The organism is Spirosoma aerolatum (assembly GCF_002056795.1).
Classification (GTDB): domain Bacteria; phylum Bacteroidota; class Bacteroidia; order Cytophagales; family Spirosomataceae; genus Spirosoma; species Spirosoma aerolatum.
In genome coordinates this window covers 3,580,901-4,285,000 of the sequence record NZ_CP020104.1, presented here as the reverse complement: position 1 = coordinate 4,285,000, position 704,100 = coordinate 3,580,901, and the positions used below count along the sequence as shown (strand labels likewise).

The window sequence follows — 704,100 nt, the reverse complement described above, 5'->3', positions numbered from 1 at the left end:
TGGGGTGACGGCGTGCCTTTTGCATAATGAGCCTACGAGTAACCGTCACTGGCGAGGTTAAGATCGTTGACGATCGCAGCCGAAGCGAAAGCGAGTCTGAACAGGGCGAGCAGTCAGTGGGGGTTGACGCGAAACTGGGTGATCTACCCCTGGCCAGGTTGAAGGGAGGGTAAAACTTTCTGGAGGACCGAACCGATAAGCGTTGAAAAGCTTCCGGATGAGCTGGGGGTAGGGGTGAAAGGCCAATCAAACTCAGAAATAGCTCGTACTCTCCGAAATGTTTTTAGGAACAGCGTTCAGTGTTACTGTTTGTGAGGTAGAGCCACCAACAGGATGCGGGGGAGTCACATCCTACCAACTTCTGATGAACTCCGAATGCGCAAACAGGTGCTGGGCAGTGAGGGGCAGGGTGCTAAGGTCCTGCTCCGAGAGGGGAACAACCCAGACCATCCTCTAAGGTCCCCAAGTGTGTGCTAAGTTGAACAAAGGCGGTCCGGCTGCTGAGACAGCCAGGAGGTTAGCTTGGAAGCAGCTATTCCTTTAAAGAGTGCGTAACAGCTCACTGGTCGAGCGGGGCGGGCGTCGATAATAACCGGGCATCAAGCACATCACCGAAGAGATGGATTGCACACATGTTGTGCGATGGTAGGAGAGCATTCTATAGGGGGTGAAGCTGTCGCGTGAGCGGTGGTGGACCGTATAGAAAAGCAAATGTAGGCATAAGTAACGATAATGGAGATGAGAACTCTCCACACCGAAAGGCTAAGGTTTCCTCCGCGATGGCAGTCATCGGAGGGTTAGTCGGGGTCTAAGGGGCAGGCGAATGCCGGGCCCTGAGGGGGAACAGGTTAATAGTCCTGTACTATCTATGCAGGGGAGTTGATGACGGAGTGCCGGGGTGTGTAGGTCCTGACGGAATAGGGCGTTGAGCAGAGGTTTCGGCCGAAGCGAACACATGAAGGGGCTTCCAAGAAAAGTCAGCTGTCGTTAAGCGCATAGATACCCGTACCGCAAACCGACACAGGTAGCCGGGAAGAATATTCTAAGGTGCGCGAATGAATCATGGTTAAGGAACTCGGCAAGATGACCCTGTAACTTCGGGATAAGGGGGGCCTACCCAGCGATGGGAGGCTGCAGAGAAGAGGCCCAGGCGACTGTTTACCAAAAACACAGGACTCTGCCAAAATGAAAGTTGACGCATAGGGTCTGACACCTGCCCGGTGCTGGAAGGTTAAGAGGGGATGTTAGTCGCAAGGCGAAGCATTGAATTGAAGCCCCAGTAAACGGCGGCCGTAACTATAACGGTCCTAAGGTAGCGAAATTCCTTGTCGGGTAAGTTCCGACCTGCACGAATGGTGTAACGATCTGGGCACTGTCTCAACCATGAGTTCGGTGAAATTGTAGTAGCGGTGAAGATGCCGCTTACCCGCCACGGGACGGAAAGACCCCGTGCACCTTTACTACAGCTTAACAGTGAATGCCGGTCAGGCATGTGTAGGATAGGCGGGAGGAGTTGAAGGGGCGTCGCCAGGCGTCGTGGATCCAACCTTGAAATACCGCCCTTGGCTGACTGGCGTTCTAACTCCGGGAAGGAGGACCCTGTTTGGTGGGTAGTTTGACTGGGGTGGTCACCTCCGAAAGGGTAACGGAGGTTTCCCAAGGTTGGCTCATGCCGGACGGTAATCGGCAGGGGAGTGCAATAGCAGAAGCCAGCTTGACAGTGAGGCCAACAAGCCGATCTGGGACGAAAGTCGGGTATAGTGATCCGGTGGTTCCGCATGGAAGGGCCATCGCTCAAAGGATAAAAGGTACGCCGGGGATAACAGGCTGATCTCCCCCAAGAGCTCACATCGACGGGGAGGTTTGGCACCTCGATGTCGGCTCGTCACATCCTGGGGCTGGAGAAGGTTCCAAGGGTTCGGCTGTTCGCCGATTAAAGTGGCACGCGAGCTGGGTTCAGAACGTCGTGAGACAGTTCGGTCCCTATCTGTGGTGGGCGTTGGAATACTGCCGGGATCTGTCCTTAGTACGAGAGGACCGGGATGGACGTACCGCTGGCGAGTCGGTTGTTTGGCCGCAGGCACGGCCGAGTAGCTACGTACGGATCAGATAAGCGCTGAAAGCATCTAAGTGCGAAACTGGCCTGAAGATGAGTGTTCCTTAGTAGGGGTGTTGTAGACGACGACGTTGATAGGCGGCAGGTGTAGGCGTAGAGATGCGTTAAGCTGAGCCGTACTAATGGCCCCAACAGCGTGTGCATGTTGCTTTGTGAAGTTCTGATTGGTGTTTAATGCGTGAGGCTGTGTGGGTAGGTTGATGATTGATATCTCTTTCTGTGGGGTCTTTGAAACAAGGCAATCTAGAATATATAGGTCAGTGTAAAAGCTGATAAAGAGTCAATAGGTTGGTGCTGTTAAGGCGGGTGAACACCTCTTTCCATCCCGAACAGAGCCGTTAAGCCCCGTACTGCCGATGGTACTGCTGTCACAAGTGGGAGAGTAGGTAGGTGCCACCTTTGAAATTGCAAGGCCTGTCCACTTGGACAGGCCTTCGCTGTTTTATGGCCATTCAGAATAAGTAGAGAAAGAGAACTAGCTTCTTTTATTACATTCGCTTTACTGTGTCAATCCAGCATATTCATGGCTCTCTTCAAACTACTCGTAAACGGTCGTAATTATCAGGCTGATGTTGATCCCGATACTCCTCTTTTATGGGTGCTGCGCGATCATTTTGGTTTAGTCGGTACCAAATACGGTTGTGGTATCGCCCAATGCGGTGCCTGTACTGTTCATCTAAATGGGGAAGCAATCCGTTCCTGTGTGTTGCCAGTCTCCGCAGTTGGTAAATCGAAAGTTACAACGATTGAAGGCCTCTCTTCCGATGGAACACATCCCGTTCAACTGGCTTGGGATAAGGTAGATGTACCTCAATGTGGCTATTGCCAGGCTGGCCAGATCATGACGGCGGCTGCACTTCTTAAACGTAATCCGAAACCTACCCAGTCCGAAATTGATGAAACCATGACAGGTAACCTCTGTCGGTGTGGTACTTATCATCGAATTCGCGAAGCTGTAAAGTTAGCTGCTGAGCATCCTGTATCGGGTTCTTCTAAAACGCCAAAAACGAAATAGTCATGCAAACGATCGCTAATACTAATCGGAGAAACTTTCTGAAAATTGCTTCGCTCGCTGGAGGAGGTTTGGTTTTAGGCTTTAATTGGACAGGCGCTGATGCCGCTACGCCTTTAATGGAGGCTGGAACGACTGCTGTGCCGGGCGTTGACTTCAACAGTTATTTATCAATTAATCCGCAGGGAATTATCACCATATTATCGCCTAATCCTGAGGTTGGGCAGGGTATTAAAACGGCTTTCCCGATTATTGTAGCTGAGGAGCTGGATGCCGATTGGACGAAGGTAATTGTTGAACAGGCTCCACTCGATACCAAAAAATTTGAACGGCAGGTAGCCGGAGGGAGTGGCTCGATCCCGCATTCCTGGAAACGGTTACGGGTAGCTGGCGCAACTGCCCGCCAGATGTTGCTGCAAGCTGCGGCCAAACGCTGGAACGTCCCTGTTTCCGAGTGTTCTACGGCTAAGGGTGTAGTATTGCATTCGGCCAGTAATCGTCAGTTGAGTTATGGTGAGTTAGCTACTGAAGCCGCTCAAATACCGGTGCCGACTGATGTGAAACTTAAAGAAGTTAAGGATTTTAAGTTAATCGGTAGCACTGTTAAGAATATTGATAACCCGAAGATTATCACAGGTAAGCCACTTTTTGGCCTGGATTTCTACCGGGAAGGCATGGTGTTTGCTATGTTGCAGCGACCCGCTTTTGGGTATAAACTGAAGTCGTTGGATGCTACTGCCGCAAAAGCTATGTCAGGCATTATCGATGTAGTTACGTTCGATAATAATGTGGCGGTTGTTGGTAAGTCGACCTGGCAGGTGAAAAAAGCTAAGGATGCGCTCAAGATTGAGTGGGAAAAAGGTGATGCTCTGGAAAGCACTGCCGACCATAATCGGCTATTCAAGGAAATGCTGGATAGTTCGGAAGCTACCGTTCGGCGGAAGGATGGTGACGTAGAGACTGCATTTAAAAATGCAGCTAAAGTCATAAAGGCGGAGTACCAATGCCCTTTCCTGCCGCATAATCCGCTGGAGCCGATGAACTTTTTTGCGCATGTCCGCCCCGACGGCGTTGAGCTGGTTGGGCCTACACAAACGCCTGAGCTGGCTCGTAATGAAACGGCCAAGCTGTTGGGTATATCGCCCGATAAGGTGACTGTGCAGCTGACCCGGATGGGGGGCGGTTTTGGACGCCGACTGAAGGCCGATTACGTACTTGAAGCAGTACAGGTGTCAAAACTGGTAAAAGCGCCTGTAAAGCTCATCTGGACACGGGAAGATGACATGACAGGTGGGAGTTATCGGCCCGCAGTTCGCTATCGGTTCGAAGCCGCTTTAGATGCGCAGGGAAACATGATTGGCTACAAGCTTCGTGGAGTAGGGATGAATGAGGCTAATGCAACGCGCCAGGATAATTTCCCATCAGGAGCTGTTGATAACCTGCTGATTGATAGTGTATACCATAAGTCGCCGATTACAATTGGCCCATGGCGGGCACCGGTTACAAATTTCCTAGCTTTTGCAGAACAATCGTTTTTAGATGAGGTGGCCCATGCTGCCGGCAAAGACCCTGTACAATTTCGACTGGAATTGTTAGAGAAAGCTAAACAAAAACCAGTTGGGGAAATCAAATACGACATCGACCGGATGATTGGTGTGATAAAGCTGGCTGCTGAAAAATCAGGCTGGGGTAAAAAGAAAGGGCCAGACGGAAAACTCCTTGCCCAAGGCTTCAGCGTCTATTTTTCGCACCGGTCGTATGTAGCTCAGGTCGGGGAAGTAGTGGTGCAAAAGGGTAAACCGGTGCTGCAAAAAGTGTATTCGGCGGCTGATTGTGGCGTTGTCGTTAACCAAAGCGGTGCTCAGCAACAGGTTCGTGGTTGTGTGGTCGATGGTGTTGGGCATGCCATGTATGGCAATATTACGTTTAAAGACGGTGTACCGCAGCAGAAGAATTTTAATGAGTATCGATTGATTCGATTGGCTGAGATACCAGAAGTCGAAGTGCATTTTGTCCAGAATGAAATCGAGCCGACTGGCCTTGGAGAGCCATCCTTGCCACCTGCTGGAGCCGCTGTTGCCAATGCGATCTTTAAAGCAACTGGTAAACGGTTGCGTAGCCAGCCATTTGTCGAACAGGATGAATTCAAAGGTGTATCCTAAAAACTCTGTTATTGAATAGAGTCGACAGTAGCCTAGTTTAATTTTTTAGTTTCCTCACGTTTAACCTGTTAACCCATGTACGCACGCATTATCCAATTTCCTTTAAAGCCAGAAAGTATTGATGAGGCCGTAAGTTATTTTCAGAATACGGTTGGACCTGCCCTACAAAATCATGAAGGTTTCCAAAGCAGTCGGATGTTAAGTAATTCAGAAACAAATAAAGGATTGATGGTTACACTCTGGGATACGGAAGCCAATCGACAAGCCGCTGAAACCAATGGGTTTTTGCAGGGTGTTATCAAACACATGAGTAACTATTTTGCAGGGCCACCTATCATTGATTATTATGAAGTCAATGTACAGGTTCCTTGACCTGTATACCAATGGATTGATACACAAAAGCCCAGATGATTTGCAGCTGGGCTTTTGTGTATACTGATTGTGTTGCTTATTGCATTGCAACAATGCGGGTTACTTTCTGAACGGGTGCTGGCCCTAAGGTAATCTGTTTAATAATGCTGCCTTCATCGGATTTGAATTCTAACTCATAGGTACCATCTACCAGGTCATCAACATTCAACTTCACAGCGTAGGTAGACTCATTTTTACTTAGGCTCCGGCGAAACAAGACTTCATTACTTCTATTCCGAAGTATAATCAGAACTGGTTTTTCGCTACCCTTATTGACGGCAAGCCGAATTTGGTTATTGGCGGTAACGAATGCACTTGCATCGAACGAAAGGCCTTTGGGCGTAGTTGGGTTAGTAAAGGTAGAAGCGCTGATCAGAATGGATGCGACAACTTGGCTCATTAGTGTTAACATGGCTGTATTGTGTTTAGTAGTTTAAAGTGGTTGCTTACTGTTCATAAGTACCAATCCAAAGGGTATGCCAACTAGGTAACTTTCTGATATTTAATGCGTTATATTTAATGGTATGCTTGTGCCATGTCCGCAACTGGACAAACTTTGTACAAAACCGGACAAAACTATTATTGACGTTTTGAACGAATGCTTGCCTGCAGACATCTGGACATGGGTGGATTATATGACAGGAGAGAAGCAGAGGAAAATGAAAACATACACTATTTTTGCGGCCTCTGAGTTGTTTTCACAGGTATAAATCAACATTATGTCAAGTTCTGCTAAACCCCTTCGGGTACTCGTTGTCGGTTGCGGCAACATGGGAGCATCGCATGCAATTGCCTATAAAACTATCGGTGGTTTCGACATTTGTGGAATCGTTTCGACCGGAAATAGTAAGGTCGTCTTGAATGAACGTTTGGGTGGAGGGTACACCCTTTACAATGATTATAAAACCGCCCTTGCCACGACTAAACCCGATGCCGTCTGCATTTCCACCTATCCCGATACGCATGAATCGTTTGCTATTATGGCGTTTGAGCAGGGCTGCCATGTGTTTATGGAGAAACCAATAGCCGATACGGTTGAAGGAGCCAGACGCGTTATGGAGGCTGCACAGCAGGCCGATAGAAAGCTGGTGATCGGGTATATCTTACGGCATCATCCCTCCTGGGAGAAATTTGTAGAAATCGCCCAGCAACTGGGGAAACCGCTGGTGATGCGGATGAATCTCAATCAACAGAGTCATGGAACTATGTGGACCGTGCATCGGAATTTAATGAAAAGCCTGAGTCCGATTGTTGATTGTGGTGTTCATTATATTGATGTCATGTGCCAGATGACTCGTTCGAAACCGTTACAGGTCAATGCAATAGGTGCCCGGCTTACGAATGATATTCCGGCTGATAATTACAACTATGGCCAGTTACAGATTCGTTTCGAAGACGGTTCGGTGGGTTGGTACGAAGCTGGTTGGGGGCCTATGATGAGTGAAACCGCTTTTTTTGTGAAGGATGTTATAGGGCCTGATGGCTGTGTGTCGATTGTGGCCAAAAATGCAGGAGCGGCCGGTAAGTCAGATAATGTCGATTCGCATACTAAGACGGAATCGTTACGGGTCCATCGCGCTAAACTTGATGAAAATGACCAGTTTACTGAGGCCGATGCCTGGATCGATATGCAGGATGAACCAGACCACCAGGAGCTATGTAATCGGGAACAACGCTACTTTTTGAAAGCTATTCAGGAAAATCTCGATTTAACGGATCATATGCAGGACGCAGTCAATAGTTTGCAAATTGCGTTTGCCTGCGACGAATCTGTACGGACTGGACAGCCAGTTATGCTGTAATATGTTAAGCCGTATAGCCATTGATAGGTTCATCAACGATGCAAATCCAGGAGCTACACCGCTTCGCAAATGAACCTATCAACGGCTATCCTATTGAACCAAATAGCGCTCTGTGATGTGACGAGTGCGTTCGGTCGTTTCGACAAGCAGAGGGTGCCTTGGCTGACTGAGGGCAGTTTCTAGGTCGGCAATAGTATCCTTAAAAAGCAAATTGACCGGGATTTCGTGAAATTCCTGTTTGCTTTTGATGTAGGTTAGGGATGGACGGACGGTACCCGAAGCGGCTAGTTCGTTGTATTGCAGTTTGGCTGCAATAAACTGCTCATCGCTATCGCCAAACGAAATAACGCGCTCCGGTAATGGATTTGCTTTGCGAGTGGCTAACTGAGCATCCAGATTAGCCAGTAGGCTTTTGAGGTGGAAGGTGTCTTTTCCGGTGCGAATACGCTCCCGCAGGGATTGCCGAATCAGATAAGTCAGTGAATTGGCCAGGTTGAGACCAATTTCGGCCATCTGCTTAAAGATGAGCGACGAAGGCGACATACCGGGTATGGTGTTAGGATCGTGTAGCAAGACATCGCCAGACGGGGTCAAAAAACCATCAATTCGCGCATAAACATTTATACCTAATCGGGTAAAGACCTGCTCGACCGCCAACTGAATTTTGCGATTATTCTCTAAGCTTGTCTCAACAGGTATACGTTTCTTAGTCGTGCTGAGTTTGTATTTGGATTCAAAGTCGAAACTCGTCACATTGTAAATCTCGGTTGGCGGTAGGGCAATAGCAACCTGGTCGTCGTCCTGAATAACCCCACAGGAAAACTCCTGACCACTAATAAATTCCTCGAAAAGCACTTCATCTTCGGCATTCAGTGCAGCAAGGCTAATGCTTGGGCCGTTTTGAAGAGCGTCGAGTTTTGCAATAAAATCCGTAGGATGATTGATCACTTCGCCCGTTTGCTCAATAACAACCGGAAAGCTAATCCCCGAATCCAGGCTAACCATTTTCTGGGCCAGCTCTTGTTTTTCATCCGACGATAAATGGCTCCATTCGCTCAACGTACTCCAACCGTCGGGTTGGATGTTCATAGTGAAGAAACACTGCTCAACAGCCCGACAGAACTGCTCCAGATCATGTTCACGCACAATAGCTACGCCAATCGATGAACCTTGGTGTGGCGCTTTAACAACAATCGGTAAGCCTAAATGCTCCGTTAGCGATTGAAAGAACTGGGCTTTGTCAGCTTGTTCATAGTCATCCCGGCTAATCGTCGCCGTTTTTTTCTGCTGCCCATTCGCCAGGGCTATCAGTTCGTTTTGCAGAATTTTGTTGATACCCACAGCCGAACCAGCCAGACCTGGACCTGTGTAGGGCATGTTATACCATTCAAGCAATCCCTGAATCGCTCCATCTTCGCAGTTGGGACCATGCATGGCTAAAAAGGCCAAATCGAAATGATCTCGGAACTGTTCAGGGCGTATTTCGGGTAAAGCTGAATCAAGCGCATTAGGGCTTAGTGATTCGTCATAAACTGAAAATCCAGAATTATCTTGTGGCAGCGCATCCCGAAGCGAAGGGGCTTGTAGAAATTCAGGGGTAACGAGTCTAAAACGACCACGCCCATCTACGAAAATTAAAACCGGCTCAAACAGGCCTTTATCTAAATTTGCCAAAGCTGTGCGGCCACCCGCAAATGATACCTCGCGCTCCCGCGCTGGACCTCCAAAGAAAATGCCTATTTTCACTGAATTGATGAGAATGTACAGGTGCAAAGAAACAAAAAAAACGCCTTTTTTGGCGTTCCAGATTACTATCCGAATAGCTTACGAAAGATGATAAACTCGTCCCCTTATCAGCCACAGGTTTGGGAGCCTATAACTGATAAGGGACCTATTAATGTGCAAAGTATAAAGGTAAAACCGCAAAATCGTCTAAAAAGCTGGAGTAATATTAACAGCTTCGACTTTAGTAATTTCAGGTACAGCCCGTAAGATAGCTTCCTCTAACCCTCCCTTGAAAGTCATTGCCGACATAGGACATGAGCCGCATGAACCAATCAATTCGAGCCGAACGGTCTTATCGTCAGTAACTTCCAGCACTTTCACATTGCCACCATCGGCAGCCAGATAAGGGCGCATGCTATCGAGGGCACGTTCTATTTTCGTAATCAGTTCGTCGTTGGTAACTACCGTTTCCATTAAAAAGTTGATTTACGGTAAATTTACTATTACCGTTCTATGTGTTTGCAAATCAAAGGGTTAGGAAAAAGACACTAAAACATTACTAAAACAAGCATTCGAGTTTCTTTGTTCCTTCATGCAAGTTAAGAAAAAAACAAACCCCGACCGCAACCGGGCCGGGGTGTAAAGACTTCACCTTTTACAGATTAATGATTATGCTAGGGCGACATCCTTATTGATGATTATTAACCTTTTCGCATGAAGCTCGTTTTTTAGGTCGCTCAGTTGTTTGCCTGCTTCGTCAGATGCAGCGATAAATTGCTCCATTGTCACTTCGCCTTGCACTAATTTCTGAGCGTATTCATTTACAATGTCACTCCAAATAGAATTCAATTCGCGCATACATATTCTTCGTTTAGTTTTTGAACCTTTCAACTCTACTTCGTAAAGACTGTGAAGGGCCTTTTCGCAACTGCTTTTTGCTTATCAATCTATCAACTTCAACGTTAATACATTCATCGCCTTGTTGCCTTTGAGTGTTAAGTTCGTCTTTATCCTTGTAATAATAAGCGCAACCTTTTGTTTTGTTATACCAAGAGTATAAGCCAGAATGATATTGTGCCATTATGGTAATAATTGAATTTTTGTCAGTGTGTAATACTTAGCAGTACTTACTCACCTGAAAGATGGAGTTTTACGTAGTAACCTAACTGGTCTTTCTTCCATACAACACACCAGACTTCATACGAAAGTCCGTAAAATTCGTCCTGTTGTTGCTCTGTAAGGTTGATGATCCTGGGGTCATCTTCGCTAAACATATCAGCCAGAGAAAATAAGTCATTTACTCGTGGAACAAAGGGCATTGGGTCTAGCCAAAGGTTAGGGAAAGACCTAGTATCGGTATCCGCTCCGCCCCAACTTACCAAAACTCGTATTGTGTTATTATTCTGACTCATTTGTTTAATTTTTTACTGATTCTGTGGACCGAGAACCTTCATCAAGCCATGCTAATAATTCAGAACGCCGAAACGTCAGGCGGTTGCCTCGTTTTTTGTGCGGGATTGTTCGTTCTGCTACAAGGGTGTAAATGCGAGCTTTGCTTAGGCGTGTTACTTCCATCGCTAAGTTGATACCGCCAATTTCACTAGAATCTGATTGGTTATACTTGCTTTGAAGCAGCCTTAAGATTTGCTCATTTTGAAATTCTATCCGGCTCAATACAGCACCCATAATAGCAAAAGGATTCTCAGTAATAATTTCTTTGCCTTGCGTCATTGCTCGCTCAGTTTAGGGGTTGCGTATTGTATGGCGACTAGGTTGCTGAGTTTAGCCCGTTGGTAGACGCGGTGAGCCGTTACCGGATTGGCACCTACTGGCGGGTTAAGCATCCGTTCGATTTCCGTTTCTACCGCTTCGGCGTTTGCGTATAGGGATACCTGTTCACGGCAGATGTGTCGTAGCTTAGCCAGTAGCTCAGAATCCATTTCCCGGATGCAGGCTAGTTTGCCGTTCTGGTTGTCGATCAATAGAAAATTGATTCGTCTGCTGATTGAACGAAGCCAGGGGCCTCGTTCATCGCCAATCATTTTAAACACGTTCATCGTATACAGCAACGTCAGCGGGGAGTTCTGAAACGTCAGACAGATGAACGGAATGTCCCGGAAGTCGCTAAGCGCGACGGCCAGCGTAGCCTGCCCCCAGATTGGCAGATCGGCAGCAATATCGTTGCTGTATAAGATCAGGTGCAGGCCATCGGCAAAGGTTGCCAGTACTGGCCCTTCGGCATGATCAGGATAGGGGTTTTCTATTTGGAACGGTTCGTTAACCGCGAGCGTCAATTCTGGATAATAGATTTGCATGACTATAAAAATTAAAACGTTACTGGTTTAGGGAAAATGCTGAGTAGTAGCTTCTCGAAGAAATCAAGGTCGGTCAGGTCGAACGTACCGCGATAGAATACCGTCTGCCTGTATTCTGATACTTCTTTGTTGCTGAAAGGATTCTTGATAAATCGGTCGATTACAACAAAGCGTTCATGTGTAGGCTGTTCGCCGTCAAAGAGCGAATGAACCCAGATGCGCCGGTCTTCGGTAGCTGAGAACGAATAAAGTACCGGGTTGGGTAATCCGGTTTCCTCGTCGTCTTCGGGCTGGATAAAGCCGTGATAGGCGGCACGATCAACGAACTTGGCATAAGCGGCCATAATATTGGCTTTCGGCTTTACCAGTTGAAAGGCGGGTGTTTGGTTCTGGTTTTCCATTGTCTTAGGCGTAAACGGGTTGAACGATTGAATTAATAATGGCCTGTGTCAGCGTTTCCTGTACGACAGGAGCCAGCGGCAGCATACGAACGGGCGAATACCCACGGCTAATTACTTCGTCGGTGCGTAGGTTGATCGACAGAAGATCCCGGATAGTTGGTTCGTAGTAGGTCACTAAGTAGCCGTTGTCGGTCACGGCTTCAATCCGGCCCGTGTACAGGGCTACACAATCGCCGAGGTCAATACTGAATGTTACTGTGTACATCGTGTTAATCTGTTTGGAGTTTAAAAGTAGTATTAATATTACCCTGCCGGGTAAAGTGATACCCGGCAGGGGGGGGGAGGGTTAAGAATTAAGAAGCTGGCCTAGTCCGATAGCAGACAGGTATTCATCAAAGGGGTAGCTATACGCTCTATCGTATCGGTTGAAATACATTGACGGGAAAATGATTGCTTCTTCGCTTTGCGGGACTACCTGCTCAACCATATCCGAGCAATACGAATAGCCCGTAACCCTTGCTCTGTAGTAGTTGTCAATCGTATCGCATACGGCAGTCGAAAAGAAATCATTATTTAAAATAACACCAGCGAAAACGGCCATATTGACAGGCTCTGAATATTCCTTAATGGGCGTCCGAAACAGGATGCGGTGTCTATCTTTTTTGTTGTAGAAATCAGCAGTTGCAGTAATCCGGCAGCGTAACCCCTGAGATTCGAGAATGTCAATCGCCTGTAATACGTTGGCGTAGTAATAAAAAACCTTATAGTCTTCTGTTCGGCTCGGTCTGCCGATGCGAATGGTAACATCAATAAATTTGGACTGATCGAACTGAGCATCGTAGTTAAACATACACTCAGGCTCTCCGCTCAGGTATAGGCCGACATCAACAAAGTCGCCAGCTACGTCGTAGCTTGGGTTTAGGCGCTCAGGTAAGGCAAGTTTGCAGTTTTTGCGAATAGCGAGAAATCGTTTCAGTGTCCATTCGTCGCCGACCAAACCTAAGTCGGCTGTGTATTGATCACAACCGGAAAGCTCAATCAGTTTAGCAATCGATAATTCGCCTAAATCGTTAACGTAAGCGCGATTTAAAAGCTGTTGGGTAAATGCGGCCATTGTGTTAATCTGTTTGGTGAAAGAGTATGTACAAAGATAATAGTAGTATTACTATTGTCAAGGGGAATAGCTAGAAAAATAATATTAATATTACTTTTCTAGCTACAACAAAACAGATTACTTTTTGTAGAAACGAGCAAACACGGCCTTTACTCGATCTGCCTGCGATGCGTTGATGCCTTTAATGATTCGGGTTTGCATTACATACTGCGGGGTACAACCGGCAGCTAGGAGTTTTCCGCCCTGAATGCTGGCGCGGGGGCTAATGACTATCCGCTCGTTGGCTAACTCTTTACGCACAGCCTGAACGAACTGGCAGAACGTTTTATCAGGCGAAAGGGCCGTTTCCAGCTTTTCATCATAACCGAACTCAATAACAGAAAAACGGTCGAGTGTTGCGCTGTCTAGCTGATTGCGGCCTACATATTCGCGGCTGGCTCCTGTTCCGAACGTATTGGCGCAGGCGATCAAAACGAAATCCTCATGCTTGCGAATCATTCCGTCAGCGAAAGCGCAATAGTTATTTGCCAGAGCCGAGTTAAGAACCGCAATAACGTTCGGGTTGCCAGCGTCGATTTCATCCAGAACAAACACCCCGCCATTCTCATAGGCTACCCGGAACTCAGTGCTGACAAAGTTGCCGTTTGCATCCATATAGCCGAGTAGTTCAGACTTCGAGGTTTGAGCGCAGACCGATTTACAGTAGAAATCCAACGCAAGGGCTTGAGCTACATTCTCGCATACGGTCGTCTTACCTGAACCGGCTGGGCCAACTAACATAACGTGGTCACGAACGGCAACGTGTTTCAGAATGTCCTCAAACCGTTCATGTACTAGGCCGTCAACCTGTACAGCGGCTTTGTCATTGACTTTTACGTGAATGGTTGTCGTGTTGTTCTGAACTTCCTGCTTGATTTGTTTCAGAAGCTCGCCGTACTCGTACAGTTCGTTATTCAGTATGTTGTGGATGCCTTTCGTTTCTTCTTTTACGGCATCCTGAATCATTTGCGCAACCTGTGCAGGGTCAATCTGAGCATTACCCGGCTTAGGAGTTAAACCGGCCAGCAGTTTAGCCAGTTGACGGGCTGTTTCTTCGACATTATCAACATCGGTAGGAACCATAGCAATATTCGCAACCGGCGCAGGATTAACAGCAACATCGACAGTCTTAGCGTTCAGGTGGTTCTGCCATTCTACCTTTGCAGCTTCAAACTGTTTGTTACCCGCTTCATTGTTTGGGTAGTTTCTCCGATGTTGCCCTGCTGGCTTTTCAGGGCGTGGATTGGCTAGGACATATTCAGTCATGGCGGCATCAAACTCCTCCTCGTTCTGGAAGTCCATACGCCGGGGAGCTTTCGTTTTCGGCTTATCAGGAATAGCAACCACTTCGGGCGCTGCATTCGCTATTACTGACGTTTCAGGCTCAGGCGTTACTACTGGCACTTGTACCGTAGTGGCTTTTACTTTCGTGGCAACTGACTTCTTAGGAGTATCAGCAGTTGTTCCGTCCTGTTGTGCCTGTTGTGCTTTCCAAGCGTCATAGATTGAACGACGACCGCCTTTAGGATTGATAGGCACACCTAAGTGACGGGCTAAGTCCATCCATTCACCGGGTACGTCCTGCAATCCGGTTGCTGCTTTGTATTCTTCTACTGAATTGAACTGACGGGCGTTGATAATTTGAGCGTTCATGATGTTAATCTGTTATAAGGTGATTGTTAGTCGGGTGTTTCCCCGTTTGCTTGTTGCAAAGTTAATATTAATATTACTATTGTGTCAAGGGTAATACTGGGATTTTTTCGAGGAAAATTGAGGATTCTTTGCGCCCCACTGATTCAGAAGAGGTTAATTATGCGGTTTTTGCTGCCATTTAGTTTGTTTAGGCAAAGTTTTGAGATGCCCCGATATATTTTGCATATAGTAATATTAGTATTACTTTCGGGTGTTAAACGTTTTTATGTATGAATCTGGTTATATCGCCCACCCTGGACAAATTACCTCGGATTGATAGTAACGATCTGGAAGACTTGCAGGGCAACCTAAAAGACCTCAGTAAGAGCAATTACACGAAGCTGAAACACTCGCTCGAAACAGAAGGGTTTTTATTCCCGCTGTTTGTCTGGAAAGAGCCTGTTTACGGTGTCATGTATTCGTTTGACGGACATCAACGCTTGCGGGTTATTCAGCGCGAAATCCCTGGCGGCATTGAATTGCCGTATATTCTCGTTCATGCCGAAACCCGCGAAGAAGCAAAGCGTAAGCTACTGCTGTTTAACTCGCAGTATGGCGAAGTCACAAAAGACGGATGGGACGAATTTATTGCTGACATGGGGGATGCCGTCGATTACGTCAATGAACTAACCACTTTCGGCGGGTTTCTTGATGAGAACTGGACACCACCGGGCAACGACACGACCGACGAAACAAAAGACGCGGGTTCTGCTGGCTCTGGCGGCTCAGCGTCTTCGGGAGATTTTACGTACCGTATCGAGGCTATTTGCGTCTCTGAGCGTGAGCAGGAAGAATTGTACAACGAACTAACCGACCGGGGATTCACATGCAAAGTTTTGACATTGTAAGACGATCTACGCCCCCGCAATCGTTCCGGGTTGCGTCCGTTGTTGGTACGTTTGATCTGCAATCCGAAACGACCGAAGAACGATTTACGGGGGTTATTGACCCGCCGACAGGCTGGCAGGTTGGCCTGATCGTCGGTGCATCTGGTACGGGTAAGACGACGATAGCCAAAGAACTATTCCCGGATGCGTACATAACCGCATTCGAGTATGGCAAGCCGTCAATACTGGACGACATGCCGGGGCATTGTTCCGTTAGTGAGATTACCAGCATGTTTAATGCCGTTGGGTTCAGTTCGCCACCGTCGTGGCTCAAGCCGTACGAAGTGCTGTCTAATGGCGAAAAGATGCGGGTTGACCTGGCTAACGCCTTGCTCAGAAAAGACAGCCTGATTGTGTTTGATGAGTTCACATCTGTAGTCGATAGAACGGTTGCTCAGGTTGGCAGTTATGCCGTTCAGAAAGCAATCAGACGTTCTGATAAGCAATTCATTGCCGTAACGTGTCACTACGACGTAGAACAGTATCTGCAACCGGATTGGGTATTCGATACCAATACAATGACGTTCAGAGTGCCGGAGGTCACTGATGCGGGAAAGCCGGAGCCGGGACAACACCCGGCCTCTTCCATATCGACATCTATGCTTGTGAGGGGGCTATCCGTAAGCGTGAGCTATGGAAGGCGTTTAGCAAGCATCACTATCTAGCTCATTCGTTCAATGCCTCGTCCTGGGTCTATGTCGCAACCGTCAACGGCCAGTTAGCTGCGTTTCAGGCCGTGATTAACTTTCCGCATGCGGCCATCAAAAACGGCGTTCGGTTGCATCGTACGGTTGTATTACCGGCATTCCAGGGTATCGGGCTTGGGGGTATCCTGACAAAGCATGTGGTCGATATGTACCATCGCAACGGACATAAGATTTTCACGACGACGACACACCCGGCCCGGATTAAGCAGTTAAGTAGGTCGCCGGATTGGGTCTGTACGCACAAAGGTCGGGTAAGTCCAAACGGAAATACATCGACCAAATCGACATCATTCAAGAAAAGTAACAGTAGTTCCCGTATTACAACTTCATGGAAGTACGCACCGGGAAAAGGTAAGTAAACGACTACGGCAATGGCACGTAAAGCAATTGTAATCGACTGGGAAGAAGTTAATAGGTGTTTGCGCTGCATGGTTGACGGGCCAGAAATAGCGGCCAAACTCGGCATTTCGGATGATACCCTGTACCGGGCCTGTAAACGTGAGCATAAAATGCTCTGGCAGAACTACGCTGCGAAAGTGTATGCCAGTACCCGGCAGTTGTTACGTGAGCAGCAGATCAACCGGGCAGTTGGTTACAAGCGAAAGGTCAGTAAGCCGTTCAATACCGCGAAGGGGATTGTTTTCAAGGATGTCATTGAATACGTCGAACCATCCGACCAGATGCTTAAATGGCTCGGTATCCAGTATCTGAATCAGAGAGACAAAGCCGACGTAACGCTTGATATACCAGACTTCATTATTGTGAACGATAGCGACGAAGACGAACCCGACGACGAGGAAGAATTAAACGACGAATGAGCCGACCGCAAAAGCGCGAAACTCCGTTACCTCCTCGTATTGATACACCCGAACGCTCGGCCAGTGGACTACCTAAAAAAGTCAAGGTCGGGCAAAAGGTGTATACCCAGCGGCCTAGTCCGATTATCGACATGCGCAACATGCGGCACAAGCTGCTGCGTGTGTATCATGAGCTGAATCAGGCTGCGGGTAAGACTGACTACGTAATCAATTACGGCTCTGGCGGTTCGGGTAAGTCATTTGCTCAGGCTCAGCATTTAGTGCGTCGTCTGCTGACGAAGAAGCACAAACTGTTAGTCATTCGCAAGTTTGCTACCTCGCTGAATGACTCGGTAATTGAGCAGTTTAAAGCCGTTGCGCTGCCGTTCTTTGGACTGCGCGAAAATGTTCACTGGACGTACAATGCGAGCCGTAAACTGATCAAGTTTGCCAATGGCTCGCAGATTATTTTCAAGGGCTTAGATGACGCTGAGAAGTTTAAAAGTATCGTCGGTATTTCGCTGGTCTGGATCGAGGAAGCTACCGAGATACAGGAGAACGAATTTAACATCGTCAATGACCGTATTCGGGGTAAACGTCCGGTACAAATCTACCTGACCTACAACCCGATCAGTGAGCGGCACTGGCTGCGGAAAATGTTCCACCATAAGGACAACCCGCGCGAAGGTATTGACGATCAGACGCGGGTTATCTTTAGTACGTATCTGGACAATCCATTCGTCGGCGATAAGTACATCCGCCGAATGGAATGGTATCGGGAGAATGACCCCGACCACTACCGGGTCTATGGTCTTGGTGAGTTCGGTATCATTCGCCCGGACAACCCATACTTCACCGCCTGGAAGCCGTCCGTATTTGTTGGCGAAACGACCTATAACCCGATGATTCCGGTTTATGTGTCGTTCGACTTCAACTATAACAACTCGTTTCTTATCAGTCAGCACTACGACGGTCGTTCTATTCAGTATCTGGAAGCCAAACACGGCGGGGGCGATCTTCAGGAACTTTGTAAGTACATCGCCCAGAAGTACGGACGTAATCAGATTTACTTCACCGGGGACGCATCCGGCAATGCCCGATCTGCCTACACAAAAGGCAATGTATCCGCCTGGACGCTGATTCGTAATTACATGGCCGAAGCCGGGGCGATCTACTGCGATTATGAACGGGTGCCGAAGGCTAATGCCAGCCATTCGAGTTCACGGCATATCTGTAACGCGCTTTTGATCAGGTACGGTAGCAAAATCATTATCGACCGGATTCATTGCGGTATACTGATTGATGACATCGAACGGATGAAAGCCAACTCGGACGGAGGGCTTGACAAGCATGATGCTGATAAGAACAATTACGGTCACGTCGGGGACTGTTTCCGATACGATCTAAATAATTTTGAGTATGACACTTACAAATCACTTGGTATTGAAAAAAAACAGGTAGCTTAGAGCATTAATTATAAATTAAATTCCCGGCTAACTGCCGGTTTTTTCGTAACTATTTGAGTAATAGTAACATTACCTTTTACGTGAGTATTATTACTTTTTTGTCTAATTAAGCACAATGTTTTGCGTGATAATATGGCAAACGAAACGTTAAATGCATTTCGGCCTCTGGTTGGACTTCGGGGCGTCGATGATACGGCCAGCAGTTGGGTTAACGATCTGGCCGGGTTAAGCACTGAACTGGTAGGCGATCTGGCTCTGCCGTCTGACCTGCTAGGCGGGGTTAGCTACCCCGAAGCTGCCGTCTGGGAAGGCGTTCACCGCAATGCCTGCGAACGCTTGCAGAATGAAGTGCTGCTACAACTAAGCGAGAACTACGACTTTCAGCCGGTTATCATGCGAACGCTGGAACCCTCGCGTAAACGACCGTTCGTTACCAGCCCTATGCAGGACGGCGTATTTCTGGCTACGCTGGTAACGATACCACACACGCCGAATGCAACGATTAACCTGCGCTCGCTGACGGTATCGGTTCCGGTTCTGCCCGGTAATCAACAGGTAACGGCCAGCGTTCGGGTCTATGATCTGGATGCGCAATCTCAGCTTTACGCGGCCCCTCATGCCTTCGATGCAGGCATTAATACAATTGAGCTAAACGAGTCCTACCGAACGGTGCTGATGGAGCCGTTGCAATTGGTTGTGATGGTCGATGCGTCACAATTATCACTTCATGCGCTCAATGTGTGCTGGAACGATTGTGACAATGACGGTGTGCTGATCGAAGGCAAACGCACCATAAACCCGGCAAATCTGGCCGATACCCTGCTAGACGAAGAAATCTATATCGCACTCGATATAGAAGTAACTCGCTCGCTGGATAAGCTGCTGCCTCGCTACGCAAAGGACATGCAGACCGCCTACGCCTATCTGTGTGGCTCGCTGCTGATGACCGAGAAGTTAGGGACACCGAACCTTTCGGTTTTTACCCTGTCGAATGCTGTCTTTACCGAGCGCATGGAATCGCAGCTCAGCAATGAATTCAAACGCGCTTTGCGTCCAATCGTACGTCGTATATCGAACGATCTGCTACGAAAGGAAGCCCTTACGGTTCCGACTGCAACCCCATCAGAAGTGACTTATATCAGCGGCTCCTATGTTTGAGTTTGATGAGTCAACCGCAATAGCCGACATTCTGGCCGCGCAACAGTCTATTCTTCGTATTGAGCAGGCCCGGCCTGTGATTGCGCAAAATACGGCGCAGCATGCCGTGAATCTGGTTCGTGACCGGATTCAGTTGCGGGGCCAGAATGCAGACGGCGACCCGATGATCAGCCAAAGCCCGAAGCGTACCGGACGCTATTCGGAGCGATACGGCAAAGTTCGGCAGCAGGAAGGGCTGCGGACTGATCTGATCAATCTAACCTTTACGGGCGAACTGCTTAATTCTTCGTCCTGGGGTGTACTTGAAGGCGATATTGACGAGTTCGGGGGCGGCTTTCTGAATGACGACATGAGCCAGCGAGCCGAACACCTTGAAGACTATTTCGGCCCCGTATTCATTATGTCCGACGAAGAACAGCAGGAAAGCGCCGATTATTTTTCAGAACAGATTAACGATTTAATGCGTGTTTGATGAATGATTTTTTACTACTCCAAACCATTGATGCCGAACTGGAAAGCATAATTGCACCCAATGTTCGCGCTCAGTTCGCTGGCCGGGTACAGCAGTTCTACGACCCCCGGCAGAAACGTCCGGCTCTGGTGCGTCAGGATGCCGATACCGGGAAAGCAGTCCAGTTTACCGTCGATACGGTTCATTACGATGTGCAGATAGCACACCGCATGATTGGCGGTCAGCCGGTCAAAGGCTCCATGCGCTGGGGCTCGCGTCAGGAAGTCGCGTTTAACCTGCGGTGGTCGATGATGGTAGCAACCCGGTTGCCGGAAATCATGCCGTCGTTCCTGCTGGCATTCTCGGCGATGACTGAACTGGCAATCAATGAGTTCAGTACAGACACGTTAGCCGTCCTGAAACGTGAATTCCTGTTTATCCCCGACCAGAAAACAGCCTACGACCCGGCATTGCAATGCTTCTCGGTTGATTATCAGATGCTGAACGTATCTGAGGATGTTTTTAAATCGCTAATAAGTAATCAGTTATAATTAAAATGAATACTAATACTGTTCACCCGGAATTTGACAAAGCCTTATCTATGGGGCATGTCGTTCCGGTATTGTTGCCGAATGGCGAACCCTTCATTATCGAGGGTATTCAATTCTATCAGGCCAGCGACGACGGCGTAAACATGTATCAGGGGCGGCTGATGTCGTTTACTGACGTTATTGAAAAGCACAACCGGCTCAAGCTGGATGAAACCACGTTACGCGCCTATTTTACGTCGATTGCCGAAAGCGCAACGCAGGCAATTCTGCAACTGTCGTCAGACCCCGAACAGGCGGTCAAATACCTGACAGACATTGCAACCCTTTCCAGTTTCGGCCAGCAGCGTCTCGACCTGTACGAAGAAACGTCAGAACTCAACGTCGGCAGCAACACGGCGCGGGTCTATGAACTGGCATCGATCTGGTTCTTTTCTTCGGACGAAGACCCGGCGAGTCACGACCCGGTGAAAGGCAAGCGAAATGTGATGCTGATGCTGAAACGCCCTGAGCTGTACGATTTTTTTTTACGTATGCGGCTCAACCGATTCGCGCCCTTAGCGTCGGCCTCCGAAGAAAATACCCTGAATGCTATCCGGGCGATACGGGAAGCGGATTACAATCAGTTTCTGCTATTCACGCAGAGCCTATTGCGGTTCAAAATGAATGGAGCAAATCCAGCTATGACGCAGCGTTTAGAGTCGCTGCTGGCGACCCTGAACGCTTACGATACCTGCTACGATCAACTGTTGAAGACGCTCACAACTACATGGCCGCGCACATCCGAAAACAACAGTATGATGCCGAGCAATTAGAAAAGCAGATAGAAAAACAAAAGGCCGCAGGCTTGCGGTAACACTCTGAATACCTACTAAACTGTACAGACACCTCAATGCAATCAACTTCCCCTTCAAAATCCGAAAAGGACTACCAGCTTTTACAACAGTACCTTAGTGAACACTTCTTAAATGATGCCGACTACCTGTACGACACGATGCCGGACGAATTGATAGAGCACTGCTTTCGGCAGTATTACGTATTTCTGTCCGGGTCTTTTGCGCTTACCGACTGGTACGCACTATTCCAACAGGAAGCCTACAGGATTCTCAACCTACGCGGTATTACCCAAGATCAAACCGAGTACAAGCTACGCTCAGCCCGATTTATCAATTACGTTCAAAATCTGATGAATAGCCTGCAAAACGAAAAAATCGACGTTTCATCCTACCCCGCCCGCGAATCTGGCGAGGATTTAGCCCATGTCTCAGTATGAACAGAACGTCCGTTTTAACTTCAAACTAGCCTCCGAATTACCTGACGCAATCCAGCAACTCGAACGGATTGCGGAATTAACAAAGCAACAGGGTCAGATTGCCTCCTCGACGGCAGATTTAGTCAAACAGGCTGCTCAGCAGCAAAAGAATGACCGAAAACTGTACGCCGAGGAGGAATTGGCGATAACCAAAGAAATCGCCCGACAGATGACCCTCGAACGCAAAGCGCAGCTCGATCAGCAGACTGCGCAACTGAAAGCGTCCGAAGCGCAGAATACGGCCTACGTCAAGGCCAGCGAGCAGGAACGCGCTGCTATCGCTAAAGAGATTGCCAAACAGACGACCCAGGAACAGGCCGCTGAACTCAAGCGGCAGGAAATCGAACGGGAAGCGTCCGAAGCCCGAAAGACGGCCATTGTCAAGGCCGAGGAAGATCGTCGTACTGCGGAGATCAGAGCCGCCCTGCTGGAACAGGCGCAGGCTGCTGAACGGCTACATGAACAGACCACCCTTGAGCTAAAGGCCGAACTCGAACGGCAGACACTTTCAGTCAAAGCCGAAGCTGACCAACAGACGGCCATCATTCGCGGGGAACAACAGCGGCAGACATTGCTGCTAAAAGGTGAACTGGCCGAACAGAAGGCCGCTATTCAGTCGCACGGCCAAGCCTTTCAGGAACTGCGTAACTACATCGCCAGTGCGTTCGGTGTGTATGAGCTAGTCCAGTTTGGTAAGGATGTCGTAGAAGCCAAGTCGAAGGTTGATTCCTTTCGGATGGGGCTACAGCAGATGATCGGCACGAAGGCCGAAGCGGATGCGGTATTCGCCCGGTTGGTGGAAATGGCGAAAACCACGCCGTTCGAGGTCGAAAACCTGATGGAAGCCACGTTCCGGCTGAAAGCCATGGGGACGGCTACCCAAGACCTGATACCGACGCTGGAAGTGCTCGGCAATATGGCTGCTGTCGTAGGTTCCGAAAAGCTGGGGTATATCGCCAAAGCCTTTACAGATATTCAGAACAAAGGAGTACTGATGAAGCAGGAGCTTAATCAGTTCGCCGATAACGGTGTGCCGTTGTACGATCTGCTGGCTAAGTCAATGGGTAAAACCCGCGACGAAGTGGTTAAACTGGCCGAAGCGCATGAAATTACGTTTGCGCAGGTCAAAAAGGCGCTTTTCGATGCCTCGCAGGAAGGCGGTCGGTATTACAACCTGATGGCGATTCAGGCCCAGACGCTGGGCGGTCAGGTAAGCAACCTGAAAGATAAATTCTTTCTGGCAAAGGCTGCGCTCGGCGACTACTACGAAGATGGCCTACAGAAAGTAATCAGCGGCCTGAGCAGTATGATTCAGTTTCTGGCCGGTTCTGACAGTGCCATTGCCCGGAATGTGGCAATCATCAAAGCCGGTGCATCGGCCTGGATTACCTACCAACTGGCGACTAATGCAGCCGTCCTAGAAGAAAAGGCGATTGCTGCGGCAATGGTTGTGAAGAATGCCGCAATTGCTGGCTCTGAGTTAGTGGTCGGTACGTATAACCTGATCATGATCACCGCAACCGGCACAACGCGGGGCTTTACGACGGCACAGCTTGAATCAGCAGTTGCGGCCCGGTCAACCTGGGCGGCACTGGCGGCTAATCCGCTGGGGGCGATCATCGCTACCGTTGGTATTGCGATCACAACGTATCAGGCTTGGAAAGCGGCCACGACCGAAGTGACTAGCGCGATGGGTGAGCAGGAAATTGCGCTGAAAACCGAAAAAGCAAACCTGAATACGCTTACGCAGGTGGCGCTGAACGCTGCCGCAGGCACGAAAGAACGAAAGGATGCTATTGCGTTGCTGATCAAACAGTACCCGCAGTACTTTTCGGGGCTGGACTCCGAGAAGGTTTCTAACAACGATCTGCGTAAGATACTGGATTCGGTGAACGTGTCGTACATGACCCGGATTAGCCTAGCTCGGCAGGCGTATAATCTGGAAGGGCTGGCCGCAAAGCAGAAAGAATTGTTCGAGCTGGAAAAAGAGTTCTTCAGCACGATGCCTAAATCAATTACGGTGCAATTCGACGGGGATATTACCAAGTTCGTTAAGGCGCTGGATGCTGGCGGAGCGCAGGCCAACAAACTAAAAGACCAACTGAACGAAACCGCAGGCGGTGGAGCGGCATTCTTCGGCGAAGCAGCGCGAGAAATCAGTAAGAAGTTTGATGCCGTTGAGAAAGATTATGCGAAGGTCAGCCAGAACATGAAGTCTACCGACGAGGTACGCATAAAAACGGCTCTGGACGCGGAAAATAAACGCTGGGAAGCGCAGCTATCGACGCTCAAGAAAGGCACTGCCGATTACAAAACGGCGGAACAGAAACACCTTGACGAACTGGCGAAGATCAACGGTACGTACCGCGAGAATCAGGAAGGAGCGGCTACCAATCACGGCGCAAAGATGAAATCTATTGTGCTTAACTCGCAGCTTACGGTTCGCGATATTCTGCTACAGACTGACAATATGAGTTATGAGGACAAAAAGAAGTATTACGAGAACCTTGAAAAGCTGGAAATTGAGCAGATCAACAAAACAAAGGTTAGTCGTAAAGCGTCCGAAGCTGAAATTGTCGCCTTGCGCGAACAGTCTCTGAAAGATATTCAGGCTGTCCATGAGAAGTACCAGAAGATTCAGGATGGATTGTTAGCCATTGAGCGCAAATCGTTGTCTGATTCTATCGACGCTGAGATTGTAAAGTTTCAGGAGCGTAATAACGTTGAGCAGGATTACATCGACAAAACTACGTCGGGCATTAAGAAGCTGGCGCAGGAAGCTAAAAAGTCGGCGGCTGATCGCGAAGCTGCCGAAAAGCAGTTGCAGACCGAGAAAGAGAAAACGATTCGCATGACCGAAGCGGCTGCGGATGCCGAGGAGAAGGCAAACCGAAAAATTATTAATCTGTTCTCGGAAATGCTCAGCAAGGCCGACCCGCTGCTGGCTTCGATTGCCAAGGGGTTTATGACCGTCATTGAGTTTACTGATCAGTTGTCGGGTAAAACCTTAAAGGCCGCAAATGACTCCATAAATGCGGCTCAGGTACACGCTAAAACGTTACAGTCGATCTACGAAGCTGGTATGGGCGGAACCGCGCAGGAAGTCGAAAAAGCAAAGCAAGCTGTTGAGGAGTCGAAAAAAGATGCAGCTCAGGCCAGAGTAGATACAGCAACGACTGTTTTTGCGGTCATGGGGGCATTGTATCAGGTCTTTTCAGCGATTGCAGATGCCTATAATCAGCATCAGAAAGAAGTCTATCAGGCGATTGCCAGCGGCTTTACCCGAATCCGGGAAGCCTATAAAGACCTGTATGCGTTTATTACGAAAGCAGCTAAAGATGCTCACGACGAAGAAATGAAGAATTTCACCGGGTCGATTGAGGAGAAACTGCAAGCGATAGACGCTTATTATAAGCGGGAAAAATCCTACGCCGAGGGTCGTGATCGTATCGACGCAATGCTGGCTTATTACCAGAAAGCAGCACAGATTCAAGCCGACGCGGGTACAGATGCGGGTAAGATTATGAAGGGCTTAACCGAATTAGCCTTAGATCAGATCAAGCTACAGCAGCAAATGATCATCAATCAGGCTGAGCTTGAAATTGCTAAAGCAGGTGAAGTTCGTGACGCTCGGATAGAGGCTATCAATGCCCAATATGATGCTTATAAAAAAGCAAAAGAGAAGGAAATTGATGCGCTTAATGATGCTGCTGATAAGGAAAAGGAGCGCATTGATGAAGTTCTGCAAGCGAAAAAAGATGCGCTAAATGCTCAGTTAGATGCAGCAAAAGCCGCTTACGACAAAGAGGTTGATTTAGTTAAAACAACCTACGATACAGAGCTTGCTTTACTCAAAGATCGGGAAAGTCAGGAACGTGCGCAGATGCAGGCGACTTATGATCTGCGTCAGCAATTGATGGAGCAACGTATTTCTGACGAAATCGAGGAAGTCGCCATTCTTGACCGGGTTCGTAACGAAGCTCTGGAACGCTACCGCGCTGACGAGATCGCTCGTATTACAGCTACTCGTGACCGTATTCTGGCAACGCTCACCGATGAGAACGAAAAGCAGCAGGTTATCACTGAATACGAAAACCAGCTCAGAGAGTTACACGATACAGTTGAAGAGGCTAAACTAGATAAGTCGAAAGGTGTTTCGTTGGCTACTAAACAACTCAACAAAGAGCAGGCCGACGAAACCAAGCAACTGAAAGCCGAAGAAACGGAAGCACTCAAAAAGCTAGATGATGAGTATCAGGCCAAATTTAAACAGTTGGCCCAGGAACGCGATGAAAAGTTAGCTCAGATGAAAGCTGACGAATTGGAGCGGGAAGAAGTCCTGAAAGATCGCATTAAGCAGTTGGAGTTAGATGCTGCCAACCAAAAGCACAACCTGGAGATTGAAACCGCCGAGAAGATTCAGGACATCATGGAGCAGATGGCTAAACAGGAGGCCGCAGCCGCTTCGGATCGGGCGAAGGCTAATGCGGACTATGCAAATCAGGTCATGCAGGCCAACCGGCAAATATTTGAAGCCAACAAGCGTATGAAAATTGCTGAATTACAGGCTGAAATTGCTATTCTGGAAGGTCAGAAAGGGCTATTCAGTAATAACAGTGCGATCAATGCGGCTATTGATGCGCTCAATCAGGCAATCGGTACAATTACGGCGCTCTCGTACGATACAGGTTCTGCTGTCAGTTCGGGTATCAATAGCGTGTTCGGAAAAACTACGATAACCAAAGAAACGCTAGGCGGAGGTACGGGCGGCATTCGTCCCGGCTCCCGACCGACTACGCCGGTAGATGCATCAGGCAATCAGGTGTCAACGGCCTATGACGAAGACGGCAACGCAATCGAACTGACGTATGACCCGCTCGGCCACTCGTTCAGTGCTTACGATGCAAATAAAAACCCGATCACGATCAAGTTTGCAGTCGGTTACGCTCCCAAAACAGGTAAGCAGTATTTTCTTGGTACGGAGTACGTAGACGACCCCAGCCGACCGAATGGACGCGATACCGTACCGGCTTTCCTGACTAAAGGGGAACGGGTTTTGACCGTCGATCAGAACCTGCAACTGAACGGTATCACGAATGACGAGCTGGTACGCCGGGCCTTGCTGGTAGAGAACCTGAACCTGCCGAATATGGCCGAGTTCTGGGCTGGCTTCGGTAATATGCGACTCGGTTTGCCTGATGGATTACTGTCGGCTGGCGGTCGGGAATTTCTCAATATTGCCGAACTGATTGACGAAACCCGCCGAACAAGGCAGGTCTTTGAAAACAAAAAGCTGATGAATGTTACAATCGACTCGAACGGCTTTCTGTATTCCGAAATCAGCAAGCACAGCATTACGACCTATTGGGATAATATTATTAGACGATCATAATGGAACGTTATTTCCTGAACGATGTAGAGATTCCGGCACCGCAGGGTATTGATAACCTGACCCGGTTAAAATCACGCTCTCGGCGCTATTTTTCGGTACTTTATCGCAATGCTGGGTATGCTCAGCGCGTCGGCAATGTCACATTTGCCGACGCGCTGAGTCGTCGTCTGCTGCTTGAACCGTATCAGGTTGCTCGTGTTGGGGCAAACACCCGGTTTCGGATGGAGTACGACGGCGTTACCGAGTACGAGGCTTTTGTTGATTATCTGTCGTTTTCAAAAAACCGTAGCGGCATATCATGCGCCTTTCGGGATGAAGTAAGCCTGACGACACTGGAAAGTCAGTCTGTAACGCCGTACAGTGTTTCGACAAAAACAACCGTTACACTTCGGACGAAGCGAATTACCGGGCCAGCCACGCACACAGTCGGCACAACGCCAACGGTACAGAAGGCAATGCCTTCGGCGCAGTCGATCAGCCATTCGCTGCCGCTGGTCAGGCCGGAAAAGGCTGAAAGCTCACTGCCTGGGCAACTGCTTACCGTCGATAGTCCACTGTCCAATCAGCCGATCTATCGCAATACGACCAACGATGTGCAGTCATTGCAACTATCGGGACGGGTACAGATGACGTTTAGTGCCAGTGCCAGTACCGGGGCTCGTCTGGTTGTTCTGCTGTACGACCCGAACGGCACATCGACGGAGATTCGACAGGCTGAACTGCTGATGACAACCAGCCAGAAAACGGTAACGTATGCGCTACTGGCTGGGCTTGTCGTGCAGCCTGGAGGATGGGTTGTACTCGGTGTTCGCGGGGATACCGTCAGCAAGTGGTCGTTTACCTACGGCAGCGATACCGTTGTGACGCTGGAATCGACCAATCAGGCACCGGAATCGATCTGTCGCGGTTTGCTGGCGGCTGATCTTCTGGCTGAACTGGTACGTCGGTCGAGCGGGGGAACGCTGACCTTTCAGAGCGAGTATTTTACGACGGGCGACGGCAAGGATGTGTTTCTGACCAATGGCGCCAACCTCCGGGGTATTAATCGGGCCATTGCGACCAGCTTGCAGGATGTGTTCGACGGTCTGACCGCTTCGGACCCGCTTGCGCTCTGGATTGATGGCGCAACCGTTCGACTTGAACCGCTGGCTACGTACCTGAGTAGTTACGCAGCCGTTAGCTGGCTCGATCAGGAGCCGATCAGTATTACCTGCAAGCCGAATGCAACGTATCTGTTCAATGAAGTCCTGACCGGGTACGAAACGTGGCGCAGTAGCGGCCTGCTGGCAAACGATGAGATCAACGGCAGTCGTCGCTACCTGACCAGTTACCAGACCGTACGGCAAACGCTCGATTTACGGGCTAAAACCGTGATTGCGTCCGGTGAACTGATCGAAGAACAACGGCGTAAGCAGTTCAGCGATAAAACGGCCAGTGCCAACGCATCTGATAGCAATGACGATAAGCTGTTTGTGATCTGTACGACTCTGAACCGATCAGGTCAGCGGGTGAACGAAACCCGCGAAAAGACGCCGTATCTGACTGGCGTAGTCGATACAGAAACGCCGTATAATGTGCGGCTAAGTCCGGCACGATCAGCCCGACGCTGGGCTAAAATTCTGCCGATTGCTCCGCTCGTACTGGAATCGTCGGAAGGCAACAGTACGGCCAAAAGTCGGTACGGTACAGAAGCCTGGTCGTCGCTGGGCGAGGGGGATTACCTGCCGAAACTGCCGAAGTCGCTGCTAGGCGACGAACTAGCTATTGTCGTCATACCGATGTCCCAGATTGAATTTAACAATCTGGGCGACTGGATTACGGTTTATGACGAGGGAAAGCCCGTAACCGGGTTGCTCATGGATGCGACATGGCAGGAAACCGAGCAGGGTGCGACCTGCACGATGACGCTGTTTTTGTGATTCTTTTTGCTCTTTTTTGTAATATTAATATTACCTTCGGGCATGAGACAATTTGTGCATTTTCTCCGATTTTTTGCGGTAGCCGATGATAACCGCATGATTCCGACGAATGCCCTGACCCCACAGGACGCGCATCCAATGCTGCCGGTTGTAGCGGGTGACATCATCCGGTTTCTGATACCCAAATCCGACCTGAAAGGGCAGATTCCTGAACTGAGTGAAATTGTACTGCTCAATACCGCTCAGCAGCCGGTGCGTGTTAATCCGGCATTGGCTGGCAGCGAACGTATCGGCATAGTTCGTCGGCAGCGTAGCGAACAGTATGTTCAGTTCACCTTAACGATTGATTCGTTACCGGCCAGTGGACAACAGTTCGCCCTTATGCGGACGGTGTATACAAAGGATTCGCCGAGTGTAGAACCGACAGCCTCCGAACTGAGTGTACTAGGCACCGTATCCGGCCAGTTTGCTGATCTGGATAGCTATATCGAAGCGATACAGGAAAAGTACGAAGCCTATCCGCACGCGCCGGTAGTGACCATTCGACGGGGTAATCAGTTGACCGTCCGTATTTTCAAATCGGCACGGTTTCAGCCATCGGACGACGATCTGCTAAGCTGGCGTATTGGCCTGGGTAAGCTCGGTCTGAACGCACGAAACACGAACAGCCCTGCGCTGAATATGAGTTCTCAGGGCGTGGTCAACATTGATGCAACCGACTGCTATAAAGTGGTTGTCGATGACGACATCGAAGCTGGCAACGTGTTTCAGTTGCAGGGGCTCAGTTACACCGCTGGACAGAACGACACACCGGCACAGGTGCTTTCCGGGCTGGGTCTGGGGAGTGATGCGACGGTTCTAGTCGCGTCAGGTTCGCCGGTAGTGATTCAGGCCACTACCGGGGTATACCGTAGCGATAACCAGAACAACCCGGTCTTGCAGTTGCTGTACGACTCAAACAACGGGGCTGGTCAGGATAAGTACAAAGCTATCGTCGGGGCTGATGTACAGGCTGGAAACATTTATCAGGTTGCCGCTACCGGCATGACGACCAAAACCGTTGTGGCTACAGCCAGCGACACACCGGATACGATTGCTGCGCAGTTCAACACCAGCAGCGGCTTCTGTCTGATTCCAGCCGGTCAGAATCCGGTCGCTACAACAGATCCCGGCTCGCAGACGATTGCCAACACCAACGAGCCGAGTATTTACCTGAGCGCGAAGGTTACGACGGCAGCGTACACGGTAACGCGCTGGAAAATATTTGTTGGCAGCAGCATTCAGCGCGGCAATGAGTTTGTGGTCGAGCAAAGCGGACAGGATACCAAAACCGTTATCGCATCGGCTTCGGATACGCCGATCACGATTGCCGGTAAGCTGGGGTATACGACCAACCCGTTCATTATTGACGTACCCACTGGCGGCACACTGGCGGCTTACGCCCGTCGCGGTGTGCGGTATAGCGAGCCGGACGATGTAGCCCCGGTTCGGCTGAGTGCGCTGCCGTCCTGCGTTCGTCCGAAACAGGTTGTCTGTGAAGTACGGATACCGGCCATTAAGCCAGGTGTTTACTCGCTCGGCCTTCGTGATCGACAGTTGCGGCAGGTTGTAGGTGTCTCTAACCGGCTGCGAGTACAGCCCGGTTCGCAGGGAACGAGTGTACTGCGCTGGGGTAGCCTTTCCGGTCTTGATCAGGTGTTAGGCTACGAATATGCCGAACCCGGACTGATGCAGCAGCTACGCCTGCCGGTCTACGTCGGGCCGATGCGTCAGCAGACTCTTGAAACGCAGTACAGCACCCCACGCGGCAGAATAATACGTACCAGCTTGCAGGTCAACTACAGCCACACGCTGACGACGACCATGCAACCGCCTGCGTTTCACCGGGCGCTGCTGCTGGCACTGAAACACCCACTGATACAGATCGACGGTCAGCCGTATCATGCGCAGTCAGATTACCGGGAAACCGAGCCTACACCAGTTCAGCAACTCTATCAGGCACAAACCGATCTGTACGAGGCTGATTCCATGCACTTCGATGCGGGAGCGGCTGCGCTGGCCGGTGTCCGTTCTGCGGCTTTTGTTGAGTCGATGGACGGAACCGAATCACTGGAAGGTGTCTGGCTGCGCAGTCAGCAGCAGTTGATTCCAGTTGAACAGAACCTGACAGTTGACCCGGCAGAATACGAATTACGGGCGCTCTGTCCGATGGAGCCGTACGTACTGTCGGCTTACGTCAATGACCGGCTGCGCATCAATACGCTGCTCAGTCCGGGCGTGCTGTCGCTGGCTGGAACGTTACGGCTGAAACCCGGCGACCGGCTGATCATTCAGGCAACGGTGTCGCTGGCTACCATTGGCTCGACCGTGTACGGCTCCGATATGGACGTACTGGAACAAACGCAAACCGGGTACGCTGAAACGACGCAGCGCGGCCCAGACCATTCCGAGGACTTTAATCAGGATTATCACTAAAATGACTATCAGCGAAGCAAGAGCGTACGTAAACGCTCATTATGGGTACAATGGCCTGGGGTTGATCGACGGCGAAGTTGACAAGACTGCGCTACTGACACTGCTCGACCTGATCGAAGCAGATGCCAGTTGGTCGCCGGTACTGGCCGGTGTGCAGTACGGCACAAATACCGTTATCAAGGTGGTTGACTGGGTGGGCGGCAACGGAGTGAAGCCAGCCGTTAATCTGTACTTGGGAGCTACCGGCTACGTGTCGGATATTGCCCAGGCGGTGAGCTTTCGGGGCGCAACCGGCCCGGCAGGTACGGTTGCGGCTTCATCATTTATAGAGATTACAGCGGACAATCCCATTGCGGATGTACTTCTGCGTCTGATAAACTCGCATGGTGTTCCGGGTCGGGGCGGTGTAAAAGCTGAATTCCATAAAGGTGGTATTAGCTACTGGCGTATCGGTCAGCCAACGGGCGACATATCGGCCTTTGTGATTGAACAGTCTATTGGCGGTGGCGCATTGGCGGAATTGCTGCGCATTGATTCGGGGGGTAATCTGGGACTTGGAACAAATGCGGCACAGGCTAAGCTCCATGTTGCTGGCGCGGCACAGATAGACGATATGTTACGGTTTCCGAATGTCATTGCAAGCCGTAAGGTCGTAATGTTCAATTATGCCGACAATGATCATCAGTTCTGGGGGTGCGGTGTCAATGTTGATACGTTCCGTTTGCAGGTCGGCGCAACGGCTTCTGATTTTGTGTTTTTTGCGGCCACAGGGCCAACGGCCAGCGTAGAGCTGGCTCGTATCCGGGGTAATGGCCGGATGGGTATCGGTGTATCCAGTCCTGCCGAACTGCTTGATGTCGCGGGGCGGGTAAAGTCGAAAGGGCTGGTTTCGACGGGTAGCCTACCGACTGTAGCCATTACTACAGGGGGAGCCGGTACAACGGCAAGCGCGACGGTAGCCGCAGGCAGTAACGACATGGCCGGTAAGATTACACTCGTCACCAGTGCCGGGGCGTCTGCCAATAATACCTTACTTACCCTGACGTTCAATCAGGCTTACGCAGCCGCCCCGGTTGCGGTACTGGTTACACCCCGAAATGCCAGAGCCGCCGAACAGGTCAGCCGGGTCTACGTCAGTGCTATCACTGCGAACGGGTTCACGCTTGCCAGTGCAGGTACGGCGCTTTCAGTCGATACGTTTGATTTTCAGTATGTTGTAATCGCTTAATTTCTCTTTTATGTCTGAATTGCTCAATCAAAACGGCCTGTTGCTGGACGATCAAGCCGTTTTTCGGGGGCTTGAAACCCCGATCTCTGACGAACCTGTGACGGGTTTCAAGCGGGTTGCTCGTCACGAAAGCCTGTTTATTGGCCCGAACCTGCAAATGATTCAGAAAGTGCGCGTTGTCCGGGTCGATAACGACGGCGTAGAACTGGCGCATCAGATTCGGGAGTCATCGCTGAGTCCGGCAGTGGCTTCGCAGCTTCTGAATGCGTATCAGGATACGGTCTATTCGGCTTCGACCGAAGGGGCTTTTGTCAATGCGACCGGCTTTCCGGTGGACTCGCTGGCCGAAGACGCTACCGAGCAGCTTGCCTTTTTTCAACGGATCACCATCGGAGCCGTTAAAGCGCAGGGGCAAACTGTTTCGGATAGTACGTCGATTCCGGTGCTGGTCTATATGCTGCTGCTGGGTGAAATTCGTAAACTGGATGCGCAGGGCAGACTATGAACCGGGATGTGATTGCTCGCATTCGGCGCACGGATACCGTGTATCGGTTGCGCGTTGCGATGAGTAACCGGCTGGAAAAGCCCGATCAGATGGAGCTATCGGCTCCGGTAATTGTGGAAGTACTCGACAACAAGGAAGTACTGCTACCATGCGGTTTCGTGACCGACTGCCACAGTGTACCGCTGTGGCTCGGCAGCATTCTGCCAGAGTACGACAACCGTACCAACCTTGCAGCGGTCGTTCACGACTATCTGTACATGCACTGGGAGACGTTTGCCGAGCAACCGGGCCGCTACTACGTATTTTCAGATATGAATCGGAAATATGCTGATCAGGTATATCTGGAATTGATGAATCGTTTTCATCCGGGCGGCTGGCGTAACAAACTGTATTACCGGGCCGTCCGGTTGTTTGGCGGCTGGAATTGGGATAAATATCGGCTTATAAATCAGGAAGCAAATGAAAAAGAATCTAAAGAAGGCAATCCGAATTAGCAGCATTGACGAAACGGGCGGTCGGGCGCTGATCGATGCCCCCGGCGTGGTCAATGGAACCGGCGTGTCGCTGTTTTTGAATGGCGAAGCCTGGGGAAACGGTCAGATCGTTGGCGGTGAAGCGCATATTGTCGGGCGCTGTCCGCTCCCGGCAACCTACTCGCTCACAATGGAAGTACATACTGTCAATACCAAATTACTGCCTGAATGAATCTAGCCACTATTACAGCCGGAGCCTATCACGGTTCCGGGTTCGTCACCGTTAGCTGCGCTCAGGCGAACGGTACGGCTATTCTGATCTACCGGGGAACGCTCCTGCTCGGTCAGGGTATTCTGTCCGCTGGTAGTGTTGTTGTGGCAGTTCCGGCACTGGCGAAAGGGGACATTATCCAGGCAAGCGTAACCGAGCGGGGAAATGCTGCCGGTGTGCCGGTCGTGGTGACTGACAGCGCGAATCCGCCGACTGGCTGGCAGATTCCGGTAACAGTTCAGGTAACGCGTCAGAATGGCGTAATCGAGACACTGACAGCCAGCCAGTACGAAGCAGAGTTCGGGGTAGCACCGGCGAAAAGCTACGACCCCAGACTGAAAACGTCGGTCGTCGGGCCGGACCCGGAAACGATACAGCAGGTCGCCAGTACGCCAATTCTGTTTAGCCTGCTAATCGAAATGCAGGTCGGGCAAACCGTTGTGACAGTATCCAATGTTGTCGGACAGACCGGCAATGTTCTGGTTCGCTGGGCAAACACCGAAACGTTCGGCAATACACTCAGCCGGACGTACACAGCAACGGCAACGGTTACTGTCGATGTAAAAGGCGACAGCGACACAGCCTACGTATCCAAAACGGTAAACATTGTGATTTTCAATCCACCCGCACCGCCATCGCCGACTATCAGCGACATTATTGCGATGTCCTATTCAAGATCGACCGGAACCGACATCCTGCGGGGGATTATCAACTCGAAAAAGGCATGCCAGTGCAAGCTAGAGCCATTTACGAGTGTGTGGAAGGATATGGAGTTTCATGCCTTCGACTGTCAGGATGTTGGATTTAACCCGGTTCCGGCTGGCACCTACACGCTCTATGGGCGGGTTGCCGGGGATACTAATTCCGCGAACTGGCGCACACTGACTATCGTTAAGCCGTAATTTATTTTTGTAAATACGTAATATTAATATTACTTTTTTATTTTTGTCCAAATCAAACTATTTCATTGTCAATGGGAACATTACAGCAATTCATGTCGAATGTAACGCCCGGTTCGGCAGCGACTGCGCACCGCTCAGCGGATTACGGTTCGACGCAACCGAAAGGGAATTACATCGCCGTTGCACTGGTTATCGCGGCCAGCCTGCCGGATTTCGGCACGAACTACACCATCGGGGCCGGGCCAGCCGCACCACTTGGAGCGGGTAATATTGTGGCGGCACTGAAAGACCTGGCCTATAAGGGACAGTGCTGGTTTCTGGGTAACGGCCTTGTAAATGGCAAAGCGGCCAAACCTGTCGAGCGCAAGGCGGCAACCATGTACGGTTCGGAGTCGGCACCACGAACAACGGGAGAAGTAGCCGAAAAGGTTGATTTTACCGTACGGGATACGTTCGCCAACGTCGATTTCTGGAACTCGCTTCGTGCCGGTGCGCTGGGGCCGCTGGATGTGTATTTGTTTACCAACACGACAGTACAATGCATTCGGTACGCTTCCGAGGCTCCGGTCTTCGACGGTATCGGCTACGAAATGCCGGGCAACTACGAGCAGGAGATACCGGGCGGCTTCTCGGTAAGCTGGAACAATGCCAAAGGGCAGTTACAGCCCGTCAAAGGCATCGTTATGTCGGCCCTGAAATTTGAGACGTTACGCTATACGTTTGCTGCTGCGACACCGGCACCGACCAACCTTGCGTTAGTGGCTGGTACGACCAACCGCTACAACATGGTTACGGGGTCTGCCGCCAAGATCAAGCGGGTCGTCAACGAAGGCGGAGCCGTTCGGTACTCGATCTTTAAAAACGGCTCGGACGACATCCCGACCGCCGAACTGGTAACGATTGATTCGGATACCGGCGAAGTGAATTTCGGCTCGGCCATGCCGCTCGGTCGCTACGTGTATACGATTGCTGCCGAAAATCCCTGCGGTGTGTACGGTACTTGGGTGCTGGAAGTTATCGTTAAGTCGGCTTAATCGCGCTGTAGTAAAGTAAACCTGTTTCTATTCTGAACAAGGCGGTCGGCCACTGGCTTGACCGCCTTGTTTTTTAGCTCAAATCAGCATGTTATCATTTCAGGATTTACTACCCTATCTGCAACAGGGAGCCGGACGAAATAGGCCCGGCTCGAAGCTGCTGCACAAGTTCTACGCAAAGAGCATTGCGCACCGCGACGAAATTGAGCAGGTTTTTGGCGATGCGTACCCGAAATACCTGGACAAAGATCGTCCGCGTGAACTGCCGGAGCATAAGAAATACCGAAAGGAAGTTTACGAAAACATCTTTCGCGGGTTTAAAAGCCGGGTAATCTCGGCGCTGGATTACATCCGGCAGGCCGACGATTTTGATGTACAATGGCCGACGACTGATATACAGGAAGCCGATAGCTTGCAGACCTATACCGGCAAGGGTTTTTCCCCGGAAGGTGATTTTGTCGAATGGTTTTTCTCGAACGTCAAGTCCGACTACGTGGATGACCCGAATGCGGTATTGCTTATCCTGCCAGTCGAGCAGCCGCTAAGCGATGCAGAGTACCCGCGTCCGCAGACAATGATTATTCCGTGTCAGGACGTATGGATGTTTCGACGGGGAAAATTTGCCGTACTGGTATCGCCCGAAAAAACGCTGCTGCCGAACGATTCGCCCGATGAACCGACCGGAAACGTGCTGTTCTTTCTTGACCATGACAGCTACACGATTGCGAGGCAGACCGGACTATCGACCAATCAGAACGGCCAGCGTGTCGCTGACTGGCAGATTCTGGGCGTTGAAAACCTGTTCGACGCAGAAGGCAAACTGGTCGGTCAGGCGTTCAATCCGCCCCGGCATTATTGCGCTACGATGCCAGCGCGAAAGATTGGATTGAAGCGCATCAAGAAAACGACGAAAGGCGAAGAGTACTACGAAAGCCTGATTGCGGATGCACTGCCGCATATACGGCTCGGCCAGCGCAATCAGAGCGATATTCAGGTAGAAACGAACTTCCATGTAGCGAGTAAGGAGTGGCGCAGATCAACCAGCAAATGCAAACAGCCCGGTTGCGTAGGTGGCGTCATTCATATCCGCGATGATGTTAAAGGCTCGAAATCGGGCGAACCCGGCGCGATCATCGATGTCAGGGAGTGCCCAACCTGTAAAGGAACCGGCTTTCACGATACCGGCAGCGGCCTGAACATCATGTACATTGATGCGACCGGAGGCAACACACCGGGCGAAATGCCCAACGTACCGAGTGGCGACCCTGGCGGATTTATCAAACGGCCAATCGAATCGCTGAAAACCTTTGTCGAGGAGTTCAAGCGCAACTGCGAAGAAGCCTATACGACGATAGACATGCAGTTCATCCGTAAGACTCCCTACGATGAGTCAGGAGCCAGCAAGCGGTATGACCGGCAGGAAATGCTGCGTACGCTGGTGGTGAACGGAGTACACATTGTCGATCTGATGAGCTTCGGTTACGAATGCATCGACGCCCAACGATTCGGGGCCAGCGGACGGCTCAGAGAGCAGCTACCGGAAGTGCTGGCTCCCGTCCGGCTCGATCTGGAAAATGCGGAGCTGACCCGCGAAGAACTCAACAACGCAAAGGATAAAAAGTACGACCCGACGCTGGTACAGGCGTACGAGAAAAAGATGCTGCTGTATACGACCGGCGAGCAGTCGGATGAATATCGGCGGTATGTACTTCGGACGCAGTGCGACCCGTATCTGGACGTTACCGAGGAAATGAAAGCGTATATGCTCGGTGTAGCGTTCAGGAACCCGGACAGCCCGGAGAACCGGACAAAGATCGAACGCATTTACCTGTCACTGGATTTTGACGGGCTTGTTGCTGACGCGCTACGCGACGATGCTGATTTCTGGCAGAAAAGCCTGACTGATCAGTATAATGAAATCGTTCGGCGGGGTAAGCTGCTGGTCGGGCCGCAGACGGTTGGACTGGCCGCAACCGGGGGTACAGGGGGCGCATTCCCCACGCTGGAACCGCTGAATATGAAACCTCCGGTAGATGTACAGCAGACGCAACAGACCCAACAGCAACAATTCAATTAATATTTTTGAAAATGTAATATTAATATTACTATTTTTGGTCTGATCAATTGCGAGTATTACAAACGAAACTTTTTCAATGAGTTATGGCAAAGCAAACCAAGAAAGCGGCCACAGTAGCCGCTGAGCTTACGGCAGCGCGAAGGACGACCGATAAGACCTACGAACAGCTACCACTCAACCATGAGGTTGTTGTGCAGGTCGGCCCCCGGCAGCGGATGCAGCGTAACAAAGTCGTCACCGTCGAGGAGGCCCGAAACGTGATTTTCACCAAAGCCGGGTATGAAGCGATGGACAGGGATGAAGAAACCGGCGAAACAACGCACATCCTGACCAAAGTGCTGGGTATCCCGGAATACAAGATGGTCGAAGACACTACGATTCCTGACGGCAAGCGGAAGGATTTTGATGTACTGTATTTCGCAGACGCTGAATCCGAGACGGAAGAGGAAGAACCTGCGGCCTAATTGGACGCGCTGACTAACCCAATTCTATTTTTTTCATGAGTACCGGGGCCTGATGGCCCGAAACCCCTTATCAGAATGAAACGGAGAGCATTTCTCGAAACAGCGTTAAAAAAATTCGGGCTAACAGCCGATCAGGTAAAAGATTTCATCGAAAAACTCGAAGATGAGTACGATGACAACGAAGCCGCTAAAGTACTGGCTTCGCTCATGACAGCGGACGAAGCGAAGGGCAACGATGATATTTTCAAGGATGTCAAAAAGCGGGTAAAGGCCGAAGCACTGGACCCGATTGATAACATGCTTAAAACGTATGAGCCGAAGCTAACGGACGCTCAGAAGGCGGAGTATGCCAAATTTGGCCCGAACGATTCGCACAAAAAGTATCAGTTCATTTTAAAGGCATTCGATGAAGCTGGCACCAAAACCGGCGACAAGAACTACGATGATCTGAAAGGCGAATACGATGCACTGAAAGGACAGCTCGGCACGGATTACGTCAAAAAGACCGATTACGACGCGCTAACAGGCAAGCTGTCGCAGCGTGAAACGGAACTGCTGAACGTGCAGCTACTCAACAAGGCCGTTCGGTCGGGCAAGCTGCGCGATACATCCGGCGACCGCCATTTCGAGCGCAATTTCATTTCGGACGCGCATGATCTGGTTACGCAGGTAGGTATTGGCGACAAAAAAGTGAAAGGCATTATCGGTGCTGACGGCAAGATCATGCGGGCCGATTCGCCCGAACAGCCGCTGCTGCTGGACGGCAAAGCGGTTGATCTGGCAACGCTGGCCGAACTGACGATTACCGCCTACGATTACGGCAAAAAATCTGACTCCACATCGAAAGACACGGTGAAGATTCCAGCCGGAGGAGCAGACGGCAAGAACACCACGAAAAATTCAGCACTGGACGCCATGATTGCCGAAGAGATAGCGGCAAGCAAATAAAATCGGTTCGGTGGCTGACCTGTAACGAGTTTCAATCTTAATCACAAAACCGCCCAAGATGGCAAACAATGTAAACTTATCGTCGGCTCGAATTCTGCGAGCCTGCATTATGCACACTGCGGAGAACGCGCCGAAATTCACCCAGATCGGTACGTTACAGGCTGTACGTTCTCCGCAGCTTGCCGGACTCGCCAACGCCATGAGTGCCGAAGGTGCTGGCGAGGAAAAACGGCTGAGCTTTGAGGCTGGGGCCGGGCCTGATGATGTCGTACCCAAAGTGCGGCTCAACTACCGGAAGCAGTACACGACGGGTACTACTTCATCGACCCGCGCAGTGAATGCGAACGGTACGCGCCCCGGAACGGTAACGGAACTGGATGTGACCTATACAGGCTACAAACAGTACGATCTTGAGTTTCGTACGATTGATCTGATGTCGCTGGAAGAAGCGGCTAAACAGTACTACGATGGCATCATCGGCGGGGCTGTTCAGCTTGACGCTGGCGACTCGGCCAAGATGACCGAGGCCGCGCTTGAGTTCTACCTGACGGTTGAAAAAGACCTGTTGCAGCCTCTGAATACGGCGGCTCTGACGGCTCTGGTTGCGGCTGTAGGCACCAATAAAGTTACCAACTCGGCAGTACCGAAGGACATCTATCTGTACTTCACGGATGGCAAGCTGCGTGACGATTTCTGGGATTACCTGAACTCGCTGCGTACCGTTCACGGCGTTACCGGCAAGTGGATTGTGATCGGTGGTCTGAAAATGGTGTCGTGGCTGCGTAAGTCGAAAATCATGGGTATGAACGACATCGGCATGGATGCCCAGGCGATGTACAACGATCTGCCTGCCGAATTCTACTACGACCCGCAGATCGACACAACCTACGGACAGGACAAAATCCTGATCATCGAACCCGGCTCTGCCTGCTGGCAGCAGATCATGGAGCACGAAACGATTGTCAAGAAAAAGAAAGTTGCCAACACCTCGTTCGGTGGGGCTCGGCTCAAGCTGGCACAGTTCGATTCGCCGACGTTCGATATTAAGATCGACCTGCGCGTTCGGGAGTACGATACAACCAAGTATCCGTACGAGATCGTAACGCCGTCGTCGGGTCTGTACGGCATCTTTACCCGTCCGGCTGGCTACGCAAAGGCGTACGACGGTTGGAGCACCTACACAGGTATTATCGGCGCTAAGCTGGTCAATACCGAGCCGGTTACTCCGTAATTCTTTCAATTCTAACAAGCCGGTTCAGGTTGACCTGAACCGGCTTTTATCCTCTTCAAAATTATGCTTTTCTGTTTTCTTACTTCGCTTGAAGGCTGGCTGCTGGGGCTGGCAATTCTGCTCGGCATTGCCGGTATGCGTATGTGGAACAAGATCGACGCGCTGAAAGCTCAGGCCAAAGGCGACCGGCCTATGCATCCACAAGACCGCTACCGGGCCAAACGCACCAGAGCGCAGCCGGTAGCGGCTACCGACCATAGGCCGCAGCCCGAAACGAAACCGAAACCGGACGTACCGAACCCGCTGGACTGGCTATATGTACCGAACACGCTGGAAACCCCAGGCGCACAATCGGCCCCGGTGTTTAAGCCAGAGTTGCCACAGCAGGAGCAGCCCAACGATACAACATCTGGCAAAGCTGTAGGACTGATCGAGACGGAAAAACAGGCCAGCGGTTCGCTGCTCGACGGACTGCTGCCGCATCTGAAGCCTGCCCTGTTTGCGCTGAGCATCGTACTGGTCTGGTTCGGATTTGCCTGCTGGTACGACAACCTGAGTAAATACGCGCCGGAAGCCGATAGCGTAGGCGACTTTCGGATTCTGTATCTCAAGAAAACGATCGGGGCTATCCTGCCGCTGATTTCGGCGGTCGGGGCTTCGCTTGGGTTGCTGTTTATGATTCACCCACGCTATTATATCTACCTGAACGGATGGTACAAAACGGATTACGATTTCTACAACGATTTGCGGTCACTGGATCAGCAACCTGCCTTTCGCCGGGTGCTCGTTTTTGGGCTATTGTTTGGCTTGTTACTGCTGGTTTCGCTCTATGTGCTTCTGCACAGCAGCCCGCAGGAATTGACCCTGTAACAATCCTGAAACGCGAGAATACGGTACGGGAAACGACAAACCGGAACGATCACCCGCGCATTGCGATGTACAACACGACGTATCATCCGACACTAGCGAAAAACTCGCCCTACTGCGGAACGTCGGTTGAATGGGCGATCAAACAGGCGGGATGGAATCTGGTAATCGAATACGCACCGATGGCGCGTAACTGGTCGCTCAAGAAAGATTATATCGTCTGGTCGAGAGCGACCGGCCCCCTGACTCGGAACGGGCGGAAGTACACCCCGCAGCGCAACGACGTAGTAGTATTTTACTCCTCCGGGCGTTGGCACGTTGGTCTGCTGGAAGACTGGCAGGAAGGGAATGCTTATTGTAAAACTGTCGAAGGCAACACGAGTGATCGGGGTGTTAACGGCATCAAAAAGCCAACCGGCAAGGAAGGCGTTTACGATGAAAAGATCAGAAACAAAAAGGACATTTATTGCATTGTGCGGCCTTATTGGATTGCTATGCACGTTAACCCTCAGTAACTGCGTACAGGTCGAACAGAAGCCCGTCACGCTTGAGCAGGTGGACAGCGCAAAGCTGGCGATGAAGGTAGACAGTGCGGCAATCTATCGCTGCGATACCTGCGCGTTTGCGGTTGCGTATCTGCGGCAGACATCGGGGCAGGTGAAGCCCTGCCCGACCTGCCCCTGGGTAACGCTCTCCAAGCCGAAACACGACAAGGGCGATGTTCCCGAACTAAGCAATCAGCCGGTTAATCCCCTCGTTGAGCAGGACGCTCTACAGCACGGTACGTCGCATCTGGTAGTCATGTCCGATTCGGGGGACACGCCCAGAAAGGCGGTAGCCCCTCCCGGCGACGAAATTACAGCAAGTCGAAAATCTAAAGACAGCGACGGATTCTAATGCGGACACCTGCCGTACTACGCTACCGACAAGGCAACCCCAATATGCTGGCTATTCGACTGAGCCGGTATAATGGGGTTGTCATTGTGCCTACGTCTACGCTTGCTTTGCTGGCCGAAATCAGGCTCAGCGAGCAGGGCAAGCCGATTGCAACCCTGACGCTAACTAAACCGGGTACGGGGCCGGAACTTTCGGCAGTCGTGCCTGATCTGGCGGCTGGTAGCTACCTGCTCGACGTAAAGGTTGTGCCTTCGGTCGGGCCTTCCTACCGATACAGTGTTGCCAAGCTGCTGGTTGTGCCGGTCGGTTCGTTTATGCCCGTTCTGGATGCGCAGGGGCTTTCAGTGACGATTGACGATTCGCAGCAGGTAATCGACGCGATTGTCGATGCGACTCCGGCTACAGCACTGGCTGCGGCCTACGCTGATCAGGCGAAGCAGGCCAGCCAGCAGGTGACGGACGGACTGGTGCAACTGGCCGATCAACTGGAACAGGCAACCGAAGCGGCTGAAACCGTTGCGGGGGCTGTTACCAATGCTACAGACGCAGCTTCGGAAGCTATTGCGGCCAAAGAGACGGCAGTTGCCAGTGCAGGTACTGCATCGACCAAAGCGGGTGAAGCGGCCAGCAGTGCGGCATCGGCGCAGAACGCAGCTACTATAGCCAGCAATGCAGCCAGTTCTGCCAGCGCATCCGCATCAGCCGCTACCGAGGCAGCAGATCGTGCCGATGTTGCAGCCACTACAGCGACAAACGCTAAAAACAGTGCGGCTACATCGGCCAGTAGTGCAGCCGGTTCTGCGACCTCGGCCAGCACATCGGCCAGTAATGCAGCGAGTTCGGAAAGTGCAGCTTCGGGTAGTGCGACGGCAGCGCAGTCAGCGGCTACCAGTGCCCAGGGGTCGGCGACTACCGCAACGACCAAAGCGAGTCAGGCCGCATCGTCGGCGTCGGCAGCATCTGCGTCGGAATCGGCTGCGGCTGGTAGTGCAACGGCTGCGGCTGCATCGGCCAGTAGCGCACACACCTCGGAGGTGAACGCCGGTAACTCAGCAACTTCGGCCAGTAGTGCAGCTACATCAGCAACGAGCGCGAAAAATGCGGCTCAGGTATCGGAAACCAACGCGGCTAACTCAGCGACCACAGCCAGCAATGCAGCGACTACGGCTACAACAAAGGCCAGTGAAGCCAGCACAGCGGCAACAGCAGCGGCCAACTCAGCGGCTACGGCCAGCACTGCGGCAACCAATGCGGTAGCGGCAGCGAATGCGATAGCCCGCGAACGTCGGACGGCTACCGTGGGGCTTTTTACCTACATCGGTGTAGCGGCATCCGGCTCGCTGGACGCTTCGGCAGTGTGGACGATCAAACGCATTGAGCTATCGGCTACTGGTACGCTGGTTGGAACTAAAAAGGCTACGAATGTAGCCTGGACTTCTTACGCAACTGCAACGTATAGCGAAATATGACAAATCCAAAACCATTTGAAGCAGGTGGTAAAATCTGGGATGAATTCGTAATGAAGCTCATAATTGACGGCTTTATACGGCCAGATTTTAATAACCCCGACGCTGATTTTAGCACATCAAAAATCGTGATGATACTAATTCCTGCTAGACGCGAAAACGCAAAAATTGAAGTGCTCACGGACTCAAAATATCAAATCGTGAAGATTTGGGAGGATGTGTTTGCCAATCAGGACATGAATCTATTATTGACGGTTGGCGGCATAAAGGTTGGCGTTCAAAACTGGATAAACCAAAATCTAAGCTAATGGCTACAGTTTGGGCAATAAAGACGGGGAACTGGTCAGACCCTACGGTTTGGAGTAGTGGGACTGTTCCCGGTACGACTGACGATGTGTATTTGAATGGGTATCCTGTAAACATAAACCAGAATATACAGGTTGCCAGTGTCCGAGCTACGGCAACAAGTGGTGTTATTGCTGGCGGATATGGTGCGCTTGCGGCTGGAACCTATACGATTCAGTGTGATATGTATGCTTCATCGGCGGCAAGTTCCTACTGTTTCAGGGGTAATAGCCTTGCTTCTGGCAATTATACATTTGTCGGTAATTGCTATGGCGGCATTTCGGGTAGTAGTTACTGCATCTATTTTTTGGGCTGTAGCAACGTAACATTTTCGTTTACCGGAAACTCAAACGGGGGTAGTGTTCAGTCTTCACATGGAATATTCTTTTCTGCTTGTACAAATATGAATATTAGCTATTCAGGTACGTTAACGGGCGGTGGGTTAGGTGCTGCGGGTATGTCGATTGGTGGAACTGCAATTACGGCCAACTTAACGGCTACGGCAAACGGTAGTATTACGGGACAGGCCGCAATTGCAAACTCTGGCCCTGGATTATCAATTGCGTGTGTTAATTCAACCATAAATTTCAACGGCAATTCGACAGGCGGAGCCTCCTATTGTTGTGGTATATGGTTAAGCGCAACATCGCAAACCGGAACGGTTGTAACGATAAACGGTATTGCTACAGGCGGTACGGGTGGCTTTTCCTATGGTGTTTACAATGGTTCGATAAACGGTACTGTTCGGGTTTATAGTGCCGTGAGTAGCACAGTTGCAGAAGGTGTAGCCGGAACCGCGAATGGTACGACGACGGTAGAGCGCATGACCTATTCATTGGGTGGCGTTTCGCCAATTACAGGTAACGTTAAAATCAGAAAAACGACGAATACACAGTTCTCGTTTTACGACGATACCAACACCCTAAACGTTTTCTACGACCCCACACAAACCGCTAATGTAGTTCCAAATGCGTCTGACGTACGGCAAGGTGTATCGTATTTAGGTGGAACGCGGGTTGGTTCGTGTGTGATTGCTTCGCCATCTAATGTTCGTATAGGTGTCGCAACCGACAATACGGTGGGCACCGCAGCTCTGACACCGGCTGACATCGTTACTGCGGTTCAGGCCGCTTTCCCTCGTATGCCGAATGTGGCGACCGTCGATTCTACAGCACAACAATTAATCGCAGCTCTTAGCACATCATGATACTTAGCACATTAAAACTACTGCTGAACCGCGTTCAGCCAATAAGCAATTATGTCCTGCCGGTGCTGGCAAAAATCTGGAAAGTCCTATGGTATCCGGCAGCGTTGCCGCTCCTGATCTGGGCGCTGATCGTGGGTTTCGGCCTGAAATCGTGCAGCATGTACAACGCAGAGGTTCGCGAAGCAATCGCCTATCAGGATTCAATTGTGAAAGCGCAGGATACCGAACTCTGGCGGCTACGAGCCGATACACTGGAAGCAAATTTTGAAATCCGTGAACTTTATAAACGACTGGACGACCGTGAAAAAGATGAAGTTATTTATTACCAGCAGCTACGCCGTGCTAATGATGCTGGCCTACAGGCTGACCTCGACAGCGTGTTCAATCGACACGTCCGGGGTAGTGTCAATCAGCCAGGCGGACAGCCTGCCAAATCGGTCGGGTTCACGCCCATCATTTCAGGCAGAAGCCTTGCCGCCCCGAAGTTTGACCCTAACACCGGATGGAGCAAGGGAAGCCCTGTTCAATCACTTTCAGGTCGTTAAGCTAACGGCTGATGTTGTCGATCTGAAAGCGATCATCAAAAGCAAGGATTCGACCATTACGCGGCTGAACGAAAGTATTAAGCTGCTGTCGATCAGCAAGCCGTCGATAGACCCGAAGAATCGCAGCCCCAGTACCGGGCCAGTAACGGCCAAACCTCCGGCAACAAAAAAGCCAGTCATTAGCTGGCCGAAAGTCGAAAACTGGTGTTGGCGGGGATTGTTTACCTACATCGCGTTTGAAGCCATCCGAGCCGCTATACACTAACGAAAAGGCCCCGCATTGCTGCCGGGGCCTTTTGATTGATTGACGGTTAAAGAGATTCGGTAAGTACAAACTTGTTGATCGATGCAAACGTATCCTTTATTTTCTGATCTGTACCCTGTAAGACACGAATCAGATTTTTTTCAGGAGATCGCTTGTACGTTTCAATTGGCGCTCCTGGAAGGGCAAACCACGAGTTCAATAGCCTGATCTGACTAACCGTGACGACATAGCCACCGTCTGCGGCATCGAGCGTCATTGTCGAGTGGACGATAAACGAAATCGGCATATCTTTCTTTTCACCCGGAGCATCTACGAAGCTATAGCCTTTACCAATTAGTTCGCCGGTATTTTCGTCGCTAAGCTGCAAAACGTCTTTAGCGGACTTGTAGGTTAAGACCCACCAGCGCCGGGCGCGTCGAAATACTTCCGCTTTTGTTAGTCCAGGGGTTTCAAACTTTTGCTTGTAGTACACCTCATTGTTTTGCAGAGGCAGGATGCCTTTAAGTGTATTGTCCTGCGCATTGGCAGAATATGATAGACTTAAAAGGATAAAAAGGGCGATGGTCGCAAGAGGCTGTTGTGTTCGTAGAAGTAGTTTCATGGGCGCAAATAAAAAAGAAATGCCCGAACAAAGCGTCCGGGCATTCTTGAAACCTTCCTCTTTTTTAACCAAACAATCAACAACGCTCCATCAGCATCGCCAAAAGACTTGCCGGTAAAAACCGGCAGGGGTTAGTTTAAGTCCGTACAACCCCTTTAAAAATGCTGCCCTCGTATCGTGGGTCGTATCGCGCTCAATCAAACAATGCCCTCCTAAAAAATGGGCTTCTCGGTAGGAGCGGGGGCCGGACTCGAACCGGCGACCTGCGGATTATGAGTCCGCTATTCTAACCTTCTGAACTACCCCGCACGGTAGATGCTGTTTTGAAAGAAGCGGTGCGCCAGCCTCCCCTGAGACGCACCGGACTCCGTTCTGCTTCAAAGCAGCCTCATTGCAAATGTAATATTAATATTACATCAGGCAAGAAAATTTTTTATACTTTTTCGTGAGCAAGCCGCAAGTCTTCGCGCTTCTGGCTGATCACGGCAACGGTCGGGTCTGACTTCTTGGTTAGCGTAGCTGTATAATAGTCGAATCCTGCGGCTATTTCGTCGGCGTCGATAAAGAAATGCGTCGAAGCGTCATAATGCGGCTTAGTGACTTTCTGGCCGTTCTCCTCGACGGTAACGGTTCCGAGTTGCTTTACTTTCGGAAATTTCAGATCGTGCGTATCGCCGATACTGGTGCCGTTCTGACGGATAAGTAACAGGCGCAGGTAACACTGTTCGAGACTGCTACGGTTCAGCCACTCGAAAAAATGCCGGTGGATGGTTTTGCCTTCGACAACCATTGTCTTGACAATCAGGGAACGTACTTCAAAATGCGGTTTCTTCATGGTTAATGTATGATTGTTCGTTGGGTAATCAGGCCGGACTGACGGCAGGACACTTCGAGCGAGTTTAGAAAGGCGTCGCGAGCCTGGGTATTTTGGAGTTCAAAGAAAAACGTTGTTCCTGATCGAATCTTAAAAATACCTGGATATTTTGCCCGGTACATCAATTCGTAACCAATAATATTGGCCGTATCGTCAGGTAGCTGGTAAAAGCAGGAGCGGCTAATGTCCAGCCGTTTCGGTATTTTCATAGTCGTTTAATCCAGAACACGTACGGGCCGATAACGGTTGAGTCTCCGCCGTAATGTTCCATGTAGGTCATCAGATGCCTGCGGCTGTCTTTCAGACAGAACAACAGATTAAACAGTTGAAATCGAAAGACGTAGTTCTTTTTCGGTAAAATGCTCATGACAGGTTTAGATAATCGTTTCAGGGGTGAATGGATTTTCGGCCATGAAGCCGACCGGGGGCTGCGTTTCGCCAGACTGAATAACAAACCAGAATGCTCCGATTGTCTGAATCAACTCAATTTCATCGTCGGTAAACTCCCAGTAGGTAATACAAAATTTTTCGCCCCGGTCTTCGCCCTTGTATAGCACATCCTTCTGAACAGGTTGGACCTTGATCGTTTCATCGTCATTGATCGGACAAAGGACTGACAGATAGATCGGGTCAATAGAGTCGTACCAGAGAAAAACGTAAATGCCGAGCGAATGACGTAGCTGCTGCTTTTCGTCGTCGGATAGCTCCCAGCGAGATACGCAAACCTGATCGTCTGTAAAGCTGGGCAGATCAATAATGTCGGAGGTTGGATTGCCCTGCTCATCGCGGGGGCCGTGCAGGATTCTGTTTCGTCCAGGGAAGTCGATTGGTAGCATGATCAGAACGGGGTTCGCAGGTCGATGATTTTACACAATACTTTATGCCATGTTTCGGCTGAACCGACCTGCTGGAATTGGTTATGCATGACGAACTCTTTCATCATGTCCAGAGCTTCATTAAATCCGCGTTCCTCGGCTTCGCGGATTTTGTTACGTAGTTTATTGAACTTACCTTTCTTCATAATGATAAATAGGTTTTAAAGATGTGTTTGGCTTCAGATCGCGAGTAGCAGACCCGGCAGCAGTAGCCGAGCTTCGTAAGTCGCTGCATCCAGTAATTCTGTTCGGGGGTCGGCTTGTTGTCGCCGTACTTCATTTCGACATACAGACCATGATAGCGACCTTTCGGAACCGGCAGGCATAGATCAGGTACACCCGGTCGTAAACCTTCGGCTTTGAGTTTCATCGCTTCCGGGCAGTACCGGCTGATCTTGCCGGTTTTCCTGTTTTTGACATTCTTGAAGGGGAGTTTCGCCCCGTTCGGAATGGCATACAGCAGACCTTCGTAGTCCGGGTAATCTCTGTCGAAGTCAGACACGACCTGACATTGCAGGTCGTGTTCCGGGTTGCCTTTGGCTGGCTTCTTTTTGTTGAGGGCTTGAAACTGATCGGCGGTGATCAGATCAGGCACTGGGCGTTACCGTGAATGGGTCCTGCTGGAATTTCTCCTGAAAACTGATACATACCCCGCCGATACCGATTTCGTACCTGTCGTCGTTACTGGAAACGCTCAGGTCGGTATTCTGCTCGGTATCCAGCGTTAGGTCGCTGGACTGACCACCTCGCCAGAACTTGAGGTTGATCTTACTTTCCGTTACCGGGCCATCGATCTTTAGCGAGCCTTGTGTAGTGATGTGATTGCCTTTGACGCTAACGGTCAACTCGCAGAGTATACCTTCCTTTGTAGCGGCCATTAACACGGCCAGAATGACTTTTTTCATGTAATGTAGTATTAATATGTCTTTTGTGGTGAAACTAATTCTACGCGCATTAAACGGGACTTAAACAGGGAAACCTTATCGTTCGGATTAACGGAGCCGTCTGCTTTGATTCGGTGTCCGACTGGATTGCCGGTTCCGTCGATTTCGGCCAGTACGTACATAATCTTGTTATGAATAATGGTTTGCCCCATACGCAGACCGAACTCATCCAGTAATCCAGCACAGCGCACGATGAAGTACTGTAGCTGCTCACGCTTCAAACCGGCTTCGGCTCGCTGTAGTGCATTTTTGCGAACCTGTAGCATCAAATTGCGTGTACTGTTAGAATAGGCAATCATGCCATTTACTCGCTTTTCTAGCTCGGTCATAACGTCGAAGGCAGTAACGTCATTCTTGACTCAACCACACAGACAACTTGCACGATAGCATATTTCTGGCCCGATTCCAGCGAGTATTCGCGTATAAAATCTTCCGCCTGCTGAGCACTGGAAAACTGATCGTGCAAGTCAGATGTAAAGGTTGTTCCCTGAACCTGACCGACTAAAAACAAGGAGTTAGGCTTGATGTTGACCGCCATTGTATTCATGGCATTAACAAATGCCTGACGCTGTTCAGGTGTTTTCTCAAGCAAATGCTGCGGTATTACCGGAGCCGGTTCGGGGTTAGGGAAATTCTTGAGCCGGAAATTGCGAAGCTGAACCCCGTCAATCTGGCTAAGCAGTGGCGTAGCGCGAAACATCCGGCCTTTACCTTTCTGATAGCCCATATCCTGAATGGCTTTCATGGCTACGCACAGCGTCAGGAATGAACTGGTAATCTTGAACGTATTGGCAATTTCGCCGGATTGGAGTGCTGCTAGTTGGCCGTCCTTGAGTTCAGCTCGCAGGTAGTCGAGAGCTTCGTTGTACCGTGATTCGTAGCCACCCCGACGAATACGTTCTCGTTCTGGCTTCTGGGGCAAAGTCTGACCGATGGGCTTGAAATCGATTGCTGCCTGGGCTGATTGTACTGTAGACATGTTAGTAGGGGTTTGAAATGTTCGAGAGTAAAAATTTTAGGGCTTTGAGCCGGTTCATGGCTGAGGTCATGACACCGATCTTGTAATCAGCATCCATCTGCGTCATTTGCCCGGCATCTACTTTCTTTTTGTAGAATCCGTAGCGCAGGCCGATTTCGCGGTTCAGTTCAGCAATCTCCTCGTCAATGGTGAACTGCATTGCTTTCTTAGTAGTCTGGTCTGCCATAGCGTAGGTCTTTTGTCCAGTGAATGAGTTTACGAGTCAATAGCTTACCCGGCGCTTGTTCGATCAGAGGTTTGAACCAGTGTATGAACTGCTCAACTGAATCAAATCCATCGTTGGTAATAAACCAATTTGCTTCGTAGTAATTAAGCGTATAGTCATCAATGCGAATCAGTAGCCCGTGATGAAAACTACGCTTACCCGATTTGAGGGTCATGTACACCATTTGCGTTCCGGTGCATTCTCCTGTCGCAAACTGACGACGATCTTTAGTTCGATTGCCGACAACGAACTGAATGGAGTTGCCAGCCTTCCAGCGGTCTTTCGGGTCTTCGCGTAACGTGTGCTTTTTGCGACCGTCGAGGATCTTCTGCTCGAACTCGGTAGGGCGGGGCGGCTTGCCCCATTGGGTGCGGAATCCAAGAACCATTAGGCGTAGGTGTTTAGCATGACTGGCATTAACAATGACAGGTGTTTTTTATCTGGCTCCCCGTCGCTTGGGTAAATGACGCAGGCCCGGTTCGGTGCCGACATTTCTAGCTGAATGTGCGAACCGGGTATATGCTTGAGCAGATCGGCCATTAGTAACCCGTTGAATCCGATCTTGAACGTGTGATCGTCATACTTGACAGCCATTGACTCGGTGCAGCCTTCTGAGCTGTCCAGGTCTTCCGCTTCGACAGTGATTTTGCCTTTGCTGAATGTGAAGGCGACAAGATGGGTGACAGGGTTGGCAAAATCCAGCGTCCGGGATACGAGCCGGATTAATGCCTGCCGGTTGATAACTGCCGACATTGGATTGTTGGTCGGAATCGCGTTCTGATAATCTGGGAATCGCTCATCGATAAGCCGAACAATCGGCGTGTAATTCGCCCAGACAAAGCGCATATTGTTTTTTACAACTTCACAGTGAACGTTGTCGTCAGATTTGCCGTAGGCTTTCAGGAACACGCTACCCGCTTTGTAGGGCAGGATAAAGCCGACGTAGGTATTGAGTCCATCCACTTGAAGGCGAATAAGCCGATGCCCGTCCGTTGCGGCCATATTGGAGCCCTCGAAATAAACGCCGGTCATGGCTGGCCGCAGATCGTCGTTACTGGTGAACGGCAACGTCTTGATCAAAGCATCGACCAAAACCTTTCCCGCCATCGTAAACTTGGCCGGTTCGCTCAGCGTTGGCAGCTTGGGATAATCAAGCGGGTTTTCGGAAAAGAAGTTATAATAGCCGGAATCTGGACAGATTGTTACTTTGCTATCACCGTTGAAGGCAATCGAAATCGGTTGCTCTGGCAGCTTGGAAATAAGTTTGTAGAGCCTGCGGGCGTTCATACAGAACTGCACAGGCTTGGTGGTTGGTTTGATGCCTCTTACCTCGACAGGTAATTCGCAGCAGATATTCGTTTGCAGGTCAGAAGCGCGAAGCGTTAGCAGCTCGTCGCTATCGACACTGAACAGGATGTTTTCCAGAATCGGAACTATCGGATTGCTGGATACGGCAGACAGCAGCGCCTTAACGTGCTTATGCAGGATTTTACTGCTGATGATAAAGCAGGTTTTTGTTACGGGTGGAGTGGCAATACTTGCCTTTAGTTCGGCAATTTGCTCGTCAATCGTTGGGTTCGGAGCGGTCATTGTTTCGGTCATTGTGTTAATCTGTTTGATTGTTAAGAATTGTGCTATTGAACGGTTTCCATTACTAGCAGTTGAGGGTACTTCTGTTTCTTGGCTTCCAGTTGGTCGGGCCTGATCAGAATGATTCGATCTTTGCCTAAATCCTGTACGCCTGTCCAGCATCGTAATTGTCCGGTAAAATCGGGCAGCGGCCCGTTGTAGCGTGTGCTGGCGATGTTGGCCCAGTTGTTGAGTCCAGGAACGCCGGACAGGATAACGTTCGAGTTCGGTACATCGCTACGGCTCTTGTTCTTGTGTTTGGTCATCGGTTAGAATTGAGTTTAAAAGTTCGTCGGGAGTTTGATCGAATTCGATCATGTCTTTCAGTAGCTCGATAAAAGCGATTTGCTTGGCTTTGGTCGTGATACGGTCTTTTTGCGGCAGGTATAGCTGACCCTGTTCAGTAGCCTGTTTCAGTAGTCCGGCCAGAGCGCGAGCATCTTTGTGTTCCTGCATGTTGCCGGTTGCGCCGTGCCCGGCTTCTTCGGCCCGGATGCGTTCCTGAGCCTGTTTCATAAATTCCCACTTGCGTTCCCGGTTGAACGGAATCAGACCTTTTGAGTCGAGCCAGTTATAGAGCAGATTGCCGTGATCATTGTAATCGCGTCCCTGCTGCTGGGCCAGATACGCGAACCGTACCAATTGAGCGTTCGCTCTGTCCTGCTGCTGCTGAGAGGGTACGTATTCGGGCAGCAGTCCGGCAGTGCTTTTTGTCGGGGCTGGATTCAGCGTTAACTGCTCACGCTTGAATTCTTCGTAAGCGTGCAGGACTTTGCCGATTGATCGGGGGTTGAGTTCGGCAAACATTTCCAGCGGCTCGCCATCCTTGCCCGGTAGTTTGCATTTTACACCGAGTCGGTAAGCCAGTAACAGATCGCCCGTCGTTACGCCTGGGTATTCCGTTTTTACGTAGGCCGTCAAGGCTTTCAGCACTTCCTTGTGCTGTGCAATGGCCGCGTCTTTATTCTCGACCTTCATGCTTAATAGCAGCATGATTTCATTCCAGATCAATGAAAACTGTTTCAAGTCCGTGTCCGGCAGTTTCTTTGTCCGGCTGGCTTCCCTGATCTGCTGAATCGTCGTTTTCGGTTCCAGTTGTGTCACCGAGGTCGTTTGCGCTGACAAAAGCATGTTGCTTTGTGGAGCCAGTTCGGTTGTTGGTTGCATGTGTCTGGTTTTTGAGGTAAATGTTTTTGTAGGCGTAGGCTAGTTTTTGTCCGAGACTTGGCAGGAAATAGGCATCTTTCTCGAAGCGCATTACGGTTCCCCGTTCGTTGGTGACAGTCCAGTACTCGAAAAATTCCCTGTAGAAATCGACCGGATATTTCCCCGGATTCAGTTTGTGATACTCGTTGAGCTTATCCCGGAAATCGTTCTTGCGCTGAGCTACGGTTTTCTTCGGCTCTTTCGGCTTGGTGCGCCGGAGCCACTTACGAACCAAGTCCTGCAACTCTTTCAGATCGTTGTAGGTGCGGCCAGTGTGTTCAGCTACGAAAGGCGCAACGCGGTCGTCTTCAATGCCACGAAGGTTTATGATCTGACCTAGCTGGTTTGGTTCGATGAGCTGACCGTTTAGCGTAATGAACGGCGTCAGAGTTGACGCAGGATTTTGCGTCTGGTCGGCATTTTCGAGGTTTTTTGCAAAAGAGTTACTAGTAGTATTAATACTACTTTCTTGTGTAGTATTTAATATATTATTATATATATTATTATCTCTTTTACCTGAAAACCTCGAATCTTGGCCGGGGTTGACGCAAAATCCTGCGTCAGCTTCTGTAAATCGTTCAGAATCAGCGCATTGTTCCTTGTTAGCTGACGCAAGAAATTGCGCCAACATGACGCAGGATTTTGCGTCAGGTAGAGCAGACGCAAGAATTTGCGCCAACTTGACGCAAGAATCTGCGTCAGCTAACATCAGCTTTTGTAGCAAAACCGGACTTAACGCAAAATCCTGCGTCAACTCGTTCAGGATAATTGTGCGCTGATTTTTCTTGAGTCTACGATCTACCAGAACGGTTAAAAAGCCTGCCCGGTGCAGGTTAGTAATAAAGGCACTACACGACCGTTCACTGATGTTTAGACGTGCCGCCAGTTCGTCATTATCAGCGTTGGTTCTGCCATCTGTACCGCACAATACGACCAGTTGCGGAAACAGAAGTTTCTCGCTGGAAGTAAGCAGCTCAGACTGCAAAACGGAATCGGGTACCATGATCATTGTTTCAAAAAACAGGGCGCAACCTAAAAAGTAATATTAATATTACAAAACAGTTTACGCGGAATTTTTAACACTGTAGTCGATAATCTTACTGATTAACGCAATCGGGATGTATTGAAATCGTTCGGTAGGTTTGATCAGTTCGCCCCACTGATTGCGCGTTCGTTCGTGCTGAATAAAATCCGTCTCGCCGTATTCGTTCCGGTTCTTTTCGGTCGGGCAGTTCAGCGCCAGTACGGTTCCTTCGTCATTTATAGCCAGCATCTTGCCGGTATGAATGATCTGGTAGCGGCCACAATGCACGACAACGTACAGGTTACGGCCTTTTAGATCGCGTAGTTGCAGGTACTTTTCAGCAACGCTATGTTCGCGGGTGAAATCTAGCTGCATCAGATTGTCGTTCGGATTTCTTCGTATTGCCGGTCGAACCGGGCGCGTTGAGCAAAGAACTTGCGCTGCTTCAAAACGGTATTGCGATACCTGAACAGGTCTTCTTTGATCTGTGCTTTACGTGCCCCCAGTTGGGCAGACTTGTATGATCGTTGTCGGATAATATCCACTATGTCAGCCGTGTCAGCCGGAATTACTGTATTGGTTAAATCTTTCTCCTGCTGGTGAATGCGTTTGAACTCCTCGAATAGTTGATCTGAATAGGTACTTATATACTCCCAGGCCATAAGATTGAATTGGTTTAGTTGAAATAACGCATAGCCTGCTCACCGACCCAGCGACCCATAGGGACGGGTACGGCATTGCCAATCAGTCGGTAACTGCTGTTTTTGCTGTCGAAATGAAAATCATCCGGGAATCCTTGCAACCGGGCATACTCCCGAACGGTAAACGGTCGCGCCCCATGGGGATTTGATTTGTCAACTACCATTCGGGTACTTTGGTCTTTCTCGTAGTGCGCTACGCAGGTAGGAGCCAATTCGCCCGGTCGGTTGGGGTCGCATAGTATCGGCTTATCTCGATATGAGCCTTTTAAACGTGCCAGTACGTAATCTGGCAGGTCAACGATTGGTACGTCACGTTCCAGTATATCGCGCAAACGAGGCCGTTTTGCTGGCTGTGGGTGCATGATAAAGAACGGTTTACGGGTTCCTATCACAATCAACCGCTTGCGCTTCTGAGGTAGCCAGTTGGTTGCTTCGACCGGACAGAACACGTTCACATAATAGCCCGGCAGCTTTGTCATGGCTTCCATCACGACCGGAAATTTCTTCATGCCTGGAACGTTTTCTACGACGTACATTTCGGGTTGTTCGATTGCCACATGCCGGAAAAAATGCAGAAATAGATCCTCGCCCGTCCGGGTTTGGCTGATGTCAGCAATCGCGCTGTATTTCTTGCAGGGGTAAGTACCTACAATGATGTCAGATTTCGGCTGATCAAGAACCCGGCGAGCCTGTATGTCTTCGTTCAGGATGGAGTGTCCGAAATAATGCGGATTCTGATTCATGCAGCCGGTTGCGTCGCTGTCCAGATCAAGCGACTGAATAAAATCAACACCGCTTTGCATCATGCCGAGTTCCATGCCTCCGGCACCCGAAAAATATCCTTTTCCAGTTGGTTTGTAGCTCATTGCTCTGATAGACGGTAGATTAATAAGCAACCATTGAAAACGATCTGTTGCAGGTAAGACGATGCGAATTGAGCTTCCTGATAAATGTTGTCGTGTTTTGTAGTGCACAGCATCCCTATCAGTGATGTAAGCTCTAAATGTGCGTTCATCGCTAAACCGTCTGATAGTTTCCGTCTCGCAAAGACTAACCCTAGAACTTCCCGCGAATTACAGGGCCAGCCGACTAACTCACTGGCCCATTCGCACATCTGAACCGCTACTGCTGTAACCTGTACGGCTTCGTTCAGCAGGTTTTCTTTCGGCTCTTCGTCAATGATCGCTTTAGCGACTTCGCCTAATTCTTCCTGTAAGATCAGAATCCAGAAAAACAGCTTTAGATTCTGTTTGCCCCATTTGGCAATCTGCCGCTCGCGTTCAGCGACTACTAATTCAATTACTTGTTCAGCGGTCATATATTTATTAGTGGCTTATTGCGAATGAATACCAGAGTTTTGACGGCTCGTGTTTAGTGTTATCAACACGCACCAGATAGGCGAGAAAATCATTTTTCAGCATCCTGCGAGCTGTATTGTACCTAGCAAGATGTAATTCAGGGCGTACGCTGCCTTTCTTTAAGTCTCTTTCGATACCTTGATAAAGCTGATACCGATAGTTGATTTTAAAGTGAATCGCTTTCGATTTGTATTTCAACTTTGCTTCGGCTAGTGGCAATAGGCGTTCAGATTCGTCGTCTCTCGTGACTTCCAGTCTCCATTTCCGATGCCGCTTTCGCGTGACAACCCGAAAGAAATAATGACGTTCGCCAGTCTCGAAATTGCCGCTTTCCAGTTGCAGGCATTGGAGATTAAAAAGCGATATAGCGAACAGGTAATCAACCTCGATTTCTCGTTCAGTCCATTTGTTTAGCCATGCCCCGCAGTTGGGCCAGCTTCGGTCATTGATTGTTAGCGTCTGCCCAGCTATTAGCCTTGCCAGAATTAGTCCTTTGTCAGTTAGAATAGTTTTCATGATTTATAAGGTTTATTGTCAAGGGGTGTAATATTGTCGCCGTTGTATTTACAGAGATAGTAGCTCATGGCTGTTAGAAAATGGCTAATTGATTGATTGGCTTAACCCGTTTCAGCGGGGTTGTCGGTCGTGGTCTGTTGGGGATGCTGATCTTTGCCGGGGCTGCTGGCTCTGCGGTCGTCAGTAGTTCAATGACTTTCTGCATGGCCGTTGTTTCGGGCTTATTCAGTCGCCAGTTCCAGCCGCCTATAATATGTGCAGGAGTGTACCAAGCGTCACGCATTTCCATTGTGAGCGTATTGCCCACATACACTACGGCAGGTATGTTTAGCAGACTGAACTGAACATAGGCCATGTGAACACATCGGCTGTCGAGGTCAATTGCGCTTACATGCAGGCATTGCTGATAGTTAATTTTCTTATCAAGCATGGTATGCGCCAGCGCGATGATCATCGCCCCCGAACCGCAGGCGGGTTCGTGTGCTGTAACGAATCCTTTCTGATCAACGATAGCCTGCATTTCGTCCCCGTATGTCATTTTTGACATCATTTCGCAGAGGTGGTACGGCGTAAAGAATTGCCCGGCGTGTTCGTTGTGCAGTTCTAGTTCGTGGAATAGTTCGCCCAAGACATCGCGGGGTTCGCTCTCCATTTCTATGGTCAACATGCCCAGCAGCTCAGGAAACAGATTGATTTCTTCGCTGCTGTACTTTTTGACTATAGACAGGTAGCGTTCTTCCCGTTTCTGACAGTTTCGTAGATCAACAGTATTGGAAAACGAGATTGCGGCCATTTCGCAGAAATCAGCAAATACATTATATGTGCCATGACGGTAGGCTAACCCCCGGATACTTTTTGCCATTGCTTTCATGCCTCACCTCCTTCCCCGCTACCGAGTAGCAGACCGTTGGACCCAAGTTCCAGCGGTTTAGATAAGTCCATCAGTGCCAGCTTTGCCGGATTTTCGGTTGGATGCTCAGCCAGATACTTGCTGACCTGTAGCCCGGTTTCCATCGAAAACATGGGCACCAGATCGACAACCGGATAAGAGTCGGTTACACCCGGTTTGTTGGACTTTACTTTCTTGATCGTCAGCGAGAACGGCAGAAACCGAACGCTGCCGAATGCCTGCATACTACCGTCGAAGCGGTCCCGTAGGTTTGGAATCGATGTGTCAACGCCTTTGGTGCTGAACTGCCAGTAACCGAGTACCGGCACATTTTTGATGCAGAAACGCATCGTCAGCACATGCGCCCATTTGATGTATTTAGCCTGACTGCCTGCCTGTTGTTTCAGATAGTTTTCGCAGCTTTCAATCAGATCAGGCCGTTTGTCGATTGTTACCGGCAGGTATGCCCCTTTACTATATACGTAAAAGGTTTCTCCGTCGCCGTAGGCATACAGTGCCCCGGCTTTGTCCCGGATTTCAAGCCGCTCAGTACATACTTCGTTGAAGTCATCCGAGTAAAAGAATACAGGTAGTTCGGTCGGTTTGTCACCGTATTGTGCTGTTACCTTTTGGTCGAATCGTGAGCGAACAACGAAGTAATCAGTAGACTTCGGAAAGGCCCGGTTATCGGCGGTGTAGCCTTTTTCGCCGATGCTGATACGGCCTACTTCGGGTAATGTTCGTTTGGCTGCTGGCGGCACATTGGGCACAGCCTTTTGCAGAGGGTTGTTTTGAATTCGCATTGTCTGGATTGTTTGGAGAGGTGAATTATTGTCTTGATCGTCTTCGTCTTGCCGCTTCAATCAGCGCGTCTATTTCGTCGTAGGTTTCCGCTACGTTGCAGACCCGATGAGGCAGCGTTATAATGGCGTGGATGTTCGGTTCGCTGGGCTGATCGTACGGTTCGACCATAATGATGTATCGCAAGCCGATAGTGACGCGCTTGCTGTCGCCGTTGATTTGGGTTACACGAATGAACATGACGTTGAGTGTTTAGTAGGGCAGTATGGCTTCGGCTACGCCTACTGCCCTGTGATGCTGGGCGATTGGATTGCCGGGGTGAATAGTGCCGGTGAATTGATGGAATGTCTTGTTGTCAAGCTCTCCGCCGTATTCGGCAGCATAGATTGCCAGATAATGATCGATCAGTGCAGGCGTATAAATCGTTTTGGTCTGATTAACCAGCGTGTAGGTCGGTTCAGACTGGAAATCTTTCGGACTCCAAGACCAGTTTTCAGCGATTTCCAGATGCGGGAAATTTTCCTCGAAAATCAGTTTATTCAGCGCGAGCTGCATCTGAGCCGATTTGTGAATGCCGCCAGATTTAAAGTCGATATTGACCAGCCTGCGTTCGCGCTTCGTTGTTGCGTCCTTGCCCTTGCCGATTTTTGTAGTAACCGTCGCATAGGCTACCAGATCAAGTGTACCGGCGATGCCCATTTCATCGCTGGCTAACATGCCCTCGATTAGAATAGGCTCAATCTCGAAATCAGCGCAGAACTTGGCGTAACTGGTTACAGCCTTATTCAGTTTCTTCGTCCACTCGCCAGCCAGCGCCAGCGGATGATCGTACTGTAAGAGGTAGCTTCTGACGCGGTTGGCGGTATCGTTGAAGTTGTAGCCTTTTTGGTGGTAATCGGCAAAACAGATGTGCATCAGCGTTCCGAAATCTGCCGCCTGATCGCGCAGGATGTCGGCCTGCTGGCCGTGCTTCTTGAACCATTCGATCAGGTGCGGACTCGTTGGCGTTACCTTCTTAATGAAGCTCGTTGTAGAAATGTAGAACGTTGCTTCGTCGCCGTCAATCGTATAGTAATACCGACTATCCAGCGCATCGATTCTCCGAATCATACGGGGCTGGGTCAGCAATACCGTCTGATTCGCGTAGATGTAGAGCAAATTATCTACATCGTCCATTGTCAGCATTGTGTCGTTGACGGTCATGCCCGGTGTTGTTTACGGAGTGCGAACACACAGAGAATTTCCCAGACGATGAGAATACCGAGTACCGCAAAAGCGCCCCCGACCTGATGAACCAATAGCAGTTTTAAGCCGAGCCGACCGTATACCAGCAGACCCATAAAGGCCAGAAAGTCAGCGTACCTAGCGTAAGTCTTTGTTTTCTTCATGGTAATATTAATATTACATTAATGAACAAGAAAAGAGACGGTTTGCGCGATTGACTGCCGTTGATCGGGGAACGCAGCAAGAGCTACCTGTGCAGCCTGACGTACCTGACGACGGTAGTTGTGTTCGGCTTCGCCGGTAACATTGCGAATGCATTCAACCAGCCGACGAATGATTTCATTGTTATCCTCGTGAATCCAGATCGGGAGCGTACATTCACCGTTGCCGACCTGCGCACCGTGCGAACTGCTGAAATAAAAGCTGGCCGTATCCGTCAGCGGATTAACATTGTAGCATTTGGCCCATTCAGGACGCTTGTAGCTGTGTACATGTACGGCCTGCATCATTGCGATTTGCAGCAGGGCATTCATGCGTCGTTTCTGTGACTTTTTTACCTTTGTGCTCATGACACGTTTATCGTGTTAATCTGTTAGATTGTCTAAACGCTGTCTGCGATGCGGTCAGCGTTTTTTGTAAATGACACTGCAATAGTAATATTAATATTAACATTGCGCAAGCAAAAAGGTTTATTTTTTTTGTTTTTCCCGCAGAATATCCCTAAAGCGTTCCTGTACGAATTCTTTGCTATAGCCCTGACCGAGAAGGTATTGACGGCAGGAACTCGTTTTATAGAGCGGTTTGCCGGTTTTTCCGTTCGTTTCGATCTCGCCTGATCGTGTCAGTTCCCACAGCTTAGTACTACCTACATGCAAAAAAAGCATTGCATCTTTTCGATTCATGTACTCGCTGTTAGTGACCGTAACCGATTCCAGCAAGTCTAAACGGTTGATTACTTCCTCGTAGCTATCCACAATCCGTTCCATCGTTTGCCAGAGCGCAAGCGGCACTGCAACCATGCCAGACGAATCTATTTGCCGAACTCCGTTTTCCATTCTTTCAAGCCGGTTATTTGTTTTTCTAATTGATCAGCTTCGGCCCGAAGCTGAGAGACGCGACTTTCGGCACTTGCAATCACTACGTCAAGGATACGAAGCCGAACGCGGTACTTATGCCCTGGACGCGGTTCAGCCGCAAAGTTTGATACGGCCTGATACGAAACGCCAGCCTTTGAGGCTACCTCTCCATAGCCTAGTTTTTGCGTAACCGCTGAAAAATCTTTTTCGATTGTTTGCATAGGATTTAAACCTTTTGCTAAATTTTGTGCTATGTTAATAATATACTTTGCAAATATTAACATCGAAATTATTCAACGCAAGAAAAACACATAATAATATTACTATTATGTCTATGCTCAGCCAGAAGAACCAAACATTAACACTAACCCCCATGACGACAAATGAAAAAATCGCAGCCATACGCGATTTGACCGGATTGAATCAAAATCGCTTTTCCAAACTCATCGGGGTTGCTCCTTCGACTATGACTCGGCTAGAACGCGGTTCGCCTAATAAACCGAGTCACGACACGCTGCAAAAAATTGCCGACCATTTTACCGAAGTTACGCTCGACTGGCTGACGGATGAAGACGACGACACACTACCAAAAACAATTACACTCCGGCCCGGTTCTTCCATTGAGTCGTTATCTTCACCTGATCATGAAGGGCAGCGATTTCGGCGCTTCGTGGAACGGCACAAGCCGAAGCTCAATCAGAATATTATTGCTGAATCGATTGGCGTATCAAGAAATCAGGTAGGGGCTTATTACAATACAATTCGGTTTCGACAGAGCGTTCAGAGTGCCTTACTGGAAGGGTTGTCGAAACTCCTGGGCCGTCCCGTAACGCCGGAAGAAGTATTCGGGGCAGGCCGTAATGCTGGAACAAACGTGCCAACCAACCTAATAGCAGTACCTAAACTCTCGGTCAGCGACCGACCCAGGCTAACGACTCAGTTTCTGGCTAATCTGCAAGCGAACTTTATGCCTGCCGTTCAGACGGATAAAGTTATGTACGCACCTAAACAGGCCGTAACCGAGGATAACTTTAAACGTGCTTTTGCTATCGAGATTGCAGCCGGTGACAGGATGGAACCGCTGTATTTTCCCGGTTACTGGGTTCTCGGCATTCAGCTTGAGCCTGCCGACTACTCCAAGCTCTACGACGGAACGGTTGCCGTTGTGACCAACGACGGGCAGTTTCTGGTTAAGAAAATTGTAGCCAACAACATTCGTACGACCGGCGTTCTCGAACTCGGTAGCTATACTGCTGGCAACGGCGGTTCGGTGCAGCTCCGCAAATCCGATATTTCCTTAATGTTCTCAATCGCCGGGATTATTTTCGGCCTGACAGCCTAGACCGTTATGGCTTCAGTAACCTTTCGCTTTATCCAGAACGAAACCGTCAGGGACGACGGTACGCAGTTGGTACTGCTACGCATTACCTATCAGCGCAAGCATAAATACATCGGTACGGGGGTGTACCTCCGCGAAAAGCATTTTAACCCGGACGCTACCAAAGATAAAGAAAACTGGGTGCGCAAATCCTACGGCACTGCCGATGCGGTTAACACCCAGAACGGCATATTAAAAGCGTGGCTCGATAGGGGAGAGGCCGCTAAAAAGCGATTGACTGAAATCGGCCAGCCCTTCACGGCTGATGATGTCAAACAACGCATAGAGCAGACTTCCAGCGATTCGCTGGCGGCTTTCATTCGTCATGCCATTCAGCGGTATCGTGACCGGGGGCAGGAAGGAACGGCCAACAATCAGGAGTACTACCTACGGGCTTTGTGTCGCTTTATGGGGCTCGACCCAAAAACGGGGGATTTTACAATTTATCAGCTTTCGCCCCAGGTAATGGAAGATTTTGAAACGTACCTGCTGACGAAAGAAACCAACCGGAAGGGGTCTACCGATGCGAGCCGTAGAAATTCGACATCCGAGAAACTGCGCAAATTGCACCAGTACATTCGGGCCTTTATCGTTAAGCATAAACTGCCCGACGAACTGGACCCACTCCGGGGGCGAATCTTTGAGAGTGCGCCAACGCGCCGGGTGCAACTCAGCGAAGCCGAAGTAATGATTCTGGCAGCGGCCAAATTGCCGACTCAAACCAAAGGCGAATGCACACTGAACAATGCCCGTAATATTTATCTGTGTAGTTATTTCCTGCATGGCCTCCGGGCGCGGGATTTGATCATGGCGCGGGTATCGCAGCTAACAACCGAATGGCAGATTGTTGATAATGTGCCGGTACGTAAATACCGCTTTATGACGACGGCTCTGAAAACAGATAAGACGAAATATATCTACGTCGAGGACGAAATCCTGCCGATTCTTCTGGACTATGCCAAAGATAAAGAGCCGGATGATTTCCTGTTCCCGTTCCTAAAAACGAAGCATAAGCACCTTGACGATGTGAAACTTAAAAACAAGGCTAAGAGTCAGAACATCATTATCAATGGATGCCTGAAAACGATTGCTGAGCTATTGAAGATAAATAAGCCGATCTATATGCACTCGGCCCGGCATACGTTCGCAGATATGCTCATGGAAGAAACCGGCGATATTCGACTGCTACAGGCGTCGCTCGACCACTCCGAAATCAGCACGACCGAACGCTATTTTTCCAGGGGCGTTAAGCAGTCGCTCACCGATAAGGCGAACAGTTTATACCGTCGTCAGGCGGCTACCCGTTCGCAGGTGGCCGACCTCAATAGTGAAACTTTACTGAAACAATACTGAAACAAAGCACGAAACCGGGCGAAAACTAACCTTTCGATAATTGAGATAACAGACTGTTATTCAATGATTACGAAAAGAATGGTTTCGCCCGGTTTCGCTTATATAACTGTACGGTAAATTTATATGTTCTATGCGATTTATGCAACCTGTACCCGTTCGGTTCGGTCAAGGCTTGCATTGCGGATAGCCACCTGTTGAGCCAATGCTTCGGCGGCTGATCGGAAAGCTTCGCTAGCAATGGGCTCGCCAATGCTAATAGCCGGTCGACCTTCATCCCCCGCTTCACGAATTCCCTGTACCAATGGAATCTGTCCCAGCAACGGAACGCTAAATTGGTCGGCCAGAAGTTGGCCCCCTCCTTTTCCGAAGATATAGTATTGATGGTCGGGTAACTCAGCAGGGGTGAAATATGACATATTCTCGATTACCCCCAGTACAGGAACATTGATCTGAGGCTGACGGAACATTGCCAGACCTTTGGTAGCATCGGCAAGCGCCACTTTTTGCGGGGTCGTCACAATGATTGCCCCCGTTACCGGAACCGTCTGTACCAGCGTCAGGTGAATATCGCCTGTACCAGGTGGCAGATCGATTAGCAAATAGTCTAAATCACCCCAGTCAGCATCCGAGAAAAATTGCTGTAAGGCACGTCCGGCCATGGTTCCACGCCAGATAATGGCTTGATTGGGATCAACCAAAAAGCCCATCGACAGCATTTTAATGCCAAATTGCTGAACCGGCTCCATCTTCGTTTGCCCATCGACCTGAAAAATACGCGGTTGAATATTTTCAGCACCAAACATGGTCGGCATGGATGGGCCGTAAATATCGGCATCAATGATACCGACCTTCGCACCAGACTTATGCAGGGCAATCGCTAGATTGGCTGTAACCGTCGATTTGCCGACTCCACCTTTTCCCGATGAAACAGCGATGATATTCTTAACGCCAGGAAGCGTAGGCGCATTCGTTCGAGTTGAGGTGACATCCGAGGTCATATCGACTGTCACCTGAATATCGGCTCCAATGTGTGTATGAATGGCGTCTTCGCACCGTTTACGAATAACTTCCTTGAGGGGGCAGGCAGGGGTAGTTAATACGACGGTGAAACGAACGGAGCCAATGCCCAGGGTTACGTCGCGGACCATATTGAGCGAAACAATATCGCGCTTTAAATCAGGTTCTTCAACGGTACTCAACGCCCGCAGAACGGCTTCTTGTGATAATCGATAATCGGACATTCAGGGAAATGGATAATGAATAATCGGGGCCGCCCGTGCGGTACAATGCATACGGCAACAATCGATTGGCGCGAAGGCCATTAATCATTGCACATTATCCATTATACATTTTTCTAAACGCCCACGTACGTCAGCCAGTTCCGCCGACACATCGATTCGGTTCGATAATGTTTCTAATTGCGACTGTAACGTTCTCAGAAATGCTTGATGGGCCGGACTCGTTTCTCCATAAAGTGGCCGATGGGCCAGCGATTTACTTACCTGTGCCCATTCGTTTACAAAATGGCGTAATTCGGTATCAAAGGCACTGTCAACAAATTTTTGGAAAATATACGCCTGCGCCTGTGCGTTCGGATGAATTAGGTCGGCTTCGTAAAATCGGTAATCACGCAGATCGTCCATCATTAGTTCGTAAGCTGGGAAATAGACGATCCAGTTGTTCCAGACGGTAAGCTCGTGAGCAATAACACGGAGGATCGATTTGCTGACGTTGTTGAGTGGAAGGGTATCGCGTGTGTGACGCACTGGGCTTACAGTCAGAACGACTTTGAGGGCTGGGTTGGCTTTATGCAATGTTTTCAGCAATCGGGCCATGTCGTCGCGCAGGTGGTCGATCTGATAAAGGTACTTCTCGAACAATTGCCCAGGCATTTTGTGGCAATTAGCAACCACTTTTCCCGTTTCAATATGCCTGTAAACAACCGCCGAGCCTAAGGTAAGGAGCAGAAAGTCTGCTTTTTGAATAGCTTCGGCCGTAGTTTTCAGACTACCCATCAATTTGGTACGAAGTTCGCCCTGACTGAGTGCCCAGAGCGATGAATGGAAATCGTAATGAAACCAAACGCCATCCCGTTCGACATATCGGTTTTCGTCGGGTATATTTCCATATAAAGCCATCGTCAATAGCTTAGCCATCGAAACAGGGTTAAATAGAGTGCCAAACGGATTATTGAGTACGTTTAGTTTATGCTCGGCCAGGCGGCTTCCTATTGCTTCCGCAAAACAGGAGCCCATAGTTACGATTCGGCTCTTCAGACCAATGCGATTGGGCAGGGTTTCAGGCGAAAAATCAGTATGAAGCTTCATACTTTTTAAACAAAAAAACAGGCCATTTAGGTCCGTTTTGGGTTAAAAAGATGCCTTCTTTAGTTGTTGATAATCAATGGATAAAGCCAAAAAGAGAAGGTGTCGTTACTACTATTTTATGGAACACAGCGTAACAACTTTACCCTGCTATAGCAATATAAAAACGGCCCGCATTGTCATTTGACAGGCGGGCCGTTTTTTAGGAAGAGTCGTTGGTGCTTATTCGGCAGAAACGACTTCAAATTTCACTTTATGCTTCACATCCTTATGCAGATCGAGCGACGCTTCGTATGTACCGAGGGTTTTCACATCGTCAACAGTAATTTTCTTACGGTCGATATCGAAACCTTTTTCACGAAGCGCTTCGGCAACCTGAGTGTTGGTTACGCGACCAAAGATTTTGCCACTTTCACCCGCTTTGGCAGGGATAGAGAGCGTAATATCTCCAATAGCTTCAGCCAGAGCAAGAGCGTCATTTTTGATCTTCTCTGCTTTGTGAGCGGCCTGGCGAATGTTTTCGGCAACAATCTTTTTGTTCGACTCGGTTGCCATTACTGCATACCCCTGAGGAATCAGGTAGTTGCGGCCGTAGCCGGGCTTCACCGTAACGGTATCGTTTTTGTAGCCCAGGCCGGCAATATCAGTTTTTAAAATGATGTCCATTTTTGAAAAAGTTTTCGGTTTACAGTTGGCCGTTTACAGTTCATTTACCCGAAGGCGACAGAATACTGAAAACAGAAGACTGAAACCTATTTTAGTGAATCGCCTACGTAAGGCAGGATGGCTAAATGACGAGCGCGTTTGACAGCCTGGGCCACTTTACGCTGGTTTTTGAGGCTTGTGCCGGTCAGCCGACGGGGCAGAATTTTACCCTGTTCGTTCAGCAGTTTCAGCAGGAAGTTGCCATCCTTGTAATCGATGTATTTGATACCGGCTTTCTTAAAGCGGTCGTACTTTTTGCGGTTCTCGGTTTTCGAGACGGATTCGTTTTGTAAGCTCATGATCAGGGACCTATCAGGCGTTTTCGGTTTGTTTTTTCTTACCAACTAAGCCGTTGCGCTTCTTTTCATTATAGGCAACAGCGTGCTTGTCGAGCGAAACCGTCAGGTGACGGATCACACGTTCATCGCGCAGATACTCCGTGTTGAGTTTCTCGATGATCGTTCCCGGAGCCTTAAACTCGAAGAGTTGATAGTAACCCGTGTTCTTGTGCTGGATTGGGTAAGCGAGTTTACGCAGACCCATGCTGTCTTCATGAACAAGTTCCGCACCATTATCGGTGAGCACTTTCCGGAACTTGTCAACGGTGTCCTTCATCTGAGCATCAGATAAAACGGGAGTTAAAATGAACACCGTTTCGTAGTTATTCAGAAACATTTTTTGAATTGGTTGAAATGAGGGCGCAAAGATAGGAAAAAAATAGCAAAAGGCAAGGGGGATTGCACATGAGACAACTGATTGTTTTTGTCTCATGTGCAATCCCCCTTGCCTTTTGCTATTTTACCGTAAACTCACCTTCGCCAATTCGGAAGCCTTCGCAGTAGATTTCAATAACGTGTTTGCCTTCATTGAAGCGTTGAGCCCCGCGCCCATAAATGAAGTCTACAGTTTGACGGCTATTATCAAAATTGAATCGTTGCATAGCTGTATAGATCATACCCTGTCCACCATAGGTAAATTCGCCGGAGCCAGTTGCCAGGTCTGAAAGAACAGCACCGCTAGGATCCAGTATCCGCATATACAATACTTTCTCTTCCTGCTTGGCTAACCCATTGGGTGCCAGCCGAACCGATACTTTAATTTTGTCGATCCGTTTTGCTTTGTAGGTACCACCATCTTTCTCCTTGCCGCGCTTGTTAATGGCATCTACCGTTATGTTCTCGGCCCGGAGCGCAGCCGCTATGGTTACTTTTTCGTTTAACTCCTGATTCTTCGTTGAAACTGCTACAACCGAATCGCTAAGCGTTTGCCGCTCGGCTTTCAGGCCCGTATTTTCCTCGGCAAGAGTGGCGTTTTGCTGTGTCAATACGCCATTTTCTTCTTTCAGCCGGGCGATTTCCTGGTCTTTCTGGGCCAAGAGGGCCTGGTAGTTTCGAATTTTCTGGTCGTATTTTTTACTATCAAACGAACCAACATTTTTAAGTTCATTTTTATCGACTTCCAATTGGGCTTTCACTTTCATCAGAGAGTCGATATTGCCGCCAAGTTGTTGAATTTCTGCGATTTTAGCATCCAGTTGCGCCGAAATCGAGTCGAGTTTGGTTTTCGCGATTAGGACTTCTTCGGTCTTTGCTGCAATGGTAGCGTCTTTCGTTTTATTGTCCTGTCGTTCCTGATAATAAAAGTATAATAGCAGTACGTTAAGAGCCGCTAATACGAGCAGGGCGACCAGCAAGTAACTACGACTATTATTTCGAGGTTGAGGTCTAGGTTCCATATACTATGGGTTAAACGATCAAGTATGGTTAAAATCCTTACCAAAACTAGCCTGGAAGGCAGTTTATTGTCTTGTTTTGCACAATAATACTAAACGATTCGTAGAAGGTCATAAAATAAGCACCTATGATTGCCGACGCTATTCATCAAATAGAGGCTTCATTGCCAGACTATGCCAAGTTAATTGCCGTGACAAAAACCAAGTCAGTAGCGCTGATGCGGGAAGCTTACGTTGCCGGATGCCACCGATTTGGCGAAAATAAAGTGCAGGAGATGGTGGAGAAACAGCCGCAGTTGCCTGCCGATATTGAATGGCATCTGATCGGGCATCTGCAAAGCAATAAGGTAAAATACATTGCCCCATTTGTTACGCTGATTCATTCGATCGACAGCCTGAAACTCTTGCAGGAAGTGAATAAACAGGCAGCTAAACATCATCGGATTATTAAATGCCTGTTGCAGATTTACATCGCTGATGAAGAAACCAAGTTTGGTCTCTCGCCCGACGAAGCAGCAATTTTACTTCATGCGCCTGAATTAGATGGGCTTTCAAATATTCGTTTAGTTGGCCTGATGGGACTAGCCACCAATACAAATGATGAGGCACAAATTCGACAGGAGTTTCGGGGGCTGAAGCAACTCTTTGACCAACTGGCAACGATCGAACGCCCGAATGTGCAATTTAAGGAACTCTCGATGGGTATGAGCGGTGATTATCGGATCGCCCTGGAGGAAGGAAGCACGATGGTTCGGGTTGGGAGTGCTATTTTTGGAAGTCGAAACTAAACCAGAATTGTTGTGATTTTACTGATTACGCTGATTTTGGTTGTCTATTCGCAATAGGAACACCATCTGATTAATCCATTAAGTTATATAATTACCTGTTCAGACAGTATGAAATTTTTCCTTCAATCAGGGGCTTTATTAGGTGTATTAGGTGTTGCGCTGGGCGCGTTTGGGGCTCATGCCCTACGAACTATGCTGGACACATCGGGCCGAACGGCGACGTTTGAAACCGCCGTTAAATACCAGTTTTATCATGCTCTGGCACTTGTACTGGTTGGATTGCTGATGCATGCATTCGGTAGCAATCCATCAACGATGAAACTGCTTAACTGGGCGGGGTATTCATTTTTGGGAGGAGTTTTAATCTTCTCAGGTTCACTCTATATTCTATGCTTTACGGGCATAACCTGGTTAGGGGCCATTACACCCCTGGGCGGGCTGGCCATGATAGCCGGTTGGGCACTTTTATTCTGGGCGTTTGTTTAAAGTATAGATGAAGATCGGACTCGTGAAAAACGCTGCAATAAATAGGGCTGGGGCTTGTGTTTATTCTACGATTTTCACACTTCATTCTTACACTAATCTTCGTAAATTTGCGCTCTGATTCTGAGAATAATGCAAACGAATATACAGGCAGAAACCGCCCGTCGGCGTACGTTCGCCATCATTAGTCACCCGGATGCCGGGAAAACCACACTCACCGAAAAACTTCTGCTCTTTGGTGGCGCTATTCAAACGGCAGGAGCTGTTAAATCGAATAAGATTAAAAAGACGGCTACCTCTGACTTCATGGAAATTGAGAAGCAGCGCGGTATTTCCGTAGCTACTTCGGTGATGACCTTTGAGTACGACAACCTGAAAATCAATATTCTCGATACGCCAGGTCACAAAGATTTTGCGGAAGATACCTACCGGACGCTGACGGCGGTAGATAGTGTCATTCTGGTTATTGACTGTGTTAAAGGTGTAGAGGAACAAACCGAGCGGCTCATGGAAGTGTGTCGAATGCGCGACACACCCGTTATTATCTTCATTAACAAACTGGATCGTGAGGGTCGCAATCCATTTGACCTGCTGGATGAACTGGAAGAAAAGCTAAATATTCGGGTTCGACCCATGACCTGGCCGGTCAATATGGGATCGGACTTTAAAGGTGTTTATAGCCTGATCGAGAAAAAGTTATATTTCTTCAAAGTCAACAAAACGAAAGTTGAAGATGATGTACTGCCGATTGAGCTGGAAGAAAGTTTGCTCGATAAAAAAGTAGGCGAGCGCGATGCAGCCCAACTTCGGGAAGATGTTGAATTGATCGAGGGGGTGTATGATCCGTTCGATCGACAGGCGTACCTGGATGGAAAACTGGCCCCCGTATTTTTTGGCTCGGCGGTGAACAACTTCGGGGTAAAAGAACTGCTGGAAGGCTTTTGCGGGATTTCGCCCGAACCAATTGCCCGCCCGACCGATAAGCGTGAAGTGCAACCGGATGAAAAAGCATTCAGTGGGTTTGTCTTTAAAATTCACGCGAATCTTGACCCTCGCCATCGAGACCGGATTGCGTTTCTGCGTATCTGTTCGGGAGTGTTTGAACGGAATAAGTTTTATCACCATACTCGGCTCGATAAAAATGTGCGATTTGCCAGTCCGTTCAGTTTCATGGCCGATAGCAAAAGTGTCGTGGAAGAAGGGTTTCCGGGCGACGTAGTCGGACTTTACGATACGGGCACGTTCAAAATCGGCGATACATTGACCGAAGGCGAAGACTTACAGTTTCAGGGAATTCCCAGCTTTTCACCAGAAATTTTCAAGGAATTGGTCAACCTTGACCCGATGAAATCAAAGCAACTCGACAAAGGTATTCAGCAGTTGACCGATGAAGGAGTGGCTCAGTTGTTTACTCTCGATATAGGAAATCGGAAAATTGTTGGTACGGTTGGAGAACTTCAGTTTGAGGTAATTCAATACCGTCTGGAGAACGAATACGGTGCTAAATGCCGCTGGGTACCGCTCAATTATACGAAGGCCTGCTGGATTACGTCCGAAAACCCGGCAAAGCTGGCTGAGTTCATTCGCCTGAAAGGCAACCAGATAGCTTATGATAAAGATCATAACCCAGTGTTTCTGGCCGAATCGGACTGGATGCTTCGGATGAATCAGCAAAACAACCCTGACATCCAGTTCCATCTGACGTCGGAGTTTAACGTGATTGCTTAGATATGGCCATTGGTATAGATTCTTTAATTCAGTAAAACTCCTTCTTAGTTAGTGTGTTGTTATAGGTGTTACTCACGTCAAAACGAGCTATACTTATGACACACACACTTGCAGCCCTGGCAGTAGCCTTGCTGTTGACCGGAACAGCAGTTGCTCAACAAAAACCCGGGAAACGTTCTACAGGTACGAAGACATCTGCCAGTACGAATTCTTCGTCGGATGCCGCCCAAAATTCTACATCGGGTTCGAATAAGCAGAACCAGGGGACCGTTGCCGGAACTGGTTTGACAAATGATCAATATCAGACGCAGGCAACTGATAATTCGACGGATAAACCTACAAAAGTAGATGCTACCAGCAGCGTCAGAACGGGCCCTTCGTCAGTGAAAGCCCGTAAGAAATCACCTAAATCAGGTAATTGATGAAACGTTTGTCACTAACTGTAGGAGTTATACTTTAATAAAGGTTTAATAACTATTTGGTAAGTGATAGGTTCTATTCGTGTAATGAACCACTTAAAACCAGATAGACGAATGAAGACGTTAATGATTTCGGCGGTGGCTGCTATGCTGATGACAGGTGCAGCGTATGCTCAGGACGATATGAAGAAAGACGCCAAGATGGAGCATAAAAAAATGAAGCATGATGCTAAAATGATGAAGAAGGACGCCAAAAAAGATGGTGACGATGCGAAGGCCGATGCTGCAAAGGACATGAAGCATGACGCCAAAATGATGAAGAAGGATGCTAAAAAGATGCCGAATCAATAAACGACTGGTCCAAAACGAAAGCCCTCAAATTTGAGGGCTTTTTTGTACAATAGCTGGTTGTTTAATGCTGAATTCAGCGAAGAAAGTAGAGAGGTTTAGGATAAGCGAACGTCAAATTATGAGTAAGCCTTCACGGGTTTTTCGTCAACTGATCGAACGTCATTGGGGTTGGGTACAGGACCGTGAGCACTTGGTAGGGTGATTCGAAAAGTAGTGCCTGCACCAACTGTCGATTCCACTTTAATCTGGCCTCGGTGAAGTTCGATTATACGTTGCGTAAGTGCCAGACCAATGCCATGACCTTTTACAGTCATCGTTGTTTCAGATCGGTAAAAGGGCTCGAAAATGTGCGGTAGATCACTGGCTGGAATGCCGAATCCATTGTCGGAGAATGTCAGTTGAACTTGTCCAGGCTCAAAAGCGATACGAACCGATACACGCTGGTCGGGAGAGTATTTGCAACCATTTTCCATTAAGTTCAGGAAGGCAGTTTGCAGGAGTGACTCTTCGCCATTAATCACTAAATCTTCCTCCTGATCAGGTAAGTTGTCAAAGTCAATGTCGATTTGATAATCCAATTTTTTGTTGACTAACAAACTTTGAGCCTGCCATAATAACTCGTCGATTCGAACAGGTTGATAATTCAACGTAACGACGTCGGAACTAGCCCGGGCTAATTCAAGCAACCCGTTGACAAGCCGAATCATACTTTTTACCTCGTCGAGTAACGCATCGAACGCAACTTCATATTCATGGGTTGAGCGGGCTTGCAGCCGGGTAACTTCGATTTGACCCATCATCACCGTTAAAGGTGTCCGTAACTCGTGGGATGCATGCGACACAAAACTCTTCTGAAACACAAACGCTTCTTCGAGCCGGGTAAGCAGATCGTTAAACGTACGGGCCAGATCAGCTAATTCGTCGCGTTGCCTACCCACACGTAAACGTTCATGGATGTTGGTGGCTGATATGGCATTTACCTGTATAATGAGTTCAGAGACAGGGCGCAGTGCATCGGTGGCAAACAGATACCCGGCAATCCCTACAATAAACAGACTTAATAACCATCCGAAGAACAAAATCTCGCGCAGCCGATCCAGTTTACTAAATCCATAGCGATCGTTTGCTGAGGCAACAATAAACAAGGATTCGCCCCTTGAATTAATATGCCGCACACCAATGGCTTCAATATCACCAGCTCGGCCATATTGAGGATGGCGTAGGGTGATTTTAGACAGAAAATCGGGTGTGATCGGGAAGCGGGGGCGCTGACTGTACTGATTGTATAAGATAACTCCTCGCGAATTATAAACGGTAACCTGCTCGTCGGCCATCACAGGCAAATCATTCTGAGGAACTTCGCCAACGTCTTCCCGTAAACGAACGGTTGTCAGCGCTTTTTCTACAAGTCGTTGTTCAAACTCCTGTTGACGGAATTGATCGTACAGGTAATAAACGGAGATGGTAAAGAGAAGCATGATCGAAGCGACCAGCAGAACAAAAAGCAGCGTAAGACGAGTACGGATGTTCATGTTATTAAGGAGCTAGGAGTGAGAAGTAAGGCGTGAGAATGGCTAATGCAGATTTTTTCTTAATGCATTAGCCATTCTCACGCCTTACTTCTCACTCCTAATTACTCTTCTTTAAGCATATACCCCATTCCAATTACCGTGTGAATGAGTTTTTTAGGAAAGTCCTTGTCAATTTTCTTACGCAGGAAATTTACGTATACATCAATCACATTGGTGCCCGTGTCGAAATGTATATCCCAAACTTTTTCTGCAATATCGACACGAGACACGACACGGCCTCGGTTACGAATCAGGTATTCGAGCAAACCAAATTCTTTGGCTGTCAATTCAATTCGTTTAGATCCCCGGCGGGCTATTTTTTCGTTCAGATCCAGTTCTAAATCGGCTACTTTAAGAACGTTTGCCTGCATGCTGCCTTCCGTATTGCGCTTGGTGAGCGCACGCAGGCGAGCCATCAGTTCGCGAAACTCAAACGGTTTGACTAGGTAATCGTCAGCGCCAGCTTCAAAACCGGTTAATTTATCATCCACAGATCCCATAGCCGTGAGCATCAGGACAGGGGTACGATTTTTTTCCTGTCGGATTGACTGAACGACATCAAAGCCATTCATTTTCGGTAGATTAATGTCCATAATAATCACATCGTAGAGATTATTAAGGGCCATCGTACGACCAAGCTGACCATCATAAGCGACATCCACTTCACAGGATTGCTCTTCCAACCCTTTTCGAACAAAGGATGCCAATTTTGGCTCATCTTCAACTACCAGAATTTTCATGTCGGCAACATACATAGCTCTTGTCTGATTTAAAAACCGCAGAACAAATTATTAGTTTCCAAAAGCAAGTTTCACGCTGATTTGGCAATAAGATCAGAAAGGAAAAGTACGTGCCTGCTTACAGGCTCAAGGTCGGCCCAGCGAATTAAAAGGAGTTGAAAAGATCATTAAAAATACGTTAAACCATACAAAAAATGATTAAATGAACAAATAGTTATAATACAAAAAAGCCGCTCCGAAAATCGGGGCGGCTTTCCGCTTCTATCCACACCATTTCAAGATTGACGACCGGGCGGCCGCCAGATCTTGATGTTCAACCTTCCCTTTGTAAAGGATTGTTATGCGAAACTACGCAATTTCTTTAAATTCAATGCAAATTTTTATTAAAAAGACTTTTTTGCTTCTAAAAACTTGACGTTGAATCCTTATACAAATGTTAAATAATCTTTGAAATAAAACGGAAAAAGCGGACGCAAAATTACCTAACGGCGTGTTTTTAATTCTCATCTAATTTCTGACGATAGAAACCGTAGAAAATCAGTGGAAAGATAAACAGAGTCAGTAAAGTAGCGGTAATCAATCCGCCTATAACAACAATTGCCAACGGACGGGCTGTTTCAGAGCCAATGCCATGCGATATGGCTGCCGGAATCAGGCCAATGCCGGCCATCATGGCTGTCATCACAACGGGTCTGATGCGAGACACAACACCTTCCCGGATTGCGTTGTTGAGAGGAAGCCCGCTTCGAAGGTTTTTCTTGAAAACCGAAATTAATATGACGCCATTCTGGATGCAAATTCCGAAAAGAGCGATGAAGCCAATACCTGCTGAGATACTGAAGTTTACGTGCGTAACGAGTAAGGCCGCAATACCGCCGATGATGGCGAAAGGTACATTGAACAAAACCAGCCCTGCATCCTTCACATTGCCGAATAACACAAATAGTATGAAGAAAATAGCCAGCAAACTGATGGGAACGACCTGGGCTAACCGAGCAGTAGCACGTTGCTGATTTTCAAAATCACCGGCCCATTTTACGGTATAGCCTGCGGGAAACTTCACATTTGCCTGAACTTTTTGCTGAGCTTCGGCTACTGCACTACCCATATCCCGTCCACGAACTGAAAACTTCACCGCACCGTACCGTTGATTGGCTTCGCGGAAAATCAGAACCGGGCCTGTCTGCGTATAAACTTGCGCGATTTCTTTGATGGGAATCATACTACCCGTTTCGGTTGGGACCATCAATCGGCTAATCTGCTCTTCGTTCGATCGGAACGGCAGATCATAGCGTATTCGCAAATCAAACTTACGTTCGCCTTCGTAGATCTGAGTAGCCGCTTTGCCACCAATTGCCATTTCAAGTACGGCTTCGGCGTCGGACTTATTGACCCCATACAACGCAAGCTTTCGTTCGTCCAGTTCAACGCGCATTTCAGGTTGCCCGGTAGTTCGAATAACGCCCAGATCTTCGATCCCGCTGACAGTTGCTAACTGCTTCTGGATTTCAGTGGCTTTCGTTTCCAGTATCGTTTGGTCGGGGCCATATATTTTTACGGCAATAGACCCTTTTACGCCCGAAACGGCTTCTTCCACATTGTCCATGATCGGTTGCGAGAAGTTGAAGTTTACACCCGGGAATACAGACAACTTTTCCTGCATCTGATCAATGAGTTCCTCTTTGCTAATGTGGCTTTTCCACTCTTCCTGAGGATAAATATCAACCAGAAACTCAATGTTGTAAAATCCGGTGGGGTCGGTTCCGTCGTTAGGTCGGCCCGTTTGTGAGATAACCCCCTTAACCTCAGGAAACTGTTCGAAGATGTGGCGCATCTGGACCGTCTGCTTTACCGATTCAGGCAAGGATATGGCCATAGGCATGGTTGCCCGCACATAAATGGAACCTTCATTCAGTTCGGGCAGAAATTCGGTACCGAGCAGGCTAAAGCCAGAGAGCCCTACAGCCACTACTAGTGTCGTAACAATAAGACTGATTCGTTTATGGGCGAATGTGAACCCAAAAATCTGTGTGGCGTATTTAGTGACGAAATTGACGAATGGATTGTGCTTTTCCCGTACATTTTTATTGAGGAGCATGCTTGCCAGCACGGGTACCAGAGTCAAGGTAAAGAGCAGCGCACCCAGGAGAGCAAAACCAAGCGTCCAGGCTAGGGGCGAAAACATTTTACCCTCTACTTTCTGAAAGGAGAAAATGGGAACCAGGCAGGTGATGATAATAAGTTTGGAAAAGAAAATAGCCTTCCCCATTTCTGTACCTGTTTTACGAAGTAGCCCCAGTTTGGCCAGCCTGTTAAATTTGGGCATTCCTTCTTTATGGGCCAGTTCATCGAGCGTTACGAAAATGCCTTCTACCATCACCACCGCTCCATCGACAATAATCCCGAAGTCGATGGCTCCCATCGAGAGTAGATTGGCCGACATGCCTTTAAGGCGCAAACAGATGAAGGCGAATAATAAAGCCAGCGGAATTACAATCGATACCGTGACAGTGGTCCGCCAGTCGGCCATGAAAATAAAGACGATAACCGTTACGAAAATGATACCTTCGATCAAATTGTGGGTTACCGTATGGGTTGCAAAGTGAATGAGCGTTTCTCGATTATAAAACGTGTTGATCTGTACGTCGGAAGGTAAGATGTTGTTGTTCAGGTCATTGATCTTGTCTTTGACCCGTTCGATCACTTCGCTCGGATTCTCACCCTTACGCATGATCACAATACACTCCACTACATCATCCTGTCGATCGCGTCCTGCCTGACCCAGCCGGGGTAATGCCGATTGCGAGACCTGAGCCACATTCCGCACCATGATGGGCGTTCCATTCGCATTCTTAATAATAATGTTCTGAATATCCTGTTGATTGCGCAGAAGGCCAATCCCCCGAACGACATACGCTTCAGAATTTTTCTCAATCACATCACCCCCTACGTTTACATTGGAATTGGCAACGGCCTGGTACAATTGCAATGGGGTAATATTGTAATCCATCAGCCGGCGGGGGTCCACCGAAATCTCATAGGTTTTCACTTCCCCACCGAAACTCACAACATCCGCCACCCCTGGAACTCCTTTCAACTGGCGATCGATAACCCAGTCCTGTAAGGTTTTAAGCTCACGGGCTGTTCGGGTTGGCGACTGAAGTGTATACCGGAAAATTTCGCCGGTTGGCCCATAAGGCGGCTGAACATCCGGGCGGATACCTTCGGGCAACTCAACACCACTTAGCAGATTATTGACCTGTTGGCGGGCAAAGGCATCATCAACACCATCGTCGAACATCACTTTCACTACCGATAAACCAAAGAGTGAGGTCGAGCGAATATCGGTCCGTTTCTGAACGGAGTTGAGGCCAATTTCGATGGGTATGGTAACAAACTTCTCGACTTCTTCGGCCGATCGGCCCGGCCATTGCGTAATTAGTGTGATTTGTGTATTGGTAACGTCTGGAAAAGCCTCGATGGGGGTATTCTGATAACTGATAATTCCCGCTACTATGGCCAGAGCCGTCAGAAAAAAGATAAAAAACTTATTCTTAAGCGAGAACGATAGGATACTTTTAATGAACTTATTCATGCCGGTGGCGATGCGAGTACGGGTATTTTTACATGGGCAAAAATGCTCTGTCGGACTTAAATTGGTCTTAACGAATTGTTAAAAGGATGTTAAAAGAAACAGGACATCTGAAGTGCAGCCTGCAGATAGTACCATGGGTAATCTTATAAGCTCTGCCAACAATTCTGTAACAGCGTTGAATGGACTGCTTACGTCCTTTGTTATGAAGACAGATACGTCAGCCGAAGTGCATGAGAAGCCCGACGGTAATTAATATCAACTAACTATGAATCAGTTCATTCAATTTAAGACCAATATTAAGTGTGGTGGTTGTATTGCCACCGTAACCCCTTTTCTGAACGAGGCCATTGGTGAAGATAAGTGGAAGGTAGATGTCCAAAATCCAGATAAAGTTCTGACCGTAGAAACCGGTGATGCGGCCCTTGTGAAACAGGCCGTCGAAAAAGCAGGCTATAAAGCCGAGCAATTGGCGTAAGGCAATGACAACTAACGATCTAGCTCCAGTAAATAAAATCGCTGGAAAAACCCCATCCTCGGAAAGTCGGAAAACGTTTCCGGTTTTGGAGATGAGTTGTGCGGCTTGTGCAGTTAGTGTAGAGTCGATGCTGAAGAGTACGCTGGGGGTAAGTGATGCCGGAGTCAATTATGCCAATCAAACGGCCTGGGTCGCCTTCAATCCGAAGCTCGTATCGGAAGTCGCTCTACAACAGGCCGTTCGTTCTATTGGATACGATTTGGTCGTAGAAGCAGAAGATCCTCAGCGGGTGCAGGCAGAAGCCCAGCAACGGCACTATCAGCAATTGAAACGGCGAACGCTTTGGGCGTTAGGACTTTCGTTGCCGATTGTCGTGATTGGCATGTTTCTGATGAATTGGCCCTATGGCAATGCCATCTCGATGGTATTAGCCGCTGTGGTTGTATTTGTATTGGGCCAGCCGTTTTTTGTCAATGCCTGGAAACAGGCGAAACATGGCAAAGCCAATATGGATACGCTGGTGGCTTTAAGCACAGGTATTGCTTTTTTGTTTAGCGCATTCAATACGTTCAACCCTGCATTCTGGCACGAGCGAGGGCTACATCCGCATGTGTATTTCGAAACGGCTTCGGTAGTGGTTACGTTTATTCTGTTAGGTAAATTGATGGAAGAAAGGGCCAAATCGAGCACATCATCGGCCATCAAAAAACTGATGAACTTGCAGCCCAAAACGGTGCGGCTGATTGACGGAAATACTGAGCGTGAAATTCCCATTTCCGCGGTTCAGGTCGGGCATCAGATCTTGGTGCGTCCGGGAGAGCGGATTCCGGTTGATGGTAAGGTAGCAACAGGGCATTCCTTTGTCGATGAAAGTACGATAAGCGGAGAGCCTGTACCCGTTGAAAAGCAGGGCGGTTCTTTTGTTTTTGCCGGGACGATCAATCAAAAAGGGAGCTTTCAGTTTCGGGCCGAAAAAGTAGGGTCGGATACGTTGCTGGCCCAGATCATTCGTATGGTGCAGGAGGCACAGGGGAGTAAAGCCCCTGTGCAACAGTTTGTTGATCGGATAGCCGGAATTTTCGTCCCTACCGTGTTAGGCATTGCTTTACTGACCTTTGTCTTATGGCTGACTTTCGGGCATTACTTCGCACCCGATGCTGATCCGTTTATGACGGCGTTGATCACCTCGGTTACGGTGTTGGTTATTGCCTGCCCCTGTGCACTGGGGCTAGCCACGCCTACGGCCATTATGGTGGGTGTCGGGAAAGGGGCTGAGAATAACATCCTGATAAAAGATGCCGAAAGCCTTGAACTCGCTCATCGCATTAATGCCGTTGTGCTTGATAAAACAGGTACGATAACCGAAGGGAAACCCGTGGTAACCGACCTCAAATGGCTTAGCCCTGAGAGTGACCATACAAGGCTTCAGGGGATTCTACATTCGATGGAGTCTCGTTCTGAGCACCCATTGGCTGCCGCTGTTGCCTCGTTTCTGTCTGGTACGGAATCGGTAACGCTGGACACATTTGAGAGCTTAACGGGTCAGGGTGTCCGGGCTACCTATCAACAGGTAACTTATCTGATCGGTAACCGACGTTTGATGGATGATAGCCAGATTCAACTAGCTACTTCCCTGGTAGAGCAGGTGGCTGCGTGGCAAAATGAGGCAAAAACGGTCGTCTTTTTTGCTCGTACCGGATTGGAAAGAGAAGCAGAAATTTTGGGGGTTATTGCGATTACTGATCCGGTCAAGCCGACATCGAAACAGGCCGTACAAACCCTCAAAAGCCGGGGAATTGCCGTATATATGCTTACCGGCGATAATGCCCAGACGGCTGCCGCTGTGGCCAGGCAGGTTGGTATAGAGCAGGTCGAATCGGAGATGATGCCTACCGACAAAGCCAATTTTGTGAAGCAGTTACAGGCAAAAGGTAAACTGATAGCCATGGTTGGCGATGGTATCAACGACTCGCAGGCACTGGCCCAAGCGGATGTAAGCATCGCCATGGGAAAAGGCTCAGATATTGCCATGGATGTGGCCCGGATGACATTGATAACGGCCGACTTGAATAGTATCCCGAAGGCCTTGCAGTTGTCGGGACAAACGGTACAGGTGATTCGTCAAAATTTATTCTGGGCGTTTATCTACAACGTGATCGGTATTCCAGTTGCGGCTGGCGTATTATACCCTGCCTTCGGATTTTTGCTCAATCCGATGATTGCCGGAGCGGCCATGGCCTTGAGTTCGGTATCGGTAGTGAGCAATAGTTTACGGCTCAGAGGTATGTAAAGCAGACATCTCGGATTACAACAAAAATGCCCTCCTGAATATCGGGAGGGCATTTTTTTGATCTATTAGTAAGAAAAAAGGCTGTACTGCTGCGATTACTTGAGTGAACCCCGCAGTGCCCGTGGAATTTCGATGCTGGCAACAGGGTTTGACGCCTGCTCAAGCATTTCAATATTTTTAACTGGAATCTGACCTACGCGAACCGATTTGCCCAGGTCAAGGCCTGATACATCAACATCGATGAAATCAGGGATGTTACTTACGGTACCTTTCACGCGCAGTTTCCGCACGCGGGTTACCAGTTTACCACCTTTCTGTACACCCGGAGCCGAACCTGTCAACCGTACGGGAACCGCCATTTTAACAGGCTTATCGTCGGTAACTAACAGAAAGTCAGCGTGCAGCAGAATGTCGCTAACAGGGTGGAACTGGGTTTCCTGAAGGATAGCCCGGTATTCCTCGCCCTCGATGTTCAGGGCAACTTCAAAAATATTAGGCGTGTAAATTAAATCACGGAACAAAATAACAGGTGCATAGAAATGAACCTGCTCAGCGCCACCGTACAATACACAGGGAACATTGCCCTCGGCCCGAATCGCCTGTGATTCTGTGCGGCCGAGATTCGCTCTTTTATACCCTACAATCTCGATTTTTTTCATGACAAAATAATTTAAAGAGTGAAAGAGCGAATGAGCGAAAGAGTGATAAGCGCTGAAATCACGCTCTTTCACTCTTTCACTCTTTCGCTCTTTAATTTTTTATAAACAGTGAACTAATAGATTCATGGTCCCGAATGCGGCCGATGGCTTTGGCAAATAACTCAGCTACCGACAGCACGCGTATTTTGGAATTTGGTTCTTTAAGCGGAAGCGTGTCGGCAACAACCAGTTCTTCCAGAACCGAATTGGAAATGTTTTCGTGCGCCTTCCCCGACATAATCGGATGCGTACACACAGCTCGTACGGATTTGGCACCCTTTTCCATAATGATCTGGGCAGCCTTCGCCATAGTACCGCCCGTATCGATCAGGTCATCGACCAACACGACATTTGCCCCTTCCACATCGCCAATGACCTGCATCGACGCGATTTCGTTGGCCCGTTTGCGATGCTTATCGCAAAGTACAATATCCGCGTTGAAATGCTTGGCAAATACACGAGCGCGGTTGGCACCACCTACGTCCGGTGAAGCGATCACCAGATTGTCCAGATTAAGGCTACGGATATAAGGCACAAACACCGACGTTCCTTCCAGATGGTCGACCGGGAAATCGAAGAAACCCTGAATCTGACCAGCGTGTAGGTCAATCGTCATCAGACGGTCGGCTCCCGAAGCGGCCAGCATATTGGCAACCAGTTTGGCGGCTATCGATACACGGGGTTTATCTTTCCGATCTTGACGAGCATACCCAAAATAGGGGATTACGACCGTAACGTAGTGAGCAGAGGCACGACGGGCTGCATCGACCATCAACAACAATTCCAGCAGATTATCGCCGGGAGGAGGAGTCGATTGAATCAGAAACACATCGCAGCCCCGCACCGATTCTTCAAAGCTGGGCGACATCTCTCCATCACTGAATCGGCGGCAGGTATAACCGCCTAAGTCTTTGCCGTAGTAATGGGCAATTTTTTCGGCCAGGTAAGTAGATTGACTTCCCGAAAAAATCTTAACCGGATTAAACGATGCCATAGGTGCCTGCCAAATTTTCCGCAAAGGTACGGAAAAATCCGCCAAGTTGCCGGAATAGGCTAAAGTTTCTTTATTAATTAGACTGTTTCTTTTTGGCTTGGTTTGTACTAGTCTAGTAATTAACCTGTTCTGGAAGATTAATGATGTAGGCTAAAGCTCTGTTAGGTTTTGACAATTACTGTGTGTATTTTATTATTAGTGTGGGTTTGCAGAGAAGGGAGTTTACTCCATGTGTGAAGTTGCTAAACTTGAATTTATAAAAGATACAATATGGCTAGTGTAGTTTCTGAGAGTAGTTTGATGGACGCCAATTAATATCAAGTTTTTCTAAACACTTGAAATTCTTTAGGCTTAAGGAGTTGATAAGCATAATTTTTGTCAGAAAAGCTACTGCCGAAAGTTAGCCAATTTCGGGGATTTTCGGTGTAACCTCTATCTTTGCGGACTTAGTAACTGATTATGACAGAGCAGAAAGTTTCTCCCGCGACCTCTCTACAGGATATTATCGCGCACGCCAAAGAATATGGCTTTGTATTTCCATCGTCCGAAATCTACGACGGCCTTCAGGCTGTGTATGATTACGGGCAGAATGGCGTTGAACTCAAAAATAACCTTAAAACGCTGTGGTGGAAGGCTATGACCCAACTCCACGACAACGTAGTCGGGATCGATGCGGCCATTTTTATGCATCCGCTCACCTGGAAAGCCTCGGGACACGTTGATTCGTTCAACGACCCGATGATCGATAACCGCGATTCGAAAAAACGCTACCGTGCCGATCAACTAATCGAGCTGAAGGCCGAAGAAATTGAAAAAGCGGGTGATACGGCCCGTGGTCAGGCCCTGCGCGATGAATTGGGTCGCCTGCAAAGCGCGGACGATATGGAGGGGCTGCGCAATCTGATTATTGCGGAAGGGATTAAAGATCCGGTTTCGGGAACAGCCAACTGGACCGAAGTGCGTCAGTTTAACCTGATGTTTTCGACTCAGGTGGGCTCGGTGGCTGAAGATGCCAGCCTGATCTACCTGCGCCCCGAAACGGCTCAGGGTATCTTTGTTAACTTCCTGAACGTACAGAAAACGGGCCGGATGAAGATTCCGTTTGGTATTGCCCAAATTGGTAAAGCCTTCCGCAATGAAATTGTAGCCCGGCAGTTCACCTTCCGGATGCGTGAGTTCGAACAGATGGAGATGCAGTTTTTTGTGCGCCCTGGCACCGAAATGGCGTGGTATGAACGCTGGCGCGATACGCGTATGAAGTTCCACCAGGCATTGGGTCTACCCGCCGAAAAGCTGAAATTCCACAAACACGAAAAACTGGCACACTATGCCAATGCGGCCGTGGATATTGAGTATGAATTTCCGTTCGGTTTCCGTGAAATGGAAGGGATTCACTCGCGTACCGACTTCGATCTGAAATCGCATCAGGAGTTGAGTAAAAAGAAGCAACAGTATTTCGATAACGACATCGACGAAGCAACGGGTAAACCATACGGAAATTACATTCCTTACGTGGTGGAAACGTCTGTTGGGGCCGACCGTCTGTTTTTAGCTACGTTCTGCAACGCGTTTACCAAAGAAACCGTTGGTGAGGGCGATCACCAGAAAGAGCGGACATACCTGAAACTGCATCCCGCATTAGCGCCTGTAAAAGCGGCTGTGTTCCCGCTGGTTCGAAGAGATGGTCTGCCCGAAAAGGCGGAAGCCATTGTGAAGAGTCTGCGTTCGGAGTTCCGGGTGATCTATGAAGAACGGGATGCCATTGGCAAACGCTACACCCGTCAGGACCTGATTGGTACGCCCTTCTGTATCGCTGTTGATTATCAGACGCTTGAAGATGATACCGTTACAATTCGGTACCGCGATACCACCGAACAAATCCGCATCCCCATCAGCGAGCTAAAAGCACGCATCGGGCAGGAGGTTTCGATGGAACGGATTCTGGAGCAGTTATAAATGAACGTTCCGAAAGCTTTAGCAGTTGTTTGCGTTAGTCAACTTACAGCGTTTTGCCCTGGTAGGGTAAGGGAAGATTTGATGACCTGCCTTCACTAACTCTAACAACTTCTAAGGCTTTTTCGTCATTTGAAAAATGATACACTAAAAATCCCCAACCAGTGCTGGTTGGGGATTTTTAGTTATAGGAATTATTTCTCTAATAAGAAGGCTTTCAGCGCGGCTATATTAGCTGTGGCATCAAAAGCGGCTTTTATGGGGATTCTGAAGCCAGGCAGAAGCTGACTGCCAACGGTTTGTCCTATAGAATAAAGCCCAACTAAAGCGTAGGCTTCTGTATCGGCATCCAACGTAAATACTTCTATAGTTTGTCGGGTTGGATCGACCAGCCAGTATTCATTTACGCCATGCGCTGCATAGTCTTCAAATTTAATTTCACGGTCGAATTTATGTGTACTCTTTGAGAGTACCTCAATCACTAAATCGGGAGCCGGGTAGTAAAGTAAATCGGGTTGGATAGTAGCCGCTTTGTCGACTCCGAAATAGCAGATGTCAGGTTCATAGCTATTACGAGTTAGTTCAACTAATGCTTTTTCGACAAGTACGATCCCCAATCCTCGTTCATTGACAAACGCACTTAGCAGGCTACCTAATAGCATAACTGCTGCATTGTGCTTATGCAATGCAGGTGAATGGACAACAATTTCGCCGTTTATAAATTCAGCTTTCATATCATCGTTCATCCATTCGTAAAATGCCTGCCGACGCGCTTTTTCGTCGTTTAAAATGGCCTGTACTTGCTGAATAATCTGAGGAGCTTTAGGCGATTCAAGAAGTTGGGCTGCTAATTCGGTCATCGCTACAGATCAGGATTTATCCAAATATACAAAAAACAGACAGGTGTGCCAACGGTTGTAGCCGGACACACCTGTTTTATCGTGGAGTGGGTTTCCACCCGCTTTACTTAGGCTTCGCCGACGAGCATGAGAGCACCTACGGTTACGTTTGAGGTTTCGTCGATCAGAATGGCCCCACCCGTAGCCCGATTTTTTTGATATGGATCAAAGCTGATGGGTTGGGCAGTCCGTAAAATAACCTTCGCCAGATCGTTCAGTTTGAGGCTGTCAACGTCTTCGATTTCTTCGTAGGTATTGACGTTCAGCTGGTAAGCGATTTCACGTACTGAGCAACGTGTACGGAAGGTACCCACCTGAAGAAGATATTTGTTACCCACTTTGAACTCTTTCGTATCCATCCAGCAGAGCATGGCTTCAACCGTCTGGCTGATGATGGGCTGACTATCCGAACGAACGATCAGGTCGCCCCGGCTGATGTCTACATCTGTAGCCAGATGCAAAACGACCGACATGGGCGTAGCGGCTTCATCAAAATGTGTTTCGGCGATTTCGATGGCGTCAATCGTTGAGGTTTCGCCAGAAGGAAGTACGGTAATGGCATCGCCTTTCCGGAAAACACCGCTCGTGATTTTTCCGGCATACCCCCGGTAATCGTGCAGTTCAGCCGTTTGTGGGCGAATGACGTATTGAACCGGGAACCGGGCCGGATGATGATCTTCCGTTTCGCCGTTGGCATCGTCGTCGATGGTCACAGTTTCCAGATGCTCCAGCAGAGTAGCGCCTTCGTACCAGGGCATCGCCGATGATTTATCCACGACATTGTCGCCGTTGAGGGCGCTCATGGGAATGTACGTCACCTGGTGTACGTTCAGTTTTTTGGCCAGTTCGGCGTACTGGATACAGATGTCGGAAAACACATCCTGTGAGTAATCGACCAGATCCATTTTATTGATCGCTACCACAATGTGTGGAATCCCTAACAGCGAGGCTATAAGTGAGTGCCGACGCGTTTGTTCGACAACTCCATGCCGGGCATCGACCAGCACAATAGCCAACTGACAGTTCGACGCGCCCGTAACCATGTTCCGGGTGTACTGTATATGGCCCGGTGCATCGACAATGATAAACTTCCGTTTAGGTGTCTGAAAATAGCGATAGGCAACGTCAATTGTGATGCCCTGTTCGCGTTCTGAACGTAGCCCGTCTGTCAGAAGGGCCAGGTCGATTTCGCCATCATCACGGCTCTTGCTGGCTCGCTCAATAGCTTCGAGCTGATCGGCCAGAATGGATTTAGAATCGTAGAGAAGCCGACCGATGAGCGTACTTTTGCCGTCGTCAACGGAACCGGCGGTAATAAAACGTAAAAGATCCATCATTAAAGAGTGAAAGAGCGAACGAGCGAACGAGTGATTAGCTGCCAGCGCTCTTTCACTCGTTCGCTCGTTCGCTCATTAAAAATACCCGCCTTTCTTGCGGTCTTCCATAGCGGCTTCAGAAAGCTGATCGTCCATGCGGGTTTCGCCCCGTTCGGAGATGCGTGTAGCCTGAATTTCGTTGATAACAGCGTCGAGGGTATCTGCTTCCGATTCGGAGGCCGCTGTACAGGAGATATCGCCGACGGTACGGAACCGAACCCGACGGGTCACAAGCTGGTCATCGGGTTCAGGTTTGATGACACCACCTGCCGTGGCCATCAGTTTGCCATCCCGCACGAGTAGTTCACGCTCGTGCGCAAAGTAGATGCTCGGCAATTCGATTTTTTCCCGACGGATATAATTCCATACATCGAGTTCGGTCCAGTTCGAAATGGGGAATACGCGGACGTTTTCTCCTTTGTGTATGCGACCGTTGTAGAGGTTCCAAAGTTCTGGGCGTTGCCGTTTAGGGTCCCAGGAGCCAAATTCATCACGTACCGAAAATACGCGTTCTTTGGCCCGCGCTTTCTCTTCATCCCGACGAGCCCCACCAATACAGGCATCGAACTCGAACTCTTCGATGGCATCGAGCAGCGTAAAGGTTTGCAGACCATTGCGGGTAGCATTGCGTCCGGTTGGCTCTTTAAGTTTCTTTTCGCGGATGGTGTCTTCTACATACCGGACGATGAGTTTTTCACCAATCCGTTCGGCCAGATTATCGCGGAAGTCGAGTGCTTCCTGGAAGTTGTGACCCGTATCGACGTGAAGCAGTGGGAATGGAAATTTACCCGGCCGGAACGCTTTCAGAGCCAGATGCACCAGCGTAATGGAATCCTTACCACCCGAAAAAAGAAGTGCCGGACGTTCAAACTGCCCCGCTACCTCCCGCATAATGTGGATGGCTTCCGATTCAAGCTGATCTAAATAATCGAGTTTCATTTGAAGATTGAATTGCTGACTGATTGACTGATTGACTGATTAAATTGAAGCAAGCCAGCAATTCAATCAGTCAATCAGTCAATCAGTCAATCATTAAGCTTTAAATACTTCCTCATGCGTATGTAAACCGCATTCTTTCTTGGAGTTGTCCTCCCACCACCAGCGTCCCGCCCGGAAATCTTCGCCTTCCTGAATGGCCCGTGTGCAGGGTTGACAACCAATACTGACAAAACCCCGGTCGTGGAGGGGATTGTAGGGTACGTTATGCTCTTTTACGTATTGTTTTACCTGATCAAATGTCCAGTCCATCAGCGGGTGGAATTTGAAAAGCTGATGCGCTTCGTCCCATTCGAGTTGGGTCATGCCCTGGCGATTGGCCGACTGCTCGGCGCGTATCCCCGTGATCCAGATTTTCTGACCTTTCAACGCCCGGTTCAGCGGCTCAACTTTACGGATACCACAGCACTCTTTCCGGTTCTCGACCGATTCGTACATGCTGTAAGGTCCTTTGCCAGTCATGAGCTTTTCAACAGCGTCGGCCTGAGGATAGTAGGTTTCGATGTTAATTCCGTACCGATCGTTGGTTTTTTTCCAGACCGAATACGTTTCGGAAAACATCCGGCCAGTATCGAGTGTGAAAATACGAACAGGTATATCGTTTGAGGCAATCAGGTCGGTAATAACCTGATCTTCAAAGCCGAGGCTAGTCGAAAAGACGATCTGGCCCGGAAATAGTTCGGCCAGTGTCCGCATAGCATCCACATTGCTCAGGCCGAGCAATCGCTCGCTAAGACTTTCGAGCGTGTGTGAGGTAGGTTCAGCAATCATACGTGTGACTATTTATCAATAACATGGCCCTGCATCAGGCTACTTTCTCTTTGAGTACCTCGGCCGACTTTGTGGCTGCCTGGGCAAAATCTTCGATCAGGTCTTCAATCGCTTCCAGGCCTACTGAAACCCGAATCAAACCTGGTGTAATGCCTAATGCCGCTTTTTCCTCTGGCTTTAGTTTGGCGTGCGTAGTCGTGTTTGGGTTGGTCACAATCGTACGCGAATCCCCCAGATTAGACGAAAGTGTTGGAATGGTTAAGGCATCGTAAAAGGCTTTTACCCGCTCGAAACCACCTTCTAGCTCTATGGTCACGATGGCACCACCCGCACTCATCTGTTTCTTTGCGAGGTCATACTGTGGATGCGATGGCAAAAATGGGTACAGTACACGTTCGACATCGGGATGACTTTCCAGGGCTTCAGCCAGTTGTAACGCATTGCGGCAGTGCCGTTCCATGCGCAGATCCAGCGTTTCCAGACTCTTCGATAGTACCCATGCATTAAAGGGTGAAAGTGAAGGCCCTGTATGACGGGCAAAGAAACGAATGGGCTGGATCAGATCGGCCCGGCCCACCACAATACCACCTAATACACGGCCCTGTCCGTCCATATATTTTGTGGCTGAATGAACCGACAAATCGGCACCATAATCAAGCGGGGTTTGCAGTATGGGCGTAGCAAAACAGTTATCGACGTTCAGGATGAAGCCGTATTTTGCTTTCAGGCGAGCCAGCATTTCCAGATCCACCAGTTCCAGGCCGGGGTTCGATGGGGTTTCCAGGTACACCATTTTTGCGGTCGGCGTTCCGGTTGCTGGCTGTATGGCTGCTTCCCAGTCGGCTTCGGTAGCCGTGGCATCTACATACGTATGCGTAATGCCCCATTTACTCAAAATCTGCGTGATAATCTGATGGGCTGAACCGAACAGCGCCCGGCAGGCTACAATATGATCGCCCGATTTCAACAAACCAGCCATACTGGCAAAAACCGCAGCCATTCCCGTACCTGTTGCAATACCATCTTCAGCATTTTCCAGCATACATACTTTCTCCACAAACTCCGAAACGTTTGGGTTCGAGAAGCGTGAGTAGATATTGCCCTCTTCGGTTTCATCGAACAGCGCTTTACCCTGCTCAGCACTGTCAAAGGCAAAACTCGATGTAAGGTATAACGGGACAGAATGTTCGCGATTCAGCGATTTGGCTGTTTGGATGCGAATGGCTTTGGTTTGTTTTTTCATAGACTTACTTTGACAGAAGTAATAACGGGGAACAGAATTTTTCTACACCTGAATCCTGTACATTCTGTTAGACCTGTCAGAAAAACTTAATGATTTTCCGCAAACTTACGATGATGATGACAATCCCAACCAATATCATCATGGTTTTAACGGGTAGTTTTTGTGCCAGCCGGGCGGCAATCGGAGCGGCAATCATACCGCCAAGGATTAGACCAACAATAACCAGTCCGTAATTATCAAGACCAGCGTATAAAGCAAAAACAACTGACGATGCAAACGAGACAAAGAACTCAGCCAGATTGACCGACCCAATGGTATAACGCGGATGTCGGCCTGCTGCAATGAGTGTCGAGTTGACGATAGGTCCCCAGCCACCACCACCAATGGCATCCACAAACCCTCCAAACCAGGCCAGCAGGCCAATCTGGCGAACTGGCTTCTTCTTCTGACGTTTTATTAGAGCCTTTTTAAGAATCAAAATACCAAGAATAGCGGTATAAACGGAAATGGCCGGAGTTAAGTAATTGGCCACCAGTTCCATGTCGGCCAGTTTCGTAATGAGAAACGCGCCTAAAGCCGCACCAATAACTCCGGGAATCAGGACGACTTTGAACAGGCGGCTATTCACATTCCCGAACTTAAGGTGCATATAGCCCGACACACCACTGGTAAAAATTTCAGAGCTGTGTACACTAGCCGTAGCAAAAACCGGGCTGATTCCTACACTGGTTAAAAACGTTGTAGCCGTCACGCCATAAGCCATGCCCAGAGCTCCATCAATCATTTGGGCCACAAAACCGGCCATAATGAAATAGAAAATGTCGGGTGTAACATGAATGGTATCGGCAATGACCGTGAGCCGGTCGAGGGTAAAATAGCTAAAGAGCAAATGCCCGACAATCATCAGGGCAAGTGCTGCAAAAACATAAATCGCAATTTCGGTTCGATTCCGACGCCGAAGTAGGGGTTGCGAGCTGCCGGTTTCAATAGTAGCTGTTGGATAGGCTGCTCGCAATACCTCTGCCTGCCTGGCAGCGTTAGTTCCTTTTAAGGTAATCGTGAGTCCATTAAGGTCGATCTCTGGGCCTGTTAGTGTGATTGTATTACCTGCCGAATCAGACGTGGGAGCTAAGGGTTGGCTCATACAGTATAAAACCTATCGAATTAATGGAGTAATGTATTTATGAAAAACGGCACATCCACGTGCCGCTTTTTTCAAATGATTTTCGAGTTTGTAACGTCAGACAAGACTTGAAAGTGCCACAAAGATACAGTATGAATGCGGAAAGTTGCAAGAAAACGATTGGGCGTCATTCTTGACGATGCCCAATCGTTACCTTTTTAGCTGAATACCGTATGCCAGACTGATATAAAGAGGATTAGTTGCCTTCACCCGCCATTGGGTCAGCTTTGCCATCTGGATCGCCCGTAACGGTGCCGTGAGTAGGCAGGTTTGCGCCCCGAATGTACAGTAAGCCCGCTACGTGTGGTGCGGCCATGGATGTACCACTTAACGTAGCGTAAGCGGCATTTTTATAGGTTGACTTGATTCGTACCCCGTAGGCACAGACATCTACACTGGTGCCAAAATTCGAGAAGGAAGCAAACTGATTTTTACTGTCCATCGCCGATACAGTAAATACATTGGCGTGATTAACTCGCGACGGTGAGTAGTTATTGGCATCTTTGCCGTCGTTGCCAGCTGCTATGGCAAACAGAATGCCCAGATTAGCTGCTCGGGTTATGGCGGCATCGAGTGTCGATGACGTACTTTCTCCGCCCAGACTCAGATTGACTACATCGCCCGATTTTCCATTTTGCGCTACATAATTGATGGCCTGAATAATGCCGGAAAGGCGGCCTTCGCCTTCATCGTCTAAGACGCGAAGGGCAACAAGCGTAGCACCAGAAGCAATCCCCGTTACACCAATGCTATTGTTTTTGGCACCGATGATGCCTGCTACGTGCGTACCATGTCCATTTTCGTCATCGGCGGAGGTATTGCCGCTAACGAAGGATTTGCTTCGATTGACATCTACATTCAAATCCGGATGGTCGAGGTCGATGCCGGTGTCGATAATCCAGACAGTTTTGTCGGTTTGTAAATCGCCCCGTCCGTAGCCAGTCTGCTTGATATTCCAGGATAATGTCGACGTAGTGGCTACATCCACACAACTACAGATCGACATAATCCGGTCGGGCTCTATCATCAGTACATCGGGATCCTGGCTTAATTGCTCAGATTCGCTCTCGGTGAGGTGGGCCAGAAAGCTGGTTTGTTCATCAGATACTAAAACATCGGCCTTTGTGTCGGCAATCTGATAATCGTCCAGGAGTTGTTCGAAGCGGGCTTCGGTTGCTGCTACTCGGGCACCAGCTACTCCTGACAGCGTTTGAGTTGGCTGATAGGTAACGATGTATGAACCAGCAATGGCAACCCCACTATTGGATGAAGCTTTGACCAGACAGTCGGCCGAAATACTGGTAGGCTCTACGCTACTATCGGCCTGACAGCCAAACAAACCGATACCGGTCACGGCGACGTTGATAAGTGTCGCGAGCGGGAAAAAACGTCGCATAACGTACGAAGATAGATTAGGAAAAAGCTGAATCGTAGAACGTTAGGCCATAGAATAGAAGAATCGCCGTGGATATGGGTGAACGATGATCGAGCATCAAGTCCACTTTATCGGCTATACGTATAAAACGAAATGGCCGTTGCAACTCTTGCTTTTGGGTAGACTATTTTTTGGGTTGAATGGGTAGAAAAACAACCTGTCCGGCAATGGGAAAATGCGTTCTGGCGATGGGTTGTCCATATCGCTGGTAGAATTGAGCAACCTGATCAGAGGTCAGTAAATCAGGATACAGGTTTATTCCGGCGAAGAGGTTCTTTTGGAGGAAATTATCGAAAAATTGCCAGTCTTGTTCGGTAAAACGTCGGCTTGGAGTCAGGAGCCGGGGCCAGCCATCCCGCAGGAAAGGCTGAATTTGATCGGGGTGTAATCGGCCAAAATACTGCCCAACACCATATTTATCGTAAAATCGCCGGAACGTAAATACCGCATTTTGCTGGTCATAATAGGGGCAAAGCCCCTCGGGGCCGCCCGGTCCGTTGGCTCCTATGGCACAGAAAGGCCAGTCGAGTACAGCTACCCCTGGTTGCCGACGAACTACGTTGCAGTACTGTAACACCTGATCGGAGATAACATGGCTTGGGTATCGATAGCGCGGATAATAACCCGTAACCCATTCAATGAGCATCAAGCCTATTACCAAAAAAAGTAGGAATTGTTTGGATAAGTACTGTGGCCATTTGATGGGTATAGCCAGCAGGCAAAAGAGAACGGGATAGATCAGGCTGGCTCTGCCGCCATGTCGGTTAAAGCTGAACCAGGGGAAAACTTTTAGCGTGGGAATAAGGACCGGATGGTATAGCAGGCATAAAACCAGCATAACGGCAATTGGTAGCCAGAGCGTAATACGATGACGCATTTGCCAGAAACCGATGCTTCCTGCTAGAATCAGATAAAGGCCTGGACTGCCTTGCGCGTAGCTTTCGAAAGCGTCCTTAAACCATCGGTGATAGGGAAGAGCATAGGTATGTAAACCCGGTAAATGGGGAATCAACAGGCGAAGCGGATGCGACCAGGCCCGGATTTCGGGAACAGCGCCAAAGTCAAATTCCCAGGCCGTAAATGCGATCTGTAAGGTAAGTGGTAAGTACAGATAAAGACTGATGCTGATGAGTACCAACCCGTACACAATATCCCGTTTGTAATGCCGCCACTGTTCCTGTACATAGCTGGTCAGGAGAGTAAACCAGCGTATAGGTTCGTCTTGTTTTGTCGTTGATTGACGGGAATTTCGGAATAAAGCTAGGGCGATGAACGGAACGGCCAGCGTAGTGAATGTCAGGGCGAAGCCAGCTACGTAACCAAGTTCCTGGCTCAATACCTGCACATGCAGCCATATCCAAACCAGCACAAAAGATAACGTAATGGGTTTTTGTTCGACCGTATCGTACAGCAGCCGATAAGTGGCTACCATGCACAGCGTTGTCCAGTGGCCCACCCCTACGTTCATGTGAACAGGGAATTTATAGATGGCGTAAAAGTTAAATATCGATACGATCAACCCAGCAACAAAGCTTTTGAATCGGCCAAATCGGGGCTCCAGCAATAGAAACGTACCAATAGCCGCTACCAGCAGCGTATATAGGTAATAGGATTGAAGATAGGGCCCCGGTCCATTCAGGAGTAGGTAGCAGGCCCGATACCAGTAATCGCGCTCAAATCCCCAATCCAGAAAAACCTGATTTGTACCATACGGATAAAACGTTTGGGTGTTGACCAGATTCAGATGCGGAAAAGGATTGAACGACAGGTTCTTCGTGAAAAAATAACCCACGTATTCAAACTGGTCCGTATCGTTCCCATCGGAGAGGGGATGGCTAAAGTCGCCAATGATGCCGCAGCCCAGTAGAGTTGTCAGTACCCCTAAACCAATCAGCCACAGCCAATAGAATGGATCTGTGGATGCTACGGATGACTTGGTTAGGGCAGAAGAAACAGACGGACGGACGCGATTCATCAGGAAGTTTATGCATTCATCGACACAAGCGATAGACAAAAGTGCTTGCAAACGGCTATTTTTGCAAGAAATCAAGTTGTGCGGCTGAAAAGCCGACGAATCTTTTGCTATCGTTAGCGGCTTTCCTGCCGCGTTACCATTATGGCCGACTACAATCACCGCGAAACCGAACAAAAATGGCAACGGTTTTGGGACGAACACCAGACCTACCAGCCCGAAGCCAATACCGACAAGCCAAAATACTATGTGCTCGATATGTTTCCGTATCCATCAGGAGCCGGATTACACGTTGGTCACCCCCTTGGCTACATTGCGTCGGATATTGTGGCGCGGTATAAGCGACTGAAAGGGTTTAATGTCCTACACCCAATGGGTTTCGACTCGTTTGGGCTTCCGGCCGAACAGTATGCCATTCAGACCGGACAGCATCCGGCCATCACCACCGAGCAAAACCGCGTTCGGTATATCGAGCAATTAAAAAATATTGGCTTTAGCTTCGACTGGAGCCGGGAGGTTCGCACGTCCGATCCGGCCTATTACAAATGGACGCAGTGGATTTTCATGGAGTTGTTTCGGTCGTGGTACAACCGCGATACCGACCGCGCGGAACCCATTGAAACGCTGCTGGAAAAATTTGCCACCAACGGGACTACGGATGTCAACGCCGTTTGTGACGACGACACTCCGACGTTTACAGCCGCCGAATGGAATGCGATGTCGGCAGAAGAGTCGTATAAAATTACCCTGAAATACCGCCTGACCTACCTGGCTGATGCTGTCGTTAACTGGTGTCCGGCATTAGGAACCGTGCTGGCCAACGATGAGGTGAAAGACGGTGTGTCGGAGCGGGGTGGCTATCCGGTCGAGCAGAAATTGATGCGTCAGTGGATGATGCGGATTACGGCTTATGCTGATCGCTTGCTGACCGGCCTGGACACCATCGACTGGACCGAATCGCTGAAAGAACAGCAACGCAACTGGATCGGTAAGAGCGTAGGCGCCAGTGTGAAATTTCCAGTAGCGAGTACACCTAACGACTATATCGAAGTGTTCACCACCCGCGTGGATACCATTTATGGGGTAACCTTTATGGTATTGGCACCCGAACATGAACTGGTGACTCAGTTGACAACACCTGAACAGCATGAAGCTGTAGAAGCTTATGTCAATGCCGCCAAAATGCGTTCTGAGCGGGATCGTATGGCCGAGACGAAGGTTATTTCGGGGGTATTTACGGGTAGTTACTGTATCAATCCGTTCAATGGAGAAAAGGTACCTATCTACCTGGCCGATTATGTACTGGCCGGATACGGTACGGGGGCTGTGATGGCGGTACCGTCGGGCGATCAGCGCGACTGGAACTTTGCCACCCACTTCGGGTTGCCGATCATACCCATTCTGGATGCACAGAAAGACATCGATAAACAGGCCGACAATACAAAGGAAGGCCATTATATCAACTCAGGCATCATCAACGGTATGACTTATAAAGAGGCAACAGCCACCTTGATTGCCTGGCTGGAAGAGCGTGGATTGGGTCGTGGGAAGGTCAATTATCGGATGCGGGATGCCGTATTCAGCCGTCAGCGCTACTGGGGTGAACCTGTACCTGTGTATTTCAAAGGTGGGTTGCCCTATCTAATCGATGAAAGCGATCTTCCGCTGGAATTGCCTGCTATTGACAAATACCTGCCCACTGAAACGGGCGAACCACCCCTAGGCCGTGCGGAGGGTTGGAAATACAAGGGCCAGTACGAATATGAGTTGAGCACTATGCCGGGCTGGGCTGGTTCATCATGGTACTGGTACCGCTACATGGACCCGAACAACGACACGGCCTTTGCCAGCAAAGAGGCCATCAACTACTGGCAAAATGTTGACCTGTACATCGGGGGTACCGAACATGCGACGGGACATCTGCTGTATAGCCGTTTCTGGAACAAGTTCCTGAAAGACCGAGGCTATGTACCGCAGGAAGAACCGTTCAAAAAACTGATTAACCAGGGCATGATTCAGGGCCGGTCGAATTTTGTGTACCGGGTGAAAGGTACTGGACAGGAGGGGATTGCTCCGGTTTTTGTTTCGTTGAATCAAATTAATGGCCAGGACGTGACGCCTTTGCATGCCGATGTGAATATTGTTGAAAACGACGTCTTGGATCTTGATGCCTTCAAAGCGGCCCGGCCCGATTTAACCGAGAACGCTGAGTTTATCACTGAACCTGATGGTCGTTACACTGTTGGGGCTGAGGTTGAAAAAATGTCGAAGTCGAAATTCAACGTTGTCAATCCCGACATGATTGTTGAAAAATACGGTGCAGATGTTCTTCGGCTGTATGAAATGTTCCTGGGGCCACTGGAGCAGGCGAAACCTTGGAATACGAACGGTATTGACGGGGTATATCGGTTTATCCGTAAGTTCTGGCGGTTGTTTTATAAGGATAACACCGATGGGAGCAGCACTTGGCTGGTAACCGATGAACAGCCTACCCCTGCCGAGCTGAAGATTCTGCACAAGACGATTCAGAAGGCCGAAGGGGACATTGATTTGTATTCGTTCAATACTTCGGTCAGTGCGTTTATGGTCTGCGTAAATGAGTTAACAGCGTTAAATTGCCATAAACGAGCCATTTTGCAGGATTTGGTGCTGATTTTGTCGTCTTATGCGCCACACATTACGGAAGAGTTGTGGGCTGCGCTGGGCAACGAACCCGGCACCATTTCGAAAGCGAAATTCCCGACATTTAACCCGGCTTATCTGGTAGAAGATGCCTTCGAATATCCGATTCAGATCAACGGGAAAGTGCGTACCACGATCAGTTTCTCGCTGGATCGCGCACCAACCGAGATCGAGAAGGAAGTACTGGCTGATGAGATTGTTCAGAAGTGGCTGGATGGAAAGTCGCCGAAGAAAGTCGTCGTCGTTCCCAAACGCATCGTAAATGTGGTGATATAACTTAAAAAGGGCGGTTCACTGAACCGCCCTTTTTAAGTTATGAATCGTTAAGCTAGGCGAACAATGTATTTACAGGAATCGTGAAGTCAGGCAGAACAGGGGCTGCTGAACAGATATCGTCGTCCAGACAAATGGTTACCTGTTTGCGGGAAGTATAAACGTACACCACTTCCTGTTCTGGAAGTATGTTCCAGATGACCTGTACCCCCGCTTTAAAATATTCAGCGATCTTTTCTTCAATTCGATATGCCTGATCCGTTTCAGATAATACTTCGATCACAAAAGCCGGGATAACATCCTCGCCATTTCGACCTCGCTGTATTTGCGAATCTGTAAAATAAGCAATATCGGGATGGCGCATCTGGAAAGCTGTAAGCATCACGTCGGGTTCTGCCATGAGCATTCCTTGCTGATGGTATCCCTTTTCGAAGAATAGCTTACTCAGAACGTTATAAATAAAATACTGCTTTTTCTTCATACCTGAAGACTGAATAATTTCCCCATTGTTCCATTCATACTTGAAGCCATCACCGGGCTCCCAATCTAAAAAGGCTTCGAGCGTTTGAGGAAGTGTTGGGTTCGACGCTTGTATCATGGCGTTTGGCTTTAAGCAAATATACAAAAACTTACGAAACGGGCATATACCTGGTCGGCTGAGTGGCAAGAGCATCGCGTACCTGTGCGGTCAGGGTAAGGGAATGTTTCCGGGCTTCGTGGTCAAAAATAGGGGCAGATAGGATGAACTCATCAGCCTGTGTTTGCTCCAGAAAAGTACGTAGCTGACGTTGTACAGTTTTGGGTGAACCAACCAATGCATACTTAAAGACCGACTCGATACCAGCCAGTTCATAGTCTGCCCATTGGGCAGTCAGATCGTCGACAGGTGGTTGCATTTGGCGGGCTTTTCCCCGGCGTATGTACAAAAACTGCTGTTGAACCGAAGTGAACAATCGCTCCGCTTCCCGGTCGGTATCGGCTACGATTACATTAGCGGCTACCATCGCGTAGGGTTTATCCAGTTGGGCCGATGGGGTGAAATGAGTACGGTATACATGCAGGGCATGCATCAGATCTTTCGGCGCAAAATGCGAGGCAAAGGCATAGGGTAGCCCAAGCATAGCCGCCAGTTGAGCACCAAATAAGCTGGAACCGAGTATCCAGATCGGAACATTAAGTCCATTACCTGGTACGGCCTGCACAAACTGATTGGAGTCGTCGGGCTGAAAATAGTGCATCAGTTCAACCACATCCTGCGGGAATGTATCGGGGCCAGTGGCATCCCGTCGTAAGGCGCGGGCGGTGGCCTGATCGGCTCCCGGAGCCCGACCAAGACCCAGGTCAATCCGGCCCGGATAGAGTGATTCCAACGTACCGAATTGTTCGGCAATCACCAGGGGCGAATGATTGGGTAGCATAATACCGCCCGACCCCACGCGAATCGTTTCGGTACCGCCGGCTACATAGCCAATGACGACTGACGTAGCCGCACTGGCCACACCCGGCATGTTATGGTGCTCCGCCAGCCAATATCGATTATAGCCCAGCGATTCGGCATGTTGCGCCAGATTGAGTGTATTACGTAATGCCTGAGCAGCCGTGTTTCCGGCGACAATGGGCGATAGATCCAGAATTGAAAAGGGAATCATAACTGAATAAGCTTGCGATGTGTGCGGGACGATCGTTGTTCCCAATGCTGAATCCGGTTGGATTCAACGTACATTTGTGTTTTTATCAACAATACATCTTATTTGATCGGTTCCTTTGGTAAACGTGTAGTATCCTGAAGGAAACCGGCCGTTTTCAATAAAATGCAGTCAAAACATTTTTTTCTGGCAGGGTTAGCGTTTTGTATAACTGCCTGTGCCCCTAAAGCGACGACCAATCTGTCGAAAAGTGGCGCGGAGGACTTTTTTCAGTATAAGCCGGATCGCGCCCCGCTCATATCCGTACACCGGGGTGGTGGCGATTTGAAAGGGTACCCCGAAAACTGCATCGAATCGTTTGCGTATGTAGCCCAGCAGATTGGTCCGTCAGCGCATCCGGCCATCATCGAATGTGATATTGACCTGACTAAAGACAGTGTGATGGTGATGATGCACGATGCTACGCTCGACCGGACCACCAATGGTACGGGTAAGCTGATCGATAAAACCTATGCCGAACTGGCGCAGTACCGTCTGGAAGATAACATGGGTACGGTGACACCCTATAAGATTCCAACACTGGAACAAGTACTACGCTGGGGTAAAAACAAAGTTCGGTTTACGCTCGATGTGAAACGGAACGTATCGTTTGCCAAAGTGGTCGATATGATCCATAAGACGGGAGCGAGCGACTATGCCTGTGTAATTACCTACAATGCGCAGGATGCGGCCAAACTTCATCAGCTCGATCCAAACCTGATGCTCTCTGTTACGATTCGGAACCAGGCTGAATACGATCGGCTGCGCGAAGTAGGCGTTCCCGATAACCGAATGGTTGCCTTCGTGGGCGTGAAAGAACCCGACGCGGAACTGTATTCGTTTCTGCATCAGAAAGGTATTGCAACGATCCTCGGTACGCTCGGTAATCTCGATAAACAGGCGGCTGCCAAAGGCAATCAGGTGTATAACACCTACGTTCAGCATGGAGCTGATATTATGTCGACCGATCGCCCTCTGGAAATGGCGCGTGTATTGTATCCGGCAGGGAAGTAAAGCCGGGTACTAGCTTATCCATACGATTGACTACCCTAAACCAAGCCAGTTCTTTTGCTACATACCAATTATCGGTGGCGGATTATTGCGCTCCTTTTTCTGGCTACTACCGTCAATTACGTTGATCGCCAGGTACTTTCGTTCGTGATGACGGACGAAGGGTTTAAGAAAACCTTGTTGGGGCTGGCACCTGATGTCTTGCTGACCGATGTGCATCTGAAACAGTTCAGGATTCAGATGGGGCTGATCGATTCAGCTTTTAAGGCCACCTATGCCATTGGATTTCTGTTGATTGGCTGGCTCATTGACCGGGTGGGTACAAAGAAAGGTTTCTCGATTGGGATGGCTGTCTGGAGTCTGGCCAGTATCGTGTCCGGGTTTGTATCGTCGGTGGGGCAGTTTGCCTTCGTAAGAGCGGTGTTAGGACTGGGTGAAGCGGCCAACTTTCCATCGGCGATGAAAGCCATTGCCGAATGGTTTCCCAGGCGCGAACGGTCAACAGCTACGGGCATCCTCAATGCGGGGTCCAATATGGGGGTGATTACCACGGCCTTACTGGTTCCTTTTCTGATGCAGCAGTTTGGCTGGCGTGGCGCTTTCCTTATTTCGGCTGTGCTGGGTGTGCTGATGCTGGGAATCTGGTGGGTGAGTTATGCGAAACCTGAAGACACGCCGAAGCTCTCTGAAACGGAATTTGGGTATATTTTCGAAGAACGGGAACCTGCCCGAAAAGCTGCATCGAACAGTCGCTACTCGTGGGGAAAGCTGCTTGGCCATCGACAGACCTGGGCGTTTTGTTTTGGTAAAATCTTCGCCGACCCGGTCTGGTTCTTTTACCTGACCTGGCTTCCCGATTTTCTGCTCACGAACAACCAGCTCGACCAAAAGCTGGACCTGAAAAACTTTGGGATTCCGTTCCTGATCATTTACGTTGTGTCCGATATAGGTAGCGTATTCTTCGGCTGGCTGGCAACGTACTGGATGAAAAACGGCTGGTCCGAAAATAAAGCCCGCAAGCTAGCCATGCTCCTTTGCGCCTTGTCTGTTACGCCCATCTACCTGATTCCGTCGGTGCATAGCTTTGCGGGGGTAGTCGCGTTACTTGCGCTGGCAACGGCTGCGCATCAGGGATGGTCGACTAATGTGTATGCCTTATCGACAACCTTATTTCCGGGCAATTCAGTCGCTACGGCTACCGGCATAGGCGGATTTATGGGCGGTATGATCAGCATGGGTATGGCTGCGGCTACTGGTTTCATTGTGGCTTCGTTCGGCTATAAGCCCATGTTTGTCTTTGCCAGTTGTTCCTATTTGATTGGTCTGGTGGTCATTCATCTGGTTCTGCCTATTTTGCGCCCGATCGAAATACAGCCCGAACAACTCGAAGCAACCGTCTAATTAATCTATCAGGCCAATGAATGACAACCAAGGCTCATGTCGGTTTACTTAAATAGTCTGAAAATTGACCCGTATTAAATTAATATACGTCCTGTTAGTGGCATTACTGATTCTGTTCGTATTCAGGCGCCCTCACGAGCCGTTTCTGGATGCATCTATTCCGAGAGTTGTTACTGATCCTCAACAGATTGCTACAGTTCGAACAAAATGGATAAAGGGCAAATTGCTTCAGACTACATTCCTGGACAGGCAGGATCGCATACTGGAGGACTTTTTTTATGGCCGCTTTAATGAGAAGATTTTCAATGAATATGTAAACAATCGAAAGGTTGCTACTACCCACTATTACCATGACGATAGTTCGGCACCGGGGTTCATTAATCTATCCAAACGACGTTATGAGTATGATCGGCAGGGCCGTGTGGTGTGTGAATTTCGGGACGAGTATAAAGCAGATGGGGTAGATGACGAGAAGCTGTTAAAGTCTTTTGTGTATAAGTATCGGTATACAAATGAGGATACGCTTTTAATTGAATATCCAGCTACCGAGCAATTCCAATCGAAGGATATTAATATTGATCGCTGGGAACGCAATAAGAAAGGGCAGCTTACGCGTCATTTTCGTTTTTACGTTTTAAGAACGCCGAATGGGCTGGTTGAGGATACACTTTATGATTATTCTCAACGGTTTTCGTACGATAAATCAGGTCGTCGTAACCTTGCTTGGTACGATCGAATGTACTTAGGGAGAAATTATGTACCGACAGGCCCCGATACAATTCGTTATGAGTATGATAAACACAATCGTTTGATTCGGGAGATTCATCAATTTACGACTGATATACGAAATAAGCAGGAGATTTACTCAAGTGGTTTAGATAGTTCCATTATCGTGAATCGAAAGCGGTTTTTCGAAGGAGATGATTTTTTCTCGAATAATAACCACATCGATACCGTCGAATATCGATATGAGGTTTTTGACCTCAATAAACACCTTCCTTTGCAGGTTTCTCATGATGTAAACTATTGGAGCAGGCGGCCTGCCAAACGATAGGCCACCTGCAACTTTTCGAATTGTTAGGCTTTTAAGGCGATTGAGTAGTCAATAAACCATTAATAACCTATCGTAAACCGCTTCTGGATAAACTGTGGCTGCTCGATTTCGTCGATAATGGCTACGGCAAGGTCAGCAACGGTAATGTTGCTTTCGCCTTTTTCATCGAAAACAGGTTGCTCAGTTCCGATGCGGAACGTTCCGGTGCGTTGGCCGGGAGCCAGATTAATGGCCGGACTCAGGAAGGTCCAGTCGAGGGTAGTATTCTGACGAAGGTGGGTTAGGTAGTCCCGTGCCGATAGGGCTCCAGGTTTCCATTCGGCCGGAAACTGGGGCGTGTCTACCAGTTGAACGCCGGGAGCCGCTTCCAGACTACCCGCGCCACCAACGAACAAATACCGCTTCACACCTGCCTGTTGCGTGCCCTGTTCGATAGCCTCAGCGCCTTTCAAAAAGTCGTCGTACAGGTTAGGGTTAGTCCAACCCGCATTGAAGGTGCTCACGACAGCATCATGCCCGACAACCAGTTCGGCTATTGAATTGGCGTCCAGTGCATTGCCTTTTTTAACGGTTAGTTTTGGGTCTGTGATGGTGATTTTTTCAGGATGAGGAACAATGGCCGTTACGTCATGTCCGCGCTGAAGGGCTTCGGTCAGAACGGCTGAACCAACAAAACCTGATGCGCCAATAAGTGCCAGTTTCATAGAGCTAATTGATTAATTGAAAATTGATTATTGTAATAATAATTGTTACAGTTTTGTTTAAAAAAATTAATCGAAACGGTGGACAAAATCGTCCAGGGTGCTGGTTCCCAGGTTTCGTACCAGCGCTTCTTCGGCTTCCTGATACAGACTGTCCAGGTGACGATTAATCTGTCGGCCAACCGGACAATCGGGATTTGGCGAGTTTCGGGCATTGCCTAACACGGTACCTTGTCGAGTTGCCAGAAACACATCCGAAACCCGTATCTGGCTGGCCGGTTTAGCTAACATGGTACCCCCGTTTTTACCTTCCCGGCTAATTACTAGCCCTTTCTTACGGAGGTTAATGATTTCTTTACGTACCAGAACCGGATTGATATTGATACTACCGGCAATGAAGTCAGACGTAACCCACTCGCCATTGGCTTTAGAAAGCAGCGTTAAGATGTGCATCGATATGGCAAAACGTCCGTTCATTACTGTAATAATGCTAGTTACAGATTTAATGTATTAAAAATTCCCGATCCTGAAAAAAATGGTCAATAGCACACGGGTTTTTAGGGCTGTTATGATGTACACGAATCATGATTAACCATAACAATCCTGAAAACCCGTTCGCTATTGACCGATTTTGCCTATTTTACAGGCATAACCTGCCTCTTCTGTGACTGACTCCATCTTCATCCTGTTCGTTCTTTGCCTGAATGTTATCATCTGCGAATGGCTAACTAAAAAGCCAGGCTTTCGCCAGATTGGAACGGCTTTACTGGTTATTCTGGTAACGGCCGTCGAAGCCAATCTGGGTGTTATTCCAACCATTGAAACGCCAGTTTATGAAGGTATTTTTAGCTACATCGCTCCATTCTCGCTGTTTCTGCTGCTGCTAAGTGTGAATCTCAAAGATCTGCGTAGGGCTGGTCTACCCATGCTGACGATGTTTTTGATTGGATCAACAGGAACAATCATCGGTGTTTTGGTGAGTGTATGGGTGTTTTCGGCTCCACAAACAGTCGGGAGTCTGTTTTACGCGCTGGCAGGGATGTTTACGGGAACCTATATTGGTGGAAGCATTAATTTCCACGCAGTGGCCCTGCATTATAGCGTGTCGAAAGCGGGTAATTTATTCATTGCAGCTACGGCAGCCGATAATATTATGACGGCCCTCTGGATGATAGTGACCCTTACGCTCCCCGTTTTTTTACAGCGTCGGTTTCCACGGCAGCGCCTGATTGCCTCAGAGGATCAGAGTGCAGCTTCGGCTGAAAATCTATTTTCGGATTCCGAAACGATGACTCCAAATGATCTGGCCATTTTGTTGTCACTTGGATTTGGGGCCATTTTTATCTCCAAACAGTTGGCAACTTGGTTTCCCGTTTTTCCTTTCGTGCTGATTTTGACGACAATCGCCTTAGGGCTGGCTCAATTCCGGGTAATAAACACATTGCGCGGGAGCCGACTACTGGGTCTTTTCGGCATCTACATTTTTCTGGCTGTCATTGGTGCGTATTGCGATATTGGCGCGCTCATACGCGATGGCCAACTGGCTTTTGTGCTGTTTGGTATGATTCTATTACTGGTGTTGATTCATGCACTGCTCGTCTTTGGAATTGGGGCCTTATTCCGGCAGGACTGGGATATACTGGGCATTGCCTCGCAGGCAAATATCGGAGGGGGAACTTCGGCACTGGCGTTGGCCCGTAGCCTGAATCGGCCTGATTTACAACTGCCTGCCGTACTGGTTGGTACATTAGGCAATGCCATCGGCACTTATTTGGGTATTCTGGTTGCAGAACTTCTGCGATAAATAAAGGCCAATGCCTTTTACTCAATTAATCCGTACCGAACAAGGTAGTCGATTGTATACTGCGATCCATAATCTGTGCGCTTCCTAAAAACATACCTTCCTGACTTACTGCTATGCAAAAGACAGCCTTTCAGAATGAACTTACGATTAGTGCCGTTCAACAGCGTAATGGAGCGAACAATACCAAAAAGGATGTTCGAAAGATTCAAGCCTGGCTGACGTTGTTTGCAATGATTAATGCGGGAACCGCTACGGCAACGGGTATTGATGGCGACTTTGGCAAAGCTACCGAGCAGGCCGTCAAAAACTTCCAGAAAGCCCAAGGCATTGCCCAAAACGGTATTGTTGATCAGTCTACATTCGATTTGCTGGCTGCTCCCATGCGGGCCGCTTTCCTGGGACCTATCGCTGGAACAGAATTGCGAGGGCTGGTGGTCAATGCGGCTCGAAATCAGTTACAGAACCGACCATTTGAGCTAGTCATTAATCAGCAACCGAACTCGGGTCCCTGGGTACGTGCTTACATGGATGGTAATGAAGGGAGCGAGTGGCTCTGGTGTATGGGCTTTGTACAGACCATTCTCGATCAGGCAGCCTCTGTAGTAGGTAAAGATTTCAAAAAAATAATGCCCTTAACCTATAGCTGTGATGTAGTTGGAACAACGGGCCTGCAAACAGGTGCACTTTTCCGCTATTCCCAGATTCGGGCCAACCCAGCATTGATGAAACCCGGTGACATTTTTCTCCTCCAAAAAACACCAAACGACTGGGTTCATGCGGGTTTGATAACCCACATTGGCGATGATTTTATTGAAACCATTGAAGGCAATACCAACGAAGGCGGATCAAACAATGGGAACGCTGTTTTAAGCCGGGTTCGCAATTTCAGGAAGTCGAAACTGGATGTATTTTCAATCGAAGGGCTGGTGTGAATTAGTATAAGAGAGGCCAGATATAGTAAATATGCACAATACCTGACCACTCTTGATATTTTTAATCCGCCACAACGATAACAGGCGGAACAGCTTCGGGGTCATTATCCGGCGAATCTTTTTTCCCTTTGAGGGCTTTTCTTGCTGTCTTTTTCAGGGTAACATCATACAGGTCAGTTCGCCGGTCTTTCATGACCTGAACCGAGCCGTGTTCATGTAACTCCTTCAGTAAACTCAAATCGACATCAGCGATAAGGACCATCTCGGTATTCGGCGTGGCTTCTGCTTTAACGGCGTTGGTTGGAAACTGAAAATCGGAAGGGGTAAATACCGCCGATTGCGCATAGTTAATGTCCATATTATGCACCCGAGGCAGGTTGCCCACGCAACCCGATATGGCTACATAACACTCGTTTTCAATGGCCCGCGCCTGCGCACAATGACGTACACGGGAGTATCCATTCTGCGTGTCGGTCAGGAACGGGACGAACAGAATCTGCATGCCCTGCTGGGCCAGAATCCGGCTGAGTTCGGGAAATTCGACATCATAGCAGATGAGCATACCGATTTTACCGCAATCCGTATCAAACGCCCGGATTTCATGTCCACCCACCATACCATAATGCTTCACTTCGTTGGGCGTGATATGTATCTTCCGGTACTCTTCGTAAGAGCCGTCGCGTCGGCAGAGGTAAGCCACATTGTATAGCTTTCCATCCGTATCAACGAGGGGCATACTACCACCCACAATGTTGACATTGTACGAAATAGCCAGTTCGCAAAGCTTTTCTCGTACAGGAACAGTAAAATCGGCGAGTTTGCGGATGGCGACGGGTTCGGGTAAGTCATTAAAATCGGCCATGAGGGGAGTATTGAAAAACTCAGGCAGAACCATAAAATCGGCCCGGTAATCGCTTACAGCATTGACAAAAAACTCAACCTGATCCAGAAAGGTATTGAGGTTTTTGAATAAACGCATCTGCCATTGAATCACACCGAGCCGGATAATGGAGTCGGTATGCGGCTTCTTATCGGCCTCTTTGACGTAATAGATATTGATCCACTCCAGCAGCGTGGCATATTCTTTCGATTCAGAGTCGCCCGGTAAATAGCCGCGCAGGACTTTCCGAACATGGAAATCGTTCGAAAGTTGAAAGGTTAGCGTCGGGTCGTAAATTTCCTTTTGCTTTACTTTCGTAATGTATTCGCGGGGTGTCAGTTCATCGGCGTATTTATTATAGTTTGGGATACGCCCCCCAGCCAGAATGCCTTTCAGATTTAACTGCTCGCAAAGTTCCTTCCGGGCATCATACAGCCGCCGACCCAACCGAAGATCGCGGTAATCAGGGTGAACAAACACTTCGATACCATACAGGTAATCCCCTTCGTCGTTATGCGTTTTGAAGGTATATCCGCCCGTAATTTCGTAGTACGTATGGTTATCGCCAAAGTCGTCGTATTTCACCCGTATGGCCAGGGCGATTGCTACAACCTTACCATCGACTTCAACGCAGAACTGACCTTCCGGGAAAATGTGCAATAGTTTATTAATCGAACTCTTGGGCCAATAATCGCCCCCGATACCACTATATACCTCGATCATCGTCTCTTTGAGGTCGTGGTAATCCGATTTCTGTAAATTTCTGGTTTGTATATGCATAGTTGTCAGAACCAGGATTTTTATGATTTAATTGACAAACTTTGATGTTATAAAGTCGCTTTTCAAGGTTACGCAACGTCAACAAAAGCAGGGCAATCAATAAAATCAGTGAAAATCCCGGTTCAGAATAAGTTCCATTTCCGACAGCATCTCATCGGTAAAGTCTAGGTGCGTAACGAAGCGCACGAGGTGCTTGCCAAATGTGACACTGCGGATGCCCTTAGCGGCTAACTTAGCAACATAATCTGTAGCCAGAATTGTTTCGGGAAGCTTGAAAATGACGATGTTTGTGTCGATGGGCAAAATGTCTTCTACTTCGGGCAGACGCTCAAGTAAGGAGCCGATTTTCCGAGCGCGGGAATGGTCCTGCTTCAGTCTATCGATGTGATGATCCAGCGCATAAATACCCGCTGCGGCCAGAAAGCCAGCCTGTCGCCAGCCACCACCCATCAGTTTACGGAAGCGTCGGGCCTGCGCGATGAATTCGGCTTTTCCGAGAAGAAGTGACCCAATAGGGCACCCCAACCCTTTCGACAGACAGATACTAATAGAGTCGAACAATTGACCATAGGCCGTGGTAGGATCACCCGTCTCAACCAATGCATTGAACAGACGGGCACCGTCAAGGTGGAGAATTAGTTCATGCTCCTGACATACCTGCCGTATAGCTGCGATTTCGGGAATCGTATAGTAGCAGCCCCCTCCTTTGTTGATGGTATTTTCCAGAACTACCAGCCGCGAAAGTGGTTTATGAGGATCGGCACGATTATAGATATGTTCGCGTATAAGGTCGGGCGTGAGCTTGCCGCGTATGCCGTGTGCTAAACTGGCCGATGCCAACGCATTCACAGCTATACCACCCCCTTCATATTGATAGACATGAGACAGGTAATCGCAGATAACATCATCGCCGGGCCGCGTATGGGTACGGATTGCGAGTTGATTGGTCATAGTACCCGAAGCACAGAAGAGAGCGGCCTCCATACCAAATAATGAAGCTGCTTTCGTTTCAAGGGTATTTACAGTTGGGTCGTCGCCAAAAACGTCGTCGCCAAGCTGGGCAGAAAACATGGCCTCACGCATGGCGGGTGTAGGATGAGCAACGGTATCGCTACGAAGATCAATAAGCATAAATTGAGTTGTTGATAAATTATGTATGGTTTGAAGGTTAACGTATAGGGTTTAACCGGACTTGTCGTTAGGTCAAACTTATGCATTAACAAATTGGCTACGAATTTTCATTAGCCGAATACAGTGACCAATAGGGTCATTGATAGTCTTGTAGGTAAATCATTTGTATTTGAAGGGCTTGCGTGTATTTTTGAGCAACCTTTTCACAGAAGTTCGTCTCAAAGCAGCAAACTGAATACAGTATCTGTAAACCCCTGTTTAGTATGTTAACGAACAAAATTCCCTGGATTATCTTACTTGGTTTGTGGATGGCCGGCTCGACCTGGTGGCACGTCTGCAAAATTAAGCAGTTATGCGTGGATGACGTAAAAGCGGCCTCTGCAACCACCGAAGGAATGGAGGAGCCAGTTCCCACAAACGGGTTGACGATAGCAGATGGTGATCGGTTCCGACTTGACCTTCCGGGCAATTTTAGTTTTGCAAAATCGGGAGCTAATGCCAACATGAACAGTCTGGGGGGCTCGCTGGACGAAATGGTTGCGTATTTGAAAGCCAATCCCGGTCGAACGCTCGAAATTAAGGGCTATTATTCAGCAAATGAAACGAATTCAACCTCTTTCCCAAATTTAGGTATTGCCCGTGCCGAAGGACTCAAGCAGTATCTGGTACAACAGGGGATTTCAGCTGAATCGATCACAACCACGGCCGAAGAACGTAGCCTAACCTTTACTGCCAAAGGCGACTCTCTTTATGGTGGACTCGATTTTGCCTTCGGTGGAATTGCTAAGCCAGCCGAAACAGAGCCAGTAGCCGATACCACAGCTGAACCGGTCAAGATTACAAAAGAAGTAACTGAAAAAGAACTGGCTAATAACGAGAAGTTTACATCGGTGTTTGAGCCAATAGATTTGTATTTCCAGTTGGGTGAATCGAACTACATTAAAACTGAGGATACAAAAAAATTCTTTGGAGAGGCCATTCGCTACCTAGCTGACCATAAAGACAAAAAGCTTCTGCTAACCGGCCATACGGATAGCTCCGGCCCTGAAGATGTAAATATGCAGCTATCGCGTGATCGGGCCAACGATGTAAAGGTAAGGCTTCGGAAAGCGGGGGTTTCGTCAGAGCAAATTATTGTAAAAGCGAAAGGGGAGACCGAACCCAAGGCAGACAACAGCACCATGTCGGGTCGAAAAGCGAATCGACGGGTAACGGTTGTTGTTCAATAAGCCGATTAATAATGCTCAAAACGTGCTGATTGATGCTGGCTAAGCAAGTCTTGAATTCGTATGTATTGGGCCTGAAACACATAAACTACGGAAAAAAACTATGTTTGACTTAAATCCCCTTAATCTTCCTGATGCCCAGATGCAGCAGATACTTATGCTGGCTGTATCGGCAGTATTGGGTTTTATTATCGGTTATATTTCCCGGCAGCGAACCATTCGGGAGCTGGAAGGTGAACTGGCCAGTACTGAACGGGCAGTTGATGATTGCCATCGCGAATCAGTGGTGGTTGTTACTACAGAAGATAGTGAAACGATGGTGTTAAACCGGATTCGGACGAGGGCCGGTGAACTCAATTTTACCCGTATCGGTATGGCATCAGCCGCTGAAGCCGATGATCTGAAAGCTATTGTGGGTGTAGGGCCATTTCTGGAAAAAAAACTACATGCTATTGGCATTTACACATTTCGGCAAATTGCCAGTTTCAATAAGGAAGACGTCGATAAAGTCAATGATATTATTGAGTTTTTTCCTGGTCGTATCGAGCGCGACGATTGGGTAGGGCAAGCCAGCCAGTTAGCGAGTAAAAAATAACGTATGGTAAATCGTCAACCCACAACTCCTTAAACCATAGTCCGTTATGTTTGGATTAGATCCTTTTAGCCGCCCAGTGGCTATTTTCGAAATACTCATTTTACTGGCTCTGTCGGCTTTTATTGGCTGGCTGTTGGGCCGTTTGATTTTAACAGGACGCATCAATGCGTTACGGGCAGCGGTAGCCGATAAAGAAAATGAACTGGAGGAATGCCGGCGAGCCAAAATTTCGGGTAAGACGACTGTCGTAAAATCGACCCGGCCTGAGCCAGTTTTGGAAACACCTCCAGCCTTTGTCCATGCCGATCCACTATTGCCGGTTATTGCTCCTGATGATACACCGGAGCTTATCAATGAAGATATCGTAGCGCCCCTTGTAAATGTGCCCGTTGATAAGCCGGTGGTCGTTTCAACGCCTGTTGCTCCTGTGATTCCCGAAGCACCAGCTGCTCCTATTGAAACGCCGATTGTCGCCGGAAATTCGGAGTCGGCTGTGCTTAACCGGATTGCGGCTCGGGCTAGCGAAATAAATTTTGACCGGATCGGTCGGGCATTGGCTTCAGAAGCTGATGATCTGAAAGACATCGTAGGGGTTGGCCCATTTCTGGAACGTAAACTGCATAGTTTGGGCATCTACACATTTCGGCAGGTCGCTAACTTTACCAAAGAGGATATCGATAAGGTCAATGAGATCATCGAATTTTTCCCTGGCCGAATCGAGCGCGACAACTGGGTAGACCAGTCGAAAGAGTTTTTCAAAAAGAAATACGGTAACAAGAGTTAACGCGAGCCTAATACTAACAAACAAGCCTCGATAGTAAGACTGTATCGGGGCTTGTTTGTTAGTATTAGGCTATGAATCAATTGGTCAGTTGTTTAGAGTATTCTTTCTGCGGATAGGAGTGCTACTCAGAATAACTGTTCCGCCCTGTTGATAAAAATCACATATATCCTTCAGAACACACTCGCTACACCGGGGTGTATACCAGGTACAGATACGTTGTCCATGCCAATAAAAGTGTTTATGAAAATTGAACAATACCAGCGGCTCTTTAGGTAGATAAGCCAGCAACACCGTGTGAGCTTTCTCGGCGCTTACCCTGGGACCAATAAGACCTAGCCGTTGTGTGACGCGATGAACATGGGTATCGACGGGTAACACAGGCTTGTGAAACTTGAAAAGCAGAAGTAGAGTGGCCGTTTTTAAGCCAATACCCGGCAGACTGGTGAGCCAGTGCATAGCCTCCTCAGTGGGTAGGTTATTGAGGAAATCGATGTTAGCCGATCCTGTTTCTCTGAACAAATGCTCCAGCAGATTTTTGATGTAAGGTGCTTTGACTTCGGGATACGTTACAGATTTGATCGCATCGATCAGTTCCCAAAGCGGTGCATCCCGAACCTGCTCCCAGGCAGGGAATCGTTCGCGCAGGGTTCGATAAGCAAGCACTTCGTTGGCGTGCGTAGTTCGATGTGAAAGAATCGTCCCGATTAGTTCATGCATTGGATCGGAATAGCCCTGAATGGCCTGAGTACCATAGGCTAACGTTAGGCGTTCGTGGGCGATCCAGGTCTTCGATGCCGATTCAGAGCTGAGTTGCATGTAAATAGGGCGGATTCTATAGAAAACAAGTTGTCTGTTTGAACCCGCCCTGTATGAGAATGTTTACAACATCAGTCTTTCCTTCGCAGGTAGATATTGTTGCTGATCGACTCCAGTTGAACATCGGGACCGCCCCCATTGATGGCTCCTTCCAGCCTGTAACCAACTATTGGATTTTTCTCTTTCTTATTCTTAAAGGCAATTTCCATATCGGAATACACTTCGCCGGTGATGGTTTTCATGGCCACATTAGCCCCTTTCGATTTCGGCCAGCTCATATCGACAAATCCACTGATCGTTTTGGCAAACACGGCTTCGGTAGCACCCTGAATATCGATATTCCCGTTAATGGTTTCTATTCTGAGTTTGGCATGCCGGGGTAGGTTCACTACATAATTGATTTTGCTGCATACATAGTAGCTTTGACCATTGTAGTCGGTACTCCACCGATGGCCATCGCCTGGACAATCTTCTGCTTTTCCCTCTTTCAACTTCTCTTTGTCGAAATCCGTTTTCAGACTGACTTCGCTATCTGTCGTATTAGTCGTTACCACCAGCGCATCATCCAGTTTGCCGCCGTTGATGGTCGCTGATATGTGTACAGATAAGTCGGACTTGTCCCAGTATCGAACCTGAATACTATCACCAAACCGTAAATTAAGGTTGACGAGTTGATTGGCCGAAACCGGCATCGTTTTTTGAATGATACGTTGCGCAACGGCTGCCTGAGTGAGTAGGGTCAGAAGCCCAATTGAGTATAGGAATAGGTTGTTTTTCATGGGGGTTAAGCGTTTATTTCTGCTTACGGATGTAGATGTTGCTGTTGATGGTTTTAAGCTGGATGTCAACCCCACCACCGTTCGTTGTGCCATTGATCGAATGGCTACCACCAACCCGGGCTAACCCATCTTTTGCGTTCTTAATGCCCAGATCAAAATCGGTGTACATCTCACCATGAATAGTTTGTAACTTCATGTTTGCCTTCGTACTGGCAGGCAACGTAATATCGATCTCACCGTTGATGGTCGAAATAGCCGTGGGCTTCTCCTGATCGATGTTGGCGAAAACAATGTTGATTTCGCCATTGGTTGTATTAGCCACTACGGGGCCGGTTACATTCTTCAAGTCCATCGATCCATTGTTGGTCTTGATTTCCAGATCACCGTCCATATTGCTGATCGTAACGTCTGCCTTTTGCCAGTTGGTTTGTTGATAGAGAATCCCTACTTTCCTTGGGAGCTTGATCGTGTACTTGATGGATTTACGGGTCGCTTTTTCAATTTTCAGACCACCGCTTTCGGGCGTCACCGCCAGGCCAAGGCCGGTGTTGTCCACAGCCGTGTAGTACAGAGGCTTCAGACCTTTAGCCCGTTCGGGAGGTGCTTCGTAACCGGAATTAGCCTGAATTACCACTTCGTCGCCGTTGTAACCCTCAATTTTTATATCACCCGCGTCAATTTCAAGGGTTACTTTTCGGTCTTTGGCATTGGTTAATTTGGTTTTGTATTCCTGTGCCTGGGCGTTGGATAGACACAATAAGAGACTGGCACTCAATACTAGGAGCGTTTTCATGGTTGTTGTATTTGGAAAATGTAGACTAGGAAATGAAAAAGTATTCGGTTTACGGTTTTCTGTTTACGGTAGGCTGAAACATCAACCTACGGTTGCGTTAGCCAAACAGACAATAGCATACCGTAAGAATCAGGAAGGAGAATCCCTGCCCTGGACCAGGTGGTTAATGCCTTCTTCTGCTTTTTGGCGGACGGCATCCAGTACTTGTTGATTTTGAGCCAGCCGCTGCATTTCATCGACAGCTCGTTTTTCCTTAATGGCGACCAGCGTGTCAATCAGGCTGATTTGCAGATTAGGATCTGTCTGAATTTTCAGTGATTGGATTAGTGCTTCGCGCACACCCGGCTCATTAGCGAAGTGGCTAAGGGCCTGACAGGCAGCTAGTCGTACGTTTACATTAGCGTCAAAATTCAGGGTGTTGATGAGTAATTGGGTAATATCCTGATCGATCTGCTTTAGCTCATAGCTCTGATTGACTGCCTGGATACGCTCGCTGGCTGAGGTTTTAGGCAAATGCTCAAACGTGAGCACCTGTTTCATAGCTAAAGCAGAAGAGGTTTCCTCTGCCGAGGCAACGCTTTCGGGCGAAGCTGCTCGCCAGTGGTTGTAAATGATTCCTCCTGCAAATCCCAGAATGATTAGCGACACGCTGGCTGCTAAGCGTCGAACCCAGGTAGTAAAGCTAAAACCCCGGCTCGGCTCAGTTGCCATAAGTTTGGCCGCTAACTTGCTCGTAAAGGCGAATGATGGATGTTGATTGCGGACATTGGCGAAATACCGAAATTGGTCAGCATGACTTTGCAAATGAGCAGGTATCGATTCTTCCTGAAAAAACTGCCGCAGTAGCTTTTCTTCCTGAAGCGTTGTATCACCCTCGTAATATTTATCCAGTAATTTTTCAATGTCCGGCTTCATAATCATTGACTTTTAGGTAGTTCTGCCGAAGTCGTTGACGGGCTCTCGACAAAATCACACGTATATTATTAATACTGACGCCCGTTACCTGTTCGATTTCTTCGAATGAATATTCTTCCACATCACGCAGGTGGAGAATGAGTTTCTGCTGTTCAGGCAACTCGTCGATGAGGGCTCGCATAAGCTCGGCACTATCGGCTACTTCGACCTGTCGATAGGGCGAAGCATCAGTGGTCTGAATGCCTAGTAATGTAGCCTCATCGGCATAGTTGCGCCTGGAATGGGCTTTTAGTTTGTCCAGACACAAATTCTTCGTCATCTGTACGGCAAGTGCTTCGATGCTGGTGTAGGTCTCTAATTGTTGTCGATTGGTCCACAATCGTAGCAGCACATCCTGTAAGGCATCTTCGGCTTCTTCACGATTGCGAAGAAACAACTGCGCCAATCGGAAAAGGCGTCCCTGAACGGGCAAGATGCGTTGTTTAAAGGCTTGTAGATCCATATCAATCGCAAAGACGACTGAAATAGAAAAACATTACAGCTTTGGTTGAAAGTTTTTGATTTTTTTTAATCTCCTGCCTGCATAAAGTAAATGCACAGGTTTAGAGCCCAAAAATCGGGTGATTTAAATATAGACTGGCACGGAAATTGTCCCGGCGAGTAAGTAGACTTATCAAGAGATTCTGATATGAGAGCGGGAGGAGGGCCTCAAGAGAGTGTATAAAAAAACGTCTTTCCGATGAACGACAACAGCATTATTTTGAATGCCGAATGATTCATCGGAAAGACGTCTGTAGAAGAAGCAGAAAGCTTTTAATTCACATACGAACGCTGGTTTGTTAATTGCCGACGAACCAAGCTCCAGCGCCGACGTGACACGGGTAGGACTTCGCCCGTGGTTAAATGAACCAGACCACCAGTTTCGGTTCGCTCCAATCGTTCAACGAACTGGCGATTGACAACGCAGTTACGGTGTAGACGAATGAAGAGTTCAGCTGGTAGTTGTGGAGAATAGTACTTTAGGGTGCGGGGCATCAGCATTCGCCGACCATCAGCCCAGTTCAGCCAACTATAGTTAGCGACGGCCTGTAAGTAGACTAAATCTGATACAGAAAAAAGCTGACGACCTGTTTCCCGAAGGTAAAGCTTGAGAGGGGGCCATTCCATTGATGTTGACCGGTTCGAAAAAGAAAAGACGGACATTGACATAAGCGTAATACTTTTCTTGAGATCGATGAGTAAGTAATACTTACGCAATACTAATCGCAATGAATGCCCCGCTCTTGCTGTTTCGTAACAAGGACTATAAAATTTGTAACATTCAGTTCGTATATAGGTAATAATACGCTATTTATTGACGGAATAGACTTGCAAAAAGGAGAGAACAGTGTAGATCTATAGTAAAATTGTACTAAGAAGCGACTGGGTCAGGCTACCTCATGACGGTTCTGGTCGACGTACTCAGAAGGGGTTACGTGGTACTGATCTTTAAAAACTTTAGAGAAGTAAGCAGGCGTATCGAAGCCTACTCGGTCGGCTACTTCAGACACAGATACGCCAGTCAGGAGTAATTCGGCCGCACGCTTTAGTCGTACCATTCGGATCAGCTCATTGGGGCTAAGACCAGTCATTGCTTTTACTTTTCGGTTCAGGTGCATCCGGCTCATCCCTATGGCTGTTGCTAAGGGTTCTACGCCAAACGTTGAGTCGTCGAGCCGCTCTTCCAGAATTCCATAAATCCGATTCATAAACTCATCCTGTGGGTCCTGGCTGGTAATTGGGAGGTTGCCCTGTCGTAAAAGTTGCGTACGAAAATGCTGGCGCATCCGTTGCTGGTGTTCCAGCCGATTACGTACTCTTGCCTGAAATTCGGCTACCTGGAATGGTTTGGCCAGATAATCGTCGGCTCCGGCCGATAATCCTTCTACACGGCTTTCCACTGAGGCCTTGGCCGTTAGAAGAAGAATAGGAATATGACTGGTTACAGGATTACTTTTCAGTTGTCGACAAAGTTCATAGCCATCCACTTCGGGCATCAGCACATCGCTAATGATCATGTCGGGCCCTTCGGCAATAGCTGCATTAACACCTGCCCGTCCATTATTGACTCGTTTCACGCGCCATTCTGGATTGAGTGTAGACACAATGTATTCGGCCAGCTCATCATTATCCTCCACTAGTAATAGACGGAATACTCTCTCATCAGTAGTTTCCAGACTAGTCGAAGGTTGCTCTGAGGTTGTTGGTGGCGAAACGAGTTCGGATTTGGCAGGTTGGTCAACTACAAGTTCGGCCCGGGCTTGTCGACAGTGGAGGGAAATGGTAAAGGTTGTCCCTTCTTCAGGCTTGCTTTTAACCGACAGCGTTCCCTGCATGATTTCAACTAACTCTTTGACCAGAGCCAGGCCAATGCCCGATCCGCCAACGGCGCCTTCTGCTAGGGGGTTGGCCTGATAAAAGCGATCAAAGATGTGCGGCAGTTTTTCAGGGGCAATCGGTGTACCTGTATTATGTACCGACAAACGAATCAGGTCTGTATTGGCTGAGTTGGATAGGGCCGGGTCTAGCGGTTCAACCGTAATTTGAATCGTTATGGTGCCGTTGTCGTTGGTAAACTTAAAGGCGTTCGACAGCAGATTGGTCAGAATTTTCTCGATCTTATCTGGATCGAACCAATAATAAGGTTGTGTAAACTGATGGGTTAGGTTCAACTGTATATTCTTACGCTGGGCTTCATCCGTAAAAACAGCTACAATTCGCTTAATAAACTCAGGCAGATCGCCGGGGCTAGGCGTAATTGTCAGGTTACCGGCATCGAGTTTGGCCAGGTCGAGTAATTCATTGATCAACCGTAGTAACCGATTGGCATTCCGGTAGATAAGAGCAAGCCGATTGAAATAGGGCGAGTCGGCGGTATCGGTTAATACCTGTTCTAACGGTGTTAGAATTAAAGTTAGTGGAGTGCGAAGCTCATGGGTGATGTTGGCAAAAAAACGTGATTTGACTTCGTCGAGATGTTTGAGCTGAATGGATTCCTGCTCACGAAGCTGCATCTGATTCTTCTGATGTAGTCGCCCGATACGGATTCGGATAAATAACAGCAGGGCACCTATCAGCAGCAGGGCGTATAGTGTATACGCCCACCAGGTGGCCCAAAGCGGTGGCTCAATAACAATGTGCAACGTATGCGTATGGGGGCTCCAGACCCCCGATGTGTTGGAGGCATTGACAATAAACGTATATGCTTTGGGGGTCAGATTGGTGTACGTTGCCGTTGTAATGTTCCCGCTATAAATCCAGTCCTTGTCCAGTCCGATTAGTTTATACCGGTATTGATTCTTGTGGGGTTGATTATATTCAAGGGCTGCAAAATCGATTGATAAAAAGTTCTGATGGTTGGATAGAACGATTTCCTGGATTTCATTAATGTCTTTATCGATGGGCGAGTCTGGCGTATTGGCCGTTACGAGTTGATTGCTGATCCGGAAAGCTGTTAGTACAACGGTTGGTTTGACAGCATCTTCACTGATTCGGTTCGGATCGAAAGTCGTGTACCCACCCACACCACCAAAAATGAGCCGTCCATCGGGTAAGGTTACGTCGTAAAATTGTTTGAATTCTTCACTGGGCAACCCGTCATCGGCCATATACGTTCGTACGTCGTGTGTTCGTGTATCGAACCGGCAAAGACCACGATTCGTACTTAGCCAAAGATGACCTTTATTGTCGGTACGAATGGCATATATTACGTTGGTCGACAGAGCTTTACCGATCGGAAATCGCTCAATATAACCCGTCATTTTGTTGAGTCGGCAAAGACCCTCACCAAATGTACCAATCCATAAATAGTTATACTGTAGAGGATCCTGGGCCAGGCAGAGTAATGAGTTACCGGGTAGTGCGTGAGGGTTACTGGCTACGCTTTGCCAATGAATGAGCCGTTTACTAGGCAGATCAGCCCGGAGGAGTCCATGATTTTCGGTTGCCAAATAGATACGACCACCATCCACAACCATACTTGTAATGGTATAAGGATGATTGGCTGGGAGTGGGAGTGGAAAGGCTGTAAACGTTTGGAGGTCGGCGTTGTATCGAACCACCGCCTGATTGATGGGACCAAGTAAACCCCAAAGTTCGCCCTGGGCCCCGGTTGCCAATGCAGCCAGCCGAAAATTGCCATTGGGTAGCCAGCGCGTTTCGATACCGGTAGGCTGTACGGATACAAACGATTGACGAGACGCATCGTATCGGTAGGGGGGCGTTTGCAAACTACTGATCCAAAGTGTTCGACGCCCGTCGAATTGATAACGTATTCCCGAAGGTGATTGCTGGCGTATGGCCTCTGGAATTACACTGGCTGGTATATTGGCCTGTTGAGTGAGCCAATCTGTCTGAAAATTAACCCGATAGGGCCAGGTTTGAAAAGGGCGCTTGTTCAGATCATATTTGATCACCCCATCGCCATTGAGCCCAATCCAGAGTACGTTGGAACGATCAACCAAACTAGTTAAGGGTGTGAATCGGCCCAACTTAGGGGATTCGGCCGAAGCATCTTCGAGCAGCGAAACCAGCCCTGTTTGATCGGTATAGCGGTTTTGATTAATATAATCAACGCCCTGCTGATCCGTTGCGAAGAGAGGTAACCCCGGTTCATTGGTCAAATTGATTACTTGCCTGACTTGTTTATTGGCAGGATTGAAAAACGCAACGCTTCCTGGAAACCCCAGCATCAATTCCCCATTGCGTCGCTGGTGGAGTCGATATACTTCGTTTTGAGGAAGCCCCTGATCGGTGCGAAAGGCGATTAACTGCTGTAAACTCAGATCGTATCGAAAAAGCCCGTCATGAGTAGCCAGCCAAGGCTGATTTTGACGATCAACCAGGATAGCATGTATTAGTGCCTGAACGGAGTCGCCTTTCACGGCCCAATGTCGGTGCGAAATAGACCCATTGGCATTGAGCCGAAAAAAACCATTTGTTCGGGTGGCAACCCAAACGTTACCGACACGATCGGGCTGAATACCTATTAGTTGATCGCGACCTAAAGCCTGCTGAAAGGCCCGCGAGTTGGAAATTCGGTTGGAACGTTCAGTAACAGGGTCAAAACGGTCTATATGGTTGTTTTCGGTACGAATCCAGAGTTTCCCGAGTACATCTTCCCGAATTTCATAAATACTGCTAAACGAAAGCGACTGTGCCCGTTGTGGATCATGTGTGTAAATCCGAAAACGAATACCATCGTACCGGCAAAGACCGTCGCGGGTGGCTAACCAGATAAATCCCCGTTTATCCTGAATAATCGAGTTGACGAATCCCTGAGGTAGGCCATTGCGCACAGTCAGGTACTCTGGCTCAGGTGGGCTAGCCTGCAAATGGCCGGAAAAACTAAGCAGACCAATAACTATCCAACAAACTAACCTCCGAGTGAGTTGACGCATACACTTACCGGGAATTCGCCCAATGGGGGTTAGAAGAAGCAGGTGAATGGGTAAATATATACCTTTGATTGTTTTTGGCAACCTTAAAATTGACTTTTCCAGTAAAAGGTAAATATGTTCCTTCGTTTCTTGCTCCACAATTCATACTCCTGTTATGCGCTTTGTCCTTAAAACCGAGGTAAATCAGCCGTTGCCCAAGGTTTGGGAAGGCTTCAATCGAGCGCTGTTTGAACAGCTGACCCCTGCATTTCCACCGGTGAAAGTGGTCCGTTTCGATGGCTGCTTACAGAGGGATCTGGTTCATTTACAATTAAACTTTTTCTTGTTTCGCCAGGATTGGATCAGTCGTATCATCGATCAAAAAACCAGCGACGAAGAAATCTTTTTCGTTGACAAAGGCATTCGTCTTCCTTTCTTTCTGACGTACTGGGAGCACCATCATCGCCTTCAACGATTACCCTCTGAGCCCGAAAATCGTAAGCAGACGGTCATTATTGATGATATTACATTTCGTACGCCATTCAAGTTGACCGATTACCTTCTCTATGTTGTGTTGAAGGGGCAATTTGCGTGCCGAAAACCAGTTTATCGACGTGTTTTTAACCGAATTTATTGATTAAATGGTTGTTCAGGTCGCATGATACGGGCTAGTACCTTAACATGCAAAAAAATGGTGTTTGCGGTCGGTTGACTGTTCATTTCTGCGAAAAGGGTTGCTAAAAAGAGACGAAATGCCCAATACATAAGGATTTTCGGAACTGCCCGGATTCTGTTACATTTGTCAGATAGGCTTGTTGCCTGTAAATCCCATTCGGTTTGACGGCTGTTGTTTACAGGTGCCTAGCCGGAATTATGGATAGATAACCTAAGGTCAAGCAAATCATCAACCATCGAACTGGACTAGTACTACATGAAACTCCCAAATCTGACAACACGAATTTTTCTGGGCATGGTGCTCGGGATTGCCATTGGGTATTTTTTCCCGGATACCGGCTCGGGTTTTTCGGGAACCGACCTGAACATCCTGTCCAAGATTTTTCTTCGGCTCATTAAAATGATCATTGGGCCACTGGTTTTTTCAACGCTGGTGGTCGGCATAGCCAAGCTGGGAGATTTTGGTGTTGTGGGACGAATCGGGTTAAAAACGCTGGCTTATTTTTACTTTGCAACAATCCTGTCGCTGGTGGTAGGGCTGCTGGTCGTAAACATCATGAAACCAGGTGAAGTGATGGATTTGCAATTGCCAGCCAAGGGCACAGATGTGGGTCTGGAAGTCAAAAAACTTACATTCACTAATTTCATTGAGCACATTTTCCCAACGAGTTTTATTGAAGCGCTGGCCAATAACGAGATCCTTCAAATTGTTGTATTCAGTATCTTTTTTGGCGTAGCTGTAGGATCCGTCGGAGCGTATGGTAAAATAATGATCAAAGCTCTTGACGCGCTTTCGCATATCATGTTCAAGATTACGGGTTATGTCATGTCGTTTGCGCCTTTCGGGGTACTGGGGGCCATTGCGGCTGTAGTAGCCAAGCAGGGACTGGGTATTCTGGCCGGATATGCTTATCTCATCCTGTGCTTCTTTGGTGGGTTGTTGTTTTTTATTTTTGTGGTGCTGTCGCTTATTTGCCTCGCAGCCCGAATCCCCTATTTTTCCCTGCTGAAAGAAGTCCGTTCAGCTATTATCCTCTCGTTTAGTACGGCAAGTTCAGAAGCGTCGTTTCCGCAAACGATCGAGGCCCTACGTCGGTTTGGGTGTTCAGAACGCATTATCTCGTTTGTTTTGCCGCTGGGCTACTCGTTCAATCTGGATGGGTCGATGCTGTATATGACATTTGCTACGGCCTTTATCGCCCAGGCTTACGGTATTCCTCTGTCGTTGGGGCAACAAATCACAATGATGCTCACGCTGATGATTACGTCTAAAGGTATTGCAGGCGTGCCACGGGCTTCGTTAGTGATTATAGCCGGAACGCTTTCGCAGTTTAACCTCCCCCTTGAAGGGCTGGGGCTGTTGTTAGGGATTGATCAGGTACTGGATATGGGCCGATCAGCAACCAGCGTGGCGGGTAACGCGGTAGCTACCTGTGTAGTCTCGAAATGGGAGGGCGAATTCAGGACGCAGCCTGTTGAATCTGACGAGGTTACCGTTTGATAAATCATGAAATGATTTTGTTGAAAGGGTACTATAAACCGTAATTTTAAGGAGGTTAATCATTTATTTATCGTATTCCCTAAACCTCTTTATTCTTATGGCTCAACCTGCCGTACTCGAAGCTGAATTAGCTCCTTATTTTACAACCAAAGCCCCTTTTCAATTCCCTATAAATTTTCGGGAAGGGTTTGTTAAATTCTGGCCAATCGTCACACTGGTCTTATTAATTCTGGCGGCTCCTGGGATTCTACTATTTTTAGGAATCGGAACCGCTTTAATGCCTGCCACTTTTATGGGCGGTGTAAGCGTTGGGTTTGCTTACAGTGTTTCTATGATTTTATCCATAATTGGCTTAGTATTAAGCATTTTAGCACTTCCTGGATTGTTCAACCGGAAACGGTCAGGTTGGGTGTACAGCTACTACGCCCAGTTAATCAGTGTTGTAACCAGTATTTTTTCCTTCAGTATTGTGGGCGTTTTAATAGGCTTGCTGTTTCTGATGTTATTATTCCAGGTCAGAGAGTATTACAATTGAGTGAATAAATGAATTCCTATTATATGGATTAGTCGTCTATACATTCCGATCAAAAAAGATTTGCTGGTAACTCTGCGTTACTTTAACCTATTCTAAAAAATTTGACTAGAAAAGGCCATACTCGCTGTGGAGTATGGCCTTTTTTATGACCGTTTGTAAGGCGCATATGCAGTTCGTCCGTAAATTGGTAGTAGATACTCGCCTTATGGTCGTAGTTTGATGCGTCAACCCAATACGAATTAACCTAAACAGATTTAAGTTACCGACACTCGTGACTAATATTCTCGAAACCCATCACATCATCAAACAATATGCCGAACACCGGGCGCTGGATGACGTGAGCTTGTCCGTCCCTAAAGGGTGTATTTTTGGCCTGCTAGGCCCCAATGGCGCTGGAAAAACCTCCCTGATTCGTATCATCAACCAGATCACAGCTCCTGACTCAGGTGAGATAATTCTGGATGGTGAGCGGCTTAAGCCAGACCATATCAAACGCATCGGTTACTTGCCCGAAGAACGGGGCTTGTACAAGAAAATGAAGGTTGGCGAACAACTGCTTTACCTGGCACAGCTTAAAGGCCTGACTGAAAAACAGGCTATGGAAATGCTGAAAGTGTGGTTTGTCAAGTTCGACATCAAGACCTGGTGGAATAAGCAGATTCAGGACCTTTCGAAAGGGATGCAACAGAAAGTTCAGTTTGTGGCAACGGTCTTGCATGAGCCTGACCTGATCATCCTTGACGAACCCTTTTCTGGCTTCGACCCAATCAACGCTAACCTGATCAAAGACGAGATTCTGGAACTACGCGAGAAAGGGAAGACCATTATTTTCTCGACCCACCGGATGGAATCTGTAGAAGAGTTATGTGATTACATTGCGTTGATCAACCGATCACACAAAATCCTGGATGGTTCGAAACGGGCGATCAAAGAGCAGTTTAAAACGCACACCTATCACATTGAATACCAGGGGGTGTTAACAAGTCTACCGACGGCTTTTGAGGTTTTGAGAAACCAGCCTTTGGAGGACGATTTCCAGCGGGCCGATATTAAGATCCCACCCGATGCTTCGGTAAATGACCTGATTCGGCACCTGATCGACACGGTTGCTCTTCGATCTTTTGGCGAAAATATTCCCAGCATGAACGATATCTTCATCCAAACCGTAGGCGAAAACAATGATTGAATGATAGCCTGATAGAATGGTTGACTGCTTCAGTCGAGGTATTCGTAATGCTGTTTATCAATTCAATCAGGCTGTCATTCATCAATTCAATCATTAACTCATATGCATACAATTTTCCTAATTATTAAACGCGAATACCTGGTACGGGTGCGCAAACGGTCGTTTATCGTTATGACGATATTAGGCCCCGTTCTGATTTTCGGCTTCTATGCTATTATTGGCTGGGCCGCTATCAGCTCCATTAACCAGAAGAAGGTCGCCGTCGTCGATGAGAGTGGGCGGTTTGTCAACAAGTTTAAGGCCGATAATGAAACGGTGTTTTCGTATCCGAAGCAATCGCTGACCGATGCGAAAAAATCATTTGTGAAGCAGGGATACGATGCGCTCGTCTTTATACCGAAAGATGTGATTGACTATCCTAAAACGGTACAGATTTTTGCCGAAAAGAGCGTAAGTCTGGCTTTGCAGAGTAACATCGAACGGGCTATCGGTAAAGAGATTGAGACGATTAAGCTGGAGCAGGCTGGTATAACGCAAAAAGTGATTGAAGATGCCAAAGTAAACGTCGATGCGCAGACGATCAGCCTGAGTGATTCGGGCGAAAAAAGCAGCAATGGCATCGCTACAACCATCATCAGTGGGTTTTGTGCCTTACTCATCTATATTTCAGTGCTTATCTACGGTACGCAGGTGATGCGGGGGGTAATGGAAGAGAAAACTAACCGGATTGTTGAAGTTATTATCTCGTCGGTAAAGCCGTTCCAGTTGATGTTGGGTAAAATAATTGGTGTTGCTCTGGTAGGATTGACCCAGTTTCTGCTCTGGATTGCCCTGACTGCCGGTTTAATCACTGTTGGTTCCAGCCTGTTGGGCCAGAAGGAAGCTGCAAAATCGGCTATGTCGTCTCGGATGAATGGTATGCCGGGCCAGCAGGAAGTTCAGCAGAAGATGGCAAAAGATAAGAACCCAGTTGCCAACATCATGAAGGCTGTTGAAACACTCAATATACCTTTGATTATCAGTTGTTTTCTGTTTTATTTTCTAGGAGGGTATCTGCTTTATAGCGCTTTATTCGGGGCCATTGGCGCTGCCGTCGATAGTGAGACAGAGACGCAGCAGTTCATGTTTCCAATCATGATGCCTATCATTGCGGCTATTGCCTTTGCTCAGATTGCCGTTCGTGACCCCGATGGGCCGCTTGCCTTTTGGACATCCATCATTCCCTTTACGTCGCCAGTAGTTATGATGGTGCGGGTGCCTTTCGGGGTACCAGTTTGGCAATTGATGCTGTCGATGGGGCTGTTGGTGCTGGGATTCTTGGGTACAACCTGGATAGCTGCCCGAATCTACCGCGTCGGTATCCTGATGTACGGAAAAAAAGTTTCCTTCCGCGAACTATCGAAATGGGTGTTCTATAAAGGATAATCGTTAGAAGTTCATGAAGAAGGGTGACGCGGGATGACTAGCTAGTCATCCCGCGTCACCCTTCTTCATGCATATCAAATCCCAATATCAATAACCAGAGGCTGAATGAGCCACTGGCCCGTGGTCAGATTATAAATGCTTCGGAAACCCGCTTCGAACGATGTGCGTACGCGGAGAGCATTAAAGACAAAAGAAACATCGAGTCCTGTAGTCTGAAAATTATGAATCTGGGTTTCATAACCCCGTAGTCGGCCATAAACGTCCCGCACTTCAACGGAGCTTTGACCATTCACTCCATCGACAAATCCAGCCGCTTTAATCCGTTGTACATATAACCAGCGCCCAAACGACCAATGCATATCAGCAATAGGTAATCGATATTCTACACTACCTACTTTGATCTGATCATCAGCAATATAAGCCTGCCCTCTGGGGTAAAATACCGCGGCCCCAAATTGATACGTTCCCTGAGCCTGTAGCTGATAACCAGCCCGTAAACGTAGGGAATGATGTTTTCCTAAACCGGGTAAGAATACATTGCCTTGAATGCCTAGTTGTTCGGCCGTGAGTTTTCCGCCAAAGGGCGTCGTTCGATAGTTTACCGCTATCGTCTGGCCCCAGCGTGGCGCCACATCCCGCTTGCTTTGTCGCAACAGATGTGAATAGCTGAATCCATAAGTCAGGGCACTCAACGACCCCGACGAACCTACTTCGGTTAGATAGCGATACGGTAGGTCGTATCCGTTCACCTGCAAATAATTATAATAGGCCGACAGGCTGATCGACTGTATATATTTAGAATTCGTTAGTTGTAAAGGCAACCGAAAACCAGCCGTAATCTGGTTGTAAGTCCACCGATCGGTCCGCAGGCTATCAGCAGGAACAATCTTGTCGATATATAACGAAGTCGAACGGGCTCCACGCTGAAAACTGACATCAATAATCGGATATAGCCCCTGATAACTCAAAAGCGCATAAAAATTGCCCGTTCGTTCGGTTTGATTATAGGTATAACCCGCACTGAGTTGGGTAGTACTTAGCAAATCCTGTGAGTTAAGACCAATTGACAGAGTCTGACCAGTACTGCTTAAAACAGGTCCCCAGTTATACACATTGAAGGCATGTGCTAACCGACGGAAGCGAGAAGGTGAATAGGAGGTAGCATTTATTGACGAGTCGGCCAAAACGAATCGGCCTTCAGCAGCACCCGGTTCCAGTTTCGCTAACGAGCCGAAGTAGCGGACAGGATTCTGCCGGACTGGCTCAGCTACGGGCTGCCAATCTGAAGGGTTGAGTGGCATATCGGTTATGCGGTAGCCAGTAGCCGAAAAGTCCTCAAACGCCAGGCGGCTGCCAGAGGGCGATACAGTGGCATGATAGGCAGCTAGTGGGCGGGAAGTTACCTGAAAAACCGCTTTCGACGTACTGTTCACAGCATAGATATTATCGATACCCGAGCGGGGTGAGTTGTAAAAAACATAGTTTGCCCACGGTTGCGGGTGGCTGATGTTTTCATTGGTCCAGGGAAGTAAATCGATTCGATTTCCCGACTCGGTATCCAGACGTCGGAGTGTTTTCTTACCATCTTTCAGCACAATGACCAGAATGGTTCGACTGTCTTCGTACCAGCGTGGATGCTGATAAAATTCGTTGGTAGGGTTCGGAAGTTTTTTCAGGATCTTGCCAGTGAGCGCATCGAGTACAAGGAGCTGAGTTTTGTAGCGTTCTGTATTATCGACTACAATTAACTTCGAGTTATCGGGCGAGATGGCTACGGTTGTATACCGACTCCGATGCGTCAGACGGGTGAGTTTGCCTGTTTTGATGTCCAGCAGACGGATGTTTGAATAGATGCGCTGGCTCCATCGTGGATCATAGCCAAACTCAATCCAACACGCCTTAGTAGAGGTTGCCGACAACAGGCTCGGATCGTTGATAAAGCCTTGTACCTGAATCGTTCTTTCGGGTTGGTCTTTACGTAGAATCACTAGGCGTGGTGTGTCGCCGAGACCACTTTTTAGGCATAGCACCGTCGAGTCGTCCAGAAACTGGGGATGCTGGTAATTGGTAAAAACAGGTTTAGCGGTCCGCTGCTTTTCGGCTTTAGTGGGAAAGGAATTGGCAGGGGTTAGGGTGATCTGTTCCTGTTGTTTTTGCCAGATTTCCGTCAGATCATCCATCGTTTTGCGATATAAATCCTCGGTTCGGAGACCGGTTTCGTCCTTGATACTAGCCGAAAAGGCAAACGGCCACGGAAAACGGCGGTAGTTTCGAGTCAAAACCCGGCTCCATACATCAGGCCCGTAGGTTCGCTTTAGGTACGTGGTCAGAAAATACCCCAGCACATAATGATTCGGGACATTATCACGGAATGAACCGGAAACGGCTTTCGGATAATCGAACCGATTGCCTGCCAGTAGATTAGCTCGCATGCCCAGGTCGAAGTTGGGGATTCGCCCTCGGCCACTTGTGCTTAAAAGCGTTTCATTGCTAACGGCATCACCTTCGGCAAACCAGTCAGGCACCGTAAACAGGGGGAGATAAAGTCCGGTACTGCCCAGCAAGGTATTAAGAACCCGTCCATACCCTTGTAATGCTTTATCATTTTGAACGACGTGTCGGTATTCATGAACGGCCAGTAGATCGAGCCAATTGAACGTGCCTAGCAAGCCAGGGTCCTGGGGGCAATGGCAAAAAACTCCGAACGACGTGGGAATAGAGTTACAAACCCATTGCTGTTGGTAGTCTGGTTTTGGAGCAGGACCGAAAGCCGACGGGGCTGCTTGCCAAGTGACGCACTGGCAGGCTCGTACAGGTCTTCAAGCCGATTGGCGGTTCGTTGAGCCGTCGAGTCGAGACCAGTCGGGTAAAGAACGCGAAAGTGAGGGGTATTGAGCTGATACCAACGCAGACGGGTTGGATTCTGATCCAGAACTGGAAGAGTTTGAGCCAGGGCCGTTAGCGAAGCTGGCAGGAGCAGGGTAGTTAAGAGTCGTCGTAAATGCATCAGTATCAATGTTACGGCTTTTTCGCTGAAAATTTATAACGGGTATCGTGCCGTATCGTCTACATTACTAATACCCATTGTTTTATCAATAAGAAGTGACTTAATTTACGTCTAATGTCACCCTTAATTCACTGTAACACATGGGAAAGTTTGTTATTTCGACCCGGAAAAACGGAGAGTATCAATTTAATCTGAAAGCGGGTAATGGTCAGATCATTCTGGCCAGCGAAGGGTATTCAAGCAAGGCCGCTTGTGAAAACGGTATCGAATCAGTACGGAAAAATTCGCCGGATGATGATCGGTACGACCGTAAGGAATCAGCCAATGGCAAATATTACTTTAATCTGAAAGCCGGCAACGGCCAGATCATTGGCAGCAGTGAAATGTATGAAACCATAGCCAGTCGGGAAAACGGTATCGATTCCGTTAAGCGAAATGCACCCGAGGCCACCATTGAAGATGCAGATTAAACGGCCTCGTTGATGATTGGCTGGTAACTGAATACCGCTTGCCAGCCAATCATATCCCTTATCAACGCAGCGCCACGGGCTGTTTAGGCTGGTTCCTTAACTGGATTTTGAACAGAGTGGGCCAGTTTTTACCTGTCACATAAAACGCATTTTCGTCGGCCCGGTACGCAATTCCATTCAGCACATTGGCTTTGGTATCAATGGTTTTTGGTAAAATAGCTTCCATCGAAAGTTCTCCAACCACCTTTCCCGTCGTTACATCGATCTGCACGATTCGATTGGTTTGCCAGACATTGGCGAACACATAGCCATTTACATATTCCAGCTCGTTGAGATTCATGACCGGCCCCAGATTGTCGTAAACAGCTAATTCGCCTTTACGACGAAAGTCTGGCGTTAGAAAAAACAATCGATTGGTGCCATCACTCAGAATTAATGTCGAGTCGGTATGCGTAAGCCCCCAGCCTTGTGTGTGATAGGTGAATGTTTTATCGAGCGAAAAATCCATGTTATACCGAAAGCATACGCCCGATGTCCAGGTAAGCTGGTAAATTTTTTCGCGAAAAATAGTAATCCCTTCCCCAAAGTATTGACTGGCCAATGGCACCGATTTTTTGATGGCACCCGTTGTCAAATCCACCTGCATCAGCTTCGATTGACCATTGAGGCCCGTGCTTTCGTATAGGTTACCCTGATAAAATTCCAGCCCCTGCGTAAAGCTCTCCGCTTGATGAGGAAATTGTTTCAGTACTGAATAGGTGAGGGCTACAGGTCTGAAATCGGACCATAATTCAACCGAAAGCGTATCGGATATCTCCGTTTTGTTGCGAAGCTTCCCGGCCACGATGAGCGGATGCAGACCTGTTTTTAGGGATGTCGCCCGAATGCTTAGCGTACTATCCGTCTGCTGGATGATACGTATGGGATTGGCACCTAGCGAGATGGATGCCGCTAAAATAGGTTCACGAAGTTGAATCTGTAGCGTATCGCCCAGCGTGAATGTATTTTTAGACAGCGTAGCTACTGATGGCTTCTCTGCCTCAGTAGTTGTTGTGTCGTCATTTCGTTTCGTCTGGCAGCCAACGTAGAAAATACTCAGCAGCAGCACGACAATTGAATACAGGTTACGGTTCATTGTTAGTTCATTGGCCTTGCTTCGGCATATGTTCGTAGTAACGGACAGTTGATCAATTTCTATAAACCTACCCGATGCCAATGATTGAAATCGCTTACAAAAACAGCTTATGAATCGTTTATCGGTACGATTTGATTGTTACATATTCCGCCGATACTGGCCCCCCACGGCATACAGTGCGTTGGACAATTGGCCAAGCGAACAGACTTTGGTGGCTTCCATCAGGCTTTCAAACAGATTCCCATTGGCCAATGCGGTCGCCTGTAAATTGGCCAGGGCTACAGCCGCTTCGGCCTGGTGCTTTTTCTGAAACGCCTGACACGATTCGACGGCAAATCGTTTTTCTTCGTCCGTTGAGCGAATAACTTCACGGGGTACAACCGTAGGCGAACCGGCTGGATCGAGGAAAGTATTGACCCCTACAATGGGTAACTGACCATTGTGTTTTATCGTCTCATAATACATCGACTCTTCCTGAATTTTGCTACGCTGATACATACGCTCCATTGCCCCCAAAACCCCTCCGCGTTCATTGATCGCCAGAAACTCCTGATAAACAGCTTCTTCAACCAGGTCAGTCAATTCATCAACAACAAAAGCGCCCTGCAATGGATTTTCATTCTTGGTCAGTCCAAACTCCCGATTGATAATCAATTGAATGGCCATGGCCCGCCGAACAGACTCTTCGGTAGGGGTTGTAATGGCTTCATCATACGCGTTAGTATGCAGCGAGTTGCAGTTGTCATAAATAGCCAGTAGCGCCTGCAAGGTGGTACGAATGTCGTTAAAGGCTATTTCCTGTGCATGCAAACTCCGCCCCGATGTCTGAATATGGTACTTCAATTTTTGTGAACGATCGTTGGCTTTGTACTTATGTTTCATCGCTTTTGCCCAGATTCGCCGGGCTACCCGACCAAGCACCGTGTATTCGGGGTCCATACCGTTCGAGAAGAAAAACGACAGGTTGGGCGCAAAATTGTCGATATGCATCCCCCGGCTCAAGTAATATTCCACAAACGTAAATCCGTTCGAAAGGGTAAAGGCCAGTTGGGAAATCGGGTTGGCGCCTGCCTCGGCAATGTGGTATCCAGAAATCGAAACCGAATAAAAATTCTGAACGCGATTGTCGGTAAAATACTGCTGAATATCGCCCATCATCTTAAGCGCAAACTCGGTCGAGAAAATGCAGGTATTCTGTGCCTGATCTTCTTTCAGGATATCGGCCTGAACCGTTCCCCGCACCCGACGGAGGGTATCGGCTTTGATTTTTTCGTAGACCTCTTTGGGCAATACTTTATCGCCCGTAGTTCCCAGCAGCCTAAGCCCTAAACCATCGTTCCCTTCAGGAAGTGGACCATTGTAGTATGGGGCATGGGAGAAGGAGCCAGGAGCAAGGGGCTGGGTGCCGGGGGGAGTAAGTGAAGCTTCTTCTGATAATCCCTGCTCTCCCGCTCCGTGCTCCTCGCTCTTTGCTCCCTGCTCCTTCAACCATTTCTCACACTGCTGGTCGATGGCAGCATTCAGGAAAAAGCCCAGTAGCATGGGGGCAGGGCCGTTAATGGTCATAGAAACCGAGGTTGCCGGATCGCAGAGGTCGAAGCCTGAGTAAAGTTTCTTAGCATCGTCGAGGGTGCAAATGCTGACACCTGAATTGCCAATTTTACCAAAAATATCGGGCCTCATGGCGGGGTCTTCGCCATACAGTGTGACTGAGTCGAAGGCAGTTGAGAGCCGCTTGGCAGGCAACCCTTTTGAGACGTAGTGAAACCGGCGATTGGTTCGTTCGGGGCCACCCTCACCAGCAAACATCCGGGTTGGGTCTTCACCTTCGCGTTTGAGCGGGAATACCCCAGCCGTATACGGAAACTCACCCGGTACGTTCTCGGTCAGTAACCAGCGCAACACATCGCCCCAGTCGTGGTATTTCGGCAAACTCACTTTAGGGATTTTCAGATGCGATAGAGTTTCAGCATAAAGTGGCTGTCGGATCACTTTGTCTCGAACCGTATATTCGTAATAGTCAGCCGTATAACGTTGTTGTAGTATTGGCCATTGACTCAATAAACCCCGGCAGTCGGGATGGAGCCGTGCGTCAAGCACTGTGTATAGCTGTTGCAGTTCGTTTTTGATCGCACCATCCGGCAGTAAGGTCAGGGTGCCGTGTATCTGATACAATTGCCGGGCCAGTGTGGTCTGATCCTGTACAAACGCATCGTACCGACGGCTTTCTTCCACAATTTCAGCCAGATAACGCACTCGGCCTGGGGGGATGATGGCATGGGGCGTGGTGCTTGGTGCGGGGTGCTGAGAGCTAGGAGTGGTGGGCGCAAGGGAAGGTTTGTTACCATCGCTCTGTTTCATGCTTCCTTCTCTCTGCCCCCCGCTCCCCGCTCCCTGCACCATGCCAACCAACCCCATCAGCCGATCAAACAGGGCATTCATCCCCGGATCGTTGAATTGAGAGGCTACGGTCCCCAGAATGGGCAGGTCATCGTCGGCCATATCCCACATGTTGTGGTTACGCCGATACTGTTTCCGAACGTCGCGTAAGGCATCCAGAGAACCCCGTTTATCGAATTTGTTGATGGCGATCACGTCCGCAAAATCGAGCATGTCGATTTTTTCGAGTTGGGTGGCTGCTCCATACTCAGCGGTCATTACATACAGTGTCTTATCAGCATGTTCGGTAATCTCAGTGTCCGACTGCCCGATGCCCGAGGTCTCGACAATGATCAGGTCGAAATGGGCTGCTTTGCATACGTTAATGGCATCCTGTACATGACGACTCAGCGCCAGATTTGATTGCCGGGTTGCCAGCGAACGCATATACACTCTTGGCGACTGAATGGCATTCATCCGTATCCGATCGCCCAGCAGTGCCCCACCTGTTTTTCGCTTCGAAGGATCGACGGATAAGATGGCCAGCGTTTTATCCGGGTACTGACGCAGGAACCGAAGAACCAGCTCATCGACCAGCGATGATTTTCCGGCACCTCCCGTACCCGTAATGCCTAAAACGGGCGTGTATTGAGTAATGGAGCGATGGAGTGGTTGAGTAAATTGCTCAGCATGATTCTCGGCGGTGGTAATTAACCGGGCTATAGTATCCGGTTCGGCAGGCGACAGGTCAACCGCCTGCTGATCAGGTGCTGGAGGAGCAAAGTCACATTGATGCAATAAATCGTCGATCATACCCTGCAAGCCCATGGCCCGACCGTCGTCGGGCGAGTAGATGCGGGTGATACCATAGGCATGAAGTTCCTCGATTTCGGATGGTAAGATGGTGCCGCCACCACCCCCAAAGATTTTGATATGACCAGCCCCACGTTCGTGTAGCAGATCGTACATATACTTGAAAAATTCAAGATGACCTCCCTGGTAGCTGGTCACGGCAATCCCCTGAACATCTTCCTGAATGGCACAGTCAACAATTTCGGCAACCGACCGATTATGGCCCAGATGAATCACTTCTGCACCAGAGGCCTGCATAAGTCGGCGCATCAGATTGATGGCTGCGTCGTGCCCATCGAATAGAGAGGCCGCTGTAACCAGACGGATTTTATGGGCAAATGCCTGCGACTGAACGGATTTAGGCTGTTGGGCTACCATACTGGGTATTGATTAACAACTCGACTATACCACCAAAGTTACACACTCAGCGGAAATGTATTTTCGGAAGACAGATTCGTTCGTGAATTAAGACAATTTACGATGGTTAGTTTCATTACTTTTGTGTTCAGGCTTTACAATGAATTTTATGCAAAATCCGCTAAAAATAGTCTCGTTGGTGTTGTGGCTGATGAGCCCATTTTACTCACAGGCTCAGGACCACACCCTGCTCTATAAAGTGACCGGACCGGGGCTGGCAGAGCCGTCCTATCTCTACGGGACGTTTCATATGGTATGCCCAACCGACCTGTCGATTACTGACGAAACAAAAAAGGCACTTAGCGATGCCCGGCAGGTCTATCTGGAACTGGATCTGGATGATCCGACGATGATGGCAGGCATGATGAAAGCGGCTATGATGACCAATGGAAAGACGGCTAAAGACTACCTCTCGGCCGACGATTATAAGGTGCTGGAAAGTTATTTAAAACAGAAAATGAACATGAATCTGGCGCAATTGGGTATGATGAAACCCATTGGCTTATTGTCGCTAATGTACATGGGCATTCTGAACTGCGAGCCAGCGTCGTATGATCTGACATTTATGCAGATGGCCCAGAAAGATAAAAAAGAAGTGCTGGGTCTGGAATCGCTGGAGGCACAGATGGCCGCACTGGATAAAATTCCGCTGGATGTACAATTCAAAAGTCTGGTCGATATGGCGCGTAAACCCGAAGAGGCCAGCAAAGAATTTCAGAATTTTTTGTCGGCATACAAGGCACACGATCTCGAAAAACTAATGAAGCAGATGAAAACCAGCCAGTTCGATGCCGGGATGAATGAATTTGAGGGCGATTTGCTTGAAAAACGCAACACAAGCTGGATTCCGGTAATTGAAAAGGCGGCTAAAGAAAAGCCAACCTTCTTTGCATTTGGAGCCGGTCACCTGGGCAATGAAAATGGCGTTATCAATCTCCTCCGCAAAAAAGGCTATACCGTTACGCCAGTACAATAGTGAACTGCTGGAGATACATAACTGAACCGTGTAAGGTGAATTAACAAATTGACGCCTTTGTCATTAAGCGTTTTCCGTAAGCTTTTGCGTCTGCGCCTGAACCAATTCAGCCAGATTCAATTCAGTTGAGGGCGTCGTGTCGGCGTTGAGCATGCGTTTCATGTAGGCCAGCGCTTCCGACGCGTATGTCGGCTTTATGGCGGCTACACAATCGGCTGGTATGGACAGCTTCAGGTCGCGCATGTAGGCGTCGTTGGCCGTGAACAGAATGCATGAATCGGCACTAATGCCTGTCAGGATCAAATGATTGGCTTTCAGATAGGTCAGTAGTGTGTCCAGCGTAGTGGCGTAAAATCCCGAATGCTTCGGCTTGAGTACAAAATAATCCTCGGATTCGGGTTTAAGCACTTCTGCCAGGTAGCGCCCCCGAACGCCATCGTGCAGCACATGGTCGGTAACCTCCGTAAAATCGGAACGCCATTTTCCAAAATTATCATTCACATAAACAACCGGAATTTTTTGTGCCTTGGCCCGCTTTTTTAGCGCCAGAATGGCATCCGCAGCTCGACGGGCAGGGCTTTCCAGTTCATCGCCACCCGGAAATTCCAGGTCATTTATCATATCGATAATCAACATAACAACCGGCGACGAATCGGGTGCATTTCCGTGTAAATCATTCTCGTTCGTTTCCATAGTTCGTAGTAACGGCAGTATCAGGCCAAAATCAGCCTATCAGGCCGATTTTCGTTTTTACATTACTATAAACAGGTCAGAAAGTTTACGTTCAGGCAAGGTTGTTAGCGAACTGGCCAGCGATTTAGTTGCCTGGTTTGGTTGTATATTCCATGAAACGATACACTTCCTGTCGAACCACATCGAACATTTGTGCTGCCTGACTTCGGAGTTGCTTGTAGGCCGGGGCTGGCATAATGGGCGTTGGTGAATCGGCCTGAACCGGATTGGCTATGTCGCTCAGGCTCTTAACAAACTGCGAGGTACTAAACTCATAGCCTTTTTCGCTGCCATTCGGAATCACCAGTGACGCAAAATCCCAGGCAAGCAGATTACCCCGTTTAATCCGCTCTTCACCCAGCTTCTTCATTTGTTTGAGCACACCCTCATAATCGGCTCCCGGTGTTCGACGCTTCATGCGTTCAATGATCATGAACTGCGTATTGTCGGGAGCAAACCTGGGCGCATACGCGCCATCGCTGATTTCCCAGATTTCTATTTTTACCACCGGAGCCGTATTCCGATCCCGCTTTTGCAAGTCCGCCATTTTCACCTGTACACTGTCACCGTAGATGCGAGCCATTGCTTCTGGCGAAGCGCCCCGTATAGCCATCTCTTTCGAAATAATACGCGTCACGTAGTCGTATTCGGTCTGATTTGGATTGGACGTAAACTGCTTTACGGTCATGTACCAGCCTTCCAGTCGCCCTTCATCGACAGCTGCCTGATTGATCTTTTTCCATTCCCGCTCCACAGGAAGCGCGTCTTGGATGGTAAGACCAGGATTCAGCTTGTGATAGATCAGATACATATATAACTTTTGTGGAGGAGGTGTTTGGGCTGTTGCGATAGAAATGGACAGGAACGCTGAAATAGACAGCAGAAGGGTACGGCGGATTGGCATAGAGGAATGAATGAGTTGTTTTAGACCAAAAGACATCGGGAACCAATCACTACCCAACCCGCACGCGGGCATCACGCGTTTATGGCCATAATTGCCCCAGCAATTGGGAGCCGCATGCGTACTCGAATTGAGGTTATTTGCATTTTATGGATAAAAAATAAAAATCGGTTGGGGGATTTATACGCTGAACTTGTCTTTCTAGTACCAGACCCTCAACGCAATGCCTGCTCCTGTGTTTGCTATTCTCCGACCTACCAGCCCCGATTCTGATGGACAAGTGCCACTCGCCAGGAGTCAGGCCGACGCGCTCCAGCCAATGCCCAACGATGGTGAATTGTTTATCCGTAATGCATTCAACGATAACCCTCGACTGGGTTGTGAATTGCTTTTCCGGCAATATTTCGCACCGTTGTGCAGTCATGTGGTGCGGTTTGTCTATAACCGACAGCTTGCTGAGGACCTGGTAGCCGATTTATTCTACACGTTTTACTCAAAAGAGCTATATAAGCAGGTCACCGGCTCTTACCGGGCCTACTTGTACCAGGCCGCGCGTAACCGAGCGTATAATAGCCTTCGCTGGGAGTTAGGCCGCCAGGAAACCCTGCCCGATCATCTGGATCGCCCCGATCTCGATACTACCCAGCCCGATCGGCTGCTTCAGCAGGATGAACTCTATCGGGCCGTTGAGCAGGCTGTTCAGCAATTGCCTATGCAACGGCAGCGGGTATTCCTGCTGAGCCGCTTTGAAGGGAAGTCCTACAAAGAAATTGCTCAGGAAATGGGCATTTCGCCGAAAACAGTCGAAAATCATCTGCTCCGGGCTACCTCTGCACTACGGCAACTGCTTCGTAATCAGCGGCTGATCAGCTGGAGTTTCCTGTTGATTACCACCCTGTTCTGACACTCAACGATAACGCCACCTGATATGCAACCTTCTAAAGAATTGATTTTTAGCTACTTTGCCGGACAGGCTACATCGGTGCAGCAAAAAGTGATCGGGGAATGGCTCGCCCAGCCCGGTAGTCGGGAACTCTATTTTCAGTGGCTCGACGAATGGGAGCGAGGCTTTCCGCAGTATACCCCCGATGTGGCGCACCACCTGGATTTGTTCCGACAGCGGCTTAATACCCCTTCCGAGATCCACGCGCCCCCGCTACGACCCGTTGAAGGCCATGCGTTACCTGTGTGGCATCCCGGTAAATGGCTGGTAGCGGCTACGATTGGACTGGCTTTGCTGGCTGGTGGATGGCTATTTCGAGGGGCGATCTTTTACAGGACGATCACGACCAATCGATACCAGTTGCGGTCGCTGGAACTACCCGATGGCTCAACGGTGGCTCTCAATAGTAATTCGAGTTTGCGGATGCCCCGAATCGGTTATGGCTGGCTCTCCCGCAATGTGTTGCTAACGGGCGATGCCGTGTTTGCGGTAAAGCATCTACCGAATGACCAGCCGTTTGTGGTTCAGGCTACGGATGGTCTGGCTGTGGAGGTATTGGGGACTGAATTTTCGGTTCGAAGTCAGATAAATCGGGCTGAAGTGGTACTCAAACGGGGTAAGGTCAATCTGCATTATACGACGGTCGATCGACCCGAACAGCAACTGATTATGAAACCCGGCGACCGGGTTACCCTGGACGATAGGGGCGCTTTACGGATGCATACTCAGGCCGATACGACTCAATTTGCCCAATGGCGTTACCGACTGTTCAGTTTTAATAATACCCCTCTACGTGATGTGGCGCATCAGATTCAGGCCGTGTTTGGGGTAACCGTCCAACTCACCGATCCGGCTCTGGCACGGCGAACACTGACCGGAACCATCCGGGCCGGGTCGTCCGATGAACTGGCTGAGGCCTTAGCTGAATTGCTTGGCCTGCGCGTCAGTCACCGCGATCAGAAACTTGTTTTTTCCATTGCTTCCGAAACCCAGCTTACTCAATGACAAAATCACTACCGTTTGCGCTGATAACCGGTTGGTTGCTCAGTGTTGGTTATGGGCATACCATTGCCCAAACCCTAGCTTATGCCCGAACGAATCAGCAGATCGACAGCGGGCAATCGACTAAAGGGAAAGAGATTAGCGTGTCGAATCAGTCGCTCAAACAGACGCTTCTCCAATTGAAAGAACATTATGGCGTCGACATTCTGTTCGAAGAGTCGGTGGTTGCCAGACACCTAAGCCCCCTGGAATCGATCAATCTGGGAAGTCGGCTCGAAACCAATCTGAATGCGCTGTTAAAACCCGTTGGCCTTCGGTTTAAGAAACTGCGTTCAGGGGCTTACCTGATTTTACCGCCGAAAAACACCGACCGGGTCATTATCCGTACTCCCGAAGCCGCTACCACCACAACAACGGCAGGCCCCGTACAACTATCGGGATTGGCCAACCTGGCCGTTGCGCAAATGACCGAACTTAACCAGAATGATGTTCGGGTGAGTGGGCGCGTCACCAGCGAAACGGGCGAAGCCCTGCCGGGTGTAAGTGTGGTGGTGAAAGGGTCGCCACGCGGCACGACAACCGACGCTCAGGGGCGTTACAGCCTGACCGTACCCAATGACCGGGGCAATGCTATAATCCTGGTATTCAGTTTCGTTGGGTATATCAGCCAGGAGCGGGACGTACGAAACCAGTCGACTATCGATGTGCAACTCGTGCCCGATACCAAATCGCTGAATGAAGTGGTCGTTGTCGGGTATGGTCAGGTAAAGAAAAGCGATCTGACCGGGGCGGTTTCTACCGTTCCGGTGGATGAAATTCGTAAGGTGGCCGTTACCTCGCTCGATCAGGCTATTCAGGGCCGGGCTGCTGGCGTACAGATAACCCAGAACTCGGGCGCTCCAGGCAGCAGCACCAGCATTCGGATTCGGGGTGGTAACTCCATTCAGGGGGACAACGAACCGTTGTATGTCATCGACGGCATTCCGTTCAAGAACGACGGGGCTGGAAGTGGTTCGAGCTTCAATGTGCTCAGTACGCTCAATCCCAGCGATATTGAATCCATTTCTGTACTGAAAGATGCATCTTCAACGGCCATTTACGGGTCGAGAGGGGCCAACGGTGTCGTAATCATCACCACCAAGCGCGGGAAAGCGGGAAAATCGACCGTCAATCTGGATGTTTATTACGGTATTCAGAATGTTCGGCGGAAATATCCAGTCCTGAATGCACGGGAATACGCTCAGTTTGTAAACGATGCCAATACCAACGAAGGCCGGCCGGCCATATACACCCAGGCCCAGGTTGATGCGTTTGGTGAAGGCACCGACTGGCAGGATCAGATTTTTCGGCAGGCCCCCATGGCGAATTATCAGCTCTCGATGAGTGGGGGTGACGAACGAACGCAGTATGCGCTTTCGGGCGGGTATTTCAAACAGAACGGGATTGTGGTCAACTCCGACTTTGAACGGTATTCGTTTCGGGTGAACCTGGATCGGAAACTGACCGAAAAAATCAAGGTCGGTAACAGCCTGACCCTTAGCCGTACATTAACGAATCAATCGCGTACCGATGGCGATCTGGGCAGTGCAGGACTAGTAACGATGGCTGCTCTACAGTTTCCTCCCATTTTGCCCATCCGGGGGGCTGATGGTAATTACCTGATTACGGACCCTGCTCTGGCCTTTACTGCCGATAATCCGGTTGCCTTGGCAAACGACAGTAAAAACCGCAATACAGCCAACCGGGTGTTTGGTAGCGTATTTGGCGACTATCAGATTATCAGTGGACTAAACCTGCGTGTATCGCTTGGGATTGATGGCGTTTTGCAGAAGCAGGATTCGTACCTGCCCCGGTCGGTATCCAGTGGACTAGCCCAGGGTGGAGCGGCTTCGCTGTTCAACAGCCAATCCATGACCTGGCTGAATGAAAACCTGTTGACCTACACCCGTACGTTTAATACGATACACAACATCACCGCCCTGCTGGGATATACCCAACAGGCCAACCGGACTGAGAGTAATACGGCTTCGGCCCGTAACTTCGTGAACGACAACCTGGGTTCGAGTAATCTGGGTTCGGGTTCGGTGCCGCTAACCCCCAGTTCGGGTGTTGGTACCTGGGGGCTGCAATCATATCTGGCCCGAATTAACTATAGCTACAAAGATAAATACCTGCTTACGGCCTCGTTCCGGGCAGATGGCTCTTCCCGCTTTGGGGCCAACAAACAGTATGGCTATTTTCCGTCGGCGGCTTTAGCCTGGCGTGTTTCTGAAGAAGCATTTTTGAAAGGTGTATCAGCCATCAGCGATCTTAAAGTTCGGGCCACCTATGGCTTGACAGGCAATCAGGATGGTATCGGCAACTACCCGGCTTACTCTCTGCTCGGGACGCAGAATTATGTGTTCGGCAACGCAGTTTCAACCGGTCTTGGCCCCGGTCAGATCGCCAACCCCGATTTATCCTGGGAAACTACTACTCAGGCCGATATGGGACTTGATCTGGGATTGCTGAACAACCGGATTACCATGACCGCTGATTTCTATGTGAAACGTACCAAAGATTTACTGCTGAACGTGACTATACCCAGTACGTCGGGCTTTTCAAGTGCGATCAAAAATCTTGGAAAAGTAGAAAATAAAGGCATTGAACTTGGCTTGTCGTCCTACAACCTCGACGGGCCCTTCAAATGGCGGACCGACCTGAATTTCTCACTCAACCGCAATAAAGTACTGGACATCGGTGGTGTGCCCCAGATTTTTGCCGGACAGGTGGCGAACATTGGGCAAAACCTCAACTCGGGAATCATCCGGGTAGGCGAGCCCCTGGGAACCTTTTATGGCTATGTGACGAACGGGCTGTATCAGACCACCGATGAACTGGCCGCGTTGAGCGATCCACAGGCACGTAAACCCGGCGATCGTAAATACCTGGATCTGAACGGCGACAAGAAAATTGACGACAACGACCGGACGATCATTGGTCGGGCACAACCTAAATTCATTGGCGGGATCAGCAATACGTTTTCGTACAAAGGGGTGGAGCTAACGGCCTTTTTTCAGGGCGTTTATGGTAACAACATCCTCAATGCCAATCGGTACGAGCTGGAGTACCTGAATGCAACCACTAATCAGGATCGGGACATGCTGAATCGATGGACACCCACCAACACGAATACCGATATTCCACGGGCATCGACTACACGACCGGCCAACCGCGTCTCGACCCGGCAAATCGAAGATGGCTCGTATCTGCGATTGAAAAATATACAACTGGCCTATAACCTGCCGAATACTGTACTAAAATCGTTGAAAATCCAGTCGCTGCGGGTGTACGTAACCGCACAAAACTACTTAACCTGGACCAATTACTCAGGGTATGATCCCGAAGTAAACCGATTCGGGCAGGATAGCCGTAGCCAGGGGTTTGATTATGCCAGCTACCCGGCGGCTAAAACGATTCTGTTTGGATTAAATGTCGGTTTCTAATCAAAACATCTTACAAGTATGAACTTATCGACAAAATGGATGGCCAGTTGTTGGCGAAAATATTCGCGATTTCTCGCTTTCGTTCTTCCGCTCATTACCTTAACGGCTTGCGAGGTGCTGGACCAGAAACCAGAATCGAACTTTACCCCCACGAATTTTTACAAAAATGCTGACGATGCCAAAGCCGCTGTCAGCGCCGTGTACGATCCGCTGAACAATGCGAATATGTATGCTCAGGTCATGTGGATTTTACAGGACCAGGCAACCGACGATGCCGAATGGGGCAACGGGCGATCGACTGCCAATCAGCCCAAAAACGACCTGGATAAGTTTACATTTACCCCGGCAACGGCAACGTTTCAATCGATCTGGTCAACCGTATATCAGGCCATAAACCGGGCGAATGCCGTTATTGGCCGGGTGCCAGCGATCGCCATGGACGAAACCACGAAGGCCCGTTTCATTGCGGAGGCCAAATTCATGCGGGGGTTTTATTATTTTACCTTAGTCCGTTTGTTTGGTGGGGTGCCGTTGATTACCACCGAAACGACATCGCTGGACAATCTCAATGTAGCCCGGGCATCGGTCGATGATGTGTATACGCTGATTATCCAGGACTTTACTGAAGCAGAGACTATTCTCCCGACTTCCTATTCGACGGCTGATAAAGGACGAGCTACTAAAGGAGCTGCCAAGGCGTTTCTGGCAAAAGTATATCTGACTCGTCAGGAATGGGCAAAAGCATCGGCCAAAGCGAAGGAAGTTATTGATCTGGGTACGTATGATTTATGGGCCAATTTTGCCGATGCCTTTCTGATTGCTAATAAAAACGGGAAAGAGGCTGTCTTTGAAATGCAGGCACTCAGTGGAGGATTCAACGAAGGAAGCTGGATGCAGGGGTATATGCGGCCCAATTTCGATCGGGTGAATGGGGTGGCTGGCTTCGGTGACGATCCTCCGACCGAAAACCTGTACAAAGCCTACCGGGCCGACGACAAACGCCGAAACGTTACGTTAAAACTCTATTCGGCAACCACGGCTCCAGCGGCCCCTTCCAGTGTTTTATTCCCCTGTTATGTGTATAAATACCTTGACCCTTCGGCTACGGCCAACGGCGATGGGGGTAATAATTTCCCGATCATCCGGTATCCCGACGTGCTGTTGATGTATGCCGAAGCCCTCAACGAACAGGGAGCCAACAATACGGATGCCTACGCCAATATAAACCGGATTCGGAACCGGGCGGGTTTACCCAATTTAACGGCGAACCTAAGTCAGGCTCAGTTTCGGGATAGTTTGCTGCTCGAACGGCGGCTGGAGCTGGCTTTTGAAGGGCATCGCTGGTATGATCTGGTCCGTACCAAACGGCTTATCGCTGCCATGAAAGCCCAAAATCCCAGCATCCTGATCGATGAACATCATTATCTGTACCCGATCCCTCAAACCGAACGCGATGTAAACCCTCAACTCACCCAAAATCCTGGCTATTGACATAGATCGGGGATGGCCACTCAATGGTCATTGGTAGTCATTATGTTAATAAATCAATGACCATTGAGTGACCATCCCTGACAATAGAATGGCTAATGACATGCCTTTGAGGGTAGGGCAACGCAATAAATTTCTTTGGGTATAGGTGTCTGCCAATTTGTTTCCATTCCTTATGAAAAAACTGCTTCTTCTAATTGCCTGTTTCTCTGTACTCTGTACAAAACTTAGTGCTCAAACCAGTCCATTAACGGTCGATGTCTGTGTATATGGCGGCTCATCGGCAGGGGTTATGGCCGCCTATACAGCTAAGAAAATGGGTAAGTCGGTGATTCTGATCGAACCCGGCCGTCATCTGGGCGGGCTGACATCCGGTGGCCTGGGCTATACCGACATTGGTAACAAATTTGCCATCTCTGGTATTGCCCGCGATTATTACCGCCGTATTGGCAAACACTACGGCAAGTTTGAACAGTGGATTTTTGAGCCCCACGTAGCAGAGGACCTGTTTAAAGAATACATCAAACGCGCCGACGTAAATGTATTGTATAACCATCGACTGGCATCGGCAAAAAAACAGGGAGATCGCATTCAAAGCATCACAATCGAACCGTCGACGGGTGGGGGAGGAAACCGGGTGATTCAGGCAAAAATGTTTCTGGATTGCACTTACGAAGGCGATCTGATGGCCAAAGCAGGCGTTAGCTACACTGTTGGACGGGAAGATAATAAGACCTACAACGAAACCTATAACGGCGTTCAACTGCTGGATAAACATCAGTTTGTTGATGGTGTTGATCCATACAAAATTCCCGGAAAGCCCGAAAGTGGTTTGTTATGGGGTATTAGTCCGGCGCTATTACAGCCGATTGGCAGTGGCAATAAACAGGTGCAGACGTATAACTTCCGGATATGCCTCACCAACGATCCGGCCAATATGATTCCCATTACCCGGCCCGAAGGATACGATTCGACCCGGTATGAGTTGCTGTTACGGGCTATCGACAAAAATCCGAAACTAGCCTTCAACACAATTATTAAGCCCGACTGGATGCCCAATCATAAGACCGACATTAATAACAACGGCCCGTTTTCGACGGACATGATCGGGATGAACTACGAGTATCCGGAAGGGAGTTATGCGCGTCGGGCAGAGATTCAGAAACAGCATGAACTCTACAATAAAGGACTGCTCTATTTTATTGGGCACGATCCCCGGATGCGTAAGGATATTCAGGCCGAAATGCTCAAACTTGGTTATCCAAAAGATGAATATACCGACACGGGAAACTGGTCGACCCAGATGTATGTACGCGAGGCCCGGCGAATGATTGGTGAGTATGTCATGACGCAGGCAAACTGTCAGGGCCGCGAAGTGGTTCAGGATGGCGTAGGTATGGCGGCCTATACCATGGACTCGCACAATTGCCAGCGGATTGTCATCGAAAAAAATGGCGTAAAAATGGTGAAGAACGAAGGCGATGTGCAGGTGGGTGGGTTTCCGCCCTATCCGATTGCCTACCGTTGTTTAGTGCCGAAAGCCACCGAATGTAAAAACCTGCTCGTACCGGTTTGTCTATCGGCCAGTCACATCGCCTACGGATCGATTCGGATGGAGCCGGTGTTTATGGTACTGGCTCAGTCGTCGGCCATTGCCGCCAGCATGGCTATTGACGGCAACACATCGGTACAGGCTATTGACGTGAAGAAACTACAGCAGGTACTCAAAACCAATCCATTGGCCGATGGCAGCACACCCGAAATTCTGGTCGATAATGATGATGCCGCCCATGTAACCCATACCGGTGATTGGAAGCGCGATAACAAGGGGGCATATGGTCTCAGCTTTTTCTCGACAACCGCCGATGGAGCCACGAAAACCATGCGCTTCACCCCTGATGTGACCAAAGCGGGTTCGTACCGAGTTTACCTGTATTTTCCAAAGCTGGCGGGTGCATCGGCAAACACACACATTACTGTTTCGGATGGCAAACAGCCGAAAGCAATCACTATCCGCGAAGCCGATATTCGGGTAGAAGGGCAAACAGCCGGAGAGTGGGTGTCGTTAGGTGACTATTCCTTATCGCCCGGTCAGAAAAACTACGTCGAAGTATCTACCCAGGGCGCCGATGGGGTCATTGTCGCTGATGCTGTACTGTTTGTGCCCAATAGGTAATAATGCATACGATAGGTTGGTAGTAATCACCGCAAACTGGTTGGTTTGCGGTGATTTTTGTTTACACTTCCCAAACGTTTTGTGAAAGATGGGTATTGGCTCTAAATATGAATAGATTATTTTGGTAACGGCCTGATTAGCCACTGATTTTACTCGATAGTTTCTGTACTTTTGCAGGATGGAATTAGACAGCATTGACCTCGAAATACCTGAGGAAGTAGAAGTACCTGGAATGGAAATACTGAAAAGTGATCGGCTTACCCATTTAAAATACGACATTCGGGGCCCTATTTATGAGAAATCGCTGGAACTGGAAAGCCAGGGATATAAGATCATCAGTCTGAATATTGGGAATCCGGCCACGTTCGGCTTCGATGCGCCCGACGAAATTGTCCATGATATTATCCTCAATATCCGTAATGCACAGGGATATGCCGATTCGCGTGGGTTGTTTGCGGCCCGGAAGGCGGTCATGCACCATACCCAGAACATCGGTATGCAAGGGATTACGATCAACGATATCTACATCGGCAACGGGGTTAGTGAGTTGATCATGCTCTCCATGCAGGCCCTGCTCAATGAAGGTGACGAAGTGCTGGTTCCATCGCCCGATTACCCGCTCTGGACGGCTTCTGTAGCTTTCTGTGGAGGGAAGCCTGTTCATTACATCTGCGACGAAGCGTCGGACTGGAACCCCGATCTGCGTGATCTGGAGCGTAAAATTACTCCACGTACGCGAGCTGTAGTTGTCATAAACCCCAACAATCCGACGGGCGCTGTGTATGACAAGGCAACGTTGGAAGGAATTGCCCGAATCGCCGAACGGCATAAATTGATTGTTTTTTCGGATGAGATCTACGACCGCATTCTCTATAACGGAGCGGTTCATTATCCGATTTCCAAGATGGTACACGATACCCTGTGTATCACGATGGGTGGGCTGTCGAAAAACTACCGGGCGGCTGGCTTTCGGGGCGGCTGGATGATATTGAGTGGGGCTCGGCAACGGGCCAAGTCCTATATCGAAGGACTGACGTTGCTGGCGAGTATGCGGCTCTGTGCCAACGTTCCCACTCAGTTTGCAATTCAAACGGCGTTGGGCGGTTATCAGAGTATCAATGATCTGGTGATGCCCACCGGGCGGCTCTATAAACAGATGATGCTTGCCTACGAGCGTATGATTGCCATACCCGGTATTTCCTGCGTGAAACCTAAGGGGGCTTTATATATTTTTCCGAAAATCGACCTCAGCCAGTTCCATCTGGAAGATGATGACGATTTTGTCCTGAATCTGCTGACTGAACAGAAAGTGCTGGTTGTGTCGGGTAACGGATTTAATTATACGCATAACGACCACTTCCGAATTGTATGCCTGCCTACCATCGATGAACTAAATCTGGCCATTGACCGGATTGAGCATTTCCTGGAAAGCCGTCGAAAATAAAAATGAGTTAGACAATCTTAAGGCAGAGGGCACATAGAGTAGATATTCGTTTCTCTATGTGCCCTCTGCCTCAGTATTTAATCCAGTTCTAGCCTGAAGCCGATGCTATACTTCATTCAGATTCTGTACGTGCATGAAGGACAGGAAGAAACCTTTCATTCATTTGAAGACCAGGTCTTGCCTTTGCTGCAACGACACAACGGCGTTTTGGTGTACCGGGCAAGACCTGCCAGAGAGGCTATCATTGCCACCGAAATGGGTTACCCCTATGAAATTCATATCGTAACGTTTCCGGCACAGACCGATTTTGAATCGTATCGTGATGATCCCGAACGAACGCAGTTCCTGTATTTAAAAGATCAGTCAGTCGATCAAGCCCTGCTAATCAAAGGGGCTATGCTGTAAGGCGAGTGGAAATTCGCCATTAATAAGCCTGATGCGCGGATTTCTACTCAGCTTACACCCAGTCAGACGATTAACTGAACAGGTGCCAGATGAAGTTTACGAACAGCATGAATAAGGCAAACGAGATAGCAAAAACGAGTGTCCAGGGACCAGGGATCGGTAAAAGAAGTTTACGTTTCATTGTATAAGAGAATAGTGCTAAACCATCTATTCTAATAGACTCTGTTTTTTCTAAAAGTCACATTCAGTAACTATTAGTTAGAAATAACTAGTAAAACTAAAATCCAGGCGACCAGAACGAGTGCATTTCGCAGGTAGTTGGCGCTAATCCATAGTGCTGCCAAACGGCTGTTTTTGGGGACATCAGGTGCTTTGTCGTTTTGCAGCCGAATGATCGTGGGAATAAAAAAAGCAAACGTGCTGATTCGCTCTATTAGTGCAATGAGTGCAGCGGCAAGCCACAGAGTACGGTTGTGGGGAGGTGCCTGCCAGGCAACGACCAGATTGGCCAGCGTGAGTAAGGTAAGAGGAAGGGTGGTGACAAATGCCCAGAAGCGTCGCCCAACATCAAACTCGCCTATCGAAGACGGATTGACCTGATAGTTACCAGCGACTGATTTAGGAAACCAGTGGGGAATAACGATTTGGCTTTCGTATAGACCGGCCCCAAAAGCAGTGCCTAGGTTGAGGATAAACAGGATGAGCAGTGTTTCAGCCATAGTGTATGATTTCGGTAGAATCTGAACAAACATTCTGTCGGCAAACCTACGACTACAGTATCAATCAGGCTGGCAAATGAGCGTCAATCCAGGAATCAGCGGGATAAACGCGTAAATTTTAACGATGAAATGGCTTCGTTACCCGGCAAAGTACTGAAGCTGTTTAAACGTTTCTTCTGCCAGATAGACACGGTACTTATTTGAACCTACTTTGCCCCTAAATCCCCTGAAGGGGACTTTGCTCGCAGCTGAAAAAATTCCCCTTTAAGGGATTTAGGGGCAAAGCAGGCCAGAAAAACAAAAGTTTAAACAGCTTAATTTATTTTTTTACGCATGTATTGACCATGAAGGCAAGCGCTCTTTTCTGGTTGTTGATTGTCCTGTTAGACGCAAGCAACCTGACCATCTATGCACAATCCGTAGGGCAAACGCTGGTTCCGTGGAAGACAGGTAATCTGGATATCCACCATATCAATACAGGTCGGGGAAACGCTACGTTTTTCATCCTGCCCGATGGAACAACGCTGCTGATTGATGCCGGAGCCCTCGATCCAACGGCCGAACGGACGTTGAGCCCCCGAAATACCAGGGCTGTTCCCAGTGCCGATCGGCAGCCAGGCGAATGGATCGCTCGTTATATTACCAAAGTAATGACAATGAGTCAGCTAACGCCCCGGCTGAACTACGCCCAGTTGACCCACTTTCACAACGATCACATGGGAAGTCCGTCATCCATCTCGCCCAAAGCCGAACAGGGAAATTTTGTGCTAACAGGCATCACACAAGTGGCTGCTTATCTACCCATCGATAAAGTGATTGATCGGGGCTGGCCCGATTATGCCTACCCTTACCCTCAGAACAATTCAATGATGACCAATTACCGGGCATTTGTCGACTGGCAAAGCAAACAGAAAGGCACCGTTTTTGAACGAAGCAAGCCCGGTCGAGCCGATCAGATTACCCTGAAAAAAGATCCTGCACCCTACGCGAAGATGTTTGAGATCCGAAACATCATTGTCAATGGGGAATTATGGACAGGTACGGGAACGACCACCCGGCAACTCTTTCCCGACCGCTCGTCCCTGAACAACTCGCAGCTACCGTCCGAAAACATGTGCAGTATTGCCATACGGCTTCGCTACGGAGCATTCGATTATTTTTCGGGGGGCGATTTGCCAGGTGTGGTCCGATTTGGTTCGCCTGCCTGGAACGACGTCGAGACACCCGTTTCGAAGGTAGTTGGCCCTGTTGACGTGCACATTCTTGACCATCACGGCAATCGGGATTCGCAAAATGATAACCTGTTGGCAGCTCTTCGACCGCGTGTATTTGTGATACCTGTGTGGTCGTCCGACCATCCCGGACATGATGTGCTGGACCGGATGTACTCGCAGGACATATACCCCGGTGACCGGGATGTGTTTGCAACCGATATGCTGGAAGCCAATAAGCTGGTTATTGGTGAATTGCTGAATCGATTAAAGAGCGATAAGGGCCATATTGTGGTTCGGGTAGCGCCCGGTGGAGCTACGTATCAGGTCATCAGTTTAGATGATTCCAATGAAAACATGGTGGTGAAAGGGGTGTTTGGCCCCTATCAGTCGCGATGAGCGCATCACCATACTTTTCACCCATAAACCGATTTGTTATGCGCCTAGAAGATGAAGTTCGTGTTGTGCAGTTTGCGCAGGGAGTCGGTTCAGACTCCGAATTGATCAACCGCTTTCGGCAACTCGGCAAACGGGAAAAACGAATTGTATTCTCTGATCTGAGCGGCTTCGTACAGGATTTGAACCCTACAGAGGCTGAAGTCGATCAGGCGAATGACCTGCGTGAACAGATCGGGATTGAGCTACCCGAATCGGTGTTAAAAGGGCATTGGTTAGCTATTATGCAGCATATCCTGTTCATGCCGGGCGACCACTGTGATGCGCTCAATACATTACTCCTCTATCTGTTCAGGATCGTTTACCAACGGCATTATCCTCTCTTAAAAGGCAAGGCAGATAACTGGTGGTACTGGGATTTGTCGGACCAAACGATTGTTGAGTCTATTCTGGAAAAGCACCGGACGGCAATAGAAGATGGATACACGAATCCGAGTTTTCGGATGGAATTTGAAACAGTAGCCCGATTATGGCATCAAACGGGAGCTACTGCTCAAGCGAAACCGACTGAGTCAGAGTCGTCATATCGGCCGGAAGCTGGTTTTCTTAGTTACGATGACGTGCTGAAGGTCTCCCTGAATAATCTTGTTACCAATATGTCGCCCGGCCTGTCGATTCTTCTCTCTTCATTAACGAATGCATTTTCGGTTAAATATCAGGTACAGACCGAACAGGCGCGCAAAATCGTCCTGGCAGTGCTGGAAAGGCATCTTACTGAAACATATAACAGGAATCTGTTTGATTAATCACGCAGGAACGTCAACACCAGGGCCTGGCCTACACGACTTGTGGGGGAATCTATGTGTTGGTACGCGATAAATTTGGAATAAATGTTATTATATAACCTTTTGATAATTAGTAAGTTATGTCTGTATTTGTTGATATAGGCTAAATTCGGAGGGAAAGTTTGGTCGCTAATTGGTTACTCACTGAAAAGATATCTTTACTTCTTTAGGCACAGCGTATGACCGTGACATCTCTACCCGAGAGTAAACCCGAAAAAGTAGTGTATCTAGTCGATGATGACGAGGAAGATGCTGCTCTCTTTGAAATGACCATGCATCAGTTTATACCGAATTGTCGGCTCCGGGTTTTTTATAATGGACTTATTCTGCTGGAAGTACTCAGAGAACCAGCCGCCAAACCTGATATGATTTTTCTGGATTTGTATATGCCCTATCCCGACGGCATTGAAATCCTGTTGCAGCTTAAGATCAATAAGGCACTGGCCGGTATTCCTGTCATTATCCTGACGGGTGTTGATGATACAGACAAAGTTTCCCTGGCCTATCAACTGGGGGCACAGTCGGTTATCAACAAGCCGTATACTCACAGCCAACTGGTCGATATGGTTATTTCAATTCGGGAGTACTGGTTTAAGACGGTGCGTCTTCCAGATCAGGCCTGACGGGCCAGGGGCTCTGGGTCGATTTCAGGTAATCTTTCAGTTCCTGCTCGGTCCCAAACAGTTTCGGTTCCTTAATGGGCAACTTCAGCCGTAATGGCATTTTTACCAGATCCTGATAAGGTCCAATGGGTTTGAGTTCATAAACGGCCGTAGCTACCTTCAGTTCGTAGGTGTCGACGGGTTGGTCAATTACGCTCATTTCTTCGAGCCGTCCATCAAAGAAAATACGTTCGATTTTGGCCTCAAAATAGGGGTAAACGGGTCCATTAGGTGTTGAAAGACGCTGTCCGTGTTCCTGATTGACAAAAACGGTAGCGCCCACCTTAAACGGAATTTCAATAGGAGTGAACGTGATCGTCATTGTGGGAATTAGTAGATTTACTTACTAGGTTTTTTTCGGTAAACTGCTTCAATAGGCATAAGTGGTTAGCTGGATAGGTTCATACTTACTTATATCGTACAAATGATAAACCAAAAAGTAGCGGTTTGGTTTTCGTAGTCAACTTAAGTACTTATACGGGTTTCGTTCGGCTCGTAAGTTAACGGACTGACACAATACGGCAGGGCTAGTAAGTAGTTACGATTAGTGGCTGCAAATGGATTTTCGGGTAATAATAAACAGGGCGTAATTTCGGTCAGATCTGGCTCGTAACAACGTAAAAGTGCATTCGAACCCAACTGATCGACTAAAGCGTTTCGATCAGTTGGGTAGGGGTTATTTGGTTGGTAGTTGAATCAGGGTCGACGTGCCCGAGCCGAGCTGTGTGGTAGGCAACTGGCCGTTCCACTTCTTGATCCACTCCTGCTGCACCAGCAGCGGAGTAAGAGTTTTCTGCTTCAGCTCGTTGGCACGCGCTTCAGCCTCAGCCTCGATAATTTTTGCGCGGGCAATCCCATTGGCTTTGGTAACGGCGATTTCGGCCGACGCTTTTTCGGCTGCTATCTGATTCTGGAGCCGTAAAGCATTTTGTACGGCCGTATTTTTGGCGTCGATCATAGCCTGTAACGACTCCGGGGGCGTTAGGTTGGAGGTGATGTTTTCGAAGGCGAACCCATCGTCCGACAAGGCTTTCCGCAACTTGGCCTCGACCTGCTCTTCAAACCCCACCCGGTTATTGACCAGTGAATCAGGGGAGAACCCATTGGCTACATCGCGGTAGGAGTTATAGACAATGGTACGCAGGATATTGTTTTCAATATCGGGCAGTTCCTTGCGGTATTTGCGATATACATTGGCGCCCTGCCCTTTAACCAGATGATAATTCAGGGTTGGGTCGATCTTGAAGAGGGTTCCCCCTTTGGCACTGACATTGAACGGGTCGAAATCCTTGGTCTGAGTGAAGGTCGGGTATTGCTCGATAAAGGACGTGAAGGGGTTGTAGAAGATCCAGCCCGTAACGTTCTCGATGTCGGAAGCACCCCGGTCGGAGCCAATTTTGCTGACTTTGATCCCTTCGTGGCTGGCATCGACCGTTGTGCAGGAGTTGGCCAGGAACAGAACGATAACGACAAGGAGAATAGCGGCAAGCGTAAGTTTTTTGATCATGGTTTGAAAGGGGATTTAGTAAAGCAGCGCGTTTTAAGGCTGATCCAGATGTAGATTGCAATCAGTAAACCTGCTACGATGAGCAGGAGGTCGCTGGGCTGATTGAGTAGCCAGTACAGACTCTCCAGAAAAAGAGCCGAAAACACCAGAAAGCTGAACAGTTGAAAGACTCGCAGGAGCGTCATAGAATCGATTCAGAAATCAGGCTGAAAGTACGAATCGCTTTGGATTGCCCGAACAAAGTTGTTTTTAAGCGGCAACGGTATACACTGACTGGTGAAAAAAGACAACTGGACGGCACCTTCCTAAAGCCCTGACCACAGGAACCGATTCGTATTACCGACCGGGTTGGGCCATGATGACAATAGTTTGTGAAGAAGAGGGCAAAGAAAGGGAGGAGCCAGCCGGAGGAATGCGGAATCCACCACCAACCATGCGCTCGTAAAAAAGACCGGAAAATCGGCTAACCCGTCCTTCGTAAAATGGGATCGTGCTGGTGTCTGAAAGCGAAAACCGATAATCGGAGTTGCCTAGCTGGACCCTGACCGCTTTGCTGACAGTCGATTGGATGCCGTTCCGCCAGTAAGCAGTTGTCAGGGCAAGCTGATCGGAACCGGTGATGGTAAGTTCTACGGTGAAGTTGCTGATGCCCAGCTTATTGATGCCGGGTTTATACCCCGATGAGCCGGGTACTAACGAAAATAGGGTGTCGCCACCGTCGATGTAAGCCGTTACGATATACCGGCCAGCCGCTCCCGCAGCGACTCCAGTAAGTTTGTCGTCGGGTTGACAGGCCATCAGCCCAACCAGCGCAAAAAGAATAACCAGCTTAGTCACCAATTGGCGTATAGTTTATCAAGTAAGGCTTACGAAAACAGCCCTTCAGGACGTGGGCGTAGCACATTGTAAATCTAGGCGTTTAGGGGCCCCGACCAAGCGGCCCCGACAGATACTGAGTAGGTGGTGGGTAAACACAACAGCATTTTACCTTAACCAATCATACATAAACTAATCGTTCAACGATGAAAACGATTCATTTTTCCATTGACCTACGTTCGTTTTTTCTGGGTGCCCTCACTCTGACCGGCGTCCTGCTGCTGACTAATTTCAAACCGTCTAGACATAGCCCGAGTGAACAGGGCTTCAACGAGAACCGACGCTACCAGGCCGTTACGGGCGAACAGGGGTCTATTATTCTGGATACCCAAACCGGGCAATACATCCTGGTGTATGGCCCCGGAAAAGGGCTGCGTACAAAGTTTAATTTCGACGAACTGGAGCCAAAAACCAAATAACCGTCTCGATTCTGCACTCATAAAAGCCACGGTTCACCAGCCGTGGTTTTTTATTGACCAATTCAATTAGAAGCTCCAATCTTTCGCCAGACTATCGAAGGCCTATTGAAGCCTTTTCGAAGGATTATCGAGTCCAATTTTTAACCAACCAATCCCAACCATGAATACAGAAGAGAAACCAAAACCCCTACGTAATTTCAAGTACATCCGGGCCGAGCGCCGACGAGATCGAGTCTATTATCAAAAGGTGTGCTTACACTGTAACACGAAGTATGAAAGCATTCGTATGGATAAAGCTTTCTGCTGTTATCGATGTGCCAAGGCTTCTAGAAGAAAGCGAAAGATGAGCTAATTGATACCAATACTGAAAGCCCTTAACGAAGGGCTTTCAGTATTGGTATCAATTATGAATATTGTAATTGAAAGTTACATAAGAAAAATAAAAAATAGTGTAAATGGTTGATATATAAGTATTTATAACCTATTTAATTGTTGTGCCTAAGGTTTAAGAATCAAAAGAGGTAGCAAATGCTTTGTATAGGTTGCAGTGTATATTGTTAATTTTCAGGGTGTTACACTATTTTTGAATTACTCATGTTAAAAATTGAAGAAACATATATTTAGTCTATAATGTCTTTATTACTTTCATCAAATATTAAGCCTGTCAATACGTCCATTCCATTTCCCAGTATATCAAAAACTAGAGTTTGAATTGCGTTAAAGTCAATATCAAGTAATTGGTCATGTATCAAATTTGTAAAATGGGGAATATTGATCCGTGAATAGGTTTGTAATGTTCGTATCTTGCCTTCATTATGGCAAGCTATCAACAGACCCAATATGAAGTCCTGCGCCGACGATGTGCCACTCTCCATCAAGAAGGCTGGAAACAGGCCGATATCGCTCAGGCCTTAGGGCTAACTCAAGGCTGGGTCAGTCGCACTATAACTAAATATCGTCAGCAAGGTCAAGATGCACTGACTTGGCGCAAACCTGCCGGGGCTACAGCTAAGCTGACTAATACGCAACTGGCTCAACTAGTTGAGGAATTGAATAAAGGAGCTGAGCATCATGGCTTTCCGGGCCAGATATGGACCCGTCCTCGCGTCAATGAGGTGATCAAAAAGTTATTTGCTGTCAGTTATGACCCCTCACAAGTAGGCCGGATTTTAAAAAAGGTGGGCTGGAGCAGACAGAAGCCGCAGCGCAAAGCCTATCAACAAGATCCTCAAGCGGTTGCCCAATGGAAAGAAGAACGCTTACCCGAACTCAAAAAAAGCCCAAATTGAAGGGCGCGTCATTTTATATGTGGATGAATCGGCTTGTTATTTGTTACCCATGCTGGCTAACACATGGGCCCCTCGGGGGCAAACACCGATATTAGTTGAGCAAGCGGGACGGGCTCATCTAAGTTTGATCGCTGCTATTGCGCCTAACGGTCGTATCTATGTAGCGGGGCAAGACCAGCCGTTTACGGGTGAAGATATTGTCTGGTTCCTCACTATGCTGTGCGGGCGTTATCGCAAACGAAATATGCTGGTGATCTGGGATGGGGCTGCCATCCACCGCAGCGAGGCCGTCAAAGCTTTTTTGAAAGCACGTCCAAACCGAGTTCATTTAGAGCGTTTACCGGCTTACAGCCCAGAGCTGAATCCAGTAGAACTGATCTGGAGCTACCTGAAAGGTCAGTTAAAGAATCAGGTGTTCACTAATTTAGATGAGCTAACAATTGCGATTCGTGAACAAATTAAACATCTACAAGCCAATCATGAGTTAGTTAAGGCTTTTTTCAACAAAGAGGAAATAGCCTTCATTACAAACTAATTCACGCATCAATAATAAGGCTCTGACTTTTCGCACGACTCAATATAGTCAAATGTTTTAGCCTCTCGTGATATAAATCTAATAAATAAGCGAAAGGAATTTTTCTTTTATTAATTGTATAGCTTACACGGATTAAATCATATAAGCTTATCAATATTAATCTATTAATTTGGTGGCTGCCTTGTGTGATATTAGATATTTCGATGTTGTAATATTTGTCCGTAATTTCATGCATACCTTCAACATTGAAAAATTCATCTGTATACACTAATATTGGATACACATATAGCTTATTTTGGTTACTTTTTTCAATTAAGTCAAATTCGAAACCGCCTTTATTTATTTGATTAATAGTATTTGCTAGTTGCTTAACACCTTTACTTTTTATTTTAACTACTTCTCCTTTCTTATTTCTTACTTCTTCTTCATATGTCTTGCTGACTATTGCTTTGTAGATTTTGTCAAAATCTAAAGAATTTTTTACATCGGCATTAATAATATAATTTTTGAATTCAAATAAAAATAAACTATCGTTTTCTCTGACGTAATAATCCGAATATTCAATTTGAAATTTATCCCCTGCAACTAAAATGGCATTGCTATTTTCCCGAAAACAATTAGGAATTATTTTATAAAGTAATTGTTTTTCGGCAAAATCTAATCCTAAATCGCTTAAAAAGTTATCAAATTTATCATACAATGACTTATTGTTTTTTAAAGAAGTGCCATAATAAATGCTGAAAAATAAACCGATATGTAGTTTATCTAATAAAAAATTTTGATCTAATATACAATAAGTATTGTCTTCAATCTTTAGTATAGGCTTTTCTCTTAATAATTTGTAGTCCCTATCATAATTTATAGGTAATTCATAAATTGTACTTTGACTGAGATCAATCGAAAGAGAATCAAATATGTGTTTTAACTCGGGTTTGTAATATTCATTCAATGATAACCTATAATTATTTTGCAGTAATACTTGAAATGACGCAGAAGCAATGAAATTTATATATTTTCGATAATCATCTATTTGCATTTGATTCAAGAATTCATCTAAATAGATTTTAAGTTTACTGTTACTACTTAAATATTTAAAGAACTCAGAAGAAATATTTATAAGATAAGTAATATCCCTTGGGGTTGAAAATCCAAATTGATGAATACCAGTAACGAAATTGCTATTTGGGTCTATCCCACTTGGGAACTTATATTTTAATTTTCTGTCATAAACACTGTTGCAAGTAAGAAGACCTTTTAATACCGTAATTGAAAGAAGTTCCTTGTCGGATTCTTTATATTCTAATGAATTGATTCCCCTGAAAACTTCGATCATCAGATCGAGTATAGTTATCTCTAAGAAAATTATTACACTTGGGTCATATCTTCTTTTTTGTAATTTAAAACTATTGTAATTGTCTATAATGCTATTCCTATCGAGTTCGTTAATATTACTGCACAAATCATAAAATATTTTTTCACTTGTAACCGTATCATTCCTATTAAAGAATAGATCTCTGTTAATTCTTGATAATAATTTAAGAATTTCTTTAGAAGAAACTTTGCTAATTATATCGTTAATACTTTCTTCCTCATGATTTGGGAATATCTCATTATAACTGGGAAAAATTAGAAGCTTCATTTTTAAGTTGTTGTATTTGTTCTGGATGTTTTTGATATTATCAGATCAAGTTTTCTCATAAATGAATTGTAGGGTACATTTATTTCTTTTAGTCTAAAAACTTTAAAATTCCAAAACCTATTATTGATCTCGTTTAATATATTATTAAATGTAGGATCAGAAGAATAATCAAAAATGTAATAGAAGTCAATTATTCTATTGAAGGATTCTATTACATTCCTAGTCGATTGTTTTATGCCTTTTGGTTCATATACTAAATAATTTTGTTTAAGATAGTATAACAAACTTGATAATAAATTTAATGAGTCATCTACTAATTCAGAAGTAAAATCTACACTTTTCGGGCTGCACATTACGAAATTGCACCATGATAAATAGTTGTCTAATATTATATGTGATATTTGTGATTTATCATATTTAATTAAATGATCTAGTAGTAATGTGTTAATCGGACTAAAGTGCCTCGTGTTCTCTCTAAATGAATCAAATTTAAATGTTGAAAAATCGAGCCTTACAAAAGCAAGTTTATATAAATCTACATTTTCCTTAGATAACCTTTCTAGGTAATAGTACCTTGATCTATGACTAAAATTGTAGCTTATATTATTTTCTAATAACCTTTTATATATTTCTAAAATATGATAGAGGCCATTTGTAGATATATTCTTTTCTAGATCAAAACAAGACGATATAAAATTGTATAATATATTGGTGAAACGCCACAAGACATTAAGTCGATTTTGTGTGTTTGCATAGACTAAAGCCCTTTGTGAATATATAGAAGGAGAACCTGTTTGTACATCGTACCAAGGTGGTGTGTTGTATAACATTTGCCAAAATAAACTATAACTAAAGCATTCTAATCTAGTAAATATACTATTATTAATAGGGTCTTTAAATGATAAATTTAATGCAGATTCTATAAGATTCAACATTGCTTCTAATGAAACTACATCAATGTTGTAGGCAGAAATTAACTTATTAAATTCCCTAATATTTTCGAAGCATTCATTTGTTAAATCTTGATCATTAGAATTATAATTGATAATCTTATATATCACTCTATAGAATACAATAACTATTTCGGAAACATTGGGAATATTCGTATTATTTGAATGAGAAATTTCAATAAGAAATTGAAAGTGTTTCCTTATTGCCTTAATAATAGCGATGGCTGTTTTTTGATTGCCATGCGATAAATAGTTTAAAGTAACTTCGGTGATTACCTCAACTGGATTATCAGTAAAATTCTTTAGAGCTAAATCTGTGTCTTCACGATTATTTGAAGTTTCAATGAACTCTTTAATACTCCTCAGTTTTACTGATTTTATGGTATTGTGTAAATCTTTATTTGATAAAGAATAATCAAAAATATATATTATTTTGTGTATTAATAAAAATAGAAAATATAAAAATAATAACACATTGAAATAGAAGAATGTAGTTTGTAGATTCACTATATTCCCTTCAGAGAAATGATAAGTATATTTTTTGTTAACTATTGCACACGTAATACTTGTAATTATATTTAAAATAAATATGATTATTATTTCTTTCCCAATGGCATTAAATAATAATACTTTTGAGTAAGTACCATAGTATTTTTTGTAATTATCAAATGATAGCTGAATAAAAACAACGCCGAAGCCAATAAAAGTTGCAACGGCACCTAAAAGAGCAAGTGATATGGTTTGTTGGGACTCTGTTTTTATATCTAAATCAAACTTACCAATTGAATAAAATATTAATATAAAAATGGAAATAGTTGAGAATAAAATTGAATAAAAATTATTTTTTATTGCTTTGTAAATTGAATTTGTGAACTTGTATAGCTTTGATAATATTCTACTAAGTGGATATAAATTTTCTAATTCAAGTAATTGATTCGTTTTTTTTAGTACATGAATTAGATTCGAGTTGTAAATGGAGTATGCTATCTCTTCTATAGTGTTATCAATGTCAAATACAGATGTCTTTTCAAAAACACTTTTTAAATCAAAGTAATAACTATTTTTATTGGATTTTACATACTCAATGTATCCGTATCTTATTTTTGAATATGTAATATAATGATCTTTTAAAAGATTCTCTCTAAGTTTAGTAATTCTATATTGAATGATTTTTCTTTCGTCAGCATAAAGTACCTTCTTGGTACTTAATTCCTTATTAAGGCGTTCCTCTAGCTTTTGTCTTACTTCATTTTTATTAGTTTTATACATTAAATCATTAAGAATTCTATCAGAGAATTCTCTTCCAGCTTTTATATCAGCGGCAAATTTTTGATACATCTGATACACAGCGGTTATTTTAAGTAATAAATAACTAGTAATTGTTGTAAACAAAAAAAGCACTCAAATCGCTGATTATGAGTGCTTTAGTGTTTGTTGAGCAGAGAGAGAGGGATTGTCACTCCCTACGTTCTACACCGCTAATTTACGTAAAAAAGCCGATTTATCTATAAAGATAAACTGGTGTACCCGATTTTGTACCCGATTGCCCAAAAAAATTAGGCTGCAAAGGCCAAAACCGGCTGACCGGATACACCCCTACGCTTTCCCTGGCGAGACATCAAATGGTTGATGATCTTGTCTTTTTCTTCGATCTGCCGAATCATAAATTCTAGCATGGAGCTATCGCCTTGACTAACCTTGCCTTCTTCGGTACCAGGTACCATTTGCCCTTTACCGTTCAGCAACCAATCTATACTAATTTCTAGTTTGGTAGCTATCTTGTTGATTAGGCTCACCCGTGGATTATCGGTTACACCATTAACAATATCATTGATTGCTTGTGGTGTAACCTCTGCTAGTTTAGATAACTGGCTGTTATTCAGACCAAAGTGCCTCTTGACATCCTCGAACCTTTCGGAAAGGTCTGATTTGATCTTCTGTTGCATAAAAAAATATTTCTACTTTGGTTGGAAAATTCTATTTTACCTTTTAGTATTGCCACATGGTTTGACACTGACCAGCGTAAATATTTACTCTAACCAGCGTAAAACTATATGTTTGACGATAAACTAGCAAACAGGTCATAATTAAATTATGATATAATTTTCTAAAGTTTTCGTCAAGCATACCTACCTAATCCAATTTTACTTGTGTCTGATCAAGCAATGTCTGAGTTAACCACTAATACACAGTCTGTGCGGGAGCGTAATGCGCTTTGGCACCGTTATAGTGAATTAGGTAAACTCGATCCTTGGGTCAAGCAGAAAGTGTATGATGAGCTGAAGCTCCACGGTGTTGAGCAACGCTTTTTAAAGACTGCCATTTATGAGGGCTTCGAGCTTCATAAAATGCATCGGGATCTGCGGGATGTCCTTATTAATAATGGGCTTCTCACTCAAGCAGAGTGGTGGGCTGACAAATTCCTAATGGACTTCGAGCAGTGGTTTGAGTTCTACAAGAATTTTGAAGTTAAGGTACAACCTCTTGCGAGTCGTGAGCCTGGCAAGATTAACCGTAAACGAGTTAAAACCGCGTAACCTGTACTTGTGAAAAACTGGCTTCGTGATTGTCTAGTGATTGTCCTGGTCATACCCTATACCATTCTTATAGCCTTGTCTATCCTGATTGGTTTCGTTTTCAGCCTCTTTGATGGCCTGGAAGCTAAGATGCACCAGTTGAATGATCGGCAGAATCACTAACGTCAGTAATAGCACCAATTTGAACATGTCCAGCCAGAACAGTACACCCGACCGCGCGAACAGCGAGACAACCGAGGAAAGGGCAAGGATGAATAATCGCTTATGGATGCTCAGTCTTAAGGCGCTTAGGTTTTTTGCGTCCTGGGTTGGCCCCTTGCTGTTGGTTTTGATTTTTTGCAATGCCCGGTGGTGGAATAGTTCGACGGCCGATGCGGTGATAATTGCCATTATGATGGCTATGGTTGCCGGGACTGTTAGTGACATGGTTACTATGTGGCCGCTCTTCTTTTCGTCTAAAAACAAACAAAACTAATACTATTCCCCTGTAACCTTTACCTGCGATGTTATCCCCCCTTACTGTTTACGCGCTCGACGAAATGGGCAATCTGACCCAGGACGAACGCGCCACGGCCTACAGCCAAGCCCTGGAAAAACGGCTCGACAACCTGTACAACTATCAGGATATTATCACCTTGCCCTGGTACGGCCGGATCTGGTTTTTCTGGTCCTTTCACAAGCTGCTGCGTGACCTGGAAGAAGAACAAAAATTCCTGACCTATTGCCGCAAGTCGATCAACTGGAACCGGGTGCAGGAGCCTAGCTTGAATGGCCTCTGCTTCAAACTGGAAGGGGTCGAACGCAAGCTGATCAACGCCCTTAACTTGTCAAACCTGCTTTCTTCTCATGTCTAGGTATCGACTGATCCCGTGGGCCGTCCTGACGGTTCAACTAGGTTGTTTCGGCAAACTGGTGCTGCTGCACTTTAGCCCGTCTAGTCCGGTTGCGTCCTGGTCCTGGTGGGCAATTTGTGCCCCCCTGTATCTACCTGTATTGGTTGCGCTGTTTCTGCTGGTATTCGCCTACGTACTCGACCGGATCGAACAAATCTTGTACCCTACGCCCGATGGAAGCTACTAAGCCCAAAACGGTCCATTACCGTGACATCAAGAAAAAGATAAAGGAACTTGGCCCCGAAGCGAAGATCGTGTATAACAACGATCAACATAGCCTGGCCAATTTTCAACGGCTCTGCATGTTTGAGTTACGCCACTGGGAGTTCCCGGTAACGGATGTGTATATCTATGACAAGGCTACCCACCTTAACCATTCCTTCGAATGACCAGACAAGAGCGAGTGGACGAAGCCAATCGGCTTTTGGCTACGGGGAAACACATGGACCTTAAGAAAGCAAAAAAGATCCTTAAGGAGCTTGATAAAGAGCAGAAGTTAGTGGGTACAACCGATCAAATAAAGCTATTCTAAGCATGCAACTCGATCAATACCAAGTGGTTGTTATTGGCCCTAATGGGCCTGAGTTTTGGCCGGTTACAAAGCTGCAAATTAGTCCAGCGACACCAACCAACCCCGCGCCGGTGACTGATCCGGTACTAGCCCAAAAACCGGTTGCCGGTGAGCCTAGAAATCTGGTAGGCAGAAAAGGCCAAGACTTGATTTGTGAATGTACAATCAATGGAGTCGATGGGCTAATTCAAGTTCTAAAAGATAACCCCGATACCTTTCTTCCGCGCGGTTATAATCTCGATTATACACCCCTTAATGGCAAACCGTCTGGTCCAGAAAGCTCCAACTATGGCAATGATCCCTTACCCGGCTTCACCCGGCCGGACGGCTACCGAAAGCGATATTTCCCCGATGGGCGGTTGTACTGGGAGCAATCGGACTTGCCCGACGAAACAGACCCTAACGAAACTACACCCGTAGTTAGCGCACCGGCTACGGCCGCTCCTGCACCGGTGGACACACCCACGAGCACCAAACCGGCACCCACCCAGGATTTTGGCAAAACCGTCATACGGAAAATGAATTCCGACGTGTTTGATCCGGTCGTGAGCTGGAAAGATGGTTTAGCCAGAGTGTACAATAAAGTGGCGGTAGTGCCTGGTCCGGGTGAGCAAATCTATGTGTCGGATACGGGCCAACCGCCTACGATTGGCTTTCCTGCTGAGTTTGAATACCGGCCGGGTACCGAAGTATCGATCCTGGTGTATACTTCGACTTCCCCCGATGTGGTTCCACTCGACAAGCGGAAAAAAGGGCAAGCAACGATTTATTTTGGCAACCCTCCTAAAACAGCTTAATCATGCTGGTAGACGATCCAAGTTGGTTTATACGGCGGGAAATGTGGCTCAATAATGGAGCCAAAAACGGCGGTCGATACAAGCTCATCGACGGGAAATGGATTGTTATGACGAACCGTCGCATTGATATTGCGTCGGAAGACATGATCGGGGTAGCGGGTATGCAAGCGGTGATGGATACGAGTATCAAGCCCGACAAAAACCGCTTTGAGTGGACACACTCTGACTTTCTGCTCAAGACCGGTTTTCCCAATGTGGAAAGCCTAAACGATCCAGCCAACGCCAAAGCGGCTGAAAAGGCCGTTCGCCGGGTTGCCCGGATGATTCCGATTTGCTTTGCCGAAGGAAACGAGCTGATGGAAGGCATTATGGGTACGTCTGATCCCTATGCTCCTCACTTGCGTTGGTTCCATGACGAACGCCGGATCATCTACGAAGAAGTGGGACTCGACATTCGAAATTTTGGTACCTATGGCGGGTGGGGCAACTACAACGGTGACCCCTGGAATTTCCAGTATCCGGGTGGAGCGAGCGTGCCACCGAACCATCCGTATTTCAAAAAGATGGTATCCAGCCCGGAAGCCGCTAGGGATGGTATCGCCTATTTTACGGCCATGCGGCCCCAAAAGGTGGGTGCCTTCATTAAGCACTATCCCGATATGGTTGCTTACGCGTCACGCTACTTCAACAAAGCGTTTGCGGCCGAACGAATGTCTTACGGCATGGGAGCCGAGCGCGGCTTTGCCCATCCCGATTTAGTCTACATCGACTGGAATAAAATTGAGGGCTTACCGCCTAACCCCCCGTTTCAGCACAATAATTTCTACTACGAACGCCAGAAACCCAACGGCGATACGGTCAGTAACATGGGACATCCCCCCGTTGATTTTGACTGGCAGGTCGGTAATATCTTTTGCATTGGGCTTTGCCGCACGTCGGGCTATGTCATGTTCGATGAGCGCAACAAGTTTAGTCCTGATCCCACCAGTGACAATTTCCCCCCGCAACCCCTACGATCACACGATGCTGGGTTAGTAGCTGGGTATTTCTACAATCAGTGTAAGCGGACTGAGGGCAAGCCCTGGCGGTATATGCGTTACCGGTTTAAGAACTCTGAAACGTGGATCGAGCCGCAAACCGATGGTACTACCATCCTGGAACATGCATCGGCTTTCGATGGTGCCTATGCGAACAAGCCGGGTGCCCGTCGCGGCCGGCCGGATGCCATGTTCCGGGAAAAAGATGGGGCTATCGATGCCTGGGGCTTTGATCCGAGTCGGGGCAAACGGTCCGTCGAAACCATCATCGGCAACCCCATTGGTGACGTGATGATCGAAATGCCGCTAACGGGTTCTAAACTAGCCTTATACAACGAATAACGACCTCCCAGAAGCTACCAGTAACGACTGATCATCGTGAAGGGAAAGCGGTAGCAGCATACCGACGCGACGAAAGCACTGGCAAACCCGGCCATGCAATGACAGGGATAGGGACGGAAGGGTGACAGCCGGGAAAGACCGGCATATTGCAGTAAGGCCACTGGTAGTGGTAGGGGCTGAGTGACCCGACTTGTTCACACTCCGATCTGATGATATGGTACATGGTTTCAACGGTTTCATATGTGGGCCATCAGAAAGGGCGAACGTCTTCCCGGTTCGAATCCGGGTACTGCAACAAATCTAACCCATAACTAGCCAAACGAGGCCGGTTATCCTAGATAGGGTGCAACGGCATCCTTGATGTACTCAGGCGGATAACCTGACGAGTGGGGAAAGACCCCTCCGCCCTGGAACGACCAGGGCGGGGCTGAATGATCAATTATACTGAAAAGGGTAGGCGTGTAGTGTAATGCTAAGCTGTATACACTAGTGGCCGAAGCAAGGGTTCGATTCTTTTGCCAGTAGCAAACAGCGCAAAATGTCACCGTTTACGGTATTTTGTTGCTGTATACACCCGATGTAATACGGGGTGTGAGGGTGTGTATACAGCCCCTCTTTGATCGTATTACGCCCATATTTCACCTGTAAACAGCCCTATGACTGTGAGACACCGTTTCAAGCCGCCCTGATTGCGGCTACCATACTGACCAACTGAATGCCTGATTGGGTTGCAAACCAGTCAGCTACTTTTTTGCGTGCATTCCGCAACCGCTATGTAGCTCGAAAAAAAATGATTTCGGGAGACAAACCGGGAAACGTATATCCGTAGCCGTCAGGCGTTTTTTTAGCACCCGAATTGCAGTTATTCGGTTAGGGTAGCTCTATATAAAAAGTTAATCTGGTTAGTCCAGGGTATCAAAAGTGTCACTTTAGGTACCTGTTAACAAGTTAACTAGTTAGGGCGCGCGAAAAAAAATTGAACCGGCTCCCGACTTATCCACAAAACTAAATCGTTTACAGTGCCTTAAATCGCGTCATACGCTGGCGCAAACCCCAAAATTCTGCGATGGAAAACTATGCGAGTTACCCCTACAGTCGTAATACAACCAAAGAAACGTTCGAATCTGACCCTCTAAACAGTACGTTTCGCTGGGTAATGGAATTGACACCTGGTTATCCAGGCAATAAAGTCCCGGAAATGACTGGATACAGCAAGGGAAAAGGACCAGAGAACCCTAATAAGCTCACCTTGCTCTATAAAAAGCTAATCAATCCGGTTTTGCCCTACCTGATCAAGTGTGATTTGATTACTGTATACGAGCAAAATGCAGCCCTTCCGAAAGATCTTCACCCGGTTATTCTCGAACTTTTTCCGCATACGTTTAAAGCCTATGGCTGGCTGTATGACACGCCTGTAATTACAGATTATTTGGAGATGTATTACAAGCATTATGTTCGGACCGGGAAAGTCCCACCTATTGAAGATCGACGTAAAAACGTGCGTCAGGAGTTCTATAACCCCGAACTCGATCACAGCAAATACAATTTTCGGAATCTACAGGAGCTAAAGGATTTCTGTCATGCCCGAATTGAAAAATTTAGCCGTAAATGCATGGAAACGTGGTATTACAAACATTCCGCCTTTCAGCCCGAATTATTCAATAATGACATATCGGCTGATCTGCAACACGCTGTACACACAGCTACCACGGCCGAAGGGGCCAATGCTGCTATGCAGGAATTGTTAAAAAAGTATCCAACAAAACGGTAATACAGCTATGGAAGTCTTTCACTATTCAGAGGTATACGTACATGATTTTCTTCCTGTTCGTACTGAAATTTCGTATTACGCTATCCATAACCGCTACGTTCGGTTTAAGCGTAGGTATAACAGTGAACTAGATACCTGGCACCCTTCTATTACCTATCATGTTACATCGTATGATACCAGCCAATTTGCATCACCAGCTCATTTTCTGGAAACTGAACGGAAAGAGGAAAAAGAATCTGATCTGAAAAGTATATCGCCAGTCGTTCAATTAAGTCCAGACAAGGTTCCTGCCGTTATTCTGCTTATGCTTTTAGGCAAATAATCTTTGGTCGAATCGACGAAAAATACCCTCGATGCGCCCCGCTCCTGATCGGGCCCGTGCCTGATCAGGAGCTAAACCCCCAAATTTTCACCCTTCACACAAAATTTTCTTCTGAAATGAAGTCTACTCTAAAACGCTATCTGATTGCCGGTTCACTACTCGCTACCGGTGTAGCGGCCGTCTTGTTTCGTCGCAATCGCAACCAGGCCAACCGGCTGATTTGGCCTGTCCACGGCCGTATTACATCCGAATTCGGCAACCGAATCAACCCGATTAACAGTCAGCCCGAATTTCACAACGGTATCGACATTGCCAGTCCCGAAGGTACGTCCATCCTGGCACCGGCAGACGGCCGTGTGACAAGTTTATATACAAATGCATCAGGCGGTAAGCAGCTCACCATTATGCATGACAATGGCTTTGTGTCGGGTTACGCCCATTTGAGCAAGTATGCTGTCAAAATGAGTGATAAGGTGTACCAGGGTGATTTGATTGGCTATGTAGGTAGTACGGGTCAGGTAACGGGGCCACACCTTCACTTTACCCTTAAGGATGCAAAAGGTTCTTATTTGAACCCCGTCGATTATCTGTCGTAAGCCATGCGTGTACAAGTCTGGAATTATCAAGGCTATGATATAGCTGCTCCAACATCGGGTGACCCCTACAATTACTTTGCTGTTATCGATTCGTCGAAAGTGATTATTAAGGAGGAATCACTGAAAATTGGGCCTATCGAATTTACACCTGGACAAGATTTTCAGAAGCTAGGCAATGGTAAAAAGACATCGGCCGGGTATTATAGCCTTGAGATCGACAATCCCTATGCCTTACGCTATATAGGTACGGCCAACGGAGAATATTTGCTGTTTCGGAAAGTTGTAAACGGAATAGTATTTGAAGGTAATCGTGATTTATTTAGCCAAATAATGCACTACCAGGATGTGTTTTTTACGTATCGTCGATTGAGTCCTGATGATGGTTGTTTGTTTTGGTTAACCGGTGCCGGTGCCGGTCGAATCATTGAACTTTGACAAAATAATCTTTTGAGATCCAGGATCGATTAGGTATCGATCGGTACCAGCTCACAGTAATAAAATTTGGTATGGCCACATTCATTCAACTGAATTACGTCAAAAATGGCAGTTATTGGCCACGAACAATTAACATGGATACTGTTCGAAAAATTGGTAAATGCGAATATCCAACGGAACATAACAATACGATATTGATCTTTGACGATGAGGATAAAGTGTATATAAATGAATCGATTGAAGAAATACAGCAGTTAATTAAAGCTGAACATCAACGATTGAACGGTATACAGCCCAAAAATGGGTTAATTCGTCGGTTTTTATCGCTATTCTACCTATGCCCCCGATAACCTTGAAACTCGATGCCTATGTATACAACTACCTGTTTACACTTCGTAACCAGGCTGTACACACCATTATCGACGAATTCCGCTCGAAACAGCAACTATTCGACAATCAATCCATGCTGATTTTAGCCGAACTCAAATTGAGTGATCCAAAAGCCATTCTGTTTTCCAAAAAAGGGAAAGCCGTTCGGTTTTCACTCGCTCAGGCCGTGGCCATCCATAAGGCGTTTCAATTCACGCTCATGCAACAGGTCGAACTACCCGAATACCTGTATACGCTCTATAGCCAAATCGACCAGGCACTCACCGATTACAGCCCTGTATACGGCTATAAAGGTTAGTGCTTGGCTTCGGTGAGCGGTACCCCGCAATGCTCAAAGAGCTTCACCCAGGCCGATACCGGAAAGATGCGCTGATCCGGTCGCTGTAATACATCCGTCGAATTGGAGTCCAGAAGCAGCCGCTTAAAGATATAATCCGATACTTGAAGCCTGGTTTTGACTTCTTTACGGCTTAAGGTAGCCAGTTTCATTTTTACGAGAAGGTGTACCCGTTACGGTATGGGTTGAGTAATCGAAAGGTACTAATTCACAGAATTTAAAGCAAATTCACACGAATTGACGCAAATCTTTCGGACTCGTACCCCGCGCTGTCATACAACTTTAGAGCCTGTATGACAACTATGGAAAACACCGACAACCCACAAGACAATCCCGACCGGCCCCCGGTGCCCGAACCCAGTGGTGAAGCCGATAAGACCGGCACGCTGAGTGTCCGCCAACCGATGCGATTGCTTAAGCGGCTCGATGAGGCCTGTAAAGAACGGGGCACCACCCGAACGGAGCTGGTCCGCGCCATTCTGGAAAGCTATTTCAACCCGGCGCAACCCAGTGAGGAACTGGCCACGGACGTAGAAAGCCTGACCAGCCGAAACCAGCTTTTAGAAACGGCCCTGCAAGATCTTAACAATCGCTATCAAGCATTACTGCAGCAGCCCAAAGACAGTGACTATACGGCCGAATTAGAAAACGATCTAATCAAGGCCGTCGAAATCGGGTGTCGATCCATCATGGCCACGCGTTCAGATTACCGGAAAAAACTTAAACACTATTCGCGCCTTGAACTCGGAAACTAACCCCCTTGTGCCGGCAGTAGAACCGACACTCGTGCAAGTGGACCAAGCCCAGCTCATGCACATCATTGCCCAACGGGACCAGTACAGCCAAGCCATCAGCAACGTTATTTGGGCCTTGCCGGTACTGGCGGCTGAACTGCCAAAAATCAAATGGATGAGCCTGGTTTCTCAACTTGGGATGAACCCGATGAACCTATTTTCTAAAAAGAAAAAAGATGTGTCCTCGGAGCAGCTTAACCAGGTCATTGAGCAACTGATGAACGATCACCCGCACCTACGCGAACCGCTTACCTACCTCATTCAATTCTGGGTCACTTATAAGGACATCAATCATGGAATCGTTCAACCCCAACAATAACCCTACGATTGATTTATCATCGTATTTGAATGCACCCACGAGTACGGTGCAAAAGCCTGATTTTGATGCGGAACCCATCGATCAGACCAACCCGGATGATTTCAAACCGGACGATGATACGGACGACGGTTTAGAGGATGCCGAACCCGAAAAATCGTTCCAGGACTATGTAGAGGATGCCGGGTTATTCATCAACCTGTTTGACAGTCTGCAAACGGGTGTACTGACACCGGTTTATCGCTCTAAATACCAGGAGCCGGATGATATTGAATTGATCCGGCGGTATAAGGAGGAAACCAAGCAGATCAAGGCGGGTACACTGCTGGAAGAAAATCGGACGGTGCAAACCGACCCCTTTTTAGATGCAGTAAACCGGGTGACTGACTGCAAAGAAGCGATCAAAGCGATTCCCTTTACACCCAGGGAGAAAACCAAGCTCAAAGAGCCACTGGCGAAAGTGTTGGAGAAATACAGTAGCGTATCGATTTCACCCGAAATGGCACTGCTGCTGGCCGTGCTGATGATCATGGCTCCCCGGATCATTCAGGTCTTGCCCGATAGTTGGGGGGATAAACTTAGTTCCATCGCTACGCTCGGACTCTTGAAGAATGCAAAGGCTGAATAACGTTGACATTATGATTGCCGTGCCGGGTTCAGGTAAAACGACATTCCTTTTGCAACAGGTCGTTCCGGCCGCTCGTGCCAATAACATGGGTGTTTTGTGGATCGATCTAAAAGATACCAAAGACACGATGCAGTATCCCGAAATGCCTTTAGGTAAGCTTAAGCTCTGGAAATCGACGGGTATCTATCGGCTCAAGATCATCGATAATAAGGCAACCTTAGAGCAGCTTGTCAAGTACGCCTACAACTGTCTGATCGTGTTCGATGATGCATCCGGCTATTTCGAAGGGGCCATTCCGCTTTTGCTGAAACAACTCCTGGCCAACCGGAGACACTTAAACCAGGACATCGTATTCGTGTACCATAGCCTCAATTTCGTGCCCCCGAAACTCTATCAAATGGCCAATACGCTCACCATTGGCAAAACCAATGATGCGATTGACTATAAAGGTCCGCTCTCGAAGGTGCCTAACCTAAATGATGTGGTCAAGGTCTGGAAACAGGTGCAAGCCGATCCCAGCAAGTACGCTCGTAAAACCGTGAAGCTCCAATAAGATGCCCAGGCTCAATGACACCATTCCGTATTCCCTGCAAAACTTACTCAGGCGGTATAGTTGCAGTCGGGACGTGCTATCGGGCTGGCTGGCCACGGCTGTTGAAAACGATGAAAAAGGTAGGCCCGTGACATTGATCAACCTACTGGAACAGGCTGGGTACCGTAAAAAACAGAGCTATTTCACGCTCAGACAGTGGCGAATCATTACGGATCATTTAGATCCAATTCTTAAAAAAGACGAACTCGAATCTTAATCCAATACACTCATGGGCGTAGTCATTACCAAAGCCGCCGAAGGCTTGAAAGTGGACAAAGGGGATGGAAACCCTCAATACCTTTCTCAACCGACCATCACACCGAAAGATGGTACCATACCGACCATCATTCTGACCAGCTCATCGGGTACGGTGATTGTGACCATACCGATCAATACCCTGGATACCATCGGCGGCAACCCACCGGCCGGTAATCCAGCCGGTAGCGACATTAGCGGAATTGTGGACCAGCTCACAGCTCTGCTGAATAACCCAATTTCGGCAACCACGGCCGCAACAGCCGCCCGTCAGGACACGGGCAATACCAGCCTGGCCGCCATTAACACCGCCATTGGTGCCAAAGGCGATGCAGCCGCTAGTAGTGATACCGGTTCATTCTCGATCATCGCCTTTATCAAACGAATGCTGGGTAACTGGACTACACTTCTGGGTACTAAGTTACCGGATGCCATTGGCGGACGGGTGCCGGTAGAAATTGCGCCTTCGCAATCGAGCGTGACCCACACGGCCGGAACCATTACGACGGGTGGGACGGCGCAAACAGCGTTAGCGGCTCAAGCTGGTAGAAAGTATCTGTTGATTCAAAATATCTCAGATACGGTCATGTACATTCAACTCGACGGCGGAACCCCTACGGCAACTACATCGATGATGCTGGCGGCTAACGGCGGCTCCTGGGAGTCTCCCCCGCATTTTTGCCCCGTCGTCGCCATCAAGATCTTGTGCGCGACGACGGGGAAAGCCTTTATCACCGTAACCAACTAATCTGAAAAATGAGATGCCTATTACAAACCCTAATACAACCGGTTCGACCGATTCGGTAAACGAAGGGTCAATCAATAAGTATTTTAGTGAAAGTCGGGTACGCTCTACGCTGCTTACTGGCCTTGTTGCAGCCGTGTCGCGGGTGTTGCCTGTCGATACAGACAGCCTGTTAACTGCATGGGGCAAGGTGGTGAAGTTTCTGAACGACTTGAAGCCTGTTGCGTTTACGGGGGCTTATTCGGATTTGACGGGTACGCCAACGTTTAAGACGATCAACAGCAATTCAATTACTGGCACTGGCGATATAGCCATTACCAGTAATCCCGTCACGACGACCACGAATTCGTCTGCATCGGGTAGCATCAGTTGGGCGTGGTCAACAGCGATCAACGTCTTTAACGTCACCACGTCGGGAAACTGTACGTTTGCCAATCCGACTGGACTCAGCTTTGGTCAGCAGGGCATACTACTGGTAACGATTGGCGGAGCAGGGCATACGCTTAGTTTCGGTACGAACTGGAAATGGCCGAATTCGACTACACCCACGTTTCCGACGACTTCGGCTAGCGTTATTGAAATCAGGTTGTTTTCGGATGGTACGAACGTGTATGCGGAGTGGGCGAATCCGACCAGTTTGGTAATTGGCCCTACAGCCAGCCAAACAACAGCCCTTATAACTGCTAGAAACACGTCGAATGCGAACGCGAATGACGTTGAATGGGGACATCCTACTAGTGGCTATATGGCGACACTGGGGCACGAAAGCACGACGGGCAACCCCTTTGTTGCTTTTTTCGCTCAGGCAGGTACTGGTAATGCTACGTTTCGCACCAGAGGCTTGAAAGGCGTGGTTGTTAAGCCAACCACATCAGGAGATTTGACGTTCAACTCCATTGCGTCGGCTAATGCTGACAATCAGGCAGCTACGGAATGGGGGCGGTTCGCTGTTAGTGGTGAACTAATGATCAACACAACGACCAACAACACCCGCGACAAGTTACAGGTCAACGGCTCAATGAGCTTCAATTTCGCATCCGGTTCCGCAGACCCAACCACAACTGACCTGCCAGCCGGAAAATCCATACTTTGGAAAAACACCACATCAGGCGCCATCAAATGGTTCGTCAACGATGGCGGTACGATCAAATCGAGTGTAGCCTTCTCATAACCTCATCCAACGACCATGACAACCGAACTACTCGACTACTTTGCCGCTAACCCGTTCCTGCTGAAAACGAACTGGCTCAACTTTTCAGAGCAGGACATAGCCTACCTCATCTCGACAGGCAGCGTGAAAAAGCGGCCTGAATACCATGTCAATCTGAGCAGTGACGGTCCCTATGATACGGGTTCAGCGGAGGGAAGACTAACCTACGTACACATGCAGCCAGTGCCGGAAAACTTTGATGAAGAAGCGTTGAAAGCCTGGAAGGCACAGGGGTTTACCAATGCATTCGTGCTAAACGGAACACTGGAAACGATTGTGTACGATAGCCCCTGGTCAGTCGATTTCTTCGATCAGCAGGAAATGGAATTTACGCTTGGAGCTATTCTAAGCCTACCCAAGAAACAGGCAGCACTAACAGCCATCAACGGCGGCTTTCCTAATATCGTCATTCGGGTCAAAACGGAACCAGGTGAAACACCCACCTAACCTAGAATTCACACGAATTGACGCGAATTCAAACAAGTTCACCGAAATCTTTCGGCTTCTTTCAGGCTCCCACTCACGGGAGCCTTTTATGTTTCGGCCCTCAAGAACACTTACACAAATTCGTCGAACGGCCTACGCCATGAAATCAATCATCACTCTACTGCTCTTTGGTCTATTGGCGTGTACAATGGCCACAAATCCCCCTGAAACGTATGCGCGACCTCAAACTATTCGGCCTGGTGCTCGTGGCGTGCCTAACGGCCCTTCTGTTGTCTCGATTGATTCTCAACCAGGATTCCAAATCGTAGCCATGAACTCAGTTGATACCATCCGGCCGCGCAATGGGGTGTTTTTCACACCCGACGAACTGGAATCCATTGCCCGTAGCTCTTTGCGGTTCACGGGTTCTGCTGTACCCCAAATAAACAACCAAATCAATTTTACCTCTCAAACGACGATGGACGCACAAGAACGCGACTTTAAATTGGGGATTGCCAACCCCTTCACCTTTTTCGGAAATGGCAATGATTCCTTTGCGGTACCCGATGCATCGGCTCGCACATTTTCGTTCCGAATTACCAACACAACGCCTCAAAATGGTACAGCCCGTACCTTAACGGCCGTTCTGTTTGGTGGGTATCGGGCACTGATTACCAATGCTGTTCCGGGTCTGTTGAAAACGGGTACCTTCAACGATAAAGCCGGTAACGCGGGTCTGTCGGCGGCTTCGACGGAAACCCAGTCGATTGAAGATCTGCACGCGATGATTTTGCGTGAACCGACTGAACTGCTGGGTATCTTGTTCCGCTATGAGAACAACTCAGCTTCGCAGATCAGCTCGAAAGTGACGTTCTCCCGGATTTCGCCCTATTCGGGTGAAGAAGCGGTCATCGTATCGGTTCAACCTCAGATTTCGCAAGATCCGGCCAATCCCAACGATAAAATCTTACCACTCAGCTTGCGTGGTCAGGGTATTGTACTGGGCTATGATAAGAACGTCGAATACCCCATTCTGGCAGATACCTCGGTCGTGGTTACGCTGTTCTTGGGTGGCTCGTTCTCAGAAATGAAGGCAATGGAGAAGTTCACCAAAGATGGGCAAAGCCTGGTGAAACTCATTGGTCAATCAAACCTGATTGCCGCCCAAAACGCTGCCAACGTATTAGGCTAAGATGGTGAGCCAACCAGGTTGGCAACCGCATGTAAACCAAATAATCATGGTGCCGGTGCTTGATGGAACGCCCGCAAGCGTCGATCCAGCAACCGGCACCATGCTTGTTTCGGCTCAGTGGTGGAACCAGGCTCCTTTCGAAGAACGTCTATTTGTGCTGCTCCACGAATGTGGACACCTGGAAGCGCAAGGGGGCGAATTTGAAGCGGATCGGTGGGCACTGGAAACCTACGCACGGGAAGGGCATAGTTTACAGAAAGCGGTACTGGCCATGAAACACTACATGCCCTTCAACACAATGGAGCAGTACCAACGCGCTACCGCTCTGCTTCGGCAAGCACTTCTGTTAGAGAAATCACCCAAAGGCTGAACCCATGAAGCTCTATGTCAATTCAGCCGGTCAATTTGTAACGCTCATGCCTAAAAAACGCAAGTCCCGCTCATCGGGAACGGCCAAGCTCAAAAAAATCGTCGCTAAAGCCAAGACTATCTATAAGAAAGGCAAAGGCGGCATGAAATGGACAACGGCCATCAAAAAGGCCGCTAAAACGGTCTAATCTATGTTTAAGCAAAGCACGTTTGGCGACTCCATCTTTACCAGGGGGCATGATCACCCGTACTTGAATGCTACCGGGGATACGGTAGGGGATTCGGTGGGGGACGTGTTCCGCAAAGCCCTGGGTTTGTACGTCCCCTATGATCAGTCGGTCTTGCAACAGCAAACCGCGCTGACGACCATCAGTAGCGATGCCAAAAAAGATAACTCCTGGCTCACGGCCGCGCTGGGAATTATCAACAGTGGGGTGAATGGCTATTTCAATAACGAAGCCGCCAAAGCCACATCGACACTGAGTACCAGTGATATTCTGTCAGCCTTGCAAGCCGGGCAAACCGCCCAGGCTCAAGCAGATGCCCAGGCCAAACAAAAACAAACGCAAACGCTCATCATTGCCGGAATTGTCGGGGTCGTCCTGCTGGTGGGTGCCTATTTGGTTTTCCGCAAAAAATAATGTGTAGTGGCTCCGGGCTGGAATAGGTCAGGTTCGCTACGTTCAACTTCCAAACTCCATGAACAAGAAAGGTTTTGTTTTTAATTCGTATTTGGCCTCGCAACTGACGGGCAAAAGTGGTGGTATGCTCAATGCCACGGGTACCTACAAAGAGACTGACGGCGCTCAAATCGGTACGTTTAACAACCAGCCCGTTTACGCCAAAATCGTGAATGGACACTTAGCGGCTTACACTTACGATACGACCGGTGGTCCGCTCGTGTTCAAACCGGGTCACTGGCTGTTGAGAGCGGAAATTCTAACGGCTTCGGAAGCGGGTAACTTTTCTCAAACTGATCCAGCCACGGGTATTTATTATGCGCCGGATGTATCCGGTTTTACTGGCTCTACGTTGGGTAAAGCCCTATCGGGTGGTTCGACGGTCACCAACACCGGTGGCGGCTCGACCAATACGGGTGGTGGTTCGACGAGCACCGGTGGCGGTAGTCTGATTACCAACCTGCTGGGTGGTAGCTCGACTAGCACCGGCACCCCGCAAACAACCGCTCAGAAAAACACCAACATCCTGGTGGTGGTGGCCATCATTGCGGCCGTTGGTTTTGCGGTGTACTACTTCGCCAAGAAGCGTTAATCTCTTTCGTAGCTACCGTAACGGCTTGCCCAACCCGGATTTTGGCCGTGGGCAAGCCGTTTTTTTTCAATCAATCCCATGCGCGGAGCAACCTATTATGTCTCGGTCGATACGGCCAAGCTGTATGCGACCCCGGCCATTACCGGTGCCGTCCTATCGACCCTGAAAAAGTTTGATGAAGTCGGAGTCAGCACGGGGCAAACCACGACCGTCAACGGGGATCAGTGGTTAGAGCTGGTTCGGCTCAGTGATCAGAAAAAGGTATACGCCCTTTTGTCGACCATCTCCATGAACCCAGCCTATGGTGGCAATACGCTCCCGGACGTGACCGTAACGGCTACTAAATCGGGTAGTTCAGCGAGTACGTCCATGCTGGACAATCTGCAAACCACGCTCAAACAGAAACCCGCCCTGGCCTACGGCTCGCTGGGTGTACTCATGCTGGGTATTGGCCTTTTAATCGCAAAACTCAAATGAACGAAGCCTTAAAAAAGACGGGTCAGGTTGCCGGGAAAATTGCCCGAAATACCACCTTTCAAATCGTAGTGGGGGTATTGGCCGTGCTGGGATTTGTCTACTGGATCGGCAGGAAAATGGGCCAAAAGGAAATCCCCCAGGTGGAGTATCCCAACAAAGGGACGGGCCTTCCGGCCGGTTGGCAGGGACAAGCTGAATCGATCATCAAAGATTGCTACGACGTGGTGTATGGCTCGATTGTCTTTAGCGGGGCCAAAGATGAACTGTTCACGACGCTGCTAGGCCTGAGTGATGATCAACTGGTCTACGTCTACAATGCCTGGAACGCTCGCTATTTCCGGCTCCATAACGAAACCTTGACGCAAGCCATTGATAACGAGGTTTACTACGACTACTTCACGGGCAAGAAATCGAGCATTGTCAATAAAATGAAATCACTCAAACTCGCATGAAAAAGACCTGGATCATTCTCTTACTCATCGTGCTCATTGCCGGGGCCGTGCTGCTGACTACCCAGATCGTCAAAGCCGCCAAAGCCAGTACCGATGCCAATACCGCAACCAATCCGGCTAATAAGCTGCTGGGTAGTACAGCGAGTACGGCATTTGGAGCAAACATCAAGCTCTACGCCAATGGGGATAGCTTGCGGGTTCGCAAAAGCCCATCCCTCACCGGTGATATTATCACCACCGTTAACGCCGGAACCTTCATCGGAACCACGACCGGTACCGAAAAAACGGCCGATGACTTAACCTGGGTAGAAGTCACCCTGTCCGATGCCACCAAAGCCTACGTAGCCAAAAATTACACCTACATCATTCCATGAACGAGACACCAACCACCGGGGGTACCAATGTCTTTACCGACATTATCGATATTCTGACGGGTCGGAAAAAACCGACTGCATCGGTCGAAACGACGGTCAACATCGGGCTTGATCAAAGCTCGATGATTAACCTGGCGGCAACCGCGCTCATCGCGGGTACGCTGCTCATTCTGATTTCGATTGGCCTCAATAAACTGATCAAATAAACCGGTACGGCCATGATTTTAGAAAGCTATTACACCGGGTCGGATAAGGCTACGTTCCTGGCCAAAGTGCAGGCTATTAGTGCGGAGCTGGGCTTCGATCCCAATTGGCTAATGATCGTGATGTATAAGGAGTCACGACTCAAGCCAACGGCGTATAATTCGGGTTCGGGTGCCACGGGACTGATTCAGTTTCTTAAGTGTACCGCCCTAAAGCTCGGTACCACCACCGATGCCCTACGGGCGATGAGCGGTACCCAGCAACTCGATTACGTCAAAAAGTACCTGGGTACCTACAAAGGCCGCTACAAAAGCCTGATCGATGTGTATTTGGCGGTGTTTTATCCGGCTGCAATGGGTAAGCTGGATAGCTATGTCATTGGCGTAAAAGGATCGAGTGCCTACGATCTGAATGCCAGTATGGATCTGAGTCAAGACGGTAAATTGACCGTGCTCGATGTACGTACCTGGCTGGTGAAGGGACTACCGGCCGAAGCCACGACCTACTTAAACGACCAGACAAAAAAAAAGTCGTCACCGTTGCCTTGATCATTGGCGCGTCCGTGCTCGGTATCGCGCTATTCTACCTGGTGTACCAGCTTCATAAAAAGGGCTGGCCACGTTTACAAATACACCTTCCTGAATTAAAATTCACATGAACCTGCCAATATACCCCACCGTAACGGCTGGTCGGTACCGCGATACCGAAGCCGATTTGTTACACGTCATTTGGGACGAATTGACGCTGGCCAACAATCCCCTGGTTGATGATCCGATAACGGCCGAATCACTCAAAACGCGAAACGCTCAGTTTAAGCAATCGACGGATAAGGAGGATATTTTAGCCGGTATCGCTCTGCAACTTCAAATTAAACGGTTGCTGGGTGGAGCGGGTACCCAACGCCAATGGCTCAACGTGAAGGATTCACGCTTTGGGGCTATCGGTGACGGGATTGCGGATGACACAGCCGCGATACAGGCCGCAATTAATTTTGCCCTGGCATCTCCCAAGAAATGGGCAATCTATTTTCCCTATGGCGTATACAAGTGTAGCACGGTCCTTACCCTACCCATTCATAAAGCCAATTTTGTGGGGGATTGGGCCAAACTGAAATTCCCGGACATCACCACTGGCAACCTGCTTACTGTAACCGGATCAGGTAGTGGTGCGCCTTATCAACAGACCGGTACGGTATTGGAAGGTATGTTGATCGAAGGAGGGAGCAAGGCCAATATCACCAACGGGATGTATTTTGATACGCCAACTGAATCAGGCACATCCCATATCCGGGTTACGGATTGCAACGTGTCTGGTTGTGGGGTAGGAGTTAGTTTTGGGAATAACGCCTACTGCATCGCCTTCGATAACCTGGATAGTTGGAACAATGGTATCGGCATCCACATGCCCCCTGGAACGACCAATACGGGTGAAGGTATTTCGCTTCGGAATTGCGTTGTCCATGGAAACAACATTGGAATCAAACAGCAAAATCCGAACTGTTTGATTCAGCTCATCGGTAGCTCGGTTGATTACAATGAAGTTACCCAAATTGAGATTACGGACGGTAAGATCCAAGTTGAAGCAGGTAATCTGGAATACCGGAATTTGAGTACAGTACCCTACAAAATTTCAGGGAGTGGTTCGTACCTCTATGTGAACGGGAGCTGGTGTTCGTCCGGCCAAAACCTGGTCTATCCACCGACCATTATTCAGTGTGATAATGGTGCTTCGGCCACGTTCAACAACGTGTTTATGAACAACCTGGGTACCTCAACCCGGCGACTGGTTGGGGGCAATGCAGCCGCGAACGTGAAAGTCGAAGGCGTACGTAGCTATAGCCCAGTGACGAATAACGCGCTGATCCTATCCGATGCTGCCAATGTATTGCTGGATGGTGGGTTTACGAGTGCCTCGGTGATTGATCACTGGCGAGCGGATAGCGTTGGGATTGGTAGCCGAACGGATGCCCTGCACGTAACCAACAGTAACCTGGATCTTTCACCTACCTATTTCCATTCAGGTACACAGTCGCTGAAATGGAGCAAGCCTTTTGGTGGCGGATCTGAATCACGTATCGCTGTGATGGTGCCGATTAAACCCGGTGCCTTACTGGGGCTTGAGTACTGGATTAAGAAGCCGGGATCATCAATAGGAATTCTCTACCATACGTTCAACTGGGGGGGCGGTTTTTATGTGGATTCGGCCGGTTTGCCGTCGCTCAAGCGAATTGAAAACTTCGCAGCGCCCGATACAACGCTTTCGGCTGCTGCTCTGGACTGGACACTGATAACGATGCCGTATCCCTACCGGGCACCGTTTTGGGCTACTCACCTCTACATCGAAATTAACGGATCTGGCTGGGGTGCTGGTGGCGAATCAATCTACCTGGATGACTTTGTTGTAACGCCCTACTAATATGAAACTGCTGATCCAACGATTCTGGCTCCTATTTGAGCTGGCCGAACAGCCCGACGAAGTAGACATCGCCGGTGGTATCTGCACAGGCCTGGCTATTCCACTCAACCTTATCCCCCTGTTCAGCATGGCCACCATCAACGGGCTACTCACGATTATCATTTCTCTGTTGTCGATTGCCTGGCTGTGTATGCGGGTGTACCGCGAGTGGGGGATTACCAAGAAGTATATCGCGACACAGGGGACTCAACCGGACGATAACCATGAAGAAGATTAGATTACGGGACATTCTGATCATAGCGGCCGTGGTCGCTATCGTCGCTGATTTAACCAAACTCTACCTAAACATTCGGGAGATCAATAAGTAACATGGCACCGCGCAAAACGAAAACCTCGCAAGCAAACCGGCTCCTACGCGTCTGGTCGGATTTTGTGTTTGCGGCTCTGCACAATCCCCGAACGACGATTACCGCGCTGGGCCTGGCCGTGCCGATTCTGTACAAGGCGTATGTCATGCACGATTGGCACCTGATGATTACCGGTATTGGTACCTTCTTAAATGGCCTGTTTGCCAAAGATGCCCAAAAAGAAACCCCACAAACTACCCATGAATAAGAAACTAAAGAAATCCATCCCGCTTCTGCTCGGTGCGGCCGTGGTGGGTGGCCTATCGGCCTGGTATCTGAAAAACCGGGCACGCTGGCAGAAAGAGAATCGGGAGATTGATTTTCAAAAAGTAACGGTATAACGGTATGACACTGATTAGCCGCGCCCCTATGACGGCCGAAATGTACTATACAGCCTCGCAAGCTGTTGGAAACATGGATATTGTACGGACGATCCGTAATCAATACGGCACCTTCATCCAACAGGCTTCCCAGCTTACCAATGTGCCTTCGGCCGTCATTGAGGCTTTTTGTTTTATCGAGTCAGCCGGGAATCCTTCGGCCAAAAGTAGTGCCGGCGCGGTGGGTCTGATGCAGCTCACGCCCGATACCTGCGTAACGACCATTCACCTGGACAATAAAGACAACCGGGTGAGTGATGAGCAGTTAGATGTACTTGGTGGGTACCTGGGCACGAAATTGGTCAATATTCGCAAGCTCCGATACCTGGGCGATGAAAAGGCAGGGAATACCAAGCTAGTGGCTTCGGATGTCATAAACCCTGAAATCAACCTGTTAATCGGGGCTATGCTCCTGGGACGGCTCATCGACGAAAGCACGGATTTTCTATCCTTGACCGAACGATTGATCCGGTGGGATAAAGTGGTGTTTCGGTATAACGCTGGGTACTTCTACAAAATTAAAGCGAAAACCTTTGCCGGTGTCTTAAGTGAAGCGAAGGCAAAAGCCACGGAAACAGGTAATTATATTCTCAAACTGGTAGGGAAAAACGGGCTGCTGGATTCACTATCGTAAACGAATTCACGCTTGGCAACCGTCCGATTGGGCCTGGTCGCTGTGTTTACCCTGCTACTCACCCATACGAAATACGTCATGTCTGCAAACATCACTCCGCATATTGTTCTCCCGTATCAAAACATCGTCTACCAACGGGATTCGGATAATAAAGCCCTGGTACCGATTGACATTCAATCCGACAACACCGAAGGGGCAACCGTGCTCATCTCGTTTAGTCCCGTGCAAGGGGGAAAAGCGGTTAACCAAGTTGAATTAGGAACGATACAATCGGGTCACTGTAAGGGAGCGATCCGGCTCACCGGTGGGGACTATTCCATGAAAGTGGAGATCAAGCAAGGTTCCATGATCATCAGTAGCACGTCGATGGAGCGGGTAGGGGTCGGTGATGTGTTTGTCGTGTTTGGCCATTCGGTTGCGCAAGGCACGGCCGATGCCCTGTACGACAATCCAGATCCGCGCGTTCGGTCGGTCAACTACAACGATACCGATGCCAAAGAGGAAAACTTACCCTTCACCTTTTCGCCCCTTTCGGCTACCTCAAAGATTGCACCCTACGGCTCTGGTCCCTATGCCTGGGGGCCGTTCGGCAATAAACTCGCTGCGAGTTTAGGCGTGCCGGTGCTGCTGTTCAATACGGCCTTTGGTGGCTCGAATATTCAACAGAACTGGAAGGTCATTAACAACCAGCCCTTTGAGCATGGTTTTATCGACTACAAAAAGGGAATGCCCTATCAGACGTTGAAAGCAACGCTGTCGAAGTATATTCCGGTAACGGGTATCCGGGCGATCCTGATTCACCACGGGGTCAATGACCGTGACGTGAGCACGCGTCAGCAATTCAAGGATCAGTTTAACGACGTACTGAACCATACCCGCACCACGTTCAACCTTCCCACCCTACCCATTTTAATTGCCCTCGAAGATGCTGGCGAAGGCGCGAACAGCGTGGACGTGAGCCACATCCGGGCTGGTGCTCAGGATGTGATCGGCTCCAATTCGGCTAACTACGTCGGGGCTGACCTACTGGCACTTCGGGCGGCTAGGGCCAATCGAACCGATAAGGTGCATTTGCAACCGTCGGATTTTACGGCCTATGGGGAATTATGGGCGAATGCGTTTCTGGCCATTGCGGGGAAAACATCGGGCAAGCCATCCACACTGAGTGCGGACTATACCAGCAACGTAGCGAATGGAACGGTGTTTAGCCTGGCCAATGTCGGGGCTTATGTGCCCTCTGGAGGGACGGCGATTTGGGCGGCTCTGGTCGGGATCGTTATTGCGCTGCTGGTTGCCCGAAAAATTGTACCGGCTCTGATCCTCTTAGCACTGGTCGCGTTCGGGCTGGGTAAACGAATCGGGGTGGTCAAAACCCTACTCGATCAACAACCAACGACTCAATCAGCCACTTAAATTTTTCTACATCATGGCACGTAAATTATCTCCTGCCTTTCGCAAACAAACCGCTCGACTGGTTAAGGCCGTCGAACATGCGAAGAAAATTCGTTCGGAATCCGGGCACACGACCAAAACCGTGAAGGTCTATAATCTGGGCTGGAAGTCAGCCCTTAAGCAAAGTTTTAAGTACGTCGATAGAAACAGCAAGAAAAAGAGATGAGAGCTGTACTGGACTTTCTAACCAGCAAGCTCACGCCGGTCTGCGTACTGCTGATATTGGCTTACATCGTCTACACCGAAGTGTTCCGGCCGAACCAATTGTCTGCCAAACTAAACCAGGCACTTGCCGAAACCCGGCAGGTGCAAGCCCAATTGCATATCGTTGATGCTGAATTGAAAACAACGAAAACGGACTTACAGGCCGCTATCGGTACCGTTAACAGGCTAGATGCTGGATTACTCGATCTATCTGACTCAGTAAGCCTCATAAATGGCCGCTACCAGGCGATTAAGCGCGAAATGGATAAACAGACGGCTGTAAAGCTGGATCAATACAATCAGCAAAAGAAACGCTTACAGGCCATTCAAAATCAAGTCAGATGATACGCTTTCTTTCATTACTCTGCGTGGGAATTGTATTTAGTGGGTTAATTAGTCTGTCGGTAGTTGGGCAGGGGATTCCCTTGCCCAATCTCTCTTCGCTACCGGCTCGGCCGCTTTCTATCGATACAACCATTTCCCGGAGCGAATACCAAAAATTAGACCTGGCGCGTAGGACGCTGCTTGCGCTTTCGTTTTCGGATGCTGACCAGGTGATTGCGGCACAACAAGCCCAACTGATCGACTGTGAACAAGCCATCAGTCAGCTTGAAGCCAAAAGTCATTCGACGATTAATAGACTTCGAGATAGTTTGCAAACAGTTAAAGGGACCATTCAGAAAACCATTGCGACTACCCAAGCCACTACTCAGTCCGTGAACCAGGCGCAAAGCAAGGTATCAAATTTCGGATCGATCATCCGGGATGCCAAGCGGCTGGGTTGGACCGCTCGTATCGGGGCTTTGTCCATTGGGGTGGTTGTGGGGGTTCTCTTGCCCCCCGCAATAAATCTGTTCAAAAACGGCTTTTGACGAAATTTTCTAAATCGATCGCAGCTGCTGCACCGCCCATGGTAAAAAATATTATTTGGTTATGATCCTTAAGAAACCCATCGCCAAACTCAGTAAAATTGAAACCCGGCTTGGTCTGGTTCCGACCTTTGGGAGTAAAAAATACAGCGTCGATACCAACACCCGGATTAGTGTTGGTAGCCGGCTAAATGACTACTGGGATGAAAACGGATTTACCCAGGTGTACCGGGGTTTTTCCAAAACCAATCGGGCGGTTTCAACCGTCGATATAAACCGGGCGGTGCTCAAGTTCCGCTTAAAGGGCATTGAGTTCGGCCGGTGGCTCACCAACGATGATGCCTACAATTACCTGGCTGCTTTGGTCATTGCGTTGTCGGACCTAAGCAAAATCGTAGGCTACACCAATATTGGCTTCAGTGGGACCATCGGCATTGCGTTTGGTGCCCGTGGCTACCAGCACGCGGCCGGGCATTTTGAGCCGGATACGATGATGATTAACCTCACGCGCTACAAACGCTACATCATCAATCCCCTGACCGGCCAAAAGATCGATGTCGATAAAAAAACCAAGTTCATTGAAACCGGTGGGGTGGGTGCCCTGGCGCACGAGTACGGCCATGCCATCGATTATTTCTTTGGTACCTACGTCGAACAGGACCGCTTTTACCGCTCACTCACCTATGGCCATGATACGAGTTTGATTACCAAAAATGTCTATAAAAAAGGCTCATTACGGTATCAAATGACAGAAATCATCAAGGCCATTCAGCAAACCGGCTCGTACAATAAAATGCGGGACGGGCTAGTGAAGAAAGGGGAATCCGATTCGTACTGGCTTCGACACAACGAGCTTTGGGCGCGTCTGTTTGAAGTGTGGGTCAATTACAAAATGCGCGAAAAAGGGATAACCAACACCTTTTTGCATAAGGAGAAGTACAAACGGCTCGCCAAAACAATGGGCTGTTATCAGACGCAAACGGAGTTTTCACGCATCCGGCCGCTAGTGGATAAATTGATGCGGGACATTGCAAAACTGGCTAGTAACTAATGTGGATTGCGTTTAAGAATCGGTTTCACGACAATGATATACCCGGTATGATCATCGCTGGTTTTACCGGCTCGAACTGGATTCATTGTGAACTGATCGATCCAGAAGCGGCCATGTCTGTATCGAGCTGGGTAGTCACCGGTGGCGTAGCGATCCGGCCAACAACAAACACGATACGGTACCCACAGTACTTTGAGATATACGACCTGGGTGAGTTCGATACATCAGACGTGGCAACCTTCCTAAAGTCACAACTGGGAAAGGGCTATGACTGGAAAAGTATCTACCTGACCTATGGCCTCCCGTTTGGAAGTGAGCGGCCGGATGCGTGGACGTGCGCGGAGCTGGTGTACCAGGCTCTTATGCACACACCGGTACAAGTACCACATGGGTTGGCCGGTGTAACGCCGGGGAGCCTACGAGACATGATTAGACAAAACTATCCTAGAATACTTTAACAATTTGGATTATGGGCTATAAGAGTGGTGATATAGTGGGTACCTGGGTAACTGGTCATTTTGAAGGGGGGCCGTTTAATCCTCAATTTGTTGCGGAAACCTATACCTGGCGGGTTCGCTATGTGGCTAAGTATGATGTGTGGATCTTGACCGCTTCAACGTCACTGGGTAGTTGGGGTGGACATGAAATCGTTCAATCGGCTACGAATCTGAACCAGTGGAAAGAACATCTTGATCCCAATTTCTTGAGTAGTAACTACGTCAATCTACTAGCGACTAATTCCGTACTCAGCAAAATGAATTTGAGTAACGAACAGCAATTGGGGGATAACTATACAAGCGATAACAGCACGCCAATGCCTGATCCTGGAACCGGAACCAATAACCTGACTACTACCAATACAGGTAATGGGGGTAGTGGTGGGGCTGGTTTTCAGATTAATACGACCTATATTCTGATTGGTGCCATCGTCATTGTCATTGCAATGATCATGGCTAAACGTAAATGAGCTATGCAACTGAATGCGACGGGTTTTCCACAATACGCAGTACCGTTCTATTCTGCCTATATCAATGAGGACTGTAAATTGAAATCAGACCTGGCGGCTGACTATGTTCCGCTTTCTGGATTGTCGGAAAGTTGCCAACAGGTTAATGCCTTAATTGAAGCAATTAACCAGCCCTATACGGGAAACTCGACGGCTGAACGGTTGGCCTGGCTGAAACGTCGTAGAACACTTTTAATTCAGCGTTCACAGATAATTGCTCAAGCCTTGAAGGAGTTGGGTAGTACGGATACCGTCGATCATACGGCTACGGATATACGTACGGTATCGGGACTCGTAGGAACCTTTACGGCGGCTTTACCGGGTATTGGAACAGCCATCGGCCTGGCCGTATCGACGGTTGGTCAGTTGTTTGGTGGGCTGATCGATACGACGAAAAGCAATACCGAAAAACGAAATGAAGAAATCGCGCTATATAAAGCGGATTTTGCCGGACTGGAAGATGTATTAAACCAAACCAATCAGGAAATTGACCGATTGAGCCTGGTTCAGTACTCACTTTGGGGAGTACTGGCTATCCTATTGATTGTGCTTTTTGTGAAGAATAAAAAGAGCTAAAACCACCAAGACCATGAAACCAAACCAGAAAGACACGATTCTATTAGTTCTTTGCTTTGCTGCCCTTGCCTATGCAATTTATTCGTTGCTGAATAAGAATAAACAACCCGTTCAGACAACTTCGCAAACGACGCAGAACCTAACCACGAGTCAACAGCCAGCTACACAAACTGATGTATCAAAGACGAATACGTTGGCGGCTCTGTTTGCGGCATCCCCTCAAAAACAATCTGTATCTATCGATACACTGACCAATATTTCTCCATTTCTTCAGGAGCGATTAAATGCGATTCAGTCAGCATCGGCACAAGGTTCCCGATTATTCGGATCGAACAAATCACTTATTTAGATCATAGGTTGGTAGTTAAAAAGCCCGTCTAAATCTGGACGGGCTTTTTTGATATTAATGTGCTGTTGCGCTTGCTACGATTACAATTCCAAATAAAATGCCGGTTGCTATACCGAAATTCCCCCATACTTTACGCGACTTAATGCGTTTTGCTTCTTGCGTGTAACCGGTATAGTAGTTATTATTTTGGGCAAGTTGATTATTTGGAAAACCTAATCGGTCTTGGCTAGGCGCGGTCGATGAACAGGCGATTGCTGGAATAAGCCCTAAGATTGGTCCAACTAAAAAGGTTGTTAAAAACGTGCCCGTTCCGGCTCCATGATACCCATTGTAGTAGCGTTTGGCATCCGTTTGGCCTTGATTATACAGGTCAGCATAATTTTGATTGACTGGCTGTACAGGTGCATTGTCCGGGGTGTTGGCAACGAAATTAGATGATGGTACGACGGTAACGGTTTTCGATTTTTCAACTAATGTCAACTCCTTAAATTGACGAATTACTTTCTGACTTCGTCCATTTTTGTCAAGATCAACAACGGCAGAACCCCTTCTTGAGTTTATCTCGGTAACTCGTCCCTGGTATGTACTGCCATAATAGTCAGTTTTTACAACATCGCCAATGCCAAAGCCACCCGTTTGGGCGTAGTTGATCGATGTATTGGCGTCTGGATTTACATAGGAGCTGGCGGGAACCTGCTGGGTTGTTTCATTAAGATTTTCGGTTGTACCATTCTCGTACTTGATTGAGCTAGCCGTATTTTTTAGAATGGTAATCAGTGGGCCATTAATGTTGTCGAATCGTTTGTACTTGATTTCTTGAGGGGTAATCTCTTGGACTTTTACTTTAATCTCATTGCCATTTTTGAGTGTCAGAATATCCTGAGCATGGGTAGCGGAAACGGTTAATAAAGCAATAAGGAAAGCGATAGGTAGGACAAGTTGTTTCATATTTATATGATGGTTTTGGGTGGAAAGATAATAATACAATCCATTTACTAATGTGTACTTTACTTTTCGGCATCAATGGCAATATAGAATCTCTTCCCACTCGTGCTGGAGCTTTTTAATTGGGTCGCTTAGGGGCGTTCCGTCAATGGCTTGGACGGGTAGGTAGGTATAGTTGCCTAGCGAGTCAATTAAAGCAACGGTCAGCAGTTGAATGTCGTTTTTCAGCATTCGTGTCAGTAAATCAAGTGCAACCTCTACGTCATAATTGAGTAGCATGAAGGGGTAAAGCTCCCCTTCTGGATTGATCGTGGTTGCAGCTACCATGTACATATCATCTGACCAGTAAAACCATTTTAAATAATACCTGTAAACATATGTTATTTATTAGGTTTTGAATGTATTAATTAGGAAATGGCCATAGAAGGAGATTTTCAATAAAAAAGCCTGGTCATTAACCAGGCTGCATTTTTAATCGATTTCTCCTTCATCGGTTGGCCAGTAGTGCGCTCGTTCGGCCTGGGCTACCAGGTACACCTTATCCAGCACGTCGTGACGCTCGGCCACACGAAGAAGGGATTCACGCCGGTTCTTGGGTAGACCAGGTAAGTAGATCCCATAGTAGGCGTGAACCTGGTTGTAAATGCGTTTCCAGACTTCGGATTCAGCGTCACCACTGAGTTTGGCGATGTTGTGAACCAGTAAATACACCTGGGTGCGGTACTGATGACCACGAAAGGGAGAGCCACTTGCATAAGTGCCCCTACCCACATACTTTTGCGGGGTAGACATTTGAACTGCTGTTTTAGGTGTTTACAACCCCTTCGCTCTTCCGGCAAGTTGAAGCGTTGGGGTTTTTTGTTAGTGATAACTGCTTGATTGATAGGTTAATATACAATGAAAAAACCGCGTTTTCAAGCCAGAAACGCGGTTTTTGTTTATGGTATAGGACTATGACTCCTGGACAATTTGCGGCTTTAAGCCTAGTTCCCGAATCATTCGTCGTTCATCGATATGGCCATAGTGCTTTAAGTACTGGGTAGAGCTTAAGCCCATCATCTTGGCCGTCGTGTTCACGTCGGTTGCTTCTTCATTGAGATTATGGTCAGCAAACGTTTTTCGGGCGGCTTTGCTAGTGAGTTCCTTATCAAACCCTAAATAGGCCGATATAAGTGTCAATCCATCGTTAAACTGGGTTCGGGAATAGGTAGGCAGTTTTGAAAACCCACCATATTTGGTGGCCAGTTCAAAGCAAATAGGTTTCAAGGGAGCAATCATATACTTTTTGGTCTTTTGCCGCTTCTTCTTGACAAACCAGATGCCATCGGTAATCTTGATCGACTGATCCGGGTTACTCACAAAACGGTTGTATTCACCTAAGTGGGTGCCAATAGCCTGCATAAATAGAAAGGCATCCCGAACCCGGTCCAGCCGCTCGATGCGTGCCTGTTTAATGGGTAGGGTGGAAAAGTCGAAGGTTTGCAGTTTCCTTAATTCCTCCGGTGACAAAAAGACCAGCTCATCGGGGTCGGGTTCTTCGGTATCGATCTTATAGGGAGCAATCGGATTGGTGCGGGTGTATTTTTTGAGAACAGCAAAATCGACCAGGCGTTTGATGTGGTATAGGTGCTTGGCCAGATAGTTGGTGGCAAATCGTTTGTTTCCCCACTTTTTGAAGTCATTTAACCAGGCTTCGTCGATCTCTTCAATAAAAGCCCGTTCCTGCTTACTATCGCCCAGGTATTCCAGGATATTGTTGTTGTATCGATCATTGGTTTCGTAGGTATCCTGGGTAATAAAGCCTTTCGTAGCCAGTTCATCAGGATCGTCGCTGATTCGATCTTTCTGATCTTCCATAAACTTGCGGATAACCTGACTGATCGAATACCTTACCCGCTTTTTCCCTCGGTATAGTTCCAGCACTTGACCAGGTGTTAACTCTGCATCGTCCTGGTCCAGTAGGTTGAAGGCTTTTTTGAGTCGGACTTTAATTCGGTCTAGGGTTTCATTGTCCTGGTCTGCGGTCGGTGCCGCGTCGGTGACTCGCTGTTTAGCCTGGTTCCAGTACTTGGGGTTGATCTTAATGTTGGTGGATGTGTCGGCCGTCTGGCCATTGACGGTAATTCGGGCGTAGATAGCAACTTCAACCGGTTTAGGTTTTCCTTTTTTTGATTCGCGATAATTCCGACGAAGTTTAAAAAGAATCTGCATTCGATTTAGGTGAAACATAGCTCACAATATTTTGGTGAGCTATCGCGGAAACAGAAACTATGACAAATGAAGAATGATGTATATTAAGCGGAGTTCACTTTATTAAACGTAGTGGTCCGAAAGGTGTACCCAATTTTTAAAATTGTGTATCCGATTTTGAACCCGTTTGGAAAGTGTGTGAAAATCAGGGAAATTGGGAGCGGAACGGGCATAAAAAAAACCAATCCGCTAGTGCAAATTGGCTTTCTTACGTAACCCTGCGATGGGTTTTGCAGAGAGAGAGGGATTCGAACCCCCGGACCTGTTACAGTCTTCGGTTTTCAAGACCGACGCAATCGACCACTCTGCCATCTCTCTTTCTGGGTGCAAATATACAAGCCTTTTAAGATTTGTCAACCCATACCGGGGCAATTTTAGGCAAAAAGCCTAATTTTGGACCAGATTTAAAGAGTGAAAGAGCGAAAGAGTGAATGAGCGTAATGTAACCGCCTTCTTTTAACCGCTCTTTCGCTCTTTCACTCTTTCGCTCTTTATGGATACCCTCGAAACGCTCCCTACTGTTGAAACCGCCCGGAAATTGGGCCTGTTACCGGATGAATTTGACCGCATTGCCCAGATTCTGGGGCGGAAACCCAACTTTACCGAACTGAGTATCTTCTCGGTGATGTGGTCCGAACACTGCTCCTATAAAAATTCGATCGTCTGGCTTAAAACCCTGCCGCGCGATTCGGAACGGATGCTGGCCAAAGCTGGGGAAGAAAATGCCGGTCTGGTCGATATTGGCGATGGGCTGGCCTGTTCGTTCAAGATCGAATCGCACAACCACCCGTCGGCGCTGGAACCCTACCAGGGGGCGGCTACCGGGGTGGGCGGTATCAACCGGGATATTTTTACGATGGGGGCTCGCCCAATTGCCCAGCTCAATTCGCTCCGGTTTGGCGACCTGAGCCTGACCAAAACCCGTCGTCTGCTGCGCGGTGTTGTGAAAGGTATCGGCGATTACGGCAATGCATTTGGTATCCCAACCGTTGGCGGGGAGATTTATTTTGATGAGTGCTACAATACCAACCCACTCGTGAATGCCTTCTCGGCCGGGATTGTCGAAGTCGGAAAGGTAGCCAAGGCAACCAGCTATGGGGTCGGTAACCCGGTGTTTATTGTGGGGTCGGCTACGGGTAAAGACGGTATCCACGGCGCTACCTTTGCCTCGGAAGATATCACGGCCGCTTCGACCGACAAACTGCCTGCGGTGCAGGTAGGGGACCCCTTCATGGAAAAACTCCTGCTCGAAGCCACCCTCGAAATTATCGCTACTGGCTACGTAATCGGGATTCAGGATATGGGTGCGGCTGGGATCATCTGCTCGACTTCGGAAATGAGTGCCAAAGGCGAACACGGTATGATTATCGATCTCGACAAAGTGCCGACCCGGCAACCCAACATGGCCCCGTTTGAGATTCTGCTGTCGGAGTCGCAGGAGCGCATGCTGGTGGTTATCGAGAAAGGCAAGGAGTCGGTCATTCAGGCTATTTTCGACAAGTGGGATCTGAACTGTGCCCAGATTGGCGAGGTAACCCCCCCAGACGCTGAAGGAGTGGGCAGATTGCATTTTTACCGCTATGGCGAACTGGTGGCCGATGTCCCCGCCTACGATCTGGTACTGGGTGGCGGTGCTCCGCAGTATCAGCGTGAATACAAAGAACCGGCTTATATAAAAGAGTACGCCAAGTTCGATCCGTCGGACGTCGATGACATCGAAACGTCGGAGATTGCCGACGTAGCCAAACACCTGTTGTCGCACCCGAATATCTGCTCACGAAAGTGGGTATACGAGCAATACGACTCAATGGTGGGAACGGCCAACCGGAGCACCAATGCACCATCGGATGCCGCTGTCGTACGGGTAAAAGGCCCCGGTCTGCCAGAAACCGATAAATCCATTGTGATTACGGTCGATTGCAACAGCCGATACGTGAATGCGAACCCGCGTCAGGGCGCCATGATCGCTGTGGCCGAAGCCTGTCGGAACATTGTTTGTTCGGGCGGAGAACCCCTGGCTGTAACCAATAACCTCAATTTCGGAAATCCCTACGTGCCGGAAGTGTACTGGCAGTTTGTGGAAGCGGTACAGGGAATGGGTGAAGCCTGCCGTCGGTTCAGTACGCCGGTAACGGGTGGAAACGTGAGCTTCTACAACCAAAGCTCCGATGATGGCCCGGTGTTCCCAACACCGACAATCGGTATGCTTGGGCTTATGGAAAATCCAGTGCACCAGACAACACTGAATTTCAAAGCGACTGGGGATCTGATCTATCTGGTTGGGCCATCGACCAGCGATATCGCGTCGTCGGAATACCTGTATTCGTACCGGGGCATCAAAGCATCGCCCGCTCCCTATTTCGACTTTGAAACTGAATGGCGTGTGCAGGAAGGTATCAAAACGATGATTCGGAACGGCTGGCTTCAGTCGGCACACGACGTATCGGATGGAGGGTTGTTTGTTACGCTGGCGGAGTCGGCCATGACCGGTAATAAAGGATTCACGATTGAAACCGATACGCGCTACCGGACCGATGCGTTCCTGTTTGGTGAGAGCCAGAGCCGGGTAGTCATTTCGGTTTCGCCTGATCAGCAGCAGCATGTCGTTGGGTATCTGGAAGATAGCATTCTGCCGTTCCAATTTCTGGGTACCGTAACCGATGGCGATTTCAGCATCGATACTGCAACGGTTATGTCGGTGTCGGATGCGAAAGGGCTGTATGATAACGCATTAGGCGAAATCATGAAGTAATAAACCGGGGTATTTGCCGAACAGGGCGCGGTTCATTCGACCTATGTGAATCGCGGTTTTGTTCAGTAAATGCCCCGCAAAATGAATGTTGGTATGCTTGCTAATCAGCCCAGATCGTCGTCCAGATACACCATTGACGAATACCTGGCTCTGGAGGAGAAGAGCGAAGTTCGCCATGAGTTTTACAATGGTGAACTGTATGCCATGGCAGGCGGAACGGTTAATCATAACCTGTTGATTGATAATGTAAAAGATCAGTTAAAGGGGCAAACGAAGGCCAAAGGGGGTAGGGTATTTACGGAAAATAAGAAAGTAGATGTTCTGTCAGGTATGTATATGCCTTACCCGGACGTCGTTTTAACCTGTCATCCGTTCGATCTTCGTGGGGATAACCAGATTATCCGTCAACCTCGACTACTGGTTGAAGTGCTTTCCAAATCAACGGCACGTAATGATCGTGGATTTAAGTGGCAGAAATACCGAAAAATGCCTTCTCTCTGGTATTACATGCTGGTGGACCAGTATTCGACAACGGTTGAATTGTTTAGCCGGATCGACGAAACGGCCGACTGGATCAATACGATTTACGAAAGCCTTGATGACGTGATTGTCTTGTCACGATTAGGGGTTGAACTGAGTATGCAGGCGATTTATGACAGCATCGAGCTACTACCCGAAGCTGATGATCTGATTGCCGACGAACGATAATGTAGAGCGGGTGGGTAGCCCGCTTTTTTTCTGTATAAACGCGGGATACCACCCGCACCACCGATAATGCCTCAGGATTTAGCTGCATTGACTCGCGAAATTTGTTTGATTGCCACCGAAGCCGGCGCGTTTCTGATTCAGGAACGGCAGAAGTTTCAGCGGGAGTCGATTGAATACAAAGGATTGAACAACCTGGTTTCGTATGTCGATAAAGAAACCGAAAAACAACTGGTCGATAAACTAAGCCGGTTACTCCCCGAAGCGGGTTTTATTACTGAAGAAGGAACAACGGGTCAGGCGGCCGATCAGAGTGCCTTGAACTGGATCATCGATCCGCTCGATGGAACGGCTAATTTCATTCACGGCCTTCCGGTTTTCTCGGTTAGTATTGGACTGGCGCAGGGTAAAACGCCCATTGCCGGTGTCGTCTACGATCCAAACCGGGATGAATGTTTCTCGGCCTGGCAGGGTGGAGGAGCCTATTGCAACGGGAAAACGATTTCGGTTTCTCCGGCAACAACCCTGGGCGAAAGCCTGATCGCTACCGGGTTCCCGTACTACCGCTTCGATCAGATGCAGCGATATCTGCACATTCTGGAGTCGCTTATGCAGCGCACGCACGGGTTGCGTCGGATGGGTTCGGCCGCTATTGATCTGGCGTATGTGGCCTGCGGGCGCTTCGAAGCTTTTTACGAATACAACCTCAATTCGTGGGATATGGCCGCCGGGGTGTTGCTCGTGCAGGAAGCAGGTGGTGTGGTTACCAACTTCAGTGGGGGCGACGATTTTCTGTTCGAGGGCGATGTGGTAGCCGCCTGTGGTGTCCACCCGGAGTTGATTCAGGCCATTCAGGAACATTGGGAATGAGTAGCAAACGTTGACCGGACTAGTCAGGTTTTGAAGACCGGATGGGTTAACCCATCCAAATCCTATGCTATTTGCACTGACACCCTAACGACAAAGACTATGCAAGACCTCGACGTACTCCGTTACCCCATTGGCGATTTCGTGTATGGAAAAACGTACTCCGCCGACGAAACCCGGCAGCACTTGGCTGCTATTGACGAACTACCGATCAAATTAACCGAACTTGTTGGTAAGTGGGGGGATGATCGACTCGATACCTCCTACCGACCCGGAGGCTGGACGGTTCGACAACTGGTTCATCACATTGCCGATAGCCACATCAATGCCTACGTGCGCACCAAACTGGGATTGACGGAATCGAACCCGACTATTTCGCCCTATGAAGAAGGTGAATGGGCCAACCTTCCTGATTCAAAACTGGATATTGCTCCTTCGCTGGTTATTCTTCGGAATCTGCATCAGCGTTGGGTAACGATTCTGTCGTCGCTCTCCGACACGGATTTGCAGCGTACCTATTTCCATCCGGGTAGTAAACGTGAATTTACCATTCGGGAGGTTATCGCGAATTATGCCTGGCATGGTGAACACCACTACCAGCATGCCTATCGGCTGGCCCTACGGAACGGATGGACGTGAAAAAATGTATGATATATAATGTATACCAATCAACTGAGCCATACATTCTATATCATACATCATACATAGTTATGCAGGAGCTCATCATAGTTCTGGTTTTTGCCGGGGCGTTGGCCTATCTGGGTCGGCGGATTTATCGAAGTTTTTTTGTGTCAAAGCAGGCAGGCTGCGGCAAAGGATGTGGGTGTGCCGTTGAGACAAAACCGGGCGTTCGGTTAACCGAAAAATGAATATAGGCGGCAGGGCTTAACATTTTGTTCATCCGATAGTTTTGTTTTTGCTATGAAAGCTCAACAAATCATCGGATTTTTTATATTCCTCATGGCAATAGCCGGTCTGGAGGGTTGTAAACGTGTCCGCCCGGATGCACCTGCTGCTGAGGATTTTGAACCCGCTATCGAAGACCCTGTGTCGTACATGGCAGGGAGTCTTACTTTTAATATCCGTGATTTAGAAGCCAAGGTAAATAAAGCGCTTTCAACTACTCTCGTCACGGAAGAGACGTTTCAGGGGCGGAAAGGCGAAGCCTGGCGATTGCGGGTAGAGCGGACAGGCCCTATTCAGATCAAGTACCAGAATCGGCGGGTGTATTTCTCGGCTCCTTTGCAAGTCTGGTACAGTAATCCAATAGGCCTTCGTAAAAGTGAAAATCGGAAAAGCCGACGCCTTTGTGCATTGGCCGTCAATTTCACCAGTCCGGTAGGGGTAGGTCCCAACTGGCATCTGCTCACCAATTCCCGATTTGAAGAGTATCATTGGACTCAGAAACCAACCGTCCGACTGTTGGGGATTAAGGTGAGCGTGCAGAAAATTGCGGAAACGATCCTGGACAAGCGTAAGGCCGATATTGAGCAGGCTATCGACCGGGCCGTTCACCGAAGTATTCGGCTCGACAAGCAGGTGAGTAAGGTCTGGCGCGATATGCAGAAACCCCTACGCGTGGCTAAAAAGCCCGAAAATATCTGGCTCATTCCCAAACCGTTTAGTATTGCCGTTGCTCCGGTGATGGGCAACGACCAGCAGATTACCGTACCCATTCAAATTGCGTTTCGGGTCGATACCCGACTTGGACCTCGACCAACCGTGGATTCGCTGGAACAGTTACCCCGGCTTTTGCGCCGAAAGACATTGCCCGAATCAGCGCGTCTGGAGGTATTGGCTACAATTCCTTATACCGATATCAATCAGGTGTTAACCAAGACATTGGACCGTCAGAAACTGAATCTGGTGGGTGGGAACGTGAAAATCAAAAATGCGATGCTTTATGGAAGCGGCCGTAAGCTGATTCTTAAAACGGACGTGGGAGGGGCTGTTCACGGAACGCTGTATTTTCATGGCACACCAGTCTACGACACGCTGACAAACACCCTGCGTATGCGGGATGTTGATTTTGATGTCGATACGAAAGAAAAACTATTTGCTACGGCCGACTGGCTCCTGCACGACAACCTGCGGGATACCATTCAGGCGGCTATGGTTGTTCCGCTGCGACATCCTATATCGACCATCCCCGAAAAAATTGAGACGGCGTTTGCACAGGCTAAAGTCGGCCAGAAAACCGATCTGGACATCGATACCTTCCGGCTGGTTCCCCAACGAATCGTAGTTCGGCCCGAAGGCGTTCAGGTGTTAATCAAAGTCAAATCCCGAGTGGTTGTAAAAGTGAAGAAACTGTAACGGGCATTAACTTAGTCCAATGATTACGATTCAGGGACATCACAGGCGTTGGGTAAATTACTTCTGGAATCGGTACAGATAGGGGGCTTTGTTGGCGGCACCCGTAAACTTCTTCTCCAGCCGTTCCAGTACATTCATATCCAGGATCTTTTTCTGGAAATTATTACGGGCAAACGGCTGGTCGAAAATGGCTTCATACAGTTCCTGAACCTCTCTCATCGTGAAGGTTTCGGGAAGCAGATTAAACGCGATTAATTTTCGATCAAGGTTTAGGCGTAGTGTTTCCAGAGCCTGCGCCACCATGTCGTTGTGGTCCATAATCATGGTTGGCAACTCCTTGACGTTGTACCAGTCTACCGAATCGTCCAGCTCCGATTTCTGAGGATGCGTCGTGTTGATGTCAACCAGAGCGTAGTAGCCAATCGAAACAAATCGTTTGGCCAGCCACTGAATGCCCGATTCATCCAGAATCCCTTTGTTAACCCATTCTTCTCGTAAGGTAGTGAGCCCTTTGAAAACCTCGTGATTTATGCGGTTCGGTTCTCCAAACACATGGTATTGCTCCAGATAAATATCTTTTAGTCCGGTACGTTCTTCCAGAATCCGCTTGGCAGCCTGATCGATGCCTTCTTCATGCCTGATAAATCCGCCGGGCAACGCCCAGAACGATTGTTTCATGTTGATTCGGGAAATCAGCACCTTTAACTCGGCGTCTTTATAGCCAAATATGACACAGTCGATGGAGAGTTGATGCATGAAGGATTCTTCGTCAAATAATTTCATGAGTAGTGGTGTTAGCGAGGACTTTGCATAATAATGGTATTCTGTAAAGACAAAATAATGAAAAATTTATTGTCTATTTTTTAGACAATAAAAAAACTTATTCCATATCTTTGCTAAGGCGAGCGCGAACTCACTTGATATCAAAGCGCAAAGAACCCTGACAAAAGCCGGATTTATGAAGAAGGTGGTTAAAATCATTGCGGGGGTCGTTTTGGGCCTCATTGTCCTGTTAGGCATTGCCGTCGGTGTTTTTATCTACAAAGTAAAAAATGGCTTCCCGGTATCGTACGAGACGGAAGTCCCGCAAATTACGTTTCCGGCCGATAAACCCGCCATTTTACTGTTCTCAAAAACCACAGGCTTTCGTCATGGTGCGTCTATAGAGGCATCCAGGCCTGTCATAAAAGCATTGGCCGAAAAAAACAACTGGTTCGTCTACGATACGGAAGAGGGGGGCGTGTTTAATCCCGCGCAACTGGCAAAGTTCAGTACGGTGATTTTCAACAACTCGACCGGAGAAGTGATTAACGATGAGCAGAAACGAGCCCTGGAGCAATATGTGGAAAATGGCGGTAGCCTAATGGGAATTCACGGCGCGGGCGACGACTCCCATCATTGGGATTGGTACGAGCAGCATTTGCTGGGGGCTAAATTTTCGCATCACCCACTCAACCCTCAGTTTCAGCTGGCGGATGTTCTCCTCGATCCGCAGAAAGACAGTCTGTTCAGTCAGTTGCCTCAAAAATGGGCGCATACAGACGAATGGTATGTCTTTTTTGAAAACCCCCGCAAAAAAGGTTTCAACATCATTTATACCATTAATGGGGAAACCATCAACCCAAGTGGGAATATGCTGTTTATGACCTCGAAAAACTTTGGCATGGGCAAAGACCACCCTGTGGCCTGGTACAAGCCGACGGGCAAAGGCCGTACGTTCTATACGTCAATGGGGCACAACGAAATTGCCTGGCAAAACGAAAATTTTGTGAAGCTTCTGGAAACGGCCTTGCAGTGGGCCAACCAGCAGCGCCAGGGTCATTTTTGACTCGTTCGATTATTCAGTGATTTTAACTTCAATACTTTATGAAACAGCTAGTTAGCATGGCCAGGCTGGTTTTTGTACAGGCGTTTATGCTGGTATGTACAAGCCATCTATGGGCACAGACGCCCAAACTCAACCTGCTCGTCTTTAGCAAGACGGCGGCTTTTCGGCACCAGTCTATCGAAGCGGGCAAAAAGGCCCTGGCAAAAATGGCCGGAGAAAAAGGTTTCGGTGTCAGTTTTACAGAAGATGCGTCGCAATTCAGTGAAGCCAATCTGAAAAAATACAATACGGTCGTGTTTCTGAATACGACTGGGGATGTGCTCAACAACGAGCAGCAAAGTGCTTTCGAACGGTATATTCAGGCGGGGGGCGGCTATGTAGGGATTCACGCGGCTACCGACACCGAGTATGAATGGCCCTGGTACGGGAGTCTGGCGGGGGCGTATTTTCTGGATCACCCCATGCCTAATAATGTGCAGAAAGGGAAGTTCCTTGTCGTACTGAAAAACCACTGGGCCACTAAAGGAATGCCGGATGAGTTTGAGCGGACAGACGAATTCTATAGCTTCAAAAACATCTCCCCCAAAATCAACGTCGTGCTTAAAATCGACGAAAAAACCTACCAGGGGGGTAAAAATGGTGATAATCACCCCATGAGCTGGTACCAGGAGTTCGACGGTGGCCGCGCTTTCTATACGGCGATGGGCCATACCGACGAAACATTTTCGGAGCCGCTTTTCCTGAATCACCTCTGGTCGGGCATTCAGTATACAACGGGTGGCGATACTCCGAAACCGTTGAATTTTGCCAAAGCGCGCCCGGAAGAGAACCGTTTTGCCAAAGTAATTCTGGCCGAAAAATTGGATGAGCCTATGGAACTGAGCGTACTGGGCGACGGACGGATTCTGTTCATCCAGCGCAAAGGCGAGGTACGTTTGTACAACACCAAAACCAAAGAGCTGAAAACGATCGCCAAAATTCCGGTCAGTATTAAATACGTCAGCAAGGAAGGGAAGGAGTCGATGGGGGAAGATGGTCTGTTGGGCTTGAACAAAGACCCTAATTTCGCGCAGAACCACTGGATTTACCTGTATTACTCTGTTCCCGAAGAAGCAAAGAACATACTGGCTCGCTTTGAACTAAAAGGGGATGAACTGGACATGTCGTCGAAGAAAGTATTGCTCGATGTGCCTACCCAGCGTGAAGAGTGTTGCCATACGGGTGGCTCGATTGCCTGGGATAAAGCCGGAAACCTATACCTGTCGACGGGCGATAATACGAATCCGCACGCATCGAACGGATACAGCCCCAGCGATGAGCGCGAAGGACGTGGCCCCTGGGATGCTCAGAAGTCATCGGCCAATACGAACGACCTGCGGGGTAAAATCATCCGTATTCATCCCGAAGCCAATGGTACCTACACCATTCCCGATGGGAACCTGTTTCCGAAAGGCACAGCCCAAACTCGCCCTGAAATTTACACCATGGGCCACCGCAACCCTTTCCGAATTTCGGTTGACCAGAAAACGGGGTATCTGTACTGGGGTGAAGTGGGCCCCGATGCTGCCAAACCCGATCCGAACCGGGGTCCTGCCGGGCACGATGAGGTGGGTCAGGCTCGGAAAGCGGGTAACTTCGGCTGGCCACATTTCGTCGGCGACAATAAAGCCTACAACAAATTTGATTTCGCAACGAACACGTCGGGTGAAAAATGGGATGTGAATGCCCCAACCAATAACTCGCCCAATAATACCGGCTTAAAGGTGTTGCCTCCCGCACAGAAAGCCTTTATCTGGTATCCGTATGATGCCTCGCCTGAGTTTCCGCTCGTGGGTGCTGGTGGCCGGAATGCAATGGCCGGGCCTGTTTTTTACCGTGACGATTTCAAAGCCGCTCCCCACGCCTTTCCAGCGTATTATGACAAGAAGCTAATTACTTACGACTGGATGCGGGGCTGGATTATGGCCGTCACGATGGATAAGGATGGCAACTACGTTGCAATGGAACGGTTTATGCCCAGCTATAAATTCAGCAATCCGATGGATATGGAATTTGCCGATAACGGTGACCTCTATATGCTTGAATATGGTTCGGGCTGGTTCAGCGCTAACGACGACGCCCGACTGATTCGGATTGAATACAACGGGGGTAACCGCAAACCTCAGTTACAGATGGCAGCCAACAAAATGGGCGGATCGGCTCCACTGGCCTTAAAACTGAACGCAAAAGGGACAGAAGATGCCGATGGCGATGCACTGACCTATACCTGGAAAGTGGCTTCGAAAAATGGCTTCAGCAAAGTAGTCAATACGCCCGATGCGAACCTGACACTGGCTAAACCTGGTGTCTATAAAGCTACTCTGACGGTTAACGATGGCAAAGGCGGAGTTGCTACGCAGTCGATGGATATTACGGTCGGGAACGAAGCTCCCGTACTGAGTCTGGATATGCCAGGGGCCAATAAGTCGTTCTTTGTGCCTAATAAACCCTTTGCTTACGACGTGAAGGTGAGCGACAAAGAAGATGGTACGTTAGGCAAAGGGATTGACCCTGAGCAGGTAGCTGTCAATATCGATTACCTGCCCGAAGGGTTCGACAAGGTAGCCATTGCGCAGGGGCATCGTTCGGCCGATGCAGGGGCCTTGCTGGCGACGGGTAAAAAACTAATCGAAGGCAGCGATTGTAAGGCTTGTCATAGTATTAACAAGAAGTCGATTGGACCGGCTTATGCTGACGTAGCGAAAAAGTACAAAGGCGATAACTCGGCCCTGGAGCGACTGACGAAAAAAGTGATTGCCGGTGGGGCTGGCGTGTGGGGTGAAACGCCCATGTCGGCGCACCCACAACTCTCTGCCGCTGATGCTTCTGAAATGGTCAAGTATGTGCTGAGTCTGTCGAGCGGGCCTGCTACCAACGCATTGCCAGCCAAAGGAAACTACACGGCGAAAATCCCGGCAGGCGACAAGGGCAAAGGTGTGTATATCGTTCGGGCATCTTATGAAGATAAGGGAGCCAAAGGACTGCCATCGCTGCGGTCTGAACAGACATTTATGCTGCGCAATGCCATGATGGATGCCCACGGGTTCGATACCTATGATAACGTTAATAAAATGTCGTATGGAGGCAATAACCTCGCTATTCCTTCCAAATCGGGTGCATATATGGGTATCAAACAGGTCGATCTGGCGGGTGTATCGGAATTCCGGGTTATGGCCATGGCACCGAAACCTCAACTCAATGCACTCGGCGGTAAGGTTGAAGCACACCTCGATAGCCCAACGGGCAAACTCATTGGCGAGTCGGTCATGATGGAGCCTTCTGACAAGATGGATTTCAAACCCAACCAATTGAGCGTTCCGGTCAAGCTGCCCGCTCCCGCCGACAATAAGCCCCATGATGTGTATCTGGTGTTTGTCAATCCGTCGAAAGCGTCGGGCAGCCTTATGGTTGTGATGGGTGTTGAAGCTGTTCTTAATTCGAGTGCACAATAAATCCTAAATCCGTTTCATAGCTAATCAAGTTTAATGATGAAAAAAGTAAGCACAATCCTGTTCCTTTTCTTTCTGTTCATTTCCGTGAAGGGCTTTTCGCAGGCAACCCCACCCACCGATTTCTTTGCGGGTAAATGGGAAATTACGGTGTTCGGTACACCCGATGGCGATGCTAAACTGGTAACCGAACTTATCAGAAAAGATGGTAAATTGACCGGCGAACTAAAAGACCCAACCGGCAAACGGCCCGAAGCGATCCCCATTACCAAAATTGAAGAGGAAGCCAATAAACTGACCCTCTACTTCGTAGCGCAGGGAATGGATATAAACGTGAACCTCGATAAAGTGGACGATGATCACCTGAAAGGCTCCCTCATGGGCATGTTCGATTCAACCGCGTTGCGAGTGAAATAGTAAAATCAAGCTAGATTTTATAGAACACGGATTCGTAAGATGATTATGATTTGCACAGATCTTAATCATCTTACGAATCCGTGTTCTATTTAATGGGCTTCCAGCGCCACAGATACCGGCTCGCTGTGGTGCGGTAGGGGCGCCAGGAGTCTGCAATTTCGTGCAGTACCTTGTATAGAGCCCGGCCAGTAAGACCCTGTGTTTGTTCGGGGTAGGCCAGAAGCATCCGCTGCCGAATCACCAGGTCATCAATCGGAAACACATCGGGCCGATCCAGCACAAACATCAGCAGCATCTCTACTGTCCATCGTCCGACACCGTTGATCGGTACTAAATACTGGACAATCTCCTCGTCGGTCATGGTCTCCAGATGGGTTCGGGTCAGCGAATGAACCCGTGAAAACTCGGCAACACTTTGCAGGTACTTGATTTTCTGGGCCGATAACCCGGCACTACGTAATTCCTCCGTTGTTTTCTGAAGCAGCCAATCGGCCCGTGGGTAATTGTCTGGAAATAGGGCACGGAACCGCGCAAAAATAGCATCGGCCGCTTTCACCGAAATCTGTTGCGACACAATACTTTCCAGCAGGGCCAGATACACATCGTCGGCATAATCATTGAAAATCTTGGGATTTGGGGTCTCTGCAATCAGTCGGGCCATGGTGGGGTCCAGAGAAAGGTGGGCAAGAATGGCGGATTCGATCGGTTGCATAGCCGGATGGAGTGGATAAATCGTCGTGAACTTCAGTAGACAAAGATAAGGCCTGGGGCTGGTTGAAGCGTAAAAAAACGACGGTCTGGGTGCATTTCTCAACCGTTCAGCAGCGTTTTCTTTCACCGTAAAGTCAGTTGAAAGATATTTACAGGTGATGGAAAAACTGAACGATCGGTGGTTGCGTCTGGTCGGCGTACCGCTCATTTCAATCGTCTCGAACTTTATCTTTTTTCAGCCCGACAACGATGCCCGGCATATTAGTCGTGGACTAGCGTTGGGGGTGAGCCTGGGCGAATGTGTGCTGGTGTGGGAAGTAGCCCGACTGGGGATTCTACTGGCTCGTGACCGATACCCCCGGCTGAATCAGACAACACCTCGCATTGCAGTACAGGTGAGCTGGTTTGTGGTTACCATGATCATTCAGCGACTCGCCCTTGTGTATGTTTACGACCGAACCCAGTTCTGGGGCTATCCGATGTCGGAGCGGGCTTATTGGGTCAACACCCTGATTCCGTTACTATTTGTAGTGCCGCTGGCAACAATTTATGAAGCCCGTTATCTGTATCGGCAATGGTGGGTGACCTATTACGAAGCCGAGCAACTGAAGAAAGAGGCCCTCCAGAGCCAGCTCGATTCGTTGAAAGCCCAGATCAATCCGCATTTTCTGTTTAATAGCCTCAGCACGCTCTCATCGCTGGTGGTTGAAAACCCGAAGCAGGCCGAGCGGTTCATCGAAGAGCTGGCTTCGGTGTATCGGTATGTGTTGCAAACGAACGACCATCTACTCACAACACTGGCTACCGAACTTCAGTTTATCCGGGCTTATTTTCACCTGCTGCAAATGCGTTTCGGTCGTAGTGTTGAACTGACTGTGCGCATCGAAGACCGATTCAACACCTTGCTGATCCCACCTCTGACGTTGCAGTTATTGGTCGAAAATGCAGTGAAGCACAACGTCGCGTTGCCGACCAAACCGTTGTTGATTCAGATCTTTACCGACGAACAGGGCCTGCTCATTGTCAGAAACAGCGTTCGTAGAAAACAGAATATGGTTCCGTCGAACCGGACAGGTCTTTCCAATATAATCACGAAATACCGGCTGTTGGGGCAACCGGAGGTGGTGATCAGCCAGTCCGACGATTGTTTTCAGGTCACCATTCCACTTATTCAGGAAGCACGCCATGACTATACTCATCATTGAAGACGAAGAGCCAACGGCCCGAAAACTTCAGCGATTACTGCTCGAAATTGACGCTGCCTTGAGCGTGGTGGGCATAACCGGAAGTGTGGATGAATCGGTAGCGTGGTTACGTGCCAACCCACAGCCAGACCTGATTTTTATGGATATTGAACTAGCCGACGGGCAGAGTTTCGAGATACTCAATCAGGTAGCTATAACCAGCCCGGTCATTTTTACGACGGCTTATGACGAATATGCCATTAAAGCCTTCAAACTCAATAGTATCGATTATCTGCTCAAACCGATTAAAGAGGAGGATGTGCGGCAGGCGCTGACCAAGCTACAGGGATTGCGGCAGACGTTGCGCTTACCTGCTCAGCCGGGTCGTGATTCTGCGTTGGAAACGTCCCTGGTTAATCTGCTTCACCAGTTCAGGCAGGCAGTTGAAACGCCAGCCATAGAGGGCTATGCAGTCCCCCGTTCACAGCCTGTATCCTTCCGGGATCGCTTCCTGATTAAGCAGGGGCAGCGGCTGTTTTCTGTCCGTGTCAATGAGATCGCCTACGTTTTCAGCCGGAATAAACTATCGTTTCTGAAAACCCGCGACAACCATGAATGGCTCGTTGATTATACTATCGACGAACTAGCCCAAATGCTCGATCCGCAGCATTTTTTCAGGCTCAATCGGCAAGTAATAGCCGCCCTTGACGCGGTTGATAAAGTACATCTGTATTTCAATGGAAAGCTTAAGGTTAGCCTGGTGCCAGCCTACGAAGACGAGGTTGTGGTTAGTCGGGATAAGGCCGGAGAATTGAAGCGGTGGTTGGGGGAATGAAACCGACGATTCGGTCTGCAAAATAAGCTTTTCGGTAGTGGCCCCCTTTTTGGAGAGACGGTTTTCGGCCAGTTTTGTGCCATTATTAAACACAACTACTCATGAACCGAATCCTGCCTGTCAGCCTATTCATCGTCCTGTTCCGTCTACCTGTGCTGGCGCAATTACTTAGCCCCGAACAGCTCCAGACGGATTTTGCCCGTTTTCGTACAGCCCTGGCCGAAGCGCATCCCGAAATGTATCGCTATACGCCAAAGCCTCGTTTCGACTCCCTATTTGCAGTCACTGCTGCTCAACTGAACAGGCCCATGACGCAGCAGGCTTTTTATGTGACGATGGTTCCGTTGCTGGTCGCGCTGCGCGATGGACACATCAAATGGATTGTGTCGGGCCGGGATGAACATTATCCGTTTGCAACGGATAAGTTGTTTCCCCTCAGACTCTATTTTCTGGGGGATAAAGCCTGGGTCGTGGGAAATTACAGCACAGAGTCGGTTCCGGGCGGAGCGGAAGTAATTTCGATCAATGGAAAGTCAATGGCGACTATTATTCAAGCGCTTTTACCAAACATGACGTTTGCCGACGGCGACCGGATAGGCGGTAAGCTGGAAGATCTGAATCATTATTTCTCAGGCTATTATGCCACGTTTATTGGTGCGCCCGACAGGTTTGAGGTCGCTTATCAGTCAGGCACACAAACGAAAACCGTCACCCTGGCTCCTGTTACTGAACAAACCATAAAGACGTATGCCGAGCAACACAAAGACAAGACTCAGAAACCCTTTCGCCTGACATTTTCTGGCGAACGGACGGCCGTAATGACCATCGAACGATTCTGGAGTGAAAAAAACGAGCAGAACTTCCGGCAGTTTTTGAGCGAGTCGTTTCACGAAATCAAGCGGCAGGGTGTGCAGCATCTGGTGCTCGACCTGCGCAACAACGAAGGCGGAGAGGAGTCGTGGGGTGTCGAACTGTATAGTTATCTGGCCAGTCAGCCGTTTCGGTACTACGATCATATCCGTGTCCGCCAGAAGAAACGATTCTCATTTCCGGCCTGGTCCTCGAAACTCTACCGGATGGCCAGATTCATTGTGGTTAAGAAACGAAGTGATGGCTACGTATTTACCCACCATCGGGGATTACGAACAACCAAACCCAAAGCGGATGCCTACGCTGGAAAACTGTATGTTCTGCTCAATGGAAACAGTTTTTCCGTCACCACTGAACTGTCGGCCCGAATCCATGCCGACAAACGGGCTGTATTTATTGGGCAGGAGAGCGGGGGAGGGTATAAAGTAAACAGCAGTGGGATATTCGCCATTACGCAGTTGCCGAATTCAAAAATTGATCTGGGCATCGGTATGTTTGGCTTCAATATGGCTAACGTTTCGGGCTATCCATACACCGATCGCGGGATAATTCCCGATCACCTGGTAGAACCTACGATCGAGGATATACTACAGCAGAGAGACCGGATTCTGGATTATACGCTGAACCACATTCGTAACCAGACCGCTACGCTGACAAAAGAAGAATGATGAGACCGGGTAGCGCAATCAGTCTCGCTGGTAATGAGTGCGTAATCGGCGGACAACATCGTCGACCAACTCGTCGCGCATGTTGCTGTAGAGTTGCCATCGGGAAGGGGATAAGAGGCTCGCCGATTTCAACGACTCTCCATTCAGTGCCCGATTGTCGCCCGTAAACGTCTGCCATTCCGTTTGCCAGCTCTGGCTTTCACTTATGGGGTCATCCCAGATCACCTTTCCCGTCTGCGTATCGATGACACGCATCTGTAGTGTAAGGCCAGCGGTAATCGTTCGTAGGTAGGTTGTTAACGTTCCGCTGACTTTCTGCATGATGTCAACTTTGGTCGAGTCGTTGATTTTTTTCTCGCCCACTTTATACAACTGGTTGCTATACACGGTGGCCGACGATGAGGTGACGGCTTCGCGATACGGCATATAATCGGTTACCTGCATCTGCACCGCCTGATGGATTGGGAAACCATCGCCCAAAATGGGTTCTCCGCTCGTTCCTTCTATTGGATACAGTCGCACGAAGGTCGACGGCCTCGTGTTCTGGCGAATCTTTCGCAAGATTAAGGACTGTAATTCCTGATTGTCCGATCGATCCAGTTCGCGCGTGGGGCCTAGTGGTTCAACAACAACCCGAAGAATTGCAAACTCGAAGGCTTCGGCTGCTTTGGCCTTTGCCTGGCGATAGTCAGGCACCCAGTCGATGGCTTTCAGGTAATTCTGGTACGCATCTTTAGCGGCTAATCGATTCTCTTCCCGGTAAGCAAACGCCTGTTCGGCTACGTCATAGCGGTCGGCGGCTGCTAGTTGGCGCGTATCCTGCTGGCGGTCCTGATACGAAGCGGGATAGGAGGCCAGCCAGTCGGCACAGGTCGTACAGGATGAATCATAGGCACGACGGGCATTGTCGGTCAGGGACTGAAGTTGCTCATATTCCCGGAAGACCTTTTCCCAGCGGAACGAATCGGTATCGCCCGTCGTCGACAGCTTCCTGATGGCAGACTGATGCGCTTCATACGCCCGAACAAACGCCTGTTTGATCACATCAGCGGCCAGTCGATGACCTCGTTTCGTCAGGCCGGAGCCTTGTTGAAGCCGATACGAGGCTCGTTTCACGGCCAGATCGTAATGACCGTGGCGTAAGGCCGTTTGCCCGCTGCTACAAGCGAAGAAGAGCAAAGGGCCTAAAAAGAGGAGTAGAACCAGGCGGAACATACAGGTAAGATACGATTTTTTGAACAGTTGACAACGCAGCGAGTAGTTGGTTTATCTTTGACACCAAAATAAAGCTGACCGTTGGGGTGGCTGTCTGAATAATCTATGTCGAAACGTCGACGCAACCGCTCAGCGGAGAAACTGCTGGGCACATCACCGGGAACGCTTACCTATGTGGGCGTTGACATTGAACACGCGACCAAAATTAAGCGGATCGAATACAATGCTACTGACTATCAGATCGATGAACGCAGCAAGCTAAGCGCCTGTCGACTGCCGGGTTTGTCAACGCCTTATGTAAACTGGATCGATGTTGACGGCATTCATGAGCCTAAGGTCGTGGCCGCGTTGGGGCATCAGTATCATTTGCATCCCTTGTTGCTTGAAGATGTACTGAACACCGATCAGAAACCTAAAATCGATACCTACGATGCACAGTCTGCGAACGGCGATGGCAATGGTGACAAGCAAACCAGCGATGGAGTAAAACTGAATAGTCCAGTCAGCCCGGTTGTATTTGTGACGATTAAGATGCTGCACCATAGTCGGCAAAAGCAGGAAATCGATGTCGAACATGTGAGTCTGGTGCTGGGCAAAAATTACCTGATTTCGTTTCAGGAAGAACGAACCAAAGACATTTTTGAACCGGTCATCAACCGGATCAAAGCCTCGTCTGGCAAAACCCGTCGTAACGGGGCCGATTACCTGCTCTATGCACTGATGGACGTAATCGTTGACCATTATTTTCTGATTACCGAACGGATTGGGGAAAAAATGGACGAACTGGAGGAACAGCTTGTGCAGGAGCGGGTTACGCAGCAAACATTGGCTTTTCTGTACACGCTCAAACGCGAACTTTCGGTTATTCGGCGGACCATCTACCCCGTACGGGATATTGTCAATACCTTGCTGCGGGAAGAGTCAGACCTGATTCAGCATAATACATTACCCTATCTGCGCGACCTGGCCGACCACATGAACCAGGTCATTGAAACCCTGGATTCGTACCGCGAACTGATTTCGGGCATGATGGATGTGTATTACTCCATCGTCAGTAATCGCATGAACTCAGTCATGAAAACACTGACTATTTTTTCAGCGATTTTTATGCCCCTGACGTTCATTGTAGGCGTGTATGGGATGAATTTTGACAACATACCTGAGCTACACACGAAGAATGGCTATTTTGTGGTGTGGGGGGTAATGGGAGCTGTAACAGTAGGTATGATCGTCTATTTCCGACGCCGAGGCTGGATGTAGGTACTAGTTATTTTGAGTTCATTGATCGTCATTCGGTCGTCTTTTGTTGAAATGCATAGGCTGATTTGGCTCGGCCGGATGATGGAGAAGTAGTAAAAAGTATGAAAACGAAGTTATTTCAATTAACCAATAAACAGTGGCTGACCGATTCGCGGCAGGTGACGGGCAACACTGAAGATGCTGTGTTTTTTGCGATCCAGGGCGAACATCACAACGGGCATGATTACATCGGTGAGTTGTACCGGAAGGGTATTCGTCAGTTTGTCGTCGAGCGGTCGGCATTGACACCGGAGCGCCGGGCCGAATGGCTCGCGTACACTGATGCAACGTTTGTGGAGGTGGATAGCAGTCTGCAAACAATACAAACGCTGGCAGCCGAACATCGACGGCAGTTTCATATACCCATTATCGGCATAACGGGCAGCAACGGCAAAACCATCGTGAAAGAGTGGCTGGCTCAATTGCTGGAAGGTAGTGCATCGAATCGGGGGTTTGTCGTTGCCAAAAGTCCCAAGAGTTATAACTCCCAGCTGGGTGTACCCCTGTCGGTGCATGAATTGGCCGACAATCATACCATCGGTATTTTTGAAGCGGGGATTTCCAAAGCGCACGAAATGAAGGCGCTGGAAGCCATTATCCACCCAACGATTGGCATCTTTACCAATGTCGGAACGGCACATGATGAAGGGTTCCGAACCCGGAAACAGAAAATAGCCGAGAAACTTCGGCTGTTTATCCATGCCGATACCCTGATCTATTCGACTGATTATACGGAAATTGACGAGGAGATAAACCTGCTTCTCAAGGCTGTTAATCCAGATATGCGGCTGATTACCTGGTCGTTGACGGGGCGTAAAGCGATCTGCCAGGTAGCTGTTCAGGGGGATCAGTTACGGTTGACAAAAGATGGACAGACCTATCCGCTGAAATTACCGTTTACTGATCCGGCTTCGGTCGAAAACCTGATTCATTGTCTGGTTACGATGCTAGTGTTGCGGCCCTGGTCGACCGATGAACTACAAAGCCGTCTAAATCGACTCCGGCCCGTGTCGATGCGTCTGGAGCAGAAAGAGGGCATCAACAACAGCATCCTGATCGACGACTCATACAACAATGACGTAGCCGGGCTAAAACTGGCCCTTCGTTTTCTGAATCAGCAAAATCCACGTGATCGCCGGGTGGTTATTTTGTCGGATGTATTGCAGTCGGGCCAACCAGAGGATGAACTCTATGCACTGGTTGGGAATCTGATGCAGATTCACGATATCGCTCAATTTGTTGGTATTGGTCCTGTGGTGAGCCGAAACGCACACTTTTTTTCCGATAATAGCCTGTTTTACCCAGATACGGAAGCATTTCTGAATCAGTTTCCCTTTTATAACCTGCGCGACAGCACTGTATTGGTAAAAGGAGCCAGACCGTTCTCGTTCGAACGAATCGTAGCCCGGCTGGAGCGGAAAGTACATGGAACTGTGCTTCAAATAAATCTGGATGCCTTAACGCATAACCTGAATTATTATCGGGAAAAGGTAGGGGCCGATACGAAAATTATGGTTATGGTAAAGGCGTTTGCGTATGGTAGCGGTAGTGCAGAAGTGGCCCAACTGCTTCAGTTTCACCGGGTCGATTACCTCGGCGTAGCCTATGCCGATGAAGGCGTAACACTCCGGCAACATGGCGTACATCTACCCATAATGGTCATGAATCCGGCTCCCGAAACCTTTTCAACTTTGCTCGAATACCAGCTTGAACCCGAAATCTACAGTATGCGTCTGTTGCGGGAGTGGGGCGCTTTTGTAGGCAGGAGCGTGGAACCGGAAACCAGGAGCCAAGAACATGAAATACTGTCTAAAACTGTCCCCGCCCGGCGCCTGGCTCCCGGCTCCCTGCACCTGAAAATCGACACAGGAATGCACCGACTTGGGTTTCTGGAGGAGGAGATACCCATCGTTGCCCAGTATATTCGGCAACATCCGGCCATGCGGGTGGCCACCGTATTCAGTCATTTAGTAGGGTCGGACGATGCCCAGTTCAATTCGTTTTCAAAGCAGCAATACGAAACCTTTTTGCGCTGTACCAACGCCCTGGAAGCCGAATTGGGCTATCGACCGACCCGCCATCTGCTCAATTCAGCAGGCATTGTTCGCTTCCCCGATTATCGGCTGGATATGATACGGCTGGGCATTGGCCTGTACGGGGTTGAAGCAAGTGGTATCGATCAATCGGCCTTGCAGACCGTGGGAACGTTGCGGTCGGTAATTAGTCAGATCAAAACCGTGCGGGCGGGCGAGTCAATCGGGTATAGCCGACGTGGCGTACTGGATCACGATGCCCGGATTGCCACTATTGCCATTGGTTATGCCGACGGATTTGACCGACGGCTGGGCAATGGAAGGGGAGAAGTGTGGGTGAACGGCACCCGCTGCCCAACGGTTGGCAATGTGTGTATGGATATGACCATGATCGACGTAACGAAGGCGCAGGCAAACGAAGGCGATGAGGTCACGATCTTTGGTGTTGAACTCCCTATTACCGACCTTGCCCGGTCTATCGAAACGATTCCCTACGAAATCCTGACAGGGATTAGCGAGCGGGTCAAGCGGGTGTTCTTTAAAGAAGGAAACTAACCAGCGGTTACCCTCGTATCTGATCATGAGCAATCAGACCCGACTCCCCATATCCCGACGGCGTTTATTGCTCGTACGTCATCGGTTGAGCGCCGTTCCCTATTCGACGATTAAACAGGAAGAACTGGAAACGGCTGAACTGAGTTGATTCATATAGCGTGGAGCTAGTCGTCAAATTTCGTATCAACCGATCTGATCCAAATTATGGTGATGCCTGGGGACGGGAAAGCTGTTTCGGTGGCTAGAACAGCTAACGGTCAACCCAAATCACGCCATTTGGGTAGGGAGCAAAGGGAGGATTTATACAAGCGTTCGGTAAGCTGCTGCTACGAGTGTTTGTCAGCGATTTACTATGCCCATTTAACCCGCGGGAGCTTACTCCGACTCCGGCTTAGGGGCTGACCGGAGCAGGCCAGGGGGTACCCATAAATCGCCTGTTTTTACATCCATCAATCCATTCTGTTCCTCCTCGATATTGGTGGCCTGGGTATAAATATCGCCTGCGATCGGATACTGTTGTAAGGCCTGCTTAAAGAGCCGGATGGTCTCTGCCCGATCGCTGGAGGTAGCCGGGCCACCGTAGTTCACAAAGCCGAAGCCACCCCATTCACTCACCAGTAAGGGCACCTGTCGACGGTAAAAAAACGGGTCGCCAACCACCAGTGGAAAGGCGGCCACCCCGGTAAGTTCACCGGCACTGAGCCGATCAAGCAGAGTCCGCCAGTCCGTCAGGTCGGGTGTATACAGGTGCGCCGTCAACAGGTCCGACTTTAGTCGGCCTTCAAACGAAATATGATGCCAGCCATCATTATCGACGATAAGGTATTGTGGATAAGCCAGCTTCATGTAATGGTACATGTCCATGATGTATTGCCGGGTTTCGGCATTGCTGGCTATATCCTGAGCCCCCCAATCCTCATTGTAAAGACTCCAGATCACCACCGACGGATGTGAACTGATAAGTGACACCATGCGGAGCAGTTCGGCCCGGTGGTTCTGGCGGCTTCGAGCCGTTGAACTATGTGGACTGGGGACTTCCACCCACAGTAAAAGCCCCAGTTTGTCGGCCAGGTTATAAATGCGCGGGTCAACTCCGGCAATGTGCACCCGGACCAGATTACAACCCAGTTCTTTCATGGCCAGCATATGCTGCTTCATCTCCTCGTAGGTGGCTGTGCCGGGTTGGTACAGAATTCCATCCAGGTAAATCGATTCGTTGTTTAAGTAAATCTTTCGGCCTCGGGCCTCAATCTTGCGGAGACCAAACAGGCTTTCAATCTGAGCAACATAGCCGTCGGAGTCAATCAGTTGGGCAATCAATTTATAACGTCGGGGAGAAGCGGGTGACCATAACTCGGCACCTTCTATATCCAGTACCAGCCGTTGTTGTTTCTGACCAGCTTCGAGCCGCAAAGGAAATTCGGCGCTGGCCATTGGCTCGGTGGCTTGCAGGTCGTAAACGGCCAGGCGTACCCGATAATCGCCCGGATCATGAATGCGGGTGGTAATACTGAATCGGACCAGCCGATCTTCTACTTCACTCACTACACCAACTCGTGAGCGCAAGCGATTCCGTTCGACGGTTTCCAGCCAGATACTACGTACGGCACCCGTGTAGGTTTGATACCAGATTCCCCCGCGCTTATACACATGCGACTCCTGTTTACCCCGTGGAATTTCGGCATCCAGCGTATCGGCAATCCGAACCGTCAGGCGGTTGTTTGTGCGAAGGTGTTCTTCCGGCAATTCGTAAGAAAAAGACGTATACTCGCCAAAGTGTATGTCTTCATTTTCGATGGTGCGTAATAAAAAGCCGTTAAGCCACACTCGGGTTTCATACCCACAGGCACCAAACGTCAATTGAATCATGGAGCGGGAATGGGGCTCGGTTCGGGTAGGCAACGTGAATTCACGTTCATACCAGGCTATGACCTTATCATTCCAGGAGGCCGGAAGACTTAAGCCTTTGGCCTGCGCCAAATGATCTTCAATTGAACCGGGCCAGTGCGCTATTCCGTCGAAATGATGCCCCACATACCATTGGTCGACTAGGCCACGATCCTCGGGGTCCAGCGCAAACTGCCAGTCTCCATCGAGCAGTACGTAATTATTAGGCCGAAGAACCGCACGGGGAAGTAGATTTTCTTCTTCGGAGCCAACTGCCGTTTCGGGACGGCTGGCCGAAAAACTCGTGTTCGGATGTTTGGTTTCCATGTACTAGAGACTACCTGTGATGATGGGAGGGATGAATTCTGTGGTAAAACCAGTTTGTCAGAGCAAGGTTAGCCTCAGCTCTTACTAGTGAGGGAGTGGTTGCTGAAGAGAAGTTGTAATTAACCGATTTGTAAGGGTCTGACTACTAATAGGGTGCTCGTTTACGGATGATCGTTCACTTTGGGGGCATACGCTAAATGAATTTGGAAGCACGGCCTTCCCTGTTCTATCTTCACCGACAATTTTCGAAACAATCATTGGGTAGGGTGGGTTTGTAATATTTTAAATCTAGTGTATATACTTGTTTTGAATGTTGCTTAGCCTCAGCGTTTTAACCAGTAAACTTTCATGATTCTTATCGTTGATGACAGGCCAGAGAATATAATTCCCCTGAAAAAAATTCTGGAACTGCATCGTTTTTCGGTCGACACCGCCGAATCGGGTGAAGAAGCCCTTAAAAAGATACTGAAAACCGACTACTCCGTCATCATTCTGGATGTGCAGATGCCCGGTATGGATGGCTTTGAGGTGGCTAATGCTATCTCTGGCTTTAGTAAAGCACGCGATTCGTCTATTATCTTTCTTTCGGCAGTCAATACCGAAAAGCGATTTATCACCAAAGGCTATACATCGGGGGGAATAGACTACCTCACTAAGCCCGTAGATCCAGATATTCTGGTTCTGAAAGTGAAAACGCTGGATAAACTCTATCAGCAACAGCACGAATTACGGGCTGCTCAGGATTCGCTTCGCAAAGAAGTTAATGTACGTAAGCAGGCGCAGGAAGAGCTTGCCAAGCGTATGCAGGAGTTACAGGCTGTACTGGCTTCCTTGCCCCAGATGGCGTTTACGATTAAACCCGATGGCATTATAGAATATGTAAACGAGCACTGGTTTCGCTATTCGGCTGATGCAAATACCTTCCCAACGATGCATCCCGACGACGCAAGCGTTTGTAATGACTGGCATCAGGCATTGGAGCAGGGGGAAGAATTTACACGTGAAGTCCGGTTGCAGGAACTAGGAATGGAATCCTATCGCTACCATCTTTTACGTATTATTCCCATTGTGCGTGATGGCGGCCGGGTTCGTTGGATTGGCACGTTTACCGATATTCATCCACAGAAACAGACCGCCGAATTGCTGGAACAACAGGTCAATCTGCGAACGAGTGAACTGCTACTGAAAAATACCGAACTGGAGCAGACCAATCATGAACTACAACAGTTTACCTGGGTAGTTTCGCATGACCTGAAAGAGCCATTACGAAAAATTCAGTTACTGAACGACACTATCCGGGAGCGGTTCCTGAAAGATAACCCCGAAGCCGTGCTGTACCTGGATCGGTCGATTCGATCGTCGGCCCGGATGGCTGAATTGATTAAAGACCTGCTTACGTATTCCCAGCTTTCGGAACCGGAACCGTTTCAGTCGACCGATCTGAATGGGTTGATTCAGGAGCTTTTGCTTGACTTTGATGACCAGATCAATCGGAAAGGTGCCACAATTTTCATTGATCCCCTGCCTGTGCTGGATGCGATTCCGATGCGGCTCCGGCAGGTTTTTCAAAATTTACTGAGTAATGCGCTCAAGTTTACAAAACCCGACCAGCCACCCATCATTCATATTCGGTCAGAGCGGGTGGCAACAAAAGATATCGACGCAGACCCATCGCCCGAGGGACCCTTTTGCCGAATTACGTTTACCGATAATGGCATTGGGTTTGATGAGAGATTCCTGAAACGCATCTTCATTATTTTTCAGCGACTACACAATCGAACCGCCTTTGAAGGAACCGGCATTGGACTGGCCATCGCAAAAAAGAATATAGATAAACATCATGGTCTGATTTCAGCCCGTAGCCGAGTCGATGAGGGTGCCAGTTTTATCCTGATCCTACCCATAAAGCAAGTATGATGTATGATATATGATGTAGGATATATGATGTATGGTAGTTAAAGTTAAGGTTTCTACAAGCATACATCCTACATCATATATCCTATATCCTACATCCTACATATCCTAAATAGCTTTCCTCTCTTATGCCGCGTTACTCAACTTCAAATTCGGTCGTTCGACAGTTGCAGATTGTCTTTTCGTTTTCGACGCTGTTGCTTCTGATCAGCCTGATCGCATCGTTTTACAGCATTCAGCAACTGATCGAAAATTCAAAACTGGTGAATCATACCAATGAGGTGCTCATTGAATCGGAGAACATCATTTCGTTCATGAAAGATGCTGAAACGGCACAACGTGGTTACCTCATTACGCTTGATCCGCTCTTTCTCCAACCATACAATGGTAGTTATGAAAAAGTGTCGAGGAGCTTAGGCCGGGTCGAGGAGCTAACCGGTGATAATTCGCCACAGCAGAAAAATCTGGCGGAAGTTAAACGGTTGTACGAGGCTAAGTTTGTTCAGATGCAGCGGGTGATCAATCTGGTTCGTCAGCACAAGGCGTTTGCCACGGATACCATCAACCGCCATCGGGAAATGATTCGGGGGAAACAGATTATGGACACCCTCCGGGCCACCATCAACACCATAAAAAGTCAGGAGCAGAGTATACTGAAGCGCCGAATTGAGCAGCAGGACATATACATTACTTATACGCCATTTCTGCTGGTGATTGCTGCCATTATTTCGATGCTGATCACCAGTTTCACCTACGTGCGCATTAAACAGGATCTCGACGATCGGATTGCCCACCAGAAAAAAGCCGAGGAAAAGTACATCGAAACCAACCAGCGAATAGCTGTTCTGGAAGACATCACCCACGATATTGCTGAAGGGGATTATGCCGTACGGAGCGACGATACGAAAGATGATGACCTGGGCCGTATCGGTAGCGCACTCAACCTGATGGCCAGTGCATTGGAACGAACATTTACGGATTTGCAGAATCGTACCTGGCTACAGACGGGTTCCGTACGAATAAGTGACGCTATTCGTGGTCAGCGTGATCTGTCAAAGTTAAGTTCGAACCTGATTAACACCCTTGCCGAATACCTGAATGCACCAGTTGGAACCGTTTATCTGACCGAAAATGATCGCCAATATACGTTGTCGGGGAGCTATGCCGCGCAGGGGGCACCCAGAACCGTCAGGTCGGGAAATGGACTAGTAGGGCAGGCTATTCAGGCGAAGAAAACCCTTGTTGTACACGATTTACCCGCAGATTACAGCCGAGTAAGCTCGTCGGTAGGCGAAAGCAGGCCCACGTCGCTGGTTATTGTTCCGCTCCTGTTTGCCGACACCTGTGTCGGGGCTATTGAGTTGGGCTTTTTTCGGGCTCCCAGACCGCTGGATATCGAATTTCTGGAAATGAATCAGGAGTCGATCGCGATTGGTGTCAATGCCGCACTTGATTATATGAAACTTCAGGCTTTCCTTGAAGAAACACAGGCGCAGTCCGAAGAATTACAGTCTCAACATTCGGAACTTGAAAATCTGAATGCCGAGCTGGAGGCTCAGGCGCAACGGTTACAGGCTTCGGAAGAGGAGCTTCGGGTTCAGCAGGAAGAATTGCAGCAGACCAACACCGAGCTGGAAGAGCGTGGCTTATTGCTGGAAGAAAAAAATGACGAGATTCAACGGAAGGCCGACGAACTGGAACTGACGACCCGCTACAAGTCGGAATTCCTGGCGAATATGTCGCACGAATTGCGGACTCCGCTCAATTCCATATTACTATTGAGCCGATTGCTGGCCGAAAATCATGAAGAGACGCTTACCGCTGAGCAGATCGAATATGCTAAAGTCATCCAATCGTCGGGGAATGGACTGCTGGGGCTGATCGACGAAATTCTGGACTTATCGAAGATTGAAGCTGGGCAGATGAAGCTCGATTATCAGGAAGTGCCCATTAACGAGCTTACCGATGAACTCCAGTCGCTGTTTGCCTTGTTGGCGAAAGAAAAAGGGCTGGATTTTTCGATTCGTTTGGCCCCCGATTGTCCGGCTCAGATCACGACCGACCGGATGAGATTGGGTCAGATTCTGAAAAACCTGCTATCGAACGCCCTCAAATTTACGGCTTCGGGTCGTGTGAGCCTAACGATCAATCGGCAACCAGGCAATGCAAACCGGCTCCTGTTTGTCGTAAACGATACGGGTATCGGTATTCCGGCCGAAAAGCAACCGCTCATTTTTGAAGCATTCCAGCAGGCCGACGGCTCAACAAAGCGCAAGTATGGTGGAACGGGTCTGGGGCTGTCGATCAGTCGCGAACTGGTCAAACTGCTAGGGGGTGAAATTACCTTGGTAAGTCAGGTGAACGAGGGCAGTGAGTTTACGGTTAGTTTACCGATCCATAAGGATGAACAGACATCGATTCCCGAACCTGTTCCTGCGCCGGTCGAACCAGCGCCTTTGGCTCCGGCGACGCCCCCAACCCCTGAAGTAAAATACATTAGTTCGGTAATCCCGGAAGCGATTCCTGATGATCGGGACAACATTACCGATCAGGATAAAATTATCCTGATCGTAGAAGACGATGCGAATTTTGCCAAGTCGCTGCTGGAATATTCTCGAAAGAAAGGGTACAAAGGGGTCGTGGCTGTTCGGGGCGATGAAGGACTTAAGCTGGCAGGCATCTATAAACCTGTGGGCATTCTGCTCGATATTGAGCTACCCATCATGAGTGGCTGGCAGGTGATGGATGCCCTGAAAGCCGACCCGAAAACCCGACCTATACCCGTGCATATTATGTCGTCGCATCGGCTCAAGAACGAAAGCCTGATGAAAGGAGCCGTCGATTTTGTCGATAAGCCTATGGCCTTCGAGCAGATGCAGGAGGTGTTTAAAAAGATCGAATATGTGCTCAGTCGCGACTCGAAAAAAGTACTGATCATTGAAGATAACCCGAAACATGCCAAAGCGCTGGCGTACTTTCTGGAAACGTTCAATATCAATTCGGAGTTGAAAAGCACTGTAAAAGACGGTATCGATGCCTTAAAACAGAATGAGATCGACTGTGTCATTCTGGACATGGGAATTCCGGATCATAAAGCCTACGAAACGCTGGAAGAAGCCAAGAAAACCCCAGGACTGGAAAAACTGCCGATCATCATTTTCACCGGCAAGAGCCTGTCGATGGCCGAAGAACTGAAGATTAAGAAGTATGCCGACTCGATCGTGGTCAAAACAGCCCATTCGTACCAGCGTATGCTCGATGAAGTATCCTTGTTTCTGCACCTGATGGAAGAAGCCAAGCAGAGTAATAACAAAGGTAAAACGAAGAAATTGGGCGCGTTGGGCCAGGTATTGAACGAAAAAACGGTGCTGGTCGTGGACGATGACGTACGCAATATCTTCTCGCTGTCGAAAGCCCTTGAGCAGTTCAATATGTCGGTAGTGGCAGCGTTGGATGGGAAAGAAGCCTTGCAGAAACTGGAGGAGAATCCGGCTATTGATGTGGTATTGCTGGATATGATGATGCCCCACATGGACGGCTACGAGACGGCCCAAAAAATTCGGGAACATTACCAGTGGCGCAACCTGCCTGTGATTGCTGTAACGGCTAAGGCTATGATCGGTGATCGGGAAAAATGCATTCGGGCTGGAGCCTCCGACTATATTACAAAACCAGTAGATGTTGATCAACTAGTGTCCTTATTACGGGTGTGGCTTTATGAGCGTTCATAACTGTATTCTGCCTATGCTCTCTTCGGCTTTGCAGGCAGCGGAACCGAAATCAGAGAGTAGTAAACCCTCAACCAGTTTGTCCCATGGCTAAAAAACGAGTCCTGATTATAGACGATGATTCGCGGAATATTTTTGCGCTGACTGCTACGCTTCGGGCCAAATCGTTCGACTGTCTTTCCTGTTCCAGTGCGCTGGACGCATTAGTTATTCTGCAAACGGATGAGGTAATCGATGCCGTTCTGATCGATATGATGATGCCCGAAATGGACGGTTATGAGGCCATTCCCCGCATAAAAGCCATCGATCAGCGGAAAAATACGCCCATTATAGCGGTGACAGCCCAGGCAATGATCGGTGACCGGGAAAAATGCCTTCGGGCAGGCGCTTCGGATTACATTGCCAAACCCATCGATGTTGATCGATTGTTAAGAATATTAAACTAGATGCCGCCGGGGCTCAGGAAAATAGAACCAGGGAATGGTTATGATTGAGGATGAGCAAATGGACCTGCTGCTGACGGATCTGTTCGAACGCTACGGGTATGATTTTACCCATTACGCCAGAGCTTCGCTGAAACGACGGATCAATCGGGTTTGGTCGCTTGATAAGTTTCCCAGTTTTGCTGAACTGCGGTATCGCATACGGACTGATACCGAGTATATAAAACGGTTTGTGGAAGAACTGACCGTAAACGTGACCGAAATGTTTCGGGACCCGTTTTTCTATAAAGCACTCCGAACCGACGTACTACCGACGCTGGCTGCAAAACCGTTTATTCGTATCTGGCATGCAGGCTGTTCAACGGGCGAAGAGGTTTTTTCGATGGCCATTCTGCTCAAAGAGGCCGGACTGCTGCATAAATCCCTACTATACGCTACAGACCTTAATCCAGATGTACTGGCGTCGGCGCGGAAGGGAATTGTTGCTTTATCGCAGATGAAGCAGTATTCCGAAAATTATGTGTTATCGGGTGGAGTCGCTGATTTTTCGATGTATTATACCGCACAGTATGGCTACGCTAAGTTTCTGGATGAACTGGCCGAGCGTATGGTTTTTTCGACGCATAATCTGGTTTCGGATCGGTCGTTCAATGAATTCGATCTGATTCTTTGCCGAAATGTGTTGATCTACTTCGACAAGGCCCTCCAGCAGCGTGTGCTTTCCTTGTTCGATGAAAGTTTGGGGCTGCTCAGTTACTTGGCACTAGGCGCAAAGGAAACGCTCCGTTTCTCCACGCTGGAGGCTAAATACAGACCGTTGAATGGGGAAAAAATATGGCGGAAAATAGCATAACCACAGCTAAAAAAGCGGTTGTCATTGGTGGATCGACGGGCAGTATTGATGTGTTATTGCAGGTGCTGCCGGCCTTATCGACCCCGTTGACGTATGTATTTATTATTGTCTTGCATCGCCGTAATACTGCCGATTCAACACTGGCGCACCTGCTCTCACTAAAAACGATTATTCCCGTTCGGGAAGTAGAGGATAAAGAGCCAATCAAGCCTGGAATCATCTATCTGGCTCCCGCCGATTACCACGTACTGATTGAACGTGATCGAACGTTTGCTCTCGATGATTCCGAAAAAGTAAATTACAGTCGGCCATCGATCGATGTCACGTTTGAGTCAGCCGCCGATGTATTTGGGCCTTCGCTGATAGGCGTTCTGTTGTCGGGAGCGAATGCAGATGGGACTGCTGGCCTGAAAGCAATCAAACGAAAGGGCGGTTTGCTGGTGACCCAACTGCCCGAAACCGCCCAGGCGGCCATGATGCCCCAACAGGCCATTCTTAACACGCAGGTCGATTATATTCTGGATATAGAGGGAATCAGTTCGTTGCTGAATAACCTGAACTTATAAGGAGTGGTAGTAAGCACAAAGTTGATGGACTTTTTCCCGACTACGCTTGAGTCGCATTTTAACGGAACTTTCGCTGATATTGTATAGCTGAGCTATCTCGTCGATCCGTAACCCCTGCTCATATTTTAGCTTCAGGATTTTCTGCTCTTTTTCGGGCAATTGCTCCATTACCTGATTAAGCAACTGCAACGATTGTTCCTTAGCCTGCGCTTCATACGATTCGCTGGAAGGCGTATCGTACTCGTCGTCGAGTGGAGAGAAGTTTAATCGCTTGGCTAATCGCAATTGATCCGAGCAGTAGTTATAGGCAATTGAATAGAGCCAGGTTGAAAAACTAGAACGCTCGTGGAACGTATCCAGCTTTTTAAACATCTTAATAAATATGTCATGGGTGTAGTCATGAGCACTTTCTTCGTCTTTAGTCATCGACAGACAGTGTCTATACACTTTATTGACATATCGATTATATAAAGTTTCGAAGCATTGATTAGGCTGCTCAGGTAAGTACTGTTTAATGAGCGCTTCATCGGTTAGAAAACTGGCCATGGTTGATTTGGGTAGAAGTTGGTTTCAGTAGTTTGGTGCTTCAAAATTGTTGGATAAAGAATCGTGTAGTTACATCTATTCGATAAATGGTAAGAATTTCGGGTTTTTAAGTAACTATTGGTTTATTTTTAATAGTAAGCCGTTCGGCTGGTTGGAATAGACCATTGGGGGAGTGCTGTAGCTGTATTTTGAAAATAAAGACCCTAGTAGATTGACTATAAGTGTATGCACTGTGCCTGACTTTTATTTTACTTTTCGGGTAATAAATAAAACTTATGATTTAGAAAAATACTTAACTTGCATACTTAAATCCAGTTTTATAAACTACCTGTTCGCCAACCTGATACAATAAAAATGACCAATGTAACCAGAGATCTGCGGGTAGCAGAAATGGGCTCGGTTGATCCCTCAAAGCGCTATCAATTGCTGGATATGCAATTACTTGCCGAATTGTATGGTGGCGACAGGGAATATGCGGCCTGTATGTTTGAGACGTTTGTCGATTCGGTATTGCCTGAGTTTGCGGTTATTGATCAACAGATTCAAGCTCAGTGTTGGGAAGAGGTCCATCCACTGATCCATAAATTACGACCCACTTTGTCTATGGTTGGGTTGACCCCAATGGAAGCTACCTTGATTCTGCTTGAGAATCTGATCATTGAGCAAGAACAGGTAGGTCGTATTCATGCCGTCTGGCAGGATTTTTATACCACCTTGCAAAGCCAGCAACCGCTTCTGCAGACCGAATGGCAACGTTACTTGACCACTCCTAACCTATGATCCTGAAATGTATAATTGTTGATGATGAACTAATGGCTCGTCGGTCGCTTCAGCATCTTTGCGAACAGCATGAGTCATTAGAAGTAGTCGCGGTTTGCGAGAATGCAACGCAGGCCCTTACCTTGTTGGCCGAACAACCAATTGATCTGATCTGGCTCGATGTTGAAATGCCTGGCCTTTCGGGTTTTGACTTACTGGATCGCCTTCCGGTTTTGCCACAGGTGATTTTAACAACGATTAAAACGGAATATGCTTTCGATGCGTTTCAATATCAGGTAACCGATTATCTGAAAAAGCCCATTACACAAACTCGATTTAAGGTAGCCGTCGAAAAAGTGATGACGGTGATGCGGAAGAATGAACAGGTGAGAACGGTCAACAATAAGGCGATCTTTGTAAAGAATGATGGTCGTTATGTGCGGGTTCCTTACGATTCAATTCTGTACATTGAAAATACAGGTGATTACGTCAAAATCCTGACCGGGCAACAGGCGTTTGTTGTGTACACAACCATGAAATCGCTGGAGGAAAAGCTGGGTACTCAGTTCCTGCGTGTACATAGGTCTTACATCATCAACCTCGATAAAATTGTTGATATTGAGGAAACCAATCTGGTGGTGGCCTCTAAAGTTATCCCCATCAGCCGGGCCAACAAACCCGAACTGATGAGCCGTCTGAATCTACTTTAATTTATATATGATATATGGTGTATGGGCTTACTACCTCATACACCATATATCATACATCCATTAGTTGCTTTTCTTGGCTTTTACAGCTTCAACATTTTTCTTCCGATTTTCGAGTTCGGTCAGGGCGGTTTGCTGATCTACTTTGTTGGTTTCAATGTCTTTCTGTAGTTGCTCCAGCTCTTTCGCGTTTTCTTCAAGGCGTTTTTGGAGACGCTCTTTTTCTTTTCCATTCTGTTCAATGGAACGCTGTAGCTGTTCGCCTTTACGAACCATCCGCTGGTGATTCTTTTGAGCTTCGTCGAAGCTGCCTTCGGCGGTTCGTACTTCCTGCCCATACAAGCTGTTATCGGCAAATGCCTTCAATAAACTTTCGGCGGCCGAATAACCGGAATCTCCAGCTTTGACAAAATTACCGTTGCCCCGGTCGAAAGAGGCAAAGATCGTAGCCGATGTGCGGGACGATTTGACTGTACTGATCAGGTTGATGGGTTCCGACGAAATGGCCGAAATGCTGGCGTTGGGAACCCGATACGTGCCCCGTGACGAACTTACCCGGCCGTATTTCTGGAGTTCAGTTTCCCAGTCTTTTTCTATTTGCTTACCGTCGCCCTGGAGGGTTAAGTAAAGACCCGCTATCGTGGCTTTATCGACGGTGGTTTCGCCCGCGTAAACGGTTTGCGCATAGGTTGATCCTGAATAAATGAGCAGGAAAGCCAGTACGGTGGATCGCAAAATGGTGTTCATTGGTTTTGGTGGTTAATGTGTTATGAATCAGATTGATCGACTTTGTGGGTAATCAATAGGCGTTTATCGCCGTTTTGCAGCGTTGTTGCCAGAATATAGACTGAGCCGCCTTCGCGTAAAGATAATTTTTTCCGCAACTCTGCTACGGTTTGAGGGAAGTTTCGAACGGTGAGGTTCGCTTTCCCGTCGGGTACATCTTGTTTTAGGGCTTTAGCATCTGGTTTTATAATTGATTGAAGTTTGAAAATTCGGCCCGGAAAATCCTGAATCAATGAGTGGCTGGTATACAAATGGCTGTGTGGAGCCAGTTTCAGCAGACCGTAGCGGTGTCCAGCCAGTCGGAAAGCCCCCGCTTTCAATATGGCGGCATTGGGTTCATACAGGTACGATTGGGGATCGCCTAGCGATACGTTGGTATCTCGTTCCTCCTGCTCATTAAATGTAAATACGATGGATTTATGGCTGGTTAAGTTAATCGCATTAATTGAACTAGGATTTGAGGTAGCGGATGACTGGCTAAGAACAAACAGGATTTCCTTCACCTCGCCCTGGACCGCCACAATGTGTACGTCATTGACCAGACCCGCCATCTGTCGGACGGCCAGATTGATGTCAAGTAACGGTGATACTTTCACTAAAATTTTGTTGGCGTGTTGTAACAGCTTCAATAGGGTCGGGGGATTCGACAGATCGGGCTCGCAGTCTTCCAGCCGAACGACTTTACCACCCTGCTCATTTCGCCGATGGGGATCAATATAAAGCCAGTCGACAGAACCATTCAGGAATCCAGTTTTTTCCAGTAGCGTCAGGCCGTTACCCTGTTCAACCTGTACGTTCGTTGTGCCCAGCAAAGGTAGGTTATATGCCGCCAGTTCAGTCAGTTCAGGTTGTTGTTCGACGTACGTAACCTGATCCACACGTTTGGCAAAGGCCCAGGTATCAACGCCCATGCCTCCCGTTAGGTCGACCAGTCGTTTGCCCTGCACCAGAGACGCTTTGTAGTACGCTGTTCGTTCCGACGAAGCCTGTTCGACCGATAAAGGTGGTGGGAAAATCAACGCGTCATGGGCATACCACGTAGGCAGTTTATCGCGGGCTTTCTGGCGGGCACTTAGTTGTGCGGCCAGTTTTTTGATGTCTAAGTCGGTAGGGTGGGCCCGCAAGAGTAACGACCGTACATCGGCGGTAAGATGGGCCTGAATAAAGGCTTGTTCGGGAGGAGTAAGCTGGATCAAGGAATGTTTTAATCGTTTTTTAATCTTTCTTTAATTTATTTTTAATTTTACAAGCCTGCTCATTTAGTCAGGTATATTGATACACTGATTATTCCAACCTTTTATGCAACGCATAAGCCCGCTTCGAACATTAACTCAGTATAAGTCAGCTTATTTACGTTACGATTTGCCTTCAGGCTTATCTGTTTTTCTGGTCGCCTTGCCCTTATGTTTAGGGATTGCATTGGCATCGGGTGCCCCGCTGTTTTCGGGGTTGGTGGCGGGTATGGTTGGCGGAATCGTCATTGGGTTTCTGTCTGGATCAGAAGTCAGTGTAAGTGGTCCGGCGGCTGGCCTGGCGGTGATTGTGGCCGATGCCATTGCAAAAATAGGCTCTTACGAGGCTTTTTTGGTGGCTGTTGTACTGGCTGGAGCCATACAATTTGTTCTTGGCCTGATTAAAGCGGGTCGATTCAGTAGTTTCTTTCCCGACAGTGTGATCAAGGGGATGCTGGTGGCTATCGGCATTGTTATTATTCTGAAGCAAATTCCCCATGCACTGGGCAGAGATAACGACTATGAAGGGGAGTTCGAGTTTCAGCAGTTGGCTGATGGTGAAAACACACTTTCGGAAATTTACCGGGCTATCGAAACGGCAAGTCCTGGTGCAGTAGTCATCAGTTTGATTTCGTTAGTCTTTCTGATTGGCTGGGACAAGATCGTAGGGAAAAGTAACCGGGCATTCCTGAAGAACTTCCCTTCGCCGTTGATTGTCGTTTGTGGCGGAGTAGCCCTTAATGAATTTTATCGGGTTGCGGTTCCGGCGTGGTACCTGGGCGATACAGCTCATCAGCACATGGTACAAATTCCTACGATTAAACCGGGGCAAAGCCTGTTCTCTATTTTTGATTTTCCTGATTTTTCTATTTTGACCAATCCACAAGTGTATGGTATTGCGGCAACGATTGCGCTGGTGGCAAGTCTGGAAACGTTGTTGAACCTCGAAGCCTCTGACCGGCTCGACCCCGCCAAACGTATTTCCTCGCCCGATCAGGAGTTGATTGCACAAGGGGTTGGGAATATGCTGTCGGGAATGATTGGGGGCCTGCCCGTTACGTCGGTGGTGGTGCGAACTTCGGCCAATGTGTATGGCGGAGCCAAAACCCGAATATCAGCGATTTTGCATGGTTCGTTTTTGTTGATTGCTGTATTTCTAGGCGGAGCCTTGCTTAACCTGATTCCTCTCTCATGCCTGGCGGCTGTGTTGATCATGGTCGGCTACAAATTGGCGAAACCAGCTATTTTTCAGAAAGTGTACCGGGATGGATGGAGCCAGTTTGTCCCGTTCATTGTGACAGTCGTAGGAATTATTTTTACTGACCTACTTATTGGGATTGCGTTGGGTTCGGTGGTGGGGATTCTGTTTGTGCTTTATACGAATGTGCATACCAGTTTCCGGGTCGATCGCGATGGACGGAAAGTGACGATTGAGTTTGAGAAAGACTTGTATTTCCTCAGCAAGCCGCAGTTGAAGGAAGTGCTGGGAACATTGCAATCGGGTGATGAGGTGGTCATCGATGGCACCAATGCCCCATTTATTGATCACGACATTTTCAACATGCTTCAGGATTACAGCGAAATTGCTAAAGTACAGGGCATTGGGTACGAGCTTCGAAACGTTGTGCTTAATCGTCGGAAGCGCCGACGGACGAGCCGCCTTATCGCCCAATAGTGAGTAAAAGCAACTTGAACGGCGTAGCACGGACCGTTTTATCGCTCATACGGAAGCGGCATGAGTAAGTTATGGCCAAAACAGGTTTATTTACTATTAGCAGCCGGACGAATCACCGAAACCCGGCTGCATGTAGTTTCATGCATTCGCACATAAATACCAGGGTTATTTTTTTTATGTTGCTGCTGTCAATGAGCAGCTATGGACAAACCGCATCGCAGAAATCCACGAAAGCTGGAGGGGTTGAATTCTGGTTAACCGATCCTGCAAAGTCGATTCTTTTTGTAAAACAGTCCTCCGTAAGCCTTGGCGGTAGTAAAAAAACGGCGGCTACGATTCATGTAAACCCGGCTCAGACGTACCAGACGATTGACGGCTTCGGCTACACGCTTACTGGAGGGAGTGCTATGCTCATTCATCGGATGGACGCCAGAATTCGGGCAAATCTATTGAACGAGTTGTTTGGAACTACCGGAAAAAGTATCGGTACGAGTTATTTGCGGGTGAGTATTGGTGCATCGGACCTCGACGATCATGTGTTTTCGTACGATGATTTACCGGAGGGTCAAACCGATCCTACGCTGGCTAAGTTCAGTCTGGCACCTGACCGTGACTATTTAATCCCCATACTCAAACAAATTCTGGCGATCAACCCCAGTATAAAAATTCTTGGCTCCCCTTGGTCGCCCCCTGCCTGGATGAAAACCAACGGTAATTCGAAAGGGGGGAGCCTGAAAACGGACTACTATGATGCTTATGCCCGCTATTTTGTTAAATACATTCAGGGTATGGCAAAGGAGGGTATTCGGATTGATGCCATAACCATTCAGAATGAGCCCCTGCATCCGGGAAACAACCCCAGTATGCTGATGCTACCTGCCGAGCAGGCCATCTTCATCAAAAAAAGCCTCGGACCTGCCTTTAAAGCAGCTAAAATCAAAACAAAAATCATTCTGTACGACCACAACGCCGACCGGCCCGATTATCCAATAACGATATTGAATGATGCGGACGCCCGAAAATACGTGGATGGGTCGGCCTTTCACCTGTATGCTGGGCCTATCAGTGCGCTGTCGGAGGTTCACAAAGCCTATCCTGACAAGAATCTCTATTTTACCGAACAATGGATTGGGGCGCCCGGTAACCTGAAAGGTGATCTGGTCTGGCATGTGCGTGAATTGGTTATTGGAGGCACCCGGAACTGGTGCCGGACGGTGTTACAATGGAACCTCGCGGCCGATCCCAAACAGAATCCGCATACACCGGGTGGTTGTACGGAATGCCTGGGCGCCCTAACCATCGACGGTAATAAGGTAACGCGAAATCCGGCCTATTATAATGTGGCTGTGGCTGCGAAATTTGTCCGGCCGGGTTCTGTTCGAATCGCTTCTGATGAAGTGAAGTCACTACCCAATGTAGCCTTCAAAACCCCTGATGGGCATACTGTATTAATTGTGTTGAACGACAGTTCCGCTACTCAGCAGTTTACGGTTGACTCAGGTAATAGCCAGTTTAAATCAAGTTTGTCGGCTGGGGCCGTTGGCACATACGTCTGGTAAAGCTAAAAAGAAAGTCAGATAACAGATCGGAGAGTTCGTTTGAAAATAGTTTTAACTATTATTTTCATTCTTTCAAACCGCAAGGGCGCAATAGCCGCAAAGAATCTAAGTAGGCTCTTTGCGGCTATTGCGCCCTTGCGGTTTGAAAAAAATTATACAGTCCAGATTTTCGTTAGACCAGCCTCTTTCCCCAGCAGTGGGTCGGTTTGGGGCAATGGAACGGTTGCAATGGCTTTATCGACCTGGGGTCGCTCTCCGGGAAGTCCTTTATTAAGATCCCAGCTTCGTCCCTCCGGGTACGCGCCAACGATGCCGAGTTGGGTACTCTCCAGATTTTTATGGCCAACACCTGCCGGTATTACCAGTATATCGCCCGCCTGGACCTTTACTTTCTGGCCTTGTTCACCACCCAGATGCAGGAGCGCACTACCCGAATAAACGCCCAAAACTTCATGCGAGGTACTATGGAAGTGATGAAACGAATACACCCCGTTTCGCCACGAATTGGTCCAGTTGTTACCGGCGAATCGCTTTTCGAGCCACTCTGCGCCTGCATTGCCGCGCTCCGTAAAGATATTTCGGTACACCAGCAGGGGGAATTTGCTGTTAGGAATTTTGCCGTCGTCGGCAAATACAAACGTTTCGGGTAGCATAGGTTTCTGGTCGTCGGGTTGAGTCAGGGACGATCGTAAAGAGGCTAATCCCAGTACAGATAAAAATGTTTGACGGTTCATCGACTAATTGCCATTATCGGCACAAAGGGTTAAGCGGATGGAGAGTGCGGTTTGTCGATCAGATTCGTTGGGCCTACGGCTTCAATTGTTGGGGGTCCGGCGGGGTAATATCGGAACGACGTATTGGGAATCAGGGCAGGATAGGGCTTAAAGGTTATCCAGCGCAGGGGCCATTTTCGCAGGCATAAAGCGCTGTTCACTAAGGCTGTGAACCAGCCTGCTGGGCGCTCGTAGCCAAATGCTGTTCGTAGTTTATCGGAGATAAGCGCGGCAAAAGTGGGTTGTACCAGCCCATGCAAAAAGCCCGGAAACCAGCCCTGAACAATTCGGACAGTGGCATTGGTAATTTTTCGGTTGCTCTCTGTGTACCGGAAATAGCGGGCTTCGTACTCGGCTACAAACGTCTGGAAGTCGGCCAGATTATCAGGTAAGTCAGTTAATTGCATGCGTCGCCCCACTTCGCGGAAAAAATAAAACAGGGCTTGTTCTTCCGCAGAAGTAAGCTTCCGCCAGCCATAGTTTCTGAGCCAGTCGATAGGGTAGAAAACGAATGTGGCCAGCACAAACAGAAAATCTGCGTTATCGATGCGGTAATGGCCGTGAATTTTATTCATGTGGGCAATGGCCCGTAACCCCTTTTCGCTGTCGTACCCCGATTCTAAGAACTCCGAAATCGGCCGACTGGTATCGTCGTACCGTTTTTGTCCATGATGCTCAAACTCGCCTGTCCGAGCCAGTAAGCCCGATACCCTGGGGCTGGTGTAGGTATGAAACAAAGCCAGTTCGAGCGCACGGGCTATATCGAATGGAAATTCGTAAGCGGTTAGCAGGTGAACGATTCGCTGGTGATCGCGGACGGGATCGAGTGTTACCAACTCCCGCTGAACCGCCGGATTGCGGAACAGGCCAAGTCGTTTTTTATAGATCGCAGGCATAAAAACTCAATATCAAAGCAGGGCTTCCTGAAAGGTACGTAGAAGCGGAAAATTAACTGATTAAAAAAAAACTATAAAAAGTTGGTTCGTAAGTAATTACGTAAAAAACAGGTCTTTGGCAAGTTACAGATGAATAAATACCAACCTCTTCTCGTAAAACCCTATGCAATCCCTAATTCGATTTGTTCCTCTAAAGATAGCTCTCCTGGTCTGGCTGCTGGTGGCTGTGACAGACCACAGTTTTGCAGATGGTGATGGACCGCCCACACTGGAAATTGGCGCTTCGGCTCCTGATTTTAATTTGCCCGGTGTCGATGGTAAACTATACACACTAAAAAGTTTTGCCACTGCGAAGGTGCTGGTCATTGTATTTACCTGTAATCATTGCCCAACCGCACAAGCTTACGAAGATCGACTGAAAGCCCTTACCGCAGATTACAAAGGGAAAGGCGTAGCGGTGGTGGCTATTTCTCCGAATTATCCAGCGGCTGTTTCATTGGACGAAATGGGGTATACCGACATGGGCGATAGTTTTGCCGAGATGAAACTTCGGAGTAAGGACAAAAAATATAATTTCCCGTATTTGTTCGATGGAGAGACCGAAAAAATATCGCGGCAGTACGGGCCCGTTGCCACACCCCATGCCTTTGTGTTTGATGCGCAGCGAAAACTCCGGTATACTGGTCGCTTAGATGGCTCCGAAAAGCCGGGTTCGGCCAATGCTGAGGATATTCGGGCGGCTCTGGATGCTGTATTGGCAGGCAAACCAGTAGCCGTTGCCAAAACCAAGACCTTTGGCTGTTCCATAAAATGGATGGAAAAGAGCGACTGGGCTAAAAAAGCCCCATCGATATGGGCCAAAGAACCCGTCGACCTGAGCCTGATTGGTGAAGATAGCCTAAAAGCACTGCTAGCCAACAAAACAGACAAAGTGCGGCTCATTAATGTATGGGCAACCTGGTGTGGCCCCTGCATCACCGAACTGCCTGAGTTTGTGAACATGAACCGGATGTACCGTAACCGGGAGTTTGAGTTTATCACCCTGAGTGCCGATGTACCCGATAAAAAGGACAAAGCGCTGGCGACACTAAAACGTCTACAGGCATCCAGTAAAAACTATTTATTCAACTCCACTGACAAATACAAGCTCATCGAAACCCTCGATCCGCAGTGGCAGGGCGCTTTGCCCTACACACTGCTGATTGAGCCTGGCGGAAAAGTAGTCTATCGGCATCAGGGCAGCATCGACCCCGCCGAAATGAAGAGAAAGATTGTCGAAAAAATTGGCCGATATTATTAGATAACACGTCCGTCCAGAGGCATTACACAACTGGTAATTTCCAGCCGTTGTGGTAATGGGCAGCAATCAGGGCGTTGGCCTGAGGATCGTTTTTAAACCCTTTTGTGGCAGCGTCCCAGTACACTTTACGACCGGTTTTGTAGGCAATGTTGCCCATGTGCGCGTTGATAGCTGCAATGCTACCTGTTTCGATGCCGCATTTCAGCATGGCCGGATCATTGGCTTTTATAGCCTGTACAAAGTTTTTGGTGTGCTCATTGAGGTAATCGCCATTACGTGCCTGTTTGGGAATGTCTTCAACCTTGTACACTTTGATGCCGTTCTTCGTTTCGGTTTCGGGCAATAACTCCCAGCCATCACGGTTGAGTACCAGCGTGGCATTGTTGCCGATGAACGCAATGCCTTCCGTTCGGCCGTAGTTTCCACCGTCGATGCCCGTAGCATGTTCCCAGAGCATGTTGAAGCCATCATACTCATACACCGTCTGCAAGGTGTCGGGCGTTTCAGATGCATCGTCGGGATAGGCGAGTTTTCCACCCGAGGCCATGACGGATTTAGGCGCTTTGGCATTCATGGCGAAGAGGGCAATATCGATTTCGTGAACGCCCCAGTCGGTCATCAGGCCACCGGCATAATCCCAGAACCAGCGGAAGTTGAAGTGAAATCGGTTCGGATTGAACGGCCGTTTGGGGGCTGGTCCGAGCCACATATCGTAATCGACACCCGCCGGAGCAGCACTATCGGGCCGAACCGGAACCGGGTTCATCCAGCCCTGATACGCCCATACTTTTACCAGTCGGATGTTGCCCAGTTTGCCCGAGCGAATGTATTCAATGGCTTTGGCATAGTGTGAGCCGCTCCGCTGCCATTGCCCGATCTGCACAAGCTTACTGGATTTTTTGGCGGCTGCGAGCATCAGATTACACTCTTCAATGCTGTTGGCCAGTGGCTTTTCGCAGTACACATGTTTGCCTGCCGATAAAGAGTCGATCATGGCCATACAATGCCAGTGATCGGGCGTACCGATAATCACGGCATCGAGGTCTTTGTTCTCCAGCATTTTCCGATAGTCTTTGAACAACTGCGGACGTTTATGCTGCATGGTTTCGACATCGGCCGCCCGCTTGTCGAGCACACTCTGGTCCACATCGGCCAGGGCTATACATTCGACATCGCTCTGGAGTAAGTGGGAACGAAGATCTGACCAGCCCATGCCGTTGCAACCGATTACACCAATCTGGAGTTTTTCGTTTGCGGCAACCTGGCGACGCTGACTGGCAATGGCTTCAACGGAGGGGAGACTAATCAGCCCGGCTCCCGTGGCAGCGGCTGAGTTTCGTAAAAAATTACGGCGTGTTGTGTTCATCTATTGACAAGAGTTTAGGGATGTACTGACTGATCTATTGTCAAAAGCAACGGTAATCGTTTCCCTAATCACATCTTGCCGATGGATTTGTTAGCAACCGTACCGATTTATGGTTAAAGCCCTATTTTTTGATTGATTAGGGGTAATGTGGAGGCTAGTCTAGACCCGAATGTCAAACAAACCAGGCGTTGATAGCTTCGGAGAGTTCGCTGTAATCCGGAGTATTGTCAGAAGCCCAGGCAACAATCCCGTCGGGTCGAATCAGTACGGCCTGTACGCCCAGTTGGTTAGTCGTCTGTTCCGAAATGTAGGTCAATGAGTGGCTATATGTACTTGCCAACGTTTTGAGAGATACATTGCCCTCGAAATCGAGCAGTATACCCCGACCACTGTGCATCATGTCGCCAATCGTCGTACCATTTTCGAAGGTAAAGTTGGGGATACTGTGGCCGATCAGGGGGTGATTGCCGCCAAGATCATACTGGGTATGAACTCCCCACACGCGTCCCGCCATATAGGTGGCCACATCGGACGTTTTCATCAGATCGCGGAAAATAGCATTGAGCGCACGGGCACCTGGGGTCGGTTTCATGATCGCAACCTGCGCGCGCGACCAGTCCAGAACCTGCGTCCCAATAGGGTGTCGTTCGGTATTGTAACTATCCAGCAAGCCTTGTGGTGCTCTGTTCTGGATGGTAGCCGCCAGTTTCCAGCCCAGGTTCATGGCATCGCCCAGCCCAAGATTAAGCCCCTGACCTCCCAGGGGCGAGTGAATGTGCGCGGCATCGCCAGCTAATAAAACCCGACCGTTTCGATAGGTTGTGGCCTGCCGCGCCCGATCAGTCCAGGTGGTTGCAACATGCAGGGTGGTAATTGTAACATCGGTATTCGAGACCCGACGCAGTACGTCCTGTACGTGCTCCCGTGTGATAGGCATTCCTGAATCATGAAATGCGCCACCATCAAACTCTTGTATCATCACGTAACCAGGCTGCGATTGCAGATACATACCCGTTGGGGTCAGGTTTCGGCCTGGTTTTAGTTTCTCGGGATCGGTAATGTCGATTTGGGTCGTGTAACCCGTAAATTCCGGCTCGGTACCAGCGAATACAAAGCCACCTAACTTGCGGACAACACTACGGCTACCATCGCAGCCCACCAGCCATGTACTTCGGAACGATTGCTCACCGGATTGGACAATTACCTCATCTTCGGTTTGTTCAAATCCAGTAACCGCAAGCCCACGCTTAATCGCTACGCCCAGGGCGAGTGCCCGGCGGGTCAGTACCGTTTCAAGTTCATCAATTTCAGAAATTAAACTGGTTGCCGTCGAACCAGGCAGGCGATAAGACCATTGTGACGCATCAATATCCCCGTCATAAAATGGAATGCCAGCGAAGTGCCCTACCTGCCGACGAGCACCCTGCCCAGCGTGTTGGTGGGGATTTTTAAGCCGTTTGTGGATAGCGAGCTCCTGCAGTAACCCACGGCGGTAAAGGGCATCAATAGTGGGTGCCGATAGCCCCCGTATGCCAAAAGGAAGTTGCTTTAGGGGTAAATGTGGAGTCGCTGCCTTTTCCAGTATCAGGACAGAGCAGTTGGCCAGGGCTAGTTCGCAGGCAAGGAATAGACCTACCGGGCCTGCACCGGAAATAAGGACATCGTATGTGGACTCTTTTCGTGGGTATTTCATGCGTTCAGTTGCCTCGATCATCGAGCGTGTTTGACAGCACAAAATTCAGGTCTGCTCGTATGTCAGGCTTGTATAAACGCGACAAAATCACCGTTTACAGCTTGTTTGTCTTGCCGGGCTTTTCGGGCGAAAGCTGCTGGGGTCGTTCCACTATAGCGTTTGAATTCACGGCTTAAATGAGATTGGTCCGTATACCCCAGCTCATAGGCTAGACCAGCCAGGTTAACTTCTGGATCGAGCCATAACTGATTGCGGACCTGCTCGAAACGAATAAGCCCCGACACGTCTTTGACTGCATAGCCCGATGATTGTTTGAACTTCCGTTCCAACGTCCGAACGGTTGCATGTGCTGCTTCGGCCACCTGACTCACTGGTAGCGTGCCGTTGGCCGCTCGCATCGCTGATCCCGCTTTGGCAACCATACGATCAGTAGCAATTGCCATTCGGGTATTCAGAAAAAACTGCGTTAGCTGATCCAACGCATTCATGACCTTGCCAGCGTGAATCAACGCTGCCAGCGATGGGTGAAGCTGAGCAATAGGGTGCTCAAACATTCGTACGCCATCTTTACCAGCAGGCAGGCCAAGTAAATCAAACACAGTCCAGGGAAAGCACCGGATTGCCAGGATTTCCAACCGATTTTTTGCGTAGAAAACAGCAGGCTGATTGAGCAGCCCCACCATAAACGGTGACGCCAAGGGCTGCAAGTGCCCATTGCTCGAAATACTACAGCCGCTTCCGAAGTGAAAGATGATTTCAGCATAGCCATCTGGTACGACCTTGAACCCCGACAGTTGCTCGCCAAAGTCTCGTTGATTGTACCAAAAGCACTTTATGGTATCCCGTAGCGCTTCGGGTGGTTCAAATTCCAGGTGTTGCATGCAGAAAGGTAATGGATTTTCGATAATCTATGGGCAATAAAAAAAGAGGCATTCCAGCGTTTAGACTGATTGATGCCTCTTTTTATCGGTAGGAAGTAGCGGGCTCGAACCGCTGACCTCTGCTCTGTCAAAGCAGCGCTCTGAACCAACTGAGCTAACCTCCTTTGCTCCCTTTCGGGGTTGCAAACTTACAAAACTTCTTCTGTTTCCAAATGGGCATGGTAAATTTTTTGTGATGGAATCCGCCACAAAAGCATAAACCCAACCACAAACAGCACCAGCAGCGCCAATACGCTGTTTCGCATACTACCCGTTAGCTGCTCGATCAGTCCATACACCAGCGTACCAAATACGATAGAGGTTTTCTCTGTCACGTCGTAGAAACTGAAATACGAAGCGGTATCGGTAGTGGCCGGGATGAGTTTGGAATAGGTTGACCGTGATAGTGACTGAATTCCACCCATCACTAGTCCAACAACACCCGCCAGAATAAAAAACTGCGATTCAGTCTGAACGAAATAGGCGGCCGCGCAAATCCCAATCCAGATGACAACGGCGGTCATGAGGGAGTAGGTGTTTCCGATTCGTTCGGAAAGCCGCGAAAAGCCGTAAGCGCCCGGAATGGCAACCAACTGAATGAGCAGAATGGTAATAATCAGGCTTTGACCGGGTAATTTCAGCTCGTCGCTCCCGAAAATCGTCGCTACGTACATGACGGTCTGAACAGCCATGTTATACACAAAAAACGATACGAGGAAGCGTTTAGCTAACGGTAATCCCTGGAGTTCGGCCCATACATGGCGTAGTTCTTTAAAGCCATTTAGCAGGTAATTTCCAGTTTTTCCAACGGCTTTTCGGGTTCCATCGGGCAATCGGCTGAACGGGATCTGAGCAAAGCCGATCCACCACAAGCCAACCGTCAGGAAGGCGATCCGGGAAGCCATCGCTTCGGAAATATTACCAAACCACTCGCGTTTCAGGATGACCAGCAGGTTTAAAATCATCAGCAGTACGCTGCCCAGATACCCCATCGAAAAACCACGGGCGCTGACCCGGTCATATTGGTCTTCACTGGCAATATCGGGCAGGTAGGAATTATAGAACACAATACTGCCACTCCAGCCAATCAGGCTGAGCCAGAAGCAGATAACGGCAAACGTAGTGGTTTCCCGAACAAAAAAATACAAAAGGCTGCAGCTGATGGCTCCTGTATAGCAAAACACTTTCATGAATGCTTTTTTTCGCCCGCTATAATCGGCAACGGCGGTGCAGATAGGTGAAAGGAGTGCCGTAAACAGAAAAGCGGCCGAGATGGTGTAGGAAAAAAGGACCGAGTTTTTGATAGAGATACCCAGAAAATTAATCACCGGGCCACCTGTTTCGTTGAGCGCCGTTGCTGAGAAATAAACTGGAAAAATACTGGATACGATGACCAGCGAATGCACTGAATTGGCCCAGTCGTAAAACGTCCAGGCAGTGAGGATACGGGGGATATTTTTAGACATAAAGAGCGAAAGCGTGAATGAGTGAAAGAGCGAAAGTTTATCGAAGGTAATTCGCTCTTTCACTCATTCACGCTTTCGCTCTTTAAAAAATTTACAACTGCCTTCGTGAAGGCATGATTTGAGTCGCCAGCGACCATATGACCCGCTTCGGCAACGTTGACACTCTGAACGTGCGGTACAGAATCCAGAAATTCGGCCATTATTTTTTCGCTCACTACATCGCTCATACCACCTCGGACGATGAGTGTGGGAACAGTGAGCTTATGAGCAGCCTGGTATAGGCGTTCTTCGTTCTGCGTTTTTTGATCAGGGCTTGAGTTTTGCTTCCAGAGGGCCAGCATGTTTGGGTCCCAGTGCCAGTAGTAACGCCATTCGCCAGTCGGGCTTTTGCGTAAACGCAGGTTTTTCTCCAAACGGCTATGATCGGCAGGGCGGGGCCGATGGGGGAGGTAAGCCGCTACGGCTTCGGCAGCTTCATCCAGGCTGGCAAAGCCGTCAAGGTTACTACTCATAAACGCAAAGATTCGCTCAATACCCTTCTGCTCCGTGCGTGGGGCAATATCGACAAGGACAACCGCTTTGCAGATGGATGCACTACCGGGCGGACGTTCGCCTTCGGCAATCAGGGCAGTCATGCCACCCATAGAGGCTCCAACGATAGCCGGTTTTTGATCGAGCTGAGCAATGACAGCCCGCAGGTCAGCCGCCAGATACTCAATACCATAGTGTCCCTCTGCCGACCAGTCGCTGTCACCGTGACCCCGTGCGTCGAGTGCAAGGGCATAGAAACCTGCATCGGCCAGCCATTGAGCCGTGTCGCCCCAGGAGTGCCGGGTCTGTCCACCGCCATGAAGGAGCAAAACGGGTGGATTCGCTGGGTCTCCATATACATCAGCCGCGATGTAAAAGCCAGGTTCGGTTTCGAATTTCATAGTATGAAAGAGCGAAAGCGTGAATGAGTGAAAGAGCGAAAACCTGCCGGACGGCTTCGCTCTTTCACTCATTCACGCTTTCGCTCCATTAAATGGAAGGGTCAAACTCCAGGTTGATGTCGGCGTCTTTCCCATCGACGGGAGCCCGCTGGCGAAGGATGAGTTTATTTTTTGTAAGCTGGACGATGGGGAAGTTTCCACTAAAACCCGTTACTACTACATCGATCGACTTGTTATCGGTGGCCAGTTTCCAGGTGCCGTTGTTGATGACCAGATTCGATTGCTTGGGATCGAGGGCCCGTACGGTACCGTTGTTCCGAAATTGCATGTTCAGGTCATACAATATTTGAGTCGCCAGATTCAGACGACTTTTGTTGATTTCCTGACTATTTGTGTCGGTTACCCGTACTGTTCGCCAGTTGTTGGCAATCAACAGATCGGTTTGTGAAGCTGTTGTGACAACGGGCGTGGTACCATCGTCTTTTTTGCAACCTGCTACAGCGCCTAAAAGAACTGTAAACACGAGGAGAAATCGGGTTGTATGCTTCATTCGATCGGATTGATTTGTCGGATTGTTTCGGACTAATAACGGGAATTGCTGACGTATCGTTTATGAACCGGGACACGTTGCGCCCTTAAAATTCTGTAGTTTTGCCCAAATTTCAAGCGATGCGGCTTCCATTTGGTTTTTTTCTGATCGTATTCTGGCTAACAGCACAAGCCCGGCTAATGGCCCAGCAACTGTGTGCCGATCGGCTGACGTTTACCCCCGTAAGCCAGTCAAATCTGATCGAATGGAGTAAATTTCCAGACTTCAGTCTCCCGTTTCCGATTATTTACGGTGGCCCCCGATTTGCCGATACTCAGGCCAGTCCTTTGCGGCACGGATTTAGTCATCTGGTCGATGTGAAGGATTCGGAATATGGCTCATTGGTGAAGCCTCCCCAACGGGCTACGGTTTATTATGGTGTGGCAACGGGACTGAACCAACCCTGGGAAACGATTGAAAGCCCCTGGGGGAATGATCTGACGGCCTACCGGGCCAAGTGGGATGCCTATCTGTCGGGGTTGTCGGGTGGGCGGAAAAACGCGGCCGGTTTGTACATCCTTCCGGTTAGCCGGTTAGCATTGGACATTGAGCGATTTCAGGAAACCGACGCCCGGATACTACGGCTTAAAACCGATACCCGCGTTCCTGCTACATACCGTACCCTTTCGGATGCTGATTTTATTGCAGCGTATAAAAAGGCAATGCGAAACCTGTATGCCGAGAGTGCTCGGTATGTTCGCCAGCATGCCGACCTGACGGGTATCAGTGTAACCAGTTATGCCGATACGCCCGTTCTGAACACCTATGTGAATGTGCCCACGTTTAGTTGGACGGACTGGAAAACGAATCTGAGTCTGACCAACTACATGGTACAGGATTCAACGCTTAGCCGCATTGGCGGGCCGTATTATGACCAACTGGACGCTCTTGCCCCTTCAGCCTATTATTATTACGATTACCCCAATCCGTTTGCGCAGGATTATTTGGCGTATCTACTGTTTCAGGTAGAAGTAAACCGGGCCTGGAGCACGAAACCCGTAGTACCCTGGGTATGGATGCGGTATCATGATAGCTCCAATACGCCCTTTCAGTTTATCCAGCCTTTTATGGCCGAAGCGACTGCCATCTTCCCGTTCTTTTCCGGGGCGGCTGGTTTATGGCTTTGGGAAAATCCAACTTTTGCATCGACCCGTACCGATACCTACGCGGCCTATGAGCATTTTGTTCATGGACTTTACCGGCTGTCGCGTTTTGCCGACATGTTTCAGGGCACGTATGAATTGGTGATCGAGACACCCGCCCGCGATCTGATGGATAAACAACTGCCCGTTTGGCGGGGAGTCGTTAAAGGGAATCAAATCCTGATAGCGGCTCAGAATCCATACGCTGCCGATGGGGCTAAAACGAGTCTGACGGTTAACTACAAATCCTGGCGCCAAACCATTGAATTGACCGGACGTGAGGTGTATTTGTGTCGTTTCGATCTGGGGGCAATCACGGGCGTCGAACCTACGTTGCCTTCTTTTTCAGTATCGCCAAATCCGGCACAGGCCGATCTGACCGTCTCGTTTGAGCGCTTGCCTACTGCGTCAACAGAACTGACGCTGGTAAACACTAACGGCCAAACCATCGTTAAACAGGCGGTTAACAGTGTTAAGGAAGTGCTCAAGGTAGCCAATTTGCCTAGTGGATTGTATTTCCTTCGGATTCAGAACACCAGTACAAGTCAGACGAAAAAAATTGTCATTCATGGACATTAACTAGTCGTTTGCTACGCAGCAAATGACCTACCAATACTATGCCTAACCAACTGCAATACGAAACTAGCCCTTATTTGCTTCAACATGCCAACAATCCGGTCGATTGGTATCCATGGGGTGATGAAGCGCTTACCAAAGCCCTGGAAGAAGATAAACCAATTCTGGTCAGTATTGGGTATTCGGCCTGCCATTGGTGCCATGTGATGGAGCGCGAGTCGTTTGAAAAAGAGTCGGTGGCGCAAGTGATGAACGAGCATTTTGTCTGCATTAAAGTGGATCGGGAAGAGCGTCCGGATGTCGATGCCATTTATATGGATGCCGTGCAGGCAATGGGCGTACAGGGAGGCTGGCCACTCAATGTTTTTCTGATGCCCGGTGCCAAACCCTTCTACGGAGTTACATATCTGCCAACCCGAAACTGGGTCAATCTGCTGGATAGCATTCGACAGGCGTTTCAGGACCATCGGGAGGATCTGTCCAAATCGGCCGAAGGCTTTGCTACCGAACTGAATTTAACCGATGCCGAGCGGTATGGATTGAAACAGGCCGATCCGCTTTTTTCTCCTGAGCTGCTGGAAATCCTATACCGGAAAGTCGCTGTCAAGGCCGATGATGAGAAAGGCGGGATGCGTCGGGCCCCCAAGTTTCCAATGCCCAGTGTCTGGCGATTTTTGCTGCGCTATTACGATGCTACTGGCAACGAGGCCGCTTTGCATCAGGTACGGTTAACCCTCGATCGAATGGCGCTGGGTGGCATATACGACCAGCTTGGCGGTGGATTTGCCCGGTATTCGACGGATGGCGATTGGTTTGCTCCGCACTTTGAAAAAATGTTGTACGACAATGGGCAACTGCTGGCGTTGTATGCTGAAGCCTATAGCCTGACCAAAAGCCCGCTCTATAGACATGTTGTCTATCAGACTATCAGTTTTGCGCAGCGTGAACTTCTGAGCCCAGAAGGTGGCTTCTATTCGGCTCTGGATGCCGATAGCGAAGGGATGGAAGGTAAATTTTACACCTTTACGACACCCGAATTAAAAGAGTTACTGGGCGACGAGTATGACTGGTTTGCAGAATTGTATAACCTGACCGATGCCGGAAACTGGGAGCACGGTCGTAACATACTTCACCGGACCGAAACCGACGAATCGTTTGCGGAGCGAATGGATTGGTCGCTGCCCGATCTGGAATTACGACTGGCGGCCACCCACACCCGCTTATGGCGGATACGTGAAGAACGGATACGGCCCGGCCTGGACGATAAAATTCTGGCATCGTGGAATGGCCTGATGCTGAAGGGGCTGGCGACTGCTTACCGGGTTTTTGCCGAACCGGAGTTCTTGACCCTGGCGATCCGGCTGGCGTTTTTTCTGCTCAAAAAAATGCGGGACACTCGAAACGGTCGACTATGGCATACCTATAAACTAGGCCGTGCCCGGCAGGCAGGTTTTCTGGAAGACTATGCTGCCGTTATCGATGGATTACTGGCACTTTATCAGGCCACATTCACCGAAAGCTGGCTAATGGAAGCGGATCAATTGATGCAGTATGTACTGGCGAATTTTTCGGATGCCGGTACTGCCGAAACGGAGCCCGATCCTATGTTTTTCTTTACCGATAAAAATGGCGAAGAACTCATTGCCCGGCGTAAGGAGCTGTTCGATAATGTGATTCCTTCCTCGAATTCGATGATGGTCGAAAATCTTTATACCTTGAGCCTATTGCTGGAACGACCAGCTTATGTCGAGCGGGCCGACCAGATGCTGGGAAGAGTGCAGCCTTTAGTACAGCAAAACGCCGATTACCTTACTAATTGGGCTTCTCAATTTGCCATGCGTACCCGACCTACGGCTGAAATTGCCGTGGTTGGCCCAGATGCCGAAGTCTATCGGGAAGCGCTAGATGCTGAATTTTATCCCAACAAAGTGATTTGTGGTACCGTCGATAAAAGTACCTTGCCTTTGCTGGAGCAGCGGGGCTCTATCAACGGAAACACAGCTGTGTATGTCTGCTATAACCGAGCTTGTCAATTGCCCGTTACCAGCGTAGCTGCCGTATGGCAACTTTTACGGTGAAAAGGTTGACAGAATCACGTATCTTACCGACGATTCTGTTTGTAACCTAGCCTATGCCAATTGATAATATCCACGATAAATTTTTTAAGGAAAGTTTTTCCCGCAAAGACATTACAGCCGCCTTACTAGAGCAGGTCTTGCCTTCGGAACTGGTTGAACGGCTGGACCTGGCTGCTCTTGAATTGGCTAACGGGTCGTATGTGGACGAGGTTTTACAGGAGCATTTTGCTGATTTATTGTTTGACTGTCCATATCAGGGGCAGGGGCAGACAACGGTTCAAATTGCGCTGCTTCTGGAGCATAAGAGCTACCGCGAAAAATACCCGCATTGGCAGTTATTGCGCTACCTGCTGAACGGTTGGGAAGGTGACCGGAAGCAAAAGCGGCCGCCTAAGATACGAATACCGATTGTAATCTATCACGGAACTGCTCGCTGGCAATACCAACCAATGATTGATTACTTTGCTGAAGTTCAACCGCCCCTGCCGCAATATATTCCAGAGTTCCAGTACCATTTGGTAGACTTGTCCGTGTTGTCCGATAGCCAGATTGCTAGTTTTAAAAGTCGCTTTTTGGAAACTGTGCTTTTATTGTTGAAGCATCGTCAAAACGAGCGATTTTTACTAGCCAGTGGAGACCGGCTATTTTACTGGCTGACAGAGTATGTCGACACGCGGGACGGCGAGAATTTTTTGCGGACAACACTCGTTTATCTGGCAAGTGTTACAGATATTAGCAAGCATACACTGATTGAACAATTATTTCTCAATACCCCTATAGCAACCAAGGCAATGACTGTACTGGATTATTGGATCGAAACGGGGATCGAAAAAGGCATGAAACAGGGCCTGCAAAAAGGTTTAGAACAAGGTCTACAGCAAGGTCTGCAGAAAGGTTTGGAACAGGGCTTAGAACAGGGACGAGCAGAAGCCGTTGCCGATGTGATTCGGAATGCTTACCAGGCGTCGAACGGAAGGGTAGACGTTGATTTTTTAGCCATGCTAATCGGTTATACACCTGCGCAAGTGATCGAAATTGTTGAGTCGATCAGGCGAGAACAAGCCTAAACATTTATTCGCCCCAGGCGGTCAGCACCAGCGTTCGGCGGCCTCCATCGTTACGGTGTTCACCTAGATAAATTCCCTGCCATGTGCCCAGATTTAGCCGTCCGTTGGTAATCGGAATCGTGACCGAGTGCCCAAGCATAGCCGCTTTCAGGTGGGCAGGCATATCATCGGAACCTTCGTAATCGTGTTGGTAGTATGGTTCATTCTCCGGGACTGCTTTGTTAAAGAATCGCTCGAAATCACCTCGAACCGTTGGGTCAGCATTTTCGTTGATAGTCAGGCTGGCCGATGTATGCTGAATAAATACATGCAGAATGCCCATCCGAATTGATTGCAGGGCGACAAATTCCCGTTCAATAATTCGGGTTATCAGATGAAAACCACGTGAGTAGGCTGGGAGGTGAATAGTTTGCTGAAAAACGGACATGAAGCTATAGATTTTAATGAGCAGACATGGAAAATTAACGAAGATTAGTCTTCATGGGTTGCCTGCAGTCATTAAATTCGGCCTTAAGACTGCTTGTGGGAGGTAGCGGAAGCAAATGACAGAATGAACACCTTCTATTTAATACTATTGATTGGCTTGACGTGGCTGCCAGTGCATGTTCTGGCGCAGGTCGATTCGGTGCAGTATAGATCTAATTCGGCCATTCTGCGGGTGCATCCTGAATATGACGAGGAAATTGTGTATTTCGGGAAGCATAATCAGTATTTTACCGTAAAGGTCTTCCGGAAGAATGGTGTACTGTTTCGGATGGATACCTACAATCTATTGCCTAAAACACTTTCAAATGGTTTTCAGCTGGATAGCTTGAGTCGAATTATTCATCACGGGACCACCAAAATTATGTACCCGTCGGGAAAGGTGTATGTAAGCTGTGAATACAAAGACGGGGCACTGCACGGGCCGTTTATGGCGTTTTATGAGGATGGCTCCGTCAAACGTCGGGAATATTATCGATTTGGCCGCTTGTCGAAAAGCAAATGTTATGCTCCCGATGGGACCGAACAACGTTGTGAGCCATTTTATCAGTCAGCTAAATTTTTGGGCGATCCTAAAGATCTACAGGCCTATTTGACCAAAAATCTGGAAAAAGTTGTGGATGGTGATCGAATCCGGCGGGTAACCGCTACGCTCTCGATCAATGAAATAGGGCAGGTGGTTCGGGTAGGGGTGGCTGTGAGTACATCCCCTTATGCTGAGCAGCAGGTTCAGGCAGTAGGAAGTTATGTGCAGCAGGTAATCCGAAACATGCCCGAGTGGACACCCGATAAATTGAACTGGAAGCCCGCCATCAACGACGGAGTGGCCACCGCTTCTACCTGTACGATGTCGGTGTTTCGTTTATCAGGAGTGATTCGGTGCTACATATCCTATCAGTTGTAGCTTGATTCAGTCAGTGGTACTTCCAGTAAGAGAAGCATAGCGTCGTTTGATAAGGCTTCAAACGCTACTTCGCCATGGCGAATATCCAATAGGGCAAGGCCATCGCGTTCATGCAGGAGTCGGTTTTGTACTTCGAAGGCTCCATTTAATACAAACACATACACGCCCGTTGCCCGAACGTCATGCTGATCTGAATAAAGCGGGTAGATGCCTTCTTGTCGGCCGCCATACCGACCAATAAAAGCCCGGAAAGAAGAATCGTTGAACGAGTTACTGGCGGCAACGTCGAAGAGGGGAAGTAGGCTATTCTTTGTCTGAAAATCAAATGAATAGATTTGCGATCCCGATCTTGATCTGCCCGAGGGATTGATGAGCCAGATCGCCAGATAGTTGATCGTTTCGGTTTCGTATGGATTGCAGATTTCGTATTTCATACTCGCAGCCAGCGAAAGAATCAGCACCTGACCAGCATCCAGAAACCCATTACCTGCATCACTTTTGTATTCGAGACCACCAACCAATGGGAGGATTACTACGTCTGTGTTACGTTCAAGCTGCATACAGACGCTGTGCCCGGCCATCAATGCATCATCGTTCAGGACCTGTATGGTGCCAAATGGTTCTCGACTTTCAGCGCTGTAGCTACCAAAGTTGAAGCTATGATAACTCCTGAAGAAATCCAGTTGGGAGCAACCGCGCTGATCCGATAAAAAGATTTGGGCTTGCGTTTGTGTATCCATAACAAAGAATGGCTGATGCCGGAATCAAAAAAAAGGATGGGAGGCTATTGGCTGATACGACGATATACTCAAATACGGTTGCAGACTAATCAAATCGGTGTCAATGAATTTGCCATCACGCAATGCTTCCTGCTGTTGCCCGTAAGCCAGTAAGAGCATCGTATCAATGGTGTCGATCCACGTCAACTCATCGCTGTAGAATGAGATCGCTATCCGATGTTCTGGCTTCTTCTGGACATGCGACTGAACGATTTCAACGTTGAACTGTGAAAAAGGCAGGCATAACTTTCCGATCTGATTGGCAATATCAGGAATGACTTGATTCAATTGGCGAATGTAGCCAATGGCCGCTGAGCTCGTCAGGTGATGCAATCGTTCGGCATTCGGAACATTATCCAGCAACTCCTGAAATGTACTGTATTTACCTTGTTGATTATAGTATTGAGCCTGCATGAAAAACTCCTGGTACGTATCGTCAAACACATATTTGTCCCAAAGCTTTTGCGATGATGCGTCAATGATTTTTCGATAACATAATCGGATGATCCCCTTAGCCATAGTTTTTTAAATGACGTTTATGGAATAGGATTTACAGTTGACTACCATGAGCTTATTCGCTATCTCCAGTCAACCATAAATCCTGTTCCGTAAACTGAAAACAGTATTACGCGTTTACTACGATGGTATGGGTTAATGTGTATCCCCCCGAAATACTACCAGATACAGTAGCTAGTTCAGTGGTGAAACCATCGCTAAATACATTGTCGTTTTCGTTCTTGGTATCCTGACCCCCCTTCGTATAGCCATACGACTGAGCCGTTGTATAAACGGTGTTTGTGATATCGTATGGGAAAGCAATCTGAGTCACCAGCAACGACTTACCCGACGAGTTGTAAATGTGGACATGAATATGCGGTGCACGACCTGAATACCAGCCTGGAAAAATTGAGGTGAACGAAACCAGCCCATTGGCATCGGTTGTCTGGCGACCCCGTAAGAAATCGACCGTCGTAAAATTCACGCTTTGCATGCCCGTACCACCATATTCTGAGTAATAGCCATCTTTATCGCAATGCCAGATATCGACCAAAGCCCCGGCTAAAGCTACACAACTACTGCTGGCATTTTTGATGGTAATATTGACCGTGAAGGCCACACCGGTGCGGTCATCACGAATATCCTTGCGGACAAAATTGGCCGGGCTTTTGGTGGGAAATGGGCCTTCGGTTTCGGATGGTGTTACTGAACAGTTGCTGCTCGAACTACCATTCGTCGATCCGGTTGAGGTCGTCGTTCCGGTAGTGGTTGTTGGGTCAATTTCCGTTTTAGAACATCCACCAACCAGCGGTACAACAGTGGCTATGCCTAACAGGCTTCCGAAACCTCGTTTCAAAAATTCTTTACGTTCCATTGGGTAAATTACTAGTCTGGGTAAGAAATAAGAAGAGTTAATAGCAAACGATTGAGGTCGGCAACACATTAATCTAAAGATGTCTGATAGGTAGGGCTGAAAACGTTGCGGGTAGCCTTTTTTAATTCCCACGTGCCTTGACCTAAGCCATGAGCTAGCACAGGAGGGGTTTTTTGCCCAAAAAAGATAAGTGTAGTGCTCAGGGTAAGAAGGATCATAGACGTGCTTGAGCCAAACATAATTTTGCTTTTTGGGAAATAGATTAGATGTTTTTTGCTTTCTAAATCTATTATCGCCCAAATGCCTTATTTCGTTGCACGAGGGGTCAACTTGTAGGTAAACAGACAAAATGTGTCGGTGAATGGACCATCGAACCGGCCTTACTTCCCGAATCGATGTATAAAATCAGATTCGTAACTGGCTCCAATCGGAACTTCCCGATCGGCAATGAAGAGGGTTTTATGGCGAACTGCTTCGATACGATTTAGGGGCACAATATATGACCGATGCACACGCACGAAGTTGGAATTGGCCAGACGTTCCTGCATAGCTTTCATCGTCATTCGGGTAACGATGGGGTGGGGGCCATTCGGACTGTTGGGGTCAAGATGAATTTTCAGGTAATCGTCCAGTCCTTCGATAAGCAGAATATCGGCTAAGGCTAGTTTGTGAAGTGTATAATCGGCCCGAACGTACAAATAGGAATTTGATGACGAATCGTCCCGTTGCTGCCAGCGATAAAAGTCCGCTGCTTTATTGGCTGCCTGTAGAAAGCGCTCAAACGTGAACGGTTTAAGTAAATAATCCACGGCATTAAGCGTAAACCCGTCAACGGCATGCTCGGCATAGGCCGTTGTAAAAATGACCATCGGTGGCTGCGACGAAGCAGACGTTGGGCTAATCTCCCTGTAGAAGTCAATACCGGATATCGATGGCATGTTGATGTCCAGAAACAGCAGATCGGTTTGAAACTGGTTCAAGTGGCGCAGGGCTTCATCGGTTCGCGTAAATGTGTTTGATAAATCAATGAAACTGACCTGCTGGCAAAAGTGACTGAGTATCCGTAGAGCAGGTGGCTCGTCGTCTAAAGCAATGGCGCGGATCATGCTAGTGTCAGAGATAAATCGACGGTAAAGGTAGTGGATGTGTCGTGGATAACGAGCTGGTGACGGTTGGGATAGAGCAGCTGCAAACGGGACTTTGTATTTGACAGGCCAATGCCGCTGGCAACGGCTGTGGGCTGGAAAACCCTGACTTTTTTATTGTAAACGTGGCAGGTCAGTTCAGAATCATGAATGGTAATCGCAACGGTGATGGTCGAATATTCTTCAGGGCTAACGCCATATTTGAAGGCATTTTCGATGAACGAGATCAGTAGAAGGGGAACGATTTGTTTGCCATTGGCTCTCCCTTCCACGCTAAAGTCGATATAAACTGTATCGCCCAGTCGTAATTTTTGCAGAGCGATATATTGATCAATATAGGCTAGTTCATTTTGCAACAAAACCTGATCTTTCTGCGATTCCTGAATTATATAGCGCAGGAACGAGGATAGTTTTACGATGGCATCCGCTGTTTGGGGGGACTCAACAATGGCCAGCGAATAAATGCTGTTGAGCGTGTTGAACAAAAAATGCGGATTAATCTGGGCTTTCAGGTAGCAGAGTTCCGTCTGAATTTTTTCGCGTTCGGTTTGTTGCCAGCGTATATTCACCCGAATCACAATCGCCATCAGAAACCCCGCCAGGGATAAGAAAAACGTTTGAGTCAATTCCGAAGGGCCTGGGCGTCTGGGTGTTTGAGTCGAGAAATGAGATTTAGGCGCGGGAAATGGGGGTATAGGTGGTTGATCTCCCATCGGGTGAGGGGGTGGATAGTGGTTATAGGGATTATATTGACCAGCAGGGGGAGGGCTAACTCCCTGTCGGTTTACAATCACCAGTACACTTTCAATGAGTAAGAAACAGACTAGCGCCGTCAGAACATACTGCCCATACTGTTTACGGAAGAAAAACCGGGGAATAAGTACATAATAATTCGTATAAAAAAAAGCTATAGTCAGCAGGTAAGAAAGGATGTTACGCCGTTCGTGCGAATCGTAGGGCAGATCGGCCAGCCTGGCAAACCCATCTTCGGCAAACAGATAGGGGAGTGCCAGAAAGATGAGGCCGCCAAGGATATGAAGAATACTGGTCAAAATCCGCTTATTCATGCACGGAAATTACAACCGTATCGATAAACTACAGGAATGCGAAGCAGACTTTGGGACGAATGGGCTAAATGTGTAGGTAAATACGGTGATCGGCTACAGGATGCGATTCGAGTTTTCGCTCACAAAAGCGCCCCAGGCCCCCTTTTTCGTTTTCTTATTCGACACAACGGGCAGAGCATTGGCATGGAAGTGATGACAAACTGCTATCGCAAGTGCGTCGGTGGCGTCGAAAAACTGGGGGTCTAGTTTCTGGTTCAACAGGTGTCCAACCATATGAGCAACCTGATCTTTCGTGGCATTTCCATTGCCCGTTATCGATTGCTTAATTCGCCGGGGAGCATATTCGACAATCGGGATATTGCGGGAGAGAGCCGCAGCCATCACGACACCCTGCGCCCGACCCAGTTTAAGCATGGCCTGAACGTTCTTGCCAAAAAACGGATCTTCGATGGACATCTCATCGGGATGATGTTCGTCGATCAGTCGTAGAATGGTTTCGTAGAGCTTCTGGAGCTTCAGCTGGTAGGTGCTATATTTGCTCAGTTGAACCACGCCATATTGAATCATGGTCATGTTGTCTCCGGCTACCGAAATAATGCCATACCCAGCTACTTGGGTACCAGGGTCTACACCCAGTATAATTTTCTCAGAAGGAGAAGAGGCTGGGGTAACTTGTTTCGATGGGATAGCAGAATTGGCAGTAGTAATCATGATTGGGTGTAGGCTCTCTTACAAAGTAACGTGTTCTCATCTGTTTTGTCGCTGAAACCCGATAAAAAAATCGTCTTTTTTGCTAAACTAATCGTCTTAGGAGGGCTGGTTGCTTATATCGGCTATGTATTGAGGCAGCAGCCCTTTGATTGGCGCACCGTTCAGACGCAATTTAAAACGGTTCGTCATCCCGCGTGGTGGCTGGCTGGCCTTGTGTTGCTGATGCCCGTAAACTGGGGACTGGAAGCATTAAAATGGTATATCTTGCTGCAACGTGTTGAACGTGCATCGTATTGGGCTGCTTTTCAGGGCGTACTGGCTGGGGTAGCGTTGAGCTTTGCGCTACCTGCTCAACTGGGTGATACCGCCGGGCGGGTATTATCGTTACGCTCGGGTGGGCGCGGGGCGGCCATTGGCGCATCGCTCGTATCGGGTGGTATGCAGTTTTACGTGGCGTTGGTAGCCGGTGCTATTGCCTGGGCCTACCATTTGAACGTTGTGGTGGACCGGAATACGACGGCTGCCCGGTGGCTTTTACTGCTGCTGCTAAGTTTAACCGTTGGCGGTGTGTTCCTGGGCTTAGTACGGCAGAGGCTGGTAAGATGGCTGTCGAGTCGACAAGGGATTGACCGTTGGGCGAGTTACTGGAATGTGGCTGGCTTTTATTCCGACCGGGAAATTAGCTGGGCGCTTACGGCTGCTGCCTTGCGATATTGTCTGTTCTCGGTACAATTTTACCTGGCTATGGAGGCAGTAGGCATACAATTGCCCTTTGCTGTTTCAGCATCGGGCATTGGGCTTGTCTTTCTGGTAAAAACCCTAACTCCGGCGTTCAATTTGCTGAGCGATCTTGGCGTTCGGGAAGCGGCTTCCCTGTGGGTATTTGCCCCATTCAGGCTTCCGGCTGCCGTACTTCTTACAGCCACACTACTACTCTGGTTGTCCAATATACTGATACCTGTTCTCGTTGGTTTAATTTGGGTCTGGAAACTAAGAATACGTCGGCCGTAAAACGAAATGAATACCAATTGAACGCCAACCAGAAACTTCTAGATGACTGCCTTCTTATTGATCTGTAGTGGTTTGTATGCCCTCTTTACATTGACACTCTGGGTCGTCTGGCTACGCATGCCGATCAGGGATGAAACTATGTATAGGTCTGATGGGCCGTTGATAACTGTAATCGTGCCTGTGCGTAACGAAGCCGATTCCATTTTCCAGTTATTAACCGATTTAAATCAGCAATCTTACCGACAATTTGAAGTGATCATTGCTGACGACGCATCGACCGACAATACAGCGGGCATTGTTCAGGCCTACATAAGAACGGCTACCTACCCCTTACGATTATTGTTGCTAAAGGATGAACGCACAGCATCACCTAAAAAGCGAGCTATTTCACAAAGTATTGCCATCGCCGAAGGTAAGCTAATCGTGACGACAGACGGGGATTGTCGGGTGACTAAGAACTGGCTGGCTGCCATAGCCGACTTCTATGGTAAAACAGGTGCCCGACTCATTTCTGGTCCTGTAACGTTTACGTCTGAACGTTCTGTGGCTGAGTCCTTGCAAACTGTTGAATTTGCGAGCCTGATCGGATCGGGAGCCTGTACAATGGCGCTTAGGTTTCCAACCATGTGCAACGGAGCGAATTTGTGCTATGAAAAGAACGCATTTACGGAAGTGGGGGGCTTTGCGGGAGTTGATCACCTGGCATCGGGCGACGATGAATTTCTGATGCATAAAATAGCAGCCCGCTTTCCCGATAGCGTACAATTTTTAAAAAGCATTGAAGCGATTGTACAGACTAAACCACACCGTACAATCCGGGGCTTTTATAATCAGCGCAGGCGATGGGCGAGCAAATGGCAGGCGTATCAAAGCTATTTGCCTTCAGCTTTAGCTGTGTTTGTTTTTCTTAGTAATGCGGCTCCGATTATTGCCGTACTAGGGTGGCTGGGCAATTACTGGAATGGTAGCTTTACGGTGCTTACGGTCGGATTAAAAATGATACCTGAGTTCGTATTTCTACGGCAAGTTCTCGTTTTCCTGCAAAAACGAAAGACAGTGGTGGCTATACCGCTCACGCAATTGTTGTATCCTTTCTACGTCTTGTTTTTCGGGCTGGCGGCTCAATCAAGAGGTTATATCTGGAAAGATCGTAAACTAAAATGATACATGTATCTGCGATTTATTAACAAATTTGGCGATGCACACTAACTTTAGTGCAATTTTATGTCTTGTTGTCACTCATTGAAGTTACTCCAATTTTTATGCATCGCACGCTTGTAATCTGTCTGAACCGAGTCAATAGGGCAAGTGAGTCAATCCTTAAGTACTTGCGTGCTCTTCGTGAGAAACAATTTGAACGACAGCTCAAGCACGTACGTGAGTTTAGCTTTACATCCGATTGGACTAGTTCTAACTACAATAACTGGGAAACCTGGTTTGTACCGTATCGCGGTCAGCCTAATCTGCGGATACTTGAAATTGGTAGTTTTGAAGGCCGCTCGGCCGTATGGTTTCTGGAAAATGTATTGACCCATCCTAGTGCTCAGCTTGTTTGTGTTGATCCAATGCCCTGGCCAGTTAATCCGCCCCGCCCCCGGTTTATACACAATATTCAATTGACGGGCAAAGCATCGCAGGTGACGCTCCTCCAGGAACGTTCAGAAATTGCCCTAACGCAACTACCGCATGCGAGCTTCGACATCATTTACATCGACGGAGCTCACGATGCGATTAATGTATTGGCTGATGGAATGTATAGTTGGGAGTTACTCAAAGTTGGAGGGCTGATGCTGTTTGACGACTATCTGTGGGAGCCTGATAAGCCTGAATACAGCCGCTGCCATCGAGCTATCGATTTATTAATCAAGCACTTCGGCGATCGGAAAACCTTGATGCATCAGGGGTATCAGGTGTTGATTCGGAAAGAGGCAGAGTAACAGGGCAAGTTCTTGGCGATTGTTTTTATAGATTAACCGGACGGTTGTTTTCAGATCAAGATTCGAATGATGGGTGCAACAAAACAAAAATCTTAACGTAATGGTATATACTTGCAATGTATTTCGATACACAGGGGTTGCATCTTTATGAAGTAGTTCAGTTAAGAGGTTGTGTATCTCTATAATCGCTTTATAACCAGTTTGATAGCTATATTTTATGCTTTTCCTGCATAAATCAAATTTTCTGCTCCGTACAGTCTACCCTGAGTGCTGGTGGCGGATTGGCGATGAAACCGACCCTACAATTTACCTGACATTCGACGATGGACCCATTCCTGATGTGACCGAATTTGTGCTTGAGCAACTGGATAAGTTCTCGGCACAGGCTACGTTTTTTTGCATCGGAGATAACGTGCGTAAGCATCGTGATATGCTTTATAAAGTGCTGGAAGCGGGTCATATGGTTGGTAATCATACATTTAACCACCTCAACGGCTGGCGAACCGACGATGCGGTCTATCTGGAAAATATCCAGCAATGCCAGACTGAGCTGGGTGTTGAAACGTCCTTATTTCGTCCGCCTTATGGCCGTATAAAAAAGACGCAGGCAGCCGAAGTAATGGAACACTATTCAATTGTCATGTGGGATGTGCTGACGGGTGATTTTGACCGTAAACTGCCTGCGGATATCTGCCTCCGAAAAACGATTCAGTACACAAAACCCGGCTCGATTGTTGTATTTCACGATAGTCTGAAAGCCTGGCCAACTATGCGCTATGTGTTGCCCCAGGTTCTGGCTCATTTTGCCGAACGAGGCTTTTCATTCCGGGCAGTTCCCCAACCTGTTTATGCTGGATATTGACCAGCCACGTTTCGAGAACCCAACAGTGAGTATTCTGATTGCCGCACGCAATGAAGAATCGACAATACTTGCTTGTTTGAAAGCCATTGATGAACTGGACAAACCAACAGGTGAAGTCGAAGTACTGATCGGGAATGATCAATCGACAGATCGCACTGGAGAACTTGTAGCCGAATTCATTCAGAAACGCCCCTCGTTTAAACTGCTACCGATTGCTGCATCAAATTCCAGCTTACGGGGTAAAGTAAATGTGCTGGCACAACTAGCGAATTATTCTAGAGGTCAGTACCTGTTTTTTACGGATGCCGACACACAACTGCCCAAGAGTTGGTTACAGGCTATGATCCAGCATATGGTCGGCCAAACGGGCATCGTTACAGGTGTTACGTTGCCAGATGGACTTACTGCTTTTCACAAAGTCCAGGGCCTCGACTGGTTATATAATCTGGCATTGGCTCATTTGCTGTCGGGTTTTGGTATTCCTGTCACAGCCATGGGAAATAATATGCTGGTGAGTCGCCGGGCGTATGATGCAGTTGGTGGGTATACGTCCCTGCCTTTCTCAATAACTGAAGATTACGCCTTATTTCAGGCAATTGTACAGCGTGGATTTGGGTTTCAGAATGTATTGAATGAACAGGTACTGGCTCATACAAAACCCGTCGATTCGTGGCTTGCCTGGTTGCAGCAACGGAAACGTTGGATGCGTGGGGCAATGAATTTACCAGCCTGGATCGTAGCTGCACTCTATTGCCAATACCTTACTTTACCAATGCTTCTGTTCATAAGCATTGTATCTCCTAAAGTAGCTGCAGCTTTGTATGGTGTTCGTTTCTTGATTCAATCTGTCGTACTTTCTATTGGGTTAAGTCGACTCCGGCAAACCAAGTTGGCGCGGTATGCGTTGCTTTTTGAAATCTATCAACTCATAATGGGGCCACTAGCCGTTATCTACTACTGGCTTCCAACTAAAATCGACTGGAAAGGACGAAAATATTAGTGAAACGAAACGGTTGGTTTAATTCCGGTTTATGCTCCACACCAGTTACACAACCAGGCTATGATGCTCATTGACACTCACGCTCATATATACGATTCACAATTTGTAGACGACCAGGAGTCGATGCTACTTAAAGCTGAATCTCAACAGATTAGCCAGATCTGGATGCCGAATTGCGCCCACGAAACGATAGCAGGTATGATGGACCTTGCCGATCGGTTTCCTGATCGTTGTCTGCCTATGATGGGCTTACATCCAGCGTATGTCAATGAGACAGTAGACGCCGAACTAGCCACCGTACAAGATCAACTCAATCGCCATGCATTTATGGCCATTGGTGAGATCGGCCTTGACTTTTATTGGGATATGTCATTTGTCAATCAGCAGTTCATGGCGTTTGAAACGCAACTGCGCTGGGCGGCAGCTCAACAACTACCTGTTTCGATGCATACCCGGTCGGGGCATGATCGGAACGCATTTGCCGAAGCGGCTGATCTGATCGAAAAACTGGCTTTGCCCGGATTGACAGGAGTCTTTCATTGTTTCGTTGGGACACTTGACGAGGCCAGACGCGCCATTGAACTTGGGTTTAAGCTAGGCATCGGGGGAGTAGCAACATTTAAAAATGGAGGACTTGATAAGGTATTGCCGCATGTAGGTTTAGAACACCTGGTTCTGGAAACCGATGCGCCCTATTTAGCCCCCGTTCCGTATCGGGGAAAACGAAACGAACCCGCTTATATTCGGCTGATTGCGCAGCGTGTGGCCGATATTAAGCAAGTCAGCATTGAGGATGTTGCACGGCATACGACCGCCAATGCGCTGGGATTACTGCCTGCCCTTTATGCGAATTTGTTGCCAGAATAAACATAGCTAACAAGTACTCACAGAACTTATTGTCTATTTTCCGTTCCTTTCATGCCTTATCGAATCATTCAGGTTAACCCAATAGCGACAACTAAGTCACGGACGTCGGTACTGGTCATATATACAGGCGGTACGTTTGGAATGGTGTATGAGCCACAGGCCGGGCAGCTCGTTCCGTTCGATTTTGAGCGAGTACTGGATCGACTCCCTGAACTAAACCGGCTCAACTTTGCCATTAGCCTGCTTACGATGAATGAGATTATTGACTCATCCAATATGAAACCCGCTGTATGGGTCGAGCTGGCGCAAATCATTCAGGATAATTATACTACATACGACAGCTTTGTCATCTTGCATGGTACGGATACCATGTCCTTTACGGCATCGGCACTGAGTTTTATGCTGGAAGGGCTAGCCAAGCCAGTAATTCTGACGGGAGCGCAGTTGCCAATAGGTGTGGCCCGAAGCGATGCGCGGGAAAATTTTATTACGGCTCTTGAAATTGCTGCGGCTACCGAAGCAGATCGACCCATTGTTCCTGAAGTGTGTGTCTATTTCAATTCGCTGCTGTTGCGAGGTAACCGTTCTACGAAGCGGGAGAGTGTTCAATTCAATGCATTTACATCCGAAAATTACCCTAATTTGGCCAATGCGGGGGTAAGTATTGACTACAATCGTCCCTTTATTAGCCTTTACCAACCTAACCAGACTTTAAAAATTCATACTGTACTTGACCCGAATGTAACCATCCTGAAACTCTTTCCGGGTATTACGCAGGCTGTGGTAGAGTCGATTGTAAATATCCCTAGCCTGCGGGGAATAGTTCTGGAAACGTTTGGGGCTGGCAATGCACCTACCGATACCTGGTTTCTGAATGCACTTAAGGGGGCTGTTGATCGCGGAGTACTGATATTCAATGTGTCGCAATGTGAAGGGGGACGTGTCACCCAGGGGCAATACCAAACTAGTAAACATTTATTGCAGATTGGAGTAGTGAGTGGGGCCGATATTACAACCGAAGCTGCTATAACCAAATTGATGGTTTTGCTGGGGCGAGAACCAAGAGCTGGAGAGGAGGAACGACTTCGATTGCAAACGTTACTGGCACAGCCGATTAGCGGAGAAATGAGCGCATAGGCGATAAAATGGAAGGTTTTTTTACAACAGCCTCTTGCGTTGTTGATGAAAAACATGCATCTTTGCACTCCGAAATATGGGGCCACCCAAAATATATTTAGAGAGCTGCCGGAGTGGTCGAACGGGTCTGATTCGAAATCAGAAGTACTCGCAAGGGTACCGGGGGTTCGAATCCCTCGCTCTCTGCATTCTTCGTCGTCAGTCATAAGTCAGGAGTCGTTAAGTAGTGTACGGACGACTGGCACTATCGACTGACGACTTTTTTTAGAGAGGTGTCCGAGTGGTTGAAGGAGCACGCCTGGAAAGTGTGTATGCGGGCAACCGTATCGAGGGTTCGAATCCCTTCCTCTCTGCTTATAGGCTGTATAACTTTCTGTTTATCAGGAAGCTATACAGCCTATTTTTATTTAGTTACAATTCGATTTCGATAAAAATCCCCAATAAGATATTATCCTATTGGGGATTTTTTATCGAAATACGTTCGTTAATCCTCCTTTTAAAGGATTCGTAATGCGTTGATCGGTTTTGTAAAATGTATGATGGAATAATCAGTTTATGCTGAGTATTTCTACACTAACGTCTATAAGGAAAATATTCAATTAATTTTTAATGTGACCCGCTGAGAATCAGAAGTCTAACTAAATACTGATTTCCACGACCAATATTCTTCCTTCTTAACCATGACTACAAAACTGACGCTTGCTAAGCGATGCCCTGTCTGTGGGCAAACACATCCCATACGCGTCCACAGACCTACTTGGTTAAAACGTTTTTTAGGCTTCCTCCCACTGAAGGCCTATGCATGTTCAGAGTGCGGGCAACGTTACCTTCTGATCGCTTAGTTGATCAAACAATAGATTTTCCTTCCGCTTCATTTAATGAGCTTGCCCGATTAGTTGACCTATAGGCAAACGGAATGGTTGTCAGGGCTATTCGTTTAAAATAATAGCAGGATTACCAATGTCCAGCAGGCAAGAGAAAAGGTGAGTACGGCTAGGCTGATGCCGGCACTGATTAGATTACGATTGCTCATAACCAGTTCTACTCAATTAACGTGCCAGATTCTCCAGCAATGGGCGCAGTATAGAAAATACGCTTGATCTAGTGTAAGGAGTTGCAACACAATGTGATTAGATGTGGTTAGAAGAGCAGGCACAAATCCCTTGATATATGTGGCAGGAACAAAATAACCAGCTAACCCGTGATTTTCAGTTTGCTGATTTTAATGAAGCATTCGCCTTCATGACCCGTGTGGCACTCATTGCCGAAAAAATGGACCACCATCCCTGGTGGTCAAACGTCTATAATCAGGTGTCTATTAAGCTATCAACCCATGATGCCGGTGATAAAGTGACGGAAAAAGATTATAAACTGGCTGCTGCGATTGATGAACTTTTAAAGGCGAAAGAGCAAAAGAGTGAATAAAGCGTCTGAAATTCGCGCTTAAATTCGTTTACTCTGCTTCAGCGGCTCTAATTCGCTTTGTATGAAACTGTACCTCGTGCCGACTCCCATCGGTAATTTAGACGATATTACCCTTCGGGCTATAAAGATTCTCCAGAGTGTCGATGCGATTCTGGCCGAAGATACGCGCACATCCGGTGTGTTGCTCAAACATCTGGCTATTAGTAAACCGCTTCATAGCTACCATATTTTCAATGAACACCAGACGGTCCAGCGTTTGATCAATCAATTGAAAGAAGGGAAAACACTTGCACTAGTTTCAGATGCCGGTACACCTGGTATTTCTGACCCCGGCTTTTTATTGGTTCGGGAGTGTATAAAAAACGATATTCCGGTTGAATGTCTGCCGGGCCCCACAGCCTTTGTGCCTGCCCTGGTAAACTCAGGTCTGCCAAACGACCGCTTTACGTTTGAAGGGTTTTTACCCCATAAGAAAGGACGACAGACGCGTCTGATGGAATTAGTCGAAGAAGAACGAACAATGGTCTTCTATGAGTCGCCCCATCGACTGCTTAAAACGCTTCAACAGTTGGCTGAGGTATTAGGCCCGGATCGACCTGCCAGTGTTTCGCGCGAACTCACAAAATTGTTTGAGGAAAACCGACGTGGCACATTGTCTGAACTTATTGCTTATTTTGCCCAAAAAACGGTAAAAGGTGAGATTGTTATTTGTATTCAGGGAGGAGAGGGGCGGAAGGGAGAGAAAAGACGAAAAGAGCGTTCGAGCGAAGTTGAGGACAATGAAGACGATGAATAATTGGGAGATGGGCGATGAACAACAGCCCGGAAATCGATGCGCAACGCGGTTTATGAGCCTGCTGATGGTTCTGTTGCTGGTCGTCAATCTTCATTCGTCAGTTGTTGCCCAGCAGTTAACGCCTTCCTCTCGGGTAAGCCTGATCACCTATGGACCGGGCGATGACGATATTTCGTCGTCATTTGGGCATACCGAAATTCGGATTATTGACCCGGCGCTTGGCCTTGATCGGGACTATAGTTATGGCGGGTTCGATTATAGAGCTGATTATTTTATTCTGAAATTTTTGCGGGGTACGTTGCCGTATTTTCTGTCGGTTCACAACCTTTATCAGGTAATGTACTATTACCAGCAGACAAATCGCAGCATACGTGAGCAACAGTTGGCACTCTCGCTCACGCAGCGACAGAAGTTATTTGCCGCTCTGGAAACGAATTATCTGCCCGAAAACCGGGAGTACCGCTATAAATTTTATTACGACAACTGTGCGACGCGCCCTCGCGACATGATTGTTGAAGCCTGTGGCGATAGCCTTACCATCCCATCCCGTTCACGCATGACCGGTAAATCGTACCGGGATTGGATGAATGACTATCTGAATGAGAAGCCCTGGTATCAACTCGGTATGAATCTGGCAATTGGCTGGCCAGCAAATGAACAGACCGACGGCTGGCGGGCCATGTATCTGCCCGATCAGGTCCATGATCAATTAGCCAAATCCACGATAAAACTTGCGAATGGTCAGATTGTACCGTTTGTACAATCTGACCAAACCCTATTTGCAGCCCAGAGCGTTTTTCGTCAGCAGGTTCCTATTTTCCTCGATCCAGATGTTGTGTTTACGGTTCTGGGGGTTTTGATTGCTGTATTTACGATCCGTCGGTATGTTGTAGCCGGTAAGGTTGACCGCTGGCTCGATCGGTTGCTGTTTGCGATATCGGGCTTTCTGGGCTGGTTTCTGTTGTTGCTATGGCTCATACGAGACGATGGCGTTACGGGCTGGAATCCGACGTTATTATATCTGATGCCACTCCATTTGCCACTTATCTACTGGGCAACAGGCGCAAACACAACCGCCCGTCGTCGAACACTCTATTTTGGCGGTGCAGCCCTGCTGATTGTATTAGGTATCTTCTTATCGAATATTCCGGGTAGTTTCGATGTGGTTTTTCCTCTTACGTTGCTTATTCGCTGTGTTGTAAATATGCAGCCCGTTCGGGAGGCATACCGTACACCTGCCCGAATTGACCAATAACTGGTAGTTAAATTTACGGCAGAAGCTGCTTTACCGATTACGATAGTCGTCTTCAGAGGGCTTACCTTTAGCCCCTCTTCAACTTCACCCGAAACCGATACCGTAAACCGTATTCCTGCTTTTGTACATGAAAAAACTGCTTCTTCCTGGCTTACTCCTGATTTGGTTTACCAACGTGTTGGCGCAGCCCTCCGAGCGCGTTGTTAAAGTACTGATTACTCCCGATCATGCCAACTGGCTGTATAAAATTGGCGAACCTGTAAAATTCAATGTATCCGTTTATCGGAATAATGTTCTACTTAAAGGTGTCAAGCTTCGCTATGAGATCGGGCCGGAAAAGATGGAGCCGACAAAAAAGGAAACCCTGACCTTAAAAGACGGAACGTTGGCCCTGGATGGCGGTTCGATGAAAACAGCTGGGTTTCTGCGCTGTATCGCAACGGCTGAAGTAGATGGCAAAGAGTATAAAGGGCTGACGACAGCAGGAGTTGAGCCGCAGACAATCAAGCCAACGGTCGATAATCCGGCTGATTTTAAAGCGTTCTGGGATAATGCCAAAGCCGATCTGGCTAAAATTCCAATGGATGCCCGGATGACCCTATTGCCGGAACGCTGTACCGAGCTGACCAATGTGTATCATGTCAGCCTTCAGAATATCAACAGCTCGCGGTTCTATGGAATTCTATGCGTGCCGAAAAAAGAAGGAAAGTATCCCGCCATTCTGCGTGTCCCCGGTGCTGGTGTTCGCCCGTACAACGGTATGATCGCAGAAGCGGATAAAGGATTTATTACGCTCGAAGTTGGTATACACGGGATTCCGGTTACAATGGATCCTAACGTTTACGTAGATCTTGCGCGTGGGGCATTGAATGGGTATCAGGCAGCTAATCTTGATGACCGCGATCGGTATTACTACAAACGAGTGTATTTGGGGTGTGTTCGTACGGTTGATTTCCTGACGAGTTTGCCTCAGTATGATGGACTGAACCTGGGCGTCACGGGAGGTAGTCAGGGTGGTGCCTTGTCGATCGTAACCGCCGGGCTCGACTCGCGGGTGAAATGGTTAGGGGCTTATTACCCAGCACTTTGCGATGTAACGGGCTACCTGCATGGACGGGCAGGCGGATGGCCGCACTTATTTGCAGGTAATGAACTGGCTTACAATAACAAGCCCGATCGGATCAAAACAACGGGTTATTACGATGTTGTTAATTTTGCCAGGCTCGTGACTATTCCCGGTCGGTATGCCTGGGGATTTAATGATGAAACCTGTCCGCCTACGTCCATGTATGCGGCTTATAATGTCATTACCGGCCCTAAAACCCTGGATACGGACTTCCTTGACACAGGTCATTGGACATACCCGGAAGAAACCGAGAAAATGATGAACTGGTTAATGGCCCAACTAAAAGGATGGAAATAGGTTCCTTGATCCTGAAGGTAGTTCATCGCTTTTCAGTTAGATAATGGGGCAATCGCAACTAATCAACCTGGATTTGCGTAAATATACGTATGCAACTATTCGTTAATACTAACCTTGATAATCGGTTAAAAGCTGAACTTCAGCAGCAGCTTCCCCCGGATATTACAGCCATTTTTCGCCATGATGTGCCACAGGAGGAGCAGAAACAGGCTTTTCAGACGGCCGATTTTATCCTGGGTAACCCGCCCGCAGCCTGGTTTGCCGAACCTCTCCCTAATATGAAGTTCTGGCAACTGGACTCGGCTGGATTCGATGGCTATAAACATGTTCAACTGAATGCCGCTGTCGCGAATATGGGCGATTACTTTGCCTGGCCCTGCGCTGAAACGATGCTGGCTGGGATATTGGCCATATACCGTTGTATTCCTGAATTGGCAGTGCTTCAGAGCTGCTCGGAATGGGTCGGTACGCCGATTCGGGAACGGACAGGTTTACTACGCCATAAGCAGGTGGTAATTTTAGGCACGGGTACCATTGGGCAGGCCATGCGGCAAATGTTGTCGGGTTTTGCCTGTAGCATACAAATGCTGGCTCGTACGGATCCACACGCAGATCTGCATTCGGCAGATGATCTTAAAGCCGTTTTGCCACAAACGGATATAGTCATTAACTGCCTGCCGGGTACAGCCGCCGGCTTTTTTTCGGCCGATCTCATTCAGGCAATGAAGCCTGGGAGTATGTACGCCAATGTGGGTCGGGGAAGCACAACCGATGAAGCCGCTCTGATCGATGCGTTACAATCAAGACGGCTGGGGAGTGCTGTACTGGACGTGACGGCTCAGGAACCCCTTTCTGGCGATAGCCCGCTCTGGACAATGCCAAACGTATTACTGACACAGCATACGGGTGGTGGTCAACCGGATGAAGATGCTGGGAAAGTAGACCAATTTTTGAAGAACCTAACCCGGTTTCGGGCGGGGGAAGCGCTCGAAAATGCCGTAGACTTAGCCCGTGGGTATTGAGCCGACGGCATAATGTGATAAGGCGAATGAATGAACACTGCCAAACCGAAAACCTGACTCGCCGGGAATTCATTCGCTCTGCCGGGTTTGTCATGGCCCTGGGCGCTACCAATTCGGTGGGGTTTCCCCAATTAGTGAATCTGCCTAAACAGTCGACGATCATCCGGATCAGGCAGGTGGATTCAAATTTTGAGCGGGAGCCACTCAATCCGTATCGATTCAAGGGAAGTGCCATCACGGAAAGCTGGCAGGTAGCCTCATTACTGGAAAGTGAGTCGGGTATTCGTAAAGTCGGGCTGTGTACGCAAGGGGTGCTCTGGTCCGATGCAAAGGTGTTTGCAAACCATTCCGAACGGGTAGGTAATGCACTCATGTATGCTATCAGCGATCGGGCCCTGCAAATGCTGAAAGGGAATACGTTTACGGACCCCGTTACTTTGCTGGATAATCTCTTTCCAGAGGTTTATGCGTATGCTAAAACCATTACCCGAAACCCAGACTTACGGAAAACCTTTGCGCTCAACGCACTCGTTAGTGTTGATAATGCAGCCTGGCTTCTGTATGCTCACGAAAACGGCCTGACGCGTTTCGATGACATCATTCCTGCTCCCTACAGATCGGGCCTGTCCTATCACCATGAGAAAGTGGCCAGTATTCCATCGTTCAGCGTGGGAGCTACCGTAGAGAGCATCAAAAAAGCTGCTGATGAAGGGTATTTTATCTTAAAGCTAAAAACCGGTGCTGCTGGTACCCAGGCCGACATGCTGGAAAAAGACCTGGCTTTTCTGACGGCAGTGCACAAAGCCATTGGGCATTATGAAACGCCTTATACCCAAAGTGGTAAGATTCCCTATTACTTTGATGCCAACGGGCGGTATGAGAAGAAAGAGACGTTGCTCCGCTTTCTGGACCATGCACATAAAATTGGGGCATTCGACCAGATTGCGGTTATTGAAGAACCATTTGATGAGCGAAATGAGGAATTTGTAGGTGATCTGGGGGTACGTATTGCCGCCGATGAGAGTGCTCATACCGTTGACGATGCCGCTATACGTATTCAACAGGGCTATTCGGCAATTGCCGTTAAAGCTATTGCCAAGACCCTGAGTATGACGATGAAAATCGCTCAACTCGCCTTTGAAAAAAAGGTGCCCTGCTTTTGCGCCGACCTGACTGTAAATCCCATTCTGGTCGATTGGAATAAAAATGTAGCTGCCCGGTTAGCACCTTTTCCGGGTATGGCCATCGGCTTGCAGGAAACGAATGGGCATCAGTATTTTAAAAACTGGGACAAATTGATGGCCTATCACCCTAAAGCCGGGGCCACCTGGACTCGAACCCAGCGAGGAGTATATCCGACCGATGCTTCCTTTTATGCCGAAAGCGGGGGCATATTTTTGCCATCTCCCCATTACGATGGTCTGTTTCCTGCTTGACCGAACAGCTTGTATAGACCGATTTTCGAGCTTGGACTGGTTAGCTGGTTAGCCGTGTGACTAATCATTCATGGTCGGGATTCGTTTCCTGAAGTGATAAGGTTAAGCCGTTAGAAAATAATCGTTTTACGCAGCCAGAAGCCATTTTTTGAGAAAAAATTCGTATATTTAAGGAATCGAATACAACACCAATTGAACCCAATATCCACCTGTTTATTGGCTGGAACAATTCTCCATCATGTCAATGATAAATGAAGAAAGTGAAGGATTAATGGACGATGATTCACAAGGACCCGATGCGGAAGCAAGAGCTGATGGCATTGAGTTGACAGAACCCATTGAACCGGAAAACCAACCTACTACTCCCTCCAGTGATGTTCTGCACGACCAGACGGTGGTGTCAGGGCTGTATGAATCTTATTTCCTCGAATACGCATCCTACGTTATCCTCGAACGGGCTGTTCCGGCGGTTGAAGATGGGTTGAAACCCGTTCAGCGTCGGATTCTGCACGCCCTGAAGGAAATGGATGATGGCCGATTCAATAAAGTGGCCAATGTGATCGGGCAAACCATGCAGTATCACCCTCATGGTGATGCCTCCATTGGCGAAGCGCTTGTCAATATTGGGCAAAAAGAACTCCTGTTTGATACGCAAGGGAGCTGGGGCGATGTTCGCACGGGCGATGGCGCTGCTGCCCCCCGGTATATTGAAGTGCGGCTCTCAAAGTTTGCCCTGGATACCATTTATAACGATAAAACTACCGAGTGGCAGTTGTCGTACGATGGTCGCAAACGAGAGCCGGTAACCTTACCCGTTAAATTCCCCCTACTGCTGGCACAAGGGGTTGAAGGGATTGCCGTAGGGCTTTCGACCAAAATTCTCCCACATAACTTCAATGAACTGGTTGAAGCATCTATTCAGATTCTGAAAGATAAACCGGTGTCGCTCTTTCCTGATTTCCAAACGGGAGGCCTCATCGACGTGAGCAACTACAACGATGGTCAGCGTGGGGGCAAGGTTCGGGTTCGGGCGCGTATCGAAGAACTGGATAAGAAAACACTCGCTATTCGGGATGTGCCCTTCGGCGTGACCACATCGCAGCTTATCGACTCGATTGTTAAAGCTGCTGAATTGGGTAAAATCCGAATAAAGGCACCGAGTCGGAATGTGGCGGCTGTGGTTGATAATACGGCTAGAGACGTTGAAATTCTGGTTCATCTGCAACCCGGTGTATCGCCCGATGTAACGATTGATGCCTTGTATGCCTTTACCGATTGCGAGGTGTCGATTTCGCCGAATGCCTGTGTGATCATTGGCGAGAAACCGCATTTCGTTAATGTAACCGACATCTTACGGGTCAATACGCATCAGACTGTACAGTTGCTGCAACGGGAACTGGAAATTCGGCGTAGTGAGCTGATGGAACGGTTGCTGTATAGTTCGCTCGAAAAGATCTTTATCGAAAACCGGATTTACCGCAAAATCGAGGAGTGCGAAACGTTTGAGGCCGTTCTACAAACGATTGATAAAGCCTTAAAACCCTTTAAGAAACAGTTCTACCGGGAAATAACCGAAGACGACCTCATTCGGCTTACGGAAATTAAGATCAAGCGTATTTCCAAATACGATGGTTTCAAAGCCGATGAACTGATGCGTCGGCTAGAACAGGAACTGGCCGAAACAGAAGATAATCTGGCGAATATTACCCGGTATGCTATTGTTTATTACAAAGAGTTGCAGAAGAAGTACGGGAAAGGCCGTGAGCGCCGGACCGAAATCCGCAGTTTCAACACGATAGCAGCCAGTGTGGTGGCGGCTGCCAACCAGAAACTGTATGTAGATCGTGAAGGTGGATTTATAGGCTATGGGCTCAAGAAGGATGAGTATGTCAGCGACTGTTCCGATATCGACGATATTATTGTATTCCGTCGGGATGGGAAGTGCCTGGTGACGAAAGTGCAGGATAAGGTGTTTGTTGGAAAGGATATTGTATATGTATCCGTCTTCAAAAAGGCTGACGAACGTAAGATTTACAATATCGCCTATCTGGATGGGAAGTCGGGCATTACCATGGTGAAACGATTCCCGGTGACGGGTGTTACCCGCGATCGGGAATATGACCTGACGATGGGTAATCCAAAGTCGAAGATGACCTATTTTAGTGCAAACGACAATGGCGAAGCTGAGGTGATCACGATCAATCTGACCGCGCAGAGTTCGGCGAAGGTGAAACAGTTTGATTTTGACTTTGCCTCACTTTCGATAAAAAATCGCTCAGCACAGGGAAATATATTGACGAAATATCCAGTCCGAAAGATTACCCAGAAAACGGGTGGTGTTTCGACCCTGGGTGGCGTTGATATCTGGTACGACGATCACCTCGGACGGCTCAACCGCGATGAACGGGGGCGACTACTGGGGAATTTTGATGCCAAAGACAGTATTCTGGTGGTTTATAAAGATGGCCAGTACGAACTCACGACGTTTGATCTGACTAATCGATACGAGCCTTCCGATATTGCTGTGCTCATGAAATTTGATCCGGAAACCGTGCTGTCGGCTGTGTATTTTGAAGCAAATCAAAAATCCTGGTATGTGAAGCGATTTAAGGTGGAAACAACTTCGGTCGACAAGAAATTCAGTTTTATCGGTGATGTTAAAGGGTCGAAGCTCCTGGCTGTCAGCACAGATCGTTATCCACGAATCGAAATCATACATCAGGTGAAAGAGCGGGGGCCTCAGGAAAAAATGGTACTTGAGCCCGAAGGTTTTATCGATGTTCGCGGCTGGAAGGCGTTAGGGAATAAGCTGCCGTTTGCAAAAGTGAAAGAGGTAAAATTGCTGGCTCCTAAAATTGTAAAAGAAGTGGTAAAGGCATCTGTCCAGATATCTGAGGAGTCGACGGCTGAGCCCGCAATTGTTGAAGAGAAAGAGCCCGTGCAGTTGGGTTTGTTTTCCTGATTATGGTTTTGAGGACTTAACGAACGATTCGAAACCGTAATGCTGTAATTAAAAGCTGATTATGATGGGTGCAAACGTATTGGGATTGCGGACAGTAATTTATGCCGCGCCGAACCTGACAGAGACGAAAGAGTGGTATACGAACGTTTTGGGGATTGCTCCCTATTTCGATGAGCCCTTTTACGTAGGCTTTACTGTAGGCGGATACGAACTCGGACTCGATCCCAATCTGCAACCAGGCCCAGTAGGTGCTCTGGCCTACTGGGGTGTTTCGGCTATAGAGCACAGCATACAGCACTGGATTAGTTTGGGCGCAACCCTGAAGGCCGATATTCAGGATGTAGGGGAAGGTATTAAAGTAGCCTCTGTATGCGATCCGTTTGGTAATGTGGTTGGACTAATTGAAAATCCACATTTTAAATTACCCTAAATGAATACGACCTTGGCTACAACCTACAGCGATGAGTTTCCGCATGAAGCGGTGGGCGTCCGTGTAGTAAAGCGGGTCGTAAAGGGTATTATTGCCAGTGCTTTTTTAGGCGCTATGGTCGTTCTGGTTTGCAACTGGTGGGTGGTTTATAATACCCGTAATCAGGTGTATTTTAACATTAATGAACTACCAGCCAACGATTATGGACTCGTGCTCGGCACCAGTAAATTTGTTCGTTCGGGCAAAGAAAATCTATTCTTTCGCTATCGCATGGAAGCCACTGCACGGCTTTGGAAAGAAGGGAAAGTGAAATACCTCATTCTGAGTGGCAACAACGATTCGGAATATTATAACGAACCGGCCGATATGAAGCGGGCGCTGATTCGTCTGGGTGTTCCCCCATCGGCTATGCTTCCCGACTATGCTGGTTACCGAACATTCGATTCGGTTGTACGTTGTAAAGATTTTTTTAAGCAGCAGAAAATCACGATCATTTCTCAGAACTTTCATAATGCTCGGGCACTGTACATTGGTAATCATGAAGGTATGGAAGCCATCGCTTTTGCTGCCCAGGATGTACCGGATGGTTATTCACTTCGTACGCTAGTTCGGGAATACCTGGCTCGTCCTTATGCGCTGCTCGATATTTACGTGATCCGGCCACAACCCGAAAAAGGAAATTCCGAACGAAAACGGAATTCATAAGTATGGTTTTACTGTACGCTATACAGCTTGATAGGTAAGGTTTAGAAAGAGCAGAAGTCCACCAGAACTGTATAGCGTACGTCATTGATGAATTAATGCCCGTTGGCAAAATAGAGCCGCAATACCTCGTCTGTGACCCGGAAATTCATAAGCCGATTTAAATTGTAGGGCGAGTCGCCTACCTGAATATACTCATGACCTAGCACCCATTGACCGCTTTGGCCGTGCAGCTTTGAGTCATGAAAACGATATACCTGGATCTGTTTAATGTTCTGTTTTGTAAGTAGATTCTGAAGTTGGTCTTTCATTTTATGAGTTGCAAAAGAGGAAATTAAGTAAAATAAAACAAGTAGGACCGATTTTGAATTTACTCCGAATAATACTGTCCCTGTGCGTGTCTGTATAGCTGTCGGGCCCGATCTCTGGCCCGTTGCAGGCGCATCTTTACCGAGCCAATCGTTGAACGTTGATCAATCGCAATTGTTTCCACCGATACGCCATCGCAATATTTAGTACATAGTAAATCACGCTGGTGATCGGGTAATAGAGACATCACATGTTCCATCAGCATTGAGGCAGCGAAAGATGCGTCCTGATTATTAATTAAATGGGTATCATAGTCACGTAAATAGTGTTGTTTCATAGTCCTGTTGCGTTGCTCTCTTCGAAGCTGAAGAGCACAATAATTGGTGGTTACTGCCCAGAGCCAGGTGGTAAATGAAGATTTTTCGCTAAAACTATCCAGTTTATAGATTAACCGGATAAAAATCTCCTGAGTCAGATCATTGGCCTCATCGGGATCTTTGCAGTAAGACATACAAGTGCGATAAACCCAGGCCCGGTGCCGGCAATAAAGATGAGCCAGGCATTGATTGTCTTTATTCTGTACATACTGCATGACGAGTGTTCGGTCGGATAAGCGTTTCATATATGGGTTATTTAGTAATGCAAAAGGAAATCGAACCAGGCCTGCAAGCACAACCTGTGTAAAACCAGAAATAGGCGGACTTTTATATGGATGCACCCGGCAAAAGGTAAAGCAGGGCTACACAATGTCTCCTGAATTGACCGATAGGTAAATTACATAGAGGGAGTCTCTTTCAGGTCATTACTTTTAGCCATTATTCGGAACATGTATTAGATACATCCGCATGCACCAGAATAGCTTGTCAGAACGAGCAAGACAGTACTATAACCTTATGGCCATTCGGGACAGGCAACAGTTTACATTTGTTGAGTTAAGCCTGAAAAGATTAGTGTTATTCTAATAACGTTAATTTATACCTTTAGGTAGGTATTCTTAATCCTTTGTACTGATACCAAAAATAATTCAGTATAGTTTCAGCCCAAAAACGAAATTCGAAAAGTCTATTAAAAGGGTTGATTTGTGGATGAACGCGCTGTAAATGTCCATGAAAAGAGAGTTGATTAAGCTATTTTTAGTTTATAAGGGCAAATGATAAGGGGAGAGAGAGCGTAAATAGTTAATTTGTAGACTATAGTTCCTTATTAGGTTCGTTATTTGGAATAATGACATCATAACGATTTATGAAAATAAACACACTGGTGGTCGATGATGATGCCATCTGGAAAAAGGTCATCACCAAATTTGTTCAGATGAATCCATTGTTGGAGCTGGTAGGTGTATGTAGTTCAGCGATAGAAGCCTATGCCAAACTGGCACAGGTTGAAGTGGATGTACTCATCTGCGATATTGAACTGCCTGATATGTCGGGTTTATCGTTAATCCGAAGTTTGCCACGGCCTCCCCTTGTAATTTTTGTTACATCGTACCGACATTATGCACTGGACTGTTATGAGGTGTCGCCGGTCGATTTTCTTCTTAAGCCGCTGGAACTGGACCGATTCTTACAAAGCATTGAAAAAGTACGACAACGATTGCTCGTTGCCCCGGAAACGTCAACGATAGCTCCCTACTTTTTTGTACGCGAAGCGTTGAATTATGTTCAGATTGCGTATGACGATGTACTGTATATGAAAGCTCAGGAGAATTTTCTACAAATCGTGACGTCTACTCAAACGTTCTTGCCGATTCTGTCGATCACTAAAATGGAAGAACAGCTCAAAGGTGACGTATTTTTGCGTGTGCATCGCTCATACCTGGTTCATCGGGGAGCAATCGCATCAATAGGTAAAAATGAACTGACCCTACGGGATGGGCAGGTCATTCCGATTGGCGATCAATATAGAGCACAGCTTAATCGAAAGCATATTGAGGGGCGTTTAATCAGCCGCGGATAAGGGGGATGAGGTTTGAATTATGCGTTTAATCAATTATTGATCAGGAGCCGATGGCCTGAATACCCAAACTGAACTTGCTATGCCTTATTTCTTTGGGACCATGGCCCTGTTTATCGGGTTAATTTCTGGTTCGGTATGTGGACAGAGCAAAATCCCATTCCTGAAAGAACAACTTGTTACGGCAACGATGGATACGGCCCGAAGCCGTATCTACTACGAACTGGGTGGACAATATCCTGACATAGCCGTTGATTCTAGCCTATACTTTCTGAACCGTTCATTAATCAGCGGCAAGATGGCGGACAACTCCTTCCTGATTGCTCAGGCCCTCTGGAAGCTTGGCTTCGTGCAGATGTATTATGAGCGGAACGATGCGAAAGCCATCTCTCTTTTTTATCAGAGCATTGCCATTGCCCAAAAGCATAACGATTATCTGAATCTGGCTCGTTGCTATATGTATCTGGCTATGGTAGCTTATCACCAGCGTACAGGTAACTGGACTGATTTGCTGGCTAAAGCAGAAGTATATGCCAAACTGGCGCACAACTGGCAGGTATTGTCGGATGTGTATGCAATGAGTTCCAATATTTATGCCTACAATGGTCAGCATCAACAGGCAAGCGAAACCATCCGTCAGGCTATGTTGTCCAGTAAGCCCGGAACGGGGCATTGGTTTTCTTTCGCACTGGATTATGCGGAGTCTCTGGTTGCCATAGGCAAAACGGCTGAAGCAACAGCAGTATATCGTAAACTGTCGGCAATAAAGAGCCAATTGAGTCGCGATCAAAGCGATTTTGTGCATTACAATGATCTGGCCCGGCTCGAAATAGGCTTGAAAAACTATGCCCAGGCTGAACGATTACTGCAGTCTATGGTCATGGATGAAAGGGCTAGAGTCAAACCTGATTCGTTCCACCTGTTCATTATGACGCGTACATTACGGCAGCTTTATAAAGAACAGCGAAACTATAAAAAGGCTTTCCAGATGGCCAATGAACTGGCTGATTTACGGGTTTGGAAAAGCAATAAAGAACAAACTATTGACAGTCGGCTTAAAATGACCCAGTTGCGGGCAGCTCTAGACCTAGAAAAGAAAGAACGACAGATCGCCCAGCTCAAAGCCCGTGAGCAACAGAATCAGGTATACTTAACGGGGGCTTTATTGGTGGCAGCGATGCTCGTCAGTTTCGTTGTTGTTCTGCAACGGGCTAAACGCCGTATTGAGCGCCAAAGCACGGAGCTGATGCAACTTAATCACACGAAAGATAAACTATTCGCCATTTTGTCTCATGATCTACATTCGCCTGTAGCGAGCCTGAAAAATCTGCTGGGACTTACAAACTGGGGCGAATTAAGCCAGCGTGAATTTGCTGAAGCAACCCAAATACTGAATAAACAGGTTAGTACGTTACTGACAGTGCTCGAAAACCTGCTAAACTGGGCGATGTCGCAGATGGGGGGGATTTACCCCCGGTTCAATGCAATCAATCTTTTTCCAGTGGTAGATGAACAGATTTCCCTGCTACGGCCGATAGCTGAGACTAAAGGGATCAATTTGGTCAATGCCTTGCCTTCAGACATACCTCTAACGGCTGATGCTAACCAACTAGGCGTTGTATTTAGAAATCTTTTGCAAAACGCACTCAAGTTTACGCATACAGGTGGTCAAATTGAGGTACGTTGTTCATATGAACCTACCAGATACATGATCTATGTTAAGGATACAGGTATTGGTATACCTCAGGCCTTACTCGATCAGTTGTTTCGGGCAGGCTCGGCAACCAGTCGGCCTGGAACAACTGGTGAGAAGGGGGCGGGACTGGGGTTAGTAATTGTAAATGAACTGGTGGAAGCCAACCGGGGAAGTCTGAGCGTTTCTAGTAAAGAAGGAACCGGAACTACATTTACAATTATACTTCCCCGACCCAGCTACATTACTAAGTCATTGCAATCAGAATATATATATAACTAGATCTGGGTATTTAATGGTCAGCTTAGTAATTGTGAAACCTCGTCATTTATAACGGATACTTGAAAAATAATTTTACTCCATTCGATCGGTCGATGAGCTGCCTTTGACTGCCTGAGGGTAATCAATTGTGTTACATACAATTTTAGAATGCTATTCGGCGCGAGTTTGGTCAGCTTATTCATACGCTGCCTGTCTCATTCTGCTTCGTAATCTATTCATGATCTGGGCATTGCTTTTTCGAATAGAATCATAATCGTGTTTGCCTCAGTATACCTTCCAGAGGGCGATCAATCGTTCTGCTTCCAATCCCAATATAGGTTGTATAGGACTGTTAGTTTCATCTAAGGTCTGAGATGGACTATCGATACATACTTGCCAAATCATGGCATTTTTTATATTTTATAGTAACTCACTATAATATCTATAGTTAGTAAACTAGACTTTTTTGAGGCATAATTGCAATTTTTATTGTTACCGTAATTTGATTTTAGAAAAACAAATTTTATAATTAAGTCGTTTTTGTTTAGTAGTATATATTATAAGTTTTTATTTTAATTCTGTTAACTAACCTTTAATTGTTGTTGATATGAAACCGGTCTATTGTTATTGGTTTTTGGCCCTGATGTGGTTACTAGTAGCCTGTCAAACGGAGCAGGAAAAGACGAGTATGCCTAGCCCAGTTATGTCGTCAGTACATAAAGAAGGGGGTATTGGTCAACCTGAGTCTGAATCCTCAGCCTATTCGGGAGCACGCGATGCTACAATGGCTTTACAGCAGGAAGTATTGATTTATGTTAATGAGGCACGTTCGCAGACATGCCTTTGCGGAACTACTGTTTATCCGCCCGTTCCGGCGCTTACGCTCAACTCCCGGCTAAATGGAGCTGCCGATAAGTATGCGGTCGATATGGCTACGTATAATTATTTCAGTCATACCGGGCGGGACGGATCGCAGCCCTGGGATCGCATGACTCGCGAAGGTTACATATGGACTTCAGCAGGTGAGAATATAGCGGCTGGTTATCCAACCGCTCGATCCGTAGTCGACGCCTGGCTAAGTTCTCCGGGGCATTGCCAGAATATAATGAACCCGTACTTCCAAAACCTTGGGGTTGGGTATGCCTATAATGCAAGCAGTACCTATAAACATTACTGGGTTAACGATTTTGGGCGAAGGTAGAGAAGAAGGTGGGGTAGGCGTAATCGGACTGTGCCTACCCCGCCTATTTATGCTTGCTCTGCCCTTCTTTTCGAATGCCAACATAGAAGCCAACGCTGTTATCGTACAAATCCCCTATATCGGTTGCCACCGAAGCATTAGCTGTAACCCCATTCAGAATATAAAGTGGAGACGATACAGACAGTACAGACGAGAACTGTTTGACTAGCTTTGGAAAAGGAGATTCATACGTGCCCAGATTTTCGCTATAAGAGGCTTTTAGTTGAAATTTAAAAAAATCAAGAACTTGCCCCGACACGCCTATATGCATTACAGCTACACGGTTATTGTTCGTAAAACCATAGCGGGGTAAATCACTGCGGCTGTCGGGTGTAGGGGTAATAAATGGCGTGCCCATCGTTAAACCATACCGCGACCAGCCATCCTGATACTGTGAGTGATTGAAATAATTATCCCGGCCCCGTTGGGCGGCATTCTCTAAAAACAAGGCTCCTCCCTGGCTCTGCGTGTATAGATATTCGAACAGAAGGTCTTGAATCTGAAGCCCATTCGGATTGTGAGGACGCCGATTTCGGATGCGAAGTCCATTCAGTCCATCCTGAACATTGGTTAAGTAAAAGAGCGAGCCATCTTCATAAATATTCTGTCGATAGGCGAACAGAGAAAACGAACTGCCAATATATTCAAATCCAACATCGACCGTGCCCAGATGGTTACCAATTCGGTTTTCATGATCAAAACTACTAACGCGAGTTGTATCAATATCGGTTCGGTTCCCTAAGGGGAGAGCCAACACCATGTTGACGTAATCGTTGAATTGATTAGGCAATTGATTGTTTTTGATGACAGATGTACCGGGTAACCGTTCAGTATTACCTCCCCACATAACTTCATGATTAATACCGGCATACAACTTTAATCGCCAGTTTGGTTTTCCCAATCGGGCATATAAGGCTTTCTGATGGAGCATCGAGTTATTAATAAACCGATCTTGTTCAAACCAGCCGTGTGCATAAAAGCCCTTAAAACTAATTAGTCCCTTACGCGGTATATAGTCGGGAATGGCAAACTGTATTTTTAACATAGGTAATGCATTTCCCGACCAGGCATATGAGCCTGAACTTAATGTAGAGTCGACCAGCCCAACGATTTCGCGCCGACGACCCGCCCATAATTCCATGCTACGCCCAAACTTTAGTTTTAAGTAGGCTTCTGGAATAAGTAATTTGTAATTATAGCCTGCATTTAGGACGGCTTCGGCTCCCCAGCCCCAATCAACCCGACGGTTTACTGAGCGGAGACTATCCAGTTTACTTTTTGGAGAATCATGATAATCGACCCGTAAACTTTGTCGGATGGTCATGATAGCATGCTCGCTGGGTACAATTCCATATTGGTTCGCTCGAAGCCAGAACGGGGTTTGGCCGGAGGTCGAAAAATAGCTGCCTACTTCAGTTCGGTAACGGAGTGGTTTAATCGTCTGGCCATAGCAGATCGAAGTACCCAGCAGCCAGAGAAAAAGCCAACGGTTCATACACGAGCGTATTGTAAACAGAACGTTTATAATCTTTGAGTCTGTTCAGTTCGTAATTAGTCACATTTTTTATTTGGCAGAGGACGGAAAAAATGTATACATAAAATATGCCATATGAAACGTTAGATCAGTTATAAACCCGATCGGGTATCGAAACAAGACAATATCAGCCATTTCAATGCTTTTTTTCGGAACGACATAAATAAAGGCTTACCTTTGTAGTTTGATAACGATTAGTAAAATATGGTTCCAAACGACGAACTGATTCGCATCATTGACCTGCTGAATACCACCTATGAAGGGGAAGAAGCTTGGCATGGGCCATCAGTTGTAGAGGTGTTACGGGGAGTTACACCGGATATGGCCGGGCGCCGAATCGCTCCAAATACACATAGTATTGCCGAACTCGTTTTTCACATGACCAGTTGGCGCATATTTTGTGTCAAAAAGATGCAGGGTGATGCAACGTTCGATATTACAACCCCCGATAAAAACTTTGGGGCATTGCCTGACAAAATAGATGATTTCGAGTGGGAGGCCCTCGAAATGGAACTGAGTCTTAGCCAGGAAGAGCTTATTAACGAGCTGGATAAACGAGACGACGATGAGTTTCTGGAGGATATAGTGCCCGGCCGTGATTATACGTACTACGATATGCTGCACGGTATTATCAATCATGATCTTTACCACACCGGGCAGATTATGATTTTGCGTAAAGCGTTGACTTTCAAAGGTGCCGGCACGCAGTTTGATGATGATGTCGATGAATACGGTTCATCGTTCGACAACAGCCACGAACACGACGATTATTACTGATATTAATTTAGACTGCGTGAATGATCGAATGGACAATAAGCTCCCAATAGCATTCACGTAGTCTGTCATTTACGCATTCTATCATTGAACTTCTGGCTTGTCAAGTCCGAACCCGACGCTTACGGGTGGTATCATTTTACGGAGCAGGGCCGTGCCATTTGGGATGGCGTTCGTAATTATCAGGCGCGTAATAACCTGAGAGCCATGCAGCTTGGCGATCAGGTACTGTTTTACCATAGTGTAATTAATCCGGCGGTGGTTGGGCTGGCCAGTGTTGTCAAAGAGGCTTATCAGGACCCGACGGTACCCGATGATCCACGCTGGGTTGTTGTTGAACTAGAGCCAGTTATGGCTTTTGACCTTCCCGTGACTCTGTCTCAAATTAAATCTGAACCTTTACTGGCCAATCTCAGTCTGATTCGGCAATCCAGATTATCTGTTATGCCTGTTCGGCCCGATGAGTTTGAATTGATCCTAAAAATGGGCCAGAAACGAATGTTGGATGACAGAATGAGTGAATGATAGCATTCGATAACGATTCTATCATTTACTCATTTTATTATTCAATAGCGAAAATTAAATGGCTGATATACAAATTGTTACCCCTGCTCTCTGGCCTGAATATGAGTTAATTGATTCAGGCAATTTTCAGAAACTTGAACGTTTTGGCAAATACGTTTTGTCGAGACCTGAGCCTCAGGCAATCTGGGACAAATCACTTTCCGACGAGGACTGGGAACAACAGGCCCATGCCATCTTTAAACGGGATCGTCAATCGCCCGAACGGGGAGACTGGCAGACATCGCCCGATATGCGCGACCCCTGGTATGTATCGTTCAGACAGGAGCAATTAAAACTAACCTTTAAACTGGCCCTGACAACCTTTAAGCATGTTGGGTTATTTCCAGAACAATCCGACAATTGGCTATTTATTTACGATAAAATTAAAGCCATGTCTCTGAGGGTCGCGCGACCTAAAGTGCTGAATCTGTTTGCCTACACCGGCGGTGCCTCACTGGCGGCCCGACAAGCAGGAGCCGATGTGACCCACGTTGATGCCGTGAAGCCCGTCATCAATTGGGCACGGGAAAACATGGATCACAGTGAACTGGATAATATACGCTGGGTGGTTGAAGATGCTGTCAAGTTTGTCCGAAGAGAGGTTCGCCGGGGAAATTATTATAATGGCATCATTCTTGACCCGCCTGCGTATGGTCGAGGTCCAGGTGGCGAAAAATGGGTGCTTGAAGAACAACTCAACGATCTCCTCAAATCTTGTGCCGATCTACTCGACCAGTCCGATTTTTTCTTTATAATCAATCTATATTCATTAGGATTTTCCTCCATTATCGTCGATAACCTGATGAAGCAGGTGTTTGGTGATGTCCCGAACCTAGAGTGGGGAGAACTTGCTGTAACTGACCAATTTCAGAAACGACTACCTTTGGGCGTGTTTTATCGGTTTGGGATATGAATTACGAGCGAACGAGTGAACGAGTGAACGAGCGAGCGGCTGTCGTAACCTTCCGAGGTGGGCGTCGATCTGCTTTTTTTTTACTCTTTCACTCGTTTACTTGTTCGCTCTTAGTGTTGCTATTGATGTCTTCCTGCGGAAGTGATGAACGACAGTCGGCGCATATTCCCGATTTTCCTAAACCGGGCGATAGTAGCCGTACTGAAGGAGCGCTGCGGGCATTAACCGCAGCGATCAATCAGTCGTCGTCATCGTCGGCCTATGCCAAACGCGCGGCTATTTTACTGGCGATGGGGCGAATCAACGACGCGCTGGCCGATATTGACGAAGCGATTAGTCGGAACGATAATACAGGGTCTTATTATTTGATTAAAGCTCAGATACTCAGGGTTCTGCAACAACCTGAAAAGGCTTTGCAAAATGCGCAGCGGGCCGAAATTCTGGGTATAGACACACCAGAGTTGTATACATTGCAGGGGGATTTGCTACAGCAGCAAAATCAGTTTGATAAAGCAAAACTGTATATTGCGAAAGCGCTGCAAATGGCCCCATATGATGGGGAAGCGTATTTTTTTAAAGGTTTGATGGCAGCCCGGCAGAGTGATACAACGCAGGCGTTGGCACTATATCAGCAATCGCTCCGGCTTAAACCCCGATATCTGGAAACCTATAATCAACTGTCGTCCATTTATCGTTCTTTGGGCGATCTGAATGCTGCTCTGGCCTATAATGCGCAGGCACTGACCTACTTTCCAAACAATGCGAAGCTTTATTATGGTCGTGGGCTTATTTATCATACAGAAGGTAAGCTGGATAGTGCTATGATTGATTATCAGCGGACCGTAAAGGTTCAGCCGAACTACTATCAGGCTTTCTTTCAGATGGGACTGATCAATCAGAAATACCGTAACTATTATACGGCGCTGACAAATTTTCAACGTGTGCAACAACTTCGGCCGCAGTTCCCCCGGATCGATACCTACATTGGGTATTGTCATGAACAAATGGGGCAATTTGACTTAGCAATTGCTGCGTACACGAAAGCTACTCAACTGAATAGTAACGATCAACAGGCAGCCGCTGGGTTATGGCGTTCCCAACGGCGGCAATATGTGCAACAAAACCCGTATAACTCTTTATTTTTGCCTGATAGTAGTACTGACCGGCCGATGACTTCAAACCGAACCCGACCCGAGTTTGATACAACGCGGGTTCGAATGTCAACGATTCAGCCAAAGTCGCAGGTGACGAGTCATGCCAGTGATTCGCTCCAGCGAGCCGTGAAACCCATTGGTCAGAATTAGTGTATAGTAAGTGATGTATGATGTAGAATATATGATGTATCATTAACAGACAAATACATTATATATCCTACATCATACATCAAAAATTAAGTGGCTTACAGTTGTAGGTAAGCTGCGGGTACCACCTATAAAAATAGTCGCAAATGATTGCGCAGGACGAACAAATCCGCGTAACGCTTCCCGATGGTAGCGTTCGGCAATATCCCAAAGGAAGCACTGGGTTGGAAATTGCCGCTCAAATTAGTGAAGGTCTGGCCCGTAATGTGTTGGCCGCCAAAGTGAACGGTGTCGTACAGGATGCCACTCGCCCCATAGAGGACGATGCTACGGTGCAGCTTCTGACATGGAATGATGCCGAGGGCAAGGCCACGTTCTGGCATTCGTCGGCTCACTTGCTGGCCGAAGCGCTGGAAGCCCTGTATCCCGGTGTGAAATTTGGGATCGGTCCAGCCATCGAAACCGGCTTTTATTATGATGTTGATCTGGGTGGGCAACCCTTTTCGCAGGAAGACTTCAAGCGGGTCGAGGATAAAATGCTCGAACTGGCTCGTCAGAAAGAACAGTATATCCGCAAGCCGATGAGCAAAGCCGATGCGATTGCCTATTTTGAAGAGAAAGGTGATCCATACAAACTGGACTTGCTCGAAGGGCTCGATGATGGTACGATTACATTTTACACCCAGGGTAATTTTACCGACCTTTGCCGGGGACCGCATATCCCGAATACGGGTTTTATTAAAGCTGCAAAATTGATGAACGTTGCCGGTGCCTATTGGCGGGGTAACGAGAAGAATAAACAGCTTACCCGGATTTACGCCGTAACGTATCCGAAACAGAAGGAGCTTGATGAATACCTGTACCTTCTTGAAGAAGCAAAAAAACGCGACCACCGCAAGTTGGGTAAGGAGCTGGAACTGTTTGCATTTTCGGAAAAAGTAGGCGCTGGCCTTCCGCTCTGGTTACCCAAAGGTACCATGCTGCGCGAACGGCTGGAAAATTTTCTACGCAAAGCTCAGATACGGGCTGGGTATTCGCCTGTTGTGACTCCTCATATTGGTAGCAAGCAATTGTATGTTACTTCGGGTCACTGGGAAAAATATGGTGAAGATTCGTTCCAACCCATTAAAACCCCTGATCCGAACGAGGAGTTTTTGCTAAAACCGATGAATTGCCCGCACCACTGCGAAATTTATAAAACCCGCCCACGTTCGTATCGGGATTTACCGCTCCGATTGGCTGAGTTTGGAACGGTGTATCGCTACGAGCAGTCGGGGGAATTGCATGGACTAACACGCGTACGTGGATTTACGCAGGATGATGCACACATCTTCTGTCGACCCGATCAGGTGAAGGATGAGTTTATGAAAGTGATCGATCTGGTGCTGTATGTCTTTAAATCACTTGGTTTTGAAGATTATAGCGCTCAGGTATCCTTGCGTGACCCAGAGAATAAAACGAAATACATCGGCTCCGACGACTTGTGGGAGAAAGCCGAAGCTGCTATTATTGAATCAGCTGCCGAGAAAGGTTTGCCAACCGTTATGGAATTAGGCGAAGCTGCTTTTTACGGACCAAAGCTTGATTTCATGGTGCGTGATGCCCTGGGGCGCAAATGGCAACTCGGTACGATTCAGGTTGACTATAACCTGCCGAATCGATTCGAGCTGGAATACATTGGTGCTGATAACCAGAAACATCGGCCCGTTATGATTCACCGGGCACCGTTTGGGTCCATGGAGCGATTTATCGCCATCCTGATCGAAAATTCAGGTGGTAACTTTCCGCTCTGGCTTTCGCCTGACCAGATCGCAATTCTGCCGATTTCGGAGAAATACGAACATTATGCCAACGATCTGTTCTTCAGTTTGCAAGAGCATGATATTCGTGGCTTTGTCGATTTACGCGACGAAAAAATCGGTCGGAAGATTCGGGATGCAGAAGTAGCTAAAGTGCCTTACATGCTTATTGTAGGGGAAAAAGAAGCCGCTGATGGCAAAGTATCGGTCCGTCGTAAAGGGCAGGGCGATCTTGGTAGCATGAGTGTGGACGAGTTTGTCAAAACGTTCCAGACAGAAGTTAAGCTATAAGTTTACAGTTTTCGGTTGGCTGACGTACCTTGTTTCATACGTTGGTCAACCGAAAACTATAAAGTGCAGACTGTAAACTTGTTTTGCAGTGCTATTTTCAATAGTTTACCGAACTTTTTAAAAATCGTTACGTTATCCAAGCGACTTTTCATCAGTTCATATAAAAGTCAACATTAAACAATTTGTTACCCTAAACACAATCTATGGCATTACCCCAGCGCAGACCACCTCGTCGTGTGGTTGAAGAACCGTACAAAGTCAATGAGCGCATCCTGGCCCGCGAAGTTCGGGTGGTCGGTGAAAATGTAGAGCAGGGAATCTACGACATAAATAAAGCACAAGCGATGGCTAAGGCTCAGGGACTCGATCTCGTTGAGGTATCGCCTAATGCTGTGCCGCCTGTTTGCCGTATAGTCGATTACTCTAAGTTCAAATACGAGCAGAAGAAAAAGCAGAAAGAAATCAAGGCGAATGCCACAAAAGTCGTTATTAAGGAGATTCGGTTTGGCCCAAATACTGATGATCACGACTTCGATTTCAAACTGAAACACGCTATAAACTTCCTGAAAGAAGGGGCCAAAGTAAAAGCTTACGTGCAATTCGTAGGTCGGGCGATTGTATTTAAAGACCGAGGTTCTCAATTGCTTGACCGCTTTGCTAAGGGGCTGGAAGAGTACGGTAAAGTTGAAGCTGAACCCAAACTCGAAGGAAAACGAATGACCGTTTTTCTGTCGCCCAAGGCTGTCACTAAAAAATAGTTTACGTTAAAGTTAAAGCGGAAAGTAGGTGGATTAGATGGAAAACCGTTTATTCCTCTTGGTTTCCGCTTTAACTTTAGCGTTGTTTTTTGTATCTTTGCGGCCTGTTTACTAAAATATTCCATACAAGCGGTTTACTCCAATGCCAAAAGTAAAAACCAACTCGGCTGCCAAGAAGCGTTTCAAGCTGACCGGTACCGGTAAAATCAAGCGGAAGCATGCCTTCCATAGTCATATTCTGACGAAAAAAACCACCAAGCAGAAGCGTAATTTAGTACACGCTGCTGTAGTAGATAGTACAGACGAGCGTCGCATCAAAGCGTTGCTGAACGTCTAACTAGTCAAAAGGGATGCGGGGTGCATCCTGGTTTTATGTTTCACCCGATGCCGGGCCAAAAGCGAATGAAGGATGAAAAAAGAATGGTGACAGAACAATAATCGTCATTATTTACGCTACCCTTCTTTTCCGCCTGTCGTCAAAAAACAACTTAATTTACAATGCCACGTTCCGTCAATCACGTTGCCTCACGGGCGCGTCGGAAAAAAGTAATGAAGCTGGCCAAAGGCTATTTTGGTCGGCGTAAAAATGTTTGGACAGTTGCTAAAAATGCTGTTGAAAAAGGTTTAGGATACGCATACCGCGACCGTCGTGCCAAAAAACGCGATTTCCGGGCTCTCTGGATTCAGCGGATCAACGCTGGTGCCCGCATTAACGGCATGTCGTATTCAGCACTGATGGGTGCCCTGAACAAATCTGGCATCGAACTCAACCGTAAAGTATTGGCCGATCTGGCCATGAATCACCCGGAAGCATTTGCCGCCGTTGTGGAGCAAGTAAAGTAAACAGAAATTAGTACAAAGAGGGCGGAGTAAGGAATAGGATTAATGACGCATATTTAGCGTTTCTCCTACTCCTTACTCCGCCCTCTTTGTACTGCCTTTACGTCTGCACGATTTTCGTTTTTAGGCCTGCCCGTCCTTCTTCGGCCTGAAGGCCCAGTAAATACACATCTATTTCGGAATCACCTATACGAAATACCTGACGTATGGATAAGTCAGTTTCAACCAGTTGTTGTAACGCCTGAAATTTCGCGGTACGAGCTTTCTCGTCATTTCCATACCAATCCTGTTCAGAAACAACGGGCTCCCAAAAGTCGGCTTCCGGCATTTCTTCCACGTAAATTTCAGGAGGAAGCATCAACCAGTCTTTAATCTGACTAACCGTAAGCGGGTCAGCCTGTTTTAAATAGCAGGTGACAGTTTCGATGGGTTCGTCAGACTCGCTTGGATAGAGTAAATCTGGAAGTAGCAGATTCGCTTTTTCAGTAAACAACTTTTTTTCTGAAGTTGAGTTGCTACTTTTGGACTCTTCGTGCGTCATAAGCGTAGTTAATAGATTTACGACAAATAAAACCGATTCCTATTGAAGTAACTGTTGTCGTCTGTCTATTTTTAACGCGGGTATCAAGAAAAGAAACCTTTTCCCGCTTAACCATTAAAAGCAAGAAACCATGTTTGAAACATTGATGAATCTAGTGCAGCAGCAGGCTGGTCAGTCAGTAATTAATAACCCGGCTATTCCAAACAGTCAGAATGATAGCGTGATGCAGACTGTGGCGAGCAGTATTCTGAGTGGCCTGGGCCAGCAGGCTCAGGGTGGTGGACTTGGCAATTTGCTGGGTATGGTTGTGAATGGAGGAAATGTTCAGCAGAGCCCTGTAACACAGGGGGTACAGAGTCATGTCGAAGAAAATTTAATGGAAAAATTGGGCATTTCGCCCCAGGTTGCCATGTCGGTGGCTGGTGCCCTTGTTCCAGTTGTGCTCAGTAAGCTTATGCATAAAGCATCGGACCCGAACGACTCCAGTGTCGATGGGAACTCAATTCTAGGGGCGGCCACGGGGCAACAAGGTATTGACTGGATGGGGATGGCTGGATCGGCCATGGCCGATGGTAAACTGGATATGAACGACCTGCTTCGGGTAGCTACCCAGCAGGGTGGCGGAGGAGGCCTGGGCGGTATGCTGGGCGGCTTGTTTGGCGGTCGCTAAGTACTATAAATTCTGATCAGTTTCAAAGAGCAGCTCCTGGGCTGCTCTTCGTTTTTAATGGCCGCAGTATGATAAATAAGGATGTTGTTGACTGAATTCGTGGTAGACGATAAGTGCTTTAAAACGTGGTTAGTAGTCTGGAATTCAATGTGGCTGTTTACGTTATGGCTTGCTGAAAAGAATGTTGTATTTTAATGGCATACAAAACGCTCTGTTTTCGTTAGTCATTTATAGTGTATTCCTTAATCTCGCTATGAAAATTGGTCTATTGTCTGTTTTATGTTTTCTGTTCAGGAACGGGTATGCGATAGAGCAACCGAAGACCCTCGCCCAAACAGATTCCTTGCCTTCACAGCACACAGCCGTTCTTTCAAAGGAAAAGTATCGATACCGATTGGGTGGCTTTGGAAATCAGGTATCTAACCAGCGCCTTTTTGTCCTTGTTGTGCTTCCGAAAAATCTCCGTCTTGGCAATGAGGTTACACTGTCGGTTGGGGTCGATGAGCGCACGATTACTGTTCGTTCTGGCGAAAAAACACTGAAACTTTGGGATGATTACGTACTCATTCCCGGCACCAACAAGATGCGGATCCTGGATGAAGAGACGCTGAACGCTGATAGACCGATCCGGATCACCTACGAAAAATTATACTGACGACCAACTTGACCAGTCATAAACATAAGCGATTTACTAGCATCGGCTAATTATAATGAACTGGTTATTAGGACCTCACTAGTCTCTTGTCATTGTTCCGGTGATGTACCCATAGGGTACGTCGGTTGCGATGAAAATCTCGTTTTTATTCTCCATGCCGAATTGCTCCAGATTGAACAAAATGTGGTGTTTATTAGGTAGTTTAAGGCTAATCTCGATGACCTCGGGCGTTTCGTTAAGGACAGCCTCCCCCATAGCCAATAGCGTTTGCTGAACCGACAGACTCTTGTGATGGGCAAATGTTTTTAGTAGGGTCTCTCTGATTTTTGTAAACAGCGCTGTAAAGTCAAGTTCCTGTTGGGTATACGTCCAGCTTGCTTCGCATTGCGTAGCGAAAATTCGATCGGCGGTTTCCTTCAACGTAGTAAATTGATCTTTTATATAGCCTTCAAAGCCGGAATCGGTTGTTTTAAGGATCAACAAGTCCTTTAGGCCGGACGTGACGGTCACAGCGTTTCGAGTTTGAATAACGGAGGTGGTATGTTTTTCGGAGCTGCCACCCAGATAAGCATGTGTATGTAGGTCGCCATCAAATGCCATTTGTGTCCACGGGAATTCAATAATGTCGACCGTAGCTTGACTAACCTGTGGGTTGGTTGCCAGGAAATAATTGGCAAGGTAGAGGGCAAAATGTTCGATGGAATCTGTAAAGTGTTCTTTGGCCAGGGCGTAAACGGTGTTCTTCTGCGTATCGGTTGGGAGAATCTTTGAATTGTCGCCCAGGGTGTGGGCGGTTTCGAAGTCACCTTTTAAGGATATATTGACAGAAATTTGGCGGAATTCGTGGTAAGTAGGGTGTCGAATGATTTTTGATAGGTTTACTGCATTCTTCCCGTACGCATTTTCTTTCAGGATGGTCTTCATGGTCGTTTCGGCTGTTTTCGGTAGTATTTACCCCTAGTATAGCTATTAATTTTCTATTTTTAGACGTTCTCATTCGCCAGGTGCAGCACCATTCTTAGTAAAAATGAATGGTAATCTGTGGTTTATGGATAGGGCGTCGTAGTAGAGATAACCGAATGGATTGGCCGATAAAAGCAGATATGAATAATTTTGGGTTAAGAAGTAGTCAGGTCGTTACACCAGAAGGGGTCAGACGGGCAGTTGTTATCGTAAAAAATGGCCGGATTGCGGATGTATTGCCTGAACTGCCATCTGAATTTTCGGCTGTTGTACATGACCTTGGTGATAAGGTACTGATGGCTGGAATCATCGATCCACATGTACACATCAATGAACCTGGCCGGACAGAATGGGAGGGTTTTGATACCGCTACCCGGGCTGCAGTGGCAGGAGGTGTGACAACACTGGTCGATATGCCACTCAATTCGTCGCCCGTGACGACTACGGTGGAGGCATTCGAACAGAAACTAGCGGCTCTTTCCGAAAAACTGCACACAAACTGCGGTTTCTGGGGAGGGCTTGTCCCTGGAAATACGAACGAAATTGAGCCACTGATAGATAAAGGTGTACTGGGATTCAAGGCGTTTTTGACACATTCCGGTATCGATGAATTTCCGAACGTGACGGAGTTGGATTTGCAGAAAGCCATGCCGATTCTCGCCCGGTACAATCTACCACTACTGGTACACTGTGAATTATCGACGGATGAAACCCTGGCAACTGGCGATGTACGGTCGTATCGGAATTACCTGACGTCGCGGCCTAAAGAATGGGAGGATAAAGCCATCGCCCTAATGATTCGAATGTGCGAAGAATTTAATTGCCGAACGCATATTGTCCATTTATCGTCAGACAATTCGATTGAACCGATCGCCAGGGCCAAAGAAAAAGGGCTGCCGCTAACCGTCGAAACGGCTCAGCATTACCTGTTTTTCAATGCCGAATCAATCCCCGATGGACAGACACAATTTAAATGTGCCCCACCGATTCGGGATCGGGCGAATAGAAATCTACTGTGGGAAGCTCTGAAAGCCGGAATCATTGATTTTGTGGCCACCGATCATTCACCAGCACCCGCTGATTTGAAATGCCTGGAGAGCGGTAATTTTAGGAAAGCCTGGGGGGGCATTGCTTCGCTACAGCTTGCTTTACCTGCTTTGTGGACGGCTGCTCGTCAACGAGGCTGTACACTACCTGATATGGCTCGGTGGCTTTGTGAAAAACCGGCTGAGTTAGCTGGATTGGCGAGCCGAAAGGGACAAATAACCAAAGGATTCGATGCTGATTTAGTCGTTTGGAACCCTCACAAAACGTTTACTGTGTCGGAGGATATACTCCAGCATAAACACAAGATAACTCCCTACCTCCATCAAGAGCTTTATGGGGTAGTGGAGCAAACGTACCTGTCTGGTATTCAGGTGTTTGATCGGAGTGGTTTTTTGCGGCTTAACGAGGGGAAAGCGTTGCTAAATTGATCATAAATGAAATCGGTTTGCTTACCGATTAAGTAGTATGAATACGTATACACAGCGCGCATCGGCAATCCTTTATAAAATCGATCAATTGGCTTCGATCAGCGAAGCTACGACAGGCATTACCCGTACGTTTGGTAGCCCGTCTTTTCTTGAGGGGAGTCGACAGATCCGACAGTGGATGGAAGTGCTTGGTCTACAGACTCGTGTCGATACCCTTGGAAACGTTCGGGGTCGATGGGTGAGCCCAATGAAAAAGGCCAGAACGTTTGTCATTGCATCGCATATGGATACGGTTGTCAACGCAGGCAAGTTTGATGGCCCTCTTGGCATTATTATGGGACTTGATCTGATAGAACAGCTTATCCAGTCGGAGCAGCCTTTGCCATTTCATATTGAGTTAATTGCATTTAGTGATGAAGAGGGGGTTCGATTTCATACGACCTATTTAGGGAGTAAGGTGGTGGCTGGGTCGTTTGATGAAACGTTGCTGGATAAAAAAGATGCATCGGGTACATCGCTCTCTGACGTTATTCAGGCAATGGGAGGAGACCCTGGCGCCCTGGTATCCGAGGCCATAGCACCTCAAGATTGGCTTGGCTACTTCGAAATTCATATTGAACAGGGCCCGGTTTTATATGAAAAAGTCATACCCGTGGCTGTTGTGACGGACATAGCTGGTCAGAAGCGGGTTGAGATCACTTTCAGAGGAATGGCAGGCCATGCCGGTACAGTGCCGATGTCTATGCGTCGGGATGCACTTTGCGCAGCTTCTGAATTTATTCTGATCGTTGAGCAACTAGCCGGTAGTCAGTCAAATCTGGTGGCAACAGTCGGTAAATTAACAGTTGCCGATGCTGCCAGTAATGTGATCCCCGGCGAGGTGGTCTGTAGTCTGGATATACGGAGTAACGACGAGGCTGTATTAACAAAGGCCTACCAGTCGCTACGGGATGCCTGTAGTCAATTAGGTCGGATGCGTTCTGTAGTGGTCGACTGGAAACTGATTCAGGAAACAGCACCCGTAGGCTGCGATACCCAGTTGACCAATCTGCTGGCTACAGCTATTGCCGAAAGCGGGTATGATGTTGTACGACTGGTTAGTGGTGCCGGGCACGATGGTGTTCCGATATCGCAGGTAGCACCGATAGCCATGCTGTTTGTCAGGTGTTTCGAAGGCATTAGCCATAATCCACTTGAACAGGTTGAATTGACTGACCTGGCCGCTGCTCTGAAAGTAGCCGATCAGTTTATGAAAAAGCTTATCAGGCTGTAGTCCTACAGCGTTTAGATCATTAGGAAAGAGAGACGCAGTTTATCAGCAGAAAATATGGAAATATCAGCGCTTACCCGGTCGGTTGTCAAACGAAACCACGCTATCATTAGCCCGGATGGGTACATCAACAGTCGGGTACCCGGCTGGGAAAATTGTACGGTGAATGTCATTATTAATGAGCAAATGGGGGCAAACCTGTGCCAGACACTCATCACACTGACCGAAAAGGGTGAACTGACAGGCACTACGCAGGCATCACAGTTATTTTTTTATGTTATACAAGGCCAGGTTTCGGCAACCGTTGACGGCGAGACGAGAAAGCTGAGCCAGGGGCAATTTGTTTATATTCCTATTGGAAAGGTGTATCGGTTCGAACAGCCGGAAACCAATACTCAACTCCTCAGCTTTCATAAGGTATATGAAAAACTGGATGGGTATGACGTGCCCCCCGTCCTATTTGGCGATGCGGCAACGATTGAAGGCCCTACGTATTTGGGTGATCCGGCGTTACGATTGCAGGTGTTATTGCCCGATACACTAGCGTTCGATATGGCAGTCAATATTTTTACCTACGATCCGGGTGGACATCTTCCTTTTGTGGAAACGCACATTATGGAGCATGGACTCATATACTTACAGGGGCAGGGGGTATATATGCTTGATCAGGAGTGGTATCCCATTAAAAAAGGGGATTCAATCTGGATGGCTCCCTACTGCCAGCAGTGGTTTACGGCAATGGGCAAAGAGCCTGCCGTATATATTTATTACAAGAATGTCAACCGTTTTCCAACCGTGATCTAGTTGATATAAGTTATCCGTATGACCTTGCCTGAATTAAACGACGCACCTGTTTCTGAACTGAAAGCAGCTCTGGCAACCTGCTGCGGCTCTTCAACCTGGGTGAACGACATGGTTAAATTATTTCCGGTCGATAGCCGTGAAACCTTATTCGAACAGGCTGAAATGGTCTGGTTTGCCTGCTCCGAAGCTGATTGGAAAGAAGCGTTTGCTCATCATCCGAAAATTGGCGACATAAACTCATTACGGTCAAAATTTACCAGTACGCGAAACTGGGCGTCGGATGAGCAGTCGGGTGTGGCAGATGCCTCGGAAGTTGTACTTCAACGACTGGCCGAAGGCAACCGATTGTACGAAGAGAAATTTGGCTATATATTCATTGTTTGTGCCACGGGTAAATCGGCTGTTGAGATGCTAAACAGCCTCGAATCGCGGTTGCCTCATTCACCTGAAGAGGAGATTAAGATCGCGATGCAGGAACAGAATAAGATCACGAAAATCCGACTGGAAAAACTTTTAGGAACATGAGTACAATCACCACCCATATTCTGGATACAACTCGCGGGAAACCGGCCGAAAGTGTCAATGTGATTCTGTATCAGCAGCAGCGCGAATGGCTGGAAATTGGTCGGGGAATTACTAATTCAGATGGGCGGATTATGGATTTGCTAGCAAAAGAGACTGTACTGCCAACAGGCGTTTATAAATTACGATTTGAAACCGGCGCATATTATGAGTTGCTGAATGTGGTTACGTTTTATCCGTTTGTCGAAATCACGTTTGCCATCACAACAGGCGAACATTATCATGTTCCGTTACTTCTTAACCCATTTGGCTATTCAACCTATCGGGGGTCTTGAAAGTAGTCACTGGAATTGAGTCATGGTTTAAGTCAACTGTTAAATAAAGACCAAAACATATTTTCTGAATGAATATCAACGCGGCACGTTTACAACATTTTTTTGAGGTTTCGAGTGAAATTGGCAAAATAGGTGAGACGGGTATGTGCAGGCCGGCGCATTCGCAGCTGGAAAAAAAAATGTTCGAACACGCCAGAGGCTGGATGGAGTCAGCAGGATTGACGGTTCGTATCGATAGTTTTGGCAACTTAATTGGTCGCTTGCAGGGCAAAAATACTGAAGCCCCCATTTTAATGACTGGCTCACACCTCGATACCCAGCCGTATGGGGGGCGTTTTGATGGAATTGCCGGGGTCTTATGTGCCATTGAAGCCGTTTGTTCCATCGCTGAAAAAGGAATCGTTCCCGAGGTGAGTATCGATGTCATTGCATTTGCCGACGAAGAAAGCTGGAGATTCAACAAAGGGCTGTTCGGGTCGAGGGGTATTCTGGGTAAGCTGGAAGAAGGGGAATTGCAACGTACGGATAAAGATGGAATTACGCGTGAGCAGGCTCTGATTGACTTTGGCTGTGATATGACAAAGTTTAAAGAGGATGAATATGCGCCTGGCAGCATCCGATGCTTTATTGAACTGCATATCGAGCAGGGGCCAATTCTGGATAAGACCAACAAGCCGATTGGTATTGTCACTGGAATAGCTGGCCCCTTACTGCTAAGCTTGAAACTGAACGGAATGGCCGGCCATGCGGGTTCGGTACCTATGCCATTGCGGAAAGATGCGCTATTGGGAGCGGCTAAAGTGGTGGTTGCCGTCAATGAAATTGCTTCGCAGTTTACGCCTGCTCCAACAGTAGGCACGGTCGGGACCCTAAACGTGTTTCCAGCATCCCGAAATATCATACCGGAGGCTGTCAGCATGACTATGGAATTTCGCGACATCGATATGGAACGTCGGAATAGCTGCGAACAGCAATTAAAAACAGCTATTGACGAGATTTCGCAAGCTCACGGACTCAGTTACGACCTGACCGTAGATACGGATATCAAATCAAGCTATTGTGCTGAGTGGATCAAGAACACTATTCGGGCGAGTTGTGAGGAGTTGGGCCTCAATGCGCCAGAACTGGTAAGTGGCCCCTTTCACGATGCACTGGTTATGTCGGAGGCCTGCGATTTTGGGATGATTTTTGTTCGTTGTAAAGATGGCATTAGCCATAACCCACTAGAATATGCTTCTTATGAGGACCTGGCTTTAGGAAGCGAAGTTTTATACCAGACCATCCTGAAAATCGTAGGTTGATGTATAATTTCAAAGACTAGTTTAGTTGCGATAAAAGTTACTGATGGTGTATTTACGGTAATTTATGGTGAACAAATAATCAGATTGGCGTTGATTTTGCTGCATTTTTAATTGGTTCGTTATAGAAAAACGATTAAAAATGAAAAAAGCGCCCACCATGAAACAATTGCTCCTTAATGCTACGCTGCTACTGACTTTTTTGGTTGCAATGAGCCTGACTAGCAAGGCCCAACAGCTTTACATTAATGAGATCATGGCGTCTAACTCCCGAACTATTACCGATGGTTCGGGCTCATATGAAGACTGGTTTGAAATTTATAATCCGAACGCTACGTCCGTTGATATTGCTGGTTACTATGTTTCTGATAACTCCACGCTAACAAAATATCGGATACCAACCGGTTCTTCACAGACCATAATTCCGGCTAATGGATTTTTGCTATTATGGGCCAGCGATATGACTATCCGTGGTGTGCTGCATGTAGGCTTTAAGCTGTCGGCCGATGGCGAAATGATTAGTCTCGTACGGCCTGATGGAACAACTGTGGTAGATCAGGTCGTATTTGGACCGCAACGAACGGATGTTTCTTGGGGGCGTAAACCCAATGGTGCGGCAGACTGGTTTTATTTTCAACGAACCAGTTCGGTCAACAACACGAGCCCTGGTGCCAGTAACAATTCTAAAACAGGGTATACAGAAGTCGTCAGTGCTCCGGTCTTCTCGAAGGTGGGTGGTTTTTATACCTCTGGATTTAGCCTGACAATCACATCGCCTGATCCTACAGCTACCATTTATTACACATTGGATGGTTCAGAACCTGATCCGGTAAACCCTGGACCCAATACATTTCAGTATAAAAATAACTATCCCGAATTGCCTGGGCAGGGTTATGGATCATTATTGACAGGAAGCTATCAGTCGTTTACCTATTCGGCTCCATTAACCATTAGTGATCGAAGTAGTGACCCAAATAAAGTATCCCTTAAATCATCGACCTTCAATTCGTCGCCTTATTATGTCCCTACATCACCCATCTTTAAGGGAACCGTAGTGCGGGCAGTAGCCTATAAGGCCAATGCCTTGGTGAGTGATATTGTTACAGAAACGTATTTGATTGCCCCCGCCAATCGGTATGGAAACCTGCCCGTGGTGTCGATTGCTACCAATGAACGATCACTATTCGATTACAATTCCGGGATATACACGGCTGGTGCCACATTTGATGGCTGGCGATCGGGTAACCCTACAGCCGAAACAATTTTCTGCTCGCCCGGCAATTTTACTTTGAAAGGTGATAACTGGGAACGGTCGGCTAATGCCCAATTCTTTATCAACGGAAGTTCAATTCTGAATCAGCGGATTGATATGTCAATCAACGGGGGATGCTCGCGGTCAGTCCCCCGTAAATCACTACGATTATATGGCGATAGTGATTTCAGTTATCCCTTCTTTGTGAACCGTCCGATCAACCAGTTTTATAATCGGCTGTTGCTTAGAAATGGTGGTAATGACTGGGATAACACGATCCTAATCGATGCGTTTGTGCAAACGATGGTTCGGCACCTTCCGTTCGAAACCCAATCCAATCGCCCAGGTATTGTCTTACTAAATGGTGAATATTGGGGTGTACACACCTTGATGGAACGGTATGATAAATACTACATAAATCGAAATTATGGTGTGGATGCCGATAGTGTTGATGTTATTAAGTTCGATTATGGGGCTTATGTTGCCGATGATGGAGATTTGGTCAAGTTCTACGCCATGAAGGACTATTTTGTTGGAACACCTACCATCGACTACAACTATGTAAATACACTAATGGATGTCGAAAGTTTTTCGGACTACCAGATCACAGAAATTTATTCGGGAAACTTCGACTGGCCGTACAATAATCAGCAACTCTGGCGAAAACGCACCAGCCAATACCTGGCTAATGCGCGTAAAGGGCACGACGGTCGGTTTCGCTGGATGATGAATGATATGGACTGGACAATGGGAGCCGGGAATTCCTACACCTCCAACTCATTGGATCGGGCTACATCGACAGCGGGTTATGATGCGTCGGTTACGGAATACACTCGTTTTCTCCGTCGATTGCTTGAGGTGAGTAGCTATAAATCGTATTTTATTAATCGGTTTGCCGATCTGCTTAATACTACCTTTATACCCAGCCGGGGCGTTGCATTACTCGATTCGTTTCAGCAGGCCTACCAGCCCTATATGGATGAGCATTTCAACCGCTGGAAGACAGGAAATTCGGTTACCAAATGGCTCACGAATTTAAGCACCGTTCGCACATTTCTTCAGCAACGCCCCTCTTCGGTACGCGACCATCTGCGTGCTCGATTTAGTTTAAGTGCAAACCGGAATATTACACTGGCCGTATCGAATGCCACGCAAGGGTATGTGAAAATCAACACAATCGACATACTTTCTTCAACCCCCGGCGTAGCTACTAATCCGTATCCGTGGACAGGGGTTTATTTTCAGGGTAATTCGGTTCGAGTAGTGGCAAAGCCGCTGGTGGGTTATCGTTTTATAGCCTGGCAGGAAAGTGGGATAACTATTTCTACCGATACGGCCTATACGTTCAATCCAACTGCCAACAGAACCCTGACAGCCGTTTTTGATGAAGATAACTCCTTTGTAGGCAAGCCAGCAGCCTATACATTGAGTACTTGCGACTATCGGTTTGACCAGTTTTCTCCAACCACGCCTTCGGGTACTTACCCACCGAATATGCACTTTGTCAGTATGAATCAGGAAGACCCTACGCTATCAGCAACGTATGCACTAGCCGACACGGTGAAAGGGGCTTATAACCTGACCAGCGCTACGCGAATTAATGGTTTGGGAGAAAATGGGGTGGCGTTTATCAACACAGGGAGTGCGCCAGCCGGGTATATTTCTACAGCGTTGGGCGGAATGGTACTTGCACTCCGTACTACTAATGTAACTGAGGCATCGGTACAGTGGACGGGTGGAACTGTTACGGCCAATCCGCGTCGTTACAACATTCGGTTACGCTATCGGATTGGTAACTCTGGCCCATTTACCGACCTGCTGGATGCTTCCAATAATCCGGTTGAATATGTGCGTAACACATTACCCGGTCATAGTCAGGTAATTGGCCCTGTAGCATTACCGGCGGCCTTACTCAATAAACCCTATATACAGCTTTTGTGGCAGTACTACTATACAGGTGTAGGCGTTTCAGGGGCGCGGGATCAGTTGCGAATTGATAATATTTTTATTAGTCGGGGTGCTTGCCAGAGTACATCATCGGGAAGCTGGCATACCGCAACTACCTGGAATTGTGGGCGAGTACCGAGTGTGTGCGACGATGTAGTCGTTCGTGATGGGCATACGGTAACCATCACGACAAACAGTGCAACGGCCCGAAGCATTCGATTTGAGTCTACTGGGCAGTTGCAGTATCTAAATTCCAGCGCATCTGTACTACTTCATAATCCCTGATCATCCTATTTTCTGCACCGCAGTTTTTACGTCAACTCCATGAATAGAGCTTAGTGCTTTATCTGGAGGTGACACCTTTTTAGGCGATTGCTAAAATTTTATAAAAAACGATGTATTAAGGTATATGTAGGTAAGTGTTTGCAAATCAATGCATTGTGTGTTGATTCTTTGGCCTCGTTTAAGTAAATACCAACCTGTTTGAAAAAAAACGCATCATTGTTTAAAGTAAAACGCTAGCCTTGTCCGTCATCCCTATCAAAGCACCTGAATTGGAAGTAGATTATTGAAATGACGCGTCAGATTGGTAATTACCCAATCTTCTTCTGAACTGGACTTTTGAACCATTAAATCATAAACAACATGAACATTATCTGGAGAATAGCCGGTGTAGCACTGGCTGTCGGGTTAGCTTTGTTTCTTCTGACCCTCATTTTGAAAGTTCTGCTAGTAGGAGCCGGTCTGTTTCTGCTGGCACGCTTTGTTGGACCTCGTTTGGCGGGTCGGGCATTTGGGCCCCTGGAGCGGGGGCGTTGGCAGTCAACGAACATTATTTCTATCGATGATCCGGCCTATCGGTCGAACGTAGCTTATCCAACCTATAGTCGGGTCATTTCCATTGGCTAAATCATAGCCGTTAACAACAATCGTAAAATCAGTAAACACAAATAAACACACACAACCATGTATAACAAACAAGCATTCGAAGCAGGACATAAAGGGAATTGTGGTCATTGGGGCGGATTTGGACGCGGCCGATTTGGCGGCCCCTGGGGACGCGGTAAGGCTGGCGGCTTCTGGGGGAAACGTCACGGTGGCTGGTTCCAGCAGGTACCCGTCAACATCGAAGAAACGGATACCGACTACACCATCTCATTGTTCGCTCCGGCCCTCGTGAAAGAGAATATTAAGCTGGCGATAAAGAATGATGTGCTGACCGTTTCGTATGAAGGTGCTGAACAGTCGGAATCGGCTGATGATCAGAGTAAATACACGTATCAGGAATATGGCAGCCGGTCGTTCGAACGGGCCTTTCAGCTAAATAATAAGGTACTAACCGAACGTATTTCGGCTACCTATACCGATGGGGTTCTGAAAGTGGTTCTACCCAAAAACCCTGAAACTAACCAGCCTGCCCAAACCATTTCGGTAGCGTAATCGGTAAGGATCACTGATGCAAAAGGCCAGTACTGCAAATGCAGACTGGCCTTTTTTACGCCCATAATGTAAGTTAATGAATTATTTCTTCTTGATGTCTCCGCGAATTTCTCCGCCCGGATATTGGGCTGTATGCAGATTGGCATAGTAAAACCCATTCTTCAGGCTATCGACCCGGTTTTGATTGGCTAACTGAAAAGTTCCTATAATAATCTAAGTTGTATGATACAAGTTTGATTCTAGAGCGTATGCAAGTAGAAATAAGACAAGCTTGATCAGGAAACCCGCTTCGGTAACGGCATGAATCTTTTGAGGAAATCGCAACTTGACTTGACTAAAAGCTTGTTCGATTGCCTGACGACGCATCTTCTTGTAAGCGGCTATCCAAATCGGGTCAGCCCGATGACTATTACTCTTGCGTTGAATCTGTAAGGAAATCTGTTCACAATCAGCGTACAGTTCCTCTTGTTCGTAGTCGGTGTAGGCAGCATCACCAAACACCTCGCTACCTGCGGGCAAATGCAAATGCATCATCTGAAGAGCTGTTATATCCGCGTACGAACCCGGAAGAATAAAAAATTGCACGGGCTGCTTAGTACTGGTGGTCACTACTTGCACCCGATACCCAAAGAAGAACCGTCGTTTGGAAGCAATTTTGCCTCGATACTCTTCCCCCTTGACCAACCGTGAACGGCTGATGCGAATATTATCGCAAACCGATACAGGAAATGAATCAATTAGATACTGACTGCTCACATTCAAGGCTTTAAAGAAGTCGGCCAAATAATAAAATAAGACACTCAAGGTATGAGCGAGTCGATGCAACCGGCGATTAAAGGCCGACTTTTCCAGCATAAGGACACCCTGCTTGTCCGCCATATAGAGCATGGCTGAAGCTTGGTTGCCCCCAAAGAAACGAGCCGATATGATGGCGGTAGTCAACACAATGCTGTCTGTTACTTTAGGTTTAGCTTGTGGTTTGGTCGATCTAGGGTGATTGGTTTCTAGAAAGAAATCATCTAGAAAGCAGTAAATTGCCACTACTTTTTCAGACATAGTCAGAGCGGGTTACTGATGTTTTCGCACCTCAAAGGTACTCTTGCTCTTGGCTATGTCTTTTTTCTTGGTGTCCCATCAAGCTATTTTCATACAACTTAGATTATAATAGGCGAAACCAGGCTGGTGAACGGAATTTCAACCCCTCCGGTCAGGGCAGTCGTATTTGTAATACGATGCAGGTGGCCTGCCGTTAATGATGAAGTAAACGGACCTGTATAGGTCACGGTGTAGCTCAGAACACGAGTGCTTTCATCCACAACCCCCGTAAATGTGCCGGTAGCTGCTGAGGAGGTTGAGCTTGGTTTTTCGCTCGCTCCGTTCAGGCTGGCCGTCAAGGTTGTTTTGGTCGATGTGATCGTTGGGTTCTCGTCGTTACCACAGGCAATTAAGCCACAGGCAAGAACGGACGCAAATACGAGTGTGATGTTTGCCAGTTTCATAGGAGTTAGTAGCTAAGCATCAGCAGCAGAAAAGAATTCCGCTATCCGATTGGTGAGTTAATGTACTTTTAATCCGCAATATAGGGGTATTCTCTATTCGTCATAGCAAAAAATCAGGTAAATAAAGCTAATGGTTTTCTGCACTGTACCAATAGGCATAAATACCTACTTAGTCCGTATATCGCCACGGATTTCACCGGCGGGGTACTGGGCCGTATGCAGGTTGGCGTAGTATTGTCCGTGTTTTAGTCGGTAAATCTGGAGTGGGGTCAGGGCCGACGTACTGCCAATAATAGGAGAGGTTAAACTTGGAAACGGAATATCGACCGGGCCAGTACCATCCGTACGGGTTGTGTCGATCCGGTGTAGATGCCCCATCGTTGGTGTCAGACCCTCATACGCAACGGTGTAGCTCAAAACGCGCGTGCTTTCATCCAGAATGGCCCTAAAGGAACCTGTTGCGTTGGAGGTTGTCGCAGTGGGTTTTTCATTCGTACCAGTCAAAACCGCTATGAAGGTTGTTGGAAGTATTGGGTTCTCGTTATCGTCATTACAGGCAAAAAAAGAAAAGCCTAATCCCAAAAAGGTGCTGGCAAGAGTAATCGCTTTAAACTTCATTCAATATAATCGAAAGATGAAATAGGTCGCCAAGATATGAGAAAGTGGTTATTCGTTGGTGATGGTTCGGCGAAATAACGAGGGAAGGGCCAGAATTGATGAATTTTTAGAGCCTTCCTACCATCTTGTACGCGGTAATACAAAGTAATATTTCCAAAACGTGCCAGAATCTTCTAATTTTGGCACGCTAACCGGAATCCATTTTGTGAATTCGTTGGTTGTCTTTGTAGAACAGCTTTTATCAGTAACCTGTTATCCTCATTTGCTATGGCTTTTGATTTAGACATGATTCAGCGTGTGTATGCCAACCTTGGCGAACGCGTCGAAGCAGCCCGGCAGGCAGTGGGCAAACCGCTGACTCTGTCGGAAAAGATTTTATACAGTCACCTCTTTGCCGGTACGCCTACACAAGCGTACGAGCGGGGAAAAGCCTACGTGGATTTTGCGCCTGACCGCGTAGCCATGCAGGACGCAACGGCCCAGATGGCCTTGTTGCAGTTTATGCAGGCAGGTCGGCCGAAGGTAGCAGTTCCTTCTACGGTTCACTGCGATCACCTGATTCAGGCTGAAGTAGGAGCTGAGAAGGACCTTGATGTTGCCAAAAGCAAAAACAAAGAAGTATACGACTTCCTGTCGTCCATCTCGAACAAATACGGCATCGGTTTCTGGAAACCTGGTGCAGGTATTATTCACCAGGTTGTCATTGAAAACTACGCATTCCCCGGTGGCATGATGATCGGTACCGACTCGCACACGCCAAATGCGGGTGGTCTGGGCATGATCGCCATTGGTGTGGGGGGGGCTGATGCCTGTGACGTAATGGCGGGCCTGGCCTGGGAATTGAAAATGCCGAAACTGATCGGTGTTAAACTGACCGGTAAACTGAGTGGCTGGGCATCGGCTAAAGACGTTATTCTTCGGGTAGCCGGTATCCTGACCGTAAAAGGTGGTACAGGTTGCATTGTTGAATACTTTGGCGAAGGTGCAGAGAGCCTGTCGGCTACGGGTAAAGGGACCATCTGTAATATGGGTGCTGAAATCGGCGCTACCACCTCGATCTTTGCTTATGACGAGAAGATGGCTAACTATCTGAAAGCCACCAGCCGTGCCGAAATCGCTGAAGCTGCTGATGCCGTTAAACAACACCTGCGTTCGGATGATGAAGTGTATGCCGATCCGGCTACGTATTACGATCAACTGATCGAAATCAACCTATCGGAGCTGGAGCCCCATATCAACGGACCCTTTACGCCTGACCTGGCATGGCCGCTGTCGAACTTTGCCAAAGCGGTAAAAGAAAACAACTGGCCAGCTAAACTGGAAGTGGGTCTGATTGGTTCATGTACCAACTCCAGCTACGAAGACATGACCCGTTCGGCGTCGGTAGCTGCTCAGGCAACGGCCAAGAATCTGAAAACCAAAGCGGAGTTTACCGTTACACCCGGTTCTGAACTGGTGCGGTTCACTGCCGAACGCGATGGCCTGCTGAATACCTTTGAAGAAATTGGCGGTGTGGTCATGGCCAATGCCTGTGGACCTTGTATCGGGCAGTGGGCACGCCACATGGACGATCCGACCCGCAAAAACTCGATCATTACCTCATTTAACCGGAACTTCGCGAAACGGAACGACGGTAACGCAGGCACACACGCCTTTGTTGCCTCGCCTGAAATCGTGACAGCTTTCGCCATTGCTGGTGACCTGACGTTCAACCCGATGACCGATACGCTGACCAACGAAGCGGGCGAACAGGTGAAACTGGATGAACCTGCGGGTATCGAACAGCCTGTAAAAGGCTATGCTGTAGATGATGCTGGTTATCAGGCTCCGGCTGAAGATGGATCGAGTGTACAGGTTATTGTTAGCCCAACATCCGACCGTCTGCAACTGCTGGCTCCGTTCCCTGCCTGGGAAGGCACCGACATCAAAGGGCTGAAACTGCTGATCAAAGCAAAAGGCAAATGTACGACCGACCATATTTCGATGGCTGGTCCGTGGCTGAAATACCGGGGTCACCTCGACAACATCTCGAACAATATGTTGATCGGGGCCGTGAACTACTTCAACGAGAAGACGAACTCGGTCAAGAACCAGTTGACGGGTGAGTATGGTGAAGTTCCCGCCGTTCAACGGGCTTATAAAGCAGCTGGTATCGGGTCGATTGTCGTTGGCGATGAAAATTATGGTGAAGGATCGTCACGCGAACATGCGGCTATGGAGCCACGCTTCCTGGGCGTTCGGGCTATTCTGGTCCGTTCGTTTGCCCGGATTCATGAAACGAACCTGAAAAAGCAGGGTATGCTGGCGCTTACTTTCGCGAATCCTGCCGACTACGACAAAATTCAGGAAGATGATGTGATTGACATTGAGGGGTTGACCGAGTTTGCACCAGGTCGCCCACTCGAAATCATATTGCATCATGCAGATGGCACAACCGACGAGTTTGCGGTAAACCATACGTATAATGAAGGACAAATCGAGTGGTTTAAGGCAGGTGCTGCCCTGAATATCATTCGGATGAAGCAAAACGCGTAATAATGACGCGGGTTTCCAACCGTCCAGCTGCCTTTAGGCAGCTGGACGGTTTTTTTATGCGCAGAAAATCTGTTTTGCGCATATATCTTAGAATTTAAGCTGTATAGGCTTTGGATATGAAAGAGATTCAAAGCATGAGTTTCTGCGTCAGTGAAAAACCGGAAGTACATCAATGAATAACCTGGCAAGTGACCCGAATCTGCCTTCTGATCATCAGTCCTCAACATTCAGTATGTCCACTGATTTCCCGATTAGTGAAATCGTTGATTTGTCGGGTATGGTCAATCTCTTCGATTTTGAAAAAAAAGCTGAAGAGAAAATGAGCCGGTTGGCGTATGAATATGTAGCTAGTGGCGCTGCTGATGAATTAACGCTTCGCTGGAATCGACAAGCGTTTGATACCCTTAAGCTCAATCCGACGGGACTGCCCCACATTGTTCAGCCCGATACTCGGATCATGTTATTTGGACAAGAACTCGCTTATCCTATTCTGATAGCGCCTACGGCTTACCACCGGATTATGCACCCCGAAGGCGAACTGGCTACTGCACGGGGGGCTGCTATGGCGGCTGCTACGTATGTTGTTAGTTCGTTTACAACCACTCCACTTGAAGCCATTGCTGAAGTGGCTACACAGCCTTTATGGTTTCAACTGTATGTTCGTGACGATCGGGAGTTTACGAAAGATCTTGTACAAAAAGCCGAAGCTTTGGGGTGCCAGGCACTTTGTGTGACGGTAGATACTCCCGTTGGTGGAGTCCGTAATCGTGAGCAACGAATCAACTTTGGTTTACCGCCTGGTATTCAGGCACCCTATATGCTTGCGCCGGGCCCGCAGAAAAACCCCCTGACCTGGAACGATATTACCTGGTTGGCATCGGTGGTGAACATTCCGGTGGTAGCGAAAGGAATCTTAAATGCAGAGGATGCCGAACGGGCCATTGAGGCCGGGGTTGCGGGTATTGTGGTGTCGAATCATGGTGGCCGGAATCTGGATACGGTGCCCGCTACGATCGAAGTACTGCCCTCGGTTACTGAGCGCGTTGCCGGACGAGTTCCCATCATGCTCGATGGAGGCATACGCAGAGGAACCGATGTTCTCAAAGCCATTGCCCTGGGAGCAAGTGCTGTACTGGTAGGGAAACCCGTTTGTTATGGTTTAGCCTGTGGCGGGGCAGATGGCGTCGCCAAAGTGATGTCAGTTCTAAGGGAAGAACTGGAAATGGCTATGATTCTGACAGGAAGAGGGACTATTGCCCAAATTGATCGCTCGGTCTTGTGGAATTGGTAATATTCAGTTAGCGTCATAAAATCGTTCATAAACCCGCTCTTTTATTAGTTGGCTAAGCCGCTCGTATGTTGCCGAATCTGGAATGGCTGGAATGGACATTAGCCGCATGGGGACTGGAGCTTTGTCGGGTTGATAAGGGGGTTGAATATAGTCGAAAGGATTCAACGTAAACCCTTGCCGTTCGTAAAATCGAATGCGTCTGTACCCTGTTTCATCATCAGGGCGTTCTACTTCCAGCAGACAATATTGAAAAGACAGTTCGAGCAACTGAGCCAGCGCCTGTTGCCCAAACTGTTTGCCGCGCTCATGAGGATCAATGGCAAAATGCTCCACAAAAATAGCCTCATCCCATTGCCAATAGAGCATAAACCCAACTAAGCTACTGTCATTGACCAGGGCGCACAGATGCATATCTGGGTAGGCGAGAAGGGCAGTTAATTCGGCAAAATCGCGTCGTTCGTCGATGGGAAAGGCTTCTTCATACCAGGTCTGGATTGGAATGAGGTAGGCATGATGGGACGTAATAGGTAAAAAGAGCATAATCGAATTAAAGTATTTTAATCTAAATTTAATCTATCAGGGATTCCATTATCTTTATCCAAGTTTCGTAACTATCTGATAAAAAAATAGTTGAGTTTCTTGTTTAGCCGAATTACATTTGGTTCATAAACGATATGAAGAAACGATACTATAACTTTTTGGGATACCGGCTGCTTTGCCTACTGATCGCGTTGACAGTGCTTAATGTAAGCATCGACGTTCAGGATACGCTTTTGCGATCGAGGCAGTTCACAGTCGACCATAAAGATATGTCGGTTAATCAAATCGAAAGTATCGGTGAGTTCATACTGGAAGAATGTCTGGGATCACAGGATGCAATTCCTGAACATGACGATCCTGATGATGATTCGGAACTGACTGAGTTCGAACCAGACTACGACTTTGCCCCATTCTTTGTTTTCGCGCCTAAACAATTACCTGTTCAGTACCTGCTGTCGGGCAATATAGCGTTTCGGCCAGAGTTTGTTTCCACGTGTGTGCTGGAAATTCATGCTCCGCCCCCACAGCCTGTAGCCTAAACTCCGCAACCAGTTGTGTGCTGGTTACTACAAAAGAATATTAACTGGCTTACCGTCAGTTAGTCACTTTGCACCCATTTTTTAACACATTATCAGGATAATCGTTTTCCAGGCCATTGGCACATGCCGTTGGCTGGAATCACTATATAGCTCTATGAAGCCATGACAAAGGGAATTCAATTAACCACCCTATTAATGAGTATATACCTGGCTGGCTGTGCAGGTCAGGACTCACAAACCGGGCAAACCGAAAAGCTAACGTTACCCGTTGTCCAACTAGCCCGGCAGTCGACCACGCTCCAGCGGGATTATGTAACCACCCTCGAAGCTGTTCGAAATGTCGAAATACGCGCCAGGGTATCAGGTTTTCTTGAAAAAATCTATGTGGATGAGGGCCAATCGGTTCATCAGGGGCAGTTGCTGTTTAGTCTAAATGCTGCCGAATATAAAGTTGGCCTGGATAAAGCAAAGGCCTCGCTGAAAAGTGCGGAAGCCAGTGCCAAAACGGCCGAAGTAGAAGTGACTCGGGTTAAGCTATTGGTTGATAAAAAAATCGTTTCGCCTTCTGAGCTGGATCTGGCCAAAGCCAAACTCGACGTAGCAAAGGCGCAGATTGAAGAGGCCCAGTCGGCCCTGTCGACAGCCTCCTTGCGGTTAGCTCATGCCAGCATACGGGCTCCCTTCGATGGGGTAATCAACCGCATTCCGTTCAAAATAGGTAGTCTGATCGAGGAAGGGGCTCTGCTGACCACCGTTTCTGACATCCGGGAAGTGTTTGCCTATTTTGATGTATCGGAAAAAGAATACCTGGGCTTTCTGAAAAAGCACCGTGAACTGACTGGGAAAAATGGACAGGAGGTCGAGATGATGCTGGCCGATGAAACCCCATACCCACATAAGGGGCGAATTGAGACCATGGAAAGCATTTTCGAAGAAGAATCGGGAACCATTGCGTTCCGGGCCCGATTTCCTAATCCGCAAAAGCTGCTCAAGCATGGATCGTCCGGCAAAATCCGACTCCCCAATATTGTCGGAGACGCCTTGTTAGTACCACAAAAAGCCGTATTCGAAGTGCAGGATAAGAACTTCGTGTATGTGGTGGATAAAACAAATAAAGTGAAATCAAGGAGTTTCGTGCCCCAGGCACGGGTCGGATTGAACTACATCGTTCGATCTGGTCTGGCACCCGGAGAACGTGTTGTGTATGAGGGGATTCAGAATATTCGCGATGGTGATCAGATCATCCCGGAAGCTGTAGAAGCCGATAGCTCAGCAGCCCCAAACACACTTGCTCAACAATGATATAGACACGCCATGTTTGATTTATTTATAAAACGCCCTCTACTGTCGGCGGTAATTTCGGTATTGATCACTTTGCTGGGCGTATTGGCTTTGCTAGAGCTGCCGGTTACGCAGTTCCCGGATATTGTGCCGCCTTCGGTTACTGTAACCGCCAAATACACTGGAGCCAATGCCGAGGTAGCTACCAAAGCGGTAGCCATGCCTCTTGAACGGGCGATCAACGGCGTGCCCGGCATGGTGTATATGAACTCTGTATCGGGAAATGACGGGAGTACCATTATTCAGGTCTTCTTCAAGGTAGGTACCGACCCTGATCTGGCGGCTATGGGTGTTCAGAACCGCGTCACGACTGTGCTGGATGAATTACCCGAAGAAGTTATCAAGGCCGGGGTTTCGACCGAAAAAGAGGTGAACAGTATGTTGCTGTACCTCAATATCTTCAGCGAAGATCCAACGGTCGATGAAAAGTTCATCTACAATTTTGCCGACATCAATGTACTGGCCGAACTGAAGCGGATAGACGGTGTTGGGTTTGTCGATATTATGGGCTCGCGGGAGTATTCGATGCGCGTATGGCTCCGACCCGACCGAATGACGGCCTACAGCATTTCGCCCGATGAGGTGATAACGGCCATTCGACAGCAAAACGTTGAGGCTGCACCGGGTAAAGCCGGTGAAAGTGCCGATCGGGCTCCGCAAATGCTCCAGTATGTACTGCGCTACAGCGGTAAGTTCTTCGATCCGAAACAATACGAAAATCTCGTTTTGCGGGCCGAACATGACGGTCAGATTCTGCGGCTAAAAGATGTGGCTGACATCGAATTCGGTTCCTTGGATTACGACATGCTTTCGAAAACAGATGGTCGCCCGTCAGCTTCGATTATGATCAAGCAACGGCCAGGCTCGAATGCCCGTGAGGTGATCAACAACATCAAAACACGCATGGCTGAGTTAAAGGAAACAAGTTTTTCGTCGGGCATGACGTATAACTTTGCATACGACGTATCGCGGTTTCTGGATGCGTCGATTCATGAAGTAATCCGTACACTGATTGAGGCCTTTATATTGGTGTTTCTGGTTGTGTTCCTGTTTTTGCAGGACTGGCGGTCGACGCTGATCTGCGCGTTGGCCGTGCCGGTGGCTTTGATAGGATCGTTTGCGTTTATGAGCAGCATCGGGTTTTCCATCAATCTGCTTACGCTGTTTGCCTTGGTACTGGCTATCGGAATTGTGGTCGATAATGCCATTGTGGTGGTTGAGGCTGTCCATGCCAAAATGAGTGATGATCATTTGGGGCCGCGCGAGGCCACGTTTGCCGCCATGAAGGAAATTAGCGGGGCGTTGGTAGCCATTACACTGGTCATGTCGGCGGTTTTTATTCCAGTGGCCTTTATGTCGGGTCCAGTTGGTATTTTCTACCGGCAGTTTTCGTTGACGCTGGCTATTGCCATTGTGATTTCCGGCGTCAACGCTGTCACGCTGACGCCCGCTTTGTGCGCGTTGCTGCTTCGTTCATCGCATAACCATACCCCTACGGGTGTGCTGGGGCGCTTTTTTGCCTGGTTCAATCGTGGTTTTGAAGCGATGACCGGACGCTATCAACGCGTGCTGAAGCGGGTAGCCAGCCGAGGGATGATAACGGTGGGTATGCTGGTCCTGTTTGCTGGGGGAACCTGGGGGATAAGCTCGATTTTGCCAGCCGGCTTTATTCCCACCGAAGATCAGGGTATGATTTATATCAACGTAACCACACCCGTTGGCGCTACCCTTAAACGTACGGAAGCGGTGCTGGATAAAATCCAGGAGATAGCGTCAAAAATGGACGCTGTTGACAATGTATCGACGCTGGCGGGGTATAGCCTGATGACCGATGGGGTAGGGGCTTCGTATGGTATGGGTATGATTAACCTCAAAGACTGGGGGAGTCGCAAGCAGTCGCTCGAAGAAGTGATTACGGAGTTGGAAGCGAAAACAAAGCGGGTACAGGATGCTAGTATTCAGTTCTTTCCACCGCCAACCGTTCCTGGATTCGGTAATTCGAGCGGTTTTGAACTGCGAATGCTGGATCGGACGGGAACGGGCGATTTGCAAAAGACCAAAAAAGTAGCTGATGCTTTTGTTCAATCCTTAAAAAAGCGACCCGAAATCGGGAATGCCTTTACGAGTTTCGACCCTAGCTTTCCCCAATATCTGTTGCAGATCGATCAGGACAAAGCAGCCCAGAAAGGCGTTTCGATTGATAATGCCATGAGTACCCTCCAAACCCTGCTGGGTAGCTACTATGCGTCTAATTTCATTCGGTTTGGGCAGATGTATAAAGTAATGGTACAGGCCTCGCCCGAATACCGAGCCAAACCAGAGGATGTGCTGAACCTGCGGGTGAAGAACAGTATAGGCGAAATGGTGCCTTATTCTAATTTTGTTCGACTCGAACGGGTGTACGGTCCAGAACAGATTACGCGCTATAATATGTATATGTCGGCCCTGCTCAATGGCGATGCCGCACCGGGTTATAGTAGTGGCGATGCCTTGCGGGCGGTTCAGGAAGTAGCCGATAAGGAACTACCACGTGGCTACTCTTTCGCCTGGTCGGGTATGTCGCGCGAAGAAGTTTTGTCGGGCGATCAGGCCATTTTTATTTTCATGATCTGCCTGGTCTTTGTTTATCTGTTACTGGTAGCCCAGTATGAGAGCCTGTTCTTGCCTTTATCGGTTTTATTATCGCTTCCAGCGGGCATATTCGGGTCGTTTTTGTGCCTGCAACTAGCTGGTTTGCAGAATAATATCTATGCGCAGGTATCACTGGTGATGTTGATAGGGTTGCTGGGTAAAAACGCCATCCTGATTGTTGAATTTGCCAACCAACGACAACGGGAAGGGCTACCGATTCTTAGTGCAGCCATCGAGGGGGCCGTTACCCGACTTCGCCCGATTCTGATGACCTCTCTGGCGTTTATCGCCGGGCTAATTCCGCTTTGTATCGCATCGGGTGCTGGCGCATTGGGCAACCGCTCCATCGGGACCGCAGCCGCTGGCGGTATGGCTATCGGGACCGTATTCGGACTTATACTCGTACCCGGTCTGTACGTATTGTTTGCCACGATTGCCCAGAAATTTGGAACGGCACAATCAACGAATGAGAGGATCAAACCTACCGTCAAACCCACAAAAACGAATTCGAATGGGGCCGTTCTTCAAGAGTCATAATACCACCTGTTACCTTGTAAGTTTGGTTCTGGCCGGTTACCTGAGCGGTTGTAAAATAGTGCATAACCCCGCACCGATACCACGCGTATCGGTGCCACAAGCTTATAGTGAAGGCAGCATTAACACTCAGGTGGATTCGACAAACATGGGCGAACGAACTCCACAGGAACTGTTTACCGATCCTAATTTAGTCGCCTTGATCGATACGGCCCTGTCCCGTAACCTTGATCTGAAAATTGCCCGTCAACGCATCGAAGCTGCTCAGGCTACGTATCGGGTAAGTCAGGGGGCCTTAATGCCCCGAGTCGATGCCGTGGCTACGGCATCGGTCGATCGGTACGGACGGTACACACTCAACGGGGTTGGTAATTACGATACCAATTTATCGGGCAATGTAAGCGGCTCCAGTTTGATTCCGAACCCAACACCCGATTATTTTGTGGGCCTCCGCAGTTCCTGGGAGGTTGATCTTTGGGGAAAACTGCGTAACCGACGACGGGCAGCCTACACGCGTATACTGGCGTCGGAAGAGGGAAGAAACCTGATCGTGACTAGCCTGATAGCCGATGTAGCCCGATTGTATTACACACTATTAGCCCTGGATGCCGAGCTGGAAATCATTGGCGATAATGTTGAATTACAACAGAAAGCCGTTGAACTAGTCGAAGTTCAAAAAGCAGCCGGTCGAGTGACAGAGTTGGCCGTCCAGCAGTTCAAAGCCCAGTTGCTCAATACAAAGGCGCTGGAAGGTCGGGTATTGCAGGATATTGTCGAAACCGAAAATCAATTGAACAGGCTATTGGGCAGATATCCTCAGCCAATAACTCGGGGCGCGTCTATTGAAAAACAATCAGTGCCTACAGCAATTACTGCTGGAATACCGGCCCAGTTGATCCGTCGACGGCCTGATATTCGTCAGGCCGAACGCGAACTTGAAGCGGCAAATGTCGATGTGGCCGTGGCGCAGGCCGAGTTTTTACCGTCGTTCAATCTGACGCCTTATCTTGGGTTCAATGCCTTTCGCCCAGGAGTTCTACTAAATCCACAATCGCTGGCTTTGGGAATATTTGGCGGATTGGCGGTGCCTGTTCTGAACCGTAGGCAATTGCAGGGTAACTTAGCACTGACGACAGCCCAGGGCCGGGAGGCTTATCTGGCTTACCAACGGACAATTATCAACGGCGTATCAGAAGTAGTAACGGGCCTGAAAGGGCTGGAAAACTACCGGAACGTTGCCAGTCTACAACGTCAGGAAGTGGCCGTATTGCGTCAGGCGACGGCTACCTCCAACGAACTGTTCGCGAATGGGTACGCGACCTACCTTGAAGTTATTACGGCTCAGCGAAACGTCTTTGAAGCACAACTAGCCCTCGTCACAACCAAACGGGCTCAGTTTCTGGCATTAGTCGATTTGTATCGTGCGTTAGGCGGAGGAACGAAATGAGACGTATGATGTAGGAGGTATGATATAGGATGTATAATGTATGGCCGGAAATACATCATACATCCTATATCATACATAGGCTCTATCCCAGTTTTTCCATGGCTTTTTTGGTGGCTTCAAACAGCCGTTTTTTCTGAAGAACGGTTGGGGCAGAAACCCGTTCCCGACAGTCGAAAATACCGCACCGCTCACAGGTTTGGTTCACCACTCGAAATGGAATATTCTCAAGCGCTTTAATGTCGTTGGGAGGAGCCAGAAATTTCATCTTGCTTTTCAGCGTATCATTGACAGCAAAACACATCGACACGCTCATATTCTGCTGAAATTGAGGCTGAACCGGATGGGCTACCGAAATGATGAGGTACTGTAGGCCTGAATCTGCGTAGTCAGAAAGTTGTGCGCGGCAAAGGGCTCCATCGTACGTTTTATGTTGCTGCAAAAACTGAAGCTCCTGAAGAATTGTCCAGGCAATCCAACGGCGACAGAAATGTTCATCCATGATACTGCGAGGCCCCTGCTGACGTGAAAGATGCATTTCTTTAGTCAGTTGAAAGGTAGTCTGACCGGGGGTATGGTTGAACCGATAGAAAAAGAGCTGATCGATGCCGAAGTAGCTAGGCAAGACGTTACTAAGCCGGTAGAAAAACCGCTCGGGTGTTGAGCCAAAATGAGTAATGAGCTGAAGAAAATCGTCGTTGCTCCAGGTTTCCTGAGCAAACAACGTTCTTAGTCTGGTTACCAGCTCATCCCGCCTGATTAAGATAGCCCCGGCAAAATAAGATGCCTTGTAGTTATTTAGGATTTGCTCAAATGACTCTGCTTCAACCCAGGAATAGGTATAGGGCCGATTTTTTAGGTTCAAATACTGAAAACCAACTTCCCTCGCCAGAATAAAAAGCCGTTGTTCGATCGACAGGCCCGCATTGAGATATAAGGTAGCTTGCTCAGAACGAAAAACGGAGCGAAGGGAAACCAGTTCGGGTTGGATAAGTGGGTCAAATTGCTCGAGTCGAATCTCATACCGGGTTTTCAATAGGTTCGTGAGCAAGGTTTCATCGACCGATTGATGGGGCAGCGGAGCAAATTCAGCCAGAAATCGGTCGGCATCGGCTTCAATCTCAGGAAAGTAATTGTCGTGCATTTCCTGGTATGATCGGAGCATCGTCAGGTACAGCCGTTCCACGCTCATGTTATAGCTCAGGGCTATATCCATAAACGTACGGATCATGGCACTTACTTTGGCTGGAGCCTCGGCCAGGAGTTCAAGTAAATCGGATGGGTCAATGCCAAAGAGTTCAAGTGGAATTTCAGTCAGGAATTTTGACCGCAATAACTCAGAGATGGGTTCGAGTTTTTTGCTGAGCTTGAGCGAAACCAGCGAATCGTAGTCGATGTGCATGGCTTCGGCAAGCGCCGAAATCTTATCAGCTTTGGGGTACTTACGGCCCTTTTCGATTTCAGTAACGTAAGAAATAGATAGGCCGGATAGGTGCGCCAGTTCGCTGACCGACAGCCCTTTGTCGAGTCTTAATTGGCGTAGTTTCAGGCCAAAAAGCAAGCGGATATGATCAGCAGGCAGATTCAATGCAAAATAGTTTAAGTCAAAACAGACCCTGAAGAATCAACCGATAAAGGGGCCAGATTCCAGCTACGTGTCGGGTCATACTGCAAATAACCATGGTCGACAACTAAGGGACTATCAACGTTATTGTGGTACAATTGGCCAGTGCCTAGTCCCTGTGGCAGCAAATGCTTAAACTGGGCAGTATACTGGGCAATGGCGTTCAGACCGATATTTGATTCCAGCGCTGAGGTAACCCACCAGCCAATATTGAGTCGTCCAGCCAGTTCGATCCATTCATCACAGTGACGTAGTCCACCTAATAACGTTGGTTTGAGTACAATATACTGCGGCTGAATCTTTTTTAAAAGCCTGAACTTATGCACGTATTCCATATGGCCGATTAATTCTTCATCCAGGGCAATCGGTATGGGCGTAGTGCGGCAAAGATCAGTTAAGGCCTCTGGCTGGCCAGCACGAATCGGTTGTTCGATCGAATGCAATTGATAGAGGGCTAAACGCTCGAGTTTATGCATCGCTTCGTCGGGATGGAAGGCCCCGTTTGCATCTACCCGTAACGTAATCTGGTCCGCCGTAAAGCGCTCACGAATCATGGCTAGCAGGTCGCATTCCTGATCAAAATCGAGCGCACCAATTTTAAGTTTAAGCGTTGTATAGCCTGCCTGAAGCTTCTCCTCAATCTGTTGCCGCATAAAGGCCGGACTACCCATCCAGATGAGACCGTTGATTGGTAACGTTCGCTGACCAGTTGTAAAATCTGACCCAAGAATCATGCGTTGCCCACCCGACAGAAAATCGAGCATGGCCGTTTCAAAACCAAACAGAATGCTGGGAAACTGAGGGCTTATTATCTGATTCAGAACAATGGGAACGTTCCAACTGAACAACTGTAGGTCTAATTCGTTGAAATCCTGGCAATACTGACGCAATTGTTCCGTAAAGTCGGGTCGGTCGTCGTAACTCAAACCAGGCAAAGGACCACATTCACCGTATCCCAGAATACCAGGATTCTCATCGTCGAAAAGCCGAATTATATACGATGTTTTCTTCGTCAGAGTACCGCGCGAGGTACCTGCTTCGAAGCGAAAATGCAGCGTATAAGGTAGGAAGTCAGCTTTTAAACTCATTGTGAGGGTGGTGAGGAGGGAAAAACCCAGCCCTAAAAATACTACTTTTGACTGCTCAAACGGGCAAACAGACGAAAATATTAATGAAACGGTTTATTGCTAAAAGTATATTCCTGCCGCTCAGTATACTCTATGGATTAATCATAGATTTTCGTAATTGGCTCTTTGATAACCAATTATTGCCATCTGTACGCCCATCCGTATACTCCATCAGTGTAGGTAATTTAACCGTCGGAGGGACTGGAAAAACACCAATGGTTGAATTTTTGATTAAACGGTATTGGTCAAGTGTATATATGACCAATGCATCAATAGCTACCCTAAGCCGGGGGTATGGACGAAAGACCAGAGGCTTTCGAGTTGCTACAGTAGATGATACAGCAGCAACCATTGGTGACGAGCCTTTGCAGATTCATCGAAAGTTTGGTAAGCAGGTTCGCGTGTGTGTGGGCGAACGACGGGTTGAGGCTATCCGGTTGTTATTGACGCATCATCCCGAAACGGCTCTAGTGGTGCTTGACGATGCCTTTCAACATCGGGCCGTTCACCCGCATTTGGCTATTTTGCTGATGGATTATAAAAGACCCTTCTATGACGATTACCCATTTCCGGCAGGTCGGCTCCGCGAACGGCGAAAAGGTGCCCATCGGGCCGATGTTATCGTCGTAACCAAATGCCCGATGAACCTTTGGGAAGCTGAGCAGCAACGCATCATAAGCCGAATCAGGCCGTATACTGGGTCCGAAACGCCCATATTTTTTGCCGGACTTCAGTATGGACAACCTGTGTCGTTTGCCACCCATCAACCCGTAGCTGATCTGAAAAATGTAGTGCTAGTATCTGGATTGGCAAATGCTGACCCGTTGGAAAATTACGTCAGGCAAGCCTATGGGATGCAAAAGCATGTGCGCTTTGCCGACCATTATGCTTACACGCGTGCTGATCTTGAATCGATTTTGACGAATCGGCCAGACGGTTCGGTGGTTTTAACTACTGAAAAGGATTGGGTAAAGCTTGACGACTTACTGACAGCAGAGGAACGGTCGACATGGCCATTGTATTACCTTCCTGTCGCGATTCAGTTTTTAGCCGAACAGGAGTCCGCATTTTTAGCTTTTTTAACTACCCATAAGCAATTGACCAAGGCTTAAAAATCGTTAAGTAAATCCCATTAATTGCACCCATCGGTCGTTTTGCCTTACTTTTGGGATAATGAATCGGAGTGTTGTTATTTTATGTGTCATGCTCGCCCTGACAATCAACGGCTGGGCTCAGCAGTTTCCTGGTGGTGTTCCGTCCGGATTTGGTGGACGTCAGGCTATGCCTTCGTCCACTACAGGTGTAAATAATAGTGGAATAGATGACTCGACAAAAGTTATCTATGGTCCCAAATCGACGCGTTTCGTATTGGAAGATGATATTCTGAATAACCGCCGAAAACTATACACCCTGGATACCACCATGGATGAGAGCCATCGGTTCACCTATGTTCAGCGGAGCCAGAATCTCTATCAGGATCTGGGAACGTTGGGAACGCCAATCCGGTCGGTTTTTATTCAGGCTCCGCAACAGTTAGGTACTCAATCGGGCTATTATGTATTTAATCCGTATGCGTTTCAAACGTTGGGAGTCAAATACTTCGATACAAAATCGCCTTTTACCGATATGTATCTGGCGTTGGGTGGTAATAACCAGAATATTCTGCGGTTCGACATGGCTCAAAACGTTACCCAGCGTTGGAACGTCGGCTTTAATCTTCAGCGATTTACGTCTCAAAAACAGTTTGGTACCAGTGGTAATAATGACCCATTTAAGCTATTGGCCCAGAACTGGGGTTTTTTACTGCATACCAACTATCGTTCTAAAAACGACAAATACACCCTGTTGGCCCATTTCAACAACATGAATCATAGCCTCGATGAGCAGGGAGGAGTATTGCCTGGGTTAACAGCGAGCAACGAACCTATTATTTATAATTATACGGGAGACTCCCGTTTACGTAGTGGGAGCTCATCGACGCAGGGGCCACATGGCTGGGAAATTCGTAACGATTGGCATGTGTATCATCAATACGTTCTGGATAAAGGGTTTCAGCTCTATCATCGCTTTGATTACCAGACCCAGAAAAATTTCTATCAGGACGATACACTTAAACTAAATCGATATATTCTGTCGCCTATCCTGCCCGCGAATATGGATACGCTCACATTTTATCCGTCTCTGACGAGCGATAGTTCCCGTATCTTCCAGCGCAGTCGGTTCCGGTTGCTGGAGAATCAGTTTGGAATCAAAGGAGTTGCGCAGTACAAAGGGGCTTCGTTCAATTATCGGGCATACCTGCGAATTCGTAACTATCGGCAGCTTACGTATTATAATACCTCCCGATCCAATTTTAACGAGTATGAAACCCCGCGGACCGAAACATTTGTCGGTGGATGGGCTGGCTATTATTTCCCCGATAGTTTATCACGTATAACAGCAGAAGCCGAATTTGGCGCTAATACCAAGGGAAATGTCACGTACCGGATTCAGGGGCAGTTTGAAAGTAAGTGGCTGACGGCTGGCTATTCGACCATTACTACGAACCCAACTCTGTTGCAGGAGCGGTTTCAAAGCATTGTTTTTTCGTGGCAAAATAATTTTAGCTTGCCCAGTTACAACCATGCATATGGGAAATTCAACATTCGATACAAGCAGCTTCGGATTCAGCCCAGCTTAGATTACTATCTGCTCAAGGATTATATTTATTTTAACGAAAAGGCCGTACCTGCGCAGGAGAAATCGGCTATTCACATTGTGCAGCCTGGATTTGGGTATCATTTACAATTCGGCAAATTGCTGATAGCTGGCCAGGCGTATTATACGGTGAAAGAAGGCCCCGATGTGATTCGGATGCCTCCGTTTTTTATCAATACCCGTTTGCAGTACGAATTTCTCTACGCGAAGGTGCTGTATATTCAGACGGGTATTGATCTGCACTATAAATCACCATACTATGCCGATGCATATATGCCCGTGGCGCAACAATTCTACTTACAGAACCGCACCCAGGTTGAGGGGTATGTATTGGCCGACGTATATGCTAATTTGCGTGTAAACCGGACTCGTCTGTTCATCAAACTGACACATGCCAACCAGGGCGTGTTGCAGGGAGCCGGTTATTTTGTAGCCCCCGATTTCCTACAGATGCGACGTGGGTTTGCCTTTGGTGTGGATTGGTATTTATTTGATTAGGCTAAAAAGAGGCACTTCATGTCGTGTGAAGACAGGTAATTTTGTGCCAATTTTGCTTTTAGAAGTATAAACTATCAATTTGCTCAACAAAATTGATAAAACATTAAATTTTGCATGGATTCATTTCAGATTAAGAAAGCGCCTACTCAGTATGATGTCGCTATTGTTGGCTCAGGAGCGGGTGGGGGTATGGCGGCTTACACCCTGGCAAAAGCCGGAGCAAAAGTCGTATTGTTGGAAGCCGGTGGTTATTTTGATCCGGCCGATCCGAAATACATTACTCAACTGAAATGGCCTTGGGAGTCGCCCCGTCGTGGAGCCAGTACGACTCGTGCATTCGGTGATTTCGATGCCGCCTGGGGAGGCTGGGAAATTGAAGGAGAGCCGTATACCAATGTTAGAGGATCTAACTTCCAATGGTTCCGTTCCCGCATGCTGGGTGGGCGTACCAATCACTGGGGACGTATATCGCTCCGGTTCGGACCTGACGACTTTCGTCGTAAGAGTTTGACGGGCGTGGGTGTAGACTGGCCTATTGGTTATGACGATATCAAGCCATTCTACGACCGCGTAGACCGTTTGATCGGTGTCTTTGGCTCGATTGAAAATATGGCAACCGAACCAGACGGTATTTTTCTGCCGCCACCAAAGCCACGACTGCATGAATTGATGATTCGCAAAGGTGCTCGGAGTATTGGTATCCCGGTAATCCCTTCCCGCTTGTCGATTCTGACCAAACCCATTAACAACGAGCGCGGCCAATGTTTCTATTGTAGCCAATGTGGGCGTGCCTGCCAGGCCTACGCAGATTTCTCCTCGTCGTCGGTGTTAGTGAAACCTGCTCTGAAAACAGGAAATGTGACCCTCATAAATGGGGCTATGGTTCGCGAAGTATTGACCGATCCGGCTACTGGGCTGGCTACAGGCGTTAGTTACGTTGATACACTGAGCCTGCAGGAAGTTACGATAAAGGCTAAAACCGTAGTGTTGGCTGCCAGCGCTGGCGAAACAGCCCGTTTGCTGCTAAACTCCAAATCGAGCCGTTTCTCAAACGGCCTTGCGAATAGCAGTGGCGTTGTTGGAAAATATATCAACGATTCAACGGGAGCATCGCGGTCGGCATTTGTGCCAGCCCTGATGGACCGGAAACGCTATAATGAAGATGGCGTCGGCGGTATGCACGTCTTTACACCCTGGTGGCTTGATAACAAAAAATTAGATTTCCCGCGTGGGTATCACATCGAATATTGGGGGGGTATGGGTATGCCTGCCTACGGATTCGGCTGGGGGGTCGAAGAGTTGAACGGAATGATTCCCGGTCGCGACGGTAAAATGAAACCGGGTGGTGGCTATGGTAAAGCCCTTAAAGATGATTATCGTCGGTTCTACGGAGCGTATGTAGGTATGGCCGGTCGGGGAGAACCCGTACCCCTTGAAAGCAACTACTGCGAAATCGACCCGAACGTAGTCGATAAGTATGGTATCCCCGTGCTTCGTTTCAACTATAAGTGGTCTGACTATGAGATCAAGCAGGCAAAGCATATGCAGGATACGTTTGAGGAAATTATTCACTCTATGGGTGGCATTGCACTCGGCGAAAAGCCCAATGCGTCAAACAACTATGGGCTGGCTGCTCCCGGATTAATTATCCACGAAGTAGGAACCGCTCGTATGGGAAGTGATCCTAAAACGTCCGCCCTGAACAAATACCAGCAGGCTCACGATGTGAAAAACCTGTTTGTGGTCGATGCGGCAGCTTTCCCATCACAAGGTGATAAAAACGTGACCTGGACCATTTTGGCCAGTTCCATGCGTACCAGTGAATACTTGATCGATCAGGTTAAACAAAAAAACATCTAAACCCAGGTGTAACTCAGCGATACACCAAGCCATACGAACTATGAAACGCAGAGATTCATTAAAAGCTCTTTCTCTAACCAGTTTTGGACTGGCTGTTAACCCGGTTGAGGCTGCTGTACCAGCACCACCAGACCCTAAACCGTTAAAAATTCCGGGAGGGCGTCAGAAGTTTGAAGCCGAGCGTGACGCGAAGCTGATGGCTGAGAAATTTTTTACACCGCATGAGTTACAAACGGTTACGGTGTTGTCCGACATCATTATTCCGGCCGATGAACATTCGGGGAGTGCCTCCCAGGCAGGAGTACCGGCTTTCATTGAATTTATGATGAAAGACCAGCCCCGAAACCAGACGCCCATGCGTGGAGGCATTAAGTGGCTCGATAATACGTGTGTAAAACGGTATGGTAAACCTTTTGTACAGTGTACCAAAGCGCAGCAAATCGAACTCGTCGATCAGATAGCTTACCCTTCGAAAGTGAAGCCTGAGTTGTCGCAGGGCGCTTCGTTCTTCTCGATGATGCGCAACATGACCGCTTCTGGCTTTTATACTAGCCAGATGGGTATCAAAGACATCGGTTATGTGGGTAACGTACCTAACCAGTGGGATGGCGTGCCGGCTGATGTGCTCAAGCAATATGGCCTTGCATATGAAGAGCGTGAACTAAAGCAGGATAAATAATACCAGCTTTCTATAAAGAAAAGCGCAGGGAAACCTCTGCGCTTTTTTGTTTTTTATTGTGGGTTTATCGAAGCTCGTTTAGGCTCCAGTTGAGCCCAGCGAAGAGTGCTTCTTTGCCAATTAACCATTCGATTTCAGTACTGTGTTTAAAATCTATTGCGGTTTCAATGATTGCTTGATCCAGGCAGGATTTGTTAATTCCCCAGCCTTGAAGTTTGTCTGTATAAACGGATCTAATTTTAAATCCTCTTTTCACTCTCTCAACCAATAGACCACCTATATATTGATCAGATAGATCAAAAATTATGAATGTTTCCTGCCCCTTTTGAATAGCTTTGATTCTATTAATCCAATAAGTAATCAGTTGAGTCGCTTCATATTTCGAATAGGCTCTATCTTCATCCGTGAGGTTTGGAGATTCATTCTGATCTAACTCTAGAAAGTCAGACAGAAAATAGCTATCAGCTACCAGTAAATGACCTGGCATGACATCAATCTTTAGAAATAAGTCACGATGACCGCTGCCAAGTTTGTCTATAAATAATCGTAACATTTATACAATAATGGGTAAATGATTTACAAAAATTAAATTTATAAAATAGGTTGTTGATGCCCAACCGCTTACCTAAAATCTACCAACTTTTCATCCTTCCTTTTTTCCATTCGTCCTTTTTTTGCCGTACTTTTACATCCCGTAACGACCAAAACACGTTAAAGACATGGCGGCTACGGGACCCAAATCCGCAAAATACATCTTTGTTACGGGCGGGGTAACTTCATCACTCGGCAAAGGTATCATTGCCTCTTCACTGGCCAAACTACTTCAGTCTCGGGGACTTACGGTAACAATCCAGAAATTCGATCCGTATATCAATATTGACCCTGGTACACTCAATCCGTACGAACATGGCGAGTGTTATGTAACCGACGATGGCGCCGAAACCGACCTCGATTTAGGTCATTACGAGCGTTTCCTGAATCGGCCCACATCACAGGCTAACAACATCACCACCGGGCGTATTTACAACAACGTCATCACACGTGAGCGCCGGGGTGATTTTCTTGGGAAAACGGTTCAGGTAGTTCCTCACATAACCGACGAGATAAAACGGAATATCCGACTGCTGGGCGAAACGGGCGAGTATGATATTGTGATTACCGAAATTGGTGGCTGCGTGGGTGATATTGAATCGCTGCCGTTTGTGGAAGCCGTTCGGCAGTTGAAGTTTGAACTGGGCGAGCACGACACCCTCGTGATTCACCTTACGCTGGTGCCTTATCTTCAATCGGCCGGGGAATTGAAAACCAAGCCAACCCAGCACTCCGTGCGGATGTTGCTCGAAAACGGGGTTCAGCCGGATATTATCGTTTGTCGGACGGAACATCCATTGCCGCAGGATATTCGCCGGAAAATAGCCCTGTTCTGTAATGTGCAGGTCAGTTCGGTCATCGAAGCCATCGATGCAGAGACCATTTACGACGTACCACTCCTTATGCAGAAAGAGCGGCTCGATCAGCGGGCGCTTTACATGATGGACCTCTACAACGATAAAGATGCCGATCTGGACGCCTGGAAAAGCTTCCTGGCGCGACTTAAAAATCCGGGAGATAACATACGGATTGGCCTGGTTGGTAAATATGTTGAGCTACACGATGCTTATAAGTCGATAGCCGAGTCATTCATTCATGCCGGAGCGGCCAACGAATGTAAGGTGCAGTTGGAATGGATACAGTCTGAAACATTGGTGGACGAACATCATTGTGCCGATGTGCTCAGCCAACTGGATGCGGTATTGGTAGCGCCTGGTTTTGGTGAACGGGGAATTGAAGGGAAAATTAATGCTGTCCGCTATGTTCGTGAGCATGGAATTCCGTTCCTGGGTATTTGCTTAGGGATGCAGATGGCCGTCATTGAATACGCCCGCCACGTAATGGGAATTGCGGATGCTCACTCGACGGAAATGGAGCCTGATACGGCCAATCCGGTCATCAGCATGATGGAGGCCCAGAAGAACATTACGGATAAAGGGGGAACGATGCGCCTGGGTGCTTACACTTGCAAGCTTAAACGGGATTCACTGGCATATCAGATTTACGGAAAAACACAGATTAGTGAACGCCATCGGCATCGATACGAATTCAACAACGATTATCTGGACGCTTTTGAAAAAGCAGGTCTGTTACCAACAGGTATTAATCCGGAAACCGGCCTGGTCGAGATTGTTGAGTTGTCGCAAAATAAACACCCCTGGTTTGTTGGCGTTCAGTTTCATCCTGAACTGAAAAGTACCGTTATGAACCCGCATCCGCTTTTTGTCAGGTTTGTTAAGGCTGCGCTGGCTTACAGTCAACAGAAAAAGGCTGCTCCGCCTACTTCATCCGACATTGCAGCCGCCCGTGTAGAAACTGCCGACGTGGTTGATTAACCGCCCAGATTACTGTAATTTTGCGGAAAAATAGTTTTCAATTTTCGCTTTTCAGTTTCCTGTTCGGATGCCCGGCTTTTAACTGAAAACTGAAAACTGAAAACTGAAAACACAAATAATGGATCGTAATCAACTCATTGGCATTGTCCTGATTCTGGCGATGCTGGTCGGCTACCAGCTTTTGGTGCCGAAACCCGCTCCCGAAAAGGAACCGGCTCAAAAAATACAAACCACGAAACCGAAGTCGGCTTCCAGTGCCGAAGCAGCTATTAATAAAGCAGAACAACCGCTCGATTCGGCCGCTGCCAAAGCTCAATTTGGTGATTTTGCCGCCGTTGCTACCGGAGAAGCGCGTGATATTACCGTTGAAAATAAAGACCTCAAAGTCACCTTCAGTACTTGGGGTGGCCGGGTAAAAGAAGTGGTTTTGAAAAACTACAAAACCTTCGACCAGAAGCCGCTTGTCCTGATCGATGAGAAAAGTAGTAAAACCCTCCTGGAACTGCCTACGCAGCAGGGTAAGGTTAACCTGCATCAGTTGTATTACCAGACATCTACGTCAAATGGTCAGGTAAGTGGACAGAACCAGCAAATTGTTTTTCGTGCCGAAGTCGCACCGGGGCAATCAATAGAGCAGGTATATACCATTCCATCCGAAGGCTATGTGATCGACTATGATCTGAAATTAAATGGGCTGACCAGCACGGTTGGCAATGGCGATATCCGGTTCTTCTGGGAAGATAAGATGCGTCAGTACGAAAACGATCTGGCGAACAACCGCCGAGCAGCTACGATCAACTACCTGACCGCCGATGAAAACTTCGAAAATCTGGCCGAAGGCGAAAGCAATCAGGAAGCTACCCTCGAAGAACCCGTTCAGTGGTTTACCATCAAGCACAAATACTTTCTGTCGGGCTTCATCGATAAGAACGCTCCCATGACCAAAGCCAGCTTCAAAACGCTGGTTGACCCCACTGACAGTAGTGTTGTGAAAACGGCTATTGCTGATGTTATGCTGCCCATAGCGGATGTGAAGGCGGGAAAAGGGCAATACAAATTCTACTATGGCCCGAATAAGTTTCAGCTACTGGGCAGTATAGCCCCAGAATTTGATCGGAACGTATATTTAGGTTACTCAATTCTGAAACCGATCAACAAGTACTTCTTTGTACCTGTATTCAACTTCTTGGAGAAATTTATTGCCAACTATGGTCTATTGATTGTAGCCCTGGTGGTCTTTGTGAAATTGCTTCTAACACCGTTAACTTATAAGTCATATGTGAGTATGGCGAAAATGCGGGTGTTAGCGCCAGAGATCAATGAGATCAAAGAGCGTGTGGGCGATGACATGGCCAAGCAGCAATCTGAGCAGATGAAGTTATATCAGGAAGTAGGCGTAAGCCCGCTGAGTGGCTGCGTACCCGTGCTGGCTACTATGCCAATCCTGTTTGCGCTGTTCATGCTTTTCCCAAACCTGATTGAGCTTCGGCAAAAGGCATTTCTCTGGTCTAGTGACCTTTCGACCTACGATGCCTTTCTGAAGTTTCCAACACTGCCGTTTATTGGTAGCCATCTGAGCTTGTTTACGGTGCTGATGACGGCTTCTTCCATTGCGTACGCATATTACAACAACCAGACTACGCCAACGCAGCCGGGACCTGTGAATATGAAAGCCCTGAGCTACATATTCCCGCTCATGTTTATGTTCGTGCTGAATTCCTATCCTGCAGGGTTAACGTTCTACTATTTCGTTTCAAACATTGTGACGATTACCCAGCAGCAACTTATCCGACGGTTTGTCGATGAAGATAAGATTAAAGCGGTGCTGGATGAAAATCGTCGGAAGAACGCTTCGGGTCAGGGTAAGAAACCCGGTGGGTTCCAGGCATTGCTACAAAAGCAATTGGCGGCAGCCGAAGAGGCTCGTAAACAAGCCGAAGAGGCACAACGAAAAGCGAGGTCTAAAAAATAAGTAGCAAAAGAGCCACCATTAGTTAAAAAAAGTATTGACTAATGGCCGCACTCTGACGACTTTTGATAACAAAAGCAACGCCATCGCGTTGCTTTTGTGCATTAACCTAAAAGACATGACCCATAAATTGTGTTTGGTTAACTATATATTGGTTAGCTTGATGGTACTCCTTACCCAGCTACCGACGCAGGCTCAGGTATCGCCAGAAGCGCAGAGACGGTACAGTAATGCTGTTAAAAAAGTATTGGCTGGGGATTATGATCGGGCAAAAATAGAACTGAACGGGCTTATTCAGCAGCGGGGGGGATTGGCACCGTATGCCAGCTACTACTACGCATTGGCAGCTTATCGGCAGAAAAATTTCACCCAGTCTCGTTTAGCGCTCCAACAATTAATGGACCTCTTTCCCAACTGGCGAAAGATGAGTGAAGCCAATTACCTGTTAGCGGCAGTTTCGATGGAAACGGGCGAGTATGAAGATGCATTGACGGCTATCCAGCAGATCAATGATCCGGCTTTACGTACTGATGTGACGAAACTGGAGCAAGCTTTCATCCCAAAGGTCACTGACTTAAAACGTCTGAAGGAACTTAACAAAGCTTTTCCAAATAATCGAACAGTTGGTTTAGCATTGATTGACCTGATTCAGCGTACTGCCAGTGATAAGGACGATCTAGAGCTTTCTGACCGGCTAACCAATCGATTTGGCGTTCCAGGCGTGGGGAGTTCGCAACCTGTCATAACGCCATCCACAACAGGCACAATGACCGCTGGTCGTTCAACCTTGCCTACCCGCACTAATCGAGCGAAAGGGTATTATAATATTGCGGTAATGTTCCCGTTTCGGTTAGATGAATTTAATTCAGAAAAGCGCATTCGGGCCAATCAATACGTTTACGATCTCTACGACGGGATCAAAATGGCGAAAACCAAGCTTCAGGAAGAAGGAATTACGGTCAATCTGTTCGCTTATGATGTCGACAATGATGCCAATAAAGCACTTGAACTGGTCAATAGCCCAGCCTTTGCCCAAACAGATCTGATTATTGGCCCACTCTATATCGAACCGAATCGGATTGCATCAGCCTATGCGAACCAAAGTAATATTGTGCTGCTGAACCCGATTGCAACCAGTAGCGATTTAGTTACCAACCAGCCTCTCTCATTTCTGGCGCAACCCTCACTCAACCAGCAGGCGAGAAAGCTGGCTGATCATGCTCGAAGCCTGAATAGTGGTCGCCGGGTGGCGGTTTATTTTGGGGCATCGAGGAGAGACTCGCTGCTAGCAATGGCCTATGTAAATGAGTTGAAGCAGCAAAACTATCAACTCGTGGATGTTCGGAAACTAAGTGGTAGTGTACAGGCAATGGCTGATGCGATGCAATTGACTGGTAACACCAGTGCCAGCGTCAGCTCGTCCCGTCCGGTATCGACAACCCAGCCCATTCCGATGGGGCACGTATTCTTTGCCAGCAGTAACGACGAAGAAGGGGCTCGAATACTAGATGCGCTTAACCGGCGTCATGTGATCGGACCACTTCTGGCTACGGCTTCCGCTTTTGATTTTTATCGTATACCCGCATCGACTTTTGCCCGGCGGGAAGTTTATCTGCTTTACCCTGATTATATTGATGCCACACGCGAACCTGTGGTTAGTTTTCAGGAACAGTATGTAGCTAAGCGGAATACCATTCCATCAATCTTTGCCAGTGAAGGTTACGATATGATGTTATTCTTTGGGCGGCAGCTAGCTCGCAACACCCTTCTGTCGCGCAACCGGAGTATGTTGCGATCCGATACGGACGACTATATTCTTTCCGGATTTGACTATACACAAGCCAATGAAAACCAGGTCGTTCCCATCGTAAAATTTGAAGATGGGAAGCTGGTCAAAATTAATTAGTGAATGATTGAGTAATAGAATGATTGAATAGTTATTCTGACTCACGATATAACTATTCAATCATTTTATCACGCAATCATTCTATCATTCGTAAAAATGACAACGAGCGAACAATTATTTGAAAAGGCGAAAACGCTTATTCCGGGTGGGGTAAACTCACCTGTGCGTGCTTTCCGGGCAGTTGGCGGATCTCCACTGTTTATCAAATCGGCTAAGGGCCCTTACCTCTATGATGAAGACGGGCGTCAGTATATTGAATTAATAAATTCGTGGGGGCCGATGATTCTGGGGCACGCCTTTGAACCAGTCGAAAAGGCGGTGCGTGATGCGATTCAGTACTCATTTTCGTTTGGGGCGCCGACACGTAAAGAAGTTGAAATGGCCGAATTGATTACGGCAATGGTACCTTCAGTCGAGAAGGTTCGAATGGTTAATTCGGGTACGGAAGCAACAATGGCCGCTATCCGAGTGGCCAGAGGGTTTACCGGACGAGATAAAATTATCAAGTTTGAAGGCTGTTACCACGGCCATGGCGATTCGTTTCTGATTGCGGCTGGTAGTGGTGCCATGACGATGGGCGTGCCAGACAGTCCCGGTGTAACGAAAGCGACAGCCGCTGATACACTGACAGCTCCATACAACGATTTGGCGGCTGTAGAGACCTTGCTGGAAAATAATCAGAATCAGGTAGCTGCGGTTATTCTGGAGCCAGTTGTCGGTAATATGGGATGCGTATTGCCAGAGCCTGGCTTTCTGGAAGGCATTCGCTCGCTATGCGACAAATACGGAGCTTTACTGATTTTTGACGAGGTGATGACCGGATTTCGTCTGGCAAAAGGGGGCGCACAAGAACGCTTTGGCATCAAGCCCGATCTGACCACAATGGGGAAGATCATTGGGGGCGGTATGCCAGTCGGGGCTTATGGTGGCCGGGCTGATATTATGAACCAGGTATCACCGGCTGGACCTATTTATCAGGCTGGTACATTATCTGGTAATCCGATTGCTATGTCGGCCGGTATGGCGATGCTGCACTATCTGAATGAACATCCTGAGGTTTATACACGCCTGGAAACCATTGGGGATAAACTCGTGAATGGATTTCGTAAGGGCTTACAGAAAGCGGGGGTAAACTACACCATCAACCATATCGGCTCCATGTTTACCCTGTTTATGACTGAGCGGCCCGTTTCGAACTTTTCGGATGCCAAGTCCTGTGATGTACCCCAGTTTGGCCGGTATTTTCACGCGATGCTGGACCGTGGCGTCTATTTGGCTCCATCGCAGTTCGAAAGTCTGTTCCTATCAATTGCCTTAACCGACGACCTAGTGGATCAGATCATTCAGGCCAACGAAGAAAGTCTCCTGGAAGCGATAAATAATTAGGCATGAAAGGTAAAGAGTGAACAAAAGTTTAAACAAGTTTCTAACTAAGCTTTTCCATTCTTCACCTTTCATACTTTACTCTTGCTGCTTGATGTTCTTTTCCGTTATCATACCCGTTTACAATCGCCCGGACGAGTTACGCGAGCTTTTGGAGAGCCTGACGAAACAGACGTATGACCAGTTTGAAGTGCTTGTGATTGAAGATGGTTCACGGGACAAAGCTGATGAAGTAGTCAACACGTTCCGTGACCGGTTAGCTATACGGTATTTCTTTAAACCTAATTCAGGGCAGGGATTTACCCGAAACTACGGTTTTGAACGCGCCAGAGGGGATTATTTCGTTATTTTTGATTCCGACGCGCTTGTTCCAGACCATTATTTTGCCATTGTGAATGAGCGCATTAGTCAGGATAAGCTGGATGCCTATGGCGGGCCTGATAAAGCCCATCCTGATTTTACGCCTATACAGCGGGCAATTAGCTATTCGATGACATCACCCTTTACAACAGGGGGAATACGGGGCAGTAAGAAAAATCTTGGAGGAACTTACCATCCCCGAAGTTTCAATATGGGACTTTCTCGTAACGTATGGGAGACGATCGGAGGATATAAACTGACACGGATGGGCGAAGATATTGAATTTGCTATTCGTATCATCGAAAATGGGTTCCGTACGGGTCTGATTCCCGACGCGTTTATCTATCACAAACGCAGAACCGATTTTGGCCAGTTCTTTCGGCAACTCCGCTTTTTTGGGCGAGCTAGAATCAATATTTCGCGGTATTATCCCGGCGAACTAAAGCTGGTGCATGCCATTCCGGCTTTGTTTACACTATTTGTTTTGTCAATTCCGCTGTGGGCACTGATCAGCCCCATTCTGTTTGGGATAGCAATTGGTTTAGTAGGGCTGATCGCGTTGCTTATCCTAATTGACGCTACTCGAAAAGAAAAGAGCCTGAAAATTGGCGTATTGAGTGTGGAGGCCGCCTTCATACAGTTGCTCGGCTATGGTATTGGCTTTTTAAGCGAGGGATGGAAACGGATACGGGAGCCGAAAGAGTTTAGAGAGACTGGAGCCAGTATTGAATACCCATCTTAACTATAAAACGTATAGGAACTGAGTTACGCGGTTACCGATTTTTCATTTTCTCTGGTTCGTTGCTGCAACCACGAATGAAAAGTCTGTAAACTCGTTATATTCGCCAAATAAGTAGCACTTGTCAACGAAAACGGTTCGTCATGTGTTAATATACTAAAAGCCTCCTAATCTGATGACCAAGCTTGCCAAACCGCCCGGCCAACGTTTAGTTAAACGCATGAGTACCCGTACGAAGGGACTGATTGTTGTCTCATTGGGGCTAATCCTGTTTAGCATAGGCCTGTGTGTGTTTAGCGTTGCTGCCGAAGCGCATCAGTCAGGGTCGCCTTTTCGGCAATGGTTTTTATGGGGAACGTATAGCCTCATTCTTATCAATGGCGGATTATTGCTGTTTGGGCAGGCCGTTCGCTACCGGGTTCAGATCGACTATCGTCGGTTTGTACGCCGTGAACTCAAAAAGCGGGACCGGGAGTGGGCACGTGTACTCCAAAAACGAAAAGCCCCGCTTGGGAAAAGCGAGGCAAAGTAAGAACGATTTTTCGTAAAAAAGTCAGTCGTTATGTTAGGCTGCTTTCTTCTCCGCAAACGATGCTTTGATGGCGTCTACATCTACATTCTTAATGGTAGGCTTGCGGAGCAGTTGCTTAATCGCATTCGTTTTATTGTTAGCAATTGCCCGGTTCCGACGAGCTTTGCGCTTTAATTCTGTTACTGCCATGATTGTATAAACTAAATTTTTGTCGGTTCGTGAAAATCAGAGCGCAAAATTAGGAATTTTTTAGTGAAAATGGACCATAAGTTCGGTTTTTTTACAACCAATGCGATGATTGATGGCAAATCCAAAAAGGAATATATAGAAATTGAATGAAATTTGGTAAAAGTGGTTTTCGGCGATAGGTTATTGACGTATAAAAAGCATATAGGTATTTAGGTAAAAGCAACTAAGGCTTAATTTATACGAAACGTTTTACCCCAAACAATCGTTATAAAAATCCGCCCTCTTGAAAAAGCAACTCTAATTTAGCTTGAATGGAGTTTTTGAGTAAGTTGTGCGGGTTTTGTAGTGTTTAACTAGTGAGTACGTTTCGCGCCCACTGCCTTTTTTATTGATGTAAATGGAAGAAACAAAAGAAAATGTTCACCGCTCTGAAGCGCAGAGCACCGAACGCATTGCTACAGATTTACCTAAGCGCGACGAGTTACTCCTTACCCCCGATGAACAACGTATAAAAGAAGCGTTTACGGACCATGACTGGAATGAAATAAAAACGGCCGACTCGTGGGTGATTTTTAAAGTAATGGCCGAATTTGTTGAAGGCTTTGACAAATTAGCTAAAATTGGCCCCTGCGTATCGATATTTGGTTCTGCTCGTACTAAACCCGATAATAAATATTACAAAATGACCGAAGAGATTGCGGCCAAATTGGTGCGGCATGGTTATGGAGTCATTACTGGAGGAGGGCCAGGGATTATGGAAGCCGGTAATAAAGGTGCCTTTGAGCAGGGTGGTAAATCGGTTGGACTGAATATCAAACTGCCATTTGAGCAGCATAGCAATATTTATATAGATCCTGACAAAAGCATTAACTTCGATTTTTTCTTTGTCCGGAAAGTGATGTTCGTTAAGTATGCACAGGGATTTGTGGTCATGCCCGGTGGTATGGGTACGCTCGACGAGCTCTTTGAAGCGATGACATTGATTCAAACCCGAAAAATTGCCCGCTTCCCCATTGTGCTGGTTGGCCGATCCTATTGGCAGGGGCTTATCGACTGGATCAACAATGTGATGCTGGGCGAAGAACATAATATCAACCCGGAGGATATGAAACTGATCAATGTGGTTGATACGCCTACTGAAGCCGTCAAGGTTATTGATGATTTTTATAGCAAATATCTGCTTAAGCCGAATTTTTGATGAGGTTTAGTAACGAACCTGTTTAAACTTATGTTGCCATAGCATTTTTGTTATGCCGACACAGGAAACAATATTATAAGTTTAATCAGGTTCAACAAAAAAGCCGATTCTTTCATAGAATCGGCTTTTTTGTTGAATTGGGATAAGTGGTTAAAAAGTGACGGGCACTTCAATCAAGACGTTATCCCAGGCCAACATCATGACTGACTCGGTTGGCGTGTCTTTTGCTTTTTTAAATTGAATCGTAAAATTTTCAACCACATTTTCGGTCTTTTTAACAGGAGCTGTTACCCGTAATACATCCAGTTCTGGTTTGTAGCTATAAGCGCCCCATTGGTCCAGATCTGAATTCAGAATGATTGTCCACTCTGTTTCATTCGGAATCGTATATAGCGAATACACACCCGCTTTGAGCTTCTTCCCCTGAATTGTAGCATCGGTAAAAAACTTGATTTCGGTAGCTTCGTTCGCACCAACCCGCCATACTTTACCATACGGAATGAGTTTGCCAAACACGTCCCGACCGTTTTTGGCAGGCCGACTGTAGGTAACACGGGCGTAGACTTTATCGCCCACTTTAGCGGGGGCAAATTTACGATCATGAGCAAAATCGTCGGGATAATACGCCATGTCCATCGGGCTTTTGTCGAGGCCCCGCAACGATTGCGCTTCGGTCGATAAGGCAAAACAAAGAAGTAAACCAGCCAGTATACCAGCAACTTTCATAGTCTGTTTGGTAAAGAGTGAATGGAATTAATAAGAATTTCAGAATGAAGTCTGTGAACCCTGACAAAAATAGCAGATAAATGGAAATGGGTACTATTAGAACGGCGTTTCCTGACTTGGATCGGCATTCCCAAAATTCGACATATCGTTGGCCTTACTTTTGAAAACGCTTCCTGCCGATGGTGGAGCGTCGAAACTACTTAAGCCATTCACGTTTGCGCCAAATCCTTGCGCCTGAACAGGTTCGAAATACGAATCGAGGTCGCAGAATTTAGTGAACTTGTTAATGAACCGTAGCTGAATGGTATCGAGCGAGCCACTTCGGTTTTTAGCAATGATCACTTCGCCAATACCGACTGTCGAGTTGCCGTTTTCATCCTGCGTAATGTTGTAATATTCAGGACGGTACAGGAAGCAGACCATGTCGGCATCCTGCTCGATAGATCCCGATTCCCGAAGGTCGGAGAGTTGGGGTTTCTTATCGCCACCCCGCGTTTCTACAGCCCGACTCAACTGCGAAAGTGCAATGACCGGAACGTTTAGTTCTTTTGCCAGGTTTTTCAGCGCCCTTGAAATTGAAGCAATTTCCTGTTCACGGTTGCCACCAGCCCGGCCCGATGAATCGCCCGACATGAGCTGGAGGTAGTCAATGACCACCATCTGGATATCGTGCTGCGCTTTCAATCGACGGCACTTGGCCCGAAGTTCCAGGATGGAGAGGGCAGGGGTATCGTCGATGAAGATGGGGGCTTCGGTCAGTCGTTGAATTTTATGGTGCAACTGGGTCCATTCGTGCGGGGCCAGCGTCCCTTTCCGAATTTTTTCTGAGTCGATCTCTGCTTCTGCTGAAATAAGACGGTTTACCAACTGTACGGACGACATCTCCAGCGAGAAGATTGCGACGCCTTTACCGTGGTCAACTGCTGCATTTCGGAGGGCTGAAACGACAAAAGCCGTTTTTCCCATCGCAGGCCTTGCTGCCAAAATGATAAGTTCGGTAGGTTGCCAGCCCGAAGTGACCCGGTCGAGTTGAGTAAATCCAGAAGGAACACCCGTTAAACCTTCCTGATTTTTTTTCGTTTCCAGCTCATTGAGCGCCATCCGAACAATGGTACTCATGTCGGCGTAGTTCTTCTTGATATTCGATTCCGAAATCTTGAAGAGGGATTGCTCGGTACGGTCCAGAAGCTCAAAAACGTCGGTGGTATCTTCGTATGCGTCGCGCAGAATCGTGGACGACATGGCAATCAGCGCCCGCTTGAGTGCCTGCTCCGACACAATCCGGGCATGGTATTCAATGTTTGCGGCTGAGTTGACCCGGAAGGTTAGCTCCGATACGTATCCGGCACCGCCAACCATCTCGATTTCACCTGTTTTACGCAATTGTTGCGTAACAGTTAACAAATCGATCGGGTCAGAATTGCCAAAAAGCGTCAGGATAGCATTGTAAATCCGCTGGTGTGCTTCTTTGTAAAACGTCTCAGGTTTAAGAATGTCAACAACAGATGATAATGCATCTTTTTCGATCATTAAGGCACCCAGAACGGCTTCTTCGAGGTCGAGAGCCTGTGGTGGTAACTTTCCAAGGCCGGTATCGAGCCAGTGATTTCCTGCCTGCTGACGACCTCCGGCGAAGGCAGAAGGTTTACGAAGGTGTTGGTTCGGGCGTGCGTTGTTCTCCATTGTCTCACCGCAAGTTTACGAAATTAACGCTTCATAAGGCAAATCGAATCAGACATAACGTATATAGTTCAATACGGAAAATCGCTCGTAACATTCTGGTAATGTTGAGACTAGGGCGCAGAAAAAAAACAGAGTTTTTAAGCAACGGTTCGGCGTGGATCTGGCGTACATAGAAAGAGGGATGAACTAAGAACTGTGCGTCAGAAAGATACGTATTTATTCCTAAAAAAAGGGGGATTTGTACCAATCTGATAGGTTGAACAAGAAAAGTGGGCGAGCGAATAAATTTTTAAGAAAATGCGTTGTACAAGTAAAGAAATCGCTTACTTTTCGGAATCACACATTAAACCTATTCATCGTTTGGTCGAAAAAGTCATCACTCTCGACAATATATCACTCATTGATTTTTTGGGTGTCGAGAACAATAACATCAAGGAAGTGGCGGCTGCCTTTCCCATGAGCAAAATTATCTCGCGTGGTAATGAAATACGCATTAAGGGAACCACGCCTGAGATAAGCCGGATTAGTGACATTCTGGAGTCACTACTGGAGCATTATCAGAAATACGGTAAAATTACCCACGAAAACGTTCAGAATTATATCAGTCATAGTGGTCAACCGACTACTGGGGGCTTACTGTCTCCACCTAGTTTACCCGACGACGATGAGGTTCTGGTATATGGAAATCGGGGCGTGGTGGTACGTGCCCGAACTGATAACCAGAAGCGTCTGGTGGAGGCTGCTGAGAAACATGATCTTGTCTTTGCTATCGGGCCTGCAGGTACGGGGAAAACCTATACGGCTGTTGCCATTGCGGTGCGGGCCTTAAAGAATAAAGAAGTCAAGAAAATTATCATTACCCGCCCAGCCGTCGAAGCAGGGGAGAACCTAGGTTTTTTGCCAGGCGATCTGAAAGAGAAAATCGACCCATATTTACGGCCTATTTACGATGCGCTCGACGATATGATTCCGGCTGAAAAGCTGAAGTTTTATACCGAAAACCGGATCATCGAGATTGCACCACTGGCTTACATGCGTGGCCGGACATTGAACAATGCGTTTATTCTGCTTGATGAAGCACAAAATACAACATCGATGCAGATGAAGATGTTCCTGACGAGAATGGGTCCCACATCGAAAGCCATTATTACGGGTGACCGATCACAGATTGACTTACCCAACCGACAAAAGTCAGGGCTGGTTGAGTCAGTTGATATTCTTAAAAATATCAAAGGAATTGCCTTCGTAGAGCTGGATGGCCGCGATGTGGTCCGTCATAAGCTCGTTCGAGAAATTATTAATGCATATGATAAAGCAGGGCATTAATCGCCTGACTCTCGACAAGCGAACCGGTTGGACCTGGCTCATCGGTTCGCTTGTTTTATTGATTTCGCCACTTGCAGGCGCACAAACATCCTCTGACTCAACAATTAGGCGTTGTGCCGTCGTCAATCAGGAACGACTATTGCAACAGCGTGATCCCAACCGTCTTCAACTGATTCAGGAGCTTAACAGACGCATTGAGCAAAGAGCTAGCGAACAGAAATCGTTACGGATAACCGCTGCCGATACAACGGTGTATCGAATTCCGATCGTTGTTCATGTCGTGCATAATACCGCGTCTGGGGCTATTGGGGGAACCAATAATGTTAATATTTCGGATGCCCAAATCCTATCACAAATTCAGGTTCTGAACGAAGATTACCGACGGAAGGCGGGTACGAATGGGTATAACACCAGCTCGTTAGGAGCCGACGCGCGAATTGAGTTTTTTCTGGCAACGCTTGACCCAAATGGTAATCCTACCAATGGCATTACCCGGCACTATTATCCGGCAAAGGCAACCTTCGATATTCAGAATGACGATGTACTCCTGTCTCAAATTGCCTATTGGCCAAGTGATCAGTATTTAAATATCTGGGTTGCTGATTACCAGGGAGATTTTATTGGCTATGGACAGTTTCCCACGGCGGCTGATACGCTAAAAGGATTGCAGGCAAATTTGAATGTAAATACGGATGGTGTGCGAATCGATTACCAAACCTTTGGTCGGCAAATTGGTACTGTAAATCGGACCTATTATATGTTAGGGCGAACCGTTTCGCACGAAATAGGGCATTGGCTGGGTCTTTCCCACCCATGGGGAAATTATGGCGGTTGTAATGACGATTATGTTGCCGATACTCCACTAACCGAAGACCGGTCCACTTCGCCTACATCCTGCAAACAAACTTATTCGACCTGTGTGGCGGGTAAGCAAACCCGCGATCTGGTCGAAAATTATATGATGTATTCGCCCGATGCCTGCATGAATATGTTTACAGTCGGACAGGCAGCACGTATGCGGTCCGTACTGGTTTTGAGTCCTCGCCGGGCAAAGGTGGTAAAACTCGCGTCGATAACGACGCCATTGACTGAGTCGGAACAACTAACGGTGAAAGTATATCCTAATCCGTATCAAAGTGATTTGCAAACCGATATTCCCTTAATGGATGTTCTGCTCAAGGGAGTTCAGTCATTTCAGGTGGATATATTCGACGGTACGGGCCGTCAGGTACGTACAACCAGTTATGCCAATTCGTCCAGCGCAAGGTTAACGCTGCCTGTAACAGGATTGGCAAAAGGTATGTATATTGTTCGGGTCAAAACAGATAGCGAAACGGTTAGTAAACGTTTTGTTGTGCAATGACGATCATTTACGGAAAACCGTAAACCGATTCTCTTAAAAAAATCCACTTGCTATGATCACGGTTCTACCCATTTCCAGTCCTGCTGATCTTGAAAAGGCCTTTGCTATTCGTCGGGAAGTGTTTGTTGAAGAGCAGCATGTTTCGCCCGACGAAGAGTTTGATGAATTTGAAGATAGTAGTACGCATTTTCTGGCTGTCGATGAGGATACTCCCTGCGGTACGGCTCGTTGGCGACGGACATCTAACGGTGTTAAGCTGGAGCGATTTGCTGTTTTAAGCGCATTTCGGGGAAAGGGAGTCGGCAGGGCATTGGTTCAGGCGGTACTCGACAGTGTGTTCAGTCAGCAACCGGAACCCATCGAACGTATTTATTTACATGCTCAGGTCACGGCGATGCCGCTTTATGCCTCTTTTGGGTTTGTCGCTATAGGGCCTATGTTTGAAGAGGCCGGTATACAGCATTATAAAATGGTGTTACCAGCATCCGCCTATTCAAAACGATGAACGGGCAACCCTTTGTACGGTATGTGGCAGGGTTGATAGCTGGCATCGTTCTGTATGTTCTATGGCCAGATGAGCACTACCTGCCAGTAGGTGCTTTGGCTGTTGGCCTATGCCTATACGTGAGGGGATTTTTCCAGCACTCTGATCAACCTATTAAACCAGTCCAGACGTTGCCTGGATTGGGTATTTTATTGATGTTGACAGGGCTGGGATGGGCTATCACCTTTCAACGTACCGCCAGCAACAGACCCACCAACATTAGTCATCTTGCCGATTCGCTACAGGCGTATGTTGGTGTGGTTTCGGCACAGCCAGAAGAACGGGCAAAAACGTATCGGGTTGAACTGGAAATTCAGCAAGGAAAGTGGATAAGTCATAAAACACTTGGAGGAAGGAAAACCCCACTGGATACGACAAGCGTTTGGCACGCGCTGAGTGGCCGGGTTATTGTCTATCTGGACAAGGCAGGTCAGCCTCTTCCAACATATGGTGAAGTCTGGGTAGTATCTGGTCCGCCCCGGCCAATCGATCCTCCACTTAATCCCGGCGAATTTAATTACAAACGGTACCTCAGCTATCGAAACATAGGCCATCAACAATACCTGCGACCCTTTCAACGACAAATTTTGGCGGTTGATCCACCTAACCCTGTTATCCAGCTAGCCACTCAGGTTAACCGATGGGCCCACAGCGCACTGACCCATCAGATTGGAACCCGACCTGAATTTGGAGTTGTAAACGCTATGATACTGGGCGTTCGTGACGATCTGGATACAGAACAGTACCAAGCGTATTCGGCGGCAGGGGCTGTACATATATTGTCTGTTTCGGGGCTGCATGTAGGCATCCTGTTTCAAGTGCTGACGTTTTTACTGGGCTTCCTGGCAAAACGAAAGGGCGGGAAAATTATGATGGCGGTCCTGCAATTGACCATATTGTGGTTTTATGCCCTTGTAACGGGCTTTTCGCCACCGGTACTCCGTTCGGCTGGGATGTTTTCGATGGTAATAGTAGCCAACGCTTTAGGTCGTCAACAGCTATTGCCGAATACGCTAGGTGCTTCTGCCTTTTTTATTCTATGTTTTGACCCTTACGCGCTATTTTCGGCTGGCTTTCAGTTGTCTTACCTGGCCGTGGCTGGCATCGGAGCCTGGCAATCGTCGCTTTATCAATCGGTTACGTTTCGGAGTACATGGGCAAATCGGCTTTGGGAACTGACAGCGGTGGCGTTGGTGGCGCAACTGATTACGTTTCCACTCGGGGTCTTTTACTTTCACCAGTTTCCAACCTATTTTTTACTAGCCAATCCGGTTGTGATTATCATGTCAGAAATCCTGCTGCCATTGGCAATGCTTTGCCTGGCTTTGAGTTGGGTGCCGTACTTGAACAGTGTAGTGGGATGGTTGCTTCAAAAAGCTGCTTGGTTGCTGAATGAAGCGGTTCAGTTAACTAGTACACTGCCGGGGGCGTCCTGGGATGGACTTTGGTTGTCACCAGCCGCTCTGATGCTAACGTACGGGATTATTTTTTGTGGGGCGGCTTTATTGCTAACACGTAATCGGACGTATTTGTGGGCAACCTGCTTCGCTTCGATAGCATTGGCAGTCGTACTTATTGCCGAAATTACGGAGCAGGCTAATCAGGAGAAGTTGGCTGTTCATTTTTTACCGCACCATACGGCTGTCAGTCTGACGAGTGGACGACAAAGCACACTGCTGACCGATCTGGACAGTACCGATGCACGTTCGTATGATTTCTACCTGAAAAACACCTTTGGCCAGTGGGGCGTTTTAAGTATGAAAAAGGCTTATCTGAACCGAAGTGGTACGCCTGTCGATGCGTTAGGTTCGATGCCGGGCCTTCATCAGTCGCGTGATTGGGCCCTTTGTGTATGGCATGGCAAGACGATTCTACTGGCGAATAAAGTTAACGGGCGCTCTCACTGGCGATTACCTGCTGTGGTCGATTACCTGATTATTCGACGGAATGCGTTGCGGGAGTGGGATGAGCTAAATGGGCGAGTAGTGGCCAGGCATATTATCTTCGATGATTCAAACCGAACGCCTTTGACCGACAAGCTATTAGCTGATGCCCGCCAACGGGGAATTACTTGCTTTTCGGTTCGGCAGATGGGGGCTTATGTGGTTGATTTAGAGTAATAAAGACGAAACTTGTATAGTGCTCATCAAAACGGTCAGAACTTAGTTTTCTGACCGTTTTGCTTTCACGATTATTGTTTTGGAGTACCTGTCGAATCTGATTGGGTGGTTGTGCCTTTAGGAGCAGAAGGACGCCAGCCGCCAACGGCTTTCTGCATTTCAGGCTTTTTCGACTGATACAAGCTCCATTGCTCGGGTGTTAGAATGCCTTTAAGCTTATCTTCCTTCTCTTCATTGAGCATAAGCATCATGTCTTCAATCTGTTTACGGCTCTCTGGAGTCGGTTTGCCACTGGTGCCAATAATATCCTTAATGGCTGATTGCTGCTGGTTACCGTATTCGGTATTGAGTTGTTTAATTGCTTTTAGCTGGTCTTTGGTAGGCGAAAGGTTTTCCTTGATCCACTTCGTTTCCCGTTGAGCCAGTTCGCCCGCAATGTTTGGAATATTGGACCGCGAGGTAGCCGTCATGTCCTGGCTAAAGTTACCGCCCATCCGGCGTCCCATACTACCATAGCCGCCGTATCCACCATAGCCGCCATATTGACCAAAGCTCTGCAAACTTATTAATAGGCTGCCATAAAGGCATAGACTACGCAGAATTCGACACTGAACTGATACGTTCATAGTTACGATTGGATTTAACACGATAAGTAATTAGAACGGCGAAGTTCGAGAAAAATGAAATAGGAGTACATAAATCTATACTAACGAACATACGAGTTACGCCCCAATGAGGTCTCAGTGGCCTGAACCCGAACACGCATCTGAGGTTGTTCGCCTTCGGGCAATAGTACAATGATGTTATTGGAAACGGTTTCGCCATTTTCGAGCATGTGGCCAGCCTGCACCTGAATGGTCGTTGTGACCACTTTACCTTCAGCGTTTTTCGTACTTGTCGAATACGGAACCGAGAATGGCCGGGCACGAACAGTAGTCGTTTTTGAGGTCAATCGGGCACCCGTTGCGTTAACACAGTCGAAATTGGCCAGTAAGTCCTGATCCTGTAAACCAAATGTAGTTTGCCGGGGAAAAAATAGTCGGGTACAGCCACTTTTGTTCGTTACGTAAACAGTTAGTTCATACCGATTAAACGTCCCTTTGCTGCCCACCTCTTTTTTACTTTCGTTACGGATTGCATACCCGTATTCAATGCCATTGAATTGAGCTGGTTGATCGGTTGTAATCTCATACGACGACTGAGCCTGTATAGAGAAGCCAAATCCAGTAAAAAGCGTCAGGAGCAAACAAAAAAGGCGTGTGTTCATGAAGATTAGCAAGAGGATAAGTACGGGATAAATTTACGATGAAAATGGTGATTTGTCCAGCATTTTTGTGAGTGAGCAGACAAACTTTTCTGATCGACAGACCGTTGCAGAAGTATATGGAAACGCTCGAAAAAATCCGCAAGGCGTACACCGAGTACGTCCTGGAAACTGGAAAACAGCCCACCTCCGTTTTCCAGTTTGTGAAAAAACTCAAGATTGCCGAAGCTGACTTTTACAAGGAATATGCTTCATTTGATGCAATCGAAGCCGATGTCTGGACTACCTTTTTTAATGAAGCGAAAGCGACTGTGGAGGCCGACCAAACCTATCAAAGTTACTCCGTTCGTGAGAAGCTGCTGGCCTTCTACTACACCTGGATTGAGTTGCTGAAGTCCCAGCGGAGCTTTGTCGTTTATAGTTTTGGTCGATTGCGGAGTGAAGGGCATGCAACCCGTCGCCTGGGACCAGGAGCGTGGCGACCCGAACCGAAATCGCGCGTATTAGAACCCTTTAAAGACGCATTCTTCGACTTTGCTCGTGATCTGCTGGCCGAAGGTCGCGAAAGTAAAGAAGTTGAACCTCGGCCGTTTATTACTGATCGTTACCCCGATGCCCTCTGGGGGCAGACACTTTATCTGCTTGATTTCTGGGTTCGAGATGTGAGCAAAAACTTCGAAAAAACCGATACGGCCATCGAAAAGACAGTCAATACCGCTTTTGACCTGATTGGGCGATCTCCTCTGGATACGCTGTTCGATCTGGCCAAGTTTATGTACCAGAACAAATGATTGAATGTTTAATGATAGAATGACTGAATTAAATGGCCAGCCTTCGCCTATTCAATTATTCTAGCACTCAATCATTCGAAATTAACGCCACATGAAAACTCAAACGTCTGTTCCTACCACCAAAGTGGCCCGTGCTACACAGTTTGTTAAGGCTGGAGTAAAGGTTGGTGGGAATTATATAAAACATTACAGCAAAAAGTTGCTTGATCCTGAATTGCCCCGTGAGGAGTTACACAAGGATAACGCGGCTGATATATATGAAGCACTGAGCGAATTGAAAGGGTCAGCCCTGAAAATGGCGCAGATGCTGAGTATGGATCGTGGCTTGTTACCGGTGGCGTATTCGGATAAATTCACGATGGCACAATATTCGGCGCCACCATTATCAGGTCCACTGGTCATCAAGACGTTTCGGACCTATTTCGGGAAATCGCCATCGCAGTTGTTCGATTCATTCAATATCAATGCCATCAATGCGGCTAGTATTGGCCAGGTACATGAGGCCTGGAAAGAAGGGAAAAAGCTGGCCGTTAAGATTCAATACCCCGGTGTGGCCGATTCTGTTAGTTCTGATCTGAAAATTGCCAAGCCACTGGCCGTTCGGTTACTCAATCTGGACGAACGCCAGATCGACTATTTCATGCAGGAGGTGGAAAGTAAACTCCTGGAGGAGACCGATTACGAACTCGAACTTCGACGAAGTATCGAAATATCGAATGCCTGTTCGCATATTGATGGGTTGGTGTTTCCGAAGTACTACCCAGACCTGTCGAGCCGACGTATATTAACTATGGACTGGCTTGACGGATTACATCTGCGTGAGTTTCTGGCGACAAATCCATCGCAGGAAGTCCGGGATCGCATTGGACAACTGCTGTGGGATTTTTATGATCATCAGATTCATGCGCTTCGGCAGGTTCATGCCGACCCACATCCCGGTAATTTTCTGATGCGGGCTGATGGAACGATGGGCGTCATTGATTTTGGGTGTGTGAAGGTGATTCCCGATTATTTCTACGATAACTATTTCCAGTTGCTTCGGCCGGATAAACTACTTGATCCGCCAGTAGCCGAGCAGGTGTTCCTGAATCTGGGCTTTCTGGTACCGCAGGACACGCCAACGGAACGGAAGTTTTACTCCGACCTATTTGTGCAAATGATCGAGATGCTGGGTAAGCCGTTTGCGGTCGATTGGTTCGATTTCGGCGACGACGAGTATTTCAACAAAGTGTATGCGTTTGCCGAAGATTTGTCGAAAATGGAAGAGCTACGCAATTCGAAAGTGGTACGGGCCAACCGGGATGGATTGTACATCAACCGGACATACTATGGTTTATACGCTATGCTCAACGAGTTAAAGGCTCGTGTAAAGATTACAAAGCCAGAATGGTTGCATTCAGAGCAACTAGTTGGTCAAGCGTGATAAGTCGAGTCATAGGCAGTAGTATTGCTATTGTTAACATGCATTGAATACCCCTCTAGCTTAGGCCGGAGGGGTATTTGTGTATTACCACTTCCGACTGCATTTTAGATAGATGGCTTAATACATAAATTATTCTTTGGCTGAGCCTGGCAGCTGTCTGTACTTAAGAAGACAGGCGATTCAGTATGGTTTTGTTCAGTCTGAGAGAATATCGCGGCTATATATCTATGAGTATATTTTCGGATATAGGCGGGTAATTTTATCTACATATAGTTTGCTGATATTTATTTGAAGTAATGAATAATTAGTTGATAGTCAGGATTTTGTTTATTGTGAGTGCTTGTAATAAATCTTGGTCTACTTTTTATATAACTTTTATTATACATACCAATAGGATCTATTTCGTTAGGCCTATTGAATAAAGTAAATGTATTCATTTATTATTGATCGTATTCTTTTCCTGACCTGCTGTGCCTCCATCTATTTCTGGTACCCATATAAGATGTTTCCTATTCCTGGGCCTGTTTATAGTTGGCCAGAAGACGTTGGCACAGACGGCTATGCAAGATTCGGTCAACTTTTATACATTGAAGCTGAAAGGCCAGCACTCACCATTGGAACGAGCCGAAATACAGATTCAATTAGCCTGGTTTCTCAGCGAAAGGGGGGATTCCAAACAAGCTACACGGCTCACGTTTAGCGCTATTGAGACACTCAAAAAATATCAGGACTACAAAAAATTATATCAGGCTTATATTAATCTGGTGCAAATCTTTCAGTTTGAGCATAGTTTAACGAAAGCACTACAGTATGGGAAATTTGCTCTTAATTATGCGGTGCTATCTGGGGATAGCAGTCTGATTTGTCGTGCTCAGCAAAGCTATGCGATGGGATTGGGAGAAAACCGGCAGTTCGACGAGTCGCTGACGTATTTTGATCTGGCATTACGTTCCGCCAATGCACGTCGGGATACCGTTAATCTCATTAGGATCTATCTGAATACTGCCAGCATTCTGGTAGAACAGGGCAAATACCAACAAACTATCCAGTTTGCAGAGCGCGGTCTTACACTGGCCAGTTCTCGAAAATTGCCTGAACAAATCATGCGGGCGGCTGCTATTATCGGCGCGGCTCTAACCCGGCTGAATCGCTTTAGCGAAGCTGATGATTATTTCAGGCAGGCTGAAGCGTTGTTACCTACCATTGGTTCCTTATTTTATAATCGGGAACTGGCATTGATCCGGACTCAATGGGCTGAAAAACAAGCTAACTACCGGGCCGCTTATCAGTATCAGAAAACGTATTTTTCTCTGGATACATTATTAGCTAACCAGGCGAATCGACAAAAAATAAGCGAACTGGAAGTGCGCTTCAAAACCAGAGAAAACGAACAGATTAAAGCACGGCTGGAGCAGGAGTTGACTTACCAGCGTTGGTTGATTGTGGGTGGTGCGTTTCTGCTAGTACTAATTATTGTTGCGATTTATCTCCAGCGTAAACAATTGAGGAACCATAATCAATTGCTGGTAGCTCGGGAGAAAATGGCTATGCTACAGTTAGAGACCGCCACCGAGCAGTTGACTTTTTTTGCCGATTCTGTGGTTCAGAAAAATGCTTTTATCGACCAGATCAGCAATGAATTGGATCAGTTAAAACTTAAAGAAATCCAGGATAGTGATGAGCTAGTTGAGCAGTTAAATCGGGCTCGTATGCTGACCCATACACAATGGGATGATTTTCGGGTAAAGTTTGAGCAGCTACATCCAGAGTTTATTGACCGACTCCTCCGCCAAGTCCCCAGCTTAACCGATACGGAATTGAAGATGGCCTGTATGATTCGTCTGCATTTCTCGGCCGGACAGATGGCTGCTATGTTAGGTATTTCAGCCGAAAGTATTAAAAAGAATCGGTATCGACTCCGGAAAAAAATAGATGTGGAAGATGTAAACTCTTATTTGTCAGCTATATAATAAATTGTCCACTTTTTGTCCACCCTGTATTTTTAAAGCCCTCATCGTTTTTTTATAGGTTTGCCTAATCCCTATTGACTTACTATACAAACGGGAAAACCTTAACAAACCGATGAAATTTATTGCTACAAATTTGCTGGTGCTGCTGATTAGCCTGTTGGCTTGCCAATCTAAAAATGAGCCAGATCCAGCCAACCTATCCACCAATCCAGATGATTGTGTGCTTACTAAAATCGTTTACTCCAGCACGAGCTACGACGTTCCTTCCTACGATTCACGTGGCCTGATCACGTCCATTCAGTCGTATGAGAATGGGTCCAAAACGGCGCTCTACTCGAATGTGTATGACGCCGATGGGAAGATTATTAGTCAAAATCTGAATGGCCTGAACTTCCGCTACGTCTACTCAGGTAGTACGCTTACCAAAATTCAACTTGTGGATGCTACGCAGGCGGTGTTAGGGGAGTATGGCGTTACGTTCGACGCAGCGGGTCGGATCGGTAACCTAAAAGTACAGAATACGGGAACAGCCTACAAACTGTATGAAGGTTATAATTCAACCTTTACCTACGATAGTCAGAACAACTGCACCCAAATCGACCTGAAAGACAGTCAGGGTCTGATTATGAGCCGAACCGTTTACAGTAATTTTGTAGCCGTACGATCGCATATTACCAAATTCAAGAATCAGTACCTCAATCCTTTCACCTCATCGGTGACCGAAAATCTCCAATTCGCCGGGCCCTATAAACTACCAAATACATCCCCCAACCATGTCGAAATCTATTCACCGTATGATATGACTGGCAATTACACGGGTACCCTGACTAAAACGACGGATTATACTTACCAACGGACAGCTAATCAGAGTGGTATGGTTACAAAACGGACGTATACGACGACCGGTTTAGCCAATGATTCGGGAACGACATCCTATGAATATAGCGGTTGCCAATAGTTTCTTATCTGGTAGACAATTGTGTGCCAGATAATTTTTTCCACACAAAATGGCTTTGCAGGAGCCTGGCCTGCCTTAGCTCAACTCCACAATTAGGTACACTGTCAACTAAAAGAAATTGATGTCTTTACAACTACTGGCTGTTGATTAGCCTACTAACTTATCAACCCCAGAGTAAGCTCCGTTCCGCCGTTTCACCAACTAATCCGGATGGGTGTGCTTACTAAAAAATTGTGTATACCAGCACGAGCTATGATATGCCCACCTATGAATACAGCAGCTGCCAATAGACCTAGTTGATAGCTTTTTTTTTAAGACACTTTCTTCCTAATGACTTCGCCATGCGCCCCTTTCGCTTGTTTCTATGCCTTATTCTGACAGTCTGCCGTATGGCAGTTGCCAGCAACCCAAGTTGTGTAACTACTAATTCATCTGGCCGAACTAATGAAGTGCAAACCTTTAATCTGCTCCGACAGTACTGGCAGGGGATTCCGGGATTGGATATCTTAAACAAGGATCGAAACCATCAGCCTGGTGCAACGCTTTGGGCCAGTATGCGGACAAACCTGACGAGTGACCTGGCCTTTGCCAATGTCGTATCCAGTACAGAAGCGCGCTGGCGGGCTAAACTGGGGGCTGCCGGAGCTATTGAACTCACCGCCACTGATTTCAATACATTCGCCCAACCTGGCAATACACTACTTACTTACGTCGGTTCTGATCCGGAAAGCACGCTAAACATGGTTATTGGTAAGGCCGATCCGGTCAATGCCCAGACTTGGACTTTGCCTGCCAACCTGACGTATCAACTCGATCAGGTGGACCGACGGGATTTTGTGACTCCGGCCAGCATTCCTGCCAATTTGCGGATAGCCGGGGCAACCAACGCGACTAAATTCACGGCTAACAACCGAGCCTACATTGGATATCGCCAATATCAGATCGGCGGTTCGGCGGTGAATTTTCTGGGTTATTCAGTGGATCGAAAAGTAGGTAACGACTACGAAACCAGTTCGGCTGCGTCGATCTTCTCCCAGCTACCCGCTAAACTGGGTAACAATTTTACCAGTACGATACTCTACGATGATCCGGACGACGATCTGCAAACGATCCAATCGGACACGCTGACGTTTGATGGGTTTGGTACCTTAAATACGCCTAACGGCTCGTTTCAGGCACTGCGGTACACCATCCGGACCGGTTTGCGCACCTACGATACGTCGGGAGGAGCTACCCCCTCGAGCAGTAATTTGATCGACACCGAAACAGGTCAACAGATTGGCTGGGTGACGAAAGAAGGCTATTGGGTTGTCACTAATTACGACAACTACAACCCGTCGACAATGAGTGCTGACTTAAGTACAGTGGCCTATTCGGCCATTGTGGCCACACGCAGTTTGTCGCCATCGTTCAGTAATTCCTGCAATTGCCCCCGATGAACATGCTCAAGCGTTTACCAGCCTGGCTTATCTCGGGTCTGTTGTACGGGCTAGCCTGGCCGAACTTCACCTTCGAAACGGGTTGGTTTGCCTGGTTTACCCTGGTGCCGGTCTTATTGCGGCTGCGTTCGGTACAGACGTTTGGCGAGCATGTACGGGTTACGCTGCCGTTGTTCGTGGTGATTCCCCCGTTGGTTTGCTGGTGGCTCAGTTATGTATCAATCTGGGCTGTGCCGACGGTTATCCTGACCCAAAGTTTGTTTTTGTGGATTCCCATGGCCCTTCATTTTTCCTTGCAGCAGCGATTTGGATGGCGTAAGGCCCTGTTGTTGTTGCCCCTGTCCTGGACAGTATGGGAATGGCTATGGCTTGCCATTAGTGATGTAAATCTGGCTGTTGGGAACCCTGTATACACACAGGCTAGGCTATTGTTTCTTAATCAGTTCGTAGATCTGACGGGCCAATGGGGTTTGTTGGCCTGGCTTATCGGTATGAATGTGCTGCTTGCCCGAATCGTTGACCAGTCCACCGATCTATCGGAGCGGTTAATAATCAGGCGAGTGATAGTAGGTGTCAGCGCCTGGCTGGCCGCACCTATCGTTTACAGTGCCCTGGTGTCCTGGCAGCCCACGCTGGTCATCGATAAACACCCCAGTACGGTACGCGTTGGCTTGTTACAAACGAACGAGGACCCTTATACACCGGTAAAACCAGTCAATTATGGACAAAAGATACAACGGCTTATCAGGCTGGGGACAAAGGCTATTGAACAAGAGCCCGACCTGGTAGTGGCGCCTGAAGGGGCTTTCCCTTTACCACTACTGCGTGATTCAACCCTGTTTGCGGGCATGCGCCAATACGTAGCATACTATAATGTTCCGTTTGCCACGGGCTTGATGACACCGATCGACAGCAATCATTATTACAACGAAGCGTTCGTATTTACGCCCGAACTTAGCCGGGTATACACCCCGTTGCATCTCACGCCGAATGATCTAAAAGTATATCGGAAGCAGAAAAGCCTTGTCTTTGGCGAGCGATTGCCAACCCTGCTGAACTGGGCGGGCCGGTGGCTTCGGCCTAATAAATCATCAATAATACTGGGTGACGCTCCCTTTGTCTTTCAATTTCATGACCGTAAACAGAATCCCCGCAGTGTGGCTATAGCTATATGCTGGGAACAGCTTTATCCGTCGACCATTGCTGGTCTGGTTCGGGTAGGGAGCGATCAGACGGCTAATAAATCAGCTGACCATGGCCTGAGTGAGTTTCTGATTTTTAGTATGAACGACGGATGGTTTTATGATAGTCCTGGTCCACGTATGTTGCTGGCTTTTTCACAGTTGCGTGCCATCGAAAATCGCCGGAGTATTGCCCGTTGCTCCAATCAGGGCTATTCGGGCTACGTAGATCCTTTTGGGCAGGTCATTTCCGTATTGCCTCGCCAGCAGGAAGCAACCAGTAATGTCACCCTTATGACCAATACGAAGTTGACGGTGTTTACGAAATACCCAGACTGGTTTCCGCTGGCGTGTAGTCTGGTGTTAGTACTGAGCTTATTGAGTGGCAGTAACCGAAAATCCACTAAGGCTATACTAGTCCCAATATCCCAAAAGCGGACAGGAGCAACCATTCCTCATATTTAATCGAATGACTAGAAACGCATCAAAACCATGAAGCTCAATCTGTACGTTTTCCTGGCCAATTGTTTCTTCACAGGATCGATCTACGCCCAAACTACCGTCATTCTAAACTCACCTGTACAAAGTGGCTCTGCAACTGGGTCTTTCAATACCGTAGTCGGTGCCGGTAATTCAGGGGCTGCTCTTTCGCTTAACGCTACTAATAACACGTTTATTGGCTATGATGCCGGCTCCGGTACTGTGTCAGGATCGGCCAATACATTTGTAGGCTCGGCGGCCGGTTTTGTAGCTAGCGGGGGCAACCAGAATACATTTGTAGGGACTGCTTCGGGCTACGCCAGTCTTACAGCTTCGTCAAACACCTTTGTCGGTAGTCAGGCTGGATTCGGGACTATATCCGATGGCAACACCTTTATTGGGTCATGCGCCGGGTTAGCCAATACCTCGGGGCTGAACAATGTATTTGTTGGAGCCTGTACTGGAGGAGGTAATCAAACAGGTAGTAATAACACTATTGTAGGTCGAGGAGCTGGTCCTGCTACATTTAACTCCGACAATAACGTTTTTCTAGGCTACAATACAGGACGAAACGATCAGGGCCGGGGAAATACGTTTTTAGGAACGGAAGCCGACGTACTGGCCGGTAACATCCCTCTATACAATGCCACGGCTATTGGGTACGGAGCTCGGGTTGGTGCCAGCAATGCGCTTGTGCTGGGTAATGGTGCCAACGTAGGCGTAGGGACATCTACCCCAACAGCCCGACTACATGTAGTCGGTGAGAAAAATGGAGAGTCGGGGCTACGGTTGGAGACCCTTACCGATCAAGACAAGCCCGTTGTATCAACTAATAACTTTCTAACCGTCAATGCATCGGGCGAGGTGGTATTAGGTCGCCCACGTCTACAAATTAACTCACCAAATCAGTGGGCCGATCGTGTCTTTGCACGCAATTACCGGCTTCGATCACTGGCTCAAACCGAGCGGTTTATTCACCAGCATGGTCATTTACCCGAGGTGCCCAGTGCCGAAACCGTTCAGAAAGAAGGGGTTGATCTGGTACAGATGAATGCCATCCTGCTTCAGAAAATAGAAGAGCTTACCCTACATGTCATCCGTCTGGAAAAACGATTGAAACAACGGAGTAAACGGTGAGCTTATGATAACGGCTGAGGAGGGGGCGTTCCTGAGCCTGCCGGTTTAGACTGATCGTGTGGAAGTGGAATAAATACTTGGTTGTCGTTGGGAGGCAAAGCGATTCGGCCAGCTTCCCAGTCGGCTTTAGCCTGTTCAATCCGCTCTTTCCGGGATGAAACAAAGTTCCACCAAATAAATCGTTCGCCCAGCGGTTCGCCCCCCAGTAGCATGATCGTAGCGGGTTCGATAGCCGTTATCACTGGATCGATGCCCCGCGTAAATACCAGCAATTGACCGGCTCCGTACCGATGGCCATTTACTTCTACTGTACCTTTGGCTACGTAAGCCCCGCGCTCCGGATAACCGACAGGTAAGCCAAAGGGAGTACCGGGTTGTAAAACGACATGGGCGTAAAATAGGGGCGAATGGGTAGTAACATGGTTGGTCAGCCCAAAGGCATCACCGGCAATCAATCGCAACCAAACGCCTGTATCTGTGAAAATAGGGAGTTCGTGCGGCTGATAATTTTCGAAGCTTGGAGTATCCTCTTCGTGGGTTTCGGGTAGGGCCACCCACGTCTGAATCATTTCCAGTCGCCCACCCGCCAAGGTTACCGGATCTTCAAAACGCTCCGAATGGGCAATTCCTCGTCCGGCTGTCATCCAGTTTACTTCGCCGGGCCGGATGATCTGTTCGACACCCAGGCTATCTCGGTGGGTAACCTGCCCATCAAACAGATAACTCACCGTAGACAAGCCAATGTGTGGATGAGGAAGTACATCCATGCCAGGAGCCTGCTCGGCCGTAAAATTGACTGGCCCTCCATGATCCATAAAAATAAACGGCCCTAGCATCCGTCGAAGTCGGTAGGGGAGTATACGCCGGACATTGAATCCATTGCCTAAAGAGGCCGGGCGTGCATCAATAATTAGATCTAACATATGGAGAGACAAGGGGCGAAATACGTTTTTCAAGGTTGAGCCTGATCAATCAGTCGGGTTGCCGTAACGGTTTACCGTTCTGCCGACTGATAAATTCGTTCAACGATTTCCTGTAAAATAGCGCCCTGCTTGGCCGTACAGACGTTGGATGGTTTTCCGGTACAGGCATCCAGAAACGCTTTGGTGTTTTGGAGTTGAATATCGATGTCTTCCAGAAACGGAAATCGTACATCGGCTAGTTCACCAGCCAGTTCGGTATGCAGTGAAAACGGAAACAGCTTTGCGCCACCTTTGGAGCCAAATACTTCCAGGTTTCGTTCTTTTTCGGCTTCCATGTTCAGGGCGAATGAAGCCGATAGCATAATAGAGGCTTTGTTCGGAAACGTCAGATAGGCTGTTGCGGCATCTTCAACCTCGAACGTATCGGGGTTCCACTGGCCCAATAAGCCTTTTCCGCCTGCCTTACCAATAAAATCGTACGTATTCCCGACAACCTGGTCGGGCGAAGGATACCCCAGTGCATAAAGAGCCAGGTCAAGAACATGAACGCCCAGGTCTATCAGAGCGCCACCCCCCTGCATCGCTTTGTTGGTAAAATAACCCCAGCCCGGAATGCCCCGACGACGCACAAAGGACGCTTTAATATGGTAAATATCGCCCAGTAAACCATCCGATTTACAACGCATCAACAACGCATATTCCCCAGCCTGCCGGAGCTGGAAATTATAGGCCAGTACTCGTTCCTTTTTTTGGGCGAGATCGGCCATTTCGCGCGCATGTTTCGCATGCAGCGCGGGTGGTTTTTCACAAAAAACGTGGCACCCCTGTTCTAGTGCCTCCATTGTTTGCGGATGATGGAGGGAATTGGGCGTACAGATAACCACCATATCGGGAGCACACTGCTGGTACAGCTCTGTCGTCTCGTTGAACGCATGGGGGATGTTATGCGAGTCGGCTAGTGCGCGAGCTTTGGCCAGATCGCGGCTACAAACGGCTACCAGATCGACCTGGTCGGATAGGTGTTTAAGGGCTGGAATATGATTCTTGTCGGCAATATTGCCTCCGCCAATGATGGCTGCTTTCAGTCTGGTCATGTCGTAAAGAACGCAAAAATAGCTTCCTGAAACTTGTTAGTAAGCTCCCGCTGACAAAGTAAAAAATTATTTGTCAGCGGGAGGGGGGTATAAGAGCCGGAAGGCATTAAAAATAGCCTGGTGGGTAATGGTGGCGTGGTTTTCCTGAGGTAGATAATCGAAATACACGCGTATATTTTTGTTTTTAATCGCGGTTAACTTCTCCGCCAATCGATTCGCATCTACTTCCATAACGTGCGGTATATCGCTGGGCCCCAGGCCTTCTTTCCCAACACCAATATACACAGCCAAGGGCTTCGTCAACTGAGCTTGTAGCCCATCCGTTTTTTGCTCGAGTAAAGACCCATTATCCCACCACAGACTCGGGCTGATAATTATATACTGTGTGAATAAAGAGGGTTTTTTCGTTACTATTTCAGTGGCGAGTAGTCCGCCAAGCGATTGACCAATCAAGGTTTTTGCGTTGGTCGTTTTATAGGTTTTGTTGATGTACGGTTGTAATTCGGTTCCCAGAAATGCGATAAATTTCGCCGATTGCCCGGCTGTTTTATACTGTTGTTTGTCTTTTTCCTGCGTGGTTGGGTACGTAAAATCCCGCCGTCGGTCTGTATTGGCAATGCCTACAACGATGGTTTTGGGCATGCGGTTGACCCAGGGAAAAGTATTGAACTGGACAAGTCCAACGACATGGATAAAATCTTCATCGGCCGACCCATCGAGCAGGTAGATAACCGGATAGCGGATGGTGTCGTTGGGATTATAACCTTCGGGCAGGTAAATGTTTAGCGTTCGCTTTTCGGCTAACTGCGTCGACTGGATTTCCTGAATAACGCCCAGCACAAACGGTTTTGTTGGCACCGAGTGATCGGGCTTGCTAGCTTGGCCAAAGGAGCTTCTAAGCAGAACAAGCAGTAAAGTTACGGTTTGTGCAATTCGAGCTGTTGTCATTTCATAAGCAGGTGATGGGTAAACCATGCCCTAATAATACGATGTTTATGGGAATGCGTAGGCTACCCAACATCAACGTATACGGCTTATGATAAACGGTAGGCATATAGAACAGCCGATAAATTCATAGGCACCCATATCGACCCGATTGCCCTGTATTCGTGGATTCCCTGCGATGTCGGTAGGCAACAAGTCGGTTATGTCAGGACTACCAGCATTTATAGCCGGGCTAGTGGGTTGTAATCTGAAGTTGCCATTGGCAGGATCGATAAAAAGTGGGTCAGAATTAAGGTTGCCAATGCCTGGGTAACCGTTCTGTATAAGGGAGTAGGAAGTACTTAATATTGGGTCTAGGGTGCTATACCAAAGTTTAGATATGAGTGTGTAGCTTGCAGGTTCACCAGTGATAATACTGTTCTTGATCTGAAATTCTCCCCCTTCCAATAAAGAATTCAGATCTCTATTTGGCTTAGTAGCGTTTGAGTAAAGCGTACAGTTGATAAAACTGAGTTGGCCCCTATCTGAATAAGCCAGTGATCCTCCTTCTGAAGATTGATTATTTACAAACACACAATTGTTAATTGCTGTATTGCCAGACGACTCGATACACCCTCCATGACTATATGCCAGATTATTGGTAAATACCGATTGATTGATAGATAAGTTTACAGTACTAGTAATAGCACCACCAAAACGTCCTTGATTTCCAGTAAACACACATTTTGATATAACAACAGAAGCCGAGCCTAGTTGTTCGGAATATCCAGTCTCAGGCGTAATTGGTGTTAAGCATGCGAGAGCTCCTGCATTAGTGGCTAAATTACCTTCAAATTTCGAGTTTGTGATAGTAGTACTTACTAAGCCAGTTGTATGCGCTTCGACAGAGATGCCGCCACCTTCATCTGCCTTATTATTATTAAAATAGCAACTGCTTATTACAGGAAAACATAATCCATTGTTTTTTGCAATAACTAAAATCGCTCCACCCCTTATTCCCCAGTATTTAGGGGATTGTTTGGCGCAATTATTTACAAATCGACAATTAGTTATTGAAGGACTACAATTTAAATAGCCATCACTGTATATGACCATTCCACTACCTCCATCATAGCCAATGTTTAAGTTATTATAGTAAATGGATTCTGTTTGGTAGCCATCTTTTACTGTGAAACCGTCAACACTTGCTTCGTTGCCGGCTCGTAGTATTAAAAACAAGGTGTAACTATTGTCTTCAATGTAATTTGCTATGCCAATATCTCCTGATATAATTGTTTCATTTTGGGTATAGTTACGTTCAAGTAAACTAGATTCTTTTCCACTAAAACCACCATATAATCGTATACCCTTTGTTACGATGAATGAGGCTGTTCGGTCGGTTGTGGTGGTCGGTTTGTAGGTGCCCGCAGCTATCCAGAACTGAGTTCCTGAATCGGCAGTAGCGACCCGGTTCGGTAGTTGAACACCGGAAAGGGCATTGCCCCAGGCGTTACCCGAATGGTCTCCAGCACCCGTAGGCGTCACGTAAACGATGGATTGGGAAAAAGCAGAAATGGCGAGGAAATAACCCCAAAAAATCAGGGAGAAATGTTTCATGAAGGGTAGTTTGGGCGATAGATCAGCGTCTGTATATGTAGCAAAAATCATGCCTTCCGATAGAGAATTGCTATATCAGTTACATAGGCCCAGTCGAAAAATGGCCATCAGTAGGTCTGTTGCTGTTATTTGGTGGATCGATGCCGTATCTTTACCGAATGCAACCACCAATTGACAACGCTATTTTGCATGCCAAACTGAAATCGGCTCGTCCACGCTTCGATGATATTTTTATGGATCTGGCCGTTAATCTGGCGAAACGATCACATTGTATCAAAGCGCAGGTAGGGGCCGTACTCACCCGTGACACCCGGATTATTTCGATTGGCTATAATGGCCCCCCGGCCGGAACACATAACTGCGATGAGGAATTTCCTGATGTTGGATGTCCCCGCGATTCGAAAGGGTCGTGTTCCCTGGCGCTTCATGCCGAGCAGAATGCCATTTTATACGCGGCTAAAAACGGTTCTGAAATTGAAGGTGCAACCATTTATGTAACATTGTCGCCCTGCATTGCCTGTGCCCGGATTATTTATAGTATGAAAATTGCGCGGGTGGTATACCTGAACTCGTATGCTGCCTATAAAGGGATCGGGTCCGACGAAGGCGTTGATTTTCTGCGTCGGTTTGGGGTAACGGTCGAGCGATATGTATCGGGTGAATTGACGGCGGTAGGGCCTGACATGCCATGAACATACTGGCACATGCGTATCTGTCGGGGCGACAAACGGAGTTGATTATTGGAAATTTCAGTGGCGATTTTATCAAAGGAGATCCCGAAAATCCGCGCCATCAGCTAACACCGGGCGAAATTGCCGGAGTACGGCTTCATCGGGCCATCGACACGTTTACCGATGAGCATCCGGCCGTTGCGGCTGTTCGGGATTTACTGCACCCACGCTGTCATAAATATGCTGGGGCGGCTGTCGATATTTTCTTCGACCATTTTCTGGCTGCTAACTTTTTAACCTTGACGGGTGAACCTCTATCGGGCTTTGTGGCCTATTTCTACCAGACCATCCAAATGCATACAAATCGATTGCCAGCCCCCGTCGCTCGGATGGCCGAGTATATGATTCGGCAGGACTGGCTGACGAGTTACCAGTTTCTGGAAGGCATCGATCGGTCGCTTAAGGGCGTATCTCGTCGAACCGCCTATCCGTCGGGTCTGGATACGGCCATTGAGGATTTAGAGCGGTATTACACCGAAATTGGCGAACATTTTGCTAACTTTTGGCCCGATTTTGTTACCACAATTCAATTGATACGAACCACATTACTTGCCGACCTATGAAATACCGACATTCCTATTCAATTCTCAAACGTTCGGGGGGGGGGCTGACTCTTGCCCTGATTTGTCTGCTACTGGCCCAGGTTAGCTGGAAATATGCGGAACCCTGGCAGCCTGCCCAATTACTGGAACCCGCCGATCTGGCGGCTACGATAAACACACCTGACACCAAGCAACCCTTGATCATCAGTATAGGTCCGGCGGCTACGATTAAAACGTCGGTAGGTGTTGGCCCCGCCAGTGAAGCGGAGAATCTGGCGAAGTTGGAAAAACTATTGAGTAAAGAATCGAAAAATCGGGCAATTGTGATTTACTGTGGATGTTGCCCGTTCAAAAATTGCCCGAATGTGCGTCCGGCCTTTACGAAGCTCAATGAAATGGGTTTCAAGAATCACAAATTGCTCAACATCGCCAAAAACCTTAAAACCGATTGGATCGACAAAGGCTATCCGGTGATTGAATAGGTTTTCGGTTTTTGTATACGTTTACGGTGGGCTGTCGCACAAAATGGCTATCACGTCAGTCCACCGTAAACCTCAAAATGTTTGTTTCCGCCAGAACCAGTAGAAGGGGAGGCCGGTAGCAATGAGTCCAAGGCCTGTAAATGCCTCGCGTGGTTGGTTAATCAGGGTCATAATGACCAGCAATGCACAGCAAACGCAAAAAAAGGCGGGTACGAATGGGTAGCCGATAACCCGATAGGGACGCTCTAAATCAGGCTGTTTGGCGCGTAAAATGAGTACACCCAGCGCCGTGGCCCCGTAAAAAATAAAGGAGGCAAAGACCAGCATATCCGTTAACTGATCAAAGCTGCCCGACCACACCATAATCAGCGACCACAAAGACTGAAGCATGATGGCCACGGAAGGGGTCTGATAGCGGGGATGTATAGTAGCGGCTGCTTTAAAGAACAGGCCGTCACGCGCCATTGCGTAAAAAACTCGGGCAGGCATCAGAATGGAGGCATTGGTCGAGTTTGAGGTGGTTACCAGGATTAGAACCGAAATAAAGACGGCCCCAATATGGCCAGCCGCTTCCCGCACGACTTCGACAGCTGCAATTTTACCCGGTGTACTGGCTAGTTGGACCAGCTTTTCGATGGGTAATACGTATACATACACGATGTTAAGCAGTACGTAAATAATAACAACGATGCTGGTGCCAACGCTGAGCGCAATGGGCAGATTCCGCTGTGGATTTTTGATTTCCTCGCCGATATAGCCGATTTGATTCCAGCCTTCGTATCCCCAGAAAGCACCGAGCGAAGCGACCACCAGCGAACCGAGCAAGCTACCATAGGCGGTCGAATCCTGATGAGGCATGGCGTGGAGTAGGTTCGATAAACTACCCGACTTTGCCTGAAATCCCAGGATGGCGATAACGACTACTGCTATGAAGATAAGGTAGATAAGGATGCGACTAAGGCCTTCAGCTACGGTAATACCCCGGTAATTGATAAAACTTAGCAGCAGGATAAGCAGCGTGGCCACGCTTTTAACCGCTAACTCTACGAATTCGTCAGGAATATTAATCAGCGAAACGAGCGACTGGCCAAAAATGTGTGCCAGAGCGGCAATGGTAGCCGTTCGCATGACGGTGAAAGCCCCCCAGCCATACAGAAATGCAAATAGCTTCCCATACACTTTTTTGAAATAGACATACTCACCACCCGATTGCGGAAACATACCGGCTATTTCAGCATAGGTAAGCGCTCCGGCCAGACTAACCAAACCGGCAGCAATCCAGCACGCTACGACCAGCAAAGGCGATCCTAATTCGGCCGCCATAGGGGCTACTTTCTTAAAAACACCAGAGCCGATAATTCCGCTGACCACCAGTAATATGGCCGAGCGCGTGTCGAGTGTTCGTGCGAGATGTTGCATACAAATTAGGATAGTGGATTCACGTTGATCGCTCTGGCTTTATCCCTTAAATAATTCAGCAGGGCAGGTAAAAAATGGGTCATACTCTTGTAATCAATCATCGCTGGCGGTGTAGTGCTGAAAACCTGTACCATACGGGCAGCCCGGTTAGGGTCGGCTGCTTCGTCGGCCAGGCGGCTTTGGTACGTATGAATGGTAAACAGAATAACCCCGGATTTGGGCAGTCGGGTCAGGGTTTGCCGTTCAACGCGTAAGTATAGCAGATCGCCGATGGTATCGATGGTCAGTTGGGGCAGGCGGTCGTTCAATTGTTGGGTCAGGATAGGCAAATGCCGGGTGCTCCTATCCAACTGATTGCTTACTTTAACGCTCCAGTTGGCCCGCCAGAAGGATTTACCGGCTGGTAGCCGCTGCATAAAGGCTCCGGCCGAACGCATCATCGGTTCAACAATAGGGTTGATTGGTGCGTGAATCTGCCAGAACGGAAGCCCAATTTTTTCGTCCAAACTCCAGTCATTGGCAAAACAGAGCAGGCCCGCTACTAATCGTCCTTCTTGGCCCGATAGAAGCAACACGTCTTCCTGAACCTGACGGCCAACCCAGTCGAGTGGCGCATTTGGAAGAGAGTTCTCATTCCCATACCTGAACGTAGTTTCCTCGGCCAATATACGATTGACCCAATGCCACTGGTTGCCCTGCTTAGTTAGCGAAAACTGCTCAGGATATGCTTCCGCCAGCTTGTGAAGCATCCATTCAAGCGCTTCCCATTGAGCCGATTCATAACCGGATAGTGCCTGAAAATAATAGGTGGGTAATTCGGCCAGCAACTGGCGTTTCAAACCAATTTCTGAGGAATACAGTGGATCTATTTCCAGCAATCGGTCGGATTCCGACACGGGAGCAGTGCCCATCTTATCGTTAAATCGGTGACCGAACGGGAAATAAGGAAGCATAAATAACGGGGTTTACAATTTTGCCAGTCCAAGACCGCTGCCACCAGTTGGTCGCATGAATCCATCCTCAACCATAAAGCCGTCCGAAACAACATCTTCGGCCAGGTCGAAACTACCATCAAGGTCGATATACCGGGTGTGCGGGCAGGCAAATGCTGCGTGTAAAGCTGCTGCGATACTGACTCGACTTTCGTCGTTGCATCCCCAAAATAGTGAAATGCCAGCAGGTTCGGCGATGGTGGCGATGGCCAAAGCCGAACGAATGCCACCACATTTCATCAACTTGATGTTATAAATACCGAACGGTTGTGGCTGATGGGTGAGCGTCAAGGCGGCTTCAGGACCTTTTAGCGATTCATCAGCAGCTAAGCTCTGACGTAGGGAGGCTGGCATGGTTAACAACTCATGTTCCTGACCAACCGGTAGGGGTTGCTCAATAAGTTCGACAGCAGCCTGTGCCGTTTCCCGATAAAATGTTTGTAAATCGGCCAGTGAATAGCCCTGGTTGGCATCCACGCGAATCGTAAACGGATGAGGATAGCGTTCCCGTAGTTTCAGAATACGTTCAATGTCCTGGTCAACATCGAGACCTGTTTTTACTTTGAGCACTCGAAAGCCTTGTCGGTAATAGTCGGCTGCTTCGGCGAGTGTATCGGCTACGTTCATAATGCCGATGGTTACCGAGGTTGGCAATGCTTGAATCTTCTGTCCGTAAAATTGTACAATCGGCACATCCAGATATTGACCGAACGCATCGTGCAGGGCAATATCCAGAGCTGCCAGCGTACCGGGGGCCTTCGGAAATTGATTCTGTGCCTGTTCGATCAAATTTATGAACAGACGTATGTCTTTGCCAACCAGCCCCAAAGCCCACTCGCCCTGTAAATTGTGGAGGGCTTGCGCCGGCGACTCGCCTACTACATCGGGCGATGGATTGGCCGCACCAATGCCAACGATGCCGTTGTCGAGTTCGATTTCCAGAAACACATTCTCCACGTCCGTAGTGGTCTGGTAAGCAATGGTGTACGGCTTAGTCAACGCCAGGTTTTTCAGGTAGGCCCGAATAGATTTGATACGCATGATAGTCGAATTAGCCCCAACACCGAACTAGCATAGAGATTGGGATTATGTTTTATAAAGACTTTATAACAGGAATAATGGCGTCGACGCCGTCCTGCAAAGGCAGTAGGATTGGAATTCCCAGCCGATTCTGATAGTCTTTTTGATACTGATAAGCCTCTTCCTCGGTACAATCTTCTGTATTGAGCGCTACCGCAATCACCGTTGAGTTATAGGCACGAACCAGCGCTATCTCCGACTCGATGGAAGGGATTTCTCCCCAGGCGGGATCATGATCGTAATAGGTACGTTTGGGCGCGTGTACCAGTACCACATACCGTGCATTGCCCGATACCAGAAACTCGGACCCGCAGGGGCCGCTTGGATTTCGGAGAGCTGCCTGCCCTTCGATCAGCAGCACATCGGCTCCGGTCTCCTGCCAGCAGGAGACGAGGGCGTGTTCCAGTTCGCCCGATACAAAATCATTGAGTGTCGAGTCGAAGACGAAGCCGTACTTCCCACCCTGTAGCCAGCCCGTCTGCCCCGTATAAATCATCTGAGCGTTTAAGCCATGTCGTTCGCAGGCTTCCCGGATTAATCGGGCGGTGGTTCGCTTACCGAGGGCGCAGTCGGTGCCCATCACGGCAATGATGGGAGCTGGTATTTGTCGTACCGCTCCGGTCCAGAAATGAAGCTCGTGTCGGGGCTTGGGACGTCGTACATCAATGAGTTCAACTCCCTGCTGCTGCGCTAAGGCAACGAATTCGGGTTTATCGGTCAAAAATTCATGCAGCCCATTGACAATCGACAGCCCCCGTTCAAGGCATTGCCGGATGTCGTTGAGCATAGAAGAGGGTAAAACGCCACCATTGGTCGCAATGGCAACGATGGCATACGTAACAGGGGAAAGCTGAGTTACAGCCTCATCGACTGATTCAACTACTGGTATGTTGCGCGGGTGCCCGTCCAGAACGGCACCTGCATCCTGACCAGCCGTTGGCGCATCGACTACGCCCACTACGGTATACCGTTCAGTTCCACGAATCAGGCCATGCGCGGTCTTGGCATTTGGGGTACTCAGCAATCCATCTGTGAGCAGTATAGCTCGGTTGTTCATACAGAAATTAACAAACTTTTTGAAAGCAAATCCTATCAATTGCCAAATATATTGCACGTATGCGATTATATTGGCCTACTTCTTTTTTAAATAGCTCATGCGTACGTTCTACCGTTTCTGCCTACTCGCCCAGATTTTTCTTATATCCATCCCCAGCCTGGCCCAAAAGACAACTTCGCAAACAAACAACCGATTAAAAACGCTCGATTCCGCTTTAACTAAACTCCAGGAGCGGGCTATGTTCAATGGGGTCGTCGTGGTGGCGGAACAGGGAAAAATTCGTTACAAAAAGGCGTTGGGCGTGGCCAATAGCGAAACCGCTGAACCGCTGACAGTCAGCTCGGCCTTCAACCTGGCTTCGGTATCGAAGCAGTTTATTGCCATGATGATCATGCAGTTGCAGGAGCGGGGAAAGCTGATGTACGATGAAAGTGTCCAGACCTATCTGCCCGATTTTCCATACTCAGGCATTTCGGTCCGGGATTTATTGAACCATACATCCGGTTTGCCCGAATACTTCGATCTCGCGCAAAAATACCTGGGGCCACTCGATACGCTGACCAACGACGGGCTGGTTCAGTTACTGCATCAATACCAACCCCCACTGCTTTTTCAACCCGGCGACCGCTGGGAATACTGCAATACGGGTTATGTACTACTGGGGGCTATCGTTACCAAAGTAAGTGGAATGCCCATCGAAACGTTTTTCAACCAGGCAATTGTCCGGCCACTCAAGCTCAAGAATACGTACATCTATTATCACAAGAGCAGCACTATTCCCCGTAATCGAGTGTACGGATTTCGGCGGGAGAATGGCAGGAATGTTCCAGACGACTTGATTCGGTTGGATGGAGTCGTGGGCGATGGGAATGTGTATTCGTCGGCGGAGGATCTGCTGGTCTGGAGTCAGGCACTGTACACAGAAAAACTCGTCAAGGTCAGTACCTTACAGGAGGCATTTACCCCCGTCAAACTGAATGATGGTTCCACATATCCCTACGGGTTTGGCTGGATGATTGAAGATGATGGCAAGGTACTGATGCATACGGGGAGTTGGGTTGGCTTTCGGACATTGATCCTGCGATATGTTGATAAAAAACAAACACTGATTGTGCTGACAAACGGGTCCAATGCGGCTGGCCGTATTGCCCGTGAAATTCTGGAAGGGAAGCCTGTTCAGTTGCCGCAAACGCAGCTTATTTCGAACATTCGGCTGATTGATGGTACGGGCACAGCAAGCCGGAATGCGGCTGTCCGGATGCGGGGCGATCGAATCTGGGAAGTGGGGGAGTTAACGGCATTTCCGACCGAGTCCGTGACAGATGGGCGTGGGCTGGTATTGGCTCCGGGCTTTATCGACAGTCATAGTCATCACGATGTCAGTACGAAACCCGATGCGATTCCAGCGTTGAATCAGGGGATTACAACCATTGTCATCGGGCAGGATGGCGGTGGCTACTGGATGGATACGTTACAGAGTCGTATGCAACGTCAGCCATCCGCCATTAATGTAGCGAGTTATACGGGGCACGCTATGCTCCGGCAAAAGAGTATGGGTGTTAATGGCCTCTATAGAACCGCTAAACCTGATGAGGTTGATCGGATGAAAGCGTTGTTACAGACCGAAATGGGTAAGGGATCGCTGGGTTTATCGAGCGGGCTGGAATACGAAGCTGCGTTTTTCTCGAATCGGAACGAAGTCATTCAACTGGCGCAGGTCGCTGCGGATTCCGGTGGACGGTATATCAGTCATATTCGGAGTGAAGATGCGATGATGGACGATGCCATAGATGAGATCATCGAGATTGGCCGGGCTACAAAAATGCCGGTACAGATTTCGCACCTGAAAATAGCTCTTCGGAACAACTGGGGCCTGTCGACACGCCTACTGGCCCAACTCGAACGGGCACGTTCAGAAGGCATCGACATTACCGCCGATTGTTATCCGTATGAGTATTGGATGTCGACCTTGCGGGTTTTATTCCCAAAACGGGATTATACCAACCTGGCGAGTGCTGAATTTGCCGTCAATCAACTGTTCGATCCCTCGCAGTCGGTACTGGTCCGGTTTGCTGCGAACCCGACATATGCCGGAAAAACCGTTGGTGAAGTGGCCCAGATGCGGCAGCAAAGCCCCGCTCAAACCCTGATGGGACTCGTGGCGGAGGCAGCTGCTTTTTCGGAGAAAAATCCGGAAGCGGGCGGTATAGAAGGGATTATGGGTAAATCGATGGACGATGTTGATGTCAAACGCTTTCTGGCCTGGCCGCATACCAATATCTGTTCCGACGGGGCCAATGATGGGCACCCACGGGGGTACGGGGCATTTACCCGGGTGCTAGGTCGGTATGTTCGTGAGCAGAAACTAATGCCAATAGAAACAGCCATTCAGAAAATGACCAGCCTGACCGCCGAACATCTGGGGCTGAAAAACAGGGGTGTAATTGCGCCGGGCTATTATGCCGACCTGGTTCTACTTAACCCCGACACCGTACAGGATAACGCCCGTATTGGCGATAATAAAGCCCTATCTACCGGAGTTGAAGCCGTTTGGGTAGCTGGTCGGCTGGTCTATAAAGATCAGAAAAGTACCGGGGTTTATCCGGGTGTACTGATTCGTCGGTGAGCGGTTCCATGAAAGACTAGGTGTTTATAGCGATCATTCGATTAATACCTCAGGCAGGCGTATCGGTTAACGGCTTAAACCCTTAATTTTGTCGGATGGTCTGCTTCCAGTTGGGCGAATACATCACGAACCATAACGTTTAGTACAGATTGATTGCTGCCGTTGATACCCTATTAAAAGACATCCGCAACAAGCGGATTGCGCCCGTTTACCTCATTCATGGCGACGAGCCGTATTATATCGATCGAATTGCCGACGAACTCGAAAAAGTAGCCGTTCCGGTTGCCGAGCGGGGGTTCAATCAGTTCGTGTTGTTTGGTAAAGATACCGATGTGGGGGCCGTGCTGAATTACGCCCGTCGTTATCCGTTTATGGCCGAGCGCCAGTTGGTACTGGTGAAGGAAGCCCAGCAAATGGGTGGGTTGGGTGATAAGTCAGCACAGACCTTGCTGGAAGATTATGCGCTTAACCCGTTGCCAAGTACCATTCTGATGTTGTGTTATGTAAAAGAAGATGGGAAACCCGGTCTCGATGAGCGTAAGTCGTGGGTAAAAGCCTTCGGCTCCAAAGGTAAACTGCTGGGCGTAAAGAAATTATACGACAACAAAGTGCCCGATTGGGTGGGAGAGTACTGTCGTGAACAGGGGGCCAAGATAAGCCCTAAAGCCTGTCAGCTCCTGGCCGATCATATCGGTAACGACCTGAAACGGATGGCAGGTGAGATCGACAAAATGATGATCAACCTGCACGTTGGCGAAGAGATTTCGGCAGCTACTGTCGAGCGACTGGTTGGTATTAGCAAGGAATATAATGTCTTTGAACTCCAGAAAGCGCTTGCCCAGCGCGACGTAGTAAAAGCCAATCAGATCGTCGATTATTTTGGGCACAATCCGAAAGATAATCCCCTGGTCGTGATTCTGGCGCAGTTGTTTGGTTATTTCAGCAAAGTGTTGATGGTTCAGGCGTCAAAGGATCAGACGGATAAAGGGCTGGCCTCCCTGCTGGGTGTCAATCCATTTTTTGTGAAAGATTATCTGTCAGCGGCCCGAACCTTTCCCCTTGCTAAAGTGGCTTCCGTGATCAACGCCATCCGACGGGCCGATGCGCAGAGCAAGGGCATTGACGCCCCAACGATGAGTGAACGGGATATTCTTCGGGAATTGGTGTTCGATATTCTGCATTAAGCTTAAGGGAACGTGGGAGGGAAACCGCTCAGATTTTCGGAGCGGCTTCCCCTTTTTAGGGGTTGAGGTTTGTCTTCAAGATTAATATGTCCTGACCACGATTACAAAATAAAGCTTTTAAGCCAATTGTTTTTATTTACAATGTTGTTGCGTAAATCGCAGCCAAATTAAGAATGGGCAGACATCCGGATTCGTGAAAATACATCGTTATTGGAAATTGGGTTTAGTATTACGTTAACGGATAAGGATACGAATCCGTCGCTGGGCCCTTATCCCGTTGGCCTGACAACCAGGATCAAAACCGGATCGGCTGGATCTGGTAAGCTCAAAGTAGTATTACGCCACCAGCCTACTGCAAAAAGCTGTTCGTTTCGTAATAATCTATTGGCTCTTCGGATAATGCATCGGGAAAATAATCCGGAAGATTGTACCAACGTCTGGCTTTGTTTCGATGTCCATAGTGGCATGCAGTAATTCGCAAAGGCGTTTCACAATCATGAGGCCAATGCCTTCTCCCTTGGATTGCGTTGGGGAAGATACGCTCTGTTCTTTCCGGTTACTGGCAATAAATAAACCATCAGTTGGTGGACTCTGAAATACGGCCGTAGAATCGGCTGTTGGCATGAGATACTGACCCAGTTCCTGAACCACATCGGGTGGTAATCCAGGGCCAGTATCTTGTATGCTTATGACCCAGCGAAAGTTGTCCTCCCTGCTCCAGCTCAGAGTAATTAAACCAGTTGGCGTGTGATGGAGGGCATTGATGAGCAGGTTATGAATGATACGCTGTACTTTTATTTTATCCCCTTCTACCAGCAGCGTATCAGGCCCTGCCCACTCCAGATTTATCTGGTGCTGTTGAACAATGGGTTGTACACTCTGAGCAATCTGACGCAGCAATTCACCTGCATCGAATGATTCCAGTTGCATCGTCTCCTGACCAGCTTCCAAACGGGCCAGGTCCATCAACTCGGTCAGTAACGTTGCCGCATTATCTAAATTTCGCTGCCACATGCCTCGCCATTGGGCTTGTTCTTCTTCCGTTCCGGGCTGGTCAAGAAGCCAGGCGGCATTGCGTATCAGACCGTAATAACTACGAAGATCATGGGTGGCTGTTCGAAGTAATTCGCCCCGTTGCTGGCTTAACTCACTGAGTGACGCTAACGCCTGTTGGAGTTTGGCTGCACGCTGGGAGGCTTCCTGCCGTTGTAATTCGTCAAACTGTACTGTACTACCCCGAATAACTTCCAGCATGAGCGTATTGATATGCCCAAAAGCCTGAGTTAGGGCAATGGACGCTATTGTTGTGGAAGTTGAGACGAATAGCTCCAGCTCATATACCAGAAGCTGGTGCAGATGGGCCAGTTCCTGTAGTAGTTCGGTAAGAGAATAGCCTTTTTGCCAGCGATGTAATCCATGTTCTTTGGCTTTCTCAAAAGGCGACCATTTCTCCGGCCGACCGAGTAGTCGGCAATCCAGTACATCGAGAATCAGAGGAATCTGATCGTTAAATTCGTCGCGGGCCAGCGTGGCTGCTGTGGGCATTGCCAGCCGATCGTTTTCAATCCGTGTCCTCCAGGTGTTAAAAATAATTTCCCGTTTGGCGAGTAGGTAAGCCGCAATCGGGGCTAATGGAGACGGTTGAGAAACGTTTGTTTCCAATGTGTCGATTTGCTGCATCATACTGAACATAATCGGTTACAGCTTAAAAGCTGAGCTAACACTTTATAAGCTCTACGTTAATAACTGTAATAGCGAAACCGATTGGTAAAAAGAAAGTTTAATGCCTATAATGACGAATAGGTGCAACTGGGCTTGTTCGGTATCGAAAAAGCACTGATCGACTAATACGAAACTTTCATTTCGGATGATATAGGAATCAAAGTCAAAAGTTGTGGATTATCTTGGAGTAAGCATGTAACTGGGGTCAGCCGACACAGCCCTGTTTCAAAAAAGAAAGGATGATGGCTAGGCTGTTAACATAAAAGACCCGCTTTGAAGGCGGGTCCATCATTCGTGCTAAGAACAAGATTCGTAGCGGGGAGCAGGATCGAACTGCCGACCTTAGGGTTATGAATCCTACGCTCTAACCATCTGAGCTACCCCGCCGAATTTGATGCCACAAAAGTAAGGAAAAATTGACTTAATGCAAAAAAGGACGTTGACTTTCGCAAAAAAAATCGTTTACCTTTGCCAACGACCCCTTTTCTATGGTAAAATATTATGGAGAAATATAAATTCGTGGCCGAGTATGAACTCCGGGCCTCCCCAAAAATGCTGTTCCCCTACATTAGCACAGCATCTGGCCTGTCGCAGTGGTTTGCTACCAAAGTTAATACCATGCCAGAACAGCGGTTCGATTTCCAATGGGATAACGAAAGCCATATAGCCAGGCAGGTGTCGATGCGGCAGAATAAGGGAGTGCGCTTCGAGTTTCTGGATACAGACGATGAAGGCTCCGATAATAATTATGTAGACTTCCGGGTCGACCAGAGCGAATTGACTCAATCGACATTTTTACGCATTACTGATTACTCCAGCACAACCGATGAAGAAGAACTGAAAGACCTTTGGGACGGCCTGATGGAAAAGCTCCGAGAAATTGTTGGCAGTTAAATTATGTTAATGAATAATGGAAAATGAACCGCACGGGCGGATCCGAATGTATAGTGTGTGTATATCTAGTCGTTATACCATTATCCATTTTTCATTGTGCATTGAACAGTTGAATGAAAAAGGTTGATAAACTAATACTCGGCTCATTTTGGGGGCCGTTTTTTTTGACCCTGGCCGTCGTCATCTTTATCTTTCTGATGCGGCTGCTGATGTTTTATATTGATGATTTCGTATCGAAAGACCTTGATCTGGCTACCTTTGCCCGGTTACTTTTCTACTTTGCACTGTTGACAATTCCGACAGCATTGCCTTTAGCCGTGTTGCTCTCGTCCCTTATGACATTTGGCAACCTGGGTGAGTTTTTTGAATTGACGGCCTTAAAAAGCGCTGGCATCTCGCTGACAAGAGCTATGCGCCCTTTGCTAATCGTGGCCATAGGCATTAGCATTTTTTCATTCTGGTTTAATAATTCGGTGTCGCCCTGGGCAAACTTGAAAGGCTACAGTTTGCTGTACGATATTAAAACAGCAAAAGCCGCCTTAAACCTTAAAGAAGGAATATTTTACAACGATCTTCCTGGCTATAGCATCAAAGTAGACCACAAGATTAAAGGGGCTAAGGATAGCCAAAATGGCGATTTGCTGAAAGGCCTGGTCATTTATAAACATCCCATGAGTGGGCTTGAATCGGGCAACCGCGAGATTATTCTGGCTGATTCGGGACGTATGTATACGGATAAAGACCGTACATACCTCGTTTTTGAACTGTTCAATGGTAACGATTACCAGGAATATTCGGATAATAGCACCGTGAGTTACGCCAGCGGAGGGTCGCTGGTGCGAGGGGGGCAATTTATGCGAAATGGCTTTAAAGATTATCGGCTGGTAATTAGCCTGGAATCATTCGGTATCAAGCGGACCGACGAAAACCAGTTCGAGTATCATGAGTACATGAAAAATCTAAAGGAACTATCGGACCTGACCGATTCACTACGAAAAGATTATACAAGTACCAGCCTGAATGTTGCCAGTACATCCCGGCAATATTACAGCTATCAGTTTAAATCGGATGGGACGGTACACAAAAAAAAGGTAATGGATGGGAAATGGGTTGATTCCCTACTAAGGAAGCACCAGATTGCCCGGCCGGAACTAGCACAACTAGCACTCAACTCAGCCCAGAATATTTTGTCGTATGCGACCTCCAACGTGACCTATCTGACTGAGAAAGAAAAAAATGTCTGGAAATACCAGTTAGAATCACATCATAAATTCACGCAATCGATTTCAATTTTTGTAATGTTTCTCATCGGCGCTTCGATGGGAGCCATTATTAAAAAAGGGGGCTTTGGAGTGCCCGTCCTGATAGCCATCGTCTTCTTTATTTTCCTGTATGTACTGACCATTGCCGGTGATAAATATGCCAAAGATGGGCTTCTCTGGGTACCTTTAGGTGCTTGGATGGCTAATATTGTGCTGTTTCCGATCGGATTATTGCTGATGCAGCGGGCACGTCATGATTCCCGCCTGTTCGATAAGGATGTATATGTGATAGCCTGGGAGCGTTTAAAACGGAAATGGGATGCGTTTCGAAATCGGCAATCTATAGCTGTAAGCAATCAGGCATAAATTGGATTATTCTGTACGTATTACATAAACTATTGACTGGCGGCAACCGATTATAGAATTTTTTCACTATCTTTGCCCCCGAATTCATAAATTTTTATCATTTAGCTGTCTGAAGATGTATCTAACGACCGAAAAAAAACAGGAGATTTTCTCCACCTCGGGGTACGCCAAAAGTGCAACGGACACCGGGTCGGCCGAATCCCAGATCGCGCTGTTCACGTATCGGATCAGTCATTTAACTGAGCACCTGAAAGTTCACAAGCACGATTATGGTACCCAACTGGGTCTTTTAAAATTAGTAGGTAAACGTCGGCGGTTGCTGAATTACCTCCAGAAAAAAGACATCATGCGTTACCGGGCTATTCTGGCAGCGCTGGGATTACGGAAGTAATCGGGCTCTGGTTAAAAAAGGGAATCTGCTTATAGTAGATTCCCTCATTTTTGTTGTTTCTACACCAAATAGAGTGAATTTTTTTGATTAAATAAAATAATTGGGGATTAGTACAACTCGACTAATCCCACGCGGTTTAAAGCTGTAGAGGACGTATTCAAAATCTGTTGTATGTTTCAAATTACCACGCAATCCGTTGCGCTGCCCGACGGGCGGGAAATTACCATCGAAACCGGCAAAATGGCCCGTCAGGCCGACGGAGCGGTGGTTGTCAGGCTGGGCGACACCATGCTGTTAGCCACAGTTGTATCGAGTAAAGAAGCCAAAGAAGGCGTTGATTTTCTGCCTTTATCTGTTGATTATCAGGAAAAATTTGCTTCGGCTGGCCGAATTCCAGGAAGCTTTCAGCGTCGTGAAGGCCGATTAAGCGATTACGAAATTCTGATCAGTCGTTTAGTCGACCGGGCTCTGCGGCCTATCTTCCCAGATAATTACCATGCCGATACCCAGGTGATTATTACCCTGATTTCGGCTGATCCCGAAGTACAGCCCGATGCGCTGGCAGCCTTAGCGGCTTCTTCTGCGCTGGCCGTATCTGATATTCCATTCAATGGCCCAATTTCGGAAGTTCGGGTCGCAAAAATTGACGGAAAGTATCAAATCAATCCGAAAACGGCCGATCTGAATCGAGCAACGATCGATCTGATTGTAGCCGCTACAGAAAAAGATATTTGTATGGTGGAAGGCGAAATGAGCGAATGCTCTGAAGCTGAGGTCGTGGAAGCGCTGAAAGCTGCCCACGAAGCCATCAAAGTTCAGTGCCAAGCCCAGAAAGAACTGGAAGCGAAAGTTGGAAAAACCGTAAAGCGGGAATATAACCACGAAACGCATGACGAAGAGCTTCGGGCGGCTGTGCGGGCGGCAACGTACGATAAGATCTATGCCGTAGCTCGTCAGCAAAACCCAAGCAAGAAGGGTCGTTCGGAAGCGTTCAAAGCTATTCGTGATGAATACATTGCTTCGTTCCCCGAAGGATCGGAAGTGAATGTCAGTCTAATCAAAACCTACATCCATGATCTGGAATGGGAAGCCTCCCGTCGATTGGTGCTGGATGAGCGGGTGCGTCTGGATGGTCGGAAATTAGATGAAATTCGTCCGATCTCGGCTGAAGCTGGTCTGTTACCTGGTCCGCACGGGTCTGCACTCTTCACGCGTGGTGAAACGCAGTCGCTCACTACAGCTACGCTGGGTACAAAAACTGATGAGCAGATTGTCGATCAGCCGCTGTTCCAGGGCTATGAGAAATTCCTGCTGCACTATAACTTCCCTGGTTTTTCAACGGGCGAAGTAAAACCAAACCGGGGGGCTGGCCGACGTGAAATCGGACATGGTAACCTGGCTCATCGCTCATTGAAAAAAGTATTGCCTCCCGACGAAGAAAATCCATACACCATCCGGGTGGTATCGGATATTCTGGAATCGAATGGATCATCGTCGATGGCAACGGTTTGTGCCGGTACCATGGCGTTGATGGATGCTGGGGTTAAAATAAAGGCTCCTGTGGCTGGTATCGCTATGGGATTGATCTCTGACGGTGAGAAATATGCCGTGTTGTCGGATATTCTCGGTGATGAGGATCACCTCGGCGATATGGATTTTAAAGTAACTGGTACTGAAAAGGGCATCGTGGCTTGTCAGATGGACTTGAAAGTTGACGGTCTGTCTTACGAAGTATTGGCTCAGGCGCTGGAGCAGGCGCGTGCAGGACGGCTACACATTCTGGGCGAAATGAAGAAAGGTATCGCCGAAGTTCGTCCAGATCTCAAACCCCATGCACCACGCGCTATTGTCATCAAAATCGATACCAACCAGATCGGAGCGGTGATCGGACCCGGTGGTAAAGTGGTTCAGGACATCCAGAAAGATTCGGGTGCCATTGTCAATATTGATGAGCACGACAACGCGGGCTGGGTTAGCATCTTTGCGACCAACAAGGAGAGCATGGACAAAGCCGTGTCGCGGGTGAAAGGGATTGTGGCTGTACCAGAAGTGGGTGAAACCTACGTAGGTAAAGTTAAAACCATTCAGCCATTCGGTGCTTTCATTGAGTTTATGCCGGGCAAAGATGGCTTATTGCATATTTCGGAGATTAAGTGGGAACGACTGGAATCGATGGACGGTGTTTTGCAGGTAGGAGAGGAAGTAACGGTCAAATTGATTGACATTGATAAAAAAACGGGAAAATATCGTTTGTCGCGCAAGGTTTTACTGCCCAAGCCAGAGAACAAAAATGCGTAAGTCATTGTTACTTTTTTGTGTAATTCAACGTCAAAATAAAGCGTTATATAGTCGCTCTGCCGGGGAAAACAGAATATGAGACAGCTAAAAATTTCAAAACAGATTACCAACCGTGAAAGTCAGTCGTTAGACAAGTACTTGCAGGAGATTGGTAAGGTAGATCTACTCACACCAGACGAGGAAGTAACGCTGGCCCAAAAAATTCGGGAAGGAGACCAACTCTCGCTCGAACGATTGACGAAGGCGAACCTGCGCTTTGTGGTATCCGTAGCGAAACAGTACCAGAATCAGGGGCTTTCGCTGGGTGACTTGATTAACGAAGGGAACCTGGGTCTGATTAAAGCTGCCCAGCGTTTCGATGAAACCCGTGGATTTAAATTTATTTCGTACGCCGTTTGGTGGATTCGTCAATCAATTTTGCAGGCATTGGCCGAACAGTCACGGATTGTACGTCTGCCGCTGAACCGGGTTGGTTCATTGAACAAGATTTCGAAGACATTCTCCGATCTGGAGCAGAAGTTTGAACGTGAGCCTTCGCCTGAAGAACTGGCCGCTGTGCTGGAAATCTCGGCTGCTGAAGTGGTTGACACGCTGAAAATTTCGGGTCGTCACGTATCGATGGATGCGCCGTTTGTACAGGGCGAAGAAAACAGCCTGCTCGACGTACTGGAAAACGATGGTGAAGACAAGCCAGACTCCGGTCTGATCAACGATTCGCTTCGGAAAGAAGTACAGCGTGCCCTGTCGACGCTGACGCAACGCGAAGCTGATGTGATCACCCTATATTTCGGGCTGAACGGCGAACATGCCATGACCCTGGAAGAAATTGGTGAGAAATTTAACCTGACTCGCGAGCGGGTTCGGCAAATAAAAGAAAAAGCTATTCGTCGGTTACGCCACACCTCACGGTCAAAGGCGTTGAAAACCTACTTAGGCTAACATTCCTGTTTGCTAATGTGAAACGGCTCCTGCGCAAGTGGGAGTCGTTTTGTTTTTAGGGCAGTAATTATCGTTGATTGATGGCTTTCCGAAGCTGGTAGAATACGCGCTCAATTAAACGTAAATCTTCTGTAATGATTTCAGCAGAAGCTTCCATTCCAGTTTTGTAAGTCAACTGTTTAGAGTAAGTTGTGCGTAACCCGTTGGGTAATTCAACAACAGCGGTGAAATAGGAATTATCTTGAGAGGGAATTTGGGATACCGTTCCTACTACTCCTTCTATTGCTCCAAATTCTTCGAAGGGATAACCTTGAAACTTAACCAATACTTTCTGCCCTGATTTTACACGACCAAAATTTGCCTGGGGTATTCGCACATCGCCAAGATATTGATTTTTACTAGTAGCTCCTACATACATAACTTCAGAATTAGCTCTTAGAAGTTGATTTTCCTGTAAAATCGTAGAATAATGGAGGATACCAGATAAGGGAGCTTCGAGTAAATATCGTTTTTTCCAGTCGGTTATTGCGCTAATCAATGTATTGATCGCTTGTTCAAATTGTTTTTTTTGTTCCAAAGCCTGCTTGTCCAACTCAGTAATTTCTCTACGTTTCTGTATTTGAGCAGTTGAATTCGTCGAAATTGAAACTTCTATTTGTTTTATTGGTAAACGTTTTGCTATTAGCTTACTTTCCTCCCGCTGATAGTCTAGTGGTGAAATCACTTTGTCGGCATAAAGTTTTTTGTGAATTTCAAATTCTTTATTGGCTATAGACTCATCTTGCAAATAAATAGTATATTGCTCTAAAAGCTGTTTTTGTGTCTTAATCAAATCTGACAATTCCTGGTTTAAGAAAGATTTTCTTTTAAGATAATATCCATTCGAAAATAAAGTTAATGTTTGAATGTATGATTGCATGAAATTTTCGAATGGCCCCTGTAATTCTCCTAATTCTTGAAAATTTTCTACAGGAAAAACGTCTAGTTTTTCAAAATGATTGGTAATAACAAGTTGGTGTAAATTTTGTAATCGTTTGAGTAGTTGTAATACTTGGCTATGGTCTGCGGTTGATTCTAAATAGGCAATAGTTTGCCCGGCAACAACATATTGATTATCGTGAGTAAATAATTTTACAATCCTGCTATCATTTCTACTGATAATAGGTTTGGGGGCATTTTGTGTGGTAAGTCGAAAAGGAGCAGAGACGATTATTGGGTAATGTATAAGCCAGCTTATATAGACGCTAGCAACTACTGCCAGGAAAATTACAGTGATCCCCCAACGAATTATCCAGTTTGGAATCTGATCAATAAAATCTCGTACAGCTTCACTTTGAGTATCGAGCTCATCTACTTGTATATCGGCCATTAGTTTCCTAACTCTAATTGGTTCTTCACTAGTGAGTAGTAATGATTTCGCTGACTAACTAATTCGTGATGCGTACCTTGCTCAACTATCTGACCTTTATCCAGAACAATAATTTGGTCGGCATTTTTGACTGTGCTTAAGCGATGAGCAACAATAACTACGGTTCTATTCTTAAAGAAGTTTTCCAGGTTTCTCATAATAATAGCCTCATTTGTGGCATCTAAAGCACTGGTAGCTTCATCAAAAAAAAGGAACTTTGGATCTTTGTAAACGGAGCGAGCAATTAAAATTCGTTGTTTTTGACCACCGCTTATTCCCATACCACTGGAGCCAATTCGTGTATTATACCCATTAGGCAGGGCTTCGATAAAGTCTTCAATATGGGCCGTGTGAACAGAGGCCTGAAGCTTTTTACGATTAACGAGTCCGCCAGAATCCGACTCACTTATATTTCTGGCGATAGAGTCTGCAAAAATATACCCTTCCTGCATGACAACTCCACATTGACCGCGCCAGAAATCATAGCTAAGATTTTTAAGATTAGTATTTCCAACGAAAATATTCCCGTTGCTAGGTTCATAAAATTTAAGTAGTAATTTCAGTAAGGTTGTTTTACCGCTTCCACTGGCACCAACAATTGCAGTAACTTTTCCTTCTGGGATACTAAAATTTATATTTTTTAAAACATTTTCCGAACTGCTGCTACCGTATCGAAAACTAATATTGTCAAGATGAATACTTTGTTCTGTTGGCAGTTCATAGATAAGATTGGCATCAATTGATTCCTCATCTGATTTGGCATGAATTTCGGTTAGTCTTTCCAAACTTAACTTAGCGTCCTGATACGTTCTTATAAAAGCAATAAAATTATTAACAGGAACATTCATTTGACCAACAATGTATTGGACAGACAGCATTGATCCTAGTGAAATATTTCCGTCAATAACCGATTTAGCCGCAACAAAACTGATAAGGATATTCTTAATTTCATTCAGAAAACGTCCGCCCTCGTTTTGCATTTGTGATAGGGTTGTACTGCGAACGTTAAGCCTAAACAATCGGGCCTGAATAGCCTCCCATTCCCAGCGACGACGTTTTTCGGAACCATTAAGTTTTATCTCCTGCATGCCGTTGATGAGCTGAATGGCACTACTTTGATTTCCGGCGGCCTGGTCGAAATATCGGTAATCGATTTCGGCCCGTTGCTTGAGGAATAAGAGCACCCAAACCATATATAGAGCTGAGCCTAGCAGGAAAATAAAGAAGAGTTGTGCATTGAAATAGAATAGGATAGAACCAAAAATTAGGAATGTAACGGCAGAAAAAAGAACATCGAGGGTAGTTGCTGATAGAAAAGCCTGTATACGGTTATGATCCTGAATACGTTGGAGTATATCGCCAGTTTGTTTTGAATCGAAAAAAGCAATCGGAAGCCGCATCAGCTTCATCATAAAATCGGAAAGCATCCGAAGATTGATTCGACTTGTTACATGCAATAAAATCCAGCTACGAATTACATTGATACCTGTTTGGGAAAGGAAAAGAACTAATTGGGCTATTAATACCAGGTATATAAAATTAAGATTATGCGTGTTTATGCCTGTGTCAACAATCTGCTGAGTCAAAAATGGTAAAGCTAACTGAAGGAGGCTAATTGTAAGTAAACTCAGAAATAGTTGCAGACCATAGCGACGATAAGGGCGCACGTATCGGAACAAGAAACCACTGAAAGACTTTTTGGCTTTTTCGGGTTCATCCTGCTCAAAAAACCTGGGCGTTGGTTCAAAAAGTAATAAAACACCCTCTGAATCGGCAGAGATTGTTTTTTCTGGAATCCAGCCTTTTAGAAATTCCTGCCGGGTATACGTAATTAACCCATGACCAGGATCGGCTATTGTTACCTGAGTCGGGGAGGCTTCGTAAACTACAACAAAATGCCGTTGTCGCCAGTGAGCAATGCAGGGTAATGGAATTTGCTCGGCTAGTGTATTGTACTGAGCATTTAAGGCCAGTGTACCGAACCCGATTCGTTCGGCAGCATCGGCCAGACCACCCATTGAGGTCCCATCACGAGCCAGATTAGCAATTTCCCGCAAATAGGTTGCATCGAATGTTTTTCCGTAAAATTTACTAATCATTCGTAGGCACGTAGGCCCACAATCCATTAGATCGTATTGCCGGTAGAAAGGATATTTCTTTGCCACAATCCCCGATTATTTTGCCTCAGACGATTTACGTAAATCGTCTATTGTGCCATAAGGAGCCTGGCCATTTAAAGGCCACGAGGTATAGATTTTATCGACAGCAAGCTGTTTTGTTGTAATCAGATTGTACACCGATTTGCCCCGATCGCCGGATGGAAAAATGCGCCCATCGGCCCGAAAAAATAGTAAATCACCCGACCAGAGAAGTTTCTGTTGTGGGAAGTAATAAACCAGATGCTCGGCTGTATGGCTAGTGTTTTTACCAATTTCGTAAGCGACAACGGTTAATTGGTCATCACTATAGGTTTTCTGTCCTTCGGCCGGAACAAAATCAAACCGATAGCTTTTACCACTCTCCTTATTGAACTCGTTTAGGGTATGAGTGCCCGACAGAAGCTTCTTAAAATACGCTTCGTTGCCCGCTGTAGTAATAAACGTTACCGGTAAATCGGCAAAGGCGCGTATTCCGCCTGCGTGGTCGGGGTGGTGGTGAGTAAGGAATACCTGTCGAAGTGGTTTTTGTGGATAACGACTCTGGATTTCACGAATAATCTGTTGATTTAAACCCAGCCCTGATGGACTTTCAAACAAGGCAATATGGTCGCTGAATTGAGCTACTAAGACTTTATTATTTTGCGAAGTAATTTTGATCAGGTCTAGGTTAGGGGCAATGGTTTCGACCGATAATGATTCAGCTTTTTGAATTACTTCGGGTAGTTTACGTTGAAAAGTGACTGGAACCCAGCGAAGTTGTAGTGAACTGGTATCCGGCTTTACATTGAAACGTATGTCCTTATACGTTAGCTCCCGTTCTACCTGCCCGAATTCATAATCAGTTCTACTGGCGGGTACTTGTAGCCCGTTTGTAGACGTATAGCCTTTGTATTCGCTCACGAATAACACATCGCCATATCGGTCGTTGTAGCCTAACTTTTCTATTCTATCGAGTAAGAAAGTTTTCGTGTTAATACACAGTGTTACGGCATCATTGGAGTTGTAGCTGAACGAGAGCAAAAAATGACTATCCTGCTCGCCTAAATAACGTAGCGATTGGCGGTTAGTATAAGCAAGCTGTAATAATTTGATGGGCAGTAGTTTAGCCGCTTCATACTGAAATTCCTGTGAATTGCTTCGAACCAGCGATCGGTTGTAATAACCGGTTGTATAGACTGAATCAGATTTACTTACGCTTGATTGAATAAGGGAAAGGCCGTTATTCTGAATGACGCTGCGTAGATAAGCTACTTGCTCCTGTTGAAAATAAGCGGCTACTTCCTCGACTGGAATATCCTTTGTTTTTTCGGGAACATCGTAATGCCCCATATTATGAATAATGCCACTACTCGTAATCAGGACACTATTCGGGAGGTCTTTACCCGTAGTAGAAATGGCTTTCTGCAAGATAGAGAAGGCTTTCTGATAGTTGGCTATTGTCTGTGCCCAAAGTGAGCCTGTACTAAGCAATAAGGCAATGGCTACATAGCTATATCTCATACGAAATTAGTGTTACGGATTGGGTTGAGTGTGCTGAATAAATCGTATTGAAACGTATACGGCTGATTGTGATAATCTAATCCCTTCAAAACCGGCTGGTATTTTTGACAGATATACGCATAACCAGCAGCAAATTGCCGATGGAACTCCATCCCTTCATCGGTCAAAATTTTAGGGTTATTCATATTGGTCAGATCAAGGCCAAACTTGTTAATGTAAAACCCTAAACGACCCAGGGCTTCATATCGTAATGGTATATCGGAAATCGAATCATTGCTCAGAACGGTATCGAGCGAATGTAAAATAGTTGTATAAGTGAACAATCCATGAAAAGCTCCATAAACTCCTCTTCGTTCATAAGATACACCAGTAAACTCTTTCAGTGGAAAATCTTTTGGAACACGTAGGTATTTACCTGTATCGAGTGTTAATGCATTGAAAATAATGTGACCACATTGATGGGCAATATCATCAATGAAAAAAATAGGTGTCTGAGGTTTATTTTCAACATTAAAATAAGCCGTACCATGATGCATAATACCTGCAAACGAGTGCTGCTCTGGTGGGCTATTAAATACCACAAACTCACGCGTAACGGATTCAATTAATTGCCAGAAATCGGGTAGATTTCTTTGAAAAAAAATAACAGCCTGAAATAACGGATGTTGATACTTTTGAGCAGTTGATTCAACAGGTTCGTAAAATGTAATATTTTTCTCATAGCGTAATAAATCCGTTGGATGCCAGCAAAGCCTAATTATGCTATTGGGTAAGAATTGATTCCGTATAAGATTCTGCTCAAGCTGCTCTATCATGAGCAAAGTTGTTTCTTTCGAATTCACTCTAATATACCCTAAATTAGGCAGGTTAATTATACCAAATTGATCTGCTTTGATAGAGACAAATTTAGGTCTCTCCGTTACGGATATATAGCCTAATAAGCTTTGAGACAATGGTATAGTTAAGTTCTTATCAATATCCGATAGGAAATGGCAGAATAATGTAGGTTCTAAAAAAATAGAATCGTTATCGTAATCGAGAAGGCCAAATAAATTGGGATCTTCCTGATATAAGGCCATACGAATTGTATCAGAAAGGAAGACCTGATTCGCAAATATTTGGTGCACTTTTTGTTTTATAAACTCCATTTTTTATATAAATTGTTGGGTTTCTAATAGTATAAGTATAAAATTTATGATCGAGTGAGAGAAAATTGCCATAGTAAAACAGATTTTAATCCTTATTAAACTGAGAAAATAGCCTGAAATAAAGAAAGGTAAAAAAAGAATTGGCCAATAGAGGAATAATTCATATTGATTAGTGAAAACATATTTATTAATGTGGCTAAATGCAAATGAAATAATAGATAAGAAAAAAATTGCCCTTTTATTGACTTTCCAGAATTCCATTAGCTTATTATTGAAATGCTTTATTAAATATAAAATAATTATATACAAGGCTAAAAGTAGAAATAAATAAACCTTTAAATAGAGAGTGTTATACAAAAAAAGCCTGCCTATAGTAAGGCTAACAATTGTAAACAAGATTCCTATTATCAAACTGGTAGCTTTACTTGGGGAAAAAAGCAATCCTAGGCGGAACATAAGCTCTTCTGTTATTGGGCTTAATAAACCAACAAAGACTATTGTATTCGTGCTTATTGAATGGATATTTTTCGATGAATAGCTAACACCGATTAATTTTGATTGAATTAAAACATTGACCAATTTGAATGATATTGTATTTAATAGGCACAGTAATAATAACAATAATAAATAAACCAATATCTTGTGAGTAGTATTTGTGAAGTTTCTATCTCCCCAAGGATTTAAGTTGTCTAGAAATGTAACTAACAGCATAATAAGGTTTGTAATATTTTCAGGAAGACTGAGCTAAATCCTCCTGAAAATATTGCTAAAAAATTAGAAGAGGCAGGAAATAAAGCACCATATCCATGCTGCGTCATTGGTATTTCCGCTTTTAGCTAAGTCTTGTGTACACTGACAGTGGCAATCTCCAGCGTTACCTCCTTTGATAGCTTCTAAATTACTCGTAACATTTCCTCCTGACTGGGCTTTCAACTCTTCTAACGATAATCGTTTCATGTATACATGTGCCAAAGGGAATAGTGGTATGGCAATAGCGCCTGGTTGCTTTGGCGATAGCAAATATTATAAATAGTGTGGTTAGGTTACACAAAAAAACTAATTGTTTTAATCAGAAATCAAGGTTAATTTAATTGATTTCGTATAATCGGTGACTTTTTCGGGTTTTGTAGTCATAGGCATATTTAAACCAGACCATGTTATGACCTTTGGAACAAGATTGAGAAAACAAAGGGAGAAAAAACGGCTCTCTCAGAAAGAAGTTGCTGAGCTTCTTGGGGTCTGGCAGGCTACCTATTGTAATTGGGAAACGGACACAACGAGCTTTCAGGTGAAGTATTTATTACGATTGGCTGAGTTATTTGACGTAAGTGTGATAGAACTTATTCCTGAGGGAGTGAATGCTAAGCCAGAAACTTTCAACGCCAAACAAAAGGGTATTATTGACAAAGAAAATCTAGATGATATATATAGCAATTTACTTAAGAGCAAGGACGAAATCATTCAACTGCTTAAGGAAGAAAATAAGCGATTAAAGGCCAATATCACTCAATTGGAGGAAGTGATTGGAATACCTTACAGAACTTAAGCAGGCCATTTTAAATAGGCCATATATTAAAAAAGGCAGTTCCAAAGAACTGCCTTTTTTAATATATAGTGAGAATTATCTTAACGCTAATTCTTCAATATCCAGGATTCGGTTCCGGCCAGGGAGTCGATGGCGGCCATCTTGGCAACCGCTTCCGACCGAATGGCTGAACCAGCCGCTGCTACTTTATACCGCTCTTTCTCGCCAGCCTCCGGCATGATGATAAACGCATCTTCATACCCAGCTTTACGCAGTTGACGTCGTAAGCGAAAGGCGTTTTGTTTGCTCAGAAAAACACCGGCAATGACCGTAAAATGAGGACCGGTACGGAGCGGCTTCGTCACTGCAATTGGCGTTACGGTCTTTTCTATCACGTCTGTTTTTGGAGCCATCGCTACATCAACCTTTGCTTTAATCTCAGTAGGAGCGGGCTCTGGTTTAGCGGATACCTCTTTGGCAGGAGTGGGTGTTACCGTAGCAGGCTCAACTGAAGACGTTTCTGTAGTTGGAATAGCTGCTATTGGAGCAGGCGCTGTCTTCTTGACAGAAATAGCTTTGTGTATCTCGGTTGTCTGAGCAGGCCGATCGAATAACCAGGTCGTAAATCGTAATAGATTCGCCGGATCAAGGCTACTTTGGAACGGTTGACCTGGTTCAATAACGGAAAAATAGCTAAATGCGCCCAGCGACCCTACCAGTAGCGCAATAGCCGCAACACGCCAGTAAGGACGGGCAGGCCGATAGGGTGTCAACGAGACTTCCTCTTCTACTTTTACAGGTCCAAGCGCCGTTGAAACGGGTATAGCCTCAATAACGGGTTCGGGCAAGTTCTGTTTTGTAATAGCCTGAGCTGACAAAGGACTCATGCCATAGGCCTCACCAAAAAAGTTGTGTCGTAGACTAGGGCCAAATTGCAGCCGACCTTCGTCGTTGTAGGTAAACGTACCAACCCCTTCCAGTTCGAACCGTCCGGTGGTTTCGACCTGCTGTCGGAGTTCTGCCACAAATGAACTAATATGTCGTTGAGCACCCTCGCGGGTAACGGGCTCATGCAACATGATGTAATTGGCCAGGATGCCATCATCCAGTCGCAGCGCTTCGTTGAACGCAACTCGTTTGCGGGGTGGTAAATAGAGACCGTTGGATTCCGTAAAACTTGCCGATTGGTAGTGAGTCAGAAATGCTCCCAACTCGGGAACAACTACACAATCGTACTGGTACAGCAACTTTTTGAGATAGTCGTTGACGGAAGCCATAGTAGCTGATTGGTGGTGAGATTAGAACGAATAACTAATTCCTCCGAGAAAGTTAAGCCCTTGCGTTTGATAATACAAATAGCGCTGGTAATTCTGACCAAAGATGTTATTTAACGAAACGAACGCGGCTACCTGCTTACCTAAGAAATAGTCAATTTTGAGGTTCGCGTCGTAAATGGGTTTTAGGGTGTAGGCGATACCCGACACCATATTTTTATTTTGGATACCCTCATAAAAATACAAATCGGCGGTGACGAATAATTTTTTATTCAGTATGTATGAGTTTGTCCAGGTAGCGGTCGTACGCGGACGCCCCCAGGCGGCTTCGAGCCGGTCGAGACCGTAATTGAAAAAGTCAGCTTTAAGTGTCGAACGGAACTTGTCTTTCAGAGCATAGCCCAATTGCCCTGAAATGGTAAGCACATTGGTAATGCCGCCATCATAAAGCACGAAAAATTTGGTGGTGTCGGGAACTGTGTTGTTAAACGTTGAGAAGTTCCGGTAACGGGCATACGACACTTTACCTTCGTACGAAAACCCACCACCCAATGTACCCTTCGACCCTCCGTAAATATCCAGCGACTTAACAGTGTTAGCCAATAGAACCTGTGGAGCAAGCCACTTATTTTCAGCTAGTAACGACCGAAGCGTGTTTCGGTTAATATCACCGTCGACACCACCGAAAATATGGATATTTCCAACAGGAGTGACGTCAATATTGGCCACAGGGAAGGCACGGGTATCGTTAATATTCTGTCGCTGATCAGTCTGGTTGACAGCATTGATCCCAACTGTCAGTGTAAACAGCGGAGAGGTATATTTAAAGGTAGGCTTCACCCGAAACAGATTTCGATTGTCAACAATATTGCCATCCGACCGCTGAGTTAGGTAAGCATCAGCAGACACCAGGGCAAACACATTGTCGGAGATGCCGAGCGAAGCATTCAGGTTGGTTCCCCAATCGGTTTCGGATGCGTTGAATCGGTCGCGTAAGGAGGTGATGCCTGTTCGCAGCGAATAGTCGATAGCGTTATCCGAATTTGCGTTTTCGATGCCTAGCTTAAAGTTGATCGTATTCAGTCGCTGCTTGATCTGATCGGGGTTGAAGCTGGATTGGGTGGCGTATTCGCGGCTATATCCGTAAAAATTGTACGCATTCCGGTCGAAACCGAGGTCAGCCTGGAGTTTAAACGCATTGGCGAGGTACTTACCTGTTACTCGTACGCGTGTATCGCTTTGGGATGAATTTTTACCATCCACCGGCCCTAACCCGGATGATAAATGCCGGACAGAGCCTTCCAGCGCCAGATTCGACAGGTTATTGATGCCTACAAATCCTTCGCCCAGAAACGAACTATAATTACCGGCTCCCAATTTCACATAGTTGCTGTAGGCCGGTGTATCGTCGGCCTGACCTGTAGCCGGAGGCAGTATCGTCGGGTTGATGCGAGGGTCGCCAACAGTCAGCTTCCGATCCTCGAATTCATAGGTTAGCCTTCGCTGTTCGGCCGATGGTTTTACTGAGGGAATCTTGTTAAAAACCCGGTTAGCGGGAGGCAGTTCAATTTTACGGCTTTTCTCAACCGTAATTTCCTGACTATCGATTTCGCCTTCTTTGGTCGGGCGGGTTGGCTTTGGCTGTTGAGCTAAAAGCGTTGTTGATAGGCAGGTTAGGAGAAGTATGATTCGTATTTGCATAAGAGTGAACGAGCGCAAGGGTGAACAAACGAAAGAGTGAAGAGCTGACGCGAAAACCTATCGAACGAGTTCGCTCGTTCACTCTTTTGTTCGTTCACTCTTTATTTTTCCAGAGCGGCCAGTTTTTGTTTCGCTTCGGTGATGATGGTTTGATCGGATGAGTTTTCGATAATCGAATTCAGAACGGCTTTGGCCTGAGCTACTTCGTCAAGGGCAACATTGTTGTCGGCAACGAGGATGAACGCTTTGCCTTTCCAGTATTCGAAATCGCCAAACTGCTCATTGAATTTCAGAAGAGTGGTTGTCGATTCCTTGTATTTCTTCTGCTTATTCAGAATGGCACCGAGGTAGTATTGGGCTTCGGCTCCGTTAACATCCTTGGCCAGAGCGATGGTTTTCTCAAAATCAGACTGAGCTGTTTTGTAATCCCCTTTGCCGAATGCCACTTTACCCAACATCAGTTGCGCCCGGTTCTGAGCGCCAGGGACGACGTTACCAGCCGCCAGAACCTCGCGGGCCAGTATAGCCGCCGAATCAAGTTTTGGGTAAACAAAGTAGGTATCCATCATACCCAGTTGAGCGCCTACCTGCTCGGCCTTCCCATTGGCTCTGGCCATTATAATCTGGTAATTCCGAATAGCGCGGGGATAGTTTTTCTGTTTGGATTCCAGATCGGCCGCCCGGGTAGCTGCCCGAACCAGATAATCCGAGCGGTTGTCGTTGATGATCAGGTTGTAATACCGGAGCGCATTGCCTACATCATCCGTTTGCCGGTACGATTCGGCCAGGTAATACCGAGCTTCGTTGGTGTTTGGGCTGGCTGGATATTCCTGCATGAACGACAGCAACGACTGAATGGCCTGCGGATATTTCCCACTGGCATAAATATCCTTGGCATTTTCGAACTGTACCCGTTCTACGTCGCTACTACCCGGATTTCCTTTCTTGTACTGACCCAACACCTGCGAGAACTCTTCCGGCCGACCAGCATCATTCAGGGTATTCTGAATGCCAAGTAAGGCACTTTGCGCCTGTTCCGAATTGCCGTAATTATCCAGAATCCGTTTGTAATCGGCAATGGCGGGGTCGTATTGCTGGATATTGCCGTAGGCGATGGCTCGTTTTAATAACGCGGCTGGGATAAGCGAACTGTTGGGCTTATCCTGGATGAGTTTGGTATAGCCCTGTATAGCTACCTGATAAGCTCCCCGTTCGAAATCGACGTTGGCTTTTTGCAGTAAGGATTCATCGACAAAGCGCGAGTTCGGGAATTGACGTTGTACCTGGTCGAACTGCGCTTTGGCTTCTGCATCACGACCTACATAACTCAGGATGACCGCTTTCTGATAAGCTGCATAATCTTTGTCGGGCGCATTTTGCGCAATGGCCTGGTCGTAATAGCGCATGGCACTCTCGTATTGCTTACCCGCAAAATAGGTATCAGCTAGCCGGATGGTGGCATCCTGAACCTGTTCCCGATTGTCAGCATCGCTTCCGCGACTCACAAAATCCCGGAAATAGGGCAGAGCACGGGCATAATCTTTTTTGTTATAATACGCATAGCCCAATCCATACAGGCTTTTGGTTGCATACGCTCCCGAACCCGATTTGGCAATACTGGCATACAGGGGAATGGCTGTATCATATTGTTTACCAGCCGAATACGATTCGGCTTTCCAGAACTGGGCAGCCTGTTGCAACTCATTGTCAACCGGGTATTTGAGCGACTTATCCAGATTCGCAACGGCCTGAGGATACCGTTCAGCGTTAAAATCATTGACGCCCTGGTTGTAGGTGAGTCGCTGGTAAGTGGCGTTGATTTTTGGCGTTCGACGTTTCAGGCTTTCTATATAAGCGATAGCCGCCGGGTAATTGTTCGATGCCGAGTAAGCTTCTCCGGTCAGTTCGTTGGCTTCGTTTTCAAACTTACTGCCGGGATATTGCTTCAGGAAAGCCGTCAGTTCCTTTACCGCATCGGCTCCATTGTTTTGATCCAGTTGAAGTTTGGCGTGCGTAAACCGGGCTTCTTCCTGAATATCTTTATTGAACGACAGCCGTCCTGCCTGATCGAAGGCGTTAAGCGCATAGGTTGGGTTCTGCGTCTGTAAATAGCTCACGCCGAGGGTATAAGCTGCATATTGCGCGGTGGTGTCTTTACCGCCAGCCAGGGGTTTCAACTGCGTAATGGCGTCGGCATAAGCACCCGTCCGAAATAAGGACTGGCCATACCGGAACTTAACCGCAGCCGGTGCTTTAGTGCCTACAGCACTGATATACTGTTTGTAGTACGGAATAGCGCGGGCAAACTGATTCTGCTGGTAAAAAACTTCGGCAGTAAATAAAGCCACTTCGCTAAGCAGCGAATTGTTGGATCGTTTGAGCAGAGGTTCCGTGTAGGCCAGCAGATCATCGTACCGGCGTTGTTTATAAAGGGATTGGGCAATCCAGTTCGGCACCTCGTTCTGATAGGTCGGATTTTTTTCGATCCGGCGGAAGTCAGAAACGGCTTCATTGTAGTTCCGATTCCGGAAATTAATAACCCCGGCATAGTACGAAGCGGCTGGTGCATTGGCAAAACTGGGATCGAGCTTTACCTCGTTGAGCAGGGGTAATGCATGTTGCAAATCCTGCGTATTATAGTAGGAGAGGGCAAGCTGGTATTTATACGTTGTTTGCTGGGTATTACTTCCGCCCTGATCTACCGCTTTTTCCAGAAAGCTGATGGCTTTGGCGTAATCCTGCCGATTGAAGTAGTACGTACCCAGATCGCCATAGAGTTGCCCGGCTTTGGGGTGTTCGCTATGATTTTTAACGAACCGATCCACCAGCAATTCGGCCCCTGGCTCGTCGATATACAGACTGGTCAGGGCAACATAATATTCGGCTTCGACCGCATTCTGGTCGCCCGTGTTGAGCAGGGTTTGAGACCCATCGCCCCGTCGAGGCTCCAGGTATTGGCGGAATTCATAACGGGAAGCGGCATAGTTGGCTTTTTCGAAAAGCTCAAGCCCGTTCCGGTAATGGTAATCAGGTTCCGCATAGCTTTGGGTTCGCTGTGCCGATACCGTACGTGTACTAAATAACCCAACGATCAGCAGGAAAAGCAAGCGATAACTGATTTGGGAGGTTGTGTAGGGCATAAACTGAATGTTGAGAGGTTTATGGGATTTGGTTTGTGGGTTAACGCAAAACACTTGAATACGTCAGTACACCGTAAGCCGAATACCGTAAACAATACACTATAAACTTCGAAAACAGGATGACTATTTCTGATTTGAGTCGTAGTTTCGCTGATAAATTGACAAATATCAGGTCTATTCTGGACAAAAAACGAAGGTATCTCTCTTTCCGTATGAAAAAAAACGCCCGGCTTCTGTATTTACTTACTATCTGGACATTTTTTACCCCACGATCATCAACAGCAACGACATTAGTATCCGATGAAAATCCGCCTGCCGTAACGCCGAGTGTTACCTACGTGCTCTCGATGCCCGAACCACAAACGCATTATTTCGATGTTGAAATGCAGTTGAAGAATGTATCGGCTGCCACCAATGCGAAGAAAAACGGCTATCTCGACATCAAAATGCCGGTCTGGACACCGGGTTCGTATCTGATTCGGGAATATGCCAAAAATGTGGAAGCCTTTACCGTTTCGGCGGGTGGCAAGGCTGTCCCAAGTGAAAAAATCCGTAAAAATGCCTGGCGGGTATACACAGGCGAGGACAACCTGACCATTCGCTACCGGGTATATGCCAACGAGCTTACCGTGCGAACCAACTTTGTCGATGCCGATCATGGGTATGTTACCCCAGCAGGAATTTTCATGTACCACGATGCGCTGAAAACGATCCCGCTTCGGGTGGTTGTTCAACCCTACAAAACCTGGACAATGGTGTCAACAGGGCTAGAGCCTGTTTCGGGTGAAAAATTCACGTTTGAAGCCTCGGACTTTGATCGGCTGGTCGATTCGCCGATTGAAATTGGCAACCAGAAAACCTTCACATTCACGGCTTCAGGCATCCCGCATACAGTTGCGATGTTTGGCGAAGTTGAGTATGACGAAAAACGACTCGCTGCCGATTACAAGCGGGTGTGTGAAGCGGCTGCTACGGTGGTGGGTGAACATCCCTGTACGCATTACACCTTTATTGTGCATCATATTCCACCGGGAGGGGGGGGACTTGAACACCTTAACTCGACTACGCTCGAAACCACCCGGAATGCCTACGCGACCGAGTCGAACTACAAAGGCTTTATGACGCTGGTGGCACACGAATATTTTCATCTCTGGAATGTAAAGCGCATTCGCCCAATTGCGCTGGGACCGTTCGACTATGAGAATGAAAATTATACCCACATGCTCTGGTTATCAGAAGGTTGTACGTCATTTTATGAAGACAATATTCTGCGTCGGGCAGGCTTTCACACGCCGGAAGCCTATATGGCCATTGTGGCTAACGATATTACCGTTATCGAAAATCAGCCCGGAGTACGAGTGCAATCGGTAGCCGAGTCGAGTTGGGATGCGTGGATCAAAGGGTATCGGCCCAACGAAAACTCCGCTAATACGACCATTTCGTATTACAGCAAAGGCAGCGTGTTGGGAACACTCCTGAATCTGGCGATCCTGGCTGGTAGCAACGGCGAACGCAGTATGGACGATCTGATGCGGTTCCTGTACAATGAGTACTACAAAAAGCAGAAACGCGGCTTTACAGATGCTGAATTCCGGCAGGCGGCTGAACAGATAGCGGGTCGTAAACTCGACGATTTCTTTACGACGGCTGTCAATACGGCTGATCCGATCAACTACAACACCTATTTTGAGCCTGTTGGCATGCAATTGGTGAATGTAGCCTCGAAAACCCAGGACGGTTTTCTGGGCGCTGGGGTTAGCCCGGCCAATGGCAAATCGACCATTACGAGTGTTCGTCGTGGGTCGGCTGCGTACACAGGTGGATTGAATGTGGGCGATGAAGTCATTTCGATTGATAGCGTTCGAGTTGGGGATGACCTGCTGCGGCATATCAGTGGCCGTCGGGTAGGCGAAACGATCAAGGTGCTCGTAAACCGGGCGGGCTTTCTGCGTGAAATCCCTATTACGCTCTCGCAAAATCCGCTGGTTAGCTACCGTCTGGAGCCACTATCCAACCAGACACCCGCTCAAAAGGCTTTGTATAATAAGTGGTTGTTTATTAAGTAGACTGTCATTGAACCGCCAGGACGCGAAGGCGCAACGAATTATATCCCTTGCGCCTTCGCGTCCTGGCGCCGGGCCGCCGATGCGGTTTTAATCAATCTGGCTAAAGTTTCTGGAATGATCCATGCTTTTCTGTTTTAGTTTTTTTAGCCTGATTTGTACGTTAATGTAGTCGATAATTAAGCCGACGAGCAAGGTGAACGAACCGATGAGCAGGGTCTTCATTTTGAATTCTGAATACAATAGTCCCGCCAAAATGCCGCCAAGGAAAAAAGCGGATATGATGGTTAACTTTAATTTGATGGCCGCCTTTAATTTTGCCTGCTGCCCCTTTGCTTTAAAAAAGAAAAGTTGAGAAACTTCTATTCCCAGGTCCGTAAATAAGCCCGTTAAATGGGTTGTTCGCACGGCAGAGCTTGAAATCGTCGTGACTAACGAATTCTGAAGTCCCATGGCAAACAGCATCGAGCAGGCTATCAGATTCGGATTTGCAAGGATATAGTCAACATGAAGAAAAGCGATACTGGTCAATATGAGGGTTTCGGATAGTACCGGAATGATAAATATAGATTTATCCATTACTTTCTCTGTAATCTGAATGATGAGATTAGATGAGAAAGAGCCTAAAAAGAAGAAAAATATATAGAGAAAATAATAAAATGACTGGTTTAGATTAATCTTTAAAGCTTCTTCAACCATAAGCGCAAAATGCCCCGTTACATTGGTGGTCAATTTCTGAACGGCCAGAAAACCAACTACATTAACAATACCAGCCACAAAGGAGAGCAGAGAGGCTATTCCTAAATTCTGTCTCAAACTTCTGCTTTTCCCTTTATGCCTGAACATTTTTTTATTTACGGCGGGTTATATTGGGCATCTAACGGTTTGGGTATTGCCGAAGGCGGGGACTTTTAGCACTAAAATTCAATCGAAGAAAGAATGTTGAACCTTGCACAAATGCCCAATAGAAGCTGTTCAGCCCCGCTTTTGGCAATACCTTGTTAGCGGCTGCTGTTGTTTCCATTCGTTGTTTTTAGTAATGATTTTAGTTCGTCAATTGTCAAAGGTGGTTCTTGTTTATGTAGCATTGAATGACAGTTTGGACAAACAGGAATTAGGTCGTTTATTGGGTCAACTTGATACGTTTTTCCTATTTGTGAAACTGGTGTCAAATGATGGACGTGAATAAAACCTTTTCCAATTTCTCCGTATGTCTTTTCAAAGTCGAAACTACAAACTGCACAAATTGCCTTCCAATGCTTCACGCAAAGTTGTCGAGCTTTTGAGTTTCTTTCGTAAGAATTTACGGTTATTGTCCGCTTAATTCCTTCAAAAAGTTCCTCAGTATATTCTTCTGAAATTTCTTCAGGATAAATTTCTTCGCCCGTCAAATCGGTTTCTATTAAAGCTTCGATAAGTTCAGGTCTTAACTGCCAAATGAATTTATTCCCTTCGTCCCAACCGTTGAAAAATAAATCCCAAAACTTATATTTTTCAGTATTTCTGACCGTAAAATTTATGTCGTAAACTTCTGCAATACGTTTTGCATAACGTCCGATTTCAAGATTTAACGGTGGGTGAGTGGTTTCTAAAATCAATGCTATTTGACTTGCATAAGCTTTGTGGTCTTGAAAAGAATACAAAGCTTGAAAAATTGCTAAATCAAGCTCGTTTGTAAGTTTTTTGTTTTGTAAAATATCAGTCCATTCTAAACTATTCAGTTCATATGCTTTTGCGAAAATGTCTTTTTTGGTAATTGCTTTTTCTTCTTGTGAAATTTCGTTATTGATGCGTGAATTAGTTTGTAATGAAGGCTATTTCCTCTTTGTTGAAAAAAGCCTTAACTAACTCATGATTGGCTTGTAGATGTTTAATTTGTTCACGAATCGCAATTGTTAGCTCATCTAAATTAGTGAACACCTGATTCTTTAACTGACCTTTCAGGTAGCTCCAGATCAGTTCTACTGGATTCAGCTCTGGGCTGTAAGCCGGTAAACGCTCTAAATGAACTCGGTTTGGACGTGCTTTCAAAAAAGCTTTGACGGCCTCGCTGCGGTGGATGGCAGCCCCATCCCAGATCACCAGCATATTTCGTTTGCGATAACGCCCGCACAGCATAGTGAGGAACCAGACAATATCTTCACCCGTAAACGGCTGGTCTTGCCCCGCTACATAGATACGACCGTTAGGCGCAATAGCAGCGATCAAACTTAGATGAGCCCGTCCCGCTTGCTCAACTAATATCGGTGTTTGCCCCCGAGGGGCCCATGTGTTAGCCAGCATGGGTAACAAATAACAAGCCGATTCATCCACATATAAAATGACGCGCCCTTCAATTTGGGCTTTTTTTGAGTTCGGGTAAGCGTTCTTCTTTCCATTGGGCAACCGCTTGAGGATCTTGTTGATAGGCTTTGCGCTGCGGCTTCTGTCTGCTCCAGCCCACCTTTTTTAAAATCCGGCCTACTTGTGAGGGGTCATAACTGACAGCAAATAACTTTTTGATCACCTCATTGACGCGAGGACGGGTCCATATCTGGCCCGGAAAGCCATGATGCTCAGCTCCTTTATTCAATTCCTCAACTAGTTGAGCCAGTTGCGTATTAGTCAGCTTAGCTGTAGCCCCGGCAGGTTTGCGCCAAGTCAGTGCATCTTGACCTTGCTGACGATATTTAGTTATAGTGCGACTGACCCAGCCTTGAGTTAGCCCTAAGGCCTGAGCGATATCGGCCTGTTTCCAGCCTTCTTGATGGAGAGTGGCACATCGTCGGCGCAGGACTTCATATTGGGTCTGTTGATAGCTTGCCATAATGAAGGCAAGATACGAACATTACAAACCTATTCACGGATCAATAATAACCTTTGGTTTTGAGGTAATTACTCCAGCAGCATTTTTCATTTGATTACCAATAATCCACAAAAAAGAATGAGCGTCTAATAAAGTCGTGTTACTATCTTTTGTTTTTAAAAAATCTCTTGTTTGTTTAATTATGTCAATATAAGTCGTATAATTTTCCCAAGATAAATTATGACTTGTTTTAAAATCCACAATTCCGATAATCTCAAAAATTTCGTCAAATTTTGTTTGAGAAATTGGCATAAACTGATTTCTGTCTTTTATGAAAAATAGATAAGCAATAAATTGGTAGCTTAATTTTTCTTCAATAAGCGCTTCAAAAGCGGATTGATTTGAAATTTTACTTTTATAAAAGTTGAAAAGTGTTGTTTCGAGGTTTTTGTTTTTTGCCGTTTTCGCAAATGCGTCTTTTTTTCTCCAATCAACAAGATTATTGTCAACTGTTTGAAAGTTGTGTGTCACTCTTGTTTTGATTGCAGAACTTACAGCATTTTGAATTTTACCACTTCCAATATCTTCTGATTTCCACCATTTTTGTCCAAGGTTTTCTCTTGCTTCTTCGTAAACAGAATATTTGTAATTCTCAGCTGTGTCGATATATTTTGAACTTTTAAAGTCCGTAAATTTTTTTTCGTCCTTTGTCGAAACAAAGTCAGTGAAGTTATCAAAAATTCGTTCTAAAATGTCTGTCGATATTGTCATTCTTTGGTACGTGTCGTTTTACAGTTGCCGCTAACTCGTAAATAGACGCAATAAAAGATGTAATCATTGCGTCAATATAACATGTACGTCTGTATTGCCGCAATGATATTGGTAAAAGAAAATACAAAATGTGAAACTGGGGTTAGGCTTTTTTCAGTAATTCATCCGCTAATTCAGTCAAGCCGATAGTAGCGGGTTCGGGGATAAAGGTGACGTTGGCGCGTTTGTGCATGTCGGGGATATTGGGGTCTACAACATAGATGGGCACGCCATCGCGAACGGCATAGACCAGTCCAGCCGCTGGATAGACATTCAGCGACGTGCCGACCACAATGAACAGGTCGGCCTCGTAGGTAATATCTAATGCTACATCCATCATCGGCACCGCTTCGCCAAACCAGACAATGTGCGGTCGGAGTTGCGAGCCTTTTTCGCAACGATCACCCTCTTTGATTTCCCAACCCTCAATGTCATACACCAGTGATTCATCGACGGTTGAGCGCGATTTGAATAACTCACCATGCAAATGCACAACCTTCGAAGACCCCGCTTTCTCGTGGAGATTATCGACATTCTGGGTAATCACCGTTACGTCGTATTGCTCCTCCAGTTTTACCAGGGCATAATGCCCCGCATTTGGTTCTACGCTCAGGGCCTGTTTTCGGCGCTGGTTGTAAAAATCCTGCACCAGTGCTGGATTGCGTTGCCAGGCTTCGGGCGTGGCTACGTCTTCGATCCGGTGATTTTCCCAAAGACCATCGGAAGCCCGGAAGGTTGGTATACCGCTCTCAGCACTGATTCCAGCACCGGAGAGCACAACAATTTTATTCATACGTTTAGCTGGTATGGCTCATTCAACCACAATTTCATCCGTTGCAAATTTCGTTTTTTGTCCCGCCCGTGGATGGTCAGGTGGGCAAACGCCTGCGTTTTTAGCGCGAATGCGAACGTAGCGGGCGCGGGCCGTTTTGAAATCGGCCACGACCGGCAAAATATCCCAGGGGCCAGTTAGCTCATACTTAACGGGTTGCGAGATTGCTTCTTTATACTCCGTGCCATCTTTGGATAGCGCAATATCGACCGATGTAGGTGGAAAGGTCTGCTGGAGGATGATTTTCAGGAAGTTGAGCGATACTTTGGTTACGCTCGTCACATCGCCCAGATCGAGAGTCACTTCCATGTCGTCGTTGAAATTCACCCACTGGCGCTTGTCGCGTGGCGTTTCTCCCCGAACACCGTCGGTTAATTTGGTCATGGTTGGGTCAGCAGTCGGATCGGGGGCTATCGTGTACTTGTAGGGTTTGTTCTTCCCTTTGTGAAGCGTAAACGTTTGCGTTAAGCGCCCTCCGGTGGGCGTCATGGCCTTGACCGTTGCGGTTTTGGTCAGGGTAAAAGGGCCGATGTATTCGGTACTTTTCTCATTCGGTTCTTTGCCATTGATGGTGTAAAAAATCTGACTGTCCGAATCCAGCTTGCTCAGTTTCACCTGAAGCTGCCCCTGATCGTTGGGTTGCGTACTGGCCGAAATATCAAACAGCCGCCTAGCGTAATTGACGGGAATGGCCGACAGTTTAGGCAGGTGGTTTTTGAGCCGCTGAGCAAAATCCTCGAAGTTATGCGGCCCAGCCTGCATCCAGCCAATTTCAGCCAGGGCAATCGCGCGTGGGTAGGTCATGTACTCAACAACGTCAGGTGTAGGCATCATTTCAGTCCAGATATTCCCCTGTACGCCCAGTACATATTTCTGCTCCTCGGTGGATAGTTCGGTAGGCATGGGTTCATAGGCATATACCTGATCCAGTGGGAGATAGCCGCCAATGGCCAGCGGTTCAGTAGCGGGGTTGCCCTGATAGTAGTCGAGGTAGCAGGTGTTGGTGGGCGTCATGACCACAGTATGCTTTTGTTTTGCCGCTTCAATACCACCCGTTGTACCGCGCCAGCTCATCACCGTGGCATTAGGGGCCAGCCCCCCTTCCAGAATTTCGTCCCAGCCAATAATCGACCGGCCTTTTGTATTCAGAAACTTCTCGATGCGCCGGATAAAGTAGCTCTGGAGTTCATGCTCGTCTTTAAGCCCATTTTTCCTGATTAACTCCTGACAAAATACACTGGCTTTCCAGGCTGTTTTCGGACATTCGTCGCCCCCGATATGGATGTATTTACTGGGAAACAGGGCGATTACCTCAGTCAGTACGTCCTGCAAAAACGTGAAGGTTTTCTCTGATGGGCAATACACATCCTCCGAAATACCCCACTGCGTACGCACTTTATAGCCTTTGGCCGGGTCGCAGCCCAGTTCGGGGTAAGCTGCCAGAGCCGCCTGAGCATGACCAGGCATTTCGATTTCGGGAACAACCGTCACAAATCGGCTTTGGGCGTACCGAACCACATCCCGGATTTCGTCCTGCGTGTAAAAACCTCCAACCGGTTTTCCGTCGAACTGCTGGGGGTAATTCTGGTAGTTTTGACCGACGACCGTTTCGGCCCGTTTACTGCCAACCTGCGTCAGTTTGGGGTATTTTTTGATTTCGATACGCCAGCCCTGATCGTCGGTCAGGTGCCAGTGAAACGTATTTTGCTTGTGCATCGCCATCAGGTCAATAAACTTCTTGACGAACGACACGGGCATGAAGTTCCGGCCAACGTCGAGCATCAGGCCCCGGTAACCAAAGCGGGGTTTGTCGGTAATGGCACAGGCAGGCATCGACAGTGCACGCTGGTCGGCGGGCAACAGTTGCCGCATGGTTTGAGCGGCATAAAAAAGGCCCTTGGGGGTTGCGGCCTCGGCCAGCACCTTGCCAGGGTTACGGTCAGTTTATACCCTTCGTCGCCCAGATTCAATTTTTTATTTAACGTCAGGAAAATGTTGGCTCCTTTCGCTAATGCCGAACTGGAAGGGGCTACCGCTAGTGAAACTCCATTTGCTGCTTTGATCTGTCCGGCAAAGGTTTGCGCCACCCCGCGAACACTGGCATCTGTGGCCGGGGCGATTACAATCCGGGTGGTATTAGTCAGGTTAAACTGGCCATTTTGCCCTGAAAAACGGGCTGGAAATGGGATCAGGTTATATTGATTGTCAGTTTGGGCGAAAGCGGTGGTGGACAGTAAAAGAAAAAAAAGCAGGAAATGTTTCATGCGTTCCGTGATACAACAATGGTTTTTCTGCAAAATAACGATCATTTCCCAATGGTGTATAAAAACGAACAGCCTTCCGGTCGGGGAAGGCTGTTTGCAAAGAACTGTTCTCAATTCTATTTCTTCGATGCTACTTTTTTGGTAGCCGCAGGCTTTTTTGTGGCAGCCGCTTTACCTGGTGCTTTCGAGGCAGCGGCTTTTTTAGCCGGTGCTTTCGTAGCGGCTGGGTCGTCACCCGCCAGTGCCAGGCAGTCTTCCAGGGTGAGGGTAGCGGGGTCAACATCTTTCGGGATGCGGACATTTCGCTTACCAACAGCCAGATACGGACCATATTGCCCGTTCACTACTTTGATTTCCGGGCGTTCGGCAAACTCCTTAATGTATTTATTCGCTTCCTGCTGGCGTTTTGCTTCGATCAGCTCAATAGCGCGTTCAAGCGTTAATCCAGCAATCGACTCATTCCGGGGAAGCGAAATATACTTCTCATCGTACTTTACATACGGACCAAAACGACCTTTACCGGTGGTAACGGGTTTGCCAAGGTAATCGCCCAGCGATTCGCCAAGTGCTTCGGCGCGTTTTTGCTGGATAAGCTGGATAGCCCGCTCAGCATCAATCGAATAGGGGTCATCTTCCTTCGTTAGGGATACGTACTTGTCGTCGTGCTTCACGTAGGGGCCAAACTTACCAATGCCAATGGTCATAGCCTTGTCTTCGAAGAAACCAACTTCGCGGGGCAGGGCAAACAAATCGAGGGCTTCCTGCAAGGAAATGGTTTCAATGAGTTGCCCATCACGCAGATTCGCAAAGCGGGGTTTGTCGTCGTCGCTGGCTTCCCCAATCTGTACGTAGGCGCCGTATTTACCCAGTCGGGCCGATACGGGTTTGCCTGAAGCCGGGTCCAGACCTAAATCGCGGGCTCCAGTCTTAAACGACCCAACCGACGATCCCTGAATTTCTTCGATATTCTTGTGGAAATCGCCGTAGAAACCTTCCAGCATTTTCTGCCAGTTGATCTTGCCATCAGCAATTTCGTCAAACTCTTTCTCGACCGTTGCTGTAAACTGGTAATTAACAATGTCGGGAAAATATTCGACCAGAAAATCATTCACCACAATCCCCGTATTCGTTGGGAAAAGCTTCGCCTTCTCGGAACCGAAGGTTTCTTTGCCGCTGGTTTCGGTAATGTGATTCTGCTGGAGGGTGAATTCCTGATACTTCCGTTCCTGACCCGGCTTGTCCTGTTTGATTACATACCCCCGGTTGATGATGGTTGAAATGGTCGGTGCGTATGTCGATGGGCGACCGATGCCCATTTCTTCCAGTTTTTTTACCAGCGAAGCTTCTGCATAACGGGGCTGGGGGCGGGTAAATTTCTCCGTGGCTTTCATCTGGCCGAGGTTCAGTAGCTGACCAATGGTAAGCGGTGGCAACATGCCTTTAGCCTCTTCATCGTCCTCGTCGTCTTTCGATTCGAGGTAAACGCGTAGAAACCCATCAAACTTAATGACTTCGCCCTGGGCAACGAGTTCGCTAGGGAAGGTTGTATTTTGGGACTGCGCCTGCGGGTTAAATTTAACCTGCTTCTTCGGATCGTAATCCTCATCAAACACATCGAAACTCAGATCCTGCTCAAGTTGAGTGCCATTAGCAAACTTGATACCGATTGTAACGATGGTCCGTTCGAGTTGTGCATCGGCCATTTGGGAGGCAATGGCGCGTTTCCAGATCAGTTCGTAAAGCCGTTTCTGATCGCGGTCGGCCCCTGCATTCCGGTCGTTGAAATTAGTCGGCCGGATGGCTTCGTGGGCTTCCTGGGCCGATTCGTTTTTCGTTTTAAACTGACGGGTCTGTACGTATTTAGGCCCAAACTCAGTTTCAATCTCGGCTTTGGCCTTATCGATGGCTTCCTGCGACAGATTGGTCGAGTCGGTTCGCATGTACGAAATCTTACCGGCTTCGTACAGGTTCTGCGCCAGGCGCATGGTCCGGTCTACCGAATAGCTGAGCTTACGCGAAGCTTCCTGCTGTAGGGTAGAGGTTGTAAAAGGCGGAGCGGGCGATTTCTTGGCTGGTTTGACCTCCAGATTCTTGATGGTGAATGTTGCCCCAATGCAGGCTTCCAGAAACTTGCGGGCTTCGCCGGAGGTTTGGAAGTTCTTGGGTAACTCGGCATTCAATACCTTAGAGCCATCGACAATAAACTGAGCCGTGACTTTAAACGACGATTTAGCCGAGTGCTTGTCAATCTCCCGTTCGCGCTCGACCACCAGCCGCAAAGCGACTGATTGTACCCGACCTGCCGACAGACCTGTACTACCCCCTTTAATCTTCCGCCACAACACCGGCGACAGTTCATACCCGACTAAACGGTCCAGAACCCGGCGGGCCTGCTGGGCATTGACCAGGTCGACATCAATGGTGCGGGGCGTTTTAATCGCATTCAGAATCGCATTTTTGGTGATTTCACGGAAGACAATGCGCTTGGTATTATCGCGCAGGCCCAGGGCTTCCTTTAAATGCCACGAAATGGCTTCACCTTCGCGGTCATCGTCAGTGGCCAGCCAGACTTCTTCCGCCGACTTTGCCAGGGATTTGAGTTCACTGACTAATTTCTTTTTATCGGGGGATATTTCATACGAGGGTTGAAAGCCATTGGCAACATCGACGGCCAGCCCATCTTTGGGGAGGTCACGTACGTGGCCAAAGCTGGACTTTACCAAAAAGTCCTTACCCAGATAGCCTTCGATGGTTTTCGCCTTCGCCGGCGACTCCACTATGACTAAGTTTTTCGACATATCGGTTTTTCAGGTTGATGCGATTTCCGCTCTTGTTTTGTCGCAAAGCATCTATATAACGCTCAGATCGGTTTCCGGTTTTAAGCAGCTTTTTCAGACCGACCGGCCCAAATATAGACGCAAAAGCACTGACTTGTACAAATGGCCAAGTTAAGTGTAACGAAACAAAAGCGGGGGATTAGCAGCCCAACGGGCTATTTCGGTTGTAAATGTATAACATAAACTGTGCCTGTTCCGTTCGGGATCTGACAAAGAAATGCCTCAAAATGAGCTGCGAAGGATGATCATGGGTCGTACAAACGACACCAGATAATGCACAGAAACACGAAGTCGACCACGTCGTACAGGCATGAAGAATTTTTTAATTCAGATGTTCAGGCTGGCACTGACAGCCTACCCGTTTACCGGAATGTATGATGTTGTCAGATGCTGGCCTGGAAAACCAGCGTTCTAATTAGGTAGTTTAATAATGAATTCTGTGCCCTCTCCTGGCTGGGTATGGACCTGAATGTCGCCGTTGTGCCCTTTGGTGATAATGTCGTAACTCAACGATAGCCCCAGCCCAGTGCCCTGACCAGTCGGTTTCGTGGTAAAAAATGGCTGATAGATTTTGTGAAGAATTTCGTTGGGAATGCCTATCCCATTGTCACGCACACAGATGATTACAAAGCCTTCATCCGCTTTTGTTCGGACCAGTACTAGCGGCTGGAAGTCCTTATCGGCTTGTTTTTGTTTGGACTGGATTGCATAAAAGGCATTGTTGTATAGGTTAAGTAATACCCGGCCTATATCCTGCGGCACCAGATTGACCAGGCCAATCGAAGGATCGAGGTTAAGTTGTAGCTCAACATTAAACGATTTGTCTTTGGCGCGTAGCCCGTGGTAAGCGATGCGCAAAAATTCTTCGACCAGTTCGTTCAGTTTTGTCGGTTGCTTTTGTCCACTGGCACTTCGGCTGTGTGCCAGCATGCCTTTCACAATCGAATCGGCCCGTTTACCGTGGTGCGTAATTTTTTGCAAGTTCTGTATCAAGTCGCCCATAATTTCCTCCGCATAGGCTTTTTCGGAGTCGGGCAGTTGCTGGATGGGGCCCTCTTTTAATTCTTCAACCAGTTCGGTCGATACATCGGAGAAATTGTTCACGAAGTTGAGCGGGTTCTGGATTTCGTGGGCAATACCAGCCGTCAATTCCCCTAAGGAGGCCAGCTTTTCCTGTTGAATTAGTTGATCCTGAGTCGTTTTTAGCTCTTCCAGTGAATGCCTTAAAGCCGCTGTTCGGGCTTCTACTTCGCGCTCCAGGCGTTCGTTCTGTGCCGCAATCAATCGGTTTCGTTCAATTTCCTGTTCTTTTTCGAGCTGTTCTTTTTCAATCGCCTGCTGAATGACCTGTTGTCGAATCAGTTTATATCGATTCATAAGTGCCCCGGTAAATACGATAATCATCCAGGCGAAGCATGCACTTTCTACATATTCCACATTTTCATAAATGATTCGGGGAAGATCTACATTAAAGTACATACCTAGTATTGCGGTCGTCAGTGTGAAAAGCCAGAGCAGGAAAAGTGGAGTAAGGGCCAGCAGGAGATACCGAGCTTCCAGTAAACCCTGCTTCATCCGGCGATACGCCATGAACATACAAAGGCCGTAGATGAACCGGATCAGTACTTCGATCAGTAGGGCCCATTCGTCCTTCGGGATAATCGGCGTACTAAAGCCAATAATCTGTACGATATTAGCTACTACAGTTAAGATCAGCGTAGTCGAAATGATCTTGTCCAGCCGGGCTAAGGATGAGGGTGGCTGAAGTAACTTCCGAATCGATTGTACGAAAAAGATAAAAAAGATAATGAAGAAAAAATTAGCAATTAGTTTGACCTCGTACGGATATTCTTCAAAAAAGGCTAACTGAAGGCGGTAATAATTCCGATCTACCACGAAGAATAACAGACAAACGCCGAAATAAAGATAGACTCTGTCCTTGATTGAATAATAGACGAATAAATTATAGCAGGAGGCCAGGAATAATATACCGATAATTATCCCTTCAATAAGGTAATTTTTCCAGCCTTTTTCGGTCACTATGTTTTTGAAGACGGCTTCTATACGTCCCTGTTCGGTTTGTAACTGGGGCGACAAATAGGTAAGGGGTGGATGCCAGAAGGTATTGTGAGCCCGCTCATAAAGTGTGGTTTCCTGACCAGGTGCCAGGGTGAAAAAAAGTCGGGCTCGGTCAGGGGTACCGTTATGGATCGGTAGTTCGCTATACGGGACGAGGTCACCCGTTTGCTGATGCTGCCATTGCCCCGTACTGTCCTGTCTGTATAAATCAATGTAGTCGCTGTTGAAGTCGCAATAGTAAATGCGTAATGGGTGAGGCCGGGCGTTTTTAAGGCGCATTCGAATCCAGTAAGTATGGGCGTGACGATCGCGCGCAAAGAATTTATCGTGTCGGAAAGCGGGATGATTTAGTACTTGTTTGACGGTAAATACGCCATTTACATCCTCCAGAATCTGGAAATAAGTCGTGTCAAGCCGGAAGAAAGCTGAATCTGTGCTTATTTCGAATACTGGAGGCAGGTTGTGTTGCGCCTTTACGGAAGCGATCAAGCCTAACCATCCCCAAAAAAGAAAAAGAAATGTTTTCACCAGCGACAATCGTTAGCGTTTGCTATGAGGTACGGATGCCCAAAATACGCGATTTGCCAGGATAAACCATCAGGTACTGGCGGTCGTATGTTAATGGCACGATCAGGTTGACGATTTACCAGATAAAATATTCAGATCAGGCTGAGCGTATTTATATACCTTAAAATACAGGGTGGTTTTGGTTTGATAAACCCCTTCAATCTTCGAAATTTCGTTAATAAACTCGACCAGATCGTGGTTGGTTGGGCACATTACATCTACTTCCAGATCATAATCACCAGAGGTACTGGCCAGAAAACTAACTTCAGGCAATTGAGCAATTAGTAAGGCGACTGGCTCTTTCAACGTCGCTGGCCGCACGTAAACGGCGATATGTGCATATGCCCGAAAACCGACCTTATCAGGATCTACCCGACCAACAATGCTGAGAACGCCTTCTTCGAGCAGTCGATTCAGCCGCGTTCGGGCCGTTCCAACTGATACATTCAACTGTTCCGCAATTTCGGTAAACGACATTCGGCCATCTCTCTGAAGGCAGGAAAGAATGGCGAAATCAAGATCGTCCAGTACGCTACTAGTCTTTTCCATAGCTGTTTTTCGACAGGGTGTACAGGAGTATGTCCATGCAAATAACCCTGTTCGTAGATTTTATCCGCTTGAGTCCCGATTTGAGGATATTGATTAAATCCACCCGAGAAATCCTGTACATCCTGTGAGCCCTGTCAGAAACTAATTGCCTGTAAAAATATTGTTAAAAATTGACTTATATCTAACTATTTTTTAGTTTGCATACGTTTTTTCTGCAAAAAATGTAGGAACTCAACAAAGCCATGAAGTATAAGCCCGTTCAGAATTACATAAATGGAACATTTGTCGATGCGGTTGGCGATCAAACGCTGGATGTAATTTCACCCGTAGATGGTTCGCATTTATCGACCGTTCCGTTATCGACCGCTACGGATTTGGACAGGGCGGTACAAGCGGCACAGGCGGCTTTTCCAACCTGGAGTCGGACCACTCTGAAAGAACGGGTGCAGGTCTTTTTTCGCTACAAAGCGCTGCTGGAAAAGAATCTGAAAGAGTTGGCGCTACTCGTGCAGGAAGAGAACGGAAAGACCTATGAGGAGGCCGTTGCTGAAATTGAAAAAGGGGCTGAATTATCAGAGTTTGCCTGTTCGCTGCCGCAGATTGTCACGGGTGAAATTCTGGAGGTAAGTCGCGGAGTCGAGTGCCGAACCGAACGTGTACCATTGGGGGTAGTGGCTAGTATCGTGCCGTTCAATTTTCCGAGTATGGTGCCGAACTGGACTATACCCAATGCCATAGCGTTGGGCAATTGCATGATTATCAAGCCGTCGGAAAAAGTGCCGCTAAGCGTCGGACGACTGGCCGAATTATTGGAGGAAGCCGGGTTGCCCAAGGGCGTGTTCAACATTGTTCACGGCGATAGTGAAGTGGTTAATGCTATCTGCGACCATCCCGGTATCGAAGCAGTATCGTTTGTCGGATCGACCAACATTGCGAAACGGGTGTACCAGCGGGCTACGAGCAACTTTAAACGGTGCCTGGCCCTGGGTGGTGCCAAAAACCACCTGATCGTTCTGCCCGATGCTATACCATCTATGACGGCGCAAAACATTACGGCATCGATGGCGGGTTGTGCCGGTCAACGTTGTATGGCTGCTTCGGCGATGGTGGCCGTTGGGCCCGTCGATCATATTATTGAGAAATTGTGTGAGGAAGCGCGGAAAGTGGTGCCGGGTAAAAACCTGGGGGCCGTTATCAACCGGGCGTCGAAAGAGCGAATCGAACGCTATATTACCGAAGCGGAAGAGCAGGGGGCTAAAGTACTCGTTGATGGGCGCAACCCGACTGTAGAAGGTAAAGAAGCAGGTACCTACGTTGGGCCGACAGTTATCGACTACGTTCGGCCCGATATGGCGATTGCCCAGGAGGAGATTTTTGGCCCGGTGATCAGCATCATGCGGACGAAAACCGTCGATGAGGCCCTGGCCATTGAAAATGCGAATCCATATGGCAATGCGGCAGCGGTATTTACCCAAAATGGAGGAATGGCCCGCTACGTCATGGATCGGGCAAGTGCCGGTATGGTGGGGGTTAATGTGGGCGTGCCCGTTCCGCGTGAACCCTTTTCATTTGGTGGCTGGAACGAGAGCCGATTTGGGGTTGGTGATATTACGGGCAAAAGCTCGATCGAATTCTGGACGAAGTTGAAGAAAACCACGACCAAATGGAACCCTGAAGCGGGTATAAATTGGATGAGTTAGTAGACTTACGACAACCAAAAGCTAAAAAGGTAAACCATGAATTTTATGCTGGATACCATTTCATTTACTGAAAAAGAAGAAGTTCTTCAGGACAATTTTGACTCAACCGTTTTTGTCTGGAGCAAGCAGCAGGGGATTTCACCCATCGCGGTGAAGTATGCAAAAGGGGTGTATCTGTATGATTATGACAACAAACGGTATATCGACTTCTCATCTGGTCTGATGAACGTCAATATCGGTCACGGCAATCAGCGGATTACCGAAGCGGTCGTTCGACAGATGCAGGAAGTTAGCTATGTTACGCCTTATTGTGTGACTAAAGTGCGGGGGGAACTGGGTAAAAAACTAGCCGAAATCTGCCCCGGCGATCTGAATAAGGCGTATTTCACCCTATGCGGAGCCACATCCATCGAAGCCGCGCTGAAAATGGCCCGGTCCTATACCGGACGGCATAAAATAATCAGCCGATATCAGTCCTATCATGGGGCCACCTATGGCGCTTTATCGGTAGGAGGAGACCCCCGAAAACTCCCCGACGATGCACAGCAGGCACCTAATTTTGTTCATGTTGACATTCCCTATCGCTACCGCTGGAACCACGACGAAGCGAGTATGTTAACCGATTCGGTGGAGCAACTTGAACGCATTATTGCCTATGAAGGGCCGGGTAATATTGCTGCTATTCTGCTCGAGGGCGAATCAGGTACTTCAGGCTGTTTACAATATCCAGACGGGTATCTGAAGGCCGTTCGCGACATTTGTGATCAATACGGTATTCTATTGATTATTGATGAGGTAATGAGCGGATTTGGCCGGACGGGTAAGTGGTTTGGCTTTGAAAACCACGGTATTGTGCCCGATATGGTGACCATGGCGAAGGGGATCACGAGTGGCTATATACCCTTTGGCTGCCTGATGATAACGGATAAAATTGCGGCAAAGTACAACGATACTGTGCTGGCAACCGGTATGACCTACAATGCCCATCCCGTCGGTTGTGCGGCTGCGCTGGAAACAATCAAAATTTACGAAGACGAGAACCTGATCGAGAATGCAGCTGAGATGGGGCGTTACGTTGCCCAGCAGGCAGAACTGATGAAGCAAAAGCATCCATGTATTGGAGACTTCCGAACGACAGGGTTACTGGGGTGTTTTGAAATCGTCAAAAATCGGGCCACCAAAGCACCGATGGCTCCCTTCAATGCTAAACCTGAGGATATGGCCGTAATGAGCAAAGTCGCGGCAAAAATCAAGGAGTTGGGTATGTATACGTTCGTACGCTGGAGTTATGTGTTCGTGGCTCCACCTCTTTGTGTAACGAAAGAACAAATCGATGAAGGACTGGGTATAATCAGTGAGGCTCTGCGCATTGCTGATGAATATGTTGAGTAAACGGTATTAGACGTTCATTATAAGTGTATTAAAGATGATTTGTTTCGGTTGGTTTGAAAAGGGCAATTGATGTCCAGCGGATGGGGTCTATCGGCCTTGTCCGAAATGCCAAAGAATTTGCCACGCTGTCACGGATAAATTGTTGGTTTGGTATCTTATTTGCGGGATTTTAGTCTGTAACTGTGAACTGAAAGTAAGATTTCGTAAATAAAAAGAGCCAAAGAAGCATGTTAACGTCAAGACGCAAATTTATTGGTGCCCTTTCGGTCGGTACGGCCTCGACATTTTTGCCTGCCATGACGCTTGCGTCTGCTAAAACGAAACTCAAAACGGTCGATTCCCGAAAACGAATCATACTGGATACGGATACGGCTACCGACGATGCGCTGGCCGTATTAATGGCAGTGAGTTCGCCAAAGCTGGCTGTTGAGGCTATTACCATCGCCGTAGGAAACGTTGGCTTTGAACAGCAGACAAAAAATGCACTCTACACGCTTGAACTGGCGGGGAAGTCGGGGCAGATTCCGGTGTATCAGGGCTCGGCCCGGCCACTGACCCGTGAGGTGCATGGAACGGCAACGTATGTGCATGGGAGCGATGGCATGAGTGATTCGTTTTTTCCGGACCCTAAGCAAAAACCCGAGAAAGAACACGCCGTTGATGCCATCATTCGACTTGTCAACGCCAATCCGGGGGAACTGACCATTGTGGCCATCGGGCCATTGACCAACATCGCGCTGGCTCTGCTGAAAGAACCGGCCATTGCCAAAAAGGTAAAAGGGCTGTATTTCATGGGAGGCTTTTATAAGTTTTACGGAAATATCAATCCGGGAGCGACCTATAATGCCTGGGTAGACCCCGAAGCTGCCCGCATAGTGTTTCAGTCGGGTATTCCAATTACGACAGTTGGCTTCGATGTAAGTGTAAAAAGTTCCGTTTTTACCGACGACGATTATAATCAGGTGGCTACGTTAGGGACGAAATATTCCGATTTTTTTATGAAAATCAACCGCATTCGTCGAAAGTATTGCAAAGAGCATCAGAAAATGAATGGCTCCAATCACCCCGATGCGATCACTGTAGCAGCCGTAATCGACCCGACGCTGGTAACCCAGTCTGTATCACGCTTTGTCGATGTGGAAACACGGGGTGAACTGATGCTGGGCGCGTTGGCAATCGATGAGTTAGGTGTATGGAAAAAAGCCCCAAACGCCACTATTTGTGTAGAGGCTGATGAGTCCCGGTTTAAGAAATTGGTATTCGATACCTTGAAAATAAGTTAAAGAGTTTGTAGTTTGTGCGGAGCGGCCCGTGCAGAATGACGCATATAGTCAATAAAACTGCAAACGACATGGGCCGCTCCGCGCAAACACGAACCTCATGCAGCAGCAAACCGAAGCCCACGTAGACGAATCGTCGGCCCTCTATAGCGAAGATCTGGCTCCCATTCCTGCCTCGAAGCGGACCTGGAATACCTGGAATTATGCGGCTCTCTGGATTAGTATGAGTCTGTGCATTCCTACGTATATGATGGCTAGTTCACTCATTGAAGGGGGCATGAACTGGTGGCAGGCTATTCTGACCATTTTTTTAGGGAATACGATCGTACTGGTTCCAATGATTCTGAACGGGCATGCGGGGGCTAAATATGGTATTCCGTTTCCTGTATTGGCGCGGGCAAGTTTCGGAACCAGTGGAGCCAATATCCCGGCCCTGCTGCGGGCCATTGTGGCCTGTGGCTGGTTTGGTATTCAAACCTGGCTCGGTGGTTTCTCTGTTTACCAGATGCTACGGCTTTGGATTCCATCGCTGGAAACATTACCCGACATCTTCCCGGCATCATTTGGGTTGCAGACCGGGCCCGCCATCTGTTTCCTGCTCTTCTGGCTGCTGAACATGTATGTTGTTTATCTGGGCGTCGAAAGCATCAAAAAGCTTCTCTTATTCAAGGCGTTTTTTCTGCCGATAGCTGCGCTTGCCCTGCTTTGGTGGGCTATTTCGGCCGGAAATGGTTTAGGGCCTATTTTACAGCAATCGTCCAAATTCGCAGACTCATCGGCGTTCTTCGCCTTTTTCTTTCCGGCTTTAACCGGAATGGTGGGTTTTTGGGCTACGCTTTCGCTGAATATTCCCGATTTTACCCGCTACGCCACCAGTCAGCAGGCGCAGATTAAAGGACAGGCTATCGGATTGCCGCCGTCTATGACGTTGTTCTCGTTCATTGGGGTAGTCGTGACCTCGGCTACGACGATCATCTACGGAACCACCATCTGGGACCCGCTCATTCTGGCCGGAAAATTCGACAACAAACTGCTGGTCAGTGTGGCTATGATTTCGGTGGCAGTTTCCACGCTGGCTACCAATATTGCGGCCAACATTGTCAGTCCCGCCAACGACTTTGCGAATCTGGCACCTTCTAAAATCGATTTTCGGAAGGGGGGATACATTACGGGCGTTATCGGTATCCTGATTTTTCCCTGGAAGCTCATTGCCGATCCTACGGGCTTTATTTTTACCTGGCTGGTTGGCTATTCGAGTCTGCTTGGGCCGGTTGGAGGGATTATGATTGCGGACTATTTTTTCCTGCGAAGACAGAAGCTTGAGTTGAACGATCTTTACAGCCCAACCGGGATGTATAGTTTTAAAAACGGAGTCAACTCATCGGCTATCGTTGCCTTGCTGGCTGGCATTATTCCAAATATTCCCGGCTTTCTGACAACCATTCACGCTATCCCGGCCGATAGCGTTCCCGCCTGGATTTCACAGCTTTATAATTATGCCTGGTTCGTAGGCTTTTTCCTGAGTGGTGGGGTGTATCTGGGATTGATGCGTAGCCGGGATACAGTCCGGGAACGGCAACTGACCGTGAGTTAAGTAGCGCTCCTGCAGGCACCTAAAGTAAATCGTACGATACCATAGCCTTTTTTTCGTTTTACATGTACAGTCCCTCATCAACAGGGAAAAGGTCGGTATTTTAGAAACCATAAGCAGTTCATCTCTTCCTGTTGAAGAGAGTTTAGCCAATGTCTATACTCATTAAAAATGGCCGGGTTATTACGGCGGCTGAGGATTACGTTGCGGATATTTACATTGAAGGTGAAACCATTTCGGCTATAGGGAAGAATTTGCCTATTCAGGCCGATACCGTAATTGATGCATCGGGGAAGCTCGTTTTTCCGGGAGGAATTGACCCGCATGTGCATTTGTCCATGCCGTTTATGGGTACGTTCTCGAGCGATACCTATGAAACCGGAACACGGGCGGCACTCTTTGGCGGCACCACAACGGTTATTGATTTCGTTTTGCAGAAACAGGGGCATTCGCTGAGAGACGCCCTTACCGACTGGAATTCCCGCGCCCGTGGAACGGCCGTTGGGGATTATAGCTTTCACATGGCTGTAACGGACTTCAATGAGGATTCGAAGGCGGAGATCAAGGGTATGGTTGAAGACGAAGGAATTACGTCGTTTAAAACCTTTATGGCCTATAAAGGGGCCTTGATGATTAACGACAGCCAGATGGTCGGCCTGATGCAGGAGGTGAAAAAGCAGGGCGGCATGGTGACCGTTCATGCTACCAATGGGGATATGATTGATTACCTGATTGCCAAACACCGGTCGGAAGGGAAATTGACTCCGCTTTATCATTATTTATCCCAACCCGAAGTTACGGAAGCCGAAGCGAGCTGCCGGTTTACCGACCTGGCCGACTATACGGGTTGCCCCGGCTATATCGTACACATGACCTGCGAAGGGGCGTTGAATGGGGTACGGAATGCCACTCGCCGGAACCAGAAAGTGTTTGCCGAGACCTGTATTCAGTATCTGATACTGGATGCGTCTCTTTATGAGAAGAATTTTGAAGGAGCCAAATGGGTGATGAGTCCGCCTTTGCGGGAGAAGAAAGACCAGCAAGCCCTTTGGGCCGGTATCAATCAGGGACTTGTACAGGTGGTGGCGACCGACCATTGTCCGTTTATGTGGGAGCAGAAGCTAATGGGCAAGGAGGATTTCTCAAAGATTCCGAACGGGCACCCGGCTATCGAAAACCGCATGGAATTATTGTACAGCGAAGGCGTCGGGAAAGGCAAAATCACATTGAATAAGTACGTGGAAGTGGCCTGTACCAACCCTGCCAAGATTTTTGGTATGTTTCCCCGGAAAGGGACCATCGGGATAGGAAGCGATGCTGATATCGTTATTTTTGACCCGGAAGAAAAACACACCCTGTCGGCCAAAACCCACCACATGAACGTCGATTATTCTGGCTATGAAGGCTGGGAACTGACCGGTAAGGTAAAAATAGTTCTATTACGCGGCACGGTTGCTGTTGATGATAATAAGTGTCTGGTTGACAAGGGATATGGCCAATTTATTAAGCGCAAAAAAGTAAGCGGAACGATTTAAAGGCATGGAGCAGGGAGTTTGGGGCAAAGAGTTTGTAGTATTTCTCCACGCCCCAGGTTCCCTGCCCCAGCGAAACCAACAAACCCAACGTAAGTATGCCACGAATCATTAAATCGGGATTGATCCAGATGAGCCTTCCAATGACCGAAGGCGAAGGTACGATAGAGGAAATTAAAGAAGCGATGGTGCAGAAGCACATCCCGCTTATTGAAGAAGCCGGTCAGAAAGGCGTTCAGATTCTGTGTTTGCAGGAAATATTCAATACACCCTATTTCTGTCCGGGACAGAATGCCGACTGGTACAAATCCGCCGAAACGGTGCCTGGCCCTACCACTGACAGGATGGCGGAATATGCCAAAAAGTATAATATGGTGATGATTGTTCCGGTCTATGAAAAGGAACAGGCTGGGGTTCTGTATAATACGGCTGCTGTGATCGATGCCGATGGCACGTATCTGGGCAAATACCGCAAGAATCACATTCCACATACATCGGGTTTCTGGGAGAAATTTTTCTTTAAACCCGGCAATCTGGGCTATCCCGTATTCCAGACACGCTATGCTAAAATCGGGGTGTATATCTGCTACGACCGTCACTTCCCTGATGGGGCCCGCTGCCTGGGATTGAACGGGGCCGAGATTGTGTATAATCCGTCGGCAACGGTAGCTGGCCTGTCGCAATACCTCTGGAAACTGGAACAGCCCGCCCATGCAGCCGCCAATGGCTATTTTATGGGCTGCATCAACCGTGTAGGCGAAGAAAAACCCTGGAATCTGGGTCGGTTTTATGGCTCTTCGTATTTCGTTGATCCACGCGGCCAAATCTTTGCTCAGGCTTCAGAAGATAACGATGAACTACTCATTGCTGAATTCGATTTGGATATGATCGACGAGGTACGCAGTGTCTGGCAGTTCTTCCGCGACCGACGCCCAGAAACGTATAAGGAATTGGTGGAATTGTAAAAGTAATAGGAGCGAGGAGTTAGGTGTGAGAATGGTTGACGCGTACTCCCTTTGGCTTGCGCAAGCTATTCTCACGCCTAACTCCTCGCTCCTCGCTCCTTGACTATGGCTATCCTCAATAACCGATTAACGACTGAACAGTACGAGCAAAACTTCAGCGACATTCACCCGCCCTTCGAATCACGCGAAGCGGCTTTGGTGGAAGCCAATCGCTGTCTGTTTTGTTACGATGCTCCATGTACGAAAAGCTGCCCGACGAGTATCAATATTCCTAAATTCATCAAACAGATTACCACCGACAACCTGAAAGGTTCGGCCTATACGATTCTGGACGCCAACATCATGGGGGGGGCTGTTCGAAAGTCTGTCCAGTCGAAAAGCTGTGCGAAGGCGCCTGTGTATATAATCTGCTCGATGAACCCCCCATTCCGATTGCCCGTCTCCAACGTTATTCGACCGAAAAAGCCATTGCGCAAAAGTGGCCCCTGTTTCAGCGAAAGCCTTCTGTAGGTAAAAAAGTGGCCGTAGTGGGTGCAGGGCCGGCAGGGTTGAGTTGTGCCCACGTATTAAGCCGAGAAGGGGTCGATGTGACGATCTACGAGAAAGAGAGCAAAGGGGGCGGTTTAATGACCTACGGTATAGCTGCCTATAAAGTGACGCCCCAGTTTTGTGAAGACGAAGTAAATTTTATCACAGCACTCGGTGGCATTACCATCAAATACGATCAGGAACTAGGCCGAAACGTGACATTAGCCGAACTTCAGGCCAATTACGACGCTGTGTATCTGGGTATTGGTGTTGGTGTTGCCCGCCATTTGGGTATTCCCGGCGAAGACCTTGAAGGTGTTCAGGATGCCATTCGATTTATCTACGACATTCGGGAGAAAGGCTACCCGTCTGTTCCGGTGGGCGATAAAGTGGCGGTTATCGGGCTGGGTATGACGGCTATCGATGCGGCAACACAGGCTAAACGACTGGGAGCCAAAGAGGTAACCATTGTGTATCGTCGGACGCAGGCTGAAATGCCAAGTACCGAAGTCGAATTGAATCTGGCAAAACTGGACGGCTGCAACCTGATCTGGCTGGCATCACCCAAAGAAATCCTGGGCGAAAATGGGCGGGTTACCCAACTGGTTTGTAACGTTATGGAACTGAGCGTCCCTGATACCAGTGGCCGTCGTACACCCGTGGAAACAGGTGAAACCATTACGTTGGATGTCGATATGGTGATCAAAGCCGCCGGACAAATTCCCTACGAGGAACTGGTAACTGCCAACCAGCTTACAAACTGGTACGGTAAACTGGCGATCAACGAAAACTGCGAAACCAACATCCCCGGTGTTTTTGCTGGTGGTGACTGTGTCAATGGCGGTAAAGAAGTGGTCGATGCCGTACAGGCAGGTAAAGACGGAGCACGAGCGATATTAAAAACAATGAGTGAAAGAGCGAATGAGTGAAAGAGCGAATCGCTGGTGTGACAAACTCCGGCATAAGCAACCTCCACTCTTTCACTCATTCGCTCTTTCACTCTTTAAACATGGCAGATTTAAGCACTAACTTCCTAGGTATCAAATCGCCAAATCCGTACTGGCTGGCGAGCGCTCCGCCGACGGATAAAAAATATAATGTACTACGGGCTTTTGAGGCCGGTTGGGGCGGTGTTGTCTGGAAAACGCTGGGTTCGCAGGTCAAGAATGTGTCGTCGCGCTACTCGGCTGTCGATTACAACGGCACCAAAGTAATGGGGTTGAATAATATAGAACTGATTTCGGATCGGCCCCTTGATATAAACTTGCGCGAAATTGCTGAGTGCGTTCGGGAGTTTCCCGACCGGGCAATGGTCGTATCGCTCATGGCGGATAATACCCGTGAGAAATGGCACGAACTGATTGCGCAGGTCGAAGATACGGGCGCCCATGGGCTTGAACTGAACTTCGGTTGCCCACATGGTATGACCGAGCGGGGCATGGGCGCGGCCGTTGGACAGGACCCCGAAATCGCTAAAATGGTGGTGGAATGGGTGATGGAAAAGGCCACAATTCCGGTCATTACCAAATTAACGCCCAACGTGCATTCGGTTGTGCCAACGGGTCGGGCCTCGGTTGAGGGAGGAACCAATGCGCTTTCACTGATCAATACGATTCAGTCCGTGACGGGGGTCGATCTAAATACATTGGTGCCAAATCCATATGTGGCCGGGAAGTCGGTATACGGCGGGTATTGCGGACCGGCGGTGAAACCCATCGCCCTGAAAATGCTGACGACCATTGCCCAGGACCCGGTTACGTCGCGCGTACCGATCTCAGGGATTGGGGGCATTAGTACCTGGAAAGATGCTGCCGAGTTTATGTTGTTGGGGGCCACATCGGTGCAGGTTTGCACGGCCGTTATGAAGCATGGTTTTCGAATCATCGATGACCTGTGCGATGGGCTAAACAACTGGATGGACGAAAAAGGGTTTAAAACCGTTTATGACTTCATTGGTAAATCGGTTCCAACCATCACACACTGGGAAGACCTTGATATTAATTATCACATTGTTGCCAACATCAACCAGGACAAGTGCATTCACTGTGGTCTATGCTATATCGCCTGTGAAGACACGTCCCATCAGGCTATCAATCTGACGTATGGAAAGCCTTATAATACCTATTCGATCATTGAAAACGAGTGTGTTGGTTGTAATTTGTGTAAATTGGTTTGCCCCGTCGATGAATGTATTACGATGGTAGAGCAACGAAAGGGCGATGAGTACCTCAACTGGAAAGAATTCCAACGGCGCGGCCTACCCCTGAATGACCACTAATACAAGTAATCCATAAAGGTTTAAACTGTGTAGAACACGGATTTTTATGATACCGAGCTGCCGATGCAGTTACAATCTACGTCAATCATAACGATCATACTAATCGGTGTTCGATTACTACACTCAGAAAAACGCCCGAATCGAATTGATTTCTTTTATTTTAAATACGAAAGATGTTCGTACGACGCTGCCACCGGGAATGACGGTGCTCGACTTTGTGCGCTATCATCAACACCTGACGGGAACTAAAATTGGCTGTCGGGAAGGGGATTGCGGAGCCTGTACCGTGCTGGTGGGCGATGTATCGACTGGTGGGCTTCGTTATCGGACGGCTACGTCCTGCCTGATGCCATTGGGCAATGCGCATGGAAAACACATCGTAACGATTGAAGGGATCAATACGGATGATCTGAATCCTATTCAGCAGGCAATGGCCGATGAGTCGGCAACTCAGTGCGGGTTCTGTACACCCGGCTTTGTGATGTCACTGGCCGGGTACTGCCTCAGTCATACAGCATCGACTACAGCAAACGCTATAGCCGCCGTTGATGGGAACATTTGCCGTTGTACAGGCTATAAGTCGATTGAGCGGGCAGCCGGACGTGTGGCCGAACTGGTACGATTACGACAGGATAATGAATCACCCACGCAATTTGTAGCCGATCGGGGGATTTTACCAGCCTATTTCGCTACGATCGAAGAGCGGTTACAGGAAATGACGGCGAACCTGAATGGTGAGTTGAAACAGGATGATCCAGTGGCGCAACGTGTTGGCGGAGGAACGGATGTATATGTGCAAAAACACGATGAGATCAAAGACGCATCGATCCGGTTTTTAGCCGATAAAACTGAATTACAGGGAATCTGGCAGGATGGGAGTCAGTGTTGGATCGGTCCCTCGACAGCGGTGTCCGATTTGGTTGAATCACCTGTGATGAAGCAATACTTCCCTGACTTCAAGGCGTATACAAAGCTGGTATCTTCGACGCCAATCCGTAATATGGCAACCCTTGGCGGCAACTTCATCAATGCCTCGCCGATTGGCGATTTTACGATCATCTTTCTGGCGCTGGACGCCGTCATTACCTTGAGCGACGGTGTACAAAATCGGGAGTTGCCTTTGAGGCACCTGTATCTGGGGTATAAAACACTCGATAAACGGCCAGAGGAGTTTCTGGTGCGTATAGGATTCAACCTGACAGCTAATACTACACGGTTCAATTTCGAAAAGGTGAGTAAGCGTACCCATCTGGATATTGCCAGCGTCAATTCGGCCATTCAACTGATCGTCGTAGGTAATAGAATAACCTCGGTAAAACTATCGGCAGGTGGTGTGGCGCCCATTCCTAAACGGCTAACCAATACCGAAGCATTTTTAACCGACCAATCAATCAGTGAAGCGTTGATTCTCGAAGCCGTGAATGTGGCTCAAACGGAAATTACACCCATCAGCGATGCACGAGGAACAGAAGCCTACAAACGACTATTGCTCAGTCAATTGATCAAAGCGCATTTTATCAAGTTGTTTCCAGAGTTAAAGGCAGAATTGTTGTTGATGCCATAAAACGCAGCTTGTTACGATCTGTGTCAATCATAACGATCATAAAAATCTGTGTTCTATATAAAATCAGGATAAGTCGATGAAAAATATAGATTCCAGAACGCATGTGCGGGGAGAATCGGTGTATCTGGACGATATTCCGCTGATTCAGGGAACATTGTTTGGTGCTGCCTTTGGCTCACCAGTGGCGCATGGAGTTATCCGAAATCTGGACTTGTCTGTTGCTGAAGCCATGCCCGGTGTGGTTAAATTGTTTACCTATACAGATGTAACCGGCGAAAACCAGATTGGGGGTATCATTCCCGATGAACCTTTACTGGCCGAACAGCACGTGCATTACTGCGGGATGCCGATTGTGTTTGTCGTGGCCGAAAGTGATGCTGTCGCCCGGGAGGCCGTTAAAAAAATAACGGTAGCTATTGATCCCCTACCTATTATTACCGACCCTCGCGAAGCGCAGGCGAAAGGAGAGCTGATTGTCAGGCCCCGAACGCACAAGCTGGGCGATACCGCAGCCGCCTGGGCACAGTGTACGCACATTTTTGAGGGACGTACCGAAACCAATGGCCAGGAGCATTTGTACATCGAAACCCAGGGCGCATATGCTATTCCACAGGAAAACAACGGCATAAAACTTTACTCATCGACCCAGGGGCCAACGGCAGTACAACGGGCTGTATCACGGTCGTCGGGCCTGGCCATGCATCAGATCGATGTCGACGTGACGCGGCTGGGTGGTGGATTTGGTGGTAAAGAAGATCAGGCCAATATGTGGGCGGCTCTGTGTACCCTGGCGGCTCATGTGCTCCGAAAACCCGTTAAATATTCCCTGCATCGGATGGAGGATATGGCCATGACCGGCAAACGGCATCCGTATTCATCGGACTTTAAAATCGGTCTGAACGACGATTTGACGATTATAGCCTATGAGGCCACGTTTTATCAGAATGCCGGGGCGGCTGCCGACCTGTCACCGGCAGTTCTCGAGCGAACCTTGTTTCATTGCACCAACACCTATTTTATTCCGAATGTAACCGCTACAGCCTACAGTTGCCGAACGCATCTTCCACCGAACACGGCGTTCCGGGGGTTTGGAGGGCCGCAAGGCATGTTCGTTATCGAAGCCGCTATTGCCAGAGCTGCCGAGGCATTAGGGGTCGAGGCATCGGTCATACAGGCTAAAAACCTCAATAAAACCGGCGATGAATTTGCCTATGGACAGAAAGCCGTAAGCGAAGCGCGGGCCTGCTGGCACAAAGCGATTGAGTTATACAGCCTGGAATCGATCCGTTCCAGAATTGATTCATTTAACAGTGTTAACCTATTGACTAAGAAGGCCTTCGCGTTGATGCCAATTTGCTTCGGAATCTCGTTTACGAACACCCGGATGAACCAGGCACGGGCGTTGGTGCATGTCTATACCGATGGTAGCGTGGGCGTTAGTACGGGTGCCGTTGAAATGGGGCAGGGAGTGAATACAAAAATGCTCCAGGTGGCTTCCCAAACGCTGTCTGTTCGACCCGAGCGGGTGAAATTGCAGACGACGAGCACCTACCGAATTGCCAATACATCGCCCTCTGCCGCCAGTGCAACCGCTGACCTGAATGGTAAAGCCGTACAACTAGCCTGTACCGACATTGCACAGCGGCTAAAGGTGGTGGCTGCGGGGGAATTACAAACAACCCCCGAAGCGATTTCCCTGAAGGATGAATGGGTCTACGTAAACGGTGAGCGTACTGACTGGGACTGGAACCGACTGGTGATGGAAGCGTTTACCAAACGGGTCAGCCTGTCCGAACATGCACACTATGCCACCCCCGAGATTCATTACGACGCCAGCCAGGAAAAAGGACATCCGTTTGCCTATCATGTGTATGGCACCGCTATAATCGAAGTGACAGTTGATTGCCTGCGTGGAACCTATGAGATGGAATCAGTTAAAGTAGTCCACGATTTTGGTGTCAGCATGAACCCACTTATTGATCAGGGGCAGATTGAAGGGGGGATTGTGCAGGGGCTTGGCTGGATGACTATGGAAGAAGTCGTGTATGATAAAGCCGGTCGGTTACGTTCCAATGCGTTATCGACCTATAAAGTGCCCGACATCTATTCGGTACCCAAAGAAATAGCCATTGAGCCGCTAAACACTGAGCAGGATAACCTGGCTATATTTCGGTCGAAAGCGGTCGGAGAGCCACCCTTAATGTACGGTATCGGTGCTTATTTTGCCCTTCGGAATGCCATCCGGGCATTTAATCCAAAAGCCGACATGCCATTCGATGCGCCCATGACGCCCGAAAAACTTCTGATGGCTTTATATCAAACAAGCACTACGCTGGGTTCGATGCCCTCTGTCCATGAACAAACCGAAGTCGTTAATCGTCTGGCAACGCATCCATAAGTGCATTCAGCAACGGGAGCCGGTTATGTTGCTCTACGTACTGGAAAGTCGTGGAAGTAGCCCCGGTCGACAGGGGTTCGCCATGGCGGTGACGGCATCGGGTGCTATGGAAGGTTCGATTGGTGGAGGTATTATGGAGCATAAGTTTGTGGAACTTGCTAAAGAAAAGCTACAGACACAAACGTCTGAGCTATCCATCCGAACACAATTTCATGATAAGAAAGCCGCTCAGAACCAGAGTGGTTTGATCTGCTCCGGGGAACAAACGATTCTATTGTATCAACTTCAGCCCGACGATGAACCTGTTGTTCAGGCTATTGTTACCTGTCTTGATGAACATGCCAATGGATTACTGAGTTTGTCCCCAACAGGCATTGCATTTACGGATAAAGTAGTTCCCGGATTCGATTTCGAATTTACCCGTCAATTGGCTGACGAATGGGTATATCAGGAGCGACTAGGCTACAAAAATGAGTTGTTCATTATCGGAGGGGGACATTGTGCACTGGCATTGTCCCGGTTGATGAGTCAAATGGACTTTTATATCCGCCTATACGACGACCGTCCTGACCTGCATACTATACAATTGAATGAGGTTGCTCATGAGAAAATCACCATTAGCAATTATCGTGATCTGACCAACCTGATTCCTCCGGGCAATAACCAATATGTGGTGATCATGACGGTTGGTTACCGTACCGATGACCTGGCGATCCGGGCGTTGCTGAACAGGGCATTTCGCTATGTGGGGGTGTTGGGCAGCCAGACGAAGATGGATACGTTAGTTGCTGCCTATCGGGCTGAAGGCATTTCTGACGAGGTACTTAGCCAGATTCACACACCGATTGGTATTCCGATTCACAGCCAGACTCCTGAAGAAATTGCGGTAAGTATTGCGGCCCAGATTATTCAGGTCAAAAATAGCTCTTCGAGTGGGCAATCATCGTATCGTTTGATAAGCTGAACATAAACAACTGGTGTCGTGATCAAGTTTTATCCAATGTTCGGATTATGTAATCGGATGCGCGCCATGAGTTCGGCCATCGAATTAGCAACTGCTATACAGCAGGAACTTGAACTTTACTGGGTTAGGAATGAGCACCTGAATAGTCCATTTTGGGCCTTATTTGAACCCATAAAGGGCGTAAAACTGGTTGAGTGTAGTCGAGTACCTATTTTTTTTCGGCCTGGTCGAAAGAGGAATCTATTTATACCCGATCTAGTGCGAACGATTGGGGGCGGCCCTTTTTTTCATACGTCCAGAGTCTATCAGTTGTCTTCAGAGAACTACGATTTTTTACAGCTAAAGCAATACAAAACGAGTTATATAAGTAGCTGCGTTAGCTTTTTTCAGGCTCAAACTACGTATAACTCCTTTAAACCTACCGCCCTTATTAGGGAGCAAATAGCCAACGAATCGAAATCGTTTAACACTTACACGGTGGGCGTTCATATACGAAGAACCGATAATGAGAAAGCTCGGACACAGAGTTCGTTAGCCTTATTTATCGACGTCATGCAGCAGGAAATACAGCGGGAACCCTTAACCAATTTTTATGTAGCGTCGGATGACACAGCTGTTAAGGTTCACTTGATGAATAGGTTTGGCGAACGAATTAAAACGAATTGTGAACCTGTAAACCGAACGACAGTCCAGGGAATGCAACGGGCCGTTGTGGAGTTATATACCCTCTCAAAAACACAAAAAGTATTCGGTTCCTATTGGAGCTCATTTTCCAGAACAGCCTGTGCTATTAGTGGTATCCCTGAAATCACCGTTCGTAGTTGATCGGTAGGGTTAAAAGCAGTCGACCAGATCAATGATCTGGTCGACTGCAAAAAGGATTCTATATACGGGTTAATAGCTCTGATTCTGAACTAAATAGCCGGGTAGGTTAGAAGCGCCATCAATCGCTGTCTGCGGAATCGGGAAAATCCGTTTAAACTTGTCGCTATTTGTTTTTTCTGTCCAGGTGCCCTCGTACTTGCCAAACCGGATCATATCAGTCCGTCGAACCATTTCCCAGTACAGCTCAAATCCGCGTTCCCGGTATAACAAATCCAGGTTCATGGTGGTCAGAGCAGGTGGGGGAGCCGTCACCGTTCGGGCGGCCCGTACCGTATTGACATCGGCTAAGGCACTGGCAGCATCGTTGCTCTTGCGAAGTTTGGCCTCGGCCCGCATCAGGTAAATATCGGCCAGCCGAAGAATGATAATGTCAGCCTCTCCGAAATTACGCCCACTCACCGATTTCTTACTGAATTCATATTTTTCTACCCGATAGCCAGTATTGTAGTTACTGCCAGCCACCGTGAAATCAATCTGTTCGGTGAAATCAACGGCCAGCGTTGGTTTGTTGCGGGTATCATGGTACAGTTTAGCTACCTTGAATTTGCCATCCGGGCATTTCAGAAATACCCCATTCCGACGAATCAGGCCGTACTGCTGGCCCCGAAGAATACCCCGATTGATGTTGAAATCCGCTTCTGCTACGCAGGAATCGGCTGGGTTGGAATAAATCGATAGGTTCTGCTTGTAAAACCGGGGGTCCGCCGTTGGGTCTTTGGGTGCGTAGGCATTTACCCAGGTACGGTAGTAATCGGGGGTGATAGCGGGCCCATCGGTTCCGTTGGCATTTGGATAGGCAGGTATTGGAAACTGATCGCCCGACAGCGAGAAATAGGCCATCCGATTCGTGCCATTCAGATCGGCCCGCTGGTCAACGGCAAAAATCAACTCCTTGTTGTCATGATTGTCGGAGTTGAAAATGGAAAAGTAATCCTTCGATAGTTGATACTGACCCGAGTTGATAATCTTGTCGCAGTATTCAACCACTTTGTCCATATCTTCGGGCTTAAACGTAACCTGAGCGCCGTAAATATCCCGATACACGCCTGCATTCAGATACAGCCGAGCCAGTAGCCCCCAGACGGCCCCTTTCGTCAGACGGCCAGGGCCAACTCCCGTTTCCAGATCAGGCTCTACGGCCAGAAACTCGTTTTTCAGGTATTCGACCGCTTCGGCTCCACGCAGAATAGTCGAGGTAGCCCCCAGGTCATCCTTCACAAACACGAGTCCGAACAGGTCCAGGGTCAGCAATCCATAATACGCCCGCATCCCCCTTGCTTCGGCCAGATAGGTTTTTGTTACGGGGTCTTTCAGTGTGGGCAGTGTGTTGATGGCAGTAATGGCCCGCGACAGTCCCTGTAAAATGAGTGTCCAGGTATTCCGAAGGTTGGGGTCGGTGCTGGTGTACGTGTGCTGGTGCATGGCCAGATAGATACCATTATCACCCCAGTCGGTCCCACCACGGTAGGGGAGTATCGCTTCATCCGTCGAAATCTCCTGAATGGCGAAGTAGTTGGTATGCAGGAAGATGTCTGGCAGACGGGCATAAACAGGGGCCAGGATACCATCGGCTGCCTGCCGGTCGGTCAGTCCCGAAACCGATGCTTCGTCCAACACTTTTTCGGCCAGATTAGTACAACCATTTATAAAGAGCACACCAGCCAGGGCCAGCATGGATATGAGTTTCTTTTTCATTGGATAATCGGAATTAAAAAGTAAGATTCAGGCCGAATACAAAGGTTCTGGCTTTGGGGTAACTGAGGTAGTCGATGCCATACGACAGAATACCGTTGATGGTACGATCGGTGTTCACTTCGGGGTCGTATCCGTCGTATTTCGTAATGACAAACAGGTTTTGCCCCGTTGCCGACAGCCGGATGCCCGAGATCCAGCGTTTCATGCCGATGAGTTTCGGATCAAGATTATACCCCAGCGTCAGGTTGTTCAACCGGAAGAACGAGCCGTTTTTCAGATAGCGGGTCGATACCGGGGCCGAGTTATTGATCGACTCATTGGGGTATTGAATGGCCTCAGCCGTGGTATTCAGCCCTTTCGACAACCGAAGTTTGTAGAAATTGGCATTAGCGGTATTGTCATAGAGATTATTGCCCGATACCCCGTTGAAATTGATAGCCAGATCGAACCCTTTATAAGCTATGTTGCTGTTCAGGTTAAACTGTTTCGTTGGCAGTGCGCTTCCGGCCGCAATCCGGTCTTTATCCGTAATGATGCCGTCGCCATCCGCATCCTGAAATTTACTGATCCCCTTATCGTCCAGACCAATGAAGTTTTTCAGGAAAAACGTACCGATTGGCTGTCCATTGATGTAGCCGTTGATCGTGGCCGAGGTAAGCCCGGAGCCCGACGCTGATCCTGACGGAATAACGGTATAAGGCGAATTGTTCACAATATTGTCAATGAAGGTGATATTCCCGCCAATATCGAACCGAAAACCGTTCAGGCTGGCATATCGATAGTTCAGGTCCAGTTCAAGCCCCTGGTTGGTAATGGTCATATCGGGTACATTGGTCCAGAACGTTCCGGCTGGTTGAACCGGGTCGGAAGGGATTACTTCCAGCAGGATGTTGTTGGAGACTTTCCGGAAGTAATCGACCGATCCGGTCAAAGCTCCCTTAAACAGACCAAAATCAAGTCCCAAATCGGTTTGGTTCGATACTTCCCATTGAATGTCGGGGTTTGCCAGACGGGTGTATGATGTACCGGCCGGGTAAGCGCCTGTAGCCGCCAGTGGGTAGCTGGTAGAAGCCGACACCTGCGAGGTAAATAGCGCCTGGGTGATCTTGGATGGGATTTCCTGATTACCGGTGCGGCCCCAGCCTGCGCGTAATTTAAGATCACTGAACGGCCCCGCTTTCAGGAAGGATTCTTCCGATAGCCGCCAGCCCAGTGAGAACGAAGGGAAGATACCGTATTTGTTGTTGGCTCCAAATTTCGATGACCCATCGGCCCGTACCGTTGCCGTTGCCAGGTACTTATCTTTATAGTGATAATTGACCCGGCCAAAAAAGGATTGAAGCTCGTTTTCAATCGCAAAACCCGTCGGTTTGTTGTTGGCAAGGGTCAGGTCCTGGCCTAAACCTGGATTATAGATTGGTTCAATAGGGGAGATGGGGAATTTGTTGATGCTCGATGAACGCTCCTGCACGTAAATTTTCTGATATGAATGCCCCAGCAGCGCCGTCAGGTTATGATCCTGCCGGGCCAGCGTGTAGGTAAAGTAGTTCTCGACCAGAATGTTGCGATTGATTCGGTAAATGGTTTCCAAACGGCCATCCTGTTGTGGAACCAGACTGGGTAAGGACTGTAAATCGCGCATTGAATTGGAGTTGTCAACTCCCAGATTCAGCTTATAGACCAGATCTTTCGTAATCTTGAACGAGGGCGAAATATTTCCCACAACCCGATTGATGGTCGTTTGGTCTTTTTCCAGATTCAGCGTAATCAACGGATTTGTCCCGCTCAGGTATTTGTAGGGGTCACCGTTGCTATCGTAGGCGGGCAGGGTTGGGTTGGCCGATATGGCTGCTCCTAAAATGGTGACAGCACTACTCGTGGGGTTATCTGTAGGAGGGCGTTGGTTATAGGTATAAGATGCCGTCAGGTTTACGTCCAAATTCAGCCGGTCTTCGAGCAGTTTTTGCGACACGTTGATGCGGCCCGTATAGCGGCTCATCCGGCTGTTTTTAACGATACCTTCCTGATTCTGAACGCCCAGTGAGCCATAATAGGTCAACTTATCGGTTCCCCCGCCAAACGAGAGGTTGTGGTTCCAGGTTTGGGCGGTTCGGGTTACCTCTTTCTGCCAGTCGGTATTGCCTTTAAAATCTTCAAGTACACCACCCACAGCCGGAACCTGCCGCCGGTATTCGTCAGGTGAGAAAACGGCCAGCGGACGAGTCAGGTTGGAAATACCCAGGCTGCTCGACAAGGTAAAGTTCGAAAAACCGGCCTTGCCTTTTTTGGTCGTGATCAGTACCACCCCGTTGGCGCCCCGCGCTCCGTAAATAGCCGTTGCGGAGGCATCTTTCAGCACATCAATTGACTCGATATCCTGCGGATTCAGAAAGTTTAACGGATTGGTGGCTCCACCCGTACTGGAATTGTCGAGGGCAATACCATCCAGCACGAAGAGTGGCGTACTACCCGTCCGAACACCACCAGGGCCTCGAATCGTAATGTTTTGCTGCCCGCCCGGTTCACCACTGGCTGAGGTAACATTGACCCCAGCCACTTTACCCTGTAACAATTGTTCGGGTGAGTTGATGATCCCTTTATTGAATTCGGCGCTTTTGATCGACTTTACGGAGCCGGTCATGTCTTTTTTAGAAGCACTACCGTAACCGATGACTACGACCTGAGCCAGTTCAGAGGCCGATGCTTTCAACGACACATTAATGGTTGTCTGATTACCAACTGGAATCTCCTGAGAAACAAAGCCGATAAAACCGAAAACCAGGACTGAGTTGCCGTTTGGTACCGCTATCTGGTAATTACCATTCGCATCAGCGGTTGTTCCACGGGTGGTTCCTTTCACAACGACACTGCAACCTGCCAGTGCTTCGTTGGTTGTGGCATCTGTAATACGTCCACTAACCGTAATGTCGGCTGAGGGGTTTTGCGTTGTAGGATTGCCAGTCGCAATCCTACCAGGGCCAGCCATAGCAACAGAACCGATCGCCAGCATAAGCAGGCAGGCCCATTTGTGAACGAGAGGGGGAGAAGAAGGATAAAAATGCTGCATAATGAATAAAGTGGTGCTAATGTTTTGTAAGTTTTGGAAAATGGGGACTCAATTAAAAAGGATTTAATAAAGGTTAAAATAAAATTAACATGGCTGAGTATTATTTGGAGAATATTTTGTAGGAAATACTTATTGTTCAGATGCTCGTCGACTCATCCGCTATCTTTGGTATTGTATTTCTACAGTATGCAGCATCGATTAGCCCTCCTGTTGATCATTTGTTTAATGAGTTATGGCTCGCAGCCCTGGGTGCATTTCTGTAGCGATTCCAGGTTACGGCAAACCATATAATTCTGTACTTTTGCCGGATGCAAAAACCGACATTACCCAAAGGAACGCGTGATTTTGGCCCGGAGCAAATGAGCAAACGGCTGTTTATATTTGATACCATCCGGCAAACCTTCAAACGATTCGGCTTTTTACCCCTCGAAACCCCGGCTATGGAGAATCTCTCCACCCTGACCGGAAAATACGGCGACGAAGGCGACCAACTGTTGTTTAAAATTCTGAACTCGGGTGATTTTGCGGCTAATCTCACAGAACTGGATATTTCTTCAGGGTATAAAAAATTAACCCCTAAAATCGCTGAAAAAGGACTGCGCTATGATCTTACCGTGCCGTTTGCCCGGTACGTGGTCATGAATCGGAATGCGCTGGCCCTGCCCTTTAAACGATACCAGATGCAACCCGTCTGGCGAGCCGACCGACCTCAGAAGGGGCGCTACCGGGAGTTTTATCAGTGCGATGCAGATGTTGTCGGGACCGACTCGCTGATTTGTGAGGCTGAAATCGTGCTGATGATCCACGAAGTATTCCGAAATCTGGGTATTCAGCAGTTTACCCTGAAAATCAACAACCGAAAGATTCTGGCAGGTATTGCCGAAGCCATTGGCGTACCGGGACAGGAGGGGACCTTATCGGTAGCTATTGACAAGCTGGATAAGATTGGGCAGGAGAAAGTGCTGGATGAACTGCGTGAGCGCGGATTTTCAGAAGACACGATTACCAACCTGTTACCGCTATTCACTTTTACGGAACTAGACATTCGACAGATTCTTGAGCGTTTGAGTAATTGGCTAGCCGTTTCGGAAACTGCCCGGAAAGGTATTGCTGAACTTGAAGAAACACTTCAGTTAGTGGATGCTTATGGCTTACTAAACAGTCAGATAGAGCTGGATCCCACATTAGCTCGTGGCCTGTCCTATTATACCGGAGCTATTTTTGAAGTGAAGGCCAATGGGGTGAGTATCGGTAGTGTGAGTGGGGGTGGACGCTATGATAACCTGACGGGGGCTTTTGGTATGCCTGGTTTGTCGGGGGTCGGTATCTCCTTCGGGGTCGACCGAATCTATGATGTCATGGAGGAGCTGAATCTGTTTCCGGCTAGTGCCGGGCAGGGTACACGCGTACTCATTGTGCCATTCGATGCCGAGGCCCGGCGCGTGGCGTTGCCTTTGCTGAGTCAGTTAAGGAATTCGGATATAGCCGCTGAAGTGTATCCTGATCTGGCGAAAATCAAAAAGATGCTTGATTATGCCAATGCCAAATCGATTCCCTACGTGGTATTGATTGGCTCAGAAGAAGTGCAGACAGGGCTCCTTACGCTGAGAAACATGGTGACGGGCGAACAGCATAAAGTGCCCGTAGAGGAAATCAGCAACTTAATTTTATAAAGTAAATACGGAATCACAGTGCATGCAGAATAACTAACGATCAGCCTATCTCTGTGATTCTGTGTTTTTCTAGAACCGGACTTTCCAACTAAATTGCAGGAAGATGGGTAAAGTGGCAACGGCGGTAAAGGCCGTCTTTTCGTCGTTTGGGGTGTTTCTGGCCCGTAAATACCCGGATCAGGTTAATGGTCTGAAACTGGAAGATGATTTGCGTCACCTTATTGGTCAACCGAATCCACTTTGTTTTGATGTGGGAGCCAATCAGGGCCAGACCATTCAGCTCTTGCAACAGTGCCTGACCAATCCGGTGATTCATGCCTTTGAACCGGCTTCAGCTACCTTCAACGGATTAGCCAGTCAATCTTATGGGCCAAGGGTATCGCTGCATCAGATTGCCTTTGGTGAACAGCCCGGAACGGCAGAGTTTCGGAATTATGAACAGTCGGAACTCAGTTCATTTCTGGCCGTTAACCCGGATAAAACCGAAAATATTTTCTTTGGTGAACAGGTTGCCTCCATAGAGTCGGTTAAAGTCGATACGCTCGACGGCTTCTGTGCTGCTCAGGGAATTGACAGAATAGACCTGTTAAAGATTGATACGCAGGGATTTGAACTCCCTGTTTTGCGTGGAGCAACCAATTTACTAATTCGGAAACGAATCGGCGCCATCTTGCTGGAACTGAATTTTGCACCCATCTATGAAGGGCAGTCCGATCCTCTGGCTATTCTCCAGCTACTTCGAGGGTACGATATGCGACTGGTCGATTACTACGAGAAAGAACGCATGACAGGCCGCGAACTTTCCTGGACATCTGCTCTGTTTGTATTACCTGCCACAAACTAAAAGACGCACGTTTGAGTAAATAACTCGTCAACCGTGCGTCTACTAGAACATAGTTGCCTGAACGATGGATTAACCCAGATCAGCAGGAACGGGTTGAGCAACTGATTGATTCGTCAGCAGGGTTTCGTACACCCCATCCCAAAGGCGAATGCGTTGCTGGAGTGAAGCAATGGTCGCCTGTTCGGCCTCTTGCCAGAAGGTTTGATTATCTCCACATAAATTCGCGGTCATTTGTAGGGCCAGGTGGCTATGGTGGTCTCCATCCACTTCAATATGCCGTTCGAGGTAATAGGTAAACTGTGAAATATTGCCGGGGAAATTGGTATTCAAATCCTGAATCATCGATAGAAACATACCCGGAATCAGATCTTCCCGACCAAATGTAAACACCGCTGATTGCAGATGCGGTTTCTGGCTATGGATAACATCAAACGTATAGCGGACGAAATCACTGGCGGCCGTTGGTGTTTCTGAGTTAAGAAGAGCTTTTTCGAGTGAACCGTTTTCCTGTAAGGTCGATAGAAAGCGCATTATCTGGCTACTGTCTGCACCAGCTTGCTGCATGGCATCCAGATACATTTCGAAATGGCTTTTCCGCTCACCCAGCAGATCAATGTCCGACTCTTCGCCCGCTACGATTTCATTGATGAGGTAACGCGTATCGGCTGAACCCCTTGGAAACCAGGGTACCGAGGTACAGGTCAGATTATTCTGTAATGTTTTGAGTAATGACATGAAGTCCCAAACCGCATAGACGTGGTACTGCATGAAAACGGTCAGATCGTCGATGGTTTTAATGGCCGAATAGACCTTATGGTTGATGATTTCCTGCCGGAAGGGCTCGATTACTGCTTTTAGTCGGTCAATTGGTTGCATGATGAATTAATTACAGGTCGATAGCTAGCCGACGCTGAGCCATCGATCAATGTTGTACGATTTTGGGGTTACAAAAATACATACGACAGCCCGCGATTGTCGGATTTAGCTGACAAAACGCTGGCTGTCGTATGTATTTTTTAAAAGCTGTACGTTATCCTTCTGAATCAGAAAGGGGGCCGTATAGGATCGTCATTACGGATTATCCTGGTCGGATGTCTGGGAAAGAGCCAACAGGTCCGAAATGGCCAGTTTGGCTACTTCGCCTACCACGATAATGGCAGGATTACCAACCCCCGATTCTTCGGTCTTCTGAACAATATCCGATACGCGTCCAATCACCACCTGCTGTTCGGGGAGGGTGCCATTCTGAATAATCGCCACAGGCGTATCGGATTGACCACAGTCGGCAAAAACGGCCATGATCTGGGCCAATTTGTGCATCCCCATTAATACCACTACCGTAGCCGTTGACTGGGCGGCCAATCGCAGATCGGCTGAAAATTGCCCATCTTTCGTTGTACCCGTAACGACCCAGAAGCTTTCAGAAAGCCCCCGTGTTGTCAACGGGACACCGGCTGAGGCCGGCACGGCGTAGCTACTGGAAAGACCAGGTATAGCCTCAGTGTCAATACCATGCTGTCGGGCGTACTCGATTTCTTCATAGCCCCGCCCAAATACAAACGAGTCGCCCCCTTTAAGCCGTACCACATGCCCATACTGCCGGGCATAATGGACAATCAGCGGGTTAATATCTTCCTGCATGCAGGAGTAGGCACCCCGGCGTTTGCCCACATACACCTTAAGCGCGTCGGGTCGGCAATAATCCAGCAAATCCGGGTGAACGAGCGCGTCGTACATGACCACATCGGCCTGACGCAACGCCTTAATTCCTTTCACCGTTATCAAATCCGGGTCGCCCGGACCGGCCCCCACGAGTGTTAATTTCATGTCAATGATTGACTTGTTGAATGATCGAATGATTGAATGGTAGACTAATTTGCGAAACCATTAGTCTATCATTCAATCATTCGATCATTGATAATTAGCTATCCTGTGCCTGGGTTAACTCCTGCAATTCAGGAGCGCCTTCGAGTTCGATCTGAGTTTCGCGGTAGGACTGTATGGCTTGCAGAAACGCTTCAGCCTGGGCAATAAATCGATTAGCAAAAGATTCGGAAGGCTCCTGTTTGTTGATGCTGAACACCAGCGTTTTGAATTCACCTTCCTCCTGATGGAAATCGGATTCTCCCAAAAACGTTTTATCGAAATCACTGACAATACCGTGCTGGGTATTGGTGGGAACATCACGGCTCATCAGCGCGGCTTTTGCCCCGGTAATGAATACGTTGTACCCATGATAAAGTGCATCGGCCCAGCGACTTTCGGTCAGAGCCTCCCGCGCCCAGCCTAATTTTTCAGATGCTTCGGTCAACGTAGTCGCTACCAGATCGATCAGGACACTGGCACATTCGCCAATTCCTACTTCTGTAACGTATTGTTCGGTATGATCCCAGTCGATGTAATCACTATCCACCAGCGTTTTCAGATCGGCCAGGGGTTTTAAGAGCTGGTAAAAATAATTTTTGCCTTGCCGGGCATAATAATCGCTGTAATATTCTCCCTCAAAGGCGTTGGCTTCATAATCCTGTAGCAATGCCCGTAACGAGTGCGGACCACGTTTGGCCGGAATTTTGAGCACCTTGTCAGCAATCAGACCTTCTCCTTTCCCGTTAAAACCACCGCCCAGCAACACCTGCAAAGCGGGTAACACGTAGGCGCCATTTTTCAGCGATGAACCGTGATACCCAATATTGGCTACCGAGTGTTGCCCACAGCCATTCATACAACCCGAAATCTTAATTTTGATGTCGTTGTTATAGATCAGCTCAGGAAATTCTTCGGTCATCATCGTTTCCAGGGCTCGGGTAATCCCATAACTACTGGAAATGGCCAGGTTACAGGTATCCGTACCGGGGCAGGTAGTAATGTCGGCCGTTGTGTCAAAACCGGGCTCAGCCAGACCGAGGCTGTTCAAGGCCTCAAAGACCGCCGGTAAGTCTTCCGGCTTAATGAACCGAAGCAGATAGCCCTGGTTGACTGTAACCCGGATATCGTCGGCAGCGTAAGTTTTAACGATAGTTGCCAGTGACCGGGCTGTATCTGAATGCATATCGCCCAGCAAAACCCGTAGTTGAACCGCATACCAGCCAGTCTGCTTTTGCTCGAATACATTCGTTTTCAGCCAACGCTCAAATTGGGCGTTATTGGGTATTGTGCTCGGGACGGGGGCATCTAATCGAGGGGCGGGCTCAGGAGCAAACAGCGCATTGCCAGCATGGGCATCCACAGCAAAGGATTTAACCCGGAGAGCCGGGGTTTCGTCCTCGATGCGACGAAGTAATTCGTCCAGTCCAATGTCGTTCAGGAGATATTTCATCCGCGCTTTGTGGCGTTTCTGCCGCTCTCCATAGCGATCGAATACCCGAATCACACCTTCGATGAACGGGATTATCCGATCTTCTTCCAGAAACTCAAAAGCCGTTTGAGCCGGGAAAGGCTGAGCCCCCAGCCCTCCACCCAGCATGACCTTAAAGCCCCGTTTTCCATCCTGGATACGGGCAATCAGGCCCACATCGTGCATGTATCCATAGGCCGAATCCTTTTCGCTTGAAGAGACCGAAATCTTGAATTTTCGACCCATATCCTGACAGATCGGATTCCGCAGAAAATAATCGAAAATAGTATAGGCGTAAGGCGTAATATCGAATGGCTCTTCAGGGTCGACACCCGCTCTGGCTGAGCCGGTTACATTCCGAACAGTATTGCCACAGGCTTCCTTCAGTGTGATGCCTGCATCTTCCAGATCGGCCCAGAGCTGAGGTGAGTCGGCCAGTTTGACAAAATGGAGTTGAATATCCTGTCGGGTGGTCGCGTGGAGATTTCCCGTTGCGTATTTATCCGACAGATCGGCAATCCGAACCAACTGATCGGCCGTTATGCGACCGTGAGGTAGTTTGATCCGGATCATTTGAACCCCCGGCTGCCGTTGCCCATACACCCCGCGGGTCAGTCGGAATTTGCGAAACGCTTCATCCGCTATATCACCCTGCTGGAATGAGCTGATCTTCTGCTGGAGATCCAGAATGTCGCGCCGGGCGACGGTACTTACATTGTCGGAGAATAAGATAGACATAAAGTATATTGTCTATAGGATTAATCAACTAATATCTTAAAAGGAAACGCCGGGTCCCTCCGGCGCTTAATTCTGTTGTAAAGATAAAACTAATAAGGGTGTATAAAGTTCAGAAATACCCCAACTTATAGTTATGGACGATAATTAAATGTTATGATAAAGGGCCGTATTGAAAGGTCGGTATAGCTCAAGCGAATACTCGATGGATAGTGTATGATTCTCAGGTGGGCGTGTTATTGCGAGAGCATTGTATGTATTCATTCACAATGCCCATGTGCTTGGAGGCAAAATCCATAGCAGTCTAAGAAAGCAACTTTTACGTTTCGTTAACATTCTTTTACTAGCTCACCAACGCACTTAACAAAAAGCCGGGTAGGTTTGCGGCCCACCGCAATGGCGGCCCAGCGCAGCGGTTGAAATTCGTTGGTATCAAAAAATAAAAAGGATGAACTACTCCCGCGTATATGCTCTGTTCCTGACGTTTGTTTTTTGCACTTCCTGTGGGCAAAAAACAAACGTACCAAAAGACAACATAAAGTCCGAAATTAAAGATATAGGGCCTAACATAATGGTACGTAATATAAAAAAAGGCAGAAATGGCACCATTTTGATTGCTGGCCCCAACAACTCATCATTTGGTGATGTTTTTCGATATGACCCTTCCAGGGCCGGGGAAAAATCGTTTACTAATCTTACAAGCAAACTAGGTCAGCACATATTCTGGGATGCCCTGGAAGATCGACGAGGAAATAGTTGGTTCACTACCACTGATTCAGGGGTTTATTATGACAACGGGAAATCCATACAACATTTTACTACCACGGAGGGGCTTGCTAATAATCGAGTTACGTCTGTTTATGAAGATAGAGTCGGTATTATTTGGTTCGGCACTGCAGGTGGAGTAAGCCGTTACGATGGGAGATCATTTCGAAATTTTACCTCTCCGAACGCCCCGCTTTTTTTTAAGGACAGAAATTGGAATAATGATATTCATACAATCATTGAAGATAGAGCAGGGAAATTGTGGGTGGGCACAAGGGGCGACGCCTTTGTGTATGACGGGAAAAAATTTACCACGTTAACCCATAAAGGCGAACCCTTTCTCGACGTTTGGGCTATAATGGAAGATCGAAAAGGGACTATTTGGCTCAGCGGTTATAATGGCTTTAAAGTAGGCAGGACCGGTGGCCTCTATCGCTATGACGGCAGTAGCTTTACTAAGGTATCGGAGCGAGGGGCTTATGCTATAATCCAGGATAAAAAAGGGAACATCTGGACTACTGGCCCAGTAAATCCTGCTAATTGGACGGTTCAGGCACTGTCCCGGTATGATGCTACGTCCTTATATAGTAATAATCCTACTATAACCGAAATTAGGTCAGGAAGGACTTTTCTGGGTCTTTTGGAAGCGAACGATGGCAGTATTTGGTTTGGCGATGCGACCGGCGTGTATCGCTACGATGGAAAGACCATCACAGACTTTTATAATAAAGAGGGACAGAAAAAATATAGCATCGATACGAAGCAAAGTGTTATAGTCTGGAAAGGTTCTAGGCTACTTGGTGGATGGGAAGGTACTACGTTTCTGGGTGATGGTACCAGTACAGGGGATGTCGATATAGTAAAAGGACACTTGTTGATCGACAACCGTCATCTGGTGGGCGGTGCAGTTGAAGTTGACATGAATACAATTGAAAAATTTGATGATCAGCCTTTACGCAATAAATTACCTCCATTTTTTGATGTCAAAAAATTCCCTGTTTCTACATTCACAATTACGAAGGTTGAAACAGGGAATGATGGAAATACAAAAGTTCCGACAGATGGAAGTATAAAAGTTACAACGGATGGAAATATAAAAGTTACAGGGAACCTGACTATTGAAGGTATCACGAAGGCCGTTACTTTTCCAGTCAAAATGAATTTTAAGGACGGAATGGACGGAACTGTCGAGATGAATGGCACACTGATCATTGATCGAACAGCTTGGGGTATCGACTCTGGGTCAGAGAAGTACTTTTATCGGTCTGGTGATGCAATTTTGGGCGACGTTAAACTCCTTATGAAAATCGTAGCGAAAAAATAAATAGTTAGCAGGGAAGGGGTAAAGCTGTTTCTCAAACATCCGATTTAAACAGGTCTAAAAAGGGGAATAAAACAGGCCAGCCCTTGAGCAACATGGGCAACCCAGGGATGATTTATAGTCACTTTGTATCCATTCCAAATTTACAACCGGCTAATTTTTTAGTAACTAACCGATTTGCTATCAGGGCTTAACAAGTCATTCAGCTGGGCTACCAAGCTGGTTAAGTTGTTAGATACCCTGAACATTTGTATGTGCAAATAGGGTAGCTGGATAAGGTGCATGCCCGACACATATCGATCCCAACCTAACCGATTCCCATACTTGCTGGCCATATCTGCACATTGAACCAGTATAATAGGCTGACACAGAGAGGACGGACGAGTTGTCCGGGTCATCAGATGGACAAACGCTTCGGCATACATCTGGGGCTTACGGGCTGTATACATTACAATTAAACGTTGGTAAAGGGGTCGCGAAAGCGTCCGAAGCAGCCGCAGGGGAAGGGCATGTATTGACCTGTTTTGCCAGGTATCGACTAGTTGGGGCCACCAGCTCATCTCGGCACCTGCGGGTGGATGATCGATATAAATAAGTTGACCCATTGGTCGATTTATACCAGCCAGCCAATGAGCTATTTCATGAGCTACGATGCAGCCGCTACAAATGCCCACCAGATGAGCCTGAGCCGGTAAATGATCAAACTGGGCTTTGATCTGGCCGATAAATGATTGGGCCGAAAATGTACCCCGTGATTGTTGGGCAAAGTCCGGATAATGAATAATTTGCACAGTACCAATCGTTCGTAGCTGCTGAATAAATTGGTAAGTTCCTTCGCGCATACCGTATAGTGGCCTAAACACGACAAAGTAAACAGACGATTCTTTTTGACCTGTCTGAGACAGCGTCAATCGCTGCTGTAACTGGATGTGTAGTTGACTAGGGCGCATCTGGTTATGGAACCAGTCGATGGGCAATGCACAACCAAATTGCTCTTCCAGATCGATCAGCAACAGCAGCGAATTAAAGGAGGAACCGCCACCGTTACGCCAGCTCAAGTCTTCGTCAAAAGAATACGCAGATGCATATCGGCACCAGATCTTTCGAAGCACTTGCTCCGTCGATGCTCCCTGAGGGTGGGGTTGCTTGGTCTGTTGTTGCTCATAGCGAATTGCATCCAACCGGGCCAGCGCTTCATAATCGATTTTGAAATTAGAAAGTACTGGCAGTGTCTCAATAATTTCCCACGCGATTGGTACCATGTGCGCTGGCAACTGATCTAGGGCAAACTGGCGTACACTGGCTAGATGACTACCTTCCTGAAGGGTAACATAGGCGACCAGACAAGAATGGGCTACAGGCTCTCTTAGTAAGATGGCAGCACTGCTTACCCCGGGTGCTCTAAGTAGGACCGCTTCAATTTCGGCGGGTTCGACCCGGTAACCCGACAATTTTAATTGTCGATCCCGGCGTCCGATAAACTCCAGTAGTCCATCAGGCCGGATGCGTCCTAAATCCCCTGTACGGAACGTACGCTGAGATCCCGATGGGCGAAATGCCTTTTTGGTCAATTCATCATCGTTCCAATAGCCTAAGGCCACGTAGGCGCTGGTAACCACAATTTCGCCAATTTCGCCAACTTCCACCTCATGTCCATCAGAATCCTGAAGTTGCATCAGTCGGTCCGGCACGGCATATCCAACAGGAATCAGTTCGTTGTCCAGCTCGGTCTGATGATCCAAAAACCACTGCCGGTAAAGGGTCGTGTTCTCGGTGGAGCCAATACCCACATAGAGCCGGGCTGTTGCCCGAAAACTGGCCCGATAGCGTTCCACATCTGCCCGATATATACGATCACCCGCTAGATAAACTAATCGAATAGCGGGAAAGTAAGCCTTCCTCGCCACGCTCAAAAAGCCACGAAATAACAACGGCAGCGAGTGAAATACGGTAATCTGCTGCGTCAGTAGAAAATCAGTGATGCCCGCCAGCCCCTGTTTAGTCGGGTGGTATAGATGCATACTGCCGCCGGTCAGTAACGTTCCCAGAACATCCCTGACGGAGCCGATGACTGATAACGAATACAACAATGTGTGACGATCGAGAGGACCCAGATGAATGGAATTAACATACTGCGCTACGTCGTGTAAAACGCCCCGCTGATTCTGGTAAACGCCTTTAGGGCGTCCAGTGGTGCCTGACGTATAGAGTATATAAGCCAGATGATCGGGGCCACCAATACAGTCAAAAGGGAGATCGGGGTCACTGATTTCGATATCTTCTATAACAAGTTGGTTTAGGGAAAGGGGAGCCTTTTGTAGATCGGATTGATAACCAATTAGCCATTGAACACCTGCATGGCTCAGAATGGACGCATTGCGTTGAGCAGGCATTGCCAGGTCAAATGGCACGTAGGGATGTCCCTCCGCTAACACAGCCAGCAACGCGGCAATTGCATTAACTGATTTTTCCATCCACAGACCAACTGGTGCCCCGGGTGACAGCTTACAGGCTCTGAGGGCTTGAGCAATCTGTCGGGTCTTGACCATCAACTGCGCATACGTACAACTCAAGGCCCCATCCACAATCGCCACCCGGTCAGGCTGACAGGCTACCTGATCCGCAAAAAGCCGGGATATAGTGACTTCCGAACTGGTGGTCGGAAGTGCTTTAAACGGAAGATTGTCCGGCCCCTTATAATCTAAGGGTGGTATCAGCGGGGTAGTTTGGCGACTTGTTTCCATAACTCGATTTGGGTGGCTGAAAAATTCAGGGGCAGAACGCACTCGCCCATTAGGTGAGGTAAGTTTGCCGTTTCTTCCAGAGGATAATAGCACGCCAGCGCCTGCCAGGCCATGTCCAGAGTCTGGCAACGGATAAGTACATCGGTAGGAAGGCCGGGCAAAAGAGACTGATGGGGTGGGAGATTCTTCAAACTGACAGGTATCCCATCCAGGCGGGCCGTATAATGAAGACGAAGAGCTGATGGGCAGGGGTCGATCGGGAAGTAACTATTCTGACCGTGCAGATGAACAATTACGTCGGCGAATAACTGGGCAGCACTTTCCAGACAAAGCCTGTCACTGAACTCACTTAACTGCCTGTGTCGGGCCACCGGCAACCCACCGGTACGGGCATGCTGAACCACATAATAAACTCCCTGTATAGCCAGTTTATTGAATTCTTCTAGTACAAAGCATAAATTCTTGGTTAACTGCCTCAGGCCGGCCATCAGTTGAACCGGGTAATGCTGCCAATGATCCAGAACCTGGTCTATACCGGCGAGTTGTATTGCCTGTGAAATGGGACTAAAAACGGTTGCATAGACAGGACTGTCTGAACAGGCGGACCGGGTGAGCTGTGCCGCCAGTAATTGCTCGTTCAGCATACGAGGGATACCCCGTCGAAAGTCGACCAGTGTCTGCCAATCGTCAGGGTGATTGATTAAGGGCCGCATTATTTCCCGGCGACCAAGCCCATCGCCCCGCCAGGCATCTTGCAGACCGTAGCAGACGGCTAGCCATGTTCCAGCAGGGGTTAATTTAACGATGTTAAGGTTGAATTTGTGCTGAAAATCAATGGTTTTCTCAGCTAGCTGACGACCCGATTGGTCAGCAAGGGGATGATGTTTCCAGAAAGAAATGTTCAATTGATGGTTAAATTACGGAAGGCAAGTCAACAAAGAATTAGTAATATACGCTAAATTAATAGGCAGACTTCGAAATGCCGAGCTGGGGTATCTTATTTCTCACTTCGCCTATTTCCACACGTTTGCTGACCACTACGCTACTTGTGGTAAAAGAATAGTTTCGCTAGTACCCAGCCCCTTTAAAAATGAGATACTATATCTACCTCGGCGACCGTCTAACAGACCCGCCCCTAAAAGGTCAACTCTGTACGGCAGTGCTGCAACCGAATGAAAAGTGTACACGCGGTTCAACTGGCACAATGCTAGTTGAATTTGCGGATGGCCAAAAGGTGAATGTAATCGGTCGGTTGTTACGAAAAATTCCAGAAACAAAAGAATAATTGCCCAAAGCATGCGAAATAAGACTACCTTCTAAAACTGACTAATTAGTAGGTACATATAAGCAAAAATATGCTACATTATATAGCTAAATTGCAAGGAATAAAAAAACTCCGATGAATAAGAACTTGTATTTAACCTTAATGAGTGGTGTTTTGACTGTTGGCATGTTCATTAGCTTTCGGTTTAGTAATACACCCGGAAGTGAGACACCGAATCTGATTAAACGTGACAGGAAACAGCTTGTTGACAGAGACAGGAACTTTCTGGATAGTCTAAAAAAAGCTAATCCAGACTTTTTAAAAGGAGCAGGAATGTGAGTTAACTAGTACAAAAAAGCCCGGTTCCAAATTGAGCCGGGCTTTTTCGTTTCCGCGCCTACTCTCTCTTTCTAACCGTGTTAACAAAGTAGTTTTTGGACGAATTGTGTGCTATGACGGCCATCAAGACCGAATTAATTTATGACTCTTCTCCTATTTGGGGGTCTAAAGAGAAACCTATAGAGCATAATTCCCCACATGAACCAGTTTACAAGATGGCATTTTGAAACCGATCGACACTATCCATTCATGCAGTACCGATTTATGGTGTGCCTGGTTTTCGGTCGTAACAACCTTCAGTACGTCAAGACTATTACGGTCTGTTTAAATTAAGATCAAGTGTCGACTCAATGAAAACCCATTTGAAAATGTGATTACATTTAAGTGGGTTACTGTTCAGGCAGCCCGGTTCGTTTTTGGTCCGCTCAGTCGCGCTTTGTTTATTACCTCTTTACAGAGAGATGCCAGAATGGTTAATGGAACAGCCTGCTAAGCCGTGGTCGGACAACTGACTTCTGGCCGGGTCGCCGGTACGATTCTCTGCCTTATTGCCTCTGAATCGATAGCCGTCATAGCAAACGGCTATCGATTCAGAACAAAGCACTTGATTAAAATTCCGAGTTGATGTAAGCTTTCTTTCGTAAAAAAAGAAATTGACTTTGTTACAAGTTAATTCACATGTCTTTACATGCTTATCTGTTTCGTAATTTAGCTCAGGTTCAGGAAGTTGACGATTGGCTGAGATAGTCTGTCAGGTGGTACGAAAAGGCAACTAACACACCATTTGATAACCAAATAAATAGAATCTATGAAACAGCAGGGAGGGGTAGGTTAATTCCCTAACGTAATGCCCTCTTCAACCACTTGCCTGAGCAAAAAAAGAAACACTGTCAAAAGTAGGGAGATGGATATGGCCTATTTTCATAGGCTTAATAAACAATATAATGAGTCTTGTAAAACGGAGGATTTCTTGAGACGGGTAGCTTATCGCTACTTATTCCCTGGAAACCCTCCGTTTTATGGCTAGCGATCGCCAGTTTACTCACAAACCATTGATAATGCGGGCATAAACGTTATTGAGCCGGTTCACATCATAACTCCCACTGCTGTCATCGGCGATGTTGACCGTGATGTTGGAGGCACTCCCGGCATTGGCCGTCGTGCGACTGATGCTAAAACCCAGATTCATCACGCTGTTGGCACCCACCGATTGACCTGTATTAATCGCAATACTAATCTGCTGACCTGCTACCCCGTTGCTTTGATGCCACAGACTGTTCTGTACAGCCACCGGATTGGCAGAGCCTCCTGAGACGCTGAAACTGGTGAGGGTATTGTCGAAACTGACACTGTAGCCAACCGGTACCGTGATGGTGACGACAATGGACCCGCTGGACGATGCCCCATTGACTTCCTGGATCCCGACCACCAGGCCTTTTTTAGCCCCAGCCGAGAAGTTGGCATCGGGCAGGTTTATAATCGCTGACAGATCGGGGCCTGCCAGTGCTGTCACACTGACCAGAGCACTCTGGCTACAGACTCCGCTGGTGCCTGTCAGCGTAAAGGTCTGTACACCTGAGGCCGTTAGGCTGGCCGATACAGCGGAGCCAGTAGCTGGAGGGGTAAGCGGTGCCGTAGGCGGAGCACTCCACTGGTAGGCAGTAGCGCCTGAAGCTGTCAAACTCACCACTACCCCTACATTGGCCTGGGGCAGTGAAGCTCCGGCAGCCAGGTTTAGAACGGTATTGCTGCCAACGGTTGTAGTGGTGGTACTCACACAGCCATTTCCATCAACCACGGTGACCGAATACGTTCCCGGGCTACTCACGGTACGGATGTTGCCACTCCCCGGCACGGCCTGACCACTGCCATTCGTAAAGCTATAGCTAGCCCCGCCCGAAGCCGTCAGCGTCACACTGGTCTGGGCACAAGTCAGCGGACCGTTGTTGATCAGGGTGGCTATCGGCAAGGCATTCACAGTCAAACTCGTGGTGGCCGAAACCCGTTGTCCTCCGCTGTTCACGGTTAACGTAAAGGTTTGAACACCCGACCCTACTGCTGTTAATACTACACTAAAAGCGGTGGCCGTAGTAGGACTTGGACTGCCAATGGGAGGCCCACCATTCTCAAGCGACCAGCTATAGCCGCCAGCTATATTCCCTATAGTAGCCGTAAACGTGATGGGACTACCGACGCAAACCCGATTGGGTACCACCGCAAAGCCCGTTATGGTGGGCGTAGCATCAGTTACCACCAGATTATAAGCTGTGCTGGCCGTGCCACCGCAGCCGTTGGCATCACTCACCTGCACCAGCACCGAATAGCTGCCTGCCTGAGTCGGCGTGCCCGATAAGACACCATTGCCCGACAGGCTCAGGCTGGTGGGCAGGTTGCTGCTCACCACACTAAAGCTGTATGTTCCACTGCCACCACTGGCCGTGAAGCTCTGGCTGAAAGGCTGATTCACGGTGGCCGTAGTAAGGGTGGGGTTGAGCACGGTCAGGCTAGTGGGGTTGCTCTGGTACTCGTAAGCACCCCGGTCGATGGTGCCACCAAACACCCGCGTGTTGCCCGCCAAGTCGGTGAGTGGTCCGCTGACGGCGTTGTAGGCAGAGTTGCTCCCCGAGTTAATGGCTGGTGAGCAAGCGTTAAGCGCGACACTGCTCCCACTCGCGAAGGGCGTAATGGTTGTGGTGAGGTTGTTGCCCCCATCCGTGTAGCCCGTCACCGAAGGTTCGAAGAGGCTGTAGCTGGCCGATAGGCTACCTCCATCCGTTAGCACAAAGGTGTTAGTACCGCCGTTGTTGAACAGCACCGAGTTGATCAAGCTGATCGTATTATTGACATTACGGTTGCCCTGGTTATATATAGCTCCGCCACCCACGGTAGCTGTATTGTTTTGTAGCGAACAGTTGACCAGGCTGGGGTTGCTGATATTGTTATAGATAGCTCCGCCATTCGACGTAACCGTATTGGCTTGGAACCAGCAATTGATCAGGATGGGATTGCTGGCATTGATGTAGATAGCCCCGCCCCTGACGGCTGCGTTCTGTTGAAAACTACAATTGATCAGGCTGAAACTACTGCCTGTATCATAGATAGCTCCGCCACTGACTAGGGCCGAATTGCGTTGCAGGCTACAATTGATTAGGCGAGGACTACTGCTAAGGCTGTAGATGGCTCCGCCCCGCTCGTCAGTTGAATTGTTTCCATTTGCATTGCCCCCACGGATAACAAATCCATCCAGTACTGCTGTGTTGTCCAGACCGTTGTTGTCGTTCTTAATGACATGATAGCTATTTTCCGCGTTATTGGCAAAGTCAGGCCCATCATCCCCGCTCAGGTCGCCCGAAAGCGTCGAACTACTCGGCTGATCTGCTAGGGGAATAATCGTTGGCCGATCTCCGAGTTGCCCTTCGGTTCCTCGAAAGCCTCCATAGATCGTTACGCCCGGTTTCATCACAAAGCTGATACTGCGGTTGGTGCCGGTGGTGGGCTTGTAAAGACCCTGCGCTACCCAGACCTGAGCCCCGCAGGTGGCCGCCGTGTTGATGGCCGTTTGCAGAGCCGTGCCGCTGAAGGCGTTGGTCCAGCTACTACCGTTCTGGCTACCGGCCCCGCTTTGGGTCACGTACACCACCGTGCCACAGACAGGAACTGCATTGGCCACCGTCAGCCCGTATACGGTACTAGCTATCCCCACGCAACCGTTGGCATCACTCACCTGCACCAGCACCGAGTAACTACCTGCTGCCGTGGGCGTGCCGCTCAAAATACCCCCAATCGATACACTCAGGCTGGTAGGTAGGGTAGAGTTAACTACAGAGAAGCTGTAGGGACCACTGCCACCACTGGCCATAAAGGTCTGGCTGAACGCCTGGCCTACCGTAGCCGTCATAACAGCAGGGTTGGTTATTGCTAGTGCAGTTGGGTTGCCCTGATACTCGTAGGCACCCCGGTCGATCAAGCCACCATTATACAGACGGTTGTTACCGGCCAGATCTGTAGCCGGACCACTCACCGTACTATATGCCTGGTTGCTGCCTGTGTTGATGGCCACTGCGCAGTCACGCAGTTGGGTGGAAGTGGTACTCATGAAAGGCGTCAGGGTGGTGGTGAGGTTGTTACCCCCATCGGTGTAGCCCGTTACGCCCGGCTCGAAGAGGCTGTAACGGGCCGAGAGCAAATCTCCCCCGTATGGATAGGCGATTGAATTGGCGACTCCATTGTTCCATAGCACCGAGTTAACCAGTTGAACATTGCCTCCTTCACTACAAATTGCTCCTCCTTGGTCGGCCTGGTTTCCCAAAAACGAACAATTGGTTATGGCTATATCATTACAGTAAATAGCCCCTCCTCGATATGTTTTGTTGCCTAAGAAGCTGCAATTAGTTAGCGTCATGGAGGTAGATGCTGAAATGGCTCCACCAATTCCACTACTTGTATTGTCCTGGAATATGCAGTTGACAAATGTAGCACTGACCTGACTACTAAGTACGCCACCCTCGTCAGTCGAGGTGTTGTTTTGAAATCGGCAATCGGTGGCGATCAGACTCCCAGCCGCCAAGTACATAACCCCACCGTTACCGTCTATTGCGCTGTTATTCAGGAACTGACAGCGAGTTAAACTGACAGCTGCAACACTATAGACATTGATTACTCCACCGTCGACCGCCGTATTGCTTTCGAAAGTACAATCGGTTAGCCTTAAGACTACTGAGCCATTTGTAAACACGGTGCCACCAAAGGAGCCTTGGTTTTTTTTGAAGGAGCTGTTTTTAACGGCCAGCGTTGCTGACCCTTCACTGTAAATAGCGCCCCCATTCTGAAAACTCGTGTTCATGTCAAACACACAGTTTTCAATAAGAGGGCTGCTGTTTTGATTATATACAGCCCCTCCATGATTGGATGCATAATTGTTTGCGAACAGGCAGTTTCGAATTGTTGGATTACAAACAGGACCGTAATTCGCAATAGCTCCTCCGTTACCCGTTCCACCTTCACTGGTTGCTTGGGTGAGTACAAACCCATCCAGGATCGCTCGCTCCGAAAGGCCGGTTCCATTGGAAATAATCTGATGGCTGTTGTCGCTATCCTCCCCAGAATCACCCAATGTGCCAATGTCTCCCGATAGAGTACTGCTGGACGGTTGGCCCGTAACGGGATTAACCCCTGGCCTGTCGCCCAGTTGTCCTTCGGTGCCGCGGAAGCCCCCGTAGATGGCAACCCCCTCTTTCATCGAAAAGCTGATGGTGCGGTCAGTGCCGGTGGTGGGTTTGTAAAGGCCCTGCGCTACCCAAACCTGCGCGCCACAGGTGGCCGCCGTGTTGATGGCCGTTTGCAGGGCCGTGCCACTGAAGGCGTTGGTCCAGCTACTACCGTTCTGCAAACCAGCTCCCGCTTCGGTCACAAACACCACCGTGCCACAGAGCGGAGTTGTCGTCTGTACTTCCAGCGCTCCCATATCGACCCGACCGCCTAAAATGCGGGGATTGGCGGCTACATCGGTCTGGGGTAGGTTGGTGGCTGAGTAAGGTCCGCTGGCTACGGTTACGCTGGCAGGGTTACCGGCATTGACAGCGGGAGAGGTGCTGGGCAGATTGAGGTCACTGGCCGATACGAACGGTGACGAGGTAGTCGTCAGGTTACCTGGTCCACTGGTGTAACCGGTGATGGTCTGATCCAGCAGGCTGTATTGGGCCGTGACCGAAAGCGATGTTGCTCCCTGCTCTTTACGGAATGTGTCTGCCCCCCCTGTATTCCACAATACGCTATTACTTAGTTTAATGGTTATAGGGGATGTACTTTGCGAAGTTGAATTACGAGCCAGCCCTCCCGCCAGATTGACCATAGAGCAGTTGATAAACTCAGTCTGCACCCGCCCTGCACTCAGTTGATTGTTATACATAAACCCCTGACCGGTGTTATCAGCAATCAGGCAGTTTATCAGTTGTGGCTGTACTACCGATGTGCTGGGTGCCTGAGCACTTGCCTCGTTAAAAAATAGTACACCATAATAAGTGCCGGCCTGGTTATTCGTAAAGATGCAGTTTATAAAGCTGGGGCTGACAGTGGCGTTAGGGCCAGCGACATTGACCACGCAGTAACCACTGTTTACAGAGCCTGTTACGAAGCCCGTGAAAAGCAGGTTTCGGAATTGTGGACTACATTCGGAACTGCTGCCTGAAGTATTGTTATTAGAAATAGCACCCGTATTAGTACCATTCTGAGGAGGGGTAATCACGGCTCCATCCAGAATGGCTGTGCTTGTGAGTCGGCGGGTGTTGTAAATAACCCTGTAGCCATTACCTGCCAATGTCCCGTCGCCATCAATATCAGCAGAGAGCGTAGTGGAAGAAGGATTGCTCAGGTTAATAAGCGGCCGCTGATCCAGCTCGGTTTCGGTGCCTTCAAAGCCCCCATAGATGGCTACATCAGGCAACATTTCGAAGCCGACTGCCCGATCAGAAAGTGTAATTTGATTGCTGGGTTTAGATACAGGCTTGTACACTCCACGGGCAATCCAGATTTCGCTCAAGTTGCCTACACAGGCGTACTTCAGGGCCGACTGCAAATCGGTAAAAGCATCATCCCAGCTTAAGCCCGTGTTGGCCCCCGTTGCGTTGGCCTTCACGTACAGCCGCGTTGGGCCAGACTGGTTCACCGTCAGGCTGGTGACGGCCGTAGCGGGTGTTCCTCCGTTGCTCACCGTCAGCGTATAGCTCTGGCTACCTGATCCGCTGGCCGTCAGCGTCTGACTGAACGCGGTGGTGTTAGCGGTGCCCGAGAGCGGACTGCTGCCGTTGCTCAGGGTGTAGTTATAGGCACCCGTTACGTTGCCCACCGTAGCGGTGAAGGTAACGGGGCTACTGGCGCAGACTGCGCTGGGTGTAGCCGCAAAGTTTATTATACTGGGGGGCACCGGATCATTGAGCCGCACACTTACGGTGTTGCTAAGCCTATTCGCACAGAGCAGGTCCAGATCCCCATCCCCATCCACATCCCCCAATGCCACACTCAGAGGGCCATCCCCCACGGCGGGGTTAGGGTTCGTAGTGGGAGCAGTAAAGTTGCCCGTGCCATCATTGAGCCGTACGCTCACGTTGTCGCTAAAATAATTTGCGGTGACCAAGTCTAGGTCTCCATCCGCATCCACATCGCCCAAAGCGATATGATAGGGATAATCACCCACGGCAGGATCAGGATTGGTGGGGGGAGCGATGAAGTTGCCCATACCAACATTGAGCCGTACACTCACGTTGTCATAGGCTATGTTAGCGGTGAGCATGTCCAAATCCCCATCGCCATCCACATCCCCCAAGGCCACACTATAGGGACCAAACTCCACGGCGGGGTCAGGGTTGGTGGGGGGAGCGGTGAAGTTACCCTGGCCATCATTGAGCCGCACACTTACGGTGTTGCTGTTAGAATTAGCGGTGAGCATGTCCAGATCGCTATCTCCATCCACATCGCCAAGGACCACACTCACAGGGCCAATCTCCACGGCGGGGTCAGGGTTGGTGGGGGGAGCGGTGAAGTTACCCTGACCATCATTGAGCCGTACACTCACATTGTTGCTATAAGCATTTGCGCAGAGCAAGTCCAGGTCGCCATCCCCATCCACATCGCCTAACGCCATACCCCATGGAGATTCTCCCACGGCGGGGTCAGGGTTGAAGGAGGGAGGGGTGAAGTTGCCCATACCATCATTGAGCCGCACACTTACGTTATCGCTGATAGAATTGGCAGTGAGCAAGTCCAGGTCGCCATCCCCATCCACATCGCCTAACGCCACATTATAGGGACCATTTCCCACGGCGGGGTCAGGGTTGGATGGGGGAGTGGTAAAGTTGCCCATACCATCATTGAGCCGCACACTTACGTTATCGCTGTCATGATTAGCGGTGAGCATGTCCAGATCGCCATCACCATCCACATCCCCGAGGGCCACACCCCAAGGAGATTCTCCCACGGCGGGATCAAGGTTAGTGGCGGAGGGGGTGAAATTAGCCCGGCCCGTACCAGCTACTTGGGTAGTGAACTGGTAGACCTGTCCCCGCGCCAAACGCGATCCGCCCGTGCTCTGGATGGCCGTCGTGCTGGTCACAAATACCGTCTCGCCGGGCCTGAAGTTGGTGGTTGGATTAAACGTGAGTGTGCTGCCACTCACGCTGGCAGTGCCTCCTTGCCCGTTGCGCAACAGCCCGCCCCGCAGTTGGCCAATCAGTAACAGCCCACCTTTACTGGCTGTGCTGTTACTGATTGGCTGATCAAAGGTTACGGATACATTGGTGTTAACTGGAGCATTGTTTTGGTTGCGTGCCGGGTTTAAGGCCGTGATCACAGGGACCTGGGCCTGGCTGAACGAACTCAGCAGGACTAGCTGTAACCCAGTGAAAAGAAGAGTCAGGTAGTAGTTTTTCATACGATGAACGATAAGATTGAGCAATCATCCGGCAAGGCCAGAAATGACCCCGGCAAATACTGCAATCGATTATCCGGCTGCTACCACCCTCGTCGCATCAATACCAATCTCGTCGCATGCGTATAAAAAAAGCCCGGAAATTCGGGCTTTACGCTGCAAAAAAGTTACTGTTTCCGTTATTTAGAAACTATGGCCTGAATTTTCAGTACGTCTATAATGTGACGGTAACATTCCATACTCTTCCTGAAATACTTTGGCAAAATAAGATAGATTGTCGAACCCAACGGCGTAGGCCACCATCGTAATACTTTGATTACCCTCCACCAGCAAACTGGCCGCTTTGATCAGTCTGACTTTTCGGATAAAATTGGTTGGGGAGGTATCCAGCACCGCTTTTAATTTTCGGTGCAATTGGGAACGGCTCATGTTTACAGCCCCGGCCAGCATCTCAACACTCAGGGCAGGTTCATCAATATACTGATTCACCACCTGGGTCAGCCGATCGATAAACTGTTGCTCACTAACCAGCAACGCTGGCACCGGCTCCCGGCTAGCCAGTGGGAGCGTATCCAACCCCGTCCGTTTCGCACTAAACCATTGGTAGAGCCGTTGCCGCTGCTGCACCAGATTCTTTACCCTGGCCCGAATTTCCTCCCGGTTAAATGGCTTGGTCAGGTAGTCGTCGGCCCCCAGCTCGAAGCCTTCAATCCGGTCTTCTACGGTCGCCCTGGCCGTCAGCATCACCACCGGTATATGACTGGTAGCTTCCTGTTTTTTTAATGCCCGGCAAAACCCGAAGCCATCCAGCCGGGGCATCATCAGGTCACATATAATCATATCAGGCAGACTTGCCGTAGCTTTCTGCAAACCCTCCTGGCCGTCCTCGGCTTCGAGTATCTGGTAGTCGGCGGCAAAGATGCTGCGGATGTAAGCCCGGATGTCGGCATTGTCGTCGATGATGAGCAGGATATTTTCCGCCGTAGCGAGTGTCGCTTCGGCCTCCTTCGGCCGTTCCAGCGCGTGGTTCCCGTCAGTAACTACAAACGGGGCCACGCCCGAATCTAGCCCGGTAACCCATCGGACGGTACTATCGCCACTATCGGCCAAGGGTAGCGTGACCGCAAAGGTCGTTCCCTCGCCTTCAGTACTGATTACGCTAATGCTGCCACCGAGAATCTTCACCAATTCATGCACCAGCGCCAGGCCAATGCCGGTTCCCTCGTAGGGCCGGACATTTTTCCCTTCGGCAGACCGTGTGAAGGTGGCCCCCTGGTAGAACCGCTCAAAAATATGGGGAAGCCTCTCCGTCGCAATACCAATACCGGTATCCGAAACGCTGATCACCACCGGGTTATTCACCTGATCCGGATACTGCACGGTCAAGCTGACCGTATGCCCGGCGGGAGTAAATTTAAAGGCGTTGGCCAGCAAATTGGTCATAATTTTCTCCACCTTGTCGCGGTCGAAACTGACCCAGCGTTCGGATTCGTTCTGGGAAAATGTGAACGTGATCCTGCGGCTTTCGGCCAGCGAACTGAACGAACTAGCTAACATGCGGAAGAAAGCGGCCATGTCACCCGGTTCAGGCTCGGCCCGGAGCTGCCCGGCTTCGAGTTTACTCAGGTCAAGGAGTTGGTTGATCAGACTCAGCAGCCGGTTGGCATTACGCTGCAGCATCGGGAAGCGGCTGTCGTGGGCGTACTCCTGCGCCATTTGCTCAATGGGACCCAGAATTAGGGTCAATGGCGTACGAAACTCGTGGGAGATATTGGCAAAAAAATTGGTTTTTAAGGCGTCTAACTCGGCGAGTCGGCTGGCTTCCTGCTTCTCCAGGCTGACCTGCTGCTGTAATAGCCACCGCTGCTTCTGAAACCGATATAACTGCCAGCCAGCAAAACCCACGGCCAGCGCGTATATCAGGTAAGCCCACCAGGTCCGATAGAACGGCGGATGGATTCGAATGTGTAGCGTGACGGGCTGGCTCCAGGTTTCCCCATCGGCGGAGCCCATCATCTGGAGCGTGTAGCGCCCGTAGGGAAGCTGAGCATAGTTGGCAAACCGGTTCGTACCAGCCTCCACCCACCCGTCGTCGATGCCCACTAGCCGATAGCGATACTGGTTGTGGGCCGGGTTGGCAAAATTCATCACGGCAAATTCCAGGGTAATCAGATTCTGATCGTAGGCCAGATCGATACGGGACGTGTTCTCAATACTTTGGCTTAAAATGCCATCAGCCCCCCCAACGGTTATGGGCTCATTATTTATTTTCAGACTAACCAGATGAGTTTGCGGAGGAGCCAGCGTTTTTCGCACGACGTCCTTTGCCCGGAATGCCGTTAGCCCATTGACCCCACCGAAGAGTAACTCACCGGCTGCCGTTTTAAAATAAGATCCGGTGTTGAACTCATCGTCTTGCAAACCATCGGCTTTGGAATAAGTGCGAAACGTAAATGTCTGTGGATTGAACTGGGCCAGCCCCCGGTTGGTACTCATCCAGAGGTTTCTGAATTCGTCGGTCAGAATCCCATAGACCACTTTGTTCGGTAAACCCTGTGCTTCCGTGAAATGACGAAACTGCCCCAATCGTTTATCAAGTCGCTCCAATCCCCCGCCTTTGGTGCTCACCCATAGGTATCGATTTGGCTGGTTGGGATCATCGACCATACTCGACACAACATCATGGCTCAGACTGTGGCGATCCGTAACATCGTTTTTGTATATAGTGAAGGAAGGTTGTCCCTGAGGGTGGTCAGCCCTGACTAAGCCTCGGGTTGTACCGATCCAGAGCGTACCAGCCCGATCGAAATACAAGGCACCCACTTCTATTTCAGCACCGCTTTGGGGGAGTAAGTGTTTATAGCTAAAAACTATAAAACTCTCTTTTTCAGGGTCGAATTGCAGTAGCTTACCATTGATCGCCCCAATCCAAAGCTTGCCTGCCTGATCCTCCACCGTCTGATTGAGATATGTTCCAAACGCCGTTTGAGAAGGAAGCCTGTACACGTTCAGCAATTGCCCGTTAGATGTGTACTTGAGTAGCTGATGTATTTTTTTGTTGTAATCTATATTGGATATCCATAAAAATCCGCTCCTGCTCTGCATTAGATAGTTTTGGTGCGGCTCGCTTTCATCGTTCGTTTTGGTCAGAAACGGAACGAGCCGGTTGCTGGCCTTGTCAAGCTGGGCATACTGCTGGAAGTAGCGAACATACAGATGCCCTGCCCTATCCTGGTGGAGGTAAGTAACGGACGTTTTCGGTAAAAATGACGTGAATTGGTTGACGTTAGGATTGAACACCCGGACGCCATACCCCATGGTTCCAAACCAGATCGAGCCAGTCCGATCCCTCATAAATGCTGTCAGACCCATTGCATCTGGCGACATAACCGTGAACGCATTACGGGCTGTCAGGCTATCCAGCCCGAAAAGTTGATCGGGCTTCATCAGCCAGAGGTATTGCAGCGTAGCCACGGCTACCGTAGTCGAGTCAAGAAATTCGACTAGTGCCCCAGTGGTTTGGCGAGGCAAGCCGATTACTTTGTGGGTTCCCCGCAGCCAGCCGTGAACCTGATTTCGTTGTGTCGAGAACCAGTAATTTCCCTGAGCGGCATCATCGTCTGTATACCACTCTCTCACGGTCAGGTTGGCCGGGCGATTCACGGGGCGCATATCCCGCAGTTGTCGCCAATTGAAAGAACACATACCGTAGGTAGTTCCAACGGTTGCTGTGCCATCAGGCCGGAACTGAATATGATGGGCGGAGGCAATGGTTGCCATACCAGCCAGCGTTATGGAGCTAAATCGGGCCTGAGCCGTAAAATTGGCACTAGTGGGGAAACCGGTTTTCAAGTGGTCTGGCAGGCTAATTCGAAAAAGTTTGTCCTGATCCGTATTCACCCAAATGTTACCATCCGGGTCTTCGGCCAGCAACCGAACTTCGTGATTACCTGCTCCGGGCAAATTCGTATCCCGGATGTCGATGTGATAAAATCGCTGGGACCGGTCGTCAAACAAATTCAACCCCTGGTTGAGCGTACCAACCCAGAGCCGCCCCCGACTATCGACCAACAGGGCCGAACAACTGTTGTCGGACAGGCTGTAGGGATTGTAGGGGTCGTGGGTATAGACCGAAAAATTATGACCATCGTAGCGATTGAGTCCGTCTTTGGTGGCTAGCCAGATAAACCCATTCCCGGCTTGTTTAAGATCATAGATCATCCCTTGCGACAGGCCATCAGAAATGGTTAATGCCTGCCAGCCTTTAGCTGTTGGATTAGTTGGCTGGGCCAGCAGACGATATGAAATCAGAACGAAGAGTAAATAAAGGGTACGCATTGACAGGCGAATTGGCCTTTAAAATACGTAAATTTGATCATATCCGATTTGCTTCATTACGATTGAGTGGTGGTTTGATAGCTTGAAGTGATCTACAGGCCTGGTCAAGTGGAGACCAATTAGTACCTCAATCGCATTCAGCAAACACCCCACTATGAAACACCCCTATGTCTAATGGCTGATCAGTCTGCTTTGAGATTTTTTACTATTTGAGAGCATCTGGACCCTTATTGCGTACGATTGGACTGCGAGACGTTGCGAGAAAAAAAGAAAGCCAGACGACACTGAGTCACCTGGCTTTTGATTCGCTTAATGGAACGGTTATTATTTCTAATCAGGTGCATTTCACAGCATCTCCGTCTATCAGCGATTGTAGATATAAAACGACTTGCAGCGGCTATTGTTTTCACAAATGGAAAAGAATCCGATAATTTTTCAGAAAATTTTTTTTGAAAGAGTAAAACCCATCGACTTCTGAACGATTAAACGCTGAGGGTTACAGGGTTGATTTAGATATAGCGAAGCCACGTTTGCTCTTTATGTCGCGCCTTAAAGCCCCCATACCATCGACAAAGTGGGTACATCGTGAGCACAATGACGGCCCAAATCAAATAAATAGCCCATAACTCAACTCCGCTGCCCATCTTAGGTCGGCCGAAGTTAGTGCCGAATACCAGATCAGAACGGTTAAACCCTTGCAGGAAAACCATGGCAAAAACAAGTGGATGGATCAAATACCAGTGCACCAAAAAATAAAACAGTGGGGTTTTTCCATAGACACCGATCCGATCTGTCCACCTGTTTTTCAGGCCTTGTACCCGTGAAAGAATCAGAAACATGATCCCCAGAAAAAGAAGGCAGAATTGCAGCGACGGGGGATATTTGGTTACGTTGATGAAAGAGAGAAATGTATAGAGTATCGTCTTTTGAGCAGACCAGCGACTGGGATCACCATATAGGTTAGCTACTCGCAAAGCCGTAAATAAGCCGAGCAATAGTAATCCTATTTTCAGGAAAATCCGTCGTTGGCCGTTTTCGGTTGATTCAAAAAAATAACCGGCACCGTAGCCAATCAACATAATACCAAGCCAGGGAACTGGTGGGTAGGCGATCAAAACTAGTTTTCCTGTACCATATGGAAAAGCTATGGGTGAAAAAAGAGACATCAGCCCTTTTAAGAGCGAGTTCTCTGGAACCGGAAGTAAACTGACCAACTGGTGAAACGTGACGATCATGCCCCCGATTAACCCCACTATCCGGGGCGGGAATCGTAACAACGTACTAAGAATCAGGAATCCAACACCAATGGCCGCGATAACCTCAAAAATCAGGACATTGAAGTTCAAGTCGAACCAGATGCCGAAATTGACTATGCTGAACTCTAAAACGACCAGCCAGATGCCTCTTGAAAGCAGGAAACGCCTGGTATCGGCCCGATCATTTTTAGCCTTTATGGACAGAAAAGCGGAAGCCCCGGACAGAAATACAAACGTCGGTGCACATAAATGCGTGATCCATCGGGTGAAAAATAACGCAGGCGTTGTCGTCGTCAGATCCGTAGGGGACTGTGATAACGAAGTGACATGTAAAAGGTCCCGAATGTGGTCCAGAGGCATTAGGATCATCACCAGACCGCGCATAATATCAATACTGTTGTTCCGTTTCATGCTGCTTACTCGTTCTTTACTCAATCCGTAGGGGTGAATCATTGCCAACGGTCAATGTCCTCTACCCATTTCTGCTGTTTCATGGTAAGGCCGATTAGTAGCGCTATCCCGCTGAACGCCAGCGCATCAAACGCACTGGCCAACAGATTGCCTCGGTTTCCGACGGGGTCCGCCAATGCACCGGGGACATGGACTAGCCAAAACCACAAAAAGATCATCAGTGAGAGTAATAGGGCGATAACCCGGATTCGTATTCCCAGTATGATAGCGATGCCGGAAGCGGTTAAAGCAATTCCGGTCAGATTTACCCAAAAAAGAGGATTGGCCATCCAACTGGGAACGGTACTGACCAGAAACGGGGCATAAAGGATGTGGGCAATCCCGTAGCTGGTCATGGTGTAAAGGAAAAACAAATTGCCATAAGGCATAATTTTTCCCAAAACGGTTAGCTTATCAGTTAGTGGCGTATCGAATGAGTAGGCAACCACAAAAGCTCCCCCCGCCAGGGCTAGTTCCTTCAGGGGAGTTGTCCACAGGCCCAGGTGATACAGTTTGTTCGGTTCGGAAATGAGCTCATAGGGTATATGGGTTCCCAGGAACAGCGACATCCACACAGCTCCCAGCAGTAGAGCCGCTTTTTTGCCGGCACCCGGTACAAGCAGTAAAGCGCCTGTAAGGATCAGATAGAGTCCGAAACCCCAGGCCAACACATTCTGGAAGGGCAGGTGTTGCTGATAGACCGAAAAAAAGACATCTCGGAAGCTCCCAAAATAGATTTGTTGGCAGCCATACACAAAAAGTGGGACTGCGTAGAAGGCTCTGCCTATTCGAATCAGTTGGTTCATGCTGATTTGGGAACGTAGCGATATGCACTCAAAAGTAGCCATCAGTCATTCCGCCCAAGCGTAGGATCGGTACACAACTCGGTATCTCGGTATATACCGTTTACCGACAAATAGGGTCGTTTGCCGAAAACCATCTTCCGGCCTGGCTCACTGATTGTCAAAAGCCTTACCTTAGTTGGAAAGGGTCAATTCATGAAACTAACCAGAGACGTTCCATTTAATACCGTTTTTTGGCTGCTGTATTTCCTGTATCAGTGGCTAGGTCTGGCGTCTCTCTATGGCAATTATCATGACTACTTTATCAATGCCTGTATGGCGTTGCCTGTCGCCTTTGTCTTTTCCAGACTGGCCGTTTATTTTCTGATCAAAAGGCGTTTGGCGGAAACCAGCCGGGTAGTCGATTGGGTGAATTTGGTGCTCATTTCCCTTTTGTTACTTGTTCTCCGGCGCTACATCAATTACTACTTTCTTTATCCGACGTATTTTCCGCAAGCCCAGCGTATGCCTTTTCTTTCGGCTGGAAAAATGCTGGTTGAGTTCGTTAACTTATATACGGTAACCGGCTTATATGCTTTGTATTACTTTATCCAATGCTGGTATGAGGAACGCTTTCGGGTTCACCAATTGGTACAGCAGACGACAACGGCCGAATTAAACCTGCTCAAAGCGCAGGTACAGCCCCATTTTGTATTCAACACGTTAAACAACATGTATTCCACTGCTTTGACGAGCAGTCCTGAAACGGCCTCGCTGATAGCGCATCTGTCAGGTTTCCTGGCATACAATTTATATGAATCCAATCAGGCAACGGTGCCTTTAGCAACAGAGATTTCCTATATCGAACATTACATCGAACTGCAAAAAAACCGATATGGCCCTAAGCTGGATGTATCAATTAATGTATATACCCCAATCCATGATCTGCAGATTGCTCCTCTGCTCTTGTTACCTCTGGTAGAGAATTGCTTTAAGCATGGCGTGACTAGCTCGGCAGACTTAAGCTGGATTCGTATCGATATTGCCAGACAGCCCGGTCAATTTTCGGTTAAGATCGCTAACAGCAAGGATGAGCAAGGTTCCGTACCCGTGTCGGATATGGGAGGGATTGGGTTATCGAATGTTAAAAAAAGGTTGTCATTACTTTATCCAGATGCCCATGAGCTAACGAGTATCGACGAGCCGCATGCCTATCTGATTTGCTTAACAATTAATACGTTGAACTATGACTAATTGCTTAGTAGTTGATGATGAAGCACCAGCCCGGGCGCTACTCATGGAGCATCTTTCAACGTTGCCCGGTTTTACGGTCTTGGCCTGCTTGGACAATGCAGTCGATGCGTTCACGTTTTTGCAGGCGAACCCGGTTGATCTGGCTTTTCTTGATATTCAGATGCCCAAATTATCTGGTCTTGATTTGATACGATCCCTAAAAACTCGCCCCAGAATCATTCTCACTACGGCCTATAGGGAGCATGCGGTGACGGCTTTCGAACTGGATGTTTTGGATTACTTAGTCAAACCAATTACCCAGGAACGATTCATGCGGGCGGTTTCAAAGTACCTGCATGCACAAAACAATCCTGAGCTCCCTTCACCGATTCCCAGCCGTTATGATGAGATGTATATGTTTTTTAAGGTAGGGCGCGATCAAACTAAAATTTTCCTGAAGGACATTGTTTTTATTGAAGGGTTAGGTGATTACATAAAGGTACACACGAAAGAAAGGGCCTACGTAGCGTCCGAAAAATTAGGCTATATGGAACAGAAGCTTCCTGATGATAAGTTTATCCGAGTACACAAATCGTTCATCATCGCCTGGGACAAACTGCTCAGTTACAACCCGGATCAGGTTACTCTGGTGACAGATATACTTCCGCTGGGCCGATTCTATAAAGGGGACTTTTTCCGAAAAATCCAGACCGGCAACGTGTGTTTGTCAGAAGCTAAGGGTAGCTAGTAGAGCTGGTTCACTTTAATGAATCCCCTAAGTAATGGCGATCAGGAAAACTCAAACGGCTAATTACGGTTAAAGAGCTGTAGCTTACCTTTATCCCTGTATGAGTGCCGATTCTGAAATGCTCGATAATGAAGCCATTTTCCGTGCCCTGGTAATGGAGTCCCCCATTCCGATTGCCTTACTGGTTGGCCGGGAGATGATCATTACCGTAGCGAATAAACCGCAGCTAGCTGTATGGGGAAAAGGGGCTAATGTTTTTGGAATGCCCTTAGCCAAGGCTATCCCTGAGATGGAAGGGCAGCCCTTTCTGGCAATCCTGGACGAGGTATTTACCACAGGCGTAACGTTCGCTACCGACAGCACCCCCGCCCATATGATGATCGATGGGGTGATGAAGACCGTATATTTCGATTTTTCGTTTAAACCTCTCAAAAACAAGCAGGGCGCCGTTTACGGGATCATAGCAACGGGGGTCGAGATTACGCTACAGGTAGCCGCCCATCAGGCTCTGCTATTGCGAGAAGAGCAATTACGTCAGCAGTCGATGGAACTGGATCGACAAGTAGCCGAACGCACCCAGCAGTTGGAAGATTCGATTCAGGACTTGAAGCGGTCGAACCAAAACCTTCAACAGTTTGCGTATATCGCATCGCACGATTTGCAGGAGCCTCTTCGAAAGATTCAGCAATTCGGTGACCTCCTCCAGAATCAATACCGCACAGAGCTGGGAGAAGGAATAACCTATCTGGAGCGGATGCAAAATGCAGCCCATCGGATGTCGAGTCTGATTCGAGACTTGTTGAGCTATTCACGGATCTCCACACAACGGAGGACCAGCCAACCGGTATCGCTCACTACCATCGTAGAGGATGTGGTCCAAAACCTAGAGCTACTCATCCAGGAAACGGCAGCAACTATTCAGACTGGCGACTTACCCCAGGTCGCTGGTGATGCTTCACAATTAGAACAGTTATTCCAGAACTTAGTAAGTAATGCCCTCAAGTTTCGCAGGTTCGGGGTTGCTCCTCAGATTCAGATTGTGTCGAGTGAGGTGATGGCCAGTGATTTACCTGTTGATTTTAAGCCCCATCGACTGGCCAATGGCTATTATCGAATTGATGTCGTGGACAATGGTATCGGCTTTGAGGAAAAATACCTGGATCGCATTTTTATGGTGTTTCAGCGCTTACATGGACGAAGTGAATATGCCGGAACGGGCATTGGATTAGCCATTTGCGAGAAAGTAGTCCTTAATCACGGCGGTTGGATAAACGCGCAAAGTCGACCTGGGCAGGGGGCAACTTTTAGTGTGTACCTACCTCTATAAACAAGGGCTACGCTGACCGCATTGTCACGTCTTATGTCAAAACACCTCATTCCGTTCGCCCGTCGCTTGCCAGTCATCATCCATTTCCTGAAACCGGGCGGCTACTTTAGTCAGAAAGCGTTCATCAAGTAAAGTAGGTATGCTTTCTGGGTCGATCAAATCCAGCTCACTGACTTTATACGTCTGCTCGTAGGGGCCAGCTTCAATTTTGACGATATATTTGCTGTTCCAGGCATATAGCCCGATACGGAATTGTGAGTGAGGGATGTCTTGGACAAAACGCATACGTACTATATAATTGACAATGACTAATGGATCATGAAGCTCAAACCATACTCTGGAAGAAGACAAAAGTAACAGGCAGAATCTTTCCGAGGTTAATTCGTACCGTATTCATTATCCATTGTTCATTAATCATTACTCAATGTACTAGAGATACCGATGAAGCAGCCCAGTTTTTCCTGAAAGGAAATGTACAGTTGCAAAAACGTGAGTATCGGGAGGCTATTCGGTATTATTCGGAGGCTATTGCCAAAAAGGGTGATTTTGCCGATGCATACAACAACCGGGGGCTTGCCAAATTTCGGAACGATGATCGGGAAGGAGCACTGGCCGACTATTCCCGAGCCATTGATCTGGACCCCGATTTTGCCACGGCTTATTTTAATCGTGCGGAAGTTCGGCTGGAACTGGGGGATGCGACCGGGAGCCTGGGGGATCTGGAGCATATCGAAAACCAATACCGCGATTCGACGTTTTACCATTCCCGCCTTGGCGACGTGTATACACAACTGAACCGGGTAGGGCCTGCCCAGGTTGCCTACGACCGTGCCCTGCAACTAGCCCCAGCCAATGTCGAAGCGCTGACCAACCGGGGGGCGTTGTATTATACACAAAAAGCATACGGTTCTGCGCAGCAGGATATCCGCCGGGCTTTACAGCTGAATCCCAAACAGGATGCCGCCCTGAACAATCAGAGTTTGCTCCTGGCTCATGAGGGGAAGTATGCCGAAGCATTGCCGTATGTTGAACAGGCATTGGCGTTACAGCCTCGTCAACCGTATTACCTCAACAACAAAGCCTATCTGCTCCTGAAACTGAACCGCCCAGCCGAGGCCTTACCCTTGGTTGAAGAATCCCTGAAACGGAATGAGCAGAATGCCTGGGCACACCTGACCATGGGGATTTACTGGCTTAGCCAGCATCAACCGGCAAAAGCCGTTACCGAGTTTCGTCGGGCCGAAACCCTGGATGCTTCGGTCGAACAGCTCTATTATTACCTGGGTACTACGGAATGGGCGATGGGCCATATGGCTGAAGCCTGCACGGCCTGGCAGCGTGGCGATGCCGCTGGTGATGAACAGGCAAGGGCGGAATATAGGGCCAAATGCAAAAAAAGGTGAAGTTAGAAAGACCTGCAAAACGGTCATTTCGCAGGTCTTTCTAACTTCACCTTTTTTTGCATTTTCTTTTAAATATCAATTTTGAAATCAGTTGCCAGGTTTTTAATTGGAATTACTTGTCATTAAGTGGTTGGCAGCGCTAGTCGGATATGCGCGAGGTGATGCTGAAGGTGCCAGGCCGACATAGCCAGCGCCTGAGCCTGGTTGATCCAATACTCCCGTACCGGATGGTAATACTGAATAGCTAGTTGCGCATCTGTCAGCGTTTGCCCCAGCCGTACGTAGCGAGGGGTAATTCCTTCCAGCATACGAATCGAACCGTCGATGGAGGCTGTGGTAACATCTGTAGTATTGGCCCAGGCATCCATGTCGATCAGAGTTAGGGTCGTATAATCCGATTCGGTCAGGGCCTTTTTCATGCGAAAGAAATGAAGGAATTGAATATCGGACACGTGATGAATCAATTGCTGTACGGTCCAGCTTCCTGCCCGATAGGTTTTGGTCAGGTCATCCGGGGTGAGGGTAGAGGTAATAGCCTGATACTGGGCCGGACTGTCGGCAATTGTCGACAGGATGGTACTCAGTTCATCGGATGTGTAGGTTGATTGAGGGCTGAAGGGGCCGATTGGATACCTGCGGTCTTCCATAACTTAGCGGTAAAAGGTGGTAGATTAGTGTTGCTGTGGTGGATATAACTATAACTATAGTATTAGTTTATTACTGTTTTGGGTTTTATAGTGCAGAAACTGGGCCTGGTTTGCCAGCTTATCGGTCGTGATCTCCAGGAGTCGGGCCCGATTACCCGATTGAAAAAAAGCGGGGAGGAGCGACTCTAATTCCTCTCGTGTCGCACAGGCCTCGTAGTGAAGGCTAGCGTCGGCAGCGGTATTCCGGGCCGTGTATCCATGCGGAGTTTCGAAGTAGGTTTCCAGTTCGGGCTGGCGGCTGGGGCCGTCGATAATCCGAAAAATATGCCCACCGTCATTATTCAATAAAACAATCCGCAGGTTATTAGGGATAGGGGCCGACCAGAGTGCGTTTCGGTCATAGAAAAAGGCCACATCCCCAATAAGCAGGGTGAGGATCTGATCGGTTTTGAGCGCAGCACCTAATGCCGTACTCAGACACCCATCAATACCACTGACCCCCCGGTTAGCCGCTACCTGAATGCCCTGTCGAGCGGTTAGTCCACAGAGATTGGCATAGCGTACAGGCATGCTATTGGCCAGGTGTAGAATGGAATTAGGGGGGAGCTGTTCCAGAACGCTCTGAACCGCCGACCAGTCGGTAAGGGGCTGATCGGGTTGAGCCAGAACGCCTGCTACAAGCCTCGCGGCCTTTCGGTCAAAAGCCTGCCAATGGTGTAGAAACTGACGCTCGTCGTCCTCATCATCCCCCTGAAGAAAGCGCTGGTAGTCAATATCGGCGAATAGTTTTTCCAGAAAAGCCGTTGGTTCGCTGGGGATGAGGGTTGTCAGGCTCTGGAAGCCATCGGTAACCCGATCAACGGTTGGCTGGATGTGCCAGTGTCGACGGGCGGGGTAGTTCCGAAAGAAGGTTTTCAGATTTCGGGTCAGGAACGAACCGCCGAGCGTGATGAGTAGATCGGGGCGTAGCGCATTGGCCTGCTCGTCATCCAGACTCGCCAGCATCGTGTCGGTATGGGTAATAAACTGCCCATTGTCTGCCAGATTGCTGATGATCTCGCCCACCACGGGAATTCCCCATTCGTCGGTAATTTGGGTCAACACAGACCGTAAAGCCGGATTTGGGGGAAGTTGTCCAACGGCAATCAGGATGCGACTGCTTTGTTCCCACTCGGCCTGTAGCCGATGCCAGGTTTCGGGGGCTAAGGTAGGTGTAGCGAGTAGGGTGTCAATGAGCCGTACCCGTTCAAACGCGAACGATTCATCCGCTTTTGGGTAGAAAGGCTCCCGCAATGGGACATTCACATGCACGGGTCCGGCAGGTTCCAGCTGACAGAGCGTTACGGCCTCGTTCAGGGATCGTTCAATAGCCCATCGGGCATCGGGATGGGTATAATCGGCCGGGAGGTCATAACTTCGCTTTACCTGATTCCTAAAAATGCCGATCTGGTCAATGGTCTGCCCATCCTGCTGGTGTAGCCATTCGTGGGGTCGGTCGGCGGTCAGCAATAGGAGAGGCACCTGTTGAAAATACGCTTCGGCTACAGCGGGCGCCAGATTATATACAGCACTGCCTGATGTACAGATAACGGCAACCGGTCGACGAGTCTGCTGAGCAATCCCCAACGCTACAAACCCTGCCGACCGTTCATCGGCCATGACCCGAACCTGTAACTGTGGATGTCGGGCAACGGCCAGGGTTAACGGAGCGGAACGGGAGCCCGGCGAAACGATCACATCGGAAATTCCTTTTTGAGAAAGCAGTTCAGCGATGTTAACGATAGGCTGAAGAACGGGCATGGCAAATGACGATTTACAGGAATAGATTGTTGGCAGTAAACAGAGCCTGTTGGCAGGCTGGATTGCAAACATACGCGGAAAGCCAATGTCCAGACGGGCTTTGTGTCGAAGAATTTATGTTACTTTGTTCTGTTTACAGTCGATACACCCTACAGAATCACCGTATCATAAACGATGTGTTCGGTTTCTGCGTTATAAGCACAAACGAGTTGACGAACACATCTGAACAATCCCATCCCGAATTAGCCAATAATTCAGCCATGAACCGCATTACATTCGAGAACGAAGACGAAATTCGGGTCAAATCCTTAGCCGGAGCCGTTGTGATCAACGTCCTGCTGATTATCCTGCTGCTGCTGGTGAAGCTTACGCAGACGATCCCCAATCCTCCCCCGATTCAGTTCGTGGAGGTGAATTTTGGAACGGATGCCCGGGGGAGTGGCCGGATTCAAACCTATAATAAAGCATCCGATTCACCCAGAGCGGAGGATGTAAAACCTGCCGAGAAGCGTCCCAATCCTAAAATCAATACGACTCCACGTATCGAAAAAGTAAAGGCGACGCCGAGTCCAAAGGTGGAAGACGCCAAACCGGCAAAAACGGCGACTGAAAAACCGCTGATCGTCAGCAAAGCCGAAAGCCCGGTAACCACCCCTGAGCGACCCGAACCGAAGCGGGTCGAAGCGCCTAAAAACACTGCACCCGTGGAACGGCCTGCTCCGCCAGCGCCTACCAAAAAAGTAGAAACCGTCAATACCGATGCCCTCTTTAAAAAATCATCGGGTGGGGGTGGGTCGAACGGAACCGTTGGTAAAGCGTCGGGAAATGGGGGGAATAATAACGGTGACGATGCCAGTGGTGTAGGAGATAAGGGGAATCCAAACGGTAAGATTAACGCCAAAGAGTTTTACGGAACCCCGGGTGGTGCGGCTACAGGGGTTGCCTTCGATGTGTCGGGCTGGTCGATGGCGAGCCGCCCGGCCGTTAATGACGATTCGGATGAAACCGGTAAGATTGTTTTTAAAATTACGGTTGATGGGGATGGCGAAATCATCCGGGTTCAGCAGCAGCAGTCAACGGTAAGCCCATCGGTGGCCGAGCAGTATCGGAAAGCTGTTCAGCGACTCCGCTTACGGCCTAAAGGAGGCTCGACCCCCCCCACCTCGACAGGAACCATTACCTTTATCATTAAGGCAAGAGATTAATGCAGTACACGGAAGCGATCGACTATCTCTATAGTCGGCTCCCAGTTTTTCACCGGATAGGTCCCAAAGCCATCAAGCCCGGTTTGGGTAATACCCTGGCGCTTTGCGAAGCCCTGGGGAACCCGCATCAGCAGTTTCGTAGTATTCACGTAGGGGGCACCAACGGCAAAGGCAGCACGTCCCATATGCTGGCGGCTATCTATCAATCGGCTGGTTACCGCGTGGGTTTGTATACTTCGCCCCACCTGCAATCGTTCACAGAACGCATCCGGCTCAACGGGCAACCGATTCCGGAAGCCGACGTGGCCGCGTTCGTGGAGCGGTATCAAGGGGTAATCGAATCCATCGAACCGTCGTTTTTTGAAGCGACGGTCGCTATGGCCTTTGACTATTTTGCCCACCAGCAGGTCGATCTGGCTATTATTGAAGTGGGGTTGGGCGGTCGGCTCGATTCCACGAATGTCATCACCCCACTGGTGTCCGTCATTACCAACATCGGATATGACCATACGGATATTCTGGGCGATACCCTTCCTCAAATAGCTGGGGAAAAAGCGGGGATCATTAAACCGGGGGTTCCGGTAGTGATTGGCGAAACGCACCCCGACACGCAGGCTGTGTTTATGAAAAAGGCCAGTGAGCAAAAGGCTCCTCTTGTATTTGCCGATCAGGCCTATACGGTGATGGACGAAGGTATTCTGAATGGGTATCGGCAGGTAGCGATCAGGACCAATGCCGATGAACGACCGGAAAACTATGAACTCGATTTACTGGGTGCTTACCAATTGCATAATCTCCCTACTGCCCTGGCCACGGTTTCTGTGCTGCAATCCATCTTTCCAGTTTCTGTTTCGTCCATACGGCGGGCCCTCGCTGCGGTTAGCGTACTGACTGGATTAAAGGGACGGTTTCAAACGGTACGTCAGCAACCCCGTGTTATTGCCGACACTGCCCATAATCAGCCGGGTCTGGAAGCCCTTTTCGAAACCATTCGTAGTCTTGCCTTCGACACTCTACGGATTGTATTGGGGGTAGTGGCCGATAAAGATCGGACTAAAGTCCTGGAGGTGGTACCGCCGTCAGCCGTCTATTATTTTTGTCAGGCTCATACACCCCGTGCGCTTCCGGCTGAGGTGCTACAGACCGAAGCGGCTGCTGTTGGGCGACGGGGGAATGCATATGCCGATGTGAACCTGGCGTTAGCGGCTGCTCTGGAGGAATCGTCGCCCCATGACCTGATCCTGATCACTGGTAGTAACTATACCATTGCCGAATTGGTGGATTTAGGATAGTTTTGCTAACGAACTGTTTTCGCTTATGAAATCCATCCCTGTTTTGCTAATGCTTTGGTTGAGCGGATCGACCAGCCTGCTCGCTCAGAAGCCGTCTGTAGAGAACGAAAAATTTGTCTTTCTAAACAACGGAGCAACGGTTGGCATGATCATCAAATCGGTTGTTAAAGCCGACAAACAGCGACTGAAGTTAACCGACCAGCAACTACCCAAGGCTAAAGAGATTATTACCAATGCCGTGGTTAAATTCAATAATGGTGTGAAGCAGTTGAAGGCAACCCGTATGAACCAGGCTAAGCTCCGTACCTTGGCCGTTGGGGTAGAAACTGAGAAGGTACTTGCTTATAAATCGATCCTGACAACCCAGCAGTACGCTACCCTGGTTGCCCAGCATAAGAAGGTATATCCTGAAGCTAAGCTCTGAACTATATGACCAGCGTGAGCTGAAGCTTACTTCGCTGCGAGTAGGAACGGATTATTCGATTAGGTATACCCTTTTTTCGCCTTCCCTTGACTTCATTGATTTTTCTTAATTCGTTTATTAGTTAAAATGGCTGCTTTGGCGGCCTTACTTTTTTATCTCCGTGACACGACGAAAAACGCACCGCTTTCTGCAAAATGCCGAAAGCTCAAATGTTATTGAAGCTGGTAAACCCCTGTATAAAACGATTCGTGGAAACTGGGGATCCGAGTATTTCAGGAACGACAATCCGATTGTATTGGAGCTGGCCTGTGGTAAGGGCGAGTATACAGTAGGGCTGGGACAGGCGTACCGAAACACTAATTTTATTGGGGTAGATATAAAAGGGGATCGAATTGCGAGAGGCTCTAAGGCAGCTCAACTACTTGGCTTAACGAACGTCGCGTTTTTACGAACCGATATAAATTTTCTACAGGAATTTTTTGAAGCAGGAGAGGTAGCTGAAATCTGGATAACGTTTCCGGATCCTCAGCCACGGCCGAAGCAGGAGAAACATCGATTGACACATCCCCGTTTCTTAACGATCTATAAACAGCTTTTAAAACCGGGTGGAACGTTACATTTAAAAACAGATAATCCAGAATTATTTGCCTACAGCGTAGAGCAGGTCAACGCGAATGGTGCTACTGATTTACAATTTACAACTGACTTATATAAATCACCGCTAAATAGAATTCACATCGGTATAAAGACGAAATACGAAGAACTTTTTCACAATAAAGGATTTACTATTAACTATTTACAATGCAAAATGGGCGTGATTTAACTATGTAATCACGCCCATTTAAATAAGTAAACTACGCTATGGTCAACTATTTATGTTTAACTATGTGAATAGTCGACAATGTAATTTACAATTGTTAGAATAGTTTCTCCATCAAGTCGGCAACCCGGCTCGAGTAACCATACTCGTTATCGTACCAGCCAACCACCTTTGCGAGATTGCCATTGACGGCTGTCAATTTTGAATCGAAGATGCAGGAGTGAGGATTGCCGACGATATCGATCGATACAATTTGATCGGTAGTATATTCCAGAATTCCTTTTAGCGAGGATTCTGAAGCTTCTTTGATCGCGTTGTTAATTTCCTCTATGGAGGCTGGTTTTTTCAAAATTACGGTCAGGTCAGTGAGTGAGCCATCTGGTGTTGGTACGCGGAGTGCGTTGCCGTCCAGCTTCCCTTTTAATTGTGGCAAAACCAATCCAACCGCTTTTGCTGCTCCCGTAGAGGTAGGAACAATTGACAAGGCTGCTGCCCGAGCCCGACGTAAATCGGAGTGGGGAGCGTCCTGTAAGTTCTGGTCGGCAGTGTATGCGTGAATGGTCGTCATGTATCCTTTTTCGATACCGAATACATCATCAAGTACTTTGGCCATTGGGGCCAAACAGTTTGTGGTACATGACGCGTTCGAGATGATTGTTTCTTCACCCGTTAGCGTGTCATCATTTACGCCTAATACAACGGTTGGGATGTTACCTTTAGCTGGTGCTGAAATCACTACTTTTTTAGCGCCAGCCTGTAAGTGCATGCCCGCCCCCGCTTCATCGACGAATCGTCCTGTTGACTCCAGCACGACATCAATTTCTAATTCACTCCAGGGGAGATTTTTAGGATCACGCTCAGCATAGGCATGAATACGTTGTCCGTTAACTGTTAAGCTTTCACTATCGGAAGAGACTTCACCCGTGAATTTTCCATGAACGGAATCATATTTTAGCAGATGGGCCAGGGTCGCATTATCAGTTAAATCGTTAATAGCGACTACTTCGATGTTTTCCTTTTCCAGAAGCCGTCTGAACGATAACCGTCCGATACGACCGAAGCCATTAATAGCAACGCGTATTTTTTTCATGTACAGAGAAAATTGGTTTGTTTTCGGGGTCAAATATACAGATTAAATGAGCCGATAGCTAGAAATGGGGGATGGGGGACAAGGTTAGTAATTAGTATTAATATTAGCAATTTTAAATAAGTGTTTTAGTAAAATCAAATTATAAAGTTAGATTTTTTAGTATTTATGGTAGTTTTAACTAATTTTTGCTGGCAAAATGCGAAAAAATGACGAAATTATCGCTAATTCTTGAGCAAATAGTAGTATTATACTAAAATTCTTAGCTAAGAGAATGTTGAATACTAATAAATCAATTAATTTGCTAACAATATTTAGTATTTACAAATGAATGCTAGACCTTAGCTGTTCGTGAGACAAATAGGGGAGTAGAAGCCTTATTTTATCACTTCAAAATGAAACTATTCATAATGAAGAATTATTTCTACAAAAAGAATAAAAGGAATCTCTATGCTATCATTACTAGTTAATTATAAAAACTAAATACGTAGAATCAACCACTATCCACTTAACCCTTTTTATCCTTATACAAGCATAGTCAGCAGGTATTAATAGACGCACGATTTATCATTCAGAATATTTTGAGATAAAAGCTTTTCTAATTCGAACGAAGAGACTCATAACTTTTGATCCGGCATGAATATTGATTTATACTTTATACATTAAATAGACTAACAACCTAAAGAAACTACATCTACCTGAGCCCACTTTATAATAAGCCCCTCAGATAGATACTATAGAACTGGTAAGCTACCAATTGTGGTGGTTTCGGCCAAGCACTTGCTTGGCCAGAGAAGTATAAAAGTAGCTGCTTAGCTATTCGACGTAGAACTTTCATCGGCCAAGCACCTGCTTGGCCGAAACCACTACAACTGAAAAAAAATGGCCATATATTTCAACTATACATGCCTTCTGCTTACCTTTGAAAAATGGGAAAACTAATCTAGTATATTATTGATGTAAGACAATATAAAATTTGGCACTAAAATTCAAATACTTATATATCAGCTATTTATAACCTTATTAATAAACAATTACTTTATTTGATGATTGCAGAAATTGAACGTATATGGGCTAATCGTGAGCTATTAGCGAATCCAGAATCTACCAACCTGGTACGGGAGGTAATAAAAAAATTAGATAGCGGGGAGCTCCGCGTTGCAACTCCGCCAACGATTGATGGAGGAAGCTGGACTGTCAATGAATGGGTAAAAAAAGCTATTTTACTTTATTTTATCAGTCAGCAAATGACTCCTCAGGAAGTGGGGATTTTTGCCTACAATGATAAGATTCCACTAAAAACGAACTTTGCCGACGTTAAGGTTCGGGTAGTGCCACCAGCCGTTGCTCGCTACGGATCGTATCAGGCACCTGGCGTTATCCTTATGCCTTCCTATGTCAATATTGGGGCCTACGTTGATGAGCGCACAATGGTCGATACCTGGGCAACTGTCGGAAGTTGTGCCCAAATTGGGAAAGACGTCCATCTTAGTGGGGGAGTGGGTATAGGTGGTGTATTAGAACCCCCTCAGGCTGCACCTGTTATTATCGAAGATGGGGCATTTATTGGCTCTCGGTGTATAGTTGTCGAGGGGGCTCATATTGGCAAACAAGCTGTACTGGGTGCTGGTGTTACGATAACCGGCTCATCTAAAATTATTGATGTGACGGGTGCTAATCCTGTCGAATATAAGGGATTTGTTCCTGCTAACTCCGTGGTGATTCCTGGTAGCTATGCTAAACAGTTTCCTGCCGGTGAATATCATGTTCCCTGTGCCATTATAATTGGCCAGCGTAAACCATCGACTGATTTAAAAACGTCTTTGAATGATGCATTGCGTGAAAACAATGTATCTGTATAAATTAGTAAACAATAGAAAAATGTAAATTATTGGTTACTACAATCACCAAGTAACAAATATACATTTTAATTTACATTTTATTAGTTAGCAAAGTCACACAGTTACGTGTGACTTTGTTTTTGTATATTATACATTCCCTATTACAATGATCAATAATTTACCAATATATTTGTAACTATATACAGCAACTACTGATTTATAGCCAATAATTCACATGAGCATAAATGACAAGATTAAACAGATTCTTATCGATAAGAATTTAACACCTTCGTATTTCGCCGATGAGATCGGTGTCCAACGATCAAGTATCTCACATATTCTGTCGGGTAGAAATCGCCCTAGCTTCGATATTATTCAAAAAATAATTCGTCGTTTCCCAGAGTTAGGCTATGAGTGGATTATGGAAGAGGATGCCTACGGTTCGTCTACAATGAATCAGCCCTCAACCCATAGTAATCGAATTGGCAATTCAGCACGACCAGCTACTGACCGAGTTCCGAACGGACAACCTTCGTTTTATTCGTATGGGAGCCAACCCTCTGTACGTTCTCAACGAACCGAAATTCCTCCTGTTTCCCAACATTTACAAACTGTAGCTGAACCAGCTGACTCAGTTGTAGAACCTATCATTTCTAGTAGTATGTCAACTGATAAGAAAGTTGAGCGTATTCTAATCTTTTACACGGATGGATCATTTAAAGAGTATACCCCCTCAGCATAAATCAGCCTAATTAACTTGTGTACTATAACCGTACTTTAATCCGTTAGTGAAATTCTCTGTTTTATGAATATATAGAGTAGTCGATTACGCTACTCTTTACTGTTCAATACCTTTTTCAGCTCAGGCTATTACATCCATATTTTTGCTCGAAATAGCTTTGATGTGGTAAGGTGGAGTAGGCCTAAAGTTCGGAGAACTGTACCCGTCGGCTCTGATTCAGGGACAGCATCAAGTATATAAAGACATCTAAATACTGTTAGCTACCAACTCCAGGCTTTTATGTTGTGGCCAAGCGCGTGCTTGGCCTGAGCTATATAGAGCTATATAATTTTCATCTTACAACGACTTACACAGCTTTGATACAAATCGCTCCAGATTTACTTTTACAGCTCTGTATCTATGAGGATTTTCCATTGATAAGCTTCACCCAAAATGCCATTTAGACGCTGTTGAAGGCCTTTTCTATGCTAAAAATGGCTAACTCCTTGTAAAGCAATACTTTACTGTTCCACGTGGATAAGATATTGATAAGTCTGTGGATTAAACCATTTCTTTTGTTGTATAATTTATATTATGTTAAGTAATAACGCCATAAAATAGGGTCAGTAGTTCTACCACCGACCCTATCCCACTACTTGCTTTCGATGCAGGTGATCTTTTTCTCTTCGTACTGCTTTAAAATATTTTCTGTATTCGTCAGGTTCTCCGTTACTTCAGCCTCATCTTTAATCGACTTCGCTTTCTGGAAATATGGCAGAGCCGCTTTGAACTTACCACAAACCCGGCCATCCATCTCTTTACCATTTTTGCTATACTCAGTCATATCCATCTTATCGACGGTATTCTTCAGATTCACGGCATCGTTGAATAACCAGACTGCCATGTTAAAATTAGCATCGTAGTTATTGGCATCCACAGCCAGGGCTTTTTCCAGGTACTGCTTTTCCAGCGCTTTGTTATCAGCTACTACCTTCTTCAGTTCAGCCAGCTTACTTTCATTACCTGCGTTGGCAGCCGCATTAGCAGCCGCTTCTTTAGCCTCGGCTTCCAGACGGGTAACTTCCGTTTTTTGGGTAGCCAGTTTACTCTGAACATCCGCTAGTTGCCGTTTCAATTCAGGCTTGGGCGATTTCTTGATAGCAGCCGTTAACCGGGTTATTTCCGAATTGTAAGCGTCAACGATACTTTTCGCGTCGGCCAGTTGTTTGGCACTATTCCCTGATTTCTTGGTTGTACTTTCCAACTTCTTAACATCTTCATCAGCTTTACGGCCGATGTTGTTATAGACAATCGACAGATTCACTAGGTTTTGTACATTGTTCGGATCTTTTTCGATCATTTGCTTCATGCTGGCAATGGCATCGTCCATCCGGTTAGTACGCAACATGATGTTAATTTTCTCGTTTGCCAGATCCTTATTGGCTGGAGCCAGCGCAATCCCTTTATCTAATGCCGCAATCGCCTTATCTACTTCGTTATCGGCACTATATAACATAGCGAGCGAGCCATAGATAGCAGCATCCTTGCCCCCACCGGCAATGTATTTCTCCAATTGCGTTTTTGCCGTTGCATTATCTTTTACCTGCTGGGCAGCAATAGCGGTATACAATGGGGCCAGTGTATCTTTCGGATTGATCTCTCCAGCCATCGACATCGCTTTAATGGCATCAGGGAAATTCTTGGCTTGAAACTTAGCTACCCCCTGCTGCATAAAGGCACTGTACAGGTTCGGGCTTTTCAGAGCCTCTTCTGCTTCTTTAGCTAATTTACCTGGACCACCTTTTTTATCCTTGTCCAGTTCAATTACTTTTTTGTAGGCTTCGTAGGCTGTCGACGCAGCTGCTGAATCGATCTTGATATTGCCACCCGCAGCAATATTCTGATATGTTTTTGCGCGATCCATCCAGGTGCTGGCCTTCGCTCCTGCCTTGGCATCGGTTATATCCTTGTCACTTTTTTCCTTTTCTTTTTTAAGGTTATCCAGCATAGCTGCATCAACGGCATTGCCTTGCTGGGCGCGAACGCCTACAGATGTCAGGCTGCACGCGAGGAGAATTACCAGAACTTGTTTCATGTGTAAATCGGGGTTGTGTTATTATTTAAGAAACGAAATTACGGAATCTGTCTGTATAAGCATGACAGGTTCTAAATTGTTTGAGCCGTCTGTTTTGATATAAAAATCAAACAGACGGCTCAATTTACTCGTTTTGAATTACTTATACCTTTTTATTCAGTAACATCCGTTTCAGGTTCAGAGGGAGTGGTACTATCCTCCTCTCCTTCTTCCTGTTTAATTTTGGTAACCGACGAGATTTCATCCCCATCACGCAGACTAATCAGCCGAACGCCCTGCGTATTTCGTCCGATGACACTGATATCCGCTACCGGGGTTCGGATGGCAATTCCCGATTTGTTAATGATCATCAGATCGTCGGCATCTTCCACATCCAGAATCGCTACCAGTCGACCTACTTTCTCGGTGACCTTCAGTGTACCGACCCCTTTTGCACCCCGGTTGGTAATGCGGTATTCATCGATCTCGGAACGCTTGCCATAGCCTTTCTCGGATACGACCAGCAATTGCGCCTGCTGCGAGTCGATGCATACCATACCGATCACATGATCGGTTGTATCCTCTTCATCCAGCGAAATTCCCCGCACGCCAGCGGCTGTACGACCCATCGGCCGGACACGGCTTTCGTGGAATCGAACCGCTTTCCCCGCACTCGACGCAATCACAATATCGTTATCGCCATTGGTCATACATACCCCGATCAGTTGGTCGTCTTCATCGACTGTAATGGCGATGATGCCGTTCTGGCGGGGCCGGGAGAAGGCTTCAAGCATGGTTTTCTTGATCGTCCCCTGCCGTGTACACATCACAATGTAGTTATTGTTGATGTAATCCTCATTCTTAAGGTCGGTCACGTTGATCACCGCCCGCACTTTATCGTCAGACTCGATATTGATAAAGTTGGCCAGGGGCCGTCCTTTCGATATCCTTGATCCTTCGGGTAGTACATGCACGGGCACCCAGTATAATCGTCCCTTCTGGGTAAACGCCATCAGGGTGTTGTGCATGGTCGCCGTGAACAGGTGCTCCGTGAAATCCTCTTCTTTAGTAACAGCCGCTTTCGCACCTACCCCACCGCGTCCCTGCGACCGGTACTCGGTAGTTGGCGTCCGCTTGATATAGCCCTCATGCGAAATGGTAATGACCATGTCCTCATCGGCAATCAGCGACAGGTCACTAATATTACCATCGCCAAGCGGATTAATCTGCGTCCGGCGTTCATCACCATAGCGGGCACGGATGTCGATCAGTTCGCCTTTGATTACTTCCCGCTTCCGCTCTTCGCTGGCCAGAATCGCACGCAGTTCGGCAATCTCCTTCATCAGCTCATCGTACTCCTGCTGTAGCTTGTCCCGTTCCAGGCCAGTCAGCCGTTGCAGACGCATTTCCAGGATGGCTTTGGCCTGCACATCGCTTAACGAAAACTGCTCCATCAGACCCGTCCGGGCAATTTCCGGGTCGCGCGAGGAACGAATCAGATTGATAACCGCATCGATATTATCAAGCGCAATCAACAGCCCTTCCAGAATATGCGCCCGCTTTTCAGCTTCCCGGAGTTCGTACTGGGTCCGGCGGGTTACCACATCGAATCGGTGTTCGACGTAGTATTTCATCATATCCTTCAGATTCAGCAGCATCGGGCGGCCTTTCACCAGGGCGACGTTGTTGATGCTGAACGACGATTGCAGAGCCGTATGCTTATAGAGGTTGTTCAGGACTACATTGGGGATGGCATCCTTACGCAGATCATACACAACCCGCAGTCCATCCCGATCCGATTCGTCCCGGAAAGCGGTGATACCTTCAATCTTCTTCTCGTTGATGAGCTCAGCCGTTTTTTCGAGCATTACCGCCTTGTTGACCATGTATGGCACATCTGTCACAATGATCTGGGTTTTGCCCTTGTTTTCTTCAATGGTCGCATTGGCCCGGATAACAACCCGGCCACGGCCCGTTTTGAAGGCTGACTTCACCCCTTCCATGCCATAGATGGTCGCACCAGTCGGAAAATCAGGGGCTTTCACGTACTGCATCAGTTCCTCAACGGTGATGTCCGTATTTTCCAGATAGGCAATGATTCCATCGACCACTTCGGTCAGGTTATGCGGGGCCATGTTGGTAGCCATACCGACCGCAATTCCCGAGGAACCGTTGAGCAGCAGATTGGGTAATTTTGCCGGCAAAACGGTCGGCTCTTCGAGCGAATCGTCGAAGTTTGGTTGAAAATCAACCGTTTCTTTGTATATGTCGTTCAGCAGTTCTTCGGCAATCCGCTTCAACCGGGCTTCGGTATACCGCATAGCCGCCGGTGAGTCGCCATCAATAGAGCCAAAGTTTCCTTGCCCATCGACCAGCGGATACCGGAGCGACCAGTCCTGCGCCATCCGTACCATGGTATCGTATACCGAGGAATCACCGTGGGGGTGGTATTTACCCAGCACTTCCCCGACAATACGCGCTGATTTTTTGTGGGGCTTGTTGTAACTAACACCCAGTTCTGCCATTCCGAACAACACCCGGCGGTGTACCGGCTTCAGCCCGTCACGCACGTCGGGAAGGGCACGGGAAATAATAACCGACATCGAATAATCGATATAGGCACCGCGCATTTCGTCCTCAATGTTAATAGGAATGATGTTACTGGGAGATTCGAGGTCGGGATTTTCGTCCGCCATTTGTCAAAGGAGTTTCGCAGAAAATTACTATTCCGGTTTACACAATTGGCGTAAACCGCGTTATAGACAAATATACAAAATTTTCGGGAGAAAACAGAAATAAACCCCTAAAAATGGGCGAAAATGCGTTAAAAACAGGCAAATATTCTCTATTTGTACGCCCGATAAATCGACCGACATACTGCTTTTATCTTCCAGTTGAAATACAATTCTATTTCAACTAAAACGTATCGTTTTTCTACCCAAAACCAAGTTTTGAGGCCACGGATTGTAGGCACTGATTAACAGGGGATTGCAGCTATACGAGTCGTGGCTCCAGCAGATCGTGCATCAGCTGATGGGGTTATTATTGGTTGCGGCCAAGCCCTGGCTTGGCCGCCGAACTACAGCTTTATTCGGGGGTCGAACACAAACGGCTCAGTACTGACCAGCGTAATGTGCGAAAAATCAGGATGGGCAGGATTAATCAGGTAATTGGATTCGTACGGTATGATGGCCGATGGTACTTTTAGGATAGCCGTCTGCCCTTTCAGCAACCACTCCCCTCCTATTCGTTGGCAGGCATCGTACTGCTGAAATTCAAACCAGTTCGCTGGTAGGGTTTCCGCTCGAATCACCGCCATCGGTACGGCATCAGGAATCTCGATCTGCATCACCCGAAAATCGTCCAGCAGCCCTTCTCCGCTCCGGTGCACTACATTTTCCAGACAGGCCAACGCTCGGCTGGCTGCGGTATAAATCACGAACTGACCACGACTATTCCAGCGAGCCGCTCCTCCTGAAGCCACCAGACGACTGGCGTAGGCCGCTTTGGTAATTCGATATACCCGCATCAGGCCAGGTCGCCGTATTCGATCCGAATCAATTCATCCAGAATCAGATCGATCCCCCCAGATGTATGCAGCAAATCGAACGGAATCTGATTCCCCAATCCATAGGCGGGTTTATCCATCCAGCGACGAAAAGCCGCTGCCGATCCAAATACCGACTCACCCGTTTGAAAAAGGGCCATAATCTTCAGTACTTTCTCACTATCCTGCGGATTGAGTTTCTTTTGTTCACGTTCATACCGTTGAAACGTTTTCAGCGAAGTATCGAATACCTCGGCCAGTTGTTCGCGTTTATAGCCGCTCAGGTCAGCTATTTCAAAAAAACGAGTCGCTGGAACGCCTTTGAGGGCTGAAAAAACGAGGGCTGTTCGGTCTAAAGATTTCATGATACAAACGTAAGAATTTTGTCCTGGAAACATAGAATTTTGTCTAATAATTCGCCACTCCCTCGAATAGTCCAAACCTAACGACTTCAGGATAGTTGTTTATGCACAATCGTTTCTGGCAGTTTATAGCCCTCATTGGTCTCACTGCTGCCGTTCAGTTCATTTATAATAAACTACATAACGTTATGAAAAAGGTAAGTTTAATGGTGTTACTCGCTGTAAGTACCCTCAACTTTCAGGCTTGCAGCAGTAAAAAATCAGAAAATACAGACAGCGTTGAGAACGCAGAAAATGCCAACGAAGCCAAAGAAGATGCGGGTACGGGACAAGATGAGGAAACGGCCGATTTTGCGGTAAAAGCAGCCAATGGCGGTATGATGGAGGTTGAACTAGGGCGGCTGGCTCAGGAAAAAGCAGCCAGTAAGGATGTGAAGGACTTTGGCGCCATGATGGTAAAAGATCATTCGATGGCCAATGATGAGTTAAAGAATATTGCTGCTACACAAAATATAACCCTGCCCGCTACGCTGGGTGAGGACGAACAGAAACATGTAAATGAGTTGGCAAAGCTGTCGGGTAAAGAGTTCGATAAAAAGTACGTAAGCATGATGGTTGATGACCACAAGGAAGACATCGACGAATTCAAGAAGGCGGCCGAAAACGACAAAACGAACCCCGCCATCAAGGATTTTGCAACCAAAACGTTACCAACGCTCCAGAAGCATCTGGACGCCATTACAGCCATCGATAAGTCGATGAAGTAATAGTCATAAGCGCTTAGCTTGATCCTTGTCCCTACCCAGTTAACTGCCAGTAGGGACATTTTCTACTCTAATCCAATGAAAGTAACAGGAATTTTCATGGCTGTTTGCTTCACCATACTGCAGGCACAACAGACCCAGGCCCAGTCTACTACGGGTGGGCGGAGTGGCGGCTCAACGGCCTCAACAGGTACAGGTTATGAAACCAGTGGCCGACGACCAGCCGAAACCAGCGCTGCCAGTATGACGGTAGCCGACGAAGGATCGCAACGAGGGTATCTATTTATCCCACCGACTCCAAAACCAAACCGGGCTGCATCACCGGATGGCACCCAGCCCACGAAATCGCTCAACCGGAAAGCCGCCACTACCGACACGCTCCCGGCTCGACGAAAATCAACTACAGGGCAGCAACGCTAATTAACCATTCATCCCAAAACGGGGTATAACCGGATCCGGTAGCTGGCTCCGTGCTATACCCCGTTTTATTTAGTTGCCACCTTTTTTTGTGGATAGCTAGCTGTCAATTGTATTAATCGACAGCTAGCTATCCACAAAAAAGTCCCTTCCAGAGGTGGAAGGGACTTTTAAAAATTAGATTGATCAGGAAAGTCTGATAAACCCTGCCGGGCCGCCGGAGCGGTTCAGACTTACTTCACTTCTTCGTACGGAACGTCGGAGACATTGTCACCGGCAGGTTCGCCCTGACTGGCTCCATTTCCGTTTCCTCCGAAGCCAGCTCCATCGGCTGGGTTCGCCCCTGCCCCATTGGTCGCATTGTACAGTTCCTGCGAAGCGGTCGACCAGGCAGCGTTCAGACCTTCAATGGCGCTGTCGATAGCGGCAGCATCGCGCGAACCGTGTGCCGTACGCAGCGTGGTCAAGGCCGCTTCGATGGCTGACTTATTTCCCTCCGACAGTTTATCGCCGTATTCTTTCAGTTGCTTCTCGGTCTGGAAGATCATCGAATCCGCCTGGTTGACTTTCTCGATTTTTTCCCGTTCGGCTTTATCAGCAGCCTCGTTGGCTTTAGCTTCTTCACGCATCCGGTTGATTTCGGTTTCGGTCAGACCGCTCGATGCTTCAATCCGGATTTTCTGTTCTTTACCCGTACCTTTATCCTTAGCTGTTACGTGCAGGATACCGTTGGCGTCGACGTCGAAGGTTACTTCGATCTGTGGCACACCTCGAGGAGCGGGTGGAATATCGGACAGGATAAACCGACCTAACTGACGGTTCTGAGCCGCCATTGGCCGTTCGCCCTGCAACACGTTGATCTCTACACTCGGCTGATTGTCCGAAGCCGTCGAATAGGTTTCCGTTTTCTTGGTCGGAATAGTCGTGTTAGCGTCGATCATCTTAGTGAATACACCACCCATGGTTTCGATACCCAGCGACAGTGGAATCACGTCGAGCAGCAGTACATCTTTCACCTCACCAGTCAACACACCACCCTGAATCGCTGCGCCAATGGCAACAGCTTCGTCGGGGTTAACGGCTTTCGACGGTTTCTTGCCGAACAGTTTTTCAACTTCTTCCTGCACTTTCGGAATCCGGGTCGAACCACCAACCAGAATCACTTCGTCGATCTGACCAGCCGACATACCGGCATTTTTCAGCGCGCGACGGCAAGGTTCCAGGCTCCGCTGAATCAGCGAATCGGCCAGTTGCTCGAATTTAGAACGGCTCAGCGAACGCACCAGGTGCTTGGGAATCCCATTCACCGGCATGATATACGGCAGGTTGATTTCCGTAGCATTCGAGCTCGACAGTTCAATTTTCGCTTTTTCGGCCGCTTCTTTCAGCCGTTGCAGCGCCATTGGGTCCTGACGCAGATCGATACCTTCGTCCTTCTTGAACTCATCGGCCAGCCAGTCGATAATCACCTGGTCGAAATCATCGCCACCGAGGTGCGTATCGCCATCCGTCGATTTTACTTCGAAAACACCATCACCAAGCTCCAGAATCGAAATATCGAACGTACCGCCACCGAGGTCGAATACGGCGATCTTCTGATCATGGTTCGTCTTGTCCAGCCCATAGGCCAGCGCAGCCGCAGTTGGCTCGTTGATGATCCGTTTTACATCCAGACCCGCAATCTGACCCGCTTCTTTCGTGGCCTGGCGCTCGGCATCGTTGAAGTACGCAGGCACCGTAATAACGGCTTCGGTTACGGTTTGACCCAGGTAATCTTCAGCCGTCTGCTTCATTTTTTGCAGAATCAGCGCCGAAATTTCCTGAGGTGTATATTGACGGTCACCAATTTTAACCCGTGGGGTGCTGTTGGGGCCGCTCTGTACATCGTACGATACGTTTTTAACTTCGTTTGATACTTCGCTAAAGCGTTTCCCCATGAAGCGCTTAATCGAAGAAATTGTATTTTTCGGGTTGGTGATGGCCTGGCGTTTGGCGGGAGCGCCTACTTTGCGTTCGCCGTTGCCGTTGTCCATAAATGCAACGACCGAGGGGGTTGTCCGGGCTCCTTCGGAGTTGGGGATTACAACCGGCTCGTTACCTTCCATCACGGCCACGCACGAGTTCGTGGTGCCTAAGTCAATACCAATAATTTTTCCCATAACTGGATTTAGTTTCTTTAGAAAGCTGTGTAATAACTGACAGACATGACCTATCTATCAATACAAATGCCAGCCGGGAAAAATGTTTGAATTGCTGTCAGATTGGCAGATTAAACTGCTACCGGGGGCCAGAATGTCGCTTCCGTATCAAGTCCGTCGATAAATCGTGGCAGACCGTCAGTGTTTTCATTTCGTCCCCTGGATAATCAATGTACCGAACGGAACAGCCAGGGGTCCCTCCCCATATTGCGCCCGTAAACGAGCCGATATTTCTTCTTTGATCTGAGCAATGGTGGCCGGACTGGCCTGTTTGAGCGCATTGACCACCGGAGCGGCTATTTCGGTTTTATTTCCCCAGTATTCGTCCACATCCTGATAGGTAACCACCCCGACAACGGGTGTTTCCGTAACCTCTTTAAGCCCGGCCTCCTCAAAAAATCCAGCGATCAACCCCGGTTTTGCACAGCGAAACATACCGGGCATACCCGCAGGCGGAGGTGGTAGCTGTAAGGCCCGGTTGATGATGCCCATCAGGAGACTGATCCAGGGGTTCTGCTCGGGGGCACCCCATACCGAGGTAGCAACGCGACCGCCCGGTTTGAGTATACGCGCCATTTCGCGGGCAGCCAGTGCCATATCCGGGAAAAACATAAACCCCATTCGGCAACTCACAGCGTCAAAACTGGCGTCATCAAAAGGCAGGCTACTTACATCGGCCCACTGGGTCTGGTAATTCGACAGGCCCATAGCCTGCGCTTTCTCCTGGGCGGTGGTGAGCATCTCTTCTGCCAGATCCGTACCAATTACCCTGCCTTTCGATACAATGGATGCGATGGTCAGCCCAGGCTCTCCGGTTCCGGTGGCAATGTCGAGTACTGAATCGGTGGGCTTGAGCGCCAACGCGTCGACAATAGCATCACCCATGGGTTTGAGGAACTGCATGGTGAACTCATCCCATTTTTTCCATCCTGGCGCAAACTGATTCCATAACGCTCGCTGCTGATTTCGAATTCCTTCTTCAACCGTTTGCATACCCTTATCTGTTTCGTGAAGAGCAAAGCTAACCAACTGACCATTAGCCTCATCCATTAATCTTAGTAAGTGGCAATCCGATTCCGGGACGTTTATTTGTAAACCGATTCGAAGGGCACAAAAAAACGCCGGCCCCATCGGAACCGGCATTTTCGAACCATGTAATAAAGCTTTTTCACCTATACGCAGATGCCTGTTCAGCCGTTGCGTATCTACCTAACTTATCGGCCAATCCAGTCAATGTCTTTTTTCAGCCGACTTAGGGTTTGCTGTTCAGCGCTATCCGGCTCGGGTTGATAATCATAAACCCAGTTGGCCTGGGGCGGCATACTCATTAATATCGATTCGGTTCGTCCATTGGTTTCCAGTCCAAATTTTGTTCCCCGGTCCCAAACCAGATTAAACTCAACATACCGCCCCCGACGAAGCAACTGCCAGTTTTTCTCCCGTTCGCTAAATGGAAGGTTCCGATTCTGCGCCATGAAATGCGTATAAATTGGCGCAAAGACATTACCCACATCCTGAACAAAGGCAAACAAAGCTGCTTTATGAGCCTCGTCGGATGGTTTCAGATAGTCGAAGAAAATACCGCCAATGCCCCGAGTTTCCTGCCGATGGGGGATGTAAAAATAATTATCGGCCCAGGATTTAAATTGAGCATAATAGGCCGGATCATGTCGGTCGCAAACCGTTTTTAAGGTATGATGAAACCATTTTGCATCCTCGTCAACCACGTAGTGCGGAGTCAGATCAATCCCACCGCCAAACCAGTTTTGGCCGGTACTCATTTCAAAATACCGCACGTTCATATGAATGATGGGCACCATCGGGTTGCGGGGATGCAGGACGATGGATACTCCTGTGGCAAAAAAATTGGCGGGCTCCGTCAGATTGAGTGTTTTCAGGGTTGCGGCCGTTGCTTCGCCCTGTACGGCTGAAAAGCCAACGCCCCCTTTTTCAATCACACCCCCATCACTCAGCACCCGCGAGCGCCCTCCCCCACCACCGGGCCTCTCCCAGGCATCTTCCCGGAATCGGCCCGACCCATCGGCTGTTTCCAGCGCCTGACAGATCCGGTCCTGAAGTTCCATGAAGAAATGGGCGATCGTTTCTTTGGTAATCACACTAGCTGTTGTCATATTGGCAAAGTTCGCAAAGACCAGCGTATCGGTGGATAGGTTGGCTAAATTATTCGCCCAGTTTCAACACATACCGAACCGGCCTCGATTTATCCACCAGTAATACAACGCCCCTGTCGGCCAGTTGCCGTAGTAATTTACCAGCCCGATAAGCCGAGATATTAACAAGTTTAGCAAAACGGTCGGCTGTTATATGGTCGTTCTTTCGTAAATATTGGTGTAGCGTTCGTACGGTCGGCGACTGGAGCAATTCAGCATCAGCTGGACCGCTAACCTGAATCAATTTACTGGTCGGAACCGATTTATCTTTTGCCCGTACATAAATAGTTCTTTTTGTTTTATCCTGAATCACATAATGCGGCTTTTCATTACTTTCCAAAACAGTAACAATGAGCACGATACGTCCATCAGGAGCCAGCGTTTTATAACTAACGGTCAATGCAGGTTCAATGAGCCGGTCGGTAGCTTCTTCAAGGGTGGTAATTTCCCGAAATTCAGATGACACACCGATTATTCTGCCATCATCCGCCACGCCAATTAATAACGTTCCTCCGCCACTATTTGCAAATGCAGCCAGCGTCCGGGCAATGCGGGCCGCCGAAGAGAGTTGCCGTTTAAATTCCAATCGACTATGTTCTCCCTGCCGAATAAGATCATCAAGTTCATTGCGGGTCATACCTCAAAAACGCACGAGTTAGCAGCTTGTTTTCTTTAAACCAGATATCAACAAATAGCTACCAGAACTGATGACATTCCGTTGGTTATACCGCAAAAATACAGCACCTGTTCTACTTTTTTTGACTAGTAACTTGTCACTATGTAGCTATTTTCGGGATTGACCCGTTAATAAAAAAGCGGACGATGTGTCCGCTTTTTTATTCCTGTATAGGTTGCCAGATAATGTAGTCTATACAGGTTATTTATACTAGTTATTATTCGGCAATTGGATTTTGACGCTTCCGGCCACGGGGTTTTCCGGTATATTCAGGCTTTGGGTTCTGATTAGCCAGTTTCAATTCGTACCCAGTCACACCTTCTTCATAATCAAAAGATTTCACCGTAAACGTATACTTCGTATCTCCGAAATCGATTCCCCCTCTTTGAAGAATAAAAGGTAGAGACAGGCTATAACTTTTGGCCGCTTTTTCCAGGGTAAACGCTTCTTCGTCTTCACTGGCACCGGGTATTAGGTAAAGTGATTTGATTTTTCGTTTCCCATCCTGCGTACCCACTTTAAAGCGATTATTCTCCGTATCGATCCCTAATTGAACTGCGGATTTATTCGGAAAAACAACCTTACCGGCTGGTGAAATATATCCCGTAATCGGTGCTGATTTAACAGCACTCTTCTTTTTTGTTTTTTTAGCCTCGCTATTCTCGTCGAGCGAGAAGAATCGAATTTGTTTAGCTTTCATTCGATAATCTATTTATTGTCTTCGTATAGTCTGCTCGCAAATATAGTGAGTCTATTTGCGAAAAAACCAAATTCATTTCAGAAGAATTTTTATTCGAACGTCAAAACGCAACTTTTGTAACAGTTCTTCCTTAAAAAGAAGCTACATTAAAATCAATTGATGGCAAAGCGATTCTGACAATTTATAAACTACGGAATGTATAGCATGCCTTTTACTGATGATCTAAAAAATTAGACACTATTTATCCGGCATCGTTCACTCACATGCAGTATTTTTTATATATCGAGGTAACTTTTATGGCTAAAGATCCGTCGATTTGATAAAAAAGAATAGTTGAAGCGATGTCTTCCTTTCCTGCGTAAGTAATTCGGCCAATTACTCAATAAGTAAGCCTGGCTATGGTTTACCGAAAAAGTCAGTTAAACCATAGGCCAGGCTTACTTATTGGGATGTAAAAATCTTATTTATAGCCAAATAGCAACGGAAATATAAAGGTTACGACACCCGCCCAAATACAGTAGAGAGGCAGGTAGGAGGCAATGGAAACACCTACGTCGGCTAACGATTTCTTCGTTGATAGTACCCTGAAAAGTTGCGCCGATACTAATACAAGATTAATTAGGATCAGTACATTTCCTCCCAATACGGCAGCCCGATTGGCCGTAATGCCCCAGGCTGAAATACGGAATAATATAGCTGATAATGCGATTCCATTCACAACTATTGTTACCATAGAAAGTAGCAGAAGTATCCAGACTTCAGGTCGGCTTTTCGTTGACGATTCGGCAATAGAAAAGAATATAATCGCCATAACCCCGAGTAACAGACCATTAAAAATCAACAGAAACTCACGGTCGTTATAAGGATTTTTACCCGAATTAATGATTGCTGCCAGGTAAATAACCAGCATAACTAAGACCAGGGGGCTGAACAGTTTGGCAATCACCGGCGAAACTTTACCAACCAATTGGGGATTGGTCTGGGTAAGATAGGTTCCTAAAATAGGGGCAATAGGCAGACCAAAAACGACCACGTTTTCGAAATAAAATTTTTGAATAGACAGACCAATTAGTTCAAAAAGCCCAATAGTTATACCTGTCATAATCCCACCTGCCATTAGAATGAGCGCGGTCATTACAATAAGATCACCGTTATATTTTAAATAGCGGAGCCGCTTCTCATTGGCATTACGCCAGTCGCCCACAAAAGCTAACCCGAGTATCGACCAAAGGTATAGGAGTATATGGAGACACGACAACATCAGGGTATCGCTCTTTTTTACATCAGGGAAGGTATTGATAAATACCAGGCCGATTAGCGTTAAAACTGCCAATACGCCTGTTTTCCGCATCGGCAATGAATTTTTCCAGGCAAAGTAGACCATCAACGCAGGGAAAACGATGAACCCAACATTTCTGGAATAAAAAAACGTCTGGTCGATTGATACGAATGCAGGGAGCTTTGCCAGCATACCGGCGACCAGCGATAGTAGCATGAGAACGACTAACTCCCGGTTTGTCCCCCAGTTGATCTCATCGGTTTCGTAATGCAATCGTGCCTGCCAGAAATCGGCAAGTGTATTGCCTTTTAATTCCGGGTACAGTTGATCAAAATCCTGTTTAAAGGCAACCTTATTGGCCCGGTACAATTTTTCGAGTTGCGTGGGCTCATTCAAATGAGTCCGTATATCATTTTTCACGTTCGGTTTGGTTTATTGGTAGCTATAAAATTAACACAACAAAAAGAACTTTGTATTGCAAAGTTATAATTAGAAAATAAACTTACAAGCCAATCTTTTTTATATACGGAGGCCTACCAGAGCGATTTCGAACAACAAGTTTCTTTTCCAGCTTTGCTGAAAAACACTAGCGGCTTATCTGGCCCGCGAAGGCTGGCAGGTAGCATTGATCGAACAGTCGGCTCTGATGTATGGCGGCACCTGCATTAATATCGCCTGCCTCCCTACCAAATCACTGGGGCATAGCGCCGAAACAGGAGTGCCTTATTTGGTTCAATAGAAATGCCAAAGGCCGTCAGACAGGCACCGACTTGGCCATGCAGCAAAGCCATTTGAGATTATTAATCATAAACGATTCTATTGATTGGATGATCTTGCATCTTTCCCTAAAACGGGCGCTTAATAAAACAGTATTTTGACTGACGTTTCATACTTTGGCTAATATATTACAGATCATATAACCGTATTCCACCATGATTTTGAAAGTAGCAATAGCCGTTTCGGTAGCGCTCTGCTCAGCCTGTTCAAGCTCCTATCCTGTCAAAGCTTCCCTGGAGCGATCCACTTGGTTTGCCTCGGGTACGCCTACGACTAAAAAAGATTTATGCTCACAGGAGCGATTTAATTTGTTTCTCAAAACAGATTTACCTTATCCGGGATCAGCTAGAACGCGTTCTAAAAAAGTGACAGGTTGTAAAGGCGATTGCGCGCCTACCCAAATCCTGACCTTCACCGATATACCGCTCAAACAGGGATATTATGATCTGTCAAAGCCTGACCTTTGTTCTTTTGAAAAGGTAGGCGCTCAGGGGAAATATGTCGTGTTGGGGACTTCTGGAATGGCTACACAAGCATACCAAAAAGCGACTGGTTGGATTGAGATTACCCAATATGATCAAGGCACTGGTCTTTTGGAAGGCAAGTTCGATTTGAGCTTACTGGATAGTACTGGACGAGTGACACCTGTCCATCTGAGTAAAGGAAAAATAAAGGTACTGGTAAAAAGAAATTGACTCAACTTTACATAAAACAAAGCAAGAAAAGCCCAATCACGTTAAATTAGCTCTTACTTTGTTACCAGTGATAACATTATTTCCACATTTTTCAACCAGCTAATTATGAGATACTTACCAATCCTTCTTTGCTTTTGCTTACCTTTAATTGGAATAGCTCAGAAGCGAATTGAAAAAGCCCCCTTTAGATCACGTAATACCATCTATTTAGAGGGGTTAGGGGCGGGCGGGTTTTACTCTCTTAATTACGAACGGCTTTTGCTCATAACAGAAAAGCAGGCGTATGGTTTTCGAGTAGGCACCTCCTATTTTGGAAATATCCCAGGCAATCTAGTCCTAATTGGTGAGCTGTTCACTTTGGTAGGAAAAGGCAATCACCACGGTGATTTTGGGATTGGATTAACGGGGGTTACTAAGAATACTATTGAACCCTCCTTAGTGGGTTCAAGGAATTACTTTTTACTGGCCATCCCTCGGCTAAGTTATCGCTATCAAAAGCCAACGGGAGGTTTAATGGTGCGTGCTGGTTTTACTCCTCTAATTGATTTAAGTTCAATTAGAGTTCCGATTATTACTACCGCTGGATTCCAGCCTTGGCTGGGCCTTTCTATAGGCCATAGCTTCTAAGCAGATTAGTACTTTTACCAGAAAGGATGAACTGCTTGAATAAACTAATTCTTCCTAAGTTTCCTTAACATATTTCTAGTGGCTGTTGCAAAAATCGAAACTGTGCCGATTAATTAGATCATCTCACCAATCATTGTAGTAGACAAAACAAGTGATAACAAGACGTTATTGGTGTATGTAATGAAACTTGCTCCAGGTGGCCCTGTTGTTGATCCACGGAATGACCCCCGTTTGTTAAACCGTCTCAAACAGGATAATAAGTTGAAATAGCTAATGATGAGTTTCTATTATATGCTACGTTTAATAGAACAGGCCTAGTAATAGCCCTAAATTACTGTAGACTAGACATTTGCATATTTCTAAGACATAGCCTTATCTACCGGCCTTCTACTTGGTAGATCGATCATACTCTTTGAGTATATAGATGAGTGTGTCTTCTGTCAGGGGACTAGAATCCACCTGTTTCGCCAGAATAGGGTCAAGCCCTTTTAACGCTTTGGTGATCGATTTTACTGTCAACGCCACCAGTTGAGGCTCACCGCCCTTTGTCAATATGAATAGCTCCTGGGAAGCAACATACTGGCCGTTAAACATATCATCATAAGCGGTCTTGACACCATACGAATTACGATCCAATAACATAAACCGTTTACGGTATCGTCTTAACAATGTAGTTGTTCCGCTGTAAAGTACCTGAAAGTAGGTGAGTTGATTACCTACTACTCCTTTTAGAGGGGCACTAACAAACCGCTCCCCTTCAACTATAAACTCATCAGGCAGAGCGGTAATAGCCGCTGACGAATCAGTAGACCGATATTGAATTTGATTCAGAACAAGATTGTAGGCTATCTGACCGGGACGTTGCTGCTGATCTCTATAGATTAGTGCTCCAGGGTGCCAAACGTGATCACCTAGAAAAGGGCTTCCCAGATAAGTTTGTATTTGATTACCATCTGGGTCGATCAACTTATAAGTAGTAACAACTCGGCCTTTTAAATCGGTGGATATGGTACCTAAGCCTATTTGAGCTTTAGCTTGAGTAAAAATGGTACAGCTAAACGCTAAAAAACAAATCACTTTAATTGTCATGGTGTATAAAAGACGATTACTCTCTTTTGTTGTATAAGTGCCGTGGCTGTTGCAAAAGTCGGAACAACCGCGAACTTGCTCGATAAACAGCCAACTTTTAGCGAATGAATGATCCGGTTCGAAGCCACGAATCAGGGTCATTTGACTTCATCCAGACTTTTGCAACAGCCACTGCCATTATGATAACTTGAATTTCAAGATATGAAAAAGCTAATTATTCTACTGGGCTTATCATGCTTGCTTAAAACAGGACAAGCCCAGAATCCTATTATCGCCGATTCATTACAATTACAGCGAGCTAGCATTCAAGATACCTTCCTGCTACGAGTCATTCCCGAATATATTCAGTTTCGACTCACCAAAACCCCTGAATCATTTTTTGCCAAGCTTGGGGTTATCAACGTGATTATTCCACGAGTTCGCTCAAGTAACGCCATCAGTTATCGGATACGGACAGAATATGATAACTACTACCTGCTAAATCTGTGGAAAAATAACCCACCCTTATTCTATACCCAAATCAACGGACGTTACATCGTAGTCTGTGATGAATGGACGGGGCAGCTAACGCCAATCTCTTCGAGCAGTAAACAGAGAGCCATTGCTGAATTTGGGAAAGCTGGTTGGCTCAACCTGATTAGCGATCCTGTTGATGGTGTGTTTGAAACGCACTCTGCTATTTACACCTGGCGGCCTAAAAACTGAATCCTACTTAAAAAAAGGTCTTTATGGCTCGTTCCACAAGGTTACCTGCCTGATGGACATGGAATGGTTTGACGTGGCCATATTGCCCCAGTTGGGCATCAGTGTTGCCCTCGAAAACAACAAACCCCACCAGGCGAAAGGGGGCAGTTCAGCCCCAGTCTGGCGGCAAACCAACGGTAGTCGTTCCCGACAGGACCCAGAACGCCACGCCCGATGGCGATCTCATAACCTGGGGAGATGGCAACGATTTCCCCAGCGCAATACACAGCTTTACCGCAAAGACCCCATTATTCCCACCCCACTCGGCAAAGTGTCCTCGATGCTGGTTGGCCCGTAGACGACAGCCCATTGCTTCGACAGATCGTCATTCATAGGTTTAGACAGTTTGGGCTCTTTCCAGGGAAATTCACCCAACTGAAAATCCCCAATCTTGGCTTTACCCAATTCGTTTTGACACGATTTTGCCATACAGAAATTTACATACAGAAAAAGGCCCATAACTCAATGAATTACAGGCCTTTATTGGGTGGAGACGGAGGGATTTGAACCCTCGTCCAGTCAAGGAAACCGACGCGCTTTCTACATGCTTAGGTACCCTTAAGATTGTCGGGAATCGGCCCGGTGTGTACCAAACCAAACCTCATCCGTAGGTGCTTGTTTCTCATTCGGCCGTTAACACCATAAACCGAGCCAGCGCTGCGTTTCGATGCCTCCTGATCCAGCCGGCAGCACGTAGGCCGGGGAGACAATGGCTATTGTTTAATCCTCCGGATTAAGCAGCCATGGCGTAGTTATACTCGCCAGTTATTGTTTTGACGATTTGTTCGGGTCGGGAAATTCCGCCAACTCCCGGCATGCTTACACGCGACCTCAGCAAGCTGTCAATTCCGGTCGTCCCCAAATCGACTCCCTGATGGGCGTGTAGTAGGTAACCAATAAAACCAGCAGTTAGTTCGTCGCTACTTCCATCAATTCGCCCTATACTATTCGTCAGATTTGTGGCATCGTCTGAGTGACTCAGGCTCAGGCTTTTTCTGGTTTCCCACTCAATCAGATCTATTGCTTTTATTCATATTTTTCGGCGAATTTTACCAACAAAAGTCAGTTTGATCCGTTATCGGGTTAGGCTTTTACCCGAATCGATAAGCCTGTCTGTCAATCATGACAATCACGTCGTTTGAAACGAACCTATACCAGCACCTGGCCCCCTTCTTTTCGGACCATGCGTATGCCTTACTGACTGAAAAAAAACAGTTCCGACGGGTCACCAGCAATGGCTTCCAGAACATTATTTTAACCTCAGTCTTTTACCCGGACGATACTACGCTGGAAGTCAACTTTGGGTGTCGCCATGAACAGGTTGAACAGATTGCCCAGCAATTTTTGAACAATCAACCCGACCTTCGGCCAGACGCCAATACCCTCATTCTGTCCATGAGCCGATTCGTTGGCTTTCAGAAGGCCCGGTATAAAATCCATTCGGAAGCCGACCTTTCGCAGGTTTGTTCGCAGATCGAGGATTTTTTCAGTGCCCAGGGGTTCGACTTTCTGGCTACAGCGGCTTCTCTCCCAACTCTGGACCGGCTGCTGAACGAGTACCTTGATGAACCCTGTCGGTACGTCTACAATCAGACCCACCGCTGTTACAAGGGCTTGATTGCCGCCCGCCTGAATCACAACCCGAACTTCGACGATCTGGTCGATTACTATCGGCATTTGCTTATTCACCAGACGCAGAACCCATACGAGCAGATGCACTTCGAACGCCTGATTGCCTATCTGCAACACTATTCGGCTAATTAATAGGCATTGTTCACCCGTGGTGGTCACGTTTAGCCATGAGTGGTCATCCGATGGTGTCGATTCTGGACGCCGGTAGTTTAGTCTTACTTCTTCCGATTGATAAATTGAGCCAGGGCCGTCGCAAAACCGGGTGTAATGGGTAAGGAGGGCTCATTGTAGGTTTTAAAATTTTCCATTTTATCCGTTCCCGCAACGTTTTTCAGCACATGGTTCATCTGATCAAAGTAGACAAGCTGGGCATCAGGTCGGGCGGATTTCAGACGTTCGGCATCTGTAACAGCTACCTGAAGGTCTTTTTTTCCCTGCACGATCAGCACGGGCCCCTGAAATGCTTTCAGCACCTGCGCCGGATCGTATTGCATCCAGGAAATCAGCCCAGGCTGTGATTTCGGCGATAGCTGGGCTCTCAGAATCGGATGTTTCGGGTGAATCGTATGCCCGGCCCGCAATGAATCCAGTGCCCCATCGACCTCAGCCTGTAATTCCTTCGGATTACCGGCCATTCGGCCCTGTTCTTTCATCACCTCAGCAATGTTTCGCCCTGCCCCTGCTATGGATATAAATCCGGCCACTTTGGCTTCCTCGGCCGCCAACATACCCACTAGCGAGCCTTCCGAATGTCCTGCCACAAACACCTTCGAAAAGCGCTTGTCGGCTTGTAGCTGTCGAACAAACCCGACGGCATCGCTGATATAAAAATCGAATCGGTGCTCTTCCGACTTTATGGCCGCTGCCGCTGCTTTCAGATTCGTACCCGAGCCCCGTTTGTCGTAACGGGCTACAGCTATGCCCTTCTGTACAAGGCTGTCGGCCAGCATTTTAAACGCATTTGATTTCAGCCCGTATACACTGTTGCAATCCCGGTCAGTTGGTCCCGAACCTGCAATCAGCAAAACAACAGGAAACGGTTTTTTAGCCTGATCAGGCAAGGTGAGCGTTCCCTCAAGCGTCAGATCAGCCCCGGCGGGTACCTGGATTTTATACTGTAATGGCTCTTCGGTTTGCGCCAATGCGTTCCATGCAAAGCCCAGCAGGCAATAGATTATAATGAAAAACCGATTCATACGTGTAAATAGCAATATGATGAATGAAAAATGAAGGATATCCGACTAAGTAGCGACCCGATTACGAGCCGTTAATGGACGGCTTAGTTTAACTGATGCTTTTTCTCCTGACGGTAATAGATATACGAATACACGACGGGGATGAATGAAACCAGTAAAATAATACCCATAATGACCCAGAGTCCATACGGCATCGGTACGACCAGTGCCAATACCGCACTTAACAAGCCACCCACGACCATCAGCCGACCAGCCATGCGGTGTGTTTTCCGCCAGACCGTCTCACTATCGAGTGTCCAGGGGGTGCGAATGCCCACAAACCAGTTTGGTTTTACGGTGGTGATATAATTGCCGATGCCTGCCAGCATAATGCCCAATATGGCAAATAATGGAATCAGTACCGATTGCTGCGCTACGTTGTGCTGGGCCGTGTACCAGATCCAGCCAACGATGGAGGCAAAGGCCAGCACCACCACAAACCGGAGTTTTTCATAGTTTGTGGTTTGCAAGCGCCCTTTGGGGTCAATGCTGGGTAGAAAACGGAGGGTAAGATACAAAACCAGCGATACAGCCCCCATCACGACCGCTGCCGTCTCCTTCGGCATTGAATCGTTGGGATTACCAGCAAAATCATAATGGGTAATGATCTGGGCCGGAAGCTGATTCCAGATGATGGCCAGATAGATGAAAGGAGCCAGCAGAGTTCCGATCATCAGCAGTTCGGTAGACGTGGAGGTTGTTTTCATGGTTAATAATGATGTTAAACGACATTGGTTATCAATCGATTCAGGGGGTATTTTTGAGGGGTATTTTCTCTGCCTCGGGTGCTTTCTGAAAACTAAGCAACCAGGCCAGCAATTCGTCCATTACCGTCGTGTTCAGGGAGTAGTTCACAAACTGGCCCTGCTTGGTGGCTTCCACCAACCCGGCCTGCCGCAGCAAATCGAGGTGGTGCGAGATACTGGGCTTCGTCATATCGAACCGCTCGGCAATGTCACCAGCGTTCAGGTCGCCCTCGCGCAACAGGTCTAGTATTTGCCGGCGAGTTGGGTCATTTAAGGCTTTGAAAAGGGTATTCATCAGCAGGCAATTAAATTATTAGACAAATATCTAATTAATCATTTAGACAACTATCTAAATAAAAACCAAAGGTAGTAATCAAGGATGAGTGGTAATAAAAACTGATGAATGGTTTTTTTATCGTGTTATCACACTAATATTTCCACTACTTTCCATGTAGCAGGACTTTACGTCGGTGAGTTGCTCTATGCCCTGCTCCCGCAGCATCCCCATCAGTTCCGATGCAGTGATGAGTTCTTTCTTCATATTCTGCCGCAGCATTACTCCATTCTTAACCAATAAAACAGGATCGGGCTCCCCTATTTTGGCAAAGAACACAGACCGGTACCCCAGCCAATTGATGGCATAATCCCAGGTTACCAGGATACCGACCAGTATAAACCCTTCGGTAATGGATGTGTAGTCACCAGCCATGGCGTTCTGGGCAGCATCCGAGATCAGCGTAATCAGTAATAAGTCACTAATGCCCAATTGACCAGCTCCACGCCGGAAAAACCGGATGTAGAGAAAGCAGAACCAGTAGGTGATCGTTCCGCGAATGATTACTTCCCAAATCGACATACCAGGCACAAACATGTCGTGCCAGTTTATGTCGGATACCAGTATGGTTTTCATGGTTGATTGCCTGTGTATCTTCTATAAACCTGTTTAGGAGCTGTACGGTTTTCAGGTCTTACTACCCTTCCTTCGTCAAACTATTCAACATGTTTACTTCTTAAACTGCACCGCTACTTTTGTGATAGCGCTTTTGTTATCTGTTTTGGCGTTACCTTTGCAGCGATCCGGTCGACTGAAATGGTTTTCATCAATTGACCGGGTCGTCTGAATTCGTTTATTAATCGCTGACTGTACACTAATGAAGCCACTCCAGACTCGACTGACTACCCTCTCGGTCATTGTTCTTTCCACTGCCCTGTTTCGTCTGCTACCCCACTGGCCTAATTTTACGCCGGTAGCTGCTGTAGCCCTTTTTGGGGCTGCTACGTTCGAACGGAAATGGCTGGGGCTGGCCATACCCCTGATAGCTATGCTCCTGAGCGACGCGCTGATTGGCTTTCACGGTAGCATGGGCGCGGTTTATACCAGCTTTCTACTGACCTGGCTGCTTGGTCTTTGGGCCGGACGAGGAATCAATTCCGTAAAGCCATCGGTCAGCCGCATTGCCATTGCTTCTGTCACCTCGTCGATCCTGTTTTTTCTAATCACCAACTTTGCCGTATGGTACGGTAGCTCATACTATCCCCAAACGATGCCTGGCCTCATGGGTTGCTATGCAGCCGGACTAGCCTTTTATGAGGGTAGTTCTTTCTTTTTGAACGGCGTATTTGGCGATCTGTTTTTCAACACGATTCTGTTCGGCGGGTATTATCTGCTTCAACAACAGTTTACAGTTCTTCGTCCAGCCCGACGCTAAATCACTGCGCCTGGCTCTATACAACGTCTCGCTGTCTCTGAACCGGCGAGACGTTTTTTATGCGTCACGGTCTCTCTAAAGGCCCCAATCGGATCGATGCGCCGTTGTTCAGGATTCCGCCTTATCTTTAGTGGCAATATGATTATGCTTCTTTCTAGCTGATCGATTCATCAATAATCTACCAATTTTTCGGTATGCCTCATCCTTTCTTCCAAAAATCAGCCCTCTTTCTGCTCGTACTACCGGTGCTGGTAGCCTGCCATCGCCCTCCCGTAAGCCAATCGGTTTATTACCCGCCCAAAGGTGACTGGGAACATCGTGCTCCCGACAAAGTAGGAATGGACGCAGCTCTGCTGGATCAGGCAGTTGCATTTGCCAAAACAATGGAAACCACTCAGATGACACCCAATTTTTCGACGCAGGAAGAAATCTTTGGGAAGCTGTTAGGCCCGATGCCTTCCAGCCGGGCGGCAACCAATGGCATCGTTCTCCGGCATGGCTACATCGTTGCCGAATGGGGAGATACCCAACACCCGGACCCTACCTATAGTGTAGCCAAAAGCGTATTGTCGACGGTAGCGGGGATTACGATCGAACGGGGTATGATTCCGGATATCCATGATCCGGTTGGCAAACTCATTCACGATGGTGGCTATGATTCGGAGCAGAATAAACCGATCACCTGGGAAAATCACCTCACCCAAACCAGCGAATGGGAAGGTAGTCTGTGGGGTAAGAACAGTGATTTCGTAGGGAAAGAGGCCTTTGGCAAAGGCGAACGTAAATCGCGTACGTTACAGAAGCCAGGCACCTTTTACGAATATAATGATGTTCGGATTAATCGGTTTGCCCTGTCGCTGCTGCGTTTATGGAAAAAGCCACTTCCAGCGGTTGTCCGGGATGAAATCATGAATCCAATTGGCGCTTCCGATACCTGGCAATACGTCACTTACCCGAATGCTGTAGCCGAAGTCGATGGTAAGTCGATGCCTTCGGTGAGCGGTGGTACTCGCTGGGGGGGTGGTCTCTGGATCAACACCCGCGATGAAGCGCGTTTTGGCTACCTGTTTCTGCGCCAGGGTCGCTGGGCCAATCGGCAGATTGTTTCCTCAAACTGGGTCCGGCAGGCCACTACGCCCAGCCCGCATGGCCCCGACTATGGGTATCTGTGGTGGCTCAACACGGGCACCAGTTCAACGGGTAAAAAAGCCTGGCCCGACGCCCCGGCTACGAGTTATGCTGCCATCGGTGCCGGTTCCAATACCATCTGGATCGACCCGGAGCACGATATTGTGATTGTCTGGCGATGGCATAACGGAAACCCCAATGAATTGATCAAACGTGTACTGGCAGCCATAAAAGACTGATTCTGGAATGAAGTTTGCCTATGCTTGATCGAACGCAGATTGTTATGATTCACCTTGATCCTAATTACTCATAAAAATCATGACAATCCGTGTTCGATCCCATTTAATCCTGCCAATGTTGATGAACCTGTACCGTTTTATACTCTTACTTATTTTTCTGGGATTCCGTTACAGCCTGGCGCAATCGCTTTACCAGGGCCCCCAGCCGGAAACTTTATTCACCAGTGCCTCCGAAAAAGAATTCCTGACTGAGTTTGCCAGCAAATTCAAGGCCGATTACGATGCTCCCAGCCAGTATGCGAAACTACAGGCAACCGGAATCGATGCCTGGGAAATGGGCCTGTTCGACGCCCGCAAGGCGCAGTTGGCGTTCTACAAATCCCATCCGAAGGAGAGTGCGTTTTCGGATTCGTTTCGGAAATTTGTTGAGGCCCGTATTCGCTGGAACTACTGGCATTCGCTGCTGGCGTATCCGATCATCCGTGGAAACGCACAGCCCAGTCTGACCAGCCTGAATGCACTGCCGTCTGTGATGGTTGAGGAGTTAGCAACACTCAATGTCAACGACGAATCCGCTTTACCAGCCGATTCATACCAGAATTTTCTGTTTTATTACGTTACCTACTTTAATGCCAAAGCCCGGAATTTCGTAAAATATACAACTGCCGACATCCAGACCAGCCTGCCTGATAAAGCGTCGTTTGCCCGCCAGCACTTAACCGGCAAACCCTATCAGTATGCGCTGGCCCGGTTGCTGGTCGAAAACTGTGAGAAAGCCACCCCTTCGTCGGTACGGGATGTCTTCAACCTGCTCAACGCTACGCCCAATCCGGCAGGGTATGCCATGGCTGTAAAAACCCGTTGTGGTGAGGTAATGGCCCGAAAAGATGAACCCATCGCAACAGCCTCTAAAAAACGGACGATAGCCCCGAATACGTTTTCCTTCGTTAATCAATCGGGCGAACCCGTTACACTCGACGATTTTAAAGGAAAAGTCGTTTATCTGGATGTGTGGGCAAGCTGGTGTGGCCCCTGCCGGGCTGAATTTCCCTTTTCCAAACAGCTCCAGGAACGCCTTACCCAAAAACAGAAGGAGCAGATCGTCTTCCTCTATCTATCGATCGACGATAACGAAGACGTCTGGAAGCGTGCCCTTAACACACTTCAGCTCCAGGGCGAACAGGGGCTTTCGACAGGCGGCTGGAAATCGCGGACCGTTCAGTATTTTGGCATACAGAGTATTCCCCGGTATATCCTGATCAATAAAAAAGGACAGATTGTCGATGACAATGCCAAACGGCCCAGTATGACCGACGCCCTGCTACAGGATATACTGAAACTGACGGCTGAATAGCCAAAACTCAGGGTAGTCAGTGACCAATCAGTTGCCGATAAAGCTCCTCCACCTGTTTTCTGGCCCAGTCCGTTTTGCGTAGAAAGGTCAGGCTTGATTTAATGCTGGGGTTGCTGACAAAGCAGTTGATCCTGATTTTTCGGCCTAATCGTTCCCAGCCGTAATGGTCTACCAGTTCGGTCAGAATGGCTTCCAGCGTTTTTCCGTGTAATGGATTATTGGGTTGAGGGTTCATTTGTTCCGTATTCAGATACACCAAATATACGTCCGGATTGGTACATAAGCTTTCCAAACGTTTCTACCTATCGGCTAATACCTCCGCCTTCCCCAGATGGACAAACAAACTTCAGGAAGCGTTTAGTTGTCCAATTACATGAATTGGTATAACTTACCTACGAGTACGTGACAACACAAACTCGTTTTACGTCTAAATTCTGATTTTACTTGTTTCGACCGGCTATCTGGTTACCAAATTGTGGCTATATTCCCGACTCCCATCCGTTGTATATACCTGATTCATAAAGCCAGACTCACTAAACTTAACGGTCACCACGTACAAAATTTTTCTACTAAATCCTCGGCACGCATACTATATTTGACGCTTATATCTACCGTGACCTAAGGTACCCGCCACAAGGGTGAACATTCTGACGACATTATTATGCCTACTGCTGAACGCGAACGCATTTACGAACGAGCCGATAACAAAGGCTGGAAAAAATGGGGGCCTTATCTTTCTGAACGTGCCTGGGGTACGGTTCGTGAAGATTACAGTCCGTATGGCGATGCCTGGAATTTTGTGTCGCACGATATGGCCCGCTCACGAGCCTACCGCTGGGGCGAAGAAGGCATCGGCGGTATTTCCGATAACAAAGGTCACATTTGCTTTGCGCTGGCTTTCTGGAATCACAAAGACAATATTCTGAAAGAACGGATGTTTGGCCTGACCGGGCCCGAAGGCAATCATGGCGAAGATGTGAAGGAACTGTACTATTATCTGGACAGTACACCTACCCACTCGTACATGAAAATGCTGTATAAATACCCGCAGCAGGAATACCCCTACAACCGACTGATTATCGAAACCATGCGTCGGGACCGTCAGGCCCCCGAATTCGAGCTGACCGATACCGGGATATTCGATAAAAATGAGTACTTCGATATTTTTATCGAATACGCCAAGGCCGATCAAAATGACTGGCTGGTAACCGTAACCGCCCACAACCGCTCAGACAAAGAGGCCCCGTTGACGCTGTTGCCCACCATCTGGTTTCGGAATACCTGGGCCTGGGGCTACGAACAGTACAACACCCGGCCCATGCTGAATGGCATCGCCAATAACCAGATCGAGGTTAATCACAAGCAGTTGGGCAAATATAAACTCTACTGCGAAGAGGCTGACGCACTGCTTTTCTGCGATAACGATACGAATACCGAACGGCTCTACGGCCGTCCCAATGTGTCGAAATACCCGAAAGATGGTATTAATAACTACATCGTTTCAGGTGGGCGAAAAGGGTTTATCAACCCCAATCAGATCGGAACCAAGGCATCGGCTCAATATACCCGAAAAGTTCCGGCAGGCGAAAGCATCCAGGTTCGTCTACGGTTCAGCGACCAGACACATCTGACCCATCCCTTCGCCGATTTCGATGCGATCTGGAACAAACGACTCGAAGAAGCCGACGCATTTTTCGCCGAGCTCCAGAAAAATGTGGCGGATACCGAACTGCGGGCCATCCAGCGGCAAGCCTATGCGGGTATGCTCTGGAACAAGCAGTTTTACTACTACAATGTCAACGAGTGGCTCAAAGGCGACCCTAAAATGCCGGTTCCGTTTCAGGGTCGCGTGTATGCCCGCAACGAAACATGGCGGCATATGTACACGGCCAATATTCTCTCCATGCCCGACAAGTGGGAATACCCCTGGTTTGCGGCCTGGGACCTGGCTTTCCATACGCTAACCCTGGCCCGACTGGACCCTCATTTCGCCAAACGCCAGCTTGCCGTTATCCTTCGGGAATACTACATGCACCCGAATGGACAAATTCCGGCTTACGAGTGGAATTTCAGTGATGTCAACCCGCCTGTGCATGCCTGGGCAACCTGGAAGGTATACGAGATCGACCGCGACATGAACGGAGTGGGTGATGTGAACTTCCTGGAACGCGTGTTCCATAAGCTCCTGCTCAATTTTACCTGGTGGGTCAATCGGAAGGATGTATCGGGGAACAATATCTTTGGCGGTGGCTTCCTGGGGCTGGATAACATTGGAGTATTCGACCGAAGTCAGCCGCTGCCCATGGGGGGGCGTATCGAGCAGGCGGATGGTACAGGCTGGATGGCCATGTACACGCTCAATATGCTCCGAATTGCCTGTGAAATATCCCTGACCCGGCCTAGTTATCAGGACATGGCCAGCAAGTTTTTCGAGCACTTCCTACACATTGCCTCGGCCATGAATAACCTGGGTGGCAAGAATATCAGCCTCTGGGACGAAGTCGATCAGTTCTATTACGATGTACTACACATGCCCGACCACAATGCCCGGCTCCTTAAAATCCGGTCGATGGTTGGCTTGATTCCCTTATTTGCGGTCGAAATTCTGGACGAAGCCCTGCTCTCCAAACTCCCTGACTTTAAACGCCGGGTTGAATGGGTATTGACCAATCGCCCAGACCTGGCTTCGCTGGTATCGCGCTGGCACGAACCAGGTAAGGGCGAAACGCACCTGCTTAGCCTGCTGCGTGGCCACCGCATGAAGATGATCCTGAAACGGATGTTCGACGAAACCGAATTTTTATCGGACTACGGCATCCGGGCCTTATCGAAATACCACGAAAAAACGCCCTACCAGTTTGAACTGAACAGCGAGATTTTTCAGGTTCGTTATGTAGCGGCCGAGTCGGAAATGAGCATGTTTGGCGGAAACTCCAACTGGCGTGGTCCGATCTGGTTTCCGCTTAATTTTCCGCTGATCGACTCGCTCCTGAAATTTTACCAATATTATGGCGATGATTTCGAAGTCGAATACCCTACCAATTCAGGGCAGGTGATGAGCCTAAAAGAAGCCGCTATGCACGTTACCGAACGCCTTATAAACATTTTTCGACGCGACGAAAATGGCCGGATTGCGGCTTACGGAGCGGATCCAATTTTACAGGACAACCCGAATTTCCAGGGTCTGTACCTGTTCTATGAGTATTTTAACGGCGATAATGGAATGGGCCTGGGCGCTAGTCACCAAACCGGCTGGACAGGATTGATAGCGGACCTAATCGAATACTGGTACAAATACAAATCCGAAATGGTTACCGTTGGAATAGAGAAGTAATCAAAAAGCCAGACTTGAGTCTGGCTTTTTGATTACTTCTCTATTCCAACGGTAACCATTTCTAAAATTTGAGGCAAAAGCGTAGGGAAACAGATTCAAAATCGTCTAATCGTTTATCATTCAACATTTATTTTCATGATTTACCATTTCCCAACGCTCCGAATCACTTGCTTAGCCTTTGCCGTAGGTCTTGTTCTTTCCTGTAGTACAAGCGATTCCAATGTAACCACAGCCTCAGGTAGCTATTCAGGAACAGGCTCTGTAACACAGGGTAAAGCCACTACCACCACAACCAACCTGTTCAGTTTGGGGTTGCGAATAGCTGCATTGGGTAGCATTACTTCTACCGACAATAAAACCTGGGCAGTACCTGCCGATGTAAACTATAGCACCAGCTCGTTTCCATTTGCCTCCGATTTATTCAACAGTTACGTATCAGGCCATAGTTACGCCAACACCGCTTCGGCAGTATCCGCTCTTAGCAGCAATAGTGTTGTAACGGTTGATAGTGATGGCGACACCTACACGGCCTATATTTTCGCCGACAATTATTTTGAGATGTATGTAAACGGAACGCCCGTTGGTAAAGACCCTGTTCCGTATACTGATTTCAACTCCTGTATTCTGCGCTTTAAGGCAAAAAAACCCTTTACAGTGGCCGTAAAATGTGTAGACTGGGAAGAAAATCTAGGCCTGGGTACCGAAGCAAACAATGGTAACAGCTACCACGCTGGCGATGGCGGGTTTGTAGCCGTAATTAAAGATAAAAACAATAGTGTGGTAGCGATCACCGATGGTAACTGGAAAGCGCAAACTTATTACATCGCTCCTATTTCTGATCTAAGCTGCCTCTCCGAATCGGGCAACTATCGGTATTCGACCAACTGTAGCACCTCCTCCGGTTCGGCCAGCAATTATGGCATCCATTGGGCTGTCCCGACCAACTGGTATGCCAGCAGTTACGATGATTCGGGCTGGCCTGCAGCCGCCACCTTTACCAATACGACTGTAGGTGTCGACAACAAACCTTCGTATCAGAACTTTACGGATATGTTTGATGCCAGCGGCAATGATGCCAGTTTTATCTGGAGTTCCAATCTGGTCTTAGACAATCTGGTCTTACTACGCAAAACCGTCAATTAGTCTGATTTTGTAGTAATCAAAACAATGGGGCAGCCAGAATTGGCTGCCCCATTGTTTTGATTACTACAAAATCAATCCGCTTCGCCGGAGCATTGCTTTGGGCGATGGTTCACGGCCCCGGAATTTTTTATAGAGTTCCATTGGTTTTTCGCTACCGCCTTTTTCAAGTACGTTTTTACGGAAGCTATCGGCAGCAGCTTTATTTTCCAAGCCACCTTTTTCCTTAAAGAATTCAAAGGCATCGGCGTCCAGTACTTCACTCCATTTATAGCTGTAATAGCCAGCCGAATAGCCTCCCGCAAAAATATGTGAGAATGCCGGGCTAAAGGCCACCCCATCGACATGAGGAAATAAATTAGCGACCGAATCGATTTTGCTTTCCACCTGCGAAATGCTCTCGCCTGTTGGTTTCTGACTGTGGTAATACATATCGACCAGACCAAACCGCAACTGACGCAGATTAGCCAGTCCAGCCAGGAAGTTCTGGCTGGCACGGATTTTCTCGATCAGCTCATTAGGGATTACTTCACCCGTTTGATAATGCTTCGCAAAGAGTTTAAGCGCTTCGGGGTCATAGCACCAGTTCTCCATCACCTGCGAGGGCAGTTCTACGAAATCGCGGGGAACGCTCGTACCACTCAGGCTTTCGTAGGTTCCGTTTGCCAGCATGCCGTGTAACCCATGACCAAACTCATGAAAGAGGGTAGTCACTTCGTAAAAGGTCAGCAGCGATGGCTTGGTATCGGTAGGACGGGTGAAGTTGCAAACATTGACAATATGCGGACGGATGTTTTCGCCATTCTCTACTTTCTGGCCCTGCACGTCGTTCATCCAGGCACCACTACGCTTACCCGGCCGGGGGAAATAATCACCGTAGAACACGGCCAGGAACTTTCCGTCTTTATCGAATACATCGAAGGTTTTTACTTCGGGATTATACACCGGAATGTCCTTACGCTCCTTAAAGGTAATGCCATAAAGTTTGTTAGCCACTGTAAACGCCCCATTCAGTACATTTTCCAGTTTGAAATAAGGCTTCAGCGTTTCGTCGTCGAGATCGTATTTCTCCTTTTTCAACTTCTCTGCGTAGTAGCTGTTGTCCCAGGCCTGTAGTTTATCCTCGTTAAAACCATGGGCTTTGGCGTAGGTGGTCAGTTCAGCTAACTGACGCTCGGCGGCTGGGCGAGCATAGGTCACCAGTTCCGTCAGGAAGCTTTGTACTTTATTCGTCGATCCGGCCATACTCTCTTCCAGCACGAAATCAGCGTGGGTTTTGTAACCCAGCAAGTTAGCCCGCTCATAACGAAGATTTACAATTTTCGCGATGATGGCTGAGTTGTCGTTTTTATTCCCCTGAAAACTACGGCTGTTGTAGGCAATGAACAGTTTTTTCCGTAACTCCCGGTTATCGGCATACTGCATAAATGGCCCATAGCTGGGAGCCTGTAAGGTAAATACCCAGCCCTCTTTGCCTTTCTGTTTAGCCGTAGCTTTAGCCGCTTCCCGAACGTAATCAGGTAATCCGGCGAGGTCTTTCTCATCGGTTACCTGCATCAGGTATTCGTTGGTTTCGTTCAGCACATTCTCGCCAAACTCCAGTGACAACTGCGACAGTTCCTTATCGATGGCCCGCAGCCGTTCTTTGCCTTTTTCGTCCAGATTGGCCCCGTTGCGCGAAAAGCGTTTGTAGGTTTTCTCCAACAGCATAGCCGCTTCTGGGTTGAGCTTGAGGCTGGCCCGTTGGTCATACACCGCTTTAACCCGAGCAAATAGCTTGTCATTCAGGGCAATATCGTTCCGGTATTCGCTCAGCATGGGCGATGCCTCCTTCACGATTTTCTGTAATTCAGGGGTTGTTTCGGCACTATTCAGGTTAAACAGCACCGATGTTACCTTACTAAGCAGGTCACCCGACCGCTCGAGGGCGACGATCGTATTGTCAAAAGTTGGCTTGGCAGGGTTATTGACAATGGCGGCTACATCCTTACGCCCTTCAACCATTCCTTCTTTAATAGCTGGCAGGTAGTCGGCATTGGTGATCTTGTCGAATGGAGCCGTCTGATGGGGAGTGGCGTACGGTACTAAAAATGGATTCTGCGACATGTTAGGTTGAGGGGGCGATGGCTGAGCAAATGCGATTGACGCACTTACCGCCACAAACATGCCCGTTAGTTTCATCTGTTGATGGTTAAACATATAGTTTTGCAAAATGAGTTTCCGGGAAAAATACAAAATAAAGACAAATCTGTCAACCCAATGTTGCATGAGCGGTTTATAACCGATATGGCCTGTCATAAATGGCCGGAGCATTGAGGGATACGCTTCTGGCCGACCACTTTTCAACAAAAAAAGCCGGTCAAGCTGACCGGCTTTTTCAACACTCCCTTCCTATACTCAATACCCATAGGGTCCATTGCCGTAGCCATTTCCGTACCCTCGTCCGCGACCTGCCGAACGCTCATACGGACGCATATGAGCAATTACCTGATCGCGCTGATCGGGCCGGAGAACGGCCATCATATCGAAGAATTGCCGCTGACGAGCCTCCCGGAAAAAAGCCCGCTGACGGGGGTTACGAGGATCAAGGCCCTGCGTCTGCTGATTGAACCGATCCCGTATCCGCCGAATTTCGCGCTCCTGCCGACGATTTAGCCCCAGTTCACGGTCCCACCAGTCGAGGTGACGGTCGAACTGGTAATCATCATAGTCGTAGTTGTAATTGGGCTGCCCATACCCTGAGTCATAACCGGGTTGATTATACCCAGGCTGTTGAGGGTACCTGTTGTCGGGATAACCATATCGCTGGGCAAATGCGCCCGTCGAAAGCAGAGTAACTAGTGTAGCGGCAGTGAACAGTACTTTTTTCATGGCAGTAACTTGTTTTCAGGTTGTATTTGTCCCTTTGAACAGCCCCCCACGAAATGGTTTAATTTTTTCCCTGAAAAAGGATAAAAATTTTTCGATCCATCGATTAATACGTATACGCGACCTCTTCTCCCTTGTTTTGCTGCTTTAGTACCTGATTGTATTTGGCCCGGTCGAACTCGTTTTCGTTGTTGGCAATAAAAATCGTGGCGACTGTGTTGCCGATTATATTCGTGATCGAGCGTGCCTCCGACATAAATCGATCGACACCCAGTAGTAAAGCCAGCCCTTCAACGGGTATTACTTTAATAGCAGTCAGAGTACTCGCCAGTACAATAAATCCGCTTCCTGTTACGCCAGCCGCCCCTTTTGAGGTCACCATCAGGATACCGATAATGGTGAGTTCCTGCCCAAGAGTGAGGTCTACACCAAACACCTGCGCCAGAAAGATCGTCGCCATAACCAGATAAATGGTGGTGCCATCCAGGTTAAACGAATAGCCTGCCGGTACCACCAGTCCGACCACTGATCGGGAACACCCCAGCGTTTCGAGCTTGTCCATAATCTGTGGCAGGGCCGATTCCGACGATGAGGTACCGAGCACAATCAACAGCTCTTCCTTGATAAATTTCAACACGGCCCACAGGCTGATTTTGTAATAGCGCATCAACAGGTTCAACACGACAAAAATGAACAGAATCATTGTGGCATATACCGTTCCCATTAGTTTAGCCAGCGGTAGCAGAGTACTCAGACCATATTTGCCAATGGTAAACGCCATTCCGCCGAATGCCCCCAGGGGAGCCAGTACCATAACTACACTCAGGATGTTGAAAAATACTTTTGAAAGTCGTTCAAAACTTTGAATGAGCGGCTTCCCGCTTTCACCCATGCGGGTCAGGCCAACGCCGAAAAGGATCGAAAAGACCAGTACCTGGAGAATATCGCCCTCAGCAAACGCTTTGATGGCATTACTCGGAACAATGTGCAGAAAGAATTCGGTCCAGTCCATTCCGGCACCCTGTTCGGCATATTTACTAATATCCCCACCTTTCACAGCCGTTGTCTGTACCCCCTCCCCCGGCCGAATCAGATTCGCGAGTATTAAACCAATGGCAAGGGCACCGGTTGTAACAATTTCAAAATAAAGCAGCGCCTTTCCTCCTACCCGACCGACTTTTTTCAGATCGCCCATATTACTGATTCCCAGCACAATGGTCAGGAAAATAATCGGTGGAATAACCATTTTGATCAGGCTGATGAACAGGTCCCCTAACGGCTTGAGCCTGGCGGCTGTTTCGGGAAAGAAATACCCCGTCAGAATACCTAATGTAATGGCAATCAGAACGCGAAAGGTGAGATTATTGAGGAGTTTCATACCTGTAAATGTAAAATGAATAATGCACAATGAATAATGGAGGTTTTGATCGGATTATCCATTTTACTCTCTTCATTAATGATTATGTAGAACCTGCTGCTTGATGTCGCGGATACGGTCGTTGAAGTTCAGATTCAGAAAGTCGATATGCGGCACCAGAATGGTCTGAAGGAGCTCGGTGACCCGTTCGTCGTGCGGAATACGCTTCCCTGTAAGCACGCTAACGTATTTCGACGTAACCCAGAGGACATTCTTGAGCTGCGTTTTCCCATCGTCGGTCATAATATACTCCGTAACGGTGGTATCTTCATTAAAATAAATGAGCCGGGACATGATCCGAATCCATTCACTTACCAACGCAGGACGGATATACGCAATCTGATGCTGATAAACGACCCAGCTTGTTTTTAACTCCCGGAACAATTGGCCCGGACTAAAATCATAGAGTTTGGCGACCTGATCTTCCCGCGCATTAAAGTAATAGTCGAAGTATTTGGCATTGTTAAGGTGTTGAAGTGGATCGCAGTCCTGAAACCGAATGATCACCCGCGATTCGGTTTCGGTTGGGTAGCTGCGATTGGGGTCACGATGAAACATAGTCAGAATGGCGCCGGCCACCCGGCGAGATTTTTATGATTTTATTGAGAACTGTGATTTATGGGAATGAGACGAATTATTAAAAAGAGCATTTACCGTTAATGTTAAACAAAATCCGGCAAATCAGTTTATTCAACAAATCCCGGTTCAGAATTTTTCTGCAATATTTACGTTAGTACTGCAAAAAATACGGATTTTACCAATTCCTAAACACCTATGAAGCTTATGCGTTCTCTTTTGTCACTGGCCATACTGGTATTAAGTCTCACTGCTTTTACTCCTGCCGACGATTCGGATGCGGTAGTTGGCACGTGGCTCAATGGCACCAAAAAAGGGCATGTTCAGATCTATAAACAGGGGGGCACCTATTTTGGCAAGCTTGTCTGGCTGGGGCAGCCTACCGATCCGGCGACCGGTAAACCCCGCACAGACGAAAAAAACACGGATGCCTCCAAACGTTCCCGCCCGTTGATGAACATGATCTTAATGTACAATTTCAAATACGACGGCGGCAATGTCTGGGCCGACGGCAAAATTTATAATCCCGAAGACGGCAAAGAGTACAACTGCAAAATGACCCTTCAGGACCCTAACACACTGCTGGTACGTGGGTACGTGGGTATTTCATTATTGGGCAAAACCCAAACCTGGACACGGATAAAATAGTCATTGATTGTCGTTCGTAATTAGTATTGACTGATTATCGTTGTTTATGCGTTTACGACGAATCCTACGACTTAATGAACAGGCATAAAGTACGCGAAGCAAATGACGATCAGTGACTAAGCATGACGCAAATCAAATGGCCACAACTACGCTTATCATTGGTGCAGGTCCGGCTGGGTTAGCCATTGCCGGGCGACTGGCGCAAAAAGGACTGCCGTTTACGATACTGGAAGCGAGTGGCCATATTGGGTTTTCATGGCGAAACCATTATGACCGGCTACATCTGCATACGGTTAAAGCGTATTCAGCCCTGCCCCATGTTCCCTATCCAGCTAGTTATCCGACCTATGTTTCGCGGCTGGACTTTGTTGAATACCTCGAAAAATACGCAGAACGGTTTTCCATAAAGCCACTCTTGAATCAGAAAGTTGTTGATATCCGACCTAGCTCATCGCCTGGTGGGTGTTGGCAGGTTCAGACCGAAACGGATACGTTTACAGCAGATCGGGTCATTGTGGCGACGGGCTACAACCGATCCCCCAATATACCCGATCTGCCTGGCCAGCGCAATTTTCGGGGAATCATCTGGCATAGTCACGAATACCGGAACGGTGCCGCTTTTCGGAATGAGCAGGTACTGGTGGTAGGTATGGGCAATACCGGTGCCGAACTGGCGCTGGACTTACTCGAACACGATGCCCATCCAGTCATTTCGGTACGTAGCCCTATAAACATCATCCGACGAGATATATTCGGTCGTCCGGCGCAGAATACGGCTATTGTGCTTAGCAAACTCCCCAACTGGCTCTGTGATCTGATTGCGGGCTTTACCCAAAAACTAACCGTCGGTGATATGTCGGCCTATGGGCTGGGTAAGCCCGAGCACCCACCCACGTATGATAACCGGCGCGGCAAAACCCCTGTTATTGATATTGGCACCATCGACCAGATCAAAGCCGGAAAGATCAGGGTTGTGCCGGGTATCGAACGGATCAATGCTAAAACGGTCACTTTCACCGATGGCCGGGAACTCCCGTTCGATGCTATAATCCTGGCAACTGGCTACCGACCCGGCCTACCCGCTTTTCTGGATAAATCCATTACAGAACGGGTTCTCAATGAGCGGGGTTATCCGAAAAGTCTGTGGTTTAACGATTCTGGATTGAACGGCCTTTACTTTCTGGGCTTTACGACACCCCGTTCGGGCGTTCTTTTCCACTTGAACATCGACTCAGAACGGATTGCCGAACACATCGCTCAGAACAATTCCCTTCCAGTCTAGTTTATAGATTAGATACAGAGTTGGAGAAAACAACGCCGATACATCCTTGATGTAGTCAATAGTGATCAATCTCTGTGCTTTGTATTTCATCCATTTTTACAACGTTATAACCACTACAATCATGAACGAGACCACATTAAAAGGTGCCTGGAACGAAATGAAAGGTAAAATTAAACAAGCCTATGGCGACCTCACCGATGATGATCTAGCCTACGAAGAAGGTCAGGAAGACGAAATGTGGGGTAAAATCCAGCAAAAAACGGGCAAGACGAAAGATGAAGTCAAGAAAGCTGTAGCTGATCTGTAATTCATACCGGTCCACTCGACTTCTCAACCGAAGCGGGTTGACTAAGCTTTTTTCTATAGCAGCCACCGGGGCATTTTACCAAATGTCCCGGTGGCTGTTGTTTTTTAAGGGTAACAAATTCGGTTATCTTTCAAAAAACAGCGCCTATTTAGTAACTTGTCACGCCTAAAAACCCATACATTAGTGGCTTTTTATCCCTACATATAAGCTAATATAGCCTGTTGGATACTCCTGTTGTATTATTTATTTATAACCGTCCAGATAAAACTATACGCTCATTCGAGGCTATTCGCGCTGTCAGGCCATCCTGTTTGTACGTTATTGCCGATGGCCCTAAGGACGAACAGGACGCGCAACGCGTTCGGCAGGCTCGTGAAATGACCGAACAAGTTGACTGGAGCTGTCAGGTCCGTCGAATCTACGCTTCAGAAAACCTTAACTGTGGCAATCGGGTAGCAAGTGGCCTTGACCTTGTGTTCAGCGAATGCGATAAAGCCATCATTCTGGAAGATGACATTGTGGCAACACCCGCCTTTTTTACGTTTTGCGAACACATGTTAACCCGCTATGAGCACGATCCCCGCATACTGTCGGTAGCCGGTTGGAATGGGCTCATCTCCTACCAGGCAGATGTATGCGACGCTTTTTTTAGCCAGTATTCGAGTATTTGGGGATGGGCTACCTGGCGACGTGCCTGGAACCTGTATCAATTTGAGCCAACCTGGCCTATTGAGGCATTCGACGAACGCCTAAAAGCCTATTACCCTGACACCTTTCGGCCTAAGCTCCAGCGGCATAAATACATCCATCGATTCTGGAATCAGTATAAATCCTGGGACCTGCAATGGGCCATGACAATCTCTATGCATCATGGGCGCATCATCACTCCAACGGTTAACCTGTGCCAGAACATCGGCTTCGACAGTGAAGCTACTAACTTAACCTCGTTTAACCTCCGGGGTTTATTCCCTGCTTTTAACCCGACATTAGAAGCAAGCTCGTTGATTGTAGATGAGGTATATGGACCTATACAGGACTGGTACGACTATAGTGTGCTGTTGTTAACCCTCTTTAGCCAGTATCAGGATATCCGAAAACTGGCGTTGCTGCATAAACACCCTCAGTTCTTTCCCAAACATCAGAACCGGGTAGGCTGGGAAAGTTCGTTGCAGCCCTTTAATGAACCAGAGCGATGTGTGCAGATAATAACCCATCTGGAGCGTTACAGTACGCACCCTGAATTAACCAAATGTAAGGACGTTTTTCAACGACTCATTTAGCCTTCATGCGCATATCAGCCCTACTTATTTGTCGAAATGCCCGATCATTTATTGAAACCTGTCTGAATAGTGTCAGACGGCAAACGCATCCCCCCGACGAAATCCTTGTTGTTGATGGAAACTCGCAGGATGGAACCCTGGAGTGGTTACATCAACAACCCGATATCAGGGTTATTTCTCAATTAGGGCATGGCATAGCCAACGCACGAAACACGGGTATTTTGGCAGCCAGTGGAGATTGCATAGCTTTTCTGGATGCCGATGATAGCTGGGAACCGGAAAAACTTGCCCGACAATACGGGCTTATGAGCCAAAATCCGAATCTTCAGGCTGTAACTACCCTCTTAACCAAATCGAATGACCCCGATCAGGCCGAATGGGTCGCTATGACGCCCAGTGGTTTTCTGGTCAATAGAACTGTCTTCGATCAGTTCGGGCTTTTCAACGAAGAATGGGTTGTGGCTTCTGATCATGAATGGTTTATACGAACTATTCGCCAAGGGCTCACTTACGAAGTTATCCCAGTAAACCTAGTCCTGAAAGGTATTCACGATCAAAACCTGTCGATTATTAAACGGAAGCGCTACCGCTCCGAAATGATGGCTATTATGCGACAGCAACAATCCCTATGAAGATCCTTTACGTCATTCCCCGAATGACATACGGGGGTGGCATGCCAGTCATTCTTACCGAACTAAAAACAATGCGACGGCTTGGGGTTGAGGTGTCGGGCACCATTATCGTTCTGGAGAAAGGGGTAAGCACTCAGCTAATGACCGAAGCCGTATCCAATGGGGTGAAAGTGCTGCTGGCTCCATCGTCGGCGCTGGCGGGTAAACTCATCAGTCAGGCCGATGTAACAGTTGTTCATTACTGGAATTGCCCTTCCCTGTTCCGCTTCTTTCGACTCCTGGCCGACATGCAGGTTCCCCACAGGCTCTGCCTGAGTGTACGGGTCAATGGGTGCACCTTACCCCAGGTTGTCCCCCAGTGGGTCTATTCCAATACCGATGCATTGGTTCGCCTTCACTCATGTACGCCTACGAATGGCCTTCGACCAGACACGGAAACACTTACCCTACCCAGCCTGATCCGGCTTCCTGATCTGGCTGCTCCCCCACCTGTACCCGATTTTAGCACCTTCAGGCTGTTTCATGCCGGTACGCTCAATTATTTTAAGACTCATCCTCAGCTAATCGCTTTGCACGAAGGCCTGGCAATCGATTCATATCGCTTCGACATTTGGGGAAGTGGACTGGATACGCTCTTTGAGAACGATCTGGCAGTGGCCCAACACGCTCTATATCGGGGTTTTTCGACCAATCTATACGCGGATATGGCACCTTATCATGTACTTTGCAATCCGCAAACCGCCCTTTCTTACGGCTCATACGACAAAATTATGTGCGAAAGCCAATGGGTGGGCAAGCCCGTGATTGTTTTGAAAGACAGCTACATTGCCGAGCATATACATTCGGGTATCAATGGTCTGGTTGCCGACGACGAATACCAGTACCGAGCCATACTTGAAATGCTATCAGCTAAACCCGATTTGTATAAAAAGCTTTCGGACAGCACGTTTGAGTATACACGAAGCAACTATACGCTTACAGACTATGCAGTAGCACTTGCCGGGCTTTATCAGCGAATGATTCAAAAGCCCCTCAAAATTGCCGATGCTGCCAGTATTCCAGGCCATCCGGCCGACGCTGCGCTGGATGGTCTGGGACACTGGAAACAGCTATTAGCCAATGACTCTAGGGCTCTCTCGCTGGAAGCGATCAAGTACGCCCTGCGCTGTGAAGGAGGACTGATTCATTACTATAAAGATTATCCCGATGATTCGGTACTGCGTATGCACATTACTCAGTTGCTGGCGCTTGAAAACTCCCTAACTTCATGAACATTGATCTCCGTTTCTGGAAACAGTATACGCACCTTCAACCGGGTAATTCAGCAGCGTTACTATCGACGGGTATCACGCAGGCGATCATTCTTTATCACCTTATAAACCATAGTGATGGTATCTATAAAGGTATCTTTTTCAGAGGCATTTCATTAATCATACTCCCTTTCGCATCGGCTTATTTCGCCAGCCGAATGGCTTCCTACAATACTAACAGAATGCAGTTGGCTTTACTGGACAACTTTTCCCGTACACGGACCAATGATCTGGAACAGGTGCATGCCAACGCGTTTAGCAAAGCCATGGTCAGTGATATGGATCATCTGTTTCAGTTCTGGCGTGAACTTTTTATTAACGTCGGCCTGAATGCGCCGATTTTACTTTATCTTCTCTGGGCTTTATGCTCAAAAAGCCGATTCACCGAGCTTATTGGTATCACGGCTTTTGCTACGATTTTATTCGGTTTCGCCTATCTGGTAAACCGATGGGTGAAAATCCACCAGCGCCAACACAGCCAGGCTTATCTCACCATACTGGACCGTCTCCAAAATTACGTTGACAACGTGTTGCAGTTTCGCCTTTACCACAGTGAACCCTTCTACCTGAATGGTCTTCGAACAAGTCTCTCCCAGTTCGGTCGATTAACGGCCCAATTGAGCCAGTATCGCCAGATGTATACCACGGCTGTAGCTTCGGTACTGCTCGCAGCTATTTGGGGAGGGCTTTGGCTCCTCCAAACCAAAGCCGACCTGTCGGCTTCCGACCTGGCCATTGCTACCCTGATACTACTGGAAATCAAGCGAATCAGCGCCGAAGTCCTCAGCATACTTTACACGTATCAAAAAGCGAACGACGGTGTCGAACGCATCAGTACCTGGCTGAACGCGCCACTACCGGATGAAGTCGCCACCGCACAACCGATTCTATTTAAACCCGTTCGCATCGAAAATCTGACATTTACCTACCAAGAACAGGCCCAGGCCATTCGATACCCCGACCTTGCTATTGACGTAGGCGACAAGGTATGGCTACAAGGCTATAACGGCCGGGGAAAATCGACGCTCTGGAAAGTCCTGACAGGTTTGTACACCAACCCAACGACAACGGTATGGCTTGATAAGGCACCCCGACATAGCTATGGGCGCATACCGTTCTGGCGTCAGGTAGCAGCCGTTACGGAACCTCCCCGTTGTTATAGCGGCTCACTCTGGGAAATCATCGGCAACTTTTCTGCCAATCGGGAGGAGGTTGTTAGCTGGCTTTCCGATCGTCAGCTTTTAGATCATTTCAATACATATCCGCACCAATTGGATACGCAGTATGATTCGGTCACGCGAAATTTATCGGCTGGTCAATTAAAATGGCTCCTGATCGTTCAGGCTTTTTTTCTTAATCCTGACCTATTAATTCTGGATGAACCGTTTTCTTCACTGGATGCCGACCGTCAGCAAACCACGCTTTCGTTGATTCGTCACTTATCCGCTAACACGACAGTGATTGTGATCAGCCACCATCAACTACCGATTGCTTTTACGAAAACGATCCAGCTATAACGATGCATTGTCTGCCCAATCCAACCGAGCAACTGCTGGTAAAGGCCATTCTCAGCCTCAATACCGAATCCGGGTATAAAGACTTCCTGACCTGGCAAGCTGCGACCGACTTTCAGGGTGTGTTACCCAAATCGGTGATTCGGCTGTTGCCTCTGATCTGGCATACGTACAAAGCCCAGTTAATCACGAATCCGCAAAAGGATCGGCTGGGGGGACTTTACAAAAAAAGCTTCTACAATAACTCCCGACTCTTTCAGCAACTAAGGCCAATTGTAGACGTTCTTGAGCAGGGGCACTTTACGTATGCATTTACTAAAGGCATTGCCTTACATACGTATGTTTACCAGGACCTTGGCTCTCGCCCGATGAATGATATCGACATCCTGATCGCACCCGGCGATTTTATACCGGCTCTTGATGCGCTGCAACAACTGGGCTACACGCGCAAATACCCCAGGCTATCCGTCAATACATATATCCGGGGAGAAATGCATGCCTGTACGTTGACGCATGAAACCCTGAAAGACATCGACTTACATTATTATCCGGCCCCTTATCACCCCCAACACCTTACTAATGACATTTTTCTGAATGATGCCCAAATCCATACCTTCAGAGGGCTCTTGCTTCGGCTAGTATCCCCCCAGAAATTAACTCTTTTTCTGATGCTTAACTATCAGTTTATCAATGAGTGGCACTGGATTGTGGACTTTGCCTTTCTGGCGCAAAAATACCCGGTTCCTGTGGCCGATTTACGGTCGATAACCCAGCAGACCGGCCTTTATCAGGCTACCCTACAGCAGCTTTTGTTTCTGTCAACGGTCTGCGACTTAAACGCTTCGGAAGAGATTAACTTTTACCAAAGCCAACCCACATCGCTGACCAATCGTTGGCTGATTGAATCGAAATCGTTTCGTGATAGCCAATGGCGGTTGAGTGTTCTGACCAATGCCCGTGGCTTATCTACCGAGCAAACGCTGACGATGTCTGTTTTGTACGCTATTTTTCGGTGGTACTATCGCTCCCTTTGGCGAACGCAACCCAATGAGTTCGTTGGCAAAGCAAACCGATTTATCCGCGACATTCTCAACCTCTCCTAATACACGCTTCGGTCAGAAGACTTTATTGACAACCTGCGAATCAGTACATCGCTATAAGTTCATTGAGGTACGCGTAGTTTTCCGTCACATACGGGGACAGATTCACCTGAATGACTGGCAACTCCCGAACCATCTTTCGCATCGCCTGTATACATAACTGGCTGGAAGCCCTGTGCTGTACCGCAAACGCTAAGGACGAGGCCAGGTAGGCAAACCCAACCTTTGGACTCACATGGGTGTGCGACAAGGTACTGCCTTGACGTGTCAGGCAAAAAATGGCTTTAATCGGTGCCCGCGAAACAAACCGATCAGCGCAATGCACCAATGTGCTAAAAAAATATTTTGAATCCCCTTTTTGCTGAAACTGGTTGGCCGAGAGATAGGGGCTTAGCAACGAGAGGCCTTCCTTACGGATACGAAATGTTGGATAAAACCCATATACAGTCGTTGGCTCATCAGCCTGAAGAAAACAAAAATCATCCGTCACAAATTGCCCTCCCTGTATTACCCAGGAGGCAGCCGTGGTCGATTTACCCGTATTTTGTTTGCCCGGAATGAGTACGAATCGATCGTTGGCTCCAATAACGGCAGCATGCAGCGGGGTATATCCCTGTCGATTCAGAATCTGAACGAGCAGATTAAGAAATGGGTAGCTGAATGTGAATACATCGTCCAGCCATTCGGGAAGCGCAAAGAACCGGGCCGAATCCGTTCGCTGGGTATAGGACAGGAAAAATCCGGCTCCCAAAAACAACCAATCCTCCCCGTGTTGTGCCCAGACAACCTCCTCCCGCGTAAAATGAGGCTGCCAGTAAGCAGCCCGATATTTCAGGTAATCGTCCTCAACCCAGTCGATCCAAACAGTACGGATAGCCCATACAGAAGCTTTCCGTTGTAATACGATCCCCGTTGACAAACGCAGTAACACCGATTGAGGTGCACGTATACCAAGTTGAATCTGCTCGGGAAGCAGCCAGAAGCCCTCAGTCATTTATTTCTTATGCGGCCAGCCTAAATCAGAAACATCATGAATCGGGTCGAGCTTAATCAAATCACTGACATCATCAAACTTTTCGAGCACTGGTTTCTCCTGCACACTCAACGAAGTCAGATCAGGTTGGCTGGAAGAAAGCCCCTCTGCACGAACAAGAATACCTTCAGTAAGAAGTTGCTCAATATATACCTCCACCTCCCGTAGCCATTCGCCATTAGCACTTTTCGCCAGATAGTCCGATACATCTTCAGTAGCGTAGCCTTCCTGAAACAACCGTAAAATTGCTGGACCCGACCCTTTCAGCGTGTAATAAATACCACTCTGTATCTGGATGAGTACAATCTCTTCGTCGAAGTCCTCAAAATCAAAATTAGATTTATCAAAAATGGCTACCATACAGAGGCTTACAGTTTATATTGTTTTTGGTCAAATGCCCCGAAACTAGCTATAAAACCGGATTTACCAAAATGTACCTTTCGGTCAGCGAGTAACTAAACCTCAACTCGTTATTCGCTGATCAGAGGACTTACCACTTGTTCAGGATGCTTTATTCCGATTAATTGGCCTCACAACTTCCAGATATACTCCGCATTCAGGCAACTTTCAACGCGTCGCTTTTCCAGAACAGAATAACGTATTTATACGGACAACGCTATTCAGGCCAAGAACCTGACTGAGCGGCTCCTTACAATGGCAAGTCAACGGCTCCTTGCCTAAAAACGATGAAAGTGAACGCATTTAATACCCTGTTAATGTGTAAGTTTTGTATATTTCGCCTTGGTAAGGCTCCAACTCAAATAACCCTTGTTGCGAGCTAAACAATTAGTTAGCTCGCAGATGTACCCTAGCAAAACCTGGTTATTTATACCTGATCTGACCTTATGAAGCTCAATCATTTGATTAGTCTTCTTACGATCGTTTTATTCGTCGCTGTTGTTCTCGAAGCTTGTACAAAAGAGGATACAGTTTCGAGAATTTCTCCGCTGTTGAGTACCCCAACTGTCACTGAACCAGTCAGCAATCCAATAACCAACGACACGGCTTTACTCGGTCAGGCGCTGTTCTGGGACCCTATCCTGTCGGGCAATAAAGATATTGCCTGTGCGACCTGCCATCATCCCAACAATGCCTATACGGATGGCCTTGACCTCTCGCTCGGCACCAATGCGGTTGGCCTCGGGCAAAACAGGCAGTTCCAGTCGCCCAACGATATACCCTTTAGCACGCGTAATGCACCGACCCTACTCAATGTCGCCCTGAATGGCATGGATAGTAACGGAAAGTATGACCCTCTGACGGCACCCATGTTCTGGGACTCGCGAGCGCAAAGCCTCGAAAATCAGGCAATAGGCCCCTTGTCAACATTTGAGGAGATGCGTGGCCACGCGTATAGTGAAGCCCTCACCCTCGATAGCCTGGTTGCCCGGCTATCAAAAATACCCGAATATCAACAACTGTTCAAGAAAGCCTTTGGTAATGGACAGGTGATCACAGCCTCAACCATAAGTAAAGCGATTGCCACGTTTGAACGTACCCTTGTCGCCATGAATTCACCCTATGATCGGTATCTGAAAGGCGAGAAAACGGCCTTAAACGATCAGCAACTACAGGGGATGTTTATCTTTAAGGATGAAGGTTGCGCTATTTGCCACGCAGGACCGATGTTTTCCGATTATAAACTCCATGTCTTATCGGTGCCGGATAATCCAAAACGCACCGGTACCGACGCTGGTGCAGGAGGCACCTATGCCTTTCGGACGCCTTCGTTACGAAACGTTGGGATGACGGCTCCCTATATGCATAACGGGACGTTCAAAACACTGAAGCAGGTGCTTAAATTTTACGACGATATTGGCGAGCCCATCTCTCAGAATCCGAATGTAACGGTGCAACAGATAGACCCAAGAATTCAGCGAATCGCCCTGCGTGATGCAGAGCAGGAGCAACTCATTGCCTTCCTAAACGCACTGACCGACCCGGCTTTCAACCAATTTATTCCGGACCGTGTTCCGAGCGGCCTTCATCCGGGTGGCAATATTCGATAACATGCCTCCAGTTTGGCCAGATCGATCGTTTATCGCTCATCACCCCGAGTATTCATAGATCAAAATAGTCGCTTAGTTTATCATTTTTTCTGTTTCGCTCAAACAGATTGATTCAGCTCAGAAAAACTCATTTCCTTTGAGCATTCATTCGCTACGCCCATGAAACGGCTCATTTTCATCTATATACTACTCCAATCAACCGTCAGTCTGGGACAAACGGTAGTTGCGTCGGTGCAGGAAGCGCTCGCTATGGCCCGTCGGAATAACCCCGACCTGCTGAATGCGCGTCAAAACCGACTGGTACAGGGTCAACAACAATCGGCCACTCGGGCAGCACTGCTTCCTCAGGCACGTTTTTTTACCAATTTCGATTACAATTTTTCGTTGCCCGTTCAACTGATTCCACTGGTGTTGCTGGGTGGCCCTGCCGGTGAATACCGTAGTGTACAGTTTGGCTTGCCCTACGTACTCGCGGCAGGGGCCGAAGTAACCGTTCCTGTGGTCAACCGACCCGCCCGTGCCGATATGGGTATTACAGAACAAAATCTGCGGATCACCGACAATCAGAATCTGGTTCTACAGGACGAAGTATCGACCCAAACGGCCCGCGTTTACCATGCTACGTTACTCACGGCGGCTGCCATCCGCCTGACCCAGCGCAATCTCTCCGCAGCCGACACGCTCACCCAGATTGCCCGCGACCGGCTGGACAAAGGCCTGATTGAACCGCTGGAATACAACCGAATCCGGTCAGTACAACTCACCACGGCCGATGTACTCTACCAGAATCAACTGGCATACGTCCGCAACCGAAACCAGCTCAAACTGATTCTCGGCCTGGCTCCTACCGATAGCCTGGTTCTTTCGGAAGATTTAGCCAGTCGACCAGCCAGCATTCCGATTCCAGCAACGGCGCTTTCGCTGATTGAGCGACCCCAACTAACGTTACAACAGGCGCGGGTCGAGTTATCGAGGCTACAACTAAATCGGGAGAAGCTCCAGCGATGGCCTACCCTTTCGGCATACGGTCGGTACACAGAACAGGCGCAACGAAACGAAATCAACTTCCTCAACTTTAGCCAGCCGTGGTATGAAATTGGTGTTGCCGGACTTCAGTTCAACTGGCCGATCTATTCGGGCGGGTTACGCACCAGCAACATCACCCGCGCCCGTCTGCAACTCAAAGCCGCTGAAATGGCTCTTGATTACGAGCGAACTAAACAACAAACGGATAACGAAGACATTCGCAATACCTTCAATCAGGCGGTTCGGTCGCTGGATCTGAACCAGCAGAATTATGAGCTCAGCGCCCAGAATGTACAGATCGCCCTGATCAAATACCGATCTGGCCTGTTCGCCTACGACCAGTATCTGAACGTGTTCAACGAAGCACTGACCGCTCAGAACCGGTATTTGAACAACCTTTCGAACGTATTTATTAACCAAACGATCCTTCAAATTCGAAGTGGCCAATAAAATCAGTATACGGTTAACCGTGCACCGATTCCCCAACTCCCATGAAAGCTACACGTTTCCTTTTGGTATCTTTAGTCATGCTTACCGCCTGCAAAAACGGTACAGATGGCCTTTCTCCCACCTATCGGGATTTGACCGAAGCGGTGTATGCATCGGGCAATATTTACCCCCGCAATGAATACACCGTTACGGCCGACGCAGCTGGAATTTTACAGAAACGGCTCGTCAATGAAGGCGATTCCATCCAGCAGAACCAGCTCCTGTTTGTGCTGGAAAGTGCTACGGAAGATGCTCGTCAGCAGGCAGCCGCCAACGCATACCGACAGGCCCGAGCCAATCTGGGGCCCAATTCGCCCGTACTGGCCGAACTGGAAGCCCAGGTTCGAAACGCCCGCACCCGACTGGCCAACGATTCGATCAACTACAACCGGTTTCGGGAATTGTACGGCCAGAATGCCACCTCGAAAGCGGAACTCGAACGGGCTGAACTGAACTATACCCTCTCTAAAAACAACCTCCGCGCCCAGCTCAATACCCTACAACGCAGCCGCGACCAGATTCAGCTCGATGTAGCTAACAACCGCAGCCAGCTGGTTTCGTCGGAAGAAGCCGGGCGGAACACCCGTATTCGCAGTCGGCTAAACGGGAAAGTGTATGAAGTGTACAAAGATCCGGGCGAGGTTGTCCGCGTGGGCGACCAGTTGGCGTTGGTCGGCAGTGGCAATCAGTTGTATGCGCAACTGGCCGTCGATGAAAGCGATTTTGGCCGGATGCGCGTCGGCCAGGAGGTTGTTCTAAAAGCAGACGTGTACCCCGATAAGGTATTCAAAGCCCGTGTCAGTAAAATTTATCCCAAGCTCAACCGAAGTGACCAGTCGTTTCGGGTGGATGCCGAGTTTGTGGGCGAGCGTCCTGATGCCTACTATGGCCTCACCCTCGAAGCGAACATCATCATCAGCCAGAACAAGCATGTACTGACTATCCCCAAGTCATACGTGGTCGGCACCGATAGCGTCTGGATTGACCAGGACGGCAAAAAGCAAAAAATCAAATTCCAGAAAGGAGCCGAAAACTTCGATCTGGTCGAGGTGAAAGGTGGCCTGACAGAGACTTCTAAACTAATTGCGAATGAGTGAATGATAGAATGATTGAATTACTCCTTCGCATTCTATTCAATCATTCTATCATTCACTCATTCTATCATTACCTATGGACATTCGAATCGCATCTCAAATTGCGCAAACACATCTACTGGCTAAGAAGCGGCAAACACTTGTTGCGATGCTGGGGGTAACGTTTGGCATTGCCATGTTCATCACGATGATTTCGTTTATGCAGGGGGTGAATCAGTTTCTGGAAGATTCCGCCCTGGATGCCAGTCCCCATATCCGGCTGTACAATGAAGTCAACACCCAGCGCCCCAGTCTGATCGACCAGCTTAATCCGGGAAATTTCAATGTTGTATACCATCAGAAGCCCAAAGATGAACTGGCCCGAATCAAAAACGGGATCGCCATTGCTGAGCGCATTGAAAAGGAACCGGGCGTATTGGGCGTATCGCCCCAGGTGGCTACGCAGGCCTTTTATAATAACGGCCCAATTCAATTGTCAGGAACGATTTCGGGGGTTGACATTGAGCGCGAAAACCGATTATACAAACTAAATACCCGACTCAAATCGGGCAGTCTGCGTGGCCTGCAAAGTAACCCGGATGGCTTGCTTATGGGCGCTGTATTAGCCCGAAAACTTAACGTTCGGGTTGGCGACAAAGTAACGGTTACTACCCCCATCGGCAGTACGCGGGTTTTGCGCGTGGTCGGAACTTTTGGTTTCGGCGTCGGAACCGTCGATAACACCAAGAGTTACGCTAACCTCTCGACGGTGCAGGAGATGCTACAGAAAGACCCCAGTTACATTACCGACATTCACATCAAGATGGTCGATCCACTCCAGGCTATTCCCTTTGGGCAACAGCTACGGGCTATGTATGGGTACTACACCGAAGACTGGGCCACCGCGAATACGGCCATTCTGGCCGGTGAAAAAATTCGGAACGTGATGACGTTTGTGGTATCGATGACTTTACTGGTGGTTGCAGGTTTCGGTATTTACAACATCATGAACATGACCGTCATCAACAAAATCAAAGATATAGCTATCCTGAAAGCAACGGGTTTCGATGGGCGCGACATTATTGCCATCTTTCTGCTTCAGGCCATTTTCATCGGATTTTCAGGTGGTTTACTCGGGTTATTAATCGGATTCGGGCTGAGTTATATGCTGTCGATTACCCCATTCGATGCCGGTGATTTCCTGAGTCTGAAAACGTTTCCGGTCATTTTTGACCCCAAATATTACGTTATGGGCATACTGTTCGGCGTGATCACAACGGTACTGGCGGGCTTTTTCCCCTCCCGAAAAGCCGCCCAGGTCGATCCTGTGGCCATTCTGCGGGGATAATTATAAAGAGCGAAAGAGTGAAAGAGCGACTAGCCAATCTACAACTCATTCACTCTTTCGCTCATTCACTCTTTCGCTCTTTACTACATGAATACAGTTCTTTCGGCCCAGCATGTTAACAAATACTTCTACGATCCGGAGAAATTTCAGGTTCTAAAGGAGGTTACGTTCACGGTGCAACAGGGCGAATTTCTGTCGATCGTAGGTAAATCAGGTTGTGGTAAATCAACCTTGTTGTACCTGTTGTCGACGATGGATACGGATTACGAAGGTGAGATCGAAATGGCGGGCACGAAGTTAAAAGGTCGTAGTCAGGACTTTCTGTCCCACTTCCGCAACGAACACCTCGGCTTTGTGTTTCAGTTTCACTTTCTGCTCCCCGAATTTTCGGCTTTGCAGAATGTGATGCTTCCGGGTTTGAAACTGGGTAAATACCCGGAAAAAGAGGTAGAAGAACGGGCCATGGAAAAACTTCGCCTGATTGGTATGGCCGATTATGCCCGTAAACCCGCCAGCAAATTGTCGGGTGGCCAGCAGCAGCGGGTAGCCATTGCCCGAGCGCTCATCAATGACCCAACCATCGTTATGGGCGACGAACCGACCGGCAACCTCGACCGGGCCAATACTGAAAACGTGTTTGAGATTTTTCGCGGACTGGCCCAGAAAGGCCAGACCATTATTGCGGTCACGCACGACCCCGATTTTGCTGCCCGCACTGACCGCGTTATTGAAATGTCGGACGGAATGATCATTGCCAGCCATGAAAATAAAGTTCAATAAATACGTCGAGGTTGTCCTGCTCTGGATGGCCCTGGCAGGGGTTGTGGCTCGTCAATGGATTATTCCAGACATCACTTGGCAGTTACAGGTCGGTCTTTTTCTGTTGTCGTTCCTTGTCTTCAACCTGATCTGGGCATTTCATTATTTATTCAACGAATGGCTCAACCAGCGACTTCCGTTCGAAAAAAACATTCGCTGGCGTATTGCGGTGCAGCTAATCGGTGGCTGGGGCATTGTTAAAACGATCTTGTTTGCCACTGGATACTTCATTGTCAGGTATATTGTTGCCGAATCCCTGCCTCAGTTGAGCCCTTTCAACCGATTTTCGGCTATTATCATCGTCGTAACTATTTTTCTGGTCAACACGGTTATTACGCTGGGATTCATTGCCAGTCATCTGCTGAAACGATGGCAGGAAAATCTGATAAAAACAGCGCAGTTGGAAAAAGAGAAAGTACAAGTTCAACTCGACAGTCTGAAGAATCAGATTAGCCCGCACTTTCTGTTCAACAGCCTGTCCTCACTCGATAGTCTGATCGATGACAACCCAACCCTGGCTCGGCAGTTCTTGCAACAATTATCGAAGGTATTCCGGTACGTTCTTCAGCACAAAGACAAGTCGCTGGTACCCATCGAAACCGAACTGGCATTTATCAAAAACTACGTTTCGCTGCTGAAAACCCGATTCGATGGGGCTTTTAGGCTGCATTGCCAACTTTCTGACGAAGCCCTGGACTATCAGATTGTGCCTGTTACACTGCAAATTCTGATCGAGAATGCCATTAAACACAATAGCATCAGCGAAGCCCGCCCGTTGACAGTTACGATCAGTAACAATGAGAATTATCTCCTCATTTCCAATCCCATCCAACGAAAACGACAGGTCGAAACATCCAATAAACAGGGGCTGGAAAATCTCAAATTACTCTACAGCTATCTAAGCCCTCGCCCGATTGAAATTGAGGACAATGGCGAGGTGTTTCAGGTTAGCGTTCCCTTGCTAACGAATGAATAATCGTCGTCCGTTGGCTTTCCTTCCCGTTATTTGTTGTAGCGACTACATACCCTTGAACAATGCGAAGCAAGTAACAATGAATGACGCGAAGAAAATGACGACCTCATGACTATCCTGTTAATCGAAGACGAACCCCTGATTGCCCGACAACTTCAAAAGCTGGTGCAACAGTTGGAACCTACAGCCATTATTGAAGGGCCTCTGGCCAGCGTTCAGGCCATTTGTGAGTACTTTCAGTTGCGCCGGACATCTGGGCAGTCTTCCCCCGATCTGGTCATTTCCGATATACAGCTTTCCGACGGAGTCAGCTTTGAAGCCTTCCGGCAGGTCCGGCTCGACACCCCGGTTATTTTCACAACTGCGTATGACGAATATGCCATACGAGCGTTTAAGTTAAACAGCCTCGACTATCTGCTCAAACCCATCGACCCCGAAGAACTTAAAGCCGCTTTGTCTAAATTTCACCGCTGGACCCTGAACGGAACATCGGGCTTCGAAGACCATCTTCGTCTCTTTTTGAACCAACTGGCCGACAACTCGTCGGCTCCAACCTACAAACGTCGCTTTTCGGGGCATCATATCCGGCAAATCATATCGGTTCCTCAACAGGAGGTAGCTTGTTTTTGCCGAAATGAACTGATCTACCTTTACACAACGGACGGCAAAAAGCTGGTTACCGACTACAAGACCCTTGATGAGCTGGAAGAACTGGTCGATCCAGCCCAGTTTTTTCGCGCCAATCGTCAGTATTTAATCGCGCTGGACGCTGTAGCCGGATACAAGCCCCTGGAAAGTCAAAAGTTGCTGGTACTGCTAAAAAGCCCCAATGAAAAACTGGAATTGCTGGTCAGCAAAGAGAAATCGACCTTATTTCGGCATTGGCTGGATGAGTAACACCCCATTTGTCACCCTTTTTCTGTTAAAATTTCACAAATTGATCTAATATTCTTGATCCACTCGTAACTATACGTTTAGTTTGTATATTCTTTTATCAACTATCTACTAAACTATACATGAACTCCTAAAGAGCAAGCGCCAACACCGTTTAGGTGCAACTCCTTACTTCCTAGTCCGTCTTTAGAGAAAAAAGTTCTAGTCACTTTATAACCACTCATCCCTACTTTTGGCAGATACATACCAAGCCAATTGACATTTTTCTCATTTATTAGTAACTAACGAATCATTAATTTGAATACCCAATATAACCAAGCTGTTTATGCGAAACAACACTACCAAGCCAGCTCTGGGTCAGACTGGATGGTCCCGGTCGGGATGGTCCCGCGCGGGTATACTGGCCGCTGCGTTGCTGGTCGGTAGCCTCACCTCATCCTCAGCACAGGATAAGCTTCCAGAAGGCGTTACCAAAGGAGCATCGGTCGAAGGCATCACCGAATACAATCTGAAGAACGGCCTGAAGGTGCTGCTCTTTCCTGATCCGTCGAAGCCCACCATTACGGTCAACATCACTTACCTGGTAGGTTCGCGGCACGAAGGGCTGGGCGAAACAGGGATGGCTCACCTGCTGGAACACATGGTCTTTAAAGGCTCCACCAAACATACCAACATCCCACAAGAGCTGACATCACATGGTGCGCGTCCGAACGGAACAACCTGGCTCGACCGTACCAACTACTTCGAAACCTTTGCGGCCTCGGACGAAAACCTGAAATGGGCGCTCGACCTGGAAGCAGACCGAATGGTCAACTCATTTATCAAAAAAGAAGACCTGGCTTCCGAGTTTTCTGTAGTACGAAATGAGTTCGAAATGCGCGAAAACTCCCCACAAAACGTGTTGAATGAACGGGTCGTTTCGTCGGCTTATCTGTGGCACAACTATGGCAAATCGACTATCGGTAACCGCTCCGATCTGGAGAAAGTCCCCATCGAGAACCTCCAGGCTTTCTATAAGAAATACTATCAGCCCGACAATGCAGTACTGGTTGTAGCCGGTAAAATTGATGAAGCCAAAACCCTGGCGCTGGTCAATGACTATTTTAGTCCGATTCCTAAACCTGCCCGGGTGCTTCAGCCAACCTATAGCATTGAACCCGTTCAGGATGGCGAACGCGATGTGGTTCTCCGGCGGGTAGGTGATACTAAAGTTGTTTCGGCACTGTATCACATCATGCCAAGCTCACACCCTGATTACCCGGTTATGGATGTGCTGATCGACCTCCTGACCGACGAACCCAGCGGCCGATTGTATAAATCGCTGATTGAAACGAAAAAAGCCTCGCAGGAATATGGCTATTCGTTCATGACCAAAGATCCGGGATACGCCTATTTTGCGGTCGAAATGCTGAAAGACAAATCTATTGACGATGCCAAAGCGGCCTTACTAGGTACGCTTGACTCAGTAGCGATCAAAACCCCAACCAAAGATGAAGTTGAACGTTCGAAGGCAAAGCTGCTGAAAGATGTTGAACTTAGCTTCAAGGACGTAGAACGGCTGGGTCGCACACTCAGCGAATACATTGCCACCGGCGACTGGCGTCTGGGCTTCCTGTATCGGGATGCCCTTGAAAAAGTAACCCCTGCCGATGTACAGCGAGTAGCCAAATACTACTTCAAACCCTCCAACCGAACCGTCGGTATGTTCATTCCCGAACAAAACCCTGATCGGGTCGACGTGCCAGAGCCTCCGAACGTAGAGGCTATGGTGAAAAACTATAAAGGCCGGGCTGCTATTGCCAGTGGTGAAGCATTCGACCCCTCTCCTGCTAACATTGATGGCCGTACCCGTCGAATTGAACAGCCTAATACCATTGAATTAGCCCTCCTGCCCAAAACAACCCGTGGGAACGAAGTAAACGCTCGGTTGACCCTGCGGTATGGCGATGTAAACAGCCTGAAAAATAAGAGTGCGATCTCCGTCTTTACGGCGTCGATGCTCGATAAAGGCACAACGACCCGCTCCCGTCAGCAGATCAAGGATGAGTTCGACAAGCTGAAAGCGCAGGTGAATATATTCGGGGGTGGTAATCAGGTGAACGCCATTATTAAAACCAATAAAGAGAATTTGCCTGCCGTGATCCGCATTGTGAGCGACATGCTGAAGCACCCTGCGTTCGATGCCAACGAATTTGAAAAACTAAAGCAGGAGCAACTGGCTCAAATTGAAGCCCAACGATCAGAGCCACAGGCGCTTGCCTTTACAGCCTTCCAGCGCCAGATGAACCCCTATCCGAAGGATGATGTGCGGTATACCTCGACCCCTGATGAAGATGTGGCCGATGTAAAAGCGCTGAAACTGGACGAACTGAAGCAGTTTCATAAGGATTTCTACGGCGCTCAGAATGCGACCTTAGCTGTAGTGGGCGATTTTGATGAGGCAAACGTCCGGAAAGCCGTTATGGATGAACTGGGCACCTGGAAGGCGAAAAAGCCATTCAGCCGACTGGTAAGCCCCTACAACGACATCAAGCCTACGCCACAAAGCATCGAAGCCCCCGACAAAGCGAATGCCTTTATGGTAGCCGGTGTCAACTTGCCCCTGCGCGACGATGATCCTGATTATCCCGCGCTGGTCTTAGGCAACTACATGCTGGGTGGTGGCTTCCTGAACTCACGATTAGCCGTACGCATTCGCCAGAAAGAGGGTATTAGCTATGGTGTTGGCTCACAGCTTCAGGCCAATCCGTTCGACAAAACGGGTATGTTCATGACCTACGCCATCTATAACCCCGAAAATGCAGAACGACTGGAAAAAGCCTTCCGGGAGGAAATGGACAAGGTAGTGAAAGAGGGCTTTACAGCCGACGAGATTAAAGCTGCCCGGTCGGGTCTGTTGCAATCGCGGATGGTAGGTCGGGCACAGGACCCCAGTCTGTCGGCTACGCTCAACAATTACCTCTACCTCAACCGGACGATGGGCTGGGATGCTGATTTTGAGAAGAAATTGGAATCACTGACTCCTGAACAGGTCAATGCAGCCATGAAAAAGCACATCGACCCGTCAAAAATCTCAATCATCAAGGCCGGTGACTTCGCAAAAGCCGCCAAGAAAGCAGCCGAAAAGCAACCCGCTTCGTCGGTAAGTGGCGGTAAAAACTAGACCGGTATTTAACGGATTTGGGGATTAAACAGATTTTGTAACAGGCTTTATGAAAGCGCAACAAAATCTGTTTAATCCCCAAATCCGTTAAATACCGGTTTTTTTTGGTTTTTATAACTATAATTTTCGTTATTTACCTAAAAATTCCGTTACAACATGCTAAAAGGCCTTCTATTTGTCTATCTGATGCTGACCGGACTGGTTGGTTATGCCCAGTCGCCGGTTGTTTTTTTACGGGATACCACCCGGCTAGGCGTTTCTTTGGCGAGTTTAGAGCGTTCTTTCCCACCACCTTACGATAAGCTTATTGTTCAGGCAGGCAAATCGAGCCAGCTGAAAGGGGCCTTTTCAGGACGAACGAAACTCTACTTCGACAGTTTAAATGCTCAGCATCAACAGTTTTTTACGTTTATTGAGCGTAATAAAAAGCGGCTCCCCGCTCTTGGGCTTCTATTCCAGACCCAGGAGTTTATTCGCGCTGATGGTTCATATGAGTGGGTATTTTGCCAGGTTGATGGACAGTCATTGACGAGTGAGCAGGAATCCAAACTACTGGCACTATTGACGGAATGGTACACGCAGCATCCATTTCCCATAAAGACTGAAAACGGGTTTCGCCGATCTACGATGACTACGCTCGGTCAACCCCCTCAGAAACGCACGGTTCGGCGCGGTCCTGGAATCATTAGTACGGTCGAAGCGGCCGAAAAGACCCTGCGCCCGGATACGGTAACCATGTTGGCATTTAATCACCTGGAACTAAGTTCCGTTCCCGAAGTGGTGTATCGTTTTCCTAAACTGGAAGAGCTGGATTTGTCCCGTAACAACCTCCACGAACTCCCAGCCCGACTAACAGCCGATATTCCAACGCTCAAACGATTAAGTGTGCTATTCAACGTTATTCCCAACGATAGCGTATTCATTACCCGTAACAAACACATACGGTCGCTGAATATTCAGGGTAATAAGCTCACCAAAATCCCGGAATCCATCCGACAGAACCGACGACTTGAAAGTTTATGGCTGGGTTACAACAAATTGACTACCATAACCGATGCTGATGTCAAAACCCTACGGCGCATGCGCAAACTGTCGGACCTTAATCTCTATAGTGTTGGTCTGTCACAACTACCTACTTCCATCGGACGACTCAAGCGTGTAAAAGTGCTGGATTTGTACTACAACAAATTCATTGAATTACCTCCGCAGATTGGCAAAATGAAGCGGTTGGAGCAGTTGGCTGTAGCGCATAACGAACTACGAAACCTGCCGGTTACGCTCACCAAACTACGCCATTTGCAGGTATTATACGCCCATCATAACCACCTGAGTCAACTGCCCGACGAATTCAGCCGCCTTCACTCGTTGCGCATTCTGGACTTGAGCTATAACTGGTATGTATCGGTACCAGCCGTTATAGGCACGTTGTCGTCGTTGCAGGAGTTATCGTTCAACAACAATAACCTGCACGAATTCCCCAGCATGCTTCTCTCCCTTAAAGGGTTAAAAAAAGTTTTTTTGGGAAGTAATCCACTTTTCGGGCAGGAAGCGATGAAAAGTCCCTATGCTCCTCAGATCAAACAGCTAGAAGCCAACAATACCGATGTGTCGTACTGATTAGTTGACGAGAGCTTTATCCGTATACCAATAAACGGACCTCGCCTTTTACAGAAACCAGACAAAATCCGCCAAATAATATTCTGCTTAGAATTTTCATAATGTATCTCAGAAATGCTGAAAATAGACCGATTTGACGGAGAAAATTTACCCTTCCGCTTGTTACAAGCTTACTAGTAAGCAATTGTATGCAAGCCGTTACATCCCCTCTTTCAAATTCGTCAGACCGTTTTACGCTCTGGGCTAACCTGATCTCCGTTTATATATTGTGGGGTTCTACCTATCTGTTCATTCATTTTATGACCGAACGGATGCCCCCCCTTTACATGGTGGCAGTCCGGTATCTGATTGCAGGAGGGATACTCTATGGCTATGCACGGCTGACGGGAACACCCCGCCCAACCCGAAAAGAATGGCAGTCAGCCGGGCTGATCGGCATTTTGCTGCTTACCGTTTCGAATGGCTGCCTGGCCATTGGCTTGCAGTACATTCCGAGCGGTATGGCGGCTTTGCTAGGAGGTCTGTTGCCCGTTTATCTCCTGACGCTCAACTGGGTTTCGTTTGGCAAAAAACGGCCGAGTAATCTGGCACTTGCGGGCCTGGTTGTCGGCCTTATTGGTATTTTCCTACTGGTGAAACCGGATAAACTGCAAAGCACAGCTGGCCTCGATGCCAAATTGATCGGTACGGGTTTTGTTGCCTTCGGTAATCTGATCTGGGCTATTGGCACGCTGCTAACACCGCGTCTGTCATTGCCAACTGGCACCCTATCCAGTGGTATTCAAATGATTGTGGGGGGATTTGCCAGCCTACTCGTAAGTCTGGTGCTCGAACCGGTTACACCATTAAGCATTCTGGACGCTCCTACCAAAGCCATCGGATCAATGATTTACCTGATCATTTTTGGCAGTATCATCGGTTTTTCATCCTATTCTTGGCTGGCCCGGAACGCCCCTCCGCAGCTTCTGGCCACCTATGCCTTCGTTAATCCAGTTGTCGCGATGTTCTTAGGTACCTTGTTCGCTGGCGAAATATTCTCCAGCCAATCCCTGATTGGTGCCCTGGTAGCCATCGTTGGCGTAGTATTGATCACGCTGGGGAGGAAATAATTTTGAATGATTGAGTGATTGAATGATTGAATTAGCTAGCGCAATCTAAATTCAATCATTCAATCACTCAATCATTCAGTATCAAATCGGCGGCACACCCACGCTTGTCCAGCCACCATCTACGACCAGGCTTTGGCCGGTAATATGGCGGGATGCGGGCGCCACCAGAAATAGAGCCGCATTGGTTATATCATCGACCGTAGCAGGGCGCCCCATTGGCGTGATCCGCGACCAGATTGGAATGTAGGTAGGGTCGTCTAAGGTTCGTTCAGTAAGTGTGGCCCCTGGGGCAATCGTATTGATGGTAATGCCAAGTGGCGAAAAGTCGATGACTAATTGACGGGCCAGCATTTCCAGCCCTGCCTTGGTCATACTGTAAACAGGCAATCCCGGATGGGCCAGATGTCCTACTACTGACGACATAAACAGGATACTCCCCCCTTTCCCCTGCAACCGCATTTGCTGAGCGGCCATTTGTGCGAGAAAAAAGCTACCTCGTAAGTTTACGTCTACAATTTTCTGAAATGCCTCTGCCGTGGTCGTGAAGATGTCGCCGAAAATGGTGATTCCCGCGTTGGCAATGGCAATATCCAGCGATCCAAACCGAGCAACAGCAGTATCTACCATATGGCGAATAAACGATACATCTGATGCATCGCCTGGGCAGGCCTCACAAGTCCCGGCATCGGGAGTTTGGCATTCATCCTGAATACGATGGGCTGCGTTTCGGGCTAAATCATGGTCATAATCGTTGAGTACGACGTTGGCTCCCTGCTGAACTAGTGCTTTCGCAATGGCAAAACCAATTCCAGTGCCAGCCCCCGTAATGAGTACAGTCTGTCGGGCAAAATTTGTCATGCAATCGATAAGTAGGGTAAAGGATAATTTCGTGGCGAAAATAGGACAAATTTTCCTCGCAAGCGCATAGGCACCTTTAGGGATCAAACTTGACCTTGCCTGAAGGCGAATAGGCCAGTTTCCCCTTCAAATCAAGCGATCGAACCTGTACCAGTTGATTCAGGTCTACCGAATGGTCGGCAGAAATAACCACATCGTCACCGGCAATGGGCAGACAATTGCAGTTCCAGGTGTCCGGACTGGCCCAGTTTCCTGTTTTAACACTAGCGATTGTCCGTTCGATGATACGATACAATTTTCCCTCTGCAAAGGAAAGCACATACAATTCACCGTTTGGGTCCTGCCCGAATGATACAGGCAATACGGTGGGCAGGCTGAGTTGTGTAATTTGCTGAAAAGTCCCATCATCCGCTCGTTTCAGTGACCAGTACGTTCCGCGTTGGTAGTCGCCAAACACGTACCACCCATATAACTTGGGGTAAACTGTGCCACGGTATACATAACCACCGGTGATGGATGCACCACTGCCATAATTGTAGCCAGAATAGTCGAGCAGAGGCATATGGTACGTATCAGACCCGGAGCAATTTGAATTATAGGCATGCGTCCCTTCGTAACAGGGCCATCCGTAGTTCTGTGGTGCTGTCGCATTCGAAGGGGTAAAATTCAGTTCTTCCCAACCATCCTGTCCCACATCCCCGATCCACATATCGCCCGTCAGTCGATCAAAGCTCCAGCGCCACGGATTCCGTAAACCCAGGGCATAAATTTCATCTGCTACGCCATCGCTGGGGCTACTGTATGGATTTGTGGCAGGAATAGCGTAAGGTGTACCATGATCGACATCAATCCGAAAGATCTTCCCGTAAGGCGTTTGCAGGCTCTGTGCAAACCGATCGGGGTCGCCAACAGAGCCACGAAGTCCCGGCCACGAATCGCCTGTCGTAATATATAGATACCCATCAGGGCCAAAACCCAGGCAACCCGACCGGTGCGCCCCCTGCGGATTCGGATAAGGCACGACCAGCAACGTAAATTCTGTTGAACTATCAGCCTGGTCGGGATTGGTTGCACTACGGGTAAAGCGGGCATACACAGCCGACCGATCACCCTTCCGACAATAGTTAACATATATGTATCCATTACTGGCGTAATTTGGGTGGAGCGTAATCCCGAAAATCCCCTCCCAGGTAGCATCATGAATTTTTGCCCCAAGATCCAGATAAGGTGTTACAAGCTTAACCCCATTTCGAACGATACGAATCTGTCCATCAGTTTGTGAGATCAGAAATTCGCTAGAACTAATGGCAACCATATCCGTTGGCCGATTCAACCCTGTTGCCAATTCGGTCAACCGAATTCGGGGGGCTTGTGCAAGTAATTGGGTAGAGCTAAGGACAGCTAACAAAAGCAAGTAACGGAAAAGCATGCAGATACAGCAATGTTTACCAAAAAGTAACAATTACTATACCGTCGACACAGTCTTACGCTACCATCATTTTTTTGTTTACTATTCAGTCCCTTTTTTATTGATTTTTCGGCCTAAACCACTGAAATCAACCTATTGCGGTGACAGTTTGGGAATCAATGGAACGAATACTGCTATTTTTATTTATTAACTCGGCGTAGAATTTGTGGGAAAGTTCATTATAGAACCGAACCTGTTTAAACTTATGCCGCAATAACGTTTTGTCATCCCAAGGAACGAGGGATCTTCGGGCAAGCCCGTTGAATAACCAGTCACCGAAGACCCCTCGTTCCTTGGGATGACAAAAACACACCTATCGAGAAGCAATTTTGTAAAGTTTAAACAAGCTCATAAAATACGGTGGGCCGTCGCACCATTTTTTGCGCCAGCCCACCGTATTGTTTAGTCCGTAAATCGGATATTATTAATGCGAATCCCGCTTGACTACACTACCGGAACCTCCTCGTAAAAAGTCAAAATCGGCTCCTTCGTGTGCCTGCGTTACGTGGCGAATGTATAGGTTCACATACCCCCGGTCATAACCTAGATTAAGTGGTTTGAAATGGACCATTCGGGCAGCAAGTTCTTCGTCGGATACATGTAAATGCAAACTGCGGTTGTGCACATCGAGCGTGATCAGATCGCCGTTTTGCACCAGGGCCAGGTTTCCACCAACCGCCGATTCGGGCGAAACGTGCAGCACCACCGTACCAAAGCCCGTTCCGCTCATACGCCCATCCGAAATTCGCACCATATCGTGTACACCCTGGGCCAGCACTTTAGCCGGAAGCTGCATATTACCTACCTCAGGCATACCCGGATACCCTTTAGGGCCAACATTCTTCAGCACCAGCACACACGACGGGTCTACATCCAGATCAGGATCATCAATACGGGCTTTGTAGTCGTCGATGTCCTCGAAAACAACCGCCCGTCCTGTATGTTGCATGAGTTCGGGCGACGCGGCCGATGGCTTCAGCACAGCCCCGTTCGGACATAGATTTCCGCGCAATACGGCAATCCCCGACTCCGGCTTAAACGGCTGATCAATTGACGCAATAACCGCCGGGTCGTAGCACTGAGCTTCGGCGCAGTTTTCGCCAATCGTTCGTCCATTAACCGTCATAGCGTCGTTATTCAGGTAGCTTCGTAACTCCCGAATCACGGCCGGAAGGCCACCCGCATAGAACAAATCTTCAACGAAATGCTCACCCGAAGGCTGTAGATTGGTCAGCAATGGAATTTTGGCGGACAATGTATCGAAATCATCCAGCGACAGGTCCACCCCAACCCGACCCGCAATGGCCGTCAGGTGCAGAATAAAATTGGTTGAACCACCAAGAGCCGCATTCACCATAATGGCATTTTCAAACGCCTGACGGGTCAGAATCTGCGATGGGGTGATATTCTGACGAGCCAGCTCTACTGCCCGAACGCCCGTCATGTGCGCCAGCACTTTCCGACGCGAGTCGGCAGCCGGAATGGTGGCATTGTCGGGCAGGGCCAGACCCAGCGATTCGACCATGGCAGCCATCGTGCTGGCGGTTCCCATTACGGCACAGTGTCCGGGCGAACGGGCCATACTGGCTTCTGAAGCTATGAAATCGGCCTGACTCATCTCTCCCATTTTATAGGCTTCGGCAAACCGCCAGACATCACTGGTTCCGATTTTTTTACCCCGGAAACGCCCGGCCAGCATAGGGCCGCCCGATACAACCAGGGTAGGAATATCGACACTACAGGCACCCATGACCAGCGAAGGTGTCGTTTTATCACACCCACACATCAGGATTACGGCATCCAGCGAATTGCCCCGAATGCTTTCTTCCACATCCATGCTGGCCAGGTTACGAAACAGCATGGCCGTTGGTTTGATCTGGCATTCGCCCAGCGACATCACCGGAAACTCCAGCGGAAATCCACCCGCTTCCCAAACTCCCCGTTTGATGGCTTCGGCCAGTTCACGAAAATGAGCGTTGCAAGGGGTAAGTTCCGACCAGGTATTACAGATGCCGATTACGGGCTTTCCTTCAAATTCATGATGGGGGAATCCCTGGTTTTTCATCCAGGCGCGATAAATAAAGCCGTCTTTGCCGGTGCGGCCAAACCAATCTTGCGAGCGTAAAGGCATTTTTCAGTAAATCAGTTAGGTGTAGGTTTACGGAGTACATAAACCTAAAGCGACGTATCAGTAAAGACAACAAAGGTCGAACTTTTACTTTTGATTTGTCCACTTTCCGGCTTTTGGATTAAATCCTACCTACTTGTATGCTTTCGTTCTTCGGTTTTGCCACCATCGGCATTTTTCTCGCGCTGATTATCACTAAACGTCTATCCGTTATTACCGCCCTTGTCTTAGTGCCAGTAGCGATCGGTTTTATGGCCGGTTTTTCCCCTAAAGAACTGGGCGAGATGATTCTGGCAGGTATTAAGCAGGTAGCGCCAACGGGCATTCTGCTCATGTTTGCCGTGCTTTATTTTGCCACCATGCTCGATGTGGGCCTGTTCGACCCCATCATTGCGGGTATTATCCGATACGTTCAGGGTGACCCATTAAAAGTGATTATCGGCACAGCCATTCTGACGATGATTGTCCACCTGGATGGCGATGGAACGGCTACATTTATGATCGTGATGTCAGCGTTTTTACCGATCTACCGCCAACTGAAGATCAACAAACGCATATTGCCGGGTATTGTAGCACTCAGCGTCGGCCCCTTGCATCTGGTACCCTGGTCGGGTACATCGGCAAGGGCTATTTCTACCCTCAAAACAGATGCCACCCAGCTTTTCAATCCCAACATTCCGGCTATACTGGCGGGAATCGCCTGGGTGCTGGCCGTAGCGTACTGGCTTGGTCTTCAGGAACGTAAGCGACTGGGTATTAACCAGCTTGATTATGTACATCATGAAAATCTGACGAACGAACAACAGGCACTTCGCCGACCAAAGTTATTCTGGCTCAATGCGTTTCTGACCCTAGCACTCATTACAACGCTCGTAAAAGGCTGGGTACCTACCCCCGCCCTGTTTGTAGTAGCAGCCGCACTAGCCTTATTGATTAATTACCCACATCTCCCCGATCAGCAAAAAGTACTGCGCAGTCACGGGAACAACATTTTCATGGTGTCGAGTATGATTTTTGCGGCTGGTGTTTTTTCCGGTATTCTGACGGGCTCCAAGATGATCGACGCAATGGCTACTTCGCTGGTGTCACTCATTCCTCAGCAACATGCCGCCTGGCTACCCACGCTAACCGCTGTCACGAGTATGCCCGCCAGCCTGCTCTTTACACCCGATGCCTACTATTTTGGTGTTGTGCCTATTCTGAGCCAGTCAGCCACGCAATTTGGCATTGATCCGCTAGAGATTGGGCGGGCGGCTTTACTGGGTCAGATGACGGTAGGATTTCCGGTTAGCCCACTTACCGCGTCTACATTTTTGCTGGTGGGCCTTGCCGAAGTCGATTTGGGTGAACATCAGAAATTTACGATCAAATGGGCGCTGGGTACTACACTGGTCATGACCCTCGTGGCTTTGCTGACGGGTTCAATACACGTTTAGTTGTCATAGAACACAGATTTTTATGATGATTAGGATTTTCGCTGATCCTGTTACATCATACTCGTCATAAAAATCTGTATTCTAATAGGATAGAAACTGACACCTACAAATTCATTATGAAAGAACGAATACGAATTGGCTGTGGGGCCGGTTTTTCGGGTGATCGGCTCGAACCGGGGCTTATACTCGCTCAGCAAGGTAAGCTGGATTATCTGGTGCTGGAATGTCTGGCCGAACGGACCATTGCGTTGGCACAGAAACGGAAACGGCAAAACCCCGACACGGGTTACGATCCACTCCTGGAACGCCGGATCGAGATGATACTGCCGGTACTGCTCACCAACCATGTTCGGCTCATTACCAATATGGGCGCAGCCAACCCGCTGGCGGCTGCCCAAAAAGTTATCGAAATTGCCCAACGACTCAATCTGTCGTTGACCGTAGCGGCCATTACGGGAGACGATGTTTTTCATCAATTAACAGGTGACGAAATTGCGCTGGAAACCGGTAAACCTCTACATGAATCGGGGCCAATTCTATCAGCTAATGCTTATCTGGGAGCCGACGCCATACTACCTGCACTGGCAACGGATGCACAGGTCATCATTACCGGACGCGTAGCCGACCCCTCGCTGTTTGTCGCACCGCTGGTATATGAATTAGGCTGGTCGCTGGACAATTGGGAGCAACTTGGACAGGGTACGGTTATTGGGCACCTAATGGAATGCGCGGGCCAACTGACGGGTGGCTATTTCGCCGATCCGGGTCGAAAAGAAGTTGCAGACATGGCGCATTTGGGCCATCCGTTTGTTGATGTACTGGCCAATGGAACGGCAGTATTTGGCAAAGTGGAGGGGACAGGAGGTATGCTAAGCGTAGCCACGGCGAAAGAACAATTACTTTACGAGGTCATGGACCCCAGCCGCTATTTCACCCCTGATGTGATTGCTGATTTCACACAGGTACGTCTCCTGCAAGCAGCTCCCAACCAGGTACACGCAACTGGAGGACGAGGACAAGCCCGACCGGACACCTTAAAAGTCAGTGTTGGGTACGAAGCCGGTTTTATTGGCGAAGGTGAAATTTCCTACGCAGGGGCCAACGCGCTGGGTCGCGCGAAACTGGCCGGAGCCATCATACAGGAACGGCTTCAGGATCGGTTCGCTGATCTGCGTATCGATTACATTGGCAGCACATCCGTTCACCGAACCTCGTTTGGTCATTATCCTGCCCCCTATGAAATCCGATTACGGGTAGCGGGTCGGGCTTCGACGGCGCAACAGGCCGCACTGGTTGGCGAAGAGGTTGAAGCGTTGTATACCAATGGCCCGGCTGGTGGTGGCGGAGCCCGTAAGTACACCCATGAGGTGGTCGGTATTGTTTCCACACTGATCGACCGCAATCAGGTAGTTCCTAATGTCACCCGTCTAAGCGCATGAAAACTAAACTATACGACATCGCCCACAGTCGCGCGGGGGATAAAGGCAACACCCTTACCCTTTCGCTTATTCCGTACAAGCCAGAACATTTTGAGCTTCTCCGTAATCAGGTCACTGCCAATGCAGTTAAAGAACATCTGAAGCAAATTGTAGCCGGTGACGTTATCCGCTACGAGCTACCCAATCTGCCCGCTTTACAATTTGTATGTCAGCAAGCCCTGACGGGTGGGGTTACTACCTCACTCACCATGGATACGCATGGCAAAAGCCTTAGCTATGCGCTGCTGGAAATGGAAGTCGATGTTCAATAGAATCCTGTATAGCACTTCACCTAAACATCATCTGAGAGAATTTTTTTCCGGTGCAGTTCCCCCCAGTTACGCAGGGACTCAATAACCCCTCCCAATGTCTGACTATGCGGAGTTAACGTATACGTCACTTTGACCGGGTAGGTATCATACACGGTTCGCTTCACTAATCCATTGATCTCCATATCCCGCAATTCTTTGGAGAGCATCCGATCGGTGATTCCGTGAACTTCTTTGGCAATTTCGCCAAATCGCTTCTCTCCGAATGTAAGGGCCACGATGATCGGCAATTTCCATTTACCATTCAATACATCCAAGGCATCCCGTATCGGGCGCAAAAGGCTGACACATTCCTCGTGTTTTAGCGCTGTAGTTTCCATTATATAATCTCGATGGAAAAAAGATGTTTTGTAAGTACTATACTCAAGTATAGCCCTATACTTGAGTATAGTACTTACAAATGTATAGTAAACGATGTAATTTTGCATCATCAATCAGGGCAAAAATGTCAGCCCTATTGTCAACGATGCCATGAATCTTCGTAGAAAAGTAATCAACATATATACGCCACCTGCTCAACCGGGCTTTTTAGGAGTTGGTCACTTGGCCAGTCCAGTTATTCAGGTCGACTTTACCGAGAGCGATCCGTTCATCGTGCTGATGGATGATCGACTCAACAAACAGGATGGGCAACCCGTTGGTGGGCCGCATCCACATGCAGGTTTTGAAACGGTCTCTTTATTGCTGGAAGGCGAAATGGGCGACGAGGCTCATCGGTTGAAAGGGGGTGATCTGCAGCTAATGACCGCCGGTAGTGGCATCATTCACTCGGAAATCATTGATCGGAACGCGTCGATGCGGCTGCTACAGCTCTGGCTGAACTTACCCAAAAAAGACCGATGGGCAGAACCAAGGGTACAGGACCTCCCTTTGGAGAAAGTCCCCACACTTATCCAGAATGGGGTGACGATCAGGGTGTACAGTGGTTCGCTGGCGGGTCTAAAATCGCCAATCCAGAATTATGCCCCTCTAATTATCGCCGATATCCAGCTGGAGTCTGGCGCTACGACTATCCAGCAACTTCCAGCCTCCTATACGGCTTTCTTGTACGTGATTGACGGAAGCATACGGGTAGGCGACGAAGCCAACAAAGTCCAGCAGGATCAGGTGGGCTGGCTGAACAGGTCTTCCGATGCGGTACTCAGTGACCTGAAGCTTGCCGGGGGCGAAGCCGGAGGTAGGGTTATTCTGTATGCCGGAGAGCCACAGGGCGATGCCATCGTGTCGCACGGTCCCTTCATTGCTGATACACAGGAGGATATTCGACGGCTTTATCAGGCATACCGACAAGGAACCCTGAAGCATATAGCCACCGTACCGGCATCCCAACGGATTCTTTATTAAACAGGCTCAATTTTTGCCAGTCGGGCCAGGGTCCGACGCAATTGGCAATTCCATTCAGAATACTAATTTTTCAACTCTATGACAACGACGAAATGGGTCCTCGACCCCACACACAGCGAATTAGGTTTCAAAATCAAACACCTGATGATCAGTAACATTTCCGGTTCTTTTCAACAATTTCAGGTGGAGGTAGAAACCGAGGGTGACGATTTCAGCACAGCACAAATACGGGCCACCGCCGAAATTACGTCTATCCATACCAATAATGAGCAACGCGATCATCACCTTCGCAACTCCGATTTCTTCGAAGCCGAAACCTATCCCCAGTTAAGTTTTCAATCCACAGCCATCGAGAAACTGGATGAGGATACTTTTTTTGTATATGGCGACTTAACGATGAAAGGGGTTCGGAAACCCGTTAAATTGCATGTTGAGTATAGCGGCATTACCAAAGACCCCTGGGGCGGTGTGCGAGTGGGCTACACCATCACGGGCAAACTAAATCGGAGCGATTGGGGGATTAGCTTCAATGGCGTTTTGGAAACGGGCGGTCTGGCCTTGAGCGAAGAGGTCAAACTGTATAGCGAAATCCAACTGGTCAAACAGCTTGAAGCGGTATTGGCATAGACTGGAACTGATGCTAAGCCGCCTGCTCAGACTTCTGATGAGTTCGGGAGTTTGGGCAGGCGACTTACGTTACCGATTTACCGCAGAATAGAGAGTTATTTCCGTTCCGAATGACCGAGGTCTTTTTCCGGATTAACCACATCCCGCACCAATTGCTTCAATTCTTTAATATCGGGGAAACGCCCCTCTACTTTCCGGTCGAAAATGACCTGTTCATTCACCCGAATCGAATACCGACCACTGAATTCGGAAGGTTGCAGCAGAACCCCATGCACATCGTCGGTAAAGGTCGTTAGCAGTTCCTGCGCCATCCAGGCAGAGCGGAGTAACCAGCCACATTTTGGGCAATATTCAAGCGTGATCGTCGGTTTCATTGATTGTGTTTAATAGCAAACTTCTTACTCGGCCAGACTACCATACTTCCGGTTGATCAATTCAGCCACCAATCCTGTCCAGCCCGTCTGGTGACTGGCCCCTACTCCGCGCCCGTTATCCCCGTCGAAGTATTCATAGAACAGCACATAATCGCGGAAGTTCGGGTCCTGATATTTTGGATGCTGCCCGAATGTCGCTCGTTTACCGGTTGTATCGGTTGTAAACAGGCTAATGAGTCGGTTGGTAAGTTCGCGGGCGACAGCTTTAAGCGTTATCTGCCGACCCGACCCAATCGGATATTCGACTGTAAAGCTATCGCCAAAATAATCATAGAACCGATTCAGGCTTTCGACCAGCAGGTAATTGGTTGGCATCCAGACCGGGCCGCGCCAGTTGCTGTTCCCCCCAAACATGTTGCTATCGCTCTCGGCGGGTGTATAAGTCAGCCGAAAGGTAGTATGATCCAGTGTAAACGTATACGGATGATCGCGGTAGACTTTCGACACGGCCCGAATACCATGTGGGCTCAGAAACTCGGTTTCATCCAACATTTTCGCCAGCAAGGCTTTCAGTCGAAAGCCCCGCAGTAAACTAAGCAACCGCTTTTCATCTTTCCCCTTTTCATCATAACGGGAAACCTGATGGTATAAATCGGGGCGGTGGCTTTGAAACCAGACCATACGTTTCAGGAAAGCCGGATTGGCTTTCATCAGAGTATCGTCCAGCACTTCTACGGCAAACATCGGAATCAGGCCTACCAGCGTCCGAACCCGCATTCGCTGAACGCTACCATCACTCATTCGAAGTTGGTCATAAAAAAAGGCATCTTCTTCGTCCCACAGCCCCTCGTTGTTCTGTCCGATACTGGTCATAGCTCCGGCGATGTAGAGAAAATGGTCGAAAAATTTCGTTGCCAGTTCGTCATAAACTGCATCTTTACGAGCCAGTTCGAGGGCAATCCGCATCATGTTGAGGGCATACATGGCCATCCAGCTAGTGCCATCGGCCTGTTCCAGATGACTTCCATCCGGAAAAACCGTATTTCGATCGAAAACGCCGATGTTATCCAGCCCCAGGAATCCGCCCTCAAAAATATTGTTACCCACCTCATCTTTCCGGTTTACCCACCAGGTAAAGTTGAGCATCAGTTTATGAAAAATAGCCCGTAGAAACGTCAGGTCTTCTTCGCCGGGTGGTTTTCGTTCCAGTTCAAGGTGATAAATCCGCCAGGCGGCCCAGGCCTGAACAGGCGGGTTTACATCCGAGAAATTCCACTCATAAGCCGGTAGTTGCCCATTCGGATGCATAAACCACTCGTTGGTAAGCATCATGAGCTGCTGCTTGGCAAAACCGGGATCAATCACCGATAGGGTAACGCAATGAAAAGCCCAGTCCCAGGCGGCATACCATGGGTACTCCCAGGTATCGGGCATCGAAATGACCCCGGCATTAATCAATTGCAGCCAGGTATGATTCCGACCTTTCAGCCGTTCGGGCGGTGGTGGCGGATGGTTTTCATCGCCAGCCAACCAACGGGTCACGTCGTAGTAATAATACTGCTTGCTCCACAGCATCCCCGCAAACGCCTGGCGCTGAACCAATCGCTCATCGTCGGTAGCTTTGGGTGGATGGATGTGTTCGTAAAAAGCATCCGCTTCCTGTTTGCGAGTTGCGACAATCTCATCAAATCCGTCGAAAGGAGCTTTCAATTCGGTACCCAAAGGCCCCGGTGCTTCCAGCCGAAGGCGAATTATGGCTGAGCCGTTGGGGGCAATGGTCAGTTGGTAATGAGCAGCCGCTTTGGTACCTGTCTGGGCCGGATTGACCGTTGGCGTTCCATGAATCAGGTAATCGTTGATGCCATCTTTCGGGTAAGTGGCACCATTATGATTGGAATAAAGTCGAACCTGATTGGTTTCATTATCGCAAAACAGCCACTCCGGTTGCCCATTGGCATGCAGCACGTAACGCCCCAAATCCGAATCCTCGACCGACACACAGTTATCCGGCTGTAAAATCAGCGACGGTCGATAATTAGGCACTCCGTCGGAATCATCACCGAATATCCAGGTATTCCGAAACCAGAGTGTCGGTAACACATGCAAATCGGCCACTTCGGGTCCCCGGTTAAATACGGTGACAGTCATCAACAGATCCGTCGGACCCGCCTTGGCATACTCCACAAACACATCGAAATACCGGTCATCATCGAAGATCCCGGTATCGAGCAATTCAAATTCAGGGTCCAGTCGGGTTCGACGTCGGTTTTCGTCCACCAGTTGCTGATATGGAAATACCGCCTGCGGGTATTTATAGAGCATTCGCTGGTACGAATGCGTAGGGGTGTTATCGAGGTAATAGTATAGTTCCTTTACGTCCTCTCCATGATTGCCTTCGCTATTGGTCAGGCCAAAATACCGTTCCTTCAGAATCGGGTCTTTGCCATTCCAGAGTGCAAGGGCCAGGCAAAGCTGTTGTTTATCATCGGAGATACCCGCAATTCCTTCTTCGCCCCAACGATAGGTATAACTTCGGGCCATATCGTGGGTTGTATAGTTCCAGGCATCGCCATTGGCACTGTAATCTTCCCGGACGGTACCCCACTGGCGGTCCGATACATACGGTCCCCACTGCCGCCATGCAGGAGCCTCTAAACGATGTTCTTCAGTCGTCATTGAACAATGTGAATGAGCGAGAGGGGGAATGAGTGAAAGAGCAATCCATCCGGTAGGTTTTCGCTCTTTCACTCATTCACCCTTTCGCTCTTTAATTATTAGCCTCCCGTGGCGAATCCTTCAAACACCGTCATGCCTCCATCGATAAAGATACTGGCCCCGGTGATATAGTCGGAGAGATCGGAAGCAAGAAAAACAGCAAGATTGCCAATGTCCTGAGGCTGACCAATACGGTTATACGGAATTAAGGTCATCAGGCTATTGAGTGCCTGTGGCGTTTCCCAGGCAGCCCGGTTGATCGGTGTCTGAATAGCACCCGGACAGATGCTGTTGACCCGGATTTTACGGTCGCCGTATTCCTGCGCCAGCGACTGCATAAGCATTTTAATGCCACCTTTGGAAGTGGCATAATTGACATGACCAGCCCAGGGAATCAGCTCATGCACCGAACTCATGCAGATAATTTTACCCGTAGCAACTGATACGTCAGGTCGTGGCCCCCGGCGCAAAAATTCCCGAATGGCTTCACGGGCACACAGGAACTGCCCCGTCAGGTTTACGTTAATAACCGTATTCCATTGGTCGAGAGTCATCTCGTCGAACTTGGCATCGCGTTGCAGTCCGGCGTTATTAATCAGAATATCGACGGTGCCATACGCAGCCACGACATCGGCAAACATCTGGATAACCTGCGCTTCCTGGCTAACATCACACTGAGCTACCATGCCTTGGCCCCCGGCATCCGTGATTTCTTTCAAGACTGCATCGGCTGCTGGTTTTGTCGCTTCGACGGGGTAATTAACCACTACCTTGGCTCCAGCAGCGGCCAATGCTTTGGCGACTCCGGCCCCGATACCACTACTGGCACCAGTAATAATTGCAACCTGTCCTTTTAGTACTTGATCCATAAATTTATAAACAGTAATGGTTCAGCAAATCGCCATGTCGATTACAGTGATTAGACGACATCGCAAATACAGTAACCTGCGGCCCTTTATCTGGAAGGCTACGCGGCCAAACTACTAACTATCGCGGTCTGCTACCAGTTTGAGGAATCAGATTAAATGAATTTAATTTAACGGCTCCCTAAGGGAGTGGTTACAGATCATCGCAATAAAAATCGGGTTGGTCCTGGCTGCTCAGGCTGGGCGCAGGCTATCCGGAGTTAATTCGGCTACTGATTTATGTCCACTCAGGCTAAGAGTTAACTCCAGATCGGCCAGTAAATGCTGAATCACGGTTTCGACCCCAGTCTGCCCACCCAGAGCCAGCCCATACACGTAAGGCCGCCCCAAGCAGACAGCGCGTGCACCCAGCGCCAGCGCCTTCACTACATCAGCTCCTCCCCGAATCCCACTATCGAGTAACACGGGCAATTGATCTTTCACAGCGGCTACAATACCCGGTAGCGCTTCGATCGTACTGATGGCCCCATCTACCTGACGGCCTCCATGATTGGAAACAATAATCCCATCCATCCCATAATCAATTGCTTTGCGGGCATCATCAGGATGCAGGATACCTTTCAACAGAATAGGCAGTCGGGTGTGCTGACGCAGGAAAGACAGGTCATCCCAGGTAATGGCTGGATTCGTATAGATGCTGGAAAACAACGAAACGGCCCCCATTGCCCTCCCCGATCGAAGCTTCGTCAAAAACGAACCAGTGGGATACCGACGAACCGCTCCCAACAGATGCTGTAAGGTTGAGAACGTAATGAATGGACGAGCAGCCGGTGGCTGTTGTAGAAAATCGTCAAGTAACCGTTGAAAAACAGGGTCAGATGTGTACTGAGCTAATCCTTTTCCATGCAGGAAGGGCAAATGGCCAAGCGCCAGATCACGGGTTCGCCAACCCAGCATCGTGGTATCGAGGGTCAGCACAATAGCCCGACAACCACAGGCTTCGGCCCGATTGACAAAACTGGCGACCAACTCACGCGAACGACTCCAGTACAGTTGAAACCAACGCAGGGTATTACCCATCACAGATGAACAGTCTTCCATTGACACCGAAGCCTGATTCGAGAAAATAGCCGGAATCTGCATACAGGTAGCAGCTTTAGCTACCGCCAGATCAGCATCGGGGTGGGCCATTTCCAGAACACCTATAGGCGCCAATACGATAGGTGTAGGCAATTTTTCGCCAAACAGGTCGATGCTCAGGTCAGGATTCTCGACATTATGCAGCATACGGGGAACCAGTTGCCACCGCTCAAAACCTTTTCGATTGGCCTGAATCGTCTGTTCATGACCGGCTCCCCCAATGATATACGCAGCCGCTTCAGACGACAGGCGTCGACTGGCGGCCTGTTCGAGTTGGGTGAAATCAGGCGGAATCGCTAGCGTGTTTCCAGCGAAGCCATTCAGGTAGATTTTTCGTTGCCAGTCGAGTGCCTGCATGGTTCTTAGGATAAGTTGGACATAAATACGGCCTTTTCCGTAAAAGATCAACTTGCTCCCCTGGAATCAACCATGGTTATTCAATCAAAAAATTATATTTTTCCAATAGAGATATCATTAGGTCGAGAACTAATTCATACGTATTCAGAATATTGAAAAAATACCAAAAATCAACGAATTGTACTATACACATAAAAACTAGGTTTTCAAACGTCGAAAGTCCTATTCTTTAGAAATATTAGAAAAATACAATTAATTAGTAATTAAGAGGGACTTTTTGTACTTTTTCAACAATCACCCTATTTAACAAATAGCAATTTGTACATAATCAAGAATATTCACCCCAAATTCATCATATACCTATCCACCTATTGCATTAAACCTAGTTTACCCCACAAATTTGTAACGGTTAAAACAAAATTTCAAACCAATGAAAAAGTTCCGTTTATCAATTGCTGTACTCTTGTCAGTATGGAGTCTGGCAGGCATGGGAGATGTCAAAGCCGACAATGGTTCAGGAATGGGTGGTGTGAAAGTTGAGAAGTCCGAACAAAAGAAAGTACGTGTATATACAAAGCCTGGTGCTTCTGTTGACGTGGCTATCATCGATGCTGACGGCAACGTGTTGTACCAGGGTTTCATCGCTAAAAACGCTAAAGGTGCTACTTCGTTCAATCTGAACAACCTTCCCGATGGTCAGTACTATCTGACAGCCGGTAACAGCGCCTGGTGGATGTCGCAAGGGATTACGATCAAATCAAACGCTGTGTCGGTTGATGAGCGTAGCCTGAAACAGGTGGCTGAGCCTATCCTGACAGCATATGAAAAGAACAAGTTCGAAGTAGTTCTGCCAGCCAAAAATGTAGAGACAGCTTCGGTAGCTATTTACGATACGCAAAACGTTCTGGTTCAGACGGATTCGTTCAAGGGCGAAAGCCGCCGGTTCGATTTGTCGAGCCTGCCCGATGGTGCTTATACCTTCGTTGTCGGCCCAAGCCAGAAGCAGTTCATTACGCGTGTTGATGTTCGGCACTAAGCCACTCACATCGATCAATTGACCCACCTCGGTCAGTTCACTACAATCTCAACTTAGCGGCTAGTCTTTTCGGACAAGTCTGACCGCCCAACCAGTTCCGCCCGCTACCAGGAAGGTAGCGGGCTTTTTTGTTCCGAAAAGCCTCTTCGTGATACTAGGTCGATGATCCAGACTCAACACCAATCCATTGTTGATCAGCAACTAACGATACGATTGCTAAGTAGAATGAAACGATTTCGATGATTGTCAATGCTCGAAATAGGGCGACCATAGAATACTTCAGCCGCCTACGAAAGAGATCGACCGAAGACTAAGGTTTGGCAACTCAATAAATCCGTAACAAATACCTTGCAACTTGAAATTTCCTCGGTGATTGCGGGCTTAGTGACGGGTAAACTGTATTAGAAAGTCCGCCATGTTCTTAACCACTATAGCGGACTTTTCTCCTTTCGAGCTTTAACGTACTGAACAGATGGCAAATTTTGATATAGGCTATAACATTACCCTGAACGTGGAGGCCGGTTACGCTAATGACCCCGACGACATGGGTGGAGAAACCTTTGGTGGTATATCCCGAAATGCCAACAGTGATTGGGCAGGCTGGACAATCATTGACCAGATCAAGAAAACAACGGCTCGCAAGAACTTCGATTCGGTCATGTTTGCCAATAAAAAGCTAATGGTTCTGGTACGCTCCCGCTATAAAGCCAACTATTGGGACGTTCTTCGGCTGGATGCGCTGAACAATCAGAACATTGCCAACGAGCTTTTCGATACGGGGGTAAATATGGGAATTACTGTTGCAGCCCAGTTTTTACAACGGGCGCTGAATGTATTGAATCAGAATCAGCAGCTATATCCTGATCTTCCGGTGGATGGTATTGTTGGCTCCCAAACGGTCACTTTAACCAACCAGCACCCCAACCCGGTCCTACTGCTTAAAGTGCTCAACATCTTACAGGGGTATCGATACATTGACATTGCGGAGAAAGCACCCGTCCAGGAAAAATACATGCGGGGCTGGTTATCCAGAGTAGCGATGTAGCGAAGGGTGGATGCTTTTAAATGGACTACCCGCCTTGAAGTCAAGAAAGACGATTGAATTTATTGGATTAAGAGTGAAAGGTGAGCTAGTAAGTTACTGTTTACTAGGAAATAAATGCGTAAGATTCATTACTACATCAGTAACGGTAAAATAGTATTTTCTGTTAACCCTACAACTAGCTGTTTTTCAGCTTAATAAGCGCTAACTCTTTCATCTTACACTCATACACGATATCCACTTCTTTTCCGTAGGTATTCGGAACTGTATAGAGCCAATCGGCATGGGCTTCCTGTCGGGCTTTGGGATCTTCATGTTGCTGCCGGGAGTCGGAATAATGAAAAACGGGTCGTACATCCCAGGTATTGTAAGCGGTCAGGAAGGCCTCTTCTTCTGTCTGATGACCGGGGTTCAGCGAATGATGAAAATAATCGAAGACAATTGGGATACCTGTTCGCTCATAGACCGATACCAGATCAGCGACGGTATACAGACTCTGTCGATCGTCGTTTTCAACCGTCAGACGAGCGCGTAAATTTTCAGAAAGTAACTGGAAGTTCTGAGCAAATCGAGTTAAGGTGGCCGACTTATCGCCATACGTGCCTCCTACATGAATGTTGATCTTGTTCCAGTGCGAGGGCGTTAAGCCCATCAGGTCAAAAATTTCGGACTGGTATTCCAAATCCACCAGCGTATTAGCTAGTACACTCCCTTCACCAGCCAACTTATTGAAGGGCCCCGGATGCATCGTCAGCCGGATTGGACGCCTACCGATTTCTTCGAGTGTAGCCCGAATAGCAGGAAAATCAGGAAGGCTGGCAATACGGTATTCCGAAGCCCAGGGGAATAGGTCGGATGAAATACGAAAGAGCCGAATTCCATTTTTCAGGTTCCAGTCTACGATTGTTAGTAGATCCTGAACGTTTTTCAGCGCTAGTTCGGAGGCATAGGCAATACCCCGCTGGGTAAAGGTTTTCCGGACCATTCCCCGGTTAGTAGTGATCTTGCTGGCCTGTAAACTCAGATTAATACAGGCATATCCAACGGCATGCGACATTCCATTCATAAGTGATTAACGGAATGTATAGGGTTCAGGTTTGCCTGAAAAGCTCCGGGCTTTGAATCTCTTTTTTATTTTGACCGTTCGTTCAAAAATTAAGTCGTGGTGCCGGGGAGTGATTTATCTTAACCTGGCAAGTCAGTCTGATTTGCAAGTAATGAGCCGATTCTTGCTGAATCTGTTTATGGAAGACTTTACACCAACTCAAATTCTTGACATCACTCGTGGGTACTGCGAAATGGCTCGTGCTCTGAACGAATACCAGGTACACCACTGGCTTGAATTGTCTCATGAGCAGCAACTTGACCTCAATGCCTATCAGAACAGCCTACTGAACCGATCGCAGGATTTGCAGACGCATGTTGCCCGACCAGCCTTTACCAATGCGATTGATATAGCTACTCAGATTCTGGAAGCAACGACAGAGGCTCAAACAAGTCTGACCCGAATCGGGGACCCTGTAATTGCCCTGAATGTAGGGGCTATTACGGTGGCGTTGGCTGCTTACGTAGCCCGCGCTAATCTACGGGGCATACAAACAGCCCTTCGGGAATTGGAAGACCTGGTCAAAGCATGACGAGTGAAGCATAAGCCTGATCTTTCACTCGTCATGCTCTACTAGTTATAAAATTAATCCAGAGGGGGATTTGACACCAACGAGTTCGATTTCGAAAGTCAGATCATGGCCAGCCAGCGGATGATTGGCGTCCAGCGTTACACTGGTATCGGTGAGTTTACGAACAATAACCGGAATAGGTCGAGGGTTTCCATCTTCATGCATATTCAGGGTCATCCCTTCTTCGAGGGGAATATCATCGGGAATATCCGAACGGTTCAGCGTAAAAATCATCTCCTCATTCGCTGCTCCATACGCATCTTCGACCGGTATATTGATCGTTTTCTTTTCGCCCTGGTTCATGCCGGCAACGCCTTCATCGAAGCCTTTAATCACCTGGCCACTGCCCACCGTAAATTCAAGTGGAGTTCGCCCTGCCGACGAATCGAAAATCGTTCCATCGGCTAACGTGCCAGTATAATGAACCTGAACGGTGTCGCCAGATTTTGCTTGTGCCATGATACAAATGGTTTGTTGTAATAATGCTACAAAAATACCGGAACTTCCGGCATGCGTTTACTCAATCACTAATTTTTAGCAACTCGCCAGAAGATTGGAAAGTTTAAAAACAAGTCAAGGGTTATCGTCCAAAAAAAGCTAGTCACTTAAAAACCAAGCAACTAAACCGTTCAGACAATAACCCTCAACCTATTTTTCACCAGCCTACTGGCTTACAGAGTCCATAAATTTTATACTCGACAGCGACATCAGGGGCTGAATCGATTTGGCTTTGTCATTCTTGAAGACAAAATAAACGTCGTGAATGCCTTCGGTATCTTTCAACGCCATCTTAACTGATGGAATGGGTCGTCGGAACGGGTTGGCAGGTGGCGGGGTAGCCGCTGCGGCAGTTGATGTGCTTTTCGGGGCTCCGGCTGCGGGCTGATTGGCAGCCCCCGATTCCATTTGTGCCATCAGTTTCGCCATATCCACCTCCGGGGCCACTTCCAGTGTCGCTTCACCAATCATGGGACCTGTGGGCGAATCGATGTGTACTTCTATCGTACCGCCCGCACTCCCTTCCCGACGCTGTGCAGACGCATTCAGGTCAAGTTTTTTGATACCGGTCAGGTCAATTTTCTGAAAACCGATGTATGAATTTGCGTATGGAATCACGTTCATGCCTGCTCCCATACCTCGTGCCTTCAATTCAGCTCCTTTCACAACGGCTGCACTGGACGCATACACCTGCGCACTACGAAGTACTATCAGATTTTCGGAAGTCTGGGCCGGAACACCCTTTCCTCCTTTGTCGGTATAAGCGGCTCGTACCAAAACCGACCCTTGCCCATTGTCGCCTTCAGGCAATTTAACCACATAAGTTCCTTTTGCTGGCAACGTACTGTATGTTTTCTCGTTGACATTCAGAATATATTTCACAATGGTCTCGGCGTCGGCAACCGACATGGCCGGGTGACCAGGCATAGCGACATCACCCCAGACACCAACCCCACCATTACGTATTTTCTTGACCAGCTTTTCAGTCGCATCAGCATTGCCTTTGTATTTGGCCGCAATTGCCGTAAACATCGGCCCAACCGATTTACTGGCTACCTGATGGCAAACCTTACAATCGCTCTGACTGATAAGCGCCTGCGCAACAGCGTACTGGGTCGATGCATCGACACTCCGCTGCCCCTGTACCACTTCGGCATAATCGAACCCTTCGGAGGTGTAATCGATACTCATAGCCACCCGTGCCGGTGTAATTTTACCATCCGTCAAACTACCATCTTCCTTATCATCGACGCTAACCGCGTATTGGATCGGCTGGTTCGGGAAGAAAAACGTTTTGTTACTGCTCAGATTGACCGCTACCGCAGGTGGCTCATTGCCTGCAATAATTTTCACCGACTGGCTATTCGAAGCTCCCTTAGGGTCCGTCACCGTTAATTGGGCAGTATACACACCCGGCTTATCGAACGTAACGGCCGGATTGGCTTCATGAAACACTTTCGGGGCCACACCGGGTGCCGATACTTTCCACTGATACTTCAGTTTATCGCCATCGTAGTCTTTGGTGCCATCTGCCAACAGTGTTAACTTCAGTGGTACAGTGCCTCCCTGCTTACTGGCCGATGCAAACACGATGGGTTTTCGGTTACCCCCATTGTATTCAATTCGCACCAGTCGGGAGTTATTGCTTTTTCGGAACCAGTTGCTACCGTATTCCAGAATGTACATATCGCCATCGGGGCCAAATTTCATATCGATTGGCTCAACGGGATGGTAGCTGGGCAGAAAACGCTCCATCGATTTATAGTTACCCTCAGCATCCATCGTAATAGCCATAATCCAACCCCGCGAGAAATCTGTGGCGATCCATTTGCCCTCGTAATACGCTGGCCAGGGGCGCTTGGCCCCTTTAAAGTCAGCCTGGTGATAGATGGGCCCACCCGTTGCCGAACGAGACCCCGTACCGACCAGCGGGAATTCTTCCGACACACCATAGGGGTAGTAAATGAACGAGGGAGCCACTGGCGGCAAGTCGCGCAAACCTGTGTTGTTAGGCGAACTATTGACCAGATGATCGGGATCTTTTTTCTCAAGGGGTTTCTTTTCGCCGTAGTCATACACCGGGAACGCCTGCCGATTGCCGACGAACCACGGCCAACCGAAATTCCCTGGTTTCCGAGCCTGGTTCAACTCATCGTATCCTCGTGGGCCAATCTCCGAATCGGAGGTCGCATCGGGTCCAACTTCCCCCCAATACACATAGCCGGTTTTGCTATCGATAGAAATGCGCCAGGCGTTCCGGTGCCCCATTGAATAAATTTCAGGTCGGGTTTTCGCCGTCCCTTTTGGAAAAAGGTTTCCATCGGGAATGGTATAGGTTCCATCGGGTTGCGGATGGATACGCAGGATTTTTCCACGCAGGTCATTTGTATTACCGGCATGTCCCTGATCATCCCAACTGCTACGGCCAGGGCGCTCATCGGTTTGAGCCGCCTGCTGATTACCCGTGTTGTTACCAACCGTCAGATACAGGTTTCCAGAACGATCCCAGGTCATGCCCCCACCCGTATGGCAGCATACTTCGCGCTGGGTTGCCACTTCAAGCATGACTTTCTCCGACTTATCGACCAGCTTACCATCGCGTAGCTCCCAGCGTGTCAGCATATGTTTTTTCTCCGTCGGGTGCGCGTAATACAGATACACCCAGTGGTTTTGGTCAAAATTTGGGTCGAGGCTCAGCCCCATCAGCCCTTCTTCGGCTTCGGTCACCCGTCCTTCGGCAGAAGTGTATTTAGTATTGACCGGAATGGTACCAATCAGATCGACGGTTTTGGTAACCGGATCATATTTTTTGAAAGCTCCCTTCCGTTCGATGATGTAGGCCGTTCCATCTTTGGCCACGTCAAACACCATCGGCTCATCAAGATCTTCGGCCAGTACGACGGGTGTAAATCGACTTTCGTCGGGTTTCATGGCCCCTTCATCGACCACGAACGAGGCCAAACCCAACACCAGCAGACTATTTAAAGCTACCGTATATGGGCGTTTCCAGCGGGCCAGCCAGGATTTTCGAGTATAAATTGATTGATTCATAGCAAGGGTTATTAAGCCTGTAGATTCTTTAAATACGTATAGCTGGTTGTTATACTCTCAAAGGGTTGAGCTGCCATATCCTGCTCTACGAAGAAATACTTCAATCCTGCCGTTTTCGCAGCCGCAAATGCACGTTTAAAATTCACGACGCCGTTGCCTACTTCGGTGATCGTTTTCAGATCAGACTTAATGTCTTTGATATGCCATAGTGGGAAACGGCCTGGATGTTCGGCAAATAACTTGACGGGGTCTTTACCGGCTTTAACGGCCCAGGCCAGATCCAATTCCATCTTTACCAGGTCTTTATCCGTTTGGGACAGAATCAGTTCGTACGGCGTTTTGCCCCCTTCTACCGGATCGAACTCGGTTGCGTGGTTATGATAGGCAAATCCGATTCCCGCCTTCTTACAGGCCTCACCCGTTTTCTGAAACACCTCGATCGATTTCTGAATTTCATCGACGGTAGCCACGGGTGTGCTGGCGCATACGAGATACGACAAGCCTCCTTCTGCAGCCTGATCGACCAACTCCTGATAATTATCCCGCAGGTTAAGCATAGGGGGCATCTTGGAAAAGTCCATCGCTGGTCGTTGTCCGCCAGCCGCAGGGCCGCCACCGGCTGTTCCGGTCATGCTGGCTGGGGGCGTAGGCCGTGGTCGGAACGGGGCTCCACCGGCATGGTGTCCACGCCATTTCATACCAAGACCCTCAACTACTTTCTTAAATTCTTTTGCTGTATAGCCGTAATACCCCCCTTTCAGGCTAAAGGCCGATTCAACTTCTTTATAACCAATGGCTGCAACTTTTTCGAGCGTCCCTTTCGGGTCTTCGCTCATGGGCCGGAACAGGGTAAATAACTGTAAGCCAACGGGCCGTGAGGCTAGCGGGCTAAAAAGTGACGTAGCTTGAGACAGTTGTGGCAAAATAAAGCTTCCCAAGGTCAACGCTCCCGTATCGCGTAGGAACGAACGTCTGGTTTTCATAGGCTGGTTTGTTAGGTTTTCGACAAGAATTACCCTATCGGCTCATGTAGAAATACAAATTATCAATCAAATCAACAGCAGTTTATCCACTCTCGGAAACGCAATAGACCGGAAGCGCATAAACATCGGCAGACCGCCCGTTTCAACCGACGAATCTGCTCCACAAAATGTACATTCTACACAATAGCTTCTTGTTGCTTCGTTATTCATCGAGTATCCACTGGAAAAGCATTGATCGACCTGATATTACCTCAGAAAGGGCCTGGATTTTTTCAACAAAAAACGGGGCCAGTTACGTAACTGGCCCCGATCACGATCCGCATGTAGCACACACTGTGTTTCACTCAATAGGCTCTGGCAAATACCACGCGTCCTTTTGACGGTTTACCGGAATAAACACAAACGCCCTCTTCAGGCTGCTGGTCGAATGGAATACAACGTATCGTCGCTTTGGTGACTTCTTTAATAGCTTCCTCTGTTTCAGCTGTTCCGTCCCAATGGGCCAGCAGAAATCCGTTTTCAATCTGCGCCTGAAACTCCTCAAACGTATCGACGGTAAAGGTATGTTCCTCACGGAACGCTTTCGCTTTGTTGTAAATCGTTTGTTGAATATCCTCCAGCAAGGCTTTAATCCGTTCGGTCAGCCCGTCGAATGGCACAGTTTCCTTTGTTTTCAGATCACGTCGGGCAATTTCGACGGTGCCGTTTTCCAGATCCCGAGCCCCCATAGCCAGTCGAACAGGTACACCACGGAGTTCATATTCAGCGAATTTCCATCCGGGTTTATTGGCATCCGAATCATCGAACTTGACTGAAACACCAGCTTTACGAAGCTCCTGAAGTAGTGGTTTAATTTTAGCCGAAATCTGTTCAAGTTGTTCTTCAGTACGGTAAATCGGTATGATGACCACCTGAATCGGCGCCAGTTTGGGCGGTAAAACCAGCCCATCATCGTCGGAATGAGCCATGATCAATGCCCCCATCAATCGGGTCGAAACGCCCCAGGAGGTTCCCCAAACGTAATCCAGCTGATTCTGTTTGTTCAGGAACTGTACCTCGAACGCTTTGGCAAAATTCTGCCCCAAAAAGTGCGACGTTCCTGCCTGAAGGGCTTTACCATCCTGCATCATCGCTTCAATGCAAAGCGTATCTTCGGCTCCGGCAAAACGCTCATTGGGCGTCTTAGCACCTTTAATGACCGGCACAGCCATCCATTCTTCGGCAAACTGTGCATACACATCCAGCATTTGGCGGGTTTCGGCCTGCGCTTCGTCGGCCGTTGCATGGGCTGTATGCCCTTCCTGCCAGAGAAATTCGGCTGTTCGCAGGAAGATGCGGGTACGCATTTCCCAGCGAACCACATTGGCCCATTGATTTATCAGCAGTGGCAAATCACGGTATGACTGAATCCAATTTTTGTAGGTACTCCAGATAACCGTTTCTGAAGTTGGCCGTACAATAAGTTCTTCTTCCAGTTTGGCTTCCGGATCGACAATTACGCCCGACCCATCTTCAGCATTTTTCAACCGATAGTGCGTTACCACGGCACATTCCTTGGCAAATCCTTCCACGTGTGAAGCCTCTTTGCTGAGGTACGATTTGGGGATAAATAGCGGGAAATAGGCATTGGTGTGGCCCGTTTCCTTGAACATATCATCCAAAGCACGCTGCATTTTTTCCCAGATTGAATACCCGTATGGTTTAATAACCATACAGCCCCGAACTGCCGAATTTTCGGCCAGGTCGGCTTTTTTAATTAACTCATTGTACCACTCGGAGTAGTTTTCACTACGGGACGGAATTGCTTTAGCCATACAATTGACGTTTGACGGTCGGCACCTGACGGGTTAACTTGACTAACTTTCACAGCAGACGAAACGCGAACTGTTTGTAAATCAGCCAAACTCACCAATCAGGCAATAAACGTCAAACTAATTTTAGAAACGAATTAAACCTTAATTAACTATTTGGAGTCTAATAGGTAAGAAGTTGCAAAGATAAGTTTTTGCTCTATTTTTGTAATTAAACCAGTCAATCCTGTGTTATAGTATTGACGAGGCAGTAAGCATGAGCTTTTTTACTTTTAATTCCCTTGCCAAATGAAAACGCAACGACTATATTCTTATCTGACGTTGGCTGCGCTGCTGAGCATCTGGAGTTGTACCTCCAGTCGGCAAACGGCACAGAACGCCAGTGACGTAGATGATCTATATGGTAGCGCAGGTAGTAGCTCACCAGTCTACGCCAGCAATCGGCAATCTGATGAGTACAGTGCGCAGCCTTACAGCCGCTCACAACGTCAGCAGCGGTTGAACCGCAATGCGAACCCTGATTACAACGACGAACAACAGGGTTACAACTCCAACACCGACGATTATTACACCGAACTGAGTGCCCGTAAACTGAACCGTGGTCTATCACCCGATCCGGGCTGGAACGACGATGGTACTAATGCCTATAACTCGGGCTTCGTGAATGGGTACAATGCAGCAACTACGTCGGCGTATAGCTGGAATCGCTGGGGATTCAACAACACGGGCTTCTATTCGGGTCTGGGATTAGGTTTAGGAATGGGAGCCTTTGGTTATGGTTACCCAGGCTTCAGTTTTGGATTCGGCAGCCCATTTTACAGCCCGTATGCGTACAATTCATTTTATTCGCCATTCGGTTACGGCAGCTTCTATGATCCATTCTACAGTTCGTATGCGTACGGCATGGGTGGTTTCTATAGTCCATTCTACTCACCCTATTATGGATACGGCGGTTTCTACAACCCTGTCTACGTAAACAACGTCTACGTGACGGGTGCTGATCCCTATCGGAACCGGACATACAATCGAACTTTTGAACGATCGTCTGGTCGTTACACATCTGCTTTTGATAATTCGGCCCGCTCGTACAATCCAAACGGTGGCCGTGCCGCAGCAACTAATACGACTACGACTCGGGGGATGGGTATTATGCCCGTCCAAGCAATGGCAGCAGTCGGGGCAATTATTACTACGATAATAGTGCCAGCAGCAATGGTCGGGTAAGTGCCAACTCTGCCGCTCCTTCTTATAATAGCAATTCAGGTAGTTCAGAGTATTACTCTCGTCCACGCGAAAGCAGCCGGGGTAGCTACACGCCATCAGGTGGTAACTTTACAGGCGGCAACAACCGCAGCAGTTACCAAAGCCAGAGTTACAGTCAACCGAGCTTTAACCAGCCGAGCCGAGGCAGCTACCAGCAATCGCAACCAAGCTTCAGCCAGCCTAGCCACAACCAGCCTAGCTTTAACAGTGCGCCAAGCCGTAGTTTTAGCTCGCCAAGCTTCAGCGCCCCCAGTGGTGGCGGAGGTGGAGGCTTCTCGGGTGGCGGTGGCCACTCAGGCGGCCGTGGCCCACGCTAATAATCTTGCTTAAATTTTGATAAAAAATCCCCGCTAGTTAGGACAATTAGCGGGGATTTTCGTTTTAATTATGGTTTACGATATTCGATGGGCAGTTTAGGGCGGTCTCCCCTAAGATACGTTGACGCGTTAGCCTATTCGTAAACATCAAAAACTAATTTTACGCCTGTTAAACGTTTATACGTTATGGTGTTCTAATGCGTATAGATATCGCATATGCCACCAACCGCTTTTATAAAGCTTTACGAACATGACTAAACCGTTTTATTTTACAGTAGCCCTGGGGTTGCTTTCGCATCTGGCTTTTAGCCAGGGAGCGTCTTATGAATATGCTGATGATGCGTTTCGGTATTCCGATTTCAGTCAGAATGGAACCGCCCGGTTCAGGGGCATTGGTGGTAATCATGCCGCGCTGGGTGGGGATGCCAGTAACTTATCGGGCAACCCCGCTGGGCTTGCCTTTTATAATCGTTCTGAGCTAAGTATTAGTCCGATGTTTACGTCGGCCAATAATCAGAATACTTTTTTAGGTTCGCAAACCAACAGCAGTGCGGGAAAAGTAAGCATCGGTCAGCTTGGTTTGATATTGCCAGGAAGTAGTAACGGTAGCCGTCGCTGGCGTCGTAGCGCATTTGGTGTAAGTTATTCGCAGAACGTCAATTTTTTCGATTACGTCGACGCGCGTGGATTGAACAACAATCCAAACTCCTCCATTGCACAAACGTATATCAATGCCGCTAATTCGGCCGCTTACAGCGAAAAAGAACTAAGCGATTCATTTTACCCAAATAGCAAACAGGCTGATTTCCGGGAAGCAGCTGCCTATGGCCTTTATCTGATTAACCCGACCAACTTGGGTACGAATGGTTCAGGCCCTCCGTACACTCGCTACGATGCAACGGTGCAAAAAGATCAGCGGTCAACGATCAATCGTTCGGGGAGTCACTCACAGTTGACATTGGCATATGCGGGTAATTTAGACGACAAGTTTTACATTGGTGGCTCTCTGGCGTTAACGCACCTCCGTTACTCGTCGGAAGTGGTTTTTCTGGAAACGCCCGTTAATGGCGCCGTGTTCAGTAACTATGGACAGACCAATCGACTGGATGTAAAAGGGAGTGGTATCAATGCCTCATTAGGATTTATTTATAAACTCGTTCCTCAGTTCCAGGTCGGGGCAACAATTATTTCACCCACATTCAGTAGTGCCAATGAAACGTTTGGTCAAACGCTCAACGCCGTTGCCAAAGACCCGAAGCTGGTGTTAACAACAAACTACGTAGATGTGGTTGACCCGTCGAATGATTTCTCGTACACGTTACAAACACCATTACGAGCTTCTGGTGGTGCAACGTATTTTCTGGGTAACGGAAAAATCGGTTTCCTGACAGCTACGGCTGAATACGTCAATTACCAGGGAATGCGGGTGCGGACATCGGCCTTTACCAATCAGCAGGACAATACTGATTTTAAAAATGATGTTAAGCGATTCGTACAGGACACTTACCAGAATGTAATCAATTTTCGGGCAGGGGCCGAGATCCGAGCAGGTATTTTACGTCTGCGGGCTGGGGCTAGTTATTTACCCAGTGCCTATAAAATAGACCTGGACCGGGTCGCCAAAGCCGACCGGTCAAAACTGTTGCTTTCGGCTGGGCTTGGCGTTCGTAATGATCGGTTCTTTGCGGACTTATCAGGTTCATTTCTGACCTATAAATCAGGGTATGCTCCTTTCGAATTACCTAATAGCTCAGATACGCCAACCGTTGCTACCAACAATCGGTATACGAATCTTATGCTGTCGATGGGGGTATTCTTTTAAAGGAGCGAGAATGGCTGACGTAAAATCTGGCTTGCGTCAGCCATTCTCGCTCCATGCCCCTAACGGACATTTTCTTTGAGCCACCATGTAATGAACGGTTTAAAGCGGTTTTTTAAATGACTAAAAGCTTTTTTATCCTAAGGCTCCGATAGTGATTGCTTACCATATTGCGACGGAAGAATGCCATATTTCTCCTGAAATACTTTAGCGAAATACGACAGGTTATCGAAGCCAACGGCGTAGGCTACCTGCGTTACACTGTCGGTTTGTGCGGTGAGCAAACTTGCTGCCTGAGCAAGCCGAATGTCACGAATAAAGTTGGTAGCAGTTGTATCGGTCAGTGCTTTTAGCTTTCGATGCAATTGTACACGGCTCAGATTAACCGCTTCGGCCAGTGCTTCGACGTTAAACGTGGGGTTATCGATGTGTTGCAGCACGGCATCTGACAACCGATCTAGAAACTTTTGTTCGGCAGAAAGGGCGACCGGAGCCATTAATGCTGATTGCTGATTTACTCGATTAACCGTAAACCATTCGAACAATCGTTCTCGTTGCAGTAGCTGATTGCGTACCCGAAGTAATAACTCCTGACGATCGAAAGGCTTGGTCAGGTAATCATCAGCCCCCATCCTCAATCCTTCTATACGGCTCTCCATGTCCGCCTTGGCGGTAAGCATCACCACTAGAATATGACTGGTAGCCTCCTGTATTTTGAGCTGTTTGCAGAAACCGAAGCCATCCAACCGTGGCATCATCAGGTCACAAATGACCAGATCAGGCAATGTTTCGATAGCTTTACTGAGTCCCTCCTGCCCATCAACCGCTTCTGTAACGATATAGACGGGCTCCAGTATATGCCGAATATACATCCGTAAGTCATCATTGTCTTCGACCACTAAAACAGTTTTGCCCGATGAGGATACTAATTCTTCCTCCCCTTCCGACACGTTTATGAACCTACTCTCATTCGTCGTGGTAGTACCCGTTGGCACAACCGAAGATGCATCAATCTGAATAGGTGCCTGCGCCTGGTCTAGTGGCAAATTTATGGTAAAGGTGGTACCCTGACCTGGCTGGCTATCGACCCATATCTGGCCGTTCATGGCAACAACCAGTTCCTTGACCAACGCTAACCCAATTCCAGTACCTTCATACCCCCGTTGCTGGCTATCATCGGCTTGATAGAATCGATCAAAAATATGCCTTATCTGGTCTGGCGCAATACCAACACCTGTATCCTTTACATAGATCGTGAGTCCTGGTTTAGTAGCGTGATAGACAACATCGATCTGCACATGTCCATCCGCAGACGTAAACTTCAGGGCATTCGAAATCAGATTGGTTACAATTTTTTCAAGCTTATCAGCATCATATAGCATCCACTGTTGGGGTTGGTTCTGGGCCAAAACCAGGGTAATTCCCCGGCTTTGGGCCAGCGACTCAAACGAAGCGATCCATATCCGAATGTCGTCGACCAGGTTGCCCGGTTGCCGATCCAACTGTAACTGACCCGCATCGAGTTTAGCCAGATCGAGCAGTTGACCGATCAGCACTTGGAGCCGATTGGCATTCCGATGCATGATCTGATAGAGTGTATCGGTCGGATACCGTTGCCGCAGGTCGTTGATTGGTCCAAGCAACAGGGTAAGGGGCGTCCGAAATTCATGCGATATGTTGGTAAAAAAGCGGGTTTTGAGGGCATCCAGATCAGCCAGTCGACCCGCTTCTTTTTGTTCATAAGCCACCTGCTGCTGCAATAATAGCCGTTGCGTTTGGAACCTGTTAAGTTGCCAGACCGCCAGCACCAACCCTATCAAATAGACCAGATAGGCCCACCAGGTTCGGTAAAAAGGCGGAGCAATACGAATTTGCAATTCAAGAGGTTTGCTCCAATGCTCTCCATCCACTGATCCCATCATCTGAAGCTGGTAACTCCCATCAGGCAATTGAGCGTAATTAGCAAACCGATTGTTACCTGCCTCAACCCAGTCGTCGTCAATACCGATTAGGCGATATCGGTATCGATTATTGGCCGAATTTGTATAGTCCATCACACCAAACTCAAACGTGAGCAGGTTCTGATCGTGTCGTAAGTCAAGCTGGTGCGTGTAATCAATACTCTGTTGCAGGATATGTTCGCTTCGGCCTACTTCAATCGGCTTATTATTGATCCGCAGTTCAAGGATATTTACAGTCGGAATTTTCTGACTATCCTTCAACAATGCCGCCGGATCGAACGCAGTCAGGCCGTTGACTCCGCCAAACAGCAATTCACCGGAAGGTGACTTAAAAAAAGAACCCGTGTTAAACTCATCATCCTGTAGTCCGTTAGCCTGGGTGTAGTTCCGAAAATGGCCTGATCGGGGATTGAATTGTGATACCCCCCGGTTGGTACTAAGCCACAGGTTACGGAACGAATCGGTCAACAAACCGTATACTACTTTGTTAGGGAGCCCGTCCGTTTCGGTATAGTGCCTGAATTGGCCCGTTTGTTTGTCCAGCCGTTCCAGTCCGCCCCCTTTTGTCCCAACCCAGAGATACCGCTGGGGTTCATAGGGGTCACTAGCCAGGCTCAATACAAAATCATTGCTCAGGCTCTGCCGATTTGTGATCGAGTTTCTGAAATGAGTATATACCGGCTTTTCAGGAAGATGCGCGGCTTTGATCAGTCCTTGTTGGGTGCCAATCCAGAAGGTACCATCTGGCTCACGAAGGAGGGCATATGTTTCTGTTTCAGGACCACTTTTCGATAAGTATTGAAATGTCTGAAACGTTTCTGTACTTGGGTCAAAACGAAGCAATTTGCCATTCGTAGCCCCAATCCATAAACAACCGGACGGGTCTTCCAACGTTTGATTGCCCCATAAACCAAAATCAACCCCTGATGGCAAGGGGAATTTCTTCAGCAATTGCCATGAACTGGAAAACTTGAATAGACTCTGTGCATGCGTCTGAAAATTTGCATTCGACATCCAGAAAGTTCCCTGCCGATCCTGCATAAAATACCGCTGCCGCCGATCGGCTTCCGACAGTTTAGGGTCCAGAAAGGGGACTAACTGATTCGACTTTCGATCTACTAATCCATATGAAAACTGGTAACGAGCATAAGTCCTCCCCTGTTGATCGACATAGAGATAGGACAGTGATGTATGGGGCAGATACGAATGAAACTGATTGACCTTAGGATTAAACTTACGGATTCCATAGCCACTAGTACCTACCCAAATGTTACCGGTGTGATCGTTAAGCACCTGCGTAACCGCATACAAATTTGGAGGAAATGTCATGAATGCATCCTGTACGGTCAGACTATCTTTCTGAAACAGGGCACCTGGCGATAATAACCAGAGATGACTAACGGTACTGATGGCCAACAGGCTTTTAGCAATAGGTTCAATCTGTACCCCCATATCGCTTATATCGGACAGGGCAATTGCCTTCCGATTACCTTTATACCAGCAGTCGATCCGATGTTTGGTACTAACAAACAGAATACCCTGATCTGCATCTTCGTATAAATCAAAAATATCCGATGTGTCAGCGGAAAGCGTTAGCCTGGCAAGCGCAGAAGGCTTTTTCCAGTTAAACGCATATACACCGTTATCCAATGCCGTAAGTGCCTCACCCGACGATTTAAAACTAAAAGCGAGATTGGGGTGATTCGTTAGTTCCTTAACGATGGACAGCGCACTGATCTGTACCTGGTTTGTAAAATCGGCCTGATCAGGGAACTTTGCTCGTAGTGAAGCGGGCAAACTGACTTTAAAGGGTTTACCGGCATTCGTCCCTACCCATATGTTTCCTTCTGGATCTTCGGCCAGTCCTCTGATTTCGTAATTTGTTCCGTTCGCCAGCGTCCGATCCCGAATAGCTACGTGATAAAATCGCCGGGTATGGTCGTCATAAAGATTAAGGCCTTTGTTTAGTGTACCGATCCAGAGCCGATGATTCCGATCAATCAATAAAGCAGAACAGGCGTTATCGGAAATGCTGAATGCATCGTAGGGGTCGTGGGTAAAAACCTTGAAGTTGTACCCGTCGTAGCGATTCAAGCCATCTTTAGTTGCAATCCAGATGAACCCTTTCTGATCCTGTTTCAGATCAAAAATCATTCCCTGCGACAACCCATTGGAGATGGTCAATTCCTGCCAGCCTTTGGGCTGAGCCATTAACCAATCAGATTTAATTATAAAAAGAAGAAGTTGACAAATAACGAAGAAACGCATACTGAGCGAATTTCCTCTAAAATTGGCAAAAAAAATATACCAGTATACAAAAAATAAACTTACTGAAAACCAATTATCCTCTATTCCCTCAATTCATATAATTATCCCAGAAATTGTAACCATTTAAAGCCATTCGCCCAGTCGTCTGAGCACCTCCTCTTCCGTTGTCTCGCCCGTTATCGTGATGGTAGCCTGGCTATAGATAGGAAGCCTCGATTCGTAGCGTTTCTCCAGAATTAGTGGCAGTTCAGGATTGCTGGGATTATTAAGCGGTCGGTCATCCTGGGCATGCGCCCTTATCCGATTGACCAGAATGGTTATGGGCACATCCAGAAAGATCGATATGCCTGTGGCATTGATATAAGCCATATTATCATGAAAGCAGGGCATCCCACCACCCGTCGATACCACTTTACTACTACCGGGATGTATGGTGCGCAAAACACGTCGTTCAATCTCCCGAAAATACGCTTCTCCCGACTGGGCAAAAATATCGGCAATTGATCGTCCTTCTTCCCGAACAATCACTTTATCGGTATCTACAAAACGGTAATGCAGGGCATCGGCAATGCGTTTCCCCAGCGTACTCTTGCCGGACGACGGCATGCCTATCAGGAAGATGTTTTTCATCAAATGTAAAGAGTGAAAGAGTGAAAGAGCGAAAGGGTGAAACTTGCTTGCGTCAGCTTTTCACTCTTTCGCTCCTTCACTCTTTCACTCATTAATTTTCACTCAATCACAAGTTGTTTCACTTCAGCCGCATCGGGCGTTGAATTGTAGTGCCATTTACCCCGGACAACACCATTTTTCAGGAGCCATGTACCCGGATTAGACCGCATGATGGTTTTCAACACGGTCGCATCGGCTTTATAATAAGGTACGTTCTCTAACTGAAACTCTTTCCGAAATGCTTTAATCTCATCGTCGCTGGTCGATGTCAGAATAAATGGCGACACAGCCGATCCCTTTAATCCTTCAACCAATGCCCGAATAGCGGGCAGGCTACCGGCATCAATGTCTTTTGTATTCTTGATGATGATGAAAAGTTTTTCCCCTTCAAAGGTTTGCTGCGTGAAATCACTTTCATCATTCCAGACGCGGTAATCCGTAATTTTCGGTTTTGCCTTTTCATTGACCAGTACCATCTCCTTGAATTTGTAGCTCGGGTCGGTCGGATATTTGTCAAATTCGGTCACGTCACCGTTTTTCTCCATCAAGTATTTATACCGCAATGGCTCCGATGGTTTCATCTGATCCGGAATACTTTTGCCAACAGCATACGGCAGCATATCGATGGGAGGCAGGAATTGAACCGCATACATACCCAGCCCTAGCGTAAATACGATTGTTAGCGCAACCAACCAGCCCGTATTTCTGGAACGCAACCGGTTCCGGTGCCCCATAATGAACAGAATCAGTACGGTCAGAACGACATCTTTCCCGAATGAAGTCCAGGGTTTGAGTTTAATGGCATCCCCAAAGCAGCCGCAGTCGGTTACCCGATTAAAATAGGCCGAATAAAACGTCAGGAACGTAAAAAAAATGATCAGGAAAAACAGCAGCCAAACCGTTACCTTAGGCTTATAGGAAGCCAGTAGGGCAACCCCCAAAATTACCTCGGCAGCACAGAATAATACCGACATAACCAGGGTAAATGGCACTAAACCCATAAAGAAATCGTGCAGAAACGGCACATCCTGGGCAAAAACTTCGAAATATTCTTCGAACTTGATCTGCGTACCGACCGGGTCGTTTAACTTAATTAAGCCCGAAAAAATAAAAACGATTCCGACCAGAATCCGGGCAATGCGGGCGGCAATCAACATCGGTGGGGTACCGGTTTTCACTTTAGGCTGGGTCGTTGCTATATTCATACACGTAACGCGGGTGGAAACCCGCTATTCGTTTTACTATGGGTTTCCACCCGGATTACTTAGTTTAATCAGACAAAAAACGGCGTAGTTGATCATATCCATATAATTGGCTTCAACACCTTCAGAAACGATCGTGTTACCCTGATTATCCTCGATTTGCTTGGTTCGGAGCAATTTCATCAGGATAATATCGGTCATGGAACTCACGCGCATGTCGCGCCAGGCTTCGCCGTAATCATGATTTTTGGCAAAAAGCAGATCAATAACCCGGCCAATCTGTTCGGTGTAAAGCATTTCAAGTTCATCAGCAGGTATATCTGTACGCTTATCACCAGCTAACTTCAACTGAATCAGGGCCATAACGCAGTAATTGATGATACCGATGAATTCGGGCTCTATACCCTCACCCACACGACTCACACCGGTTTCCTGTAAGGTGCGAATTCGTTGAGCCTTAATATAAATCTGATCGGTAATACTGGAAAGCCGCAAGATTCGCCAGGCAGTTCCATAGTCTTTATTTTTTTTCAGGAATAGGTCTTGGCAGCGTTGAATAACCTGCCGATATTCGATTTCCGTAGTGGACATAAGTAGTAATAGTCATTCGCTGTCATTACTGGCCCTTTGTCGTACAAACGAGATTGACAGTCAATAACAAAGAATAACTATCAATGACAAGGAATGACATTTTCATGCCGAAAGTTACGAAAAAAACACTGAACTGCCGGGGCCAACTGGTCGATTTGACCCAACCCACCGTAATGGGAATACTCAATGCCACTCCTGATTCTTTTTTCTCGGGCAGTCGCCTTACAACCGATAATAATCCTTCCGCCAAAGCTATTGAGCTCGCTCAGCAGATGCTCGACGATGGGGCCACCTTTCTGGATGTAGGCGGGTATTCTACCCGTCCAGGCGCTGCCGTGGTTAGCCCTACCGAAGAGGCTGACCGCGTTATACCCATTATCGAAGCAATCCTGGCTAAATTTCCTGATGCCCTCATTTCTATCGATACCTTTCGGGCGTCGGTAGCCCGGCAAGCGGTGGAAGCCGGTGCATCGCTCATTAATGATGTATCTGGTGGCAGCCTCGACCCCGACATGTTCAGCACGGCCGCCGAATTGAGTCGTTCGCAGTCGATACCTTATATACTAATGCACATTCGCGGTACTCCCCAAACCATGCAGTCGCTGGCTACCTATAAGCATGTTACAACAGAGGTTATTGATGAACTGACCATTCGGCTAGCTGAATTAAAAGCACTAGGCCAAAAAGATGTTCTTCTGGACCCAGGATTCGGGTTTGCCAAGACACCAGCACAAAATTTTGAGCTACTCAATCAACTGGATGCTTTCAGCCTATTCGACGAGCCTATTCTGGTGGGGCTTTCTCGTAAAACAACGATCTGGAAAACACTGAATATCAGCCCGGATAAATCCTTGAATGGCACAACGGTACTACATACGGCAGCCCTGCTCAAAGGCGCATCCATTCTGCGCGTCCACGACGTCCGGGAAGCCGTTGAAGCGGTGCAGTTAACACAGCGATTAACTTTTTTTTAACGTTTCGCTTGCGTTTAGAAAAACAAAGTCATACTTTTGCAATCCCAAACGACGACACCCCTGTTTCTTCAACGGGAATCGATTCGGTAGCTCAGCTGGTAGAGCAATACACTTTTAATGTATGGGTCCTGGGTTCGAATCCCAGCCGAATCACAAAAACACCAAAAGCCGCTCAAGTAAGCGGCTTTTTTCATGTTAACACTTTACTGGCGTTACCGATCAGCTCGCCTTGTCAGGTAACTGGGATAGCGCCAAACCCTACGCTTAGTCGATGATCTGTTTTCAATAATTTTAGTACGAAACCACAGTGAAGTTGTATGTAAATGGTGTCAGCAATCGATTTAACAGGTTACTGAGCGTTCATTTGCAAACAGAACATATTCACTTTTCAAGAAGATTTATAATCAAATTCACAATTCAGCCCATTTACTATTAAATTCCGACAAAAGCTGTTTTTGCCAAATTTTTTTAGTAGTATATTGCGTGACTTTGTCACAAACGCCCTTCAATTCGATTGCCTTCTCCTTGATTAATTCACAGGCCGGGCATCCTGTTAATTTAGATTTTCTTAATAAACGGCCTTATTTTTTGCGATTCTGTTAATCAGTATTTCAAAAAAAGGCATATCCAACGCTGTTACGACCATGTCTGATCAGGTTGACCAACTGGCGGGACTGTACCGCCCCGAGTTTGAACACGACAACTGCGGTATCGGCTTTGTGGCCCATATTAAAGGCCGCAAATCACACCAGATTGTTTCGGATGCTCTCCAGATGCTTCGGCGCATGGAACACCGGGGCGCAGTAGGTTCTGAGCCCAATTCAGGAGATGGAGCTGGATTGCTGATCCAGATTCCGCATGAATTTTTCGTCGATGAAGCCCGCAAACTGGGTGTACATCTTCCACCTGCTCTAGAATATGGTGTAGGTATGGTGTATTTCCCGAAAGACGTGTGGCTTCGCGAAGAATGTCGTGCGATCCTGAATCGGAAAATGAAACGACTCGGCCTGGAGCTTCTCTGCTATCGGGTCGTACCGGTCAACAACAGTGATTTAGGCAATGGATCACGCTCGGCCGAACCCCAAATGGAACAGGTGTTTATCAAACGCCCTTCCGATATAACCAACGCTGATGATTTCGAGCGTAAACTGTATATTCTGCGGAATTATAGTACCCGGATCATTAATGAAACCATTGCGGGTGTCGACCATTTCTATTTTTCGTCACTTTCCTGTCGGACTATTACGTATAAAGGTCAGCTAACCACGCTGCAACTTGAACCTTACTTCCCGGATTTACAGAACGAGGAGGTCGTATCGGCTATCGGTGTTGTTCACTCCCGTTTCTCGACCAACACATTCCCTTCCTGGAAACTGGCCCAGCCGTTCCGCTATATTGCGCACAACGGAGAAATCAATACGGTTAAAGGCAACGTCAACTGGATGAAAGCAGCCGAAGGCTTGCTCGAATCGTCCAAGTTTACGAAGGAAGAGATGGACATGCTACTGCCCATCTGCGATCCTAAACAGTCGGACTCGGCCAATCTTGACAATGCCATTGAACTGCTGGTGATGAGCGGCCGTTCGCTCCCTCATGTGATGATGATGCTTGTTCCCGAAGCCTGGGATGGCAACGAACACATGGACCCCGTTCGGAAGGCGTTCTACGAGTTCCATGCTGCTCTGATCGAGCCCTGGGATGGTCCAGCGTCAATTTCGTTTACAGATGGGCGCATCGTTGGGGCTACCCTCGACCGGAATGGTCTCCGCCCTTCGCGCTTCTGGGTGACCAATGAAGATGTCGTCATTATGGCGTCGGAAGTGGGCGTACTCGACATCGACCCGGCTACCGTTGTATCCAAAGGTCGTTTGCAGCCTGGTAAAATGTTCCTGGTCGACATGGAACAGGGCCGGATTGTATCCGACGAAGAAATCAAAGCCGACATCTGCTCCCGACAGCCGTATCAGCAATGGCTGGCTGATAATAAGATTAAAATTCAGGATCTCGAAGCACCGATCCGGTCGTACAATCCGTATGACCCGGCCAAACTGCTTCGGATGCAGCAGGCGTTCGGTTTTACGTCCGAAGATCTGCGGATGATTCTGGCACCCATGGTCGAAACGGGCAAAGAAGCCTTGGGATCGATGGGTGTTGATGTGCCGCTGGCTGTTCTTTCGGAGCAGAGCCAGCACATGAGTCATTACTTTAAGCAGTTGTTCGCGCAAGTGACCAACCCGCCCATTGACTCAATCCGGGAACGGGCGATTATGTCGCTTATCTCCTTTGTCGGCGCAACGTATAACCTTCTGAGTGAGTCACCCGAACACTGCCATCAGGTTGAACTGGAACAGCCGGTTCTGACCACCAAAGAGTTTGATAAACTTCGGTTTATCGACCAACCGAAGTTTCAGGCGAAAACCATCAACTGCCTGTTTACGGTCGACGGCCTGGGTAAATCCCTCGAACGGGCACTGGAGCGTATCTGCCGGTATGCTGAAGATGCCATTCAGGATGGGTATTCGATTCTGGTTCTTTCGGATCGGGCTATCGACTCCAATCACGCCCCGATCCCGTCTCTCTTAGCGACTTCGGCGATCCACCACCACCTGATTCGTCAGGGACTTCGAGGTAAAGTTGGTATTGTAGTTGAAGCAGGCGATGTTTGGGAAACGCACCACATTGCTACCCTCATTGGGTACGGAGCCTCGGGCGTAAACCCCTACATGGCTTTCGAAACCATTGCCAGCATGAAAGAAAAAGGACTGCTGGGTGTGGATTACGACCTCGACAAGTTGTACAAAAACTACGTGAAGGCGGTCAATGGCGAACTCCTGAAAATCTTCTCGAAGATGGGCATTTCGACCCTGCAATCGTACCAGGGCGCTATGATCTTCGAATGTCTGGGGCTGAATCAGGATGTCGTAAGTCGTTACTTCACCGGAACTGTATCGCGGATTGGCGGGATGGGCCTTGAGGAAATCGCTCGTGAGATTCAGGTGCGCCACTCCGTTGCGTTCCCATCGACCCCAATGGTAACCCCTCGTCTGGAAGTAGGTGGTATTTATCAGTGGAAGCAACGGGGCGAAAAGCACATATTCAACCCCGATACGATTCACCTGCTGCAACAGGCAACCCGCAAGAATGATTACTCGATCTTCAAGAAATACTCGAAGCTCATCGACGATCAAACCCAGAAAGCGATCACCATTCGCGGTTTGCTGAAGTTCAAGAAAGGCACCCCTGTTCCACTGGACGAGGTTGAACCCATCGAAAGTATTTTCAAACGGTTCGCTACGGGCGCCATGTCGTTCGGGTCGATTTCGTGGGAAGCGCACACAACCCTGGCCATTGCCATGAACCGCATTGGCGGTAAAAGCAACTCTGGTGAAGGTGGTGAAGACGAGCTCCGCTACAAGCCGCTCGAAAATGGCGATAGTATGAACTCGGCCATCAAGCAGGTTGCTTCAGGACGATTTGGGGTAACCAGCTATTACCTGACCAATGCGCAGGAGTTACAGATTAAAATGGCGCAGGGTGCCAAACCGGGTGAAGGGGGTCAGTTACCCGGCTTTAAAGTCGATGACTGGATTGGCCGGACCCGCCACTCAACGCCTGGCGTTGGGCTGATTTCGCCCCCCCCTCACCATGATATTTATTCGATTGAGGACTTAGCCCAGCTCATCTCAGATCTTAAAAACGCCAACCAGGCCGCCCGTATCAGCGTCAAACTGGTATCCGAAGCGGGTGTAGGCACCATTGCTGCTGGCGTTGCCAAAGCCCATGCCGACCATATCCTGATTTCGGGCCATGATGGGGGCACGGGTGCCTCTCCCCTTTCATCAATTCGCCATGCGGGTCTACCCTGGGAATTGGGTCTGGCCGAAGCGCATCAGACATTGGTGAAAAACAAACTGCGTGGGCGCGTAACTGTACAGACCGATGGGCAGATTCGTACGGGTCGTGACTTGGCCGTAGCAGCTCTGCTCGGTGCTGAAGAATTTGGTGTAGCCACGGCTGCTCTGGTCGCTACGGGTTGTATAATGATGCGGAAATGCCACCTCAACACCTGTCCGGTCGGCGTTGCTACGCAGAATAAAGAACTTCGGGCGCTGTTTACCGGGAAGCCCGAACATGTCGTGAATATGTTCACATTCCTGGCAATGGAACTGCGCGAAATCATGGCAGAGCTGGGATTCCGTACGGTCAATGAAATGGTTGGTCAGGCGCAGATGCTGGAACTTCGTGACAATATGGCGCACTGGAAGTACAAAAAAATCAACTTGGATGCGCTGCTGTACAAAGAACCAACGACACTTGAAGTCGCTCAGTATAAGCAGGAAGAGCAAAATCACCATCTGGACGAAGTACTCGACCGGAAATTGATAAAGCTGGCTCAACCAGCGTTGACATCGGCAGAATCGGTGTATGGAGAATTTACGGTACAAAACATCGACCGAAGCATTGGTACGATGTTGTCGAACGAAATTTCGAAAGTATATGGTGGCCCCGGTCTTCCCGAAAGTACGATTCATATCAAACTTCGCGGTACGGCAGGTCAGAGCTTTGGTGCCTTCAGCACAAGCGGTATTAAACTCGAACTCGAAGGTGATGCCAACGACTATTTTGGCAAGGGTCTTTGTGGCGCTCAACTGATTGTATATCCTGACCGAACGGCTCAGTTTAAACCGGAAGAAAACAGCATTGTCGGTAACGTTTCGTTCTACGGCGCTACGTCTGGCGAAGCCTTCATCCGGGGTATGGCGGGCGAACGCTTCTGCGTGCGTAACTCAGGGGCCAAAGTTGTGGTCGAAGGCGTTGGCGACCATGGTCTGGAATACATGACGGGTGGTCTGGCCATCATTCTAGGCAAAACAGGACGCAACTTTGCTGCGGGTATGTCGGGTGGCGTGGCGTATGTCTGGGATCAGGACGGCACGTTTGCCTCGAAAGTAAACGGTGAGATGGTAAACCTGGAAAGCCTGACCGAAGAAGATCTGGGCATCGTTCGGGAATACGTCGACAAACACTTCCAGTACACGACCAGTAATGTAGCCCTGAACCTGATTCAGGATTGGGACAACCTGATTGGTCAATTTGTGAAGGTGATGCCCGGCGATTTCCGTCAGGCGCTGGCTGGACGTGGCATCTCGCTGGCCGACCAAATCCGCGACAAAAATGTTGTTTATCAGGATATTACCGTCGATGTGACGCAGGGATAAGAACGAAGTAAAATGGGAAAACCTACCGGATTTTTAGAGTTTGCGCGTGAATTACCCAAAAAGCGCGCTGCACAGGATCGCATTCACGATTACAAGGAAATTGAAGTTCCTCATTCCGAACAGGATTCGCAGCGGCAGGCCGCTCGCTGTATGGATTGTGGCACGCCCTTTTGCCATAGCGGCTGTCCGCTGGGTAACATCATTCCCGAATTCAACGACGCAGTTTACGAGCAGAACTGGGCCTACGCCTACGAAATTTTAAGCTCAACCAACAATTTCCCGGAGTTTACAGGCCGTATCTGCCCTGCTCCATGCGAAGCGTCTTGTGTATTAGGCATTAACAAACCGCCCGTTGCTATCGAGTTCATTGAAAAGTCGATAGCCGAAGTTGCTTTTGAGCGTGGGTACATCACTCCCAAAGTACCCAAAGAACGGACGGGCAAACGGGTTGCCGTTGTTGGCTCTGGTCCTGCCGGTTTGGCAGCTGCCGCTCAGTTGAATAAAGCGGGTCATACAGTAACTGTTTTTGAACGCGCTGATCAGATTGGCGGGCTGTTACGATACGGCATCCCGGATTTCAAACTCGAAAAATGGACCATCGACCGTCGGTTGGCGGTTATGGAAGCCGAAGGAGTTACCTTCAAAACCAGTGTTGATGTAGGCGTTGACCTGAAAGCCAAAGACCTTCTGAACGACTTTGACCTGATCATGCTCACCGGTGGCTCAACCGTTCCGCGTGACCTCCCGATCAAAGGACGTGATCTGAAAGGTATTTACCCGGCGATGGAATTCCTGAGCCAGCAAAACAAACGGGTTGCTGGCCGCCCGGTCGAAGTGGACCACCGTGGTGTAAAATATGGTAATGGTGACCTCTTTGCCGCTGATAAAAATGTAGTGGTTATTGGCGGTGGCGATACAGGTTCCGACTGTGTCGGTACCTCAAACCGTCACGGCGCCAAAAGCGTTACGCAAATTGAGCTGATGCCGATGCCTCCGAAAGAGCGGGCCGAAAGCACGCCCTGGCCAAACTGGCCAATGATGCTGCGGACCAGTACCTCACATGAGGAAGGCTGCGACCGGCATTGGTCAATCAATACCAAAGAATTTATCGGTGACGAGAACGGAAACCTGAAAGCACTGCGTATTGTCGACCTGACCTGGAAAAATGAAAATGGTCGGATGCAAATGGTGGAACTGCCGGGTTCAGAGCGCGACATTCCCTGCGAACTGGCGTTGTTGGCGGCTGGCTTCCTGCACCCACAGCACAATGGTTTACTGGACGATCTCGGCCTTGAATACGATGAGCGTGGCAACGTAAAAGCGCAGAATTACCAGACAACGACAAACCCTAAAGTATTTGCGGCTGGTGATATGCGCCGTGGTCAATCTTTGGTGGTTTGGGCTATTTCTGAAGGCCGCGAAGCGGCTCGGTATGCCGACCTATACCTCATGGGTGACACTCAACTCGAAGCGAAAGCAGTATCACTCATTGCTGTTGAGTAAAGTAGAACCTATACAAATTAAAAAAGGCTCGCCAGTTTAGTGGTGAGCCTTTTTTATAAACACTTAATCAATATTTCGTTGACTATTCATCGGCCGCGTTTAGATTCATGCGAAAACTAAACCGCTAAGCTTTCGCTGATTTGCTGTTGTCAGATCAGCTCAAACTTCTTTTCCTGCCTGGCTCCCGCCCAGATGCATCTACAGCGAAGTAATCCAAACAGTAAAGTTGAATTGCTTTTTAATGTTGATGGCTGTAAGGTCTATCGCTTCTACGACCGCCAGCAACCCCGCTAGTTCACAAAATGCCAGAATGGTTCCAGTTCCGTGGGCTGGCTGGAATCCTGTGGGAAAAACTGTACGTACTATGCCGAAAACGTTACCAGTTACCCCAAAAACGGTATTTTCCTGAAACCCTGAAACGGCTTATAACGTAATTGACTCTTCTTTCTCGTCGTAGAACAGATAATTCAGCAGATCGCAGTAGGGTTTGATGATGCGGCATCCCTTTACAATTTCATCGACGAAATTCGGTTTCAGCACTTCTTTATCGGTATAGCGATGCATAAAGAACAACTCTTTTCGGCGCAATAGATCGATTTCGGGGTGATCGGCCGGGTAGCCTTTCGGCATTACTTTTAGCGTTTCGCCGTGCGCTTCGGGAAAGTAGGCTTTGAATTCATCGGCTTCGATGATGTCTTTTAGTTCCTGGGCATTATAATCAACTTCCTGCCGAAATTTAGCCAGATTGGCCGGGGTTGGCTGCCACATGCCCGCCCCTAGAAACGACTGGTTATCAGGCTGGATATGCACATAATAATCGATACGGCCCGAATGTCGTCCACCAGGCCCAATGGCAAACGCCAGATTCGATTTGTAGGGAGCTTTGTCCTTTGAAAAGCGGATGTCGCGGTTGATTCGAAATATACAATCTTTGGCCGACGTATTAGCCAGTGGTTCAAATGGACTCAGCTCTGCCAGAACCCGCTCGGTAACGCCCACCAGCTCTGCTTTAGCCGCATCATAGCGGCTACGGTTTGCCTGAAACCAGTCCCGATTGTTGTTTTGAACGAGTTCACGCATGAACTCTAGTGTAGCCGTTGTAAACGTAGATTTTGAAGCCGATTGTTTTGCCATAACTCCCCAAAGGTACAATAGAACACTGGTTTTTGTGATAGTTATAGCAGATTATGTTTTACTTAAAACACATTGATACGTCTTGATTTATCAATCAAGTTGACGGTCCATATCTACCTGTTTTTCGTATTGATAGGATTATGCATGTATTTAAGAGAATACTACTGGCATTTTTGTAAGATACCGGCAAAATTTGTTGCAAATCTTAGCGCAACCTCATGAATCGTATAGACTGTACAGCGGCTGCGGCCCAAGTTATAGACAAGTTAAGAGCCCAACACGGCCCACTTATGTTTCACCAGAGCGGTGGCTGTTGTGATGGTTCCTCGCCCATGTGCTACCCGGTTGGTGATTTTATTATCGGTTCGTCGGACGTTTGGCTAGGTCAGATTCATGAGTGTGACTTCTGGATGTCGCAGGATCAGTTCGAATACTGGCAGCATACCCACCTGACCATCGATGTGACACCTGGCCGTGGCGCCAGTTTTTCATTGGAAATTCCACTGGGTGTCCGGTTCATGATTCGCTCGCGTCTGTTCGAACCTAATGAGATGCCCCACCTCACACCAGTACAAATCGGCCCCTTTGAAGAAATACGTTAAGATTTATTCATGACGAACGATCTACTTCCAGCCACAAAGTAAAATTAGATTAAACCGCCAAAAAATATAATTAATAGACTGTCAATCAACTTGCTTTAACGGTATTCTATCTGTAGATTCGATTGAGATTCACTAACCGCTTACAGATATGAACCTACTAACGCGCATCGAACACTGGGGCGACACGCATCACCCCGCCTGGACCGACGCCCTACGGATTATGCTGGGCATTATCCTGATTCTGAAGGGAATCAGTTTCATTAGTGACACTGCGTATCTGAACCAATTGGTCGGAGGAGTTCATTTTGGGCTTTTTCCGGTTATGGCCGTTCATTATGTTGCCTTTGCGCATCTGATGGGGGGATTCCTGATTATGCTGGGGTGTTTAACCCGTCTGATGTGCATCCTTCAACTGCCCATTCTAGTTGCGGCCGTTTTCTTCGTAAACATCCGTCAGGGATTTTCGCCCCTGAATTCGGAGCTGTGGTTATCGCTTATGGTATTGGGCCTTTTACTGACATTTACGGTTCTGGGCTCCGGACGTTTTTCGATGGACGAGTACGTCAAACAACATGCTCACTGATTCTGAACCGGGATTTATGTGATTTTACTGACCGAATTTGATTGTTCTAAAAGCCTTCGAAGAAGGCCTAATCAAAGTTAGTCAGTGAAATCACATAAATCCCGGTTCAGAATATATACCGGATCTGGCACCAAGGGATTTCTTCCTGAACGAGCCGCTCAAAAATCTCGATCATTTTACGCTTTAACTGATGCTGGTATCGAATATTCCAGCCGCCAAACTGGCTTACCTTACTCTCCTGTAATTCAGGCACCCACAGCAGTTCTTCAGCTTTGGGATTGATAGCCAGATTAGCTTGATGCTGCCACTGGTTATGGGTTAGAAAAATCACCTCGCATTTAAGCTGTTGGCGAACTTCTGGCCGTAGGGCAGCATCTAACTGACGGAATAAATCGCGGTAATCGTTTCGCCAGGCTTTTCGGTCGCCATCGGGTCCGGTATAGACGATAACCGGCGAAAAATTGACGTGTACTTCATAACCGGCATCATAAAAATCATTGATAGCCGCCAGTCGTTTCTCTATACTATCGGTACGTACATCGACCAGTTTACTCACGTGAGCTGGCATTAAACTGAACCGTATCCTCACTTTTCGTTCAGGATCGAAATTTAGCATATCCCGATTCACATACTTCGTCGCAAACGTTGCCTTGGCGCGAGGGTGCGTCCGATAAAAATCAAATACCTGCCGAATGCCATCCGTTAAACCGTAGTCAACCGAAATATCCGAATTACAGCCAATATCGTAGGTATAAAACTGGTCATCAGTCTGGTTAGGCACTTTAGGCCAGGGCAGCGTACTAATCTGCTCATTGACCGTGGCTATGTTTTCCTCAACATTGGTGAAAAGCGTAATCGGATTCACCGTTTTATGACGATCTACATAGCAGTAGGTACACCCGCCAAAACAGCCGTTTGCCAAACTCGGGGCAATGTAATCAGCACTTCGACCGCTCCATTTAATGTCCTGGGTTTTCAGCCGCCCCAAGACCAGTACATTCGATTTAACCTTGAAATGATTCAGGCCCAGATCAGGTAACCGATTATGCTGCTTTACTTCCAGTGCCTCAGCTTCGGGAAATTTTGCCAGCACAGCTTCGCCCCGACTGTTAAGGGCATCGGCAGTATATAAGATTAGCGACGGTTTGAAATCGGGCATGAAGATACGTTGAGGGTATATACATTAAACGCTTTCAGAAGTTGCTAAGTTCACTACCAAAGAATCGGCAACACGCTAACTATCAGAAGGTTAATACAAGAATTTATTCTTAAAAACAGACTTCCCGACTTCCTGCCGGTATTGATCTAGATGGAGCGATTAACCAGTATAAGATCCCCAGCCCGCCGTTGCCCCCAGGCTGGATTAGTTGATCGAAGTTGGGAGGTGGCCGTCTGAATAATCCATTGCCTGTGCTCCTCCTGATATAAGATGTGCGTTATAGGTTCCACAATAGGCGGTAATTCATCATTGAGGCATTGCTCATCCCGCTCTACCTGACCCTGTACGATCTGAATGAGTCGATTGGCCAATACCCGTGTATCCTGCGTATGATGACTAACTAGTAGCGTTGTAGTTTTCCAAAGCTTATGAAGTTCTAACAGGACCTGCCGGAGCGTCTGACTGGACTGTGAATCGAGAGCGGCAAAGGGTTCATCGAGCAAAAGTACATGTGGTCGCCGAACCAGGGCACGAGCTAGTGCCACCCGCTGCCGTTGCCCGCCCGACAACAGAGCTGGCTTCTGATTCATAAACGCACGGAGCCCGGTTATATCGATCAATTGATTCACAAAGTCCTGATCTCCATTCGGGGCTGCAAACAGAATGGCTTCCTGTACGGTCATGTTTGGGAAAAGAGCCGTGTCTTGAAACACATAGCCAATGGACCGTTTTTGTGGAGGAAGGTTAACTCGTTGCTGCGTATCCAGCCAAACTCGACCATCAACAGCAATCCGTCCGTTATGAGGAATTTCCAAACCAGCAAGCAGTCGAAGTAAGGTAGTCTTGCCAGCGCCCGAAGGCCCGGTTAACACTGTTAGACTACCTGATTCTAAGGCAATTCGTACTTTTAACTCACCAGGCCCTTCGGTAAACAAACGCGGCATCGTTAGGTCGATTTCGATCATACAGTTACCCGTTTATTTACGAAATAGACCAGTAATAAAATAGCAAACGATAGCGCTAACAACAGCGCAGCATACGCGTGGGCCGTTTGGAAATGCAGTAACTCGACCTCATCATAAATGGCTATCGACGCAACGCGCGTTTGACCCGGTAGGTTGCCGCCAATCATCAGGACAAGCCCAAACTCCCCTATTGTATGAGCAAAGGTCAGAACGATTCCTGTCAGTAAGGCGGGTTTACAATTAGGCAATAGCACTCGCCACAACGTCCGGCTCGGTGACTGACCCAGTGTGTAGGCCGCTTCGCGCCAGGATACAGGCAGATTTTCGAGTCCAGCCTGAATTGGGTGCACCATAAACGGCAAACTATAAAGCAGCGAGGCTACGACCAGGCCTTCGAACGAAAAAACAAGTTGTAGGTTCAGGTGATGCAGTAACCAGGCCCCGAACCCACTCGTCGGGCTAAAGGCCAGCAATAAATAAAAACCAACGACAGACGGTGGCAATACCAGTGGTAGGCTGATGATGGATTCTACCACTGGCTTAAGCCGGAACTGGCTCAAAGCCAGCCAACTGGCCAGCGGCACACCAATCAGCAACAGCAATAGGGTCGTGATGCTGGCAAGGCGTAACGTCAGCCATATAGGTTCCCAATCGATGGGCATAGGAGAACAGAAGAAAATGCCGTAATCAAAAAGAGACTGTTCGTTACGGCTTTAATTGATAACCAAATTTCTGCAAAATACGTCGGGCATCCGGGCTACGCAAAAATACCAGAAACTGCTCGGCGGCTTTTGGCTGTGATGTTCGTTTCAGAACCACTACCCCCTGAGCGATAGGCGCATACCCCGTTTGTGGCAAATCGACCCAGTGGCCCCGTTTGGCAAGGGTTGGATCAAGCACGACCGATTTAGCCGTAAACCCAACTTCAGCCGCTCCCGACAGGATGTATTGATTTACCTGCGAAATGCTCTCCCCATAAACGATTTTGGCCTGTACGGCAACCAGCAGTTTTTTCGCTTTCAGAAAGCCAATAGCGGCTTCGCCGTAGGGCGCTGTAGCCGGATTCGCGATGGCTATATGGCGCACTGAAGGATCAGATAATACGTTCAGGTTGGCGGACACCGGTAGTTCGCCCATAGTCCAGAGCACTAGTGAGCCATACGCATACACAACCGGAGCCGCTGTGGTCAAGCCTGCTTTGTGGAGCGTTTGGGGATATGTCATATCGGCTGATAGAAACACATCGTACGGCGCCCCCTGCTGAATCTGGGTGGTTAGTTTACCTGATGAGCTAACAATCGTTTCGACCGTAACGCCCGTTTTTTTCTGAAAAGCGGTCTTCAGTTCTTCCATGACAAACTGAGCATTAGCTGCCACGGCTACCCGAAGTGGCTGAGCCCGAAGAAAAAGTGGGCACAGCAAAAGAAACAATACGAGTTTTTTCATTTAAGTCAGTTCGCAACCTTTACCTCAAGCCTTTTCACCTGCCGAACCCAGCGGGCCATTTTTTTCTCGCCTGGTACAACGATCCGGTAGGGGCCGACGTCCTTACTTAAGGGCTCCCCATCGACACGATCGACCAATAGAATAGACCGACTAACAAATTCCGGGTCGAGTTCGGGCAGAGCAAATACGACTTCATAGTCATCAGCCGCTTTGACGATCACATATTTTCGCAGGTTTTTCCCTCGTAATTGCCCACCTAAGGTAACGCCTGCCTGCCTGAGCAGTTCCGACACAGGTACTCCCGAATACTGATGCTCCTTTTCGTCGTGGTCTTTAGCCGTTACGGTTGTATGCCACATCGCCTGTAAATCAGTCGCCTGCCAGGCTAACGGCTTCGTAACGTCGCCGGAGATTGTCAGAACGGTTTGAGCCTGACTACTGAGGCATACAATAACCAGTACTGCGGCAGCCAGCATCTTACCCATGCTGTTTCGTAAACGTAGCTGATTCATTCGGCTTGTTTATCAATCGCTATATTCACACAAATATAACGATTGTTTTGGTAGGATTCGGGGCACTGTGTCAATTTTGGCGTTTAACTTAGCCAAACAAAGTTCCCCATCGCATTCTAGGCGCTGGTGTCGGGTTCATAAAGCAGTTATGTATTTCGGGTAATGAGTCAAAAAAGTCGTTATTACTGGCAAATCCAATTTGTCTACCTGGCAGGTAGCTGTCTGTGTTTGGCCCTGCTGCTCTGGCTTCCGAAAAATCAGGAATGGCTCACGTCGACCGTGGAGCGATTTTATGACCAACGACAGCGGTTGGCCGGTCAGACTAGTCTTTCGACACGGCTACAGGAAGGGTATGGCGATGCCTATACGTTTACGTTACTGATCCAGCAGCGCTGCGGACCAGACGATTATTTTCTAATTCCACCCCAGCAGTACCTAATCCGTAATGCCTGGCCACAGGGGAAAGAAACGGGGTATGTCTGGCTCTATCCAAGTGTGCTGTATTATCACCTGGGCAAATCGGTTCACCTGATTGATATGACCGCTCCGGACTCGTTACTCCAGCGGGCGACTCACACCTTTTGGGCCTACGACAAAAAACTTTTTTTACTGACTTTCAAGCCTCACAATCGGCCACTGGTTATCAGCGAGTTTCGCAAATACGATCCGCATTTCTTCGCCTACACGCCCGATCAGGCTCGTCGATATTATCATTCTAAACCATGAGTTTTTCCATTTTTTTCTTACTCATCGCGCAGTTTCTCATTGGTTTCGGAGTGATAACTCGCCTACGCCCAGTCGCCAACGGGTATAGTCTACTAGGGCTGTCCATGCTTATGGGTTTAGGGATCAGTTCGGGTTTGCCGTTTGTACTGGAATTTCTCCACCTACCCATTGCCCGAGCCCCCGTATTTATCGGGCTGGTTCTACTAGCCTGTCTGTTGCTCATAGAGGCACGACATCGTGGGGCCTATCTGCGAAGCCTATTCACCCGATCAAAGCTTACGATTCGGTTAGGCGAGTTACCGTTTCTGGTGTTCTGGGGATACCTCCTGTTTATCAGCGCCTGGAAATGCGCCTGGTACCCCAACCTTCCGTTCGATACCATCGTGGGGCCCGACCTGGTAGCTACGTTTGCCGTTAAAGAACATACCCTCGTATCATCCGTTTTTACCAGTCACCTGCCGTCGGTATCGGTGTACAGCAACCAGCCTTTTTACGCCCCGTTTACGGCGATGCAACAAGTTCTGTACCTATTGGCAGCGGATGGCGTTGGCCCATATGCGTTCGGAAAAATCTGGCTTACCGTACTGGTCATTTCATTTGGGCTGTTTATGTATGCCGAGTTACGAACGCAGATCCATCCCTTGCTGGCGGGTTTGCTCATCACCCTGCTCGCCTGTAGCCCCGAATTATTTGCCTATACCTTTCTTGTACAGACCGACTGGGCCAATGCAGCTTTCTTTGTGGCAGGGGTTATGCTTTTACAAACGTATCTGAATGATCAACAGCGAGGGGCTTTTACCGCAGGTATGCTTTTCCTGGCGCTGGCCTGCTGGACACGTACCGAAACGATTCTCTTTATCCCGATCGGCTCCCTACTGATCGTTAGCCAAACATTATCTGCCCGTAAAATACTGGCGATACGTGACGCAGCGCTCCTCCTGCTAGCCTGCTCGATTCCAGTGTTATTCTGGAACTACGGCTTTCTACGGGGCTACGTTCCATTACCTCCCCACACCCATTTGGGTAGCGTTCATACCGCACCAGCTCCCTATGTTGGAAACCTGCTGGCCATCTATCAAAGTATGAACGAGCAGGTTGTTTTTCACGATACGTACTGGAACTATGCCGTTTATGCCTTTTTCACCATCACATTGCTGAACCTGCTCTTCTTTCGGGACACACGAGGGCTTTCTACTTTATTCTGGATTTTCGGCATGTATATCCTTTTCGGCCTGCTTATCCTGCATGTCGACGGTGCCAATATTCCCTATACATTCCGGCGTGGATTTTTCAAACTTCTCCTGCTCATGTACGTCTATTTAGGGTCGAGTTCATTGTTTCAACGGTTGTCGGGTTGGTTGTATCACTGGGAAGAACGATCGCTAAAACCAGCACACTAATCGGTGCTGGAATTCCAGTTTTTCGGACAATGTTCATTGATTTGTTGCATCAACACGGGTAGAGAAACCATAAAACCGGTTTACTATACACTTACTGGCTCCTCACGTATGACTTCACTCAATCGGTACGGCACATCCGTTTTCATTGTTTTTATCTTTTTTCTATGCGTCAATACGGCCTTATCACAATCACGGGATGGGAACCGTAGCGAAAAGCCACTACGCTTATTCATGATCGGTAACAGTTTTTCACAGAATGCATCGAAGTACCTGCCCGAATTAAGTAAAGAAGGCGGTCATACGCTTATCATCGGTCGGGCAGAACTGGGTGGAGCACCGTTGCAACGGCATTGGGAACACGCGGAGGCCGCTGAGCGAGACCCTGGTGATCCGAACGGCAAACCGTATGGCGGCAAATCGCTGAAAATGCTGTTGGCGGACGGAACTTGGGATGTAATCACGATTCAGCAAGCTTCAATCCTCTCAGGCGATGTAACCACCTATCAACCCTACGCTCGAAAGCTGTACGACTACGTTAAACAACTACAACCCAACGCAGCGGTTGTTTTTCATCAAACCTGGGCCTACCGATCCGATTCGAAGGACTTTAGCCGCATTGCCAAAGGTGACTCTGCGAAAAATGCCCGGCAGATGTGGGAAAAATCGAGAGCGGCCTATCACACCGTTGCCGACGAACTGGGTATTTCCATCATCCCAAATGGTGATGCATTCTGGCAAATCAGTTCCAGCAAAAAATGGGGGTATCATCCCGACAATACGTTCAATGCTTCTCTGGCCCAGCCGTCCACTCTGCCCAACCAAACGCACTCATTGCATGTGGGCTATAGCTGGGACAATGGCAAGCTGTCGTTTGATTCGCACCATGCCAATGCGGCTGGCTGCTACCTCGGCGGACTGGTCTGGTATGGCTTTCTGTTTGGTGAATCACCCGTCGGCCTGACCTTCACTCCTGCCGAAGTCGACAAAGATTTTGCCCGCCAACTTCGAAAAACGGCCTGGTCAACCGTCAAGAAAGAAGGTCGGAAGTACAGGAACCCTTTGGTTCACTGAAACGCTTTGACTCATTTCATAGCGCTGCCAATAAGCCGCACAAGCTGGATCAATATGACAGGAACAATCCCAGACGCCAGAATCAAGCCGAATTCGGTGGTAGTCATGGGCTGAATATTGAGTACAACGTGCAGCACCGGTACGAAATAGGTGAATGCCAGAATGGCCAGACAAAGTATCAGGGCGTACCAGATATAGCGATTTCGCGTGATCTCGTTGACAAAAAACGACCGCTCAGAATGCAGATTGAACACATGCATGAGTTGCGCAAACGATAAGGCATAAAACGTCAGATTGTTGCCTTCATCCGGATTCAAGCCCAACAGCCGGGTCCCGATCACGTACGTTCCGAGCACCGCAGCCGTCATTGCCAGGGCATACAGAACCAAAGTCCGCCAGTCGCGGGTGTCCATAATGGGTGTTTTCGGATCACGGGGAGGCCGCTCCATCAGGCTGGCATTTTCGCGACCAACACCCAGTGCCAACGCCGGAAAAACGTCGGTTACGATGTTGATAAACAGAATTTGTAACGGCAATAAGGGCGTTCCGACATTCAGGAAACCGGCAAACGTAACCACGAATATTTCGCTCAGGTTACACGACAGCAGAAACAGCACGAATTTGCGGATATTCTCAAAAATTACCCGTCCCTGTGCGATAGCGGCCACAATTGACGAAAAGGAATCATCTTTCAGCACCATATCGGCGGTTTCGGCGGCAACCTGTGTACCCCGCAACCCCATCGCAATGCCAATGTCAGATTTCTTGAGAGCGGGGGCATCGTTCACGCCATCGCCTGTCATGCCTACAATATGGCCCTTTTGCTGATACAACTCGATCATATCGAGTTTCTGCGCTGGACTAACGCGGGCAAACACCCGGCAGTTAAGCAGTTTTTCGGTTTCGTCGGCCGTAAGCTGGTCAATTGGTTTGAGATCTTTTCCGGTCAGAACGATTTCTTCGCCGGGTTCGATCAATTTCACTTTCGAGGCAATCGTGAGGGCTGTGGCAGGATGGTCGCCGGTAACCATAATCACCTTGATGCCCGCTCGCCGACACGATTCGAGCGAAGGGGTCACCTCGGTTCGGGGTGGGTCCAGAAAGCCGATCAGCCCCAGATACGTCAGGTCATCATCCGCAAAATCATCGCCGGGTACAGCCGTTTTATCAGTATCGCGATAGGCAAAAGCCAGTGTACGTAGCCCCTCTGCCGCCATCTTTTCCGAAAGCTCGTACTGCGCTTTTCGGGTGTTTTCGTCAATGGCTATTGAGCGTTTTAGAATTTCTTCAGCGGCCCCTTTCACAGCAATCACGAATCGGCTTTCGTGCTCGTGTAGCGTGCCCATGATGCGGGTATCGGAACTGAACGCTTTTTCGGCCCTGCGTGGATAATCCCGGTTGATTTCGTCAGGATTCTGGCCAGCCGCCATCGCAAATTTCAGTAGGGACACTTCCACCGGATCGCCCACTTCCCTGGCTTCTCCATCCACAATATCATAGTCGGCATTGTTGCAAAGCACACTGACCAATACCAGCTTCTTAAACACGTCCGACTCCACAATATCGTTGTTGCCCGATAGAATCTGAAGCGTTTGGGCTCCGCCCTGTACTTCAGCCGACAGGTCAGGCAACTGTATGGTGTTGACCTCAATGCGATTCTGGGTCAGTGTGCCGGTTTTATCCGTAAATATCACGTTTGTCCCGCCCAGCGTTTCGACCGCCGACAACCGTTTGACGATGACTTTCTTGGTAGCCAGTCGAAGCATACCATAAGCCAGTGCAATGGTAGCTACCACCGACATGCCTTCAGGAATAGCAGCAATCGCCAAAGCCAGTGCCGTTTCGATAAGCCGGAGGGGTTCTTCTTCGCGAATCAGACCGACAATTAAAAACAACGTAGCCAACCCTACCGTCACCCAGATCAGTACGTTGGCCAGTGCGTCCAGCTTTTCTTCGAGCGGTGTGGCCGACCGTTTAGCCTCTTCGACCATCGTGGCAATTTTCCCTAACTCAGTCTGCTGGCCAATACCTGTTACGATGGCCCGCCCATTTCCGGCCGTTACCGCTGTCCCTTTGAACAGCCGATTGAGCTGGTCGCCCAATGGTGCGTCTTCGGTCGATCGCTCTGTACGTTTATCAACGGGTAGCGACTCTCCCGTCAGTGCCGATTCATCGACCTGCAACTGATTGACCTGAAACAGATTCGCATCGGCAGCCACCAAATCTCCCGCTTCAACTACCAATATATCGCCAAGAGTTACGTCTTCGGAAGCAATTTCGCGCACACGCCCATCCCGCAACACCCGGGCTGGCGTGCTATCCAGCTTTCGGAGCGCGTCCATCGACTGCCGGGCGTTCCATTCCAGCACAAAACCCGTCACGGCATTGATCAATAGTACTGCCAGTATCGCAATGCCCTCGACGGTATCGCCCAGAAAAAAGGAGATCCCAGCCGCCACCACCAGTATGTAGACAATCACACCCGTAAATTGGCGCAGCAGAATCGTCAATGCGCTTTCCCGCTTGGCTTCCTGCAGGGCATTAGGTCCAAATTCGTCCAGTCGGGCGTGGGCTTCTTCGGCCGACAACCCCTTTCTGGAGTCGGTGGCTAAGTCCTGGAAAAGTTTATTAACTTCAACCAAATGAGGCTGATCGGGAATGGTAAGGTTTGGCATAACTGAGCATTTGGAACGGAGCAGCAAAGTACCATTTTAACCTCGTTTTAATATCATCACACTCGCCTTTCCTCGATTCGTTATGCGCAACCCTAAGAAAACCCTATTGGACAAATAAGCCTACGTTCATTATTACTCTACCGACTATGAATAGGTGGCCTACGGCTTATTTAGCTTATTTTTAAGTACAAAGTCAAAAGTGATTCACGAAAAAGTGTTCTGTCATGTCATCCGGTATACCCATCGAACTAGATAGCGCTGTTACAACCATTATTATTCAACGCCCTAACAAACATCAGGTGGAGGCTTATGAGAACTGGCTACGAGAGATTGTACCGCTGGCTCAGTCAGCACCAGGCCATCGGGGTGTAAATATCATCCGACCACACGGCACGAGTGATGAATACACCATTGTACTACACTTTTCGTCGGAAACGAATTTGCGCAACTGGCTGGACAGTGATACCCGCCGACGGCTAATTGAGCAGGTACGACCTCTGCTCAACATGGACGAAACGATCGAAGTCAAAACGGGGCTGGAATTCTGGTTCACGCCACCTAAGCCCAGTGGCAAAACGGCTCCCTCTTACAAACAATTTCTGATTACTGTGTCGGCAATTTACCCGCTTTCGATGGTTGTTCCGTGGCTTCTTTCGCCTGTTTTTTCAGCAGTCCCTTTTTTGTCAATACTATCGGTCAGAGCCTTGTTAACCAGCGCCGTCATTGTTGGGTTGATGACGTTCGTTATTATGCCTCGCTACGTCCGACTGGTAGCAAAATGGCTTTTTCGATAAACATATGCATTCGCAAAAAACTGACTATCAATCAGGGAAACTCAATCATGAACTCGGTCCAGCCGTCGGGTTTGGTCTGGAGAGAGAATTGGACATGGTGATTCAGGAGAATTTCGCGGCTTACAGTCAGGCCGATTCCCTGCCCATCGGGTTTGGTGCTAAAAAACGGATTGAACAGATTAGTTGCTGCCGATTCGGGAATCGGGTGGCCGTTATCGCGAATCAGTAAAGCATTAGCCGCTCCAAGTACTTCGACCTGATCGCCTGGCTTACAGGCTTCCAGGGCATTTTTAATAATATTCACCAATACCTGTTCAAGCTGTTCAACATCCACTGATCGGGTGTTCGTCCCCTCTGCTTTGAAGGTAAGACTGACCTGTTTTTCTTCGGCCTGCTGTTGCATCAGCCGCACAACATTTCGGGCAATGTCATTGACATCGGCAGACTGGCGCTGGGGTTGAGGAAGTCGGACCACATCGGCAAACCGACGCATAAAGTGGTTCAGGCGGTCGTTTCGTTCCACGGCCACACGCAAGGCATGCTGTACATCCGGTTCATCGACATACGACTGAGTAACCCCCAGGATAGAGTTCACCGCGCCAATGGAGTTGTTTACTTCGTGCGCCATCATCCGAATCACCTTGCTATAGGCGCTTTTTTCGGTTGCCAGAATCTCCGGCGTTAACTCTTCAATAATCAGGAACGAACGTCGGAACCCCCGATCCATAAAATTCGACCGTTGTACTTTGTAGGTTTCGATCCCGTTGGGCTTCATTACGCGTGAGTCGCCATCGGTCATGTCGGCCATTTGGGCCAGCAACGAGAATCCGATCTGATCCAGTGGTTTGCCTACCACGTCGTCGGGCTGTACCGACAGCAATTGGCAGGCTCTCGGATTGATGGACGCAATCTGCCCGTCGAAATCGAATATCAGGATGGCAATCGGAGCCGCTTCGATCAGCTTTTCCAGAAAAAACTGCTGCTCGATCTGCCGGGTACGCTCCTGACGAAGCTGGTCGATCATCAGGTTATACACAGTTATGAGTTCATCCACTTCCCGATTTCCGGTCGGTACGAATTTGACCGTAAAATCCTTATCCCGAATGGCTTCTATTCCTGACGCAATAAATTCGGACGGCTGCTGAAACTGGCGGTAGATGCTGACGGCCATATAGATAGACAGCAACAGTCCCAGCTCACTGGCGATAAACAGGGGCTTATTCTGCTGTAAAACCAGGAACAACAGTCCACCAATGGCCAGATGAACAACAATGATATACAGCAAGTATCGGGTTCGAAAGCTAATGTGCATAGGGCAGGGTGCGTGGTGCTGGGAGCGAGGTGCAGGGAGGAAGTCACCTCGCTCCCAGCACCACGCACCACGCTAATCTTCAGCGTACGGAATACCAAATTTCTCCAATCGGCGGTAGAGTGCAAAACGGGTAATGCCCAACGCCCGCGCTACTTTCGCTACCCGGTTCTGGTGAAAGGCCATTGCCCGCTGAATCATCTGGTATTCCATTTCTTCCAGGGTCATCGTGCCAACATCGGGCAGAGAGCGAGGTGCCAGATGCTGGGCGCTGGTCATTTGGGGGAGGTTGCGTTCGAAATCGTCGGGTTGTAGCTCGTCGTTGGGTGAAAGCAGAACGGTCCGCTCCACCACATTTTTAAGCTGACGAATATTGCCCGGCAACGGCAGGTTTTTGAGCCACTTCTGAGCGGTAACGCTTACCATCAAATCGGGCCGATTATAAATGATTTTCAGGTTATTGACAAAGTAATTGACCAGTAACGGAATGTCGCCGGGACGTTCCCGCAGGGCAGGCAGTCGAACGGTAATCAGGTTGATACGGTAAAACAGGTCTTCGCGAAATTGTCCTTTGCTAACCATCTCTTCCAGATTTCGGTTGGTGGCGCAGATAACCCGTACATCGACCGTTCGGGATTTACTGCTCCCCAGCGGCTCAAATGTACGGTCCTGCAATACCCGCAGCAACTTCACCTGACTGGCCGGGTCGAGATCGCCAATTTCGTCCAGAAAAATCGACCCCTTGTTAGCCAGTTCAAACCGGCCAACGCGGTCTGCTTTAGCATCGGTGAATGCCCCCCGCACATGCCCAAAGAGTTCACTCTCAAAAAGCGTCGACGAAATACCGCCCAGGTTGACTTTTACAAATGCCTGCCGCTTCCGGCGACTATTTTGGTGAATAGCTTCGGCAATCAGTTCTTTACCTGTTCCACTTTCGCCCGTAATCAAAACGGGCGCATCGGTTGGCGCTACCCGTCCAATGGTTGTCAGAATATCCAGCAGGTTAGGGTCCTCCCCAACGATATTCTCAAACTGAAACTGTTGGTCGAGTTTACGTCGGTTGGGTGAAGCTGGAGCCGTCTGGGCCAGATTCAATGCCGTCCGCACCGACTGGACAAGGTGGTCGTTTTGCCAGGGCTTCGTGATAAAGTCTTTAGCGCCTGCCTTCATGCCTTCTACAGCCAGATCGATACTCCCCCAGCCCGTTATCAGAATCACCGGCACATTAGGCAACCGCTCCCGAATCCGGCGTAGCAACCGCAGTCCGTCATCGCCCGACGTATCGACGGAGAAATTCATGTCCAGCAGAATGGCTTCAGGTGTTTCCTGATCCAAGACCTCAAACGTCTCGAACGGCCCATCAGCCAGCCTAACTGGAAAGCCTTCTTTCCGAAATAGGAGCGAAAGAGACGTTTGAATAGCTATATCGTCGTCGATGATGAGCAGCATGATGGTAAAAATCTGTAGAGACGACATACCTGGCGTCTCCCGACCGTATGGCGTTTGCAGCCGTTTTTTAAAGATTTAAGGGCGACGACCCCGTTGCTGATGCAAAAGAGACGCAAGGTATTGCGTCTCTACTCTTCATGCAAGGCCACAGCGGGTTGAATTAAGGCTGCCTGACGGCTGGGAAATAAGGCGCAGATTGTTACAATACCGTAAATGACGGCGATGGCGATCAGGATGGCCGAAATATATACTCCAGCCTGTAAATCGAACACATTCAAAATCGGAAACTGAGCCGCAAAGAGCAAACCAATGAGCATAGCAAAGGTAGCCAATACCCAGATTTCACCGATGAACTGCGACGCAATCCCACTGCCCGTAGCCCCAATGGCCCGACGTAAGCCAATTTCGCCCCGTCGTTTGGCGATGCTCAGGTTCAGGACACCGAATAATCCCAACGCTACATTGATCAGCAAAAACCCGGATATAATAGACGCAATGATAACAGGCACCAGCACCAGGTTATGTTGATTCTTTCGGGAATCGGTCAGATAGTCGACCTCCACGCTCCAGCCTTTCACCATCGTAGCAATATCCTTTACCACTTTAGCTTCGAATACGGCATCGGTTCCCGGCTTCACCCTAATCAGCATGGTGTTGTTCCAGGAATCCTTCGCGTTTACTAATTCAAAGTAGGCGGGTTTATTTGACATAAATTCGCCTTTGGCTTTGAAATTATCAACGACCCCCACCACCTTAAGCCGTTCGCCAACCACTTTACCCAGCGCATTTTCGTCGCCAAAAAGCCCTTCTTTTGCCTTCTGATTGATAACGATGGGCCAATATTTACCCACGCTATCTGTATGCCGATACCACTTACCCGCTACAACGGGCATTTCGAGTGTTTTGGCAAAATTTTCATCGGTCACGTAATGATCAGCCAGTACATTACGCTTGTTGTATTCGATACCATTATTCATTTGGTTGGCTGAAAATGGAAAATTACTGCTCATGCGCGAAACCGATTCCACTTCCGGGTAAGCGTTTAATCGCTGGGCAATCCGCTGGACTTTATCAGCCAGCTCGGTCGTATCCTGATTCGTATTCAGGCCAATTGCCCAAACCCGTTCGTACGAAAAGCCCAGCGGTTCGCGGTAATTGCCAACGTTCACAACGATCAGCGTGGCCAGACCAAATAACACCATAAACGAAGCCCAGATTTCGACAATCAGCAGCATATGGGTCTTCTTCTTATTCCAGATGAGTTTAAAGAGATGTTGTAGCATCATGATAAAGGGTGAAAGAGTGAATGAGCGAAAGAGCGGATGGGTGAAAAATAATGGATAGCGAACAGTTCGCTCTTTCACTCATTCACTCTTTCGCTCTTTAAGATTTTAGTGCTTCGGCAATGGTAAGTTTCGACATGCGCAGGGCGGGGAGTACGCCCGACAGGAAACCGAAAATCAGACAAACCAGAATACTGATTAGAAAGACGCTCAGGTTAATAGTCAGATCGGCGTAGGCAATCCAGCCGCTGCTATTGATGAAATAAATCACGATGCTAGTCAGCAAGAGGGCAATGGCTCCGCCTATGAACGTAATGAAAATATTCTCGATGATAAACTGCCAGACCAGTGTGCGAACGGGTGCCCCGAAGGCCTTACGGATGCCAATTTCAGAACCCCGTTCCATGATGCGGCTAACGTTCACATTGACCAGGTTGATGGCCGGTAAGCCCAGCAGCATAAACAGAACAAAGAAGAGAATGCCGAAAAAAACAGTCTTCAGTCCAGGGCCTGCATCCAGTATCGTTCCGATGAAGTTCTCAGCATATGGTTCCGCTTTAATTTCTACAGTATGATACTTCCACCCATTTTCGACCCCTGGCAGGGGAATCGTACTGACCCGACTCTGAAACTCTTCCTGGATAGCCGGAATATCCGATTTCTGTTTGGCCAATATGACACTGACAAAGCCTCCCCGCATGCCGCTCTGCTGGTAATTACTCTTGGGAGCCGTGTACGGAAAATACACATCGGCATAAGAAAACGGACGTGTCACCGGGCTACCTTTCACAACACCGATGATTTTGTAATTAATGCTTTCAATATCGATTGTTTTTCCAATGACCGACTCCTCCGAATTGTCAAAATACTGCTTTTTCAGATCATCGTTGATCACGACTACATACTCACCATTGGCAATATTCTGCTCATTGTAAGGTTTCCCTTCGAGAAAATCGAAGTCCATAATGCGCCAGAAATCAGCATCCGTGAATTTGGTATTGAGCTTGATTTTCTGCGAGCCCACGTACGCATTAGAGCTATTGACGAACGAACAGATGGTTACTCGTTCGGGTGTTTTCAGCGTTTTAACAAAGTTAGTCAGGAATTTGAAGCTCATAGGCCCCGTACTCCGCCCCGAACTAGCCGAATCGCGTTGTACCACCTGCATGATGTAGGCCGACCGATCCCGCTTCGTTTCGGGGTAATGGCTTCCGAAAATATGGTCGAGAAACGAAGTCAGCACCATCAGCACCGTCAGGGTCAGACTGATACCGAAGAGCGTAATGAAGGTATAAAACGGATGCCGGAGCAAAACCTTCCAGGCGATTTTTATGTAGTTTGTTAGCATGATTAAAGAGCGAAAGAGTGAATGAGTGAAAGAGCGGAGGGCAGAGTGAGGAGGAAAATTGTGAACCGTTACTTGGCGCTCTTTCACTCATTCACTCTTTCGCTCTTTACAGTACTTGCGTTCCGTCGAAGAGTCGTACCAGCCGATGAGTGCGTTTGGCCATTTGTTCATCGTGCGTAACCATCACAATGGTAGCTCCATCGCTGTTGAGTTGCTGGAGAATATTCATGATTTCGTTCCCCATCGCACTGTCGAGGTTACCCGTTGGCTCATCGGCCAGAATGATATCAGGATTTCCGACGATGGCACGGGCAATGGCCACACGCTGTTTCTGCCCACCCGACAATTGCTTGGGAAAATGCTTCATCCGGTTGCTTAAGCCCACCTTCATCAGAGCATCTTTTGCGTATTCCTGACGGGGGCGCCCGTTGGCCGAACGATACAACAGTGGGATCTCTACGTTGTCGAGTACCGACAAATCGTTGATCAGGTGAAAGCTCTGAAAAATGAAGCCAATCTTCTGATTCCGAAGCTGTGCCAGTTCTTTATCACGGTACTGCGTAACAGCCTGTCCATCAATCTCGACGGTTCCATTTGAGGGTTCATCCAGCAGGCCCATCACGTTCAGGAGCGTACTTTTTCCACAACCCGACGGCCCCATGATGGAGACAAACTCGCCTTTTCGGATATTCAGGTTGATGTTGTTCAGTGCCAGCGTCTCGATGGTGCTGGTGCGGTACACTTTTTCGATGTTTTGGAGGTGTATCATTGGCTAGGGGCATGGTGCTGGGGGCATGGGGATAAGAGTTGTAATTAAATCACTCTATACCCCTACCCCTTTGACCGATGCTAGTTTATTTTCTGGTTTGTTTCAAAATCGTATAAGGTCAATAAACGCAGGGTGTAATGCGCCTGCCAGAAATCGCGCAGGGCGATAATGGCATCCCGACGGGCGCGGTCTTTTTCCTGCGTGGCAATACTTAAATCGGTCACACTCAGATCACTGAGTCGAAAACGATCCTGCGCAATCTGGTAGCGGTTCTGCCCAATCTGGTCGGCCTGCGCCGTGAGCGTTACCTGCTGCCGAAGCATCTGGAGGAGCGTCACCTGCGTAAAAATTTCCTGTTCAAACGTCAGCTTATCCTGCTCCACCGTCTGCTGGGTCAGTTCACGATTCGCTTTTGCGGTTTCGACCGTCGCCTGTGCCCGGCCCCAGGTCATAATGGGTAGGGTAAACTGCAACGAAATGTATTCGCGGTTCTGGGGTTTCACATAAATATCGCCCAGATTTGGCCCCTGGTTCGACAACCCATATCCTGCCGTTAACAAGGCATTCAGGCCGTTATTTTTGCGGGCCTTGTCCAGGTCACGGTCGGCTTCTAGTTGCCGTCGACGGAAAGCAATGGCAGCCGACCGGTTGGCCGTGGCTTCATCGAGTGCCCGCTTCACATCGACATTCAGTACAGGCAGTTGACTTGGTATAACCAGTTCGAATGGACGATCATCACGCGCCCCAATAAACGTTTTGAGTTTTAGCGACGCTACTGCCGCCGTCTGCTGAGCCGAAGCCAGGTCTTTTTCGGCACTGAGCACACTCATTTTCAACTGCAACAGGTCGTTCTGCGAAATCCGGCCCAGATCCAGTTTATGCAGCGCAATTCGGTACAGGGTATCGTTGTTGGCCCGGTTCGTTTCTGCTATTTGCAGATTGACCTGAGCCACCAGCAAATCAAAATACAGGGTCGTGGCCGATAATGAAACCTGCTCTAGATTTTCGATAAGCTGCTGATTCCCTTCGGCATACAGCAACGGCTGAATCCGACGATCCCAACGCATGACATTGAACTGAAATAGTGGCTGGGTCAGCCCAATACCAAACGGGACACCATTATAGAGGGTATTGTTCTGGATAAAATTATCGAATCGCTGGATCTGTTTCTGGATAAAAATAGTCCCACCCGTAGGGGCAATCGTCTGGCTAAGCGATAAATTCAGCGTCGAGTTGTTGTACGAAACAGGTTCAAATCGAATATTCCCATCGGGCTGCACTACCTGAACATACGAGCGTGTGAAATTCGGCAAGGTTCCGTCCAGGCTAAGCTGGGGTTTGAACTGGGCCAGAAACGAGCGATACGACCAGACATTGGTCCGCTGCTGCGTAGCGGCCCGTTTCGACGCTACCGACTGCCCGTGCGCCAGTTGCAACACCTCGTTCAGCGTCATCACCTGCGCCTGTCCGAAGGTTTGCCCCACCATTGCCAGTAAGCCGAAAAGAAGGATGTAGAGACGGTTCATGAGGCTAACGTTTCGGGGCAATCGTAATATCTTCCAGATGCTCATACTCGCTCAGGTCCGTCAGAATGATCTGTTCTCCCGGCTGAAGTCCCTGCTTGATTTCTACGAAATTGAAGTTGGTGAGGCCGATGGTCACTTCTCGTCGATGCGCCACCTTCTCCCCTTTCGGTAACACATAGACAAACTGTTTCCGCTTTCCTTTAAACGCGGGTCCATTCGCTACCCGAACGGCATTGGCGGTACGGTTGGTTACCACAAACACATCGGCTTTCATGTTGGGCCTCAACGAGGTATGATGGTTATCATCCAACTGAATCACAAACTGAACAATGCCATTCTTAACGGCGGGTTTAACCTGTGTAATCTGCCCCCGAAGCGATGTCTCATTTACTTTTACGATGACGGGTAGCCCTACTTTCACCAGATCGGCGTACACATCCGAGCAGGAACCTTCGACCCGAAAGCTGGCCAGATCGGCCAGTTTCGCCAGCATTTCCCCTTCATTGACAGCCGAACCAATGTTCTCGTTTACCCAGGTCAGCACACCGGGTCGGTCGGCGACAATGTCGGCCTGTTTTAATTTGTGCTGAAGCTCCCTAACATTTTTTTCTTCAATCTGCGCCTGTATCGTCGTTTCGCGCAGGCTTGCCCCCATCGACTGCCGGTTGTAGTTCAGATCATTCTCCAGTTGCTTCTTTTCCAGTTCAGCGACACGCAGGGCATTTTCGGAGCGGGTAACATCTTCTGCCGTATTCCCGCCTACCTTCTGCAAACGGCGGATGCCTTCGAGTTCGGCTCTTAGCTTGCTGATATTGAGTTGCTTGATCTGGTCATTCACCTCGGCATCGTACAGGCTTTTCGTAAGTTTCATCCGCAACTGGTCGATACCGTTCCGTTTGAGTTCGAGTTGGTCCTTTATTTTTTCCAGTTCAATTTCCGTCAGCGATTTGTCAAGATCGAGGATGGGCTGACCGGGTTTTACGGATGTACCGGGTGTAAGCAGTACACGCCGGATGCTGGCCCGGATGGGGCTGGTGATCACCTGTTCGAAGGCCGGAATCACTTCACCTGTTGCATCGAGCGTATTCTCAACGGGTCCGATCTCAGCCGTAGCTAATCGTATTTTCTCTGCTTCGACGGAGGTCTTTAGTGCATCACGCGCCCAGGTCAGGGCTATGGCCAGCCCCACAACCACCACTACACCGACAAGCAGGCTTTTGTTACGGCTTCGGGTCACTACTTCCGGGGCTAATTCTCTGTCCATTTTCTGTGTTGTCATCTACAGATAACTAGCCAAACAACATGCCAACCCGTAAAGCCCTATTAATCAGACTACTAAATAAAAAGCATCCGTAACAATCTGTGCGATTTCGCACAGATTGTTACGGATGCGCACATCCTACCTTCCTCTCTGAACACAATTACTTCATTTAATTACCAGAAAGCCTCGTTAGAGGTGCCGGATTTCGCGCCAGAATCGACGGATAAAACGCCATTCATTGGCTGAAACACCTTTATGCGACCGGGCAACGCGCAACAGGGTTGTGACGAATCGGCGTTTTAGGGTATCCGTTAATTCGGTGCGTCTGCTCATCAACCGACGCATCCCAAAGGCATACGCTTCTTCGGTTGATTCTCTTACATCTTCCCGCAAAAAAAAGCCATTGAGGGCCACTGAACCATAGGGCTCTCTGCCCAATAGCGCTTTGGCGGTTTGCATTTCTTCCTGATGGGGTCGCCCGTCTAACGTAGACAGGGCATAAACGAGGCTGCCTAAGCCTAATGCTATATCGGGTGAATACATGATTGATGGGAAATTGATAGTAGAACACCCAGATAATCGGGTGGAATCCAAAGGCTCGCAACCTGATGCCGTACTCTAAGCAGGTTCAGGTCATGTTTCTATTTAAAAAGCGAAAAGAAAAATTTAACAGTCCGTCGAGTCGGTGCATGTTTACAGGCCAGCCCATATGGAGGATGACCACCATGTGGGCTAACCTGTAAACGTGGGCAACTATCGGGCGACGCTTAGCGTCGATTCCCGTTAGTTACCTCCGGCATTGCTCTGGTTTTGTTGTAAACGGGATGCTACTTCTGCGTCAGGCGTTGTAGCCGCACGCGGCTCACTCACGCGCTGGATTTTATAGTTTCGAACGGCCAGGTTCATTTCAGGGGTGTGCGCTGTTACGACACCACCCACCGGCTCAATGCCTGGAGCCTGGTGCTTGTAACTAAGCATGGGTCCCTGATTCAATGCGGGGGCGTTAACCGTTACCCCCTTTTTATCAGCCCATTGATGTGCCGTTGCGGCTTTATTTGGGTGTTTATAATTATGCGTCGAATACGTCACGTCGCGACGTAATTTTGAATCATCCTGAGCCGAAGCGTTGAGGATTGTAAAGGTACTTAGAGCGGCAATAACAAGATATGTTTTCATGGCTTTGTCTGTTACAAATGGTCAATCCGGTCAAAAACGGCCTTTAGCAAGCCGCGCCTGATTGACAGTACAAAGGTCATGAACGGGCGTTAGCCTCGTGTTAGAGCCACATTAGAACGGGATTAGAAATTTAATTGGGCTATTTACCCCACCCCATCCCACGATCGATCAATGCGGAAGCGTAACGGTAAATGTCGTGCCGGACTCAGTAGACGATTCAACCTCAATTGTTCCCTTATGAATCTGAATGATCCGTTCGGTAAGGGGCAAGCCTATTCCATAACCGGGTTGACCGCCTGCATTACGCCCTCGCTGGAACGGCACAAAGATCGCTGTAAGCTGATCGGCCGGAATCACAGAACCCGTATTATGCACCTTCACCTGCACAGAAGCCACCTCGGACAGTAGGCTAACCGATACGGAATGATTGTCTGAAAATTTCCCTGCATTGTCGAGCAGGTTGACAAAAGCCGTTCGTAATAGGCTCTCATTACCCAGTACCTGCCAATGCGTCTTTGTCACGTCGGCCAGGCTTATCTGAAGTGTATAATCTGGGTGAAGCCGTTGAAACTCCTGCCGAATCTGTTCAAATAGCGTATCGATATGAACAGTCCCCATCGGTACGGTCGAGGAATCCATACTCGCATTGGTCAAGGCCAGCAACCCGTTGGTCATCCGGTTAAGACCACGAACATCGTCCAGAACGGAACGAATCGTAGCCCTCAGTTCGTCGGGGTCATCATCGGCCAGTAAAGAAACTTCCAGTTGGCCCGTTATGGCCGTAAGGGGTGTTCGTAATTCGTGCGAAGCATGCGATACAAACAGGCGTTGTAGTCGGAACGCGTCTTCCAGCCGATTCAACATGCGATTGAAGCGATGTGCCAACTGAGCCAGTTCGTCGGCCTGATCGCCCTCGGGCAAGCGATGCGACAGATTAAGGGCGGTGATATCGTCTATCTGCCGATTGATCTGACTGATCGGCTGTAAAGTTCTTCCGGCGAACAGACGACCGGCCACGACCATCAGGCCCGTCATCAGAAACCAGCCCAACCCCAGCAGTTTAGCGAAATTCTGGATTGTGCGCAGATTGTACGTATCGACAGCCGAGGCAATGATGACAAACGGAATCTGGTCGTCGATAAAGAGGAGCCCCACGATTTGGCGGTCGCCTTTTTTCCAGTTCACCTGTTTCTTCTTCCGAATCTGACTTAACATAGCTTCAGTCAGCGTCAGGTAATCCGTGCCACTTTCATAGGCTAATTGGTTCTTTCCATTGTAGATAATAATTTCCTCATCGGGTAGCACGGTCAGTTGATTTTTATCCATCAACTTGTAAAGCGATGGCCCGATCCGTTCCCGTCCGACCAGCAAATGGCCTGCCGTCAGAGCTTCAGCCCGTAACCGATTCTGAAATTCGGTTTCCCGATACCGCTCAGCGACCAGGTAGAGCAGCAGACAAAACAAGGCCAGCGCCACCGAAACGATGGTCGTAAAAAACAGCGTTAGTCGATTGCGCAGGCTCATTTTTCTTTCAGTACGTACCCCATACCAATTAGCGTATGTATGAGCTTATTGGGTGAATCCTTATCAATTTTCGCCCGTAAATAACTGACATACACATCAATCACATTGGTTCCGGTATCGAATCCGATATCCCAGACGTGCTCCGCAATATCGACCCGCGAAACCACCCGGCCCGCATTCCTCATCAGATACTCCAGTAAGGCATACTCACGGGCCGTCAGATCGATGGTTTGTCCATTTCGGCGAGCTACGCGTTCATGCAGATCAAGCTCCAGATCAGATACCCGCAAGAGTCGTCCCGGCTCGTCGACCGTGGGTGCCCGACGCAGGAGCACTTTCACCCGCGCCAGCAATTCCATAAAATCGAATGGTTTGGCCAGATAATCATCGGCACCGGCTTCAAAACCGAGTAATTTATCGGCAACGGTATCGAGGGCCGTCAGCATCAGAATAGGCACCTGACTGGGTTGGTTTCGGATGTATTCGGCCAGTTCCAGACCCGTTATATCGGGCAGATTGACATCGAGAATAATCAGGTCGAAACGGGTCCGGGCCAGCAGGCTTTTGGCCTCTTCCCCGGTCGGCGCAATCGACACAGAATACGCCTGGGTCTGAAGCCCTTTTTTGATGAACGTGGCCACTTTAGGCTCGTCTTCAACCACTAACAACTGTGCATTCTGGCCCGTATTCATACAATCGGCAGATAAAATAATGATAAGCTACTACCCACAATTGGCTACCGATCAGCGTTTTCATGCCAACAAAGTTGCCGTTGGCAAGCGAGGATCAATTGGGTATGGTTCAATCCGTAAAACCCGGCACTGTACGCTCGTTGGATGGAGCGGATCAATCAGCACATTCCGAGATGGCGATAAGGGCACAACGACCGATGGCAATGCGATTCCTAACGTGCCATGCTGTCGGAATTGAGCGTCCATAAACTGCGGTAAGCCTGCCGGGCTAACCTGTGTATTGTTCCAGCCGGATGGCAAATCGGCGGCATCCAGCCACGTAATGGCATCGTCAGGAATTTCTATTTCACATAGGATCAAAGGTGGCAGATCGGAAAGCGGAGTTCCTTCTAGATGAACTATGTATTCCAGAAAACAGAGTTCGGGCGTGGTCGCCGTATAGATCAAAGGGCGCCCACGAACATTCCACCGACCTCCGCGTAGCTGAGCGCCTATGCCATCTAGAATTGTATCCCGATGGCTGTCCGTCTGAAACCTATAGACCGTTGCTGGCATTAACTAAAAACGCCGTAATCAATTCGACCCAGAATATCCTCGACTAGTTGAACACCTGTAGAGCTATCCAGTAAATCCAGCGGTGAACGGTCATCCAGAAGCCGCAGTGGCCGTTGTAGCCAGCGCATAAACTTACCCTTGTCCTGAAAAACAGCTTCACCATACGTAGCAAGCCGGGTGAGCAACAACAACCGTTCGGACGTTGGGGCGTCGAGATGGGTCGCTTTAACCTGCCGATGGAAGGTAGCTACGGATTGGTTCAGCAATCGAGCCATCTCCTTATCGGTAATCCCAAGCAGTGCAGCTACCCGGCCTGCTTCAGTGCCTGCCAGCCCGTGCCGCGAACGGTCGATCAGTTGCAGTGGCGTAATGGATGGATTGACAGTCATAACTTTCCTGTTTATTGCAGGTAGTTGATTAGACTCATTTGATGGCAATATAACACGCATTTGATAATTATTGTTGCAAAAAGAAAATTTCTCAACAATCAAGTCCCCCAATCCTTTCAATTTGGTATCAATACACTCGTTACAGACCATTTTTTAGGGCCAGGCCGGCTTTTCAGACAAAAATGAGCCTATCTTCGAAAAAAATATGGTTCGTAAATGACTGTTCGCCAGATCATCCTTCTTCAATTTCTCTGCTTAGCTTCCTTCGCCCAACAAAACCTTGTTCCGTATGTGCATCCACTGATTGGCACCGAAAAAATGGGGCATACCTTTCCGGGTGCCACTGTGCCGTTTGGTGCCGTCCAGCTTAGCCCCGACTCCGATACGTTGTCGTATGAGTTCAATGGCAAATACAATGGCGACGTGTACCGATACTGTGCTGGCTACAAATACGAGGACAAAACGATTGTTGGCTTTAGTCATACCCACTTCAGCGGTACAGGCCATTCCGATCTGGGCGATTTTCTGATTATGCCTACGCAAGGGCCTCTGCAACTGAATCCGGGCGTGGCCTCCAATCCGAAATCCGGCTACCGATCCGCCTTTTCACACGCCAATGAAGTGGCCGAAGCTGGCTATTATAAAGTTAAACTGGACGACCACAACATTCTGGCCGAACTCACGGCCTCTAACCGGGTTGGGATTCATCAGTACACCTTTCCCAAGACCGATCAGTCGCACATTATTCTGGATTTAACCCACGGCATTTACAATTACGACGATAAGGTAGTCTGGACGTTCGTACGCGTCGTGAATGATACGTTGATTACGGGCTATCGGCAAACGGCTGGCTGGGCTCGCACCCGGACGGTCTATTTTGCCCTCTCCTTCTCAAAACCGTTCAAGTCATACGGTCGCCAGAGCCTGGATAAGCCACAGGTTTATAAGGGCTTCTGGGGAAAATTCGATCAGAACCACAACTTTCCTGAGATAGCCGGGAAGCGCATTCGCATGTATTTCGATTTCGACACGAAGGATGGGGAGAAAATTAAACTCAAAATGGCCCTGTCGCCGGTGAGCCAGGAAAATGCACTGGCCAATATGCAGGCTGAGGTTCCCCACTGGAATTTTGACCGGGTGAAATCAGATGCACAGGCAGCCTGGAACCGGGAATTAGCTAAAATCCAGATCGACGCATCTGAGAACGACAAGGTGAACTTCTATACCGCTATGTACCACGCTTTTGTGAATCCGACAACCTACATGGATGTCAACGGCCAATATAAAGGGCTGGATCAGGACGTACATCAGGCCAACGGTTTCACCAATTACACCACGTTTTCGCTCTGGGATACCTACCGCGCATTGCATCCGTTTTTCAACCTCATGCAACCCTCCCGCAACAACGATATGGTGCAGTCGATGATGAAGCATTACGACCAGAGTACGCTAAAGATGCTGCCTATCTGGTCGCACTACGCCAACGACAACTGGTGCATGAGCGGTTATCACAGCGTATCGGTACTGGCCGATGCCATTATCAAAGGCGTGTACAAAGGCGACGCCCAGAAAGCACTGGATGCTTGTATCGCTACAGCTACCCATCGCAGTTACGAGGGTATTGGCGAGTACATGGACAGAGGGTATGTACCTGCTACGGCCAGCAGCAACTCGGTTTCGCACACGCTCGAATACGCCTACGACGACTGGTGCATTGCCCAACTGGCAAAAAAACTAAATCGGCAGGAGGTATACGAAACCTACCGAAAACGCTCCGAAAACTGGAAGAACGTTTACGACAAATCGATCAATTTCATGCGTCCCCGACTGGCCGATGGGTCGTTTAAAAAGGAGTTTGACGTGCTCAGTACGCACGGACAGGGCTTTATTGAAGGGAACTCGTGGAATTTCACCTTTTTCGTCCCGCAGGACCCCGCTACGTTGGTCGAGTACATGGGTGGCTCGAAGAAATTTGCCGCCCGGCTCGATAGCCTTTTCTCCATGAATTTACCCGATAAGTTCTTTGCCGAAACCGAAGACATCACCCGCGAAGGCATCATTGGCGGCTACATCCACGGCAACGAACCCGCCCACCACGTCGCGTATCTGTACAACTGGGCGGGTCAGCCGTGGAAAACGCAGGAGCGCATTCGTATGATTCTGACCATGCAATACAAACCAACCCCCGACGGATTAGGTGGAAATGACGATTGCGGTCAAATGAGTGCCTGGTATATGTTTTCGTCGATGGGTTTTTACCCCGTAGCACCCGGTTCGGAGGAATATGCTTTAGGCAGCCCATCAGTCAAAAGTGCCCGATTGCAACTCGAAAATGGCCAGACATTTATCGTCGAAGCTGTCAATCAGAGCGATAAGAATGTATATGTGCAAAAAGTACTGTTGAACGGAAAGCCCCTCTCGCAGCTGACCATTACCCATTCCGATATTATTAAAGGCGGTAAGCTAACGTTTTATATGTCGGCAAAACCCATGAAGAAATAGTCAGAATACCCGTTATTCGAATGATAGTGCTCCTAGAAATGGGCTATTTTATGTACTTTTAAGGCTAAGACAGAATAATAATCTAACCCACACATGAAAGGAAGTAAACTGGACTTATGCCTGAATATGGGCTATTTTCGGATGCAGCAGGACATTTTTACATGTCAGTATGTTCTGTTTGAAAACAAGCTTTGTCCTGTTTACTGGCTGCGCATTGTGCTGGCCGATGTGACCTACGGAACCAAACAACTTCGTCTGCTTCGAACCAACGACCAATTTACAGTAGCCGTCAAACCTTTCGCGTTATCCGACGAGTTGGAAAATCTATACACGCTCTATCGAAGTGCCATCAATTTCGACGCGCCCGACTCGGTCGAATCGTGCCTGCTCGATGGGGCTATCGATAACGTGTTCGATACCTATGTTGTGGAGGTTCGCGACCGGGGTCAGTTGATCGCAGCCGGTATTTTTGATGATGGTTTTCAGAGCATTGCCGGGATTATGAATTTTTACCACCCCGCCTATCGCAAGCATAGCCTGGGCAAGTTTCTGATGCTGCAAAAAATAAACCACGCCCGTCGTCAGCGGAAAATCTACTATTATCCGGGTTATATCGCCTACAACTACACCAAGTTCGATTACAAGATTTTTCCCTGCGAAGCAGCCACCGAACTGTTGGATATCCACAACGGGCTTTGGGTTCCTTTTTCGTGGGATCTGCTGAAGACGTTGTCGGAAGATTAGAACGTTTGGATGGCTGACCCTTCAAGGTTGCTGAAGCCAACCCAGCAACTAGTCTATAACCACAACAGCTTTGCCGATCACCCGGCGCTCCATCATATCCGTCAGAGCCTGTGGTGCTTCGGCCAGCGAGTAGCGTTTGGACACATATGGCGCTAGCTTACCCTGCACAACCCAGGTGGCAATTTCCTGCAAATTTTTCCCGTTATGGGCGGCTTCTTTCTGCGCAAACATGCCCCAGAACACTCCCACTAACGAACTTCCTTTCAGCAAGGCCAGGTTAAGCGGAATTTTTGGAATTTCGCCACCAGCAAACCCAACGACCAGATACCGTCCTCCCCAGGCCAGCGACCGAATGGCAGGCTCCGCCCATCGATCACCCACCGGGTCATACACCACATCGACACCCCGCCCCTGCATAATCTCCTTGATTCGGTCACGGAGATCCTCAGTAGCGTAATTGATGGTATACGTAGCACCTTTTTCCTGACAAACGGCCAGTTTTTCATTGGTCGATGCGGCTGCGATAACAGTCGCTCCCATCCGTTTTCCTAACTCAACGGCCGCTAAACCAACGCCACCGGCAGCCCCCAGGACAAGGAGCGTTTCGCCCGGTTGCAGATTCGCCCGATCCTTCAGAGCATGATACGATGTTCCAAACGCATACAGGGTTGAAGCACCAGTTATAAAGTCCATACCATCGGGCAGTGGAATAGTGGTACGGGCATCTACCAGACGCTCTTCGGCCAGCCCCCCATGCGTACCGTAGGTAAACACGCGATCCCCCGGCTTAAGGTGTTTGACGCCCTGGCCGACCACTTTGACCACTCCCGAGGCCTCACTTCCCGGCGAAAAAGGCAAGGGAGGTTTAAACTGATACATGTTCCGAATGGTCAGGGTATCGGGGAAATTCAGGCTACAGGCTTTCACCTGAATCACTACCTCACCAGGGCCAGGTGTAGGCGAAGGAATGTCTTCCAATACCAGCGTATCAGGAAGCCCGTAGTCCTTACAAAGAATCGCTTTCATACGTAAAGGATGTTTCTAACACAGAGATACGCGAAGAAGGCTGAGACACACAACGTTTTACTATTCTCTGCGTGTCTCAGCCTTCTTCGTGTATCTCTGTGTTATAGCTTAAACAAATTAGTTTCCAACCATAAAGACTGCATTGCTGAACAGCAGTTTACCGTTGTACCAGAATCCGCGGAAGAGCGGATCATCAGCCAGATACACCACACTACCCCGTCCCATTTCCTGAACGCCCATCAGCAGGGTGTTTTTCAATTTTTCTTTTGCGTTACGCCCCGAAAAACCAGCTACGTAATTGTCGCTTTTCAGGTAGCCTACATTCCAGCCGTCTTTCAGGAAATCGAAGTTGAAGGCATTTTGCACGAGGGTATAATAGCCCCCCGTCAGACCAAAGCCCAGCGGATGACTCGTATCGACATTGACCCGGTAAATACTACCCGGAATATCGTCTGATATAGCGGCCCGTTCACGATTGATATACGTTTTCAGCGAATCGACCGGATTTCCCTTTTTCTCCTTTTTCCCGTCCTCTTTTTCAGACTTCTCCTTCAGGTCGAACCCTTCTTTACCTGCCAGGAAGGCGGCTGCCCGCTCCATAGCAATCAGCTTACCGCCTGCCCGAATCCATTCTTTCATCGCCGTCAGGGTCCGCTCATTCAGGATCCGGCCATAATTGTAATTCGTAGGCAACACCAGTACGTCCAGCTTATTCCATTCTACAGTACCCAGCGTATTGCCATCCAGCAACGTTACGGGGTAATTCAGTTCCTGATCGAAGAAATGCCAGACTTCCCCTGCCGATGGCGGGGGTGTCCCATCACCCAGTACCAATCCCACACGCGGTGCTTTCATACCCGTCACAAAATCAGAACCGAAATCGGAGCCTGACGTTACGAAACCAGTCTGGACAGGAATTACCTCTGCCCCCGTCTGTGCAGCGGCCTGAGCAACTACAGTGCCCAACCGATCCCCCAGATTCTCGTTACCCGTGCGGGCCACGATGAGCGTTCCCGACGCATAGGTTTTCCCTTCCAGTTCAAACGGTTTCTCAGCAGCCCGTACCCGTATTTTCTGTTTCAATAGAGCCGCCAGGGTTTGTACGGCAGGGAGCGATTGCCAGCGAATCAGGTAGGCATACGCAGCCGGAACCGTGCTGGTCGTCGGTGTAGAAACCGATAGCGGTTTGGGGTCAATCCGGGACGTCAGGCCGTAGGTTTGCAGACCAAAGGCGTAGGGCAACGACCAGGCCGTAATATCGTAGGTAGCCGAGTCTTCCAGGGCTGAATTCTGCTCAAACAGAATTTTCAATAACGTCGATTTGGGCTGATAGGCACTAATAACAATATCGTCGGCCGCAATAGCGATGTTTTTATCGGTTTTCTGGGATGTGTAATTGAAACCATTCGCTACCGTCTGAGCTTTCCCGGCTACCCCAAAACTGATTTTATTCCGGTCCAGCAGTTGCTGTAATGCCTTGAGCCTCCCAGAATCACCATTCGCTTTAATTACATAGCTTTTGTAGGGGCCAATGGGTGTATTCCGGGATTTATCGAAAAACTGTCCGAACTCCTTCACAATTTCGGCTGGTCGGTCAGCTACCGATTCTAAGGTAGCCATGCTCGCCGTATAGTGGTGGTCGATGCGCTGGCGAAGGGTAAGCGTATCACCATCCGCTTTTGTAATGGCCAGCCCAGCCCGACCACTTCCTCCCTGCTCGTAGGTCATACCAATAGCCCCATTATAAGTTGGATAGGTGTCGCCATAGCTGGGATAAAACAGATCGAACCGTTCACGTGTATAGTATAACCAGCCATTTCGGTCGAAGTAGCGGCTGCAATACTGACCGATAATCTGCTGAAACTGCCGCTGGTATGGTGTAATATCTTCGTGATAGGGCTTAGCAGAAGGGGCAAAATAATATGGACTTTCAACACCCATTTCGTGAAAATCACCGTGTAATTGCGGCATCCATTGCTGATAAAGCGCCATACGTTGTTGCGTAATCTCCTGTGTCTGCCAGGCCCAGTCACGGTTTGGATCGAACAGGTAATGGGTATATCGACCACCAGGCCAGGGTTCATTATGCTCCCGGGCATTGGGGGAAGGATTGGGTGTACGGCCCAGCATCTGGTTATACCAGTTTACATACCGATCGTGCCCATCCGGGTTCAAACCCGGATCGAGTAGCACGACGGTTGTATTCATAATTTTCTGAGAAACCGCATCGGTTGTATTCAGCAGTCGGTACAATACTTCCATAAAGGCTTCAGAACTGACAGCTTCATTGCCGTGTACATTGTAACTCAACCAGGCAATGGGCGGCTGTGCTGCCGATGTGGGTGTGCCTTCCATGAGGCCGGTACGTTTCAGATTGTTGGTCCGAATCTCTTCCAAACGAGCCATATTGGCTTCGGAAGCAATCGCGATCACCATTAATTGACGACCTTCATAGGTTGTTCCATACGGAATTAGTTTAACCCGGTTTGGCAATTGGCGGGCTACCTGTTCGGCGTAGGCCAGTACACGATGGTGGGGAGTAAATCGGCTACCAATTCGGTAGCCAAGAAATTGATCAGGCGTTAACAGACTCGTTGACGAAGAAGGAGTTGACTGGGCGAAGCTCATCAGCGACATAGCGGCCAGGCCTGCCAGTAATAAAACGTGTTTCATGTAGGCTGTAAAAATTTAAAAGCTAACCTCCTCAAAAATAGCAGTAAAACGTGCAGAAACCCTTTTTTTGAAAAAATTTTACAGTGAGGTATTGCATTATAAAAACATCGCCTTACCTTTGCACCACGTTTCGCTAACGCAGCGGCAAACAAGCCAAAACGTTAGGTCTTGTACACAAGACGGCCGATTCGTCTAGCGGTTAGGACATCGCCCTTTCACGGCGGTAACACGGGTTCGATTCCCGTATCGGTCACTTAGTCCACTGACTAATCCAAAAAAACCAGCCCTCAACCGGCTGGTTTTTTGTTTTCATACTAGCTCCGACTACATAATCACGTCAGTACCGGCGACGTCATTTGCTGAACTCTTCCATCAGCTAGTGTACCATCGACTGCTCGCTCTAATTCGCAAGGTTCAATAAACCTCACATCTCGGGTTAAAAAAACTCATATAGTCGCTTATACCATTTAAAATCCTAAATCCATGGCCCCATCAGTATCCAGTCGAAGACTCTTTTTAAAACAGACATCACAGAGCTGTGCGGCTTTGCTACTGGCGCCCACACGGTTCCAGGCCCCACACACTTTGGCAACTGGCAAGCGTGTGGGGATCATTGGGCTGGATACATCGCACAGTACCGCCTTTGTCAAAGCACTCAACAACCCCGATGCTAATGCCAGTTTTCTGGGCTACAAAGTTGTGGCGGCTTATCCGCAGGGGAGCAAAGACATCGAAAGCAGCACCTCGCGCGTTCCGGCCTATACCGAAGAAGTAAAAAAGCAGGGCGTCGAAATCGTCGACTCGATCAGCGACTTACTCAAAAAAATTGATGTGGTACTGCTGGAAACAAACGATGGTCGATTGCACCTTGAACAAGCCCTGCAGGTATTAAAAGCAGGAAAGCGGGTGTTTATCGACAAACCTGTTGCGGCTTCATTAGCCGATACCATTGCCATTTATGAGGCTTCTAAACACTACAACATTCCACTTTTTTCGGCCTCGTCACTCCGGCATATCAAAGGCATTGAAAAAGTCGACAAAAACAAGGTGGTGGGGGCCGACACCTTTAGTCCGGCTGTCCTCGAAAAGACCCACCCGGATTTTTACTGGTATGGCATTCATGGGGTAGAAACGTTATACACGGTTATGGGTACGGGTTGCCGTCAGGTAGTTCGCGTGCATACCAATGGCACCGACATCATTGTAGGCACCTGGGCTGATGGGCGCGTGGGTACCGTTCGCGGAACCCGGACGGGCAAACACGACTATGGGGGTACTGTTTTCACCCAAACAGGCAATCTGGTACTGGGGCCTTATGGCGGATATGAACCGCTCCTGCAAGATATTATTCACTATTTCGAGACGGGTGAGGTTCCCGTTACGCCCGAAGAAACCATTGAAATGTTTGCCTTCATGGAAGCCGCCGACGAAAGCAAACGACGTGGGGGAACTGCCGTTACCCTCGAAAGTGTCCTGGCTAAAGCAAAGAAATAACCGCAATCATCCAAACCCATGTCGCAGTCTAACGTCTCAAGAAGAGAGTTTTTAAAGCGAAACTCATTAACTGGTCTGGGGGCCATGCTACCGGCATCCTTACTCACTGATGCGTCGGCGCTCTCTGTCAGTCCCTCAGTTAAAGCCACTCAAAAAGCAACACCCTTTTCCCTGGCGGAGCCGCCTGCCCTGCTAGGTGGTAAACCCGTTCGAACAGCCGACTGGCCCAGCTGGCCCCTGTGGAAACCGGAACAGGATGAAAAACAGTTGCTGGACGTAATTCGTAGCGGCATCTGGTCAAGGGCGAATGTTGTGAGCGAATTTGAAGCCAAATGGGCCGCTACCTTAGGCGCAAAGCGGTCGCTGGCCGTCGTGAATGGCACCAATGCCATCATGGCTTCGCTGGATCAACTGAATATTCGTGGGGGCGATGAAGTGCTGGTACCGCCCTATACGTTTATCGGAACGGTGGCTCCCGTTCTGGCAACGGGAGCTATGCCCATATTCGTGGATGTAGACCCTGAAACGTTTCAGATCGACCCGGCAAAGATTGAAGCGAAGATTACCCCTCGCACAAAGGCGATTATTCCGGTACATATTCTGGGGTTACCAGCCAATATGCCTCAGATTCTGGCCATCGCCAAAAAACACAATCTGGTCGTCATAGAAGATGCCTGTCAGGCGCATCTGGCCGAAATCAATCACCAGAAAGTGGGAACGTTTGGTCATGCAGGTTGTTTTAGCTTTCAGAATTCCAAGAACTTAGCCATTGGCGAAGGAGGTGCCATTGTTAGTAACGATGATGCCTTTATGGACCGCTGTTTCTCGTACCACAACTACGGTAATCCATACGGTATGCTTTCAGGAGTGATTGGCGCTGGCACCGTTATTCAGGGTACGAAACTCCGACTGACCGAGTATCAGGCGGCTATTGGACTGGCGCAGTTAAAACGACTCGATGCCGAAACAACCACTCGAAACACAAATGCGGCATACCTGAAAGCCAAGATCAGGCTTATTCCGGGTATTGTTCCCTATAAACTGTACGACGATGTCACGCGGGCTGCTTTCCACCTCTTTCCTTTTCGGTACCAAAAAGAAGCCTTCAAAGGGCTGTCGCGGGAGGTATTTCTGAAGGCACTCACAGCCGAGGGGATTCCCTGTTCGAAAGGTTACGCCACACTGAACAACATGCCGTACCTTAACGACGCCTTCCAGTCGAAAAACTTTCAGAAAATGTATCCAAAGGCCATGCTGAATTTCAACAGCTACGTCGAGCGGAATCACTGCCCGCAAAACGACCGGCTGTGTAACGAAGAAGCCGTCTGGTTCACCCAGAATATGCTACTGGGGACTCAGACCGACATGGATAGCATTGCGAATGCCATTGAGAAAATTCACACCCACGCCGATAAACTTCTGAGTCAGAAATGAGGTACGTAGCAGGGTTTGTCTGGCTAATCTGGTTTGGGGTATGCCTTCAGCACACAGCTTCGGCCGATGGCTGGAAAGCGGGTGCTGCCAGCGTGCTTATTACCCCTAAAGAATCGCAGTGGCAGGCAGGTTATGCCTCTCGTACCCACGCTGCCGATGGCACCCTTCACGATTTATGGGCCAAAGCCCTGGCGCTGGAAGATGAAACAGGCCATCGGGCGGTTCTGGTGACTACCGATATGCTGGGCTTTCCGAAAGTTATGTCGGACCGGATTCGCGAACGACTGAACAGCCAGTTCCACCTAACCAAAGCGCAGATCATTCTCAACAGTTCGCATACCCATTCGGGCCCTGTTCTGGACAACGCTCTCCAGGACATTTACCCCCTCGACGCCAGGGAGCAGGAAACAATCGATCGGTATTCCCGATGGCTGGAAGCCCAGATCGTGACGCTGGTGGAGCAGGCATTCCAGAAGCTGGAACCCGCTGTCTTATCCGCCCAGAATGGTGTCACACGATTTCAGGTGAACCGACGAAACAACAAAGAAGGGGCCCTGCTGGAACAAACGGAGCTGAAAGGCCCCAACGATTATGCCGTTCCGGTCATTAAAATTGCCAACGCCAGCGGACAGCTCAAAGCCATTGTGTTTGGGTACGCTTGTCACCCTACAGTGCTGGACCTGTATCAATGGTCGGGCGATTACGCGGGCTTTGCGCAATTGGAACTGGAAAAAACACATCCGGGTGTAACGGCCCTATTTTTTCAGGGGGCGGCCGGTGACCAGAACCCACTCCCTCGTAGGACGATCCCGCTGGCCCGTCAGTATGGGCAGGAACTGGCCGCAGCCGTAGAACGGGTTCTCAATGAGCCCATGCAGAACCTGACACCACAGCTGCGAACGGCATACTCCGAAATTCAGCTACCGCTTTCGGCTCCACCCTCCGAAGCGGACTTAACGAAGACCATCCAGGAAAGCGAAGGCTATCTTAAACGCTGGGCAACCCGTATGCTGGCCGAAAAGAGGCAGGGTAAAACCTTTATCAGTCACTATCCTTATCCGGTACAGGTATGGCAATTGGGGAATCAACCCATTTTAAGCTTTGGTGGCGAACTCGTAGTCCAGTATACGATCGACTGCAAGAAACGATTTGGCCCCCACATTTTTGTAATGGGCTATTCAAACGACGTGATGGGCTACATTCCCTCAACCACCATTTTGCAGGAAGGTGGTTACGAAGGGGCTACATCGCAAATGGTTTATGGGTTACCAGCCACCTGGGCACCCGAAGCCCCTGCTTTGATCTACCAGGAAATTAACCGATTGGCCGACCAGGTTGGTGTACCCAAATTAAAGTAATTCCCAGCCGTATCTGTGGAGTCGGACCAAGAATCCGACTCCACAGATACGGCCGAAAATACAGAAAGGTAGGGCTTCTGAACGCCAGCTCCACTACTAAAACGACTATGAATTCAGCCAACAAAACCCACGTAGCTACCGCTTCTACGCTAATAGCAACCCCATACTATTCAGGCTTTCCGCTGGCGCATGACACATACAATGCTATTACCACTGCCAGCAACGGCAACGTTTATTACGTGCTTTGCTCCGAATCCTACGAACAGGGTGGCCAGCTTTATGTTTATAATCCGGGAACAGACAAGACAGAATGGCTGGCCGACCTAACCGAAATCTGTGGCGAAACCTCCGCCAATGCCATTCCGCAGGGCAAGAGCCACGTTCGATTCTATGAAAGTAACGGCAAACTCTATTTCGCAACCCATATTGGCGTCTATGAACTGATCGATGGGATGGAACGACTACCCCAAAGCGCTCCAGATGGGAAAGCCCTTTATCCTGGTGGCCATTTTATTTCCTATGACCTGACAACCGGTGCGTTTGAAAATCTGGCCATTGCGCCGAATGGTGAAGGAATTCTAACCATGACCATCGACAAAGAGCGCGGCTATTTGTATGGCATTACCTGGCCGCTGGGCTATTTTATTCAGTACAACCTCAAGACCAGTACGCTCAAAACCATCGGCCTTGTTTCCGCAATGGGCGAAGCCGGAATTCCGGGCAATGATTACCGGGTATTGTGCCGCTCCATATTTGTTGACCCCCACAATGGTGCGGTCTATTTCTCGACATCGGAAGGTGATATTTCCAGTTATCAACCTGATAACGAGCAGTTTAACAAACTTGCGAATGTCGATCTGCGGCTCGATTATTTTGGGCAGTATGATCCAGCGCACCCCGGTAGCATGGGCTATAACTGGCGAAAAATCTTCTGGTACGCTCCCGAAGAAGTCGCCTATGGCATACACGGCAATTCGGGGTATTTGTTCAGGTTCGATCCCCGCCAGCAAGGGATTGAACTCGTAGAACGGTTAACCTCGGAGCCATCGCGGAAGAGTGGCATGTTCGATCAGTTTAGCTATGGTTACCTGGGCTTTCAGTTAGGACCGGATCAGAAAACTATATACTACCTCACAGGTGGGCCAATCTACGTCGACGGCAAACGTCTGAAAGGTGTCGATCAACTAGCGAAGGGAGCCGCCAAAGGGCTCGAAAACCTGCACTTGATCACGTTTCATATTCCGAGTCAGATGTATACGGATCACGGACCTATTTTTTATGCCGACGGCTCCCGCCCTACCTACGTTAATTCCCTTGCGATTGGTGCCGATGGATCGGTTTACACACTGGCCCGATCTGAACACGACGGACACGAATTTCAGGATCTGATTAAAATTCCGGCGGTGTTTTCGTAATCAACGGTCAATTGGAATAAGCAGTTAAAGGAAGCCTAAATCGAGAAACCCACGATTCATCGACACATTGACCAGACGAATAAATTCAGCTAGTAACCCTCACATTACGCCCGACAACAAATTATTAATAAATCCATTATTTCGGGTTCAGCGGCTTTGGGTTTCTCGCTGCTACTGAGTAGGTGTCAATCCAAAACGCCTTCAGAAGACAAAAAAGCTGTTATTGACCCCTGTAATGACTTTTCGCGTATCAATGAGGCCGATGTGAAAACACGAAAAAAACGGGGGTATGTAAACCAGTCTCCCCTGCCCGAATCGAAGTTCGGCAACTGTAATTTATGGTTGCTCCCTAAAGAGGGCCTGGGGTGTGGTTCGTGTTTGGTGTTCAAAGGCCTAGTTTACACAACGGATTATTGTACCTGCTAGGCTCCTCAAGTCAACTAGCGACTGATCATTCCTAAAACCAGTATTATGAATAACACGAGCAATAACCCAACGGCAAACTCCCGGCGGAATTTCGTTAAAAAGACGCTTATCAGCACCGCAGTATTGTCGATTGGGGGCGTTCTGCCCGGTTTCAGCCCCAGAAGTTACGGGCGAATCCTGGGTGCCAACGAAAAGGTAAAGGTCGGCGTTATGGGCGTTAACAGCCGTGGCCTGGCTCTGTCGAGTAATTTTGCCCTTCAGCCTAACTGCGAAGTAGTCACGATCTGCGATGTCGACACGCGAGCGGCCGAGAAGTGCATCGCCACGGTAGACGGCATTCAGAAGTCGAAGCCCAAAAATCAGCCCGACTTCCGAAAGGCACTTGACGACAAAGACATGGACGCTCTCGTCATTGCCGCTCCCGACCACTGGCACGCTCCAGCGGCTATTTTGGCCTCGAAAGCAGGCAAACACGTATACCTCGAAAAGCCATGCAGCCACAACCCGCACGAAGGCGAACTGCTGGTGGCCGTAGCAGCTAAGTATAAGAATGTGATTCAGATGGGCAACCAGCGCCGTTCGTGGCCTAATGTAAAGCTGGCGATTGAGGACATTAAAAACGGAGCCATCGGTCGGCCATATTTTGCCAAAGGCTGGTACACCAACAACCGGGCCACCATTGGCATCGGCAAATCGACCCCCGTACCGCTCTGGCTGAACTATGACTTATGGCAGGGCCCTGCGCCAAGACGCGCCTACAAAGACAATATTATTCACTATAACTGGCACTGGTTCTGGCATTGGGGCACAGGCGAAGCCCTGAATAACGGCACCCACATGCTCGACCTGATGCGCTGGGGCCTGGATGTAGAGTACCCCAACAAAGTGACGTCGCTGGGTGGCCGCTATCGGTATAAAGATGACTGGGAAACGCCTGATACGCAAGTCATTAACCTGACATTCAACAACAACACGGCCATGACCTGGGAAGGCCGAAGCTGCAATGGCCGAACCGTTGAAGGGAGTGATGTGGGGGTTACGTTCTATGGCGAAACCGGCTCGCTCCAATACGGCGGTGGCAATGCCTACAAAATCTTTGACCTCGACAACAAACTGATTAAGGATGTAAAGAACGATTTACCCATCGACCCACGGAACAAAATGAACCCATCCCAGGCTCTGGACGCTACCCACCTTCAAAATTTCGTGGCCGCCATCAAAACAGGCGCTCCACTGGCATCGGGTATTGTCGGAGGGCACCAGAGTACACTCCTGTGTCAACTGGGCAACATCGCCCTCCGCTCTGGCGATACGCTGACGATAGACCCAACCAACGGCCATATTCTGAACAACAAAAACGCGATGAAATTCTGGCAACGCGAGTACGAAAAAGGCTGGGAGCCAACGCTGTAATGTAACGCGGGTGAAAACCCGCGATTTTCAGCCACGCACACTTACCCAACATCACTACCAGCAAACGTTAACCCAATGGAAACAAACACACTAGCCATCGACGTCAACAGTCTGAGTAAGCGGGAAACGACCATCTCGATTTTTCTGGTCGGGCTGATGTTTTTCATCTTCGGGTTCATTTCGTGGGTCAACTCCATCCTGATTCCGTATTTCAAGATTGCCTGCGAGCTAACCAGCTTTCAGGCTTATCTGGTGGCATTTGCGTTCTATATTGCCTACTTCATCATGTCGGTTCCGGCCTCGTATTTATTAAAAGCCGTTGGATTCAAAAAAGGCATGATGATCGGTTTCTGGGCTATGGCACTGGGTGCATTTATCTTCATTCCGGCCGCTATGACCCGAACCTACGCGCTGTTTCTGATAGGTTTGTTTACCATTGGCATTGGGCTGGCCATTCTGCAAACGGCTACCAATCCCTACATCACCATTCTGGGGCCTAAAGAGCGGGCTGCCCAACGCATCAGTATGATGGGTATCTGCAACAAGGCAGCCGGGATTCTGTCGCCCCTGGTGTTTGCAGCGGTCATCCTACGACCGACGGATACCGATTTGTTTGCGCACTTAAGCACCATGAGTGCCGACCAGCGCGGAGCGGCTCTTGACGAACTGGTTCGGCGGGTTATTCCGCCCTATGCCGTATTGGGTACGTTTCTATTTGTGCTGGGCTATCTGGTCTATCGGTCCCCCCTACCCGAAATCGACACGGAACACGAAACCCCCGATGTGGCTAGTGCCAATGCGGGCAAGACCAGCATCCTCCAGTTTCCACACCTGATTCTGGGCGCATTCGCCATTTTTCTGCATGTAGGCACGCAGGTCATCGCCATCGACACAATTATTAGCTATGCCAATTCAATGGGTATCGATTTACTGAAAGCCAAGACATTCCCCTCCTATACCCTGTTCTGTACCATCTGCGGCTATATCATCGGCATCATAACCATTCCCCGGTTCATCAGTCAGGTAAACGCTCTACGCATCTGCACCTTACTGGGCACAACGTTTACCTTACTCATTCTTTTCACCCACGGAACGGTAAGGTTTCTGGGCCATACAGCCGATCTATCCATCTGGTTCGTTGTGTTGCTGGGCCTGGCGAACTCGCTGGTCTGGGCTGGTTTATGGCCACTGGCTCTGGATGGATTAGGGCGATTCACAAAACTCGGAGCGTCCATTTTAATTATGGGTTTGTGTGGTAATGCCATCATGCCTCTCGTATATGGCTATTTTGCCGATCTATATTCGGTACACACCGCCTATTGGGTACTTTTCCCCTGCTACCTGTACCTGGTCTTCTACGCTGTCTATGGTCATACCGTAAAACGGTGGGGATTCTGATGAAACAAAAAATCGTCAACGGCACCCTCTTAACGCCCTTCCGTACGATACCGAACGGCACATTGGTGATTGAGGATGGGCAGATTATCGGTGTCCACGAAAGGCCGATCGAGGTGCCTGATGCTCTCGTGATCGACGCGAAAGGGCAATTTGTGGCACCTGGCTTTATCGATATTCATGTGCATGGCGGAGGTGGGTTCGACTTTATGGATGGCACTGAAGAAGCGTTTCTGAAAATTGCCGAGCTGCATGCTCAGTACGGAACAACGGCACTGGTCCCAACCACGTTAACGGCTGAAAAGGAAGACCTGTTGCAAACGCTGGCTGTTTACGAAACCGCTCATCGACACAATTCGAAAGGAGCGGCTTTTCTGGGGATGCACCTGGAAGGGCCTTACTTTGCCCTAAGCCAGCGGGGAGCCCAGGATCCTCGGTATATCCGAAATCCCGATCCGGCCGAATACGAAGACATTCTCAATAATTCTTCGTCGATTGTCCGGTGGAGTGCGGCCCCAGAACTGGAAGGGGCCATTACGTTTGGGCAGCGGCTGCGTCAGAAAGGCATTCTGGCAGCTATTGCCCACACCGATGCGCTCTATGAGGATGTGCTTACTGCCTACGAAAACGGCTACTCGCTGGTAACGCATCTGTACTCGGCCATGTCGGGCGTTACCCGTCGGAATGCCTTTCGGTATGCGGGTGTTATTGAAAGCGCTTTTCTGCTTGACCTGGATGTGGAGATTATCGGCGATGGTATCCACCTGCCGCCCCCCTTGCTTAAACTGGTCTATAAGATCAAAGGGGCCGACCGTACTGCCCTTATTACCGATGCCATGCGGGCCGCTGGCATGCCCGAAGGCGAAAGTATACTAGGCTCCTTGAAAAACGGACTGGCCGTGATTGTAGAAGATGGCGTTGCCAAACTACCCGACCGGACGGCCTTCGCGGGAAGTGTAGCCACGATGAATCGACTAGTTCATCATATGGTTCAGCTAGCCGATGTACCCTTGCTGGAAGCCGTTCGGATGGCCAGCACAACCCCCGCCCGCATCATGGGTGTCGACCATCAAAAAGGCTCGCTGACCAAAGGGAAGGATGCCGACCTGGTATTTTTCGACCAGACTTTTACCGTTGGGCTGACTATGATCCAGGGTAACATCATCTATTCAACCTACATTAACGCAACGTAATTACCTGATACAATGAGTACCATCCCTGCTATAGTCCGTGAATTCACCGTGGATAGGCTTACGGTCAAACTCTTCGATAGCCGCCAAAGTCTGGGCGAGGAGGCAGCCCGGCAGGCCGCTGAAGCCATTCGCCACTTACTCCAGAAACAGGAAATAGTCAATATCATCTTTGCGGCTGCTCCTTCGCAGAATGAATTTCTGGCCGCTCTGGCAATTCAACCCGGTATTGCCTGGGACCGTATCCTTGCCTTCCACATGGATGAGTACGTTAATCTGGCCGACAATGCTCCCCAGCGATTCGGTAACTTCCTGAAGGATCGGCTCTTTAGCAAAGTCCCCCTGAAAGCTGTTTATTACATCAACGGCAACACCGATCCTGATACAGAGTGTAAGCGGTATGCCGAACTCCTCCAGGAATATCCCACCGATATTGTTTGTATGGGCATCGGCGAAAATTGCCATATCGCGTTCAACGACCCGCATGTAGCCCACTTCGACGACCCAGTGCTGGTTAAAAAAGTAAGTCTGGATTTAACCAGTCGCTGGCAGCAAGTACATGATGGCTGTTTTGCTACCTTATCAGATGTGCCCGAGTATGCACTTACCCTCACCATTCCGGCGCTAATAAAGGCCCCCGCCATTTTTTGTATGGTCCCCGCAGCGCATAAGGCCGAAGCGATTCACCATACCCTAGCTAATGCTATTTCGGAGCAGTACCCTTCGACCATCTTACGGCAACATGGCAACGCAACCTTGTTTATCGATCGGGAGAGCGGAGCACGATTGTAACGCGTTATAGCCATTCCCAACCCAAATCGCTCTGTTACAGGTACTACTTCAGTACTTTGATAGCGCAACGAATGCGGGAGTTAGCTCCGTCGCTCAGGTACTGCCGGATCAAAATCACGCCCTTCTGTTTGCGGGCATTTTCAAAAAGGATCAGCTTCGGACTACTTCCGTCGAAGAAATCATCCTGATCCGACGAGGGAGGGCCAATCGATAAAGCCTTTAACTGGTCTGCATCCAGTTTATCGAAATCTAGCGGGGTAGTTACCTGAGCCGGATTGAGTATACGGGTTTTGCCCACACCAGGAACAGGTGTCAATCCGATCGAAGCCGCTTCGCTGGGTGACAGAAAGCGATTGTACGCGAAGGATTCATCCAGTCCAAAGAACAAAATGTCAATGCTACCTGCATCACTGGCCTGTATCGATTCAGCTTCGGTAAAGGTTTTTCTAAGTTGTGTGGAGTAATAAATTCCCTGGGTATTGCGGGCGGAATAAATACCAAGTTCAACATTCTGGATATAGGCATACCCTTTGCTGGGTTTTATAGTAATGGATTTACTTAGCTTCTTCATTTTCTTACCGTTGCTGGTTTCCAGGGTAATCGTATAAACGCCAGCTTTCGAAAAACGAACCGTGGGCGCTGGTTGCTGACTTTGCGCAACATCCGCTCCGTCCATTGTCCAGGCGCTACTGAGGCTACCCACCGATTTATTGGTAAGGTTTAGCGTAACCGGCGCTTCCAGCTCTTCATACTGAGCCGGAATGACCAGATCGAAATCAGCTGTCAATTCGGGTTCCAGTGTAATGACCGAGTCTTTGAAGGTAGTTGAATGGGCGTTGATGAGTTTTAAACTGACTTTGTGTGAGCCGCCAACCTCGAACGTGACCACCGGATCTGGCTGATCGGAGGTAGCCGGAACCCCACCGTCAAACGTCCATTCCAGCCGATCGTAGCCAGCCGACTGGTTGGCAAAACGGACGATTGCCGGAGCAAATGAATCACCAACAACCGAATAGCTAAAGCTGGCCGACAACTTATTATCGATGGTAATTTTCTTCTCGACCACCTGTTTCACCCCATCAAGATTACTGGCTTCCAGACGGATTGTATACGTACCTGGCTTCCGGTAAACAATGTCGCCGGGCGTTTTCTGGGTTGAGGTAGCTGGTTCGCCCCCTTCGAACGTCCAGGTAAACAACTCACCGCCCTGCGAGGCATTCGTAAGGGTTACCGTAGCCGGTATGACGAAATTATTGGACACCTGATACGTGAAATCAGCCGCAACGGGTAGAGCTACTTCTTTATAACACCCCGTTAATCCGCTTACCAGGCAGGTATATCCTGCCAGGAGTGAGCATAGCTTGAAAAGCCTTTTTTGGTTCATGGGTTACTTTATCAAAAAAGATGAACAGGCCTACTTGACCACAATAATCCGTTTGCTGAAGATTTTCCCAGCAACATCGACCGACAGTACATATACCCCGGCATTAAGTGGCAGCGCATTGATAGTGGTGCTATAGTTAGTTTTGTCGGTTTCCTGGATCTCAAACAAAAGCGTATCGGGCGTATTCAGCGCATAAAGCTTCATGCTAAAGCTGGTGGGCATTTTAAACAGCAGGTTTACCGCCACATCCGCTACCGTTGGATTAGGGCTTACGGAGAGGGTCAGTTCTCCCGGATCAAACTGGACCTGCTTCGGAAAGGCATCGACAATAGTGATTTTCTTGGTCTGATAAAGCTCACATTCAGCAAATGCCGCTTTAATGCCGATGGTATAGTCGCCCAGGGTAGGTAATGAAAATTGAAGACGTGCGGCTGTTTTTTCTAGGATGGTAGCTGTAGCAGGTGTAATCCAGTCGGTGGTCAGCGGGGCAGGGTCCGACAGATTAAGGATCACAATTGGTTCATCGACTGGTCCTGTCGAGGTAGCTGCAAACCGTATTTTCCCGGTATTCTGTACCTGCTTAACGGCTACGGTTGATTTGAACTCGCAGTTCGTTTTATCAAACACCGACAGGCTATACGTGCCAGGTTGTTTGGCTTCGAGGGTAGGCGTATTAGCGGTTTGGCTATCAGGTAGCGTCCATCGGTACGACTGGGCCAGTGCATTAGTAGCATCGAGCAACACCGTTTGCCCCTGGCACACCTTCCGTTCACTGCCCAGATTGAGGTCAATTTTCGTTGGCTGAACAATCTGTGCTGTTTTGGTCAGTTGACAGCCATTCGCGTCAGCAACCTTGAAGCTTAGCGACTCTCCCCCGCATAATTTTTCCAGTCGGGTCGCCTTCTCCGCTCGTCCGTCCCATACAAAGCTGTACGGCCTGACGCCCCCAGAAATTCCAGCGTCAATGGTCCCGTCGCACGTACTGTAGCAGGTAGGCGATTTTATTTTAAAGGCAGCCTCCAGCCTGACCGGTTCATTTATCGACACATAGAGAATATCGGATCGACACCCTTTGGCATCCGACACCACGCCTGTATACACACCGGCCGAAAGGTTACTGATTTTCAAGCCTTTCGCATTATTACTCCAGCTAGCGGTATATCCTCCATTACCCCCTATGGCTGCGATTTCAATGCTCCCATTTTTATCGCCGTTACAGGCCAGGTCTTTAGTTGATACGACACTAGAGATCACTTTCTGCGGCTCTGCCAGCGAATACGAAAAGGTTCGGGAAACCTCGTTTGAATCAGTGACCGTTAGGGTATAGAGTCCAGCCGGAAGGCTTCCAAATGAATTTCGGACGGGCGCGATCTGGATAGCCGGATTGCTTTGACTTTGTAAGCTAAGCGCATACGCCGTGCTTTTGGTGAAAGGCACCCCACCCTTAGGCGTCACGAGAATCACACCGTCTTTTTTACCAAAGCAGGAGACGGCCGACGTGAGGTCAATACGGGCTTCGATGATAGGCGGTTCGGTAAGCGAAAATGACACGACACTTGAGCAACCTCCTTTCTGAGTGGCCAGACTATATCGGGCATCATACACCCTGACCCGGTAGGTTCCTCCCCGTAGGGTACTATTTTTATTCGTTGTGCCCGTCGTGACACCCGTTCCATACGAATTATCGGTTTCATCCAGCCATTCAAAGGTGTATCCGGGCGTGCCGCCAGCCACCTGCACTACGGCCTGTCCATCTTTGGTCTCGAACCCTCGTGGATCTTTCTGGGATACTTTTGTCAATACAACCGCACCAGTAGGCTGACTAACCGTAATCGACTGGCTACCAGCGGAGCAGTTATTACTATCGAACACCTGTAGGGTATACGTACCCGGCAAACGATCCGTGAGTAGATGACGGTTGCCATTGGCAAATCCAGCCGTACCCGCAGCGGCTAGCTGATATGCATAGACTCCCGTACCCCCTGCCGCCAGAATCTCGACTTTTCCATCAGCCCCACCAAAGCAGTTCACATCGGTTTTAGTCAGGGAGAACGTAACCGGGTCAGGGTTGGCGATGGTGATGCTGGCGGTTGTTTGTGCTGATGGGCTGGACCCGATCAGCGTTTCGATTAATACGGAATATGTTCCTGCTCCTAAGGTTTCGGGCGTTGTAAAGGATGGCCCTTCAAACAGATAGGTTTCAACAAGGGAATTATTCCGGGAAAGGGTGAGTCGGATGATACGTTCTCCGGTGACGATCCGTCGGTCGAGCGTTAAGGTCAGGCTCCCATTCTGGACATCGACACAACTCGGTTTTTTAACCGAGCTACTACTGATTGCAATGGGAGCTGGCGTAACCGTCAGCGTAACGTCTTCCGTACAGCTATTGCCACCACCCGCAGGGATACAGGTCGCCCGATAGGTCGTCGTGGTCGTTGGCATCACCATTTTGGTATTGCCACTCCCCAGGCCATTATCCCAGCTTACCGTGCCATTGGGGCAACCCGTGTAGGAAAGAGTAGCCGATTGCCCAACGTTTATTCGGGACGGACTGACAGCACTACTGATCGAACATTGGATCACATTCACCGTCACCGGGCTAGTGCAGGGCGTACCGCCACCATCGGGTGTGCAACTGGCGATATAGGTAGTTGTAACTGTTGGGCTAACCGTTTTGGCATTACCAGCCCCTATTCCATTATCCCAACTGACCGTTCCGTTCGGGCAACCTGTATAGGTCAGGATCGAGCTTTGCCCCGCATTGATGGTAGCCGGGCTGGCGGTGCTGCCAATGGTACATGGATTGACACTGATAGTGATCGAACTAGTACAGGCATTCCCCCCTCCTGTTGGCGTACAGGTAGCTACATAGGTGGTGGTCGCAGATGGGTTCACCGTCTTGTTGTTGCCACTGCCTACCCCATTGTCCCAACTGACCGTCCCATTTTCACAGCCTGTATACGTTAACAGGGCGCTTTGACCGGCATTTAGGCTGGACAACGTGGTCGAGGTAGTCAAATTACAACTCGTCACGGTTACCGTTACCAAACTGGTACAGGGCGTTCCGCCACCACTGGGCGTACAGGTCGCTTTGTAGGTTGTTGTAACCGACGGACTGACGGTTTGGGTACTACCTGTACCGAGTCCATTATCCCAGCTCACCGTTCCATTAGCACAACCCGTGTACGTCAGTATCGTACGTTGGCCCGCGTTGAGGGTTGATGGATTGGCCGACGCACTTAGGGTACAACCGTCTACCTGTATCGTTACTGAACTGGTACAGGGCGTTCCTCCGCCATTGGGGGTACAGGTGGCGATATAGGTCGTTGTGACAGACGGATTTACCGGTTTATTGTTCCCCGTTCCCAGGCCGTTATCCCAGCTGACGGTGCCATTACTACAACCCGAGTAGGTAAGCACGGCGTTTTGACCTGCGTTGATGGCAGACGGACTGGCCGACGCACTTAAGCTGCATCCATTCACGGTCACGGTTATCGAGCTGGTACAGGGCGTTCCCCCGCTATTGGGAGTGCAGGTTGCCTGATAAGTTGTCGTGACCGTGGGATTGACAGTCAGGTTATTACCATTCCCTACCCCGTTATCCCAGCTAACGGCCCCATTGGCACAGCCACTATATGACAAAATCGAATTCTGGCCTGTATTGATACTGGACGGGCTGGCTCCCACGCTAAAGTTACAACTGTTAACATTGACCGTCACCGAGCTAGTGCATGGACTTCCCCCACCCGACGGAGTACAGGTGACGCTGTAGGTGGTAGTGCTTGAAGGCGTCACGGATTTAGTATTTCCACTGCCTAGTCCGTCACTCCAACTCACCGTACCATTGGTACAACCCGTGTAGGTCAGCGCTGAACTCTGCCCCGCATTGATGGTAGCCGGGCTGGCGTATAGGGTCAGATTACAGGTGTTGACCGTTACCGTTATCGAACTGGTACAGGGTGTTCCCCCACCCGTTGGCGTACAGGTCGCCTGATAGGTCGTGGTGGCAGATGGACTGACGGTTTTACTATTGCCGCTGCCCAGCCCGTTATCCCAGCTGACGGTGCCATTGGAGCAACCCGTATACGATACTACCGAACTTTGACCTGCATTCAGGTTAGCAGGGCTGGCTCCTACAATGAAATTACAGGTACTGACCGTGATGGTTACCGAACTAGAGCAGGAAGCCCCACCGCCATTAGGTATGCAGGTTGCCAGATACGTCGTTGTCGATGAAGGCGTGACGGTTTTATTATTTCCCGTACCCAACCCATTATCCCAGGTAACCGTACCATTCGAACAACCCGTGTAGGTCAGCACTGAACTTTGTCCGGCATTGATATTGACCGAACTGGCTGATGCATTCAGATTACAGGGTATGACCGTGACGGTAAGGAATTCGGTACAGGTCGACCCACCTTCTTTAGGCGCGCAAACGGCCAGATAGGTCGTGGTGACGGATGGGCTGACGATCTTATCATTTCCGGTACCTACGCCATGATCCCAGCTGACAAGCCCGTATGTGCAGCCGGTATACGACAGAACGGCACTTTGTCCGGCATTGATCGTTGCTGAACTGGCGGAGGTGGTGAACGAACAATCGTGAACGGTGATAGTCAACGAACTGGTACAGGAACTACCCCCACCGGCTGGTACACAGGTGGCCTGGTAAACGGTCGTTGTCGACGGACTAACGGTTTTTGTATTCCCCGTCCCTAAACCATTATTCCAGGTGACGGTGCCCCCCGTACAGCCTGAATAGGAAAGTACCGTACTGACTCCCGTGTTGATGGTAGTTGACGTGGCCGATGTCGTCAGACTACACGGCAGTGCATTGACTGTAATTGTTACCGAGTTTGTACAAGGTGTCCCCCCTCCCGTTGGTGTGCATGTGCCGGTGTACGTTGTGGTTGCGGATGGGCTAACAGTTTTGCTGTTACCCGTACCAATTCCGTTATCCCAACTCACTGTTCCATTACTGCATCCGGTATAGGTCAATACTGAACTCTGCCCCGCATTAATGGTGGACGGACTGGCATTTACCGCTATACTACAGGCATTTACAGTAACGATAACCAAACTCGTACAGAACGATCCTCCCCCGTTAGGAGCACAGGTAGCGCTGTAGGTGGTTGTAATGACCGGAGTGACAGTTTTACTGTTTCCCGTTCCCAGGCCGTTATTCCACGTTACAGTCCCTCCATTGCAACCGCTGTACGAAAGCACTGAACTCTGCCCTGCATTGATGGTCGACGGGCTGGCGGATAGCGTAAAATTGCAGGAATTGACCGTAACAACCACAGAGTTCGTGCAGACATTCCCTCCACCTGTTGGCGTACAGGTGGCACTATAGGTCGTCGTAAGGGTTGGGCTTACCGTTTTACTATTACCCGTACCCAGCCCGTTGTCCCAGCTCACCGTACCATTCGAACAACCCGTATAGGTTAGCACTGAACTCTGCCCCGCATTGATGGTAGCCGGGCTGGCGGATAGGGTCAGATTACAGGTGTTGACCGTTACCGTTATCGAACTGGTACAGGGCGTTCCCCCACCCGTTGGCGTACAGGTCGCCTGATAGGTCGTGGTGGCGGATGGACTGACGGTTTTACTATTGCCGCTGCCCAGCCCGTTGTCCCAGCTCACCGTTCCATTACTACACCCACTGTAAGACAGCACCGAATTCTGGCCCGCATTGATGGTGGATGGACTGGCAGTAACCGTAAAATTGCAGCTACTAACGGTTACCGTCACCGAACTAGTGCATGGACTTCCCCCACCCGACGGAGTACAGGTGACGCTGTAGGTGGTAGTGCTTGAAGGCGTCACGGATTTAGTATTTCCACTGCCTAGTCCGTCACTCCAACTCACCGTACCATTGGTACAACCCGTGTAGGTCAGCGCTGAACTCTGCCCCGCATTGATATTGGCTGGGTTTGCCGAAGCGGTGAGGTTACATGCCACTACCGAAATCGTTATCGAACTGGTACAGGGCGTCCCCCCACCCGTTGGCGTACAGGTCGCCTGATAGGTCGTGGTGGCGGATGGACTGACGGTTTTACTATTGCCGCTGCCCAGCCCGTTATCCCAGCTCACTGTCCCATTACTACACCCACTGTAAGACAGCACCGAACTCTGACCCGCGTTGATGGTGGATGGACTGGCAGTAACCGTAAAATTGCAGCTACTAACGGTTACCGTCACCGAACTAGTGCAGACATTCCCTCCACCTGTTGGCGTACAGGTAGCACTATAGGTCGTCGTAAGGGTTGGGCTTACCGTTTTACTATTACCCGTACCCAGCCCGTTGTCCCAGCTCACCGTACCATTCGAACAACCCGTATAGGTTAGCACCGAATTCTGGCCCGCGTTGACGGTAGATGGACTAGCCGAAAGCGATAATCCGCAGGTATTGACTGTAATGGTTACCGAACTGGTGCAGGGGCTTCCTCCTCCCCTGGGTGTGCAGGTAGCCTGATAGGTGGTCGTGACGGATGGGCTGACGACAATACTGTTACCGTTGCCTGCACCTTGGTCCCAGCTAACGGTTCCGTTCGTACAATTTTCATAAGCCAGGGTTGTCGTTTGCCCACTATTAATCGTGGTAGAACTAGCCAGAGCCAACACCGAACAGGCCGTAACCGTGACCGAAACCGAACTGGAACAGGTGCCTCCCCCGCCCGCTGGTGTACAGGTAGCTACGTAAGTTGTTGTAACTGATGGGCTGACGGTTTTACTATTGCCTGTGCCTACCCCATTATCCCAACTCACCGTACCACCCGAACAACCTGTATAGGACAAAACCGTACTTTGCCCCGCATTGATCGTGGACGGACTGGCCGACGCACCAATCGAACAGGGACTGTTGACGGTTACGGACACCGAACCCGTGCAGGAATTACCTCCTCCACTAGGGGTACAGGTAGCACTGTAGGTCGTCGTGAGGGATGGAGTGACCGTTTTATTATTACCGCTCCCCAGCCCATTACTCCAGGTGACGGTACCGTTAGAACAACCCGTATAAGTAAGTAGCGAACTTTGCCCGGTAGATATACTGGCCGGGCTGGCTGAAAGGCTTAGCGTACAGGGGATAACCGTAACCGTTACTGAATTAGTACAGGGGGTTCCGCCACCTGTCGGTGTACAGGTCGCCTGATAAGTGGTCGTGATGGATGGACTAACGATCAGGTTATTGCCCGTACCCGCGCCATGATCCCACGATACCGTTCCGTTGGTACAGTTCTCATAGACTAACTCAGTACTCTGCCCGGCATTGATGGTCGTTGAACTGGCTAAGGCAATCACAGAGCAAGGCGTAACGGAAACCCTGACGGAACTGGAACAGGTGCTACCTCCTCCCGCGGGTGAACAGGTGGCCGTGTAGGTCGTGGTGGCGGATGGAGAAACAGTCTTGTTGTTACCCGTGCCAACGCCATTATCCCAGCTAACCGTACCACCCGTGCAACCCGTATAGGACAGAATCGAACTTTGCCCCGCATTGACAGACGTGGTACTGGCCGAAGCGGTAATGGAACAATTGCTTACCGTTACGGTCACATAGCTTAAACAGTAGCCGTTGTCTTTGTTACACTGGGCGATGTACGTTATGGAAGCCGTTGGGGTAACGGTCAGGTTATTTCCGGACCCTATACCGTTATCGCGACTATCGACCCAGTCGACCGATCCCCCAACACAACCCGTATAGGACAGAACGGTGCTTTGACCGGAACTGATGATTGAAGGGGACGCGCTGGCGGATACTGAACAGTTAATAAAATTCACCGTGATCGACTGCGAGCAAGGTGCTCCACTGGCGGGTGTACAGGTAGCGCTATAGGTAGTCGTAGCGGTCGGGCTGACGGTTTTGTTGTTGCCCGTGCCTAGGCCATGATCCCAGGTGACCGTGCCACCCGTACAGCCAACATAAGACAAGATGGAACTCTGCCCCGTACTGAGGTAATCGTAGGATTTATTCAGCGTCAGTGTACAGGTCTGAGCCTCTACGTTGGTAATGACCAGCAAACAGAGCAGCCAGCAGGCGAGTATAGCATGTTTCATGGTTTCCGTTCGATTACCGTTTCTTTCCAGCCCGATAAATACCCTTCCTGCATCCGGGCCCGAATCACATAGCGATACGGTTTATTGGGCAGCATTTCCACATAGTCGATCCACTCCCGCGAGTCTCTTTCCACTTTTTTGACCAGCGCCAGCTCATCGTCGGGCATGGCCCGGTAGATCAAAAAGTTATCGATTTTATCGGTCTGATTACAGGCCCAGGCCAGTCGGATCGTTTGGCGGATCGTATCGATAACAGATGACGTAAACTGCGAAAAATCAACAGTGCGGGTAAAGAATGGCGTTTCCAGCACGACCGGCGTTGCGGGTTGCGATCGATTCTGGCTATCGTCGAACGCAACCAGTGTATAGGCATACAGGCTTTTTTCGACTACACTGGAGTCGGTGTAGGCTTGCGTAAGTGTATCCGTAATGGTCAGCAGCTCTTCCCAGTTGGCATTGGGCATTTTCTTTCGATACAGAATATGCTTCTGGACATCCTCGGAATGGCTACGGGTCCAGTGCAGGAATATGCGTCGATCGGCCACCGTAAAACTGTCGATGATGGGCGAGGTGGGTGGGTTAATATCGGGTACGCGCAGCGTGAGGATAGGCGAGGTGGGCGATTCTTTAAAGAGCATATCCATCGCCTTTACCGTATAGTTTACTTCGCGCTGCATCTGCCGGAGGTATATGGTATCGGTGAGCGTAGTGGCCTTCGTAGTCGAATTGTTGATCCGGTGCCATTGGTCACCTTTACCATTGTAGCGGTTGACGAAGTAGCCATCGAGGTCCGATTCGGTATTGGGTTGCCAGTGTAAGGTCACGATAGCCAACTCGCCCTCGGTTCGGATAGTACCTGTGAGGCTTTTCGGCGTGGCAGGTGGGTCGTCGTCGGCCAGCGTCACCGGAAAGGGCTGTGTGTCGGAAACACGCCCGTACTGGCGGAAAATCGTACGAAGTTTGATGAAGGTTGTGAAGCCCCGCACAGGTTGCAGTGGGCTAATGTTGATCTGTCGCTGTTCGGGCCGAATATTGTCGCGCAGGACAGTGTAAGGTCCTTCACGCTCCACGGCACCCAGTATCTGATATTTCTCGACGTGTACGCTCAGTTCGGGTTTATAAAACCATTGCACATCGAGGCTGTCTTTGAAAGCGGTTTCGTTGACCGAATGGATATCTGGCGAGGGGATATTCTCCCGGCTGCGTACCCGGATGGGTTTTGTAAACGGCCCAGGCTCCTGGAACATTGTCAGGCCACGCATCCGATAATAGTAGGTCTGCTTGATCTCGGGCAATGAATCGCTCAGGCTAAGGGTATCCTGCTTTGTGGTGGGTAAGATCGGTAGGGGCGAAATAGAAGTGTAGTGGACCGAATCGGTCGAGCGTTCGATCTGGTATTGGTTGTAAATCTTCCGAAACGGTTCCGTTTTGGCCTGTAACGTAGCCGTATGCCCACTGGCTTTACCGACAAAATACCCGATGGGCGGCAATACGTTAGGATCACCGAGGCCTACTTCGGGCGAAGTTACGGCCTTGAGTTTGTAGCGGGTCGCCGAGGTCAGATTCACCACATACTGGTAGCGTTCGCCAGGGCGGGCCGTCGAGTCAACAAGACCCAGTCCGGCCATACAGGCGGCCCGGAAGTCGAGATCAGCACTGAGGGCTGCAAAGTGAAACACCTGCCGCTTCTCGTCCATTTGCTCCAGAATGTTGCTGGGGTACTTAATCCGCTCGTAGATGATCCCATAGAGCATCGCATAGAATCGGTCTTTGCGGTCCAGATACGGCTGCCACTCAGCAGCGGGGCGGGGCATCGCTTTCGCCGTCAGTACGATGCGCTGCCCGGTTTTCAGGTTAATCCGCTCCACCACATACCCATCGCGGTAGCCAAACTCGAACGTACTCTGCATGGTAGGTAGCCATCGCAGGTAGATGTACGACCCGATCGCTTTGGCGACGATACCCATCGAAGCTCGCTCGGTCAGTTCGTCGGCGGGCATAGGAATTCGTCGGATGGGAGGGGTCGTGCTGGTTTTTACCGGTGGTTTAGGCTGTGGTTTGCGCAGGCCCGGTGTTTGGGCCAGGCTTGCGTTGCTCCACAGCAACAGTAGACAAAGGAGGTATGGTTTCATGGCAAATGAGGCTTCTGGGTTGGGTCATGCTATTATGGGGCGCTAAGGCTATCGTTTGCTGGCGGCTCCGATTGCCTTAGCCAGGTCAACTGGGTTGATGTAATACCACCGGTTATCTTTCTTAAGATTTGCGGCTACATTAGGATCAACATTATCGTTGGTTCGGAAGGTGAATCGGTATTCCTGCTGGAAGTCGGACCCTTCGATGGGCTTCCAGGCGGAGCTGTTCTCCTGCTGGCTGCCGTCGGTAATGACCAGGATCGCTCCCAGCGTAATTCGGGCATTCGCGTCGTGCAGCGTTGACATTTTCCTGTACATCTTGCGAGGGTCTATATCGACCTCTGGACCATTCGATACAAAGAACGTAGCGAACCGTTGTTGCTGAGACGGTAGACGGGCCAACCCTGTTCCGCTAGTTTCGGCGTAGTAATTGATGGCAATGAACACGTTTTCGAGTGTTTGACCACCGTCCAGCTCAACGTTACAGGCTTCATACATGGCGATCTGCGGGTCTGTTACGAGTATAATGGCTTCGTGCCGTCGGACAGTGCCGCTATACTCAGAGTGGGCTTCGCTCGATGTTTCCGATCGGATGGGTTCGGTGTAAGGTACCGTCGCTTTCACTAAGTTGACCCGGCTGTTGACCGCATACGTGCGAAGGTTGGAACTCAGGCAGGGCGAATCGCCGAAGGTGGCAAATCCTCGTCCTTCCACAATGCCGCCCAACAGACTATACTCATACATTACGGCTCCATAGCTGCCTTTGAAATCAAACGCACCGGCGGCTGTCAGGGTGAATTGTGCGATTTCGTATCGTTGACGCGACCCTCGGATGTTCACTTCCAGCCCCAATGCACCCGATCCATGAAACACCCCCGACCCTAACCAGTGCGAGTCGTTGCAGGAGTTATAGGCCTTGTCGTAAGTCACGACTAAGGCTACTCCCAATGCAAGTTTGAAGTACGCCCCAACGGCTTTGGCATTGGCCGTCAGTTCGACGGATCCTTCGAGCGAAAGCCCGAGGCTGAAGTAAGATGTACCCTCATGCGTGACGGTTACGGGCAGGTTAAACTCGATGGGTTGCTCACCCCGGCTTTGCAATTCTTCGTTGATCTGTGTTTTGGCATCCTCCACTATGGGTGTGAGCACAACCTGATTGGTTGGTAGCGGCACGTTACCTCCCACAATGAACAGTGAAGCGGCAATATGTAGATACGTGGGGTTTTTCTCATTGCCTACATTAATATTGACTTCAATAGCCAGTGGCTGATCGGGCCGACCAATCCAGAGGTACCCATTGACGGGATTGGGCTCGTTTTTCTTATCTTTCTTTTCCTTGCCCGCATTTTCTTTTCCCTCCTTCACGGCATTTTCTATTTGCAAACGGAAGGCAATCATGCCCATAAAGCCAGAGTCATCACCGGCGGCAATACCCCGTACATACGAGCGGTTGTTGTCACCTTTTTCTATTACGATACCATTACTATCTTTCTCCTCGGGTCTTAACGGGACGTGCATGAAGCCAAAGGCGGAGCCTTCGATGATCAGGTCGTCGGTGCTGGCATCGAAAGTGAGCGCCAGTTTCAGAATGGCAAACTTGTCGTCGAGCGATACATTGAGCATCTTGACCGCTCCCTCGATCTGTTGTCTATAAAGAGCTTCATTCTGGGCTGGTGTAGAGGTGTTATTGGCCGGGGTTGGTGTACCGCTCTGATTATTGGCCGGGGATTGTGTGCTGTTCTGCTTCGTTGCACCCGCATCGAGTAGGGCCTGCTGGGGTGTGGAAGACTGTAGCTGCGTATTATCGCGGGCAAACTCGACAGTACCAAAAATCTGTAACCTTCGGAAGCCTCCCCCCTGCTCTACGTTGCCATTATCGTCTTTGGTAGCTTTGGCTCCTTCGACGTAGATGCCCAACGTACCGCGTGTGGAATTCCCCCCCCCATAGAAGGTGACCGCCAACATCCCACCGTAGGTCCGCCTTCGGGGAGCATATTCCATGCCCGTCATCGAGTAGCGCGATCCAAAGTTGTTGGTCTGCATCATGTTGATGGCAAGCCCCCCACCGAAGCCGTTCAGAAACACATCGGGGCCAATAACCAGACCATTATCGCCGAAACTAAGCAGAAAATCGAAGTACGCATACATGAAGTATTCCTTAGTCGACTCTTCCTGAGCCCGACCTAACAGAAAGTTGACCTGAAGCTGGGGAGTATCTTCTTTGGATTTCGCCGTGGAGGCTTTTCCATTTGTCACAATTTTTTTCAGACCCGGAATTTTAAACCCTGCCGTAAGAGCACCTTGTATGACAAACAACTTGGGGTCGTCTTCGTCTCGCTCATAGTCGAGTGAGCCATCGATCACAAAGCCCATGGCATCACCCTGTATCCTGAATGTACTGAGCGCAATGCCCGTAAATTGAGCTTCATAGTTTAAACTATTCAGGTTGTCATTGACAGCCCAATTGAAGTTGACATCGACCCCAAACACGATGTTGATATAGGTACCTGTCGTACTGGTTGGTGAGGTACCAGTTGATGAAGGTGTGGTTGGTGAATTGCTGGCTGATGAATTACCGGTTGATGAATTGCCGGTTGATGAGGGGGTAGTTGGTGAAGGAGTGGTTGGTGAGGTACCGGTTGGTGAGGGGGTGGTTGATGAATTACCGGTTGATGAATTACCGGTTGATGAATTACCGGTTGATGAATTGCTGGTTGATGAATTGCTGGTTGATGATGCTGACCTGTCGAGGGCATTACCGAAGCCCTCAAAGGCCTCCTGTTTGTTAAACGGATTGACGTTGGCGTAGAACGTAAGATTCGCCGTACATTCTTTGGAAACTTCGTTGTACGTCAACATCGCCTGTTTCAGACCAAATTTGCCGAACACGGGGGCATTCCCCGACTGTTCGTAGCCCATGCGTGTAAACTTGAAAATGACTTTCTTGCTTAGAAATGAGTAACCAAGCTGCAGATCCTCAACTAGAAATACGCCCAAAGACAGAATTTTGTCGGTGTTCGAACCCTTGTCATTATGACTGACTTCCTTACCATCCACATCCAGCCCAATCACATACCGAAAACTCAGTTTCGGTGTTACTAATCTGGCCTGTAGCGTATGATTACCTGTAGTTAAGCCGTTAGGGTTAGCATTTACAGTCTGCATACCGGGCAAATCGGCGCTGGTAAATGGATTAAGCTCATTTCCACCCGTTGAGGTTGTTGTCCCATTTCCATCCGTACTAATCTTGGCGCTTCGGTAAGTTGGGGTGTCCTCTACAAAGTCTACTTTCGAGTCGTCGCGTAGGGTCGATTTAGCGCCCAGGAAGTACATGTTGTCCTGCTGGTTCACTTTCAGGGAAAAGCTTTGCGACTTATCGTCCAGGCTGCCAGCGTAGGTCAGGTATTCGTCTTTAGACAGCGTACTGAAATCGTATGATTTATCATTTTTCTTGAACGGGCTTTTGGCCGCCAGTACCCCCATCTTTCCAGACAGGCTAAAGTTGCTGTAATTGCTTTTCGCCAGCGTAAAGCTGATCTGATCAATCGTCATGGGCGAACCACCCAACTGGCTGAAATTAGCAATGCCGGTTCCTGACGCATTCATGTACAATCCGGAGTCGTCGAGCAGTAGTACGCCCGCCTGAAAGCTGGGGCGTATGGGCGTAGGGTCTTTGGGTGTTGCCGGAATAAAAAACATCGGAACATATACCGTCGATGCCGTAGTGAACAAGCCCGTCCATTGATTGATCATATTGGAATTGTTTCCCAAAAATGAACCGACAGTCGATGTAATAGCCGAAGGAGTTGCTTTTTCGGAGAAGTCGAACGAGACGTTGCTTAGCGAAAAACCCATCACCGTCTGCGACTTCTTTAGGGTAAACGCCAGCGGATTTTTTACCGGCACCGTCAGTCCGGTTAGTGCTGTTGCCTGATAATCAATCGGCGACGAGACAACAGCGGCTGTTCCGTCGGGCATCGGATACCCTTTGTCGTCCAGCTTCAGAAACGTGTCTTTATTAAGTTCCAGGTTTCCTTTGATCACCAGCCCGGCAAAGCTGCCGCAGTTAATTTTCAGCTGGGATGCATTGCCCGGGGGCGTGGTTTTCATACTTCCCCCAGTCAGGCTTACTTTGTATTGCGTATTCGAGAACTCCTGCGTACCCAGCATCACCAGCCCCACCGTTCCGGCCATGCCCGATGCCATTACGTACTTGACCCCAGTAGCTCCGAAGTAAATCTCCTGATCCCCCAGCAGCAGTCGGGCATACACATCGAGTTCGACGTGGTCGGAGAAAAAGGTCGCTTTTTTGATCATCAGATACCCCTGGCTGGTATTGTCTATGGGTACGGCAAAGGGCAGGGTTTGCAGGGCGGAGTTGGTCAGTGTCGATAGGAGTTTACCCTGGCTTTGCAACTGATCGAACAGGTTTTTGGCGTCTTTGGCTTCCTGCGACAGATCGGCCACCTGAATTTTTGAAGGCGCCAGCAAACGGGACATCCCGCTCAGATTCTGAACGCTCAAGCTCTGGTTCAGCGCCGTTTGCAGTGCCATTGCAGAGGTTGCGTTCTTTTCGTTAGCCGGCGGGGCCGGGGTTTTGCCGGGGTTTTCGTTCTCGCCCAACGCCAAAAAGGAGCTACACAGCAAGCCCAGAACGACGGAAAGGAATTTCAGTTGGCAGATGGATTTCCAGAAAGTCATATCGATAGTAGCAAATCGGGTCAGGGTTGGTCAACAGCCAGTTAAAGCATAAAAAGTTTGGGGAGCAGTATCGACACCACATCGGCCCCGAGCAGCAGGTAATTATCCAGATACGTGGTCAGATTCGTCAGATTGCGTCCATTTTCAGCTACCTGTGTCTGCAATAGGGTTCGCAGTTTTTGCAGGTCCTGTTTTTTCTGAGTGTTCGTTTCCGTTGCAAGCTGATTCACAACGGTATTCAGGCAGGTCGTGAGGGCTGTTTGCTTCTCCGAGAGTCGGTTTTTCAAACTTACCAGCTGAAAATTCACCCGCAGGATGAAACCCACATGATTCTGTACGTTGTTCTTTGACTCGTCGAAAATCTGGTTACCCAGCGTTTTAAGCGAATCGATCTGAACGCCGAGACTTTTGATTGTTTGGTCGTTCACATCGCCCGACATACCCGCATTGACATCTACTAGTGAAATCCGTTTTCCGGTCGGCTCGCTGGTCAAATAGCCGGAAATCACCTCGTTGTACTGATTGATCAGGAAGTTTTCGGAGAAATACAGTTTGATGGCGCTGCTACCGCCCCCCGTCGTTTTAATCATGGCCTGGGCGTACTCGGTCGAAACAACCCGCACATCAGTTCCGCCAACGTGTAGGGTGTCGCCGATAGCTATGTTATTTTTGGTTTGATCGGTGGGCGTAACGGTCGGGTTCTGACAGGTAGCCACCATAGGATTCGGATTTTTCTTCCGACTTTTGCCCGTTAGCTGGGCCAGATAGTCGTTGTTGTCGCGCGTGATACCCGCCACCGATACCGTTGTCCAATCCATTTTTGCTAAAAAGACAGGGGTTGAATACAGCATCTGATCGGTTGCCTGGGCCGTGATTCCACCCACCTGAAAATTGTAGGCTCTGGTATTATCCAGCGCGATCTTTGCCGAATATGTGTTGTTTCCCAGCTTCGTCAGGGTTGGGTTTTCCAGGTTATATAGAATCGACGTTGGCGCTGTGGCAGTACTCCCGGAAGAGGAATTACCCGATTTGGTCGTACTAGTGGTGATCGGCGTAGCTGCACTCGCTATGGCATTGACCACATTGGCAAATGGATCGCGGTATTGCAGATCGTACCGAATTTGCTGATCAACACCCGACCAGACCACCACTGCCTTTCCATCGACATCCCATCGGGCCGTCGTAATGCTGGGTGCCCGGTTCTTCTCGCCATAGGTAAACGTAAAAATCTCGCTATAGCCATCATTGCGAAAAATACCCACATCCTCAAAGCCCATTCTGGCCCTGGCCCGCACCCGAAATCCATAGGTTCGTCCGGGAATCAGCGGAGGCATGCCCGGTCCAAACAGCAGCGTAGTATTGGTGGTAGTCGTCTTGTAGTAGGGTGGCTGCGCTAAAAACAAGTTTTGCAGATTGCCGCCGTAGTTTGCGGGAACAATGAGTTCGGTTAGCACGAAATCGTATTCGACGGCGTTTGCCTGACGCTGGCGGGGCATCCACTGAAAAACCGTATTCTGTGGATTGAGCACCTTAACCAGGCTCTGATTGGCCGGAAATGTAAGCAAAGGCGGATCGTTCACAACCAGCCAGACGGGAGGTAAAGGGACCGCCCCCGACAGCGATTTATTGGTCAGCACATCGATCACGTCGACCGAAAATGTATAAATACCTTCCCCTAACGGCTTGCTATATACGATGGGTGAAACGCCAAGATTTTCCCAGCTAAAGTAGCGTCCGAAATCGGCCTGGGTAAAGGTTTGCACAAAGCCTGGTGTTAACGTAAAAACAGGTTGGCTACCCAGTCGGGGTGGGTTGCTCAGAGCCAGCCCTCCGCCCGTAACAGTAAATCGAAAATAGACTTGCGTAGGCCCAAGATTCAGATCGCGCAGAATTACTTTCAGACTCAGGTTCTGCCCCAGCGGATTCGCATAGTCGGACAGATTGATTGGATACGGGGGTTTGGCGTAAAAGGTAGCCTGCACCGGAAAATGCTGAGCATACCCGTCCGTCAGCAGTCCGACCAGGAACAACAGGCTATATAGGGTTATGAAACGGAAGTATCGCATGCGTATCCAGCGTTAAAAACGATTGACATAACCGACCGTCAGCGAAACATAACTTCGGGCGCTCAGACCACTACCCGCTAACTGCGTAAAGCCAAGGTTACCCGCAAAGCTGTTCATCTTATCCACCTTGTAGGCGGCACTTCCGCGTAGGTTGACAGCTCCCGTCTGGGTATCATACCCCTGATCGCTAGTATAGATATAAGCCAGGGATGCGTTCGTGGTTAGCTTATTGGCCAGAAAGCTTTTCTGAAAATTGAACAACGGACCAATCGACAGTGATTGCTGGGTGCCGATACTGTTATAACTTCCGTTTAACCCAAGCCCAAAACTTTGCGTCCGTTTAGGCTGCGCGTAATTGTATAGCAGCGACGAATTAATGAACCCCGACTCCTGCCCGGTACGAACAATATCGCCCTGCTTACTCACCGATTCCATCCACGACGCACTCAGATTCAGGCCGTGAACAGCCGTTTCGGTACTGGAAATGGCGTAGTTGATATTCGTGGAAACTGTTTGGTTGATTTGCCGGTAATTCAGGGTATCCAGCTGCTCGAATGGATTCAGCTTGCGAATATTATCGAAGGCCGTCCGGATAAAGGCATACGAGGTATAACTCGAAAAATTGAAACCAACCGATAGTTTCGGGCTCAGGTTGGCATTGATCGTCGCCATGCCAACCACCCTTCGCTGGCTGGATGATTTTTTATGCTCGATGTCGTCCTGCTGAAGTCCGGCACTACCCGAAAAATTAACTTTCCCGGAGAAAAGGGTTTGGCTGTATCGGAGGGATATGTTCTCGATATCGTTGACGAAATAGTATCCGCCCAGTGTCACATAATCGGGATCAACGCGCTGGTAATCAATCCCGATTATCCCACCCAGCCGAACCAGATTATAATTCAGTCCCAGCCGAATACTGTTGTAGGATTGTACATCTACGCCACGTCTGAAAAACAAACCCGACAGCGACTTCCGGCTGATGCTTTCATCGCTGACCTGATTTTTATCGGCATTCAGCGAACTGGAATTGTATTCGCCATTGAGTTGCAATCGTTTAAACAATGTGGTACTGAAATCCAGGCCAACTACCAGATTTCCTTTGGGTTGTGGGCGCAGACTGTCTGGCAAGCCGGGCAACGAAGCCGGATTATCGGATGCCCTGAACAGGGTTAGACCAACGGTATATTTATCCGTTCGGTACTGCGTTTTCAGTCCCGCTCCCATCCGTCGGTAGGTGGGTATGACCGGAACTGTAGCCAGCAGGTCGCCTTCTGTAGCTTTCAGCAGTCGGCCATACATTAGGCTGATACTCCAACGGTTAGGTGTCAGATTGACCCCGGCGCCCTGAAACTGATGTCCATTCAGTGAGTAGGGCGAAAAGGTCATGAAGCAGGTACCGATCTCGGCCGAAATCCACTTGTAGGTCGGACGAAACGTGACAAAATTGAACGAAAAAGGCTGGCTATACGAAAACGTCCGATTGGAATAGTTGAAGCTAAATGGCAGCGTAAACGTCTTATAGGTCAAATTGAGATTGCCGCTCACAAAATAACTGACCGGCGTAATCGTCGAGGCCTGGTTAGACGTGTAGACCATATTAGCCGACAGTCCCCCCGTCAGTTTTAGCTTGTTTTCCCCACCCTTATAGGCGTTCGGGTCCAGGTTTTGGCCCAGACAGGTTCGCCTTCCAGTCCAGCAAAAGAGTAACAGACAGCCGACAGTAACGATTTGTTTCATGGGTTAGAGGAGGGTTCATTTTAGAACACAGTATGTGCTGGCTATTCGGGTGATTCACGTCATCTTCACGGTCTCTTTCAACCGCATCCACACGCCCACTACGCGCCACGGATAGCTATCGGGCAGCAGGATAAGCTTCTGATGGTCCAGTTTTTTTACATGGTAGCTATAATAGAGCCACACACAATAGCCCAGAAAGATGAACAGCAGGAGGATTATGGCCAATATGATCAGCCATTTACGGTCGACGGGATTTTGAAAGAAGGAAGGCATCGCTGCAGTGTATTAGGTCAAAAGCAACGATGTAAAACACCTCCAATTCTTGAACAAAACCCAATGCTGGACGTGGACAAAATCGTGGACGGCAACGCAAACTAGCGTGGACAAAACCGTGGACAAGCTCGAGAATGGCCATTTCAAGCGAAAATAACCGGATTTTCAGCGGGCTTAACCTCACCTTCAGGAGATACCACTACAAATGCTCAATAAGCCCCCGAAGGTCAGTGTCGGCCTGTTGTGTCTCCAGTTTTTTTCGCAGGCGATACCGAGATTTGCGTAAGGATTCAATGGAGACCCCCAGCATATAAGCCATTTCGCGAGATGCGATATTTAGTTTGAGCAAGGCCAGTAACCGAACTTCGGCGGGGGTTAGATCCTGATACTTTGTGAGTAGATTATCGAAGAAATGCGGGTAGACCCGCTCAAACAACTGCTTGAATTCAAGCCAGTTAGTTTCAGTGAGAATTACACTCTGGCGTAAGGATTCGATTCGGGTATCAACAATAGCTGCTTCCGGTGAATGGGATTCTGATTGAGTGAGTTCAAGCGTCATTTTTTCGATGAGCTCGTTTTTATCTTTCAGGTTTTCCATATACAGAGCCAATTGCTCTGTTGCATGAGCCAGCAAATCATCGGCCCGTTTCTTCTCGGCCTCCTGTGCCTGTTTTTCCCGCTTTCGCCGTTGATTGACCGCGTAAATGATGGCAATGGTTACAATGACCAGGACAGCAATGAAGATATTTCGCCGGAGCAGGGCATTATCCTTCTCCGCTTCAATATTGGCTAAGTCGTTGAGGTATTTTTCGGCAGCCATCTGTGCCTGGGCGGCCGCCAGCAACCGATTATCAAAAATTCGCCGAAGCGAATCCTTCTTGACGACCAGCGAATCTTTATACCGGATGGCCGCTTCCAGGTTGCCTGCTTTCTGATAATAGAGCGCGTTCACCTCATAATACATGGGCCCGTAATTACTCCAGAACCAGTTGGGCTGTAACTGAAGTGACCGCTTTATGTAGGTCTGGGCTTTGGCCAGACTATCGAGCTTAATGAGTGAATAAGCGATGTACAGGCAGGTAATCGCTGAATTATCGGGCACTTCTTTCTCGTTGATCGCCACATCTTTATACAGGTATGGGAGTGATTCTTTGAATTTTCCCTCCAGCCGTAGCGTATTGCCATAATTGCCGCTCCCAATGCCCACATACGTATCATTGTGCCCCGCTTTAGCCACGGCAATGGTTTCTAAAAACGCTTTTTTTGCGTTTGAATAGTCATTAATTTTTAAATACGCCACCCCCCGGTTATTGATTAAAAACCAATCCGCAATCAGCTTCCATTTATTGTATTTTTCGGCTAAGCTGACATAATGAATCGCCGTCCGGTAATCTTCAAAATAGTAGTGAAAGCGAAAGAAATAATAGAGGTAATCGACGGCTTCGGGTATATCCTGATAGCCAATCTGCTCAAAAATTTGCCTAGAACGAAAGTAAAATTTAAAGGCTTCTGTGAATTCCAGATTTCGGAAATATTCATTGCTTAGGTGACAGTAATAGGTAGCCCGAATAACCGGATAAGGCGACTGGTCAAAATAAGCCTGTTTACTTTTCAGAAAGGCAATCTTTTGGGGGAGTTCATTATGCTGATAGATATACTGATAATGCACTTGTAGAAGCGTTACATACCAGACCATAAACGCATCGTCCCGATCTTCACAGAAGGTACGGGCGCTATCCAACATGGCCATCACCTTCGTCGTATCAGCAAAATATTTCCGGGAAACGGCTCGCAGGAATACAATACGCTCATCGGTTTGCATGGTATCCATGGTCTGCACCTGCGCAATAGATAAACGGGCCGTGAGCAGACAGGCCAGCCAAAGACTACAGTTGATAAGTCGAATCAAAGAATGCGGAAACATATTCAGAACGAGGAAGGGTATAGTTGGCTGGTCGAAGATAAGGTATTTAACGAATGGTGTAAAGTAAACAATTACAGTTCTTTACCAAATTCTTCCAGTTACAAAAAGGAATGCGTTAGCCACCGTCCATCCGAAGCCGATCACTCTGGCTTTACTTGTCCTTTCCAGTTTCCGCATCTGTGTCGGTTCCGTATGCAGGTAGTTTGCGCTTTTATCACTTCTTTTGTCTGAATACATCACCGGACCCGTTTCCTCGCTCTTTCTGATGTTCCTATCACGAATAACGGCCTTTGTAACGCTGATTTTTCTGCTGGCAAAGAGCCCCCTTGGATTGGCCCAACAGGCCGCCTACCCTACCCCGCTGGTCATTACCCTTCAGCCCGGACAAACCTATCAGACCATCCACAGCTTCGGCGCATCGGACTGCTGGTCGGCACAGTTTGTCGGTACAAATTATTCACTAGCCAACCGCCAGCAGATTGCCGACTGGCTATTCAGCCTGGATACCGACGCGTCCGGTAGTCCTAAAGGCATCGGGCTGTCGATGTGGCGGTTCAATATCGGGGCCGGAAGCACCGAACAGGGCGATTCGAGCGGTATTCAGAGTCCCTGGCGCCGGTCCGAGTGTTTTCAACGCTCCGATGGCACCTACGACTGGTCGAAACAGGCTGGCCAGCAATGGTTTGTAGAAGCTGCCCATCAACGTAAGGTCCCTTATCTGCTGGGTTTCACCAACTCGCCACCAATTCAGTTTACGGCCAACGGTAAAGCCTACGCGTCGGGCAAATTGGGAGAGTATAACTTTAACCGCCAACGGCTCGGCGACTACACGCGCTTTCTGGCCGATGTGGTTCAGTATTTCGACCAAAAAGGCTGGCCCATGCACTACCTCAGTCCTTTCAACGAACCCCAATGGGACTGGGGTATTAAGAAAGGCCAAACGATGGCTTCGCAGGAAGGTACGCCTGCCACCAACGCCGACATGGCCGATCTGGCACGTGCTCTTAGCCAGGAACTCACCCGTCGTAAACTCAGTACCCATCTGGCCCTAGGCGAAGCGGGTCAATTGAATTATCTGTCTCAACGTGGTACGAATCGGAGCCAAACCGGACAGGATAATGTCATCGACGCTTTGTTCTCCTCCACTAGTCCCGACTACATCGGTAACCTAACCAATGTAGAACGGCTGGTGAGTGGCCATAGTTATTTCACCACCTCCCCCATCCGGCTTCTCCAGTCGACCCGGCAACAGCTTAGTGCGAAATTGTGGCAGGCCGGGGTTGGTTTCTGGCAGTCGGAATACTGTGTACTGGGCGATAATGACGGGGAGATCAATGGCGGAGGCCGCGACCTGGGCATGAAAACCGCGCTTTATGTGGCCCGGGTAATTCATGCTGATCTAACCCTGGCGAATGCAGCTTCGTGGCAGTGGTGGCTAGCCCTGAGTGCCAACAACTACAAAGACGGCCTTATCTACCTGGAAAAAAACGGGAAAATGGGCGAAAATGCCCAGAATCAGTTTGATGGCGATATTCTGGCCTCTAAAACGCTCTGGGCACTAGGCAACTACGCTCGTTTTGTTCGGCCCGGAATGGTCCGTATAGCAGCTCAGGCCAACCAAAACGACAGCCTGGCTACTGCGCCACTCGTCTCGGCCTACCGCACCACCAACGGCCATCAGTTGGTCCTCGTCTTAGTCAATCCGGGAGCAAGCACTCTACTTCAGTTGAAGGGGCTTCCTAAACGACTCAATTCCGTAGCGATCTACGAAACAACGGCTACGGTAGATCTCCAAAAACGTACCGCATCGGTTTCCCGACTACCAATCAGCGCCCAGTCGGTTACAACTGTGGTCTTTGATACACAAAAACCGTAACCAGCCATCTCTCTACAAAGACGTATGAATCCGTATTTAGCCATACAACCTGAAGTAAACGAAGCCATTGCTGCGGGAAAGCCGGTAGTTGCTCTGGAATCGACCATTATATCGCATGGTATGCCCTGGCCGCAAAACGTGGAAACGGCTCTGGAAGTCGAAGAACTGGTTCGGGCCCACGGAGCGATACCGGCCACTATTGCTTTGTTTGATGGGAAATGCCATGTTGGCCTTACCCGCCAGCAGCTTGCCTATTTCGGTCAGGCAGAGAACGTGTGGAAAGTAAGCCTGCGCGACATGCCTTTTGTGCTCAGTCAACGATTGTATGGTGCCACGACTGTAGCCGCTACGATGCGCATTGCCGCCATGGCGGGCATCCGGCTATTCGTCACCGGGGGAATCGGAGGTGTTCATCGGGGTGCCGAGCAAAGCATGGATATATCGGCCGACTTAACTGAAATGGCGCAAACGTCGGTAGCCGTGGTATCGGCCGGTATTAAAAGTATTCTGGATATTGGACTTACGCTTGAATACCTGGAAACGAAAGGTGTTCCCGTCGTTACCATCGGGCAGGACGCTCTTCCCGGTTTTTACAGCAATCAAAGCCAATTTTTGTCACCGCTCCGACTCGACACTCCAGAACAAATTGCGAATATGCTCAAAACCAAATGGGAGTTGGGTCTTGATGGCTCAGTGCTGATCGCGAATCCGGTTCCCGTACATCAACAGGTACCCAACGACGAAATGGAAGACCATATCCAGCAGGCCCTAGCCGCTGCCATCACCCAACGGGTTACGGGTAAAGACATCACCCCCTTTCTGCTAAACTACATTGCCACCCATACCCAGGGAGAAAGCTTGCAGGCAAACATCGCCCTTATCAAAAACAATGCAATAGCGGGAGCCAAAATCGCAGTAGCCCTGGGGGCACGCTAATCGATTTCATTAGGCCAGACGAGTCGGGATTTTAGCAACACCAAACCAGAACATTCGGATATGTTCGGCAATTTTGAGCAAATCTGTGTGTGTATCAGGCTTTGTAATATAGCCACTGGCCCCTAACTCATAGGCCCGATCAATATCCGAATCGACTTCGGATGTAGTCAGCATAATAACCGGAATCTGCCGATAGATGGTTGAGCTTTTCAAAAACGTCAGAGCCTCAAACCCATTTAATATCGGCATATTTATATCCAACAAAATCAGGTCTGGTGTAGCGGGCCATAATGGTATGCTTTCAATAAATTCATCTACCGATGAGACAAACAGGAGCTTATAATTAATTGAGTCGTCGGCAAAAGCAAGTTTTAGTAAAAGCTGATCATCTAGATCGTCCTCGACGATTAATAGATTGTAGGGCTTCATGTTGTACACCTAAGATCATAAAGAAGTAGACAATTTCAAATTGAACAAGTATACAAGTACGGTATTGGGGTCTTAAACGTTCTTTCTATGGACTGCCAAAGGCGTTTTCATTGCTGATTCAAGCAACAACTGACCGGCTGAGGCAAGCGATGGTAATCATTTTATCAATTCCCGTACCAAAATAAGGAACGAAACGATATATGTGTATCAACATCCTATTTTCTTCTCACAATATGAATATAGGAAGTACCCACACAGGTTGCCAAACATATATGTTTACACCGTTACGATTGGTTTGGCAGGAGGCTCTGCTTCGATAAAAAGCTCATCCTGCGCCGTCGGATCGCCTTTCCGCTTGCGCGACAGGAAGGTATACATGGCCGGAATCACAAACAGAGTAAGCACCAGTGAAAACAGCAACCCACCAATGATGACAATCCCCATCGACATACGGCTCTGCCCGGCAGCCCCCAACGCCAGCGCAATTGGTAATGCCCCTAGTATCGTTGCCAGACTGGTCATCAGGATCGGGCGAAGGCGTAGGGAGGCCGCTTCCAGGACGGCTTCCCGGATCGACATCCCTTCTTCCTGAAGCTGATTAGCAAACTCCACGATCAGAATTCCATTTTTCGTAACCAGTCCGATCAGCATGATGATACCGATCTGGCTAAAGATGTTGAACGTCTGATTGAAATACCAGAGCGAAAAAACAGCCCCGCCAATGGCCAGTGGTACCGTAAGCATGATAATGAAAGGGTCTACAAAGCTTTCGAACTGAGCAGCCAGAATAAAATACACCAGTACCAGGGCCAAAATAAATGAAAACAGCGTATTCGACTGGCTTTCGGCATAATCACGAGAAGCCCCACTCAGGTCGGTACGGATTGCAGGGTCGTTGAGCTGGTTACGAACCGCGTTCATAACCGCAATCCCATCACCAATGGTTTTTCCGGGAGCCAGTGCCGCCTGTACAGTAGCACTCATGTAGCGGTTGAAATGGAATAACTGCGGAGGGCTGCTCTGTTCGTCCATCCGGACAATGTTGTCAAGTTGCACCACCTGCCCCTGATTGGTTTTTACGTACATTTTCGTCACGTCGAGTGGTTCGTTCCGGTTGGCCCGATCAAACTGACCAATCACCTGGTATTGCCGCCCGGTCATCGTAAAATACCCGAATCGCTGCCCAGCCAGCGCCAATTGCACCGTTTGGGCTACATCGGCCACAGATACACCAATCGCTTTTGCTTTCTCCCGGTCAATAAATACATTCACTTCCGGCTTATTAAACTTCAAGTTCGCATCGACAGAGGTAAACGTGGGATCTTTCTGAGCTTCTTCCAGAAACCGGGGCAGGTATTCGCGCAATTTCTCAAAATCAGGCGCCTGAATGACGTACTGAACCGGCAACCCACCCCGACTGTCGACCGATATGGTCTGCTGTTGTACAACCACGGATTTAGCATCAGGCAGTTTTTTGAGCAATTTGGTCGTTTTGTCGGCAATCATCTGCTGGCTGAGTCCTTTTCGTTCCATCTTGTCAACCAGAAACACCCGGCCACTACCTGAGTTGGGGCTACCGGATCCGCTCCTACCAGGAGCCGTCACGAGCATAATTCCCTGCTTTCCCGGCATGGAATCCTCCAGCATCTGTCCTACCCGCAGCATGTAATCGTCCATCGACTCGAATGAGGTTCCTTCAGGAGCGGTCATATTCAATCGAAACCAGTTCCGGTCGTCGAGCGGGGCCAGTTCTGAAGGCAGGTCTTTCCCAAAATACCAGATCATACCCAGTGTTGCCAGAATGATCGGCAGTGCCACCCAACGAACCTTCAGGAAGCTCACCAACTGGTCGTGGTAGGCGGTGGTCATGGCTTCGAAATACGGCTCCGTCGCGTTATAAAACTGTGTTTTCTTATGGGTTTTCCGGTTCAGGTAGGCGTTCAGCATGGGGGTGAGCGTGAGCGATACAAAGGCCGAGATCAGAACAGCCACGGAAATCACGACACCAAACTCCCGGAACAGTTTCCCGACGAAGCCTTCCATAAAAATGACAGGCAGGAATACCGCCGACAGAGTAATGGACGTTGACAGAACGGCGAAAATAATCTCGTTCGAGCCTTTGATGGCCGCTTCAATAGGATTCATCCCCTGCTCAATCTTCTTGAAAATGTTCTCCGTGACCACAATCCCATCGTCGACTACCAGCCCGGTCGCCATTACGATTGCCAGCAGCGTCAGCACGTTGATGGAATAGCCCATCAGGTACATCACGAAGAAGGTTCCGACCAGCGATACGGGGATGTCGATCAAGGGTCGGAAGGCCACCAGCCAGTCGCGGAAAAACAGGAAGATGATCAGCACAACCAAACCAATGGCAATCAGCAGAGTTTCGCCCACCTCCTCCACCGAGCGCTTCACGAAGACGGTTGAATCGAACATGATGTCAAGTCTGTAATCGGCCGGAAGGTCTTTTCGAATATCGGTCAGCCGTTTATTGACTTCGGCCGAAATATCGAGGTGATTCGAACCCGGCTGTGGCACGATACCCAGCCCAATCATTGGTATGCCATTCAGACGGAGTACACTCTCCTCATTCTCAGGGCCAAGTTCGGCCTGGCCAATATCGCTCAGGTGAATGACGTTGTCGCCGAGAGTTTTTACAATCATGTTGTTGAAATCCTCTTCGGTACGGAATCGACCAATGGTTTTCACCGTCAGTTCGGTATTACTGCCCACAACTTTACCACTAGGCAGTTCCACGTTTTCGCGGTCAAGAGCGGTTTTTACGTCCTGGGCTGTAATGTTGTAAGCCGCCATTTTATCGGGGTCCATCCAGATTCGCATAGCGTATTTTTTTTGGCCCATGATCGACACTTCACTTACCCCGTTGATTGTCTGTAAGCGCTGGACGATCACATTCTCGGCAAACTCATTGACCTCCAGATGCGAGCGGGTATTGCTCTGTAACGTCAGAATCATGATCTGATCGGAGTTAGCATCGGCCTTACTCACAATCGGCGGTCCGTCAATGTCGAGTGGCAGAGTCCGGGCCGAAGCCGATACTTTGTCGCGAACGTCGTTGGCCGCCCGTTCCATATCGACATCGATGGCAAACTCGACGGTTATTTCGCTCCGTCCTTGGCTGCTCGACGAATTAATGGACTTAATTCCCTCAATACTATTCAGTTGCTTTTCAAGGGGCTCTGTAATCTGCGACTCAATAATATCGGCATTGGCTCCGGCATAGTTGGTCCGAATTGAAATAACAGGCGGATCGATGGATGGAAATTCGCGAACCCCCAGGTATTTAAATCCCAACCAGCCAAAAAACAGGATGAGCAGGTTCATCACAATGGCCAGAACGGGTCGCTTGATCGATAGCGTAGAGAGACTCATAGGTAATCCGTTTTAATGCATAAAGAACAATGAATAATGGATAATGGATAATGATGGCGGCCATTTGTCATTATTCATCAACCATTCTTCATTTTAACTTTTACCGAAGCACCATTTTTCAGTGACATGATACTGCTGATAATCACCGAATCGCCGGGGGCCAGCCCTTCCATAACCTGCACCTGCTGGTCGTTGCGAACACCCGTTTTAATGAAGGTTTCCTGCGCTTTTCCCTCCCGGACGATGTACACTTTTTTTCCTTTCAGCACGGGCACAATAGCCTGGGTGGGTATCTGAATGGTTTGGTTATTACCAAGTGGCACATCGAGTCGAACAAACATACCGGGCACTAGTCGCCCCGTCGGATTAGACGTGTATGCCCGTACCTTCATAGTCCGCAGCGATTCGTCGATCAGTGGGCTAATGGCTGTTACCTGTGCGGTCATGGACGCTCCCAGCCCATCGGTAGTAAAACGAACCGGGCTACCGACCCGAATCTGACTGGCGTATTTTTCGGGAACGGAAAAGTCGATTTTTACGGGGTTGGTTTGTACGAGCGTGGTCACCAGCGTTCCCGGTGTCAGAAAAGCCCCCTGGCTGATGGCCCTCAGCCCCAATTTTCCGCTAAAGGGTGCCCGAATTTCGGTTTTCGCCAACTGAGCCATGAGCAGTTCTTTATCCGCACGAGCTGTATTCACATTACTTTCGGCAATATCGTATTCTTCCCGACTGATGCCTTCCACAGTCAGCAACCGCTTCTGACGGGCTTCCACATCTTTAGCGCGTTTTTCGAGGTATCCCAGCTTGACCAGTTGTGCTTTCAGCTCTTCATCGTTGATTTTAGCAATCAGTTCACCTTTATTGACATAAGCCCCTTCTTTTGCATTGAGCTGCATCAGCCGCCCGGATACTTCGGCCTTTAGTTCGACGATTTCATTGGGCAAAACGGTTCCAGAAACAGCCAGAACATTAGTTAGTTTTTCGGTACGGGCCAGGTAAATCTCCACAGGAATCGTAGGGGTTTTATCCCCCGATTTTCCCTTTGTTTCGCCTTTACCAGAGGCTCCCGCAGGACTTCCACCCGGTGTTTTGGTATCAGGTTTCGGGAAAAAGTAAACCTTGCCAAGCGTTAATGCACCCGCCAGCAAAGCGAGAATAAAAAAGGTCCGCATAAATAAGTTACAGGTATTAATGGGCAATGCCTGTAAAATTTATGTCTAATTACCTGATTTCCTAGAGGGGGGGCTTAATTCATTCATCAAAACAAGTAGCCTATCAACGATGTCTAATAGATTATTAAAATTATCTAAATGTATTTGCTCACAAAGCAATTATTCGGCTAGTTGGCCCCTTGCACGATTATCCTTATACGTATGATGTAATATTCAGTATTTCTTTCACCATCCCGATCGTTTACTCCAAGTATCGTTTGAACTAATTACCGGTTATTCCCCTTTTCAAAGCTATCACTATTTATACCGTTTCCCTGCTTTGAGTAGCTTACGACCCCATTAGGTAAAAATAACTAGCCAAATTTATAACAAGCAGTTTCTACAAGCTGTTGATGCAACGACAAGGGTAAAATTCCCGTATTTATACTAGATAACTTGCCTGTATGTGTCTGTTACCCTGATCGGGATGTATTTTACAGAAAACTTTTCTTTACAACGCAAACGAATATGTACTCAGCCGATACCAATCGATTACTGACTCAACTACAAACGATCTACCACGACTTAATTCAGATTGGTCCTGTAGAACGGGCAAATGCCTATCAATTACGGATTACGGCTATCGAGCAGGCCCGCCTTCGAATCTGGGACGATGTTGAAGCCTGCCAATGTATTCTGGACGAGTTTTCACCTGAATTCATACTCATTCAACGAAGCCTGTCGAAAATCGTTGAGGGCAGAAGTTAAATGCTTTCTGGGCAGCTACAACAGACTATGTATTAACCAATTGTAATGGTATGCTCAAACGGGGTGATTCCGGTGAGGTAAACGTGCATCCCGGTTGTACGCAGGCTTCCAAAATGCGACGAGTATAGCTCTCCTTCCAGACCGGTTGTTTTTCCATGATGATATACGCCCGGTCCAAACTGGATGGTATCGGCACCGGTAGTATACTGACCCATTCCGTTTTTGAGGAAGAAATTGTCAGCCGACCCGTCCTGTGGTGAAACGCCCGTCAACGTCCCACCTTCTTTAAAGCAAAGTTCCAGTGTGACATGTACCCCGGCTTCGCTGGTTACGCGCACAGTGAGTTCATTCCTCCCAGTTGTTTCGTGAGCCGTTATCGTTGTTTCCAGCGTCTTGATGTTGCTCTGGGGGCGGTGACTAAAGTCCATCTTGTTCCAGAAACGGCCATCGGTACTTTGCGAATGGGCGTAGTCGCCATTGGCTTTGCGATATTGGGCAGGTAAGGGCTGATAATACGGCGCTTCGATTTTCTGGTGTAGTATGTATCGGCCAGCCTCATGTCGGACTCCCTGGCTATGAAAATACCCTGTACTGAAAAAATCGGTCGACAGACGCATGTATTTCAAAATGGCCGCTCCTTTTCGGAAGCTGAAAAAATTCGGACTGTTCGACCGGCCCGACGCAATAATAATCGGGAAATCGGTCCCTCCAAACAGCGTCGTCGTCGTATCGGACCGCCGGATGCGCACCAGATTGGTATGCCTGTAAAAGACCTCAAAATTGACCGACGGCGCTTTAGGCGTTGGCAACGGCTTTTTATAGAGCGGCTCTTCCAGAAAAACTGCCAGCAAGTCATTCAATACCCGATCGGTAAACCCAGGCAATGTTTCGATGTATCGGGTGATGGCCGCCCATTCGGGTTTGTTATCATGAATAGCCATGAACCGATATTCATGATAAAAATTGAGGATGCCGATGGGTGCATACTGATCCTGTCGCCGGGAATCGACTGTAACCAGTTCCCCATTGGGTTCGCAGTGAACGTATACTAAATCAAGGTTTTTACGAACAGGGCCAAACAGCGACGGCATAGGCAGCAGACTAGCCATTGTAATGAGTGCCCGATCAATGACAACGGAATAGTTCATGCTCCGTTCGAGGTAATTCCCCTCATCATCGATGTATACGCCTTCGGCTAGCCACTCATGAATTCGTTTCACATAGCCGGTATCTGGATACAGGGCGTTGATTTTCGCCAATGCGGCCGACACGACCCAACGGTGGTTGGGTGTATGTACTCCACCTGTTCGGAGGGCTTCACCCGCCTTTACGATAAACGTCTTCAACTGCGCCTTTACATCATTGAGCGAAGCCTGATTAGTGTGTTTGAGAATCGTGGCAGCCGCTGTGAGGGGTTCCAGAATAAAGGCTGTATCGGGCGGAGAAGCCAGGTTTCCAAAGTCGAGGGTGCCATCGGTATGCTGCGCTTTCAGCAGAAATCGAATGATCTTCGACATACCCCTTATCAACTCTTCATTCTGGTAAAACGTCGAGGTAGTTTCACAAAAAGCAGCAGCCAGATTCGATAGATCATACCCGGCCCGTCGCCGAACCTCGGTGATTTCGGCGGTCAAGCTTTTCAGGAGTTTAGCTACTTCCTGCTCATTGGCGACGACTATTTTCTTATAGAAATCGTCATCCACTCGTTCTTCCGCCCAGGCTGTAGCGGGCAGGAACGGCAAGCCAGCCAACGTACCAAGTCCCAGACAATGCTGGATAAATGCCTTCCTCGAAATCGTTTCCATAGCGTAAAATAATAATGAACTTGTTTAAACTTTCCTGTTCAGGCCAGAAAGTAGGCGGGTTTGTCTCTGTGCTGACTAACTCAGAGATTGCTTAAGAAGAGCCAGGCCGATAAGCTGCTTACGCCTGCAGTAGAGCCATCCATCTGTAGGTTGGCCCAGCCAATCGAAAAAAAGCCCTGATTTTAACCCGAAAAGCGTAAATAAGAGCCGGGCTTCATAGTTACTCAGGATCGGTTCGTAAAGAGGCCGACAATAGCGTCGGAACAATAATTCATATCCTTCGCATATGCTCCACTCAAAGGCCTATTGTGCAAAATAGTTAGCACTAACTATACTTTAGCTGATCGCCGTGCGGGAACTTTAAGGAGCCAAATTCTACCTGTTACGATCATGAAAAACGTCATCTTCCTGCTACTTATCGGGTTATTTCCCCGCTTAGTATGGGCACAGCTAATCGGGCCTGAAGTACCCCAGAGGCCCCCTACGGAATTAGATCGAAAGATCGATACCTTCCTGCAGGCATCGATCGATATGGTCAGGCAAAAACTATTAAATCCCTCCTACGCCGGAACGCCCTACGCAGCCACGGCGCCTACACCAGGCGATGTATTGGCCCTGAATTTAGCCATACAGTTCCACAATCAGGGATTGGTCAACCAGATTATCCATTATTATAACCCCACATCGAACCGTCGTATTCAACCAGCCGACCCCACTACGCTGCTGGCGACTAGCGATTCCCGACCTGGCCCGACAGCTCCACCCGCCAAAGCTCCGTTTCTTAGCCATGTGTCGCTGCTGTATGGGGTTCAACTTATTGGGAAAGGCAGTAAAACAACCTATAAATCGGGCACTTCGACAACCCGAATGACATACCTGGAAATTCCTGCCTACATTCTCTACAACCACGACTTACCCAGCAATAAAGGCCGTCTGTTCGGGGGTATAGGTTTTTACCTCGCTTACGGCTTATGGGGCACAATCAAAGACTCCGACAACACCCCTTCTGTTTCGGCATTTGATAAAAACCTGGGCTATAAACGCTTCGATGCTGGGTTAGCTTTTACTACCGGGTATCAACTACCTCAGGGGCTGCGTGTAAGTCTAGCCTATGAACTGGGTCTGGTTAATATCGACCCTATCGCGGGCGATTATGATAAGCTTAAAAATCGAGCGTTGAGCCTCAATGTTGCCTACTCGCTTCATAAAGTAACAGCCCTTGTTAAAAAGAAATAGCATATAATAAACCGCAAAGACGCGAAGTCGCCAGGAAAACAGTTCTGCTGTCTTTCCTGGCGACTTCGCGTCTTTGCGGTTTATTATATGCTATTTTAGGAGCCAGTTAATAATGGGCTTATGCTTTACGACGCTATTGTTATCGGATTGGGAGCAATGGGTAGCGCTACACTGTATCAGCTATCCAGGCAGACGCCCCACGTTCTGGGTATCGACCAGTTCGCCCCTCCGCATACGCAGGGCTCTACCCACGGTGACACCCGCATTACCCGACAGGCCATCGGCGAAGGCCTGCATTTTGTTCCGCTAACTTTACGCTCGTACCAGATCTGGCGCGAACTCGAACAGCAATCGGGAGAAAAGCTACTAACCATTACAGGCGGGCTTTTCGTAGGTCAGCAATACGCTACCGTACGAACCCGTAATAAACCAGGATGGTTAAGCACGACCCTTGAAGCCGCCGAACAGTTCGGCATAGCCCACCGTATTCTGGATACGGACGCCCTGCGATATGAATTCCCGCAATTCCGGTATAACCAAAACGATATAGGCTATTACGAACCCGAAGCAGGCTTTTTAAATCCTGAACGATGCATTAGCGTTCAACTGGAACAGGCTCAAAAAGCAGGCGCATCGGTTCACATGAATGAGCGAATGTTCTCGTTTCAGTCAACCGCTTCGGGCGTAACTGTCCAAACGGATAAAGGAAGCTACCAAACCAGGAAACTGATTCTGACGACGGGTTCATGGGTGACGGAATCACTTCGACAAACGCCTTACAGTAAGTTAATACGGGTGTATCGTCAGGTACTTTACTGGTTTGCTATCGAAGGCGAATACGAGCAGTACACACCGGATAACATGCCGATTTTCATTCTGAATGACCAAGGCATTTACGGGTTTCCTGCCATCAACGGGCCAACTGGCGGCCTTAAAGTAGCTACTGAAACCTATGAATACCCCACCACACCCGATACCGTGAGCCGATACATTAGCCAGGCCGAAACACAGCGCATGTATGAGCAGTTCGTTGCCCCAAACTTAAACAACATTGGTCCTCAGTGCATTAAATCGGTCGTTTGTCTATATACGATGACACCCAACGGTGATTTCATCATCGACCAGCATCCCGATTATGCCCATGTGCTATTGGCCTCTGCCTGTTCGGGGCACGGCTTCAAACATTCGGCAGCTGTCGGGCAGATTCTTGCCGAGCTGGCCTTAGTCGGAACAACTAAATTTGACATCAGCCCTTTTCGGTTTAGTACCTTTTCGGCTTAGCGGACCGAGTTCTCAGGTTACTTTTTTGTCGTAACAGGCCTTATGGCTATATTAACCTGGATTAGGGATAACGTCTACTTACGTTTACGGTCCCGGTATTATACGATGAAGCGCCCTGTAGGTATGATTTGACTATGTATTCTATTTTAATTCTGGCAAGCTGGTTTGTTTTTGGCTTAATTCACAGCCTGACTGCTAGTGTGTGGCTGAAACAATTGGTAGCACTCAGGTTGGGCTGGCTCACTAAGTATTACCGTTTGCTATACAACGCTATCGCCCTACTTACTTTCCTACCCGTCCTGTGGCTTCACTGGAAAGCGCCAGCTGAGTATGTTAGTTGCTGGCAAGGCTCAACGCTGATTGGTCTGCTCATTACCGCGCTGGGCGTAGGAATGGCCCTCACTGCCCTTTGGGGCTATGATCTGGCCGAATTCATTGGCTGGCCCGCCAGCAGCCAACAAACTACAGGGCAAGATCTGCGCCAGACGGGTTTACTTCGATACGTGCGTCATCCGCTATACACGGGCATTCTGTTGAGTTTACTGGGCATCTGGCTTACGCAGCCTACCTGGTCGCATATACTTCTGGTTTTGGCCGCAGCGATATACATTCGAATCGGTATTTATTTTGAAGAACAAAAGCTGGTTTCCACCTTCGGCGAAAGCTATAAAGCCTACCGACAGCGTGTGCCAATGCTGCTCCCTCGTTTCTTTTCCCGTTAACGTCCCTCACGACGGATGCGCGTTATCCATTCAATGTTTCTTTCTTGCTTTCACCCTCCAAACAGGTGTTGCCTCATATAGTCGACTTATTCCTACAAGCCCTTGTTTGGGTAGTAAACTATACCTCTTACTGATTTTGTAAATCCTTATACCGGATCATTTCCTTGTAGTTATTGGCAATGTTGGCTGAATAGTCTTCAAACATTACTGACGAATGCTGGGCTATTTTCAAAGTTGTTGGGCCATTGAAGACCTTTAGTACATCTGCGGTCAGATTGACCTGCGGTCTGCCCGATGCAGATACCTGAGCCGTATTCCCGCTGAACGGAATGGTAATGGTACGCAGATTATTGATGGTTTTCTTGCCATTATAGCCTCCTCCAAAACCGCCAATGTGGTAGAAAAATAGATTGTTCTGGGCAGCCGGGGCTGCGGACGAGGTGCCTTCCAGCTTGAGAAAAATATAGCCTGAATTCCATTCCCAGTACATCGCTTCGTGAGTTCCCAAACCCGGATCAAGCACTCCCGTACGCTGACTAATATTGGCCAGACTCCGCAAACTATCCACTCCAATTAAAAATGACATACCAATGTACTCACCCGTTGGAATAGTTGTCAGTGTAAAGGATTGTGATTCCGGTTTATCTTCCTGAATCAAATAATAGTTAGCCTCCTGAGGCAATACATACTCAGTTCCGTCGGCCTTTTTAAGCCGAAAGTTACTGACGAAATAATTGAACTTGGTCACGTTGAATGACTCGCCAGCCGCATTCTGATACGTACCAGTCCCTAATTTCAGGTCCTGACTACCGACTACGTTATCGAAACTGACCGTAAGTGAACCCGTTTCGGCGGTGCCGACATCGTTTTGACAGGCGAGAAAGGTACCGACCAGCGCACTGGTCAGGAGCAGCATGAAAAAGAGGGACTGGCGCATCGATTGATCAGAATAAAAAGGTGATATGGGTTGTCAGTTGCGCATTTGCCTGCAACTCCCCTTCTGACAAATACTGGGATACAGGACGCCGATAGCTCACACCAAAGGAGAGTTTGTTCAAATACACTTCCGTGCCGAGGTTCAGGTAGGCGGCATAGCCACCCGTTTGGGTATTCATCACACCCCCGCGAATGTCATGACCCGCCTGTTCGACAAACACCCCCGCGTTGGGCATAATCGACCGGCTACCCAGACTGGTTAGATAAAATAGTGACGCCGAGGTATTGAGCCGATTCCCGAAACGGTAGCCATTGGGATTCGTGGTCGTCATTCGGTACGACACATCGGCATTCAGGCCCCAGTTTTTGTAGCGAGCCGTATAAATAACGTTGGCAATGTAGTCGGTACTACCCGTGCCCAACTGAAAATTAGGATTCGCTACGTCCGACAGGCTGTTTTCATCGTACCGATACCGACCCGTCGGTAGTTTAACGCCACCACCCACCAGCAGATTGTGGTTGACAACGTGGACAACCGAATCATCCATAAACGTATTCAGTACGTTGTAATGGGCCAAAGCGGTAATGTCGCTCAGACCGCGCAACGGTATGGTTTCCCCGGATTTGAGCATGGTTTGCTGGCTAAACTGGTAGGGCACAAACGCCATGATCTGCACACGTTTGGCCGGATAAAACCGGCCCCAAAGTTCGGCTGTTCGAAACTGCTCCCGGCTGCTCAGGTTAAGACTGCTCAAATGGGAATTGAACGTATTGTACCGGTAGCGTACACCCAAAAAGCCCCGGTGTCCCTGCGGTAAAATCCCAAAAAACGACCCGCCGTTGCTGCACCCGCAAAGATCGCAGGCCAGCGTTGGAACGCTGAACAAGGCCAGCAGGCCAATCGCTATATATTTTTTCATGCGGTAGTGGTGTTTTTTTAGGTTGGACAAAACTTAGGGTTCAACAAAACGCGGATCACGCAAAAACTGATCATCGGTGAGCGTTTTCAGAAACGCGATAATCTGTCGTTTGTCATTGTCAGTCAGTTGTATGCCCAACCGCCCATTCTGTTGCAGCAATGGGTCGAGGTTTTCCGTTTTCTGTACGTTTTCGGCGTAATGGGTTAACACCGCATCGAGGGAGTAAAAGCGACCATCGTGCATATACGGCAGCGTTTTCTCTACGTTGCGCAAACTCGGCACTTTGAATTTGTAGCGATCCTGAGCCAGCTCTGTCACATGGGCACGCCCTTCGTCTTTGCTGCCCTGAATGAACAGGCCGTTATTTCGGAAGCTGTTATCGGTAAATAGTTCACCAGTATGGCAACCGCTGCATTTAGCCCGGAATGCGGTCAACCCAGCCAGTTCGTCGTCGGTAAGCGTACCGCCGGGCTCTTTACGCACCCATTTGTCGTAGCGCGAATTGCCCGATACCAACGTCAGCATAAACTGCGACAATGCCTGTAAAAAGCGCGGGCCATTGATTTCATCGGTACCAAATGCCGCTTTGAACATCGGCGGATATTTCGTGATCTGGCGCAGTTTGGTGATCACGTTGGTCGATTTCTCATCCATCTCAACCGGGTTTTCAATCGGCGCAATAGGTGCTAAATCCAAGCTATGTACCCCTCCATCCCAAAAGAAATCCGAGGCCCAGGCCAAATTCTGAATCGGCATCGAATTGCGCGTTCCCACCTGATTGTCAATACCATGACTTACATCGTGCTGATGGTGCGTAAACGCATACGCCTGATTATGACACTCAGCGCAGGAAATAGACCCATCGCGCGAAAGCATTCCATCATAAAACAGCGCCCTCCCCAGTTTAAATCCGGCATCCGTGGGTCGATTCTGATCCAATGCGTAGACGGGTTCCGGGAAATTGGTCGGTTTGACAAATAAGACTTCCGGCTGGGCGTCCGGCTCCGTAGCCTGACATCCCACCAGCCACCCACTCACGACCAGCAGGAAGCACAAGCGGTTCGAAAAACGGTTCATAGGCAACGAGTATGGCTCAGCCGTTACCGGCTGAGCCACGCGATTTACTGCTTGTCGTTATGGACGTGGTCGACCTGGAACATGGTCTTGTAGTTATCCGCAATCGGAGTGGCCACGGTTGGGCTATGAACGCTGTTGGTCGTTGCCAGGCTAATCTTGTTGGGGCCGTCGAAAATCTTCAGCGCATCGACAAACAAGTGAATTTCAGGGGCAATGTTTCCCCGAACAGTTGCTTTCGTCGTGATGGGCAGGGTCACGGTTCGCAGGTTGTTCACCGTTTTGGCGGCTCCGTTCCAACCACCGCCGTATCCACCAACATGCAGTGCAAACGCCTGATTGGCATTGGTCGTTTTAGGCACGGCCGTTGACGTACCTTCCAGTTTAAGGAAGATGTAGCCCGAATTCCAGGACCAGTACATGCCGTCGTTGCCGTAGCTCGTTACGTCCAGAGCGCCTACCCGTTCCGCCACCGGCGAAACGCTTTTCGTGCTATCGACCCCAATGGTAAACGTCATTTCGCTGTAATTACCCGAGGGGACATCTTTCAGGGTAATAATTTGCGAGGCCGCATCGGCCTGACGCACCAGAAAATATTGATTTGGAAATTTCTGGACGGTACCATCTTCATTTTTCAGCGCGATGTTGCTGACGAAATAATTGAGCGCCGTAATGCCAAAGGGTTCGCCCGCTGCATTTTTATACGCTGGCGTTCCCAGCACCAGTTTCTGATCGCCAACCCGGTTTTCGAACTGAATGGATACTGAGTTTTTGGTATTGGGATCAATCGCATCGTCGGCTTCTTTGTGGCAGGCGACAAACGTAAAACTGGCAATCAGAACCGAAAGTATAGTTGAAAAATGAATACGCATGATTGTGTTGATAACAGCCACATCAAATCCAGACGGGAATGACCGAATACCAGCCATTTCTCCGTCCAGACAGATTGACTAAAAAAGAATAAATTGTGATAAAAAAACACCAAAACTCCCGCCAACGAGCTGTTGGAGAAGCAGATACAAGCCCAAAAATGACTTATGGAGAGGGACTAACAGCCTGTACAGGGCGGCTGAAAAACAGGCAAAATCGGAGCAGAATAAGCCGCAAGCTGATACGTAAACGCGGTGTGCGTCTGCTGGGTCAGGGAAGCCGGTGAGCAGGTAAATCCGATAGCGTCCATGAAGAAAAGCTGAATGGATGGCGTTTTCTGCACACGCTCGGTGGTTTCCTTATCCTGTTTCTCCTGCTGGGCTTTTAGCCGTTTGGCCAGGTAGCATTTACCGTCGCAATGCAGTTCTGGCCGGTTGCGGTTTTCGCAGAGAACGCGGGCTATATACTCTTTATTAAGCTGATACTGCGCGATGATGCCCCACGAACTCATCGTTGGCAGCAACGTAGCAAACAGCAACAGATAAAGAATAAACGTCCGCATTTGTAATTCGAAAGTGCTTACAAAAATAAACAGAAAACGAGTTTACTTCCCAAAATTCAACAGGTAAACGTAGGTGACGATGACGATTCCGAATGGCAAACCGGTAAACAATCAGAATTTACCGGTCACCGTTACGCCCATCATTCGGGGAAGGCCCATCATATAGCTGCCGTACCCATAGGCCATATAACGCACATCACCGAGATTGCGAACCCACAGAGCGACGTCGAACCGGTTACTGGTCACTCCGGCCCGGGCGTTGACCATACCATACGCGCTCTGCTGATAGGCATTGACAAAATCCAACTGGTATTCGCCGATGTATATGAACTCTCCCCGGACAAAGGCTTTGAGTTTTTGAGCCGATTGCGAAAGAGGCACTCCATATTGAACCGCCAGCATCGACTGCAAGGCCGGATTGTTAATCGCCTTATTCCCCTTGTAATCTTTGACCGCATTGGTCTCGGCATCAAAGAGTAATAGTTTTTTGTATTCGCTGTGCGAGGTGCTGGCCGTCCAGTCGATCTGCAAATTTTTGACCGGCAGGGTCGATACTTCCAGTTCCAATCCGTAATTATCCATATCGCCCACGTTCAGCGTGGCATAGTTTATTCCGTCGCGGGAGGTGGATACCTGCTGTTCTTTTTGTTGAAAATAAAAGGCCGTCAGATTCAGTTTAAGCCGATTATTCGCGAGCGTGTTTTTGATGCCCACTTCATAATTATCGGATTTTTCGGGGTTGTAAGTGGGATTGGCCGCGTTACCAAAATTAAATCCGCCGACTCTAAATCCTTTGGCATACGATCCATAGAGCATCGAGTTATCCGTCAATTTGTAACTCAAAATCACCCTGGGAGTAAAGGCATTAAAGGTTTTCTTCGACGTGCTGTCGGGCGACAGAAGCGAAACCACATTATCTTTTTCAAATGAAGCGTTTTGCGTCAGTTCCCGGCGCTCGATGTCATACCTGGCCCCAACCGTCACATCAAAAGCGGGCGTGATTGAATAGGCCGCCTGTCCAAAAAATGCGATACCATAGCCATTTCGTTTTCCATTGCCGATGGACGCATAAGGGGCATTCGGATCGAGAGCGGCATAATCCTTGTCGAAATAGGTCGTGCTACCATTCTTTATTTTTTCTCCAAATAAATACGAGCCTACCGTCCATTTCCATCTTCCGGCATTGGCCGGTGACGAAAAGCGAAGCTCCTGGGTCAATTCGTTTTGTCTGGTCCAGGTTGTAAAGCTGATTAACTGGGCGGGGCCAAAATCAAAATCGAATCGTCCCGGCAGCCAGATATGATAATCGACAAAAGCCGTAATCGACGTAAAATTGAAGCTACGGCCAAAGTATCGTACGCCTAGAGACGTATTGACATTGGTTCTGCGTTCAGTATTATCCCAATTGCCAAAAACCGTGTAGGGATTGGCTCGGGCTGCGCTGTCGGTGGCAGCCCAGGGGTAAGCCCCCTTGTCATTATCGTTTTCGTACCTTGAGTTCAAGTCGATTGTCCACTTATCCGATACCAGATACTTCAGGTTCACATTGCCGCTATAGGCGTTATGGTGGTCAAAGTTTTTGGTATCCAGGGTTGGATTCGAATAAACCGACCCCCGATTGTTGGACTGAAACCCGGCATTCACAAACAATTTATCGTGTACGATTGGCGCATTGAACCCCACGCTATAGCGCTGTTGGCCGTAATTGCCTAAGTCTATTTCGGCAAATGCGCTGGTTTTGTTGGTGGGTCGTTTGGTAATCACGTTGAGCACGCCACTGTAGGCGTTTCGGCCGTAGAGCGTCCCTTGCGGTCCCCGTAGAATTTCGATTCGTTCGATATTGCTGAAATTGAAGGGGGCCGAAAAATAATCAAACTGATAGACCCCGTCCACATACGTAGCGACGGATTGGTCATTGGCAAACCCCATAGCGCCCCGAATATTCAGAAAATTGGAACCGGTACTGTTTCCGTGTTCCACAATGAACGTACTGGGCGCCAGGGCGGTGAGGTCGCTGATGGTCCATACTCGGTATTCTTCTAACTGCTTGGCGTTCAGCGAGGTCACGGCCAGGGGCGTATTTTGCAGCCTTTCTTCTATTTTATCGGCTGTGACGACTACTTCACTCAGGGCGTTAGTATTGTCCGCTAAGGTGACGACTACCGTTTGAGGCTGGTCGGCTGCGGTCACCCGTTGAATTTTGGTGGCATACCCAATGGCACTGACCTGTAGTTGATATCTTCCTCTGGTCAGGTCCAGGGAAAAATTCCCGTCTTTGTCGGCCGTTGTGCCGTTGGCACTGTTCAAGACCAAAATGTTGGCAAAACCGACCGCTTCGCCGGAACCGGATTTGATTTTTCCGGTTATCGTTTGGGCGAAACTGCTGATGGCCAATAGGCAATGCAAGGTACTTATGGTATTTCTAATACGCATGTGCTTTTTTGATTAACCGTAAATAGGTCTGATTTTGGCTTACCAGCCGTAATAACTTTCGGGCACAATGCCTTTCAGCCGCAAATAGACGATACACTGGCCTCGGTGGTGAATGATGTGATTTTCCATGGCGTAGATGAGCCGCCAGCCGGGAATAGCCCCATTTGAAAAATCGGTTTTTTCGTATAGCTTACTTTCAGGCAACATTTTGATCGTCTGGCGTATAAACTCATACAAGCTTTTGACCTCGGCCATGATCTGCTCTTTGGTCATCACTTTGGGCAGCTTGCGGGTTTTGTACGGACTCTCAATACCGAGTCGCCCGGCCAGTTGATTGCTGGTGTAGATGCAGCAATGCCGCCACTGCTCCGCAAACGTCATGGTTGAATCTGTAGATCGAAAATTGTAATGTTCAGCCGGCATCTGTTCGCAGATTTTCAGGCTGTATTTTTCCGATACGTTGAAGGCATCGATCAACTCCTGCCGAAGCTGAGCGGTACTGGTTTCAGGCGAACGCTGGGCATTAACCCATTGGCCTGCCAACAGCAGCATAACTAGTAAGATGTATTTCATGGTACTGGGATTGATTAGTTATGTTTTTTCTTTTCGGCTTTAATCAGGGGGAGCAAAGCCATATCGTACATTTCACGCATCATATCGACCACAATCCCATCCGTATTGGTGGCCGATCCTGCTTTGTAAATAGGCTTGGGGTCGTATTCCAGATCCAGCATGGCTGCTTTGGTGTATTTTTCACCCATCAAATCGTTGACAATTGCCAGGGCCATATCAATCCCTGCCGAAACGCCCGCCGATGTCCAGAATTTACCATCCTGTACGTAGCGTTCAGGCTTAAAAGTAGCTCCATAGAGCGTTAGCATTTCCTGGGCCCGGTACCAGTTGGTTGTGGCATTTTTACCTTTTAAAAGACCCGTAGCCCCTAAAATCCAGCCGCCCGTACATACACTAGTCGTATAAACGGAGCGCCGATTAATTTTTCGAACCCAGTTGAGTACAGTAGTATCCTGCGTCTGCTGAAACGTTTCGATGGCTCCGCCCGGAATTACCAGAATGTCGAGTTGGGCAACATCTGCAAAGGATCGGTCGACCTGCACTTTTAGCCCTTTCTGATTTTTGACAATGCCTTTTTCCTTAGCTACGAAGAAGATGTCTACGCCCGACAATTCTGACAAAACCTGATAGGGGCCAATGGCATCGAGCGTATTAAATCCATTGTAGACGAAAATGCCGATTGTTCTGATGGGTATTCGTGGTTTGGTCATGATAATTTTCATCATTTCCTCGTGCCGTTTACCCAGCGAGTCGTTGCTGGCTGATTGCGCCTGCATAGGAGTTGGGCTTAAAAACAGCCCTGTCATAGCCAGAAGTAGAATGCCGCGAAAAATCGTAGGTTTCATGTACAGTAAACTTTAGGTTAAGGGGTTAGTGAATGGCAAAAAGTTATTGTTTCACATAGGACAATGGCTGATGTTTGAACCGCTCTTTACAGATTTTCGAGCAGAAGCCATACGTTTTCCCCATGTACCGGGCCGTATCGGCCACCATTCCCTCCACCGACATCTGGCAAACCGGATCAATGAGTGAGGCTAGTTTCAATTGAGTCGGTTTCGCAGCTACCGTTTTTTTAACGACTGTTGCTTTGTTAACGGTGGCTTTGGTTTTCCCCTTTGTATGGGCTTGTGCTTTACCGACAACCAGCCCCGCCTGCGGCTCCCAATTATCGTATTCCATGATCCGGGCAATCTGTTTGGCAGCCTCCATGCCTTTCAGCCGGGCTACTACGTGCAAGGCCCCGTCAATACCCGCTGATACGCCCGCTGTGGTCAACAGATTGCCCTGATCCACGAACCGGGTGTGCTCCATCACGGTGGCTTTTGGGGCTATTTGCTGGAGCATGTGGGTGGCTGCCCAGTGCGTTGTGATGGTCTTTCCGTCTAACATACCCGCCTTGTTCAGTAGAAACGTACCCGTGCAAACCGACATCGTCAGTTTGCGGTGGGCACTCGTCCGACTAATCCAGTTGACGACGCTGCTATCCTGCATGACCTCCTCCATTCGTCCACCCGGCACAACCAGCACATCAGGTAGTGGCGCTGTCGACAGGGTGTATTCGGGCACGACGGTTAGCATTTTTTGCATGATGGTCATGGGGCCAGACTGAGCCGCTACCGTATATACGGTAGCGGCTTCCATGTGATTAAAAACCTCCAGTGGGCCCGCAAAGTCAAGCAGTTCGACACCGGGGAAGAGCAGAATAGCGACGCGGGTTGTATCGCTATTCGTACCAGACTGGGCCTGTGCAGACAGACCCAATACCATCAGCAGCAATAGACTGATGATAAGTTGACTAAGCTTTTTCATGTGATTTGTTTTAATAATGCGTGAGTGGCCAGAGCCGGACGAGCAGATCGCCAATCCCCAGCAGTATCGTGAAATGAATGAGCACTAGTGCAGTCCAGATGACGGCATCCTGCTCTAAGAATGACTTCACGTCGGGCAACGCAACGCCCGTATTAGCCAGTAACTGGCGTAAATCGTGACGAGTTGGTAAGGTATTCATCGTAAATTGTCTTTGTTCAGCCATTAACCGGTTTCATGGAGATCGCTTTCACCGAGGCAGATCGGACTGGTTTTCGGGTCCTCCGCCACCAAAGCAGAAACCCCGTAACGGCCAGAAGGCCAGGCGTTAAGCCAATCAGTACATACAGAATTTTCACCGGTAAGCCGCCGTAGTTGCCTACATGCAATGGAAAGAATGTCGCTTCCAGACGCTCTCCGAATGGAAGTTCTGATAGTCGACTCATCTGAACCAGCTTGCCTGTTTGCTGATCAAGGGTTACGGAATTACCCGTTCCCCATAAAGTCCATTGATCTTTTAACGCTCCCCTTAAACTGAATTTGCGTTCGGGCTGCGTCGGCAGATACACGTAAGACGGTTCCAGATCGGGCATCAATCGCCTGGCTTGTCGGTATAGGACATCGGCTGGCAGGATCATAGGCGTATTTGACTTCGTCGGCATTTGCTCAGTTCGCCAGGTTTTGGTCTCGAAAGCAAACAGGTTCATCCAGAAACCCGTAAAGAAGATTACAGCATTGAGCAATAACGACCAGACGCCTACAATCCGGTGCAGGTCTGAGCTGATGGTACGCCAGTTTTTACGGTTGATTCGTGCCCGAAACGTCAGTACTTTCCAGATCATTTTCCGATAAATGACCAGGCCCGTCAGCAAGGACGCGAGCATGGTCAGACCAAACAGCGCCGTTATAGCCGCACCGGGTACGCCCAACTGAAAACTAAAATGAAACTGGAATAACCATTCGATGTAGCTGGGCGTAAAATCAGCCGATTTGCCTTCGCGCAGAATAGTCCCCGTATACGGATCGAACGAAATAAGTCCCAGATCGTAGGTGAACAACCGCGCATCGTTGAGATACAGCCGGAAATCATACGCATCCGTTGGGCCAGCGTCAGGATTAAGCCAGGCAATGCCGTCCAGGTTTGGATAACGGCTGGTAATCGTTTGATAACACCGGGCTAAAGGATGGGCTACAATCTGAGTTGGTAACTTTACCGTCAGGACTTCACGGTTGGCAAACTGATCCAGTTCATGCCGGAACACGAGCACCGATCCACTCAGCCCCAGCAGAAGTAGAAAAAGACCGGTTACTAGCCCAAGCCAGCTATGAACCGTAAACAGACGACGTGTTAGTTTCATATGAGTTTGGTCATTTCCATTCGCTACTCGTATTCCTGCCGGAGCACATTAATATCCCGGATCAGCTTCTGAGTTCCTTCGAGCGTGGTGCCATCATACATCCCCCGAATATGCTTCTCCCTGTCAATCAAGACAAAGGCTCCACTATGAATGTAGCCACCCGGTGCTTTGGGGTCTTTTCCTGCCGTTACCAGATAGTGATTTTCACCGATGTCATAGATTTTCTCCCGATCGCCGGTTACGAACTGCCACATAGCCCCCGTAATACCCAACTCCTGAGCGTATTCCTTCAGCACCGCCGGTGTATCATGATCTGGGTCGATGGTATGCGATAAAATCCTGACGTCGGGGCTATCCTTGTAAGCTTTGTAGACGTTCAGCATATTCCTTTTCATGATCGGACAGATCGTCGGACAGGTCGTAAAGAAAAAGTCCGTCACGTAGATTTTTCCGTCAAAATCCTGTTGGGTTACCGTCTTACCGTATTGATTGGTGAACGAAAACGCTGGAATGACTGGATAATCCCGCTCCGTAACTTCTTTTCCATCTACCATTTTGGTCACCGTTTCGGGCTCGCCGATATAGGGCAGCTTTTCAGTTGTCAGGCTACATTGGCTCAGGCCAACCAGCAACAACAGACTTATACACGTGTAACTGAATTTCATGGTTATTTCAGATAAGCCTTCGCGTCGTCGATACTTTTGCGCATCAACTGACTCATCGCATTTACACGCTGCCGTTGATCTTTCAAATACGCCATGGCCTGTTGCTCAGTCAATTGTACCAGGGTATCTCCGTTATAGGTATGCATCCAATCCATCATCGACGTATCGGCTTTATCCAGGGCTGCCTTGATGGCCAGAGCACGCTCTTTCCGCTGCCGGACATCAGCCGACATGGGCTCTTTTTCCAGCTCACCTAACTGCTCCGTCACCTGTTTTCTTAGTTTCATCAGGTCGCTCATGGCGGGCATTACGCTGTCATGAAGGGCCAGAATCTGTTTTTCGAGATCGGCTACCGATTGAGATTTAGCCTTGATTAGCACACTTGAATCAGCCTGATTAGCCGCATCAGTAGATAGTTTCTTTGATTGGCAGGCAAGGCAAAATAGACCTATCAATAAGGCCATACTATAGTTCATAGCATTCATACAAAAGAAAAATGGAAGCCTCCTGCTCACACAATGAGCAAACAGACAGAACTAGAAGAATAAGAAAGCTTGGCCGACAACGCCGATCCGTTGATGGACAGCCTAGCTATAGTAAGCCTGTCCATCTGAGCGGAGAGCTATCGACCAGAAACGATTAGTGTACCCAATCAGGCACAGGGTGGTCGAAGAAGACCATGGGCTGGAGCCGTATACAGGCTAAGCAGATATGTAAATACATGGCGATGCGTATCCACTACTGGCGATACAAAGGTAAATACCTGATAAGCCTCGAAATATAGTTGAACGAGTGAGGTATGCTGAACACGCTCGGTGGTCTCTTTATCCTGCTTATCCTGTTGCGCTTTTAGCCGTTTAGCCAGGTAGCATTTACCATCACAATGCATCTGCGGTTTATCCCGATTCTCGCATAAGACACGAGCAATGTATTCTTTATTCAGTTGATAATGCGCAATGATACCCCATGAACTGATGCTGGGTAGCAGCACAGCCAGTAGGAGCGTATAGATCAGCAGAGAGCGCATAGCGTAACAAAGGTAGCCTGAAAATAAACACATACAAATCCATCCATCAGCATTTCAGGTACGCCCAACAAAAAACGCAACAATGTTGCACAAAATCACACACCTAACTTGGCAAGCTAAAACTGGTTGGCTATCTGGTACTCACCCATCTACTAAATATTCGTTACTGCCGAACACATTACAACCATGGAGTGTCATGACGCCTATTTCCTTACTCCTAACCTTTTTCCTTGGGGCATCTCTCCATCTGACAACAGTATCAGAAACAATTTCCTGGGAGCAGTTGCGGGATGTTCAGTTCAAAAAGAAATCATATCCCGAAGAAGGCGTTGTGATGCTGTAGCCTCCTTTTAGCAACTCGGTAAAAGCCTTAGCCGGTAAATCAGTTCATATAACCCACAGAAAAAACAGGTCGATGCCCTAACGAAAGAAGTCTAGCCCGTCCAATTCTACCGCCCCAGATTTCGAGGGAATACGCTAACTTGTGGGCATGAAACAGCTCTTCTTCGTCCTAATTACCACCCTTCTCTCCATTCAAGTCAGCCTTGCCCAGCCGATTCATGGCAACGACACGCGTTTACCCCGCATCGCCATTGCTGGTCTAGGCATCGAGTCCAGCACGTTTTCTCCGGCCGTTACTCTGGAAGAAGCCTTCCACGCCCGCTACGGCCCCGAAGTATTCAACGCCTATCCGTTCATGATGCCCGTGGCTCCTTTGCGGAAACAGGCTATCTGGTTTCCGACGGTTGTGGGTAAATCGCTTCCGGGCGGGGCCGTAACACGCGAAGCCTACGAGTCGCTGGTGGGTAAAATGCTGGATTCGCTCAAAAAGTATGGTCCGTATGATGGGCTCTATTTCGACATTCATGGGGCCATGAGCGTGAAAGGGCTCGATGATCCCGAAGGCGACCTGATCACCCGCATTCGGCAGGTCATTGGCTATAAGACGCTCATTTCGACCTCAATGGATTTGCACGGCAACGTTTCCTGGCGGCTGGCTCAAAACACCGATTTGATGACCTGCTACCGGATGGCTCCGCACGAAGATGCTATGCAAACCAAAGAACGGGCGGTTGTCCATTTGCTGGAACGCATCAAAAGCGGTAAAGGCAAACCGGCCTACAAAGCCTGGGTACCCATTCCGATTCTGCTCCCCGGCGAAAAAACCAGCACGCGCATCGAGCCGGGCAAAAGCCTGTATCAGGACGTAGCTCCACTGGCCGACCATCAGCCGGGTATTGTCGATGCCGGTATCTGGATTGGATACGCCTGGGCCGATGAACCCCGCAATCATGCCGTGGTGATGGTTACCGGCGACGATAAAGCCAGTGTGACCCAGGCGGCCGAAAAACTAGCGCAGCATTTCTGGCGGGTTCGCTCCGAGTTCGGTTTTGTGGCACCAACAGGTACTTTGGATGAATGCCTGGCAAAAGCTTTAGCCAGTTCTAAACATCCTTTTTTTATTAGCGATACCGGCGACAATCCAACGGCTGGTGGAGCAGGCGATGTTACCTGGACACTCACTCAGATTTTGTCCCGGCCAGTCTTTCAGAAAGAGAATGGTCCTTCCTTAATTTACGCGTCCATACCCGCCCCGGAGCTAATCAAAAAAGCCATTGCGGCTGGCGTTGGCGGAACTGTAGAAGGGAAAGCCGGAGCAGCTGTCGATGCCCGATATGCTCCTCCAATTCCTCTCAAAGGTACTGTAGAGTCGATTGTACACGGCGATAAAGATGCTGAAGTAGAAGCGGTTATCAAGGTAGGGAGCGTGCATGTGATCATCACCCAAAAGCGCAAACCGTATCACAAAGAAATCGACTTTACCCGATTAGGACTGAAGCCGCGTGAAGCGGATATCGTCGTTGTGAAGATTGGCTACCTCGAACCGGAACTGTACAACATGCGTGCGGACTGGATCATGGCGCTAACGCCCGGTGGTGTCGATCAGGATCTGTTCCGGCTTCCTTACAAGCGCATCAAACGCCCCATGTTTCCGTTCGACAAAGACATGAAAACGCCTGACCTATCGGCCCAACTGGTACCTGTTTCAGGAACGGTAAAGTAGCTAACCAACCAACAATTTGCCATCCTAAGCAGGAGATAAACCCAGGCAAACTGCTTTATAGGAGGTACAATCGCTTTACGGCCGTGTATAGAAAACTATTAACCGATTGTATCTCCTAATTCCTCTATCGCTATATGCCACAGGTTATTCAAGTTGGTTTGGTTGGGTTTGGATTGTCGGGGCGTTATTTTCACACGCCGTTCCTGACGGTCAATCCGCGTTTTCATCTTAAAAAAATTGCCAGTAGCCGTCCTGATGCTGTCCGGCAGTTCGATCCGTCAATTGAGTGGGTAGCTACCCCCGACGAACTCTTTGCAGACCCGGCGATTGACCTGATTTTTATTTGCAGTCCGAACGAAATCCACGTTGAGTACGCCCGGAAAGCCCTCGAACAGGGGAAGCATGTTGTCGTTGAAAAACCCTTTGCCCTGACTGAACACGAAGCCATCGACCTACTCGAACTGGCCCAGAAACAGGGTAAATTGGCCACTGCCTACCAGAATCGACGCTGGGATTCCGATTTTCTGACGATTAAACGATTGCTGGCCGACGGGGCTTTGGGCACGCTGGTCGATTATGAGTGCCGATACGACCGCTATTCACCTGTACCACCCAATTCGCAGAGCTGGAAAGAACAGGCAGGTACGGGCAGAGGCAATTTGTATAATCTGGGACCTCACCTGCTCGATCAGGCCCTGCATTTGTTTGGGGCTCCTGAAACGGTACAGGGCACCGTTCGAATCCTGCGCCCCAATAGCCATGTCTCCGATTATTTCGACATTAAGCTTGGCTATGCCGATAAGGTCGTTCGGCTTGAATCCAGCCTGATGATGTATCAGAACAAATTACGGTACAGTCTGCATGGCACCGAAGGCTCATTTCTGAAAGGTGGTCTGGACCCGCAGGAAGAGCGGCTCCGAACAAATAGATTGCCCAATGAGCCCGATTTAGGCATTGAACCCGATGATCGATGGGGTACGCTATACCGGGATGGGAAAGCCGAACTCATTGAAAGCGCTCCGGGCAATTACGCTCCGTTCTACGACAATCTGTATGAGGTGATCGTTAATGGAGCCCAGCCCGAAATCAAGCCTACCGAAATTCAGCAGCTAGCGCGAATCATTGATCTGGCTCAGGAAAGTAGCCAGTCTCTTCGCACCTTACCGTTTTAGCTACATTGTCATGTACCGGCATTGTTGGTCATGCATAGTCATTTATTGCGCATTGCCGGGAAGCGGTCAATAACCAGTAATGACTGTTCCATGACTAACGATGACCATAAATGACCATTTAATGACTACCCATTTATGACCAACTACCGCTGGCGAATTGTTGGATTACTGTTTGTAGCAACCACGATCAACTACCTCGATCGTCAGGTGATCAGCCTGCTCAAACCAACGCTGGAAACAATCTTCAACTGGACCGAAACAGACTATAGCCATATTGTCATGGCCTTTCAGGCGGCTTATGCGCTTAGTTATGTCGTCTTTGGTCGTCTGATCGATAAAATTGGTACGAAGGTGGGGTATGTACTGGCCGTTTTAGTCTGGTCGATAGCCGCTGCTTTGCACGCCGTAGCCACCAGTACGTTCAGCTTTGGGGTGTATCGGGCCTTACTGGGTCTAGGCGAGGGCGGTAACTTCCCGGCAGCCATCAAGACAGTGGCCGAATGGTTTCCACGCCATGAGCGGGCTCTCGCTACGGGTCTTTTCAATGCGGGTACTAATATTGGCGCCGTGGTCGCTCCCATCGCCGTTCCCTGGCTTCTAGGCGTATACGGCTGGCAGGTAGCGTTTATACTGACGGGGTTAATCGGATTTATCTGGCTTTTTTTCTGGTGGTGGTCGTACGATAGCCCACAAAAGCATAAGAATGTATCGACGCAGGAACTAGCCTTCATCACCCAGGATACTGAAGGTACGACGGATGGTGCTTCCAACGTTCGCTGGATCGATCTGATTCGGCGTCGTCAGACCTGGGCCTTTATTCTGGGAAAACTGCTGACTGATCCGGTATGGTGGTTCTTCCTGTTTTGGCTCCCTTCGTATTTTGCGGCCTCGTTCAATCTTGATCTTAAGAAACCAAGCCTGCCCCTCATCATCGTTTATACAGCCGCGACGATTGGCAGTGTTGGCGGTGGTTATTTATCGGGCTACTTTCTGAATCGGGGGTGGACCATTAACCGCTCTCGAAAAACGGCCATGTTGCTATATGCCTTCTGTATTGTACCCATTGTACTGACTCGTTATGCAACATCTATCTGGGAGGTTGTGGGCTTATTGAGCCTGGCGGTGGCTGCACACCAGGCCTGGAGCGCCAATCTGTTTACTCTGGTATCCGATATGTTCCCAAAAAGTGCTGTAAGTTCTGTAGTTGGGCTGGGTGGTATGGCCGGTTCGGTGGGTGGAATCTTATTTCCAATAGTTGTAGGTGCCTTACTGGATACTTATAAAGCACAGGGCAACATTACGATAGGATACAATTACATCTTTCTGATGTGTGGAAGTGCCTACGTACTGGCCTGGCTACTCATTCACCTGTTCGCCCCGAACATCCATCCATTAAAGGGTGAGGTGTAGGTAATAGTCAGGAGTTGTCAATTACCTGACTATACAGGCTTTTGGCCTCGATAGATTGTCATGGTATTATCCGAACAGTCGAAATAGCCACCACCAGGTACCTGATCGCGAACAACCTGATCACCAATAAACTGTAAAACCGTTTCGCGGTCAGTTAGAGGAAGTTTAGTTCGTTCTACCCAGGTTCCGGGGGTTGGTATATCAATAATCGCAATGGCATCCCCCCCCGCAAATTCGTACCACATGGAAAAGGAGGCCTGCGGGCTTGAATAGTGCACGGTACCGCTCCGTCCATCGCTCGAATAATGTACCCGCGCCTGCGCAGTAATGGAAGGTAGTTGTTGGTTTCCGGCGGTCAGAAATATTTTTTTGCGCCCTGTCATACTATTGCAAAGGCTTTTGATGTAAACCCTTTGCAATAGTACAGGAAAGTGAACGCGCAGAAAATCAACAATCAACCAGAAGTCTTTATGAGCTAACAACAGGCGTCAACCCGCTCATAATTCGCTTTACTTATCGATTGCTGGCTGTGGCTCTTCGTGAGGCTTCTCTTCGTTCTTCGCATTCTTTTTTAGTTCTTCCAGCCCTTTTTTACCATAGGCCAGCCGCGTGATACCAACGTACAAAACAGGCACCACGAAAATAGCAATGGACGTAGCCGCCAGCATCCCGCCTAGTACTGTTCGGCCGATCGTTGCGCGGGCTACTCCACCGGCTCCACTGGCAATGGCCAGCGGAAATACACCCAGAATAAACGCCAGCGATGTCATCAGAATAGGCCGAAGTCGCAATCGAACGGCTTCCAGTGTCGATTGAATGAGGTCTTCACCCCGATCCACCCGCTCTTTCGCAAATTCAACAATCAGGATAGCATTCTTCGCAGCCAGACCGATCAGGGTAATCAAGCCAATCTGGGCATACACGTTGTTGCTTAAATACGGGAACAGAATAAGCGCCACAATAGCCCCCAATGCCCCTATAGGCACGGATAATAAGACTGAGAAGGGAACTGACCAGCTTTCGTACAAAGCGGCCAGGAACAGAAAGACAAATCCAATCGACAGCATGAAAATGTATATCGACGTATTCCCGGCATTGATTTCCTCCCGGCTTAGGCCACCAAAATCATAGGAATAACCGGCAGGCAGCACTTTAGCTGCTACTTCCCGCAACGCATCATTGGCCTGGCTGCTACTGAAGCCGGGTTTAGCCCCGCCGTTCAACTCCACCGACCGGAACAGGTTGAAGTGCGAAATCAAGGGCGCATTTTCAATAACCGTCGTTTTAATCACCGTACTGATCGGCACCAGTTGGCCAGCCTGATTCCGTACATAATAATTACCCAGATTCCGTACATCAGTTCGGTACATGGTATCGGCCTGCGCCACCACGCGGAACTTACGCCCGTAAATAATGAAGTCGTTGACGTATTGACTACCCAGATACGTTTGCATGGTCCGGTACACGCTGCTGACAGGTATCCCCAGCTTTTTACACTTATCCCGGTCAACATCTACCCGATAAGCGGGTGTCTTGGCGGTAAAATACGAGAAGGCACGGCCAATTTCGGGTCGTTTGTTGGCTTCGGCCAGGAAGTTCTGTACCACGTTATCGAAGGCGCGGACATCGTCGTTGGTTTCGCGCTGCTGAATTTCGAAGGTGAACCCGGAGCTTTGTCCAAGACCCGGAATAGCAGGCGGCTGAATTACCTGCGGCCGGGCATCGTTCAGGCTCGAAAGCGCCCGCTGTAGTTTCACCACCAGCGAATCAGCCTGCATATTCCGTTCTTTGCGCTCTTCCCAGGGTTTGAGCTGAATAAAGACCGTACCACTGTTCGATTTCGAGGCAAACGTAATGGCATTCAGGCCTCCCAGTGCCGAAAAATGGGCTACGTACGGCTGCGCTTTCAGAATAGCCATCACCTTATTCAGCACGACAAGGCTCCGGGAGGTTGAAGCAGCTTCCGGGATTTCGTAGGTCACAATCAAACGGCCCTCATCTTCCGTTGGCAGGAAGCCGGTAGGTTTCGCCCGGAACAACAGCCCCGTTCCAATGTAAATAACAACCAGCCCAACAATCACCAGCGGGGTCGCTTTGATGAGTCGTTTGACACTGTTGGTATACGAATTGGTCATGCGTTCGAAGACCTGGTTGAATTTGTAAAAGAACTTATTGAGTCCGGTTGCTTTTTCGTCAATATGCATCGGACGCAGGAGCAGCGTACACAAAGCTGGTGTCAGCGATAGGGCAACAAAAGCTGAAATCAGTACCGATACGGCAATTGTAATAGCAAACTGCTGGTACAACCGACCGACAATGCCGGGTATAAATCCAACCGGAACGAAAACAGCCGCCAGGATCAAGGCTATGGCAATAACAGGAGCCGAAATTTCAGCCATCGCTGCCTTAGTCGCATCTCTTGGCGACATGCCTTTGTCGATATTCACCTGCACGGCTTCCACCACCACAATGGCATCATCGACCACGATACCGATAGCCAGCACGAAGGCAAAGAGCGTCAGCGTATTTATTGTAAACCCTAGTGGCACAAATAAGGCAAATGTGCCAACGATCGACACCGGGATGGCCAGCAGTGTGATCAGGGTAGCCCGCCAGCTTTGGAGGAATAGGAATACGACCAGTACAACCAGTCCCAACGCTTCGAGCAGGGTTTCGACAACCTCCGAAATAGACACCTGAATAACCGATACCGATTCGAACGGCACCACATAATCAATGTCCTTCGGGAACGTCTTTTTCAGGTTGTCCATCGCAGCATACACGCCCTTGGCGGTGGCAATGGCGTTACTACCCGGCAACTGATAGACCAGCAGGTAAGCCGCCCGGTTCCCATCAACAAACGAGTTGCTGGCATACGAAAATTTACCCAGTTGCACACGAGCCACATCTTCAAGATACACCAGAGAACCACGAGCGGGGTCACTCCTCACGATGATCTTTTTAAACTCGTCTTCTTTACTGAGTCGGCTGTTGGTAAAAACTGTGTACTCAAACGCCTGGGTGGACGGTTGTGGAGAAGCGCCTACCGAACCGCCTGCTACCTGTAAATTCTGTTCCTGAAGGGCACCCACTACATCGTCGGGGGTTAAGCCAAGCTGCGCCAGCCGATCGGGTTTGAGCCAGATCCGCATACTGAAATCATCGGCCCGGCTGAAAATATCCCCTACCCCCGGCACCCGAAGCAGGGCATCGCGGATGTAGATGTTGGCGTAATTGTCCAGAAACGAAACATTATGGGTTTTATTCGGTGAATAAATCGCCACCAGCATAAACAGTGACGGATTCCGTTTCCGCACCACAACGCCTAGTCGGGTAACTTCTTCGGGCAATTGCGGCTGCGCGATACCCACCCGGTTCTGAACGTCAAGCGCGGCAATGTTCACATCCGTACCCACCTTAAACGTCACGTTCATGGTCATCCGGCCATCGTTGGTGGCATTGGTCTGCACATAGTCCATACCGGGCGTACCGTTCACCTGGGTTTCAATGGGCGTAGCCACCGTCTGTTCAACCGTTTGGGCATCCGCTCCTGTGTATGTACCCGTCACCTGCACGACCGGGGGTGTAATATCGGGATACTGACTGACGGGCAGGCTTTGCAAGGCCAGCACCCCCAGCGCCACAATAACCACCGATATCACTATGGCCGTAACCGGCCGGTTGATGAATATTTCTGCGAACATAATTCAATGAGTGAAAGAGCGAAAGAGTGAAAGAGCGAAAGGGAGTCAGCATGATTCACTCTTTCGCTCTTTCACTCTTTCACTCATTAATTTTTACTTTCGCTCCTTCCCGAATTTTCTGGGTACCTTCCGTTACGACGGATTCGCCCTCGGTCAGGCCATTTTTCACAACGACCTTATCATTGATCCGGGCACCTAGCGTCACTTTTTTCTGACTCACTTTGCTGCTATCGCCTACGACAAACACAAAGTATTCGCTCATCTGCTCCGTTACAGCCTGGTACGGTATCAGCAACTGCGGTTCGCCCGTACTATTTTTCACCCGAACGTTCACATTCAGACCCGGTTTTAGTTGTCGGTTGGGATTCGGGAAAGCGATACGTACCCGTAACGTACCCGTTTGTGGGTCAACAGCCCGGTCTACGATACGTACCGAACCGGGGAATGGGTACGGCTGTCCACTTGGCAAAAGCAACACAAAGGTCGAATCCCGCGTTACGTTGGGCTGGCTCTGTAGCTTCAGAAACCGCTGAATCTGCGACTCGTCGATCTGCACATCGGCCGCTATTGGGTTATCAGACGAAATGGTGTTGAGCGGAGTAGAACCAGGGGCTACGGCTGCACCGAGCCGCACTTGCGAAATACCGATTGTCCCATCCATTGGGGCAAAAATCGTCGTGTATTTCAGATTCGTACCGACCTGCCGGATGGCTGCCTGAGCCGCTTCGACCTGCATTTTGGCCGACTCAAGCGTGGCATTGGCATTATCGACCAGTTGCTTGGCAACAGCATCCTGCTGAGCCAATGTATTGTACCGATCCGCATCTTTCTGTGCGCGGTTCAGATTGGCTTTTTGTACATTCAGATTGGCCACCGCCTGATCGTAACTAGCCCGGTACTGCTGCGGGTCGATGGAGTAAAGCTTCTGACCTTTACTAACATGCTGCCCATCCTGAAAAAAGATACCCGTAATGTTACCAGCCACCTGCGGTTGAATCTCAACCTCCAGCAAGGCCGTTACCGTAGCCGGGAACTCGTCATAGTAGGTAGCATTCCCTTTCGTCGCTTTGGCAACCGAGACGGGTGTAGGCGGAGGTGGTCCCTGTTGCTGATCGGTTTTATTACCACCACAGGCAAACAATGCAACACTCGTAAGCAGGGTGAAATAGGTGGAAAGTTTCATAAACTGATTTTATTGGCTTTTCGGTTTACGGCAGGCTTGCACAACACAGATTTTCGCGTCAGCCTGCCGTAAACCGAATACCGTAAACGGATATATCGTTCTTAAAATTGAATAACCCCAAGTGACCGCTGAACGTCCAGCTTACTAATTAATACCTGATACAGTGCATTGAACAGATTGAGTCGGGCTGTTCGGAGATCGGTTTCGGCAATGGTCACATCAAGGAAGGTTTTTACCCCGGAGCGGTATTGCAGGTTGATAATCCGGTAGACATCCTCCGCCATCGTCAGGTTTTCCCGCAAAGCCAGGTAGTTGGCCAGATTCCCTTTGTAGTTGGACAGCGCCTGTGCATACTCTGCATCGACCGAACTGGTGAGCGCGGCTAAATCCCATTGCAACCGTTGTACCTGCAACTCAGCGATTTTGGTCTGCTGAATCCGACGCCCCCCCTGAAAAATCGGCAACGCTACCGATAAGCCGATCAGTGAATTCGGGAATACCATGCCAAAGAGTTGACCGAAGGAATTGTTCTGATACAGCAGGTTATAATTACCAAAGGCCGCTACGTTAGGCAAATACGCCCAGCGCGTGTATTTTACATTAGCATCCAGTAACCGGCCCTGGGTCAATAGCTGCTGGTATTCGATACGATTCTGCGGATTGACCAGTTGAAGGGTATCCAGATTGGCGTCATTTACCAGTTGCAGCGTATCGTAAGCTACATTGAGTGGCGTATTCGGCGGATACCCCATCAGTTGCTTCAATGTCTGGTATTTAGCCCCAACCAGGTCCCGGTATTGTTTTTGCTGAGCACGGGTGTTGTTAAGAGCAATAGCTGCCCGTTGCGGGTCTGTTTTATCGACGATTCCACTCTGGTATTGATTGGTGGCATCCTGAAGACTTCGCTGTAACCGAGCAATATCGACACTCAGAATATCGACCTGACGCTGGGTCAGTATTACATCGTAAAAGGCCTTGCTAACATTGACGACCACATCGATTTTGTTACGAACCGTATTCTGGGTAGCCTGTACCCGATACGCATCCGCCGTCTGATTAGCGAGCAGTAAATCCCGATTGAAGATATTCTGAGTCAGCGACAGCGATGCCGTCGATGTATTTTTAGCCCCGATTACCCGAGGTACAACTTCGCCCGTGGTTGGGTCGGGAAAGAGTGTGGCGGGTTGTTTCAGGTAATGCTGTAGGCTATAACCTGCCGAAACTTGTGGATACCAGGCCGACAGACTACTCTGAATCGTTCGCTCGGCAATTTCCTGGTCTATAACGGATTGTCTGACTGTCGGCTGGTGACTTAATGCGTATTGAATACAGTCGGCCAGATAGGCCTGTCGAGCCAACGAGTCCGTTGTTCTCTGAGCAAATCCATAATTTGATACGAAACACCCAACCGCAAAAAGAAAGCCGATAAACGTTTTTTTCATAAATCGTAAGCCTTGAGCACCGTTGTTGGCTGACAGAAAACGGCGTACTCACTGCAACAACTCGTTCTGACAGCCATTTTGTTCGCTCATTAATAATAAATTAACGAGCGGCTACTACCTACTTAAGTAGTTTTTCCATAACCCTGTTAGCGAAAATTCAGGGCTTTTTGGTACGTTGCTTCTGGCACCCAAGCTACTCTCTGGAACGCAATTGATAACGGTTCTGTTTGCCAAACCCGGTCAAAGACCGTAATTTCGGGCTTTTATCAAGTGTGAAGTAACGACATGGCGGAAGCAACGAAGGAACCCGAAGAATCTCTTGCCGGTGAGAACAACTCCTCTGACCGCAATAATGCAGGAAACTCTCTCAATTTTATTGAACAAATTGTTGAAGACGATTTAGCCGCTGGTAAAAACGGTGGACGCATTCACACCCGTTTTCCACCCGAACCCAATGGCTACCTGCACATTGGTCACGCCAAATCCATCTGCCTTAATTTTGGCCTGGCCGATAAATACGGTGGACAGACCAATCTACGCTTCGACGATACCAACCCCGTTACCGAAGACACTGAATATGTTGATTCGATTAAGAACGATGTGCGATGGCTGGGCTTCGAGTGGGAAAATGAGTTCTACGCTTCCGATTACTTCAACCAGCTTTATCAATTTGCCGAAACACTGATTCAGAAAGGCTTAGCTTATGTAGACGACTCGACCTCGGAAGAAATTGCCGCCCAGAAAGGTACACCAACCGAACCAGGCCGGATGAGTCAATACCGTGACCGGAGTGTAGATGAAAACCTCGATCTGTTCCGGCGCATGAAAGCGGGCGAATATGCTGACGGTGCGAAAGTACTGCGGGCGAAGGTCGATATGGCCTCTCCCAACATGCACATGCGCGATCCGATCATCTACCGCATCAAGCATGCGCATCACCACCGGACGGGCAACGCCTGGTGTATTTATCCAATGTACGACTTCGCCCACGGGCAATCGGATTCGATTGAGCATATTACACATTCGCTCTGCACGCTGGAGTTTGAAGTACACCGTCCACTATATGAATGGTTTATCGACCAGTTGAACATCTTCCCATCCCGACAAATTGAGTTTGCCCGGCTCAACCTGACCTATACGGTTATGAGTAAACGGAAGCTCAAGCAGTTGGTCGAAGAAGGCCACGTGAGCGGCTGGGACGATCCACGCATGCCAACCATTGCTGGTATTCGTCGTCGGGGCTACACCCCTGCCAGCATTCGCGAATTTGCCGACCGCATTGGTATCGCCAAACGGGATAATCTGATCGATGTGGGCCTTCTGGAGTTCTGTATCCGCGAAGAGTTGAACAAGACCACGCACCGCGTGATGGCTGTACTGGACGAGAAACCGTTGAAACTGGTCATTACCAATTATGAGGTCGGTCGGGAAGAAATCATGCACATCGAAAACAATCCCGAAGATCCCAGTGCAGGTGAGCGGGAGGTTCCGTTCAGCCGGGAAGTATATATCGAACGGGATGATTTCATGGAAAACCCGCCGAAGAAATTCTTCCGGCTATTTCCGGGCGGCATGGTTCGGCTGAAAGGGGCTTACATCATCAAATGTGATGAAGTTGTCAAAGACAATGCGGGTGAGATTATCGAACTACGGTGCTCATACATACCCGAAAGCCGCAGTGGTTCGGATACATCGGGCATTAATGTCAAAGGCACTATCCACTGGGTCTCGGTACCGCACGCCGTCGAAGCGGAAGTTCGGCTGTATGACCGGCTTTTCTCGGTCGAAAACCCAGCCGCCGACGAACGCGAATTTCGCGAATTATTAAACCCCAATTCGCTGGAAGTGGTCCGCGCATTTGTCGAACCAGCATTAGTCGAAGCCGCTCGTTCAGGGGCTATCCGCAATTTCCAGTTCATACGCAAAGGCTACTTCGTGCTCGACTCTGACTCTACTACCGACAAACCTGTCTTTAATCGAACCGTTACCCTGAAAGATAGCTGGGCGAAGGAAGTAAAGAAGGGGTAAGACGGAAGACGTGAGGTTCGGAAAGGCAGTCTGTGATTTTCAAATAAGAAAATTGATCATCTGGAGAAGCTAACCCGATTTATAACCGTTTGCCGAACGTGCTCAGGCAGATAATACTAAATTCCGGTATTACTGCCTGAGCACTGATTAGGTTGAGTCAATAAATTATCTGCTCTCACTATGTCTACTATCCGCAAGTCCAGCAATCCTGATGATATTCATGTTTATGATAAGGAATATTGGTGGGCCAAAACTCCGGAGGAACGATTAGCTGCTGCCTTAAAATTGATTCGTCGAGCCAAAGCAATTTATTACGCAAATCCTGCTAACCCACCCTTAAGTAATGGAGGACAAGTACTTAAATCTGATAAGCCTATTATACGCCGAAAATTGACCGTTTTTTATTCTCAAAACATACCTGATAAACAGAATAATTCCGATCACTTCCCGCAAGCGGCACTGCCGGTACAGCTTAAACTCACAAATAATTCGGAGCGAATTTTCCAGCCTGAGTCAGTTTTGCGCCACATTGCCAGGTAGGTCCCTGTGATGAGTTGAATGCCGTCTGATCGGCGGAAGCGGCCTTCCCAATGCCCATGTTCGGCAGCGAATGGACTGGTTGTACTGATATCGATGCGTTCGGTGTACCGAACATATCCCAGAAACGCCGGGTCTTTAAATTGAACGGCTACCGACGCTAGTACCGAATCCCGGCCCGACACATGCGAACCACTTCCCCGCGTCACGTCTATTTCCGGCAACATCGTTTGCCCAAACCTATTGAGATCTTTTGCCTGAATAGCCTGATTCGACTCCGTCCGCAACGACCGAATGGCTGCGACATCCGACGACGATGGTTTAGTCTGGGCAACTAGAGTAAGCGAAATCAGGCCAAACAACCAGAAACAAACTAAGAAACGGCTCATTAAGCTCATCTTGTTTTACTTTTCGAGAGGCTGTACAGGATTGTTTTTTCGATAATAATCCTGTACAGCCTCTCGAAAACGATTTTACTAATTTATCCGGTAAACTGGATAGCGGTTATGCGTTTTCTCGTAATACGGTGTTTGCTTGTAAATAAATTCCAGTTGCGCATTGGCGTTTTCGGCGAAGGCTTTGTCAATAGCACGTTTCTCGTCCAGTTGCTTTCGTAAAATCGGATTTTGCTTCAGCAGGTCGGCGGCTGTGTCTTCAAATATATAATTCGAAAAATATTCCTTCTGGTCCAGAATACTATCGAAAAAATTCCAGGCAAAAAATGAGTCAACGCCCTGTGGTTCAAGCGTTTCGACAATGTACCGATTCGCTACTTGTGTGGTCGGGACTAGAAAATCACCTTTATAAAATTGAATTGTTTGTGTGTCTGTCCGCACGTTTACGCCCGAATGCGGGTAGTGGCCTTCGTAGGGACGCTGTGGAGTCCTGAAATCCGTGATGTAATAGGCAGCGACCTTTATTAACGTATCCTTTGCCAATGGCGTCAACGTCACCCCATTGCGCTTTAACTCACCAACGATCTCAGTCCATCCCTGCGAAATCACATAAGTCCGAGGTTTATCGACTTGTGCCTCGACAGCGAAGGTGTTCCAGTAAGGCACCCGCTTCATGAAGGGTTTTGTCCGGTCGTAATAAAGTCGTTTCAGACCCGATACCTCGCTGGGTTTATAGGCAGCCGCATAGCCCAGAAACGTAACCGAATCGGTCTTACTCCGATCCAGTTTATAGCTAAGGGGAAAGGTTTTCTGCTGACGTACGGCTTCATCGGCCCGTTGTCGATTCGTCAAAATCGTTTTGGCCTCACGATCACACAGCCACATGACTTCTTCATCGAACACATACGATGCCTTGACACGGGCCGGAAAGGGTTTCCACATATGTGTTTCCAGCGTAAACCCGAAGCAGTTAAACAAAGCAGCATAGCCCGTCGAATAACGGGGCGAGTCGTTATACCCAATTAGACCGCTCTCCGGAGTATCGCCTGCATGATTCACATAGGGAGCAGACGGAAATCCTTTAGCCGTTAGTTGCTTATCTAACGCTGGCTGAAACGACTGAACCATATAGCCCGACACTAACGGATGAAGCTTATCTTTCTGCGTCGCAAAATACGTCAGCACATGCTGATAGTCTGCGCCATCGCTCGTATGGTTATCAATAAATACCTGTGGTTTTAGCCACTGGAACATCGACTGAAAAGCCCGCGTATTCTCGGCTTCCGCTTTTATAAAATCGCGGTTGAGATTCAGGTTACGGGCATTTCCCCGAAACCCATACGATTCTGGCCCGTTCTGGTTTACCCGCGAAACACCCCGATTCAGGCAGCCACCCACATTGTAGACCGGCACAATGGCCACCAACACATTTTGGGGAAGCTTATTGGCTTTCAATAAGTTACGCGCCAGCATCATGCAGGCATCAATTCCTTCTGGTTCGCCCGGATGGATACCATTATTAATCAGCAAAGTTACCCGGCCAGGTCGGGAGGCAAATTGTTTATCAGCTGCTAACAGGAACAAATGCAAAGGCTTACCAATGTCCGTTTTCCCGATTTCAATCAATTTAGCCTGGTCATACTGCTGATCCAACTGCCGATACCAACGGATGATTTGCTCATATGTTGCCGTCTGATTACTATCTCGTTCAAACGGGGTAATCAGTTGCTGTGCATTTGAAACCGCTGACAGAAGAAGTATGAAAGCCAGAATAGATAGTTTAGTCATGAACGATTGTTTTCCAGAATCTAAAATTGAATAGAATCTCAAAAATAGACCCGCCAGAGGGCACCAGATTTTCATGTTTGTTAGAATTTTATCTATACAGATCCTAATAATCAGGAAATTCTGGCGCTCCCTGGCGGGTCTATATGGCGTAAAGGTTTTATGTTCTTGCTACTTTCCGCTTCTTCTTTGACAAAACGGGTGTGCTTTCGGGTGGGCGCCGATGATGCGTGGCCTGCTCATAAGCGTAACCCAGCCGAATGAGGGTTGGCTCACTAAAGGGGCGCCCGAAGAATTGCAAACCAGCGGGTAAATCAGTATACGTAAAACCCATCGGTACTGAAAAAGCAGGGAAGCCGGTTGGTGGTGAAAGGGCATTGTTATTCGTACCCGACGGCGTATTCAAATCACCGAGTAATCGGGGAGGATAACTGAACGACGGATACACCAGCGCATCGACACCCGTCGAATCCATGGCCCGAAGAAGCAGTTTACGCAATCGCTCCCGCAAGGCCAGGTTTTTCTCCCATCCTTTATGGGCTTCCGGTGCCAGGGTGTCCTTGTCTGAATCCAGCAGCGTTTTTTCAATACTCGGATGAAATTGCCGCGACTTAATGATAGATGTCAGCGATTTGTGCGGAGCATTGGGCCCCAGATTTGCCAGATACACGTTGAAATCGCGACGAAGCTGCGGAATTGTATCGAACTGTTTATTGATGGTGTCCAATTCAGGCACACGTACCGAGTCGATTACCGTAGCCCCAGCCGCTCGTAGTTCGTCCAGAGCCTTATTGAAGAGGGCATATACCTGCGGGTCCGAATTTTTGGGAGTACAAAGCTGACGGAATACGCCGATCCGAGTCCCTTTCAGACCATTTTTATCCAGATACTGCCGATACGAGACGGGTATCTTCCCTTCGCTCCGTCGGGTTACGGTATCCGCCTTATCGTAACCGGCTATCACGTCCAGTACCCGCACGGCATCCTCAACTGTCCGGCAGATCGGCCCACCCGTATCGTTTGTCAGCGCCAACGGGGCAATCCCATCCCGACTAACCAACCCCAGCGTTGGCCGAAAACCCACCAGACTTTGGTGCGAGGATGGCCCCCGAATCGAACTGCCCGTATCCGTTCCGAGGCCAATGGTGCCAAAATCGGCAGCTACCGCAGCGGCTGTTCCCCCGCTCGACCCTGCCGTTGTCCGTTTTGTATCGTATGGATTTCGGGAATAGCCAGGCAAAATCGAACTTACCGACACCTGCCCCGAGGTCGCAAACTCCGCCAGATTCGACTTGGCAATGATAATAGCCCCGGCTTCCCGAATCCGCTTGACGACAAACGCATCTTTTGGCGGAATCGACTTTTTCATAGCCAAAGTCCCGTTGGTGGTAGGCATGTCGAAGGTGTTGTAATTATCCTTTACAATCACCGGAATCCCATGCAAAGGCCCAACAAACTTCCCGGTCGCTTTGTACAACGAATCAAGTCGGCGGGCTTCCGCCAAGGCTTTAGGATTCACCATAATAATCGCATTGAGAAATGGGCCTTGCTTGTCATAAGCCTCAATACGATCTAGGTAAAGCTGGACTAGTTCAACAGCCGTCAGCTTACCTTTTTGCATGGCCGTATGTAGCTGATCGATGGTAGCCTCCTGCACGTGTTTTGGCTTGAACGATTGCGGACGGGCTACTATTGTAAGCAGAAAAAGAGGTAAAAAAAGAGGAAGGAATCGGTTTGGCATTTTCAATGATGAGTGAAGTGGTTACGGCTATATGGTCCCCCAATTAATCTCTGGCAAAACAGAGATTTACCCGAAGGGCTGCTATAAAAATACCCTGAATCGAAAAACAATCAACCACTTCCCTCAAAAAATCCAACATTCCATTTAATTCAGCACGTTTAATTTTTCGGCTTCACTCTCTGGCATTTATTTTCCCCACCCTTAATAGTAATTTCCCCCTAACTAACTGCTTTTGGGTTTGCACTACCTGATCGATCTATAACACTAACTTTCCGTTCAAACCGCTTAGGCAAAACCATGAATTTAAATCGTAGAGATTTCCTGCAACAACTTGGCTTCGGCGCGGCTGGTTTGCTGATTGCCAGCAATCTACCAACAGCGAGCTGGGCTTTACCGACCAAAACGGGTAAACTCCCCAGGAGCCTGCCCGAAGCTCAGGGCGTATCGCCCAGTGGGCTTCTGGATTTTCTGAATGCCATCGAAAGCCAGAAACTCAATGTTCACAGTGTCATGGTACTGAAACATGGTCAGGTTGTAGCCGAAGGCTGGTGGGCACCGTATGCTCCTCAGTTTAAGCATACTCTGTATTCGCTCAGTAAAAGCTTTACGTCGACCGCAGTTGGTATGGCCGTGGCCGAAAAGCGGTTTACGGTCGAAGATAAGGTGGTAAAGTTTTTCCCCGATGATGTGCCAGCGACGGTCAGCGCTAACCTGTCGGCTATGCGCGTAAAAGACTTGCTTACCATGTCGACCGGGCACGACAAGGATACGACGGGCGCCCTTCGCGGTGGCGATGCATCCTGGGTAAAATCGTTTCTGGCCCAGCCTGTTGAACATGAACCCGGAACGTTCTTCGTTTACAACAGTGGCGCTACGTACATGCTCTCGGCCATTGTGCAGAAGGTGACGGGGCAAACCGTATTGGAGTATCTGAAGCCGCGTCTGTTCGGGCCATTGGGCATTGAAGGCGAAGACTGGGAGGTTTCGCCACAGGGTATCAATACCGGCGGTTGGGGGCTGCGGGTACGAACCGAAGATATTGCCAAATTCGGGCAACTGTATCTCCAGAAAGGCATGTGGAATGGCAAACGACTGATTCAGGAATCGTGGATCAACGACGCAACCAAAGCCGAAGTCCAATCGAAAGGGGGAAAAGGGGATGCCAGTGTCAACGACTGGATTCAGGGGTACGGTTATCAGTTCTGGCGGTGCCGGAACGATGCCTACCGGGGCGATGGAGCCTATGGCCAATACTGTATCGTGCTGCCGAAAGAAGATGCCGTAATTGCAATGACCTCCGAAACAGCCAATATGCAGGCCGTGCTGGATGCCGCCTGGAATCATATTTTACCAGCCCTGCACGGAACGAATATGGCATCGGCCAAAACACAACAACCCGCTCTGACAAAGAAGTTAACAGCGTTAACCTTATTACCTGAACCTAGCCAGCCCGCTTCTACAGTATTCAGCCAGATCAGTGGCAAGACCTATGCTATAGCCGATAACCCGCTGCATGTCAAGGATGTATCGTTGACGTTCGGGAAAGACGGGTGCATTTTTAAACTTCAGGACGATAAAGGGCCTCATCAGGTTCTTTGTGGAGTAAACCGATGGGTCGAAAGCACGACTACCTTTGCCATAGCCCCACTGATGCTGACACCAACGCCTGTTCCGGGCGGTGAAACCCGCAAAGTAGCCGGTTCGGGAAGCTGGCAGGATACCAATACCTTCGTCATGGTTTGGCGGTTTATTGAAACAGCCCATTACGACACTGTTACCTGTCGATTTGGGTCAGATGGCGTTCAGGTTGAATTTCAGAGCAGCCTGAGTATTCTGGCAAAAACGAAAGACAAACGGCCCATTCTGGAAGGGAAAGCAGTCGCTTGATTTTTCCTGAAACCCCTAAATCGCCTAAGGGGACTTTATCTACTTGTGAGCAAAGTCCCCTTCAGGCGATTTAGGGGTTTCAATTCTATTCACAGCAACCGATCCAGCGTAATGGGTAGGTCTCTTACCCGCTTGCCTGTTGCGTGGAAGATAGCATTCGCTATGGCGGCTGGCATGGCTACGATCCCAATTTCGCCAAGCCCTTTGATACCCAGCGGATTTACAATGGTGTCATCTTCTTCGACGAATATGACATCGAGATCATGAATATCGGCGTTGACGGATACGTGGTATTCGGCCAAATTATGGTTCATGAATCGACCGAAGTTGTGGTCCAGCACGCTTTCTTCGTGAAGTGCTTTGCTGATCCCCCACACCATGCCGCCCAGAATCTGACTTCGTGCTGTTTTCGGATTCAAAATTCGCCCCGCAGCTATGGCGCTAACAGCGCGGGTCACTTTAACCGTTCCCAACACTTCATCAACCATAACTTCAACGAACGCTGCCGAATGCGTTGCGCGGGCATAGTCTTTTTGCTTCAGCGCATTCGGTAACCCCGTTGAGGTTTCCCGAACAGCCTTACCCCCATTCAGATCAACCAGCGTTTGGAGCGAAACGGCCGTTGATGGATCGTTTTTGAGCCGTAACTGCTTATCGACAAACTCAACATCGTCCCATTTCGCGCCTTTGAACGGCGAACCTGACAATTTCTTCGCCAACCCCAGCAGCGATTTGCCAACGGCTTCACAGGCCGAGTGAACAGCCATACCGACCGTAGCTGCCGTCCAGGAACCGCCCGAAATTGGTGCCACCGGAAAATCCGTGTCGCCCAGCTTGAATAGAACATCTTCAACCGGCAAGCCAAGGGCATCGGCGGCAATCTGCGTCATGATGGTATAGGTTCCCGTACCAATGTCGGCAGTTGCGCTGCTTACCCATAACTTACCATTGACCAGCAAAGCTGCTTCGGCACGGGCGGGCATCTGGTTAGCCTCCCAGATTCCGGTAGCCATGCCCCAGCCAATCAGGTTATGCCCTTTTTTCATCGAACCAGGCTCAAACTGACGTTTCGACCAGCCAAATCGCTCGGCTCCCTGCCGGAAACATTCCCGGAGTTCTTTGCTCGAAAACGGCTTTTTGGTGTTGTAGTCCAGGTCAGTATAGTTTTTCAGCCGGAGTTCCAGCGGGTCCATGCCCAATTCATAGGCCAGTTCATCGACGGCTATCTCCAGCGCCGACATCCCCGTTACTCCACCCGGCGCCCGCATGTCCAGTGGCGTATACACGTCTAGCGGCACCAGTTTATAATCCTGCGTAACGTTCTCTGGCGGATAGATCATACCACCCCAGTTTGTTACGATTTCAGTATAGTCTTCAAAGCGAGAGGTTTCTCCCCGTGCATCGTGATATAGCGCATTCAAAGTACCATCGGCGGTAGCACTAAGTGCAACATTTTGCACGGTAGCAGGTCGATGGCCAAAGGTAAACATCTGCTGGCGGGTGAGCGTTACACGTACCGACCGTTTCAGTTCGAGCGATGCCATAACGGCCATAAATAACTGATACTGTGGCCGCAAACCAGAGCCAAATCCACCACCCATGTAGGGCGATAGCACCCGTATATTTTTGAACGGAATATCAAACACCTGTGAAACGTACAGAATGCTATTCGTTACACCCTGAGTTTTATCATAAATCGTCAGCTTAGGTTCCTTTCCACCTTTTTCATAGACAACTGTACTGGCAAACAACTCCATTGGGTTATGGTGTTCGGCCGCATGGATATACCGTCCATACATTTTGACGGGCGATTCCTCATACACTTTATTGAAATCGCCACGGGGTTTGGGTGGTGGTGGTTTCAACAAATCGGCCATACCATGCTTTTGCGGTCGGGCGCGGTGCAGATTTGCTTCCAGACTGGTTTCGTGCGATTCTTCTTTATACTCAACCCGAATCAGCGAAGCGGCATAGCGGGCAACTTCAAACGTTTCGGCTACAACCAAGGCAATGGGTTGGCCACTATACTTAATAGTCGCATCCTGCAAGGGCCGGAACGGTGAACCCGGTGGCGCATCCTGATCTTTATAGCTGATGTCGAACCAGGCCAGTTTAGGCCGGTTTTCATGGGTAAATACCTGCAAAACGCCATCCAGACGCAGGGCTTCGCTGGTATCGATGCGGGTAATTGTCCCTTTTGCAATAGCCCCCGATACCACGTACCCATAGGCCAGATCCGGCACCTGAAACTCAGCGGCATATTTTGCTTTTCCGGTCACTTTATCCCGACCGTCGACACGGTTAATGGGTTTTCCAATTGCCTGACTCATTCGGTTGGTTCGAGTTTAGCGGCCTGCCCCAGTGCGCGGACAATGGCCCGTTTTGCCAGTTCTATTTTAAATGTATTCGCCCCGTACCCCTGAGCCCCGGCCAGCAACGCATCGGCAGCTGCCTGAAACGACTCGCTGGAAACGGGTTTGCCAACCAGCAAATCCTCAGCTTCGGGTTTGCGCCAGGGTTTATGAGCTACGCCACCGAGGGCAATGCGGGCATCCGAAATCGTATCGCCCTCCAGTTCCAGCGCAGCCGCAACCGATACTAGTGCAAACGCATAGGAAGCCCGGTCACGCAGTTTCAGGTACATATGATTTTTTGGAAAGCCATTCGGGGGTAAGTCGATGGCCGTTATAAGTTCATCAGATGCCAGTGAATTGTCGATATGTGGCGTGTTGCCGGGCAATCGGTGAAAATCGGCGAAGGGGATAGTTCGCTCACCATATTTGCCGGTTACCCGTACCACAGCGCCTAAAGCGGCCAACGCGACACACATATCGGATGGATGAGTAGCAATACACTGCGGCTCGGCTGAGGTTCCGTCCTGATCCAGCAATTGCGTCCCTAAAATGGCATGGATTCGATTGAAACCATTGATGGCCGAGCAGCCCGATCCTGGTTCCCGTTTGTTGCAGGGAGTGGCCACATCATAGAAATAATAACAGCGGGTTCGCTGCATCAGATTCCCCCCATTAGTCGCCATATTCCGAAGTTGCGGAGAAGCCCCGGCCAGAATAGCCTGAGACAGAAGCGGATACCGTTTCTGAACATGCTTGTCATAAGCCGTATCGGCATTGGTTACCAATGCCCCCAGCCGCAACCCACCGTCAACGGTTTCGGTGATACTGGTCATGGGCAAGCGGGTAATATCGATCAGCCTGGAAGGGTGTTCTACTGTTTCCTTCATCAAGTCGAGCAGGTTTGTTCCTCCTGCAATGAACTTGGCGCCCGTTTCAGCTACGCGTTCATTGACAGCGTGCTCAACCGAGTCAGCGCGGGTGTAGGTAAAACTATTCATACGGCCTGCTGATTTATGACTTCCTCAATTGCCTGTACAATGTTGGTGTAAGCCCCGCAACGGCAAATATTACCGCTCATGAGTTCACGGATATCGGCGGTTGTTTTAGCCTGTCCTTCGTTGAGGAGCCCTATCGCCGAGCAAATCTGTCCGGGCGTACAATAGCCGCATTGGAATGCGTCGCAGTCGATAAACGCTTTCTGAATCGGGTGGAGGCCATCAGGCGCATCTGTGGCCATTTGTGCAACGCCTTCGATGGTAGTAATCGACTTACCTTCCTGCATAATAGCCAAGGTCAGGCAGGAGTTAATGCGTTTCCCATCGACCAGAACCGTACAGGCTCCACATTGGCCGTGATCACAGCCTTTTTTGGTGCCGGTCAGGTCCATGTACTCGCGTAAAGCATCGAGTAAAGACGTCCAGGGAGAAAGTTGTAATTGAGCTTCGGTACCGTTGACGGTAAGCGTAACGGTATGTGTGGGCGGCAAAGAAGGTATATACGTATCCTTCGGAGGAGCTTCGGCAATAAGCGACATAACGTTCCAGAATAAGTGTACTTCCAGAACTATATGTACTTGGGGTTGTTCAAGAAACTTGATAAACGGGATTGATAGAACCGCCGGCGGACCGGCAGATCGTTATGCTGGTTATGATTTATTTAGATCTGTGTAAATCATAACCAGCATAACGATCTACCGATCCGCCGTTGTGGTTCTATAGTTTTTCAGGATTAACGATCACATGCCGGACGCGCTGACGTTTCCAGGTATAGGTGATGTGTACGAGACCGTCCGCAGTTTGAATAACGGCGGGATATGAATATTCACCGGGTTCGTTTTCGAGAACAGCCAGTGTTTTCCAGTTCTTTCCATCATCCGAAATGGCCACATCGAGTGGTGTACGGGGGCCACTTTTTCCATTTACGGGCGATGTCGGATTGTAGACCAGCACCTGCCGTCCATCTTTCAGGGTAACGGCATCAGTTCCTGAGTTGGGGTTTGGCAGTGTTGTTTTTTGCAATGCCGACCAGGTTTTACCACCATCTTTCGACCAAGCTTCCTGAATAAAGCCGATCTTCTGACTCCGGCAAAGAATCTGTAACTGTCCGTTTTTGTGAAACAGAACACTGGGTTGAATGGCCCCATCGGCTACACCATCGTTGATGGGTGTCGTTTTTTGCCAGGTTTTGCCCCAATCGGCTGTTTGCTCAAAATGCACGCGCCAGTTATGATCTTCCGAACTGGTCGGGCAAAGCAAAACCCCCGATGGTAACAACACGGGCTTGTTTTTAATGGGTCCTAAAATACCATCAGGCAGTCGCTCAGCTTCTGACCAGGTCTTGCCATTGTCTTTAGACCGCTTCAGCATCCCCCACCAGGTCGATGGGCTGGGGCCGACTTTATAAAACAAGAGTAGCTCCCCCTTAGGAATTTGAAATAAAACTGGATTCCAGCAAGGAAGACGTTTGCCGTCTGGCTGTACACCCGTTGCCACCTCAACCGGTGGTGCCCAGCCCGTTTTGGTATGTTGACTGACCCAGATGCCTACGTCGGGATGTCGCTCGTATGTACCACCAAACCAGGAGGCAATGAGGCCAGCGGGTGTTTCGGCAATGGTAGAAGCATGGCATTCGGGCGTCGGAGCCTTTTCATAAATAAATTCACGCTGGCGAATGGCGGAATTGCTGGATTGAGCAAATAAGTCGAGATGAATGAGAAAAGCGATGCAAACGAAAACAAGACTGATTTTCATGAATTGGTTTTTCGATAGGATTATTATAAGTTGGCAAGAATGTATTTTTACGTTTACGATTGGTTAGCGTGGGCGCTCAAAGAGTGTTTTCTCAACCTCTTCCTTATAAGTACGGCCAATTGGTATGGGTGTACTATTCAACATCAATCGATTTCGCTCAATTCGACAAATATGGTCAATGGCTGCTATAAATGACTTATGCACCCGAAGGAATCGGTCCTGCGGAAAGCGGAATTCGTAGGCGTCTATCCAAAACGTCCATGACAAAGCCAATTGTAATCCGGTGTAAATGAATACAAAAGAAAAACACAACGAAAATTATATCAACCAACGGCCCAACAAGTAGAGGAACAAAATTGAGCGTATAAACTCATCTATTATTCAGGTTGTTGGTCTATTATTTTTGGAAATAGTTTTCTGACCCGGTTGCTTTGTTTCGGACTTAACCAATACCCTAACAGCTATGCAAACTCAGCAATTAATTCAACATAGAACGCGGATTTTTAGGATGATTATGATTGATTATGATATTAGCCGTGAAAATCATAATCATTCTAAAAATCCGCGTTCTATTCTTATCAACCTACTCCTATTACTGCTCACATTTCCTGTATTCGGGCAGGATAAAAAAGCCGGTGGCCCCTGTGAAGGATGCGAAGCGATTTATGAAAGTTCAGTTCCGTTCGATAAGCTCGAGATGCTGGCGAAACTACCGGATGCCACCTGGAATGGCAAGAAGCCTCTGGGTATCAACGGGGTCGTATACAAAGCCGATGGCATAACACCTGCAGCAGGCGTTATTCTATATGTCTATCACACCGACGAAACGGGGCATTACACAGCCAAAGAGGGTGCCAAAGGCTGGGAAAAGCGGCATGGTTCCATACGCGGCTGGATGCGAACCAATGAGAAAGGCGAATACAAGTTTGTTACATTACGTCCGGCTCCTTACCCCGGCCATTCCGATCCGGCACATATTCACATCACGATTAAAGAACCGACACTCAACGAGTATTATATTGACGAATACCTGTTTGACGATGACCCGCTGCTTACAACCGACAAACGAGCCAAGCTGGAAAACCGGGGAGGCAGCGGCATTCTGAAACTCAAAGACGTCGGCACTATGTACAAAGCCGAACGGCCTATTTATCTTGGAAAAAATATTCCAAACTATCAATCAAACCAATAAGGTTTGCCTACGATTGCCGTTTACCAAAACAGTAACAAAGTCCATCAGGTGCAACCACAAAGAAAACTTTCCAGTTGGCTGCGCCATGCTTTTGAACGCTAAAACCAGACAATTCTTTAGTGAGTCCATGGGCTTTAAACTCATCAAAAGCTCGCTCAACATGGTCGACTTCAAAGAAACAGCCGTCCTGTGTCGGATCACCACCGTTTTCGGCCAGTCCAATCTGTAGCGTATCCCGGCTCAGGATAGCCGATGGCCAGGGCGTTTCAGGCCGGTCAATCAACCGGAAACCCAGGTAGGTTTCATAAAAGGGAATAGCGGCTTCCAGATCATTGACAGGGAGACTCATTTTGTCCTGTTGATAAGGCCAGGCGTTTTTGAGTATTGCTTTTGTTGTTTCCATTGGCTCAACTTGCTTGTGATTTTATCCGTATTTACTCATTTTTTAGTACTCCTTTCAGCCGAAACCCGCAGGTTTGTAAACCGGCTTTCTGGAGTGTAGCCTTCGAAATCTGGTTTGTTATATTGCATCGGGCGGCTGGCACTCGCCCCATCAGATAGGCCACTTTCTTTAATTCCTGTACCATAAAGCTTCCCAGGCCCTGCCGTCGAAACGGTTCTTTCACCTGCATATAGATGTCGGCAAAGGGTAAGTTATAATTCAACATCAGCCCTCCGCTGGCTACAATAGCTCCATTCAACTCCAGTACATAGGGGCTCTGATCGCCTTCCGGTATATCATCTGACGTGCGCTGGCGAAAAACGCCATCTGACGCCCTAAGATCGGTACTGGCATAATCTTCGAAAAGAATGGCTTCTGCATTAATGCTATGTGCATATTCATACAGCATTGCCGCCAGCAAGGCATCGTTGGACTGGCACTCGATATAGGTGGCCTTCGTTACCGAGCAGAGTTTCGGAAACAGTGTATTGGTAAATTTTCGATAAAGAGGCAGCACATAAAACTCAAAAATTGTATCGCGATCTTCGCGCCGATCGGTCCCCCACACCGCACTATAGCCCACGCGTATCCCATTGATGGTAATCAGGTATACATCGGCCCAACCGTACTGGTGGCATTTGTTACAAATAAACTGGCGATTAAGCTCCTGAAGAAACAACACCCGAAACGGCTGTATGTCTACTTCTGACGTTTTATCAATCTGGATATGCATTTCGGGAATCAGCTGCACCCTTTTTCGACTATCTACAAAAATGGGTTCTGTTTTGTAGGTAGTATTTGTTCCAGCTCTTAGCCTACAATGCTAAGGGCCCTACAACGTAATCTTTTTACGTTGTAGGGCCCTTTCGAAAATTATCGGCAATCAATGGACCTTGTTAACGAATGGGTTCCTCCATACGCATCTCGGTAGCCAATGCCGAAACTGAGGATGGTCGATTTTTCATAACAAACGGATGAGCCAGTAATGAGACGAAACTAACCAACGTAGGCAAAATGCCAATCGGCGTAAACGCAATAGTAGGCGCACTGACAGCTACAATCGCCAGGGTAGCCTGCACCGCTTTTCGCTCGCTACCGGGAATGCCGCTAAACCAGTTGGAAAGTTGGCGTAGTATATACAGGCTTATCGCCAGCATTACTACTCCCATCAGGAAAAGTGAGTATTGCCGAAAATTATATGTATACGTGCCAGCCAACAGCCTCTCAACAGCATGGTAACTATTTTCGAATAAGTGCCCGGCACCCATCAGAGTCGCATTGGCTGTTGGCCCCAACACCACCAATGCGGCTGGTAGCCTCCGCACTGGCAGGGATGCCCCCCGAACCAGCCGTACCGTGTTTAATAGGGTTAGAAGCAAGGCCAGGCTTACCACAAACTCATCAATATGCGCAATTAATGTATTCATCGTAGTTGTTGTCTATCGTTTCAAAACGTTTTCTACGACGAATGTACAATTAACTATACCCCATCCTCAAAGACGAGCGACATGAAATGGTAAAAGGAACGTATGAATCCGAACAGACCTGGCATGAACTGATTGGTTGCTCATTTCCAAAAGTTATCAGCCATTTTAGAAAAGCACATTATTCTCATTCTTAAGTTGGCTATTTTAATTGGCCGGGATTACGTTCAGGTTGGCAAAATGAGCGTCGGTACCAGGGCCAACCCATAAACCAATAGCTCCCTCCTGAGTCGCTCCAAGCTTCAGATCGTTGACAATTAACGCGGGTTGTGTTGCCCCATGCACATAGAGTCTTGCTTTATCCCCCTGAACCACAATTTTCACTTTCGTCCATTCACCAACAGCCAGGTCGACATACGATTCATATTTTTCCGGCGTTTCTTTTCTATTTCTCTCCCAGGGGTAATCCGGATGTGAAATGTACTGCACAGAATGGTTTCGTCGAATCTGATCTTCTGCCCGGCCGTTAGTTGGTCGAAGGTAGATACATTCAAATTTGGAATCATCATCAGCTATTCGGAACGCAATGCCTACAAATCCCCTAGCCAACTCCCCAGCCGTACTTAAGGGTTTACCGGCAATTTCGAGTTCGATTGTTCCATTTTGAAAACGAAAGTTTTTAATCTTGGCATAGGCTATATCCGACTTACTGGTACCGGCATCCACTACCCGAAGGCTAGCCTTACCGAGATATTGTTCCGACGAAACACGGACATGAACGGGCAATAAACCGTCTGTGCTGGCCAAAGATAGTTTTGTCGATTGGGCGTATACAAAATTTATACTATAGCAAAGGGCTAGTAATGGTAGGACGGAAAAAAGTCTGCTGTTCATGGTTATACGTTGTTTTCAAATCAAAAAACGCCTTAGTTGTTAAATTACAAACTTTTACCTACTCCGATCGTAAACTTTTGATCGGATTCATAAGAGCCGCTTTGATACTCTGAAAACTCACAGTTAATAATGCGATGCCGACTGCCATCAATCCTGCCAGCGCAAATATCCACCAGTCCATTGCAATTCGATACGGGAAATTACTCAGCCAACGACTCATAGCCCACCAGCCTACTGGCGTGGCCATCACAAAAGCAAGCGCAACCAGCATAATAAAATTTCTGGACAGCAACCCTATAATAGCCAACACACTTGCTCCCAGTACCTTTCGAATACCAATCTCTTTCACGCGTTGCTCTACACTGAATGCGGCAAGCCCAAAAAGCCCCATACAGCCTACTGTAATGGCAAGCATCGCAAATAACCAAAGCAATTCGCTCAGCTTTTCTTCAGTGCTATACATTTTCCCATAGGTCTCGTCCATAAACGTATAATCCAAGGGAAAATCGGGAGAGAACCGGCTCCATACGGTGTTGATGTACGCTAACGTTTGCTGAATATCGGATTCCCGAACTTTTACAGCCACTTTAAACAATTCCTGCGGTACCATATGGATCACGGTAGCCGTAACTTTTTCATGCAGGCTTTTATAGTGAAAATCCCTGACTACCCCAACTACCTTTCCTCGTTTAATCGGATCGGTCGTGTCGGCAGGCTCCCATTCATGCCAGTTTATCCGTTGACCTAACGCTTTTTGGGGTGAGCTAAATCCAAATTCCCGAACAGCGGTTTCGTTGATGATAAAGGCTTCCTGTTCATCGGTCGACATATCTTTTGAAAAATCACGTCCAGCAATCAATTGAAGGCCCAGCGTTTTTATATAGTCAGGATCACCGATAAACATGCTTACCGAATATTCTTTTTCGGCATTCTTTCCGGGTAGTGTAACACCATCGCCCGCAAACTGATCGCCCGGAAGGCCATATCCCGAAGTAACAGAGAGTACATTGGGCGATCGTTTTAGTTCGGCTTTAAACGCTTCCAGACCTTTTCCAGCTACCTGTCCCCGAGCCTGAAAATAGACTAGCTGTTCTTTACTGAATCCCAGCTCTTTATGGTTCATGTACTGGGTTTGCCGATACACGACCAGGGTTGAAATAATCAGCAAGGAAGACAACGCGAACTGAACCACAACCAGCGCCTGCCTAAACCAGGATGTACCGTTAAGCGAAAACCGGGTATTTTTCAAAACCTGCACCGGCTGGAAACCAGATACGATAATGGCAGGATAGCTACCCGCCAGCAAACCTACCAGCAACGTTGCTCCCAGCAGTTGTAAGCCTAGCTGCGGGTCAGTAAACGGATTAAAGGCCATTATTTTGCCGGTAAACTGATTCAGGGCCGGTACAATAATAAACAAAGCCACCACTGCAATGACCATAGCCAGTAGAGACACCAGAATTGTTTCACCTAGAAACTGGAAAACAAGCTGTTTGCGGCCTGCGCCCACAACTTTTCGTACCCCAATCTCCCGGGCCCTCCTAAACGAAACGGCCGTAGCCAGGTTGATAAAGTTAAAGCAGGCAATAACCAGCACAAACAGCGCAACGATCATCAAAGCATTCACATAGCTTTCATTCCCCCGGATGGCATTATCAAACGTAAAATCAGCTGACTCTAAATGAACATCATAGAGTCGTTGAAAGAAAGGCAGAACAACCGTATCGCCAGGCTTGATGATATTGTCTTTTACATAAGTTTGGAACTTGGCCTGCAGTTGCGCGATATCGGTTCCAGGCTTCACTTTTACATACGTATAAAACTGACTCCAGGTCCACTTTTCCATTCGACTCGCGGGTATACCTGCGCTGGAAAAAGACATCAGGAAATGAAAATCCAGGTGAAAATGATCCGGCAAGGGCGCTAACACGCCTTTTATGGTATAATCAGTGGTATTGATTTTAATCGTTTTACCAACGGGATCTTCCCGACCGAAATACTTTTGGGCGAGTTCGCTAGTAAGAACAATTGTTTTCGGCACATCCAGAATACCCGAAACCGTTCCCTTTTCCAACGGCAAGTTGAATACAGCCAGGAACGATGATTCCACAAACCAGCCTTTGTCTTCATAGTTTTTCTGGCTGTCAGTTTCCACCAGAAATCGGTCAGGAGCCATTAATAGTCTGGCCGTAGTATCTATCTCGGGGTAATGTTGCTGCAGAAAGCTGGCGTAAGCTGGTGCTACAACCGCTGCTTTAGTAGTCGTATTGTCTTTGGTTCGTTCTGCATAAATCCGGTAAATGGTCTCCCCATCGGGAATCGTTTTATCAAACTTCCATTCGTCCAATACAAACAGGCCGATCGACAGGCAACCGATCATACCAATAGCCAGCCCAGCAATATTGATGGCCGAATACCCCTTATTAAGCAATAGGTTTCTAAAGGCGATTTTTAGATAATTTCGGATCATAACCGGATGCAGGGTTGAGGGCGTTTGATAATATTCTTTATTGCGTTCTCGTCGTCGCACAAAGGGCGGTAGTACCGATATGGCATTCAACAGGTAGCGCAGAGTTGCTTCTGTCTTACCTGCCCGATCGTACCAGTACGTGTATAGTTCATCCAGATCCCCTTCGACCTCTTCCAGCGTTTCTTCCGGGTGAAGCCGCGTTAAAAGCCAATGTATCCAGCGGGGTGGGGAAGAGCGCATAAGATCGTGTTCTGTAGAGACCAGTGGACCGGTCTCTACAAAGGATTATTCAGATCGTAATGATTTCACGGGGTTTACCAAAGCAGCTCTGGTAGCCTGATAGGCAATCGTTAATGTGGCAATCAACAGCGTACCACCAATCGCTACTATAAAAATCCAGGCTTCCATCTGAACATGAAACTGAAACCCCTGAAGCCAGTTGGTCATGGCCCACCACGCAATGGGAGCAGCAATCAGAAAAGCAAAACCGATCAGTCGGGAAAACTCTTTACCGAAAATCCATAGAATCTGAGACACACTACTTCCCAGCACTTTACGGATGCCGATCTCCTTCGTTTTTTGAGCAGCCATGAACGACATTAACCCATACAAACCCAGGCAACCAATAAAAATGGCAATCAATGAAAAGAACTCGACCAGTTGCAGGATTCGATCTTCTGTTTCATAAAACTGCGCGATGCTTTCATCGACGAACTGATAGGCAAATAATTGATCGGGGTGCTGCTCCAGCCAAGCTTTTTCAATAGCAGCCATCGTCGTTTTAACCTGTGCGGTATTCAATTTTATAGCATAATCGGAATAATAACCTTTATTCGTAGTGATGATGATCGGGCTTATTTCCTGATGGAATGAAGCATCATGAAAATCTTTAACTACGCCCACAATGGGTGCTACCATAGTGCCCCCGTTGGCCGAAATGAGTTGACCAATAGCGGCTTCGGGCGATTTGATATTGAGCTTTCGCAGGAAGGCTTCATTGACCAGAAACTCTCGGGCACTGTCGGCCGGAAATAGGTTTTTGCCGGCTGCCAATTCCAGTCCAAACGTGGACAAATACTGATCATCGGCCGATTTGATACTCGTTCTGAAATTGGTTTCCTCATTATTCACTTTCACGAAGTTGCCCCAGCTACTGGTGGATGCTGGAGCGGCATAACAAACCGATACTTTCTCGACCCCCTTGATGCGTAGTAACTCATTTCGTAGCGCGTTCATCTTGGTATGGGTCGAATCATCTCCCATCGGCACCATAACAATTGCAGCCTTATCGAATCCTAAATCGGCTTGTTTGGCATATTGCATCTGGTACATAATGACCAACATACCGATAATGAGTACCTGCGAAATGGCAAACTGAGCGATGATTAATGTCCGACGGGTATTAAAACCACCAATATGCTGCTGAGAAAGCTTGCCTTTCAAGGCCACAACTGGTTTGAAACCGGCCAGAATAAGTCCGGGATATGAACCGGCAAAAAAGGTAATGGCCACGCCAAGCGCGACAATAAAAAGCACGAATCGGCTATTCTGAAACAGATTGAGCGTCATTTGCGAGTGGAAAAACGCATTGACCACGGGCAACATCAGAACAGCCATGCCCAGGGCAACGATAACACCGATCGAAGTAATTAGACCCGTTTCGGAAATAAACTGCCAGAAAAGCTGGCCTTTCAGTCCACCCAGCACTTTACGAACGCCTACTTCTTTGGATCGTCTGAGCGCCTGTGCCGTAGCCAGGTTGATGAAGTTTACACAAGCCGTACCCAGTAAAAACAAGCCTATAATTGCCAGAACCCACAGGTTCTTTTTTTCCATTACACCCCCATATTGGGCATTGAAATGAACATCCGCCAGCGGTTGCAATTTATAGTGATGGACGTTTTTGCTGGTGGGCCGATACTTTTTGACATAGGCAGGCATCACCCCTTCTACCTGGGCTACCGAAATACCGGGCCGTAACTGTATATAACATTCGACCCCATCGCGAATACCGCCCCAACCATCAATGTCATTGGCCAGCCAAGAATCATAGGCTTTCAATGTGGGGTACGACACAAAGATTTCGTTTTTTCGGTCGGTGTTAGCGGGAAAATCCTTCAGGATTCCTGTGACCCTGAATACGATCCGGTTGTTGAGCCAGAAGGTCTTACCGATCGGGTTTTCATCGCCAAAATACTTTTTGGCCATGCGTTCGGTCATAATGGCGGTATTTGGCTCCAGCAACGCCGTTTTTTTATCGCCTTCGAGCAACGGGAAATTGAACATGTCAAAAAACTCCGGCTCCGTGAAGGCAACCCCTTCTTCCTCTTTTATCTTTTTAAAGTCGGTTCCATTTCTCAGGGTAATCAGTTGGTCGTCGACACTGATAATCCGGGCTACCTTTTCACCAAAGGTGTAATCATTTCGAAAATGCTTACCCAGCGGTGAGGGTACACTGTGATTATAGCCGATATTATCCCGATGCATCTCCGTCACGATCCGATAAATGCGATCGGCATTCGCGTGAAAGTTATCATAACTCAGATGATGGCTGACCAATGTAAAAATGAGAATCCCACAGGTCATACTTAAGGCTAGCCCCGCCACATTGATCAGCGTGTATCCTTTGTTGCGTTGTAGATTTCGAAAGGCAATTTTTAGATAATTACGAATCATAACAGGATGAATGCTAGAAGGGTGTTCGTATTGTTGTTTAACTTGTTTTCTTCGAAGCACGAATGGCGGCAGTACCGATAGCACGTTGAGCACGTACCGCAAGGTGGCCTGCGTTCGCCCCGCCCGATGGTACCAGTACTCGTATAGTTCGTCCAGGTCACCCTCGACTTCTTCGAGTGTGTTTTCTGGGTGTAGCCGGGTCAACAGCCAATGGGCAAAGCGGGGCGGCCCATCGTTCGGTGGTTGGGTAGCCCTCTTCATACACCACCGAGTCGAAGGGTGTTTGGCGGTACCATCTGCCACAGTTCCTGACGGAGCTGCTGGATTTCCTGAAGCGCCCGACTGCCTAGAGCCGTAACCCGAAACAAGCGCTTGCGTCGTCCCCCCCGTTCGGTAGTGGCCCCTCCCAGGTATGATGACACAAACCCCTTTTCTTCGAGTCGGATCAGGGTGTTATGAACCGTACCAAACGTAACAATCCGGCCGGTATGCTCTTCCAGTGCCTGACTGACCGTAACCCCATACCCTTCTCCATCCAGGATAGCTACCATTAACAAGACGATTTCTTCAAATTCACCCAGATAGGTTCGACGCATCGGCTTAGGTTATTAGTTTATATTTTATCGTACAAATCTGTTGCCAACTAACAAAAAAGGCCATTCCTATTCAGAAATAGCCTTTTTCACGAAAATCTGGTTTACTCTTTGTCCATTAACGGACAATTAGTGTCCCTCATCGGACGCATGAACCCGATTGTAAATTCTCGCTTATCAACTAGATTCTATTCCGATCGTAAGCTTTTCGCTGGGTTCGACATGGCTGCTCGAATGGATTGGAAACTGACCGTGAAGAAAGCGATCAAAATAGCCAGGAGGGCCGCCAGTGCAAATGTCCAGGCACTGATTTCGATACGATAGGGATAGTTTTCCAGCCACTTGTCAATGGCATAATAGGCCGCCGGAAAGGCCAGCACAAAGGAGAAACCCACCAGTCGTATAAAATCGGACGATAACAGTTGAACAATACTGCTTACCGATGCACCCAGTACCTTGCGAATACCAATCTCTTTCGTGCGTCGTTCGGCAGCCAGTGTCGCCAGCCCCAATAGCCCAATGCAGGAAATAAAGATCGTCAGGATGGCCCCGAAAAGCATAATCTGTCGCCATTTAGCCTCCGATTCGTATTTTTTCAGGTTGTCCTGATCCAGAAAACTATAGGAATATGGGTTGATCGGAAACAGTTTTTTAAACGTCTGTTCGATAGCCCGGAGGCTTTCGGTTTCGGTATTCGGTTTTATTTTGACAAATACTTTTCCGAAATCGTTTTTCGGTTTCATCGTAAACAACTGCGGCCGAATTTTCTGATTCAGGGCTGCATAGTGATAGTCTTTCACAACACCAATCACCTTGTAGCGTTCCGGGGTCTCGTAGGCAAAGAAATTCACCTCCTGACCAATCGGATTTTTCCAGCCTGCTTCTTTCACAAAACTTTCATTGACTAGTACTGACTGTGTCGAATCGCTCGGAAAATCGGGCGAAAAGTTACGACCAGCCTGAATCGGAATCTTAAGCAGGGGCAGGTACATTTCATCGACGGTTTCATAGGCAAAGGAAAGCTGCTTCTCGCCATTGACTTTAGCCACCGTACCCCAGAAACCCCGATTCTTGGGCGCTACATCGACAATGGTTGGAAACTTCATCAGTTCACTTTTGAGCAAACGCGCTTCGCTATGTTTCAGGCTCGATTTGTTTACTGCCACCAGGTTCCGATCGTCATAACCCAGGCTTTTGGTCGTCAGGTAGTTAAACTGGGAGTTGATAGTCAATGTGGCTACAATGAGAAACGAAGCCAGCGAAAACTGTAACACAATCAGCCCCCTTTGCAGGTAATTCCGGCCCGTGAACCGAAATCGGCTATACAGGCTCTGAACCGGGCTAAACCCTGACAGGACAATCGCTGGGTAAAACCCTGCCAATAAACCCGTTACGAGAAAGAGCCCAATATATCCGGCAATCAGTTTTACATCGAGCAGGTAAGCGAACGAAAGAGCTTTGTTGGCAAGTTGGTTGAACGTAGGTAACACAAGCAGCAACAACACAATGGCAAGCACAAAAGCGACAAAACAGAGCAGGAATGATTCGCCCAGAAACTGAATAATAAGTTGGTTTCGCCCCCCTCCTACTACTTTTCGGACGCCGATCTCTTTGGCCCGTTTCAGCGAACGGGCTACCGTCAGATTCACAAAATTGATGCAGGCAATCAACAGCACGAACAAGGCTATACCCGACAGAATGTATGAAAACGTAGGTCTGCTTTCATCGACCAGCCCATTGTTGACCGGCAGATCGGTACTTAAGTGCATGTCTGTAAGCGGCTGGAGCGAATAGATCGTCTTACTTTTTATCCCAAATTTTTTAGCCATTTCCACAATCGTGTTTTTGGCATCGGTCTGGTAAATCCGATTCATGGTAGCCTCGACAGCCTTGATATTCGCGTTAGGACGTACCAGCACAAACGTATTCAGAAAGAAACTGAACCAGTTGTCGCTTCGGGCAATGTCTTCTTTCGAAACAGTTATTGGGAGTAATACGTCGAATTTTATGGACGAATTCTGCGGGCATTTTACCGCTACCCCGGTTACGGTATACGGTTCGAACTGCTCTTCGGTCTTGATGAACATGATTTTACCCAGGGCATCGGTTGTTCCGAATTGCTTTTCGGCCATGTCTTCCGAAATAACCACCGATTTCGGACGCGACAACGCGGACTTGGGATCGCCACTCAACAACGGAAAACTGAACAACTGAAAGAATTCGGGATCTGTCGAAAACATTTCCTGACTCTTGACTTCATTGCCCTGCCTGATATCACTCTGGCCGGATTGAAAACGAACAAACGACCGGATTTCCGGTGTGCCAGCCGTAAACTTAGGCCCCTGAAAAATACCCGTATTTGTATTGTAGCTCGGTTTCTGGTCGCCGGGTGTGATATCGCGGCTGGTGATCCGATACAGGTTCGGGTTGTTGGCATGAAAACGGTCGTAGCTGACTTCGTCTTTGGTATAGAGAATAATCAGCATAGCAGCTGCCAGACCGATGCTCAAGCCTATCACGTTGATAATGGAGTACGCTTTGTTGTGGGCCAGCGTGCGCAGGGCGATGGTCAGGTAATTACGTAGCATAGCAGGATGCAGGTAAGAGGGTGATGGGTAATCAGACTGTTGATTGGTACGTTGGCGAGCTTTGAAAAAATAGGGATTTATATAGTGGAGTACCGCCCAGATAAACGCCCGACGAGCTTTCGACAAGCCCTCCTGTTCTGTCCGTTTGTAAAATACCTCGTGCAGATCGCCCTGCACGTCTTCGCGTAAAGGAGGAGCTACAAAAACTTCTAAAAGCCAGTCGGCCCAGCGTGGTGGAATAGGTTGTTTTTTCATAGCCTACCCGCCAATCAGTTGAAATTTTCCGGGAGGAATGGCCTGCCAGAGACGGCTCCGAACCTCCTGAACATCGTTTAACGCGCGAATGCCTAGGGCCGTCAGGGTAAAAAATCGTTTCCGACGCCCTCCTCGTTCGGCAGTAGCTCCCCCCATCGTGGAGGATAAAAACCCTTTTTCTTCCAGCCGGTATAAGGTGGCATGAACTGCACTCATGGTGATCGAACGGCCAGTTTGCTGCTGAAGATCCTCCCAGATGGTGACGCCGTAAGCTTCGGCGGGACAGGCAGCTACGACCAACAGGACGATTTCTTCAAACTCACCTAAAAAGGCTCTTCGCATGGTCGTAAATTGGTTGAGACGATTAGTTGTAATTTTGCAAAACAAATCTCCTGCCAGAAGTAAAATTTGCCTTATTGGGCCTGAAAAGGCACTTACCTTTAAAAGTTGATGTCCGTAATCGTACAGTTTTGTCCGCAATTGTCCGGTTTAAAAAGCGCAGGACAGCCACGGTTTCGGATCGATACCCGTGTTTGTTTTACCGGTCGTATCCCTCATTTCATAGGCTCGTTTTTCCGGTTGAGCCGATTCGGCCTGGTCCAGTTGAATCGGTTCAACCAATTTTGACCCATCATTCAGCAAGTGGTTACCCTTCCTGAGCAGAAACAGCAAACCTCTTTTTTACGCATAAACAACAATACTGAATCATGAAAACCTTAGTCATTGGCGGTACCGGAACGATTGGTCGTCTGGTCGTAGACGAATTAGTTCAGCAAAACGTAGCGGTCCGGGTATTGATCACATCGCCCGACCAAGCCACCCTATTTCCGAAAGGTGTTGAAACGGTTGTAGGTCATCTGGAGCAACCAGCCACCCTGCCAAAAGCCTTTAACGATATTGACACCGTAGCCCTGCTTAACCAGCGCTGCCCCACCGAAGGAGCGCAGGGACAGTATGCAATTGCCGCAGCCAAACGAGCTGGTGTACGAAAAATGGTCTACTTAAGCCAGTACAAAGTCCGCCGGATACCGCATCTGAAAGCTAAGGTCATTATCGAGAACGTGCTGACGCAAACAGGCATGGAGTTCGTAATGATCTGCCCTACCCTTGTCTACCAAAACGACCTGATTATTGGTTCATCGATCGCGTCGTACGGGATTCCTCCACAGGTTATCGATGGTATGGGTGTGAATCGCGTCGATGCACGCGACGTGGCCGATGCGACGGTCAAAGCTATTCTTACCGACGAATTCAATGGACTGTCGATTCCGCTTGTTGGCCCCCAATCAGTTCGGATAGCCCAGCCCGACGAACGGTTCAGCAGCCAACCATTAGCCTCCCCCAACAATTCTGGTACAGACCAATCGCTTGCCACCTGGCTAGTTGAGGATTGGCGAAAAACCTACCAATGTATGCTGGAAGAGGGCCTGCAAGTGTCGACGGATGATGTTGCCTTCTGCACCGACGTATTGGCGCGTGCCCCCCGGAGCTACGCCGATTTTTTGGCCGACCATGCACCAGCATTCCAGCCGAACCTCGAATTAGCTTGATCGGTATACGGTTGACTGGCTTTTCTCATCAGTTCATCCGGGTCTTCTTCCGGTTGACAACCATGCTAGTGGTATACGCCATAATCGAACACCAACTTTACCATGCCTATCAGGCTTAATGAACAACAAACAGGAAACTCTTTTTTCAACCAAAACACAACAAATACAATGAAAGCGTTTACTATTTTTTTCCTGGCCGCTGCTGCCACCTTTATCCTGGCAGCCGCATCATACAAACAGCCTTCACACAGCAAAAGCCTGGCTTTCGTCGGCAAAAATCTGAGTATGACCTCGTTTCAGGTTAGTCCGGCTATCGATCTGGATGGTGATGGCAACGTTGACAATGATCTGATGTCGTTTCTGCGCCCCTGCGACAAAGACAACACCCTGACCTTCGAGTCAACAGGTAAAGTATCGGGTCATACGGGTACACTGGCCTGCTCATCGAATGAGTCGCTTCCTGTAGTTGCCAAACCCAGCCACTGGACGTACAACGAGAAAACGGCTACCCTCCGCATCATAAACGATAAAGATACCAGTGCTGTATCGGAATGGAAAGTACTGGAAGCCTCAGCCGCGGGGTTGACAATCGAGAAAACAGCTACTGAATACAATCAGAAATCAATCACTACAGTGACGTTGAAGTCGGCTGTTAATCAGTAAGCCTTTCTCATGAAAATCGTAGCCTTTGAACTCTATACTGTCGATCTGCCGGGAACGCGAACCTTTTACACCCGGCAGCTCGGCTTACCAATCGTTGCTGAATCGACCGAAACGCTCACGGTTCAGGTAGGATGGACTCGCCTGACTTTCAGGGCCGTCGATGAGCCGGTAGCGCCTTATCACTTTGCCATCAACGTGCCGGTGGGTATGCTGGAGGTCTGCCTGCATAGCTATCCGCTGAACTATCTGACAACTAACGGACAGGAAATTATCGAATTACCTACCTGGCGTGCGCGGGCCAGTTTCTTTCACGACAACAACGGCAATCTGGTAAAGTTTATCAGCCGGAACGACCTCTCCCTGTTTAATCCGAACCTGACGGTCGATGACCTATTTCAGGGAATCAGCGAGGTTGGTATTGCCACCGAATGCACACCGACCACAACCCGCCAACTCATGCAACGCTTCGGTCTGCCAACCTTCCGACGGTTTGCGCCTTCTCCCGAATTAGCGCTCCTGGGGAATGACGCGGGGTTAGTAACGGTTGCTCAGGTGGGTCATCCCTGGCCATTTACCCATACACCGGCTGCCATGAATCACTGCCAGGTAACGTTTGAAGCCGAGCCGGGTTGTCCAGCCCAAACCTTGTACTGCTACGGCGTCAATCAGCTACCTGTTTCGCTTGGAAAACCCCTGTTTGTGGGTACGGAGTATATTCGTTCGAAGGCCAGATCCATCCATTCTATGTCCGTTTTTGCGGGTTGATAGCCTTTAGCGATTCGTATCGAACACCCCATCCGCACCTTTATACAAGCAACCGAAAACTCCGAAACCTTCCTCTTTTTTAACCACTTATGAAAACAAAATACACCACCCTTCTTATTCTAGGCTGCCTAAGTTGCTGGCTCGTTGCCGCCCGCATGAGCGATGTTATGACCGAACTAAGCATCGAAACTGGCAAGCTTCGTCAGGATGTACTACTCAATCTGAAAGAGCCGCAATGGTTCTTTTTTAACACCACCAACTCTATGCGGCAGATGGCCCGTCGGATTCCCGAATCGTCGCGTGGGGCTACGGTACGCGCACTGGGAAAAGTAGTTCGAGCGTATGTAGAATCAGCGACTTTTAAGGACGTTTGGCTACAGGACCTGCGGACATATTATCCGTACGATGAAACCTATACCGACGAGCATATGGCTAAAACCAGGCAGGATAATGAAGCCAATCGGTCGGCAATGAAAAGCCAGTTGGGTACGCTCGATCAGGCCTTTGCCGGTATGGACCCCGCTATGATCCAGATGGCCATACGGAGCCAGTTGACGCAGGAAACGCAGGAATTAGCTTCGCTGTCGGGCAACGAGCGAACCAGTAAGGCGCAATACATTGCTGAGCTGAAAAAAGTACTGAACCTGCCCCCTGCTGACTGCAAAAAGCAGTATTTAGCCTTGCTGAAACGGCAAGCTATGACCAACATCGACCAATCGACGGCCACACCCGACATCGATAAAGATCAACTGGTACAACAACGTCGACAAAAAGCCGAATTTGACGCTCATGCTGATTTTCGCCCTTTGCTGAAAAAACGATTGCAGGATTTTATCACCTTGACGGAAACCGTTGATTTTGAAGCACGACTGATACTCATGGGTAGGAAGCAGGAATTTGCCAATCCCGTATACCAGCGGAAACCCGCCGAATGGAAATTCCTGTATCGGCTTGGTAAAGCCCCCGTCATGGAAGCGCGTATGTTTGCTCAACAGTGGTTAACAGAATTACACTAATGCATCAACAAATTTGGGTGCCGTATGGCACCCAAATTTGTTGAGTACTGGCTCGTATACTAATCCATATGAAAGACCCGCTCCAGCCGAACAGCGACGGGTGAATTGTCGGGATTCGTATCCATTAAATCAGCCATATACGCCCACCATTTTTTCATAATCGGCAGTTCAGGCAGCGAATCAGCGGAATGCCCCGGCAACCGCTTCTGTACCCCAAACAGGGTGCCGCTTACACGATCCAGAAAGATTGAATAATCCCGAATACCGGCAGCGGTCAGGGCCTGCGCTAGTTCGGGCCATATCTCATCATGTCGACGCTGGTATTCGGCCTCAACACCAGGCTTCAATTTCATTGTAAACGCAATTTCTTCCATAGTACCAACCGTCGAACTAGTTCATTTTATACAACTCGGTTCCTGCCAGCAGGAAACAACCCAGGCCATAATCCTCAAAATCGGGTTTGCTATCGTAGGTAACAGGCTGACCATCTTTCGGTTCTTTTCCAGTTCCCTGCACATAGCCTAAAAACCCATTCGAATGGACGGATTCGGTCGCCATAGCATTCCAGGCTTTGGCGATGATCGGGTGGTACGTTTTACTATCGAGCAGGTCGTGGTTGATGCCCCACGCCATACCGTACACAAACAGTGCAGTTCCAGTGAGTTCCTTACCGCCGTAATTCGCTGGGTCGTGTAGACTAACATTCCAATATCCGTCGGGGCGCTGCAAGGGTACTAAAGCCTGCATCATGTCCTGATAGGTTTTCTGATACTCATCGCGGTGCGGAGCGTCTTTCGGCAGAATATCGAGCACACGAACCAGGGCCGCTATAACCCAGCCATTTCCTCTCGACCAGTAGCAGTCCTGCCCATTGGGTTCTTTGTAGGGGGGCACAAAATCCTTATCCCGCCACCACAGATGATCGTCCGGGTTGTACAGTCCATGGCCGCCCTGCTTCGTTTTCGAATAGTTGTAGAGCTGGTACATTTTCTCGAAGTACGCGTTTGCCGCATCACGGTTCTTTTCCAGTACGCCAAACTTTGCCAATACGGGCATTGCCATCTGTAAAGCATCGATCCAGTTCCAGTCATCGACTTTATCGTTTGCCACCATCGCATCAACAGACGCCTTGATGTCGTGAATACGCTCTGGTTTCGGCTTACCGGCATCCCGATCCATTACATACAAATCAATGTACGTCTGGCCGCAGCACTGATCGTCAGCGTTGCGGGTTTTGGGGCCACTACGAAGGCCCCAATTGTGCTTTACGCCCCATTCGACCGCGTAATCGTAATAAGCTTTCTGCTTGTGGATGCCATACAAAGCCATCAGCCCTTCGTAATACACGGCACGCGTCCAGATGTTGCTGGGACGGGTTTTATTGGTTACGATTTCCTTACCAGGGTCAGGCCAGGTTTTCATGAAGTACGCATTAGCCAGCGTCATTTTGGCAAGAATTTCCTTTTTACCAGGAAGCTTCTGCGCCTGAATACCAGATGGTATGACGCAAAACAACAAGGCAAACCAGTAGCGTAGCGGTAGGGGCTTCATAGCTTTTCAGTGTACGGAAAACCGTAAGCCGTAAATTAATGAACACTAATCGGAGCCGTGTATTTCTTGAGTTCAACACAGTCGCCAGGGAGTGGGAAGTCATTCCAATGCTGGTGAATGGCCAGGGCAGCTCCCAACGCCGAAGCCTGCGCTACCGACGCGGCATAGACCTCAATAGTTGGAAAGGCCATTGCCAGCAGGTTCATATAAATGGGATTCTTACCAAAACCACCATCCACAAAAATTCGCTTGACGGGCGACCCAGCTAGCACTAGATTGGTTGATATCAGCTGCTGCGATACAATATCAAGCATAAGCTGATGATACGCTTCATCGTAAGTAGCAAATTCAGAGAGGTTTCGTTGGCCAAACAAAGAGCCTTTCATCGATAGCAATTGATCGCCTTTGGCGTCGTCGCCCGTAGTCACCTGACTCTGTTGATGCCGTAATCGCTCAATGATCTCCGGATTATACCCAACTTTCTTGTATTGATCAACCGGGGTCTGAAAATGCGTTGCCAGTCGTTTGACCTGCTGCTCATGCTCATACCCGGCAAACAAACGGGACGACTTCACCGGCTGGCCTTTGTAATGCATGTAATTCAGGCAATCGTATTGTAATTCTTCGGGGGTTAACGGTCGGTTGTTAAATGGATTCATGCTCACGCACCAGGTTCCGGTCGAAATGAGCACAAACGGCTCCTGAAAAGACGCCAGATACGGAATCAAAGCCGATGAACTATCATGTAAACCCACCCCTACCTGCACCAAATGACCGTTCAGGTTTGTTTCCCGAACCGAATCTGACGGAACAATAGGTGCCAGATGCACATCCAGCTTTTCGGCAGTCACCCAGTTGTGGTATTGCTGTCGGTCAAAATCCCAAAGCATGGTATGGCACCCGATACTGGTCAGGTCCGAAACAGGCCAGCCACTAATCAGAGCGCTTACATACTGCGGCAAGTGAAGCGCAAAGGCCAGCTTTGTAAACTGTTCCGACTGTTCGTGCCTGAATCGGTACAGTTGCAGCCCCGAGTTCAGGCTACCCAGCGAAGGCGATGCCGTCTGACGCGTCAATTCCGTTTCGCCACCGTATGTACTGAAAAATTGTTGAAGTAAGGGAGCCGGATACGCCTTCAGATAATTGTAAAGCGGGGCAATTGCCTGCCCATTTTGATCGACGTACACCAGGCTGGCTCCGTAGGCTGAAACATTAACCGCCTTTACCGAAAATTCGGGCAAGACCATTACTTCGGCCAACGACGTAACAACCCAGTTCCGAAGCAGGCTTACATCTTCGCACAGATCACCATCCTCATCAGGCACCTCGGCAAACTGCTCCGATTTCTCCCAAACGATCTGGTAATGCTCATCAAACAGAAATAACTTCTTATTGGTCTTACCGATGTCAAAAATTGCAACAACGTTCATAGTCAAAGAGTCAAAGAGTGAAAGAGTGAAAGAGCGAATAGCTGACGCAAAAACCTGTCTGCCGGATGGCATTCGCCCTTTCACTCTTTCACTCTTTCGCTCATTAATTTAAAGTCCCGTTGCTACGGTTTTGGCGCCACGTTCTCCAATGAGTTGCTGGCGGACGTTCAGACTGCGGAACAGGGCCAGTGGATTTAGGGCCCCTCCTGCCCGACGACGCGCTTCGGCTACCAACGGCCGAACATCCGTGCGGAACGCTTCCTGCAAGATTTCCTGCGCCCGAACCGGGTCGTTGGCCTCACGGGCTTCTTCAAGGGCTTCACGGTCAACGAGAAGCGCCTGGGCATAAGCTAGTTGAATGGCTTCGACCGATTGGAGTAAATCTTCGAGCGGGTCTTTTACGTTATGGCTGGCGTCGATCATCCAGCCGAGGTTTTTGGCATGGTTCATACCTCGAGCGTCCATACCGTCGATCAATTCAGCAAAAATCAGAAACAACTGGTAAGGCCGAATGCTTCCGACGGTCAGGTCATCATCACCGTATTTAGAGTCGTTGAAATGGAATCCACCCAGCTTACCCTCATGCAATAAAATCGCAACGATCTGCTCGATGTTGGCGTTAGGCAGGTGGTGCCCCAAATCGACCAGCGTATAGGCTTTTGGGCCGAGCTTACTGGCGTACAGGAAGCTACTACCCCAGTCACCCACTGTCATCGAATAGAAGTTGGGTTCAAACGCTTTATACTCGACGAACATCTTCCAATCATCGGGCAGCGCTGCGTAGATTTCGGCCAGACTTCCCAACGTCCGGTCGAAGGCCTTCCGGAAATTCAGTTGACCCGGAAAGCAGGAACCATCGGATAGCCAGACCGTTAGCGAATCAGAACCCAACGCCACGCCATGCCGGATCACCTCAATATTATGATCAATGGCCTGCTGGCGAACGGCTGCATCGGTATGTTGCAGTGAGCCGAATTTATAGCTAAGCGCTTGGTCGGGTTGGTCCTGAAACGTATTGGAGTTGACGGCATCGAACCGAAGCCCGTGTTTAGCTGCCAATTGTTTGATCGCCTGTGGGTCCGTTGGAATGTCCCAGGGAATATGCAGCGAAATAGCCCCACTGGCACAGTTCAGTGCGTGCAGCAGACCGACATCTTCTATTTTTTCTTCAAGCGAGCGCGGCTCTCCACCACCCGGAAAGCGCCCGAAACGCGTACCGCCTGTACCTAACGCCCAGCTCGGAATGGCAATCTGAAAGTCGATCAATTTCTGAATAATGGGTTCAGCCTTAGCGACTTCCTGTGTCCAGTACGACAATTTCCGCTGGTGCCCTCCCAACTGCGACTGGTTAAAGTCCGCAATGTGTTCGCGTTCGATTTGCATAAAGGTTTACAAGTTATAGGTATCCACGATCTGGGGAATCCGTCTAATTATCAGCCCACACATGAATGTGTGGGACCACAAAATCATTCATCAATTTTTTAAAACCGTTAAAACGGTTTTTTCCTCTATCCTATGAGCCACTCCTAATCGAAACTCTGGGTCCACGCTGTTTTCTCCACCAAAGACCGTCAACCGCTCATTCCTCCGTCAATCCGATCAACTGTCCACAACGAACTACTGAATCAACTAATTCATCTGGATTGCTTTGTCGACTGTATTGGTGGAGTGGCCGAACACGTCATCTTCTCTTCCTGCTCAATCCCAAAAAGTCAATCGCTGATGTGAGGAATACCGGAGGTTTATGGTGCAGGACTACCGACTGACCATAATGGCTAGCCCTCAAAACCGTTAAAACGGTTGAAAATGATGCGTAAACTACCATTTTAACCCACAAATAAATTTGTGGGCTGATAATTATTGTGATGTCAGTTTCTTACAAACTGACATCACAATTTATCCCCCTTTGGAGGTTGGGGGCTTTTACCGCACAAACGCCATCGCTACACCACCATCTACATTCAGTACGTTGCCGGTCGATTTAGCCAGAAGGCCATTTACGCAGGCCAGACAAGCGTTGGCAATATCATCGGGCAGGATGATCTCGGTCAGCAATGTCCGTTTGGCGTAGTAGGCAGGAAGTTCATCTACTGTAATGCCATATGCCTTCGCACGACCTTCGGCCCAGGCACCCGCCCAGATTTTCGAATCTGAAATTACGGCATCGGGGTTCACCACATTCACCCGGATATGATCTTTACCGAGTTCGGCGGCATTCAAACGGCTCAGGTGTAATTGCGCAGCTTTGGCCGAACCGTATCCGGCGTTGTTAGGACCGGAAACCAGAGCGTTTTTGCTCACAATGTTGATCACATCCCCACCCAGTTTCTGCTTGCGCATGATCTCAACGCCTTTCTGGGTAACCAGGAACTGACCTTTTACCAGTACGTCGTACAGCAAATCCCAGTCTTTTTCAGTGTGATCTTCGAGCGGTTTCGAGATGCTCAACCCCGCGCAGTTGACTACAATATCGACGCCACCAAACGCCAGAACTGCCGTATTGAACGTTGCTGCAATGGTGTTAGCCTGGGTTACATCCAGTTGGTCGGCGGCATAGGCATCCTTTCCGTACTGCTTCTGAAACTCTTCTTTAGCACCTGCCAGACGATCGGCATCATTATCGTTGATAACGACTACAGCCCCTTCAGATAGAAATTTTTTGGCAATAGCCTTACCAATACCACCCGCGCTACCCGTAATTAGGGCAATTTTACCCGACAGCGGTTTAGGCTTTGGCATGCGCTGGAGCTTTGCTTCTTCGAGCAGCCAGTACTCAATATCAAACGCTTCCTGTTCGGGTAGGCCAACATAATCGGATACTGCTTCGGCGCCTTTCATTACATTGATGGCGTTGGTATAGAATTCGGCAGCTACCCGAGCCGTTTGCTTATCCTTGGCG

At 48.4% G+C, this 704,100-nt stretch carries 610 protein-coding genes, 8 tRNA genes, 2 rRNA genes, 1 other RNA gene and 2 pseudogenes (2 of these 623 only partly in view); 333 read left to right on the top strand and 290 right to left on the bottom strand.

All coding sequences use genetic code 11. The features are described 5' to 3' along the window. The 5 genes from B5M13_RS17505 to B5M13_RS17485 all read left to right on the top strand — a co-directional run. A 23S ribosomal RNA gene (locus B5M13_RS17505) occupies positions 1–2,260 on the top strand (it extends 568 nt beyond the left edge of the window). Positions 2,261–2,403: 143 nt separating this feature from the next. After that, positions 2,404–2,515: ribosomal RNA gene (rrf, locus tag B5M13_RS17500) — 5S ribosomal RNA — on the top strand. A 124-nt stretch (positions 2,516–2,639) separates the two neighbouring features. After that, complete coding sequence (locus tag B5M13_RS17495) at positions 2,640–3,131, top strand: (2Fe-2S)-binding protein (protein ID WP_080056893.1); 492 nt, start codon at positions 2,640–2,642, stop codon at positions 3,129–3,131. A 2-nt stretch (positions 3,132–3,133) separates the two neighbouring features. Continuing rightward, complete coding sequence (locus B5M13_RS17490; RefSeq protein WP_080056892.1) at positions 3,134–5,290, top strand: xanthine dehydrogenase family protein molybdopterin-binding subunit; 2,157 nt, start codon at positions 3,134–3,136, stop codon at positions 5,288–5,290. Positions 5,291–5,365: 75 nt separating this feature from the next. Next, the gene (locus B5M13_RS17485; RefSeq protein WP_080056891.1) at positions 5,366–5,662 is read left to right on the top strand and encodes an antibiotic biosynthesis monooxygenase family protein; all 297 of its coding nucleotides are present in this window, start codon (positions 5,366–5,368) and stop codon (positions 5,660–5,662) included. Positions 5,663–5,738: 76 nt separating this feature from the next. Here B5M13_RS17485 and B5M13_RS17480 read toward each other — a convergent pair whose 3' ends face one another. Then, entirely contained in the window at positions 5,739–6,101 is a 363-nt protein-coding gene (locus tag B5M13_RS17480) for a hypothetical protein (protein ID WP_080056890.1), read from the bottom strand. Between the two features lie 319 nt (positions 6,102–6,420). On the opposite strand from B5M13_RS17480, the gene B5M13_RS17475 reads away from it, so the two are divergent. After that, a complete protein-coding gene (locus tag B5M13_RS17475) occupies positions 6,421–7,503 on the top strand; it encodes a Gfo/Idh/MocA family protein (protein ID WP_080056889.1) in 1,083 nt (360 codons plus the stop codon). A gap of 90 nt (positions 7,504–7,593) precedes the next feature. Here the strand turns inward: B5M13_RS17475 and B5M13_RS17470 are convergent, their stop codons facing one another. The 9 genes from B5M13_RS17470 to B5M13_RS17425 all read right to left on the bottom strand — a co-directional run bounded on the left by B5M13_RS17470 (position 7,594) and on the right by B5M13_RS17425 (position 14,750). Then, on the bottom strand, positions 7,594–9,249 hold the full coding sequence (locus tag B5M13_RS17470; RefSeq protein WP_080059967.1) for a D-alanine--D-alanine ligase family protein: 1,656 nt from the start codon (positions 9,247–9,249) through the stop codon (positions 7,594–7,596). Between the two features lie 186 nt (positions 9,250–9,435). Then, on the bottom strand, positions 9,436–9,702 hold the full coding sequence (locus B5M13_RS17465; protein ID WP_080056888.1) for a NifU family protein: 267 nt from the start codon (positions 9,700–9,702) through the stop codon (positions 9,436–9,438). Positions 9,703–9,897: 195 nt separating this feature from the next. Continuing rightward, positions 9,898–10,086 carry a hypothetical protein gene (locus B5M13_RS17460; protein ID WP_080056887.1) on the bottom strand — a complete coding sequence of 63 codons (189 nt, stop codon included), beginning with the start codon at positions 10,084–10,086 and terminating at the stop codon, positions 9,898–9,900. Between the two features lie 558 nt (positions 10,087–10,644). Then, positions 10,645–10,959, bottom strand: coding sequence for a helix-turn-helix domain-containing protein (locus tag B5M13_RS17450; RefSeq protein ID WP_080056885.1), 315 nt, complete (start codon positions 10,957–10,959; stop codon positions 10,645–10,647). After that, the gene (locus tag B5M13_RS17445) at positions 10,956–11,543 is read right to left on the bottom strand and encodes a hypothetical protein (protein ID WP_080056884.1); all 588 of its coding nucleotides are present in this window, start codon (positions 11,541–11,543) and stop codon (positions 10,956–10,958) included. The genes B5M13_RS17450 and B5M13_RS17445 overlap by 4 nt, the downstream gene beginning before the upstream one ends. Before the next feature lie 11 nt (positions 11,544–11,554). Further along, the gene (locus tag B5M13_RS17440; RefSeq protein WP_080056883.1) at positions 11,555–11,944 is read right to left on the bottom strand and encodes a hypothetical protein; all 390 of its coding nucleotides are present in this window, start codon (positions 11,942–11,944) and stop codon (positions 11,555–11,557) included. A 4-nt stretch (positions 11,945–11,948) separates the two neighbouring features. Continuing rightward, positions 11,949–12,209, bottom strand: coding sequence for a hypothetical protein (locus B5M13_RS17435; protein ID WP_080056882.1), 261 nt, complete (start codon positions 12,207–12,209; stop codon positions 11,949–11,951). Positions 12,210–12,290: 81 nt separating this feature from the next. Then, positions 12,291–13,058 (bottom strand): DUF7192 family protein, encoded by a 768-nt coding sequence (locus B5M13_RS17430; RefSeq protein WP_080056881.1) that lies wholly within the window; start codon positions 13,056–13,058, stop codon positions 12,291–12,293. A 117-nt stretch (positions 13,059–13,175) separates the two neighbouring features. After that, a complete protein-coding gene (locus tag B5M13_RS17425; protein WP_080056880.1) occupies positions 13,176–14,750 on the bottom strand; it encodes an AAA family ATPase in 1,575 nt (524 codons plus the stop codon). Between the two features lie 269 nt (positions 14,751–15,019). Between B5M13_RS17425 and B5M13_RS17420 the strand changes: the two genes are divergently transcribed. The 31 genes from B5M13_RS17420 to B5M13_RS33470 all read left to right on the top strand — a co-directional run bounded on the left by B5M13_RS17420 (position 15,020) and on the right by B5M13_RS33470 (position 46,626). Further along, a complete protein-coding gene (locus B5M13_RS17420) occupies positions 15,020–15,637 on the top strand; it encodes a ParB N-terminal domain-containing protein (protein ID WP_080056879.1) in 618 nt (205 codons plus the stop codon). Beyond that, positions 15,616–16,341: an AAA family ATPase gene (locus tag B5M13_RS17415; RefSeq protein ID WP_080056878.1), complete on the top strand. Its 726-nt coding sequence runs from the start codon at positions 15,616–15,618 to the stop codon at positions 16,339–16,341. Before B5M13_RS17420 ends, B5M13_RS17415 begins: the two co-directional genes overlap by 22 nt. Next, entirely contained in the window at positions 16,266–16,742 is a 477-nt protein-coding gene (locus B5M13_RS17410) for a GNAT family N-acetyltransferase (protein WP_155297278.1), read from the top strand. The genes B5M13_RS17415 and B5M13_RS17410 overlap by 76 nt, the downstream gene beginning before the upstream one ends. 12 nt (positions 16,743–16,754) lie before the next feature. Beyond that, positions 16,755–17,201, top strand: a complete 447-nt coding sequence (locus tag B5M13_RS17405) for a hypothetical protein (RefSeq protein WP_155297277.1) — start codon at positions 16,755–16,757, stop codon at positions 17,199–17,201. Continuing rightward, positions 17,198–18,646, top strand: coding sequence for a PBSX family phage terminase large subunit (locus tag B5M13_RS17400; RefSeq protein WP_080056875.1), 1,449 nt, complete (start codon positions 17,198–17,200; stop codon positions 18,644–18,646). The genes B5M13_RS17405 and B5M13_RS17400 overlap by 4 nt, the downstream gene beginning before the upstream one ends. A gap of 132 nt (positions 18,647–18,778) precedes the next feature. Beyond that, a complete protein-coding gene (locus B5M13_RS17395) occupies positions 18,779–19,804 on the top strand; it encodes a hypothetical protein (RefSeq protein WP_080056874.1) in 1,026 nt (341 codons plus the stop codon). Beyond that, complete coding sequence (locus B5M13_RS17390; RefSeq protein ID WP_080056873.1) at positions 19,797–20,276, top strand: hypothetical protein; 480 nt, start codon at positions 19,797–19,799, stop codon at positions 20,274–20,276. The genes B5M13_RS17395 and B5M13_RS17390 overlap by 8 nt, the downstream gene beginning before the upstream one ends. Next, entirely contained in the window at positions 20,276–20,806 is a 531-nt protein-coding gene (locus tag B5M13_RS17385) for a hypothetical protein (protein ID WP_080056872.1), read from the top strand. Before B5M13_RS17390 ends, B5M13_RS17385 begins: the two co-directional genes overlap by 1 nt. A gap of 5 nt (positions 20,807–20,811) precedes the next feature. After that, the gene (locus B5M13_RS17380; RefSeq protein WP_080056871.1) at positions 20,812–21,618 is read left to right on the top strand and encodes a hypothetical protein; all 807 of its coding nucleotides are present in this window, start codon (positions 20,812–20,814) and stop codon (positions 21,616–21,618) included. Between the two features lie 77 nt (positions 21,619–21,695). Next, a complete protein-coding gene (locus B5M13_RS17375) occupies positions 21,696–22,076 on the top strand; it encodes a hypothetical protein (protein WP_080056870.1) in 381 nt (126 codons plus the stop codon). Beyond that, positions 22,063–27,507: a tape measure protein gene (locus B5M13_RS17370; RefSeq protein ID WP_080056869.1), complete on the top strand. Its 5,445-nt coding sequence runs from the start codon at positions 22,063–22,065 to the stop codon at positions 27,505–27,507. Before B5M13_RS17375 ends, B5M13_RS17370 begins: the two co-directional genes overlap by 14 nt. Next, entirely contained in the window at positions 27,507–29,426 is a 1,920-nt protein-coding gene (locus B5M13_RS17365) for a hypothetical protein (RefSeq protein WP_080056868.1), read from the top strand. Before B5M13_RS17370 ends, B5M13_RS17365 begins: the two co-directional genes overlap by 1 nt. Positions 29,427–29,468: 42 nt before the next feature. Then, positions 29,469–31,901: a hypothetical protein gene (locus B5M13_RS17360; RefSeq protein WP_080056867.1), complete on the top strand. Its 2,433-nt coding sequence runs from the start codon at positions 29,469–29,471 to the stop codon at positions 31,899–31,901. A 1-nt stretch (position 31,902) separates the two neighbouring features. Then, entirely contained in the window at positions 31,903–33,129 is a 1,227-nt protein-coding gene (locus B5M13_RS17355) for a hypothetical protein (RefSeq protein ID WP_080056866.1), read from the top strand. Between the two features lie 10 nt (positions 33,130–33,139). Then, positions 33,140–33,634 carry a hypothetical protein gene (locus tag B5M13_RS17350; RefSeq protein ID WP_080056865.1) on the top strand — a complete coding sequence of 165 codons (495 nt, stop codon included), beginning with the start codon at positions 33,140–33,142 and terminating at the stop codon, positions 33,632–33,634. Further along, positions 33,631–34,128 carry a DUF1353 domain-containing protein gene (locus B5M13_RS17345; RefSeq protein WP_080056864.1) on the top strand — a complete coding sequence of 166 codons (498 nt, stop codon included), beginning with the start codon at positions 33,631–33,633 and terminating at the stop codon, positions 34,126–34,128. Before B5M13_RS17350 ends, B5M13_RS17345 begins: the two co-directional genes overlap by 4 nt. Further along, entirely contained in the window at positions 34,094–34,339 is a 246-nt protein-coding gene (locus B5M13_RS17340) for a hypothetical protein (RefSeq protein WP_080056863.1), read from the top strand. The genes B5M13_RS17345 and B5M13_RS17340 overlap by 35 nt, the downstream gene beginning before the upstream one ends. After that, entirely contained in the window at positions 34,336–35,280 is a 945-nt protein-coding gene (locus tag B5M13_RS17335; RefSeq protein ID WP_080056862.1) for a hypothetical protein, read from the top strand. The genes B5M13_RS17340 and B5M13_RS17335 overlap by 4 nt, the downstream gene beginning before the upstream one ends. A 71-nt stretch (positions 35,281–35,351) precedes the next feature. Next, positions 35,352–36,314: a hypothetical protein gene (locus B5M13_RS17330; protein WP_080056861.1), complete on the top strand. Its 963-nt coding sequence runs from the start codon at positions 35,352–35,354 to the stop codon at positions 36,312–36,314. 88 nt (positions 36,315–36,402) lie between these two features. Continuing rightward, on the top strand, positions 36,403–38,391 hold the full coding sequence (locus B5M13_RS17325; RefSeq protein WP_080056860.1) for a hypothetical protein: 1,989 nt from the start codon (positions 36,403–36,405) through the stop codon (positions 38,389–38,391). A gap of 83 nt (positions 38,392–38,474) precedes the next feature. Then, on the top strand, positions 38,475–38,855 hold the full coding sequence (locus tag B5M13_RS17320; protein WP_080056859.1) for a hypothetical protein: 381 nt from the start codon (positions 38,475–38,477) through the stop codon (positions 38,853–38,855). A 75-nt stretch (positions 38,856–38,930) separates the two neighbouring features. Beyond that, positions 38,931–39,803, top strand: a complete 873-nt coding sequence (locus B5M13_RS17315) for a hypothetical protein (RefSeq protein ID WP_080056858.1) — start codon at positions 38,931–38,933, stop codon at positions 39,801–39,803. A 58-nt stretch (positions 39,804–39,861) separates the two neighbouring features. Further along, positions 39,862–41,034 (top strand): hypothetical protein, encoded by a 1,173-nt coding sequence (locus B5M13_RS17310; RefSeq protein WP_080056857.1) that lies wholly within the window; start codon positions 39,862–39,864, stop codon positions 41,032–41,034. A gap of 63 nt (positions 41,035–41,097) precedes the next feature. After that, positions 41,098–41,904: a hypothetical protein gene (locus tag B5M13_RS17305; protein ID WP_080056856.1), complete on the top strand. Its 807-nt coding sequence runs from the start codon at positions 41,098–41,100 to the stop codon at positions 41,902–41,904. A 65-nt stretch (positions 41,905–41,969) separates the two neighbouring features. Beyond that, entirely contained in the window at positions 41,970–42,416 is a 447-nt protein-coding gene (locus tag B5M13_RS17300; RefSeq protein ID WP_080056855.1) for a hypothetical protein, read from the top strand. Further along, on the top strand, positions 42,391–42,798 hold the full coding sequence (locus B5M13_RS17295; RefSeq protein ID WP_080056854.1) for a hypothetical protein: 408 nt from the start codon (positions 42,391–42,393) through the stop codon (positions 42,796–42,798). The genes B5M13_RS17300 and B5M13_RS17295 overlap by 26 nt, the downstream gene beginning before the upstream one ends. Next, the gene (locus B5M13_RS17290; protein ID WP_080056853.1) at positions 42,798–44,267 is read left to right on the top strand and encodes a hypothetical protein; all 1,470 of its coding nucleotides are present in this window, start codon (positions 42,798–42,800) and stop codon (positions 44,265–44,267) included. The genes B5M13_RS17295 and B5M13_RS17290 overlap by 1 nt, the downstream gene beginning before the upstream one ends. Next, on the top strand, positions 44,264–44,572 hold the full coding sequence (locus B5M13_RS17285; RefSeq protein WP_080056852.1) for a hypothetical protein: 309 nt from the start codon (positions 44,264–44,266) through the stop codon (positions 44,570–44,572). Before B5M13_RS17290 ends, B5M13_RS17285 begins: the two co-directional genes overlap by 4 nt. Then, a complete protein-coding gene (locus B5M13_RS17280; protein ID WP_080056851.1) occupies positions 44,572–45,816 on the top strand; it encodes a hypothetical protein in 1,245 nt (414 codons plus the stop codon). Before B5M13_RS17285 ends, B5M13_RS17280 begins: the two co-directional genes overlap by 1 nt. Next, entirely contained in the window at positions 45,813–46,361 is a 549-nt protein-coding gene (locus B5M13_RS17275; RefSeq protein WP_080056850.1) for a hypothetical protein, read from the top strand. The genes B5M13_RS17280 and B5M13_RS17275 overlap by 4 nt, the downstream gene beginning before the upstream one ends. After that, entirely contained in the window at positions 46,303–46,626 is a 324-nt protein-coding gene (locus B5M13_RS33470) for a hypothetical protein (RefSeq protein WP_155297276.1), read from the top strand. Before B5M13_RS17275 ends, B5M13_RS33470 begins: the two co-directional genes overlap by 59 nt. Positions 46,627–46,672: 46 nt before the next feature. Here the strand turns inward: B5M13_RS33470 and B5M13_RS17265 are convergent, their stop codons facing one another. The 30 genes from B5M13_RS17265 to B5M13_RS17130 all read right to left on the bottom strand — a co-directional run bounded on the left by B5M13_RS17265 (position 46,673) and on the right by B5M13_RS17130 (position 61,809). Next, entirely contained in the window at positions 46,673–47,227 is a 555-nt protein-coding gene (locus tag B5M13_RS17265) for a DUF4468 domain-containing protein (RefSeq protein ID WP_155297275.1), read from the bottom strand. Between the two features lie 235 nt (positions 47,228–47,462). Further along, positions 47,463–47,536, bottom strand: a tRNA-Met gene (locus B5M13_RS17260). 124 nt (positions 47,537–47,660) lie between these two features. Beyond that, positions 47,661–48,062 (bottom strand): hypothetical protein, encoded by a 402-nt coding sequence (locus tag B5M13_RS17255; protein WP_080056847.1) that lies wholly within the window; start codon positions 48,060–48,062, stop codon positions 47,661–47,663. 2 nt (positions 48,063–48,064) lie between these two features. Beyond that, positions 48,065–48,310 (bottom strand): hypothetical protein, encoded by a 246-nt coding sequence (locus B5M13_RS17250; protein WP_080056846.1) that lies wholly within the window; start codon positions 48,308–48,310, stop codon positions 48,065–48,067. After that, entirely contained in the window at positions 48,307–48,468 is a 162-nt protein-coding gene (locus B5M13_RS33465; protein ID WP_155297274.1) for a hypothetical protein, read from the bottom strand. The genes B5M13_RS17250 and B5M13_RS33465 overlap by 4 nt, the downstream gene beginning before the upstream one ends. A 7-nt stretch (positions 48,469–48,475) precedes the next feature. Then, a complete protein-coding gene (locus B5M13_RS17245; RefSeq protein WP_080056845.1) occupies positions 48,476–48,937 on the bottom strand; it encodes a hypothetical protein in 462 nt (153 codons plus the stop codon). Between the two features lie 2 nt (positions 48,938–48,939). Continuing rightward, on the bottom strand, positions 48,940–49,122 hold the full coding sequence (locus B5M13_RS17240) for a hypothetical protein (protein WP_080056844.1): 183 nt from the start codon (positions 49,120–49,122) through the stop codon (positions 48,940–48,942). Then, entirely contained in the window at positions 49,119–49,571 is a 453-nt protein-coding gene (locus tag B5M13_RS17235; protein ID WP_080056843.1) for a VRR-NUC domain-containing protein, read from the bottom strand. Before B5M13_RS17235 ends, B5M13_RS17240 begins: the two co-directional genes overlap by 4 nt. Further along, complete coding sequence (locus B5M13_RS17230; RefSeq protein WP_080056842.1) at positions 49,564–49,881, bottom strand: hypothetical protein; 318 nt, start codon at positions 49,879–49,881, stop codon at positions 49,564–49,566. The genes B5M13_RS17235 and B5M13_RS17230 overlap by 8 nt, the downstream gene beginning before the upstream one ends. A gap of 11 nt (positions 49,882–49,892) precedes the next feature. After that, positions 49,893–50,249, bottom strand: a complete 357-nt coding sequence (locus tag B5M13_RS17225) for a hypothetical protein (protein ID WP_080056841.1) — start codon at positions 50,247–50,249, stop codon at positions 49,893–49,895. Next, positions 50,246–50,899: a hypothetical protein gene (locus B5M13_RS17220; RefSeq protein ID WP_080056840.1), complete on the bottom strand. Its 654-nt coding sequence runs from the start codon at positions 50,897–50,899 to the stop codon at positions 50,246–50,248. The genes B5M13_RS17225 and B5M13_RS17220 overlap by 4 nt, the downstream gene beginning before the upstream one ends. 1 nt (position 50,900) lies before the next feature. Continuing rightward, positions 50,901–51,125 (bottom strand): hypothetical protein, encoded by a 225-nt coding sequence (locus tag B5M13_RS17215; RefSeq protein ID WP_080056839.1) that lies wholly within the window; start codon positions 51,123–51,125, stop codon positions 50,901–50,903. Next, entirely contained in the window at positions 51,106–51,552 is a 447-nt protein-coding gene (locus B5M13_RS17210; RefSeq protein ID WP_080056838.1) for a hypothetical protein, read from the bottom strand. Before B5M13_RS17210 ends, B5M13_RS17215 begins: the two co-directional genes overlap by 20 nt. Beyond that, positions 51,552–52,766 (bottom strand): DNA polymerase III subunit beta, encoded by a 1,215-nt coding sequence (dnaN, locus tag B5M13_RS17205; RefSeq protein WP_170061145.1) that lies wholly within the window; start codon positions 52,764–52,766, stop codon positions 51,552–51,554. The genes B5M13_RS17210 and dnaN overlap by 1 nt, the downstream gene beginning before the upstream one ends. A gap of 32 nt (positions 52,767–52,798) precedes the next feature. Next, a complete protein-coding gene (locus B5M13_RS33460) occupies positions 52,799–53,059 on the bottom strand; it encodes a hypothetical protein (protein WP_155297273.1) in 261 nt (86 codons plus the stop codon). Beyond that, positions 53,031–53,786 carry a hypothetical protein gene (locus B5M13_RS17200; RefSeq protein WP_155297272.1) on the bottom strand — a complete coding sequence of 252 codons (756 nt, stop codon included), beginning with the start codon at positions 53,784–53,786 and terminating at the stop codon, positions 53,031–53,033. The genes B5M13_RS33460 and B5M13_RS17200 overlap by 29 nt, the downstream gene beginning before the upstream one ends. A 4-nt stretch (positions 53,787–53,790) precedes the next feature. After that, positions 53,791–55,002, bottom strand: coding sequence for a helix-turn-helix domain-containing protein (locus tag B5M13_RS17195; RefSeq protein ID WP_170061144.1), 1,212 nt, complete (start codon positions 55,000–55,002; stop codon positions 53,791–53,793). 60 nt (positions 55,003–55,062) lie between these two features. Further along, positions 55,063–55,398 (bottom strand): hypothetical protein, encoded by a 336-nt coding sequence (locus B5M13_RS17190; protein ID WP_080056834.1) that lies wholly within the window; start codon positions 55,396–55,398, stop codon positions 55,063–55,065. Further along, positions 55,398–55,685 carry a hypothetical protein gene (locus tag B5M13_RS17185; RefSeq protein WP_080056833.1) on the bottom strand — a complete coding sequence of 96 codons (288 nt, stop codon included), beginning with the start codon at positions 55,683–55,685 and terminating at the stop codon, positions 55,398–55,400. Before B5M13_RS17185 ends, B5M13_RS17190 begins: the two co-directional genes overlap by 1 nt. Positions 55,686–55,699: 14 nt before the next feature. After that, positions 55,700–56,590 carry a DNA cytosine methyltransferase gene (locus B5M13_RS17180; RefSeq protein ID WP_080056832.1) on the bottom strand — a complete coding sequence of 297 codons (891 nt, stop codon included), beginning with the start codon at positions 56,588–56,590 and terminating at the stop codon, positions 55,700–55,702. Beyond that, positions 56,587–57,042 (bottom strand): nucleoside triphosphate pyrophosphohydrolase family protein, encoded by a 456-nt coding sequence (locus B5M13_RS33810; protein ID WP_179950451.1) that lies wholly within the window; start codon positions 57,040–57,042, stop codon positions 56,587–56,589. Before B5M13_RS33810 ends, B5M13_RS17180 begins: the two co-directional genes overlap by 4 nt. Positions 57,043–57,049: 7 nt before the next feature. Beyond that, a complete protein-coding gene (locus B5M13_RS17170; protein ID WP_080056831.1) occupies positions 57,050–57,598 on the bottom strand; it encodes a hypothetical protein in 549 nt (182 codons plus the stop codon). Between the two features lie 73 nt (positions 57,599–57,671). After that, on the bottom strand, positions 57,672–58,460 hold the full coding sequence (locus B5M13_RS17165; protein WP_170061143.1) for an N-6 DNA methylase: 789 nt from the start codon (positions 58,458–58,460) through the stop codon (positions 57,672–57,674). A 5-nt stretch (positions 58,461–58,465) separates the two neighbouring features. Further along, positions 58,466–59,290: a recombination directionality factor gene (locus B5M13_RS17160; protein ID WP_080056829.1), complete on the bottom strand. Its 825-nt coding sequence runs from the start codon at positions 59,288–59,290 to the stop codon at positions 58,466–58,468. 25 nt (positions 59,291–59,315) lie between these two features. Further along, a complete protein-coding gene (locus tag B5M13_RS17155; RefSeq protein ID WP_080056828.1) occupies positions 59,316–59,528 on the bottom strand; it encodes a hypothetical protein in 213 nt (70 codons plus the stop codon). Positions 59,529–59,540: 12 nt separating this feature from the next. Then, positions 59,541–60,491 carry a hypothetical protein gene (locus B5M13_RS17150; protein ID WP_080056827.1) on the bottom strand — a complete coding sequence of 317 codons (951 nt, stop codon included), beginning with the start codon at positions 60,489–60,491 and terminating at the stop codon, positions 59,541–59,543. Further along, entirely contained in the window at positions 60,488–60,676 is a 189-nt protein-coding gene (locus tag B5M13_RS17145; protein ID WP_080056826.1) for a hypothetical protein, read from the bottom strand. Before B5M13_RS17145 ends, B5M13_RS17150 begins: the two co-directional genes overlap by 4 nt. Positions 60,677–60,694: 18 nt before the next feature. Next, entirely contained in the window at positions 60,695–61,081 is a 387-nt protein-coding gene (locus B5M13_RS17140; protein ID WP_080056825.1) for a hypothetical protein, read from the bottom strand. Positions 61,082–61,201: 120 nt separating this feature from the next. After that, on the bottom strand, positions 61,202–61,567 hold the full coding sequence (locus tag B5M13_RS17135; RefSeq protein ID WP_155297271.1) for a hypothetical protein: 366 nt from the start codon (positions 61,565–61,567) through the stop codon (positions 61,202–61,204). Further along, positions 61,543–61,809: a hypothetical protein gene (locus tag B5M13_RS17130; RefSeq protein WP_080056823.1), complete on the bottom strand. Its 267-nt coding sequence runs from the start codon at positions 61,807–61,809 to the stop codon at positions 61,543–61,545. Before B5M13_RS17130 ends, B5M13_RS17135 begins: the two co-directional genes overlap by 25 nt. 152 nt (positions 61,810–61,961) lie before the next feature. Here B5M13_RS17130 and B5M13_RS17125 point away from each other — a divergent pair, with 152 nt between their 5' ends. Further along, positions 61,962–62,930 (top strand): XRE family transcriptional regulator, encoded by a 969-nt coding sequence (locus tag B5M13_RS17125; protein ID WP_170061142.1) that lies wholly within the window; start codon positions 61,962–61,964, stop codon positions 62,928–62,930. A gap of 6 nt (positions 62,931–62,936) precedes the next feature. After that, complete coding sequence (locus tag B5M13_RS17120; RefSeq protein WP_080056821.1) at positions 62,937–64,319, top strand: tyrosine-type recombinase/integrase; 1,383 nt, start codon at positions 62,937–62,939, stop codon at positions 64,317–64,319. A 137-nt stretch (positions 64,320–64,456) separates the two neighbouring features. Here B5M13_RS17120 and B5M13_RS17115 read toward each other — a convergent pair whose 3' ends face one another. The 6 genes from B5M13_RS17115 to B5M13_RS17090 form a co-directional block, all read right to left on the bottom strand. Continuing rightward, positions 64,457–65,560 carry an Mrp/NBP35 family ATP-binding protein gene (locus B5M13_RS17115; protein WP_080056820.1) on the bottom strand — a complete coding sequence of 368 codons (1,104 nt, stop codon included), beginning with the start codon at positions 65,558–65,560 and terminating at the stop codon, positions 64,457–64,459. An 84-nt stretch (positions 65,561–65,644) separates the two neighbouring features. Then, on the bottom strand, positions 65,645–66,646 hold the full coding sequence (locus tag B5M13_RS17110) for a GSCFA domain-containing protein (RefSeq protein ID WP_080056819.1): 1,002 nt from the start codon (positions 66,644–66,646) through the stop codon (positions 65,645–65,647). A 219-nt stretch (positions 66,647–66,865) separates the two neighbouring features. Continuing rightward, entirely contained in the window at positions 66,866–67,309 is a 444-nt protein-coding gene (gene rplI / locus B5M13_RS17105) for a 50S ribosomal protein L9 (RefSeq protein WP_020598302.1), read from the bottom strand. An 86-nt stretch (positions 67,310–67,395) separates the two neighbouring features. Beyond that, positions 67,396–67,647: a 30S ribosomal protein S18 gene (gene rpsR, locus B5M13_RS17100; RefSeq protein ID WP_012925715.1), complete on the bottom strand. Its 252-nt coding sequence runs from the start codon at positions 67,645–67,647 to the stop codon at positions 67,396–67,398. A gap of 13 nt (positions 67,648–67,660) precedes the next feature. Then, positions 67,661–68,023: a 30S ribosomal protein S6 gene (rpsF, locus tag B5M13_RS17095; protein WP_020598303.1), complete on the bottom strand. Its 363-nt coding sequence runs from the start codon at positions 68,021–68,023 to the stop codon at positions 67,661–67,663. A 118-nt stretch (positions 68,024–68,141) separates the two neighbouring features. After that, positions 68,142–69,083: a cell division protein ZapB gene (locus B5M13_RS17090; RefSeq protein WP_080056818.1), complete on the bottom strand. Its 942-nt coding sequence runs from the start codon at positions 69,081–69,083 to the stop codon at positions 68,142–68,144. A 125-nt stretch (positions 69,084–69,208) separates the two neighbouring features. Here B5M13_RS17090 and B5M13_RS17085 point away from each other — a divergent pair, with 125 nt between their 5' ends. The 5 genes from B5M13_RS17085 (at position 69,209) to B5M13_RS17065 (ending at position 72,849) form a co-directional block, all read left to right on the top strand. Then, positions 69,209–69,868: a YggS family pyridoxal phosphate-dependent enzyme gene (locus B5M13_RS17085; protein WP_080056817.1), complete on the top strand. Its 660-nt coding sequence runs from the start codon at positions 69,209–69,211 to the stop codon at positions 69,866–69,868. A gap of 108 nt (positions 69,869–69,976) precedes the next feature. Continuing rightward, positions 69,977–70,354 (top strand): DUF423 domain-containing protein, encoded by a 378-nt coding sequence (locus B5M13_RS17080; protein ID WP_080056816.1) that lies wholly within the window; start codon positions 69,977–69,979, stop codon positions 70,352–70,354. A 129-nt stretch (positions 70,355–70,483) separates the two neighbouring features. Next, positions 70,484–72,079, top strand: coding sequence for a peptide chain release factor 3 (locus B5M13_RS17075; protein WP_080056815.1), 1,596 nt, complete (start codon positions 70,484–70,486; stop codon positions 72,077–72,079). 95 nt (positions 72,080–72,174) lie between these two features. After that, a complete protein-coding gene (locus B5M13_RS17070) occupies positions 72,175–72,501 on the top strand; it encodes a hypothetical protein (protein ID WP_080056814.1) in 327 nt (108 codons plus the stop codon). 111 nt (positions 72,502–72,612) lie between these two features. Further along, entirely contained in the window at positions 72,613–72,849 is a 237-nt protein-coding gene (locus B5M13_RS17065) for a hypothetical protein (protein WP_080056813.1), read from the top strand. Positions 72,850–72,965: 116 nt separating this feature from the next. Here B5M13_RS17065 and B5M13_RS17060 read toward each other — a convergent pair whose 3' ends face one another. From B5M13_RS17060 to B5M13_RS17050, 3 genes are all read right to left on the bottom strand, one after another. After that, complete coding sequence (locus B5M13_RS17060) at positions 72,966–74,381, bottom strand: sensor histidine kinase (protein ID WP_080056812.1); 1,416 nt, start codon at positions 74,379–74,381, stop codon at positions 72,966–72,968. A gap of 101 nt (positions 74,382–74,482) precedes the next feature. Then, positions 74,483–75,160, bottom strand: a complete 678-nt coding sequence (locus B5M13_RS17055; protein WP_179950501.1) for a response regulator — start codon at positions 75,158–75,160, stop codon at positions 74,483–74,485. 496 nt (positions 75,161–75,656) lie between these two features. Beyond that, positions 75,657–78,755 (bottom strand): efflux RND transporter permease subunit, encoded by a 3,099-nt coding sequence (locus tag B5M13_RS17050; RefSeq protein ID WP_080056810.1) that lies wholly within the window; start codon positions 78,753–78,755, stop codon positions 75,657–75,659. 265 nt (positions 78,756–79,020) lie between these two features. On the opposite strand from B5M13_RS17050, the gene B5M13_RS17045 reads away from it, so the two are divergent. Together B5M13_RS17045 and B5M13_RS17040 are read left to right on the top strand one after the other, a co-directional pair. Further along, the gene (locus B5M13_RS17045; protein ID WP_080056809.1) at positions 79,021–79,230 is read left to right on the top strand and encodes a heavy-metal-associated domain-containing protein; all 210 of its coding nucleotides are present in this window, start codon (positions 79,021–79,023) and stop codon (positions 79,228–79,230) included. Positions 79,231–79,234: 4 nt separating this feature from the next. Beyond that, entirely contained in the window at positions 79,235–81,520 is a 2,286-nt protein-coding gene (locus B5M13_RS17040) for a heavy metal translocating P-type ATPase (protein ID WP_080056808.1), read from the top strand. Positions 81,521–81,615: 95 nt separating this feature from the next. Here the strand turns inward: B5M13_RS17040 and B5M13_RS17035 are convergent, their stop codons facing one another. Both B5M13_RS17035 and B5M13_RS17030 read right to left on the bottom strand, forming a co-directional pair. Next, positions 81,616–82,179, bottom strand: a complete 564-nt coding sequence (locus B5M13_RS17035; RefSeq protein ID WP_080056807.1) for a 50S ribosomal protein L25/general stress protein Ctc — start codon at positions 82,177–82,179, stop codon at positions 81,616–81,618. Between the two features lie 91 nt (positions 82,180–82,270). Further along, complete coding sequence (locus B5M13_RS17030) at positions 82,271–83,212, bottom strand: ribose-phosphate pyrophosphokinase (protein ID WP_080059966.1); 942 nt, start codon at positions 83,210–83,212, stop codon at positions 82,271–82,273. Positions 83,213–83,671: 459 nt separating this feature from the next. On the opposite strand from B5M13_RS17030, the gene B5M13_RS17025 reads away from it, so the two are divergent. Continuing rightward, entirely contained in the window at positions 83,672–85,168 is a 1,497-nt protein-coding gene (locus B5M13_RS17025) for a glycine--tRNA ligase (protein WP_080056806.1), read from the top strand. Between the two features lie 191 nt (positions 85,169–85,359). On the opposite strand, the gene B5M13_RS17020 is transcribed toward B5M13_RS17025, so the two are convergent. From B5M13_RS17020 to B5M13_RS16985, 8 genes are all read right to left on the bottom strand, one after another. Next, positions 85,360–86,025 carry a Uma2 family endonuclease gene (locus B5M13_RS17020; protein ID WP_080056805.1) on the bottom strand — a complete coding sequence of 222 codons (666 nt, stop codon included), beginning with the start codon at positions 86,023–86,025 and terminating at the stop codon, positions 85,360–85,362. 107 nt (positions 86,026–86,132) lie between these two features. Continuing rightward, the gene (locus B5M13_RS17015; protein WP_080059965.1) at positions 86,133–87,398 is read right to left on the bottom strand and encodes a sulfate adenylyltransferase subunit 1; all 1,266 of its coding nucleotides are present in this window, start codon (positions 87,396–87,398) and stop codon (positions 86,133–86,135) included. A gap of 78 nt (positions 87,399–87,476) precedes the next feature. Beyond that, positions 87,477–88,379, bottom strand: a complete 903-nt coding sequence (gene cysD, locus B5M13_RS17010) for a sulfate adenylyltransferase subunit CysD (RefSeq protein ID WP_080056804.1) — start codon at positions 88,377–88,379, stop codon at positions 87,477–87,479. Between the two features lie 93 nt (positions 88,380–88,472). Continuing rightward, positions 88,473–89,207, bottom strand: coding sequence for a phosphoadenylyl-sulfate reductase (locus B5M13_RS17005; RefSeq protein ID WP_080056803.1), 735 nt, complete (start codon positions 89,205–89,207; stop codon positions 88,473–88,475). Positions 89,208–89,241: 34 nt separating this feature from the next. Then, complete coding sequence (locus tag B5M13_RS17000) at positions 89,242–90,450, bottom strand: trans-sulfuration enzyme family protein (RefSeq protein ID WP_080056802.1); 1,209 nt, start codon at positions 90,448–90,450, stop codon at positions 89,242–89,244. 76 nt (positions 90,451–90,526) lie between these two features. Next, on the bottom strand, positions 90,527–91,594 hold the full coding sequence (locus tag B5M13_RS16995; protein WP_080056801.1) for a sulfite exporter TauE/SafE family protein: 1,068 nt from the start codon (positions 91,592–91,594) through the stop codon (positions 90,527–90,529). 235 nt (positions 91,595–91,829) lie between these two features. Then, a complete protein-coding gene (locus B5M13_RS16990) occupies positions 91,830–93,029 on the bottom strand; it encodes a S8 family serine peptidase (RefSeq protein WP_080056800.1) in 1,200 nt (399 codons plus the stop codon). Positions 93,030–93,192: 163 nt separating this feature from the next. Next, positions 93,193–95,043, bottom strand: a complete 1,851-nt coding sequence (locus B5M13_RS16985) for a hypothetical protein (protein WP_080056799.1) — start codon at positions 95,041–95,043, stop codon at positions 93,193–93,195. Between the two features lie 141 nt (positions 95,044–95,184). Between B5M13_RS16985 and leuS the strand changes: the two genes are divergently transcribed. Then, positions 95,185–97,998 (top strand): leucine--tRNA ligase, encoded by a 2,814-nt coding sequence (gene leuS, locus B5M13_RS16980; protein ID WP_080056798.1) that lies wholly within the window; start codon positions 95,185–95,187, stop codon positions 97,996–97,998. Between the two features lie 52 nt (positions 97,999–98,050). On the opposite strand, the gene B5M13_RS16975 is transcribed toward leuS, so the two are convergent. Both B5M13_RS16975 and B5M13_RS16970 read right to left on the bottom strand, forming a co-directional pair. Further along, positions 98,051–98,593, bottom strand: coding sequence for a Uma2 family endonuclease (locus B5M13_RS16975; protein WP_080056797.1), 543 nt, complete (start codon positions 98,591–98,593; stop codon positions 98,051–98,053). Positions 98,594–98,624: 31 nt separating this feature from the next. Further along, complete coding sequence (locus B5M13_RS16970) at positions 98,625–99,644, bottom strand: LLM class flavin-dependent oxidoreductase (protein ID WP_080056796.1); 1,020 nt, start codon at positions 99,642–99,644, stop codon at positions 98,625–98,627. A gap of 162 nt (positions 99,645–99,806) precedes the next feature. On the opposite strand from B5M13_RS16970, the gene B5M13_RS16965 reads away from it, so the two are divergent. The 3 genes from B5M13_RS16965 (at position 99,807) to B5M13_RS16955 (ending at position 103,146) form a co-directional block, all read left to right on the top strand. Beyond that, positions 99,807–100,694: a glycerophosphodiester phosphodiesterase family protein gene (locus B5M13_RS16965; RefSeq protein WP_080056795.1), complete on the top strand. Its 888-nt coding sequence runs from the start codon at positions 99,807–99,809 to the stop codon at positions 100,692–100,694. Positions 100,695–100,748: 54 nt separating this feature from the next. Continuing rightward, positions 100,749–102,092, top strand: a complete 1,344-nt coding sequence (locus B5M13_RS16960) for an MFS transporter (RefSeq protein ID WP_080056794.1) — start codon at positions 100,749–100,751, stop codon at positions 102,090–102,092. 97 nt (positions 102,093–102,189) lie between these two features. Then, on the top strand, positions 102,190–103,146 hold the full coding sequence (locus B5M13_RS16955) for a hypothetical protein (protein WP_245859361.1): 957 nt from the start codon (positions 102,190–102,192) through the stop codon (positions 103,144–103,146). 59 nt (positions 103,147–103,205) lie between these two features. Here the strand turns inward: B5M13_RS16955 and B5M13_RS16950 are convergent, their stop codons facing one another. Both B5M13_RS16950 and B5M13_RS16945 read right to left on the bottom strand, forming a co-directional pair. Continuing rightward, complete coding sequence (locus B5M13_RS16950) at positions 103,206–103,850, bottom strand: NAD(P)-dependent oxidoreductase (protein ID WP_080056792.1); 645 nt, start codon at positions 103,848–103,850, stop codon at positions 103,206–103,208. Positions 103,851–103,916: 66 nt separating this feature from the next. Continuing rightward, entirely contained in the window at positions 103,917–104,324 is a 408-nt protein-coding gene (locus B5M13_RS16945) for an Rrf2 family transcriptional regulator (RefSeq protein WP_080056791.1), read from the bottom strand. 187 nt (positions 104,325–104,511) lie between these two features. Between B5M13_RS16945 and B5M13_RS16940 the strand changes: the two genes are divergently transcribed. After that, on the top strand, positions 104,512–105,651 hold the full coding sequence (locus B5M13_RS16940) for a DUF819 family protein (protein WP_080056790.1): 1,140 nt from the start codon (positions 104,512–104,514) through the stop codon (positions 105,649–105,651). Positions 105,652–105,764: 113 nt separating this feature from the next. Further along, positions 105,765–106,583, top strand: a complete 819-nt coding sequence (locus B5M13_RS16935; protein WP_080056789.1) for a peptidoglycan-binding domain-containing protein — start codon at positions 105,765–105,767, stop codon at positions 106,581–106,583. A gap of 61 nt (positions 106,584–106,644) precedes the next feature. On the opposite strand, the gene B5M13_RS16930 is transcribed toward B5M13_RS16935, so the two are convergent. Next, positions 106,645–108,243, bottom strand: coding sequence for a carbon-nitrogen hydrolase family protein (locus B5M13_RS16930; protein ID WP_080056788.1), 1,599 nt, complete (start codon positions 108,241–108,243; stop codon positions 106,645–106,647). A 105-nt stretch (positions 108,244–108,348) separates the two neighbouring features. Beyond that, complete coding sequence (locus B5M13_RS16925) at positions 108,349–109,374, bottom strand: threonine aldolase family protein (protein ID WP_080056787.1); 1,026 nt, start codon at positions 109,372–109,374, stop codon at positions 108,349–108,351. 263 nt (positions 109,375–109,637) lie between these two features. On the opposite strand from B5M13_RS16925, the gene B5M13_RS16920 reads away from it, so the two are divergent. The 3 genes from B5M13_RS16920 (at position 109,638) to B5M13_RS16910 (ending at position 111,979) form a co-directional block, all read left to right on the top strand. Next, the gene (locus tag B5M13_RS16920) at positions 109,638–110,603 is read left to right on the top strand and encodes an OmpA family protein (protein ID WP_080056786.1); all 966 of its coding nucleotides are present in this window, start codon (positions 109,638–109,640) and stop codon (positions 110,601–110,603) included. Between the two features lie 100 nt (positions 110,604–110,703). Then, positions 110,704–111,195, top strand: a complete 492-nt coding sequence (locus tag B5M13_RS16915; protein WP_170061141.1) for a hypothetical protein — start codon at positions 110,704–110,706, stop codon at positions 111,193–111,195. Positions 111,196–111,241: 46 nt separating this feature from the next. Next, positions 111,242–111,979 (top strand): hypothetical protein, encoded by a 738-nt coding sequence (locus tag B5M13_RS16910; protein WP_080056785.1) that lies wholly within the window; start codon positions 111,242–111,244, stop codon positions 111,977–111,979. An 84-nt stretch (positions 111,980–112,063) separates the two neighbouring features. On the opposite strand, the gene B5M13_RS16905 is transcribed toward B5M13_RS16910, so the two are convergent. From B5M13_RS16905 to B5M13_RS16875, 7 genes are all read right to left on the bottom strand, one after another. Further along, the gene (locus tag B5M13_RS16905; protein ID WP_080056784.1) at positions 112,064–112,795 is read right to left on the bottom strand and encodes an endonuclease III domain-containing protein; all 732 of its coding nucleotides are present in this window, start codon (positions 112,793–112,795) and stop codon (positions 112,064–112,066) included. A 71-nt stretch (positions 112,796–112,866) separates the two neighbouring features. Then, complete coding sequence (locus B5M13_RS16900; RefSeq protein WP_080056783.1) at positions 112,867–113,574, bottom strand: DUF4097 family beta strand repeat-containing protein; 708 nt, start codon at positions 113,572–113,574, stop codon at positions 112,867–112,869. Positions 113,575–113,587: 13 nt separating this feature from the next. Further along, entirely contained in the window at positions 113,588–114,367 is a 780-nt protein-coding gene (locus tag B5M13_RS16895; RefSeq protein WP_080056782.1) for a DUF4097 family beta strand repeat-containing protein, read from the bottom strand. A gap of 129 nt (positions 114,368–114,496) precedes the next feature. Next, entirely contained in the window at positions 114,497–115,282 is a 786-nt protein-coding gene (locus tag B5M13_RS16890) for a HEAT repeat domain-containing protein (RefSeq protein ID WP_080056781.1), read from the bottom strand. Continuing rightward, entirely contained in the window at positions 115,266–115,784 is a 519-nt protein-coding gene (locus B5M13_RS16885) for an RNA polymerase sigma factor (RefSeq protein WP_080056780.1), read from the bottom strand. The genes B5M13_RS16890 and B5M13_RS16885 overlap by 17 nt, the downstream gene beginning before the upstream one ends. Before the next feature lie 311 nt (positions 115,785–116,095). Next, the gene (locus B5M13_RS16880; RefSeq protein WP_020598349.1) at positions 116,096–116,449 is read right to left on the bottom strand and encodes a LytR/AlgR family response regulator transcription factor; all 354 of its coding nucleotides are present in this window, start codon (positions 116,447–116,449) and stop codon (positions 116,096–116,098) included. A gap of 260 nt (positions 116,450–116,709) precedes the next feature. Continuing rightward, on the bottom strand, positions 116,710–120,720 hold the full coding sequence (locus B5M13_RS16875) for a hybrid sensor histidine kinase/response regulator transcription factor (protein ID WP_080056779.1): 4,011 nt from the start codon (positions 120,718–120,720) through the stop codon (positions 116,710–116,712). 154 nt (positions 120,721–120,874) lie between these two features. On the opposite strand from B5M13_RS16875, the gene B5M13_RS16870 reads away from it, so the two are divergent. From B5M13_RS16870 to B5M13_RS16850, 5 genes are all read left to right on the top strand, one after another. Next, on the top strand, positions 120,875–121,336 hold the full coding sequence (locus B5M13_RS16870) for an SRPBCC family protein (protein WP_080056778.1): 462 nt from the start codon (positions 120,875–120,877) through the stop codon (positions 121,334–121,336). 294 nt (positions 121,337–121,630) lie between these two features. Further along, positions 121,631–122,875: a dicarboxylate/amino acid:cation symporter gene (locus B5M13_RS16865; protein ID WP_080056777.1), complete on the top strand. Its 1,245-nt coding sequence runs from the start codon at positions 121,631–121,633 to the stop codon at positions 122,873–122,875. Positions 122,876–122,972: 97 nt separating this feature from the next. Beyond that, positions 122,973–123,410, top strand: coding sequence for a chromate transporter (locus tag B5M13_RS16860; protein WP_080056776.1), 438 nt, complete (start codon positions 122,973–122,975; stop codon positions 123,408–123,410). A gap of 271 nt (positions 123,411–123,681) precedes the next feature. Next, a complete protein-coding gene (locus B5M13_RS16855) occupies positions 123,682–124,596 on the top strand; it encodes an ABC transporter ATP-binding protein (RefSeq protein ID WP_080056775.1) in 915 nt (304 codons plus the stop codon). 102 nt (positions 124,597–124,698) lie between these two features. Then, positions 124,699–126,021 carry an ABC transporter permease gene (locus B5M13_RS16850; RefSeq protein ID WP_080056774.1) on the top strand — a complete coding sequence of 441 codons (1,323 nt, stop codon included), beginning with the start codon at positions 124,699–124,701 and terminating at the stop codon, positions 126,019–126,021. Positions 126,022–126,095: 74 nt separating this feature from the next. Here the strand turns inward: B5M13_RS16850 and B5M13_RS16845 are convergent. Then, a pseudogene (locus B5M13_RS16845) lies at positions 126,096–129,028 on the bottom strand (hypothetical protein). A gap of 140 nt (positions 129,029–129,168) precedes the next feature. Between B5M13_RS16845 and B5M13_RS16840 the strand changes: the two are divergent. Next, positions 129,169–129,498 (top strand): YegP family protein, encoded by a 330-nt coding sequence (locus B5M13_RS16840; RefSeq protein ID WP_080056773.1) that lies wholly within the window; start codon positions 129,169–129,171, stop codon positions 129,496–129,498. A gap of 61 nt (positions 129,499–129,559) precedes the next feature. On the opposite strand, the gene B5M13_RS16835 is transcribed toward B5M13_RS16840, so the two are convergent. Both B5M13_RS16835 and B5M13_RS16830 read right to left on the bottom strand, forming a co-directional pair. Further along, positions 129,560–130,633: a glutaminyl-peptide cyclotransferase gene (locus tag B5M13_RS16835; RefSeq protein ID WP_080056772.1), complete on the bottom strand. Its 1,074-nt coding sequence runs from the start codon at positions 130,631–130,633 to the stop codon at positions 129,560–129,562. A 138-nt stretch (positions 130,634–130,771) separates the two neighbouring features. Then, positions 130,772–134,242: a methylmalonyl-CoA mutase family protein gene (locus B5M13_RS16830; RefSeq protein ID WP_080056771.1), complete on the bottom strand. Its 3,471-nt coding sequence runs from the start codon at positions 134,240–134,242 to the stop codon at positions 130,772–130,774. A 148-nt stretch (positions 134,243–134,390) separates the two neighbouring features. Here B5M13_RS16830 and B5M13_RS16825 point away from each other — a divergent pair, with 148 nt between their 5' ends. After that, positions 134,391–135,257 (top strand): TraB/GumN family protein, encoded by an 867-nt coding sequence (locus B5M13_RS16825; RefSeq protein WP_080056770.1) that lies wholly within the window; start codon positions 134,391–134,393, stop codon positions 135,255–135,257. Positions 135,258–135,320: 63 nt separating this feature from the next. On the opposite strand, the gene B5M13_RS16820 is transcribed toward B5M13_RS16825, so the two are convergent. Both B5M13_RS16820 and B5M13_RS16815 read right to left on the bottom strand, forming a co-directional pair. Next, positions 135,321–135,950 (bottom strand): cysteine hydrolase family protein, encoded by a 630-nt coding sequence (locus tag B5M13_RS16820; RefSeq protein ID WP_080056769.1) that lies wholly within the window; start codon positions 135,948–135,950, stop codon positions 135,321–135,323. Between the two features lie 124 nt (positions 135,951–136,074). After that, positions 136,075–136,893 carry a hypothetical protein gene (locus B5M13_RS16815; protein ID WP_080056768.1) on the bottom strand — a complete coding sequence of 273 codons (819 nt, stop codon included), beginning with the start codon at positions 136,891–136,893 and terminating at the stop codon, positions 136,075–136,077. A 220-nt stretch (positions 136,894–137,113) separates the two neighbouring features. On the opposite strand from B5M13_RS16815, the gene B5M13_RS16810 reads away from it, so the two are divergent. From B5M13_RS16810 to B5M13_RS16780, 7 genes are all read left to right on the top strand, one after another. Continuing rightward, on the top strand, positions 137,114–137,794 hold the full coding sequence (locus tag B5M13_RS16810; RefSeq protein WP_245859357.1) for an RNA polymerase sigma factor: 681 nt from the start codon (positions 137,114–137,116) through the stop codon (positions 137,792–137,794). 24 nt (positions 137,795–137,818) lie between these two features. After that, a complete protein-coding gene (locus B5M13_RS16805) occupies positions 137,819–138,838 on the top strand; it encodes a FecR family protein (protein WP_080056767.1) in 1,020 nt (339 codons plus the stop codon). Further along, entirely contained in the window at positions 138,835–142,320 is a 3,486-nt protein-coding gene (locus B5M13_RS16800) for a SusC/RagA family TonB-linked outer membrane protein (RefSeq protein ID WP_080056766.1), read from the top strand. Before B5M13_RS16805 ends, B5M13_RS16800 begins: the two co-directional genes overlap by 4 nt. Before the next feature lie 18 nt (positions 142,321–142,338). Further along, a complete protein-coding gene (locus B5M13_RS16795; RefSeq protein ID WP_080056765.1) occupies positions 142,339–143,811 on the top strand; it encodes a RagB/SusD family nutrient uptake outer membrane protein in 1,473 nt (490 codons plus the stop codon). Positions 143,812–143,983: 172 nt separating this feature from the next. Beyond that, complete coding sequence (locus tag B5M13_RS16790) at positions 143,984–145,984, top strand: FAD-dependent oxidoreductase (RefSeq protein ID WP_080056764.1); 2,001 nt, start codon at positions 143,984–143,986, stop codon at positions 145,982–145,984. 232 nt (positions 145,985–146,216) lie between these two features. Next, complete coding sequence (locus B5M13_RS16785) at positions 146,217–147,428, top strand: pyridoxal phosphate-dependent aminotransferase (RefSeq protein WP_080059962.1); 1,212 nt, start codon at positions 146,217–146,219, stop codon at positions 147,426–147,428. A gap of 102 nt (positions 147,429–147,530) precedes the next feature. Further along, the gene (locus B5M13_RS16780; RefSeq protein WP_080056763.1) at positions 147,531–147,833 is read left to right on the top strand and encodes a DUF1330 domain-containing protein; all 303 of its coding nucleotides are present in this window, start codon (positions 147,531–147,533) and stop codon (positions 147,831–147,833) included. A gap of 254 nt (positions 147,834–148,087) precedes the next feature. On the opposite strand, the gene B5M13_RS16775 is transcribed toward B5M13_RS16780, so the two are convergent. Further along, the gene (locus B5M13_RS16775; RefSeq protein WP_080056762.1) at positions 148,088–148,552 is read right to left on the bottom strand and encodes a DUF1772 domain-containing protein; all 465 of its coding nucleotides are present in this window, start codon (positions 148,550–148,552) and stop codon (positions 148,088–148,090) included. Positions 148,553–148,896: 344 nt separating this feature from the next. On the opposite strand from B5M13_RS16775, the gene B5M13_RS16770 reads away from it, so the two are divergent. From B5M13_RS16770 to B5M13_RS16760, 3 genes are all read left to right on the top strand, one after another. Next, positions 148,897–150,162, top strand: coding sequence for a ComEC/Rec2 family competence protein (locus B5M13_RS16770; protein WP_080056761.1), 1,266 nt, complete (start codon positions 148,897–148,899; stop codon positions 150,160–150,162). A gap of 38 nt (positions 150,163–150,200) precedes the next feature. Next, positions 150,201–150,965 (top strand): DUF5958 family protein, encoded by a 765-nt coding sequence (locus B5M13_RS16765; protein WP_080056760.1) that lies wholly within the window; start codon positions 150,201–150,203, stop codon positions 150,963–150,965. Between the two features lie 218 nt (positions 150,966–151,183). After that, complete coding sequence (locus tag B5M13_RS16760; protein WP_080056759.1) at positions 151,184–151,627, top strand: response regulator; 444 nt, start codon at positions 151,184–151,186, stop codon at positions 151,625–151,627. Here B5M13_RS16760 and B5M13_RS16755 read toward each other — a convergent pair. The 4 genes from B5M13_RS16755 to B5M13_RS16740 all read right to left on the bottom strand — a co-directional run bounded on the left by B5M13_RS16755 (position 151,596) and on the right by B5M13_RS16740 (position 154,010). Next, positions 151,596–151,988, bottom strand: coding sequence for a hypothetical protein (locus tag B5M13_RS16755; protein ID WP_080056758.1), 393 nt, complete (start codon positions 151,986–151,988; stop codon positions 151,596–151,598). The two genes, B5M13_RS16760 and B5M13_RS16755, sit on opposite strands and share 32 nt — an antisense overlap. A 354-nt stretch (positions 151,989–152,342) precedes the next feature. Then, a complete protein-coding gene (locus B5M13_RS16750; protein ID WP_080056757.1) occupies positions 152,343–153,173 on the bottom strand; it encodes an SPFH domain-containing protein in 831 nt (276 codons plus the stop codon). Further along, a complete protein-coding gene (locus B5M13_RS16745; RefSeq protein ID WP_080056756.1) occupies positions 153,170–153,358 on the bottom strand; it encodes a hypothetical protein in 189 nt (62 codons plus the stop codon). Before B5M13_RS16745 ends, B5M13_RS16750 begins: the two co-directional genes overlap by 4 nt. Positions 153,359–153,509: 151 nt before the next feature. After that, on the bottom strand, positions 153,510–154,010 hold the full coding sequence (locus B5M13_RS16740; RefSeq protein WP_245859355.1) for a hypothetical protein: 501 nt from the start codon (positions 154,008–154,010) through the stop codon (positions 153,510–153,512). A 185-nt stretch (positions 154,011–154,195) separates the two neighbouring features. Between B5M13_RS16740 and B5M13_RS16735 the strand changes: the two genes are divergently transcribed. From B5M13_RS16735 to B5M13_RS34190, 3 genes are all read left to right on the top strand, one after another. Further along, positions 154,196–154,468, top strand: coding sequence for a hypothetical protein (locus B5M13_RS16735; RefSeq protein WP_080056755.1), 273 nt, complete (start codon positions 154,196–154,198; stop codon positions 154,466–154,468). Positions 154,469–155,283: 815 nt separating this feature from the next. Beyond that, complete coding sequence (locus tag B5M13_RS34195; protein ID WP_245859354.1) at positions 155,284–155,757, top strand: winged helix-turn-helix domain-containing protein; 474 nt, start codon at positions 155,284–155,286, stop codon at positions 155,755–155,757. A gap of 19 nt (positions 155,758–155,776) precedes the next feature. Continuing rightward, complete coding sequence (locus B5M13_RS34190; protein WP_245860049.1) at positions 155,777–156,292, top strand: IS630 family transposase; 516 nt, start codon at positions 155,777–155,779, stop codon at positions 156,290–156,292. A gap of 1 nt (position 156,293) precedes the next feature. Here B5M13_RS34190 and B5M13_RS16725 read toward each other — a convergent pair whose 3' ends face one another. The 3 genes from B5M13_RS16725 to B5M13_RS16715 all read right to left on the bottom strand — a co-directional run bounded on the left by B5M13_RS16725 (position 156,294) and on the right by B5M13_RS16715 (position 160,827). Next, positions 156,294–157,931, bottom strand: coding sequence for a hypothetical protein (locus tag B5M13_RS16725; RefSeq protein ID WP_080056754.1), 1,638 nt, complete (start codon positions 157,929–157,931; stop codon positions 156,294–156,296). A gap of 2 nt (positions 157,932–157,933) precedes the next feature. Further along, positions 157,934–160,219, bottom strand: a complete 2,286-nt coding sequence (locus B5M13_RS16720; protein WP_080056753.1) for a hypothetical protein — start codon at positions 160,217–160,219, stop codon at positions 157,934–157,936. Positions 160,220–160,437: 218 nt separating this feature from the next. Next, positions 160,438–160,827 carry a helix-turn-helix domain-containing protein gene (locus B5M13_RS16715; protein ID WP_080056752.1) on the bottom strand — a complete coding sequence of 130 codons (390 nt, stop codon included), beginning with the start codon at positions 160,825–160,827 and terminating at the stop codon, positions 160,438–160,440. 204 nt (positions 160,828–161,031) lie between these two features. Here B5M13_RS16715 and B5M13_RS16710 point away from each other — a divergent pair, with 204 nt between their 5' ends. Next, positions 161,032–161,418 (top strand): alpha/beta hydrolase family protein, encoded by a 387-nt coding sequence (locus B5M13_RS16710; protein ID WP_155297268.1) that lies wholly within the window; start codon positions 161,032–161,034, stop codon positions 161,416–161,418. A 33-nt stretch (positions 161,419–161,451) separates the two neighbouring features. Here B5M13_RS16710 and B5M13_RS16705 read toward each other — a convergent pair whose 3' ends face one another. Beyond that, positions 161,452–161,808: a hypothetical protein gene (locus B5M13_RS16705; protein WP_080056750.1), complete on the bottom strand. Its 357-nt coding sequence runs from the start codon at positions 161,806–161,808 to the stop codon at positions 161,452–161,454. A 113-nt stretch (positions 161,809–161,921) separates the two neighbouring features. On the opposite strand from B5M13_RS16705, the gene B5M13_RS16700 reads away from it, so the two are divergent. The 11 genes from B5M13_RS16700 to B5M13_RS16650 all read left to right on the top strand — a co-directional run bounded on the left by B5M13_RS16700 (position 161,922) and on the right by B5M13_RS16650 (position 168,870). After that, a complete protein-coding gene (locus tag B5M13_RS16700; protein WP_080056749.1) occupies positions 161,922–162,272 on the top strand; it encodes a hypothetical protein in 351 nt (116 codons plus the stop codon). Continuing rightward, complete coding sequence (locus tag B5M13_RS16695) at positions 162,265–162,498, top strand: hypothetical protein (protein ID WP_080056748.1); 234 nt, start codon at positions 162,265–162,267, stop codon at positions 162,496–162,498. The genes B5M13_RS16700 and B5M13_RS16695 overlap by 8 nt, the downstream gene beginning before the upstream one ends. Further along, a complete protein-coding gene (locus B5M13_RS16690; RefSeq protein WP_080056747.1) occupies positions 162,485–162,700 on the top strand; it encodes a hypothetical protein in 216 nt (71 codons plus the stop codon). Before B5M13_RS16695 ends, B5M13_RS16690 begins: the two co-directional genes overlap by 14 nt. Beyond that, positions 162,697–162,843 (top strand): hypothetical protein, encoded by a 147-nt coding sequence (locus B5M13_RS33455; protein WP_155297267.1) that lies wholly within the window; start codon positions 162,697–162,699, stop codon positions 162,841–162,843. The genes B5M13_RS16690 and B5M13_RS33455 overlap by 4 nt, the downstream gene beginning before the upstream one ends. A gap of 2 nt (positions 162,844–162,845) precedes the next feature. Further along, entirely contained in the window at positions 162,846–163,679 is an 834-nt protein-coding gene (locus tag B5M13_RS16685) for a hypothetical protein (RefSeq protein WP_080056746.1), read from the top strand. Positions 163,680–163,681: 2 nt separating this feature from the next. Further along, positions 163,682–165,058, top strand: coding sequence for a hypothetical protein (locus B5M13_RS16680; protein ID WP_080056745.1), 1,377 nt, complete (start codon positions 163,682–163,684; stop codon positions 165,056–165,058). 1,066 nt (positions 165,059–166,124) lie between these two features. Next, positions 166,125–166,829, top strand: a complete 705-nt coding sequence (locus B5M13_RS16675; protein ID WP_080056744.1) for a hypothetical protein — start codon at positions 166,125–166,127, stop codon at positions 166,827–166,829. A 7-nt stretch (positions 166,830–166,836) separates the two neighbouring features. Continuing rightward, positions 166,837–167,151, top strand: a complete 315-nt coding sequence (locus B5M13_RS16670; RefSeq protein WP_080056743.1) for a hypothetical protein — start codon at positions 166,837–166,839, stop codon at positions 167,149–167,151. 116 nt (positions 167,152–167,267) lie between these two features. Continuing rightward, entirely contained in the window at positions 167,268–167,747 is a 480-nt protein-coding gene (locus B5M13_RS16665; protein ID WP_080056742.1) for a M23 family metallopeptidase, read from the top strand. A 3-nt stretch (positions 167,748–167,750) separates the two neighbouring features. After that, entirely contained in the window at positions 167,751–168,182 is a 432-nt protein-coding gene (locus B5M13_RS16660; RefSeq protein WP_080056741.1) for a hypothetical protein, read from the top strand. 337 nt (positions 168,183–168,519) lie between these two features. After that, positions 168,520–168,870: a hypothetical protein gene (locus B5M13_RS16650; RefSeq protein ID WP_080056739.1), complete on the top strand. Its 351-nt coding sequence runs from the start codon at positions 168,520–168,522 to the stop codon at positions 168,868–168,870. Here the strand turns inward: B5M13_RS16650 and B5M13_RS16645 are convergent. After that, entirely contained in the window at positions 168,867–169,061 is a 195-nt protein-coding gene (locus B5M13_RS16645; RefSeq protein WP_080056738.1) for a hypothetical protein, read from the bottom strand. The genes B5M13_RS16650 and B5M13_RS16645 overlap by 4 nt on opposite strands. Positions 169,062–169,202: 141 nt before the next feature. Here B5M13_RS16645 and B5M13_RS16640 point away from each other — a divergent pair, with 141 nt between their 5' ends. From B5M13_RS16640 to B5M13_RS16490, 32 genes are all read left to right on the top strand, one after another. Further along, entirely contained in the window at positions 169,203–169,664 is a 462-nt protein-coding gene (locus B5M13_RS16640) for a ribbon-helix-helix domain-containing protein (protein WP_155297266.1), read from the top strand. A gap of 31 nt (positions 169,665–169,695) precedes the next feature. Then, positions 169,696–170,022, top strand: coding sequence for a hypothetical protein (locus tag B5M13_RS16635; RefSeq protein ID WP_155297265.1), 327 nt, complete (start codon positions 169,696–169,698; stop codon positions 170,020–170,022). Continuing rightward, positions 169,997–170,647: a hypothetical protein gene (locus tag B5M13_RS16630; protein ID WP_080056735.1), complete on the top strand. Its 651-nt coding sequence runs from the start codon at positions 169,997–169,999 to the stop codon at positions 170,645–170,647. The genes B5M13_RS16635 and B5M13_RS16630 overlap by 26 nt, the downstream gene beginning before the upstream one ends. Beyond that, positions 170,631–171,200 (top strand): hypothetical protein, encoded by a 570-nt coding sequence (locus tag B5M13_RS16625; RefSeq protein WP_080056734.1) that lies wholly within the window; start codon positions 170,631–170,633, stop codon positions 171,198–171,200. Before B5M13_RS16630 ends, B5M13_RS16625 begins: the two co-directional genes overlap by 17 nt. Before the next feature lies 1 nt (position 171,201). Continuing rightward, on the top strand, positions 171,202–171,456 hold the full coding sequence (locus B5M13_RS16620) for a hypothetical protein (protein WP_080056733.1): 255 nt from the start codon (positions 171,202–171,204) through the stop codon (positions 171,454–171,456). Between the two features lie 12 nt (positions 171,457–171,468). After that, the gene (locus tag B5M13_RS16615; RefSeq protein ID WP_080056732.1) at positions 171,469–172,242 is read left to right on the top strand and encodes a hypothetical protein; all 774 of its coding nucleotides are present in this window, start codon (positions 171,469–171,471) and stop codon (positions 172,240–172,242) included. Between the two features lie 13 nt (positions 172,243–172,255). Beyond that, positions 172,256–173,410 (top strand): hypothetical protein, encoded by a 1,155-nt coding sequence (locus B5M13_RS16610; protein WP_080056731.1) that lies wholly within the window; start codon positions 172,256–172,258, stop codon positions 173,408–173,410. Positions 173,411–173,425: 15 nt separating this feature from the next. Next, entirely contained in the window at positions 173,426–173,896 is a 471-nt protein-coding gene (locus B5M13_RS16605; protein ID WP_080056730.1) for a hypothetical protein, read from the top strand. A gap of 139 nt (positions 173,897–174,035) precedes the next feature. Continuing rightward, positions 174,036–175,067, top strand: a complete 1,032-nt coding sequence (locus B5M13_RS16600; RefSeq protein ID WP_155297264.1) for a hypothetical protein — start codon at positions 174,036–174,038, stop codon at positions 175,065–175,067. Positions 175,068–175,113: 46 nt separating this feature from the next. Further along, positions 175,114–175,437, top strand: a complete 324-nt coding sequence (locus B5M13_RS16595; protein WP_155297263.1) for a hypothetical protein — start codon at positions 175,114–175,116, stop codon at positions 175,435–175,437. Between the two features lie 4 nt (positions 175,438–175,441). Next, a complete protein-coding gene (locus B5M13_RS16590; protein ID WP_080056727.1) occupies positions 175,442–175,624 on the top strand; it encodes a hypothetical protein in 183 nt (60 codons plus the stop codon). A gap of 3 nt (positions 175,625–175,627) precedes the next feature. After that, a complete protein-coding gene (locus tag B5M13_RS16585) occupies positions 175,628–176,077 on the top strand; it encodes a hypothetical protein (RefSeq protein ID WP_080056726.1) in 450 nt (149 codons plus the stop codon). A gap of 58 nt (positions 176,078–176,135) precedes the next feature. Further along, complete coding sequence (locus B5M13_RS16580) at positions 176,136–176,708, top strand: hypothetical protein (RefSeq protein ID WP_080056725.1); 573 nt, start codon at positions 176,136–176,138, stop codon at positions 176,706–176,708. Positions 176,709–176,786: 78 nt separating this feature from the next. Further along, a complete protein-coding gene (locus B5M13_RS16575) occupies positions 176,787–177,185 on the top strand; it encodes a hypothetical protein (protein ID WP_080056724.1) in 399 nt (132 codons plus the stop codon). Then, a complete protein-coding gene (locus B5M13_RS16570) occupies positions 177,182–177,637 on the top strand; it encodes a hypothetical protein (protein ID WP_080056723.1) in 456 nt (151 codons plus the stop codon). Before B5M13_RS16575 ends, B5M13_RS16570 begins: the two co-directional genes overlap by 4 nt. Further along, entirely contained in the window at positions 177,634–178,011 is a 378-nt protein-coding gene (locus tag B5M13_RS16565) for an SH3 domain-containing protein (RefSeq protein WP_080056722.1), read from the top strand. Before B5M13_RS16570 ends, B5M13_RS16565 begins: the two co-directional genes overlap by 4 nt. After that, on the top strand, positions 178,008–178,217 hold the full coding sequence (locus B5M13_RS16560; RefSeq protein WP_080056721.1) for a hypothetical protein: 210 nt from the start codon (positions 178,008–178,010) through the stop codon (positions 178,215–178,217). The genes B5M13_RS16565 and B5M13_RS16560 overlap by 4 nt, the downstream gene beginning before the upstream one ends. A gap of 12 nt (positions 178,218–178,229) precedes the next feature. After that, entirely contained in the window at positions 178,230–178,763 is a 534-nt protein-coding gene (locus B5M13_RS16555) for a transglycosylase SLT domain-containing protein (RefSeq protein ID WP_080056720.1), read from the top strand. Positions 178,764–178,869: 106 nt separating this feature from the next. Next, complete coding sequence (locus B5M13_RS16550; protein ID WP_080056719.1) at positions 178,870–180,630, top strand: glycosyl hydrolase family 28-related protein; 1,761 nt, start codon at positions 178,870–178,872, stop codon at positions 180,628–180,630. Position 180,631: 1 nt separating this feature from the next. Next, on the top strand, positions 180,632–180,907 hold the full coding sequence (locus tag B5M13_RS16545; RefSeq protein WP_080056718.1) for a hypothetical protein: 276 nt from the start codon (positions 180,632–180,634) through the stop codon (positions 180,905–180,907). Between the two features lie 92 nt (positions 180,908–180,999). Next, positions 181,000–181,245 carry a hypothetical protein gene (locus B5M13_RS16540; protein ID WP_080056717.1) on the top strand — a complete coding sequence of 82 codons (246 nt, stop codon included), beginning with the start codon at positions 181,000–181,002 and terminating at the stop codon, positions 181,243–181,245. Then, a complete protein-coding gene (locus B5M13_RS33450) occupies positions 181,238–181,378 on the top strand; it encodes a hypothetical protein (RefSeq protein WP_155297262.1) in 141 nt (46 codons plus the stop codon). Before B5M13_RS16540 ends, B5M13_RS33450 begins: the two co-directional genes overlap by 8 nt. Before the next feature lie 4 nt (positions 181,379–181,382). Continuing rightward, on the top strand, positions 181,383–182,051 hold the full coding sequence (locus B5M13_RS16535) for a transglycosylase SLT domain-containing protein (protein ID WP_080056716.1): 669 nt from the start codon (positions 181,383–181,385) through the stop codon (positions 182,049–182,051). Between the two features lie 12 nt (positions 182,052–182,063). Further along, complete coding sequence (locus tag B5M13_RS16530; protein ID WP_080056715.1) at positions 182,064–183,464, top strand: sialate O-acetylesterase; 1,401 nt, start codon at positions 182,064–182,066, stop codon at positions 183,462–183,464. Positions 183,465–183,477: 13 nt separating this feature from the next. After that, a complete protein-coding gene (locus B5M13_RS16525; protein WP_080056714.1) occupies positions 183,478–183,669 on the top strand; it encodes a hypothetical protein in 192 nt (63 codons plus the stop codon). Continuing rightward, positions 183,666–184,052 (top strand): hypothetical protein, encoded by a 387-nt coding sequence (locus B5M13_RS16520; RefSeq protein ID WP_080056713.1) that lies wholly within the window; start codon positions 183,666–183,668, stop codon positions 184,050–184,052. The genes B5M13_RS16525 and B5M13_RS16520 overlap by 4 nt, the downstream gene beginning before the upstream one ends. Continuing rightward, complete coding sequence (locus B5M13_RS16515; RefSeq protein WP_080056712.1) at positions 184,049–184,579, top strand: hypothetical protein; 531 nt, start codon at positions 184,049–184,051, stop codon at positions 184,577–184,579. The genes B5M13_RS16520 and B5M13_RS16515 overlap by 4 nt, the downstream gene beginning before the upstream one ends. 61 nt (positions 184,580–184,640) lie before the next feature. Next, the gene (locus B5M13_RS16510; protein ID WP_080056711.1) at positions 184,641–185,627 is read left to right on the top strand and encodes an LPD1 domain-containing protein; all 987 of its coding nucleotides are present in this window, start codon (positions 184,641–184,643) and stop codon (positions 185,625–185,627) included. Continuing rightward, complete coding sequence (locus B5M13_RS16505) at positions 185,627–186,085, top strand: hypothetical protein (RefSeq protein WP_080056710.1); 459 nt, start codon at positions 185,627–185,629, stop codon at positions 186,083–186,085. The genes B5M13_RS16510 and B5M13_RS16505 overlap by 1 nt, the downstream gene beginning before the upstream one ends. A gap of 11 nt (positions 186,086–186,096) precedes the next feature. Beyond that, on the top strand, positions 186,097–186,594 hold the full coding sequence (locus B5M13_RS16500; protein ID WP_080056709.1) for a hypothetical protein: 498 nt from the start codon (positions 186,097–186,099) through the stop codon (positions 186,592–186,594). A gap of 3 nt (positions 186,595–186,597) precedes the next feature. Further along, positions 186,598–187,209, top strand: coding sequence for a hypothetical protein (locus B5M13_RS16495; protein ID WP_080056708.1), 612 nt, complete (start codon positions 186,598–186,600; stop codon positions 187,207–187,209). A gap of 13 nt (positions 187,210–187,222) precedes the next feature. After that, positions 187,223–187,558, top strand: coding sequence for a hypothetical protein (locus B5M13_RS16490; RefSeq protein ID WP_080056707.1), 336 nt, complete (start codon positions 187,223–187,225; stop codon positions 187,556–187,558). A gap of 54 nt (positions 187,559–187,612) precedes the next feature. Here the strand turns inward: B5M13_RS16490 and B5M13_RS16485 are convergent, their stop codons facing one another. The 5 genes from B5M13_RS16485 to B5M13_RS16465 all read right to left on the bottom strand — a co-directional run bounded on the left by B5M13_RS16485 (position 187,613) and on the right by B5M13_RS16465 (position 191,071). Further along, positions 187,613–188,545, bottom strand: coding sequence for a hypothetical protein (locus B5M13_RS16485; RefSeq protein ID WP_155297261.1), 933 nt, complete (start codon positions 188,543–188,545; stop codon positions 187,613–187,615). Positions 188,546–188,578: 33 nt separating this feature from the next. After that, positions 188,579–188,830 (bottom strand): hypothetical protein, encoded by a 252-nt coding sequence (locus tag B5M13_RS16480; RefSeq protein ID WP_155297260.1) that lies wholly within the window; start codon positions 188,828–188,830, stop codon positions 188,579–188,581. 144 nt (positions 188,831–188,974) lie between these two features. Further along, complete coding sequence (locus B5M13_RS16475) at positions 188,975–189,295, bottom strand: hypothetical protein (protein WP_080056704.1); 321 nt, start codon at positions 189,293–189,295, stop codon at positions 188,975–188,977. Between the two features lie 159 nt (positions 189,296–189,454). Continuing rightward, on the bottom strand, positions 189,455–190,732 hold the full coding sequence (locus B5M13_RS16470; RefSeq protein ID WP_080056703.1) for a phage integrase SAM-like domain-containing protein: 1,278 nt from the start codon (positions 190,730–190,732) through the stop codon (positions 189,455–189,457). Positions 190,733–190,986: 254 nt separating this feature from the next. After that, positions 190,987–191,071 (bottom strand) — tRNA-Ser (locus B5M13_RS16465). A 175-nt stretch (positions 191,072–191,246) separates the two neighbouring features. Between B5M13_RS16465 and purL the strand changes: the two genes are divergently transcribed. The 6 genes from purL (at position 191,247) to B5M13_RS16440 (ending at position 197,393) form a co-directional block, all read left to right on the top strand. Then, positions 191,247–193,505, top strand: coding sequence for a phosphoribosylformylglycinamidine synthase subunit PurL (gene purL, locus B5M13_RS16460; RefSeq protein WP_080056702.1), 2,259 nt, complete (start codon positions 191,247–191,249; stop codon positions 193,503–193,505). A gap of 93 nt (positions 193,506–193,598) precedes the next feature. Next, on the top strand, positions 193,599–194,213 hold the full coding sequence (locus B5M13_RS16455; protein WP_170061140.1) for a Uma2 family endonuclease: 615 nt from the start codon (positions 193,599–193,601) through the stop codon (positions 194,211–194,213). A gap of 66 nt (positions 194,214–194,279) precedes the next feature. After that, complete coding sequence (locus tag B5M13_RS16450; protein ID WP_080056700.1) at positions 194,280–195,080, top strand: inositol monophosphatase family protein; 801 nt, start codon at positions 194,280–194,282, stop codon at positions 195,078–195,080. Between the two features lie 99 nt (positions 195,081–195,179). After that, the gene (locus B5M13_RS16445) at positions 195,180–195,716 is read left to right on the top strand and encodes a YfiT family bacillithiol transferase (RefSeq protein ID WP_080056699.1); all 537 of its coding nucleotides are present in this window, start codon (positions 195,180–195,182) and stop codon (positions 195,714–195,716) included. Between the two features lie 71 nt (positions 195,717–195,787). Then, entirely contained in the window at positions 195,788–195,946 is a 159-nt protein-coding gene (locus tag B5M13_RS33445; protein WP_155297259.1) for a FeoB-associated Cys-rich membrane protein, read from the top strand. Positions 195,947–195,998: 52 nt separating this feature from the next. After that, positions 195,999–197,393, top strand: a complete 1,395-nt coding sequence (locus B5M13_RS16440) for a DUF4403 family protein (RefSeq protein ID WP_080056698.1) — start codon at positions 195,999–196,001, stop codon at positions 197,391–197,393. A 57-nt stretch (positions 197,394–197,450) separates the two neighbouring features. On the opposite strand, the gene B5M13_RS16435 is transcribed toward B5M13_RS16440, so the two are convergent. Further along, positions 197,451–198,176: an NUDIX hydrolase gene (locus B5M13_RS16435; protein WP_080056697.1), complete on the bottom strand. Its 726-nt coding sequence runs from the start codon at positions 198,174–198,176 to the stop codon at positions 197,451–197,453. Between the two features lie 175 nt (positions 198,177–198,351). On the opposite strand from B5M13_RS16435, the gene B5M13_RS16430 reads away from it, so the two are divergent. Genes B5M13_RS16430 through B5M13_RS16420 form a run of 3 tightly spaced genes read left to right on the top strand, consistent with a single transcriptional unit; the run spans position 198,352 to position 203,126 of the window. Continuing rightward, positions 198,352–199,221 (top strand): ThuA domain-containing protein, encoded by an 870-nt coding sequence (locus B5M13_RS16430; RefSeq protein WP_080056696.1) that lies wholly within the window; start codon positions 198,352–198,354, stop codon positions 199,219–199,221. Between the two features lie 38 nt (positions 199,222–199,259). Beyond that, the gene (locus B5M13_RS16425) at positions 199,260–202,712 is read left to right on the top strand and encodes a ThuA domain-containing protein (RefSeq protein ID WP_080056695.1); all 3,453 of its coding nucleotides are present in this window, start codon (positions 199,260–199,262) and stop codon (positions 202,710–202,712) included. Between the two features lie 36 nt (positions 202,713–202,748). Continuing rightward, positions 202,749–203,126, top strand: a complete 378-nt coding sequence (locus B5M13_RS16420; protein ID WP_080056694.1) for a hypothetical protein — start codon at positions 202,749–202,751, stop codon at positions 203,124–203,126. Positions 203,127–203,211: 85 nt separating this feature from the next. Here B5M13_RS16420 and B5M13_RS16415 read toward each other — a convergent pair whose 3' ends face one another. Next, the gene (locus B5M13_RS16415) at positions 203,212–203,838 is read right to left on the bottom strand and encodes a DNA-3-methyladenine glycosylase family protein (RefSeq protein ID WP_080056693.1); all 627 of its coding nucleotides are present in this window, start codon (positions 203,836–203,838) and stop codon (positions 203,212–203,214) included. A gap of 157 nt (positions 203,839–203,995) precedes the next feature. Here B5M13_RS16415 and B5M13_RS16410 point away from each other — a divergent pair, with 157 nt between their 5' ends. From B5M13_RS16410 to B5M13_RS16400, 3 genes are all read left to right on the top strand, one after another. After that, positions 203,996–205,042 (top strand): sensor histidine kinase, encoded by a 1,047-nt coding sequence (locus B5M13_RS16410; protein WP_080056692.1) that lies wholly within the window; start codon positions 203,996–203,998, stop codon positions 205,040–205,042. Then, positions 205,023–205,856 (top strand): LytR/AlgR family response regulator transcription factor, encoded by an 834-nt coding sequence (locus B5M13_RS16405; protein WP_080056691.1) that lies wholly within the window; start codon positions 205,023–205,025, stop codon positions 205,854–205,856. The genes B5M13_RS16410 and B5M13_RS16405 overlap by 20 nt, the downstream gene beginning before the upstream one ends. Positions 205,857–205,957: 101 nt before the next feature. Next, the gene (locus B5M13_RS16400; protein ID WP_080056690.1) at positions 205,958–207,394 is read left to right on the top strand and encodes a S41 family peptidase; all 1,437 of its coding nucleotides are present in this window, start codon (positions 205,958–205,960) and stop codon (positions 207,392–207,394) included. Between the two features lie 18 nt (positions 207,395–207,412). Here B5M13_RS16400 and B5M13_RS16395 read toward each other — a convergent pair whose 3' ends face one another. Continuing rightward, positions 207,413–208,609: a hypothetical protein gene (locus tag B5M13_RS16395; RefSeq protein WP_080056689.1), complete on the bottom strand. Its 1,197-nt coding sequence runs from the start codon at positions 208,607–208,609 to the stop codon at positions 207,413–207,415. A gap of 105 nt (positions 208,610–208,714) precedes the next feature. Between B5M13_RS16395 and corA the strand changes: the two genes are divergently transcribed. The 3 genes from corA (at position 208,715) to B5M13_RS34445 (ending at position 212,644) form a co-directional block, all read left to right on the top strand. Continuing rightward, positions 208,715–209,869: a magnesium/cobalt transporter CorA gene (gene corA, locus B5M13_RS16390; RefSeq protein WP_080056688.1), complete on the top strand. Its 1,155-nt coding sequence runs from the start codon at positions 208,715–208,717 to the stop codon at positions 209,867–209,869. A 101-nt stretch (positions 209,870–209,970) separates the two neighbouring features. After that, positions 209,971–212,496 (top strand): bifunctional UDP-N-acetylmuramoyl-tripeptide:D-alanyl-D-alanine ligase/alanine racemase, encoded by a 2,526-nt coding sequence (locus B5M13_RS16385; protein ID WP_080056687.1) that lies wholly within the window; start codon positions 209,971–209,973, stop codon positions 212,494–212,496. Positions 212,497–212,521: 25 nt separating this feature from the next. Continuing rightward, positions 212,522–212,644 carry a hypothetical protein gene (locus B5M13_RS34445; RefSeq protein ID WP_262508046.1) on the top strand — a complete coding sequence of 41 codons (123 nt, stop codon included), beginning with the start codon at positions 212,522–212,524 and terminating at the stop codon, positions 212,642–212,644. 227 nt (positions 212,645–212,871) lie between these two features. Here B5M13_RS34445 and B5M13_RS16380 read toward each other — a convergent pair whose 3' ends face one another. Continuing rightward, entirely contained in the window at positions 212,872–214,710 is a 1,839-nt protein-coding gene (locus tag B5M13_RS16380; protein ID WP_080056686.1) for a glycoside hydrolase family 2 protein, read from the bottom strand. 348 nt (positions 214,711–215,058) lie between these two features. On the opposite strand from B5M13_RS16380, the gene B5M13_RS16375 reads away from it, so the two are divergent. From B5M13_RS16375 to B5M13_RS16355, 5 genes are all read left to right on the top strand, one after another. Then, a complete protein-coding gene (locus B5M13_RS16375; protein ID WP_080056685.1) occupies positions 215,059–216,627 on the top strand; it encodes a sensor histidine kinase in 1,569 nt (522 codons plus the stop codon). 125 nt (positions 216,628–216,752) lie between these two features. Next, on the top strand, positions 216,753–220,355 hold the full coding sequence (locus B5M13_RS16370; RefSeq protein ID WP_080056684.1) for a response regulator: 3,603 nt from the start codon (positions 216,753–216,755) through the stop codon (positions 220,353–220,355). 83 nt (positions 220,356–220,438) lie between these two features. Continuing rightward, positions 220,439–220,798: a response regulator gene (locus tag B5M13_RS16365; protein WP_080056683.1), complete on the top strand. Its 360-nt coding sequence runs from the start codon at positions 220,439–220,441 to the stop codon at positions 220,796–220,798. Positions 220,799–220,838: 40 nt separating this feature from the next. Next, positions 220,839–221,648 carry a CheR family methyltransferase gene (locus B5M13_RS16360; RefSeq protein WP_080056682.1) on the top strand — a complete coding sequence of 270 codons (810 nt, stop codon included), beginning with the start codon at positions 220,839–220,841 and terminating at the stop codon, positions 221,646–221,648. Next, the gene (locus B5M13_RS16355; protein ID WP_080056681.1) at positions 221,630–222,214 is read left to right on the top strand and encodes a chemotaxis protein CheB; all 585 of its coding nucleotides are present in this window, start codon (positions 221,630–221,632) and stop codon (positions 222,212–222,214) included. The genes B5M13_RS16360 and B5M13_RS16355 overlap by 19 nt, the downstream gene beginning before the upstream one ends. Here the strand turns inward: B5M13_RS16355 and B5M13_RS16350 are convergent. Further along, on the bottom strand, positions 222,209–222,760 hold the full coding sequence (locus tag B5M13_RS16350; RefSeq protein WP_080056680.1) for an RNA polymerase sigma factor: 552 nt from the start codon (positions 222,758–222,760) through the stop codon (positions 222,209–222,211). The two genes, B5M13_RS16355 and B5M13_RS16350, sit on opposite strands and share 6 nt — an antisense overlap. Before the next feature lie 354 nt (positions 222,761–223,114). Between B5M13_RS16350 and B5M13_RS16345 the strand changes: the two genes are divergently transcribed. After that, positions 223,115–223,540 (top strand): Hpt domain-containing protein, encoded by a 426-nt coding sequence (locus tag B5M13_RS16345; RefSeq protein ID WP_080056679.1) that lies wholly within the window; start codon positions 223,115–223,117, stop codon positions 223,538–223,540. Further along, a complete protein-coding gene (locus B5M13_RS16340; RefSeq protein ID WP_080056678.1) occupies positions 223,537–224,229 on the top strand; it encodes a LytR/AlgR family response regulator transcription factor in 693 nt (230 codons plus the stop codon). Before B5M13_RS16345 ends, B5M13_RS16340 begins: the two co-directional genes overlap by 4 nt. A 60-nt stretch (positions 224,230–224,289) precedes the next feature. Here B5M13_RS16340 and B5M13_RS16335 read toward each other — a convergent pair whose 3' ends face one another. Further along, on the bottom strand, positions 224,290–224,973 hold the full coding sequence (locus B5M13_RS16335; protein ID WP_080056677.1) for a hypothetical protein: 684 nt from the start codon (positions 224,971–224,973) through the stop codon (positions 224,290–224,292). 20 nt (positions 224,974–224,993) lie between these two features. Next, on the bottom strand, positions 224,994–226,208 hold the full coding sequence (locus B5M13_RS16330; RefSeq protein ID WP_080056676.1) for a THUMP-like domain-containing protein: 1,215 nt from the start codon (positions 226,206–226,208) through the stop codon (positions 224,994–224,996). A 103-nt stretch (positions 226,209–226,311) separates the two neighbouring features. On the opposite strand from B5M13_RS16330, the gene B5M13_RS16325 reads away from it, so the two are divergent. After that, on the top strand, positions 226,312–227,919 hold the full coding sequence (locus B5M13_RS16325; protein WP_080056675.1) for a SulP family inorganic anion transporter: 1,608 nt from the start codon (positions 226,312–226,314) through the stop codon (positions 227,917–227,919). A gap of 176 nt (positions 227,920–228,095) precedes the next feature. After that, positions 228,096–229,478: a glycoside hydrolase family 30 protein gene (locus tag B5M13_RS16320; RefSeq protein WP_394334298.1), complete on the top strand. Its 1,383-nt coding sequence runs from the start codon at positions 228,096–228,098 to the stop codon at positions 229,476–229,478. A 152-nt stretch (positions 229,479–229,630) separates the two neighbouring features. On the opposite strand, the gene B5M13_RS16315 is transcribed toward B5M13_RS16320, so the two are convergent. After that, on the bottom strand, positions 229,631–230,212 hold the full coding sequence (locus tag B5M13_RS16315; protein ID WP_080056674.1) for a cupin domain-containing protein: 582 nt from the start codon (positions 230,210–230,212) through the stop codon (positions 229,631–229,633). 29 nt (positions 230,213–230,241) lie between these two features. Beyond that, positions 230,242–231,147, bottom strand: a complete 906-nt coding sequence (locus tag B5M13_RS16310) for an oxygenase MpaB family protein (RefSeq protein WP_080056673.1) — start codon at positions 231,145–231,147, stop codon at positions 230,242–230,244. A 163-nt stretch (positions 231,148–231,310) separates the two neighbouring features. Between B5M13_RS16310 and B5M13_RS16305 the strand changes: the two genes are divergently transcribed. Further along, complete coding sequence (locus B5M13_RS16305) at positions 231,311–232,447, top strand: redoxin domain-containing protein (RefSeq protein ID WP_080056672.1); 1,137 nt, start codon at positions 231,311–231,313, stop codon at positions 232,445–232,447. Between the two features lie 22 nt (positions 232,448–232,469). Here the strand turns inward: B5M13_RS16305 and B5M13_RS16300 are convergent, their stop codons facing one another. The 7 genes from B5M13_RS16300 to B5M13_RS16270 form a co-directional block, all read right to left on the bottom strand. After that, complete coding sequence (locus B5M13_RS16300; protein WP_080056671.1) at positions 232,470–233,813, bottom strand: Gfo/Idh/MocA family protein; 1,344 nt, start codon at positions 233,811–233,813, stop codon at positions 232,470–232,472. Between the two features lie 172 nt (positions 233,814–233,985). Further along, positions 233,986–235,527, bottom strand: a complete 1,542-nt coding sequence (locus tag B5M13_RS16295; RefSeq protein WP_245859352.1) for an FAD-dependent monooxygenase — start codon at positions 235,525–235,527, stop codon at positions 233,986–233,988. 41 nt (positions 235,528–235,568) lie between these two features. Then, a complete protein-coding gene (locus B5M13_RS16290) occupies positions 235,569–236,387 on the bottom strand; it encodes a helix-turn-helix domain-containing protein (protein WP_080056670.1) in 819 nt (272 codons plus the stop codon). An 89-nt stretch (positions 236,388–236,476) separates the two neighbouring features. Beyond that, positions 236,477–236,551 (bottom strand) — tRNA-Val (locus tag B5M13_RS16285). Positions 236,552–236,575: 24 nt separating this feature from the next. After that, on the bottom strand, positions 236,576–237,892 hold the full coding sequence (locus B5M13_RS16280) for an MFS transporter (protein ID WP_080056669.1): 1,317 nt from the start codon (positions 237,890–237,892) through the stop codon (positions 236,576–236,578). A gap of 59 nt (positions 237,893–237,951) precedes the next feature. After that, the gene (locus B5M13_RS16275; protein WP_080056668.1) at positions 237,952–238,824 is read right to left on the bottom strand and encodes an alpha/beta fold hydrolase; all 873 of its coding nucleotides are present in this window, start codon (positions 238,822–238,824) and stop codon (positions 237,952–237,954) included. 88 nt (positions 238,825–238,912) lie between these two features. Beyond that, positions 238,913–239,374, bottom strand: a complete 462-nt coding sequence (locus B5M13_RS16270; RefSeq protein ID WP_080056667.1) for a DUF4822 domain-containing protein — start codon at positions 239,372–239,374, stop codon at positions 238,913–238,915. 119 nt (positions 239,375–239,493) lie between these two features. Here B5M13_RS16270 and B5M13_RS16265 point away from each other — a divergent pair, with 119 nt between their 5' ends. Genes B5M13_RS16265 through B5M13_RS16255 form a run of 3 tightly spaced genes read left to right on the top strand, consistent with a single transcriptional unit; the run spans position 239,494 to position 244,276 of the window. Next, the gene (locus tag B5M13_RS16265; protein WP_080059958.1) at positions 239,494–241,134 is read left to right on the top strand and encodes a T9SS type A sorting domain-containing protein; all 1,641 of its coding nucleotides are present in this window, start codon (positions 239,494–239,496) and stop codon (positions 241,132–241,134) included. A gap of 38 nt (positions 241,135–241,172) precedes the next feature. After that, positions 241,173–243,209: a thioredoxin domain-containing protein gene (locus tag B5M13_RS16260; RefSeq protein ID WP_080056666.1), complete on the top strand. Its 2,037-nt coding sequence runs from the start codon at positions 241,173–241,175 to the stop codon at positions 243,207–243,209. 53 nt (positions 243,210–243,262) lie between these two features. Beyond that, positions 243,263–244,276 carry an Rpn family recombination-promoting nuclease/putative transposase gene (locus B5M13_RS16255; RefSeq protein WP_080056665.1) on the top strand — a complete coding sequence of 338 codons (1,014 nt, stop codon included), beginning with the start codon at positions 243,263–243,265 and terminating at the stop codon, positions 244,274–244,276. 4 nt (positions 244,277–244,280) lie between these two features. On the opposite strand, the gene B5M13_RS16250 is transcribed toward B5M13_RS16255, so the two are convergent. Further along, a complete protein-coding gene (locus tag B5M13_RS16250) occupies positions 244,281–244,703 on the bottom strand; it encodes a secondary thiamine-phosphate synthase enzyme YjbQ (RefSeq protein ID WP_080056664.1) in 423 nt (140 codons plus the stop codon). 123 nt (positions 244,704–244,826) lie between these two features. Between B5M13_RS16250 and B5M13_RS16245 the strand changes: the two genes are divergently transcribed. Next, the gene (locus tag B5M13_RS16245; RefSeq protein WP_080056663.1) at positions 244,827–245,663 is read left to right on the top strand and encodes a toxin-antitoxin system YwqK family antitoxin; all 837 of its coding nucleotides are present in this window, start codon (positions 244,827–244,829) and stop codon (positions 245,661–245,663) included. Here B5M13_RS16245 and B5M13_RS16240 read toward each other — a convergent pair. The 6 genes from B5M13_RS16240 to ruvC form a co-directional block, all read right to left on the bottom strand. Further along, positions 245,654–246,403, bottom strand: coding sequence for a pirin family protein (locus B5M13_RS16240; RefSeq protein WP_080056662.1), 750 nt, complete (start codon positions 246,401–246,403; stop codon positions 245,654–245,656). The genes B5M13_RS16245 and B5M13_RS16240 overlap by 10 nt on opposite strands. Positions 246,404–246,427: 24 nt before the next feature. Further along, complete coding sequence (locus B5M13_RS16235; protein ID WP_080056661.1) at positions 246,428–246,961, bottom strand: hypothetical protein; 534 nt, start codon at positions 246,959–246,961, stop codon at positions 246,428–246,430. A 106-nt stretch (positions 246,962–247,067) separates the two neighbouring features. Then, the gene (locus B5M13_RS16230; protein ID WP_080056660.1) at positions 247,068–247,814 is read right to left on the bottom strand and encodes a dioxygenase family protein; all 747 of its coding nucleotides are present in this window, start codon (positions 247,812–247,814) and stop codon (positions 247,068–247,070) included. 380 nt (positions 247,815–248,194) lie between these two features. After that, complete coding sequence (locus B5M13_RS16225) at positions 248,195–248,920, bottom strand: LytR/AlgR family response regulator transcription factor (RefSeq protein WP_080056659.1); 726 nt, start codon at positions 248,918–248,920, stop codon at positions 248,195–248,197. Then, positions 248,917–250,026, bottom strand: a complete 1,110-nt coding sequence (locus B5M13_RS16220; RefSeq protein ID WP_080056658.1) for a sensor histidine kinase — start codon at positions 250,024–250,026, stop codon at positions 248,917–248,919. The genes B5M13_RS16225 and B5M13_RS16220 overlap by 4 nt, the downstream gene beginning before the upstream one ends. 93 nt (positions 250,027–250,119) lie before the next feature. Next, complete coding sequence (ruvC, locus tag B5M13_RS16215; protein ID WP_245859350.1) at positions 250,120–250,737, bottom strand: crossover junction endodeoxyribonuclease RuvC; 618 nt, start codon at positions 250,735–250,737, stop codon at positions 250,120–250,122. A 45-nt stretch (positions 250,738–250,782) separates the two neighbouring features. Here ruvC and B5M13_RS16210 point away from each other — a divergent pair, with 45 nt between their 5' ends. The 18 genes from B5M13_RS16210 to B5M13_RS16125 all read left to right on the top strand — a co-directional run bounded on the left by B5M13_RS16210 (position 250,783) and on the right by B5M13_RS16125 (position 269,005). Continuing rightward, positions 250,783–251,748 (top strand): lysylphosphatidylglycerol synthase domain-containing protein, encoded by a 966-nt coding sequence (locus B5M13_RS16210; protein ID WP_080059957.1) that lies wholly within the window; start codon positions 250,783–250,785, stop codon positions 251,746–251,748. A 42-nt stretch (positions 251,749–251,790) separates the two neighbouring features. Continuing rightward, positions 251,791–252,912 (top strand): glycosyltransferase, encoded by a 1,122-nt coding sequence (locus B5M13_RS16205; protein ID WP_080056657.1) that lies wholly within the window; start codon positions 251,791–251,793, stop codon positions 252,910–252,912. Positions 252,913–253,076: 164 nt separating this feature from the next. After that, positions 253,077–253,685: a class I SAM-dependent methyltransferase gene (locus B5M13_RS16200; protein ID WP_170061139.1), complete on the top strand. Its 609-nt coding sequence runs from the start codon at positions 253,077–253,079 to the stop codon at positions 253,683–253,685. A gap of 217 nt (positions 253,686–253,902) precedes the next feature. Further along, positions 253,903–254,547 (top strand): polysaccharide deacetylase family protein, encoded by a 645-nt coding sequence (locus tag B5M13_RS16195; protein WP_080056655.1) that lies wholly within the window; start codon positions 253,903–253,905, stop codon positions 254,545–254,547. Then, on the top strand, positions 254,534–255,547 hold the full coding sequence (locus B5M13_RS16190; protein WP_080056654.1) for a glycosyltransferase: 1,014 nt from the start codon (positions 254,534–254,536) through the stop codon (positions 255,545–255,547). Before B5M13_RS16195 ends, B5M13_RS16190 begins: the two co-directional genes overlap by 14 nt. 60 nt (positions 255,548–255,607) lie before the next feature. Continuing rightward, a complete protein-coding gene (locus tag B5M13_RS16185) occupies positions 255,608–256,414 on the top strand; it encodes a TatD family hydrolase (protein ID WP_080056653.1) in 807 nt (268 codons plus the stop codon). Positions 256,415–256,465: 51 nt separating this feature from the next. Continuing rightward, complete coding sequence (locus tag B5M13_RS16180; protein ID WP_080056652.1) at positions 256,466–257,551, top strand: asparaginase; 1,086 nt, start codon at positions 256,466–256,468, stop codon at positions 257,549–257,551. A gap of 99 nt (positions 257,552–257,650) precedes the next feature. After that, a tRNA-Ser gene (locus B5M13_RS16175) sits at positions 257,651–257,737 on the top strand. A gap of 80 nt (positions 257,738–257,817) precedes the next feature. Further along, positions 257,818–257,904: transfer RNA gene (locus tag B5M13_RS16170), tRNA-Ser, on the top strand. Between the two features lie 817 nt (positions 257,905–258,721). Beyond that, a complete protein-coding gene (locus tag B5M13_RS16165; RefSeq protein WP_080056651.1) occupies positions 258,722–258,976 on the top strand; it encodes a 4a-hydroxytetrahydrobiopterin dehydratase in 255 nt (84 codons plus the stop codon). A gap of 61 nt (positions 258,977–259,037) precedes the next feature. Beyond that, positions 259,038–259,772, top strand: coding sequence for a 16S rRNA (cytidine(1402)-2'-O)-methyltransferase (rsmI, locus tag B5M13_RS16160; RefSeq protein ID WP_080056650.1), 735 nt, complete (start codon positions 259,038–259,040; stop codon positions 259,770–259,772). Next, positions 259,765–261,027 (top strand): lipoprotein N-acyltransferase Lnb domain-containing protein, encoded by a 1,263-nt coding sequence (locus B5M13_RS16155; protein ID WP_080056649.1) that lies wholly within the window; start codon positions 259,765–259,767, stop codon positions 261,025–261,027. The genes rsmI and B5M13_RS16155 overlap by 8 nt, the downstream gene beginning before the upstream one ends. Positions 261,028–261,154: 127 nt before the next feature. Then, positions 261,155–262,450 carry an acetylxylan esterase gene (locus tag B5M13_RS16150; RefSeq protein ID WP_080056648.1) on the top strand — a complete coding sequence of 432 codons (1,296 nt, stop codon included), beginning with the start codon at positions 261,155–261,157 and terminating at the stop codon, positions 262,448–262,450. 89 nt (positions 262,451–262,539) lie between these two features. Beyond that, entirely contained in the window at positions 262,540–263,472 is a 933-nt protein-coding gene (locus tag B5M13_RS16145; RefSeq protein WP_080056647.1) for a D-2-hydroxyacid dehydrogenase, read from the top strand. A 26-nt stretch (positions 263,473–263,498) separates the two neighbouring features. Beyond that, a complete protein-coding gene (locus tag B5M13_RS16140) occupies positions 263,499–264,908 on the top strand; it encodes an enolase C-terminal domain-like protein (RefSeq protein ID WP_080056646.1) in 1,410 nt (469 codons plus the stop codon). Between the two features lie 244 nt (positions 264,909–265,152). After that, positions 265,153–267,870, top strand: a complete 2,718-nt coding sequence (locus tag B5M13_RS16135; protein ID WP_080056645.1) for a DNA gyrase/topoisomerase IV subunit A — start codon at positions 265,153–265,155, stop codon at positions 267,868–267,870. A gap of 61 nt (positions 267,871–267,931) precedes the next feature. Then, entirely contained in the window at positions 267,932–268,300 is a 369-nt protein-coding gene (locus B5M13_RS16130; RefSeq protein WP_080056644.1) for a VOC family protein, read from the top strand. Next, positions 268,301–269,005 (top strand): SanA/YdcF family protein, encoded by a 705-nt coding sequence (locus B5M13_RS16125; protein ID WP_179950450.1) that lies wholly within the window; start codon positions 268,301–268,303, stop codon positions 269,003–269,005. Positions 269,006–269,097: 92 nt separating this feature from the next. Here B5M13_RS16125 and B5M13_RS16120 read toward each other — a convergent pair whose 3' ends face one another. Both B5M13_RS16120 and B5M13_RS16115 read right to left on the bottom strand, forming a co-directional pair. Further along, complete coding sequence (locus B5M13_RS16120) at positions 269,098–269,313, bottom strand: hypothetical protein (protein ID WP_080056643.1); 216 nt, start codon at positions 269,311–269,313, stop codon at positions 269,098–269,100. Positions 269,314–269,372: 59 nt separating this feature from the next. Further along, the gene (locus B5M13_RS16115) at positions 269,373–269,933 is read right to left on the bottom strand and encodes an RNA polymerase sigma factor (RefSeq protein WP_080056642.1); all 561 of its coding nucleotides are present in this window, start codon (positions 269,931–269,933) and stop codon (positions 269,373–269,375) included. A gap of 620 nt (positions 269,934–270,553) precedes the next feature. On the opposite strand from B5M13_RS16115, the gene B5M13_RS16110 reads away from it, so the two are divergent. From B5M13_RS16110 to B5M13_RS16100, 3 genes are all read left to right on the top strand, one after another. Next, positions 270,554–271,267 (top strand): LytR/AlgR family response regulator transcription factor, encoded by a 714-nt coding sequence (locus B5M13_RS16110; RefSeq protein WP_080056641.1) that lies wholly within the window; start codon positions 270,554–270,556, stop codon positions 271,265–271,267. A 79-nt stretch (positions 271,268–271,346) separates the two neighbouring features. After that, positions 271,347–273,239 carry a sensor histidine kinase gene (locus B5M13_RS16105; protein ID WP_080056640.1) on the top strand — a complete coding sequence of 631 codons (1,893 nt, stop codon included), beginning with the start codon at positions 271,347–271,349 and terminating at the stop codon, positions 273,237–273,239. 586 nt (positions 273,240–273,825) lie between these two features. Further along, positions 273,826–274,419 (top strand): CAP domain-containing protein, encoded by a 594-nt coding sequence (locus B5M13_RS16100; RefSeq protein WP_080056639.1) that lies wholly within the window; start codon positions 273,826–273,828, stop codon positions 274,417–274,419. A 43-nt stretch (positions 274,420–274,462) separates the two neighbouring features. Here B5M13_RS16100 and B5M13_RS16095 read toward each other — a convergent pair whose 3' ends face one another. Beyond that, positions 274,463–275,953, bottom strand: a complete 1,491-nt coding sequence (locus tag B5M13_RS16095) for a capsule assembly Wzi family protein (RefSeq protein ID WP_080056638.1) — start codon at positions 275,951–275,953, stop codon at positions 274,463–274,465. A 243-nt stretch (positions 275,954–276,196) separates the two neighbouring features. Here B5M13_RS16095 and B5M13_RS16090 point away from each other — a divergent pair, with 243 nt between their 5' ends. From B5M13_RS16090 to rplT, 8 genes are all read left to right on the top strand, one after another. Continuing rightward, positions 276,197–276,769, top strand: coding sequence for a DinB family protein (locus tag B5M13_RS16090; RefSeq protein WP_080056637.1), 573 nt, complete (start codon positions 276,197–276,199; stop codon positions 276,767–276,769). Between the two features lie 84 nt (positions 276,770–276,853). Then, the gene (locus B5M13_RS16085; protein ID WP_080056636.1) at positions 276,854–277,291 is read left to right on the top strand and encodes an EVE domain-containing protein; all 438 of its coding nucleotides are present in this window, start codon (positions 276,854–276,856) and stop codon (positions 277,289–277,291) included. A 58-nt stretch (positions 277,292–277,349) separates the two neighbouring features. Further along, positions 277,350–278,243 carry a class I SAM-dependent methyltransferase gene (locus tag B5M13_RS16080; protein WP_080056635.1) on the top strand — a complete coding sequence of 298 codons (894 nt, stop codon included), beginning with the start codon at positions 277,350–277,352 and terminating at the stop codon, positions 278,241–278,243. Positions 278,244–278,368: 125 nt separating this feature from the next. Then, positions 278,369–279,547: a tetratricopeptide repeat protein gene (locus B5M13_RS16075; RefSeq protein WP_080059954.1), complete on the top strand. Its 1,179-nt coding sequence runs from the start codon at positions 278,369–278,371 to the stop codon at positions 279,545–279,547. 143 nt (positions 279,548–279,690) lie between these two features. Further along, entirely contained in the window at positions 279,691–281,634 is a 1,944-nt protein-coding gene (gene thrS, locus B5M13_RS16070) for a threonine--tRNA ligase (RefSeq protein ID WP_080056634.1), read from the top strand. A gap of 203 nt (positions 281,635–281,837) precedes the next feature. Further along, a complete protein-coding gene (infC, locus tag B5M13_RS16065; RefSeq protein ID WP_080056633.1) occupies positions 281,838–282,392 on the top strand; it encodes a translation initiation factor IF-3 in 555 nt (184 codons plus the stop codon). 142 nt (positions 282,393–282,534) lie between these two features. After that, positions 282,535–282,729: a 50S ribosomal protein L35 gene (gene rpmI, locus B5M13_RS16060; protein WP_020598261.1), complete on the top strand. Its 195-nt coding sequence runs from the start codon at positions 282,535–282,537 to the stop codon at positions 282,727–282,729. A gap of 161 nt (positions 282,730–282,890) precedes the next feature. Next, entirely contained in the window at positions 282,891–283,235 is a 345-nt protein-coding gene (rplT, locus tag B5M13_RS16055; protein WP_020598260.1) for a 50S ribosomal protein L20, read from the top strand. Between the two features lie 97 nt (positions 283,236–283,332). Here rplT and B5M13_RS16050 read toward each other — a convergent pair whose 3' ends face one another. After that, a complete protein-coding gene (locus B5M13_RS16050) occupies positions 283,333–283,773 on the bottom strand; it encodes a nuclease A inhibitor family protein (RefSeq protein WP_080056632.1) in 441 nt (146 codons plus the stop codon). 130 nt (positions 283,774–283,903) lie between these two features. On the opposite strand from B5M13_RS16050, the gene B5M13_RS16045 reads away from it, so the two are divergent. Next, positions 283,904–284,443, top strand: coding sequence for a hypothetical protein (locus tag B5M13_RS16045; protein ID WP_080056631.1), 540 nt, complete (start codon positions 283,904–283,906; stop codon positions 284,441–284,443). 253 nt (positions 284,444–284,696) lie between these two features. Next, positions 284,697–285,098 (top strand): hypothetical protein, encoded by a 402-nt coding sequence (locus B5M13_RS16040; RefSeq protein ID WP_155297258.1) that lies wholly within the window; start codon positions 284,697–284,699, stop codon positions 285,096–285,098. A gap of 78 nt (positions 285,099–285,176) precedes the next feature. On the opposite strand, the gene pucL is transcribed toward B5M13_RS16040, so the two are convergent. Continuing rightward, complete coding sequence (gene pucL, locus B5M13_RS16035) at positions 285,177–286,022, bottom strand: factor-independent urate hydroxylase (RefSeq protein WP_080056629.1); 846 nt, start codon at positions 286,020–286,022, stop codon at positions 285,177–285,179. A gap of 155 nt (positions 286,023–286,177) precedes the next feature. On the opposite strand from pucL, the gene allB reads away from it, so the two are divergent. The 9 genes from allB (at position 286,178) to B5M13_RS15990 (ending at position 296,404) form a co-directional block, all read left to right on the top strand. Continuing rightward, a complete protein-coding gene (allB, locus tag B5M13_RS16030) occupies positions 286,178–287,536 on the top strand; it encodes an allantoinase AllB (RefSeq protein ID WP_245859340.1) in 1,359 nt (452 codons plus the stop codon). A 37-nt stretch (positions 287,537–287,573) separates the two neighbouring features. Then, the gene (locus B5M13_RS16025; protein WP_080056628.1) at positions 287,574–288,809 is read left to right on the top strand and encodes an allantoate amidohydrolase; all 1,236 of its coding nucleotides are present in this window, start codon (positions 287,574–287,576) and stop codon (positions 288,807–288,809) included. A 54-nt stretch (positions 288,810–288,863) separates the two neighbouring features. Next, on the top strand, positions 288,864–289,610 hold the full coding sequence (allE, locus tag B5M13_RS16020; RefSeq protein WP_080056627.1) for a (S)-ureidoglycine aminohydrolase: 747 nt from the start codon (positions 288,864–288,866) through the stop codon (positions 289,608–289,610). 18 nt (positions 289,611–289,628) lie between these two features. Then, positions 289,629–290,135, top strand: a complete 507-nt coding sequence (uraD, locus tag B5M13_RS16015; protein ID WP_080056626.1) for a 2-oxo-4-hydroxy-4-carboxy-5-ureidoimidazoline decarboxylase — start codon at positions 289,629–289,631, stop codon at positions 290,133–290,135. Beyond that, the gene (gene uraH / locus B5M13_RS16010; protein WP_080056625.1) at positions 290,132–290,467 is read left to right on the top strand and encodes a hydroxyisourate hydrolase; all 336 of its coding nucleotides are present in this window, start codon (positions 290,132–290,134) and stop codon (positions 290,465–290,467) included. Before uraD ends, uraH begins: the two co-directional genes overlap by 4 nt. Before the next feature lie 68 nt (positions 290,468–290,535). Next, on the top strand, positions 290,536–291,768 hold the full coding sequence (locus tag B5M13_RS16005) for a M20 family metallo-hydrolase (protein WP_080056624.1): 1,233 nt from the start codon (positions 290,536–290,538) through the stop codon (positions 291,766–291,768). A gap of 139 nt (positions 291,769–291,907) precedes the next feature. Next, positions 291,908–295,249: a CotH kinase family protein gene (locus tag B5M13_RS16000; RefSeq protein ID WP_080056623.1), complete on the top strand. Its 3,342-nt coding sequence runs from the start codon at positions 291,908–291,910 to the stop codon at positions 295,247–295,249. Between the two features lie 360 nt (positions 295,250–295,609). Then, positions 295,610–295,873 (top strand): hypothetical protein, encoded by a 264-nt coding sequence (locus B5M13_RS15995; RefSeq protein ID WP_080056622.1) that lies wholly within the window; start codon positions 295,610–295,612, stop codon positions 295,871–295,873. Positions 295,874–295,930: 57 nt separating this feature from the next. Further along, positions 295,931–296,404, top strand: a complete 474-nt coding sequence (locus B5M13_RS15990; RefSeq protein ID WP_080056621.1) for an Hsp20/alpha crystallin family protein — start codon at positions 295,931–295,933, stop codon at positions 296,402–296,404. Positions 296,405–296,485: 81 nt separating this feature from the next. On the opposite strand, the gene B5M13_RS15985 is transcribed toward B5M13_RS15990, so the two are convergent. The 4 genes from B5M13_RS15985 to B5M13_RS15970 form a co-directional block, all read right to left on the bottom strand. Beyond that, complete coding sequence (locus B5M13_RS15985) at positions 296,486–296,569, bottom strand: CHRD domain-containing protein (RefSeq protein WP_245860075.1); 84 nt, start codon at positions 296,567–296,569, stop codon at positions 296,486–296,488. 48 nt (positions 296,570–296,617) lie between these two features. Continuing rightward, complete coding sequence (locus B5M13_RS15980; protein WP_080054324.1) at positions 296,618–297,460, bottom strand: IS982 family transposase; 843 nt, start codon at positions 297,458–297,460, stop codon at positions 296,618–296,620. Positions 297,461–297,558: 98 nt separating this feature from the next. Further along, a complete protein-coding gene (locus tag B5M13_RS15975; protein WP_245859338.1) occupies positions 297,559–297,903 on the bottom strand; it encodes a CHRD domain-containing protein in 345 nt (114 codons plus the stop codon). A 165-nt stretch (positions 297,904–298,068) separates the two neighbouring features. After that, a complete protein-coding gene (locus B5M13_RS15970) occupies positions 298,069–298,521 on the bottom strand; it encodes a CHRD domain-containing protein (RefSeq protein WP_080056620.1) in 453 nt (150 codons plus the stop codon). Between the two features lie 267 nt (positions 298,522–298,788). On the opposite strand from B5M13_RS15970, the gene B5M13_RS15965 reads away from it, so the two are divergent. Continuing rightward, a complete protein-coding gene (locus B5M13_RS15965) occupies positions 298,789–301,056 on the top strand; it encodes an aconitate hydratase (RefSeq protein ID WP_080056619.1) in 2,268 nt (755 codons plus the stop codon). 172 nt (positions 301,057–301,228) lie between these two features. Continuing rightward, positions 301,229–302,347: an alpha-hydroxy acid oxidase gene (locus B5M13_RS15960; RefSeq protein WP_080056618.1), complete on the top strand. Its 1,119-nt coding sequence runs from the start codon at positions 301,229–301,231 to the stop codon at positions 302,345–302,347. 3 nt (positions 302,348–302,350) lie between these two features. Here the strand turns inward: B5M13_RS15960 and B5M13_RS15955 are convergent, their stop codons facing one another. After that, positions 302,351–302,887, bottom strand: coding sequence for a GNAT family N-acetyltransferase (locus B5M13_RS15955; protein ID WP_080056617.1), 537 nt, complete (start codon positions 302,885–302,887; stop codon positions 302,351–302,353). A gap of 134 nt (positions 302,888–303,021) precedes the next feature. Here B5M13_RS15955 and B5M13_RS15950 point away from each other — a divergent pair, with 134 nt between their 5' ends. From B5M13_RS15950 to B5M13_RS15935, 4 genes are all read left to right on the top strand, one after another. Beyond that, entirely contained in the window at positions 303,022–303,426 is a 405-nt protein-coding gene (locus tag B5M13_RS15950; protein WP_080056616.1) for a hypothetical protein, read from the top strand. A gap of 162 nt (positions 303,427–303,588) precedes the next feature. Continuing rightward, the gene (locus B5M13_RS15945; protein WP_080056615.1) at positions 303,589–304,728 is read left to right on the top strand and encodes an efflux RND transporter periplasmic adaptor subunit; all 1,140 of its coding nucleotides are present in this window, start codon (positions 303,589–303,591) and stop codon (positions 304,726–304,728) included. Between the two features lie 12 nt (positions 304,729–304,740). Beyond that, positions 304,741–307,935 (top strand): efflux RND transporter permease subunit, encoded by a 3,195-nt coding sequence (locus B5M13_RS15940; RefSeq protein ID WP_080056614.1) that lies wholly within the window; start codon positions 304,741–304,743, stop codon positions 307,933–307,935. Beyond that, on the top strand, positions 307,910–309,379 hold the full coding sequence (locus tag B5M13_RS15935) for a TolC family protein (protein WP_080056613.1): 1,470 nt from the start codon (positions 307,910–307,912) through the stop codon (positions 309,377–309,379). Before B5M13_RS15940 ends, B5M13_RS15935 begins: the two co-directional genes overlap by 26 nt. An 82-nt stretch (positions 309,380–309,461) precedes the next feature. Here B5M13_RS15935 and B5M13_RS15930 read toward each other — a convergent pair whose 3' ends face one another. Continuing rightward, positions 309,462–310,964 carry a helix-turn-helix domain-containing protein gene (locus tag B5M13_RS15930; RefSeq protein ID WP_080056612.1) on the bottom strand — a complete coding sequence of 501 codons (1,503 nt, stop codon included), beginning with the start codon at positions 310,962–310,964 and terminating at the stop codon, positions 309,462–309,464. An 11-nt stretch (positions 310,965–310,975) separates the two neighbouring features. Further along, positions 310,976–312,088 (bottom strand): o-succinylbenzoate synthase, encoded by a 1,113-nt coding sequence (locus B5M13_RS15925; protein ID WP_080056611.1) that lies wholly within the window; start codon positions 312,086–312,088, stop codon positions 310,976–310,978. Between the two features lie 83 nt (positions 312,089–312,171). On the opposite strand from B5M13_RS15925, the gene lpxK reads away from it, so the two are divergent. The 4 genes from lpxK (at position 312,172) to B5M13_RS15905 (ending at position 317,861) form a co-directional block, all read left to right on the top strand. Then, positions 312,172–313,239 carry a tetraacyldisaccharide 4'-kinase gene (gene lpxK, locus B5M13_RS15920; RefSeq protein WP_080056610.1) on the top strand — a complete coding sequence of 356 codons (1,068 nt, stop codon included), beginning with the start codon at positions 312,172–312,174 and terminating at the stop codon, positions 313,237–313,239. Between the two features lie 91 nt (positions 313,240–313,330). Continuing rightward, complete coding sequence (locus B5M13_RS15915) at positions 313,331–315,322, top strand: putative porin (RefSeq protein WP_245860038.1); 1,992 nt, start codon at positions 313,331–313,333, stop codon at positions 315,320–315,322. Positions 315,323–315,436: 114 nt separating this feature from the next. Beyond that, positions 315,437–317,182 carry a GMC family oxidoreductase gene (locus tag B5M13_RS15910; protein WP_080056608.1) on the top strand — a complete coding sequence of 582 codons (1,746 nt, stop codon included), beginning with the start codon at positions 315,437–315,439 and terminating at the stop codon, positions 317,180–317,182. Positions 317,183–317,222: 40 nt separating this feature from the next. Next, positions 317,223–317,861: a gluconate 2-dehydrogenase subunit 3 family protein gene (locus tag B5M13_RS15905; protein ID WP_080056607.1), complete on the top strand. Its 639-nt coding sequence runs from the start codon at positions 317,223–317,225 to the stop codon at positions 317,859–317,861. A 64-nt stretch (positions 317,862–317,925) separates the two neighbouring features. On the opposite strand, the gene B5M13_RS15900 is transcribed toward B5M13_RS15905, so the two are convergent. Then, positions 317,926–318,414 (bottom strand): hypothetical protein, encoded by a 489-nt coding sequence (locus tag B5M13_RS15900; RefSeq protein WP_080056606.1) that lies wholly within the window; start codon positions 318,412–318,414, stop codon positions 317,926–317,928. Positions 318,415–318,580: 166 nt separating this feature from the next. Here B5M13_RS15900 and B5M13_RS15895 point away from each other — a divergent pair, with 166 nt between their 5' ends. The 6 genes from B5M13_RS15895 (at position 318,581) to B5M13_RS15870 (ending at position 327,176) form a co-directional block, all read left to right on the top strand. Then, complete coding sequence (locus B5M13_RS15895) at positions 318,581–320,287, top strand: CTP synthase (RefSeq protein ID WP_080056605.1); 1,707 nt, start codon at positions 318,581–318,583, stop codon at positions 320,285–320,287. Between the two features lie 118 nt (positions 320,288–320,405). Further along, positions 320,406–322,259 carry a membrane protein insertase YidC gene (yidC, locus tag B5M13_RS15890; protein ID WP_080056604.1) on the top strand — a complete coding sequence of 618 codons (1,854 nt, stop codon included), beginning with the start codon at positions 320,406–320,408 and terminating at the stop codon, positions 322,257–322,259. Between the two features lie 160 nt (positions 322,260–322,419). Continuing rightward, entirely contained in the window at positions 322,420–324,162 is a 1,743-nt protein-coding gene (locus tag B5M13_RS15885) for an ABC transporter substrate-binding protein (protein WP_245860036.1), read from the top strand. A gap of 96 nt (positions 324,163–324,258) precedes the next feature. Then, positions 324,259–325,548 (top strand): glutamate-1-semialdehyde 2,1-aminomutase, encoded by a 1,290-nt coding sequence (hemL, locus tag B5M13_RS15880; protein WP_080056602.1) that lies wholly within the window; start codon positions 324,259–324,261, stop codon positions 325,546–325,548. A 91-nt stretch (positions 325,549–325,639) separates the two neighbouring features. Further along, positions 325,640–326,647, top strand: coding sequence for a glycosyltransferase (locus B5M13_RS15875; RefSeq protein WP_080056601.1), 1,008 nt, complete (start codon positions 325,640–325,642; stop codon positions 326,645–326,647). Positions 326,648–326,819: 172 nt separating this feature from the next. Then, positions 326,820–327,176, top strand: coding sequence for a hypothetical protein (locus tag B5M13_RS15870; RefSeq protein ID WP_080056600.1), 357 nt, complete (start codon positions 326,820–326,822; stop codon positions 327,174–327,176). A gap of 33 nt (positions 327,177–327,209) precedes the next feature. Here the strand turns inward: B5M13_RS15870 and B5M13_RS33725 are convergent, their stop codons facing one another. Then, positions 327,210–327,365: a hypothetical protein gene (locus tag B5M13_RS33725; protein WP_170061138.1), complete on the bottom strand. Its 156-nt coding sequence runs from the start codon at positions 327,363–327,365 to the stop codon at positions 327,210–327,212. 397 nt (positions 327,366–327,762) lie between these two features. On the opposite strand from B5M13_RS33725, the gene B5M13_RS15865 reads away from it, so the two are divergent. Next, positions 327,763–328,563, top strand: coding sequence for an LOG family protein (locus B5M13_RS15865; RefSeq protein WP_020598224.1), 801 nt, complete (start codon positions 327,763–327,765; stop codon positions 328,561–328,563). 150 nt (positions 328,564–328,713) lie between these two features. Here the strand turns inward: B5M13_RS15865 and B5M13_RS15860 are convergent, their stop codons facing one another. Together B5M13_RS15860 and dnaB are read right to left on the bottom strand one after the other, a co-directional pair. Then, entirely contained in the window at positions 328,714–329,289 is a 576-nt protein-coding gene (locus B5M13_RS15860; protein ID WP_080056599.1) for a DUF2911 domain-containing protein, read from the bottom strand. A 96-nt stretch (positions 329,290–329,385) separates the two neighbouring features. After that, positions 329,386–330,972 carry a replicative DNA helicase gene (gene dnaB / locus B5M13_RS15855; RefSeq protein ID WP_080056598.1) on the bottom strand — a complete coding sequence of 529 codons (1,587 nt, stop codon included), beginning with the start codon at positions 330,970–330,972 and terminating at the stop codon, positions 329,386–329,388. Positions 330,973–331,332: 360 nt separating this feature from the next. Here dnaB and B5M13_RS15850 point away from each other — a divergent pair, with 360 nt between their 5' ends. The 4 genes from B5M13_RS15850 to B5M13_RS15835 are packed head-to-tail and all read left to right on the top strand — an operon-like array spanning position 331,333 to position 336,325. Further along, positions 331,333–332,298, top strand: a complete 966-nt coding sequence (locus tag B5M13_RS15850) for a PhoH family protein (protein ID WP_080059951.1) — start codon at positions 331,333–331,335, stop codon at positions 332,296–332,298. Continuing rightward, entirely contained in the window at positions 332,279–333,661 is a 1,383-nt protein-coding gene (locus B5M13_RS15845; RefSeq protein ID WP_080056597.1) for a M43 family zinc metalloprotease, read from the top strand. The genes B5M13_RS15850 and B5M13_RS15845 overlap by 20 nt, the downstream gene beginning before the upstream one ends. Positions 333,662–333,713: 52 nt before the next feature. Next, positions 333,714–334,166 carry a GNAT family N-acetyltransferase gene (locus B5M13_RS15840; protein WP_080056596.1) on the top strand — a complete coding sequence of 151 codons (453 nt, stop codon included), beginning with the start codon at positions 333,714–333,716 and terminating at the stop codon, positions 334,164–334,166. Then, the gene (locus B5M13_RS15835) at positions 334,163–336,325 is read left to right on the top strand and encodes a ComEC/Rec2 family competence protein (protein ID WP_080056595.1); all 2,163 of its coding nucleotides are present in this window, start codon (positions 334,163–334,165) and stop codon (positions 336,323–336,325) included. Before B5M13_RS15840 ends, B5M13_RS15835 begins: the two co-directional genes overlap by 4 nt. Before the next feature lie 71 nt (positions 336,326–336,396). On the opposite strand, the gene B5M13_RS15830 is transcribed toward B5M13_RS15835, so the two are convergent. Together B5M13_RS15830 and B5M13_RS15825 are read right to left on the bottom strand one after the other, a co-directional pair. Further along, positions 336,397–336,951: a hypothetical protein gene (locus B5M13_RS15830; protein ID WP_080056594.1), complete on the bottom strand. Its 555-nt coding sequence runs from the start codon at positions 336,949–336,951 to the stop codon at positions 336,397–336,399. A gap of 80 nt (positions 336,952–337,031) precedes the next feature. Further along, positions 337,032–337,592: an ABC transporter permease gene (locus B5M13_RS15825; RefSeq protein ID WP_080056593.1), complete on the bottom strand. Its 561-nt coding sequence runs from the start codon at positions 337,590–337,592 to the stop codon at positions 337,032–337,034. A 116-nt stretch (positions 337,593–337,708) separates the two neighbouring features. Here B5M13_RS15825 and B5M13_RS15820 point away from each other — a divergent pair, with 116 nt between their 5' ends. From B5M13_RS15820 to B5M13_RS15790, 7 genes are all read left to right on the top strand, one after another. After that, positions 337,709–338,380: a hypothetical protein gene (locus B5M13_RS15820; RefSeq protein WP_080056592.1), complete on the top strand. Its 672-nt coding sequence runs from the start codon at positions 337,709–337,711 to the stop codon at positions 338,378–338,380. Between the two features lie 91 nt (positions 338,381–338,471). Next, a complete protein-coding gene (locus B5M13_RS15815; protein WP_080056591.1) occupies positions 338,472–339,803 on the top strand; it encodes an ABC1 kinase family protein in 1,332 nt (443 codons plus the stop codon). A gap of 560 nt (positions 339,804–340,363) precedes the next feature. Continuing rightward, positions 340,364–341,773: a tetratricopeptide repeat protein gene (locus B5M13_RS15810; protein WP_080056590.1), complete on the top strand. Its 1,410-nt coding sequence runs from the start codon at positions 340,364–340,366 to the stop codon at positions 341,771–341,773. 112 nt (positions 341,774–341,885) lie between these two features. Next, complete coding sequence (locus tag B5M13_RS15805) at positions 341,886–342,731, top strand: hypothetical protein (RefSeq protein WP_080056589.1); 846 nt, start codon at positions 341,886–341,888, stop codon at positions 342,729–342,731. A 341-nt stretch (positions 342,732–343,072) separates the two neighbouring features. Further along, the gene (locus tag B5M13_RS15800) at positions 343,073–344,170 is read left to right on the top strand and encodes a hypothetical protein (RefSeq protein WP_155297257.1); all 1,098 of its coding nucleotides are present in this window, start codon (positions 343,073–343,075) and stop codon (positions 344,168–344,170) included. A 2-nt stretch (positions 344,171–344,172) separates the two neighbouring features. After that, entirely contained in the window at positions 344,173–345,816 is a 1,644-nt protein-coding gene (gene lnt / locus B5M13_RS15795; RefSeq protein WP_170061137.1) for an apolipoprotein N-acyltransferase, read from the top strand. Positions 345,817–345,843: 27 nt separating this feature from the next. After that, positions 345,844–346,968 carry a hypothetical protein gene (locus tag B5M13_RS15790; protein ID WP_080056586.1) on the top strand — a complete coding sequence of 375 codons (1,125 nt, stop codon included), beginning with the start codon at positions 345,844–345,846 and terminating at the stop codon, positions 346,966–346,968. 2 nt (positions 346,969–346,970) lie between these two features. Here the strand turns inward: B5M13_RS15790 and B5M13_RS15785 are convergent, their stop codons facing one another. The 4 genes from B5M13_RS15785 to B5M13_RS15770 form a co-directional block, all read right to left on the bottom strand. Continuing rightward, positions 346,971–347,891, bottom strand: coding sequence for a pirin family protein (locus B5M13_RS15785; RefSeq protein WP_080056585.1), 921 nt, complete (start codon positions 347,889–347,891; stop codon positions 346,971–346,973). Positions 347,892–347,962: 71 nt separating this feature from the next. Then, the gene (locus B5M13_RS15780; protein WP_080056584.1) at positions 347,963–348,985 is read right to left on the bottom strand and encodes a Gfo/Idh/MocA family protein; all 1,023 of its coding nucleotides are present in this window, start codon (positions 348,983–348,985) and stop codon (positions 347,963–347,965) included. A 66-nt stretch (positions 348,986–349,051) separates the two neighbouring features. Then, positions 349,052–349,933 carry an alpha/beta hydrolase gene (locus B5M13_RS15775; RefSeq protein WP_080059950.1) on the bottom strand — a complete coding sequence of 294 codons (882 nt, stop codon included), beginning with the start codon at positions 349,931–349,933 and terminating at the stop codon, positions 349,052–349,054. A gap of 72 nt (positions 349,934–350,005) precedes the next feature. Next, positions 350,006–351,526, bottom strand: a complete 1,521-nt coding sequence (locus B5M13_RS15770) for a choice-of-anchor Q domain-containing protein (RefSeq protein ID WP_080056583.1) — start codon at positions 351,524–351,526, stop codon at positions 350,006–350,008. Between the two features lie 158 nt (positions 351,527–351,684). Here B5M13_RS15770 and B5M13_RS15765 point away from each other — a divergent pair, with 158 nt between their 5' ends. The 3 genes from B5M13_RS15765 to B5M13_RS15755 are packed head-to-tail and all read left to right on the top strand — an operon-like array spanning position 351,685 to position 353,281. Further along, positions 351,685–352,218 (top strand): deoxycytidylate deaminase, encoded by a 534-nt coding sequence (locus tag B5M13_RS15765; RefSeq protein WP_080059949.1) that lies wholly within the window; start codon positions 351,685–351,687, stop codon positions 352,216–352,218. After that, on the top strand, positions 352,215–352,820 hold the full coding sequence (locus B5M13_RS15760; RefSeq protein ID WP_080056582.1) for an acyl carrier protein phosphodiesterase: 606 nt from the start codon (positions 352,215–352,217) through the stop codon (positions 352,818–352,820). Before B5M13_RS15765 ends, B5M13_RS15760 begins: the two co-directional genes overlap by 4 nt. Continuing rightward, complete coding sequence (locus tag B5M13_RS15755) at positions 352,817–353,281, top strand: exonuclease/endonuclease/phosphatase family protein (RefSeq protein ID WP_080056581.1); 465 nt, start codon at positions 352,817–352,819, stop codon at positions 353,279–353,281. Before B5M13_RS15760 ends, B5M13_RS15755 begins: the two co-directional genes overlap by 4 nt. 72 nt (positions 353,282–353,353) lie before the next feature. Here B5M13_RS15755 and B5M13_RS15750 read toward each other — a convergent pair whose 3' ends face one another. Genes B5M13_RS15750 through B5M13_RS15735 form a run of 4 tightly spaced genes read right to left on the bottom strand, consistent with a single transcriptional unit; the run spans position 353,354 to position 357,829 of the window. After that, a complete protein-coding gene (locus B5M13_RS15750; protein ID WP_080056580.1) occupies positions 353,354–354,700 on the bottom strand; it encodes an APC family permease in 1,347 nt (448 codons plus the stop codon). Between the two features lie 5 nt (positions 354,701–354,705). Then, the gene (locus B5M13_RS15745; protein WP_080056579.1) at positions 354,706–355,653 is read right to left on the bottom strand and encodes a heme-dependent oxidative N-demethylase family protein; all 948 of its coding nucleotides are present in this window, start codon (positions 355,651–355,653) and stop codon (positions 354,706–354,708) included. A gap of 12 nt (positions 355,654–355,665) precedes the next feature. Then, a complete protein-coding gene (locus B5M13_RS15740) occupies positions 355,666–356,733 on the bottom strand; it encodes a mandelate racemase/muconate lactonizing enzyme family protein (protein WP_080056578.1) in 1,068 nt (355 codons plus the stop codon). Positions 356,734–356,785: 52 nt separating this feature from the next. Further along, positions 356,786–357,829 carry a DUF1611 domain-containing protein gene (locus B5M13_RS15735; protein ID WP_080056577.1) on the bottom strand — a complete coding sequence of 348 codons (1,044 nt, stop codon included), beginning with the start codon at positions 357,827–357,829 and terminating at the stop codon, positions 356,786–356,788. Between the two features lie 97 nt (positions 357,830–357,926). On the opposite strand from B5M13_RS15735, the gene B5M13_RS15730 reads away from it, so the two are divergent. Together B5M13_RS15730 and holA are read left to right on the top strand one after the other, a co-directional pair. Next, on the top strand, positions 357,927–360,455 hold the full coding sequence (locus B5M13_RS15730) for a serine hydrolase (protein ID WP_080056576.1): 2,529 nt from the start codon (positions 357,927–357,929) through the stop codon (positions 360,453–360,455). A 149-nt stretch (positions 360,456–360,604) separates the two neighbouring features. After that, positions 360,605–361,639 (top strand): DNA polymerase III subunit delta, encoded by a 1,035-nt coding sequence (holA, locus tag B5M13_RS15725; protein WP_080056575.1) that lies wholly within the window; start codon positions 360,605–360,607, stop codon positions 361,637–361,639. 381 nt (positions 361,640–362,020) lie between these two features. Here holA and B5M13_RS15720 read toward each other — a convergent pair whose 3' ends face one another. Next, a complete protein-coding gene (locus B5M13_RS15720) occupies positions 362,021–363,322 on the bottom strand; it encodes a sensor histidine kinase (RefSeq protein ID WP_170061136.1) in 1,302 nt (433 codons plus the stop codon). A 352-nt stretch (positions 363,323–363,674) separates the two neighbouring features. Next, positions 363,675–363,748, bottom strand: a tRNA-Met gene (locus B5M13_RS15715). 114 nt (positions 363,749–363,862) lie between these two features. Here B5M13_RS15715 and B5M13_RS15710 point away from each other — a divergent pair. The 5 genes from B5M13_RS15710 (at position 363,863) to B5M13_RS15690 (ending at position 369,511) form a co-directional block, all read left to right on the top strand. Beyond that, positions 363,863–364,255: an START-like domain-containing protein gene (locus tag B5M13_RS15710; RefSeq protein ID WP_080056573.1), complete on the top strand. Its 393-nt coding sequence runs from the start codon at positions 363,863–363,865 to the stop codon at positions 364,253–364,255. A gap of 113 nt (positions 364,256–364,368) precedes the next feature. Further along, entirely contained in the window at positions 364,369–365,883 is a 1,515-nt protein-coding gene (locus B5M13_RS15705) for an LptF/LptG family permease (RefSeq protein WP_080056572.1), read from the top strand. A 115-nt stretch (positions 365,884–365,998) separates the two neighbouring features. Then, a complete protein-coding gene (rpsO, locus tag B5M13_RS15700) occupies positions 365,999–366,274 on the top strand; it encodes a 30S ribosomal protein S15 (RefSeq protein ID WP_080056571.1) in 276 nt (91 codons plus the stop codon). Positions 366,275–366,445: 171 nt separating this feature from the next. Then, positions 366,446–368,572: a polyribonucleotide nucleotidyltransferase gene (locus tag B5M13_RS15695; protein ID WP_080056570.1), complete on the top strand. Its 2,127-nt coding sequence runs from the start codon at positions 366,446–366,448 to the stop codon at positions 368,570–368,572. A 75-nt stretch (positions 368,573–368,647) separates the two neighbouring features. Further along, positions 368,648–369,511: a sigma-70 family RNA polymerase sigma factor gene (locus B5M13_RS15690; protein ID WP_009282104.1), complete on the top strand. Its 864-nt coding sequence runs from the start codon at positions 368,648–368,650 to the stop codon at positions 369,509–369,511. A 67-nt stretch (positions 369,512–369,578) separates the two neighbouring features. Here the strand turns inward: B5M13_RS15690 and B5M13_RS15685 are convergent, their stop codons facing one another. From B5M13_RS15685 to B5M13_RS15670, 4 genes are all read right to left on the bottom strand, one after another. Beyond that, a complete protein-coding gene (locus B5M13_RS15685; RefSeq protein WP_080056569.1) occupies positions 369,579–370,880 on the bottom strand; it encodes an HlyD family secretion protein in 1,302 nt (433 codons plus the stop codon). Further along, the gene (locus tag B5M13_RS15680) at positions 370,880–373,018 is read right to left on the bottom strand and encodes a peptidase domain-containing ABC transporter (RefSeq protein WP_245860034.1); all 2,139 of its coding nucleotides are present in this window, start codon (positions 373,016–373,018) and stop codon (positions 370,880–370,882) included. Before B5M13_RS15680 ends, B5M13_RS15685 begins: the two co-directional genes overlap by 1 nt. 75 nt (positions 373,019–373,093) lie before the next feature. Continuing rightward, on the bottom strand, positions 373,094–374,578 hold the full coding sequence (locus tag B5M13_RS15675) for an MBL fold metallo-hydrolase (protein ID WP_080056567.1): 1,485 nt from the start codon (positions 374,576–374,578) through the stop codon (positions 373,094–373,096). Further along, positions 374,575–375,726 (bottom strand): hypothetical protein, encoded by a 1,152-nt coding sequence (locus B5M13_RS15670; RefSeq protein ID WP_080056566.1) that lies wholly within the window; start codon positions 375,724–375,726, stop codon positions 374,575–374,577. Before B5M13_RS15670 ends, B5M13_RS15675 begins: the two co-directional genes overlap by 4 nt. Before the next feature lie 1,159 nt (positions 375,727–376,885). Between B5M13_RS15670 and B5M13_RS15660 the strand changes: the two genes are divergently transcribed. Next, positions 376,886–377,272, top strand: a complete 387-nt coding sequence (locus tag B5M13_RS15660; RefSeq protein ID WP_080056564.1) for a helix-turn-helix domain-containing protein — start codon at positions 376,886–376,888, stop codon at positions 377,270–377,272. An 86-nt stretch (positions 377,273–377,358) separates the two neighbouring features. Here B5M13_RS15660 and B5M13_RS15655 read toward each other — a convergent pair whose 3' ends face one another. From B5M13_RS15655 to B5M13_RS15645, 3 genes are all read right to left on the bottom strand, one after another. Continuing rightward, on the bottom strand, positions 377,359–378,528 hold the full coding sequence (locus B5M13_RS15655; RefSeq protein WP_080056563.1) for an HU domain-containing protein: 1,170 nt from the start codon (positions 378,526–378,528) through the stop codon (positions 377,359–377,361). Between the two features lie 21 nt (positions 378,529–378,549). Further along, on the bottom strand, positions 378,550–380,226 hold the full coding sequence (locus B5M13_RS15650; RefSeq protein WP_080056562.1) for a TonB-dependent receptor: 1,677 nt from the start codon (positions 380,224–380,226) through the stop codon (positions 378,550–378,552). A gap of 101 nt (positions 380,227–380,327) precedes the next feature. Continuing rightward, complete coding sequence (locus B5M13_RS15645; protein ID WP_080056561.1) at positions 380,328–383,366, bottom strand: tetratricopeptide repeat protein; 3,039 nt, start codon at positions 383,364–383,366, stop codon at positions 380,328–380,330. Between the two features lie 212 nt (positions 383,367–383,578). Here B5M13_RS15645 and B5M13_RS15640 point away from each other — a divergent pair, with 212 nt between their 5' ends. Further along, on the top strand, positions 383,579–385,432 hold the full coding sequence (locus B5M13_RS15640; protein ID WP_080056560.1) for a M61 family metallopeptidase: 1,854 nt from the start codon (positions 383,579–383,581) through the stop codon (positions 385,430–385,432). A gap of 87 nt (positions 385,433–385,519) precedes the next feature. On the opposite strand, the gene B5M13_RS15635 is transcribed toward B5M13_RS15640, so the two are convergent. The 11 genes and pseudogenes from B5M13_RS15635 to B5M13_RS15595 all read right to left on the bottom strand — a co-directional run bounded on the left by B5M13_RS15635 (position 385,520) and on the right by B5M13_RS15595 (position 398,152). After that, positions 385,520–386,245, bottom strand: coding sequence for a YoaK family protein (locus B5M13_RS15635; protein ID WP_245860032.1), 726 nt, complete (start codon positions 386,243–386,245; stop codon positions 385,520–385,522). A 185-nt stretch (positions 386,246–386,430) separates the two neighbouring features. Continuing rightward, positions 386,431–387,072 carry an HNH endonuclease gene (locus B5M13_RS15630; RefSeq protein ID WP_245860030.1) on the bottom strand — a complete coding sequence of 214 codons (642 nt, stop codon included), beginning with the start codon at positions 387,070–387,072 and terminating at the stop codon, positions 386,431–386,433. A gap of 154 nt (positions 387,073–387,226) precedes the next feature. Next, positions 387,227–387,742, bottom strand: coding sequence for an IS630 family transposase (locus B5M13_RS34185; protein ID WP_245860049.1), 516 nt, complete (start codon positions 387,740–387,742; stop codon positions 387,227–387,229). A 19-nt stretch (positions 387,743–387,761) separates the two neighbouring features. Then, positions 387,762–388,235 (bottom strand): winged helix-turn-helix domain-containing protein, encoded by a 474-nt coding sequence (locus B5M13_RS34180; protein WP_245859354.1) that lies wholly within the window; start codon positions 388,233–388,235, stop codon positions 387,762–387,764. A 33-nt stretch (positions 388,236–388,268) separates the two neighbouring features. Beyond that, positions 388,269–388,985: a hypothetical protein gene (locus tag B5M13_RS15620; protein ID WP_080056558.1), complete on the bottom strand. Its 717-nt coding sequence runs from the start codon at positions 388,983–388,985 to the stop codon at positions 388,269–388,271. Positions 388,986–389,127: 142 nt separating this feature from the next. Further along, a complete protein-coding gene (locus tag B5M13_RS15615; protein WP_080056557.1) occupies positions 389,128–389,817 on the bottom strand; it encodes an SIR2 family NAD-dependent protein deacylase in 690 nt (229 codons plus the stop codon). Between the two features lie 18 nt (positions 389,818–389,835). Then, a complete protein-coding gene (locus B5M13_RS15610) occupies positions 389,836–391,728 on the bottom strand; it encodes a glycoside hydrolase family 20 protein (protein ID WP_245860074.1) in 1,893 nt (630 codons plus the stop codon). Next, positions 391,729–392,120, bottom strand: a pseudogene (locus B5M13_RS34175) (glycoside hydrolase family 20 zincin-like fold domain-containing protein); the annotation flags it as partial. 116 nt (positions 392,121–392,236) lie between these two features. Then, positions 392,237–394,918, bottom strand: a complete 2,682-nt coding sequence (gene topA / locus B5M13_RS15605; protein WP_080056556.1) for a type I DNA topoisomerase — start codon at positions 394,916–394,918, stop codon at positions 392,237–392,239. 450 nt (positions 394,919–395,368) lie between these two features. Further along, entirely contained in the window at positions 395,369–397,564 is a 2,196-nt protein-coding gene (locus tag B5M13_RS15600) for an ATP-binding protein (protein ID WP_170061134.1), read from the bottom strand. 102 nt (positions 397,565–397,666) lie between these two features. After that, positions 397,667–398,152 carry an Lrp/AsnC family transcriptional regulator gene (locus tag B5M13_RS15595; protein WP_080056554.1) on the bottom strand — a complete coding sequence of 162 codons (486 nt, stop codon included), beginning with the start codon at positions 398,150–398,152 and terminating at the stop codon, positions 397,667–397,669. Between the two features lie 242 nt (positions 398,153–398,394). Between B5M13_RS15595 and B5M13_RS15590 the strand changes: the two genes are divergently transcribed. The 12 genes from B5M13_RS15590 to B5M13_RS15540 all read left to right on the top strand — a co-directional run bounded on the left by B5M13_RS15590 (position 398,395) and on the right by B5M13_RS15540 (position 414,344). After that, positions 398,395–399,852 carry a CoA-acylating methylmalonate-semialdehyde dehydrogenase gene (locus B5M13_RS15590; protein WP_080056553.1) on the top strand — a complete coding sequence of 486 codons (1,458 nt, stop codon included), beginning with the start codon at positions 398,395–398,397 and terminating at the stop codon, positions 399,850–399,852. A 45-nt stretch (positions 399,853–399,897) separates the two neighbouring features. Beyond that, positions 399,898–401,244: an aminotransferase class III-fold pyridoxal phosphate-dependent enzyme gene (locus B5M13_RS15585; RefSeq protein ID WP_080059947.1), complete on the top strand. Its 1,347-nt coding sequence runs from the start codon at positions 399,898–399,900 to the stop codon at positions 401,242–401,244. A 227-nt stretch (positions 401,245–401,471) separates the two neighbouring features. After that, positions 401,472–402,527, top strand: a complete 1,056-nt coding sequence (locus B5M13_RS15580) for a nucleoside hydrolase (RefSeq protein WP_218919494.1) — start codon at positions 401,472–401,474, stop codon at positions 402,525–402,527. Between the two features lie 97 nt (positions 402,528–402,624). Beyond that, a complete protein-coding gene (locus B5M13_RS15575) occupies positions 402,625–404,118 on the top strand; it encodes an NCS1 family nucleobase:cation symporter-1 (protein WP_080056552.1) in 1,494 nt (497 codons plus the stop codon). Between the two features lie 149 nt (positions 404,119–404,267). After that, positions 404,268–405,650 carry a dihydropyrimidinase gene (gene hydA, locus B5M13_RS15570; protein WP_080056551.1) on the top strand — a complete coding sequence of 461 codons (1,383 nt, stop codon included), beginning with the start codon at positions 404,268–404,270 and terminating at the stop codon, positions 405,648–405,650. A gap of 95 nt (positions 405,651–405,745) precedes the next feature. Continuing rightward, positions 405,746–406,612 (top strand): nitrilase-related carbon-nitrogen hydrolase, encoded by an 867-nt coding sequence (locus B5M13_RS15565; protein WP_179950495.1) that lies wholly within the window; start codon positions 405,746–405,748, stop codon positions 406,610–406,612. 105 nt (positions 406,613–406,717) lie between these two features. Next, complete coding sequence (locus tag B5M13_RS34170; protein ID WP_245860028.1) at positions 406,718–407,122, top strand: hypothetical protein; 405 nt, start codon at positions 406,718–406,720, stop codon at positions 407,120–407,122. Next, the gene (locus B5M13_RS15560) at positions 407,020–408,069 is read left to right on the top strand and encodes an FAD-dependent oxidoreductase (protein ID WP_245860073.1); all 1,050 of its coding nucleotides are present in this window, start codon (positions 407,020–407,022) and stop codon (positions 408,067–408,069) included. Before B5M13_RS34170 ends, B5M13_RS15560 begins: the two co-directional genes overlap by 103 nt. An 80-nt stretch (positions 408,070–408,149) precedes the next feature. Beyond that, entirely contained in the window at positions 408,150–409,418 is a 1,269-nt protein-coding gene (gene preA / locus B5M13_RS15555) for an NAD-dependent dihydropyrimidine dehydrogenase subunit PreA (protein WP_080056550.1), read from the top strand. A gap of 106 nt (positions 409,419–409,524) precedes the next feature. Then, a complete protein-coding gene (locus tag B5M13_RS15550) occupies positions 409,525–410,982 on the top strand; it encodes an FAD binding domain-containing protein (RefSeq protein WP_245860026.1) in 1,458 nt (485 codons plus the stop codon). A 76-nt stretch (positions 410,983–411,058) separates the two neighbouring features. Continuing rightward, a complete protein-coding gene (locus tag B5M13_RS15545) occupies positions 411,059–413,380 on the top strand; it encodes a xanthine dehydrogenase molybdopterin binding subunit (RefSeq protein ID WP_080056549.1) in 2,322 nt (773 codons plus the stop codon). After that, positions 413,337–414,344 (top strand): XdhC family protein, encoded by a 1,008-nt coding sequence (locus B5M13_RS15540; RefSeq protein WP_080056548.1) that lies wholly within the window; start codon positions 413,337–413,339, stop codon positions 414,342–414,344. The genes B5M13_RS15545 and B5M13_RS15540 overlap by 44 nt, the downstream gene beginning before the upstream one ends. A gap of 894 nt (positions 414,345–415,238) precedes the next feature. Here B5M13_RS15540 and B5M13_RS15530 read toward each other — a convergent pair. Together B5M13_RS15530 and B5M13_RS15525 are read right to left on the bottom strand one after the other, a co-directional pair. Next, positions 415,239–416,924 (bottom strand): RagB/SusD family nutrient uptake outer membrane protein, encoded by a 1,686-nt coding sequence (locus B5M13_RS15530; protein ID WP_080056546.1) that lies wholly within the window; start codon positions 416,922–416,924, stop codon positions 415,239–415,241. A gap of 13 nt (positions 416,925–416,937) precedes the next feature. Then, complete coding sequence (locus B5M13_RS15525) at positions 416,938–419,910, bottom strand: SusC/RagA family TonB-linked outer membrane protein (RefSeq protein WP_245860071.1); 2,973 nt, start codon at positions 419,908–419,910, stop codon at positions 416,938–416,940. Positions 419,911–420,299: 389 nt separating this feature from the next. On the opposite strand from B5M13_RS15525, the gene hisS reads away from it, so the two are divergent. Both hisS and B5M13_RS15515 read left to right on the top strand, forming a co-directional pair. Then, positions 420,300–421,664, top strand: coding sequence for a histidine--tRNA ligase (gene hisS / locus B5M13_RS15520; RefSeq protein ID WP_080056544.1), 1,365 nt, complete (start codon positions 420,300–420,302; stop codon positions 421,662–421,664). Positions 421,665–421,767: 103 nt separating this feature from the next. Beyond that, the gene (locus tag B5M13_RS15515) at positions 421,768–422,508 is read left to right on the top strand and encodes an FkbM family methyltransferase (RefSeq protein WP_080056543.1); all 741 of its coding nucleotides are present in this window, start codon (positions 421,768–421,770) and stop codon (positions 422,506–422,508) included. 69 nt (positions 422,509–422,577) lie between these two features. Here the strand turns inward: B5M13_RS15515 and B5M13_RS15510 are convergent, their stop codons facing one another. The 3 genes from B5M13_RS15510 to B5M13_RS15500 all read right to left on the bottom strand — a co-directional run bounded on the left by B5M13_RS15510 (position 422,578) and on the right by B5M13_RS15500 (position 426,580). Beyond that, on the bottom strand, positions 422,578–423,384 hold the full coding sequence (locus B5M13_RS15510; protein ID WP_080056542.1) for a DUF3050 domain-containing protein: 807 nt from the start codon (positions 423,382–423,384) through the stop codon (positions 422,578–422,580). Between the two features lie 195 nt (positions 423,385–423,579). Then, positions 423,580–424,335 (bottom strand): uroporphyrinogen-III C-methyltransferase, encoded by a 756-nt coding sequence (cobA, locus tag B5M13_RS15505; protein WP_080056541.1) that lies wholly within the window; start codon positions 424,333–424,335, stop codon positions 423,580–423,582. A 94-nt stretch (positions 424,336–424,429) separates the two neighbouring features. After that, entirely contained in the window at positions 424,430–426,580 is a 2,151-nt protein-coding gene (locus B5M13_RS15500) for a nitrite/sulfite reductase (RefSeq protein WP_080056540.1), read from the bottom strand. 445 nt (positions 426,581–427,025) lie between these two features. On the opposite strand from B5M13_RS15500, the gene B5M13_RS15495 reads away from it, so the two are divergent. Continuing rightward, complete coding sequence (locus B5M13_RS15495) at positions 427,026–428,666, top strand: YceI family protein (protein WP_080056539.1); 1,641 nt, start codon at positions 427,026–427,028, stop codon at positions 428,664–428,666. 158 nt (positions 428,667–428,824) lie between these two features. On the opposite strand, the gene B5M13_RS15490 is transcribed toward B5M13_RS15495, so the two are convergent. From B5M13_RS15490 to B5M13_RS15460, 6 genes are all read right to left on the bottom strand, one after another. Continuing rightward, positions 428,825–431,407 carry an amino acid adenylation domain-containing protein gene (locus B5M13_RS15490; RefSeq protein WP_080056538.1) on the bottom strand — a complete coding sequence of 861 codons (2,583 nt, stop codon included), beginning with the start codon at positions 431,405–431,407 and terminating at the stop codon, positions 428,825–428,827. Beyond that, positions 431,377–432,312 (bottom strand): uroporphyrinogen decarboxylase/cobalamine-independent methonine synthase family protein, encoded by a 936-nt coding sequence (locus B5M13_RS15485; RefSeq protein ID WP_080056537.1) that lies wholly within the window; start codon positions 432,310–432,312, stop codon positions 431,377–431,379. The genes B5M13_RS15490 and B5M13_RS15485 overlap by 31 nt, the downstream gene beginning before the upstream one ends. A 1,740-nt stretch (positions 432,313–434,052) precedes the next feature. Then, a complete protein-coding gene (locus B5M13_RS15475; protein ID WP_080056535.1) occupies positions 434,053–441,435 on the bottom strand; it encodes an FG-GAP-like repeat-containing protein in 7,383 nt (2,460 codons plus the stop codon). A gap of 180 nt (positions 441,436–441,615) precedes the next feature. Continuing rightward, entirely contained in the window at positions 441,616–445,770 is a 4,155-nt protein-coding gene (locus B5M13_RS15470; RefSeq protein ID WP_080056534.1) for a hybrid sensor histidine kinase/response regulator transcription factor, read from the bottom strand. A 509-nt stretch (positions 445,771–446,279) separates the two neighbouring features. Then, the gene (locus B5M13_RS15465) at positions 446,280–447,479 is read right to left on the bottom strand and encodes a DUF1624 domain-containing protein (protein ID WP_245860024.1); all 1,200 of its coding nucleotides are present in this window, start codon (positions 447,477–447,479) and stop codon (positions 446,280–446,282) included. After that, a complete protein-coding gene (locus B5M13_RS15460; protein ID WP_080056533.1) occupies positions 447,476–448,282 on the bottom strand; it encodes a hypothetical protein in 807 nt (268 codons plus the stop codon). Before B5M13_RS15460 ends, B5M13_RS15465 begins: the two co-directional genes overlap by 4 nt. Positions 448,283–448,474: 192 nt before the next feature. On the opposite strand from B5M13_RS15460, the gene B5M13_RS15455 reads away from it, so the two are divergent. The 3 genes from B5M13_RS15455 (at position 448,475) to B5M13_RS15445 (ending at position 451,566) form a co-directional block, all read left to right on the top strand. Further along, complete coding sequence (locus B5M13_RS15455) at positions 448,475–449,512, top strand: sensor histidine kinase (protein WP_080059942.1); 1,038 nt, start codon at positions 448,475–448,477, stop codon at positions 449,510–449,512. Then, positions 449,505–450,239 (top strand): LytR/AlgR family response regulator transcription factor, encoded by a 735-nt coding sequence (locus B5M13_RS15450; RefSeq protein WP_080056532.1) that lies wholly within the window; start codon positions 449,505–449,507, stop codon positions 450,237–450,239. The genes B5M13_RS15455 and B5M13_RS15450 overlap by 8 nt, the downstream gene beginning before the upstream one ends. Before the next feature lie 100 nt (positions 450,240–450,339). Further along, the gene (locus B5M13_RS15445) at positions 450,340–451,566 is read left to right on the top strand and encodes a sensor histidine kinase (RefSeq protein WP_080056531.1); all 1,227 of its coding nucleotides are present in this window, start codon (positions 450,340–450,342) and stop codon (positions 451,564–451,566) included. Positions 451,567–451,602: 36 nt separating this feature from the next. Here B5M13_RS15445 and B5M13_RS15440 read toward each other — a convergent pair whose 3' ends face one another. After that, a complete protein-coding gene (locus tag B5M13_RS15440) occupies positions 451,603–451,851 on the bottom strand; it encodes a hypothetical protein (RefSeq protein ID WP_080056530.1) in 249 nt (82 codons plus the stop codon). 26 nt (positions 451,852–451,877) lie between these two features. Here B5M13_RS15440 and B5M13_RS15435 point away from each other — a divergent pair, with 26 nt between their 5' ends. Further along, complete coding sequence (locus B5M13_RS15435) at positions 451,878–452,969, top strand: tetratricopeptide repeat protein (protein ID WP_080056529.1); 1,092 nt, start codon at positions 451,878–451,880, stop codon at positions 452,967–452,969. Between the two features lie 122 nt (positions 452,970–453,091). Here the strand turns inward: B5M13_RS15435 and B5M13_RS15430 are convergent, their stop codons facing one another. Together B5M13_RS15430 and menD are read right to left on the bottom strand one after the other, a co-directional pair. Beyond that, a complete protein-coding gene (locus B5M13_RS15430) occupies positions 453,092–453,616 on the bottom strand; it encodes a DinB family protein (RefSeq protein ID WP_080056528.1) in 525 nt (174 codons plus the stop codon). A 54-nt stretch (positions 453,617–453,670) separates the two neighbouring features. Next, the gene (gene menD / locus B5M13_RS15425; RefSeq protein WP_080056527.1) at positions 453,671–455,416 is read right to left on the bottom strand and encodes a 2-succinyl-5-enolpyruvyl-6-hydroxy-3-cyclohexene-1-carboxylic-acid synthase; all 1,746 of its coding nucleotides are present in this window, start codon (positions 455,414–455,416) and stop codon (positions 453,671–453,673) included. Positions 455,417–455,676: 260 nt separating this feature from the next. Here menD and B5M13_RS15420 point away from each other — a divergent pair, with 260 nt between their 5' ends. The 4 genes from B5M13_RS15420 (at position 455,677) to trmB (ending at position 459,160) form a co-directional block, all read left to right on the top strand. Beyond that, complete coding sequence (locus B5M13_RS15420; protein WP_080056526.1) at positions 455,677–456,621, top strand: hypothetical protein; 945 nt, start codon at positions 455,677–455,679, stop codon at positions 456,619–456,621. Further along, positions 456,621–457,913 (top strand): bifunctional folylpolyglutamate synthase/dihydrofolate synthase, encoded by a 1,293-nt coding sequence (locus B5M13_RS15415; protein ID WP_080056525.1) that lies wholly within the window; start codon positions 456,621–456,623, stop codon positions 457,911–457,913. The genes B5M13_RS15420 and B5M13_RS15415 overlap by 1 nt, the downstream gene beginning before the upstream one ends. 25 nt (positions 457,914–457,938) lie before the next feature. Then, positions 457,939–458,337: a hypothetical protein gene (locus B5M13_RS15410; RefSeq protein WP_080056524.1), complete on the top strand. Its 399-nt coding sequence runs from the start codon at positions 457,939–457,941 to the stop codon at positions 458,335–458,337. Positions 458,338–458,497: 160 nt separating this feature from the next. Next, positions 458,498–459,160: a tRNA (guanosine(46)-N7)-methyltransferase TrmB gene (gene trmB / locus B5M13_RS15405; protein ID WP_080056523.1), complete on the top strand. Its 663-nt coding sequence runs from the start codon at positions 458,498–458,500 to the stop codon at positions 459,158–459,160. 94 nt (positions 459,161–459,254) lie between these two features. Here the strand turns inward: trmB and gap are convergent, their stop codons facing one another. Beyond that, on the bottom strand, positions 459,255–460,247 hold the full coding sequence (gene gap / locus B5M13_RS15400; protein WP_080056522.1) for a type I glyceraldehyde-3-phosphate dehydrogenase: 993 nt from the start codon (positions 460,245–460,247) through the stop codon (positions 459,255–459,257). Positions 460,248–461,290: 1,043 nt separating this feature from the next. Between gap and B5M13_RS15395 the strand changes: the two genes are divergently transcribed. Both B5M13_RS15395 and B5M13_RS15390 read left to right on the top strand, forming a co-directional pair. Next, a complete protein-coding gene (locus tag B5M13_RS15395) occupies positions 461,291–462,106 on the top strand; it encodes a 2,3,4,5-tetrahydropyridine-2,6-dicarboxylate N-succinyltransferase (RefSeq protein ID WP_080056521.1) in 816 nt (271 codons plus the stop codon). Between the two features lie 214 nt (positions 462,107–462,320). Further along, the gene (locus B5M13_RS15390; RefSeq protein ID WP_080056520.1) at positions 462,321–462,827 is read left to right on the top strand and encodes a helix-turn-helix transcriptional regulator; all 507 of its coding nucleotides are present in this window, start codon (positions 462,321–462,323) and stop codon (positions 462,825–462,827) included. A gap of 631 nt (positions 462,828–463,458) precedes the next feature. Here B5M13_RS15390 and B5M13_RS15385 read toward each other — a convergent pair. The 4 genes from B5M13_RS15385 to parS (B5M13_RS15370) form a co-directional block, all read right to left on the bottom strand. Further along, positions 463,459–464,901 carry a tetratricopeptide repeat protein gene (locus B5M13_RS15385; protein WP_080056519.1) on the bottom strand — a complete coding sequence of 481 codons (1,443 nt, stop codon included), beginning with the start codon at positions 464,899–464,901 and terminating at the stop codon, positions 463,459–463,461. Between the two features lie 152 nt (positions 464,902–465,053). Further along, entirely contained in the window at positions 465,054–467,576 is a 2,523-nt protein-coding gene (gene gyrA, locus B5M13_RS15380) for a DNA gyrase subunit A (protein ID WP_080056518.1), read from the bottom strand. 383 nt (positions 467,577–467,959) lie between these two features. Then, complete coding sequence (locus tag B5M13_RS15375; protein ID WP_080056517.1) at positions 467,960–468,409, bottom strand: RES family NAD+ phosphorylase; 450 nt, start codon at positions 468,407–468,409, stop codon at positions 467,960–467,962. Next, positions 468,409–468,792, bottom strand: a complete 384-nt coding sequence (gene parS / locus B5M13_RS15370; protein ID WP_080056516.1) for a type II RES/Xre toxin-antitoxin system antitoxin — start codon at positions 468,790–468,792, stop codon at positions 468,409–468,411. Before parS (B5M13_RS15370) ends, B5M13_RS15375 begins: the two co-directional genes overlap by 1 nt. Before the next feature lie 185 nt (positions 468,793–468,977). Between parS (B5M13_RS15370) and B5M13_RS15365 the strand changes: the two genes are divergently transcribed. Together B5M13_RS15365 and B5M13_RS15360 are read left to right on the top strand one after the other, a co-directional pair. Then, a complete protein-coding gene (locus B5M13_RS15365; protein WP_080059941.1) occupies positions 468,978–469,556 on the top strand; it encodes a DUF4142 domain-containing protein in 579 nt (192 codons plus the stop codon). A 75-nt stretch (positions 469,557–469,631) separates the two neighbouring features. Continuing rightward, entirely contained in the window at positions 469,632–469,973 is a 342-nt protein-coding gene (locus tag B5M13_RS15360; RefSeq protein ID WP_080056515.1) for a hypothetical protein, read from the top strand. 230 nt (positions 469,974–470,203) lie between these two features. Here the strand turns inward: B5M13_RS15360 and dnaK are convergent, their stop codons facing one another. The 6 genes from dnaK to B5M13_RS15330 all read right to left on the bottom strand — a co-directional run bounded on the left by dnaK (position 470,204) and on the right by B5M13_RS15330 (position 477,414). Further along, positions 470,204–472,129, bottom strand: a complete 1,926-nt coding sequence (gene dnaK / locus B5M13_RS15355) for a molecular chaperone DnaK (RefSeq protein ID WP_080056514.1) — start codon at positions 472,127–472,129, stop codon at positions 470,204–470,206. Between the two features lie 186 nt (positions 472,130–472,315). Beyond that, positions 472,316–473,218 carry a class I SAM-dependent methyltransferase gene (locus B5M13_RS15350; RefSeq protein WP_245860023.1) on the bottom strand — a complete coding sequence of 301 codons (903 nt, stop codon included), beginning with the start codon at positions 473,216–473,218 and terminating at the stop codon, positions 472,316–472,318. A gap of 164 nt (positions 473,219–473,382) precedes the next feature. Beyond that, positions 473,383–474,300 carry an oxygen-dependent coproporphyrinogen oxidase gene (hemF, locus tag B5M13_RS15345; RefSeq protein WP_080056513.1) on the bottom strand — a complete coding sequence of 306 codons (918 nt, stop codon included), beginning with the start codon at positions 474,298–474,300 and terminating at the stop codon, positions 473,383–473,385. Positions 474,301–474,349: 49 nt separating this feature from the next. After that, positions 474,350–474,976: an AlbA family DNA-binding domain-containing protein gene (locus tag B5M13_RS15340; protein WP_080056512.1), complete on the bottom strand. Its 627-nt coding sequence runs from the start codon at positions 474,974–474,976 to the stop codon at positions 474,350–474,352. A gap of 256 nt (positions 474,977–475,232) precedes the next feature. Beyond that, positions 475,233–475,715 carry a hypothetical protein gene (locus tag B5M13_RS15335; protein ID WP_080056511.1) on the bottom strand — a complete coding sequence of 161 codons (483 nt, stop codon included), beginning with the start codon at positions 475,713–475,715 and terminating at the stop codon, positions 475,233–475,235. A 460-nt stretch (positions 475,716–476,175) separates the two neighbouring features. Then, on the bottom strand, positions 476,176–477,414 hold the full coding sequence (locus B5M13_RS15330) for a hypothetical protein (RefSeq protein WP_080056510.1): 1,239 nt from the start codon (positions 477,412–477,414) through the stop codon (positions 476,176–476,178). A gap of 512 nt (positions 477,415–477,926) precedes the next feature. On the opposite strand from B5M13_RS15330, the gene B5M13_RS15325 reads away from it, so the two are divergent. Both B5M13_RS15325 and B5M13_RS15320 read left to right on the top strand, forming a co-directional pair. Beyond that, positions 477,927–478,466 carry a hypothetical protein gene (locus tag B5M13_RS15325; RefSeq protein ID WP_080056509.1) on the top strand — a complete coding sequence of 180 codons (540 nt, stop codon included), beginning with the start codon at positions 477,927–477,929 and terminating at the stop codon, positions 478,464–478,466. 105 nt (positions 478,467–478,571) lie between these two features. Continuing rightward, positions 478,572–479,093, top strand: coding sequence for a hypothetical protein (locus B5M13_RS15320; protein WP_080056508.1), 522 nt, complete (start codon positions 478,572–478,574; stop codon positions 479,091–479,093). Between the two features lie 387 nt (positions 479,094–479,480). On the opposite strand, the gene B5M13_RS15315 is transcribed toward B5M13_RS15320, so the two are convergent. Beyond that, the gene (locus tag B5M13_RS15315; RefSeq protein ID WP_155297255.1) at positions 479,481–480,323 is read right to left on the bottom strand and encodes a hypothetical protein; all 843 of its coding nucleotides are present in this window, start codon (positions 480,321–480,323) and stop codon (positions 479,481–479,483) included. A gap of 60 nt (positions 480,324–480,383) precedes the next feature. On the opposite strand from B5M13_RS15315, the gene B5M13_RS15310 reads away from it, so the two are divergent. Both B5M13_RS15310 and B5M13_RS33440 read left to right on the top strand, forming a co-directional pair. Further along, on the top strand, positions 480,384–480,887 hold the full coding sequence (locus B5M13_RS15310) for a hypothetical protein (RefSeq protein WP_080056506.1): 504 nt from the start codon (positions 480,384–480,386) through the stop codon (positions 480,885–480,887). Between the two features lie 58 nt (positions 480,888–480,945). Then, positions 480,946–481,224, top strand: coding sequence for a hypothetical protein (locus tag B5M13_RS33440; RefSeq protein WP_155297254.1), 279 nt, complete (start codon positions 480,946–480,948; stop codon positions 481,222–481,224). Between the two features lie 187 nt (positions 481,225–481,411). Here the strand turns inward: B5M13_RS33440 and ssrA are convergent. Continuing rightward, positions 481,412–481,786: a transfer-messenger RNA gene (gene ssrA / locus B5M13_RS15300) on the bottom strand. A 262-nt stretch (positions 481,787–482,048) separates the two neighbouring features. Here ssrA and B5M13_RS15295 point away from each other — a divergent pair. Next, on the top strand, positions 482,049–482,690 hold the full coding sequence (locus tag B5M13_RS15295; protein WP_080056504.1) for a hypothetical protein: 642 nt from the start codon (positions 482,049–482,051) through the stop codon (positions 482,688–482,690). An 83-nt stretch (positions 482,691–482,773) separates the two neighbouring features. Here the strand turns inward: B5M13_RS15295 and B5M13_RS15290 are convergent, their stop codons facing one another. From B5M13_RS15290 to B5M13_RS15275, 4 genes are all read right to left on the bottom strand, one after another. Then, positions 482,774–483,754 carry an alpha/beta hydrolase family protein gene (locus B5M13_RS15290; protein WP_080056503.1) on the bottom strand — a complete coding sequence of 327 codons (981 nt, stop codon included), beginning with the start codon at positions 483,752–483,754 and terminating at the stop codon, positions 482,774–482,776. Between the two features lie 83 nt (positions 483,755–483,837). After that, on the bottom strand, positions 483,838–484,500 hold the full coding sequence (locus tag B5M13_RS15285) for an SdpI family protein (protein ID WP_080056502.1): 663 nt from the start codon (positions 484,498–484,500) through the stop codon (positions 483,838–483,840). Between the two features lie 40 nt (positions 484,501–484,540). After that, positions 484,541–484,834 (bottom strand): autorepressor SdpR family transcription factor, encoded by a 294-nt coding sequence (locus B5M13_RS15280; RefSeq protein WP_080056501.1) that lies wholly within the window; start codon positions 484,832–484,834, stop codon positions 484,541–484,543. A gap of 117 nt (positions 484,835–484,951) precedes the next feature. Further along, positions 484,952–485,449: a DUF421 domain-containing protein gene (locus tag B5M13_RS15275; RefSeq protein WP_080056500.1), complete on the bottom strand. Its 498-nt coding sequence runs from the start codon at positions 485,447–485,449 to the stop codon at positions 484,952–484,954. 241 nt (positions 485,450–485,690) lie between these two features. Between B5M13_RS15275 and B5M13_RS15270 the strand changes: the two genes are divergently transcribed. The 3 genes from B5M13_RS15270 to B5M13_RS15260 all read left to right on the top strand — a co-directional run bounded on the left by B5M13_RS15270 (position 485,691) and on the right by B5M13_RS15260 (position 488,969). Then, positions 485,691–486,248, top strand: coding sequence for a DUF6580 family putative transport protein (locus B5M13_RS15270; protein ID WP_080056499.1), 558 nt, complete (start codon positions 485,691–485,693; stop codon positions 486,246–486,248). Between the two features lie 194 nt (positions 486,249–486,442). Then, positions 486,443–487,615, top strand: a complete 1,173-nt coding sequence (locus tag B5M13_RS15265; RefSeq protein ID WP_080056498.1) for a serine hydrolase domain-containing protein — start codon at positions 486,443–486,445, stop codon at positions 487,613–487,615. 79 nt (positions 487,616–487,694) lie between these two features. Then, positions 487,695–488,969: a TlpA family protein disulfide reductase gene (locus B5M13_RS15260; protein ID WP_245860021.1), complete on the top strand. Its 1,275-nt coding sequence runs from the start codon at positions 487,695–487,697 to the stop codon at positions 488,967–488,969. Positions 488,970–488,985: 16 nt separating this feature from the next. Here B5M13_RS15260 and B5M13_RS15255 read toward each other — a convergent pair whose 3' ends face one another. Further along, positions 488,986–489,204: a VF530 family protein gene (locus tag B5M13_RS15255; protein WP_080059938.1), complete on the bottom strand. Its 219-nt coding sequence runs from the start codon at positions 489,202–489,204 to the stop codon at positions 488,986–488,988. 426 nt (positions 489,205–489,630) lie between these two features. Here B5M13_RS15255 and B5M13_RS15250 point away from each other — a divergent pair, with 426 nt between their 5' ends. Together B5M13_RS15250 and B5M13_RS15245 are read left to right on the top strand one after the other, a co-directional pair. Then, the gene (locus B5M13_RS15250) at positions 489,631–492,303 is read left to right on the top strand and encodes an MGH1-like glycoside hydrolase domain-containing protein (RefSeq protein WP_080056497.1); all 2,673 of its coding nucleotides are present in this window, start codon (positions 489,631–489,633) and stop codon (positions 492,301–492,303) included. A 135-nt stretch (positions 492,304–492,438) separates the two neighbouring features. Continuing rightward, on the top strand, positions 492,439–493,446 hold the full coding sequence (locus B5M13_RS15245; protein WP_080056496.1) for a hypothetical protein: 1,008 nt from the start codon (positions 492,439–492,441) through the stop codon (positions 493,444–493,446). Positions 493,447–493,509: 63 nt separating this feature from the next. On the opposite strand, the gene B5M13_RS15240 is transcribed toward B5M13_RS15245, so the two are convergent. The 4 genes from B5M13_RS15240 to B5M13_RS15225 all read right to left on the bottom strand — a co-directional run bounded on the left by B5M13_RS15240 (position 493,510) and on the right by B5M13_RS15225 (position 498,286). Beyond that, positions 493,510–495,609, bottom strand: a complete 2,100-nt coding sequence (locus B5M13_RS15240) for a M3 family metallopeptidase (protein ID WP_179950500.1) — start codon at positions 495,607–495,609, stop codon at positions 493,510–493,512. Between the two features lie 231 nt (positions 495,610–495,840). Continuing rightward, the gene (locus B5M13_RS15235) at positions 495,841–496,314 is read right to left on the bottom strand and encodes a hypothetical protein (RefSeq protein WP_080056495.1); all 474 of its coding nucleotides are present in this window, start codon (positions 496,312–496,314) and stop codon (positions 495,841–495,843) included. A gap of 103 nt (positions 496,315–496,417) precedes the next feature. Next, positions 496,418–497,689 (bottom strand): dicarboxylate/amino acid:cation symporter, encoded by a 1,272-nt coding sequence (locus B5M13_RS15230; protein ID WP_080056494.1) that lies wholly within the window; start codon positions 497,687–497,689, stop codon positions 496,418–496,420. A 75-nt stretch (positions 497,690–497,764) separates the two neighbouring features. Continuing rightward, positions 497,765–498,286 (bottom strand): acyl-CoA thioesterase, encoded by a 522-nt coding sequence (locus B5M13_RS15225; protein WP_080059936.1) that lies wholly within the window; start codon positions 498,284–498,286, stop codon positions 497,765–497,767. Positions 498,287–498,502: 216 nt separating this feature from the next. Between B5M13_RS15225 and B5M13_RS15220 the strand changes: the two genes are divergently transcribed. The 8 genes from B5M13_RS15220 (at position 498,503) to B5M13_RS15185 (ending at position 506,380) form a co-directional block, all read left to right on the top strand. After that, the gene (locus B5M13_RS15220) at positions 498,503–498,952 is read left to right on the top strand and encodes a DUF2147 domain-containing protein (protein WP_080056493.1); all 450 of its coding nucleotides are present in this window, start codon (positions 498,503–498,505) and stop codon (positions 498,950–498,952) included. Between the two features lie 136 nt (positions 498,953–499,088). Continuing rightward, the gene (locus B5M13_RS15215; RefSeq protein ID WP_080056492.1) at positions 499,089–500,234 is read left to right on the top strand and encodes a flavin-containing monooxygenase; all 1,146 of its coding nucleotides are present in this window, start codon (positions 499,089–499,091) and stop codon (positions 500,232–500,234) included. A 121-nt stretch (positions 500,235–500,355) separates the two neighbouring features. After that, positions 500,356–500,541: a CsbD family protein gene (locus B5M13_RS15210; RefSeq protein WP_080056491.1), complete on the top strand. Its 186-nt coding sequence runs from the start codon at positions 500,356–500,358 to the stop codon at positions 500,539–500,541. Positions 500,542–500,852: 311 nt separating this feature from the next. After that, the gene (locus B5M13_RS15205; RefSeq protein ID WP_080056490.1) at positions 500,853–501,821 is read left to right on the top strand and encodes a glycosyltransferase family protein; all 969 of its coding nucleotides are present in this window, start codon (positions 500,853–500,855) and stop codon (positions 501,819–501,821) included. Positions 501,822–501,826: 5 nt separating this feature from the next. After that, a complete protein-coding gene (locus B5M13_RS15200; RefSeq protein ID WP_080056489.1) occupies positions 501,827–502,453 on the top strand; it encodes a glycosyltransferase family 2 protein in 627 nt (208 codons plus the stop codon). Continuing rightward, on the top strand, positions 502,450–503,724 hold the full coding sequence (locus tag B5M13_RS15195; RefSeq protein WP_080056488.1) for a glycosyltransferase: 1,275 nt from the start codon (positions 502,450–502,452) through the stop codon (positions 503,722–503,724). Before B5M13_RS15200 ends, B5M13_RS15195 begins: the two co-directional genes overlap by 4 nt. Further along, positions 503,721–505,280 carry an ATP-binding cassette domain-containing protein gene (locus tag B5M13_RS15190; RefSeq protein WP_080056487.1) on the top strand — a complete coding sequence of 520 codons (1,560 nt, stop codon included), beginning with the start codon at positions 503,721–503,723 and terminating at the stop codon, positions 505,278–505,280. Before B5M13_RS15195 ends, B5M13_RS15190 begins: the two co-directional genes overlap by 4 nt. A 2-nt stretch (positions 505,281–505,282) precedes the next feature. Further along, positions 505,283–506,380, top strand: coding sequence for a nucleotidyltransferase family protein (locus B5M13_RS15185; protein WP_080056486.1), 1,098 nt, complete (start codon positions 505,283–505,285; stop codon positions 506,378–506,380). A 40-nt stretch (positions 506,381–506,420) separates the two neighbouring features. Here B5M13_RS15185 and B5M13_RS15180 read toward each other — a convergent pair whose 3' ends face one another. Both B5M13_RS15180 and B5M13_RS15175 read right to left on the bottom strand, forming a co-directional pair. Next, on the bottom strand, positions 506,421–507,371 hold the full coding sequence (locus B5M13_RS15180) for a phosphoenolpyruvate carboxykinase (ATP) (protein WP_080056485.1): 951 nt from the start codon (positions 507,369–507,371) through the stop codon (positions 506,421–506,423). After that, positions 507,372–507,770 carry a PqqD family protein gene (locus B5M13_RS15175; RefSeq protein WP_080056484.1) on the bottom strand — a complete coding sequence of 133 codons (399 nt, stop codon included), beginning with the start codon at positions 507,768–507,770 and terminating at the stop codon, positions 507,372–507,374. It lies immediately after the preceding gene. A 590-nt stretch (positions 507,771–508,360) separates the two neighbouring features. On the opposite strand from B5M13_RS15175, the gene B5M13_RS15170 reads away from it, so the two are divergent. From B5M13_RS15170 to B5M13_RS15125, 10 genes are all read left to right on the top strand, one after another. Then, positions 508,361–509,419 (top strand): cytochrome-c peroxidase, encoded by a 1,059-nt coding sequence (locus B5M13_RS15170; protein WP_245860020.1) that lies wholly within the window; start codon positions 508,361–508,363, stop codon positions 509,417–509,419. Between the two features lie 159 nt (positions 509,420–509,578). Then, entirely contained in the window at positions 509,579–510,895 is a 1,317-nt protein-coding gene (locus tag B5M13_RS15165) for a TolC family protein (RefSeq protein ID WP_080056482.1), read from the top strand. 41 nt (positions 510,896–510,936) lie between these two features. Further along, positions 510,937–512,031: an efflux RND transporter periplasmic adaptor subunit gene (locus B5M13_RS15160; RefSeq protein ID WP_080056481.1), complete on the top strand. Its 1,095-nt coding sequence runs from the start codon at positions 510,937–510,939 to the stop codon at positions 512,029–512,031. Positions 512,032–512,104: 73 nt separating this feature from the next. Next, positions 512,105–513,355 carry an ABC transporter permease gene (locus tag B5M13_RS15155; protein ID WP_080056480.1) on the top strand — a complete coding sequence of 417 codons (1,251 nt, stop codon included), beginning with the start codon at positions 512,105–512,107 and terminating at the stop codon, positions 513,353–513,355. Positions 513,356–513,442: 87 nt separating this feature from the next. Further along, positions 513,443–514,135 (top strand): ABC transporter ATP-binding protein, encoded by a 693-nt coding sequence (locus B5M13_RS15150; RefSeq protein WP_080056479.1) that lies wholly within the window; start codon positions 513,443–513,445, stop codon positions 514,133–514,135. Beyond that, positions 514,116–515,150 carry a sensor histidine kinase gene (locus tag B5M13_RS15145; protein WP_080056478.1) on the top strand — a complete coding sequence of 345 codons (1,035 nt, stop codon included), beginning with the start codon at positions 514,116–514,118 and terminating at the stop codon, positions 515,148–515,150. Before B5M13_RS15150 ends, B5M13_RS15145 begins: the two co-directional genes overlap by 20 nt. Before the next feature lie 105 nt (positions 515,151–515,255). Then, positions 515,256–516,044, top strand: a complete 789-nt coding sequence (locus B5M13_RS15140; protein ID WP_080056477.1) for a LytR/AlgR family response regulator transcription factor — start codon at positions 515,256–515,258, stop codon at positions 516,042–516,044. Between the two features lie 322 nt (positions 516,045–516,366). After that, a complete protein-coding gene (locus B5M13_RS15135; RefSeq protein WP_245860018.1) occupies positions 516,367–519,204 on the top strand; it encodes a M16 family metallopeptidase in 2,838 nt (945 codons plus the stop codon). A gap of 156 nt (positions 519,205–519,360) precedes the next feature. After that, positions 519,361–520,821, top strand: a complete 1,461-nt coding sequence (locus B5M13_RS15130; protein ID WP_080056475.1) for a leucine-rich repeat domain-containing protein — start codon at positions 519,361–519,363, stop codon at positions 520,819–520,821. Positions 520,822–521,009: 188 nt separating this feature from the next. Beyond that, positions 521,010–521,930, top strand: coding sequence for an EamA family transporter (locus tag B5M13_RS15125; RefSeq protein ID WP_080056474.1), 921 nt, complete (start codon positions 521,010–521,012; stop codon positions 521,928–521,930). Positions 521,931–522,011: 81 nt separating this feature from the next. On the opposite strand, the gene B5M13_RS15120 is transcribed toward B5M13_RS15125, so the two are convergent. The 3 genes from B5M13_RS15120 to B5M13_RS15105 all read right to left on the bottom strand — a co-directional run bounded on the left by B5M13_RS15120 (position 522,012) and on the right by B5M13_RS15105 (position 526,387). Continuing rightward, complete coding sequence (locus tag B5M13_RS15120; protein ID WP_080056473.1) at positions 522,012–522,788, bottom strand: SDR family NAD(P)-dependent oxidoreductase; 777 nt, start codon at positions 522,786–522,788, stop codon at positions 522,012–522,014. A 76-nt stretch (positions 522,789–522,864) separates the two neighbouring features. Further along, positions 522,865–524,217, bottom strand: a complete 1,353-nt coding sequence (locus B5M13_RS15115; protein ID WP_080056472.1) for a PQQ-dependent sugar dehydrogenase — start codon at positions 524,215–524,217, stop codon at positions 522,865–522,867. A gap of 463 nt (positions 524,218–524,680) precedes the next feature. Beyond that, the gene (locus B5M13_RS15105) at positions 524,681–526,387 is read right to left on the bottom strand and encodes an IlvD/Edd family dehydratase (RefSeq protein WP_080056470.1); all 1,707 of its coding nucleotides are present in this window, start codon (positions 526,385–526,387) and stop codon (positions 524,681–524,683) included. 137 nt (positions 526,388–526,524) lie between these two features. Here B5M13_RS15105 and B5M13_RS15100 point away from each other — a divergent pair, with 137 nt between their 5' ends. The 3 genes from B5M13_RS15100 (at position 526,525) to B5M13_RS15090 (ending at position 529,570) form a co-directional block, all read left to right on the top strand. After that, a complete protein-coding gene (locus B5M13_RS15100; protein ID WP_080056469.1) occupies positions 526,525–527,820 on the top strand; it encodes a CitMHS family transporter in 1,296 nt (431 codons plus the stop codon). Between the two features lie 116 nt (positions 527,821–527,936). Then, positions 527,937–529,259 carry an acyclic terpene utilization AtuA family protein gene (locus B5M13_RS15095; protein WP_080056468.1) on the top strand — a complete coding sequence of 441 codons (1,323 nt, stop codon included), beginning with the start codon at positions 527,937–527,939 and terminating at the stop codon, positions 529,257–529,259. Beyond that, positions 529,256–529,570: an AtuA-related protein gene (locus B5M13_RS15090; RefSeq protein ID WP_080056467.1), complete on the top strand. Its 315-nt coding sequence runs from the start codon at positions 529,256–529,258 to the stop codon at positions 529,568–529,570. The genes B5M13_RS15095 and B5M13_RS15090 overlap by 4 nt, the downstream gene beginning before the upstream one ends. 20 nt (positions 529,571–529,590) lie before the next feature. On the opposite strand, the gene B5M13_RS15085 is transcribed toward B5M13_RS15090, so the two are convergent. Beyond that, positions 529,591–529,947 carry a winged helix-turn-helix transcriptional regulator gene (locus tag B5M13_RS15085; RefSeq protein WP_080056466.1) on the bottom strand — a complete coding sequence of 119 codons (357 nt, stop codon included), beginning with the start codon at positions 529,945–529,947 and terminating at the stop codon, positions 529,591–529,593. 151 nt (positions 529,948–530,098) lie between these two features. Between B5M13_RS15085 and B5M13_RS15080 the strand changes: the two genes are divergently transcribed. Beyond that, the gene (locus tag B5M13_RS15080) at positions 530,099–530,971 is read left to right on the top strand and encodes a pirin family protein (protein WP_080056465.1); all 873 of its coding nucleotides are present in this window, start codon (positions 530,099–530,101) and stop codon (positions 530,969–530,971) included. A gap of 78 nt (positions 530,972–531,049) precedes the next feature. Then, the gene (locus tag B5M13_RS15075; protein WP_080056464.1) at positions 531,050–531,598 is read left to right on the top strand and encodes a YceI family protein; all 549 of its coding nucleotides are present in this window, start codon (positions 531,050–531,052) and stop codon (positions 531,596–531,598) included. Between the two features lie 95 nt (positions 531,599–531,693). Here the strand turns inward: B5M13_RS15075 and B5M13_RS15070 are convergent, their stop codons facing one another. From B5M13_RS15070 to B5M13_RS15055, 4 genes are all read right to left on the bottom strand, one after another. Beyond that, complete coding sequence (locus B5M13_RS15070) at positions 531,694–531,972, bottom strand: SelT/SelW/SelH family protein (RefSeq protein ID WP_080056463.1); 279 nt, start codon at positions 531,970–531,972, stop codon at positions 531,694–531,696. A 24-nt stretch (positions 531,973–531,996) separates the two neighbouring features. Further along, the gene (locus tag B5M13_RS15065; RefSeq protein WP_080056462.1) at positions 531,997–534,648 is read right to left on the bottom strand and encodes an MGH1-like glycoside hydrolase domain-containing protein; all 2,652 of its coding nucleotides are present in this window, start codon (positions 534,646–534,648) and stop codon (positions 531,997–531,999) included. A 98-nt stretch (positions 534,649–534,746) separates the two neighbouring features. Further along, complete coding sequence (locus B5M13_RS15060; protein ID WP_080056461.1) at positions 534,747–535,556, bottom strand: glucose 1-dehydrogenase; 810 nt, start codon at positions 535,554–535,556, stop codon at positions 534,747–534,749. 231 nt (positions 535,557–535,787) lie between these two features. After that, entirely contained in the window at positions 535,788–537,050 is a 1,263-nt protein-coding gene (locus B5M13_RS15055) for a lactate 2-monooxygenase (protein ID WP_080056460.1), read from the bottom strand. A gap of 430 nt (positions 537,051–537,480) precedes the next feature. Here B5M13_RS15055 and B5M13_RS15050 point away from each other — a divergent pair, with 430 nt between their 5' ends. Continuing rightward, complete coding sequence (locus B5M13_RS15050) at positions 537,481–538,086, top strand: T9SS type A sorting domain-containing protein (protein ID WP_080056459.1); 606 nt, start codon at positions 537,481–537,483, stop codon at positions 538,084–538,086. A gap of 472 nt (positions 538,087–538,558) precedes the next feature. Continuing rightward, on the top strand, positions 538,559–539,131 hold the full coding sequence (locus B5M13_RS15045; protein ID WP_080056458.1) for a glycoside hydrolase family 108 protein: 573 nt from the start codon (positions 538,559–538,561) through the stop codon (positions 539,129–539,131). A gap of 175 nt (positions 539,132–539,306) precedes the next feature. On the opposite strand, the gene uvsE is transcribed toward B5M13_RS15045, so the two are convergent. Next, complete coding sequence (gene uvsE / locus B5M13_RS15040) at positions 539,307–540,194, bottom strand: UV DNA damage repair endonuclease UvsE (RefSeq protein WP_080056457.1); 888 nt, start codon at positions 540,192–540,194, stop codon at positions 539,307–539,309. A 151-nt stretch (positions 540,195–540,345) separates the two neighbouring features. On the opposite strand from uvsE, the gene B5M13_RS15035 reads away from it, so the two are divergent. Further along, complete coding sequence (locus B5M13_RS15035; protein WP_080056456.1) at positions 540,346–540,765, top strand: hypothetical protein; 420 nt, start codon at positions 540,346–540,348, stop codon at positions 540,763–540,765. Positions 540,766–540,810: 45 nt separating this feature from the next. Here the strand turns inward: B5M13_RS15035 and B5M13_RS15030 are convergent, their stop codons facing one another. The 4 genes from B5M13_RS15030 to proS form a co-directional block, all read right to left on the bottom strand. Then, positions 540,811–541,263 (bottom strand): FKBP-type peptidyl-prolyl cis-trans isomerase, encoded by a 453-nt coding sequence (locus B5M13_RS15030; RefSeq protein WP_080056455.1) that lies wholly within the window; start codon positions 541,261–541,263, stop codon positions 540,811–540,813. A 204-nt stretch (positions 541,264–541,467) separates the two neighbouring features. Continuing rightward, complete coding sequence (locus tag B5M13_RS15025; protein WP_080056454.1) at positions 541,468–544,353, bottom strand: PQQ-dependent sugar dehydrogenase; 2,886 nt, start codon at positions 544,351–544,353, stop codon at positions 541,468–541,470. Between the two features lie 11 nt (positions 544,354–544,364). Then, complete coding sequence (locus tag B5M13_RS15020; RefSeq protein ID WP_080056453.1) at positions 544,365–545,336, bottom strand: sugar phosphate isomerase/epimerase family protein; 972 nt, start codon at positions 545,334–545,336, stop codon at positions 544,365–544,367. Positions 545,337–545,680: 344 nt separating this feature from the next. Beyond that, positions 545,681–547,150, bottom strand: a complete 1,470-nt coding sequence (gene proS, locus B5M13_RS15015; RefSeq protein WP_080056452.1) for a proline--tRNA ligase — start codon at positions 547,148–547,150, stop codon at positions 545,681–545,683. Positions 547,151–547,435: 285 nt separating this feature from the next. Between proS and B5M13_RS15010 the strand changes: the two genes are divergently transcribed. Both B5M13_RS15010 and B5M13_RS15005 read left to right on the top strand, forming a co-directional pair. Next, on the top strand, positions 547,436–548,371 hold the full coding sequence (locus B5M13_RS15010) for a hypothetical protein (RefSeq protein ID WP_245860016.1): 936 nt from the start codon (positions 547,436–547,438) through the stop codon (positions 548,369–548,371). Positions 548,372–548,977: 606 nt separating this feature from the next. After that, positions 548,978–550,549, top strand: a complete 1,572-nt coding sequence (locus B5M13_RS15005; protein ID WP_080056451.1) for a hypothetical protein — start codon at positions 548,978–548,980, stop codon at positions 550,547–550,549. A 137-nt stretch (positions 550,550–550,686) separates the two neighbouring features. Here B5M13_RS15005 and B5M13_RS15000 read toward each other — a convergent pair whose 3' ends face one another. The 4 genes from B5M13_RS15000 to B5M13_RS14985 all read right to left on the bottom strand — a co-directional run bounded on the left by B5M13_RS15000 (position 550,687) and on the right by B5M13_RS14985 (position 557,237). After that, positions 550,687–554,718 (bottom strand): hybrid sensor histidine kinase/response regulator transcription factor, encoded by a 4,032-nt coding sequence (locus tag B5M13_RS15000; protein ID WP_245860015.1) that lies wholly within the window; start codon positions 554,716–554,718, stop codon positions 550,687–550,689. Between the two features lie 180 nt (positions 554,719–554,898). Then, positions 554,899–555,405 (bottom strand): shikimate kinase, encoded by a 507-nt coding sequence (locus tag B5M13_RS14995; protein WP_080056449.1) that lies wholly within the window; start codon positions 555,403–555,405, stop codon positions 554,899–554,901. 98 nt (positions 555,406–555,503) lie between these two features. After that, positions 555,504–556,649 carry a BT_3928 family protein gene (locus tag B5M13_RS14990; protein ID WP_080056448.1) on the bottom strand — a complete coding sequence of 382 codons (1,146 nt, stop codon included), beginning with the start codon at positions 556,647–556,649 and terminating at the stop codon, positions 555,504–555,506. 36 nt (positions 556,650–556,685) lie between these two features. Further along, positions 556,686–557,237, bottom strand: a complete 552-nt coding sequence (locus B5M13_RS14985) for a DUF1599 domain-containing protein (RefSeq protein ID WP_080056447.1) — start codon at positions 557,235–557,237, stop codon at positions 556,686–556,688. Positions 557,238–557,341: 104 nt separating this feature from the next. Between B5M13_RS14985 and folP the strand changes: the two genes are divergently transcribed. The 5 genes from folP to B5M13_RS34645 all read left to right on the top strand — a co-directional run bounded on the left by folP (position 557,342) and on the right by B5M13_RS34645 (position 565,227). Next, positions 557,342–558,211: a dihydropteroate synthase gene (gene folP / locus B5M13_RS14980; protein WP_080056446.1), complete on the top strand. Its 870-nt coding sequence runs from the start codon at positions 557,342–557,344 to the stop codon at positions 558,209–558,211. 80 nt (positions 558,212–558,291) lie between these two features. After that, positions 558,292–558,364: transfer RNA gene (locus B5M13_RS14975), tRNA-Lys, on the top strand. 491 nt (positions 558,365–558,855) lie between these two features. Beyond that, positions 558,856–563,430 carry a glutamate synthase large subunit gene (gene gltB, locus B5M13_RS14970; protein ID WP_080056445.1) on the top strand — a complete coding sequence of 1,525 codons (4,575 nt, stop codon included), beginning with the start codon at positions 558,856–558,858 and terminating at the stop codon, positions 563,428–563,430. 12 nt (positions 563,431–563,442) lie between these two features. Further along, positions 563,443–564,933 carry a glutamate synthase subunit beta gene (locus B5M13_RS14965; RefSeq protein WP_080056444.1) on the top strand — a complete coding sequence of 497 codons (1,491 nt, stop codon included), beginning with the start codon at positions 563,443–563,445 and terminating at the stop codon, positions 564,931–564,933. Between the two features lie 192 nt (positions 564,934–565,125). After that, positions 565,126–565,227 carry a DUF4884 domain-containing protein gene (locus B5M13_RS34645; protein WP_155297253.1) on the top strand — a complete coding sequence of 34 codons (102 nt, stop codon included), beginning with the start codon at positions 565,126–565,128 and terminating at the stop codon, positions 565,225–565,227. A 129-nt stretch (positions 565,228–565,356) separates the two neighbouring features. Here the strand turns inward: B5M13_RS34645 and B5M13_RS14960 are convergent, their stop codons facing one another. Continuing rightward, entirely contained in the window at positions 565,357–566,067 is a 711-nt protein-coding gene (locus B5M13_RS14960) for a DUF2461 domain-containing protein (RefSeq protein WP_080056443.1), read from the bottom strand. Positions 566,068–566,285: 218 nt separating this feature from the next. On the opposite strand from B5M13_RS14960, the gene B5M13_RS14955 reads away from it, so the two are divergent. Both B5M13_RS14955 and B5M13_RS14950 read left to right on the top strand, forming a co-directional pair. Continuing rightward, entirely contained in the window at positions 566,286–566,669 is a 384-nt protein-coding gene (locus B5M13_RS14955; RefSeq protein ID WP_080056442.1) for a DUF779 domain-containing protein, read from the top strand. A gap of 148 nt (positions 566,670–566,817) precedes the next feature. Further along, the gene (locus B5M13_RS14950) at positions 566,818–567,252 is read left to right on the top strand and encodes a DoxX family protein (protein ID WP_080056441.1); all 435 of its coding nucleotides are present in this window, start codon (positions 566,818–566,820) and stop codon (positions 567,250–567,252) included. A gap of 106 nt (positions 567,253–567,358) precedes the next feature. On the opposite strand, the gene B5M13_RS14945 is transcribed toward B5M13_RS14950, so the two are convergent. The 5 genes from B5M13_RS14945 to B5M13_RS14925 form a co-directional block, all read right to left on the bottom strand. Beyond that, positions 567,359–568,411: a spore photoproduct lyase family protein gene (locus B5M13_RS14945; RefSeq protein WP_080056440.1), complete on the bottom strand. Its 1,053-nt coding sequence runs from the start codon at positions 568,409–568,411 to the stop codon at positions 567,359–567,361. A 146-nt stretch (positions 568,412–568,557) separates the two neighbouring features. Continuing rightward, a complete protein-coding gene (locus tag B5M13_RS14940) occupies positions 568,558–569,376 on the bottom strand; it encodes an ATP-binding cassette domain-containing protein (RefSeq protein WP_080056439.1) in 819 nt (272 codons plus the stop codon). Further along, positions 569,373–570,038, bottom strand: coding sequence for a molybdate ABC transporter permease subunit (modB, locus tag B5M13_RS14935; RefSeq protein WP_080056438.1), 666 nt, complete (start codon positions 570,036–570,038; stop codon positions 569,373–569,375). Before modB ends, B5M13_RS14940 begins: the two co-directional genes overlap by 4 nt. Before the next feature lie 43 nt (positions 570,039–570,081). Then, complete coding sequence (gene modA, locus B5M13_RS14930; RefSeq protein ID WP_080056437.1) at positions 570,082–570,822, bottom strand: molybdate ABC transporter substrate-binding protein; 741 nt, start codon at positions 570,820–570,822, stop codon at positions 570,082–570,084. A gap of 5 nt (positions 570,823–570,827) precedes the next feature. After that, the gene (locus B5M13_RS14925; RefSeq protein WP_080056436.1) at positions 570,828–571,334 is read right to left on the bottom strand and encodes a molybdopterin-dependent oxidoreductase; all 507 of its coding nucleotides are present in this window, start codon (positions 571,332–571,334) and stop codon (positions 570,828–570,830) included. A 162-nt stretch (positions 571,335–571,496) separates the two neighbouring features. Here B5M13_RS14925 and B5M13_RS14920 point away from each other — a divergent pair, with 162 nt between their 5' ends. From B5M13_RS14920 to B5M13_RS14910, 3 genes are all read left to right on the top strand, one after another. Then, on the top strand, positions 571,497–572,060 hold the full coding sequence (locus B5M13_RS14920) for a hypothetical protein (RefSeq protein ID WP_080056435.1): 564 nt from the start codon (positions 571,497–571,499) through the stop codon (positions 572,058–572,060). Then, positions 572,057–573,460, top strand: coding sequence for a hypothetical protein (locus tag B5M13_RS14915; RefSeq protein WP_080056434.1), 1,404 nt, complete (start codon positions 572,057–572,059; stop codon positions 573,458–573,460). Before B5M13_RS14920 ends, B5M13_RS14915 begins: the two co-directional genes overlap by 4 nt. A gap of 108 nt (positions 573,461–573,568) precedes the next feature. After that, the gene (locus B5M13_RS14910; RefSeq protein WP_080056433.1) at positions 573,569–574,531 is read left to right on the top strand and encodes a DUF4886 domain-containing protein; all 963 of its coding nucleotides are present in this window, start codon (positions 573,569–573,571) and stop codon (positions 574,529–574,531) included. An 11-nt stretch (positions 574,532–574,542) separates the two neighbouring features. Here B5M13_RS14910 and B5M13_RS14905 read toward each other — a convergent pair whose 3' ends face one another. After that, on the bottom strand, positions 574,543–577,206 hold the full coding sequence (locus tag B5M13_RS14905) for a cation-translocating P-type ATPase (RefSeq protein ID WP_080056432.1): 2,664 nt from the start codon (positions 577,204–577,206) through the stop codon (positions 574,543–574,545). A 224-nt stretch (positions 577,207–577,430) separates the two neighbouring features. Between B5M13_RS14905 and B5M13_RS14900 the strand changes: the two genes are divergently transcribed. After that, positions 577,431–578,000, top strand: coding sequence for an antibiotic biosynthesis monooxygenase (locus tag B5M13_RS14900; RefSeq protein ID WP_080056431.1), 570 nt, complete (start codon positions 577,431–577,433; stop codon positions 577,998–578,000). 31 nt (positions 578,001–578,031) lie between these two features. Here B5M13_RS14900 and B5M13_RS14895 read toward each other — a convergent pair whose 3' ends face one another. The 13 genes from B5M13_RS14895 to parS (B5M13_RS14835) form a co-directional block, all read right to left on the bottom strand. Further along, entirely contained in the window at positions 578,032–579,312 is a 1,281-nt protein-coding gene (locus tag B5M13_RS14895; RefSeq protein WP_080056430.1) for a sensor histidine kinase, read from the bottom strand. Positions 579,313–579,384: 72 nt separating this feature from the next. After that, entirely contained in the window at positions 579,385–580,758 is a 1,374-nt protein-coding gene (locus B5M13_RS14890; RefSeq protein WP_080059935.1) for a sigma-54-dependent transcriptional regulator, read from the bottom strand. Between the two features lie 128 nt (positions 580,759–580,886). Continuing rightward, complete coding sequence (locus B5M13_RS14885; protein ID WP_080059934.1) at positions 580,887–582,041, bottom strand: ABC transporter permease; 1,155 nt, start codon at positions 582,039–582,041, stop codon at positions 580,887–580,889. A 100-nt stretch (positions 582,042–582,141) separates the two neighbouring features. Beyond that, the gene (locus B5M13_RS14880) at positions 582,142–583,389 is read right to left on the bottom strand and encodes an ABC transporter permease (protein WP_080056429.1); all 1,248 of its coding nucleotides are present in this window, start codon (positions 583,387–583,389) and stop codon (positions 582,142–582,144) included. A gap of 106 nt (positions 583,390–583,495) precedes the next feature. Next, positions 583,496–584,158 (bottom strand): ABC transporter ATP-binding protein, encoded by a 663-nt coding sequence (locus B5M13_RS14875; protein ID WP_080056428.1) that lies wholly within the window; start codon positions 584,156–584,158, stop codon positions 583,496–583,498. Between the two features lie 80 nt (positions 584,159–584,238). After that, entirely contained in the window at positions 584,239–585,684 is a 1,446-nt protein-coding gene (locus tag B5M13_RS14870) for a TolC family protein (RefSeq protein WP_080056427.1), read from the bottom strand. Positions 585,685–585,688: 4 nt separating this feature from the next. Beyond that, on the bottom strand, positions 585,689–586,948 hold the full coding sequence (locus B5M13_RS14865; protein ID WP_080056426.1) for an efflux RND transporter periplasmic adaptor subunit: 1,260 nt from the start codon (positions 586,946–586,948) through the stop codon (positions 585,689–585,691). Positions 586,949–587,134: 186 nt separating this feature from the next. Continuing rightward, positions 587,135–587,488: a hypothetical protein gene (locus B5M13_RS14860; RefSeq protein ID WP_080056425.1), complete on the bottom strand. Its 354-nt coding sequence runs from the start codon at positions 587,486–587,488 to the stop codon at positions 587,135–587,137. A gap of 240 nt (positions 587,489–587,728) precedes the next feature. Continuing rightward, positions 587,729–588,121 (bottom strand): hypothetical protein, encoded by a 393-nt coding sequence (locus B5M13_RS14855; protein ID WP_080056424.1) that lies wholly within the window; start codon positions 588,119–588,121, stop codon positions 587,729–587,731. Between the two features lie 168 nt (positions 588,122–588,289). Beyond that, entirely contained in the window at positions 588,290–589,645 is a 1,356-nt protein-coding gene (locus B5M13_RS14850; protein WP_080056423.1) for a sensor histidine kinase, read from the bottom strand. Continuing rightward, the gene (locus B5M13_RS14845; RefSeq protein ID WP_080056422.1) at positions 589,642–590,337 is read right to left on the bottom strand and encodes a response regulator transcription factor; all 696 of its coding nucleotides are present in this window, start codon (positions 590,335–590,337) and stop codon (positions 589,642–589,644) included. The genes B5M13_RS14850 and B5M13_RS14845 overlap by 4 nt, the downstream gene beginning before the upstream one ends. A gap of 60 nt (positions 590,338–590,397) precedes the next feature. After that, positions 590,398–590,892: an RES family NAD+ phosphorylase gene (locus tag B5M13_RS14840; protein ID WP_080056421.1), complete on the bottom strand. Its 495-nt coding sequence runs from the start codon at positions 590,890–590,892 to the stop codon at positions 590,398–590,400. Beyond that, positions 590,892–591,281, bottom strand: coding sequence for a type II RES/Xre toxin-antitoxin system antitoxin (gene parS / locus B5M13_RS14835; RefSeq protein WP_080056420.1), 390 nt, complete (start codon positions 591,279–591,281; stop codon positions 590,892–590,894). Before parS (B5M13_RS14835) ends, B5M13_RS14840 begins: the two co-directional genes overlap by 1 nt. Before the next feature lie 216 nt (positions 591,282–591,497). On the opposite strand from parS (B5M13_RS14835), the gene B5M13_RS14830 reads away from it, so the two are divergent. Beyond that, positions 591,498–593,783 carry a GH92 family glycosyl hydrolase gene (locus B5M13_RS14830; RefSeq protein ID WP_080056419.1) on the top strand — a complete coding sequence of 762 codons (2,286 nt, stop codon included), beginning with the start codon at positions 591,498–591,500 and terminating at the stop codon, positions 593,781–593,783. A gap of 93 nt (positions 593,784–593,876) precedes the next feature. Then, on the top strand, positions 593,877–594,527 hold the full coding sequence (locus tag B5M13_RS14825) for a GNAT family protein (RefSeq protein ID WP_080056418.1): 651 nt from the start codon (positions 593,877–593,879) through the stop codon (positions 594,525–594,527). Between the two features lie 48 nt (positions 594,528–594,575). On the opposite strand, the gene B5M13_RS14820 is transcribed toward B5M13_RS14825, so the two are convergent. Next, positions 594,576–595,553, bottom strand: a complete 978-nt coding sequence (locus tag B5M13_RS14820; protein ID WP_080056417.1) for an NADPH:quinone oxidoreductase family protein — start codon at positions 595,551–595,553, stop codon at positions 594,576–594,578. A gap of 117 nt (positions 595,554–595,670) precedes the next feature. Beyond that, positions 595,671–598,226 carry a M14 metallopeptidase family protein gene (locus B5M13_RS14815; protein WP_080056416.1) on the bottom strand — a complete coding sequence of 852 codons (2,556 nt, stop codon included), beginning with the start codon at positions 598,224–598,226 and terminating at the stop codon, positions 595,671–595,673. A 181-nt stretch (positions 598,227–598,407) separates the two neighbouring features. On the opposite strand from B5M13_RS14815, the gene B5M13_RS14810 reads away from it, so the two are divergent. The 9 genes from B5M13_RS14810 to B5M13_RS14765 all read left to right on the top strand — a co-directional run bounded on the left by B5M13_RS14810 (position 598,408) and on the right by B5M13_RS14765 (position 609,143). Continuing rightward, a tRNA-Glu gene (locus B5M13_RS14810) sits at positions 598,408–598,479 on the top strand. A gap of 230 nt (positions 598,480–598,709) precedes the next feature. Further along, positions 598,710–599,720 carry a Gfo/Idh/MocA family protein gene (locus B5M13_RS14805; protein ID WP_080056415.1) on the top strand — a complete coding sequence of 337 codons (1,011 nt, stop codon included), beginning with the start codon at positions 598,710–598,712 and terminating at the stop codon, positions 599,718–599,720. An 18-nt stretch (positions 599,721–599,738) separates the two neighbouring features. After that, the gene (locus tag B5M13_RS14800; RefSeq protein ID WP_080056414.1) at positions 599,739–601,154 is read left to right on the top strand and encodes a DegT/DnrJ/EryC1/StrS family aminotransferase; all 1,416 of its coding nucleotides are present in this window, start codon (positions 599,739–599,741) and stop codon (positions 601,152–601,154) included. Further along, positions 601,151–602,512: a neutral/alkaline non-lysosomal ceramidase N-terminal domain-containing protein gene (locus B5M13_RS14795; protein WP_080056413.1), complete on the top strand. Its 1,362-nt coding sequence runs from the start codon at positions 601,151–601,153 to the stop codon at positions 602,510–602,512. Before B5M13_RS14800 ends, B5M13_RS14795 begins: the two co-directional genes overlap by 4 nt. A gap of 107 nt (positions 602,513–602,619) precedes the next feature. Next, on the top strand, positions 602,620–603,927 hold the full coding sequence (locus tag B5M13_RS14790; protein WP_080056412.1) for a hypothetical protein: 1,308 nt from the start codon (positions 602,620–602,622) through the stop codon (positions 603,925–603,927). 471 nt (positions 603,928–604,398) lie between these two features. After that, a complete protein-coding gene (locus B5M13_RS14780) occupies positions 604,399–605,766 on the top strand; it encodes a Gfo/Idh/MocA family protein (protein WP_179950494.1) in 1,368 nt (455 codons plus the stop codon). A 75-nt stretch (positions 605,767–605,841) separates the two neighbouring features. Next, entirely contained in the window at positions 605,842–607,164 is a 1,323-nt protein-coding gene (locus tag B5M13_RS14775; RefSeq protein WP_080056409.1) for a sugar MFS transporter, read from the top strand. Then, the gene (nagA, locus tag B5M13_RS14770) at positions 607,164–608,354 is read left to right on the top strand and encodes an N-acetylglucosamine-6-phosphate deacetylase (RefSeq protein WP_080056408.1); all 1,191 of its coding nucleotides are present in this window, start codon (positions 607,164–607,166) and stop codon (positions 608,352–608,354) included. Before B5M13_RS14775 ends, nagA begins: the two co-directional genes overlap by 1 nt. Before the next feature lie 12 nt (positions 608,355–608,366). Next, complete coding sequence (locus tag B5M13_RS14765) at positions 608,367–609,143, top strand: 6-phosphogluconolactonase (RefSeq protein ID WP_080056407.1); 777 nt, start codon at positions 608,367–608,369, stop codon at positions 609,141–609,143. Between the two features lie 43 nt (positions 609,144–609,186). Here the strand turns inward: B5M13_RS14765 and B5M13_RS14760 are convergent, their stop codons facing one another. From B5M13_RS14760 to B5M13_RS14725, 8 genes are all read right to left on the bottom strand, one after another. Beyond that, positions 609,187–610,527 carry a PKD domain-containing protein gene (locus B5M13_RS14760; protein ID WP_080056406.1) on the bottom strand — a complete coding sequence of 447 codons (1,341 nt, stop codon included), beginning with the start codon at positions 610,525–610,527 and terminating at the stop codon, positions 609,187–609,189. A 30-nt stretch (positions 610,528–610,557) separates the two neighbouring features. Then, complete coding sequence (locus B5M13_RS14755) at positions 610,558–618,582, bottom strand: beta strand repeat-containing protein (RefSeq protein WP_080056405.1); 8,025 nt, start codon at positions 618,580–618,582, stop codon at positions 610,558–610,560. After that, a complete protein-coding gene (locus B5M13_RS14750; RefSeq protein ID WP_155297252.1) occupies positions 618,579–620,714 on the bottom strand; it encodes a fibronectin type III domain-containing protein in 2,136 nt (711 codons plus the stop codon). The genes B5M13_RS14755 and B5M13_RS14750 overlap by 4 nt, the downstream gene beginning before the upstream one ends. Before the next feature lie 48 nt (positions 620,715–620,762). Further along, positions 620,763–625,415, bottom strand: a complete 4,653-nt coding sequence (locus B5M13_RS14745) for a hypothetical protein (RefSeq protein WP_080056403.1) — start codon at positions 625,413–625,415, stop codon at positions 620,763–620,765. A 41-nt stretch (positions 625,416–625,456) separates the two neighbouring features. Next, a complete protein-coding gene (locus tag B5M13_RS14740; RefSeq protein WP_080056402.1) occupies positions 625,457–627,481 on the bottom strand; it encodes a hypothetical protein in 2,025 nt (674 codons plus the stop codon). 12 nt (positions 627,482–627,493) lie between these two features. Beyond that, positions 627,494–629,218: a hypothetical protein gene (locus B5M13_RS14735; RefSeq protein WP_080056401.1), complete on the bottom strand. Its 1,725-nt coding sequence runs from the start codon at positions 629,216–629,218 to the stop codon at positions 627,494–627,496. Positions 629,219–629,272: 54 nt separating this feature from the next. Then, complete coding sequence (locus B5M13_RS14730) at positions 629,273–629,491, bottom strand: hypothetical protein (RefSeq protein ID WP_080056400.1); 219 nt, start codon at positions 629,489–629,491, stop codon at positions 629,273–629,275. A 199-nt stretch (positions 629,492–629,690) separates the two neighbouring features. Continuing rightward, entirely contained in the window at positions 629,691–631,415 is a 1,725-nt protein-coding gene (locus B5M13_RS14725; RefSeq protein ID WP_080056399.1) for a helix-turn-helix transcriptional regulator, read from the bottom strand. 265 nt (positions 631,416–631,680) lie between these two features. Here B5M13_RS14725 and B5M13_RS14720 point away from each other — a divergent pair, with 265 nt between their 5' ends. Next, on the top strand, positions 631,681–633,291 hold the full coding sequence (locus B5M13_RS14720) for a glycoside hydrolase (protein WP_080056398.1): 1,611 nt from the start codon (positions 631,681–631,683) through the stop codon (positions 633,289–633,291). 24 nt (positions 633,292–633,315) lie between these two features. Next, complete coding sequence (locus B5M13_RS14715) at positions 633,316–634,227, top strand: pseudouridine-5'-phosphate glycosidase (RefSeq protein ID WP_080056397.1); 912 nt, start codon at positions 633,316–633,318, stop codon at positions 634,225–634,227. Positions 634,228–634,236: 9 nt separating this feature from the next. On the opposite strand, the gene B5M13_RS14710 is transcribed toward B5M13_RS14715, so the two are convergent. From B5M13_RS14710 to B5M13_RS14700, 3 genes are all read right to left on the bottom strand, one after another. Further along, a complete protein-coding gene (locus B5M13_RS14710) occupies positions 634,237–634,656 on the bottom strand; it encodes a response regulator (protein ID WP_080056396.1) in 420 nt (139 codons plus the stop codon). A 276-nt stretch (positions 634,657–634,932) separates the two neighbouring features. Next, complete coding sequence (locus tag B5M13_RS14705; protein WP_080056395.1) at positions 634,933–638,052, bottom strand: efflux RND transporter permease subunit; 3,120 nt, start codon at positions 638,050–638,052, stop codon at positions 634,933–634,935. A 77-nt stretch (positions 638,053–638,129) separates the two neighbouring features. Continuing rightward, positions 638,130–639,224, bottom strand: coding sequence for an efflux RND transporter periplasmic adaptor subunit (locus tag B5M13_RS14700; RefSeq protein ID WP_080056394.1), 1,095 nt, complete (start codon positions 639,222–639,224; stop codon positions 638,130–638,132). 507 nt (positions 639,225–639,731) lie between these two features. On the opposite strand from B5M13_RS14700, the gene B5M13_RS14695 reads away from it, so the two are divergent. Continuing rightward, entirely contained in the window at positions 639,732–639,971 is a 240-nt protein-coding gene (locus tag B5M13_RS14695; RefSeq protein WP_080056393.1) for a hypothetical protein, read from the top strand. 32 nt (positions 639,972–640,003) lie between these two features. On the opposite strand, the gene B5M13_RS14690 is transcribed toward B5M13_RS14695, so the two are convergent. Continuing rightward, positions 640,004–641,776: a hypothetical protein gene (locus tag B5M13_RS14690; RefSeq protein WP_080056392.1), complete on the bottom strand. Its 1,773-nt coding sequence runs from the start codon at positions 641,774–641,776 to the stop codon at positions 640,004–640,006. A 390-nt stretch (positions 641,777–642,166) separates the two neighbouring features. On the opposite strand from B5M13_RS14690, the gene B5M13_RS14685 reads away from it, so the two are divergent. The 3 genes from B5M13_RS14685 (at position 642,167) to B5M13_RS14675 (ending at position 645,015) form a co-directional block, all read left to right on the top strand. Next, the gene (locus B5M13_RS14685) at positions 642,167–643,012 is read left to right on the top strand and encodes a porin family protein (RefSeq protein WP_080056391.1); all 846 of its coding nucleotides are present in this window, start codon (positions 642,167–642,169) and stop codon (positions 643,010–643,012) included. A gap of 120 nt (positions 643,013–643,132) precedes the next feature. After that, a complete protein-coding gene (gene solA, locus B5M13_RS14680; RefSeq protein ID WP_080056390.1) occupies positions 643,133–644,293 on the top strand; it encodes an N-methyl-L-tryptophan oxidase in 1,161 nt (386 codons plus the stop codon). Positions 644,294–644,427: 134 nt separating this feature from the next. Continuing rightward, on the top strand, positions 644,428–645,015 hold the full coding sequence (locus tag B5M13_RS14675) for a methyltransferase family protein (protein ID WP_245860013.1): 588 nt from the start codon (positions 644,428–644,430) through the stop codon (positions 645,013–645,015). A 127-nt stretch (positions 645,016–645,142) separates the two neighbouring features. Here the strand turns inward: B5M13_RS14675 and B5M13_RS14670 are convergent, their stop codons facing one another. From B5M13_RS14670 to B5M13_RS14605, 14 genes are all read right to left on the bottom strand, one after another. Beyond that, positions 645,143–645,952: an MbnP family protein gene (locus B5M13_RS14670; RefSeq protein WP_080056388.1), complete on the bottom strand. Its 810-nt coding sequence runs from the start codon at positions 645,950–645,952 to the stop codon at positions 645,143–645,145. A gap of 7 nt (positions 645,953–645,959) precedes the next feature. Then, positions 645,960–646,871, bottom strand: coding sequence for a hypothetical protein (locus tag B5M13_RS14665; RefSeq protein ID WP_080056387.1), 912 nt, complete (start codon positions 646,869–646,871; stop codon positions 645,960–645,962). 33 nt (positions 646,872–646,904) lie between these two features. Further along, positions 646,905–647,948 (bottom strand): cytochrome-c peroxidase, encoded by a 1,044-nt coding sequence (locus B5M13_RS14660; protein WP_080059933.1) that lies wholly within the window; start codon positions 647,946–647,948, stop codon positions 646,905–646,907. A gap of 44 nt (positions 647,949–647,992) precedes the next feature. Then, on the bottom strand, positions 647,993–648,817 hold the full coding sequence (locus tag B5M13_RS14655; protein WP_080059932.1) for an MbnP family protein: 825 nt from the start codon (positions 648,815–648,817) through the stop codon (positions 647,993–647,995). Positions 648,818–648,993: 176 nt separating this feature from the next. Then, entirely contained in the window at positions 648,994–649,377 is a 384-nt protein-coding gene (locus B5M13_RS14650; RefSeq protein ID WP_080056386.1) for a hypothetical protein, read from the bottom strand. 111 nt (positions 649,378–649,488) lie between these two features. Further along, the gene (locus B5M13_RS14645; protein WP_080056385.1) at positions 649,489–651,810 is read right to left on the bottom strand and encodes a TonB-dependent receptor; all 2,322 of its coding nucleotides are present in this window, start codon (positions 651,808–651,810) and stop codon (positions 649,489–649,491) included. A gap of 39 nt (positions 651,811–651,849) precedes the next feature. Further along, entirely contained in the window at positions 651,850–652,383 is a 534-nt protein-coding gene (locus tag B5M13_RS14640) for a DinB family protein (protein ID WP_080056384.1), read from the bottom strand. A 14-nt stretch (positions 652,384–652,397) separates the two neighbouring features. Then, entirely contained in the window at positions 652,398–653,228 is an 831-nt protein-coding gene (locus B5M13_RS14635) for a DJ-1/PfpI family protein (protein WP_080056383.1), read from the bottom strand. A gap of 43 nt (positions 653,229–653,271) precedes the next feature. Further along, the gene (locus B5M13_RS14630; protein WP_080056382.1) at positions 653,272–654,192 is read right to left on the bottom strand and encodes a DJ-1/PfpI family protein; all 921 of its coding nucleotides are present in this window, start codon (positions 654,190–654,192) and stop codon (positions 653,272–653,274) included. A 10-nt stretch (positions 654,193–654,202) separates the two neighbouring features. Next, positions 654,203–654,391, bottom strand: a complete 189-nt coding sequence (locus B5M13_RS14625) for a hypothetical protein (protein WP_155297251.1) — start codon at positions 654,389–654,391, stop codon at positions 654,203–654,205. Positions 654,392–654,407: 16 nt separating this feature from the next. Further along, entirely contained in the window at positions 654,408–655,547 is a 1,140-nt protein-coding gene (locus B5M13_RS14620) for a PepSY-associated TM helix domain-containing protein (protein ID WP_080056380.1), read from the bottom strand. A 23-nt stretch (positions 655,548–655,570) separates the two neighbouring features. Further along, positions 655,571–656,212, bottom strand: a complete 642-nt coding sequence (locus B5M13_RS14615; protein ID WP_080056379.1) for an SCO family protein — start codon at positions 656,210–656,212, stop codon at positions 655,571–655,573. A 2-nt stretch (positions 656,213–656,214) separates the two neighbouring features. Beyond that, entirely contained in the window at positions 656,215–656,697 is a 483-nt protein-coding gene (locus B5M13_RS14610; RefSeq protein ID WP_080056378.1) for a hypothetical protein, read from the bottom strand. Positions 656,698–656,864: 167 nt separating this feature from the next. Continuing rightward, on the bottom strand, positions 656,865–657,239 hold the full coding sequence (locus tag B5M13_RS14605) for a hypothetical protein (protein ID WP_080056377.1): 375 nt from the start codon (positions 657,237–657,239) through the stop codon (positions 656,865–656,867). 196 nt (positions 657,240–657,435) lie between these two features. Here B5M13_RS14605 and B5M13_RS33805 point away from each other — a divergent pair, with 196 nt between their 5' ends. The 4 genes from B5M13_RS33805 to B5M13_RS14590 all read left to right on the top strand — a co-directional run bounded on the left by B5M13_RS33805 (position 657,436) and on the right by B5M13_RS14590 (position 661,886). Continuing rightward, the gene (locus tag B5M13_RS33805; RefSeq protein ID WP_179950493.1) at positions 657,436–657,582 is read left to right on the top strand and encodes a hypothetical protein; all 147 of its coding nucleotides are present in this window, start codon (positions 657,436–657,438) and stop codon (positions 657,580–657,582) included. A 147-nt stretch (positions 657,583–657,729) separates the two neighbouring features. Further along, the gene (locus B5M13_RS14600; protein ID WP_080056376.1) at positions 657,730–659,304 is read left to right on the top strand and encodes a M81 family metallopeptidase; all 1,575 of its coding nucleotides are present in this window, start codon (positions 657,730–657,732) and stop codon (positions 659,302–659,304) included. Positions 659,305–659,438: 134 nt separating this feature from the next. Continuing rightward, complete coding sequence (locus B5M13_RS14595; RefSeq protein WP_080056375.1) at positions 659,439–660,476, top strand: Gfo/Idh/MocA family oxidoreductase; 1,038 nt, start codon at positions 659,439–659,441, stop codon at positions 660,474–660,476. Between the two features lie 135 nt (positions 660,477–660,611). Further along, positions 660,612–661,886 (top strand): MFS transporter, encoded by a 1,275-nt coding sequence (locus B5M13_RS14590; RefSeq protein WP_080056374.1) that lies wholly within the window; start codon positions 660,612–660,614, stop codon positions 661,884–661,886. A gap of 29 nt (positions 661,887–661,915) precedes the next feature. Here B5M13_RS14590 and B5M13_RS14585 read toward each other — a convergent pair whose 3' ends face one another. From B5M13_RS14585 to B5M13_RS14570, 4 genes are all read right to left on the bottom strand, one after another. Further along, positions 661,916–662,269, bottom strand: a complete 354-nt coding sequence (locus tag B5M13_RS14585) for a hypothetical protein (RefSeq protein ID WP_080056373.1) — start codon at positions 662,267–662,269, stop codon at positions 661,916–661,918. A 126-nt stretch (positions 662,270–662,395) separates the two neighbouring features. After that, complete coding sequence (locus B5M13_RS14580) at positions 662,396–665,590, bottom strand: efflux RND transporter permease subunit (RefSeq protein WP_080056372.1); 3,195 nt, start codon at positions 665,588–665,590, stop codon at positions 662,396–662,398. A gap of 79 nt (positions 665,591–665,669) precedes the next feature. Next, entirely contained in the window at positions 665,670–666,773 is a 1,104-nt protein-coding gene (locus tag B5M13_RS14575) for an efflux RND transporter periplasmic adaptor subunit (protein WP_080056371.1), read from the bottom strand. A gap of 101 nt (positions 666,774–666,874) precedes the next feature. Continuing rightward, a complete protein-coding gene (locus tag B5M13_RS14570) occupies positions 666,875–668,215 on the bottom strand; it encodes a TolC family protein (RefSeq protein WP_080056370.1) in 1,341 nt (446 codons plus the stop codon). Positions 668,216–668,500: 285 nt separating this feature from the next. On the opposite strand from B5M13_RS14570, the gene B5M13_RS14565 reads away from it, so the two are divergent. Further along, positions 668,501–670,243, top strand: a complete 1,743-nt coding sequence (locus tag B5M13_RS14565; protein ID WP_080056369.1) for a glutamine--tRNA ligase/YqeY domain fusion protein — start codon at positions 668,501–668,503, stop codon at positions 670,241–670,243. Positions 670,244–670,683: 440 nt separating this feature from the next. On the opposite strand, the gene B5M13_RS14555 is transcribed toward B5M13_RS14565, so the two are convergent. The 3 genes from B5M13_RS14555 to B5M13_RS14545 form a co-directional block, all read right to left on the bottom strand. Then, positions 670,684–671,169, bottom strand: coding sequence for a YybH family protein (locus B5M13_RS14555; protein ID WP_245860011.1), 486 nt, complete (start codon positions 671,167–671,169; stop codon positions 670,684–670,686). An 87-nt stretch (positions 671,170–671,256) separates the two neighbouring features. Further along, entirely contained in the window at positions 671,257–672,963 is a 1,707-nt protein-coding gene (locus B5M13_RS14550; protein WP_080056367.1) for a M14 family metallopeptidase, read from the bottom strand. Between the two features lie 157 nt (positions 672,964–673,120). Next, the gene (locus B5M13_RS14545; RefSeq protein WP_080056366.1) at positions 673,121–674,701 is read right to left on the bottom strand and encodes an amidase family protein; all 1,581 of its coding nucleotides are present in this window, start codon (positions 674,699–674,701) and stop codon (positions 673,121–673,123) included. A gap of 297 nt (positions 674,702–674,998) precedes the next feature. Between B5M13_RS14545 and B5M13_RS14540 the strand changes: the two genes are divergently transcribed. Further along, positions 674,999–676,588 (top strand): serine hydrolase domain-containing protein, encoded by a 1,590-nt coding sequence (locus B5M13_RS14540; protein WP_080056365.1) that lies wholly within the window; start codon positions 674,999–675,001, stop codon positions 676,586–676,588. An 89-nt stretch (positions 676,589–676,677) separates the two neighbouring features. Here the strand turns inward: B5M13_RS14540 and B5M13_RS14535 are convergent, their stop codons facing one another. The 5 genes from B5M13_RS14535 to B5M13_RS14515 all read right to left on the bottom strand — a co-directional run bounded on the left by B5M13_RS14535 (position 676,678) and on the right by B5M13_RS14515 (position 681,959). Next, on the bottom strand, positions 676,678–678,918 hold the full coding sequence (locus tag B5M13_RS14535; protein ID WP_080056364.1) for a xanthine dehydrogenase family protein molybdopterin-binding subunit: 2,241 nt from the start codon (positions 678,916–678,918) through the stop codon (positions 676,678–676,680). After that, positions 678,915–679,940, bottom strand: a complete 1,026-nt coding sequence (locus tag B5M13_RS14530) for an FAD binding domain-containing protein (RefSeq protein WP_080056363.1) — start codon at positions 679,938–679,940, stop codon at positions 678,915–678,917. Before B5M13_RS14530 ends, B5M13_RS14535 begins: the two co-directional genes overlap by 4 nt. After that, positions 679,937–680,476, bottom strand: a complete 540-nt coding sequence (locus B5M13_RS14525) for a (2Fe-2S)-binding protein (protein WP_080056362.1) — start codon at positions 680,474–680,476, stop codon at positions 679,937–679,939. Before B5M13_RS14525 ends, B5M13_RS14530 begins: the two co-directional genes overlap by 4 nt. A 178-nt stretch (positions 680,477–680,654) precedes the next feature. Continuing rightward, on the bottom strand, positions 680,655–681,692 hold the full coding sequence (locus tag B5M13_RS14520) for a sialidase family protein (RefSeq protein WP_080056361.1): 1,038 nt from the start codon (positions 681,690–681,692) through the stop codon (positions 680,655–680,657). 63 nt (positions 681,693–681,755) lie between these two features. Further along, positions 681,756–681,959: a LytTR family DNA-binding domain-containing protein gene (locus B5M13_RS14515; RefSeq protein ID WP_218919493.1), complete on the bottom strand. Its 204-nt coding sequence runs from the start codon at positions 681,957–681,959 to the stop codon at positions 681,756–681,758. 196 nt (positions 681,960–682,155) lie between these two features. Here B5M13_RS14515 and B5M13_RS14510 point away from each other — a divergent pair, with 196 nt between their 5' ends. Beyond that, the gene (locus B5M13_RS14510; RefSeq protein ID WP_245860010.1) at positions 682,156–682,884 is read left to right on the top strand and encodes a dioxygenase family protein; all 729 of its coding nucleotides are present in this window, start codon (positions 682,156–682,158) and stop codon (positions 682,882–682,884) included. Positions 682,885–682,891: 7 nt separating this feature from the next. On the opposite strand, the gene B5M13_RS14505 is transcribed toward B5M13_RS14510, so the two are convergent. The 9 genes from B5M13_RS14505 to B5M13_RS14465 all read right to left on the bottom strand — a co-directional run bounded on the left by B5M13_RS14505 (position 682,892) and on the right by B5M13_RS14465 (position 694,568). Beyond that, positions 682,892–683,287, bottom strand: coding sequence for a VOC family protein (locus tag B5M13_RS14505; protein ID WP_080056359.1), 396 nt, complete (start codon positions 683,285–683,287; stop codon positions 682,892–682,894). A gap of 31 nt (positions 683,288–683,318) precedes the next feature. Further along, positions 683,319–684,059 carry a GNAT family N-acetyltransferase gene (locus B5M13_RS14500; RefSeq protein ID WP_080059930.1) on the bottom strand — a complete coding sequence of 247 codons (741 nt, stop codon included), beginning with the start codon at positions 684,057–684,059 and terminating at the stop codon, positions 683,319–683,321. A gap of 163 nt (positions 684,060–684,222) precedes the next feature. Continuing rightward, the gene (locus B5M13_RS14495) at positions 684,223–684,753 is read right to left on the bottom strand and encodes a hypothetical protein (RefSeq protein WP_080056358.1); all 531 of its coding nucleotides are present in this window, start codon (positions 684,751–684,753) and stop codon (positions 684,223–684,225) included. 204 nt (positions 684,754–684,957) lie between these two features. Next, positions 684,958–685,557, bottom strand: a complete 600-nt coding sequence (locus B5M13_RS14490) for a hypothetical protein (RefSeq protein WP_179950492.1) — start codon at positions 685,555–685,557, stop codon at positions 684,958–684,960. A 145-nt stretch (positions 685,558–685,702) separates the two neighbouring features. Beyond that, positions 685,703–688,354 (bottom strand): ABC transporter permease, encoded by a 2,652-nt coding sequence (locus B5M13_RS14485; protein WP_080056357.1) that lies wholly within the window; start codon positions 688,352–688,354, stop codon positions 685,703–685,705. Between the two features lie 45 nt (positions 688,355–688,399). After that, positions 688,400–691,051 (bottom strand): ABC transporter permease, encoded by a 2,652-nt coding sequence (locus tag B5M13_RS14480; RefSeq protein WP_080056356.1) that lies wholly within the window; start codon positions 691,049–691,051, stop codon positions 688,400–688,402. Then, a complete protein-coding gene (locus tag B5M13_RS14475) occupies positions 691,048–691,386 on the bottom strand; it encodes a PadR family transcriptional regulator (protein ID WP_080056355.1) in 339 nt (112 codons plus the stop codon). The genes B5M13_RS14480 and B5M13_RS14475 overlap by 4 nt, the downstream gene beginning before the upstream one ends. 185 nt (positions 691,387–691,571) lie before the next feature. Then, positions 691,572–694,226: an ABC transporter permease gene (locus B5M13_RS14470; protein ID WP_080056354.1), complete on the bottom strand. Its 2,655-nt coding sequence runs from the start codon at positions 694,224–694,226 to the stop codon at positions 691,572–691,574. A gap of 3 nt (positions 694,227–694,229) precedes the next feature. Then, the gene (locus tag B5M13_RS14465; RefSeq protein ID WP_080056353.1) at positions 694,230–694,568 is read right to left on the bottom strand and encodes a PadR family transcriptional regulator; all 339 of its coding nucleotides are present in this window, start codon (positions 694,566–694,568) and stop codon (positions 694,230–694,232) included. A gap of 365 nt (positions 694,569–694,933) precedes the next feature. Here B5M13_RS14465 and B5M13_RS14460 point away from each other — a divergent pair, with 365 nt between their 5' ends. The 4 genes from B5M13_RS14460 (at position 694,934) to B5M13_RS14445 (ending at position 698,220) form a co-directional block, all read left to right on the top strand. Further along, positions 694,934–695,776: an SDR family oxidoreductase gene (locus tag B5M13_RS14460; protein WP_080056352.1), complete on the top strand. Its 843-nt coding sequence runs from the start codon at positions 694,934–694,936 to the stop codon at positions 695,774–695,776. Between the two features lie 168 nt (positions 695,777–695,944). Next, positions 695,945–696,439: a hypothetical protein gene (locus B5M13_RS14455; protein WP_080056351.1), complete on the top strand. Its 495-nt coding sequence runs from the start codon at positions 695,945–695,947 to the stop codon at positions 696,437–696,439. Between the two features lie 9 nt (positions 696,440–696,448). After that, positions 696,449–697,204 carry a VOC family protein gene (locus B5M13_RS14450; protein ID WP_080056350.1) on the top strand — a complete coding sequence of 252 codons (756 nt, stop codon included), beginning with the start codon at positions 696,449–696,451 and terminating at the stop codon, positions 697,202–697,204. Between the two features lie 89 nt (positions 697,205–697,293). After that, the gene (locus B5M13_RS14445; RefSeq protein WP_080056349.1) at positions 697,294–698,220 is read left to right on the top strand and encodes a hypothetical protein; all 927 of its coding nucleotides are present in this window, start codon (positions 697,294–697,296) and stop codon (positions 698,218–698,220) included. A 59-nt stretch (positions 698,221–698,279) separates the two neighbouring features. Here B5M13_RS14445 and rhaM read toward each other — a convergent pair whose 3' ends face one another. From rhaM to B5M13_RS14420, 5 genes are all read right to left on the bottom strand, one after another. After that, positions 698,280–698,594 (bottom strand): L-rhamnose mutarotase, encoded by a 315-nt coding sequence (gene rhaM, locus B5M13_RS14440; protein ID WP_080056348.1) that lies wholly within the window; start codon positions 698,592–698,594, stop codon positions 698,280–698,282. A gap of 16 nt (positions 698,595–698,610) precedes the next feature. Continuing rightward, the gene (locus B5M13_RS14435) at positions 698,611–699,771 is read right to left on the bottom strand and encodes a glycoside hydrolase family 88/105 protein (RefSeq protein ID WP_080056347.1); all 1,161 of its coding nucleotides are present in this window, start codon (positions 699,769–699,771) and stop codon (positions 698,611–698,613) included. Between the two features lie 35 nt (positions 699,772–699,806). Continuing rightward, a complete protein-coding gene (locus B5M13_RS14430) occupies positions 699,807–701,201 on the bottom strand; it encodes an FGGY-family carbohydrate kinase (RefSeq protein ID WP_080056346.1) in 1,395 nt (464 codons plus the stop codon). A gap of 108 nt (positions 701,202–701,309) precedes the next feature. Beyond that, the gene (locus B5M13_RS14425; protein WP_080056345.1) at positions 701,310–702,584 is read right to left on the bottom strand and encodes a TIM barrel protein; all 1,275 of its coding nucleotides are present in this window, start codon (positions 702,582–702,584) and stop codon (positions 701,310–701,312) included. Positions 702,585–703,124: 540 nt separating this feature from the next. Further along, on the bottom strand, positions 703,125–704,100 hold the 3' portion of the coding sequence (locus B5M13_RS14420) for a bifunctional aldolase/short-chain dehydrogenase (protein ID WP_080056344.1). Its footprint extends 1,130 nt past the window's final position; the window shows 976 of its 2,106 coding nt (coding positions 1,131–2,106); the start codon falls outside the window, past its right edge; it ends in the stop codon at positions 703,125–703,127.

Bases quoted from the DNA above. Each gene is read 5' to 3' on its own strand.
- B5M13_RS15460 (WP_080056533.1), bottom strand. From the start codon at position 448,282: ATGAACCAACTGATTCGAATAGGCAGAGCCTTCTACGCAGTCCCACTT.
- B5M13_RS17030 (WP_080059966.1), bottom strand. From the start codon at position 83,212: ATGGCATCGTTTAATCCGGTTAAGATTTTTTCGGGAAGTCAATCTACT.
- B5M13_RS17485 (WP_080056891.1), top strand. From the start codon at position 5,366: ATGTACGCACGCATTATCCAATTTCCTTTAAAGCCAGAAAGTATTGAT.
- B5M13_RS15070 (WP_080056463.1), bottom strand. From the start codon at position 531,972: ATGAAACCGACGATCACGCTTGAATATTGCCCAAAATGTGGCTGGTTA.
- rpmI (WP_020598261.1), top strand. From the start codon at position 282,535: ATGCCAAAAGTAAAAACCAACTCGGCTGCCAAGAAGCGTTTCAAGCTG.
- B5M13_RS14945 (WP_080056440.1), bottom strand. From the start codon at position 568,411: ATGCCCGATTTCAAACCGTCGCTAATCTTATATACTGCCGATGCCCTT.
- modB (WP_080056438.1), bottom strand. From the start codon at position 570,038: ATGCCCATCGATTGGGAACCTATATGGCTGACGTTACGCCTTGCCAGC.
- B5M13_RS15815 (WP_080056591.1), top strand. From the start codon at position 338,472: ATGAAAACTCAAACGTCTGTTCCTACCACCAAAGTGGCCCGTGCTACA.
- B5M13_RS14500 (WP_080059930.1), bottom strand. From the start codon at position 684,059: ATGCATATCCAGATTGATAAAACGTCAGAAGTAGACATACAGCCGTTT.
- B5M13_RS17110 (WP_080056819.1), bottom strand. From the start codon at position 66,646: ATGAAGCTTCATACTGATTTTTCGCCTGAAACCCTGCCCAATCGCATT.
- B5M13_RS17300 (WP_080056855.1), top strand. From the start codon at position 41,970: ATGTACAACACGACGTATCATCCGACACTAGCGAAAAACTCGCCCTAC.
- B5M13_RS16595 (WP_155297263.1), top strand. From the start codon at position 175,114: ATGGTGCCGGTGCTTGATGGAACGCCCGCAAGCGTCGATCCAGCAACC.
- B5M13_RS14520 (WP_080056361.1), bottom strand. From the start codon at position 681,692: ATGAAAATCAGTCTTGTTTTCGTTTGCATCGCTTTTCTCATTCATCTC.
- B5M13_RS16745 (WP_080056756.1), bottom strand. From the start codon at position 153,358: ATGACGCTCCTGCGAGTCTTTCAACTGTTCAGCTTTCTGGTGTTTTCG.
- B5M13_RS15945 (WP_080056615.1), top strand. From the start codon at position 303,589: ATGACAAAGGGAATTCAATTAACCACCCTATTAATGAGTATATACCTG.
- B5M13_RS16245 (WP_080056663.1), top strand. From the start codon at position 244,827: ATGAACACCTTCTATTTAATACTATTGATTGGCTTGACGTGGCTGCCA.
- B5M13_RS16630 (WP_080056735.1), top strand. From the start codon at position 169,997: ATGGAATCGTTCAACCCCAACAATAACCCTACGATTGATTTATCATCG.
- B5M13_RS15775 (WP_080059950.1), bottom strand. From the start codon at position 349,933: ATGACAACAGCTCGAATTGCACAAACCGTAACTTTACTGCTTGTTCTG.
- B5M13_RS16000 (WP_080056623.1), top strand. From the start codon at position 291,908: ATGAAAAAAGCGCCCACCATGAAACAATTGCTCCTTAATGCTACGCTG.
- B5M13_RS15350 (WP_245860023.1), bottom strand. From the start codon at position 473,218: ATGGATGAGGCTAATGGTCAGTTGGTTAGCTTTGCTCTTCACGAAACA.
- B5M13_RS16095 (WP_080056638.1), bottom strand. From the start codon at position 275,953: ATGAACCGTTGGCTTTTTCTCTGGCTGCTGGGTACTTCGATCTGCTAT.
- B5M13_RS17230 (WP_080056842.1), bottom strand. From the start codon at position 49,881: ATGAAAAAAGTCATTCTGGCCGTGTTAATGGCCGCTACAAAGGAAGGT.
- B5M13_RS17325 (WP_080056860.1), top strand. From the start codon at position 36,403: ATGTTATCATTTCAGGATTTACTACCCTATCTGCAACAGGGAGCCGGA.
- B5M13_RS16690 (WP_080056747.1), top strand. From the start codon at position 162,485: ATGGAAGCTACTAAGCCCAAAACGGTCCATTACCGTGACATCAAGAAA.
- B5M13_RS15105 (WP_080056470.1), bottom strand. From the start codon at position 526,387: ATGCCTTTACGCTCGCAAGATTGGTTTGGCCGCACCGGCAAAGACGGC.
- B5M13_RS16400 (WP_080056690.1), top strand. From the start codon at position 205,958: ATGAACCGAATCCTGCCTGTCAGCCTATTCATCGTCCTGTTCCGTCTA.
- allE (WP_080056627.1), top strand. From the start codon at position 288,864: ATGGAAATATCAGCGCTTACCCGGTCGGTTGTCAAACGAAACCACGCT.
- B5M13_RS16945 (WP_080056791.1), bottom strand. From the start codon at position 104,324: ATGAACGGACGTTTTGCCATATCGATGCACATCTTAACGCTGCTTTCT.
- B5M13_RS16140 (WP_080056646.1), top strand. From the start codon at position 263,499: ATGAATGAACACTGCCAAACCGAAAACCTGACTCGCCGGGAATTCATT.
- B5M13_RS15235 (WP_080056495.1), bottom strand. From the start codon at position 496,314: ATGAAAAAAGTACTGTTCACTGCCGCTACACTAGTTACTCTGCTTTCG.
- B5M13_RS15740 (WP_080056578.1), bottom strand. From the start codon at position 356,733: ATGCGTATCAAATCTATTCGGGCCTACCTGAAAAACCTGGCGTTGACT.
- B5M13_RS15060 (WP_080056461.1), bottom strand. From the start codon at position 535,556: ATGGATCAAGTACTAAAAGGACAGGTTGCAATTATTACTGGTGCCAGT.
- B5M13_RS15395 (WP_080056521.1), top strand. From the start codon at position 461,291: ATGATTGCAGAAATTGAACGTATATGGGCTAATCGTGAGCTATTAGCG.
- B5M13_RS16600 (WP_155297264.1), top strand. From the start codon at position 174,036: ATGAAATCAATCATCACTCTACTGCTCTTTGGTCTATTGGCGTGTACA.
- B5M13_RS16860 (WP_080056776.1), top strand. From the start codon at position 122,973: ATGGCTCAACCTGCCGTACTCGAAGCTGAATTAGCTCCTTATTTTACA.
- B5M13_RS14610 (WP_080056378.1), bottom strand. From the start codon at position 656,697: ATGAATGCTATGAACTATAGTATGGCCTTATTGATAGGTCTATTTTGC.
- B5M13_RS14750 (WP_155297252.1), bottom strand. From the start codon at position 620,714: ATGAAACCATACCTCCTTTGTCTACTGTTGCTGTGGAGCAACGCAAGC.
- B5M13_RS16610 (WP_080056731.1), top strand. From the start codon at position 172,256: ATGCCTATTACAAACCCTAATACAACCGGTTCGACCGATTCGGTAAAC.
- B5M13_RS16590 (WP_080056727.1), top strand. From the start codon at position 175,442: ATGAAGCTCTATGTCAATTCAGCCGGTCAATTTGTAACGCTCATGCCT.
- B5M13_RS14740 (WP_080056402.1), bottom strand. From the start codon at position 627,481: ATGCGATACTTCCGTTTCATAACCCTATATAGCCTGTTGTTCCTGGTC.
- B5M13_RS16510 (WP_080056711.1), top strand. From the start codon at position 184,641: ATGATCCTTAAGAAACCCATCGCCAAACTCAGTAAAATTGAAACCCGG.
- B5M13_RS15790 (WP_080056586.1), top strand. From the start codon at position 345,844: ATGAAGCTCAATCTGTACGTTTTCCTGGCCAATTGTTTCTTCACAGGA.
- B5M13_RS33460 (WP_155297273.1), bottom strand. From the start codon at position 53,059: ATGACCAAACACAAGAACAAGAGCCGTAGCGATGTACCGAACTCGAAC.
- B5M13_RS14695 (WP_080056393.1), top strand. From the start codon at position 639,732: ATGTACTCAGCCGATACCAATCGATTACTGACTCAACTACAAACGATC.
- B5M13_RS15195 (WP_080056488.1), top strand. From the start codon at position 502,450: ATGAAGATCCTTTACGTCATTCCCCGAATGACATACGGGGGTGGCATG.
- B5M13_RS17130 (WP_080056823.1), bottom strand. From the start codon at position 61,809: ATGCAAACAATCGAAAAAGATTTTTCAGCGGTTACGCAAAAACTAGGC.
- B5M13_RS14960 (WP_080056443.1), bottom strand. From the start codon at position 566,067: ATGGCAAAACAATCGGCTTCAAAATCTACGTTTACAACGGCTACACTA.
- B5M13_RS15005 (WP_080056451.1), top strand. From the start codon at position 548,978: ATGACTAAACCGTTTTATTTTACAGTAGCCCTGGGGTTGCTTTCGCAT.
- B5M13_RS14870 (WP_080056427.1), bottom strand. From the start codon at position 585,684: ATGAACCGTCTCTACATCCTTCTTTTCGGCTTACTGGCAATGGTGGGG.
- thrS (WP_080056634.1), top strand. From the start codon at position 279,691: ATGATTGCGCAGGACGAACAAATCCGCGTAACGCTTCCCGATGGTAGC.
- B5M13_RS14715 (WP_080056397.1), top strand. From the start codon at position 633,316: ATGAATCCGTATTTAGCCATACAACCTGAAGTAAACGAAGCCATTGCT.
- B5M13_RS16420 (WP_080056694.1), top strand. From the start codon at position 202,749: ATGAAAAAAGTAAGCACAATCCTGTTCCTTTTCTTTCTGTTCATTTCC.
- B5M13_RS15315 (WP_155297255.1), bottom strand. From the start codon at position 480,323: ATGACCCTGATTCGTGGCTTCGAACCGGATCATTCATTCGCTAAAAGT.
- B5M13_RS14925 (WP_080056436.1), bottom strand. From the start codon at position 571,334: ATGAATCAGCTACGTTTACGAAACAGCATGGGTAAGATGCTGGCTGCC.
- B5M13_RS15495 (WP_080056539.1), top strand. From the start codon at position 427,026: ATGAACTACTCCCGCGTATATGCTCTGTTCCTGACGTTTGTTTTTTGC.
- B5M13_RS15250 (WP_080056497.1), top strand. From the start codon at position 489,631: ATGCCTACTGCTGAACGCGAACGCATTTACGAACGAGCCGATAACAAA.
- B5M13_RS14745 (WP_080056403.1), bottom strand. From the start codon at position 625,415: ATGACTTTCTGGAAATCCATCTGCCAACTGAAATTCCTTTCCGTCGTT.
- B5M13_RS17245 (WP_080056845.1), bottom strand. From the start codon at position 48,937: ATGCTACCAATCGACTTCCCTGGACGAAACAGAATCCTGCACGGCCCC.
- B5M13_RS15115 (WP_080056472.1), bottom strand. From the start codon at position 524,217: ATGCTTTTCCGTTACTTGCTTTTGTTAGCTGTCCTTAGCTCTACCCAA.
- B5M13_RS15375 (WP_080056517.1), bottom strand. From the start codon at position 468,409: ATGCGGGTATATCGAATTACCAAAGCGGCCTACGCCAGTCGTCTGGTG.
- B5M13_RS14720 (WP_080056398.1), top strand. From the start codon at position 631,681: ATGTTCCTATCACGAATAACGGCCTTTGTAACGCTGATTTTTCTGCTG.
- B5M13_RS15575 (WP_080056552.1), top strand. From the start codon at position 402,625: ATGCAGCAGCAAACCGAAGCCCACGTAGACGAATCGTCGGCCCTCTAT.
- B5M13_RS17115 (WP_080056820.1), bottom strand. From the start codon at position 65,560: ATGTCCGATTATCGATTATCACAAGAAGCCGTTCTGCGGGCGTTGAGT.
- B5M13_RS14885 (WP_080059934.1), bottom strand. From the start codon at position 582,041: ATGCTACAACATCTCTTTAAACTCATCTGGAATAAGAAGAAGACCCAT.
- B5M13_RS17255 (WP_080056847.1), bottom strand. From the start codon at position 48,062: ATGAAGAAACCGCATTTTGAAGTACGTTCCCTGATTGTCAAGACAATG.
- B5M13_RS15960 (WP_080056618.1), top strand. From the start codon at position 301,229: ATGAATAACCTGGCAAGTGACCCGAATCTGCCTTCTGATCATCAGTCC.
- B5M13_RS17250 (WP_080056846.1), bottom strand. From the start codon at position 48,310: ATGAAAATACCGAAACGGCTGGACATTAGCCGCTCCTGCTTTTACCAG.
- B5M13_RS17375 (WP_080056870.1), top strand. From the start codon at position 21,696: ATGCAATCAACTTCCCCTTCAAAATCCGAAAAGGACTACCAGCTTTTA.
- B5M13_RS17400 (WP_080056875.1), top strand. From the start codon at position 17,198: ATGAGCCGACCGCAAAAGCGCGAAACTCCGTTACCTCCTCGTATTGAT.
- B5M13_RS16900 (WP_080056783.1), bottom strand. From the start codon at position 113,574: ATGAAAAACAACCTATTCCTATACTCAATTGGGCTTCTGACCCTACTC.
- B5M13_RS15900 (WP_080056606.1), bottom strand. From the start codon at position 318,414: ATGTTACGATTATTTATAGACAAACTTGGCAGCGGTCATCGTGACTTA.
- B5M13_RS16205 (WP_080056657.1), top strand. From the start codon at position 251,791: ATGACTGCCTTCTTATTGATCTGTAGTGGTTTGTATGCCCTCTTTACA.
- topA (WP_080056556.1), bottom strand. From the start codon at position 394,918: ATGTCGAAAAACTTAGTCATAGTGGAGTCGCCGGCGAAGGCGAAAACC.
- B5M13_RS16805 (WP_080056767.1), top strand. From the start codon at position 137,819: ATGCAACCTTCTAAAGAATTGATTTTTAGCTACTTTGCCGGACAGGCT.
- B5M13_RS16970 (WP_080056796.1), bottom strand. From the start codon at position 99,644: ATGATTCCCTTTTCAATTCTGGATCTATCGCCCATTGTCGCCGGAAAC.
- B5M13_RS15335 (WP_080056511.1), bottom strand. From the start codon at position 475,715: ATGAAAGCTAAACAAATTCGATTCTTCTCGCTCGACGAGAATAGCGAG.
- B5M13_RS16540 (WP_080056717.1), top strand. From the start codon at position 181,000: ATGGCACCGCGCAAAACGAAAACCTCGCAAGCAAACCGGCTCCTACGC.
- B5M13_RS15045 (WP_080056458.1), top strand. From the start codon at position 538,559: ATGGCAAATTTTGATATAGGCTATAACATTACCCTGAACGTGGAGGCC.
- B5M13_RS14455 (WP_080056351.1), top strand. From the start codon at position 695,945: ATGAAAGCGTTTACTATTTTTTTCCTGGCCGCTGCTGCCACCTTTATC.
- B5M13_RS15295 (WP_080056504.1), top strand. From the start codon at position 482,049: ATGACAATCACGTCGTTTGAAACGAACCTATACCAGCACCTGGCCCCC.
- B5M13_RS15430 (WP_080056528.1), bottom strand. From the start codon at position 453,616: ATGGAAGACCGCAGGTATCCAATCGGCCCCTTCAGCCCTCAATCAACC.
- B5M13_RS14855 (WP_080056424.1), bottom strand. From the start codon at position 588,121: ATGAAAACATATCTTGTTATTGCCGCTCTAAGTACCTTTACAATCCTC.
- B5M13_RS16275 (WP_080056668.1), bottom strand. From the start codon at position 238,824: ATGAAATTCGAAACCGAACCTGGCTTTTACATCGCGGCTGATGTATAT.
- B5M13_RS16040 (WP_155297258.1), top strand. From the start codon at position 284,697: ATGAAAATTGGTCTATTGTCTGTTTTATGTTTTCTGTTCAGGAACGGG.
- B5M13_RS33805 (WP_179950493.1), top strand. From the start codon at position 657,436: ATGACGCCTATTTCCTTACTCCTAACCTTTTTCCTTGGGGCATCTCTC.
- B5M13_RS17370 (WP_080056869.1), top strand. From the start codon at position 22,063: ATGTCTCAGTATGAACAGAACGTCCGTTTTAACTTCAAACTAGCCTCC.
- B5M13_RS15090 (WP_080056467.1), top strand. From the start codon at position 529,256: ATGAAAACTAAACTATACGACATCGCCCACAGTCGCGCGGGGGATAAA.
- B5M13_RS16675 (WP_080056744.1), top strand. From the start codon at position 166,125: ATGGAAAACTATGCGAGTTACCCCTACAGTCGTAATACAACCAAAGAA.
- B5M13_RS14895 (WP_080056430.1), bottom strand. From the start codon at position 579,312: ATGCACATTAGCTTTCGAACCCGATACTTGCTGTATATCATTGTTGTT.
- B5M13_RS16700 (WP_080056749.1), top strand. From the start codon at position 161,922: ATGTTATCCCCCCTTACTGTTTACGCGCTCGACGAAATGGGCAATCTG.
- B5M13_RS15620 (WP_080056558.1), bottom strand. From the start codon at position 388,985: ATGACAATATCGACAGACATTTTAGAACGAATTTTTGATAACTTCACT.
- B5M13_RS16815 (WP_080056768.1), bottom strand. From the start codon at position 136,893: ATGCCAATCCGCCGTACCCTTCTGCTGTCTATTTCAGCGTTCCTGTCC.
- gltB (WP_080056445.1), top strand. From the start codon at position 558,856: ATGTCTGATCAGGTTGACCAACTGGCGGGACTGTACCGCCCCGAGTTT.
- B5M13_RS16620 (WP_080056733.1), top strand. From the start codon at position 171,202: ATGCCCAGGCTCAATGACACCATTCCGTATTCCCTGCAAAACTTACTC.
- B5M13_RS33440 (WP_155297254.1), top strand. From the start codon at position 480,946: ATGGAATGGTTTGACGTGGCCATATTGCCCCAGTTGGGCATCAGTGTT.
- B5M13_RS15445 (WP_080056531.1), top strand. From the start codon at position 450,340: ATGAGTGCCGATTCTGAAATGCTCGATAATGAAGCCATTTTCCGTGCC.
- B5M13_RS15150 (WP_080056479.1), top strand. From the start codon at position 513,443: ATGAATACAGTTCTTTCGGCCCAGCATGTTAACAAATACTTCTACGAT.
- hemL (WP_080056602.1), top strand. From the start codon at position 324,259: ATGACAACGAGCGAACAATTATTTGAAAAGGCGAAAACGCTTATTCCG.
- B5M13_RS14430 (WP_080056346.1), bottom strand. From the start codon at position 701,201: ATGAACGTTGTTGCAATTTTTGACATCGGTAAGACCAATAAGAAGTTA.
- B5M13_RS14675 (WP_245860013.1), top strand. From the start codon at position 644,428: ATGTATTCTATTTTAATTCTGGCAAGCTGGTTTGTTTTTGGCTTAATT.
- B5M13_RS15885 (WP_245860036.1), top strand. From the start codon at position 322,420: ATGGTACTCCTTACCCAGCTACCGACGCAGGCTCAGGTATCGCCAGAA.
- rpsO (WP_080056571.1), top strand. From the start codon at position 365,999: ATGTATCTAACGACCGAAAAAAAACAGGAGATTTTCTCCACCTCGGGG.
- B5M13_RS14710 (WP_080056396.1), bottom strand. From the start codon at position 634,656: ATGAAGCCCTACAATCTATTAATCGTCGAGGACGATCTAGATGATCAG.
- B5M13_RS15160 (WP_080056481.1), top strand. From the start codon at position 510,937: ATGAAAGCTACACGTTTCCTTTTGGTATCTTTAGTCATGCTTACCGCC.
- B5M13_RS14890 (WP_080059935.1), bottom strand. From the start codon at position 580,758: ATGCTGCTCATCATCGACGACGATATAGCTATTCAAACGTCTCTTTCG.
- B5M13_RS16560 (WP_080056721.1), top strand. From the start codon at position 178,008: ATGAACGAGACACCAACCACCGGGGGTACCAATGTCTTTACCGACATT.
- B5M13_RS15615 (WP_080056557.1), bottom strand. From the start codon at position 389,817: ATGAATAAAATTGTTGTGCTCTCCGGTGCTGGAATCAGTGCTGAGAGC.
- B5M13_RS17405 (WP_155297277.1), top strand. From the start codon at position 16,755: ATGGCACGTAAAGCAATTGTAATCGACTGGGAAGAAGTTAATAGGTGT.
- B5M13_RS14525 (WP_080056362.1), bottom strand. From the start codon at position 680,476: ATGTCGCTTATTGCCGAAGCTCCTCCGAAGGATACGTATATACCTTCT.
- B5M13_RS17280 (WP_080056851.1), top strand. From the start codon at position 44,572: ATGGCTACAGTTTGGGCAATAAAGACGGGGAACTGGTCAGACCCTACG.
- B5M13_RS15510 (WP_080056542.1), bottom strand. From the start codon at position 423,384: ATGCAACCAATTGACCGACTAAAAGCAGTAATCGAGCCCTTCCGGCAG.
- B5M13_RS15025 (WP_080056454.1), bottom strand. From the start codon at position 544,353: ATGAATCAATCAATTTATACTCGAAAATCCTGGCTGGCCCGCTGGAAA.
- B5M13_RS15645 (WP_080056561.1), bottom strand. From the start codon at position 383,366: ATGCCCTACACAACCTCCCAAATCAGTTATCGCTTGCTTTTCCTGCTG.
- B5M13_RS14860 (WP_080056425.1), bottom strand. From the start codon at position 587,488: ATGTATTCACCCGATATAGCATTAGGCTTAGGCAGCCTCGTTTATGCC.
- B5M13_RS16515 (WP_080056712.1), top strand. From the start codon at position 184,049: ATGATACGCTTTCTTTCATTACTCTGCGTGGGAATTGTATTTAGTGGG.
- hemF (WP_080056513.1), bottom strand. From the start codon at position 474,300: ATGACAACAGCTAGTGTGATTACCAAAGAAACGATCGCCCATTTCTTC.
- B5M13_RS16535 (WP_080056716.1), top strand. From the start codon at position 181,383: ATGACACTGATTAGCCGCGCCCCTATGACGGCCGAAATGTACTATACA.
- B5M13_RS16760 (WP_080056759.1), top strand. From the start codon at position 151,184: ATGACCGTGACATCTCTACCCGAGAGTAAACCCGAAAAAGTAGTGTAT.
- B5M13_RS15530 (WP_080056546.1), bottom strand. From the start codon at position 416,924: ATGAAAAAGAAACTCATATCCATGCTGGCCCTGGCTGGTGTGCTCTTT.
- B5M13_RS34645 (WP_155297253.1), top strand. From the start codon at position 565,126: ATGCATCTACAGCGAAGTAATCCAAACAGTAAAGTTGAATTGCTTTTT.
- purL (WP_080056702.1), top strand. From the start codon at position 191,247: ATGGATACCCTCGAAACGCTCCCTACTGTTGAAACCGCCCGGAAATTG.
- B5M13_RS17040 (WP_080056808.1), top strand. From the start codon at position 79,235: ATGACAACTAACGATCTAGCTCCAGTAAATAAAATCGCTGGAAAAACC.
- B5M13_RS17120 (WP_080056821.1), top strand. From the start codon at position 62,937: ATGGCTTCAGTAACCTTTCGCTTTATCCAGAACGAAACCGTCAGGGAC.
- B5M13_RS15385 (WP_080056519.1), bottom strand. From the start codon at position 464,901: ATGAAACAAGTTCTGGTAATTCTCCTCGCGTGCAGCCTGACATCTGTA.
- B5M13_RS17220 (WP_080056840.1), bottom strand. From the start codon at position 50,899: ATGTCTACAGTACAATCAGCCCAGGCAGCAATCGATTTCAAGCCCATC.
- B5M13_RS15955 (WP_080056617.1), bottom strand. From the start codon at position 302,887: ATGCTCTTTTTACCTATTACGTCCCATCATGCCTACCTCATTCCAATC.
- B5M13_RS14685 (WP_080056391.1), top strand. From the start codon at position 642,167: ATGAAAAACGTCATCTTCCTGCTACTTATCGGGTTATTTCCCCGCTTA.
- B5M13_RS17155 (WP_080056828.1), bottom strand. From the start codon at position 59,528: ATGTTCATTCGTGTAACCCAAATCAACGGCGACAGCAAGCGCGTCACT.
- B5M13_RS17070 (WP_080056814.1), top strand. From the start codon at position 72,175: ATGACACACACACTTGCAGCCCTGGCAGTAGCCTTGCTGTTGACCGGA.
- B5M13_RS17440 (WP_080056883.1), bottom strand. From the start codon at position 11,944: ATGGAAAACCAGAACCAAACACCCGCCTTTCAACTGGTAAAGCCGAAA.
- B5M13_RS14730 (WP_080056400.1), bottom strand. From the start codon at position 629,491: ATGCCTTCCTTCTTTCAAAATCCCGTCGACCGTAAATGGCTGATCATA.
- B5M13_RS16125 (WP_179950450.1), top strand. From the start codon at position 268,301: ATGAATACGACCTTGGCTACAACCTACAGCGATGAGTTTCCGCATGAA.
- B5M13_RS16800 (WP_080056766.1), top strand. From the start codon at position 138,835: ATGACAAAATCACTACCGTTTGCGCTGATAACCGGTTGGTTGCTCAGT.
- B5M13_RS14575 (WP_080056371.1), bottom strand. From the start codon at position 666,773: ATGAAACTTTCCACCTATTTCACCCTGCTTACGAGTGTTGCATTGTTT.
- B5M13_RS14760 (WP_080056406.1), bottom strand. From the start codon at position 610,527: ATGAACCAAAAAAGGCTTTTCAAGCTATGCTCACTCCTGGCAGGATAT.
- B5M13_RS16575 (WP_080056724.1), top strand. From the start codon at position 176,787: ATGCGCGGAGCAACCTATTATGTCTCGGTCGATACGGCCAAGCTGTAT.
- B5M13_RS14555 (WP_245860011.1), bottom strand. From the start codon at position 671,169: ATGAGCCGTTTCTTAGTTTGTTTCTGGTTGTTTGGCCTGATTTCGCTT.
- B5M13_RS16705 (WP_080056750.1), bottom strand. From the start codon at position 161,808: ATGGCAATTATCACCGCATCGGCCGTCGAACTATTCCACCACCGGGCA.
- rpsF (WP_020598303.1), bottom strand. From the start codon at position 68,023: ATGTTTCTGAATAACTACGAAACGGTGTTCATTTTAACTCCCGTTTTA.
- B5M13_RS15210 (WP_080056491.1), top strand. From the start codon at position 500,356: ATGAACGAGACCACATTAAAAGGTGCCTGGAACGAAATGAAAGGTAAA.
- B5M13_RS15200 (WP_080056489.1), top strand. From the start codon at position 501,827: ATGCGCATATCAGCCCTACTTATTTGTCGAAATGCCCGATCATTTATT.
- B5M13_RS15590 (WP_080056553.1), top strand. From the start codon at position 398,395: ATGAAGTATAAGCCCGTTCAGAATTACATAAATGGAACATTTGTCGAT.
- B5M13_RS16455 (WP_170061140.1), top strand. From the start codon at position 193,599: ATGCTTGCTAATCAGCCCAGATCGTCGTCCAGATACACCATTGACGAA.
- B5M13_RS16345 (WP_080056679.1), top strand. From the start codon at position 223,115: ATGACCAATGTAACCAGAGATCTGCGGGTAGCAGAAATGGGCTCGGTT.
- B5M13_RS16715 (WP_080056752.1), bottom strand. From the start codon at position 160,827: ATGCAACAGAAGATCAAATCAGACCTTTCCGAAAGGTTCGAGGATGTC.
- gyrA (WP_080056518.1), bottom strand. From the start codon at position 467,576: ATGGCGGACGAAAATCCCGACCTCGAATCTCCCAGTAACATCATTCCT.
- B5M13_RS14475 (WP_080056355.1), bottom strand. From the start codon at position 691,386: ATGCGTCGAACCTATCTGGGTGAATTTGAAGAAATCGTCTTGTTAATG.
- B5M13_RS33465 (WP_155297274.1), bottom strand. From the start codon at position 48,468: ATGAGCATTTTACCGAAAAAGAACTACGTCTTTCGATTTCAACTGTTT.
- B5M13_RS17135 (WP_155297271.1), bottom strand. From the start codon at position 61,567: ATGGAAAACGGAGTTCGGCAAATAGATTCGTCTGGCATGGTTGCAGTG.
- B5M13_RS17025 (WP_080056806.1), top strand. From the start codon at position 83,672: ATGACAGAGCAGAAAGTTTCTCCCGCGACCTCTCTACAGGATATTATC.
- hydA (WP_080056551.1), top strand. From the start codon at position 404,268: ATGTCTATACTCATTAAAAATGGCCGGGTTATTACGGCGGCTGAGGAT.
- B5M13_RS33810 (WP_179950451.1), bottom strand. From the start codon at position 57,042: ATGACCGCTGAACAAGTAATTGAATTAGTAGTCGCTGAACGCGAGCGG.
- B5M13_RS17480 (WP_080056890.1), bottom strand. From the start codon at position 6,101: ATGAGCCAAGTTGTCGCATCCATTCTGATCAGCGCTTCTACCTTTACT.
- B5M13_RS14990 (WP_080056448.1), bottom strand. From the start codon at position 556,649: ATGAATATAGCAACGACCCAGCCTAAAGTGAAAACCGGTACCCCACCG.
- B5M13_RS17060 (WP_080056812.1), bottom strand. From the start codon at position 74,381: ATGAACATCCGTACTCGTCTTACGCTGCTTTTTGTTCTGCTGGTCGCT.
- B5M13_RS15215 (WP_080056492.1), top strand. From the start codon at position 499,089: ATGGCCACAACTACGCTTATCATTGGTGCAGGTCCGGCTGGGTTAGCC.
- B5M13_RS16185 (WP_080056653.1), top strand. From the start codon at position 255,608: ATGATGCTCATTGACACTCACGCTCATATATACGATTCACAATTTGTA.
- B5M13_RS16665 (WP_080056742.1), top strand. From the start codon at position 167,268: ATGAAGTCTACTCTAAAACGCTATCTGATTGCCGGTTCACTACTCGCT.
- B5M13_RS15580 (WP_218919494.1), top strand. From the start codon at position 401,472: ATGTTAACGTCAAGACGCAAATTTATTGGTGCCCTTTCGGTCGGTACG.
- B5M13_RS14765 (WP_080056407.1), top strand. From the start codon at position 608,367: ATGAGTACCATCCCTGCTATAGTCCGTGAATTCACCGTGGATAGGCTT.
- B5M13_RS14630 (WP_080056382.1), bottom strand. From the start codon at position 654,192: ATGAAAAAGCTTAGTCAACTTATCATCAGTCTATTGCTGCTGATGGTA.
- B5M13_RS16555 (WP_080056720.1), top strand. From the start codon at position 178,230: ATGATTTTAGAAAGCTATTACACCGGGTCGGATAAGGCTACGTTCCTG.
- B5M13_RS15950 (WP_080056616.1), top strand. From the start codon at position 303,022: ATGAAGAAACGATACTATAACTTTTTGGGATACCGGCTGCTTTGCCTA.
- B5M13_RS16350 (WP_080056680.1), bottom strand. From the start codon at position 222,760: ATGGCCAGTTTTCTAACCGATGAAGCGCTCATTAAACAGTACTTACCT.
- B5M13_RS17340 (WP_080056863.1), top strand. From the start codon at position 34,094: ATGAAAAAGAATCTAAAGAAGGCAATCCGAATTAGCAGCATTGACGAA.
- B5M13_RS16155 (WP_080056649.1), top strand. From the start codon at position 259,765: ATGAATAATTGGGAGATGGGCGATGAACAACAGCCCGGAAATCGATGC.
- B5M13_RS17460 (WP_080056887.1), bottom strand. From the start codon at position 10,086: ATGCGCGAATTGAATTCTATTTGGAGTGACATTGTAAATGAATACGCT.
- B5M13_RS17200 (WP_155297272.1), bottom strand. From the start codon at position 53,786: ATGCTGCTATTAAGCATGAAGGTCGAGAATAAAGACGCGGCCATTGCA.
- B5M13_RS14755 (WP_080056405.1), bottom strand. From the start codon at position 618,582: ATGAAACATGCTATACTCGCCTGCTGGCTGCTCTGTTTGCTGGTCATT.
- B5M13_RS15975 (WP_245859338.1), bottom strand. From the start codon at position 297,903: ATGAAACTGGCAAACATCACACTCGTATTTGCGTCCGTTCTTGCCTGT.
- B5M13_RS17185 (WP_080056833.1), bottom strand. From the start codon at position 55,685: ATGGCCTGGGAGTATATAAGTACCTATTCAGATCAACTATTCGAGGAG.
- B5M13_RS16495 (WP_080056708.1), top strand. From the start codon at position 186,598: ATGCAACTGAATGCGACGGGTTTTCCACAATACGCAGTACCGTTCTAT.
- B5M13_RS16905 (WP_080056784.1), bottom strand. From the start codon at position 112,795: ATGCAACTCAGCTCTGAATCGGCATCGAAGACCTGGATCGCCCACGAA.
- B5M13_RS15125 (WP_080056474.1), top strand. From the start codon at position 521,010: ATGCAAGCCGTTACATCCCCTCTTTCAAATTCGTCAGACCGTTTTACG.
- B5M13_RS15685 (WP_080056569.1), bottom strand. From the start codon at position 370,880: ATGGCCGATATACAAGTAGATGAGCTCGATACTCAAAGTGAAGCTGTA.
- B5M13_RS16915 (WP_170061141.1), top strand. From the start codon at position 110,704: ATGTTTGACTTAAATCCCCTTAATCTTCCTGATGCCCAGATGCAGCAG.
- B5M13_RS15810 (WP_080056590.1), top strand. From the start codon at position 340,364: ATGCAAGATTCGGTCAACTTTTATACATTGAAGCTGAAAGGCCAGCAC.
- B5M13_RS14495 (WP_080056358.1), bottom strand. From the start codon at position 684,753: ATGAATACATTAATTGCGCATATTGATGAGTTTGTGGTAAGCCTGGCC.
- B5M13_RS16440 (WP_080056698.1), top strand. From the start codon at position 195,999: ATGAAAGCTCAACAAATCATCGGATTTTTTATATTCCTCATGGCAATA.
- B5M13_RS17380 (WP_080056871.1), top strand. From the start codon at position 20,812: ATGAATACTAATACTGTTCACCCGGAATTTGACAAAGCCTTATCTATG.
- B5M13_RS17495 (WP_080056893.1), top strand. From the start codon at position 2,640: ATGGCTCTCTTCAAACTACTCGTAAACGGTCGTAATTATCAGGCTGAT.
- B5M13_RS14590 (WP_080056374.1), top strand. From the start codon at position 660,612: ATGACCAACTACCGCTGGCGAATTGTTGGATTACTGTTTGTAGCAACC.
- B5M13_RS15165 (WP_080056482.1), top strand. From the start codon at position 509,579: ATGAAACGGCTCATTTTCATCTATATACTACTCCAATCAACCGTCAGT.
- B5M13_RS16405 (WP_080056691.1), top strand. From the start codon at position 205,023: ATGACTATACTCATCATTGAAGACGAAGAGCCAACGGCCCGAAAACTT.
- B5M13_RS16370 (WP_080056684.1), top strand. From the start codon at position 216,753: ATGCCGCGTTACTCAACTTCAAATTCGGTCGTTCGACAGTTGCAGATT.
- B5M13_RS17490 (WP_080056892.1), top strand. From the start codon at position 3,134: ATGCAAACGATCGCTAATACTAATCGGAGAAACTTTCTGAAAATTGCT.
- B5M13_RS16750 (WP_080056757.1), bottom strand. From the start codon at position 153,173: ATGATCAAAAAACTTACGCTTGCCGCTATTCTCCTTGTCGTTATCGTT.
- B5M13_RS15100 (WP_080056469.1), top strand. From the start codon at position 526,525: ATGCTTTCGTTCTTCGGTTTTGCCACCATCGGCATTTTTCTCGCGCTG.
- B5M13_RS16735 (WP_080056755.1), top strand. From the start codon at position 154,196: ATGAAAACGATTCATTTTTCCATTGACCTACGTTCGTTTTTTCTGGGT.
- B5M13_RS14435 (WP_080056347.1), bottom strand. From the start codon at position 699,771: ATGAAGCCCCTACCGCTACGCTACTGGTTTGCCTTGTTGTTTTGCGTC.
- B5M13_RS16995 (WP_080056801.1), bottom strand. From the start codon at position 91,594: ATGAGCCAACCCTTAGCTCCCACGTCTGATTCGGCAGGTAATACAATC.
- B5M13_RS17065 (WP_080056813.1), top strand. From the start codon at position 72,613: ATGAAGACGTTAATGATTTCGGCGGTGGCTGCTATGCTGATGACAGGT.
- B5M13_RS15840 (WP_080056596.1), top strand. From the start codon at position 333,714: ATGATCACGGTTCTACCCATTTCCAGTCCTGCTGATCTTGAAAAGGCC.
- B5M13_RS16255 (WP_080056665.1), top strand. From the start codon at position 243,263: ATGCCAATTGATAATATCCACGATAAATTTTTTAAGGAAAGTTTTTCC.
- B5M13_RS34195 (WP_245859354.1), top strand. From the start codon at position 155,284: ATGGCAAGCTATCAACAGACCCAATATGAAGTCCTGCGCCGACGATGT.
- solA (WP_080056390.1), top strand. From the start codon at position 643,133: ATGCTTTACGACGCTATTGTTATCGGATTGGGAGCAATGGGTAGCGCT.
- B5M13_RS16720 (WP_080056753.1), bottom strand. From the start codon at position 160,219: ATGTATCAAAAATTTGCCGCTGATATAAAAGCTGGAAGAGAATTCTCT.
- B5M13_RS15260 (WP_245860021.1), top strand. From the start codon at position 487,695: ATGACAATCCGTGTTCGATCCCATTTAATCCTGCCAATGTTGATGAAC.
- B5M13_RS15610 (WP_245860074.1), bottom strand. From the start codon at position 391,728: ATGCGGCAACTGTTGCCCGCCGACCAGCGTGCACTGTCGATGCCTGCC.
- rsmI (WP_080056650.1), top strand. From the start codon at position 259,038: ATGAAACTGTACCTCGTGCCGACTCCCATCGGTAATTTAGACGATATT.
- B5M13_RS17430 (WP_080056881.1), bottom strand. From the start codon at position 13,058: ATGGCCGCATTTACCCAACAGCTTTTAAATCGCGCTTACGTTAACGAT.
- B5M13_RS16180 (WP_080056652.1), top strand. From the start codon at position 256,466: ATGCCTTATCGAATCATTCAGGTTAACCCAATAGCGACAACTAAGTCA.
- B5M13_RS14690 (WP_080056392.1), bottom strand. From the start codon at position 641,776: ATGGAAACGATTTCGAGGAAGGCATTTATCCAGCATTGTCTGGGACTT.
- B5M13_RS16230 (WP_080056660.1), bottom strand. From the start codon at position 247,814: ATGGAACGTAAAGAATTTTTGAAACGAGGTTTCGGAAGCCTGTTAGGC.
- B5M13_RS14485 (WP_080056357.1), bottom strand. From the start codon at position 688,354: ATGCGCTCTTCCCCACCCCGCTGGATACATTGGCTTTTAACGCGGCTT.
- yidC (WP_080056604.1), top strand. From the start codon at position 320,406: ATGGATCGTAATCAACTCATTGGCATTGTCCTGATTCTGGCGATGCTG.
- B5M13_RS17195 (WP_170061144.1), bottom strand. From the start codon at position 55,002: ATGGTACCCGATTCCGTTTTGCAGTCTGAGCTGCTTACTTCCAGCGAG.
- B5M13_RS14505 (WP_080056359.1), bottom strand. From the start codon at position 683,287: ATGGAAACAACAAAAGCAATACTCAAAAACGCCTGGCCTTATCAACAG.
- rplT (WP_020598260.1), top strand. From the start codon at position 282,891: ATGCCACGTTCCGTCAATCACGTTGCCTCACGGGCGCGTCGGAAAAAA.
- B5M13_RS15440 (WP_080056530.1), bottom strand. From the start codon at position 451,851: ATGCGTTTTGTCCAAGACATCCCTCACTCACAATTCCGTATCGGGCTA.
- B5M13_RS16435 (WP_080056697.1), bottom strand. From the start codon at position 198,176: ATGAAATTATTTGACGAAGAATCCTTCATGCATCAACTCTCCATCGAC.
- B5M13_RS16190 (WP_080056654.1), top strand. From the start codon at position 254,534: ATGCTGGATATTGACCAGCCACGTTTCGAGAACCCAACAGTGAGTATT.
- B5M13_RS15035 (WP_080056456.1), top strand. From the start codon at position 540,346: ATGAGCCGATTCTTGCTGAATCTGTTTATGGAAGACTTTACACCAACT.
- B5M13_RS16755 (WP_080056758.1), bottom strand. From the start codon at position 151,988: ATGACGATCACGTTCACTCCTATTGAAATTCCGTTTAAGGTGGGCGCT.
- B5M13_RS17190 (WP_080056834.1), bottom strand. From the start codon at position 55,398: ATGCAGCTAGATTTCACCCGCGAACATAGCGTTGCTGAAAAGTACCTG.
- B5M13_RS16110 (WP_080056641.1), top strand. From the start codon at position 270,554: ATGAAAATAAACACACTGGTGGTCGATGATGATGCCATCTGGAAAAAG.
- B5M13_RS14995 (WP_080056449.1), bottom strand. From the start codon at position 555,405: ATGAAAAACATCTTCCTGATAGGCATGCCGTCGTCCGGCAAGAGTACG.
- B5M13_RS15325 (WP_080056509.1), top strand. From the start codon at position 477,927: ATGATTTTGAAAGTAGCAATAGCCGTTTCGGTAGCGCTCTGCTCAGCC.
- B5M13_RS14955 (WP_080056442.1), top strand. From the start codon at position 566,286: ATGAATCGTATAGACTGTACAGCGGCTGCGGCCCAAGTTATAGACAAG.
- B5M13_RS14920 (WP_080056435.1), top strand. From the start codon at position 571,497: ATGAGTCAAAAAAGTCGTTATTACTGGCAAATCCAATTTGTCTACCTG.
- B5M13_RS16135 (WP_080056645.1), top strand. From the start codon at position 265,153: ATGATAAATGAAGAAAGTGAAGGATTAATGGACGATGATTCACAAGGA.
- B5M13_RS15675 (WP_080056567.1), bottom strand. From the start codon at position 374,578: ATGAGATATAGCTATGTAGCCATTGCCTTATTGCTTAGTACAGGCTCA.
- hisS (WP_080056544.1), top strand. From the start codon at position 420,300: ATGCAAAAACCGACATTACCCAAAGGAACGCGTGATTTTGGCCCGGAG.
- B5M13_RS16580 (WP_080056725.1), top strand. From the start codon at position 176,136: ATGAACAAGAAAGGTTTTGTTTTTAATTCGTATTTGGCCTCGCAACTG.
- B5M13_RS16335 (WP_080056677.1), bottom strand. From the start codon at position 224,973: ATGAACACCATTTTGCGATCCACCGTACTGGCTTTCCTGCTCATTTAT.
- B5M13_RS14780 (WP_179950494.1), top strand. From the start codon at position 604,399: ATGAATAACACGAGCAATAACCCAACGGCAAACTCCCGGCGGAATTTC.
- B5M13_RS17425 (WP_080056880.1), bottom strand. From the start codon at position 14,750: ATGAACGCTCAAATTATCAACGCCCGTCAGTTCAATTCAGTAGAAGAA.
- B5M13_RS16640 (WP_155297266.1), top strand. From the start codon at position 169,203: ATGACAACTATGGAAAACACCGACAACCCACAAGACAATCCCGACCGG.
- B5M13_RS16565 (WP_080056722.1), top strand. From the start codon at position 177,634: ATGAAAAAGACCTGGATCATTCTCTTACTCATCGTGCTCATTGCCGGG.
- gap (WP_080056522.1), bottom strand. From the start codon at position 460,247: ATGAAAAAAATACGCGTTGCTATTAATGGCTTCGGTCGTATCGGACGG.
- B5M13_RS15825 (WP_080056593.1), bottom strand. From the start codon at position 337,592: ATGAACACACGCCTTTTTTGTTTGCTCCTGACGCTTTTTACTGGATTT.
- B5M13_RS15500 (WP_080056540.1), bottom strand. From the start codon at position 426,580: ATGTCTATCTTATTCTCCGACAATGTAAGTACCGTCGCCCGGCGCGAC.
- B5M13_RS15145 (WP_080056478.1), top strand. From the start codon at position 514,116: ATGAAAATAAAGTTCAATAAATACGTCGAGGTTGTCCTGCTCTGGATG.
- B5M13_RS16265 (WP_080059958.1), top strand. From the start codon at position 239,494: ATGCGGCTTCCATTTGGTTTTTTTCTGATCGTATTCTGGCTAACAGCA.
- B5M13_RS16850 (WP_080056774.1), top strand. From the start codon at position 124,699: ATGCATACAATTTTCCTAATTATTAAACGCGAATACCTGGTACGGGTG.
- B5M13_RS15185 (WP_080056486.1), top strand. From the start codon at position 505,283: ATGCATTGTCTGCCCAATCCAACCGAGCAACTGCTGGTAAAGGCCATT.
- B5M13_RS15755 (WP_080056581.1), top strand. From the start codon at position 352,817: ATGAAATACCGACATTCCTATTCAATTCTCAAACGTTCGGGGGGGGGG.
- B5M13_RS17395 (WP_080056874.1), top strand. From the start codon at position 18,779: ATGGCAAACGAAACGTTAAATGCATTTCGGCCTCTGGTTGGACTTCGG.
- B5M13_RS15020 (WP_080056453.1), bottom strand. From the start codon at position 545,336: ATGAAAACCAGACGTTCGTTCCTACGCGATACGGGAGCGTTGACCTTG.
- B5M13_RS17090 (WP_080056818.1), bottom strand. From the start codon at position 69,083: ATGGAACCTAGACCTCAACCTCGAAATAATAGTCGTAGTTACTTGCTG.
- allB (WP_245859340.1), top strand. From the start codon at position 286,178: ATGGATTGGCCGATAAAAGCAGATATGAATAATTTTGGGTTAAGAAGT.
- B5M13_RS14480 (WP_080056356.1), bottom strand. From the start codon at position 691,051: ATGAAGAGGGCTACCCAACCACCGAACGATGGGCCGCCCCGCTTTGCC.
- B5M13_RS16415 (WP_080056693.1), bottom strand. From the start codon at position 203,838: ATGCAACCGATCGAATCCGCCATTCTTGCCCACCTTTCTCTGGACCCC.
- uraH (WP_080056625.1), top strand. From the start codon at position 290,132: ATGAGTACAATCACCACCCATATTCTGGATACAACTCGCGGGAAACCG.
- B5M13_RS17275 (WP_080056850.1), top strand. From the start codon at position 45,813: ATGATACTTAGCACATTAAAACTACTGCTGAACCGCGTTCAGCCAATA.
- B5M13_RS15390 (WP_080056520.1), top strand. From the start codon at position 462,321: ATGAGCATAAATGACAAGATTAAACAGATTCTTATCGATAAGAATTTA.
- B5M13_RS16025 (WP_080056628.1), top strand. From the start codon at position 287,574: ATGAATACGTATACACAGCGCGCATCGGCAATCCTTTATAAAATCGAT.
- B5M13_RS14595 (WP_080056375.1), top strand. From the start codon at position 659,439: ATGCCACAGGTTATTCAAGTTGGTTTGGTTGGGTTTGGATTGTCGGGG.
- B5M13_RS16315 (WP_080056674.1), bottom strand. From the start codon at position 230,212: ATGAACCGTCAAACATTTTTATCTGTACTGGGATTAGCCTCTTTACGA.
- B5M13_RS14425 (WP_080056345.1), bottom strand. From the start codon at position 702,584: ATGCAAATCGAACGCGAACACATTGCGGACTTTAACCAGTCGCAGTTG.
- B5M13_RS16470 (WP_080056703.1), bottom strand. From the start codon at position 190,732: ATGTTTCACCTAAATCGAATGCAGATTCTTTTTAAACTTCGTCGGAAT.
- B5M13_RS15455 (WP_080059942.1), top strand. From the start codon at position 448,475: ATGAAACTAACCAGAGACGTTCCATTTAATACCGTTTTTTGGCTGCTG.
- B5M13_RS14830 (WP_080056419.1), top strand. From the start codon at position 591,498: ATGACTGTTCGCCAGATCATCCTTCTTCAATTTCTCTGCTTAGCTTCC.
- B5M13_RS16425 (WP_080056695.1), top strand. From the start codon at position 199,260: ATGAAACAGCTAGTTAGCATGGCCAGGCTGGTTTTTGTACAGGCGTTT.
- B5M13_RS14910 (WP_080056433.1), top strand. From the start codon at position 573,569: ATGACTTCACTCAATCGGTACGGCACATCCGTTTTCATTGTTTTTATC.
- B5M13_RS16505 (WP_080056710.1), top strand. From the start codon at position 185,627: ATGTGGATTGCGTTTAAGAATCGGTTTCACGACAATGATATACCCGGT.
- B5M13_RS17345 (WP_080056864.1), top strand. From the start codon at position 33,631: ATGAACCGGGATGTGATTGCTCGCATTCGGCGCACGGATACCGTGTAT.
- B5M13_RS15695 (WP_080056570.1), top strand. From the start codon at position 366,446: ATGTTTCAAATTACCACGCAATCCGTTGCGCTGCCCGACGGGCGGGAA.
- B5M13_RS16685 (WP_080056746.1), top strand. From the start codon at position 162,846: ATGCAACTCGATCAATACCAAGTGGTTGTTATTGGCCCTAATGGGCCT.
- B5M13_RS15290 (WP_080056503.1), bottom strand. From the start codon at position 483,754: ATGAATCGGTTTTTCATTATAATCTATTGCCTGCTGGGCTTTGCATGG.
- B5M13_RS16115 (WP_080056642.1), bottom strand. From the start codon at position 269,933: ATGAAACGCTTATCCGACCGAACACTCGTCATGCAGTATGTACAGAAT.
- B5M13_RS16385 (WP_080056687.1), top strand. From the start codon at position 209,971: ATGAAAACGAAGTTATTTCAATTAACCAATAAACAGTGGCTGACCGAT.
- rpsR (WP_012925715.1), bottom strand. From the start codon at position 67,647: ATGAGCTTACAAAACGAATCCGTCTCGAAAACCGAGAACCGCAAAAAG.
- B5M13_RS16765 (WP_080056760.1), top strand. From the start codon at position 150,201: ATGCGCCTAGAAGATGAAGTTCGTGTTGTGCAGTTTGCGCAGGGAGTC.
- B5M13_RS15120 (WP_080056473.1), bottom strand. From the start codon at position 522,788: ATGACAAATTTTGCCCGACAGACTGTACTCATTACGGGGGCTGGCACT.
- B5M13_RS14825 (WP_080056418.1), top strand. From the start codon at position 593,877: ATGAAAGGAAGTAAACTGGACTTATGCCTGAATATGGGCTATTTTCGG.
- B5M13_RS16890 (WP_080056781.1), bottom strand. From the start codon at position 115,282: ATGAAGCCGGACATTGAAAAATTACTGGATAAATATTACGAGGGTGAT.
- B5M13_RS15075 (WP_080056464.1), top strand. From the start codon at position 531,050: ATGACAACGACGAAATGGGTCCTCGACCCCACACACAGCGAATTAGGT.
- dnaK (WP_080056514.1), bottom strand. From the start codon at position 472,129: ATGGGAAAAATTATTGGTATTGACTTAGGCACCACGAACTCGTGCGTG.
- B5M13_RS14655 (WP_080059932.1), bottom strand. From the start codon at position 648,817: ATGCGTATTCATTTTTCAACTATACTTTCGGTTCTGATTGCCAGTTTT.
- uvsE (WP_080056457.1), bottom strand. From the start codon at position 540,194: ATGAATGGAATGTCGCATGCCGTTGGATATGCCTGTATTAATCTGAGT.
- B5M13_RS17240 (WP_080056844.1), bottom strand. From the start codon at position 49,122: ATGAAGAAAGGTAAGTTCAATAAACTACGTAACAAAATCCGCGAAGCC.
- B5M13_RS17465 (WP_080056888.1), bottom strand. From the start codon at position 9,702: ATGGAAACGGTAGTTACCAACGACGAACTGATTACGAAAATAGAACGT.
- B5M13_RS14880 (WP_080056429.1), bottom strand. From the start codon at position 583,389: ATGCTAACAAACTACATAAAAATCGCCTGGAAGGTTTTGCTCCGGCAT.
- B5M13_RS15340 (WP_080056512.1), bottom strand. From the start codon at position 474,976: ATGACCCGCAATGAACTTGATGATCTTATTCGGCAGGGAGAACATAGT.
- B5M13_RS17125 (WP_170061142.1), top strand. From the start codon at position 61,962: ATGACGACAAATGAAAAAATCGCAGCCATACGCGATTTGACCGGATTG.
- B5M13_RS17435 (WP_080056882.1), bottom strand. From the start codon at position 12,209: ATGTACACAGTAACATTCAGTATTGACCTCGGCGATTGTGTAGCCCTG.
- B5M13_RS15085 (WP_080056466.1), bottom strand. From the start codon at position 529,947: ATGGAAACTACAGCGCTAAAACACGAGGAATGTGTCAGCCTTTTGCGC.
- B5M13_RS14660 (WP_080059933.1), bottom strand. From the start codon at position 647,948: ATGAACCGTTTTTCGAACCGCTTGTGCTTCCTGCTGGTCGTGAGTGGG.
- B5M13_RS17265 (WP_155297275.1), bottom strand. From the start codon at position 47,227: ATGAAACTACTTCTACGAACACAACAGCCTCTTGCGACCATCGCCCTT.
- B5M13_RS16225 (WP_080056659.1), bottom strand. From the start codon at position 248,920: ATGATCCGCGCCATTGCTTTAGACGACGAGCCACCTGCTCTACGGATA.
- cysD (WP_080056804.1), bottom strand. From the start codon at position 88,379: ATGAAACTCGATTATTTAGATCAGCTTGAATCGGAAGCCATCCACATT.
- B5M13_RS15970 (WP_080056620.1), bottom strand. From the start codon at position 298,521: ATGAAGTTTAAAGCGATTACTCTTGCCAGCACCTTTTTGGGATTAGGC.
- B5M13_RS15545 (WP_080056549.1), top strand. From the start codon at position 411,059: ATGAAAAATATAGATTCCAGAACGCATGTGCGGGGAGAATCGGTGTAT.
- B5M13_RS33725 (WP_170061138.1), bottom strand. From the start codon at position 327,365: ATGGCAGTAACAGAATTAAAGCGCAAAGCTCGTCGGAACCGGGCAATT.
- B5M13_RS16615 (WP_080056732.1), top strand. From the start codon at position 171,469: ATGGGCGTAGTCATTACCAAAGCCGCCGAAGGCTTGAAAGTGGACAAA.
- B5M13_RS14670 (WP_080056388.1), bottom strand. From the start codon at position 645,952: ATGCGCCAGTCCCTCTTTTTCATGCTGCTCCTGACCAGTGCGCTGGTC.
- B5M13_RS16240 (WP_080056662.1), bottom strand. From the start codon at position 246,403: ATGGATACACAAACGCAAGCCCAAATCTTTTTATCGGATCAGCGCGGT.
- nagA (WP_080056408.1), top strand. From the start codon at position 607,164: ATGAAACAAAAAATCGTCAACGGCACCCTCTTAACGCCCTTCCGTACG.
- B5M13_RS16100 (WP_080056639.1), top strand. From the start codon at position 273,826: ATGAAACCGGTCTATTGTTATTGGTTTTTGGCCCTGATGTGGTTACTA.
- B5M13_RS15965 (WP_080056619.1), top strand. From the start codon at position 298,789: ATGGCTTTTGATTTAGACATGATTCAGCGTGTGTATGCCAACCTTGGC.
- B5M13_RS16075 (WP_080059954.1), top strand. From the start codon at position 278,369: ATGTCTTCCTGCGGAAGTGATGAACGACAGTCGGCGCATATTCCCGAT.
- B5M13_RS14535 (WP_080056364.1), bottom strand. From the start codon at position 678,918: ATGAGTCAGGCAATTGGAAAACCCATTAACCGTGTCGACGGTCGGGAT.
- B5M13_RS15710 (WP_080056573.1), top strand. From the start codon at position 363,863: ATGGAGAAATATAAATTCGTGGCCGAGTATGAACTCCGGGCCTCCCCA.
- B5M13_RS16475 (WP_080056704.1), bottom strand. From the start codon at position 189,295: ATGTCTACCCCGCAAAAGTATGTGGGTAGGGGCACTTATGCAAGTGGC.
- lpxK (WP_080056610.1), top strand. From the start codon at position 312,172: ATGAAACGGTTTATTGCTAAAAGTATATTCCTGCCGCTCAGTATACTC.
- B5M13_RS14510 (WP_245860010.1), top strand. From the start codon at position 682,156: ATGCAAACTCAGCAATTAATTCAACATAGAACGCGGATTTTTAGGATG.
- B5M13_RS14465 (WP_080056353.1), bottom strand. From the start codon at position 694,568: ATGCGAAGAGCCTTTTTAGGTGAGTTTGAAGAAATCGTCCTGTTGGTC.
- B5M13_RS15670 (WP_080056566.1), bottom strand. From the start codon at position 375,726: ATGGAGTTTATAAAACAAAAAGTGCACCAAATATTTGCGAATCAGGTC.
- B5M13_RS16360 (WP_080056682.1), top strand. From the start codon at position 220,839: ATGATTGAGGATGAGCAAATGGACCTGCTGCTGACGGATCTGTTCGAA.
- B5M13_RS15415 (WP_080056525.1), top strand. From the start codon at position 456,621: ATGCAGTACACGGAAGCGATCGACTATCTCTATAGTCGGCTCCCAGTT.
- rhaM (WP_080056348.1), bottom strand. From the start codon at position 698,594: ATGGAAGAAATTGCGTTTACAATGAAATTGAAGCCTGGTGTTGAGGCC.
- B5M13_RS15180 (WP_080056485.1), bottom strand. From the start codon at position 507,371: ATGACTGAGGGCTTCTGGCTGCTTCCCGAGCAGATTCAACTTGGTATA.
- B5M13_RS15450 (WP_080056532.1), top strand. From the start codon at position 449,505: ATGACTAATTGCTTAGTAGTTGATGATGAAGCACCAGCCCGGGCGCTA.
- B5M13_RS15845 (WP_080056597.1), top strand. From the start codon at position 332,279: ATGATAAAGCAGGGCATTAATCGCCTGACTCTCGACAAGCGAACCGGT.
- B5M13_RS15830 (WP_080056594.1), bottom strand. From the start codon at position 336,951: ATGAACGTATCAGTTCAGTGTCGAATTCTGCGTAGTCTATGCCTTTAT.
- B5M13_RS16975 (WP_080056797.1), bottom strand. From the start codon at position 98,593: ATGATACAAGCGTCGAACCCAACACTTCCTCAAACGCTCGAAGCCTTT.
- B5M13_RS16320 (WP_394334298.1), top strand. From the start codon at position 228,096: ATGTTGCTGCTGTCAATGAGCAGCTATGGACAAACCGCATCGCAGAAA.
- B5M13_RS16130 (WP_080056644.1), top strand. From the start codon at position 267,932: ATGATGGGTGCAAACGTATTGGGATTGCGGACAGTAATTTATGCCGCG.
- B5M13_RS17170 (WP_080056831.1), bottom strand. From the start codon at position 57,598: ATGAAAACTATTCTAACTGACAAAGGACTAATTCTGGCAAGGCTAATA.
- B5M13_RS14640 (WP_080056384.1), bottom strand. From the start codon at position 652,383: ATGAAATACATCTTACTAGTTATGCTGCTGTTGGCAGGCCAATGGGTT.
- B5M13_RS17210 (WP_080056838.1), bottom strand. From the start codon at position 51,552: ATGGTTCTTGGATTCCGCACCCAATGGGGCAAGCCGCCCCGCCCTACC.
- B5M13_RS15130 (WP_080056475.1), top strand. From the start codon at position 519,361: ATGCTAAAAGGCCTTCTATTTGTCTATCTGATGCTGACCGGACTGGTT.
- B5M13_RS15320 (WP_080056508.1), top strand. From the start codon at position 478,572: ATGAGATACTTACCAATCCTTCTTTGCTTTTGCTTACCTTTAATTGGA.
- B5M13_RS33445 (WP_155297259.1), top strand. From the start codon at position 195,788: ATGCAGGAGCTCATCATAGTTCTGGTTTTTGCCGGGGCGTTGGCCTAT.
- B5M13_RS14845 (WP_080056422.1), bottom strand. From the start codon at position 590,337: ATGAATACGGGCCAGAATGCACAGTTGTTAGTGGTTGAAGACGAGCCT.
- B5M13_RS16605 (WP_080056730.1), top strand. From the start codon at position 173,426: ATGACAACCGAACTACTCGACTACTTTGCCGCTAACCCGTTCCTGCTG.
- B5M13_RS14550 (WP_080056367.1), bottom strand. From the start codon at position 672,963: ATGACTAAACTATCTATTCTGGCTTTCATACTTCTTCTGTCAGCGGTT.
- B5M13_RS33450 (WP_155297262.1), top strand. From the start codon at position 181,238: ATGAATAAGAAACTAAAGAAATCCATCCCGCTTCTGCTCGGTGCGGCC.
- B5M13_RS16780 (WP_080056763.1), top strand. From the start codon at position 147,531: ATGCTATACTTCATTCAGATTCTGTACGTGCATGAAGGACAGGAAGAA.
- B5M13_RS14850 (WP_080056423.1), bottom strand. From the start codon at position 589,645: ATGAGCCTGCGCAATCGACTAACGCTGTTTTTTACGACCATCGTTTCG.
- B5M13_RS15230 (WP_080056494.1), bottom strand. From the start codon at position 497,689: ATGAAACTCCTCAATAATCTCACCTTTCGCGTTCTGATTGCCATTACA.
- B5M13_RS16305 (WP_080056672.1), top strand. From the start codon at position 231,311: ATGCAATCCCTAATTCGATTTGTTCCTCTAAAGATAGCTCTCCTGGTC.
- B5M13_RS16395 (WP_080056689.1), bottom strand. From the start codon at position 208,609: ATGTTCCGCCTGGTTCTACTCCTCTTTTTAGGCCCTTTGCTCTTCTTC.
- B5M13_RS17445 (WP_080056884.1), bottom strand. From the start codon at position 11,543: ATGCAAATCTATTATCCAGAATTGACGCTCGCGGTTAACGAACCGTTC.
- B5M13_RS16480 (WP_155297260.1), bottom strand. From the start codon at position 188,830: ATGGTAGCTGCAACCACGATCAATCCAGAAGGGGAGCTTTACCCCTTC.
- B5M13_RS16950 (WP_080056792.1), bottom strand. From the start codon at position 103,850: ATGAAACTGGCACTTATTGGCGCATCAGGTTTTGTTGGTTCAGCCGTT.
- B5M13_RS17050 (WP_080056810.1), bottom strand. From the start codon at position 78,755: ATGAATAAGTTCATTAAAAGTATCCTATCGTTCTCGCTTAAGAATAAG.
- B5M13_RS15270 (WP_080056499.1), top strand. From the start codon at position 485,691: ATGAAGCCACTCCAGACTCGACTGACTACCCTCTCGGTCATTGTTCTT.
- B5M13_RS16680 (WP_080056745.1), top strand. From the start codon at position 163,682: ATGCTGGTAGACGATCCAAGTTGGTTTATACGGCGGGAAATGTGGCTC.
- B5M13_RS15420 (WP_080056526.1), top strand. From the start codon at position 455,677: ATGAACCGCATTACATTCGAGAACGAAGACGAAATTCGGGTCAAATCC.
- B5M13_RS14540 (WP_080056365.1), top strand. From the start codon at position 674,999: ATGAATTTAAATCGTAGAGATTTCCTGCAACAACTTGGCTTCGGCGCG.
- B5M13_RS14940 (WP_080056439.1), bottom strand. From the start codon at position 569,376: ATGATCGAAATCGACCTAACGATGCCGCGTTTGTTTACCGAAGGGCCT.
- B5M13_RS17450 (WP_080056885.1), bottom strand. From the start codon at position 10,959: ATGACGCAAGGCAAAGAAATTATTACTGAGAATCCTTTTGCTATTATG.
- B5M13_RS15680 (WP_245860034.1), bottom strand. From the start codon at position 373,018: ATGATTAGTAAATTTTACGGAAAAACATTCGATGCAACCTATTTGCGG.
- B5M13_RS15595 (WP_080056554.1), bottom strand. From the start codon at position 398,152: ATGGAAAAGACTAGTAGCGTACTGGACGATCTTGATTTCGCCATTCTT.
- B5M13_RS15760 (WP_080056582.1), top strand. From the start codon at position 352,215: ATGAACATACTGGCACATGCGTATCTGTCGGGGCGACAAACGGAGTTG.
- B5M13_RS16895 (WP_080056782.1), bottom strand. From the start codon at position 114,367: ATGAAAACGCTCCTAGTATTGAGTGCCAGTCTCTTATTGTGTCTATCC.
- B5M13_RS15865 (WP_020598224.1), top strand. From the start codon at position 327,763: ATGGAAGAAACAAAAGAAAATGTTCACCGCTCTGAAGCGCAGAGCACC.
- B5M13_RS16785 (WP_080059962.1), top strand. From the start codon at position 146,217: ATGGAAATACTGAAAAGTGATCGGCTTACCCATTTAAAATACGACATT.
- B5M13_RS17320 (WP_080056859.1), top strand. From the start codon at position 38,475: ATGGCAAAGCAAACCAAGAAAGCGGCCACAGTAGCCGCTGAGCTTACG.
- B5M13_RS17415 (WP_080056878.1), top strand. From the start codon at position 15,616: ATGCAAAGTTTTGACATTGTAAGACGATCTACGCCCCCGCAATCGTTC.
- B5M13_RS14775 (WP_080056409.1), top strand. From the start codon at position 605,842: ATGGAAACAAACACACTAGCCATCGACGTCAACAGTCTGAGTAAGCGG.
- B5M13_RS14815 (WP_080056416.1), bottom strand. From the start codon at position 598,226: ATGAAACACGTTTTATTACTGGCAGGCCTGGCCGCTATGTCGCTGATG.
- B5M13_RS15835 (WP_080056595.1), top strand. From the start codon at position 334,163: ATGAACGGGCAACCCTTTGTACGGTATGTGGCAGGGTTGATAGCTGGC.
- B5M13_RS14565 (WP_080056369.1), top strand. From the start codon at position 668,501: ATGGCGGAAGCAACGAAGGAACCCGAAGAATCTCTTGCCGGTGAGAAC.
- B5M13_RS34445 (WP_262508046.1), top strand. From the start codon at position 212,522: ATGAGCAATCAGACCCGACTCCCCATATCCCGACGGCGTTTATTGCTC.
- B5M13_RS16150 (WP_080056648.1), top strand. From the start codon at position 261,155: ATGAAAAAACTGCTTCTTCCTGGCTTACTCCTGATTTGGTTTACCAAC.
- B5M13_RS16865 (WP_080056777.1), top strand. From the start codon at position 121,631: ATGAAACTCCCAAATCTGACAACACGAATTTTTCTGGGCATGGTGCTC.
- B5M13_RS16325 (WP_080056675.1), top strand. From the start codon at position 226,312: ATGCAACGCATAAGCCCGCTTCGAACATTAACTCAGTATAAGTCAGCT.
- B5M13_RS16770 (WP_080056761.1), top strand. From the start codon at position 148,897: ATGAAGGCAAGCGCTCTTTTCTGGTTGTTGATTGTCCTGTTAGACGCA.
- B5M13_RS16660 (WP_080056741.1), top strand. From the start codon at position 167,751: ATGCGTGTACAAGTCTGGAATTATCAAGGCTATGATATAGCTGCTCCA.
- B5M13_RS15870 (WP_080056600.1), top strand. From the start codon at position 326,820: ATGACCAAGCTTGCCAAACCGCCCGGCCAACGTTTAGTTAAACGCATG.
- B5M13_RS15905 (WP_080056607.1), top strand. From the start codon at position 317,223: ATGAAACGCAGAGATTCATTAAAAGCTCTTTCTCTAACCAGTTTTGGA.
- B5M13_RS15010 (WP_245860016.1), top strand. From the start codon at position 547,436: ATGAAAACGCAACGACTATATTCTTATCTGACGTTGGCTGCGCTGCTG.
- B5M13_RS14840 (WP_080056421.1), bottom strand. From the start codon at position 590,892: ATGCCAGCAACGGTCTATAGGTTTCAGACGGACAGCCATCGGGATACA.
- B5M13_RS16450 (WP_080056700.1), top strand. From the start codon at position 194,280: ATGCCTCAGGATTTAGCTGCATTGACTCGCGAAATTTGTTTGATTGCC.
- B5M13_RS14650 (WP_080056386.1), bottom strand. From the start codon at position 649,377: ATGCGGACGTTTATTCTTTATCTGTTGCTGTTTGCTACGTTGCTGCCA.
- B5M13_RS15055 (WP_080056460.1), bottom strand. From the start codon at position 537,050: ATGCAGGCACTCGACTGGCAACGAAAAATCTACCTGAATGGCTTCGCT.
- B5M13_RS17160 (WP_080056829.1), bottom strand. From the start codon at position 59,290: ATGCGAATTCAAAACAACCCTCTGCAAAAGGCTGTGCCCAATGTGCCG.
- B5M13_RS15995 (WP_080056622.1), top strand. From the start codon at position 295,610: ATGAACATTATCTGGAGAATAGCCGGTGTAGCACTGGCTGTCGGGTTA.
- B5M13_RS16810 (WP_245859357.1), top strand. From the start codon at position 137,114: ATGCCTGCTCCTGTGTTTGCTATTCTCCGACCTACCAGCCCCGATTCT.
- B5M13_RS14795 (WP_080056413.1), top strand. From the start codon at position 601,151: ATGAGGTACGTAGCAGGGTTTGTCTGGCTAATCTGGTTTGGGGTATGC.
- B5M13_RS15030 (WP_080056455.1), bottom strand. From the start codon at position 541,263: ATGGCACAAGCAAAATCTGGCGACACCGTTCAGGTTCATTATACTGGC.
- B5M13_RS16295 (WP_245859352.1), bottom strand. From the start codon at position 235,527: ATGATCGAGGCAACTGAACGCATGAAATACCCACGAAAAGAGTCCACA.
- B5M13_RS15135 (WP_245860018.1), top strand. From the start codon at position 516,367: ATGCGAAACAACACTACCAAGCCAGCTCTGGGTCAGACTGGATGGTCC.
- B5M13_RS16695 (WP_080056748.1), top strand. From the start codon at position 162,265: ATGTCTAGGTATCGACTGATCCCGTGGGCCGTCCTGACGGTTCAACTA.
- ruvC (WP_245859350.1), bottom strand. From the start codon at position 250,737: ATGATTACTACTGCCAATTCTGCTATCCCATCGAAACAAGTTACCCCA.
- B5M13_RS14580 (WP_080056372.1), bottom strand. From the start codon at position 665,590: ATGTTCGCAGAAATATTCATCAACCGGCCGGTTACGGCCATAGTGATA.
- B5M13_RS15155 (WP_080056480.1), top strand. From the start codon at position 512,105: ATGGACATTCGAATCGCATCTCAAATTGCGCAAACACATCTACTGGCT.
- B5M13_RS16990 (WP_080056800.1), bottom strand. From the start codon at position 93,029: ATGCGACGTTTTTTCCCGCTCGCGACACTTATCAACGTCGCCGTGACC.
- B5M13_RS17180 (WP_080056832.1), bottom strand. From the start codon at position 56,590: ATGAGCTACAAACCAACTGGAAAAGGATATTTTTCGGGTGCCGGAGGC.
- B5M13_RS15490 (WP_080056538.1), bottom strand. From the start codon at position 431,407: ATGGAAACAAGTCGCCAAACTACCCCGCTGATACCACCCTTAGATTAT.
- proS (WP_080056452.1), bottom strand. From the start codon at position 547,150: ATGGCTAAAGCAATTCCGTCCCGTAGTGAAAACTACTCCGAGTGGTAC.
- B5M13_RS16825 (WP_080056770.1), top strand. From the start codon at position 134,391: ATGCAAAATCCGCTAAAAATAGTCTCGTTGGTGTTGTGGCTGATGAGC.
- B5M13_RS15265 (WP_080056498.1), top strand. From the start codon at position 486,443: ATGCCTCATCCTTTCTTCCAAAAATCAGCCCTCTTTCTGCTCGTACTA.
- B5M13_RS16235 (WP_080056661.1), bottom strand. From the start codon at position 246,961: ATGGCTAAGGGGATCATCCGATTATGTTATCGAAAAATCATTGACGCA.
- B5M13_RS15475 (WP_080056535.1), bottom strand. From the start codon at position 441,435: ATGAAAAACTACTACCTGACTCTTCTTTTCACTGGGTTACAGCTAGTC.
- lnt (WP_170061137.1), top strand. From the start codon at position 344,173: ATGCTCAAGCGTTTACCAGCCTGGCTTATCTCGGGTCTGTTGTACGGG.
- B5M13_RS16410 (WP_080056692.1), top strand. From the start codon at position 203,996: ATGGAAAAACTGAACGATCGGTGGTTGCGTCTGGTCGGCGTACCGCTC.
- B5M13_RS15765 (WP_080059949.1), top strand. From the start codon at position 351,685: ATGCAACCACCAATTGACAACGCTATTTTGCATGCCAAACTGAAATCG.
- B5M13_RS14875 (WP_080056428.1), bottom strand. From the start codon at position 584,158: ATGATACACCTCCAAAACATCGAAAAAGTGTACCGCACCAGCACCATC.
- B5M13_RS17075 (WP_080056815.1), top strand. From the start codon at position 70,484: ATGCAAACGAATATACAGGCAGAAACCGCCCGTCGGCGTACGTTCGCC.
- B5M13_RS15360 (WP_080056515.1), top strand. From the start codon at position 469,632: ATGAAAGTAACAGGAATTTTCATGGCTGTTTGCTTCACCATACTGCAG.
- B5M13_RS16935 (WP_080056789.1), top strand. From the start codon at position 105,765: ATGCAAAAGACAGCCTTTCAGAATGAACTTACGATTAGTGCCGTTCAA.
- B5M13_RS16550 (WP_080056719.1), top strand. From the start codon at position 178,870: ATGAACCTGCCAATATACCCCACCGTAACGGCTGGTCGGTACCGCGAT.
- B5M13_RS14735 (WP_080056401.1), bottom strand. From the start codon at position 629,218: ATGAAACAAATCGTTACTGTCGGCTGTCTGTTACTCTTTTGCTGGACT.
- B5M13_RS16925 (WP_080056787.1), bottom strand. From the start codon at position 109,374: ATGCTTATTGATCTTCGTAGCGATACCGTTGCTCATCCTACACCCGCC.
- B5M13_RS15860 (WP_080056599.1), bottom strand. From the start codon at position 329,289: ATGAAAGTTGCTGGTATACTGGCTGGTTTACTTCTTTGTTTTGCCTTA.
- B5M13_RS16220 (WP_080056658.1), bottom strand. From the start codon at position 250,026: ATGAATAAGCGGATTTTGACCAGTATTCTTCATATCCTTGGCGGCCTC.
- B5M13_RS15875 (WP_080056601.1), top strand. From the start codon at position 325,640: ATGTTCTTTTCCGTTATCATACCCGTTTACAATCGCCCGGACGAGTTA.
- B5M13_RS16775 (WP_080056762.1), bottom strand. From the start codon at position 148,552: ATGGCTGAAACACTGCTCATCCTGTTTATCCTCAACCTAGGCACTGCT.
- B5M13_RS15690 (WP_009282104.1), top strand. From the start codon at position 368,648: ATGAGACAGCTAAAAATTTCAAAACAGATTACCAACCGTGAAAGTCAG.
- B5M13_RS17365 (WP_080056868.1), top strand. From the start codon at position 27,507: ATGGAACGTTATTTCCTGAACGATGTAGAGATTCCGGCACCGCAGGGT.
- B5M13_RS14570 (WP_080056370.1), bottom strand. From the start codon at position 668,215: ATGAAAAAAACGTTTATCGGCTTTCTTTTTGCGGTTGGGTGTTTCGTA.
- B5M13_RS15915 (WP_245860038.1), top strand. From the start codon at position 313,331: ATGCTCGCCCTGACAATCAACGGCTGGGCTCAGCAGTTTCCTGGTGGT.
- B5M13_RS14950 (WP_080056441.1), top strand. From the start codon at position 566,818: ATGAACCTACTAACGCGCATCGAACACTGGGGCGACACGCATCACCCC.
- B5M13_RS17350 (WP_080056865.1), top strand. From the start codon at position 33,140: ATGTCTGAATTGCTCAATCAAAACGGCCTGTTGCTGGACGATCAAGCC.
- B5M13_RS17000 (WP_080056802.1), bottom strand. From the start codon at position 90,450: ATGAAAAAACAAACCAAAGCCATTCGCATCCAAACAGCCAAATCGCTG.
- B5M13_RS16985 (WP_080056799.1), bottom strand. From the start codon at position 95,043: ATGAATCGCGTCCGTCCGTCTGTTTCTTCTGCCCTAACCAAGTCATCC.
- B5M13_RS14530 (WP_080056363.1), bottom strand. From the start codon at position 679,940: ATGAATAGTTTTACCTACACCCGCGCTGACTCGGTTGAGCACGCTGTC.
- B5M13_RS16830 (WP_080056771.1), bottom strand. From the start codon at position 134,242: ATGGTAGCCCAACAGCCTAAATCCGTTCAGTCGCAGGCATTTGCCCAT.
- B5M13_RS17330 (WP_080056861.1), top strand. From the start codon at position 35,352: ATGGGAACATTACAGCAATTCATGTCGAATGTAACGCCCGGTTCGGCA.
- B5M13_RS17420 (WP_080056879.1), top strand. From the start codon at position 15,020: ATGAATCTGGTTATATCGCCCACCCTGGACAAATTACCTCGGATTGAT.
- B5M13_RS16430 (WP_080056696.1), top strand. From the start codon at position 198,352: ATGAAGAAGGTGGTTAAAATCATTGCGGGGGTCGTTTTGGGCCTCATT.
- B5M13_RS17015 (WP_080059965.1), bottom strand. From the start codon at position 87,398: ATGGATCTTTTACGTTTTATTACCGCCGGTTCCGTTGACGACGGCAAA.
- B5M13_RS14645 (WP_080056385.1), bottom strand. From the start codon at position 651,810: ATGCGTATTAGAAATACCATAAGTACCTTGCATTGCCTATTGGCCATC.
- B5M13_RS16165 (WP_080056651.1), top strand. From the start codon at position 258,722: ATGTGGCAGGAACAAAATAACCAGCTAACCCGTGATTTTCAGTTTGCT.
- B5M13_RS16965 (WP_080056795.1), top strand. From the start codon at position 99,807: ATGCAGTCAAAACATTTTTTTCTGGCAGGGTTAGCGTTTTGTATAACT.
- B5M13_RS17020 (WP_080056805.1), bottom strand. From the start codon at position 86,025: ATGACCGAATTAGCAGCCCAACTTCTTGAATCGCCTAAAGCTCCTCAG.
- B5M13_RS14700 (WP_080056394.1), bottom strand. From the start codon at position 639,224: ATGCGGACCTTTTTTATTCTCGCTTTGCTGGCGGGTGCATTAACGCTT.
- B5M13_RS16105 (WP_080056640.1), top strand. From the start codon at position 271,347: ATGCCTTATTTCTTTGGGACCATGGCCCTGTTTATCGGGTTAATTTCT.
- B5M13_RS16820 (WP_080056769.1), bottom strand. From the start codon at position 135,950: ATGGAAACGAACGAGAATGATTTACACGGAAATGCACCCGATTCGTCG.
- B5M13_RS16260 (WP_080056666.1), top strand. From the start codon at position 241,173: ATGCCTAACCAACTGCAATACGAAACTAGCCCTTATTTGCTTCAACAT.
- B5M13_RS17055 (WP_179950501.1), bottom strand. From the start codon at position 75,160: ATGAAAATTCTGGTAGTTGAAGATGAGCCAAAATTGGCATCCTTTGTT.
- B5M13_RS15895 (WP_080056605.1), top strand. From the start codon at position 318,581: ATGGCGGCTACGGGACCCAAATCCGCAAAATACATCTTTGTTACGGGC.
- B5M13_RS16930 (WP_080056788.1), bottom strand. From the start codon at position 108,243: ATGCATATACAAACCAGAAATTTACAGAAATCGGATTACCACGACCTC.
- B5M13_RS15820 (WP_080056592.1), top strand. From the start codon at position 337,709: ATGGAAACGCTCGAAAAAATCCGCAAGGCGTACACCGAGTACGTCCTG.
- B5M13_RS17315 (WP_080056858.1), top strand. From the start codon at position 38,931: ATGAAACGGAGAGCATTTCTCGAAACAGCGTTAAAAAAATTCGGGCTA.
- B5M13_RS15800 (WP_155297257.1), top strand. From the start codon at position 343,073: ATGCGCCCCTTTCGCTTGTTTCTATGCCTTATTCTGACAGTCTGCCGT.
- B5M13_RS14585 (WP_080056373.1), bottom strand. From the start codon at position 662,269: ATGACAGGGCGCAAAAAAATATTTCTGACCGCCGGAAACCAACAACTA.
- B5M13_RS15650 (WP_080056562.1), bottom strand. From the start codon at position 380,226: ATGCAAATACGAATCATACTTCTCCTAACCTGCCTATCAACAACGCTT.
- B5M13_RS16880 (WP_020598349.1), bottom strand. From the start codon at position 116,449: ATGGAATGGCCCCCTCTCAAGCTTTACCTTCGGGAAACAGGTCGTCAG.
- menD (WP_080056527.1), bottom strand. From the start codon at position 455,416: ATGCCCGTTCTTCAGCCTATCGTTAACATCGCTGAACTGCTTTCTCAA.
- B5M13_RS17335 (WP_080056862.1), top strand. From the start codon at position 34,336: ATGAATCTAGCCACTATTACAGCCGGAGCCTATCACGGTTCCGGGTTC.
- B5M13_RS14615 (WP_080056379.1), bottom strand. From the start codon at position 656,212: ATGAAATTCAGTTACACGTGTATAAGTCTGTTGTTGCTGGTTGGCCTG.
- B5M13_RS15910 (WP_080056608.1), top strand. From the start codon at position 315,437: ATGGATTCATTTCAGATTAAGAAAGCGCCTACTCAGTATGATGTCGCT.
- B5M13_RS15285 (WP_080056502.1), bottom strand. From the start codon at position 484,500: ATGAAAACAACCTCCACGTCTACCGAACTGCTGATGATCGGAACTCTG.
- B5M13_RS17310 (WP_080056857.1), top strand. From the start codon at position 39,862: ATGGCAAACAATGTAAACTTATCGTCGGCTCGAATTCTGCGAGCCTGC.
- B5M13_RS16195 (WP_080056655.1), top strand. From the start codon at position 253,903: ATGCTTTTCCTGCATAAATCAAATTTTCTGCTCCGTACAGTCTACCCT.
- uraD (WP_080056626.1), top strand. From the start codon at position 289,629: ATGACCTTGCCTGAATTAAACGACGCACCTGTTTCTGAACTGAAAGCA.
- B5M13_RS16270 (WP_080056667.1), bottom strand. From the start codon at position 239,374: ATGAAGCATACAACCCGATTTCTCCTCGTGTTTACAGTTCTTTTAGGC.
- B5M13_RS15540 (WP_080056548.1), top strand. From the start codon at position 413,337: ATGAACAAACCGAAGTCGTTAATCGTCTGGCAACGCATCCATAAGTGC.
- B5M13_RS15515 (WP_080056543.1), top strand. From the start codon at position 421,768: ATGGGTAAAGTGGCAACGGCGGTAAAGGCCGTCTTTTCGTCGTTTGGG.
- B5M13_RS15065 (WP_080056462.1), bottom strand. From the start codon at position 534,648: ATGACGACTGAAGAACATCGTTTAGAGGCTCCTGCATGGCGGCAGTGG.
- B5M13_RS15050 (WP_080056459.1), top strand. From the start codon at position 537,481: ATGAAAAAGTTCCGTTTATCAATTGCTGTACTCTTGTCAGTATGGAGT.
- B5M13_RS16520 (WP_080056713.1), top strand. From the start codon at position 183,666: ATGAGAGCTGTACTGGACTTTCTAACCAGCAAGCTCACGCCGGTCTGC.
- B5M13_RS17035 (WP_080056807.1), bottom strand. From the start codon at position 82,179: ATGAAAAAAATCGAGATTGTAGGGTATAAAAGAGCGAATCTCGGCCGC.
- B5M13_RS17475 (WP_080056889.1), top strand. From the start codon at position 6,421: ATGTCAAGTTCTGCTAAACCCCTTCGGGTACTCGTTGTCGGTTGCGGC.
- B5M13_RS16375 (WP_080056685.1), top strand. From the start codon at position 215,059: ATGATTCTTATCGTTGATGACAGGCCAGAGAATATAATTCCCCTGAAA.
- B5M13_RS14820 (WP_080056417.1), bottom strand. From the start codon at position 595,553: ATGAAAGCGATTCTTTGTAAGGACTACGGGCTTCCTGATACGCTGGTA.
- B5M13_RS16080 (WP_080056635.1), top strand. From the start codon at position 277,350: ATGGCTGATATACAAATTGTTACCCCTGCTCTCTGGCCTGAATATGAG.
- corA (WP_080056688.1), top strand. From the start codon at position 208,715: ATGTCGAAACGTCGACGCAACCGCTCAGCGGAGAAACTGCTGGGCACA.
- B5M13_RS14460 (WP_080056352.1), top strand. From the start codon at position 694,934: ATGAAAACCTTAGTCATTGGCGGTACCGGAACGATTGGTCGTCTGGTC.
- folP (WP_080056446.1), top strand. From the start codon at position 557,342: ATGCCGAAAGTTACGAAAAAAACACTGAACTGCCGGGGCCAACTGGTC.
- B5M13_RS14635 (WP_080056383.1), bottom strand. From the start codon at position 653,228: ATGAAACCTACGATTTTTCGCGGCATTCTACTTCTGGCTATGACAGGG.
- B5M13_RS14545 (WP_080056366.1), bottom strand. From the start codon at position 674,701: ATGCCAAACCGATTCCTTCCTCTTTTTTTACCTCTTTTTCTGCTTACA.
- B5M13_RS14985 (WP_080056447.1), bottom strand. From the start codon at position 557,237: ATGTCCACTACGGAAATCGAATATCGGCAGGTTATTCAACGCTGCCAA.
- B5M13_RS16525 (WP_080056714.1), top strand. From the start codon at position 183,478: ATGGCACGTAAATTATCTCCTGCCTTTCGCAAACAAACCGCTCGACTG.
- B5M13_RS16490 (WP_080056707.1), top strand. From the start codon at position 187,223: ATGAAACCAAACCAGAAAGACACGATTCTATTAGTTCTTTGCTTTGCT.
- B5M13_RS15175 (WP_080056484.1), bottom strand. From the start codon at position 507,770: ATGGTAGCCATTTTTGATAAATCTAATTTTGATTTTGAGGACTTCGAC.
- B5M13_RS16500 (WP_080056709.1), top strand. From the start codon at position 186,097: ATGGGCTATAAGAGTGGTGATATAGTGGGTACCTGGGTAACTGGTCAT.
- B5M13_RS14805 (WP_080056415.1), top strand. From the start codon at position 598,710: ATGGCCCCATCAGTATCCAGTCGAAGACTCTTTTTAAAACAGACATCA.
- B5M13_RS15730 (WP_080056576.1), top strand. From the start codon at position 357,927: ATGCGTACGTTCTACCGTTTCTGCCTACTCGCCCAGATTTTTCTTATA.
- B5M13_RS14450 (WP_080056350.1), top strand. From the start codon at position 696,449: ATGAAAATCGTAGCCTTTGAACTCTATACTGTCGATCTGCCGGGAACG.
- B5M13_RS16280 (WP_080056669.1), bottom strand. From the start codon at position 237,892: ATGTCTAAAAATATCCCCCGTATCCTCACTGCCTGGACGTTTTACGAC.
- B5M13_RS17305 (WP_080056856.1), top strand. From the start codon at position 41,098: ATGCTTTTCTGTTTTCTTACTTCGCTTGAAGGCTGGCTGCTGGGGCTG.
- B5M13_RS16585 (WP_080056726.1), top strand. From the start codon at position 175,628: ATGTTTAAGCAAAGCACGTTTGGCGACTCCATCTTTACCAGGGGGCAT.
- B5M13_RS15240 (WP_179950500.1), bottom strand. From the start codon at position 495,609: ATGTTTGTGGCGGTAAGTGCGTCAATCGCATTTGCTCAGCCATCGCCC.
- B5M13_RS16300 (WP_080056671.1), bottom strand. From the start codon at position 233,813: ATGAACACAACACGCCGTAATTTTTTACGAAACTCAGCCGCTGCCACG.
- B5M13_RS16050 (WP_080056632.1), bottom strand. From the start codon at position 283,773: ATGACGCACGAAGAGTCCAAAAGTAGCAACTCAACTTCAGAAAAAAAG.
- B5M13_RS15750 (WP_080056580.1), bottom strand. From the start codon at position 354,700: ATGCAACATCTCGCACGAACACTCGACACGCGCTCGGCCATATTACTG.
- B5M13_RS15255 (WP_080059938.1), bottom strand. From the start codon at position 489,204: ATGAACCCTCAACCCAATAATCCATTACACGGAAAAACGCTGGAAGCC.
- parS (WP_080056516.1), bottom strand. From the start codon at position 468,792: ATGAAATCTTTAGACCGAACAGCCCTCGTTTTTTCAGCCCTCAAAGGC.
- B5M13_RS15310 (WP_080056506.1), top strand. From the start codon at position 480,384: ATGAAAAAGCTAATTATTCTACTGGGCTTATCATGCTTGCTTAAAACA.
- B5M13_RS16885 (WP_080056780.1), bottom strand. From the start codon at position 115,784: ATGGATCTACAAGCCTTTAAACAACGCATCTTGCCCGTTCAGGGACGC.
- B5M13_RS15770 (WP_080056583.1), bottom strand. From the start codon at position 351,526: ATGAAACATTTCTCCCTGATTTTTTGGGGTTATTTCCTCGCCATTTCT.
- B5M13_RS16120 (WP_080056643.1), bottom strand. From the start codon at position 269,313: ATGAAAGACCAACTTCAGAATCTACTTACAAAACAGAACATTAAACAG.
- B5M13_RS14965 (WP_080056444.1), top strand. From the start codon at position 563,443: ATGGGAAAACCTACCGGATTTTTAGAGTTTGCGCGTGAATTACCCAAA.
- B5M13_RS17165 (WP_170061143.1), bottom strand. From the start codon at position 58,460: ATGGCAAAAAGTATCCGGGGGTTAGCCTACCGTCATGGCACATATAAT.
- B5M13_RS16365 (WP_080056683.1), top strand. From the start codon at position 220,439: ATGGCTAAAAAACGAGTCCTGATTATAGACGATGATTCGCGGAATATT.
- B5M13_RS14470 (WP_080056354.1), bottom strand. From the start codon at position 694,226: ATGAAAAAACAACCTATTCCACCACGCTGGGCCGACTGGCTTTTAGAA.
- pucL (WP_080056629.1), bottom strand. From the start codon at position 286,022: ATGAAGACCATCCTGAAAGAAAATGCGTACGGGAAGAATGCAGTAAAC.
- B5M13_RS15465 (WP_245860024.1), bottom strand. From the start codon at position 447,479: ATGATTCACCCCTACGGATTGAGTAAAGAACGAGTAAGCAGCATGAAA.
- B5M13_RS15470 (WP_080056534.1), bottom strand. From the start codon at position 445,770: ATGCGTACCCTTTATTTACTCTTCGTTCTGATTTCATATCGTCTGCTG.
- B5M13_RS17085 (WP_080056817.1), top strand. From the start codon at position 69,209: ATGATTGCCGACGCTATTCATCAAATAGAGGCTTCATTGCCAGACTAT.
- B5M13_RS16625 (WP_080056734.1), top strand. From the start codon at position 170,631: ATGCAAAGGCTGAATAACGTTGACATTATGATTGCCGTGCCGGGTTCA.
- B5M13_RS15275 (WP_080056500.1), bottom strand. From the start codon at position 485,449: ATGAAAACCATACTGGTATCCGACATAAACTGGCACGACATGTTTGTG.
- B5M13_RS34180 (WP_245859354.1), bottom strand. From the start codon at position 388,235: ATGGCAAGCTATCAACAGACCCAATATGAAGTCCTGCGCCGACGATGT.
- B5M13_RS15660 (WP_080056564.1), top strand. From the start codon at position 376,886: ATGACCTTTGGAACAAGATTGAGAAAACAAAGGGAGAAAAAACGGCTC.
- B5M13_RS17145 (WP_080056826.1), bottom strand. From the start codon at position 60,676: ATGAAGAAAACAAAGACTTACGCTAGGTACGCTGACTTTCTGGCCTTT.
- B5M13_RS14725 (WP_080056399.1), bottom strand. From the start codon at position 631,415: ATGTTTCCGCATTCTTTGATTCGACTTATCAACTGTAGTCTTTGGCTG.
- B5M13_RS16545 (WP_080056718.1), top strand. From the start codon at position 180,632: ATGAAACTGCTGATCCAACGATTCTGGCTCCTATTTGAGCTGGCCGAA.
- B5M13_RS16835 (WP_080056772.1), bottom strand. From the start codon at position 130,633: ATGAACCGTAACCTGTATTCAATTGTCGTGCTGCTGCTGAGTATTTTC.
- B5M13_RS16445 (WP_080056699.1), top strand. From the start codon at position 195,180: ATGCAAGACCTCGACGTACTCCGTTACCCCATTGGCGATTTCGTGTAT.
- B5M13_RS16310 (WP_080056673.1), bottom strand. From the start codon at position 231,147: ATGCCTGCGATCTATAAAAAACGACTTGGCCTGTTCCGCAATCCGGCG.
- B5M13_RS17045 (WP_080056809.1), top strand. From the start codon at position 79,021: ATGAATCAGTTCATTCAATTTAAGACCAATATTAAGTGTGGTGGTTGT.
- B5M13_RS16790 (WP_080056764.1), top strand. From the start codon at position 143,984: ATGAAAAAACTGCTTCTTCTAATTGCCTGTTTCTCTGTACTCTGTACA.
- B5M13_RS16875 (WP_080056779.1), bottom strand. From the start codon at position 120,720: ATGCGTCAACTCACTCGGAGGTTAGTTTGTTGGATAGTTATTGGTCTG.
- B5M13_RS14620 (WP_080056380.1), bottom strand. From the start codon at position 655,547: ATGAAACTAACACGTCGTCTGTTTACGGTTCATAGCTGGCTTGGGCTA.
- B5M13_RS15980 (WP_080054324.1), bottom strand. From the start codon at position 297,460: ATGTCTGAAAAAGTAGTGGCAATTTACTGCTTTCTAGATGATTTCTTT.
- B5M13_RS16795 (WP_080056765.1), top strand. From the start codon at position 142,339: ATGAACTTATCGACAAAATGGATGGCCAGTTGTTGGCGAAAATATTCG.
- B5M13_RS16650 (WP_080056739.1), top strand. From the start codon at position 168,520: ATGCCCCCGATAACCTTGAAACTCGATGCCTATGTATACAACTACCTG.
- B5M13_RS16340 (WP_080056678.1), top strand. From the start codon at position 223,537: ATGATCCTGAAATGTATAATTGTTGATGATGAACTAATGGCTCGTCGG.
- B5M13_RS16290 (WP_080056670.1), bottom strand. From the start codon at position 236,387: ATGCAACACCTGGAATTTGAACCACCCGAAGCGCTACGGGATACCATA.
- B5M13_RS14445 (WP_080056349.1), top strand. From the start codon at position 697,294: ATGAAAACAAAATACACCACCCTTCTTATTCTAGGCTGCCTAAGTTGC.
- B5M13_RS16250 (WP_080056664.1), bottom strand. From the start codon at position 244,703: ATGTCCGTTTTTCAGCAAACTATTCACCTCCCAGCCTACTCACGTGGT.
- B5M13_RS17385 (WP_080056872.1), top strand. From the start codon at position 20,276: ATGAATGATTTTTTACTACTCCAAACCATTGATGCCGAACTGGAAAGC.
- infC (WP_080056633.1), top strand. From the start codon at position 281,838: ATGGCATTACCCCAGCGCAGACCACCTCGTCGTGTGGTTGAAGAACCG.
- B5M13_RS16910 (WP_080056785.1), top strand. From the start codon at position 111,242: ATGTTTGGATTAGATCCTTTTAGCCGCCCAGTGGCTATTTTCGAAATA.
- B5M13_RS15655 (WP_080056563.1), bottom strand. From the start codon at position 378,528: ATGGCTTCCGTCAACGACTATCTCAAAAAGTTGCTGTACCAGTACGAT.
- B5M13_RS14905 (WP_080056432.1), bottom strand. From the start codon at position 577,206: ATGCCAAACCTTACCATTCCCGATCAGCCTCATTTGGTTGAAGTTAAT.
- B5M13_RS15940 (WP_080056614.1), top strand. From the start codon at position 304,741: ATGTTTGATTTATTTATAAAACGCCCTCTACTGTCGGCGGTAATTTCG.
- B5M13_RS16145 (WP_080056647.1), top strand. From the start codon at position 262,540: ATGCAACTATTCGTTAATACTAACCTTGATAATCGGTTAAAAGCTGAA.
- B5M13_RS17225 (WP_080056841.1), bottom strand. From the start codon at position 50,249: ATGACCGAGCTAGAAAAGCGAGTAAATGGCATGATTGCCTATTCTAAC.
- leuS (WP_080056798.1), top strand. From the start codon at position 95,185: ATGGCCGACTACAATCACCGCGAAACCGAACAAAAATGGCAACGGTTT.
- B5M13_RS15080 (WP_080056465.1), top strand. From the start codon at position 530,099: ATGAATCTTCGTAGAAAAGTAATCAACATATATACGCCACCTGCTCAA.
- rplI (WP_020598302.1), bottom strand. From the start codon at position 67,309: ATGGACATCATTTTAAAAACTGATATTGCCGGCCTGGGCTACAAAAAC.
- B5M13_RS15245 (WP_080056496.1), top strand. From the start codon at position 492,439: ATGATTTACCATTTCCCAACGCTCCGAATCACTTGCTTAGCCTTTGCC.
- B5M13_RS15990 (WP_080056621.1), top strand. From the start codon at position 295,931: ATGTATAACAAACAAGCATTCGAAGCAGGACATAAAGGGAATTGTGGT.
- B5M13_RS15435 (WP_080056529.1), top strand. From the start codon at position 451,878: ATGGATCATGAAGCTCAAACCATACTCTGGAAGAAGACAAAAGTAACA.
- B5M13_RS14790 (WP_080056412.1), top strand. From the start codon at position 602,620: ATGAATTCAGCCAACAAAACCCACGTAGCTACCGCTTCTACGCTAATA.
- B5M13_RS16645 (WP_080056738.1), bottom strand. From the start codon at position 169,061: ATGAAACTGGCTACCTTAAGCCGTAAAGAAGTCAAAACCAGGCTTCAA.
- B5M13_RS15410 (WP_080056524.1), top strand. From the start codon at position 457,939: ATGAAATCCATCCCTGTTTTGCTAATGCTTTGGTTGAGCGGATCGACC.
- B5M13_RS16005 (WP_080056624.1), top strand. From the start codon at position 290,536: ATGAATATCAACGCGGCACGTTTACAACATTTTTTTGAGGTTTCGAGT.
- B5M13_RS15565 (WP_179950495.1), top strand. From the start codon at position 405,746: ATGCCACGAATCATTAAATCGGGATTGATCCAGATGAGCCTTCCAATG.
- B5M13_RS16570 (WP_080056723.1), top strand. From the start codon at position 177,182: ATGAACGAAGCCTTAAAAAAGACGGGTCAGGTTGCCGGGAAAATTGCC.
- B5M13_RS15745 (WP_080056579.1), bottom strand. From the start codon at position 355,653: ATGCTTCCTTATTTCCCGTTCGGTCACCGATTTAACGATAAGATGGGC.
- B5M13_RS15640 (WP_080056560.1), top strand. From the start codon at position 383,579: ATGAAAAAAAACGCCCGGCTTCTGTATTTACTTACTATCTGGACATTT.
- B5M13_RS17140 (WP_080056825.1), bottom strand. From the start codon at position 61,081: ATGAGCACAAAGGTAAAAAAGTCACAGAAACGACGCATGAATGCCCTG.
- B5M13_RS15095 (WP_080056468.1), top strand. From the start codon at position 527,937: ATGAAAGAACGAATACGAATTGGCTGTGGGGCCGGTTTTTCGGGTGAT.
- B5M13_RS16090 (WP_080056637.1), top strand. From the start codon at position 276,197: ATGGTTCCAAACGACGAACTGATTCGCATCATTGACCTGCTGAATACC.
- B5M13_RS15805 (WP_080056589.1), top strand. From the start codon at position 341,886: ATGAAATTTATTGCTACAAATTTGCTGGTGCTGCTGATTAGCCTGTTG.
- B5M13_RS15585 (WP_080059947.1), top strand. From the start codon at position 399,898: ATGCTGGATACCATTTCATTTACTGAAAAAGAAGAAGTTCTTCAGGAC.
- B5M13_RS15785 (WP_080056585.1), bottom strand. From the start codon at position 347,891: ATGTTAGATCTAATTATTGATGCACGCCCGGCCTCTTTAGGCAATGGA.
- B5M13_RS15220 (WP_080056493.1), top strand. From the start codon at position 498,503: ATGAAGCTTATGCGTTCTCTTTTGTCACTGGCCATACTGGTATTAAGT.
- B5M13_RS14600 (WP_080056376.1), top strand. From the start codon at position 657,730: ATGAAACAGCTCTTCTTCGTCCTAATTACCACCCTTCTCTCCATTCAA.
- B5M13_RS33455 (WP_155297267.1), top strand. From the start codon at position 162,697: ATGACCAGACAAGAGCGAGTGGACGAAGCCAATCGGCTTTTGGCTACG.
- modA (WP_080056437.1), bottom strand. From the start codon at position 570,822: ATGAAAAAACTCGTATTGTTTCTTTTGCTGTGCCCACTTTTTCTTCGG.
- B5M13_RS14800 (WP_080056414.1), top strand. From the start codon at position 599,739: ATGTCGCAGTCTAACGTCTCAAGAAGAGAGTTTTTAAAGCGAAACTCA.
- B5M13_RS16870 (WP_080056778.1), top strand. From the start codon at position 120,875: ATGCGCTTTGTCCTTAAAACCGAGGTAAATCAGCCGTTGCCCAAGGTT.
- preA (WP_080056550.1), top strand. From the start codon at position 408,150: ATGGCAGATTTAAGCACTAACTTCCTAGGTATCAAATCGCCAAATCCG.
- B5M13_RS16045 (WP_080056631.1), top strand. From the start codon at position 283,904: ATGTTTGAAACATTGATGAATCTAGTGCAGCAGCAGGCTGGTCAGTCA.
- B5M13_RS17080 (WP_080056816.1), top strand. From the start codon at position 69,977: ATGAAATTTTTCCTTCAATCAGGGGCTTTATTAGGTGTATTAGGTGTT.
- B5M13_RS14665 (WP_080056387.1), bottom strand. From the start codon at position 646,871: ATGAAAAAATATATAGCGATTGGCCTGCTGGCCTTGTTCAGCGTTCCA.
- B5M13_RS16380 (WP_080056686.1), bottom strand. From the start codon at position 214,710: ATGGAAACCAAACATCCGAACACGAGTTTTTCGGCCAGCCGTCCCGAA.
- B5M13_RS15000 (WP_245860015.1), bottom strand. From the start codon at position 554,718: ATGGCTCAGCCCAAAGGCTGGCAGGAATTGACCATCTCCAATGGGTTG.
- B5M13_RS15720 (WP_170061136.1), bottom strand. From the start codon at position 363,322: ATGATGCAGCAAATCGACACATTGGAAACAAACGTTTCTCAACCGTCT.
- B5M13_RS34170 (WP_245860028.1), top strand. From the start codon at position 406,718: ATGGCTATCCTCAATAACCGATTAACGACTGAACAGTACGAGCAAAAC.
- B5M13_RS15705 (WP_080056572.1), top strand. From the start codon at position 364,369: ATGAAAAAGGTTGATAAACTAATACTCGGCTCATTTTGGGGGCCGTTT.
- B5M13_RS15225 (WP_080059936.1), bottom strand. From the start codon at position 498,286: ATGTTTCATCGTGACCCCAATCGCAGCTACCCAACCGAAACCGAATCG.
- B5M13_RS15525 (WP_245860071.1), bottom strand. From the start codon at position 419,910: ATGGCTGGCCCTGGTAGGATTGCGACTGGCAATCCTACAACGCAAAAC.
- cobA (WP_080056541.1), bottom strand. From the start codon at position 424,335: ATGAAATTAACACTCGTGGGGGCCGGTCCGGGCGACCCGGATTTGATA.
- B5M13_RS15190 (WP_080056487.1), top strand. From the start codon at position 503,721: ATGAACATTGATCTCCGTTTCTGGAAACAGTATACGCACCTTCAACCG.
- B5M13_RS17355 (WP_080056866.1), top strand. From the start codon at position 31,903: ATGACTATCAGCGAAGCAAGAGCGTACGTAAACGCTCATTATGGGTAC.
- B5M13_RS16670 (WP_080056743.1), top strand. From the start codon at position 166,837: ATGGAAGTCTTTCACTATTCAGAGGTATACGTACATGATTTTCTTCCT.
- B5M13_RS14605 (WP_080056377.1), bottom strand. From the start codon at position 657,239: ATGCGCTCTCTGCTGATCTATACGCTCCTACTGGCTGTGCTGCTACCC.
- dnaN (WP_170061145.1), bottom strand. From the start codon at position 52,766: ATGACCGAAACAATGACCGCTCCGAACCCAACGATTGACGAGCAAATT.
- B5M13_RS17285 (WP_080056852.1), top strand. From the start codon at position 44,264: ATGACAAATCCAAAACCATTTGAAGCAGGTGGTAAAATCTGGGATGAA.
- B5M13_RS15780 (WP_080056584.1), bottom strand. From the start codon at position 348,985: ATGACCAGACTGAAAGCAGCCATCATTGGCGGAGGCAATATTGCCGAC.
- B5M13_RS14625 (WP_155297251.1), bottom strand. From the start codon at position 654,391: ATGAATACCTTACCAACTCGTCACGATTTACGCCAGTTACTGGCTAAT.
- B5M13_RS15935 (WP_080056613.1), top strand. From the start codon at position 307,910: ATGGGGCCGTTCTTCAAGAGTCATAATACCACCTGTTACCTTGTAAGT.
- B5M13_RS15365 (WP_080059941.1), top strand. From the start codon at position 468,978: ATGAAAAAGGTAAGTTTAATGGTGTTACTCGCTGTAAGTACCCTCAAC.
- B5M13_RS15280 (WP_080056501.1), bottom strand. From the start codon at position 484,834: ATGAATACCCTTTTCAAAGCCTTAAATGACCCAACTCGCCGGCAAATA.
- B5M13_RS17390 (WP_080056873.1), top strand. From the start codon at position 19,797: ATGTTTGAGTTTGATGAGTCAACCGCAATAGCCGACATTCTGGCCGCG.
- parS (WP_080056420.1), bottom strand. From the start codon at position 591,281: ATGACTGTCAATCCATCCATTACGCCACTGCAACTGATCGACCGTTCG.
- B5M13_RS17215 (WP_080056839.1), bottom strand. From the start codon at position 51,125: ATGGCAGACCAGACTACTAAGAAAGCAATGCAGTTCACCATTGACGAG.
- B5M13_RS15925 (WP_080056611.1), bottom strand. From the start codon at position 312,088: ATGAGTTTAAAAGCTGACTTCCTACCTTATACGCTGCATTTTCGCTTC.
- B5M13_RS16355 (WP_080056681.1), top strand. From the start codon at position 221,630: ATGGCGGAAAATAGCATAACCACAGCTAAAAAAGCGGTTGTCATTGGT.
- B5M13_RS15735 (WP_080056577.1), bottom strand. From the start codon at position 357,829: ATGAACAACCGAGCTATACTGCTCACAGATGGATTGCTGAGTACCCCA.
- B5M13_RS17150 (WP_080056827.1), bottom strand. From the start codon at position 60,491: ATGACCGTCAACGACACAATGCTGACAATGGACGATGTAGATAATTTG.
- B5M13_RS17005 (WP_080056803.1), bottom strand. From the start codon at position 89,207: ATGATTGCTGAACCTACCTCACACACGCTCGAAAGTCTTAGCGAGCGA.
- B5M13_RS14915 (WP_080056434.1), top strand. From the start codon at position 572,057: ATGAGTTTTTCCATTTTTTTCTTACTCATCGCGCAGTTTCTCATTGGT.
- B5M13_RS15140 (WP_080056477.1), top strand. From the start codon at position 515,256: ATGACTATCCTGTTAATCGAAGACGAACCCCTGATTGCCCGACAACTT.
- B5M13_RS17360 (WP_080056867.1), top strand. From the start codon at position 29,469: ATGAGACAATTTGTGCATTTTCTCCGATTTTTTGCGGTAGCCGATGAT.
- B5M13_RS16725 (WP_080056754.1), bottom strand. From the start codon at position 157,931: ATGAAGCTTCTAATTTTTCCCAGTTATAATGAGATATTCCCAAATCAT.
- B5M13_RS14900 (WP_080056431.1), top strand. From the start codon at position 577,431: ATGTCATCCGGTATACCCATCGAACTAGATAGCGCTGTTACAACCATT.
- B5M13_RS17290 (WP_080056853.1), top strand. From the start codon at position 42,798: ATGCGGACACCTGCCGTACTACGCTACCGACAAGGCAACCCCAATATG.
- B5M13_RS16920 (WP_080056786.1), top strand. From the start codon at position 109,638: ATGTTAACGAACAAAATTCCCTGGATTATCTTACTTGGTTTGTGGATG.
- B5M13_RS14865 (WP_080056426.1), bottom strand. From the start codon at position 586,948: ATGGACAGAGAATTAGCCCCGGAAGTAGTGACCCGAAGCCGTAACAAA.
- dnaB (WP_080056598.1), bottom strand. From the start codon at position 330,972: ATGGAGAACAACGCACGCCCGAACCAACACCTTCGTAAACCTTCTGCC.
- B5M13_RS14705 (WP_080056395.1), bottom strand. From the start codon at position 638,052: ATGAGTCTCTCTACGCTATCGATCAAGCGACCCGTTCTGGCCATTGTG.
- B5M13_RS16840 (WP_080056773.1), top strand. From the start codon at position 129,169: ATGGGAAAGTTTGTTATTTCGACCCGGAAAAACGGAGAGTATCAATTT.